This window comes from Pseudomonas sp. GV105 (assembly GCF_003058185.1).
Classification (GTDB): Bacteria; Pseudomonadota; Gammaproteobacteria; order Pseudomonadales; family Pseudomonadaceae; genus Aquipseudomonas; species Aquipseudomonas veronii.
This window is the reverse complement of sequence record NZ_QBUF01000001.1, coordinates 170,891-821,852: the sequence shown is the minus strand read 5'-3', so window position 1 is coordinate 821,852 and position 650,962 is coordinate 170,891. Positions and strand designations below refer to the sequence as shown.

At 59.5% G+C, this 650,962-nt stretch carries 526 protein-coding genes, 2 tRNA genes and 14 pseudogenes (1 of these 542 only partly in view); 236 read left to right on the top strand and 306 right to left on the bottom strand.

Features of this window, described 5'->3' with window-relative positions; all coding sequences use genetic code 11:
• Positions 1 to 440 precede the first annotated feature (440 nt).
• The 7 genes from C8K66_RS03530 to C8K66_RS03500 form a co-directional block, all read right to left on the bottom strand.
• On the bottom strand, positions 441 to 2,081 hold the full coding sequence (locus tag C8K66_RS03530) for a BatD family protein (protein ID WP_046383655.1): 1,641 nt from the start codon (positions 2,079 to 2,081) through the stop codon (positions 441 to 443).
• The gene (locus C8K66_RS03525) at positions 2,078 to 3,817 is read right to left on the bottom strand and encodes a tetratricopeptide repeat protein (RefSeq protein WP_046383654.1); all 1,740 of its coding nucleotides are present in this window, start codon (positions 3,815 to 3,817) and stop codon (positions 2,078 to 2,080) included. The genes C8K66_RS03530 and C8K66_RS03525 overlap by 4 nt, the downstream gene beginning before the upstream one ends.
• Positions 3,814 to 4,902, bottom strand: a complete 1,089-nt coding sequence (locus C8K66_RS03520) for a VWA domain-containing protein (RefSeq protein WP_057004657.1) — start codon at positions 4,900 to 4,902, stop codon at positions 3,814 to 3,816. Before C8K66_RS03520 ends, C8K66_RS03525 begins: the two co-directional genes overlap by 4 nt.
• Positions 4,895 to 5,389 carry a DUF4381 domain-containing protein gene (locus C8K66_RS03515; protein ID WP_108524252.1) on the bottom strand — a complete coding sequence of 165 codons (495 nt, stop codon included), beginning with the start codon at positions 5,387 to 5,389 and terminating at the stop codon, positions 4,895 to 4,897. The genes C8K66_RS03520 and C8K66_RS03515 overlap by 8 nt, the downstream gene beginning before the upstream one ends.
• On the bottom strand, positions 5,386 to 6,318 hold the full coding sequence (locus C8K66_RS03510; RefSeq protein ID WP_108524251.1) for a DUF58 domain-containing protein: 933 nt from the start codon (positions 6,316 to 6,318) through the stop codon (positions 5,386 to 5,388). Before C8K66_RS03510 ends, C8K66_RS03515 begins: the two co-directional genes overlap by 4 nt.
• Positions 6,319 to 6,323: 5 nt before the next feature.
• A complete protein-coding gene (locus tag C8K66_RS03505; RefSeq protein ID WP_003218556.1) occupies positions 6,324 to 7,283 on the bottom strand; it encodes a MoxR family ATPase in 960 nt (319 codons plus the stop codon).
• Between the two features lie 148 nt (positions 7,284 to 7,431).
• Positions 7,432 to 7,782 carry a hypothetical protein gene (locus C8K66_RS03500; RefSeq protein ID WP_108524250.1) on the bottom strand — a complete coding sequence of 117 codons (351 nt, stop codon included), beginning with the start codon at positions 7,780 to 7,782 and terminating at the stop codon, positions 7,432 to 7,434.
• Between the two features lie 827 nt (positions 7,783 to 8,609).
• Between C8K66_RS03500 and C8K66_RS03495 the strand changes: the two genes are divergently transcribed.
• Positions 8,610 to 13,478 carry an NAD-glutamate dehydrogenase gene (locus C8K66_RS03495; protein WP_057004653.1) on the top strand — a complete coding sequence of 1,623 codons (4,869 nt, stop codon included), beginning with the start codon at positions 8,610 to 8,612 and terminating at the stop codon, positions 13,476 to 13,478.
• A 128-nt stretch (positions 13,479 to 13,606) separates the two neighbouring features.
• On the opposite strand, the gene C8K66_RS03490 is transcribed toward C8K66_RS03495, so the two are convergent.
• The 3 genes from C8K66_RS03490 to C8K66_RS03480 form a co-directional block, all read right to left on the bottom strand.
• Positions 13,607 to 14,302 carry a GntR family transcriptional regulator gene (locus C8K66_RS03490; protein ID WP_017846480.1) on the bottom strand — a complete coding sequence of 232 codons (696 nt, stop codon included), beginning with the start codon at positions 14,300 to 14,302 and terminating at the stop codon, positions 13,607 to 13,609.
• 16 nt (positions 14,303 to 14,318) lie between these two features.
• The gene (locus C8K66_RS03485; RefSeq protein ID WP_017846479.1) at positions 14,319 to 15,020 is read right to left on the bottom strand and encodes a FadR/GntR family transcriptional regulator; all 702 of its coding nucleotides are present in this window, start codon (positions 15,018 to 15,020) and stop codon (positions 14,319 to 14,321) included.
• 109 nt (positions 15,021 to 15,129) lie between these two features.
• The gene (locus C8K66_RS03480) at positions 15,130 to 16,455 is read right to left on the bottom strand and encodes a C4-dicarboxylate transporter DctA (protein ID WP_173677810.1); all 1,326 of its coding nucleotides are present in this window, start codon (positions 16,453 to 16,455) and stop codon (positions 15,130 to 15,132) included.
• A gap of 216 nt (positions 16,456 to 16,671) precedes the next feature.
• Here C8K66_RS03480 and C8K66_RS03470 point away from each other — a divergent pair, with 216 nt between their 5' ends.
• The gene (locus tag C8K66_RS03470; RefSeq protein ID WP_017846477.1) at positions 16,672 to 17,301 is read left to right on the top strand and encodes a DNA-3-methyladenine glycosylase I; all 630 of its coding nucleotides are present in this window, start codon (positions 16,672 to 16,674) and stop codon (positions 17,299 to 17,301) included.
• A 14-nt stretch (positions 17,302 to 17,315) separates the two neighbouring features.
• On the opposite strand, the gene C8K66_RS03465 is transcribed toward C8K66_RS03470, so the two are convergent.
• From C8K66_RS03465 to C8K66_RS03440, 6 genes are all read right to left on the bottom strand, one after another.
• The gene (locus C8K66_RS03465) at positions 17,316 to 17,720 is read right to left on the bottom strand and encodes a cupin domain-containing protein (protein WP_017846476.1); all 405 of its coding nucleotides are present in this window, start codon (positions 17,718 to 17,720) and stop codon (positions 17,316 to 17,318) included.
• Between the two features lie 83 nt (positions 17,721 to 17,803).
• The gene (locus tag C8K66_RS03460) at positions 17,804 to 19,237 is read right to left on the bottom strand and encodes a PLP-dependent aminotransferase family protein (RefSeq protein ID WP_108524249.1); all 1,434 of its coding nucleotides are present in this window, start codon (positions 19,235 to 19,237) and stop codon (positions 17,804 to 17,806) included.
• Positions 19,238 to 19,369: 132 nt separating this feature from the next.
• Positions 19,370 to 20,137: an SDR family oxidoreductase gene (locus tag C8K66_RS03455; RefSeq protein WP_017846474.1), complete on the bottom strand. Its 768-nt coding sequence runs from the start codon at positions 20,135 to 20,137 to the stop codon at positions 19,370 to 19,372.
• 31 nt (positions 20,138 to 20,168) lie between these two features.
• Positions 20,169 to 21,236 (bottom strand): phosphotransferase family protein, encoded by a 1,068-nt coding sequence (locus C8K66_RS03450; RefSeq protein ID WP_108524248.1) that lies wholly within the window; start codon positions 21,234 to 21,236, stop codon positions 20,169 to 20,171.
• A gap of 129 nt (positions 21,237 to 21,365) precedes the next feature.
• Complete coding sequence (locus C8K66_RS03445) at positions 21,366 to 22,319, bottom strand: 2-hydroxyacid dehydrogenase (protein ID WP_046383648.1); 954 nt, start codon at positions 22,317 to 22,319, stop codon at positions 21,366 to 21,368.
• 142 nt (positions 22,320 to 22,461) lie between these two features.
• On the bottom strand, positions 22,462 to 22,986 hold the full coding sequence (locus tag C8K66_RS03440; protein WP_108524247.1) for a cysteine hydrolase family protein: 525 nt from the start codon (positions 22,984 to 22,986) through the stop codon (positions 22,462 to 22,464).
• A gap of 487 nt (positions 22,987 to 23,473) precedes the next feature.
• Between C8K66_RS03440 and C8K66_RS03435 the strand changes: the two genes are divergently transcribed.
• Together C8K66_RS03435 and C8K66_RS03430 are read left to right on the top strand one after the other, a co-directional pair.
• Positions 23,474 to 24,751, top strand: coding sequence for a serine/threonine transporter (locus C8K66_RS03435; RefSeq protein ID WP_057004649.1), 1,278 nt, complete (start codon positions 23,474 to 23,476; stop codon positions 24,749 to 24,751).
• Between the two features lie 143 nt (positions 24,752 to 24,894).
• Complete coding sequence (locus C8K66_RS03430; RefSeq protein WP_046383647.1) at positions 24,895 to 26,547, top strand: SulP family inorganic anion transporter; 1,653 nt, start codon at positions 24,895 to 24,897, stop codon at positions 26,545 to 26,547.
• Between the two features lie 50 nt (positions 26,548 to 26,597).
• On the opposite strand, the gene acnB is transcribed toward C8K66_RS03430, so the two are convergent.
• Complete coding sequence (gene acnB / locus C8K66_RS03425) at positions 26,598 to 29,198, bottom strand: bifunctional aconitate hydratase 2/2-methylisocitrate dehydratase (RefSeq protein ID WP_017846468.1); 2,601 nt, start codon at positions 29,196 to 29,198, stop codon at positions 26,598 to 26,600.
• A gap of 396 nt (positions 29,199 to 29,594) precedes the next feature.
• Here acnB and C8K66_RS03420 point away from each other — a divergent pair, with 396 nt between their 5' ends.
• Positions 29,595 to 30,065 carry a DUF1289 domain-containing protein gene (locus C8K66_RS03420; RefSeq protein WP_017846467.1) on the top strand — a complete coding sequence of 157 codons (471 nt, stop codon included), beginning with the start codon at positions 29,595 to 29,597 and terminating at the stop codon, positions 30,063 to 30,065.
• A 3-nt stretch (positions 30,066 to 30,068) separates the two neighbouring features.
• On the opposite strand, the gene C8K66_RS03415 is transcribed toward C8K66_RS03420, so the two are convergent.
• Positions 30,069 to 30,932, bottom strand: a complete 864-nt coding sequence (locus C8K66_RS03415) for a universal stress protein (protein WP_108524246.1) — start codon at positions 30,930 to 30,932, stop codon at positions 30,069 to 30,071.
• A gap of 149 nt (positions 30,933 to 31,081) precedes the next feature.
• Here C8K66_RS03415 and C8K66_RS03410 point away from each other — a divergent pair, with 149 nt between their 5' ends.
• From C8K66_RS03410 to C8K66_RS03400, 3 genes are all read left to right on the top strand, one after another.
• A complete protein-coding gene (locus C8K66_RS03410) occupies positions 31,082 to 31,684 on the top strand; it encodes a tRNA-(ms[2]io[6]A)-hydroxylase (protein ID WP_017846465.1) in 603 nt (200 codons plus the stop codon).
• A 171-nt stretch (positions 31,685 to 31,855) separates the two neighbouring features.
• The gene (locus tag C8K66_RS03405; protein WP_017846464.1) at positions 31,856 to 32,563 is read left to right on the top strand and encodes a winged helix-turn-helix domain-containing protein; all 708 of its coding nucleotides are present in this window, start codon (positions 31,856 to 31,858) and stop codon (positions 32,561 to 32,563) included.
• Positions 32,564 to 33,838 (top strand): ATP-binding protein, encoded by a 1,275-nt coding sequence (locus tag C8K66_RS03400; RefSeq protein WP_079444012.1) that lies wholly within the window; start codon positions 32,564 to 32,566, stop codon positions 33,836 to 33,838.
• Between the two features lie 110 nt (positions 33,839 to 33,948).
• Here the strand turns inward: C8K66_RS03400 and C8K66_RS03395 are convergent, their stop codons facing one another.
• The 4 genes from C8K66_RS03395 to C8K66_RS03380 all read right to left on the bottom strand — a co-directional run bounded on the left by C8K66_RS03395 (position 33,949) and on the right by C8K66_RS03380 (position 38,089).
• Positions 33,949 to 34,740 carry a MipA/OmpV family protein gene (locus C8K66_RS03395; protein WP_079444011.1) on the bottom strand — a complete coding sequence of 264 codons (792 nt, stop codon included), beginning with the start codon at positions 34,738 to 34,740 and terminating at the stop codon, positions 33,949 to 33,951.
• Between the two features lie 18 nt (positions 34,741 to 34,758).
• Positions 34,759 to 36,582 (bottom strand): serine hydrolase, encoded by a 1,824-nt coding sequence (locus tag C8K66_RS03390; RefSeq protein ID WP_108524245.1) that lies wholly within the window; start codon positions 36,580 to 36,582, stop codon positions 34,759 to 34,761.
• A gap of 94 nt (positions 36,583 to 36,676) precedes the next feature.
• Positions 36,677 to 37,165, bottom strand: a complete 489-nt coding sequence (locus tag C8K66_RS03385) for a GFA family protein (protein WP_108524244.1) — start codon at positions 37,163 to 37,165, stop codon at positions 36,677 to 36,679.
• 33 nt (positions 37,166 to 37,198) lie between these two features.
• On the bottom strand, positions 37,199 to 38,089 hold the full coding sequence (locus tag C8K66_RS03380) for a LysR family transcriptional regulator (protein WP_017846460.1): 891 nt from the start codon (positions 38,087 to 38,089) through the stop codon (positions 37,199 to 37,201).
• A gap of 229 nt (positions 38,090 to 38,318) precedes the next feature.
• On the opposite strand from C8K66_RS03380, the gene C8K66_RS03375 reads away from it, so the two are divergent.
• The 8 genes from C8K66_RS03375 to dctM all read left to right on the top strand — a co-directional run bounded on the left by C8K66_RS03375 (position 38,319) and on the right by dctM (position 46,856).
• Positions 38,319 to 39,137, top strand: a complete 819-nt coding sequence (locus tag C8K66_RS03375; protein ID WP_017846459.1) for a MaoC family dehydratase N-terminal domain-containing protein — start codon at positions 38,319 to 38,321, stop codon at positions 39,135 to 39,137.
• Positions 39,138 to 39,165: 28 nt separating this feature from the next.
• Positions 39,166 to 40,329, top strand: a complete 1,164-nt coding sequence (locus tag C8K66_RS03370) for an acyl-CoA dehydrogenase family protein (protein ID WP_057004641.1) — start codon at positions 39,166 to 39,168, stop codon at positions 40,327 to 40,329.
• 10 nt (positions 40,330 to 40,339) lie between these two features.
• Positions 40,340 to 41,689, top strand: a complete 1,350-nt coding sequence (locus C8K66_RS03365; protein WP_108524243.1) for an MmgE/PrpD family protein — start codon at positions 40,340 to 40,342, stop codon at positions 41,687 to 41,689.
• Between the two features lie 9 nt (positions 41,690 to 41,698).
• On the top strand, positions 41,699 to 42,895 hold the full coding sequence (locus C8K66_RS03360) for a CaiB/BaiF CoA-transferase family protein (protein WP_108524242.1): 1,197 nt from the start codon (positions 41,699 to 41,701) through the stop codon (positions 42,893 to 42,895).
• 14 nt (positions 42,896 to 42,909) lie between these two features.
• Positions 42,910 to 43,725, top strand: coding sequence for a CoA ester lyase (locus tag C8K66_RS03355; protein ID WP_108524241.1), 816 nt, complete (start codon positions 42,910 to 42,912; stop codon positions 43,723 to 43,725).
• Between the two features lie 153 nt (positions 43,726 to 43,878).
• A complete protein-coding gene (locus C8K66_RS03350; RefSeq protein WP_108524240.1) occupies positions 43,879 to 44,862 on the top strand; it encodes a TRAP transporter substrate-binding protein in 984 nt (327 codons plus the stop codon).
• Positions 44,863 to 44,943: 81 nt separating this feature from the next.
• The gene (locus C8K66_RS03345; protein WP_057004636.1) at positions 44,944 to 45,576 is read left to right on the top strand and encodes a TRAP transporter small permease; all 633 of its coding nucleotides are present in this window, start codon (positions 44,944 to 44,946) and stop codon (positions 45,574 to 45,576) included.
• Positions 45,576 to 46,856 carry a C4-dicarboxylate TRAP transporter large permease protein DctM gene (dctM, locus tag C8K66_RS03340; RefSeq protein WP_017846452.1) on the top strand — a complete coding sequence of 427 codons (1,281 nt, stop codon included), beginning with the start codon at positions 45,576 to 45,578 and terminating at the stop codon, positions 46,854 to 46,856. Before C8K66_RS03345 ends, dctM begins: the two co-directional genes overlap by 1 nt.
• 34 nt (positions 46,857 to 46,890) lie before the next feature.
• Here the strand turns inward: dctM and ampC are convergent, their stop codons facing one another.
• Complete coding sequence (ampC, locus tag C8K66_RS03335) at positions 46,891 to 48,045, bottom strand: class C beta-lactamase (protein WP_057004635.1); 1,155 nt, start codon at positions 48,043 to 48,045, stop codon at positions 46,891 to 46,893.
• A 128-nt stretch (positions 48,046 to 48,173) separates the two neighbouring features.
• On the opposite strand from ampC, the gene C8K66_RS03330 reads away from it, so the two are divergent.
• Positions 48,174 to 49,052, top strand: a complete 879-nt coding sequence (locus C8K66_RS03330; protein WP_108524239.1) for a LysR family transcriptional regulator — start codon at positions 48,174 to 48,176, stop codon at positions 49,050 to 49,052.
• Positions 49,053 to 49,116: 64 nt separating this feature from the next.
• Here the strand turns inward: C8K66_RS03330 and yghX are convergent, their stop codons facing one another.
• From yghX to C8K66_RS03315, 3 genes are all read right to left on the bottom strand, one after another.
• The gene (gene yghX / locus C8K66_RS03325) at positions 49,117 to 50,004 is read right to left on the bottom strand and encodes a YghX family hydrolase (RefSeq protein WP_046383639.1); all 888 of its coding nucleotides are present in this window, start codon (positions 50,002 to 50,004) and stop codon (positions 49,117 to 49,119) included.
• 44 nt (positions 50,005 to 50,048) lie between these two features.
• Entirely contained in the window at positions 50,049 to 50,543 is a 495-nt protein-coding gene (locus C8K66_RS03320; RefSeq protein WP_079443999.1) for a PaaI family thioesterase, read from the bottom strand.
• Positions 50,544 to 50,626: 83 nt separating this feature from the next.
• On the bottom strand, positions 50,627 to 51,517 hold the full coding sequence (locus C8K66_RS03315; RefSeq protein WP_108524238.1) for a DMT family transporter: 891 nt from the start codon (positions 51,515 to 51,517) through the stop codon (positions 50,627 to 50,629).
• A gap of 91 nt (positions 51,518 to 51,608) precedes the next feature.
• Between C8K66_RS03315 and C8K66_RS03310 the strand changes: the two genes are divergently transcribed.
• The 3 genes from C8K66_RS03310 (at position 51,609) to C8K66_RS03300 (ending at position 53,957) form a co-directional block, all read left to right on the top strand.
• A complete protein-coding gene (locus C8K66_RS03310; protein WP_046383636.1) occupies positions 51,609 to 52,934 on the top strand; it encodes a PLP-dependent aminotransferase family protein in 1,326 nt (441 codons plus the stop codon).
• A gap of 76 nt (positions 52,935 to 53,010) precedes the next feature.
• The gene (locus C8K66_RS03305; protein ID WP_046383635.1) at positions 53,011 to 53,223 is read left to right on the top strand and encodes a DUF6434 domain-containing protein; all 213 of its coding nucleotides are present in this window, start codon (positions 53,011 to 53,013) and stop codon (positions 53,221 to 53,223) included.
• A complete protein-coding gene (locus tag C8K66_RS03300) occupies positions 53,220 to 53,957 on the top strand; it encodes a CPBP family intramembrane glutamic endopeptidase (protein WP_108524237.1) in 738 nt (245 codons plus the stop codon). The genes C8K66_RS03305 and C8K66_RS03300 overlap by 4 nt, the downstream gene beginning before the upstream one ends.
• A gap of 51 nt (positions 53,958 to 54,008) precedes the next feature.
• On the opposite strand, the gene C8K66_RS03295 is transcribed toward C8K66_RS03300, so the two are convergent.
• Positions 54,009 to 55,718, bottom strand: coding sequence for an amidase (locus C8K66_RS03295; RefSeq protein WP_164886993.1), 1,710 nt, complete (start codon positions 55,716 to 55,718; stop codon positions 54,009 to 54,011).
• A gap of 54 nt (positions 55,719 to 55,772) precedes the next feature.
• Entirely contained in the window at positions 55,773 to 56,561 is a 789-nt protein-coding gene (locus tag C8K66_RS03290; RefSeq protein ID WP_057004629.1) for a helix-turn-helix domain-containing protein, read from the bottom strand.
• Positions 56,562 to 56,644: 83 nt separating this feature from the next.
• On the opposite strand from C8K66_RS03290, the gene C8K66_RS03285 reads away from it, so the two are divergent.
• Positions 56,645 to 56,950 (top strand): DUF2834 domain-containing protein, encoded by a 306-nt coding sequence (locus C8K66_RS03285; protein WP_017846441.1) that lies wholly within the window; start codon positions 56,645 to 56,647, stop codon positions 56,948 to 56,950.
• Positions 56,943 to 57,365 (top strand): MAPEG family protein, encoded by a 423-nt coding sequence (locus tag C8K66_RS03280; protein ID WP_108524235.1) that lies wholly within the window; start codon positions 56,943 to 56,945, stop codon positions 57,363 to 57,365. The genes C8K66_RS03285 and C8K66_RS03280 overlap by 8 nt, the downstream gene beginning before the upstream one ends.
• 83 nt (positions 57,366 to 57,448) lie before the next feature.
• Here the strand turns inward: C8K66_RS03280 and C8K66_RS03275 are convergent, their stop codons facing one another.
• Positions 57,449 to 58,660 carry an MFS transporter gene (locus C8K66_RS03275; protein ID WP_046383630.1) on the bottom strand — a complete coding sequence of 404 codons (1,212 nt, stop codon included), beginning with the start codon at positions 58,658 to 58,660 and terminating at the stop codon, positions 57,449 to 57,451.
• Positions 58,661 to 58,743: 83 nt separating this feature from the next.
• On the opposite strand from C8K66_RS03275, the gene C8K66_RS03270 reads away from it, so the two are divergent.
• Positions 58,744 to 59,583 carry a helix-turn-helix domain-containing protein gene (locus C8K66_RS03270; RefSeq protein ID WP_017846438.1) on the top strand — a complete coding sequence of 280 codons (840 nt, stop codon included), beginning with the start codon at positions 58,744 to 58,746 and terminating at the stop codon, positions 59,581 to 59,583.
• Between the two features lie 18 nt (positions 59,584 to 59,601).
• Here the strand turns inward: C8K66_RS03270 and C8K66_RS03265 are convergent, their stop codons facing one another.
• The 6 genes and pseudogenes from C8K66_RS03265 to C8K66_RS03245 all read right to left on the bottom strand — a co-directional run.
• Positions 59,602 to 62,178 carry an EAL domain-containing protein gene (locus tag C8K66_RS03265; protein WP_108524234.1) on the bottom strand — a complete coding sequence of 859 codons (2,577 nt, stop codon included), beginning with the start codon at positions 62,176 to 62,178 and terminating at the stop codon, positions 59,602 to 59,604.
• Positions 62,179 to 62,331: 153 nt separating this feature from the next.
• Entirely contained in the window at positions 62,332 to 63,432 is a 1,101-nt protein-coding gene (locus tag C8K66_RS03260; protein ID WP_108524233.1) for a sel1 repeat family protein, read from the bottom strand.
• A 99-nt stretch (positions 63,433 to 63,531) separates the two neighbouring features.
• Positions 63,532 to 64,815, bottom strand: coding sequence for a sel1 repeat family protein (locus C8K66_RS03255; RefSeq protein WP_108524232.1), 1,284 nt, complete (start codon positions 64,813 to 64,815; stop codon positions 63,532 to 63,534).
• Positions 64,815 to 66,716, bottom strand: coding sequence for a phosphatidylserine/phosphatidylglycerophosphate/cardiolipin synthase family protein (locus tag C8K66_RS03250; RefSeq protein ID WP_108524231.1), 1,902 nt, complete (start codon positions 66,714 to 66,716; stop codon positions 64,815 to 64,817). The genes C8K66_RS03255 and C8K66_RS03250 overlap by 1 nt, the downstream gene beginning before the upstream one ends.
• Entirely contained in the window at positions 66,713 to 67,018 is a 306-nt protein-coding gene (locus tag C8K66_RS31170) for a hypothetical protein (protein WP_141123415.1), read from the bottom strand. Before C8K66_RS31170 ends, C8K66_RS03250 begins: the two co-directional genes overlap by 4 nt.
• A gap of 75 nt (positions 67,019 to 67,093) precedes the next feature.
• Positions 67,094 to 69,421 (bottom strand): annotated as a pseudogene (locus C8K66_RS03245) (type VI secretion system Vgr family protein); the annotation flags it as partial.
• 352 nt (positions 69,422 to 69,773) lie between these two features.
• On the opposite strand from C8K66_RS03245, the gene C8K66_RS03240 reads away from it, so the two are divergent.
• Positions 69,774 to 71,177 carry an MFS transporter gene (locus C8K66_RS03240; RefSeq protein ID WP_108524230.1) on the top strand — a complete coding sequence of 468 codons (1,404 nt, stop codon included), beginning with the start codon at positions 69,774 to 69,776 and terminating at the stop codon, positions 71,175 to 71,177.
• 33 nt (positions 71,178 to 71,210) lie between these two features.
• Here the strand turns inward: C8K66_RS03240 and C8K66_RS03235 are convergent, their stop codons facing one another.
• Positions 71,211 to 72,131: a bifunctional helix-turn-helix transcriptional regulator/GNAT family N-acetyltransferase gene (locus tag C8K66_RS03235; RefSeq protein WP_017846427.1), complete on the bottom strand. Its 921-nt coding sequence runs from the start codon at positions 72,129 to 72,131 to the stop codon at positions 71,211 to 71,213.
• A gap of 70 nt (positions 72,132 to 72,201) precedes the next feature.
• Positions 72,202 to 73,038 carry an alpha/beta fold hydrolase gene (locus tag C8K66_RS03230; protein WP_108524229.1) on the bottom strand — a complete coding sequence of 279 codons (837 nt, stop codon included), beginning with the start codon at positions 73,036 to 73,038 and terminating at the stop codon, positions 72,202 to 72,204.
• 177 nt (positions 73,039 to 73,215) lie between these two features.
• Between C8K66_RS03230 and C8K66_RS03225 the strand changes: the two genes are divergently transcribed.
• Positions 73,216 to 74,124 (top strand): LysR substrate-binding domain-containing protein, encoded by a 909-nt coding sequence (locus tag C8K66_RS03225; protein ID WP_108524228.1) that lies wholly within the window; start codon positions 73,216 to 73,218, stop codon positions 74,122 to 74,124.
• 94 nt (positions 74,125 to 74,218) lie between these two features.
• The gene (locus C8K66_RS03220) at positions 74,219 to 74,698 is read left to right on the top strand and encodes an ATP-binding protein (RefSeq protein ID WP_046383619.1); all 480 of its coding nucleotides are present in this window, start codon (positions 74,219 to 74,221) and stop codon (positions 74,696 to 74,698) included.
• 81 nt (positions 74,699 to 74,779) lie between these two features.
• On the opposite strand, the gene C8K66_RS03215 is transcribed toward C8K66_RS03220, so the two are convergent.
• Positions 74,780 to 78,835, bottom strand: coding sequence for a bifunctional nitrate reductase/sulfite reductase flavoprotein subunit alpha (locus C8K66_RS03215; RefSeq protein ID WP_108524227.1), 4,056 nt, complete (start codon positions 78,833 to 78,835; stop codon positions 74,780 to 74,782).
• Positions 78,836 to 79,352: 517 nt separating this feature from the next.
• On the opposite strand from C8K66_RS03215, the gene nirB reads away from it, so the two are divergent.
• Positions 79,353 to 81,914, top strand: a complete 2,562-nt coding sequence (nirB, locus tag C8K66_RS03210) for a nitrite reductase large subunit NirB (protein WP_017846423.1) — start codon at positions 79,353 to 79,355, stop codon at positions 81,912 to 81,914.
• A complete protein-coding gene (nirD, locus tag C8K66_RS03205; protein WP_057004617.1) occupies positions 81,914 to 82,276 on the top strand; it encodes a nitrite reductase small subunit NirD in 363 nt (120 codons plus the stop codon). Before nirB ends, nirD begins: the two co-directional genes overlap by 1 nt.
• Positions 82,277 to 82,350: 74 nt before the next feature.
• Here nirD and C8K66_RS03200 read toward each other — a convergent pair whose 3' ends face one another.
• A complete protein-coding gene (locus C8K66_RS03200; RefSeq protein WP_371928128.1) occupies positions 82,351 to 83,832 on the bottom strand; it encodes a PAS domain-containing methyl-accepting chemotaxis protein in 1,482 nt (493 codons plus the stop codon).
• Between the two features lie 297 nt (positions 83,833 to 84,129).
• Here C8K66_RS03200 and C8K66_RS03195 point away from each other — a divergent pair, with 297 nt between their 5' ends.
• Entirely contained in the window at positions 84,130 to 86,328 is a 2,199-nt protein-coding gene (locus C8K66_RS03195; RefSeq protein WP_108524226.1) for an OsmC domain/YcaO domain-containing protein, read from the top strand.
• Positions 86,329 to 86,637: 309 nt separating this feature from the next.
• Here C8K66_RS03195 and C8K66_RS03190 read toward each other — a convergent pair whose 3' ends face one another.
• The gene (locus tag C8K66_RS03190; protein ID WP_057004614.1) at positions 86,638 to 87,804 is read right to left on the bottom strand and encodes a cystathionine gamma-synthase; all 1,167 of its coding nucleotides are present in this window, start codon (positions 87,802 to 87,804) and stop codon (positions 86,638 to 86,640) included.
• Entirely contained in the window at positions 87,801 to 89,177 is a 1,377-nt protein-coding gene (locus C8K66_RS03185) for a cystathionine beta-synthase (RefSeq protein WP_108524225.1), read from the bottom strand. The genes C8K66_RS03190 and C8K66_RS03185 overlap by 4 nt, the downstream gene beginning before the upstream one ends.
• A 256-nt stretch (positions 89,178 to 89,433) precedes the next feature.
• Between C8K66_RS03185 and atzF the strand changes: the two genes are divergently transcribed.
• Positions 89,434 to 91,230 carry an allophanate hydrolase gene (atzF, locus tag C8K66_RS03180; RefSeq protein WP_108524224.1) on the top strand — a complete coding sequence of 599 codons (1,797 nt, stop codon included), beginning with the start codon at positions 89,434 to 89,436 and terminating at the stop codon, positions 91,228 to 91,230.
• A gap of 2 nt (positions 91,231 to 91,232) precedes the next feature.
• Positions 91,233 to 91,967: a GntR family transcriptional regulator gene (locus tag C8K66_RS03175; protein WP_108524223.1), complete on the top strand. Its 735-nt coding sequence runs from the start codon at positions 91,233 to 91,235 to the stop codon at positions 91,965 to 91,967.
• Here the strand turns inward: C8K66_RS03175 and dapA are convergent.
• The 3 genes from dapA to C8K66_RS03160 all read right to left on the bottom strand — a co-directional run bounded on the left by dapA (position 91,942) and on the right by C8K66_RS03160 (position 94,778).
• Positions 91,942 to 92,793, bottom strand: coding sequence for a 4-hydroxy-tetrahydrodipicolinate synthase (gene dapA / locus C8K66_RS03170; RefSeq protein WP_104903279.1), 852 nt, complete (start codon positions 92,791 to 92,793; stop codon positions 91,942 to 91,944). The genes C8K66_RS03175 and dapA overlap by 26 nt on opposite strands.
• 363 nt (positions 92,794 to 93,156) lie before the next feature.
• Positions 93,157 to 93,639: a VOC family protein gene (locus tag C8K66_RS03165; protein WP_017846413.1), complete on the bottom strand. Its 483-nt coding sequence runs from the start codon at positions 93,637 to 93,639 to the stop codon at positions 93,157 to 93,159.
• 212 nt (positions 93,640 to 93,851) lie between these two features.
• The gene (locus C8K66_RS03160) at positions 93,852 to 94,778 is read right to left on the bottom strand and encodes a LysR family transcriptional regulator (protein WP_108524222.1); all 927 of its coding nucleotides are present in this window, start codon (positions 94,776 to 94,778) and stop codon (positions 93,852 to 93,854) included.
• A 143-nt stretch (positions 94,779 to 94,921) separates the two neighbouring features.
• Here C8K66_RS03160 and C8K66_RS03155 point away from each other — a divergent pair, with 143 nt between their 5' ends.
• Complete coding sequence (locus C8K66_RS03155; protein WP_017846411.1) at positions 94,922 to 95,326, top strand: RidA family protein; 405 nt, start codon at positions 94,922 to 94,924, stop codon at positions 95,324 to 95,326.
• A 76-nt stretch (positions 95,327 to 95,402) separates the two neighbouring features.
• Here the strand turns inward: C8K66_RS03155 and C8K66_RS03150 are convergent, their stop codons facing one another.
• Positions 95,403 to 96,569 carry an MFS transporter gene (locus tag C8K66_RS03150; RefSeq protein WP_017846410.1) on the bottom strand — a complete coding sequence of 389 codons (1,167 nt, stop codon included), beginning with the start codon at positions 96,567 to 96,569 and terminating at the stop codon, positions 95,403 to 95,405.
• Between the two features lie 94 nt (positions 96,570 to 96,663).
• Between C8K66_RS03150 and C8K66_RS03145 the strand changes: the two genes are divergently transcribed.
• A complete protein-coding gene (locus C8K66_RS03145) occupies positions 96,664 to 97,557 on the top strand; it encodes a LysR family transcriptional regulator (protein ID WP_057004608.1) in 894 nt (297 codons plus the stop codon).
• 224 nt (positions 97,558 to 97,781) lie between these two features.
• Here C8K66_RS03145 and C8K66_RS03140 read toward each other — a convergent pair whose 3' ends face one another.
• From C8K66_RS03140 to C8K66_RS03125, 4 genes are all read right to left on the bottom strand, one after another.
• Positions 97,782 to 98,165 (bottom strand): hypothetical protein, encoded by a 384-nt coding sequence (locus C8K66_RS03140; protein WP_017846408.1) that lies wholly within the window; start codon positions 98,163 to 98,165, stop codon positions 97,782 to 97,784.
• Positions 98,162 to 98,374, bottom strand: a complete 213-nt coding sequence (locus tag C8K66_RS03135; RefSeq protein WP_108524221.1) for a hypothetical protein — start codon at positions 98,372 to 98,374, stop codon at positions 98,162 to 98,164. The genes C8K66_RS03140 and C8K66_RS03135 overlap by 4 nt, the downstream gene beginning before the upstream one ends.
• A 364-nt stretch (positions 98,375 to 98,738) precedes the next feature.
• Entirely contained in the window at positions 98,739 to 100,205 is a 1,467-nt protein-coding gene (locus C8K66_RS03130) for a DUF726 domain-containing protein (RefSeq protein ID WP_108524220.1), read from the bottom strand.
• Positions 100,206 to 100,419: 214 nt separating this feature from the next.
• A complete protein-coding gene (locus C8K66_RS03125; protein WP_046383605.1) occupies positions 100,420 to 101,040 on the bottom strand; it encodes a LysE family translocator in 621 nt (206 codons plus the stop codon).
• Positions 101,041 to 101,169: 129 nt separating this feature from the next.
• Between C8K66_RS03125 and C8K66_RS03120 the strand changes: the two genes are divergently transcribed.
• Complete coding sequence (locus tag C8K66_RS03120; RefSeq protein WP_046383604.1) at positions 101,170 to 101,613, top strand: hypothetical protein; 444 nt, start codon at positions 101,170 to 101,172, stop codon at positions 101,611 to 101,613.
• Positions 101,614 to 101,649: 36 nt separating this feature from the next.
• Here C8K66_RS03120 and C8K66_RS03115 read toward each other — a convergent pair whose 3' ends face one another.
• The 24 genes and pseudogenes from C8K66_RS03115 to C8K66_RS31165 form a co-directional block, all read right to left on the bottom strand.
• Positions 101,650 to 103,806 (bottom strand): TonB-dependent siderophore receptor, encoded by a 2,157-nt coding sequence (locus tag C8K66_RS03115; RefSeq protein WP_108524219.1) that lies wholly within the window; start codon positions 103,804 to 103,806, stop codon positions 101,650 to 101,652.
• Positions 103,807 to 104,047: 241 nt separating this feature from the next.
• On the bottom strand, positions 104,048 to 106,606 hold the full coding sequence (locus C8K66_RS03110) for an autotransporter outer membrane beta-barrel domain-containing protein (protein WP_108524218.1): 2,559 nt from the start codon (positions 106,604 to 106,606) through the stop codon (positions 104,048 to 104,050).
• Between the two features lie 244 nt (positions 106,607 to 106,850).
• A complete protein-coding gene (locus C8K66_RS03105; RefSeq protein WP_108524217.1) occupies positions 106,851 to 107,612 on the bottom strand; it encodes a PIG-L deacetylase family protein in 762 nt (253 codons plus the stop codon).
• Between the two features lie 203 nt (positions 107,613 to 107,815).
• Entirely contained in the window at positions 107,816 to 108,415 is a 600-nt protein-coding gene (locus C8K66_RS03100; protein WP_046383600.1) for an SAM-dependent methyltransferase, read from the bottom strand.
• On the bottom strand, positions 108,412 to 109,170 hold the full coding sequence (locus C8K66_RS03095; RefSeq protein ID WP_017846399.1) for a PIG-L deacetylase family protein: 759 nt from the start codon (positions 109,168 to 109,170) through the stop codon (positions 108,412 to 108,414). The genes C8K66_RS03100 and C8K66_RS03095 overlap by 4 nt, the downstream gene beginning before the upstream one ends.
• Complete coding sequence (locus C8K66_RS03090; RefSeq protein WP_046383599.1) at positions 109,167 to 110,165, bottom strand: acyl-CoA dehydrogenase; 999 nt, start codon at positions 110,163 to 110,165, stop codon at positions 109,167 to 109,169. The genes C8K66_RS03095 and C8K66_RS03090 overlap by 4 nt, the downstream gene beginning before the upstream one ends.
• A 1-nt stretch (position 110,166) precedes the next feature.
• The gene (gene glgX / locus C8K66_RS03085) at positions 110,167 to 112,326 is read right to left on the bottom strand and encodes a glycogen debranching protein GlgX (RefSeq protein ID WP_046383598.1); all 2,160 of its coding nucleotides are present in this window, start codon (positions 112,324 to 112,326) and stop codon (positions 110,167 to 110,169) included.
• 129 nt (positions 112,327 to 112,455) lie between these two features.
• Positions 112,456 to 112,722: a DUF2934 domain-containing protein gene (locus tag C8K66_RS03080; RefSeq protein ID WP_046383597.1), complete on the bottom strand. Its 267-nt coding sequence runs from the start codon at positions 112,720 to 112,722 to the stop codon at positions 112,456 to 112,458.
• Positions 112,723 to 112,745: 23 nt separating this feature from the next.
• Positions 112,746 to 115,514: a malto-oligosyltrehalose synthase gene (locus C8K66_RS03075; RefSeq protein WP_108524216.1), complete on the bottom strand. Its 2,769-nt coding sequence runs from the start codon at positions 115,512 to 115,514 to the stop codon at positions 112,746 to 112,748.
• Positions 115,511 to 117,595, bottom strand: a complete 2,085-nt coding sequence (malQ, locus tag C8K66_RS03070) for a 4-alpha-glucanotransferase (RefSeq protein WP_057004598.1) — start codon at positions 117,593 to 117,595, stop codon at positions 115,511 to 115,513. Before malQ ends, C8K66_RS03075 begins: the two co-directional genes overlap by 4 nt.
• A complete protein-coding gene (gene treZ / locus C8K66_RS03065; protein WP_108524215.1) occupies positions 117,592 to 119,337 on the bottom strand; it encodes a malto-oligosyltrehalose trehalohydrolase in 1,746 nt (581 codons plus the stop codon). The genes malQ and treZ overlap by 4 nt, the downstream gene beginning before the upstream one ends.
• A gap of 19 nt (positions 119,338 to 119,356) precedes the next feature.
• Complete coding sequence (gene glgA / locus C8K66_RS03060; protein ID WP_079443969.1) at positions 119,357 to 120,913, bottom strand: glycogen synthase GlgA; 1,557 nt, start codon at positions 120,911 to 120,913, stop codon at positions 119,357 to 119,359.
• 481 nt (positions 120,914 to 121,394) lie between these two features.
• A complete protein-coding gene (locus C8K66_RS03055) occupies positions 121,395 to 122,348 on the bottom strand; it encodes a D-2-hydroxyacid dehydrogenase family protein (protein ID WP_017846391.1) in 954 nt (317 codons plus the stop codon).
• 26 nt (positions 122,349 to 122,374) lie between these two features.
• Complete coding sequence (locus tag C8K66_RS03050; RefSeq protein ID WP_108524214.1) at positions 122,375 to 123,388, bottom strand: alpha/beta fold hydrolase; 1,014 nt, start codon at positions 123,386 to 123,388, stop codon at positions 122,375 to 122,377.
• 43 nt (positions 123,389 to 123,431) lie between these two features.
• Entirely contained in the window at positions 123,432 to 123,875 is a 444-nt protein-coding gene (locus C8K66_RS03045) for a YqaA family protein (RefSeq protein WP_017846389.1), read from the bottom strand.
• A gap of 3 nt (positions 123,876 to 123,878) precedes the next feature.
• Positions 123,879 to 124,325: a DUF411 domain-containing protein gene (locus tag C8K66_RS03040; RefSeq protein ID WP_017846388.1), complete on the bottom strand. Its 447-nt coding sequence runs from the start codon at positions 124,323 to 124,325 to the stop codon at positions 123,879 to 123,881.
• Between the two features lie 107 nt (positions 124,326 to 124,432).
• Positions 124,433 to 125,686 (bottom strand): ferric reductase-like transmembrane domain-containing protein, encoded by a 1,254-nt coding sequence (locus tag C8K66_RS03035; RefSeq protein ID WP_046383589.1) that lies wholly within the window; start codon positions 125,684 to 125,686, stop codon positions 124,433 to 124,435.
• 151 nt (positions 125,687 to 125,837) lie between these two features.
• A complete protein-coding gene (locus C8K66_RS03030) occupies positions 125,838 to 127,163 on the bottom strand; it encodes an MFS transporter (protein ID WP_046383588.1) in 1,326 nt (441 codons plus the stop codon).
• 82 nt (positions 127,164 to 127,245) lie between these two features.
• On the bottom strand, positions 127,246 to 128,439 hold the full coding sequence (gene lhgO, locus C8K66_RS03025) for an L-2-hydroxyglutarate oxidase (protein ID WP_017846385.1): 1,194 nt from the start codon (positions 128,437 to 128,439) through the stop codon (positions 127,246 to 127,248).
• A 112-nt stretch (positions 128,440 to 128,551) separates the two neighbouring features.
• Entirely contained in the window at positions 128,552 to 129,262 is a 711-nt protein-coding gene (locus C8K66_RS03020) for a FadR/GntR family transcriptional regulator (protein ID WP_017846384.1), read from the bottom strand.
• Positions 129,263 to 129,426: 164 nt separating this feature from the next.
• Complete coding sequence (locus tag C8K66_RS03015) at positions 129,427 to 129,888, bottom strand: SRPBCC family protein (RefSeq protein ID WP_017846383.1); 462 nt, start codon at positions 129,886 to 129,888, stop codon at positions 129,427 to 129,429.
• A 90-nt stretch (positions 129,889 to 129,978) separates the two neighbouring features.
• Positions 129,979 to 130,191, bottom strand: a pseudogene (locus tag C8K66_RS03010) (methyl-accepting chemotaxis protein); the annotation flags it as partial.
• A 22-nt stretch (positions 130,192 to 130,213) separates the two neighbouring features.
• A complete protein-coding gene (locus tag C8K66_RS03005) occupies positions 130,214 to 131,974 on the bottom strand; it encodes a M91 family zinc metallopeptidase (RefSeq protein WP_256590894.1) in 1,761 nt (586 codons plus the stop codon).
• A gap of 6 nt (positions 131,975 to 131,980) precedes the next feature.
• Positions 131,981 to 132,115, bottom strand: a complete 135-nt coding sequence (locus tag C8K66_RS31165; RefSeq protein WP_017846380.1) for a hypothetical protein — start codon at positions 132,113 to 132,115, stop codon at positions 131,981 to 131,983.
• Positions 132,116 to 132,287: 172 nt separating this feature from the next.
• Here C8K66_RS31165 and C8K66_RS03000 point away from each other — a divergent pair, with 172 nt between their 5' ends.
• The gene (locus tag C8K66_RS03000) at positions 132,288 to 132,482 is read left to right on the top strand and encodes a hypothetical protein (protein WP_017846379.1); all 195 of its coding nucleotides are present in this window, start codon (positions 132,288 to 132,290) and stop codon (positions 132,480 to 132,482) included.
• Between the two features lie 14 nt (positions 132,483 to 132,496).
• Here C8K66_RS03000 and C8K66_RS02995 read toward each other — a convergent pair whose 3' ends face one another.
• On the bottom strand, positions 132,497 to 132,877 hold the full coding sequence (locus tag C8K66_RS02995) for a hypothetical protein (RefSeq protein WP_046486080.1): 381 nt from the start codon (positions 132,875 to 132,877) through the stop codon (positions 132,497 to 132,499).
• Between the two features lie 165 nt (positions 132,878 to 133,042).
• A complete protein-coding gene (locus C8K66_RS02990) occupies positions 133,043 to 136,123 on the bottom strand; it encodes a membrane-targeted effector domain-containing toxin (RefSeq protein WP_132849936.1) in 3,081 nt (1,026 codons plus the stop codon).
• 90 nt (positions 136,124 to 136,213) lie between these two features.
• On the opposite strand from C8K66_RS02990, the gene C8K66_RS30515 reads away from it, so the two are divergent.
• From C8K66_RS30515 to C8K66_RS02980, 3 genes are all read left to right on the top strand, one after another.
• Positions 136,214 to 136,411 (top strand): hypothetical protein, encoded by a 198-nt coding sequence (locus C8K66_RS30515; RefSeq protein WP_132849935.1) that lies wholly within the window; start codon positions 136,214 to 136,216, stop codon positions 136,409 to 136,411.
• A gap of 491 nt (positions 136,412 to 136,902) precedes the next feature.
• Complete coding sequence (locus tag C8K66_RS02985; RefSeq protein ID WP_108524211.1) at positions 136,903 to 139,191, top strand: acylase; 2,289 nt, start codon at positions 136,903 to 136,905, stop codon at positions 139,189 to 139,191.
• A gap of 214 nt (positions 139,192 to 139,405) precedes the next feature.
• A tRNA-Cys gene (locus C8K66_RS02980) sits at positions 139,406 to 139,479 on the top strand.
• Between the two features lie 170 nt (positions 139,480 to 139,649).
• On the opposite strand, the gene C8K66_RS02975 is transcribed toward C8K66_RS02980, so the two are convergent.
• Both C8K66_RS02975 and C8K66_RS02970 read right to left on the bottom strand, forming a co-directional pair.
• Complete coding sequence (locus C8K66_RS02975) at positions 139,650 to 140,219, bottom strand: hypothetical protein (RefSeq protein ID WP_108524210.1); 570 nt, start codon at positions 140,217 to 140,219, stop codon at positions 139,650 to 139,652.
• Between the two features lie 66 nt (positions 140,220 to 140,285).
• Positions 140,286 to 141,308, bottom strand: a complete 1,023-nt coding sequence (locus tag C8K66_RS02970) for a tyrosine-type recombinase/integrase (RefSeq protein WP_108524209.1) — start codon at positions 141,306 to 141,308, stop codon at positions 140,286 to 140,288.
• Between the two features lie 9 nt (positions 141,309 to 141,317).
• On the opposite strand from C8K66_RS02970, the pseudogene C8K66_RS02965 reads away from it, so the two are divergent.
• The 7 genes and pseudogenes from C8K66_RS02965 to C8K66_RS02935 form a co-directional block, all read left to right on the top strand.
• A pseudogene (locus tag C8K66_RS02965) lies at positions 141,318 to 141,566 on the top strand (glycoside hydrolase family 19 protein); the annotation flags it as partial.
• Positions 141,548 to 142,090 carry a lysis system i-spanin subunit Rz gene (locus tag C8K66_RS02960; RefSeq protein ID WP_108524208.1) on the top strand — a complete coding sequence of 181 codons (543 nt, stop codon included), beginning with the start codon at positions 141,548 to 141,550 and terminating at the stop codon, positions 142,088 to 142,090. The pseudogene C8K66_RS02965 and the gene C8K66_RS02960, both read left to right, overlap by 19 nt.
• A 150-nt stretch (positions 142,091 to 142,240) precedes the next feature.
• Positions 142,241 to 143,035 (top strand): DNA adenine methylase, encoded by a 795-nt coding sequence (locus C8K66_RS02955; RefSeq protein ID WP_108524207.1) that lies wholly within the window; start codon positions 142,241 to 142,243, stop codon positions 143,033 to 143,035.
• Between the two features lie 120 nt (positions 143,036 to 143,155).
• Positions 143,156 to 143,836, top strand: coding sequence for a site-specific integrase (locus tag C8K66_RS02950; RefSeq protein WP_108524206.1), 681 nt, complete (start codon positions 143,156 to 143,158; stop codon positions 143,834 to 143,836).
• Between the two features lie 103 nt (positions 143,837 to 143,939).
• Positions 143,940 to 144,161, top strand: coding sequence for a hypothetical protein (locus C8K66_RS02945; protein ID WP_108524205.1), 222 nt, complete (start codon positions 143,940 to 143,942; stop codon positions 144,159 to 144,161).
• A 525-nt stretch (positions 144,162 to 144,686) separates the two neighbouring features.
• Positions 144,687 to 145,583, top strand: coding sequence for an SEL1-like repeat protein (locus C8K66_RS02940; protein ID WP_108524204.1), 897 nt, complete (start codon positions 144,687 to 144,689; stop codon positions 145,581 to 145,583).
• A gap of 459 nt (positions 145,584 to 146,042) precedes the next feature.
• Positions 146,043 to 146,408, top strand: coding sequence for a hypothetical protein (locus tag C8K66_RS02935; RefSeq protein ID WP_108524203.1), 366 nt, complete (start codon positions 146,043 to 146,045; stop codon positions 146,406 to 146,408).
• 1,682 nt (positions 146,409 to 148,090) lie between these two features.
• Here the strand turns inward: C8K66_RS02935 and C8K66_RS02925 are convergent.
• Positions 148,091 to 149,167: an acyltransferase gene (locus C8K66_RS02925; protein WP_158276042.1), complete on the bottom strand. Its 1,077-nt coding sequence runs from the start codon at positions 149,165 to 149,167 to the stop codon at positions 148,091 to 148,093.
• 413 nt (positions 149,168 to 149,580) lie between these two features.
• Between C8K66_RS02925 and C8K66_RS31515 the strand changes: the two are divergent.
• The 3 genes and pseudogenes from C8K66_RS31515 to C8K66_RS31160 all read left to right on the top strand — a co-directional run.
• Positions 149,581 to 149,772, top strand: a pseudogene (locus C8K66_RS31515) (DNA adenine methylase); the annotation flags it as partial.
• A gap of 1,160 nt (positions 149,773 to 150,932) precedes the next feature.
• Entirely contained in the window at positions 150,933 to 152,048 is a 1,116-nt protein-coding gene (locus C8K66_RS02915; RefSeq protein WP_158276041.1) for an acyltransferase, read from the top strand.
• 54 nt (positions 152,049 to 152,102) lie between these two features.
• Positions 152,103 to 152,451 (top strand): annotated as a pseudogene (locus tag C8K66_RS31160) (glycoside hydrolase family 19 protein); the annotation flags it as partial.
• A gap of 1,633 nt (positions 152,452 to 154,084) precedes the next feature.
• On the opposite strand, the gene C8K66_RS02895 reads toward C8K66_RS31160, so the two are convergent.
• From C8K66_RS02895 to C8K66_RS02885, 3 genes and pseudogenes are all read right to left on the bottom strand, one after another.
• Positions 154,085 to 154,624, bottom strand: a complete 540-nt coding sequence (locus tag C8K66_RS02895) for a hypothetical protein (RefSeq protein ID WP_108524198.1) — start codon at positions 154,622 to 154,624, stop codon at positions 154,085 to 154,087.
• A gap of 19 nt (positions 154,625 to 154,643) precedes the next feature.
• A pseudogene (locus C8K66_RS02890) lies at positions 154,644 to 154,760 on the bottom strand (D-glutamate cyclase family protein); the annotation flags it as partial.
• A 110-nt stretch (positions 154,761 to 154,870) separates the two neighbouring features.
• The gene (locus tag C8K66_RS02885) at positions 154,871 to 155,548 is read right to left on the bottom strand and encodes a GntR family transcriptional regulator (protein ID WP_108524197.1); all 678 of its coding nucleotides are present in this window, start codon (positions 155,546 to 155,548) and stop codon (positions 154,871 to 154,873) included.
• A 226-nt stretch (positions 155,549 to 155,774) separates the two neighbouring features.
• On the opposite strand from C8K66_RS02885, the gene C8K66_RS02880 reads away from it, so the two are divergent.
• The 6 genes from C8K66_RS02880 (at position 155,775) to C8K66_RS02855 (ending at position 163,053) form a co-directional block, all read left to right on the top strand.
• A complete protein-coding gene (locus C8K66_RS02880) occupies positions 155,775 to 156,518 on the top strand; it encodes a DUF969 domain-containing protein (RefSeq protein WP_017846362.1) in 744 nt (247 codons plus the stop codon).
• On the top strand, positions 156,515 to 157,471 hold the full coding sequence (locus C8K66_RS02875) for a DUF979 domain-containing protein (protein WP_017846361.1): 957 nt from the start codon (positions 156,515 to 156,517) through the stop codon (positions 157,469 to 157,471). Before C8K66_RS02880 ends, C8K66_RS02875 begins: the two co-directional genes overlap by 4 nt.
• A 15-nt stretch (positions 157,472 to 157,486) precedes the next feature.
• Positions 157,487 to 158,260: a LamB/YcsF family protein gene (locus C8K66_RS02870; RefSeq protein ID WP_057004200.1), complete on the top strand. Its 774-nt coding sequence runs from the start codon at positions 157,487 to 157,489 to the stop codon at positions 158,258 to 158,260.
• The gene (pxpB, locus tag C8K66_RS02865) at positions 158,260 to 159,861 is read left to right on the top strand and encodes a 5-oxoprolinase subunit PxpB (RefSeq protein ID WP_017846359.1); all 1,602 of its coding nucleotides are present in this window, start codon (positions 158,260 to 158,262) and stop codon (positions 159,859 to 159,861) included. Before C8K66_RS02870 ends, pxpB begins: the two co-directional genes overlap by 1 nt.
• Positions 159,858 to 161,594 (top strand): biotin carboxylase N-terminal domain-containing protein, encoded by a 1,737-nt coding sequence (locus C8K66_RS02860; RefSeq protein ID WP_017846358.1) that lies wholly within the window; start codon positions 159,858 to 159,860, stop codon positions 161,592 to 161,594. Before pxpB ends, C8K66_RS02860 begins: the two co-directional genes overlap by 4 nt.
• 151 nt (positions 161,595 to 161,745) lie before the next feature.
• Positions 161,746 to 163,053: a hypothetical protein gene (locus C8K66_RS02855; protein WP_132849934.1), complete on the top strand. Its 1,308-nt coding sequence runs from the start codon at positions 161,746 to 161,748 to the stop codon at positions 163,051 to 163,053.
• A gap of 333 nt (positions 163,054 to 163,386) precedes the next feature.
• On the opposite strand, the gene C8K66_RS30510 is transcribed toward C8K66_RS02855, so the two are convergent.
• The gene (locus C8K66_RS30510; RefSeq protein WP_132849933.1) at positions 163,387 to 163,743 is read right to left on the bottom strand and encodes a hypothetical protein; all 357 of its coding nucleotides are present in this window, start codon (positions 163,741 to 163,743) and stop codon (positions 163,387 to 163,389) included.
• Between the two features lie 288 nt (positions 163,744 to 164,031).
• Here C8K66_RS30510 and C8K66_RS02850 point away from each other — a divergent pair, with 288 nt between their 5' ends.
• Positions 164,032 to 165,015, top strand: a complete 984-nt coding sequence (locus C8K66_RS02850) for a GlxA family transcriptional regulator (protein ID WP_057004197.1) — start codon at positions 164,032 to 164,034, stop codon at positions 165,013 to 165,015.
• Between the two features lie 66 nt (positions 165,016 to 165,081).
• On the opposite strand, the gene C8K66_RS02845 is transcribed toward C8K66_RS02850, so the two are convergent.
• Genes C8K66_RS02845 through C8K66_RS02835 form a run of 3 tightly spaced genes read right to left on the bottom strand, consistent with a single transcriptional unit; the run spans position 165,082 to position 168,249 of the window.
• A complete protein-coding gene (locus C8K66_RS02845) occupies positions 165,082 to 166,344 on the bottom strand; it encodes an FAD-binding oxidoreductase (RefSeq protein WP_108524195.1) in 1,263 nt (420 codons plus the stop codon).
• Positions 166,334 to 167,281 carry a dihydrodipicolinate synthase family protein gene (locus C8K66_RS02840; RefSeq protein WP_046383571.1) on the bottom strand — a complete coding sequence of 316 codons (948 nt, stop codon included), beginning with the start codon at positions 167,279 to 167,281 and terminating at the stop codon, positions 166,334 to 166,336. Before C8K66_RS02840 ends, C8K66_RS02845 begins: the two co-directional genes overlap by 11 nt.
• A 41-nt stretch (positions 167,282 to 167,322) precedes the next feature.
• Entirely contained in the window at positions 167,323 to 168,249 is a 927-nt protein-coding gene (locus C8K66_RS02835; protein ID WP_017846347.1) for a 4-hydroxyproline epimerase, read from the bottom strand.
• Positions 168,250 to 168,445: 196 nt separating this feature from the next.
• Between C8K66_RS02835 and C8K66_RS02830 the strand changes: the two genes are divergently transcribed.
• From C8K66_RS02830 to C8K66_RS02820, 3 genes are all read left to right on the top strand, one after another.
• A complete protein-coding gene (locus C8K66_RS02830) occupies positions 168,446 to 169,213 on the top strand; it encodes an AraC family transcriptional regulator (protein WP_108524194.1) in 768 nt (255 codons plus the stop codon).
• An 86-nt stretch (positions 169,214 to 169,299) separates the two neighbouring features.
• On the top strand, positions 169,300 to 171,366 hold the full coding sequence (gene treS, locus C8K66_RS02825; RefSeq protein WP_108524193.1) for a maltose alpha-D-glucosyltransferase: 2,067 nt from the start codon (positions 169,300 to 169,302) through the stop codon (positions 171,364 to 171,366).
• 113 nt (positions 171,367 to 171,479) lie between these two features.
• Positions 171,480 to 171,938, top strand: a complete 459-nt coding sequence (locus tag C8K66_RS02820) for a hypothetical protein (RefSeq protein WP_057004187.1) — start codon at positions 171,480 to 171,482, stop codon at positions 171,936 to 171,938.
• Positions 171,939 to 171,988: 50 nt separating this feature from the next.
• On the opposite strand, the gene C8K66_RS02815 is transcribed toward C8K66_RS02820, so the two are convergent.
• Positions 171,989 to 172,231, bottom strand: coding sequence for a Pathogenicity locus (locus tag C8K66_RS02815; RefSeq protein ID WP_046383567.1), 243 nt, complete (start codon positions 172,229 to 172,231; stop codon positions 171,989 to 171,991).
• Between the two features lie 283 nt (positions 172,232 to 172,514).
• Here C8K66_RS02815 and C8K66_RS02810 point away from each other — a divergent pair, with 283 nt between their 5' ends.
• Together C8K66_RS02810 and C8K66_RS02805 are read left to right on the top strand one after the other, a co-directional pair.
• Positions 172,515 to 172,754, top strand: coding sequence for a hypothetical protein (locus C8K66_RS02810; RefSeq protein ID WP_108524192.1), 240 nt, complete (start codon positions 172,515 to 172,517; stop codon positions 172,752 to 172,754).
• 132 nt (positions 172,755 to 172,886) lie between these two features.
• A complete protein-coding gene (locus C8K66_RS02805; RefSeq protein WP_126589485.1) occupies positions 172,887 to 173,150 on the top strand; it encodes a hypothetical protein in 264 nt (87 codons plus the stop codon).
• A gap of 259 nt (positions 173,151 to 173,409) precedes the next feature.
• Here the strand turns inward: C8K66_RS02805 and C8K66_RS02800 are convergent, their stop codons facing one another.
• Complete coding sequence (locus C8K66_RS02800) at positions 173,410 to 173,646, bottom strand: DUF2790 domain-containing protein (protein WP_169850573.1); 237 nt, start codon at positions 173,644 to 173,646, stop codon at positions 173,410 to 173,412.
• Here C8K66_RS02800 and C8K66_RS30940 point away from each other — a divergent pair.
• Positions 173,533 to 173,931, top strand: coding sequence for a hypothetical protein (locus tag C8K66_RS30940; protein WP_169865381.1), 399 nt, complete (start codon positions 173,533 to 173,535; stop codon positions 173,929 to 173,931). The two genes, C8K66_RS02800 and C8K66_RS30940, sit on opposite strands and share 114 nt — an antisense overlap.
• Positions 173,932 to 174,726: 795 nt before the next feature.
• Here C8K66_RS30940 and C8K66_RS02795 read toward each other — a convergent pair.
• Entirely contained in the window at positions 174,727 to 175,659 is a 933-nt protein-coding gene (locus tag C8K66_RS02795; protein WP_046383563.1) for a cation diffusion facilitator family transporter, read from the bottom strand.
• Positions 175,660 to 176,376: 717 nt separating this feature from the next.
• On the opposite strand from C8K66_RS02795, the gene C8K66_RS02790 reads away from it, so the two are divergent.
• Complete coding sequence (locus C8K66_RS02790) at positions 176,377 to 177,918, top strand: DUF6622 family protein (RefSeq protein WP_108524191.1); 1,542 nt, start codon at positions 176,377 to 176,379, stop codon at positions 177,916 to 177,918.
• A gap of 46 nt (positions 177,919 to 177,964) precedes the next feature.
• Here C8K66_RS02790 and C8K66_RS02785 read toward each other — a convergent pair whose 3' ends face one another.
• A complete protein-coding gene (locus C8K66_RS02785) occupies positions 177,965 to 178,261 on the bottom strand; it encodes a hypothetical protein (RefSeq protein ID WP_046383561.1) in 297 nt (98 codons plus the stop codon).
• Positions 178,262 to 178,393: 132 nt separating this feature from the next.
• Between C8K66_RS02785 and C8K66_RS02780 the strand changes: the two genes are divergently transcribed.
• Both C8K66_RS02780 and C8K66_RS02765 read left to right on the top strand, forming a co-directional pair.
• A complete protein-coding gene (locus C8K66_RS02780; protein ID WP_046385301.1) occupies positions 178,394 to 178,735 on the top strand; it encodes a hypothetical protein in 342 nt (113 codons plus the stop codon).
• Positions 178,736 to 179,678: 943 nt separating this feature from the next.
• Positions 179,679 to 179,798, top strand: a pseudogene (locus C8K66_RS02765) (cell wall hydrolase); the annotation flags it as partial.
• Positions 179,799 to 180,004: 206 nt separating this feature from the next.
• On the opposite strand, the gene C8K66_RS02755 reads toward C8K66_RS02765, so the two are convergent.
• Positions 180,005 to 180,091 (bottom strand) — tRNA-Leu (locus C8K66_RS02755).
• A gap of 336 nt (positions 180,092 to 180,427) precedes the next feature.
• Here C8K66_RS02755 and C8K66_RS02750 point away from each other — a divergent pair.
• On the top strand, positions 180,428 to 180,616 hold the full coding sequence (locus C8K66_RS02750; protein ID WP_046383560.1) for a hypothetical protein: 189 nt from the start codon (positions 180,428 to 180,430) through the stop codon (positions 180,614 to 180,616).
• A gap of 63 nt (positions 180,617 to 180,679) precedes the next feature.
• Here the strand turns inward: C8K66_RS02750 and C8K66_RS02745 are convergent, their stop codons facing one another.
• Positions 180,680 to 180,961 carry a hypothetical protein gene (locus C8K66_RS02745; RefSeq protein ID WP_046383559.1) on the bottom strand — a complete coding sequence of 94 codons (282 nt, stop codon included), beginning with the start codon at positions 180,959 to 180,961 and terminating at the stop codon, positions 180,680 to 180,682.
• 196 nt (positions 180,962 to 181,157) lie between these two features.
• On the opposite strand from C8K66_RS02745, the gene C8K66_RS02740 reads away from it, so the two are divergent.
• Complete coding sequence (locus C8K66_RS02740; protein WP_046383558.1) at positions 181,158 to 181,616, top strand: GFA family protein; 459 nt, start codon at positions 181,158 to 181,160, stop codon at positions 181,614 to 181,616.
• Between the two features lie 2 nt (positions 181,617 to 181,618).
• Here the strand turns inward: C8K66_RS02740 and C8K66_RS02735 are convergent, their stop codons facing one another.
• The 10 genes from C8K66_RS02735 to C8K66_RS02685 form a co-directional block, all read right to left on the bottom strand.
• A complete protein-coding gene (locus C8K66_RS02735) occupies positions 181,619 to 182,146 on the bottom strand; it encodes a DinB family protein (RefSeq protein WP_046383557.1) in 528 nt (175 codons plus the stop codon).
• A 106-nt stretch (positions 182,147 to 182,252) separates the two neighbouring features.
• Entirely contained in the window at positions 182,253 to 183,044 is a 792-nt protein-coding gene (locus C8K66_RS02730; RefSeq protein WP_046383556.1) for a hypothetical protein, read from the bottom strand.
• Between the two features lie 18 nt (positions 183,045 to 183,062).
• Positions 183,063 to 183,410, bottom strand: a complete 348-nt coding sequence (locus C8K66_RS02725; protein WP_046383555.1) for a DUF2493 domain-containing protein — start codon at positions 183,408 to 183,410, stop codon at positions 183,063 to 183,065.
• Positions 183,411 to 183,475: 65 nt separating this feature from the next.
• Positions 183,476 to 186,190 (bottom strand): magnesium-translocating P-type ATPase, encoded by a 2,715-nt coding sequence (gene mgtA, locus C8K66_RS02720; protein ID WP_057004183.1) that lies wholly within the window; start codon positions 186,188 to 186,190, stop codon positions 183,476 to 183,478.
• Positions 186,191 to 187,037: 847 nt separating this feature from the next.
• The gene (locus tag C8K66_RS02710; RefSeq protein ID WP_017846331.1) at positions 187,038 to 187,649 is read right to left on the bottom strand and encodes a LysE family transporter; all 612 of its coding nucleotides are present in this window, start codon (positions 187,647 to 187,649) and stop codon (positions 187,038 to 187,040) included.
• 74 nt (positions 187,650 to 187,723) lie between these two features.
• Positions 187,724 to 188,515, bottom strand: a complete 792-nt coding sequence (locus tag C8K66_RS02705; RefSeq protein WP_108524190.1) for an AraC family transcriptional regulator — start codon at positions 188,513 to 188,515, stop codon at positions 187,724 to 187,726.
• 50 nt (positions 188,516 to 188,565) lie between these two features.
• Positions 188,566 to 189,252 (bottom strand): arsenical resistance protein ArsH, encoded by a 687-nt coding sequence (gene arsH, locus C8K66_RS02700; RefSeq protein WP_108524189.1) that lies wholly within the window; start codon positions 189,250 to 189,252, stop codon positions 188,566 to 188,568.
• Between the two features lie 2 nt (positions 189,253 to 189,254).
• Entirely contained in the window at positions 189,255 to 189,734 is a 480-nt protein-coding gene (locus C8K66_RS02695; RefSeq protein ID WP_046383550.1) for an arsenate reductase ArsC, read from the bottom strand.
• Positions 189,735 to 189,747: 13 nt separating this feature from the next.
• The gene (locus C8K66_RS02690) at positions 189,748 to 191,031 is read right to left on the bottom strand and encodes an arsenic transporter (protein WP_108524188.1); all 1,284 of its coding nucleotides are present in this window, start codon (positions 191,029 to 191,031) and stop codon (positions 189,748 to 189,750) included.
• 19 nt (positions 191,032 to 191,050) lie between these two features.
• Positions 191,051 to 191,407 carry a metalloregulator ArsR/SmtB family transcription factor gene (locus C8K66_RS02685; protein ID WP_057004218.1) on the bottom strand — a complete coding sequence of 119 codons (357 nt, stop codon included), beginning with the start codon at positions 191,405 to 191,407 and terminating at the stop codon, positions 191,051 to 191,053.
• A gap of 177 nt (positions 191,408 to 191,584) precedes the next feature.
• On the opposite strand from C8K66_RS02685, the gene C8K66_RS02680 reads away from it, so the two are divergent.
• The 3 genes from C8K66_RS02680 (at position 191,585) to C8K66_RS02670 (ending at position 192,875) form a co-directional block, all read left to right on the top strand.
• On the top strand, positions 191,585 to 191,800 hold the full coding sequence (locus C8K66_RS02680; RefSeq protein WP_017846326.1) for a hypothetical protein: 216 nt from the start codon (positions 191,585 to 191,587) through the stop codon (positions 191,798 to 191,800).
• 71 nt (positions 191,801 to 191,871) lie between these two features.
• Entirely contained in the window at positions 191,872 to 192,567 is a 696-nt protein-coding gene (locus C8K66_RS02675) for an AzlC family ABC transporter permease (RefSeq protein ID WP_046383548.1), read from the top strand.
• Positions 192,564 to 192,875: an AzlD domain-containing protein gene (locus C8K66_RS02670; protein WP_046383547.1), complete on the top strand. Its 312-nt coding sequence runs from the start codon at positions 192,564 to 192,566 to the stop codon at positions 192,873 to 192,875. The genes C8K66_RS02675 and C8K66_RS02670 overlap by 4 nt, the downstream gene beginning before the upstream one ends.
• A gap of 106 nt (positions 192,876 to 192,981) precedes the next feature.
• On the opposite strand, the gene C8K66_RS02665 is transcribed toward C8K66_RS02670, so the two are convergent.
• A complete protein-coding gene (locus C8K66_RS02665; RefSeq protein WP_017846323.1) occupies positions 192,982 to 193,239 on the bottom strand; it encodes a hypothetical protein in 258 nt (85 codons plus the stop codon).
• 109 nt (positions 193,240 to 193,348) lie between these two features.
• Between C8K66_RS02665 and C8K66_RS02660 the strand changes: the two genes are divergently transcribed.
• The gene (locus C8K66_RS02660) at positions 193,349 to 193,702 is read left to right on the top strand and encodes a hypothetical protein (RefSeq protein ID WP_017846322.1); all 354 of its coding nucleotides are present in this window, start codon (positions 193,349 to 193,351) and stop codon (positions 193,700 to 193,702) included.
• Positions 193,703 to 193,845: 143 nt separating this feature from the next.
• Here C8K66_RS02660 and C8K66_RS02655 read toward each other — a convergent pair whose 3' ends face one another.
• The 4 genes from C8K66_RS02655 to modA all read right to left on the bottom strand — a co-directional run bounded on the left by C8K66_RS02655 (position 193,846) and on the right by modA (position 197,367).
• Positions 193,846 to 194,550, bottom strand: coding sequence for a YoaK family protein (locus C8K66_RS02655; RefSeq protein ID WP_108524187.1), 705 nt, complete (start codon positions 194,548 to 194,550; stop codon positions 193,846 to 193,848).
• A gap of 283 nt (positions 194,551 to 194,833) precedes the next feature.
• Positions 194,834 to 195,919 (bottom strand): molybdenum ABC transporter ATP-binding protein, encoded by a 1,086-nt coding sequence (modC, locus tag C8K66_RS02650; RefSeq protein WP_371928127.1) that lies wholly within the window; start codon positions 195,917 to 195,919, stop codon positions 194,834 to 194,836.
• Positions 195,919 to 196,599 carry a molybdate ABC transporter permease subunit gene (modB, locus tag C8K66_RS02645; protein ID WP_017846319.1) on the bottom strand — a complete coding sequence of 227 codons (681 nt, stop codon included), beginning with the start codon at positions 196,597 to 196,599 and terminating at the stop codon, positions 195,919 to 195,921. Before modB ends, modC begins: the two co-directional genes overlap by 1 nt.
• The gene (gene modA, locus C8K66_RS02640) at positions 196,600 to 197,367 is read right to left on the bottom strand and encodes a molybdate ABC transporter substrate-binding protein (RefSeq protein WP_046383545.1); all 768 of its coding nucleotides are present in this window, start codon (positions 197,365 to 197,367) and stop codon (positions 196,600 to 196,602) included. It lies immediately after the preceding gene.
• Positions 197,368 to 197,588: 221 nt separating this feature from the next.
• Between modA and C8K66_RS02635 the strand changes: the two genes are divergently transcribed.
• On the top strand, positions 197,589 to 201,329 hold the full coding sequence (locus tag C8K66_RS02635) for a hypothetical protein (protein WP_108524186.1): 3,741 nt from the start codon (positions 197,589 to 197,591) through the stop codon (positions 201,327 to 201,329).
• Positions 201,330 to 201,335: 6 nt separating this feature from the next.
• Here the strand turns inward: C8K66_RS02635 and C8K66_RS02630 are convergent, their stop codons facing one another.
• From C8K66_RS02630 to C8K66_RS02615, 5 genes are all read right to left on the bottom strand, one after another.
• Positions 201,336 to 202,397, bottom strand: coding sequence for a nitronate monooxygenase family protein (locus C8K66_RS02630; protein ID WP_046383543.1), 1,062 nt, complete (start codon positions 202,395 to 202,397; stop codon positions 201,336 to 201,338).
• Positions 202,398 to 202,515: 118 nt separating this feature from the next.
• Positions 202,516 to 203,562 (bottom strand): bifunctional DNA-binding transcriptional regulator/O6-methylguanine-DNA methyltransferase Ada, encoded by a 1,047-nt coding sequence (ada, locus tag C8K66_RS02625; protein ID WP_017846315.1) that lies wholly within the window; start codon positions 203,560 to 203,562, stop codon positions 202,516 to 202,518.
• A gap of 75 nt (positions 203,563 to 203,637) precedes the next feature.
• Positions 203,638 to 204,303 carry a DNA oxidative demethylase AlkB gene (gene alkB / locus C8K66_RS02620; protein WP_046489457.1) on the bottom strand — a complete coding sequence of 222 codons (666 nt, stop codon included), beginning with the start codon at positions 204,301 to 204,303 and terminating at the stop codon, positions 203,638 to 203,640.
• Positions 204,304 to 204,307: 4 nt separating this feature from the next.
• A complete protein-coding gene (locus C8K66_RS30935; protein WP_017846313.1) occupies positions 204,308 to 204,472 on the bottom strand; it encodes a hypothetical protein in 165 nt (54 codons plus the stop codon).
• A gap of 26 nt (positions 204,473 to 204,498) precedes the next feature.
• On the bottom strand, positions 204,499 to 204,801 hold the full coding sequence (locus C8K66_RS02615; protein WP_017846312.1) for a DUF1883 domain-containing protein: 303 nt from the start codon (positions 204,799 to 204,801) through the stop codon (positions 204,499 to 204,501).
• 214 nt (positions 204,802 to 205,015) lie between these two features.
• Here C8K66_RS02615 and C8K66_RS02610 point away from each other — a divergent pair, with 214 nt between their 5' ends.
• From C8K66_RS02610 to C8K66_RS02595, 4 genes are all read left to right on the top strand, one after another.
• Entirely contained in the window at positions 205,016 to 205,366 is a 351-nt protein-coding gene (locus C8K66_RS02610; protein WP_046383541.1) for a hypothetical protein, read from the top strand.
• A 175-nt stretch (positions 205,367 to 205,541) separates the two neighbouring features.
• On the top strand, positions 205,542 to 206,189 hold the full coding sequence (locus C8K66_RS02605) for a c-type cytochrome (RefSeq protein ID WP_046383540.1): 648 nt from the start codon (positions 205,542 to 205,544) through the stop codon (positions 206,187 to 206,189).
• On the top strand, positions 206,186 to 207,103 hold the full coding sequence (locus tag C8K66_RS02600) for a c-type cytochrome (protein ID WP_108524185.1): 918 nt from the start codon (positions 206,186 to 206,188) through the stop codon (positions 207,101 to 207,103). Before C8K66_RS02605 ends, C8K66_RS02600 begins: the two co-directional genes overlap by 4 nt.
• A 77-nt stretch (positions 207,104 to 207,180) precedes the next feature.
• Positions 207,181 to 207,411: a hypothetical protein gene (locus C8K66_RS02595; RefSeq protein ID WP_102617064.1), complete on the top strand. Its 231-nt coding sequence runs from the start codon at positions 207,181 to 207,183 to the stop codon at positions 207,409 to 207,411.
• A gap of 9 nt (positions 207,412 to 207,420) precedes the next feature.
• On the opposite strand, the gene C8K66_RS02590 is transcribed toward C8K66_RS02595, so the two are convergent.
• Together C8K66_RS02590 and C8K66_RS02585 are read right to left on the bottom strand one after the other, a co-directional pair.
• Positions 207,421 to 207,702, bottom strand: coding sequence for a hypothetical protein (locus C8K66_RS02590; RefSeq protein WP_017846307.1), 282 nt, complete (start codon positions 207,700 to 207,702; stop codon positions 207,421 to 207,423).
• A 192-nt stretch (positions 207,703 to 207,894) separates the two neighbouring features.
• Positions 207,895 to 208,080 carry a hypothetical protein gene (locus tag C8K66_RS02585; protein WP_017846306.1) on the bottom strand — a complete coding sequence of 62 codons (186 nt, stop codon included), beginning with the start codon at positions 208,078 to 208,080 and terminating at the stop codon, positions 207,895 to 207,897.
• Positions 208,081 to 208,390: 310 nt separating this feature from the next.
• Between C8K66_RS02585 and galU the strand changes: the two genes are divergently transcribed.
• Together galU and gorA are read left to right on the top strand one after the other, a co-directional pair.
• Complete coding sequence (gene galU / locus C8K66_RS02580; protein ID WP_003212579.1) at positions 208,391 to 209,230, top strand: UTP--glucose-1-phosphate uridylyltransferase GalU; 840 nt, start codon at positions 208,391 to 208,393, stop codon at positions 209,228 to 209,230.
• A gap of 105 nt (positions 209,231 to 209,335) precedes the next feature.
• Complete coding sequence (gene gorA / locus C8K66_RS02575; RefSeq protein WP_108524184.1) at positions 209,336 to 210,694, top strand: glutathione-disulfide reductase; 1,359 nt, start codon at positions 209,336 to 209,338, stop codon at positions 210,692 to 210,694.
• On the opposite strand, the gene C8K66_RS02570 is transcribed toward gorA, so the two are convergent.
• Positions 210,695 to 211,702, bottom strand: coding sequence for a DNA-binding protein (locus tag C8K66_RS02570; RefSeq protein ID WP_046383536.1), 1,008 nt, complete (start codon positions 211,700 to 211,702; stop codon positions 210,695 to 210,697).
• Between the two features lie 170 nt (positions 211,703 to 211,872).
• Between C8K66_RS02570 and C8K66_RS02565 the strand changes: the two genes are divergently transcribed.
• The 3 genes from C8K66_RS02565 to ahpF all read left to right on the top strand — a co-directional run bounded on the left by C8K66_RS02565 (position 211,873) and on the right by ahpF (position 215,185).
• The gene (locus C8K66_RS02565) at positions 211,873 to 212,805 is read left to right on the top strand and encodes a site-specific integrase (RefSeq protein WP_057004172.1); all 933 of its coding nucleotides are present in this window, start codon (positions 211,873 to 211,875) and stop codon (positions 212,803 to 212,805) included.
• A gap of 133 nt (positions 212,806 to 212,938) precedes the next feature.
• Positions 212,939 to 213,502 carry an alkyl hydroperoxide reductase subunit C gene (gene ahpC / locus C8K66_RS02560; protein WP_010210361.1) on the top strand — a complete coding sequence of 188 codons (564 nt, stop codon included), beginning with the start codon at positions 212,939 to 212,941 and terminating at the stop codon, positions 213,500 to 213,502.
• 117 nt (positions 213,503 to 213,619) lie between these two features.
• A complete protein-coding gene (gene ahpF, locus C8K66_RS02555) occupies positions 213,620 to 215,185 on the top strand; it encodes an alkyl hydroperoxide reductase subunit F (RefSeq protein ID WP_079443890.1) in 1,566 nt (521 codons plus the stop codon).
• Positions 215,186 to 215,314: 129 nt separating this feature from the next.
• Here ahpF and C8K66_RS02550 read toward each other — a convergent pair whose 3' ends face one another.
• The gene (locus C8K66_RS02550) at positions 215,315 to 216,310 is read right to left on the bottom strand and encodes an aldo/keto reductase (RefSeq protein ID WP_057004170.1); all 996 of its coding nucleotides are present in this window, start codon (positions 216,308 to 216,310) and stop codon (positions 215,315 to 215,317) included.
• Between the two features lie 105 nt (positions 216,311 to 216,415).
• On the opposite strand from C8K66_RS02550, the gene C8K66_RS02545 reads away from it, so the two are divergent.
• Positions 216,416 to 217,312, top strand: a complete 897-nt coding sequence (locus C8K66_RS02545) for a LysR family transcriptional regulator (RefSeq protein WP_108524183.1) — start codon at positions 216,416 to 216,418, stop codon at positions 217,310 to 217,312.
• A gap of 243 nt (positions 217,313 to 217,555) precedes the next feature.
• Here the strand turns inward: C8K66_RS02545 and gloA are convergent, their stop codons facing one another.
• Entirely contained in the window at positions 217,556 to 218,077 is a 522-nt protein-coding gene (gene gloA / locus C8K66_RS02540) for a lactoylglutathione lyase (RefSeq protein WP_108524182.1), read from the bottom strand.
• A gap of 198 nt (positions 218,078 to 218,275) precedes the next feature.
• On the opposite strand from gloA, the gene C8K66_RS02535 reads away from it, so the two are divergent.
• Positions 218,276 to 218,812, top strand: coding sequence for a DUF4946 domain-containing protein (locus C8K66_RS02535; RefSeq protein ID WP_108524181.1), 537 nt, complete (start codon positions 218,276 to 218,278; stop codon positions 218,810 to 218,812).
• 115 nt (positions 218,813 to 218,927) lie between these two features.
• Here C8K66_RS02535 and C8K66_RS02530 read toward each other — a convergent pair whose 3' ends face one another.
• The 3 genes from C8K66_RS02530 to C8K66_RS02520 all read right to left on the bottom strand — a co-directional run bounded on the left by C8K66_RS02530 (position 218,928) and on the right by C8K66_RS02520 (position 221,990).
• Positions 218,928 to 219,290 carry a histone-like nucleoid-structuring protein, MvaT/MvaU family gene (locus tag C8K66_RS02530; RefSeq protein ID WP_017846297.1) on the bottom strand — a complete coding sequence of 121 codons (363 nt, stop codon included), beginning with the start codon at positions 219,288 to 219,290 and terminating at the stop codon, positions 218,928 to 218,930.
• Positions 219,291 to 219,486: 196 nt separating this feature from the next.
• Entirely contained in the window at positions 219,487 to 221,028 is a 1,542-nt protein-coding gene (locus C8K66_RS02525; RefSeq protein ID WP_108524180.1) for an EAL domain-containing protein, read from the bottom strand.
• A 47-nt stretch (positions 221,029 to 221,075) separates the two neighbouring features.
• Positions 221,076 to 221,990 carry a LysR family transcriptional regulator gene (locus C8K66_RS02520; RefSeq protein WP_046383527.1) on the bottom strand — a complete coding sequence of 305 codons (915 nt, stop codon included), beginning with the start codon at positions 221,988 to 221,990 and terminating at the stop codon, positions 221,076 to 221,078.
• A gap of 78 nt (positions 221,991 to 222,068) precedes the next feature.
• On the opposite strand from C8K66_RS02520, the gene C8K66_RS02515 reads away from it, so the two are divergent.
• The 3 genes from C8K66_RS02515 (at position 222,069) to C8K66_RS02505 (ending at position 225,704) form a co-directional block, all read left to right on the top strand.
• Positions 222,069 to 222,992, top strand: coding sequence for a DMT family transporter (locus C8K66_RS02515; RefSeq protein ID WP_057004167.1), 924 nt, complete (start codon positions 222,069 to 222,071; stop codon positions 222,990 to 222,992).
• Between the two features lie 245 nt (positions 222,993 to 223,237).
• Positions 223,238 to 224,314 carry a 4-hydroxyphenylpyruvate dioxygenase gene (hppD, locus tag C8K66_RS02510; protein ID WP_017846293.1) on the top strand — a complete coding sequence of 359 codons (1,077 nt, stop codon included), beginning with the start codon at positions 223,238 to 223,240 and terminating at the stop codon, positions 224,312 to 224,314.
• Positions 224,315 to 224,489: 175 nt separating this feature from the next.
• Positions 224,490 to 225,704 carry a dermonecrotic toxin domain-containing protein gene (locus C8K66_RS02505; RefSeq protein WP_256590893.1) on the top strand — a complete coding sequence of 405 codons (1,215 nt, stop codon included), beginning with the start codon at positions 224,490 to 224,492 and terminating at the stop codon, positions 225,702 to 225,704.
• A gap of 53 nt (positions 225,705 to 225,757) precedes the next feature.
• Here the strand turns inward: C8K66_RS02505 and rarD are convergent, their stop codons facing one another.
• The 3 genes from rarD to C8K66_RS02490 all read right to left on the bottom strand — a co-directional run bounded on the left by rarD (position 225,758) and on the right by C8K66_RS02490 (position 228,793).
• Entirely contained in the window at positions 225,758 to 226,639 is an 882-nt protein-coding gene (gene rarD / locus C8K66_RS02500) for an EamA family transporter RarD (protein ID WP_057004165.1), read from the bottom strand.
• A gap of 159 nt (positions 226,640 to 226,798) precedes the next feature.
• Entirely contained in the window at positions 226,799 to 227,809 is a 1,011-nt protein-coding gene (locus C8K66_RS02495; protein WP_108524179.1) for an aldo/keto reductase, read from the bottom strand.
• Positions 227,810 to 227,890: 81 nt separating this feature from the next.
• Positions 227,891 to 228,793: a LysR family transcriptional regulator gene (locus C8K66_RS02490; RefSeq protein ID WP_046383522.1), complete on the bottom strand. Its 903-nt coding sequence runs from the start codon at positions 228,791 to 228,793 to the stop codon at positions 227,891 to 227,893.
• Positions 228,794 to 228,894: 101 nt separating this feature from the next.
• Between C8K66_RS02490 and C8K66_RS02485 the strand changes: the two genes are divergently transcribed.
• The gene (locus C8K66_RS02485) at positions 228,895 to 229,599 is read left to right on the top strand and encodes an SDR family oxidoreductase (RefSeq protein WP_017846288.1); all 705 of its coding nucleotides are present in this window, start codon (positions 228,895 to 228,897) and stop codon (positions 229,597 to 229,599) included.
• A 38-nt stretch (positions 229,600 to 229,637) separates the two neighbouring features.
• On the opposite strand, the gene C8K66_RS02480 is transcribed toward C8K66_RS02485, so the two are convergent.
• Positions 229,638 to 230,948: an MFS transporter gene (locus tag C8K66_RS02480; protein WP_017846287.1), complete on the bottom strand. Its 1,311-nt coding sequence runs from the start codon at positions 230,946 to 230,948 to the stop codon at positions 229,638 to 229,640.
• Between the two features lie 161 nt (positions 230,949 to 231,109).
• Between C8K66_RS02480 and C8K66_RS02475 the strand changes: the two genes are divergently transcribed.
• Positions 231,110 to 232,216 (top strand): sugar diacid recognition domain-containing protein, encoded by a 1,107-nt coding sequence (locus tag C8K66_RS02475; protein ID WP_046489470.1) that lies wholly within the window; start codon positions 231,110 to 231,112, stop codon positions 232,214 to 232,216.
• A 91-nt stretch (positions 232,217 to 232,307) separates the two neighbouring features.
• Positions 232,308 to 233,459 (top strand): glycerate kinase, encoded by a 1,152-nt coding sequence (locus C8K66_RS02470; protein WP_108524178.1) that lies wholly within the window; start codon positions 232,308 to 232,310, stop codon positions 233,457 to 233,459.
• On the opposite strand, the gene C8K66_RS02465 is transcribed toward C8K66_RS02470, so the two are convergent.
• The 3 genes from C8K66_RS02465 to ccoN all read right to left on the bottom strand — a co-directional run bounded on the left by C8K66_RS02465 (position 233,456) and on the right by ccoN (position 235,875).
• Positions 233,456 to 234,148 carry an aspartate/glutamate racemase family protein gene (locus tag C8K66_RS02465; protein ID WP_046383518.1) on the bottom strand — a complete coding sequence of 231 codons (693 nt, stop codon included), beginning with the start codon at positions 234,146 to 234,148 and terminating at the stop codon, positions 233,456 to 233,458. The two genes, C8K66_RS02470 and C8K66_RS02465, sit on opposite strands and share 4 nt — an antisense overlap.
• A 90-nt stretch (positions 234,149 to 234,238) precedes the next feature.
• Entirely contained in the window at positions 234,239 to 234,448 is a 210-nt protein-coding gene (locus tag C8K66_RS02460) for a cbb3-type cytochrome c oxidase subunit 3 (RefSeq protein WP_046383517.1), read from the bottom strand.
• Positions 234,448 to 235,875 (bottom strand): cytochrome-c oxidase, cbb3-type subunit I, encoded by a 1,428-nt coding sequence (gene ccoN, locus C8K66_RS02455; RefSeq protein WP_017846282.1) that lies wholly within the window; start codon positions 235,873 to 235,875, stop codon positions 234,448 to 234,450. The genes C8K66_RS02460 and ccoN overlap by 1 nt, the downstream gene beginning before the upstream one ends.
• Positions 235,876 to 236,115: 240 nt before the next feature.
• Between ccoN and C8K66_RS02450 the strand changes: the two genes are divergently transcribed.
• From C8K66_RS02450 to C8K66_RS02435, 4 genes are all read left to right on the top strand, one after another.
• Entirely contained in the window at positions 236,116 to 237,780 is a 1,665-nt protein-coding gene (locus tag C8K66_RS02450) for a nitrite/sulfite reductase (RefSeq protein ID WP_108524177.1), read from the top strand.
• On the top strand, positions 237,777 to 238,241 hold the full coding sequence (locus C8K66_RS02445) for a DUF934 domain-containing protein (RefSeq protein WP_046383515.1): 465 nt from the start codon (positions 237,777 to 237,779) through the stop codon (positions 238,239 to 238,241). The genes C8K66_RS02450 and C8K66_RS02445 overlap by 4 nt, the downstream gene beginning before the upstream one ends.
• 68 nt (positions 238,242 to 238,309) lie before the next feature.
• Entirely contained in the window at positions 238,310 to 238,804 is a 495-nt protein-coding gene (locus tag C8K66_RS02440; protein WP_046383514.1) for a hypothetical protein, read from the top strand.
• A 77-nt stretch (positions 238,805 to 238,881) separates the two neighbouring features.
• On the top strand, positions 238,882 to 239,553 hold the full coding sequence (locus C8K66_RS02435) for a DUF3313 domain-containing protein (protein ID WP_108524176.1): 672 nt from the start codon (positions 238,882 to 238,884) through the stop codon (positions 239,551 to 239,553).
• Between the two features lie 13 nt (positions 239,554 to 239,566).
• Here C8K66_RS02435 and C8K66_RS02430 read toward each other — a convergent pair whose 3' ends face one another.
• The 3 genes from C8K66_RS02430 to C8K66_RS02420 form a co-directional block, all read right to left on the bottom strand.
• The gene (locus C8K66_RS02430) at positions 239,567 to 240,967 is read right to left on the bottom strand and encodes a DUF1254 domain-containing protein (protein ID WP_046383513.1); all 1,401 of its coding nucleotides are present in this window, start codon (positions 240,965 to 240,967) and stop codon (positions 239,567 to 239,569) included.
• Positions 240,968 to 241,131: 164 nt separating this feature from the next.
• Complete coding sequence (locus C8K66_RS02425; protein ID WP_057004155.1) at positions 241,132 to 241,497, bottom strand: response regulator; 366 nt, start codon at positions 241,495 to 241,497, stop codon at positions 241,132 to 241,134.
• A 147-nt stretch (positions 241,498 to 241,644) separates the two neighbouring features.
• A complete protein-coding gene (locus tag C8K66_RS02420) occupies positions 241,645 to 245,268 on the bottom strand; it encodes a hypothetical protein (protein ID WP_256590892.1) in 3,624 nt (1,207 codons plus the stop codon).
• A 278-nt stretch (positions 245,269 to 245,546) separates the two neighbouring features.
• On the opposite strand from C8K66_RS02420, the gene C8K66_RS02415 reads away from it, so the two are divergent.
• From C8K66_RS02415 to C8K66_RS02395, 5 genes are all read left to right on the top strand, one after another.
• Positions 245,547 to 249,044, top strand: coding sequence for a response regulator (locus C8K66_RS02415; RefSeq protein ID WP_108524174.1), 3,498 nt, complete (start codon positions 245,547 to 245,549; stop codon positions 249,042 to 249,044).
• Complete coding sequence (locus C8K66_RS02410; RefSeq protein ID WP_017846273.1) at positions 249,045 to 249,875, top strand: protein-glutamate O-methyltransferase CheR; 831 nt, start codon at positions 249,045 to 249,047, stop codon at positions 249,873 to 249,875.
• The gene (locus tag C8K66_RS02405; RefSeq protein ID WP_079443875.1) at positions 249,872 to 250,471 is read left to right on the top strand and encodes a chemotaxis protein CheB; all 600 of its coding nucleotides are present in this window, start codon (positions 249,872 to 249,874) and stop codon (positions 250,469 to 250,471) included. The genes C8K66_RS02410 and C8K66_RS02405 overlap by 4 nt, the downstream gene beginning before the upstream one ends.
• Positions 250,465 to 251,658: a hybrid sensor histidine kinase/response regulator gene (locus C8K66_RS02400; protein ID WP_046383509.1), complete on the top strand. Its 1,194-nt coding sequence runs from the start codon at positions 250,465 to 250,467 to the stop codon at positions 251,656 to 251,658. Before C8K66_RS02405 ends, C8K66_RS02400 begins: the two co-directional genes overlap by 7 nt.
• A gap of 78 nt (positions 251,659 to 251,736) precedes the next feature.
• Positions 251,737 to 252,114 (top strand): response regulator, encoded by a 378-nt coding sequence (locus tag C8K66_RS02395; protein WP_017846270.1) that lies wholly within the window; start codon positions 251,737 to 251,739, stop codon positions 252,112 to 252,114.
• A 50-nt stretch (positions 252,115 to 252,164) separates the two neighbouring features.
• On the opposite strand, the gene C8K66_RS02390 is transcribed toward C8K66_RS02395, so the two are convergent.
• From C8K66_RS02390 to C8K66_RS02370, 5 genes are all read right to left on the bottom strand, one after another.
• Positions 252,165 to 256,928, bottom strand: a complete 4,764-nt coding sequence (locus C8K66_RS02390; RefSeq protein WP_108524173.1) for a hypothetical protein — start codon at positions 256,926 to 256,928, stop codon at positions 252,165 to 252,167.
• A gap of 111 nt (positions 256,929 to 257,039) precedes the next feature.
• Entirely contained in the window at positions 257,040 to 258,749 is a 1,710-nt protein-coding gene (locus tag C8K66_RS02385; protein ID WP_108524172.1) for an ATP-binding protein, read from the bottom strand.
• The gene (locus C8K66_RS02380) at positions 258,746 to 260,248 is read right to left on the bottom strand and encodes an ATPase domain-containing protein (protein ID WP_046383506.1); all 1,503 of its coding nucleotides are present in this window, start codon (positions 260,246 to 260,248) and stop codon (positions 258,746 to 258,748) included. The genes C8K66_RS02385 and C8K66_RS02380 overlap by 4 nt, the downstream gene beginning before the upstream one ends.
• Positions 260,249 to 260,390: 142 nt before the next feature.
• Positions 260,391 to 261,449, bottom strand: coding sequence for a lipopolysaccharide assembly protein LapB (locus tag C8K66_RS02375; protein WP_017846266.1), 1,059 nt, complete (start codon positions 261,447 to 261,449; stop codon positions 260,391 to 260,393).
• Between the two features lie 76 nt (positions 261,450 to 261,525).
• On the bottom strand, positions 261,526 to 262,419 hold the full coding sequence (locus tag C8K66_RS02370; RefSeq protein ID WP_108524171.1) for a bestrophin family protein: 894 nt from the start codon (positions 262,417 to 262,419) through the stop codon (positions 261,526 to 261,528).
• 236 nt (positions 262,420 to 262,655) lie between these two features.
• Between C8K66_RS02370 and C8K66_RS02365 the strand changes: the two genes are divergently transcribed.
• Genes C8K66_RS02365 through C8K66_RS02345 form a run of 5 tightly spaced genes read left to right on the top strand, consistent with a single transcriptional unit; the run spans position 262,656 to position 268,215 of the window.
• Positions 262,656 to 264,305 carry an AMP-binding protein gene (locus C8K66_RS02365; RefSeq protein WP_108524170.1) on the top strand — a complete coding sequence of 550 codons (1,650 nt, stop codon included), beginning with the start codon at positions 262,656 to 262,658 and terminating at the stop codon, positions 264,303 to 264,305.
• Positions 264,306 to 264,327: 22 nt separating this feature from the next.
• The gene (locus C8K66_RS02360; RefSeq protein WP_017846263.1) at positions 264,328 to 265,095 is read left to right on the top strand and encodes an SDR family NAD(P)-dependent oxidoreductase; all 768 of its coding nucleotides are present in this window, start codon (positions 264,328 to 264,330) and stop codon (positions 265,093 to 265,095) included.
• Between the two features lie 13 nt (positions 265,096 to 265,108).
• The gene (locus C8K66_RS02355) at positions 265,109 to 266,293 is read left to right on the top strand and encodes an acetyl-CoA C-acyltransferase (RefSeq protein WP_017846262.1); all 1,185 of its coding nucleotides are present in this window, start codon (positions 265,109 to 265,111) and stop codon (positions 266,291 to 266,293) included.
• A 9-nt stretch (positions 266,294 to 266,302) separates the two neighbouring features.
• Complete coding sequence (locus tag C8K66_RS02350) at positions 266,303 to 267,430, top strand: acyl-CoA dehydrogenase (RefSeq protein WP_017846261.1); 1,128 nt, start codon at positions 266,303 to 266,305, stop codon at positions 267,428 to 267,430.
• Positions 267,431 to 267,441: 11 nt separating this feature from the next.
• Positions 267,442 to 268,215 carry an enoyl-CoA hydratase gene (locus C8K66_RS02345; protein WP_017846260.1) on the top strand — a complete coding sequence of 258 codons (774 nt, stop codon included), beginning with the start codon at positions 267,442 to 267,444 and terminating at the stop codon, positions 268,213 to 268,215.
• Positions 268,216 to 268,278: 63 nt separating this feature from the next.
• Here C8K66_RS02345 and C8K66_RS02340 read toward each other — a convergent pair whose 3' ends face one another.
• From C8K66_RS02340 to arnC, 14 genes are all read right to left on the bottom strand, one after another.
• Positions 268,279 to 269,430, bottom strand: coding sequence for an acyl-CoA dehydrogenase family protein (locus C8K66_RS02340; RefSeq protein ID WP_057004145.1), 1,152 nt, complete (start codon positions 269,428 to 269,430; stop codon positions 268,279 to 268,281).
• Positions 269,431 to 269,433: 3 nt separating this feature from the next.
• Complete coding sequence (locus C8K66_RS02335) at positions 269,434 to 270,537, bottom strand: enoyl-CoA hydratase/isomerase family protein (protein ID WP_046383501.1); 1,104 nt, start codon at positions 270,535 to 270,537, stop codon at positions 269,434 to 269,436.
• Positions 270,538 to 270,671: 134 nt separating this feature from the next.
• Positions 270,672 to 271,517 carry an alpha/beta hydrolase gene (locus tag C8K66_RS02330; RefSeq protein WP_017846257.1) on the bottom strand — a complete coding sequence of 282 codons (846 nt, stop codon included), beginning with the start codon at positions 271,515 to 271,517 and terminating at the stop codon, positions 270,672 to 270,674.
• The gene (locus C8K66_RS02325) at positions 271,514 to 273,139 is read right to left on the bottom strand and encodes a cytochrome P450 (RefSeq protein ID WP_046383500.1); all 1,626 of its coding nucleotides are present in this window, start codon (positions 273,137 to 273,139) and stop codon (positions 271,514 to 271,516) included. The genes C8K66_RS02330 and C8K66_RS02325 overlap by 4 nt, the downstream gene beginning before the upstream one ends.
• Before the next feature lie 2 nt (positions 273,140 to 273,141).
• Positions 273,142 to 274,659: an acyl-CoA dehydrogenase family protein gene (locus C8K66_RS02320; protein WP_046383499.1), complete on the bottom strand. Its 1,518-nt coding sequence runs from the start codon at positions 274,657 to 274,659 to the stop codon at positions 273,142 to 273,144.
• A 233-nt stretch (positions 274,660 to 274,892) separates the two neighbouring features.
• Positions 274,893 to 275,603 (bottom strand): HPP family protein, encoded by a 711-nt coding sequence (locus C8K66_RS02315; protein WP_046383498.1) that lies wholly within the window; start codon positions 275,601 to 275,603, stop codon positions 274,893 to 274,895.
• Positions 275,604 to 275,791: 188 nt separating this feature from the next.
• Positions 275,792 to 277,402 carry a glycosyltransferase family 39 protein gene (locus tag C8K66_RS02310; RefSeq protein ID WP_057004143.1) on the bottom strand — a complete coding sequence of 537 codons (1,611 nt, stop codon included), beginning with the start codon at positions 277,400 to 277,402 and terminating at the stop codon, positions 275,792 to 275,794.
• A 15-nt stretch (positions 277,403 to 277,417) separates the two neighbouring features.
• On the bottom strand, positions 277,418 to 278,797 hold the full coding sequence (locus tag C8K66_RS02305) for a UDP-glucose/GDP-mannose dehydrogenase family protein (protein WP_108524169.1): 1,380 nt from the start codon (positions 278,795 to 278,797) through the stop codon (positions 277,418 to 277,420).
• On the bottom strand, positions 278,794 to 279,207 hold the full coding sequence (gene arnF / locus C8K66_RS02300) for a 4-amino-4-deoxy-L-arabinose-phosphoundecaprenol flippase subunit ArnF (RefSeq protein WP_046489489.1): 414 nt from the start codon (positions 279,205 to 279,207) through the stop codon (positions 278,794 to 278,796). The genes C8K66_RS02305 and arnF overlap by 4 nt, the downstream gene beginning before the upstream one ends.
• Complete coding sequence (gene arnE / locus C8K66_RS02295) at positions 279,204 to 279,551, bottom strand: 4-amino-4-deoxy-L-arabinose-phosphoundecaprenol flippase subunit ArnE (RefSeq protein ID WP_017846250.1); 348 nt, start codon at positions 279,549 to 279,551, stop codon at positions 279,204 to 279,206. Before arnE ends, arnF begins: the two co-directional genes overlap by 4 nt.
• Positions 279,548 to 281,203 carry a lipid IV(A) 4-amino-4-deoxy-L-arabinosyltransferase gene (arnT, locus tag C8K66_RS02290; RefSeq protein WP_057004141.1) on the bottom strand — a complete coding sequence of 552 codons (1,656 nt, stop codon included), beginning with the start codon at positions 281,201 to 281,203 and terminating at the stop codon, positions 279,548 to 279,550. Before arnT ends, arnE begins: the two co-directional genes overlap by 4 nt.
• Positions 281,200 to 282,084, bottom strand: a complete 885-nt coding sequence (arnD, locus tag C8K66_RS02285) for a 4-deoxy-4-formamido-L-arabinose-phosphoundecaprenol deformylase (RefSeq protein ID WP_046489491.1) — start codon at positions 282,082 to 282,084, stop codon at positions 281,200 to 281,202. The genes arnT and arnD overlap by 4 nt, the downstream gene beginning before the upstream one ends.
• Positions 282,084 to 284,075, bottom strand: coding sequence for a bifunctional UDP-4-amino-4-deoxy-L-arabinose formyltransferase/UDP-glucuronic acid oxidase ArnA (arnA, locus tag C8K66_RS02280; protein ID WP_108524168.1), 1,992 nt, complete (start codon positions 284,073 to 284,075; stop codon positions 282,084 to 282,086). Before arnA ends, arnD begins: the two co-directional genes overlap by 1 nt.
• A complete protein-coding gene (gene arnC / locus C8K66_RS02275) occupies positions 284,072 to 285,109 on the bottom strand; it encodes an undecaprenyl-phosphate 4-deoxy-4-formamido-L-arabinose transferase (RefSeq protein ID WP_032804319.1) in 1,038 nt (345 codons plus the stop codon). Before arnC ends, arnA begins: the two co-directional genes overlap by 4 nt.
• A gap of 512 nt (positions 285,110 to 285,621) precedes the next feature.
• On the opposite strand from arnC, the gene C8K66_RS02270 reads away from it, so the two are divergent.
• Both C8K66_RS02270 and xerC read left to right on the top strand, forming a co-directional pair.
• Complete coding sequence (locus C8K66_RS02270; RefSeq protein WP_046383491.1) at positions 285,622 to 286,434, top strand: M949_RS01915 family surface polysaccharide biosynthesis protein; 813 nt, start codon at positions 285,622 to 285,624, stop codon at positions 286,432 to 286,434.
• Positions 286,435 to 286,542: 108 nt separating this feature from the next.
• Positions 286,543 to 287,457, top strand: coding sequence for a tyrosine recombinase XerC (gene xerC, locus C8K66_RS02265; protein WP_017846244.1), 915 nt, complete (start codon positions 286,543 to 286,545; stop codon positions 287,455 to 287,457).
• Positions 287,458 to 287,500: 43 nt separating this feature from the next.
• On the opposite strand, the gene C8K66_RS02260 is transcribed toward xerC, so the two are convergent.
• A complete protein-coding gene (locus C8K66_RS02260) occupies positions 287,501 to 288,712 on the bottom strand; it encodes a multidrug effflux MFS transporter (protein ID WP_108524167.1) in 1,212 nt (403 codons plus the stop codon).
• A gap of 190 nt (positions 288,713 to 288,902) precedes the next feature.
• On the opposite strand from C8K66_RS02260, the pseudogene C8K66_RS31510 reads away from it, so the two are divergent.
• A pseudogene (locus C8K66_RS31510) lies at positions 288,903 to 289,667 on the top strand (MCP four helix bundle domain-containing protein); the annotation flags it as partial.
• Positions 289,662 to 290,525, top strand: a complete 864-nt coding sequence (locus tag C8K66_RS31505; RefSeq protein ID WP_371920069.1) for a methyl-accepting chemotaxis protein — start codon at positions 289,662 to 289,664, stop codon at positions 290,523 to 290,525. The pseudogene C8K66_RS31510 and the gene C8K66_RS31505, both read left to right, overlap by 6 nt.
• Before the next feature lie 104 nt (positions 290,526 to 290,629).
• Here C8K66_RS31505 and C8K66_RS02250 read toward each other — a convergent pair whose 3' ends face one another.
• The 3 genes from C8K66_RS02250 to C8K66_RS02240 all read right to left on the bottom strand — a co-directional run bounded on the left by C8K66_RS02250 (position 290,630) and on the right by C8K66_RS02240 (position 294,004).
• The gene (locus C8K66_RS02250) at positions 290,630 to 291,865 is read right to left on the bottom strand and encodes a fimbrial protein (RefSeq protein WP_108524166.1); all 1,236 of its coding nucleotides are present in this window, start codon (positions 291,863 to 291,865) and stop codon (positions 290,630 to 290,632) included.
• Between the two features lie 167 nt (positions 291,866 to 292,032).
• The gene (locus C8K66_RS02245; protein WP_108524165.1) at positions 292,033 to 293,103 is read right to left on the bottom strand and encodes a linear amide C-N hydrolase; all 1,071 of its coding nucleotides are present in this window, start codon (positions 293,101 to 293,103) and stop codon (positions 292,033 to 292,035) included.
• 22 nt (positions 293,104 to 293,125) lie between these two features.
• On the bottom strand, positions 293,126 to 294,004 hold the full coding sequence (locus C8K66_RS02240; RefSeq protein ID WP_371928129.1) for a hypothetical protein: 879 nt from the start codon (positions 294,002 to 294,004) through the stop codon (positions 293,126 to 293,128).
• Positions 294,005 to 294,237: 233 nt separating this feature from the next.
• Between C8K66_RS02240 and C8K66_RS02235 the strand changes: the two genes are divergently transcribed.
• A complete protein-coding gene (locus C8K66_RS02235) occupies positions 294,238 to 294,912 on the top strand; it encodes a response regulator transcription factor (RefSeq protein ID WP_108524163.1) in 675 nt (224 codons plus the stop codon).
• Between the two features lie 157 nt (positions 294,913 to 295,069).
• The gene (locus tag C8K66_RS02230; protein WP_108524162.1) at positions 295,070 to 295,909 is read left to right on the top strand and encodes an EAL domain-containing protein; all 840 of its coding nucleotides are present in this window, start codon (positions 295,070 to 295,072) and stop codon (positions 295,907 to 295,909) included.
• On the opposite strand, the gene C8K66_RS02225 is transcribed toward C8K66_RS02230, so the two are convergent.
• On the bottom strand, positions 295,872 to 296,549 hold the full coding sequence (locus tag C8K66_RS02225; RefSeq protein ID WP_017846236.1) for a response regulator transcription factor: 678 nt from the start codon (positions 296,547 to 296,549) through the stop codon (positions 295,872 to 295,874). The two genes, C8K66_RS02230 and C8K66_RS02225, sit on opposite strands and share 38 nt — an antisense overlap.
• A 246-nt stretch (positions 296,550 to 296,795) precedes the next feature.
• Here C8K66_RS02225 and C8K66_RS02220 point away from each other — a divergent pair, with 246 nt between their 5' ends.
• The 5 genes from C8K66_RS02220 (at position 296,796) to C8K66_RS02200 (ending at position 307,630) form a co-directional block, all read left to right on the top strand.
• Positions 296,796 to 299,567 (top strand): ATP-binding protein, encoded by a 2,772-nt coding sequence (locus tag C8K66_RS02220; RefSeq protein ID WP_158276040.1) that lies wholly within the window; start codon positions 296,796 to 296,798, stop codon positions 299,565 to 299,567.
• A 75-nt stretch (positions 299,568 to 299,642) separates the two neighbouring features.
• The gene (locus tag C8K66_RS02215) at positions 299,643 to 303,086 is read left to right on the top strand and encodes a hybrid sensor histidine kinase/response regulator (RefSeq protein ID WP_158276039.1); all 3,444 of its coding nucleotides are present in this window, start codon (positions 299,643 to 299,645) and stop codon (positions 303,084 to 303,086) included.
• A gap of 226 nt (positions 303,087 to 303,312) precedes the next feature.
• Positions 303,313 to 303,930 carry a fimbrial protein gene (locus C8K66_RS02210; RefSeq protein ID WP_218279029.1) on the top strand — a complete coding sequence of 206 codons (618 nt, stop codon included), beginning with the start codon at positions 303,313 to 303,315 and terminating at the stop codon, positions 303,928 to 303,930.
• Between the two features lie 66 nt (positions 303,931 to 303,996).
• The gene (locus C8K66_RS02205) at positions 303,997 to 304,758 is read left to right on the top strand and encodes a molecular chaperone (protein ID WP_226926191.1); all 762 of its coding nucleotides are present in this window, start codon (positions 303,997 to 303,999) and stop codon (positions 304,756 to 304,758) included.
• Between the two features lie 118 nt (positions 304,759 to 304,876).
• Positions 304,877 to 307,630, top strand: coding sequence for a fimbria/pilus outer membrane usher protein (locus C8K66_RS02200; RefSeq protein ID WP_256590891.1), 2,754 nt, complete (start codon positions 304,877 to 304,879; stop codon positions 307,628 to 307,630).
• An 85-nt stretch (positions 307,631 to 307,715) separates the two neighbouring features.
• Here the strand turns inward: C8K66_RS02200 and C8K66_RS02195 are convergent, their stop codons facing one another.
• The 4 genes from C8K66_RS02195 to flgE form a co-directional block, all read right to left on the bottom strand.
• Positions 307,716 to 308,057: a hypothetical protein gene (locus tag C8K66_RS02195; protein ID WP_108524158.1), complete on the bottom strand. Its 342-nt coding sequence runs from the start codon at positions 308,055 to 308,057 to the stop codon at positions 307,716 to 307,718.
• Between the two features lie 194 nt (positions 308,058 to 308,251).
• On the bottom strand, positions 308,252 to 308,662 hold the full coding sequence (locus tag C8K66_RS30505) for a response regulator (RefSeq protein WP_132849932.1): 411 nt from the start codon (positions 308,660 to 308,662) through the stop codon (positions 308,252 to 308,254).
• 152 nt (positions 308,663 to 308,814) lie between these two features.
• On the bottom strand, positions 308,815 to 309,600 hold the full coding sequence (gene flgG / locus C8K66_RS02185; RefSeq protein WP_057004138.1) for a flagellar basal-body rod protein FlgG: 786 nt from the start codon (positions 309,598 to 309,600) through the stop codon (positions 308,815 to 308,817).
• A gap of 75 nt (positions 309,601 to 309,675) precedes the next feature.
• Complete coding sequence (gene flgE / locus C8K66_RS02180) at positions 309,676 to 310,992, bottom strand: flagellar hook protein FlgE (RefSeq protein ID WP_057004137.1); 1,317 nt, start codon at positions 310,990 to 310,992, stop codon at positions 309,676 to 309,678.
• A 313-nt stretch (positions 310,993 to 311,305) separates the two neighbouring features.
• Between flgE and C8K66_RS02175 the strand changes: the two genes are divergently transcribed.
• Positions 311,306 to 311,812 (top strand): AAA family ATPase, encoded by a 507-nt coding sequence (locus C8K66_RS02175; RefSeq protein ID WP_108524269.1) that lies wholly within the window; start codon positions 311,306 to 311,308, stop codon positions 311,810 to 311,812.
• 87 nt (positions 311,813 to 311,899) lie between these two features.
• Here C8K66_RS02175 and C8K66_RS02170 read toward each other — a convergent pair whose 3' ends face one another.
• Positions 311,900 to 312,802 (bottom strand): LysR family transcriptional regulator, encoded by a 903-nt coding sequence (locus C8K66_RS02170; RefSeq protein ID WP_046383487.1) that lies wholly within the window; start codon positions 312,800 to 312,802, stop codon positions 311,900 to 311,902.
• Positions 312,803 to 312,949: 147 nt separating this feature from the next.
• Between C8K66_RS02170 and C8K66_RS02165 the strand changes: the two genes are divergently transcribed.
• The 5 genes from C8K66_RS02165 to C8K66_RS02145 all read left to right on the top strand — a co-directional run bounded on the left by C8K66_RS02165 (position 312,950) and on the right by C8K66_RS02145 (position 318,436).
• Positions 312,950 to 313,723: an SDR family NAD(P)-dependent oxidoreductase gene (locus tag C8K66_RS02165; protein ID WP_046383486.1), complete on the top strand. Its 774-nt coding sequence runs from the start codon at positions 312,950 to 312,952 to the stop codon at positions 313,721 to 313,723.
• 46 nt (positions 313,724 to 313,769) lie between these two features.
• Entirely contained in the window at positions 313,770 to 315,089 is a 1,320-nt protein-coding gene (locus C8K66_RS02160) for an MFS transporter (protein ID WP_108524157.1), read from the top strand.
• Between the two features lie 316 nt (positions 315,090 to 315,405).
• Positions 315,406 to 316,137: a GntR family transcriptional regulator gene (locus tag C8K66_RS02155; protein ID WP_046383484.1), complete on the top strand. Its 732-nt coding sequence runs from the start codon at positions 315,406 to 315,408 to the stop codon at positions 316,135 to 316,137.
• A gap of 135 nt (positions 316,138 to 316,272) precedes the next feature.
• On the top strand, positions 316,273 to 317,562 hold the full coding sequence (locus C8K66_RS02150; RefSeq protein ID WP_046383483.1) for an MFS transporter: 1,290 nt from the start codon (positions 316,273 to 316,275) through the stop codon (positions 317,560 to 317,562).
• Between the two features lie 28 nt (positions 317,563 to 317,590).
• Positions 317,591 to 318,436, top strand: coding sequence for an amidohydrolase (locus C8K66_RS02145; RefSeq protein ID WP_057004135.1), 846 nt, complete (start codon positions 317,591 to 317,593; stop codon positions 318,434 to 318,436).
• A 153-nt stretch (positions 318,437 to 318,589) separates the two neighbouring features.
• Here the strand turns inward: C8K66_RS02145 and C8K66_RS02140 are convergent, their stop codons facing one another.
• The gene (locus C8K66_RS02140; protein ID WP_232565607.1) at positions 318,590 to 319,192 is read right to left on the bottom strand and encodes a MepB family protein; all 603 of its coding nucleotides are present in this window, start codon (positions 319,190 to 319,192) and stop codon (positions 318,590 to 318,592) included.
• A gap of 677 nt (positions 319,193 to 319,869) precedes the next feature.
• Positions 319,870 to 320,097 (bottom strand): transposase, encoded by a 228-nt coding sequence (locus C8K66_RS02130; RefSeq protein WP_108524155.1) that lies wholly within the window; start codon positions 320,095 to 320,097, stop codon positions 319,870 to 319,872.
• Positions 320,098 to 320,618: 521 nt separating this feature from the next.
• On the opposite strand from C8K66_RS02130, the gene C8K66_RS02125 reads away from it, so the two are divergent.
• Both C8K66_RS02125 and C8K66_RS02120 read left to right on the top strand, forming a co-directional pair.
• Positions 320,619 to 323,888: a DEAD/DEAH box helicase gene (locus C8K66_RS02125; protein WP_108524154.1), complete on the top strand. Its 3,270-nt coding sequence runs from the start codon at positions 320,619 to 320,621 to the stop codon at positions 323,886 to 323,888.
• Positions 323,889 to 324,172: 284 nt separating this feature from the next.
• Positions 324,173 to 326,299 carry a hypothetical protein gene (locus tag C8K66_RS02120; RefSeq protein ID WP_108524153.1) on the top strand — a complete coding sequence of 709 codons (2,127 nt, stop codon included), beginning with the start codon at positions 324,173 to 324,175 and terminating at the stop codon, positions 326,297 to 326,299.
• A gap of 159 nt (positions 326,300 to 326,458) precedes the next feature.
• On the opposite strand, the gene C8K66_RS02115 is transcribed toward C8K66_RS02120, so the two are convergent.
• From C8K66_RS02115 to C8K66_RS02105, 3 genes are all read right to left on the bottom strand, one after another.
• On the bottom strand, positions 326,459 to 328,099 hold the full coding sequence (locus tag C8K66_RS02115) for a class I SAM-dependent methyltransferase (protein ID WP_108524152.1): 1,641 nt from the start codon (positions 328,097 to 328,099) through the stop codon (positions 326,459 to 326,461).
• Between the two features lie 800 nt (positions 328,100 to 328,899).
• Positions 328,900 to 333,276 (bottom strand): NACHT domain-containing NTPase, encoded by a 4,377-nt coding sequence (locus C8K66_RS02110; protein WP_108524151.1) that lies wholly within the window; start codon positions 333,274 to 333,276, stop codon positions 328,900 to 328,902.
• Positions 333,277 to 333,668: 392 nt separating this feature from the next.
• Positions 333,669 to 333,875, bottom strand: a complete 207-nt coding sequence (locus C8K66_RS02105) for a hypothetical protein (protein ID WP_108524150.1) — start codon at positions 333,873 to 333,875, stop codon at positions 333,669 to 333,671.
• Between the two features lie 415 nt (positions 333,876 to 334,290).
• Here C8K66_RS02105 and C8K66_RS02100 point away from each other — a divergent pair, with 415 nt between their 5' ends.
• Positions 334,291 to 338,361 (top strand): P-loop NTPase fold protein, encoded by a 4,071-nt coding sequence (locus C8K66_RS02100; protein ID WP_108524149.1) that lies wholly within the window; start codon positions 334,291 to 334,293, stop codon positions 338,359 to 338,361.
• 285 nt (positions 338,362 to 338,646) lie between these two features.
• On the opposite strand, the gene C8K66_RS02095 is transcribed toward C8K66_RS02100, so the two are convergent.
• The 4 genes from C8K66_RS02095 to C8K66_RS02080 are packed head-to-tail and all read right to left on the bottom strand — an operon-like array spanning position 338,647 to position 344,040.
• Complete coding sequence (locus C8K66_RS02095; RefSeq protein WP_256590890.1) at positions 338,647 to 339,108, bottom strand: hypothetical protein; 462 nt, start codon at positions 339,106 to 339,108, stop codon at positions 338,647 to 338,649.
• Positions 339,109 to 339,152: 44 nt separating this feature from the next.
• Positions 339,153 to 341,438 (bottom strand): hypothetical protein, encoded by a 2,286-nt coding sequence (locus tag C8K66_RS02090; protein WP_108524148.1) that lies wholly within the window; start codon positions 341,436 to 341,438, stop codon positions 339,153 to 339,155.
• Entirely contained in the window at positions 341,431 to 342,963 is a 1,533-nt protein-coding gene (locus C8K66_RS02085) for a site-specific integrase (RefSeq protein ID WP_108524147.1), read from the bottom strand. The genes C8K66_RS02090 and C8K66_RS02085 overlap by 8 nt, the downstream gene beginning before the upstream one ends.
• A gap of 24 nt (positions 342,964 to 342,987) precedes the next feature.
• Positions 342,988 to 344,040, bottom strand: a complete 1,053-nt coding sequence (locus C8K66_RS02080; protein WP_256590899.1) for a tyrosine-type recombinase/integrase — start codon at positions 344,038 to 344,040, stop codon at positions 342,988 to 342,990.
• Positions 344,041 to 345,429: 1,389 nt separating this feature from the next.
• Between C8K66_RS02080 and C8K66_RS02075 the strand changes: the two genes are divergently transcribed.
• Genes C8K66_RS02075 through C8K66_RS30500 form a run of 4 tightly spaced genes read left to right on the top strand, consistent with a single transcriptional unit; the run spans position 345,430 to position 350,730 of the window.
• Positions 345,430 to 346,113 (top strand): hypothetical protein, encoded by a 684-nt coding sequence (locus C8K66_RS02075; RefSeq protein WP_132849931.1) that lies wholly within the window; start codon positions 345,430 to 345,432, stop codon positions 346,111 to 346,113.
• Complete coding sequence (locus tag C8K66_RS02070; RefSeq protein ID WP_108524144.1) at positions 346,110 to 348,218, top strand: hypothetical protein; 2,109 nt, start codon at positions 346,110 to 346,112, stop codon at positions 348,216 to 348,218. The genes C8K66_RS02075 and C8K66_RS02070 overlap by 4 nt, the downstream gene beginning before the upstream one ends.
• 15 nt (positions 348,219 to 348,233) lie before the next feature.
• Positions 348,234 to 349,223, top strand: coding sequence for an ATP-binding protein (locus C8K66_RS02065; protein WP_108524143.1), 990 nt, complete (start codon positions 348,234 to 348,236; stop codon positions 349,221 to 349,223).
• On the top strand, positions 349,204 to 350,730 hold the full coding sequence (locus C8K66_RS30500) for a hypothetical protein (RefSeq protein ID WP_132849930.1): 1,527 nt from the start codon (positions 349,204 to 349,206) through the stop codon (positions 350,728 to 350,730). Before C8K66_RS02065 ends, C8K66_RS30500 begins: the two co-directional genes overlap by 20 nt.
• Positions 350,731 to 351,118: 388 nt before the next feature.
• Here C8K66_RS30500 and C8K66_RS02060 read toward each other — a convergent pair whose 3' ends face one another.
• Positions 351,119 to 351,586, bottom strand: a complete 468-nt coding sequence (locus C8K66_RS02060; protein WP_010434560.1) for a helix-turn-helix domain-containing protein — start codon at positions 351,584 to 351,586, stop codon at positions 351,119 to 351,121.
• A 1,353-nt stretch (positions 351,587 to 352,939) separates the two neighbouring features.
• On the opposite strand from C8K66_RS02060, the gene C8K66_RS02045 reads away from it, so the two are divergent.
• The 5 genes from C8K66_RS02045 to C8K66_RS02015 all read left to right on the top strand — a co-directional run bounded on the left by C8K66_RS02045 (position 352,940) and on the right by C8K66_RS02015 (position 357,338).
• Positions 352,940 to 353,674 carry a metallophosphoesterase gene (locus C8K66_RS02045; RefSeq protein ID WP_108524142.1) on the top strand — a complete coding sequence of 245 codons (735 nt, stop codon included), beginning with the start codon at positions 352,940 to 352,942 and terminating at the stop codon, positions 353,672 to 353,674.
• 344 nt (positions 353,675 to 354,018) lie between these two features.
• Positions 354,019 to 354,243 (top strand): hypothetical protein, encoded by a 225-nt coding sequence (locus C8K66_RS02035; protein WP_108524141.1) that lies wholly within the window; start codon positions 354,019 to 354,021, stop codon positions 354,241 to 354,243.
• Between the two features lie 132 nt (positions 354,244 to 354,375).
• Positions 354,376 to 354,765 carry a hypothetical protein gene (locus tag C8K66_RS02030; RefSeq protein WP_108524140.1) on the top strand — a complete coding sequence of 130 codons (390 nt, stop codon included), beginning with the start codon at positions 354,376 to 354,378 and terminating at the stop codon, positions 354,763 to 354,765.
• Between the two features lie 51 nt (positions 354,766 to 354,816).
• Complete coding sequence (locus C8K66_RS02025) at positions 354,817 to 355,470, top strand: HAD family hydrolase (protein WP_108524139.1); 654 nt, start codon at positions 354,817 to 354,819, stop codon at positions 355,468 to 355,470.
• 875 nt (positions 355,471 to 356,345) lie between these two features.
• Positions 356,346 to 357,338 (top strand): FAD-dependent oxidoreductase, encoded by a 993-nt coding sequence (locus C8K66_RS02015; protein ID WP_108524137.1) that lies wholly within the window; start codon positions 356,346 to 356,348, stop codon positions 357,336 to 357,338.
• 242 nt (positions 357,339 to 357,580) lie between these two features.
• Here the strand turns inward: C8K66_RS02015 and C8K66_RS02010 are convergent, their stop codons facing one another.
• The 12 genes from C8K66_RS02010 to C8K66_RS01960 form a co-directional block, all read right to left on the bottom strand.
• Positions 357,581 to 357,961, bottom strand: coding sequence for a fibronectin type III-like domain-contianing protein (locus C8K66_RS02010; RefSeq protein WP_256590898.1), 381 nt, complete (start codon positions 357,959 to 357,961; stop codon positions 357,581 to 357,583).
• Between the two features lie 2 nt (positions 357,962 to 357,963).
• Entirely contained in the window at positions 357,964 to 358,206 is a 243-nt protein-coding gene (locus C8K66_RS30495) for a hypothetical protein (RefSeq protein ID WP_132849929.1), read from the bottom strand.
• An 850-nt stretch (positions 358,207 to 359,056) separates the two neighbouring features.
• A complete protein-coding gene (locus C8K66_RS02005) occupies positions 359,057 to 359,848 on the bottom strand; it encodes an SDR family NAD(P)-dependent oxidoreductase (protein ID WP_025991028.1) in 792 nt (263 codons plus the stop codon).
• Between the two features lie 649 nt (positions 359,849 to 360,497).
• Positions 360,498 to 361,154, bottom strand: a complete 657-nt coding sequence (locus C8K66_RS02000) for an amino acid ABC transporter permease (RefSeq protein WP_010434586.1) — start codon at positions 361,152 to 361,154, stop codon at positions 360,498 to 360,500.
• Complete coding sequence (locus C8K66_RS01995) at positions 361,151 to 361,798, bottom strand: amino acid ABC transporter permease (RefSeq protein WP_108524136.1); 648 nt, start codon at positions 361,796 to 361,798, stop codon at positions 361,151 to 361,153. Before C8K66_RS01995 ends, C8K66_RS02000 begins: the two co-directional genes overlap by 4 nt.
• The gene (locus C8K66_RS01990) at positions 361,798 to 362,598 is read right to left on the bottom strand and encodes an amino acid ABC transporter ATP-binding protein (RefSeq protein ID WP_108524135.1); all 801 of its coding nucleotides are present in this window, start codon (positions 362,596 to 362,598) and stop codon (positions 361,798 to 361,800) included. Before C8K66_RS01990 ends, C8K66_RS01995 begins: the two co-directional genes overlap by 1 nt.
• A 151-nt stretch (positions 362,599 to 362,749) precedes the next feature.
• Entirely contained in the window at positions 362,750 to 363,637 is an 888-nt protein-coding gene (locus tag C8K66_RS01985; RefSeq protein ID WP_010434598.1) for a nitrilase-related carbon-nitrogen hydrolase, read from the bottom strand.
• Entirely contained in the window at positions 363,630 to 365,126 is a 1,497-nt protein-coding gene (locus C8K66_RS01980) for a class I adenylate-forming enzyme family protein (RefSeq protein WP_010434600.1), read from the bottom strand. The genes C8K66_RS01985 and C8K66_RS01980 overlap by 8 nt, the downstream gene beginning before the upstream one ends.
• A gap of 50 nt (positions 365,127 to 365,176) precedes the next feature.
• Positions 365,177 to 365,665, bottom strand: coding sequence for a MaoC/PaaZ C-terminal domain-containing protein (locus C8K66_RS01975; protein WP_010434604.1), 489 nt, complete (start codon positions 365,663 to 365,665; stop codon positions 365,177 to 365,179).
• On the bottom strand, positions 365,658 to 366,380 hold the full coding sequence (locus C8K66_RS01970; protein ID WP_371928126.1) for a polysaccharide deacetylase: 723 nt from the start codon (positions 366,378 to 366,380) through the stop codon (positions 365,658 to 365,660). Before C8K66_RS01970 ends, C8K66_RS01975 begins: the two co-directional genes overlap by 8 nt.
• 110 nt (positions 366,381 to 366,490) lie before the next feature.
• A complete protein-coding gene (locus C8K66_RS01965; RefSeq protein ID WP_256590886.1) occupies positions 366,491 to 367,675 on the bottom strand; it encodes an acyl-CoA dehydrogenase family protein in 1,185 nt (394 codons plus the stop codon).
• A 101-nt stretch (positions 367,676 to 367,776) separates the two neighbouring features.
• Positions 367,777 to 368,562: an aspartate/glutamate racemase family protein gene (locus C8K66_RS01960; RefSeq protein ID WP_010434615.1), complete on the bottom strand. Its 786-nt coding sequence runs from the start codon at positions 368,560 to 368,562 to the stop codon at positions 367,777 to 367,779.
• 278 nt (positions 368,563 to 368,840) lie between these two features.
• Here C8K66_RS01960 and C8K66_RS01955 point away from each other — a divergent pair, with 278 nt between their 5' ends.
• The 4 genes from C8K66_RS01955 to C8K66_RS01940 all read left to right on the top strand — a co-directional run bounded on the left by C8K66_RS01955 (position 368,841) and on the right by C8K66_RS01940 (position 372,069).
• On the top strand, positions 368,841 to 369,230 hold the full coding sequence (locus C8K66_RS01955; protein WP_010434618.1) for a RidA family protein: 390 nt from the start codon (positions 368,841 to 368,843) through the stop codon (positions 369,228 to 369,230).
• A gap of 23 nt (positions 369,231 to 369,253) precedes the next feature.
• Positions 369,254 to 370,834, top strand: coding sequence for an NAD(P)/FAD-dependent oxidoreductase (locus C8K66_RS01950; protein ID WP_108524132.1), 1,581 nt, complete (start codon positions 369,254 to 369,256; stop codon positions 370,832 to 370,834).
• Positions 370,835 to 371,030: 196 nt separating this feature from the next.
• Positions 371,031 to 371,444: a thioesterase family protein gene (locus C8K66_RS01945; protein ID WP_108524131.1), complete on the top strand. Its 414-nt coding sequence runs from the start codon at positions 371,031 to 371,033 to the stop codon at positions 371,442 to 371,444.
• A 19-nt stretch (positions 371,445 to 371,463) separates the two neighbouring features.
• Positions 371,464 to 372,069: a TetR/AcrR family transcriptional regulator gene (locus C8K66_RS01940; RefSeq protein ID WP_010434623.1), complete on the top strand. Its 606-nt coding sequence runs from the start codon at positions 371,464 to 371,466 to the stop codon at positions 372,067 to 372,069.
• A 49-nt stretch (positions 372,070 to 372,118) separates the two neighbouring features.
• Here the strand turns inward: C8K66_RS01940 and C8K66_RS01935 are convergent, their stop codons facing one another.
• The 3 genes from C8K66_RS01935 to C8K66_RS01925 form a co-directional block, all read right to left on the bottom strand.
• Positions 372,119 to 372,970 carry an ABC transporter substrate-binding protein gene (locus C8K66_RS01935; RefSeq protein ID WP_010434627.1) on the bottom strand — a complete coding sequence of 284 codons (852 nt, stop codon included), beginning with the start codon at positions 372,968 to 372,970 and terminating at the stop codon, positions 372,119 to 372,121.
• An 89-nt stretch (positions 372,971 to 373,059) separates the two neighbouring features.
• A complete protein-coding gene (locus C8K66_RS01930) occupies positions 373,060 to 373,677 on the bottom strand; it encodes a TetR/AcrR family transcriptional regulator (protein WP_010434630.1) in 618 nt (205 codons plus the stop codon).
• A 107-nt stretch (positions 373,678 to 373,784) separates the two neighbouring features.
• Positions 373,785 to 374,588 (bottom strand): citryl-CoA lyase, encoded by an 804-nt coding sequence (locus C8K66_RS01925; RefSeq protein ID WP_108524267.1) that lies wholly within the window; start codon positions 374,586 to 374,588, stop codon positions 373,785 to 373,787.
• 465 nt (positions 374,589 to 375,053) lie between these two features.
• Here C8K66_RS01925 and C8K66_RS01920 point away from each other — a divergent pair, with 465 nt between their 5' ends.
• The gene (locus C8K66_RS01920) at positions 375,054 to 375,683 is read left to right on the top strand and encodes a TetR/AcrR family transcriptional regulator (protein ID WP_108524130.1); all 630 of its coding nucleotides are present in this window, start codon (positions 375,054 to 375,056) and stop codon (positions 375,681 to 375,683) included.
• Positions 375,684 to 375,867: 184 nt separating this feature from the next.
• Here the strand turns inward: C8K66_RS01920 and C8K66_RS01915 are convergent, their stop codons facing one another.
• The 4 genes from C8K66_RS01915 to C8K66_RS01900 all read right to left on the bottom strand — a co-directional run bounded on the left by C8K66_RS01915 (position 375,868) and on the right by C8K66_RS01900 (position 380,413).
• Positions 375,868 to 376,551 carry a cache domain-containing protein gene (locus C8K66_RS01915; RefSeq protein ID WP_256590885.1) on the bottom strand — a complete coding sequence of 228 codons (684 nt, stop codon included), beginning with the start codon at positions 376,549 to 376,551 and terminating at the stop codon, positions 375,868 to 375,870.
• Complete coding sequence (locus C8K66_RS01910; protein ID WP_108524266.1) at positions 376,544 to 377,296, bottom strand: FadR/GntR family transcriptional regulator; 753 nt, start codon at positions 377,294 to 377,296, stop codon at positions 376,544 to 376,546. Before C8K66_RS01910 ends, C8K66_RS01915 begins: the two co-directional genes overlap by 8 nt.
• A gap of 161 nt (positions 377,297 to 377,457) precedes the next feature.
• Positions 377,458 to 378,885 (bottom strand): aldehyde dehydrogenase family protein, encoded by a 1,428-nt coding sequence (locus C8K66_RS01905; protein WP_108524128.1) that lies wholly within the window; start codon positions 378,883 to 378,885, stop codon positions 377,458 to 377,460.
• Between the two features lie 61 nt (positions 378,886 to 378,946).
• The gene (locus C8K66_RS01900; protein ID WP_256590884.1) at positions 378,947 to 380,413 is read right to left on the bottom strand and encodes an APC family permease; all 1,467 of its coding nucleotides are present in this window, start codon (positions 380,411 to 380,413) and stop codon (positions 378,947 to 378,949) included.
• Positions 380,414 to 381,032: 619 nt separating this feature from the next.
• On the opposite strand from C8K66_RS01900, the gene C8K66_RS01895 reads away from it, so the two are divergent.
• Positions 381,033 to 382,718 (top strand): choline dehydrogenase, encoded by a 1,686-nt coding sequence (locus C8K66_RS01895; protein ID WP_108524127.1) that lies wholly within the window; start codon positions 381,033 to 381,035, stop codon positions 382,716 to 382,718.
• Positions 382,719 to 383,025: 307 nt separating this feature from the next.
• Here C8K66_RS01895 and C8K66_RS01890 read toward each other — a convergent pair whose 3' ends face one another.
• On the bottom strand, positions 383,026 to 383,805 hold the full coding sequence (locus C8K66_RS01890; RefSeq protein ID WP_108524126.1) for an IclR family transcriptional regulator: 780 nt from the start codon (positions 383,803 to 383,805) through the stop codon (positions 383,026 to 383,028).
• Between the two features lie 214 nt (positions 383,806 to 384,019).
• Between C8K66_RS01890 and C8K66_RS01885 the strand changes: the two genes are divergently transcribed.
• From C8K66_RS01885 to C8K66_RS01870, 4 genes are read left to right on the top strand one after another with little or no spacing between them, the layout of a single operon-like run.
• Positions 384,020 to 384,802 (top strand): ABC transporter substrate-binding protein, encoded by a 783-nt coding sequence (locus C8K66_RS01885; protein WP_108524125.1) that lies wholly within the window; start codon positions 384,020 to 384,022, stop codon positions 384,800 to 384,802.
• Positions 384,799 to 385,467: an amino acid ABC transporter permease gene (locus tag C8K66_RS01880; protein WP_108524124.1), complete on the top strand. Its 669-nt coding sequence runs from the start codon at positions 384,799 to 384,801 to the stop codon at positions 385,465 to 385,467. Before C8K66_RS01885 ends, C8K66_RS01880 begins: the two co-directional genes overlap by 4 nt.
• The gene (locus tag C8K66_RS01875) at positions 385,464 to 386,216 is read left to right on the top strand and encodes an amino acid ABC transporter ATP-binding protein (RefSeq protein ID WP_108524123.1); all 753 of its coding nucleotides are present in this window, start codon (positions 385,464 to 385,466) and stop codon (positions 386,214 to 386,216) included. The genes C8K66_RS01880 and C8K66_RS01875 overlap by 4 nt, the downstream gene beginning before the upstream one ends.
• Entirely contained in the window at positions 386,213 to 387,481 is a 1,269-nt protein-coding gene (locus C8K66_RS01870) for an FAD-binding oxidoreductase (RefSeq protein WP_108524122.1), read from the top strand. The genes C8K66_RS01875 and C8K66_RS01870 overlap by 4 nt, the downstream gene beginning before the upstream one ends.
• Before the next feature lie 399 nt (positions 387,482 to 387,880).
• On the opposite strand, the gene C8K66_RS01865 is transcribed toward C8K66_RS01870, so the two are convergent.
• On the bottom strand, positions 387,881 to 388,837 hold the full coding sequence (locus tag C8K66_RS01865; protein ID WP_108524121.1) for a tyrosine-type recombinase/integrase: 957 nt from the start codon (positions 388,835 to 388,837) through the stop codon (positions 387,881 to 387,883).
• A 402-nt stretch (positions 388,838 to 389,239) separates the two neighbouring features.
• Between C8K66_RS01865 and qatA the strand changes: the two genes are divergently transcribed.
• From qatA to C8K66_RS01840, 5 genes are all read left to right on the top strand, one after another.
• Complete coding sequence (qatA, locus tag C8K66_RS01860) at positions 389,240 to 391,189, top strand: Qat anti-phage system ATPase QatA (protein ID WP_108524120.1); 1,950 nt, start codon at positions 389,240 to 389,242, stop codon at positions 391,187 to 391,189.
• Positions 391,190 to 391,197: 8 nt separating this feature from the next.
• Complete coding sequence (gene qatB, locus C8K66_RS31465) at positions 391,198 to 392,061, top strand: Qat anti-phage system associated protein QatB (RefSeq protein ID WP_305118811.1); 864 nt, start codon at positions 391,198 to 391,200, stop codon at positions 392,059 to 392,061.
• Positions 392,058 to 393,434, top strand: coding sequence for a Qat anti-phage system QueC-like protein QatC (gene qatC / locus C8K66_RS01850; protein WP_057423130.1), 1,377 nt, complete (start codon positions 392,058 to 392,060; stop codon positions 393,432 to 393,434). The genes qatB and qatC overlap by 4 nt, the downstream gene beginning before the upstream one ends.
• Positions 393,431 to 394,198 carry a Qat anti-phage system TatD family nuclease QatD gene (qatD, locus tag C8K66_RS01845; RefSeq protein ID WP_057423129.1) on the top strand — a complete coding sequence of 256 codons (768 nt, stop codon included), beginning with the start codon at positions 393,431 to 393,433 and terminating at the stop codon, positions 394,196 to 394,198. The genes qatC and qatD overlap by 4 nt, the downstream gene beginning before the upstream one ends.
• A 128-nt stretch (positions 394,199 to 394,326) precedes the next feature.
• Positions 394,327 to 395,499, top strand: a complete 1,173-nt coding sequence (locus tag C8K66_RS01840) for a hypothetical protein (RefSeq protein ID WP_057423128.1) — start codon at positions 394,327 to 394,329, stop codon at positions 395,497 to 395,499.
• A gap of 761 nt (positions 395,500 to 396,260) precedes the next feature.
• On the opposite strand, the gene C8K66_RS01835 is transcribed toward C8K66_RS01840, so the two are convergent.
• Positions 396,261 to 397,241: an IS5 family transposase gene (locus C8K66_RS01835; RefSeq protein WP_108524119.1), complete on the bottom strand. Its 981-nt coding sequence runs from the start codon at positions 397,239 to 397,241 to the stop codon at positions 396,261 to 396,263.
• A gap of 204 nt (positions 397,242 to 397,445) precedes the next feature.
• Between C8K66_RS01835 and C8K66_RS01830 the strand changes: the two genes are divergently transcribed.
• Complete coding sequence (locus tag C8K66_RS01830; RefSeq protein WP_065869864.1) at positions 397,446 to 398,513, top strand: DNA-binding protein; 1,068 nt, start codon at positions 397,446 to 397,448, stop codon at positions 398,511 to 398,513.
• A 290-nt stretch (positions 398,514 to 398,803) separates the two neighbouring features.
• The gene (locus C8K66_RS01825) at positions 398,804 to 399,496 is read left to right on the top strand and encodes an ImmA/IrrE family metallo-endopeptidase (protein ID WP_003426826.1); all 693 of its coding nucleotides are present in this window, start codon (positions 398,804 to 398,806) and stop codon (positions 399,494 to 399,496) included.
• 53 nt (positions 399,497 to 399,549) lie between these two features.
• Here C8K66_RS01825 and C8K66_RS01820 read toward each other — a convergent pair whose 3' ends face one another.
• The 3 genes from C8K66_RS01820 to C8K66_RS01810 all read right to left on the bottom strand — a co-directional run bounded on the left by C8K66_RS01820 (position 399,550) and on the right by C8K66_RS01810 (position 402,412).
• On the bottom strand, positions 399,550 to 400,566 hold the full coding sequence (locus C8K66_RS01820) for a hypothetical protein (protein ID WP_108524264.1): 1,017 nt from the start codon (positions 400,564 to 400,566) through the stop codon (positions 399,550 to 399,552).
• Positions 400,567 to 400,710: 144 nt separating this feature from the next.
• The gene (locus tag C8K66_RS01815) at positions 400,711 to 401,991 is read right to left on the bottom strand and encodes a Y-family DNA polymerase (protein ID WP_057423124.1); all 1,281 of its coding nucleotides are present in this window, start codon (positions 401,989 to 401,991) and stop codon (positions 400,711 to 400,713) included.
• Positions 401,981 to 402,412, bottom strand: a complete 432-nt coding sequence (locus C8K66_RS01810; RefSeq protein ID WP_108524118.1) for a LexA family transcriptional regulator — start codon at positions 402,410 to 402,412, stop codon at positions 401,981 to 401,983. Before C8K66_RS01810 ends, C8K66_RS01815 begins: the two co-directional genes overlap by 11 nt.
• 603 nt (positions 402,413 to 403,015) lie before the next feature.
• Here C8K66_RS01810 and C8K66_RS01805 point away from each other — a divergent pair.
• Positions 403,016 to 403,663, top strand: coding sequence for an HAD family hydrolase (locus C8K66_RS01805; protein WP_057423165.1), 648 nt, complete (start codon positions 403,016 to 403,018; stop codon positions 403,661 to 403,663).
• A 136-nt stretch (positions 403,664 to 403,799) separates the two neighbouring features.
• A complete protein-coding gene (locus C8K66_RS01800; protein WP_108524117.1) occupies positions 403,800 to 405,221 on the top strand; it encodes a Shedu immune nuclease family protein in 1,422 nt (473 codons plus the stop codon).
• A 57-nt stretch (positions 405,222 to 405,278) separates the two neighbouring features.
• Here the strand turns inward: C8K66_RS01800 and C8K66_RS01795 are convergent, their stop codons facing one another.
• The gene (locus C8K66_RS01795; protein ID WP_024690631.1) at positions 405,279 to 405,593 is read right to left on the bottom strand and encodes a hypothetical protein; all 315 of its coding nucleotides are present in this window, start codon (positions 405,591 to 405,593) and stop codon (positions 405,279 to 405,281) included.
• 114 nt (positions 405,594 to 405,707) lie between these two features.
• Between C8K66_RS01795 and C8K66_RS01790 the strand changes: the two genes are divergently transcribed.
• Positions 405,708 to 406,529, top strand: coding sequence for an NADPH-dependent oxidoreductase (locus C8K66_RS01790; protein ID WP_057423121.1), 822 nt, complete (start codon positions 405,708 to 405,710; stop codon positions 406,527 to 406,529).
• A 124-nt stretch (positions 406,530 to 406,653) separates the two neighbouring features.
• Here C8K66_RS01790 and C8K66_RS31500 read toward each other — a convergent pair whose 3' ends face one another.
• Complete coding sequence (locus C8K66_RS31500) at positions 406,654 to 407,184, bottom strand: hypothetical protein (protein ID WP_108524116.1); 531 nt, start codon at positions 407,182 to 407,184, stop codon at positions 406,654 to 406,656.
• Between the two features lie 290 nt (positions 407,185 to 407,474).
• Between C8K66_RS31500 and C8K66_RS01780 the strand changes: the two are divergent.
• From C8K66_RS01780 to C8K66_RS01750, 8 genes and pseudogenes are all read left to right on the top strand, one after another.
• Positions 407,475 to 408,014: pseudogene (locus C8K66_RS01780) on the top strand (MFS transporter); the annotation flags it as partial.
• A 431-nt stretch (positions 408,015 to 408,445) separates the two neighbouring features.
• Entirely contained in the window at positions 408,446 to 410,350 is a 1,905-nt protein-coding gene (locus tag C8K66_RS01775; protein WP_108524263.1) for an ATP-dependent endonuclease, read from the top strand.
• Positions 410,351 to 410,393: 43 nt separating this feature from the next.
• A complete protein-coding gene (locus C8K66_RS01770; protein ID WP_108524262.1) occupies positions 410,394 to 412,145 on the top strand; it encodes an ATP-dependent helicase in 1,752 nt (583 codons plus the stop codon).
• 173 nt (positions 412,146 to 412,318) lie between these two features.
• Positions 412,319 to 413,665 (top strand): RES family NAD+ phosphorylase, encoded by a 1,347-nt coding sequence (locus C8K66_RS01765; RefSeq protein ID WP_108524115.1) that lies wholly within the window; start codon positions 412,319 to 412,321, stop codon positions 413,663 to 413,665.
• 162 nt (positions 413,666 to 413,827) lie between these two features.
• On the top strand, positions 413,828 to 414,520 hold the full coding sequence (locus tag C8K66_RS01760) for an ImmA/IrrE family metallo-endopeptidase (RefSeq protein WP_024690638.1): 693 nt from the start codon (positions 413,828 to 413,830) through the stop codon (positions 414,518 to 414,520).
• Positions 414,521 to 414,549: 29 nt separating this feature from the next.
• A pseudogene (locus C8K66_RS31135) lies at positions 414,550 to 414,762 on the top strand (DUF4062 domain-containing protein); the annotation flags it as partial.
• Between the two features lie 77 nt (positions 414,763 to 414,839).
• Positions 414,840 to 415,625 carry a DUF4062 domain-containing protein gene (locus C8K66_RS01755; protein ID WP_256590900.1) on the top strand — a complete coding sequence of 262 codons (786 nt, stop codon included), beginning with the start codon at positions 414,840 to 414,842 and terminating at the stop codon, positions 415,623 to 415,625.
• Positions 415,626 to 415,846: 221 nt separating this feature from the next.
• Positions 415,847 to 417,505, top strand: a complete 1,659-nt coding sequence (locus C8K66_RS01750) for an RNA repair transcriptional activator RtcR family protein (protein WP_108524114.1) — start codon at positions 415,847 to 415,849, stop codon at positions 417,503 to 417,505.
• 96 nt (positions 417,506 to 417,601) lie between these two features.
• Here the strand turns inward: C8K66_RS01750 and C8K66_RS01745 are convergent, their stop codons facing one another.
• Together C8K66_RS01745 and C8K66_RS01740 are read right to left on the bottom strand one after the other, a co-directional pair.
• On the bottom strand, positions 417,602 to 418,669 hold the full coding sequence (locus C8K66_RS01745) for an HNH endonuclease (RefSeq protein WP_108524113.1): 1,068 nt from the start codon (positions 418,667 to 418,669) through the stop codon (positions 417,602 to 417,604).
• Positions 418,670 to 419,600: 931 nt separating this feature from the next.
• The gene (locus C8K66_RS01740) at positions 419,601 to 420,140 is read right to left on the bottom strand and encodes a hypothetical protein (protein ID WP_046383463.1); all 540 of its coding nucleotides are present in this window, start codon (positions 420,138 to 420,140) and stop codon (positions 419,601 to 419,603) included.
• Positions 420,141 to 420,514: 374 nt separating this feature from the next.
• Between C8K66_RS01740 and C8K66_RS01735 the strand changes: the two genes are divergently transcribed.
• From C8K66_RS01735 to copD, 7 genes are all read left to right on the top strand, one after another.
• Entirely contained in the window at positions 420,515 to 420,910 is a 396-nt protein-coding gene (locus C8K66_RS01735; RefSeq protein ID WP_108524112.1) for a hypothetical protein, read from the top strand.
• 101 nt (positions 420,911 to 421,011) lie between these two features.
• Entirely contained in the window at positions 421,012 to 421,455 is a 444-nt protein-coding gene (locus C8K66_RS01730) for a hypothetical protein (RefSeq protein ID WP_108524111.1), read from the top strand.
• Positions 421,456 to 421,720: 265 nt separating this feature from the next.
• A complete protein-coding gene (locus C8K66_RS01725; protein WP_046383460.1) occupies positions 421,721 to 421,993 on the top strand; it encodes a heavy-metal-associated domain-containing protein in 273 nt (90 codons plus the stop codon).
• Between the two features lie 267 nt (positions 421,994 to 422,260).
• Positions 422,261 to 424,126 carry a copper resistance system multicopper oxidase gene (locus tag C8K66_RS01720; RefSeq protein ID WP_057004129.1) on the top strand — a complete coding sequence of 622 codons (1,866 nt, stop codon included), beginning with the start codon at positions 422,261 to 422,263 and terminating at the stop codon, positions 424,124 to 424,126.
• A 9-nt stretch (positions 424,127 to 424,135) separates the two neighbouring features.
• Complete coding sequence (locus tag C8K66_RS01715) at positions 424,136 to 425,020, top strand: copper resistance protein B (protein WP_046489500.1); 885 nt, start codon at positions 424,136 to 424,138, stop codon at positions 425,018 to 425,020.
• 70 nt (positions 425,021 to 425,090) lie between these two features.
• Positions 425,091 to 425,477, top strand: coding sequence for a copper homeostasis periplasmic binding protein CopC (gene copC, locus C8K66_RS01710; RefSeq protein WP_046489501.1), 387 nt, complete (start codon positions 425,091 to 425,093; stop codon positions 425,475 to 425,477).
• Positions 425,478 to 425,480: 3 nt separating this feature from the next.
• Positions 425,481 to 426,425, top strand: coding sequence for a copper homeostasis membrane protein CopD (copD, locus tag C8K66_RS01705; protein WP_057004126.1), 945 nt, complete (start codon positions 425,481 to 425,483; stop codon positions 426,423 to 426,425).
• Positions 426,426 to 426,578: 153 nt separating this feature from the next.
• On the opposite strand, the gene C8K66_RS01700 is transcribed toward copD, so the two are convergent.
• The 20 genes from C8K66_RS01700 to tssA all read right to left on the bottom strand — a co-directional run bounded on the left by C8K66_RS01700 (position 426,579) and on the right by tssA (position 455,719).
• On the bottom strand, positions 426,579 to 427,451 hold the full coding sequence (locus C8K66_RS01700) for an ADP-polyphosphate phosphotransferase (protein ID WP_057004125.1): 873 nt from the start codon (positions 427,449 to 427,451) through the stop codon (positions 426,579 to 426,581).
• A gap of 250 nt (positions 427,452 to 427,701) precedes the next feature.
• Positions 427,702 to 428,349 carry a response regulator gene (locus tag C8K66_RS01695; protein ID WP_079443819.1) on the bottom strand — a complete coding sequence of 216 codons (648 nt, stop codon included), beginning with the start codon at positions 428,347 to 428,349 and terminating at the stop codon, positions 427,702 to 427,704.
• On the bottom strand, positions 428,342 to 431,521 hold the full coding sequence (locus C8K66_RS01690; RefSeq protein WP_256590882.1) for a response regulator: 3,180 nt from the start codon (positions 431,519 to 431,521) through the stop codon (positions 428,342 to 428,344). The genes C8K66_RS01695 and C8K66_RS01690 overlap by 8 nt, the downstream gene beginning before the upstream one ends.
• Positions 431,521 to 435,462, bottom strand: a complete 3,942-nt coding sequence (locus C8K66_RS01685) for a type VI secretion protein IcmF/TssM N-terminal domain-containing protein (RefSeq protein WP_108524109.1) — start codon at positions 435,460 to 435,462, stop codon at positions 431,521 to 431,523. Before C8K66_RS01685 ends, C8K66_RS01690 begins: the two co-directional genes overlap by 1 nt.
• Positions 435,462 to 436,130, bottom strand: a complete 669-nt coding sequence (locus C8K66_RS01680) for a DotU family type IV/VI secretion system protein (protein WP_046383451.1) — start codon at positions 436,128 to 436,130, stop codon at positions 435,462 to 435,464. The genes C8K66_RS01685 and C8K66_RS01680 overlap by 1 nt, the downstream gene beginning before the upstream one ends.
• On the bottom strand, positions 436,127 to 437,509 hold the full coding sequence (tssK, locus tag C8K66_RS01675; RefSeq protein WP_017849110.1) for a type VI secretion system baseplate subunit TssK: 1,383 nt from the start codon (positions 437,507 to 437,509) through the stop codon (positions 436,127 to 436,129). Before tssK ends, C8K66_RS01680 begins: the two co-directional genes overlap by 4 nt.
• A gap of 63 nt (positions 437,510 to 437,572) precedes the next feature.
• Complete coding sequence (gene tssJ / locus C8K66_RS01670; protein ID WP_017849109.1) at positions 437,573 to 438,214, bottom strand: type VI secretion system lipoprotein TssJ; 642 nt, start codon at positions 438,212 to 438,214, stop codon at positions 437,573 to 437,575.
• Positions 438,211 to 438,615, bottom strand: coding sequence for a DUF4150 domain-containing protein (locus C8K66_RS01665; protein ID WP_026140301.1), 405 nt, complete (start codon positions 438,613 to 438,615; stop codon positions 438,211 to 438,213). The genes tssJ and C8K66_RS01665 overlap by 4 nt, the downstream gene beginning before the upstream one ends.
• 8 nt (positions 438,616 to 438,623) lie before the next feature.
• Positions 438,624 to 439,271 (bottom strand): DUF3540 domain-containing protein, encoded by a 648-nt coding sequence (locus tag C8K66_RS01660; protein ID WP_108524108.1) that lies wholly within the window; start codon positions 439,269 to 439,271, stop codon positions 438,624 to 438,626.
• Complete coding sequence (locus C8K66_RS01655) at positions 439,268 to 440,230, bottom strand: pentapeptide repeat-containing protein (RefSeq protein ID WP_108524107.1); 963 nt, start codon at positions 440,228 to 440,230, stop codon at positions 439,268 to 439,270. Before C8K66_RS01655 ends, C8K66_RS01660 begins: the two co-directional genes overlap by 4 nt.
• Positions 440,223 to 442,817 carry a pentapeptide repeat-containing protein gene (locus C8K66_RS01650; RefSeq protein ID WP_108524106.1) on the bottom strand — a complete coding sequence of 865 codons (2,595 nt, stop codon included), beginning with the start codon at positions 442,815 to 442,817 and terminating at the stop codon, positions 440,223 to 440,225. Before C8K66_RS01650 ends, C8K66_RS01655 begins: the two co-directional genes overlap by 8 nt.
• A gap of 42 nt (positions 442,818 to 442,859) precedes the next feature.
• On the bottom strand, positions 442,860 to 445,487 hold the full coding sequence (locus C8K66_RS01645) for a type VI secretion system Vgr family protein (protein ID WP_108524105.1): 2,628 nt from the start codon (positions 445,485 to 445,487) through the stop codon (positions 442,860 to 442,862).
• Positions 445,488 to 445,523: 36 nt separating this feature from the next.
• A complete protein-coding gene (gene tssH / locus C8K66_RS01640; RefSeq protein WP_108524104.1) occupies positions 445,524 to 448,256 on the bottom strand; it encodes a type VI secretion system ATPase TssH in 2,733 nt (910 codons plus the stop codon).
• Positions 448,257 to 449,264: a type VI secretion system baseplate subunit TssG gene (gene tssG / locus C8K66_RS01635; RefSeq protein WP_079443810.1), complete on the bottom strand. Its 1,008-nt coding sequence runs from the start codon at positions 449,262 to 449,264 to the stop codon at positions 448,257 to 448,259.
• Positions 449,228 to 450,943: a type VI secretion system baseplate subunit TssF gene (gene tssF / locus C8K66_RS01630; RefSeq protein ID WP_104903192.1), complete on the bottom strand. Its 1,716-nt coding sequence runs from the start codon at positions 450,941 to 450,943 to the stop codon at positions 449,228 to 449,230. Before tssF ends, tssG begins: the two co-directional genes overlap by 37 nt.
• A 3-nt stretch (positions 450,944 to 450,946) precedes the next feature.
• Positions 450,947 to 451,366, bottom strand: a complete 420-nt coding sequence (tssE, locus tag C8K66_RS01625) for a type VI secretion system baseplate subunit TssE (RefSeq protein ID WP_226926231.1) — start codon at positions 451,364 to 451,366, stop codon at positions 450,947 to 450,949.
• A gap of 70 nt (positions 451,367 to 451,436) precedes the next feature.
• Positions 451,437 to 451,925: an Hcp family type VI secretion system effector gene (locus C8K66_RS01620; RefSeq protein WP_017849099.1), complete on the bottom strand. Its 489-nt coding sequence runs from the start codon at positions 451,923 to 451,925 to the stop codon at positions 451,437 to 451,439.
• Positions 451,926 to 452,084: 159 nt separating this feature from the next.
• Complete coding sequence (gene tssC / locus C8K66_RS01615; RefSeq protein WP_108524103.1) at positions 452,085 to 453,569, bottom strand: type VI secretion system contractile sheath large subunit; 1,485 nt, start codon at positions 453,567 to 453,569, stop codon at positions 452,085 to 452,087.
• Between the two features lie 3 nt (positions 453,570 to 453,572).
• Positions 453,573 to 454,070, bottom strand: a complete 498-nt coding sequence (gene tssB / locus C8K66_RS01610; RefSeq protein WP_017849097.1) for a type VI secretion system contractile sheath small subunit — start codon at positions 454,068 to 454,070, stop codon at positions 453,573 to 453,575.
• Positions 454,071 to 454,168: 98 nt separating this feature from the next.
• Positions 454,169 to 455,719 (bottom strand): type VI secretion system protein TssA, encoded by a 1,551-nt coding sequence (gene tssA, locus C8K66_RS01605; protein ID WP_108524102.1) that lies wholly within the window; start codon positions 455,717 to 455,719, stop codon positions 454,169 to 454,171.
• Positions 455,720 to 456,357: 638 nt separating this feature from the next.
• Here tssA and C8K66_RS01600 point away from each other — a divergent pair.
• On the top strand, positions 456,358 to 457,413 hold the full coding sequence (locus C8K66_RS01600) for a helix-turn-helix domain-containing protein (protein WP_108524101.1): 1,056 nt from the start codon (positions 456,358 to 456,360) through the stop codon (positions 457,411 to 457,413).
• On the opposite strand, the gene C8K66_RS01595 is transcribed toward C8K66_RS01600, so the two are convergent.
• From C8K66_RS01595 to C8K66_RS01545, 11 genes are all read right to left on the bottom strand, one after another.
• A complete protein-coding gene (locus tag C8K66_RS01595; RefSeq protein ID WP_046383439.1) occupies positions 457,407 to 458,684 on the bottom strand; it encodes an MFS transporter in 1,278 nt (425 codons plus the stop codon). The genes C8K66_RS01600 and C8K66_RS01595 overlap by 7 nt on opposite strands.
• 296 nt (positions 458,685 to 458,980) lie before the next feature.
• Positions 458,981 to 460,207 (bottom strand): RhtX/FptX family siderophore transporter, encoded by a 1,227-nt coding sequence (locus tag C8K66_RS01590; RefSeq protein ID WP_046383438.1) that lies wholly within the window; start codon positions 460,205 to 460,207, stop codon positions 458,981 to 458,983.
• A 13-nt stretch (positions 460,208 to 460,220) separates the two neighbouring features.
• Entirely contained in the window at positions 460,221 to 461,711 is a 1,491-nt protein-coding gene (locus C8K66_RS01585) for a PepSY domain-containing protein (RefSeq protein WP_241561573.1), read from the bottom strand.
• Positions 461,708 to 461,989, bottom strand: coding sequence for a hypothetical protein (locus tag C8K66_RS01580; protein WP_034097888.1), 282 nt, complete (start codon positions 461,987 to 461,989; stop codon positions 461,708 to 461,710). Before C8K66_RS01580 ends, C8K66_RS01585 begins: the two co-directional genes overlap by 4 nt.
• Positions 461,989 to 464,061, bottom strand: coding sequence for a TonB-dependent siderophore receptor (locus C8K66_RS01575; protein ID WP_017849090.1), 2,073 nt, complete (start codon positions 464,059 to 464,061; stop codon positions 461,989 to 461,991). The genes C8K66_RS01580 and C8K66_RS01575 overlap by 1 nt, the downstream gene beginning before the upstream one ends.
• Before the next feature lie 142 nt (positions 464,062 to 464,203).
• Positions 464,204 to 465,898, bottom strand: coding sequence for an ABC transporter ATP-binding protein (locus tag C8K66_RS01570; protein WP_108524100.1), 1,695 nt, complete (start codon positions 465,896 to 465,898; stop codon positions 464,204 to 464,206).
• Positions 465,895 to 467,622, bottom strand: a complete 1,728-nt coding sequence (locus C8K66_RS01565) for an ABC transporter ATP-binding protein (protein WP_108524099.1) — start codon at positions 467,620 to 467,622, stop codon at positions 465,895 to 465,897. Before C8K66_RS01565 ends, C8K66_RS01570 begins: the two co-directional genes overlap by 4 nt.
• Positions 467,619 to 468,668 carry a Gfo/Idh/MocA family oxidoreductase gene (locus tag C8K66_RS01560; RefSeq protein ID WP_108524098.1) on the bottom strand — a complete coding sequence of 350 codons (1,050 nt, stop codon included), beginning with the start codon at positions 468,666 to 468,668 and terminating at the stop codon, positions 467,619 to 467,621. Before C8K66_RS01560 ends, C8K66_RS01565 begins: the two co-directional genes overlap by 4 nt.
• Positions 468,665 to 473,986, bottom strand: coding sequence for a non-ribosomal peptide synthetase (locus C8K66_RS01555; protein ID WP_108524097.1), 5,322 nt, complete (start codon positions 473,984 to 473,986; stop codon positions 468,665 to 468,667). The genes C8K66_RS01560 and C8K66_RS01555 overlap by 4 nt, the downstream gene beginning before the upstream one ends.
• On the bottom strand, positions 473,983 to 478,254 hold the full coding sequence (locus C8K66_RS01550; RefSeq protein WP_108524096.1) for a non-ribosomal peptide synthetase: 4,272 nt from the start codon (positions 478,252 to 478,254) through the stop codon (positions 473,983 to 473,985). Before C8K66_RS01550 ends, C8K66_RS01555 begins: the two co-directional genes overlap by 4 nt.
• Before the next feature lie 155 nt (positions 478,255 to 478,409).
• Complete coding sequence (locus tag C8K66_RS01545) at positions 478,410 to 479,303, bottom strand: AraC family transcriptional regulator (RefSeq protein ID WP_017849084.1); 894 nt, start codon at positions 479,301 to 479,303, stop codon at positions 478,410 to 478,412.
• 222 nt (positions 479,304 to 479,525) lie between these two features.
• Here C8K66_RS01545 and C8K66_RS01540 point away from each other — a divergent pair, with 222 nt between their 5' ends.
• The 16 genes from C8K66_RS01540 (at position 479,526) to C8K66_RS01465 (ending at position 496,957) form a co-directional block, all read left to right on the top strand.
• The gene (locus C8K66_RS01540; protein WP_108524095.1) at positions 479,526 to 481,181 is read left to right on the top strand and encodes a (2,3-dihydroxybenzoyl)adenylate synthase; all 1,656 of its coding nucleotides are present in this window, start codon (positions 479,526 to 479,528) and stop codon (positions 481,179 to 481,181) included.
• Entirely contained in the window at positions 481,178 to 481,948 is a 771-nt protein-coding gene (locus tag C8K66_RS01535; protein ID WP_284694040.1) for a thioesterase II family protein, read from the top strand. Before C8K66_RS01540 ends, C8K66_RS01535 begins: the two co-directional genes overlap by 4 nt.
• Positions 481,945 to 482,250 carry an isochorismate lyase gene (locus C8K66_RS01530; RefSeq protein WP_017849081.1) on the top strand — a complete coding sequence of 102 codons (306 nt, stop codon included), beginning with the start codon at positions 481,945 to 481,947 and terminating at the stop codon, positions 482,248 to 482,250. The genes C8K66_RS01535 and C8K66_RS01530 overlap by 4 nt, the downstream gene beginning before the upstream one ends.
• Complete coding sequence (locus C8K66_RS01525; RefSeq protein WP_108524094.1) at positions 482,247 to 483,644, top strand: isochorismate synthase; 1,398 nt, start codon at positions 482,247 to 482,249, stop codon at positions 483,642 to 483,644. Before C8K66_RS01530 ends, C8K66_RS01525 begins: the two co-directional genes overlap by 4 nt.
• A gap of 84 nt (positions 483,645 to 483,728) precedes the next feature.
• Complete coding sequence (locus C8K66_RS01520; protein WP_017849079.1) at positions 483,729 to 484,457, top strand: AraC family transcriptional regulator; 729 nt, start codon at positions 483,729 to 483,731, stop codon at positions 484,455 to 484,457.
• A 183-nt stretch (positions 484,458 to 484,640) separates the two neighbouring features.
• Positions 484,641 to 485,705, top strand: coding sequence for an SDR family oxidoreductase (locus tag C8K66_RS01515; RefSeq protein ID WP_046383432.1), 1,065 nt, complete (start codon positions 484,641 to 484,643; stop codon positions 485,703 to 485,705).
• Entirely contained in the window at positions 485,702 to 486,961 is a 1,260-nt protein-coding gene (locus tag C8K66_RS01510) for an aspartate aminotransferase family protein (RefSeq protein ID WP_108524093.1), read from the top strand. The genes C8K66_RS01515 and C8K66_RS01510 overlap by 4 nt, the downstream gene beginning before the upstream one ends.
• Positions 486,962 to 486,975: 14 nt before the next feature.
• On the top strand, positions 486,976 to 487,419 hold the full coding sequence (locus C8K66_RS01505; protein WP_046489543.1) for a type II toxin-antitoxin system RatA family toxin: 444 nt from the start codon (positions 486,976 to 486,978) through the stop codon (positions 487,417 to 487,419).
• 3 nt (positions 487,420 to 487,422) lie between these two features.
• Complete coding sequence (locus C8K66_RS01500; RefSeq protein ID WP_108524092.1) at positions 487,423 to 488,565, top strand: acyl-CoA dehydrogenase family protein; 1,143 nt, start codon at positions 487,423 to 487,425, stop codon at positions 488,563 to 488,565.
• Positions 488,562 to 489,389 carry an SDR family oxidoreductase gene (locus tag C8K66_RS01495; protein WP_017849074.1) on the top strand — a complete coding sequence of 276 codons (828 nt, stop codon included), beginning with the start codon at positions 488,562 to 488,564 and terminating at the stop codon, positions 489,387 to 489,389. Before C8K66_RS01500 ends, C8K66_RS01495 begins: the two co-directional genes overlap by 4 nt.
• A 10-nt stretch (positions 489,390 to 489,399) precedes the next feature.
• Complete coding sequence (locus tag C8K66_RS01490) at positions 489,400 to 490,356, top strand: fatty acid desaturase (RefSeq protein ID WP_108524091.1); 957 nt, start codon at positions 489,400 to 489,402, stop codon at positions 490,354 to 490,356.
• Positions 490,357 to 490,415: 59 nt separating this feature from the next.
• Positions 490,416 to 491,216, top strand: a complete 801-nt coding sequence (locus C8K66_RS01485) for a DUF3050 domain-containing protein (RefSeq protein WP_017849072.1) — start codon at positions 490,416 to 490,418, stop codon at positions 491,214 to 491,216.
• A 16-nt stretch (positions 491,217 to 491,232) separates the two neighbouring features.
• A complete protein-coding gene (locus C8K66_RS01480) occupies positions 491,233 to 492,300 on the top strand; it encodes an HlyD family secretion protein (RefSeq protein WP_046489549.1) in 1,068 nt (355 codons plus the stop codon).
• Positions 492,297 to 493,814: a DHA2 family efflux MFS transporter permease subunit gene (locus tag C8K66_RS01475; RefSeq protein ID WP_046489551.1), complete on the top strand. Its 1,518-nt coding sequence runs from the start codon at positions 492,297 to 492,299 to the stop codon at positions 493,812 to 493,814. The genes C8K66_RS01480 and C8K66_RS01475 overlap by 4 nt, the downstream gene beginning before the upstream one ends.
• Positions 493,815 to 493,837: 23 nt before the next feature.
• On the top strand, positions 493,838 to 495,181 hold the full coding sequence (locus tag C8K66_RS01470) for a TolC family outer membrane protein (protein ID WP_079443793.1): 1,344 nt from the start codon (positions 493,838 to 493,840) through the stop codon (positions 495,179 to 495,181).
• Between the two features lie 150 nt (positions 495,182 to 495,331).
• A complete protein-coding gene (locus tag C8K66_RS01465; protein ID WP_108524090.1) occupies positions 495,332 to 496,957 on the top strand; it encodes a methyl-accepting chemotaxis protein in 1,626 nt (541 codons plus the stop codon).
• Between the two features lie 14 nt (positions 496,958 to 496,971).
• On the opposite strand, the gene C8K66_RS01460 is transcribed toward C8K66_RS01465, so the two are convergent.
• Positions 496,972 to 497,889: a LysR family transcriptional regulator gene (locus C8K66_RS01460; protein WP_108524260.1), complete on the bottom strand. Its 918-nt coding sequence runs from the start codon at positions 497,887 to 497,889 to the stop codon at positions 496,972 to 496,974.
• 99 nt (positions 497,890 to 497,988) lie between these two features.
• On the opposite strand from C8K66_RS01460, the gene C8K66_RS01455 reads away from it, so the two are divergent.
• Entirely contained in the window at positions 497,989 to 499,245 is a 1,257-nt protein-coding gene (locus tag C8K66_RS01455) for an FAD-dependent monooxygenase (protein ID WP_227778897.1), read from the top strand.
• Positions 499,246 to 500,161: 916 nt separating this feature from the next.
• Here C8K66_RS01455 and C8K66_RS31130 read toward each other — a convergent pair.
• Positions 500,162 to 500,698 (bottom strand): AAA family ATPase, encoded by a 537-nt coding sequence (locus tag C8K66_RS31130; protein ID WP_082643811.1) that lies wholly within the window; start codon positions 500,696 to 500,698, stop codon positions 500,162 to 500,164.
• Positions 500,699 to 500,761: 63 nt separating this feature from the next.
• Positions 500,762 to 501,166, bottom strand: a complete 405-nt coding sequence (locus C8K66_RS01440) for a hypothetical protein (protein ID WP_057004112.1) — start codon at positions 501,164 to 501,166, stop codon at positions 500,762 to 500,764.
• Positions 501,167 to 501,351: 185 nt separating this feature from the next.
• Here C8K66_RS01440 and C8K66_RS01435 point away from each other — a divergent pair, with 185 nt between their 5' ends.
• The 3 genes from C8K66_RS01435 (at position 501,352) to C8K66_RS01425 (ending at position 503,728) form a co-directional block, all read left to right on the top strand.
• Positions 501,352 to 501,813: a hypothetical protein gene (locus tag C8K66_RS01435; protein WP_079443788.1), complete on the top strand. Its 462-nt coding sequence runs from the start codon at positions 501,352 to 501,354 to the stop codon at positions 501,811 to 501,813.
• 120 nt (positions 501,814 to 501,933) lie between these two features.
• The gene (locus tag C8K66_RS01430; protein WP_108524089.1) at positions 501,934 to 502,767 is read left to right on the top strand and encodes an oxidoreductase; all 834 of its coding nucleotides are present in this window, start codon (positions 501,934 to 501,936) and stop codon (positions 502,765 to 502,767) included.
• A gap of 22 nt (positions 502,768 to 502,789) precedes the next feature.
• A complete protein-coding gene (locus C8K66_RS01425; protein ID WP_046383423.1) occupies positions 502,790 to 503,728 on the top strand; it encodes an AraC family transcriptional regulator in 939 nt (312 codons plus the stop codon).
• Here the strand turns inward: C8K66_RS01425 and C8K66_RS01420 are convergent.
• The 4 genes and pseudogenes from C8K66_RS01420 to C8K66_RS01405 all read right to left on the bottom strand — a co-directional run.
• A pseudogene (locus tag C8K66_RS01420) lies at positions 503,706 to 504,005 on the bottom strand (transposase domain-containing protein); the annotation flags it as partial. The gene C8K66_RS01425 and the pseudogene C8K66_RS01420 overlap by 23 nt on opposite strands.
• A gap of 206 nt (positions 504,006 to 504,211) precedes the next feature.
• Positions 504,212 to 504,664 (bottom strand): hypothetical protein, encoded by a 453-nt coding sequence (locus tag C8K66_RS01415; RefSeq protein ID WP_046383422.1) that lies wholly within the window; start codon positions 504,662 to 504,664, stop codon positions 504,212 to 504,214.
• A gap of 57 nt (positions 504,665 to 504,721) precedes the next feature.
• Positions 504,722 to 506,005 (bottom strand): ATP-binding protein, encoded by a 1,284-nt coding sequence (locus C8K66_RS01410; protein WP_108524088.1) that lies wholly within the window; start codon positions 506,003 to 506,005, stop codon positions 504,722 to 504,724.
• Positions 506,002 to 506,685, bottom strand: coding sequence for a response regulator transcription factor (locus C8K66_RS01405; RefSeq protein ID WP_108524087.1), 684 nt, complete (start codon positions 506,683 to 506,685; stop codon positions 506,002 to 506,004). The genes C8K66_RS01410 and C8K66_RS01405 overlap by 4 nt, the downstream gene beginning before the upstream one ends.
• Before the next feature lie 187 nt (positions 506,686 to 506,872).
• Here C8K66_RS01405 and bamA point away from each other — a divergent pair, with 187 nt between their 5' ends.
• Positions 506,873 to 509,239, top strand: coding sequence for an outer membrane protein assembly factor BamA (gene bamA, locus C8K66_RS01400; RefSeq protein WP_079443785.1), 2,367 nt, complete (start codon positions 506,873 to 506,875; stop codon positions 509,237 to 509,239).
• Between the two features lie 399 nt (positions 509,240 to 509,638).
• Here the strand turns inward: bamA and C8K66_RS01390 are convergent, their stop codons facing one another.
• From C8K66_RS01390 to C8K66_RS01370, 5 genes are all read right to left on the bottom strand, one after another.
• Positions 509,639 to 510,529 carry a helix-turn-helix domain-containing protein gene (locus C8K66_RS01390; protein ID WP_046383417.1) on the bottom strand — a complete coding sequence of 297 codons (891 nt, stop codon included), beginning with the start codon at positions 510,527 to 510,529 and terminating at the stop codon, positions 509,639 to 509,641.
• Between the two features lie 406 nt (positions 510,530 to 510,935).
• Positions 510,936 to 511,913 carry a transporter gene (locus tag C8K66_RS01385; RefSeq protein ID WP_236255117.1) on the bottom strand — a complete coding sequence of 326 codons (978 nt, stop codon included), beginning with the start codon at positions 511,911 to 511,913 and terminating at the stop codon, positions 510,936 to 510,938.
• 72 nt (positions 511,914 to 511,985) lie between these two features.
• Positions 511,986 to 513,035, bottom strand: coding sequence for an alpha/beta fold hydrolase (locus tag C8K66_RS01380; RefSeq protein WP_108524084.1), 1,050 nt, complete (start codon positions 513,033 to 513,035; stop codon positions 511,986 to 511,988).
• An 83-nt stretch (positions 513,036 to 513,118) separates the two neighbouring features.
• Positions 513,119 to 514,768 (bottom strand): NAD(P)/FAD-dependent oxidoreductase, encoded by a 1,650-nt coding sequence (locus C8K66_RS01375; protein WP_108524083.1) that lies wholly within the window; start codon positions 514,766 to 514,768, stop codon positions 513,119 to 513,121.
• A 231-nt stretch (positions 514,769 to 514,999) separates the two neighbouring features.
• Positions 515,000 to 516,565: a carbohydrate porin gene (locus tag C8K66_RS01370; RefSeq protein WP_046383413.1), complete on the bottom strand. Its 1,566-nt coding sequence runs from the start codon at positions 516,563 to 516,565 to the stop codon at positions 515,000 to 515,002.
• Between the two features lie 169 nt (positions 516,566 to 516,734).
• On the opposite strand from C8K66_RS01370, the gene C8K66_RS01365 reads away from it, so the two are divergent.
• The 6 genes from C8K66_RS01365 to C8K66_RS01340 all read left to right on the top strand — a co-directional run bounded on the left by C8K66_RS01365 (position 516,735) and on the right by C8K66_RS01340 (position 523,572).
• Positions 516,735 to 518,009: an ABC transporter substrate-binding protein gene (locus tag C8K66_RS01365; RefSeq protein ID WP_108524082.1), complete on the top strand. Its 1,275-nt coding sequence runs from the start codon at positions 516,735 to 516,737 to the stop codon at positions 518,007 to 518,009.
• Positions 518,010 to 518,030: 21 nt separating this feature from the next.
• Positions 518,031 to 518,993 carry a carbohydrate ABC transporter permease gene (locus C8K66_RS01360; RefSeq protein ID WP_057004108.1) on the top strand — a complete coding sequence of 321 codons (963 nt, stop codon included), beginning with the start codon at positions 518,031 to 518,033 and terminating at the stop codon, positions 518,991 to 518,993.
• Positions 518,990 to 519,832, top strand: a complete 843-nt coding sequence (locus tag C8K66_RS01355) for a carbohydrate ABC transporter permease (RefSeq protein ID WP_046383410.1) — start codon at positions 518,990 to 518,992, stop codon at positions 519,830 to 519,832. The genes C8K66_RS01360 and C8K66_RS01355 overlap by 4 nt, the downstream gene beginning before the upstream one ends.
• Before the next feature lie 27 nt (positions 519,833 to 519,859).
• A complete protein-coding gene (locus C8K66_RS01350; protein ID WP_108524081.1) occupies positions 519,860 to 521,005 on the top strand; it encodes an ABC transporter ATP-binding protein in 1,146 nt (381 codons plus the stop codon).
• A complete protein-coding gene (locus C8K66_RS01345) occupies positions 521,002 to 522,504 on the top strand; it encodes a sucrose-6-phosphate hydrolase (protein ID WP_108524080.1) in 1,503 nt (500 codons plus the stop codon). The genes C8K66_RS01350 and C8K66_RS01345 overlap by 4 nt, the downstream gene beginning before the upstream one ends.
• Before the next feature lie 75 nt (positions 522,505 to 522,579).
• Positions 522,580 to 523,572 carry a LacI family DNA-binding transcriptional regulator gene (locus C8K66_RS01340; protein WP_046383407.1) on the top strand — a complete coding sequence of 331 codons (993 nt, stop codon included), beginning with the start codon at positions 522,580 to 522,582 and terminating at the stop codon, positions 523,570 to 523,572.
• 14 nt (positions 523,573 to 523,586) lie between these two features.
• On the opposite strand, the gene C8K66_RS01335 is transcribed toward C8K66_RS01340, so the two are convergent.
• Positions 523,587 to 523,955, bottom strand: a complete 369-nt coding sequence (locus tag C8K66_RS01335; protein WP_046383406.1) for a helix-turn-helix domain-containing protein — start codon at positions 523,953 to 523,955, stop codon at positions 523,587 to 523,589.
• A 149-nt stretch (positions 523,956 to 524,104) separates the two neighbouring features.
• Here C8K66_RS01335 and gstA point away from each other — a divergent pair, with 149 nt between their 5' ends.
• Positions 524,105 to 524,734, top strand: coding sequence for a glutathione transferase GstA (gstA, locus tag C8K66_RS01330; protein WP_046383405.1), 630 nt, complete (start codon positions 524,105 to 524,107; stop codon positions 524,732 to 524,734).
• 6 nt (positions 524,735 to 524,740) lie between these two features.
• Here the strand turns inward: gstA and ppsA are convergent, their stop codons facing one another.
• Positions 524,741 to 527,197, bottom strand: a complete 2,457-nt coding sequence (gene ppsA / locus C8K66_RS01325) for a phosphoenolpyruvate synthase (RefSeq protein WP_017845789.1) — start codon at positions 527,195 to 527,197, stop codon at positions 524,741 to 524,743.
• Positions 527,194 to 528,786: a glycogen synthase GlgA gene (glgA, locus tag C8K66_RS01320; RefSeq protein ID WP_108524079.1), complete on the bottom strand. Its 1,593-nt coding sequence runs from the start codon at positions 528,784 to 528,786 to the stop codon at positions 527,194 to 527,196. Before glgA (C8K66_RS01320) ends, ppsA begins: the two co-directional genes overlap by 4 nt.
• A 250-nt stretch (positions 528,787 to 529,036) precedes the next feature.
• Here glgA (C8K66_RS01320) and C8K66_RS01315 point away from each other — a divergent pair, with 250 nt between their 5' ends.
• Together C8K66_RS01315 and C8K66_RS01310 are read left to right on the top strand one after the other, a co-directional pair.
• Positions 529,037 to 529,846, top strand: a complete 810-nt coding sequence (locus C8K66_RS01315) for an ABC transporter ATP-binding protein (protein WP_108524078.1) — start codon at positions 529,037 to 529,039, stop codon at positions 529,844 to 529,846.
• Positions 529,843 to 530,622 (top strand): ABC transporter permease, encoded by a 780-nt coding sequence (locus C8K66_RS01310; protein ID WP_169850537.1) that lies wholly within the window; start codon positions 529,843 to 529,845, stop codon positions 530,620 to 530,622. The genes C8K66_RS01315 and C8K66_RS01310 overlap by 4 nt, the downstream gene beginning before the upstream one ends.
• A gap of 18 nt (positions 530,623 to 530,640) precedes the next feature.
• On the opposite strand, the gene glgP is transcribed toward C8K66_RS01310, so the two are convergent.
• Both glgP and C8K66_RS01300 read right to left on the bottom strand, forming a co-directional pair.
• Positions 530,641 to 533,142, bottom strand: coding sequence for an alpha-glucan family phosphorylase (gene glgP / locus C8K66_RS01305; RefSeq protein WP_108524077.1), 2,502 nt, complete (start codon positions 533,140 to 533,142; stop codon positions 530,641 to 530,643).
• 24 nt (positions 533,143 to 533,166) lie between these two features.
• Positions 533,167 to 534,372, bottom strand: coding sequence for an acetate/propionate family kinase (locus C8K66_RS01300; protein WP_108524076.1), 1,206 nt, complete (start codon positions 534,370 to 534,372; stop codon positions 533,167 to 533,169).
• 432 nt (positions 534,373 to 534,804) lie between these two features.
• Between C8K66_RS01300 and arcD the strand changes: the two genes are divergently transcribed.
• Both arcD and C8K66_RS01290 read left to right on the top strand, forming a co-directional pair.
• Positions 534,805 to 536,295 carry an arginine-ornithine antiporter gene (gene arcD, locus C8K66_RS01295; protein WP_052735791.1) on the top strand — a complete coding sequence of 497 codons (1,491 nt, stop codon included), beginning with the start codon at positions 534,805 to 534,807 and terminating at the stop codon, positions 536,293 to 536,295.
• Positions 536,296 to 536,383: 88 nt separating this feature from the next.
• Positions 536,384 to 536,926, top strand: a complete 543-nt coding sequence (locus C8K66_RS01290; RefSeq protein WP_046383400.1) for an Hsp20/alpha crystallin family protein — start codon at positions 536,384 to 536,386, stop codon at positions 536,924 to 536,926.
• Between the two features lie 322 nt (positions 536,927 to 537,248).
• Here the strand turns inward: C8K66_RS01290 and C8K66_RS01285 are convergent, their stop codons facing one another.
• From C8K66_RS01285 to C8K66_RS01275, 3 genes are all read right to left on the bottom strand, one after another.
• Positions 537,249 to 537,503 carry an Lpp/OprI family alanine-zipper lipoprotein gene (locus tag C8K66_RS01285; protein ID WP_017845783.1) on the bottom strand — a complete coding sequence of 85 codons (255 nt, stop codon included), beginning with the start codon at positions 537,501 to 537,503 and terminating at the stop codon, positions 537,249 to 537,251.
• A gap of 116 nt (positions 537,504 to 537,619) precedes the next feature.
• Positions 537,620 to 539,407, bottom strand: a complete 1,788-nt coding sequence (gene polX, locus C8K66_RS01280; protein ID WP_108524075.1) for a DNA polymerase/3'-5' exonuclease PolX — start codon at positions 539,405 to 539,407, stop codon at positions 537,620 to 537,622.
• A complete protein-coding gene (locus tag C8K66_RS01275; protein ID WP_256590880.1) occupies positions 539,404 to 540,096 on the bottom strand; it encodes a c-type cytochrome in 693 nt (230 codons plus the stop codon). Before C8K66_RS01275 ends, polX begins: the two co-directional genes overlap by 4 nt.
• A gap of 116 nt (positions 540,097 to 540,212) precedes the next feature.
• On the opposite strand from C8K66_RS01275, the gene C8K66_RS01270 reads away from it, so the two are divergent.
• Entirely contained in the window at positions 540,213 to 541,559 is a 1,347-nt protein-coding gene (locus C8K66_RS01270; RefSeq protein WP_108524074.1) for an erythromycin esterase family protein, read from the top strand.
• Positions 541,560 to 541,580: 21 nt separating this feature from the next.
• Here C8K66_RS01270 and C8K66_RS01265 read toward each other — a convergent pair whose 3' ends face one another.
• The 6 genes from C8K66_RS01265 to groL all read right to left on the bottom strand — a co-directional run bounded on the left by C8K66_RS01265 (position 541,581) and on the right by groL (position 546,645).
• The gene (locus tag C8K66_RS01265; RefSeq protein WP_108524073.1) at positions 541,581 to 542,270 is read right to left on the bottom strand and encodes a phosphoribosyltransferase; all 690 of its coding nucleotides are present in this window, start codon (positions 542,268 to 542,270) and stop codon (positions 541,581 to 541,583) included.
• A 44-nt stretch (positions 542,271 to 542,314) separates the two neighbouring features.
• Positions 542,315 to 543,199 carry a universal stress protein gene (locus C8K66_RS01260; RefSeq protein WP_108524072.1) on the bottom strand — a complete coding sequence of 295 codons (885 nt, stop codon included), beginning with the start codon at positions 543,197 to 543,199 and terminating at the stop codon, positions 542,315 to 542,317.
• A gap of 47 nt (positions 543,200 to 543,246) precedes the next feature.
• Positions 543,247 to 543,654, bottom strand: a complete 408-nt coding sequence (locus C8K66_RS01255) for a hypothetical protein (RefSeq protein ID WP_165933307.1) — start codon at positions 543,652 to 543,654, stop codon at positions 543,247 to 543,249.
• Between the two features lie 30 nt (positions 543,655 to 543,684).
• The gene (locus C8K66_RS01250) at positions 543,685 to 544,284 is read right to left on the bottom strand and encodes a Spy/CpxP family protein refolding chaperone (RefSeq protein ID WP_108524070.1); all 600 of its coding nucleotides are present in this window, start codon (positions 544,282 to 544,284) and stop codon (positions 543,685 to 543,687) included.
• A 126-nt stretch (positions 544,285 to 544,410) separates the two neighbouring features.
• A complete protein-coding gene (locus tag C8K66_RS01245; RefSeq protein ID WP_057004094.1) occupies positions 544,411 to 544,971 on the bottom strand; it encodes a nitroreductase in 561 nt (186 codons plus the stop codon).
• 54 nt (positions 544,972 to 545,025) lie between these two features.
• Positions 545,026 to 546,645 (bottom strand): chaperonin GroEL, encoded by a 1,620-nt coding sequence (groL, locus tag C8K66_RS01240; protein WP_057004093.1) that lies wholly within the window; start codon positions 546,643 to 546,645, stop codon positions 545,026 to 545,028.
• 253 nt (positions 546,646 to 546,898) lie between these two features.
• Here groL and C8K66_RS01235 point away from each other — a divergent pair, with 253 nt between their 5' ends.
• Positions 546,899 to 547,396, top strand: coding sequence for a BCAM0308 family protein (locus C8K66_RS01235; RefSeq protein WP_017845773.1), 498 nt, complete (start codon positions 546,899 to 546,901; stop codon positions 547,394 to 547,396).
• A 14-nt stretch (positions 547,397 to 547,410) separates the two neighbouring features.
• Here the strand turns inward: C8K66_RS01235 and mgtA (C8K66_RS01230) are convergent, their stop codons facing one another.
• Positions 547,411 to 550,992, bottom strand: a complete 3,582-nt coding sequence (gene mgtA, locus C8K66_RS01230) for a magnesium-translocating P-type ATPase (protein WP_108524069.1) — start codon at positions 550,990 to 550,992, stop codon at positions 547,411 to 547,413.
• 198 nt (positions 550,993 to 551,190) lie between these two features.
• On the opposite strand from mgtA (C8K66_RS01230), the gene C8K66_RS01225 reads away from it, so the two are divergent.
• Positions 551,191 to 551,760 carry a GNAT family N-acetyltransferase gene (locus tag C8K66_RS01225; RefSeq protein WP_108524068.1) on the top strand — a complete coding sequence of 190 codons (570 nt, stop codon included), beginning with the start codon at positions 551,191 to 551,193 and terminating at the stop codon, positions 551,758 to 551,760.
• 21 nt (positions 551,761 to 551,781) lie between these two features.
• Here the strand turns inward: C8K66_RS01225 and C8K66_RS01220 are convergent, their stop codons facing one another.
• Together C8K66_RS01220 and C8K66_RS01215 are read right to left on the bottom strand one after the other, a co-directional pair.
• On the bottom strand, positions 551,782 to 553,470 hold the full coding sequence (locus C8K66_RS01220; RefSeq protein ID WP_017845770.1) for an HAD-IIB family hydrolase: 1,689 nt from the start codon (positions 553,468 to 553,470) through the stop codon (positions 551,782 to 551,784).
• A gap of 37 nt (positions 553,471 to 553,507) precedes the next feature.
• A complete protein-coding gene (locus C8K66_RS01215) occupies positions 553,508 to 554,233 on the bottom strand; it encodes a dienelactone hydrolase family protein (RefSeq protein ID WP_046383389.1) in 726 nt (241 codons plus the stop codon).
• Between the two features lie 3 nt (positions 554,234 to 554,236).
• On the opposite strand from C8K66_RS01215, the gene C8K66_RS30845 reads away from it, so the two are divergent.
• Complete coding sequence (locus tag C8K66_RS30845) at positions 554,237 to 554,401, top strand: hypothetical protein (protein ID WP_158276037.1); 165 nt, start codon at positions 554,237 to 554,239, stop codon at positions 554,399 to 554,401.
• Between the two features lie 128 nt (positions 554,402 to 554,529).
• Here C8K66_RS30845 and C8K66_RS01210 read toward each other — a convergent pair whose 3' ends face one another.
• From C8K66_RS01210 to C8K66_RS01190, 5 genes are all read right to left on the bottom strand, one after another.
• A complete protein-coding gene (locus C8K66_RS01210; RefSeq protein WP_108524067.1) occupies positions 554,530 to 555,663 on the bottom strand; it encodes an NAD(P)H-hydrate epimerase in 1,134 nt (377 codons plus the stop codon).
• A gap of 66 nt (positions 555,664 to 555,729) precedes the next feature.
• Entirely contained in the window at positions 555,730 to 557,166 is a 1,437-nt protein-coding gene (locus C8K66_RS01205) for an NAD(P)(+) transhydrogenase (Re/Si-specific) subunit beta (RefSeq protein ID WP_017845767.1), read from the bottom strand.
• A 9-nt stretch (positions 557,167 to 557,175) separates the two neighbouring features.
• Complete coding sequence (locus C8K66_RS01200; RefSeq protein WP_017845766.1) at positions 557,176 to 557,517, bottom strand: NAD(P) transhydrogenase subunit alpha; 342 nt, start codon at positions 557,515 to 557,517, stop codon at positions 557,176 to 557,178.
• Complete coding sequence (locus C8K66_RS01195) at positions 557,514 to 558,653, bottom strand: NAD(P) transhydrogenase subunit alpha (RefSeq protein WP_108524066.1); 1,140 nt, start codon at positions 558,651 to 558,653, stop codon at positions 557,514 to 557,516. Before C8K66_RS01195 ends, C8K66_RS01200 begins: the two co-directional genes overlap by 4 nt.
• Before the next feature lie 63 nt (positions 558,654 to 558,716).
• A complete protein-coding gene (locus C8K66_RS01190) occupies positions 558,717 to 560,099 on the bottom strand; it encodes an NAD-dependent succinate-semialdehyde dehydrogenase (protein WP_017845764.1) in 1,383 nt (460 codons plus the stop codon).
• Between the two features lie 399 nt (positions 560,100 to 560,498).
• Between C8K66_RS01190 and C8K66_RS01185 the strand changes: the two genes are divergently transcribed.
• Complete coding sequence (locus tag C8K66_RS01185; RefSeq protein ID WP_108524065.1) at positions 560,499 to 562,343, top strand: response regulator; 1,845 nt, start codon at positions 560,499 to 560,501, stop codon at positions 562,341 to 562,343.
• A gap of 10 nt (positions 562,344 to 562,353) precedes the next feature.
• Here the strand turns inward: C8K66_RS01185 and C8K66_RS01180 are convergent, their stop codons facing one another.
• The 3 genes from C8K66_RS01180 to C8K66_RS01170 all read right to left on the bottom strand — a co-directional run bounded on the left by C8K66_RS01180 (position 562,354) and on the right by C8K66_RS01170 (position 565,499).
• Entirely contained in the window at positions 562,354 to 563,034 is a 681-nt protein-coding gene (locus tag C8K66_RS01180) for a BON domain-containing protein (RefSeq protein WP_017845762.1), read from the bottom strand.
• 126 nt (positions 563,035 to 563,160) lie between these two features.
• Positions 563,161 to 564,543: an MBL fold metallo-hydrolase RNA specificity domain-containing protein gene (locus tag C8K66_RS01175; protein WP_046383383.1), complete on the bottom strand. Its 1,383-nt coding sequence runs from the start codon at positions 564,541 to 564,543 to the stop codon at positions 563,161 to 563,163.
• Positions 564,544 to 564,578: 35 nt separating this feature from the next.
• Positions 564,579 to 565,499 (bottom strand): universal stress protein, encoded by a 921-nt coding sequence (locus C8K66_RS01170; RefSeq protein WP_046383382.1) that lies wholly within the window; start codon positions 565,497 to 565,499, stop codon positions 564,579 to 564,581.
• Between the two features lie 283 nt (positions 565,500 to 565,782).
• On the opposite strand from C8K66_RS01170, the gene C8K66_RS01165 reads away from it, so the two are divergent.
• From C8K66_RS01165 to C8K66_RS01155, 3 genes are all read left to right on the top strand, one after another.
• Entirely contained in the window at positions 565,783 to 566,430 is a 648-nt protein-coding gene (locus tag C8K66_RS01165) for a BON domain-containing protein (protein WP_017845759.1), read from the top strand.
• Between the two features lie 79 nt (positions 566,431 to 566,509).
• Entirely contained in the window at positions 566,510 to 568,333 is a 1,824-nt protein-coding gene (gene ftsH, locus C8K66_RS01160) for an ATP-dependent zinc metalloprotease FtsH (RefSeq protein WP_108524064.1), read from the top strand.
• 33 nt (positions 568,334 to 568,366) lie between these two features.
• Positions 568,367 to 568,792 carry a potassium channel family protein gene (locus C8K66_RS01155; RefSeq protein ID WP_046383380.1) on the top strand — a complete coding sequence of 142 codons (426 nt, stop codon included), beginning with the start codon at positions 568,367 to 568,369 and terminating at the stop codon, positions 568,790 to 568,792.
• A gap of 3 nt (positions 568,793 to 568,795) precedes the next feature.
• Here the strand turns inward: C8K66_RS01155 and C8K66_RS01150 are convergent, their stop codons facing one another.
• Positions 568,796 to 571,165: a phosphoketolase gene (locus tag C8K66_RS01150; protein WP_057004084.1), complete on the bottom strand. Its 2,370-nt coding sequence runs from the start codon at positions 571,163 to 571,165 to the stop codon at positions 568,796 to 568,798.
• A 362-nt stretch (positions 571,166 to 571,527) separates the two neighbouring features.
• On the opposite strand from C8K66_RS01150, the gene C8K66_RS01145 reads away from it, so the two are divergent.
• Positions 571,528 to 572,157, top strand: a complete 630-nt coding sequence (locus C8K66_RS01145; protein WP_017845755.1) for a helix-turn-helix domain-containing protein — start codon at positions 571,528 to 571,530, stop codon at positions 572,155 to 572,157.
• 30 nt (positions 572,158 to 572,187) lie between these two features.
• Positions 572,188 to 573,171 (top strand): zinc-dependent alcohol dehydrogenase family protein, encoded by a 984-nt coding sequence (locus C8K66_RS01140; protein ID WP_079443758.1) that lies wholly within the window; start codon positions 572,188 to 572,190, stop codon positions 573,169 to 573,171.
• A 13-nt stretch (positions 573,172 to 573,184) separates the two neighbouring features.
• Here C8K66_RS01140 and C8K66_RS01135 read toward each other — a convergent pair whose 3' ends face one another.
• The 3 genes from C8K66_RS01135 to C8K66_RS01125 form a co-directional block, all read right to left on the bottom strand.
• The gene (locus C8K66_RS01135; RefSeq protein WP_017845753.1) at positions 573,185 to 573,436 is read right to left on the bottom strand and encodes an Lpp/OprI family alanine-zipper lipoprotein; all 252 of its coding nucleotides are present in this window, start codon (positions 573,434 to 573,436) and stop codon (positions 573,185 to 573,187) included.
• Between the two features lie 110 nt (positions 573,437 to 573,546).
• Entirely contained in the window at positions 573,547 to 574,467 is a 921-nt protein-coding gene (locus C8K66_RS01130) for a universal stress protein (protein ID WP_108524062.1), read from the bottom strand.
• Between the two features lie 51 nt (positions 574,468 to 574,518).
• Complete coding sequence (locus C8K66_RS01125; RefSeq protein ID WP_017845751.1) at positions 574,519 to 575,433, bottom strand: universal stress protein; 915 nt, start codon at positions 575,431 to 575,433, stop codon at positions 574,519 to 574,521.
• Positions 575,434 to 575,621: 188 nt separating this feature from the next.
• Here C8K66_RS01125 and C8K66_RS01120 point away from each other — a divergent pair, with 188 nt between their 5' ends.
• Positions 575,622 to 576,524, top strand: a complete 903-nt coding sequence (locus C8K66_RS01120) for a GGDEF domain-containing protein (protein ID WP_017845750.1) — start codon at positions 575,622 to 575,624, stop codon at positions 576,522 to 576,524.
• A gap of 147 nt (positions 576,525 to 576,671) precedes the next feature.
• Positions 576,672 to 577,541 (top strand): oxaloacetate decarboxylase, encoded by an 870-nt coding sequence (locus C8K66_RS01115; protein WP_046383376.1) that lies wholly within the window; start codon positions 576,672 to 576,674, stop codon positions 577,539 to 577,541.
• Between the two features lie 20 nt (positions 577,542 to 577,561).
• Here C8K66_RS01115 and C8K66_RS31495 read toward each other — a convergent pair.
• Positions 577,562 to 578,038, bottom strand: a pseudogene (locus C8K66_RS31495) (methyl-accepting chemotaxis protein); the annotation flags it as partial.
• A 111-nt stretch (positions 578,039 to 578,149) separates the two neighbouring features.
• Positions 578,150 to 578,917, bottom strand: a pseudogene (locus C8K66_RS31490) (PAS domain-containing protein); the annotation flags it as partial.
• A 199-nt stretch (positions 578,918 to 579,116) separates the two neighbouring features.
• Here C8K66_RS31490 and C8K66_RS01105 point away from each other — a divergent pair.
• Both C8K66_RS01105 and C8K66_RS01100 read left to right on the top strand, forming a co-directional pair.
• Positions 579,117 to 579,497, top strand: coding sequence for a RidA family protein (locus C8K66_RS01105; RefSeq protein WP_046383374.1), 381 nt, complete (start codon positions 579,117 to 579,119; stop codon positions 579,495 to 579,497).
• A 139-nt stretch (positions 579,498 to 579,636) separates the two neighbouring features.
• Positions 579,637 to 581,625, top strand: a complete 1,989-nt coding sequence (locus C8K66_RS01100) for a U32 family peptidase (RefSeq protein ID WP_108524061.1) — start codon at positions 579,637 to 579,639, stop codon at positions 581,623 to 581,625.
• A 40-nt stretch (positions 581,626 to 581,665) separates the two neighbouring features.
• On the opposite strand, the gene C8K66_RS01095 is transcribed toward C8K66_RS01100, so the two are convergent.
• Positions 581,666 to 582,559 (bottom strand): DMT family transporter, encoded by an 894-nt coding sequence (locus C8K66_RS01095; protein ID WP_057004079.1) that lies wholly within the window; start codon positions 582,557 to 582,559, stop codon positions 581,666 to 581,668.
• 109 nt (positions 582,560 to 582,668) lie between these two features.
• Between C8K66_RS01095 and C8K66_RS01090 the strand changes: the two genes are divergently transcribed.
• Positions 582,669 to 583,109, top strand: coding sequence for an Lrp/AsnC family transcriptional regulator (locus C8K66_RS01090; protein WP_017845744.1), 441 nt, complete (start codon positions 582,669 to 582,671; stop codon positions 583,107 to 583,109).
• 102 nt (positions 583,110 to 583,211) lie between these two features.
• Here the strand turns inward: C8K66_RS01090 and xylB are convergent, their stop codons facing one another.
• From xylB to C8K66_RS01060, 6 genes are all read right to left on the bottom strand, one after another.
• A complete protein-coding gene (gene xylB / locus C8K66_RS01085; protein WP_104903153.1) occupies positions 583,212 to 584,672 on the bottom strand; it encodes a xylulokinase in 1,461 nt (486 codons plus the stop codon).
• A 16-nt stretch (positions 584,673 to 584,688) separates the two neighbouring features.
• Entirely contained in the window at positions 584,689 to 585,681 is a 993-nt protein-coding gene (locus tag C8K66_RS01080) for a LacI family DNA-binding transcriptional regulator (protein ID WP_108524060.1), read from the bottom strand.
• A 22-nt stretch (positions 585,682 to 585,703) separates the two neighbouring features.
• Positions 585,704 to 586,636 carry an ABC transporter substrate-binding protein gene (locus C8K66_RS01075; protein ID WP_057004076.1) on the bottom strand — a complete coding sequence of 311 codons (933 nt, stop codon included), beginning with the start codon at positions 586,634 to 586,636 and terminating at the stop codon, positions 585,704 to 585,706.
• A 34-nt stretch (positions 586,637 to 586,670) separates the two neighbouring features.
• Entirely contained in the window at positions 586,671 to 587,639 is a 969-nt protein-coding gene (locus C8K66_RS01070; protein ID WP_086005473.1) for a ribose ABC transporter permease, read from the bottom strand.
• Positions 587,640 to 587,652: 13 nt separating this feature from the next.
• The gene (locus tag C8K66_RS01065; RefSeq protein WP_108524059.1) at positions 587,653 to 589,185 is read right to left on the bottom strand and encodes a sugar ABC transporter ATP-binding protein; all 1,533 of its coding nucleotides are present in this window, start codon (positions 589,183 to 589,185) and stop codon (positions 587,653 to 587,655) included.
• Positions 589,186 to 589,348: 163 nt separating this feature from the next.
• Entirely contained in the window at positions 589,349 to 589,891 is a 543-nt protein-coding gene (locus C8K66_RS01060) for a cytochrome b (RefSeq protein WP_017845739.1), read from the bottom strand.
• A gap of 182 nt (positions 589,892 to 590,073) precedes the next feature.
• On the opposite strand from C8K66_RS01060, the gene C8K66_RS01055 reads away from it, so the two are divergent.
• The 7 genes from C8K66_RS01055 to C8K66_RS01025 are packed head-to-tail and all read left to right on the top strand — an operon-like array spanning position 590,074 to position 596,362.
• Positions 590,074 to 590,751 (top strand): thermostable hemolysin, encoded by a 678-nt coding sequence (locus C8K66_RS01055; protein ID WP_108524058.1) that lies wholly within the window; start codon positions 590,074 to 590,076, stop codon positions 590,749 to 590,751.
• On the top strand, positions 590,741 to 592,219 hold the full coding sequence (locus C8K66_RS01050; RefSeq protein ID WP_108524057.1) for an AMP-binding protein: 1,479 nt from the start codon (positions 590,741 to 590,743) through the stop codon (positions 592,217 to 592,219). The genes C8K66_RS01055 and C8K66_RS01050 overlap by 11 nt, the downstream gene beginning before the upstream one ends.
• The gene (locus C8K66_RS01045) at positions 592,216 to 592,890 is read left to right on the top strand and encodes a TenA family transcriptional regulator (RefSeq protein WP_046383364.1); all 675 of its coding nucleotides are present in this window, start codon (positions 592,216 to 592,218) and stop codon (positions 592,888 to 592,890) included. Before C8K66_RS01050 ends, C8K66_RS01045 begins: the two co-directional genes overlap by 4 nt.
• Positions 592,877 to 593,686: an SDR family oxidoreductase gene (locus C8K66_RS01040; protein ID WP_108524056.1), complete on the top strand. Its 810-nt coding sequence runs from the start codon at positions 592,877 to 592,879 to the stop codon at positions 593,684 to 593,686. Before C8K66_RS01045 ends, C8K66_RS01040 begins: the two co-directional genes overlap by 14 nt.
• Positions 593,683 to 594,327, top strand: a complete 645-nt coding sequence (locus C8K66_RS01035) for a tetratricopeptide repeat protein (protein WP_046383362.1) — start codon at positions 593,683 to 593,685, stop codon at positions 594,325 to 594,327. Before C8K66_RS01040 ends, C8K66_RS01035 begins: the two co-directional genes overlap by 4 nt.
• Positions 594,328 to 594,338: 11 nt before the next feature.
• A complete protein-coding gene (locus C8K66_RS01030) occupies positions 594,339 to 595,001 on the top strand; it encodes a response regulator (RefSeq protein ID WP_108524055.1) in 663 nt (220 codons plus the stop codon).
• A complete protein-coding gene (locus C8K66_RS01025; RefSeq protein WP_046383361.1) occupies positions 594,998 to 596,362 on the top strand; it encodes an ATP-binding protein in 1,365 nt (454 codons plus the stop codon). The genes C8K66_RS01030 and C8K66_RS01025 overlap by 4 nt, the downstream gene beginning before the upstream one ends.
• Before the next feature lie 7 nt (positions 596,363 to 596,369).
• On the opposite strand, the gene C8K66_RS01020 is transcribed toward C8K66_RS01025, so the two are convergent.
• Positions 596,370 to 597,608 carry an MgtC/SapB family protein gene (locus tag C8K66_RS01020; protein WP_108524054.1) on the bottom strand — a complete coding sequence of 413 codons (1,239 nt, stop codon included), beginning with the start codon at positions 597,606 to 597,608 and terminating at the stop codon, positions 596,370 to 596,372.
• A gap of 12 nt (positions 597,609 to 597,620) precedes the next feature.
• Positions 597,621 to 598,694 carry an NAD(P)-dependent alcohol dehydrogenase gene (locus tag C8K66_RS01015; RefSeq protein WP_090234857.1) on the bottom strand — a complete coding sequence of 358 codons (1,074 nt, stop codon included), beginning with the start codon at positions 598,692 to 598,694 and terminating at the stop codon, positions 597,621 to 597,623.
• 243 nt (positions 598,695 to 598,937) lie between these two features.
• On the opposite strand from C8K66_RS01015, the gene C8K66_RS01010 reads away from it, so the two are divergent.
• The 4 genes from C8K66_RS01010 (at position 598,938) to C8K66_RS00995 (ending at position 606,726) form a co-directional block, all read left to right on the top strand.
• Entirely contained in the window at positions 598,938 to 599,861 is a 924-nt protein-coding gene (locus C8K66_RS01010; RefSeq protein WP_046383358.1) for a universal stress protein, read from the top strand.
• Between the two features lie 173 nt (positions 599,862 to 600,034).
• Positions 600,035 to 600,808 carry a helix-turn-helix domain-containing protein gene (locus tag C8K66_RS01005; protein ID WP_256590878.1) on the top strand — a complete coding sequence of 258 codons (774 nt, stop codon included), beginning with the start codon at positions 600,035 to 600,037 and terminating at the stop codon, positions 600,806 to 600,808.
• A 103-nt stretch (positions 600,809 to 600,911) separates the two neighbouring features.
• Positions 600,912 to 601,475 carry a GNAT family N-acetyltransferase gene (locus C8K66_RS01000; RefSeq protein ID WP_046383356.1) on the top strand — a complete coding sequence of 188 codons (564 nt, stop codon included), beginning with the start codon at positions 600,912 to 600,914 and terminating at the stop codon, positions 601,473 to 601,475.
• Positions 601,476 to 601,734: 259 nt separating this feature from the next.
• Positions 601,735 to 606,726, top strand: coding sequence for a glycosyltransferase family 32 protein (locus C8K66_RS00995; RefSeq protein ID WP_108524053.1), 4,992 nt, complete (start codon positions 601,735 to 601,737; stop codon positions 606,724 to 606,726).
• A gap of 51 nt (positions 606,727 to 606,777) precedes the next feature.
• Here C8K66_RS00995 and C8K66_RS31125 read toward each other — a convergent pair whose 3' ends face one another.
• Positions 606,778 to 606,912 carry a hypothetical protein gene (locus C8K66_RS31125; RefSeq protein ID WP_256350977.1) on the bottom strand — a complete coding sequence of 45 codons (135 nt, stop codon included), beginning with the start codon at positions 606,910 to 606,912 and terminating at the stop codon, positions 606,778 to 606,780.
• 423 nt (positions 606,913 to 607,335) lie between these two features.
• Here C8K66_RS31125 and C8K66_RS00990 point away from each other — a divergent pair, with 423 nt between their 5' ends.
• Both C8K66_RS00990 and C8K66_RS00985 read left to right on the top strand, forming a co-directional pair.
• Complete coding sequence (locus C8K66_RS00990) at positions 607,336 to 608,745, top strand: circularly permuted type 2 ATP-grasp protein (protein WP_026139870.1); 1,410 nt, start codon at positions 607,336 to 607,338, stop codon at positions 608,743 to 608,745.
• A 2-nt stretch (positions 608,746 to 608,747) separates the two neighbouring features.
• Positions 608,748 to 609,698: an alpha-E domain-containing protein gene (locus tag C8K66_RS00985; protein WP_017845722.1), complete on the top strand. Its 951-nt coding sequence runs from the start codon at positions 608,748 to 608,750 to the stop codon at positions 609,696 to 609,698.
• On the opposite strand, the gene C8K66_RS00980 is transcribed toward C8K66_RS00985, so the two are convergent.
• Positions 609,695 to 610,615 (bottom strand): AraC family transcriptional regulator, encoded by a 921-nt coding sequence (locus C8K66_RS00980; protein WP_108524052.1) that lies wholly within the window; start codon positions 610,613 to 610,615, stop codon positions 609,695 to 609,697. The two genes, C8K66_RS00985 and C8K66_RS00980, sit on opposite strands and share 4 nt — an antisense overlap.
• A gap of 99 nt (positions 610,616 to 610,714) precedes the next feature.
• On the opposite strand from C8K66_RS00980, the gene C8K66_RS00975 reads away from it, so the two are divergent.
• On the top strand, positions 610,715 to 611,674 hold the full coding sequence (locus tag C8K66_RS00975) for an oxidoreductase (protein WP_108524051.1): 960 nt from the start codon (positions 610,715 to 610,717) through the stop codon (positions 611,672 to 611,674).
• On the opposite strand, the gene C8K66_RS00970 is transcribed toward C8K66_RS00975, so the two are convergent.
• Positions 611,664 to 613,928: an ATP-dependent DNA helicase gene (locus C8K66_RS00970; protein ID WP_108524050.1), complete on the bottom strand. Its 2,265-nt coding sequence runs from the start codon at positions 613,926 to 613,928 to the stop codon at positions 611,664 to 611,666. The two genes, C8K66_RS00975 and C8K66_RS00970, sit on opposite strands and share 11 nt — an antisense overlap.
• Positions 613,925 to 615,571, bottom strand: coding sequence for a VRR-NUC domain-containing protein (locus C8K66_RS00965; protein ID WP_108524049.1), 1,647 nt, complete (start codon positions 615,569 to 615,571; stop codon positions 613,925 to 613,927). The genes C8K66_RS00970 and C8K66_RS00965 overlap by 4 nt, the downstream gene beginning before the upstream one ends.
• 187 nt (positions 615,572 to 615,758) lie before the next feature.
• On the opposite strand from C8K66_RS00965, the gene C8K66_RS00960 reads away from it, so the two are divergent.
• On the top strand, positions 615,759 to 615,983 hold the full coding sequence (locus C8K66_RS00960; protein WP_017845718.1) for a YgdI/YgdR family lipoprotein: 225 nt from the start codon (positions 615,759 to 615,761) through the stop codon (positions 615,981 to 615,983).
• A gap of 75 nt (positions 615,984 to 616,058) precedes the next feature.
• Here the strand turns inward: C8K66_RS00960 and C8K66_RS00955 are convergent, their stop codons facing one another.
• The 8 genes from C8K66_RS00955 to C8K66_RS00920 form a co-directional block, all read right to left on the bottom strand.
• Positions 616,059 to 617,483, bottom strand: coding sequence for a lipase (locus C8K66_RS00955; RefSeq protein ID WP_108524048.1), 1,425 nt, complete (start codon positions 617,481 to 617,483; stop codon positions 616,059 to 616,061).
• A gap of 59 nt (positions 617,484 to 617,542) precedes the next feature.
• The gene (locus C8K66_RS00950) at positions 617,543 to 618,886 is read right to left on the bottom strand and encodes a TolC family outer membrane protein (RefSeq protein ID WP_017845716.1); all 1,344 of its coding nucleotides are present in this window, start codon (positions 618,884 to 618,886) and stop codon (positions 617,543 to 617,545) included.
• 2 nt (positions 618,887 to 618,888) lie between these two features.
• Positions 618,889 to 620,190 carry an HlyD family type I secretion periplasmic adaptor subunit gene (locus C8K66_RS00945; protein ID WP_108524047.1) on the bottom strand — a complete coding sequence of 434 codons (1,302 nt, stop codon included), beginning with the start codon at positions 620,188 to 620,190 and terminating at the stop codon, positions 618,889 to 618,891.
• Entirely contained in the window at positions 620,187 to 621,938 is a 1,752-nt protein-coding gene (locus tag C8K66_RS00940) for a type I secretion system permease/ATPase (RefSeq protein ID WP_108524046.1), read from the bottom strand. Before C8K66_RS00940 ends, C8K66_RS00945 begins: the two co-directional genes overlap by 4 nt.
• A gap of 104 nt (positions 621,939 to 622,042) precedes the next feature.
• A complete protein-coding gene (locus C8K66_RS00935) occupies positions 622,043 to 622,411 on the bottom strand; it encodes an AprI/Inh family metalloprotease inhibitor (protein WP_017845713.1) in 369 nt (122 codons plus the stop codon).
• A 48-nt stretch (positions 622,412 to 622,459) separates the two neighbouring features.
• Positions 622,460 to 623,893, bottom strand: a complete 1,434-nt coding sequence (locus C8K66_RS00930) for a serralysin family metalloprotease (RefSeq protein ID WP_046383347.1) — start codon at positions 623,891 to 623,893, stop codon at positions 622,460 to 622,462.
• 358 nt (positions 623,894 to 624,251) lie between these two features.
• Positions 624,252 to 625,355: a P1 family peptidase gene (locus C8K66_RS00925; RefSeq protein WP_057004057.1), complete on the bottom strand. Its 1,104-nt coding sequence runs from the start codon at positions 625,353 to 625,355 to the stop codon at positions 624,252 to 624,254.
• A 9-nt stretch (positions 625,356 to 625,364) separates the two neighbouring features.
• Entirely contained in the window at positions 625,365 to 626,729 is a 1,365-nt protein-coding gene (locus C8K66_RS00920) for an APC family permease (RefSeq protein WP_017845710.1), read from the bottom strand.
• A 199-nt stretch (positions 626,730 to 626,928) separates the two neighbouring features.
• Between C8K66_RS00920 and C8K66_RS00915 the strand changes: the two genes are divergently transcribed.
• Positions 626,929 to 627,723, top strand: coding sequence for a helix-turn-helix transcriptional regulator (locus C8K66_RS00915; RefSeq protein WP_017845709.1), 795 nt, complete (start codon positions 626,929 to 626,931; stop codon positions 627,721 to 627,723).
• Between the two features lie 43 nt (positions 627,724 to 627,766).
• Here the strand turns inward: C8K66_RS00915 and C8K66_RS00910 are convergent, their stop codons facing one another.
• From C8K66_RS00910 to C8K66_RS00890, 5 genes are all read right to left on the bottom strand, one after another.
• Positions 627,767 to 628,846 (bottom strand): polyamine ABC transporter substrate-binding protein, encoded by a 1,080-nt coding sequence (locus tag C8K66_RS00910; protein ID WP_057004055.1) that lies wholly within the window; start codon positions 628,844 to 628,846, stop codon positions 627,767 to 627,769.
• 60 nt (positions 628,847 to 628,906) lie between these two features.
• Entirely contained in the window at positions 628,907 to 629,248 is a 342-nt protein-coding gene (locus C8K66_RS00905; RefSeq protein ID WP_017845707.1) for a cupin domain-containing protein, read from the bottom strand.
• A 26-nt stretch (positions 629,249 to 629,274) separates the two neighbouring features.
• A complete protein-coding gene (locus C8K66_RS00900) occupies positions 629,275 to 630,681 on the bottom strand; it encodes an FAD-binding oxidoreductase (protein WP_108524045.1) in 1,407 nt (468 codons plus the stop codon).
• Positions 630,682 to 630,849: 168 nt separating this feature from the next.
• Positions 630,850 to 631,278 carry a hypothetical protein gene (locus C8K66_RS00895; protein ID WP_057004053.1) on the bottom strand — a complete coding sequence of 143 codons (429 nt, stop codon included), beginning with the start codon at positions 631,276 to 631,278 and terminating at the stop codon, positions 630,850 to 630,852.
• An 82-nt stretch (positions 631,279 to 631,360) separates the two neighbouring features.
• Entirely contained in the window at positions 631,361 to 632,188 is an 828-nt protein-coding gene (locus C8K66_RS00890; RefSeq protein ID WP_046383340.1) for an AraC family transcriptional regulator, read from the bottom strand.
• Between the two features lie 257 nt (positions 632,189 to 632,445).
• On the opposite strand from C8K66_RS00890, the gene C8K66_RS00885 reads away from it, so the two are divergent.
• Positions 632,446 to 632,718, top strand: a complete 273-nt coding sequence (locus tag C8K66_RS00885; RefSeq protein ID WP_017845703.1) for a DUF1652 domain-containing protein — start codon at positions 632,446 to 632,448, stop codon at positions 632,716 to 632,718.
• Positions 632,719 to 632,810: 92 nt separating this feature from the next.
• Here C8K66_RS00885 and C8K66_RS00880 read toward each other — a convergent pair whose 3' ends face one another.
• Positions 632,811 to 635,255, bottom strand: a complete 2,445-nt coding sequence (locus tag C8K66_RS00880) for a UvrD-helicase domain-containing protein (protein WP_108524044.1) — start codon at positions 635,253 to 635,255, stop codon at positions 632,811 to 632,813.
• Between the two features lie 218 nt (positions 635,256 to 635,473).
• Between C8K66_RS00880 and C8K66_RS00875 the strand changes: the two genes are divergently transcribed.
• Positions 635,474 to 636,169, top strand: coding sequence for a pirin family protein (locus C8K66_RS00875; RefSeq protein ID WP_057004051.1), 696 nt, complete (start codon positions 635,474 to 635,476; stop codon positions 636,167 to 636,169).
• 55 nt (positions 636,170 to 636,224) lie between these two features.
• Here C8K66_RS00875 and pgm read toward each other — a convergent pair whose 3' ends face one another.
• The 4 genes from pgm to C8K66_RS00855 form a co-directional block, all read right to left on the bottom strand.
• The gene (pgm, locus tag C8K66_RS00870; protein WP_046484153.1) at positions 636,225 to 637,871 is read right to left on the bottom strand and encodes a phosphoglucomutase (alpha-D-glucose-1,6-bisphosphate-dependent); all 1,647 of its coding nucleotides are present in this window, start codon (positions 637,869 to 637,871) and stop codon (positions 636,225 to 636,227) included.
• A 104-nt stretch (positions 637,872 to 637,975) separates the two neighbouring features.
• Positions 637,976 to 639,382 (bottom strand): PLP-dependent aminotransferase family protein, encoded by a 1,407-nt coding sequence (locus C8K66_RS00865; RefSeq protein WP_046383337.1) that lies wholly within the window; start codon positions 639,380 to 639,382, stop codon positions 637,976 to 637,978.
• Positions 639,383 to 639,418: 36 nt separating this feature from the next.
• A complete protein-coding gene (locus C8K66_RS00860) occupies positions 639,419 to 640,855 on the bottom strand; it encodes a hypothetical protein (RefSeq protein ID WP_046484150.1) in 1,437 nt (478 codons plus the stop codon).
• Between the two features lie 705 nt (positions 640,856 to 641,560).
• Positions 641,561 to 642,583 carry a zinc-dependent alcohol dehydrogenase family protein gene (locus C8K66_RS00855; RefSeq protein WP_017845697.1) on the bottom strand — a complete coding sequence of 341 codons (1,023 nt, stop codon included), beginning with the start codon at positions 642,581 to 642,583 and terminating at the stop codon, positions 641,561 to 641,563.
• 269 nt (positions 642,584 to 642,852) lie between these two features.
• Between C8K66_RS00855 and C8K66_RS00850 the strand changes: the two genes are divergently transcribed.
• Positions 642,853 to 643,767, top strand: coding sequence for a LysR substrate-binding domain-containing protein (locus C8K66_RS00850; RefSeq protein ID WP_079443735.1), 915 nt, complete (start codon positions 642,853 to 642,855; stop codon positions 643,765 to 643,767).
• 41 nt (positions 643,768 to 643,808) lie between these two features.
• On the opposite strand, the gene C8K66_RS00845 is transcribed toward C8K66_RS00850, so the two are convergent.
• The 3 genes from C8K66_RS00845 to C8K66_RS00835 form a co-directional block, all read right to left on the bottom strand.
• Complete coding sequence (locus C8K66_RS00845; RefSeq protein WP_108524043.1) at positions 643,809 to 645,176, bottom strand: glutamine synthetase family protein; 1,368 nt, start codon at positions 645,174 to 645,176, stop codon at positions 643,809 to 643,811.
• Positions 645,177 to 645,245: 69 nt separating this feature from the next.
• Entirely contained in the window at positions 645,246 to 646,646 is a 1,401-nt protein-coding gene (locus C8K66_RS00840; protein ID WP_108524042.1) for an aspartate aminotransferase family protein, read from the bottom strand.
• Positions 646,647 to 646,920: 274 nt separating this feature from the next.
• Entirely contained in the window at positions 646,921 to 647,706 is a 786-nt protein-coding gene (locus C8K66_RS00835; RefSeq protein ID WP_108524041.1) for an SDR family NAD(P)-dependent oxidoreductase, read from the bottom strand.
• Between the two features lie 97 nt (positions 647,707 to 647,803).
• Here C8K66_RS00835 and C8K66_RS00830 point away from each other — a divergent pair, with 97 nt between their 5' ends.
• Positions 647,804 to 648,709 (top strand): LysR family transcriptional regulator, encoded by a 906-nt coding sequence (locus C8K66_RS00830; protein ID WP_046383313.1) that lies wholly within the window; start codon positions 647,804 to 647,806, stop codon positions 648,707 to 648,709.
• A 215-nt stretch (positions 648,710 to 648,924) separates the two neighbouring features.
• A pseudogene (locus tag C8K66_RS31115) lies at positions 648,925 to 649,017 on the top strand (cytochrome b); the annotation flags it as partial.
• A gap of 65 nt (positions 649,018 to 649,082) precedes the next feature.
• On the opposite strand, the gene C8K66_RS00815 reads toward C8K66_RS31115, so the two are convergent.
• Positions 649,083 to 650,420 (bottom strand): hypothetical protein, encoded by a 1,338-nt coding sequence (locus tag C8K66_RS00815; protein ID WP_046383312.1) that lies wholly within the window; start codon positions 650,418 to 650,420, stop codon positions 649,083 to 649,085.
• A gap of 235 nt (positions 650,421 to 650,655) precedes the next feature.
• Between C8K66_RS00815 and C8K66_RS00810 the strand changes: the two genes are divergently transcribed.
• Positions 650,656 to 650,962, top strand: partial view of a DUF6152 family protein gene (locus C8K66_RS00810; protein WP_046383311.1) — the 5' portion only. Its footprint extends 86 nt past the window's final position; 307 of the gene's 393 nt are visible here — the first part of the coding sequence; it begins with the start codon at positions 650,656 to 650,658; its stop codon lies off the right edge, out of view.

The window sequence follows — 650,962 nt, the reverse complement described above, 5'->3', positions numbered from 1 at the left end:
TACCTCCTGGCCATGATTAATACATGTAAACGATGTCTCCGGTTTCAAACGTAAAGGATGTCTCCGGTCTGTACCGGGGCAAGCCCCCTCCCACAGGGGTATGCGGTGTGCGTTATGTCTTGGCGGGCAGGCAATTCAGGGCGCGGAAGGACAGGTTCGGGCTATGTCGACCAGGCGACGCAGATCCAGTGTGGGAGGGGGTATGCGGTGTGCGTTATGTCTTGGCGGGCAGGCAATTCAGGGCGCGGAAGGACAGGTTCGGGCTATGTCGACCAGACGACGCAGGTCCAGTGTGGGAGGGGGCTTGCCCCCGATGGCGGCGTGTCAGCCGACATCATAATTGACTGATACTCCGCTATCGGGTGGTGGTGGGTCCGCTTGCTCGGTGTTGACTGGCCCACCCCCCGTCCCGACTCTCGATTCGTGACGTATCAGGGGGGCTATTTGGGATACAACGGCGGCAAGCTGGTGGTGTCGGTCGTCGGGTCTTGCTCGCGTTCGGCCATTGGAATGGCTTTTACCGCACGCCACAGTTCTTCACCCAGCCAATAATGGCCGCTTTCGCTGTACAGCGCGCCGTTCAACCCATCCAGCGCGTCGGACAGCGGCACGAAGCGCGCCGCCATGTCGGCCAGGGTTTCCGGTTGTTGCCGGGCCCAGGCGTCGAGGGCCTGGCGCGTGGCTTGGGGGTCGTTGGCCTGGGTCGCGCGCTTGAGGTCGTCGAGCAGGGTGCGCGGGCTCGGGCCGGTTTGTGCGGCGCGTTGCACCGCCGGTTGGCGGCGTGCGCGCCACCACAGGCCGAAACCCAGCAACGTGGTGCAGGCAAGGAGCAGGGTGCTCAGTTGCCACAGCCACAAGCGGCTATCGTCGGGGGCGGTGATCACGGTCGGTGTCGCGGGCGTGTCCACCACCAGGCTCGGGTTATTCGCCACTTGCAGCGTGCGGGCGGGCAGGCGGGTGCGTTCGAGGTGGTCCTCATGGGTGTTCCACCACACCACTTCCACCGCCGGCAAGTCCAGCGCGCCGGCGCGGGTGGGCACCAGGGCTTCGCGGTCTTCTCGGCTGCCGATCAGGCCACGGTCGTTGTTCTGGTTGCCGACTACCGGCTGGTCCGGGTAGCGGCGCAGGCCATTGATCTCGGTGCTCGGCAGTGCCGGCAGTTGTGCGCTGGAGAGGCCCTCGGCCTTGACCGTCAGGCTGCGGGTCAGGGAATCGCCGACCTGCACGTGGTCCGGCTCGGGGTTCCAGTTTTCGCTCAGGGTCAGGCTGCGTGCCGGCAGCCACGGCGCCTCGGCGGGGTACAGCTCGGGCTTGGGCTTGACCGTCAGCTCGAGGGGCGCGGAGCTGACGTGGATCAGCTTGCCCGGCTTGGTGCCCTGTAGCGTGTTCTCCTGCGGCGGGCGCGATTCCACCAGGGTCGCGCTGAAGGTCTGGGCGGCAATCGTCAGGCTGCCGCTGTGCTGCGGGTAGATCGCGTAGCGGGTTTCGATCACGCCGTGGCGAATGCTGTTGATGACCTTCTCGTAGGTGCGTGATTCGCCCAGTTGCTCGATGCGCGCATCGGGAATCTGCAGCGGCGTGAGGCTGCTGTCGTCATACAGCGACACCGAGTGATACACGCGTACCGTCAACAGGGCCTGGGCCTGCACGTACACGGTGTTCTGGTCGAGGTTGGACTCGACGAACACCGGCGCGAGTTCGGCGTTGGTGTCCTGGCTGGTGGTTTCCAGCACTTGCAGGCTGATCGGCTGGGTCGTGTATTCGCCCACTTGCAGCGGCGGGATCACCACGGTGCCGTTTTGCTTGGGCAGCAGGGTAATGATCCAGCGCGTGGTGGCGTGGTTATCGCCGCCGAGGGTGGTGAGTTGGTTGATCTGGCGCGTGCCGCTGACTTCGAACTGCGCCTCCAGCGGCGACAGGTCGGGTTTGCCGAACTGCGTGACGTCGCCGGATTCCACCGTCAGCTCCACCGTTTCCCCGGAATTGAGGCGGCTGCGGTCGACGCTGGCGACCAGGTTCGCCGCCTGGGCGTGGCTTGCCGACAACGCGAGCAGAAGCAGAAGGGTGGTGCGGCGGCTCATCGAGTCTTGTCCTGATGCTGTTGCTGTTCGTACCAGAATTTGCGCCGCAGCAGTTCGCCGGGGTTGTCCGGGATCTCCTGCAGCCATTGTTCCAGGGCCTGGCGATGTTCGTCGTCCAGGCTGGCGCCGCTGGGGCGCAACGGCGGGGTGGTGGTTTGCTCGTCCTCCAGCTCGCTGCCCGGCACGTCATTGCCGCCCGCTTGTGGCGTGGCGCCGGCCTGGGTATCGGCGGTGCCGGCTTCACCCTGGTTTTGCGGCGATTGCTCGCCACCCGTGGCACTTTGCGCGCTGGCGCCCGGTTGCGCAGTTTGGCCGGGTTGGGTGGTTTCGTCATCTTCGTTTTTTGCGGGCGGGGCCGGCTCGGGCTGCGCCTGTTGTTGTATCAGGCTTTCCACCAGGGCCTTGTTTTTCAGGGCCGGCAGCAGATCGGGCTGGGCTTCCAGCGCCTGTTCGTAGGCATCGATGGCTGCTTCCAGCTCACCGGACCTGGCCAGTGCATTGCCGCGATTGTAGTGAGAGTAGGCGTCACTGCCCTCGGCAAAACGCTTGATGGCTTCGGCGTAGTTACCCGCTTCGTACAGCGCCACGCCTTGCCATTGCGGGTCTTGGAAGCGTTCGGCGGCTTCGGCGGGGCGTTTTTTCTTCAGCAGGTACTGGCCTTGCTGGTCGGGGCGCAGCCACAGGTCCTGGAGTTCGAAGGCATAACTGGGCTGCGGTGCGCCAAGCAGCAGCAACGGCAAGCAGAACAACCAGCCACGCCGCCCGGCGCACGCGGCCAGCAGCAACAGCGGCAGCAGCAGCCAGTAACCCTGGTCGGCCCAGGTGTCGAGGTGCAGCAGTTGGCCGTCGTTGCGCAGGGCTTGCGGCGCGTCGAGCATGCCCAGTTGGCGCAGGTCCTTGTCGTCCAGGCGCGCGGCACGGTAGCGGCCGCCCATTTCGCTGGCGAAGGCTTTGAGCGTCGGGCTGTCGAGGCGCGGCACGAGGATGGCGCCTTGGTCGTCCTTGAGGAATTCGCCGCTCTCCAGGGTCACCGGCGTGCCTTCGCGGCTACCGATGCCGAGGATCGACAGGCTTGGCGCCTGGCCGCCTTGCAGCAGCAAGCGGATGCCCTGGCGTTCCTGCTTGGACAGCGATGAACCGATCAGCAGCAGACGCCCCTGGCCGAGGCCGCCTTGCTTGAGCAGGCCGAGGGCTTTCTCCACGGCCAGGTCGGCGCGGTGCCCGGGCTCGGGCATCAACGAGGGGCGTAGCGCTTCGAGCAGGTTGCGGCTGGTGGCCAGGTCGTCCGACAGCGGCACCAGGGTGTGGGCGCTGCCGGCATACACGACGATGGCGGTTTGTGCGTCGCTGCGCGCCTGCAGTAAGTCATACAGCTTGCGCCGTGCCTGCTCCAGGCGGCTGGGCGGGCTGTCGGTGGCGAGCATTTCCGGGGTCAGTTCGAGCAGCACCACCAAGGGGTCGGAAGGCTTCTGGCTGGTCTGTTCCACCCGTTGCCAACTGGGGCCGAGCAAGGCCAGTACTGCCAGCAGCCAGGCAATACCGAGGAGCACCCACGGCGATTTGCTTTCACGGCCATTGCCACCGCTGAGCAGCACGGCATGGAACGCCGGCGGCAGGATCATCTGCCAGCGCCCGGCGCGCTTTTGCCGGTGCCACAGCTGCCACAGCAACCAGCCGAGCAGCGGCAGCAGCAACAGCCACCAGGGACGGAACCAGTGCGGCCACAGGTCGATCATCGACGCCTCCGCAAACGCAGGCGTTTGAGGCGCTGGCGCCATTCTGGGTGCTGTTGCAGAAAATGCCCCTTGGTCGACAGTTTGTTGAACAGCCGTTGCAGCGCGTTGTTCGGCCAACGCTCCTGCACCACCAGCAACAGGCTGAGGATCAGCGCCAATGCCAGGGGGCCGCTGTACAGCGCCTGGGCCGGGCGCGCCTGGGTCGGTTGCTGTTCGACCGGTTCGAGTTGGTCGAGGGTTTCCTTGACCGCTTGCAACTCTGCGCCATCGCGGGCACGGAAGTAGCGGCCGCCGGTGGCCTCGGCGATGGCCTTGAGCGCCGGTTCGTCGAGGTCCAGGCTCGGGTTGACGCCCAGCACGCCAAGGGAACCGGTTTGTTCCGGATCGGCGCCGATACCGATCGGGTAGATCTTCACGCCTTCTTCGGCGGCCAGGCGCGCGGCGGTCAGTGGGTCGATCCGGCCGCCGTTGTTGGCGCCGTCAGTCACCAGGATCAGCACGCGGCTTTGCGCCGGGCGCTGGCGCAGGCGTTTCAAGGCCAGGCCGATGGCGTCACCGATGGCGGTGTTCTTGCCGGCGATGCCGATGCGCGCTTCATCCAGCCAGGTGCGTACCGTGTGGCGGTCGAAGGTCAGCGGCGCTTGCAGGTAGGCTTGGCTGCCGAACAGGATCAGGCCGACGCGATCGCCTTCGCGCCCTTCAAGGAAGTCGCCGAGCAGGTGTTTGACCAAGGTCAGGCGGCTGACGTCATCGTCCTCCCACTGCATATCGGGAAAATCCATGGAGCCGGACACGTCCACCGCCACCAGCAAATCGCGGCCGCTGGCGGCAATCGGCAGCGGTTCGCCGAGCCATTCCGGGCGGGCGGCGGCGGTCAACAGCAGCAGCCACAGCACGACGAAAGGCGCCTGTTGCCGCCAGCCGGGCAGGTTCGAGCGTGCGCGGCGGCCCGCCAGGCCTTCGAGGTCGCTGAGGTAGCTGACTTTCAGCGCGGGCTCGCCGCTGTCGGCCGCCGGCAGCACCAGGCGCATCAACCAGGGCAACGGCAGCAGGGCGAAGATCCACGGCCAGGCGAACTCAAACATGTTTGCGAATCCAGGTGTCGACGGCCTGGGTCAGGCCGGCGATGGCTTTGTCGTCGAGTTTGCATTCGGGCTTATAGGCGCCTTCCACCAGCACCATCCAGCGTGTGAGGCCGGCGGCGGGGCAGCGGTTATCGAGAAACGCCAGCCATTTGCGGCCATTGAGGGTGTGGCTCTGGCTGTAGGGGTAGTCGTTGCGGCACAGGCGCTTGAGCAGGCCGTTGAGTTGCTGCAGCCAGGCCCCGGCGGGCGCGCCGTCGTAGGGTTTGGGCATCAGCGCCAGTTCGGCCAGGGCGGCGATGCGCAGCGGGTCGAGCGGTTGTTCGGCGCGGGACACGGGACGCCGCGTGGGCAGGAAGCGGCGCAGCCACCACACGCCCCAGCCCAGCAGCGGGATCACCAGCAGCAACAGCCACCAGCCTGGCGCAGGCGGCCAGAAGCCGATCGCCGGTGGGGCGATCAGCGGTTGGAGTTGGTCGAGGCTGCTCATTGCTTTTTAGCCGGGCGTTGCGGGTTGAGGTATTCGCGCAGTTGCTCGACCATTTCGCTCTGGGTGCTCAAGGGCATCAGCAATACCCGCAGTTTCTGCGCGAGCAGTTCCCAGCGGGCGCTGCGCGCTTCGGCCTGGGCCTTGTAGGCCTGGCGCAAATCGAAGTTCAGCGTGTCCAGTTCCAGTTGCGCACCGCGTTCGGCAAAGCGCAGCAGCCCAGCGGCGGGCAGGGCGTGGTCGAGCGGGTCGGAGATCGGCAACAGCAGCAGGTCGCAATGGCGTGACAACAGGCTCAGCTGTTGTTCGGCGCCTTCGGTCAGTGCGCGCTCGTCGCAGATCACGATCACCAGGCTGCCGGGGCGCAGCACTTCACGGCCACGGCGCAGGGCCAGGCCCAGGGCGTCGGTTTCGGGGCCGCTTTCGGTGCTCAGGCTCTGGTTGACCCGCACCAGGCGGTTGAGCAGTTGCAGCAGGCTCTGTTTGCTGCGCCGCGGTTTGATTTCGTAGTGCTCGTTGTCGCCGAAGACCAGTCCGCCGACGCGGTCGTTATGCCCCAGCGCCGCCCAGCCGATCAGGCTGGCCGCCTGGGCCGCGAGCACCGACTTGAACATCTGCCCCGAACCGAAAAACAAGCGGCAGCTTTGCTCCACCATGATGAAAATCGGGCGTTCGCGCTCTTCGTGGAACAGCTTGGTGTGCGGTTCCTGGGTGCGCGCGGTCACGCGCCAGTCGATGGTGCGTACATCGTCGCCGGCCTGGTAGACGCGCACCTGGTCGAAGTCGACCCCGCGCCCGCGCAGCTTGGAGTGGTGCAGGCCGATCAGCGGGCTGCGCTGGCTTGGCGTGGAAAACAGCTGCACTTCGCGCACGCGGTGGCGCATCTCAATCAATTCGCTGAGCGTGACGCGCACTCCATCGCTGGCGTTCATCGATTTCAAGCGACGGCTACGACGTCGAGAATGCGTTGTACCACGCGGTCCTGGTCGATCCCGGCGGCTTCGGCTTCGAACGACAGAATGATGCGATGGCGCAGCACGTCGAACAGCACCGCCTGGATGTCTTCCGGGCTGACAAAGTCTCGCCCGGCCAGCCAGGCGTGGGCACGGGCGCAGCGGTCGAGGGCGATGGAGCCGCGGGGGCTGGCACCATAGGCGATCCACTCGGCCATTTCCGGGTCGAATTTGGCCGGGGTGCGTGTGGCCATGACCAGTTGCACCAGGTATTCCTCCACCGCATCGGCCATGTACAGGCCGAGAATTTCCTTGCGCGCGGCAAAGATCGCCTGCTGGCTGACGCGGCGTTCGGGCTTGGTTTCACCGTTGAGCGCCTCGCCACGGGCCTGCTGCAGGATGCGCCGCTCCACGGCCGCGTCCGGGAAACCGATCTTGACGTGCATCAGGAAACGGTCGAGCTGGGCTTCGGGCAGCGGGTAGGTGCCTTCCTGCTCGATGGGGTTTTGCGTGGCCATCACCAGAAACAGCGGCGACAGCTCGTAAGTACTGCGGCCCACACTGACCTGGCGCTCGGCCATGGCTTCGAGCAAGGCCGACTGCACCTTGGCCGGGGCGCGGTTGATTTCGTCCGCCAGCACCAGGTTGTGGAAGATCGGCCCCTGCTGGAACACGAAGCTGCCGGTTTCGGGGCGATAGATTTCAGTGCCGGTGATGTCGGCGGGCAACAGGTCGGGGGTGAACTGGATACGATGGAACTGCGCTTCGATGCCTTCGGCCAACTCCTTGATGGCCTTGGTCTTGGCCAGGCCCGGCGCGCCTTCCACCAGCATATGGCCGTCGGCAAGCAAGGCAATCAGCAGGCGCTCGATGAGTTTTTCCTGGCCGAGAATCTGCGTAGAAAGAAAGGTTCGCAGCGCAAGCAGCGCTTCACGATGTTCCATCGATGACGGTTCCTGGAGAGATGAGCCCGAGCGTCGAGAAAAAACGCCGGGCCTGGGGGGCTTACTTTAATGCATCGTGGGGGGCGGCGACTAACGGCGCGCGGGGTATTTTTCGCAAAACGTGTAGGAATTTTGTGTGTCAGTAGCCTCAGGCACGGATATAAGTGCCTGTGCCCCTGAGAATGTTCTGCAGGGTTTCTTCAACTTCAGCCAAATCCTCAGGGGCGGTGCTGTGCAGAATCTCCAGGTGATCCTTGCCGCCCAGTGCATCGGCATCGCCTGCCGCCAGCTCAATCAGCAACGTGCTGTCACTCAGCGTGACCTTCAGGCCCTCGAGGGTCGATGGTTCGTCGTCCCAGGTCAGCTCCACCTCGTCTTCATCCGGGTAACGGGCCAGTATGAACATCTCGCCCTTAGTGCTATGGCAGCAGAGCATGGCCATGTTGTCTTCTTCTTCGTCACATGGGTTGGCGATCAGGTTGGTAGTGATCAATTGCATGGCAGTCCTATGGGTTTATTGGCCGCAAAAGGGGGATTTTGCCACTGCCGCCATATTTATGTCGGTGTGAATTTCATCAGTGCGTCATGGCTTGAGCACAACGATTTTGCCTTTTTTATAGGTTGACTATCTAAACGGCGGCACGCCTGTCGGCTGTGGCCTGGGGGCCGCCTGGTTATATTTATCCCATTGCGCAGAATATACGCCGCTGTCGGCGAACGAAATCGGCGGATTGATGTTATCCGGTGACGAGGTGGGTTGCGAAATGATGGGCGAGGGGGCTGTTGGCGTAATCATGACGGGCCTGCAATAGATGACAGTCGGTTAACCACGCTCCCTGTGTTTTTTTTGATTGGCGGTTGGCGCAGGAAAAGTTCCCTGATGTTTGAGGTCCCTTGCTTGATGTGCCGTAGGTATGTGCCGACGGGCTTCGCGTGTGTTAGCTATCATTGGCTTGAAATCAGCGCCGGTGACCGGCTTTTTTGTCGTTCGGTGTGTGTGGTTGCCCTTTGTGCAACCCTTCGTTGCCAGCCGATGACCGAATATGTCGCAGCGCCGCAAGCAGCTGTCTTCCTACACTCGTTAAGCTGCGCAACGGATGTGCTCACTGCTGGGAGCCTGACCTGCCCGTCACACCGTCGCCTGGCAAGGTGTACGTCCAATGGAAGTTGTATGTGACCTGATCGTCTTGTCCAGCTTCACCCACCTGTCACCCTGATTCGTTTATGGTGCTTGTATCGTTACCTGCGAACAGGGCTGACGGTCTCCCCCAAAGGGGATAACACGCGACGCTTCCATCAATAACAAGCCCAAGCGGAGTACCACAGATGGCGTTCTTCACCGCAGCCAGCAAGGCCGACTTCCAGCATCAACTGCAAGCGGCACTGGCGCAGCACATCAGTGAACAGGCACTGCCACAAGTGGCGCTGTTCGCTGAACAATTTTTCGGCATCATTTCCCTGGACGAACTGACCCAACGTCGCCTTTCCGACCTGGCCGGTTGCACCCTGTCTGCCTGGCGCCTGCTTGAGCGCTTCGACCACACCGAACCCCAGGTGCGGGTCTACAACCCCGATTACGAACGTCATGGCTGGCAGTCGACCCACACCGCGGTCGAAGTGCTGCACCATGACCTGCCATTTCTGGTGGACTCGGTGCGTACCGAGCTGAACCGCCGCGGCTACAGCATCCACACCCTGCAAACCACCGTGCTCAGCACGCGCCGTGGCAGCAAGGGCGAATTGCTGGAAATTCTGGCCAAGGGCACCCAGGGCGAAGGCATCCAGCAAGAATCGCTGATGTACCTGGAAATCGACCGCTGCGCCAACGCCGCCGAACTGAACGTGCTGAGCAAAGAGCTGGAGCAGGTACTGGGCGAAGTGCGCGTGGCAGTGGCCGATTTCGAGCCGATGAAAGCCAAGGTCCAGGAACTGCTGGTCGGTATCGACGCCAGCCGGTTCAGCATCGACGGCGAAGAACAAGCCGAGATCAAGAACTTCCTGGAATGGCTGGTGGGCAACCACTTCACCTTCCTCGGCTATGAAGAGTTCGTGGTACGTGACGAGGCGGACGGTGGTCATATCGAATATGACGCCAGCTCCTTCCTCGGTCTGACCAAGCTGCTGCGCGCCGGCCTTACCGCCGACGACCTGCGCATCGAAGACTACGCCGTGTCCTACCTGCGCGAGCCGACCGTGTTGTCGTTCGCCAAGGCCGCACACCCGAGCCGCGTGCATCGCCCGGCTTATCCGGACTACGTGTCGATCCGCGAGATCGACGCCGACGGCAAGGTCATCAAGGAATGCCGCTTCATGGGCCTGTACACCTCGTCGGTGTACGGTGAAAGCGTGCGGGTGATTCCTTATATCCGCCGCAAGGTCGCGGAAATCGAACGTCGCTCGGGCTTCCAGGCCAAGGCGCACCTGGGCAAGGAACTGGCGCAGGTGGTCGAAGTACTGCCGCGTGACGACCTGTTCCAGACCCCGGTCGACGAGCTGTTCAGCACCGTGATGTCGATCGTGCAGATCCAGGAACGCAACAAGATCCGCGTGTTCCTGCGCAAAGACCCCTACGGGCGTTTCTGCTACTGCCTGGCCTACGTGCCGCGCGACATCTACTCCACCGAAGTGCGCCAGAAGATCCAGCAAGTGCTGATGGATCGCCTGAAAGCCTCGGACTGCGAATTCTGGACGTTCTTCTCCGAGTCCGTGCTGGCCCGTGTGCAACTGATTCTGCGGGTCGACCCGAAGAACCGTCTGGACATCGACCCGCTGCAACTGGAAAAAGAAGTGGTGCAGGCCTGCCGCAGCTGGCAGGACGACTATTCCAGCCTGGTGGTCGAAAGCTTCGGCGAGGCCCACGGCACCAACGTGCTGGCGGACTTCCCGAAAGGTTTCCCGGCCGGCTACCGCGAGCGTTTTGCTGCGCATTCGGCGGTGGTCGACATGCAGCACTTGCTCAGCCTCACCGAAGCCAACCCGTTGGTGATGAGCTTCTATCAGCCGCTGGGCCAGGTGTCCGGCCAGCGTGAGCTGCATTGCAAGCTCTACCATGCCGACACCCCGCTGGCGCTGTCCGACGTATTGCCGATCCTGGAAAACCTCGGCCTGCGCGTGCTGGGTGAATTCCCGTACCGCCTGCGTCATGCCAATGGCCGTGAGTTCTGGATCCATGATTTCGCGTTCATTGCCGCCGAAGGCGTGAACCTGGATATCCAGCAGCTCAACGACACCCTGCAGGACGCGTTCGTGCATATCGTCCACGGCGATGCCGAGAACGATGCGTTCAACCGCCTGGTACTCACCGCTGGCCTGCCGTGGCGCGACGTGGCGCTGCTGCGTGCCTACGCGCGTTACATGAAACAGATCCGCCTGGGCTTCGACCTGGGTTACATCGCCAGCACCCTGAACAACCACACCGACATCGCCCGCGAGTTGACCCGGTTGTTCAAGACGCGCTTCTACCTGGCGCGCAAGCTCACCGCCGACGACCTGGAAGACAAGCAGCAACGCCTGGAACAAGCGATCCTCAGCGCCCTGGACGAGGTTCAGGTGCTCAACGAAGACCGCATCCTGCGTCGCTACCTGGACCTGATCAAGGCCACCCTGCGCACCAACTTTTACCAGACCGACGCCAACGGCCAGAACAAGGCGTACTTCAGCTTCAAGTTCGACCCGCGGGCCATTCCCGAGCTGCCCAAGCCAGTGCCGAAGTTTGAAATCTTCGTCTACTCGCCACGGGTCGAGGGTGTCCACCTGCGCTTCGGTAATGTCGCGCGCGGCGGCCTGCGCTGGTCCGACCGTGAAGAAGACTTCCGCACTGAAGTGCTCGGCCTGGTAAAAGCCCAGCAAGTGAAGAACTCGGTGATCGTGCCGGTGGGCGCCAAGGGCGGCTTCCTGCCGCGCCGCTTGCCACTGGGCGGTAGTCGCGACGAGATCGCGGCCGAGGGCATCGCCTGCTACCGCATCTTCATTTCCGGCCTGTTGGACATCACCGACAACCTCAAGGATGGCGCCCTGGTGCCGCCGGTCAACGTCGTGCGGCATGACGGCGATGACCCGTACCTGGTGGTCGCGGCCGACAAAGGCACTGCGACCTTCTCCGACATCGCCAACGGCATTGCCATCGACTACGGCTTCTGGCTCGGCGATGCATTCGCCTCCGGCGGTTCGGCCGGTTACGACCACAAGAAAATGGGCATCACCGCCAAGGGCGCGTGGGTCGGTGTGCAGCGTCACTTCCGTGAGCGCGGCATCAACGTGCAGGAAGACAGCATCACCGTGGTCGGCGTCGGCGACATGGCCGGCGACGTGTTCGGTAACGGCCTGTTGATGTCCGACAAGCTGCAACTGGTCGCGGCCTTCAACCACCTGCATATCTTCATCGACCCGAACCCGAACCCGGCGACCAGCTTCGTCGAGCGTCAGCGCATGTTCGAGCTGCCGCGTTCGGCGTGGAGCGACTACGACACCAGCATCATGTCCGAAGGCGGCGGTATCTTCTCGCGCAGCGCGAAGAGCATTGCCATCTCGGCGCAGATGAAAGAACGCTTCGACATCCAGGCCGACAAACTGACCCCGACTGAACTGCTGAACGCCTTGCTCAAGGCGCCGGTGGACCTGTTGTGGAACGGCGGTATCGGCACTTACGTCAAGGCCAGCACCGAAAGCCATGCCGATGTGGGCGACAAGGCCAACGACGCGTTGCGCGTCAACGGCAACGAGCTGCGCTGCAAGGTGGTGGGCGAGGGCGGTAACCTCGGCATGACCCAACTGGGGCGTGTGGAATTCGGCCTCAATGGCGGCGGTTCGAACACCGACTTCATCGACAACGCCGGCGGCGTGGACTGCTCCGACCACGAAGTGAACATCAAGATCCTGCTCAACGAAGTGGTGCAGGCTGGCGACATGACCGACAAGCAACGCAACCAGTTGCTGGCGAGCATGACCGACGAAGTCGGCAGCCTGGTGTTGGGCAACAATTACAAGCAGACCCAGGCCCTGTCCCTGGCCGCACGCCGTGCCTACGAGCGTGCCGCCGAGTACAAGCGCCTGATGAGCGACCTGGAAAGCCGTGGCAAGCTGGACCGCGCCATCGAGTACCTGCCGACCGAGGAGCAGCTCACCGAGCGCGCCGCCACCGGCAAGGGCCTGACCCGTCCGGAGCTGTCGGTGCTGATCTCGTACAGCAAGATCGACCTCAAGGAAGCCCTGCTCAAGTCGCAGGTGCCGGATGACGAGTACCTGACCCGTGACATGGAGACCGCGTTCCCACCGAGCCTGGTGGCCAAGTTCGGCGAGGCGATGCGTCGCCACCGTCTGAAGCGCGAGATCGTCAGCACCCAGATCGCCAACGACCTGGTCAACCACATGGGCATCACCTTCGTGCAGCGGCTCAAAGAGTCGACCGGCATGAGCCCGGCCAACGTGGCGGGCGCCTATGTGATCGTGCGCGACATTTTCCATCTCCCGCATTGGTTCCGTCAGATCGAAGCCCTGGACCACCAGGTCTCCGCCGACGTGCAACTGGAGCTGATGGACGAGCTGATGCGCCTGGGCCGTCGTGCCACGCGCTGGTTCCTGCGCAGCCGTCGCAACGAGCAGGATGCCGGGCGTGATACCGCGCACTTCGGTCCGCACCTGGCCGCACTGGGTCTCAAACTCGACGAACTGCTCGAAGGCCCGACCCGTGAAGGCTGGCAGACCCGTTACCAGGCCTACACCGAAGCCGGCGTACCGGAGTTGTTGGCACGCATGGTTGCAGGCACGACGCACCTGTACACCTTGCTGCCGATCATCGAAGCCGCCGACGTGACCGGGCATGACGCCGCCGAAGTGGCCAAGGCCTACTTCGCCGTCGGCAGCGCCCTGGACTTGCCATGGTACCTGCAGCAGATCAGCGATCTGCCGGTCGCCAACAACTGGCAGGCCCAGGCCCGCGAAGCCTTCCGCGACGACGTGGACTGGCAGCAACGGGCGATCACCATTTCCGTACTGCAAATGGCCGAAGCGCCACAAGACATGGAAGCCCGCGTGGCCCTGTGGCTTGAGCAGCACCAGGACATGGCCGATCGCTGGCGCGCAATGATGGTGGAAATCCGTGCCGCGGTCGGCACGGACTACGCCATGTACGCGGTGGCCAACCGTGAGTTGCTGGACCTGGCGTTGAGCGGTCAGTCGGTGCTGGCATCGGTTTGATCGAGCGGTAAACAACTGTGGGAGGGGGCTTGCTCCCGATAGCGATGGATCAGTCAACACCGGTATGACTGATCCACCACTATCGGGGGCAAGCCCCCTTTTTCATTGTGAGCGCCATCGACTTGGGATCAGTGGTGCTTGAGTAGTCGGGTCTCCAGGTGATCCAGGTGTCGGGTCATCAAGTTCACCGCAATGCCAGAGGCCCGTTGCTCGATGGCATCGACAATCGCCACATGCTCCTGCCACGCACAATAGCTGCTGGCTTGCGCCTCGTACTGGGCAATGATCAGCGACGTCAACGGCACCAGGCTGTTGAGAAACTGCGCCAACGGCGCATTCCCCGCCATCGCCGCCAATTGCAGATGAAACTCCCCCGACAAGCGAATCGCCGGCCCACGCTGGTCGCGTTCAATACAATCACGCTCGCGGGCAATCAACTCGCGCAACTGGCGGATCTGCATCGGTGTGGCCTGGGCGCAGGCCAGTTGTACCACCGTGATCTCCGTCAACCGCCGCGCTTCCAGAATCTGCCGCGTTTGCTGGGCATCCGGTGCGGCTACCTGGGCGCGCTGGTTGGGGCGCAGGATGATCACGTGCTGGTGCGACAACTTGGCCAACACCCGGCGAATCACGCTGCGGCTCACTCCGAAGGTTTGGCCCAGGCTTTCCTCGGTCAACCGGGTGGACGGGGCGATGCGCTGTTCGAGAATGGCGTCGAACAGCCGTGGGTAGATGTCATTCACCGAGGGCTTTTTACCGGCCACCAGGCACATGGCGGGCAGGCCGGTGATGGGCAGGTCGCGTGGCAAGGCGTGGGCGGTCATGGCCGGTCTCCAAAAATCAACTGCCCAGATGGTCGTCCGGGATGGTCAAGCGAATGCCCATGCGCAGGCCTTCCTGGAGGATGTGCTTGCGCATTTCGGCACTGGCCAGGGCGCTGTTCTTGTTGCGGATGGCGCGCACCACGGCATCGTTTTCCTGCAGGCGTTCTGCCAGGTGTTCCGGGGAGTTGCGCAGCACCTGTGCGCTTTGCTTGAGAGCGTTGCTGGTTTGTTGCACCACGTTCTGGAAGATCGGGTTGGAGGTGAGGGCGAACAGTTCTTCGTGGAAGGCAATGTAGGCATTCATCCCGGCTTCGGCGTCGCCAGCGTCGAGGGCTTCGCGCATGTCCATCAGGGTCAGGCGCAGTTGGCCAACCTCTTTGCTGCTGATGGATTGGGCTACCAGGCCGACAATAAACGGTTCGAGGGTGTAGCGCAGTTGCAGGATATCTTCGAGGCTGGCGTCGGCCACGGCGTCGCTCGATTGCGCCTCGTTGACGTGGGTTTCGAGCACCACCACGCCTTTGCCGGGCATCGAGCGCACCAGGCCGAGGGTTTCCAGCACGATCACGGCTTCACGCAGGCTGGGGCGGCTGATGCCCAGCTGTTCGGCCAGTTCACGCTGACCGGGCAGCATTTCACCGCGCCGCCACTGGCCCCGCGCCAGGGAGGCGCGGAGTTTTTCTACGACTGAATTGACGACGGTTGAGGGGGTGACCACGTCGATTGCTCCTTGATGTTGCGAATACAATTGCCACAAAGGCGACGATTGAGTGTGGGAGAGAGCAAGCTCCTTCCCACTGGTGATCTGTGTCGCTCATGCCAATGGGTCAGAACTCCTGGTGCGCGGGCACTACCGGCTTTTTAGCCTGGAACGCATAACCCTGCTGGCCGGCGAGTACCTTGTTGGCGCGCTGGATATCGATGTCTTTTTCCCAGCGCGCAATGGCCACGGTGGCGACGCAGTTGCCGATCAGGTTGGTCAATGCACGGCCGATGCCCATGAACCAATCCACCGCCAATACCAGCACCAGGCCGACCACCGGAATCGCCGGGATGGCCGTGAGTGTCGCCGCCAGAATCACCAGCGCTGACCCCGGAATGCCATGGGCGCCCTTGGAGGTGATCAACGATACCAGCAGGATGGTCAGCAAGTCGGTCATCGACAGCGGTGTGCCGGTAGCGTTGGCGATAAACACGATGGCCAGGGTCAGATAGATCGAGAAACCGTCGAGGTTGAACGAATAGCCTGTCGGAATCACCAGGCCCACGGTGGAACTGCCGATGCCCAAGTGTTCCAGTTTACGCATGATCTGTGGCAGCACCGCGTCGGACGAGGCGGTGCCCATCACGATCAGCAGCTCTTCGCGCAGGTACTTGAGCAGCGGCAGCATGCGCAGGCCGGACAGGCGCATCACCAGGCCGAGGATCACCCCGACAAACATAAAGCAGGTCAGGTAGAACAGGCCTACCAGGCTGCCCAGGTGCTGCAGTGAGTCCAGGCCGTAGGTGCTGGTGGTAAAGGCGATCGCGCCGAACACGCCGATCGGCGCCAGGCGCACGATCATGCCCATGATGCGGAAGATCACGTGACTCAGCTCGTTGATCAGCCGCGAAATGCCCGACGCCGCTTCACCCACCAGGTTCAAGGCGCTGCCGAACAGCACCGAGAACAGCAGCACTTGCAGCACGTTGTTGTCGGCAAATGCACCGATCACCGAGTTGGGGATCAGGTCCATCAGGAACTGGCTGGTGCCCTTGATGTGTTGGCCCTTGTCGGCCAGTTCATGCAAGCCGGCGGAGGACAATTGCTCCAGGTGGATATTCGCACCGCTGCCGATGCCGGTGCTGAAGGCCATGAGCAGGCCGATCACCAGGGCGACGGTGGTCAGCACTTCGAAATAGATCACCGACTTGAGGCCGATGCGCCCGACCTTTTTCAAGTCGCCGGCGCCGGAGATACCGCTGACCACCACGCAGAACACGATCAGGCCAATCAACATCTTGATCAGTTTGATGAAACCGTCACCCAGGGGTTTGAGTTGCGAGGAGAATTCGGGAAGGGCCAGGCCGCAGAGGATGCCGAGCATCAGACCGATCACGACTTGCAGGAAAATCGAACGCGAGCACCATCTGAACATGGGAGGGATCTCTATTCGGTGCCCTGGTGGGTCCAGGGCTTAATTGTTGTGGTCATACCGGTAAGTCCAGTGCGTGGCCAGTCTACGCTGGGTTTTTTCCAGGTCACAAGTGATTTTCGCGGCTTGTCCGGTTGCGGTCTGACCAGTTGCTCTGCGAGGGCGGTGCTTGAGCGGTTGACGGGGCGCAAATTTTTTCGCTTATCATCCGCCGCTGAGTACGCGAGGTGACGGATGGACAAACCAGGACTGAGCACCAACGACGCAGGGCTGACCCATTGCAGTTGGCGTACCGCTGCGCCGGAATATCCGCATTACCACGACCATGAATGGGGCGTGCCGGTGGCGGATGACATTCAGTTGTACGAGAAGATTTGCCTGGAGGGGTTTCAGGCGGGGATGGCGTGGATCACCATCCTGCGCAAGCGCGAGCATTTTCGGCGGGCGTTCGACGGTTTTGATTTCCGCCGTGTGGCGCAGTACGGCGAAGCGGATATCGAACGCCTGATGGCTGACCCTGGCATTGTGCGCAACCGCGCGAAGATCGTCTCGACCCTCAACAATGCGCGCAGGGCGTGCGAGTTGGTGGCGGAAAGCGGTTCGTTGGCGAAATGGCTATGGTCGTTTGAACCGACGCCTGACGAACGCCCGGCGCGGGTGGATCTGGCGTATTGGCGCGCCAACCCGACGTCACCGGCTTCGGTGCGCTTGTCGAAGGCCTTGAAGAAACGCGGGTGGACCTACGTGGGGCCGACCACGATGTATGCGTTGATGCAGGCGACGGGGATGGTCAATGACCATCTTGAAGGTTGTGCCTGCCGCGAGCCGATTGAAGCACTGCGCCGTCGATTCAATCGCCCTTGAGTCTCGCAGCGGTGCTATTCGTGCGCCAGAGGGGTGAGCACCTCAGCCTTGTCATCCAGCACCATCACCACCAGCAGTTTCGCCGGTCGGGTCTGGCTGGCATTGCTCGACTCGAAGTGCCGCGAGCCCGCCGGCTCGTAGAATGACTGGCCGGCCGTGTAGGTGATCGCCGGTTCATCGTTGACCCGCGACGTAATCGCGCCCTCCAGCACGTAAGCCACGGCAGTGCCGGTATGGCTGTGGGGCACGGTGGCCTGGCCCGCGGCGTAATCGACGCTCAGCATGATGGTTTTCTTGCCGGGCACGTTGCTCAGGGCGTGCTCTTGCAGAACCTTGATCGACTCCTGGTTGTACACCGGTTCATGGGCGAAGGCACTGAACGAGGCCAGTATCAGGGCGGTTGCGAGTGAGCGTTTCATGGCGAGTTTCCGAGTCGTTCGAGAGGTCTTCACCCTACGCCGCGTGCTCCCGCCGACCAATGACCAATCCAGCCGAAAAACCTCTAGCCAATCTGCTGGAGAATGTCGCGCACCTTGTCCAGGGCCGGGTCGATGTCCAGGGTTTCGATCGCGCCGAAGCCGATGATCAGGCCCGGGCGTACCGGCGTGTCGTGAAAAAACACGTCGAGCGGGTACAGGCCCACGTCGACCTGGCGTGCCAGCTGCATCAACAACGCAATATTCACCGGCACCTTGCACAGGGCCGCCATATGAAAGCCGGCCACGGTGGGCACCGCTTCGAACCACGGCGCCAGGTCGCCCGCCAGGCGCTGCAGGATGCGCTCGCGGCGCCCGGCATACACGCTGTGGCAGCGGCGAATATGCTTGAGCAGATAGCCTTCGCTGATGAACTTGGCTAACGCCCATTGCGGCAAGGTGGAGCTGTGTTGATCGGTCAATTGCTTGGCCTTGAGCACCGCGCCATAAAGGGCTGGCGGCAGTACCGCATAGCCCAGGCGCAACTCCGGCAGCAGGGTTTTGGAGAAGGTGCCGACGTAAGTCACCACGCCTCGGGTGTCCATGTTTTGCAGGGAGTCGGTGGGACGGCCTTCGTAACGGAATTCGCTGTCGTAGTCGTCTTCGATAACCATCGCCCCCAGCTCGAACGCACGGGCCAGCAGGGCTTCGCGGCGTGCCTGGCTCATGGGCATGCCGAGGGGGAACTGGTGGGACGGTGTCGCATAGATCAGCCGCGCACCGTCGGGGATCCGCTCGACCTGAATGCCCTGATCGTCGACGGGCACCCCTATGACGTTTGCCCCCATCGCCATGAACAACTGGCGCGCCGGGGTGTAGCCGGGGTCTTCCATGGCGACGATGCTGCCCGGCTCCAGCACGACGCGGGCGATCAGGTCGAGAGCCTGCTGCGCGCCGTTGGTGACCACGATGTCGTCGGCGCTGCATTTGACCCCACGGGAAAACGCAATGTGCCCGGCGATGGCGCTGCGCAACGCCAGCAGGCCTTCGGTCTGGCTGTAGAGGCCACTGTTCTGGGCAATACGGCGCAGGGCGTCCTGGGTGCAGCGTCGCCATTCGTCCTGGGGGAATTGGTGGCGGCTGGTGGCGCCGCCGAGGAACTCGTAGCGCAGGGCACTGTCGCGCGTGGGGTGATGCATGGGCGAGGGCAGTGCCTGCCACTTCGCCAGGTTGGCGGCGCAGGCCAGGTCGGTGGCGGTTTGCAGGCGTTCGGTCGGCGGAGTGCGGCTGTTGACGAACGTGCCGCGTCCGATCTTGCCCACCAGCAGGCCTTCGTAGGTCAGGGGGGCGTAGGTGTCGGACACGGTCTTGCGTGACACGCCCAGTTGCGCGGCCAGCAGGCGGCTGGGCGGCAGTTGCGCCCCGGCGGCCAGGCGGCCGGAGTCGATGGCTTCGCGCAGTTGCTGGTAAAGCTGTTCGGCCAGGTCCTTGCGGCCGTTGATGATCACGTGCAGTTCCATGTTTTTCCTGAGGGGCTGAGTCGGTCCAAGACTACTCGCTGGCGACGTTTGCTCCAAAGGGGCTGTATGACAACGCGATAAAAAAAGTGGGAGCGGGCCTGCTCCCACCTGCGGATTGTGCTGCTTATGTGGTTAGGACAGGAAACCACCGTCCACGTTCAGCGACACCCCGGTGGTGTAGCTGGATGCATCGCTGGCCAGGTAGAGCACCGCGCCGGCCATCTCGCTCGGGTCCGCCACGCGCTTGAGCGGGATCTGCGCCAGGGCCATTTTCAGGATCGCGTCGTTCTTCACCAGCGCCGAGGCGAACTTGGTGTCGGTCAGGCCCGGCAGCAGGGCGTTGCAGCGGATGCCGAATTCAGCGCATTCCTTGGCGAACACCTTGGTCATGTTGATCACCGCGGCCTTGGTCACCGAGTAGATGCCCTGGAACACGCCCGGCGAGATGCCGTTGATCGAGGCCACGTTGATGATGCTGCCGCCGCCGTTTTCGCGCATCAGCTTGCCGGCTTCCACCGACATGAAGAAGTAGCCGCGAATATTCACATCCACGGTTTTCTGGAAGGCGCCCAGGTCGGTGTCCAGCACGTTGCAGAATTGCGGGTTGGTCGCGGCGTTGTTGACCAGGATGTCCAGGCGGCCGAACTGCTCGCGGATGCCGGCGAAGACCTGGCTGATCTGCTCCATTTCACCGATATGGCAGGCAACCGCAGTGGCCTTGCCGCCGTCGGCGATGATCGCATCCGCTACGTGCTGGCAGCCTTCCAGCTTACGGCTGGACACGATCACGTGGGCGCCTTGCTGGGCCAGCAACTTGGCGATGGCCTCACCGATGCCACGGCTGGCGCCGGAGACAAAAGCGATCTTGCCGTCGAGGTCGAACAGGTTGGTCTTGGACATGGGGGTTCCTTGTGGGTCTTGGCTCGGTCGATCAGAGGGCGGATTTGCCGATGACATTCAGGCTCATCTGCTCCAGCAGCTTGTTCATCTGAATGAACTGCGCAAAGCGTTTGTCCTGGGTCTGTCCATGGAAAAAACGGTAGTAGATCTGCTGCACGATGCCGGCCAGGCGGAACAGGCCGTAGGTGTAGTAGAAGTCGAAATTGTCGATCTCAAGGCCGGCGCGCTCGGCGTAATAGTCGACGAACTGGCGACGCGTGAGCATGCCCGGCGCGTTGCTCGGCTGGCGGCGCATCAGTTGCACGGGCGCCGGGTCGGCGGCTTCGATCCAGTAGGCGAGGGTGTTGCCCAGGTCCATCAGCGGGTCGCCGAGGGTGGTCAACTCCCAGTCCAGCACGCCGATGATCTGCATCGGGTTGTGCGGGTCGAGGATCACGTTGTCGAAGCGGTAGTCGTTATGCACGATGCTGGAAGTGGGATGGTCGGCCGGCATCTTGTCGTTGAGCCAGGCGCGCACGGCCTCCCAGCGAGGTGCGTCGGGGGTCAGGGCTTTTTCGTAGCGGTCGCTCCAGCCGCGGATCTGGCGTTCCACGTACCCCTCGGGCTTGCCCAGGTCGGCCAGGCCGCAGGCGTTGTAGTCCACTTGATGCAGTTCGACGAACTTGTCGATAAAGCTTTTGCACAGCGCTTCGGTCTTGCTCGCGTCCAGGCCCAGTTCGGCCGGCAGGTCGGAGCGCAGGATGATGCCGTTGACGCGCTCCATCACATAGAACTCGGCGCCGATCACCGATTCATCGGTGCAATGCACGTAGGCCTTGGGGCAGTAGGGAAAGCCGTCTTTCAGCTGATTGAGAATGCGGAACTCGCGGCCCATGTCATGGGCCGATTTGGCCTTGTGCCCGAACGGCGGGCGGCGCAGCACGAATTCCTGGCCCGGGTATTCCAGCAGGTAGGTCAGGTTGGACGCGCCGCCGGGGAACTGGCTGATCTTGAACGTGCCGCTCAGGCCCGGGATATGGGCCTTGAGGTAGGGATCGATCAGGCTGGCATCAAGTTCTTCGCCTGGGCGGATCTGGGTCGATTGGTCGTTCAGCGCCATGCTTATCCCTTCTGCTTATTCTAAAGGCCTCGGACTATTGGCTAATCTAATGCGCCCAGCCGCCCGGCCACAAGGTCGGGGCGGCTTAATAGGTTCGCGTGTTGGATGATGATCAGCGTGCCTGATCGGTCATTTTTCGGGCGGGGGCAAGGCGACCGGCGTCAGCACCGGCCGGCCGGCGAAGTACTCCAGCAGGTTGTCGGCCACCCGCTGCACCGTATCGTGCGCGGCTTCCGGCGACAGCCCGGCCACATGGGAGGTCAGCACGGTATTGCTCAGGCGCTTGAGGGCATCGGGCACCTTGGGCTCGTCGTCGAACACATCCAGTGCCGCGCCGCCGATACGCCGTTGTTCCAGGGCGGCGACCAGGTCGGCGGTCACCACCACGCTGCCACGGCCGATATTCACCAGGTAGCCGTTCGGCCCCAATGCATCCAGGGCATGCCGATCGATCAAGTGGCGCGTGCCCGGGCCGCCGGGCGTGGCCAGGATCAGGAAGTCCGAGCTGTGTGCCAGCTCCACGGCGGTCGAGCAATAGATGTAGTCCACGTCATCGCGCGGCTGGCGGTTGTGGTAACTCACCTGCATGCCGAACCCGAGGGCGGCGCGCTTGGCGATCTCCAGGCCCACCGCGCCGAGGCCGAGAATCCCCAGTTGCTTGCCGCCCAGGGAAGGGCGCATCACCTTGGGCCACTCGCCGTGGCGCACTGCCGCGTCCGTTTGCGGAATGCCGCGCACCAATGACAGCAGCAAGGCCATGGCGTGGTCCGCCACCGAAGGCGCGTTCACCCCGGCACCGTTGGTCACCACGATCCCGCGGTTGCTTGCCGCCTGCAGGTCGACATGCTCATAGCCGGCACCGATCACGCAGATGATCTCCAGCAACGGCAGCGCGGCGATTTCTTCGGCATACAGGCCCAGCGGGCCACGCGTCAGTACGGCCTTGATCTGCCCGCCGTGGGCCTTGATGGCCTGGGCGCGTTCGGCGGGCGTCGGTGCCAGGATCACATGAAAGTCATTGCTTTCGATGATGGGCAGGTATTCGTTGATGGTTTCGACCAGGACCAGAACAGTGGTTGTCATCGGACGGCTCTTCCTGAAGGTTTTGAGAGCAAGAGTATGCGGGATTTGTCAGCAAAATCGCTTTGCCGTGGCAGAAAAATCGTCGTAGGGCCGAGCTTGCAGGTGTTGGGGGCGACGCGTGCCCCCTACGGTATTTGCGTTGTCAGAAACTGATCGCGGCGGCGCTCACGCGTTGCACAAACGCCCCGGCCAACGTGGCATTGTGATGTTCGATGATCGCCGCCGCCGACAGCGTTGCAGTGTCCATGCAGGTGTGGCCGTCTTCGGGCAGTATCACCGAGAACCCCAGTTCGACTGCGATGCGGCAAGTGGTATCGATGCAGAATTGGGTTTTCATCCCGACAATCACCAGCTCATTGAGCTGCATCGCGCGCAGTCGCTGCGCCAGATCGGTGCCGAGGAAACAACTGGGCCGGGTTTTATTGAAGAACTGGTCACGCGCCTCGTCGACATCCAGCTCATGCCACACCTGCCAATACGGGCTGCCCGCAGCAATCGCGGAGCCCGCCGGGCCTGTGTGGCGGGCGACGAAGATCGGTGCGCCGGCGTGGCGCGCGCGCCCGATCAGTTGGTTGATGGTCTGCAGCACCCGTTCGCGTTCGAAGGGGTGCTCCGGGCCAGCGTACAGGCCGGTTTGCATATCGATGATCAGCAGGGCGTCAGCCATGGTGTTGCTCCTTTCGCGTGCCGGATGGCGGCGCAATAAAAAAGGCCCCGTCCATTGCTGGCGGGGCCTTGGGTTGAATCCGTGAGGTGTCTAGTTCAAGCACCCACAGCAACCGCACGACCCGCCAGAAGCGGTCGTGGTGGTGGTGCGGGTGAGGTGCTGCTGAAAAAGGTTCATGACCGATCATGCTGGGGCATAAGTTTGGCTGTCAAGCGTCGCAGGCAACTTCTTATAAGGCGTGACGATGTTTCGGGCATCCACAAGGGACTCGTCTGACACGCGACTACCCAGGGGGCTCTTCACGCCAAACGCGCAAAAAATAGCCGACAACCTCGTCCTTGAGCCTCTGCACCGCTTAACCATTCCTCAGCTAAGCCTTTGCTTATTTAAAAGAATCCCGGACAATCGCGCCCCTGTTATAGCCGGGGCGCTGCCTGTCAGGTTTTTCTGACTCGTGCCGGCTGTGGAAATGCGGAGATCCGACCGGATGAATGATCAGGCCAATAGCGTCGACGAACGCTATGTCACGACACCTGTAATCCTTACAAGCTGGAGTCGTCAGGACACCACCTGGATGCTTGGCTTGTTTGGCACGGCGATTGGTGCCGGCACTTTGTTTCTACCTATCAACGCTGGCCTCGGCGGCTTCTGGCCGCTGGTGATCCTGGCGCTGCTGGCCTTCCCGATGACGTTCTTTGCCCACCGTGGCCTGACGCGTTTCGTGCTGTCCGGCCGTGAAGGTTCCGACATCACCGACGTGGTCGAAGAGCACTTCGGCGTCAAGGCCGGCGCGCTGATCACCTTGCTGTACTTCCTGGCGATTTTCCCGATCCTGCTGATCTACAGCGTGGCGCTGACCAATACCGTCGGCAGCTTCATGGAGCACCAGTTGCACATCATGCCGCCGCCACGGGCGATCCTGGCCTTTGTGCTGATCCTCGGCCTGCTGGCCGTGGTGCGTTGTGGGGAACAGGCGATCGTCAAGGCCATGAGCCTGATGGTGTACCCGTTCATCGTCGCCTTGCTGTTCCTGGCGGTGTACCTGATCCCGCACTGGAACGGTGGCATCCTCAGCACCGCCAACGTGGTGCCGGCACCTTCGGCGTTGCTCAACACCTTGTGGCTGGCGATTCCGGTGATGGTGTTCTCGTTCAACCATTCGCCGATCATCTCGGCCTTTGCGGTGGACCAGAAGCGCCAGTACGGCGCGCATGCCGATGAGCGCAGTTCGCAGATCCTGTCGCGCGCGCACCTGTTGATGGTGGCGATGGTGCTGTTCTTCGTGTTCAGTTGCGTGCTGACCCTGTCGCCGGCGCAACTGGCTGAAGCGAAAGCACAGAACCTGTCGATCCTGTCGTACCTGGCCAACCACTTCGACAACCGGACCATCGCCTTCGCCGCGCCGCTGATTGCGTTCGTGGCGATTGCCAAGTCGTTCCTGGGCCATTACATCGGCGCCAGTGAAGGCCTCAAGGGCCTGGTCGCGAAAACCGGCCGGCGTCCGGCACCGAAGACCCTGGACCGCATGACCGCCGCCTTCATGTTGGTGGTGTGCTGGATCGTCGCCACGCTCAATCCGAGCATCCTTCGCATGATCGAGACATTGGGCGGGCCGATCATTGCGTCGATCCTGTTCCTGATGCCGATGTACGCGATCCGCAAGGTGCCGGCGATGGCCAAGTACCGCGGGCAGGCGTCCAACGTGTTTGTCACGGCGGTCGGCCTGGTGGCGATTACTGCGCTGATTTACTCGCTGCTCTCCTGACCGCACGCTGCACCGAACAGGGCCGATTCGCACGCGTGGCGAGTCGGCCTTTTTTTCGCTCGGAAAACCTGACGCGGCGCAACCGCCGCGCGGCAATGGGCGCTAAGCTGGAACACATTTTTAGCCAGGATGGATGGGGCCGATTGAAAACTGAAACCGATACGCCCGTTGTCGTTGCGTCGAAGCGAACCCAGGACATAATTGCCGGCTTATCGATTGCCGGTTTGCTGTTGCCGGAGGCGGTGGCCTATTCCAGCATTGCCGCGCTCCCGCCCCAGGCCGGTGTGATTGCCTTGTTTGCCGGGCTGGTGTGCTACGGCCTGTTCGGCACCAGCCGTTTCGCGATCGTCTCGGCGACTTCGTCGTCGGCAGCGGTGTTGGCGGCGGCAACGGCCAGCCTGGCGGGGGATGACCCGGCGCTGAGGCTGTCCCTGGCCTTCGGGCTGGTGCTGATCATTGGCGTGTTTTTTCTGCTGGCCGGGCTGTTCAAGCTCGGTGGCGTCACTTCGTTTATTGCCAAGCCGGTGTTGCGTGGGTTTGCCTTCGGCCTGGCGCTGACCATCATCCTCAAGCAACTGGCCAGTGTGGTGGGCGTCCACCTGACCGATAACAACCTGATCCGCTTCCTGCCGCAGTTGCTGGAGCAGCTGCCGCACTGGAACTGGCCCGCCGCGCTGGTGGCTGCGGTGGCCTTGTTGGTGTTGTGGTTATGCGCCCGCGTTCCGCGCCTGCCCGGCGGGCTGGTGGTGATCGTGCTCGGCGTTATTGCCGGCCAGGGCCTGAACCTGCAGGCCCACGGCGTCGCGCTGATCGGCCTGATCGACCTGCGCCTGGAGCTGGGGCATTTGCCGGTACTGCCGTTTGCCGATTGGCTGCGCCTGGGCGAGTTGGCGTTTGCGTTGGTCATGATTTTGTACGCTGAGTCCTACGGGTCCATCAGTTCGTTCGCTCTCAAGCACGGCGACCGGGTGTCGTCCAACCGCGACTTGCTGGCGCTGGGCGCGGCCAACCTGGTGTCTGGGTTGTTCCACGGCATGCCGACGGGCGCCGGGTATTCGGCGACCTCGGCGAATGAGGCGGCTGGCGCCTATTCGCGTTTGGCGGGGATCGTCGCGGCGCTGGTGATCCTGGTGATTGTGTTGACGGTGCTGCCGTATGTTGCGCTCACGCCGGAGCCGGTGTTGGCGGCGGTGGTCATCTATGCCCTGGGCCGGGGTTTGAGCCTGCAGCCCCTGGGGCGTTACTTCCTGTGGCGACGCGACCGTTTGCTGGTGGTGTGTGCGGTGGCGGCGGTGCTGGTGCTCGGCGTGCTGGATGGCTTGTTGTTGTCGGTCGGGATCAGCGTGGTGTTGATGTTGCGCCAGATGTCGGCGGCGGATATCCAGGTGCTTGGGCGCCTGGGCGACACTCATGACTTCGTGGACCGTCAACACCATGCCGATGCGCTGACCGTTCCCGGCGTGTTGATCATACGGCCAAGCGAGGCGCTGTTTTTTGCGAATGCCGAGCGCATCCTCGGCGCCGCCCTGCGCCTGATGCGTCAGTCATCCGCGCAGACGGTGGTGTTGAGCCTGGAAGAATCCCCCGACCTCGACGGCACCAGCGTCGAAGCGCTGGCCGCCTTTTTTGCCCAGGTGCGCGGGGAGGGCAAGCAACTGGTGCTGGCGCGGGTGCGCCATGACGCCCATGAAGTCTTGCAGGCGCTGCCCGAGGCCCAGGCGCCCGAGGTGTTGCTCAGCGGCTTGAGCGTCGATGGTGCGGTGCAACTGGCGTTGCACAGCCATCCCCAGGCATAAAAAACGCCGCGTATCTTGCGATACGCGGCGTCCTTTACATCAACACACCCTTAGGCTTGCAGCACCGGGATGTTGGCGTTTGCAGCGCTTTCACGGAACTCGGCGATCTGATCGAAACTCAGGTAGCGATACACATCGCTGGCCATGGTGTTGATCTTCGCGGCGTATTCCATGTACTCCTCGACGGTCGGCAGGCGACCCAGGATCGAAGCCACCGACGCCAGCTCGGCCGAAGCCAGGTAGACGTTGGCGCCATCGCCCAGACGGTTCGGGAAGTTACGGGTCGAAGTCGACACGACGGTCGAATTCGGTTCTACACGTGCCTGGTTACCCATGCACAGCGAGCAGCCCGGCATTTCCATGCGCGCGCCAGCCTTGCCGTAGATGCCGTAGTAGCCTTCTTCGGTCAGTTGGTGAGCGTCCATCTTGGTCGGCGGCGACAGCCACAGACGGGTTGGCAGCTGACCCTTGACCTGATCCAGCAGTTTACCGGCAGCGCGGAAGTGACCGATGTTGGTCATGCACGAACCGATGAACACTTCGTCGATCTTCTCGCCAGCAACGCTGGACAGCAGACGGGCGTCGTCCGGGTCGTTTGGCGCGCAGAGCACAGGCTCCTTGATGTCGGCCAGGTCGATCTCGATGATTTCGGCGTATTCCGCGTCGGCATCGGCCACCATCAGCTCCGGGTTGGCAACCCAGGCTTCCATCGCTTGGGCGCGACGTTCCAGGGTACGTGCATCGCCGTAGCCTTCGCCGATCATCCAGCGCAGCAGGGTGATGTTGGAGTTCAGGTACTCGGTGATCGACTCTTTCGACAGCTTGATGGTGCAACCGGCAGCCGAACGTTCAGCCGAGGCGTCGGACAGCTCGAAAGCTTGTTCGATGCTCAGGTTGTCCAGGCCTTCGATTTCCAGGATGCGGCCGGAGAAGGCGTTCTTCTTGCCTTTCTTCTCTACGGTCAGCAGGCCAGCCTGGATCGCGTAGTAAGGAATGGCATGAACCAGGTCACGCAGGGTGATGCCAGGTTGCATTTTGCCTTTGAAGCGCACCAGGATCGATTCCGGCATGTCCAGTGGCATCACGCCAGTGGCTGCGGCGAACGCTACCAGGCCGGAACCGGCCGGGAACGAAATGCCCATCGGGAAACGGGTGTGGGAGTCACCACCGGTACCGACGGTGTCCGGCAGCAGCATGCGGTTCAGCCAGCTGTGGATGATGCCGTCGCCTGGGCGCAGCGACACGCCGCCACGGGTCATGATGAAGTCAGGCAGGGTGTGGTGGGTGGTTACGTCGATCGGCTTAGGATACGCCGCGGTGTGGCAGAAAGACTGCATCACCAGATCGGTCGAGAAGCCCAGGCATGCCAGGTCTTTCAGTTCGTCACGGGTCATAGGACCGGTGGTGTCCTGGGAACCCACGGTGGTCATCTTAGGCTCGCAGTAGGTGCCTGGACGAACGCCAGTCACGCCGCATGCCTTGCCGACCATCTTCTGCGCCAGGGTGAAACCCTTGGTGCTTTCGGCCGGAGCTTCCGGCTTCTTGAACAGGTCGGACGGTGGCAGACCCAGTTCGGCACGCGCCTTCTCGGTCAGGCCACGGCCGATGATCAGCGGGATACGGCCGCCGGCACGGACTTCGTCCAACAGCACCGGGGTCTTCATTTCGAAGGTGGTCAGGACTTCATCGGTACCGTGCTTGCAGACTTTGCCAGCATGCGGGTACAGGTCGATCACGTCGCCCATGTTCATGTTGGTGACGTCGAATTCGATCGGCAGTGCGCCAGCATCTTCCATGGTGTTGTAGAAGATCGGAGCGATCTTGCTGCCGAAGCAGAAACCACCGGCGCGCTTGTTCGGCACGTAAGGAACGTCGTCGCCGAAGAACCACAGTACGGAGTTGGTTGCCGATTTACGCGACGAACCGGTACCGACCACGTCACCGACGTAGGCGATCGGGAAGCCTTGGCCGCGCATTTCTTCGATCTGCTTCATCGGGCCGGTCTTGCCTTGCTCGTCCGGCACGATGCCGTCGCGAGCCATTTTCAGCATGGCCAGGGCGTGCAGCGGGATGTCAGGGCGGGACCAGGCGTCCGGCGCAGGCGACAGGTCGTCGGTGTTGGTTTCGCCGGAAACCTTGAACACGCGCAGGCTGATCTTGTCGGCCAGGGTCGGACGGTTCTTGAACCACTCGCCGTCGGCCCAGGACTGGATCACGGCCTTGGCGTGTGCGTTGCCGGCCTTGGCTTTTTCAGCCACGTCGTGGAACGCATCGAACATCAGCAGGGTGTGCTTGAGTTGAGCGGCGGCAACAGGCGCCAGTTCGGCGTTGTCGAGCAGCTCGACCAGGGTCACGATGTTGTAGCCGCCTTGCATGGTGCCAAGCAGTTCAACGGCGCGTTTCTTGTCGATCAGGGGAGAAGTGGCTTCGCCCTTGGCCAGGGCAGACAGGAAACCGGCTTTGACGTAGGCAGCTTCGTCAACGCCTGGTGGAATGCGGTTGGTGATCAGGTCAACGAGGAATTCTTCTTCGCCAGCCGGGGGATTTTTCAGCAGCTCGACCAGGCCTGCGGTTTGTTCGGCATTAAGCGGCTGGGGAACAATACCCAGGGCTGCACGCTCTTCGATATGTTTGCGGTAGGCTTCAAGCACAGTTATTACCCTCATCAGTGGTCCCACGGGACGCTCATCCAGAAATGAACGGCACGCATGCGCTCGGGGGCTTTTTGGGCCCCAAAGCCAGCGCTGCCGACATTCCTCACAGAAGCTGCTTTCAAAGTTTTACGCCTGCAGAACGGAGCTGATGAGGGTTGGCGCTGGCTTGACCTGCCGGGTCATTGACCATCGCCAACACCGTTCTGAAGGAACGACTGTGCTCGTGACGCTTTGAAAACAGCTTCCAGCGGATTATTGGCGCCTTATAAGGCCGGATGATTCTACGGCAAAAAAAATCTAAACGTAAGTTGCCAAGCCAAGTTTGCTGGGTGATCAACCTTAGACAAAGGGCTAACATGGCGCCCTGTTTCGCTGATTTGCGTGTTGCCGCCCATGTCCAACCAAGCCATCAAGACCCCCTGCGTAGGCCTGTGCTCCACGGTTTACGGTGACCTCGTGTGTCGCGGCTGCAAGCGTTTCCACCACGAAGTAATCCAGTGGAACGGCTATAACGAAGAAGAAAAACGTGCGGTGTGGCTGCGGCTCGAGCAATTGTTGGTGCAGGTCATGGCCGGCAAGCTGGAGGTTTTCGACCCCAAGACCCTGCGCAGCCAGCTGGAGCAACGCAAGATCCGCTTTGTGCCGCACCAGTCCGAGTACTGCTGGGCCTACCAGTTGATCGCCCGCGGGGCACGGGTGATTTCCAACCTGGAGGCCTATGGCATGGTGCTGCTGCCGGAGTTCCGCGAGTGGAACCTGCCGCAGCTGCGCGATGCCATCGACCGTGAGTTTTTCATCCTGTCCGAGGCGCACTACCAGCGCTATATTGCGCCGGGGTTTCTCAAGGATGTGTTGGGCGCCTGACGATCAGGCTTTGTTGGCCAGCTTTTCCAGTTGATCCGTCAGTGCCTCGGGCTTGAGCACCAACACATCGCTTTCCAGCGCATCGAGCACCACTTCCGCCGTATTGCCGATCAGCGCGCCGGTCAGCCCGGTGCGTGCCACGGTGCCGATGATCGTCACTGCGGCTTTCAAGGTGTAGGCGGCATGGGGAATCAGCACATCCGCCGGGCCTTCTTCGATATGCAGGTGGGCGTCGTCGATATCGAACGTGGCCTGGAATGCCTTGCACTGCTCGCGATAACGTGCCTCGATGGTTTCCTTGAGCTGAAACACCGGGTCGCCGGCCGAGAGCATTGGCGATGGATGGGCGCTGATGACATGCAGTGACGCCTTGGCCAGGCTGGCGATGTCGAAGCCGTAGTCGATGATCATGTGGTGCAGCGCGCGATGCTCGGTGTCGGTATTGCCTACATCGATGGCGGCGAGAATGACGCCGCCGCTCCATGGGGTTGCTGTCTTGACCAGCAGCACCGGCACCGGGCAGTAGCGCAACAGCTTCCAGTCGGCCGGGGTCAGCAGCGCCTTTTTCAGCGGGCTGTCGGGGTAGTGCTGTTTGATCACCAGGCCACAGCCTTCGGCCAGCTGCACCTCGATGATGGTTTCATACAGGCTGGTATTCCACGCCTGTTCGGTGGTGACGCTGTAGCCGTCTTCGGTCAGGCCGGACTTGAGCAGGCTCAACAGCGCCGAATGCTCATGTTTCTTGTCGCACACCAGCAGGTGCAGGCGCGCGCCGGTAGTCCCGGCGATCAGTTTGGCGCGTTTGAGGGCCAGGCTTTCCGAATGCTCGGGCTCAAGGACCACCAGGATGCTGCGGATGGCTTGCATGGTCGGGACTCTCCAGAAAGGGGGCGTTGAACAACTATAGTTGCTGCCCGCCAGACGTCATGTTGATGCACATCAAGGCCAGTGGCTGGTGGTCTGCGGCGCGGTCGGTATAATCGGCGACCTTTTGTGATCCTTTGCCCGTGAGCCCGATGAACCTGCCCGAAATCCACGAATTCCTCGGTTGCCCCACCCCTGACGCCTGGGTCCAGGCCGCGTTGGCCGATCAGGAAACCCTGCTGATCGACCACAAGAACTGCGAATTCAAGGCCGCCAGCACTGCCTTGAGCCTGATCGCTAAGTATCATAGCCATGTTGACTTGATCAATATGATGTCGCGCCTGGCCCGGGAAGAGCTGGTCCATCACGAACAGGTCATGCGCCTGATGAAGAAGCGCAAGGTCGCGCTGCGTCAGTTGCACGCCGGGCGTTATGCCTCGGGCTTGCGCAAGGTGGTGCGCAGCCACGAGCCGGTCAAACTGGTGGACACCCTGGTGGTCGGCGCCTTTATCGAGGCGCGCAGTTGCGAGCGTTTCGAGGCGCTGGTGCCACATTTGGACGAAGAACTCGGCAAGTTCTACTTCGGCCTGCTCAAAAGCGAGGCGCGGCACTACCAGGGTTACTTGAAACTGGCTTATCAGTATGGCGAGGCCAAGGATATTGCCCAGGTGATCGAACGGGTGAGGGCGGCCGAGCAGGAACTGATCGAGTCCCCTGACGTCGAGTTCCGCTTTCACAGTGGCGTGCCAGCCTGAGGCGACGGCTGCGCATACAACGCCCGGCGACGGCGTTAAAAATTGCAGGCTATTTGTTAAAAACTCTTAAAAGCATGAAGCTTCATCGCGTGTAGCCGGTCAAGCGCTGCCGGCGGGCAACTTGCCACCTATAATGCGCGCACTTCAATCCGCGTTGTGCACTGAGAACTTATGGAAAACCTGGGGCTGGGCAAGGTATTGCTCGTTGAGGACGATGAGAAGCTGGCAGGGCTGATCGCGCACTTTCTGGCACAGCACGGTTTTGAGGTACGGGCGGTGCATCGCGGCGATGCGGCCTTGGCGGCCTTTCTTGACTTCAAGCCCAAGATTGTCGTGCTCGACCTGATGCTGCCGGGCCAGAGCGGCTTGCATGTGTGTCGCGCGATTCGCGCGGTGTCCGACACGCCGATCGTGATCCTCACCGCCAAGGAAGACGACCTGGACCACATTCTCGGCCTGGAGTCCGGCGCCGACGACTATGTGATCAAACCGATCAAACCGCCGGTGCTGCTGGCCCGCCTGCGAGCGTTGCAACGGCGCCAGGCGCCGGAGCCGACGGTGCGCGGCGCCATCGAGTTCGGGCGCCTGGTCATTGACCGCAGTTGCCGGGTGGTCAGCCTGGGCGGCGAGAAGATCGACCTCACCACCATGGAGTTCGAACTGTTGTGGTTGCTGGCCAGCAGCGCCGGCAAGATCCTCTCGCGCGATGACATCCTCAACCGCATGCGTGGCATCGCCTTTGATGGCCTGAACCGCAGCGTCGACGTGTACATCAGCAAACTGCGCGGCAAGCTCAACGATAACCCCCGTGAACCGGTGTGCATCAAGACCATCTGGGGCAAGGGCTATCTGTTCAATCCGTTTGCGTGGGAGGTCTAGATGCTGCGCCTGTTTCTACGCTTGTATGTGATTCTGGCCCTGGGCCTGGCGGGAGCGATCTGGCTGGTCAACTACACGTTCGACGAGTTGCTGCCCGACGCTAACGAAACGTATAGCCGCGAGATCCTGCGCGGCCCCGCCTATGGTCTGGTCGAACAACTGCGGCCGCTGCTCGGCGAAGCGCGGCAAGCCCGCTTGGCTGAGTTGCAACGCCATTATGGGCTGCACCTGAAGCTGATTGAAAAGGACGCTCTGGCGCTGACCGAGCGTGAACAAAAACTCCTGACCGACGGCTCGCTGTTGGTGCGTGGTGACTTTAGCGAGTTCATCACTCCTATCGACGGAGGCGCGCAGTTGCTGGAAATCAAACTGCCGCAAGAACCCAAGATATACCTCTGGGCCTATGTTCTTCTCGGGCTGTGCCTGGCTATCGTGCTGTATTTTTGGGTGCGCCCGCATTGGCGCGACCTGGAGCATATCCGCCTGGCCGCCCAGCGCTTCGGCGATAACGACCTCGGCTCACGCATCCTGTTGCCGCGTCGCTCCACCGTGCGCGAATTGGCCGGGCACTTCAACCAGATGGCCGAACGCATCGAGAGCCTGATAGCCAACCAGCGTGAGTTGACCAACGCGGTCTCCCACGAACTGCGCACGCCCATCGCACGCTTGTCGTTCGAACTCGACCAGCTCAAACAACAGGCCGATCCCCGGCAGTGCCTTGCACTGATCACCGACATGTACGCCGACCTTGGCGAGTTGGAGGAAATGGTCTCTGAGTTGTTGACCTACGCCAGCCTGGAGCGCGGCGCCACCCAGGTCACGCAGGAAAATATCGAGGCCCACAGCTGGCTCGACAGTGTGATCGGCAGCGTGGCCCTGGAGGCCGAGGCGGAAGGCGTGCAGTTGTCCTTGCGTACCTGTGAAGTCGACTTTATCCAGATCGAACCGCGCTTCATGGCACGTGCGGTGATCAACCTGCTGCGCAACGCCATTCGTTACGCCGAGCGCCGCGTGGAAGTGTCGCTGGTCAAGTTCGGCAGTGGTTATGAAGTGCGGGTGTGCGATGACGGCCCCGGCATCCCCGAGGAAGGCCGGGCGAAGATCTTCCAGCCGTTCATCCGCCTCGACGCCAGCCGCGACCGCCGCACCGGCGGCTTCGGCCTCGGCCTGGCGCTGGTGCAGCGGGTTTGCCAATGGCATGGCGGGCAGGTCCAGGTATTCGATTCGGAGTGGGGCGGGGCGTCGTTTCGGATGAGTTGGGCGTATACCGAATAAGGCTTTTTGGGGGGGCAACGGTTAAAAAACCGGAGACCGCTGTGCAGTCAACCGCAGCAAGCGCCCTCGCCACGGTTGGCTCCTTCTGTCGTTTCAATCGGGTTGTCGGATCAGAAGCTGTACTTCAGCGAGCCCATCACCGATGTCTGCAACCGCCGCTCCACGATCGGGCTGTTGCCCGCTTCATTCGCCAGGTACTGCACATCCAGCAAGGTCGAGAACTGGGTGTGCTCACTGATCGGCACGCTCCATGTCAGGCTCATGCCGTTGCTGATATTGCCCCCGTCCGCGTTGTAGGCCTTGAAGCGGCTCTGTGCCGCCTGGCCGGTGGTCACGCCGTACCAGGTCTGCAGGTAGTCACGGTCTCCAAAGTGGCTGCTGAGGCTGGCGTCGATCACGCCATAGCGCCCGTCATACAGGTTGGTGCCAACGCTCAGTTCCAGATGGGTAAATGCCTTGCCGCTGTCTTTGTGATCATCTTCCTTGAGTGCATGTTCCAAGGTGGCGCCGACAATCACGCCGCCCAAGTTATAGCTGGCACTCACGCCCAATTGCGTGCGTGATTTGATTTCGCCCATGCCCTTGAGCCGTTTCGAGCCGGCGCGCAGGCGTTCGTTTTTGTCCATGCGTGAGGCGCTCGCGCCGACGTATGCGCTGAAGCTCAGGGCATCGTCTTTATAACGCCAGCCCAGGCCCTTGTCGGAGTCGAGGAAAATCCCCCAGGGGCTGACGATGGCGCCGCCGAGCAGCGGTTCGGTCCTGCGTTCATCGCTGCCGCTATACCGGGGCATGCTGGCTACGCCGGCTTTCAAGCTGTATGCCCAGTCCTGTGCCAGCACCGTGTCGGCGCCTGCCAACAGGCACACTGAGGTGATGGACAGGCAAAGGTGTTTCGAGCGCATAAGGAGGTTCATCCGTGGTTATAAAATCAAGGGTTTACGAGGCGCGTGCGTGCGTTTGAAGGCGTAGCCCGAGGCACTGAGGCCGTTGACCTGGCGGCTGACGGTGTCGCCCAGGCCATAGCCGTTGCCGGCAAGCACGGCATGGGCGTTGTCCACGGGCAGCAGGATGTAATCGGTCAGCGGCTTGTCGTGCAGTTGGCCGCGAATCACCAGGAAGCCTTCTTCCAGGCGCACGCTGATGCCGCTGAGTGGCGCGTCGGGTTCGTGGGTGCTGAGCACTTGATAGGTGCCGACGGTGTCGGCCCAGGCCAGTGGCAGGGACGGTGGGTCGATGCGTTCGCCCACGGCCACCCGCTGGCCGTGACTGCGCGCGGTGAGTATCTGCCGGCCTTGCACCGTCACCACGTCCAGTTGCACGCGGCCCAACCCGCCGAGATCCTTGAGCCAGAACCCCAGGACTTTTTGCTGCGCGCGCAACCAGCCGTCTTCATCGCGCAGCAGTTCGAAGGTGTATCCGGCCAACTCGCCGGACAATCGCGTAGGGGTATCCCTGATCCTGAATACGCCCCAGGCCGTGGCGTAGAAGCCGGCCAGGCGCTTACGGTCGATGGCGGCGGGCACCTGGCGCAACTTGCCCCCGTGCTTGGGCGCCTGGCAGTCGTCGGCGCATACCGGCGCGCCGGTTTGCGCCTGGAGCATCAGGCGCAGGGTGTCGGAGCTCAGCGCGACCACCATGTCTTCGGCGTTGCTGTCGTTGGCCATGATGATCACTGCCAACTGCTGGTCCGGCAGCACTGTCACCTGCGCGGCAAAATCGTCGCCCCCGCCGCTGTGCTGGAACGTGCGTATGCCGGGGCTGACCGGCTTGTCGCCACAGGGCGAGAGAAACCAGCCCAGGCCCATCTGGCAGTCGAAGTCCAGCACGTTGCCGATATTTTGTTGGGTAAACATCTGCTCGATGGAGGCGCGGTCCATTACGCGGGTGTCGTTGTAGAGGCCTTGGGCGAACAGCATCTGTACGTAGCGGCTGAGGTCCTTGGGGCTGGTCCACAAGCCGCTGGCGGCGAGGTCGCGCACCTGGGCATCGGTGCTGGCGCTGCCGTCCTGATAGCCGAGCGCGCGGTGGGCCACGTGTGCGCCGACGCCGACAAAACTCGATTGGTTCATCTTCAACGGTTTGAACAGGCTGTTTTGCAACTGGGTCTCGAATGCCTTGCCGCTACTGCGTTCGATAGCCGCGCCCACCAGCGCATAGCCGAGATTCGAGTAGGCCACCTGCGAACCCGGCGGGGTGCTCAGCCACACGCCCGACATACGCATTGGCATCTGGCCCATGGCGAAGGTGTTGCGCAGGCCGCGCAGGTGTTCGCTGGGCAAGCCCGACTGATGACTGAGCAAGCGGCGCAGGGTGATGGCGCGGTCGGCGTCGGCCTGCTCGTCATGGAAGCGCGAGCGCACATAGAACTCGCGCAAGGTTTGCTGGATCGGTGCGTCAAGCGCCAGTTGCTGTTGTTCCACCAGCTGCAGCGCGGCGGCGGCGGTGAGGAGCTTGGAGATCGCGCCAGCGCGAAACGCCGTATTCGGCGTCACCGGTACGCCCCGGGCCTTGTCGGCCACGCCGAAACCACTGGCCCAGATCAGCTCCTGGCCATTGACCAGGGCGATGGACAGCCCGGGCACCTGCTCCCGGGCCATCTCCCACGGAATGCGGGTTTGTAGATAGCGAATGATCGCGTTGTAGTCGCCCTTGGGGATCGGCGGCGGGGCAGGCGGTTGGCCATGGCAACCGATACTGCCGAGCAGGCAGCCCAGCAGCGGAATACCGCGCAATGTGCGAAACATGAAGAGCACCCAGATGGCTGTTTGGATGCTCGAATGCTAGGGAAGGGCTGTCCGACAATCTTTGCAAGCTTTGTCGGAAAACTGTCAAAGACTGTTAACGCACCAACCCCAACCGCTCATGCCACTGCGCGATCGATTCCTGCGGGTATTCATCGAACTGCAGGTCGCCCTTGCGCACGCTGACTTCGACCCAGGGCGCCTTGGAACCGAGCATCAGGTGCGTGTGCTGCGGCGGCACCGGCAACGGTGTGTCGATGGCCGAGGCAAACGGATGGATCAACTCCGGCCATTGCGGGCTGAACAGCCATAGCGCGCTGCCACATAGTGAACAGAAATGCCGCTCGGCGCTGCTGGCATGGGCGCGGCTGGCGCCTTCGGGCTTGAGCTTGGCGTGATAGATCGAGATCAGCTTGCGCCCGCGCACTTTCAGGCTGTTGCTGTCGCCCGCGAGGTTGATCGCGTAACCGCCGCCACCCTGGGTCTTGCGGCAAATCGAGCAATAGCAGCGTTGGTAAGGGTAGGGGTGGGCGCTGGTCAGGCTGAACGTCACAGCGCCGCAATGGCAGGAACCTTCGAGTTGCATGGGCAGTCTCCTCTGGCAAGGTGACTCTGGAGTCTAGGCGCTTTGCGGCATCAAGGTCGCGATCAGGGCACGAATGGTCCCCGGCAGCGCTTCCAGTTCGCGCACCAGGATACTGCGCTCGCGAATCGCCCATGGCTCATTCAGTTTCACCGCCACCAACTGCATGGTCCGGCTGTGCCGCACGGCGGCGGATTCCGGGATGATGCCAATGCCCACGCCCGCCTCGACCATCCGGCAGATCGCCTCGAAACTCGACATTTGGATGCGCAGCGACAACTGCTTGCCGACCCGCTCGACGTGCTCGCGCAGGAAGCTCAGCAAGGTGCTGCCTTCGTGCAGGCCGATATGCTGGTAGGCGAGGGTCTGTTCCAGCGTCACCGAGGGTTGGTCCGCCAAGGGGTGGCCCACGGGCACCATCAATACCAGTTTATCGGTGCTGAAGTGCAGCACCTGCAGGCCCGCGGCTTCCACGGGACCGGCGATGATGCCCATGTCGCTGGTGCCATCGAGCACGCCGCGCACGATATCGCGGGACAGGCGCTCCTGCAGGTCGACAGTGACACCGGGCCGCTGGGAGAGGAAACCGGCCAACACTTCCGGAAGAAACTCAGTGACCGCCGTGGTGTTGGCGAAGATGCGGATATGCCCGGCAGAGTCGACACCGTATTGGGTGAACTCACTTTTCAGGTAGTCCACCTGGCGCATGATCAGCCGCGCATGGTGCAGCAGCCGCTCGCCTGCCGGGGTGATCTCTACGCCGCGGCTGTCGCGGTACAACAGACGTGTTTCCAACTGGCCTTCCAGGGCCTTGATGCGCGCACTCGCAGCCGCCGGCGAGAGGAAGGCGCGCTTGGCGCCCTGGGTCAGGCTGGGTGATTCGGCGATATGGATAAACAGGCGCAGGTCGGCGAGATCGAAGTGCATGGCGGCTCCGGGGTGGACAGGGCTGTTCGGTGCAACGGCGGTGCGGGGCTTGCCTGCGCTGACAGTGTGCCGGCGATGAAAATGCCAACCAACCGAAGCGAGCCCGTTGCCCATCAATGCGTGGCGTTCAGCATAGCCGAACGCTGGCTTATTGAAATGCAAATTCTCAGAACGGTCGGGCGCTTGCATGATCCGGGGCACACATTCACAGCCCGAGGACCTGCACCCGATGAGCGCCACTGATTGGATCGGCCGAAGCGAAACGGCCCACGACCACCTGAGCCACAACCTGCTCACACGCATCGCCGCGACATTCGGCGAGCCCGTGCCCGAACACGGCGCGGCGGTGCCGCCGTTGTGGCAATGGTGTTTCTTCCAGGACCCGCTGCCGGAATCGGCCTTGGGCACCGACGGCCACCCGGCCCGTGGCGGCTTCCTGCCGCCGGCGGATAACCGCAATCGCATGTGGGCCGGTGGGCGTCTCGAGTTCCTGCATCCGCTGCGCGCCGGCGAGGCGGCCAGCCGTGTGTCGACCATCACCCAGGTCGAAGAAAAGACCGGCCGCACCGGTGCGTTGCTGTTTGTCACCGTGCGCCATGACTACACCCAGGACGGCCGCCTGGCGATCCGCGAAGAACAAGACATCGTCTACCGCGAACCGACCCCACCCAAGCCGGGCAACGGCGCGGCGCTGGCGGCGGGTGAGTGGTGCGAAGCGATCGAGCCGACGCCGACCCTGCTGTTCCGCTACAGCGCCGTGACTTTCAACGGCCACCGCATTCACTACGACTATCCCTACGTCACCGGCACGGAAGGCTATTCGGGCCTGGTGGTGCATGGGCCCTTGATCGCCACGTTGAGCCTGCGCGCCTTTTGTCGGGCCCATCCCAGCGCCACGGTGCGCCGTTTCGACTATCGCGGCGTGCGCCCGCTGATCGCTGCGCAACCGTTTGAAGTCGCCGGGCGTATCAGCCAAGCCGGCGTGGCAGAACTGTGGGCCGGTAATCACGATGGCTTGGCCCAGCAGGCCCGTGTGCATTTCGAATAACACCAGAACAACAGGCGGAGAGCCGTTAATGAACCCGAATGACAATGAAGCACTCAATGCCATCCGCGCGGGCGTGCGCGCCTTGTGCGCCGAATTCGATGCGGCGTACTGGCGTCGGATCGACGAAGAAAAAGCGTTCCCCGATGCCTTCGTCAAGGCCTTGACCGCCGCCGGCTGGCTGTCGGCGATGATCCCGGAAGAGTACGGCGGCTCCGGCCTCGGCCTGGCTGAAGCGTCGGTGATCCTTGAAGAGGTCAACCGTTGCGGCGGCAACTCCGGCACCGTCCACGGCCAGATGTACAACATGTTCACCCTGCTGCGCCACGGCAGCGCCGCGCAAAAACGCTTCTACCTGCCCAAGCTGGCCAGCGGCGAATTGCGACTGCAATCGATGGGCGTCACCGAGCCCAGCACCGGCACCGACACCACCAGGATCAAGACCACCGCGATCAAGCGCGGCGACAAGTACGTAATCAACGGCCAGAAAGTCTGGATCTCGCGGGTGCAGCATTCCGACCTGATGATCCTGCTGGCGCGCACCACGCCGCTGGCCGACGTGAAGAAAAAGTCCGAAGGCATGTCGATCTTCCTCGTGGACCTGCGCGAGGCGATCGGCAACGGCCTGACCGTGCAACCCATCGCCAACATGGTCAACCACGAAACCAACGAGCTGTTCTTCGACAACCTCGAACTGCCTCTGGACAGCCTGATCGGCGAAGAGGGCAAGGGCTTCAAGTACATCCTCGACGGCCTGAATGCCGAGCGCACCCTGATCGCCGCCGAGTGCATCGGCGATGGTCGTTGGTTTATCGAAAAGGCCAGCGCCTATGCCCGCGACCGCGTGGTGTTCGGCCGGCCCATCGGGCAGAACCAGGGCGTGCAGTTCCCGATTGCCGAAGCGCATATCGAAATCGAAGCGGCCGACCTGATGCGCTGGCGTGCCTGCGAGGAATACGACCGCGGCGCGCCTGCCGGGGCCAGCGCGAACATGGCCAAGTACCTGGCGGCCAAGGCGTCCTGGGAGGCGGCCAATGCGTGCCTGCAAACCCACGGCGGCTTTGGTTTTGCCTGCGAGTACGACGTGGAACGCAAATTCCGCGAGACCCGCCTGTACCAGGTGGCGCCGATCTCCACCAACCTGATCCTGTCCTACGTGGCCGAGCACTTGCTCGAGCTGCCACGCAGTTTCTGAGGGCCTGAACATGAGCCATACCCAAGCCCTGTGTCGGTTCCTCGCCGAATTGACCTATGCGCAGTTGCCCGAACCGGTGCTGGCGCGCACCGAAGACCTTTTTCTCGATTGGCTGGCGTCGGCGCTGGCCAGCCAGGGCGCGCACCCGATCCCGCTGTTTGAGCGCTACGCGCAGAAAATGGGGCCGAGCAGCGGCCCGGCGCAGGTGATCGTCAATGGCCGCAGCAGCAGCGCGTATTTCGCCGCGTTGGTCAACGGCGCCTCGTCGCACCTGGTGGAGCAGGATGACCTGCACAACAGCTCGGTGCTGCACCCGGCGACGGTGGTCTTTCCCGCGGCCCTGGCGGCGGCCCAGGACCTCGGCAAATCCGGCCGTGAACTGCTGCTGGCCGCGGTGGCCGGTTATGAAGCCGGGATTCGCATCGGCGAATTCATGGGCCGCTCCCACTACCGCATCTTCCACACCACCGCGACCGTCGGCACCTTGGCGGCGGCGGTGGCCGTGGGCAAATTGCTGGGGTTCGATCAGGAGCAATTCATCAACCTGCTCGGCAGCGCCGGCACCCAGGCTGCCGGGCTGTGGGAGTTTTTGCGCGATGCCGCCGACTCCAAGCAATTGCACACGGCCAAGGCGGCGGCGGATGGCTTGCTCGCCGCGTACCTGACGGCGGACGGGCTGACCGGCGCGCGCAATATCCTCGAAGGCGACCAGGGCCTGGCGGCCGGGATGTCCCGCGATGCCGAACCGCACAAGCTGTCCGCCGACCTCGGCCGGCGCTGGGCGCTGCTGGAAACCTCGTTCAAGTTCCATGCCTCGTGTCGCCACACCCATCCTGCCGCCGATGCGCTGCTGCAGTTGATGCAGCGTGAAGGCCTCGATGCCGCCGCGATCGCCAAGGTGCAGACCCGCGTGCATCAGGGCGCCATCGATGTGCTGGGGCGCGTCACTACGCCGGCCACCGTCCACCAGGCCAAGTTCTCCATGGGCACCGTGCTGGGCCTGATCGCCGTGCATGGCAAGGCCGGGCTGGTTGAGTTCCACACGCTGGCACTGAGCGATCCCGCCGTCTCGGCCTTTCGCGACAAGGTCAGCATGACCCTCGATCGCGAAGTCGACGACGCCTATCCGCAGCGTTGGCTGGGCCGCGTCACCGTCACCACCGAGGATGGCCGCACGCTGCACGGCGCTATCGACGAGCCCAAGGGCGACCCCGGCAACAGCCTCAGCCGCGCCGAGCTGGCGGATAAATTCCAGCGCCTCAGCCAGTTCAGCGGCGCGCGCACCCCGGCCGAGGCCGACGCGTTGATCGCCAAGGTCTGGCAGTTGCGCAACACCCCGTGCATGGCCCACTGGCTTTGAGGAATCGTCATGACTGCTAATCAACGACCGCTGGACGGTATCACCGTTGTCAGCCTGGAACATGCGATTGCCGCACCCTTTTGCACACGCCAATTGGCCGATCTCGGCGCGCGTGTGATCAAGATCGAACGCCCCGGCAGCGGTGACTTCGCCCGTGGCTATGACGAACGCGTGCGCGGCATGGCGTCGCATTTCGTGTGGACCAACCGCTCCAAGGAAAGCCTGACCCTGGACCTCAAGCAAGACGCGGCGGGCGCCATTCTCGACAGCTTGCTCGCCGACGCCGATGTACTGGTGCAGAACCTCGCACCCGGTGCGGCGGCGCGCATGGGCCTGTCGTTCGAGACGCTGCATGCGCGCTTCCCGCGCTTGATCGTCTGCGATATTTCCGGCTATGGCGAAGGCGGGCCCTACGCGCAAAAGAAGGCTTATGACCTGTTGATCCAGAGCGAGGGCGGCTTTCTGTCGGTGACCGGCGGGCCCGCTGACGACCAGATGGCCAAGGCCGGTTGCTCCATCGCCGACATCGCCGCCGGCATGTACGCCTACAGCGGCATCCTCTCGGCGCTGTTGTTGCGCGGCAAGACCGGCGAGGGCAGCCGTATCGACGTGAGCATGCTGGAAAGCCTGGTGGAGTGGATGGGCTACCCGATGTACTACGCCTTCGACGGAGCACCGCCACCGCCGCGTGCCGGAGCGGCGCATTCGACGATTTATCCCTACGGGCCGTTTCCCACCGGCGACGGCGGTACGGTGATGCTCGGCTTGCAGAACGAGCGCGAATGGGCGGCGTTCTGCGACAAGGTGCTGCTCACCCCGGCGTTGGCCACGGACGAGCGCTTCTGCGCCAACTTCAAGCGCTCGGCCAACCGCGAGGCGCTGCGCCGGATCATCGTCGACAGCTTCGCCCGGCTCGACGCCGAGGCCGTCATCCAGCGCCTGGAACATGCGCAGATCGCCAGTGCCCGCGTCAACGATATGCACGGCGTGTGGGACCACCCGCAACTCAAGGCTCGTGACAGCTGGCGCGAAGTCGCGAGCCCGGCCGGTCCGCTGCCAGCGCTGTTGCCGCCAGCGCGCAATACGGCATTCAGCCCACGCATGGATGCGGTGCCCGCGTTAGGCGAGCACAGCCAGGGCATTCTCGATCAGCTCGGTTATTCGGGCGAAACCATCAACGACCTGCGCGCGCGCGGCGTTATCTGACAAGGAGTGTGGTGATGCCAACGCCTGTAGTTCGTTCAGCCCTGTTCGTTCCCGGCAGCCGCCCGGAGCGGTTTTCCAAAGCGCTGGCCAGCGGTGCCGACGCGGTGATTGTGGATTTTGAAGACGCGGTAGAAGAGCCGCTCAAGCGGCAGGCGCGGGAGAACCTTGGCGCGTTTTTGCGCGCCCACTCCGACGCCCGGGTGTGGGTGCGGATCAACGCGCCGGAGCACGCCGAACACGCTGACGATGTGGCGTTCTGCAACGCCCATGCAAACGTGGCGGGCGTGCTGCTGCCGAAAGTCGAAAGTGCCGCCCAGGTCGCGGTGGTGGCCGCCGCCGGCAAACGGATCTGGCCGATTATCGAAAGCGCCAAGGGCCTGCTGGCGGTGGCCGCGATTGCCCATGCGCGGCAGGTGGAGCGCCTGTCGTTCGGCGGCCTGGACCTGGCGCTCGACTTGAATTTGAGCAGCCCTTCGCCAGCGGCTGACTTTGCCCTGGACCAGGCGCGCCTGGCGCTGATCGTGCATTCCCGCGCTGCCGGCCTGGTGGCCCCGCTGGACGGCGTCCACCCGGCCATCGACGACCCCGAAGGCCTGCGTCGCTCGATCCGGCATGCCTATGAAATGGGTTTTGCCGGCGCGCTGTGCATCCATCCCCGGCAGGTGGCGGTGATCCATGCGGCCTTGGCACCGAGCGCCGCAGACCTGGCCTGGGCCAAGCGCGTGGTGGCGGGCGGAGCCCACGGGGCAGGCGCGTATCAGATCGATGGGCAGATGGTGGATGCCCCGGTTCTGTTGCGCGCACAACGGCTGCTCGCCGCCCAGCGCTGACCGCAGCCGAAGCCAGAGGCGAGAGAGGATCTGCATTTTCGTTCGGGTTGGCGTTCATCTAGGCCGAACGCAGGTATCAAAAATTCGAAATTCACTACACGCGCCATATCAGGCACCTTGCCCTACAACACAACAATAAGAAGGTGATTTCCCATGCTCAAGCTCTCCCGGGCGCTGTTCTGCGCCGCCACCTTGTTCGTCGTGGGCCTGGCCCAGGCGGCGGACCCGATTGTGATCAAGTTCGCCCATGTGGTCGCCGAAAACACGCCCAAAGGCCAGGGCGCGTTGCTGTTCAAGAAACTTGCCGAAGAACGCCTGCCGGGCGTGGTCAAGGTCGAGGTGTACCCTAACTCGTCGCTGTTCGGCGACGGCAAGGAAATGGAAGCGCTGCTGTTGGGCGATGTGCAGATGCTCGCGCCGTCCCTGGCCAAGTTCGAGCAATACACCAAACAGGTGCAGATCTATGACCTGCCGTTCCTGTTCAACGACCTGGCCGCCGTCGACCGCTTCCAGGCCGCCCAAGGCAAGCAGTTACTGACCTCGATGCAGAACAAGAACATCCTCGGCCTGGCCTATTGGCACAACGGTCTCAAGCAGTTGTCGGCCAACAAAGCCCTGCACGAACCCAAGGACGCCCGTGGCCTGAAGTTCCGCGTGCAAGCCTCCAGCGTGCTTGAAGAGCAGTTCAAGGCGATCCGCGCCAACCCGCGCAAGATGAGCTTTGCCGAGGTCTACCAGGGCTTGCAGACCGGTACGGTCAACGGCACCGAAAACACCTGGTCGAACTATGAAAGCCAGAAGGTCAACGAGGTGCAGAAGTACTTCACCGAGTCCAACCATGGCCTGATCGACTACATGGTGATCACCAACGCAAAGTTCTGGAACGGCCTGCCAGCGGATGTGCGCAGCACCCTGGAGCAGATCATGGCCGAGGTCACCGTTGAGGTGAACAAGCAGGCCGAGGCGCTGAACCAGTCGGCCAAACAGAAGATCGTCGACGCCAAGACCAGCGAAATCATCGAACTGACCCCCGCGCAACGCCAGCAATGGCGCGAAGCCATGCGCCCGGTCTGGCAGATGTTCGAAGGCGAGATCGGGGCTGACCTGATCAAGGCGGCGGATGCGTCCAACCTGTAATGCCGGGGCATACCGAGATCCCTCCCACAGGTTGATCCGGTTTCCACTCTGAAACCTATTCCCGCTTCGCGAGGTTTTGCCATGCAAACGCTCAGGCGCGTCTGGGAGCACCTGGAGGAAGGCGTCATTGCCTTCCTGCTGGCCGCCATGACCCTGGTGACATTCGTCTACGTCATGCTCAACAACATCTACACGCTGTTCTTTGCCCTGGCCGACCAGTGGGCCTGGAGCAGCCATTTTTTCAACGCCCTGGGCGACGGCACCATGACCTGGGCCCAGGACATGACCTGGAGCGTGGCGCTGACCAAGGCCATGTTCGGCTGGCTGATTTTCTTCGGCATTTCCTACGGCGTGCGTACCGCCGGCCACCTTGGGGTGGATGCGCTGGTCAAGCTGACCGGACGCCGGGTGCAGCGCTTGCTTGGGATGCTTGCCTGCCTGTGCTGCCTGGCCTACGCCGGGCTGTTCATGGTCGCCAGTTACAGGTGGGTGAGTGCGGTGATGACAGCACACATCGGCGCCGAAGACCTCGACCAGTTCGGCATCGATGTCGGCGACATCGTGCTCATCGTGCCGGTCGGTTTTGCTCTGGTGTTTATCCGCTACCTGGAAATTTTCTATCGCCTGTTCACCCACCGCCAGGTCGGGTTGGGGCTGGCCGACGAGGCCGGTGAGGCGAGCAAATTGGCCGGCGGCCATGAGGAGCGTCACTGATGGCCGTGCTCTGTCTGTTTCTGCTGTTGTTTGTGTTCATGTTCCTCGGCGTGCCCGTCGCGATTTCCCTCGGATTGTCCGGCGCGGTGTCGATCCTGATGTTCAGCCAGGACTCGGTGAGTTCCCTGGCGATCAAGCTGTTCGAAACCTCGGATGCCTATACCTTCCTGGCGATTCCGTTCTTCCTGCTGTCCGGTGCGTTCATGACCACCGGCGGTGTGGCGCAGCGGCTGATCGACTTCGCCAATGCGTGTGTCGGACATATCCGTGGCGGCCTGGCGATTGCGGCGGTGTTGGCGTGCATGTTGTTTGCCGCGTTGTCCGGTTCGTCACCGGCCACCGTGGCGGCCGTCGGTTCGATTGCGGTGGCCGGGATGGTGCGCTCCGGTTACCCGAAGGCGTTCGGCGCGGGCATCATCTGCAACGCCGGCACCCTGGGCATCCTGATTCCGCCGTCGATCGTGATGGTGGTGTATTCGGCCGCCACGGAAACGTCGGTCGGCAAGTTGTTCATGGCCGGGGTGATCCCGGGGCTGCTGCTGGGCCTGATGCTGATGGTCGCGATCTATATCGTGGCGCGCATCAAGAAGCTGCCGGCGCAGCCACGGGCGAGCTTTCGCGAGTGGCTGGCCTGCGCGCGCCGTGCGTTCTGGGGCTTGCTGCTGCTGGTGATCATCCTCGGCGGCATCTACAGCGGGATGTTCACCCCGACCGAAGCCGCGGCGGTGGCAGCGGTGTACTCGGCGTTTGTCGCGCTGTTCGTCTACAAGGACATGAGTCTGCGCGACTGTCCCAAGGTGCTGCTGGAGTCCGGGCGGCTGGCGATCATGCTGATGTTTATCATCGCCAATGCGATGCTCTTCGCCCATGTGTTGACCACCGAACAGATCCCCCAGGAAATCACCGCCTGGGTGCTGTCCGAAGGGCTCACGCCGATTGGCTTCCTGATCATGGTCAACGTGGTCTTGCTGATCGCCGGCAGTTTCATGGAACCGTCGGCGATCGTGTTGATCCTGGCGCCGATCTTCTTTCCGATCGCGATGAAGCTGGGCATCGATCCGATTCACTTGGGGATCGTGATGGTGGTGAATATGGAAATCGGCCTGGTCCACCCGCCGGTGGGCTTGAACCTGTTCGTGACCTCGGCGGTGACCGGCTTGACGCTGGGGCAGACCATTCGTGCGGCGATGCCGTGGCTGATGATCCTGTTGGTGTTCCTGATCATGGTCACCTACCTGCCGTTCATCTCGCTGGCGCTGCCGCACTGGCTGGGGATGTAGACCTCACGATGTGGGAGCCTGGCTCCCACCTTGCTCAGTGATCCAGCGCGCTCAGGATCGCATGGGCGACCTTGACCCGCTCGGCATTCGGATAGTTCTTGTTCGCCAGGATCACCACGCCCATGTCCTTGCTTGGCACATACGCCACATACGCGCCAAAACCTGCGGTTGAGCCGGTTTTGTTGTACAGCACGTTGGCCGGTTGCGCTTGCGGCGTCGCCAGCCAATCGGGGCGGTGAGGTTCCATGGCCATCGGTGTCGAGTTGCCGTCAATCAGCGCTTGCAGGGCGATGGGGTAGGGGTAGTACTCCCAGCCCAGGCCCTGGGTCATGCCGTTCACGCGGTAATAACCAGCGTGGGTACTGGCGATGGCTTGTTGCAGCGGCTTTTCCAGGGTTTGCGGGTGCAGGTTGGCGATCACATAGCGCGCCAGGTCGTGGGTGCTGGTCTTGATGCCGTAGGCTTCGCTGTCCAGTGCGCCCGGGCTTACACGGACGGGTTTCTGCTGCTTGTCGTAGCCTTGGGCGTACTCGCCGGATTGCGCGGTGGGCACGCTGAGGTGGGTGTTGCTCAACCCCAGCTTGGGCAGCAGGGTGTGCTCCATGGCGACATTGAACGGCTGGCCCAGGCTTCGCGCCGCGAGGTAGCCAAACAGGCCGATGCTCGGGTTGGAATAGAGACGTTGCGCGCCTGGGGCGTAGCTGGGTTTCCAGCGCTGGAAGTAGCCGAGCATGGCGTCGGCGTTGTCGGCGGCATCCGGAAACTGCAGCGGCAGGCCGCCGGGGGTGTAGGTCGCCAGTTGCAGCAGGCTGATGCGGTCAAAGGCGCTGCCGGCCAACGCAGGCCAGTATTGGCTGGCCTTGTCCGACAGCGTGAGCTTGCCGATGGCCTGGGCGTAACCGCCCAGGGTTGCGGTGAAGGTTTTGCTCACTGAGCCGATTTCGAACAAGGTGTTTTGGTTGACCGGTTGCTGCGCTTCTTTCGATGCCATGCCGTAGTTAAAGTATTGCACCTTGCCGTTCTGCACCACCGCCACCGCCAGGCCGGGAATAGCCTGTTGCTGCATCAGCGGTTTGACGCTGGCGTCTACCACGGCCTGCAGGTCGGTGGCGGCCAGGCACTGGCCGGCGCCGAGAAACATTGCCAGCGCCGTTAAATGACGCACTCCAAATACCGCTTGTTGGGGCATGATATCGCTTCCATGAGTATGATCGATTGAATGAACAGCCTGCGCGGGCGTGCCAAAGGTAGACAGTTCGCCGGGCCTGGGCAAACGATGATATTTCGCACCAGCCATTAGAAAAATTAGGGGCAAGCATGCTGCGTTCCCATCTGCCTCTCAATGCCCTGCGCGCATTCGAGGCCTCCGCCCGGCACCTGAGTTTTACGCGGGCCGCCATTGAGTTATGTGTCACCCAGGCGGCGGTCAGCCACCAGGTCAAGAGCCTGGAGGCGCAACTGAACGTCACCCTGTTCAAACGCCTGCCGCGTGGCCTGATGCTGACCCGCGAAGGCGAGACGTTGTTGCCGGTGCTGCGCGAATCCTTCGACCGCATTGCCCACACCCTGGGCCAGTTCGAAGGCGGGCACTACCGCGAAGTGCTCAGCGTTGGCGCGGTCGGCACTTTTGCGGTGGGCTGGCTGCTGCCGCGGCTGGCGGACTTCCAGCACCGCTACCCGTTTATCGACCTGCGCCTGTCGACGCACAACAACCGTGTCGATGTCGCCGCCGAAGGCCTGGATTACGCGATCCGTTTCGGCGCCGGGGCCTGGCATGGGACCGACGCCTGCCCATTGTTCGAAGCGCCGCTGACGGTGCTCTGCGTGCCGTCAATCGCCGAGCAGTTACACACGCCGTCTGAGCTGTTGAAGCACACAGTGCTGCGCTCCTATCGCGCCGATGAGTGGAACCTGTGGTTCCAGGCCGCCGGGCTGCCTGCCGACACCCTGGTGCCGCGCAGCATCGTGTTCGACTCATCGTTGGCGATGATGGAAGCAGCGCTGCAGGGCGTCGGTGTGGCGTTGGCCCCGGCGGCGATGTTCGCGCGTCAACTGGAAAGTGATGCGATCCGTCAGCCCTTCAACGTGTGCATCAGCACCGGCAGCTATTGGTTGACGCGCCTGCAGTCACGCGCCGAAACCTCGGCGATGCAGGCGTTCAAGGCCTGGCTGACGGTGATGGCGGCGCAGGGCTGAGATTTTCATCAAGAAGCAAAATGAAACAGTTGTCGGCGGCTAACCTCTACACATTCAGAGGCGGTCAGGCCAGGTATTTGTTGAACCACCCCAGCGTGCGCTGCCACGCCAGGTTCGCCGCCGCCTCGTCATAACGCGGCGTCGAGTCGTTGTGAAAACCGTGGTTGGCGCCCTTGTAGATATACGCTTCATAGGTAGTGCCCGCGGCCTTCAGGGCCTTTTCATAGGCCGGCCAGCCTTCGTTGATCCGCGTATCCAGTTCGCCGTAATGCAGCATGATCGGTGCCTTGATGCGCGGCACGTCCTTGGCCTCTGGCTGCCGCCCGTAAAATGACACGGCGGCGCCCAGCTCCGGGTAGGCCACGGCTGCTGCATTGACCACGCCGCCGCCATAGCAGAAGCCGGTAATCCCGACTTTGCCGGTGCTGTTGTCGTGGTGCATCAGCCACTCGATGGCGGCGAAGAAGTCGTTCATCAGCTTGGTCGGGTCGACTTTTTGTTGCAGCGCTACGCCTTTTTCATCGTTGCCGGGGTAGCCACCCACGGATGTCAGGCCATCCGGCGCGAGGGCGATAAAGCCGGCCTTGGCCAGGCGCCGGGCGACGTCTTCGATATACGGGTTGAGGCCGCGGTTTTCATGCACCACGACCACGGCGGGGACTTTGCCGGTGGCCTTGGCCGGGCGCACCAGATAGCCGCGCACCGTGCCGTTGCCCTTGGGCGAAGGGTAGGTGATGTAGTCCGCGACGATGTCCGGGTCGGTGAATTTCACTTGCTCGGCCAGCGCATAGTTGGGGCTCAGGGCGGCGAGCAGCGCCGACGCGGTGAGCCCGCCGAAGGTGAACAGTGCGGCGCGGTCGAGAAACTCGCGGCGGTTGATCTTGCCGTGGGCGTAGCCGTCGTAGAGCTCCAGCAGTTCGGGGGCGAAGTCTTTCGCGGTGAGACGAGTCATCGGTGCAGTCCTCGATTAGCGGTGCCAGTCAATGTAGACCAGGATCACGCGTTGCGAGCGTGGGCGGCGGCGGCCAGTTGCCCGGTATCGACGCGCACGAACACCGAATCGCCGATCGCCGTGAGCACATCGCCGGCGTATACCTCGCAGACCACGCGGCTTTTACGCCCCACGTCGCCCTCGACCCGGGCACGCAAGGTCAGCGTGACACCCAGGGGCGTGGGCTTGATGAATTTGATCCCGAGATGCCCGGTCACGCAGTCGATACGCGGCAGGCTGCCGGGTTCGCGTTGTTCGGCGCGGTAGTGGTAGGCCATGGCGGTCCAGTTCGAGTGGCAGTCCACCAGCATGGCGATCAGGCCGCCGTAGACCAGATCCGGCCAGCCGCTGTATTTCGCTTCCGGTTGGTGCTCGGCGACCACGTGAACGCCGTCGGCATCCCAGCGGCTCTTGATATGCAGGCCGTGGGGGTTGCTGCCGCCGCAGCCGTAGCAGATGCCTTCGGGGGCGGTGGTGTCTTGCAGTGACGGGGTGTGCATGCCAAGTCCTTATTGTTCTGGGAGGGGACTGTCCTGTTTAACAGGACGCGCGCCGGATGGGAATAATGCCATCGCCGCAGACGCTAGCGCGCAAACCGCTTGGCTCCGGCCACACAGCCGATCACTGCGACTGTCACCAGCACCATGCCCAGGCTGACCTGCTCATGCACCAGGCCCGCCGCCAGCGCCAGGCCGAAGAACGGTTGCAGCAACTGCAACTGGCCGACCGCGGCGATGCCGCCTTGGGCCAGCCCGCGGTACCAGAACACAAACCCGATCAACATGCTGAACAGCGCCACATAGCCCAGGCTCAGCCACGCCGGCAGGCTGATGCCAGTGAAGGTCGGCGGCGCGAGCATCAGGCTCAACGGCAGCGCCACCGGCAACGACACCACCAGCGCCCAACAGATCACTTGCCAGCCGCCCAGGCTGCGCGACAGCTTGGCGCCCTCGGCGTAACCCAGGCCGCACACCAGCACCGCCAACAGCATCAGCAGGTCACCGGCCGGGGCGGCGCTCAGGCCCTGGGCGACGGCATACCCCATCACCAGCGCGCTGCCCAGGATCGAAAACAACCAGAACACCGGGCGTGGCCGCTCACCGCCGCGCAGTACGCCAAAGAGCGCCGTGGCCAGCGGCAACAGGCCGATAAACACGATGGAGTGCGCGGACGTCACGTATTGCAGGGCCAGCGCCGTCAGCAAGGGGAAGCCGATGACCACGCCGAGGGCGACGATGACCAGGGGCAGCCATTGCGCGCGTGTTGGGCGTTTTTCCTTGAAAAAAACCAACAGGCACAACGCCAACACGCCGGCCAGGGTGGCGCGCAGCAGGGTGAGGAACACCGGTTCGAATTCCATCACCGCCAGGCGCGTCGCCGGCAACGAACCGCTGAAAATCACCACGCCGATAAAGCCATTGATCCAACCCTGGGTGCTGTTGGCCAGGGGATTGAGCGGTGAGGTCTGTTCCATGAAGGGGGCCCGAAAAAAGGAGAGGTTGCGTGCGGGCCATGCTAGGCAGGAAGATTAAGACAATCAAAAAATTGTCATGGATACATCGCCCATGCCCCGCGCCCGTTACAAAAACCTGGTCGACACCTTCGCCGAGGACATCCGCAGCGGCAGGCTGTCGCCCGGCGAGCGTCTGCCGACCCATCGGCAATTGGCCGCGCGCCACGGCCTCGCGCTGGTCACCGCGAGCCGCGTGTACAGCGAGCTGGCGGCGATGGGCCTGGTCAGCGGTGAAACCGGTCGCGGCACCTTCGTGCGCGAGATCTCGCTGCCGCCGGGGCAGGGCAGTGGGCAGATGAGCGTGGCGCCGGGCATGCTGGATCTGAATTTCAACTACCCGTCATTGCCGGGCCAGGCCGAGCTGCTGCGCACGGCATTGCGTCAACTGGCGCTGTCCGGCGATCTGCAAGCGTTACTGCGTTACCAGCCCCACGCCGGGCGCCAGCATGAACGCGCGGCGGTGGCGCGCCATCTGCTGAGTCGAGGGCTGACGGTCGAGGCCGACCAGGTGCTGCTGGTCAGCGGCGCGCAACATGGGTTGGCCGTGACGCTGATGGCGCTGCTCAAACCGGGGGATGTGATTGCCGTCGACGCGCTGACCTATTCAGGCTTCAAGGTGCTGGCCGAGACCCTGCACCTGGAAATGCTGGCGATCCCGCTCACCGCCAGCGGCCCCGACCTCGATCATCTGCACAGCCTGTGTCGCAAGCATCCGGTCCGCGCGGTGTATAGCATGCCGACCGTGCATAACCCACTGGGTTGGGTGATGAGCCTGGAGCAGCGCGAGCAGTTGGTAGCCATCGCCCGTCAGCACAACCTGATGATCATCGAGGACGCGGCCTACGCATTTCTGGCAGAACACGCGCCACCGCCGTTGGCGACACTCGCGCCGGAACGCACGGTGTATGTCGGCGGCTTTTCGAAAAGCGTCGCCACCGGCCTGCGGGTCGGCTTTGTGTCAGCCCCGGCGGCGTGGGTGAAGGCCCTGGAACGCAGCATCATGGCCACGACCTGGAATGTGCCGGGGGTAATGAGCGCGATTGCCGTGGCCTGGCTCGACGACGGCACGGTGGCTCAACTGGAAGCACAGAAACGCCAGGATGCCCGGGCGCGCCAGGCATTGGCGGCACAGGTGCTGAAGGGGCTGACGTACATCAGCCATCCTTCGTCGTATTTTCTCTGGTTGCCCCTGGCGGAAGAGGCCCGCGCCGATCAGATCGCCATGACCTTGCAGCGCGAAAATATCGCCGTGTCCACCGCCGAACCGTTTGCCGTATCCGCCCATGTACCGCATGCGCTGCGCCTGGCGTTGGGCTCGGTGGACATGACGGCGCTGCGCGAGGCCTTGCTGGCGGTACGCAAGGTGGTGGCGTGGTGAAGCTATCCGACACTTCCTGCTTAACTGGCACATCGCTATGCTACGGCGAAAACAACAAACCGCCTTGTGAGAAAACATGGACTTTAATTGGCACAGCGACCCCATCACCCGCAGCACCCCGATCACCCCGCGCTACAAAAACACCCAGAACGTGCGCCGTTTCATGCTTGAACACTGCGGCCCGGGGTTTAAGTTCGACCGCGCATTCATGGCCTGGATTCGCAACGATACGGCCAAAACCCTGGGCGATATGGTGGATGAGTGGCAGCGTCGAAACGCCGGCTTATGATTACTCAAGGCATGGCGACACTGGTTAACTTCGGCATCCATTTGACGCCAGGCCTGCTGCTGTTCGGCGCGTGGTTCGCGCTCACACCCAGGTCGATGACGGCGATCCGCATCCTGATTCTGTTGGCGGCGTTTGTGCTGATGCGCGATGCGATGACGCCGTTGCGCATGTGGGCGCTCAGTGACGATGTGCAGATTGCATTCACCGCCAACACCTTTGTGCTGGCGGCGCTGGGCGGTCTATCGCTGTTGCTGGTTGCCGGGCTCGCGTGGGTAGCGCCGGACTTGTCGCGGCTGGTCTTGTGGTCCAAGGGCAATTGCGCCGTCGGACTGGCGAGGGGCCTGGCGGTGGGCTGCCTGATCGGCGTACCGCTGCGGCTTTACCAGGGCGTGGATACGCAAGCGATCCACGATTACTGGGTGTGGCTGCCAGGCATGGTGGTATTGGCCTATGGCGCCAATGCGTTGGAAGAGGTGTTGTTTCGCGGTTATCTGCAGGGGTATCTGGAGCAACAACTGACGCCACTGCGGGCGGCCTTGATCAGCGGCGTGGCGTTCGCGGCCTGTCATGCGTTCCTGGCCCTGAGCGTCACTCAATTGGGCTGGCCGGTGTTGCTGTTTACCCTGATCGAAGGGCTGGCCTGCGCGTTGTTGCGCATGCGTCATGGTGTGTTGGCCGCGACGCTCGCCCATGGCACGGCGATCCTGTTGATTGCCGTGCCTCTGGTTGCCTGAGTGAGCAGCGCAACCAGGTGGGAGCGGTGGCTCCCACCGTTGGACCGCGCGTCAGCGTGGCGTGAGCGCCGGCGTGCGCGGCGGAACCAGGCGTTTGCTGCCGGTGGCTTCATACGCTGACGCCAGCTGCAGCAACCTGGAGTCATCGTAGGCGCGCCCGGCAAAGGTCAGCCCGACCGGCATGCCGATATCCGCCATCACGCCCATCGGCACGGTAACGGTCGGCACGCCCAAGTGGCGGATGGCAAGGTTGCCGTTGGCCACCCACACGCCATTGCTCCAGGCGATGTCGGCGGACGCTTCGTTCACATCGGCATCGGCAGGGCCGACGTCGGCGACGGTGGGGAAGATCACGGCATCGAGGCCGAGCTTATCCATCCAGTCTTCGAGGTCGATGCGCCGGGTCTGTTCGAGGCCGCGCAGGCCGTCGGGCAGGGTGCTGATCTGGTTCCACGGGGTGATCCCGCGTTGGGCCATCCGCACGTATTCGTCCATGCCGGCGGCCAGTTCGTCTTCACGGTTGGGCAAGGTGCCGGGGTCATGGGGGAAAATCTTCGGCCCGTCGACATCCGCCAGGCGGTTCAGGTTCGGGTCGTTATTGGCGCGCAGGAAGTCATCGAAGGCCCATGCGGACAGTTCCCACAACTCATCGTGGAGGAATTCCTTGGACACCAGGCCACGGGTAAACACCGTCGGTGCGCCGGGGCGGTCGCCTTCGCAGTTGGACACCAGGGGGAAGTCCACTTCGATGACTTCGGCGCCGGCCGCCTCGAGGGCCTGGCGCGCGGCTTGCCACAGGGCGATGACGCTGGCGCGGGTGTTGATCTTTTGCCCGGTCGGGCCACCGATGCCGGGTTTCTCGCTGGTGCCGGCGTCGGGGTCGGCGTTGATGTACATGCGCGGTACGCCAAAGCGTTTGCCGGCGAGGGATGCGGCGGTCGCGGCCAGTTCAGCGTAAGCCGCCGGGCGCACCGAAGCGACGCTGGGGATGGGCACCCAAGGTTGCAGGCGCCAGAGGTCGCCGCGGGTGTCGGGGTCTTCGGCGACCACCACGTCGAGTACTTCCAGCAGGTCGGCCATGGTGCGCGCATAAGGCACCACCACGTCCATGGTGGGGGTCAGCGGCCAGTTGCCGCGCACCGAAATCACCCCACGGGACGGGGTATAGGCACACAGGCCGTTGTTGGACGCCGGGCCACGCCCGCTCGACCAGGTTTCTTCCGCCAGACCGAATGCCGCGAAGCTCGCGGCAGTCGCGGTGCCGGCGCCGTTGGACGAGCCGGAGGCAAACGGTGCCGTCAGGTAGGCGGCGTTATACGGGCTTTCCGCGCGGCCGTACACGCCACGCTGCATGCCGCCATTGGCCATCGGCGGCATGTTGGTCTTGCCCAGGCAGATGGCACCACCGGCCCGCAGCCGTTCGATGCTGAAGGCGTCGCGCTGGGCAACCAGTTTGGCGAACGCCGGACTGCCGGACGCCGCCGTGAGGCCCTTGACCAGGTAACTGTCCTTGGCGGTATAGGGAATGCCGTCGAGCGGTCCCAGCGTTGCGCCCTTGGCCCGGCGCGCATCGGACGCCTCGGCTTCGTCCAGGGCCGCGGGGTTGCGCACCACCACGGCATTCAGCGCGGTCGCGGTCTGCGCGCCGTCGTAGGCGTCGATCCGCGCCAGATAAGCCTGGACCAGTTCGACGGCCGTGGTCTGGCCGGACTCAAGCGCCGCGCGCAATTGGGCAATGGAGACTTCGGTAACTTGCATCAGGTTTTTTTCGCCGCCTTCAAGTGGGGGTATGGCGGCAGTCTACGGACAGATATTTCACAAAACCAGCGCCGCATAACCTTCGAAAGCGCTGCGCATGACCTGCCATGTGAAGTCGTCGGCGGGAATCAGATGCTCGATCCGCAGCGAGGTGAGGGTAATGTCCTGGGGCATGCCGAAGGTGGTGAAGGTCGATAGAAAGTTCAGCTCGCCCTGGGTCGAGCGCACGCGGGTCAACACCAGTGGCGGCATGTCGCTGGGCAGTTCGGTGTGGGCGGGCACCGGCAGGCTGGTCAGCAGCGCCGCCAACGATGGGTTGGTCAAGGCCTCGCGGGTTGCCCGTTGCCAGGCGAGGGTGCGGATCTCTTCGGCGTTGATCAGGTGATCGCCCAGGCCGCCCGATTGCAGCAGGGTGCTCAGCAGGTTCACGCCATCGGCGGCGCCCGGGTCGATCCCGACCAAGCCAAAGAGCACGGCAGTGCTGGTGTTGGCCGCCAGCACCTGCCACTCACTGCCGAGCAGAATCGCCGGGGCGGGGTTGTTGGCGTGCAGCACATGGCTGACCGCTTCGCGAATGGCCGCCATGGCCGGCGAGGCGAGGGGGGTGGCGGCATAACGCGGGGCAAAGCCGGCGGCGAGGAATACGCGGTTGCACTGGTCGAGGGGCACCTGCAGCGCGCTCAGCAGATTGTGCAGGGTGCCGGGGCTCGGCTTGGCGCGGCCGGTTTCCAGGCAACTGAGATGACGCTGCGAGACTCCGGTGATCAGGGCCAGGTCGAGCTGGCTCAACTGTGCCTGGCGGCGCAGCCGGCGCAAGTGTTCGCCGGCGGTAGCAGGATTGTCCATGGCGTGACCATGACCTCCGAGGTCATTGCGAGGGGCTGAACCTTATCACTATCGTGGGCCTCGATCACTTCAAGGAAGAGACCATGCACAGACCCTTTATCGCCCTGGCCGGTTTGCTCGGGTTTTCGCTGTATACGCTGATAACGATGCTGACCGCGGAGCAGTCGCTGCTGGCGTTTGGCCGGCAATTGCTGTCGCGCCCGGACACCGCGCAAGTGGTGATCGACCTGTACCTGATGGCGCTGCTGGCTTGTGTGTGGATGTACCGCGACGCCCGGCGGCGAGGGCGGTCGGTGGCGTCGGTGCTGCCTTACTGGGTGCTGACGGCGCTGTTCGTTTCGGTGGGGCCGCTGCTCTATATCGTCATCACGGGGTTGCGGGATGAATGAGCTATTGCGTGTCTATGCACTGTGCGTGTTGATGCTGTGCCTGAAGATGCTGGCGATTTCCTGCTATCAGGGCTTCTTCCGCATGCGCGCGCGGGCGTTCACTAATCCCGAAGATGCGGCTTTCTTCAACCGTGCGCCGCAGCCAGACGAACTGCCGCAAGTCGGCCGTGCCGCCAGGGCGTGGGCCAATGACCTGGAGAACATTCCGCTGTTTTTTGTCCTCGGCGGGCTGTGTGTCGTGGCGGGCACCGCTTCGGTAGCCACGGGAGTGCTGTTCGGGGTTTTTACCCTGGCGCGGGTGGCACACACGCTCATGTACCTGATGGAGTGCCAGCCCTGGCGCACGCTGGCCTATGGGGTGGGCGTGGCGTGTCTGATCGGGTTGGGCGCGATGCTCGTGTTGAAAATGATATGAAGGGCACCGGCGTCCTCAAGCGCTAGCTGTAGGCGCCGGCCCCGTGCGATCGAGCCGCCGGATGCCCCGGCAGGCTCAACCGATCAAACGCCTTTGGTCGACGGCAACAGAATCGTCAGAACCCCCAGCAACGGCAGGAACGAGCACAGCGTGTAGACGTACTCGATGCCATGGCTGTCCGCGAGCAACCCCAGCAATGCCGCGCCGATACCGCTGAAGCCGAACATCAGGCCAAAGAACACGCCGGCGATCATCCCGACATTGCCCGGCACCAGCTCCTGGGCGAATACGACGATGGCGGAGAACGCCGACGCCAGGATGAAACCGATCACCACGCTGAGCATCGCGGTCCAGAACAGGTCGACATAGGGCAGGGCCAGGGTGAACGGCGCCGCGCCGAGGATGGAGAACCAGATGACGGTCTTGCGTCCGATCCGGTCGCCGATCGGCCCACCAAAGAAGGTGCCCGCGGCCACCGCGCCGAGGAACAGGAACAGGTAAAGCTGGGAACTGGCGACCGACAGGTTGAATTTCTCGATCAGATAGAAGGTGAAATAGCTGGTCAGGCTGGACATGTAGAAGTACTTGGAAAACACCAGCAAGGCCAGCACCACCAAGGCAAAGGTCACGCGGCCTTTCGACAGGCCGTGGGTGGCTTTGCTGCCTTGCTTGAGCTTGAACAAATTGAGGTGGTTGCGGTACCAGCGGCTCAAGCCATACAGCACCAGGATCGCGAACACCGCAAACAGGCCGAACCAGGCGATATGCCCCTGGCCGTAGGGAATGACGATCGCCGCCGCCAGCAGTGGGCCGAACGCGCTGCCAGCGTTGCCGCCGACCTGGAAGGTCGATTGCGCCAGGCCGTAGCGCCCGCCGGAAGCCAGGCGGGCCACCCGCGACGTTTCCGGGTGGAAGGTCGACGAGCCGACGCCGATCAGCGCCGACGCCAGCAGGATCGCCGGGAACGTGCCGACAAACGCCAGCATCAGGATGCCGATCAAAGTACACACCATGCCCGCCGGCAACAGCCAGGGTTTGGGGTGGCGGTCGGTGTGGTAGCCGATCCACGGTTGCAGCAGGGAGGCGGTCAGTTGGAAGGTCAGGGTGATCAGGCCGACCTGGGTGAAGCTCAGCCCGTAGTTGGCCTTGAGCATTGGGTAGATCGAGGGCAGCACGGCCTGGATCAGGTCATTGATCAAATGCGCCAGGGCGCAGGCGCCGAGGACGCGCATGACCAAGGGGCTGACTTGGGGCGGGCTGGAGGTGGCAGCGGGAGACGCGGTCAAGGTCGACATGCAGGCATTCCATACAAGGCAGTGAACGACGGGGACGGGCAGCGATGATTTAAACCGCCGCTCCATGGATGAACTCGGCGTTTATGCTAGATTTGTCGAAAACGCCTGTCTCGCGAAATTCGGGCAGCAAACATCGCAAAAGAGGCGAAGCCATCAAAACACTGGATAAATTTCTGCGGGATATCGATGAGGGCGAGTGGGCCGTCATCAGCTCGGCCACCGACTATCCGGAGAGCTGGGTGATTCCCGACCATAGCCACGAGAAGCATCAACTGCTGTACGCCACCGAAGGCGTGATGGTGGTGCATTCGGCGCAGAATCAGTGGACGGTGCCACCCAATCGCGGCTTCTGGATGCCCAGTGGGCATGTGCATTCGCTGCGCTGCGTCGGGGCGTTGAAAATGCGCAGTGTGTTCGTGCGCCCCGCGAGTTTTCCGAACCTGCCGAGCGAAACCAAGGCCGTCAGCATTTCACCGCTGCTCAGCGAACTGATCAAGGCATCGGTCAGCTTGAAGCCGCCGTATGCCGAGGATTCGCGCGACGCGCGGATCATGCACCTGATCCTCGACGAACTGGCGCTATTGCCGGCCTTGCCGTTGTCCTTGCCCCAGCCTGCAGACCCGCGCATCCGCCGGATTTGCCTGGCGTTGCAGGACGACCCGGGCGATGCCTCGACCGTGGCGGATTGGAGCGAGCGCCTGGGCCTGGACCAGACCACCATCCAGCGCCTGTTCCGCCGGGAAACCGGCCTGACCTTCGGCCAGTGGCGCCAGCAAGCGCGGTTGCTGCTGGCGCTGGAGCGCATAGCCGTGGGCGAGAAGATCATCGATGTGGCATTTGAGCTGGGCTATGAAAGCCCGAGCGCCTTTACCAGTATGTTCAAGAAACAGTTTGGCAAGACGCCGAGTCATTTCTTCCGCTAGCGCAAGGCCTGTCGAGCGCTAACACGGCGGGGTGCTCGCGCACACGTCCAGCAGGCCGTTGAAGGCGTCGATGTCCAGCGGTCGGCTGAGGAAGTAGCCTTGGCCTTCGTCACAGGCCACTGCCTTGAGCAGTGCCAGGTGTTCGGCGGTTTCGATTCCTTCCGCGGTGACTGTCAGCGACAGGGCGCGTCCCAGGCCGACAATCGCCTGCACAATGGCCTTGTCATCGGCGCTGTCCTCCAGCCGGTTCAAGAAACTGCGGTCGATTTTCAACCCGTCGAACGGGAACGCGCGCAAATAGCTCAGGGAGGAATAGCCGGTGCCGAAGTCGTCCATGGCGATGCGGATACCCAGGTGCTTGAGGGTGTGCATGACTTCAAGCGCGCCGACGGCATCTTCAAGCATCACGCTCTCGGTGATTTCCAGCTCCATGCGCGTTGGCTCGATGCCGGACTTATTCAGGGCGTACCGCACGCGCTCCACCAGGTTGCCGCGCTTGAATTCGGTGGGTGACAGGTTTACCGACACAAACAGCTCATCCGGCCACTGCGCGGCGCACGCGCAGGCGGTTTCCAGCACCCAGTCGCTCAGCGAGAGGATCAACCCCGATTCCTCGGCAATCGGAATGAACGTGTCCGGTGCGATCAGGCCACGCTCCGGGTGTTGCCAGCGCACCAGCGCTTCGGCGCCGACCATTTGCCCGTCGCTGATGCGGTAGCGCGGTTGAAAGTGCAGACGCAGCTCTGCGTGCTTGATCGCAAACCGCAGGTCGCTTTCCAGGCGGCGCCGTTCGATGATCCGCGCGTTCATTTCGCCGGAGTAAAAACGCCAGGTATTGCGCCCGGCGGCCTTGGCTTCGTACAAGGCAATATCGGCGTAGCGCAACAACTCGGTGACGCCGTTGGCATCATTGGGCGCGAGGGCGATGCCGATACTCGCGCTGATGAACACGTCCTGCTCGTCGACCCTGATCACCCGCTCGACGGACTCGATCAAGCGCCGGCACAGGGCTTCGACTTCGTCCTGGGCGCCGGCATCGATCAGGATCAGTACAAATTCATCGCCGCCGACCCGAGCGACCAGGTCACCGTGACGCACGCAATCAGAGAGGCGGCTCGATACCTCATTGAGCACCCGGTCGCCGGCGGCATGCCCGAGCAAGTCATTGACCGGTTTGAACCGATCCAGGTCCAGGCTGAGCATGACCAAAGGGTGGGTGAGGGTGGGCAAGGCTTTGAGTTTACCGTCCAGAAACGCTTGCAGGCGCGTGCGATTGGGCAGCCCGGTGAGGGCGTCGTGCTGGGACAGGAACTCGATGCGGCGACGCGCCTCGACTTCTTCGGTGACGTCGGTGGCCGTGCCGCGAAACCCGCCGCAGGGCATCTCGCGCGCCGACAGCCGGGTGGTGCGCTCCCGTCCCCGGGCGTCGACGTAGCGACACTGCAGGCTGATATCCGCGAGCCGCCCGGGCGTGGTCAGCCACTGAGAAAGGGCGCCGGCATCGGTGTCCAGCAGGTCGTACAGCGTGGCGCCGATCCAGGCCTGGCGGTCCAGGCCGGTGACGCTTTCGAAGCGCTCCGACAGGTAGGTGAAACGCCACTCGCCGTCGATTTCCCAGACCCAGTCCGAACTGGCTTCCACCACATCGCGAAAGCGTGCTTCGCTGGTGGCCAGCGCGTTTTGACTGTCTTGCAGCGAGGTGTGGCTGTTGTCGAGGGCCTGGGCGTCCGCCGTGGTGCGGCGCACAATCAGCCAGGTCATCAGGCACACCAGCAACGCCGCCAGGCCCAGCAGCGGCAAACCGACAGCCATCAAACGCATACCGGGCCGCTCGGGGTGCCAGTGCAGGCTGCCGGCGGCACCGTTCTCACCAAGGGAGAACAACAAGGTCTTGCCGATTTCATCGGGTGTGGCGATGTGCAGGTGATCGACGCCAAAATCGTTGCCGATTTCGGTCAGCTTGGCGCTGTCGAGGATGTTGATGAAGAGCAATACCGAGGCTTTCCGGTCATCGGCGATCACGCTGGGGTCAGTGCCGGGCGTTATTGCCGCTGCCGCCACCAGCGTGGGGTTGCCGCGCACGTTAATGAACGTCGTGACCGGTGTGTCCGTCGCGGCGCCTGCGCGCGCTTGTTCGAGTAGCGCCGCGACGGGCTGGTCGAGCCATTCGGTCAGCTCAATCGGTTGCAGCTTGCCCTCGACCAACGCGTATACCGTGCGGTCCAGGTCGTTGACGACAAACACGCCTTGGAAACCGAAATCATGAAACAGCGTGGGCCCGACGTTTTCGCGGGTATAGGCCCAATCCGTGTCCACGGAAACGTGCAGGTGTTTGTAGGCATCGCCCCAGAATGCGTAATCCTTGACGGTCAGGCGCTGGGATTTTTCCAGGGACTGCACCGCCTTGCGCGTGTAGAAGGCGCTTTCGCTGTCTTCGAATCGGTTCAGTTCCTGGGCGAGGTACACCAGCGAATAGCTGGCCGCCGCAAACACACAGGCGAGCAGCACCACGCACTGGAACAACGACGTGCGCGCCATCGACAGGCTGGTGCGTTGGGAAAGGTTACGAATGATCGGGGCGAAGGTATTTGGCATTGATTCCCGCAGGGCGTCGCCGCTTGTCAGGGTGATGACAGGCTATCGGCAGCCTTACGCAGAAAATGAGCGTTTGAGGCGCGGCGCGCCCATTCTCCCGGTACCTGGCTCAAGTGTGGGCGGGTGCCCTTAGTTGATTCGAGGCATGGAACCTCATCCCAACAGCCGCCATTCGATGTTTTGCTCATTGACTGTGATGATGTCGGGCGGCAAAAAACGCGGCTTAACGGCCGCGGGTCTGCCGGTTGTCGGTTCAAGAAGTTTGGCTTTGGCCAATTGCTGGATCAGTGCTTCGCTGGGCTTTTCTGGTGGGACGTTGGCCAGGCGTGCTTCCAGCCATTGCAGTTTGCCGTCCCAGGTGGGGAGTTTGGCGGGAGGTAAGGGGAGGATGTCGTTGATTTCGGGGACTTTGGGGGCGGCATAGGAGTAGTTTGCGAGAATTCGCCAGATTTTTTCATAGCGTTCGGCGCGCTCCAAGTCTTCCTGTTGACCAATGTAGTACAACTGGTCATCAGGCTGAGGGCCACGAAAGCCTTTGCCCAAACGAGAGGCCGAACTTTCGTCGCCGGCAGCCACCCCCATCTGTAACACTTCGAGTGCCTGCTGGAAGAGCCCCATATTTTTTAGGTTGATGCCGAGGGCGCCAGCTGCATCACCGTGCCCCTGCTCAGCGGCACAGCGCCGCATTTGTCGAGCAATGTCAGGGGCGATATTAATGGGTGCCAGCTTGTCGCCTACAAAGGCTTGGGCCAGGGCACTCCCCTGATCAGAAGCCTTGCGGAAGTAGCGCAGAGCCATTTCCGGGTCTTGTTTTAGCCCAGCCGAACCGCTTTTCAGAAAGAGGCCGATAAAGTAGTACCCCGTCGCCACATTCGCGTCGATCAGTTGCTGGCTCAGGCGCAGATGCTCATCCCCTCTGAGCTTGAACTTTCCACGCATGGTCCCGTTCTGCAAGTTGATATTGGCCTTGTAGTGACCGTTCTCAGCGGCAATTCGATACAGTCGTTCAATCTCGGCATCAACGGTCTCGTCCTGCTTTAGCTGGTTATTTTTCTGCAACCAGCGGGCGTACTGGAATAGAACGTCGGTTCCGGCCGACGGTTGGGGAATGGTCTCGTGTACGCAGGTAAAGGTCAGTTTTTCCTTAGCCTCGGCGATCGGGTTCATGGGAAGGTCCTGGTTCAGGTCAGTAAGGGCATCGCCGTTATTACAGGCGGCCAACAGCAGGCTTGATAGCAGAAGCAATCGGCGCATCAATCGAGTTCCTTCACGATCTTTCCACCCTAATAATGTCGACGCGACCGATAGAGCCGTACCGCCGCCGGTTGTCTTGTCGCCGACGCGAAAGATGCCTCACCCCAACAGCCGCCATTCGATGCTTTCCTCATTGACTGTGATGATGTCGGGCAGCAAAAAACGCGGCTTGTGACTCTCAACCTGCAGGGTGGGCATGATCTCGTTCTTCTCGAAACGGCGGATCACGCCATCGTTGAACCGCGCGTAAACATCGCGACTCAGGCTGAATGCCCGCCAATAGCCAGTCTGGGGGCAGGCCTGGCCGCTGGAACAGGTCGGTTCGGGGTAGCTGGCCTTGATGAACGCGGGGGAGTCGGGCGTGGGTCTGCCGGTTGCAGGCTCAAGGAGTTTGGCTTTGGCCAACTGCTGGATCAGCGCTTCGCTGGGCTTTTTTGGCGGAACATTAGCCAGGCGTGCTTCCAGCCATTGCAGTTTGCCGTCCCAGGTGGGGAGTTTGGCGGGAGGTAAGGGGAGGATGTCGTTGATTTCGGGGACTTTGGGGTTGGCGTAGGAGTAGTTTGCGAGAATTCGCCAGATTTTTTCATAGCGCTCGGCGCGCTCAAGGTCCTCCTGCTGGCCGAGGTAGTCCAATTTATCGGAGGGAGGAGGACCACGGAAGCCATCTTCCAACCAACCCGCAGAGGTTTCATCACCCGCCATCACGCCCAATTGAAATGCCTCAAGTGCCTCCTGGTACTGATCATTGCTTTGAAGGTTTACGCCCAGAGCGCCAGCGGCCTTACCATTGCCCTGTTCTGCTGCACAGCGGCGCATTTGCCGAGCAACGTCCGGCGCGATGTCAATCGGCGCCAGTATGTCCCCCACTTCGTATTGGGCTTGCGCGCTGCCCTGATCGGCGGCCTTACGAAAGTAACGCAATGACATGGCCGTATCCTGCTTCAGCCCAGCCGAGCCGCTTTTCAGAAAGAGGCCGATAAAGTAGTACCCCGTCGCCACATTCACGTCGATCAGTTGCTGACTCAGGCGCAGGTGTTCGTCGCCACTGAGCGTGAAGTGGCCGCGCATGGTGCCGTTTTGCAGGTTGATGTTGGCTTTGTAATGGCCATTCTCGGCAGCAATCCGGTACAGGCGCTCGATCTCGGCGTCGACGCTTTTGTCCTGCTTGAGCAGGTTGTTTTTCTGGAGCCAGCGAGCGTATTGGAACAGCTCATCGGCCTCGGCGGACGGCGAAGGAATTTGCTCGTGTACACAGGTAAAGGCCAGCTTAGCTTTGATCTCGGTCAGTGGGTTCACGAAAGTGTCCTGGGTCGGGTGAGTAGGGGCGCTGCCGTTATCGCAGGCGGCCAGCAGCAGGCTTGTCAGCAATAGGAATCCGCGCATCAGTCGAGGTCCTGAAGGGTCTTTTCGTCGTAGTAAAACTCGACGATCGGAGCGTATGGCGTCAGTTTTTGCGATTGGCGATCTTTGTTCTTATTGATGATCTTCTGCCAAGCCTTGAATGCTTTCGCGACATCATCCTGCCCCCCCCTCCCATCCGTATGCAGATCCCACAACCGTCGCCGCAACGCCCGCGTCACACTCATCCACTCATGCGCAATGTTCAGCTCGCTATCCACCTGCATGCTGCGCGTGTTGATATTCGCCGAGCCGTGGGTGGTGAACACGTCATTGACGATCATCAGCTTGGAATGGATGTACACCGGCATCCACTGCTGCCCCGCCGGCGAATCAGGCGCGACCAGTGAGCACACGTGGATTTTCAGGCCTGGGCGCGACTCTGGTTCAAGCGTGCTTTGCTCAATCGCCGCGATCTGGGCTTTGAGAGCTATCTGTCGAGACGCATTGTTTCTGGCGGCGTCCCGTTGGGCTTCACGGGCCTTATCGCTTATCTCGCCACCCCCCAGTGCGTCGGTCAGGCTGGTCAACGTGAGCAAGGCTTGTCGCTCAAGCAGTTCAGCCAAGGTCGGCGTCTGCGCGTTGGCTTGGGCTTTGGCCTGTTCAATGCGCTGCAACTTGGTGATTTCAGGAATGGTATCGCCGCGTCCGAGGCTTTCGAGCATGCGCTGGGTGTTCAAGCTCCCCGGCCCCACGCCGTCTGGGCTGGCATTGGTGATTACAAACAGGTGTAAATTTCCATGCAGGCCCGGATCACGCCCAGCGCCGGTTTGGACTTCGGCCGCCGCTTTGATGGCCTCGGCCAATGGCGGCCAGCGAAAGTACTGGTTCTCGATGTAGATGAATTGGGTCGCGTTGTTGACCGCCTTCAGGTAGATCTTTTCGATATCGCGCTTGCCGTCTTGTGCCTGGGTACGCACGATTTGGGCCAGCTGGCGGGTGACGCCGGGGGCGCATTGCAGTTGGGGGGCCACCGCCATCGCTTTGCGCGATGCGAGCAGGTCTTCACCGGTTTCCTTGCGCCAGGCAGTGGCGAAGTTATGGTGCAGGTGCTCTAGAATCGGCCCGCTGATCTGGCTGGAAATATCCTGGCGTGGTGTGTTGCCACGCGGCCCGCTATTGGGTGCAGGCTTGCTGCCCTCGGTGCGGTTCAGTGCTGAGTGCTTGTCGGTGTCCCAGTACTCGTCGAGCATGTTGTGGCCCATGACAAAACCAACGGCGCGGCCTGTCTGTTCATAGTCGATCAGGACGGTCTTCTGATGGTGGGTCGCAGTGCTGGCCAGCACGCCCAACGTGCTGAGGCTGAGCTGTGGGTCGAGGCTTTTGTATTTGGCCTGATAGGCAATTTCAGCCCGTTCATACATGCTGAAACCGCGGCCGACAAACACCGGCACATTACGAGCCACTCGGATCGCGGGCGCTAAGTGATCGGCGAATGCACATCGGGAAAACCATTTCCGATCTTCGGTATATTGGTCAGCGGTGGAGCTCTGCATCGCCCGATCCTTGATACGAAGCGGTCCTTTACCGGGAAGGTTGGCCTCGCCCCCTGCGCCCGCAGCATTGAACGGCATCTCCCAACCGAGCACCCGAACCTCGATCCCTTTCCCGGCTTTGGTCATCAGCAGTTCGCCAATGCTTGGGGCACTGCCATCGCGGATAAAGTACATCGACGGTTGAAACCCCCAGCAGATGATGTCGATGGTTTTAGTGGCTTGGGCGATAGCCAGATGCACGGCCTCGAAGGCTTCTTCACCGTTGATCAGCGGCTTATAGGTGGCTTTCGCAGGAGGGTACTCGGTGTTCGGCACGTACCAGGGCGCGGAGCAGGTCACCTGCTGTGTGTGTTGCAGGGCGACGGGGGCGACGATATCGGGTTCAGTCATGAAGTTTTCCCTTCCTGGTCATTGATCACGGCGGCATACAGGGCACGGTGATCCGTGTGCGATGTGGGTTGGCTCACCTCGGTGTCGGCTCGCGAGAGGTGGTTGTGCATGCCGCCATTGGCCAGGTGTGCTTGTTCGGCATTGCGATAGTCAGTAGGCACCGGGATCTGGTAGCTCACCCCGTTGGCTAACACCATTCGGTACTGCTGCGTCACGACCGCGTGGTCGATCGACACTTGCCCGGACTTGTCCAATACGCCGTGATTGAGCACTGCACCATCGGCGTAGAGCGTGTAGGGCATGCCTGCCCAGCCTTGATCAGGGGCATTGGGGGTTTGCGGCACGTTGAACCGCAACGCTTGTTTGAACAGGCTTTGTGGGTACTCCGGATCTGCGGCTTTCTGGCTGGCTGGACCGAGGGCTTCGAAGTACGCCGATTTGATCAGGTAGTCGCCCAGGGTCCCTGACTCGATGCTGCTCGCATCGAGGGTGATGTAGCTGCCGCCGGCATTCAGGGTGATTTTCTGCTTCGCGACGATACGGATTTCATCTTAGCTGCTGATGATCTCCAAACCATGGCGGGCCATCAGTTGCAGCGCGTCGTTTTGTGCCTGGATCTTTACCGGGCCCTGGTTGGCGATCAATTGGATGCCCAGCTTGCGCACGAACAGGCTTACCCCTTGTCCCACGCCGATGAACAGGCGCTTGACCACACTGATATCCGCCTCGGCTCCGGCGTTGATCATCAGGTTGTCCTGAGCGGCCAATTGCAGGTGCTGGCCGCTGGTTACGGCAACGCCTTGGGGGGCGCTGAGCAATACGACCGAGGCCTTGAGTTGATCGAGCTGGTCTCGCATCAATTTCAGTTGCGCTTGCACATCCGCTGGACCTGCGTTGGCGGCCTGGGCATCGGTCGATAATCCTTCCAACTGGTCACTCGCCTGTTGCAACCGGCCCAGCGCGGCGCTCATTTCCAGCATGTGTCCCTGAGCCTTGGGTTGCGCGTCGGCACTGATCAAGATCCCACTGCCGGCACGAATGGCGGCATGCCCATCAGTCCGCAACTCCGCGCCCTGGCCTCGCGGTTGGCGCTTGGCATCAACCAAATGCCCCAGGTTGAGCTGGCTCTTACCACTGTGCTCAGTACTGAGCTTCACGTGTTCTTGCCCCCGCGTGTCGTCCATGCGCAATTTGTTATTGGCGGGGGTGCGCAAGACGTTGCGTTTGTAGTTGCGCAAGGTCACATGGTCAGGATGCTGGCTGTCGTGCAGGGCATGGGCGATGTAGGGCCGGTCGGGGTCGCCTTGTTCAAAGGCGATCGCCACTTCGGTGCCGGGGATCAACGGCAGGTGCAAGCCGTGGGTGTCGCCGGCGTAGGGCCTGGCCAGGCGCAGCCAGAGGCTTTCTTCGCCGGGTTTCCAGGTGTCGCGGTCGAACAGGAAATTGACCTTGTAGCGGCCTTCGATGTCGATGTGGCCGTAGGGGGCGTGCTCCTGCGGGCTGGTGACGCGGGCCGGGACGGTGCCGGCGATCCGAGGTTTTGGCGGCAGTGCTGGGCGAAAGCACACGGTTTCCGAGTAGGGAATGGCTTCAAAGTTGATTTCAAAACTGCGATCGCGGGCGGCGTGGGTGGTCAGTTGCGTGATCACCGCGCCGGGAGCAAAGGCTTGCGGCGCGCCGCCGGAGATGTTCAGGACCTGGCCGGGCGCCAGGGCGGCGCTACTGCTGACGCCGCTGAGTCGGGTCTGGCCGTTGAGGTAACGCTCGTGACGCAGGCGAGCATAGAAGTAGCCACTTTCGCTTTGCAGGTCTTCGTCATGGGCGTATCGGTCGCCCATCCCCGTGTACGCTTCGGCGTAGTGATAAGCCTCGCCGTAGGTACCGCTGGCGCCACGCGTTTGGTCGATCTCGCCATTCAGGTGAGCGTTGGCCACGCGGTGATGGTAGGTGCGGATGTTGACGCGTTTTTCCACTACGTGGTGGCTCGATTGCAGGCCCCACGTGCTGTCTTTTCCGCCGCTGCTGAGCCCGGATTGCGGGCGGTAGGCCAGCTCGACATCGAACGTGTAATGACGCTGGTCGTCGTGAAATTCCACCACGTCGATGTTCAACCGCTCATCGTGGGTGAAGCGATACCAGATGCCCACATCGGCCAATAAGCGCGAGATAAAGGCCAGGTCGCTTTCGCCATATTGCATGACCTGCTCGCGCCTGGGGTATTCGCGCACCAGCTTGAAGAGGAAGTCCTGGCCTTCAAAGTCGTGGCGGCTGCGCAGGATGCTTTCGACGATCTGCGGGACAGATTGGTGTTGATAAATGCGGAACTGGCGGCCTCGCCCAAGCAGGGCCAGGCGCGGTTGCAGAGTGATTTCGTAGCGGGCTTCATCAACGGAGCCGGACAGGCGTTTGAAGCCGGTGACCACGCCGTGCAAGACACGCAGCGGTTCGCTCGAGGGCACGCTCAGGCCGCGAAAGGGCGGAGGCTGCGGCGCCCCGTACAGACTGAAGCAGGCGTTTTGGCCGAGCATCTTTTCAGCGGCAATGTCGCCGTCGGTGCTGGTGAATTCCACAGCATAGTTGAATGGTTGGCTCAGGCCTTCTGTGCCCTCGAAGGCCAGGACGTCGAGCGGCTCGTCAACATCGCGGACAGTGAGCGTGTGCCGACGATGGTCGAAGAAAACGCTCGGTAATACGCTGGAAGCCATTCCTTTTACTCCTAGGCGCGAAAGCCCGAAGAGTAAAGATTTGGTCTCGGTGATTAATGTCGGAAGATTCGCCTTTACGAGACAGCCACTTCCTGAACGTGTTTTTGCGCTCCCGCTCACACAGGGAATGCGGCGTGCTCGACGATGTCCTCAGTGAGGCGCCGAACTTGGCGATTTGGCGTGTCATCCTACAACCATGGTTTTCATGGTCAGCGCTGTATCCGCAGAATACCCAGATAAACGGCAATCTTTCAGATTGACAGCGCAGAGGGCGCCGGCTATAAAAGTCACAGTTGTACGACGACATATGACGTTACATATGTCTTATCTAACAAAAATAAAAAGTGATGCCATGAACTTGAACGAGCCCATCAACGCCCATCGCGTGGGCCAAGCGGTAGGCAACTATCGCTGGACCATCTGCGCGATGCTGTTCTTCGCCACCACCGTCAACTACCTCGACCGCCAGGTGCTCAGCCTGTTGGCGCCACAGTTGTCCACGCAATTTGGCTGGAGCAACACCGATTACGCGAACATTGCGGCGGTGTTCCAGTTTGTCTATGCGATTTCCATGCTGTTCGCCGGGCGGTTTGTCGACAAGATCGGCACCAAGGCGGCCTATGTCGTGGCAATCGGCATCTGGTCCACCGGCGCCATCATGCATGCGTTCGCGGTGCCGATGGGCGAGGGGATCGCGGCCGTGAGCGGCGCGATTGGCCTGGCGGTGATTCCGGTGTCGATCGCGGGCTTTATGCTGGCCCGTGCGGTGCTGGCGATCGGCGAGGCGGGCAACTTCCCGATTGCGATCAAGGCCACCGCCGAGTATTTCCCCAAGAAAGAACGCTCGCTGGCCACCGGTATTTTCAACTCGGGCGCCAACGTCGGCGCGATCCTGGCGCCGATCTGTGTGCCGCTGATCGCCGGGGTGTGGGGCTGGGAAGCGGCGTTCATGATCATCGGCATGCTCGGCTTCATCTGGGTCGCGGTGTGGGCCGCGCTGTATGAAAAGCCCGATCAGCAAAAACGCCTGTCGGCCGAGGAACTGGCCTACATCCGCAGCGATCAGACGGTCCAGCCGTTCACCGCGCAGGCTGCAGGCGCGGCGTCGCAAAAAGTCTCATGGTTCAAGCTGCTGACCTATCGCCAGACCTGGGCCTTTGCCTTCGGCAAGTTCATGACTGACGGCGTGTGGTGGTTTTTCCTGTTCTGGCTGCCGACTTACCTGTCGGCGCAGTACGGCATGAAAGGCGCCGATATCGTCATGCCGCTGGCGGTGCTGTACAGCATGACCATGGTCGGCAGCATCGGCGGCGGCTGGTTCCCCAGCTACTTCATGGCGCGTGGTGATGCGCCCTACGACGGCCGCATGAAAGCCATGTTGGTCATCGCGCTGTTTCCGCTGGTGGTGCTGCTGGCGCAACCGTTGGGCTACATCAGCTTCTGGGTGCCGGTGTTGCTGATCGGCGTGGGAGCGTCGGCGCACCAGGCGTGGTCGTGCAATATCTTCACTACCGTGTCCGACATGTTCCCGCAGAAAACCGTGGCCTCGGTGGTCGGTATCGGCGGCATGGCCGGTGGCCTGGGCGGGGTGGTGATGACCAAGGTCGGCGGCTGGGTGTTCGATTATTACAAGTCCATCGGCGATATCCACACCGGCTACATGATCATGTTCGCGATCTGTGCGCTGGCGTACCTGGTGGCCTGGAGCGTGATGAAGACGCTCGTGCCGCGCCACAAGGAAATCACCGATCTGTAAACCAGGCGGGGCTTGAGTCGTGCCAGCCCCGCATCACAACGCACGCGCCCAGGTCTGGCTGACCAATGGCTTGCCGAAACTGAGGGTGGGCTCTTCTTCAACCAGCTCAAAACCGGCTTTCTGGTAGAGCCTGCGTGCGTCGGTGAGGGCGCTCATGGTCCACAGCATCATGCGCGTGTACCCGGCATGTCGGGCAAAGCGCAGGCATTCGTCCACCAGGCGCTGGCCGATGCCCAGGCCCCGCGCACTCGCGTCGACGTAGAGCATGCGCAACTTAGCGGTGCTGTCGTCATGGCGCACGACGAACACTGAGCCTACCACCGCGCCGTCTTTCTCCGCGATCCAGCAGCGCTCACGGGTCGGGTCGAACTCGCGCAGGTACTTGGCGACAATCTCCGCCACCAACGCTTCGAACTCCCAATTCCATTGGTATTCTCGCGCATACAGTGCCGATTGCTGCTGCACCACCAGGCCCATATCGCCAGGTTGGGGGTCGCGCAACACGTAGTTCGGCGTGCTGCCTTGCAGCAACGTCTGAATGCGCTGCATGGCTGCGGTCAATTGCTGTTGTTGCGGCTCGGGCAAGGCACTCAATAAGGCCATGACTTCTTGCTGGGTTTTCTCTTCCAGCGGAGCCAGGACTGACCGGCCGAGGTCGCTGAGGTGCAGTTGCACCGCGCGCGCATCGGTGATCGAGCGGACTTTCTGGATCAAGCCCTTCTTCTCTAGCCCGCTGATCAACCGGCTCAAATAACCCGCGTCGAGACTGAGCATCTGACACAAGTCGGCGCTGGTCAGGTCGCCACGCGAGGACAGTTCGTACATCACCCGGATTTCGGTGAGGGAGAAGTCGCTTTGCAGCAGGTGTTCCTGCAGCACGCCGATCTGGTGCGTATAGAAACGGTTGAAGCCGCGCACGATACCGGCGCGCTGCACAAGCAGGGGAGTGGACATGATGTGCGCTCTAATAGTTGCCTTGGGCAATTATATTGTTGCCTTAGGCAATTATGTCAATATGTTTAATTCAGCCGAACAGCACCTTCATCAGCGCGGCAACGATGGCTTCCGGTGCGTCTTCCTGCACCAGATGCCCCGCGTGCGGGACGCGAATGCAGGTCGGCTCCGCCAGCCGGCTCGCGAGTGCATCGCCTTGCGCCACGGCGAGCCACTGATCTTCCTCGCCCCACAGCAGCGTCACCGGGCAGCGGATCTCGGCGAGTCGCTGTTCGATCGCGTCGGTGTAGCGTTGATCCATCTGTGCGATCTGTCGATAAAAGGCCATCTGACCTGTTTCGCCGGTCCACGGTGCGACATAGGTTTGCAGCACCTCGGCCGGCAGTGGCTTGAAGGCGGCACCTTGGATGTAGGCGTGCACAATTGCCTCGTGGATATATGCCGGTGCTTCGCTGAACGCCGATTCGTGCAGACGCACGTGCTGGATCAATGGGGAGCCCCAGGGCGCCATCGCGACGGGATCGACCAAGGTCAGGCTGGCGTAGTTGCAGCCATCCAGCAGATGGGCGCGCAGCGCCGTGGCACCGCCGAAGTCGTGGGCGAGCACGTGCGGGCGGTCCAGTTGCCAGTGCTTGAGCAGCGCCGTGAGCAGGGTGTTTTGCATGCCGAGGGAGACGTCCTGGCCGGAGGCTTTTTCCGACTGGCCGTAGCCGAGCAGGTCGTAATAGAACACGCGACACCGTTGGGCGAACAACGGCGCAATACGCCGCCAGACCTGGGACGAGAAGGGCGTGCCGTGAACCATCACCAGCGCCGGTCCCGCCGTGCCGATGTGCCCCCAGCGCACGGCCTGGCCGTGGAAATCAAAGGTGTCGGGTAATGCAATGGCGTCACGCGCGATGGTCATCGATGAGTCTCCTGTGAGGATGATGCGAACGGTTATGAACACGCCGCCCGACACCGGCAAATATTGAGGAGTGCGCGGCGGTCATCAGGCTTATCCATGAGGCCGTGCCTGCATGGTGCATAACCCCGATGCTGTGCTACAAACGAGTTCTCGGCCCTGAACGCATAACTTCAGATTATGAATATGTTCGGCAAGACCTTACCGCCGCTCGCCAGCTTGTTGCCCTTCGAGGCGGCGGCGCGCCTGGAGAGTTTCTCCAGGGCCGCCGATGAGCTGCACATCACCCAGGCCGCCGTCAGTCGGCAGATCCGCGGGCTTGAGGACAACGTCGGGGTGAAGCTGTTCTGCCGGCGCAATCGCGCGGTGTTTCTCACGCAAGAGGGGCGTGAACTGGCGCAGGTGGTCAGCCAGGCACTGCTCAGCATCAGCGAGAAGGCCACTGCTCTGCGTGCGACGCCCCAGCGCAACCGTGTGGTCCTGCTCTGTCAGTTATGCGAAGCGTTTTACTGGCTGATGCCGCGCCTGTCGACCTTCCACCAGCAATACCCGGCCATCGAAATCCAAGTGGTGACGTCCACCCGGCCACTCGCCGAATTCAATGACCACTTCGATGTGGCCCTGCAAAGCACGCGGCGCGCCAGCGGGCCGCATGCGTTGATGTTCTCTGCCGCCGACGAGGTGTTCCCGGTGTGCAGCCCGGCCTACCTGAGTGCGGAACGACCGCTGCACCTCAGCGAGCTGCAGCCCTGTACGTTTTTGCACCACAGCTCCGAGCCGCCCCATTTGATGGAGTGGGACAGCTGGTTGCAGGTGTTCGGTCAGACGCTGGCCAGCGACGCGCGCAGCGCCACGTTCGACAGCTACCCGCTGATGCTCCAGGCCGCTGTCGAAGGGCATGGGATCGCCCTGGGCTGGCGGCGCACCGCGAGCCGGCTGATTGAAAGCGGGGCGCTGGTAAGGCCGTGTGTCGAGAGCGTGCATTTACCGCAGGCGCTCTCGGTCTACCGACAGCAGGGCGGCGGCAACCACCCCGAGGTGATGGCGCTGTTGGCCTGGCTTGAGGCGCAGTTGCAGAATGAGGGCTGACGGGAGCGAAACCGCTTGCGCCAACCATGTGGCAATGTAAGCGTTCTACGCGTATTTCAAACATCCTTCGACAGCGAAAACGGAGCCTTTCCTTATGCCCACCCTGCACCTGCTGTGCGGCAAGATCGCCTCGGGCAAGTCGACGCTTGCCAAGGCGCTCGTCAGTGAACACGCCGCCATCTTGCTCAGCGAAGACCTGTGGCTGGCACAACTCTATCCCGGTGAAATACTCGCGGTGGCCGATTACGTGCGCTGCGCCCAACGCATTCGCGGGGTCCTGGGGCCGCTGGTGATCGATCTGCTGCAGTCGGGCGTCAACGTGGTGCTGGACTTCCCGGCGAACACCCTGGCCAGTCGCGAGTGGTTGCGTGGCCTGGCCCAGGCCGCACAGGTGGAACATCGCCTGCACTATCTGGAGCTGGATGACGACACCTGCCGCAGCCGCCTGCATGCTCGCAATGCCCAGGGTGAGCATGACTTTGCCGCGACCGATGCCGAGTTCGAACTGATCACCCGCCACTTCTGTGTGCCGAGTGAGGACGAGGGCTTGGTCATTGAGGTCCATCGCCCATGAGCATGGAATGGCCAGCGGGATTTCAGCGCCGAGGTCATCGGTCACGCCGACACTGAAGTGGCGTGACCGTTCTGTCACGGCTCAGTAGACATCGCGCAAGTAACGCTTCTGCTCACTCATCCGCCGCCAGTAATCGACGGCGCTCTCGACGCCCAGCCCGCCGTGGCGATGGGCAACCTGGCGCAGGGCCTGGTCGACATCCTTGGCCATGTGGCTGGCATCCCCGCAGATATACAACTGCGCGCCTTCCTGCAGCCAGCGCCACAGCTCGGCGCCGTGTTCGCGGATGCGATCCTGCACGTAGATCTTCTGCGCCTGGTCGCGGGAAAACGCCAGGCTCAGGTGGCTGAGCAAACCGTCGCGCTGCATGCCCTGCAGTTCATCCTGGTAGTAAAAATCGCTCGCCGCATGTTGCTCACCGAAAAACAGCCAGTTGCGGCCCTGATGCCCCAGGGCCCGACGTTCCTGCAAAAACGCGCGGAAGGGCGCCACGCCGGTGCCGGGGCCGATCATGATGATCGGCACATCGCCGTCGGCGGGAAGCCGGAAGTGCTTGGAGGGCTGCACGAACACCGGCACTTCGCCGTTGCCGGCACGGTCGGCGAGGAAGGTGGACGACACCCCCTTGCGCTTGCCGTAGCGCACGGCCGCCACGGTGAGGTGGACTTCACGCGGGTACGCCTTGGCGCTGGACGCGATCGAATACAAGCGCGGTTGCAGGCGCTTGAGCGTGCCGAGCAGTTCGTCCGCCGAGCAGTCGACGGGGTATTCGTGCAGCACGTCCGCCAGTTGCCGGCCCCACAGCCAGTCTTTCAGTTCGGCTTTGCGCTCAGGTTCGAGCAGGTGTTTCAGGCCTGGCTTGGCGCTGCGTGCGGCAATGAAGGCCAGGGTCTCGCTGTTGGGCCGGGCAATTTCAAAGTGCTCGGTCAGGGCCTGGTGCAGCGGCACGTCGCCGAGTCTGTCGATGTTTACGCAGGTACTGGAACCCAGGCGCGTCAGCTCGAGCAACTCGCTGACCAGTTCCGGGCAGTTGCGTGGCATCACTCCCAGGGCGTCGCCGGCTTCGTAGGTCAGCGCGGAGTCCGCCAGGTCCAGGGAGAACTGGCGGGTTTCCTTGTGCGGGCTTTGCTGGTTCAGGTGCAGGTTGAGCAGCAACCGTGACGCATGAGGCTTGGGTTTGCCGCTCGGCGTGGCGAGCGCGACGGGCGTTGCCGGGTTGAGGGTGTGTAGGAACTGTGTGAACCAGGCATCGGCGCGCTCTTCGAATTCGGTATCGCAGTCGACGCGCTCCAGCAAGCGCGTGGCGCCCAATTCGAGCAGGCGCCGGTCGAGTTGTTTGCCGTGCTGGCAGAACTGGTCGTAGTTGGGATCGCCCAACGCCAGTACCGCGAAGCGCAGCGACTCCAGGCGGGTTTCGGCGAGGGTCAGGCTGTGCCAGAAACCTTCGCCGTTGTCCGGCGGGTCGCCGTCGCCGAAGGTGCTGCTGATCAGCGCGAGGTTCTGCGTGTGCGCCAGTTTGCTCGCGGGGAAGTCCGCCATCGCGCTCAGCTCCACCGCGATGCCGCCGGCGCGCAGGCGTTGGGCAAAGCGCTCGGCCAAGGCTTCGGCGTTGCCGGTTTGCGAGGCCCACAGCAAGGTGACGGCCGGGGTGTCGGCAGCGGGCGCCGGTGCCACGGCGCTGGCCTCGGTGCGGCTGAACAAGCCGCCCAACAGGCCGTCCAGCCACAGCCGCGCGTCCCTGGCCACGGGCGCATTCGCCGGCAGTGTCGGAACACCGCTGGCCTGGCGCGCAGCACTGGATTGCAGGCCACTGAGAAAACCGGCGAGGTAGGTACGCTCATTGTCGCTCAATGACGGCGACGGCAGGTTGCGGATGCCGACCAGGTCGGCGAAGGCGTCGAGGCGCGACATGGCGAGTTCCTCTGTTAAGGGGGAAACGGGGTGGGCGGCCGGTGCCGATACATCGAGGAACTGGTGCTCGATCAGCTCGACCCGTTGCAGGGCGACCGCACAGAACTTGAACTCGGGCTGCAACGAAATCGGGTCGACCGCGTCATGGGTCACGGCGTTGATCGCCAGGTTGTCGCCGAACACATCGTTCCAGTGAAACGGCGCAAAACAGTTGCCCGCCCGCACACGGTCGCTGATCACCGCAGGCAGCACGGCGCGGCCGCGTCGTGAGCGCACCTCGACCGGGTCTTTGTGCTTGATGCCCAGGCTGGCGGCGTCGTCGGGGTGGATTTCCACGAAAGGGCCGGGGTTGAGTTTGTTCAGCGTGGCGACCTTGCCGGTCTTGGTCAGGGTGTGCCACTGGTGTTGCAGGCGGCCGGTGTTGAGCACGAACGGGAACGCTTCATCGGGCATTTCCGCCGGGGACAGGTGCGGGCGCGGGAAAAACCGGGCTTTGCCGTGTTCGGTGGCGAAAACGATCGTCGGCTGGCGGCCGTCGGCGTCGGTCTTGAGGGGCTGGTTGATGCCGTTGTTCAAGTAGCGGATCGGGTTGCGCTCTGCGGCCTCAATCGACGCGCACGGCCATTGCAGCGGTCGTTCGCGCAGGCGCGCATGGCTGGCGCCGCGAATGTCGTAGCCGGTGGCGGGGTTCCAGGCGCGCTTGATCTCGTCGAACACCTCGGCGGCGGACGCATAGGTGAAGGCGTCGGCGAAGCCCATTTCGCACGCGACCCTGGCGATGATCTGCCAGTCGGCCAGCGACTCGCCGGGTGGCTCCACGGCTTTTTGCATCAGGGTCAGGTTGCGCTCGGAGTTGATCATCACCCCTTCGGCTTCGGCCCACAGCGCGCCGGGCAAGAGGATGTCGGCGTAGCGATTGGTCTCGGTATCGAGGAACGCATCCTGGGTGATCACCAGTTCGGCGCTTTGCAGCGCTTCGATCACGGTCTGGCGATTGGGCGCGCTGGCCACCGGATTGGTGCAGATGATCCAGCAGGCTTTGATCTGCCCGGCCGCCATTTGTTCGAACATGCCCACGGTGCCACTGCCGGCCTGGCGCGGCAGGCTGTCGGCGGGCAGGTTCCACAGTGCTTCGATAAATGCGCGGTCGGCGTCGACCAGCACCGAGCGCTGCCCAGGCAGGCCGGGGCCCATGTAGCCCATTTCACGACCGCCCATGGCGTTGGGTTGCCCGGTCAGGGAGAACGGCCCGCTGCCGGGGCGGCAGATCGCGCCGGTGGCCAGGTGCAGGTTGCACAGCGCGTTGGTGTTCCAGGTGCCGTGGGTGCTTTGGTTGAGGCCCATGGTCCAGCAGCTCATCCACTCGGCGGCCTGGCCGATCCAGTCGGCGGCTTGGCGGATGTCGGCTTCGGCCAGGCCGGTCAGTTCGGCGACCCGCTGCGGCGGGTAGTCTTCCAGAAAGCCGGGCATGGCCTCCCAGCCTTCGGTGAACGCGGCGATAAAGGCCGGGTCGGTGTGCCCGTTTTTCACCAGCAGGTGCAGCAAACCGTTGAGCAGCGCGAGGTCGGTGCCCGGTTTGATCGGCAGGAACAGGTTGGCCTTGTCGGCCGTGGCGCTGCGCCGCGGGTCGACCACGATCAGTCTGGCGCCGGCCTTGACCCGGTCCATCATGCGCAGGAACAGGATCGGGTGACAGTCGGCCATGTTGGCGCCGATCACGAAGAACAGGTCGGCGCGGTCGAAGTCTTCATACGAGCCGGGCGGCCCGTCGGCACCGAGGGAGAGTTTGTAGCCGCTGCCGGCGCTGGCCATGCACAGGCGTGAGTTGGATTCGATATGCGCGGTCCGCACAAAGCCCTTGGCCAATTTGTTGATCAGGTACTGGGCTTCCAGCGACATCTGCCCGGACACGTAGAACGCCAGGGCGTCCGGGCCATCGCGGTCGAGGATTGCGCGCAAGCGGCCGGCGGTCTCGCTGATGGCCTTGTCCATGCCGATCCGCACCGGGTCATGCTCCCGCGCCTGGCGCAGGTAGGCGTTTTCCATGCGGCCGGACTCGGCGATGGCTTGCCCGCAGGTGGTGCCTTTGGTGCAGAGCCGGCCGGCGTTGGTGGGGTGGGCCTTGTCGCCGATCACCTTGACCACGCGGTTGTGCTCGACCTGCATGACGATGCCGCAGCCCACGCCACAATAAGGACACACGCTGCGTACACTTTGGTTTGCCATCGGTAACCCTCGGATCATTTCTGCCGCCCATAAAAAAACGCCCTGCAACCCTCCGTTGGAAACGGGGATTACACGGCGCCTTTGTCGTGAGTGGCAGTCTGCGTTGACTGCTTGGTATGCGTATTCCTAGCAAGTCACGCGCCAGGTTTTTCACACGCCGCTGTGACGGGCCTGGTTGCCCCCAGCGCGGGCCCGTCACGCGCAGAAATGCACTTTTATGACGCCGGAGCGCACCAGTTGGAGGCACGACCAGCGGTGTCTGGCAGGGTTGAGCACCGTTTGCAGCCTTTGCGACGGGCATGGCGGCTGGTTGGCACAGAGCCTGCAAGCACACTGTACAACCCACCTCGGTCAACGACGATCGACAGGCCATACAGGTCATGGGCACCAGCGGTAGAACCGGCGAAGACGTCCGGATCGACCCCGCATCAGAACAGGCAAAGGCGCCTGGAACCGCAAGGTTTCAGGCGTTTTTTTTTGCTTTTTAAACCGTGATGAGCTTTGTCGGGTGCTTGATATGAATTCCACTCTCGCCAGTCTGAAACAGCTGAAAACCCTGATCGTCGTCGGCAATGGCATGGTCGGCCATCATTGTGTGGCGCAACTGATCGAGCGCGGCGCCTTGGAGCACTATCGCCTGCATGTGTTCAGCGAAGAGCCGATGCGTGCCTATGACCGCGTGCATTTGTCCGAATACTTCACTGGCCGTGATGCCGAGTCGCTGGCGTTGTCGCACGCTTCGCTGTACCAGACGCCGGGCGTGACCCTGCACCTGGGGGCGCCGGTACTGGAAATCGACCGCGCCCGCCGTGAGGTGATCACCGCTACAGGCAGCGTGGCGTATGACAAATTGGTCCTGGCGACCGGCTCTTATCCGTTTGTGCCGCCGATCGACGGCGCGCAAGGCGATTCGCGGCTGGTCTACCGCACCCTTGAAGACCTCGATGCCATCCGTGGCGCCGCCGCGAATGCGCGGCGTGGCGTGGTGGTCGGCGGTGGCCTGCTCGGCCTGGAAGCCGCCAACGCCCTGAAAAGCCTGGGCCTTGAAGCCCATGTGGTGGAGTTCGCGCCGCGCTTGATGCCGGTGCAACTGGATGACTTCGGCGGGCTGGCGCTCAAGGCGCAGATCGAGCGCCTGGGCGTGGGCGTGCATTTGTCCCGCGCCACTCAATCGATCAGCGCGGGCGAGCAGTACCGCTATCGCATGAACTTTGCCAATGACGAATTTCTGGAAACTGATCTTATCGTGTTCTCCGCTGGCATCCGCGCCCAGGACGCACTGGCCCGCCAGGCCGGCCTGGAGATCGGCCCGCGCGGCGGGGTGGTGATCAATGATGAATGCCTGAGCAGCGACCCGGACATCTACGCGATCGGCGAGTGTGCGTCGTGGAACGGCAGCCTGTTCGGCCTGGTCGCGCCGGGTTACCAGATGGCTCGAGGGGTGGCCGCCCTGTTGTGCGGGCAGACCGCCGAGCCCTTTGTCGGCGCGGACATGTCGACCAAACTCAAACTGCTGGGGGTGGACGTGGGTTCCATCGGCGACGCCCATGCACACACCCCCGGTGCGCGCAGCTACCAGTTCATCGACGAGGCCAGCGCCAGCTACCGGCGCCTGGTGGTGGACGCCAGCGGCAAGCAGGTGATCGGCGCGGTGCTGGTCGGCGACAACAGCTACTACGACACCTTGCTGCAGTACATGCAGAACGGCATTGCGTTGCCATCCGAACCGGCCGGCCTGATCTTGCCGTCGTCCGCCGGCGCACCGAGCCTCGGCCCTGGCGCGTTGCCGGAGTCGGCCACCGTCTGCTCCTGCCATAACGTCACCAAAGGTTCGATTTGCGCGGCCATCGACAGCGGTTGCGCCGACCTCGGCCTGCTCAAGGCGCAGACCAAGGCCTGCACCGGTTGCGGCGGCTGCGCAGGTTTGCTCAAGCAGGTGTTCGAGCATGAACTGGTCGCCCGTGGCGTCAGCGTCGACAAGAGCTTGTGCGAACACTTCGCCTACACCCGCCAGGAGTTGTATGCCCTGGTACGCGTGGAAGGGGTGATCACCTTCGAAGAGTTGCTGGCCAAGCACGGCCGTGGCCACACTGGTTGCGATGTATGCAAACCGGCGGTGGGCTCGATTCTGGCGTCGTGCTGGAACCAACCGATCATGGACGCCTCGCTGGTGCCGTTGCAGGACACCAACGACACGTTCATGGCCAATATGCAGAAGAACGGCACCTATTCGGTGGTGCCGCGTATTCCGGGCGGCGAAATCACCGCAGAAAAACTCATCGCCATCGGTGTGGTCGCGCAGAAATACCAGCTCTACACCAAGATCACCGGCGGCCAGCGTATCGACCTGTTTGGCGCGCAATTGCATGAGTTGCCGGACATCTGGGCCGAGCTGATCGACGCCGGGTTTGAAACCGGGCACGCCTACGGCAAATCCACGCGCACGGTGAAGTCGTGCGTCGGCAGCACCTGGTGCCGCTACGGTGTGCAGGACAGCGTGAAAATGGCGCTGCTGATCGAGGACCGCTACAAGGGCCTGCGTTCGCCGCACAAGCTCAAGTTCGCGGTGTCCGGCTGCACCCGCGAATGCGCCGAAGCGCAAAGCAAAGACGTCGGTGTGATCGCCACCGAGAAGGGCTGGAACCTCTACATCGCCGGTAACGGCGGCATGCGCCCACGCCACGCCGAGCTGTTCGCGACCGACCTGGATGACGCCACGCTGATCCGCTACATCGACCGCTTCCTGATGTTCTACATCCGCACGGCCGACAAATTGCAACGCACCTCGGTGTGGCGTGAAAGCCTGGAAGGCGGCCTGGATTTCCTCAAGGACGTGATCCTCGACGACAGCCTGGGCCTGGGCGCCGAACTCGAAGCGCAAATGCAACTGGTGGTCGACCGGTACGAATGCGAATGGGCCAATGCCCTCAAAGACCCGGAAAAACTCAAACGCTTCCGCACCTTCGTCAACGACAAACGCCCGGATCCGGACATCCATTTTGTCCACGAACGCGGCCAGCGCCGGCCGATCATGGCCGCCGAACTCAACCTGATTCCCGTCATCGAGGAGCTTGCCTGATGAGCCAGTCCAACACTTTGCGTAACCTTGCCACCTGGAAAAGCGTGTGCAGCGAAAGCGACCTGGTGAACAATTCCGGCGTGGTGGTGTGGTACGACGGCGCACAAGTCGCGCTGTTCTACCTGCCGGACGCGCCGGACCAGACCCTCTACGCCATCGACAACCATGACCCGGAATCCGGCGCGAACGTGATCGGCCGCGGGCTGGTCGGCAGTATCAAGGGCGATCTGGTGGTGGCTGCGCCGATCTATAAACAGCATTACCGTCTGGCGGACGGCCAATGCCTGGAGACACCGCAGCAGCGCTTGCGGGTATGGCCGGTGCGGTTGAATGCGGGGGTGGTGGAGTTGGGGGTGAGTTGAGGCGAGGTCGGCCGAAGGCGCCCATCCTCCAGCTGCCTGCGGCATGTGGAGAATGGGCGCGTGCCTATCCGCCGTCAGCGGTTGAAACGTTCAACCAGTGCGTATTGGGTGGACGCGGTGTGGGTCAGTTCCTTACTCAGGTCCGCGGATTGATGGGCCTGGACCGACGTCTGGTCGGCCAGTTCGGCGATGGTGGTGATGTTGCGGCTGATCTCTTCGGCCACCGCGCTTTGTTCTTCGGTGGCGGCGGCGATCTGGGTGGTCATCTCGGTGATGTGGGACACCGCTTCGCTGATGCCGACCAGCGCCTGGTCGGCCTCAAGCACCCGGGCCACGCCTTCCTGCGCCTGGCGCTGGCCGTGCTCCATGCTTTGTACAGCGTTGCTGGACGACGCCTGGAGCTTGGTGATCAAGTCATGGATCTGGGTGGTGGAGTGCGACGTGCGTTGCGCCAACTGGCGGACTTCGTCGGCGACTACGGCAAAGCCGCGGCCCATATCCCCGGCACGCGCCGCCTCGATCGCGGCGTTGAGGGCGAGCAGGTTGGTCTGGTCGGCGATGCCTTTGATCACGTCGACGACAGTGCCGATTTCGTCGCTGTCGCGGGCCAACTGCGCCACGGTGACACCGGTTTCGCCGACCACGGCGGAGAGGCGCTCGATGGCTTCGCGGGTATCGCGGGCCACCTCGCGGCCACGCCCGGTCAGCACGTTGGCTTGCTGGGTGGCATCCGCGGTGCGCTGCACGTGGCTGGCGACTTCCTGGGTGGTTGCGGCCATCTGGTTGACGGCGGCCGAGACCTGCTCGGTTTCGACGCGTTGACGGTCAAGGCCGGTCGAGCTGGCCGTGGCCAGTCGGTTGGATTGCCCGGCCAGCGCGTTGAGCTGCTCGGCACTGTCCTGCAGGCGGGTGAGGCAGGTCTTCAGCCGGGCGTTCTGGCTGAGGAACGCGGTTTCCAGGCGACCCTGGGGGCCGTGTTCATCGCTGTACATCTGCGCAATCAGCGCATCCGAGGTCGACGGTTCGACGCCCGAAAGCAAGCGTAACGTTGCACGCCGACGCACCTGCGCGCCGATCATGCTCACGGGTACCGCAACGGCTACCGCCACGGCCATGGCCAGCGGCGCACTGAGGAACAGCCCGCCCACGGCGCCGGCAAGCCCGGTGGCGACGTAGGGCACGCTGTCGAATAACGTCGACAGCCAACTGTCCCGGCGCGAAACCGCCGATTTGTCCTGGCTCAAACGCCGGTAAAGCGCCTGGGCACGTCGGATCTCATCGGCGCTCGGCTTGACCCGTACCGACTCGAAGCCCACCACGCGGCTGCCTTCGAAGATCGGTGTAACGTAAGCATTGACCCAATAATGGTCGCCGTTTTTCGAGCGATTCTTGACGATACCCATCCACGGCAAGCCTTGCTTGAGCGCGCACCACATATGGGAAAAAACGGCTGACGGGACGTCGGGATGGCGCACGATATTCTGCGGGGCGCCGATCAACTCGGCGCGTTCAAAACCGCTGATATCGACAAAAGCATCGTTGCAGTAAGTGATCATCCCTTTAACATCGGTTGCGGAGATGAGCTTCTGCGAAGGCGCGAGCGAAATCTCGCGCTGTGTCACGGGTTGGTTATTGCGCATTCGACTACTCCCAGAATTGCCTGTAGGACATCGGCACCCGTTCAGATAAGTTGAAGACTGTTTGTCTGACAATCTCAAACAGCAACATTGCAGCGGTCGAAATCAGGTATTCAGCCCTGTCAGTCGGCGGCCGAAACGCGAAAGCACAAGACTTCAAACGCAAATGCCGGATAATGGCGGCCAATTTGAAGTTCGCTATTTTGGTAATCCCGCATGGAAATTAAGGTTAACTTTCTCGACAACCTTCGACTTGAAGCCAAGTTCGATGACTTCACGGTGATCGCCGATCAACCGATTCGCTATAAAGGCGACGGGTCGGCGCCGGGGCCATTCGATTACTTCCTGGCTTCGTCGGCATTGTGTGCGGCGTACTTCGTGAAGTTGTACTGCGAGACACGCAATATCCCCACGGACAATATCCGGTTGTCGCAGAACAACATTGTCGACCCGGAAAACCGCTACAACCAGATTTTCAAGATCCAGGTGGAGTTGCCGGCAGATATCTCCGACAAGGATCGCCAAGGCATCCTGCGCTCCATTGACCGTTGCACGGTGAAGAAAGTGGTACAGGCCGGCCCTGAGTTCGTGATCGAAGAGGTGGAAAACCTCGACGCCGACGCCCAGGCCCTGTTGATGCCTAATTCCACTTCCGAGGCGGGCACCTACATCGTGGGCAAGGACCTGCCGCTGGAGCAGACCATCGCCAACATGTCGGGCATCCTGGCCGGCCTGGGCATGAAGATCGAGATCGCCTCGTGGCGCAATATCGTGCCGAACGTGTGGTCGCTGCATATCCGCGATGCCCATTCGCCGATGTGCTTCACCAACGGCAAGGGCGCGACCAAGGAAAGCGCTTTGGCCTCGGCGTTGGGCGAGTTCATCGAGCGCCTCAACTGCAACTTCTTCTATAACGATCAGTTCTGGGGCGAAGAACTGGCCAATGCGCCGTTCGTGCATTACCCGGACGAGCGCTGGTTCCAGCCTGGGCGCAAGGATGAACTGCCAGCGGAAATCCTCGACGCCTACTGCCTGAACATCTACAACCGCGACGGCGAGTTGCGTGGCTCGCACCTGTTCGACACCAACTCGGGCAATGAAGACCGCGGGATTGTGGCACTGCCGTTTGTGCGCCAGTCGGACGGCGAGGTGGTGTATTTCCCGTCCAACCTGATCGAAAACCTGTACCTGAGCAACGGCATGAGCGCCGGCAACACCCTGGCCGAAGCCCAGGTGCAGTGCCTGTCGGAGATCTTCGAGCGGGCGGTCAAGCGTGAAATCATCGAAGGTGAATTCGCCCTGCCGGATGTGCCGGCTGACGTGCTGGCCAAGTACCCGAGTATTCTGGCCGGGATCCAGGGGCTGGAAGCCCAGGGCTTCCCGGTGCTGGTCAAGGATGCCTCGCTGGGCGGCGAGTTCCCGGTGATGTGCGTGACCTTGATGAACCCGCGTACCGGCGGTGTGTTTGCCTCGTTCGGCGCGCACCCGAGCCTGGAAGTGGCGCTGGAACGCAGCCTGACTGAATTGCTCCAAGGCCGCAGTTTCGAAGGCCTGAACGATCTGCCGCAGCCGACGTTCGAAGGTCACGCGGTGACCGAGCCGAACAACTTCGTCGAGCACTTTATCGACTCCAGCGGCGTGGTCTCGTGGCGCTTCTTCAGTGCCCGCTCGGATTACGAATTCGTCGAGTGGGACTTCTCCGGCCAGGGCGAAAACTCCAACGCCGAAGAAGCCGCGACGCTGTTCGGCATTCTCGAGAACATGGGCAAGGAATCGTACATGGCGGTGTATGAGCACCTCGGTGCCACCGCCTGCCGCATCCTGGTGCCGGACTACTCGGAAATCTATCCGGTGGACGACCTGATCTGGGACAACACCAACAAAGCGCTGTTTTTCCGCGCCGACATCCTCAATCTGCATCGCCTGGATGACGCGCAACTCAAGGCCCTGGCCGAACGCCTGGTGGAAAGCGAACTGGACGACTACACCGATATCACCACCTTGATCGGCATCGAGTTCGACGACAACACCGCCTGGGGCCAACTGACCATCCTCGAATTGAAGCTGCTGATCTACCTCGCCCTGCAGCAATACGAGGAAGCGAAGGAAGCGGTGGAAATGTTCCTGCAGTACAACGACAACACCGTCGAGCGCGGCCTGTTCTACCAGGCGGTGAACGCGGTGCTGGAGATGGAACTGGATGAAGACCTGGAATTGGCGGACTACGAGGCCAACTTCCGGCGGATGTTCGGTAACGAGCGGATGGATGCGGTGATCGGCTCGGTCAACGGCAGCGTGCGCTTTTATGGGTTGACGCCGACCAGCATGAAGCTGGAAGGGCTGGACCGGCATCTGCGCTTGATCGAGAGCTATAAAAAACTGCATAGCGCGCGGGCCAGCATCACGTCTGCCTGACGCAGCATCCAGTGTGGGAGGGGGCTTGCCCCCGATAGCAATCTGTCAGTCACTGAATCAGGAGACTGGCCCACCGCTATCGGGGGCAAGTCGAATCGTCGCACCGCCCCTCCCACATTAAGATGGAACTGGCAGACTACGAGGCGTCTGCAAAAACTGCACGGCACGCGGGCCAACATCACGTCAGCCTGACGCAGCATCCAGTGTGGGAGGGGGCTTGCCCCCGATAGCAATCTGTCAGTCACTGAATCAGGAGACTGGCCCACCGCTATCGGGGGCAAGTCGAATCGTCGCACCGCCCCTCCCACATTAGATATAGGCCAAGGCTTGCGCGAGGTCTGCGCGCAAGTCCTCCACATCTTCAACCCCCACCGACAACCGCACCAACCCATCGCCAATGCCCAATTGCGCCCGCGTCGCTGCCGGGATGCTGGCATGGGTCATGATCGCCGGGTGTTCGATCAGGCTTTCCACGCCGCCAAGGCTTTCGGCCAGGGCGAAGAGTTTGACGTGTTCCAGGAAACGCCTGGCGCCGGCCAGGTCGCTGTTCAATACCACCGAAATCATCCCGCCAAACCCGCGCATCTGCCGACGTGCCAGGGCGTGCTGGGGGTGCGAGACCAGGCCCGGGTAGTGAACCCGCGCCACCTGCGGTTGGTGTTCGAGCCAGCTCGCCAGGTCCAGTGCATTGCTGCAATGGCGCTCCATGCGCAGGGCCAGGGTTTTCACGCCGCGCAGGGTCAGGAAGGCGTCGAACGGCCCGGCGATGGCGCCGACCGAGTTCTGCAGGAAGCCCAGGCGCTCGGCCAGTTCGGGGTTGTCACCGACAATTGCGATGCCGCCGATCACGTCGGAGTGGCCATTGAGGTATTTGGTGGTGGAATGCACCACGATGTCGCAACCCAGCTCCAGCGGGCGCTGGATCCACGGGCTGGCGAAGGTGTTGTCGGCCACGCAGAGGATGCCGCGGGCGCGGCAGATGCGCGCGATGGCGCTGAGGTCGGTCAGGCTCAGCAGCGGGTTGCTGGGCGTCTCGACCCAGACCATGCGCGTGTCGTCCTGCAACGCGGCTTCAAACGCTTGCACATCGCTCAAGTCGACATAACTGAAACGATGCCCGGCGCTGCGTTGGCGCACCTTGTCGAACAGGCGGAAGGTGCCGCCATACAGGTCGTTGCCGGAGACGACATGGCTGCCGGCATCCAGCAACTCCAGCACGGTGGAAATCGCCGCCAGCCCCGAGGCAAAGGCAAACGCCTGGCGGCCGCCTTCCAGGTCGGCCACGCAGCGCTCCAGGGCGAACCGCGTGGGGTTGTGGGAGCGGCCATAGTCGAAGCCCTTGTGTACGCCGGGGCTGTCTTGCCGGTAGGTGGAATTGGCGTAGATCGGCGGCATCAGCGCGCCGGTGGTCGGGTCGGGGGATTGCCCGGCGTGGATCACACGGGTGGCAAACGCGCTTTTATCGGGCTGACTCATGCAAGGGATCTCCGCAGGTGATTGAGCAGGTCGACACGGGTGATCAGGCCATGGAAGCCCGACGCGTCGGCGATGATGGCGACCAGGCCGCGATCCAGCTCCGCCTGCAACTCGGCGAGGCTGGCGCTGGGGTCGAGGGTGTGCAAGGTTTCGGTCATGGCGCTGGCGACGATCATGGAAAAGTCCGCGGCGTCGTGGTGCAGGCCCAGCAGGATGTCGGATTCGTCGATCACACCCACCAGTGCCTGGCCATTCACCAGCACCGGCAATTGCGAGACATCGGCCAGGCGCATGCGCTGGAAGGCCGTGAGCAGGGTGTCGTCGGGGCTGACGCTGATCACGCGGCCGTCTTCAAAGCGCCGGGCGATCAGGTCGCGCAGGTCGCCGTAGTGCTTGTAGTGCAGCAAGCCCGCGTCGCTCATCCATTGGTCGTTGTAGACCTTCGACAGGTAGCGCGTGCCGGTGTCGCAGACGAAGCTGACCACGCGCTTGGGCGCGGTCTGTGCGCGGCAGTAGCGCAAGGCTGCGGCGAGCAGGGTGCCGGTGGACGAGCCGCCGAGAATGCCTTCGGCCTTGAGCAACTGGCGGGCGTGGTCGAAGCTCTCTTCATCGCTGATGGAATAGGCGTGGCGCACGCTGGACAGGTCGGCAATCGAGGGGACGAAGTCTTCGCCGATGCCTTCCACCGCCCAGGAACCCGGGGTGACCAGGGTGCCGCTGCGGCTGTACTCGGCCATCACCGAACCGACGGGGTCGGCCAGCACCATCTCCAGCGCCGGCTGCACCCGCTTGAAGAAGCGCGTCAGCCCGGTGAGCGTGCCGGCCGAACCGACGCCGACCACAATCGCGTCGAGGTCATGCTCGGTCTGCGCCCAGAGCTCCGGCGCGGTGCTGGTTTCGTGGGCGAGCGGGTTGGCCGGGTTATTGAACTGGTCGGCGAAGAACGAGCCCGGGATGTCCTTGGCCAGGCGCGCAGCGACGTCCTGATAGTACTCGGGGTGGCCCTTGCCGACATCGGAGCGGGTGATATGCACTTCGGCGCCCATGGCCTTGAGGTGCCGCACCTTTTCGGTGGACATCTTGTCGGGCACCACCAGCACCACCCGGTAGCCTTTCGCCCGGCCCACCAGCGCCAGGCCCAGCCCGGTGTTGCCGGCGGTGGCTTCGACAATCGTGCCGCCGACGCGCAGACGGCCGTCGCGCTCGGCGGCGTCGATCATGGCCAGGCCGATGCGATCCTTGATCGAGCCGCCGGGGTTTTGCGATTCGAGCTTGAGAAACAGCGTGCAGGGGCCGGTGTCGAAGCGGCTGATCCGCACCAGCGGAGTGTTGCCGATCAGTTCAAGCACGGCGGGGCGGGCAAGCGTGGGCATGTCGTCACCTGGGTGTAGGGTGGGGGGACAGCAAACGGCAAAGCGTGGCTTGGAACATAGGCCGCTATTGCACGGGTCGCAACTGCGCGGTCGGCCGGCTGTCTTTTTTTGGCGCATGAGCGAAGGCTCGGTGCGCCATCGGTGGGCAGTCTTGCCGCGCCGCCTGGGCGCGAACCCGCGCAATCGTTGGGTGTGCGCAGCTGGCCTGGGGTTTGCTAGAAACAAATCCAAACTTGGATACAAGATGGAGACCCTTATGCAGAGCGTTATCGGCTGGACCCTTGGCGAATGGCGTGAGGCCTATCGCAACGGGACGATCACCCCGGACATCGTGCTGACCCTGGCCGCGCAACACGCCGCCGCCGACAACGCCTGGATCGCGCGCGCGCGGCCTGAACAACTGACGGCGCAGTTGGCGCAATTGAGCGAGCGGCTGGCGGCGGTCGGTGGCGATATGACCCAGTTGCCGTTGTATGGCGTGCCGTTTGCGATCAAGGACAACATCGACGCGGCCGGTTGGGAGACCACGGCGGCGTGTCCGGAATTTGCCTACGCCCCGGCGTCGGATGCGAGCGTCGTCGCCAAGCTGCGTGCGGCCGGTGCGATCCTGATGGGCAAGACCAACCTCGATCAGTTCGCCACCGGCCTGGTGGGCACCCGCTCGCCGTATGGCGCGGTGGCCAACAGCTTCAATCCGGCGTATGTCAGCGGCGGTTCCAGCTCCGGTTCCGCTTCGGTGGTCGCCCGGGGTTTGGTGGCGTTCTCCCTGGGCACCGACACCGCCGGCTCCGGTCGGGTGCCGGCGGGGTTCAACAACATCGTCGGGTTAAAACCCAGCAAAGGCCGCCTGTCCAATACCGGCCTGGTGCCTGCGTGCCGCACGGTGGATTGCATCTCGGTGTTTGCCCTGACCGTGGAAGACGCTGAATCCGTGGCGCAAGTGGCCGAAGGCTACGACGCGAGCGACGCCTATTCCCGCGCCAACCCCCATACCGCGCCGGTGGCGGTGGGGCGTGCGATCAAACTCGCCATTCCGGCGACCCTGGAGTTCTTCGGCGATACCCAGAACCAGGCCGTATTCGAGCAGGCCGTCGAGCGCTTCAAGGCGTTGGGTGCGCAGATCACCCCGGTGGATTTCAGCCCGTTCAAGGCGCTGGCGGACCAGTTGTATTTCGGCCCATGGGTCGCCGAGCGCACGGTCGCCCTGCACAGCATGCTTGAACAGCAGCCGGACGCGATCAACCCGGTGGTGCGCGGCATCGTCGAAAACGGGCTTGAGTACAGCGCCTGCGACGCCTACAAAGCCGAATACCTGCGCGCCGACCTGAGCCGGCGCATCAACGACACGCTGGCGGGCTTCGACGCATTGCTGGTGCCGACCTCGCCGACGATTCGCACCCAGGCCGAGATGGCGCTGGAGCCGGTGCGCTACAACTCGCAATTCGGCTATTACACCAACTTCACCAACCTGGCGGACCTGTGCGCGCTGGCGCTGCCCGCCGGCTTGCGCGCAGATGGCTTGCCCAGCGGCGTCACCTTGTTGGCGCCGGCCTGGCACGACACGGCCCTGGCCCACTTGGGCAAGCGCTGGCAAGCCGGCCTCGGCCTGCCGCTGGGCGCCACCGCGCGCGAGTTGCCCGCACCGGCCGCACCAACCCCCGCGCCCGGCAGCGTGCGCCTGGCGGTGGTCGGCGCACACCTGAGCGGCATGCCGCTGAATTTCCAACTGACCACGCGCAATGCGGTGCTGGTGGAGCAAACGCTGACCGCCGACAGCTATCGACTCTACGCGCTACCGGGCACCGTGCCGCCCAAGCCGGGGCTGGCCAGGGCGGACAGCGGCCGCTCGATCATCGTCGAGCTGTGGGACATGCCCATCGCCCGATTTGGCGAGTTCGTCGCCGAAGTCCCCGCACCGCTGGGCATTGGCAACCTGAGCCTGACCGACGGGCGCAGCGTCAAAGGCTTTATCTGCGAACCCTGGGCCCTGGCCGATGCGCTCGACATCACCGAATTCGGCGGCTGGCGCGCCTTTATCGCGAGCCGGGGCTAAGCATGCCGGGCTCAACCCTGAAAAATCCCAAGGCGCGCCCCGACAGCCTGGCCGAACGCATCTACGCGCAGCTCAAGGCGGATATCTTCGACTTTCGCCTGCTGCCGGGCGACCGCTTCAGCGAAGGCGAAGTGGCCGAGCGCATGAACGTCAGCCGCACCCCGGTGCGTCAGGCGCTCTATCGTCTGGAGAAGGAAGGTTACCTGGAGGTGTACTTCCGCAGTGGCTGGCAGGTGAAACCGTTCGACTTCACCTACTTCGAAGAGCTGTATGACCTGCGGATCATTCTGGAACTGGCGGCGGTCAACCGTTTATGCCTGATGGATGAACCGCGCCCTGCGCTGTTGCAAGGGTTACAGGCGATCTGGCAGGTGGAGGAGGGCGAACGCCAGCAGGACACCCAGGAGGTGTCCGCGCTGGACGAGCGCTTTCACTGCGCCCTGGTGGAAGCCACCGGCAACCGCGAAATGGCGCGCATGCACTACGCCATTACGGAAAAAATCCGCATCATCCGCCGGCTCGACTTTACCCAGGCATCGCGGATCGCGGCGACCTACGAAGAACACGCGCAGATACTCGACGCTATCCTGCAACGGCGCGGTGAAGAGGCGCAGCAGCTGCTCAAGCGGCATATCGAACTGAGCAAGCAGCAGGTGCGCAACATCACGTTGCACCGGTTGCAGGTGGCGCGGGACACTCAATCAAGCGGCTTCACAGCAACGCTTGCAGACGGCTGACGGTGGCATCGCCGGCCCGCTGCATCGGTGCGCGCAATTCACTGCCGATCAGCCCCTGCAAGGCCAGCGCCGCCTTGACCGGTGCCGGGTTGGGCTCCATAAACAACGTATCGATCAACGGCAGCAACTGGAAAAACGTCTGCCGCGCCTCGCTCAACTGGTTATCCCGCACCTGCTGCCACAGCGCCACGAACCGCTCGGTGTGTACATGTGCCGACGCTGCGATCGCCCCACTGGCGCCAAGGCACAATGCATTGAATATCTGGATGTCCTCGCCACACAGCACATCCACCGCCCCACTGACCAGCAGCGCCAGGGTATTGCTCAGGTTGCCGCCACAGTCCTTGACCGCGACGATGCGCGGATGGGCGACGATGTTCAGCAGCGTGGCCTGTTCGAAGGTCGCGCCGGTGCGATAGGGAATGTCATAGAGAATGATCGGCACACTGGAGGCGTCGGCCACCGTGCGGAAGAACGCTTCAAGGCCGCTCTGGGACGGACGGATATAGCTGGGCGCCGGCACCAACAGCCCGGCCACCGGGCGTTTGAGGATTTCGCCCTGGAACTGCAACAGCTCAATCTGGTTATATCCCGCCAGGCCCATCACCACGCGGTGCGCCGGCACCCACTGCAACACCGCATCCAGCACCGCCAGTTGTTCCTGGCGGCTCAACGCCGCGGCTTCGCCCGTGGTGGTGCAGACCATGATCCCGGCCACGTGCTTTTCCAGCAGATGCTCAACCAGCCGGCGCAAGCCGATAAAGTCGATGGCTCCGTCCTGAAACGGCGTGACCACGGGAACCCAGATACCTTGAAACGCTGACATGCACTCTCTCCTGATGATTGACCGATTAAGTCACCGTCAGAAGGGCAGAAGGAATTGTGCAAGGGCAGGGTGTCCGTCGCGCTCAATGTCCTGTCAGCTCATCTGACGGGACAGCGCGCCCCGGTCACATGAGCGACTGTTTCTTCGATTTGAGGGCGCGCGCAACGCAACCTTGCGCCTTGGCGATCAAGCCAATGACGGAAAGGTTAACGAAAGACGTTGCAAGCATGAGCTGACACACCCTGAATGAGGGCTCCATCTTCAGGGGGTGTGAGTAAATGTGTCAAGCCCTGCGTAGTTACCGGCAGGTTGCACGGCCCAGGCACTTGAACGGTGCCTGGGCGGTGAAACGATCGTTGTCGGTCAGGGATTAGCCACTGCGGCCTCAATCGCGGCAATGTCGATCTTGGTCATGGTCATCATCGCCTCGAAGGCTCGCTTGGCCGTCGCCGGGTCGGCATGGGTCACGGCGGCCGACAACACACGCGGCGTGATTTGCCACGACAGGCCCCACTTGTCCTTGCACCAACCGCAGGCACTGGCCTGGCCACCGTTGTCGATGATGGCGTTCCACAGCCGATCAGTCTCGGCCTGGTCATCGGTAGCCACCTGAAAGGAAAACGCCTCGGTGTGCGGGAATGCCGGACCGCCATTCAGGCCGAGACACGGGATGCCCAGCACGGTGAACTCGACGGTCAGAATGTCGCCCTGTTTACCTGCGGGATAATCCCCCGGCGCGCGGTGTAACGCCTTCACCGCACTGTCCGGGAAGGTCTTGGCATAAAACGTCGCAGCGTCCAGGGCGGTGCCGTTGTACCAGAGGCACAGGGTGTTTTTGTTGTTCATGTTCGGTCTCCACGGTGAATGGGTGTGTGGAGTTTAGATCAGGGTGAAGGGCGGATGCGGTGTTGCGAACCGAGTACCGCGGCCTCTCCGACAGAGGCCGCATACAGAATCAGCATGCTGGGGCCAGCAACACCCACGATTCTCTCAAGCCGATCGTCAAGGACGAAGAACGCGCAGATGAGCAAAACGTCTGCGCGCGCCCAACGCCACCGTCACGAACCAAGTCGCTCGTTGACAGGCGCATGCTGCGCCATCAGCTGCGCGACCCAATCGATGAACACGCGCACCTTGATGCTGATATGCCGGTTCGGCGGAAATGCCACGTAGATCGGCATCGGATCGAGACGCCAGTCCTTGAACAGGGGCACCAATTCGCCGCGTGCTTCGTAGGCCGTGGACATGTACTTGGGCAGCCAAAGCACACCCAGCCCGGCCAGGCCGGCCGCGAGGTAGGCGTTGCCATCGTCGACTGCCAGCGCATAGCGGCCTTTGACCTGGAGGCTCTCAGCGTGGTTGCGCATGGAGTAGGGCAGGGCTTTACCGGTGCGCGCCCACAAGAAGCCGACGATACGGTGTTGCGAATCTTCCAGCTCCCGCGGATGCGCGGGGATACCGACGCGGGCCAGGTAGCTCGGTGCGGCGAAAACGCCAAGCTGGAGGTCGCCAACCTTCCGGGCCATCAGCGACTGATCCTTTATCTCGCCGCCGCGCACCACGCAATCGATGTTCTCACCGATCATATCCACGATCCGGTCGCTGACGCCCATGTCGATCTGGATGTCCGGGTAGCGCAGGTAAAACTCGGGCAATGCGGGGACTAGAATCATGCTGGCCAGCGGGCTTGGCACATCCACTCGTAATCGCCCCCTGGGCAGCGTCGAGGCGCCGGACAGGCTGGTCTCGGCGTCGTCCATGTCGGCCAGCAGCCGTAACACTCGCTCGTAATAGACTGCACCGTCGGCTGTGACGTTGACTTTGCGCGTGGTGCGGTTAAGCAATTTAACCCGCAACCGTGCCTCCAACTGCTGTACCAGTTGTGTCACGGAGGTCTTGCTCATGTGCAGTGTTTCGGCCGCTTTGGTGAAGCTGCCAGTTTCCACCACGCGAGCAAACGCCTGCATCGCATCAAAACGGTCCATTGCTAACCCCCGCTCTCGATTGGATTGTTTGGATTTTACAAACAGTGCTGGCTAAGGTTGCGTGTTTATCGCCCAGGTACAAGTCCATACAGTCTCTGCATCGTTAGTTCCGGGTCGGCTTTGACCCATTGATGGAGGCACCTATGACGCAGCGTGATGTTGTTTTTCCACCTGGACGCCAGGCGCTTTACGAGCGCAATCGCTATTCGCCGGCGATCAAGTCCAATGGTTTTTTATTTGTGTCGGGGCAAGTCGGCAGCCACGAAGACGGCTCGCCCGAACCCGATCTGGAGGCCCAGGTCCGACGCGCGTTCACCAACCTGAATGCAATCCTGGTCGCTGCCGGTTGCACCTTCGACGATGTGATTGACGTCACCGTCTTCATCGTCGATCCTGAGTCGACGTTCGAGACGATCTGGAAGGTTGTGCCGGAGTTCTGGGGCAGGGCGCCACACCCGACGCTGACCGGCGTGGGTGTCACATGGCTGTATGGTTACCAGTTCGAGATCAAGGTGATTGCCAAGCTGCCGGAAGGCACCGGGGGATGATCTGGCCAGTGATTACGCAAGGGCGCGGTACCGAAAGCGGTTCATCCTGAACCGTTGGGCTGTGACAGCGCGCACGTCACACTGCCGCAGTTGCAAGTGTTCTGGAACGCCAGGCAAAAGCCAACACCATCAGCAGCCCCAGCCCCGCCATTGCTGCCCCGGCCAGGGAAATCGCCGGATAACCCAGCCCGGCATTGATCACCGCTCCGCCCAGCGCCGCACCAATCGCGTTGCCTAAGTTGAAGGCACCGATGTTCACCGCCGAGGCCAGATTGGGCGCGTCCTTGGCCGCTTCCATGACGCGCATCTGCAGCGGCGGCACCAGGGCGAAGCTGGCGATACCCCATATCAGGATGGCAACGGCGGCCGGCAGCGGCCAACGCATCAGTACGGTGAACGCGAGCAAGACGAGAATGAGCACGCTCAGCGAAACGATCAGGGTGCGATCTATCGAGCGGTCGGCGGCCTTGCCGCCCCACATGTTGCCCAGCGTCAACCCCACACCGAACAGCACCAGCATGGCGGTGATGTAGGCGGTGGACGCGTGGGTCTCGCTGCTGAGGATCGGCGCGATGTAGGTGAAGACGGTAAACATTGCCCCCGAGCCGACGACAGTGAGGGCCAGCGCCCCCAGCACCGGGCCACGGCCCAATACCCGAATTTCGGCCAGTACACCGCCGCTTTGCGGCGCCGGCAGGTTGGGCAGGGCGAACCATAACGCAGCCATGGCCACCACACCGAGGCCGGTAATCCCCCAGAATGCGCTGCGCCAGCCGAACAGTTCGCCGAACCAGGCGGCCAGCGGCACACCGCCGATGGTCGCCAGGGTCAGGCCCATGAACATGGCCGCAACCGCTCCGGCACGTTTCTGCGGGGCAACCACGCTGGCGGCGACGATGGCGCCGACGCCAAAGAACGCACCGTGGTTCAGTGAGGTCACCACCCTGGCGACCATGAGGCTGTAGTAATCGGTCGCCAGGGCTGACATCAGATTCCCCAGGGTGAAAATCGCCATGAGTCCGATCAGCAGATAGCGCCGTGGAATCCTGCCGGTGGTCAGGGTCATCAGCGGCGCGCCGAGCAGTACGCCCAGGGCGTATGCACTGACCAACAGACCTGCGGCGGGAATGGAAACACCGAGATCCGCCGCGATGCCCGGCAACATGCCCATGGGGGCGAACTCGGTAACGCCGATGCCAAAGGCACCCATGGCGAGTGCGACAAGTGGTGGATTGATACGCATGGAAGGCTCCTTATCTATGCCGCCAATGCTACGATTCAGCCTTTTCAGGCGGTAGATAGCATTTTTGGCAATCACCTTTGCGTAAGGAGCACAAATGGACTTCAACGGCAGATCGGGTGAAATGGGCGTGTTCGTCAGCGTGGCGCAGGAAGGCAGCCTGTCGGCCGCCGCGCGGACATTGGGGCTGACACCCTCGGCGGTCAGTCGGATCATCGCCCGTACTGAACAGCGTCTTGGCACTCGGCTGCTGTTGCGCACCACTCGATCGCTCACCTTCACCGCCGAGGGCGAGGCGTTCCTGCGCGGCGCCCGGCGCATCCTGGCCGACATGGCCGAGGTCGAAGAAGCCATCGCCGACCAGGGCGTCCCAAGGGGGCGATTGCGCGTCAGCGCCGCGCTTGGTCATGGGCGGCTGGCCATCGTGCCCTTGGTGGCGGCATTCAGCGCGCGCTACCCGAACATCGTCGTCGACCTCACCCTCGGCGACGAAGTGGTCGACATTCTCGGCGGCCAGGCCGACGTGGCGGTACGTTTTGGTTATCTGCCCGACAGCCCGCTGACCGCACGCAGGATCGGCGCCACCGGCCAGGTAGTGGTGGCATCGCCCGCGTATCTGCAGCGCCACGGCATCCCCCTGGAACCGGAGGATCTACTGCGGCACAACTGCCTACGCTTCAACTTCCGACGTGCCGAACCCAACTGGCCATTCATCCGCGACGGAAAAGCGTTTTCCCTGAAGGTCAGCGGCAACATCGAATGCAGCAGTGGCGAAGCGCTGGCCCAACTCGCGCGAGTAGGTGCCGGCATTGCGCGTATCGGCGAATTCAGCGTGAGCGAGGACCTGCAGCGTGGCGATCTGATACCGCTGCTGGAAACCTGGAACCCCGGCGACGAGGAACCGATTCATGCGGTGTTCGTGGGTGGCTCGGCAATGCCGGCGCGGGTGCGGTTGTTCGTGGACTTCCTGCTGGAACATCATCGGATGTAGGTGCTGGCGTTAGCTGATCCTTGCGGGTACTCGCGCGATGCTGTTTGCATTAAGCAAATAGTGAGCAACACCCGAATCCAAACTCATTCGAGTGCTAATAGAATGTTGCGCAGCAGCTGACGAAGTACCGAACATGAATTGTATTCGACCGCCGAGCAATAAATTTATTGGCTCGGAATTGGTCGTTTTGGGTGAGATGTCGGGGCCAACTGCGAAGCACTGTTTTAGCTGCGCTTAAGCGTGACTTTGTTGTCCGACTTACTCACTATCTTATAGTTGCCTCTTAACTTTTTTAACACGCTAAGGCTTCTCACCGAAACGGCCATGGATATAGCCGCCGAAGTTGCTGCAGCCCCTAGAACGCTGAGGGCTCCGCCTGACCCGGCAACCGCTGCGAAGCCAGCAACCGGTGTGGCAACACCACCCGTACCGACGGTGGCTATGACGCCATAAAAGACTATGCATATAGAACCAATGGCCACAGCCCATGCAACCGTGCCGGTAGCCTTTATCCGAATGGTTTTTTTTGCAAGATCGCCTTCAATCACGATGGTGTCTTCATTGCGGTTTACCGCGTCGGCTAGTTCTTTCTCTGTCGTTACGCTCATTGCTTGTCCTTCGTTTTTTTATTGCCGGCAACAATGAATCCGATGATCAAAAAAAGAATAATGATCGGTGGAAAAGCTACGCACAAAGCGATTGCGCCAAGTAGCAGCAGCCCGCCGATTATCACCCCTACCATTTCCCCTAAAAGTGGAAGCAATAGCTTGAACATAACGACGGCTAAAATAATTCCGGCTATTACGACAATAATCATGTGCGGCCTTATGTGGGTTGTGTTGGTTTTTAGAATATGTTTGTCGGGTCTGCACTAAAGGCCGTACCCCGGAATGATCCGGAAAGCGTCGATTGAGCATCCATGTCCGTCGCGTGAGTTGCTGATCTTCCAGTTTGAAATCCCATCGCGATCCTGCGTACTTTGCTTGTCTGATACTTGGTTGGGCTTCTAAAATCCCCCTTCGCACGCTCAGGTTGTCGGCTGTCGCCCACCATTCTTTAGTTTTAAGGCATCCCTGCCAGTCATTCCCAATCCCCTCAATGATTAATGATCTGCACTTCGCGGTACTCAAATAACAGTTTGAGGTGTCGAGGGCGAGGCACAGCCATTGAGCACGCTAGGGTTAGAGCAGCCCTTCGTTATTCAGCTTCAAGCGCGCATAGAAGAGAATCGCAACCGCGGGAATCAAGGCCGAGTAGCCGGGCTTGACTGCACTTTTCAGGTTCGTAACCGCCGCCTTGATGCGCTCGGTCGAAACCAGATGAGTGAGGGAGGGCAGTCGCGTTGCAGATGCCAGCGTTAACTCCTTGTTCTTACTGGTCAGCGTTGAGTGCGCCTTGCGATACACAGGGGCAGGTGCGCTAGGGGTCGAGAAGTAAGACGTAACGGTCAGGCTTGCCGCCAACGCATCGACCTGCTCAAAGTAAGCTTTCTCGGACATGACCTCCAAATGCTGGGCAATGTCGTGTTTTGACGCGAGTACATGACCCTCACCGAAAGAAGAGTGGAAGCATTTGCTGATGAGCAACCCCTCCATCTCAATCACCCGAGCACAATCGTGCAACTCGTCTACCAAGTCGTAGTGTTCTGTCAGCATGAGCAGGATCTGTAGATACTTGAGACCGCGTCTACGCGCCAGGTTGGCCAAGCAGTGGCCGCCCAGTAGTTGGAATTCCTTGGTCAGCAGATACAGTGAATGGTCGGTCTCAAGGGTCGTCCAACTGCTGCTACGCAGGTGCTTGGCGACTTGATTGCGGATTCGATCGCTGGTCAGTTCGAGCAGGTCATAAATGAAATGGTCGGTCACGACCGGATCGGGATTCTTGATGATCAGTTGGGGCTGATTCGACGCCGGCAGGCCACTTTTGTAGCCATGGAAGCCTGATGCCCTGAGTACTTGCTCCAGACGCGGCCAATAGTCTGTATGACCGAAGGACTCCATCCGAACGTTTTTGCAGTTACCGATTGGCTGGCGACCCGCGCTGCTTTCGCCCATATTCAATCGCAGAACGTCGTCATCTTTTGAGTAAGCATTGTACAGCCTGCAGTTTGTGCGCTTGCGGATGGCTCGAGCCTCGTCTCCCGACAATTCGGCCGCCGCCGCCATCAACAACACATCGCCAATTTCAAGATCGTGATCAGTTGGCCTGTCGAGTAGATCGAGTAGCGCACTCACGACGACCCGCCCGCCAAGCGAGTGCCCGACCAGATTGACCTTCGACACGTAGGGGTGATGTTTGAGCAGGTAGCTCTCAAGTTGCGAGAGCAGTGTCTTGCCCATGGCGGTGGCGCGCTTGCGGCTGGTGTTGAAGTGGACGGCGCGATCGGCCACTGCTGCCGCGGTACCCGCGAAGATGTTCAACCGAGCCATTGCCGCCACGCTACTGCTGGATAACTTATCGAACTGGCTCCAATGACCGGAAGGCCAGAACGCAAAGATGTTGATGCACTCGTGGAGGGATGACGGGATACATTTGCTCAGCGCGCACCGGTCTTCTATATCGTGGCCGGCTGAGTAGCCGTGGATAAAGATGTTGGCGACCTCGCCGGAGCGGTGGGGCAGGGTCAAGAACTTGAAGTTGTGGCTCACGCGACGTCCTTGTAGCAAATCGTAGATGAGCGAATGGTGGCATTTGGCTATTGCTGTTGTAAACGGATGTTTAGGCACAAAGGCGCGGGGCTAGACCTCTACTCAGTAGGGCCTGAACGTGGCTTGCTGCTTATTCGTCCCGAAAACGCGGTGTTAGCAACCCATGAGGCCGACAGGCAACACCGCGCGTATCCCGCCGCCTTGAGAACGCCATTCAAGCCCGCCGCGCCATCAGCAACACCGTCGCCGCCGCAGACAACAACCCCGCGCAGCAGCGATTGAACAACCGCTTGCCCCGTGGCTCGGCGAACCAGCGGCGCATGTGCAGGCCCATATAGGCGTAGAGGCTGATGGCGATCCATTCCAGCACCAGGAACAGTGCGCCGAGCAGGGCGAACTGTGGGGTGATGGGCTGGCCGGGCACCACGAACTGCGGGAGAAAGGCGGTGAAGATCAGGATGGCTTTCGGGTTGCCCGCGGCTACCAGAAACTCCTGACGCGCCAACGCCCATGTTCCTACCTTGGCCGTAACCGATTCGCTCTGCGCCTGCGGATCGGCCCGCCACAGTTGCAACGCCAGATAGAACAGATACGCTGCACCGACGATCTTTATCGCGTAGAACAACAACTCCGACGTTTGCAGCACCACCGCCAACCCGGCGGAGGCGAGGGCGATCATGCCGGCGAAGGCGAGCAGGCGGCCGATGCCGGCGAGGCAGGCAGTGCGGTAGCCGTAGCGCGTGGCGTTGCTGACGGACAGCAGGTTGTTGGGACCGGGTGCCATGTTCAGGGCGAAGCAGGCGGGTAGGAAGAGGGCGAGGGTGGTGAGGTCCATGGCGGTTCCGGGTTCTGGCGGGGAGGGTCGAGGATAAAGGGGCTTGAGGGGGGAAGACAATCCAAGTCCTAAAGTTTGCCCCCTTGACGTCGATAACCGCTGTGAACCACTCAATCATGGACCGATGAAATGGTACTTACCCTCAGTTCTACCTATATCCCGTCCGCCAATACCCACCTTACGCCTGCCGACCAGATACTCGTGGCCAAGCCTCTGACGGACCTCGCGAAGGACGCCGTGGCCAGCGCCGGCCCGGCGGCTGTCTACCATCCCAGCGCAGACGCTGAACCAATGCAGTCGCTGGAGGCTATCGATACGTGGGTCGGCCGCTCGGCATCACGAGCGCTTCCTCGGATCATCGAGATCGCCAAAGGCGCGCAAAGCGTGCTGAACGCCACGTTCAAGACATTCCAATCAACGCTCGCGGCGACTTATCCGGATTTGGCCGGCACGAAATATGGCTTTACGGTGGAGGCCGATGGCGCGTTGAAGGTGCTCAATGAAGCCGGTCAGCTCAGCAGTTCGCAGAGCACGGATGAAACCCGCGTTCGTGCGTCTTTTGCGCCTGCCTGAAGATCGAGAACGGCTACCCGAGCGGCCTCATCAGCGTCAGAAACTGTACTTCGCCGTTACCCCAAAGCTGCGCGGGTTGCCGTAGGTGTCGGTGGAGCCCCAGATCGGGCTGTTGCCGATCGCCGAGTAGTAGGTGCGGTCGAAGATGTTGTTGGCGTTCACTTGCAGGTCCAGGTGCTGGTTCACTTGGTAACCGGCCATCACGTCCGCCACCGCGTAGCTGCCTTGCTCCAGGCGATAGCTGCCGTTGGTGAGGGCGATGTCGTTGTACATGCGGCTCTGCCAGTAGACGTTGCCACCGATGCGCAGTTTTTCCAGCGGGCCCTGGAAGCGGTAGGACGTGGTGAGTTTGAACAGGCGTTCCGGTGTATCGGAGCTGAAGCGCTGGTTGTCATTGGCCGGGTCGCTGTCCTTGATGAAATGCGCGCGGGTGTAGGTGAAGCCGCCGCCGACTTGCCAGTTTTCGGTGAGGGCGCCTTGCAGTTCCAGGTCGATGCCCTGGCTGCGCACCAGGCCGGCGGCTGCGTAGCAGGTGAGCACCGGGCAACCGGCCTGGGTGGCGGCGGTGGTGGCGCGGTTTTTCTGGTCGATCTGGAACACCGCCAGGCTGGCGTTGAGCGCACCGTTGAAATATTCGCCCTTGATGCCGACTTCGTAGTTTTCGCCCACGATCGGTTCCAGCACCTTGCCCGAGAGGTCCTTGCTGCTTTGCGGGTTGAAGATGTCGGTGTAGCTGGCGTAGACCGAGTGGTGCGCGTCGAGGTCGTAGATCACCCCGGCGTAGCGCGTCAGGTTGCGGGTGACTTTGTAGTCGCCGTCCTGGCTTTGACGGTCGTCATAGTCGTACCAGTCCAAGCGTGCGCCGAGGATCACCTTGAGCGGGTCGGCCAGGTTGAGGCGCGTGGTCAGGTAGACGCCGTCCTGGGTGGTGAGGGTGTGGGTTTTGCCGTTGCGCTGGAAGTCGGGTTTGGCGCCGTTGAGCGGGTAATTGGTGTCGTAAGGGCTGTATTCCTTGGAGGTGGCGTCGTAGATGCGTTTGCTGGTGCCGACCACCACTTCGTGGGTGCGGCCGAAGGCGTCGACCGGGCCGCTGGCGAAGGTGTCGAAGGCGTACTGTTTGTCGTCCTGATGCGACTGGTAGGCGGTGCGCGCCAGCTCGGTCTGGTAGCGCGATTGGTAACTGCCGGTGAACACGCCGTCCAGCTGCGACGCGGAGCCGGCGACGTTGAGTTTCCAGCCATTGTCGAAGCGGTGCTGGATGTCGCCGAATACAGTGTTGATTGTCAGCTCCTTGTTTTCCCAGTCGCTGCCGGGGTTGGTGGAGCGGGGCAGGTTCAGGTGATGGCCATCGGTGCCGATGGGCAGGCCGCCCCAGAAGAAGTTGGTCTGGTCTTCCTGCCGGGAGAAACCGAGGGTGGCAGTGGTGTCTTCGCTGAGGTCGGCTTCGCTGATCGCGTAGAACAGGCCGTGGTCGCTGGTTTCGTTGTCGCGGAAGCTGTTGGCGTCGCGGTACGAGCCGACGACGCGGCCGCGCAGGGTGCCGCTGTCGTTCAAGGCGCTGGAAGCATCGAGCTCCATGCGATAGTCATCCCAACTGCCGGCCGCGCCGGTGATCGACACCTGCGGCGTAGCGGTGGGGCGCTTGCGCACGAAGTTGATCGCCGCCGAAGGGTTGCCGGCGCCGGTGACCAGGCCGGTCGCGCCGCGGATCACTTCGACCCGGTCGAACATCGCCAGGTTGGGCTGCACGCTGTTGGCGTAGCCCGAGTAGGCGCTGGGCAAGCCATCGAACATCATGTTGTCGATGTCGAAGCCGCGCGAGCTGTAGGTCTGCCGGCCGGGGCCGCTGGACTGGCTGAGGAACAGGCCGGGGGTGTTCTTGACCACATCGTTGACGCTGGTCATGGCCTGGTCGTCCATGCGCTGGCGGGTGATCACGGTCACGGCCTGCGGGGTTTCGCGCATGGTCAGCGGCAACTTGGTGGCTGTGGCCATAGCACCGGTGGTGTAGGACTGGGTGCCTTCGGTGGTCTCGCCGAGTGCCTGGCCGCTGATCTCGGTGGCGCCCAGTTCAAGCGGTGCCGCGGCCTTTTCGGTATCGGCCGCCAGCGTTGTCTGGGTGCCGCTGAGGCAGATGGCCAATGCCAATAGACTGGGTGAAAAACGCGTACCGACAGGTTGTTGAACGGACATGAATCTGAGCCTCCCCCGAGCGCCATCCATGGCGAATAATAAACGTATTGATAATTATTCGCGTGAGTGTGGCAGATTGAATCCGCGCAAAAAAGACTTGGGGGAGAATTACTTAACAAATTTTTCACATCTGTCGAGGGGACAGATCACCCTCCCAGCGCGAAATCATCCGCCGCTGCGTGGGCTCGCGGTCGCCGATGGGCTGGCGCTCAAACCGACGGCACCGCGAAAAAAGTCGCTGTCAGAATTCCATTCGCAGGCCCACGGTGCCTTGTCGGCCGTTGAGCATCTGGCTGTCCAGGTTGCGGTTATAGCCGACTTCGCTGTACAGGCTGACGCCCTTGGCCACCTCCAGCGTGGCGCCCAGACTCAGGCCCAGGGTGGTGGACTTCTGTTCGGTGTCGATGTCTGTCACACGGTTAAAAGTGACGGTGTTCTGCCCGGCGGCGGTGTGCCAGATATTGGCCCGCGCGTAGGGCTGCAACGGCAGGCCACGGACCTGATAGTCGCCGCGCAGGCGTATGCCCAGGCGCGTGGTGACGTTGGTGTCGGCGTTGTAGGCCACGTCGGAGATGCCATCGTTCTGACTGTCCAGTTTGGTTCGGCTCAGGATCAATTGAGCCTGCGGTTCAACCACCCAATCGGCGGTCATCTGGAACGGCCTGCCGACCTCGACGGATGCGGCGACGTTATGCCCGCGGGTTTTCATCTTCACCCCACGGTCCGATTCGTTATTGCCATCGAAACGGGTGCCCATCAGCACCAGATCGAGGTAGGCCTGGTTGGCGCCGATCAGTGTCCAGTAAACGCCCAGGCTGTCACCGCGCAAGGTGGTGTTGCCAGCGGCCTTGTCTTGCCAGCCGCCGTTGAAGCCTTTCACGTCACCTTTCAAGCGACTGTGGCCGACGAAGAAGCCGACTCGCTGCACCGCGCCGTTGGCGGTAGCGCTCGCGTACACGTCGGTACCGATCTGGAAGGCGGAGATCGAACTGTCCAGCGTCGGGCTCACCGTGCCGGCAAAGCTCTGGCGGCTGCTGTTGCCATACACACGCCCCCAACCGGCAGGAAACGCACCGGTCTGCTGTTGTTGGCGCTGATCGCCCATGCGTTCGTGATAGGTGCCCAGCATGGCCTGTACGATTTGTTGCGCGGCAGGAAACAACACCGCGTAGATCGGTACTTCCGGGCGATAGATCGGGATCGGCGTGAGGCCCGGATTGGTCGGCAGTTCAGGGGTGCCCACCACCGGTTCGGGGAGCGGCGTCACCGGGCCCGGCAGCGGCGCCACCGGCACTGAAGAGCGCAGGTAGTAGTTTTCGCCCGTGCCCGCGTTGTCGCCCCCTTTGAACAGGTAGTAGTCGAAGGCGCCTGCGGAAACCCGGTTTGCCAGGGTGAACTGGGTGCCGGCGCCGCTGGCGCCGTTGATTGCGCGGACCACCTGGATGCCGTCCTGCACGGTTTCGGCCCCCGGCCCGGCGAGATTGGTCACGCTGATAGCGGTGGTGCCGCTGATCTGGCCCGTGCCGATCACCAGCAAATCGCTGGGTGAGCCGTCGCTGCCCAAGACGCTTTGCAAGGCGAGTCGGCCAGCGTTGCCGTTGTAGTTCCCGTTCACCGTCAGGGTGTCGGTGGCGCTGGTACTGCCGGTGGTCATGTCGATTAGGCCGCCGTTGTTCAAGGTGACGGATTGGCCGGCGGTAAAGGGGTCGATCGAACCGCTGGTGACGGTCAATTTGCTCGAACCGTCGAGGCTCATGATGCCGCTGCCGGTTGCGCTGTCGCCCAGCACGAAGGCACCGCCCAGCTTGAGGTCCGAGCCGTTATCCAGCAGCACCTGTTCCCAGCCGGTATAGCGTGCGGGGACGTCGGTCTGGGTGTTGGCGAATGTGAGCGTGTCGTTACCCAGGCCACCATCCACCAAGGGGTTGGAGGACAGCGACGTTTCGTTGAGGTTTTTCAGCAGCGCGGTGTCGTCGTCGGCGCCCATGACGATCAAACCGTTGACCTTGCCGCCATCGTGCCAGATCAACTGGTCCTTGCCGAAACTGGCGAGGATTTGCCCGTTGACCGTGCCGCCGCTGACTTCAATCAAGTCATCGCCGCCGCTGGTGCTGATGTTGCCGCCGATGTAACTGGTGCCCGAGACGAGAATATGGTCATTGCCGAACCCGGTGACCAGATTGCCCAGGATGGTGCCGCCTTGCATGTCGAACACGTTGTTATCGAGCTTCATATCGACCCGGCCAATGGTGCCGCCTCTCATCGTGGCTCGGTCGCCATCTTCAAACGCCCCGGTGATGACCCCGCCGCTCATGTTGAAGGTGTCCAGGCCATCGCCCTGGGCCAGGGAAGCGATGGTGCCGCCGCTCATGGCAAAGCTGTCGATGCCGCCGCCTTGGCTTATTGCACCCGCCTGCCCACCGGTGATCTGTACCACATCCGCGCCTGCGCCTTGGGTGACCGAACCGGTGACGGTGCCCAGGTTCAGGCGGAAAATATTCGCGCCGTCGCCTTGGTTCAGCGCACCGTTGAGCGCCGCCGTCGGCCCGTTCACGTCCACCAGGTCGTTACCCGCACCAAAGGTGACATTGCCGTTGATGGCGCCGCTGCCGCTGATATTCAGGGTGTTGTTGCCACCGGTGTCGGTAAACCCCGGTGCCGAGGCACTGTCGCAGGTGGAGATATCGTCGCCGGCGCTGTTGTTGATCGTGCATGCGCCATAAGAGGGGAGTGGCCACGCCGTCACGGCGATGATTGAGCTGATGCCCAGGTACAACAAAGAAGATGTTGGTGCGCGCATGACCCGTCCTCGTTCGAAGGGAACATCTCCCGGCACCTGGACAAGCAGGTGCGTTCGGACCATGGCAACAACGAACGATACGGATCAGGGAGTACCGGTTACCCGATTCTGAAAACATCGGCCAATGCAAAGGGTTGGCATGGCTTTCTCGACTGCGCCTTAAGCAGTGCAGGTTTTTTGCACCTTAGTCGCACATCAAACGGGCCGCCACTGTCAGAAATAACAGGTATAGACGAGTGGGTTTCTAGACGAACACGATCTCATAGGGCTCGCGCATCCGCTCCAGCAACACCTGGGCGAGCATCGGCGCGAGCCCGATCTCCGGGTCTCCGGCCAGTTGGCTGGCATAGGCATGGGCCGCATGCAGCTTGCGCGCCACGCTCCAGGTGTCGAGGCGCACCTTGCGCGCACGCTGCCAGGGGATCATCGAACCTTCCCGCGCCGTCCAATGCCAGGCCCAGATCGGCAGCTCATACAGACGCGCCCCGACCAGGCTGCATGCCTTGGCGCTGGCACGGCCGACGGCGTCGTGGTCGGCGTTGCCGTCGTTGCGCCAGGTGCTGAAGACCACATCGCCGGGCTGCAGATATCGGGCGATGAGTTGGCTCATGGGGTGTTCGCTGGCGGCCAGCGCGTCATCGCGAAAGCCGCCGCGAATCCACTTCAGGCTGTGCAGCGGCATGCCCAGCCGGCGCAGCGCTTCGACGCTTTCCTGGGGCCGCACCACGCTCAAGCGCCTCGCCGGCCAGACATTCGAGCCGGGGTGGCTGGCGCTGCCGTCGGTGATGGAAATCAACAGCATCGGGTGTTCGAGGGTGCTCAGCCGTTGCAGCAAACCGCCACAGGCCAACACTTCATCGCCGGGGTGGGGCGCGACGATGACCACTCGCGCACCCGGAGGCACCAGCGAGTGAGGATGAATGGCGGGGATTTGCGCCAACTGCGGGGCACTGTTCCAGATCTGCGCTGGACCGCGGCGGCTTTCGCTGAGGGAGGCGGGTTTCATGGCGGGCACGTCCTTGTCAATTGATGCTGGGTCGTAGCCCGTGGACGGGACGACGCTCTTTTTAGTCGCCGCAGGCTCCGCTGCAGCGATTGCTCGGCATTTCAATCCTGGATTGCCAGCAAGGCGTCCTCAGCATAGACAAGGATTCGCTGCTTTCACATCTTGTAACTTCGATTTTTTTTAACGGGCCCGTTTCAGGCTGCTCAACGCAGGCCCTCATGGGTGGCGACCGATGTACCGTCGCGGCTCCAGAGGTCGAGCAGGAAGTCACTGTCGTGGTGCCGCGCAACACACGGCATGGCCAGCCGTTGCTCGAGCAGCGCATGCACTTGGGCGGCGGTTTGCGGGCAGCCGTCGATCGGCGCGCGCCAGTGACAGGCCAGCAGTTGACCGTCGTCGCTCAGCGCGGCGAGGGCGCAGTCGATCAGGCGGGTGAGGTCATCGGCGTCGAGGTAGTAACACAGCTCGCTCAGGACGATCAGGTCGAAGCGGCCGTCAGGCCACTGTGCGGGCAGGCGACTCTGCTGCACCTGGGCATGGGGAAATCCCATCAGACGTGTCTTGGCCAGGGCCACTGCTGCGGCCGCGGTATCGCAGCACACCAGGCGGTCACAACGTGGCGCCAGTTCGACGCTCAGTTCACCATTGGCGCAGCCGGGCTCAAAAATCGCGGCGTAACGCGGGCGGGTCAACAGCGCCAAGGTCAGCGCGCGCTTGCGCCGCTCGTACCAGCGTTGACGGAAGGCCCAGGGGTCATCGTTGTCGGCGAACAGCCGATCAAAATACGGTGTCGCCACGCTCATACAAACACCACTTCAAAAGGCTGCAGCAAACGCTCGACGACATACGGTGCCAGCACCGGCGGCAAGCCGATCTGCGGATCGCCCTCCAATTGGCTGGCGAACGCGTGGATGGCATGGCGCTTGCGCGCGACGACTTGGCAACTCAGCGGGAGTTTGCGCGCGCGATGCCACGGTACCTGGCTGTCTTCCGGGGTTGCCCAGTGCCAGGTCCACACGGGCAACTCGTACAGGGTCGCGCCGACCGCCAGTGCGGCACTGGCACTGGCGCGGCCGACGGCTTCATGGTCGCAGTGGCCGTCTTCGCGCCAGGTGGTGAACACCACGTCCCTGGGTTTGAGGTGGCGCTCAATGAACGCGGCCAACTGCGCTTCGCGGGCGGCGACCTGGCTGTCGGTAAACCCGGCGCGCAGCCACTTCAACCGGTGCAGCGGCAAGCCGAGGCGGTGCAAGGCCTGGGCCGACTCCTGCGGGCGCACCACGCTGAGGCGTTCCACCGACCAGCGCCGCGAACCGGGGTGACTGGCGCTGCCATCGGTGACGGAGATCAACTGGATCGCCCGACCCAGTGCGGCCAAGCCTTGCAACAGGCCGCCGCAGCCCAGCACTTCATCGTCCGGGTGCGGTGCGATGATCACTGCGCGATGCCCTTCGGGTACCAACTGTTCGACGCTGATCGGCGCCAGTTCGGCCATGTGGGACGAGGTCTGCCACTGATGCAGCGACGTGCCCTGGCCCACGATCGGATTGGCTTTCATAACTGCCACCTCCCAGGTGGCTCGGCGGCAACCTGTTCACCGAGGGCGGCCAGGTCACGCTCGGCATGGCTTTGACGTACATACACCGGCAGGTCCGCCATCAGTTGGGCAAAGTGCGGATCTTTGCAAAAAGGCCCCGCACCGGCGGCGCGACCGACGTGGCGCATGACCTGTTCAACCGTGTCTTCGAGAGACGCGCGTACCTGTTGGGCCAGTTGCCTGGCATCGGCCAGCGGGGCGCGGTCGATCTGCCGCGCACTGGCGCGCAGCACGCAGGCGGCACTGTTCAAGGCGCTGTCGACCGCGCCGAGGTGGGCCAGGGCATGCGGTTCCGCACGCCTGTTGCACTGCTCGCGCAGCACTTCAGCCAGGCGTTGCGCCGCGCCATACCAGCACGCTGCGATACCGACGGCGCCTTGCCAGAAGCCGGGGCGGGCGAGGTAGTCGCCGGGACTGCCGATGGCAATCCCGCTGGCCGCCTCGAACAGGACATCGACACTGCCGGTGGCCGCCATACCTACCGCTTGCCACCCCTCATCGGTCACGCAGATGCCGGGCTGGCCCATCTCCACTGCGACCAATTGCTGGCGATCCTCCTCGTCCCAGGCCGTCAACAACCCATGGCTGACCACCGTCGCTCCCGAACACCAGGCTTTACGCCCCTGCAGCACCAGACGATGGCCGTTGCGCCGCGCCCGCACCCTGGCCGTCGGCGGTTCTGCCGCCCACATGCCCCAGAGGCTGCCCTCCGGCGGCAAGGGGCTGCGCAGCTCGGCAATGATTGCCAAGGCATCGGTGTGACCTTCGAACAACTTGCACAAGCGCAGGTCGTGTCCGGCGACCTGGGCCAAGCGGCTGAACCGTTCGAGGGTCTGGCCGCTGCCGGGGAGCGGCAGGCGGTCCAGCCCCTCGGCCTGCAGCGCCTTCAAGGCCGCGCCCAGGGCCTGCGTGTCCGCATAGCCTTGGTAGCCTTGAAGGAATCCATGCAGGCCCATGTCACACCTCTTCGTCGTGCTGCAGTTCAAACAGCAGCAGCGAGCGCCCGGTGACCGCGTACTCATGGTGGAAATCAAAGCGTTCCTGCCCGCGTATCGTCGTGTCATGGGTGTCGAGCATGCAGGTCCAGAACTGGCCTTCCGGCACGGGGGGCAGGCGGAAATTGACCAAGTCGTGATGGGCGTTGACCACCAGCAACAACGTGGCATCGCCACCCGGACGGCGAATCCCGGTCTCCTGGGCGCGGCCATCCATCAGCATGCCCAGGCAACGGCCGTGACTGTCTTCCCACTGTTCGGTGCTCATCTCGTTGCCATCCGGCGCGAGCCAGGTGACGTCCTTCACGCCGATGTCTTCGTTGTAGTCGCCCACCAGGAAGCGGCCACGGCGCAGGATCGGGTACGTCATGCGCAGTTTGATCACGCGCTTGACGAACTTGAGCAGCGCCTTGCCGTCATCGTCCAGCTCCCAGTTGACCCAGCCGATCTCGCTGTCCTGGCAGTAAGCGTTGTTGTTGCCGTGCTGGGTGCGCGCGAACTCATCCCCGGCCACCAGCATCGGCGTGCCTTGGGCGAGCAGCAGGGTGGCGAAGAAGTTGCGCATCTGGCGCAGGCGCAGGGCGTTGATTTCCGGGTCGTCGGTGGGGCCTTCGACGCCATGGTTCCAGGACAGGTTGTTGTTGCTGCCATCCTGATTGTTTTCGTCGTTGGCTTCGTTGTGCTTGTCGTTGTACGACACCAGGTCATGCAGGGTGAAACCGTCGTGGGCGGTGATGAAGTTCACTGAGCTGTAAGGCCGGCGGCCACGGTGGTTGAACATCTCGCCGGATGCGGTCATGCGCCCGGCGAAGTCCGCCAGTTGGCCGTCATCGCCTTTCCAGAAGGCGCGCACGGTGTCGCGGAAGCGGTCGTTCCATTCCACCCAGCCCGGCGGGAAGTTGCCCACCTGATAGCCGCCGGGGCCGCAGTCCCAGGGTTCGGCGATGAGTTTCAACTGGCGCAGCACCGGGTCTTGACGGCAGGCGACGAGGAAACTGTGGCGCTCGTCGAACCCGTCACGATAACGGCCGAGGATGGTCGCCAGGTCGAAGCGGAAACCGTCGACGTGCATCTCGGTGGCCCAGTAACGCAGGGAGTCGGTGACCATCTGCAGCACGCACGGGTGGCTCAGGTCGAGGGTGTTGCCGGTGCCGGAGTCGTTGATATAGAAGCGCTTGTCGTCCGGCATCAGGCGGTAGTAGGAAGCGTTGTCGATGCCGCGCATGGACAGGGTCGGGCCACGCTCGTTGCCTTCGGCGGTGTGGTTGTAGACCACGTCGAGAATCACTTCCAGCTTGGCTTCGTGCAGGTGCGCGACCATCTCCTTGAACTCGGCGATCTTGCCGCTGGCCAGGTAGCGCGGGTCCGGGGCGAAGAAGGCGATGCTGTTGTAGCCCCAGTAGTTGGTCATGCCTTTTTCCAGCAAATGCTGGTCGTTGACAAAGGCGTGTACCGGCAACAGTTCCACGGAAGAAATACCCAACTGGCGGATGTGCTTGAGCAGATCGTCTTCCATCAGCCCGGCGCAGGTGCCGCGCACGGCCTCGCCGACCGAGGGGTGACGCATGCTGATGCCGCGCAGGTGGGTTTCATAAATGATCGTGCGGTCCCATGGCACGCGCACCGGTTGGTCGTCGCCCCAGGTGTGCGCCGGGTCGATGACCTTGCACTTGGGCACGAAGGGCGCACTGTCGCGTTCGTCGAAACTGAGGTCGTCGTCGGGGTGGCCGATGGTGTAGCCAAACAGCGCCTCGGACCATTTGAGCTCGCCCACCAGCTGTTTGGCGTAGGGGTCGATCAGCAATTTGTGGTGGTTGAAACGGTGGCCGTTGGCCGGGTCATACGCGCCGTACACACGGTAGCCGTAAATCAGCCCGGGGTGGGCGTCGGGCAAGTAGCCGTGGAAGATTTCATCGGTGTATTCGGGGAGTTCGATACGTTCCAGTTCGACCACGCCAGCGTCGTCGAACAGGCATAACTCGACTTTGGTAGCGTTGGCCGAGAACAGGGCAAAGTTGACACCCAGGCCGTCCCAGGTCGCCCCCAGGGGGAAGGGCAAACCTTCGCGAATTCGCGATGGTTCGTGGGCCGGGGGGGCCTGTTTTTTATCGGCTTTGCTCATTGTGTTGCTCCTGCATGGGTCTTTTTTCGGGCCGAACGTAGCCCTGCTGACGAGGGGTCAGCTAATAATCGGGCAAGTGGCTGACCTCCGGCCGGGGTTGCCGGCCGGAGGTTCATGACGGCACAGGGCTTACGGCTTGGGCTTTTTTGTGGCCGCCGGCTTTTTAGCCGCCGGCGTGGCCGGTTTGCCTGCGGCCGCTGCCGGCTTGGCTTTCGCTGCCGGCTTGGGCGCGGTTTTCGGTTTGGCGGCGGGTTTGGGCTTGCTGGGTGTCAGTGCTTCGGCTTCTGCCAACTTGCGGGCCATTTCCCAATGGCGCGCATCCTGACCTTGCGGCTTGCCCTCCGATTCCCAGATCTGATACGCGAATTCGCGAACACGTTTGTCTTCAGTACTCATCACAATGTTCCTCGCAGAAAATTTCAGCTTGATTGATCATCAGGATCGATAAAGACGTTGACCGGGAAATCCCCCAGCGCAGTGCTGATCAACAGCTCCTTGTCTGGTGTGACTGCGCGTGTATGAAAAAGTCCCTTCCAGTTTTCGGTTGGCGCGGCGAACGGTAATTTTACTCGGGTATCGCCCCAAACCCGCGCATTGACCTGGGGATGCACACCGTTTTCCAGCAGGCGATAGGGCCAGCGCGGCACCACCACCAGTGCGCGTTTGCCCTGGTATTCGCGGCAGAACGCGACCACGTGCTCGGCATGTCGACCGACCACGTCCAGGGGCGTGTAGCTGCCCCGATGGAACAGTTCAGGATGGGCCTTGCGCAAGGCCAGCACCTGGGCGATCAAGGCTTGTTTGATACGCCCGTCCCGCCAGTTGAACAACAGCTTGCCGATGTCCGGTGGGGTATCCAGCGCGTGCTGCCGTGCGTTGAAATCCACCGGGCGGCGGTTGTCCGGGTCGACCAGGCTGAAGTCCCAGAACTCATTGCCCTGGTACAGGTCCGGCACACCCGGCACTGTGACTCGAAGCAAGGATTGCGCCAGCCCATTGAGCGCGCCAGCGGGGGCAATCGCTTGGGCGGCGGCGCCGATGGCGGTGCGCAGTGCGCGGCCTGCGTCGCTGAGCAGCAGGCGCGTGAGAAACGTTTCCACGCCCTGTTCGTAAGCCTCGTTGGGCGCGCTCCAACTGCTCTGCAACTTGGCTTCGCGCAGGGCCTTTTGTTGCCATTGCCAGAGGCGTTGTTGATAGGCCTCGAGTGCCGGCCGGTCGTCCAGGTGCAGGTCCAGCGGCCAACTGCCGAGCAGTACCTGATAGAGGATCAACTCATCGCCTGCCGATGGGCTGCTGGCGTCGTTGCGCAACGGCGCGGCGAGGCGGCGCCAATGCGTCACCTGTTCGGCATACCACCCTGCGCATTCGCTCAACACGGCGAGGCGGGCGCGGCTGTCTTCACCGCGTTTGTGGTCGTGGGTGGCGGTGGCCAGCAGGTTATCGGGGAACGCCTGCAAGCGCTGCTGATTGGCCGCGTGAAAATCGGCCAGCGGTGCGCTGAACTGTTCGGTACTGAAGCCCACGTCGTTGCGCGACAGCAACACCGCCGAGCGATAGAACGCGGTGTCTTCCACGGCTTTGGCGGCGGCCGGCGAGGTCAATTGCTGGAAGCGCACGCAGGCATGCTTGAGCAGCTTGCGCTCGCGGCCGAGCGGGCGATTGCGCCACGGTTGGCCGCCCAACCATTTTTCCAGGTTGTCCAGCACCGGCCAGTCGCCTTCGCTCAAGGTGCTGCGCGCGCCCGCCAGGGCTTGCAGGAAAAACGTGTCGTCGCGTTCGCTGCGGCCACAGGCGCTGATGTAGGTGCGGTACACCGGGAAATGCACGATCAGTTCCTGCAGGGCGCGGCGGATCGCGCCGAGGGTCAGGTCGCGGCTCATCACGTCGTCGCGGGCCACTTGCAGCAAGGCCTGGGCCACGCTTTCGAAGTCGCCGGCAAGAGAACCGTTGAGGATCTGCCGGCGCGCCAGCCAGGCTTCTTCGATAAAGGCCGACGGCCGTTCGCTGTGCCGGGTCCACAGCTCGGCCAGCGTTGCGAAGCCTTGCGGGCGGTGTTGCAGCAGCGACAGCTGGTTCATGAATTCGTAACCGGTGGTGCCGTCCACCTGCCAGTCCTCGCGCAGGGTTTCGCCTTCGCCGAGGATTTTTTCGACGAAAATCGGCAGGTGACGCTCGGGCGACAGCGTATCGACCCGCCGCCGCAGCTTGCGGCAATACCCGCGTGGGTCGGCCAGCCCGTCGATATGGTCGATGCGCAGGCCATCGACCAGCCCCTGGCTGATCAACTCGAAGATCTTGCCGTGGGTGGCTTCGAACACGGCACTGCGTTCTACGCGCAGGCCGCCCAGATCGTTGACATCGAAGAAGCGCCGCCAGTTGATATCGTCCGCCGCGGTGCGCCAACTGGCCAGGCGATAGGCCTGTTGCTCCAACAGCCCGTGCAGGCGCTGGAACCCGTCGGGCTGGCGTGCGTCGAAGGTGCCCAGCCGCTGTTCGATGGCCTGCCGCACGGCGTTGTCGGTGGCGCGTTCGGCCAGGGCTTGTTTGAGCCAGGCCGCTTCGGCGTAGGCATCGCTCTGGTAGGCGAGGGTGCTGAAGCGGTCGGCGAGGGGCTTGAGCAGTTCATCGGCGCCCAGAATCGTCGCGTAATCTTGTGGGCAGATCGGGAAGCGGTGTTCGTAGTGCTCGACGGAAAAACTGCCGTGCGCGGCGTCGAAGTGCAGGGTCAACGTGCCGGTTTGCAGGGCTTCGCCGTAGTCGCTGGCGAGGAACGGCATGAGCAATTGGCCCTTGAGCAGCGGGTCGGGCGAGTGCCATTGAATGTCGAAGAATTCGCAGTAGGGACTCAACCGGCCCCATTCCAGCAGGTCGAGCCACCAGGGGTTGTCGGCGCCGCCCACGGCCATGTGGTTGGACACGATATCGAGAATCAGCCCCATGTCGTGTTGGCGTAGGGCGGCCACCAGGCGGCGCAACGCCGCTTCGCCGCCCAGCTCCGGGTTGACGGTGGTGGGGTCGACCACGTCATAGCCATGCATGGAACCTGCGCGGGCACTGAGCAGCGGTGAGGCATACAAATGGCTGATGCCCAGCCGGGCAAAGTACGGCACCAGAGCCACCGCGTCATCGAGGGTGAACCCTTTATGAAACTGCAGGCGCTGGCTGGCGCGCAGGGGCAGAGCCTTCATCGGTCACGCTCATGGGCTTGATTGCGTGCCACCGCCAGCAGTTCCAGGCGGCGCGCGGCACCCGCATTGTCGAGCAGGCTCGCCGCCTCGCCTGGCAGGCGGCGGCGCCAATTGGGGTGGGTGTCGATGGTGCCGGGCAGGTTGGCTTGTTCTTCGAGGCCCAAGGCATCTTCCAGCGGCAGCAGCACCAGCGGCGCGCGGGTGTGGCCGAGGTAGCGCACGCTGGCATCGATCATGTGGTCGGTTTCATTGCGCACTTCATCGACGAAGTTCTGCGGGTCCTGGCTCAAGGCCTGGCGCAGTGCCTGGCGTTCGCGCAGGCGGTGCTCGCGCCATTGCTCCGTGGTGGGCGCATCGATCAGGCCGAGCTGGACGTTCCAGTCGATGTCGCGGCTGTGCCACCAGCCATTGAGGGTTGGCAGGTCGTGGGTGCTGGTGGTGGCCAGGGCGTTGTCCGGCCAGTCGAGGATCGGCTTGAATTGGCCATCATGACCCTGTTCGAACAGCAGCACGCGCATGCCCAGAATCGAGCGGCCGATGAGTTTGTCGCGCAGGCCGTCGGGCACGGTGCCGAGGTCTTCGCCGAGGACGATGGCCTGGTGGCGGTGCGATTCCAGCGCCAGCAGACGCAACAGATCGTCCACCGGGTAATACAGGTAGGCGCCGTCCTGGGGCGAGGCATCCATGGGCATCACCCACAGGCGTTGCAGGCCCATCACATGGTCGATACGCAAGCCGCCGGCATGGGCGAAATTGGCCCGCAGCATCTCGATAAACGCACGGAAGCCATGGCGCTTGAGGCCTTCCGGGGCGAAGGCGGAGATGCCCCAGCCCTGGCCGGCGCGGTTGAGAATGTCCGGCGGCGCGCCGACGGTCAGGCCGGCGAGCAATTCATCCTGGCGGCTCCAGGCCTGGCTGCCGCCACCGTCGGCGCCGACGGCCAGGTCGGCGATCAGGCCGATGCTCATGCCACTGCCACGGGCGGCTTGTTGGGCGCGTTCCAGGCAGCGCGCGATCAGCCATTGGCCGAAGGCGTAGAAGCCGATGTCGTCGCGGTTTTCCTCGGCGAAGCGCAGGAGCGCCGGGCTTTGCGGGCTGCGCCATTGCTCTGGCCAATGGCGCCAGTCGAGGTCTTCGCCAGCGGCGGCACGCGCGGCCTGGACCGCTTCGAAACGGCAGTGGTTCTCCAGGGCTTCACCGCCCGCTTGGCGGAAACTGAGGAAGTCGGCGTGTTGCGGGTGTTGACCGTGGCGGAAGTCGTCGTACAGGGCACGCAACAGGCGGTGTTTGGCCTTGGCTGCGGTGGGCCAGTCGATCAGGGTGTGTTGTTCGAGGGTGTGCAGCTCGTCGGCCAGACCGCAGGCCTCGATGGCATTGCGCACCTGGCGCTCACCCAGGATGCAGCCGGGCGATGCGTACAGGCTATTGAGAAACAGGCGGCTCGACGGCGAGTACGGGCTGTAGCGCTCGGGGTCGGCGCTGAACATCGCGTGCATCGGGCTGATCGCCAGGGCGTCGGCACCGCGTTCGGCGGCCGAGCGGGCCAGGTGTTCCAGCGCCAGGGTGTCGCCGAACCCGCCGTCGCCGAGGCGGCGCAGGGCGTACAACTGGGCGCTCAGGCCCCAGGCACGTGGGGTTTGACTGTCGACGGCATCGGCGACGCTGTAGCAGTGACGAGGGGCCACGGCCAGGGTGAAGGCCTGGTCGGCGATATGCACTTGGTGGTAGCCGAGGGCGATCACGCCGGGCAGTACCGCGTTGCCGTCGAGGCGTAATTCGAGGACTTCGCCCTCCTCGAGGCTGACCCGGCAGACGGTGTCGGGCGCGAAGTAGCGCGCCAGGTCCAGGCCTTCGCCGCTGTCGACGGTGAGCAAGGGCGGCAGGTGTTTGTCCTGTTGCACTTGCTCCAGGTCTCGCAGGCTGGCGTCGATCTCGGCATCGCTGTCTGCCGGGTGGCCCAGGCCTTTGAGGACGGCGCGCAGGGCGTCCGGTTTGACACGTTGCGGGCGGCCGTTTGCGTCGATCCAATCGACCGCCAGGCCCGCTCGGCCGGCGAGGATTTCCAGGTTCGCTTCGCTCAAGGGTGCTCTCCAACAGGGGATAGGGTAACGCGTGCGCTGAAGGGCGCCAGGTGCGCGTGGTCATGCGCCGGCGTTTGGAACAGCACATGCTGCGCAGCGGGGTGAGCCAGGGCCGTGGCACTCAGGTTCAGGTCGATCTGTAACAGGCTGCCGTTGCCCAGGCGCCAACGCGCACTGACGGCGCGGTCTGCCAGCACCTGCGCACCGAGGGCCACGCTGCCGGGCAGGTGCGGCACGATATGCTGGCGGCGCAGGCGCAGCAGGTGGCGATAGAACTCGGTGTGTTCGTTGGCGGCGAATGACGGCGCCGATTGCTCGAAGGTCGGCAGCGCGTTGGGATCGGGAATCCGTTCGCGTCGCTCGGGGTCGTGGAACGCGGCGAAATCGGCGAATTCATTGCGACGACCTTCGCGTACCGCTTCTGCCAGTTCGCCATGGTGGTCAGTGAAAAACAGAAACGGCTCGCTGGCGTTGACTTCATCGCCCATGAACAGCAACGGGATCATCGGCGACATCAGTAGCAAGGTGGTCGCCGCCTTCAGCGCCTGGGGCGAACACAGTTGGTGCAGGCGTTCGCCGAGGGCGCGGTTGCCGATCTGGTCGTGGTTCTGCAAGAACGCGACGAAGGCGGTGGGCGGCAAGCCGCTGCTGGGTTCGCCGCGTGCATGCCCGTGGCGCGTGGTGTGGCCCTGGTAGACAAAGCCGTCGCTGAGGCAACGTGCGAGTTTGGCGGTAGGCGCTTGGGCAAAGTCGCTGTAGTAGGCATCGGTTTCGCCGGTCAGCAGCACATGCAATACGTTGTGGAAGTCGTCGTTCCATTGCGCATCGAAATCGTGTTTCAGCAGGCTGGCCTGGTTCAGTTCGTTTTCCAGCACCAGCCAAACATGACGGCCGATGTCGACCTGCTGGCGCACCCGGTGCGCCAGTTCCCGCAGGAAACCGGGGTTGTCGATGGCGTGTACCGCGTCCAGGCGCAGGCCGTCGAAGCGGTAGTCGAGCAGCCACATCAGGGCGTTGTCCAGAAAGAAGTCCCGCACTTCACGCCGCTCGAAGTCGATGCCGGCGCCCCATGGCGTATGCACATCTTGCTGGAAGAAGTCTTTGGCGTACTGGCCCAGGTAGTTGCCATTGGGGCCGAAGTGGTTGTAGACCACGTCGAGCAAGACCGCGAGCCCGTGTTCATGGGCGCTGTCGATCAGATGCTTGAGCTGTTCGGGGCTGCCGTAGGCGGCGTGCGGCGCGTAGGGCAGCACGCCGTCGTAGCCCCAATTGCGCTCGCCGGGGAATTGCGCCAGGGGCATCAACTCAATCGCGGTAACGCCCAGTTCGGCCAGGCGTGGCAGGTGCTGCTCGACGGCTGCGAAGCCGCCCAGCGCGCCGACATGCAGTTCGTAGATCACCGCTTCATGCCAGGGGCGGCCCTGCCATGGGTGGTGTCGCCATTCATAGGCGAGCGGGTCGACCACCAGGCTCCAGCCATGCACGTCCGAGGCCTGGGCCCTGGATGCGGGATCGGGGACATCCATTTCCCCATCGATGTTGTAGCGGTAGCGCGTGCCTGCGGGGCACTTTATCTCCGTTTCGAACCAGCCATTTGCCTGGGGCAGCATGGCGACCGAGCGGCCATCTTGCAATTCAACGCTGACATAAAACGCGTCTGGCGCCCACAAGGCGAAACGCGTGTGTTGCGCGTCCAGCATGATTGCGCCGTGGGGCCAGGTTTCCAGAGTCCGTAACGGCATCTATGAAGACCTCCCTTGATTATTTAGTCGATTTCCCCAGCGCCTTGGCCACCAGTTGTTCATACAGTTCGGCATAGGGTTCGACCGCCTGGCACCAGTTGAACGGTTGGGTCATCGCCCGGCAGCGCATGGCGTTGAGCAGGCCTGGGTAGGCGAACACTTTGAACGCACGGTTCAGGGCTTCGCGGTAGCTGTCCACGGTGGACTCGTTGAACAGGAACCCGGTGACGCCGTCTTCGATGGTGTCCGCCAGGCCGCCGGTGTTGCGCGCCACCGGCAGCGAGCCGAAGCGCTGCGCGTACATCTGGCTCAAGCCGCACGGTTCATAGCGCGACGGCATCAGCAGGAAGTCGCTGCCGGCAAACATGCGGCGGGCGTCGGTTTCGTTGAAGCCGATGCGTACACCGACCTGGCCCGGGAAGCGCAGCGCCAGTTCGCGCATGGCCTGTTCTTCTTCCGGCTCGCCACGACCGATGATCGCGATCTGGCCGCCGTTCTCGACGATAAAGCTGGCGACCGCTTCGGTCAGGTCCAGGCCTTTTTGATAGACCAGCCGCGAGACCACGGCGAACAGCGGTCCGGTGGAGTCATGCAGGCCAAACAGGTTGCGCACGTGGGCGGCGTTGACTGCCTTGCCTTCCCAATCGCCGATATTGAAGTTGTGGGTCAGGTGCGTGTCGGTGGAGGCTTCCCAGCTTTCATCGATGCCGTTGGGAATGCCGCTGAGCAAGCCTTGCTGGGTCTTGCTGGCGAGAAAGCCGTCCAGGCCGCAGCCGAATTCCGGGGTGGTGATTTCCTGGGCGTAGGTGGCGCTCACGGTGGTGATGTGGCTGGAGTAGGCCATCCCCGCCTTGAGGAACGACATCTTGCCGTAGAACTCCATGCCTTCCTGTTGCAGCGCATGGGGCGGAATGCCCAGCTCCGGCGTGGAGGCCAGGCTGACCACGCCCTGGTATGCCAGGTTGTGGATGGTGAACAGGGTCGGTGTGCGTGACCCACGCCAGTGCATATAGGCAGGGGCCAGGCCGGCGGGCCAGTCGTGGGCATGCACCAGGTCCGGGCACCAGTGGATCTGGGCGAGGTTGGCGGCCATGTCGGCAGCGGCCAGGCCCAGGCGCGCGAAGCGGATGTGGTTATCCGGCCAGTCGCGGCCGTTGTTGGCGCCATAGGGCGTGCCTTCGCGCTCGTACAGTTCGGGGCAGATCAGTACGTAGATAACCAGGCCATCCTTGAGGTCCATGCGCCCGATCTTGCATGGCGGCAGCGCGGCGTGGCCACCCAGTTCGCCGATGATATGGATCGGGTTGTCGCTTTCCATCACCTGCGGGTAACCGGGGATCAGCACGCGCACATCGTGCAAGTGCCCCATGGCGCGGGGCAGGGCGGCGGAAACATCGCCTAGGCCGCCGGTCTTGACCAGGTCGGCAAATTCGGAAGTGACGAACAAGACTTTCTTTCGATTGGGGTTATGACTCACGACCGGCCGCACAGCATTGGGCAGATCGACCAACGATGTTGGCCCCCCTGCCGATTTACTAAAACGCTCTCCCTGAGTTTCTACTGCGGCACTGATCATAGTTCTCTCCCACATGTTGGTTGGCTGGTGGCCCGCTGCCACTAGCTCCGAAGACCGCTTCCTGCGGCCAGACGCACAAGCGCTATACAAACTGGCAAGGCTTGTGCCAGTTGCACGGTTAGCTGAAATAGATTGGATGGACGGGCATTCGGTCTGAACCGCTTATGCACGCCTTACCCTAAACCTGACCTACGGCAGAGTTTGAAAGTTTCGATTTTTTGCGGGGCTTTTGTTTTTGAACGGACCCATCGAGCTTGAGTCTAGGACAAATCCTAAAGACTGTAGGGTTTATGTGGAAATTTTGTAGGACAAAAAAACTTGTAACGATATGCGACGTTGGAAAGCGGTGTGGGCGCGTGGCGATCGGTGGATAGCGCGTGGCGAGGGCGCGCGGTCCGGTTGGTGGGCTGGCGCCCCGCTTCAGGGGCGTTTCGGGAGCAGGCGCCTCGTCACCGCAGTGCGCGTGCGCTGAATTGGTGCGTCAGCCGAGCACGCGAATGGGCGTGCCCGCGGCCCAAGCCTGGATATCGGCAATCATCTGCTGATAGAACTGCCGGTAATTCTGCTCGCTGACATACCCGACGTGGGGAGTGGCCAGCACGTTCGGCAAACGGCGCAACGGATGATCGACCGGCAGTGGCTCCTCGGCATACACATCCAGCGCTGCTCCCGCCAGGCGGCCGTTGCTCAAGGCCTCCAGCAGCGCCGGTTCGTCCACGATCGGCCCGCGTGCCGTATTGACCAGGCGTGCCGTCGGCTTCATCCAGCCGAGCGCCTCGGCATCCACCAGCCCACGGCTACGCTCGCTGAGGACCAGGTGGATGGTGAGAATATCGGCCTGTGCGAACAAGTCGCGCTTGCTGACCCACGTCACCCCGGATTCCGCCGCGCGTTGCGGTGTAAGGTTTTCACTCCAGGCAATCACCCGCATCCCGAACACCTGGGCAAATTGCGCGACCTTCTGGCCAATGCTGCCCAGCCCCAGGATTCCCAGGGTCTGGCCATGCAGGTCGCCGCCCAGGCCCACCTGCCAGTGACCGGCGCGCAGGGAATTGGCTTCGGCCAGCAGGTTGCGCGTGGACGCCATGATCAACGCCCACGTCAGCTCCGGTGCCGCGTGTTTATAGCTGTCGGTGCCGCACACCTGGATACCCAGGGCTTTGGCGGCGGCAAGGTCGATGGCGGCGTTGCGCATGCCACCGGTCACCAGCAGCTTGAGGTTGGGCAGGCCTTGCAGCAACGGGCTATCGAAGGTCGAACGTTCGCGCATCACGCAGATCACGTCGAAGCCTTTCAGGCGCTCGACCATCGTGGCGGTGTCCGCCGGGTAATCATGCAGAAAATGCACCTGGCCGAGCGCCGCCAGGGCTGACCAGTCCACCACATCACGGGCGACGTCTTGCCAATCATCAATGACTGCGATCTGTAGCGACATACGCGGGCGCCTCTTATAACGTTGGATTAAAGGTGGTCGAGCCCCTGCAGCAAGGCCTTGTGGAACTGCGCCGGTTCTTCCATCTGCGGTGCGTGACCCAGGCCGGGGAATTCCACCAGGGTGGCGCGGGGGATCAACTTGGCTACCTGTTTGCCCAGCACCGCGTAGTGCCCGATCTTTGCCTTCACCGCCGGCGGCGCGAGGTCTTTGCCGATGGCGGTGGTGTCGCTGGTGCCGATCAGCAGCAGCGTGGGCACCTGCAGGTCCTTGAACTCGTAGTACACCGGCTGGGTGAAGATCATGTCGTAAATCAGCGCCGAGTTCCATGCCACCTGGGTGTGGCCGGGGCCTTTGTTCATGCCGGCGAGCATCTGTACCCAGCGCTCGTATTCGGGCTTCCAGTGGCCGGCGTAGTAGGTGTCGCGCTCGTAGCTGCGGATGCCGTCGGCGCTCACCTGCAATTCGCGTTCGTACCATTGGTCGACGCTGCGATAAGGCACGCCGAGGGCTTTCCAGTCTTCCAGGCCGATCGGGTTGACCAGCGCCAGTTGCTCGGTTTGCTCTGGGTACAGCAGCGCGTAGCGGGTGGCGAGCATGCCGCCGGTGGAGTGGCCGAGCAGGGTGACCTTCTGAATGCCGAGTTTTTCCAGCAGTTGGTGGGTATTGATCGCCAGTTGCTGGAAGCTGTACTGGTAGCTGTCGGGCTTGCTCGAGGTGCAGAAGCCGATCTGGTCGGGTGCGATCACGCGGTAACCGGCGTCGCTCAGCGCCTTGATCGAACCCTCCCACGTGGCGCCGCAGAAGTTCTTGCCGTGCAGCAGCACCACGCTGCGACCGTTGGCTGTGCCGCTGGCCGGGATGTCCATGTAGCCCATGTGCAGGGATTTGCCTTGGGACTGAAAGCGGAACTGTTGAACCGGATAAGGGTATTGGAAACCCTGCAGTTCAGGCCCGTAGCTAGGGCCTTCGGTGGCGGCGAATACGGGCGCTGCGCCGGCAGCGAGCAGGCCGGCAACGCAAAAGGTGCGCAGTAGAGGCATGGCGGGGCTCCGAGTGGGGAGCTCGGATGCTGTTTGCAGGCGATTAAGTGGGGATTAACACCCAGTGCAGGGTCAGCGCGGCCAGCACGCCATAACGCACGCCCTTGGCCAGGGTCACCAGCAGCAAAAAGCGCCACAGCGGCTCGCGCATCACCCCGGCGATCAAGGTCAGCGGGTCGCCGATGATCGGCACCCAACTGAGCAATAACGTCCAATGCCCCCAGCGTTCGTAGTGGCGGCGCGCCTTGTCGAGTTGCCGGGCGTTGACCGGAAACCAGCGCCGCGCCTTGAAGTGCTCGATCGAGCGCCCCAGCAGCCAATTGACCAGCGAGCCGAGCACGTTGCCCAGCGTCGCAATGCCCAGCAGCCACCACAGGCTGTAATGCCCGCTGAGCAGCAGGCCCACCAGCACGGCTTCCGATTGCAAGGGCAGGAGGGTGGCGGCGCCGAACGCCGCAAAAAACAGCCCCAGGTAACCCGTCAGCATCGATCAGTGTGCCGGGTAGTCGGCCACCACCACATCTTTACCGTCGCGGGTCAGGCCGATGACTTGGTAGGCGTCGCCGTGGCCGTCCATTTCCATGCCGGGCGAACCCATGGGCATGCCCGGCGCGGCGATACCGAGCAGATCATCGCGCTTGCGCAGCGCCAACACGTGCTCGGCGGGTACGTGACCTTCGACGAACTTGCCGTCGATCACGGCGGTATGGCACGAGCCCAGGCGCGGCGCGACGCCGAGGCGTTGTTTGACCGCGCTCATATCGGTCTCAACGTGATCATTGACCTTGAAACCGTGGCTTTCCAGATGGCGGATCCATTGTTTGCAGCAGCCGCAGTTGGCGTCGCGGTGTACGTCGATGGGGATCAGCTCGGCCGCCTGGGCCAGGCCGGTGGTCAACAGGGCTGAAAGCAGGGCCAGTCGCAATGGGGTTTTCATAGGGCGTCTCGCAAGTCAGAGAAGGTTGTGGGATGGGCGCTATCATGCCAGTTTACGTCCACCGCCAAACCCCCTTCAGGTGCTGGGTTGACCTGCGTCCCGTGGTTTCAGCGAAACTCGAACCGTTCGCTGTGCAGGTTGGCCGGTGGAATCCGGTGGGCGTTCATCAGCTCGCGAACCTTGACCAGCAAGCCTTTGGGGCCGCAGAAGCTGATATGCACTTTGTCGGGGTCGGTCTCGGCCACGGCTTGGCGCAGGGTGTCGGCCAAGCGTTCGAGGCCGCCGGCATTACTGACGAATTGCGCACCTCGTAAGCGGGCCATGGTCTGCACCTGTTCGGCCGGCGGGAAGGCGCGCGCGGGCGTGAAGCAATAGACCAGCGTGGCTTTGTCGAAGTCTTTGGCGGCTGGGTCTTGCAGCCAGGAAATAAACGGCGAAATACCCACACCGGCGCCGATCCAGATTTCCCGTTCGGCCTGCACGGCACGCTTGAAGCGCCCGTAAGGCGCATACAGATCGGCGCGCATGCCGACCTTGGCGCAGTCTGCCAGGGCGTTGGTGTAATCCCCCAACCCTCTGATCATGAACGCAATCTGCCCGTTTTCACGGTTGGCGCTGGCGATTGTGAAGGGGTGCGGCTCGCGCAACCCTTTGACCTGCATGGCCAGGAACGCGAATTGCCCGGCCTTGAAGTCAAACCCGTTGTGAATCGGCGCCAGTGTCAAATGCAACGCGCCGTTGGCGCGGTTGACGGCCGTCACCCGGTATTCGCCGGCACGCCCAACCCAGGGGTAGAGCACCAATTTATAGAGGGCTCCGATGACGCCCAGGCTGCAGCACAAGGTCAACCAGACGCCCGATGGCGCGGTCAGGGTGATCGGCGATTTGAAACTCAGCCCGTGCAGGATCACGATCAGGAACAGCGGGCCAGACAACTTGTGCCACCAGCGCCAGACGTTGTAAGGAATGTTGCGGTTCAACGCCAACAGCACGATCAGGCCCAGCGCCACGTAGCTCAGTTGACGGACGAGGCGCGTCCAGTATTTGGGCAGCTCCAGGATGGGCACGCTGTTCCACACATCCAGGTTAGCTTTGAACACAAAGTGATACGTGGCGAACACCAGCGCCCAGATGCCCAACCACTTGTGTACTTCATAGACGCGATCCAGGCCGCCAAACACGTTCTCCACCACCGACCAGCGACTGGCCAGTACACAGGACGCCGCCATGTACACCAGCGCGCAAGTGCCGAGCAGCAAACTGAGGGTCGCTGAGGTCAGCCACGTCTTGACCGGTATATCCATGAGTAACGTCAACGTCGTGATCAGGAAGAGGACGACGAGGCAGTGACGGGTTTTCAACGGGTGCTCCTAGGGTTTCTTCGGGGGAGTGAATACTCATCTCACATTTTTAGGTTACCCGGTTACGTGAAGAGCGGCCTTGACGTCGGTCATGCGCAAGGGCACAGGCCATGGCCTGGCCCCCGCGCTGAAGTCGACCGAGGTTTTTCGCTCAGTTCTTGAAGGTCGAGTGTTTACGGCCCTGGTCGCACAGGGCGAACACCACCACCAGCAGTGCCGCGATCGCGAGGATAATCACCACCCCGCCTGTGGCGTGGGTCGGTGACGCGGCCACCAGGGACAAGGCTCCCAGCGGTGCCAGGCCGCCGGCGATAGCGGTACCGATTTCGCGGCCGGTGCCGAAGCCCGAGGAGCGCGTCTGGGTCGGGAATTGACGGCTTAAGAACGAGCCCTGGGGCGCGAACATCATGGGAGCGAGCAGGCCGGTGCCGACGCCGATGGCAATGTAGATCATTAGGCTGTCGCCAGTGTCGAGCAGGGCCAGGAACGGGTAGGCAAACAACAGCGAGCAGACGCCGCCGAGTACCAGCACTTTTTTGCTGCTCCATTTGTCGCACAGCCAGCCGAAGCACGGCACCGCGACGATGGCGATCAGGCTGGCAATGGTCACCGACAGCGACGTGACGTGCACATCGACGCCTTTGAATTGAGTCAGGTAGGCCAGGGAAAACGTCTTGAAGATATAGCTCAGGGCGTTGTAGCCAATGGCTACGAAGAACACCACCGCCAACCCCTTGAGATCGTTCTTGAACAGCGCTTTGAGCGGCGAAGGCTTGGCGACCTTGGGTGCCTGGCTCAGCTCCTTGAACTCCGGGGTTTCCGGAATGCTGTTGCGCACCCACAGGCCGACGCCCACCAACGCGATACTGCAGATGAACGGGATACGCCAGCCGCCTGCCAGCATGAAGTCGTTGCCATTGATGGTCAGCAGGTACACGGTCAATGACGACAGGAGCAGGCCCAGGTTCAGGCCCAACGCCGGCCAGGCGCCCTGGCTACCGCGCTTGCCTTCCGACGCGTGCTCGTAGGAAGTGACCGCCGCGCCCGACAACTCGGCCCCGGCGCCCAGGCCCTGGATGATCCGGATGAACACCAGGATGATCGGCGCCCAGATGCCGATGGAGGCATAGCTGGGGATCAGGCCGATCAGTGTGGTACACACGCCCATCATGCAGAAGGTCAATACCAGCACCTGCTTACGGCCGAACTTGTCGCCCAGGTAGCCGAACAGAATGCCGCCGAACGGTCGGGCGATAAAGCCGATGGCGAAGGTGGAAAAGGCCATGAGCGAGGCGGTTTTCGGGTCACTGTTGTCGAAGAAGATCTTCGAGAACACGATGGCCGCCATGGTGGCGTACAGGTAAAAGTCGTACCACTCCAGCATCGATCCGAAGATCGTGGCGGCGGCGACTTTGCGCAGGCGTTTTTTGCTTTGTGCCGGCGTTTCCGGGGCAGCGGTATGCGGTGTTGCCGTCATTCTGTACTTCCTTCTGAGTCATTATATTTATTGTCAAAGTGACGCTTGTGGCGATGGCCCGGGAAGGGCCGGGGATGCGGTGTCAGCCGGGTGTGAACATGCGATCGGCGATCATTTCGCCGATGGGAATCGCCGAGGTGGCGGCGGGTGAGGGCGCGTTGCAGACATGGAGCATGCGGGGCGTCTGGGCGAACAGAAAGTCGTGGACCAGGCTGCCGTCGCGCATCACGGCCTGGGCGCGGATGCCTGCTTCGTAGGGCAGCAGATCTTCGCGGTTCAACGACGGGCAGTACTTGCGGCATTGCTCCAGGTAGCCGGACTTGAACAGTGAGTTTTTCATCTCGACGCTGCCCGAACCCAGGTTCTGCCAGAGGGTTTTCCAGAAACCGGGGAAGCTGGCGTACTGCGCCACGTCGCGCCAGTTGATCGAGAACTTGCGGTAGTTCTCCCGGCCCAGGCCCAGCACGGCGTTGGGGCCGACGGTGATGCTGCCGTCGATCATCCGCGTCAGGTGCACGCCGAGGAACGGCAGTTCCGGGTCTGGAATCGGGTAGATCAGGTGGTTGACGAGGTTGTTCTTCGAGGCCGGCAGGCGGAAGTATTCGCCGCGAAAGGGGATGATCTGGTGGTCGATCTTGACCCCGGCCATCGTCGCCAGCCGATCCGACTGCAGGCCGGCGCAGACCACCAGGTGCCTGGCTTGCCAGGCTTCGCCGCGGGTGTTGACGGTGACCTTGTCGGTGTCTTCCGAAATGGCGGTGACGGTGCGCTCCAGGCAGATCTCACCGCCTTGTCGGCGAATTACCTGGGCCATGGTTTCGCAGACTTCGCGGTAATCGACAATGCCGGTCGCATCGAGAAACAAGCCGCCCAGACCGATGATGTTGGGCTCGCGCTGGCGCAGTTGGTCGGCGTCCAGGCGTTCGACCTTCAGCTCATTCAACTGCGAGCGCGCATAAAGTGCCTCCATGCGCTGCATTTCCAGGGGCGTGGAGGCCACCAGCAACTTGCCGCACACCTCGAACTTGATCCCGTGTTCGCGGCAAAACCGTTTGGTGGCCTCGGCGCCGCGTTTACACAGATCGGCCTTGAGGCTGCCGGGGGCGTAGTAGATGCCAGCGTGAATCACCCCACTGTTATGCCCGGTCTGGTGCTTGGCCAGCGAGGCTTCTTTTTCCAGGATCACCAGTGAGGCGTTGGGCTGGCGTTTGAGCAGCTCCATCGCAGTGGCCAGGCCGACGATGCCACCGCCGATGATGCAGAAGTCGTAAATCATGGTTTGGAGTACCTAAGGGCTGCACATTTCAGTCTGCTTATCAGGTTGTCAGACTAATGTTTTTGTTAAAAAAATGGCGTGCCTGAGGCACGCTGCACAAAGCTTGGATCATTCAATTCGTGGCAGGCAGCTCAAGTTGCAGGCGTTTGGCCGCTGCGCGCAGGTGCGCTTCGGCATTGGCTGCGGCCGCTTGGGCATCACCATCGGCGATGGCCTGGTAAAGCGCCTGGTGTTCCTGGGTGGCGTCGGCCGAGCCACTGGCAAAACGCGACGCCGAGTTTTCCCAGGCGGTTTTGCGCGCACTGGCCAACTGGCTGCGCAGAAAGTCGTGGAAGGCGACAAAGTAGTCATTCTTGCTGGCTTCGGCGATGGCGCGATGAAACTCGACATCGGCGAGGGCGGCGGCCTCGAAGTCGGCGCGCTGGTCGTGCATTTCCTGCAGCGCCTTCTGCATGCGCTGCAGGTCGTCGGCATCACGGCGTTGGGCGGCGATCGAGGCGGCCTGGGTTTCGATCCACAGGCGCACTTCGAACATCTGCGCCAGGTCCGGACGACGACCGTTTTTTTCCGGGAAGCGAAACACCGTACCCGCAGGGGTTTGCGAGATAAATGAGCCCAGGCCACGCTTGGCTGTCAGCACACCGTCGGCCTTGAGTTGGGCAATCGCTTCGCGCACCACTGAGCGGCTGACGTTCAGTTGTTCAGCCAGTTGCTGTTCAGTGGGCAAACGCGACTCGGGCGCCAATTGGCCAGAATCGATTTCGGCGCGGATGGCGCTGACGACCCGTACAACGAGCGAGTCAGGGCGCTGGAGCTCAAGCATGGAAAAAACCTTGGTAGTCAGGTTGTCAGACAATAGAGGTTACGCTTTTGCCTTGTCAAGATGTTGCCGGAGATGTTTGCAGGCTGTCCGGTCGTTGGGTCGATAGGCTCGCCGTCGAGACTAAGGCGCATCGCGGCCGTGCGGAAGCTCGACGGTATGTTGGCTCATTCGACGAAGGCGGGGTTTTCCAAGCGTTGCTTGAGCTGGTCCAGCGCAACCGTGGACAGCTCCACCATGCGCTCGTGCAAGCCGGCCAGTTGCAGTTCGGTTTCATAGGTCAACACGCGCTTGAACAGCGTGCCGTCACGACAGGCGTGCAGGCTGTAGTGAATCGAGCCGTCGACGGCCAGGGAGGTGAATACCGCCTTGAATTCTTCCGGCGGCCGGGCGATCTGCACGCGGTAACTCATCGGCACCCGCACGCCCAGCAGGTCGATCACCTCGGTAAAGCGCGTGCCGGCGGAGAGTGAACCGGTGGTGCCGGTGTCGGCACTGAGGGAGGTCGGGTGCCATTCGTGCCAGCGATCGGGCTGGGTTACATAGTTGTAGACAGCCTCGATAGGCGCTTGGATAAAGCGTTCCTGACTGATCCGCTCCAGGCGGACCGACTGCTCGACAGCGCGCATGGAACACCTCCTGTGTGGTGAAACTCTGCACCCGGAGCTGTCAGGATAGACCTACTCCCATGCATTGCACGGGAGTGTCTCATTAATTTATCACTGCACCTTGAAGCGGCTCATCAGCGCGATCACCCAGGCATTGGCGTTGAGCAGGCTTTGCGTATTGGTTTCAGTGGCATGGCCGCTTTGCACCCGCTCTTCGACCATATGTCGGATATGGACCATGCTGCGGTTGATCCACTCGGTCACAGCGCTTTGCTGCTCGGCAGCCGTGGCGTTCTGGGTGCTGAGGTTGTTGATATGGCTGACCGGCTGGCGTGTGAAGGGTGTACTAGAGACCGTCCCCCTGAGCACTGAGATCAAATCGGTAACTTTTCCTAAGCGGTTTACCCATTTCTTCGAGCAGACCGTTCTCAGTGAAGGGTTTTGGATTAATGGTGCTTAGTGGCGTGGCGGGGTCGTTATCGAGGTCAAAAGGTTCTGCATCGCTGGGCAGGCCAACGACTTGGTGTTCTAAATGCGGGACGACGTCCGTTCTGCCTGATTCCCGACGTTGGGTACTCTCACCCGCCAGGAACGTGCCGGTGGCGCCATTGTAGGCATGCCCAATCTCGTGAAAGAGGCCGTTTACGGGAAACCCTGTAAAGGTACCGTCAGCTCGCTCCCGGGTAGACTGGGGGTCATAAAAAATGTGGGCACTATTGGCGCCCAAACCGGCCACACCATTTTGGATGATTCCCTGCTCCGATGGGGTGAGAGCTTCGTATGCCTCAGGTGTCAGCTCGTCCTGATCAGTTCTCCAGAAAATGTATGACGTGTTGCCCGAGTCACCTCGTTCGATGGTGACTTTGCCGCCGTTCAGCACGGCGAGTTCATCCATTTTGGCAAGGGTCTGTTGGCCTAGCGGCGAACTGCGCAGGAATTCGAGGTCGTCGGTTACCCGTTGTTTGAACTCCAGGTGCCCGTCTTTCACGATGAACGCCTGCTCGCCGGCGTTGCTGGGTTTGACCTCGGTGAAAGCCGAGCCTTGGGTACGGTCGAAATGATCACTGGCGTTGGCGTAGATACGGTCCTTGCGCTGATTATTCAAAATGGTGTCGTGGCCTTTCCCTGTATAGAAGGTGGTACGGTCGCGCCCTATAAGAAGGTCATCGTCATTGCCGCCATGTGAAACCGTATGCCCGCTGCCTGAGACGAGTACATCTTCGTTGTCGCCACCGTCCAGATAACTCTGCTTGGTGGCGGGACCGTCGCCGGCAATGAGCAGGTCCATGCCCTTATTGCCATACATCACGGCATGGCCGCTTCCCCCAAGGATGGTGTCGTCGCCGTCATTGCCCTCGGCATAGCCGAGACCACTGCCCAGTTGCAGGAAGTCCTTGCCGTTCCCGCCATAGAGTCTGCTCCGGCCGCCGCCTGCCCGGATGTAGTCGTTGCCATCGCCCCCTTCAACGTCAACACGAAGCTTGACGTCATCGTCGATTATTACCGTGTCATCGCCCCCTTGGGTCTCGATCCAGAGGTGCTGCTCCGGGCCCTGTTTTTCTTTGATGTCGAAAAAATAGGGCTTGTCGTTGATCAGGATTTGCAGCTTGTCGCCGGGCCAACTGCGTACATGGATACGGTCCGAATGGTTACCGCTTTCCACTAAAAGCCAATTGTTCATAATCTCCGGCTTTTCAGGGGTCGATGTATCCCAGTCAATGAGTCGACTGATTGTCACGTCGCCGTCAGTGTGCAGCGGGTGTTTTCTGCGGTTACTGTCGTCTGGCGTCAGATCGGATGGGGGATCGTAAGGCGAGGGTTTATCGCGAGGGGCAGGTTGTGGCGTGTGGGTATGAGTGGCTGCGAAATAAACGAGAGGAAATAGCATCGGCGGGGCCTTCACATTCAATGAGGTGAGCATCTGATTGCGCATCAGGGCTGCCCATTCCGTGGTGGGTTGGCTGAAAGTGTTCCGCAGGATGGCGAGAAGCTTGGTGCAAAATGTTTCGTGCCGGCGGTGATCGGCGGGCCAAACGCGCCCTTTGAAGGCAGGTGGATAAGCGACGGCTTGAGCGGTCTCGCTCTGCGCAGGGAGAGCGAGACGCACGTGTGATCAGCGGTGGTAGTAACCCGGGCCGCCACCGTAGTAACGGTGGTCATGCCAGCCACCACCGTGTGGGAAAATGATGCAGCCGCTCATGCTCAGGATGATCAACAAGGGAATCAGCAGTGTGATTCGACGGAACATTTCAAAATCCTCTAGGGTACTCATAGATTGAATCAGGCGACGGGCAAGCCAAAGTTTTTCATCGCCTGTAACATGAGACCCTGCCGACCCGATTCCATCCCCTCCAGCGGGTATGTATTTGGCATGTTCGGCGATACAAAGTGGATACATTCTCAAGGTTCAGGAACCCGTCATGACGCAAAAGCAACGTTTGAAATACTCGATTCTGATCTCCCTGGTCGTACTGGGGACGATGTTTGGCCTGTCCTACTTGCAGAACACCGGGGTTATCAGCGAAAAAACGTTCCAGTACATCGCCATTGCGGTGGCGGTCACCGTGGTCGTGATCAACGGTGTGATGCGGCGCAAGGTCAAGCCCAACTTCTGATTCAGCTGCGTGGGTCAGGCGCGGCCTTCGAGTACTTTGGCAGCCTCTTCATGGAGGCTGTAGCTTTTGTCGGCATTGAGGGTGATCACGCCCTCGCTGCACAGGCGCTTGAGTACCTCGCGCACGCTGAGAAACGACAACGGGATGCCCAGCTCCAGCAAATGGCTGTGTACCCCGCGTACCCCAAGGGTGCGCTGGTTGTCGGCGGCGGTGAGGAGGGCGTCGATGACCTTCAGCCGGATCAGGCTGGTGCGCAAACCAAAACACTTGAGCAAATGGCGGATGCGCTGATTGCCGTGCTGTTCAGGTGCGTTGCCGAACGCTTGGGCGCCTCTGCCATGAGCGGCCTCGGCGGTCGGTGAATGTCCGTCCGTGGGCAGTTGCGAGTTGTACATGCAAAAACTCCTTATCAGAGCCTGATCAGGAAAATGATGGCGCTGTTACCTAATAAGACGAACGAGCGATGCAAATCATGAAGTGCCGGATGTAGAAAATTTGTCGGTATCCGCTTTGTCACATTGCAATCGCTCTGGATAGACGTCTTCTGGCTGCTGTTCCCGTCACACCGGCCACACTTCGCCGGCGAAAATCTGCAGGTCGCCGGTCAAGTCATCCGCAGGGGTGAGGGTGCCCGAGGGGCCGGGGCGTGGGTCCGCCGAGCGAACGCCGTAGTTAACGCGTCCGGCTCTTCCATACACGGCGATGCCGGTGGCGCCGGTCAATTCGGAGAGGCCCAGAACATTCTGGGTGGTATTGAGATGATGGCGCCCTACCAGGGCAACCCACTTGTCCTCGCCTGCGTGTTGCTCGATGGTGCGGGTGGCGTAGTAGTTGAACTCTTCGAGTCGTCGTTTGGCCTGCGCAGGTGTCTTGATGGGGCCGCCGAACAGGTGGCGTTCGTCGTTGTGCCGCGTCAGGTAAAAATGGTCAAGCGGTACGATTTCGATCCCGTTGTCTTCGAATTTTTTCAACAGTTCGCCCAGGGTCGGGCGTTGGTTGGGAGGGCGGTATATGAGCCCGATCCGGCCCATGCCATCGTCTTTCCAGCGCATGATTTTGTCGTACACCAGGCCTTCGACGAATAGCTTTTTTACCTTGTTTTGAACAAACACATCGACGTTGTCATACAAAGTTCGGAAAGCCGCCAAGCTGCTGTGGGATTCGCCGAATACCAGGCCAGGCGCCGTGCGAAAAGCATCGGCAATCACATCGCTCGTTTTCTTTGGCGCGGGAATGTTTGGAAACTCGGGGCGGGGGGGCAGCCCGTTTGCGGCCATGTGCGTATAAAAATCGCGCATTTCCTGGGCGAATTTCTCATGGGTTGCCTGCTTTCTGCTGGGGGTGAAATGGCCCTCGATGGGGCGGCCACGAATGCTGCTCACGTACTCGGCGTCGGGCAAATGGTCGATTTTACGCACCGGCTCGACTGGCAGCCCAGCCGGCGGTTGACTGAGTGGCGGACGTGACGGTCGGCTCAGCGGGTTGAAGCGATGATCGCGAGCCGATCGCCCCGGGTGTTGGGCAGTGGGTGAGGGCGGCATCAGCGTATGGACAGGGGTGAATGCGTCGAGTGCGGGCCCATAAGGCTGCATGGCGTCTGAATCGAAGGCATACCATTTACCGTGTTGGCGTATGGCCGAGCCTTCCACTTGCTGCGTACCCACCTGTAAAACGCCTGTTGCGGCGGCCTCGTAACGTTGGCTGGCGATGACCAGCGACTGGCCGTTGGCCGTGCCGCGCAGCTTGCGGATGCCTTGCGCGCTGGCGCTGATGCCATCCGTGACAAGTCTGCCCGCACCCACCGCCAGGTCAACGCTGCCACTCAACGGGTTGAAGGCGTTGAGTGCGGTGACCCCGAGGATTTTGCCGCCGCGTGCCAAGGCACCCAGGGTTGAACCCGCGTTTGTCACTGCCTTGCCGAGTTTTGCGGTAGCGCCCAACCCGGCCGTCACAAAGCCAAATATATCCAGCGCCAGGTCAATCGCGCCGTCCTTGTAGTGACCGTTGCGCAAGTGGGTGATGGCCGAGCGGAGGGGGATCAGGTTCAATAATGCGTCCGTTGTTGAACTCACCCATTCGCGTCGCGCCTCGTCCGGGGTTTCGCCTGCGGCGTATTGCTTGACGGCAGGCTCATCAAACCCCAACGCCTTGATCAGTGCGTCGGCGATGTAGTGGGTTCGCGGACTTTGGAACGTGTTGAAGGTGGGGTATTGCGGTTCCTTTTCTTCGGCGTCGTAGTTGTGGGTTGAGCGATTGGGATGAAACGCTTCGATTTTGTTGACTTCGTCCGACACGTATTGGTGGGGCCGGCTGATCCTGCCCTGGTCAACCTTGGAGATGATGCCGGTTGTGGTATCGAATTCGTATGTCTGATGGCTGTTTTGATATTCGCTGTGTACGAGGATCTTTGGGCTGGTGTGGAAGAGCTTGTCTTGGGCGAAAGGAATCAAGCTGGTGCGGTAGTCGTTTTCCTTGAAAAAACTGATTTTTCCATAATTGAGGCGCGTTCGATCTGCCAACGGCAGGCGGTCAATGGCACTGATGAGTGAGTATTTTTTTACCTGTTTGATAGTGTCCAGCGCGTCGGTAAATGCCGTGTCGAACGCCTGCGGGATATTGAAAGACGGGCTTCGGGTGAACTGCGCAAACGCCTCAAGATCGATGTCGGCGCGTGGGCCTCTGACCAGCCAGCTATGCGTGTCGATTTCCAGCCCCTGCTGAGTGATGTCGAGCATCGAATAGGCTTGGCTGAAGCGCGGGGCCTTGGGGTCGTTGGATTTATAGTTGATGTGCAACACGCGATCCTCAAAGTCATCGCGTTCGCCGAAGGTGGCTTTCAGCAGATCCAGCGCCATCTGTTTGCGGCTGGGCAGTGTCGCGCCGACTTCTTTGGACGCGGCGCTCAATTCGCTGTGTTGGGTATTGAAGGCTTCGCGGGTGTACTCGATTTCTGCGTTGTTGTACGCCGCATCGTCTTTGGCGTAGAGAAAACCGTTCACCACGCCCCAATCGATCAAGGCGGCCTTCTGCGCCGCTTCACCCGCCGGTGCTATTGAGTCGGCATGGCGCATGACTTCGGCAAAATCCATGTGCATTGCCTTGCCGGGTGCCTGGGCTTCAATCGCAGCCACGGCGATGCACAAGTTGGCCCATGCCTGGCTGCCGTACACCACCGTGGCGGGAATATCCTTGACCAGATATTGCGGCGCCACCCGTGCCAGCAGCAACCTGGCGCCGAGATCCGCGCTAGCGAGGGAAGTCTTGTCGCTGTCGCTCAGGTGTTTGGCCAGTGCGCTGATCACACTGGCTGGCGACATGCCCCAGTGGCTCTCGGCAGCGAGGTTGAAGCCCGCGACGGTATTTCTGCCAGGCTGTTCGATGGATTCGGGGTCCAGCCCCAAGTGGATCGCGCTCAGTACATAGTCGTTTGCGCTGGTATCGGTCGCGATGCCGCCGACCTTGGCCTGTATCGCCTGGCCCAGCTCCTGCGCCTTGGGGGTATCGAGGAGTTTCTCCAGCGCCTTGGCCGGGTCCTGTAGCTCGGTACCGGATAGCGGATTACCTTCCAGCAGATACCCCAATGCTCCGCGCCGAGGGTCGAAAAGGGGCAGGCCCGGCAGTTTCTCGGTGTTGTCGGCCACGACGTCGCGCACCACGCGCTGGTGTTCCACGCTCAGCGGCAATGCCCAACTGAGCCCGCCGCCCAAGTTGCCCAATGGGTGCGACAACGAATGATTGATCAGTGCGTCGGCCATGTCGAAAAGGTCTTCACGCGTGGCCGGAATGTACGTGCCGTGGTGTGTGATGAAACGCTCAAGGCTGATTTTCTGCGGCGATTGATGCTGAAGCGCCGAGTCTGGATCGACGTCCATCAGGGTTTCTTGCAGTGCGCGCAGCACTGCTTCGGCGCTGGCTTGCGGTGCCAGTGACTGGGCGGCCTGCTTGAGTTGGCGGGCGAGTGTTTGCAGATTGCGCTTGTGTGCCAATGCGGTTTTGAGGGCCTGGCGGTTGTCATTGCTGTCGACTTCTTGCTCTGTAGGCGGGTCTGCGACCGGAGCCATGTCGTCGGTCGCTAAAGCCGTGGGCAACAGCGGGTAAACAGGTTGCTGGGACGAGCCGGAGGTTAGGGTGACGGATGTCATGCTGAGTACCTTCTTTCACACGGTGAGGCAGTCCTTGCCGACGAATGCCTTTGTATGAAGGCGCTCGTTTGGGTGTTGAAAGCAGGTGCTTGTGTTCCGCTTGCGGGCGGTGCGGGTTGTCAGTATGTGTAACGGAGGCCATCGGCACTTGGACTGGCCACCCTCGTAGCGCAGAAAATGACGCGGCCGCATTCGTACCTAAATTATTCGCGGGCTGTTGCGTTCTTACGTTGGGGTGATTGCCCTGTGAGGCGGTTTAATCTGACGGTGGGGTCTGCGTGATTATTTGTAACGGGTTGTCCAGGGTGTGTGTGACGGCGCTGTTGCTGGGCGTGAGCCTGGCCGCATCCGCGCGCGAGGCGGTGGTGCATGCGGCGGCGGACATCCGACGCACCAGTTTCGGTGTGCCCCATATCCGCGCCAGTGATGAGCGCGGCCTGGGCTTCGGCATCGGTTACGCCTATGCCCAGGACAATCTGTGCCTGCTGGCCAACGAGGTGGTTACGGTGAGCGGAGAGCGCGCCAGGTTCTTTGGCCCTGAACAATCGACCCTGGAGGAGCGCAACAACGTTACCAGCGATGTGTTCTTTGCCTGGCTGAATACGCCAGAGGCGGTAGCCTCGTTCTGGGCGGCGCAGAGCCCACCGATCCAGCAGCGTATCGAAGGGTACGTCGCCGGCTACAACCGTTATCTGACAGAGCAGGGCGCTCCGGCCCAGTGCCAGGCGGCGTGGGTACGGCCGATCACGCCGCAGGATGTGATCAAGCTGACGCGCAGGCTGCTGGTGGAAGGCGGCGTCGGCCAATTCGCCGAAGCCCTTGTCGGCGCGACGCCGCCCAACACCACCGCCCATCGGCAGGGCGACGCCAAGGCCTTTGAGCTGGCCGCTGCGCATCAACAGCGTTTCACTCTGGACCGAGGCAGCAACGCCGTCGCCGTGGGCCGTGACCGCTCATTCAACGGGCGTGGCATGCTGCTGGCCAATCCGCATTTCCCCTGGATCGGCGGCATGCGCTTTTATGAGATGCACCTGACCATCCCTGGTCAACTGGATGTAATGGGCGCTGCACTGCCGGGCTTGCCGCTGGTGAATATCGGCTTTAACCAGCATGTGGCCTGGACCCATACCGTCGACACGTCCAAGCATTTCACCGTGTATCGCCTGACCCTCGATCCCAAGGATGCCACGCGCTACCTGCTGGACGGTAAATCCATCCCGCTGGATAAAGCCACGCTGACGGTGCAAGTCAAACAAGCCGATGGCAGCCTCAAAGAGCAGGCGCATACCGTCTACCGTTCGCAATTCGGTCCGGTGGTGCAATGGCCTGGCAAGCTTGATTGGGACAACCGTTACGCCTTCAGCCTGCGCGATGCCAACCTGGGCAACGACCGCGTGCTGCAACAGTGGTACGCGATGAATCGCGCCGGCAGCGTCAAGGAGCTGCAAACCGCGGTACACACCCTGCAAGGCATCCCGTGGGTCAATACCCTGGCTGCGGATGACCAGGGGCAGAGCCTGTTCATGAACCTGTCGGTGGTGCCCAACGTCAACGCGGCCAAACTCGCGCAATGCAGTGACCCACGGGCCGGCCTGCAATTGATCGTGCTCGACGGTGCCCGCAGCGCCTGCGCCTGGGACGTCGACCCGCGCGCTGCCCAAGCCGGGATCTTCGCGGCCGACCAGTTGCCGCAACTGGAACGTACCGACTACGTGCAGCATTCCAACGATTCGGCCTGGATGGTCAACCCCAAGGCGCCCCTCACCGGTTTTTCCCCAGTCATCAGCCAGGACAACACTGGCCTCGGCCCCCGCGCACGTTTCGCCGTGCAACGCCTGCAGTCGTTGGACAACCGGCCGATCAGCGTTGCCGACCTGCAAAACATGGTGATGGACAACCAGGTCTACCTCGCCAGCCAGGTGATGCCCGATTTGCTCGAATTCTGCGCCAAGCACCTCGGCGCCGACACCGCCACGCTGCAACCGCTGTGCGCCAGCCTGCAAACCTGGGACCAGCGCGCCAACCTCGACAGCGGCCTGGGCCTGGTGCATTTCATCAACCTGATGCAACACCTGCAGCACAGCCCTGACGCCTGGCGTGTCGCCTTCGACCCGGCCCAACCCCTCACCACCCCACGCGGCCTGGCCATCGAGCGAGCGCCCGTCGCCAAGGCCCTGCGCGAAGCCATGCTGGCCTCGACCGTCGAGGCCGGCCAACTCGGGCTCACCGCCAACAGCCGCTGGGGCGACCTACAAGTCTCCGGCCAGACCCCAATCCACGGCGGCCCGCAACAGCTTGGCATCTACAACGCCATGCAAACCGTGCCCCGCGCCGATGGCAAACGCGAAGTGGTCAGCGGCAGCAGCTACCTGCAAATCGTCACCTTCGACGCCAACGGCCCCCGCGCCCAAGGCTTACTGACATTCTCCCTGTCCAGCAACCCTGCATCGAAATACGCAAAGGACCAGACACACGCGTTCTCCGAGAAAAACCTCCGCCCGCTGCCCTTCAGCGAAGCGCAGATCAAGGCCGATCCGCAGTACCAATCGCAGGTCATCAAAGAGTAGGGCGCGCACGCAACCCCTTGATGCCAGGGCAGAATATTTTTTGAAATCAAGGGGTTGCAGGCAAAAGCAAATGAGTACATAATGGCGCCCATCGAACGCAATGAAGCATTAAAAACTTCAATGTATTCAATGAGTTAGAGTAGAGGCACGCTTCACATAGCCCACTCAAGTTTGTATGCGGTGAGTGCCAGCAACCAGGGTACTGATCGTTTGAGGCCGAGTAGCAAAATGGTTATGCAGCGGATTGCAAATCCGCCTACGCCGGTTCGATTCCGACCTCGGCCTCCACTCTTAAAGCCCCGTAGATCAATGGTCTACGGGGTTTTTTATTGCCTGAGATTTAAGAACCGTTCCGCAACTTTTGGCATGCGTTCCGCAACCTCGGACATTTTCTGAACCGGCAAGGCCAGAATGGCAGCCTCAGCAGGTGGGTTATGGCGCCAATTGCTGGCGAGTTACTAGTCAGAAAGAGTGAAATTTTTCTTGAGTTTCCGGTAAATTTTCTCGGCGACATCGAACGTGCCTGGGAGCCGGGAGGTACCGAGGTCATCAGAACTCAATGAGCATGGATATCGCCCTGACCACGTGGCTGACTCCGTTAAATACTCCAAAATGTGCCGGCGTTTGTCTGTCAACTCAAGGTTAATCATTCTCGCGAGCTTCACCAGATTGTGAGTTTTGACTTCCTTAGGGAACGTAGCCTCTGGCTCCCATGTAGCCAAGTGGGGGGCTCCATGTTTGTTCAAAAACCAGTGTGCTTTGAATAGGTTTTCTAATGAAAGTCCATAGAGCATCGAGCAGACCTTATGGAGGGCGTCTTGCTCAGTTCGGCTAATAAGCTTATCGGCTTGCTTCCTTGTGATTCGTGCTGTTGCGATTAGTGCACGGCTGCGCTCGAACCATTCGACTGGATTAGAAACTTGCTCTGCATAATGAGACTCGCTCCAAGCCCTAATGTCATCTTCAGAGTAGTCCGGGAAATGGTTGTCGAAACCTTCAGGTGGATCTTCGTTGGAGGTCTGGTTCATTTAGAAGCCTAATAATTGGAAATGCAGATGAGTCTGCATATTATTAGGCGGGATATTACAGTGCTATCACTTTGTCGGCTTAACGATCTCGCCCACACGTCGGTAGACTTTCTTAGTCATCTCTTCGGTGGTGTGACCAAGCAGGCGGCTGGCGTGTGTCAACTCAATCTCGCTGGCAGCTTTCGGGCGGATGTCCTTGAACTGGAACTGACGGATCAGCACGGCCAGGTCAGAGTCACCGTCGGCGCCGGCTTTGATGGCAGCTTTTTCGCGGGCTTCGTCCCAGCGATTGCGCAGCATCTGCTGGCTCATCCGAAGGCCGGATGTGTTGGTGATCAGCCTCGATGTTTTTATGCCGTTGAGGGCTCGGCGTTCCTGCAGATCATTGATAAAGGCACTCAGTCCGGACTGAACACCTTCGTCCTCCAGGCGTAGGCGAAGTTTCTTCGCGGTCTTGCCCTGTTTGACCATCAGGAACTCGGCGTTTAAATCAGTGGTGGCCACTTTCAACACGTCGGCGGGGCGCTGACCGGTCAAGTAGGCGAGGTCCATGGCATCCTTGAGTTCTTGCACGGCTGCGTCATACACGGCATTCCACACGATATCGCCGGCGTAATAGTCTCGTGGGGTCTCCTTGTTGCGGCGCACCCCGAAGCAAGGGTTGGCGTTGTTGGTCAGGCCCCACTCGCGGGCGATCGTGAACATGTGCGACAGCAGCGCGATTTCCCGATTCCCCCGGACCTTTGCTGTCCTGGCGTCCCGGTACTGCGCGACCACCTGGGGTGTTATCGAATCAATAGGGGCATTCTCAAACGCTTTCCTAAGCTGTTTGAGTTCCTTCATGTTGTCGGACTGGGTGCGTATTCCTTTGGTCGGGATGATCTCTTTGACGTACCTGTCGAACAAAGAGCCCAGCAGATGGCTGGGCTTTGGAGGCGCTCGACGCTCCAGCCTGGCCCATTCGACTTTGGCCTGGTCGAGGTCGGCGCCCAGAGGGATTTCTTTGCGTTTGCCCTGGGCGTCCCTGCCGTTGTAGTAATAACTGATCCACGTTTTTCCGCTCTTGCGCTTGTGGCATCGCCGGATCATTCGTGGGGGTACCTGCGCTGCAGCTTGGCATTGTTCGGCGATGAGCGATTGCTTAGCGTGCCTGAGCTGCTCGAGCAGCCGCAGTGGGCAGCAGAGTCTGCCGCATGGTTCTGGTCGGTAAACGGGCTGAACGCGCTCGCGGATCAAGAGCAATTCAACACCATCACCCGCCGGATCAATGGCGGGCTCAACGGCTTGGAAGATCGTCTGCAGCTGTGGGCCAGGGCGAGGGCGGTGTTATGCGTCTCTTCGACCTGATACCTGCGCAGTTCCGTATAGCTGCCGTCTGCGTGCTGTTGGTGATTGTGGCCGCTGGATCCGCCGCGCTGGCCTGGACGGCGCAGGGCTGGCGTTACGGCCAAAAGCTGGAGCGCCAGGCCCGGCTGCATGCGGACACCCTCAACGAGTTATCCCAAGCCTCTGCCGCGCTGCAGCGTACCGAGCAGGACAAGCGCTTTGCCCTGGAGCAGCGCCTGCAGAACAAAGACCAAACCCACCACAAGGAATTGACTGATGAGCAAACGAAGCAGGCTCGTCTGCGTGATCGTCTGGCTACTGCTGATCTGCGGCTGTCAGTCGTACTCGCCGCCACCGACGTCTCCAGCGGCTGTTCAGTGCCAGCCACCACCGCCACCGGCCGCGTGGTTCATGGCTCCACAAGAGCCCAACTTGACCCAGCGCATGCTCAACGAATTATCGGCATCACCGATGCCGGCGACCAAGGACTGATCGCCCTGGCGGCGTGTCAGGCCTATGCCAAAGAAGTCTCAACACCGAAGTGAAAAAGAGCGACCGGGGTGGATGCGTCAACATCCACACCGACCGCCGTCCCTGCAGAATGTCCCTGCAAGTCCAGCCAAGGCTCTTACTCCGTGCACGAAGCGCGGCGAGCCTAGCACCTGTTCATCCATACAGTAAAGGTCTTGATTTCTATGTCCACACCCATCATCCCTTGGATGGGCGGCAAACGCCGCCTGGCCGACCGCCTCATCCCGCTCTTCCCACCCCACGAATGCTACGTCGAAGTCTTTGCTGGCGGCGCCGCGCTCTACTTCATGCGTCCCCAGGCCGCTCCCGTTGAAGTCCTCAACGACATCAACGGCGACCTAGTGACGCTGTACCGCGTCGTGCAGAACCACCTGGAAGAGTTCGTGCGCCAGTTCAAATGGGCGCTCAGTTCGCGCCAGGTGTTCGAGTGGCAGAAGATGACCCGCCCCGAAACCCTCACCGACATTCAGCGCGCCGCCCGATTCTTCTACCTGCAGCACCATGCCTTTGCCGGCAAGGTGACGGGGCAGACGTTTGGTACCGCGACCACTGGTCCGGCTATCAACCTGCTGCGGATCGAGGAGAACCTCTCTGCAGCGTGGCAGCGGTTGTCCGGCACCTACGTTGAAAACCTGCCTTGGTTGGACTGCGCCGAACGTTACGATCGCGCTCACACGTTCCACTACATGGATCCGCCTTACTGGCAGACCGCCGGTTACGGCGTGGATTTTCCGTTCGAAAACTACGAACGGATGGCCGACTTCATGAGGCGCTGCAAAGGGAAGGTGATGGTTAGCATCAACGATCATCCGGATATTCGGCGGGTGTTTGATGGCTTTCATTTTGAGACCGTGGACATTCGGTACAGCACGGCCAACCAGCGACAGGGGAGGTCCGAGGTTAGCGGTGAACTGGTGATCATGAACTGGGAGCCGGCTGCTTTGGGAGGGCTGTTCTGAGTGTCGCTAGCATTTTCCGTGAACACCAGGGCACGTGGGCATGTAAGCTATTCAGGAGGCCCGCTACCAACTCTCTCAGGATCGTTTGCGATTCGTCATCAATCCTGACAGAGAGCCCTCATGACTACCCCCATCCGACGTGCAACATCCCTTCGCCCTGGGCAATTCAAGCACCTGATACGCGTTGCATCCGTTACTGGCCGTCTGCCGGAACGTGATGTGATGCTTTTGTGGCTCACACACACCACTGGCATTCGCGTCACCGAGCTGGCCTTGCTGGAGGTGGCCGACGTGCTATATCCGAGTGGTGCCATCAAGCCTGAGGTGTACTTGCGGGCAGACATTACCAAGGGCTGTAGACCTCGCAATGTGTATCTGACACATGCCCGATGCCTGGCCGCGCTCGAAGCGTGGTTGGAGGTTAGGCACCAGCGTCGATGGGGGCTTTCTGGTGCAGAGGAGTACCGAGGCTTTCGACCATGTTCAAAACTGGTCACTACGCACAAGGGCCAAGCCTTTGAACTAGCGTTCAAGCACCGCGAGCTGGATAGTGGGCCAGAAGTTTACCGTGCCTGTGATTCGCTCCAGCAGACCATCAGCAGGCTATACCGGCAGGCCGGTATCAAGCAGGGATCGTCGCACAGCGGCAGGCGTTCCCTGGCGGCTAAGGTACTGGCGGCAACAGGCGATGTTGAGACGGTGCAGACCATACTCGGTCATTCCTGTATCGATCACAGCAAGCCTTACTTGACAGTCGACCAAGCGACAATTCGACATGCATTCGAGGTTGCACTGGCATAGAGACATCATTACTGTTGATTGGATCCAGCTTTGCACGGCAATCGTTTGACATCTGCTCCCAGCGCTAGCTGTAAAGCTGCTGGGCTGAGACAGCAGGGAAATCATGGACCTTGACTATTTAAGTTGGGCTTTTAAGCGCTCCCTGACGGTGACATTGCTTTACGTCATAGCATGTTTGCTTATCTACATGGCGCTGGGATATGCCGGCGGGTGGATCGCCTTTGTGATATCGGTGGTGACGTGGGTGATGTATTTCTCGGTGTATGTCAAAGACCCGCGCACAGATCGGCGCTATTACCTCGAAACGCGCAAACCTGATGAATGAAGGGAAATGGGCCTAAAGGTTAAAGCGGCTACGCCGACAAGCATGCACGTTGGTGGTTTTTGACAAAATATTTTGACACCAGACAAAATATTCTGACATCTGACAATAGATTTTGACACTAGGCGGAAGCCCGGATTTGCTGGGGTAGGAGGGTTCGTATGAAACCGGCAGTTAAGCGATTTCGACGACCACCAGCATCAACACCGCTTAACTCGCTGCTTTGGGTGCTAGCTCAGTTGCAAATAGTTTCCTAGACCTTTTTTGAACCGCCGAAATCCGCACCGCCAATCACAGCTTCAAGCGCCGGAGTGTCAAAATCTTTTTTCGAGCATGGGAGGTAGATTGGTGGCCAGGGGGGGAGGATTGTCAGAATTTGTTTTTTTACGCGGCCCCAGTCGCAGCTCTTAGGGCGCCAGTGTATGTGGGCCGCAGTGTCAGAATATTTTGTTTGGCACCAACCCTGATGATTGCCGACGCGATGGATGTGCCTGTGTTTATGATCGAGTAGTGACGGAGGAAGCAATCATGCGAATTGTGTTTTTATCATTGTGTTGCGTATTACTAACCGCCTGTTCAGCAGAGCCAGTACCGAGCGTCAACGTTCCCGCAGGCATCCCCCAGGATGATCCCCTCTTCGGCTTGCGTTGCTGGGTCTCTCCAAATGATGGCTCAGTGACGCGCGAGCAACTCGAATACATCCTGGCCCTCAGCGAGAGTGGAGACTCGATGTGCAAGATGCTGCTCGGCGACCTTTATGAAAACGGTCGTAGTGTCCCCCAAGACATTGCGAAGGCAAAGACCCTTTACCAGTCAGCGGCTGATGTCGATGAGCGGGCCTATGTCCTCCTCGGCAAGCTTGCCGAGAGTGGTCTCGACGGGCCCCCGGATTATCAGAAGGCCAGGCGGTTATACCTGCGTGCAGCCGCCGGTGGTAACAGCAACAGTGCTGAGGCCAGATTGGCCAAGCTGATGGAAGAAGGCAAGGGCGGTCAGCAGGATCTCGAGGGCGCCATGACGCTTTACTTGAAGGCAACCCGTGCCAGTTTTGGTGACGAATGGGACGGAATTCAGCGGCTTCTCGGCCGAGGAGTCAAACTAACCGCAGAACAAGAACAGCGCTACAACAAGATCTGGATTGGGACGACGGAGGGCAGGATTCAGAGCAAAATATCGCGTGTTCAGGAAAGTGTGTCAGGGGCCCTCAAGCCTGGGCCGGTGGGAAAGGAGGTCACAGTGAAACTGGAATATATTCTGGGTTCTCTCGTGCCCCGGCTGTCCATCGTGAACAGTTCAAACGATAACGCCGTCGACCAGGCCGTATTGCAGGGGTTCGAAGATTTTCGGTTTACCGATGGGCCGATATTGCCGCAGGGGCAGAAGACGTGGTCAGTGCAGGCCCTTATCTATGTGAGTTCGCGTTGATGGGCTGTCTTACAAGACCTATTGGGTTGCCGCCACAAATTCGAACTGACTCGCTTGGCTCAAAATCAGGTGTTCCCACGTGCTTCACTACCGTACTGATTTAACCCAGGAATGTCAGATGAACACGCGCACCAACATTGCTCCACCAGTTCAATCATAGCCCTCCTGGGCGAACTGGTGCGGCCTCGATCCAGCCGGGTAGTGGGTGTTCTACGAAAACGAGCTGACCACTACGGAGGAGGGACGGCTGCCTAATGACGGGCAATGGGGCATGCCGCGTGAGTGCGATGTGACGGTCTACGAATCCTGAGAGGCGCTGACGTTCTCACGCCTTGCCGCGACTGTGAATTGATAGGAAAAGTCGATCAGCTACTGCACCCCAAGCCCTGGCCAAAAACTAGGGCTGAGGACGTAAAGGGACACGGTTTTCGCGTCCGTAATGCAACGGAGTCATGACGCATGAACGAAAAGAACCACGGATTGATCATCGAGGGCTTTGTACAAGGCTCGTATAACCGAATGTTCGACAACAAAATTGAAGTTAGGCACCACCCGCTTACCGGTTGGGCACAGGCTACGGTGTCCGGTAGCGAGAGTAACTTCGCAGCCACCAAGGACAATGTGCTGCGCACTTTCGAAGGTGTGACACACACGCTGTACACGGCTGGAAATAATGATGATTTGCTCAACGAACTCAGCGAGTTCAAAGCTCGTGCTGAAGAGAGCGAGAGCATTGTAGATCTGGGCATTGCAATCGACGAAGCACGACCTGTCCTGGATCGTGCATTTGCGCGTCCCGTGCCTAGCGAACAAGAAAACGAATAGTTCCGGGAAAAGAGCATATGGATAAATTAATTGAGTTCTGGAAGAGCGTCGAGCAGATGCCCACAGGCGGAAAGATTTTTTGGTCGTGTGTAGTGTTCGTTTGCATTTTCTTTCTAGTGACTTTCTGCCATAGAAAGCGCCAGTCGCCAGGTACGGGTCAAGAGCCCGAATAGGTAGGAAAATAGCGGCTACCGCGCCCATATGATTGCTGGCTGCTGTCATCCAGGGCGACAAGTCACCCCGTCCACCACCAGCTCCACGAACAACGGAAAACGCACCAGGTACACCCAAGCCCAGCCATCCACTGGGCTGGAAAATCCATTCCGCAACCGAAATAAAGCCTCCCGATTCAAGAGGGCTCCAGCGACGTGTACATCTTGGCGATGCGGAATAGATTTTTTGATAACTTATTGATAAATAATTGGAAATTTGTGGATTGCAAATCCGCCTACGCCGGTTCGATTCCGACCTCGGCCTCCACTCTTAGAAACCCCGTAGATTAGCGTCTACGGGGTTTTTTATTGTGTACGATTTTGGATCGTTTCCGCAACTTTTAGAATCGTTTCCGAGACCCTATGTAGAGCATATGCCGGAAGGGTAACTATCAAGGCTGATTCGTAGAGCCTTCCTCCGTTTCGACGATGAGCCGAACCTTGTTCAGCGCTGCCTTCTTGAGTAAGTGCATTTAGTGCAGTGCCCCAAACGCACTGCATGCCATCAGGAAGTCGACCCGGGGTCTTTTCGTGCCAAATGTTATCCTTCAGGGGGGCGTTTCACCGGGAGTTCGATGTGACGTTTCCCCAAGGGTTTGAGTTAGGGGTCGACGGTAGACATTAAACATACAAGTCTCGCGAGTTGCTTCACATCCCCTTTGTCTGGCTCGGGCGGGCTTGTTTCGCATATTGTTCGCTAGGTGAATTACTGTGGCTATTTGTATCGGAATTCCAAGCGCAGCAGCCATGCCCAGTCTCTGACTGAAATCTCGCAGGGGCTTAGCGTAATTCCCTACCTCACCATGGCATTTTTCATCAAGGTACAATGATAGAAGACTTTCCAGTATTAAATGGAAACGCAGCACACGTCTCAGTTTCTCTTCCGTCTCGGTCGCGGTAATAACAATTTCGAAATTTGATATTTTCTCAACAGTCAGGTCGAATTTATATGCCTCCCCTCCGTAGCATGCGCGGTCATGCTAATTTTCATATCCGGTGTTTCTGTTTTCTATATGGGGGTGTTAGTTGGGTGAATATGGTACGTAACCACCTGGTGGATTTTACGATCTCGCCCGCACGCCGGTAGATCTTCTTGGTCAAGCGCTTCGCCTCGAAGCGACGACTGAGAGTAAAGATGAAGCCCACTATAAGGGATTGACCGATGAGCAAACGAAGTAAGTTCGTCAGCGTGATCGCTTGGCGACTGCTCATCAGCGGCTTTCAGTCATACTCGTCGCTATCGATGTGATCAGCGGCTGTTCAATGTCCGCCACCACCGCTACCGGCCGTGTGGTTCAAGGCGCCATAACGGTTCAACGCATGCTCAACGAATTTTCAGAGTCGCCGATGTGGGCGATCAAGGACTGATCGCGCTGCAGGAGCACCAGGCGTACATCCAAGCCCTGGCACTCTGAGTAATTCTGGTTCTTACCTACGCGTATTTGGCCTAGTAACTTTCAGGCCTTTGGTTCAGTTGATATGTTTCCTGATTGCAGTGTTGATAGGCTTTTCAACATACAAATGTAGGATAATGGCAGCACCCTGACAGATGGCGAAGTAGACGAGGTAGAAAAATACGACCCCTAGGCTATATAGTCCGAGAGTGTCGAAAAAGTGTGCAATCCATGGCATTAGTATCCAATGGATTAGGTAAAGGCTATAGGATGCATCGCCGAGAAGCACAAAGAATTTTGGAGGGCTGTATATGCCTTCTAAACTCAATGCAGCCCATACCATCAGGAAGGCGAGACTGCCCCATACAATAGGGCGATAGAAGGCTTGTCCGTTCAAGCTGGGGATTAGATTGTTTAATTGGACAGTGAGCAGTAGCGGGATTGAAATGGCTAGAATAATAATAGAAGGGATTCGTGCTAGGTGAACTCCGGCAGAGTGGATTCGATAAAGGATAAGGCCAAATAAGAACTCAAACATCATCGGTGAGCCAATGAGTTTTACTGGTGCGATCCAGCCTAAGTATGATTTTGCAGTTGAGTTCAGTATGAGATATGAAATTAGCATTATGGCTGCCGTGGAAATGATAAAGCTTTCCAGGCGTTTAACACCTACAATCAGCAAAGTCGCGATGATTGTATAAAACATGAACTCGAATTGTAGCGTCCATCCTACATTCAAGGTGGGAGCAATAAACGAGTGAGTGAAGGTCAGGGATTCGAATAAAAGATTTATGTCGAGTTTGGCTGAGTTGTATGCAAATGCCAGATCAGGGTTGGGTTTGAACCAGCCGCTACCGACAATATAAGCACACGCTAAAACAAGCATGGTTACGATGAAGTACATCGGCCATATCCTTGCTAGGCGACGGATAAAAAATGCCCAGCCTGATAGCTTTACTTTGGAAATTTCAGTATGCGACCCCCCAAATAATATATAAGGGATGATGAATCCACTGATAACAAAAAATACATCTACGCCAAATCGTCCCGTATTGTAAAACTCAATAGGTAGACCAAAAGGCGCAATTGCACCGTGAGCAACCACGACAAGAGCGGCCGCAACGAATCGCAGAAATTGGATGTTGTTCAGCAAGTGTAAATCCGTCCGTTTGGCGCACTCTCTGGGCGCTGGGTCATATTTCACGAGCGTTCCTGCTCGTAATGGCGCAGTGATTCTACCTGTGTCTGTCGGGGATGTCAGGTTGATACATACCAGATACATCTGCGCTAATCATGTCTGGGCAGGGGGGTAGAAAAAAACGCCCAAGAATAGCCGGGGGTTGCCTGCCGGAGGGGCTTTATGGCGAGCAGAAAGGTTTGGTCGCTTGTAGGGATGCCACGTCTTTGTAAAAGGAACCTCTCGCTTGAAGTAGAAGACGCGACCGGGTGGGATGCTCAACATCCGGTTCGGCCGCCTTCCCGCAGAACGTCCCTGCAAGTTCAGCTAAGGCTCCTGCTTCATGCACAAAGTGGAACGAATCCGTGCAGCAAAGGTGTTACTTTTATATGTCCACACCCATAAGTCCTTGGATGGGCGGCAAACGCGGCCTGGTCGACCGCAAGCGCCTCGTCCCGCTCCTCCCACCCCGCGAATACTGCGTTGAGGTCATTGTTGGTGTACTTCATGTGCCCTCAGGCCGGACTAGTTGAAGTCCTTACGACATCAACGTTGACTTAGTGGCGCTGTGCCGCGTCGTGTAGAGCCACATGGAAGAGTTCGTTCGCCAGTTCAAGTGGGCGCTCAGATTTTCAGGATGTTAGTGGCGTAGCCGTCCACACCTGGCTTGGATTTGTGGAAATCATAGGCTCGCATGTGATACATCGGTTTGGCACAGTCTTTGGCTGATCTATAGGGGCTTTTCAGTTTGTCTTGTTCTCATTAAGTGCGACGTCACCGATGATGCCCTGCGGTTGCACCTTCAGGGCAAGGATTGGATGGGTCAGAGCAGACTCAACAGCAAATGCCTATCCGCTTGGAGGCAGATTTGTTAAATGCATACTTTTTGCAGGGGCGAGCCTGGCCGCCATCTCGGCAAATGGCAAATGGAGTTAGCGCTAGCGCTTAGGCTCCAACCTCTTTGTCAGTCGCGGGAGCGTTATTTTTCCCGCCAGCGGCAAGCGTTATTGAAACCGTTGTCAGAGTTGCCGCACCAAATGGATTTGTTATGGTTGCGCCAGGCTCAGCGTGTGGGGCGTATACAAGCTCAACAAACATTCCATTCATATATTCAGTCGGAACGAATGGGCTGCATCGCTCGGGGCGCAAGATTCATTCTTGATACGCCAAGTATCTATTGGGCGCCGTCTCTTGTCGGTAACGCTCTAAATGCTATTGGGTGGGAGGATAACCTATGACAGGTTGGAATTGACGGGCAAGACTGGCGCGCAGTTGCTGGTGAATTTGCTGATCCCGACGATCCTTTGAAGATTTTTCAAAAAACTAAAATCTAAACGTATTCTGAAAGCCTTCCGCCTCCGCCCATCTCGAAAGTTTCAGCTGTCGGGATGGCTAAGCGGAATAATTTTCTTAGTCAGGCATCTTTGAGGATCGCGCTGCTTCAGGATGCCGTTTACGTTGATATAGAAAAACCTGCAGATGTCACACCGCTCAATGCTCGGAAAAATTAGAGGGTTGTGCTCAACAGCATTCTGGATCAGAAAAAATCTCCTGAAAAATATAGTCTAGCCGGTCGCTCCTCTGTGAGGCTGCAGAAGTCTTATAGGAGCTGTCGTCCATGAGGGCCAGATTTCAGGGCGAGAATGATCCCGCGGCGAGCACCAAAAAAGCAGATGGCGCGCTCAAGCCCTGTCCGGTAGAATTTCATGTCTAGGCAGTTTCTGAATAATGGATGTACTCAGTGCATAATAAAAGTGAAATTTTACCACTTACGGGATTGCGATTTATTGCTGCAATATATGTTTTTGTTTTTCATATAAATTACCGGTGGCCAATTTTTTCAGGCGGAATCCTAAAAGAAATAGTATCTCAAGGTGCTGTTGGGATGACTATATTTTTTGTGCTGTCAGGGTTGCTTTTGGCTTATCAATATTCAGATAGGTACGAAGACAGGAAACATTATTTTTTGAGGCGGTTGGCGCGCATTTATCCCATATATGTTGTGGCTGCTATCAGTACGTTGCCATGGATCTGGGGGGCTAAGATTGGTGTTCAAACAATTTCATGGGTCGACACGACCTTCCTTGTTCTGGCAAATGTTTTTGTGGTTCAGGCGTGGGTGCCATCTTTTTTTAAATTTTGGAATGATAGCGGTAGTTGGTCAATATCGGTCGAGGTTTTCTGTTATGTGGTTCTTCCATTTATTGCTCCTTGGATGTCGCGGTTATCTAGTAAAGGTCTTTGGTTGTTTGCTGTGTTTCTTTATTTGTGTTCCGTTATTCCTGGGAATCTTATTAGACTGTTCCCGGAGCTTTCATTTCCATTTATTTATGCACTACCTGTGTTCAGGTTGCCAGAGTTTCTTTTAGGTGTATGCGGTTTCCTGGCAATTCAGAGGGGATTCAAATTTGCTCGACCAAATTTTGTATTGGTTTTTATTCTCGCTGTGTTTGTGATTTACATTGGTCCGGTAAATCAGATAACACCATACGTAGGGCATAATTGGATAGTCGTGCCAATGGTGGTTTTGACGGTGATGGCGCTTATGCAGTCTAGTGGTATGGTGTCAAGAGCTTTTTCTTCCAGGTTGTTTGTTTGGCTTGGAAAGATAAGTTACTGTTTTTATTCGTTTCAGGTCTTCTTACTGTTCATGTTGGTTACGTTTCATTCAGACTTGGTGGGGCTGATGCCGGCGCTAAGGTCTAACTGGGTTCTTTGTGTTTTTGCGATGCTTGTTTTGGTTGTTATATCGGCATGTGGTTATCACTTTATTGAAGAGCCATGCCGCAGAAAAATACAATCTTGGGCGGATGGGCGTGTATCGCGACATGTGTGCAGGGAAGTGCTCAAGACCTGAACCTATAAATAATTATAGTTTTATAGATGCCCGCCTTATGGCGGATTTTTTTGCCTGGATACAAGTAAGCCATTTACCGAGCAGCAGTTGCTACAGATCCTTCCGAACGCCGGTCACCAATCTGGCGTTTTTGCTCCTGTTCTGAAAACAGCCATGAACTGTTACGGCATCGTCGGTACATCACGCGTTGCCGCATCTATCGCCCAGATCCCGCACGAGTCGGGCCAATTGCGTTTGGTGCGCGAGATTTGGAGGTCGACGGTGAGCCATGGGCGAGGACCTGATCAGTAAGCCAGAACTGCTCGAGCTGTCGCAGCTCGCCGTCATGTCGGCGGCTTGGTTTCGGTCCACAAATGACCTGAATACTCTGACGGACCAGGGCGATTTTGTGGAGAACACTTGCTGAATCAACGGCTTGGAATATCGCCTGCAGTTGTGGGATAAGGCGAAAAAGGTGCTGGTACGACGCCCGGGCAGATTCTAGGTGCGACTCTATGGCAATGGTCTTCAGAGCCGCTGACACCTGGGCGGGTTCAGGATTGACGAATGAGCAAGGAGCTCGCCAAGCAGCCTTCGCAAGGATGACCTAGCGGCGCTCACCAATGCTGCCTCAGCCAGCGCCGAGCAGGAAAAGCGCTTGGCTACCGAGTAGCAGATCGTCGTCCAGGACCAACAACACACTCGAGAACTCTCCGATGCCCAGTGCAACCGGTCTGTTTTGCGCGATCGCCTTGCTACTTCTGATATCCGGCTGTTAGTCCTTCTCGACACCGCCAACTCAGCCAGTGGCTGCAACGCGTTTGCCGCCCTTAGCGCCATCGGCGTGGTTCATGGATCCACGCGAGCACAACTCGCCCCAGCGCATGCTCAACGAATTCTCGTCATCACAGGTGATGGCGATCAAGGGCTGATCGCGCTGCGAGCATGCCAGGCATATGTCAGCGCGATCGGGCGTTAGCTAATAGCCCAGATTGCAGCTAAGGAAAACAGCGACAGCACTGATCCAGCGACGAGAGTAACCTGGCCCACCGCTACAGACGAGGAGGCCAGATTATCCCTGTAAAACCTTTTTATTTCAGGCTCGCTTGACCCAAGCTCCCTAGCGAATTTAGCTTCTTTCCGTAATTTTGCTATCGTAATAAAAATCGAGATAAGTAGTGCTACTTTGAATGAAATAATAAGCCCAGCTATATACATACTGTATTCCATTTGCGCTATTCCAAGTCCCACCAACAGGGTACATCACTTTATTATATCAGTTTGACTCGGCCGTCTGCATCATGTGGCGCTTAGGGCGAGTCGATCCTGATCATTTTCAAGTAGCCCGGTTGTCCATAAATACTTATCTCCAGCAGCAAGCGCTGGTAGATGTCACGTTGCTCGACCATGGCCATCAGGCCGTTTTTTAGGTTTTCTGGTTGATTCTGGCCACGTCGACAAGAGACTTTTTCAGCAAGGCCTAAGCAATAGTTTTGCAGGTGGTAAGCTCGTCGTTTATCTACACCAGCCCCCCTCCCGGACGTTCTCCTTCGCTTTGCGCAGTTGTAGATGAAATGCGGCGATCTCGTCATAGAGTAACGCTGCGTGATGTTTGTACATTTCCAGGGGCGAAGGGAAGCCAAGCCACTCGCAGGAGTCTTCATCGATGTGCATGATGGGGAAATCCAGATACTGTGTGGGGATAGAGCTTTCGAGGTTTTGGCGTTGCGCGATTTGAGACGCGGAGCTGTGGCTGGTTTTGGCTTGGTATTCGGTAAGCAGGACTCTAAGAGAGGGGGTAAAAGAGTTCTGGAACCAATGATTGAACCCGCATTCTGGGCAGTCGCCAGAGCATATTTTTTCGTTGGTTTCGGAAAAAAATCGACTATAGGCCACAGCCTACTTGAGTTTCACGCTCGGATTGCAACTCCACCTACGCCAGTTCGATTCCAACCCCGGCCTCTACTCTTAAAAAACCCGTAGATTACCGTCTACGGGGTTTTTTATACCTGCGATTTACGATCCCTTCCGCAACGCTTCAGATGTGTTCCGCAACTTCACTGTTCTGACCGGATTACATACTGGATCACCTCTTCAAGGGTGCCTATGTCTGGAGCGTTGCTCGCTAATGCTTCTGGGCGGCACCATGGATAGTCCAAGTGGGATACCCACTCCATGATGGTGTGAAGATCGGTAGGTGGCAGGGTTTTCATATGTTCGATGGTGATAGTGAGCCGCTCGACAAGTCCCGACTCGGGATTGAACTGCCATCCATATTGACCACAACCGACTCGGACCTCGCCGGAGTTTTTGTCGGACATAGCGACCAGCCATTGGCATTGGAACGTTTTGCTATCCGGCTCCGGTGGGTGTCCCAGACAAAAGGTATAGACGTTTTCGAATGTCTGGCCGAAGCGTCTGACCAGTACGTCGCCGATGGACTCGAGGCCTTCAACGTGGGGTGGAAACGAGATAGACCCCGTGTGTACCACCATCTCCAGTTGTGCATCCGGCATAAAAGCCTGGCGCAGCAGATGCGGGCGGTTACTGTCCTTGGCGTTTATGTACTGCTGAATCGACCGTTGAGCTGTGTTCATTGTTTGTCCATTGCATCCATTCGTTGTTGTTGAGGGCAGTGCCAGCATCCAGGAGCGCTTGTTCGAAGGAAAACGAGCAGCCGATGGTGAAGGCAACCAGGTCATCCTGCCACAGGGGCTCTATGTCTGGCAGTTCTTCGCTCATGCGCTAGGGCGGCAAAAATTTCTGAAGGAGCCCCGCTTGGTTAACTGTATCGACCAGTCGACCGGCTGTGTAGGGCAGATGTTGCGTGGACGTCGGAGCTTTCACCCTTCCTGGGAAGGGCGCCTCGCATAGACGGCCAAAACAATGCGTTCGGAATGAATGAGGTATTCAAGCATTGCGTCGCGAGCTTTGGCCATCTCGTTGCGTTCAACGAGTTCAAGAATCTGAAAGTTCATATCGACGTAGGGCTCATGCAAGAACTCGGCGTCCTGCAACAGCCCAAAAGTCAGCCGTAGCTCTGCAAGTATGCGCCGGAACATGGCGTTCAAGCGTTCACTGTCCGCAAGTTGAACGACGGCCGTATGGAAGTCCATGTTAGCTGTGCCCACTGCCAGCCAGTCCCCCGCGTCCCGCGCTCGCTGGGCCTGTTCTGCCGCTGCGCGCATGTTCTTCTTCGCCGGGTGGCGCGGGTAAGCCTCTGCCAACGCCTGGCATTCGATGAGCCGTCGCACGCGGTAGATGTCGATGACGGCCGCGATGCTGGGAACCACCACGAATACCCCACGGTTGGGCTCGTGTCGTAACAGGCCGTCTTTGGCCAGCGTCCGGAATACTTCGCGCAGGGTGTTTCGCGAGATGCCGAGGTTTTCGCTGAGCACTTGCTCGGACAGCCGTTGCCCAGGTGTGAATTCGCCTTGGGTGACTTGCTGACGCAACTGTTCGGCGATCCGCTCGTTTAGCGTCTGGGCTACGAATGAAGGGGAGGCGGGAAGGGGCATCGAGCGGACTTCTGAGTGGCAGGGGCGATTGGATTCTAGCAGGTTTTGCCCTACTCGCAGTGTCGCTTTTTCCTGTAGGGCTGAAACGAATTCATATTTTGGCATGCATATTGCTTTTTATTATCCGTGTTGGATTGTTGAACAATTCTGTTGAAATGATCATTCAATCGGATGAAGATAGTTGAGTGATCTAAGAAAATAACTCAAACAACTTGGAGAAACGCCGGTGCCCACTGACATCAACTTGTGGCCCTTGCTGGGGGTCGTCGTCATCATCGTGGGCTTCGTCCTGCGCTTTAATCCCATGTTGGTCGTGATTGTCACGGCCGTCGTCACCGCCTTCGCGGCGCACTTTCCGGTCGACAGGATTCTTGCCGCCATCGGCACAGGCTTCATCAAGACGCGTAACCTGCCGTTGATCATCCTGTTACCGCTGGCGGTGATTGGCTTGCTCGAGCGTTATGGTTTGCGCCAGCACGCCCAGCGATGGATCAGCAGCATCAAGTCCGCGACTGCGGGCCGCTTGCTGATTGTCTACCTTGGCGCACGCCAGATGACCGCAGCCATCGGTCTTACCAGCCTGGGCGGCCATCCACAAATGGTGCGACCGCTGCTCGCACCAATGGCAGAAGGTGCTGCCGAAGCCCGTTTTGGGGCACTGCCGGAGAAGGTTCGCCACAAGCTGCGAGCGTATGCCGCAGCGACCGATAACGTCGGCCTGTTCTTCGGCGAAGATATCTTCGTGGCTTTCGGCGCGATCGTGCTGATGACCACGTTCTTGCGTGAGGCGGGCATCGAAGTCGAGCCGATCCGCGTCGCGCTCTGGGGGATTCCGACAGCTGTTTGCGCATTCACCATCCATGCTTGGCGCCTGCGCCGGCTTGACACTTGGTTGATGCGCGAGATGGCCGGCGGCGCCGCGGCCGCGGCGGCAACCGTCACAGTCGAAGGCAAGGAGTCCCGACCATGACGCTCACGATCACGCACCTGTACTACCTCGTCGGTGCCATCCTCGCCATCACCGCGGTGATGACGCTCATGGATCGCCAGCACTCAAAGCGCTATTCCAGTGCCTTTTTCTGGGGCCTTTATTCGCTCGTCTTCTTGCTCGGCGACCAGTTGCCGCCGGTCTGGGTCGGCGTCGGTGTTGTGGTGATGGCGCTGATTGCAGCCTTCGGCGGTGTCGGCATTGGCCGTCACGTGGCCCGCTCGGCGGCGGAGTACTCGGCCAGCGCCAATCTGCTGGGCAACAAGCTTTTCATCCCCGCCCTGGCGATCCCGGTCGTGACCATGATCGGCACGCTGTCGGCGAAGTACCTCGTGGTTGGCGGCATACCGCTGCTCGACCCGAAGAACACCACGATGGTAAGCCTAGGGCTGGGCTGTATGGTCGCGCTTGCGCTGGTCTGCAAGATGACGAACGAAACGCCGATGCAAGGCATCCGCGAATCGCGTCGGCTGACCGATGCGCTCGGTTGGGCGCTGGTACTGCCGCAGATGCTCGGCATGCTGGGCCTCGTATTCTCCGACGCCGGTGTGGGCAAGGCCGTGGCGCATATCACCACCAGCTACATCAACATGGATGTACGTTTCTTCGCGGTGATGGTGTACGTGGTTGGCATGGCGCTTTTCACCATCATCATGGGCAACGGTTTCGCCGCCTTCCCCGTGATGACAGGGGGCGTCGGGGTGCCAGTCCTGGTCGGCATGTACGACGGTAACCCGGCCCTTATGGCAGCCATCGGCATGCTCTCGGGTTATTGCGGCACCTTGCTTACGCCGATGGCCGCCAACTTTAATATCGTACCGGCGGCCCTACTCGAACTGCCCGACAAAAACGCGGTGATCCGCGCGCAGGTGCCCACGGCGCTGGCCTTGCTGACTTGCAATGTTTTCATCCTGTATTTCCTGATGTTTCGCTAAAGAAAAGAAAACAACATGAAGATAGACCTCAATAGTGACTTGGGTGAAAGCCTGGGCGCCTGGCGCATGGGTGACGACCACGCGATGCTCAGCATCGTGAGCAGTGCCAATGTGGCCTGCGGCTTCCACGCTGGCGACGCCGCCGGCATCCTGCGGACGCTACGTCAAGCGGCGGAGCGCGGCGTGGCAGTAGGCGCGCACGTCGCCTATCCCGACCTCGTCGGTTTCGGCCGCCGCCAAATGGACGTGGCAAGCGCCGACCTGCAGGCTGACGTGATCTACCAGATCGGCGCGCTGAAGGGGTTGGCTGCAGTGGCCGGCACGTCGGTACGATACGTCAAGCCACACGGAGCGCTCTACAACACCATCGCGCACGATAAGCGCCAGGCACACGACGTGATTGCCGCCATCCGCGCAATCGACCCGTCGCTGGTGCTGGTCGGTTTGGCCGGCTCGCCGCTACTCGGCTGGGCGCAGGCAAGCGGGCTGAGCACTGTGGCCGAAGCCTTTGCCGATCGCGCCTACATGCCGGACGGTTCGCTGGTCTCCCGTCGCGAGAAGGGCTCCGTGCTGCACGATGCGCAGGATGTTGCCGAGCGCATGCTTCGCCTGGCGACCGAGGGTGTGGTCACGGCCATTGACGGCAGCATCGTGCGCCTTAAGGCCGATTCGGTCTGCGTGCATGGTGACAGCCCCGGCGCGGTGGAGATGGCGCGGCAAGTGCGTGCGCTGCTTGAGCGTTCGGGCGTCAAGGTCGCTCCTTTCGTCGACATGGGAGTCGTACCGTGATGCGATTTCTGCCCGCTAATCTCGACGCCCTGTTGGTCGAGCTGGATGACTTGTCGCAGACGCTGGCGCTGCTTGCATCACTACAGGCCGAGCCCATCGATGGCATCGTCGAACTCGTACCGGCCGCGCGCACGGTCATGGTTCACTTCCGGCCTAACACGGTGACGCATGATGAACTCGTCACGCGCATCAGCCGCCGGGACCTCACGGCGCAGATCGAGCGTGCGACCACTCGCGTGGAGATTCCGGTCTCCTACGAAGGAGAGGATCTTGACGAGGTCGCGCAGATGCTTGATCTCTCGCGCGAAGAGGTGATTCGCCGCCATACCGGCTGCGACTACACCGTTGCCTTCACTGGCTTCGCACCTGGGTTCGCCTATCTGAGCGGCGGCCACCCAAGCCTCAACGTGCCGCGTCGCACTACGCCACGCACGCGCATCCCCGCGGGCGCCGTGGGGTTGGCCGGCGCTTTCAGCGGCGTCTATCCGCAGGCCAGTCCGGGGGGGTGGCAGATCATCGGCGTGACTGCCACGCCGATGTGGGACCTAAGCCGTGACGTGCCCGCGCTGCTGCAACCGGGCTTCAAGGTACGTTTCGTCGATGTTTCAGGGCGGCAGGTTTCAGCTTTGCCAGCGCCGTCGCCTGGCCCCGTCGAGGTTCCGCTCCACAATGGTCCGGCGCTTGTTGTCCGTAGCACCGGCCTGCAGGCGCTGTTCCAGGATCTCGGGCGCGAGGGTCTGGCCGGGCAGGGCGTATCCGCCTCAGGGGCGATGGATAAGGGCGCACTGCGCGCGGCCAACCGTCTGGTCGGCAATGCGAGCGACATGGCCTGCGTCGAGATCGTCTACGGTGGCTTCCAAATCACGAGCCGCGCAGACACGGTGGTGGCCTTCACCGGTGCCGATGCGCCGATCGAACTCACGCGTGCGAACGGCGCTCGATATCGTGTGCCAGGCCATGAAGCCATCGCACTTTCTGATGGCGACAGTCTGTCGCTTGGCGACCCGCGTGCCGGCATCCGCAGCTACCTGGCGGTGCGCGGTGGCTTCGCGATCGCGCCCGTGCTCGGAAGTCGATCGACCGACACGCTCGCACAGGTCGGTCCGCCGCCCATCAAAGCCGGTGACATTTTGCCGGTACCTGTGGTCACGCATGGCTCCATCGTCGGCGCGCCCGAAACGCCTCGTGCCGATCTCCCGACGACGACGCAGACCGTGGTGCTCGATGTCGTGATGGGGCCGCGCACCGACTGGTTCACGCTGCAGGCCATTGCATTGTTGGCGAGCCAATTGTGGACTGTGACGCCGCAATCGAACCGCGTCGGCCTGCGTCTGGCCGGTGAAACGCCGTTGATGCGCGCACAGATCGCCGAACTGCCCAGCGAAGGCACCGTGTTGGGCGCGATTCAGGTGCCGCCAAGCGGCCAGCCCGTGCTCTTCCTTGCCGACCACCCGCTGACCGGTGGCTACCCAGTGATCGGCGCTGTCGCCCCTTACCACCTCGACCGTGCGGGGCAGATCCCCATCGGTGCGCAGGTGCGCTTCAACCCCATACGCGCGTTCACCGCGGCCCTCTCTTCCGACCTGCGAGAAACCCCATGAAGAAAGTTCTTATCGCCAACCGCGGCGAGATCGCTGTACGCATCGTGCGCGCCTGTGCCGATTATGGTGTGAAATCCGTCGCGGTGTATGCCGACGCCGACATCGACGCGATGCACGCTCGTATGGCCGATGAGGCCTACGGCCTTGACGGCCAGCGCCCGGCCGACACCTACTTGAACATCGAAAAGCTGCTCGCCGTGGCCGACCGCTGTGGCGCCGACGCGGTACACCCCGGATACGGTTTCCTTTCGGAAAGCGCAACTTTTGCCAGGGCCGTGATTGGCGCGGGCCTGAAGTGGATCGGCCCTTCGCCGGCAGCCATCGAGGCATTGGGTGACAAGGTGCAGGCGCGCAAGATCGCCCTGGCTGTCGGTGCGCCGTTGGTGGCTGGCACGTCGGAGCCCGCGCGCGATGCGCAGGAGGTCGTGGCCTTTGCCGAGAAGAACGGCCTGCCGATCGCCATCAAGGCGGCCTTTGGCGGTGGCGGCCGCGGCATGAAGGTCGCATGGCGGCTCGACGAAGTAGCCGAATTGTACGAGTCGGCGGTGCGTGAAGCGGTCACTGCTTTCGGCCGTGGCGAGTGTTTCGTTGAACAGTTCCTCGATCGGCCTCGTCATGTCGAGGCGCAGGTGATTGCCGATACGCACGGCCATGTCGTCGTGCTCGGCACGCGCGATTGCTCGTTGCAGCGGCGCAACCAGAAGCTGGTGGAAGAAGCCCCCGCGCCCTTCCTCAGTGATGAGCAGCGTGAGCGCATCCATCAATCGGCGCGCGATGTGTGCGCGAAGGCAGGCTACGTCGGTGCGGGGACTGTCGAGTTTCTGTTGAGTCCTTCCGGAACAATCTCGTTTCTGGAGGTCAACACGCGCCTGCAGGTCGAGCATCCAGTGACCGAAGAGACGACGGGCATCGACCTCGTCGTCGAGCAACTGCGCATCGCCGATGGCTTGCCGCTGTCGGTCACCGAGACGCCGAAGCCGCGCGGTCATTCTTTTGAGTTTCGCATCAACGCCGAGGATGTGGGGCGCGGCTTTCTACCCGCGCCGGGGTTGGTGCATCTGTTCGAGGCACCGTCGGGGCCCGGCGTGCGCGTCGATACCGGCGTGCAGTCGGGTTCTACCGTCCCAGGTACATTCGATTCGCTGATGGCCAAGTTGATCATTACTGGCGCCACCCGTGCCCAGGCTATAGCCCGCGCGCGCCGGGCGCTGAAGGAGTTCCGAATCGAAGGGGTGCCGTCGGTGCTCCCGTTTCACCGGGCGGTGATGGCGCACGCCGATTTCACATCAGCCGATGCTTTCAGCGTGCATACGCGCTGGATCGAGACAGATTTTGCCGACACGCTGGCGGCCGCTGTACGGCCTGAACCGCTGGCCGATATCGCGCTGGTACGCACGGCCGTGGAGATCGATGGCCGAAGGATTGCGCTCGGGTTGCCGGCTGAACTGCTGCGCGGGCTACATTCCACTGCGCCGTCTGCTGAGCGCGAGGGGGCTGATGTGTCTTCCATTTCGACGGATGCCGCCGCCGTTGTAGCCCCGATCTCGGGCACCCTGCAGTCCTGGAACGTCGCCGACGGCGACAACGTGGCTGTGGGCGACACCCTCGCATCCATGGAGGCGATGAAGATGGAAATGCAAGTCACGGCACACCGCGCAGGACGCATCACCCTAACGGTGTCCGTGGGCTCGACCGTCGCCGCAGGCATTGCAATCGCAAAAATTGTGAGTTGATGAGAGTCGACTCGTTCGCCCTGGGCTCGGCTCAAGACGACTGAATTATTCGCTGTTGTAAATGGACGTTAACCGGCAAGAAAACAGATACGGCTTATAACGAGCTTTCAATTTTGGTTGAAGGTTGTGATTTTTTAGACGGGGTGAATAAATGATTGATGTTGCAACTCAAATGAAACGGACAGCTTTGGTTGCTTTTATGGCAGTAGCATCGGGGTGTTCGTCACCGCCAGAGCGCAGCGCTGATTCCACCAAACCTACTGAGCCACTCGCGGATTCTCACTTTCATATTTCCAACTATGCCTTCCAAGGCACAACGCTGCGCAATCTGGTAGACAACTACATGTCGACGGGTATCACGCGCTCGGTCGTGATGCCACTGCCACTGCAACAACGATGGGACAGTTTTGAGGGGTACCAAGCAAATTCCGGAGGGGATGCGTTCGGGCCGAACTACTATATTGGGCCGAAGTCAGATCTTTATTACTATGCATTCGCCGATGCCATGTACGCCAAGGAATATCTTGAACTGCCCCGGGAGTACCAAGAACGATTAGATCTCATGATCACGGGATTTAATCCCATGGATCGCTATGCCGTTCAGCATCTGAAACGGGCGATACTCACGTACCCCGGGGCATTTGTGGGGATCGGTGAGTTTACAATTCATAAAGAAGTCGTCTCCAAGAAAATCGCGGGTGAGCCAATCAGCCACACTGCCGCAGGCGATATTCCATCGGACGTTCACAGCGCTGACGAGACGATGTCCCTGACTTCAGAATCACTCTCCAGGCTTCTCCAGGAAGCTGGCGAAATAGGGCTCGTGGCGACGCTTCACAACGATGTCTATGATTCGGATGTTACACACACCGGGGAAGTAAAAGCTCTCCACCCTGAACAGAATTATGAGGCAGAACTGAAATCGCTGTGCTCAACGGCCCCCAAAACGGTCACTATTTGGGCTCATACCGGTTTGGGGCGATTCGTCAAACCTACAAAAGACCACTTGGCAATCGTTGGTCGAGTCTTGGATAGTTGCAATAATTGGCTGGTCGATATTTCTTGGGATATCGTACAGGAAACGATTCTTCATCCTGGCTCAGCAATGCCATCGACTGAAGAATGGACTGCATTTCTAGATAAATATCAGGACCGGATTCTTTGGGGCTCTGATACCGTTATTTTCGGGCGCAACAAGTTCGAGGCTCTTCCAGGTGCCGGAATGACCGTTACCCCCGGAAAATTAATGGCCGCCCAAGACTATAAGAGTGTTTCTAACATCCTGGATCCGGTGTTTGCGACATTGTCGCCTCAGGCTGCGGCGAAGATAAAATATGAAAACTATGTGCGCGTTTTTAACGGGGCTCGTCTAAAAGTTCGTGCGTGGGAACAGCTTCATCGAGACGCTAACGTCTGGGACATCAAAACGCCCAAGACTCCCGATCTTCGCCCTCAGTGAGTCGCACCGCTATCAGCCTATAGCGACCAGGTATTTGTAGCCTTTCCAATACATTCAATACCATCAAGTTACACGATAGGCGTGACGCACTTCATTTTGAACGGTCTTATCCATCGAGCATTAAAGCTTGTGACTAGAGAGTGTTGTGATGAAGTTGAGCAATCTAACTAAGGCGGCACTGATTGTCGCGTTGTTATCGTCCCTGTCGGGCTGCTGGATATTCATGCCGCCGGGTGGTGGTGGTGGTGGTGGTGGCCACGGTCAGGGCGGTGGCCATGGCGGTCCGGGCGGTCCCGGTCTGCGTTAAGTAACGGCTTATTGGGGCAAGCCACGCTATTCATCTTGATGAGGCGTGGCTTGCCTTTTTTTTGCCCGGCTTAAATCACAGGCAAAGAAAAGCCCGCGATGGGGAGAGCGGGCTAAAAGGTGTTTCTCTAGGAGCTGAAACAACACTAGGCGTTCACCTGTGAAAGCTTTGTGAAAGGCTTGAGCCAATGTGTCGATGGCCAGTTTGCTGGTGCTGTCGCTGTACCCGAGGCTGTTTTCGCGTTGAGTGCCGGGCTGCGCTGACGTCAAACGGGCGAGATGGTCGCCAGCAGACCGATGCCAATTGTCAGCACCAAAAAGCCAAACAGGAAAATTGCCATCTTGGTCATAAGGCCTCCGAAGGGAAGGGGGCGGCAGGAACATTCCTGTCGCGCTCGACAAGGGTGTCGGGAGTGGCCCTATTGTCCGCCTCGATGACATTTCGATACAGGCGCAGATAGTAAAGAAAAAACCGTATCAGATGCGCGCGCAACGCTTTGGCCTGGGGGGTTGGAGAGGGCTGGGTTTATCAAGATCAGCAGGTGAGCCATGTCTTGAGGGTACGGCGCGCCACCTGAGACAGCCGCAGCATTTCCCCCTAAGATGGCGCCCACAGCCTCAACAATAAGAGAGGGCCGACCCTCGATGGAAAGACGTCAATTCAGCGGTGGCATGAAAGGCAAGAACCTGCGCTACCTCAATGAAATACCCGGCCAGCCGGCGTCAGCCACCCGCGTTGGCTTCCTGCTGCTCGAACACTTCTCCCTGCCGGCCTTCACCCAGACCCTCGACACCTTCGTCACCGCCAACCTGTTGCGCCCCGAGTTGTTCGCATCGCGCACGTTCGGCTGGGGCGACGGCGAAGTCATCAGCGACCTGGGCTTGGTGATCCGCCCGGATGCACGCCTCGACGTGGCGGCCCTGCAAACGCTGGAGTTGTTGGTGATCTGCGGCGGCTTTCGCACCGAACTCAAGGCCAGCGACGACTTCATCCACCTGCTGCGCAATGCCGCCGAGCAGGGCGTCAGCCTGGCCGGCTTGTGGAACGGCGCCTGGTTCCTCGGCCGCGCCGGCCTGTTGCAGGGCTACCGCTGCGCCATCCACCCCGAACATCGCCCGGCACTGGCGGAAGTGTCCAAGGCGGCCCACGTCACCAGCGAACCGTACGTCATCGACCGCGACCGCCTGACCGCCTCGAGTCCGTCCGGCGCTTTCCACATGGCGCTGGATTGGATCAAGGGCCTGCACGACAAGGCCTTGGTCGAAGGTATCGAAGATATCCTGGCCTTTGAGGAGTCCCGCTACCGGCGCATCAAACCGACGGAAAACATCTGCGTCAGCGCGCCGTTACGCGAGGTGGTGAAACTGATGGACGCCAACCTCGAAGAACCCTTGGAGCTCGACCAGCTCGCCGTCTACGCCGGCCGCTCCCGCCGCCAGCTCGAACGGCTGTTCAAGGAACAATTGGGCACCACGCCGCAGCGCTATTACATGGAACTGCGGGTGACCGAGGCGCGCCGGCTGTTGCAACACACTGAGTTGTCGCAGGTGGAGGTGCTGGTGGCGTGCGGGTTTGTTTCGCCGAGTCATTTCAGCAAGTGTTATAGCTCGTATTTCGGCTACAGGCCGTCGAAGGAAAAGAGGTTGGTCAAGTAGCGTGGAGGTTGTTGGATTTTTCGTGTGACGAGTCATGATCACGGATGCTGATTCTCATCATACGTTTCAGAACCGCGCCAACCGATACCCCTCCAACTCCGGCAAACCCGACAGCCGCGGCCGCGTCGAAGCCAGTTGCGCGATGAGCTCCGCAGTCACCGCCGCCTGCGTCAACCCCAGATGCTGATGCCCGAACGCAAGCAACACCTTGCCGTCGAAGACCCGATCGATGATCGGCAGCGAGTCCGGCAGGGAGGGCCGGAAGCCCATCCACGGCGTGGCGTCCTGCGCATTGAGGTCTTGCCGGAACAGCCCTTTGCTCAGGCGATGCAGCTGCCAGGCGCGTTGCATATTCGCCGGGCGCTCCAGGCCGGCGAATTCCACGGTGCCGGCCAGGCGCAGGCCGCCGCGCATGGGCGTCATGATGAACTTGCGCTCCAGGGAGGTGACGGCGAAGGGCAGGCGTTCATGTTCGTGGGGCAGCATCAGGTGGTAGCCGCGTTCGGTGTCGAGGGGGACGTGCTTGCCGGTCAAGGCGGCGGTGAGTTTCGCCGAGTGGGCTCCGCAGGCGATCAGCACCTGGCGTGCGGCCAATGGGCCTTGATCGGTGGTCAGCGTGACGCCATGGGCGTCGACTTGCCCGCTCAGCACCTGGCGGGTGAGAAATTGCACGCCGTTGGCTGTGGCGGCGTTCACCAGTTCGCACACCACTTGATAGGGGTCGAGAAAGTGCCCGGTGCCCGCAAAGAACAGCCCGCCCTGGATGTGCTCGCTCAACTGCGGCGCGGTCTTGCGAATGGTGTCAGCCGACCAGAACGCCACCGGCACGCCTTGCTGCGCCATGCGTTGCTGCAGCGCGTCGATGGCCCCTCGCGAATCCGCGCGCTCGAACACCAGCAACGAGCCGTCTTCGCGCAGCAGCTCCGGCCGGTCGATGCCTTGCAGCAGGCGCTGCCATGCGCCCAGGCTGCCTTCGTTCAGTGCGCGAATGCCGGCGACCGTGCGCCGGTAGCTGGCCGGGCGCAGGTTGAGCAGCAAACGCGCAAACCAGGGCAGGGCACGGGGCAGGTATTTCCAGTCCAGGCGCAGCGGGCCCATGGGGTCCATCAGCATCGTGGGCAAGCGCTTGAGGATCGACAGGTCGGCGATAGGGAACACTTGTTCGCTCGCCAGATGGCCGGCGTTGCCATAGGAGGCGCCCATGCCGGGGGGCTGCGCGTCGATGACGACGACCTGGCGCCCTTGACGTGCCAACTGCAAGGCGCAGGCGACGCCGATGATGCCCGCGCCGACCACGGCGATGTCGGCGCTTGTGGATTCAAGCGACATTCTGTTCCGCCGACCAGTTCGCGTACCACTGGCGGAACAGCGCGTACTGGCTTTCGGCATAACGACGCTGGGCCGCGCTGAGTTGGTCGCTTTCGTTGAAGTGCAGGGCGTAGCCGTGGTCGCCATTGAGCACCATCAGGTGCTTGTAATACAGCACCAGATCGCAGCCTTCGTCGAAGGACGACAGCACCGCCAGCGCGGCCTCCAGCTCAAGGGCCTGGCGACGTGCCTTGGCGTCGCCCTTGGCGGCTTGCTTGCTCAGCGCCACCAGTTGCAGCACTTCCCGAGGTAGGGCGTTGCCGACGCCGGTGATAGCGCCGGTCGCGTTGCAGTTGACGAAGCCGTGTACCACCTGGGTATCGACGCCGACCATCAAACTCACGTTATCGTCCTGGGAGGTGATGTGTTCGGCGGCGTAGCGCAGGTCGGCGGCGCCGCCGAACTCTTTGAAGCCGATCAGGTTCGGGTGCTCGCGGCGCAGCTCGAAAAACAGCTCGGCGCGGGTGGCGAAGCCATAGTAGGGGCTGTTGTAGATCACCGCCGGCAGGTGGGGCGCAGCGTCGAGGATCGCGCCGAAGTGGGCCTTTTGCGCGGTGGCCGAAGCGCCACGGGACAGCACGCGGGGAATCACCATCAACCCCTGGGCGCCGACCTTGGCTGCATGCGCCGCGTGGGACACCGCTTCACGGCTGTTGACCGCGCCGGTGCCGACGATGGTCGGCACGCCGGCGGCGGCCAGGCGCGCCACGCCCTCCTGGCGCTGGGCTTCGGTGAGCAACGGCCAATCGCCCATGGAGCCGCAATAGACCACGGCGCTCATGCCGATATCGATCAATTCGCGGCCCTTGGCGACCAGGGCGTCGAAATCCGGCTTGCGCGCGGCGGTACACGGGGTCATCAGTGCGGGAATGCAGCCGGTGAAGATGGTGTCGCTCATGGGGCTAACTCCTTGGAATATTCAGTCAAACCATGCAGGGCTCAGATGCCCCAGGCGAAAGGGTCCTGCGCATCGATCAGCAGGGTGCTGTCGGCGGTCATGTAGGCGCGACCGGTGATGTACGGGCGCACGCGTTCGCCGTCCCATTCATAGCGGCCTTCGAACTGGCTGCCGGTGATGCTGGCTTGTACCCAGGTTTCACCCGGCGCGAGTTTGTCATCGGCGGCCAGGCAGGCGAGCTTGGCGCTGGTGCCGGTGCCGCAGGGCGAGCGGTCGTAGGCTTTGCCCGGGCACATGACAAAGTTGCGGCTATCGGCATGGGCATCATCGGCGAACAACTCGATATGATCGATCAGTGCGCCGTCTTCGCCATAGATGCCTTGGCGTTCGAGGGCCTTGAGCATCGCCCAGGTGTAGTCGGTCAGGGCGTCGACGTTATCCATCTGCAGCGCCTGGCCGTGCTCCGACACCAGGAAGAACCAGTTGCCGCCCCAGGCGATATCGCCATGGACCACGCCATGCCCCGGCACTTCCACCGCTACCCGTTGGCGAAAACGGTAGGCGGGCACGTTGCGCAGGGTCACGGCGCCGTCTGCATGGAGTGTGGCCGCCACCGGCCCGACGGGCGTGTCGACGGTGTGTACGCCTGGCTCGATGCGCCCCAGATAGTGCAGCGAGGCAACCAGGCCGATCGTGCCGTGGCCGCACATGCCGAGGTAGCCTGCGTTGTTGAAGAAGATCACGCCGCAGGTGGCGCCCGGTGTGACCGGCGCGCAATACAAGGCGCCCACCAGCACATCGTTGCCACGCGGTTCCAGCAGGCAGGCGCGGCGCCATGCGTCGTGGTGGGTGCGCAGGTTGTCGAGTTGCGCGGCGATGCTGTTGCCGGCCAGTGCGGGGAATCCGTCCATCACCAGGCGCGTGGGTTCGCCGCCGGTGTGAGAGTCGATGACGTGCAGTCGTTTCATGACACGCTCCGTTCAGGGGTGAGCCTGGCCGATGGGATAGGCATGCAGTGGCCATATCGTGAACGCGTCAGCGCTGCGACGATTGATGTTTTGCGCCGGGTTGGATGACGAATTCAGCACAGTTTTCTACGCTCGACAGCATCCCGTGCATGGGGCAATCTGCTGGACGTCGAGGCGCAAAGAGGGGGGCGGAGTGATGTTGCAGAGTGCGTTTGCAGCCCTGTGCCAAGGGCGCGAGGCGAATCGCCCGCAGAGCATCGAGCAGTTATTGGCCGGCGTCATGCAACTGCTGCCGATGCTCGACGTGATCCCCAATGCCGCGATTTTCATCAAGGATCTCGACGCCCGCTATGTGCTCGCCAACCGCACCCTGGTGCAGCGTTGCGGGCTCAAGCAACTGCAACCGTTGCTCGGCAAAACCAGCGCCGAGGTGTTCCCCGCGCAATTGGGGCCGGGTTATACCGAGCAGGACCGGCGCGTGCTGGAGCAGGGGTTTGTATTGGAGGATCAGCTCGAGTTGCATCTCTACGGGAGCCGCGAACCGGGCTGGTGCCTGACCCACAAGTGGCCGCTGTACAACCACGTCGGGCAGATCATCGGCCTGGCCGGCATTTCCGTCGACCTGCAATCGGCCAGCGAAACCCACCCCGCCTACCAACGCCTGGCCGCCGTGGACGCGCACATTCGCACGCACTTCAATCGGCGCGTGACCTTGGGCGAACTGACGCGTATCGCCGGGATCTCGGTGGCGCAGCTGGAGCGCTACTGCAAGCGCGTGTTCCACCTGACGCCGCGGCAGATGATCCAGAAAGTGCGCCTGGAGCACGCCCATCGCTTGCTGCACCGCGACCTGCCGATCACCGACGTCGCGCTGCAGTGCGGTTACACCGACCACAGTGCGTTCAGCCGCCAGTTCAAGGCGTCGACGGGATTTACCCCGAGGCAGTACCGCCAGTTGGGCTAACCGCCGGCATTGCGATGCAACGAATAGCCCCGCTCGCCGCTCCTATGCTTACGAGTAACCTTTTCACGACGACAGGTAATGGGCTTATGACGGCGGCTGACAACGATCATGTGAACTGGCTGGTGCAACAGTCGATGCTGCACGCGGCGCGCCAGCGCGCCAAGCTCTATTCGGGGCAAGGGCGCCTGTGGCAACAGCCGTATGCACATACCCGGCCGCGTGACGCTTCGGCCTTGTCGTCGGTGTGGTTCACCGCGTACCCGGCGTCGATTGTCACCCGTGAAAACGGCACGGTGCTCGAAGCGCTGGGCGATGAGGCGCTGTGGCATGCCTTGTCGAAGATCGGTATCCAGGGTATTCACAACGGTCCGCTGAAAAAGTCCGGCGGCTTGGCCGGGACGGAACACACGCCGACCATCGATGGCAATTTCGACCGCATCAGCTTCGACATCGACCCGCAGTTGGGCACCGAGGCGCAGTTGCAGGCGCTGACACGCATGGCGGCGGCTCACAATGCGGTGATCATCGACGATGTGATCCCCTCGCACACCGGCAAGGGCGCGGATTTCCGTCTGGCCGAGATGGCCTACGAGGACTACCCGGGGCTCTACCACATGGTGGAAATCCGCGAGGAAGACTGGCCGTTGCTGCCGGAGGTCGCCGACGGGCGCGATGCCCAGAACCTCAGCCCGCTGCAGGTGGACGCGCTGCGCGATAAACACTACATCGTCGGCCAGTTGCAGCGGGTGATTTTCTTCGAGCCTGGCGTGAAGGAAACCGACTGGAGCACCACCCCGGTGGTCATCGGCGTCGATGGCAAGCCGCGGCGCTGGGTCTACCTGCATTACTTCAAGGAGGGCCAGCCGTCGCTTAACTGGCTCGATCCATCCTTCGCCGCGCAGCAGATGATCATTGGCGATGCGCTGCACGCGATCGATGTGATGGGCGCCAAGATCCTGCGCCTGGACGCCAACGGTTTCCTCGGAGTGGAGCGCAAGCTCGACGGCACGGCCTGGTCGGAAAGCCATCCGCTGTCGATCACCGGTAATCAATTGCTTGGCGGCGCGATTCGCAAGGCCGGCGGTTTCAGCTTCCAGGAACTGAACCTGACGCTGGACGACATCGCGTCGATGTCCCACGGCGGTGCTGATCTCTCCTACGACTTCATCACGCGTCCGGCCTATCAGCATGCGTTGCTGATGGGCGACACCGAGTTCCTGCGCCTGATGCTGCGCCAGATGCACAACCTCGGCATCGACCCCGGCTCGCTGATCCATGCCTTGCAAAACCACGACGAACTGACCCTGGAACTCGTGCATTTCTGGACCCTGCATGCCCATGACAGTTTCCTCTACCAGGGTCAGACATTTCCCGGCAACATCCTGCGCGAGCATATCCGCGAGCAGATGTACGAGCGCCTGGCCGGCGAACATGCGCCGTACAACCTCAAGTTCGTCACCAATGGCGTGTCCTGCACCACCGCCAGCATCATCACGGCAGCCCTCGGCATTCGTGACCTTGCGACGATCACGCCGGCCGATGTCGAGCAGATTCGCCAGATCCATTTGCTCCTGGTGATGTACAACGCCATGCAGCCCGGCGTGTTCGCCTTGTCCGGCTGGGACCTGGTCGGGGCATTGCCGTTGGCGGCGGATGACGTCGCGCACCTGATGGCCGATGGCGATACCCGCTGGATACACCGCGGCGCCTACGACCTGGTGGACCTGAACCCGCAGGCCGAGCTTTCGGCGGGGCAGATGCCGCGTTCGAAAACCCTGTACGGCAGCCTCAACCGCCAATTGCAGGACCCGGACTCGTTCGCCTCCCAGTTGCAGAAAATCCTCGCTGTGCGCCGTGCCTATGACATCGCGGCCAGTCGCCAGATCCTGGTGCCGGACGTCGAACATCCTGGCTTGTTGGTCATGGTCCACGAACTGCCGGCCGGTAAAGGCACACAAATCACCGCGTTGAACTTCGGCAGCACGCCGATCACCGAAACCCTGCACCTGCCCAATATCGCGCCGGGGCCGGTGGTGGACATCATCAATGAACGGGTCGAGGGCGATCTGACGGCCGAAGGGGCGTTCACCATTACCCTGGACGCGTATGAAGGGTTGGCGTTGCGGGTGGTCAGCAGTTCGCCGATGCTTTAGCGCAGATCAAGTGATGACCGGCACCGAGCCGCCAAACTGGTTGGGTGCAGGTTGGCACACGGGTTGAGGGCAACCCGACACGACGCTCATCCAGCCATAAAGGAAACCCGACCATGTTGTTTGATGCATATGCTGAAGAGTCGCTGAACGGTATCGGACCTGTCGTCCAGGATATCGAGCAAGTCGCCAAGTACACTGAAGGCCTGCGAACGCGTCTTTCTGAACTCTTCACATCTACGCACAGCCGTTTTGGCGTGAGCTTTACCGTTCCGCCAGAAGGTTACTTCCAGCTTGAAGGCCATTTCGGCCTGATCAGAGCGAATCTGCTCTATGCCAATGAGGGCAGCGGCACCTTTGGTCGCGTGGTGCTTCGCAAGCACACGCTGGACGAGCAGGGGAGAGAGGCGTGGCCAGAAATCTGGGCGTTCCGCATTCTGAAAGATGGCGATGTCTGGGTGAGTGACAAAGGCCCGGTGCTCTACAACGAGTGGAATACGCCAAGCGAACACAAGTTCGTCGCTGCTCGGCGTCTCGTTGAATCAATCGTGCTGTCTGCGATGAAGCCACGCTAGACCGCGCAGGTAGTCAGCAAGCAACCCCTGCGGGAGGCGATTGAACGCGTTTACCGCTGCGGGTTGCGTCTCGCAAGCGCCACGGCCGCAGTGATGGCAGCGCGCGCTTGTGGGCTGTTCTTCCAGCACGTCGAGCCCAATGCCGCGGAGGCTTGGGCGAGGATGTCCCCCACGTTGGATTGGCTGAGTGTGTCCAGCGATTCAATGCCCATCTGTTCAAGCCGGGTAATCACCGTGGGGCCTACCCCCTTGAGTGCGAGCAACGCTGTTCTTTCTTCCAATGAGAATGGCATCGGTGAATTCCTTTTTCCAAGAGTCGCGGGAGTGTGCCGGATACTGGAGAGTGCCTCAATAGGTCGTTGTTGATTGGGTATATCGAACTTCCCGACTATCGACGACAGCGCCACGCGGGACTCCTGTTTTTGTGCGCTGAAGAGCCATATAAAGAACGTTACATTTTTGACTGTTAAATCACTCACCATTAAAAAATAAAATAGCTGACTTTGGAGTCAATCCGAAAAAACAGGATCATATTTGAAGTAGGGAAATAAATTCCCTCTTAAAAAGGTGAGCCAATTGGAATATACGTATAAAAACCAGTTTCACGAAAAAGCCAATGTAAAAGCGGTTCTCGTGGGCGACAATAAAGTCATTAGTCCATTCGAGTATATTGAGATCTTCTTAATAACCAGAGGCTATGACACGAGCCCGGAAAATAGACTCCAAGTCGCGGAAAGCCTGGCCCACGTGCCCGCGCGCGAACGCCATTCCGCCTCTGAGCTGGACCACTGGCTTGATTGTCACTTCAAAAGCTGAGGGGCTCCGTCGCGGCACATTCAACGCAAGAGTGATAATCAAAGACAATGCCAGGTACTTATGCAGGCAGATTACGAGATACATTATATAAAGAGCGACCACAAGAAGGTCCGACGCGTCAGAGCCCAACAGATGATGGATCTTGATGCGTGGAAATTTGCAATTATTGCCGAAGGCGGCAGCCGTGAAGAGACTTCGCCGTTAGTTTGTTTGGTGCAGGTCAAAGCACTTGCCGCTAAATACGATGTAAGTTCAGTCAGGTGGAACAAGGCGATCCATGTCAACAACTTGGATACCGTCGTATCGAATAGGCGGATGGCGTTGGAGGATACCGGAGACCGTAACTTAGAGCAGGCTCAACCTCGGGATGACGTGACACCCGATCAATCTGGCTGATAGAACGCAATCGAGTGTTGTTCGACTCGAAAAAGGCCTGGACGTGTTCCAGGCCTTTTCATCGAGCAGCGCCGCTTCAGCAGTTGGCGCTCCTTGGGTTTGGCTTGGTTTTGTCGGCGCATAAAAAACCCCGCACTGGGCGGGGTTAGTCTGCATCACCGATGCAGAGGGCGGGAAATAGTGCTGGGAACTTCCCCCAGCTTGCCCCAGTGGGGCGTTTTAACAAGCCTGCCATCAGGCAGGCTTTGTCGGGACTCTGTTAGCTGTTGGAGCAACCGTTAGCCATGACACTGTATTGCATGACGTGTTCGTGACCTTGGTGGTCCAGGTAGGTCATCTGGACAGGGACTACGGCACAGACATTGTCAGGGATGGAGTCCATGTGAACCACTTTGGCGATGTCGAGGTGCGAGCTGTAGCTGTATTGCTCAACGGCAGGCTCATCGGCAAACGCCATCTGGCTACCCAGCATTACAAAAGAAGCAGCAATCAACATTTTAAACAGTTTCATTTTTTCAGTGTCCCAACGATGCAAACGATTTACGTCTTCAGTCGGATTGGCTATGGCCGAAGGCTCTACGAGGCGCGGGTGGGTGGTTTGCTTGGACCCTATGGATTCGCGCTTCGTCGCTTTGTTTGGAAGCTGGGTCTAGTTTATGCCTATGGCGATTTTGATAAATCCCAAAGACTGGAAAGCATTGTTGTTGAAAAAGTAATAATTCACTCCGGCGCCCCTGGTAGCCACCCCAGCCAATACACTCGGTTCTGCTCCTGTCGATGACGCGAACTTGCGCTTGTTTAGTGCCGTGAGAAAGCATGGGGTTGGGGGTAGTACGAATCTCAAAACCGAGTGTCTCAGCATTAAGGCTCAGAAGTTTCATCTCGGATGGCCAGGCTTTGGCGATGTGCCGCCAACCCGTTCAGTCGCCAGCACGGATGATCTGCTAGCTCGTGCAGCGGCCGAAATAGACAGGCCAACCGCCAGGGCTTTACCCACCCGTCAGAGGTGGCCGGGTTGATCGATAAACACCTGGCTCACGGATTGGTTGAGCCATGCGTTGGCTCACAAAAAAGGCCCGCGCACGGGCCAAATGGAAAACCTTCAAAGACGCAGAGGGGGTTGTCCCTCCTCTTGGGTCAGCTGACCGTTACGCAGTCGTGTTGACTCGTGTACCTACCGATCCTGAAGTTGCTTTGGGCTGTTCGACTTTGCTTGCAGTGCTACCGTCATGATCGCCGTCGCTGTCCGCCGGCATGGCTGGCCGGACTTGAGGTTTGATTGCTACGGGTTGCGGTTGCGCGATCTGTGTCGACCCAGTGATTGCCGATGCCATGTGAATCCCCTTAAGTGACGGTGGTTTGAGTTAATGCTATCGGCATGTTATTTCAATATTTAAGCGTTCTAGTTAAAGCGCTCATGAATAAAAATAATTGAGAGTATTTCGCAGACTTAAGTTTGTTTCGGTACTTGGGCATTCAAGTGTTATGTGAAAATTTCGTGATATGTCTGTGATGCTTGGCGAGTTGCTTTTGCACTATCCCTGTCGGCGGATCGTGTTGCCGGCGTCGCACCAGGTTAATGATCAAGGTCGGGGCGGTGCCAGGGATCTACATGCGTCATAAGATTCAAAACACGATGAATCTGCATCACATTTTCCCTTGCGCAAACTGCAATGGCATGACCTTCCTCAACGGTAATTGAGGCATCCACTTCGATGTGAGCGTCGACGATGATCATGTCCCCCATTTTTCGAGTGCGTAGATCATGTACACCTTTAATGCCGGGGGTATTTTTAAGCGTATTGCGGATAGTTTCGACTTCCTGCTCATCAGCCGATCGGTCCATCAGGTCGTGCAATGAATCCCAAGTGAAACTCCAACCCATCTTGGCGATCATGCCTCCAACAACCAGCGCAGCAATCGGGTCAAGAATCGGGTAGCCCGCCAGATTGCCCACAATACCTATGCCGACAACCAAGGAGGAGGCGGCGTCGGACCTTGCGTGCCAGGCATTGGCAACCAACAGACTAGACTTAACTTTTTTGGCCACCCGCAGCATAAAGCGAAACAGCAGCTCTTTGGCCACCAGCGCTGCGATGGCAACCCATAAGGCCGCAATGTGTACCGTTGGAATCGATTCAGGGGTTTCAAGCTTGAACACTGCAGAACCGATCATGCCCACGCCCACGATCAACAACAGTATGCCCAATACCATGGATGCGGCGGTCTCGAAACGCAGATGCCCATAGGGGTGACCTTCGTCGGCGTCCTCCTTGCTTTTGTGGCTGGCGAACAGCACTACGAAATCGGCGATCAAGTCTGATAGCGAGTGAATACCATCGGCTACAAGCCCCTGGGATTTTGACATCACGCCTACGACAATCTGTGTGCACGACAGCGCGATATTGACGATGACGCTCATCCAAGTGCATCGCGAGGCTGCCGCCGCGCGGGCGACTTGACTATATCCCTCGTCTTCAGATTGTTCAGAGATCTGTTGATGATTCATGTGTATTTCTCTAATTGAAATTGATACTCGTCTCGCGCGGCAAGACGCGCCACTACTTAGTACTGGTTGCGCTTTTTATCGGGGTTGGAGGGTAAGGCGTCTGCCTTAATTAAAGCAAGGTGCGATGAGTTATAAAAGTGCCTATTTATCGGTATTTAGGTCTGAGTGTAATGATGTAAATGCTAATACTTCGCGTAACTAAGTTTTCCACCTGGCTGCAGGATTTGTGAGTCAAATAGGGATGACTCTCAACTTCACTAAAGAACAGGTGGGCCGGTGCGGCGGGGTGGGTTTCATCTCTCGAGCCGAAGCGGTCAGGCGCAAGAAAAATGCACGGAAGAATAATGTGATTGTCGTGGGGTATTTGTTTGTAATAGATGTATTGGGCGGTAAGTTCAGAACCTTGCGCTACAAAGTCCAAGGACGAACTGGTTAGCGGCGATTTTTTAGGGGGTGAGGAGGATCGCGGGTCTGAGTTTTGCCTCGGTGTGCCTGCGTAGAGTAAGCAGCATGGTAGTAGATTCGGCAGGAAGCCGGGGGAGAGGGGGAATTGCGGGGAGCAAAGCGCCTCGGTCATCCCCCGATGATTGGTGACGGTAAGATTTGCATCGTCATTTCGTAACGAGACGATGGGCAAAATATGTCACGCACCTCAATCGAGTACTAAGCCTGCGCTTGCTTTACCGGTTAGAGCTGACAGCGTTTTTGATATCAAGGATGGATATGCTGACGCGGTGGCTATATCTGCTGGCTGTTTCTGTACTGTCACTGTTGTCGATGGTATGCAACGGTCAGGTTCGAGACGTCGTGATGGATCTTGGCGCACCAGATGCAGCGCGGCCAATACGCGTGGCTATCTGGTATCCCGAAGGCGTATGTTCCCCAGAAACGTCGGGGCTGTGCCTTGATGAGTCAGCGGTTGCTCACAAGGTCATCGTCGTTTCGCATGGCAGTATGGGCGCGTCAGACGATTACGCCTGGATCGGTGACGGCTTGGCAGCCAAGGGATATATCGTCATAGGTCTCAATCATTTCGGTGAGTCCCGGGTCTACGGGGAGCAGACACAGACCTTCCGAGCGACCGGTATGGTGTGGGAGCGGGCCCTGGATGTGTCGCGCGTATTGGATGCGCTGAAAAAGCTGAGCCCCTTTCAAAAACAAGTCTCCTGGGACGATGCCATCGTCATTGGCCACTCCGCCGGTGGCCAGACGGCTGCATTGCTGGTGGGAGCACGCTTTGACCTTCAGGCGTTCGCGCAGTATTGCGGTACCGGGCAAGCAGAGGGCGACCGTTCGTGTTCTTACGCCCACGACATCAAGCGCGCGCCAAGTTCATTTATCTCATTGTTCAACGGTAACTATCGCGACTCCAGGGTCAGGAAAATCGTTCTGCTGGACCCCGCCCTAGGGCCAGCATTACTTGAGCAATCCATGGCGGGCTCGCGAGTTCCAGCGCTGGTGGTGGGGGCTCTCCACGATGATTTTTTGCTTTGGAACAGTCAGGGTGCCCGTTATGCGGCCGCGATTCCTTACGTAAAAACATTGTTGTTGGAAGGCGGAGAGGGGCACTTTGTTTTTCTCTCCGTTTGCCATCATGACGCCAAGGTCAATGACGTTCCGCTCTGTGTGGACAAGGCCGGTGTGGATCGCCAAGCGGTGCATGAGCGCTTGTTGTCCACGCTCGTTGCGTTCATTGCGCCTGATGACGAAATCCCGCTATCCGGACAACCGACAACGCCCGCGACTGCCAATGCCAAGGTTGCGCAACTGACTGTGATGGAAATCCTCAGCTACACGCCGCGATGGGTCTTCGGTTTGTTTTTTGTGCTCTGCGCGTTGGGGCTGATGCAAACACGCACACGACGGGTGCGATTCAGCCTCGCCTTGCTGTTGCCCATTGGCATGCTCATGTTGTCCCTGTTGGGAGTTTTTCAGTACACCCGGTATTGGATCGCCGCAATTGGGTGTTGGCTCGTGGGGCTTGTCGCCGTCTGCATGATCGCTTCGCGGATAATGGATGGCGGTTTCGTGAAGTGGGATGACAGTTCGGCTCGACTGATAGTGCGTGGGAGCTGGGTGCCGCTGTTGGTAATCCTGGGGATTTTCATCACGCGCTATCTGTTAGGCGTGGCCCGTGCGCTGCAGTTCCAACCGCTCGATCAATGGCCGCTGCAGATGTTGGTGGCCGGCGGGTTGGGAGCTTGGAGTGGCTATTTCGCGTGCCGGGCCCGACGGTGCTGGCAAGCATCTCGTTCGTAGCCTTGCGCGTGAGGGTTGAGAGCATTCTGCTCGGCGACTTCTTGTTTTAAATTGAAATCATCGGCGTCAACATCAAGATACTTTTCAGCCGCTCAGGAGTCGCTTCTAACTTGTTCGCAGGGAGCTCTTGGCCCAGTACAATTGTCAATGCGTTGAGCCAGTCTCTTGAGTTTTGAGAGGCGCATTGGTCTGTTGGTAAATGCTCATCAGCTACATCCCATTTCTGTACAGGCCAATCCACCAGGGACGCTAGGAGACCATCTCTCAGAAGCTGAAACTGCTCGTAAGAGTCGTTTGGTGTCTGATTGAGTGCAGCTTTCAACTTCGCGAGGCGATGTGGCATTACCGTTCCTTGGCATTTCAGATAGGCACAACGCTACTACGCTGAGAGCATTGTTGGTTACTGGCATTCCGTCCACGCTGGATGCCTGGCCAGGCGGGGGGTACAGTCGACACTTTCCTGGGGAGGACCACAATGAAAGCTTGGCTGACGGTTTTGTCTGCGCTAATTCTCGCGGGCTGTGCGGACAGTGGGCCGATGAAGGTCGGGCCTGATACGTACACGATTTCAACCCGGGTACCTTTTGGCGGACCTGCGTCCGCGAAGGGGCAGGCGCTCAAAGAGGCGAACACATTCTGCGAGTCCCAAGGCCGAGAAATCCTGCTTGATCACATGCAGGCCAGTGAATGTGCATTACACGGCGGTTGCGGTGAGGCTGAGATTTACTTCTTCTGTCTGGCCAAGGGTGATCCGCAGTTGACGCGCCAAAAATACAGCCCCGATCCCACACAGAAGATTGAAATCAATCAGCGCTGATCAGCCACGGCTTTTTGGTCCGGCAGCATACCTTGGGCTACAGTCTTGCCAAACCAACGAGGGAACGACATACGGATATTGATAACGGTGTGTCGGGCATCGTTCATGTGCTGTGTGGAAGATTGCGCTGGATGCTCAGCCCCTAGGCCTGCGGCCTCAAGAACACCACTGCATCTGGTAACCCGGTACCGCTCTGCTACGGCAAGCGGTGGGTAGGCGGGGCATTATGCCTTCGCCAGCGTGACCAAGCGTCTAGGTCATCAATGCGCTCAAGCACGCCGACCGGAGAGCGGAGTTGCGAGTCGATGCGTCAATGAGGGGGTTGTGTTTGGTCGGCAGGACGCAGGGAGAGGGGAGTTGCGGAGCAAGGCCTAAAATTGCGGAGCGCAAACATTAAGGGCCTGCATGAAGTTCATCATGCACGCCCTTGATATCCATGGTACCCGAAGCCGGAATCGAACCGTCACGCCCTTACGGGCGGGGGATTTTAAGTTCGCATGAGGGCACGTGTCGGGCGTGAACCTTTAAGCCCGGCGCCATCCGTAATTAACGGCGGAAGCGGAATTTTTGCCAGCCATACTTGAACCTGAAAGTTCCGGTATCTCCTCGTAGAACGTAGAGGCTGACCCTGTAAAAAGCAGTAAAACGAGAGAATCCAAGGTGTCTGATTTTTCTGTAGACCCAAACCCATCCGTGGCGATTGGTAGTTTTGGCGGGTCTCAACACGATTAACGCGTTCCTTCTGCTATGCGTAATTTGGCGCAGATGATAGCGATGTGCCCCATCTAGAGGCTGTCAAATAATAACGGTGCGGGAACTCGTTGTCGCAATAGCTGTATTGCCAATATTCATCTTGGTACTGCACCGCGCGCCCACGTAAACCAAGCTGCTGTTCACCTCTAATCTCCGCCGTTGTGCGGGGTATTTTCGTAGGGAGAAAAGTCTGACTGCAACCGGAACAGACCGGGACATCTTGGCGCGCCCCCTTTGGCGTGAGGCCCGTGGTGCAGGTCTGGACGGACAGATCGCCGTGGCCTGGACCATCCGTCACCGAGTGCTCAACGAATTCTCGCCATCACCGGTGACGGCGATCAAGGATTGATCGCGCTGTGGGTGTGCCCGGCGTATGTGAGGAGTGTTTCAAAATAGGCGTTGGTGTTCGGTCGGCAGGACGCCGGGGAATGGAGAGTTGCGGACCAGGTCTGAAAATTGCGGAACAAAAAAGATAAGGGCTCGCATGAAGTTCATCATGCAAGCCCTTGATATCTATGGTGCCCGAAGCCGGAATCGAACCGGCACGCCCTTACGAGCGGGGGATTTTAAGTCCCATGCGTCTACCAGTTTCGCCATTCGGGCGGCAGCGCGGTGCAGCAGGGTTGGGAATATATAGATCCGGGCGTCAGGGCGCAAGGTCGGAGGTTGCCTTTCTTGCACAAACACCGGGATGAAAAAGCTCGATAGATCAGTGATCTACATCGGCTTTTGAGCACAAGCCGAAGATTCCCAGGGCCGGCGAATACGCCTCATAAATGACAGGTGCGGCAATACGCCGTCACGCTGCTTCAGAGTGGACGACTCAGCAGTGGCGGCCTTGGGCATAAGCCGCTGCGACATGCGGTCCGCAACGGCGCTGGATGCAGGTGTAAGGTAGGCCGTGCAACGCTTGGAAATCTCAGGAAAAGCGAGGTGACTATGAGCGCTCCAACACTCAAGAAGCTGCATCTGAATGGGTATGACATCGTGCAGGTCAATTTCGGGCCGTGGCGGGTGTGTACGGCTCAGGACCGGTTGGCGTCCTTCGATTCCCGCGAGCAGGCGCTGGCCTATGCGGCCACGCTGTCGGTGCGCAAGGCGCGTGGCAGGCCGGGGTCCAATCAATGATGACTGAGTGATTGATTCAGCAGAACCAAGCCCCGGCGCAACCGGGGCTTCTGCTGTTTGGGATTACACGAAGGGCTGACCACTGAAGCCGCGTGGCAGGCGCTGCAACCCTGGCAGGTCGGTTAAGTGTTGCGCCCAGGCGCTGCGCCAGTCGCTGGAGGTGTGGGTCTTGGCTGCGCGCGAAGCTCGGCGGGCGGCGTTGCGCTGGGTGCGGCGCGCTTCCTTGTAGGCCTCGGTGTTGCGGCAGGTTCGGCATTTGACGCGGTTCAGCTCGGCGCTGGAGGGGAGGCTGCTGCCGTGATGGCCGCAGGCTAAGTGCCCGGCGACTTTGAAGTGAATGACCATGTAAGCGTCTCCTTCTTGGGGGTACGCGCATCTGCAGATCCACAATGCACGCGGGGAGGGCGGGCTGCGATTGATCCCGACACCTACAATTACGACCCCGCGCTGGTCGCAGCGTTCGGTTTACGGGCCTGGCCCTTCTCAACAGCAAGGCTCGACGTTACTCTGCCTCAAGTCCAGTCATAAAAAGGAGTGAGTGATGAGCGTCGAAAACCTGCCACGTGAAGGCAGTTGCCGTTGTAACCGCGTGCGCTTCAGTGTGAGCCAGCCCCCCGTGATCACCATGGCTTGCCATTGCACCGGTTGTCAGAAGATGACCGCCAGCGCGTTCTCCCTCAGTGCGCTGATTCCCGCCAGCGCGTTCACCGTGACCCAGGGTTGCCCGGTGATCGGCGGCATCCATGGCGTGGACCGCCATTACTTTTGCCCCCATTGCATGAGCTGGCTGTTTACACGGCCCCATGGCATCGATGAGTTCGTCAATGTGCGTGCGACGATGCTGGAGAATGCCGAGGATTATCCGCCGTTCATGGAAACCTGGACCAGCGAGAAATTGCCTTGGGCCACGACGCCGGCGGTCGAGCACTTTGCACAATTGCCCGGGCCGGAGGATTTTCCACGATTGTTGCAGGCTTACGCCGAGTTCAGCGCCCGCTGAGTTCAGTCGATCAGCGCGAGCAGGTCGGTATCGCCCACATCGTGTCCGGCCTGGGTCAGCAGTGTCGTCAGCTGGCCCCGGTGGTGGGTCTGATGATTGAAAAAATGCACCAGCAGGCCGAAGAACGGCTTGTCTGCCGCGACCCCGCGCATGTTGTGGTAATGCAGGCGCAGGTCGAGGTCAGGCTCGCGCAGGCTTTGCGCCCAGTCGATGATCAGTCGATCCAGCCAGGTGCGGTGGGTGGCCAGTTCGTGCAGGTCGGCGAAGGCCAGTTGCTTGAGATCGGTGGGGGCGGCAATGCCGCTTAACGGTGCCAGCGCCGCATGGCTGGCGGGGTGCTGGGCAAAGCGTTTGAGCCACACGGTGTCGCCCAGTGTCAGGTGGTTCAGCGTGCCGAGGATCGAGCCGAAAAATGCGCGGCGGTCCATCCGTAGTTCGGCGTCCGTCAGCTTCGCGGCCGCGTCGTAGACTTTACGGTTCATCCACTGGTTGTAGGTCGCCATCAGGGCGATCTGTTCGATACGGTTCACGGGCTTTCTCTCTGTCTGGGCGGCGCGATGGCGCCATCATAAGGCGTGCCCACCTCGCGGTCATCGGGTTCCGCCAGAGGACGCCATCCCTGCGAAGGCGTGACGCCTAGAAACGCAACGTGGCGCCGGTGGTCAACCATTGCGCGCGTTCAGCGACCAGGCTGCGCCCAACCACCACATCGACGTCGATCAACGGCCCAAGGTGGAACCGCGGCCCCGCTTGCCAGGCCTGCTCAGCGCCTTTTTGGCCGTAGCGCTCGACAATCAGCGTCAACGAGTGCGCTACCCGATATTCGGCGCCGGCGCCCCATGTGAGACGCTGGTTTTGCTCGCCGTCATCATACGCGTGGGTCCAGCCGGCATTCAGGTTCAGTCGCAGGGGCTCCAGCGGTTGCCACGTCAACGGCACGTTGAAGTCCGCGCCATCAAACGCATGTCGCCGGTCCAGGGCAACGTGGGCGCTGGCGGACACGGCTATCTCCAGGCGCAGGTCCTGACGTGACATTACCTGCGCCTTCACTTGCGGGCTCACTTGCGTCTCGCGGTTGGCCCGTGACAATGCCGCGCCCCATTGCACGGCGGGCAGGGCCTCGAAGGTGCAGGCAGGCGACAGTGTCTCATTGTGCGTGCCGCCGTCGTGTCGGTGGGCGCTGTACCAGGCGTCGACGTTGCATTCGCCCGGCGTATTGATCGCGCCGTCGTCGACTGCATAAGCGCCCCCTGCCGCGAAGGCCTTCGAGAGTAAGCTGATGAGCAGGACGACGCTGAGTGTAAGCCCGATAAACATCAGGTTGCGCCGTAACGCCCGCCGTTTGGCTGGCGGTAACAACAAGAGGGTATGGCGAGCGCCTCGATAGCGGGTAACCCTTTCAGAGGGTTGGCGGTGTTTTTTGTACATGTTGTGCCTCGCTTGAATTCAGCTTTCTACGGTCAGCACCGAAATGCCGCTGGCTTTGGCCTGACAGACCAGCTCTGACGTGTCATCGCCACCGGGCAGGGCGATGACCACATCAGGGCGGCTGTCGGTCAGCATGAAATGGTTGCGCTGGCGTTCCGCCTGCTTGCCGTGGCGTTGCCAATTGGGCGGATAACGCACCACGTCGATGCCGATTTCCCGCGCCCACTCCTCGATCTCGCTGCCGAGGAACTGGTTGCCGCCGTGGATCAATACCTGCACCGGGCGCAGGCGGTGGTAAGCGTCCAGCACGTGGCGGGAACGTTGGGTGTCGGCGTAATGACGACCTGCACAGATCAACACGCGCATGCTTGAAATCCTTGTAATGCACGGTGGCAGCCGAGCGACCGCCACCGTCTGAACGGCGGGAGTGATCAGTACCACTGCTTGAAGCGGCGGATGTAGATCGTCTTCATCAGTTGAGCCACGCAGCAGTAGCTGAGCAAGGTGCCTGCCAGCCATGGGAAGTACGCCAGCGGCAGCGGTTGCAGGCCCACCAGGGTGCCGAGCGGCGAGAACGGCACATAGATCCCCAGGGCGATCACCACACCGGTCATCAGCAACACCGGCCATGCCGCGGTGCTCTGGAAGAACGGGATCTTGCGGGTGCGCAGCATATGCACCACCAGGGTTTGCGAGAGCAGGCCCTCGATGAACCAGCCGGACTGGAACAGGGTCTGCATCTCCACGCTGTTGGCGGCGAACACGTACCACATCAGCGCAAAGGTGGTGATGTCGAAGATCGACGAGGTTGGCCCGATCCACAGCATGAAGCGGCCGATGTTCTTCGCGTCCCACTTGCGTGGCTTGGCCAGGTATTCCTTGTCCATCTTGTCCCACGGCAAGGCCAGTTGGGAGATGTCGTACATCAGGTTCTGCAGCAGCAGGTGGATCGCCAGCATCGGCATGAACGGAATGAACGCACTGGCCACCAGCACCGAGAACACGTTGCCGAAGTTGGAGCTGGCGGTCATGTTCAGGTACTTCATGATATTGCCGAAGGTTTCGCGGCCCTTGAGCACGCCTTCTTCCAGCACCATCAGGCTCTTTTCCAGCAGGATGATGTCGGCCGATTCCTTGGCGATGTCGGTGCCGCTGTCCACCGAGATCCCCACGTCGGCATCGCGCAGCGCCGGCGCATCGTTGATACCGTCACCGAGGAAACCGACAGTGTGGCCGTTGGCTTGCAGGGCCTTGAGCACCCGCGACTTCTGCAGCGGTGTCAGCTTGGCAAACACCGTGCGCTCTTCCACGCGGCGCAGCAGGGTCGCATCGTCCATTGCTTCGATGTCCACGCCGAGCAGCGGCTGGCCTGGGTCGAGGCCGACCTGGCGGCAGATCTTGCTGGTGACCACCGCGTTGTCGCCGGTCAGCACTTTTACCGCTACGCCGATCTGTTGCAGCGCCGCAATCGCCGGGCCTGCGGTTTCCTTCGGTGGATCAAGGAAGGTCAGGAACCCCTGGATCACCAGGTTGCGCTCATCGGCGGTGGTGTACTGCCGGCGCGCCAACGCGTTCGGGATATTGCGGGTGGCCACCACCAACACGCGAAAGCCGTCTTCGTTGTAGTCATTGGCAATCGCCAGCAACGCCTCGCGACGCCGCTGATCCAGCGGCACCGCGGCGCCGGCTTCGATCACGTGGGTGGCAATGCTCAGCATCTCTTCCACGGCACCCTTGCACACCAGCAGATGGTCGCCGGCGGCGTCCTTGACCACAATTGACAGGCGACGGCGTACAAAGTCGAACGGCAATTCATCGACCTTGCTGTAGGCAAACGGCGCCTGGAACTTGGGGTTTTGTGCCGAGAACTGCACCACGGCCTGGTCCATCAGGTTCTTCATGCCGCTTTGGTGATAGCTGTTGAGCCAGGCCAGCGACAGCACCGCGTCGTCACGCTGGCCAAAGGCGTTGACGTGGTGCTCGAGGATGATCTTGTCCTGGGTCAGGGTGCCGGTCTTGTCGGTACACAGCACGTCCATCGAGCCGAAGTTCTGGATCGCGTTGAGGCGCTTGACCACCACTTTGCGCTTGGCCATGGCGGTGGCGCCCTTGGCCAGGTTGGCGCTGACAATCATCGGCAGCATTTCCGGGGTCAGGCCGACGGCGACCGCCAGGGCAAACAGGAAGGCATCGCCCCAGTCACCCTTGGAGAAGCCGTTGAGGAAGAACACGATCGGCACCATCACCAGCATGAAGCGGATCAGCAGCCAGCTGACGCTGTTCACGCCGCGATCAAACGCGGTCTGCGCCCGGGAGCCGACAATCGCCTTGGCCAGCGAGCCGAAGTAGGTGCGCGGTCCGGTGGCCACCACCACGGCTTTGGCGCGGCCGCTGACCACGTTGGTGCCCATGAAGCAGATGTTCGGCAAGTCGAGCAAGTTGCCCTGGTCGGCGGCAAGGGTACTGGCGGACTTTTGCGTCACGTCCCCCAGCGTGTCGTATTTTTCCACGGGCAAGGCTTCGCCGGTCAGCACCGCCTGGCTGATGAACAGGTCACGCGACTCGATCAGGCGGATGTCCGCCGGGATCATGTCGCCGGCCGACAGCTGCACGATATCGCCGGCCACCAGTTCGCGCATCGGCACTTCGCGCAGGGTTGGCTGGGCGCCGACCTGTTCGCGGCGTAGTACGGTGGCGGTGGTGCGGACCATGGCTTTGAGCGTTTCGGCGGATTTGGCCGAACGGTGCTCCTGCCAGAACCGCAGCAGGCTGCTGAGCAGGACCATGGTCATGATGATGATGACTTTGGTCAGGTCGACTTCTTCACCGGCCTGCAACGGCAACCAGTAATCGGTGACGAAGCTGATCGCGCCCAGCGTCAGCAGCACATAGATAAACGGATTGTTCAGCGCCTGCAGGAACTGGATGAATGCGTGAGGCGGCTTGTCATGGGCGACTTCGTTATGGCCTTGCTGTTGCAGGCGTGCAGTGGCATCCAACTCGGTCAGGCCATCCAGAGTGGCTCGCACATTGGCCAGGGTGGCCGACAGGCCGTTATGGGCTTCGCGGGCGGCCCGCATTGATAGCCGAGCGTCGGCGTCGGTGCGGTTTTTGTTGGGCTGTGGCGGTTTTTTTACGGCGCTCATGGTGTGTACTCCTGTCGCCAGTTCTCGACAAAACATACCCGGTACTGACCTGATGACAGGCGAGCGAAAGCATGCCGAGCCGCGGACTTCGCGATCGGTTCAAATAAGGTGTTGAATAACTTTCAATGGGCCCGCTAAGTGCGCGTTAGTTACTGCGCGCGCAGCGGGCTACTACTGGAAAGGTTCATAAAAGAACTCCAGGGTATTGATCAGAAAGTTGCTGTTTCCAAGCGGTCAAGCGGCGCGAGTGCCCAGGTAAAGAGCGGGCATCAGGCGGGCTTCAGCCAGGTTGGAAACGTTACGTCTCTGTGGGTCTTGAGGGGCGGCGTGAGCCCAATGCTGCTGCAGTCGGCCAGTCGTCGGGCAGGCACGCCAGCGCGCCAGCGGATGGGCCGGGCGCATTCGAGGGGAGGGTACGGCAAAGGCCGGGCGGGCAACACAAACGCCTGCGGGCGCTCGGCACAGCTTGGCCCGCAGGGTCGCGGCCAGCGTTCGTACATCTTTTACAACAAAGGTTTGGAAGGTCATAACACACCTCGGGACCGGACGGGCGACCGGCGAGGCAGTTACGGTGGAGCACAAGCTCTAGCGCAGCTTACCGGACCGGAGAGGCAAGTCCTGTCATCTTCTGGGTTGGGCGCCCGATGCCCGCCAACGCGGTGCTCGGACAGCGACTAGATACTGTGTCCATTGGCTTCTTTTGTGAGGTTTAAAAAAGGCCCCAGTTGCGGGCAGGGGCAATCTACTCAGCCAGTTGCGGAATGTCAACGCATGATTAATTAAAATGCCAAGTGTTCAGAGTCTATTCAGATAAAACATATTCACAAGTTACCGGGCATATATAACTTCATATGCCTTGCGCGGCGAGAACGGCGAGATAGATCAAGACTACACCGCATGCCGCGTAACTGATGCGTTGCCAGGTCGGCGAGGCGTTCTTGCGCAGCAGATTGACCAGTGCGGCCGTCAGAAAACACGACAGCACCGAGGCCAGCATGAAACCGCCGAAAAACATCAGCGTCTGCGTGTGGCTGGGCGTAGCCCCGACGATGCCCGACAACGCACTGCCCAATGCCCCCCAGTACACAATGTTCTTCGGGTTGGCCAGCGAAATGGCTGCGCCCACCGCCAGCGCATTCGTGCCGGAGCCGGCCGGTGCGCTGTCGGCTGCGGGCAAACGCCAGGCGTCGAGCAGGCTGCGCACGCCGAGCCAGGCGAGATAGAGCGCGCAGAGGAGGGTCAGCGGCACGCGCACGGCGTCATGCTGGATCAACAGCGCGATGCCGGTCAGGCCGATCACGGCCCACACCGCATCGCCGACCAGCGAACCGACCTGCACCAGCAACGCCGGGGTGAAACCGTGTTGCAAACCACGGCGCAAGGTCTCCGCCAGCACTGCGCCGGGGGACAGGCAAAACACAAAACCGAATACCAGTGCGTAAAAGAAGATCGCCAGCATCCCTATGCTCCATCAAGTGATGGCGGGCAGTGTGCTGGCGCACGCACGCGTTGTCTTGGACCAGATTGTGCTGTTCAGCGTTTCGCCACACTCTGATAGCGGCCAGGCGTGAGGCCATAGGCGGCGCGGAAGTGCCGGTTGAGGTGGCTCTGGTCGGCAAAACCGAGCTGATGGGCGACCTCGCCGGCCGCCATCCCATTGCGCAACAGGCCTTTGGCGCGGCGCGTGCGCAATTGCATGGCCCACTGGCGAGGGCTGAGCCCGGTCTCTTTTTGAAAGGTGCGCAGCAGGTGGAACTTGGACAACCCCAGCGCCTCGCCGAGGTGGTCCAGGGGCAGCGATTGATGCAACTGTGCGGCGAGCAATTCCTGGGCGCGGCCGATCAGGCTTTTGCCGGCTGCCGCGTTGCCGGGCAAGCGCACGCCGCTGAGGCGGACCACTTCTCCCAGCAGCACAACCAGGGCGTCTTCGTTCAGCTCGCGGACCAGAACGTCGCCGCTCGATGCGCCTTTTGCCACAGCCGCCAGGCGCCGCGCCAGATCCGGCTGGAAACACAACGATCGATCGAATTCGACATGCGCCAACCCCAGGTCGGCGGCCAATTGCTCGGCGCTGACGTACAGGCTGACAAACTGCCACGGCGCGCCTTCCGCCGCACCGCCGCCCTGAATCTGCCCGGGGTTGTACAAGGTGATGGCGCCTGGCCCAGCCACGAATTCGCGGCGGTCCAGCCACACGTTTTCTTCGCCCATCAGGTTCACGCCGATCACGCATTCGTCGTGGCTGTGGCGGGCAAAGGTCAGGCCGGAGCAGTGGACGCTGTTGATTTCGTAGTCGCCCAGCCAGGCGTGTTGCAGGGTGCTCATGGGGTCGGCTCAGTCATGGGATGGACGTGAGCATACGCCGTCAGCCAGGCTCAGATCGACCGTTGATTGACCCGTTGCGACAGTTCTTCGGCGCTTTCCCTGCGCTCCGAGTAGCGGTCGACCAAATCCGGACGATCACGCAGCAGCACGGTGAACTTCACCAGTTCCTCCATCACGTCGACAACGCGATCATAGAGCGCCGAGGGTTTCATGCGGTCCTGATCATCGAACTCCATGAACGCCTTGGGCACCGAGGATTGATTGGGGATGGTGAACATACGCATCCAACGCCCGAGTACGCGCAGTTGGTTGACCGTGTTGAAGGACTGGGAACCGCCGCACACTTGCATCACCGCCAGGGTTTTGCCCTGGGTCGGGCGGACCGCGCCCAGGGACAACGGCACCCAGTCGATTTGCGCTTTGAACACCGCCGACATCGAACCGTGTCGTTCAGGGGAACACCAGACCTGGCCTTCCGACCATTGCATCAGTTCCAACAGCTCCTGCACCTTCGGATGCTCACGCGGGGCATCATCGGGTAATGGCAAGCCGCTCGGGTCGAAAATGCGCGTTTGTGCGCCCAAGTGCTGCAAGAGGCGCGCGGCCTCTTCCACCAGCAGGCGGCTGAACGAGCGTTCGCGGGTTGAGCCGTAGAGCAGCAGAATGCGCGGCGGCCGACTCGAATCGAGCGGGCCGGAGGTGATTAACGACGCGTCCAGATTGGGCAGGGTACTCATGGTTACTCCGCCTGCAACAGCGCAATGCGCTCGAGTTCGGCTTTCAGTTCGCCAGGGTTGAGGTCGGCAAAGGGCAGCGCGAAAAACGCCCGGCAGCGTGTGGCGATGGTGCGCAGCGTGGCGTCGAATGCGGCTTGGATGCTCGCCTCGTCGCCGTCGACATCCGAAGGGTCTGCCAACCCCCAGTGCGCCTTCAGCGCCGGGCCGAAATACACTGGGCAGGCTTCACCGGCGGCCTTGTCGCACACCGTGATCACCACATCCGGCGGGCTGCCTTCAAAGGCGTCGTTGCCCTTGCTGTACAAGCCCTGTGTGCGGATGCCCGCCGCCTGCAAGGTGCTCAGGCTGCGGGGCAGCACCTGGCCCTTGGGGAAGCTGCCGGAGCTGACCGCCTCAAACCCTTCTGGCGCCAGGTGGTTGAACATCGCTTCGGACAAAATGCTCCGGCAGCTGTTGGCGGTACACATGAACAAGACTTTCATTGGCGTATGTCCTTCAGAGGCTAAGACGCAAGGCGAGGGCGGCGAGAGTGATCAGCAACACCGGCAAGGTCAGGACGATGCCGACCTTGAAGTAGTAACCCCAAGTGATGGTGATGCCTTTGCGCGCCAGGATATGCAGCCACAGCAGGGTGGCCAGGCTGCCGATGGGGGTGATTTTCGGGCCGAGGTCGCTGCCGATCACGTTGGCGTAGATCATCGCGTCCTTGACCACGCCCGCGGCATGGCTGGATTCGATGGACAGCGCACCGATCAACACGGTCGGCAGGTTGTTCATTGCCGAGGACAACAATGCCGTCAGCACCCCGGTGCCCATCGCCGCGCCCCATACGCCGTAGGCGGCGAAGGTGTCGAGCCAGGTCGCCAGGTAAGTGGTCAGCCCGGCGTTGCGCAGCCCGTAGACCACCAGGTACATGCCCAGGGAAAAGATCACGATCTGCCAGGGCGCTTCCTTGAGCACTTTGCGCGTGGAGATCTTGTGGCCTTTGGCGGCGATCACCAGCAGCAACACCGCGCACACCGCAGAGATCGCGCTGATGGGAATCCCCAACGGTTCCAGGGCAAAGCAGCCGATCAGCAGGATACCCAGCACCCACCAGCCGGCGCGAAAAGTGGCGCGGTCGTGAATGGCGCTGGCCGGGTCCGCCAGGTCCGCCGGGTCGTAGGTCTGCGGAATATCGCGGCGGAAAAACCACAACAGCACCGCCAGGGTGGCGGCGACGCTGACCAGGTTCACCGGCACCATCACCGCTGCGTATTCATTGAAGCCGATCTTGAAATAGTCCGCCGAGACAATGTTCACCAGGTTCGACACCACCAGCGGCAGGCTCGCCGTGTCGGCGATAAACCCCGCGCCCATGACGAACGCCAGGGTCGCCGCCGGAGAAAAACGCAACGCCAGCAGCATCGACATCACAATCGGCGTGAGGATCAGTGCCGCGCCGTCATTGGCAAACAGCGCCGACACCAACGCGCCCAGCAGCACCATGTAGGCAAACAACCGCCGGCCGCGACCACGGCCCCAACGGGCCACATGCAGCGCAGCCCAGGCAAAGAACCCGGCCTCGTCCAGCAACAGGCTGATGACGATCAGCGCGACAAAGGTGCCGGTGGCATTCCAGATGATGTGCCACACCACCGGGATGTCCGCCAGGCTGATCACGCCGCAGGCCAGTGCGAGGATCGCGCCCAGGGTCGCGCTCCAACCGACACCCAGGCCTTTGGGCTGCCAGATGACCAGGATGATGGTGAAGATAAAAATCGCAATTGCGACAAGCATGAATAAACGCTCCGATGGCTCAACAGCAGGTGCTGGCTCGTTGTGGTCTGTCGCCCATTGCATCAAGACGCAGCGCGTCGTTTTGCAACCATGGCTGGTTGGCTTGCAGGGTGGTGTCCAGCACGTGAGTCACCCAGTCGGGCAGTGCCGGATTGATGCGGTAGTAGATCCATTGCCCTTGGCGACGATCCTGCAGCAACCCGCAGTTGCGCAGTTGCGCGAGGTGGCGGGAGATTTTCGGCTGGCTGTCGTCAAGTGCGTGGATCAGTTCGCACACGCAAAGTTCGCCTTCGCGCAGGATCAGCAAGGTCATTCGCACGCGAGTGGCATCGGCCAGGCATTTGAATAGGGTTGGAGGTGAGAAAGGGACTGACACGGTCAAGGCCTGCTCGTATAGGTATATCCGAATATACGTATTTCCATATATTTCAGTCAAATCCTGTTTCAATTGATATGGATCAAATGTCTGGAAACACGCCACAAGTGATTGAAATTAAAATGAAACACAAATGTCCTAAAGTGCCTGCCCATAGCTGATGAAGGAATACCACGCGTGACCCGTGCCACTCGCAATCTGCGCAAGACCCTCGATTCCGTCGCGGAAAATAACGAAACCGCGGCGTTCGATCTGATGCGTGCCGTCGAAAAACTCGGCGATGAAGTGCTGCGCCAGCGCTTGCTCAATACCATCCACCGTCTCAACCAGGACGCCTATGAACTGCGCGAAGCGCGGGACTCGGTGGAACTGGTGTCGGTAAGGCTCGCCTGAGCAAGATCGTTCAAGACAACCTGCATATTGCGCTGGCATGCTTGTCGACTGTCTGTCGATGAGCGGTTCCCATGCCTACTGCTTTACCTCACTACGCCTTCGCCCGTGGCGCGATTGCTGTCATTCCGTTATCCCTGGCGTGCGCGCCCTGGGGCTTGCTGGCTGGCTCAATGGCCATCGAAGCGCACTTTTCTCCGCTCGAAGCCCAGGGGCTTTCCGCCATCGTGTTTGCCGGTGCCGCGCAACTGGTGGCCATCGGCATGGTCAAGAGCGGCGCCAGCCTGATCTCCATCTTGCTCACGACTTTGCTGCTGACCTCACAACATCTGCTGTACGGCATGCATCTGCGCCCCACATTGTCCGTGCTCAAACCGCGCTGGCGCATGAGCCTGGGTTTCCTGATGACCGATGAGTTCTTCGCCCTGGTCAGCCAGTACGACCGCGAAACCTTCAACCGCTGGTACGCACTGGGTGTTGGCCTGACGTTCTATATTGCCTGGAACCTGTTCACCCTCGCCGGCATTGTCCTGGGCAAGAGCATTCCTGGGCTCGAACACCTGGGCCTGGAGTTCTCGATTGTTGCGACCTTTATCGCGTTGATCACGCCCGTGGTGCGCGATGTGCCCACCGTGGTGTGCGTGGCGGTGGCGCTGTTGTGCTCGGTCGGCTTGAGCTTCCTGCAGTGGGAGTCGGCCGTGGTGGTATCGGGTGTGTTGGGCATGAGTGCAGGGTATGCCTGCAAACGACTGGGAGTCGGGCAGGCATGATTTTTGTGATGATTGTTGCAATGGGCTTGATCGTATTTTTTAACCGCTACCTGTTTATCGAACCGCGCCTGCCCGTGCGGCTCACCCGCGGTGCGCGGGAGTTTCTCGGGTTCGCGGTACCGGGCATGCTCACGGCGATTTGCGGGCCGATCATTTTCTTTGCCGACCACCGGCTCAACCTGAGCCCGGCCAACCCCTACCTGCTGGCCGGGATCTGCGCGGTGGCGCTGATGGTCTGGACGCGCAATGTGCTGCTCACCGTGCTGTTGAGCATGGCGTTGTTCTACCTGTTTCGCTGGTGGTTCTAAACACACCGGCGAAAAAAAGCCCGCGGGAGGGCGGGCTGAAGGAGACTTCTAAAAATGAGCCCGGCCATTATCGGTGGCGCGTTCTCCTGTCACAGTGAAACTAAATTCATTCGGTGGGCGGCGTCGCCTTCTTTTTCGCCTTGGCCTCGGCCGCCAGGCACTCCAGCGCGAACTGCTCGGTGTAGGTCATCTGGATCGGCGTACTTTCGCCTTTCACCGTGCGCTCGCCGTCGAGAATGTAGCGAATGCGCTTGTCCGTCACGCCAATGCGCTTGGCGATCCACGTGGGCGTCTGGCCGATGCGGCTGATCAGCTTGTCGGCATAGTCGGTGGATGGGTTGTAGCGTTCGGCATTGGGTGTCATCGGTTTTCCAGGTAGAAGCGAACTCGCAAGTAGGCGACAGGGTGACGTAATAATCCGTGAGTGTCGCCTGCTAATGGTAGAGTCGCGTTTTTTTCCAAGGAGCGATGGCATGCGGAAACTGGTAATTGGCGCATTGGTACTGGCAGCACTGGCCGGCTGCGCGGGCTCGAAAATGAACGCGGCACGCACCGGCACGCCCTACAAGACCTTGGCGTCGGACAAGGCTGCGCTGGTGGTTGCCCAATGTATCCAGTTCGGCTGGCAGGACGAGGCGGTGTTTGGTGTCGACGCCGGCGGCTTCAAGGAGCCGATCGGGGCGGGCGGTTTCACGGTGTACACCACCGGCGGCGATTACTTTGCCGACGTGCGCAGCGCAGGAGCCGGTTCCTCTGTCGATTACTACACCGCCGAAGACTCCATGGTCGCCAAGCGCCGTTTGGCCGCACTTGCGACTTGTCTGTAATCCGTTGCCGTAGTGATTTTAGGAAATGCCCGGCGGGACAGTTGCAGGGCATTATCCTATGATTCCCCCGCTCGCTCGACGTAATAGCTCTTTACCAGTACACGGATGTCGAGGCCGTCACGTCGGGCGAGCCTCCCTGATCATCAGCGCGGCATATAACCCAAGTGCCAGCGCCGGGGGATCTTCAGTGACACCAGGCCCAAAACCGCAGCCAGCGCCCCGCTGACCAGCAGCGCACCCAAGCCCATGCGGTGCTCGAGCAACGCCCCGATCACCGCCCCGATGAACATCCCCGTCCAGGGGACCAACTGCACGCGCCACCCGTTGCGACGCTCCCCCAGCAGCCAGCGTCCCAACCCGCGACCAAAGCGTGACAGCGCGCCGGTGACGTAGGTAAGCCCCACCGGCAAGCCGTTGACCTCTTCGACGGCGGCATTGAGCATGCCCATCGCCACAATTGCCGCGAGCAAGGCGGGCAGCATATCGGCGAACGGCCACAGCGCGCCGCCGCAGAGCAGCGCCGCGATGCACAGCAGCAGGGGCAGGGCGTGACGGCCGCTCATGCGGCTGACCACGATACCCAAGGCGTTGCCGACCACGAAGGTCGCGACCAGCAACAGCAGGCGCCCGGTCAGGCCCGGGTCACCTTCGCTGATCGCCACCGCCAGGCGCGTGGTGTTGCCGCTCATGAATGAGACAAAGTCGCCGCTGGCCATGAAACCAATGGCATCGGTCATGCCCGCCAGCACAGACAGGCTGGCCACCAGCATCATGCCGACACGACCCCGCCATTGCTGTTGACGGGCGAGTACGACGTTGGCGTAGGGCTTTTGGGACGAAGGCAGCATCGGGCCGGGTTCCTCGGTGAGATTATGCGGCCACTACCGTAAGGCGCTTTGATGTCTGGCGCAATGACCTCAGGCAGCTTCCAGCCTCCAGCCAGCGTCATGCCAGACCAAAGTATGAGAGGACTCGATCGCCTGTAAAAAACTCGAGGTGTGACACTCCCGTTGCGTAGGTAATGTCCTTGCAGGTCGCGGGGCAGGTCGGCGGACGGCAGGTTACAAACAGATCAGGCCGGTCTGTCTGATTGACTGCAACGCAAGACGCTGCGGCCACAAGGTTTCGCGGCTACGCCAGCACCGCCACCGCCTTGATCTGTGCCCACAGCGTCTGGCCGGGGTGCAGTTGCAACTGGTCGCGGGAGAAGCGTGTGATCCGTGCCAGCAACGGCGTGCCGCCGGCATCCAGGCGCACCAGCACATGGGCGCTGTTGTCCGCCGCAATCTCCTGGGTGACCGTCACCGGCAGGCGGTTGAGGATGCTGCTGTGGGCTTCGGCCTGTAAGTTGAGGCTCACGTCCCGCGCCTGCACCTTGACCCGCAGGGCTTTGCCCAAGGCCAGCGGCGTATGGGCGACGCGCATCTGCAAGGCACTGCCGGGCAGTTGCAGGGTCAGCAATTGATAGTGCACGTCGTAAGCGCTTACCGTGCCGTTGATCACCACACCGGCGTCGTCGCCCAAGGCCAAGGGCAAATCCAGCCGCGCCAGGGTTTCACCGATGGGGCCGCTGGCCAGGGCCTGGCCGTCGCGCAACAACACGATGTGATCGGCCAGGCGCGCCACCTCGTCCTGGGCGTGGCTGACGTAGAGCACCGGAATGTCCAGTTCGTCGTGCAGGCGTTCCAGGTACGGCAGGATTTCACCTTTGCGTTGGCTGTCGAGTGCCGCCAGCGGTTCGTCCATCAATAACAGGCGCGGGCTGGTCAGTAGCGCGCGGGCGATACCGATGCGCTGGCGCTCGCCGCCGGACAAGTGCTGCGGATGCCGCTCAAGCAAGTGGCCGATGCCCAACAGTTCGGTGGCGTGGGCCATGTCGACGCGACGTTGCGCACGCGGGATGCGCTTGAGGCCGAATTCCAGATTGGCGCGCACCGACAGATGGGGGAACAGGCTCGCTTCCTGGAACACATAGCCCAGCGCACGTTTATGCGGCGGTACGAACAGCCCGTTGCGGCTGTCTTGCCAGACTTCGTCGTTGACCTGGACAAAACCGTCCTCGGCACGTTCCAGCCCGGCAATGCAGCGCAGGCAGGTGGTCTTGCCGGAGCCGGAATGCCCATACAGCGCGGTGACGCCGCGACCGGGCAGTTGCAGGTCCACTTTCAGGGCAAAGGCGGAATACGTGAGGTGCAGGCGTACATCGATCATCGGCATCAGCTCCAGCCCATCTTGGTTTTACGGCTGGAGTAGAGCGCCAGCAACACGAGGAACGCGAACACCACCATGGCGCCGGCCAGCCAGTGCGCCTGGGCGTATTCCATGGCTTCGACGTGGTCGTAGATCTGCACCGAGACGACCCGGGTCTTGTCCGGGATATTGCCGCCGATCATCAGCACCACGCCGAACTCGCCGACGGTATGCGCAAAGCCGAGAATCGACGCGGTGATAAACCCCGGGCGGGCCAGGGGCAGGATCACGCTGAAGAACGTGTCCCAGGGGTTGGCGCGCAAGGTCGCGGCCACTTCCAAGGGGCGTGTGCCGATGGCGGAGAAGGCGTTTTGCAACGGCTGCACCACGAACGGCATGGAATAGATCACCGAGCCGATCACCAGCCCGGCGAAACTGAAGGTCAGGGTGCCCAGGCCCAGCCATTGGGTGAACTGGCCGAAGTAACCGTGCGGCCCCATCGTCAGCAGCAGATAGAAGCCGATGACCGTGGGCGGCAGCACCAGCGGCAGGGCGACCACCGCGCCGATAGGCCCGCGCCACCAGGAGCGCGTGCGCGACAGCCACAGGGCAATCGGAGTGCCGATGACCAGCAGGATCACCGTGGTCAGTGACGCCAGTTTGATGGTCAACCAGATTGCGGAAAAATCGGCACTCGATAGCGGCATTTAGAGCTCGTAACCGTAGGACTTGATAACGGCAGCGGCTTTCGGCCCTTTCAGGTACTCGACCAGCGCCTTGGCTGCGGCGCTGTCTTTGCCCTTGTTGAGGATCACCGCATCCTGTTTGATCGGGTCATGCATGGACGCCGGGACGATCCACGCCGAACCGCTGGTGACTTTGCCGTCTTTGTAGATCTGCGACAAGGCCACAAACCCCAACTCGGCATTGCCGGTGGAGACAAACTGATAGGCCTGGGTGATGTTCTGGCCCTCGACGAGCTTGTCCTTGAGCTTCTCGGTCAAGCCTTCCTTGGCCAGCACTTGGGTGGCGGCCAGCCCGTAGGGCGCGGCTTTCGGGTTGGCGATGGACAGGTGCTTGAACGCGTTCTGCTTGAGCACATCGCCCTTGGCATCGACATAACCTTCCTTCGCCGACCACAGCGCCAGGGTGCCGACCGCGTAGGTAAAGCGCGAACCCTTGACGGTATCGCCTTCGGTTTCGAGTTTTTGCGGGGTGGTGTCGTCGGCGCTGAGGAACACTTCGAACGGCGCGCCGTTCTTGATCTGGGTATAGAACTGCCCGGTGGCACCGTAGGCGGCGATCAGCTTGTGACCGGTGTCCTTCTCGAAATCGGCGGCAATCGCCTGGATCGGTGCGGTGAAGTTGGCGGCGACGGCCACCTGGACTTCATCGGCGTGGACCGCAGCGGCGGTGACAAGCGCAATGACGGCCGCCAGGCCGGGGCGAATCAAGCGTGGGAGGCTGAAGGTCATGGATAGCTCCGTATGAGAAGGAAAAAAGCCAGTATTGAGCGCTGCCGGACCATGGGGGGCGGTCAAGCGGTGTATGTATAGGTATATAGCGAAAAAATGGCAAGGGGAATCCGCCGGCCCCGCGCTGACATTTCCCGGCGGCAACGGCCCGCCTCCTGACAGCCAATGCACGGGAACCCGTTGATAGTGCAGCTCCTTTAGCCGGCAAAGGAGCAAGTGCCATGCAAAGGGAATATGCCTATATCAACGTCGGTGCACCGAACAACCTTACCAGCGAGGCCGCCGTGAAAGCCTGGCTGGACCGCGTACTCAGCGCTTCGGCACTGGAACCGCAGGCCAAGGCGCTGATCACCACGCAATCGTTGATACCGGTGGAGTTTTCGATCCTGGAGGAGGGGGCCGAGCCGGGAAGTCCTGCGTTGATTGTCGAGCGCCAGGAAATGCCCCTGTGGAAAATCCTCGACAAGCGCTTCACCTGGCGCGCGAGTGTCGGAAAAAACCAATCGACTGACAGCGTGCAGGTCAATGTCCTGTTTCCCAAGTTTTACGGGGCATTGGCCCAACGCTTGACGGCCCATCGATACTTTCTCGACAGCCTGCGAGTGTCAGGCCAGGCCCAGAGTGTCGAGTGGGAAGAGCGTGGCCTGGCGATCGCGACACGGCCTTTGCTCAAGACCGAGGTGGTGCTGTTCTCCGTGTGGGGGGCCAGTAAGCGCCTGCTTGCGGATATCTGGTTCGATCTCCCGCTGATTTCCCTGGGGGCCGGGCAATGGCCCAGGGCGATTGGCACCAGTTGGCCGGGGATGCGTATTGGCGCACGCAGCGGTGATCACATTCGTTATTCCGATGAGCCCGGCAAAAACACGCTGTGGGTCAAGCCGTTCGGCGAGGCGGTACTCGACGCCGATTTCAGCATTTTCCCGCGCTGGACGCCCCGTGCCGTCCTCCTCGCCGACCAAGCGCTGAAGGCCGACGAAGTGATCGAGGTGACCCTGAGCGCAATGCCTTATCAGGCCGATGAGGAGCGCTACATCATCGAGGTTCCGGCCTCGCGCCGCGCCGCTGCGGATTGGCACTACTATCTCAGCGTCTACATGAGTTACCGCTGCCCCTGGGTCAACTGCGGCGTCTTGCAGGAAGACGGCGGCATCCGGCTGCAGAGCGAGCGGCCCAATCAATGGTTCGTGCGCTGCGATGCCGCGCGGCTGTTTATAGCGGTCAGCATTCAGCCCCGCGAACGTACCGGCTGGAAGGCCCCCACCGCGCCCCCGACGCCCGAGGCAACCACGACCCAGGCCTGGCAAAAATGGGATGGGCTGAGGGAGAGCGTGGGCAATAACAAGATCGCCAAAGACTATATCGAATCGTTGATCGATCGCTGCCTGAAGAAGTCCGGTTTGTCTCAAGACACCCAGCAATTGTTCAAAAAAGAACGCCAATTCAAGTTCAAATACCTGATAGGCCACCCCACATATTCTCCTGGCGTGAGTGCATTCGTGCCGCCACGCTACAAGTACTTTTCCTTTGAACAAGTGCTGTTGGGTGAGCCGCAACGGCGTGCGTACTTCCAGGAAAAACTCAGTGCCGTGCATGTGCAGGGGCAAGCCTTGCCAGCGTCGCAAGTCGCGACATTGACCGGGATGCGTGACGTGTTGCTGGCTGACTTCCTGGCGGATATCGATGCGCTGGCCGCCAGCGACGACTACCAGAAACTGTTCGGCGAAACCTGTGACGCCCTCGCCAGGGTGCGGGTCGCACGCTACCTCGCGCAAGTCGATGCAGCCGACGAAGACTTGCGAGGGTGTGCGTTCCGCTACTTGAAAGGCGAGTTGAAACCGCGACTGCTGCTATTCAATGAAGCGGTGGTGCCCAATGCGATTGTGCTCAAATTCAACTCACAGAAGGCATTGCTGATATCCCTCAACTTCACCGAGCTCAAGTGGGCGGTCTGGGCACCAAGCACCACCGCCGGGCAACCCTCGGAGGTGTTGATGCGATTTGTCGCGGAACATTCCCCTTTCCCGCAGAAAATGAACCTGGTGCCTCAGGATTTTTTTCCGCAAAAAAAACGCTATGGCTACCATTACCGGCGTTTCGCCCCGGAGCCGGTGTCCTTTCGTGATACCCAGCACATCAACGCGCAATTGCAATTGGCGGCCATCGCAGATATCAAGGGGCAGGTCGACTACGCAGTGTTTTCGTCCGACGAAGAGCGGCGCCGGGTAAAACTGGCGATGTTTAAAAGTGTCGCCCGTGCGGTGTCCGGCCTGGTGACGGCGGCCGTCGGGCCTCTGAGTGGGTTGGGCGCGCTGCTGCTTTCCGGCATGGCGCGCTTCATCGCCAATGTCGGTGATGTCGGCCTTACGTATGCGTTGGCGCAAAATACCGATCGTCCCGAGGACTACGCCCACTACATCCATGAGTGCAAGCTGGGGGTGCTATTGGCGATGGTCGACCTGGGGGCCGACCTGCCCAGCGCCAATGCCAAGTTGCGTATATTGCTCAAGCAGTCGACGCTCGGCGGTCGGACTGTCGCGCCGATTCTGAATGCGCCCATAGACTACGACGTCCCGATAAAGTTGAAACAGACCAGTGAGTCCGAGACTTTTGTCTCCACGCCATTCTGGTTGATCGACCTGCGCCAGCGCATGGAAAAATCCTTCGACGACCGGGGCAAAGGCGCCGAACTCAAAGGTTACCTCCAGGCAACCGCCACCTGCGGTTATGCCGAGGCGAAAAGCTGTTCCGACTTTTTGCGCAGTCAGCGCTGGGAGACACAGGCCGTCGGCGTGCTGATTTTCTCCGAACTCGGCGATCAGCGCCCGCAAACGCATTTTGCGTTGTCGATTCGGGATGCGACGGACACCGCGATGGTCGATTTCAGCCTGGGCGACCTCGATGCCTCAATGAACGGTCGCGGCTATTTCGGTACGTTGAAAGGCTGGGAGGACTGCGTGCGCGGGTTGCCGGCCTTGGAGGGCGCGTTGGTGATTTACAAGTTTTATCCGGACTTTGCCAACGCAAGCCTGGAGGTTGACGGGGCGTTTGCGCTGGGCATCAGTTGGAGCCCCTTCGTCAATAGCGGCGATTACAGCGTGCTGTCGTTTCCCCTGGATTTCGTCTGCGGGGTTCGCGAGCAGTTGGAGCGTGTCTGGGCCCAGGTCTTTCACCAGTTGCCGATCAATGCATCGCTATCGCTCAATGAACCGGCGACCTTCAATCAGTCTGAACTGCTGGCGCAAGTCAGCAACCTCAGCGGCCTGGTCGACGAGGCGGAAGGGCTATTGCGGCGCACCATTGGCGTGCAGGCGATCGGTGAGTTGCGGGCCTTGATGCTGGGCTTCCTTCAGGCATGGCGTAACGAACCGCGGGGCGGCTATCGAGAACTGATGGAGGGCGTGATGGCTGAGGAGGCAGACTTGGTCAACCAGGCATTGATCCACCTCGAAGCCCTGCAGGCCGGTTTGCCAAGCACGCTCGCGAGCGCGCAAAACGCGCTGGTCGATTGTGTCGACTGGGTCGCGGTGCGGGCCGGAATCGACGACGATGCGTGGCGACTGTTATTTAAACAACAACTGGAACTTCATGTGTCAGGCGAGCAGGCGACGGTGGATTTATACACCGCCGCTGAACTGGACGCGCTGTATGAACAGCTAGCCCGGGGCCAGCAGCGCGAGTGTCATCACCAGCGCAGCTCCGGTTATGAGCGACTGACCATGACCAGTAGCCGGGCGTTGCTGGGGATAGGGTTGGGATTGATCCGCAAGATGGCCCCGGAGCGCCAGGCCGAATGCTGTTTCGCGCTGATCATGGCGAGCCAGCCCTACGACGACAGCAACGAACACTTTGCCCGAGTCGTATATGGCATCTGTGCGTTGCGCCAACAGCGGTTTACTGTGTTGACGCCGCTGCACGAACGTCGGCTCAGCGGCCTTCCACCCGCAGAGCCGATACTGATCTGACTTGCGCTACCGAGACAGCCGGCTCAAGGCTTGTTCTGCCAGCCAGGTGGTCAGCTCGCGGGTTGCGAACGGATGCCGCAGGCCCACCGCCTGGCCCGCCCACAGGTTGCTGAAGCCGGCTTCATCCTTGGCCTTGAGTGGCAGCAACGCACCGCCGGCCCTGGGGAAGGCCGGGGCCAGCGGGTTGATCGCGCCGAGTTCTCGCATCACCCGGTTGACGATGCCGCGTGCCGGTCGGCCGGTGAACAGGTTGGTCAGCGCGGTTTCGCTGGCCTGGGCGTGACGCAATGCGTGGTGGTGCGAGGGGCTGACCGTGGCTTCGGGGGTCAACAGGTAAGCGGTACCGATCTGCACCGCCGAAGCACCCAAGGCAAAGGCGGCTGCGATGCCGCGTGCGTCAGCGATACCGCCGGCGGCGATCACTGGCACGCTCACGGCGTCGACGATCTGCGGCACCAGCGCCATCAAGCCGATCTGGCTGTTGAGGTCGTCGCTGAGAAACATACCGCGGTGGCCGCCGGCTTCAAGGCCCATGGCGATGATCGCGTCGCAGCCATGCTGTTCCAGCCAAATCGCTTCTTCGACGGTTGTGGCCGATGAAAGTACCTTGGCGCCGGTCGCTTTGACGCGGTCCAGTAAGGACTTTTCCGGCAAGCCGAAATGGAAACTGACCACCTCGGGACGGAACGCTTCCACCACTTCACAAGCCGCTTCGTTGAACGGCGCACGGTTGGTCACCGGCGTCGGAGCATCAAAGTCGGCGCCCAGTTCGCGGTAGTAGGGTTGCAGCAGGTCTTTCCAGCGCCGATCACGGGCGTCGTCCGCCTCGGGCGGTTGATGGCAAAAGAAGTTCACGTTGATCGGCCGCGTACTGGCCTGACGGATAGTGCTCAACGCATCGCGCAATTGCTCGATACTCAGCGCCGCCGCCGGCATCGAACCGAGCGCGCCGGCCTCGCTGGCGGCGATGACCATTTGCGCGGTGGTCGCACCGGCCATGGGCGCCTGGATAATCGGGACATCGATGCCCAGCAGATCGAGAATGCGCGTGTCTGGCCAGGTGCTCATGGGATGCGTCTCCAGCGTTGGTAAGAGTTTTCGCTGTTTTAGCAGGGCCCTTGGCATCCGGCCAGTCTGTTTTATTCACTGGACGCAGCCTGGGTTTCGTGTAGTGGCGCGGGCTGTTTTAGCGATCGCGCTCGCGTTCCAGCAACTGGCGCTTGCGCTCCACACCCCATCGGTAGCCCGACAACTCGCCATTACTGCGCACCACGCGGTGGCAGGGAATCGCCACTGCGAGGCGATTGGCGCCACAGGCCTGGGCCACGGCCCGAAAGGCGGTGGGCGCGCCAATCCGTTCGGCGATCTGCGCGTAGCTGGCGGTGCTGCCCACCGGGATGTCGCGCAAGGCCTGCCATACCCGTTCCTGAAAGGCCGTGCCGCGCAGGTCCAAGGGTAAGTCCAGGCCCAGGGCCGGGGCTTCTATAAACCCCACCACCTGGGCGACCAACTGTTCGAAGGCCGGGTCCGCGCCCAGCAATTCGGCGTTGGGGAATTGGTCCTGCAGATCGCGCACCAGCGTGTCCGGCTCGTCGCCCAGCAGAATCGCGCACACGCCGCGATGACTTTGCGCCACCAGAATCGCGCCGAGGGAACATTGGCCGACGGCAAAATGGATGTGAGTATTCGTGCCGCCGGCTTTGTAATCGCTTGGCTTCATGCCAAGCAGTTGGTCCGCCGATTCATAGAAGCGGCTGTTGGAATTGAAGCCGGCGTCATACAGCGCGTCGGTGACTGTGTTGCGACCTTTGAGCCCCTTGCGCACTTTGCGTGAGCGCTGGGCGCTAGCATAGCCCTTGGGGGTGAGGCCGGTGACAGACTTGAACACGCGGTGGAAATGGAACGCACTCAGGCCGGCTTGCTGTGCCAGTTGGTCGAGGCTGGGCGGGGTTTCGGCGTGTTCGATCTGCCGACAAGCGTTGGCCACCAGTTCGGCGTGGCGTGCCGCGCGTTGCGTCTGGTCACCGGTCGCGCGTTTGCTTGGGCGATAGCCTGCCGCCTCGGCCTGTTGAGGTGTCTCAAAGAATTCGACGTTTTCCGGGCGCGGCAAGCGCGAGGCACTGCTGGGACGGCAATACACACCGGTGGTTTTTACCCCATAGACGAACAGCGCGTCGGCCTGAGGATCACGGGCGAGGATCGCTGCCCAGCGCGGGTCATGTTCGTTATTCATTGCCTGCTCTCATGACGGGTCACGGCCAGATTAGTCGTGTCGCGGCGGCCTGGCACTCTGAAGCTTGCGGTCAAATCAGCCGGCGGTGCGAAAGGTCAGGTTGATGCGTTGCGGGCCCATGACCGGATGCGTGCCGTCCTTGACCGGCATGACTCCGTGGAAGCGCAGACGATCAACCCCGCCCCACACCACCACATCGCCATGGAACAACGAGATTTTTTGCGGCTTGTCGCTGCGTGCATGGCCGCCGAACAGGAAGATCGCCGGCAGCCCCAGCGACACGGAAACCACCGGCGCGGTATAGCAGCGTTCGTTCTTGTCCTGGTGCAACGACATCTTCGCCCCCGGCACATAACGGTTGATCAGGCAGGCATCGGGCACAAAATCGCTGAACCCGGCGTCGGCCGCCGCGTGTGCCGCCAGTTGGCGCAACGTTTCGGGCATGGCTGGCCAGGGGTGGCCACTGCGCGGGTCAAGCGCGGTGTAGCGGTAGCCGCTGGGATCGGTGGTCCAACCCAGTTCTCCGCAACTGCTCAGCGCGGCCGACATGGTGAAACCACCGGGCGTGACCATTTGCCGAAACGGCGACTGAGCCAGCACGCAGCGCAACGCTGGCAGAAGATGCTCAATCCAGGGCAGGGCATAGCCCCTCAGAACGTGGGACTGTTCGCCAATCTGCTCACGCCCTGCGGGTTGTTGCAGGGCGTCGTCGGCGAACAGGTCGACGGTCGGGCCGGGCATGGGCTTACAGCGCCTTGCTCACGTTGATGTCAGTGATTTCATCGCTGGCGTCGTGAATCTTCGCCAGTACTAGCTTGGCTTCTTCGACGCTGTTGCTGTGCAGTTGGGCAAACTCAAAGCGGCGTTCGCCGTTGAGTTTGTACTTGATGACGTATTTGGTCGTGGTCACAGCTTTTTTCCTGTCGAGTGTTCGGGTCAGCTCAATTTGCTGTTGGTGCGACGAACGATGCGGATCTTGTGGGACAGCGCAGGTTTGCGGGTAACGCTGATGGCGCGGCGCGTCACAACGTCCAGGGTGATGTTCCAGAAACCGGTGCTCGGTGCGGTGATTTTTGCCGGGAACTTGTCGAACGCGCCGCCGTGGTAGGTGTGACGACCGCCATTCTTGAAACTGCGAAAATTCGCATCGCTCATCAGACGAATATTACAAGTCTGTGAGCATTCGATGACGACAATATCTCCCTCGTTGAGGTGCTCACGCTGGTGGATGAATTTCATGGGCGGGTGTCTCCAGAAGGGCTTTTTCTGAAAAATCAGAACGATACGTAGGTTAAGATAGAGTTTATCAGCCCCAGCGCGTTTATTATCGGGCCGTCGTCGACGACTTCGACAATTTAAAACAGTTATTTACCGAGTTATCAGGGATAAATCCTACGTGGGCGGGAGAAAATTACCATCCCCGCTGTCCTAGGGTCTTTATCGGAGGTTTTATATGAAGTGGAGTGTGTTGGTTCTGGCCTTGGCGATAGGTGGGTGTGCTTCGGTTGCAGATATCAAGCAGACCCCCCCGACCTTGGCGGTCATTTCAGGGAAAAAACCGCAGGAATATGCCGCCTGTGTGGTACGCAAATTGTCGACTACCCGCCGGCCGCCGCAGATCGAGCCGCATAAAGACGGCGTGCAGGTGATTGTTCCGCAGAAATTCTCCGCTGACCCGTCGGCTATTTTCGAGATTGACGAGCGCTCCAGTGGCAGCAGCATCAAGCTCTACGAGAGCATGTCCAATGTGCCGATCCGCCCAGGCGATGTGAAGAAGGCCGGGGAGGACTGCATTTCCGGCTGAGGCCGCGCGTTTACACGGTCCGTTTGAATCCGATAAAAAAGCCTGACCTGCCATTGCGGTGTCAGGCTTTTTTTTGCGCGCGTTTTCGCAGTTGTCGTGACGGGAAGGTTCTCCTACCATTTGTAGGCTTATGACATAAACGCCTAAATATATAACTATAAAAAATGGAGCCGTGATGATGTCTCTGGAACGAGTACTGATAGGCAGTGCGCTGATGTTGCTGCTGGGCAATGCCCACGCGCTGGATGGGAAGAAGATATTCACCGAGGGCGGCTCGCAGCCGGGCGCCATGCCCTGCGTAGCCTGCCATGGTGCCGATGGCGCGGGGCTCGCCGCCGCGGGCTTCCCCAGGTTGGCGGGGTTGCCGGCCCTGTATGTGCGTAAACAGTTGGAAGACTTCAAGCGCGGCACGCGTGCCAACCCGGTGATGCAACCCTTGGCGAATGCCCTCACTGACGCCGAGATCGACGCTGTCAGCCAGGCGCTGGCGGCGATGCCAGGCGCCGTCCCGCAACCGATCCATCGCAGCGAGATGCCTATCGGTGCTGCGCAAAAGCTCGCCCAGCAGGGCGCCTGGGAGCGGCAGATTCCGGCATGTGCAAGTTGCCATGGTCCTGCCGGTACGGGTGTCGGCGACACGTTCCCGCCTCTTGCCGGTCAGCCTGCCACCTACCTGGCAGCACAGTTGACGGCCTGGCAAAACGGCACCCGTCACAACGACCCGAATGACCTGATGGGCCACATCGCAAAATCCCTGACGCCGGATGAAGTACAGGGCGTGGCCCAGTATTTCGCCTCACTGAAACTGGAGGCCAAGCCATGAGCCCGTTTGTTTTAGTTCTAGGACTGTTGGGTCTGCCGTCCGCCCACGCCGCTACGATCGCCATGGAAGACCAGTCGCAGTTGCAGCCTTCTGCCGGCCATGCGGCTGTCAGTCAATTCCAGCCGCCCCAAGAGAGCGAGCTGCCTGACAATGCCTACGGCAAGCTGGTCAAGGAGGGCTACGCGTTGTTCGTGGATACCAAACGCCTGGCGCCGACATTCGTCGGTAACGGGCTCAACTGCAGCAATTGCCACCTGGATCAGGGCCGCCTGGCCAACTCGGCGCCGCTGTGGGGCGCCTACCCGATGTATCCGGCCTATCGAAAGAAGAACGACAAGGTCAACACCTTTGCCGAGCGGTTGCAGGGGTGTTTCCAATTCAGCATGAACGGCGGTACGCCGCCGACCGCTGATAGTCGCGAAATTACCGCGCTCTCGGTGTACGCCTACTGGCTGGCCAGCAAAGCACCGTTGGGCGTGGAGTTACCAGGCCGTGGGTATCCCGACGTGGCCCAACCGGCCAAGGGTTATGACCTGTCCGGGGGCGCGCAGGTTTACAAAGGGCAATGCGCCGTCTGCCATGGCCCCGAAGGGCAGGGCCAGAAGGTCGGTAACAGTTACGTGATGCCACCGTTGTGGGGGAAGGACTCCTACAATTGGGGCGCCGGCATGCACCGTATCAATACTGCGGCGTCCTTCATCAAGCACAACATGCCGCTGGGCAAGGGTGGCAGCCTGAGCGACCAGCAAGCCTGGGACGTAGCGGCCTACGTCAACAGCCACGAGCGACCGCAGGACCCGCGGCTGGTTGACGGTTCCGTGGAGAAAACCCGGGTCAAATTCCACGCCAACGATGGGGTCAATCTCTACGGTCAAACCGTAGAAGGCGTGTTGATTGGGCAGGGCATCCGTTAGACTCACGCCCAATCAACGCAAAAATGCCGCGCAAACCCTCGGTTTGTGCGGCATGTGTCTTTTTTGGGAAGTCTTTCATGAAGCGTGAACACGTCAGGGCTCGCCAGGCCGAAGGTCAGATATCGGCCACTCACATCATCCAGAACCCGGCTGACCTCGGGGAATGGATCGTATTCTTCAAGAAAAGCGGCGGTCGCAGTTTTTTCCTGGTGGACGATCAGGATGAAGTCGAATCTTTCTCGCGCCTGGATGACCTGGTGGAGACCGTCCGTGGCCTGGGTATCAAGTTTGCCGATATCCAGCTGTAGACGTAACGCTTACTTGCAGACCACCACCACACTGCGGCTTTTGAAGTTGCCCACGTCCTGGCCCAGGGTCTTTTCACTTTCCTTGAGCGAAGGCGTGCCTTCGGTACCGACGATACGGTAGCCGGTGCCCGCACAAGAGGCGTCGGCCTTTTCGTAGCAACTGGCCCAGGAATTGGCTTCGCCCGAGCAGTCGATGGTCAGGCCTTGTTCGCCGTTTTTCAGGTAGACATCAGACGTGGTCGTGCAGCCGGCGAGCGCCAATACTGCAGTGAGTGCCAGAATCTTGTTCATGTGTGTTCATCATCGAGGGTGTTGGAGGGCGCGCTGACACTGTCGTGGGGCGTTTCGACGAGACTATAGCGAACTGCCATCTACGTATAGACATGTCTCGTTCTGAAAGTCAGGTGTAAGCCTATTCCAGTGTTATACAAAAGATACAAAAAAGCCCCGTTCACCGGGGCTTTTTTACGCAGCTTCCAAGGCTTACTTGCCCTTCGGTCGCTTGCTCGATGCGTGGCCCGCTTCATCCACAAACACTTCTGCAACCGCAGTTGCCTGGCTCTCGGTCGCGAATGCGCCAGCGACGCTGTCGCCGTGGAAGTTGATCAGGTGCCAACCGTCCGCTCGCTTTGTGATCAGGTAGCCGTTCACGCCTTTGGGTTCTGACATCTATTAACAATCTCGTGGTCTGGTTCAAGGGCGTAATGATAGCGCCAATTGTCGCGCCACCGCCCAAGTTATTCCAGGTCAATGTTTGCGGCGCCAAAGCGTGCTAAAAGGGTTGCAGCCCTTTTCAAGCCACAGGGCTACGCTGTTTTTGTCGGGGTATTGGTGAAGCTCTTTGTAGGATTGGCGGAACTTACGCCGACATTTTTTCTCTATGATGACATCGCAACGCCAGCAGGACCCATTGTAAGGTGACTGCGGCCTGATTAGACTGCGCCGAATTCCGTACGCACAGCCCTTTGTAAGGACCCATATGATCAAGAAATGCTTGTTCCCAGCAGCCGGTTACGGCACTCGCTTCTTGCCAGCGACCAAGGCCATGCCCAAAGAGATGCTGCCGGTGGTGAACAAGCCACTGATTCAGTACGGCGTCGAAGAGGCACTGGATGCCGGTTTGAATGAAATCTCTATCGTTACCGGCCGTGGTAAGCGCGCGCTGGAAGACCACTTCGACATCAGCTACGAGCTGGAAAACCAGATCAAAGGCACCGACAAGGAAAAATACCTGGTCGGTATCCGCAAGCTGCTCGACGAGTGCTCGTTCTCCTACACCCGTCAGACCCAGATGAAAGGCCTCGGCCACGCCATCCTGACCGGCCGTCCGCTGATCGGTGACGAACCGTTCGCCGTGGTACTGGCCGACGACCTGTGTGTGAACCTGGAAGGCGACGGCGTACTGACCCAGATGGTCAAGCTGTACCAGAAGTACCGTTGCACCATCGTCGCGGTTCAAGAGGTCGATCCTCAAGAAACCAACAAGTACGGCGTGATCGCCGGCGACGACATCGGCGATGGCCTGATCCGCGTGCGCGACATGGTCGAGAAACCAGCGCCTGAAGATGCTCCGTCGAACCTGGCGATCATCGGTCGTTACATCCTGACCCCGGATATCTTCAAGCTGATCGAAGAAACCGAGCCGGGTAAGGGTGGCGAGATCCAGATTACCGACGCCCTGTTGAAGCAGGCCAAAGACGGTTGCGTGATCGCGTACAAGTTCAAGGGTCGTCGTTTTGACTGCGGTGGCGCCGAAGGCTACATCGAAGCGACCAACTTCTGCTACGAGCACTTCTACAAGACTGGCAAGGCTTACTGATTCACGGTTGCCCGCCTGTTGTAAGAGAAAGCCACCTTCGGGTGGCTTTTTCGTTTTTCGCCCCCAACTAAGTCGGTATGCTGATTGCCTGCCGAGGAGAGTGAAATGGCCTACGATTTTGACCTGTATGTGATTGGCGCCGGTTCCGGCGGTGTTCGTGCTGCGCGCTTTGCCGCCGGTTTTGGCGCCAAGGTGGCCGTGGCGGAAAGCCGCTACCTGGGCGGCACGTGTGTGAACGTCGGCTGCGTGCCGAAGAAACTGCTGGTCTACGGCGCGCATTTTGCCGAAGACTTCGAGCAGGCCAGCGGTTTCGGCTGGTCCCTGGGGGCGGCGAACTTTGACTGGGCGACCCTGATCGCCAACAAGGACCGCGAGATCAACCGCCTCAACGGCATCTATCGCAACCTGCTGGTCAACAGCGGTGTGACCCTGCATGAAGGGCATGCGCGACTGGTCGACCCGCATCAGGTGGAAATCAATGGCGAGCGCTTCACGGCCAGGCACATCCTGATCGCGACCGGCGGCTGGCCGCAGATTCCGCAGATACCGGGGCATGAGCACGCGATCGGTTCCAATGAAGCGTTCTTCCTCAAAACGCTGCCCAAGCGCGTGCTGGTGGTTGGCGGTGGCTATATCGCCGTTGAGTTCGCCGGAATTTTCCATGGTTTGGGTGCGCAGACGTCTTTGCTGTATCGCGGCGACCTGTTCTTGCGCGGTTTTGACGGCGCGGTGCGCAAGCATCTGCAGGAAGAGTTGACCAAGCGTGGCCTGGATCTGCAGTTCAATGCCGATATCGAACGGATCGACAAGCAAGCTGACGGCAGCCTCAAGGCCACCCTCAAAGACGGGCGCGTGCTGGAAACAGACTGCGTGTTCTACGCCACCGGCCGTCGGCCGATGCTGGATAACCTGGGCCTGGAAACCACCGGGGTCAAACTGGATAAGCGCGGTTTTGTCGAAGTGGATGACCTGTACCAGACCGCCGAATCGTCGATCCTGGCGATTGGCGATGTGATCGGTCGCGTGCAGTTGACCCCAGTGGCCCTGGCCGAAGGCATGGCCGTGGCGCGTCGCTTGTTCAAGCCGGAGCAGTATCGCCCGGTGGACTACGCGATGATCCCGACGGCCGTGTTCAGCCTGCCGAACATCGGTACGGTCGGTCTGAGCGAGGAAGATGCGAAGGGCAAAGGCTATAAGGTGAAGGTTTTCGAAAGCCGTTTCCGGCCGATGAAGCTGACATTGACCGGCTGCCAGGAAAAAACCCTGATGAAACTGGTGGTCGACGCCGACACCGACAGGGTCCTGGGTTGCCATATGGTCGGCCCGGACGCCGGGGAAATCGTGCAGGGCTTGGCGATCGCGCTCAAGGCGGGCGCGACCAAGCAGCATTTTGATGAAACCATTGGCGTACACCCGACGGCGGCCGAAGAGTTCGTCACCATGCGAACGCCCGTGGCCGACTGATCAGGTGCTGGGCGTTGCCTCGGCGGTCGCTGCAACGGCGGCTGTCAGGCGCAACGCCTCGATGCTGGCCTGAGCCTTGATCAGGTCCAGTTCCAGCGCCTTGTTGGCCTGCTGGAATTCGCTCAGCGCGGCTTGGCGTGACTGACTGTCTTGCACCGCGACCCGCAGGCGTTCCTGGAGCAGGGTGCGTTCGCTGTCGATCTGCTTCAACTGTTCGCTCAGGTTGAGTTGCTGCGCCTGGTCCTTGCGCACTTGCTCCTGCAGTGCCGCCAACTCCTTCACCGTCACCCGATGTTCGATCAGCAGGCGCTCGTTGTCGCGGTGCAACTGGGTGATCTCGTCCTGGCGCACCATGGCGCTCTGCTGGGCCTGGCGCAGTTCCGCCTGGACCTGTTGCACCTGGCCTTCGTGGCGTCGCTGCTCCTGTTCGCGCTGCTCTTTGATGGCGTTGCGGTAATGCTCCAGGGCATCCCGAGCGTGCAGGTGTTTGTCTTCCAGCGAGCGAATCTGTTCGTCCTTGTCGCTGATGCGCAGCTCGTAGTCACTGCATGCCTGGCTCAACCCGGCGTTACGGGTTTGTTCGGTCTGCAGGCTGGTGCTGGCGGTTTGCAGGGCTGCGCTTTCTTCGGCAAGGGCCGCGGCCTGGATATCGAATTGCTGTTGCAGTTGGTTGTGGGCTGCTTGCAGCGTTTCGAGCTGGGCGAGCAGGGCGGTTTTCTGTTGTTCGAATTGCGCCAGGGCCAGGTCGATGGGCTCTTGGGCTTTCTCTTTCAGGCGCTGGGCAAGCCGTGCCACCAGTTCGCCGAGTTCATCGTCGATGGGCGCTTCGGTGATGGTCTGCCGCGTTTCGCTCTCGTCCAGTTCCTTCAAGTAGCGATGAATCGTGGTTTTCGAGCCGGTATTGCCCATTTCGATGCGTACCGCATCGATGCTGGGGTTTTCGCCGCGGGCGAGGATCGCCAAGCGTGCCGTTTGAACGACTGCTTTGTTTATGCCGCCACGAGCCATGGGGTCTCCGTCGATTTAGTACTGTGGTACATGGTATGTATTTACATATCATATCATGAATAAAAACGAGTTAAAAATCATGATCTAACAGATGGGATATTGACGTATTATCCCGTGTCAGCGCGGTTTTCACCGTGAGTGCGCCCTATCAGCAGTACGAAAAGGCTTTCATGAGCGATCTGGATCGTTACCTCAACGCCGCTACCCGCGATAACACGCGCCGCAGCTATCGCGCAGCCATCGAGCACTTCGAGGTGAGTTGGGGCGGATTCCTGCCCGCCACCAGCGACAGCGTGGCGCGTTACCTCGTGGCCCATGCCGGGGTGTTGGCGGTGAATACCTTGAAGTTGCGCCTTTCGGCATTGGCGCAATGGCATACGAGCCAGGGTTTTCCCGACCCGACCAAGGCGCCGGTCGTGCGCCAGGTGCTCAAGGGAATTCGCGCCGTACACCCGGCGCGGGAGAAGCAGGCGCAGCCGTTGCAGCTCAAGCATCTGGAACAGGTGGTTGCGTGCCTGGAAGGGGAGGCGCGCGCAGCGAGCGAAGCCCAGGACCCCGCCCGGCTGTTGCGCGCCAAACGCGACAGTGCATTGATCCTGCTCGGCTTCTGGCGCGGCTTTCGCAGTGATGAGTTGTGCCGATTGAGCATCGAGAACGTCCAGGCCGTGCCCGGGGCCGGCATCAGCCTGTACCTGCCACGCAGCAAAAGCGACCGCGACAACCTCGGCAAGACCTACCAAACCCCGGCATTGCTGCGGCTGTGCCCGGTGCAGGCTTACAGTGAATGGCTCAGCGCTTCGGCGCTGGTCCGCGGCCCGGTGTTTCGCGGGATTGACCGCTGGGGCAACCTGGGCGAGGCAGGGTTGCACCCCAACAGCGTGATCCCGCTGTTGCGCCAGGCCCTGGAGCGTGCGGGCATTCCGGCCGAGCACTACACCAGCCACTCCCTGCGTCGAGGCTTTGCCACGTGGGCCCATCGCAGTGGTTGGGATTTGAAGTCGTTGATGAGTTACGTCGGCTGGAACGACATGAAATCCGCCATGCGCTATGTTGAAGCGACACCCTTTCTAGGCATGACCCTGGCAACTGCGCCGCTGATTTGAGGTTTCTTCTATTAATACTGTCGGCTGATAGAGAAAGCCAATCGCGAGCATCAGGTTTGCCAATGAGCCATCGGCCAAGAGAGTGGGTAGGATTCACTTCATCAACTTACCAACCCCTGACGGAGAGTCAACGATGCCTATCATCAACAGCCAAGTAAAACCGTTCAAAGCGACCGCCTACAAAAACGGCAACTTCGTAGACGTGTCTGACGCTGACCTGAAAGGAAAATGGTCCGTAGTGTTCTTCTACCCGGCCGACTTCACCTTCGTTTGCCCGACCGAGCTGGAAGACCTGGCTGACAACTACGCCGAATTCCAGAAGCTGGGCGTCGAAATCTACAGCGTTTCCACCGACACCCACTTTGCCCACGCTGCCTGGCACAACACCTCGCCAGCCATCGGCAAGATCCAGTACACCATGATCGGCGACCCAACCCTGACCATCTCCCGCAACTTCGACGTGCTGATCGAAGAAGCCGGCCTGGCAGACCGCGGTACTTTCGTGATCAACCCAGAAGGTCAGATCAAGATCGTTGAACTGAACGACGGCGGTGTTGGTCGTGACGCTTCCGAGCTGCTGCGCAAAATCAAAGCCGCTCAGTACGTCGCTGCCCACCCAGGCGAAGTGTGCCCAGCCAAGTGGAAAGAAGGCGAAGCCACCTTGGCTCCGTCCCTGGACCTGGTCGGCAAGATCTAAGTCTGTGACACATCAAGGGCGGGATTCCGCACCTAAGTAAGCTGCAACCGCCCTCAAAAACGCCCGGGCGAGATTCGCTCGGGCGTTTTTTTTACCAAATTCAAAGGAATCGCCCGTATGTTGGACGCCAATCTTAAAGCTCAGTTGAAGTCATACCTGGAACGGGTCACCCAGCCGATTGAGATCGTCGCCTCCCTCGATGACGGCGCGAAATCCCAGGAAATGCTTGCACTTTTGCAGGACGTAACCAGCCTCACCACGCTGATTACCCTGAAAACCGAGGGTGACGATGCGCGCAAGCCCTCGTTTTCCATCAATCGCCCGGGTGCCGAGATCAGCCTGCGTTTTGCCGGCATCCCCATGGGGCATGAATTCACTTCGTTGGTGTTGGCCCTGCTGCAAGTCGGTGGCCACCCGTCGAAGGCCAGTGTCGAAGTGATTGAACAGATTCGCGCGCTCAAAGGCGAGTTCAGCTTCGAGACTTACTTCTCGCTGTCATGCCAGAACTGCCCGGACGTGGTCCAGGCGCTGAACCTGATGGCCGTGCTGAACCCGAACATCAAGCATGTGGCCATCGACGGCGCGCTGTTCCAGGCCGAAGTCGATGAGCGCCAGGTCATGGCTGTGCCAAGTGTCTACCTCAACGGTGTGAACTTCGGCCAGGGCCGCATGGGCCTGGAAGAAATCCTCGCCAAGCTCGACACCAGCGGTATCGAAAAAGCCGCCGAGAAGATCAGTGCCAAAGCGGCATTCGATGTGCTGGTGGTCGGCGGTGGCCCGGCCGGTTCGGCGGCGGCTATCTACGCTGCGCGCAAAGGTATCCGTACCGGTGTGGCGGCCGAGCGTTTTGGCGGCCAGGTGCTGGACACCATGTCCATCGAGAACTTTATCTCGGTACAGGAAACCGAAGGGCCGAAACTGGCCAGCGCGCTTGAAGCTCATGTGCGTCAGTACGACGTGGACATCATGAACCTGCAGCGTGCCAGCAGCCTGGTGCCGGCGAAAAATGCCGGTGACTTGCACGAAATCCGTTTTGAAAGCGGTGCGACGCTCAAGTCGAAGACGGTGATCCTGGCTACCGGCGCCCGCTGGCGTGAAATGGGCGTTCCGGGCGAGCAGGAATACAAGGCCAAGGGCGTGTGCTTTTGCCCGCACTGTGATGGCCCGCTGTTCAAGGGCAAGCGCGTAGCGGTGATTGGTGGCGGTAACTCCGGCGTCGAAGCGGCCATCGACCTGGCCGGCATCGTCAGCCACGTTACCTTGCTCGAGTTCGACAGCAAGCTGCGGGCTGATGCTGTGTTGCAACGCAAGCTGTTCAGCCTGCCGAATGTCGACGTGATCACCAGCGCACTGACCAGTGAAGTTAAAGGCGATGGCCAGAAAGTCACCGGCCTGGTGTACAAGAATCGCGACAATGGTGAGTTCACGACCATCGGCCTGGAAGGCATCTTTGTGCAGATCGGTTTGTTGCCCAACACCGATTGGCTCAAAGGCACCGTCGAACTGTCGCCCCGGGGCGAGATTATTGTCGATGCGCGTGGCGAAACGTCACTGCCGGGTGTATTCGCTGCCGGTGACGTGACCACTGTGCCGTACAAGCAGATCGTGATTGCGGTGGGCGAGGGCGCCAAGGCTTCGCTGAGCGCGTTCGATCACCTGATCCGGACCTCGGCGCCGGCCTGAAGTCCGCGCCGTAAATAAAAAACCCCGTGTGTAAACATGGGGTTTTTTATTTCAGGATGGTTTCGGTAGCGTATTTTGCTGGGCCACGCCACTGCCCGATACACAAGGTCTGCACCTTCAGTGCGGGTTTTATTTCTGAGACATCACCTCAAACGCTGCCGGGTATCGGTTGCCCGAGATGTTTTCGGGCGAGAACGTCGCTTCGAGCCAGGTGCATTCCTCTTCGGTCAATTTCAGGCGGGTCGCGGCGACGTTCTGCTCCAGATGTTCGAGGCGTTTCGCACCGGGGATCGGAATGATGTCGTTGCCCTGGGCCAGCACCCAAGCCAGGGCGACTTGCGCAGCGCTCACTCCTTTTGCGGCGGCGATTTCTTCGATCACGCTCACCAACCTGCGGTTTGCCTCGACGTGCCCAGGCTGGAAGCGCGGCAGATTGTGTCGGAAATCTCCCGCTTCCAGCGTGGCGGTAACGGGCGCCTTGCCGGTCAGGAAGCCGCGGCCGAGCGGGCTGAACGGCACGAAGGAAATGCCCAGCTCGCGGCAAGTGTCGAGAACGCCATTGGTTTCGACATCACGCGTCCACAGAGAATATTCGCTCTGTAACGCGGTGATCGGGTGGATGGCGTGGGCTCGGCGCAATGTCTCGGCAGAGACTTCGGAAAGGCCGATCGCGCGAACCTTGCCCTCGGTGACCAGTTCGGCCATTGCTCCGACACTTTCTTCGATGGGCACCGCTGGGTCGACACGGTGCAGATAGTAGAGATCGATGACGTCGGTATCGAGGCGCTTCAGCGAAGCGTGCGCGACGGCCCGGGCATTTTCGGGACGGCCATCCGTTCCGGTGATTTCACCGAAATCGTTCCGATCCCGGTTGTAGATGAAGCCAAACTTCGTCGCGATGACCACGCGTTCCCGATACGGCTTGAGCGCCTTGCCCAGAAGTATCTCGTTGCGATACGGACCATAAACCTCGGCAGTATCGAAGAAGGTTACGCCAAGTTCGACTGCACGATGCAGTGTCTGGATTGAACTGGTTTCATCTTGGACGCCATAGGCCTGGCTCAGTCCCATGCAGCCCAAACCGATGGCCGAGACGTCGATTTTGCCTAATTTGCGATGTTCCATAACGTGTTCCTCTGTGAAGTTAGCCGGAATACGAACAGGGTAGAGCGAGCGACTAGCACTGATAACCCGTGCAAGCGAGATTGTGTTGATCTAAAATTTAGAACAATGGACAGAACACAGCTCTCCCAACTCGTCGTTTTCGTCGCCGTCGCCAAGACAGGCAGCTTTCGCGCGGCGGCCGATCAACTCGGCATCGCGCCTTCTGCGGTCAGCCATGCGGTCTCCACGTTAGAGGGCGCCTTGGGGCTGCGCCTATTGGCAAGGACCACACGCTCGACACGCCCGACAGAGGAGGGCGAACGCCTTCTGGCACGGGTCACAGGCCCTCTCGCCGAAATCGAAACCGGGTTCGCGGAAGTTACGGAGGATGCTGTTGCGCCTTCTGGTCCCTTACGGATCACGATGCCGCTCCTCGCTGTCCAGGAAGTCATCATGCGTCGACTGCCGGCATTCGTGGCGCTCTATCCTGCGATTGAGCTCGACATTCGCGTTTCGGATACGTTTGAGAACATAGTCGAGGAAGGGTGTGACGCCGGGATCAGGCTCGGGGAGAGCCTGGAGATCGACATGATCGCGGTACGCGCTGGTGGGGCACGGCGCGGCATGATCGTTGGGGCCCCGGCTTACTTCGCCGGGCATCCCAAGCCTCTGCACCCCCGCGACCTGGCCGCACACAACTGCATCCGCCGCAGGTTCCAGAGTGGCCGTATCTACCGCTGGGAATTGGAGCGCGACGGGCATGCCATCAGTGTCGGGGTGAACGGCAATCTGATCCTGCCACAGCAGGAACTGATGAGGCAGGCCGCCCTCGACGGCATTGGGCTGGCTTTTTTGTTTGAGGAAAGCGTTTTGGCCGATGTCCGCGCAGGCAGGCTGATTTCCGTCATGGAAGAATGGTGTCCACCCTTCGATGGCTTTTATATCTACTATCCTTCCCGGCGACTGATGCGTCCTGCATTGCGGGCCTTCATAGAATTCTTCCGTTATGGAGAGTCTGCGTAACACGCCATTCGTGGCACGCTTGGGGATTGCGCGATGACGTCCGCCGGCCTGGGTCGTGTCATTGCGATTGCCGGGGCCTGGTTCTGACATGCCCACGCGTGCAACCGCTGCACACCCATATGGCCCCCAGCCCACCAAAGCGCCAGTGCTTCAGTGAGCGGAGGGCTGCGCCGTGTAGGTTTTCTTGGCGTCTCATGTCCTCACGCTAGGCGTGGCATCGGACATTTTGATGGCGTCGGATTTTTACAGCGGCGTGGGCTGAATGATCTCAACCCAGTAAGCGTCCGGGTCCTTGATGAACGCCAGGCTTTTCATGCGGCCATCGCTCAGGCGCTTCTGGAAGTCGCAGCCGAGGGCTTCGAAGCGCTCGCACGCGGCCACGATATCCGGCACCGAAATGCAGATATGGCCAAAGCCGCGTGGGTCGGTGTTGCCGTTATGGTAGGCGAAGTCGGCGTCGTTTTCGGTGCCGTGGTTGTGGGTCAGTTCCAGGATGCCTGGGATCGAGTTCATCCACTGGGTACGCTCGGTGGCGTCTGCGGGGATCCGGGCCTTGTCCACCAGTGCGAGGAAGTACAGGCTGAATTCGGCTTCCGGGAAGTCGCGCTTTTCGAGCAGCGAGAACCCGAGGACGCGGGTGTAGAAATCCAGGGATTTGGTGATGTCCTTGACCCGCAGCATGGTGTGGTTGAACACGAAGTTCGACGTGGCGGTGTCAGGCTGGGCGGTGACGCCCGGGAAAGTGTTCAGATCGTGCAGGCTCATGGGCCCTCCAGAAAAAAATGGGGCAAACGCGGCGTGAGATGAGCGGTGCGTTCCCTTGGCTTGCGGCAAGCATTCGTGCGGCTGGGCCATGATACGCAAGGCCCGCCCGCCGCGCCAAATGAAAAAGCCCACGCAGGCCTTGCGAGCCGCAGGGGCTGGGCCGCAAACTTCGGCGCTTGAACCTGGGATGTTTTTGTAATGAGCGAATGTCGTACAGCGTTGTTGAGCACGTTGTGTTTGTTATTGGGTAGCCCTATGGCGCTGGCGGCCGAACCGGAAATTCACTGGCCCAGCGGCTGGCAAATCGAGGAAGTGGAGCCTGCCGGGGAGACGCCCGCCAACACTCAACCGGTGTCTCGGCAACGGGCAATCAAGAATGATGAAAATGGCGCGACAGTGATGGTCATGGAGTTGACGGGCACGCCGATCGAGGCCGGGCATGCCGTCAATCTTGAGGGCGTGTTACTGGAAATGCGCAAGTCCATCCAGAAAGACTTTGCCCAGGGCGGCTATCAAAGTGTGTGCAGCAAGATGCATCCTACAACATTGAGTCGTCTTGAGGCGCTGGAAACTACTTGTGTGATTACCGAGAACGGCCGCCACGTACTCTCGCAAACATTGGTGGGCGCTGTTGATACCGATAAAGCCTTTGTTTTTTCATACGCAGGCCAGACGCAAGCATACGAAGCGAGCAAGGATGAAGTCCGTTCGGTGCGCGACAGCCTGAAACTTTGAAAAGGCCCCACGGTAAGCGTTTTTGAACAAAGTGAAATGTTATTTAAGTTCGCATTCGAACGTTTAAACAAAAAAAGCCCCGCTGTTGCGGGGCTCTTTGCAAGTGCGTTGTCGATCAGCCGCGAAGCCAGGAATCTACAGTGGCAGCACCGTACTGTTCTTTCCAGGCTTTCAGGCCGCGGTGGTTGCCGCCTTTGGTCTCGATCAGTTCGCCGGTGTGCGGGTTCTGGTAAACCTTGACCACGCGTGCGCGACGCTGTTTTGGTGCGGTGGCGACCGCTGCGGCCTTGCCTGGGTTAGGGTCAAGGATGGAAATGATATCGCGCAGGCCCTTGCCATAGCTCTTCATCAACGCTTGCAGCTTTTCTTCGAATTCGATTTCTTTCTTCAGGCCAGCGTCGTTCTTCAGGGATTCCAGCTGGGCAAGCTGCTCTTGAAGGGCTTTTTCTGCTGCGCGAAATTCGGCGAGTCTGGACAAAATCTTTACTCCAATAGTGTATTTGGCTGATATCAACTGCAGATAACGCTATAAGCCAAGAGCTGTAAGGCGACTCAAGAAAGAAGCCTTCCTGCGAGTTCTGCACAGGTATGAAAAATTGTAGTAGTTAATCCGTCACGAGTAAATCATGTCTTTAGCTAATTAACACTCTTTCATCGGCGCGGTAGATGGCTATTCAATGGCTGATCAGGGATTTAATGAACTCATCGCAGGGCAGCGGGCGCCCGAACAGGTAACCCTGCAGGAAATCCACGCCTTGTGCCGCCAGGTATTCACATTGCTCGATTGTTTCCACGCCTTCGGCAACGATGCCCAAGTCGAGCTTGCCGGACAGCTCTATGATGCTGTCCAGAATATGCCGCGAGAGTGCATCTACACCGATCATGGCGACAAAGCTTTGATCGATCTTCAAGTAGTCGACATTGAAGTTGCGCAAGTAGGCCAGGCTGGAGTGACCGGTACCGAAGTCATCGATTGCAATCATCACGCCCAGTTCATGCAGCGCATCGAACAGGCGGCGGGTGATGTCCGTAGGGTTGATCAGCTCGCGCTCGGTCAGTTCCAGCACCAAGGTTACCTGGCCAGGCGGGAAGGCCGCGAGAAACTCGCGACAGTCCTGCACCAGGGCCAAGTCCTGGCAATGACGCGCGGTGATATTCACGCCGATATGGAAACCACGGGGAAAACGCTCGGCATGCGGCGCCAGTTGCGCTGCCGTCTGGCGCAGCAGCGCGCGCGTCATGGGTACGATCAGGCCGCAATCCTCGGCCAGCGGAATGAACAGGTCCGGCCGCACCAGGCCTTCCTTGGGGTGGTTCCAGCGCATCAAGACTTCGCAGCCGGCCCACTCGCGCGTATCGCCGCGTACCACCGGCTGGAAATAGGCGACGAACTCATTGGCGCCCAGGGCCCGTTGCAGCTCGTGGGTCGGGGCCGACGAGCGTTTCTGCAGCCAGTGAGCCAGCACGCCCGCCAGTACACCGAAGAACACCACCAGGCTGAACAGCGCCGGGTAACGCTCCTGCATATATCGCCAGGTTTCCCCGGCCGGCATGCCGGCGTCGACACTGTAGTGATAACGCGGCGACACCAGATGGTGATGGGCCACGGCAAATACCGGTAGCGCCGTGTCCTGCACCTTGCCGTCAGCGCCCATCCAGTGCGGCCCTACCTGCAGGACCAGCTCTGCGTGGCGGCTGATCAGGCGTAGGGCGTTGGTCAGGTGGTAGCCGTCAATCGACGCAAAGGCGCCTTGATCGCCGTCGACCAGGCGGTATACCAGCAGCGCGGTATCCGGTGTGACCGGGTTGCCATCCATCAACCACAAGCGCCCATCGACATAATCGCCCGGGTTGACCTGCGATTCATAACCACCGCCGAACAAAGAGCTGCAATAGATGTTTTTCTGCCAGGACAAGGTGGTTGCCCGTACAAACGGCCGGCGCGTGACTTGCTCGCGCAGTGCCAGCTGCACGCCGCTGTCACAGGGCTGGCCGGCCAGTGGCAGCAAGGCCTGGGCGGCGAGGGCGGTGTTGTCGAGCATCAGGTCGAACTGGCGCACCGCTTCCTGGGCCATCTGCGCGGTACTTTGTTGCAGCGTGCGTTCAGCCTGCCAGTGCAGGATGAGTATGCCCAGGCCGATTGGCAGCAGCGCGCTGAGTGCGCTGATCAGGTAGCGGGTGGCGCGTTTTTGCGGGCCGTTGACGGTCAGGGGCATGGGGCGAACGGTCTGTGGTGGGAGGCGGAACGCCGCAAGGCGCAGGATTAACTCGATGATAGATGGCCGGGCTCAATTAAGCTCGCCGCGGCAGAGAAATCCACGCTTTGTGCAACTTGAATAAAGGCCAGGGTCGCCGGCGTCGACTGGCGTTGATCCAGCACCGCCAGGCCAACTTCGCGGCTGACCGGCGGCGACAGCGGGCGCACGGTGTAGCGCGCATCCGGCGTTTCGGGCAGCGACGCCTGCGCCACCACGCTGACGCCGTCGCCGCGACTCACCGCCTCCAGGGTGCTGAGCAATTGCGAACAGCGATAACGCACATTCGGGGTCAACCGGGCGCTGTCGAACAGTCGCGAGACCAGTTCCAGCGAGCCGGCTTCGGTGAGGATGAACGGGTCGGTGCACAGCGCCTTCAGTGCCACGCAAGGGCGTTCGGCCAAGGGGTGGGCGGCGGGCAAAAGGGCGACCATCTGGTCTTTGAACAGCGCAAACGTATCGAATCGCTCGTGCTCCAGTACCACAAACCCGACGTCGATACGCCGCTCATCCAGCCATTGGATCACTTGGCGATCCGGGCCTTCGTCGACATGCACTTCAATGCCCGGATGCTGCAGCCGATAGCGCTTAAGAATGCGCGGCAGCAGGCGATTGGATGAGGTGGGGCCGAAAGAGCCGATGCGCAGCGTACCGCGTTTCATCCCGCGCGCGTCGCAGGCTTCCTGCTGCAAGGTGTCGGCCACGCCGAGCAACGTGCGGGCGCGCATCAGCAGTTGCCGGCCGATGTCGCTGAGCTCGATTGGGGACTGATGGCGTCGAAACAACTCCACCCCCAGCTCTTGCTCCAGGGCTTTGATCGCATGGGACACGGCAGACTGACTGATCCCCAGGCGAAGGGCCGCACTGGTGAAACCTTGCAGTTCGGCGACCCGCGAGAATATTTCCAATTGCGTGAGGGTCATGAGTATTTACTCATTTTACGATGAATGATCATTAGCTGGAGGATACGCCAATCCTACAGGCCACAGAGCAACCCGCCGATGACATCTTCCCCCGACCGCTCGACTTATCTGAAGCTCACCGCTGTGACCATGATCTGGGGCGGGACCTTTGTGGCCGGCCGCTACCTGGCGGCCGACCTTGACCCGCTGCTGGCCGCGACCCTGCGTTTTCTATCGGCGAGCGTTGCACTGTTGCTGTTCATGGCCTGCGCACGCGTGCGCCTGACTCGCCCTGACGCCAGGCAATGGGTGCGCCTGGCCGTGCTGGGTTTTTTCGGCATCTTTTTCTACAACCTGTGCTTCTTTTACGGCCTGCATTACATCAATGCATCGCGAGCCTCCTTGATCGTGGCCCTAAACCCCGCAGTGATCGGCGTGGCTTCATGGTGGCTGTTCAAGGAGCGCCTGGGCGCGGCCAAGTGGCTGGGGATTGCCTTGTGCCTGGTCGGCGCGGGCACGGTGATTGTCAGCCGCAATCCCCAACTGCTGCAGGCCGCAGCCAACGCGTGGGTCGGCGATTTACTGATCTTCGGCTGCGTGGTGGGGTGGGGCGTGTACTCATTGTGTTCCCGTGAGCTCAATCACAGCCTGGGCGCGTTGCAAACAGTCACGTGGTCGATTCTGCTGGGGACAGTAATGCTGACGGCCACCACCCTCATCAGTGGCAGGATCAGCCTGAATGCGCTGGCCGCCGTGCATTGGCCGCAACTGTTCAGCCTGTTGTACCTCGGGGTGCTGGGCTCGGCGCTGGCGTATATCGGCTGGTACGACGGCATCCGCCGAATCGGCGCGACCCGCGCCGGTGTGTTTATCGCGCTGAATCCGCTGACCGCCGTCATTTGCGGCGCGGTGTTGCTGGATGAGCGACTGACTCTGCCGATGCTGTTGGGCGGCGCGGTGATCCTGCTCGGTATCTACCTGTGCAACAAACCCCTTGCTCCGAGCAGGCCAATGGGGATTTGATAAGAGTGCGGACAAACACTGTTACGCTGTGTAGAATCGATTTACGCATACAAGAATATGGACTTGCGCTCACGCAAGCCTCAGCCGTCAGAGACTGATGTACCCATGAAGCTACTCGGCTCCCCCCTCATCTTCGGTGACTTCCTCGCCCGCAGCGTGCGAGGTCTCTCGTGTGCGCCTCCCTCCCACTTCATCCTTGCTGGCAATTGACATCCGTTCATCCCAAGAATGAAGAGGCGCCGAAAATGGCTGACCAATACGAAAACCCAATGGGCCTGATGGGCTTTGAGTTCATCGAATTCGCATCACCCACCCCAGGCACCCTGGAGCCGATCTTCCAGATCATGGGCTTCAGCAAAGTCGCGACCCACCGTTCCAAGAACGTTGACCTGTATCGCCAGGGTGAGATCAACCTGATTCTCAACAACGAACCCAACAGCATCGCCTCCTACTTCGCGGCCGAGCACGGCCCATCGGTGTGTGGCATGGCGTTCCGTGTGAAGGACTCGCAAAAGGCCTACAACCGCGCCTTGGAACTGGGCGCCCAGCCGATCCATATCGACACCGGGCCGATGGAGCTGAACCTGCCGGCGATCAAGGGCATCGGCGGCGCGCCGTTGTACCTGATCGACCGTTTCGGTGAAGGCAGTTCGATCTACGACATCGATTTCGTCTACCTCGAAGGCGTAGAGCGCAACCCGGTCGGTGCCGGCCTCAAGGTCATCGATCACCTGACCCACAACGTGTATCGCGGGCGCATGGCCTACTGGGCCAACTTCTACGAGAAACTGTTCAACTTCCGTGAAGCGCGCTATTTCGATATCAAGGGCGAGTACACCGGCCTGACCTCCAAGGCCATGAGCGCCCCGGACGGCATGATCCGCATCCCGCTCAACGAAGAGTCGTCCAAGGGCGCCGGGCAGATCGAAGAGTTCCTGATGCAGTTCAACGGTGAAGGCATCCAGCACGTGGCGTTCCTCACCGACGACCTGGTCAAGACCTGGGACGCATTGAAGAAGATCGGCATGCGCTTCATGACCGCGCCGCCGGATACCTACTATGAAATGCTCGAAGGTCGCCTGCCGAACCATGGCGAGCCGGTGGACCAACTGCAAGCGCGCGGCATCCTGCTCGACGGTTCGTCCATTGAAGGTGACAAACGCCTGCTGTTGCAGATTTTCTCGGAAACCCTGATGGGTCCGGTGTTCTTCGAATTCATCCAGCGCAAGGGCGATGATGGCTTCGGCGAGGGCAATTTCAAGGCGCTGTTCGAGTCCATCGAGCGTGACCAGGTGCGCCGCGGTGTACTGAACACCGACTGATCACCTTCTCGTCACAACAAGCCCGGTCGAGGTCGCCTCTGCCGGGTTTTTTTGTACGCCAGGTGTGAGGAACCGTATTTCGAGCCGCGTCCACAAAGATGGCAGGGCCGCAGGAAACCTCCTGTGCCTTGATGCAGGGATGCCGAACTTCAGTAGTCACGTCGGGATACATTTTATGATCAATACATCCTATGCAAGCCAACATCCGCTTACCCCTTACGCGCAAAACGAGCCCGCAGTGTCCACTCGCCGCATCCGCTCGACCAGCGACTCGGACCCAGTCGACCAGGCGTTTCAAAACTACATGGACCGCATACAGTCAGAGTTCCGCGACGGTTCGCTGAGTGCCGGCGGGCGAGCGCTGGCGACTGCCGTCGTAAGGCCTGGCAAACCGGGAGCCCCCGGTGTGCAGGTGTCGACCTTTGCCGTCGATGGCGCGCAAGCCAAAGACATCGTCATGGCCAAGCGCACGCCGGCGACCGCCGAAGGGCCGAACTTTCTGATGTATTTGCCGGAGCAAGAAGGTCAGTCGTTTCACGCATTCAACACCCGTGAAGAAATGACAGCCTCGCTCAAGGCGGCGCTCAGCGATCCAAAGAAGGTGGACCAGCTTGCCGCACACTTCTCCAGTGACGCGGCGCCAAAGCAAGTGGAGCGGGTCAAGCAGGTGCTGGGGAAATTTGCCGCGGGCGATATCAATGCGGTGGTCGGCAGTTATGGGTATGAGAAGGGGGACATCTTTACGCGTCTGGACAAAGACGCCAGCACCCCGCCGGTGCCCGTCAACGGCCTGACCGACACGCGCCTCCACAGCCTGTCGCCGGATGGCAAGGCCACCTACATCGGGACACGCGAGGATGGCAATAAGGTGATTTACAATTATGACGCTTACGGCAACCTGCATGGCGGTAGCAAGGATGGTCTCTACTTAGTGCGTAACGGGCTGAACAATAACGACCCGCTCGTACTGATGACGCCTCAGGAATACAAAGCGGATGTCGGCAATCTGATCCTGAGCAATGTGGGCGCCAATGATCTGAATGGGCTCTACGGCGAATTCCTCAAGCAGCTCAGAAACCCAGGCCATGGCCTGGGGACGGCGCTGGAGGCGTTGGGCGTTCCTGAAGACGTGGCTTATTCTATCGAAAAAATCGCCAAGAACCCGGTCACAGGCACGTTGCTCGAGCTGAACCAGGGCAATCGACTGGGCAATCTGTTTGGCGTCAAGAAAGAAGTGATGGATGCCTCCCTGGAAGAGGTAGGCAATCAAGTGCAGAGCGACATCCCGTTCTACGGCTCAGGGCGCGAGCGACTGAACGCCTTGGCCGACATGTTGGAAAAGCAATTCGGCACGCCTGTTCAGCCAACAGTCCAGGTGCAAACCCGCTGAATGGCGGCGCAGCCCTGAGCAGGAGGGCATGGATGCCCCCCACGCTCTCGCGCTTATGCCCTGCGTTGGCGCACCAGGTGCTTGAAGCCTTCGTACACCAGCACCATCACCGCCAGCCAGATCGGGATGTAGGTCAGCCATTCGCCCGTCTTGATACCTTCACCCAGCAGCAACGCCACCCCCAGCAGCAGGACCGGCTCCACATAACTGAGCAACCCGAACAGGCTGAATGCGAGCAAGCGGCTGGCAATGATATAGCTCACCAGCGCCGAGGCACTGATGACGCCCAGCATCGGGATCAATGCGTACAGTTTCGGATGGGCCGCCATCACCGCAAAGCCCTGTTCGCCGCTTTGCACAAACCACCAGGCCACCGGCAGCATCAGCGCCATGTCCAGCCACAGCCCGCCCAAATGGTCGGTGGTCAGGTATTTGCGCACCACGAAATAGACCGGGTAGCCGATGATCACCACCAGCGTGGCCCAGGAAAAACCACCGGCCTGATACAGTTCGTTAAGCACCCCAAGGGCTGCAAAAAACACCGCGATCTGTTGCAGCCGCGACAAGCGTTCGCCGTACACCAGGCGTCCGGTCAGCACCATGGTCAGCGGCAGCAGGAAATAGCCCACCGACACATCCAGACTGCGCCCATTCAGCGGCGCCCACATGAACAGCCACAATTGCACGCCGAGCAGCGCCGAGGACACCACGATGCCGCCGATCAGTCGCGGCCTGGCCGCCAGCATCCGCAGCACGTCCCATACCCGTCGCCATTCGCCGCTGATGAGCATGAACACCGTCATGCACGGCACGGTGAGTAACATGCGCCAGCCGAAAATCTCCAGGCCACTCAAGGGCGTCAGCAGCGACGTGAAGTAATACATCACGGCAAACAACACCGAAGCCAAGACCGATAACACAACACCTTTAGACACGCTGTCCTCGCGAAAACCGTTGGATACAAAAGAGGGGGGATTTCAGCAGGGGAATATAGTGCTTTTGGCGTCAGAGGGTGGCTCTGTTTTGGGGCGTTTCATCCAGGTTTTGCTCACTGCCCTCGGCAGAAGGGCAGTGAACTGCGATTTTCCGGGGGGTTACGTGCGTGCCATGCGCCCCGACACAAAGTGACCGACATCATTGAAGCCCGGGGTGGACGAGTGCCCCGGCGTCACCAGCGAGTCGATAAAGGCCTCGTCCTCAGCCGTGAGCTTCACATCCAGTGCGCCGGTGTACGCATCCCACTGCGCTTCGGTGCGCGGGCCGACAATCGCAGAGCTGACGGCCGCGTTATTCAGTACCCAGGCGATTGCGAATTCGACAATCCCCACGCCACGTTCTTGGGCGTATTGCTGGATCTGCTGGGCAATGTGCAGCGACTCGACTCGCCATTCGGTTTCCAGAATGCGCTTGTCCTGCCGCGCGGCGCGGCTGCCGGCCTCGGGCGTGGCATCGGGTGCGTATTTTCCGCTGAGTACGCCACGGGCCAGTGGGCTGTAAGGCACCACGCCCAAGCCATAGGCGGCTGCGGCGGTGATCTGTTCGATCTCGGCCTGGCGATTGACGATGTTGTACAGCGGCTGGCTGATTACCGGCTTGTCCACGCCCAGGCGCTCGGCCACGCGAATCACTTCGGCAATGCGCCAGCCGCGGTAGTTGGACAGGCCCCAGTAACGGATCTTGCCCTGGCGAATCAGGTCGCCGATCGCCGATACGCTGACCTCCAGCGGGGTGTTGTGGTCTTCGCGGTGCAGGTAGTAGATATCCAGGTAGTCGGTGTCGAGGCGGGTCAGGCTGGCTTCCAGTGCATTGAAAATACGCTTGCGGCTCAAACCGCTGCGGTTGGGCAAACCGTCCGGTGGGCCAAAGCCGACCTTGGACGCCACCACCCAATCCTGACGCTGGCGGGCGATGGCTTCACCGACCAGCTCTTCCGAACGTCCGCCTGTATAAACGTCGGCGGTGTCGATGAAGTTGATGCCCTGGTCCCAGGCCTTGTCGATGATGCGCAACGAGTCTTCGGTGTTGGTCTGTTCGCCAAACATCATGGTGCCCAGGGTCAAGGCGCTGACCTTCAACCCGGATTGGCCCAACGTGCGATAAATCATGCAAAGCTCCTCAAATCAGGAAAACGTGTGCCATGCAATACCAGACTCGCAGGCTCTGGGACAAGCCCTGGGCGTGTTTCTTCATACGCTCAGCAGCGTCCGGCAACGTGTCTGGAGGAAGCGATGCAACACTTTCACCCGTTCCGACACTTGCAGGCGATGGGGGCACATCAGATTGAAGGGCGTGGGTTCGCCCTGCCAGTCGGTCAACAGCGGCACCAGGCGCCCGGCCTGGATGTCGCTGGCGATATCCAGGTTGGCTTTATAGGCGATGCCATGCCCGGCCAATGCCCAGCGCCGCACGATTTCGCCGTCATCGCTCAAATAGTCGCCCGTCACCTCGACTTCCTGCAGCTCGGCGCCTTGGCGGAAGTACCAGGTGTTGTTGGCCCGCCCCTGGCGCATGTAGCGCAGCGTATTGTGTTGCGCCAGTTCTGCCGGCGTGCTCGGTGCGCCATGGCGCGCGAGGTAGGCGGGGCTGGCGCAGGCGATGCGGCGGTGGTCCGGCACCACTGGCAACGCCACCAGGCTGGAGTCACGGGGTACACCGAAGCGCAGGGCGATGTCGACAGTTTCGCGGAACAGGTCGGCGTTACTGTCGTTCAGCAACAGTTGAACGCGGATGTTCGGGTGCTCCAGCTTGAACTCATCCAGCCAGCCCAGCAGCACGTTGCGCCCGAAATCCGAAGGCGCGGCCAATTGCAGCCAACCGCTGAGGCTTTGGCCTTGTTGCTTGATCGCCTGTTCACCCTCGGACAGGGCTTCCAGGGCCACACGCACGCTGTCCAGATAGCGCCGGCCTTCCTCGGTCAGGCGCATGCTGCGGGTGGAGCGCGCCAGCAGCCGTATGCCCAGGCGGGTTTCCAGGCGTTTGAGCGCAATACTCGCGGCGGCCGGCGTGAGGCTGAGGCTGCGCGCGGCCGCCGACAGGCTGCCGGTGTCGGCGCTGCGCACGAAGACTTCCAGGTCGAGAATCGAGCTCATTTGTAAAAATCCTTTAAATATCTTGTCGTTTTACCGGGATTTTTCGCTGATTGCCAAGCTGGGAAGATGAACGCTCATTTTTTGACCCAGGATCTTTCCCCATGACCCATTCCCTCAGCGGTAAAACTGTCATCGTTATCGGCGGCAGCAGCGGCATTGGCGCGGCAGTGGCCAAGGCGGCAGCCGCGCGTGGCGCGCAGGTGGTGCTGGCCGGACGGCGTGTGTCCTCCGGCGTCGATAACGGCGTGCGCAGCGAACCGGTGGACGTCACCGACAGCGCGTCCCTGCAACGCCTGTTCGAAGCCGTGGGGCACTTTGATCATCTGGTCTATACCGCCGGCCCGTCGGTGCGCGCCAAGAACCTGATCGACACCGACCTGGACGAAGCCCAGGATAATTTCAACGTTAAACTCTGGGGTTCGTTGCGTGCGATTCAACGGGCGCTGCCGTTCCTCGACGAGCACGGCAGCATCAGCCTGACCTCCGGTCAACTGGGGCGCAAATTGGCGCCCGGTCAGTTCATCAAGACCGGTATCAATGCCGCCACCGAAGCGCTGGGCAAGCAATTGGCCAAGGAGCTGGCACCGCGTCGGGTGAATGTGATCAGCCCTGGCGTGATCGACACGCCGGCGTATGCCGGGTTGGACGACACGCAGCGCCTGGCGATGTTTGCCAAGGTGGAGGGCGCATTGCCAGTAGGTCGTGTCGGGCAGGCCGACGAAGTGGCGGCGGGGTTTGTGCTGGCCATGGAAAATGGCTTTATGACCGGCGCCGTGATCGATATCGACGGCGGCGGCCAGTTGTAAATCCCCAACCCAGAGTAGGAGCAAGCCTGCTCCAACTGTCAGACTTTGAGGGTGCGGGTCATACGCAGTGCCAACACACTGCCGCCGACGATCACCGCCGCCAGCAGGTACAGCGCGATATCCGTGGACCCGGTGGCATCCTTCACAAAGCCGACGATGTACGGGCTGAGGAAGCCGGCCATCTGGCCCATCGAGTTGATCAACGCCAGGCCACCTGCCGCCGCGCCCGCACTGAGCATGGCGGTGGGCACCGGCCAGAACATCGGCAGGCCGGTGAGGGCGCCCATGGTGGCGATGGTCAGGCCGAGAATGGCGATGGCCGGGGTGGTGGCGAAATTCACCGCGATCACCAGGCCCAGCGCGCCCATCAACATCGGCACTACCAAATGCCAGCGCCGCTCCTTGCGCAAGTCGGCGGAGCGGCCCACCAGCAACATGAACACCGCGGCCAGCAGGTAGGGGATCGCGCTGAGCCAGCCGATCACCAGGTTATCGCTGAAACCCAGGTTCTTGATGATCGACGGCAACCAGAAGTTGATCGCGTAGACGCCGCTCTGAATGCAGAAATAGATCAAGCCGAACGCCCAGATCGCCGGGTTCTTGAACACTTCGGCGAGGGAATCGGTGGTGGTTTTCGGCTTGTTCGCCAGGTCAGTCGCGTGGTCGGCTTCCAGCATTGCGCGCTCATGCGGTTGGAGCCATTTGGCGTTGGCAAAACTGTCGCTGAGCAGGAAATAGGCGAGGGCGCCCAGGATTACGGTCGGGATGCCTTGCAACAGGAACATCCACTGCCAGCCGGCGAGCCCGCCTTGGCCGGCGCCGAAGTGGTTGAGTATCCAGCCGGAAAACGGGCTGCCCAACAGGCCGGACACCGGAATCGCCGACATGAACAACGCCATGATCCGCCCACGGCGGAACGTCGGGAACCACTGCGAGAGATACAGCACCACACCGGGGAAGAAGCCGGCTTCGGCGGCACCGGTCAACAGGCGCAACGTATAGAAATGCGTCGGCGTGGTGACGAACAGCAGGCAGGTAGACAGCGTGCCCCAGACGATCATCATCAAGGCAATCCAGCGCCGCGGACCGAACTTGGTCAGCGCCAGGTTGCTCGGCACGCCACACAGCACGTAGCCGATAAAGAAGATCCCGGCACCCAGGCCGTACACGGTTTCGCTGAACTTCAACGCATCGAGCATCTGCAACTTGGCAAAGCCAACGTTCACCCGGTCAAGGTAGTTGAACAGGTAGCAGATAAAAATGAAGGGGATCAGGCGCAGGGTAATGCGCTTGTAGATGGCGTTTTTATCGTCATCGGTGGCCAGTGGTGCAACGGCGCTCTGTGACATGGGAGTCTCTCTTTATTATGATTTTTTGCGATGCGAGGGTAACGTTGATCGCCCCATGAGTCTCGGCCACCTGGCGGGGTGCTGTCTTTGTGCTCGCGCACAGTGAAGCATCCTTTGCGCTGTGCCGATGAACAACCGCCGCTTTCAAGGAAATTAGCCCCATGTTCGAGCTGGATCATGACCTGGCGCAGGATATCGTCGATCGCACCATGGCGATCCTGCCGCATAACGTCAACGTCATGGACAGCCAGGGCCTGATCCTCGGCAGCGGCGAGCCGGAGCGCATCAACACGCGGCATGAAGGCGCGCAACTGGTGTTGGCCAACGGCCGCGTGGTGGAGATCGACGGGCAGACCGCCAAGCACCTCAAGGGCGTGCAACCGGGCATCAACCTGCCGTTGATGCACGACCAGCGCCTGATCGGCGTGCTCGGCATTACCGGCGAGCCGGAGGGGCTGCGCACGTATGCCGAACTGGTACGCATGACCGCAGAAATGCTGGTCAGCCACCGGCATCAGCAAGCCGAGCAACAATGGCGACGCCAGCGCTGCGACGATCTGTTGGCGTTGCTGCTGGCCGACACTGGCGACTCGCCACGCCTGGTGGATGAGGCGCAGCAACTGGGGCTCAAGCCGCAAATGGCGCGCACGCCGTATCTGTTCGAGTTGGGGGCGGGGCAGACGGCGGAAGCGCTGAGCGCCTGGTTGACGTCGCGCTATCCGGACAGCTGGTGCGTCAGCTCCGCGCAGTATTCGCTGCTATGGTGCAGGCCGGCGGCGGTGCCGGTGGACAATCCGCGCCTGCTGGAAAAGCTCGAAGGCCTGGGCTGGACGATTCTGCGGGTGGCGGTGGGCGGGCAAGCCGATGGCTTGGCGGGGTTGCGTCGTTGTTATCGACGCGTGGGCGACCTGCTGGCCTACGGCCGCGATGTCCTGCCGCATTCACGGCTGCTGACCCTCAACCGCTATCGCCTGCCGGTGATGCTCTGGCGGCATCGCAACGATGATGCCCTGGACGAATTGCTCAACCCGCTGCGAAAAGTGCTGGCCAAGGACAACAACGGCCAACTGCAGGCGACCTTGCGCAGTTGGTGCGAACACGACGGGCAAAGCCAGGCATGCGCCGATGCGCTGGGCATTCACCGCAACAGCCTGCGCTACCGCATGGAGCGCATTGCCGAACTCAGCGGGGTCGACCCGTTGACGCTGGATGGCATGCTCGCGCTGTACCTTGGCGTCCAGCTGCTGCCCCAGGTTTTGTCGGAATGACCAACAAGCCGGGTTCGCACTTGTGCATCGGACCAGCGTCATTGCCGCTGCCAACTGGCAGCATGGGCGGCATAAAAACCGGAGAACGCCCATGAAAATCATCATCGCCCCCGATTCGTTCAAGGACAGCCTGAGTGCCGAAGGCGTCGCCCAGGCCATTGCCGAAGGCTTGGCGCAGGTCTGGCCGGATGCACACGTGGTCCAGTGCCCGATGGCGGACGGTGGTGAAGGCACGGTGGAGTCGGTACTCGCCGCCTGCCAGGGCGAACTGCGGCACCAGTCGGTGAAAGGCCCCTTGGGCGCTACGGTTGACGCGCATTGGGGCTGGCTGGCCGACAGCCACACCGCACTCATCGAAATGGCCGAAGCCAGCGGCCTGCAATTGGTGGCACCGGGGCAGCGCGACGCGTGCTCCACGACCACCTTCGGCACCGGCGAACTGATCCGCGCGGCCCTGGACGCCGGTGCCCGGCGCATCATCCTGGCGATTGGCGGCAGTGCCACCAACGATGGCGGCGCAGGCGCGATGCAGGCACTCGGCGTGCAGTTGTTCGATGCCGAGGGTCACCCTCTGGCACCGGGCGGCCTGGCTTTGGCCCGCCTGGCGCGGATCAGCCTGGAACAACTCGACCCGCGCCTGGCCCAGGTGCGCTTTGAAATCGCCGCCGACGTGAATAACCCGTTGTGCGGCCCCCATGGCGCCTCGGCGATTTTCGGCCCGCAAAAAGGCGCCGATCCGCAGCAGGTCGAACAACTCGACGCGGCCCTCGGCCATTTTGCCGACCACTGCGCCAAGGTCTTGCCCAATGACGTGCGCGACGAACCCGGCAGTGGCGCCGCCGGTGGACTGGGGTTCGCCGCCAAGGCCTTCCTCGGGGCGCAGTTCCGTGCGGGGGTGGAGGTGGTCGCCGAACTGGTCGGCCTCGACGAAGCGATACGCGGCGCCGACCTGGTGATCACCGGTGAAGGTCGTTTCGACGCCCAGACGTTGCGCGGTAAAACACCCTTCGGCGTGGCGCGCATCGCCCAGCGGCACCAGGTCCCGGTGATCGTGATCGCCGGCACGCTGGGTGAAGGCTACGAGCAGATGTACGCCCACGGCGTGGATGCAGCCTTCGCCTTGCCGTCCGGGCCGATGAGCCTGGAGCAGGCCTGCAGCGAGGCACCGCGCTTGTTGCGTGAGAGAGCGGCGGATGTTGCGCGGCTGTGGCGCCGCGCGGCGGGGTCAAGAACCTCGGCTTAGTCCCGTAACGCGAACGCCACCGCTGCCTGCGCATGCAGCACCGTGGTGTCGAGCAGCGGCAGGTTGCTGTGTTCGGGTTTGATCAGCAGGCCGATTTCCGTGCAGCCCAGGATGATTGCCTGGGCGCCGCGTGCGGCCAGGGATGCGATCACGCGCTGATAGACCTGGCGTGACGCCTCGCTGATCACGCCGACGCACAATTCCTCATAGATGATCCGGTGGACGGCCTGGCGCTCGTTCGCATCGGGCACCAGCACGTTCAGGCCGTGGGCGGCCAGGCGCGAGGTGAGAAAGTCCTGTTCCATGGTGAACGCGGTGCCGAGTAAACCCACGGTCAGGGTGCCGGCGGCGACGGCCGCGGCACCTGCGGCATCGGCAATATGCAGAAAGGGAATCGACACCGCCGCTTCGATCCGCGGCGCCACCAAATGCATGGTGTTGGTACACAGCACCACGCACTCGGCCCCCCCTGCTTGCAGGCGGCGCGCAGCATCCTCGAGGATCAGCGCGGCGTCGTCCCAGCGTCCGGCATGCTGGGCCTGTTCCACCGGGCCGAAGTCCACGCTGTACATCAGCAGTTGCGCCGAACGCAGCGGACCGAGCTGGTCGCGCACGCGCTGGTTGATGATGCGGTAGTACTCGGCGCTGGACTCCCAGCTCATGCCGCCGATCAGGCCGATGGTGTGCATGCGATGCTCCTGACAAGAAATATCGCATCACCTTACCCATCGGCCGCCGAATAGTCATACGCAGTTGCGCGCCAAATCAGCGGAGCAGTTTCACATATCCAGATTGCCCCAGCCCGGCCTGGCTTGCTCCGCTGCCACCGCGTGGATCTGTTTGCCGGTGGCCAGCTCCACCCGGCGCGCCACCTCCGGGTCGTCGGCGAACGGAATCAAACTGGCCTCATCCAGCGTCTCCTCGGATTGACCGCGCAAACAGTACTCCACCGCGCCATACAGGCACACCACCATCAGAAAGCTCCACATCAGACGATCCTCGCGTCAAGCTGCGCGACCCGCAAGTCGGCAACCCGCACCGTGCGCCAGGTGTTGTAGGCCATCAGCAGCATGCCGCTGAGAAACAACACGCCACCGGCAAAGCGCACCACAAACCCCGGATGGCTGGCCTGCAAGGCCTCGACAAACGAGTAGGTGAGGGTGCCGTCATCGTTGATCGCACGCCACATCAGGCCCTGGGTAATGCCGTTGACCCACATCGAGGCGATGTACAGCACGGTGCCGATGGTCGCCAGCCAGAAGTGCAGGTTGATCAGCGTCACGCTGTGCATCTGCTGGCGGCCGAAGACTTTCGGGATCATGTGGTACAGCGAGCCGAAGGTGATCATCGCCACCCAGCCCAACGCGCCGGCATGGACGTGGCCGATAGTCCAGTCAGTGTAGTGGGAGAGGGCGTTGACGGTCTTGATCGCCATCATCGGCCCTTCGAACGTCGACATGCCGTAGAACGCCAGCGACAACACCAAAAAGCGCAGGATCGGGTCGCTGCGCAACTTATGCCAGGCGCCCGACAAGGTCATCATGCCGTTGATCATGCCGCCCCAGCTCGGCGCGAGCAGGATCAGCGACATCGCCATGCCCAGCGACTGCGCCCAGTCCGGCAGCGCCGTGTAATGCAAGTGGTGCGGACCGGCCCAGATGTACAAGGTGATCAGCGCCCAGAAATGCACGATGGACAGGCGATAGGAATACACCGGCCGTCCGACTTGTTTCGGCACGAAGTAGTACATCATCCCCAGGAAGCCGGTGGTCAGGAAAAAGCCCACGGCGTTATGCCCGTACCACCATTGCACCATCGCATCGGTGGCGCCGGAATACACCGGGTAGGACTTGAACCAGTCCACCGGAATCGCCAGGTGGTTGACCACATGCAGCATGGCGATCACCAGGATGAACGCGCCGAAAAACCAGTTGCCCACGTAGATGTGCCGGGTCTGGCGGCGTACTACGGTGGTGAAAAACACAATGGCGTAGGCCACCCACACCACCGTCATCCATACCGCGCCGGAGAATTCGATCTCGGCGTATTCCTTGGTGGTGGTGTAGCCCAACGGCAGGCTGATCAACATGATCACGATGACCGATTGCCAACCCCAGAAGGTAAATGCGGCGAGCTTGTCGGAAAACAGCCGCACCTGGCAGGTGCGCTGTACCGCGTAATAACTGGCGGCGAACTGCGCGCTGCCGGCGAACCCGAAGATCACCAGGCTGGTGTGCAACGGTCGCAGTCGGCCAAAAGTCGTCCAGGGCAAATCGAGGTTCATTTCCGGCCAGACCAGCTGCGAAGCGATCCACACGCCCATGGCCATGCCCACCACGCCCCAGACGATGGTGGCGATCACGAATTGGCGGACGACCTTGTAGTTATAGGCCTGTCCGATTGTTGCTGTGCTCATGCTCAGTCCTCCCACGGTTCCAAGTGGCAGGCACTGTAGGAAGTGTGGCTAAAACAAAACAGACTCAGAAAAAGCTGATTACTACGGATCAGTTTATTCGGCGTGAAAGCACGGCTTATAGCCCATCTGATCCGCTTTTTAAGCCTGCACCTGAATCTTTAATGCCCTGCGCCGCAGGCGCATAGTCGCCCCCCTAGAAGCCGCGCCCTGGGACGCGGCCAACCCTGATGAGGCGGTGATATGTACCAGTACGATGCATACGACCGGGCGCTGGTGTTCGAGCGCGTGGCGCAATTTCGTGATCAGGTCGAGCGTTTTATCGCCGGCGAATTGAGCGAAGAAGAGTTTCTGCCCTTGCGCCTGCAGAACGGCCTGTACCTGCAAAAGCATGCCTACATGCTGCGGGTGGCGATTCCCTACGGCACCTTGAGCGCCGAACAGATGCGTACCCTGGCCAGCATCGCCCGCGACTACGACCGTGGCTACGGCCACTTCACCACCCGGCAGAACCTGCAGTTCAACTGGATCGAGCTGCACCAGGTGCCCGACATCCTCGAACGCCTGGCCCAGGTGGACATGCATGCGATCCAGACCTCCGGTAACTGCGTGCGCAATATCACCACCGAAGCCTTTGCCGGGGTCGCGGCCGACGAGCTGCTGGACCCGCGCCCGTTGGCGGAGATTCTGCGCCAGTGGTCGACCATCAACCCGGAATTCCTGTTCCTGCCGCGCAAGTTCAAGATCGCCATCTGCTCGGCCCGCGAAGACCGCGCGGCGATCATGATGCATGACATCGGCCTGTACCTTTACCGTGATGACCAAGGCGAGATGCTGCTGCGCGTGATGGTGGGCGGCGGCCTGGGCCGCACGCCGATCCTCGGCTTGCAGATTCGCGAGGGCTTGCCGTGGCGGCACCTGCTGTCCTACGTCGAGGCGGTGTTGCGCGTGTACAACCGGCATGGCCGGCGGGACAACAAGTACAAGGCGCGCATCAAGATCCTGGTCAAGGCGCTGGGGATCGACGCGTTTTCCCAGGAGGTGGAGGAAGAATGGCAGTACCTGCGCGATGGCCCGGCGCAGTTGACCGATGCCGAATACGCGCGCGTGGCGTCGGCCTTCGTACCGCCGGCGTATGCGTCGCTCAGCGATACCAGCCTGGCCTACGGCACCGAACTGGCCGACAACCCGGGCTTTGCGCGCTGGGTCAGCCGTAACGTCATGCCGCATAAAGTCGCGGGCTACGCCAGCGTGGTGTTGTCCACCAAGCCCGGCATCAGCGCGCCGCCCGGCGACGTCAGCGCCCCGCAAATGGAGGCCGTGGCTGAGTGGGCGGAGCGGTTCGGTTTTGGCGAAATCCGTATCGCCCATGAACAGAACATCGTGTTGCCGGATGTGCCCAAGGAGCATCTGCATGCCGTGTGGCGCCTGGCCTGCGAACACGGCCTGGGTGCGGCGAATATCGGCCTGTTGACCGACATCATCGCCTGCCCCGGCGGTGACTTCTGCGCCCTGGCCAATGCCAAGTCGATCCCCATCGCTCAGGCGATCCAGCAGCGCTTCGATAACCTCGACTACCTGCACGACCTGGGTGACATCAGCCTGAACATCTCCGGCTGCATCAATGCCTGCGGCCATCACCACATCGGCAATATCGGCATCCTGGGCGTCGATAAGAATGGCAGTGAGTGGTATCAGATCACCCTCGGCGGGGCCCAGGGCAAACACAGTTCACTGGGCAAAGTGATCGGCCCGTCGTTCAGCGCCGCCGAGATTCCGGATGTGATCGAGCGCGTGATCAATACCTTCGTGCGCTACCGCGAAAGCGAAGAGCGCTTTGTCGATACCGTGCAGCGCATTGGCCTGGAGCCGTTCAAGGAGCAGGTGTACGCGGAGCAGCCGGCATGAACAATCTGTTGAAGCTTGAGCAGGGGCAGGCGCGTCTGGTGGCGGATGATCCGTGGGTGTTGGTGCGTGACGAGGTGCCGGAGGGCGCTGCGCTGATCCTGCCGCTGGCGTCCTATGCGCCGGGGCATGGCGTGTGGCTGGGCCCGGATGATGAGGTCGAACAGCTGCAGCCCTGGCTCGCCACGCTGCCGCTGATTGCCCTGGATTTCCCCAGCTTTCGTGACGGCCGCGCCTATAGCCAGGCCTATCTGTTGCGCACGCGTATGGGCTGGCGAGGCGAGTTGCGGGCGATTGGCGATGTGCTACGCGATCAGCTCAGCCACATGCGCCAGTGCGGGTTCGATGCGTTTGCGGTGCGCGCGGACAAGTCGGCTGAAGACGCCCTGAAAGGGCTGGCGGGGATGAGCGTGCAGTACGGGCGTAGCGTGATCGAGCCGCGCCCGCTGTTTCGCAGGCGTTAATCATACGGTGAGTTGCCGCATCTGCCATGATCGCGGTTCGCACTACGGCTCACCCGAGGAAAACCGCAATGGATGATGTACAGCAACTGGGCGAGATGCTTCGTCATTACGCCGATAGCGAAGCGCACAAAAAACAGCAGTTCGAGGTGCAATCGGCGCGCTGGGCGCTAAAGCTCGGCGAGCTGTTCCAGCAGATCGAACAATGGCTGGAACCGGTCAATACCGCTGGTTTGCTTGAAGTCCACCGTGAAGCGTATGTCGCCAGCGGCCCGAGCGTTCCGGTGGAGACATCGCCGTTCAAGAGCGAAAAACTCACCGTGCAGATCACCGGCAAGAATGTGGAGTTCGTGCCGGACGTGATGGGCGTCGGCGGCTTGATTTCGGTGTCGGTCATGGGCCTGACGGCGGCACGGCACGGCAGTGTTTCACTGGTGCTGCCGGCGGACAAAAACGACTGGTTGTGGAAGAAAACCAACGGTTTGAAAGACCCGGACACCTTCGCCTTCAACGCGAACTTCCTGGCCGCACAGTTGCAGAGCCTGATCCCGCGCGAGCGCGGCTGAGCTTTTCAGCGCTTTTTCCAAGGATTGGCTATACCTACAGCTCAACGTTCTGATGATGACTGCCAAGGAGTTCGATGATGAAACTAAGGCTAATGATCAGCACGCTCTGCATCGCCACGATCGGGATGGTGGGCTGTGCCAGCCAAGTCACGCAACCGGATGAGTATTCAGGATTCCTGTCCGATTACAGCCGTCTCAAGCCGGCCAAGTCGCCTTCGGGCGTCGAGGTGCTGCGTTGGGTCGATCCGAAACTGGATATGAGCCGCTACAACGCGGTGTATATCGAACCGACGCAGTTTTACCCCAGGCCCCAAGCCACCGCGAAAATTCCTGAGAGCACGTTGCGTGGCATCAATGACTACTTCAACCAGGCCCTCAAGCGCGAAGTCGGCAAGTCATTGCCCCTTGCCCAAGGGCCCGGCGCCGGAGTGTTAGTGGTGCGTGCGGCGATTACGGCAGTCAGCAGCAAAACCCAGGGCCTGAAACCTTATGAGTTCGTGCCGGTCGCCCTGGTGGCCGCTGCGGTGAGTACCGGCACCGGCATCCGCGACCAGGACACGGTGCTGGGCACCGAGGCGCAGTTTCTCGACGGCGCCAACGGCAAGGTGGTTGCCGAGGTAGTACGCAAGGGCACCGGCAAGCCGCTGGAAAACGACTCGCAGGTGATGACGCCCAATGACGTGAAAAGCGTGATCGACGGTTGGGCGTCGGATTTGCATCAGTCGTATCTGAAACTGAAAAAGCGGTAAGTCGCCGACCGTATCACTTCAGTGGCGTCAGCGGCGGCAGCTTCCACTGGCCGTTGTTCGCCTCGGGTTTGGGCAGGTACAGGCGCAACACCGCGTAGAACGGGCCGGGCGGTGCCGGCAACCAGTTGCTCTGTTCGGCTTTTGGCGGTTCGTGGTGTTGCAGCGCCAGGGTCAGGCCGCCATCGGCGTCCAGTTTGAGGTTGGGCAACATCCGCGAATTGATCACATAGCGCTTTTTGTGGTTGGGCACCAGCAACTTGGTCTTGGCGTTGTACAGGGTCAGTGACCAGAAGGCGTCGGCCGGCGGCAGTTGGTCCTTGGCGAAGTGGACGGTGTAGCTATGGCGCGCGCCGTTGGCGGGCTTGCCTTCACTGTCGACGACGTAATTGAAGTAGGTGGCTTCATCGGCAGAGTTGCCGAAAAGCCCCACTTCGGCACCGGCATAGCGGTACAGGTCGTTGTTTTTCAGGTGATCGCGGTTGCCGAACAGGTCGCCTATGGCGACCTGCTGGGTGTCGAGTTTGTCTTTTTTGAACGCCGCGAACTCAGCCTTGGCGTCGGCGATCCCGTCTTCCAGTGCTTTACGCTGTTCGGCGCTCAACTGGTTGACCTTGAACGGCGCACCCGGTGCGATGCCGATGGTGGCAAAGCGTGCGAGTTGGTCTTTCTCGCTGTCCTGGGGGGCAGCGAAGGCGAGCATGAAGTTCAAGTAGCGGAACAGTTGCGGGCCTTCGGTCATGTTGGCCAGCGGTTTGGGCCAATCGATCTTCGGCGCCTTGGCCGGGGCGGCCTGTTTCACATAGCTGCTGAGCGACTGCACTTTGTAGCCATTCTGGATCTGCTTGACCTTGTTCAGGTCCTTTTCATCAAACAACTGTGTGCGGTACAGCGCATAAGCGAGGTTACTTTCGCTATACACCACACGATCCACATCGACCGGCTGCTGACCTTTCCAGTCGGGCCCGGCGATCATGTAGTGGCCGCCATTGTTGCCGGTGCTGCGCGTGCCCAGGTACGCGAAGTTATGCGTATAGAGGTCGACCAGTTGCACCGAGTAATAGCGGTTGTCTTCGATCTTGGGCAGCGTCAGCACCAGCGGCTCGCTACGCAGGTCCATCCAGACGAAGGAGTAGGGCGTGTCGGGGTTTGGCGTGGCCAGTGTGGTGTCTTTGGGGGTGAAGACCTGGGCGGTGTTGCCAATATGGTTGAACGGCGCCTTGAAGTTGACGCCGCCCTTGTCGACCGCCTGGGTGTAGAGCGTTTTGTACATTTCCACGACCGGGTAACCATACAAATAGGCTTCCTTGGCGATTGCCCGAGCCTCAGAGGGGGTGGCCGTGAAGTCGGCCCAGGCGCCAGAGCTCATGAGTATCGAGAGGCTCGCCAACAGCAGGCGCGTCGGTTTTCCAATCATGTTGTTGCGTCCTTCCAGAGGGCTTGTGAGGAGTACTATTGAATGGTGTGGCAAAGCGGCGAGTTTCCAACTTTATTGGCCGAACGTCACGTTAATCCCGGTATGACATACAGCTTGACGTAAAAATGCCGCCCCTGTGGGCGGCACTGGACAAAAACGCAACGTCAGGCTGCGTCAAGCATTTGCTTAACCTTATTGCGCAATTGATCGATGGAGAACGGCTTGGCGATCGATTGCATGCCCGGCTGAACCTCGATGCTCTCGGGATAACCACTGGCAAACAGGACCGGCAGTTGCGGGCGCAGTTTACGCGCCTGGGTGGCCAAGTCCCGGCCATTCATATCCGGCAGGCCGACATCGGTCATCATCAGATCAATGACTTTATTTGTGTCCTCTACGAATTCAAGCGCCGATTTGGCGTCTTCAGCCTCCAGCACACCGAACCCCAACTCTTCGAGTACATCGACGATCAGCATACGCACAATTGAGTCGTCTTCGACTACGAGAATGGTTGAGGTGGGTGCCGACATAGTGAACATTCCTGAAAAAGTGAAGGTGCTGGGCGCGACAGGTCTAAAGGCAATCCACTAGTGAGTAGCGACAAGGCCAGCAAGTTCCGAAAAATTGCTGGCATTGTGAGCTTCGCGCCGGAGAATGTCGCGTCAGGGGCGGAAAAACTACAACGGGACCGACGCGATACGGTGGACCTGTGCGGAATCGCGGTAGAACTGCATGTCACCGGACTCAAAATAACTCACTTGATACTCAGGCGTGCCCGGATTCGTACCGTAAGCCCGATGCTGAAACGGGCTGGTGCCGCGATTCAGGGTACGTTCCAGGCCATTTTTCATGGCCTCGGCCGAGTCAAATTGGGCCATCCCGAAATTCGGATCGAAGTAGAACCAGACGGGTTTGTCGTCACGCACCATGACGCCGGCCAGCAGGGCGTGATCCTTCGTTGCAATCCTCAGGCTCCTTGGCGGGCTCGCATCGGTCAGCTCGGTGGCGATCTGATGATAGGGAATCTGCCTGGGCTGCTTGCCCATATGAAAGGTATCCACGTGTTTGACTGCTTCATGAAACGACCTGAGGGTGCGGATGAACTGCGTCGCCACAGGGTCCTGTGGATCGGCGGCCGCCTTGAACATATTGCCCAGGTAGGTCGTCTCTTGGCCCGATTGCATGGACAGTGCCAGGGTATTGGCGATACCCGCACATTCGCCTGGTGAAGCCAGATTGACTTGGCTGAGGTAAAACTCCTGGGGCATCGGGGTCAAGGTGCCGCCGACGGCGTGGATATCCCGCTGGAACAGGGTAAAGCCTTCCTGGATCAGTCTGACTTTCTTGCGTTCGATCTGTTTGACCAGCGTGCCGACGTCTTCGGCGCCCAGCCACCCACGGGAGATCAGCATCTGAAGCTCGAGAATCGTCGAGTCTGATGAGAAACCCGGCACCTTGTGCGGGTCACCGTTCGCATAGCCGGCGTTGAAGTCGGAAACCTTCTCGGGGCGTTGCGCGCGTTTCAACTCGTTTTCGAACTCTTTGGGTGCATATTGACCGAGTACGGTCGGCGGGCCCTCCGGCGACTGTATTTCGCCCGCCAGTTTCTTGTAGAGCCAGTCGGTGAAGCTCTGGTTGATCTGCCCCTTCGCCGACACCGTGGTGGGTGCGAAGCCCTGGAGTGGCCCGCCGTAGGCGCGCATTTTTTCCGCGTCGAAGGCATACCACTGGCCATTTTTCAGCACCGCGGCACCGTCAATACTGTGTTCGCCGATCTTCACGGTGCCTGTGGCGACGACGCCATGCTCGTTGCTGGCGGCTTTGAGCAGGTCGTAACGGCCCGACGCGCCACGCAATGCGTTCACACCTTGCGCGCCTTTGGCGCCGAGGAACTTGAGCCCGCCACCGGCCAGGCGAGCCCCGCCAACCGCCAGGTCGCCTGCGCCGCTCAGCGGGTTGAATGCGCCGAACGTGGCCATGCCGATGACTTTGGCCGACCGTGCCACCTTGGTCGCGGCCGAAACGGTGGTCCCTGCGATCTTGACCACTTTTCCGGCCGCACCCACACCCGCCGTCACGATGCCGAACGCGTCCAGGCTCAGATCGATCAAGCCTTCAGCAATGTTGCCGTTGCGGAAGTGGTTGATCGCGGAGCGCAAAGGGACCAGGTCCAACAGGAAGTTTTCAATCATGTCGGACCGGTTCCGAATATTGTCGTCGGTGGTGAGGCCACGCGCCTGTTGCTTGATTGCCGGATCATCGAGGTTGATATGTTCAACGAAGGCATCGGCGATCAGTTGGACGCGGGGCGAGGCGAAGGTATCGCTGGGTGAATCGCCAGGCGGTGTCTGTTCTGTGTCAAGCGTGGTTTGACCGGCGCTGGGGGTGAACACCTTTGTTTCGGAGACGATATTCGCCTTCCTTGAAGAGCCAGGCTGTGCCTGCCACTGCGGAATACTGCGGATAGCGCCGGCATTGAAGTCGATCTCATAGGCCGTGGTCACCCCACCGCGCTCGATCCTTACCAGTAGTTCTTCGCCTTTGGGCAGCTCGGTTTTGTCACTGAACAAACCCAGCCCAAGTTTATGGGCGTGATTTTGATAAAAAGTGACGTTGCCATATTCAAAGTTTTTTCGGTCGTCTGCCGGCAACTGGCTGATCAAGTGCTTGATATACGTGCCGACGGCGTTCTTCTTTTCCTCGATCACCTGCTTGAATTGCGACTCGAACGCCGTGGCCACCCCAAACTCGGGATTGGCGTTCAACGCCCCCACGGGGATACGGCTGTCACGGGAGCCGTAGACCGCGTCGGGTCCAACGTCCATCATCGCGACATCCAGCAGCGAGTGCACGCCCGGCACCTGATTTCTACGCCGGATATCCCCGCCCGGCATATGGGTGACGCGAATCAAGGGTTCTTCGAACAGCGCCTCCTTGTCGGGAAAGCGTTGTTTCAGCTCGGCCAATGCCATCGCTTTACGGGACGGGATGTCTTTGTCGAAGGCCTCTGAGGCGGCCAGCATCACGGACTGGCGTTCGCTGAAGCGAGTCACCAGGTTGTTCAGTTCATCGGACGCGTACAGATGCTCGGCTTTTTTCTCCAGCAGGCCATTGGCCGTGCCCCAATCGATCAAGGCGTTGCGTTGAGCGGTGTTCGTCATGTTCACGTCTGCGCCGCTGGCGTGTTCGGCTTCCAGCATGACCGCGGCGAAGCTCATATTGGCGACCCGGCCGGGTATGTGCGCGTCGACCATCGTCGCGGCGATTGCGAGGTTGACCCAGGCCGGGCTGCCAAAGGTCACGCTGTCGGGAATGTCTTTGACCAGAAATACCGGCGCACGACCCGCCAGCAGCAGGTGGGCGGCTGCGCCAGCCAGTTCTGGGCTGGTTTTACCCTGAGCCACCAGGTGTTGGCGCAGGGCATCGACGATCTGGGTGGCCGACTTGCCCCTGAGTGAGTCGTCGGCCAGGTCGAAGCCGGCCACGTTGTTGCGTTGGGGGGCGGTGATGGACTCTGGGTCCAGCTGCAGTATCACGGCCGCGAGCAGGTAATCGAGGCTGCTGCTATCGGTGGCAATGCCCTGCATCTGTTCCTGAAGCGCGTGGCCCAATGATTGTGCTTCTGGCGAACTGACAAGGGCGTTCAACGTCGCGCCCGGGCTCGTCAGCGCTTCGGCCGCGAGAGGGGTTCGATGCCGCAGGAACTCCAGTACTCCGCCAGTGGTGTGCTTGAGCGGCTGTTTTTGCCCAAGAGGGTCGGTGTAATCCTGGGTGCGGGTGTGCAAGCGTTGTTGCTCATCGGCGCTCAAGGGCACCGGCCAGCTGAGGGCGCCGCCCAGGTTACCCAACGGGTGCGCCTGGGATCGGGCGGCCATGGCGTCCGACAGCCCGGTCAGGGATAAATGGCTATAGGGTGAAAGCAATCCTCCCTGGCGATTGATAAAGCTATCCACGCTGGTGCTGCCGCCGACTTCGCTGTGATAAACCGAGTCGGGGTGAACGTCCATCGGCGTGGTCTTGAGGGCTGCCTGCACGGCCGGGGTGGAGGCGTCAGGCCCAAGCCGCAGGGCGATTTCATTGAGTTTGTCGGCAAGTGTTTTGAGGTTGTGATAATGCCCCAGCTTCGCCTTGAGGCTAGCGCTTTGCGCGACGGTGACGCTGGCTGGCGGCTGCACCGTTGGCGCAGGCGAGTCGTGGCTGGGGACGGGTGTCAACGTCGGCGGTGTAGCGGCGGGTATTGCGGGTGGCGTGGAGAGCGGCATCAATGAAACGCTGGGGAGGGTTTGCAAGGAAATAGTCATACGAGCACCGTTTTGTTAAACAGAAGGTGAGCGCCTTTCTCGCGGAGTTTCCTTATTCCCAAGACGCTTTAGTCTGTGGAAAGGCTGATCAACCAGGTTCCGGTTCAGCACGGGCGGAGTGTGAGCAACTGAAACTGCGACGGGATGTGGGCGGCGTTCAGGGTGCCGTTGCCCGATTGCGCCGTTTCGGGTTGCAGCGGTTCATGGCAGAAAAATAGCGTTCAACCGCAACTTTGGGGCAAACTCCCGGTTTTTCCGCATTTGGCAAAGGCATGCCCATGACTCCCGCGTCGACCGTCGATGAAAAGAGCTTTCGTACACTGTTGAGCCGCAACGTCGCACTGCCCCTCGGTGTGGGTGTGCTCAGTGCGGTGTTTTTTGTGTGCCTGATCACTTATTTGTTGTCGGTGATCCAGTGGGTAGAGCACACCGACCGGGTCATCAATAACCTCAACGAAACGTCCAAGCTGACGGTTGACCTGGAAACCGGCATGCGCGGTTTCCTGATCACCGGCGACGAGCATTTCCTCGACCCCTATGAAGTGGCCAAGCCGCGGATCATTGCCGACTTACACAATTTGCAGGAGCTGGTGGCGGACAACCCGCAGCAGGTAGATCGCCTCAAGCGCCTGGAAAGCCTGCAACTGGAGTGGAACAACTACGCCCAGTCGATGATTGATATGCAGCGCGAGAACGGCGACTACCGCAGCGCGGTGAAAGCCGGCCGGGGTAAACGTCTGACCGATGAGATTCGCAATGAGTACGACGACGCGGTGGCGATGGAGCAACAGTTCCGGATTACCCGCAACGCGGAAGTCACCCGTACCACCCTCATCAGCGTCGCCCTGTACTTGGTGTTCGTGCTGGGGCTGAGCGGCTTTCTGGCTTACATTGGTCGTAAAAATTTACTATCACTTTCAGATAGTTACAGTGCGAACTTCGCGTCGCAACAGAAGATCGCATTGCGTCTGGAGCAACAAGCTTGGCTGCGTAATGGCCAGACCGAACTGGCCGAACAGGTGCTCGGTCAACTGACCCTGAACATGTTGGGACGCAATATCCTGCAGTTCTTTGCCCAGTACATGGGCTCGGTGGTGGCGGCGCTGTATGTGCGCGAAGAGCACGGCGGCCTCAAGCGCGTGGCCACCTATGGTTTCTCCCGCGAGCAGGAGCAGCAGGAGCAGGCGATCTACAGCGACGAAGGCATCGTAGGGCAGGCCGCCCAGCTCGGTCGCCTGATTCGCCTGGACGACGTGCCGGTGGATTACTTCAAAGTGAGTTCCGGCCTGGGCGAGGGCACGACCCGCAGCGTGCTGGTGGTGCCGACCAGCGATGACGACCGGATCAACGGCGTGATCGAACTGGGTTTCCTGCGCCCGCTGCAGGAGCGCGACATCGAACTGCTGGAACTCATCGCCGGCAATATCGGTACCTCCATCGAAGCCGCCCGCTATCGCCAGCGCTTGCAGGAAGTGCTGGCCGAGACCCAGCAGCTCAACGAAGAGCTGCAAGTGCAGCAGGAAGAGCTCAAGACCGCCAACGAAGAGTTGGAAGAGCAATCGCGCATCCTCAAGGAGTCCCAGGCCCACCTGGAAACGCAACAGGCGGAACTCGAGCAGACCAACGAGCAATTGGCCGAGCAGACGCTTACCCTGGCCGAGCAGCGCGATGCCATGGACCGCAAGAACGTCGAGCTCAACCAGGCCCAGCTTGAGCTGGAAGACCGCGCTGACGAGTTGCAACGCTCGAGCAAGTACAAATCAGAATTCCTCGCCAACATGTCCCACGAACTGCGCACGCCGCTGAACAGCTCGCTGATCCTGGCCAAGTTGCTGGCGGAGAACCCTCAGGAAAACCTCAGCGCCGAGCAAGTCAAGTTTGCCGAGTCGATCTATTCCGCCGGCAATGACCTGCTCAACCTGATCAACGACATCCTCGATATCTCCAAGGTCGAAGCCGGCAAGCTGGAAATGCGCCCGGAAAACTCCAGCGTGGCGCGCCTGGTCGATGGCCTGCGCGGGATGTTCGAGCCGCTGGCGGCCGATCGCAAGCTGGGGTTCCAGGTGCAGGTGCAGGAAGGTACGCCGACCATGCTCTTTACCGATCGCCAGCGCCTGGAGCAGATTCTCAAGAACCTGCTGTCCAACGCGGTCAAGTTCACCGAGCAGGGCCAGGTCAGCCTGTCGGTGTCCCGCGCGCCGGGGGAGGGCGTCGCCTTTACCGTGCGCGATTCCGGGATAGGCATCGCCCCGGACCAGCAGGAGAGCATCTTCGAAGCCTTCCGTCAGGCCGATGGCACCACCAATCGCCGGTATGGCGGCACCGGCCTGGGGTTGTCGATTTCCCGCGACCTGGCCGCGTTGCTCGGCGGCTATATCAGCGTCACCAGCGAACCCGGCCAGGGCAGCACGTTCACCCTGGTCATCCCGGAGCAGTACGTCGAACGCGAGGAAGACGCTGCGCCTATCGAGCAACCGCGCCAGGTGATTGCCGCCCCGGCGCCCAAGCCCATCGCGGTCTCGCCGCTGCCGGTGGCCGATGCCACACAGATCCCGCGCTTTGCCGACGACCGCGAGAAAGCGCCGTTCGCTACGCGCTGCATCCTGGTGGTGGAAGACGAACCGAACTTCGCGCGCATCCTGTTCGACCTCGCCCATGAGTTGGGCTACCACTGCCTGGTGGCCCATGGCGCGGATGAGGGTTACAGCCTGGCCGAGGAGTACATCCCCGACGCGATCCTGCTCGACATGCGCCTGCCGGACCATTCCGGGCTGACGGTGCTGCAACGCCTCAAGGAACACGCCAGTACCCGCCACATCCCGGTGCATGTGATCTCCGTGGAAGACCGCGTCGAAGCCGCCATGCACATGGGCGCCATCGGTTACGCGGTGAAACCCACCACCCGCGAAGAGCTCAAGGATATATTCACGCGCCTGGAAGCCAAGCTGACCCAGAAGGTCAAGCGCGTGCTGCTGGTGGAAGACGATGACCTGCAGCGCGAGAGCATTGCCCGCCTGATCGGCGACGATGACATCGAGATCACCGCCGTCGGCTTTGCCCAGGAAGCCCTCGACCTGCTGCGCACGAACATCTACGACTGCATGATCATCGACCTCAAGTTGCCCGACATGCTCGGCAACGAGCTGCTCAAGCGCATGGCCACCGAGGATATCTGCTCGTTCCCGCCGGTGATCGTCTACACCGGGCGCAACCTGACCCGCGACGAAGAGGCCGAGCTGCGCAAGTATTCGCGCTCGATCATCATCAAGGGCGCCCGTTCGCCGGAGCGCCTGCTCGACGAAGTCACACTCTTTTTGCACAAAGTCGAATCGCAGCTGTCCCATGAACGCCAGAAGATGCTCAAGACCGCGCGCAGCCGCGACAAGGTCTTCGAAGGGCGCAAGATCCTGTTGGTGGACGACGATGTGCGCAACATCTTCGCCCTGACCAGCGCCCTGGAGCACAAAGGCGCCGTGGTGGTGATCGGGCGTAACGGCCATGAAGCCATCGCCAGGCTCAATGAAGTCGATGATATCGACCTGGTGCTGATGGACGTGATGATGCCGGAAATGGACGGTTACGAGGCCACCGCCCTGATCCGCCAGGACCCGCGCTGGAAGAAGCTGCCGATCATCGCCGTGACGGCCAAGGCCATGAAGGACGATCAGGAGCGTTGCCTGGCGGCCGGCTCCAACGATTACCTGGCCAAGCCGATTGACCTGGATCGCCTGTTCTCGCTGATTCGCGTCTGGTTACCGAAGATGGAACGTATTTAAGTGGAACGCAGTTTTTTGGAAAAAAGCAGTGATATTGAGCTGCGCCTGCTGATTGAGGCGATCTACCTCAAGTACAGCTATGACTTTCGCGACTACTCCGGTGCGTCGGTCAAACGCCGTGTGGCCCACGCCCTGCGCCAGTTTGAATGCGCGACGATTTCGGCGTTGCAGGAGCGCGTCCTGCACGATCCGGCAGCGTTCATGCAATTGCTGCAGTTTTTGACGATTCCGGTCAGCGAGATGTTTCGCGACCCGTCGCACTTCCTCGCGATCCGCCAGGAAGTGGTGCCGCTGCTCAAGACGTATCCGTCGATCAAGATCTGGATCGCCGGTTGCAGCACCGGGGAGGAGGTGTACTCCATGGCGATCCTGCTGCGCGAAGAAGGGCTGTTGGAACGCACCATCATCTACGCCACCGACATCAACCCGGCATCGCTGGATAAAGCCAAGCAGGGAATTTTTTCCCTGGAGAATGTGCGTGCCTATACCGCCAACTACCAGCAGGCCGGTGGGCAGCGTTCCTTTGCCGATTACTACACGGCGGCTTACGATCATGCGATCTTCGACAAGACGTTGCGCGAGAATGTCACGTTCGCCGATCACAGCTTGGCAACCGACAGTGTTTTCTCAGAAACTCAATTAATTTCATGTCGCAATGTATTGATTTACTTCAATAAAAAATTGCAGGATCGGGCCTTTGGATTGTTCCATGAGTCGCTGTGTCATCGTGGCTTCCTGGTGCTGGGCAGCAAGGAAACCCTGGATTTTTCCGCCTACAACAAGCATTTCGAGCCCTTGGTCAAACAGGAACGGATCTACCGGAAATCATGAACGACGCTGCCGCCAACCCCATGTGTGGGATAGAAGCCATCGTCGTCGGCGCGTCCGCCGGCGGCGTTGAGGCGTTGCTGAGTATTTTTAGCGATCTGCCGCAGGCCTTCGGGCTGCCGATCATTGCCGTGCTGCACCTGCCGGACGAGCGCCGTAGCCAGTTGGCGGAAGTGTTTGCGCGGCGTTTGCAGATTCCGGTACGCGAAGGGCAGGACAAGGAAGTGATCCAACCGGGCACCTTGTACTTCGCCAGCCCCGGCTATCATTTGTCGGTGGAGCATGACCGCAGCCTGTCTTTGAGCCAGGAAGACCGGGTACACCATTCCCGGCCCGCCATCGATTACCTGTTCGCCTCGGCCGGCGATGTCTACGGCAAGCGCCTGCTGGCCATACTGCTGACCGGTGCGAACCAGGACGGCGCCCAAGGGCTGGCCCACGTCAAGCAATCGGGCGGTATCACTGTCGTACAGGACCCCGACGAAGCACGGATTGCCGTGATGCCGCGGGCGGCGCTGGCCCTGCACACGCCTGACCATATTCTGACCTTGAGCCGCATTGCCTCATTGCTGGCTTCCCTGGAATCTTCCCCATGTTAAGTACTATCCAGGCCAAACTGCTGATCGTCGATGATCTGCCGGAAAACCTGCTGGCCCTCGAAGCGCTGATCAAGCGCGAGGACCGCCAGGTCTTCAAGGCCTTGAGCGCCGACGAGGCCTTGTCCCTGTTGCTGGAGCACGAGTTCGCCATGGCGATCCTCGATGTGCAGATGCCTGGCATGAACGGTTTCGAGTTGGCCGAGCTGATGCGCGGCACCGAAAAGACCAAGAACATCCCGATCGTATTCGTCAGCGCCGCCGGCCGCGAACTCAACTATGCCTTCAAGGGTTATGAAAGCGGGGCCGTGGACTTCCTGCACAAGCCGCTGGATATCCATGCGGTGAAGAGCAAGGTCAATGTGTTCGTCGACCTGTACCGCCAGAGCAAGGCGATGAAGCAGCAGGTGGAAGCGCTGGAGCGCAGCCGCCGCGAACAGGAGTTGCTGCTGACACGCCTGCAGGCCACTCAGGCAGAGTTGGAGCAGGCGGTACGCATGCGCGATGACTTCATGTCGATCGTCGCCCACGAAGTCCGCACGCCACTCAACGGGCTGATTCTCGAAACCCAACTGCGCAAGATGCACCTGGCCCGGGACAACGCCGCCGCGTTCACCCTGGAGAAGATGCGCGCCATGGTCGACCGCGATGAGCGGCAGATCCAGAGCCTGATCCGGCTGATCGAAGACATGCTCGACGTGTCGCGCATCCGCACCGGCAAACTGTCGATTCGTCCGGCGCGCTTCGACCTCACGCAACTGGTGCGCAACCTGCTGGAAAACTTCGCGCCGCAAGTGGCCGCCGCCGAGTCGTCCATGCAACTGGAGGCGGAAGGTCCGGTGGAGGGCAGCTGGGATGAATTCCGCATCGAGCAAGTGGTGTCCAACCTGCTGACCAACGCCTTGCGCTATGGGGCCAAGAGCCCGGTGGGCGTGCGGGTGTACAGCGAACACGGCGAAGCACGGCTGGAGGTGCGGGACCACGGGATCGGCATCAGCGCCGACAATCAGAAGCGCATTTTCCAGCAGTTCGAGCGCGTGTCCGCCAGCCATGTGGCCGCCGGTCTGGGCCTCGGGCTGTTTATTTCCGAACAGATCGTCGCGGCCCATGGCGGTACCATTGAGGTGGAGAGCCAGATAGGCGAGGGCGCCCTGTTCCGGGTGTGCCTGCCCCTGGACGCGTCGGCGTGAAAACAATCGTCACTTCGACGCAACCTCTGCGTGACTGCATGGTCGTAAGTGCAGCAATTGACCGGACAAAGGCTTCCCATGAGTGAAGATGCACAAGATGTCGTTCTGATCGTCGAGGACGACGAATCGATTATGTTTGTCCTGGATGAATACCTCAAAGGCCTGGGCTATCGGGTATTGAAGGCGATCAATGGGGAGCAGGCTTTTGAAATCCTCGCCAGTAAACCGCACCTGGACCTCATGGTGACGGACTATCGCCTGCCTGGCGGCGTCACCGGCGTGCAGATCGCCGAGCCGGCGGTGAAGTTGCGCCCGGAGCTGAAGGTGATTTTTATCAGTGGCTACCCGCAGGAAATTCGTGACTGCGACAGCCCGATCACACGCAAGGCGCCGATCCTGGCCAAGCCGTTCGACCTGGATACGCTGCAAGAACATATCCTGCGGTTGTTGGCGTGACACCTGAATGTGTCAGTCCAACAACCGCTGATGCCCCTGGCCGGTCAGGATTACCAGGCAAGCACCTCGTCCTTTGCATGTGAATCAAGTACCCGTGCGGGGTTGGTTCCCTCGAAGAGCTCAAACGATCCATCGGGTTTTATGTCAATACGGTTGGCCGTTGCGATCGTAGTGGACGCCGGGTATTTGTTTGCGATGTTGAACAGCACTTGTTCACCGGCGTCACCTTGTTTCAGAGCGATGCCTAATCCCGGAATGGTCCGGACATAATCGCCGCCCACATAAATCACTTTGCTTGTCTGGTCTAACGATCCCTCCAGTTGTTTCAGCACGCGCTGTTGTTCTGTCGTCGGCACGCCGCCTTGGAAGTGCATTAATGTTCGTTTCTGGTAGACACCCTCTTTCAAGTCGGTAAGCACCGCCAGGGCCGTACAATCACTGATGCCACTGGTGCTGATGATTGCGGTCGGGTCAGTGACGGTGACGTCCTTGTAATCCGACATAGCGATGTGGTGGGTCGGGGCGGGGGGCTTCAGGTGAGTAACCGTCGTCGGGATGGATTCTTCATAAAGCCGTTTGACCGGTCTGTCATGAAGACTCGCGGTGCTTATCCACGACTCGTGATGGTCGCTGATCTTGAATTCAAGTTTTTTGGGGTCATTGCTATAAGTTTTGTATTGGACCGGCAGCTTCTTGTCATTGAATATTTTTTCGAGACCACGCCTCATCATGGCCTCGCTTGAAAACTCGGCCACTCCAACATTCGGGTCGTAAAAAAAGAACTTCTTACCGTCGCCATCCGGCACGGACCCGGCCACCATCGCATGGCCGGGAGAGTCGATCATCACGGTCTTGCCCCCAGGCGCATTGGCCAGTTCCGTAATCATGTCCTGATACGTTACCTGGCGCTGTGGGTTACCGGCGTGAAACATGGTCGGTATACTGATGCTTTTTTGCACATCGTCTAATGTGCGAGCAAATACTCGCGACCCCTCAGCCCGCGGATTGGCGGCGGCAACGTACAGGTTGTCAATAAATACGCGTTCTTTTCCTTGCGCCTTGGCCGATGCGAACGTACGCGAGAGAGCGGCGCACTGCCCATCGGAAAGGTGGTTGACGTGGCTAAGGTAGATGGTCTGAGGTACGGGGGTGAACGTTCCTCCGACGGCATTTACGTGGGTGTTGAAATGCTGTGTGCCGTTGAGCCCGTGCTGGACAGCCAGCCTTTCCTGCTGGCGGACCAAGGTGCCCACCTCTTTTGCTGTTTTGTCCGGGCGTAGCGCCAGCTTCATCACGTCTTCTGATTTCATGCCCTTGGCATAGCCTTTAATCAGTTCCGGCGCGCCGTCCTCATAGCCACTCTTAAACGCAGCGCTGGGCGTCACCCCATCGCCCTGGTAACGGTCCAGTAGCTTTCCCCAGTCTTTTCGAATTTGAATCGACTCCGGCGAGAGCGCGCGTTGCGTGTTTTGCCACGCATGAAGCTCCTGAGTACCGCCTCGTATTGACGGCTGGAAATCGTCCAGTGCTTTGCCAAACGGGCGTCGGGTCGTCGTATCAAAGGCATACCATTTACCGTCCTGAAGAACCGCGGCACCTTGCAAGGTCTCGCCGGACGTCTTGAAGGTACCCATCGCTGCTGCGTCGTATTGTTTGCTCGCGGCGACCAGGTCGTAGCCAGTGTGGGTGCCGCGTAGGTGCCGGATGTCTTGAATCGTGTCGGTGATGACGCGTTTACCGACGCTTGCCACGCCGCGACCGGTAGCGCGCAGTAAATCCGCCGCGCCGTCCAACGGATTAACCAGGCTGATCGCGCTCAACCCCAGGGTCTTTCCTATATGCAAGGCCTTGCTACCGGCAGACAGGGTTTTCGTTGCAACTTTAGCCAGTTTCCCTGCGGTGGAGGCTCCAACGGTCATGATGCCAAACAGGTCGAGTGATAAGTCGATGATCCCTTCGCCGAGGTTGCCCTCCGTAAAATGCTTGATGGCTGACCGTAATGGGATCAGGTTAAGAAGCAACTCATTTAACTTTTTGTAAAAGGGTACCTCGGACTCAACCGTCGTCACCCCTCGAGCCTCGGCCTCCAGCGCGCCCCATACGCTGCTGACCTTGGCCACCGTGGCACCGATGGCCGCGCTCCGGGGGCTGGCGAAACTGTTCAACGGCCCGGCGGTGTCGGTGTTTTCTTGTAGCAGCTGTTGCCGTACCAGCGGGGAACCTTCATCGGGAATGGACAGTGTGACGGGGACCATGTCGGTATACGGCGTGTTGTTATCGCGCGGTTTTCCGTCTTCTATATGAGCCCCAGGCTGATAACCGGGCTGGAAATCGCCGAGGTCCCCGCGTTTGGTGAGCGTGTTCTTCTGGACATTCAGTTCATAGGTATGGGCAATCCCGTCGCGCATCACTTTCAATAGCACAGGGTTGCCGTCGGCAGCCGGGACCCGGACGATACCGCTGAGCTGATGTTCGCCCTTGAACTCCTTGAAGATCGAAAGGCTTCCGTATTCGATATTCTGCCGGTCCTCCAGCGGCAACTGGGCGATCAGGTGCTTGACCTGCGTGGCGACGCTGCTGTCGAGGGCGCGACCAAACTGTTGGAACTCACTGACGAATTCCCTGCTGATATTTTTCAGGTTTTGCGTCTTGCTCAAGACCTCCTCGAGGGTGAAGTTGGGCGTGTTGGCAGCAGAGCGTCCGGGGCCCCTGCGCGGTGGTGTGTAAGGCTCGATCACCCATTGATTGGGGTGTGACGCGTTGTTGTGCCGGGCCGGGTGGTAGGGCACATTGGGCGGGTTGTGCAGCATGTTCTCCATGTACAAGTCCAATATCGAATAGGGCCCGGGTCGATCTTTATCGTAAGTGTCCAGTACGATGCACTTCAGTTCCAGGCGCGCGTCATCGCCCAAAACTTCGCGCAGTTCGGCCAGGGCCATCTCCTTGCGAGACGCCGGCGCGGGTGTGCGCTGTGCTTCGGAAGCTGTTCGCAGTTCGCCGACCTGTTGGTTAAAGGCGTCGGCGATGGTTTGCATATCTGCAGGCGACGTCACACTCGTGACGATGCTGTTGGTCAGGCCCCATTCCTTGAGCGCGTCATGCTGGGCGACATATTCGATCTGACGCTGAGCCTGGGACACTGGAGCGATATCCGCGTACAACATGACCTCGCCGTAACTCATGGTGGATGCCCGGCCCGGCGTCTCAGCCTCTATGCGCGCCACCGCCGTACTGAAGCTGACGTGGGCGGGGGAGCCGTGAGTGACCGTGGCCGGGATATCCTTGACCAGCAACTCTGGCGCCTTGGAGGCCAGTTTCAGGTTGGCCTGGATATTGGCTTTTTCCGGTGACGAAGCCTCTTTCGTGACGTAGTACAAATGGTCGGCCACACGCTGGGCCGTCTCTGATAAAGGTTTGCCTTTAAGCTGCTGGCCGGCCAGGTCAAAGCCTGAAATGTGCTTCTGGGGCAAGGTTGCCTGGGTGAATGCATCGGTGTAATTCAGGTTCAAGGCCGCCATTAACCAATCATTGACGCTGCCTTTGACCGACAGTGTGTTGAACTTGGCCTGGATGGCCGCCCCCAGCGCCTGGCCCTTGGGCGACTGGATGATGCGGTCGAGCAGTTGCCGTGGGTTGCGAAGCTCGTGGGCTTCGACTGCTACACCTTGCATCAACGCTTCCAACACATTGCGGTTGCTCCCCAGGTTCAGGTCACCCACATTGCCGTGCTGCAAGAACGCCAACAGTTGGCGCTGGGTGTCCGTGTCAATCGGCTGCGGCCAGGACAGGGCGCCGCCGTAGTTACCATGGACGGGGCTTCGCGGTGTGGGGGTGAGGAGGAATCGCCTGAGGTTCTCCACTTCCTGTGCGGTGCCGGGTTTTTCAAAGCCGTGGTATTCAAGAAAATCAGCCAGGTTAGCCACGCCTCCTTGCTGCACACCTCGATCCCGTTCGTATGAGGAGTGGGGGTTCAATTCGAAGGTGGTTTCACGCAGATACGCGGGGACCTGCGACAGCTGAAGGCTGCCTGAGGCAAGCACTGTCCCCAGATGCTTCAACAACACAGTCGCTTGGTGCCGGTTGTTGATGTTCCCCAGCAGCGTCTGCTGCTGCTCGAGTGCGTCCTCGCTGCGCGTTTCCTGGAGCCCAGGGAATACAGCGGGGTCAAGTGGGGCAAAGGTTTTATCGCGCTCCAGCTCGGCGGCGCGTTGCTGGAGTTCGGAAGGGGCGATTCGCGTCGGCTCTTTGTAGAACTGCCCAACCAGCCAGGCCGGCGCACGGTTGGCGCTCTCGGACGACGGAAGGGGAAACGGCCTGTTCCTGTCGGAGATGACCCCTCCGGCATCCATTAACGGCCCTCGTACCGCCGACCAGCGCTTGTCCTCGCTCGCACGCAACTGTAAGGGCGCATTGAGCGAAACATCTGGGGTTACACGGTAGGTGACTTGACCACTTTGCGGCAGGATTTTGATCGAGTCGGGCAGGGCTCTGACCGTGAGCCGCCAGTCGAGGAACTCCGGCGACCGAGCGGCATTGCCTAGTAACTTCCACCACTGGCCAAATGTTGAATCCGGCGGAATATCCACCATGATCGCGTTGTCGTGGGCGGGAACGCCGCTGAAGCCCTGCAATGCCTTGCCGTAGTTCTGCGCCAACGCACTGTCGCCCCTGGCCCGGGGGGAATTGCCAGGGGCAGAGAGGTGGGGGCTTTCGCGGTCAGGCTCTACAGCTACCTGCTCGACTGGCTCCAGCGTGTCGCTGGCAATGGAAGAGTGCAGGGGAAAAGCGTGGGCAAGGCTGTTGGAAATCGTCATGGGTGGCGGCTCTATCATCAGGATTGAGGTCCACTGGGTGAAAATTCCAGGTCCCAGTGGTAATCCTTCGTACCCAAGCCCCTTGACCGATTCCATTTTCGAACCGTGGCTTTATTGCACCTTGTTGCCGATTGCCTCCGCTTGGCTGGCGGCTGCGCGGATCATTTCCCTGACTTTCGCCGTCAAGAGATCAAACGTGAACGGCTTGGTAATCAACTGCATCCCAGGGTCCAGAAAACCACCGCGCACCGCCGCGTGTTCGGCATAGCCGGTGATAAATAGGACCTTGAGTTCCGGCCGAATCTGCCGGCCGATTTCCGCCAGTTGCCGGCCGTTCATGCCCGGCAGCCCGACATCGCTGATCATCAGGTCAATGCGCTGGTCGGACTCGATGATCGGCAGTGCGGTGTTGGCATCGCCGGCCTCGACAAAGGCATAGCCCAGTTCCTTGAGCACCGCGCTGACCAGCACCCGTACCGCCGGGTCGTCCTCGACGATCAACACTGTTTCACCGGCATTGGCAAAGGGCAGCCGCGCGGGGTTCGCCGCTTCGGCCACGACCATTTTACCGACGAAACGCGGCAGGAACAGGCTGACGGTAGTGCCTTTTCCGACTTCGCTGTGGATCGTCACATGGCCACCGGATTGCCGTGCAAAGCCGTAAATCATCGACAGGCCGAGGCCGGTGCCCTGGCCGATCGGTTTGGTGGTGAAGAAAGGATCGAAGACGCGCCCCATTAAACTTTCCGGGATACCGCAGCCGCTGTCGCTGACGCTCAATTCAACGTAGTCACCGGGTTGCAATGTGCCGTAGGCGGCGGTGAACACGCTGTCGAGATGGCGGTTGCTGGTTTCCACGGTGAGGTTGCCGCCGTTCGGCATGGCATCGCGTGCGTTGATCACCAGGTTGAGCAGCGCGCTTTCCAACTGGTTGGGGTCGGCTTCGGCGGTCCAGAGCGGGTCGCTGAGGCGCATGTCCAGCGCAATGCTTTCATTGATGCTGCGTTGCAACAGTTCGCCCATGGAGGTCACCAGTTGGTTGATCTCGACGGGTTTTGAATCCAGCGACTGCCGCCGGGAGAACGCGAGCAGGCGGTGGGTAAGGCCGGCGGCCCGGTTGGCGGAGGTGACGCCCAGGTCGATCAGGCTGTCCAGGTCGTCCAGCTTGCCGCGGGAGACGCGCCTGCGCAGTAACTCCAGGCTGCCGATGATGCCGGTGAGCATGTTGTTGAAGTCATGGGCGATGCCGCCGGTCAACTGGCCGACGGCCTCCATCTTCTGCGATTGACGCAGTGCTTCTTCATTGCTGCGCAGCTGCGCCGTGCGTTCTTCTACTTGCTGCTCGAGCGTCTCCAGCGTGCGTTGCAAGCGCAGTTCGCTTTCGCTCAGGTCGATCAGCCGGTCGCGCGCATCGTATTGTCGGCGTCGTCCGCGCAGTGCCGCCGTAACCAGGCTGATCAACGTCACAGGATGGAAAGGCCGCTCGAGGAAGGTGACATTGCCCAATAACCCGCTCAGGTGCGAGGAACCGTTCTGCTCGGCGCCGCCGTGATGGGTCATCAATACGATGGGCAAGTCCGACCACGCAGGCTGTTGGTGCAAATACTCGAGCAGCGGCTCCAGATCGACGCCGCGCAAGGCTTCGGCAGCAATAATCAGCAGGCCGGCTCCTTCTTCCAGTGCGTTGCACAAGGCCGTCAGGCCCGTGGCGATCACGCCGTTGTACCCGGCCTCGTTGAGCATCATCAGCGCCAACGCGCCGTCGCGGCCCATCGGCGCAAGTACGATGGCGCGCTCGGAGACGGGGGATAGGCTCGTCACTGGCCCTCATCCTTGAGCAGAGGAGAGCCGGCGCCCATGTACGTGGGGATACCGCGCAGTACGCCCTGGAAATTATCGAGCGGCTCGCCGACAGTCATGCCCTGGCTGCTGATGCGGTACTCGCGAATGGTCGATTCATGGGCACCGGTGCGTTTCTTGATGATTGAAATGGCGCGGCGCACCTTGCCCAGCGCTTCGAAATAGCGCAGCAGAATGACCGTGTCGGCGAGGTAGGTAATGTCGACGGGCGCCTGCATGTCACCGACCAGGCCGTGCTGGGCGACGGTCATGAACGTGGCGGCGCCGCGGCGGTTGAGATACAGCAGCAGTTCGTGCATGTGCAGGATCAGCGCATTTTCTTCCGGCATGGCGGCCTGATAGCCGTTGATGCTGTCGATCACCACAGTCTTGATCCCGCGCTCATCCACGCAGCGCCGCACGCGGTGCGAGAACTCGCCGGGGGTCAACTCGGCCGCGTCGACTTGTTCGATCAGCAGGTTGCCGGTGGCTTGCAGCGCGGCGAGGTCGATGCCCATGTTTTTCATGCGCTCGAAGAGCAGGCCCAGTTCCTCATCGAAGATGAACAGCGCGGCTTTTTCGCCCCGCGCCACGGCGGCGGCGGCAAACACCATCGAGATCAGCGACTTGCCGGTGCCGGCGGGGCCGAGGATCAGGCTGCTGGAGCCGGTCTCGACTCCGCCGCCCATCAAGGCATCCAGTTCGCGAATGCCGCTGCTCAGGGTCTCGCGCACATAGCCGCCGCGATGCTCGGCCGCCACCAGCCGCGGGAACACATGCACGCCATCGCCCATGATGGTGAAATCGTGGAAGCCGCCGCGGTACTTTTGGCCGCGGTACTTCACGACCCGCACGCGACGGCGTTCGGCGCCGTAATTGGGCGTCAGTTCTTCCAGGCGAATCACCCCGTGGGCGACGCTGTGTACGGTTTTGTCGAGGGATTCGGTGGTCAGGTCGTCGAGCAGCAACACCGTGGCGTCGTAGCGCACGAAATAGTGCTTGATCGCCAGGATCTGTCGTCGATAACGCAGGGAACTTTGCGCCAGCAGGCGGATTTCGGAGAGGCTGTCGACCACCACGCGGGTCGGCTTGACCCGTTCCACCACTTCAAAGATCTGCCGCGTGGCCTCGCCCAGTTCCAGGTCGGAAGAGTACAACAGGCTTTGCTGCTGTTCGGCATTGAGCAGGCTTTCCGGCGGGGTCAGCTCGAAAATATGGATATTGTCATCCAGATCCCAGCCGTGGGATTTTGCGCCCTGGCGCAATTCACGTTCGGTTTCGGACAAGGTGATATAGAGCGAGCGTTCACCATTTTCTGCCCCTGCCTTCAGGAAGTGCAGGGCGACGGTGGTTTTGCCGGTCCCTGGTTCGCCTTCGAGCAGAAACAGATGGCTGCGGGACAAACCGCCGCAAAGAATGTCATCAAGACCTTCGATACCGGTGGCCGCCTTTTCGGATAACAGCGCGTTGGACATAGACAAGAAGTGCCCTCAGGTCACATACGAGTAAGGGGTGCGCGTTCGTTCGAGCGCGCTATACCTTCTTGACCCTGGCGTATGAGCGGGGTTCCACCTTTTCGTCTTTTGCGCGCAATGTCAGCGCCTGGGCGGCGATGCGGCGCGCCTACAGGCCCTGTTGCAGCGCCGGATCATCCGGGTTTTGTTGCTCCAACTGCGCCAGCAGCACCTGAACGTTCTGCAATTGACCGCTTTCTTTCCAGTAGCTGACCAGCAGCACTCGCGCCTTGCGATTGGCCGGGTGGCGCTGGATGATTTCTTCCAACTGGCGCTGGGCGGCTTCGAGTTCTTCCTGAGCGTGCAGGGTGGTGGCCAGGTCGTAACGGTAATCCTGATTGCTCGGTTCCAGTTCCACTGCCTTGGACAGGCCGAGCAAGGCGTAAGCACGCTCGCCATGGTGCAGCAACCACATGCCCAGGGCGTGTTGCAGGTACGCGGATTCGGGGTGCGCCGCGAGCTGGCGGGCGAGCAGTTGGCGGGACTCGTCGGTCTTGCCCTGTTTATCCAGCAGTTCGATTTGCGCAACCACGGCTTGCAGGTTGTCCGGCTGCAGGCGCATCGCTTGCTCCAGGGCGTTCTGCGCCTCCGGCAGCAGCGCGCTGTGGATGTACAGGCGCGCCAGTTGGAGCCAACCTTCGGCGGTTTCAGGTTGCGCCTTGAGCTTCTTCACGAACTCATCGAGTACCTGCTGCAAGGGCCCGAAATACAGGCCGAGGGTGTCGGGCGAGAGGCCGAGCAATGCGTTGGCGGCGGCAAAGCGCACGTCTTGTTGCGGATCGTCGAGCAATGGCCCGAGCAGCAGCGTGCGCTGGCCCGTGGGCACCAGGCCGACGATGCTGTGAATCGCCGCTTCACGCACCTGCGGCGAGTCATCGGCCAGGTCCTTGTCGGCGAGCTTCAGTGCCTGGGGGCTGGGGTAATTGGGCAGCTCGGCGTGCAAGGCCACACGACGCTCGTCGGACAAGTCCGGCCGGGCCAGTTGCTGGTACAGCACGCGGGCGGCGCCCGGTTCGCCGTTGCGCGCCTGTTTCAAGGCTTTCGCGTAGCCATGGGCAATGGCGGGCGGCACGGCCACCGGGGTGGAACGGGAGAAATACCAGGTGATCAGCACAATCAACAACAGGGCGCACAGGCCGATGATGGAGTAACGGCGTGACTTTGACATGCAGGCGTCCGAGAGCTTAGGCAGCTAGGGCAAAGCTCTCAGCTTCGGTCAGACCACGGCGAGTGTCAAACCTGTATCAGGTCAGCACGTATTCCACCGGCTCCAGGGCAGGCGGCAAGGCCGTTTCGCCGAGGGCCGCCAGGATCTCGCGCTCCAGGGTCCGCACGATCGCGTTGCAGGGCAGGTCGTTCTCATCGAAGCCGAAGGGGTCCTCCAGGTCGTCGCCGATTTCGTCGAGGCCAAAGAAGGTGTAGCTGACGATTGCGGTGAACACCGGTGTCAGCCAGCCCAGCGGTTCGGCCATGGCAAACGGCAACAGAATGCAGAACAGGTAAATGGTGCGGTGCAGCAGCAGGGTGTAGGGGAAGGGCAGCGGTGTGCTTTTGATCCGCTCGCACGCTGCCTGCACCTGGGTCAGGCTGACCAGTCGGGTTTCCAGCTGGGTGTAGCGCCATTCACTGATCACGCCCCGTTCGGCCAGCCCGGAAAACCGCGCGCCGAGCTGTTGCAGGACCTGGTCCGGGAGGTTGGGGTGGCCTGATTCGACGTCGATCCAGGGCTTCACCGCTCGCGCCTCATCTTCCAGGCGCAGGCGCGCGATCAATCCATGGGCAAAGCCGCACAGGCCGCGCAGCAGGCCGGCCCGCTCCAGCGGGTCGCTGAATACCTGGGTTTCACGGATCAGTGAGCGCACTTCGATGGTCATCTGCCCGAGTTGCTTGCGGCCTTCCCACCAGCGGTCGTAGCAAGCGTTGTTGCGAAAACTCATGAAGATCGACAGCGACAGCCCGAGCAAGGTGAACGGCGTGGCATTGACCTTGGAGAAATACGCCGGGTGCAGGGTTTCCACCAGCACGATGACCGAGGCCAGCAACGTGACCAGCAGGCTGCGCAGGGCGATGCGCTTGGCGATCGAGCCCTTGAGCGAAAACAGAATGCCCAGCAGGTTGGGTTTGGGGCGAACGATCATCGGGAGGGGCTTCTTCGGTGGCGCAGGCCATCAGGTTAGAAGCTGGCGGCCGGCGCGTCCAATCGCTTGGGCCGACCGCTTGATCGGCGGGGTCTATGATCAAGCGGCATTGGCCAAACCAGTCAGGCATGTTGGTGGCTTTGACCATTGCTGCTGCAGCGCTCTAGAGCGACTATTTCCGCGGCTCTCGTCCGAAAAAACGTCCTGAAAATAAAAATACTGAAGGATTTGAAGCGATGCGTGACTATTTGGCTGCCACTACCGAGTTTGATTACCAACACACCGTCGACAGCGCCTTGGCCGGTAACCTGCAAGGCCTCAATGCCTGCGTGGAATGCTGCGACCGACATGCGTTACCAGGGCGCATTGCGCTGTTCTGGGAAGGCAAGGATGGGCGCAGTGCCACATCCACCTTCAGCGACTTGCAAGACCAGGCTGCACGCTTCGCCAATTTCCTGTTGGCCCAGGGCGTCAAACGCGGCGACAAGGTGGCCGGCCTGTTGCCACGCACCGCCGAATTACTGGTGGTGGTCCTTGCGACCTGGCGCATCGGCGCCGTCTATCAACCGTTGTTCACCGCCTTCGGCCCCAAGGCCATTGAGCATCGCCTGAACAGTTCCGGCGCGGCCGTGGTGGTCACCGATGCGGTGAACCGGCCCAAGCTCGCGCAAGTGGAAGGCTGCCCGACGATCGTCACGGTCACTGGCGCCAAGGGCGAAGGCCTGGTACGCGGTGATTTCAGCTTCTGGGCCGAGCTGGCCACCTGTTCCAACCACTGCGAGCCGGTGCTGCTGGGCGCTGACGACCCGTTCCTGCTGATGTTCACCTCGGGCACCACCGGCCCGTCGAAAGCGCTGTCGGTGCCGCTCAAGGCCATTGTTGCGTTCCAGAGCTACACCCGCGACGCGGTGGACCTGCGCCCCGAAGACGCATTCTGGAACGTTGCCGACCCGGGCTGGGCCTATGGCATCTATTTCGGTGTGACCGGACCGTTGTCCATGGGCCACCCGATTACTTTCTACGATGGCCCGTTCACCCTCGAAAGCACCTGCCGGGTGATCAATAAATACGGGATCACCAACCTGACCGGCTCGCCGACCGCGTATCGCCTGTTGATTGCCGGCGGCGAGCAATTCGCCCGCTCGATCAAGGGCAAGCTGCGTATTGTCAGCAGCGCCGGCGAGCCGCTGAACCCGGAAGTGATCCGCTGGTTTGCCGACAACCTGGGGGTGACCATCCATGACCACTACGGCCAGACCGAGTTGGGTATGGTGCTGTGCAATCACCACGGCCTGGAACACCCGGTGCATGTCGGTTCGGCGGGTTTTGCCTCGCCAGGGCATCGCATCGTGGTGCTGGACGACGATCACCAGGAATTGCCCGCCGGCCAGCCAGGGATTCTCGCCGTCGACCGCGAGCAATCGCCGATGTGTTGGTTCGCCGGCTATGACGGCGTGCGGACCAAGGCGTTTGTCGGCAAGTACTACCTCAGCGGCGACACCGTCGAACTGAACCCTGACGGCAGCATCAGCTTCGTCGGGCGCAGTGACGATGTGATCACCACTTCCGGCTACCGCGTCGGCCCGTTCGATGTGGAAAGCGCGCTGGTCGAACACCCGGCGGTGGTGGAAGCGGCGGTCGTCGGCAAGCCCGACGCGGAACGCACCGAACTGGTGAAAGCCTTCGTGGTGATCAACGAGCAGTTCCGCGCCACCCCCGAGCTGGCCGAGGAATTGCGCCTGCATGTACGCCAGCGCCTGGCCGCGCATGCCTACCCGCGGGAAATCGAATTTGTCAGCGACTTGCCCAAGACCCCGAGCGGCAAGCTGCAGCGCTTCATTTTGCGTAATCAGGAAATCGCCAAGGCGCAAGCCGTGTTGGCCTGATCCACTTTTCAAGGAAACAACGATGCAGATTGCAAACAAGGTTTTTCTGGTCAGCGGCGGCGCGTCGGGCCTCGGCGCAGCCACCGCTGACATGCTGGTCGCCGCCGGCGCCAAGGTGATGCTGGTGGACCTGAACGCCGATGCCGTCGCGGCCAAGGCCAAACAACTGGGCGACAACGCCCGCAGCGCGGTGGCGGACATCAGCCAGGAAGCCGCTGCCGAAGCCGCCGTGCAGGCCACCGTTGCGGCCTTTGGGGGCTTGCACGGGCTGGTGAACTGCGCCGGTGTGGTACGTGGCGAGAAGATCCTCGGCAAGAACGGCCCCCATGGCCTGGCCAGCTTTGCCCAGGTGATCAACGTCAACCTGATCGGCAGCTTCAACCTGCTGCGCCTGGCCGCTGCGGCCATCGCAGAAACCCAGGCAGACGCCGACGGTGAGCGCGGCGTGATCATCAATACCGCGTCGGTAGCGGCGTTTGACGGGCAGATCGGCCAGGCGGCGTATGCTGCGTCCAAAGGTGCGATCGCCAGCCTGACCCTGCCCGCCGCACGCGAATTGGCGCGCTTCGGCATTCGGGTGATGACCATCGCCCCCGGCATTTTCGAAACCCCGATGATGGCTGGCATGACCCCGGAAGTCCGCGATTCCCTGGCCGCTGGCGTGCCGTTCCCGCCACGCCTGGGCAAACCGAGCGAATACGCCGCGTTGGTTCGGCACATTATTGAAAACAGCATGCTCAATGGCGAGGTGATCCGTCTCGACGGCGCCTTGCGCATGGCAGCCAAGTAAGAGAGGAAGCGTCATGAGTGACCCCATCGTAATTGTCAGCGCCGCACGCACCCCCATGGGAGGGTTCCAGGGCGATCTCAAAGGCCTGACCGCGCCGCAGCTGGGCTCCGCGGCGATTCGCGCCGCCGTCGAGCGTGCCGGCATCGCCAGCGATGCCGTGGATGAGGTGCTGTTCGGCTGTGTACTGCCGGCCGGCCTCGGCCAGGCCCCGGCACGCCAGGCCGCGCTTGGCGCCGGGCTGGACAAGGCCACCCGCTGCACCACCCTCAACAAAATGTGCGGCTCGGGCATGGAGGCGACGATGCTTGCCCATGACTCGCTGCTGGCCGGCAGCGTTGATGTGGTGATTGCCGGCGGCATGGAAAGCATGTCCAACGCGCCGTACCTGCTGGACCGCGCACGCAGTGGCTATCGCATGGGCCACGGCCGCGTGCTCGACCATATGTTCCTCGACGGCCTGGAAGACGCTTACGACAAAGGCCGCCTGATGGGCACCTTTGCCGAGGACTGCGCACAACATAACGGCTTTACCCGCGAGGCCCAGGATGCGTTTGCCATTGCATCCCTGAGCCGCGCACAAGCGGCGATCAGCAATGGCAGCTTCGCGGCCGAGATCGTCCCGGTGCAGGTCACAGTGGGCAAGGAGCAAAAAACCATCCTGCATGATGAGCAACCGCCCAAAGCCAAGCCGGAAAAGATCGCCAGTCTGAAACCGGCGTTCCGTGAAGGGGGCACAGTGACTGCGGCCAACTCCAGTTCGATTTCCGACGGTGCGGCGGCCTTGCTCCTGATGCGGCAGTCCGAGGCGCACAAGCGCGGGCTGCAACCCTTGGCGGTTATCCGTGGGCATGCGGCGTTTGCCGATGAGCCGGGCCTGTTTCCGGAGGCGCCGGTGGGGGCGATCCGCAAGTTGATGAGCAAGACCGGCTGGAACCTGGGCGACGTGGACCTGTTCGAAATCAACGAAGCCTTTGCCGTGGTCAGCCTGATCACCATGAGCAAGCTGGAGATCCCCCACGACAAGGTCAACATTCATGGCGGCGCCTGTGCCCTGGGCCACCCGATCGGCGCCTCAGGCGCGCGGATTCTGGTGACGCTGCTGTCGGCCCTGCGCCAGAAAGGCCTCAAGCGTGGCGTCGCCGCCATCTGCATCGGCGGCGGTGAAGCCACGGCCATGGCGGTCGAATGCCTGTATTAAGGATTGAACATGCTGCCCAATGACGAACAACTGCAAATCAGCGACGCGGCCCGACAATTCGCCCAGGAACGCCTGAAACCGTTCGCGGCCGAGTGGGACCGCGAGCACCGCTTTCCCAAGGAGGCCATCGGCGAAATGGCCGAACTGGGCTTCTTCGGCATGCTGGTGCCGGAACAGTGGGGCGGTTGCGACACCGGCTACCTGGCCTACGCCATGGCCCTGGAAGAAATCGCCGCCGGTGACGGGGCCTGCTCGACCATCATGAGCGTACACAACTCGGTGGGCTGCGTGCCGATCCTCACGTTCGGCAACGATCAGCAGAAAGAGCAGTTCCTCAAGCCCCTGGCCAGCGGCGCGATGCTCGGCGCCTTCGCGTTGACCGAGCCGCAGGCCGGTTCCGATGCCAGCAGCCTGAAAACCCGTGCGCGCCGCGAAGGCGACCACTATGTGTTGAACGGCTGCAAACAATTCATCACCTCCGGGCAAAACGCCGGCATCGTGATTGTGTTTGCCGTCACCGACCCGGCGGCGGGCAAGCGCGGCATCAGCGCGTTTATCGTGCCGACGGATTCGCCGGGCTACACGGTGGCGCGGGTCGAGGACAAGCTGGGCCAGCATGCGTCGGACACTTGCCAGATCCTGTTCGAAGACGTCAAGGTGCCGCTCGCCAATCGTCTGGGGGAGGAGGGCGAAGGCTACCGCATCGCCCTGGCCAACCTCGAAGGCGGGCGTGTCGGCATTGCCTCGCAATCGGTGGGCATGGCCCGCGCCGCCTTTGAAGCGGCGCGCGACTATGCCCGCGAGCGCGAAAGTTTTGGCAAACCCTTGATCGAACACCAGGCCGTGGCCTTCCGCCTGGCGGACATGGCCACGCAAATCGCCGTCGCGCGGCAAATGGTGCATTACGCCGCCGCCCTGCGCGACAGCGGCAAACCGGCGCTGGTCGAGGCGTCCATGGCCAAGCTGTTCGCCTCGGAAATGGCCGAGAAAGTCTGCTCTGCCGCCTTGCAAACCTTGGGCGGTTACGGTTACCTGAGCGACTTCCCCTTGGAGCGGATCTACCGCGATGTGCGGGTCTGCCAGATTTACGAAGGCACCAGCGATATTCAGCGCATGGTCATCTCACGCAATCTTTAAGGAGCCACTATATGAGTTACGAAACTATTTTGCTCGACGTGCAGGGCCGTGTCGGGTTGATCACCCTCAACCGCCCGCAAGCCCTGAACGCGTTGAACGCACAACTGATCAACGAGTTGAATCAGGCGCTGGACACCCTGGAACGCAACCCTGAAATCGGCTGCATCGTGCTGACCGGCTCGAAAAAAGCCTTCGCCGCCGGCGCCGACATCAAGGAAATGGCCGAGCTGACCTACCCGCGGATCTATATCGACGACCTGTTCAGCGAAGCCGATCGCGTGGCCAACCGTCGCAAGCCGATCATCGCGGCCGTCAACGGCTTCGCCCTGGGCGGCGGCTGTGAGCTGGCGCTGATGTGCGACTTCATTCTGGCGGGCGACGGCGCCAAGTTCGGCCAGCCGGAAATCAACCTTGGCGTGCTGCCGGGCATGGGCGGCACCCAGCGCCTGACCCGCGCCGTGGGCAAGGCCAAAGCCATGGAAATGTGCCTGACCGGGCGCTTTATCGATGCGGTGGAAGCCGAGCGTTGTGGGGTCGTGGCGCGTATTGTCCCGGCCGATGAACTGCTCGAAGAGGCGCTGAAAGTCGCCACGCTGATTGCCGGCAAGTCGGTGCCGATCAGCATGATGGTCAAGGAAAGCGTGAACCGGGCGTTTGAAGTGAGCCTGTCGGAAGGCGTGCGCTTTGAGCGTCGAGTATTCCATGCGGCGTTTGCGACGCAGGATCAGAAGGAAGGCATGGCGGCATTCGTGGCCAAGCGCGCGCCTGAATTCAAAGATCAGTAAGCAGCTTATAAACGCCACACCCCCCCTGTGGGACGCTCCCACAGGGGGGGTGTGGCGTGTCAGTCAGAGCTGGTAGTTCTTCAGCTCCCGTGCAATCACCATCCGCTGAATTTCGCTGGTGCCCTCGTAGATCTGCGTGATCCGCGCATCGCGGTAGTAGCGCTCCACCGGATAATCCTCCAGATACCCATACCCGCCATGAATCTGCATGGCCGAGGAGCAGACCTTTTCGGCCATTTCCGAGGCGAACAGCTTGGCCTGGGACGCTTCCGAAAGGCACGGCTTGCCCGCACTGCGCAGGCGTGCGGCGTGCAGGATCAGTAAACGTGCGGCATTGAGCCGGGTTTGCATGTCGGCCAGCAGGTTGGCCACGCTCTGGTGCTCGATGATGGCCTTGTCGAACTGCACGCGGTCACGGGCATACGCCAGCGCCGCTTCAAACGCAGCACGGGCGATGCCCAGGGCTTGAGCGGCAATGCCGATGCGCCCGCCTTCCAGGTTGGACAGCGCAATCGCCAGGCCTTTGCCGCGCTCACCCAGCAGGTTGGCCTCAGGCACGCTGCATTGGTTGAGGGTGACGGCACAGGTGTCCGAGGCGCGGATGCCCATTTTGTGTTCGGTACGGTCGACCACGAACCCCGGCGTGTCGGTCGGCACCAGGAAGGCAGAAATGCCGCGCTTGCCCAGTTCCGGATCGGTCACCGCAAACACAATCGCCAACTTGGCGCGCTTGCCGTTGCTGACAAACTGCTTGGCGCCATTGATCACCCACTGGCCGTCGCGCAGTTCGGCACGGGTACGCAGGTTGTGGGCTTCGGAGCCGGCCTGCGGTTCGGTCAGGCAGAAGCAGCCGATGGCCTGGCCGCTGGCGAGGTCGGCCAGCCAGGTTTGTTTCTGTTCAGGTGTGCCGTAGTTGAGGATTGGCCCGCAACCCACTGAATTATGGATACTCATCAGGGCGCCTGTGGCACCGTCGCCGGCGGAAATCTCTTCCACGGCCAAGGCATATGCCACGTAATCGACATAGGTGCCGCCCCATTCTTCCGGCACCACCATGCCCAGCAGGCCCAGTTCGCCCATCTTCGCCACCAGGGCATCATCGATCCAGCCGGCTTTTTCCCAGGCCTGGGCGTGAGGGGCGATTTCGCCACGGGCAAAGTCGCGCGCCATGTCGCGAATCATGATCTGTTCTTCAGTATATTCAATATCTTGCATGGCTTATCTCGCAACCTGCGTGAAGTTGTGGAAGAAGCTTTCCACGTGGCTCGGGTCCAGTCCATGGAGCGTCGACGGGTTCCAGCGCGGGCTCTTGTCCTTGTCGATGATCAGGGCGCGGACGCCTTCAATCAGGTCGCCACGCTCGAACCACTGGCGATCCAGATGCAGTTCCAGGGCGAAACACTGCTCCAGCCGCAAACGGCGCCCGCGCCGCAGCATTTCCAGGGTCACGGCCATGGCCAGCGGCGAACGGGTTTGCATCAGGTTGGCCGTGGTCAGCGCCCATTCATGGCTGTTGGCGACGGTCACTTGCTGCAGTTGTTCGACAATGCTCGGCACGTCCGGCAAGGCAAAGAAATGATCGATGGCGGGGCGCAAGGCGGCAAGCGGGGCGTCCGGCAGTTGTTGCACGGCCAGCTTGGCCAACACGCCTTGCAGGTCCTTGAGAGGGGAGTCTTGCCATTGCAGTTGATCGAGTTTCTGGTCGAGGTCGGCCAGCTTGGTGCTGTCCAGGTACCAGTCCGCCAGCCCGCAGTACAACGCATCGGCCGCGCGAATCTGCACGCCGGTAACGCCCAGATAAATGCCCAGTTCGCCAGGAATGCGCGGCAGGAAGTAGCTGCCGCCGACGTCGGGGAAGTAACCGATCGCCACTTCCGGCATCGCCAGGCGGCTGCGTTCGGTGACCACGCGCAGATCCGCGCCTTGCACCAGGCCCATGCCGCCGCCGAGGACAAAACCGTCCATCAGGGCCAGTATCGGTTTGCGGTAATGGTGGATGGACAGGTCGAGGGCGTATTCCTCGACGAAGAAATCCTGGTGCAGGCTGTCGCCGTTCTTGAAGCTGTCGTAAAGCGAGCGAATATCGCCGCCGGCGCAGAAGGCTTTTTCACCGGCACCGCGTAGGACCACGGCGTACACCTGGGGATCGTCTGCCCAGGCCTGTAACTGTTCGGTCAGGCTGCGAACCATGTTCAGGGTGATGGCGTTCAAGCCGGCGGGGCGATTGAGGGTAAGGTGGCCAATATGGTTGCGAACGTCGGCCAGAACCTCTTGCTGAAGCCTGTCGGCGTGGCTTGCCTCGGATGAAACCTGAGCAGTCATCTGTAACTCCCTGCTTTTATTGTTCTTTATCAATATGTTCGGGGACGAACGCTCCCGCGATCGTACCAGTGCAAATTTGCCCAGTACAACCCGGAATCATGCAGGTCGTTTTTGCATTTATGCAGAACCGGCGATCAGGCCGCCGAAGGATGAAAATAGCCGGCCAGAGCCTCGGCGCAGAGCAGCACGGCCCGCCTGGCCGCAGGCTCGGCAGCGGGGTGGTTGATAAACCCGTGGCGCATGCCTGGGTACTCTTTGTGCCGCACCGGCACCCCGGCGGTTTTCAAGCGTCGCGCGAAGGCGCGCCCTTCATCGCGCAGCGGATCGCAGCCGGCGGTGATGATCAAGGCCGCAGGCAAGCCCTGCAGGCACGGATCGCGGGCGGGTGAAAGCCAAGGATGCGCCCGCGGCGTATCGGCGGGTACGTAGTGGCTCACGTACCACTCCAGCAATTCGGCCGTCAGCCCGAAGCCTGTGGCGAAGTCATGTCGGGAACGATTGCGCGCCAGGCAGTCGAGAAGCGGGTAGAGCAGTAATTGAAAACCGATGTGCGCCTCGCCCAGGTCCCTGGCCATTTGGCCGATCACCGCGGCAAGCCCGCCGCCCGAGCCACCGCCCGCCACAGCGATACGCCGAGTGTCCAAGCCCAGGCTGGCACCGTGGCGGGCGATCCAGACCGTGGCGGCATAACAGCTTTTTACCGCGGCGGGGAAGCGTTGTTCCGGTGGCCTCGGGTAGTCCACCGCCACCACGGCGCAGCCGGCCCACTCCGCCATCACCCGGCAAAAGCTGTCGTGGGTATCGAGGTCGCCTGTGACCCAGCCGCCGCCGTGGAAATACATCAGCACCGCGGCCGGCGCAGGACGGGCCGGCCGGTACAGCCTCACGGCCACCGGCTGCCCCGGTGTGGCCAGGGTCAGGTCGCTGACATCCATCACCACCGCATCACGCACTTCCCGGCGTGCCTGCTCGGGGCTCATGGCCTGGCCTCCGGTGCCTGTGCCTGGGCTTCGATTTCCACCAGGTAGTCCGGGGTTATCAGCGCCTTGACGCCCAACAACATGGTGGTCGGTTCGCAGCCCTCGAAAAACTCCTTATGCGCTTGGGCGATTTGCGGCCACCACTTCACGTTGGTGGTGTACATGCGTGTGGCAATCACTCGGGTGCGATCGGTGCCCAGCCGTTTAAGCGCCGCTTCGATGATTTCCAGGCAGCGACGGGTCTGTAAGTACACATCGTCGCTGGCGTAGGGGTTGCCCTGCTCGTCGAAGGCTACCGTGCCACTGGTGACGATGGTTTCACCGACGCGCAAGGCACGGCAGTAACCGCCATTTTTCTCCCAGGGGGCGGCGGAAAAGCAGCGCTGGATCGATGCGCCCTTTGGAATCGGTTCAAGTTCGACGTGGAGGGTCTTCAAGCCGCGGAACTGCAGGTTACTGGTACGCCACACCGGCGGCTTTTTCTCCTGCAGGCGCAGGTTCGGGAAGCGCTTGAGCAGGCTGCTGAACACCACCTCGGCCTCCAGCCGGAACAGCGCCGGGCCCAGACAGAAATGCACGCCACGGCCAAAGGCCAGGTGGTCGTTTTTCGCGCGTTGAATGTTGAAGCGGTCCGGGTCGGCGAAGTGCTCCGGGTCGCGGTTGGCAGCGGCACGTATCAGGTACACCAGATCGCCTTTGCGCAGGGTCTGGCCTCTGAGCTCGATATCTTGCGTCACGACGCGATGGCTGAACTGCCCCGACGGATCAATGCGCAGCATTTCTTCGATCGCGGGTTTCATCAACGAACCATCGGCCAGCAGTGCGTTCAACTGGGCAGGGTTGGTCAACAAGTACCACAGGCCGATGCCCAGCATATCGGCGCTGGTGGTGTAGCCAGCCACCAGAACAAAGGCCACCTGGGCCAGCAGATCATCTGTGCTCGTGTCGGGGCCGGCGGCGGCGATGACACGGCTGACCAAGTCGTCACGCGGGGCCTGTCGGCGTCGCTCGATCAGGTTGCCGAAGTAGGCGTACATCTCCTCCAGGCCTTGCGCGGCGGCGCCGGGAGTATTCGCCGGGTCAAGGTTGCCGACCAGAAACATCAGGATCACATCGGTCCAGCGCCGCAGCTTGAGCGCATCTTTTTTGGGGATGCCGTAGAGCATCGCCAGCACTCTGGCCGGCACCTGATTGAACAGGCGGCTCATCAGTTCGGCGGAAGGGCCCACTGTGGCGAGGAGTTCATCGGTAACCGCCTGGATGTCTGCCCGCAGCGCTTCAATCGAGCGCGGCGTGAATGCGCGGCCGAGCAGATGGCGGCTGGCCTCATGGACTTTGCCATCCTGGGCGTACATCCAGCGCGATGCTTTTTCAATAAAGGGCTCGTACATCGCGCGTTTTTCGGGTGGCAGTTGCGCGTTTACCAACTGACGTATCCGATCCGAGGAGTAGCGCGCGGCGTCGCTTTGCGCTTTGAAGACGTCATCGAAGCGAGTCAGCATCCACGCCTTGTGCTGGGAACTCCAATACACGGGATGATGGGTGCGTAGAAACGCGTAGGCCGGGTAGGGATCGCGAACCGTGTCGGGGTCGCGGAAGTCGGGTTTGCCTTGAGGGTTCATGGTTATTGATCCTCATACAATGCGCGGGTGAACTGCTGGATGTAGTCGGCTTTCGCGATAGGCGCGTCGACCAGTTCGTCAGGCGGCTTCAGCCAGTCGCCGAGCCAGGCAATGCGCGCAATGCTGGCGCACGGTTCGTCATCGTGAGCGAGCCCCCAGCGGTGCAAATAGGCGACAAACACTGCGATCAAGTCGCGCAGCAGGCCCGGTTCGAGCGGCTGGCCTTCGAGCGCCTGAATGATCAGATCGAGGGCGCGGGCGTAAGTCAGCCCCACCGCTTGCGGGTGGGAAAAATCACCGGCGTCTCGGCACTGCCGGACAATGCTCCGCTCGATTGCCTGGCCCGGGTTACAGGGCGCGACCCGGTCAAATCGCGGACGGGACAGCGCATCCTTGATCACTTGGTAGGCCATCACGCTGTTGTCCCCGGCGAATGTCGGGCTGATCTCGAAGTCCATGCGCAGGGTGACGATCTGGTTGTAGTGGTGAAACCCTTGTGAACCACACAACTCACGGCACTGGGCGATCACTTCCAGGCCCATCCAGGTGCCGATGCATTTGCTTAATGCCGCGAGAATGTGCAGGTCTTTACGCCGTTCGGTCTGCGGCCATTGCGCTTCGAAGCGTTCGAGGATGGCTTGCTCAAGATACTTGAGGGCCAATGCCTTGAGCTGGACGTTGTACAAGCGCTGGCGAAACAGCGGGTTGCCCAGTAGCGGGCCGGCCTGTGTCAGGCGGTGGCGGGCGAATTGATAGGCCAGGTGCGCGCTCAATCCTGCACCAAGGCGCGAGGCGGCCATCAACAGCAGGCGCTCCTGAAGGAATGTCTCCAGTGCATTGATAAAACGTTCGTTTTTGGGCAGGTCGCTGACGAACTGGCCGTTGCGGGTAAACCTGGCGTGGCGTTGCAACAAGGCGTCGGTGTCCAGCTGCATCTGGCAAAAGCGCAAACCGCCGACCTGATTGGCGTGAATGCCGCCCTTGGGGTCGCAAGCCATGACCTTGACACCCGGGCGCAACGGGCCGTTCTCCGCGTCGCGAATCACCACGCGAAACCAGTGGTGCCCCTGGTCTTCGCCATTGACCTGCAATCGCGCGAGTACCATCGCCACCTGGGCAGCATACAAACTGTTGCCGATCCAGTATTTACAGGCGCCGGCGCACGGTGAGTCGAGCACCAGGCAGTGCCGGGCAGGATCGTAGGTAACGGTCGTCTTGAGGTTACGCACGTCGGTGCCGCTGGCGATTTCAGTGCAGCCAAAGGCATACACAGCGCGCATCTGAATGACTTCATCGCGGTAGCGCGCCACTTGCTCCGGGCTGCCCTGGGTCAGTAAGGCGTTGGCGGCAATCATGTGGTCGACCAGCGAGGAATACAGTGCGTAATCGTAGGCGCCGATCACGCCGATCTGTTCGCACAGCGCCCTGAAATGTGATTCGTCCGGTTGGCCGAGCCACATGTCATTGTTGATCACTCCGGCATTGAAAATGGCGTGCATACGCCTGATGGTCAGGTCCATGTAGGCCCTGAGGGGGAGGTGGTGACGTTCTCGAGCAGCAAATAACGGGGTGCGAAGCAGGTGTTGCAGACATTCGTTCATACCGTAACCCTCAGCCAGACTCTGCATGTCTTCGCTACTGGGTTACGGCGTTCCAGACCTCAAGTGAACCACTGACATAGTTAGAACTTTAGCCGCCGTGTACTGCGTCGCAACTCTGTGGACACGCCACTCGTCGTGCGCCATGCACGGGCTCAATTGACACGGCTTGCCAGTACCTCACCGATACTGCGGCGGCGCGCGTGGGTTTCTGCGGCGTGGATCAACTGTTCCAGTTCATTGGGTTCCACATCGTAGAACTGTTCCATCTCGGCCAATGCCAGCTTCAGGTCGGCGGCGGTAATCGCCGGATCGCGTGCGGCCCTGGCATCCTTAAAGATTGCTGTCGGCGACTCGCTGGCACCTTTGGGATAGCGCGTGCGGGTGGCATTGTTGTAGGCCAGTGCACAGGTCAATAACGCTCCGGCGCCGAGCATCACCACCGGCAGTTCCTGCCAGCCGAGCGCCGCCGAGGCCGGATCGGCCAGTACCAGCGTCATCGCCAGGCCTCCCGCGGGCGGGTGCAGGCAGCGCAGCCAGCAGATCAGGATCACAGTCATGCCCGCAGCCAGGCAGGCGCTGCCCAAGGTGCGCCCCAGGACCCGCGCGACTAACAGCGCGACCACGGCCGCACACAGGTAGCTGCCGATGATCGACCACGGCTGGGCCAGGGCGCCGGATGAAACGGCAAACAGCAGCACGGCCGACGCGCCCAGCGGGCCGAGCAGGTGCAGGGCGACCTCCATGCCAAACACTTGGGCGCAGAGCCATACGCTGAGCAGAGTGCCCAAGGCCATGCCGATCGCGGCACGGCTCCATTCGGCAGGGCGGGTATTGATGGCGGCGGGTAACCAGCGAGCGAGCATCGACAACTTCCATAAACAGCGGGCAAAAAAAAGGCTTGTCTGGTTTCCCGGAAAAGCCCTTGAAAGTTCCTGCATTTGGGGGAGGAACCTGCGTAGTGTGCCGAGCGCGATGCAAGGTCGCCAATGCATATTAATGCAGGTTAAATACAAAAATAATGGACTCAACTGGCCGGCTGCCGCCGGCGCAGTCAAGGTTGGAGGGGCTTGTCCAAGTGCAGCAGCACGTAGGGATTCTTGTCGAATGTGCCGGTGAGCGTCGGTGTGATCGAGCGCAATCGCGGGTCTTGCAACGCTTCGAAGTCGTCCTGGCTCATGACCAGCCACGCCGGGCCTTGCAACGTCGCCAGGTCGGCGGGCTGCTGTGTGAACAACGGCACTCGGTCGCAATCGAGGTTGACGATGAACTTGATGGCTTTGGCATCTTTGCCCAGCGCATGCAGCACGACGGGCGCCGGTTGCTGGTGGACCTGGGCCTGGACTTGCAGGCTGAAGGTACGCGTGTCATAGAGGCTACGCTCCAGTGGCTCGACCACCCAAATATAGGTGGTCCATACCGCCAGCACGGCGGTCAGCGCCGGCGCCAGCATGCGCAGGCGTGCCTGGAACACTGCCACCAACGCCAGCACTTGAAGCACGCCAAGCACGCCCAACACCCAGCCGATGTGCGCCAACTGCTCCGGGTAACGCGGGCGCGCCATCCAGAGCCCGGCGATCAGCAACGCAGGTAACACGGTCCACAGGCTCAGCATCAAACCGCGCAGCCAGCCGAACAACCGGCCGTGGGCGACTTGAAACGGATACGCCGCAATAATGGCCGCCATCGGCAGCATCGGCAGCACGTAACGCGCTTTCTTCGCCTGGGGCACCGACAAGCCGAGCATCACCAGCAAGCCCGCCGCGGCGCAGTACAGCACCAACTGCAACGCCGGATCAGGTGCGCGTCGGCCGCCCAGCGCTATCGCCAGCAGCACCAGCAACGCCAGCGGGTAAGCCAGCGCGTAGTTGCCCAGGGAACTGCTGAAGTAATACAACGCACCGCTGGAGCCTTCACTGCCATCCATCCGCCCGAGGAACTGCATGCGGATCACGTCCTGCATGAACGCTTCGCCGCCACTGAGCTTGGCCAGCAGCAACAGCAGGCCGACGCAGGCCCCCAGCAGTGCCAGGGCCAACAGGCCGAAGCTGAACAGTTGGCGCCATTGACGGTTGATCAGGAAGTAGCTGCACAGCACGCCTGTGGGAATCACCAGGCCAATCGGCCCACGGATCGCAAAGCCCACGATCAACAGCAGGTACAGCCAATGCAAGCGCTTGGCGGCGCCGAAGTGATCATGTGCATAACCCAGGTAGAACACCGTCAGGGCCACGGCCGCGAGCATCTGGTCCAGCGACACAGCGCGGGTTTCGCTGATAAACGTGCTGCTGAGCAACAGCAGCGCAACACTCAGCAGGCCCCAACGCTGGGAGTAGGGCGCCGTCAGGCGATACACCAGCATGACGATCAGCGCCGAAGCGATGGACGTCGGCAACCAGGCCGTGAAGCTGTTGACCTGGCCCAGGGGCAAGGACAGCAGCCACGTCATCAGCGTCGAGGTCGCCAGGTAATCGGCATACGGTTGCCCGTAGGTCGTGGGGAAGAAGCTCGGCCCATGGCGCAGCATCTCCTGGGCGAATACCACGAAGCGCGAGTCAAACCCGATGATTGCCTGGTGCCAGTTACCGGCGATGAATAACAGCAACGCCAGCAGCGCCAACCCCAGCGACTGGCGCCGGATCGCTGCGTTCATCAGCTGGGGCATTTGATCTTTCACTTGTCAGGCTTCCCCTGCTTGCGGCACCCACTGTTGCTGGGGAATCGGCAACTGGCAGGAGTCGCCACGGCCCATCGGGAAGTACTGGAAGCCTTTGCGCGCCAGGCGCTCGCCGTCGTACAGGTTGCGCCCATCGAAGATCACCGGAGTGTTCAGGCGTTGGTGGATCAGGTCGAAGTCCGGTGCCTTGAACTGCTGCCATTCCGTGCAGATGATCAGCGCATCGGCGCCGCTCAGGGTGGATTCCGGAGTGCCCATCAGCATCAGCCGTGGGTCGTCGCCGTAGATCCGCAGGGTTTCCTGCATGGCTTCGGGGTCAAACGCGCGCACATTGGCGCCGGCTGCCCACAGCGCTTCCATCAACACGCGGCTCGGGGCATCGCGCATGTCGTCGGTGTTGGGCTTGAAGGCCAGGCCCCACAGGGCGAAGGTCTTGCCGCGCAGGTCGCCCTTGAAGAAGGCGTTGACGCGCTCAAACAGCTTGCTCTTCTGGCGCTGGTTGATCGCTTCGACGGCTTCGAGCAGGTCGCTCGAGCAATGGGCCTGCTTGGCGCTGTGGATCAGGGCGCGCATGTCCTTGGGGAAGCACGAGCCGCCGTAGCCGCAGCCTGGGTAGATGAAGTGATAGCCGATGCGCGAGTCGGCGCCGATGCCCAGGCGTATCGCTTCGATGTCCGCCCCCAGGTGTTCGGCCAGTTCGGCGATCTGGTTGATGAAGCTGATCTTGGTGGCCAGCATGCAGTTGGCGGCGTACTTGGTCAGTTCGGCGCTGCGCAGGTCCATGAAGATGATGCGATCGTGGTTGCGGTTGAAGGGCGCGTACAGGTCGCGCATGACTTCGCGCACTGCTTCACGCTCGCAGCCGATGATGATGCGGTCCGGGCGGCGGCAGTCGGCAACCGCCGAACCTTCCTTGAGGAATTCCGGGTTGGAGACGATATCGAACTCCAGGTGCCGGCCGGTCCCGTGCAGGGCCTTTTCGATATGGGCGCGCAAGGTGTCGCCGGTGCCGACGGGTACAGTGGATTTTTCCACGAGGATCACCGGCTCAACGCGATGGCGGGCAACCGCATCGCCGACCGACAGCACGTATTTCAAGTCCGCCGAACCGTCTTCATCCGACGGCGTACCTACCGCGATAAACAGCACTTCGCCATGTTCGACGGCGAGCTTTTCATCGAAGGTGAAGCTCAGTCGTCCGCTTTCAAGGTTCTCCTTGACCATCGCCGCCAACCCTGGCTCGAAAATGCTCACATGGCCCTGCTGCAATTGCCTGACCTTGTGTTGATCAACGTCCATGCAGATGACATCGTGACCGACTTCGGCCAATACAGTGGCCTGTACCAGACCGACGTAACCACTACCAAATACACTGATTTTCATGGGGCATTCCTGGGGCTTGCTGTGCTAGCACGACGAGAGTTAATAACCAGTACACCGAGGATGACCAAGGCCACCCCCAGGGTTTTTGAAAGCGAAAAATGTTCGTTGAACACCGGCAGGCTGGCGGCCAACAGGTAGACCAGCGCGTAGCTGATGCTGAGCAGCGAATAGGCGCGGCCCAGGGGCAAATCCTTGAGCGCACAGAGCCAGCACAGCATCGACAGCGCATAAGCGAGGATTGCCAGGCTCACCACGCCGAGGGCGCCCAGGTCGATGGCGTTGCTGCTGAATGCGCCGAGCCATTCGTCCGGCAGGGGCAGGCGCGTCATGCTCCAGCGCATCCCCAACTGGGCGGCGCTGACCAGGCCGACACTGCCCAGGGCGAAGGCAAACCCGCGAGCCCGGCTCATACCTGGCGCCCCAGCAGCACGACGCCGGCAATCACCAGCGCCACACCCAGCCAATGCCGGGTGTCGATGTGCTCCTTGAATACGAAGCGCGCCATTAACGTGACCAAGACGAAATTGAGGCTGAGCATCGGGTAGGCAATCCCGACTTCAAGGCGCTGCAGCACCAGCAGCCAGACCAACAAGCCAAAACCCAGGCACAACAGCGCGGCCCACAACCAGGCAGAGCGCAGTTTCAGGGCCCAACCGTCAGGCTGGTCGCGCCAGCTTTCCACGGCGAACTTCTGAGCGACCTGGCCCATGCAAGTGAGCAGGCAGGCGGCCAATAACAGGAACAGGGTGATCATGGCGCAACCCGCGGGAAAATCAGGATCACGATATTGCCTTGCTCATAGCGCTTGCCGTCCGGGGGCAGCAGGTTCACTTCGGCGATCTCCTCGTCACCCTTGACGCGCATCACCACGCCCACAGAGCCTTGCCGGCGGGCCTCGTTCATCCATTGCTGGACCTGGGTCATGTCGACCTTGCGCTGGGCGGCGTCCGGGTAGGCGAGGCCGTATTTCACTTCGCCGATGGTGTTATAGAGGGTGATGTCGGTGCGTTGCAGGCGCCAGGCCAAGGCCGATGCCGCGCCGAGGTCATTGCTGAGCAGGGCGGATGTCGGTTGCAGTTCCTGCAGGTGGTCGATGATGAATTGATCCGGCGTCTTGTTGTACACCACCGAATGGGGCAGCGCGGCCGGGGCCAATGCCAACAGCAACCAGCTGCCCAGCGCCGGCGCGGCCCACAGTTTCAGTGGGCGTGCAACCTGCAACAGGTTGGCGATGATCCAGCCGAACAGGCCGGTGAATACCAGCACCAGGCTGAGGGTTTCCTGGCCGTGTTCGTACAGCGGTTTTTTCAGTTGGAACCACGTCAGTGCGAGCAAGGCCACGACACCGAGGATCAGGTTCAGCCAGCCGTTGATGCGCAAGGCACGGTCACGCGCCTGGGCCAGTTTGTCGGTGAGCGCGTTCCCCATGAGCAACGCCAGCGGCAGCAGGCACGGCATGATGTAGGACGGCAGCTTGCCTTTGGCCAGGCTGAACAGTGCCAGCGGCATCAGCAGCCACAACAGCAGGAATGCGGTGCCGGGCGCGCGCTTCTGCTGCCAGGCCTGCTTGACGGTGGACGGCAACAGCGCCACCCACGGCAGGCTGAATGCGACCAGCAGCGGCAGGTAGTACCAGAATGGCTCGGCGTGCTGCGCGTCTGCGCCGGCAAAGCGTTGGATATGCTCATGCCAAAAGAAGAAGTTCCAGAAATCCGGCTCCTGACTCTGCACCGCAAGCGCCCAGGGCAGGCTGATGACAATCGCCACGGCGACGGCGACCAGGCCGTAACCGAGCAGCTCGCGCAAGCGCTTCTGCCAGATCGCGTAGGGCAGGGCGATCAGCACCGGCAGCAGCCAGGCGAGGAAGCCTTTGGTCATGAAACCCATGCCACAGGCAACCCCAAGCAGCGCCCAGGACCCGACGCGACCGTTGCGGGTGGTGCTGTCGAAGCAAAACCACAGCGCCACGCCGGTCAGGTTGACCCAGAAGGTGAACTGCGGGTCCAGGTTGGCATAACCGCCCAGCGCCACGACGCTGACAAAGCTCATGTACAGCACTGTGCTGACCAGGCTCTTGTGCGGGTCATTCCACAACCGGCGCGACACCAGGTACACCAGCAGAATGCTGAGCCCGGTGCTCAAGGCCGACGCAAAGCGCACGCCGAACAGGTTTTGCCCGAAGATCGCCTGGCCCAGCGCGATCATCCAGTAACCGGCAGCCGGTTTTTCGAAATAACGAATGCCCATGAAATGCGGCGACGCCCATTTGCCGGTCAGCAGCATTTCCTGGCTGATCTGTGCATAGCGGGTTTCATCCGGAATCCACAGGCCATGGGTGGCCAGGGGTAACAGATAAAATGCGCCGAATGCCAACAGCAGCAGGGGCAGCGCCCAACGGCGGATCATGCCTGCTGCACTCCGAGCCAACCCTCACGGCCGCTCAGGGCGCCGCGCACCAGTTGTTGCTGGGGCAGGGTGGAGACGTCCGCCGGGAGCAGATCGCCCAGCGGTTTGAAATGGATGCCGCGCTGCCCTGCCTGGGCGAGCAACTGGCGAAAATCGTTGGCCATCAGAATCCCTTCTACTTCTGCGTGGATCGTGTAGACGTTCAGCTTCGACTCTGCGAAGCGGTCGAGAATGAACCCGTTGAAATCCTTGGCAGCCACCACCGGCCCGACGACTTCGTCGAAGGTCGGCAGGTCTACCGGAATCTGTGGGGTGCCCGCGCTGCCATCGGCCAGGGTCGGACGAAACAGGCTGGTGCCCCGGCAATCGCTGTTGTAGCGAAAGTTGAAGGCTTGCTTGGCTTGCACCACGCGTTCATCGGCGCGCCAACCGGCGGCCGCTGAACAGTCGATACGTTCACCGAGGATGTCGCTCAAGGTGTCCACACCGCGTCGGACCTGCTCGATCAACTGTGCGTCGCTCCAACGTCCGGCGTTGGCCTGCCAGCCATGGTGATCCCAGGCGTGCAGGCCGACTTCATGCCCGGCGGCCTTGGCCTGGCGCATCAAGTGCCCCAGGTCGCGGCCGATCGGCTTGCCCGGCCAGGCGGTGCCGGCGAGCAAGATATCCCAGCCATACAGGCCGGCGGCGTTGGAACGCAGCATCTTCCACAGAAATTGCGGGCGGATCAGGCGCCACAAGTGGCGCCCCATATTGTCCGGCCCGACACTGAAGAAGAACGTTGCTTTTACCCCGGCTTCATCCAGGGACTCGAGCAACCGTGGCACGCCTTCGCGGGTGCCGCGGTAGGTGTCGACATCAATGCGAAGACCTGCCTGCATCAGCGCTTGTCCGAGATTTCGAGCATGGCTTCACGCAGGAAGAAATCCAGGGTGTTGCCGATGGTTTCGCTCATCTCCACGGTCGGCTCCCAGTTCAGCAGGCGCTTGGCGTTTTCGATGCTTGGTTTGCGGTGAGCCACGTCCTGGTAGCCGGTGCCGTAGAACGCCTTGCTTTCCACGTCGCGGAAACCGGCGAACGGCGGGAAGTTGCTGCGCAGCGGGTGAGCTTCGAACTGACGCAGCAGTTCTTCGCCCAACTGGCGGATGCTCGCTTCGTTTTCCGGGTTGCCGATGTTGATGATCTGGCCGTTGCACACATCGTTGTCGTTATCGATGATGCGCGCCAGGGCTTCGATGCCGTCGGCGATGTCGGTGAAGCAGCGTTTCTGCTCGCCACCGTCGAACAGGCGGATCGGCGTACCTTCCACCAGGTTCAGGATCAACTGGGTGATCGCACGGGAGCTGCCGATACGTGCCGAGTCCAGGCGGTCCAGACGCGGGCCCATCCAGTTGAATGGACGGAACAGGGTGAACTTCAGGCCCTTGGCGCCGTAGGCCCAGATCACGCGGTCCAGCAGTTGCTTGGAGACCGAGTAGATCCAGCGTTGCTTGTTGACCGGGCCGACCACCAGGTTGGAGGTGTCTTCGTCGAAGTACTGGTCCTGGCACATGCCATAGACTTCAGAAGTCGACGGGAAGATCACGCGCTTGTTGTACTTGACGCAGTAGCGCACCAGCTTGAGGTTCTCTTCGAAGTCCAGCTCGAACACGCGCAGCGGGTTGCGGGTATATTCGATCGGGGTGGCGATGGCCACCAGCGGCAGGACCACGTCGCACTTCTTGATGTGGTACTCGATCCACTCGGTGTGGATGCTGATATCGCCTTCCACGTAATGGAAGTTCGGGTGGCTGCGCAGGCGCTCGATGGCGTCGGAGCCGATGTCCAGGCCGTAGACTTCGTAACGGTCGTCACGCAGCAGGCGTTCGGACAGGTGGTTACCGATAAAGCCGTTCACGCCCAGGATCAGCACACGGGTGCGACGTGGCTTGCGGCCGGACTCGGCGCCGCGCAGGACGGAACCGTCTACCAGGCCCAATTCGTTGGCCAGGGACGGGCCGGTCAGGTACAGACCGTTGTCGTTGCGCTGACCGAACTTGATCACCAGCGAGTCTTCACCGCACGCGATGCGCAGCGGGTTGACGCTGATCACGCGGCCAGGCGCCAGGCCTTCGTTGCCCTGGACCACTTCGGCTTGCCACACGATCAGCTTGTGCTCGCCCACGGCGCAGAAAGCGCCCGGGTACGGTTGCGTCACGGCGCGTACCAGGTTGAACAGTTCTTCAGCCGGTTTTTGCCATTCCAACTTGCCATCCGCTGGAGTGCGGCGGCCGAAATAAGTGGCCTTGCTTTCGTCCTGGGCGGTTTCCGCCAGTTTGCCCGCGGCCAGTTGCGGCAAGGCGTCGCGCAGCAGGCTGCTGGCGGCGTCACGCAGTTTGGCGTGCAGGGTCAGGCCGGTGTCGGAACGCTCGATCGCGACTTTCTGCTGGGCCAGGATCGCGCCGGCATCGGCACGCTTGACCATGCGGTGCAGGGTCACGCCAGTTTCGGTTTCGCCTTTGACCAGCACCCAGTTGGCGGGCGCGCGGCCACGGTATTTCGGCAGCAGCGAGCCGTGCAGGTTGAACGCGCCTTTGCGGGCGGTGGACAGCAGGGGTTCGCTCAGCAGGTTGCGGTAGTAGAAGGAGAAGATGAAATCCGGGTTGAGCTTGGCGATGCGCTCGATCCACAGCGGGTGGTTGGCGTCTTCCGGTGCATGCACCGGAATGCCTTTGCGGGCGCACAGTTGCGCGACGGAACCGTAGAAATTGTTTTCCTTGGGGTCATCGGCATGGGTGAACACGGCAGCAATGTCGTAACCGGCAGTCAGCAGGGCTTCAATGCCAGCACAGCCAATATCGTGGTAAGCGAAGACAACAGCTTTTGAATTCATGACGAAACCTGATCGGAAGGGGAAGTAGTGGTGGTATGGGAGGACACCATGCCGTCAACGACGACCACGGGTGCCGGTGCTGCCGGTTGGTTGCGCAGCACTTTTTCAATAAAGAACCGAGGGCGGGCGCGGACATCGCTGTACATGCGGCCCAGGTATTCACCCAAGAGGCCCATGCCGATGAACTGGCCGCCGGTGAACACGAACAGCACCGCGAACAGCACGAACGTACCGCCGCCGGCCCATTGGGCGCCGAAGGCCAGGCGCAGGACGATCAGCGCAACGGCGAACAGCACGCCCAGGCCCGCCAGGCTGAAGCCGACGATGGACAGCAGGCGCAGCGGGGTGGTGGTCATGCAGGTCAGCAGGTCGAACATCAGGCTGATCAGGCGCATGGCGCTGTATTTGGATTCGCCGTGTTCGCGCTCAGCATGGTGCACGAGGATTTCAGTCGTGTGACGGGCAAAACCGTTGGCCAGGATCGGAATAAACGTGCTGCGTTCGCGGCAGGCGAGCATGGCGTCGACGATGGTGCGGCGGTACGCGCGCAGCATGCAGCCGTAGTCACTCATGGCAACGCCGGTCGAACGCTGCACGGCCAGGTTGATCAGGCGCGACGGCCAGCGGCGGAAGGCCGAGTCCTGGCGGTTGTTGCGCACGGTGGCAACCACGTCGTAGCCCAGCGCGGCTTGTTCCACCAGGCGCGGGATTTCTTCCGGCGGGTTCTGCAGGTCGGCGTCGAGGGTAATCACCACATCGCCCCGGCACTGCTCGAAACCGGCCATGATCGCCGCATGCTGGCCATAGTTGCGATTGAGGATCACCGCGACCACATTGCTGCCGTCTTCGGCGGCAGCGTCTTCAAGTAATTGTGCGGATTTGTCGCGGCTACCGTCATCCACCAGGATGATTTCGTATTCGTAGGCCAGTTGCTTGCAAGCTGCCGTCGTGCGACGCAGCAATTCAGGCAGGCTTTCTTGTTCGTTGTAGACCGGGATAACGATCGACACACAATGAATAGGGTAGGGTTTCAAAGATTCATAACCTCGGGGTTTGAGCAACTTGGAGCGTGAAGACAACAGCCACTGGCCGAAAAGGCGGGTGTCTGGTTAAACCTAGTGTGGAATTGGGGAGTTCATCCGACCATCCTGGTGGGGTATTGAGGTCTTCCATGTGTAGCAGAGAGTAAAGACCAAAAACCACAAAGGTAAAGGGGAATCAACAAGTTAGTCGGCACAGTGCGGCTCGTTCTCAAGTCCTATGGCCAAGATTAAGCGTAAAAATGTTCAACGAATATGAAAGCCGTATGAAAAACTCGTTTATTTGACAGGTAGACAGCTAGGGTTCAGCTACACAACTAAGGCTCTGAGGGTGTTGTTTATTTAGCGTAATAGGAACGTTTTGCATGACGCCGGGCTCCACTGAGTAGGCGCGGATCTGCGTGGTGCGTGGCGGCAGTGTCTGCTACGTGTGTTTATTGAAGAATCTTCTCTGCATTGCGCCTCAAGTGCCGGTAAAGTAAGCCATCTCTTGCCAGGGTACTCGGATGAATAGCGTGCAGCGTTTAGGCGGCCAATGGCGGCCGGTGTTGATGGGATTGTTGATGAGCGCAGCCTGCGTCACCACCGCATGCGCCGATGACGCAGTGGCGCTGACCACGGTGGCCCAACTGCCGGAAGGGGTTGAAGTGCGCGGCAAGCAAGTTGCCGCCTACACCTGGGACGACCGCCAGGGCAAGAACCTGCTGGTGTTGGCCGAGCAAATCAGCGAACGCGAGGATGACGGCACCCAGTCGGCGTTTGTCTACGCGGCCCAGTATCTGATCGACGGTGACCGCCCCAAGCGCATGTGGATGCTCTACGACGACGTGCAGCACTGTGAATTCGATGCCGCGCTGCGCTTCGACATGGCGGCGACCAAAGTCACCGACCTTGCCGGCGACGGCACCACCCAGGCTACGGTGGGTTACACGCGCACCTGCACCAGTGATGTCAGCCCTAATGAATTCAAACTGATCATGCATGTCGGCAAGGCGCAGAAGTACCGCCTGCGCGGGGTCGACCGGGTCGGCGCCGCCTGGTGGGACGAAGAGGCCGGGGCACTGCGTGGCATGCCGCTGCCCAGGGATTGCAGCGTCGCCGGGCAACAAGCGTTGGTCAGCCAGTACAAGGAGCAGGGCACCGAGTTGCCTTTGCCGGGTTGCTACAGCGACGAGAAAGACTTTGCCAAGGCGCCGGAGGCCTACCTGACGTTCATGCGTCAGCACTGGTTCGCGCTGATGCAGAAACAGGATGCTGAATGGGGCCAGGCGCAGACCCCGTCCCAGGAGCCGACCGAGGACGAAGAGACCGCCCCGTGATTTGGCGCCAGGGCCGATCGTGCGTTAGACTCGGCCGTCGCCAATTCAATAAATACCTCGAATAAACAATTGGTTACTCGAGGTATTTAATCCAAAGGCTGATCTACCTTGACTGAGTCTATCCGCAACCCTCTGACCCTCTACCTCACCCGCCTGGCGCCCTCCAGCCAACTGACCATGCGTTACGTGCTGCAGGATGCCGCCGACCGCCTGGGCTTCGAGGACATCAACCTTGAGGAGATCGACTGGCACCTGCTGCAACCCGAACAGGTGATCGCGCTGGTTGCGGCCTTGCGCGAGGACGGCTACGCGCCCAATACCTCATCGCTGTATGTCAACGCTGTGCGCGGGGTCATGAACGAAGCCTGGCGCATGAGCCTGATCAGCCAGGAACACCTGCTGAAAATCCGCACGGTCAAGGCTGCGCCTGGTACACGCCTGAGCCAGGGGCGCAATCTGCGTCGCACGTTGATCCGCGAAATGATGGACGTATGCGCTGCCGATCCGCGCCCCCAGGGCCTGCGCGATGCTGCAGTGATCGGCATCTTGTATGGCTCAGGCATGCGCAAGTCGGAGTCGGTCAACCTCGACCTCGCGCAGATCAACTTTGGCGAGCGCAGCCTGCGCGTGATCGGCAAGGGCAACAAGGAACTGATCAAGTACGCGCCGGGCTGGGCCTTCGCCAAATTACAGGCCTGGCTCGAATTCCGGCGCGAACAGCTCAAGGAAGGCGAGCCAGACGATGCGTTCCTGTTCAACCGCATCCGCCGGGGTAGCCACATCACCCGCGAACGCATCACCAAGCATGCGATTTACTACATCGCCCGCCAGCGCGGTCAGCAAGTCGGGGTGACGATCATGCCCCATGATTTCCGGCGGTCTTTCATCACGCGGGTGATCGAGGAACATGATCTGTCGATTGCACAAAAACTTGCGCACCACACCAATATCCAGACCACCGCCAGCTATGACATGCGCGACGACAATGAGCGCCGGCGCGCGGTGGATCGGTTTGACCTGTAGCCGTCGGCGAGCGCGGTCGCCGCGCTCCATCCTCGGGCATGGCTCAGGAGGAAGGCGGAGCGCCGGGCAGCAAGTGCGCCGGTAAACGGCGCAAGGTCCACAACGTGGTGAGCATCGCCGCGACCGCACACAGGGCGATGCCAATCAACATCGGCGCCGGGGTGTGATCGGCGAAGATTCCCACCAGGGTCATGGAGACCGCGGCCGTGATCATCTGGATCGCGCCGAGCAGTGCCGACGCGGAACCCGCCACCGCACCATGATCCTCCAGGGACAACACCCCGGCCGCCGGTAACAGCAAACCGAGAAACCCGAAACCGATAAACAGCAGTGTCATCATCAAGCCCAGGTGATTGCCCCACAGCGTGGTGGCGGCCAACACCACCATGACCGCCGCCACGCCCACCACCGACCAGCGAATCAGCGGCGCCAGCCCGAAGCGTGCGCTCAGGCGGGCGGTGAGCTGGCTCATGGCAAAAAATGACGCCGCGTTCAGCGCAAAGCACAGGCTGAATTGGGTCGGGGTCAACCCGAAGTACTCGATGTATACGAACGGCGCGCTGCCGATAAACACAAAGAACGTTGCCAGGCCGAACCCGCACACCACCGATAAACCGATGAACACCGGGTCGCGCAACAACGCCCCATAACTGCTGAATGCATGCCCCAGGGTCTTGCCCAGTCGGCGCTCGGCGGGGTGGGTTTCAGGCAATTGCACGATGGTCATGCCCAGGCACAACACGGCCACCACCGCCAGCACGGCAAACACCTCGCGCCAACTCCAGAGCGCAATCACCAGGCTACCGGCCAATGGCGCGAGGATCGGCGACACACTCATCACCAACATCAGCAAAGCCATCAGGCGTGCCGCTTCATGGCCGGTATACAGGTCACGCACAATCGCCCGCGGAATCACCATCCCCGCGCATGCGCCGAACGCCTGCACGGCGCGAAAACCAATCAGCACTTCGATGCTCGGCGCCAGGGCGCAGCCGATACTGCCCACGGCGAAGATCACCAACCCGGCATAGATCGGCGGCTTGCGCCCGAACACATCACTGATCGGGCCATAAAACAGCTGGCAGACGCCGATGATCATGAAGAACACCGTGAGGCTCATCTGCACCGCTGCCGGCGAGGCCTGCAGGCTGGCGCCCAGGGTCGGCAGCGCTGGCAGGTAGATATCGATGGCAAAGGGGCCGACGGCCGTGATCAGACCTAGCAGCAAAGCAAGGCGGGCGATACGTTTAGGCATGGGCAGTTCCGGGTGAAGCAAAGGTCGGTCAGCTTAAAGAACCGCCCCCGCGCAAACAAGGCGGGGAGGGCTTTGAGTTTATCTGCGCAGATCTGCGCAATTGAGCTTCAATAACAGGGAGCCTCTGCCGATAACAGTATCAGTGACGCTCTAGCGGTTGGGTTCCCAACCGGCTGTCCAGGCTACGGGGATGACCAGCATGACGATCAAATTACGCTTATGGCTATTGATTGCGACCGGGTTGCTCACCGCTTTGATCATGAGCCTGGCCGGTTACCTGGGAAACGTCCGGATGGCCGATGCCGTGCAGGATAACGAGATCAGCATGACGGTGCTGCGCAACCACATGGAAGCCGACATGATGCACGACGCCCTGCGCGCCGATGTGTTGTCGGCGATGTTGGTCGGGTTGGGTAAAAGCACCAGCACCAAGGCCGAGGTCGGCAACTCGCTCAAGGAGCATGCCGAGCACTTTCGCCAGGTGCTGGAGGACAACCTCAAGCTGCCGCTGGGCGACACGCTCAAGACCAGCCTGGAAAAAATCAAACCCAGCCTGGATACCTATATCAGCGCCGCTGAACGCATTGTGGCACTCGCGCTGGACAACCCGGAGGCCGCTCGCGGCGAACTGGAGACCTTCAATACAGCCTTCAGCCAGTTGGAAGGTCAGCTGGCGAGCCTCAGCGAGCTGATCGAAACCAATACGCAGCAAACCAGCATCGGCACCCGACAAACCATCAGCAACGCCAACTTCACCTTGGGCGTGGTGTTGATTGCGAGCCTGCTGCTGCTCCTGGCGCAGGGCCGCTGGGTTACCCGGAGCATCATGGGGCCGTTGCAGGCCGCAAGCCGCATCGCCGACAGCATTGCCCGTGGCAATTTGAGCGAACCGATTGTCGAGCCCCAGCGCAAGGACGAGGCCAGCGCGCTGATACGCAGCCTCGGCACCATGCAGCGGGACCTGCGCGGCATGATCGAAGTGGTGCGCAGCAATGCCCATGGCGTCAATGGCATGAGCGAGCAGTTGAGCCAGGGTTGCCATGAGGTGGCGGGCAGCAGTCAGCAGCAAAGTAGCGCCGCCAGCACCATGGCGGCGGCGGCCAGTGAAATGACCGCCAGTATCGAGGAAATCACCCAACATGCGGCGCGCGCACTGAACATGGCCAACCAGGCAGAAGCCTTGGCCAAGGACGGCGGTCGGGTGATCCACCAAGTGGTCAGTGACATGGCTGGCATTGCCCGTTCGGCGCAGCAGTCGGCTCACGTCATCCGCACGCTGGACAAGGAGTCCGAGGCAATCTTCAGCATTATCCAGGTCATCAAGGGCATTGCCGATCAAACCAATCTGCTGGCCCTGAATGCCGCGATCGAAGCCGCCCGTGCCGGTGAACAGGGGCGCGGTTTTGCGGTAGTCGCCGATGAAGTGCGCAGCCTGGCCGGACGCACCAGCGCCTCGACCCAGGAAATTGCCAGCATGGTCGGCCGTATCCAGCAAAACACCCGCGAAGCGGTGACCAGCATGGAGGAGGGCGTCACACAAGTGGACAAGGGCATGGCCGTGACCGCCGAAGTCGAGCGCGCCATCCGCGAGATTCTCCAGGCCACCCTCAACACCACCGAGTTGGTCAACGACATCTCCCGCACCATCAGCGAGCAAAGCCTGGCCAGTAACGAAATTGCCCATCAAGTGGAGATGATTGCCAGCATGTCGCAGCGCAACAGCCAGGTGATCGGCACGACGGCCTCGACGACGGACGAGTTGTCTGCGTTGGCGGGGAAATTGTCGCAGTCGGTGGATCGATTTCGGCTCTGAGCATCACCGCTGATTTAGACAACTCGACTCAATCCTAACGCCAGCAGCCATCGGCAATTCGTGATGGCTGAGGGATGAGGTTTGGCTGTTTGGTACGCTGGCGGCTAGGGATATACGATCGTGACAGTCGCCATTGCAGTGACCGCTCCAGCGGGTGCGGTATCGACACCCGGCATCCGCACGTACTGTGCTGTAAAGGGCATGGTATATGAGGCCCCCGCAGCAGCCGAGGAATTGCCATATTGAATCGGTGCCTGCGAAGGCAGCGTACTGCCTGTTGGCGTAGGGCCGAATGTGATCGGGGCTGTCTCGTTGCTGTGGTAGAGGCGTACCCCCACTTTATTGTCTGCACTTGGCTGCAGATAGTTCTGCTGACTACCGGTGTGAAGCGCATCGGTGAAATAGGTGGAATAAACCGCGCCTTTGCCGCAAGCCGAGGCTGTGATCGAAAACGCCATTTCGCCCACCGTGCCCGCGCTGCGTGTACTGCCTTGCGAGGCAATCTGCGACTGTGTGGCGGAGTTGAGTTTGACCGTCTGATTCAGTTCACCGGCGCTGAACTTGCAGGTAGGCAGGTCCTTGGGCAGTGCTGATTGCAACTGAGGCAAGTTCAACGCGTAGTTGGAACCTCTAAAACAATTGATTGTGCTCTGTGTCCCCGTCGAGTCCGGGTAAACATACATGCCCACAAGAAGTTGTGGCCCGCGCTGGGCGGCCATGTACTGCGACAGAAGTGTGGTTGTCGTATCATTGGCCGCATATTTGGCCGCGTCGACGATGACCAGTTCATACTGCGCATAATAGGTAACGCTGCCATTATAACGAATGAAATTGGTGGAGGTTGGCAGATAAGCATAGGCGACGTCGAGCGTATTGGGGGCAAGTATGACTGGCGTATAACTAATTACTCTCGTGAGTATGTTGGACGTCAGTGAGGTTATCGTCATCCTGCCGCCGATACCGGACGTGGTGGAAAGTGGTACCGAATTGGTACTTGTGTCGTAATTCGGGTAGCTGCCCCCGGCGTTTGTCTGTATCCCCCATGAATACACGGAGTCCGCACCGGTGGTGCTGTTTCCGCCGCCGCGGATATTCGTCAAGGTGATTGGCAATTTCATGGTGATGGAAGCTAATACCGTACCATTGCCAAATGTCGCCGGCTGCTTGATATCCCAGCCCCCCGACGCTTGAAAGCTCGATGCGGAACAAGAGCCTATCTCCGCGTATACCGGGGAAACCCAGAGCACACCCAGAATCAACGTGACTGCACTGCACAACTTAGCTAGACGGACACCCCAAGAGTTCAAAAGGTTGGCTTGTCTAGGCTCTGAATATTTCATCAAAATGCCCTCTGAAATTGGCCTGATATGCGTGGTATGGATTAAATATGGTTCGGCTGAAAACCCCACGCGAGAACGCAAGTTCAAGTTAGTTTAAAAGTGCATCTGGCTGCTGTATATCGGACAAGTATTAAAAACGCTGGCAAGCCAGGTCCTGCACGATGGGATTAACCCCCTTCGAACTTGAACGGAGGTGTCACTTTGAACTCGCGCGACACTTCGCCGGAAAAGATATTCGACTGATCCTTGCCCAGCTCCAGTTTCATGACGTTGCCCGTGCCGGGGGAAAAATCGATCTTTTTCAAATCGACCCAGAAGGTATTGGGCGTCAGGGCCGATTCGAAGAAATACAACTTGCGTTGATGATCCACCACCGAACGCCAGCGGGTGGAGGAGATGTTCGGCTCCCCTGGCGTGGAAATGCCGTAGGGCACGGAGACGTTCCTGATCACGCTGAATACACTGGCCAGCGACACCTGCGGGTTCTCGGTCTTGGGAATCGCGTTGACATAAAAGGACGCCCGGGCGAAGCGGTCGGCCGCGCGGTTGGTGCCCGGCAACATGACTGTCCCGCCGATGGATTTCCAATAGGCATTGAGGGCCAGCTGTTGATCAAAGGTCGGTGAGTTGGTCATGACCTGGAACTCCCGACCATGGTGAATCACCGGCTTTCCCTTGATGTACTCGATGATCGCGCTGTCGCCCGACGCATCGGACAGGGACAGATGCAGGGTCGCCAAGCGAGTGTCCCCGGGAACCTTGGACGTCACCAGGGTGAATGGTTCTTTCTTCAGCGCCTCCACGGCCTCAGCCACCGTGGCGTAGTTGTCCAGCACGTATTGCGCCCAGGCGGCGATGCTCAGTCCGGGCTTAGTGCTTTTGGCCGTTGGGTATTCCGACTCCACCAGCCACAGCAGGTTGGCGACCAAACCTGCCTCGTTGACCCCGTCGGTGGTGGCGATGTCATAACCCGAAGCAATCACGCTCCCATAACGCGAAGTCCACTTGATCGAACCTGCGCCCACTTCGCCATTACGCTGCATACCCTGGGGAAAGATCCACAGGTTGGTCGCTACATCGGTTTTCCAGTCCATGGAGCGCGCGGTGATCACCGTCTGGTTATCCCCCAGGTAGGTCAGTCGCGTGCAGGCCTGGGCGACCGGCAGACACAGCATGAATCCTGCCAGGCCAAGGGCTAGCGCGTGGGTGATGGGTTTACGCAACTGTGCTCCCTTCATTGTATGACTCCTCAACTGCTGATCAGAAACGCACGGACAGGCCGATTGCCGGGCCGCGCTGGGTAACGTCGTACTTGAACGTATTACCGGTGAAATCGTGAGTCTGATATTTCTGTGATAACACTCGATAGCCCGCTCGCAGCGTAGTTGGGTATTGGAACAGGTGGGTCCGATACCCCAAATACCCCTGGGCGCTGTAACTGCTCTTCGTCGCGGTATCGAAGCCGCCGACGTCCACTTCGCCGGAGGCCGTCCAACGTTCATCAAGATCCGTCAGCATCCGCACGCCCAAGAACGGATCGCTCCATTGCGCTTTCTTGCGGGTAGCAAAGCCGATGCTGTCGATCTCCAGTTTGCTCGCCAGGCGGGTCCAACGTACCCCGGCAGTCGGTTCTACGCGCCAGGCGCGCGGGTCGCCGAAAATCGTCGTGCCGCCGAGCGCTTGCTCATAGGCGAGGTAATAGACCCCCGCCGCGATGGTGGTCTGCGTGATGTTGAGTCCAGCCTTCTGGCCCAACACCCGGTGGGACTCATGAGTATCGGCATGGACTCCATCGACATAGAAGCCGAGGCTGCGGTTGGTGACGTCGAGATTACCCATGACGACCGAGCGCAAGTTGTTCAAGGTTTCAGAAAACGGCACGTCGACGTGGGTACTTACACCGCCGAGCGTTGCCTGGCCGGACATCGAAGGTGCCCACGCAAATGGGCTGACAAGCACGCGCCAGGGCGCATCGCCATGTGCGGATGCGGCGCTCGAGTCAGCCGCCTGGGCCTGTTGCCATTGCATGGAAAAACAACTGATGGCAATCAGGATATAGATCATTTTTGTTTTAGCGCACTTGAATGTCATGGCCGGATTTTTCCACTTTTGCACAATGGGTTCGCTCCGCAAAGTCATCGCCAAACCAAGGTTTTCCGGTGGTTTGCGAGATTAACAAGAGAAAGATATGAAGCGAGCCTGAACTTTATCGTGAATTTACTAACGCCAGAAGATAGAAGGACTTGCATTCGTTCCAGTCTTATTTGTTTGCACTAAAAAAGCAGACGGGTACGAGAGTCTGCAAGGTGGCAGGCCACTATATTAGTCCTCTGATAACGATTGGGCCTAACCATCAACTAGTTGCGAATATCATGAAAATCAATCTCATTATTGCTGACGATCACCCAGTATTAATCTCGGGTATACAACATGAGTTGTCCAGCATTCATACGCTGCAGGTGGTGGGAACTGCCAACAACTCTACTGAAATAATGGAGCTGCTCGCCAAGGAACAATGCGACATCCTGATCACGGATTATGTGATGCCTGGCGGTGAGTTTGGTGATGGGATGACCATGCTCTCTTTTCTGCGCCGGCGCTACCCGAGCCTGAAGATCATCGTGTTCACCATGATCGACAGCCAGATCATGCTGACCGAGTTGATCAAGCTCGGCGTACACTCGGTATTAAACAAATCGGAGCATATCAGCCACCTGATATTTGCCATTCATGCACTCTACGCGGGGGCCACTTATTTTTCGCCGAAACCCCATCCCGGCAACGATCTCAACCCGGCCCAGACCCGCACGACGCGGCGTTTATCCAGGCGCGAGGCAGAAGTCATTCGGTTGTATGTGTCTGGACGCTCGGTCAATGAAATTGCCAGCGAATTCAATCGAAGCAAGCAGACCATCAGTTCGCAAAAAACCAGCGCCATGCGCAAACTGGGCATCAAGCGTGACGTTGAACTGATTCGCTTTGCCCGTGAGATGGGATTAGTTACCACCATGCGCTCAGACGATTACTTCGAGGAAAAACTCGATTAATTAAAAACACCATGACGAATATTTTTGATACTTGTCTCATTGTCCGAACATATGACGACCTGAATAATTAGTCGCGTCGCCACCCGCCAACTTTTCTTGGTCACACAACAAGGTTTACGGTTTTTTTAACTTGCATTACTGCAGTTGGTATTTCTCTATGTTTATTAAAAACAGTCTTGAGCCTAGGTTGAATGACCAGGACTTCATCCATGCCATTACTGGCGGTGAGGCTTTTCGCGTGGTCTTGCAACCCCAGCACGATCTGCTGACCGGCGCCCTGGTCGGCGCTGAAGCCCTGGCCCGCTGGGATCATCCACAACACGGCGAAATTGCGCCCTCGCTGTTCATACCTGCCTTGACCCGGCTGGGGGGCGAGCCCGGGCTGTTCAAACAGGTGGTCAGGCAGATCCAGGCGGTATTGTGGGTGCTGGTCGAAGCGGATGCGGCATGCCCGATTTCAGTCAACACCTCGGTGGCGACGCTGTCGATTCCAGGCCTCTTGCGCGAGCTTGAGCGCAGCCTGAACGAAAGCCGGGTTTCGCCGCGCTTGATGAAAATCGAGATCACTGAAGACCTGGCGATCGATGATCTGCAAAGCCTCGCCGATGAACTCCACCGGATGCGCGCTCAAGGCTTCGGGATCAGCATGGATGACTTCGGCATCGGTACCTCTACGCTGGAGCGACTGACACAGTTGCCTTTCACCGAGCTCAAGATAGACCGCTCCTTTGTCCGCCGCATGCTGCATCAGCCAGCGGCGGGCGCCGTGGTGCGGGCGGCGCTGGAGTTGGGTAATACCCTGGGGATGGAGGTGGTGGCAGAAGGCGTCGAGTGCGCCGAACAGATCCACTTACTGCGGGAGTTCGGCGGGCGGGTGGGGCAAGGTTATGGACTGGGCGCCCCCATGGAAGTCGAGGCCTTCATTGCCTATGCGCTGGCTGCGGCGCGCCAGCAAGAGATCACTCCGGGGACGCGTCTGTCTCGCTGGAAGGCGTAGATGCCGTGGCGATACCGGTTTCGTAGGCGAAGCGAAACAGGTCGGCATCGCGCTCTATGCCCAACTTGCGCATGGCGCTGGTTTTTTGCGAGCTGATGGTTTGTTTTGAGCGGTGCAGTTGTTCCGCAATTTCGTTGATCGACTGACCGCCGACGTACAGCCTGACCACTTCCAACTCGCGTTTTGTCAGATCCAAGCCTTCATCCGCATTCCTATGGTGACCGGCAGAGCCCGTCCGTGAAATCTCGGAGGGGAAATAACGCGCGCCTGCATGCACAGCATGAATCGCCGATATCAGATGACGGGTTTCATTGACCTTGCCCAGCACCGATTCCACCCCGAGCTTGGCCAGTTCTTGAACGATGGCGGGGCTATCCAATGTGGTGAATACGACAATCTTCAAGGTGGGAAAACAACGGCGCAAATAAGAAATGAAGGTCAACCCATCGCCGTAGGCACCTCCAGGCATCGCGTAGTCGGTAACCAGGACATCGCAGGATTGGTGCTGCAACAACCCAACCAGTTCGCCAGAGTCCCGGGCGACACCGACGACGTCAAGGGTCGGAATCGCTGCGAGATCATGTTGGATGCCCGACAAAAGGGCTGGGTGATCATCGGCCAGCAGAATACGGATCTTCATGATGCGCGCGCTTTACTCGTGGAAGGTGGAGAAACAATCGATTCAAACCGTCGGGAATTTATAACTACGCCAATCAGACACGGTAGCACTCGATTGTTCTTCGACGGAAGACACTAAGACCTCATTCATCAAAGTACTAAAAGTTGCGTAATGGGGCTAGTACTTGTCTGCAATGGGTCTCCAGCCGTCCTGAAAAAGTCTGACTCGGTTCATAGTATGCCCCTACTAAAGGATGAGCCCAGTGCTGTGACCAACGCCCAAATAAACGTCTTGACTCGCTATCGCCGTTTTCAGCGACTGCTGCTGTTTGGAGGAGGTCTGTTCACCACGCTGATGGTGTTGTTGACTTTCTCATTGGGGGTGCATGAGCGCTGGCGCACGCATCTGGAAGTGTTACGCCAGGTCTTTATCGTTAACCGCAATATTCTGGCGACACAGGACATGAGCGTGCTGGTCACGCCATTCAATTTTTATGGCATGTGCAGCACTGTGCTGATTCTGCCGCGCAACGGCGACGTACAGGTCAGTGCCACCAACCCGTGCGATGACTCTCGCGACCTGGCGCCTGACTACCTGCATGATCTGGTCGATAACACATACTTGCCTCTGCAAGAGCGATACGGCGACGGGGTGTTCAGCCTCACGGGTATCGTCGCGGACAGCGATTGGGTCCTGGTGCATGCCTATAGCTCGCGCAGTATCGGCATCATCATCGGCCGGCAAGTGGGCATGGAGGGCGCGTTGACCCTGATAACGCTGATGTTGATGTGGCTGTTACTGATTGCTCTTAGGCTAGGGGTCTTTTCTCCGTTATTGAAATGGGCGCGGAGTGTCCACGAGAGTGAAAAACTCAACCGTATCTTGATCGACACCGTGCCGGTGGGATTGGGGGTGATTGCCCTGGATAGTGGCGAGGTACTGCTATGCAGCCCCACGATGCTGGAAACGGGTGAACGCTTAGCCCCTGTGGGCGCCTCCTTGTCGGCGGCCTTTATCAAACGGTATGACGAGTTGATGCTTGAATACCGCGGGCAACCAGGGAAACCGCCTGAGGCGTTCCATGAAGAGTTGAGCTTCACATTGCGCGATAACTCCAGGCTCGACTTGTCGGTGAGAATGGCGCGAGCACGCCACAAGGGGCGAGAGGTGCTGGTGACGGCATTCGCTGACATCACGGCGAAGATCCGGGTGACAGAACAGATGCGCGAAGCGCGCCAGCACGCCGATTCGGCCAATGCCGCGAAATCGGCGTTCCTCGCGGCCATGAGCCATGAGATCCGCACCCCCCTCAACGCTATCCTCGGCAATCTGGAGCTGCTGTCCCATTCCGCCCTCGATTGCGTGCAGCGCGATCGGCTGAACGTGATCCGCGCCTCCTCCGATGGCCTGCTGGCGACTATCAGCGATGTATTGGACTTCTCTAAAGTCGAGGCCGGCGAGCTGTGTCTGGAGCACATCGAGTTTGATGCGCTGGAGGTGGTGTCCCGCGCGCTCATGATGTTCGCTCCAGTGGCGGCGGCCAAGGGCCTGCGATTGATGGGCGAATTGGGCCAGGCATCGACGCAGCCGATGCGCGGAGACCCGACCCGCCTCGGGCAGGTGATCTATAACCTGCTATCCAATGCCATCAAGTTCACTGAGTCCGGGCAGGTCCTGTTGCGCATGCTGACGGACGAGTCCAGGTCACAGTTGCTGATCGAGGTCCAGGATAGCGGCATCGGCTTGTCATCGGGGCAGTTGGCGCGCATGTTCCAGGCCTTTAGCCAAGCGGATGCGTCTATCAATCGCCGCTTTGGCGGTACCGGGTTGGGGCTGGCGTTGTGCTCGCGGCTGGTGCAGGCCATGGACGGCACATTGTCCGTCGTCAGCGAACTGGGGCAGGGCAGCCGTTTCATCCTGAGCCTGCCCCTGGGGGCGTGTACGCAAGTGCCATTGGTGCCGCGCTTCAATGGCCAGCACGTATTGCTGGTGGTGGCCTCGCATTCCGCCTGTGACTATGTCTGCGGCGTGTTGCAAGCGTGGGGCCTGCGTGTCACCTGCTACAGCCATCCCTCCCAGGTCGGATCAGAGGCAATTTCGACGGCGTCGATATTGATCCTCTGGGGGGAGCGGCACAGCTGGCACGCCGCTGAGGAAAATCGACTTGTGGAGGAGTCGTCGTGGGTCATCGATTGTGCTATCGATGGAACCCGGGAACCCTTGGTTGCTGGACGTCTGTTGAGTGTTTCGATGTTCGGGCTGCGTGGGCTGGTCGCAGGCTTGCGTCATGCGCTGCAAGGCAAAGCGTTGGCCGCGCCACAAAACGCCAGAAAAGTGCTGGTCAAGCCATTGCGGGTGCTGGTCGTCGAAGACAATCTATTGAACCGCGAGCTGTTCAGGGAGCAACTCAAGCTGCTGGGCTGTGCCCCGTTGGTGGTTGCGAATGGCGAGCAGGCGCTGGCATGGCTGGACGATCAACCGTTTGACGCACTGCTCACCGACCTGGCCATGCCCTTGCTCGATGGTTATGAATTGGCACGTCGGGTGCGGCAGCGCTGGCCCGATATGCCGGTGTTGGCGGTCACCGCCCATGTCACGATGCAGGACCGCAGGCGTTGCGAAAAGGCGGGCATGCTCCGCGTGCTGGGCAAACCCTTGTCGCTGAATGCACTGGCCCAGGCCCTGTCGGAAGTGACGGGCACCGAATGCACTTACTATGAGGTCGGTCAGGGCAGTGGGCTACTGGGTGGGCAGGTCATGCCGGACAGTATTCGCGAAATGTTCTGGGAGTCCTGCGAAAGCTCATTGGCCGTGCTGCGCCAGGCCAGGCGCGACGGTGATGTGCAGCAAATGCTCGCAGAGTTACACTCCCTGCGCGGCATGCTCGGGGTGTACCGGATGCGCGGGGTGAGCCGCAAGCTGATCGATGCGGAGAACGGGCTGAAGTGTGGGGCCGCTTCCGCGCTGGCGGAGGTGGACAGGCTGATGGCAGAACTGGCGGCAGAGATCAATCTGGCGCGCACCGCAGCTATCGCGTGAGCTTGCCGTTACCGCGTCTGAAAGCAGCGATCCATATTTCAGCAAATGAGTGCGCAGTGGGAGAACGTTCGAGCGATGACCACAACCTTTGACCAGGATGGTGTGCTGGCCCGCTTGCATCGCTATCAGACTATGTTGGTCATGGGCGGTGGCATTGCCATCACCGTGTTGGTGCTGCTGGCCGGGGTACTGGAAGTGGTTGCCTCGGTGATGACCTACGTTGCCCGGACCAACGAAGAAGTCTCCGTCGATGTGCGTCACGTGATGGACTTCACTGCGCGTGCCACGGCGACTTTACGCAACAATGTGCAGAACATGGAGCTTGCCTGGGAGCGTGCCGAGGCACCGGACAGCAAGCGTCTGCAGGCCTACATCGAAGCTGGCAAGCTGGTACGCGTCAATGCGTCCGCTGCCGCGCCTTCGTTGCTGGTGCTCGGCAGCACCCACCAGGACGATCCCGCCCAGGCCTGGCGCTACATCGATCTGGCGCAGCAGATGGCGCCCGCCACCGCAGTGATAGCGGCCCGAAACGCCGGTGATCTCAGCGCCTACGTCTACAGCCCCGAACAGAGTGTTCTCATCCTCGCGGTTGCACCCTGGCCCGGAGCAGAGTGGCAGGCGCGTATCGCGGCGTCCCGCGACAGCCTGTTCGAAACCCTGACCCGCCAGAACGGACGCGCACTGCTCGCAGCGGACAACCCTGCGCGGAATAGTGCAAAGGGGCTGCCGGCATTTCAGTGGCTGGCGCCCTATGACAGCCCGCTCACCGGCGCTTCGGCGATTCGGGTGGCGGCACCGCTGATCGGCCGTGATCAGCACTCTTTCGGCACTCTGGTGTTCGAGCTGCCGCTGTCCAGCCTGGCAGCCAAGTTGCCGGACACCGGCCTGCAAGGCAGTTGCATGATTCTGGGCGCCGATGGCTCGCCGATCTTTTCCTGTCAGCAGGCGGGTGGGCCTCAAACCTTGAGCGAGGCCCAGCAGGCATTGGCTGACGGCTTGGGGCGCAGCCGCCAAACGACCTATCTGCAAGGCCATGTTCTCAGCGGCTGGCCGCTGGGAGACACCTCCTGGACGCTGGTGTACGCCCAGTCGTGGCAGCAGATCGCTAAAGGTGTTGCACCGCAGATCGCCGTCACCGCACTGACCTCGGCCCTGATCATCCTGGCCACCTGGCTGGTATTGCTGCTGGTCAAGTGGCGGTTGCTGGCGCCAGCCGTGGCGCAGTCGCGCCGGGTGTTTGAAAACGAGCAACTCAGCCGGATTCTGGTGGAGACCGCACCGATAGGGCTGGGCCTGATTGCTGTCGACAACGAACAACCGTTGCTGCGCAGCCCGGCGATGATCGACATGGCCCGGCATATCTCCCGCCCTGGAACCAGCTTGTCGGCACTGTTTGCCCGGCATTTCAAACAACGGCTGACACTGCCGGGCACGCCTCCGGTGCATACCATTCGCCAGGAAGACCTCGGTGTTTCCACCCTCGATGGCCAACACATCGACCTGTCGGTGAGCATCGCCCAGGCCCGTTACCAAGGTCGTGATGTGCTGGTGACGGCGTTCACCGACGTGACCGCGAAAAAACGTCTTGAGCAGCAACTGCGTGAAGCACACCAGGCCGCGGACGCCGCCAATGCGGCCAAGTCCGGGTTCCTGGCGGCCATGAGCCACGAAATCCGCACGCCGTTGAACGCCATCCTGGGCAACCTCGAATTGCTTGCCTACTCGCCGCTCAACTCGCGCCAACGCGACCGCCTCAAGACCATCCAGACAACCTCCGATGCGTTGCTGGCGATCATCAGCGACGTCCTGGATTTTTCCAGAATCGAAGCCAATGAGTTACGCCTGGAGGACCTTGAGTTCGATGCCCTGGAGATCGCGTCTCGGGCGCTGATGATATTTGCGCCGGTCGCGCGGGCCAAGGGCCTGACGTTGCTCGGCGAATTCGAGGAGAGTGTTTCGTTGCCGATGCGCGGTGATCCTACGCGCATGGGGCAGGTGATCCATAACCTGCTGTCCAACGCCATCAAGTTTACGGACAAGGGCCAGGTACTGCTGCGCCTGACTGCGGATAAAGTTGCCCGCACCGTGACTATCGAGGTCGAGGACAGTGGGATCGGTCTGACCGCCGAGCAACAGGCGCGGCTGTTCAGTGCGTTCAGTCAGGCCGACGCCAGTATCAACCGTCGGTATGGCGGCACCGGATTGGGGTTGGCACTGTGCTCGCGCTTGACCCAGGCCATGGGCGGCAGCCTTGTGGTGCAAAGCGAGCATGGTCACGGCAGTCGATTTACCCTGCGCTTGCCTCTGGGAGCGGCGACCGGCCACCCGGATCTTCCGCGCTTCGAGTCTGAACGCGTGCTGTTGGTGGCGGCCTCGCCTGATTGTCGCACCTATTTGACCCGGGCTCTGTGCAGTTGGGGGTTACAGGTCCAGTCCTATGGTCACCCGGCACAATTGCAAGATGACCAGCTTGAGGGCGCCGACACCCTGATTCTGTGGGGCTCACGACAGACCTGGCATGCCGATGACGAAAACCGCCTGGTGGAAAAGTCTTCTTGGGTCATCGATTGCACGGAGGATGGCCCGGCCGAACCCGTGGCCGCCGGGCGCGTCCTCAGTGCGTCGGTGTTCGGTCTGCGCGGGCTGGCAGCGGCGTTGCGCTATGGCTTGCAAGGTCAACCGTTAGCGAAGGCGGAGCAGGGCATATCGGCACTGGCCAAACCGCTGAAGGTATTGATTGCGGAAGACAACGCGGTCAACCGCCGACTGTTCGAGGAGCAGCTCAAGCGACTCGGATGCCTCGCCACTACCGTGGAGGGCGGGGCAAAAGCGCTGGCCTGTCTGGAGCAGGAGCCTTTCGATGTTTTGCTCACCGACCTGTCGATGCCGGGGATGGACGGCTATGAGCTTGCCTTGCAGGTTCGCCAGCGATGGCCGGCACTCCCGGTGCTGGCGGTCACGGCGCACGTAACACCGCAGGAGCGCGCGCGCGGCGAAGACGTCGGCATGACTCGCGTGCTGAGCAAGCCGCTGTCGCTCAGGGACCTGGGCCAAGCCTTGTCCGAAGTGACCGGCACCGAGTGGGGGGGCAAGGCCTGGTCTGGCAGTGAACTCCTGGCTGGCGACGCAGTGCCTGATGACATCCGGCGGGTGTTTCGCGAATCCTGCCAGGCATCGGTGGCAACCCTGTGTCGGGCCCGGGACGCGGACGATACCGCCGCGATCCTGGCAGAACTGCATGCATTGCGTGGCGCCTTGGGCGTATTCAATATGCAACACATGGCCGCGCTGTGCATGGACCTGGAACAGGATGTGCGCGCCAACGGTGTAAGGGCTTGCAGCACCGGCGTGAAGCAATTGTGCGATGCGCTGCAAACCAGTGTGATCAGCCCCCCTGAATCATTGCATGATCTCCTGGAACGGATGTTATCCCTGGCAGATGCCAGGGCGCCCGAAGACGCCATGGCTCAAATCGCCGTGCTGGCGCGCCAAGCCCAACAACGTCTGCGCGATGGTTGATCGCGGTGACTGACTGCTATGCGTCGCTCTCGGCGTTAGTTGCCTTTCCGAGGCTCCTCGGGCACGGAACTTGACCTGGATCAATAACGCTGTTAGTCCGCTGCGATTTTGCGCCGCAAGTTTAACTTCCGTACTGGTCCTACATAAAATCTTTCTGCTTTTACTTAGTATTCGTTGGTGCCGGTAACGGCTATCGATCGATATGCAAAGGCCTGTGGGACTTCCATTGGCGGACGATATCTATACTCCATTAAAGCAGACACTGAATATGAAAAAGCTCTTTCTAAGCGTTGCAGTTATTTCGGCAATGGGGCTCTCGGCCATGGCCAACGCGGCTTCTACTCCTACTGTTGGTGCTACAGGCACTATCACTTTCAATGGCACTATCAGTGCCGATAGTTGTGTTGTTCATAGTGACGGCCCTGGCACTGCGGGCGGCAACCTGACTTACAACCTCGGGACTGTTCCAGTCAGCGCCCTGGGGACTGAAGCCAATCCAAGTGGCGGCGGTACCCTGACCGCGCTGCCGACAGACCTGAACTTGAGTGTGGAGTGCGGTTCGGCGGCAACCACCGTCGAACTGAAACTGACGCCGACTGCAGTCTCCGGCAAAGGTATTGCGGTGAGCGGTGGTGCGACCAACGTACAAATCATGTTGGTTGATACGCGTACCAGTACTCCGGCACCGCTTGACTTCACCTCAGGCAGCGCAACCTTGACCGGTGCGATCAGCGGTGGCAGCAGCAGTATCCCGCTGAAGGCTTACTACACCCACACGTCCTCGGGCGCGGCAACTGCGGGTCCGGCCAACGCAACCGTGGCCTACACCCTGTCTTACAACTAAGCCCTCGGCTTGTCTCAAGCGAGGTTGCAGAACCTTGCTTGAGGTCTTTTTTCGGAGGATTGTTTTTTGACCACTTTCATATTTCGTAGTCTCGCGGCCCAAGTCATGCTGGTGACGGCGTGCCTGGGTTTCAGTTTGTCTGCGCAGGCTGCCATTTCCCTTAGTGGTACTCGCCTGATATTTGAGGGTAAGAATAAAGAAGCCTCTATCATTGTTCGCAATGAAGGTTCAAAAGTGCTGGTCCAGTCGTGGATCGAGAGCAATACGCCCGGTGATAGTGGTGAACTACCATTTGCAGTAACACCGCCATTGGCCAAGATGCAACCTAATGGCCAACAACTGTTGCGCGTACTCTATGCAGGCAAGAGCGATTTGCCGACCAATAAAGAGACCGTGCTCTGGCTCAATGTTCAGGAAGTTCCGGAGCAAGTCGAAGGCGAGAATACGCTGCAGTTGGCGATTCGTCAGCGCATCAAGCTGTTCTATCGTCCTGCGGGCATCAGCGGAACGGCGGCCGATGCGGCTACCGGTTTGACCTGGCAATTGGTTCAGCAAGCCGGAAAACCGGCGCTGAGAGTCGTCAATTCCAGTGCTTTTCATGTCCCGATCAATACTGTCGATCTGAGTGCCATGGCGCAGCAGGAAAAACTCTCCACGCCCTTCATGATCGCGCCGGGAGAGACCCATTACCTGACGTTGAAGAACGCTGGCATTTCGCCCCAGGCGCGCCTCAGCTTCAAGGCCGTCAACGATTACGGCGGCGTCGACACTTTCAACGCACAACTTGTCAGCGGCACCCCCGTTCAAGCTCAACGCGCAACGCCTTAACCACACGCCCGAGCGCCTCCCTGGCATCTGTCCCATACATAGCGCTAAGGCTTGCGCTGATTGCCTGAGTCATATGGCTGCGCGTTCCTTTTTTTGAGCAGAATCTCTCGAAACTATCATGTCGATACCTAGCTTGTTTTTCACATCACACATGACCGGCTCGCGACTTCGCATCGGCACTCCGCGTCTGATGCTGTTGAGCACATGCTTATGTTTCTGGATCGACGCTATCGCGGCCGACGGCCTGGTCAAGGCCGTACCGGAGGCCGACACTCAGTTGATTGCCAACGCTACGGCGGTAGATATCACTCGCACCCCCGGCCGGGGGCATGAGGGTTACAACGTCGCGTTCCTGTATGGCATGGGCCAGTCTGCGGATGTGAAAACGTTGTTGATGGGCAGCGACGTACTGCCGGGCATCTATCGGGTCGACATCTATGCAAACAACACGCTGGTCGGACGCCAGGATGTGGTCTTTTCCGAGAACCCCAAGTCCGGCGAGGTCGAGGCGTGTTTCAGCGAGGATCTGCTCAAGCAAGTCGGCATCAACACCGTGGCGTTGCACAGCGAGGGGAAGCTCAAGGCCGACACTGACTGCTATCGTCTGCCTGATCTGATTGATCAAGCCAGTGCGGTCTACGATTCGCCGCGATTGCGCTTGAACCTGAGCGTGCCGCAGGCCGCGATGACCCGCGAGCGCCGCGGTTATGTCGATCCTTCCGTGTGGGATTCCGGAGTCAGCCTTGGCTTCGTCAATTACAACCTCAATAGCCGCTACGACTACAGTTCCAGCAATGAAAGCCGGCAATCGACCAACCTGGGGCTGCGCATGGGGCTGAATGTGGGTGACTGGCGTCTGCGCAATAACTCTTCCCAGACTTCCAGTACCGGGCAACCGTCGAAGTTCACCAGCCAGAACACCTACCTGCAGCGGGACATCACGGGACTGAAAAGCCAACTGTGGCTAGGCGAGACCTACACCAATTCGCCGCTGTTCGACGGGGTACGTTTTCGCGGGGTGCAGATGGCCTCCGACGAAGGCATGAGTCCGGATAGCGAACAGGGTTATGCGCCAGTCATTCGAGGGAATGCCGAGTCCAACGCCACCGTTGAAGTGCGCCAGAACAATTATCTGATCTACAGCGCAAACGTCTCGCCAGGGCCTTTTGAAATCACCGACCTCTCGCCGTCCGGTTCCAACGGCGACCTGGAGGTGACCATCATCGAGGCGGATGGCCGCCGTCGGGTGATGCGCCAGGCGTTTTCCAGCCCACCCTTGATGGTGCGTGAAGGGCGGCTGCTGTATGACGCAACGCTGGGGGAGTTCCAGCAGGATTACGGTTCCAGTGAACGTCCGGTATTTGCCAATGGCTCGATGATGTATGGCCTGACCAGCGACCTGACCTTGGCCAGCGGTCTGCAGGCGGCTTCCGGCTTTCAGGCCTATAGCATGGGCGCTGGGATCAATACGCGTATCGGCGCAGTGTCCCTGGACGGAACCCAGTCCCACAGCAGCATTGAGGGTACGAGCAAGGCCGGCCAGCGCTTGCGCCTGCGCTATGCAAAATTCATCGAGAGCACCAACACTAACGTGTCGGTCAATGCCCAGCGCAGCCTCAATGAAAATTTCCGAAGCCTCTCCGACCACGTCTATGCCAGCAGCGCTGCACAGGGGCATGCGTGGTATTCGAGTGAGTTTCCTGATTATTCGTCGACTTCTTCTGCGTACTCGCGAACGCGTCTGGACGTCTATCTGGCGCAGAACCTGGGCAAGGACAATCGCTTTGGCAGCGTGTACCTCAACGGATCGGACGACCGCTATTGGAACAATTCAAGCTCACGCAGCTACTCGGCGGGCTATAGCAACTCCTGGCGCAGCCTGAGCTACAACGTGGGTGTGACCCACGCGCAGAACGTCAGCTCGTCGGTGTATAACAGTCGCTACAGCGACACCACCCTCACGCTTTCACTGTCCTTCCCGTTAGGTGGCGGGGAAAGGCCGCCGCAAGTGTTCATGAACAGCAGCCGGCAGCAGGGCGGCGATACCAGCCTGCAGACGGGCGTCACCGGGACTTTGCCCAGTGACCGTGACGTGAACTATTCGGTGGTCGCCGGCCGGGGAGCGGACGGAACCGGCAATGGCTCGGCATCGGTGGGCAGTAACACGTCCGTCGGCAACATGACGCTGGGTTACAGCTATGGCAATCAGTACCACTCGACTTCTCTGCAAGCCAACGGCGCTATCGTCGCCCATGCCGGAGGCGTCAACCTCGCCCAGCCGCTGAGCGAGACCTTTGCCTTGGTCAAGGTCGAACCGCGCATGGCGGACGTACCGGTGGCGAGCTACTCGGGGGTGAAAACCGGTGCCAACGGTTACGCGGTCGTCCCCAACGCTACGCCATACCGGGCGAACTGGCTGGGCCTAAGCGCGAATGGGATGAGTCCTGACGTCGAGATCGACACGGCCATGCAACAAGTGGTGCCGCGTCGTGGTGCTGCGGCATTGGCTACGTTCAAGTCCAGCAGTGGACGCCGGGTGCAGTTCGAGCTGTTCCGTCCGGATGGCAAGCTGATGCCCTTCGGTGCGACGGTGGATCATGACGACGGCCAGCGCCTGGGTATTGCCGATCCACGCGGACGGGTGCTCGCGTTGCTGAGCGATGAGCAGACTTCGGGTGAGCTGCTGATTAGCTGGGATAACAATCAGTGCCGCGTAAGGTTTGCTTTGCCGGAGAAAAAAGCCGGGGAGAACTATCAGAGTCTTTCTCTGAAGTGCAACGCAGTGACTCCGACGCCAGACAAGCCTGCACCTGCACCGAAAAAGATCAAGAGTGCCGTGCCGAGCATTGCGTTCTATCAGCCTCCGCAATAACCATCGACTTCGCCATGTCCATGAGCGTTATGGACCTCAATTGCGCGCCGCCCTCGAGGGCGGCGCTGCCTACAGAGCGCGAGGCTCAGAAGTAACTCAAGGTGATTCGGTAAGCGTCATGCGAAGCATCTTGGCTGAGAACAATACCTTTTCCCGTTGAACTCAGGTGCCGCCAGACAACCACATCAGTATCCATGCTTGCGGTGACCAGCGACGTCATTTCACTGCGCTCGCACTGGATGGCGAGCGCGGAGGGGAGGGTGGTGTGGAAGGGGGAGTGGAGGGGTTGGCATTGCGCCGCTTCTACGATTGCTCCGCTGAACTTAATCTTGCCCGTCGTAACGGCCTCTGCGTTGGCCTGATTAATCACGATAGGACTAATAAGCAATGTAAGTAACACCATTAGACCGGGTTTTATGGTATTCATGGTTTTCTCCTGCTAGTACTGGGTCGAGAATCGAACCAGGCTACTGCTATCTAATTCAACGGCACCTTTTTCATAAACTTTAGGGTCGGCTGATTAAATACAGTGCGCAGTAGCAGCGGAGCATTGATACGATCGGATCGTGTTCTGAGAGGTCTTATCCTGAATGGGGCTGCTTGATTCCCGCGTGACTTCGTTCAATACGGATATCGGACGGTGTCCTGCACTGGAATGGAATTATCTGTTGATGAGATTATCCATTGGAGTTCCGCGCGATCGACAAAAGTCGCATCGCAAATGGTGACTTTACCGCAACGAATGACCGACCCGGCGACCAGCTTTTCGCTGCCATAGATCAATGCAGAGAGAATCTGCGGGGAGTCGAGGCAAAAAGCCAGTGGGGCAAAGCTGTTCTGGTTGCTGAATTTCTCGTTGAGAATCAGTACATCAAACGGCGCATACGCATAATCTACCAAGCGCCGTAATTCCGTAATGGATTGCACTGGTGCAATCCGGTGATAGCCCAATTGGTTCAATACCCTTTCAATTCGCAAGCGAAAGAAATGCTGTTCATCGGCGATGAGAATTCGTGATGACTTATGTATCATTTTTACAGCCCTGCGCGGTAAGGTATGCAGTAGAGGAAACTTATTCCTACAACAGCCCAGCCTAACGATGCTGTAATTTTTATTATATGGGACGAGTATTAAAAACAGCGCGCACACAGTAGCGACGTCTACGAAACCCCGTGACGTTTCAATCAAAGACTCTTTGTAAGGTTGCCTAGCATCTCTTTTGCGGTAGAGACAACTTTGGAGTTCATTTCATAGGCTCGTTGAGTGGTGATCATGTTGACCATCTCTTCAACGGTACTCACGTTTGAGGTTTCCAAGGTGCTCTGCAATGTTGTGCCGATACCATTGACTCCTGGAGTGCCGACTTGAGGAGCCCCGCTGGCGGCGGTTTCCAGAAAGAGGTTGGCGCCTTGTGCTTGCAAGCCTGCCGGATTAATGAAATCGGCTATCTGCAGATTGCCAATCACCTGCGAGGCAGGGCTGCCGGCGACAGTGATCGATACAGTCCCGTCCTGGCCCACGGTGAATGTCTGGGCGTTGTTGGGGACAACGATCGCCGGTTCCAGGGCGAACCCATTCGCGGTGACGATCTGACCGTTTGCATTTAAGTGGAACGTACCGTCCCTCGTGTAGGAAAGGCTGCCGTCGGGTTGCAGTATCTGGAAAAAACCACGGCCGTTCAGCGCCAGGTCCAGAGGTTGACCGGTCGTTTGCAGGCTGCCGGCAGAGAAGTTTTTCTGGGTGCCGACGACATGCACCCCGGTGCCTAGTTGCAGGCCAGAGGGCAGTGCGCTGTTCTGGGTTGACTGTGCGCCTGGCTGTCGTTTGATCTGATAGACAAGGTCTTGAAACTCGGCGCGATCACGTTTGAAGCCGGTAGTCGAGACGTTCGCCAGGTTGTTGGAAATAGTGGTCAGGTTAGTGTCCTGGGCAGAAAGCCCGGTTTTTGCGACATACAGTGCAGGCAGCATCCAAATCTCCTTGGCGGCGGTGGTGCGGGGTCAGGATCTATCGGGTGGAGCAAACAATGGACTTCCGACCACGCCTCACGTCATCTGGAGCAACGTTTTGTTGATGGTGCTCTCGGTCGAAATCGTCTTGGCGTTTGCCTGGTAGTTGCTCTGGGCCTTGATCAGGTTCACCAGCTCGGTGGTCAGGTTAACGTTGGAGTTCTCCAGAGCATTGGCGACGATCGATCCCAGCGTTCCGGCCTGAGGGACGTCATAACCCGGCTGGCCAGAAGCGAAGGTTTCCTTCCAGGCAGTGCCACCCGCCGGCTGCAGGCCTTGCTCGTTGTTGAAACTGGCCAGCGACAGCTGGCCGATCGCTTTACTTTGTTGGTTGCTGAACGTGGCGAACATCACACCGCTACCGTCGATTTTCAGGCCGGTAATTTGCCCCGTCGCGTAACCATCGGTGATCGGCGGGTTGCGATAGCTGGCAGAGTTGTACTGTGTGATGTTGCCCATGTTGATCGCAACGCCACCCGGGTTGGCGGCAGCGCCGTTATCTTTCCATGCGCCATTGACCAGCGCGCCCGGCTTCCAGTCGGTAATCGTCAGGGTGGTCTTGGACGTGGTGGAGGGCGGTACTGTAATAGTCGAAAGGGTGCCCGACGTATCAAATGTCAACAGTGAGCCGCTGGGCGCGACACCGGCGGGGCCACTGATCGCCGTGCCGTCTGGATTGCGTCCATCGATCAGCGTGTAAGACATCCATTTGTTGGCGTCCGTCTTCACCATGTACTGCACCATAGCGTGCGAGTTGCCTTGGGTGTCGTACAAGGTGGTGCTGTATTGGGTCGTGAAGCTGCTGGTGTCGGTTGGGTCGAACGGCTTGGTGGCTTGGTTGATCGCCGGCGCAGACGCGTTCAGGTTGCTGGTGGAGTCCACCTTGCTGGAAGCCTTTGGCGGCAGGTTCGACAGGTTCAGCCGCAGGTCGGTCAACCCGCCCTTGATGATCTTGCCGTCGGCGTCTGCGGCGTAGCCTTGCAGGCGAGAGGTGCCCGTATTGTTGGTGATGTAGCCATCTTTGTCTGCGCTGAAGGCACCGTTACGGGTGTACTGCAGAGAGCCGTCGCTGCCTTTCTGCACAAAAAAACCACCGCCTTGGATCGCCATATCCAGTGTGCCGCCACTGCCGTTGACATCGCCTTGAGTGAACTGCTGGGACACAGCGGACAGGTTCACACCATTACCGATGGCGTTACGTCCAGTACCCAACTTGGCAGCCGCATAGATATCAGCAAATTCTGCACGGGATGATTTGAAACCGGTGGTGGCGACGTTGGCGATGTTATTGCCAGTGACATCCAACTGTTTGTTGGCCGCAAACAGCCCGCTGAGCCCAATATTAAAAGACATAGCCACTCCTTATTTTGCCATTCGGTTTGAATTTGAAGCAGGGGGCTGATCTGGCCGGGATTGAAGCATGGGGTTGCTGAGATACCTTTGGAGTATCTTTTTCAGGCCGTCAGTTAGTCATCCAAGCGCCCACCGCTTAATCGGCGATGACATTAGAGATGCTGATTGTGCGCAAAGAATGTCGGGTTTTATGGGAGGAACCGTGGAGGAATGATGGAGGTGTCAGATTTCTTGTGGGAGGCATAACTTAAACGGTGATCTGATGACCGACGTTACAAGGTACATTGTGTTCGCACTCTTCCAAGGACAGACAATGCTTATCGTATTCAGCGGCCTTCCGGGCACTGGAAAAACCACTATCGCCAAGGCCCTCGTTGCTACGACAGGCGCCCTCTACCTGCGGATCGATACGATCGAACAAGCGATTCGAAACTCCGGTGCTCTTGCGCAAGACGTGGGACGCAGTGGCTACATGGTCGCTAATGAACTTGCCCTGAGTAATCTTAGTCTAGGCCGTATGGTCATCGTTGATTGCGTAAATCCAGTCGTCGAAAGCCGAATGGCGTGGAGCGAAGCCGCCTCGAAAGCGGGTGTTCGGTTGGTAAATATTGAAGTGATTTGCTCGGATAAAAACGAACATCGGCGCCGGATAGAAACGAGGCTGGGTGATATTCCCGGGTTGATTCCACCAACCTGGCAATCTGTGTTGGATCACGAATATGAAGCGTGGGCCGAAGCGCCGTTTTGCATAGACACCGCGCTGACTTCGCCGGAGCAAGCAGTATCGATGCTCACCGAAGGCTTATTGCCCAGTGAGTAGTGGCGGCTAATGGGCGCTTAGTCTGCGGTGAGGGCAGGGGAGTTTGCGCACTTGCCTGCGGCGCGGCGCGAGCAACCGCTGTTTTCGCTAGCGAAAACGCTCGGCAGCGGGGTCAGCCAACAGCTCGTTCACCAGGTTGAATACGGTGTTCTTCACCGGACTGTCCAGATCAACCCAGGCAAGGCCGGTCGTTGCCCGGTAATCGCCCAACTCCAGGGGCTTGGACATCACGTTGGCGGGCAGGGCACGCCCGGCACGAGCCGGCAGTAACCCGACGCCGAGCCCGGCGGAAACCAGCGCGAGCATGGTGGTGAACTCGCCGAGTTCCGATGCTATTTCCAGCTGCGCGCCGTGGGTGCTCACGGCATGCATTAGGCCATCGTAAAATCCGGGTGCATAGCGTCTGCCGAGGACGAAAACGGGTACGTTTGCCAGCGCTGTGGGGTGCAGCGTGCCGCACACAGCCAGAGGATGATCGCCGTGCAAAGCCACTATGAAGGTCTCCCGCAGCACTTCCAGGGTTTGAATCCCCGGGGCCACGGCCGGCAAACGCATCAAGCCGAAATCGAGCTGGCCATTTTTCAGCGCCGCTGTCTGATCCGGGCCCGGCATGTCCTTGAGTTCCAGTTCAATCCGCGGGAATCGTTGATGCAGTGAGCGGATCAAGGTGGGCAGCAATTCGGGTAATACCGAGGAGACGAAACCTAAACGCACGCGACCTATTTCACCGCGCCCTGACGCCCTGGCCACGTCCGCTGCATGGGCCGCTTGATGCAAGGTCGCGCGCGCCTCCGGTAGGAAAATCAGTCCCACTTCGGTCAAAGCGACCGAGTGCCGACTGCGCTCGAACAGGCGCACCCCCAGTTCTTCCTCGAGCAACTTGATCTGCATGCTCAGCGCCGGTTGAACGATCGACAGTTGTTGCGCGGCTCGACCGAAGTGAAGCTCCTGAGCCAAGGTCACAAATGCTCTCAAATGTTTGATTTCCATCTGAATACTCCGAGCTTTCAGGGGCTGTTTCGCGCTTATCATGAATTTTGATCACGATATCATTAATGACGATTGGACGTGACCGCTGGGCTGCGATGAAGTGACGGCAAGGCCAAAAAACATAAATGGCCATTTGTGGAGAACAGCATGTCATTCAATACCAGTAGCTTCCAGCTTAACGGGCGCAGGGCCCTGATCACCGGTTCGGGCAAAGGCATCGGGCTTGAACTAGCCAGGGGCTTGGGAGCTGCGGGCGCCACTGTGGTGATCAATGATCGTAATAGTGACAGAGCGCAACTCATCGCAAGTCAATTGCGTGACGAGGGTGTAAGCACAGAGATCGCGGTGTTTGATGTCACCGATCAGGCTCAGGTTTTCGAAGTGATCAATAGCTTTGAGGCGCAGACCGGAGCCATCGATATCCTGGTGAACAATGCCGGCATTCAGCGGCGGGCACCGCTGGAAGATTTTGCCGCGAACGATTGGCACGAATTGATGCGGGTCAATCTAGACGGCGTCTTCCATGTGTCCCAGGCAGTCGCCCGGCACATGATTGCCCGGCGTCGCGGCAAGATCATCAATATCTGCTCGGTTCAGAGCGAATTGGCCCGGCCGACGATCGCTCCTTATGCGGCGTCGAAAGGTGCCGTGAAGATGCTCACCAAGGGCATGTGCGCCGAATGGGCGTGCCACGGTATTCAGGCCAATGGGTTGGCACCTGGCTATTTCGCGACGCAGATGAACCAGGCGCTGGTAGACAATCCGGAATTTTCCCAATGGCTGTGCAAACGCACGCCTGCGGGCCGTTGGGGGCGCGTCGAGGAGTTGTGTGGTGCCGCCGTATTTCTCGCATCCGCTGCCTCGGACTTCATCAACGGCCAAACGATCTTCGTCGACGGAGGCCTGACAAGCGTCGTTTGAATGTTACTCCCGCCGCAAACAACAACAACAATAACAGGGGACATCCATGAGCAACCTCAAAGAGCAGGTAGCGTCGCTGGTCGATATTGCCGGGCAGGCTACCGACGAAAATCGTCAACACGTCAAAACCAAAAGCTTCGCACCCAAGCGTTGGCGGTATCTGATTCCGCTAATTTTCATTACCTACAGCCTCGCGTATCTGGATCGCGCCAATTATGGCTTTGCCAGTGCTGCGGGCATCGAGCAGGACCTGGGTATCACCAAAAGCATGTCCTCGTTGATCGGGGCCCTGTTCTTTCTGGGCTACTTTTTCTTTCAGGTTCCGGGCGCTATCTACGCGCAGAAATACAGTGTGCGCAAATTGGTGTTCTGGAGCCTGATCTTGTGGGGCATCTGCGCGATGGCCACGGGGCTGGTGACCAATATTCCGATGTTGATGGTGATCAGGGTGTCGCTGGGCATCGTCGAGGCCGCAGTGATGCCCGCCATGCTGATTTTCATCAGTAACTGGTTCACCCGCAAGGAACGCTCGCGTGCCAATACGTTTCTGGTTCTCGGCAATCCGGTCACCGTACTTTGGATGTCGGTGGTCTCGGGCTATTTGATTCACGCGTGGGGCTGGCGCGAGATGTTCGTGATTGAAGGCGCGCCAGCAGTGTTGTGGGCGTTCATCTGGTGGCGGCTGGCGCGGGACAAGCCCGAGCAGGTCGACTGGCTGACTCAGCAGGAAAAAAACCAGCTGGCCGCGACACTGGCAAACGAACAGAAAGGCATGAAGGTGGTGCGTAATTACCGCCAGGCGTTTACCAGCCCGGTGGTGATCCAACTGTGCTGCGTCCACGCGCTGTGGAGCATCGGGGTTTACGGATTCATCATGTGGCTGCCGACGATCATCAAACAAGCCGCGGCTGCGGATATTGTCACGGTAGGCTGGTTGAGCGCTGTGCCTTATGTCGCGGCCGTGGCCGCCATGCTTGCGGTGTCTTGGATGTCAGATAAATCCCAGCAGCGTAAACATTTTGTCTGGCCGCTTCTGGCGCTGGGTGCGCTGGCATTTTTCTGCTCCTACTTGCTTGGCCCGAGCCATTTCTGGTTGTCGTTTGCTTTGCTGAGCATCGCCGGGGCGGCTTTGTACGCGCCTTACGGACCATTTTTTGCGCTGATCCCGGAAATTCTGCCCTCCAATGTTTTCGGTGGCGCAATTGGTTTGATCAACGCTTGCGGGGCATTAGGTGCCTTTGTGGGCTCATGGATTGTCGGCTACCTGATCGGCCTTACCGGCAACCCCGGAGCGGCCTATATTTTCATGACCGTCGGCGTACTGTCCTCGGCGTTGCTCATGGCTTGGGTGAAGGTGCGGCGATGAGACACAAAATTGACTGCGCGGTTGTCAGCGATCCTGGCAATGCGTCAGTAGCCGTTCTGGTGATCCGCGATCAGTGCCGCCCTCAAAATCCTTGAGCAGGGCAGCGGTGTGGCTCAAGCGTTGATGGACAAGATTTGCGGGGGGGCAGGGGAGACAACGGAGAGGATTTCCGAGTCGAACTGACGCAGATTGGCTACGGCTTGGCCCCGCTATTCGTCAGCAAAATGCCTTGACCCTTATTGACAGCCAAGCGGTATGGGGAAATACTCACCTCTATATTCATATATATGACTAGATAACAAGGTGAATAAAGTCGATGAATGCTCTTTCCAGTGATGTTCGCCTGCCGCTTTACCAACGCCTGCGTGACCATTTGGCTGAACAGATCGCCAACAATCGCTGGCGTCCGGGGGAAGCGATTCCCACCGAAGCTGCGCTTTCAGCGGAATACCAACTGTCTACTGGCACCGTGCGCAAAGCGGTCGATGCATTGGTCAGTGAAGGTATCCTGGAACGTCAGCAAGGTCGAGGCACTTTCATTCGCCGGCCTCAGTTCCAATCTTCGCTGTTCCGATTCTTCCGTTTTCAAACCGCTGCCGGCGAGCGCCGGGTGCCAGAGAGTCGCATCCTGTCGATCGAACCGGTGGCCGCGCCCTCGGCGGTGGCCCAGGCGTTGGGGCTGCCACTCGACGCGCCGGTGATCCGCATTGTTCGTGTGCGTCTGCTCGATGTTCAGCCGGTGCTCGCCGAAGAAATCTGGTTGCCCCGCAACCGCTTTCAGCCGCTGCTGGAGATCGACCTGAGTAGCAAAGGGCCGCTGTTGTATCCGATCTATGAAGAGGTCTGCGGTCAGGTCGTCGCCTCGGCCGAAGAAACGCTGACCGCTGAATCGGTGAATGACGTGCACGCGCGATTGCTGCAAGTCCCGGTCAACAGCCCGGTGGTGGTGATCGAGAGGCTGGCGCGTGATTACGCCGGCACACCGCTGGAGTGGCGTCGTTCTCGCGGGCATGCCGAGCACTTCCGTTACCGCGTGGATATTCGCTGACCCGTGCCTGGGTAGCGTTTCGTTCAGCGGCGAGTCGGTCGCCGCTGGTTTGATCGTTTTGTTTGTTCTGACTGGCCTCGTAGCGGCGCGGTTCGCTCTCGGCTGCCTCACGTTCCACCTATAAGGATAAGAATCATGTTTAGCTGGTATCGCCAAGTCACTCCTCGGGAGCGCAAGACGTTTTGGGCCTGCTTCGGCGGATGGTCGCTCGACGCGCTGGAGGTACAAATGTTCGGCCTGGCGATTCCTGCGTTGATCGCCGCGTTCGCCCTGACCAAGGGCGACGCGGGGCTGATCAGTGGTGTCACCCTGGTCACTTCAGCCATTGGTGGCTGGGTAGGGGGGACGTTGTCCGACCGCTACGGCCGGGTACGCACACTTCAGTGGATGATTTTGTGGTTCTCGGTCTTCACCTTTCTGTCCGCGTTCGTGACGGGATTCAATCAGCTCTTGATCGTCAAAGCGCTCCAGGGTTTTGGCATCGGTGGCGAATGGGCTGCCGGCGCAGTGCTGATGGCTGAGACAATCAACCCTCAATATCGCGGCAAGGTCATGGGAACGGTACAAAGCGCCTGGGCCGTAGGTTGGGGTCTGGCGGTAGGGGTGTTTACGCTGATTTACTCCTTTGTACCGCAGGACATGGCCTGGCGTGTGATGTTCCTGGTCGGATTGCTGCCGTCGTTCCTGATCATCTGGGTACGTCGCAACGTCGAGGAGCCCGACAGCTTCCAGCGCCTGCAAAAAGAAAACGCCATCCCGCAAAGCTTCTTCAAATCCCTGGCCGGCATTTTCCGCCCTGAACTCATCCGCGTGACGCTGTTCGGTGGCCTGTTGGGCCTCGGCGCGCACGGCGGCTACCACGCAGTGATGACCTGGCTGCCGACGTTCCTCAAGACAGAGCGCAACCTGTCGGTGCTGAACTCTGGCGGCTACCTGGCGGTGATTATCTTCGCCTTCTGGTGTGGCTGTGTGGTCAGCGGATTTTTGATCGACCGTATTGGCCGTCGCAAAAACATCGTGTTGTTTGCGTTGTGCTGTGTCGTCACCGTGCAGTGTTATGTTTTCCTGCCGCTGACCAATACCCAGATGCTGTTCCTGGGGTTTCCGCTCGGCTTCTTCGCCGCTGGCATTCCGGCGAGTCTTGGTGCGCTGTTCAACGAGTTGTATCCAGCGGACGTGCGCGGCGCCGGTGTCGGTTTCTGCTACAACTTTGGCCGAGTACTTTCCGCGGTGTTCCCGTTCCTGGTCGGCCACATGAGCGACTCCATGTCCTTGGGGTCTGCAATTGGCATCGACGCAGGGGTCGCCTACGGTGTGGCGGTGATCGCGGCACTTTGCCTGCCGGAAACCCGTGGGCGCAGTCTCGAGGCCTCGACTGCACCGGTGCAAACCACGGTCGACGGCAACGAGACCGCCCGGGCCTGATGACCATTACCTTCGATAGATGAAATCCATGCCTGATACCTGTCCTGCGCCGATCACCGGCATCGACTCCCACGCTCATGTGTTCAGCCGCGAGCTGAACCTGGCCGCTGCACGACGCTATACCCCTGGCTACGACGCCACACTTGCGCAGTATCTGAAGCACTTGCAAACCCATGGCCTGAGTCATGGTGTATTGGTGCAGCCGAGTTTTCTCGGTACCGACAATAACTACCTGCTGGCGGCGCTGAGGCAGGTGCCGGAACGATTGCGAGGGGTGGTGGTGCTGGAGCGAGGTGTCAGCCGCGTCATGTTGAACGACATGGCTCGGCTGGGTGTGGTCGGCATTCGCTTGAACCTCATGGGCAAAGCCTTGCCTGACTTTCACGATGCTGCCTGGAAGGACTTCTTCGGCCACATCGCTGAACTGGACTGGCACGTGGAGTTGCACCGCCAGGTGGAGGATTTACCGAAACTGATTCGTCAGCTGATGCCGTTTGGGATCAAACTCGTCATCGATCACTTGGGGCGTCCGGACGCGCGTTTTGGCCTTGATCAGCCAGGTTTTTCCGAGGTGCTGGAACTGGGGCTGAGCGGGCAAGTGTGGATGAAGGTGTCCGGTATCTATCGACTGGAAGGTACGCCACAACAGAACCTCGAGTTTGCCCGGATGGCGTTACCGCTGCTGGAGCAGAGCTTCGGCCGTCGCCGTTTGGTGTGGGGCAGCGACTGGCCGCACACGCAACATGAAGAAGGCGTCGGTTTCGATACGGTGATCGATCAACTTCAAGCACTGGAGTGCTCGACGGAGCTTATGCGTGCGCTGCTAGTGGACTCGCCACGGATGTTATTCGGGTTTGCAAAAGGCGAAAGTTGAAACTTACGCGTAAATTTCTGGCTACTTCAGACCTTTCTTAGTTGTAGAGTGGGAGAAAGGAATGAAGGAGTATATTAATAACTCAACTAAATGACTATTTAGTTGAGTTATTAATAGCAGTCATGAGAGAGGGGGCTGGAGTAGGGTATACGCTCACTTTAACGAGGACCTGAACAACGATTTTATGTGCTGTAACGAAGTCTGGTCTGAGGGTTCAACTGTCACGAAATGCTGGAGTTGCCACCGCTGAGTCTGTAACGCTTGCTTGGCAATAGGTCGGCTCCAGGGCGGATACACACGTAAAGCACGCTTGCCACCGACGCCATTTATGGACATCACGCCATGGGACAGCAACGTTGCACGGTCAAATACAAACTGACCACTTTGTTCGGTGCCAGTCGCGTGGATCACAACGAAGTCGATATTATCGTTGCTATCCAGCGGAGTAATCACACTCGTTGCACAGGGTCGTTTCCACAGCGTCACGAACTGACCAATCTTGGTCGGCGTGGTTTTGGCGACACGGAACACAACCTGGCGAGTACCCAGCATGAATCGACAACCGCCATACTCTCTAGCCTCAACGTCAGGAGAAATATCTTCCGAGCATTTCAAGCCAGCCGGCAGATAAACCGCATCAATCGCAGCAAACAAACAACTCGGTACGACTGACGTGCCCATGGATGGAACCTTGATGGATTGGATTGCAGCAGATGCGAGCGTAGCGAGAAGATGTGTGTATTGCAGCGAACACATCAACAGACGCCACTGGTTCTAAAAGAAGCGTACCACCCACCCAAAGTCAGAATCTACTGCGGGTGATAATAGGCATAGTAGGGTGTTGGGGTGGTTTATTAATTACTGAATTTATTACGCTTTTTTAATAAATTGCTTTCACTGTGTTGCGGTAAGCACAAAGTGAGTTTTGTTGCGTGGGAAATTTTTAATGCGCAACATTCTTGGCTTAATTCAGCTCACAATTGGATGAAGAATGGGGGCTAATGTTGCTGTTCGGTCCGTTGCGCTTACCGGCAGACTTCGAAGCGGTAGCCCAAGCAGTTGTCACGGTATGGCAGCAGACTACTCATTTGGCTCAGGGCATGGCAGAGCGATCGCTTGCCCGGCAGCGCCAGGTGCCGGCCGAGGGGCTGGTTAGCCTTAAAGCCCGCGCCCGGCTGCAAGTTTTCCAAAAGCGGCGGCGACCTGCGTAACGCTGCACATCCGCTCAGGCCTCGTGTTTCGATTCATAGCCTGTTTCGGGCACCCACTTTGATTTCAAGCTGCCAAGAAACGCTCCATCGGAGTGTTGTCCAGCATTCGCCTTTAAAGCTCATGCTTTGCCGCAGCCCATCCTCACAGATCAGTGAGAGCGATCTTTTGCGTCCAAAAGCAGCAGAGCGCTGGGTTTTTAGGATTTCGATATCCCGATTCTTTTACTTGAGCAGAGCTTTGAGTTCCTGGATATCACGCTTATCGGAGGTAATCGTATTGGCACCTGCCGATGTTGAACCCTGACGCTCCTGACGAACCCGGTGGATGCTACGACTCAAGGCTGTAGGGACAATATCCAAACTGGAACAGACCTCGAGAACAGACGGCTCATCGTCCAGCACCATGCTGGCAGCCTTGAGCTTGAACTCTCTCGAATAAGATTCACGCATATCCAAACACCTCAGATCTGGGCGCCATCACAGCGCCCGATTGATGTGTCCAAAATTATTGGGTCAGTTCACATATCGTTCCTGGGGGCATACAAGGAGTCCTAAATTAGAGGCAGAGACAGCTCAATAAATAGCTGATGTCAGTAAGAAATGAAGGAAGCCACTTGCTCAACGAAGGCAATTGGCCATACGCTACGGAGCGTGGGAGATCACACGAATATAAGAAACATAAGCATGGAGCAAGCCCGGATAAAACTCTCTACCCTTTTGGTCGCCGCTTTTCCCTACCTCCGTCGCTACCTTTGCGCACACAGGTGCTGGGCTTCTTATATGCATCGCGCGGTGGTTGAGATTCGCCTGGATACGTTTCATGTTTTGACCGTAAAGGGGTGCATCAAACTGTGGAATCGTCGCGTTCGAATTGTCCGTTGCTCAGTACCTCGCCAAAGAAATGCAAGACATTCATTCATGATTCAGAAGACGTTCTCCTTGCGAAGGATTGCGCATTTTAAGCAGGCATTATGTGGAAAGAGCTCTTAACGAACGAATCGATGCTGCGCCCGGGGCAACTTGGTGCTCTATTTGCGCTGCGTGGACATTTTCTAGGCGCAGGTCGCGGCCATATAGCCCAGATACAACTGCCGACAGGCTATGGTAAGACCTTAGTAATGTTGTTGGCCTCCCAGTTGCTCAACAGGGGAAGGCAAACACTTGTCGTTTGTGGTTCTGAGGTTTTGCGTGAGCAACTTGCGCGATGCTTTGCAGGTTATTTCGATAAGGGAGAGGAAGGTCGTTTGATTCCGTATACGTCGACCTGCGCTCGCGATATTCTAAAACCCGCCTTGGGAGTCGGTCCTAAGCAGCGGGTGTCAACTAAGGTGGGAGTTGGTCAATCAAGTGATGCTGCAATACCCTGCGGTGTCGAAGTCGTGGTTGGGCACCCGAACTCCCTTCAATCATATGCTCCCAAATATTACCAAGAGCCTGTTCAAGAATCAGACAAAGGTGCGCCTCTAATCGGTTTAATCCTGATCGACGAAGGACATCATCTATCAGCCGCAACGTGGTCAAAGATCGTTGCCAATAATCCAGAAGCGAAGGTTGTACTTTTCACGGCGACGCCGTTTCGGGGGGACGCTCGCGGACTTCCTGGGAAACTCATATTCTCATACTCCCTTGCAGAGGCAATCTGTGAGAAGTCGGTTTCCGATGCAAGCATAAAGGTACTAGAAGAAGGCACTAAAAAAAAGAATCAGACTACCCCCATGGAAACAGCGGACGAGCTTATTGCAGACACCGCCATCGAGCAACTTGAGAAGCTAGTAACGACGTTCCCGCAGGCGAAAATTCTGGCAAAGTGTCGTGACGTCCATCAGGCAGTGGAAGTGGCGGCTCTATATGTCCTGAAGGCTGGAACGGTGTATCAGGGCAAGGATGTTTTGCTACTTCATTCAAAGTTGACTACGACGAACCTAAAATTAGCCCTTCAATGCCTAGAGTCAGGAAACTACCGCATTGTTGTCGCAGTTGATATGCTTGCTGAAGGCATCGATATTCCTTTTCTCCGTGTCTTAGCTGTGCACACCCGGCTGCCTGATTTAGGTCATTTCGTTCAGATTGCCGGGCGTGTGAGCAGGACGCTTGTACAAGATGGGGAAGATGTAGATAGTCATTTGATTATCCTGAAAAGTGCGCTACCTAAACATCTCCAAGATAAACCGCCGAAATCGCTCCAAGACCTCGCAGAAAAACTACAACAAAAGATTGAGCATGAAGAACTGAAGTCCGAACTCATAGATTATCTCCACGATGGCGAGATACCAGAGGCGGCGCTTTCCGAATTGTTAGGCGCCGTATTATTAAGAGAGCACGCGAAGGTTTTTGCTTGCACCGCAGGCGCAAAAACTGATTGGGATAAGGTGGATAACATTGGAAATGCAAACATCGTTGGTTATCGAACTTACGTCGCCTTTGGAGGCCGAATTCAGGTAGCGTTTCTAGCGATCCAACAGAAGGCAACATGGCTTAACCAATTGGCCGTTCCTACACTCATTCCTGGGCTAATCCTTACCTATGAGCCCAAGGTCGAAAAACAGAAAACAAGACTCCTCTTTGTAACCGCCAGCCCTGAAGCGAAGAGATATATTCGGCTGCTCATTGATAATCTAGATGAGGATGCTGAGCAATTTAGACCACTATCTCTAAACAGGCTCAAGAGTGTTTTTTCGGGACGACCTGGAGTCAACTATTATAACGTAGGGTTACGCTCTAGGCTTCCATCTCCATTAATCGAGCGCTATCGGATTGCATCAGGGCCCGATGTGGAAAAGACACTCGATGCCTCAACGTCCTTTGGTTTTAGCCAAGGGCACGTGATGGGACGGCTCTATGATTACTCGAAAGAGAGTGGACTTCCTAATCTGCTGAATCAGGAGCTGCTGGGTGTAAGTTCAAACGGAGCGGTTTGGGGCGTCAAGTCTATTGCGATTAATGAATTGGCGCGGTGGATGAATAATACTGCCGTGAAGATAAATGGAAGTGCAAAGGTTACCAATAGCGCACTAGAAAGTATACCAATCCCCACAGAGCTCAATTTCGCAAAGTTGCCGAAGGGGGCGGGTGTGGGAGCATTCTGGGGGGCCAAGACATGGACTGACTCTGTTAAGCTAATTATTGGTTCAAAAAGCATTCCTTTATCAGATTTTACAATATATGAAATAGAATCTGATCCACAAAAGGAACAGATTAGCTTTAAGATAGGCGCCCAAGGAGACATAGTCCAAGGTTCCTTCCCCATAATTTCTGTATTGGTAAAAAATTATGGCGTACATTTTGAGTGCGACCCAAACGTAATGATCGAAGCGTCAAGCGAGACTATTAGTCTTGATCGGTGGTTAGCAAAAGATCCCCCCTTGATTTTTCTTAAAGACGGTACATGCGTCTTCGGCCAACAGGTTGTATCGCTGTCTAATGGCGGAAGCGATTTATCCTACCTACAGGATTTTTTGTTTTCAACAGACTGGTCAAATTGTGATGTACGCATGGAGAAACCGCCAGGATTTGAGCCTGAAAAAACAAAGCGGGCACCTGGAGCGGCCACGCAGCTCAAAGCTATGAACTATGACATCGGAAACGCACCTTCCCAAGATAGATCCATATTCCGATTGGTGGCAAACCAGCTAATCGCTCGAGTGAAAAGCGGCATTCTCAAGGTTGCATTATGCGACGATGACGCAGGTGAACTTGCAGACTTCATTGCCGCAAGAGAGCTATCGAATGGTCTAGTAATCATTGAACTATATCTGTGTAAGGCGGCAGGTTCATATTCTCCGGGCTTCAGAACTAAAGATGTGGAAGAACTTTGGGCGCAGGCGCTCAGGACAAGCCAGTTGTTAACGAAGATAGATGTGTTAAAGCATATTGATCGCAGGCATATGAGCCGCATAAAAATGGCCGATGATATACCTACGGCTAAGAAGTCACTTTTCGAGCTCGTTGAAAAGGCAAAAACCATCGAGTTCGAGATTATTCTTGTTCAGCCGGGATTAGCGATAGATAGACTCAAGTCTACGACTGTTGGCGCTCTCGGTCCAAAGACAACTATTCCGTTTGCATTTGCTTGGTTGCATTCTACCTTCCAGCAACGAGGTGTACGCCTTATTTTGGTTGGCAGAGAGACAGTGTCTCCTAAACCAGGAAAGGTTGTTAAATCTGCGACTTTTAATGATGTTTTCGCTCGACACCAACCTAGTGTTGTGCCGGCAGCGGCTTCAGTGCCCGCGTCTAGCTAAGCATTTGGTCATGCTTTTAATAAAAATTGACCAAATTAAGTTGAATGGCAGCATATGAGGCACCTATGTTCAGAGCGCATCCTAAGCGGGCTATGCAGGTGCGCGCCCATGCTCGATATATACCGCCATGAGCATGGGCAATCTCATGGAAACTAGAAGTCGTCAAAATAGAAGTTCGGTAAAAAGGCGTCGCACCCAATGTTAGTCGCTTAACTCAAAATTGATTGTAATCGTCTTCACCAACGGGCTAAGGTTCGGCCGGGAATGTCACTGGAGACCTGAATTTGGACGTTCAGAATGAAAGCATCGCCACCTGCAACTCCGGCTCGTCAGTAGATGGTAATGATCTGCCACAGGATTGGCCGGGACACCTTTCCAAGCAAGCTGTAGTTGAACCTATCAGTAAAGTCTCTCCGGCCGGTGAAGTATTGCTAGACTTTGCAGCGATGCCGGCGGTGACGTTCGAACAGCTTTGCTGGTGGTTGCTTACCAAAGATCAAGTACTGCACGGGTGTCAGCGCCTTGGCGTTAGCGGTTCGGGGCAGGGTGGCATTGACCTTTTTGCGTATGATGACCAATTTCCAGGAAGGCTAAACGTCTACGAATGCAAGGCTTGGAAGAATTTCGACGTAACTAGTCTCTCTGAGACAGTATCAACCTTTCTCAACAAAGATTGGGCGAAGAGTACCCGGGCGTTTACGTTGATACTGGCGCAGCAGGAGATCGGAACTCCCTTGGCCCGTCGATGGCATAGCGAAAAGCAGCGGCTCAAGGCAGTAGGAATCGAAGGGGAACTTTGGGTTTCAGATCGCCTAACGCAGCAGGTGCAGGCGCATCCAGACATCATTTCAAAATTCTTTCCAGGAGCACACGTCGAGGCGTTCGGTAACATTTGGATGCAGCGGGTTAATTTCTTCGAAACGGTAAGCAAGGCGGTGTTCGACCCCCGACCAGCAGTTGCCGAGGCAGCGAAGGCGTTCATCGCTGAATCCGGTGCTTCTGTCGCCGTAGCAGATAACCAAGGCTTCCCCCGTACCGTCGAGGAAGGAGGGGTAGGTCATCCCTCCGCTTTCGCAATCGACGGTGTTTTCCGGCGCGTCAGCAATAATGGGCGGCACTGGCTTTACCGTGGTCCGTGGTTTTCATTCAGCGTAATGCTCCCCGATCAACATTCTACCGGCACCTCCGCCGCGTTTGATTTCAATCAAGGTGACCTAAAAGGAGTAACGATCACAGTTGGCAATGACTGGCTTTTGAAGAGGTTCCTCTTTTCGAGTGGAGCGCCGCTGACGAATACAGGCCGCGCTTTCATCGTCGGCCCTATGCTAGGAGAAAAGAGCGAATACCTGATTGACCTGCCAAGTTGCCGCCTGAATCTAGGAGAGGACGTCGTGCAGGAGCTGGCCGATGTTGCGGACCTCTTAACTGAGGTCATGCGTGACGAGCTAAAAGCCTTAGAAAACAATTGGTCAGCCATCGATTTTCCCTTCGTCGACTGGAGTGGAACGCGTAAGGTCGCGTTGGCATGCCTGCGCAAAGACGTTTGGGCCGAGGTCTGCTCCTTTGCAGAGGTGCATGATTACGAAAAAGGTAACTCTCAATGGAATATGTTTGATGGCCATCCTAGCCTTTTGAGGCCTTGGCATCGCCAAGCCAATGATCAATTCGAGGAGGGCTACCATGCGCTGATCAGCTCTTCAAAACGTTATAGTTTCTCATCTGATGACGAAGTGACTTTGCTCTGGCAGCCTGATGATCTGGTTTCAAATCGAGCGCTCTCTCCAAGAGGATGGTGGTCTTGCCAGTACGCTTTTGACTGGTTCAACAACGAGCTGTTACCCGAGGTGAAGCGCTTCATTCTTTCGAGAGAATATGGCGGACGTTTAAAGCGATTGCTTAAACTAAGAAAATATCATGATTTCTCCAGCTATCTTGATTACATTTTTGTCGCCAAGGATGTTCGAAAGCAGTCTCTAGTTCAGCATGGCTTGATCTCGAAGGACATAGTAAGTACTGTGAAGGATCTACAGTCTTTCTTTGCAGGCAGTCGCTCACAAGCCCCCTATCTTCGACATGGCGATGTCGAAAATTTGTACAGGGCTATCGTGGTGTTAGCATCGGGTAGCCGCGGTTATTTAGGCTATATAGCCGGATCTCTCAGCTTGGAAGACGCCCCTAAAAATCATACTCAGCTTATTGGAATGGTAAATCAGCGGTTGGATTCTGGCCTTGTAGGGTCGAGCGTTAGCGAGGCTGACTACGCGCTACGCGCGATGCTCGAGTTGCTGAACGACACAGATGATTGGCTGACCGAGACTCAGTTAGTATCCGTCAAACACCTATTACTGCCGTTAGCAAGGGTGTACGACGATGCATTGTTAGTGGAACGCCATACGGCTCCCCCGCAATAGAGGTTTCCATTTGACGATCCGATGAGAGGGACAAGTTAGTAGTCTAATGATTTCGGGCACCGACTTAGGCGAACCTTTCATCGTCGGATGACGCTATCCCGCGATCAGTAGATCCCTACAAAGATTATTGAGCATCACACACGGCTCAGAATTCCTGCACTATTTATTTGTTAAATTTATTCTTGCTTTCAACTGACCGCTGTCGAATTCATCGCAAAGCCCGACAGCATGTGCACCATATAAAAAATCATCACTATAGCTGTGTATATTCTTGACTATTGCGTCGAGCGCGAATCTAAAGGTGAGTTGTGTAGACATTTTCTCTAAGTCGCCCGCAACCAAATGTGCGGATGACAGCCAGTCATAAACGTACCTACACTCATCGAAGGGTAAAACATCTAGAAACATTCGATTTTTCTTGCCTTCAGCAATGTATGTAAAACGACGTGCTTGGTTTACATTGCAATGCGCAGGATATGAATATTGAGCGAACAGCGGGTAAAATGTTAGCTCTTCGGTCGCGACGTCGCAAAGCTGAGGCATTTTATCCCTGTAGTTAAAGCTCTTCATATCAAGCATGCTTTCAGTCCAATACTCCGTACTGTCTTTGCAGCCGTAAAACGAAAGTATATTACCTATGCTTTTATGCTGATCTTCATTGCCTTCTAGCTGCCTTATCCAGCGCAAAATGAATTTTTTTACATTTTCCGGATATTCTAAGCCGGGATCTTCAATAGCTAAATACGCCAAGGCCTTTACTAGCGAGAAATTCCCACCTTCAAAAATATAATCGGAAGAATAATCATGATTCTCTTCACTTGCTGGCGCCAGCCATTTCTTAGACTTTCTGATTACATCCTTTTGATCTATGAATAGAGAACTCCAAAGCTTTCCGCTAGCCAATCGCTCCGTTGGGGCTATTATTGCGGCCACATCCATTATATGTCGAGTTATAAAAGACCCGTAATAAAATTCGAAATTTTTCTTTACCTCATCGAAAAAATACTTATTTTTCTCTCCGGGTTCCGGAGGCATGACTTCTTTGGAAAGATAAAAGCCATGAGCTTCGGCACTTTCGCCAGTGTATATTTGACGACCTTTTCTTCTGTCTAATGTACCCTTGCTATAGAGATTCGCAGCGATCAAGTGAGAATAACACTCAAGGTCGGTGTCGTTAGATAAGTCTGGCGCACTGAAGTTGGTGATTAAAACACCAATAGAGCTGAGCGATGAGTTCCTGAAAATTGATGATACTATTTTAAGTGTTTTTTGGTCGTTGCTCGGAAAAGTTGCGCACGCATCAAAATATATAATGTCAAATCTACGCGGCGTAGACGCAAAGTAGTCCTCCATCTTCATTTTTATAAGCTTAATTCCTCGTATTTCTTTGTTTTTTACGTCCTTTATAGCGCTCTCAAAACTCTTGGAGCTAACTTCAAATGCCCATATATTTTCAGCCCTAACCCCAAGCTTGAGAAGTGTATTAATGTCATTGGTAGGCTCCGGCCCTGCTAGATAGGCAATCGTCAGGTCTTCAGGCTTTAGCAGGCCAACGACCGATTTCCTAAATTTCTCCCATGACTCAACATCTTCGTCTCGACAGCTTTTAGCTGCTTCTGGGTATTCAGGATAGTATTTTAGTTTGGCGCAATGGGCTCTTATAGCTCTGACATAATTTGGAGGCGCAATTGCAGCTTTCTGACGATATTTGGTCAGAAGATTGACAGCGTGCTTTAGTGCTCTTGTCCGCGCCTCTTGCTTGACGGGCTGGGCGTATGACTGCGTACCGGCTTCTTCCATGGCTACATTCCTTTTTTACTAGTGATGGATTTCGCGGTGATGTCTTCAACAAATATTACAGATAATACCCGGTTAGTGGTTACGTGCTTTGGTCGTGCTGGTTATTGGCCGTCAAGCCGTCTATAGATCTTGCCCTGGTCACTGGCAGATGACGCGCTGAGTCTCATCCACTGGATGCCCTTCAAGGTTTTGGTCAACAGAAGTGGCATATCGCCGCTGTCGTATTTCAGCGACGCAACAAGAATGTCGTCTGAGCGCGGTTCCTGCGCCTCCTTACGAGAGCTAATTGATGGCTAACGGATGTCGGCGATATACGACAGATCGTCCTTTTCATGCCTGCGTGGAGAGATGGTAATTTAGGAATATTTCAGCTCAGAACCGGTGGGGGGAGAATGGATTGTTGCCGCGAGCCTAAAAATGGCCCTGTAGAGGTTGTTCGGCTGACTAAAAACTGACCTTGGTTTTCACTGCTTCTACTCACTTTGCGGGCAGGAGAACACAGGGGTATCGGTATGGAAATGTTGGGAAAAATAGGGCGGATTTACTTCCGCGAGAAGCTCTCGCTGCATCAGATAGCCGGGCGCATATTACTTGCCTTGGCCGAAGGCGATAGGTTGCTTCGCTGGGTGCTTAGTCTTCGTCGGTATCGCTGCTGGTGTGAGGCCTTCGTACTTGCCTGCTGATAGTGTCTTGGGCGAAGTATTAAATAGGGAACCTCGCCTTTGGGAGGAGCGGGCGGCTAGTTAGGCGGGGTGGATGGACCTCGGGTTGGCATCAGTCGCCGAGAAACATGTTAATGGCTAGACGGCCTTCTTGCCTTTGCGAGTTCGTCGGGAACCTTCCGGAAGTTTAGCGGCGGCCATTTTTGCGTCGATGCTCCGCTTTGTGAGGTCGATTCCGATCACTCTGATGTCTTCGACTCCTGGGAATTGTGGTGAGAGTGTCGTCCAGTGAGCTTGAAGTTCATCAACAAGAGCTTCAATCCCTACGGCACTTTTTCCATTAAGCAGCTCCCAATTCTGTTTGTCTTCTGTACCGTGGTAGGTCAGCAGAAAGATTCCATACGTGGATCGGCAATCGCGCATGTAATCTCCACAGAGCTGAATTTCCAGTCGTTCCAGCAAATGAGGGCCCGTCCACTTGTCCGCAATTTTTAATTCAATTGGCACTTGAGCATCGAATCCCTGACCATGGAAACGTAGGTCTGCACGTTTCCCGTCGGCAAACTCCTCCTCTTGTGGAACGCTGTATCGACCAGATGAGCGTTCACGGCACCAGTGACCAATAAAATTGCGTATTTCGGTTTCTTGCGGTTTAGGTTGGAGGAAGATCGCAATGCTGGTGTCCCCGTCCTCAAGGTCATGTTTTAAATCGAGCAGTCGATCTATCGCTAGATCCCAAAGATCTCGACTGTTGGCAGGTGTACGTTCAAGACGATCATTGAAGTCACTAACTTGCTTAGGCGACCATGGCTGTAAATCAGAATCCAGCGTGGCTTTTTGTTTGGCTTGGAATGCCATCCAAGGCCGCGCGGTTGTCGCAGGATGAGCCTGAGAAATTTCCATCAGTGCGAAAAAGGCTTCTTTTCCAGGGGTTTCGCGAATGAATGATACCAACGCATTGCGAGCATCTTGGGCATCGTCTCGAAGCTCTGGAGAATATACGCCCATGTTCGCTCGATGAAGGTCGTCCTGTTCCCTGATATAGCGGTTAATTAGCAGATATAGAGCTTTCATGTGCTCCACTTTGCGGTACGCAGGTCGCGCGGCGCGGCGCTCACGTCGGCTCCCGATGAGCGCAGTGATGAAGTGCATTGCAAAAGTAATCCTGTCCTCATCGACCTTCATTTCCAACAGCCGTGCCCCGAGCGTAGCGATAGCTACCGATGGGTCGACCCCCACCCACATCGCAAACCACAAAGGTGCTGTTAATAGGTTTTTGGAGGCTTTCGCTTTTCGAGCTGCGAGAGATGCAAGTGTTTTGTTCTCCATAGTTGAACCTTGGATAATGTTCAACATATGGCGTAGCTGGGCTGTGTTTTTGGGCGTGGTCTTCAGGCGCATACAGAGCAGAGGTGCTAGCTGATTCCAGATCCATTCGCCGCTCCAACTGACATCGTAGAGCACATAGTGGTCTGCACCATTAACGCCTTGAGTAACAAGTTCGTAATCAATCTCATCGAGTACGATATCGATCACCGCTTGGGGATGCGCTTGGTAAAGGCTTGGCAACCAACTCGGAAAACCATTGAGCTCATGAAGCGCGTAACGTGTGGCTTTTTGCGCCTCTTCTGATGAGAGCGATTCGAGCGAGAAGGGTTTTGTGCGCGCCTCAATTGATAAGCCCATAAGTCCGAATATGACGCTATAGGGGGTCGAGTTTACTGGTGCCCCTTGAGATCTTAGCAGGGGACAGTAATGGCGCCAGAAGTTAACAGCCCCGTCGCGAAAGGCTGACGCAATCAGCTCTCCAAATTCTGGAATCAGTAGCCGCCAATTGCCATCACTCCATAGATCCGAAGTATGGGGGCTCTCTCGCAATCGCTCAGACAAATAATGTTGATCATTCGTCATTTTTCCTAGCTCACCCGGGTTACGCAGTGCATCTACATTAGCGTCCAGATGCTCTTTCCATTTCCGTCTTTGCTTATCTCTCAAGGCTACTTGTTGATTTGCTTGTTTTCGCCAATGAGCTTGCTGTCGATTGAAATCACGCATTTCGTCTGGGGGAGGGTTGATAATGTTAGAAAGCAGCGTTCTAAGTTCCCCCTGATGTTCAGACTCTTGCTCGATTTGTCTCAGCCATGCTTCAGGGCGATCGTTCTCTCGGTACAGTGAGAAAGCCAGCGTCAATGCGATCTTTCTGTCGTCGAGCAATTCGCGATGAGTAATATCCTTACATGCGACGTCAAAACTGTCGGAGTTCATCGTCCATAAATGGTCGAGAAAGCTCATCTGCGAGAAGAGGAATATGGCTTGTTTTGTTTCCCCCAGTGTCGCCCAAGCCTCACGTGTTTTGGCGACGTGGTGCCAAAACAGTAAAAAGTTGAATTCTGGCCATTCAGCAACCTTACTTCGCAGAACCCTTTCTACGTCGCGCAAATCCTGCTCGCCATAGTGATCGATCGTCGGAATATGGCAGAGCATCGTTAATAATGGAGCGTCAACGGCGCTCATATCCTGCGCTTCAACAATGCTAACCGCTATTTGGGCTGCGGGCTTCACCAACCAGCCATAGCGCAACGACAGGCTGTAATGAACCATATCAACGGCTGGCGGCCTGCTCATCAACGAACCGAAACTTGCGATGAGGCGCGTCAACAGACGTAGAGGCCATTTGGATATATGTGTGGAGATAGCCTGGCTCAGACTGTCAACATGGTAACGCTGCTCAGCTGCTGCACGCTCTACCGCCTCTATTAGCCATTCAACAGCAGCATCATCGGGTGAAAGCCAAAGGATCAGCTCAGCGAGCCAGTCGCGATTCAGTTCATCACCCTCTAGGAGAATTGCCTCCAGAACTTCTTTCTTGTCCTTGTTGGAGCCCACGGTAGCCAATGCGCGAAACGCAGCAATTCGTGTGTACTTCGTACGGGAATGCAGCGCGAAATTTTTGGCCTGTGCGGCAGCCCCTGCAATCTGGCCATGCCAAACCATGAGAAGCAGGAACCAAGTGATGTTCTCGTCTTCTCCATGTTGGACGAGCAGCGCGTTGATATCCTCGGTGAGGTCAGGGGCGGTGAACCGTTTCACCGCTGAAAAATCGGTAAGCGTTCGTCCATGTGCAGGTTGAGCAAGCTGCTCACAGGCTTGGCGCAAAATGGAGCGGCGTGTTTCGAGTGGTAATTGACTGGGGTCGCCACCTTCGAATAGAACTTCGGGTGCCAGGCTACACAAACGAGAGAGGATGCGACCGTCGAGAAGCGCCAGCCAGGCAAGTACGGGCCGCATTGTAGGTATGATCACCTCAATATCGTACTGCCTACGGAAGAACAAGCGTTCGATTTGGACGCGTGAAGCATCTTGCTTGAGCAGCTCATGGAGCCACTCTGCCGTCAAATACTCGCGAACTGATCTATGGTGAAAGCGGACAGCACCATAGATGACTTGATCAAAAAGCGGTCGACTAAGAAGTGTCGCGCACTCCACCCCATTCCAATCGATGAGCACGTCAAGGATCGCGATGCCCTGAGCATTGTTCGTCCCATCGGGTACCCGAATCGACGACTGCTGGCCTAGTGTTGTTGCGGCAGCGATCAACTGCGCGCCTTCGCGCAATCGCTTGGGGGTAATCGGTCGTAAATCCTCTCGATCTTGGTCATGTTCTTTTAAGCGTCGTTCAATACTGTTACGCATCAGCTCCGAGCGAGAACCGATGCCTTGATGAACGTTCCAGTATTCGACCAGTTCGGTCAGATCTTGGGGACGGGTCGTAAGCGATAAAGCATCTTTGCGGTCAGCCTCACGTAAAAAAGCTAAGGGATCTTGCACTTTCTTTGCCAGTAAAAAACTATTGATCTGCTCACCATGCAAATCCTCCAGGGCGAAGATTCGGAACGGCGCAGTTAGATTGTCTTTTGCCTGCCCGACCTGAGCAGTGACATAGCCTTCTTGCGTTTGCGTCTGATCAATGACGATGTTCACGGTATCTGCGTAAGGAAAATAGTTACCGCACAGTATTAGGTCGGTTTTCGCGCGCCAGGCAGTTGTTCGTCCGGTGATGACGACGTGCACTTGGTTGATGACGGCACTTAGCAATCTGCCGATTTTTTTGATCGCCAACTCAAAGTCTTTAGGGTCTCGCAGGCGTGCTTCGTCGACTGAGTCGAGTAATAGCCAGCCTTGCTCGCCACTCTGGGCCCATGCTGCGAAATCTTCGTTCGTGCCTACTTCAAAAGCGTCTTCGAAATTATGTTGTATGTGCTCAATTCTGAGAAAGAACGCAGGCTTTCCTTCCTGGCGTAGGGTACGGGCGATGTTGCGAATTTCCGTCGTCTTACCAGAGCCCGCTTCGGAGAGGATGATCACGCGACGTTCGCGTAGGAGATCTGACCAACAAAGTGCCGCATCGCGGCGAAAAGATTGAGTAAGCTCAGCATCGTCATCCGCACCGGGTTCTAGTTCCAGCTCGTGGAAGGTTCTGCCGAGCGGAATATACTCATCAACGAACTCAGTCATAAAACTCCATTTCGATGCTGCATGTCGTTAAAAACAACAGTATGCCTCACCCCCAACGAACATCATTAGGAGAGTGAAGTCTGCTCAGTCGCGAGCTTGAAGCTTACCCTCTAAGCCACTCCGTTCTTCACATTTTTTCACCTGGGGGGGAATGATGGTTAGTCATAGATGACTTGGCCAGACGGTTACGCATATCGTTTGATAAATACCTTTTATGGAAACGTCATAAGTGCATCGCCATTCATTGCGCTGCGTCGCAAGCACAACATCATGGGGTCTGCATGTCCGTCCTTTCAGTACGAATTCCGTCTCAGTGTTCGCCAGAACTATAAACCAGAAGGGCAGATCACAATGCAGCATGGAGCAGTGGCAGGACTGGGGGCAAAAAATCGTTACTCGATCAGGAATTTCGGGCGGGGCAGCCGTTGACGACTCTTCTCACCCGGAGGCTTTCGCATAACTTCACGCAATCGCTCAGCAGGGCCTTGAATTTCCCCTGGAGATGCTCGATTGATTGCGAAGATTAACTGTTCGCGCCTACGCTGCTTACCCTCTAAGATCTCAGCAAGCTCTGCATCGGACTGGACATAACGTTGCATAAAATTATTCCTGCAAAAGACAATTTAACACAGCGATTGCTAGCTATGGGACTGATGATCGGTGTCTGTTCGTGCTCACCCGAAGCATTAACGATACTACCCAATATTAGGCTAATAAGCCCCGTCTTGGCTTGACATTGATTCGAGCCTAATCGCAAGCGTGGTCGTGATTTTCGAAAAAATGCGCCATGAACTCATACCATTCATTCTCCTACCACAGGATACTGAAAGTGCCATGAGGATGAGCCATACGTAACACCTACGAACATAACCCGCAAGCCTCCGCCCCCCTCAAACCTTCGAAAGGTCGCCGCTACAATGCCCTAACTGTGCGGGAAAGTAGTGTTCGCGCTGCCGATCAATTAATCTCGTGGTGCTGGCCCTCGGCCACGCCTCGCCCACGAAGGAACGTCCTATGCAGCCCCATGAGTCGATGCCGGCCGTGCTAGATCGGCAAATAGCAAACGAGCAAGATGACGCGTTTGGACACAGGCACTATGCCCGAGCATTGCGCAGCCTGGTTGAATCCGAACGCCATCAACCTCCTTTTAGCATCGGCCTCCTAGGAGGGTGGGGCACGGGTAAAAGCTCGATCAAGGAGCTATACACGAATGGCTTAGAGGACGACGCACACGAAACGCAGGGAAGCAGCGCGAGAAAGGATCGCTTCAAAAGCATCACCTTCAACGCTTGGCGCTTTGGAGGCAAGGACCAGGACATCAAACGCGCACTGCTGCGCCATGTCTTTTTGGAGCTCGGAGGTGACGACAAGACGCTCCATGACAAATTGTTCCGGAACGTGACGCACACAGAGCAGCAATGGAAAAGTTGGAAGGAGTATAGCCTTCAGCTATGGCTCGCTTGGGCAATGCCTCTGCCCGCATTTGTCATCGCGATGGGCATTCTATTACTCTTCGTTTGGGCTGGCTTGCAGATTGCTCCAGCAGATGCGCCCATCGTCCAGTCCACGCTTGCACTGATACTGACGGCCGCCTACAGCTACATACTCAAACAGCTTAAACCATCCAAGATCGATAGCTTTCGCTCAATCACTAAGGTTTCACTCCCTAGCGCAAGTGCTGAGCAGTACGAGGAAATGCTGCTGGAGCAACTAAAAGAATTCAAACAACCCTCCGAAGGCTTTCTCAGCAAGACCATTCCTTGCGAGCGTCTGGTCATTTTCGTCGATGACCTTGACCGACTTTCTGCCGAGGAGATGGTGCTCGGCCTAGATGCCGTGCGCGCGTTCATGGAAATTCCATCTGACAGACTTCCACAAGGTCTTGGATTGGTATTCGTCATTTCCTGTGACGAGGCGAAGGTGGCTGATGCTCTTTGGCGCGGCCGCAGCCACAACCCGGAACAGCCGGGCACGGTGTTTAGCCACAACGATGCACGTCGATACTTGGATCGCATCTTCCAATTCCGCCTCGAAATACCACCACCTCCGCGCGGTGATATGCGTCAGTTCGCACTGAAGCATCTGCTGACATTTGAGGACATTGTCGATGACCTTAATCGTAAGGCCGTAGCCGCTGAACAGCTGATTGAACGCATGATTCACGTGAACGTTGTCGACCCACGTAACGCGCTTCAGATCGTTAACGCGTTTGCTCAGTCATGGTGGCTGGCCAAGCTCCGAGAACAAGAGGGTATCAATGGTCGCCCCGGTGGATTGCATGACGGGGCTGTAACCGGACACTTGGAGTCGTTAGCTGCTCTCAGCGCAGCCAAAGTAAGCTTTCCTGATTTCTACAGTGATCTGCAGGATGACCCAGAGTTCCTTGATCGACTGACCGCGGTTTTTGTTAACGATCATCCAGTAATGGAGCTGCCCCTTGACGCTCAGCCTCTTTTACTTAAGCGTTATGTAATGTTGGAAACCGATAGCAAAGGAGGCAAGACCACAAAAATCCGGGAAGGATGCAGGGAGCTGCGGCAGTTTCTTTCCAGTCTAGTCGGTATCCAGTGGCCCGCTTCCCTTCAGAGCCTTCTGCTGCTATCTGAAGACCCTATCAGCCGTAAGTTCGGCTCGGGTACCCGCATAATCTACGGCCTGCTAGTGTCAGGCGATACCCGAGGGCTGATTGAACACCTTTCGCCGCGCGCCGACCAGATCATGCTCAGTGAAGACCAGGCTCGCCTGCTGCACCAGATGATCGGAGAACTGCACTTGGAGCCGGCAAGCCGGCGACACAACGCGATGCGTGTAGTGGCAAACCTTCTGAACGACCTGCCTCCCCGAACTGTGCGGTTGGTAATCGGTCACCTATGCACAGAGTTGGCGGCGTCCCGTAACTTGAGGTCGATGGTCGGCGTGTCGAAGCTGGCTTCGGTTTTGCCGCTTGCTAACAGCCAGCAACAGCATATCGTAGCCGCAGCCCTCGTCGGTGACCTTTGTACAGAGGATGCTCCTTTCGGCTTGCGCCTCGAAAACATGCAGACACCGAGTCTGGATGTCGCTATGGACATGGCAAAAGCAGTAGCCGAGATCGTCCTCGCTGTGTGGAAGACTCAAGGGCTTCCTGCCCCTCAAGACCAAATATTCAGGCAGTGGCTCCACACGCGATCCATCACCGTCGACGGCATAGCGCACTCATTTCCATTCAGCTTACTGGAAGAATGGATCGCTACTAATGAGGAAATGCTTCTCCACACTCTGGGCACTGACTACGCGACCTTGCTTGCAGTTGAGGTTCAGGCTGGCCGCGCTGCGGAGATCAATGTCCCCAGGGCGGCGTTACGGATCGGTAAGCTTTTCGAGCAGATGGCGTTGGCTGGTGAGGAGAGTCGGGCTGAGTTGTGGCCGTTGGTTGAGCGTTACCTGAGCCTGACAGAGAATGACCTCAAAGCCTGTGCATTTACTGTCCTTGAGCAGAATCACAACCTGATGAGCCATCAAGTGCTCTCGCAATGCCTAAGGAAGGTGACTGAACTGCTGATTAACCATCCCGATCCGTCCATGGATTTTGATCGGGGTTTTAGGTGGTTGGTACAAATGACGTCCAGCCGCCTCGATCATCTGTCCGAAGCAACCAAGGACAGCTTGCTCGAACTGATTGAAAACATCACATCTGATCCTTACGCAGATGACGCAGTTACGCTATTCGAGCAATTGAAGCGTAGCGATGAATTGCTGGCCAAATCAGCGGAAGGGTGGGTCGCAACGCTGGCCGGTGAGCTACCGCTTAAATGCTGTGAAGCACTGTTAAAGAGCTATGTGCGATTGCCGGATGATGTAAAAACCTCAATTGTGGCTTATCTCGACAGCGGTTTCAAAACCGCTTCTCTACCTGAGCGTTTCGATGCCCTTTATCAGATAGCTGTTCGCGCTATCCCGGGTGCTTGCTGGAATGAAGCAGTGCTTCAGAGCCATCTCCGAACGGCTATCAGCCAACTGCCATCTCTGGTATCGAGGGCGCCTAATGAGCTAAGTGTTCTGCTCCAGGGGCTTACTCAGGTCTATTTGAATGCCGAGCCTTCGGTCTTGGCTACAGGCTTGGAGAATGCTTTCGCCACGGCAGTGAGCTATCCAACGCAGCTTAATACCCTTCACAAATTCTTCGGGGAAAATTGGCCTTCGAAGGACTCAGTCACGCAAGGCAACATACCCGAGAAAATTTTCAACGAAACTGTGACAACCATGACCAGCTATCGTCAGGAGGCAAAGCGAGATGTCCTGAATTCATTACAGAACATGATCGAAGTTGGCATCGTCGCACCGACCCATCAACCTGAATTGATAACTCTTGCCTGCACGGTGTGGCAAACACATTCCGCTGAAGCGGAAACTTTTTTGGCGCATACGAAAGCGCCGTTGACCGCTGCCCAGGTCGCTACACTGGCGGATGCCATAAACTGGGAGCTGGAGGAAGAAGTCGAGCGGCTCGAACGAATTTGGAAGAACGTTTCGCAAGGATTAACTGCCGAAGAGCAACGCACTGCCACTCTGTTGGTTTTAGCCAAGGGGCAACTCGGGAAGAGTGAGCTCCCAGATCAATGTCTCAGCATCTGGACGCGATCTCTGGATATGAAGGCATACTCCGTGCTTGAGCAAGTGATGTTTGGCAATGGTGTCACAGACGCTACCCAGAGGCGCCTATGGCGACAGATTACGTCCTTAATGCAAAAACCGCCCGCGATGGCACTAGTCGAATTGGCACTGAAGATCCTGGAACAGGCGTCAGCGCCAGAGGTTAGCGCAGCGGTCAATCAGGAATTAAGGTCGATTACCCAGCACTTCACTGATCAAGCTGAGCGTTCAGGCGTAGCGAGCCTGCTGCTCAAGCATCTACCACGATGTCCGTCCATGGCCACTAAAACTAATCTGGCTGATCTGGCGCATAGCCTGGGGTCACCGGCAGTACTGAAAACGGTCGACGCCACATCGTTAACCGAAGACGACCTGCAGGCGATCGCTGAAAAATTTGGTGAAGGGAGGGAAATGAAGAGCCTGCGTAAGCGATTTGACAAAGCAGTGGGATGAGCCCTTATGTCAATCCGGGCCAACGCAGCGCTGGTGCAGGTACGTGTTTCCATTGGCTCGGTGGCAAGGCAGATTGCCCTGATGCGGATCGTTTTCAAAGGCAAAGAATGAAACGTGCACAGCCGGTCGGGTGCGAGGTTGGTCAACTCACCATAAGTGTTTATTGTTCGACAGTGTGCGCCTACCGTGGAAGCCCACATTGTGCCCGGCTGGAGGAACTGATCGCAGAAGGAGTGCTCTGCGCAATTAATTTGTCGCTTTGATCAGGGGAGGGGAGAGTGGCGTCTAGTCAGGCTTAGGCTCTTTGAGGTTGGGCAAGACCATCAGCGTATGTTCGTCATAATGAGAAAAAAATCGCTGCCATGCACGAAGGCCTCCCAACTCGCCCACAGCTAGGATAATAGCCTTGTGAGAGGCCGTGAGCAGAGCGACTTGCCGCTCTAAATCTTCTATAAGCTCGTCTTTCTTTGCAAGACTGGCTATCAACCGTTTTTGAGAGTTCTTTTTAGCTCGCTCTACCCATTGGTTTCGGGCCATTTGCATTTGTTGATAGTGAGCAATTAGGTCTCTGCGAAATGTGTCTCGCGTGAGAGTGGAAACGGCGCCCAGATTCTCCATTCTACGCACAATGGCATGGGCAGTTATTCTCTCATCGTTTTCTAGCATGGACTCGAGAACGCTAAGTAGATTGTCATCAAGATTAACCGCATTTACGGTGCGGCGTACAGGTTTGCTCGGTGCTGGCATATTGACTCCGCTAGGCACGTAACAGGGGTTTAGCGCAAAAGCGACTAGTTTTTAAATAAGTCTATTTGATGGACCGGCACCGACAAATCCGGACCATCTGGAAAAGGCTTTTCACCTGGTCGACATGCCAATGCTCTATCAATATTTTCTAACGTTTTTTTTGCATGATCCAATTGATTTGTTCTTCCGATACTATCACTGAATCGAGCCTCTATTTTGTTAACGGCTAAGGCGATTTTTTCACGAAGTCCAAATAGATTTTGCTGATGACTTTTCAGATCTGTAACGCAAAGATGACGGCACCCGCCGTAGCACTCTAAATGTTTTGGACAAGGATTGGTCATGAAACTGTTAATGCAAAATCCATAAGGCGTAACGTGAAATCCATCTGCTTCTCCCGCAAGAAAGAGAAATGCCGCCTCATCGCCCCTTGTCGCCTGAATCTCTCGAAACTCATCGACAATGGGACCGGATACCTTTCCACTTAGAATCATCGCTAGCACTTGCGAGCCACCTATTGGCAAAATATCATGTGCCGTTTGCGGCAGATCCATTGAAGCAAGTTCCTCTAATAAGCTACGGTGATCGTACCGATATGACTGCTCAACGCTACGACGGCCGTAACGCTTAGTTATAATCGTATCCGCCACGCCCATCCTAAAGAGCTCACTATTTTGAACGTGACGAAAAGAATGACTATTGATTGTAAGGCCTTGGTTTTCCTCATTACGCCCGTACCGCTGAAAAAAAGTGGTGTTTGAAGTCTGACTTTTGTAATAGTGGTTTCGCAAATCGACCGTATCGAGGATTCCAATAAAACAGTATTTACGAATATCGCATAGCCCATCATTCCGCCCCTCAGATAGAGCGCGTATGGGCGCAAGGAACAACATATGATGGGGTGGTATCGAGCCGGCAGTGGTGCGCAACGGCTTTAGAGGTGAGATCTTGGATGGCATTCTTAATCTCACCAGCTGTTCTAACTCCGATACCTTAAAGTAGCCCTTTCTGAAATTCACCTTACAAGGTACCCCGGAGACCGTGCGGAAAGGAGTGAGTGATTCATACCCTCTACGCAGTACGGCGAAATACTGACGAACGACATTCTTTAATTTCCCTCGACGTTCTTTTAATGATAACTGTCGACTCTCGATTTCATCCAGTACGCTAATATCATAATTTTTTCTGTACTGCGCAGTTAATCGGACTTCGTCGTCATCTTCATAAACAAATGGATTGCCAGTCAAATACGGATATAGGTCTGCTGGGGCCACCAATTCCTCCGGTTGAAAGTCAGCCAAAATCCGATTGGATTGATACTGTTTCTCAAGAGTGGCGCGGAGCGGCTGGGTGAGCAAGAGCACCCGATTCAGAAAATCAATAATAATTTCCCTGAACATCTCGGGAATGTGCTGTATGTCCGGATGTAAGAGTTTGCCATCTTTATCCGAAATACTTCTTTTTTCAACAAAATACCTAAGAGCAATTGATGACGAAATACCGCCGAACTCGCTTGCGGGAATGCCCTTTTTACTTCGATGAGAGAACTCCTGGCACCAATCGACTGGTATAAGTGGTGCTTCGCCCATTCGCAACCCACAGAGCACCAGAATTTTGGCTTGCGCAAACCGCAACTCATCATAAAACGTCTGTGGATCTTCGGTAAAAACAATTCGGATCAGTTCCCAGAATGCATTGTAATCTGGAAGGCGCTCTGTGCGTTTGCGCTCCGAAAGGTTTTGTCGAAAATTAGACGTATCCTCGCGACTGTTACCGCGTTTGACGCTAACTGCAGGCAACAAAGGAGTGCGATCAACCAGACAATGAAAGTCAAATATATGCTGTACCGAATTTCTAATTCCTCTCGCCAGTTGACCAGAAGGCTGTAACAGTGATGCGTATTTAAGAGCAGTCGCAATGTGATCAACACTCAATTCCCACGGCTCAGCTTTGCCACAACAAGATGCAATGATACGAATGGTTCGGACAATGTATTGGCTCGCATGCGCTGCGGACACACCTTTCACATAAATGTAGTGAATTGCGCACGCTTTGATTAAGTCCTGCCACGAGTTCGTAAGCTTCGCCCTTGCGATTGCGGGTACTCCTTGTGCGCTTCGCTCCTCGTTGATCAACGCCAGGCATTTTATGTCGGTCCCAAAGTCCGCAAGCCAATAAGGGACTCGGGGATTATCTGCCATATGGAATAAGGGCCATCCCTCACCTTTTTTTACGGTTCCATCAGGTGCGGTCGGAATGTCCCAGTTGACGTCTTTAGACATTGCAAGGATTTTGTTTGCCTCAATAAAATTCCTAAAATTATTATTCATTATCGACGGCACCGTTTAGCTCATCAATAATACTTTCTACCCGTTCTAAAACATCTTGCAGCTGTGAATAAGCGGGGGAATAGTTCTCGCCTCTGGATGCATTGTAAAATTGCAGTACAACGGGTCGCAGCCCCTCAAGAACCTCTTCATGAATTTTTGCGTTCTTGACAGCTAAGAAACGATCACAGCCATAACATGACAATATCGGATTTTTTGCACAAAGTCCCTGTCCAAGGGTGCACATGCCTATTCCCGCTATCGGTATTCCGTGTGGCATGCCTCCTATTTGGTGCACGGGTAGTGCGTTCGATAAATCCTCAGTACTGATCGTTCGGTTTTTCGCAATACGTTCAATTTTGCTATATATCGGAGAAATAGCGAGTGCCCGATTCACTCGTTCGGCCTGCGTCGGTGATGATTCGAAATAAACCAGCCCTGTCATTGACCAGCTGTGCCCCATGTATTCAGCTAGTTCTTCCTGGGTGGCACCCGCGTCCACCATACGTTGCGCAGCACTATGTCTGAAATCGCTGCTACTACGTCCATCCAACCCAAGCTCTGCGGTGAGTCTTGCTAGCGATGCGCCGACGCCTGATGGCGTCAGGCCAAAAAAGGAATCGGTTAGAGCTCCGGGTGTTTTAGGGTACGCGTGGTCCGTGGTTCGCCGGTGATGCAACACTACAAATATATTTGCCCACTCGCGCTTTATTTTTCGTAACATCGGGATAGGTGGCGTGCCCCTGCGTTGTTTTCCTCGAAAAAATCGCAACTGCACACTGTGGGATTTTTCAAAATTAAATATACTTAAATGTTCGATTCTAAGTTTTGCAATCTGCTTGGGGCGCATTGCTAGCTGATAGCAAATACATAAAATACAGGCGCTGATTAAAAGGGGTATTTTGACATTTTCCAAGTCATACTTTGAAGGGTCGTTGATTGAATCCAGAAAATCAATAATCTTCCGGTCTTCATACGAATCAAAAAATACGTTACCGCTCCGGACACTGGCATACCTATCCACGGGGTGTTGACGAAGTGACGCAATTCGAGGTCTGGAATCGTTATTCAGAACACCCACGGATTGACTGCAACAAAATAACAGTAGCGACTTTAGCGCGCATAGTTGATGGTTATTACACACCGTAACTATTTCGCGTCGCCACTCAGCATCGACACTCAGGGGCGGGGTTAGTGAAAGGTCTAGCGTCGTATATATAAGGATTTTATCGAGCTTTTGAAGTGTCAGGAAATACATTTTGATGGTTGCGCCTGCCAATTCAGAGACGGAACGTGCAAGCCACAACTTCATTAGGTGTATCAATTCTCCGTCAAAGGAACTGAAATCAAACTCTAGGAACTCACCATTAACCTCAAAGGACCATGCGTTTTCCTCGGGATTTCTTATGGTTTTCCAGCAGTCTGCAAAATCATCCCAATAACGGATTACAGAGGGCAGGGGAGGCAGGGGAGCCAACGCCTCTAAAAGTTTTGCGTTACCAAGAAAGCCCGACTGACTCCGCTGCATGCGTTGCTCCTTCATCTGTCGCGTTTAGGAGCGCAGATGGCTGACATGGACGTCAAATGCATGGTTCCAAACTGTGGCTAAGCGATCCTCAAAAAAAGCTCGTGCGTACCGTCGTGGCATATCCGAGGTGCGGGCCCATCCAAAAAAAGCTCGTAGCCTCTGGATTGCCATCTCGAGGTCGTCGCCATTTTCTACAAATTGATAAAGCCTGACAGTTGCACACGTATGCCTCATATCGTGCGGTGTAATGCGGCCGGCCCCGCGATACTGCTGAAGTGTTTGGCGCGCTTCAGTGGTGAGCTCACCTGTGATGGTGACAAAAATACCATTGACCTGGCGTAATGATAGTGGATTGCCTTCCAGCGAGGAAAATAAGTAGCTGTGTCGGGTCGAGGGTCGGTAGCTCTCGACAAAGGTCCTGATGAGGCTGGCCAACGCTGGCGGCACAGGCAACTGCCGGGCGGCATTGTTGTTTTTTAGGCTGGGCTGTTCTTGGCGCGGATCACGCTGATACGGATTGTCGCCGACGTTCAGCCAGTTAACAGTTTCTGCGGTCGGGGTGAAGCGTTTTTCGCTTTTTAATGCATCCATAGGCAGCACGAGGGTTTCACCGCGGCGTAATCCAAGATGCAACATGAGTAGGCACAATATGTAATTTCTCCAGCGTAACATACTGTTTCTAAAGGGATTACGAACCGAGTACGGATCAATGATCTGGTAAAACTCATCCAGCACTGGGCTTGGCAAAGCTCGGACAATTTCTGCCGGCGGCGCGGGCGCCATACCCAGCGAGTCAAACAGCTTCTCCAGACGCTCCAGACGCATGCTCAGCAGCCAAAGCATGTCAGGATCGGCATGACTTTTGACCAGACGCTGAACACAACTTTTGACGAAAACGTAGGCCACACGCCAGTTGGGATGGTAGTTGGCGGCAGTCTGGGCACCATGATTTCTGGCCGTGATGAAAAACGTCTCAAGGCAGGCTTCAAGCTCATCGAACTTGAGCTCCGCAATCAAGCAATCAAGGCAATCAACTTGGTACAGCCGTCTGGCCGACAGGTACAGCTGTTCGATCACGGACAATTGGATTCGTAGTGTGGACGGCGCCAAGCTCGCACCGTCCAGTGCAGACCAGACTGTCGACCAGTAGCGCGGTCGTCCACGGTCATCGGTCAACAACCAACCAACGAGTCCGGAGGGCACGGAAATGTCTTTCAAATGAACAACAGGCATAAGCGCAACAGCTGAAGCTGCTCCTTATGGTAGGAAGCGTAGTACTCGGAAGTAAACATTAGTAAACGGCCATAAAATATAAAGCACCTAAAAATCAATAATATATCGTAATGACCTACACGCAGATGTAGTTTGTGTCAGCCGTTTACTGCACCTTTTTTTGTCAGTAAAGAGTGGAAATGGAGAATGAATGCAGCAAATAATCGAAATGGAGAAGCTCTGCAATAAAGATTAGAAATGGAGCAGGCATGCAGTAAAGAGTGAAGATGCGTGTGGACTGAGACTGGGCCAAGACCATTAAGCTTGCTGGCGTCGGCCGCCTCAGCCGTGCATGCCGTACGCCTGTCCAAGCGCGAATACGCCGCCTCTGATCTCTAGAAACCTAGTCAATCCCCGCCAAATCGACTGGTCGAGATCAAGGAGTAGCACGTGCGGGCGGCCCCGACCTCGTTCGAAAGGTGAGCGATCAGTCGGTACGTAGGTTCCCAAGCCAGTGAAAAGACCAAAAAACAAAGCGAGCCCGTAGCATCGCGCCCGCTGACAGGTCGTCGATGCAGCCAGAGAAAATCTCAGCGGTAGGGTGGCGGGTGCGGCTAAGCGCGGTATCTCAAAATCGTCAGACCGGCTTGGTGGCTGTGTCCAAAAAAGCGCAGAGAAAAAATCTCAAGCAGATTGGCACATTGAGCGGTGTAAGTTGGATCTCTGATAACGCTCAGAACCGGGTTTCACAGCAAGCCATAATGCAAGCTTGCAATAAGCTTGCCAACTGATAAAGGTGAAAGCACAAGCTACTACTGTGAAAACCATAAGCCGGTGGTGGGGTACTGTGGTTTTGACCTAAATTGGGAAGATTTGAGCGCGTGGTCTAGACGATTCGCCCATATTGTAAGGGGTTTGCCCATAACCCGTTAAGTAGCATCCAGAAATGCTCTGGCTAAACGAATGATTTTATTTAATAACAATACACCGCTAAATAGTTTGAATAATCAGAGAAATTTACGTTTTTCTAAAGAATTGATCTCAATTCTTTTCGGGTTTCAATATGCATGAAAATATATCTAGTTATTCTCTCTTCGCAGATTTTGAATGCGCGTTAGATTAAAAAATTATTTTGCTACTGTTGCGTCTCGATCTATGGTCGCTAGCAACCAAGCAACCAAGCAACCAAGCAACCAAGCAACCAAGCGGGCAGTTCGGCAGAACGGTTATCATTGACAACGTTGTGGGGTGGTAATGGCGTCACTTAAATCCAAGCTGCGCCGTAAACTCATGGAATCGCACGGGGCGAGGAAGAATACACGTAACGCAATTTGGTTGGCGTACAGTCCAAAATCCAAATCAGACGTTGCGTTGGCAAGTAATAATGAATGTGTTTACTGGTTGACTCATTTGGAAACCGATCCAGCTATAAAAAGTTTCCATTTTGGGTATGAAGCACAGCTTAAGTTTGAGAGTGAGGATGGATTCCGAAAGCGTGAGATCATCCGTGTGGAACTCCAAAACGGCGAGACACAGGCACATGTGTTGTCTGCGGGTGATGGTGGAGTCGTACGTAACACTGTCGCTATCTTCGCACTATTTCCAGGAAAAGCGGTCAAGGAGGAACGTCAGATATCTCATATTAGAGTCCACAGTGATCACCTAAGGCAGCAAGCACAAAAAGCTACTAGGGTTTTGAAAATGATCGGATTCGCTTCTCAAATTCGGGAGCACCGGCATGATGTCGTAACTGCTGCTGTCGAATTGACCCTCTTAGCACTAAAGGCAGGCCGCGTGGAGCAACTACTGTTGGCGACGTCCAGGCATGATCCTATGGTTGTTCTAGGAGTATTGGCGGAAAAAATATTGGCAGGAGGGGTGGAGATCGATTTGGAGACGCGCGCTTTAGGCAATCATAGCTATTGGAAACTCAAATGACAGCCAAGAGAAGCCGTCATGAGATTGAACAGGCAATAAAATCGACTCAACCCTGGGCGCAGGTGTCAACAGCTTTTATGGATACTGATACCGAATATCTCTTTCGGAATAGAGTCAGGGCCGTCGATCTTTATGCTGACGGAGAACCCCTTTTAGGTATCAAAGAAACTACAAGTATTAACGGCGCCGAACTGCATAGGCTGATTAAAAGATGCCTCTCTGCATCTAGCGACGGCCTTGTTAGGGGGTATGGTGGGCTTATACCAAATGCGCGATTGGTAAGTTATGCACGTATCAGCCCGCTTAAAGCAAAGCTTCCAGAAAGTAAGGGAGGGTATGCTGGGGCGTTTTCTAATCTTCTGGTAAGGTATCCAGAGCTAGAGCAGCTGTTGGTTAGAAAGATTCTCAAGTTGAAATATGAAAAAGCCGTTTACGAATTTCGCATTAAGCCGAAGCATGTACACAAATTGATGATTAATTATCTTAAGCGCAAGGATCATCCAAAGGATGAATGGCCTTATGGCACTAAGCTATTAGGATATAGAAGCGTTAATCAGTTTGTACACAAGGTTCTCGATCATAATTTTGACCGCGGGGTGTTGGTGAATGGCGAAGCAGCGGCCCAAGCACATCTTGCAGTAGGTAGTGGTAAAGACGCACTGCTTACCTATGAATACATGATGGAAGCGGCAGAGATCGATAGCTATCATATTGATGCGCACTTCTCAATAGGTTTTGAAAACCAAGATGGCTTGATAAGCTATGTTTCGATGGAGCGTATAAATATCATTGCTCTTGTAGATCGGGTTTCGACAGCAGTGTGGTGGTTCTCAGTTGTGTTCAGTAGCGAGGTTAGTGCTTCCGATGTGGTAAGACTGATGACCGAAAGTTTGAGGTCAAATCTTCCTCGGCCGGAGAGAGCATCCCTTCCTATAAAATTGACTGAAGACATGGGCTTCCCAACAGAGATCTTTCCCGAACTGGCTCACACAGTACCAACAGTGCTGATGCCTGATAATGCGTTAGCCAACTTGGCCGGTGCAGTATCGGAGACACTTCGTAAGAATACTGGGTATACACTTTGCTATGGCCCACCCGGCCATTTCGAGGCCAGGCCGAATGTGGAGAGGACATTCGGGACATTGGCTGCTGAGATATTCCAGCGGTTACCAAGTACTACGGGAGCTGGGCCCGGACTCGGTAGAGTCAAAGGCGGCGCCAAAATTTCAGCTGACCTTAAGATGGATGCTAGCCATATAGAAGAATTGGCTTTTAATCATTTCGCCATCAGTAATGCTACTCCTTCCGAGGGGATCGGATTCCTGTCACCAATCGAATACATTCGCCAAAAAATGCAACAGAATAACGGACATTACCTTCCTCGAACTGTCCTCCAGGAGCGTATTGCTAAAATGGCTCACTACCATATCACTGAGTCGGTGGTTGTCAGATGCTACCCTAAACGTGGAATAAGGCCATATGTTCAGATTGACCGCGTTCACTACTCTTCTGACGTCATGAGAGAGTCTGCCTGGCTCTCAGGGAAAGAAATCATCATAGAGATAGATGAACACGATATGAGAACGGTGAAGGCCTACTGGCCCGATGGCACATTTATGGAGGTTCTAACAGCGGCTGCAAAATGGTCTCGTACAAAGCATAGCCGAAAAACCCGAAAAGCCATAAATAGCTTGATTGCTCAAAAGCTATTGATTGTTTCTGAGTTTGACGATCCAGTCATTCTATACATGGAGCTTCTTTCAGACATTGCCCAAAGCAAGGTTGTTGGTGTGCCAGGCGTTGCCTCTAGTCCCACCAAAGCAGCCACTGAGCGCCACCGGGTCGAGAAGGAAGTCACTGAAGGGTTGGGACTAGAGGACGACGTGTTCGAGGCCGGCGAGGAAGCCGAAGACACTGCTGATCATCACGTGCCCACTTCAAAAGTAGAAAAAACGGCAAAAAAAGAGTCAGTAGCAACCAAAGTGTCAAAGAAAGAGGCAGACCACGACTCAGATGATCTCGAAGCTGAATCATCACCTACCAAAACAGCCACAATCATCCCATATCCCATGCCCGACTTAAAAAAGATTATCAAAGGGTTTTGATAGCAGGAGCTCTGCATGCGCATATTTGACCCGCTGGATACAGCTGCGAGGGACGAGCTGATGTCTCAGCATCCCATTATGCTAAAAACGTATTTCACATTGACGCCCACCATCGTAGATGTGTATGAGAGAGTGAGGGATTTAATTTATCTGAGTGAACCAAGTATGTATTTTTGGTCTACGCCCAGAATGGGCAAAACTGAATGCGCTAAAGCCATTCGCTACCTGATCTCGCAAGAATTTCCGGATAAAATGATTATCCTCGCATCTTGTGATCCAGAAAAAGAAAAAGGCATTGTTCCAACCATATTTAAAAGCCTTGGGCTTGAAAAGGATAAATATCGAATTTCACTAGCGGAAATTCGAGATCGTGTGATTGATCATATTGTGTGCGAGCTATCTGGCAAACATGGGAAGCATTGCTTGCTGATGATTGACGAAATGCAAGCAATGGTAGACAAGGACTATCAGGGGTTGCAAGCCATACAAAATGAGTTGAAATTAAATAATATTTCTCTCACTACTGTTGGGTTTGCGCAGCACCAGATTAACAGTATGCGTACATCGCTGGTCAGCGCAGGAAAGATAGCGCTCGTCGCAAGGTTTTTGAGTCGGCGGGGTAGATTTCATGGCTGCAAAAAAATTGATTGGCTGGCGTCTACTCTTCAACAGTTTGATGATGGGTTACAATTTCCAGAGATGAGTACGTGTACTTACACGCAGTTTTTTCTTCCCACTGCTTATGCTGCAGGGTTTAGGCTTCAAAGCTTTTCAGAATTGATTTATAAGGAAGCCAAGAAGGCGGTTTCTAATTCGAAAGCCAAAATTATTCCTACGGCGCATCTCTTCACGGCTATCGGATACATGCTCGCGACTGGTAGGTCAGAGGATAAGCCAGAATTTGTCTTAACACCTACCATGGTGAGCCGCGCGATCAAAATTTCCGGGATGGCTGAATTCGCCGGACTTGTCGACGTTACGGGGGATGATCAAGTTGACTCTTAAAACTTTATCGTATCCCAAGGTTGAAACGGCTTATCAATCTTGTTGGTTGATTGTAACCAAAGCGCTTGTCATCAACCGCCTTAGCTTGAAAACGTTGCTCACAAATCTTGATGTAACTCACCACGGCGTATCAATTTTAGGCAGCGGAGGAGTGGTACCTGAGCTCCTGTTGCCTTGCTTAAATACGCGTCTGCGCTTGTCGAAATTAACCCTAGCTCAGGCATCTCTAGGTTTAAATTTCCAACCGTTACACCATGGGCGTCGTCAGAGCATCCGCCACTGCCAAGAGTGCATTGATGCTAATTATCATTCGGCGATTTTTTTGAACCCTTTAATACATAGTTGTCCTGTGCATAACAAGGTCTTGGTTCACTGCAGTCGCTGCTCAAATGCGTTATACAAGGGTGGAAGTCTTTTTACACAACCTCTAATGAAATATGGTACCTGCGAGCATCTGAGGGCCTTTGTCGAGGCGCGTGTACCTATGGTGACCCTGTCTGATCAGGACGTCCAGGAATTTGAGAGAGTGGGGGATGAATATCAGCGCTGGCTGGACTCAATTGAACGACTTGAGTTGGGGGCAGTTTCTGACGTTATCCCAAAGATCTCTGGCCCAAAAGATTTTGAGCTCAGCCAGTTTTATTTTGAGTACGTTCGTCGCTACGCCGGCCTTCCATTTGATCTCCCCTGGCAAAGCGCCCCATTCCCCTATGAAATTTGTAGTGTAAATTACATTTCGCGATCAAATGAACTAGACCATCCCCCGACACCTCTTGTGACGACCGATTCGGCCGAACATACCAGCAGCCTGGCTAGACACATTGAGCTCAACGTCGATCCAGTTGACGTCGTAAAGTGCGTAAAATCCATTCGCCGCTATTTACACAAAGCTTATATTACCCCGCACCGTAAGTGTTTCAATGCTATTAGAGGTCTTAGCCACGGTCAATTGAACATCCTGAACTTTACAGAAAGATGCAGTTGCGTGTCTGCTTACTGTGCTTGGCTGGTTTCATCAGGGGGGGTTTCGACGTTACCTGAACACCAAAGCATGAGGTCGAACGCTCCTATGTTGGAGGTTTATAGTGATCTACTCGCTAAAAGTGCCGTAAGCCTCAGAGAAATTCTCCTGACCCAGTTAGTGTCTTTTTTTGACGTATGGGGAGCACTAGAAGCTGAAAGTGCCCACGAGCGGACGTATTCTGACACCGTCATTTCTAGAGCCTTGATCGCTAATGAATCTTTTAGCTGCATGAATGCCTCATACACGTTGACACGTCGAGATAAAATTGGAGGGAAGAATCACAAGCAGAAAAGTTACTTTATCTCCCCACGCCTGTTGGCTGCTCGGTCACGGGAAAGATGTTCCTGCAACCAGCGGACATCATTTTCAAAGCTTGTTGAAACCGGCAGACGTAACGTCTACGTTCCCAGCTCACACGGTATAATGAGATTCGTTGACGGCCGATCTGACATTATGGACACGCTTGTGATTAGCATCTGGTGATAGCCCTCCAAGGGGTGCCTAAGCGATGCCACTCTTGTACCTAACTGGCTTGAGTCAGCGAGATCCCGGGTCAAACGTCTTCCACGGCACAGCCGACTACGTCGCTGCTCCTGGGCTTCATCGATGCCTTTATGCGATGATGTCGAAGAATTGTCCGTATTCTAGACCTAGATCCATGCCTGCAGGTTGAGTTCCACTCTGCGTTACAGGATGACTTAGGCGAAGTACACCTTGGTTATACATAACGTCAAGTGTTGTTTTCGACGCTCTTCTGAATACGAGCCTCTATACCGAACAAGGCCACTCGGCTTTATAAGATCACCTGTGGTTAAGCCAGGCTTATGCGCAACGCCTCGTGACAAAAGCCGAGGGAGGGCCAGCGGGAGGATCATTCAGACTCGCGCCAATACCTGCTGACCGTCATCTTGTTCACACCCAGATTCTGAGACGTCTGCGACTGACTCAAGCCCTGAGCTTTGCACTCCTGAATCGAGACCTTCAGATCGCGATCAATCACCCGGCCGGCTGGCCTGCTACGTAGCCCACCGTCATCCAATTCTGCCCGCGCTGCCGCGAGTGTACCGGTGGCATCCAATTCGCGCATCTGTTCTGCGAATCTCTCCACGATCGCATCAACAGTTATGCCTTCCTGGATCAGGGTGGCTGCGCCAACTAGCAACAGGGGAGACGCCCCATAGGCTTTCGACAGATCCTGCAGCTTGTCCAAGGTGGGGCTCGACTTGCCGTGCTCAAGCTGACTCAGGTACTGACGATTGCTCCCCTCGGGGATTGACTCCTGGGTCAACCCTTTGTGAGCTCGCAGCGCGCGAAGGATCGCGGCTAAAGGTACCTTCATCGACACAGGCATTCCTCAAAACCGAGGATGTAGCCATGTTGTGCCGTAACACTCTACCGTATATAGTAGTCGTACAGTTACGGCGCAAGCGCGTGGTTCGACCTACCGCCGCGTGGGTTCAGGCAGGCGGGCGAGGGCAGCGGCTCAGGGCGACATCTCTCTACCAAATATCAATTTAGCCCTAAACCGTCGATTGTGATTTTTATCCTCTACCCCTAGGCGAGCTGCAGGGCCTAGGTCAGCAGAGGTTACGTCCCGGTGTTGGCAATCAGCTGCAGTGGCGGCCTCGGAACTGGATGAAGAGCTCAAAGCGTGAAGTAGATAGCGGTGGTCTCCGGAATCGGTGAGCATCGAACAGAGCAGCGTGGTGGGCCGAGAGACCTGGACTTATGCGAGGAACCACCAGTGAGCAACACAGCATCGCCAGACCCTTTGGCATTCATGATCAAAACCTTCGGGTCGACGATAAGAGACCTCAGCTTCAACAGGCTACCAACGGTGATTCAAAAGGCGAAAGCGGCGATACCAGATGACGACGTGGTGGGTTTTTTTTATGCGCGCTGTATCGACCTTCGCGGATGACCGGGTTGATCTTCTGTAACCGCATAAGCCTCCTGCCTCCGGGTCTGCCAGCTCATACGCCGCCAGTTTTAAGGCGGTTTCACCGCAACGGTTACCTGGTGGTGGAGGCGGACACGGGCGGATTGTTTGTGGTGGCCCACCATTACTTCGAAAACGGTGCTATCAGGCCTTTTTTCGAAGTGCATTGAACACAGGACATCAACACAGGACATCACGCCTGGACAGATCGAGTGAATTACCATGCCTACAGACTATAAATCCTTGAACAGCTTGCAGACCGCCGCGGAGGTCAAGCCGGCCTCAATCCCCGCAAGCGTCGAGCGTGCTATAGCCGTGCAGTTTGAATTTCCGGCCACCGCTTACATGTGTTGCGCGAGTGTAGATCACGAAATCAACTGCCTGGTAGGTGTGGTTTACCAAGAACAACGCGGGCGTTTTCGAGATGGAGCGACCGTTCGAACGTCCTCGCTACGTCGAAGGTTCGAGAGCCACGGATACCACGTCTTCGAAACAAGTAATGGCAGCTCATACGTTGTTTGCGAGTGGGCACCTGAAGGAATGAGCCCACGATTTTCTGGCGTACGCCACTAGGCATTTGGAACACGAATCCCGCAAGCCAAGCCGTTAAAGGTCACATGAACTATCAAACGTATTCGGAACCAGCAAAGCTCATAACGGTGCCGGCGAGGTGGTCAAACAGGTGAGCAAATACTCACACCGTGCAACCTCTAAACCACCTTGAAACACAGCAAATTCATAAGTGACCGAGCGATGAAGCTACGAATCTACTCAGACCTGCATAACGAATTTCACCGCTTCGATCCGCCGGCGCTCGACCCCGACGTCGACCTGGTCATTCTCGCGGGAGATATCGACAAGAAGGCCCGTGGCGTGAAGTGGGCAAATGACACATTCCAGTGCAAGGTCGCTTACATCTGCGGCAACCACGAATTTTATGACGGCCACATCGATCGAACTCTTCAAAAAATGCGAGACGCCGCTGAGCCCCATGTCCATCTGCTCGAGAACCAAAGCATCATCATCAACGGCACTCGCATCTTGGGCACTGCAGCGTGGACGGACTTTTCCGCGACGGGCGACCAGGTGGCTGCGAGCAGGATGGCTTGGGAGTGGATGAACGACTTCAATTACATCCGGGCTGATGCGGGATACCGACGCCTGAGACCCGATGATCTCGTCACTCGCAATCATGCCGCCAAGTCCTGGCTTGCCCAGCAGCTTGCCCAGCCTTTTGAAGGCAAAACGATCGTCATCACTCACCACGCCCCATCGCCCGTGGTCGTCGGAACGAAGCATGACGGGCATCTGAATGCGGCTTACACCAACGACTGGCCCAGACTTATCGAGAAAGCGGATTTGTGGGTCTTTGGCCACACCCACCAAGCTGTGGACGTCGAGCTTGGCGGCTGCAGAGTGGTCTCCAATCCGAGAGGCTATCCCGGCGAGTCGACAGGTTTTGATCCTTTCTTCGAAATCGAGATCTGAGGGGGCGTGTGCTTTGAAATCAAACGTTATCTCTTTCGCAGGGGGCGCACCTTCTCGGTCTGAAACGATGAAAAAAGAAAGTATGCCTTGCGAGGTTGTCCAGGCAATGAGTCACGACTGGGGTGTCGTTGTGGATGCTTATCTGTTCAACGCAGCTCGTGTCGGGGATCGCTTTGCAGCAACGGTGTTCTGTGATCGGTCTTGCAGGGTTCCAGACGGTGTGACCGTTGCTACTAACCCAGTACGCCAGATCTCTGCCCGGAGCGCCTTCAAGCTCCTCCAAACCCTGGATGGTGCTGATCATTACGTGCTAGTGACGGAGCATGACGGAGGAGGGGAACTCGATGGTCGATCAACAGATTCCGCCGGGCGGGATCGCGGCGTTGAATAATGCCTCAAGCACTATTTACTGTGACTTACAAATGTCTATTGCCCAAGCGCGCGAACTCTTGGCCCTTGTTCGAGGGCTAAGTGCTTCAGCGCAACATCCCGGTCTCGAAAGCGTCTTCCGTGATATTGAGGAAGAGCTTTGTCGCTCGATGAGTAACTTGCCTGAAAACCGTCTTTAACCAACTCGCGCCGAGCGTGCGCAGTACCAGTCCTTTGGCTATCGCGATATTTGGGGTAGGGCGGGTGACAACGGGGCTTACGTTCCGATGTGCGTGGGCCGAAATTGCCCCTGGTTCACTTAAGGATTATTCATGAATGACTTTAATGTACGGCAAATGATCGGCCCGAGCGTTGTGATGCCGGGATGTGAAATGGAGCTTGAGGATGCGATTCAAGTCACGCGGGAGCAGTTTCCAGACAGCAGTTTTTGCATCGTCGGCGAGTGGGTATGGCTCGACCTGGAAGCGCCTGACCTCGTCCTCGAAGAGCTGGCCGCCGAGGGGAAAAAGCCGACGATGTTGCTAGTTTTCAACGTGCTGTTCGACAGCTCATCTACTTCTAGATCGCACTGGTTTCGGTCGACACCGTTGATGGATTTTACGGACGACATGTTTTTTCAAACTGAGTCCAAGCTGTACGTTTTGCTCGGGCATGGGCGCCGGAAGTCCATGTCTCTTTCAGCCGTAGTGCGGTTATTTTGAGAGAGAAAGGGAGTAGGAATGGAAGCGACCTCACCAAGTGCAACAGGCACAATGGTCGGCGGGGTGGTGCTGGACGCATTCGGAACCGTTGTGCGGATCAACCGCCGGTTGAACCCGTATCGCGAGTTGATACGAGAGGGGCCCCGGCAAGGCTGTGATCTCACGTCGGACGGCACTCATTTCATCATGACCACGAACCTTTCGTTGGTCGAGATGGCCTCTCAGCTGGGCATCTATCTCTCGCCCGCGAAGCGTCAAGAACTAACCCGAGCACTGGAACTGGAACTCGCGTCTATTGAGCCATTTCCCGATGCGTTAGAGGCCATGGCGTGGTTACAAGGCGCAGGCGTGAAATTGGGTATTTGTTCGAATCTGGCCAGCCCATACGGCCCAGTCATCAAAGAGCTCTTCCCAAATTTGGATGGGTACGCATTCAGTTATGAGGTCGGAGCCATCAAGCCAGATCCAGTCATTTATCAATCAATTTGTAGCCAAATGGACGTGGAGCCGGGACACCTCTTCGACGACGGGCGGGGGCGCGTTTTGATGATTGGTGATTCTAAAAAGTGCGATCAGGATGGCCCGAGGCTGGTTGGAATGATGGGGCTTCACTTAGATCGTAACGGTCAGGGCGCAATCAATGACCTCACACGATTCGCCGAACTGGTGGTAGGCCATAACCGCAAATTGGGGTCGGGACGTTGATGGGGCATCAATGAAGGATGTCGGGCAAGTCGAGATCGAAGCTGTTACCCACGCCGTGTGTGACGTATGCCAGGGTTCGACTCGGATTGAGAGCGTCAAGCTTCAATATGCTGAGGGCTCGACGCGAGGTGCGCTTACTGCCGATGAATTTGACGAAATGATGCGCAAATACGACGACGCAGGCGACTGGATGAGAGATCAGCTCAAGGTTAGGAAATGAGCGATCGCCGAGCGATCCCTGCTCCAAGGTACCTCGGCGATGCATTTACAAAGATTGCATCAGCGTTCATCCACCTAACGATTTGGCCGGGTCAGATGTTGTCCCATTGATGCCTCGGGATGTAGCACATACCCACTGATGTGAGATGAAATTCTTCTGCGATGGGTTTGCCTGATCTATGCAAGGTGTGTTCCCTGGCCACTTACTGAATTAGCAAAGCGCGCACGATTAATCTCAATATTCATCCTGACTCAGTGTGCTCAAAAAAGGGGCGCGTATGCTTACCCTTAATCCGCAAGAAGGTAAGCAATCGTTCGCCAATCGTAGAAAGACCGTAACCGTCCGGCGAACTCACCTTCCTAGCCTCGACGCCAAAAGCGATGGCATCAGGAAGGCGTGTTTCCCGGACGCTTGTTGTTATTACAGCATAGCTTTCTCAGCCGCCGAGGTGTGACCTGACATTAGCACCGAATCTGAACGGCAGATTGCACGGTAGCACGGCCTGTGAAGGCAGAATAAGCCCTACCACATTGACGTCGAATTCATAGCTTGACGTTTGCATGGCACCAACATACCTTCTGATCTATAAAAGATACCCTATGGTCTTTTTTGGTTTTCCAACACGGTACCGGTCATCAAAACGAGGAGGGCAGTTATGCCTTATGAGAATGCACAGAAGGCTGTGGCTGTGTTCGGTGACGGGATAGAGGCCCTGCTCAATGGCTACTACCTGCAGCGTTTTGGATTCAAAGCTGACATCTACCTTTCTCAGCCGAGTTCCGCTGCGCAAATAGTTCCCGAACTGATATCAAGCTGGCTGTGTCAGTACCGTGACCCTGTCTCAAGACGGCTCGCTCTTCAGGGTATCGCTGAACTCAGGGACATTTCGATTGACCTTGGCGCGCAACTACTCGCATCGACCGAAGGATCAATCGTTTTCGAATGTAGGAAGACGCATGTCTCAAAACTGGAGCAGTTTGCTGAGGGATGCAGTAGAACCGGCATCTTGGTGAAGCGTGCGAGCACATCAGGTTCCGTTAGCCTGCCTATAGGCAGTTTGGCGGCTTTCAGTTTTCCTCAGGATGTATCGCTCTACCCAAGAACATTCTACAAACTGCTCATGGATGCATTAATGCGCCGAGGCGCCTCTATCTATAGCGGGCGAGGGCTTAATCAGCTACAGATGGATGATCATGTGTACCGCATTACTTACGGGGGAAGTACTCGTCGTTATGATTTGGCAGTCCAGGCAAGGGAACCGGCGTCGTGCAATTCCGAGACTGAAGCTTCGGCAGGGGTAGCTGAATTGAAGCCGGCTCTCGTCGGAAGGTATGCTTCATTCGAGCGCCTATGGGATCATATTTCAGACGATTCTTCCTGTACTCCGGCTGAGCCCAAGTCACGCATCTTGTCGACCATAAGGCGGGCCCTTACCGGGACTTCTCAGAACGGTACCTATATGGATGAAGATATTGACCTTACCTATCTAAATTTTCAACGCGTGCCTGGGCACGAAAATGCATATTTTACCTCCCGATCAGATGGCATTGCGCAGTGTGTAGCCAATGCCCGACTCTTGGCTGAATCCTTATACGCGGGGCAGGATGCTATCGCTTCCGAGAGGCAGTCACGTATGGTTGTAACTTGACTACGAGAAACATCCCTCATCCGTCCATGGTGAGGACGAGGGCACTTTGGAGATGCTGCTGTGTCACGGTCACCGGCGCGAAGAGGCGACGCAGATGATGCGTCATTTCCTGTAGAAACTTTGTTGATGCAACAAACGAACGTCGGGAAATCCCAGATCTGCTAACGTAAAGGTTCCCAGTCAAGCCTTACAGGAACCTTTACGACGAGTTCAGACGTTAGTCAGATTATGATAGAAACTGCTCAATAGGCACGAGCACTATCAACCTGTACTGATTCGCGCACATTGGCCGGAAGAGGGTTGCTACTGACTACAGGGAGAACTTGTCTGTACAGGCTGGTAATCGTGTTTTTCAAAGGAAGGCTATCCGAAGATCCACCTACCAAAATTCGATATTGGCCAGCGTCCACAATCCAGTTCCATGTGGTGGTATCAAAATAAGCCAACGATCTTGAGTCTAATGGAATTGAAACTTCTTTAGTCTCACCAGGTTGTAGGAATATTTTTTTGAACCCTTTAAGCTCTTTTATCGGGCGGTCAATTTTAGAGTTAAGCGGACTAACGTAAACTTGAGCGACCTCGTAACCAGCAACTTTTCCAGAGTTGGTGACCGTGAACTTAATATTTATTTTCGTGTCGTAGCAGGCAAACCAAGTTGCGGCACGGCGCGCAAAATGTGCCCTGCATCACTTGTAATGTAAGTTAACTTATCAGAGGTGCTCATCTGCCCGAGCATAGCTTCTACTTTTTTTTCTACTTCCTCTCCCACTAGCGGTGGTGCGGCTAAGCTAGGGAAAGACGCAGCAAGCGGAAATGCTGCCAAAGACGTACACAAAAGAAATTTTCGTGTTGAAAGTTGCATTTTCATGACACTCATAGTGGTTTTTTTGAACTCAAACGCCTTTGTCGGCAATACATATCAGGTATGCGCAAATCAGACCTTATGAGGGGCTCTTAGTTCGAAGCATTATGAGATATAAATTTATTTTAGTTCAGTTAAATCGCTAGTTTTCTGACGCCGGAAAGAAGGCGTATTTTGCCGCGGTGGCAAAGATATTTAACGAGATGGCCAAGGAAAGCTCAACAGATTACTAGTGTATGCTCATCTTGAGGTTTAAAGCTTTAAATCCAGTCGTTACCTATTAGAAGCAATGCCTGAGTGCGAAACTCTTGATCTCGCATATGTGTTAATCATTTGCTCGAAGTGAGGCCAGTCAGAGGCTGAGGGGGGAATTTAGCTCAGGACTTGGATTAAAAGAGCCTTGCTGAGTTATACGATGTTGATCAACTGATGTATATGTTTCTGTTCATATACTTTGAAGAGCAGTTAAAGTTCAGAAATGGCGCACAAATTTCGTCCTTGATCGACCACTGTGCAGATAGGTTTTCTCCGCACCCTAACTGAATTCGGGCTCACTGGACTAGGTTACTGCCTCGGGTTTCGGGTAGCTGAATGCATAAGTTGTAAGAATAGGCCCAAAGTAATCGTAGTGAACTGACAAGAAAGATCACCATCGCCGGGTATGCTAAGCTCAAGGCGTGATGTCCATAAAGCACATTGGCTGCTGTGGACAAGGTACTGCGCTTCATTAAGCCAGGTGCTCCGAGCAGCTTGGAAACTCCGGCTTTGGAATCAGAGGCACGGCTACGTTGGCTGGCGATAACATCAACACCGCTGTCGATAATATTATCTTCTCAATAGCGGTGTTGTAATGCGTTTACGCTACATAACCACCGTCAACTGTTAGGTCATGGCCAGTTATATAACTAGCTTCATCAGATGCGAGAAAAATAATAGCTGCCGCGATTTCGTCAACAGTACCCTTACGTCCGGCGGGAATTACCTTTTTCAGAGCGTCTGGATCCGAGCTGCCCACACCGCGATTCATCAGGTGCGCAGCAGAAGGTATCACCGACGCGGAGTTGCTTCGAATATCTGTAGCGATAGAGCCTGGGCAAACCGTATTGAAGGTAATGCCTGTGTGAGACAGGGATGCTGCCATCTGCCGAGTGAAGCCAATCAAGCCGAACTTTGATGCCGTGTAAGCTGCGCCATCTGCCCGGCCTACGAGGCCGCCAATCGATGAGACGTTGATCACTCGTCCAAATCCTTGTGGGATCATATGCTTGAGGACGGCTTGTGAAGTCAGGAATGCCCCTTTAAGATTGATGGCCATAATCTGATCCCAGAGGTCTTCGGTCGTCTCAGTTACATCAGCGAATCCGTCAAAGACACCTGCGTTATTGATCAGCACATCGATCTTTCCGAAATGATCGATAGCAGTGCGTACCAACGCGTCCACTTCCTCTCGATCACGGACGTCAGTCTTTACAAAAACAACTTCACCGCCCTTGTCAGTCAGCTCTCGGCATGCCTCTTGACCGCGAACTGCTTGAATCCCCCCCATGACTACCTTGGCGCCTACGCCGGAAAGCGATTTACAAACGGCCAAACCGATCCCCGATTCACCGCCAGTGATGACAACAACCTTATCTTTGAGGTTAAACATTGCGACTCCCAGATCGATGGAATTATCGGTAAGACGGGGCATGAATTTCTAGGTCAAGAAACAAGGCGGGCACGCCGAGGTAGGTATTCATACCCATAAAAGACCAATAGGTACTATATTATACCTTTGAGTACGTTTTTTCAACCGAGTAGGTGGCGCGAGCGGATCCAGGGTTGGTTGTCAGCAGTTTGGCCTTCTATCTCCAAGGCAGAAGCTTTCCCTTCTGGTCAGCTTCGACACGTATCGTTGTGGGACTACCGATAGGCATATCGCTGCACTATCGATTGGCTCACACCTAAATGCTTGCTGACGCGCTAAAGCTTAAAGTCCATATGCTGAACCCGAACGAACACTTGGTTTTAGCCCTTTACACTGAGGCTCCATGTTGAAAACCAGATCACTGACCGATGCGAATTTGACTTCTATATCGGCCAGGGCAGGGCGCGAACGTCAATTTCATTAGGCACAAAACGTTTTGGCGATGTGGGTTTGGACACCTTGAGATTCCCTAACCGTGGTCGGAGCCAATAAGTGAACTTTGCCAACCGTCTCAGGGAGCTATTCATACCGTGCGCTCTAGAGTTTGTCGCCAACACAAAGGTGGCGGGGTGGAGAGGTGAGGGGTTTCAAAGATCTTCTTAGTGTGTAACTAGATATGCCTGCTCAAGCGCCTTTCCATCTGCGATACGACGATGGTAGCGGGTATGCACACGGCGGCGTACATCAGCCCTGTGAGCATCAGAACTGACATGTATTGAAATGTGGCCGAACCTATTTCGTTGGCTCGCGAAACAATCTCTGGCAAGGCGATGGTGAAGCACAGTGAGGTCGTCTGCAGCATGACGAGAGCAAATCCTAGCAGAGGAGGTAAGCAAATCCTCATGGCCTGGGGGACTATCACGATCCGCATTGCCGTCGCAGGCGCTAAACCTAATGTAACTGCCGCCTCTCGTTGACCAGGCGGAACAGCTTTGAGTCCACCCCGGATGATCTCGCTTGTGTAGGCTGCGGTACTCCAACCAAGTGCAAGAATCGATGCTGCCGCAGAGCTCAGCGATACATGCACATTGGGAAGGCCGAAATAAAAAAACTGCAGGAGAATTAACACCGGGGCTCCTCGTCCGAGCTCCACTATGCAGATCGAAAATATGCGCAACATTTTGATCTTAGAATCTGTGCCTATCGCCAGAAAAAGGCCAACTGGTACTCCCCAAAGCAGAGCGAGAGCGCAAATCTGGAGGCTAAATTTATAACCTTCTAAAAGTTCGGGGAGCCATACAGACCAGTTACTAAAGAATTCGCTCATCGTTCGATCCTAGCGCGAAGGTTCGCATCAACAGTGCGTGAAAGCCATGCCATCGCGAAGCTAACTAAAAGATAAAGGCATCCGGCCAGAGCGTAAATCTCTAGTCCTTTAAACGTCTGCTGGCTGAGCTGGTAGGCCACTTGGGCCACCTCAGGAACGCCAATTGTAGATGCAATAGCTGTGTCCTTTAGCAAGCCGATCGCGTACGTGCTGCAGGCTGGCAAAGAATAACGAAACACTTGAGGCACCATAACTGACATAGCTCTATCCCGAAAGCCTAGCCCGAGCACGTGCGACGCTTCACGCTGCCCGTGCGGTATAGCCAATAGAGCCCCGCGGTAAATCTCAGCGAGGTTCGCCGCGGTTATTAAACCCAAGCCTAGCATTGCTGCAACGAACGCATTAAGTTGAACTACATATTCGCTGAAAGAAAAGAATATGAAAAATAACCAGACGATTGGAGGAATCGATCTCATGAATACAGTTAGGCTGATAGCAATTGCGCGCAACGTGGCATGCTTTGAGATACGCATCATGCACAAAGGTATAGCCAGAAGAGCGCCCAGCAAAAATGAAGAAAGGGTCAGCGCTAAGCTCCATGGCACTGCTTTCAGCAATGCCACGAGAAAGATCAGGGAGTCCATCAGCGATCCCTCACCGCAGTCAGGAATCTTTGCACACGCTCGTTTTGGGGATTACGCATAACCTCCTTGCTAGGGCCTTGCTCAATGATGCGGCCTTCAGCCATGACGACCACACGATCGGATACTTGCTCTGCGAAACGCATCTCATGGGTCACCACGATCATGGTCATGCCGCTGTCGGCCAACTCACGCATTACTGCCAACACTTCCAAGCCAACCTCAGGATCAAGTGCAGAAGTAGGCTCATCGAATAACATGATTTCTGGATCCAGAGCCAACGCCCTAGAGATAGCAATCCGTTGCTGTTGGCCGCCGGAACAACGGCTAGGGTAAATGCCTGCTTTGGCGGCTAATCCTACTCGAGTCAACAACTGCATGGATCGATCATCGGCCTCCCGCTTGCTGCGGCCGAGCACCTTGCGCTGCGCTAGACTGACGTTTTCAAGCACAGTGAGGTGGGGGAACAGATTAAAAGATTGAAACACCATCCCCAGTTTTTTCTGAAGCCTGGCCAGATCCTGCTTGGAGGGTGTCTTTGTAGCGTCAATGACGACGTCCCCAACCCGAATGATTCCTTCAGTAGGCGGTTCCAGCTGATTGATACAACGCAGTAACGTACTTTTCCCGGAGCCACTAGGCCCGATTATGGCTACAACTTCCCCGCTGCGTAGCGAAAAATCAACGTCCTCAAGTACTCTGATTGTACCGAACTTTTTTCCTACCCCTTCAATACACAAAACAGCGCTGGGGTCGCTTATTTTTTTCGACAGATTTATGGTAGAGGTCGTCATGCTATTCATGGTGGTATTCCGATGGCGAACAAATAGACTGGAACCCGGCTTCTAAAGGGCCGGGACGCCTTGATCTGAACAACAGCAGTCTAAAGTCGAGCAGTAATAGTTATTTTTATGATTGGCCGAAAGCTCATGCTAAAGCGGGATGCTGAATGAGTTAACGGTATAGTTTCTCATATACATCGGGCCGACGATCTGTAAGTTGTTTAACCTCTCCTTTTGCGCGAGACAGCCTAAGAAGATCGAGATCCAGAACAGTGTGCAGCAGCGCCTCGGTGTTCATTTCTGCCGAAGCATATGTGCCATCATCTATTTTGAATCTGTTATCTATAGGGCATGCTACAAACGCTTGCCCTTTGCAAACTGTGCGGTAGTCATTTGGGATGTCCAGCGCCCCAAGCAGAGGAGAAACGCAAACGTACATCTGATTTTCCAGCGCGCGGGCGTGTCCACTATGCCATTCTCTCCAGGCACCGCGAGTTTCAGTAAGCGTTGGAACGAAAATCACCTCCACGCCCTGATCCGCTAAATGCCTGGAAAGCTCAGGATATTGCACGTCGTAGCAGACATACATGCCACACTTTACACCTTCTATTTCGAAGACATTCAGCGCACTACCACCACAGGTATTAATCGCTTTTTCACCGCGTGTGAGGTGTATTTTGTCCTGTTCTAGAACAGCGCCATCCGGTCTAAATACAAAGCTTGTATTGAAGGCCTTATCATCCACCTCATGCCAATAGGTCGCGCCTACAATCGTGACATTATGACGCTGAGCCAGTGCAGACATTCCGACCTTATAGCCGTCGTACAGTGGGTTAAAAACAGTGCGATAGAATGCTGCAACTGTGGTGTTGTCTACCGTCGCAGCCTCATCATGGCTCCATAGTAGACCCATTCCGACAAACTCCGGCAGTACGAGAACTGCACTACCTGCCAACTGCGCTTCTTTGACCTTCTTCTCAATATCCTGCAAAAAATCATCGAGAGAGCTACAAGGCTTTATTGTGTAAGCCGAGATTGAAACCTTCAGCGAATTAGACATTTTGTGTCCCCTTCCAATAACTTGACAATGCCTTCTTGTCAATCTTGCCCGTGTTGCCCAGAGGCATTTCGTACAAGTGGACAAAATGTGCCGGAACTTTAAAGTCCGCAAGTACATGTCGACAATGATCAGTTAGCGCTTGCGCGTTCACAGGGTGATTTGTACGTGAGACATAAAAAGCTACCGGCAACTCACCAAATTTTTGATCTTCTACCCCTATTACTCCACAGGATTGAATATCCTGGTGGGTTAAAAGAACTCCCTCAACCTCTGCTGGGGCAATATTGGCTCCACCGCGGATGATAATGTCTTTGATTCTCCCGGTGAGATAGAAGTAGCCCCAGGTATCAAAATGACCGAGATCGCCTGTACGGAAAAAACCATCAGCAAAAGAAGCCTCTGTGAGAGCGTCAGCGTTCAGATAGCCTAACGTTGTGGCAGGGGCACGTACTATAATTTCTCCCGTCACATTGGCTGGTAGTACAGCTCCCGAACTGCTTACAACCTTTATTTCAACTCCTGGTGATGCCTTACCTATAGCTCCAGCGGGCACAGGATCATGGTCGGCTGCGAATTTGCCAAATACAGGCCGAACCTCAGTAAGCGCGTAGTAATCTTGGATATCCGCTCCGAATCTTGCGGTAAAACGCTGCCGCAGTTCCATCGGCAAGGGAGCTCCTGCTGAAATGAGCAGACGCACGCCCGAAAGATCAACACGCAGCGAATTTTGCTCTGCGTACTCCACCATCATGGAGAACATTGTTGGCACACCCTGAAAGACAGTGATGCCGTGATGGACGATTGCTTCCAAGACATCTTGAGGTCGAAAGCGCCGCAGCACTAAAACTTCGCAACCGGCTTGGAGCCCAGTGGCGGCAGCGGTCGATAATCCGTACAGGAAGCCAAGCGGTAGGGCTACTAGCATTTTGTCCGCGGGCTTGATCTGCCACATGTCTATCAAGGACTGATTGCCAGCAGTTTCCGCATTTTGGTCGAACAGAACCGCCTTGGGTATGCCAGTCGATCCCGACGTGTAGATGATCAAGAAGTGAGACGATGGGGCCTCTTCCGCATGGATCGTCTCAAGAACTGGCGTGGCAACAAAGAACTCCCTCGCCTGATACACCTGACAATCCAAGCCATTTGCCGCCTCATTGGCGTTTGTGGTCAGCTTTTCATCGGTAAGCAAAAGCTTTGCGTGTGCATGTTCTAAAATGTAAGCAACTTCAGTGCTGCTCAGGCCGGCGTTGATGGGCACAAAGGTGCCGCCCAGCTTTGCCATTGCGTAATAAAGCACAAGGATATCGCTACTGTTTTCGCAGTATACGGCCAACGTCGATGTGTTACTCAAACCTCTCGCACGTAGTACGTTGGCAATGCGATACACCTCACGCACCAAACCGCCATAAGTGAACGCTTTGTCTTCAAACCGCAACGCCATAGCGTCTGGGTTTTCGTGGGCGACGGCTTCGATGCTTTTCAAAATCATGACACTTAACCTCGGATGGAGCGTTTGTGCGTGAGGGGTTTATCGAGTTCTTAAACAGGCTTGCAATGCATCATCACTTTCCACTCACCTTCCTGAACCGACTCGCCTCGCTGGTTCCTGAGGGATACGTGGAAGTTTACAATGCCAACGCCTGGTTTTTTGGTTTCGCGCTTGGAGTCCACGCGCTGGTAAACATGGATAGTATCGCCAATCTTGATAGGGCCGCGCAGATCCCATGTCATGCCCAAAAAGGCGATTGCGGTGCCTTCCTTGATGCCTAGACGGCTTTCCAGGCCAGTGGCGATCGCAAAGCCCGCTGGGCCATGGAGAATACGCCCACCAAAGACCGTGTTTTTTGCAAATTCTTCGTCAGTGTGAACTGGGTTGTGATCGCCAGTCAGAGCGGCGAACATCACAATGTCGGCTTCTGTGATAGTGCGGCGGGGAGAATTCCACTCCTTGCCAACCTCGAGCTCGTCGAAATACAAAGCGTTCTGGCCGATTCCGGCGCGTTCAACTGCTTGTGCGGTGTCAGACATTGTCTTGCTCCTGTTTAAGAACTTTGGTGTTGAGCTTTTGCGCAGCAGCTCCCATCGTCGAGAACTCGACATTGGGCTGTTGCATGTAAGAAATGAGCTGTTCCAGCATCGTTATGCGAGGGCCGCGACCAATTATCTCGGGATGACACGTCAGCGTGAATATTCCCGACACCGAGTGGGCATAATCGAATTCAGAAGACCATGCTTTGAACACATCACTCGGTAGCCTTAGACCAGTATTCAAAGGTCGAACATTGAATTGGAAGTAAGGGTAATCATCGAGCTCCCAAGCCACTGGGAATTCAAGGACTGCGCTTTCAGGGCCGTGAGTGAACTGCTCTTCAGTTAGTACGTCATTTTTTCGTGCGTAGAAGACATTGAAATCGTTGGACATAAGGCTGCTGTCATAGATCAGCCCATGTTCCTCCAAGAGATCAATGGTGTTAGCGCTGAGATCCCAGGCCGGAGAGCGATAGCCTATAGGACGAACGCCAGTAACGGCTTGCAGCGTGTCCATGCTTTTAGATAAGAGCGCGCGTTCTTCGGCGAGCTCCAGTCCAACCGGAGACTCGTGGATATAGCCGTGACAAGCAACCTCATGACCTTCAGTAATGATCCGCTTGACCAGGTCTGGATACGAAGCTGCCGTATGTGCTGGCACAAAAAACGTGGCAGGTACTCCACAGCGTTTCAGTACGTCCAGGAGGCGTGGCATGCCAACCTCAGCGCCAAACTCGCCCCGAGACAGAGGGGTAGGGGATACCTGCTTAAAAGTACTCAACCAAATTGCAACGCCATCGAAATCAAACGTTAGGCAAACGGTGGTCATTGGGGAAGCCTCAAAACGTCGGCCTCAGACTCGTCAATCAGGCGGCGGGCGATGACCAATTTCTGAATGTCGTTCGTACCCTCACCGACAATGTATAGAGGCGCTTCCCGGTAAAGGCGCTCTACGACAAATTCGTCGATGTAGCCGTAGCCACCATGGATTCTCAACGCGTCTTCAGTGATATCCCGAGCAGACTCGCTAGCTAGAAGCTTTGCCATGCCAGAAAGCATATCGGCGCGTTCACCTGACTCCTTGGCTCGTGCGGCTTCTGCAGTCATCAATCGAGCAGCCACAAGCTTGGTTGCCATTTCAGCGAGTCTGAGCTGAACAGCCTGATGCTGATCAATGGCTACCCCAAATGACTTGCGGTCGCTTGCATAGCGCTTGGCCTCGCTCAAAGCGTTTGCAGCAAGGCCCACTGCGCTCGCAGCGATAGCAATTCGACCTACCTCCAACGCGTCGAGCAAGTGCCGCATACCTTTACCGGTAGCACCACCCAGCACAGCGGTTTTCGAAGCCACAACCTTGTCCAACACGATTTCCATCGTATCAACCAGGCCGTACGCCATTTTGTGAAATTCGCTTGTGACACTTACGCCTTCTTGGGTTTTATCAAGTAAGAAAAGGCTGGAGCGAGGCTTATTGGTTCCTTCATCAAAGCTGGTACGTGCAAGGGTTAAGAGAATCGTAGCCTTGGCGCCATTGGTGACGAAGATTTTGCTGCCACTGATACTGAATCCATCTTCAGTAGGGGTGGCAATTGTTCTGATCGATTGCAGGTCAGAGCCTGCCCCAGGCTCAGTTAGCAAAAGAGCGCCACGCTGCTCACCAGTTGCCATCAATGGAAGATAGGCTTGCTTCTGCTCTTCGGAGCCGTACTTAGCAATTGCGTAAGCTACAGTGCAGTGACTATTGATGTAAGCTGCGAGCGTCGTCCAACCCGCTGCAATCGTCTCCATGACTACCGCAAAGACAGGAAGCCGCAGCTGAAATCCGCCGTACTCTTCAGGGATGGACAAACCGAACAAGCCCATTTCCTTCATCGCTGCCAACATTTCGGTAGGGAAAGTCTTGCTGCGCTCCATCTCATGTGCGTGCGGGCGAACCTCACGAACGATGTATTTGGTCACGGTGTCGATGATATCGTTTTCGATATCAGTAAAATCGGTATGTCGGCTCACTGTAATAACCTCTAGAGCGGTAATACGCTGATACGAAGCTAATCTGAAGACAACCATGAAGCATGGCGATCCCCCAGGCTGCTGTTTCTAATTATTTAAAGTTATTTAAAGCGCGTAGAGCGGCCATACTTTTCGCGGACTTGAACGAATTCTTCTGGACGGCGTTGCTGCATTTTTTCGTAGTAGCCCACTCGACTAATACCGTATGCGCCTTTTTGGTGAAGTAAGCCTAACGACTCAGCCATCTTCAGTGCAAAAGTATTAGGGTTCAAGATAGTCGTATTGCGTGGCTCCCCACTTGTCAGGAGCCATTTTTCAGTGCATGCCGAGATGATAGTGCACGCCAGGATTACCGACTCAACGCCTCCGTCCTCCATAGCCTTTGTCGATGCGGCCAAGGCATCCTTGGCTACACCTTCATAATCATTGATCATGTCGGTGATGTACCAATTGATGTAACGCACGTCCTTACATTGTTCGCTCTGGCCGTAGAGACGTACCAAGTCACGCATGTACGCTGCAGATTTGCGGTGGTCGGTTACCAGTAGGTAATCATGGCCGAAATAGGAAGCGTGCTGCATGGTTGCTTCCAGAGTTCCGACTACAGGGATGTCAACGAGCTCTCGCGCGGCTCGGACACCTGGATCGTTACAGCAGCCCACGATGACTGCGTCGAAACCTTTCTTTTCAGCATCGATGATGCACTCGAAAAGCACTTCTTCAGTAAGGTGTTTTGGATACCACCAATCGCAATTTTCTGGGCAGTTTTCCACGTTGGTGACAACCAGCTCATTCCCCTCGTTCAAGTAGGGCTCAAGAGTCTCGGTGATCAGCCCGTTGTACGCCGGCGTTCCGAAAGGATTGATGAAGTTGATTCTGACGCCCATGACCATTTCTCCAAACGGGGTGGAGAGCAGAATAGCTCCGCATACCGACCGTATTAAAAATTAGACCGCCGGGTCAGTATGCGGAAATCTTTGGCAGAGTCAAGGGCCTGCTGCGTACCAAAACAGCAGCCAGCTCATCCTGCCAAGCGTGCCGTGACATCAGCCTGATCGACCCTTGCATCATAGCGACTCACCGTATAAATTGGATACCCAACGGTCAGTTTTTTTGGATGATGGTAATTTTTCTCTCATCCATCCCCCAACCAGGAGTGAACAGCATGATCAAAGGCATCAATGCAGGCAGTGGTTATCCAGGCGTGTCGATGGGCACGTTGGTAAGTGAAGGTACGTTGTTGTTCTTGTCTGGCCATGTAGGCACCGACGAGGCAGGTGAGCCGGTAACAGGCGGTTTCGAAGCTCAGGTTCAAGCTGCTTTCGAAAATATGGGTAAGACCCTGGCAGCGGCCGGTGTGGGGTTCGAGGCATTGGCCAAAATGACGACCTACATTACGGATCCAAGCCCTGAAAGCCTGGCTGCCTTCAAGAAAGTTCGAAACTCCTTTGTGAATATGGATTGCCCGCCCGCCAATGCACTCGTCACCGTTGCAGGGCTTTATGACCCTGCCATCAAGATCGAGATCGAAGGCGTGGCTCTGATCCCTCGTTAAATTCTGCTCAAGCGAGAATGGTAATGGCCGAGTACGATGCAGTAATAGTTGGCGGCGGACACAACGGTTTGGTGTGTGCAGCATACCTCGCCAAAGCTGGAAAAAGAGTTTGTGTTCTGGAACGTCGTCATATCCTGGGCGGGGCCGCTGTCACTGAAGAGCTTTGGCCAGGATTTCATTTGTCCGTGGCGTCCTATTGGATGTCTCTGCTTCAACCCAAGATTATGATTGACCTGAATCTTATGAAGTACGGGGTCAAGGTTCTTGATATCAATCCAGCCATACATCCTTTCTTGGATGGCACATCTGTAACGTATTGGCCAGAGGAGTCGCGTATGAGCGACGAACTGCGCAAGTACTCGCAAGAAGATGCGGATGCCTATCCTGATTTTACCGCACACATGCGTAAGCTAGTGGCTCATCTCCGAGAACTGATTTTCGAGGTGCCAGTGGATTTCACTACGGGTAAGGTCAAGGATCTCACGAAAACCGCTGGTTTAGTTTGGCGCATGCGTAAAGCCGGCCCTATGTTTTATGACATATGGGATCTGCTCACGATGAGCTGTCATGATTACCTAAAGCGGTGGTTCTCGAACCCTCAGGTGCTTACGGTATTTGGTTGCTACGCGTCTGGCAGCGGCGGCAATATCGGCCCTATGAGCCCAGGTTCTGCCTATGTACTCGCACGACCTTATCTCCGTGAAAGCGATACCGCCGCAGGCCCAGGTGGGCTCGTGCAAGGAGGCATGGGTGCCATCGCAAAGGCGCTTGAGCTAAGTTGCCGAGATTTAGGCGTAGACCTTCGATGCAATGCCCCCGTGAAAGAGATTGTCGTTGAGAACGGACGCGCTTCAGGTGTCTTGCTTGAAAGCGGGGAGATGGTTCGGGCCAAGAAGGTAGTAGCCAACGCAAACGCCAAAACGCTATTTCTTCATTTGCTGAAACCGGAGCATGTTCCAGCTGAGGTGATTGCTCGCGTCAAGCGGATCAGGACACAATCGACAACCTTCAAGATCAATATGGCGTTATCCGGCTTGCCAAAGTGGAATTGCTTGGTTGGGAAAGACCTGCAGGTGCCCGGTTCAATTACGATCGCTGAGAATCTTACCGAGCTCCAAGAGGCGTTCGAGTCTGGCCAGCATGGGCGAATCGCTCAGCATCCCTACATGTGGATCCTTACCCCAAGCGCGTTTGATCCGACGTGCGCCCCTGAAGGCATGCACACGCTTAGTTTGCTTGGTGGACACGTTCCATACAGTCTTAAGGACGGGCGTGCCTGGGATGAGGTCACCAAGGAGGAGCTGTTTGATCGTGTCGTTGCGCAGATCGAACGTTATGCGCCTGGTTTTCGTGAGTTGGTGGTGCATAAGCAGGTACTAACGCCCATCGACATTGAGAAGATGTTTGGCATGACAGACGGTCATGTTCACCATGGCGAGCTAAGTATTGATCAGATTTTTTTCCGCCGTCCAATCGCGCAGTACGCGGATTACAAATCGCCTGTTGACGGGCTCTACATGTGTGGCGCTTCAACGCATCCAGGTGGTGGCGTCACGGGAGTACCCGGCTACAACGCATCTAGGGTCATTCTCGGCGACTTCTGAGATCCGACCGTAAAGTTCCCCATGCCGAGCGCTGACTCGCGCATGGGTTTTTTTTTGGTACACGGTCGGTGTATCAAGATCAAAAACGCCCTCTGGGAAGATTAATTTGACTCATTAGTCCAAAAAAAAGACAATGCGAAAATCACGCCCGCGGGAATATTTCTAACGTCTGTCCAGGGTTTACCAAGAGGTTTAGGTGGAACATACATATCGTGGAGTCGTCTACCCCGCACAAACAGACGCCATGGGGCATATGACAGTGCAGTACTACGTCGCTGCATTCGATCAAGCGTTTTGGCATTTCATTTCTGCGTTGGGTTACAACCCTGCCTGGCGCAACACAAAAGGCGAAGGGTGGGCAGACGTCAAGTACGTTATCAATTATTCAAGCGAGTTGAAAGTCGGTGATCTGTTCAGTGTACGTAGTAGAGCTGTTCGAGTAGGGAACAGCTCATTGGTTACCCATCATGATTTGCTCAACATCGAAGGCAGTATTTGCGCTGATATTGAAATGACCTCCGTGTACTTTAATTTGGCCGAGCGTGAAGCTATGAGTATACCGGACGCCATCCGTCTCAATGCAAATGCTGCAGTTTCTAAGCAGCAATAAAATTTATCAAGGTGACACTGTGACTATCGATCTTCGTGACCAGCTAAAGCTAAAAAAACAGGCCTATGTTCAAGATGAAATCTTGTCCACTGCTGCCATTCTTTTTGCTGACAAAGGTTTTCGCGCCATAACCATCAACGACATCGCTGCTGGATTGGGGTACACGAAGTCAGTTGTTTATTATTACTTCAAGAATAAAAACGAGATACTGTGGCAGATATTTAATAGAATGTATGAAAGTTATCAGCAGTCTATAGACGAAGTGATTGGGAAGTCTCAATCGCCCACTGAGACTCTGCGCGAGATTCTTTATCAGCATGCTCTTCAGGTAATGAAGCGTAAACATTGGACTGCCATCTACTTTCGAGACGAAAGTGAGCTGGAACCAGAGCAGCAAAATCTGATGCGCAAGCGTAAGCGCGAATACGACGCCTCAATTGAGAAGGTCTATCAGGAGGGCGTCAAGGAGGGGGTCTTTGTCGATATTCCGTCACATATTGCTGTGTCGGGATTTCTAGGCATGTGCAACTGGTCTCATACTTGGTTCAACGACAATGGTAGTCATACAGCTGAGCAAATTGCTGGCTATTACTGCAGCATCATGTCGAAGGGGTATTTGAAGTAACAGGAGCAGCCGGCATGCGCCCTCCCATGAAGGCGCATCAGGTTAGGACTTATTGATCAGCATAACGTGGCGTACCCGGAGTCGCGGCGCTTGCATCCAGCCCTGCTTTTTGCAGCTCTTTTCCCAGCGAACCATTATCTTGCAGTTCCTTGATGAACCGATCCATGGCCTGCCCCAATTCCTGGTTACTTTTTTTGTACAGATAAGCGGTTTGTGCGGGTTCGATGGAGGACTTGACCGCCGGGTCTGGGGTCGCGACCTTGACCTGTATGTCCTTAGGCATTCCACCTTGCTTCTGCGTTTCCACACCTATGGAATACGTATTGACTGCCGCGCTGATACGCCCACTGCTCAAGTCTTGCGCAAGTGCAACGGCAGTAGGGTAGAGATTCAGATCCGAGCCATACATTTTCTTCAGCTCAGGCACCCACAGGTAGCCCTGCACGGTTCCTACTTTCTGTCCTTTGAGCTGAGAGAACTGGGTAAGTCCCTCGCGCGAGTAGATCGCTGTTTGTTCTAGGTATACGGGTGCGCTGACACCTAGTACCTTCGCACGTTCAGCAGTGCGGTACCACGCGCCGACGGCAACGTCTGAACGCCCTGCGACAACGTACTGGATAGCCGCTGCCGAATCGGTGAACTGGTGTTGGACTTCCAGGCAATTGGCCTTGGCGAAAGCCTCCATGACGAAAGCGTCAACGCCGGCTGCGGTTTTGCCATCTTGAGCTTGAACGATGTAGGGAGGTACGACCGCTGATGTGACCTTCAAAACGCCTGGCTCCAGCGTCGAAAATTTGTCTGCTGGTTTGCATTCCTCGGCGGAGGCGATGGACGGAACAAGGTTGATCACGCCCGCGATCACGACAACACCGAGTTTTACTGCAGTACTTTTGCTTACCATTTTGATTCTCCGAAGATATTATTAGTTAGGCAGAGCTTTGAAGCCAAGTAGAACAGTGACACATCCAGACATCTTATTTTTTAGTGCTATTACTTCTTATAACCAACAACGCATAGGATCAGCGAGGCAATTTTATCTTTAGCATACGCATAATTAATATTGCAGTAGTCCAGCTGCTGGAAGACACCTTCTAATAAGGCGCGAATGGCTCCTGTCGTAAGCTTTACATCGCTAACGCTAAATGTGTCCTGCGAGTTGCCCAAGGTTAGAATCTCCTGTAGGACTGCTGCCTGCTTATTGCGGATAGTTAATATAATTTCGAGCTGTTGTTGCGAAAGATATCCCGAATCGCGCGTTGCTAGGGCATGGTGACAGCGATTTTCATAAATGAAACGCAGGTGGCACTGCACGTAGCATTCCAGCAGCTTAATGGCAATCTTCTTGCTCCGTTTTGGAGGCCGGATTGCGCTCAGAAGTACATGCTCAGCTTCCTCAATGAGTTCAAAGAGGAGCTCCTGCTTGTTTTCCATGTGGTTATAGAGCGATCCCACTTGGATCCCTACTGATTCTGCAAGCTGACGAAGACTTACGGAGGGATAGCCGTGTATTGAAAACAGCTCAAGAGCCGCCTCCTTCACTGCCTTCCCTGTATCCGATTTTCGGGCTTCAGTGCCATTGGTCAGAGCGTCTTCAAAGATTGCGGCCATGTTTACCTTGGGCGACGAGCGTCGAGTCAAAATAATCCGCCCGGGAAGTATCAATCTCACGGGCGGCTGACAAAATCGTCAGAAACAGAGGAACCGAAACTGGTAAATCAACTGGCTGAGTAGTCCTCAGCAAACGAGCGGCGGTCGCGGGAGTAATCAACGTTTTCATCTGGAATGACCCGGATGCGGACTTTGCTTTGCATTTCTTCTGAGATGTGCGCGATAACACCTGGCATGGTAGAAATCACGGCAAGACCAGTCATTTCAGCAGGCGTAAAGCCCATCTGGGCCAAAATAGCGCCCATCATGCCTACTTCATTGATAACGATTTCAGGCTTATTTGCTTGGGTAGTGAACGCCTTGTGAATGGCTTCATACCATTCACACACATCACCCCAAACGCCACACTCCAATGCCAGTGCTTTCAACTGCTGAGCGCGAGGATCTGTGAAGCGAAAAGCCGGATGACCCAGGCCTGGAACTCGTTCTTTTCGAGCTCGCATGCCCTCGACTAATGTACTAGCAGCCTCATCAAGACTTGCAGCGTTTCGTGCTTCAGAAATTGTCTGGTTGAGAAAATGGCCAGTCTGATCGGGTGCCAGCGAGTACTCGCCAGCTGATAACACCGCCGTAGCAAGGCCGGCGACCATAGACGGATTGCTGGACACACAGTAGCGCGCTGCGGCTGTGCCAGGCTTCTTCAGAGCGTAATCCAGTACAGAGCACAGAACGCCATCGATCATTTTTGCTTCACCTGCTGACGGCAGTCGACCCCTAATGAGCAAAAACGTTGCTTCCGGAAAGCTCAGCTTGCCGATCAAATCACTCAGATCATAGCCGCGGATGTAGACGGTGTTGTTCTCGACGTCACTTACTGATGTCTGCCAATAACGATTTTGCTCTGTGCTCATGTTGATGTCCTTCAAGCGATATGACGGCGGCGCCATTGGGCCGGTGTGCATCCATCGTATGGTAGGTCTGTTTTTTTGTCTAGCGGGTCAGTTAGAAAGAATGACCGGTTGGTCAGTAACTCGAGGAGTGGCATTGGCATGCGCTGATTGCACTTCACAGGGCTAGCCATCGCCACAGCAGTCACGCAGCGCCTAGTCGCCGTCAGCACATCCGATAGGGTTTTCTCTGCTAGTGACATCCAAGGCTTACGCTGCCAGATAAGCGGCAGTCGGTTTCCCCCATGTCCATCAGGAGCGATCAGAGGTGATAGGGCAGCTTCAGCCTGCCTCCGTCTGTAAAAAAGATCATTCTTCGTCTTAGAAATACCCTTTGGTCTGATAAAGTGACCATGGGGTATTATTGCCGTTTAGGCTGTGCCTAACCTGTATAGGCTCAGCATTCGGCTTGGTAAATGGGGATGCTCGATGAAAGATCGGCCTAGAATTGAAGAGCTGAGCCACATTGGATCGCCCGCACGTGCCTATGATGTTGATCGAATGCATGAGGTGGCGACCAGGTCATTTCTTAAAAAAGGATTCGCTGCAGTTAGCCTCAGGGACATTGCATCGGCTGCCGAGATACCTATAGGTTCGATGCATAAACTCACAGGCGGGAAAGAGCGCTTATTGTTCAGGCTTATAGAGGGGTATGAAATAGGTTTGCAGGAAGCAGCATCAGTGCGCGTCAAATGTGCACGTACGTCCACAACTGAACTAGATGCCTTTGTTACTGCTTATGTTGAATATGGCGTCTCTGCTCGGCAACGTCACCACTTGGCAAGACAAGAATTGTTGGCGCTCCCCGAAAGCTTACAGGCAACTCTACGTTCTCTGAGAGACAAGCGGGTCAACAGTTTGTGGCGAATAATCGCGCATGGACATTCAACGAAGTTGTTCGACTGCCCCGAGCTTAGATTCACGGCCAAAATTATCTTAGCCTGCCTGGAGGGTATTTTGAGTAACCGAACTTTCGGAAACGATGAAATTCTACAGTCTCTTGATCTTCTAAAGAGAATGGCAAATAGGTTTGTTATTGCTTATAAAGAACCTGTTTAATGTTTCTATTGGGTCGAGGCTGGAATTTTAGGCTCACAGCTACTCATGTCATCCGTGCAGAAGAGTGGTATCAGCATGAATTAAAGCTACGCTTGTTTTTAACTCTTTTTAATAAGAAAGCACGATGCGTCGCATTCTTTGAAACTTAAAGCAGTGAAAAACGGCTAAGCATCGGATGTTAGGTCTAGCAGACTGCTTCAATCAGAATGATCCTCCAGCCACAGAGCTGCATTGGTGTGCCTAACGTTTTATATGTTTCATTGATTGATCCAACAGGGTGAGAGGTGGTATTTGACACGACAACTCGGCCCTCAGAGTTGACGATTAAGCACGGTAGCTCAAATCTTGAAAGCGGGTAAGCCACCGAGCGTTCGAAGTCGTCCAGCCTTACGTCTGCAGCTGCTACGCCTATGAAATAATCAGATACAACGATCGGCACGGCTAAGGTAAGCAAGTACTTATCAAAGTCGACATAGGGCCCAACGACCACCGGTTCTCGGTTGAGCCGGGGAAGGTTCATCCACTCAGCCTTGGAGTACTCGTAAAAATTACCACGCCAAGGATAGCGACTATTGGAATCTTCCTGGATGCTTCCATCTGCTGATAGCTCTAGCCAGCTGAGCGCGTAGTCTGTTCCTGGGATAACGTTCTCATCTAAAATAATGCCTAACGAAAAGGCAGATCCATCCAGCCGCATGAGCGCTTTCACAAGACTGGGTCGCATGTGCTTTACATCAGACTCCGCAACTTTGCTATTTTGAGCTGACTTGTTTTCGATTAGTTGGGTGAATTGGCTGCTTATCAGTCTTAACTCACCGAAGACCTTTTCAAATGCAGAGCAGGCGGCCTGCTTTAGAAAATCATTCAACGGTATGGCCTCGAGGTGCTTGTTGGTGTGATCGTGAAGCAATCAAGCTCAGACGCTTCTTGGCCAAAGATTCGAAGGATATTCGCGTTCTGTCACGAGCAAGCGTACCCGCCTCATGCACCAACCTTTGGCCCACCATCTTTGTCACCGCTGCAAGTGTCTGAGCGCACTCTTCTGTATACCCTTGGTCTTCGTGGGCGAGCGCGAGAAGCCAGCTATATTCTTCGTAAGTCTGAAGCGCTGCTGAGCTTAATCTGACTGACTGAGCCGCTGCTGCTAGCTCGATGTCGAACCTGGCGTGTGCTCGGCAGGCTGCAATTGCGCTAGTAGCGCTAAGCACTCGATTGCAGTATTCCTCCAAGCGCGCAATATTCGACGGTGAAGCGCGGCTAGCCGCGAGCTCGGCCGCCTCACCTAGGAGCATTGCTTTCCAATCCGACAGGTCTCTAAGAGCCGTAGCAGATAAGTCTTTTAGTCGAATTTCCGCTTTATCATGAGCCACCCCGGACGTGCGCTGCACGAACGTGCCGCCGCCTCGTCCAGGCTTGGTATCGACTAGACCTTCCAGGCGCAGCTCAGCTAACGCCTCGCGAAGAGTGAAGGCAGTAACGTGAAGCTCCCTGGATAAAACTGCTTCTTTGGGCAGCATCTCTCCGTCTTCAAAGAAGCCAAGATCAATAGCTGTGCGTAAGCGCGTCACCACTGAGCTGACCCCAGTAAGGTGCTGAGGTCGCAACGAAAACATGGTCACTCCCTGCGGGAGATCTGAACCGAGAGCCATGAGCGTCCTATGGGACAAATGATTACTCCCCATTCTATCGGCCATGACCAATCTATGCGACCCGGAATGTCTACATCCGGGCCGTGGCCTCGCTTGGAAGCGACACCCTTCGTCAGTTATTTAGCTTAGCTGTAATAACCTACTGTTGCTTTGACCTCCAAGTACTCGGTCAACGCATGTGGGCCGCCCTCCCGGCCATTGCCAGATTGCTTGTATCCCCCAAATGGAGCCATCACGTCCCAGTCCGGGTAATTGATGAAAACCGATCCAGCCCGCAGTTTGCGGGCCAACACGCGAGCTCGGTCGATGTCAGAGGATTGAACGTATCCGGCCAAGCCATAGTGACTGCTGTTCGCGATGGCAAGGGCTTCTTGTTCCGTTCTATACGCGGAAATGACTAATACAGGCCCGAATATCTCCTCGCGAAGAATAGCCATCGACGGCTTAGCGTCTGCGAAGACAGTCGGCTTCGCGTAGTAGCCTTTCGTGAGGCCGTTTGGTGTACCCACACCGCCAGCGACAAGTCTGGCGCCTTCATCGATCCCACTCTGGATCAGCGCTTGCACCTTGTTGAGCTGCATTTCGCTCGCCAGCGGCCCTAGCTCAACTGACTCGTCTTGAGGGTCACCCACGATCAGCGTGTTGGCCGTCCTCGCAGCTATATCCAGCGCCTGTTCATAAAAAGCCGCCGGCACCAACATATGGGTAGGTGCATCGCATGATTGGCCGCTGTTAGACATGCAGATGCGTACACCTGTCGAGACAGCAGTCTCAATATCGGCATCATCCAACACAATATTGGCGGATTTCCCACCTAGTTCCTGGGTGACCCGTTTGACCGTATCAGCAGCCGCTTTTGCCACCAAAATTCCGGCTTTTGTGGAGCCTGTAAAGGAAATCATGTCCACATTGGGGTGCCTAGATAGAGCCTCGCCCACGTTTGGGCCATCCCCATTTACTAGGTTGAACACACCATTAGGTAGTCCCGCTTCATGCAGAATCTCGGCAAATATGATTGCATCAAGAGGTGCTATTTCGCTTGGTTTGAGCACGATCGTGCACCCTGCAGCAATAGCAGGAATTACCTTGCAAATAATTTGATTCAGAGGCCAATTCCACGGGGTAATCAACGCGACTACGCCAATAGCCTCCTTGGTGACCTGGGTGGTTCCGTGCTGTTCCTCGAATGGGTAGTCTTCTAGGATCTTGATCATCGCTTCAATATGCGCGGAGCACGTGTAGGTCTGTGCTTCACGGGCGAAGGAGATAGGTGCCCCCATCTCCCTCGTTGTGATTTGAGCCACTTCCTCTCTGCGTTCGTTGAAGCCTTTGAGAATCCGTCGAAGCAGGTGGACTCGTTCCGACACTGAGGTGGTCGAAAACCCGTCAAAGGCCGCCTTGGCGGCGGCAACAGCCTTGTCAACGTCAGCAGCCGTCCCCATAGCGATTTGGTCGAAAGCCTCTTCTGTGGATGGATCGATCACATCCAGGAAATTTGATTCCGTAGGAGCTACCCAGGCGCCATCGATATAAAATTTCTTTGTATTGCTCACTGCATTCCCCTTAGTACCCTTATCGAACCAACATGCCAGCGGCTCGCTGGCATGCCTAAATTCAGATTTCTTGACGACCAATTGCCCGGTAGACGCCTGGTTTCGAAGATTTCAGTCTCATCCCGTAGATTGAGCCGAGGACGAGTGCGGCGAACAAGAATGCCAGCAGGATCATTGCTGTTTGCTCGCTACCGGTGAGAAGACCGATGTTGGACGTGGCCAGCCAAGCGGTGACGAGCAGTCCAAGCAATGCCAGCACCGGCGCAATCACGGACTGCCATTTAGACGCTGTGTGATCCACTCTCTTGAAAAATACCAATACGGCCACGGTGGTTAGGATTTGCAAGATCAAGAGGGTGTACCCCGCGATTCCAACCAGAGATGCATAGCCGCCGTAGGGTTCGATCTGAGAGATGACCACAGCTATTACGCTTGCCAGCGTAATTAACAGAACTGTCGCCGACGCTTTATAAGGCGAGCCATGACGCGCGTGTACCTTGGCAAAGGCCTTTGGGAATACGCCATCAACGCTCAATGAGTAGATGTAGCGGCCTAGAATGTTATGGATGGCCAAAACACAGGCAAAGATGCTTGTGGCCATCAACGTATGAACCACATCAACGCCCACCCGACCCAAATACATCTCGATCGCCAGCAAACCCGAATTTGACGGATCGTTGATCGATTTTTGAAGCGCTTGCTCTGGCCCTAGCGCCCAGATAAACGCAGTGGTACCAGAGGCAAAAATGAGGGTCATAACGATAATGGCGATGTAGGTAGCGCGGGGAACTGTCCTTTCCGGGTCGCGAGCTTCTTCCCGAAAAACAGCTGTTGCCTCGAATCCAGCAAAACAAGTCACGCCGAACAGGACAGCAAGGCCAATCGAGCCTGATGTGATGGCACTGGGGGTAAGCCATTCAAAACCAATACCACTCGCACCACCCTTGGTTACCACGCTCGCTTCCCATACGAACACGACGATTACTTCCAACACTAGGGCAGCAGTTAATACCTTCGCTGAAAGGCTAATGCGGTAGTGACCCAAGATGCCAACGAGTAGAGCAATCAGCAGAGTCCACTGCCACCAGGGGAGGCTATCTATTCCGATCCATGACAGTGAAATGGGAGAAAAGATGACACCTGCGTACAGATAGGCACCGACCAACATGAACGTGTAGGCAAGGATCGCCATGAACGCGCTCCCTAGGCCGAGCGGCCGCCCAAGACCAGCTGTGATGTAGGCGTAATAAGCACCAGCATTCGGTACGTGCCGCGCCATAGTCGTGAAACCCACGGCGAACAGCAGCATTAGAGCTCCCGCTGCCAGGTATGTCAGGGGGGCGCCCAGACCGTTGCCTGCACCAATGATGACGGGAATCAACCCAATGATGATCGTAAGCGGCGCGTTGTAGGCCAGAACAGTGAACACGATATCCATCGTGCCCAAATGCCCTTTCAATCGATGGTTTGTGTCTGTAGCGGTAGCAGGTGAACCCGCTGAGTACGCCATTTTTTCGGAATAGCTCATACATCCCCCTTGCTGCTGCCAGAGCAATTGCTCAAATGACGATTGTGAAAAAACGGGCTGAGGCTTATGCCTTGTATAGCGATCGTTTTTTCGTTTCGAATCTGCATGAAGTGCAGAGTCAATGGCAGAGAAGCTAAGGGTCGCCGCGTTCGGGATTTGGATGAGACATCCGGCCTGAAGGGCGTAGTGCTGCTTGTTTTTACGCTACCGGCGCCATGATCGGGGCCAAGGTAGGTTGCTGTGCTCGCTTCGTCATGGGAGTTATTACTCCCACGCGATCGATGCCAGCGCTGTGTCTGGAGTCGGGGCATGCTTCACCTCTTGTTGTTGTGTTCAGCGTGTCGTTGCGTAGCCCATTTAAAATCTACGCCCACAAATATTTTTAGACAAGGCCTTTTGAGATTGGTAACGTAATCCACAGCGTCCGGCATGGGCCGCTAACAGTAAATGGCCTACTGAGACAAGAAAAATGGCCTTTTTGTCGCTATCTGCCGCTAATTTGCTAACTCATGTGCCACGCCAGACCTCGGCGACGATCGGCTTTTTTAGCCTGGTCGTAGTGGGCAGACACGCGATGCCACGAATTTTCGTGGGACAACGAGACGTATAGGTGGGCGAAATGAGTACTAAATCGAGTGAGAGCTACGATTACATCGTGGTAGGTGCAGGCTCTGCAGGATGCGTTTTAGCCAGTCGACTTTCAGAAGATCCGGAAGTCAGAGTTTTGGTAATCGAAGCGGGTGGGCCCGATCGAAAATGGGATTTCCGTATCCAGATGCCTGCTGCGCTCACCTATCCGCTCACTGGAAAGACCTATAACTGGCAATTTCTGACAGAACCAGTCGAGGCCCTAAATGGGCGCCGCGTACCCTATTTTCGAGGCAAGGTATTGGGCGGTTCGTCAACCATCAACGGCATGGTTTACATCCGCGGCAACGCCATGGATTACGATAACTGGGCCAAGGATCCAGAGCTTAAGCACTGGTCGTATGACCAATGCTTACCCTATTTCAAGCGCGCCGAATGCTACGACCAAGGGGAAAGTGAGTATCGGGGTGGAAGTGGGCCTCTTCATGTCACGAAAGGATTTGGTGCTAGCCCCCTCTACCAAGTCTTCATCGAAGCGGCTCAAGAAGCTGGGCACGCGCACGTAAATGATCAAAACGCCTACCGTCAGGAAGGCTTTGGTCGGATGGACATGACTGTCCATAAAGGCGTTCGGGAGAGCACCGCAAAAGCTTACCTGCACCCAGCCATGGCGAGACCCAACCTGGAGGTAATTACAGGTGCATTGGTTCGCTCAGTAGCTTTTGAAGGCACGCGTGCGGCAGGCGTGAGTATCCTGAGCGAAGGCAAAGAGCAGATCGTTCGCTGCGATCGTGAGGTGATCCTTAGCGCGGGTGCAATCCAATCGCCGCAAATTCTAATGTTGTCCGGCGTTGGCCCAGCCGAAGAGCTCACCAAACATGGGATCAAGGTCGTCTGTGACTCACCCGGTGTTGGGAAGAACCTGGGGGATCATATGGAATTCATTGTTGCCTACGATTGCACGAAACCAGTCTCGTATTACTCGGAATTGAAGCTTCACCGTCAGGCTGCGATCGGAGCCCAATGGCTTACTACGCACAAAGGGCTTGGTGCTTCCAACTTCTTCGAGGCGGGTGGGTTTTTGCGATCTTCTCCTGATAAACCTTGGCCGGATGTGCAGCTTCATTTTGTAGGCGTTGCAGCTGAGTACAGTGGTCGCATGGCAGCAGAAGGGCACAGCTATCAAGTTCACCTGGGCCCTCAGCGTCCTCTGAGTCGCGGATGGGTTACATTGGCTTCGGCAGACCCTACAGCTGCGCCGCTGATTCAGCCCAATTGGCTCACCCATGATCAAGACTGGATTGATTCACGCAACGCGATACGTTCAACCATCGACATCATGGAACAAGAGGCTTTCAGGCCCTATCGAGGTAAGCAATTGAAGCCCACCCCTGACATGATGACTGATCAGGGATTAGACCAATTCATCCGCGAGCACGCAGAGTCGGGTTACCACTTCTGTGGTACCTGCAAAATGGGAAGTGGCCCAGAGGCAGTTGTTGATGGGGAGCTCAGGGTTAAAGGTACCCAAGGCCTAAGGGTCGTTGACGCCTCGGTCATGCCTGAAGTCACCAATGGCAATACCAATGCTCCTACGATCATGATCGCTGAGCGTGCCGCTGACATGATTCGCGGTCGTCAGCCGTTACCGGCGAACAATGCGCCTGTATACAGGGCTCAAATTGGAATCCCCTCAGCTATCAAAACATACGCGTAAGATCGTCGAATCGAAAAGGCTCTCGCTGAACCCGAGAGTCTTTTGGTCTGAGCAATGTTATGCATTTTCCTCCTCTGGTCTGACCCGGAACACATCATGCGTTCTAGCCGAACCTCCCTCTACAAACCAACGACCTCTATCGCGTGGTGTCACCGGCTAGTGTGGTGGTAAATCACCTTAAATCTTGACTGTGTGGTGCGATCTCTGCTGAAGGCGCATTTAAAGAAGCCGGCAACACGTACCGACCTATACTTCGTAACTGGTTTCATTAAAAGCGCAGAAACGATCTCTCCCTGCCGCTTTGAGATCAATCTAAATTCCGCGCGGAGTTGGTCAACGCACGAGAGCATTGCAACAGCGCCGGTGCCAGTTGCCGCTCGGCGTCCGCGCGGCTCCAGCGACTGGTAGGTGCTACCACATGCACCGCAGCTACCGGTCGGCCATTAGCGCCCAGCACGGGTGCACCGATGGTCATATCACCGAGAAAAATTTCTTGGGTATTGACCGCATAACCTTGCTGGCGCACTTCCTCAAGAGACTCCAGGATCTTGTCGACTTTCGTCAACGTATGGCTGGTGTGAGCGATTCGCTGGCTATTTTCAATCAACACCAACGCTTCATCCTGTGGTAGCGCGCTTAAGTAAGCCCTGCCGGACGCAGTGCAATACATCGGCACGCGCGACCCAATCGGCATATGCACCGGCACAAAACCTGAGCTGACAAAACGCGCAATGTAGGTCATGTCGTAACCCGCTGGCTCAGTAAGGCAGGAGGTCTCCCCGGTCAGGCGCGTCAGTTCGGAAAGGAACGGGTTGGCCACTTCAATCAGCGAATGCGCATCCAGGTAACTGAAGCCGAGTTCCAGCACACGTGGTGTCAGTTGGTAATGGCGTGTGCGGGAGTGTTTCCGAAGGTAACCAAGGCTTTCTAGAGTAAACAGCATGCGTTGCGCGGAGCTTTTGGTCATGCCAGCGGCGTCAGCTACCTCTGCAAGGCTCATGCTACGGCGCTGTGCGCTGAATGCCTTGAGTACCGACAGGCCTTTTTCCAGGGATTGATTATGCAAACTGTTGCGCTCTTCGGTCATGGCCCACTCGTTGTCAGTTGGATCAACTCTCAGGAGATTTCTACGCCAAAAAGCGAAAAATGACCATTAAATATCGCATATCGATACAAATGATTCATTCAGCACAATTTATCAATCGATATGCGCTCCTAATTAATCGGAATGGCATGAGCCTTGCGGTTGTTCTGTTGCCGCTAGCGTTACTGACAATCAGTTTTCCTTCTGGAGTAACCCGATGAACAGTCTTTCACACGTGTTTCGCCGCTTTGCCTTCGGCCTATGCGCCACCCTTTGCGTGTCCACCGTGCACGCAGCCAGTGCGACCTCGTACAAAGTTGGTGCAACCGCCAGCGGTTCGCCGTTTACCTTCCTCGATATCAAGAGCAACAGCATTCAGGGGGTGATGGTCGATGTTGCGCAGGCGGTAGGCAAGGCCGGGGGCTTCACCAGCCAGATCGAACAGACCAACTTCGCCGCGCTTATTCCTTCGCTAACGTCCGAAAAGCTCGACTTCATTTCCGCCGGCATGCTGAAAACCGAAGAGCGTAAGAAAGTCGTTGCCTTCAGTAGCCCCATCTACGCCTACGGTGAAGGCCTGATCATCAGCGCCGATGACAATGCCGCATACCCCGACCTAAGCCCGCTCAAAGATCAGGTCGTTGGAGTACAGGCCGGCACCATTTTTTACGACCAGCTCAGCAAGCTCGGCATCTTCAAGGAGATCCGCACCTACGACTCCATTGGCGAAATGATCCGTGACCTGTCCCTGGGTCGCATCAAGGCTGCCGTGGGTGACCAGCCGGTGGTGGCCTACCAGATCCGGCAGAACCTGTTCAAAGGCGTCAAACTAGCCGCCGACTACAAACCCACCAATGTTGGCGAGGTTTGCCTAGTGGTGCGCAAGGGCGATACCGAAACCCTCGAGCGATTGAATCAGGCCATCGCCAGTATCAAGGCTGACGGAACCCTGGCAAATATCCTCAGGAAGTGGGGGCTTGATGCCCAGGTGAACCTATGAGCCCCACTGAATTCTTGCAAAGCGCCGTGGATTTTTTACCCATTCTGCTTCAGGGCGCCTGGGTTACTATCCAGATCACCGTGCTGTCGTTCCTCCTCAGCAGCGCGATCGGCCTAGTGTTGGCACTGCTCAAGCTTTCTCCGATCCGTATGCTGTCAGTAACGTCGAGTACGGTGATCAACGTGATTCGCGGCCTGCCGATCATCGTGCAGCTTTTTTACATCTACTTCGTGCTGCCGGACATGGGCGTTCACCTGACCGCCTTCCAGGCCGGGGTGATCGGCATGGGCATCGCCTATTCCGCCTATCAGGCCGAGAATTTTCGCACCGGCATCATCGCGGTGGAGCAAGGGCAGCGCGAAGCCGCCGAGGCCTTGGGCATGCGCTCTGTACTGATGATGCGCCGCGTGATTCTGCCCCAGGCATTCCGTATCGCCTTGCCACCCTATGGCAACACCTTGGTGATGATGCTCAAGGATTCATCACTGGTTTCCACCATTACCGTCGCCGAGATGACGCGCCAAGGGCAATTGATTGCCTCATCCACCTTTCAGAATATGACTGTTTATACCCTGGTAGCTCTGCTCTACCTGCTGATGAGCCTGCCGTTGGTGTATGGCCTGCGTCACATGGAACAGCACTTGAGCCGGAGGAAAAAAGCATGATCGAGATTCGCCAGCTGCAAAAACAATACGGCAGCTACCGGGTGCTGCACGGCGTGGATCTTGACGTCGCCAAAGGTGAGGTGGTGTGCCTGATCGGCCCCTCCGGCTCGGGCAAGTCCACGTTGCTGCGCTGCATCAATGCACTGGAAACCTACGAAGGCGGTGTTATCACCGCGTTCGGCGAAACCGTGCAACGGGGCAGTAAAACCGTGCACGCGCTGCGAAGCCGCATGGGCATGGTGTTCCAGCGTTTTAACCTGTTTCCCCATCGCACCGTGTTGGAAAACGTCATGGAAGGCCCGGTATACGTCAAGGGTGAGTCACCCAATCAAGCGCGTGCAGAAGCCTTGACCTTACTGGAAAAGGTCGGTCTTTCGGCAAAGGCGGACGCCTATCCAGAACAACTCTCCGGTGGCCAGCAACAGCGGGTGGCCATCGCGCGCGCCTTGGCGATGAAGCCCGAAGCCATGCTGTTCGACGAACCTACCTCGGCCCTCGACCCTGAACTGGTTGGCGATGTACTGGCAGTCATGCGTACCCTGGCGGATGAAGGAATGACCATGATCGTGGTCACCCATGAAATGGGTTTTGCACGCGAAGTGGCCGACCGTGTGTGCTTCCTCCATGGAGGTTACATCGTTGAAAGCGGCCCGGCGGAGCAAGTCCTGGGCAATCCGCAGCAGCCGCGAACCCAAGACTTTTTGCGCAGGGTACTGCATCCGACCGCCAGCGTGCGGAGCCTGTCATGAATTCACTATGGGCAGCGACGGCACCACCAGCCGTACCAACGCCAGCGTTGAGCGAGTCATTGAGAGTGGATGTGGCGATTGTGGGGGCGGGGTATACCGGTTTGTCGACGGCCCTGCATCTGGCTGAGAAGGGTGTAAGTGTCTGTGTCCTGGAAGCCAACGAACCTGGCTGGGGCGCTTCGGGCCGTAATGGTGGGCAGGTCAACCCGACGTTGAAATACGACCCGGATCAACTGGTGCAAATGTACGGCGCTGAGCGCGCTGAACCGCTGATCGATACTGTTTCGAGCTCTGCTGACCTGGTGTTCGATCTGATCAAGCGGCATGAGATCAATTGCGCGCCGATACGAAAGGGCTGGATGCAGGTTTCCTACTCGGACAAAGGCGTGGCCGGGCTGCATGCCCGGGCGGATCAGTGGGCCCGTCGTGGTGTGCCGGTGCAGTGTCTAGATGCCAGCGCAGTGGCTACGCGCATGGGCAGTGAAGCCTTTGCCGGCGGTTGGCTGGATGGTCGAGCGGGGGCTATTCAGCCTTTGGCCTACGCACGCGGATTAGTGCGCGCGGCGCTGGCGGCAGGTGTACGGATTCACGGCCAGAGTGCCGTGACTGAGTTGCAGCGCCAGGGCTCTGGGTGGCAAGTGCAGACTGTCTGCGGCGCACAAGTCACGGCGGATCAGGTGGTACTGGCAACCAACGGCTACAGCAGCAACCTGTGGCCTGGGATGGCGCAGAGCATATTGGCCGCCAATAGTTTTATCGTCGCCACAAAACCGTTGAGCGGGTCGCTAGCCGAAAGTATTTTACCAGGGCAGGAAACGGTTTCTACGTCGCAACGACTGCTGCTGTATTTCCGTAAGGATGCCTACGGTCGCCTGTTGATGGGCGGGCGTGGGTTGTTCAACGATCCCACCGGGCCGACAGACTTTACTCACCTTGAACGCTCGCTGGCATTGCTGTTTCCGCAGTTGGGGCCACTGGAGTTTGAGTATCACTGGGCTGGGCGGATCGCGATCACTCGAGATTTTATGCCCCATGTTCATGAACCGGCGCCAGGGCTGACTTTGATGCTTGGGTGTAATGGTCGGGGGATCGGTTTATGTACCAGTCTTGGTCAGCAGTTGGCTGGGCGGTTGTGTGATAAACGCGCGGCTTTTGCGTATCCGGTCTCGCCGTTGCAGCGGTTGCCATTGCATGGATTGCAGAGGTTCTATATTGGCGCGGGGGTGGCTTGGTACAGCCTGTTGGATCGCTTGAGTGTGAGCTGAGGGATGCTCTTGTAGCCGAAGCAGGGCTTAAGCGAAGCCGCGCCCACGCACCATAGTCGCGGCTTCGAGTGCTAATTGATCTTGACGAGCAGGGGAGGGCGTAGGTCTGCGTTCGACACAGCAACGAATAGCCCTCTTCCTTCATTTTTACAAATGTCAATGCCCAAGACGGGCACTGTAGTTCGTGAGCGAGGTTTCGGGCTGCATTAGTATCAAGCACAACGATCGTCTGGCTTTGATCAACAATCAGGCGTGGGGGCGCTGGCTTAGGCATAAATATTTTTCTTTACCGCTATGATCAGAGCAGCTACGTACTTCGCAAAATGGGGGAGGACTGGCTGTGAGATGCCACGGTAAGTCAGTGTAAAGCGAGTGCTTTACCATTTCGAGCGCTACGCCTTAGAGTCGATTCGAGCTTGTCGTCGGCGTTGGTACGGCGCGCAAAGCAATTCCACCAAATGAAACGCTGGCATCCACATACCGCAACGCCGACTTCATATCCTTCCAGCCCACATAGCTCATCAGCCCTTTGATGTCCCATCCATTGGCAGATGCCCAGGTTGCGAAGCCCCGTCGCATTGAGTGGGCGCTGTACAGCTCTTCAGGCAGCCCGGCTTCCTTGAAGATCCGTCGCAACATCGGAATCAGGCTATGAGGTTGGATGGCCTTATCCGCCAAATTTCCCCAGCGATCCAGGCGGCGGAAAACCGGGCCCTTCGCGAGCCCTGCAACGGTAATCCAGTTGATATAGGCCTCGACCGGACACAGCATTGTCAGCGCCGGCGTCTCAAAGGTTGTCCCTTCGTGCAGGCGGTCACCCTTGGTGTGCGGCAGGAAGAACGTGATGCCTTCACCGCTATAGGCTTTGGTGTTTTCCACTGTGAGTCTGGCCAACTCATCCCCGCGGAATCCCCGCCAGAATCCGATCAGCACCATTGCCACCGAGCGGCGGTGGCGCAGGAGCGTCTTGTAGTCGCCGCGATCGAGCGCGGCGGTGGCTTCTGCTTCCAGCCACTTCACGGCTTGTTCGAGATGCGTGAGTAAGAGGGGCGCGGCCTGCTTGACCTGGGCGGGATGCACCACACGGATGCCCTTGATCATCTGGCGCACGTTAGGGGTCTTGGTCGGGTCTGGGAATCCTTGGGTGATATGCCACTGCGCCAGCGCGGCCAAACGCTGCTTAAGCGTGCTGATCGCATGCTTGTCGGCGTATTCAGCCAAGTAGCGAACGATACCGTCGCCTGTGGTGGGCAGGTAGCCGCCCCACGTCACTTCGAAGTGCTCGATCGCAGCTCGATAGCTTTTGCGGGTGTTCTCCCGGGTACCTGCCTTTAGGTACCGGTCAGCCTTGTCCATCGAGCTTTGCCTTCAAAATCAGCGGTTTCTATTGGTTCGTTTCTTGGCGATTCCACTACCGTCGCCAGCCTGAGATGCATACCTGATGGAAGAACACTAACCTTCAGCTCGCTCCGGTTCCGCACCATAGTGTACGGCTAAAGTGCTCTCCATGTGCCCAGCGATCTCGTCTAGACACTAGGCTCGACTTGAAATACCAGCTGGCAGGCAGGGGAGCATCTTGCAGAGTGCTTTGAAATCAGCATGCATTGCGTCGAATGGCGTATTGACATCAGTAAGCGGATCTTGGCCTACTCGCTGCAAATCTTGAATCTTAGAACGTGATCTAGTGGATGGAGGCCGCTGTTTTGAGCTGGGTCATACTATCGAGTGATATCTAAAGCTAGAAAGGGAGTTCTTCGCATGTTCCTGAATGACCAGGAGACAGCTACCGACCTGCTGTATTACACGCCCATTGCCAAAACAGTGGAGCGCTTGCTCCGCGAATCGCGAGGAGCCCCGGTCACCATTGGCGTGCACGGGGACTGGGGGGCCGGTAAATCCAGCGTTCTAAGGATGACCGAGCAACTTCTTAAAGCTGATAAGCGAGTCTGCTGCATATGGTTCAACGGATGGACATTCGAAGGCTTTGAGGATGCGAAAACCGTCGTTATCCAGACCATCGTTGATGAACTGCGGCGTGCTCGCCCGGACTCAGCTAAGGTGGCCGACGCAGCGAAGAAGGTCTTGCGTCGCGTTGATTGGTTCAAGCTGGCCAAGCAAGCTGGTGGATTAGGGCTCACCGCGCTCACTGGCATTCCTAGCATTGACCAACTTAAGGGCGCGGTGGAGTCAATCACTGCGTTTGTGCAAAATCCAGGCGATCATTTGAGTATTGAGGGGCTCAAGGGCCTAGCTGAGAAGGCCGGCGGCTTCATCAAGGATGCTGAGAAGGAGTCTGAGCAGCTTCCCGAGCACATGCACAAATTCCGGGTCGAGTTTGAGGAGCTGCTGACGGCTGCAGACATTGACCAGTTGGTGGTCATCGTTGATGACCTTGACCGCTGCTTACCCAAGACAGCCATTGCCACGCTGGAGGCCATTCGGCTCTTCCTCTTCGTCAATCGGACAGCGTTCGTGGTGGGTGCTGACGAGGCCATGATCGAGTATGCGGTGCGCGAGCACTTCCCAGACCTTCCACAAGGTGCGGGGCCAGTGACCTATGCACGTAACTACCTCGAGAAGCTAATCCAGGTACCGTTCCGGATCCCAGCGCTTGGACTGGCAGAGACCCGTAGCTACATCACGCTGCTTCAGCTCGAAAGCTTCGTCAGGACGGATGACGATCGATTCAAAAAACTTTTGCACACCGCCCAGCAGGACATGCTTAGGCCGTGGAAGAGCACGGGCCTAGATCGCAAAGCTGTGGCTGGCGCTTTCGGCAGCCCGCTTCCCGACTTTGCCCAGGAGGCGTTGGACACCAGTGCCTTGCTGGCGCGGATTCTAAGCGAGGGCACCCGAGGCAATCCGCGACAGATCAAACGTTTCCTCAACTCCATGATGTTGCGTTACGCCGTTGCCGATGCGCGAGGTTTTGCAGAGGACATCCGTCGGCCGATACTTGCGAAAATCATGCTGGCTGAGCGTTTTAATCCTGACTTTTATGAGCAACTGGCCAGGATCGCGAGTGTGGAGGCGGACGGTACAGTACCCGCCATAGCCGAGCTAGAAAAACGGGCGAACAAGTCTAAAGCGGCCGCCTCAGAGCCGGAGGAGGGGAAAAGCTCAGCGAAGCTCAAGGCTGTGGCCCGCTCCGGCGATGTGAACGATTGGGAAAAGAGCGACTGGATCAGCAATTGGGTGGCGATCGAACCCACGCTCACCGGCGTTGATCTGCGCCCCTACATCTTCGTGACCCGCGACAAGCGTAGTTCCCTAATGGGGCAGGTCGCAGTGGGGCATCTCGAGGCGCTTGTCGACAAGCTGATGGGCCCGCCATTGCAGATCCGGCAGGCGGCCACGAAGAAAGAGATCTTGGGATTGGCTGAGGTTGATGCCGAAACGGTTTTCGACGCACTTCGAGATCAAATAATCCAGGCGGACAGTTTTGCGGATCAACCCAAGGGCGTGCCGGGCCTGATTGAACTCGTCAAGCAGCGTCCTGCGTTACAGAAGCGCTTAGTCGAGTTCATCCGATCGCTGCCCACGCCGAAGCTGGGAATGTGGGCTCCCGCCCCATGGCATGAGTGCCTTAAAGACACTGCTGCTATCCATGGCCTTGAGGGGATTTTGAGAGGCTGGAGTCAGCAAGTCGAGAACGAAACGCTTCAGAAGGCAGCCAAGCGCGTACTTGAATTCAGCGGGAAATCATAAGGATTCATATGGGTACCTCCAAAGGATATGGAGGCCCAAGCTCTGGCTTGGTGCCCTCCTGGATTGATGATGTATCGCAACCAGCAGCTCCGTCGGCCCAACCAAGTGGGCCAGGCCAATCTAATCCGTCTCAGCCTGGTTCTACGCCTTCACAGCCAGCCTCATCTCCGTTGGCGGCGGTCAACAACGACGGCACTGGCTCACTTAGGGGCGCTCGCAACAGCTTCACGCGATTCGCCCGCACTGGAAGCCCCAGCGATTTGGGGAATGCCTTGTCTTCCTATGTACGCAAGGGCGTGGGTGGATCAGCGAGAGGTGCGCGCCGCATGGGCACATCTCGCGATACCGCAGGGAAGCTGCTCACCATCTTCGGAGGCGTTCAGCGCAACGGGGCTGCGGAAACTCTGCGACGGTTGCAGCTTACGGTTGCCCCAGGGCAACCGGCCTCCCAGGTGCTGCTCGCGCTGCTTGAGTTCATCTGCCCCCCTGGCGGAGCGATAGACGAGGGCGTTGCTCGCCAAGCCGCGCTCAATACTATTGCCGAGTTGGACGATGCGGGCAGCGGCAGCTTTGAAGACATGACTGATTCTGATCGCCAGAACTTCTTCCTAGATTTCGTCGCGAACTCAATTGAGAGCATGATCATGGCGGACTTGGGGGGCAGGGGCATAACCATGCCGGATGATGTGGAGGCAGTCGAACGGATTCAATCCCAGCTGAGTTCCTTCATCACGGGCTGTACACGGGGTCAGCTCGCCAACCGGTTGGAGCAATGGCCGGCGCCCACAGACCAGGAGGTCAATCAAGTCACCTCTGCGATCTATGAGGCAGCGTTCGACCTTATTGCGTCTGCAGCGGAGAGTCTGGAATGAGACGTCACAGCGTTATCTGCCGACTTGGCAAAACGGATGACCAGGATTTAGTGCTGCTCGAGGCAGGGAGCGTCGCCACCAATATCCAGTTTATCGACGGGGATGGGCTACTGAGGTATGGGATTGGTCAAGCGATTGAACAGTTGGCCGATCTCGGCCTGAGTCCAGGAGAGACTGCGGTTGATCTTGCACTTCTGGCAGCAACCCTTACCGCGGCAGACACCAGAATCTCGCGGGATACTGAATCTGAGAACGCCTGGACGAGGGAGATTGACTTGTATGTACCCGTTGCAAATCCTGCAGCATGGGCAGACGCCTCCGACATGCTGGCCTCGACCCTGAAATTCCTCACCGGGGATCGATGGCGCCTTGTCTTCCGAGAGCGGCCCCTTGGTGTCGATGAACTATCTCCCGCACCGGAGAGCTTGAGGACGGATGAGTCTGACAGCGTTTGTCTGTTCTCGGGTGGTATGGACAGCTTCATCGGGGCGATCAACCTTCTCGGGGCTGGCAGCAAACCCTTGCTTGTGAGTCACTATTGGGACACCAACAGCACCAGCACCTATCAGAACGATTGCCGGGCGGCGTTGCAGGAGAGGTTTTCACAGACCTCGATCAACCATGTCCAGGCACGCGTGGGATTCCCGAACGATCTGGTGGAAGGAGGGGGCAGCGAAGATACGCTTCGCGCGCGGTCGTTTCTGTTCTTTGCACTGGCAGCAATGGCCGCGGAGGCTATAGGCGACTCGATAACCATCCATGTGCCTGAAAATGGCCTGATTTCCCTGAACGTCCCCCTGGATCCTCGTCGCTTGGGTGCATGCAGCACGCGCACGACCCACCCTTACTACATGGCGCGGGTGAACGAGCTCTTTGCGCGTCTGGGGCTGAGCACAAAGCTCTTCAATATGTTCAGCCATCTCACCAAAGGTCAGATGGCTGAGCAATGCCTAGATCAGGCATTCCTCGCCGATCACGTGCATCTCACAATGTCGTGCTCTTCACCAGGAAAAGCGAGGTACCATCCCGACCCATCAAATAGATCACCTAAGCACTGTGGGTTCTGCGTCCCCTGCATCATAAGGCGCGCAGCGATACATCGCGGTTGTGGGCCAGATCAGACCCGCTATGTCATACCGGACTTGCATGCTCAGGCACTGGACACTAATAGGGCCGACGGCGAACATGTGCGCTCCTTCCAGCTCGCAATCGCTCGACTAAAACGCGCACCGCACCGAGCCAAATTCTCAATCCATGAGCCCGGGCCTTTGATCGACCATCCTCAGAGCCTTCACGCCTTTGAACAGGTCTATCGGGATGGGCTGCTGGAGGTCGATGACTATCTTGAGGGTGTAATAGCCATACCACTATGAAACCGCCTAAAAACTCGATCCCAAAATGGGTGGATTTCCACTGCCATCTTGACCTTTACCCCGATCACGAGCGTCTCATCTTGGAGTGCGATCAGGCAGAGGTGGCCACGTTGGCCGTGACAACGACGCCTAAAGCATGGCGGCGCAATCGCGAGCTTGCGGCGTCGGCTCGGCATGTTCGGGTGGCTCTGGGCCTGCACCCCCAGTTGGTGGCAGAGCGCGAGTCGGAACTGCCCCTTTTGGAGCATTTGCTTGAGGAGACCCGATACGTTGGAGAAGTGGGGCTCGATGCTGGGCCCCAGTTTTATCCAAGCTTCGACGCCCAAGAGAGGGTATTCAAGAGGGTGCTTGAGGCGTGTTCAGAGCAAGGCGGAAAGATCCTTACTGTCCACAGCGTTCGCAGCGTAAGCAAGGTGCTCTCCCATATCGAGCGCCTGCTCCCTATCGACAGGGGGACTGTAGTGCTTCACTGGTTCACCGGCTCTGCAAGTGAAGCTAAGAAGGCTTTGGAGCTTGGCTGCTATTTCTCGATCAACTCTCAGATGTTGGCCTCCGCCAAGCATCGCAAGCTTGTCGCGTCGCTGCCAAGTGATCGGCTTTTGACCGAGACTGATGGCCCGTTCGTGCAAAGCGGGGGGCTGCCTACCAGGCCGGCTACCGATATTCCCAAAACGGTACAGGCGTTGGCGCTGTTACGAGAGCAATCGAAAGAGGAAGCGGCTGCCCAGATCATCAGCAACTTGCGTGAGTTAGTACGTACTTAGAGCGTCGGTTGGGTTGCGTTATGGCCAGCCATGCGAATATTGGACTCAAGCAAAACTAACTGCAGTTTCATGCGCACGATTTAGTTTTCACAAATACTTATACGTTAATTATTGAAATGGATGGCGGAATGTCCAGAAAGGATTTGTACAACGCAGTATATGATCGGTTGACAATTTTTTTCCCTGAGCAGCCTTGGATTAAGGCTATAGAAAAATATGGCAACAATCCTCCAGCCCATACACTTGGAGAGAGTTTTATCTCATATGGCCTGTTTATTTTTCACACAAAGGGTCTTGATAGTTGCGATGAGTACGACCGCAACGCGCTAGCGGAAGCATTTTTTTATACTCAGAAAATCCTAGAGTTGTATAATCGCATTGAGGCAAGTAAGAAGGCTCACTACAAGGCCAGATTTAAAGCTGCCTTTGAGGCCTCTAATGACATGCGCGCATTGGCGTTTGAAACCTTTGTATATTTTACGCTTGTTCATTACGGTTGGAATGTAGATTGCAAAGATGACAGAGATGCGGGAGAGACATATGACTACCTGGCTTGCCGAGATGAAAATCGAGTAGAAGTTGAATGCAAATCCTTTTCTTATGATAAAGGGTTAGTTATAAGTTCTGGGGAGGCTCAAAAGCTAGCAAGTGGAATATTGAACAACTTCACAGCCACTTACGAGCAAAGCAAAAAACAACTCAGCATCGTCACCATAAAAGTGATCGAAAAGCTACCGCAAAATCCTGTAATGCTTGCTAAAGTATGCACTGAGATCTGTGAGCACATATCATCTGGCCAAAATATCCAACGTGAAAAATACTCCGTGACTACTGAAGTACATTTTGATGTCCCGGATATTCCAAACGGCGCACCAAGTATTATTCCTGTTAAGTCCTCGGATATGGAATTACTGTGCATGATGCCTCAGACCACCGGCGATGATAGTGTAACGTGCTTACGAATTACCACAATCAGCACGAACGCCTCCTGGCGGGAGTTTGAAAAAACCTGTAAGGATGCCGCAAAAAAGCAATTAACCAAGGTAAATCCAGGGGTGATAGTTGTTCATGTTTCCAACTTAGACGCAATATCCGCGATGCTGAGGGATGGCCGGCTAAGATTAAAAATTAATAATATCTTCAATCAGCCCCACCTAGTTGAAATAATTTTGGTTTCCAACTCTGGTGTGTACGAGCGGGATAAATACCCCTATTTGGAACTGCGTCCTTATATACGCAGCTTTACCAATGATAGATCTGAGTTTGAATGGAAAATCAAGCTCTTTTCTTCTAAAGAATAACTGTGTTATCTAGGGGGTGTGCCGAAGCATTGGTTTGGCGGAAGCAGTTAAGCGCTGAATATGGTCATCCTGCGCTTTGCTCTATTTCATCATTGGACGCCTCCTGTAATGTCATCTTCATCTCTTCCAACGCATGAGCCAAAAGGGAAGTCCTCACTCGCATCCCCGCAACTGGGGGGCAAACGCTTGGTGGTGACGGAGCAGGGAGGGCTCTTCAGAAAACTGCAGGTACCGCTACTCTTGCCTTAGTCGGTTATCCAGTCAGCACTCAAGTGGCAGGCAAGACAGTCGTGCAGGTTTGCGGTTGTGCAGGGAATAGATCCAAGCCCCAGCTACCGCCGCAGCACGCTGGCGCGAGATTTTTCGCCGCTCAGCATGTTTAGGTGTAACGAACTACCCACCGTTCACGATTAGCGAAAGTTTGGCACGTCACCCGCTTAGTCTAAAAGCAACGAACAGTGCCATTCCAGTGAGCAGGTAGCCTCCCCACATCACTTCGAAGTGCTCGATCGCAGCTCGATAGCTTTTGCGGGTGTTCTCACGTGTACCTGCCTTTAGGTACTTGTGATTCTTGCCCATCACGTTTCGCCTTCAGAATCTGCGTGATCCCAGCATTCCACGCTTTTAGCGGCACCTAAGGATGCTCCGATCAACTTGCTACGCAGCGGCGGCGAGTCGCAATTTGCCCGGCACCCAGCGCTATTTGCTGAAAATGGCCTGATGCAGCGCGCGTTGAGGGCGTTTCCGCCCGGTTTTCCGTGTTAAACGCGCAACTCACCCATACCCATCAGCTGTTTTCGAGCCATCCACAGATTCGACAGGGCGAACAGCGTGGTCAGCTGAGCTGTGTTTTTCATCAGCCCACGAAAGCGCACTTTCACGTAGCCAAACTGACGCTTGATTACGCGAAACGGATGCTCGACCTTGGCCCGTGTCTGAGCTTTGCAGTACTCGATCTTGCGCTTGGCCTTGTAGAGCACGCTGCGTTTATTGAGCCTGGAATACGTGCTGCGCCGCGCAGCGATTTGCCAGATGACCTCACGATTTTCATGCTCTTCACGCTTCTCGACACCGGTGTATCCCGCGTCTGCATACACCGCGTTTTCTTCGCCGTGGAGCAGTTCGGCGACCTGCGTGACATCGGCCACATTGGCCGCAGTGCCATGAACATGATGAACCAGTCCCGACTCCGCATCGGCGCCGATATGCGCCTTCATGCCGAAGAAGTATTGGTTACCTTTCTTCGTCTGATGCATCTCGGGATCACGCTTTCCTTCCTCGTTCTTGGTCGAGCAAGGGGCATGAATGATGGTGGCATCGACGATGGTGCCCTGGCGCAGGGACAGGCCTTTCTCTTGCAGATAACCGTTGATGACCGCGAGGATCGCAGGGGCCAGTTGATGCTTTTCCAGCAGGTGCCGGAAGTTCATGATCGTGGTGTCTTCAGGTATCGGGGCGCTCAAGGTCAGGCGTGCAAACTGGCGCATGGGCGTGATTTCGTAGAGCGCTTCTTCCATGGCCGGGTCGCTCAGGGAGAACCAGTTCTGCAACAGATGAATGCGCAGCATGGTTTCCAGAGGATAAGGTTTTCTACCACCGCCGGCCTTGGGGTAGAACGGCTCGATCAGGCCCAGTAGACCTGTCCAGGGCACGACCTGATCCATCTCGGCGAGAAAACGTTCGCGGCGTGTCTGCTTACGCTTGCCGGCATATTCGAAATTGGAAAAGCTCATCTGGCTCATGGGCGGCTCGGATCAGGTGGTCAGGCGTATTTCAGCACATCTTGGGACTTGTTCGGAGATTCCCTAAAGGCCTTTTCGACTGTGAAGAAGCCATAAGACATTATTATAGCTTTTCAAGATGAGCATGATAAAGAAGCCAATTTTGTGATAACGTGCTACGTAGATACATGACACGTAATACACCACGAAATCGTAGGATGTCTCATGGCGCGCGGCGGCATAAACAAGGCAGTTGTACAAAAAGCTCGGCAGTCGTTGCTCGCCAAGGGCATGTACCCGAGCATTGACTCTGTGCGTGTTGAGCTTGGAAATACGGGTTCAAAAACCACTATTTCCCGCTATCTGAAGGAGATCGAGTCCTTTGACCCGCGCCCGCCGTCGTCCCGGGAGCGAATGGGAGAAGAGCTTTCAGCGATGGTTGGAAGCCTTCTGGATCGGCTGATGGAGGAGGGGGATGAGTCGATCGAACAGGCTCGATCAGCTTTCGATTTACAGCGCGTGGGGCTTGAGGCGCAGATCGCTGGCCTACAATCTGAGTTGACCGCTGCACGTCGGCAGCTGGACGCTCAACAAGCAGCTATCGAAGCTCAAACAGCTGACCTTCAAACCACGCAGTCTTCGCTTCAGGCTGAGCTGACGCGCAACGCCGGGATCAGCCAACGCTGTACTGATCTTGAAGCTTTGGTCGGTGACAGGGATAAACAGATCCAATCCCTCGAGGAGAAGCATGTTCATGCGCGTGGCGCCCTGGAGCATTACCGGGAGTCCGTGAAGGAACAGCGCGATCAAGATCAACGACGCCATGAATCCCAGCTACATGAGTCCCAAGTGGAGCAGCGCAAGCTTCAGGAAACCCTGGTGCTGAAACAGGATGACCTGACACGCCTGAACCGTGACAACGAGCGGTTGCTGGGAGAGTCCCGTCAGCAGGTCAAAACGCTGCATGCCCATGAGGCCCGCATTCAGGCTCAGACTGGAGAGATTCAAGGCTTGAAGCTGGCCGAAGCGAAATCCGTCGGCATCTCAGAGCAGCTCCAGGAACAGATTGCTGCGCTAAGGCAGGACGCAAAGGCTCTCAATGAGGCTGCAGCCAAAAGTAGCGAGCGCGAAGTTGAGATTAGGCTGTTGCTGACCTCTGCTCAGGCCGAGAATCAGCAACTGCGGCGTGAGCGGGCTATTGAGAGTGAGCTCGCGGAAAGCCATGTAGCAGCCGCGCCTGCATCTCCGCTTTCAAAATCAAGCGTTAACCCCCCCAGAAAGCCGAGAAAGTGACCATGAGCGTATACGCGTCCAATCTCAAAAGCGTGGAAGGCTCAACCTTGAAAGACGCACACCAGCAACTGGCGGGGATGCTGGCAAACGGCAAATTTTCGCTAGCGTTGACGCTTTGTACAAGGCGCACTCGAGCAGATGGGCGACGGCAGGCATCCGCTGAGCCCAGCGGGTATAAAGGTGACGAGCTGGTGCGCACGGATTGCTCTCGGCAATAGGGTCAGAAAATGCTTGTAAACACCACATCTAGGGTTATGATTAAGTCTTAGCCACTACATGCGGTGATTTGCATGGACATGACGAATATCGAAAAAGAAGCATCCGAGCTGCTGCGCATGCTGTGGCGCGACCGATACCATCTGTGGGGGGATCGGGAAATTACCCCACTTCAGGCGCGTGATCCAAGGAAGGCAGCACTAGCCTACGGCTTTGAGTATCGTGAGTTTCCCGATCTCGGTGATCCCAAGTTCATCCGAGGTGGTTCAGGCCCCAAAATTGCCGGTTTGATTGATCGCCAGGCCAATCGCATTGCCATCTCTCAGGAATTCTCGCCTACGGTAAAGCTCTTCACAGGAGCACATGAAATCGGGCACCTCGTCCTGCATCAGGGTGAAGTCATGCATAGGGATCGGGCTCTAGATGGCCGCCCTGTGAGCGGGCCGCGCAACCGTGAGGAGCGCGAGGCAGATTTTTTCGCTGCCTGTTTCCTGATGCCGGCGAAGCTAGTTGCTGATCGTTTCAGACGCCAATTCCTGTGCGGTGACCGCCTGCACTTTAACGATACGGTCGCCTACCACCTTGATCCCCACAATATCGAGGGATTGCTGTACGCCTCTGCAGACTCCCTGGAGCGGGAGCTCGCACTAGCCCGATGCCAGCGTTTCAATAATCTGAATGTTGTTTCGCTCGCAGCGCAGTTTGGGGTGTCTGACTCGGCCATGGCGTTACGGCTCAAGGAACTGGGCTTGGTTCGGTGGCCGTAGCTCGGAACGTCTTTCCCGATTGCTGGCGAACAGCGCGTCAGGGCTTGGGGATGTCATATAGGAAAACGCACTTTCATTGACGCACCCAACGCCGCGAGCTTGTCATAGCAATCGCTTTTGAGTTTGGAGCGCTCTGTTTCTGGAACAAATGACGAAGCCCGGCTGTGTCCCAGGAGCACGCTCACGAAGGCAAGGAATACCAACATGATGAACAGCCGGTAGAAGTTGATTGGCTTGTTGAAATCCATGGACAAACCATGCAGAACGCTATGCCGGTTCATATCGATTGCCCCTTCGACCTCAGAGGTCTTTTCGTAAAGCCGGGTAGTGAAATACTCTCTGAAGTTATCAACTAAGCAAAGCTGTTCGTCAAAGCCCAGCATGTACTCTTTGAGCCGCATGAACCCTGGCACCTCAACACCTGGGTAAGCCTTTGCCATCAGTATGTCTTCGATTTTCGTCAGGACGTTTATGAATTGATCCTTGCTGGTGATCCCTTCAAATCTGCTGTCGATCTTCGCGCCGATCTCTCGCAATATGCCTTCGGAGGCTAGGATAAGTCCGGAAACCGCAACGGACACATAGCCGAAAAGATACGCGCGGATGCATTCGTCAATATGTTGCATGTAGGGCCTGAATGAATCGATCTCGCTGAATAGCGACTCGAAGTATCTGCCCATGTTGCTGGGCGTGTAGATGACGGCCAGGCAGAAATCCACGGTTAAGCCGCCGGGATTTCTCTCGTTCGCCCTGATCGCGTCGCAAATCAGCATCATGTGGCGGGGCATCAGCAGCGGCGGAACAATCAGATCCTTGCTTGCCAGCAGAGGCGCAAACGGAAATGGGCCATCAGAAGAGGGAGGGGTCTTGCTCTGCGGTATGAAACAGGTGACACCCTCCCTGACAAACCTGTAGCCCAAAATCGAGCTGAAATGACTCAGGGTGTAGGGCGCGGCTCCACAGCTCTCACCGTAATGGGATTTCAAAATGTTCACGACAGCCGCGGGGCCTTTGAGAAAAGCCCCTGTGTGTTCGCACTGGTAGAAAACGGCTTCAATGGATTTTTGCATGGGCATCCCTGTAGTACGTCCATCGGTATTCTTACCACGATGAAGATGCGACTGACATCGCCCGTCAAAAGTAACGTCGCTGGTTGACCAAACCATAGAGACGCTCGGCTCTCGACTGTCTCAGCGGTACCGACGGCAGACTGGTTAGGTAGCCTGAAACCGCATGAGCTGGTCGATACTAGTCGTGTAGCTTCTGCTCATCATCTCGCGCTTCATGGCCCACGCCGCTTCGATCGGCATCCGCCCAGAGTGCAGAGCATTCTTGCCAAACTTCACGTTGATACGATCCAAGACGCGCATCAGCTCGTCCGACCTGGCTGGCTGTGAAGGGGTAAACAGGTCTCCTGTGAACTCGTCACGCTTACGCAGATCCATCAGCAAAATCTCTGCCTTGCTGTATCGATACCCATCACGCCAGATGACCTCCAAACCCTCCATCGCGGCGCGGGTCAGTAGAAGCACGTCATCAGTCGGGTAGGGCGGATAGCACATCACCGAGTTCGCGTACTTCGGCCCGTAGCCAAACGGTGATGTGAGCACAGCAACGCGGAACACGGCAGTCAGTGACGATTGCTTGCGAAGCTTCTGGGTCGCCCGGTGCATGTAGCTAGCCACCGCTTCTCGCATAGCCTCAAGGGACGTCACACGCTCACCAAACATTCGGGACGTGCAGATGGCCTGTCGATCAGGCTCCGCCTCTTGCAGCTCGATGCACGGCTCACCAGTGAGCTCGCGTACCGTGCGCTCGAGCACGACGCCATACCGCTGGCGAATCGTCTTGGGATCGGTGTTCGCAAGCTGCCAAGCTGTCGTGACCCCATCAGCCTCGAGCCTCACCGAGATCCGTCTCCCAACGCCCCAGACCTCTTGCGTCGGCATCCGTTTGAGGAGCCATTCGACCGCATGGTCTGCGCGCAAGTCGACCACGCCGCCGGTGCGTTCTTTGTACAGTTTGCTCGCGTGTTGCGCCGCCTTGGCCAGGGTCTTGGTGTGGCCAATCCCGATGCCCACTGGCATACCCGTCCAGCTCCGGACACGCGCCTGGATCTGCCGCGCGAAATCCCCAAGCGGCTCGGCAATGCCAGTGAGATCCGCAAAGCTCTCATCGATTGAATATACCTCGACCCGCGGGGCCAAGGATTCAATGGTGCGCTGCACGCGTGAGGAGATATCACCGTACAACTCATAGTTGCTGGAGAAAGCGACCACACCTTTTGCTTTCAAAGCATCCCGGATCCTGAAGAACGGATCGCCCATCTTGATTCCGAGCGCCTTTGCCTCGGGTGTTCGGGCAATCACGCAACCGTCATTGTTGCTGAGTACCACGACCGGGACTTGCCGAAGCTCGGGACGGAACAGGCGCTCACACGAGCAGTAAAAGCTGTTGCAGTCCACCAGTGCATAGGTGGGCCGCTTACGGGACATGGACGGTCAGGCTCCAAGTAACCACTCCAAAGACTTCGATTTCCTCGAAGCCCTGGATCGGAGGGTACTTGGGGTTGTCGGAGCTCAGCATCCAGCCACCATTGAGCTGTCGATCCAGACGTTTGACCACGGGTTGATTGTCGATGTAGGCGACGACCACATTCCCAACCTGCGGCGTCCGTGCTCTGTCGATGACGAGCTTGGTACCGTTCAAAATGCCCGCCGGCGACATGCTGTCCCCCTCGGTTTCACCCAGCCAGACGTGCGGGGCTCTGAGGTCTACAAGGTCGTCCAGGGAGATCGGGGCTTCGTAGTGATCGGCCGCTGGGCTGGGAAAGCCGCCCGAGGCTCGGCCCGAAAGAACTTGGAGGAGGGTGGGCAGTTCAGATTCGGTGATTTGGCGTAGGGAAATGAGGTTCATTGGAGTATTTCTTGTTATACTGGATATATATACAGTACATGGAAAAATGGCTATCAGCCAGTTTCGAACGACGGCTGGACGACCTGCCTGAGGGGGCTCGTTTGTGTAAGGGGTGGTCGCGACTCTGAAGTCTGACAGTGCCAAAGACAGGTTCTGCCGGAGCTAACGCGCTGCAATTCTGATATGAACCAATGATTCCGGAGCGGAAAGGCTGCTGAGTCGTGAAGCTGCGCTTGAAATTTCTGCTGCTGTTTTTGAAGTATTCGAGTGGGAGAGCCGGCTCAAACTCTCCTTGTGGATCGGGAACGTGCCCGGCTGTCGTCCATTTGAATGGCAGAAAAATGTGGTAAAGCCGAGATGGAGTACATTTGTACTCCTTTGATTGATGTACAGCGGCCTGCGCCGGCAATACCGCTCGTACCGCCATTCTCACAACGACGCAGCATACTTGCGACGCCTGTTACGCGCTAACAGTGTTGTAGGCCGGTGAAATCCTATTGATTGCCGCCGCTCGACAAATGCTGTGGGGAAGGTATGGTCATATGCCAGTCCACGGTACGTGCTTCCGACGGTTTGGCCTGTGCGAACCCATTAGGTAAATCCATGATTTCAGCTGTTGTCTTTGACGCCTTTGGCACCCTGGTTGACCTCCGAAGCAAGCGCCATCCTTTCAGGCAATTACTTAAGGAAGGGATCGTCGGTGGCCGCCGAGCCAGCCCGGAGGATTTGCGGGTGCTGATGAGCAACCCATGGTCGCTGAAGGATGCTGCGGATCAACTGGGTATCCGCGTATCACTCGCTCGACTGCAAGCGTTGCAAGACGATCTGGATCGCGAAGTCGCATCTATCACTCCGTTCGAGGATGGAATTGAAGCGGTGGCTTTGCTGCGCACAGAGGGCGTGCGAGTGGGGATATGCTCCAACCTTTGCGAGCCTTATGGGGCTGCGGTGCTCCAAGCGTTTCCTGATCTCGATGGGTACGCTTTCAGCTACCAGGTTGGCGCTATGAAGCCGGACGCCTTGATCTATCAGTCCATCTGCAGGGCTCTAGAGGTGAAGCCAGGGCATCTGTTCGGCGCTAAGAGTGAGCAGGTCGCGATGGTGGGCGATTCGCTGAAGTGCGATCAAGATGGGCCCAGGGCAGTAGGGATGCTTGGGTTTCATTTGGGCAGGTCGGGCAGGGGGGGCGTGCGGGATTTGGTTCAATTTGCGCAGTTGGTCATTGAGTCACGGCGTCATCGCCTTCCGTAGCGCCGTGAGTATGCGAGCCTGGTGCGCGCCGTTTGATTCAAGAAGGGGCAATAGGGGGATATCTGTGGTCGACCCCGCGCGTACTTCCAAGACCGAGCGATCAATAATTTCAACAACATTTGGCATGGAGAGCACTATGGAAGGGACTCAGCAGACCTTGCAGGACACATGGAACGGGGAGGACGTGTTGGAGCCTAGTTTCAGCATCATCCGGCGGCCAGTGGAAGCGGGCTTTTGCATTGACTTGTACCTTCAGGTTTTTGACAAAATCTCCTCAGATAAATGGCAGTCATTGCCCGAAGACAGATGGCATCGGCTAGCCACGATCGAGCCGGGTTGGATCACGATGTATCCCATCTACACCAACCCCCATACTCAGCGCTATCGGAGCCCGAAGAACGGAAACGTGGGCTGCATCTTGTACAGCCATCAGCCGACGCGCGATCTTCCAGACACTCCAGAGGACGCCGTGCTCTACATCGACGTCAGCCTCCCTCGAAAACTGTTTGATCCCTGTGAGGAGGGATTGGGGCTGGTTAAACAGCTTACGCCGCTCTGGCGAGGGCTGCGATTCGCTCCCAGCCTGAAAACCCTAGTCATATCGGATGATGGTGACACCTCGATCACAGACGACGTCGTCTTTGTCAGCGAGGCACGGGTGGATGAATGCCGTAGAACATGCATGCGGATCACTCGGGCTCGAAAAAAGAGTGAGACGTCAGCCCAGGTGCATTGGGTGCTGAGCCAAGTGTTTCCGACGCTGATGCCCAATGTGGTCTTTGAAGGCAGCCGTCCAGTGCTGGCGAGCGATACGACCCCTCGCAGAGTCAGTAATCAAGTTGCGCAGGCGGCTGTGCGGGCGCGGCGTCATCAGCTCAGAGAAGTGAAGGTCGGCGCTGAGATGTTGGCGAAGGAAGCGCCTCGCGAACTATTCGAATTGCACGCGGAGATCGAGAGGGTCACCTTGGCCGTAATGATCGAAAAGTTTGAGAGCATGCTGAGCCAGAACCTCAGCGAGGGCCACTGGCAGCATTTTTTCGAGGCCAACCTGTTCATCCTAGCGATGGTGTTCTCGCGCCCTGTTGCGCTTCTGCATACCCAGTTCCATGCCCAAGGCTCCACGATCAATGGGGCTGGCGCTCATATTGGCGATCTGCTTTTCTCACAAGGACGCGAACTGGCCATCGTGGAAATCAAGAAACCTTCCACCCCTTTGATGCAAAGCCGACCGTATCGCAACCAGGATGTCTTCGGCCCGAATTTGCAGCTCAGTGGAGCAATTACGCAGGTGCTATATCAGCAAGGCCTGATGCGCTCCAACTGGCTGTCGCACCTTCGAGATCCAACGATGCGAGACTTGAATCCAGACACAGCGAGGTGCGTTGTCATTGCCGGTACCAAGCCAACAGAGGAAGGCCGCCGACGCAGCTTCGAGATATTCCGCAACGCCTGCAAAGATGTCGAGGTCGTTACCTTTGATGAGCTGCTAGGCAAGCTGCGGATGCTGGCCCAGCACCTGACGCCCGCAGCTCCGGCCGACCTCCCAGATATTTTCTGAAGATATGGCCGGACGCGATCTTGAAAGAAGATGTCCTCGAGGGAGCGCTGCGGCCTATTAAAGATCGGCGAGCAGCTTCTCTAGTTGGCCATGTTCCCACGTGCTCAGTAGCTCGACCGGGTCAGTACCAAATTGCTGCGATGAGTCAAAAGTGTACGCACGACCGTCTGGGCGATAGCAGCTATCGCAGTAATCCAGAGTTTCGCAATCGTTGTAGAACTTGATGACCCAGCCATCGGTTTCAACGGTCATCATGCCGCTGTACATTTCAGTCCATGACTTCTCACCCAAGCGGCGCATGGTGCGAACGCCCAAAGCGATGTCGCGAAGCACCTGATAGGCCTCGCGGGCAGTAAGCGGTTTTGCTGACAATCGAAACGTGCCTTTGTGGGACTGTGTGGGCCCCATGGTATATGAAACTTCGCGCGCGAAGCGTGTCGCACTGCCGTCGATTTGGTAGCCTCGGACTCTATTTGGAGATCTCGAATGACAGTCAACGTACAATCAAAACTGGCTTCCCGCTACGGCGCCGCGGACATCTCGCCTCTCATGCCCTGGAACGAGACGATTGATCAGTTGCTCGATCATCGCAGCGTTCGTGCTTTCACTGATCAGCCACTGCCTGACGGCACCATAGAGACCCTGGTTGCCGCGGCGCAATCAGCTTCGACCTCTTCAAACCTGCAGGTCTGGAGCGTTGTCGCTGTTCAGGACAGCGATCGGAAAGCGCGCCTCTCGGCACTGGCAGGAAACCAGGCCTACATCCGGCAGGCGCCTCTGTTCTTTGTATGGCTCGCCGACCTGTCCAGGGTCACCCGCGTTGCTGAGCAGCAGGGTGTAGAGCTCGAAGCAGTGCCTTACTTGGAAAGCCTGTTGCTCGGTACGATCGACGCGGCCTTGGCTGCTCAGAACGCCGTGGTCGCTCTGGAGTCTCTGGGACTTGGCAGTGTGTACATCGGCGCCATCCGAAACGACATTGAAGGCGTGGCCAAGGAGCTTGGTCTGTCTCCGCAGGTCTATCCGGTTTTCGGTCTCTGCGTAGGTTATCCATCTACCGAGCGACCAGCGCAGGTAAAACCACGGCTGCCTCAAGGCGCAGTGCTTCACCACGAGACCTACTCGGCAGCGGCAGATGTGGAAGCGGTGGCTGAATACGATGAGCGCTTGGGCGCTTTCTACCAGCGTGAGGGCATGAAGGCTTCCGGGTGGTCGGAGCAGGTGGTCAATCGGCTTCGCAGTGTCTCGAACCTGCACGGGCGGGAAGAGCTGGTTGAGGAGCTGAAGCGGATGGGGTTTGGGCTGCGCTGATCGGCTCCGTCCTGCCTTTGAACGTGCACGGCTCACTGTGGATAATGTGATTACTGTAGGTGCTTGAGCGCTCAGGGGGCTAGGGCCGCCGCGGCCCGTTTGCGTGCGGCGGCTCCTTCGAGTTTTAGGCGGGCGAGTGGTCAGCGCTCTCGGGTTTGAAAATCAACTGGGGCCGGTCAGGGCTGCCGACATAAGCACAGATGTTGAACTCAGCGGAATCGTCGTAGGCGCTAGCGCTAGAAGCCCATTGCGTGGCTTCCTCATCAAAACCCGGGCTACAGAACTCGGTGTTGGGCCAGTAGTTGTGCAGATCGCCGTAATCAAGCTGTTTGGCAATAGCTCGCTCATCGGCCCCGATAAGGCACCAAGCGGCAAGCATTCGAGTTTTCCAGTTCGGGGCCGTGAGAATGTGAACCGGGTCATAGCGGTCGAAACCCAAGGCTGCAACCTCGCCATCAAAACCAAATATCGCGCTGATTGAGCGACCTGGATCTGATTCATCTTCCGCGAGCGCGTCTACCCAACACAGTAGATAGCCGAGCGCCTGAAATCTGCTGAGCTTGCGGCTTTCTTTTCTCTCAATCGAATGATCCGCGACTTCATAGTCGCCCTTTCTGGACGTTACGGTGCGAAAACTGAATGTTGTCTGGGCAATCTTGTGCGTCCTTCTTATTATTGTTTTTGTTGTTTTATTCTTATCAGTATATGAAGGGAGTAAGGGCTGTTACTAGCTTTTAATCAGTTGGCCTTTCTATCTAGGCGATGTTTTTTAGAGTCGTGAGTTTGTATATCTCGAACGCTGCCATTGGCAATAGCAAACGATACGCGCTAGATATCAATCAGGTCGAATAGTATATTGGATTAAACGTTTCATCCCCTTTACCCTTCAGGGCATCTTGAGCCTGAAACTTCTGAGGTATCCCATTGAAACCCGCAACCGCAACATTCGGGGAAGCGTTCCTGCTGATGGGATGCTTCGTGACAATGTTCAACTACATTGGTTATCGGCTGTTGGCCGAGCCCTACTACATGAGCCAAGCGTTGGTAGGGTTGCTCTCCGCGGCCTACCTGGCCGGCATCTACAGCTCTGCCAAGGTCGGATCCCTGGCTGATGAATACGGCCGACGCTCGATGTTCATGGTATCGATTCTGGTCATGGCCGCGGGGCTAGGGCTGACCATGGCGTCGCCGGTGGCCATGATTTTACCTGGAATGGTTGTATTCACATTTGGCTTCTTCGGAGCTCACTCAGTTGCAAGTAGCTGGATCGGTCGCCGCACCGTGCGTGCGAAAGGGCAGGCATCGTCTCTGTACCTCTTTTCCTACTACGTCGGATCGAGCGTCGTCGGTAGCCTTGCTGGCTTTGCTTACCACGCAGGCGGGTGGAATGGGGTAGGGGCGTTCATGGGGGCATTCCTTCTGGCGGCGCTGCTCGTCGCATTCAAGTTGAAGAAGCTACCAACCACCGCGACCGACTTGGCTTGATCAGTCCTATCCTCTGACGCATCCTAACGACTCTTTTCAAGGGAAACGCCTGGGTAATGCCTGGGCTCATGGAGCGAATCCAAATGACGGTGTTGGCCTGGGTATCTAGTAGTCACGCCTTTGCGTAGGCCACCCTGCTGGAAAGGCGATTTGGGCATTCGGCCTGCGTACGCAATATGGTATTTATTCAGTGGACTCAGTGCAGGTCACAGTCATTACCAAATGGAGCTGATAGCGGCGTCAAAAAGTGCGGTTTGGTTGTTTTGGTATGACGTGTCCGTCAACGGCTCACCGGTATGTCTTGGCTTGGACACGGTGTATCGTATCGCCACTATTCGGGCGCCCTTTAAGCTGCACGTCGTACTAAGCGCCGGAGGGATCACGCAGCGCCACAGGCCCGATTGGAAGACAACTAGCGAGAAGGGATGCTCATGTATCTGCGTGCTTTAGACGTTAATGGTTTCAAGTGTTTTGGCAAGCCGTTTACCATCGAATTCCACGACGGTCTCAACGTTCTCGTTGGGGAAAACGGCGCGGGCAAAACCGGCGTGATCAGCGCGATACGCCAGCTTTTCAATGACTCCGAGTCGGGTAAGCGGATCATCAGTGAGCGCGATTTTTATAAAGGCTTTGAGGTTGGAGCCGTCCCCGCGGAATCGATCCGGATTCAAGCCACGTTTTCCGATTTGGACAAAGACGATGTCATTGCCTTCGAAGATTGGTGTGGGAATCACGACGAAGCAAAACTGACTTTCACCGCGCTTAATCAGGAGGCGCGCGGCCGGTTCAGACACCATACATACGGTGGCCATGAATACACCAAGACATTAGACACGGAAACGCTCGACTACATTCATTGCGTTTACCTACCGCCGCTACGTGACGCCGAGACCAAACTTCGTGAGGGGCGCCAGTCTCGCCTAGCTCGCCTGTTGAAAGCCCTATGCCGCAAAGATCTTGAAACCGCGAGAAAAGCCGGCGAGCTGCACCCGCTGGAGCAATACGTGGGCGACTTCAACCGTGAGCTCTCCGAAAGCGACAAGTTTGCTATCAAATTGGCCAATCAGAGAATCGGTGAAAATCTGAAGGCAGCTCTGGGGATGCACCTTTCCCAAGGCACAATGATCCAGTTTTCAGAGGTCAGCTTCTCCCGAATCGTGGAAGGCCTGCGGCTCTTGTATTTCCCTAATCTCTCCCAGGCTGACGCTACCCAGTTTCGGTCGTTGGAGGAAAATAGCCTGGGGTACAACAACCTTCTGTACATCGCATCGATCTTGGCAGAGCTCATCCTTGAAGCAGAGGAAGATCGAGGTGAAGAAACCTATCTGCGGTTGTTACTGATTGAGGAGCCGGAGGCTCACCTTCATCCCCAACTCCAGTTACGGCTGCTTCGCCACCTCAAGACAGTTGCTGAAGCACGCGGGATACAGGTGATCATCACTACGCATTCAACGGTGATTTCTGCTGCTGTGTCGGTCGATCACATCATTCATATCTCCAATGACGACAAGCCCGTAGCAGTACCTCTCAGGAACACGGGGCTTCCCGACCAGAGCCGGCGCTTTGTTGATCGCTGGCTGGATGTCACGAAGTCAAATCTGTTGTTCTCCAAGGGCGCAATCTTGGTCGAGGGCATCGCAGAAGCCATCGTGGTGCCGGAGCTGGCTCGGATTGTCCTGCGGCCCTACGGCAAAGGGAGAGACTGCCTGGATGATTATGGCGTGTCGGTGATAAACCTCGGCGGTATTTACTTCAAACACTTCATGCAGCTGTTCTGTGACGTCAATGGCGAGCAGCCGGGGGCTGATGTGCCAGTCAGGTGCGCCGGTCTAACCGACAACGATCCACCGAAGTCTTTGAAGTCTATTGACGATGGGAAAGGCGGAACCAAAGCAATACCCTTTTTACCCCACGCTGATGAGCATCCTGTTGGTAACAACCCAGCATTATCGCTGCAAGGCCCCATTAACCGATCGCAGTTCGGTCGACTGTTCGCAGGCATGTACAAGACATTCGAATACGACATCGCGATGGAGGGCGACAATCTCAGGACGATGATGACGGTTGCGGCTGGACTCTGGCCAGTGCCGGACGGTTCGGTAGTGAAGGGGCTGGAAAAGAACGCGAAACTGGATTTCGCCGCCATGACATCTGCCGAAAGAGCCGATTACGCGGGAGCCTTACTTGATCGGCTCGATTCGGATGAGATCGGCAAAGGGCTCTATGCCCAGTCGTTTGCGGACGCGCTAGAGGTCTTGGAAACTGACTTCGTGGTGCCAGAGTACATCCGGCTGGCGATTCTTTGGGCCTGCGGCCTGGAAGAAAGACCAGCATGATGGTTCGAGCCGCCGCAGAAGTCCTACGCAGGGCCGGCCCATGATGGAGTTCACCCAGGAGCAGTTGGACTACCTCGCCTCACCGCTTGACCAGCATGTTTACCTCAAGGCCTGCCCGGGCAGCGGAAAGACAGAGGTGGTTGCCGCTATGGTGGCCAGAATCGTTCAGGGATGGTCTCGCTCACCCTCAGGCATTGCAGTGCTGACCTTCTCCAACAGCGCGACGGACGAACTCAGAAACAGGATTCATAAGTACTTGGGGGAGCCGATCGGTATGCCCCATATGATCGCTACGTTCGACAGCTTCGTTCTGAACCGGCTGGTGGCGAGCATCTCCAGTGAGATCACTGGATATACGGGCAAGGAGGGTGACTTTCGCATTCGTATTCTAGACAAGACAGCGGACATCTATCGCACGCGAAAGAGTATTTGCGACCGCTGGATCTCCGCGTGCAAATACGACTATGACCTTGGCGCCGCCAGATTCGTATTTTCAACCGGCGAACGCAGTCTCGATAACCAGTTGAATGCTGCAGCCATTGATCAGGAAACCTTCAAAGATCTCATCGCCACCAAAAAACGGCTGTGGAAGGGAGGGTTCGCCACCTTTGGCGACATCGACATGCTCGCCCTGAAGGCATTCAAGGATAAGAAATTCGACGCCTACTATTCACGGATCGCGCGCCGATTTCCTTTGGTCATCGTGGACGAATGCCAGGATCTCTCGGCCGAGCAGCTGCGAATCGTCGAACATCTCACAGAGTTCGGCATCAAGTTCCACTTCATCGGCGATCTGAACCAGTCGATCTATGGCTTTCGCAGGTCGAACCCCGATAAGGTCACCGAGCTAATGGGCAAGCTCAAGTTCGAACCCTATGAGCTTAAGACGAATTGGCGGAGCGGACAGGACATAGTCGATCTATGCACCAAAATCCTCGGCGGCGAACGGATCAGCGGCAACCCAGATATTGCGTCCGAACGACCGCGGATTCTCGAATACAAGGCCTGCCCCTCTGAGCTGTTGCCTACGATCCGCGCCATGACACAGGCGTACACCAACGTGGTACTGGTGGCGCGCGGTCATACCACCCTGCAGCGCTTACGTAATGGTGAGACCTTTGAAGGCATCGAGCTGCTGGCAGTCGCGTGCATCGGCGCCAGTACAGGCAACCTCAAGGACATCAAGGATAGCCTGAGGACGTTTGCAAAGTGGCTGGCGAACAAACTTGAGCTGGAGGTCACCAAGGTCGGCCCGTATTGCCCGATTGTCATGGAGTCCAGGCTTGCCTGGCGGAAGTTCATCCATGAGAGTCTGAAGTTCATGGTCGCCAATGGTGCTGGAAACTCCGATCAGACCTGGTCGGCCTGGGTGCGCACCGCGAAGCTGGCGATCCGACAACTCCCGGATCAGCCCTTTGTACCTATGGAGCTGCGGGATGTGCTGGACGGCCTGAGAGGCTTGAATCTTGTGGCTCGCAAAGGGCAGGGTGGCAAGCCCGTAACCGTGCGAGTAGTAAGCCAAGAGGTGTTGGAAGGGCTACCAGACACATTGCGCTACGAAACGATTCACCAAGTGAAGGGCGAAACTCATGATGTCACTGTAGTGGTTTCTTCCCAACAGCCCGGAGTGCATCAGTCTCATTGGCAAGACTGGCTGCGGGATCGCGGATCAGAAGCAGCGCGGTTTGCCTATGTAGCGAGTTCCAGGCCACAGCACATGTTGATTTGGGCAGTGAAAACGCTCAAAGCCGAGGATCGACCTGTGCTGGCGCAGTTGGGGTTCGAGGTGCCGTAACCAGCTTTGGAACGCCCTGTCTGATCTAGCGCCTCTCCAAGCCAAGGTTCAGCAGGAAGAAATAGGGCTACTCGCTCACAGAGGCGCGATCCACTCCGAAAGGGTAGCCGATGGTGACTTGGCCTTGCGCCGGCGTATAGACAAGCGTCTTTTGAACAGACAAGGAGCCCGTAATGAGCCAGCTCGTGTGTACCCATTGTCTCACCGAAGCCTATTTGCGCGATCAGGCCGCGGATAATGATGTCAGTGAATGCGACTACTGTGACCGAGAGCTTCCAGTCATGGACATGGACGAACTCGTGGATATGTGTGAGACGGCAATCCACGCTTGCTTTCGTCCAATCCAGCAACCGAGCTCAGTAATACACCACGGTTATCCTCCCGTCGGTGAAAGTCTGTATTTCGTCCTGGAGCGTATGCTGGGTGCTGGTCAGAGCCTGCTGTCTGATGTTCATGATCGGTTGCTTGAAGCCTGGAGCGGCCTGGACGATGACGACGATCCCTATTTTATTGAAGAGACTGAGGCGTCGTCAGAGCTGACGGTTGGCTGGCGGAAAATGGAGCACAGCCTGCAATTTGAATCTCGGCTGGCGAACCCTTTAGTGGGGTCGATCCTGTCCATGGTTTTCGATGGCATTGAAGATTTGCGTTCAAAGGACGATCGATCAGCCATTGTCATCGCCGGCGTTGGCCAACCGATCTCATCATTCCAGCGGGGGCGGGTGTTCCAAGACGAAGACACAATGGCAGCAGCGCTGAAGCACCCTGAAAAGCATCTGGGGCCCCTGCCCAGGGGTAAGGGCTCCCCGGGGCGAATGAATGCCAAAGGCATCTCGGTTTTTTACGGTGCAACAGACGACCATACCGCAATTGCGGAGGTTCGCCCTCCCGTAGGTAGCACGGTGGTGACCGCACGGTTCGACGTTATCAGGCCTCTGCGACTTCTCAACCTGAACGACCTGAACGCCATGCGTCCGCATCGTGACCTGAGCTACTTCAATCCCGTTCGCAGGAGCCTTGCCGAACGCTGCGCCTTCCTCAAAGCCTTACAAAGCCAACTGACCATGCCGGTCATGCCTGACTCAGCGGAAAGCGGTTATCTAATCACGCAGGCGATTGCCGATTTTCTGGCTACACACCAAGGTCTCAACCTCGACGGGATCTTGTTCCCGTCTGCACAGGTGCCGAAGGATGCCTCACCGGGCCAGAACGTGATTCTTTTTCACAAGGCAAGCGGGGTTGAAAGGTTAGAGGACACACAGGAGGCGGAGTACGTGAGCCTGTGGGAGTCGGATGAGGATCGGTGGGTGTACTACCCTGAATTCTGGGAAGCCGGGCCGAGAAGCAGAGATGAACGCTCCCAGTATGTGCCACTCGTACCACATCCCGAGCCAAGCCTGCGTCTAGCCAGAGATTGCATCGTGATTCACCAGATCCAGGGTGTTCGATTTAGCAGCGCGGTTGATCCCGTTCGCTATGTTCCTTGGTCGAAAGACAGGAAATTTACAGGATTCAGGTAGACCCTCTTCCATGCAAAGGTTCTCAGCTGCCCGGCACTTCCCGCATGAGAAGCACTTAAGCTACCGTTCATCGGCAAACCCCACATCTAGGGGTTTTGGCATACTGGCATCACTACATATTGGGTTAATTTATGTCTGAGAGCCTAAATCTGGTGTTTTGCCATGAACGAATCCTATATCGAGAAAGCAGCGACTGATCTGCTCATGCAAATCTACCGAGATCGCCGCTACCTCTGGCCAGATCAAGATACCCAGCCAATGATGATGCGCAGCCCTCAAATCGCTGCTTTGGTCTGTGGCTATGATTACCATGTCTATCCCACGCTGGGGGATACCAAGTTCAACCGGCATAACACCGGTACCCGAATCGCGGGCTTGATTGATCGTCAGGCTAACAAGATTGCCGTTGCGACCGAGTTTGGTGACAAAGTCCAGCTCTTCACTGGCGCCCATGAAATAGGCCATCTCGTACTGCACGAAGACACCGTCATGCATCGCGACCGCGCGTTCGACGGCGGCCCATTGCAAGCGCCTCGGCCTCTCGCTGAGAGGCAAGCCGACCGCTTCGCAGCGTGCTTCCTGATGCCTCAAAAGCTGTTGAGAGAACGGTTCGAATTCATGTTCTGCTGCAAAGGACAATTGCGCTTCAGCGACGTGATCGCCTTTCACCTCGACCCTAATCACCCGGATCGCCTGCTCTATGCCTCAAAGGACTCAGATGAGCGCGAGCTAGCGCTGGCGCGGTGCACCCAATTCAACAATCGGAACCTGGTGTCATTGGCCCAGCAGTTCGGGGTTTCGGATTCAGCCATGGCTATTCGAATCAAAGAGCTAGACTTGGTGCGCTGGCCCTAAAGCGGCCTATTGCAAACACCTAAGCTAGGATGAAGCTGTGTGGGGGGTTATTTGTGAAGGTTTTTATCAGCTCCGTTGTACGTGGCTTCGAGGCATATCGAGCCTCTGCCCGAAAAGCCGTAGGTCTGCTCCAGCATCAGACCATCATGTGCGAGGATTTCGGTGCTCGACCCGACTCTTCAGAAGTCGCATGCATGACCGAGGTCGACCAGGCTGACGTGGTCATTGTGATTCTGGGGGCCGATTTTGGCTTCAAAACTCCAAGCGGGGAGTCGGTGACCCAGCAGGAATTTCGTCGTGCGAGGGCGGTGGGAAGAGGGTGCTTGCCTTCCTTCAGGACGTTCCAGTCGAGGGGCCGCAGGAAGCGTTCAGATGGGAGGTATCGAACTATGTCGATGGGCTGTTCCGGGCGACCTTTTGCAACCAACACGAGCTGTCAGACGCCATCGTTCAGGCGCTGCATCAGCTCAACGTGACGCGTGCCGCGATTTCAGAGCACGAGTTTGTTGAGCGCCTTCAGCAGCGCCAAGGTCATGGCCAGAGGCACTGGAATAATTGGAGTCGAGATACCCGCATCGAGATAGCCTTCCTGCCTCAGCCAGAACTTTCCGGTACTCTGCGCCAGGTGCATTCCGAACACGAAACGTTCTTCCTCAAACTCTGCCAGGCGGGCTTGAGCTCAGTGAAGGACGGGTACAAGGATTTCGATCAGGGCGATTTAACCGGCATAGATGCGGGCACTGTGGCATGGCGTCACCATGATTCCGGAATGGCCTGGTTCACGGCTGCCCTCACTGCCCCCACATCCAACCATGACCCTTTTGCCGGCCATTACATTTCTCCTAGCCGAGTGCGAAAACTGGCCGAGGCTGCATTCGGACTGATCACGCATGGCCGAGGAGGGTGGTTCCAGCTTTCCCTGACTGACATCTCCTACAAGCTTTTCCAAGAGCCGCCGACCGTCGTATCGAGCAGTCTCTCGATGCCGCATCGACAAGAGGAACACATTGTTGAACGGCAGTTGCTCATCCCAGCGTCACAAGCGGCCTATAACCGCTGGCTTGATGACGTGTTTTTCAGGATGGGACGCAATCTCGCTGGCTGACCGCTGAATGACCTCTTCAATATTCAGTTAAGTCATGGATTCGATACCCTCAGCGGCCTGCAGCAAAGCAAAGCGAACTGGAGCCTTCGTGGGTGCAGTCTGGTGCCCAGCAGCTGTACCAGCAGCACGATGCCCAATGCACGAAAAAACCTCTACGAGGTTCGGCCGTCGGCATGTTTAACTCTGGGGCGCACTAGCGTAGGGGATAAACAAGGCGGCATATGTCAAAGTCGATCATGATTTCGTATCTCAGCACTTCTCTGGACGGTGGTACCAGCGAAAAACGCCTGACCAAATGGCGTCCCAACCCCGGGGTCGCAACGGCCAGCGAACCGCCGATTGATCGATTGATTCTTCTCTACGAAAAACGTGACGAAGCCTTGGCGACCTTGGTTGAGGAAGATGCCAAGCGCATGCGAAGTGATTTTGACGTTCAATTGATAGAGATGCCACTGAGCCCTCCAAGCCTGAACGCGACGTACATGACCTTGCTCCGATTTGCTAACGATTTCCAGTTCGACCGTGCTCACCGTTACTACCTCAACATTACGACCTGCACGCCGATCCAGCTGATGTGCTTCTGTACCCTTGCCGCCACCGACCGCTGGCCCGTGAGGCTTGTTGAGTGCCTCGATGCGAAGACAGATGATCTCGCCTCAAAGGTGGAGCTCATCGATCCGGATCTCTCGAGATACGATGCCATCCTCAATCAATATCCCCTCGGCAACGCTGCTGGTATCGAAGTACTCAAGGGCAATATTGTCACGCACAACAACGCCTATAACGAGATGGTCGTCAACATTCAAGCCACTGTGTTGCGGTCGCGCAGTCCAATCTTGCTTACGGGCCCTTCGGGCTCCGGAAAAACAGCCATGGCGCGTCGGGTACATCAGGTTAGGGCGAGAAGTAACCTGGTAGTCGAGCGTTTTGTTGAAGTGAACTGCATTGCTCTGAAGGATATCTCGGCAATGTCTGCGCTGTTCGGTCACAAGGACGGAGCTCTGATAGGCTTCACAGGCTCGGCAAAGGGCGAGCTACGATTTGCACACGAGGGGATCTTGTTCCTCGACAACATCGATGAGCTCGGGCTGTCCGAGCAGGCGGTGCTCCTCCAAGTGATGGAGGACAAGCTGGTCACGCCGCTGGGCTCTAGGGCTCCCGTCAAATGCGATTTTCAGTTGATTGCAGCCTCCAACAAGAATCTTCATGAGTTGGTCAAAAAGGGCCAGTTCAGAATAGACCTGCTGGCCCGTCTTTCAACTTGGGAGTTTCGGATGCCGTCGCTGCGTGATCGCCCTGAAGACATTGAGTCGAACCTCGCACATGAGATCCGGAAGTCGACAAACCAGTTGCCGGATGACCAGCGGTTTTCAGCGAAAGCGCTCAAACAGTACCTGGCATTCGCGACGTCAGATGAAGCTCTGTGGACGGCAAATTTCCGAGATTTGTCGGCTTCTGTCGAACGCATGATTACGCGCTCTGTTGACGGAGTAATCTCCGAAGTTATCGTTGATACAGAGATCCACACGCTGAGGGCCAAATGGCGGGCGCCTGGAGCAAGCGGTCACCTTGAAGCTGAACGGACGACTTCCTCGAGCTCTGACAAGTCAGCCACGGTTGATTACGTCAGCATTGTCCTCCCGGCTCATGAACTGAATCTGTTCGAGCAGAACCAGTTAAACTACGTCATCGGTATGGCTTTGACCTCAAATAGCTACGCAGATCTTTCCAGACGCATTTATGGAGAAGATGCTGGCACTAACCCAGCGCAGAAATCCCGCTCCTATCTTATTGGATATGGACTGAACTTGGAGATGATCAAGGCGACAGTCAAGGCATTGGGCGACCGAGCAATTGAGCGAGGGGACGAGAACTTTTAATCAGGAGGCAATCGAGCAGGGTCGATGCGGGGAGGAATCAGTGGAGCAGGGGTATCGTACGCTTCATTATGACGCTAATACTTCATGCGATTTAATCTAGCCTTTTACTCGATCACTCGCACTTCGTATAGCCATAACATTACCAACAATACAGTACGTGGTACCAACGTACCCAGCCTGGGTCACCAAGATGATGCTGGCCATCTCTTTTTGGCCGCAGAGCCACATTGTTTTAGCCAGTTTTGAGGTGCTTTCATCTAAATCAAAGACGAAGCTGACTTCCATACGCCTGAACCTACTTGTGCTTCGAATCAGGTGCCGATCGGTGTTCACGGATGGGGATTCTTCAAAAATATGCTCTCCCTGAAAGCAGATCAGATTCCCTTTTTTAACTGTTCCAACCACCGAAGACTGTCGATCTGTAGAATAGATACTCCTCAAATATTGTGTTCCCAAGAGTTCGAACAAGACCTCAAACATATAAGCGTACAGGGCCAAGCCGCCAGTGCCTTGGTAGAGGGAGGGTGCATTGGGCGCTTGAACCGGGATTCCTTCTTCGTTACACAAGCCATGCTTGAATACCGAATGGAAGCTTGGGAGTTGACTCAACTGAGCTTTAGCTTTAACAATTTCACAAAGCTCCAACAGGTTGAAGTACCACCAGTTAACTTCACCGGGCCTGCTGGCACTTTGCCTGACTGAAACCAAGTCCGGCTCTTCGTAATAGTGTTCCCAAGTTTTCTTGGCAGAGACCAGCCGGTCGATGGTCGGAGGAATTCCAATGGAACGAGTTCTTTGAGCCTCGCTGAGTGCCTCGATGTGATGATACTGACATAGGATCGCTATGTTTTGCGCTGAGTGGCTGCCGCCGGCGTCCAGCGGGACAATAGTGTGAGCTACGATGATTTGATTGTGCAGTCGACAGATACAGCACATTGCGCGGTTAGCTTCGAGCACCTCACTCAGCGTGTCTACTGGTATGGCTGGAGGATCACACAGCTGAAGGGATTGCCTGATTTCAGCGCTGATCCCTAGCTGCATCAGATCCCAGTCACTTTGCTTGCGCAGCTTTGGGATCGTCCATTCAGCGGCTTGAAGGGTTTCAGCCAGCGTTGAATCCATCCCCAGCGCGAACAGCTCGAGTACAGCGCGGGTTCTTCGCATGGCTTCATCACGGGAGTCGGTGAGTTTGGATCAGTATGCACCACCAACATAGGCTGAACACAAGCCATTTGCTGCGTATTACTGCGCATTAAGTGGTGAATCATGCTGCAATCTGACAGTAATCAGTCGAAATGAGAGCAGGAAATAGATTCGTATCAGTAAAGATTAGAAATGGAAGGAGAAAACCGCGAATCTTGCCAGCAAAGACTCGAAATGGAAGGAGACGCTCGAAATCATGTCGGTAAAGAGTCGAAATGGATCAGGAAACGGTAGTCGCTTGGCTAAAGCTATGATTTATAGGATTTTGTTAGGATTGGCCAGTAAAGAGTCGAAATGGAGGGAGACGCAAGGAAGTGCGTCAGTAAAGATTAGAAATGGGTCAGATGGCTTGATTTCAACCGATCACTTCACGTTTTATGTGCATCTTTACTTCCGAGCACTAGCGTTGCAGTTGAGCCTAGGTAATTTCCTGTGTAACGCAACACACACGAACATGCTCGCCTTACGCATAATGTATATTATGTTAAATCCTGTACCAGGTTAGAAAGCCGCGGATTCGACTGTCCATTTCCATTTACCCCTGGTCGCTTTTCCACAAAACCCCGTTTGCTGAAAAATCAGCGCTGTTGGCGCTCCATCCTCACACCCGCCCTTAGGTCGCCCTGTCACGGAATCTCCGTTTCCGTATCTGAAGCTTTGGTGACTGGCTAGCACCCAGTACGTCTGCTAAACGTAAATGCACCACGCAAAGATTCTAGCGCGGGTTCACCAATGACGCGGCCATTCATCCCATTCCTAATCTTTCCTCCCTACAGTCATTGGCGGCCTATTTGCATCCAGGGGCTAGAAAAGATGCTCAAGTATTGATAGCGGCAAATGTGGACTAGCAGATACATCGCCGATACCGGCCTCTTTCGGCTTACGGCAGAAATTATTTACCTTGCACCACTCGAACATGTGCATGGCTGATGGCTTTGTAGACACGAATCAATCTTAAAAGCGGCCACCAGTCATATAGAAAAATCTGCAGCGGTCGCCACATTGCCACCCAGCCAACGATCATCAGGCTTTCGCGCGCTGTGCCGACTACAGCGCCAGTGCCCAGTTGGCCAATGACATCGACTGCAATCAGGCAAAGGGTAACAAAGGCGATGCCGATCACCAGGCTGATGCGGCCATCTCGAAGGAGGTGTTTTAACTCACTGCGCGTGAGGCCTGCCTTATGATCAAAGTAATTGTGGATTGCCTCGATCATGATCGCACTTGGATCGCCCTCTGCTGGTAGGTGCTCAAGGTGGATTGTGATACGAAGCCGGCTGTCCGACGAAAATTCCGCCGCCCAAGTCTCAATGAACGCTTCAGCTTCGCGATCGAGATCCTTGTTAAGAAAAGGTGTCGGATCCATCGAGTTAAACAACTGCCCAAGCTCGCGTACTCGAAGTTGAAGGTGATGCTCTGGTTTTTTTCTCATGGCACTTACCGATTGTTATGCATTGGCAGTTTCGAGTTGCGCGACTCGCTTTCGCTGCGCCTCAGTCCTTACGCAGCGCGCTGATCGCCGCCGGCATCACCGTCAAACCCAAGCTCCCATTTAAACAGCCTGCCGATGAACCGCCGGTGAGGATGGCCAGCATCCAAGAAAGCTGAGTTTAGTTTTGCCGAAATAAACCGACTCGGGGAGATTGCACTCTCGGAATCATGACCGCAGCAATACCTGCTTGCCGAGCAACAGCCTTGCTGCCCAACCGCACCCAAAAACCCACTTACCTGATTGAGGTCAACTCTGCGACTGCCTGGGTGTCTACACTGAAACAAATAGGGTCTAACAGGCCCGTGGAGCACGTCATGTATTGGTTCCGTCATCACTACCGCGATCTTTTGCGACTCACCCTAGGGGTGTGGGTGTTGGCTGTGATCGTGACGGTATTTCACGGCTGCCTGGTGCAGCCGCAGCACAGCCTGAGTGCAACGCACGAGACTCCTTCCACGCTGCAACAGGTGGATGAACATGCGCTGCATGCCAGCGGCTGCCTTAAGCATTGTGCCGATGCAGCAAAGGCGATCAGTCCCACATCGCAGATCCCGACAGTGGATCTCGCCACTTTAGCGCTTGCCTTGCTGTTACCTGCGATGCTGCTGCTTAACCCCGCTCAAACAATAACCTTTGCTGCACTCGCACTGAAGCGCCCCGCTCCACCGGGGCCGCCAGCCCGCCTTATATTCGTCCGCTTCAACGATTAATTCGCCTTTCAGGGCGGTCACACCGTGGCCGCTCTGCGTCATTGCGCCGATTCGGCGCGGTTTAGTAGTCCCTGCTTATCTCTAAATACCCGGAGTTCTCCATGCAAACACAATTGAAACTGGTTCTTGCCGCCATTTTGGCCAGCAGCGTCTTCATGGCTTCTGCCGAAGATGAGCATCACCCTGTCGACGCACCTGCCAGCGCAACGGCTGCCAGCGCACCGTCCGAGTCGGCGATGAATAAAGCGATGAGCGAGCAAATGCAGAAAATGCAGGCCGCTCATGACAAAGCCGCCGCCGCGAAGACACCAGCCGAACGGCAAGCAGCCATGCAAGAGGGCATGAAAACGATGAAGGACAGCTTGGCCATGATGAGTAAGCAGCAAGGTGCTGCTGGTTGTACGGGCGTGGAGATGGGCTCAGGCATGGGAATGTCTGGCTCCAAGGACGGTATGGGTATGGGTATGGGTAAAGGAATGATGGAGATGATGATGAAAATGATGGATCAGCAGTCGTCGATGATGGATATGCCAATGAAGAAGTGACGACCGCTATCCACCGAGGATTGCGGCGCTGGCAATGCAACGGCGGTGTCGCCATGGCCTGCATGGCTAGAGCGACACCGCCGTACTACTCGATAGCACTCCCTTAGGAGTACAAAATCACGATGGCCTGCGCCAGGCTTCCATTGATTGAGTGATAACGACCGCTTGACCTTGCCATGGCAGCAAGGTTGAAGATAAGCCAACGTCGCAGAAAAGCCGAATGCCTCAGCCTTCGCATGATGCATTTTGTTATGAGGAGTCACCGATGAAAACCGTTGAACTGCAAGTCCAGGGCATGAGCTGTGGCTCATGTGTCAAACACGTCACCGAAGCGCTGCGCCCACTTGAAGGCGTCAGTGACATAGCAGTGGATCTACAAGCTGGACGGGTGAAGGTCAGCGGCGATTCGGACAGCCATGCGCTGCTTACAGCCCTGCAGGAGGCTGGCTATCCAGCACAGTTGGCGACAATGGAAAGCGTACCGAGTAAGAAAGCCTCGGGTTGTGGCGGGAACGGCGGCGGTTGCTGCTGTCGGTAAGCGATATTGTTAAACGGCAATTGATGACTACGTCAGGGCTAACCTGACACGGCCTATCACAACAAGACAACTCTATCGATGCTGCCCTATCGCAGTGCAGCCAAATTGCCGCCGCCAACCTGACGGAAATGTAATCACGCGCGGGCTGATGATGTGACATCTTGCTCGCAAAATGGCGGCTGGCACCGACTCTCTGAAGCGAGCCATGGCCCTACTGTGGCAGCGCTTTCGTATCTGCCTGGACTCCGACTGACTGGATACCCCTCGATGCATTCCAGAACATCAAGACGCACTTTCGTGAAAGCCTTGGCGGCAGGCGGGGTACTCGCAGGCTTTGGGCTGTGGCGCAGCCCGGTGTGGGCAATTACCAGTCAGGGGCAGCCGAATGTGCTCGCTGGCACTCATTTCGATCTGACTATCGGTGAAATGGGGGTGAACTTCACGGGCACGCCCCGCTCCGCCATGACCATCAACGGCAGCCTCCCCGGCCCGATACTGCGCTGGCGCGAGGGCGATACGGTGACGTTGCGGGTCAGGAATCGGCTCAAGGAAAACACCTCAATCCATTGGCACGGCATCATTCTGCCGGTGAACATGGACGGTGTACCGGGTCTGAGTTTTCACGGCATCGAACCGGGCGGCCTGTACGTTTATTCGTTCAAGGTCAAACAGAACGGCACCTACTGGTATCACAGTCATTCCGGGTTCCAGGAGCAGGTCGGCGTCTACGGCCCTTTGGTCATCGATGCAAAGGATCCCGAACCCTTCAGCTATGACCGCGACTATGTGGTGATGCTGTCCGACTGGACGGATGAAGACCCAGCGCGGGTCATGAAGAAACTCAAGAAACAATCCAGTTACTACAACCTGCACAAGCGCACCGTCGGCGACTTCATTGATGACGTCAGCAAGAACGGTTGGTCTGCCACCGTCGCGGATCGGAAAATGTGGGCTGAAATGAACATGAACCCCACCGATCTTGCCGACGTTAGCGGCGCCACCTACACCTACTTGCTCAACGGACAGGCTCCTGACAGCAACTGGACAGGCATTTTCAAGCCCGGCGAACGGCTGCGCCTGAGGTTCATCAACGGCTCGGCGATGAGCTACTTTGACGTGCGTATTCCTGGGCTGAAAATGACTGTCGTCGCCGCAGACGGGCAGTACGTGAAACCGGTGAGCGTCGATGAGTTCCGCATCGCCGTGGCCGAAACCTTTGATGTGATCGTCGAACCCACCGAAAATGCATACACCTTGTTCGCCCAGTCGATGGATCGCACCGGTTTCGCGAGAGGCACATTGGCTGTACATGAAGGGCTCTCGGCCCCTGTGCCGCCCCTGGATCCACGTCCGTTGATCACGATGAGCGACATGGGCATGGGGGATATGGCCGGCATGGATCATGGCGATATGACGGGTATGACCCAGGACTCGATGCAAGGCATGGAGAGTATGGATCACAGCCAAATGGCGGCCGGCGAGGACAACGGCATGCAGGGTATGACGGGCATGGACGGTGGATCGATGCAGAGCATGGATCACAGTCAGACGCCAGGCTCGGCAGACACGTCGGGGCACTCGATGCCGGGCATGAGCAGCATGGACTCGATGGAGCCCCACCCGGCCTCGGAAGCGAACAACCCGCTGGTCGACATGCAGACGATGAGCCCCACACCGAAACTCAACGATCCTGGCATGGGACTGAGAAACAACGGTCGCCGGGTGCTGACCTACTCAGACCTGAAGAGCACCTTCCAGGATCCCGATGGTCGGGAACCCAGCCGCACCATCACGTTGCACCTGACCGGACACATGGAAAAGTTCTCGTGGTCTTTTGACGGCGTCAAATTCGCGGACGCCGAACCACTTCATCTCAAATATGGAGAGCGCATCCGAGTGGTTCTAGTCAACGACACCATGATGATGCATCCCATTCATCTGCATGGCATGTGGAGTGACCTGGAGGATGAAAACGGTGATTTTATGGTTCGCAAACACACCATCGACATGCCGCCCGGCACCAAACGCAGCTACCGCGTGACCGCCGACGCCCTGGGGCGATGGGCGTACCACTGCCACCTGATGTACCACATGGAAATGGGCATGTTCCGCGAAGTCCGTGTACAAGAGTAGGAGCCAGACATGAACTTCGATAGAACCGCTAAACCGCTACTCGCCGGCCTGGCCATCCTCGGGATGGGTGTCATGACGCTTGCTTATGGGCAGACCGAGCCCATGCAAGGTATGGACGGCAACCAGATGCAGGAGATGGATCACTCCCAGATGCAGGGTATGAAACCCGCAGCGCCCCAGCAAAGCCGTACACCCATTCCGGCGCTCACCGATGCCGATCGCGCGGCGGTGTTTGAAAGCCATGCCGGCCACCAGATGCACGACAGCGCCATCAACTCATTTTTCCTGATCGATCAACTCGAGTGGCAAGACGCTGACAAGGGCAGTGCATTACGTTGGGAAGCCAACGGCTGGATTGGCGGCGACACGGATCGTCTCTGGCTGCGTACCGAAGGCGAGCGAACCAATGGCGTGACCGAAAGCGCTGAGCTTCAGGCACTCTGGGGACACGCCGTCAGTCCCTGGTGGGACGTGGTCAGCGGAGTGCGACAAGACTTCAAACCTGGTGCACCGCAGACCTGGGCGGCGCTGGGACTGCAAGGCATGGCGCTCTACGACTTTGAAACTCAAGCCACCGCTTACCTGGGCGAGGCCGGCCAGACCGCGCTGCGGCTCAAGGGTGACTACGACATTTTGCTGACCAACCGTTTGATTCTGCAACCCACTGCGGAAATCAACCTCTATGGCAAAAACGACCCGCAACGGGCCACAGGCTCAGGGCTGTCGGACACCGAGGTCGGCCTGAGACTGCGCTATGAAGTACGCCGCGAGTTCGCACCTTACATCGGCGTGACCTGGAACCGCGCCTACGGCAAAACGGCGGATTACCGCCTCGAAGAAGGCGAAGACCAGAGCGATACGCGCTTTGTCGTCGGTGTGCGAATGTGGTTCTAAGCCTGACCGAAAGATACATCCATTCTAACAGTAACACCCCACCCACGGCCCAGGCCGTCAGGAGCCTTGCATGTCATCGTTTAAAGCCCTCGGTGCTGTCGCTGCACTCAGCATCGGTTTGTTGTTGAGCACTGCCGCCCAGGCGCATCCAAAATTACTGTCCTCCACCCCGGTCGATGGCGCCACCGTGGCTGCACCGGCAAAAATCGAACTGAGTTTCTCGGAAAAGCTCACCACCCAGTTTTCCGGCGCGAAACTGATCATGACCGAAATGCCGGGCATGTCCGCCCACTCCCCCATGGGTGTCAAAGCGAGTGTCGCGGGTAGCGACGATCCGAAAATGATGGTCATCACCCCGGCAGCGCCGCTCACACCTGGCACATACAAGGTCGAGTGGAGGGCGGTTTCTTCCGATACCCACCCGATCACAGGTACCGTGACCTTTAAAGTCAAGTGATCCATGGACGACTCCATCTACATTAGCCTTCGCTTCGCGCTCTATATCGACTTGATGCTGCTCTTCGGGCTGGCACTGTTTGGCCTGTACAGTCTCAGAGGAAAGGAACGTGCAGACGGTGCCGTGTTGAATTTTGGGTCGTTGCTGGTGGGAACTGCCCTTATCGGCATACTGCTATCGATGGTGGCCATGCTACAGATGGCCAAGACGATGAGCGGCGTGTCCAGCGTCATGGAGCTGCATCACCACATCCTGCAGATGATGTTGATGGACACTGACGTCGGGTTGACCTGGATGGTTCGGATAGCCTCATTGACCTTGGCGGTCATCGCCGCGACTCTCAATCGACGAAGCCCGGCATTGAGCCTCTGGCTGGCCACATTGTGTGGGGCCATCGCCCTCGCGACGCTCGCCTGGACGGGACATGGCGCCATGGATGAAGGCAGTCGACGCTACCTGCACTTCACCAGCGATATTGTCCATCTTCTGGGTGCAGGCAGTTGGTTGGGCGCTCTCGCTGCATTTGCGCTGTTATTGCGCTCAACCAACCTCACAGGCGATCTGCAGATACGGTTGCTGGCTCGAACGCTGACTGGTTTCGAATCAGCGGGGACGCTTATCGTCGCAACCCTGACTATCACCGGGATCGTCAACTATCTGATGGTTGTCGGGCCAGCATTCGAGACATTGACCTCCAGCACGTATGGGGCCCTGCTGTCTTTGAAGGTCTTCTTGTTCGCGGGGATGCTGGTATTTGCGGCGGTAAACCGCTTTCACCTGAGCCCGCTGCTTGAGCGATCCATTCAGGCAGATACTCACACCGTCGCGATCAACGCTTTACGGCGCAGCATGATCCTAGAGTTCTCGGTCGCGGTGATCATTATGGGCCTGGTTGCCTGGCTCGGCACACTCAGCCCAGAGATGGAGATGTCCGCTGAGTCCCCATGAAGTGAATGATGAGCGACCAGCTCCGGGACAAACCACACTGCTCAATTCTAAGCCTGCCAAGTTCTGCCAGATTTTCAACCAGGTCCCAAAGCATGTTTTTTGAACTGGCATCCATCAGCCTCTCATGCATGCTGATAAAGCGGCACCGTTCATTCATTCTTCCAGAAGCTGCTTGCGGATATCCAGCAGTTCTTGGTGACGCTCCTCACTGGTCTTGGGATATGACATTTTCAGCCCATCCAGCACATCTGAAAATATCTGAGATACGATCAGTCGGGCATTTTTCTTGTCATCGGCAGGCACAACGTACCAAGGCGTCTCAGTCGTGCTCGTTGCACTAAGGCATTTTTCGTAGGCCTGCATATAGTCTTTCCAATACTTGCGTTCCTCGATATCCGCAGCACTGAATTTCCAGTTTTTTTCCGGCTTGTCGATGCGATCCAGGAAGCGTTTTCGTTGTTCTTCTTTCGACAGATGGAGAAAAAATTTGATGATGCGCGTTCCGTTACCTGACAGGTGGCGCTCCAAATTGGAGATCGAACGATATCGCTCCCGCCAGACAGTACTATTGTTTTCAAGAGCATCCGGGAGGCCCTCGCTTCGGAGAATTTCCGGATGGACACGGGCTATCAGTACCTCCTCGTAGTACGACCGATTGAATATGCCAATCTGTCCGCGTCCCGGTAGGTTGCGTGTGGTTCGCCATAGAAAGTCGTGCTCCAACTCAGCCGCGCTGGGATGCTTGAAGCTGAATACCTGGCAACCTTGCGGATTCACACCTGACATCACATGCTTGATGGCACCGTCTTTTCCTGCGGCATCCATCGCCTGGAAAATCAGCAGAATGGCATGGCGATTGGACGCGTAAAGCAGCTGCTGCTGCGCGCTGAGTTGCGCAACATGCGTTGTCAGAAGCTGGCGATATTGCTGTTTTGACTTGTAGAAAGGTTCCACCTTGGTCGGCCACTTATGGAGATTGACCTCGTCGCCTTCCCGTACTCTAAAATCCGCCGAGTTTATTTTCATATTCCGCCTTTCGGTGCCGCTGGCGCGGTGACTGGTTGTCTTGAAGCTGCATTGGCAACTCGCCATCTGATCAATGCAACCTTCAAAGTGTCGTTCAGGATTAGACAGGAGACTAGCGCATAACCGAATAATGCGATCACCCGTCTTCCGCGCAATACGCTGGGCCTGGTGATCAACGCCCTGCCCCTTCGCAGGCCTGCCCCACCCTACCCCATCGGCCCGCGACCACTGAGCAAGAGCACAACGCCGGTTATTGATCCTCTCCAAGCAGACCTAGCCGATAAGCCCACTGGGTCATATCGGCAGCGTTGTGTGCGTCCAGTTTTTTCATCAGATTGAGCCGATGGGTCTCTACGGTTTTGAGGCCGATACACAAGATCTCGGCAACGTCGCGATTACGCGCGCCTTCGGCGACCAGCTTCAAGACCTGGCGTTCTCGCCCGGTCAGGCCGACACCGCTGGCCGTGTGCCCAGCGCCGCGTAGTGCCATGACTTGAGCCGCATCGAGACCGGCATCGATATAGATTCTCCCCGCGCGCACCTGGGCGATCGCCTGGAGCAAATCTTCGCGGCGGCTTCGCTTGAGCACATAGCCGACCGCGCCGGCTTCCAGCGCCAACGCGGCGTTATGCTCGGAGACCGTGGAAGTCAGGGCGATGATCAGGATGGCCGGCCAGCGCCTGGCTATCAGGGTCAGGGCCGAGACGCCATCGAGCAACGGCATATTCAGGTCCATCAACACCAGATCGGGTTGCAAGGCGCGGCACATGGCGACGGCCTGCTGACCGTCTTCAGCCTCGCCAGCCACGTTCAGCTCAGGCACATCGGCCAGCAGCGCACATAACCCTTCGCGAATCATCGCGTGGTCATCCACCAGCAGTAAACGGCACTCAGGCATCGTCAGGGTTTCCAGTTTTTTCAGAGAGGCCGGGCTGACGCGCAGCCAGGGTCAGACCATGCATTTCCAGTTGCAACAGCGCAGCGACCATCGTGGCGGTATCCGCGTCAGCGGCGGCCCGTTCCATCAACGCAGCCGACGCCTCCAACGCTGCTTCAGCGAATTGCCCGGCACTTCCCTTGAGGCTATGGGCGATACGCGCAGCTTCGGCATGATCGACCTGCGCGACCGCCTCCTTGAGCCGAACCAGCAAGGCCTGGCAGTCCGCCATGAACAAACGCTGCAGACGAGGTGCGCGGAGTGGATCTTGTTCCTGGAGAGGCGTCAGCGGCGGTACGGTCCGTGCCAGTCTCGGTGCAGTGGGCTCTACGCTGCGCAACTCCATCCCGCGTGCCTGCTGGCGCGCAATCACCTGCGTGATCGCATCGAACAGCTGCGTCGGTAGCACGGGCTTGGCGAGATAGTCATTGGCGCCGGCTTCGATGAAACGTTCCCGGTCACCGCTCATGGCATTGGCGGTCAAGGCGATGACGTAAACATCCTCATCCAGCACTGGGCGCTGCCCCGAACGCAATTGACGAACCGCCTCCATGCCATCCATTCGCGGCATTTGCCCGTCCATCAAGACCGCATCGAAGATCTTCCGGCCGAGTATTTCCAGGGCCTCGACACCGTCGCGGGCATGAGCGACGCGATGGCCGAAACGCTCCAGGAACAACTGCGTAATCTCGCGATTGGTGGCGATGTCATCGACCACCAGGACATCCAGGCTGACGTCATGCCGCTCCAGGCTGCGCAGCGGCGAGGCCGTTTCGCAGAGCGTCGGCGTTGCGCCGCTCTGCACCTCGCACAAGGTGCGATAGAAATGCTGGCGACGCAGTGGCCTGACAACGCACGCAGCCAGGCCATGGGCGCGCAGTTCATCGGCGGACGGCAGTGATTCGACCTGCGAGGCCATCAGCACAATACGCGCGGTTGCCAACGCCGGGGCTGCACGGCACAGGTCGGCGAACTCGACACCATCGACCCGCGGCAGGCGCCAATTGACCAATACCAAGTCGAACCGGACACCCAATTGCGCCTGCTCGTGCATCAGGCTCAGTGCTTCTTCGGCAGACGCCGCTTCCTGGCACAGCATCTGCCACTGGCCGAGCATCTCCATCAATGCCCCGCGTTCATCGGCGTGCTCATCCACCACCAGGGTCCGCAGCCCCCACAACCTCGGGGCGTCGGCCGCGCGCGCCGGACACTGCGGCAAGGGCAAGGTCAGTGCAAAGGTCGAACCCACTTCCGGTTGGCTGTGCAACGCGATACCGCCGCCCATCAAGCCGGCCAGACGCTGGCTGATGGACAAGCCCAACCCGGTACCGCCGTAGTTTCGGGTGGTCGAGGCATCGGCCTGCAAAAACGCCTCAAACACCGAGCGCTGTGCGGATGGCGCGATACCGATGCCGGTATCGATCACCTGAAATCCGAGCAGGTCGCCATCCCCCCGCCAGACCAGCAGGCGAATCGAGCCGCTGGCCGTGAACTTGACCGCGTTACTCAGCAGATTGAGCAGAATCTGCCGCAGTCGCCACGGATCGCCGATCACCTGCCCCGGTACATCGGTGGCGATATGGCAGATCATGCGCAGGCCCTTTTCCGCTGCGCGCGGCGCCAACAGTTCGGTGACATCTTCCAGCACTTCGGTCAGATCGAACTCGACCTGCTCGATATTCAGGTTGCCCGATTCGATTTTGGAAAAGTCCAAGATGTCGCTGATCAGCGCCAGCAAGGCTTCGGAATGCTCACGGATGGCCGTGACAAAATGTTGTTGTTGCGCCGTGAGCAACGTATCCGCCAGCAAGTGATTCATGCCGATGACCGCGTTCATCGGGGTACGGATCTCGTGACTCATATTGGCCAGGAACTGCCCCTTGAGTTGGTTGGCCTGGTTGGCCATATCCCGGGCGCCCTGTAGTTCCTGGGTGCGGACCTCCACCAGGTGCTCCAGCCCGGCCTGCTCGGCCTGCAATGCATCGAGCAAGCGGTTGTACGCCCTGGCGAAGCGTCCCAACTCATCGGTGCGTGCCTCTGGTAAACGACGCGACAGGTCGTCGCCGCGAGCGGTCTCTTCGATTTCCCGCGCAAACCGGGCCAGCGGCTGCGCCAACTCGCGATGCAACACCCAGAGCAAACCAAGGGCCAGCAGGATAAAGCCGACAATCGCAAAAGGTACCTCGGCAAGAATCAGGCCCAACGCGCCGGCGCGCAGTTGCGCTTGCGGATACAGCGTCAACAGATACCAATCCGGTTGCGGCAGGTGAGCGACGATCATCGGCGTGTCGGCGTCAAAGCGGCCGATCTGCGGGAAGCCGACTGCCGCAGGTAAATCCGCGATCAGTTGCTTGAGCCTGTCGTGGGAAACCGCCCCCAGCGTATTGCCGGAAAGGTCGGCAATGCGCTGACCCTGTGCATCCAGCAACAGGCTGGGATAGCCATTGAGCAACTGCCCGATACGGGCCAATCGCTCATCCAGCTTCAGTTCATAGCCGGTCATGAACAATGGCTTGCCCGATGCATCCCGGGCGACCATCGCAACGCTGATCAACTGGCGGCCCAGCAACGGCTCGTAATAGGGGCCGTCCCACACAACCTCGGGCCCACCTGCCGGCAGCCCCTCGAACAGCGCCCGCAAATGGGTCGCCCGGGCCTGGGCGAAGCCCGAAGGAATATCGACTTGCGTGGAAAAAGCCGCCCCCGCGTCGGGAAAATAGAAAAACGTATCGACGGTCATCGCCTGGCCGGCCGTGCCGAATGCTTCGGCTGCGGAAGCGGCGCGGGCCAACCGCTCAGTGGCGGCGGCAGTGTCCGTGGCGCCCTGCCCGGGCGGGTTGAGCACCCAATGCAGGGTGCTGCGCTGGAAAATGTTGCTGCCGAACTCGTTTACCGCGCCGCCGTTCCAGCGTGACATGAGTCGTCTGGCGCCCTCCTCCGCATCGCGAAAATCGTCATTGTCGACACTGGAGAGCAACGCCAGGCGCTGGCTGAGATCGTCCAGCGCCTTGCCTTGCAGTTGTTCATACGTGCGCCAGGCGCTAAGCCCGGCGGCTACGCACCAACTCAACGCCAGCACCAGCGCCAGCACACAGGTAATGCGCAGCGCCAATGACGCGCGCCACCCCTTCATCACAGGTCGACCTTACTGGCGGCGGCACTGTCGAGCGTGGCGGCCACGCCCATTTTGCGCCCAATATCGCGGATCGCCCGTTGCGCAGCCGCGTCGTCACGCAGCGCCACCACCAGCAACCGCGTCACCTTGTCACCCGTTATCGCCTGCGTGGCTTCGCGCCGGCTGGTCAAGCCGAGGATACGCAGCTGTTCCTCAAGGTTCTTCAAGCGCGTCTCGTTGCCATAGGTGCCAAGATCCAAGCGCAGCCCTTCACCTGCCGACAGCCCCGTTACCACGGGCCGGGGCGTCCAGCACCAGGCAATCTGGGTCGGCGGTTGAATACTCGCGACCCCCTGTTCGACCGGTGAACCGAGGGCAGCCAGTCGCACATTCGTCGCGGCGGCCTGGGTATCCATCGCTGCCAACTGTTCGGCGGTGGCACTCAAGCGTGCATCGATGAGATTGGCCTCGCGCTGCATTTGGTCGGCCTGGTCGTACTTGTCCAGCAACACCTGTTCGCCTTCCTGGCGGTACGTCAGTTGGATGCCGATGAGATTCTCACTGCCCATCAAATTGCGCTGGCCGGGGAAATCGTCGGCGCTGAAGGTGTGTTGCCCACCGTTGAACAGCCGCAGGAAGTCCACGAACGCGCGGTCTCCGGTCCAGTGCCGGGTCAGCTTGAAGTTGGCGAAGCTGATCTCCAGGGCGACATCGGCACAGGCCCCCGGCGCCCAGACGAAGCTGGCGCTGGTGGGGAAGTTGAAGTTGTCCAGTACCGTCGAACGGCCACTGCATTGCAGCGTCAGGCGCGTCTGCTGGGGCAGCGAACGGGCACCAAGGTTGACCTGCGACGGCGCGGCGGACAATTCCACCACCGCCGCGGTGGCCTGCAGTATGGCGATGCTCTGCTTGAGCTCCGCCCGTTGCGCCACAAGGCCTTTTTGCTCGGCTTCCAGTGCCTGTCGGCTTTGCTGCTCCGTGGCCTGCTGGGCCTGACTCTGTCGCTCGGCACCGAGCAGATCGTTGCGCGCATGCTGCATGCGGCTGACATAGGCGTAGAACGCACCGGTCAGCGGAATTTGCACACCCAGCGCCTCCCGTCCGCTGTAGCGCTGCACATCGCGTTGCACGAAGGTTTTCACCGCTCCGCTCATAAAGGCCGGCAGTTGACCGCGCTCGCCGTACAGCAGCTCGTTGAGCATGACCGGGTCCTGCACGCCCTGAATCGAGCTGAGCAACTGCCCGCTCCAGTCGCCTTGCAGGCGGCAGGCCGCCACTTCGGCGGCGTAATGCGAGGAGAAATCCAACTGGCCGGTGGCCAACGCCCAGACCGCATCTTCACGCGGGTCCGGTCCCTTCAGCGCCTGGATCAAGGCGCTGCGCACGCTGTCGGCTTCCCAGAGCGGTGCGGACTTCACCGAAGGATCGGCGCCGAAGCCCCACGTCTCCACGGCCACCTGGAACGCTTGTGCATCGCTTTTCTGCAGATCGGCCACCACACCTTTCATCAACTGTTGGAACCTGGCCAAGGCACGGGCTTGGGTCAACTCGTCGCGCAAGCCGTTGACGCCACTCTCGATCGAACCGCCACTGGCCACGCCCTTGAGCACATCACCGCCCAGAGCATTGGTGATTTTCAGACTGCCCAGCGCCCCCGCTTCGGCATGCAGATCGTTGTTACTGGCCAGTTCAAGCAAACGATCGAGCGACACCGCGCGGCTCGCCCAAGGTGCCCGCTGTTCGGGCGGGATCAAGGCAAACCGTTCGGCACTGCGATGCAACAGCTTCAGGAACGGATCATTGGGCGTACCGACCACACTCAGGGCCAATTGCCAGTCACTGCGCGTCTTCAAACGTGTCTGTGCACTGAGCAGGCTGCCCTGGATAAACCGATACCAGGCGTCCTGGGTATCGCTTTGGTACTGATCGAGGAATTTCACCCGCTGTGTCTTCCACAACGCGCTGTCACGGCTGGCGAGGCCGAGTTCATCCATGAACGCAAAAATCGCGCTGTGCCCTTGCAACGTATAGGCACCGGAAAGACTCAACCCCGGGTTATCGCTATCGCTCCAGTATTCCGTCAGCCGGATCGGTTGCAGATTGCCCTGCAGTTCCGCCCAGGCTTTCAGCCACGTCAGGGGGCGTCCTTCAAGCCCCATGCTCTCCAGCTGGCCCAGCAAGGCGGCGCGTTGGCCCTGCATCTGCGCCATATCGGTTTGCCACTCCAGATAGGAGCGATAGCTGCTCCCCAGGGTGACCAGTTGCCCGGCGCTGGTTGCTTCCTTGGAACCGTAGGTCAAGTTCAGGAAACCCACCTCGGAACCCGGCAGCGGCAAGTTATCCATCGACTGGTTATTCAGGCGGGCATCGAGCAGGTTGATCCGGCGCACGAGGAATTCGGCATAAGCGGCAATCAGCCGTGGATCGCCGCTGTTCAACGCGCCGCGCAGGTTCTGCGAAATGAAACCATCGAATACCGGCGTGCGTATTTCGCTGTCGAACAACCTCACGTAGTCAGAGCGGTAGTGCTCCTGGACCTGTTCGATATGGCGTGAGAACGGCAGCAAACCATGCCATCCGCCCTGCTGCTGGTCAGATAAGCTGATCAACGCTTGGCGAAACCGACGCAGCGCATCCAGGTCGCTCTCCAGCCCACCGTTGAAGTCCTCGGCCGCTGGCGGCTCGTCCAGCGCGTCGGTGAGCACGGCTTGAGTGTGGTGGTCGGCATACACCAGCAATGCGCCAAAGCCGATACACAGCCCCAGCCAGCCGATGACTGCGGCGTGGGCCAACAGCCTGCGCCAGCGATGCCAGCTATCGATGGGCTGATAGGCGTGGCGTTGCGCAGGCAAAAGCCTGCCCAGCAACTCATGACTGAACCAGCCTTCGCTTGTGCCGTCTGCCTCTTGCCCTTGCGCGGTCAGGAACAGCCCGCAGAGCAGCGGCAACTCACTGTAGGGGTTGGCGTCAAACGCGGGTAACAGCAGATGCTGGAGACGCGAGCGCAGTTCAACGATGCGCTCCGGCAGGCTGAAAGCTTCTTCATCCGGCAGGCCACGCACGCCCAACTCGATGCGCAGGTCGAACAGACGCTGGCCAAGCCCGCTGAACATCTCTTCGAGAAACACCTGCGCCGCCCCCGTGCGCTGTTGGCTGAGCAGGCCAAACGGTTGCTCGCGTTGTGGCGGCGTGAGAGCGCAAGCCCACTGGGTGAAGCCCGGCAAGGCTTCGGCACCGGTAATGATGAAATACACCGGCAGACGGGCACCAAAGACCTTCACCAGATCATCCAGGCGGCGGCGCAGATTGTGTCCCTGCTCGGCCAGGCGCGCATCGGAGTCGCTCAACAAGCGCTGGCAGTCGATCACCAGCAGTACACCGTTGAGGGGTTCGCGGCGCCGCGAACGCAGCAGCCAGTACAGCAACCGTCGCCATTCCGGGCCGGCGTCGCTGTTGCCCTCCGCCATGCGGCCGGCGGGGTCAATGATCACGCCACGCTCAAGGAACCACCAGTCCAGAGTGCCAGTCGAGGCCGCTGGCTTTCCACCGCGGGTCGAACGCAAGGCCGAGGTCAGCCCGCTGTTGCCCAGCAACCGCCGGGTCCCGCTGCCACTCTCGCCCAGCGTCAGGAACCAGGGCAGCACATACAACGGTGAACCCAATCGACTCAGGCGCGACTGGCGCAACATTTGCACGCCGCTGTTCCAGTCCTGATCAAGCGCCGGCGCTTCATCGCGACGACTCTGGGGCAACTCGCTGTTCATCCGGCGACGCAAGCGCCAGGCATACCAGCGTCGCCCGACCCCGCGCAGGCAAAAAACCACCAACAGCGTCACGATGCAAATCAGCGGCACGTACCACAATGGCCAGCTTTTGTAGAGCGCCAGGCCCCAGAGCAATAGCACGATGCACGCCAGCAGCAGCACCCAGAGCAACAACACCCCTGCTTTCTTCAACATCAGCGCATCTCCAGCAATTGGCTGACTTGTCGACCCAGCGAGAGATCGAAACTGATGTAAAGCACGGTCAACAGAATCAACGGCACCCCGATCAGCAACAGCAGCGAAAGACCGGGCAAGCCCCGGCGCACCACACGCAGGCGCGTTGGCAGGTGGTCCTCGGGTTGTTCGAAGAGATGGCTGTTGGCATCCAGCGGCACCATCTGCCGATCGAGAATGATCCGCTCCAGGCAAAGCCGGCGGTATTGCATCAGTTCACCACCCGGGCGGGTCGCGTAACGCCCCTGGAAACCGCCGAGCAAGGCCAGGCCGAAGACCTCGCGGGCACCGACCGCCGCCTCGGGCAAAGCCTCCAGGCGTTGGAAGAACTCGACACCGGCACGACTGGTGGAAAAATAGTGGCGCTGCAACGGCGCCCGCCGCCATTCGGCCGCCCCGGGCCATTCGCCGGACATGGCCGCTTCGTCGATCCAGGCGACCACTGCGAACAGCGCCTCGCGCACTTCGGCTTCGGCAAAGTGCAGCTCGCGGGCCCGATTGGCGGCGCCATCGAGCTGCACGATGAGCGCCGGCGCAAGCGTCTCATAGGACTGTGCCGGATCAACGAAGCCGCGCTTGGCAGCCTCGAAACTCGACATCCAGCAGTCAGCCAGGCGGGGATTGATCATGTGCGAACCACCACCAGGTCGATACTCAGGTCAGCCGGCGGCTGGGGCAGGAAGAACGCCGCCTGACGCTCCTGCTGCAGCGTTTCCCAACCCTCGCTCAGCGTTTCCAGGCGGAAGTACAACGCGCCGGCCACCCGCGGCAAGCCCTGGGGCGGAACCTGCAGATAGATCAACTCAACCCCGGGCAACGCGCGGTTGACCAGGCCTTGCATGACGCTGAGAGCTCCCAGCTTGCCATCCAACGGTAGGCACTCGGCCAGCCACACCGGATCGACCAGACTGCGCGCCACCAGATAGTAACGATGCCGCGCGCCGAAAAACGCGTCCGGCAACGGGGCCTGATAAAACCCTTCCTGCAGTTGCAGGTGGACCAGCAACTCTGAGCCGATGCTGATCTCATTGAGCTGCTGGCCGATCAGGGCCACCAGTGCGATCGTCGCCGCGCCCGCGTCCTCATGCTTGTAGGCCGGCACCAACAGACGGCCATCCGGGGTTTCGCCGAGCATGTCGCAGACATCGGAAAACAGACTCAACTCACCAACAAGTTGGCGCAGGGTGCCGTAAAGCTGCCATGGCGACACCTGCGGGGTTTCCAGCAAATGCGTCAGCAACGGGCCATAGCGATTCAGTACCGCCAGGGCCATCAGGTGGTTGACCTGGGCCGCGTCGAGATCGCCCCGCCGCGACTCCCCCGGCTGCTTGTACACCGACAACTGCCGCGCCCGGCCGACCAGTTCGTCGCGGACTTCGCGCAAGGTTTGCAGGAGCATCGGCGATGCGGCCAGATTGACCGACGGCGGCACGTAGCGTTGGGCCGGCCGGAGGCGATCACCGTCTAGCTCAAGCCGTGCAATCGGCAGCAGCTCGTAGGCGCTCAGATGCTCCAACTCATCGTCCCAGAACAGCCGCAACACATAGGACATGGGGCGCACCCGCGCTTCCGGGGAGTCGCCGAGACGGTCACCGATCACTTCCGGATCGGCCGCCACGATAAAGCGCGCTTCGGCCCGGGACCCCGCCGACAGTGTCTCGAACACCTGCGCGTTGGCGTCCCCCGGCAGCAAGCGGCGTAGCCCCACAAACAGCGTGCGGCCGCCACTGAATTCGCCGAGGTCAAGGGTGCGCGACTCCAGCATCGCATTGCCCGGATATTCGGCCAGCGTGCCTTCGGCAAAGCGCACCGACAATTGCTCCAGCAGGCACTGTTTGGCAACCAGCGCGGGCTCGTTGATCTTCAGCGAGATCAAACCCCACGGGTACGGATGGTTCAACTCTGTGGTCCGGGTCAGACGATGCTCGATACGCGCATCGTTCTGTTGAAAATGCTGAGGCTGGAGGAACAAGCCCTGGTGCCAATACAACAACTGATCGATATTCATAGGGCTCGGTTTCAGGCAAAAAATTGAAAAAGCGTGGCCACTGCAACGCTCACGGCAAGCAGCTCAGTCCTGTGCGCCGGGCAGGCGCACCTCACCCTCTCGGGGCTGCACCGGCTTGGGCAACGCCAGGCGACTCTCCTTGCCACGCAACAGCGCATCGGGCCCGACGAGCAGGTCAATGGCGATGGGGCGCGGTGTGGCGGTCCAGGTCTTGCTGAAAAACCCTGTCGACGTCACGTCGACGCCGATCTGATAGAGCTTGACGCTGCGCGTCGGGTCCAGGTGCGCGTAACCGGCGGCGATACCGACCATCTTCGCGCCCTCCAGTCGCGGCAGGCTCAACTGGCGGGTCTGGCCCGGCTCGATAAACAGCCGCGTCAGCCCGATCATCCCGGGCGGCGCGCTGTTCATCAGCAGCAGGCTGCTCAGTTGCTGGGAACTGCCGGTGTAGGCGGAAAACGCACTGATCTGATCGAACTGCGTGACCACCACCAACAGGTTATGCGCCTGGCCGTCGTACTGATTGAGGTCGTTGTCGGCGGTGAAGCTCAGCTCGATGGCGTTTTCGGTGTAGTCCCATTTGAGCGCGGTGAGGGCCTTTTGCTCGGGGGTGAGGTCCTGGCTGCTGCAGGCGGCGAGCAGGATGCACAGGGCCAGTCCGCCCATGGAAAACTTGATGGAGGGCGCACGCCCCGCGCTGCTCACGCCATCACCAGCACAGCGGTCTGGCTCGGCTGCGAAACCGTCCCCATGGTGTTATTGGCGTTGTGCATGGTCTGGCAGGTGACACGCACGGCGGGCTTACCGGCGACCATCACTTTGGTGCTGCCATCGATGAAGATCATTTCACCCTTGACCTTGCCGCTGGTGACGCCACCGGCCACGCCCGCTTCATCGCCACTGGTCATCAACACCTTGCTCGACATATTCATCGCTGGCATGCCGTCCACCAGCACGTCCATCACCAACCCACCCGGGTCCGCGGCGCTGGTATCGGCAGCATTGGGATAAGGCAATGGCACTGGCCCGGCGGGCGGAACGGGCGTCTTGCAGATATCGGGCACCGTGGACAGCGCCATCGCACCGCCGTTATTGAGCATATACATAATCGATCTCACCCCAGCTTGATGCTGTCGCCATCAATGGCAACGCTACGTTGTGCATTCAGGTCCAGCGTGTCGGCCTGCACGCTCCAGTCATCGCGCACGCGCTGGCGCAAGGAGCCGGAATGAAGTTCTTCATGGCCTTCGACGCGACGGCGGCTGTCAGCAAAATCCGCCTCGTGGCGCACAGCCTTTTCGCGGTGATACACGCTGCTGTCGTGGCGCTCGACCCAGTGGTTCTGAAGATGCTCGCCACTCATGGCCAGGGTGCCGACAGTCAGATGGGCACGCTGCATCTGCACACTGCCCTGCTCGGCGCACACCCGTAATGCGAGACCGGCATCAAGGCTCACACCGTCGCGGGCCTGAATGCTCAGCGCGCCGGCGGGCAGGCTCAAATGCAGGTCACCCTCCAGATGCATACGCGCCGGTTGAGCGATGGCGCGTTCCAGCACGCTAAGGATGTAACCGCCTTGCGCGTCCAGGCTGACCAACACCTTGTCCCCCACTGCCGGACGCACCAGGCAACCGAATGCGGGTTTTAGCCAATAGCGGCGGCCATCGCTGCTGACCACGCCGAAACGCTCGCCATCCAGTGCGTTGACCTGCGCATGACGCAATTGAGCAGCGGCATCGCAATACTGCGGGGCTTCATTCATCTCGATTTTCCTAAAGAGGCAGGCTGCCATTGCTCGGCGGCGAGGCGTTCGGTATCTACGGGCTGGATGGCCTGGGGGTTGCTCTGCTGCCAGTCGGCCTGGGTGAAATCAGCGGCATGGGCATTCATGCCGGTCACGTCGGCGGCGACGAACGAGGCGCGTGGCGCAAGCAACGCGGTGCAGTCGGCATAACGCAACAGGGCGCGGTCAAAGCGCGCGCCTGGCATCTGGGCGTCGATCAGGATGGCCATCTCCAGAACGGCATCACTGAAATCGACCGAGTCAAAATGGCTGGCATTGAACAGAGCGCCCTTGAGATGGGCACCGGCAAACATCGGCGCGATTCCCTTGCTACGGTAGAACGACGCGCCCTCGGCCTGCGCGGCATGAAAATCGGCCCCGCTCAACGACGATTCGTCGAAGGCACACTGCTGCAACGACGCCAGACCGAAGCGCGCCTGATCGAGTTGGCAATCGATCAACCGTGCCTTCGCAAAATGCGCCGACTGGGCATCAAGGCCCGTCAGATCGCAGCGGTTCCATTGGGATTTGCTCAACTGGGCGGCTGCCAGCCTGATACGCGGTACGCGGCACTCCGCGAGTGTAAAAGCCTGTAGCTGCGCGCCCGACAGATCCAGATCCTCGCCGTGGCATTGCGCCCAACTGGTCTTGTTCCAACGCACATTCGTGAACAATGCGCCCTGCAATGAACACCCGTTCATGTACAACGAGTCCGCGGTGCTGTCGGAAAAATCGGCGCCGTCCAGGCGGCAGTCTTTCCAGTGGCTTTGGGTCAGCATGGCGCCATTGAATTGCGCGCCACGCGCATCCACTTGTTCCAGCCGCGCGTTGCTCAAATCGACACCGCGATAGTCGCCACCGGCCAGATTCAACGCGCGCAAGGGCTGCCAATCAGCCAGCAATGCCCTTAGACGCTCGGCACTTAATACCTCAAGCATGAGTCAGGCTCTCCTTGAGTCGGCAGCGCGTCATCAATGCCTGCTCCAGGCGCACACCGCTGCCGTGTACAGCGTCACTGGCCAAGCCATGCAAGTTGCTGCCACTGAGGTTGGCCTGCTCCAGGCATACCTTGCGCAAGCGGCCGTTAAGCAGGTTGGCGCCAGACCAATCAGCGCGACTCAAGTCACATCCCGACAGGTAGGCACCTTGCGCGACCAGCCCGACACCGTCGGAATCACTCAGGTCGCAACCGCTCAGCAGCGCGTCGTTAAGCCGTGCGCCGCGCAGGCTGGCGTGATTCAGATCGGCGTCTTGAAAACTGGCAGCGGTCAGGTCGGCATCGTCCAGGCGCACACCCGGCAAAACGCAGTGAGCGGCCAGGCGCAGGTTCTGCAGGTTGCACTCGCGCAAGTCCAGGTCGCGGCCCACCACCTTGGCGAAATCGGCTTTGCTGAGGTTGGCGCGGCGCATGTCCGTCGCGTCCAGTGTGCAGTCGTAGAGCTTGGCTTTGTGCAGGTTGCTGTCGGTGAGTCGTGCGCCGCTCAGGTCGCATTTATTGAGGCGTAGTTTGCTTAGATTGGCGTTGCTCAGTTGAGCCTTGTCGAGGCTGCATTCGTTGAGTTGGGCTTGTTGCAGGTTGGCTTCGGTGAAATCAGCAGCGGAGAAATCACAGTTCTGAGCGCGGATATCGATCAAGCTGGTGCCGCAGAACGAAGCGCCTTGGCATAGAACCCTATGAAACATTGCGTCCTGCAAGCGCGCCTTGCTCAGATCCGAAGCACCCAAGTCGCAGTCGATGAACTGACAGTGGCTCAGATCGGCGTTCTGCAGTCGAGTGCCATTGAGCTTGCAGCTCATAAAAGTGGTATTTCTCAGGTCAGCGCTGCTCAGATCGATTTCGCAAAGATCAAGGCTCTCCAAACTGAGGTCTTGCAGCGTCTTACCTGCCGCGTGCAATGCCAGCAGCCGCTCACGGGTCAGACTGCAGTATTCAGGAAGCGGGAGAATGGGGGCGAATTGGATTCGATCAGCCGCCAGCGCTTGGTTCATGGCGCTTAAAACACGGTCTATCTCAGCTTCCACGGCTTGAGACTCTGCTATGGCGGCAGTCAGTTTTTCCTTGGCTTGCGCCTGCTGGTCTGGAGGCAGCTCCAGGCGCTCAAGCATGTCCATGATATCGACCTTCGGTGCTGGCTGTTTAGCACGCGCCAACGCTTGCTCTGCATCTATGCCCAGCCGGGTCATCATCTGCTGGGCATACTCCATGCCTTGGGCCTTAGCCTTGGCGATTTCCGAATCAATTTCCAGCGCCAATGCCTCGGGGTCAAAGGGCTTGAGGGGGCGCATCGGTTCGCGCATCAGAACCGTAAAGTCCGTTTTCGCTGATGGTGGGTAATCGGTTGGGTTGAAAGGCAGGTTCATGCGAGTCGCCATCATCTGAGCGTATTGCATGCACTGCTCATGAGTTGCGCTTAACTCTGCATATTGCGCATCCGCAACGGCCTGCAAACTGGCGATTATCGGCCCGGAGTCGAACGGGGTTGGTTCGACAGGCGCAACCTTGACCGACTCGACGGGAGGGCGTGGCCAAAGCCGCTCAATCCAGACTTGCGCGTCCAGCACTGGATCACCCGCTCGCTCGAGGGCCATAGCCAATTTGACGATATCTTGCGCATCTATATCGAGTACCGGTACTTCGACGCGGTACAGCAGAAGAGCACTTTGCGCATCAGGGAACAGCCATACCGTATCCAGGTCCATCGACATTTCGGTAACGGGTACACGCTTATCCGCACGCTCAATAAACAGCCGTGGCCGCAGGCCCGGCAATCGCCCGGCGACCCTGGCCTCGGTAGGGTGCATGCCTGAGATCGACCAGGCTTCGTCGCCACGCCAAAAACCGGCGTTGCATTGGTCCTGCGCCACTTCATCGAACCAGCGCGCATCAGTATCCGTAGGTAAGAATGGGGCGCGATAAGCAGTCCAATGCTCGTCAAGGGTGCCCATATACTGGCGGCGCTCAGCGCTTTGTACTGGCAATGGCAAAAAACTCGCCAGGGCTGGCCGATCATCGGGGTCAACAACTGTGGCATTCGCCACTTCCAGTTGTGCCAACGGCATTCCTTGCGCGGCGTCCACCTCCGGATAATGGCCTTTGCCTGTCGGATTATCTGGCCACTTATTACCGCCATAAGCGCTTTCAAAGTCCAACGGCAGGTTATCCAGTTGACCGCTCACAACGGACGTCCAACCCAGAGGCCCTTTGCGCCATTGCCGCGGCGCGAGTACATGCAATGTTTTTTCCATATCCCCCAGACGCACCCGCACCGCCATGCCACCCCGTTGCACATCGGTCAACGGATAAGCCTTACCCTGTACGGCAAAGGTGCCTCGACTTTTCTTTAAACCCCGATCAAGCATCTGCTTGCCAAGTCGCTCGGTTAACCAGGCCCAAGTTTCCCCAGCGGCCATTACCTGATCTTCAGCGTCCACCAGCAGACCCAGGGTGACGACCACGCAATGAAGGTCCAGTGGTTTGGCATTGGCGAGCAATAAAAGGCTGGCCTGTTCACATTTGAGCTGCATCGGACTCTCCGAATAGGAAACTTACGCCTCTTTTTTTCCGTATCACGGCGCGGCAGCGGGCGGTGCAGCAGCATCGCCCGCTGCCGCGACCGCATCGGCGGCGCCATCAAGCAGGTCAACGGCGCCGTTTACAACCGCATTGGCTCCGCCCGCGGCCACTTTCACTGCAGCAAGACTTGGGCGTGATGCTAGCTTCAGACTTAACAGGCTGGGGCTGGGGGCTAGTTCAAAACACGGAAACTCCTGTACTTGATCCGACGTGATCGTTGCACCCACTATTGTGCCGCTGACTCTCATGAACTTATTAAAAAAGGCGTTACCGCAAACTTCTAAATCCCCATCCACAAGAACATCACCAGTAACATGCACCTGGCCTTCAAGATGTATAATCTTGTCCGACTTTATGACAATCCCTGCCGCATTGATAAGTATGCTATTCCCACCCAGCTTAATCTCATATGAGGTTACATTTTCATGGCAGTAAATATCTGTATTCTTCAACTCCATCTTTGAGTTGGATGCTCGAACTATATGCATTCCTTTCAGATATTCTGAATTTTTAATACTCGCCTTATGATACTCCCAGGCACTGTTGCCAACGCTTTTCTTATACAAACTGTAGTCGGCCGAAAGCGAAACCAATCCAAGTTTCACTGACACGCCAACCCCGTAGAGAGAGAGACTTCCGCTGGCTATATTTACGTCACCCTTCAATTGAAGCATTGAAGTTGTAACGTCTAATTTTGTGCTCAGCTTTGGGTTGGTTATTGCGTCTTTGAAATTATCAAATCCGCTTTTCTCTGATGCGCTATTTGTTGTGCTTGGCGCGGAGGCAAGCTTGCTGCTACTTGCGGGAGTGGGAGGCCGATCTTTAAAGTTGGCACCCATCAAACTCTCTGAAGAGCTCGTCCCCGCCACCGGGGCCGGCGCATGCCCTCCCCCTATGGATTGCCAATAAACACCTGGCACCTGATGCTTATACGAACTGGACGCCAGCTGCATATGCTTGTCCGTGCGCAAATGCGCCCCACTGACATCGCCCTCACCCAAGGTAAAACTACAACCGGTGGACGCCCCCATCTTCATCATCGGCCCGGACGGGCTGTCTTCCATCGCAAACAAATGCCCACCGGGAGTGCTCAAGCCACTTTGGGTCGCGTTTTCGCCGGTGACCACATTGGGATTCTCGGAGTTGGGCACACTACCGGTGATCACCGGGCGGTCCGGGTCGCCGCCCAAGAACGAAACCAGCACTTCCGTGCCTTTGAGCAGTGGGAAATTCATGCCGTGGCTCGAACCACTGGACAGCGTGGCCATACGCAACCAGGCCGAACCACGCGTCGCATTCTTCTCACCGCGAATGAACGGGAAACTCACCCTGTAGCAACCATGCTCATTGAGCAGCGGCCGACCGGTATCTTCATCACCATCCACCACCGCACTGAGCACGCCCTGCACATAAGGCCGCGGTGTCACACAGGGTGCGCGGAACTGCACGTCGCCGGGCAAGGCGATAAACCGCGTGTTGATCCCCTGCCCCGGCCCTTCCCCCTCCGAGCCGAGGCCCGGCAACGGCTGATAACCGTCGTGGTGAACTTCAATCACCTGATAACCGGCATTGAACAGCGGACGCGGGTGGCCGACTAACAGCATCGGATAACCGGCGCGCAACCCCGTGGCTCGACCGCTGCCATGAAACTCCCGTTGACGGCAACCGATGGCCTGGGCGCGGCGATTGGCCAACCATTGCCCCTGTTCGAGCGAACCGAAGTGTTCGCCATACAACCCTTGCCCGCCGATAAATACAGACGAACCAGAGACGGCCTCTCGTTGTGCGGTTGAGGCATCTGCGCCAAGGCTGGCAGCTGCCACCGAAGCATTGACCTCTAACTTCAACTGCGCGTTGCTCGCGGAAAAGTCCTGGAGCGTGACCCCCGCCGCTTGCCGCACGAGTTTGCGCTCGAAGGTCCGCGCCACCGCCAGGACCCGGCCTACATCCAGTTCCGAATCTTGGCGGCGATAGGTCAGCAGGCTGGGGAGTTGCGGCTGGTACAGTCGGTCGCCACAGAACACCAGCGCCTCGCCGTCAGGCCCCTGTTCAAAGAAGTAATACACGCCGAAATATTCAAGAAGACGTGAAATAAAGGCGAAGCTGGTTTCTTCGAACTGGCAGGTAAACGTCGCCTGAGTCAGCGGATCATCGGCCAGCGGCAGGCGGATATCGAAGTCATACGCCGAACCGGGCAAACCGTTCATACCCGGCCCTTCGACAGTCAGGTCGGCCAACTTGAGCACGTCGCGAATCAGCTCCGGCAGACTTTTGTCCAGCCAGATTTCCGAAAAGCGGAAATGCCGCAACTGCACGAAGCGCGGTTCCAGCACCACGCGGTAGTAGTAATACAAGGAGTCGGCGTCGAGATAATCCACCTCCGTGACCACGCCCTGATAGGGATGCGGCTGCCCCAACGCATCGCTCAGGGTCAATACCGCCCGGTTGCCCAGCAGCGCTTCGTCGTCGAACAATGGATTGATCGTGGCCAGCCGAACCTCGAAGCGATAGGGCTGAGAGAGCTTTTCCTCGCCCTGCCACTGCTGCACCCATAATGTTTCGAGCAGCAGCGAGGGGGCCAGGCTGGCGAAAGTGCAGAGTGCATGATCATTGAGAGCCATCAATCAATCCTTGTTCTTCAGTCGGTAAACGAGCGGTCACTCTAGGGGCTCAAGCAGCGCTTCACGCTCGGGTAAAGACCTGATCGCATCGATGTCTTGCGTGGTAATGATCCACTCGCCGCGCGCATCCACCGCCACATGCAAGCCGGCCAGGGGCCGCTGGTCGGCAATCGCCCCGAGCAAGACGTCAGACAGGCGCGGTGTCAGGCTCTTACGCAAAATGAAGTCGATATTGCGCGCCCCGCTTTCCACTTCCGTGCAGCGCGCGGCGATAGCGTCGGCAACCTCTTCTGCAAACGTCAGACGGACTTTCGACGACGCCAGCAGACGCTCGCTGAGCCGGCCCAGCTTGAGGCGCACGATGCCCGCCAGTTGCGCGCCCCCCAGGGTGAAGAACGGCACGATGGTCATGCGCGCCAGCAGCGCCGGTTTGAAATGCCGAGACAGAGTCGGGCGGATTTTTTCCGCGAGGGTGTCCGGGTCGGGCCGCCCGTCGACGCACAGGTTCTGGATTTCTTCGGTGGCCAGGTTGCTGGTCAGCAGCACCACGGTGTTGGAGAAATCGATCTGCCGCCCTTCGCCGTCGGACAGGCTGCCCTTGTCGAAGACCTGATAGAAAATGTTCACCACGTCCAGGTGGGCTTTTTCCACTTCATCGAGCAACACCACCGAATACGGACGCTTGCGCACCGCCTCGGTCAACATGCCGCCCTCGCCGAAGCCGACATAGCCGGCGGGCGAACCCACCAAGCGGCTGACGGTGTGCTTCTCCTGGTACTCGCTCATGTTCACCGAGATCATCGCCTGTTCGCCGCCGAACAGATGTTCGGCCACAGCCAGAGCGGTTTCGGTCTTGCCGACCCCCGACGGCCCGACCAGCAGGAACACACCCAACGGCTGTTGCGGATCGCGCAGGCCGGATTGCGCGGCCTTGAGGATTTCCGCGATCTGCTCGACGGCGGTGTCCTGACCGCGAATGCGCGTCTTGAGGTTGTCGGCCAGGGCCAATACGCCGCCCGCCGCATCGCGCAGCACTTTGCCCAGCGGCACGCCGGTCCAGTCGGAAACCACCTGGGCAATCGCATCGGGGCTGACTTCGGTGAACAGCAACGGCGCGTCGCCTTGCAGTGCGGTCAGGTTTTCACGGGCCTGATCCAGCTCGGCCTGACGTTCCTCCAGCGAGGCCAGTACCTGCACAACCTCGCCTTCGGCCGGAACCGGCAGGTCCTGTGCTTGCAGGGTCAGTTGCTTGCGTGCTTCAAGGACACGCAGCGCCGCGTCGCGCTCGGCCAGCCAGCGGACTTCCAGCGCAACCCGACGCTCGTCAATCTCAGCCTGTTCGTCGGCGATATCCGTCAGGCGCTGGTCTTCTACGGGGAAACCATTGCCACGGTCGCGCTCCAGTGCGCTCTGTTCACGCGCCAGACCGGACAACTGCCGCTCCATGCGCTCCAACTCGGCAGGCTTGATGCCCAGGCCGATGCGTACCCGGGCGCTGGCGGTGTCGAGCAAGTCGACGGCCTTGTCCGGCAGCAAGCGCCCGGTGATGTAGCGATCCGACAATTCGGCGGCGGCGACGATGGCGTCGTCACGCACGCTGACCCCGTGAACTTTTTCGTAGTGCCCCTTGAGCCCGCGCAGGATCAACACTGCGGTTTTGACACTCGGCTCGTCCAGCTTGACCAGTTGGAAACGACGCGCCAGGGCCGGGTCTTTCTCGAAGTACTTCTTGTACTCCGACCAGGTCGTGGCGGCGATGGTGCGCAACTCGCCACGGGCCAATGCGGGTTTGAGCAGGTTGGCCGCATCCGAGCCACCCGCCGCGCCGCCGGCGCCGATCAGCATGTGCGCTTCGTCGATGAACAGGATCACCGGCGTGGTGGAGGCCTTGATCTCTTCGATGACGCCACGCAGGCGGTTTTCGAACTCGCCCTTGACGCTGGCGCCCGCTTCCAGCGCACCGAGATCCAGGCTGAGCAGGCGCGTGTTTTTGAGGAAGTCGGGGACTTCGTCCTGGCTGATCAACAACGCCAGGCCCTCCACCACGGCGGACTTGCCCACACCCGGCTCGCCCACGGCGATGGGGTTGTTTTTACGCCGCCGGGCGAGGATGTCGATCATCTGGCGAATCTCATCATCGCGCCCGAAAATCGGGTCGATGCGCCCCGCCGCTGCCTTGGCGGTCAGGTCTTCGCAAAAGCGCGCGATATTGTCTTCGGCTGCGGGCGCACTGCCGCCGGCGCCGGCCAACGAAGCAGAGGCCGCGCCGGTCTGCAGGCTGTCCAGCGAACCTTCGCTGGAGCCGCCCAACAGTTGAGCGAACTCTGCGGTCAGGGCATCGGTGGAAATCGGCTTGAGCAGTTCGCCGTAACGCGTGCCAGCGCTGTAGTAGCCCAGGCGCGATACCAGCGCCAGCAGCAGCGAACCACCGCGAATCCGCCCGCTGCCGACCACCAGCGAGGCAATCAGCCAGGCGTCCTGAATCCATTCGGTGAGCAGGCCAGCGAACACCGGACGTCCCGGGTTGCCGTTTTTCAACTGCGCCAGGCCCTCATCCAGCAGCGCACGCAAGCGCATCGGATCAATCTCGAAGCGCGCGAGAATGCGCGTCGTATCGGCATCCGGATCTTCCAGCAACTGGCGCAGCAGGTGCTCCAGGGAAATCTCGTAGTGAGCGCGCGCCAGGGTCTGGCCCGCCGCGTTCTCCAGGGCCTTGGTGCTGTACACATTGAGCCGTGCGAACAGCGGTTTGAGTTCTACCTGAATCATCTAGCGAGCCCTCTCTTCGAGCATTGGTCCGTGTTCGGCCGTCAGCATGAATACAACGTCGTCCTGTGTGTCTCCGTCACCGAGCCAGGTATCCAGGCCCAGCCGCTGCCAGCCGCCGCCCAGCGAAGCGCACTGCTGCTTATCTGCCGCAAGACGCATGACCAGACGGCTGCGTAGCGGTGTCTGCAAATACAATCCCACCAAGCGTTCGAGCTTTTGATACAGCGCCTGCCCCGGCAATAACCCGTGAAAACGCTCGGTACTCAGTGCCGTCAGGCGGATATCCAGGGTGCCGCTGCGGTCCATGACTTCACGACCGAGCAGGCTGTTTTCGCCCAACACCCCGCACTGCATGCCCAGGTAAGTGCGTGCCGTGCGGTCGATCCGCAGGCGCGTCTCGACACACGGCACGACTTCCACCGTCACATCGCTGAGTACCGCCTTGACCAACTGCTGCAGCCCCAGGGCCGAGCGCGGGTACTGGTTGAACAACCCGGCATACCGCAGCAAATCGGTGGATTGATCGCGCTGCTCCGGACGCGCATCCGCAATGCCGATCAGCGCCTGCAACTGACGCAGGCTCTTGACGTCGCGCCGCTCGGTAATGTCGATCCAGATCCGGTGCTTTTCCCAGGCACGGAACAGCAACGGATAGAGCGAGGCATGCAGGATGTCGAGAAAGTCACGTCCCGCCGAATGGCCCAGCAGTTGCTCGTCGATCAGGTCTTCGGTGTAAAACGTCGGCAACGGCGAAGTGACGCCATACAGCCCGAAGAAGTTGGCCTCGATCCGATAACGACCGTCGTCGTCCTGCTCGATCCCTTCGATATCCCGCAGCGGAAACCCGAGCCCCAGCCGCGGCCGGACCCGCACGTTGTCGACGAAGTGTTTTTCGCTCGGGAAACGTAGGCGCAACAGGCGCAAGGCCTGGAAAAACCCGAACTCGCCGCCGTCATCGAGCAGCGGATCGATCACAACAGGCGTTGGTGCCCGATCTTCGCTGGCCATTTCAAGGTCTCGTGGTTGACGCTGTCGAACAGCGTGAAGGCGGTAAAGCTGTTGATGGCCGTACAGCCGGCGAAAAATTCATCGAGCACACAACCGAACAGGTAGAAATTGCCGGGGCTGAGGAAATAGTCGCCCCGGCACTCGACCCGGACCACACTGCCTTCGATCGGCAGCCCGCGAATAAAACGCCGCTCGTGGCTGACGGTGACTTTTTCGATGGCATCGATGCGCCGCTGGTTGGCATCCTGGGCCCCTTCGCCGACGCTCGGCAGATACAGCGCGAGCAGCCCGCGCAGGTAGTCGCGATCGGCCAGGCGGAAGTGGTTGGCATTGAGCTGCGAGAGCATGCGCCACAGCAACTTGTCGTCGAACTTGGGCGGCTGGCACGGTGTGATGCCACGGATGCTCTTGAACTCGACCCTGGGCGGCGTGTTGTCGGTGGGCTGGTTCAAATCCCCCAGGCGCAGGCTTTCCGGCAGCTTGCCATTGGTGCAGAGCAAGCCGATGGACAAGGTCATCTCGCCCGGCACTTTGCCTTCGCTGTAGGGCAGGCTCAGATAGTGGTCATAACCTTGGGCATCGATACTCGAGGCGCGGATGCGCAGGTTATACGTGTCGCGCTGCGAGAAGGTATTGAACGGTTCCAGCAGCCGCTCCCCGCCTCCGGCGGAATAAGCACTGACCTTGAGCACCGAATGAATCCGCATGCTCATGCGCTGGCCATGGTCGGCAGGCTGGATGCGATAGTCGACTTGCTTGTGGTCGATGCGCAGCGGGTGTGCATCCTGGGCGAACAGATTGATCGCCGGCGTCACCCCCAGCAAAAAGCTGTTGGCCGACAGGTTCGGTGTCCAGTCCGGCAGGTTCTCGAACATCAGGCGCACGCTGAAGCGCCCGTCTGCGCCTCTGGCTCGCCACTGTTTGAAGCCGCGAAGCTCGATAAACAGGAATTTCTCGGGCAGCGCGAAGTATTCCTGCAGGCACCGATAGGCCGGGTGCGCGGTATCGGGAAACGGCAGCAAGGCGTTGCTCGCATCGAATCCCAGGCCACGCAAATGGCTGGCCGGCAATACCGTCATGGGCTGCTCTTGCGCAGAGATGCGAATCTCGCGCAGGTTGAGCTGCAACAGACGCAATAACTTGGAGCCATCGACCAGGCCATCCCCCAGATAGAAACGCAGGCTGTCGGCCAGCCAGCTATTCGGGTCAGCGGTGGTAAAAGCGAAGTCCAGGACCAGGCTGCGCTCTTCACCGGCGCCGCCGTCCCAGCGGCTGCCGAGCAGTTGCAACGGTTCCAGGTCGACCGCCGCGGTGCTGCTGAAGCGCACGCGCTGGCCATCGACCGGCACCGAGGCAATTTCGCAGCCGGGCTCGATACGCGTAACCTCCTGCAATGCCGTGCGCGGCTGAAATTGCAGCAGCGTCAGGCAGGGCAACGGTTGCAGGTAATGGGGATAGAGCAGCTGCGCCAACTCTTGAATGAACTCGGGAAACTCGTCGTCCAACCGTTGGCGAACCATCCCGGTGAGAAACGCCACGCCTTCGAGCAAGCGTTCGACGTCCGGGTCATTGGCCGAGTCCACCCCCAGCAGCGGCGCCAGGGCCGGGTTGCGGCGGGCAAACTCATCGGCCAGACGCCGCAGTTGGTTGAGTTCACTTTGATAATGGCTGTTGAGCATGACTTAGTGCATCGCCAGGGACACGCGACCGTCCGAAGACACACGCGTTGCCAGGTGAATAGGAATGTCCCGATCGTCGATCGACACCACGCCCTCAAGACTGAAACTCAGCGACAACACTTCCTGGGCACCTTCGGCGACCAGGATGCGCGGCGATTTCAAGCGAGGCTCGTAGCGGGCGATCATGCGCGTCATGTTCTCGATTATTTGCGTGGTCTCGCCGGTCGCAAACGAACCGGCCAGATTGGTGAAGTCGGGTACGCCAAACTCGGCGTCAATCGGCACGCTGCCGCGCCGGGTATTCAAAATGCGTTGCAGATGCTGGACGATCGACTGCGTCAACACTTCAGCCTGGGTCAGGTGCGTGCGACCGGTTTCGGCCTGCAGGCTTGTGATGCGCTCCAGCAATCGCTTTTCTCTCAACGCGGTGTACCTTCTGCAATAACAAGAACACCGCCCTGGACCAGGGCGGCATTGAACTGTCGAGCCTGGCTTACGCTTTTGGCGCCAACCACGAGTCTTCGGCTTCGATACCGTCCGGCACCCAGGTCCAGACGATTTTTTCGTAGGTGATGCCGATGTCTTCCATATGGCCCATTTGCTTGAACTCAGGGCTCAACACGTTCGGCACCCAGGTGCGGGCCGAAACGAGCACGGCATTGCTCAGGGTGATGGTGTAGTACTTTTCTTCGGTGCCTTTAGGCGAGATCCGATAGAACTCCAACACAACAGACTTGAGCTGCTCGCCGGAAGTCAGGGCTTGCAGCAGCTTTGGAGAAGACTTATCGATTTCCTTGGTCAGGGTCATGCCCTGGTGGACACGCTTGCCGGCCGGCAGGCCGGTCTGCGGGTTCTTGGGAATATCGATCAGGTGTTCGACGGCCTGAACAAGGATCTTTCCTTCATGACCGGTAACCGTGCTGGAACCTTCGATCTTGCCTTGGTTCTGGCCTTCGATACTCAAGTAGCATGGCATTGGCATAACGTGTACTCCGGGTTTAATCAGTGAGTTTTCAGGCATCGATCAGCGCCTCTGGCCCTGTCTCGCTGCGTTGAATCCATCTTATGGAAACGCCGAGGCAATGACCCTCGGGTGAACACCTGAATGGGCAACGGCGGCGTTGCCCATTCGCGCTACCGATCAGCTCTTGTCGAGCTTGCCCACCAGCGACAGCGTGAAAGACGCGCCCATGTACTTGAAGTGCGGACGGACTTTCAAACCGACGCGGTACCAGCCTGGATCGCCTTCGACGTCGCTGACGGTAATCTCCGCCTGACGCAGTGGACGACGGCTGCGCACACCGGCGGCGGGGTTATCCATGTCGGCCACGTACTGGCGAATCCAGGTGTTGAGTTCCGACTCCAGGTCGCCACGCTCTTTCCAGGTGCCGATGTTTTCGCGCTGGATGACCTTGATGTAATGGGCCAGGCGGCTGACCACAAAGATGTACGGCAGTTGGGTGCCCAGCTTGTAGTTCAGCTCGGCTTCCTTGCCTTCTTTGTCATTGCCGAAGAACTTGGGCTTCTGGCACGAGTTGGCGGAAAAGAACGCCGCGTTATCGGTGTTCTTGCGCATGGTCAGCGCGATAAACCCCTGCTCGGCCAGCTCGAACTCGCGGCGCTCGGAAATCAGCACTTCGGTCGGGATCTTGGTCTGGGTTTCGCCCATGGCCTCGTAGTTGTAGATCGGCAAATCACCGACGGTGCCGCCGCCCTGTGGGCCAATGACGTTGGCGCACCAGCGGTACTGGGCAAAGCTGTCGGACAGGCGACTGGCAAAGGCAAACGCAGCGTTGCCCCACAGGAAGTCCTGGTTGCCGCCACCGACGTTTTCGTTGTAGCGGAACGTCTTGGCGGGGACCGTGTCTTCGCCATAGGGCGTGCGCAGCAGGAAGTGCGGCAATGTCAGGCCAACGAAACGCGCGTCGTCGCTTTCACGAAAGGCATTCCATTTGGTGAACTGCGGCCCCTCGAAGACGGCTTGCAGATCCTTGAGATTGGGCAGGTCGGCAAAGCTGTCGATGCCGAAGAACTGTGGTCCGGCCGCGGCGATGAAGGGCGTGTGGGACATCGCCGAAATCGCGGCGACCGACTGCAGCAACTTCATGTCCTGCGGGCCGGGGTTGAACTCGTAGTTACCGATGATCGAGCCGAACGGCTGGCCGCCGAACTGGCCGAACTCGGCGGTGTACACCGCCTTGTACAGACCCGAACGGGTGATCTCCGGCGCATCCTCGAAATCTTCGAGCAGCTTCTCTTTGGACACGCTGAGGATTTCCAGCTTGTTGTTCTCGCGAAAATCCGTGCGGTCGACCAGAAACTTCAGCGAGCGCCAGGACGACTCCAGCTTCTGGAACTGCTGGTGGTGAATGATCGCGTCGACCTGCCGGCACAGCTTGGCATCCAGCGTGGCGATCATGTCGTCGATCAACCCGGCGCTGACCTTCTCGGCCTGCCGGGCCGGCTCGAGCAGTTCGGTGACAAACGCTTCGAGGCCCTGACGGGTGACGGCATACGCCTCGTCGCCCGGCTTGACGCGCGTCGCTTCCACCAACTGATCCAACAGGGAAACCGACTCGACCGCCCGGCCGGTCGTGCTCGCTGCCTGACTCTTTTCTTCGCTCATGGGTTATTCCTTGTCCTTTACGCCAAGTTCCGAGAGCAAACGCTCGCGGGCCCCGTCATCGTTCATCAGGGCCTGCAGCTGCTTGCGAAACTCCGGCAAGTTACCCATCGGCCCTTTCAAGGCCTTGAGCGAATCCCGCAGGGCGATCAGTTGCTGCAACTCGGGAACCTGGGCCACGATGGCATCCGGCTCAAAATCGCGAATGGACTGGAAGGTCAGCGAGACCGGGATCTGCTCGTCCTCCGGCGCGTTTTCCGCCAGATGATTGGGCACCGCCAACTGCAGGCTCAGGTTCTGGCCCTTGAGCACATCGGTGAAGTTGTCTTTGTCGACGCGGATCGGTTTGAGGTCTTCAACCGGCGTGTCGTCTTCACGCAAGGTGAAGTCGCCGATCACCAGTTGCTTGAGCGGCAGCTCGACCTGTTCCTGCGCGCCGCCGGTGTCAGAGCTGTAAACAATATTGACGCGCTCTTTAGGCGCGACCGAACCTTCACTAGCCATTAAATCTCACTCCTGTTTACCGGACTCGCTCAACGCAGCCGTTAGAAAACTCATGGCATGGATATGCACACGCCTGCCAGGTATTGCCTGTTGCCCATTCAACTTGCCGGCGGGCTGGCCAAACGCCAGAACGCCGGCAAATCCATTGCAGCCAACTGTTGCGCCCACAGCGCTCTCGAACCGCCGTCGTCATGCGCCAGTGCCAACTCCAACAACGGCCGGACCAGCTCCGGCTCCCAACGATCGAGGCCCTGCTCCGTCGCTTCCTGGAGCAACACATCCAAGGCAACACCCAACTGAGCGCGCGGGTCGAAACGCTGTAGCAGATGGCATTGGGCAGCGCGCAGGCGAAACCGCTCGCGGCCGCTGCCGGCCTCTCGCACGGCGGCCTGCAAACGCGCCAACGCTTCGTTCAAACGGCCTTCGGCGGCATCACGCGCGACTTCATCGATCAGCGTTTGCAGCCCATCCGTGGCGCCGCTGCCGGCCGCCGGTGCCAAACCTTCGAGCCAACTGCGGGTCGCGCCGTCGGCGAACGGCTGGCCGTCGGCGAATGTCAGCTCGACCAGCGCCGGCAGGCGCGCCAGAAAATGACGGGTTTCCAGGGCCAGGCTGGCGGCACCGGCCTGCGCTGCCGAACCGAGCCTCAAGAGCGCGGCATGACTGGCCCGATTGAGGTCCAGCCAGCACGGATAACTTGGTAACCGACCTTCGCAAAAACGCACGATGTCCAGCGGCTCGCCAACGCTCTGCAAGCGGCTGAAACTTTCGAGTTCCGCGTCCGAAGGCGGCGGCACGCGTGTCGTGTAGCCTTGCGCAGGAGGGACCTGCTCCAGGGTCGTCCACGCCAATTGGCGATTGAGGCGAAACAGCAATGGCAAGGTCGCCCGAGACTCCAGGCAAAACCCCAGCAGCGGTGCAAGCGAGGCAAACACGCTATTGACCGCGTTCTCGATGGCTTCATCGCTCTCAAGACGGCCCAATGGCGGAGCCGGCACAAGGGCCGGGAGCGGCGCCGAAGGGGCGTGCGCAACCGGCGTCGGGAGCGCTGTAGGCGCATCGACTGCCGCTGGAACCTCTTCCGCCGTCACCGCTATTGGCTCGACACCCGCTTGCACAGGCAACTGCGATAGGCGACGACGCAACGCAAAAAAACTCGGGCCGTCGGCGTCCCGGTCGCGCCAATGGCGATCGATGGCGTCCCAGTCTTCGAGCAACTGCGCCAATTGTTCTCCGGGCACCGCTTCGAAGTTGGCTTCAAGTTTTACGGCGAGCCACTCGAGCATCCACTCGGCCTGGTTGCGGCGGGCACGCAATCTGGCCGGCGGCGGGGTCAGGGTCTCCCAATACAGCTCAAGCATTTCGCGCACTATATGCACGCCGGTCGCCAGGCCGGAAATGCCTTGCAGAGTGGTCCAGGCACATAACAACCAGACCGCGGCATTAAAGTCCTTGCCCTCTTCTCGCAGCACTTTTACACAGGCATCGGCGACTTTCTGCCAATCCACTCCGGACTCGGCGTGGATATTGTTCAATTTATCCACTTCGATTTGCGCGAGGGAAAAAGCCAGCCCTTCCCGAGGATTAACGCCAGCAGGATGAGTCAAACTGATCGCAAACGAACCTACTTCCCGGTCGAGGCAACTCATCCGTTACTCCTTACTTCAACAGGTTGTTTGATACATCGTTGCCGCGTAAAAAAAATCGCCGCCGATGCCGGGTTGATTTATGCAGCGGTGACGATCTTCATTGATTGATCCAAGGCCCGATATTCCGCCCACCGCGGCTGTAATCCGCCAAGCCAAAGCCCCGCGCGTTGAAGCGTCGGACAAGCATGTGTCAGCCAAGGCGCCGGGGCCATCGGGTGAACACCTGAAGTACTCGCCGGTTTAACGTACCCGTTCAGATCATCGCGCCGAAAATAACAAGACCAATACCCAGCGCACTTTGCTTGAGAAACAAGCGCACGCGTTCACAGCGTGGAAACACATAAACGCTGTCAAATTCGAATTCGCGTCAATCTATCAAGCGCCTTGCAGATGGCTTGACCCTGCGTTGCAACTTTTCAATTATTTTCAGGCGCCCGCCCCCGCTCTTGCCGCCGCCAGAAAGTGCGCAACAAGTTGGATACAAGAGGGATTGTCATTACTTTCATGGAGAAACCGGTTATAAGGAGCACAACAACCCATTCTGACTGGCTGCCGCTAGGCAGCACGGACGTACAGTGGGAAGATGCAACGCCTGTTCACGGGGCGTGAACATAGGCTTTCCGGGTTGTAGTGAATCCATGAACAAACCAGCCTCACTGATATGCGCCCCTAAACACGTCGGCTCCAGGCACGCCCATGATCACTTCGAGGTCAGCGCCGAGCCGGTTGCCAACCAACTGCTGGCCTGGCGTGATCGGGTCGGACACGTCATCGACGTCCTGCCTACATCCCACGCAACCACCACGCCCTTCAACGCGAGCATTGACCGCTACAAATTGGGTGATCGCGTTTTCACCGACTGCTCAAGCGACGCCTTGTTGCTCGACCGTTCGATTGCGCGCATCTCTACCGACAAGGTCCGGGACTATGTTTTCCAGGTCTTCACCCAAGGCGCAATGGAGTCCATTCGAGGCGGCCCCCAGGAACATGGCGCGTCCGCGAGGGCGAGCATCGTTGCCATGGACATGAACCAGCCGATCAAAATGAGCCGGGGGCGTTGCCGCGTATTGACCTTCTTTGTCTCGCGCCCGGTGGTGGAAGCGGCGCTGCCGCATGCCGAGTCGATCCACGGGCGTGTCTTCGAGAATACGACGCCTATGACCCAATTGATGATCGAGCACGTCGAGGCGTTTTCCAGAAAACTGCCGGTTATCAGCAGCGCCGAGGCCGCGTCGACATTCGATACCGCCGTTCAACTCATGCTCGCGGCCTTCTCGAAACAGGCCAAGCTGGGTGGGCACGTGCGGGCGGCGGCGCGCAGTGCGATGTTCGATAAAGCCAGGCGTTATGTGCAAAACAACCTGTATCAACCCTGGCTGACGCCAGAGTACGTGCTGATGGTCATGCAGCTGCCTCGCGCCACGCTCTACCGTCTGTTCCAGCATGAGGGAGGGTTGGGTCGCTACATCCTCAACTGCCGCCTGCGTGAAGCCGCGGACGAACTGGTGCGCTATCCGGACCGCCAGGTGATTGAGATCGCCTACAGCCTGGGCTTTAACAGCGCATCGGCGTTTACCCGCGCGTTTCGTCGTCGCTATGACCTGGCGCCGCAGGACCATCGCCTGATGGCGGCACAGCGAATGGGCAACGCTATGCCGGGGCACCGTAACGTCGCTGGCCGAATCGATCAGTGAGCCGGCTGGCGCGCTGGAAATTTCACCAGTGCGAACAGGCTGACCAATAGCGCGCCCAGCAGATACCAGGAAGGCGCCATTGCGTTCTGGGTAACTCCGATCAACCACGTCACAAAAAACGGGCAGAACGCCCCGAAGATCGTCACGCCGAAACTGTAGACCATCGACATCCCCGTGGCCCGGTGATGCGCCGGAAAAGCCTCCATGATCATGACGGTAGCGACGCCGTTGTTGCCCATCGCGACAGCCGAATAGATGCCGATGATCAGCAAGGAAGCCAGCTCGCCGACCCCATGGGTCAAGGCCAGGAACACCGGATAGACCAACAGGATGCTGAGGATCATCGTCACGTATTGGGTCGGCTTGCGTCGCGGCAGCCGGTCGGCGAACCGCGCAAACAATGGCGCGGCAATGAACAGCATCGCGCTGGAAAAGCACGCCGAAAGCAAGCTCATGCTCGGCGACAGGCCTAACGTGCGGACCAGATAGGTCGGCATGTAGAGCACCATCAGGTAGATGCTTGCGGTGGGGGTTGCCATCATCAAGATCCCCAGCAATAGCTGGGGGCGATGGTTTTTCAGCAAGACACGCAGCGACGGCGACTGGATACCACGCCGTGTTGTCTCCACCATATTGCGCCGAATGAACCACCCGAACGGGGCAATCAAAAGCCCAAGCACGAAAGGAATACGCCAGCCCCAGGCCAGCAACTGTTCGGGGGTCAGCAATGCGGTCGTGGTGGCACCGACAACCGCCCCCACCAAAACCGCGGCCGCCTGGCTGGCAGAACGCCAACTGACCAGATAGCAGCGTTGATTGCGCGCCGCCAGCTCCATCAGCACCACGGACGACACGCCGATCTCCCCTCCGGTCGCGAACCCTTGCAGCAACCGCGAGAGCACCAGCAACACCGTTGCGGTGACGCCGATCGATGCATGCGTCGGCATGAACGCGATCAAGGCGGTACCGGCTGCCATCAATAGATTGGTGACATTCAAGCCGGCTTTTCGCCCTTTGCGGTCGGCGAGGTTGCCGATCACGATTGCGCCCAGCGGGCGCATCGCGAAACCGATGCCAAACGTCAACAATGCCATCAGCAACGAGGCGAACGAACTGTCCGATGGGAAAAACAGCTTGCCGATGATCACGGCAGAAAAGCTGTATACCGTGAAGTCGTAGATCACCAGGCCATTGCCAACGACTGTCGCCAGTATCACCTTCTTCGATTGCCTGAAGGTCACCGGACAATCGCCAGATTCAAGATAAGACATTTAGGCCGAGGTCCCGTCGAGTCAATCAAAGCGCGCTGGGTAGCGAACACGTGGGCCCAAAAGGCCCCTCATGGGCACGTTGGGCGCTAACAGCTCGATCGACGGGCTATTGATTTGTAGTAGCGTCCTGGCGGGAGCATCCTACGGAACAATATCAGGCTTGTATGTACCCCTTTTATAACGCCAGCAGGCGCGCACTCACTGCGGCTCCGCGCCGCACGCTTGATGTCGGAAGATCACGAGCGCTCGCACTGATTGACCCGTTGAGCGCCTTTGACGATCGCCCAACCTATCAATCAGCCCGCGGCTCTTTCCCCCACACGTTGACGTGACACATTCAACGCCACCAACGACGCCAGGATCGCCATCACCATCCCCGCAAGAAACCCACCGCTATACCCCGCCTGCGCAGTCAACCCCACCAGCAAGGTCGAAGACAGCATTTCCCCCAGATCACGCGTGCTTTGCACGGCGGTCATGTCCGTACCGGCCTGGTCGCTTTGCGCGGCGAAGGCCATGGAGGCAGTCATGATCACCACCGAGGTGGCGCCGGTCGCGAACGAGCCCAGGCCCACGGCCAACCAGATCAGTCCGGTTTGCGTGGCAAGCATGCCGTTGGCTTGCAGCAGCCAGGTCAACGCGGCAGCGCCGGCCATGCCCACCGCCAGGATGAACGTCGGCCACAGCCCCAACACCCGGATCAACCATGCACCACCGCCGCAGCCGAGGACGATGGTGACCACGCCGCCGCTCATGCCCAGTTGGCCGATAGCCTGCAAGGACCAACCGGCGTCATTCAGGAACAGCTTTGACAAACCAAAACCCGACACTGACGTCATGGCCGACAACAAGGCGAGTACCACCAGCGCCAGCGCCTTCGGCCGCTTGATAAACCGCCATAATGAGGCATGCGCCACATCTGGCTGTTTTTCCTTGGCCGGTGCCACGTGCAGCCAGCCGACGCACACCAGACTCAACAGCGGCACCAAAGCCAGCAGACTGAACGCGCTGGTTTGCCCCAGGTAGCCGCTAAGCAGCAAGGTGCCGGCGCCGCCAACGAAGAAGCCGACCATGGTGCCGCCCACTTGGATGGCGTTAATCCGCGCGAGCATGTTGCCGCTAAAGTACTCGGCCGCCATGCCGTCGGTGGCGATGTCCTGGGTGGCGCTGGCCAGCGAGGCAACAATCAGCAGGCCCACGGCGATGCCTGCCGTCTCGACGCGCAGGCCGATGCTTGCCAGGCAGGCAATGCACAGCAGCACCAGTATCTGCATGGGAATGATCCAACTGCGGCGCCGTCCCAGGCGTGGGCTCCAATGGTTATCCACCTGGGGCGCCCAGAGGAACTTGACCACCCACGGTATCCCCACCAACGGCAGGAAGGCCAAGGCGTGGAGCGCCGCGCCGTCATGACGCAGCAGGGTCGGCAAGGCGTCCATGGCGATGCCGAAGCAAATGCCTTGGGACAGGTACAACAGTGCAAAGGTCAGCACCATGCGCCAATGTTTCAACAGATCCAGCATTACAAGTCTCCCCTCAGGCAACATTGGCGGCGGCAGCCCGTGCCGCACGCGTAAAAGAAATCAGGCGCCGCAATGCCCACAGGGCACTGGCCGCGCACAGCAGCAACACAAGATCGATGGGCCACAGCGGCACGCTGCCTTGTTTCAGGCTGCCGGCCAGGTGCAGCAGCGCCGCCGCCAGGAAGCCCAGGCCCGTCACGGCCAGCAGCAGGTGCAGCGGTTGACGCCTGGGGGGCATCAGGCAGGCCAGCAGCAGGCTGGCAAGCCAACCGCCCCAGAACCACCACGCCAGGTTGGCACTGCCCAGCGCCCCCGCGCAGAGCAATACCGCCGTGGCCGCCAGCAACCCGCCACCGCCGCCGATCACCAGGCGCAGTAGCACCTGCCAACCGCCGCCGGCCTTGAGGCGCCGACGCTCCAGCCACAGGTACAAGCCGCTGAGCACCAACCCCGCCGCCGCCAACGCCATGCCGAAATGCACGGCACGCAGCAGTGACCCGCCAACAGGCACCCAGCGGTAGTCGGCAAAGTGCAGCGGCTGCACCGCAATAAACGCCTGCAACCACAGACCGCGCCCGCTGGCGCTGCTGGAGCCGACGGCGAGGCCGTCAGCGGCGCGATAGGCATGCCGTTCAAAGACGGCCGTACTGGGCAGGCCTTGTTGGATACCGCTCACTTCCACCCAGGCATCCGGCTCACCCCAGTGGTGCAAGGCGACGTTTTGAGCAGAGAACCCCGGATGGGCGACGGCGTCCTCGCGCAGCAACTGATCCAGATCGACCGCCGGCGCCGAAGCCGTTGTTCGGTCGACCTGCGGCGGTGCCCCCAGCAACTGCATGAACGCTTGCTGCGGCGCGCCCGGGAACGCCTGCGCGGCTAGCCCCAAGGTGCCGAGCGCCCCCAGGCCGGACAACGCGCCAGTGATACCAAACAGCAGCAACCAGGGCCCGCACCAACGGCCGATCAGGCTGTGCAAGTCATGGGCGAACACCCGTGCCCCACGGTCGCGCCGCAGGCGCTTGAGGTCTTGCAGGCGCCCACTGTGTAATGCACTGCCTGCCCAGATCATCAGCAACAACACCACGCCCAACAAGCTGATCAAAATCCGGCCGGGAAAACCGATGAACAGACTTTTGTGCAGGTTGAACAGGATATCCGCCGCGTTGCCTGACGCCAGCTCACGGCCGCTGACGGGGTCCAAGGCGACCGTGCAGTCCTTGGGCGATGCACACAACTCGACCACCGAGTGGCTACTGTCCGGCAAACGAATGCGCAATTCACCGAGCGCCAAGCCGCGCTCGCGAGCGATAGCCGGCCATTGCGCGACCGGTAGCGCTGGCCCGTGAGCCAACGCCGCCGGGCCGCGAAACCAGGCGCGCAAGTCTTCATGGGCCATGCTCCACGCCCCCGTCAGCAGGATCACGAACAGCAGTACCCCAAACACCCCGCCTGCCCCGGCGTGTACACGCTGAACCAATGCCCTCGGTGCGCCCATCAGGTTCATCGCCAGGCTCCATCCCAAAGCAGCCAGGGCGTAAACAGCAGCAGCCAGACGCTGGAGCGACACACCACGCGTTTGCGATCCGGCGCCAGCAACGACCACAGCAGCACCGTCACCAGAAACCCCAAGCCCAGGAACACGCCGGCATACAGCCGCTCCAGCCCACCGCCCCACGGATAATGCCGCGCCAGCAGGACGGCCAGTTGCAGGCTGCTGAGCACACTGCCCGCCAGCGCCAGACAAATGCGCAGCGGCCAGGAACCGAGGGCCGGCGCGGCCATCAGAACGTACCTCGCAGGGTCAGATTGAGGCTGCGCGGTTCGCCATAGCGGTTGTTCCAATTGACGTTGGACAGGCTCTGGTAGTACTTGCGGTCCGCCAGGTTGTTGCCGTTGACCGCGGCAGTCCAATGCTCGTCGATGCGGTAGGCGACCCGCGCATTGAGTAAGGCATAGCCGCCCTGCTCCAGGGTCACAGCCCCGGATTGGGTGGAGTAATCACTTTGCGCCTGCACGCCGGCACCGACGCTCCAGCGGCGGTCCTGCCACGGCAACTCGTACTGGGTCCACACCCGCGCCATGTGGCGCGGCGTGAAGCTGGCATAGCGCTCACCCGAAGCGTTGGTGTCCTTGAGGTACTCGGTGCTGGTGTAGGTATAACCGGCGGAGACGTTCCATTCGGGGGTGATATAACCGCTGCTCTCCAGCTCGAAGCCCTGGCTGCGCACCTTGCCGCCGCTGATGTAATAGGTGGTCGGCCCCACGCCCGGGTGGTCCGGATCGACCTGCGGGTTGTTCTCCAGGTCGATACGGAACACAGCCAGCGACACATTCAAACGCCCGTCCGCCAACTCGCCCTTGATCCCGGTTTCATAGGTCTTGCCCTCTACCGGCTTGAGCAGGTCGCCGCTCCAGGTTTGCCCGGTCTGCGGCTGGTAGACCTCGGCGTAGCTGGCGTACCACGACCAGTTCTGCGCAAAGTCCCAGATCAAGCCGCCATACGGGGTTATTTCCCGGCCGGGGGTGAAGTGGCTGGTCGGCGCGTTCTGGTCCCACCAACTGGCCCGGCCGCCGATGACCAGGGTCAGCGGATCGAGCAGTTTGTAGCGGGTCAGCGCGTAGACGCCCTTGGAGGTGGTCGTCGTGGACCCGGGCGATGTGTAGGCGCCGATCCCGGGTTTGGGCACACTGCTCGGGTCCCAGCGATAGACATTCACCGGCACGTTGAGCGGCGTGGTGAACTGGGCGGTGCGCTGCTCGGTTTCGCCGTGGCTGTAGTTGGTGCCCAACAACAACTCATGGCTGCGGCCAAACAACGAATACGGCCCATTGACCGAAGCATCCACGCTCTTTTGGGTGCTGCTGAATTTATACGCAGCGCCCATCAAGCGACCGCCATCGCCGGTGAGCGGGTCAATGGCGCCAAAAGCACCGGCATAGCGCAGGCTTGAGTCGGCATCCTGGTATTCGGCGGCGACCTTGGCTTTCCAGTCGTGATCCAATTGCTGCTCGAGAGAGCCGAACACCCGGCGCGTGGTCCACTTGAAGCGGTCCCAGTCCACGTCCAGATAGGTGGAGCGCGACAGGTTCAGGCTCGACCCGTCCTTGGCCATGGGCACGCCGGCCATGTTGGTCACCGAATCGATGGTCTGGTATTGCGCGCCCAGGGTCAGCAGGGTGTCGGGGCTCAGGTCGAATTCGGTGATGCCGTAGAGCAACTGGGTGTCTTGCTTGCCGACATCGTAGAAGTAGTCGCGATCCTCGTAGGCCGCCACCACACGCCCACGCACGTTGCCAGTCTGGGTCAGCGGCCCGCCGACATCCACTTCGCCACGGTAACGGTCCCAGGTGCCGCCGCTGAGGGTGGTGCTGGCGGCGAATGCCTTTTGTGGGCGCTTGCGCACCAGGTTGACCGTGGCCGCCGGGTTACCGCTGCCGTGCAGCAAACCATTGGAGCCACGCAGGATTTCGACGCGCTCATACACCGCCATGTCCTGAGGCGAACCGGCGGTTTCACCGAGCATCGCCGGCACGCCGTCCAATTCGAAAGAGTTGATCTTGAAGCCACGCACGTAGTACGCGGTGGTCAGCAACTGGAACGGCTGCACCGTCACGCCAGTGGCCTGCTGCATCACTTCATCGAGGCTGAACAGGTTTTGCTGCTCAATGCGCTCGTGGTCGATGACGCTCACCGACTGCGGCGTTTCCCGCAGTTTGAGCGGTAGCTTGCCGATGGTGGTCACGCCGGGCGGGGTCACCTCGCCCGAGGTGTCGTCACCCGCGACCTTGATGTCAGGCAATTGCACGGTCGCAATCGCCTGTGCCAACGGGCTCAAGCCCAGCACCAGCACCATCCCAAGTTGCGCCCCATTACGTTGGAAACCCCGCCCCGCCTTTGTTGCTCCCCGGTGTGACATTGCCCAGCCTCTTTATCGATAATAATTCGCATTAGTATCGTTTAAACGAACGCTGCGACTTTTCGATTAAGGGACTTTTTCAATGGCTGCCCGGCAGGTTTTGCTCGACGAACTGCGCATACCAGCGGTGCGTGGCCAGCAACTGCTCATGACTGCCGCAGCCGCTGACGCTGCCGCCTTCCAGCACCAGGATCTGATCGGCACCGCGCACCAACATCGGGTTGTGCGACACCAACACCACGGTGCGCCTGCCATGCAGCGCCTGCAGGCTGCGATTGACCCGTGCTTCGCAGCGCGCATCGAGGCTGGCGGTGGGTTCGTCAAGCAACAGGATCGGCGCCGGGGACAGCAGCGCGCGCGCCAGGCCGACCCGTTGCCGCTGGCCGCCCGAGAGTAATGCGCCGCCCGGCCCCACCTCACTGTGCCAACCCTGCGGCAGGCTGCTGAGCACCTCATCCAATGCAGCATCCTTGGCGGCGTGTTGCAGTTGCGCAGGCGTGGCTTGCGGCCGGGCCATGCTGACATTCCACAGCAGGCTGCCGGCAAACAGCCCGCTGTTCTGGAACACTTGCGTGAGGTGGTTGGCCAAGGTGTGTTCGCTTAGCTGGCGAATGTCCACCTGGCCGAGTCGTACTGCGCCGGTCTGCGGGTCCATGCCACGCCCCAGCAAGGCCAGCAGAGTACTTTTACCCGCGCCCGACGGACCGACAATCGCCGTGAACGTTCCCGGCGCGCAATGGATGTCCACATCCTTGAGCAACTGCTCGCCGCCTTCGCCGCAGATATTCAAGCCTTGCCCTTGCAAACTCGCATCCCGAGGCTGCTCTCCGGGGTGCGGGCTGTGCAGCGTCGGCACGGCCAACACCGTGAGCACTTGAGACAACGCCTGCCACGCCATACGTAAAGCCTGGTCCAGGTAAGCCAGTTGCGACAGCGGTTCGATGAAGCGCACCAGCAACACCAACACCGCCACCAACAGCGCGCCGGATAGCTGCCCCGCCGCCACCGCCAGCACGCCACCTGCCAACACCAGCGAAAACACCACCTGCACCGCCGCCGCAAAGCCAAGCCCGCTGGGCAACGCGCGGCGGTTGAGACGGTGCGTGGCCTGGTGTTGCTCGTGCAAGGCCTGACGCAACGCCAACTGGCCCTGGCTGGCATCACCGGCGCTGCGGATCAAGGCCTGTTGCTGCGCGAATGTCTGCAACAGCTGCCCGGCGCGACGGTCGACTTGCTGGCGCAGTTGCTCCAGCGCCAGGCTACGTCGCCCGGCCCAACGCAGCAGGGCGAACAACGGCAGATAAGCCAGGGCCAACACCAGCGCCAAACGCGGTTCAATAAAGATCAGCCCCAGCACCACCATCGTCGGCGTCACCAGCGCCGTTACCAGCGGCGCCAGCAAGTGCGCCGGGATGCCCATGCTGTTGAACACCGGCCCGCGCACCAAGTCTTCCAACTGGCCCTGACGCGCCAATGGCAAGCGCGGCAGCTGTTGCACCAGTTGCGAGACCAGGCCGGCCGCCAACCCGGCTCCCGCCAGATAACCACGGCGCTGGGCAACGTAGCTGACCAAGGCCTGCAACAACGTCAGCCCCAGCAACAGCAGCACACTTGGCTGCACACTCTGTTGATCGAACCAGGCCAGTATCAGCGGCACCAGCGCCAACCCCGCCAAGCCATCCAGCACGGCGGCCAGTAGCATCCACCCCAGGGCGCCGCGCAGTACGCGCCGGGCCTGGTCGGGCAAATGACGCAACGGCGAAAGTACACTCATGACACGAACTCCAGTTGATCGGCCGTCGACATTTGCTCGTCCCACAGCTGGCGGTACAGACCGTCCACGGCCAACAACTGTGCATGACATCCGCGCTGCACAATGCGCCCTTCGCAGAGCACCAGGATCTGCTCGGCATGGGCGATGGTTTCCAGGCGATGGGCGATGATCAGCCGCGTGCGCCCGGCTGCGTCGTCGCGCAGTGCAGTACGCAAGGCGCGCTCGGTCTGCGGGTCGGTGGCGGAGGTGGGTTCGTCGAGCAACATGATCGGCGCCCGCGACAGCAGCGCCCGCGCAATCGCCAGGCGCTGCAATTCGCCGCCGGACAGCCGCACATCATCGTCCACCACGCTGGCGTAGCCCTTGGGCAACCCCATGATCCAGTCATCCAGGCAGGCCGCCTTGGCCGCGGCGCGAATCTGTTTTTCACTGGCGTGCGGCTGATACAGGGCGATGTTTTGCGCCAGTGACAGGCGCAATGCCCCCGCCTGCTGAAACACCAGCGCCAGATGCTGCTGCAATTGGCGGCTGGCGATCTGCCGAACATCCACCCCGCCCACGCGCACATGCCCGCTGTCGACGTCCATAAAGCGGGCGATCAAACCGGCCAAGGTGCTTTTTCCCGCGCCGGACGGCCCCACCAGCGCGGTGGTAGTGCCCGGCTCCAGGCGCAGGTTGATCGCCTTCAGTACCGTGACATCACCCTGGGAGAAGCTCACATCGAGCATCTCCACGCTGGCGTCCCGAGGCGATTGCGGCGCGTCGGGCTCGATCAACGGCGGTGTACTCAACACCTCCTGTAGGCGTCGGGCACTTGCGCGCGCGTTGTTCAGCGCATCAAAGCCGTGCCCCAGCGCTAATACCGGCGCCGCCATGGCGCGCACCAGCAGCAAAAAGCCGCACACCTGCACGGCGCCCACTTCGCTCACGCCGATAAATAGTGTGCCAAGTACCACCCAGGCCAACAGCCACGGTGCGCTGAGCAGGACCTGGATCAGCGCAGCAAGATGACCGGCGCGACTCACCCAATGGCTGAAGCGCTGATCAAACTGCTGCACCGCCTCTTGCACACGGCGATGAATGCCCGCACTGGGAAATTGCCGGACCAGGCCCAGGTTGCCGGCGAACTGGCTGTAGTCGCTGAACAACCGCTGGATTGCGCCATTGCGCTGGGCCACGTCCTCGCGGTAATGCGCCGAGCCCAGGCGCCAATAACCCAACACGCCCAATGCCAACGGCAACAGGCACCAGAGCGCCAGGACACTGTTGCTCCACAGCAGGTAGGCCAGGGTGGCCATGGGAATCAACAGCAGGTTGACCAGGTCGGTCGGCGCATGGCCCACCAGTTGGTGCAAGGCCCGCACATCCTGCTCGGAGTAACGGGTGACGCCCTCGGGCCCCAGCCGTGCAAACCAGCCCAAGGGCAAGCGTTGCAGATGCTCGGCCAGGCGCACGCGCAGACGGTCACACAGGTCGGCGTCCACCTGATGGGTCAGGTGCAAGGCCAGGGTCTGGCCGCACAACCACAGCGCTGACGCCACCACCGCCACCACCACCCAGTTCAGTGCCGAAGACGCCAGCGGCGGCGCCTGGCGCAAGCTGTCCGCCAGTTGCGCCAAGGCTATCAGCGGCAGCAGCGAGCAGATCCCGGCGACGGCCTGCAACGCGATCGCCGCCCCTAAGCGCGCACGGAAAGGACGCAGCATTTCGCTCAAGTGGCTCATCGGACGTGCTCCAATGCCTGGGCCAGGCCGGCCGCCGGTAACGTCAGCGACGGCTGCTGCGGGAACCCGAGCGCCGCCGTCACCTGTTGCCATAGCCTCACCACTTCCAGGCTGCGCTGTTGCAGGCGCGCCAGCCCCACCCCCGTGATCAGCGGTTGCAATGCACTGGCCGCAGCTGTCGGCCAGACGCGGCGGTAAACCTGCGCCCAATCCGCCGCCGCGGCCTCCAACACTTCGGCGCACGGCAGCGGCTCATCGGCCTGCGGCCCAAACAGGTCGAACACCCCGTCGGCATCTTGCACCGGCGCACGCACGGCCGGCAGCCACAGCAACGGTCCGTGGGGCGAGGCCAACAGCAACGTGCCGCTGTCAGTGGCGATGCTGATGCGCTGCAGCCTCTGCATGCGCCCGTCATCATTGGCGGCCAACTCATTGAGCACGCGCAACGACACCGGCACTTGCGCCATGACTAGGCTGATATCCCGCCAGGCCGACAGCGCCGGTGCCACGCAGTCCACCGACCATGGGCCTACCGATTCCAACAGCGCCGCCAGCACATCGAGGGTCGCGTAACTCACCTGCACCGCGCAGTCGGCGTCGATATGGCGAATGCCCTGTTGACGATGCAGCTGCCGCGCCAGCTCGATGAACCGCGCCACGCACGGCAACTGCGGGTAGAAACTGTTGAGCAGGCAGCGCCGATGCAAGCGCGCCGCCGTGCTCAGCAAGTCTTGCAGTTCCTGGGGCAGCAACGGGTGCTCGATCAGCACATCAATGCCCCGCTCCATCAGCGCTTGCGCCAAGGCGGGGCCCTGTTCGCCCCTTGCTGCGCCGCCCACCGCTACGCAAGCCAGTTGTGTGTCGGCGGGTACGTGGGCCAAGGCCTCGAAACACGGCACTTCGAGATAGCGAGCCAGTGCGCGGGAGCGACGACTGCCCTGCCCCAGCACCCCGACCAGTTCCAGGTGCTCGGCCGCAGCCACACCAACGGCGTAGAACTGGCCAAAGCGCGAGCCCACCACCAGGGTTTTCACAGGCATAGTCATGGGCGTTCCTCCAGCAAGTAACGACTCAGCCCGGCGTTCAAGCACTCGAAGTGATTGCCGCGCAGGGTCTGCACAGTCAGCGGCGCCAACGACGCCGCCTGCCACCAGGCCTGCAGAGCGGCCTGGTGATCGGGGATCAACGGGTTGGCGACACTCGGCACAAACAGGCGGATGGCGCCCACATACGGCGCGCCGTCGCTGTAGTGGCTGGCGCGCACGGAATGAGCGAACACCCGATACAACTGCTCATCGGCAATGCCCTTGGCCGCCGCCAGTACGCGGGATCTGAGCGCGGTGGCGTCCAGACCCAGGTGTTTGTCGAGCAACTGTTCAGCCGCCGGCAACCCCAGCGCAGCGGTGTCCAGCCCCAGGGTGCCGGCGAAGCTGTAGAGCATCTGCACTTCATCCTCCACCAGGTACGGAATGCGGTAGCTCGATACGATGTCCACCCGACGCACCTCGGCGCCCAATTGCAGCAGGGCCTTGGCCAGCTCCAGCGTTACCAGCCCGCCGGAGCAGTAGCCCAGCAAGTCGAAGCGGCGCCGGCCGCTGTCCCACAGCGCCTGGGCATACCGTTTGCCGAGGGTGGCGTTGATATGCTCCGGCGGCAGGCTCAGGTAATCGTCGCTGTCGTGCACCGCCAATCCCAGCAACGGGCCGCTGCCGGCCAGTTCGGCGATCAACCCGCGATACGGCAGCAGCGTGCCGAGCCCTTCATGCACCAGCACCCGCGCGGTGCCTTCACCCGCGGCCAGTTCCGTCAGCGCATCCACCCGCCCGCGCCCACCCAACGGCGCACGGCGGGTGTCCGTGGAGGGCACCACTGCGGGGGCTTCACTGCTCGACTCACTGCGCAAGCGCTGGGCCAGGCCTTCCGGGGTCGGCTGGCTGAGAGCCCAGCGCAACAGGCGGTCGAAGGGTTGCGCACGGGCCAATGGCTCTTGCTCGCGCAAGCCGGCGATCAATTGCGCGATCAGCAGCGAGTCACCACCGGCGCCGAAGAAATCCTGATCCGCCGACACCCCACTGCAATCGAGTACTCGCTCCCAATGCGCGATCAAGCGCTGCACCAGCTCATCCGCCACTTCCGTGCGCGCACGGCGTGCCGGTTCGAGCTGGCGCTGCTCGGCTTGGGTGGTCAGCGCGCGGCGGTCAATCTTGCCATTGGCGGTGACCGGCAAGCGGTCGAGTATCCGCACCTGCGCCGGCACCATATAACGCGGCACGCGCTCGGCGATGAAGGCCAGCAACGTCTCCTGGCTCAGTAATGGCCGGTCGGTTTTCACGCGTGCGACCAACAGGTCGTAGCCCAGCAGGTGCAGCAGGCTGTCGGTCGACGCCAGCGATTCGGCCTGGTCGCCGGCCTCGCTGTTCAGCCACGCCAGCCACTGGTCCGTATGCACGAACAGCTGCCCGGAGGTGGCGCGCACGTCCTGCGGCGTCTCCATCATCAGGCTTTGGCTGATGCTGATTTCGCGGTGTTCGCGGGTCAGTTCCTGGATCACCAGCCAGGCATCGGCTTGCAGCAATTGGCGTAACCCGGCGAGCAGGCGCGGTGTATCCAGGGCGTTGTTCAATGCGCCGGAGCTGAGCAGCAGGTCCAGGGACCCCGCGGCAAGCCCTTGTTCGCAGGCGGGTTTGTTCATGTCGAACGGCATGAAGCGCACCCACGGATACGCGGCAAAGCGTTCGCGCGCAGCGTTAAGGAAATAGCTCGACACGTCGGAAAACACATAGTCGATCTGCACCCCGTCCGCCACCAACGGCGCCAGCGCGGGGATGATCAGCGCACTGGCGGCACCGGTGCCGGCGCCCACTTCCAGGATGCGCCAGCGGCGCTGGCTCTGGCGCGCAACGATCGCGCAAACCGCCTCGGCCATGGCCCGATGCAGCACTTGGGCATGCTGGCCACGGCTGTACATCGCCTCGGCAATATGTGCCGAGCCCTGCGGGAACATCAGGCTTGCCGGGCTCAGGCGCCCGTCCAATTGCTCGGCCAGGCGGGTCGCGCTGGTGCGCAGGTAATCGACCAATTCCAGCGGCCAAAGACCGCTCGGCGCCAGGCGGGCGAACTGTGCCCAGGCATCGTGCTGATTCAGGTCAGCCGTGCTGACCTGGCAGCGCCAACCGTCATCGTCTGCACACAGGTAGCCGCTGTCGGTCAACAACGTCAGCCAATGCCGCAACAGGCGATGCTGACCCGCGTCGAGTTGCAAGGCCTGGCACAGCGAGTCGAATGCCACGGACTGCCCCGGGATCAGCAAGCCACTGCCGCCCAACCAGTGCAGCAACGACACATCCGCCGCCCGATCCAGCGCCGCCAGTGCTGCTTCGATGGCGGCGCGCGGGCCGAAATCCGCGTGTTCAAGGGTGTGGCGTGCCTGGCGCAGGACTTCGCCCAGCTGTGTGCTCAGGTGAGGCGCAGGCGCGTTGGTGTGCAGGGTGACGAAGCTGCACAGCGAACGTTCGTGACGCTCGCCGAGCAACACCGTGGTACTCGCGGCGATCTGCGGATGGGCCAGCCAGCCCGCGTCGATTTCCGCCAGTTCGATGCGGTGACCGCGAATCTTCACCTGGTCATCCTGGCGCCCAAGAAACTCGATCAAGCCTTCCGCGTCCAGGTAACGCCCCTGGTCACCCGTGCGGTACAGGCGACGCCCGCTGGCATGGGTGATAAACCGCTCGGCGCTGCGTTGCGGGTCTTCGGCATAACCCAGGGCCAGGCCGAGTCCGCCGATATGAATCTCACCACGCACACCCACCGGGCACTGGCGGCCCAGCGCGTCGAGCACTTCCAGGGTCTGGTGCTTGAGGGCCCGGCCGTAGGGGATGCTCGGCAAGGCCGTATCTTCGGCACGAATGGGATGCTCCACCGACCAGATCGCCGCTTCGGTGGCGCCGCCCAGGCTGAACAACTGGCTTTCGGGCCAGCGTTGCCACCAGCGCGTCGGCAGCGTGGTGGGAATCCAGTCGCCGGACCACAGCACACAGCGCGGCCCGGGGATTGCGCCGGGCTCGGTCTCCAGGTAATCCACCAGCATCTGCCCTTGTGCGGGCACCGAGTTCCACAAGGTGATGCCGTGTTCCTGCATCAATTGCGCCCAGTGCGAAGGATCGGCGCCGCGCTCGGGGTCGGGCAGCACCACCTGCGCACCGACCGCCGTGGCGCCGAAGAAGTCATACACCGACAAGTCGAAACTCAACTCTGCCAGGCCCAGCACGCGGTCATCGACGTTCACCGCGTAGCGTTGGTTGATGTCATCGAGGGTGTTGACCACCGCGCCATGGCTGAGCATTACGCCTTTGGGCGTGCCGGTGGAGCCTGAGGTGTAGATGATGTAGGCCAGGTCCGCGGCCTCTACCGCCAGCGGCTCACGGGTTGGCCAATGCGGGTCGGCGGCAAGCGTATCGATGGCGATGCGCGGAAGTTCAAGGGTGTCCGGCCATGCCTGGGCTTGCAGGGCAATCACCGCGGCAATCCCCGCGTCGCGCAGGATCGCCTCGCGGCGCAAGGCCGGTTGGCGGATGTCCACCGGCACATAGGCCGCGCCCATCTGGGTAATGCCCAGCACCGCCATCAGTTGCCAGGCGCTCTTGGGCAGCATCACCGCCACCCGCGCGCCCGGCTGCACGCCGAGCGCTTCAAGCGCCTTGCGCACCGCGGCGGCATGCTGGGCGACCTGGCGATAGCGGTAACGGCCGTCGCGGTCACTGATCACGAGGGCATCCGGAGTTCGCCGCGCCTGTTGGGCGAAGCCGTCGGCGATATTGCGCGCTGGGGCGCTGGCGTGGATCGGCGGGTTTGCCTGCTGCGCGGGCAGCACGATATCGCCACGCGCTTGCCACAATTGCGGGTCGCAGGCCAAGCGTTGCAGCAAGTCGACGTAGGCTGCGAACATCTGCGCGGCCATGCCCTCGGGCAACACGCCGATGCGGACATCCCAGCCGATCTGCAAACCGCCGTATTGGTCGCTGACCTGGCAGTCGATCCACACTTGCGGGGTTTGGCTGATCATGTAGCTGGGCGGCTGCAACACACGCCCGGCATCGCCGAGCATGCGTTCGACGCTGCCGATGCCACTGGTGAACACCACCGGCATCAGGTCGGCGCCACGCCCTCGCACACGGGCCAGTTCGCGCAGTACCTCAACGCCGGTGAAGCGGCTGTGGTCGAGGTCATCGAACAGCTGCGCGCCGATACGCCGCGCACGCTGGACAAAACTGGCGCCCTCGGTGCCGTCCACCGCGAGCAGGCTCAGGGCGGTGAAGTCCCCCACGACCTGGTCCAATTGCGGGTGCAGGTTCGGCCGGTTGAGCACGGTGAGGTTCAGGCAAAAGTCCGGGCTTTGGCTCCAGCGCCCGATCACCTCGACAAACGCGGCCAGCGTCACGCCCGCCGCGCTGAGGCCTTGAGCGCTGGCAAGGGCGCACAGGGCGTTCCATTGCCCGCTGCTCAACACGCCATGGTGGTGGGCGAAACGCGTGGAGCCCAAGCCCGCGTGCTCGCTCAGCGGCAGGTCCGGACGCCCGGGCAGGCTGTCCAGGCGCGCCAGCCACCACGCCTTGTCGGCGTGCCAGGCGGTGCTGCCGCGCGCTTGCTGTTCGTGCTCGAGGTAGTCGCGAAAGGTCGCTTCCAGCGCCGGCCAGTGGCGCGTCGGTTCCAAGTAGCGCTGGGTGAGTTCTACCAGCAGCAGTTGCAGGCTGGCGTAGTCGAACAAGGTGAAATCCACCGAGCAATGCAGGATTGCCTGCTCGCGTCCCACGCTCAGTTCGGGCAGCAGGATCGGCCATTGATCGAGCGCATGGCAGGCATGGTCCAGGCGCTTGCGCACGCTGTTCAGGTGCGCCTCGAACGCCTCGGGCGTGGCGTCGCGGCGGTCATGCACCGGCAGCTGTTGCCATGGCACCTGGGCTTGCACACGTTGCTGATGGTTATCGACCACCGCGCGCAGCATCGGGTGACGTTGCACCACGGCGTTCCAGGCCTGTTCAAGGTGTCCGGTGTCGACGTTCGCCGGCCACGGGTACTCGACATACAAGTGGCAAGCGTTGCCGCCATAGTCAAAGGCCGGGTTGCGCCCCAGTACATAGGCGCCCTGTACCGCGCTCAAGGCGAAGGGTTGCAGCGCCTGCTCCGGCTGTGCGCGCCATTGTTGGGGCGCAAGATGCACCAGCAGCGCTGGCCGCTGGGCGCGAATACGCTCCGCCAGGGCTGAGTCCAATGCGCCTTGCGGCGCGCGAAAATGCAGCTTGCCGTCAGTCGCCCAGAGTTCGATCTGGCGTTCACGGCAGATGTGCAGCACATCATCCAGGCTCATAACACGCCCTCCTCGATAGCCACTTCGCCGCTGCGCACCAACAGCGCGGCCATGCCTGCCAATGTCGGCTGCAGGTAGAAATCGCTCATGCGCAGGCTGGCGCCCAGTTGTTCACGCACGCTGGCCAGCAGCCGCGTCGCCAGCAGGCTGTCGCCGCCCAGGCTGAAAAAGCTCGCCTGGGCGCTGTGCACCGGCCGTCCCAGGATGGCCTCCCAGCACGCTGCCAGGGGCTGTAGCTCGGCACTGAGTTCGCCGTCTTCGTTGTTTGCCGGTTGCCTGCGTTGCAACGCGTCGCTGAGGCTGGCGTGCAGGCGCGCGCGGTCGATCTTGCCGTTGGCATTCAGTGTCAGGCGCGGTACGGACCACAGATGTTCGGGCCGCATCGCCTGGGGCAAGCGTTGTTGCAGCCATTGGTCGAGGCTTTCAGCGGTCAGGGTTTCATCCGCCGCACGCGCACTCAACAGCAGCATCGCGGGGTTTTGCCACAGGCATTCCAGGTGGCGAAAACCGCTCTGGCCGAGCAGGTGCGCCAGTTCGGCAGCGTCAGGCAATACCGGTGCGCGCTCATCCAGCAGCGCCGCGCTGACCAGCCGCAACGGCGAGTCGCGCAGCAGGTCGGCCAGCAACAGGCGGCCTTGCGGCTTGAGCAGTGCCTGCGCCAGATTCAGCCCATCGCCGGGCTGAGCATAACTGTGCAAGGCCGCGAAGCTGATCACCACGTCGTACTGTGACCAGTGTTCAGCGGGCAGCACGCCCTCCACCAGCAGTTGGCTCGCCACGCGCCGGCGCTTGCCCACGCTGGCCGCCAGCAGGCCGGGGCTGCTCTCGAACAAGGTCAGTTGCACGTCGCGCGAACTCGCATGGTTCAGCCATTGCTCCAGCAACTGCCCGCCGCGCACATCCAGCACCGCGACTTTCAGCGGTGTGCCGCGGTGTTGTTGGAGCGCCTGGCTCAGGGTGTCCAACACCTGGCGGCCCGCCGGCAGGTTCAACGCCATGGCCTGCGGTGCCAGCAACGGATCGAACAACACTTGCGAGGCGCCGTCTTCGGTGCGCAACAGCACCTGCAAGGCACCGACCATGCGGTGCAGATCCGCCTCGCGCCACCCTAAGTGCGCCAACGCGTCGTGCAGGCTGAGCGACTCGACATGCTCGGCCAGCCACTCGCGCCACGTGTCGAGCAGGGCGCTGGGCGGCGGGTCTTGCAGCAGGCTGCGCAACAGCTGCGCGGTGACCTGGTGTTCTGCGGCCAAGGTGTCGTCGAGCATCGAGACGGCCGGCAGCGCCTGCGCCGATGCAGATTCAGGGCTGATCACCACGGCCGCGCCGAGGCTGCCGTTCAACACGGCGGCACAGGCGCTTTCAATCCGTGGGTGGGCGGTGAGCGCCGCTTCGATTTCCCCCAGTTCGATACGCTGCCCGCGCAGCTTGACCTGCTGGTCCATGCGCCCGAGAAACTCAAGGGTGCCATCGACCCAGAAGCGCCCGCGGTCGCCGGTGTGGTACCAACGCCCGTGCTCATCACTGCGAAAGCGCTGTGCGGTCAGCAGCGGGTCATTGCGATACCCCCGCGCCAGGCTTGCACCACCGATCAACAGTTGCCCGATCACCTGGTCCGGCACATCGCGCCCGGTGGCGTCCACCACCCGATACGCCTGGCCGGCCAAAGGGTTGCCATAGGGAATCGACGGCCAGTGGTCGGGGACCTCATCAATGCTTTGCAGGTTCGACCAGATACCCGCCTCGGTGGCGCCGCCCAGGCCGTACACGCGGCACTGCGCGGTGGCGTGGCGCCGCAGGCGTGCGGCGAGGTCGAGGGCAATCCAGTCGCCCGACAGCAACACCGCCCGCAGGCTTCGGTAATCACAGGCATCGGCGCCGACGCCCAGGGCCATTTCCAGCAATGCCGGGGCCGAATTCCACAGGCTCACGCGGTGTTCGGCGATCAGTTGCGCCCAACGCGCCGCATCGCGGGTTTCTTCAGGTTGCAGCAGCACCAGGCGAGCGCCCTGCCCCAGCACGCCAAACAGATCGTACACCGACAAGTCGAAATCCAGCGCCGACACGGCCAGCAGGCAATCATTCGGTGTGACCTGCAGTTCGGCCTGCACCGCGTCGATCGTGTTGATTGCGGCGCCATGGCAGACTTCAACCCCTTTGGGAATGCCGGTAGAGCCCGAGGTGTAGATCACATACGCGCTGGCGCGCGGCGATAGCGTTTTCGGCGCGGCCAATGGCGCGGACTGCTCAAGCACCGCCGGGTCAAGCCATTGCAGCGCGTTGCCCGGCGGCTGATCGGCAATCACTCGGGTGATGCCCGCAGCCGACTCGATCAGGCTGCGCCGCGCAACCGGCTGTGCGGTGTCCACCGGCACATAGCAACCACCGGCCGCCAGCACGCCGAATACCGCGGCGATCTGGCGAGGCCCACGCGGCAGGCAGACCTCCACTGCCTCGCCCTGACGCATGCCCGCCTCAAGCAAACCCGCCGCTATACGCAGGGCTTGGGTGGCCAGATCGTTATATGTCCAGCGTTGCGCGCCGCAGATCAGGGCGAGTGCGTCGGGTTGTCGGGCACTTTGGCGAAAAAAGTCTTCAAGCAGGCCACGCCCCGGCGCCAACGCCGGCAGGCTGTTCTGCTGGTCGCGGCGCGCCTGTTGCGCCAGCGGCAACAACACCGGTTGCGGCTGGTTCCAGTCGCTGTCGGCGAGACGCTGCACCAGCTCGACATAGGCGCTGAACATCGCCTGCGGCACGCCTTGCGGGAACAGTTCGGCAACGCTGTCCCAGGCCAGCAGCACACCGTCCTCAAGCCGATACAGTTGGTGGTCGAGCCACACTTGCGGGGTTTGCGAGAGCATGTCGTGCAGGTCGCCAAACACCTCGCGAAAGCTGGCGGGGACAAAACTCGAATCGCTCAGGTTGCAGGAAAACACCACCGGCGCGGAACGCGGATGACCTTGGCGACGAGCCTCACGCAGCACTTCCAGCGCGGGAAACGCCGCGTGGTCGATGGTGGCGTGCAAATCGCGCTGGTAGCGTCGGGCGCCTTCGGCAAACGGCAACTGCGGCGCGTCTTCACACGCCACCAGCAGCAAGGTGGTGAAGTCGGCGATCACCTGGTCGATGGATTGCTGGTCATCGTGACGGTCGAACAACGGCACATTGAGCAGGAAGCTCGACTGTTCACTCCAGCGTGCCAACACCGCGTTGAATGCCGTGGCGAACACACTGGGCAACGTCAGGCCATGGGCCGTCGCCTGGCGTTGCAGGCGTTCGGCTTCTGCGTGACTGAGTACGTAAGCCTGGCGGGTAAACCGTGGCGCACGGATCGATTCCGGGGCACAGGCCAGCGGCAGTGCGGGGCCGTCCGGCAACTGCGCAAGGCGTTGGCACCAATGCTCACGATCTCGCGCATACGCCTCTGCGCGACGTTGGCGGCGCCGGCCCAGGTAGTCGGCAAATTGCACGTCCGGCGCGGGTGCAAGCGCGGCCGGCGCCTGATAGGCCTGGCCCAGTTGCGCCATCAACAGGCGCAGGCTTTCCACGTCAACCGCCAGCAGGTCGACACTCAACCACACACGATCACGGCCTTCGGGCAACTGCACCAGGCCGACCAGCAACACCTGCCCCGCGTCCACGGCCAGGCATTCATGCGATCGCCATTCACGCAGCGCGTGCCAGGCGTCTTGCGCAACCGCTTGAGTGTGGTGGCGCCAATCCTGATGGTCGAAAACCGGCAATTGCGTTGCGCCAAGAATGCGTTGGCGGCCGTCGTTGAAACTGGCACGCAACATCGGGTGACGCGCCTGCACGCACTTGACCGCCGCTTCCAGGCGTTGCGCATCGATGCCCTGGCAATCGAATTCCAGCCATGCGTGGCAACTGATATTGCCCAGCACTTCGGCGGGCCCGCGCCCCAGCCAGTACGCCTGTTGCACCGCGCTGAGTTCAAAACTGTCGTCGGCTGCGCTCAACGGGGCGACATCAGCCACCTCCACACGTCGCACCGCCTGGCCATGCAGCAGCCCAAGCCAGGCCGCGAGGCTGGGTTCGGCGCTGAGTTGGGCGAAGTCGACCCGCAACCCATGGCTGCGCAGGCGCTCCTGCAAGTACATCAGGCGGATGGAATCCAACCCGCAGCCCAAGAGGTTTTCCTCATCGCCCAGGCTGTCGATTTCTTCCACGGTAGCGCCCAGCAACTGGGCAAGGTGTTCGATCAACCATCTGCGCAGTGCGGTGGTGTCTGCTGTTGTCAGCTCGCTCATGAAAAGCTTCCTGTGACCCGTCTAGATAAAGTCCCTGGCTCACCAAGATGGAAGCCATTCTCAATTGGAACTCTATCGCAAGCGGTTTTTCAGAAAGCGCTCAGGGCTTTAGATAAACAGGCCTTTTCATTCGATTCAGAGACACCGTGCCGTGATCAACGGATTTCGCTGGGCGATACACCGTAGCGTTTGCGAAAGGCGATGGAAAAATGCGCCGGGCTGAATCCCACGCCATAGGCGACGGTAGACACATTGCTTTCCTCGTCGCTGAGCATGCGGTGGGCTTCGTTGAGACGATGTTCGTGCAGGTAGCCGAACACGCTGGTACCGAACACTTTGCGAAACCCCGCCGTCAGTTTGCGCGGGCTCATGCCCACGTGACTGGCCAGGGCGTTCAGGCTGGGCGGTTCGAGCAGCGAGCGCACCAGACGGTCCCGGGCGGCGTGTACACGCTCCACATCCGACGAGGTGATGCGCAGCTTATGCTCCGGCTGCCCGCGCTCACCGAGCAGGAACTGCGCGCTCAACGCGGTCAATTCCAGCGCCTTGCCACCCAGGTACAACGAGCGGCTCGGGCCCTGCATCGGGCACGTCGCAATTTGCGTGGCCAGTGCCTGCATCGCGCGCGGAGCCGGGCGCACCATCATGTACGGGTCGCCGCCGCCACTGCTGAGCAGCTTGCGCGGGGCCAGGCCGAGATGGCGGTCGAGGGATTCGAGGTCCAGCTGGACGATGGTGTAGCGCAGTGGCGTGGTGGTGCCGTAGATCTGCGACGAGGTGAACTCGCCGTCGTTGACGATGGTGCACAGGCTCGGCCCCTTGATCGACTGCTCGCTGTGCCCGGGGATGCGGCACGACAGCTCGCCACTTTGCACCAGAATCAACTTGAGGCCGCGCTCCAGCGGGTCCTCGACCCAGTTTTCGCTGTCTGACCACAACGTGCCGGTGACCAGGGTCATGTGCGGGTCCAGGTAGACCGTTCCGGGTTGGTTGCCCTTGGGTTCGGCCTGCGTCTCTTGTCGACTGGGGGCGATGATCGTAATAGTCATTGGGTTTTCCCTTGATCCTGAGGCCATTACGCGGGGCCTGACCTGAATGAGGAGGAGGCTTTTAAACCGTAAACCTCCCTGTTTATAGCCGCTGTGTATTTCATCTAATGAAAAAGTCACAGGTCCGAAAGCCTTGGCGTTGAGAAGCGCTCGGCGAAGGACAATGATAATAGATCTCATTTAGACGTTTGTAGCCAATTATTTCTACAAATAGGGGATTCCATGTCATTGCACACCTGCGCACCCGATTCAGACAGCGTTGGCGACGCGCCCGACTGGCCTGCCGCGTTCGCCGAACGCTACCGCCAGGCCGGTTACTGGCAAGACCAGACCTTCGCTCAGGCCCTCGATACGGTCGCCGCGCGCACCCCATCGGCCATCGCGATAACCGACGGCCCCTTGCACCTCAATTACCGCAGCCTGGCAGACCGCTGCCGGCGCCTGGCTGGCGGTTTGCACGCGCTGGGGATCGCAGAGGGCGACAATGTGGTGGTGCACTTGCCCAACGGCACTGCGTTTATCGAAGTGTGCTTTGCGTTGTTCCGCCTGGGCGCCCGGCCGATCCTCGCCCTGCCCGCCCACCGTCAACATGAGATCGGCGGTTTTTGTGGCTTTGCCCAGGCCTCGGCCTACATCGGCTGCGCTCAATTGGAGGGCTTTGATTGCCGCTCGATGGCGCGCCGACTGGCCGCTGCCAACCCGCTGTTGCGCCACGTGGTGATCGACGGCGATGCGCAGGAGTTCACCGCGTTGAGTGAGCTTTACAACAGCGCGCCGCTGGAACGGGACGCCGGTCGCGCCGACGCCGTGGCGTGTTTCCAGCTGTCGGGAGGCACCACCGGCACGCCAAAGTTGATCCCGAGGCGGCACGCCGAATACCTCTATAACGTGCGCGCCAGCAGCGAAGTCTGCGAGCTGGATGCGCGCACCGTTTACCTCACCGCGTTGCCCATGGCGCATAACTTCACCCTGTGTTGCCCGGGTGTGATCGGCACCCTGCTGGCCGGTGGGCGCGTGGTGTGTACGCGCCGCTCGGACCCGGAGTCCTGCTTTGCGCTGATCAGCGAGCAGCGTGTCACCGTCACCGCCTTGGTGCCGCCGCTGGCGATGCTCTGGCTGGACGCCCAGGACCAGCGCCAGGCCGACCTGTCCAGCCTGCGCGTGCTGCAAGTGGGCGGTGCGAAATTGCTCAGCAGCGCGGCAGAACGGGTCACGCCGACGCTGGGCTGCACCTTGCAACAAGTGCTGGGCATGGCCGAGGGGTTGTTGTGTTTTACCCGCCTGGATGACCGCCCGGATCTGCTGCTGCATACCCAGGGCCGTCCGCTGAGCGCCGATGACGAAGTACGCATTGTCGATGAACAGGGCCAACCGGTGCCCGAGGGTGAAGTGGGTGAACTGCAAGTGCGCGGCCCCTACACCATTCGCGGCTACTATCGCCTGCCCGAACACAATGCCCGGGCGTTCACCGCCGATGGATTCTATTGCAGCGGTGATCGGGTCAGGCGCACCGCCGACGGTTACCTGGTGGTCGAAGGTCGTGACAAGGACCAGATCAACCGCGGCGGTGAAAAAGTCGCTGCCGAAGAAGTGGAAAACCTGCTGATCGGCCATCCCCAGGTACACGACGCCGCACTGGTGGCGATGCCGGATGCGGTGCTCGGCGAATCCACCTGTGCCTTTATCGTCGCCCGTGACCCGGCGCCCTCGGCCTTCGCACTCAAGCATTACCTGCGCGGCCACGGCCTGGCGGCGTTCAAGGTGCCGGACCGTATCGAGTTCGTCGCACACTTCCCGCACACCGGCGTGGGCAAAGTCAGCCGCAAAGACCTGCGCGAGCGCCTGCGCCAGGCCTGGCTGCAGAGTGCCGCTTCGTGAACCTGCACGACGAACGCTGGGTACGCGCTTATCGACTCACGCCCATGCCACGCTGGCGATGGGTGTGTTTCGCGCATGCCGGGGGCAGTGCGAGTTTCTTCCGCGACTGGGTCCACGCCCTGCCCGCCGACATCGACCTGTTGGCCATCCAATACCCGGGCCGCGAAGACCGTTTCAGCGAGCCGTGCCTGACCGACATGCAGCGCCTCGCCGACGGTGCCGCGCACGCGTTGTCGTGTTACGCCGACCGGCCGCTGGTGTTGTTCGGCCATAGCCTGGGGGCGGTAGTGGCGTATGAAGTGGCGACGCGCCTGGAACAACGGGCAATCGCCGTCGACCACCTGTTCGTGTCCGCCCACCCGGCGCCGCAGCGCCAACGCGGCGGGCAGTTGCACCTGGGGCCCGACGCGGCCTTGCTGGACGATGTGCGGCGCCTGGCCGAGCGCCCCAATGCGTTGCTGGAGAACCCGGCCCTGTGCGAACTGTTCCTGCCCGGCTTGCGCAACGATTACCGCATCGTTGAAACCTACACCTGTGCGCAACCGCGGCCACTCAAGAGCCGCATCGGGGTGTTCTACCCCGAGCAAGACCCGGAAATCGAGCTTGATGAAGCCATGGCCTGGCAAGCCGCCAGCCACCAGCCACTGCACCTGCAGCGCTGGCAAGGCGGACATTTTTACTTGGTCGAACAGCGCCAGGCACTCATCGACGCCATCGTCGCGACGCTGTCGACCCCATCGCCCTCCTTGAAGGAAACCTGTCAATGAAAACCCCCGACGCCTGTGATGGCCTGCAGGACATTCGTCACGCCATCGATTCACTGGACCACCAGATCATCGACCTCATGCGCCAACGCATGGCTTACGTCAAAGCCGCCGCGCGCTTCAAGCCGACCGAAAGCAGCATCGCCGCGCCCGAACGCGTTGCCCAGATGCTCCCGCAACGCCGCGAGTGGGCCGAGCAGGCCGGGCTGGACCCGCACTTCGTCGAAACCCTGTTTGCCCAGATCATCCATTGGTACATCGGCCAGCAAGTGTTGCACTGGCGCGCGATGAGAACGCTGGCATGAGGGCCTTTGCACAGTTGCACGCCCATGCCGAGGAGATGACCGAGGTGTTCGAGCACGCCCAGCGGCGTGCCGTCGAACAAGGTGAACCGGTGTTGGCCAGTTACTCGATGAGGATCGCCCCGCTGGACTTGCTGGCGCTGTTTGGCTGCGTCGACCAACCTGGCGCCGAGTGCCTGTTCTGGCGGGCGCCGGAAGACGACAAAAGCCTGTTCGGCTGGGGGGTGGCGGCGGAACTGAGCAGCGCGGGCCCTCAGCGTTTTGCCTCGGTCGATGCGCAATGGCGACACTGGCTGCAAAGCGCGGTGATACACGGCCCGCTGGCGCCTTCGGTGTGCGGCGGCTTTCGATTCGATCATCAGGTCAAGGCCAGCCCCGCCTGGCAGGGTTTTGGCGATGCATCCCTGTGGCTGATGACGCTATTGCTGGTGCGCGACGGTGCAGACTGTTGGCTGGTGTGCCAACAGCGCGTCGCGCCCAGCGATGCAGCGCGTTGCTGTTGCGAGCACGTACTGAAGGAGTGGAACACGCTGATGGATCGCTACGTCAGCGGCGCGCCCTCGACGGCTGCACGGCAGCACACCCGCGACCAGAGCCTGCCGCGGGCCTGCTGGGAAAGCAAAGTCGCGCATGCCCTGGACGTGTTGCGCGACACCGCGTTGAACAAGGTGGTGCTGGCGCGGGAAGTGGTCAGCGAATTTTCCCGGCCCATCAGTGCCGGGCGCACCTTGGCCGCCCTGGCGATCAACGACCCCACGGCGTACTTGTTTGCGTTTCGACGCCACCACGCGTGTTTTATCGGCGCCTCCCCGGAGCGCCTGGTCAAACTGCACAACGGTCACCTGCAAACCCTGGCGCTGGCGGGCACAGCCCGGCGCGATCCCTGCCCGGAGCAGGATGCGCAACTGGCGCAAACGCTGCTCGGCTGCCAGAAGAACCAGCATGAGCATGCCGTGGTGGTGCAGATCATTCAGCGTGACCTGGCGCCCTGGGTACGCCCGTTGCACGTTCCCCCGGCGCCGCACATCAAGCGGCTCAGCCGCGTGCAGCACTTGGCGACGCTGATCGAAGGCGCACTGCGCCCGCAGAGCAGTTTGCTGGACATGGTCGCAGTCCTGCACCCGACGCCCGCCGTCGGCGGCCATGAACGCGGCCAGGCACTGGAGCATATTCGCCAATTCGAGGGCTTTGACCGTGGCTGGTACGCGGCGCCGTTAGGCTGGCTGGATGCCCACGGCAACGGCGAATTCATCGTCGGTTTGCGCAGCGCCTTGCTCAACGGCAACCAAGCCCGTCTATTTGCCGGCTGTGGCATCGTCGAACACTCCGACCCTGCCAGCGAATACGACGAAACCTGCATCAAGTTGGCGGGCATGCGCGCCGCGTTGCAGGTATAACCCGCTGCCCGATGCTTGAATCAAGGCCGGCGCAGGCCTACCCTGCACACGGAAAATTCACCCTCTGAGTCAGGAAGACCTTACATGTGGGATGGCAACGTTACCTTTGGTGATTCATGGGCCGGCTACATTGGCCGCGCGGATCAGAACACTGCCCACTCCCATGTTGCCATTCAGCTGTGCATCGGCGTACACCAGCCCGTCACCCTGGAGCTGCCCGGCCAGTCGATCCGCGCGGCCGGCGTGATCATCGGGCCCAATGTCGAGCACCGTGCCGTGCCAGACATTCATCCGGTGGCCTTTGTCTACGTCAACCCGGATACCCCGTTGGGGCGTGCGCTCAACGCGTTGCTGCAAGACAATGGCATCGCCCTGGCCAGTGACGAACTGCTCGAGTGCTTTCGCCACTCCAGCTCCCTGTCTCAGTTTGTGGAAGCGCTGGGGCGCTTGCTGGCGATTACGTCGCCCATCGACCAACGCCTCTACAAGGCCTTGAACATTCTGCGCCTGGACCGCGACGGTCCGGGCTCCGTCAGCCGCGCCGCGAGTGCGGTCGGCCTGTCCAGCCCGCGCTTGCGCTATGTCGCCACGCACCAGATGGGCGTGTCGCTGTCCCAATGGATCATCTGGAACAAACTCGAGCGCGCGTCCAAATCCCTCGCTGACGGTTCCACCTTGTCGGATGCCGCCGCCGACGGCGGCTTTTCCGACCAGGCGCACTTGGCCCGCATCATGCGCCGCATGATTGGCATGACGCCCCGCACCGCTGCCAGGGTTTTGCGAAAGACAAGCGTTTCGTTCAAGACGCATTGATATCAAAAAGCCAATATCGATCGCATCTTATTCGCGAAAACGATAAGCGCTGATTGCCGGCCTCACACAGCACCTCAGCGCTACCGACAGTGAATGCAAGAGTGTTCGCCAGGGGTATCCGTGCCCGGGATTTGGCGGAACGCACCGTTAATTCTTTCGATGAGTCCGCAGGAAGCGTCCTACATGTCAGAACAGCAAAAATTAACCGTCCTTCTCACGGGTGGCTCAGGCGTACTCGGTGAATCACTGATCGACTGCCTGGCAGAGGACTTTGACCTGGTATGCCTGGCGCGTAAAAGCCGCATTCGCCACCCGCGCGTGGAGGTGCTCAAGGGCGATATATGCAGCCCGCGACTGGGGCTGGACGTCGGCGATTATGAAGCGCTGCTCAAGCGTGTCGATTGGGTGATCCACGCCGCAGCGGTGACCCGCATGGATGGCGATATCGACCAGATCTTTTCGGTGAACTACCTCGGCACCGAAAACGTCGTGAACTTTGTCCAGCAAGCCAACGTGCCGCTTTACCACATCAGCACCGCCTTCACCCATCCGTGCGACTACTACGAAGGCGTGCAAGCAGAAACGCCTTACGAAGTCGCCAAGCGCCAGGCTGAAACGCTGGTGCGCTCGGCAGGTATCGATGTTTCGATCTTTCGTCCCTCCATCATCATCGGCGACTCGGACAGCGGGCACATGCCCAACTTCCAGGGGTTTCATATGACCATGGGGCTGATGATGTCCGGCGTGCTGCCTATCGTGCCCTGCCCGCCTGCCGGGTATATCGACTTGATCGCCCGTGACGTGGCGGCGCGGGCGATTGCCAACGCGTTGCGCCAGCGCTTGATCGGCGCAGACTACTTTCTCACCAGTGGCCCGCAGGCGCTTGATCTCAACGGCCTGTTGGACCTGATGTGCCAATCCATGGAAGCCCAGGCCCAAGCCTTCACCCGGCCGCGCTGCATGGCGCCGGATATTTATGAGCGGCTGATCCGCCCAGTGTTCCTCCCGGCACTGACCGGCAATATCCAGGCCGCGCTGGGCCGCGCCAACCAGCTGTGTCGCTATGCCTGCCTGCGTACACCGCTGCCCACGTCACTCCCTGAGTTGCTCGGCGAACCGGCGTTCAGCGCACGGGATGTCAGCCGTGAGTTACTGCTCTCGCTCAACCACTTGGCGCCCAAGCTGGGCGCGTTGACGCGCATGCTCAAGCAGCCGATGCCAACCGTCGCACAGGCGTCAGTCGCATGAACCCGCTTCTTACCGAACCCGCAGCCGACGCCGCACAGGTCGACCAGTACTTCCGCCAGCACGTGAATTCAGGGTATGCGCGCCTCGCGTCGTTGATGAATTTGCCGATCGAACAGTCCAGCCATGGCGTCTATATCTACGACAGCCAAGGCCGCAAGTATCTGGATGCCGGCGGCTATGGCGTATTTTTCCTCGGCCACGGCCACCCGGTGGTGGTGGCGGCCGTCACCCGGCAGCTGCAGCAAAACGCCCTGGCCAGCAAGCTGTTGCTCAACCCGCAACAGGCTTTCGCCGCGCAAGCCCTGGCTGCGCGTTGCCCTGGCAACCTGGACTATGTGTTCTTTTGCAACTCAGGTGCCGAGGCCACCGAAGCCGGCCTGAAACTCGCCCGGCTCAACGGCTGTCGCCGCACGCTGTCAACCCTCGGCGGCTTCCACGGCAAGACCCTCGGCGCACTCGCCGTCACCGGCCGCGAAAGCTACCGCGAGCCGTTCAGCGGCCTGCTCAGTGAAAGCACGTTCGTCCCCTTCGGCGACAGCGCCGCGCTGGAACAGCAATTGCGCGCTTCACCGGACAAGGCCTGTGTGATTCTCGAACCGATCCAGGCCGAAGCGGGTGTGATCCTCGCGCCGCCAGGCTACCTGACACGTGTCCGCGCACTGTGCGACCAGTACGGCGCCGTGCTGATCATCGACGAAATCCAGTCCGGCATGGGCCGTACCGGCCATTGGTGGGCATGCGACCAGGAACAGGTGGTGCCCGACATCATGCTGGTGGGCAAAAGCCTGTCCGGTGGCTGCGTGCCGGTCAGTGCCATGGTCGCCAGCGCGGCAATTTACGCGCCGTTCAACCGCAACCCTACGGTGCATACCTCGACCTTCGGCGCCAACCCGCTGGCCATGGCGGCCGTGCAGGCCACATTGCAAGTGATGGTGCAGGAAGACCTCGTGGAACGTGCCCGGCTGATGGGCCAGGACCTGCACGCCCGCTTCAGCGCGCTGTTACAGCAGAGGGGCCTGGCCGAGCGCGTCAAGTTGCGCAGTGCCGGCTTGTTGCTGGGCTTTGAATTCAGCGACGCCTCGGTCGCCGCGAACATGGTCATGGCCCTGATCGAACAGCAAATCATTGTGTGCCACTCGCTCAATGACCACCGGGTCGTCAGGCTCACGCCTTCCCCGCTGCTGACAGCCCAGGATTGCAATCGGTTGATCGAGGGGTTCGCCCACGCGCTGACCACCTCAATACCATCCCTTTGATTGGAGTTTCCCCCATGCAAGAAGTCAACGTACTGGCCCATATCCCCAGTGCCTGCGCTGATGAAGTCTTTGCCGTGATCAGCGACTTCAGCAACTACGTCGAGCTGTGCGAGTCGGTGCGCAATATCACGATCAATAAGGTCAGCGACCAGGTGTCGCTCACCTCCTGGGAAGTCAATTTCCACAGCGGCATTCTCAAGTGGCAGGAGCGTGACACGTTCAATGCCCAGACCCGGGAAATCCACTTCGAGCAAATGAGCGGCGATGTCGATCACTTCTCCGGCACCTGGCAAGTACTGGCGGACGGCAAAGACGCGGTCATCACCTTCGCCTCGCGCTTTGACCTGGGCCTGCCGATGCTCGCCGACATGCTCGACCCCGTGGCCCACAAAGCCATCCGCGACAACATTCACTCGATCATCACCGGTCTGTTCCCGGCGAGTTACTTGAAGGCCTGAACCATGTCCCTTTCACTGTTGAATCGCTCGCGTGCCTTGCTGCACAGCTACGCCCCAGGTTTTGACGAACGCCTGGCGAGCATCGCATTCGCCGAACGCGAAGCGCCGCCTAGCGAAGTCATCGCCCTGTTCAAGCAACAAGGGCCGGTCGGCCTGTTGGTCAATCGTGCCGCGGGCGGGTTGGGCGCGGGCATCCTTGATGCCGTGCATGTGCAGATCGCCCTGGGCGCGCGTTCACCCTCGCTGGCGGTGGCCAGCACCATGCATCAGTTTTCCGTGGCGAGCCTGTTGGCCCTCACCCAGAACGGCGGCGGCGCCGAAGGTTTGCTGTTGGCGGCGGTCGCACAAAAGCGCTTGCTGCTGTCCTCGGGGTTTGCCGAAGGCAACTCGGGCGCCGGCATTCTTGATTCGAACATGCAGGCGCTGCAAACCCCTGAAGGTGTATTGCTCAGCGGCAGCAAAAAGCCCTGCTGCCTCGGGCAGTCGATGGACTTGCTCACCGCCAGCTACACCCGCCAGACCGCCGAGGGCGAAGAGCTGATGGTCGCACTGATTCCGGCGAATGCACCGGGCATCACGCGGTCGCCGTTCTGGCAGAACAGCGCACTGGCCGCCGCCGAAAGCATCGAGGTGCGCCTCAACGAAGTCTTCGTGCCCGAACGCATGTTGTTTTCCGCCGGCTACAAACACCTGTTGGGCGACGTGCAAACCGTCGGTTTCATCTGGTTCGAGCTGTTGATTTGCGCGTCCTACGTGGGGGCCTGCGCCGGATTGATCGAGTCTGTGATCGAGGCCGGGCGCTGGACACCCCATCACCGCGTGGAGCTGGCGGCTCAGCTGCAACTGGCGATCAGTGCGCTGGAAGGCGCGGCGCTGGATATCGAACGCAACCCGCAGGACCTGCCGAACGTGCTGGCCCGCCTGCTGCTGGTGCGCTACGGCATCGAACAACTGCTCACCGAACTTTCGGACCAGGCCCACGCCATGCTCGGTGGGATGGCATTTATCACCAGCAACCAGAGTTCGAACTGGTTGATGGCCTGCCGTGGCCTGCAGTTTCACCCGCCAGCGAAGATCTCGATGGCGAGCAACCTCGACACCTACTTGTCCCACTCAACCTTCAGCATCGCCGGAGCGCACCCATGAACCTGCTCGGAAAAATCGTCGTGATCACCGGAACCGCGCGCGGCCTCGGTTACGCGGCGGCCTGCACATTGAAAAAACAGGGCGCCACTGTGATCGGCCTGGACATTCTTGCGCCACAAGAGCCCGGGTTGCTGGATGGGTTTTATCAAGTCGACCTGTGTGACCGAACGGCGCTGGCGCAGGTGATTGGTGCCATCAGCACCGACTTCGGCGACATCGATATCCTGGTGAATAACGCCGGCACCCTGACCCTGGAACGCGGTGAAACCGGCGTCACCGACGCAGTCACCCGCGCGGTGGATGTGAACCTGTTCGCGCCATGGCAACTGGTGGCCGGGTTCCTGCCGGGGTTGCTGCGCAAGCGCGGCAAAGTGGTCAACGTGTCGTCGCTGTTCGCCCTGGTGAACGCGCCTTATGTGGCCGCATACGCTGCCAGCAAACGCGCGCTGAGTGCTTATTCGGACGTGCTGCGCATGCAATATCGCGGGCAGCTCGACGTGGTCACCGTGTACCCGGGCTTTATCGACACCGCCATTCACTTGCCCGCCCAGCGCGTGGGTTTGTCGGTCAAGCGCCTGGTGACGTTCATGTGGGGTGACAGGACCCTGCTGTCTCTCGAAGAGAAACTCGATGCCGCCGCCGATGGTCTGGTTCGCGCCTGCCAAAAAGACGGCCTGCGCAACCGCGGGCTGACCTTTATGGGCACGCTGGCCATGTACACCGCGCGTATCGCACCAAGTGTGGTCGACGCCTTTATCGCCCTGCGCCTGCGCACGCTGACCCGCGGCGGGCACCTCGCGCTCAAACCTGAACTGATCGAGTAACGCGTTGCCAATGGCCAGACAACTCCACAGCAAGCCTCAGGTCCGCCTTGATCGCGCCTTGTTCAAGGCCCGGTCGGGTGAGTCCCTGTTGATCATCGGTTACGCCTTGTGCCTCTTCCTGCTGCCCCTCGCGCTGTTTGTGTGGGTGGCGAACACGGCCGCCACCCTGTGGGTGTTGCTGTGCTCGCCCCTTTGGGTGCTGGCCGGGTACGGGTGGTTTCTGCAAGCGATCCTCGGGCATGAAGGTTTCCATTTCAACCTGAGCAGCACGCCTATGCACAGTTGCTACCTGGGCATTTTCACCAGTTCGTTGCTGCCTGGATTCTGCGTGACCGGTTACTTCGTCGACCATTGGCAACACCATCGCTACAGCAACAGCGAACAGGACCCGGACTATCGGCACTTCTCGCGTTATCGGAGCCTGTTTAGCCGCCTTGCGCTGTCACGGTTGATGGCCACCTCGAATTATCTGCAGGCGACGTTGCGCCTGGCTTTCGGCCCGCCGGTCAGCCCATCGCCCTTGCCTTCACCTTTGAGCGCAGCCCAGGTGCGACGACTGGCGCGCTGCAATATCGCGTGCCAGGTCGGCTGGTTGAGTGTCTACGCGGTCGCCCTGTGGCAGATCGACGGACTGCTGCTTGGGTTTGCCTTGAGCCTGGCGGTTGCGTTCCTGCTCTCGGCAGTCAATGCCTATCAGGAACATGCCTTCAGCGAGGGCCATGACCAGCCCCCTGCCCGCTCGCGTACCTCGCGCCTGAGCACCTGGCTGCACGCCGGCGCGAACTTTCACCTGGAGCATCACTTTTATCCAGCGGTGCCGTGCTGGCGCCTGCCCAAGGTCCATCGCCAACTGCTGGACGCGGGGTGGTACGCAGACCGGCAATACCTGCTGGAAACACGCTTCATACCGTCCTTCAAGTACGCCTCCGGTCGCCATCCTTACCGTGGCGACACGCTGAACGACTGAACGGCCCCCTTACTTTCCCCATGGATTCTGGCCTGAACCATCAGGCCGCAGGAGCAGCTATGCCTTTTGATATCGACCGCCACATTGAAACCGAGCGCGCCCAGTTATTCGGCCACCCGCTTTTCGCCAATATCCGCACCGTTGAAGATGTACGCACACTGATGGAATTTCATGTGTTTGCCGTATGGGACTTCATGACCCTGCTCAAGCGCATCCAGCGCGACCTCACCTGTGTGGAGTTGCCGTGGGTACCGCCAACGCATATCACGGCGGCGCGCTTGATCAATGAAATCGTGGTCGGCGAAGAAACCGACGAACACCCCGATGGCGGCTTTATCAGCCACCTGGACCTGTACCTGACCGCCATGGATGAAATCGGCGCCGACAGCTCGGTATTCCGCCGTTTCCTCGCTGCCATCCAGGCCAAGGAACCGCTGGCCAAGGCCCTCAGCGACCGCGATATCCCATTGGCGGCCAAAGTGTTCATGTGCCAGACGCTCGATGTGGCGCAACACGGCACCACCGAAGCGGTGCTGGCGTACTTCTTCTTTGGCCGTGAAGACATCATCCCCGACATGTTCGGACGCCTGCTGTCGCAATGGTCGGTCAGCGAAACCGAGGTGCCGATGCTCACCTATTACTTGAAGCGCCACATCGAAATGGATGGCGACGATCACGGCCCGGCCGCTAAACGCATCATCGCTGAAATCGTCACCACCCCTGTGCAGCACCAGCACATGGTCGAAAGCGCCAAGACCGCGATCAAATCGCGCATCGATTTGTGGGATGGCGTGCATCACTTCCTGCAGCACAAAGCGCAACACGCCACGGACCGCCCTGAGTGCCTAAGCCTCGCATGACCACAGGGAGCAGGACATGACCAAAGGTAAATTGATAAAACTGACACTGTGCGGCGTTGTGGTCGGTGGGTTACTGCTGCTCGGCTGGCAGCGTTGGCAGTATTCCAACGCTTACGTGAGTACCGATAACGCCGAGCTCGATGGCGTGATCATTCCGGTGCGCGCCAAGCTCTCGGGCGTGGTGATGAGCGTGCCGGTGACAGACAACCTCACGGTGCAAAGCGGTGATCTGCTGTTTCAGATCCGCGACAGCGAATATCAATACCAGGTCGAGCAGCGTGAGGCGCAATGGCAGGCGTTGCTTGCTGCCGCAGGGCGCGGCGGCGGTCCGGGTGCGTTGGACAGCCAGGTCCTCGGCGCGGTCGCGATGCGCCAGGCGGCGCAAGCGGCGCTGGCACAATCCAGCGCCAATCTGGAGCAGGCGCGCAACGACTACGGGCGCGCCCGCCGCCTGGGCGCGCAAGGGGTGTTGAGCACCCAGGATCTCGAGGTGGCCAAGGCGCGTTTCGACGCCCTGAGCCACGCTCAGGAAGTGGCACGCGGCAATGCCCAGGCTGCCGCGCAAAGCACCTTGGCCAACAAAGCCGAACTGAAAGTGCAGGACTACCGGATCGCGGCGGCGCAAGCCGAACTGGAACAGGCCCGGATCAAGCTGCACGACACTCGTCAGACCGCGCCGGTGCGCAGCATCGTCTCGAAAAAAGAAGTCGAGCCGGGCCAATTCGTGGTCGCCGGGCAGAAGCTGTTGAGCCTGATTGCCACCGACCCGCTGTGGATTACCGCCAACTTCAAGGAAACCCAGGTCGGGCGCGTGCGGGTCGGCCAGTTGGCCAAGGTCACTGTGGATGCGTTTCCCGGGCAGGCTTTCGACGGGGTGGTCGAGAGCCTCGCACCGGCTACCGGCGCAAAGTTTTCACTGCTGCCCCAAGAGAACGCCACCGGCAACTTCACCAAGGTGGTGCAGCGCGTGCAGGTCAGGATTGCCCTCAAAGACGTGCCGGATGACTACAAAGCCTTGTTGAGCCCCGGCATGAGCGCCTTCGTCGAAGTCGCCACGCAACAGCACGGCAGCCACACGCTATGAAGTCGCCGTATCTGATTGCGCTGACCGTGACGCTGGTGTCGATGATGGAACTGCTCGACGTGACCATCGTCAACGTGGCGATTCCCAGCCTGATGGGCACCTACGGGGCGTCGGTCGATGAAATCTCCTGGGTGTCCACCGGCTACGTGGTGGCCAACGTAGTGATCCTGCCGGTCAGCGGCTGGCTGTCGGCCTGGTTCGGGCGGCGCACTTATTACCTGGTCTCCACGGCGGTGTTCGTGCTGGCATCCGTGGGCTGCGCCTTTTCCGCCGAACTCTGGCAACTGGTGGCATTCCGCGTACTGCAAGGCTTGGCGGGCGGCGGGTTGCTGGGGATTTCACAGGCAATCATTTACGACGTATTCCCCAAGGAGAAGGTCAGCAGCGGCATGGCGTTGTACGGCGTTGGCGTGATGATGGGGCCGACGTTGGGCCCCACCGTCGGCGGCTATCTGATCGACACCTTGTCCTGGCACTGGATATTCCTGATCAATCTGCCTATCGGTGCTGTGGCCCTGCTGCTGTGCTGGCTGTGCATCGGCGATTCCGCCAATGAAAGCAAACCCAGCAGCGTCGACTACAGCGGCTTCTGCCTGCTGGCCCTGGGCGTCGGCAGCCTGCAGATCCTGCTGGAGCGCGGCGAGCATTGGGACTGGATGGAATCGAACTGGACGGTTGCCTGCCTGTTGCTCAGCAGCTTCAGCCTGGTGGGGTTCTTCTGGTGGGAACGGCGCGCGACCAACCCGATCGTCAATGTGGCGTTGTTTCAGAACCGCGAGTTTTTGATGGGCTGCATCTGCGCGTTTTGCGTGGGCTTCGGGCTGTACAGCACGTTATTCATGGTGCCGCTGTTTTTGCAGACGTTGCTGGCGCAGAGCGCGTACCAGAGCGGGCTGGTGATTTTCCCCGGAGCGGTGGCCAGTGCCATCAGCACCTTGGTGATCGGCAAGCTGTCCCAGGAAAACAAGATCGACGAGCGCGTGTTCGTGACCTTGGGCATCGTCATGTACTGCTACGCGATGTTCCTGCACACCCAGTTCACCCTCGACAGCAACCCGGACACGCTCTATTGGCCCCTGGTGATTCGCGGCCTGGGCCTGGGCATGATCTTCGTACCGCTGACCAACCTGGCCATGCGCCGTCTGCCGCTGACGTTGATCTCGGGCGCCTCGGGCGTGCTCAACCTGATGCGCCAGTTGGGCGGCAGCGTCGGCATCGCCATTGCCGCGACCCTGCTCACGCGGTTTTCGTGGGAGCGCTATCGCCTGCTGTCCGAGCATGTGACCGAGTCCAGCCTGGTTGCCAGCGGCTGGGGCGGCGTGGAATCCAACCCGCTGTTTCTGTCCCTGAACCTTGCAAGCCATCAACAAGCCTTGGCCCTGATGCCTTACCTGCAAGCGCGTGAACAAGCGCAAATGCTGGCCTTCAGCATGCTGTTCGGCACATTGGGCGCGGTCATGGCCATTGGCATTCCCATGGTGCTGATGATGCGCAGAAGCACCCTCAGCCGATAACTTCTCCAGTGGAGCACATCCCCTTGCGTATTCCAGGGCTGCATCTCGACCCGATCACACTGCTCACTTTCCTGTGCGGCCTCAGCCTCGCCTGCTGCCCGGCCAATGCGGCGGCGGAAGACTTGTACCAGCTGTACCAGAAGGCGCTGACCCACGACATGAAGTTCGCCGCCGCGCAGGCGCAACAATTGGCCACCGCGGAAAAAGAACCGCAAAGCCGTGCCAACCTGTTACCGGACCTGTCGGTCACCGGCGGCGCGGCGTGGGTCGATGCCGAGGATTCGTCCGACTACCATCGCAACCGCAATAACACCAACGCCTATGCCGTGGTTCTCACCCAACCGCTGTTGCGCTGGCAGAGTGTGGTTGCCCACGACCAAAGCAAACTGATGATCAGCGCCAGCGAGGTGCAGACCGAACAGGCGCGCCAGGACCTGATGCTGCGTGTCGCCCGCGCCTACTTCGACGTACTGCTGAACCAGGAACTGTTGAACACCCGCACGCAACAGTTGCAAACCCTGCAGGAGAGCCAGGACCGCACCCGGCGTTTGTTGGCCGACGGCGCCAGCACCCACAACGCGCTCGAACAGGTTCAGGCCAAATACGACCAGGCCTTCGCCGAGCAAATCGCCGCACGCGGCGCGCTGGATATCGCCACCGAAGCCCTCACCCAATTGACCGCCGCCCAGGCGCGCCCATGGTCGGGCAAGGAGCCACAATTCAGCGCTCCGGTGCCCGCCGCGATCGGCGCCTGGGCCACCACCGCGCAACAAGGCAACCTCGCCGTGCAGCGGGCGCAGATTGCCCAGCGCCTGGCCGAAATGGACATCGACAAGGAACAAGCCGGCCACTTGCCGACCCTTGACCTGATCGCCGCCCATGGCCGTTTTGCCTCGGTCGGCGGCGATGTGTACGACGTCACCCTGCCGGAGAATCGTTATAACCAGACGGTGGTCGGGGTCAAACTGAGCGTGCCACTGTATGGCGGCGGCCGTACCAGCAGCCGCGTGCGCGAAGCCCATGCGTTGCAGAGCAAAGCCCTGGATGAACTCGAAGATGCGCGCCGCAGTGCCGGGCTGATGGCCCGCCAGGCCTACCTGCAAGTGACCAGCGGCATGAGCCAATACCAGGCGCTCAAGCAGGCGCTGAAATCCAGCCAGGTCAACCTCACGTCGGTGACCCACGGCTTCGAGGCCGGTGCACGCATCAACACGGAGGTGCTGGACGCACAGCAGAAAGTCACGGACACCCAGCAACGTTTGGCCCAGCAACGCTACGCGATTCTGCTCGCGCAGCTCAATCTGCTGGCGTCGACGGGGAACCTGAACGACGTGCGTCTGCGTGAGGTCAGTCGCCTGCTCGATTGAACCCGGTGCGCGCCCCATTCAGCCCATGTACCTGAGCCATTGAATTCAGGGTTCGATAATCGAACGGGTTCCCACTTCTGCCGTTCAAGTTCACTGCGTGAATGCGGATAGCACGATCACTATTACTTAAGTGGTCTGCGGAGTATGCCCATGTTTGCCCATCTGAAAATTCGCACCGGGATGATCGGGGTGCTGCTGCTGTTCGTTATTGCACTGTTGTTCTCGACCCTGAACGGCTGGCGGTCGGCGGTACGCAGTCACGAGCACATTGACGAGTTGGGGCGTACCTCGCGACAAATCGACGGGATCAACAACGCGTTGCTGCTGGCAATCCGTACCAGCGCCAACGTGTCCTCGGCGTTCATCGAGACCGTCGGCGGGCGTTTCGACGACGCGGAAGCCCGGCTGGTGCGCAGTGAGGCGATCTGGAGTGACGCCATCGCCAAGGTCAATGCCTCGACCACAGACTTGCGTGACCCGCAGTTGAAGGCCCTCGCCGAAGATCTCAAGCGTGCGTTCGCCGTATACGGCACGGCCATCGTCGGACAACGCGCCGCCACGCGCGCGCGATCCGCCGAAGAGTATTTTCAAGTCAACATCGATGCCGGCAACAGCATGACCAAGCTTCAGGAGATTCGCGTGAAGCTGGTCGGCGCGTTGGATGCCCGTGCCCAGGAGATCAACACGGAGGCGGCTGCGCGGCTGCAGACTTCGCAAACCCTGGCCATTGCCTTGATCCTGCTGACCCTGGCACTCGCTGTCGTCTGCTGGGTATTCATCTCGGGCACCGTCCTGCGCCCATTGCGCGCGGCCGGCGAGCACTTCAAGCGTATTGCCGGGGGCGATCTGAGCCGCGAAGTCGTCTCGCCTGGCCGCAACGAAATTGGCGAATTGTTCCTTGAGCTGCAACGCATGCAGGCCAGCCAGCGTGAAACACTGATCCAGATCGCTGACTCAGCCACGCAGTTGGCCTCAGCCGCTGAAGAACTCAACGCCGTCACCGAAGAAAGCAACCGTGGCCTCCAGCAGCAGGACATGCAGCTGGAACAGGCCGCGACCGCGGTGAACCAGATGACCAGTGCGGTCGAAGAAGTGGCGCGCAACGCGGTGTCGACTTCGCAAGCGGCCACCGCCTCCAATACGCTGTCGGAAAAGAGCCGTCAGCAGGTACGCGAAAACATCAGCGGTACGCAATCGATGACCGCCGAAATTCACGGCAGCGCCGAGCGTATCCAGCACCTCGCCAATGAAGTGCGCAACATCGGCAAGGTGCTCGACGTGATCCGGGCCGTCTCGGAGCAGACCAACCTGCTGGCCCTCAACGCGGCGATCGAAGCGGCCCGGGCCGGTGAAGCCGGTCGGGGGTTTGCCGTCGTGGCCGACGAGGTACGCACCCTCGCCTACCGCACCCAGGAATCGACCCGCGAGATCGAACAGATGATTGCCAGCGTGCAGAGTACTGCTGAACACGCGGTGGATTCGATGCGCAGCAGCACGGCGCGGGCGCAAGGCACGCTGGAAATCACCCAGGCGTCGGGGGTGGTGCTGGAGGATATCTTCGCGGCCATCGGCCAGATCAACGAGCGCAACCTGGTGATTGCCAGTGCCGCCGAAGAACAGGCCCAGGTTGCCCGTGAGGTCGACAGCAACCTGTTGGCGATCCGCGACCTGTCGGCGCAATCCGCGGCGGGCGCCTTACAGACCAACGCAGCGAGCCATGCGCTGTCACGCTTGGCTGCGGAGCTGAGCGGGCTGGTGGGAGGCTTTCGGACTTGATCCTTGGCGGCCCCTTATCTTGAGCCGCTCCCAACTCGTTCCAACCGCAGCTGTATAAATTCCAGCAACGCCCGAACCCGCGCAGTCACGGAATGCCGGTGGCTGTACGCGCCAAGCAATTGCAGCGGCGCAGGGCGCAGGTCCAGCGACACTTCCCGCAATCGGCCCGCGGCAAGATCTTCCTGGCATGGATAGGCTGCCACTATCGCGAAACCGATGCCTTGCCGCGCGCCCGCCAACGCAAGTTCTCCACTGTTGACACGATAGCGACTACGCACAGATACCTTCACGATTTCGCCTGTGCCGTCGAGAAACAGCCAGGGCTGGCCCTTCAATGCGCTCAGTGTAGTAATGCACGGCAAGGACTCTAGTTCGCGCACTTGGCGCGGAGTTCCCGTTTTGGCTAACAGAGCGGGTGCCGCGACCACAATGCTGGGTAGCGTAGCGAGTTCGCGGGTGATGATGGTGCTGTCATCCTGGCGCCCACGATGGAAGACGATAGAGAGGTCCATGTCTTCCCGGAGCGCTTCTAAACCGGTCAGGCGCGTGTCGCACTCCAATTCGACGCCAGGATGGAGGCTACAGAATTCGGCCAGGATAGGGGCCAGTAGCCTTGGCGCTTCGCCTGGCATGCACATCCTTAAGGGCCCCCGCAGTTCACGCTGCACCGCGCCAAGTTCTTCCTCAGTGGAGAGCAAGGAATCGAGCAAAGGTTTTGCACGTTCGTAGAGAAGTCTGCCGGCTTCAGTCATGCGCAGGTGGCGAGTACTGCGCTCCAGCAAGCGGACGCCCAATCTGCGTTCCAGCGAGGCGACGTGGCGGCTGACGTTAGAGGATGGCAGGGACAGTAGGCGCGCCGCGCCGGAAAAGCTTTGTGCATCGACGACCGCCACGTATACACGGACGGTGTTCAGGTCGAGGGCATTGCGCATGATTATCCCGATTAAGGTATTAAAGTCGCCCATTTTTACATAATAGTTCTCCCCATTGACGGAATCTAAGATGCCGTCTCGTCCGATGGGTTGTCGCCGATGGCGTGTCGGGACGGATTGAATAGGAGATCCAGCGTGGAAATCGGAATACTTGGCGGCGGAATTGCGGGGTTGAGCGTGGCGCTTGCCTTGCGCAAGCGGGGACACAGTCCCCGGGTATATGAGCGCCGGACGGGGCCAGCGACCATGGGGGCTGGCGTGACGCTCTGGCCCAACGCTGGCTTTGTGCTGGAGGAACTGGACCTCCTCCAAGACATCGCGGCAGCGGGTGGCCGGCCAGTGGTAGTGCGCCGCCAGGACGCTGCGGGCAATTCGTTGGGGGGCATCGATATCGCGCTGCTGGACCAGACAATGGGATATCCGACTCATACCATTTTGCGGAGGGACTTGCAGGCAGTGCTGCTCAAGCATGCGGCACAGAGCGGAATCCCGGTGGAGTTCGGGCATCGGGCGGTGGGGATCGATCTGGAGGCTAATGGCAAAGCGGTAGCGCGCTTCGAGAACGGGGTGAGTATCCGTCCAGATCTGCTTATCGGCGCAGATGGCCGTATGGGGTCGGTGGCACGCGGGTTCGTTGCGGGGGACAACATGCCGGTTTATCAGGGATTTGTGAACTGGATAGGTGTGGCGCAGGGGGAAAGTGCGTTGGTGAGCGATATAGCGATTCAGGATTATTGGGGGTCGGGCAATCGCTTCGGATGCGTGCCGGTCCGGCCGGAGTTGGTCTACTGGGCAGCGGCGCAGGCGCGGCCATTGTCAGGGGCGACGCCCGCAGCCGATATGCGCAAGGAGATCGAGGATCTGTTCGCGGGATGGCCGGAGCCTATCGCCCGTATCATCCAGGCGACGCCGGCGCACGCCATCCGGATGATTGCCGTGCACGACTTGGAGCCGCTGCACACGTGGAGCCGGGCTAATGTGCTGCTTGTGGGAGATGCGGCGCACGCGCCGTTGCCGACATCGGGCCAGGGCGCTTGTCAGGCGTTGGAAGACGCTTGGCACCTTGCTAGATGCCTGGAAGGAACGAACGGCCTTGATGAAGCCTTGCAGCGCTTCGCGGAGATCCGCGGGCCGAAGACCGCCAAGCTGGCCGAGCAGGGTCGAGTCTTCGCTCGCGGTCTGTTTGCCACTGATCCTGAAACCTGCCGCATTCGCAATGAACGCGCCAAGGCGTCCGATCCCTTGCGTGATGTGCAGGCCTTGGCGGCAGGATGGTCACAGGGTTTGCCGATGACAGGCTGCACGGACAGCACGCCGATGGATGGCGCTGACTTCGGCAGTCTGTACCGCCTCTGAAAGACTGTGGCAATCTGGACACCGCATGGCGTCTCCGGCCCCGAGACGCCTCACTGTAAACCGAGCCCCATGACTTTACCCACCGCGCTGGAGCGCCAGGTCTAGCAGCTCACACTGATGCTCTTCAGATGTCGGCTTCTGGCCGATTCTGTTGAAAATGTAGCTCCCCTATCTGGCCTGCGGCAAAGTATCTGCATTGACCAGCAGGGAAGGATTTGGAATAGGAACGGCGTGTTGGCTGCATGAAATATCCGCTTAAAAGGTTAGAACTGGTGCCCACTTAAATGTAAGTGCACACCATGTCCTGGCTCTTCGGGGCTGGGCAGATGACTTGGCTTGGCCGGACGGATACACGTTAGCTGCAAATTTGATGCTGAATTAACATAGAGACCTCGCCCAATACATTGCCACGTCCATGCAGACTCTCGAAAACACCTTGTTTTTATATGCCAGACAGCACCTGCCAACACTTCCGAAGATCTACATGTGGACGCTTGATACCACCCTTGTTCACCATTCATTCAAATGGGTCATTGGCCACGCATGAAGGCTCAGGCGATCTAACAAAGCTGGATTCGAATTGCAACGACCAGTGTCTACTCAACCTACATCGAGTTACTCATGAGCGTCTCCCGAAAACTTGACGTCGAGATAGGTGATCTGGAAATGCTGCTCTTTGCGAAAGCAGAAGACCTTGCACAAACGTTCAACACGACCTCCCCCTCTGCTTGAACGAGAAAAAGCTCACAGAGCTTGATCTACACCCGTATGTTTTTTTGAAAGATGGCCGACGCAGAGAGCGAGTGAGATTGACCAGTTGCTTGCGCACCAGTGGGTACTCGCTTGAGTAATACACCGTGACTTTGGCGCTCAGCGCTCTTCAATCACGCAGCGGCTTTGTCGGAACCTGGACTTTTCACGACGACTGTCCGCAACGCACGTCCCGAATACTTGACAGAAACTGTCTGGTTTGACGGTTGGATCGCAGACAGACGACGCGACATGTTGAGGGCGCCGTTGCCGCAAGCTGCCTCATCTTGGCACGCGCCGATTTACGGGTAGTCCACATGAAGTTGAAAAGATCTAGAAGGTTCTTTAGCTGCTCTGGGCAATCCTCTGGAAGGTCGGGGCGAGTGCTACCACGCTGGGTCAAAGTTCTAAGAAACACACGCCAAAACCGAAGTACCGGCGACCGATCAATCCATATTAAGAGGTCGGCTCTGGCAATACGGTTATCCCAGGTGGCCGAATGGCCACCTTCAAAAATCCACTGATCGCGAGCCTCGGCCTCGTGACAAAGGCGAGTCTTCTCATCAGCGTTTCGCTCAACCCATCCCGGTTGCCAATGGATCGTGTCGATATGGATGACCGGAAGACCTGTGTGCTTGCCCATCGCCCGAGCCAGCGTACTTTTTCCTGACCCTGGTTGGCCAATAATCATGACACGCTGCATAGGAGCCCCTGCGCATTGAACATCCTGATAATACTGAGCGACGCTGCTCCTCATTGGAACACTTCACAATCGAATCGTGTTGATTAGTGCTACGCGACGACGGGTGAAGTTCCAGGCAATAGGCGAAAGTAGAAGAACCGCGACAAGAAACGCCACCTGGGACAGGTAGAACGGCTCCAGCCACTGCTGGTTCAATGCAACGTAATAGGTGTTATGGGCGACGTCAGCCAGAATGATTGCTGCTGTAAGGATGATGCCCACCCTTGGTTTTATGAAAAGGAGCAGTGCCGCCAGCGGGTCAAAAAACGTAAGCGCCCCCCAGAAAATACGGCTAGCCCAATAGGCGCTGGCCCCGTATCCGTAGTCCCAGAGCAACCCATGCTGAAAATCTGCTCGAATGTGATTGGTGGTTGCGACCAAAAGGCAACAGGCAAACAAAACTCGGATGGCGAATGACGACCTTGGCATAGCTGGATCTGCTCTCGTGAAGTAATCCTATGATAACGGGATCAACCAACGTCGCAGCAATGTAAGCGTATGGCAAACCCGTCTTGACCAGACGACTTTGGGCCGTGCGACAATTGGTTGCATATCGTTGGGCAAGAAATGTAGGTTGTACCGTCAACATAAATACATCGTTTAACTGGAGCTACATGGACGAGCTAAGAGTTTTCAGCAACACCCACTGGATAGTAACTCATCGGCGAGATTCACGTTACGACGGGTATTTGATAATTTCATCTGAAGAGACGGCTTCAGATCTCAGCGATTTGAGCGACGAAGCCATGTCATCTCTCGGTTTGGTGATGAAAACCTCGGAGCGTCTGCTGGCAAAGGTGTATTCCCCTTACAAAGTAATGTTCTACAAATTGGGATTTTCTCCTGACTTCAGCGCACATTTTCATGTCGTTCCAGTCTCGGAAGACTTGCTCGCAGAGATATCAAAACACCCCGGTTATTCCGACAATCCTGACGGTAATGACGCAATTGTTTTTCTAAGTCGAGAGTACTGTGAAAGACCTCTTACCGCTGGCGAAGCAGAAAAACAGCTCTCGGCGGTTCAATTGCATGGAATTGACATAAGTGTCCATTCAACACACATGTTGCGTGGTTAAACGCGCGCCCACTTAACTGTTGACTCTGATAGGAATAGGCAATGCTCTAAGACAAACCGGCATAGGTGACCGAGTTTTCGATAGATATCATGGCTTCGTCCCTACTTATTGGAAGTCGCCATGAACAACAGAAAAACCATATTCATCACGGGGGTGAGCAGTGGCTTCGGCAACGCGCTGGCGCAAGAAGCTCTTGCAGCGGGCCACCGTGTCATAGGTACCGTGCGTAGTGAAGCCGCCTTGCGCGCCTTTCAGGCGCTCTCGGTGGATCATGCTCATGGGGTGATTCTGGATATCACTGACTTCGCCCGGATCGACAGCGTAGTAGCTGCTATTGAAGCAACCCACGGCCCAGTCGACGTGTTGGTCAACAACGCCGGCTACGGTCATGAGGGCATCTTTGAAGAGTCGCCGCTGGAGGAAATGCGTCGCCAATTCGACGTCAACGTGTTCGGCGCGGTAGCGGTGACCAAGGCTTTCGTGCCTTATTTTCGCAAGCGTCGCACTGGTCATATTCTTAATATCACTTCTATGGGCGGCACCATCACGATGCCGGGCATCGCGTACTACTGCGGGAGCAAGTTTGCTCTCGAAGGTATCTCCGATACGCTGAGCAAAGAACTGCTACCTTTCAACATCTTCGTGACCGCCGTGGCACCTGGCTCGTTTCGCACTGACTGGGCCGGTCGTTCGATGCAGCGCACCCCACGAAGCATTGCTGACTATGACGCCAGTTTCGACCCGGTACGTAAGGCCCGCGAAGAAAAGAGCGGCAAACAGCTTGGCGACCCGCGAAAAGCGGCGCAAGCGATGTTGCAGGTTATTGCCAGCCCGACACCACCGGCACACTTATTATTGGGCAGTGACGCGTTGGGACTGGTACGTGACAAGCTGAATCGCACGGCCAGGGAGATTGATCAATGGGAAGCGCTGACTCTTACCACCGACGGTTGAGCGGCCAGCAGAGGGGACATCAATGAATCGGGCCGACTCACGCACCTCGCGCATGGTGCATTTGATGGAAACCCTCGCGCCGGTCGAGGGCTACAACCTCAGCACGCTAGAGGATATCCGCTTTTTGCGTTCGAATCGGCCACTGACTCGCACTCCGGTGCTGTATGACCCGGGTATCGTGATCCTGTGCCAAGGGCGCAAACGTGGCTATCTGGGCGATGACGTATACGTTTATGACGCCCAGCACTATCTAGTGGTGTCCGTCCCAGTTCCTTTCACCATGGAGACCGATGCCAGCGAGGCGCAGCCAATGCTGGCGGTCTACATGCGCCTCGACTTACAAATGGCCAGCGAGTTGATACTGCAAATGGATGAAGCTCTCGGGCCAAGTGATGCCCAGCCCAAGGGCATGTATGCCTCGCCAATGGACGATTTGCTGCGCGCCTCGACGCTACGCTTTCTTGAGGCGATGAGCAGTCCGGGCGAAGCGCAAATACTTGGGCCGTCGCTGGTGCGGGAGATCTACTACCGCATCCTAACCGGCGAGCAAGGTGGCTCGATGCGCGCCGCGCTCAATCGCCAGGGTCACTTTGGTAAGGTCACTCGTGCGATCCGCAAGATCCATAGTTGCTACCAGGAGCGCCTGGATGTGGTGTCCCTTGCCCAAGAAGCGAGCATGAGCGTGCCCAATTTTCATCTGCACTTTCGCAGCGTGACGGACTCGTCGCCGATGCAATACCTGAAGTCGACGCGCTTGCACCAGGCGCGATTACTGATGCTACGCAACGCTATGACCGCTTCGACGGCGGCGTTCAATGTAGGCTACGAAAGCGCCTCGCAATTCAGCCGCGAATTCAAACGTTTCTTTGGGCGCACGCCCCAGGCAGAGATCGAATGGATGAAGGCGACCTACGCACTGCCTGCGCCGTCCACGCCATCTATGTACGTCTCGTCACATTAGCGATGAGCCGACCCGCTGCTCCGGCAACCCCAGTACCAGCGCTGTCCGCACCTGCCCAACATACTTTGGGCGGTTGAACGGGCGCCCATTTATGCGGCAGCAACTCGGTAATCTCACTTGCCCGCTGCGTCGGCACATCTTTGAGATAAGCATACGGGTCATGCCCGTTGAGCCGTGCCGACTGGATCAAGCTCATGATCGCTGCCGCCCGTTTGCCACGGCGTAAAGACCCTGCGAAGAGCCAGCTCTTGCGCCCAAGAGCCCATGGCCTGATTTTCTTCTTCAGGTGCTTGTTAACGTCAATGTTGTTGAAGTCCTCTGCCCCAGTACTGCCCACGCTTTTTGTAGCGCTTGATGGGGGACCGAAAGGTGATCGATAGCGCAAAAAAAGCAAGGTGTCTTGGGCAGACGCATATGTGGCAGAGGTAACACGCGTAACTGGATGAACAGGCGCGCCTCACGCCCGCCAGGCCCGTGAGATAATCACGCGCTACGAGCGGACGACTCCGCCGAATAGATGACGGTTTGCGCGCTGTTCGCCGCAACGGTTTGCCGGGTGAAGTAGGTGTCGCCTTCGTCGGTCAGAATCTCATAGTCGACTTTTTGCGTGCTGCTGGCGTGTTTGATGATTTTCAGCACGCGCTGGAATTTCACGCTTTGCGTGCCGTTCTGGTTGGGCCCGGTCAGCACATTCACGCTTTGAAACCAGCCGGCGTGTTTCTTGTTGCTCACCAGCGCGTTGGTCATCGCCTCGAACCGCTCCAGGCGGGTGAAGCCCCACAGCGTCTGCTCCTCGACGGTTGCGTCGGGGGTGGCGGCGCCGGTAAACACGAAGATATTGATCGTCGGGCTGTCTTCACAAAAGAAGTCATACGGGACCAGGCCATCGACCATTTTCCTGCCGGGCACAAAGCCCTTTTTATGCACCTGAAACATCGCCACCTCCGTTCAAACAATGGCGACAAGTCTAATGAGCGGCGACGTACAGGGCGGTCAAGCCAATGTAATGTCGTGTAAAGATCGCGCGTTGTGCAGGTTGACCTCAACGGTCAGCCCACCGCCTGACTCATTGCGAGCCACGATGATGCCGCCGTGCATCTGCACTGCCCGCGCGGCGATGGCCAAGCCCAGGCCAAAGCCGACGCTGGCATCCCCCGCGCCACGCTCGAACGGTTGGAAGATGCTGTGCAATCGATCGTTGTCGACGCCCGGCCCGTGGTCGCTGATCGCCACAGTGAGGCGGCTCGCGTCGGGATTGATACGCGCTGAAACCAGCACCGTGGTGTCCGGCCGCGTGTAGCGCACGGCGTTGCGGATCACGTTCTCAAAGCAGCGGTACAGCAACTCACCGTTGACACAGGCGATAAACGGCGGGCAAGCCTGTAGGTGTACGCGGCAGCCTTTGATGCCGGCTTCGAACTGCGCATCTTCGACAATCATCGCCAGCAACTCGATGATGTCCACGGGTTCGCGCTCGATGCTTTCGGGCCGGCCTTGCAGGCGAGCCAGGGTCAGCAGCGCTTCGATCAGGGTGTCCATGCGTTCGGATTCATGCTCGATGCGTTCGAGCATTTCCATGCGTGCAGGGTCTTGGCGCAACAGGCCGATGGCCGCTTGCATGCGCGTCAGCGGCGAGCGCAATTCATGGGAGATGTCGTGCAGCAGATGCTGCTGGGCTTGCACCAGCACCTTGAGCTGGTTGGCCATGCGGTCGCAGTCTTCGGCCAGGTCGACGATTTCATCGCGGCGCTTGCCCATGGCGGGTTTGACCCGGGTTTCGAAGCGTCCTTGGGCCACATCGCTCATCGCCCGACGCAAGTAGGCCAGCGGCCAGGCCAGGTAGTACGCCATGTAGCCGCTGAACAGCGCACTCATCAACGTGCCGATGAGCAGCGGGATCTGGTGCCAGGGCCGGCCGGGGACGTTGCCGGGGGCGTGGGTGGACCTGATCGAAAGCGCCAGGCCTTCCTTGCTGGTGACCGCTCGTTCATAGGCCGGTTGTTCAACGGGCGACCCCACGAGCAAGTGACCGTTGCTGTCATAGACGCCGATGTTCTCATCCGGCGGACGTTCCCAGACCGTGAGGAGCTGGCCTGCCGCGTCGACACCGACGCGCTCGAGCAGCCCGGTTTCCGCTGCCAGAATGGCTTCCACATACGGGTCGCTCGGGCGAAAACGGCTCAGTTCAAGCACGCCGATCCCGACCAGAAACGTCAGGGTGGTCGCCAGCCAGAAGGCCAGGAACAGTTTCCAGAACAGCAGGCTGGGCCGGGTCATTCGGCGATCAACAGATAGCCAAGGCCGCGCACGCTCTGGATCCAGGCCTTGGTGTCCAGGCGCGGCCCCAACTTCTGCCGGATGCTGCTGATATGTACGTCGATGCGCCGGTCGTAGCGGGTCAGCGGGCAGCCCAGGGCGTTGAGGGACAGGTCCTTTTTACTCACCACTTGGCCGGCGTTGCGGGCCAGTTCTTCGAGCAGGCTGAATTCGGTGCTGGTCAGGCCCAGCTCGACACCGCTCCATAGGGCCTGGCGCTTGCCGGGCCACAACACCAGCGCGCCGGTCTTGATCACTTCGGTGAGCGGCTGGCCCACCGGCTGCACCCTGCGCATGATCGCGCGCAGCCGTGCCACCAGCTCGCCCGGGGAGCTGGGCTTGGGCACGTAATCGTCGGCGCCGAGTTCCAGGCCGGTGATGCGGTCGATGTTGTCGCCACGGGCGGTCAGCACCACCACGGGCACTTGGCTGACCGCGCGGATGCGCCGCAGCACCTCGATACCCGAACGCTGGGGCAGCATGACGTCCAGCACCACAATACTGTAGCGCCCCGACAGCGCTTCGACCTCGCCCTCCTCGCCCGTATGCACGGCCGTGGCCTCAAAACCTTCGCGCGCCAAGTATTGGCTGAGCATTTCCGTCAATTCCTGGTCGTCGTCGACCAACAGTACGCAGATCATCGTGGGCTCGTCAGTGTGGGGTTGTCCATTATCAGCCTTTGCGCAGGTTATCAGGCCCACCTTTACCTAACTTGACATTCGGTTAACCGCACCAAACGCCGCGCACTCTTATGCTGGCTGTTCACCGGTCGGCGAGTGAACCCAGCACGCCGGCGCTGCTTGTCGATGTGTTCTGGAAAAGATCTTGATGAATTTTTCGCGCCTGCTCTGCTCGGTTGCGCTGCTGCTCAATACCTCACTGGCACTCGCCCAAGGCTTCAAAATCTCGGATATTCGAATCAATGGCCTGCAACGCGTCTCGGCGGGCAGCGTATTCGGCGCATTGCCGCTGAACGTCGGCGACGAAGCGGATGACCGGCGCCTGGTGGATTCCACTCGCGCGTTGTTCAAGACCGGGTTCTTCCAGGATATCCAGCTGAGTCGCGAAGGTGATGTGCTGATTATCAATGTCGTCGAGCGTCCTTCGGTTGCCAGCATCGAGTTCGAGGGCAACAAGGCGATCTCCACCGAAGATTTGATGAAAGGCATGAAGCAATCGGGCCTTGCCGAAGGCGAGATATTCCAGCGCGCCACCCTTGAGGGCGTGCGCAACGAGTTGCAGCGTCAATACGTTGCCCAGGGCCGTTACTCGGCCTCGGTCGACACCGAGGTCGTGGCCCAGCCGCGCAATCGGGTCGGCCTGAAGATCAAGATCGATGAAGGCGAAGTGGCGTCGATCCAGCACATCAACGTGGTGGGCAATACCGTGTTCCCCGACGACGCGTTGATCGACCAATTCACGCTCAAGACCAGCAACTGGCTGTCATTTTTCAAGAACGACGATAAATACGCACGGGAGAAACTCTCCGGCGACCTCGAACGGCTGCGCTCCTATTACCTGGACCGTGGCTATATCAACATGGATATCACCTCGACCCAGGTCTCCATGACCCCGGATAAAAAGCACGTCTATATCACCGTGAACATCCAGGAAGGCCAGAAATACACGGTGCGTGAAGTCAAGCTGAGCGGCGAGCTGAAAGTCCCGCAAGAGCAGGTCCAGTCATTATTGCTGGTGCAAAAGGGCCAGGTGTTTTCGCGCAAGTTGATGACCACCACCTCGGAACTGATCACCCGCCGCCTGGGCAACGAAGGCTATACGTTCGCCAACGTCAACGGTACGCCTCAGGTGCATGAAGAAGACCACACGGTAGACATCACTTTCAGCATCGACCCCGGCAAGCGGGCTTACGTCAATCGCATCAACTTCCGAGGCAATACCAAGACCGACGACAAAGTGCTGCGTCGCGAAATGCGGCAGATGGAAGGCGGCTGGGCGTCGACCTACCTGATCGACCAATCCAAGGTGCGCCTGGAACGCCTGGGGTTCTTCAAGGAAGTGAACGTCGAGACGCCGGCCGTGGCCGGGCTGGATGACCAGCTGGATGTGAACTACGCCGTGGAAGAACAAGCCTCCGGCTCGATCACGGCCAGCGTCGGCTTCGCCCAGAGTTCGGGCCTGATCCTTGGCGGGTCGATTACCCAGAACAACTTTCTTGGCACGGGCAATTACGCCAGCCTGGGGCTGACCCGTTCGTCCTACCAGAGCAAGTACAACATCGGTTTCACCGACCCCTACTTCACCACCGATGGGGTTAGCTTGGGCTACAACGCGTTCTACAGCAAAACCGACTACAACAAATACTACGATGACGGGGTGTCCTATTACGCCATCAACAGTTTTGGCCTGGGTGCCAGCCTCGGTTACCCGATCAACGAGACCTCGCGCCTGACGTTCGGCCTGACCGCACAACACGACAGCATCGAGCCGGGCACCTACAGCGCCGACGAGATCTACGATTTCATCGAGCGCGAAGGCAAGGAATTCACCAACTTCAAGGCCAGCGCAGGCTGGTCGGAGTCGACCTTGAACAAAGGCGTACTGGCCACGCGCGGGCACGCGCAGAACCTCAACCTGACGGTGACGGTGCCCGGCAGTGACCTGAGTTTCTACAAAATCGACTATACGGGGCAAACCTTCCTGCCGGTCAGCAATACCACCGCCCTGCGCTTCCATACCAAGCTCGGTTACGGCAACGGTTATGGCTCCACGGACGGGTTGCCGTTCTATGAGAGCTATACGGCCGGCGGCGAAGGCACGGTACGTGGTTTTGAAAGCGGCACGCTCGGCCCGCGCAATACCCCGGCGACCGGGACCTATGCCAGCGCAGGTCAAGCGTACTACTCGGACCGGACTACGGAGGCGCTGGGCGGTAATATTCTGATTACCGGGGGCACGGAGTACTTGTTCCCTGTGCCGTTCATCAAAGACAACAAATCCGTGCGGACCTCCTTGTTCTGGGATGTGGGCACGGTGTATTCGGACAAGTGTTACCTCAGCACCACCCAAGGCTGCGGTGGTGTGGACCTGAGTCAGATGGCCAGTTCGGTGGGGGTTGGCGTGACCTGGTACAGCCCGCTCGGGCCGTTGAGTGTCAACCTGGCTTATCCGATTCGCACGCCGGAGAACGCGGATAAACAGGTGTTCCAGTTTTCCATGGGCCAGACATTCTGAGCGTTTCAGCGGGTTAACGCGCTGCTCGCCGTCGCGGGATACCGGCGTTATGTTTTATCGCCTGGCTCCGATGGGGCCTCGGCGACCGTTGCAGATTCGCGAGGCACGTACTGTTCTGGAATAGAGGGTGCGAGTGGGCGCCGTGTGAGGGCTGACCGGGACTTACCGCGAACCTTCTCTTCCCACTTGGCACGCTCCTGAGGGATGTCTTCGATCGGGATTTTCCTGTCTGTGCGCCTAAGTGCGATCAGTGCCACCACCAATACGGTTACGACGGCCGAGGATAGAATATCTAAAAGGTCCATGTTTCTTTCCGGTAGCCGTTGGCCGGCGATGGCTTGACTTCGTTGATGGTTGTTCGGCGAAGCAGAAAATTACTTTCCGATCGTTGTAAGAACACTATTCCAGGTTGTTTGTTTTCCTTAGTTGCGTAGGCGTTACGCCAAGTTTGCTGCGCAGGACACGGGTCAAATGTGCCTGATCTGAAAACCCACAATGATAGGCAATTTCCTTAATCGACAGTGTGCCGCTGTACAGCATTCGCTTGGCCCGCTCGATGCGCTGCTCGGTAACAAAAGTGTGTGGCGAACAGTCGAACGATTCACTGAATTTCCTGGAAAACGTCCAGACGCCCAACCCTACGGCATCGGCCATTTCGTCCAGGCGTATGGACTCTTCCAGATGAGCATCGATGAACTCGAGCAAGTATTTTTTTTGCTGTTGCGACAGCCGACCAGGCGCACTGGACTCTTTAAAGGTGACACTCGCGTAATGCCGTAGAAGGTGAATGGCCAACTGCATGCTCAAGGCTTCCACATACAATGCGCCACCAATCCCACGACTTCTTACTTCATTGGTAATTGCGCCGACAATAGCCGTGAGGATCGTGTCTTGGGTACGGAGCAGATCATGCAGGCGCACCTCTTCAATCGGACGCTCCATAACATCCATGGCCACACGAGACATCAGCGCATTGGAAAGATAGAGATGAGAAACATCAATGTCTTGCGTCCAGTTCCAATGGGAGTCCTGTGACATCGTAAGCAGGGAAATATCGCCCGGCGCGCAAGCGGTACGTGTCCAGCCCTCATCCACACAGCGATCCATCGGTGTACGGCCGCCAAAGTAATAAACGATCATGAAATGATCAAGGGGTGGAATGAGGACGTCCTGACCTTTATATCGATATGAGCGTTGCTGCATATCTTTCCATCCGAGTTCTTCGCTTGAGCTGAGAACTACGCCTGGCACCCACTTGAGAAGTTCCTTTGGAGTAATGACGGTCGGCATACTTGAAGTCTCACTTGAGGGCCGTCACCCTGGCTCTTATTGCGCTCCTACGCAAAGTTGAAAGCACTCGAGAGATGGCCGTGGAGTATTGTTTTTATTAGTATTTACAGCTCACCAGAATACTAGCACGGGATGAGCAGTGTCGAAAAAAATATCCAACGTTATGCGACTTAAGTGATTATAAAAAACCGAACACAGGGATTAAATGGGTATAAAGCGTGACCGAGATGATTTGCATGGGTTGAGGGTTGCGAACGTTTCCCGCCCCGCAAAAAAAACGGCCACCGCCGGGCGGCCGTAAAGGGGCTGCGAGAAGTGATTCTCGCAACGGAGCGACGCCTGCCAGGCCACTGCCCTGGTGATGTCTTCACTGATTTTCCTGGCGTAGCCGGCGTTGCTCAGTGACTTAGAATACGTAAAGTAATCGAAGATTGACGCGAGACTCTTCCTTGAAGCCATTTTCAACTGAAAGGTCTCGCCCCAATGTCGCAAGCAACTGAGTTTTCGGCGTCACAAAATAAGACCCGCCCAGCATTATTTTTGCTTGACGGCTTTCATCTTCCAGTTCAGTTCCGTCAACTTTCCTCTGCCCGCCCCATAGCCGGGAATAACCGACATGCATAGCCGCGCGCTCACTGAACATGTACCTGATGAATCCTTGCATCTGATACTGCGGGTCCTGCTTCAGCGTCAGGTCGCGGGAGGAATAACGATCGTTGTCGCCGAAAAAAGTCACGTCAGCGACGAAATCCAGAATGACGCGGCTACCGATGCCGTGCATGTATCCGCCCTGCAAGACATACTTCCATCGGTTTTCCCCAATATTCAACTCTTTATTCTTGTTGTAGTCGCCTACTGGCAAAAAAAGATATTGAGTGAAGGCCAATGCGCGGTTTGTTGAAGGGTCCTGATGGATCCAGACCGCATTGGCCAGAATCGGATCGCCCATTCCGCTTTCGCTGCCCATGCCTTTAATATCACCACCGGCCGACAGGTGGCCAAAAGGCAATAGCAGTTGGATATTCGTCAGGACGCCTGCAAACGCTTGATAGCTGACCCCCCTCAGAATACTGACATCCGAGTACAGGTTATATTTGTCGCTTAACTGATTGCCGCGCACGTAATAATCGTGGCGTTCTGCGTGCTGTAAATACAGCAGCCCGAGCTGTGTGCCGTCTGGCATTGGCGTATAGTCGCCAGGATCGACATCCAGTGCGTGGCACACAATCGAAAGTTGTAGGCCAAGCATTAAAGTCGCCAACTGAAACGCATGCATAATTCGGCAGTGGGTATTGTTTTTCCTCAGGCAGCCGACGCTAGCAGCAGAACTCGACTTGAGCGTATTGGCCGCGCGCAAAGCATGTGCTGTTGTTATTATGTTCATCTTCAACCCTGTTTTTTTAAAATTGTTCTGGGTCTAGCACAGGTGTCCTGTGCTATTTTTTTGAAGCTTGTTTCAATGTGTCGGGGACGAAAGCAGCTCTGCCAGATGGGCGTCCAGTTGATTGAGCATTTGCGTATCGGTGCCAAAAAGTCCGAGGTGACCGTCGATTGATTGCAATGGCCTGAACTCGCTGTTCGGGATCATTTTCTGCTCCGACAGACAATCGTCCACGGTAAAGAACTGGTCATGTGAGATGGGCATGACATAGGTTTTCGCGCGGATTCGCCCCAGGGCCGTCGCAAGATCACCGCCCGTGTTTCGACTGACATCACCCCGCTGCCATTTCCAGGCCATGGTCAGGAGGTTGTTAGGGTCCATTGCCGCAAAGTAGTTCGTCATAAAGCTGTCGACGAATACCTGCATCGACTCGAAACCCAGTGCCTTATGCCGCTCGGCGCGGAAGAACGCGGTACTCCAGCCCATCAATGTCCAAACTTTCGCGTGGCGCTTGAGCCCGGCCGCCACTGCCGCCGATGAGCCGTATAAGCCAGCCCGGAAGGCCGGATCGGTGGTTATCGCATCAATCAGTATTTCGCTGAACAGGAAGTCATGTTCGCTATTGCGCGCAGTGCCCGCTATGGCTGCGGCGCGTTTGACAAAGTCTGGATAGCGCACGGCCCACTCGTAGGTTTGCTGCGCGCCCATCGATCCCCCGACCACTAACGCCAGGCTCTCGATGCCAAAGTATTCGGTGAGCAATGTGTGCTGGGCACTGACGTCATCGCCAATCCTGACATTCGGGAACCCAGGGCCAGCCAATGAACCGCCGGTGTTACTCGCAGAGCTGGAAAGACCGTTACCGATCTGGTTGACGACGATGATGCAGTATTTCGCAGGGTCCAGCGCCCGCCCTTCGCCGATGTAAATCTGCTCCATCGCCTTGCTTGTGCCGGAATACCAAGTGGGAACCAGTATGGCGTTAGTCTTGTCGGCGTTCAGGGTGCCATGTACGGCTACGGCCAGCTGACATTCAGGAATGCACGAGCCTTCTTCAAGCTGAAGCGCTCCGATGTTGATCAGTTCAAAAGGACCGTGATGTTCCTGGGAGTAATAGTTGTTCATTTCAGGTTACCTCGAATATCGAGCTGTCACGGCGCAATAGAGAGTCGGAGTGACAGCTGCAATCAATGAGCAGTCGTTCGACCTCAAGCCATTTCAAAGCCTGGGTAACCCTGTGCGGCTATTTCGTCGCAGCGGCGATGATAGTTACCGACGCCGCCGATATACGATACAAGTCGGCGCGGTTTTCCATCGACGTTGGAGCCCATGTACCAAGAGTCGGTTTTGACGACCAGGGTCTTCGCCGCCGTCTCGTCGTGATGCTGTACCCAGTCGTCCTCGAACTCTTTGGAAGCTTCCACGACGTGTTTGCCGTGCTGGATGGCAAACTCAATGCATCCGGTGATCCAGTCCACCTGCTGCTGCAGGCAAGTGGTCATGTTGCAAAGTGCAGCCGACGGTGCCAATGGCGCACCGGTGGTGAACAGGTTGGGGTAGCCATGGATCTGCAGCCCCATCGATGTACGGATTTCTTGTTTCCACTGCTCCCTCAACGACCGGTTATCGCGCCCTCGAATGTCGATCCGGCTGAGTGCGCCGGAACCTGCATCGAAACCCACGGCCAGCACGATAATGTCTACCTCGTGAATCTTTCCATCCGCGGTCTGGATCCCCTCCGGCACAATGCGCTCGATCGGCGACTGCTTGCAGTCGACCGCCTCGACGTTGGGTTGCAGATAGACTTCAAGGTACTTGCTTTCCAGCGGTACGCGATGGGTGCCGAAGCCATAGTCGGTCGGGATCAGCAGGTTGCAGAGATCTGGCCTCGACTGCAGGCGTTCACGCATCTTGATACGCACGAACTCCGACACGACTTCATTGACCTGTTCGTCAAAGAACATCTCGGGAAACGACGCCAGCCACATGGCCAAAGAGCCATCCTCCCAGAGTTGTTCAAGCACGGCTTGTCGCTCGTCGGGGGTTTTCTCGGCCCAGGGGCCGGCGTCGAAGTCGTAGTCGAAACCGGCAAAGGTCTCTCGCACGCGCTTCTTGAGCTGGTGGAATTGGGTGCCCCACTTTTCCCAGTCTTCTTTGCTGTACTTAGGGTTCCTCATCGGAATCACATACTGCGGGGTACGCACGAAGACCTTCATCGATCCCACCGCCGGAGCGATGGTCTGGATCACCTGAATACCGGTGGCGCCAGTGCCTACCACGGCCACGCGCTTGCCGTTGAAGTCCACGGGGTCTTTTGGCCACAGGCCGGTGTGATAGATCTGACCGTTGAAGTCGGTTTGGCCGGGGAACCGATCGGACAGCGGAGCGGACAGCATCCCGCAGCAAGAGATCAGATATTGCGTATTGATCGTTTCGCCGGCCTCGGTTGTCACCCTCCAGTGCCCGCTCTCTTCGCAGAAGTGCGCGGCAGCGATGCGGGTGTTGAACTGGATATCTTTCTTGAGGTCGAGCCGATTCGCGACGAAGTTCAGCCACTGCTCTGTTTCGGGCTGGGCCGGGAAACGCTCGGTGGGTTGCCAGGACTTATAGAGTTCTTCAGAGAACCAGTACTGATAAATTTCTGCCTGAGAGTCAAACCGCGCACCGGGGTAACGATTCCAATACCATGTGCCGCCCACTCCGGAAGCCGTATCGTAGGCACGAACCGTCAAGCCCATCTCGCGAAGTCGATACAACTGGTAGAGGCCAGCTACCCCTGCACCAATCACCATTGCGTCCAAGTACGTGACTTTGCCGTTTTCGGCAGACACAGCGGCGAGTTTAGATTGAGCACTCATTTTGAAGCCTCATATTGTTATGTTTATATTTGCCTTTACTTACTTGCTGCCAGGCAATGCTTAAGGCACGGATAAACGATAACAACCGAGGCGCGTTCTACTCTTGAAGGAAATGGTGAATAGCTTGAACAATCCGGTGCGATGAACCGGGCTTCGTCGAGGCCGACGACAGAGGGGCGCGACGCAACCCGACCGACGCGCTGAAGACGCGTAGGCCGGCGCGTCCAGGCATTAAAACCAGGTTTCCATCTGTATCCCGTATTGCCATACACCGCCGGCCTTGAAGTCGGTCTTGCCGAAGGCGTCAGAGGTCGCGTAGTTGTCCAGATCGGAAGACCAGTTCATCACGCTTGCGAACACTCGCAACTCGGGCCGCGTGAGAAGGTCGCCAACGTCAAGCTTGAATGTTGGCGCGACAGTGAACTTCCAGAAGTTACCGTCGACTGCATTACGTTGTAGATAGCCCTTCGGGTCGAGGTTCATGGTTTGCCAGCTCAATTCGTAGGCCATCTCAAAATTGCTGTTGATTTCATTGGCCAAACGCATGTTGAGGGTCATCCAGCGGTAGTCGTCACCCTTGACGTATCTATCCTTGCTCTGCTCGGCCAACAAGCTCGGGCCGATGCGCCAACCAGGCGCGATGGGCGTCTCGCCATACAGTGCCAGACGCAGAGCGCGGGCGTCGTCAATCAACTCACCGTCCGAGCCGACGTTCTTGACCTCCGCGCCCAGGCCTTGCCCATAGAGCAGCGCGGTTTTGAAGAAGCCTTCCCTGCCGAAAAAGTTTTTCTGGTGGTTGGCCAGCATGGTGTGTACACCGGAATTCGCAGGCCTGAACCCCGCTTCGTTGGTGCGGGTGGCGAAATCGTTTTTCTTGGCGCCAATGCCATTGAACATCCACTGCCACTGACCATTATCGAAGAACTGGTTGGAGGTCAGGATGTAGCTTTCCACATCGGCATTCACACCGTCTCGACTGAAATCGCCGTAGGTACGCCCGATCAACGAGTAATTCGAGCGCCAATTCTTGTTCATCTGCACATCGTAGATGCCACCCCCGGTGCCGGCCAGATAGACAACGTCCGAATCCATCCAGTGGATATCGAAGTTATCGCGATCAAATCGCTTACCGGCCCACAAGGTCGCGTTCTCGAACACTGAGTTGCCCTTGAACGCGGCGAGATGGTCGAGTTCCGTGAAGACCTGGCGCACGTTCAACTTGCTTTCTTCGGCGGTCCAGTCATTGGAACTTTCCACGCCGTCGGCGATGGAGACCGTGAATTTCGCGCGGGTACCGTTCTGCGCATAGATCTCTTTCGACAGGTCTATACGCATGTAGGTGTCGTCTTCGTTACCGAGGCGCCCAACCGCGCCACCGACCGAGCCGGCCGGTGTCGTATACGGCCCGCCGCGGCCACCGCCGAGTCCCTGGTCAATCAGCAATCCCGAGCGGGCATAGCCTTTGAAGCTGAAGCCGTCTGTGAGGTGTCCGGTACCGCCCGGTTTTTCCAGGCTTTCTTGGCGGGCTTCGAGCTTTGCCAGCCGGGTATCCAGGGTCGGTGCCGCCGTTGCTTGCGCAGTGGCGGCAGCGGGCTGCAAGGGCGGCGTGGCGAGTTTGATCTGTTGCAATTCTCTGGCGAGTGCCTGGGTTTGCTGCTCGGCTGCGGCGGCACGTTTCTCGGCGGCGCTGGCACGGGCTTCGAACGCGGCCATGCGCTCTTCCAGAGTCGCGGCCTGGGACGTCGCTGCCGAGGTGCTGAGCACGCCTGCGAGCAGCCATTGTGATGCTTTCTGCATGTGGATTTCCCTGTTTTGTTTTTATTGTTTTGTCCCAGCGACAGACGTGTTTTTCCGTGAGGTGTGAATTGCCAGAGTCGGCAAAAAAAAGGATGCCTCATCGAAAATACGCTGATACATTGAGCGTGTTAACGTTAACTTCTCTAAAAACAAAAATAAAGAGGGCTTTATGAAACAACTGAAATCGCTCCTTCCCGCAGCGCTGCTTACCCTCTGTGCCGGGCTTCCTGGCGTCTCGAACGCAGCCGATCTGACGATCTCGTGCGGTGCAGTGGGTGCCGAGTTACAACTGTGCAAGGAGGCTGTCGAGGCATGGTCGAAACAGACCGGCAACAACGTCGAGGTGGTTTCCACGCCTAACTCGGCAACCGAGAGGCTGTCGTTCTACCAACAGATCCTCAGTGCGCAGTCCAGCGACATCGACATCATTCAAATCGACATGGTGTGGCCGGGAATGCTGGCCAAACACCTGATGGATCTGCGCGAGGTGCTTGCGCCGGACGCGACCCAAGGCTACTTCCAGGCCCAGATCGATAACGCCACGGTGAACGGACGGCTGGTGACGATGCCGTGGTTCACCGATTCGGGCCTGCTGTATTACCGCAAGGACTGGCTCGAGAAGTACAACAAGCCGGTGCCCCAGACGTGGGAGGAAATGACCGCTACCGCCAAGGAAGTTCAACAGGCCGAACGCAACGCCGGTAACCCCAATGTGTGGGGCTACATATTTCAGGGGCGCGCCTACGAAGGTCTGACGTGCAATGCACTGGAGTGGATCAGCAGCCAACCGGAAGGCGGACTGGTCACCCCGCAAGGCGACATCGTGGTCAACAGCCCGGCTTCAAGAGCGGCTTTGACCCTGGCGAAAAGCTGGGTCGGCGACATCTCCCCGCGTGGCGTACTCAATTACACCGAGGAAGAAGGACGTGGTGTCTTCCAGTCGGGCAATGCGCTGTTCATGCGTAACTGGCCTTATGTCTGGGCCCTGGTGCAAAGCCCGGACAGTGCCGTCAAAGACAAGGTGGGCGTCGCTCCCCTGCCCCGCGGCGGCAACGCCGGCAGCCACGCGTCCACCCTTGGTGGGTGGGGTCTGGCGGTTTCGCGTTACAGCGCCCATCCGAAGCTTGCCGCAGAGCTGGTGAGTTACTTGACCAGCGCTCAAGAGCAAAAACGGCGTGCGCTGATAGGCGCCTATAACCCGGTGATCGAGGCGCTGTATCAAGACCCCGAACTGCTCGCAGCAATGCCTTACTACCGTCAGCTCCACAGCATCCTCAACGACGGGGTCATGCGCCCCGCCTCAGTCACTGCCGAGCGCTATCCACGGGTCTCCAATGCGTTCTTCGATCGGGTGCATGGCGTGTTGGCGGGTGAGTTGCCCGTCGATCAGGCGCTTGCCGAGCTGGAAAGCGAACTCACGCGCATCAAACGCCGGAACTGGTAAGCCACAAGGAAGGAAATCACCATGTCTGTCTCTACTCCCCACGCCTCCTGTGACGAGCCCCTGCTCGCCAGGGAGACGCCCATACAGCGCCGCCGCCTGCGCGCCGCCTGGCTGTTTCTGACACCGATGTTGCTGTGCCTGGCCCTGGTAGCGGCCTGGCCGCTATTGCGCACATTCTGGTTCAGCCTGACCGACGCCAACCTGGCGGACACGCGTGGCGCAACCTTCGTCGGCTTTAGCAATTACCTGTTCTACAACGGCTCCGGCTGGTCGGGCATCCTGGTCGATCCACAATGGTGGAACGCGGTGCGCAACACGCTGCATTTCACCATGGTGTCGGTGGGCCTGGAAATCGTCCTCGGGCTGCTGGTGGCATTGCTGCTGAACATCAAGTTCACCGGCCGGTCCCTGGTGCGTGCGTTGATACTGATTCCCTGGGCGATTCCTACGATTGTCTCGGCGAAAATCTGGTCGTGGATGCTCAACGACCAGTTCGGCATCATCAATCACCTGATGCTGAGCCTCGGCCTGATTGACATGCCGTTGGCCTGGACGGCTGATGCGAGTCTGTCGATGTGGGCCGTCATCATCGTCGACGTCTGGAAGACCGTGCCCTTTGTCACGCTGCTGATGCTGGCGGCCTTGCAGATGTTGCCGAGCGATTGCTACGAAGCCGCCAGGGTCGATGGCATTCATCCGCTGCACGTGTTCTGGCGTGTCACGCTTCCACTGTTGATGCCTGCATTGCTGGTGGCGGCGATCTTTCGCATCCTCGATTCGCTGCGGGTATTCGACGTTATCTATGTGCTGACCTCGAACTCGTCGAGCACCATGAGCATGTCGGTCTATGCGCGCCAGCACCTGGTGGAGTTCCAGGACGTGGGCTATGGCAGCGCGGCGTCGACGTTGCTGTTCCTGGTCGTCGCGGTGATTGCGTTGCTGTATCTCTACCTCGGACGCCGTCAACTGGAGGTGCGCTCATGAGCCCGCGTCTACTCAAAAAAGCGCTGTTGCGCCTCGGGTTCTGGTGCCTGATCGGAATTTTGCTGCTGTATGCGGTCTTCCCTTTCTACTACGCCATCGTGACGTCGCTGAAGCCATCCAGCACCTTGTTCGAGGTGAGCTACTGGATCGACCGTCCCGACTTCTCCAATTATGCGGCGGTACTCCACCAACCCTCGTTCCTGAAAGCTATCGGCAACTCGCTGGTGGTTGCGCTGTGCGTCGTGACGCTGGCGTTGTTCCTCAGCCTGACCGCCGCCTATGCCTTGGGCAGGGTGAAGTTCCGGGGGCGCGGCACAGTATTGATGATGGTGCTTGGCGTCTCGATGTTTCCCCAGGTCGCGGTACTGTCGGGGCTGTTCGAAGTGATCCGCGCCCTGGGCCTGTACAACACGTCCTGGGCGTTGATCCTGAGCTACACGATTTTCACCCTGCCCTTCACCGTCTGGGTGCTGACCACATTCATGGGCCAACTGCCCCATGAGCTGGAAGAGGCGGCAATCATGGATGGCGCTTCGCCGTGGGTCACGCTGACGCGGGTGCTGTTGCCGCTGCTCTGGCCCGCCCTGGTCACCACTGGCTTATTGGCCTTTATCGCAGCGTGGAACGAGTTCCTGTTCGCCCTGACCTTCACCCTCACCGACACGCAACGCACGGTACCGGTCGCCATTGCCTTGATTTCCGGCGGGAGCCCCCATGAGCTGCCGTGGGGACTGTTGATGGCCGCTTCGGTGCTGGTCACGGTCCCATTGGTGATTCTGGTGCTGATCTTCCAGCGCCGAATCGTATCCGGCCTCACTGCCGGCGCGTTAAAGGGTTGATGCCCAACAAATACAAGGAACAGCATCGTGATCAAATTGAAACTGGACAACGTGAACAAACAATTGGGCGGCGCACGGATTCTTCGCGACGTCAGCCTGGAGATTGCCGCGGGCGAGTTCGTGGTGTTCGTTGGCCCTTCGGGCTGCGGAAAATCGACCCTGCTGCGACTGATCGCCGGGCTGGATTCGATCTGCGGCGGCGACCTGCTGATCGACGGACGACGGGTCAACGACCTGGAACCGCGTGAGCGCGGCGTCGGCATGGTGTTTCAGTCGTATGCGCTGTACCCGCACATGAGTGTCTACGACAACATCAGCTTCGGTCTCAAACTGGCCAAGACGGAAAAGAGCAGCTTGCGCGAGCGCGTGCTGAAAACTGCGCAGATCCTGCAACTGGACAAACTGCTGCAACGCAAGCCAAAGGAACTGTCCGGAGGCCAGCGTCAGCGTGTGGCCATGGGCAGAGCCATGGCGCGGGAGCCGGACATTCTGTTGTTCGATGAGCCGCTTTCCAATCTGGACGCATCCCTGCGGGTGCAGATGCGCAACGAAATCGCCCGTCTGCATGCTCGACTGGGCTCGACCATGATCTACGTCACCCACGACCAAGTAGAAGCGATGACCCTGGCCGACAAAATTGTCGTGCTCAACGGCGGCCGCGTGGAACAGGTCGGCTCACCGCGCGAACTCTATGAACGCCCGGCCAGCCGCTTTGTCGCCGGTTTTCTCGGCTCGCCCAGAATGAACTTTATGCCGGCGCGCCTGCATGCCCCAGGCAAAACCAGCCTGATCGACACCCCTGTAGCGGGCATGACTGCCCTGCCCTTCGACAGCTCGAACCTGCCGGCAGACGCGCAGTTGAGCCTGGGGATTCGCCCGGAGCACCTGTCGCTCAAAGCGGCTGAGGGCGCCAACGGTGTCGTCGTGACCGGGGTCGAATACCTGGGTAGCGAAACCTATGTACACCTCGAATCGGGTCAGGACGAACCCCTGATCTGCCGTTGCGAGGTCAACGCCGGATGGCAGGTGGGCGATCGGGTCGAGCTGCAGCTGGACACTGACAACCTGCACCTGTTCGACGCCGACGGCACCGCCTTGAAACGCCATCCGGCCGCCGCCGAACACCTGCCCGATGACGTCGCTCTTCATTCATTCCGAGCACGCGCCCTATGACTTTGTCCTTGAATACCCTGAGCGAGCCAATGCCTTCAGCCCTTGACCTTGCGCAGCGCGCACTGCATGACGGTGCGTCTCGCGTCGTCGACGACTATCGCCCCGGCTATCATATTGCGCCACCAGCCGGCTGGATGAACGACCCGAACGGGGTCGTGTACTTTCGTGGCGAATATCACGTGTTCTATCAACATTACCCATTCGAAGCGAAATGGGGCCCGATGTATTGGGGGCACGCCAAGAGTGCCGACCTGGTTCATTGGCAGCACCTGCCCATTGCGCTGGCGCCCGGCGATGAGTGCGACCGTGACGGTTGTTTTTCCGGTAGCGCAGTGGTGTGTGGGGATACCTTGGCACTGATCTATACCGGGCACACTTGGCTTGGGGAAGTGGGCGACGAACGCTCGATCCGTCAAGTCCAGTGCCTGGCCACCAGTGTCGACGGCATCCGTTTCGTCAAGCATGGCGCAGTCATCGAGACCGCGCCGCAAGACAACATCATGCATTTTCGCGACCCCAAGGTATGGAAGGAGGATGACGCTTGGTACCTCATTGCCGGCGCACGCCTGGGCGACAGGCCGCTGCTTCCGTTGTACCGTTCCACCGATCTGCACGCCTGGGAGTTCCTTGACTATATTGCCGCGGGCAGCGACGGCGATGGTTATATGTGGGAGTGTCCGGACCTGTTTCGACTGAACGGACGCGACGTGCTGCTGTATTCCCCGCAAGGCATGCTTGCCCAAGGGTACGAACGGCTGAACAAATACCAGACGGGTTATCGAGTGGGCCGACTCGACAGCGCGTGGCACTTCACCGGCGGGCCGTTTATCGAGCTGGATAACGGCCACGATTTCTACGCCGCGCAGACCCTCGTGGCCGCCGATGGTCGGCGTCTTGCCTGGGCCTGGCTCGACATGTGGGAAAGCCCGATGCCGAGCCAGGCCCATCACTGGAGCGGCATGCTCGGATTGCCACGCGAACTTGAACTGTGTGTCGATCGCCTGCGCATGTTTCCGGCCCGGGAACTCACCGCACTGCGCGGGACGCTGCTGCCGGCTACCGCGTGGTGGGAGGCGTCGGGAAGCCGCTGGGTGCCGCAAGTGAATGGCGATATGCTGGAAATCCATGTGCATCTGGATTTACTCGGCTGCACCGACGGCCACTTGGGAGTCGCCTTGCGTTGCAGCGACGATGGCCAGGAACAAACCCTGCTCTACTACGATGCGGCGTTGCAGCGCCTGGTTCTTGACCGCAGCCGCTCGGGCGCGCAAGTCAGCGGCCAGCGCAGCGTGGCGATAGACCCGACACAAGGGCAACTGGCACTGCGGGTGTTCCTCGATCGTTCGTCCATTGAAGTGTTCGACGAAAACGGCAGCTTCAGCCTGAGCAGTCGCCTCTACCCGCAGCCCGGCAGTCTGGGGGTGAAGCTCTTTGCAAGCGGGAGTGGTGGGCGTGTCGCCATTCCCAAGGCATGGCCACTCGCCTCGGGATGGTTATGAACCGTGTCATTCGAGTCGCGAGAAGCGCAGGCCATGTGTCATGATTCGGCCTCAACCTGACCGGTCTCGCTTCGCATGACTTCAGTGAAAGACGTTGCACAGCTAGCCGGCGTATCCCTGATGACGGTTTCCCGAGCGCTCAACAACCCGGAAAAATTGAGCCCCGAAACCTATCAACGGGTGCGCCGCGCCATCGACGAATTGCAATTCGTGCCCAGCCTGTCGGCGCGCAGGATTCGCGGCGACAACCTCCAGACTCGAACCATCGGCGTATTCGCGCTGGACACCGCGACAACCCCGTTCGCCGTCGAACTGCTGCTGTCCATCGAACAGACCGCGCAGCAAGCCGGCTGGAATGTATTTATCCTCAACCTGTTAAGCAACCCGCCCACCGACCAGAACATCGACCTGATGTTATCGCACCGTCCCGACGGGTTGATCTTCAGCGCCATGGGGCTGCGCCAGGTGTGCATTCCCGAGCGATTGAAGAGCACCCGCCTGGTGCTTGCCAATTGCCTGGCGGATGACAGCCGCCTGGTCAGTTATGTGCCCGACGATGAAATGGGGCAGTATCGAGCCGTACATCACGCCTTGAGCCAAGGCTATCGGCGCCCTCTGTTGATCAATCTCCCAAAACAGAGCCTGGCGTGGGGGCTGCGGCAAAAAGGCCTGCAGCGTGCCTGTCAGGCATTCGGGCTGTTGCCTGAGGCACTCCTGCAATATGACCTTTCCGATCATGACGCCTATGGTGAAACCGCGACCATCCTCGACCGGCACATCATCGAGGGTCGCCCCCAATTCGACATTCTGATCTGTGGCAACGACCGGATTGCTTTTTGTGCCTACCAGGTGTTGTTGGGCCGCGGGCTGAAAATCCCCGATGATGTCGCCGTGCTCGGCTACGACAATATGATCGGTATCGCCGAACTGTTCATCCCACCGCTGACAACGGTACAACTGCCGTACTACGAGATCGGTCGCAGGGCCGCCCGACACCTGATCGACGCCGTCGAGGTATCGGGAGCCCAGTCAGTCGATTGCCCGTTGGTTGCCAGGGCGTCGCTCTAAGGGCAGCCATTGCCTCAACCACGCGCACTGTCAGTCAAGACCGAAGACATGCTCACAATCTCCTCACATGGGCGACTCTTGACCCACAGCCCAAACTCTTTCATTACCGCAACGACCGGTTCCAATCGTCGCCCGTCCACGGTGAGTTCGTACTCAACCGTCACGGGCACGGTGGGGAATACCGTCCGTTTGACCAGCCCGGCTTGCTCAAGGGCGCGCAAGTCGAGGGTCAGCATGCGTTGTGAAATAGCCGGAATGTCGCGCCTCAGCGCATTAAAACGCTTCGGCCCATCGAGCAGGTAGGACGCAAGAAGCAGGCGCCAGCGGCCACCCAACAAACGCATCGCTTCTTCGACCGAGCAGCCAGAGATGTTGTCTTTCATAGTCAGAGTCCTGGCCGGGTGTAGGTATATTTTTTGTACCTATACTACAAAATAGTGCGTTCTTCCTATTTTATACCGGGCATCTAGAATCAGCTGAAGCGCGCTCTCCATTGGATTGACAGCGCTCCCCCCTGTCCTGGAGTTTGCCAATGAAGTTGTACTACATCCCCGCGTCTTGCTCGCTTTCGCCCCACATCGTTCTGAATGAATTGGGTCTCGATGCCACGCTGATCAAGGTCGATCACAAGACGCACCTTACCGACTCGGGCGCCAACTACTTCGAGGTCAACCGTCTGGGCTACGTACCCGCCATCGAGCTGGACGATGGCACGCTCCTGCGTGAAGGCCCGGCAATCGTGCAGTATTTGGGCGACCTGAAGCCGGCGCTTGGGCTGGTTCCCGCTCATGGCACCCTCGATCGATACCGACTTCAGGAATGGCTGAGCTTCCTGTCGTCTGAGATTCACAAGGGCTACATTCCGCTGTTGTACGCCACACTCGCAGGTCAATACGTCGAGACTGCCAAGCCAAAGCTGGAAAAGCGCTTCGCCTGGATCGACGAACAATTGAGTACCCGTCCATACCTCATGGGCGATGCCTTCACGGTGGCGGATGCCTATCTGTTCGCATTGACCGGCTGGGGCCAGGCCTCTTGGCTGACCAGCTATTACAAGGCCGACATCCACTTCGAGCACTTGCATAACCTCCGGGCCTGGTATGACCGGGTCAAGGTGCGTCCTGCGGTGCGCAAAGCATTGCGAGACGAAGGCCTTGCATGAAAGGCCTCACGTGCCGATGTTGCCCCGGTCGGCCTCATCGCTCGGTAACCGCTGCGCCTGCACCGCCAGCACATGCCGAATCGTCGCCAGCACCGCGTCCGGGCTGAGGCTCATTGAGTCGATGCCAATCGACACCAAAAACTCCGCCATCTCGGGATAATCCGACGGCGCCTGCCCGCAGATTCCCGAGTGTCGGCCGTTACGCTTGGCGCCTTCTACCGCCAGGCGAATCATCTGCTTGACGCCCGGGTCGCGCTCATCGAAATCGAAGGCGACGATTTCCGAGTCGCGGTCCACGCCGAGCGTCAACTGGGTCAAGTCGTTGGAACCGATCGAGAAGCCGTCGAACAGTTTGGCGAACGCGTCGATCTGGATCACGTTGTTGGGTATTTCGCACATGATGTAGACCTCCAGCCCGTTTTCTCCGCGCTGCAGGCCATGGCTGGCCATGGTCGCCAATACCCTTTCGCCCTCCGCCACGGTGCGGCAAAACGGGATCATCAACTTGATGTTGGTGAGGCCAATGTGTTCGCGCGCCCATTTCATCGCCGCGCACTCCAGCGCAAACCCTTCGGCATAAGCCGGATGGCTGTATCGGGACGCGCCGCGAAAACCGATCATCGGGTTGTGTTCTACCGGCTCGAAATACTGCCCACCCAGCAGGGTCGCGTACTCATTGCTCTTGAAGTCGCTCATGCGTACCACGCACGGTTTTGGGTACACCGCTGCGGCAATGGTGGCGACGCCTTCGGCCAAGGTCTTGATGAAAAAATCCGTAGGGTCCGCATGCGCGGCGCTCAGCACGGCGATTTTTTCACGGGTGGCGTCATCCAGCTTTTCCGGGTGGACAAGGGCCATCGGATGGACCTTGATGCATTCATTGATGATGAACTCCATGCGCGCCAGACCGATACCGTCGACCGGCAGCGAGGCCAGGCTGAAGGCCTGGTCGGGGTTGGCCAGGTTCATCATGATGTGCGTGTCGGGATGCCCGAGTTGGCTGAGGTCCGTTTCCTCGACATCAAAATCCAGGATGCCGTCGTAGACCGTTCCGATTTCGCCTTCGGCGCAACTGACGGTCAACAAGGCGCCGGTTTTGATTGTCGCTGCCGCATTGGTGGCGCCCACGATCGCGGGAATACCCAGCTCCCGCGCCACGATGGCCGCGTGGCAGGTGCGTCCGCCGCGGTTCGTCACAATCGCGGCGGCGGTTTTCATCACCGGTTCCCAATCCGGAGTAGTGGCTTCGGAGACCAGCACTTCACCCGGTTGAAACTCGCTGAGCTGTTTCACATCGTTGACGATACGGGCCTTCCCGGCACCGATGCGGGTGCCGACCGCCTTCCCCTTGAGCAGCACTGGCGAGCGTTGCTTGAGGTGATAGATCTGCAGCACGCTGCCTTTTTTCTGCGAGGCCACCGTTTCGGGGCGCGCCTGGACCATATACAAGTGGCCATCGATCCCGTCTTTCGCCCACTCCATGTCCATGGGTTTGTAGAAACCGGCTTTGCTCGAATAGTGGTTTTCAACCTTGATGGCATAGTCAGCCAGGACCATCACATCCCCGTCCGAGAGGCAAAAGCGCGTTTGTTCTTCGTCGGGTGTTTCGATATTCGCGGTGTACTCCTGCGCGATGTTCCCGGTATTGAGGGTGTCGGTAAACACCATCTTCTTTTCTTTGCTGCCCAGGCTACGCTTGAGCACGCCACGATAACCGGCGACGAAGCTGGGTTTGTGTACGTAGAAACTGTCCGGGGCCAGCGCGCCCTGCACCACATTCTCCCCAAGCCCCCACGCGGCGTTGATGAACACGACATCCTTGAAGCCGGTTTCCGTATCCAGGGAAAACATCACGCCACTGGCCCCGAGATCACTGCGCACCATTTTCATGATGACGACGGCGAGATCGACTTTGAAGCAATCAAAGCCGTTGTCGTATTTGTAATGGATCGACCGATCGGTGAAGTTGGAGGCCAGGCAACGCTTGTAGGCATCGAGCAGCGCATCTTCATTGGCGATGTTGAGATAGGTCTCGTTCTGCCCGGCAAATGACGCCTGCGGCGAGTCCTCGGCGGTTGCCGAGGAGCGCACGGCCAGTGAAAGGCTGTTGCCATATTCGCGCTTGAGCTGGGCGTAGCTGTGCAGTATCGCGCTCTTCAGGTCTTCCGGCAGCGTACAGCCATACACAATCGCCCGCGCCCGTTTACCGCGGGCTTGCAGGTCCTTGATGTCGTTGGGGTCGAGGCCGTCGAGCGCGGCATGCAGCGGCGCCCACGCCTTGTTGTGCTCAAGGACATAACGGTACGCGTCTGAAGTAACGGCAAACCCGTTGGGTACGCGGATGCCCTGGCCTGTCAGGTTCTGGTACATCTCTCCCAGCGAGGCGTTCTTGCCACCGACCTGTGCGACGTCGTTGATACCCAAGTCCTTGAACCAACGAATGTGCGGCTGTGAATGGGTCACGATATCTCTCCATTGAGTGAGGGGGCCGCCAGGGATACCCGATTGGCCTTCAGCAATCGCAGATACAGGGCGCTGTAAGGCTTTATGGCTTGGTGCCAATCGAACGGCTTGCGCATGGCGCGGCAACGCATTGCATTGAGCAGTTCAGGGTTGGCGAACACCTTGATCGCCCGCGTCAGTGCTGCCGCGTAGCTTTCCACGGTGGGTTCCTCGAACAGAAAACCGCTCACGCCATCTTCGATCGTGTCGGCCAGCCCACCGGTATTACGGGCTACCGGTAATGAGCCGAAACGCTGCGCATACATCTGGCTCAGGCCGCACGGTTCATAGCGCGACGGCATGAGCAGGAAGTCACTGCCGGCAAACATGCGCCGGGCATCCGTTTCGTTGAAGCCGATAAGCACACCGACCTGGCCCGGGAAGCGCTGGGCCAGCTCCCGTGCGGCCTCCTCTTCCTGCGGTTCGCCACGGCCGATGATGGCGATCTGCCCGCCCTGCCTGACGATGTGCCCGGCAACGCCAATGGTCAGATCCAGGCCTTTCTGGAAGACCAGACGCGATACCACCGCGAACAGAGGCCCCGTCGACGGCTTGAGATTGAACAACTGACGGACATAGTGGGCGTTCACCGCCTTGCCGAGCCAATCGTTAGCGGCAAACCGGCAGATCAAGTGCTCATCGGTTTCGGCGTCCCAACTGGCGTCGATACCATTGGCAATGCCGCTGAGCAGCCCTTGTTCGGCTTTGCTCTGCAGAAAGCCGTCCAGGCCGCAACCGAACGCTGGCGTGGTGATTTCCCGGGCGTAGGTCGCGCTGACGGTGGTGATGTGGTTGGCATAGGCCATGCCGGCCTTGAGCAATGAGAGCTTGCCGTAGAACTCCATACCGTCCGAGGCCAGCGCGTGCTCGGGGATGCCCAGTTCGCGCCGGGAACCGCTGCTGACCATGCCTTGATAGGCAAGGTTATGGATGGTGAAAATGCTCGGCGTGGCCTGCCCACGCCAGCGCATGTACGCCGGCGCGAGGCCGGCCGGCCAATCATGCGCGTGCACCAGCTCCGGACGCCACTGGCACTTCACCGCGCCTGCGGCGAAGTCGGCTGCGGCCAGGCCGAGACGGGCAAACCGGATATGGTTATCCGGCCAGTCACGGCCATTGTTATCCCCGTAAGGAGTGCCTTCACGCTCATACAGTTCGGGACAGATCACCAGGTAAATGACCAGGCCATCCGTCATGTCCATCCGCCCGATCTTGCACGCCGGCAATGCCGCATGGCCCTCCAGCTCGCTGATCACATGGACCGGATTTCCGCTGTTGAGCACTTGCGGGTAACCCGGCATCAACACGCGCACATCGTGCAGGGGATGCAGGGCCCGGGGCAATGCCGCCGATACATCGCCGAGCCCGCCGGTTTTCACGAGGCCGGCCAATTCGGAGGTCACGAACAGGACCTTGGCTCTCGCCGCCACGCTGGTAATGGCCGGTGAAACCGGCGCTAGCGCCAGCGGATCAACAGTCGAGGTAACCCATTCACTGACCGGCAGATTGAAACGTTCAGCCTGCGGGGAAATGGCGGCTGCGCCCATGATCCTTTTCCTTTTTGTTGAGTCGAGAGTGCGGGAAGACGATTAAGTCAGTCGCACGAGTATCTGGGGTTGCTCCCGATGCCCTCTGATCTTTATCAACAAATGCGCTTTGCTGCCGCGTGGTACAGCGCCCATTGCGACAGACGACACCTCAGCCTGGCGTTGTTGATTTAGCTCAATGATTTTCCATGGCGCAGGTGTAGAAATTTTAAAGCGAGGGCGTGCGTCCCCGCCCCAGCCTACGGAAGCCACCATGCCCGATGCCAGCGAACCCTTTGCCATCGCCACCCACCAGTTGCGCAAATGCTTCGATCACTTCGTGGCACTCGAAGGGTTGAGCCTGCAAGTGCCGCATGCCTGCATATTCGGCCTGTTGGGCCCGAATGGGGCCGGCAAGAGCACTGCCATCAAGACGCTCACCACCTTACTGGACCCCACTTCCGGCTCGGCGACGGTGGCGGGTTTCGATATCGCGCGCCAACCCGTCGAGGTGCGCCGCCATATCGGCTACGTGCCGCAGATGCTCTCGGCGGACGGCGCATTGACCGCCATCGAGAACTTGAACCTTTCGGCGCGGTTGCAGGGGTTGCGCGGTGCCGAGCGTCGGGCCCGGGTCAAAGAAGCGCTCGCGTTCGCCGGGCTGGAGGCGACGGCCTCAAAACTGGTTCGTGCCTATTCCGGCGGCATGATCCGTCGCCTGGAAATCGCCCAGGCCACCTTGCACAACCCCCAAGTGCTGTTTCTGGATGAGCCGACCATCGGCCTGGACCCCATCGCACGCCGAACCGTCTGGGAACGCCTGGAACACTTGCGCGAGAAAGGCACGACGATCCTGATCACCACCCACGACATGGAAGAAGCCGACACGTTGTGTGATGAACTGGCAATCCTCCATCAGGGACGCCTGGCCGTCGTCGGCAAGCCCGAGTCGCTCAAGGCGCAAGTCGGCGAAAATGCCAGCCTGGACGACGTCTTCGTGCATTTCAGTGGCGTCGGCCTTGAACAAGGCGGCGATTACCGTGGCACACGCGATAGCCGTGATGCGATCCAGAGGTTGGGATGAACCGCCTGCTCAGTTACCTCAACGAGACATTCGCGGTCTGCGACGCCGAGGTGCGCAAGCTGATTCGCGACCCTACCGAGCTGCTGTCCAGAGCCATCCAGCCGGTGCTGTGGCTGGCGGTATTCGGCCAGGTCTTCAGCCAGGTGCGCGGCATTCCCACCGGTAACCTGCGTTATCTGGACTTCATGGCCCCGGGCATTCTGGCGCAGAGCATCCTGTTCAGTGCGATCTTCTACGGCATCGCCATCATCTGGGAACGCGATCTGGGGATCGTGCATAAACTCCTGGTCACCCCGGCGCACCGCAGCGCGTTGATCATGGGCAAGGCCTTCGCCGCAGGCCTGCGCGGGCTGGTGCAAGCGGCCGTGGTCTATCTGGTGGCGATTGCCTTGCACGTTGAAATCCGTTGGGAGTTGATGCCGATCCTGACAGTGGCCGCTGGCGTCTTCGTGGGCTCGTGTATCTTCTCGACGTTTTCCCTGGTCATCGCCTGCATCGTCAAAACCCGGGAGCGCTTCATGGGCATCGGCCAAGTCCTGACCATGCCGTTGTTTTTCGCCTCCAACGCGATTTACCCCCTGGAGTTGATGCCCGGCTGGTTGAAAGTGATTGCCGTGTGCAACCCGCTGACCTACCTGGTCGATGCATTGCGCTCAGGCATGATTGTCGGTGGAACCAGTGTGTATGCCCTGACCACCAGCTTTGCGGTGATGCTCTCGGTGTTCACCGTTCTTCTGCTGTTGGCCGCCAGGCTTTACCCCGGTTTGGCTCGCTGATAATAGGCGCATCACAGCTCAACGCTGCCACGCAATCAATGGGTTTTCCGCTGGCAGAAAGGCATCCGCGTGCCAGGCGCGAACCCTCGGAGTGTAGTGCTCCAGCGGGCGCGTGGCGGCGACCGAAATGGAATAGATATAACCCTGGATGGCACCCGGAATCACATCGACGGCTTTCATCAGCAAGCACTCTGCGGGGTACTCGTCGCACAGGCCGCCATAGAGTTCCACCTTGACCCACAGAGGCGAGATCTCACCCAAATAGACCGGCACGCGAACGCTCAGACAGTCGCCATCGCGATGCCCCTCGACCGCGCCGAAGTGAATATTGTCCCAGGCCGCCGTCAACGCCTTCTGCCAGGCATGGAGCGTGCGCGCCAGTGCCGCGTTATCCTCGCGGCGGCGTCGAAACGCCTGAATCGCCGGTTGGTAAAGATGCTCCAGGTATTCCTGCAGCATGCGATTGCTGCTGTAGTACGGCCCCAGCTGCGACATGCTGGCGCGCATGCGTTGCACCCAGTCGCGTGGAATACCCTGTGCATCGCGTGAATAGAACGTGGGGACCACCTCGTTTTCCAACAGACCGTACAAGCGCTCGGCGTCGACGTCGTCATCGCTCGGCGCGTCATCCCCGATCGCCCAGCCATAGGCGGGCTGGTACGCTTGCGCCCACCAACCATCGAGTTCCGAGAGGTTCAACCCGCCGTTGACGAGCACCTTCATGCCACTGGTGCCGCAGGCTTCCCAGGGCCGACGCGGGGTGTTGATCCAGACATCGACGCCTTGCACCAGGTGTTGGGCCATTTCCAGGTCGTAGTCTTCCAGGAACACCACATGCCGGCGCAGCCCCGGGCGATGCACGAAGTCGAGCCATGCCTGGATCAGTTGCTTGCCGCGCTCATCGGCGGGATGAGCCTTGCCAGCGATGAGCAGTTGTACCGGATGCTGCTCGTTGGTTAACAGCCGCGCCAGGCGGTCGCTGTCGTGCAGCAGCAGGTTCGGGCGCTTATAGTCGGTGAAGCGTCGCGCAAACCCGAGCGTGAGGCAGTTGGGGTCAAACACCTGCCCGCCCTCCGCCACCTGCTGCGCCGATTCGCCACGCTGCTCGAGCTGCCAGGCCAGGCGCTTGCGCGCATAGCTCACCAGGTCGCGCCGTTGCTCGGCAGCCATGTTCCACAAGGCCTCGTCGTCATTGTTGGCGACCGTCGCCGGCAGCAACTCGACTGCGCCGCGCCAACGCTCCTTGCCGCAGCTTGTGGTCCACAGATGATCGGACCACATTGAGTCCCAGGACGGCACATGCACACCGTTGGTGACATGCCCCACCGGTATCTCTTGAACAGGCCAGCGGGGATACAAATCGCTGAATAGCCGTCGGCTGACCTCGCCGTGCAAGCGGCTCACACCATTGGCTTGAGCGCACCCACGCAGCGCCAGAAAAGCCATGTTGAAGGGTTCATCCGCGTCCGACGGATTGCGTCTGCCCAACGCCAGCAACTCGTGCGATGTGAGGCGGCAGTCGTCGAGATAGCCGCGGGCATACTTGAGCACCAGTTCCGCGGAAAACACATCGAAACCCGCAGCCACTGGCGTATGGGTCGTAAACACGTTGCCTGCCCGCGTCGCCCACCAGGCTTCCTGGAACGATGTGCTCTTCTGATGCATGAAGCGCCGGGCACGCTCCAGCACCAGCAGTGCAGCATGACCTTCGTTGAGGTGGCACACATCGACATTGATCGCCAACGCTTCGAGTGTGGCCCAGCCGCCGATGCCAAGCACCACTTCCTGCAGCAAGCGCATCTCCGAACCGCCGCCGTACAACTTCGAGGTGATGCCACGGTCGCTGGCGCCGTTGAGCAGGTCGTTACTGTCGAGCAGGTACAGGCTGGTACGCCCGACGATGGCCTGCCACACGCGTAAATACAGGGTCCGGCCGGGAAGCACCAAGGGGATTTTCAACCACGCGCCGTCCTGTCCAAACGTCGGCTGGATCGGCAGGCTGGTGGGGTCGTTATAGGGGTAGGCCTCCTGCTGGCGCCCCATCGCGTCGATGGATTGTCGAAAATAGCCTTCCTGATAGAGCAACCCCACCCCGAGCACCGGTACGCCCATGTCGCTTGCCGTCTTCAGGTAATCCCCGGCCAGCACACCGAGCCCGCCGGCATAAAGCGCCAGCGCCTCGCTCAGGCCGAATTCCATGCTGAAGTAGGCGATCCGCTTGGAATCGCCAGCGCTTGTCTGCTGCGCATACCAACCCGGCTCGCTGAGGTAGTGCCGATGCTCTTCGATGGCGTGCGCGAGGGTTTGCGAGAACGTCGCATCTCGGCAGAGTTCTCCTAGCCGGTGCGGCGAGGTGTTCTGCAGTATCAACCAGGGGTTGTGGGTACGCTCCCACAGCTGCGGGTCGATGCTTTTCCAGAGCTCGTCGAGCGCATGGTTCCAGGTCCAGCGCAGGTTAAGCGCAAGCTCGGTCAATGCGCGCAACTGCTCTGGCAGTTCGCGTGGCAAGAATGCATACACGTCGACACCTCAAGGCGATAGTGGCTAAAGCGCCTCGCTCGATGCCGGCGCCGGCAGCAAGGCCAGGCTGTGTCGAGCGATGACTGCATTTTCATCAGTGGCTATGACCCAGGCCGATACCGGGCTGTCCGGCGTCGTCAGGCAGGCTCCGGTGGGAGGGTGCTGGTTGCGGGTTACGCCTAACCAGGCGCAACCGTCGAGAATCCCGTCACGCACGGTGGGTGCATGTTCGCCAATGCCGCCGGTGAACACCAACGCGTCGAGCCCGCCGAGCAATGCGGCCAGCGCGCCGATTTCCTTGACGGCACGCCGTACAAACAACTCAATGGCCTGCGCGGCCCCTTCGGCGTGGCTGGCCAGCAGCGTCCGCATGTCACTCGCCACACCGCCAGAGACGCCCAGCAATCCGGACTCGTGGTACAGCAGGTGTTCGACCGCCGCCGCGCTCATGCCGCGTTCGCGCAGCAGGTACAGCACGATGCCGGGGTCCAGGTTGCCCGGGCGGGTGCCCATCAACAGCCCGTCCAGGGTGGAAAACCCCATGGTGGTGCCGCAACTGATGCGGTTACGCATCGCGCACAGGCTGGCACCGTTGCCCAGGTGTGCGACCAGGGTGCGCCCGGCCGCCGCGCGCGGGTCGTAATCCGCCAGGACCCCGGCAATGTACTCGTAGGACAAACCATGGAAGCCGTAACGCCGCAGGCCCGCCTCGCTCAGTGCCCGGGGCAGGCCGTACAAGGTTTCCAGCGGGTCGAGTGTGTGGTGAAAGGCGGTGTCGAAGCAGGCCACCTGAGGCAGCTCGGGATGCTCGCGGGCCATATGGAGAATCGGTGCCAGGCACAAGGGCTGGTGCAACGGTGCCATTGGAATCAGTCGTTGTATCTCGTCGATCAGCGCGCTATCGACCCGCGCAGCCACTTCCCGACGGGCGCCGCCATGGACCACCCGATGCGCCGCGCCGACAATCTGCCATTGGCGGTTGCTGCCCAGCCAACGCATCAGGTTGCCCAGGGAAACTGCGTCCATGCAACTGTCGGCGCGCCATTGCTCCTGATGTTCGGCCTCGGATCCTGGGGCCTGATACACCAGCGTTGCCCTGCCCTGGCGCACTTCAATCATGCCGCTGCCCAGGCAATGGACCGTTGGTGCCGTCACGAAGTAAAGGGAAAACTTGAGGGTTGAAGAGCCCGCATTCAGCACCAACAACGCCGGGCAAGGGGCATCCATCATGCGCGGCTCCACAGCGCCGGGGAATCCACGGCCTGACGGGAGCCGCCAAGCAGTAACCGTAATGCTCGCATCATGGGCCGCCTCGACACTCGATGAGGTTACAGGGAACCTTGCCCCAGGTTGGCCTTATCCTGGCATCCACGGGGCGCGGCGGCTTGACCTTCCTCAATAAAATGTTCCCGTTACGGTTCGGCGCGCTCCTGGCGTATCAATATCATCGACGAACAACACTTTGGCGTTTCACGACGAAAACACCCGCGAAAAAATGTTTTTTGAAAAACAATTCAATCAGTTAAGTATTGCGACTGATCCGCAGACACTTACATCTGATCTAAATCAACCAGACCCAGCCCCTTCGCGCAGAAATTAGATGCAGCAGTCGCACCCTCGCATTCGACGGTGCAGATACTCACGTTTTCGTGGAGGCTCGTCATGGCTACGCATCTGCAAGGCTCTCAACCGATCGTCCCGCCGGCTGTCCAACCCGTGGCAGGCAGTCTGCGCAAGGTAGAACCCAAGCGCTTGTCGCTGAGCTTGTTGATTGCCCTGGTGGTCGGTTCGATGATCGGCAGCGGCATTTTCAGCCTGCCGCAAAACATGGCTGCCAGTGCGGGCGCCGGTGCGATTCTGATCGGTTGGTTGATCACCGGCGTCGGCATGCTGTCGCTGGCGCTGGTCTATCAGACCCTGTCCAACCGCCAGCCCGCGCTGGACAACGGTGTGTTTGCCTATGCGCGTGCGCTGGGTGGCGAATACCTGAGCTTCAACTCCGCCTGGGGTTACTGGATCAGTGCCTGGATCGGCAACGTCAGTTACCTGGTGATCCTGTTCGCTGCGCTGAGTTACTTCTTCCCGGTGTTTGGCGAAGGCAATAACAAGGCGGCGATCGCCGGTGCGTCCGTGGTGTTGTGGGCGTTGCACTGGATGATCCTCAGGGGCTTGCGCACCGCTGCGCGGGCCAATGCGTTGACGACGGTCGCGAAGATCGTGCCGTTGCTGTTGTTCATCGGCCTGGTGATCGCCGCGTTCCAGCGTGAAACGTTCACTGTCGACTTCTGGGGCTCGCCGGCGTTGGGCAGTACGCTCGATCAAGTCAAAAGCACGATGCTGGTCACCGTTTGGGTGTTTATCGGGATCGAGGGCGCCAACGTGTTTTCTGCCCGTGCGGCGGAGCGGGCCAATGTCGGGCGGGCCACGGTGATCGGTTTTGTCATCACGTTGTTGCTGCTGATTTCGGTGTCCTTGCTGTCGCTGGGGGTGCTCAAACAACCGGAACTCGCCGCCTTGAAGAACCCCTCGATGGCGGGCGTGCTGCAGGCCGCGGCCGGGCCATGGGGCGCGGTGCTGATCAGCATCGGCCTGATTGTTTCGGTCGGCGGCGCCCTGCTCGCCTGGACGTTGCTGGCGGCCGAGTCGGTGTTCACGCCCGCCAAGGAAAAGGTCATGCCTGTCTCGCTGGGCGTGGAAAACACCCAAGGCGCGCCAGCCAATGCGCTGTGGCTGACCAACGGCTGCATTCAATTGTTCCTGCTGCTGACCTTGTATTCGAGCGCTACCTATCTCGCGCTGATCTCCCTGGCCACCTCGATGATTCTATTGCCGTACCTGTTCAGCGGCCTGTATGCGCTGAAACTGACCTGGAAGGGTGACACCTATGCCGGCCACCGCGCCCTGCAATTGCGCGACATGGCCATCGCGGCCGTCGCCACGCTGTATTGCATGTGGTTGCTCTATGCCGCCGGGCCGAAATACATGCTGCTCAGCGCCCTCCTCTACGCCCCGGGCTCGTTGATCTACCTGGGCACCCTGCGCGCCCGTCAGGGACAAGCGCTCAGCGGCCCCGAGACCGGCCTGTTGATCATCATCTGGGCGGCCGCGGCCTATGCCGGCTGGATGCTGTGGTCGGGGACGCTGACCTTGTAACGATGGGCTTGCCCCCGTGTTCTGTCCTGGCAGGCCGCGCAGAGGCCGTTCTGCTGCCTGCCTTCTATCTGAAGAGGAGTACCGAAAGATGAGCAATTCCGCAAAAAAAATGCCGGTCACTACCGAACACAAATCCGACCAGCATCCCGTGACGACAGACCTGTGGCGGCCGCTGGAAAAACTGCGGCAACAGGTGGACCACCTGTTTGATGACTTCAATCTCGGTTCCGGCCTGTCGCCCTTCAGCCGGGGGCTGTTCGACGTTGAACCGTTCTGGCGTCGCGAGCTGATCGGCCATGGCATGCCTGCCGTGGACATCACCGAGAAAGACAAAAGCTACGAGATCACCGCCGAAGTACCCGGCATGGATCAGAAAGACATTGAGGTCAAACTGTCCAACGGCAGCCTGATCATCAAAGGCGAGAAACAGGAGGACAAGGAAGAAAAACGCAAAGGCTACCACCTTAGCGAGCGTCACTACGGTTCCTTCGAGCGGGTGTTCAACCTGCCCAAAGGTATTGATGCCGATAAGATCGACGCGAGTTTCAGCAAAGGCGTGCTGTGCATCTCGTTGCCGAAAAAGCCAGAAGCCATGAAAGCGGATAAAGTCGTGCCGATCAAAGGCGAATGAATCCCAGGCTGCACTGCCCCTTGGCGGGAAACCGACAAGGGGCTTTTTTTATCTGCAGTGGTTCAACGCTTCATCCCCGGAAAATATCGAACAGCTCGATCTTCAAGAGCGTGCGAATGCACAGGTAACGCCTGCCGAACGTCAGCCTAAGCCACATGTTCAGCGGCAGTCCGTTACGCGAAGAGATGATAGTCGGGGAAAACCAAGCCAATGCTGTTGAGTCGACGCGCAGGTGCCAGATGTGCTGCCTGGCAGGGCTGGTTGCAGGCCTGCGGCTGTCTTGCAGCAAACCCGACGACGTGTCGGGTGCTGCAACCGTTCACTATTTGCGGCTGGCTTTTTCGAGCATCCGGCTGGCGCGCTCATTGGCCTGGTCGGCAGTCTGTTGCGCCTGATTGGCCGCCATCGCCGCCTGCTCCGCTTTCGAGTAGGCTTCATCGGCTCTGGCGCGTGCCGACAGCGCAGTGCTTTGAGCAGCCTCCAGGCGTGCATCCAGTTCTTTGGCCGGTTTGTTACTGCAACCAGCCGATAACGCGAGGAGGACGCTGAGCAACACTACGGGTAAACGCATATTCATGGGTATTCTCCTTGAGGGTCGTAGCAGGAACGCTCCGGCTACGGTTCAAGTATCCGGCGCCGTCGGTGCGGGGCTCTGATTTTTGTCAACTTTCGACCAAGAATCAGACCGAACCGTCAGTTCCCGGCGCCTTGCGGACGTCCGCCTGCCGTAGCGGCCAACAACGACTTCAGCGCGCTCAGCGAACGGGTATTGAGTACATCGCCCTTTTCCAGCCAGGCACGCCGGGCTTGCGCGACGCCGTAGCGCAAGTACGCAAAATCCGCGGTGCGCTGGGCATCCGAATTGATGCTGATCAGCACGTGTTGGTCTTTGGCGTATTGGCATTGAAGGTCGAACAGGTCCATGCGCTGGGGTTGGGCGTTGAGTTCCAGGCAGCAGCCGCGTGCAGAGGCGGCCCTGATGACGGCCGACAGGTCCATGTTCAACGGCGCGCGCTGATTGATCAGGCGACACAGCGGGTGCGCCAGTAGCGTGAAATAGCGATGATCCATGGCTCTGAGCAGGCGTTGCGTCTGTTGCCGCAGCGTCAGGCCGAAATGCGTGTGGACCGCGCCCACCACAAGGTCCAGGCGAGCGAGGACAGTGTCTGGCAGCCCCAGGCTGCCATCTTCCAGGATCTCGACTTCAACCCCCTTGAGCAAGGTGATGCCGCGCAGGCGGGCGTTGAGCGCATCGATCTGGTCGATCTGCTTCAGCAGCCGCTCGCTGTCCAGGAAATGATCGGTGATCGCCAGGTATTCCAACCCGGCTTGCTGCGCGGCCAGTGCCATCTGCTCCAGGGTATTGGCGCCATCCGCGTCGCAGGTGTGCGCGTGCAAGTCACCCTTGAGATCACTCACTTCCACCAGCCTGGGCAAACGCTCGCTGAGTGCCGCCGCGACCTCACCGCGATCTTCGCGCAGCTCCGGCGTGATCCACGGCAACCCCAGGGCCTGATAAACCGAGACCTCCGTGGCACCCGCCAGGCGTTCCTCGCCCCTGAACACGCCATACTCGTTGAGCTTCAGACCCTGTTCCCGCGCCTGCTTGCGAATCGCAATGTTGTGCGCCTTGCTGCCGGTGAAATACACCAGCGCGGCGCCCCAGTCCGCAGGCTTGACCACCCGCATGTCGACTTGCAGGCCGGAGTCCAGTACGACACTGGCCCGCGTGCGGCCTTTGACCAATATGGTGGACACCTCCGGGTGCTTGATCAGGTGCGCCGTGACCGCCACTGCGGGCGCTGCCGCCACCAGGATGTCGATGTCGCCCACGGTATCGCGCATGCGCCGCAGACTGCCGGCCAACCTCGCGTCCTCGACCCCGGGCAGTTGATGCAGATACTCGATCAACTGCAGCGCCACGGGCTCGACAACGCCCAGCGGCAACCGGCGATCCTTTCCGAGCCCCTTCTGCGCGGCGCTCAATAAGCGCGCCTCGAGCCTTTCGCCAAAACCGGGCACGTGGCGGATGTGGCCCTGCTCGGCGGCCTCGCACAGTTGCTGCGCGGTTTCGATTCCCAGGCCGTGATACAGGTGTTTGATGCGTTTGGGGCCGAGGCCGGCGATGGACAGCAGTTCAACCAGCCCAGGCGGCAATGTCGAGCGCAGGCGTTGCCGTAGCGCACAATCACCGGTGCTGGCGATTTCACTGATCTTGGCCGTCAGATCGACGCCGATACCCGGCAGTTTCGGCAAGGTTTCCCCACGTGCGATGAGCGGCGCCAACTCGACCGTCAGCGCCCTCAGCGTGCGCGCCGCAACCCGATAAGCGCGGATGCGAAACGGGTTGGCGTCATCGATTTCGAGCAGGTCGGCGATATCGTCAAACACCGCGGCAATCTCCTCATTACTCACCGCCCGCGAGCGCTTGACCGTCGAGGTCGGCGCGCTGGGCGCCTGCGGTACGGCCGTGAGCTTCATGGCCCCAGCCTGGCCATGTAATGCGCGACCGCCTCGGCATCGGCGTCCGACAGTGTGTGCGCAATCTGGCTCGTCAGGTCACCGCGCTCACGCAAGTCGGCCTGTTGAAACACCTGGATCTGGCGAATCATGTACGCGGCATGCTGGCCTGCCACGCGTGGGGTCTGGCCATGGCCCCGGCCCTCGGCGCCATGACAGGCGCTGCACTGAGCGATGCCGGATTCCGGCACGCCGTGGCGAAAGATCAATTCGCCCCGCGCGTCAGGCGTTTCGGCTTCAGCCTGCATGGCCGGCTGTTTTGAATAGTAGTCCGCCAGTTCAGTGATCTGCGATTCGGTCAAATGGGTAAAGCCCCACATGTATTGAGTCGAGGCTTTATCCATGCGTGTATGGTTTTTGAAATCCGTCAACTGCTGCTTCAGGTAGTCTTTTTGCTGGCCGGCCAATTTGGGAAACAACGGCGCTACCGACTCCCCCGTCAGCCCGTGGCACAGCGAACACACGTCGTTTACCAAGGCCAGCGCGGGCATGGATGCGGTTTTTTGCGATGCCCGGTCGCGGGTGTCGGTACAGCCCACAAGGGCCACCACACAGAGGGCAAGCGTCAGGTGTGATCGATTGATAGAGCACCTCATATCACAAGCCTCCATGAGCAGCGTCGGTAGCCGGCGCGTAACGGGTTCAGCCACCTTGGCTCAAGGCCGTGCAGGCTTTATTGACAAAACTCAATGATTCACCTGAGTCAGGGTGTAGGAATAGATAAACACTGAACCGGACGACGGCCGTGAGCACACCCGCCCAACGCATGCTGGATAAACACTATGGCGCGTCTCGGCAGGTCGATAGAGCCGCCATCGCCGCGGTCCTGCGCCAATTTGCCGAGCCTCTGCCGGCGTTCGATTCTGCAGCGTTCGGCGAAATGTTCGATCGCTACGCGGATGCGCGGGTGGTGCTGATCGGCGAAGCCAGCCACGGCACCAGCGATTTCTATCGCGCCCGAGCCGCCATCACGCAACGCTTGATTGAGCGGCATGGCTTCTCCATCGTCGCCGTTGAGGCCGACTGGCCCGATGCAGGGCATGTCGACAAATACGTCCGAGGGCTGGCCCCGTCGGCCTGGAAACGCCATATCTTCAGCCGCTTCCCCACCTGGATGTGGCGCAACGCCGAGGTCAAAGCCTTTGCCCACTGGCTGCACCGCTACAACCATCAACGCGCCAGTGAAGACCGCGTGGAGTTCCGTGGCCTCGACGTTTACAGCATGCGCAACTCGATCCATGAGGTGCTGCACTATCTGGACAGCGTTGACCCGCAACTGGCCCAGGAAGCACGACGGCGCTACGGCTGCCTGACGCCCTGGCAGGATGACCCGGCCTTGTACGGTCACTTCGTCGAACGCAATGGCCTGATGCCCTGTGAACCGCAGGTGGTCGAACAACTCAACGTGATGCTGGCCAAGCAATTGGCCGGGCTCATCCAGGATGACGAAAGTTTTTTCAACGCCACGCAAAACGCCCGCGTGGTGCGTGCGGCGGAACAGTACTACCGCGCCGTCTATCGCGGCTCGACCGCGTCGTGGAACCTGCGTGACCGCCACATGTTCGACACCCTGCGCGCCCTGCTGGAGCACCGGGGCCCGCAGGCCAAAGCGGTGGTCTGGGCGCACAACTCGCATATCGGCAATGCCGCGGCCACGGAGATGGGCTGGAAGGGCCAGTTCAACATCGGCCAGCTGTGCCGCAGTGCCTATGGGCGCGACGCCGTGCTGATCGGCATGAGCACCGACCGTGGCCACGTGGCGGCGGCCGACGATTGGGACGCCGAGATGCTCATCAAGGCGGTGCGGCCTTCCCGTCCCGACAGTTGGGAGCATCAGTTCCTCGAAGCCGGCGTGCCGGCGTCGTTGACCGACTGGCGCGACCCGCAGCGCGCCGAGCTGCGCACGGTGTTGTCCGCCACCCTGCTGGAACGCGCGATTGGCGTGATTTACCGGCCCACAACCGAACGCAACAGCCACTACTTCGAAGCGGTACTGGCCGAACAGTTCGACGCCATGCTCTGGTTCGAGCAGACACAGGCGGTAAAGGCCCTGGCACTGCCCAAAAACGAGGAGCTGGAAGCGGAAGACGAAACCTTTCCGTTCGGTGTGTAAGGCTCACCTGGCGCGACGCATCTACAGCGGGTGCGCTTCAGTCGATTCGCGTTGCCAGGCCCGCTGCAATAACTCAATGACCTCTGCATCGGTGGTCTGGGGGAAGTTCGAGTACCAGTAACCGATGGACATCATCCGCTCAGGAATCAGCGGGCAGATCACTTCATTGACGATGCAGCGCAGGGTCTCCACCGTATCCAGCGGCGCGACCGGCACCGCCACGACGATCCGCGCCGGGGCCTGCACCTGCACCGCCTGGATCGCGGCGAGCATCGAGGCCCCTGTGGCCAGGCCGTCATCGATCAGGATGACCACCTGATCCTTCAACTGCAGCGGCGCCCGCGTGCCCCGGTAAACCTGCTCACGGCGCGATAACTCGCGAGTTTCGCGGGCGACCACCGCGTCATAACTGTCTTGATCAATCGAATGAGCCCGCAGCACCTCTTCATTGCGGATCTGGATACCGCCACTGGCGATGGCGCCCATGGCGAATTCGGGCTGGGACGGAATGCCGAGCTTGCGTACCACCATCAGATCCAGGCGCACCTGCAGGGCCGTGGCCACCTCATACGCCACCGGGACGCCGCCACGCGGCAAGGCCAGGATGATCACGTCGGGGCGGCGGGCGTATCTGAGCAACGGCTCCACCAGGCTTTGGCCGGCCACCGACCGATCCTGCCAGAGCGTTTGCAGCGAAGGGCTATAACTCATGGGTCACCTCATCTGTCGTTTCATTGCACACCGCCTTTGCCGCGCTAGACCGCCAGTACGCCGCAAGGCACCTGATAGAGAATGTGTTCGGTGGTACTGCCCAGCAGCTTCTCGATGCCGTGATACTGGACCCGGCCCATCACGATCACATCCACCTGGTGTTCCTTGGCGAATTGACTCAACACCGCAACCGGATTGCCCAAAACGAAGTGATGACGATCGGAAGGCACGCCATAGTCTCGCGCCAGTTCGAGGAAGGTTTTTTCCTCCTTGCTCGCCAGGTCCTTACTGAGATTGGACAGGGCCATACCGCCCATGTCAGCCATGTAGATCGTCGACATATCGCAGGCATACAGCAGGTGCAGCTCGGCATCGCATTGCAGCGCCAGGCTGGTGGCCTGCTCAATGATGCGCTGGTTCAACGCGCTGTTGGCCGGTTGAACATTCGACACGTCAACCGCTGCCACGACGATGCGCGGCAAGGCATGCCCACCACCGCCGACCAGATAGACCGGAATCGGACACTCGCGCAGCAGCTGCCAGTCCAGCGGGGTGAAGAACGCACGCTTGAACGCGGACTCTTGCTGAACCTGTTTGATCAACAGATCGGGCTGCGTCTCGGTGACGTAATCCAGGATGTCTTGCTTGAGGTTGGTGGCCCAGGTCACCTGGGCGGTCACGTTGAGCCCCAGGGCGTGGAGGTTCTTGGTTTGGGCGTTCAGCCAGTCGCGGTGGTCCTCGAGGTAGCTGGCCCGGGCCTTTTCACGCACGTTCTCGGCCAGTAGCAACAAGATGTCCAACGGTGTTGCCAGCGCGACAATATGCAGGCTCGCGCCGCTGGCCTTGGCCAGGGCGGCAGCATGGCCGATTGCCGGGGAGTCACGCAGGGCGGGATTGATGATCAGTAACAAACACTGGTATTGGCTCATGATCTGGCTCCAGGGAGGAATGAAAAACAGCCCACGCGTCCGGGGTCTTAACGGATGGGGCCAGGCGGCGGCGTCGCGGGAACCATGCGCCATCCCTCAGGACACTGGCGTACGCTCGGGTAATAGCCTTTGGCGGAATCGCAGTAGTACCAGGCCGATGGCGCGGCCGTGACGGGCTGAGGCTCGACCACCACCGTCGGCGGGCTGGCCGGGTAGTAGTACGTCGGGGCGGGATAGTAATAAACCGGATACGTCGGGTAGTAATACGGCGTGGCGATGCGCGCGGCTTCCCAACCCAGTCCCAGGCCGAGGCCAAACCCCCACCAGCCCGGCCCGCCCCCATGCCCGCCCCCATGCCCACCGCCATGCGGCCCGGCATGCGCCGGCAATGCAACGGCGGCAGCCAGCAGGATGAACCCTGTCAGCACGCACTGTTTTACTGAGTCACTGTTCATGATGTTTACCCAGGAGGCTCGCGAATAGCATTACGGTTGGCTGGTCGGGTTGAGCCCGCCGCACCCTTGCGGCCATGCCATGTGCATGGGCATTCGCCAACCGTCCTGATCGGCGATGCGGTGATGCATCACCGTCCAGAACAGATCGAAGATGGTTTTTTGCTGGGCATCGAGGGCATCGTAGAAGGTTTGGGTGCGTGCCTGAGCCGCGTCCAGACGGACCAGTTGCGCCTGCATCCAGCTGGTTTGCGTGCGCAGGCGCTCTATGCCTTTGGCCATTCTCTGCGGTGTTGTTTCGTCCTTCAGCGCTTGTCTGGCACTTGCCTTGTCAGTAGCGGCTGGGTTGTCGTTTTCCACTTGCTGATTGGCGTCTGCGATGACGCCTGCGGCCCAGGTTTCCCAGGCGGGCATTTGCTCCGGCTTGAGACTGAGCTTGCCCTTGAGTTCTTCCAGGGTCTGCTGCGTATGCTTGACCCAATCGAAATTCGAGGCGTGACGGAACATACCGCCCTGCCCTGGCCCTAGCCCTAACCCTGGCATCGCGGGGTTGGCAAACGCGCCGGTGGACGGTAACAGCAGAACACTTGCCGCGATCAGCAAGCACTGGCCAAGCAAGCGTGGCTTGTTCATTTCAGCTCATCTCAACGTCGTGGGTTCAATCCGAGCATAGGAGCCGGCCTGGCGGGCGATCTGATCCACGTCAGAAAACCGAGACACCGGTCAACCGCTGGATCAACGGTAGCCCTGCCTGGGGCATCAGCCTATCCAATGGATCTCTGGGGTCTTATGCACGATGGGCGCGGGCACAGACTTCGGGTGCCCCACGATAATCGGTGCCACGGGCATCCACTCGGCGGGCAGGCCGAGCGCCTGCTTACCCTGCGGCGTATTCAGAAAGCCCTGGGCGAAACCGATCCAGCACGTCCCGAGCCCCTCGGCATACGCCGCGAGCATCAGGTTCTCGGCCGCCAGGGCACAGTCTTCGACAATCCACTGATTGGGCGCGTTGCCCGAGATCAGCACCAGGACCGGCGCGTGGTAGAAAATCTGAAAACTGTCCTCGCTGAGCAACGCTTGGAAGTGGCTGGAGTGCGTTCCTGCGGGCGTGGTGGCGAGCATCCAGGCCCTGGCTTCGCGGGAAACCCGCTCCAGCAGCGCCTGGTCGCGGATCACCGTGAACGTCCACGGTTGTTGGTTCATCGCGCTGGGCGCCTGGGCGGCGGCATCGATCAAGCGACAAATGAGTTTTTCATCGAGCGGTTCTGGCGTGTAGTCACGTGTCGAGCGCCGGCCGGCGATTGCCTTGGTTACGTTCATGGGTGCATGCCTCCATCAGGGCGATTCAAATCGAAGCAAGGCGCGAGCAGGTGCTCAACCTTCAGGGAACGACGGTTGGGCTGGCGGTTCTTTTTCTGGGATATCGGTAATGGTCGCTTCGGTCAGCAGCAGGATACTGGCGACGGAAACTGCATTTTCCAGGGCAATACGCACGACTTTGGTCGGATCGATGATGCCGGCTTCGTACATGTCGACATAGGTATTGGCGGACGCATCAAAGCCAATGTTGCCCGGCTCCGCCAGCATGCGCGCAACGACCACGCCGGCGTCCACCGCAGAGTTTTCCGCAATGCGCCGCGCCGGTGCTTCCAATGCCCGACGCAGTATCTGCAGGCCGGTGCGGACATCGCCCTCCTGCCGGGCTTCCTCGGCGGCGATCAGCGGCACAGCTTTAAGCAGCGCGAGGCCGCCGCCGGGGACAATCCCTTCGGTGATCGCCGCGCGGGTCGCCGAGATCGCGTCATCCAGGGCGTCCTTGCGCGCTTTCATTTCGGCTTCGGACGGCGCGCCGACCCGGATCACCGCGACGCCGCCGGACAGCCTGGCCAGCCGCTCCTGCAGCTTTTCACGGTCGTAATCGCTGGTGGTAGCCGCCATTTGCCCGCGGATCTGCTGCAGGCGTGCGTCGATCGCTGCGCGTGTACCGGCGCCGCCGATCAGCGAAGTGCTGTCCTTCGACACCACCACCCGATGGGCCCGTCCCAACTGCTGCAGGTCGACCTGTTCGAGGCTGATCCCCAGTTCGTTGGAGACCACCGTGGCGCCGGTCAATACGGCCATGTCCTGCAGCATGTCCTTGCGCCGGTCGCCAAAGCCCGGGGCCTTGATCGCCACAGCCTTGAGCACGCCGCGGATGTGGTTGACCACCAGCGTGGTCAACGCTTCGCCTTCGATGTCATCTGCGATCAACACCAGGGGCTGACCGCTTTTGGCGACCTGTTCCAGCAACGGCAGCAAGTCTTTGAGTGCGCCGATCTTGTGGTCACAGAGCAGCAGGCAGGCATCGTCGAGTTCGACCTGCATTTTCTCGGTGTCGGTGACGAAATAAGGTGAGACATAACCCCGGTCAAAACGCATGCCCTCCATGACCTCGACCACCGTTTCGGTGGTCTTGGACTCTTCGACGCTGACCACGCCTTCAACGCCGACCTTCTCCAGCGCGTCGGCCACCAGTTGACCGATGACCGCGTCGTTATGCGCCGACAGCGTCGCCACCTGGGCTTTTTCCTTGGGCGTGCTGACGGGTCGGGACTGCGCCGCCAGCGACTCGACGACCAACTGCAGGCCCCGATCCAGGCCGCGCTTGAGATCGATCGCGCTGGCCCCCGCGACCACGTTGCGGATGCCATCGGCCAGGATCGCATGGGCCAGCACCGTTGACGTGCTGGTCCCGTCGCCGACCGCGTCACCCGTGCGTTCCGCGGCCTGGCGCAGCATTTGCGCGCCGAGGTTCTCCTCGGGGTCCTGCAGGTCAATGCGTTTGGCAATCGTGACGCCGTCATTGCAGACCGTCGGGTTGCCCCACTTGTTCTGCATCAACACCGACTTGGACTTCGGCCCCAGCGTCACGCGCACCGCGTCCGCCAATTGGGTGGCGCCGCTGAGGATCTTCTCGCGGGCAGCCGCGCGAAACACGATTTTACTGTGAGCCATCAGGGTGCTCTCCTCTCACGTCGACGGAACTTGCATGCTTCTCTGAAGTGCCTGCGGCGAGGTTGACTTTTATCAACAAACTCACACCCCTTGCCGACGCCCGCCGCGACGCTTACACCGGCGGTCGCCGGGCGCTCTGCGAGTTGACAAAAATCAACCCGCTCGGGCGGAAACAGCGTCCAAATCAACCTGTGAAATCCACCCGATCGTCAACACGCGGGTTTGCCCCTCTCGATGCGTCAGGAGAAACACCATGGACAAGTATCAGCAGAGTCAGAAAAACAAGCTGTTCAAAACGCCGCCCCATGATCCCTATTGCTTGCCGCGGGTTGAAGGTTCGGCGGTGTGCCCGCAGTGCGACGCGGTGTATCAGGCCGGGAACTGGACCTGGAACCGACCTGAAAACGCGGTGGTGCATGACGCGCAAACCGTCACCTGCCCGGCCTGCCGCCGCATCGCGGACAACATGCCGGCCGGCACCCTGATGCTATCGGGCGGCTTCTTGCAAAAGCACCATGATGAAATCATCCACCTGATCGAAAACACCGAAAAAACCGAAATGGCCGAGCATGCGCTGGAGCGCATCATGCGCGTGACGGAGGTGGCGGACGACCTGATGGTGACCACCACCGGTATTCATCTGGCCAATCGCCTGGCGCATGCACTGGAAGGCGCATTCAAAGGCAAGGCGCAGTACCGCTACGGCGATAGTCAGTACGGCGTGAACGTCACGTGGGCACGTAACGAGTAACCCCTCACGCCACGCTACGGCGCAGCGCGAGCGCGGCTCAACCGCTGGCGACGGTAAAAGAGCCGCTTGACCCATTCCGCCGTGCCCATGTAGGCCAGGCTGATTGCCAGCACTGTCAGCAGGATCGGCAGTGGCAAGGGCACCAGGCCGAACCAGGACGCGATCGGGCTGTAAGGTAGCCCGACGGCCAGCAGGCCGATGGCCGAGGCGCTGAGCAACAGCAGTGTGGCCGGGCGGCTTTGGTAGAACGGGCGGTAGGTTCGCACGATGAAGATTGTCAGCAGTTGGGTCAGCAGCGATTCGACGAACCAGCCGCTGCGAAACACTTCCGGGCCCTTTTCCGCCAGCAGGTACAGGGCCGCGAACGTGAGCACATCGAACAGCGAACTGACCAGCCCGAACACCACCATGAAGTTGCGGATTTCCCTGATATTCCAGCGGTGCGGGGTGTTTTCCCATTCGCGGTCGACGTTGTCGCTGGCGATCCCCATGGAGGGGATATCAGACAGGAAGTTGTTGAGCAGTATCTGCTTGGCCAGCATCGGCAGGAACGGCAATACCAACGAAGCCAGGGCCATGCTGATCATGTTGCCGAAATTGGCGCTGGAGACGATGGAAATGTACTTCAAGGTATTGGCAAAGGTATGCCGGCCCTCTTCGATGCCTTCGCGCAACACGTCGAGGTTGTGCTCCAGCAACACGAAGTCGGCGGCCTGCTTGGCCACGTCGGCGGCGTTATCCACCGAGATCCCGATATCGGCGACTTGCAGCGCCGGGGCATCGTTGATGCCATCGCCCATATAGCCGACAACGTGCCCGGTCTTCTGCAGGGCGCGGATGATGCGTTCTTTCTGGTTGGGGTCGACCTCGGCAAAGAGCGTCGTCAGTGGCGCCAGGTGCATCAATGCTTCGTCTTTCATGGCCGCCAGCTCGGCGCCGGTGATGATGCGCTCTACGGGCAGACCCACGGCCATGCCGACATGGCGGGCGACCAGATGGCTGTCGCCACTGATGATCTTGACTTGCACACCCAGGCGCTCAAGGTTGGCGAGGGTGTCTTTCACCCCCGGCTCCGGCGGGTCGAAGAACAACAGAAAACCGCGGAAGGTCATGGCCTTTTCTTCATCCCGGCCGTAGTGCGGCTGGTCCGGCAAGACCCGCGTGGCCAGGCCCAAAACCCTGAAGCCCTGCTCGCTCCAGTCGGCGAAACGCTGCGCGATGGCGGCCCGCTCGGTGTCGCTCAGCGCCAGCAACTGTTCGCCGCGGCGCACCTGTGTGCAAACCTCAAGCACATTGTCCAGCGCCCCCTTGGTCACCATCAGCCGGGCGGCCTCAGGCGCATTCGCGACCACCACGCTCAGGCGCTTGCGCACGAAGTCATACGGCACTTCATCGAGCTTGCTCGCGCCGGGGCATGGCGCCAGGGTTTTGCCGGCCAGGGTGATCGCATCATCCATGGCGTTGCGCATGCCGGTCTGCAGGCTGGAGTTGAACACCGCCAGTTGCAGGATCGTGGCATCGGCATTGCCCGCCAGATCCATGGCGCCGTCCAGCACGACGACGCCGCGGGTCAGCGTACCGGTCTTGTCGGTACACAGGATGTCCATCGCCCCGAGGTTTTCAATCGCATTGAGGTGCCGCACGATGACCCCTTTGGCGGCCATGCGTTGCGCGCCTTTGGCCAGCGTGATGCTCAGGATCGCCGGCAACAGTTCCGGCGACAGCCCGATGGACAACGCGATGGCAAACAACAGGGTGTCGAGCGCAGGACGATGCAGCAGGATATTGATGCCGAACACCACAATCGTGATCACCAGCATCACCCGCAACAGCAAGCTGCCGAAGCGACGCAGGCCACGCTCGAACTCCGTCTCGGGCGGGCGCAGCGTCAGGGTCTTGGCGATGCGCCCGATCTCACTGTCCGAGGCGTAGCGCGTGACCAGCACCTCGGCGGTGCCGCTGCGCACCGAGGTGCCCATGAACACGCAATTATGCCGCTGCCCGAGCGTGGCATCGGCGGCGCAGTCGCCCGGCAATTTTTCCACCGGGAAGGTTTCGCCGGTGAGCAGGCCTTCACCGATGAAGCAATCGAGCGCCTGCAGGATCCGACCGTCGGCCGCGATCAGGCTGCCGGCGCTGAGTATCAGGATATCCCCCGGCACCACCTCGCTGGCGGCGATGTCCACGGCCTTGCCGTCGCGCCGCACCGTGGCGCGCAGCGCGATCTTGCTGCGCAGTTGCTCCACCGCCGTACTGGCGCGATTTTCATACCAGGCGCTGAGAACCGCGCTGATCAGCACGATGCAGCCGACAATCGCCGCATCCAGCCAGTCCCCCACCACCACGGCGACCAGCGCGCCCACGATCAGGATCAGCACCAAGGGCGTCCGCATTTGCTCCAGCACCAACCGGGCCAGGCCACGCGGTCGGTCCTTGGGCGTGGCCGGTGCGCTGCGCACCCGCGCGTTGGCGTCGGCCTCGCTCAAGCCCTGCGGCGTGCTGTGCAGGCTGCTGAACACCTGGCCGACTGGCGGGCTCCAATAATCGCCGGTTGCCACGCGGGTGGGCGGCTTGACGTTGGATCGCCACTCACGATGGGCCAACCAGAGGCCGGGCAGCATCGGCAACCAGAACGTCAGCCCGCGGAATAACAACGTGGCGGAAAGCGCCACCGCAATGTTCACCCCCACCCAATGCAGCGTGACCACCGCCGCCGCTTCAAAGGCGCCGAGCCCGCCCGGCACAATGCCGATACTGCGCAGCACGCTGGCCAGCATAAAACCGGCAAACAACCCCAACGGCGGCGCGGACACACCCAGCGCGCGCACCAGCACCCACAATGTGGCGCTGTCGAGCACAATGATCACCAATTCCAGCAAGGTAATCCGCCAGAGTAACCCTTGGCTGCGCACCAGTTGCTTGTCGGCCCCGGTGAGCAATGACGCGATTCTGGCTACAATCGGAAAATGGCGCCCCGGCAAATGCGCGACCAGGCGCCGATTGCCGGCCAGCCTTGGCGTGACCACTGCCAGCAACAGGCTGACGGCAACGAACACCAGGCATGCCGTCACCACCGCAGGCGTGGCGTGGCCCTGGAAGATCACCACCGGTAACGCCACGCCGACCGACACCGCATAGGCCAGGAAATACCCGGACAAATCCAGCACCAGGCTCGCCAGCACCAGCGGTTTTGCGAACCCGAGGCGGACGAAGGAGGCCACGACCGCAAAGGCGCCGCTGATGCCGGAGGACGGCAGGGCCTGATCGACAAACAGCTTCATCACGCTGAGTTTGCCCGCCTCCCAGAGTGAAAGCGGCTGCGCCCCGGCCCTGAGCACCACCCGAAAGACCTGCCCTTGCGCCATATACGTCAGGACTTGCAACGCCAGGGCGCCGACCAGCCACAGCGGCTCTGCCTGGGTCAGCAAGTGTGTGAAGGATTCGACATCGGTGAATTGCAGCGCCACGCCGACCACTGTCGCAAACATCGCGGCGCCGAGCAGCCACGTCAGCCACAGCGCGGAACGGCTGTAATGCTGTTCCTCTTCAGGTACAGCCGGATCGATGAAACCAGCAGTGGGCGGTTTGACAGGCATGCCGTGCCCCTGAGCGAATCAGCAGAGAGTCCGATTCTGGCGCGGTCTGGGCGGGGCCGTTTGATCCAGGTCAACCTGCCCCTGGACGGTCTGTTAGTCCGCATCACGCTTTCTGACCTTGATCAATACGCCTGCCGCGCATCCCCCTCAGTGTGAACAGGGCCGTTCTTCGACCCCACTGTGCGCTGGAGCCCCCCAATGCTAGCTAATCAACACACCGCTGCTCTGATTGCCGAGATGGATAAAACCTCGCCCGCCGAGCATTGGCTGGAAAAACTGCACGACGGAACGCATGTGCTTATCCGTCCGTTGTCGACGCACGATCACCTGGGCCTGCTGCATTTTTTTCAGCGGTTGTCGCCGCTGTCGCTGCGGTTCCGGTTTTTGGGCGCGGTGACCCATGTCGATGCGAGCGCAATCGATACACTGCTGAGCGAGTCGGCGCAGATCAGCCGCGGCTACCTGGCCTTGATCCACCATGACGGCGAGTTGCAGGTAATCGGTGTCAGCCGCTATCGGCGCGCCACCGATCAGGACGAACAGTGCGACTGCGCGGTCGCCGTCGCCGACCCGTGGCTGCGCAGGGGCCTGGGCCGTTTATTGCTGGGGCATCTGATCGATGCCGCCAAGCGTGAGGGGTTTCGCAAAATGTGCTCGACGGACCTGTCGACCGATTACCCGATTCATGGCTTGTACAAACAATTGGGTTTTACCTCGGCCTATCTGGGCCGGGATTTTGATCGCATCGTTCACGAGCTGGAACTGTAGACGCGCACGCCGCCCGACCATTCACTGCGGTTCCAAGTGGTAACGCGATTGCACCAGGTGCGCGATCTGTTCCTGGGCATCCCGCAGCGGTACAGATGCATCGTTTTCCAGCAGACGGGTTTCGTTGGCCAGCACGTCGTCGCGGATCACCTCGCGAAACCAGTTGGAAAAGTCCCCGGCCTCGCGGTGTTGGCGGAACGCGGGATCGTCCAGGCGCGCAAGCGAAGACAAAAACTCCGCAAGGTTCGAAGCGCGCTGGTCAAGGCTGGGAAAGTAGAATGCATGCCAGGCGCCCACATCCCCGACCGCATACTTGCCGCTGTGGCGATGATGTTTCTGCTCGGGTTGCTGCTGCGCCATCAGCACCACGTCGCCGCCATGACGAACGTCCCACAGACAGAAATAGTCGGGCGCGGATGAGCGCGCCGGGAATTCGGGGCAGCGTCGCTGCGTATGCTGGGCGTAGCGTTGGACCAGTTCGCGGGCGGTGCTGCCCAGGGTCACCAGTACGTCTACCGCGTCCAGCAGCGACGGGCAGACTTGATCGAAGTCCAGGGCAACGATGATCGCCCCCATATTCGCCAGAAACCCCGGAGGCCAAGCGGCGCAATGGGGCAGCATGTAGTGGGCCTCGTCCACGACCATCCAGTACGGGCGGCCGGTGCTGCTGCGTAGCTGCTGGATAAACGGCAGCAATTCGCCGAACAACTGCACGCGGGCGGCCGGGTCCAGGGCCAGGGTGCTCACCACCACGTTAAGCCGCGCCTGTAACAGGTGATGCAACGATTCTTCGGTTGTCGGCGGAGTGGTCAGGCCACCGACCGTGACCGCACCGTCCAGCGACAGATAGTCGCCTTCCGGATCAATGATGCAGAAGCCCTGGTGGGCCTCGACCATGCGTTCTGTCAGCCAGGTCACGTAGCTAGACTTGCCGGAGCCTGAATTGCCGATCACCAGCAGCACCGATTCCGGCGGCAACCACACCTTGCGTGCATCGGCGGTCCGCCCCAGTTGCACGCCGATACGCTCGACCGGCACCAGCGCGGCGTCCTTTTGCAGCAGCATGTCTATCAGCTCGCAGACCCCGCGCCCGTGATCCTGGCTCAGGCAGATGTCCGCGCGGGCCTTGATTGAGTCGATCGCGTTGTTCACCGCCGCCGCACAACCGCAGATCGCGAGAAACGCGTGGTCATTTTCGGCGTCGCCCACGCCGACCACATTCAGTTCGCAGATGCCCAGCCTCAGCAACGCGGCACTCAGCCCCGAGGCCTTGTTCACCCCCGTCGGCAGGACCATGATCGCGTCCTTGTTGAACGTCATCTGCAGCTCCAGGCCCAGCTCGCGAATCGAGCTGATCACCGCGTCCTCGAACGGATGCCAGGTGGCAATGACGGACCTGCCGACGGACAAGGGTGAAACCCCTTTGTCGCGCAGGCGCTCCACCAGTGCGGTCGAGGCCGAATCGGCGATGAGTTCCTCGGTGTCAGTGCGCGGGTCGTACAGGAGCGCGCCATTCTCCACGACCACCAGGTCAAACAGATCGAGCTGGGTAAAATGATGCTTGAGCGCCTGCAACTCCCTGCCGGTAATCAACAGCAACTTGCGACCGCTGGCCTTGAGGCCGGCAAGCGCTGTACAGACGTGTTCGGGAACATTGCCGTTTTCGGCAATGGTTCCGTCATAGTCGACCGCCAAGGCTAAGAAATGCATGTTCGCTCCATGACGGGTTGGGTTGTACAGGCCCGCGCTAAGAAGATGAAACCTTGCCATTGATTCCAGGCAGAGGCTCGCTGGGCAAAGGTTCCTTGTGCAGGTACTTTTCGAACCAATCGCCGGTCAGCCTGGCTACGTCCGCCAGGGTGCCCGGCTCTTTGAAAAGGTGCGTCGCGCCTTTGACGACCTCCAGGCTTTGCGTGCAGTGCAACGCCCGACTGGTCCGCACATTCAAGCGCAGGATCATCGGGTCTTCCGCGCCCACCACTTGCAACGTCGGCGCTTTGACCTCGCACAACGCCTGGGCGGCCAGATCGGTGCGCCCGCCTCGACAGACCACCGCCCGCACACCACCCACGTGAGCCGCGGCGACCAGCACGGCGGCGGCGCCCGTACTGGCACCGAACAAGCCCATGGCAAGACGGCGTAATTCAGCGTCTCGGGCGATTGCGTCGATGACCTTGACCAGTCGATCGGCGAGCAATGCAATATCGAAACGCAGCACACCGGTCAGGTTATCCCAGCGCTGCTCTGTCCTTGTCAGCAGGTCGATCACCAAGGTGCCCATCCCGTGGCGCGCCAGGTACTCCGCGATAAAATGGTTACGCGGGTTCGAATGACCGCCGCCACTGGCATGGACGAGAACGACCAGGCTTTCGGCGCCTCGCGGCAATCGCAGATCACCGGCCAATTCATAGCCGGCAAAGTTAAACTTTTTGTATTGGAGCTCAGATACTGCAACACCGCAGTGAGAGGCCATTAGTTGAATACCTTCGTATATAACCTTTTCGAGGGGCAAGGTACTTCAAGAGTGGCTTCATCTTTCTTTTTGATTGTTCGTCAGGTCGATGGATTGGGCATGAGCGCCTATCAGGTTAAAACCGAAAAAAGCCCGGCCTGCTCTGTTGGATACACGACGATGACCTGAAGCCTCTGCGGGTTAAACTGCGCTTTTCCGGCAAAGCGTACTTGATAAATATCAAACGCACGCCCATCCACGTTTCAAATCGGACATTTGACGTGCAATACACCACTCGCCGACATGTCCACGGACAATCAGCCGTACAGTCGACGCAATAACCCAGGTAAAAGATTCGGCACGTCTTTGGCCAGTAACCCTGGGCCGAATTCGGCAGCGACCACATCATGCAACCACACGCCCGCTGCCGCAGCCGGAAAGGCCGGCATGCCCTGGGTCCGCAGCCACCGAATAATGCCGCCCAAAAGCTCGCCGGTGGCGGCCGAGGGCACACTGCAATGGATCACGGCGCGGCCATCGGGGCAGGCAATCACCGTGTCACTGCCGCGATGCACAACCACAGCCGAGCCGTGCTGGGCAGCGGCTCGAGTGCGGGTCAGTTTGTCGCCGACGAAGTCGAACATCCGCCGAAATTCGCTCTCGTGAAGGGTCAGCACCTGCGTGGCATCCGCCGCAACGACCGCTGGGTGCCCCGCGACAGTATCGAGACCGGCTCGCGGTAAATCGGGCAGCCACAACCCAGGGTGATTCTCAAATGCCTGGGGGACGATGGCGTCGAGCACCGCTTCGGGCGTGCCAATATCGGCCACAATCACTTCGCCACACAGATCGCGCCCCGGTAACAGCAGATGCCCCGGCTTTTTGCGAAAAAACGTCACCGTCAGCACCGCCGCCACCGCGCCCAACGACTCACCGCTATCGCCCATCACTCCGCTGGGCGTGTCGACCGCGACAATCGGCACCGTGCCACGGCCAGCCGCAGCCAGGGTGTCCAACACCTGCCCCTCCAGCGCACGGGCGAGACCGGCGCCGAACACCGCGTCGACAATCAGCTCGGCCCCTTCAAGCACCGCGGGGCTCAGGGCTTGCACCTCGCCGGGCCAGCGCTGTGCATGTTGCCCGGCTTCGCCTTTCAGCGCGGCGCGACTGCCCCACATCGCCACCCGCACTGGCCAGCCCGCTTGCGCAAGCCGGTACGCGCAGACAAAACCATCGCCGCCATTGTTGCCCGGCCCGCAGAGCACCAGCAGCGGCCGGGGTGTCCAGCGCCGCTGGATTTCGCGTGCCACCGCCGCGCCGGCATTGCTCATCAACTCGAAAGACGACACGCCGGCAACCACCGAAAGCCGGTCGGCTTCCGCCATCTGGCGCACCGTCAGCAAGGCCGCCTGGCGCGCGCCGTTATCGAGGTCGGGACTCAACGTGTTCATGCTTTTCACACTCTCGATCGCTACTGAAGTCACTCACCGCCTGCGCGGTGACGTCGCCCCGCTTGGTTACCCCAAGCCTCTGACCGCCTCGATCATCTTGACCAGGACGGCCTGTGCATCGCCGTACACCATGTTGCAGTTTTCCGCATAAAACAGCTGGTTCTGAATACCAGCATAGCCCTTGCCCTCCCCGCGCTTGACCACGTACACGTGATGAGCCTTGTCCACATCGAGGATCGGCATGCCGTAGATGGGCGAGGCTTTGTCGCTGCGCGCGGCGGGGTTGACCACGTCGTTTGCCCCGATCACCAACACCACATCGGTGTCGGCGAAATCGGTGTTGATGTCGTCCAACTGGAAGATCAGGTCGTAAGGCACACCGGCCTCTGCCAGTAGCACGTCCATTTGTCCCGGCATACGCCCCGCCACCGGGTGGACCGCGAATCGCACAAGCACGCCGTGGGCCTGTAACAACTTCACGAACTCATAGAGCTTTTGTTGGCCCTGCGCCACGGCCAGGCCATAACCGGGCACGATGATGACTTTATTGGCGTACCGCATGGCGACGCCGGCATCACTCGCCGCCGTCGGCTTGAGCTCACCCACGATCGCCGCGCCTTTGCGCACGGGTTGGCCACCAAATCGGGCAAACAGCACATGCGCGACCGTGCGATTCATGGCCTTGGCCATCAGCAATGTGAGCAGCACGCCCGCAGCGCCGACCAGCATGCCGGCGATCATCATGGCCGGAACCTGCAACACAAACCCTTCCAGGCCGACCGCCAGGCCGGTGAAGGCATTGTAGATGGAGATGACCACCGGCATATCGGCACCGCCGATGGGCAACGTCATCAGCACACCGAACAACAGCGCGCAGCCGAAGAACACTCCAATCAACCACAGCACGCCGTTCAACGAACCGTGTTCGGCGTGCATGACCACCATCAGCCAAGCGCCTACGCACAGCGTCACCAGCATCAGCAAGGCGTTGATCAGTTGCAGGCCTTTCATGTGCAGTGGTTTGTTGATGCGGCCATCCAACTTGGCCCAGGCAATCAAGGAGCCGGATAACGAAATCGCACCGATCAACGCGCCAAACAAGGTGCCGGCCAATGCGGAAAGGTCGAACACTCGGCCCCCGAACAACTCCATGGCGGCGATCGCGGCGGCAGCGCCCCCGCCCATGCCGTTGTATATCGCGACCATCTGCGGCATGGCGGTCATGGCCGCCTTGCGCCCGCTCCACCACGCTGCGCCACCGCCCAGCAGCAGCGCGACGAGCGCGAGGCTGACGTTGACAGGCAAATGTGGCCGGGCCGCCTCACTCACCGAAAATACGTAGAGAAAACTCACGATAACGGCGGCTGCCATGCCCCAACCGGCGACATGGATGCCACCGGCCGCCGTGACCGGCGAAGACATGCGCCACAACCCGAAAATCAGTAGAAAAGCGGCGAAGAAATACACCAGCCCTATCAGCCACTGCGACGTCATAATCAACATGGTCAAACCTCAAACCTTTTCAGGCTTCCGGGTGGCAGAGTGATGAGCTTTGCGCCGCTTGGGTTCCGGCGCGCTGGTCTGGAACATCGCCAGCATTCGGCCCGTGACGGCGTACCCGCCCGCGGCATTCCCCGCGCCCAGCAACACCGCGACAAAACCAGCCGCCTGTTCGGCCACGCTCGCCGCATCGAGCAGGCCGATAAGCCCGCCGATCACCACGATGCCATGGATAAAATTCGAGCCCGACATCAACGGCGTGTGCAGAATCGCCGGGACCCGCCCGATGATGACCCAGCCGGCGAACGCGGCGAGCATGAAAATATAAAGCCCGACGAAGCCAACACTGTTCATGAGGTCTTCTCCTGGGTTGCGGCATCCGCCGGGTTCAGCGAATGCATGAGTTTGCCGGCGTGGGTGAGTACCGTTTGCGCCAGAATCTGATCGTCCCAGTCGATGCTGATGACGTTGTTCTTCAACATCAGCGCCAACAGGTTGAACTGGTTTTTCGCATACAGCAGGCTGGCGTCCTGGCTCAACGATGAGGGCAGATTCAACGGCGCCATCAGGGTTACCCGACCGATCGTGACGGTCTGTCCGGGCACGCAGCCTTCGCAGTTGCCGCCGCCTTCGGCGCCAAGATCGACGATCACCGCGCCAGGCTTCATCCCGGCAAGCTGCGCGGCACAGATCAGGCGCGGAGACGGCCGCCCCGGCACTGCCGCCGTGGTAATGACCAGGTCCGCCTGTTGGATATGCTCCGTCAGCACTTGAGCGACTTGGGTTTTCTCTGCCTCACTCAGCTCCCGTGCATAGCCGCCCTTGCCTCGCGCATCGACCCCGACATCGACAAACTCGGCCCCCAGGGACCGCGCCTGTTCCGCGGTTTCCGGGCGCACGTCGTAGCCCTCCACCACCGCGCCCAGGCGATGGGCAGTCGCGATCGCCTCCAGCCCCGCCACGCCCAACCCCAGGACCAATACCCGCGCCGGCCCCACGATACCCGCCGCGGTGGTGACTTTTGGCAGGATGCGAGACATCTGCACCGAGCCCAGTTGGACCGCATAGTACCCAGACAACGCCGATTGACTGGACAGTGCATCCATCGACTGGGCCCGCGTGATGCGCGGCAGGCGCTCCATGGCAAAACACGTGATTTGGCGCTCCAGTAAACGTTGCACCAAGGCCGGATTCTTCTGCGCATACACAAAACACAGGAGTACCGACCCGGGCTTCATCTTGCCTACGACTTCCAGCGAGGGCGCCTGCACCGCGAGAAGCACATCGGCCTCATGCAGCCACTGTCCGCCACTGGACACGAACAGCACATCCGAATAAGCAGCGTCCGGCAAAAAACTCGCTTCACCCGCCCCCGTCTGCATATGAAGCCTTGCCCCCAGCGCGCATAACTTCGCGCAGAGGCCAGGCACGAGGGCCACACGTCGTTCGTGCGGGTGGGTTTCTTTCAGCACAGCCACATTGACGTACATCGCGCGCTCCGTTGAAGGCACCCGCGCATGGCCGGGCACCCGGAATGTAAACAGGACAAGGCTTCAGACCGGCGCCTGAGCCAACACGTAACGCACCAGTTTTTTATTCACGAACTGCTGGATACCCATGTCGCCCAACTCGCGGCCATAGCCGGAGTCCTTGATGCCGCCAAAGGGCAACTCGGCGTCGCTCCAACTGATGTTGTTGATGAACATCATCCCGGTCTCGACGCGACTTGCCACACGACGCCCCCTGTCCAGGTCACGTGTAAACACCGAGCCGCCCAGGCCGAAGTCGGAGTCGTTGGCCAGGGCAATCGCGGCATCTTCGTCCTTGACGCGGAAAAACAGCGCCACCGGGCCGAAGAACTCATCCCGGAACGCCGGGTTTTCAGGGGCGATGTCGGTGAGAATGGTCGGCGTCATAAAGGCGCCGGGGCGATCGATACGTGTGCCCCCGAGCAGAACCTTCGCACCGTGATCGGTCGCCGTGCGAACCTGCCCGAGCAACTGCACCAATGCCGCTTCCGAAGACAGCGGGCCCAGGGTCGTCGCTTCGTCCATGGGATCGCCGGGTTTCAGCGCCGCGAGTCCGGCCTGAAAGCCCTTCAGGAACGCATCGGCGACCTTATCCACGACAATGAAGCGTTTTGCCGCGCAACAGGTCTGCCCGCAGTTGTACATCCGCCCCCAGATCGCCCATTTGACGGCCAGCTCCAGGTCGGCGTCTTCCAGCACAATGAACGCGTCGCTGCCGCCCAGCTCCATGGAAGACGGTTTCAGGTTCTGCCCGGCCCAGGCCGCCAGGCTGCGGCCCGCGGCGACACTGCCGGTCAGTGCAACCCCGCGAACACGCGGGTCATCGACCACCTGTCTGGACTGTTCATGGGAGATCGACAAGTTGGTATAAAGCCCGGCAGGCGCGCCGGCTTCGAGCAGGATTTGCTCGAAGGCCATCGCGCATTGAGGCACGCAACCGGCATGCTTGATCACCAGCACGTTGCCTGCCATCAAATGCGGACCGGCCACGCGAGCCAACTGATAGAACGGAAAGTTCCACGGTTCGACCCCGAAGATCACGCCGATGGGGCTGCTCTCCATGTGCGCCTCGCCTTGGCTCGGCTCCAGCGCTTGCGGGGCCAGGAAGCGTTCCGCGTTCTTGGCGTAGTACGCCATGATATCGGCGCTGAATTTGACTTCGCCTCGGGCCTCGTCGATGCGCTTGCCCATTTCCAGCGTGATCTTACGGGCCAGGGCATCGAAGCGCTGATGCATCAATTCACCGGCCTTCGCGATGATCGAGGCGCGCTGGGCATACGTTGTGTGTTTCCACGTCGCATAGCACTGCGCCGCAGCCGCCAGTTTGTGCTCCAGTTGCTCAGCCGTCAGCGTATCGAATTGTGCGAGCAACTCGCCGTTGTATGGATTGATCGTTGTATAAGCCATAACGGTTGCCTTCCCATGAGATTGAGTTAACCAACGTCAACCGGCTACCTTCAGCCGCCGTCCCCACGAACCGGCATTACGTTGGCCTGAATGCATTCAGCTGGCTAGCGTCGGAAACTACTTACGTCTGCCCCCTTGAGCCCGGGCCAGGGCCTGAAGAACGGGCACTCTAACGGTGCCGTCGGCGCACTTCGTTGGCGCAAAGCGCGGTGATGTGAACCGAAAGGCGGCCTGAACAAGGCGCTCAGCGTGAACGGCCTGCTCGCTCGCGATCAACCGAGCGGTTTAGAACCGTCGGGGCTCGGTAAATACTTACATAGATCAATTAAGCCGCCTTACAAACTGCATAGGATTGCGCATCAGGCAATACGACTTTGCGTCTTGTCAGGAGGGGTAATCATGCAAGTCAAGCAATCCATGTCGGAAGATGTGTTGCCACGTCAGGCATCAGGCCCGGCATCGGCCTACTGTCCTCTCCCCGCTGAACGGTTGGGCGGCATCGATCAGAAACTTCGCCAGACCGCGCAATTGGTTTCACTCATCGTCGGGCAGCTTGAGGCCTGTGAATTCGACCCCGCGACACCGGCGCGCAGGGTGCTTGAACAATTGGATGCCACGCTGGAGAAATTGTTGAGTCGATTCGGGCTCGACCAACCCGCCCCCGCGACAGACTATGATCGCCACGCAGCGGTGGATTTCCCCATACAGGCCCTCTTCAAGGCATTGGCTCAAGACTTTTTGCCGTTGGCCGCCGCCCAGCACCGCAACCTGCGGATCGTGCCGTGTTCGTCGTGGGTCAGGAGCCTTCCCGATTGCCTCAGGCAACTCTTGAGCGGTCTGCTTGCCAACATCATGGACAGTACCAGTACGCTGCGCCTGACACTGGGCTGCAGGCGCCACTCGGAGTGGCTGAGCATCGAGCTGTGGTTCGCGGGCTGCAAAAGCCGCGACGACGCCTTGCGTATCGTGTCGATGCCTGTCTATGAGGCTTCGTTGCCGGGTGCCTGTGGCAAGCCTGCCCTTCGCTCGATAGCGGAACTCAGCGCGATGCTGGGTTTACAGCTTCAGGTCAAAACCGCCGACGAACGCGCGACGCTGATCTCCATCAGCGCGCCGTTATCGCCGTCAGTCGTTCAGCCCGGCGCGCGCAGGCAACAGAACGCTCGAGCGCTGGGCATGGCTCGCACGTGCCTGCTGTTGATCGTGGAACCGGACGCCCTGCTAGGCGATATGCTCAGTTGCGGTTTGGGGGCGCTGGGCTATCGAACGGCAGCGGTGCGCGATAGCGTCGCCGCGTTGGAATGGATCGCGCGCTCGGGCATTCAACCGGACCTGATCTTGACCGAGCATGTGCTCGAGCGGTCCTCGGACGGTGTCCAACTGGTGCAAAAGATTCGCGATCAATTCAGTCGAGCCACACCCGCGGTCATATTAACCGCCGAGACGAAAAAGCAGGTTTCCCAGTCCGCCCTGACCGCCGACTGCATGCTCCTTCGCAAACCGGTGAGCCTGAACCTGCTGCGCGTCACCCTCGCCAGTGCATTGAGTACACACGCCGAAGTACACGCTGTTCACGCCATGCCCCCGTCGCGCCAACCCGTTATTTACGTGGTGGACGACGACGCCGTGCTGCGCAGCGACTTGCGCACGCTATTGGAGTCGGAAGGTTACCTGGTGCGCGACTACGGCGCTGCCGAGCAGTTTCTCGACAGTTATACCGCTGACCAACCGGGCTGCCTGATCATTGATGCGCGCCGCTCGGGCATCAGCGGGCTTGAGACGGTGGCCCGTCTTAAAGCACAGGGCGACGAGTTGCCCGTTCTGATGATCAGTTGCAACAGTCGCGTTGCCGATGTCGTCGATGCGATGAAGGCTGGGGTATGCGACTTCATTGAAAAGCCGTTTCGTTATCAGCAGCTGTTAACCAGCGTAAAGAAAGCGTTGGCCAGCCAAGTCGCAACCGAGAGTTCCCAGGTCCTTCGCAAGGCTGCGATTGACCATATCAACCACCTCACCGCACGGCAGCGCCAGATTCTGGCGATGGTGCTGGACGGTCATCCGAGCAAAAACATCGCTGCCAACCTGGGGATCAGTCAACGGACAGTGGAAAAGCACCGAGCGTCGATCATGAGCAGGACCGAAGCCAGGTCAATTCCCGAACTCGCCCGCATCGCCCTGGCAGCCGGCGAAAAAACACTCTCGGCGGCTGCCAATGACAAACGCAATGGACTCATCGGCGGGTAATCGCGGACGGTTATGTCGAACCCGGCGATTCAAGGCCGCTGGGCGATACCATCAGATTGTCGACAACCTTCTGCACACCCGCAGTGCCCGATGCCGTCAACCGCGCCATATCCCGCTCCGGGAGCGATCCGACAACCCCCGAGAGCGTGACTTCCCCACCTTCCACACGCACGTCGATAGCGTGGGCATCGATGATCGCCTTGCGGCGAAACGCTGATTCGATATCGGTCTTGATGGTTTGCGCAGAGGCATGGGCCTTGACGACGATATCGTTACTGATCCCCTTGATCCCTTGCAGATAGCGCACCGCATAGCCGGCCGTCTGGCGCTGATGCTCAGAGTCCACTTCTCCGCTGAGCACCAGCCAGCCATCGGTCACGCTGACTTTGACGCGGTGGTCCGCCAGCGAGGTATTCCATTGCAATGCGGAAACGGCGGCCGCGACGAGATCGCTGTCGGTCCGCACATGACTGGAAGGCAGCACGACATCGATCTGGTTGAGCAGATCCACGACACCGGCGACATGTGCGACCGCCTGTTCCGCGTGCCAGCGCTCGGCGTGACTGGCGACATTGCCGGAAAGCGTGACGATGCCATCGGACACTTGAACCAAAATCTGATCGGCTTTAAGTGCCAGGTCCCAATTCAGTTCTTCGATCACCTGTTGCCTAAGCTTTTCATCGGTATTCATAAAAAAGCTCCAGAGTTTTTCAAAAGTCTCAATCAGCCAAAGCGTATCCGGTTGCGATGTTTTTCAGCAGGTCGGAAAGTACCCATCCTTGGCGCGGGAGCGGTGATTCAGGCGCGTTTTTTCGCCCTAGACCGGCAAAGGCTGCGCGACCGCCGGCAGTTCGACACTGTCCCGATACTCCGGCACCGACACCGACCAGCCCAGTTCCTGGCTGATGCGCCGCCGCAGCACGTCCGAGGCGTTCGGCTCGCCGTGTACGACGTAGGTGTGTTTCGGCGCACGCTTGAAGCCGCGCAGCCACTGCATGATTTCATCGGCATCGGCGTGCGCGGACAGGGTTTGCATCGGCACCACCTCGGCGTTGATCGGCACGTCCTGGCCGTGGATACGCACCGACGGCACACCCGCGACAATCTGCGCGCCACGTGTGCCGCCGGCCTGAAAGCCTGGCACCAACAGGGTGTTGAGCGGGTTGGGCGCCAGCGCCTTGAGGTGGTGCAGCACCCGCCCACCGGTGGCCATGCCACTGGCGGCAATGATGATCGCGGGGGTGCGCTGCTGGTCCAGGTCAATCGACTGTTGCACGGAACACACAAAGTGCGTGCCATCGCACATACCCTGGCAGTCCTCCAGCGACAGCCGATGCTCAGAGCGAAAACGCTGGTACAGGCGGGTGACCTCGGTGGCCATCGGGCTGTTGAGGTAGATCGGCAGGTCCGGGATCGCATGCTGTTGTTTGAGTCGATACAGGTGATACATCAGCAGTTGCGCGCGCCCCACCGCAAACGACGGCACCAGGGTGATGCCGCGCCGCAGCGCCGTGCGGTTGATCACGTCCGCCAGTTGCTGTTCGGGAGGCTCAGCGGGGTGTCGACGATCGCCGTAGGTGGATTCCACCAGCAGGTAATCGGTCTGCTCGATGGTTTCCGGGGCGAACATCAGGGGATCGTTTGGCCGCCCCAGGTCGCCGGAACACACCAGCGTGACGCCATCGGCGACGACTTCGACCGTCGCCGCGCCAAGAATATGCCCGGCGTCACGCAGCAGGATGGTCAAGCCCGGCGCGATCGCGACCCGGTGGTGCAGCTCGATCGGCCGCAGCAGCTTCAACGCGCGCTCGGCGTCCTGTTCGGTATAGAGCGGCAGCGCCGGGTCGTGCTTGGAGAAACCATGCCGATTGGCGAATTCGGCCTCTTCTTCCTGCAGGCGGCCACTGTCGCGCAGGAGGATTTTCGCCAGCTCGCAGGTGGCCGGCGTGGCATACACCGGCCCGCGATAGCCGTTGCGCACCAGTACCGGCAGGTAGCCGCTGTGGTCCAGGTGGGCGTGGGTCAACACGATGGCGTGCAGGTCTTGAACCGGCAGCTGGAACGTGTCCCAGTTGTGCAGGCGCAATTGCTTATAGCCCTGGAACAGGCCGCAATCGATCAGTACGTGCAGGTCGCGATGCTCCAGCAAGTACTTGCTGCCGGTGACCGTACCGGCCGCCCCGAGAAATGTCATACGCATGGCTATGTCCTTGAGGTCTCATGGGATCGGTGGTTTCAGTCAACCCAGGGTGATGGCTTGACGATCATCAAACTGCAGGAGGTGCGGTTCAGCACACTCTCGGCGGTGCTGCCGATCAGCCGGTCAAGCTTGTCGCGATAGACCGTGCCTAGCACCACCACGTCGAATGCATTGCGCCGGGCGAACAAGCTGATCACTTTGTGCGGAATGCCGGTCAGCACATGTTGGCGTTCCTGCTCGACCCCATAGCGTTCGGCGAGCACATCGAAGGCTTCCACCTGCGCGTCATTGACCGCCTCGCCCAAACTGCTATCCAGGCTTTGGGTCGGCACGCTCGTGGGGGTATCGCCCACCACCGACCAGTTGCTGACATTGAGCAGGTGCAGATGGGCATCACACACATGCGCCAATGTCGAAGCCAGTTCGAGCACGCGCTCGTTCAGCCCGTATGTCAGTTCTTCGAGGTGCGACAGGTCAATGGCCGCGAGTACTTTCAACGGTTTGGGGTGCCTGGCGTCGGTGACCAGGTGCAGGCAGGCCGGACAATCGCGCAACAACAGCCAATCCAGGGGTTGATGGAAGGTCCGGTCAAGGGCCGAGACGTGCTGGACGTCCTTGATCACCAGGTCGGCGTGAAAGTCGTTCACATACGCCAGCACGTGCGCCAGGTTGGGTTTGGCCCACACCACTTCACAGCTGACCGCCAGCCCCGCACGCCGTTGAAAGCGCACTTGCTGCTCCAACCAGTGGCGATGGACCTGCAGGTAGCCTTCCCTGGCCCGGGCCATCGCGTCATGGTCAAACAGGCCGGCCACCTCCAGCGATGCGACATAATCAAACGCCACAATGTGCAACAACGCGCCGGTTGCAATGGCCAGTGCCTGAGCCCGGTCAAAGGCCGGGGTGCGTGTCATCTCCGAGGGTGCAATCAATAAAATACGTTTGAGTGGCAGCATTAGATACCTCGGCCTGGGCGCATGTAATCACCTGACAGCAACCCGACGTCCTAGCGAGTAGCGTGGTGCCCTGTTGTTGTGACTGAAAACCGTCGGTCAAGTATCTGGCGCCATAGGGCGCGCGCTCTGATCTTTGTCAACTAATGGCTGGCTTTCAAACAATGAGTGAATCACTCAGGCCTTGTTGATATAGCTCAATGATTTTCCGTGGTTCGAGCGTAGAAACCAGTGACTGGCCACTCTCGGCCCGTCATCAGCCACGAATTCGATTGAGGACACCATCATGAGCGACTTGAGTTTGCGCAAAGCCATTATGGAAGAGCTTGAATTCCAACCGCAGATCGATGCAGCCAGCATCGGTGTTGCCGTGGAAAACGGCGTTGTCACGCTCACCGGACATGTCAGTAGCTATGAACAGAAGGTCTGCGCCGAGCGCGCGGTAAAAGGCATCAAAGGCGTGCGCGCAGTCGCCGAGGAGATCCAGGTGCGCCTGCACAAAGGCGCCGGAACCGCGGACGACACCATCGCCTCCCGCGCCCTGAGCATCATCAACTGGAGCGCCGACGTACCGGCGAATGCGGTTAAGGTCATCGTTCAGAACGGCTGGATCACCCTCGAAGGCCAAGTCGACTGGCAGTACCAGAAAGAAACCGTAGAGAAGGCGGTGCGCAAGCTGTCCGGCGTGCTTGGAGTGGATAATCGGCTGACCCTGAGCCCGCGGGTAGACATCGTCGATATCCGCAAACGCATCGAAGATGCGCTCAAACGCAATGCTGAAGTGGACGCCAAGGATATTCATGTCAGGGTCGACGGTGATGTGGTCCGGCTCGACGGCAAGGTTCACCTGTGGCGCGAGCGCAAGCTCGTAGAACGGGCAGCCTGGTCGGTGCCGGGCGTCACGCGGGTGGAAGATCACCTGCTGCTCGCCTGAGGTGATGCAGGCTCCAGTGCGCCGACTGGGGCATCCAACGTTTGTGTCTGCCTTGCGTGCCCTTTTTTGAGTCAAGGTCATGAAAAAGAACCATCAGTGGAACCTGTCTTACTTTCTGACCGCGTTTGTCGTGTTCACCGTTGTGCAGTTTCTATGGACGGAACACCGCGTGGTGCAAAGCATTCCGTACAGTCAGTTTCTGCAGTTGCTGAACGAGCAGAAAGTCAGCGACCTGCAGGTCGAGAAAGACCAGATCAGCGGCAAGCTGCAAGTGCCGATCGACGGCCATAACCTGTTCACGACGGTGCGGGTCGACCCGACGTTGGCCACCAGCCTGGCGCAGTCGGGCGCGAGCTTCACCGGGGTCACTGACAATACCTTTTTAAGCGGCCTGCTGGGTTGGCTGCTGCCTTTTATGCTGATCATGGTGGTCTGGCACTTTTTGTTTCGCGGCGTCGCGGAAAAACAGGGCCTGGGCGGGCTGATGAACATCGGCAAGTCCCGGGCCAAGGTGTTTGTCCAGCGCGACACCGGGATCACCTTCGCGGATGTCGCCGGCATCGACGAAGCCAAGGCCGAACTGGTGGAGATCGTCTCGTTCCTCAAGGACAAGGCCAAGTACGCACGGCTGGGCGCGCATATTCCCAAAGGCACGCTGCTGGTCGGTCCGCCGGGCACCGGCAAGACCCTGGTGGCCAAAGCCATCGCCGGCGAAGCCGGGGTGCCGTTTTTCTCGATCTCGGGCTCGGAATTCGTCGAGATGTTCGTCGGCGTCGGCGCCGCGCGGGTCCACGATCTGTTCGAACAGGCGCGCCAAGCGGCGCCGTGCATCATTTTCATCGATGAACTGGATGCCCTGGGCAAGATGCGTGGCGTCGGTGTAATGGGCGGCAATGACGAAAAGGAACAGACCCTCAACCAGCTCCTGGCCGAACTGGACGGCTTCGATCCCCGCGAGGGTGTGGTGCTGCTCGCCGCAACCAATCGCCCGGAGATTCTCGACCCGGCGCTGCTGCGTGCCGGCCGGATCGACCGCCAGGTGTTGATCGATCGCCCTGACCGCAAGGGGCGGCAGGCGATTCTCAAGGTCCACCTGCAGAAAATCACCGTGGACAAGGCCCTCGACAGCGAGCGCATTGCCGACATCACCACCGGTTTCACCGGCGCCGACCTGGCGAACCTGGTCAACGAAGCGGCGATTGTCGCCACCCGCCGTGGCGCCGACACGGTCGGCCTGGACGACTTCACCGCGGCCGTGGAACGCCTGATCGCGGGCATCGAACGCAAGAGCAGCGTGCTGCGCCCCGAAGAACGCCAGGTGGTGGCGTACCACGAGATGGGCCATGCACTGGCGGCGAGCCACCTGCCGGCCATGGACCCAGTACACAAGGTGTCCATCGTGCCGCGCGCCATTGGCTCGTTGGGCTACACGCTGCAGCGCCCGACGGAGGACCACTTCCTGATCAGTTGCCAGATGCTCAAGGACCGCATCGTCGTGCTGATGGCCGGCCGCGCCGCCGAATTTCTGATATATGCTCAGACGTCCACCGGGGCCGCCGATGACCTGGCCCGTGCGACCGATATCGCCCGGCAGTTGGTGACCCGCTTCGGCATGAGCGCCGAACTGGGGCAGTCGGTGCTGGAGCGACAAAACATGACCTACCTGGGTGAGCAGATGCAGAGTACGGGGCAGAAAGATTATTCGGAACAGACCGCCAGGGAAGTCGACCTGTGTATACGCGGCCTGCTCGACGAGGCCTACGCCCGCGCCAAGAGCCTACTCCAGGCACATCGCGCCGACCTGGAGGCCGGCGCGCGCCTGTTGATGGAAAAGGAAAGCCTGACCCCAGAGGACTTCCCCGCGCTGCTGCCAATGAAACCCGTGCCGGTCGCCGCAGGTTGAGCGTCGCCCTGAAACCACGCACTGAGGCTCGCCATGCTGGCCGTCACGCTGATTAATACGCTGGTGGTCATCATCGCCGTGGTCATTCATTACGAATGCCTGTTGCGCCTGAACGACTGGTTGCCGCGGCTCAAGGTCTGGAGCCGCTTCAGGATGGTCATCGGAGTATTCGGTGCCCTGCTCGCCCACGCGATCGAAGTCTGGTGCTTCGCCTTGGTCTATTACCTGATGACACGCGACGGCGAGTGGGGCAGCCTGTCGGGCCAGTTCGATGGCTCGTTCATGGACTGCGTGTACTTTTCCTTCACGACCTACACCACCATCGGTTTCGGCGACATCACCCCCATGGGCCACATCAAGTTCCTGACCGGCCTGCAAGCGCTGACCGGTCTGGTGCTGATCACGTGGACGGCGTCCTTTCTGTTCCTGGAAATGCAGAAGTACTGGAAGAACAAGTAGCCCCTAGCCGGCCGGGGTCCATTGCCAGTTCAGCACCTCGGGCAGGTCTTCGCCGTGTTCGATCAGGTACAGCTTGTGTTTCTCCATCATCGCCCAGTAGCGCGCCTGCGCGGTGTGGCGTTGCTCGTGCAGCCGGGGCACGCGCTCGATGACGTCCAACGCCAACCGGTAGCGATCCAGGTTGTTGATCACCGCCATATCGAACGGGGTGGTGGTGGCGCCCTCCTCGATGAAGCCGCGCACATGGAAGTTGTCATGATTGGTGCGTTTGTACAGCAGCCGATGCACCAGCGCCGGGTAGCCGTGGAAGGCAAAGATCACCGGTTTGTCGGTGGTGAACAACTCATCGAAGGCGGCATCCGCCAGGCCATGGGGATGCTGCGATGACGACTGCAGCACCATCAGGTCCACCACATTGATGACCCTGACCCGCAGATCCGGCACGTATTCGCGCAGCAATGTCACGGCGGCCAGAGTTTCCAGGGTCGGTACGTCGCCGGCGCAAGCCATGACCACGTCCGGCTCCTGATCATCGCGGCAGGCCCAGTCCCAGCGGCCGATGCCTGCCAGGCAATGGCGCACGGCCGCGTCGATATCCAGCCACTGCCACTCCGGCTGCTTGCCCACCACGATGACATTGATGTAATTGCGGCTACGCAGGCAGTGATCCGCCACCGACAGCAGGCAGTTGGCATCCGGCGGCAGGTAGATGCGCGCCACGTCGGACTTCTTGTTCGCCACCAGGTCGATGAAGCCGGGGTCTTGATGAGAGAACCCGTTGTGGTCCTGGCGCCAGACATGGGACGTCAGCAGCAGGTTGAGCGACGCCAGCGGCTTGCGCCAGGGCACGTCGGCCGCAGTTTTCAGCCACTTGGCATGCTGGTTGACCATCGAATCGACGATATGGATGAACGCTTCGTAACACGACAGCAGGCCATGACGCCCGGTGAGCAGGTAGCCTTCGAGCCAGCCCTCACACACGTGTTCGCTGAGAATCTCCATGACCCGGCCATCCGCCGCCAGGTTCACGTCGTCGGCCTCCAACGGGTCCATCCACGCCTTGGCGCTGACCTCGTACACGGCGTCCAGGCGATTGGAGGCGGTTTCATCCGGACCGAACAGGCGGAAGTTGGCGGCGCCCTGTGCGTTTTTCATCACGTCGCGCAAAAAGCTGCCCAATACCCGGGTCGCCTCGGCACGCAGGCAACCGGGGGCCGGCAGGGCTACCGCGTAGTCGGTAAAGCGTGGCAAGTCGAGCGTGCGTAATACCAGCCCGCCGTTGGCGTGCGGGTTGGCGCTCATGCGGCGGTGCCCGGTGGGCGCCAGCGCGGCGATTTCCGGGAGCAAGGCGCCGTCGGCATCGAACAGTTCGTCGGGACGGTAGCTGTTCAGCCATTCCGCCAGCTGCTGCACATGCCCCGGCGCCTGAAAGTTGGCCAACGGCACTTGGTGGGCACGCCAGGTGCCTTCGACCCGACAGCCATCGACAAATTTCGGCCCGGTCCAGCCCTTGGGCGTGCGCAATACCAGCACCGGCCACAGCTGGCGCTCCGGCGTCTCGGCCCGCCGGGGCTGGCGCGCCGCGTGCTGAATCTCGCGGATTTTCAGCAGCATGGTGTGAAGGGTGCGGGCAAGCTCCTGATGCACCTGCGCCGGGTCATCGCCTTCGACGAAGTACGCATCGTAACCATAGCCGTACAACAGCGCCGACAGTTCATCTTCGCTGATCCTGGACAGGACCGTCGGGTTGGCGATCTTGTAGCCGTTGAGGTGCAGGATCGGCAGCACTGCCCCATCGCGCGCGGGGTTGATGAATTTGTTGGAGTGCCAACTGGCGGCCAGCGGGCCGGTTTCGGCCTCGCCGTCGCCGATCACGCAGGCGACGATCAGGTCCGGGTTATCGAAGACCGCGCCATAGGCGTGCGCCAGGCAGTAACCCAGCTCGCCGCCTTCATGGATCGAGCCTGGGATTTGCGCCGAAACGTGGCTGGAAATCCCATAGGGCCAGGAAAACTGCCGAAACAGCCGCAGCAGGCCATTGGCATTGCGCTCCACCGAGGGATAACACTCGGTGTAGGTGCCTTCCAGGTAGGTCTGCGCGACCACCGCCGGCCCGCCATGCCCGGGGCCGGCGACAAAGAGCATGTTCAAGTCGTACTGGTTGATCAGCCGATTGAGGTGCGTATAGAGCAGATTCAGCCCCGGCGTGGTGCCCCAATGCCCCAACAGGCGCGGTTTGATGTGCGCCAGGGTCAAGGGTGTCTTTAACAACGGGTTGCTCTTGAGGTAGATCTGCCCGACCGCCAGGTAATTGGACGCCCGCCAATACGCGTCCAGCCCTTCCAGCTCCTCTGCACTCAAAAAATCGCTCATACACCCCTCCGTCAAGGCTCGACCCGTGGATTGTCGTTCGTCGATTCTGGGTGCCTCAACTGCGCGAGGCTTGATGTATATCAAGTCTTAAAGCCGGCGCTGAAGCTCAATTGAAACAGGAGCTCGGGATATTGAGCAAAAGCGCTGGCAGCGCATTTTCCTCGTTCTCTCTATCACTCAGGCACATGCCTGGACGGAGCGCATGCATGAATGCCCATCACCTGCGTTTAGTCGGTCGCTCGACGGTGCTACCGCACACCTCTTGCCCCAGACCGGCAATCCCCCCCAAAACGGCATGTTCCGGTTGCGGCGTGTCGGCATGCAGCTTGCCGATCGGTCTCGATAGTCCGGACGTGTCCCACTTGGATGCGTTGGTGGTGCAACGCTTCAAGGTCAAAAAAGGCGCAGCTTTATTCCGTACCGGCGACCCCTTGCGTTCGCTGTATACGGTTCGCACCGGCTCGTTCAAGACCGGCATCGTGTCTGTCGATGGCCGTGAACAAGTGACCGGCTTTCAACTCTCCGGCGATATGCTCGGCCTGGACGCCATCAGTGACGATGCACACGCCTGCACGGCGGTCGCCCTTGAGGACAGTGAGGTCTGCCCCATCCACTTCGCCCATCTGGAGAGCCTGGCGCGCAACCTTCCGTCGCTGCAGCACAACCTCACGCGGCTGCTGAGCCGTGAAATCGTGCAGGATCACACCCTGCTGATGCTGATGGGCAACATGAGCTCGGATGAACGCCTGGCCGCGTTCCTGCTGAACCTGTCGCAACGCTTCAGCTCACGCGGGTATTCGGCCAGGCACTTTGTGCTGAAAATGCGCCGTGAGGAAATCGGCTCCTACCTGGGCTTGCGCCTGGAAACCATCTGCCGCGGCATCGCGCACCTGCGCGACCAGGGGTTGGCGCAGATCGTCGGCCGCAACGTCACGATCCTGGACCTGGAAGGTCTCAAGCGTCTGGTCGCGGGCTGCCGCCGACCGATCTAGCATTACCGCCCGAACACCTGGAGATTCGTCATGCGTGCGATGGTTCTGCACACCCCCGGCCAGCCGCTGCAACTGGAGCAGCGCCCGATCCCGACACCCGGAAGCGGGCAGCTGTTGATCAAGGTCCTGGCCTGTGGCGTGTGCCGTACCGACCTGCACCTGGTCGACGGCGAGTTGCCGCAAGCGCAACTGCCACGGGTGCCAGGCCATGAAATCGTCGGTGAAGTGACGGCCGTGGGCGCCACGGTCGGGGCTGACTGGATCGGCCGCCGTGTCGGGGTGCCGTGGCTCGGCTGGACCTGCGGCGAGTGCGCTTTCTGTCGATCGGGCCGGGAAAACCTCTGCGATCAGGCGCTGTTCACCGGCTGCAATCTGGACGGCGGCTACGCTGAATACACGGTGGCGGACGAACGCTTCTGCCTGCCGATTCCCGACACACTGTCGGACGTTCAAGCCGCGCCCCTGTTGTGTGCCGGCCTGATCGGCTTTCGCGCCTTGCAAATGGCCGCGGACGCCGCCCACCTGGGGCTTTACGGCTTCGGTGCGGCCGCCCATCTGGCGATCCAGGTGGCGCTGGGCCGCGGGCAACAGGTGTACGCGTTCACCCGCCCGGGTGACAGCGCAGGCCAGGCCTATGCACGCTCATTGGGCGCTGTGTGGGCCGGGCCTTCGGACCAACTGCCGCCGCACCTGCTGGATGCCAGCCTGATATTCGCCCCGGTCGGAGCGCTTGTACCGCTGGCATTGGCCGCCACCGTCAAGGGCGGCTGTGTGATTTGCGCCGGGATTCACATGAGCGATATTCCGGCCTTCCCCTATCGACTGCTATGGGGCGAGCGCAGCGTGCGTTCAGTGGCGAACCTGACCCGACAGGACGGCACGGCGTTCTTTCAAACCGTGCAGCACACGCCGGTCCACTGCGACATCACCCGCTTCGCCCTGGAAGACGCCAATCAGGCACTCGCGCACCTGCGCAGCGGGCAGTTCAACGGCGCGATCGTGCTGACCCCATAACACGCAGCAGCGGCTATTTGCGGGTCGCGCTGGTCAGCATATGGATCGCTCTCTCGTTGGCTTCGTCAGCGGTGCGCTGGGCCTGGTTGGCCAGCGCCATCGCCTGCTCCGCCTTGAGGTAGGCTTCGTCAGCGCGCAGGCGCGCCGTGGCGGCATTGTTTTCCGCGGAGTCCAGGCGAGCCTCAAGCTCCTTGACATGTTGACTGCACCCGGCGGACGTTGCCAATACCAGCGCCAACAGTGAAACGGACAGGTAGCGGTTCATGGTGTTTCCCCTCGATTCATCGCGGTAAGAAATCAACAACGCACATTTTCAGTATCCGGCGTGAGCCCGCCGAGCCTCTGACCTTTGTCAATAAAGGATCAGCGGCCGGGCTAGCCCTTGACGTCGCTTCCCGGCTGGCGGATCGCTAAAATGCTGCCCGGCACCGAATACAGCGCCCGTTCGGTGTTGCTGCCGATCAGTCGGTCGAGCCCGACCCGGTGAGCAGTCCCCATGACCACCACGTCGGCCTGGAATTGCTCGACAAACTCCTGAATCACCGGCACTGGCTGGCCCATGACAAAGTGCCGTCTTTCCGGCGGTACGCCATAACGGTCGGCCAAGGTCACGAACGCCTGGTGCAACGACTGGCGCAGCTCTTCGGCGAAGTCCACGTTCCAACCGCCCATGGCCATCGGCGCATCACCGTTGAATGCCGGTGACAGGTCATAGGCGTACAACAGATGCAGCGGCGCATCGCATTGCAGGGCCATGGAGTAGGCGCACTGAATGATGGTGTCGTTCAGACCGCTGATCTGCGTGCCGGGCTCGAACGGATCGACGGCCGCCACCACGCGATGGGGCAAACCGTAGCGCGCCTGGCTCACCAGATGCAGGGGGGTCGGGCACTCGCGCAGCAGGTGGCAATCGAGCGGGGTGATGAATATGCGCTTGAGAACCGGCTCCAGCTTCACGTCCTTGATCACCAGGTCCGGGTTCAGATCGGCGATCGTGCGCAGGATCTCCAGCACAGGGTGGGTGGTGAAGAGCAATTCAACCGTCACCTTCAGCCCGTTACCGCCCAGGCGCTGGACTTCGTCGATCAGCCAATCGCGATAGCGGTGCAGGTAGTCCTGAAAAGCCGACTCATCGACGTGTTCTTCCCACAAATGAATGATCGGCGCAGGTTCGATAAACGCCCTGATATCGAGCGCCGCGCCGCTGGCCTTGGCCAGGGCCACCGCGCGCAGCAGCGCCGGGGAGTGATACAACGAACGGTCGGTGATCAGCAACAGACGTTGATATTGGCTCATTTCGCACCTCGTCGGGCACCGGTTGGTCCTGGCGCCAGGTTCAATCCTTCATCAACTGCGCGTCGGTTTGATCGCCCACATACTGCACGGCGCGTGGTGCAGCAGGCTTTCGGCGGTAGTGCCCAACAGCTTGTTCAAGCCCCAGTGCTGCACGGTGCCCATAACGATGATGTCGATCTGGTGATCGCGGGCGAAGTCGCAAATGTTGAAGAGCGGCGTGCCCTCGATAAAGTGCCGATGCTCGACGGGAATCCCCTGGCGCTCGGCCAACGCGGCAAACGCCTCATGCTGGGCTTCATTCAACGACTCATAGAGCCCGGCGGCCAGGGGCACCGCGCCGAAGCCCATGTCCTTGGCATACACCGCGGCCCAGTCGTACACATGCAGCAACTCGAGCTGGGCCTGGCATTGCGCGGCCAGCTTGACCGCCGCTTCGACAATCTGGTCGTTGAATATCTGATCCTGCTCCTCGCTGCGCAACACATCGACAATCGCCAGCACCTTGCGTGGCAACGGGTGGCGCGAGTCGGTGACCAGATGCACCGGCACCGGGCAGTCGCGCAGCAGTTGCCAATCCAGCGGGGTGAAGAACACCCGTTTCAACGCCGGCTCTTCCTCGGCATCCTTGATGATCAGGGCCAGCGACATCTCGTTGACGAAATGCAGGATTTCCTCATAAGGATGATGCACCCAGACCACCTCGCTGGTGACCTCGACCCCGCGCTGGCGCATCACCTCGGCCTGCTCGGCGAGCCAGTGGCGATGGGTGTCCAGGTACCCTTCCCGGGCCCGATTGATCTGTTCGGGCGCGAACAGCCCGGCGATCGCCAGGGCCTGCAAATAGTCGAATGCCACGATATGCAACGGCAACTGCATCGCGCGCGCCAAGGCAGCTGCACGATCGAACGCCGGTGTGCGGGTCATGGACGAAGGGGCAATCAACAGTAAACGCTGAGTCTGCAACATGGGGGCACCTCGGCACGCGGCCATCTGATTCGGTGGATAGGCCTTCAGATTGAGCGTTCCGGCTCAGCGGCTACTTGATCTTTATCAGTTGGTGCCCGCAAAAGTTGATTTTCATCAACAGCCGCCAGGCCCCTTGCCCCTAGCCTGCATCAAGACTTGCAGCGTCACCGGCTCCGTCGGAGGGCACCATGATCGAAGATGAGCAGCAAGTGTTGGTGAGGGCGTTGGACGCGGCGACAAACCCGGTGCTGATCACCGAGAGATCGGGTTGCATTGTGTGGATCAACCGAGCGTTCAGCCTGTTGAGTGGCTATTCCAAGCTGGAGCTGGTCGGCAAAACCCCGCACCTTTTGTCGTCGGGACGGCAAACCACCACGTTCTATCGGGAACTGTGGATGACCATCATGGCGGGCCTGACCTGGCAGGGTGAGATGGTCGAGCGCCGTAAGGACGGCTCCAACTGTACGATCAATCAGGTCATTACCCCGGTGCTCGACCCGCAGGGCGTGGTCACGCACTTCATCGCGATCCTGCACAACTTCAAGGTGATGGACGAAGAACGTGCGCGCATGCAACAACTGGCGTTCCATGACGGACTGACCGGCTTGCCCAACCGCAGCCTGTTTCTGAGCCTGCTCAATCAAGCGATGAGTCATGCCACCCAGCAGCAACAGCCGCTGGCGTTGATGTTTATCGACCTGGACCGTTTCAAAGCGGTCAACGACACCCATGGGCATGCGTGCGGCGACAAGTTGCTGGTGGCGGTGGCCGAACGCCTCAGCCAGTCGGTGCGCAGGTCCGATGTCGTCGGCCGTTTGAGCGGCGATGAATTTGCGATCCTGGTGACCGGCATGGACCACGCCAGGCAGGTCGAGGTGTTGGCCGATAAATTGATCGGCGCAATCAACCAGCCGTTCATGATCGATGCCCACCGCCTGAACACACACATCAGCGTCGGCATCAGCCTGTATCCATGGGACGGGGCAAGCGTCGAGCAACTGCTCGCACGGGCCGACGACGCGATGTACCAGGCTAAACGACGCGGTGGCAGCGCCTGTCATTTCAACCTGCTTAGCCAGCCTGCCGACTGAACGGCGCACACCTCGCGCCCACCGTATGTGCGGTGGGCATAGCCCATTCTCAAACGTCATAATCCTGGGTTTTGTGGCGTGGTAATCTCTGACGACTATGAATAGGCATTGATCGTCAGTCGACAATGACCAGAACCAGGAAAGATCATGCCCAAAGTGTCCCACTCAGCCCTGCGTCGTAATTTCCGTGAACTGCTTGCTACGCCACTGTGCGTTGAGACGGCCTCTGTGTTCGACCCGATGTCGGCGCGTATCGCCGCCGACCTGGGCTTCGAAGTCGGCATTCTGGGGGGCTCGGTCGCTTCGCTGCAGGTACTGGCGGCACCCGATTTTGCGTTGATCACCTTGAGTGAGTTCGCTGAACAGGCCACCCGGATCGGCCGCGTTGCGCAGTTGCCGGTGATTGCCGATGCCGACCACGGCTATGGCAATGCCCTGAATGTCATGCGTACCGTCGCGGAGCTGGAACGCGCAGGCGTAGCGGCACTGACGATTGAAGACACGCTGTTGCCGGCGCAGTTCGGGCGCAAATCGACCGATCTGATTTCCATCGAGGAAGGCATCGGCAAAGTCAGGGCCGCCCTTGAAGCACGGGTCGACCCCGAGCTGTCCATCATCGCCCGCACTAACGCGAAGGTGTTGCCGACCGAGGCCGTGATCGAACGCACCCTGGCCTATGAAAAAGCCGGTGCCGATGGGATCTGCATGGTGGGTGTCAGCGACTTCGAGCACCTTGAGCAGATTGCGCAACAACTCACGGTGCCCTTGATGCTGGTGACCTACGGCAACCCGAAACTCAATGACAGCCAGCGCCTGGCAAGCCTGGGAGTACGCATCGTGGTGGCCGGCCACGGCGCCTACTTCGCGGCGATCAAGGCCACCTACGACAGCCTGCGCGCCCAACGTCAGCTCACCCACAGCACCTCGAACCTCAGTGCCACCGAGCTTACTCACACCTACACCCTGCCGGAGAGCTACGTGGCCTGGGCCAAAGAGTTCATGGATGTAGAGGAGTGAGACTGACCCCGGGTGCGCGTCTAGCCGACCCAGCCGACAGCGGTTTTCGGAACCACCTCCGACTCATCCAGCTTTGACGCAAACATGCTCACGGCTTGCACCGCATCGCTGGTGCTGGTGCGGATCTGCAGAATTACCGAACCCGCCTGGTCGGCCAGGCTGACGCCACGTTGCGCGCCTTCCTGGGTCGCGCTCATGCTGGCGACCGCGTCACGGGTTTCCGACAGAATCAGACCGATCATCTCGGCAATCTCGGCCGTCGAACGGCTGGTACGCCCCGCCAGTTGCCTGACCTCATCGGCCACCACCGCAAAACCACGGCCCTGATCGCCTGCGCGCGCGGCCTCGATGGCGGCGTTGAGCGCCAGTAGGTTGGTCTGGTCGGCAATACCGCGAATGGTATTGACGATCGCAGTGATCTGCTCGGAACGATCGCCCAGTTGCCCCACCAGACGTGCCGAGGCGCCGATGTTTTCGGCAATGCGGCGCATTTCACTGGCGGTTTCGTGGATCACCTGGGTGCCATGTTCGGCGAATCGCTCGGTTTCCGAGGAGATATGGTAAGCGCGGGAAGCACCGCGTGAATCCTCCTCGAACTTCTCGACGCGCTCGCTGATGTCGCTGGCGAACTTGACGATTTTGATCAGCTTGCCGTCGCCGTCATACACCGGGTTGTAACTCGCTTCCAGCCACACCACGCGGCCGTGCTTGCCGATACGCTTGAATTGCCCGGTGAAGAATTCACCATTGTTCAAGCGCCGCCAGAAGTCGGCGTACTCAGGGCTGTTGACCTGGGTCGGTTCGCAAAACATACGGTGATGTTTGCCTTTGAGTTCCGTCAGTGAATACCCCATGACCGCGAGGAAATTCTCGTTGGCATCGAGCACTTGCCCGTTCAAGTCGAACTCGATCACCGCCATCGCCCGGTCCAGCGCAGCCAGCTTGCTGCGGGTCGCCGCCTCCTGCTCCACTTTGCGCGTGACGTCGAGGGCGTACTTGACCACTTTCACGACCTGGCCACGCTCATCCAGCACCGGGTTGTAGCTGGCCTCCAGCCAGATGATCTTGCCGTGGGCGTCCACGCGTTTGAATGTGCCCGAGACGAACTTGCCGGCCCTGAGTTCCTGCCAGAACTCGGCATAGGCAGGGCTGCTGGTCAGCGCCGACGGGCAAAAATCACGGTGGGTCTTGCCGGCCAATTGAGCGCTGCTGTAACCCAGGGTTTTCATAAAGTTGTCATTGGCGCGCAACACCTTGCCATTGAGGTCGAATTCGACCACGGCCATGGAGCGCTCAAGCGCGGCAATCAATCCTTGGTATTCAGCGACTTCGGCCCTCCTGGCCGCCAGTTCTGTTTTTAGTGTGTGATTGAACATGACGTAGCCTCAGCCGTGCGTGGAATCGGGGGTTATCTCCTGCGCTATCGGCCAATAAATACCGGACTTGACCGATGAAAAATAAATATCATTTGACGTCAAATACCCGTCGCTCGCCACGCCTGCAACGCCGAAGAGTACTGATCCTCGCGCCCCCTGTGTTTAAATTGGCGGCCCTTTTCCCTGCCAAGAGAACGTCATGGCCAACCACGACCTGTCCTTCACCCCTGATCCGGATGCCGACTCGATTTCCTCCGACGTGATCGGCTTCAACGGCATCCTGGTCTCCACCCAGATCCCGACCCGCGCCGACGGCAGCCTGGAACTGGGCGACATCACCGCGCAAAGCGAATGCACCCTGCAAGCCCTGAAAGTCGCCCTTGAACGCGCCGGCAGTTCCATGGACCGGGTGATGCACCTGACCATCTACCTGACCGACATGGCCGACCGCGCGGCGTTCAACGAGGTCTACAAGCGCTTCTTCGCCAAGCCGTGGCCGGTGCGTGCCGCAGTTGGCGTGGCGGCCCTGGCGGTGGAAGGCATGCGCGTGGAAGTCACCGCGATGGCCGCCAAGGCCTGAACCCGCGTCGATTGAAACACCCGTCATTGGCCTGGCACCTTGCAGGACAAGCCCGCCGGCGGCCCTGCGGTAGGTGCCGGTCAGGCGTTTCACGGCTACAATGCGCGCCTCGACCGTGACAAGCCTGACTAAAAAAACTATGTCCTTGCCCAAGCATCACCTGGAATTGCTCAGCCCTGCCCGCGATGTCGCCATCGCGCGCGAGGCCATCCTGCATGGCGCCGACGCCATCTACATCGGCGGCCCAAGCTTCGGCGCCCGCCACAACGCCTGCAACGAGGTCAGCGATATCGCGCAGTTGGTCGAATTCGCCCGGCGCTACCACGCCCGCGTCTTCACCACCCTCAACACCATCTTGCATGACAACGAACTGGAACCGGCGCGCAAGCTGATCCATCAGCTCTACGACGCTGGCGTCGACGCGTTGATCGTGCAAGACCTGGGCGTGATGGAGCTGGATATCCCGCCGATCGAGCTGCACGCCAGCACCCAGACCGACATCCGCACCCTGGGCCGCGCCAAATTTCTCGACCAGGCCGGCTTCTCGCAACTGGTATTGGCCCGCGAGCTGAACCTGCAGGAAATCCGCGCCATTGCCGATGAAACCGATGCCGCTATCGAGTTCTTCATCCACGGCGCCCTGTGCGTGGCGTTCTCCGGGCAGTGCAATATCTCCCACGCGCAGAACGGCCGCAGCGCCAACCGCGGCGACTGTTCCCAGGCGTGCCGCCTGCCGTACACCCTCAAAGACGATCAAGGCCGCGTCGTCGCCTTTGAAAAGCACCTGCTGTCGATGAAAGACAACAACCAGAGCGCCAACCTGCGCGCCCTGGTCGATGCCGGTGTGCGCTCGTTCAAGATCGAAGGGCGCTACAAGGACATGGGCTATGTGAAGAACATCACCGCCTATTACCGCCAGCGCCTCGACGAGATCCTCGAAGACCGCCCCGACCTGGCCCGCGCTTCCAGCGGCCGGACCGCGCATTTCTTCCTGCCCGACCCGGAAAAGACCTTCCACCGGGGCAGCACCGATTATTTCGTCAGCGACCGCAAGATCGACATCGGCGCCTTCGACACCCCGACCTTCACCGGCCTGCCGGTGGGCGTGGTGGAAAAAGCCGGCAAACGCGACCTGCAAGTGGTCACCCATGAGCCGCTGTCCAACGGCGACGGCCTGAATGTGCTGGTCAAGCGCGAAGTGGTGGGTTTTCGCGCCAATATCGCCGAGGCCAAGGGCGAGTTCGAGGAAGACGGCGAGAAGCGCTACCGCTATCGCGTCGAGCCGAACGAAATGCCGGCCGGCCTGCATCAGTTGCGCCCCAACCACCCGCTGAACCGCAACCTCGACCACAACTGGCAACAGGCGCTGCTCAAAACCTCCGCCGAGCGCCGGATCGGCCTGTCGTGGGTCGCCCGACTGCGCGAAGAGCGCCTGGAGCTGAACGCCACCAGCGAAGAAGGCATCACCGCCAGCGTCGCCCTGCCCGGCCCGTTCGGCGCGGCCAACAAGCCGGAACAGGCGCTGGACACCCTGCGTGACCTGCTCGGCCAACTGGGCACCACCGAATACCACGCCACCGCCATCGAGCTGGATGCGCCGCAGGCATTCTTCATCCCCAACTCGCAGCTCAAGGCCGCGCGCCGTGAAGTGATCGAAGCGCTGACAGCGGCGCGCATCGACGCTCACCCGCGTGGTGGGCGCAAGGCCGAAACCAGCCCGCCGCCGGTGTACCCGGAAGCGCACCTGTCGTTCCTGGCCAACGTGTATAACCAGAAGGCCCGGGATTTCTACCACCGCCACGGCGTGAAACTGATCGACGCGGCCTTCGAAGCCCACGAAGAAACCGGTGAAGTGCCGGTGATGATCACCAAGCACTGCCTGCGTTTCTCGTTCAACCTCTGCCCCAAACAGGCCAAGGGCGTGACGGGGGTGAAGACCAAGGTTGCGCCGATGCAGTTGATCCATGGCGATGAAGTGCTGACCCTGAAATTCGACTGCAAGCCTTGCGAAATGCATGTGGTGGGCAAGATCAAGGGGCACATCCTCGGGTTGCCGCAGCCAGGCAGCGTGGTCGGCTACATCAGCCCGGACGATCTGCTCAAGACCATCCCGCGCGCGCCGCATTGATCGAACCGCGGGCGCGCTGCAACGGCGCGCCCGCTCTCGATCACTGCACTTGCACCACCGCTTTGGGGCGCCACCACCAGCCCCTTTGCAACCCGGCGGCAGCCAACAGAATCGCCGCGACACCCAGCCATTGCAGCCAACCCAGGCGATGCCCGAAGGCAATCCAGTCGACCAGAATCGCCGCAATCGGGTAGATAAACGACAACGCGCCGGTGATGGCCGTCGGCAACTTCTGGATCGCCCCGTACAGCAACACATACATCAAACCGGTGTGTACCACCCCGAGCGTCAACAAGGCCGCCCAGGCGTTGTGCGCCACCGGCAGACTGTGCCACGGCACCAGCGGTGCCAGTAACAACGCACCGGTCGTAACCTGGATCAGCGCGATCAAATGCGGCGGTACTGCCTTCAGGCGCTTGATGATCAGCGCGGCAAGCGCATACAGAAACGCCGCGCCGAGGGCCAGGGCGATACCGGCCAGGTAATCGTCGCCGGTTGGCTGATTGCCATGGGCGCTGACAATCGCCAGCATCCCGAGGAATGCCACACTCAGCCACGCCAGCTTCGGCACGCTGAGCTTTTCACCGAGAAACAGCGCCGCCAGCATCACCAACATGAACGGCTGCACGTTGTACACCGCAGTGCTGATGGCGATGGACGCGCGGGAATACGATTCGAACAGCAGCAACCAGTTGCCGACAATGGCCACTCCGCTGAGCATCGCCAGGCCGAGCCCGGCCCAACTGAGCAAGTCCCGGCGCAGATACCCGAGCAGCGCGCACACCAGCAATAATGTCAGCGCCCCGATCACGCAGCGCCAGAACACCACTTCGAGCACCGATACGCCCGACACCAGTACAAACCAGCCAATGGTGCCCGAGATCAGCATGGCGGCGACCATTTCCCACGACCCGCGACGGATGGATGTATCCATGATTGAGACTCCTCAAGTGAGGCTCAATTATGGCAAGCTGGTTCGCCGCGGCTCCAGCGCCTAAAAAAGGCGAAAAGCCTCAATGACCTTTATTTATTAGGCGCACACCATGATCGACACCATCGACCAACAACTGATCGGCGCTTTGATGGACGACTCCCGGCTGTCCCTCAAGGCCCTGGCCGGCATCACCGGCCTGTCCTCGCCCAGCGTCGGCGAACGCCTGCGCCGCCTGGAAGAGCGCGGCGTGCTGACCCACTACACGGTCGACATCGACCCCAAACACTTCGGCTACCTGCTGCAAGCCATCGTGCGTATCCGTCCCCTGCCCGGCCAATTGCAGGAAGTGGAGCGGCAGATCCAGGCCATCCCCGAATTCACCGAATGCGACAAAGTCACCGGCGAGGACTGCTTCATCGCGCGCCTGCATGTACGCACCATGGACCACCTCGACAGCCTGCTGGATCGGCTCAACGTCTATGCCGAAACCAACACCGCCATCGTCAAGAAAACCCCAGTGAAGCGGCGCCTGCCACCGCTGACGGACTAACGCCGACAAACCTTAGGTGGGGATAGCAGTGGTTCAGGCACTTATGCAGTGACTGACACTCCGCTATCGGGAGCAAACTCCCTCCCACAGGGCCGGATCAAGTCAGTCGTGCAGAGCCTTGGCCGCGCCCAACAGCCCCTGAAACTTGCGATAACGCGCCTCCAGCACCGGCTGTTGCGCCACGTCCGGCACATACCGCGCCTTGACCGGCATGCCCGCCGCGAGCAACGCCGCGCCCTGCCCGATGGCCAAAAAGCCCAACTTCGCCGCGCCGATGCACGCGCTCAGTTCACTGCCGTGCAGCGTGAAGATTTCCCGCTGCAGGATGTTGGCCAGCAACTGCGCCCAATACTCACTGCGCGCGCCGCCACCCACCAGCGCACAGGCGGTGACGTCGGCGCCGCTCGATTGCACCGCGCGCAACGCGTCGAGCAGGCCAAAACCTACACCTTCCATCACCGCATACCCCAGCATCGCCGGGGTGCAGTCGTGGCCCAGGTTCATAAAGCCGCCGCGCAATAAGGGGTCGTTATGCGGGGTGCGTTCGCCGGCCAGGTACGGCAGGAACAACGGCGTGTCCAGCGGTACCGATTGGCCGATGGGTAACTGGGCCTGGACCTGATCCAACAGCGCCTGTTCATCCGGCATGCCCGTCAGGCGCGTGACCCAGCGCAAACAACTGGCGCCGGCCAGCATCGCGCCCATGGTGTACCAACGGTCGGGCAGCGCATGGCAGAAGCTGTGTACCGCGCTGGCCGGGTTGCCCGCCGCATGGTCGGTGATCGCGACAATCGCCGCGCTGGTGCCCAACGTGATGAAACCGTCGCCGGCATTGATCGCGCCGATGCCGACCGCCGCAACCGGGTTGTCGCCACCGCCGCCGGCAATCACCACCTCGGCGCGCAAACCCAGCTCGCGGGCGGTCAGACACGCGCTTGCCGCACCGCCCTCCACCAGCCTGGGCATTTGTTCCGGCGCCAGGCCGGTGGCCCGCAGCATGGGGCTGAACCATTGACGATTGGCCACGTCCAGCCACAGTGTTCCGGCCGCATCGGACATCTCGCTGACGCGCTCCCCGCTCAAGCGCAGGCGCAGGTAATCCTTGGGCGACAGCACGCAATCGATGGCCTTGAACACTTCGGGCTCATGCCGTTGCAGCCAGAGCAGTTTCGGCGCGGTCAAGCCGGCCATGGGCAAGCTGCCGGTGACGTCGGCAAACCCTGGGCCGAGCTGTGCCGCTTCGGCCACCGCGCGCGAGTCGTCCCACAGAATCGCCGGGTATAACACGCGATCGTCATCCCCCAGCAATACCGCGCCGTGCATTTGCCCAGACAGGCCGATGCACGCCACACGGGCAAACGATTCATGAGCGCGCAACACATCCAGCGCCTGCAAACAGGCTTGCCACCAGTCTTGCGGCGCCTGTTCGGACCAGCCGGCGTGCCGGCGCGAGACGCTCAAGCGCACGCCGGCCTGAGCCAGCACCGCGCCGCTGGCGTCCATCAGGATGGCTTTGAGTTCCGAGGTGCCCAGGTCGATGCCGAGGGAAACAGCAGTGTTCATACGCGAGTCATTCCAATCAATCACAGCCACAGGAGTTACGTATTTGCAGGGTCGGCTCCAGACGCACACTGCGGGTCGGCGCATCGGGTGCGGCCATGCGTTGCAGTAACAGGTTGACCGCACGAGCGCCGAGCGCCTGGACCGGCTGGGCGATCAACGTCAGACGCGGCACAAAGAAATCCGCCCAATCAAAATCATCGAAGCCCACCAGCGCCATCTGCGCCGGCACCTCGATATGTGCATCGCGCAAGGCCTGCATGGCGCCGAGGGTCATCAGGTTGTTGCCGGCCATGATCGCGGTCGGCGGCGCAGCCAGGCCCAGTAACTGCACCGTGGCCTGGCGTGCCGGTTCGGTGTTGGAGCCGCCGTTGACCAGCAGTTGCGGATCGAACGCCAGCCCCGCGGCCGCCAATGCCGCGCGGTAACCGGCCACCCGTTCATCCGTGGTGCTGAACCCCAGGCGCCCGGCGATAAAGCCGATTCGGCGATGCCCATGGGCGATCAGGTGGGCAATCAGCGCCTGGCTGGGCTGGGTATTCGCCACCCCGACCTGATCGAATTTTTCACTCATCATCCGGTCCACCAGCACCGCCGGAATCTCGCTGGCCCGTAGATACTCCAGGGCCAGCGAACCGTTCGAGGGCGCCAATACAATGCCGTCGACGCGCCGGTGATGCAGCGCCGTGACCACCCGCAGCTCCTGCTCCGGGTCGTCGTGGGTATCGACGAACAGCATCATGTAGCCGTGCTTGGCGCATTCGGTTTCGATCGCGTGTACGGTTTCGCTGAAGTAATGATTGGACAGCGCCGAGATCGCCACGCCGATGGTGTTGGTGCTCGAACGCGCCAGCGAACGCGCCAGGGTGTTGGGGATATAACCCAGTTCCTGGATCGCGCGCTGCACCGCTTGCACCGTGGCCGGGCTGACCTTGCGGGTGCCGTTCAACACATGGGACACCGTTGACGTCGACACCCCCGCTCTGCTTGCGACGTCATCCATGGTGACCACGGCGCTGTCCCCCCTCAATGACTCAGTGTTTACTCGACCAACCGCTGTACGTCGCGACGTTGTCGCGGGTGATCAGTTTGGGCGTGAGCAGCGTAACCGTTTCGGCCGGCGCCTTGTCGTTGAGAAGGTCATTGCCGATGTTCACCGCCGTCTGCGCCATGGCCCATGGGTCCTGGCTGGAGGACGCCTGGATCTGGGTGTCGGTCTTCAGCGCATTCTCGATATCCGGCGCGCCATCTACCGAGGTGATGATGATACCGCTGCGTTTAAGCTGCTTGGCCGCCAGGTCGCTGCCGATGGCCTGGGGGTCGTTGATCGCGAACAGACCGTCGATTTTCGCAAAACGCGTGAGGTAGCCCTGCATCACGTTCAGGCCGCCTTCACGCGAGCCCTTGCCGTCCTGGTCATCGGACAGCACCTTGATTTGCGGCGCAGCGGCCAAGGCGGCCTTGCAACCTTTGACGCGGTCGGTCACGGCGGTCACTTGCGGGCCGTTCTGGATAATCACGTTGCCTTTACCCGCGAGCTTGTCCACCAGGAATTGGCAGGCCAGTTTGCCGGCTTCGACGTTGTCGGTCTGGACGGTCGCGTTGACCCCCTTGGCGTCCACGTCCACCGCCACCACGACGATACCGGCGTCACGGGCTTTCTTGATCGCCGAGGCCATCGCGGAGGGGTCGACGGCGTTGATCAGAATCAGGTCGACCTTGGACGAGATGAAGTTGTCGATCTGCGAAAACTGCTTGCTCAAGTCATAGTCGGCCGACACCGACGTGACCTTGACGCCGGGGTTCAGCTCCTTGGCGCGGGCCGTGGCGCCGTCGGCCAGGGTCACGAAATACGGGTTGCCCAGCGAGCCCATGCTGATGCCCAGGGCTTTCAATTCACGCGCTTCCACGGCTTGGGACATCAGGGCAGCCAAGGCAATGACGGGGAAGATGTGTTTTAGGTTCATGTGGGTCTCTCTTGTGATTGTTGTAGGAGTGAACTCAGGTCCGCGCACCGGACTGGCGATAGCGATCCAGCGCGACCGCGCCGATGATCACGATGCCCTTGATGATGTACTGCCAGATATCCGAGACGCCCAGCAGCACCAGGCCATTGGTCAGTACCGCGATGATCAGTGCGCCGATCAGCGTGCCGCCGATGGTGCCGACGCCGCCGGTAAAGCTGGTGCCGCCGAGGATCACCGCGGCGATCGCATCCAGCTCGTAGGATTGCCCCAGTTGCAGGCCATTGGCGGCGAACAGGCGTGAAGCACTCATCACCGCGCCAAGCCCGGCCAACGCACCGGACATCGCGTAGACGAACAGCAGCACCTTCCACACCTTGATCCCGGAAAGCCGCGCCGCTTCCGGGTTGCCGCCCACCGAATAGATCTGCACGCCCATCACCGTGCGCCGCAGGATGAACCACGACAACGCAACCACCGCGACCGCGATCACCACCAACCACGGCACGCCGAGGATCGAGTCATTGCCGATAAAGGCAAACGGCAGGTCGGGGTTGAACACGGTCTTGTCGTCGGCCAGCAAACGCGCCAGGCCGCGCATGGCGGTCAGCGCGCCGAGGGTGACGATAAACGGCGGCAAGCGCATGAACGCGATCAACCCACCGTTGACCAGGCCCAGCAACAGGCCAAAGCCAATCCCGGCGGCAATCCCGAACATGCCGAACTGCGGCGACATCGAGGCCTGCAACGCCACCACGGCGGACGCTGCGAGGATCGCACCGACGGACAGGTCGATGCCGGCAGTGAGGATCACAAAGGTCATGCCCGCCGCCAGCACCACGTTGACCGAGGCCTGTTGCGTGATGATCGACAGGTTCTGCACCGTCAGGAAGTTTTCGCTGGCCAGGGCAAAGCCCACCAGCAGCAGGACCAGCACTGGCAGCATGCCGACGCTGCGCATCAGTTCCCTGAGCCGCTCGGCCTTGCCGATTGGCGGGAGGGTCATTGTGTTGTTCGAATCAGCCATGGGCAGCCACCTGATCGCCACCGGTGGCGAGGTCAATAATACGTTCCTGGGAAATGACGTGGCCCGAAGCCCCGCCGACTTCGGCCACCAACTGGCCTTCGCGCATGATCAGCACGCGGTCGCAGGTGCCGATGATTTCCGGCAACTCGCTGGAAATCACCACGACGCCTACACCGGCCTGCGCCAGTTGATTGATGATGCGGTAGATCTCGGATTTGGAGCCGATGTCCACGCCGCGCGTGGGTTCGTCGAGGATCAGCACATGCGGCTTGACCTCCAGCAGCCGCGCCAACAAGACCTTTTGCTGATTGCCGCCGGACAACGCGCCGACGTTGACCTTGCCCGACGCCACGCGAATCGACAGCGACTTGATCGCATCCTGCGAGCGTTGCGCGGCATGCCGTCGATTGAGCACGCCACCGGCATGGGCGTCCGGCACACAGGCGCAGACATTGATGTTGTCGGCCACGCTCATGTCCAGGAACAGGCCCTGGGCCTTGCGGTCTTCGGTGAGGTACACCACGCCGGCGCGGATCGCGTCGGCCGGGGTGCGCAGTTGGGTGACGGTCTTGCCCACCACTTCCAGGGTGCCGCCGGTGCGCGGGTCGGCGCCGAAGATCAGCCGCGCCAGTTCGGTGCGCCCTGCCCCCACCAGGCCGGCGATGCCCAGCACTTCGCCGGCATGCAGGTCGAAGCTGCAGTTGCGCACGCGTTTGCCATCGGCCATGTCGCGCACGCGCATCACCACCGCGCCAGGGTCATAGGCCGCGTGTTCCTTCTTGTAGAAACCGGAGAGGTCGCGGCCGACCATCATCTTCACCAATACCTCGGCCGACAGCGCGTCGCGAGTCAGTTCGCCGATGTACTGGCCGTCGCGCAGCACCGAAACCCGGTCCGACAGTTCGTAGATCTCAGCCATGCGATGGCTGATATAGATGATCGCCAGGCCCTGGCTGCGCAGCTGTTTGATCAGCGCGAACAGGCGGTCGGTCTCGCGCGACGAGAGCGGCGTGGTGGGCTCGTCCATGACCAGGATCTTGGCGTGGGCATGCAGGGCGCGGGCGATTTCCACCAATTGGCGTTCGGCAATCGACAGGCTGCTGACCCGCGTTGCCGCGGTGAACTCGGCGCCCAGGCGTTGCAGCACTTCCACGCAACCGGCCTGCATGCCCTGGCGGTCGATGGTCCAGCCACGGCGCAGTTCACGGCCCAGGTAGATGTTCTCGGCCACGCTCAGGTTCGGGCACAGGCTCAGTTCCTGATAGATCACGGCGATGCCGAGGGCTTTGGCGGTGGCGGGGTCGAACGTGGCGACAGGCTGGCCGGCGATGCGGATGGTGCCGCCCGGGTCGGCCTGGTAAGCGCCGGAGAGGATTTTCATCAGGGTGGATTTGCCGGCGCCGTTCTCCCCCATCAAGGCGTGGATTTCGCCGGGGTAGACTTTCAGGCTGACATTCTTGAGCACGCGCAAACCGTTGAAGGTTTTGCTGATGCCCTGCATTTCAAGCAAGGGTTCGAGGCTCATGACTGAGCTCCTGAATTTATTATTTTTGTATTCGCGCTCCTTGGATCAGAGCCGATCACCACCGACTCTAATCAGATAGATTTGCTTACGCAAGCGCTTGCGTAGCCCGTTTGTCGCTTGATGAAACGTTTCATCAAGCGACTTAACCGCAACCTCAGCGTTCTTAACGTTTTGGCAGCATGCGCAGCAAGGTGTTGTCCCGCACCCAATAGTGGTGGAACAAACCGGCGGCGGCGTGCAGGCCGATCAGCCAATAACCGGCGCTGCCCAACCATTCATGCCAGTGCTTGAACTGCCTGGCCAGGTCGGGGTCCGCTGCGACCAGGGTCGGCAAGGAAAACTCGAAATACGGCACCGGTTTGCCTGCGGCGTTGAGCATCAGCCAGGCCAGTAGCGGCGTGACGATCATCAGGCCGTACAACGCCAGGTGCATCAGGTGCGACATGCCCGTCTGCCAGGCCGGCGGGCGCGGCACGATCGGTGGGCGCGGCGTCAGGCGCCCGAGCAGGCGCAGCCAGACCAGCAGGAAAATCCCGATACCGAACAGCGCATGGGCGCCGAGGAACAGCCCCTTGAGTGCGTGCCCGCGGGGCAACAGACCTTTGATTTCGATGCAACCGTACACGCCGACAAACAACGCCAGCATCAACCAGTGCAGAATCATCGACAGCCTTGAGTAGCGCGCTGTCATCAGGTTTTCGCTCATAGAAAAGGCACCTTGTGCAGGGGGTGGGGCCGAACCCGGCCTTGATAAAGTCGCGATCACCCTGCCCGGCTAGTCTTAAGACAATCTGAAGATCGCTGAAACGATCATTTTCAGCACCTTCAGACTTCGTTAAGAAACGCCCTCGATACTCCTCCCAACTTCACTTGGGAGGCATAACGCCAATGCCCGGTATCGATTGGAAGATCCCCCTGCCCCTGCTGTTCGGCCAAGCCGACAGCGCATCGCTGTGCCTTTCCCGAGCACTGCCCCAAGACCCTCAACGCCCGGCCTTCGAAGCCTTCATCCAGCAGCGCTTTCGGATTGCCCACGGTGCCGATATCCGTCATTTCATGCCGCAGCTGTTTGGCGTCAGCCAGGCCAACGGTGAACTCTGCGCCGTCGCCGGGGTACGCCTGGCGAGCGCCGAGCCGTTGTTCCTGGAGCGCTACCTCGACCATCCGATCGAGCCGCTGATCAGCGCCGCCGCCGCGCAACCGGTAGACCGCCGGGCCATCGCCGAAGTCGGCAACCTGGCCGCCAGCGACACCGGCAGTGCGCGCCTGAGCATCATCGCCATCACCTGGTTGTTGGCGATGGGCGGCCTGGAGTGGGTGGCGTTCACCGGCAATATCGGCCTGGTCAACAGTTTCCATCGCCTCGGCCTGAAGCCCGTCACCCTGTGCGCCGCCGACCCGCAGCGCCTGGGCGATGAGCGCCATCACTGGGGCAGTTATTACGAAAGCCAACCCTGGGTGCATGTCGGCAATATCCGCGCCGGCTTCATCCATCTGCGCAACATGGGCCTGTTCTCGCGCCTGGGGTTGCCGACCACGATTGAGGATGCTAGCCATGTCGCCTGAAACCCGCCGTTTCCACGCTGTTCTTCGCGGCTATGCCGAACGCAATGACGGCGCCGTCGCCCTGTGGGGCGACACCTTGAAGATGGATTACACCGCGCTGTTCGCCGAGGTGACCGCTCGACAGGAACGCCTGCGCGATGAAGGCGTGAAGGTGGTGGCGCTGGCCCTGGACAATGGCATCGAGGCCATGCTGTGGGACCTGGCGATCCTGTTCGAAGGCTTGACCTGCCTGACCCTGCCGCCGTTCTTCAGCCCGACCCAACGCGCCCACTGCCTGGAACAGAGCCACGCCGAGCGCGTGATCGCCGAGCCCTACCTGGACGCCGAATTGCACGCTGGCGGTTACCGCAAAACCGGTGACTTCTGGTGCCGCGCGTTCGACGGCCGCCCTTCAATGCCCCTGGGCACGGCCAAGGTGACCTTTACCTCCGGCACCACCGGCACGCCCAAAGGCGTGTGCCTGAGCGCCGACAGCGTACTGCGGGTGGCCCGCGAGTTGTACCAGGCCAGCCATGCCAGCGACCCGCGCCATCACCTGTCATTATTGCCGCTTGCCATCCTGCTCGAGAACCTGGGTTGCTACGCCGCGCTGTATGCCGGCGCCACCTTGAGCCTACCCAGCCAGAAGAGCCTGGGCATCCAGGGCGCCAGTGCGGTAGACGCCGCGCAATTGCTCGGTTGCCTGGCGGTGCGCCAACCCCATAGCCTGATCCTGGTTCCGCAGTTGCTACTGATGCTGGTCATTGCCGCCGAGCAGAAAGCCTTCAATCCGCAAGGCCTGCGCTTTGCCGCGGTGGGCGGTGCGCGGGTCTCCAAGGCCTTGCTGCTGCGCGCGCAGCACTTGGGCGTGCCGGTGTTCGAAGGTTACGGCCTGTCGGAATGCGCCTCGGTGGTGTGCCTCAACCGACCCGGCGCCCAGCGCGCCGGCAGTGTTGGCCAGCCGCTGCCCCATGTGGAGATCCGCCTCGCCGAAGACAACGAGGTGCTGATCAAAGGCTCGACCTTGCTCGGCTATCTGGGCCAGCCCGAACAGCCCGAACAATGGTGGCCCAGCGGTGATCTGGGCGCGTTCGACGACGACGGTTTTCTCTACCTCAAAGGCCGCAAGAAGCATCAGTTCGTCACCAGTTACGGGCGCAACGTCAACCCGGACTGGGTCGAGGCCGAACTGACCCAGGGCGGCGCCATCGCCCAGGCCTTCGTCTACGGCGAAGCCCTGCCGCAGAACCACGCGCTGCTGTGGCCTCATCGCGCCGACTGCACCGACGCCCAACTGGCCGCCGCCGTGGCCCTGGCCAACAGCGGCCTGCCCGACTACGCACAGGTGCATTGCTGGACGCGCCTGGAAGAACCGTTCACCGCCGCCAACGGCTTGCTCACCGCCAACGGCCGGCCACGGCGTGACGCCATCGTCGCGCGTTATCAATCCCAACTTGCCCCTGCACTCAACGAGGAAACTTCATCGTGAACTTTTTCGACACCCTGCAAGACGCTACCCAACAAGAACGCCAGGCCCTGTTCAGCCTGCCGATCATCCGTGATGCACTGGAAGGCAAGGTCAGCCTGGAGAGCTACCGTGAATTCCTCGCCCAGGCCTACTACCACGTGCGCCACACCGTGCCGTTGATGATGGCCTGCGGTGCGCGCCTGCCCTCGCGCCTGGAGTGGTTGCGCAAGGCAGTCAGCGACTACATCGAGGATGAATATGGCCATGAGCAATGGGTGCTCGATGACATCGAGGCCTGTGGCGGCGACCGCGACGCGGTACGTGACGGACGCCCGGGCTTGCCCATCGAGTTGATGGTCAGCTACCTCTACGACCTGATCGCCCGTGACAATCCGGTCGGCCTGTTCGGCATGGTCAATGTACTGGAAGGCACCAGCATCGCCCTGGCCACCCACGCCGCCGGCAGCATCCGCGATCACCTGCAACTGCCGGAGACGGCGTTCAGCTACCTGAGCTCCCACGGTGCCCTGGACATCGGGCACATGGAAACGTACCGCCGCTTGATGAACAGCCTGGACGACCCCGAAGACCAGGCCGCCGTGATCCGCGCCTCCAAAGTCGTGTACGCGCTGTACACCGACATGTTCCGCAACCTGCCGCGTAGCGGGGAGGCTCCCCATGCGCCTGTCTGAAGCCCGTGTGGTGCTGACCGGCGCCAGCGGTGGCATTGGCCTGGCGATTGCCTCTGCACTGTGTGCCAGTGGCGCACACGTGCTGGCCGTGGCGCGTCATCGCGAACCGCTGGAAGCCTTGTTGGCGCAATACCCGGAACAACTGTGCTGGGTCGGCGCCGACCTGACCTTCCTCAACGACCGGCGCAAGGTGCTGGCCGCCGCGCAAGCCATCGGCGGCGTCAACCTGCTGATCAACGCAGCCGGGATCAACCACTTCGCCATGCTGGAACAGCTCGACGAAAACGAGATCAACGGCATGCTCGCGTTGAACATCACCGCGCCGATCTGCCTGACCAAGCTGCTGCTGCCCATGCTCAAGCAAGCCGCGAGCGCGATGGTGGTGAACGTCGGCTCCACTTACGGCTCCATCGGTTACCCCGGCTATGCCACCTACTGCGCGACCAAGTTCGCCTTGCGCGGGTTTTCCGAAGCCCTGCGCCGGGAACTGGCCGATACGCGGGTCGGCGTGTTGTACGTCGCGCCGCGTGCCACCCATACGCGCATGAACAGCCCCGCGGCGCAAGCCTTGAACGATGCGCTCAAATCCAACGTCGACGACCCGCACAGCGTGGCCGCCGCGGTGATCAAAGCGATTGCCAACGACCGCCGCGACCTTTACCTGGGCTGGCCGGAGCGCTTTTTTGTGCGCCTCAACAGCCTGCTGCCGAACCTGGTCGACCGAGGCTTGCGCAAACAACTGCCGCTGGTCCGCCGCCTCAGCGATAAACCCGTGAAAAAGGATCTGAACCCATGAAACGCCTCATCGCCGCGCTGCTGCTCACCGCCCTGAGCCCACTCACCTGGGCGCTGGACAGCGCCGACCAGCAACGCCTGACCGAGATCCAGACACGCTGGGCCCATATTCAATACAACTTGCCCGAGGAACAGCGCACCAAGGCCTTTGAGCAACTCGCCGCCCAGGCGACAGCCTTCACCCAGGCGCGCCCTCAAGCGGCCGAGGCCTGGATCTGGTCCGGCATCGTCAGCAGCAGCTGGGCCGGTGCCCAGGGCGGGCTTGGCGCGTTGAGCAAGGTCAAGGCGGCCAAGGTCGACCTGGAAAAAGCCCTCGCCCTCGACCCCAAGGCCCTGCAAGGCTCGGCCTATACCAGCCTCGCCGCATTGTATGATCGGGTTCCCGGCTGGCCGATCGGCTTTGGCGATGCCGACAAGGCTGACCAGTTACTCAAACAGGCCTTGCAACTGAACCCGACGGGCATAGATAGTCTGTATTTCTGGGGGGACCACCTGTACCGGCAGAAACGCTACAGCGAAGCCCGCGAGGCCCTGCAAAAAGCCTTGCTCGCCGCTCCACGGCCGGGCCGGGAAACCGCCGATGCCGGACGGCGCAAAGAGATCGAAAGCGTGCTGGCCGACATCAACAAAAAACTCAACTGACAGGAGTCCGCGTGCGCCTATTACTGATCGAGGACGACGAAGCATTGGGTGAAGGTATTCACCAGGCGCTGGTGCGAGAGGGCTACACCGTTGATTGGCTCAAAGATGGCAGCAGTGCATTACATGCACTGCTCAGCGAAACCTTTGACTTGGCGGTGCTCGATCTCGGGCTGCCGCGCATGGATGGGCTGGAGGTGCTGCGCCGCTTGCGCGACAGCGGCTCGAACCTGCCGGTGCTGATCCTCACGGCACGGGATGCCACCGAAGACCGGATCGCCGGGCTGGACGCCGGCGCCGACGATTACCTGATCAAGCCCTTCGACCTGGCCGAACTCAAGGCGCGCCTGCGCGCGTTGCTGCGCCGCAGCGCCGGGCGCGCACGGGTGATGATCGAACACGCGGGCATCTGCCTGGACCCGAGCACGCAACAGGTCAGCTACCACGGCGAACCGGTGCTGCTCACCCCCAAGGAATACCAACTGCTGCACGAACTGCTGTCGCCACCGGGCCGCGTCATGACCCGCGACCAGTTGATGCAGTTGCTCTACGGCTGGAACGAAGAAGCTGAAAGCAACACCCTGGAAGTGCATATCCATCACCTGCGCAAGAAGTTCTCCAGCGAGCTGATCCGCACCGTTCGCGGCGTCGGCTATCTGGTTGAGGAGCGCGGATGACTTCTATACGACGGCGAACCCTGACCCTGATCATCGGCCTGCTGCTCGTCGGCCTGCTGCTGATCAGCGCGCTCAACCTGCATGACAGCAATCACGAAATCGCCGAAGTCTATGACGCGCAACTGGCGCAGAACGCCCGCCTGCTCCAGGGCGTGATGAGCATGCCGCTGGCCAGCCAGGACCAGGAAGACCTGTACCGCGCGTTCAACAAAGCCTTGGGCGAAGCGATGCCCAAGGTGGATGGGCACCCCTACGAAAGCAAAGTCGCCTTCCAGGTGTGGAACCCCAAGGGCGAACTGCTGGTGTTCACCGCCAGCGCCCCGTCATTTGTCCCCGCGCCCACCCAGCCGGGCTTCAGCAACGTCGAAGACCTGAACGGCCGTCAATGGCGCGGCTTTGTGCTCAAGGACAAGGACAACGGCCTGCGGATCTGGGTGGGCGAGCGCGACGACGTGCGCGCCGACCTGGTGCAACGCATCGTGCGGCATACCTTGTGGCCCAACGTGCTGGGCAGCCTGATTCTCGCGGCGATGGTCTGGCTGGCGATCGGCTGGGGCCTCAAGCCCCTGGCCGACATGGCCGCCACCCTGCGTGCGCGGCATTCGGGCTCGCTCGAACCGATGCAACTGACGCCGCTGCCCACGGAGCTTGAGCCGATGCAGGCGGCGCTCAACCGCATGCTCGCGCAGATCCAGGAAATGCTCGGCCGCGAACGGCGCTTTATTGCCGATGCGGCCCATGAAATGCGTACACCATTGGCGGTATTGCGCGTGCATGCCCAGAACCTGCTGGAAGCCGGCACAGAAACCGAACGGCGCGAGTCCCTGGCCTTTCTGATCGCCGGCGTCGACCGTACCAGCCGCCTGGTCAACCAATTGCTGACCATGGCGCGCCTGGAGCCCAGCGCCGGGCAACCGCCGCTGCAGGCCGTCGACCTGGCGACAACGGTGCGCGAAACCCTGATTCAGTTGACCCCGTGGCTGTTGAGCAAAGGCCTTGAGCTGGTATTCGACGTCGAGGATGGCCCGTGCCCGGTGAATACCGATACCGCCGCGATCAATATCGCCCTGACCAACCTGGTGACCAACGCCGCGAATTTCTCCCCGGAACACGGGGTGATCACCGTGGGCTTGCGCAAGAACGCCATGCGTTTTGCCCTTACCGTCGACGATCAGGGCCCTGGCATCGACGAAAACCAGCGCGAGCGCCTGTTCGAACGCTTCTACAGCCGTGGCAATGCCCAAGGCGCAGGCCTGGGCCTGACCATCGTACAAACCATCGCCCAACGCCTGGGCGGCCAGGTCAGCCTGGAAAACCTGGCGGCCGGCGGCCTGCGGGCGACCCTGGAAATCCCTGCCTGACGGAGCATCAGCCGGCCCATGTGACCAGCCACATCGCGCCGACCAGCAAGACCTGGCCGACGATCACATACACCGCGAAGTGACGACCGCCGCTGACCCCGGCCACCACGCACTTGCTCAGCGCGTTGCAACTGACCGCGAGCAACACCGGGATGGACGCGGCCCCCAGGGACAACTGGCCGCTGGTGGCCAGGGCCGCGATCGAGGCGATGGACGCGTGGGCATCGGCAAAGCCACTCAGGGTGGCAGTCAATATCACGCCGACCTGGCCGAAGTGATGGAGCATCAGCGACGACAAGAAGGTAATGCCGGTCAGGGTCACGACCATGATCAGCGCCAGCTTGAGGTCGAATGCGCCGCCCACCTTGATGGTTTGGCTGGCCGCCGCCGTCGGCGCGTGCCACATCAGGCACACACCGTACAACGCGGTGGTGGCAAACCCGGCGAGCAGCGGCCAGGCCATCTGCGACAGCAGCGCCGGTTCCACGGTGCCGAGGATCAGCGCCGCCTGGGCCACCGTCGCAATATTCGAGAAAATGGCCGCCGCCGCGAGGATGCGCAGGTGCTCCGGCTCTTTGGCGACCATCTGGCCCATGGCAGCAACGGTCACGGTACTGGAGGCGAACCCCGAAGCAATGGCGCTCACGACGTAGCCATAACGTGGTCCCAGCGCGCGCACCGCCACATGCCCCACCGCGCCGACCGCCATCAACAACACCGTCAGCGTGCAGATGGTGCGCGGGTTCAGCGCGCCGTAGGGGCCGATAAAGCGATCCGGCGCCAACGGCAGGACCACCAGCGCAACGACCAACAGCAACAGGCCGTCGCGCATTTCCACATCGGTCAATTGACTGCGAGCAAAGTTGTGCAACTTGTCGCGATAGGCCAGCAGGCCGGCCACCACCACGCCGACGGCCGTGGCCAGTTCGGGAGCGACCCCACACCAGGCGCCCAGCAGCAGCACCGTGAGCAACGCCACTTCACTGGTGATCCCCGGGTCGTTGTCCCGGCTCTTCCAGTAAGCGGTACTGACGATCACAGCCAGACACCCGGCGATCAGGCCCAGCAACAGGCCACCGCCGACTTGCTGCGAGACGTAGCCCAATAACGCGGTAATCGAATAGGTGCGCAAACCGGCAAACGCGCGCAACTCGCCCTGGCCCTTGTGGCGTTCGCGCTCAAGGCCGATCAGCATGCCGATGCCCAGCGCCGCGGCGGCACCGGCCAGCCCGAGGGTTTGCGTCATTTACAGGCGCCTTCAGGGCGTGATCGCGACCTTCATGACACCGTCGCGCTGATGGGCAAACAGCTCATAGGCGGCCTCGATATCGTCGAGCTTGAAACGGTGCGTCACCAGGGGCGACAGATCCACCCCGCCGCTGGCCACCACGGCGAGCAAACGGCGCATGCGTTCCTTGCCGCCAGGGCACAGGGTCGACACGATGCTGTAATCCCCCAAGCCCGCGCTGAACGCGTCGTAGGGAATGCGCAGGTCGCTGGAGTAGACCCCCAGGCTGGAGACCCGCCCTCCCGGACGCAGCACGCGCAATGCCGACTCGAACGTACCCTGGGTGCCCAGGGCCTCGATCGCCACATCGACCCCACGGCCGTCGGTGATGGTCATGATCTGCTCGACCACATTGCCTTTCTTGAAGTCGACGATATGGGTGGCGCCCAGGCTGCGGGCGACGTTCATGCGCTCGCTGACGCCATCGACACCGATGATCATCGACGCGCCTTTGAGCCGGGCGCCCGCCACCGCGCACAGGCCGATCGGCCCGAGGGCGAAGACCGCGACGGTGTCGCCGATGGTCACCTCACCGCGCTCGGCGCCGGAAAAGCCGGTGGACATGATGTCCGGGCACATGAGCACTTGTTCGTCGCTCAGCCCATCGGGAATCGGGCACAGGTTGGCCAGCGCATCGGGGACCAGCACGTATTCGGCCTGGCAGCCGTCGATGGTATTGCCGAACTTCCAGCCGCCGGCCGCGCGAAAGCCATGCCGGGTGTCGGGGCCGTCCTGGGAGCCGCAGCCGCACAGGCAGGCATAACTCTGCCCGCTGGGCGTGATGGCGCCGGCGATCACCCGCTGCCCCTCAACGAAACCACGCACCTGGGAGCCCAGCCGCTCGATCACGCCCACCGGTTCATGGCCCACGGTCAGCCCTTTGGCCACCGGGTACTCACCGCGCAGGATATGCACGTCGGTGCCGCAGATGGTCGTGGTGGTGATACGCACCAACGCGTCCAGCGGGCCGACTTCGGGGATGGGTTTGTCGTCGAGGACGATGCGGTTTTTTTCAACGAAGACAGCTGCTCTCATGGTTGCCACGGCGTGACCTCCTGCGTCTGGAAAAGCCTGAATGACATCCAGACTGCACCGCGATGACAACACGGGGGTTGATCATTATCAACAATCCTCTGATTGATCGAGACACCCGGCCGGATGTCGCTGAGCGTGCCCTGGCTCAAGGCGACTTGATGCAAGTCAAACCGGCGCCGGCGCCCGGCGCCATGATCTAGAGTAAGTATCATTGCCCGATGCTATCTGCTGGTTACCCAAGGGAGATTGCCCATGTCTGCTCAAGCACGTTTCTTACTGCTGGTTTCGCCACTGATGGAACACAGCCCCGCCTTCGACCGGGCCGCCGCCCTGGCCAAGGCTGAAGGCGCCGCGCTGCACATCCTCGCCTTCGATTACCTGGAAGGCCTGGCTACCGCCGGCCTGGTCAACGAGCAGGCCCTGGAACAGATGCGAATTGGCTATGTAGAGCGCCATCACCAGTGGCTGGAGGATCAGGCCAGGCCCTTGCGCAACCTCGGCCTGACCGTCACCACCGAAGTGGCGTGGGTGGAGCGCCCGCTGCAGGAGATTCTGATTCGTCTTAAGGAAGAGCCCATGGCCGTGGTGATCAAGGCGCTGGAGCATGAGTCCCTGCTGTCGCGCTTGATGTTTACGCCGCTGGACGTCCATCTGATTCGCGAATGCCCGGTGCCACTGCATTTTGTCAGCGGTGCGCCCCATGCGTTACCGCGCAAGATCGTGGCGGCCGTCGACCCGTTCCATCACGACGAGCACTACGACAGCCTTAACGACCGCATCCTGCATGAAGCCGTCAAACTGGCGACAGCCTGCGATGCCGAGGTCGAGGTGATTTATGCTCATGACCTGTCCGATCTCGGCGCTCAGGAGTATGGATTCGGCAGCGGTGCCGGGTTCTTCTCTTCGGTGGCCGCCAAACGGTTGTTCGACGAACAGGGGCAGGCCTTCAATGATTTGGCCGCGCGCAACGGTATTCCGCCAGCGCAGCGCCATATGATCTTGGGTAACCCGGCGAAAGTGCTGTCCAGCTATGCCGATGCCTACAACGTCGATGTGATCGTCATGGGCCGCGTCGGTCATCGCGGCCTATCGCGCCTGCTCGGCAGTACCGCCGAAACGCTGCTGTACAAAATGCCCTGCAGCGTGTGGATGGTTAAACCGGAAGTGCTCGACTGAGCGCGGCAATCGTATGCACACCCTCGCTGCACACTCGCAGCGAGGGCATGTCAAAGGCATTCATTGAGGGGGCATAACGAGACTCATCACACTCGAAAGCGATCAGCGGTCAAATATATGAAACATGCACCTATCTTTCTCCAATATTTGGATGTTAAGTAGGAGGAATATATATGTGTGTGCAAGAGGCTTTTGTGATGAAGTCAACTCCAGTTCTTGTACAAGTCCAACATTTAAAAACAACCTGCGCGAGCTGCAGCGTTTTAGAGTTGTGTTTACCCCTGGGTTTGACCGAGATCGAAGTGGGTCGCCTGGACACATTGATTCCACAACGCGTCAAAGTCAAAAAAGGCGCTTCGCTGTATCGCACCGCCGATCCGTTACGCTCGCTTTACGCCGTGCGTACCGGGTTCTTCAAGACCTGCATACTGTCCATGGATGGTCGCGAGCAAGTCACCGGGTTCCAGATGGCCGGGGAAATGCTCGGCCTCGACGCCATCAGTGCCGACACCCATGCCTGCAACGCGATTGCGCTGGAAGACAGCGAAGTGTGCCCTCTGCACTTCAACCAACTGGAGCGACTGGCCGGTCAAATACCGTCGTTGCAACATAACTTGAACAAAATCATGAGCCGCGAAATTGTGCGTGATCACGGTATGTTATTGCAAATGGGTAATATGAACGCCGATGAGCGGCTTTGTGCATTTGTATTGAATATATCAATGCGTATGAGTACGCGTGGTTATTCATCGCGATCTTTTATATTACGCATGAGACGAGAAGAGATCGGCTCTTATCTGGGCCTGCGCCTGGAGACGGTGTGCCGCAGCATTGCGCAGTTACGCAAACTGGGCCTGGTGCATATCAGCGCACGCAATGTCGAGATTCTCGACCTGGCGAAACTCAAGACGTTCATATCCGGCTGTCATCGGCATGGTCCCGAGTAACAGGGCCTCATCTGATCCAAATCAGCTTTATCTGTCGGCAAAGGCGTAGAACCGAAGCAACAGGGGGCCGCTCCTGTCGCCCCCAAACCTCGGAGCTCACACCATGCTTACCGTCGAAGAGCACAACAGACAAGCCGCCATCGCCTATAAAACAAGCCCGGAACCGCACTGGATCGATAAGCTCAATGACGGCCGCCATGTGCTGGTGCGCCCGCTGAGAATCGAAGACCGGGACCGCGAATATAACTTCATCAAGAGCTTGTCCCGCGAGTCCCGGCACGCGCGCTTCCTCGGCGAAATCAACGAGCCCGGCAAGACCCTGCTCGATCAATTGATGGATGTCGACAATCAGCAACGCGTGGCGTTTATTGCCCTGGTGCATGACAACGGCAAACTGATCGAAATCGGCGTTGCGCGCTATGCCGCGGCCAAAGAGCACGAATGCGAATGCGCGGTCACCGTGGCGGACCCTTGGCAGCACCTGGGACTTGGGCACATTTTGATGCAACACCTGATGACCGCGGCGAAAGCAAACAACTTCACGTCGATGTACACCGTGGATGAAGCGAGCAACACCCCGTTGCGTGAGTTGACCAACGCGTTGGGCTTCCACACCGTCACCAATCCGGATGACGCTACCCAAGTGATCAGCAGCGTGAAGCTCTGAGTAGCAGCACGGTAAAAGGGCGGCGCGCCGCCCTTGCCTTCCATACACTCGTTTGAGTGTATTCATACCGAACCGAAAACGTCTGTTGCGCGAACGCCTGTAAGCAGGGTGAACCGCACCTGCGCCTGGCACTGCGCAATACCAGGTAACGGTGTTTTGGCTGAACGAAGGAATCAAGACCGCTTCTGTCGCTACACACGGTTAATGCCACGGGCACTGCCCCCCTGGCGTCATCTCGTAACCTCAGGCGACAGACCTCATGACCAGTGTTTCCACGCACATCACCGCACAACCCCAGCCATTCGCCCTATCCCACCTGCCACTCGCCAGACACAAACGCGAAGCCCCTGCCCCCACCGAGTCGGCAGGCGACGCTCGTACCGAAGGCGATCGCGCATTGGCGGCCGAATACAGTACTGCGTTGCTGCTGGCGGCCAATCGCGAGAGCAATATCAACATCCGCCCGATACCTGCCGATTCCTCATTCGGTCGGTGGTGGGGGCAGTTGCGTGCCGCCTTTCGATCACCTGACGTCGTTCAGTGGATGCGTGACAAAGGTATTAATGCTGAGTCGATAACACTCAAACCGGAATCGGGAACGATCACCTTCAAGCTCAAGCCTTCGGTTGATCCCGAACAGAAACTGCATACCGTCGGGCAAGACGACAGGCGCTGGGGCGCGATCAGCGGCCCCATCCTCCAGGCCGCGCGTGTGATCAACGCGGGCCACGAGGATACGGCCTTCACGCCGCCAGCAAGTGATCTCAGTGAATCCGCACCTTGGTTTATGGTGGGGCGGTTTTATCAAGAGCGGCAAGACCTTACAGGGCCGGCGATGCGCAGGCGCGCTGAAGAGCTCGACCGGGATCAAGGTTTTTCACCTCTCGACCCGAGCAGCGCGGCAGGCTTGATTGAATCGCGTAGCGCGGACGCGCTCCAAAAACAGGAAGCCACGGTGGGCGATGTGCTGAATCGCTATGAGGCCATCAACGAGCTGCGGCACCTGGCAAAGTCCGTGGACATCCGCAATCCCGAGCAAATCCCGGGCGAATTGAAGAAGCGGACGCTCTCTCTATCTTCCCCGAGCACCTACCAACCCATCAGTGCTAGCCAATCGAACAGGGTCAGCCTCGTGCAATTCCTGGAAGATCATGGCTGGCATATTCCCACCCATCACGAACAGCTGGAGAACCTCGCAACCGCCCTCTCAACCCCGGCGCCCAAGATGCCGGCACACGGTAACCTCGGCGGAGCGCTGGCTTGGCCTGTGCCGCTGGATCAGGGAGACCTGCAACAGCTGAAGGCAGATATTGGTACGGGCAAAATTGGCGATATTGACTTAGGACCGTCAAAAAATGTCCTGGACTACCTGCTGAGCGGCAGGACAATTTCCGCGGCGGAACAGAGCAACCCGCGACGGCTGATCGATACCTGGATCACATCGCCCAGAGGCAAGGCGCTGGGTGAGGCCATTCAAACTGCGTTCGAGACGCGGGGTGTCAAAGGCAGTGCTTCTGACTGGCTGCTCACGGCCATGAACAGCGAAAGCGCCAGCGTCTCTGGCGACGACGTCGATCACCAAGCCCCTGGTCAAATTGAAGGCTATCGGCTGGTCTCGGCGGAGAACTCGGGCAAATCACCGTCGACGGTTGTCAAGGAGCTGGAGGATCACCTGGTCGCCAAAGGCAAAGCCTCATCCCCGGAAAAAGCCACGATTCAGGCTCACCTGTTACTGGCCAGCCGGGCACCGGAATTCCTGATCAAGGACATCCCGGAAGGCGTCGTCGTGGGCACCCACAGCTGGGTCAGTCTTGCCACGGCGGTTGCCCGAATCGAAGCGAAAGCGCCAGGAAACACGGCGTCGATGAGCTACGCCGACGTTATGCTCGAAGCCAGCGTTGCGCCGATCTCTGACGACGAACGCACTGTCGAATATGTCGCCCAGACCGACGCAATCAAACACTGGAGCGTTGCCAACGGTATGGATTACCCGTCGACGGATGCCTCAATGACGACTGCCCGCGAGGCCTACAGCGCGCAGATTCGAGAGTTGAGAGAGGCTGCGCAAACGCACATCGGGCAAATGCCGACGACGAGGGGCATTGCGCTGGAACAGTTAAAAGTAGCGCTGCCTCACGTCGACCCGGAACTGTTCGAAGAAAAAACTATCACCCTGCAGCCTTCCAACCGACACTTCCCCGGGCCTTACTCGATACTGGACATGTATATCGATGGTCGAGGACTCAAAGGCGCACCGGACTCAGCGGATAATTGGGGGGAAGCGGGCCGTGGTTTCGTGAACCTACTGACATTTGGCGGCGTCACTCTGCGGCCGGACGGTCGTCCCAGCGCATGGGTGTCCTCCTCGGACGGGTTCAGCATTAGCGATGTGCTGGAACGGCTTAACGAACTACCGCGCCCGACGGAGATATTCAACGAGACGTTCTCGGATTACTCCAGTGCCGTCAAAAAAACGACCGCCGCGCAGCTCAAGCACCTTATTTCGAAACAGCCGCTGGAGGATCGGCAGAATCTGGAGTTTGGCAAAATAACAATCCGCAAAGAAATGTCGTTCCACCGCGCCGATCAGCCCAGGCGTGTTTCAGACGGTGTTCTGCTGGTCGAGACCGAGCGCAATGGCCAGCGCATGAGCTATGAAATCGACCGACTAAAAGGGACGGTGACCAAGCTGCCGGACAAGACTTATCGGGACTATGAGCCGACGGTTCATTCTATAAAAGCAGGCAAACGTTTTGATGAGGTAAAACCCGCAGGTCACTATGCAGCGGGGATAACCCATGAAAACAAAGATGCACAAGGCGCACCCAATAGTTTCAGTAGCGCTAGAACCCAATACATCGTTGATGCATTGGTAGAGGATATCAACTTGCCTGCGGTGGAGAAGTACGCCAAGGGCAGAACCACCTTTGACTCTGAAGTACCGCTGCATGAGACCGTTGAGGAGATCGCGCTCAACCTGATCCCGTTACGGTCAGCCATTGTTAATTTTACCAACGGCAATGTTGGTGGGGGCGTTGTCGATCTTGCCTTCGATATCTTTGGTTTCGCCGTCGGCTTGGGAGCCGCGGCAAAAGGCGCGAAAGTCGCGGCGGCCGGCGCATCGACAGTTGCCAAGGTTGGTCAGGTCGCCAAGATTATAGGGCGCGCGACCGTGGGCGCACTCAATCCATTGGACGGGGTTGCCGACCTGGTTCGTGGCGTGGCGAACGGCCTGCATCGAGGCGTCAGCACAGCGATCAAGGGGGTCAAACATCTGCGCGGCTCTTACCGAGGTGTCGATCTACTTGAATTGGCGAAAAAAACCGACGTCGCCGAAGGCACACTCAAAACAGCTAATGGCACACGCGAAAGCAAAGCGCTGGGCAAATTCGATGAGGCGACCAATAAGTGGTACGCCTACGATCCGCTCGCGAAGCAGGCATACGGCAGGCCGTTGGACAATTTCAGCGTTGACACGCCGAGGTTGAATGAACCCAATAGCCTGCACTCGATCGGCAGTAATGATGTGGTGAAGACCGCCAGTCAGCAGCACGGCGTGGCAGCAACCGGCACATTCAGCGTGGGGCAAGAGACGGTCGAAGGTAACGTGGTTTTGTTTCAAGGTAATTGGCATCGCTACGACGCGATCAATAAACGTGCCTTCGGCCCGCCGCTGACAGATTTCAAACCGAGCCGGGTCGCGGCCAATGGTGACGTGAGGTCGATGGACGCCGATTTGTTGGGCTATGAGGTCAAGTACATTGCGCCCCAAGAGTTATCGACAAAAGGCTTACAGTCCAATGTGTACGTGGGTCGCAGTAAAAAAGAATATGTAAAAATCGATGATAAGTTTTATGAGTCACACCTCAAGGATGGCCAGCGAGTTATCCGGCATCCGACGCGCACTGGGCCTGACCTACCGGTCAGGGATCTGGGGCTTTCCGGATGGGAACCACTCTCCAGAACCGACCGCCTCCTGGGGGGCGCGGGCGGCAACCCCTGGAACCCCGGAGAAAATACCTACTTAATCCCGCTGGACGATATCCACCTGACGGGAAACCCGACACGCCCCTATTCGCTGAACCACAAGGGCGTAGAACATGATGTCACCTTCAACATCTATGCCGGTACGTGGAAATCCAGCAACCTCAAACCAGCAAGCGGTGCCCAAGATCAGGATTACTTCTGGAGGAGTGGCAAAGGAAAATGGCAACGGGGAACGTTTAGTGAGTTTAAACACGCAAAAAAAGTCGATGCCCGCGCGTTTAAATATGTTGATGTTTCCCCTCCGACAATTTTACGGGTTCCAAAAGATGCTCACCCTATCCCCAAACAGATTCACTACTTTTGGGCCGGCAGTGACATTCCGCCGAACCTGATAGAAAACATCGCCAACAACTCTGCCAATGCACCTGGGTATAAATCCATTATCCATGTAGATGCGGACAGCCCGGCGATGTTCGAAAAAATCAAAAGCAAATTGCACACTCAAGCGCCTGGCCTAAGCGTCATGAATCTGCACGAGGACGATTTTTTCAAACAATTGAAAGACACTGAAATGTACAACTATTTTCGACAGGGGCAAGGTAAAAATCTCGCCGCCACTTCGGATGTCGCCCGTTACCCACTGATGAATAAATACGGAGGCATTTACCTCGACACCGATGATGCGATTCCAGTCAATATTGGCGCTACCGCATTGAAGGCGGGCTCCAGCGACATTCTGCTTAACAGACCCGTCGCCCATACTATTACGGACTACAAACCCTTCTACAACACCAGTAACTTTGCGACACAGCCTGGCAATCCGGTTATTAACGATATGATCGCGGAGATGAATAAGCGATTTTCCGCTAACAAAGCTTACTTTGAAAGCAACCGCCCCACCGTCACCAGAGGCCCCGGAGGGGAAATCCAATACACCTCTGAATTTCGCACCTACGAAAGTAAGATTTTCGAGACGGTAGGCCCAACAATGTTTGATGACGTGCTCCAGTCAAAAAGACCTGACATGTACCATCTGGGCCTCGATGGGTTGGCTAAAGAATCGAAGATTGTCGACGGTAAGCTGGTCTCATCCGGACCGATAGTCGATATTGAACGTGAAGCGCGCCAATATTATGCGAGCAAGGGTATTACTCCGCCGGACCTGCTGGGTAATCAGATAAAAAAGATGAAGGAGCACTACCTATCACTTCTTCACCAACTCCAGATAAGGATTGGCGCCGAACACTCCTGGATAGGAACATGATCAACTAATGCTCATACCGGCAGCCGGCCAACGCTGGCAAAGTATGAACAATCAGTCTTGATGTTCACCGCTGCCAGGGTCCGCGGCGTCATCCGGCTCCTTGAGCGGCACTTCTGCATCATCCATCAGCGACCCCGGGTCTTCGTTGCCGGGGTCGTTGAGGTCTTCTTCCGAATCTTTTGACATGACCGTCTCCTCTGATCGCCTTGACATAGCGTAGCTCTTTTGAAGAACGCGGCCTGCGTCAAGATGAGGCCCTGCGCGGGTCGTTAAAGTTCCGATGAATCCCTGGCCGGGCATTCAGAGACGTTCAAGTTCGCGTATGCACCGTTGTAGTGCGCGCGCCGTTCCCTGGTGGCGAGTAAACGCGCTCGCCACCAGGGAATAGAGACGCTTTGCCGGTTTCGGCACAGGCATTGCTTAATCCATTCATCGTTCACCCGTCATGCCCGGATACAGGAGCATTCGTTACCCCCCGACCCAGAGCCGACCCCATAAGAAAGTAAGGACCTGGCCCGATGGCACCCTGCGCCACGGGCTCATAAAAAATGCGTTTTTCAAAGCGGCAGTGCCCCCCCGCGCTTCCCTCGGCACTGACAAGGTACTGGAATGGCTCGATCTTTCTTTGATGAAATGAATGACGCACACGGTGTATGCCGCGCGCACTATCAGGAATTCTCCCGCTGGCTGGCCAATACGCCGCCAGAACTGCTGGACCAGCGTCGCCGCGAAGCCGACCTGTTGTTCCACCGCGCCGGGATCACCTTCACCTTGTATGGCGACGAGCAGGACACCGAACGCCTGATCCCCTTCGACATCATCCCGCGCAGCATCCCTGCCAGTGAATGGAGCATCATCGAGCGTGGCTGTATCCAGCGCGTCACTGCGCTGAACATGTTCCTTGCCGATATCTACCACGACCAGCGCATCATCAAGGCCGGGATCGTTCCGGCGGACCAGGTGCTGGGCAACGAGGGTTACCAGAAGGCGATGGTCGGCCTCGACCTGCACCGCGACATCTACTCGCATATTTCCGGGGTGGACCTGGTGCGCGATGGCGACGGCACCTACTACGTGCTCGAAGACAACCTGCGCACGCCCAGCGGTGTGAGCTATATGCTCGAAGACCGCAAGATGATGATGCGCCTGTTCCCCGAAGTGTTCGCCAAACAGCGCATCGCGCCAGTGGACCACTACCCCAACCTGCTGCTCAAAACCCTGAAAAGCGCCAGCCGCCTGGACAACCCCAATGTGGTGGTGCTGACGCCGGGGCGCTTTAACAGCGCATTTTTCGAGCATGCGTTCCTGGCCCGGGAAATGGGTGTGGAGTTGGTGGAAGGCGCCGACCTGTTCGTGCAGGATCTCAAGGTGTTCATGCGTACCACCGACGGCCCCAAGGCCGTGGACGTGATCTACCGCCGTATCGACGACGCGTTCCTCGACCCGCTGGCGTTCAACCCGGAGTCGATGCTCGGCGTGCCCGGCCTGGTCGCGGCCTACTGCGCCGGCAACGTGGTGCTGGCCAACGCCATCGGCACCGGCGTCGCGGACGACAAGTCGATATACCCCTACGTGCCGGAAATGATCCGCTTCTACCTGGACGAAGAACCGGTCCTGCAAAACGTGCCGACGTTTCAGTGCCGCAAGCCGGATGAGCTGTCCCATGTGCTGGCCCACCTGCCGGAACTGGTGGTCAAGGAAACCCAGGGCTCCGGCGGCTACGGCATGTTGGTCGGCCCCGCTTCCACGGCGGCTGAGATCGAGGACTTCCGCCAACGCATCAAGGCGCGTCCCCACGCCTATATCGCCCAACCGACCCTGAGCCTGTCCACCTGCCCGACATTTGTCGAAAACGGCATCGCCCCCCGGCATATCGACCTGCGCCCGTTCGTGCTGTCGGGCAAGGAGACCCGCCTGGTACCCGGTGGCCTCACGCGCGTGGCGTTGCGCGAAGGGTCGTTGATCGTCAACTCGTCGCAAGGCGGCGGAACCAAGGACACCTGGGTGGTGGAGGGCTGAGTATGTTGAGTAGAACCGCCGCAGACCTTTACTGGATGTCCCGTTACCTGGAGCGTGCCGAGAACCTGGCGCGCATGCTCGAGGTCAGTTATTCGCTGTCATTGATGCCCCAGGCCGGGCGCAGCGATGGCCTGGACGAACTGGCGATGTCGCTGCTCAGCAGCGGCACCCTGGACAGCTACCTGGAGCGCCACGGCCAACTGGATGCCGAGCGCATGCTGCACTTCTTCGCCCTCGACGAAGAAAACCCGGCCAGCATCTATAACTGTCTGCGCGCCGCACGGGGCAACGCCCATGCCGTGCGCGGGCGCATCACCGCCGACATGTGGGAAAACCTCAACGCCACCTGGCTGGAAATGCGCAGCATCGCCGCCGGCGGGCTGGCGCGCCATGGCATCAGCCACTTCTGCGATTGGGTCAAGCAGCGTTCGCACCTGTTTCGCGGGGCGACGTCCGGCACCATCATGCGCAATGACGCCTACCGGTTCATTCGCCTGGGCACCTTCGTCGAGCGCGCCGACAACACCTTGCGCCTGCTGGATGCGCGCTACGAGATGTTCGGCGAGGAATCGGAGGAAGTCAGCGACTTGTCGGCACGCGGTTATTACCAGTGGAGCGCCCTGCTCCGCGCCCTGTCGTCATTCGAGGCGTACACGGAGCTGTATCCGAATGCGCTGAATGCACGCTCGGTCTCGGAGTTGCTGCTGTTGCGCAGTGATGTGCCGCGTTCGTTGCATGCCTGTATCGAGGAACTGAGCCACATTCTGGCGGACTTGCCAGGCAGTTATGGGCGCACCGCGCAGCGCTTGGCCGCCGAGTTCGAAGCGCGGCTGCGCTATACCGGGATCGACGAAATCCTCGAAGCAGGCTTGCACAGCCGCCTGACGGAATTCATCGACACGGTACGCGAATTGGCGCGGGCGATTCACCGCTCGTACCTGGAGGTGGTTTAGACACCGAGGAGCGCGTGCTTTCGCTCGCGGTATTCCCGCGGGGAGCAGTTCATCAGGCGCTTGAAGGCACTGCTGAATGCGCTGTCCGACTGATACCCGAGTGACTGGCCGATACAGGAAACACTCCTGGCAGACGTGTTCAAGGCCTGTAACGCCAGGTGCATGCGCCAGCGCGTCAGATACTCCTGGGGCGCCATTCCGACCCGCTGCTTGAAGTGCAGGGCAAAAGTCGAACGGGACTGGCTCGCGACACCGGCCATGTCGCTCAAGGTCCAGCGGCGTGCCGGCGCGGCGTGTATTTGCTGCAGTACCGGCGCCAACCGCGGATCGTTCAACGCCGCCAACCAACCGGTGGTAGTGGCGCCCATGGATGACTGATAGAGGCGCAGGATCTGCACCAACATCATTTGCGCCAGATGCTCGGTCATCAACGCCGCGCCTTGCATCGGGCTGGCATATTCCCGAGCCAGGCGATCCAGACACCAGCGCAACACGCTGGCCTGCTCGGACCTCGCACTGATACGCACCACCGGCGGCAACCCCTCCAGCAATAGACGGGCGTCGTCACCGTAGCTAAAGCGCCCGCCTATCAGGAACAGATCCACAGTCTCACCCAGGCGAGCGATCCCCCCCACGGCGTCACGGTACACCGCGCGCGCGTCAACGCCCTCCAGTGCAAGGTTGCTGGACAACCTCCAGGGACGGTTCTGCGTCAACAAAAAGCAATCGCCCTCGCTCAAGGGCATCGGTACGGGCATGCCCTCGACTTCCAGCCAACACTTTCCCTCCACCACGGCATTGAACTTGATGCCCTCCGGCGGTGGAAAATCCAGGGCCCAATCACCGCCAGCCTTGAGGCCGGCGAAATAGGACCGATGACTCTTTAACAGCGCCACCACGTCAGACAGGGTATCCATAAAAAAACTCCGGACGATCGCGACAGAAATACGGACTTTATGGCGTTTCGCGTCCGGCATCCAGGGGAGAACATAGCGGCTCCCCCTGGAGAACTCCCTATGATCAATAAACAACGCCCTATCGAGAGTGGATTCGACGGCACGACAACCGCTATGCAAGCGTTGGCGGGTAAAGATTTGCACGGTATGACTGCCATCGTCACCGGTGGTTATTCAGGCATTGGCCTGGAAGCCGTGCGCGTGTTGGCAGCCGCAGGTGCGCAGGTCATCGTGCCTGCACGGGACCCGCTCAAGGCCGAACGCAACCTCGATGGCATCGCCGGGGTTGAGTGGGGCAACCTGGATTTACTCGACTCGGCGTCCATCGACTGCTTTGCACGCAATTTCCTGGCGTCCGGGCGGGCATTACACCTATTGATCAATAGCGCCGGGATCATGGCCACGCCACTGCAACGCAACGGCAAGGGTGTGGAAGCGCAGTTCGCCACCAATCATCTGGGCCACTTTCAACTGACCGCGCGCCTGTGGCCGGCCTTGTGCGAAGCCGACGGTGCGCGGGTAGTGTCAGTATCGTCGCTAGGCCATCGGTTAAGCCCTATTCATTTCGACGACCCACAGTTTGAGCGACGCCCTTACGACAAGTGGGCCGCCTACGGCCAATCAAAGACGGCCAACGCGCTGTTTGCCGTGGCGCTGGATCAACGCGGTAAAGCACACGGCGTGCGTGCATTTTCCGTGCATCCCGGGGAGATCCTCACAGACCTGGTTCGCTACCTTGATAGGGACGACCTGGCGTTGATTGGAGCACTGGACGATTCAGGGAACATCCGTCCTGCCAAACATTACAAACGTCCCGAACAAGGCGCAGCGACGATGCTGTGGTGTGGTGTCAGCCCTTTACTGGAGGGTATGGGCGGCCTGTACTGCGAAGATTGTGAGGTTGCCGTGCTCTCTCAGGACGACACCAAACGCTCCGGCGTCCGCGCATGGGCCATCGATCCGGAGCAAGCCGAGCGGCTCTGGGCATTGAGCGCGCAATTGAGCGGCGTCACGCTTTAGTCGCTATCGCCCACCACCGAGGCAACAGCTGCCGCACCCGCGCTTCGCCGAACCGGTCATCGATCAACATCACCACGCCTTGGTCCTGCTGGCTGCGGATCACCCGCCCCGCCGCCTGCACGACTTTCTGAATGCCCGGGTACAAGTAGGTGTAGTCATAGGCGGAGCCGAAGATCGCGCCCATGCGCTGCTTCATCTGTTCGTTGACCGGGTTCAGTTGCGGCAGCCCCAGGGTCGCGATGAACGCGCCGATCAAGCGCGCACCGGGCAGGTCGATGCCTTCGCCAAACGCGCCGCCCAGCACCGCAAAACCGACGCCCTGGCTGTGTTCGGTGAACTGTTCGAGAAACGCCCGGCGCTCGGCTTCGGCCATGCCGCGTGACTGCTGCCACAGTGCGATGTGCGGGTGTCGCTCGGCGAGTAACAGCGCCACTTGTTGCAGATAATCGAAACTGCTGAAGAACGCCAGGTAATTACCCGGTTGGTGAGCGAACTGCTCGGCGATCAATTCAACGATGGGCTCCAGCGAGGCCTGGCGATGCACGAACCGGGTGGAGACCTCATCGACAATCCGCACCCGCAACTGCGCGGCATTGAACGGTGATTCCACGTCGACCCAGGCAGTGTCCGCCGGCAGGCCCAGCAGGTCGGCGTAGTAATGGCGCGGGCTGAGTGTGGCGGAAAACAACACGCTGCTGCGCGCCGCCGTCAATCGTGGGCGGATGAATTCGGCGGGCACCACATTGCGCAGGCACAAGGTGGAACTGCTGCGCTTGCCGCGCAACTGACGCAGGCTGATATCAAAGATGAAATGTTCGTTGAACAGCTCGGCGACCTTGGCAAATTGCAGTGCCTCAAAATAGAACGCCTGCAGATCGCCATTGAGTGCTTCGGGGTGGTCGTTGAAATAGTCGCCCATGGCGCTGGCGCAAAGGCTCAGGGCCTGGAGCATTTTGTCGGGTCTGGCCGCGTAGGCCTGATACGGCGCGAGTTGGTCCTTGTGCAACGCGTTCCACTCACGATTCAAGCGCTGCAAGGGTTTCTTCAACGGCTCCGGCGCCGTATCGCGCACGGTCTTGAGGGTGTACTGATCAAGGCTGGCGCTGTACATCGAACGTGCGCGCTCCACCAGGTTATGGGCTTCGTCCACCAGCACCGCGACGCGCCACTGGTTGAGTTGGGCCAGCCCGAACAACAGCGCGCCAAAGTCGAAATAGTAGTTGTAGTCGGCGACCACCAGGTCGCTCCAGCGCGCCATTTCCTGGCTCAGGTAATACGGACAGAGGCCGTGCTCCAGGGCGACCTCGCGCAAGTTGTGTTGGTCGAGCAGGCGCACCTTGGCGGCCGCGATACGCGCGGCGGGCAAGCGGTCGTAGAAACCCTTGGCCAGCGGGCAGGATTCGCCGTGGCAGGCCTTGTCCAGGTGTTCGCAGGCCTTGTCCCGCGCCACCAGCTCCAGCACGCGCAGCGGCAGTTCGGGACTGCTGGCATACAGCACTTGCGCGGCGTCGAGGGCCAGCTTGCGACCCGGGGTCTTGGCGGTGAGGAACAACACCTTGTCCAGTTGCTGGGGCGCCAAGGCCTTGAGCATGGGGAAGATCGTGCCGACGGTTTTGCCGATGCCGGTGGGCGCCTGGGCCATCAGGCAGCGGCCGGTGCTGACGGCCTTGTACACCGACTCTGCGAGGTTGCGCTGGCCGGGGCGAAAGGCGCTGTGGGGGAACGCCAGGGCCTGTGCGGCGCGGTTGCGGGCGTCGCGGTGCTGCATCTCCTGGCGGGCCCAACCGAGAAACAACGCGCATTGCCGGTTGAAGAAACATTGCAGATCGGCGGCCGCAAAGCGCTGGTTCAGCGAGGTTTCGCCCTCGCCGACGATATCGAAATACACCAGCGCCAAATCGATGTGCGCAAGCCCGAGCTTCTGGCACATCAACCAGCCGTAGACCTTGACCTGGGCCCAATGCAATTGCCGATGGTTGGCGGGCTGGGCGTCGAGGTCGCCGCGATAGGTCTTCACCTCTTCGAGGCGGTTGCTGTCCGGGTCGTAGCCGTCCGCCCTGCCCCGCACCTTGAGTTCCTCGTACTCGCCTTCCAGGACCACTTCGTTCTGGTAGTGCGCGCTGCGCCGCGAGGCGACCGTGCGATGGCCGGCGATGCCTTCCTGGGCGCTGGGCGACGGGGTAAAACGCAGGTCGAGGTCGCCGACCTTGGCCGTGAACTCACACAGTGCGCGCACCGCCACGGTGTAGCTCAAGCGGACTGCGCCCAGCGCACATAGCAGACGGTGACCGGCATCTGGTACTCGCCACAGAACTCCAGCCAGCGCAGTTGGTTGTCTTGCAGGCGATCGCCGGGGCCTTTGACTTCGATCATGCGGTAGGTTTTCTGCGCGGGCCAGAACTGGATCAGGTCCGGCATACCCGCGCGGTTGGCGCGAATATCCAGCAGCAGCCGCTCGAACCAGCAACGCAAGTGTTCGGCGGGCAAGCATGCCAAGGCCTGCTCCAACAGTTCTTCACTGAGCAGGTTCCAGAAGACAAAGGGTGACTGGATGCCCCACTTGTCCACGTACCGTTGGCGGATGGTGTGTTTGTAGCGGTCATCCTGCAGTTGCTCGAGACAGGCGGCAAACAGTGACGCACGACGCTGATGGAAGTCTTCGCTGTGCAAATCCGCCGGCCCGCGCTGGAACGGGTGGAAAAATGCCCCCGGCAGCGGCGCGAAGATCGCCTCCCAGCACAGCAGGCCGAACAGCGAATTGATCAGGCCGTTTTCGACGTAGTACACCGGCGCATCGGGCTCGCTCAGATGCGCCTGCACGCAATACTCCACCGCCATCGAGGGCGGCGGCGGCGGGAGCGCCAGGTCCAGGCGCGTGACGTCCCGAGGCTTGGCCTTGGGCACGGCTGGCGCGCCCAGCTTGCGCCGCAGGCGCGGCAACACTCGCAGCAGGTGTTGCTGCTCGGCGGGGCTTTCCGGGGCCTCGTGGGCGGCACATGCCAGGGCCATGGCCTGGGCGTAGTCTTCCTGGCGCTCCAGCACGCGAATCAAGCGTGCGCGCGCGCCGGGATAAGTACAGGCCCGGTAGATCTGCTCGGCCAACGCCAACTCGGCACTGCGCTCGCAAGACTGGCCGACCTGGAACAACAGCTTGGCCCGGCGTTTTTCCAGCCAGGGGTTGTCGGTCTGCAACGTAGCGATCTGCGCCAGCACGCTGTCCAGCGCCTGCGCGGACTCAAAGGCTTGCTGGCACTGATGCAGGAACAGAAACCCCAGCACGTCATCGCGGCTGCGCAAACCACGGGACTGTGCGCAAAACTCGACTTTTTCGTAGGTATAGATGCCCAGGTCCGCCAGCACGAACTCCGACCAGTCCTGATGCAGGTTGCCGAAGAACATCAAGCGCAAGCGATCACACAAGTCCATCACAGTGACGCTGTAGAGCACGTCATCCAGCTCGGGGCACCAGTGGGCAAAGCAGCGACGCTCATCGAACTGCGGCGCCAGTTGCTCGAGCCAATCGGCCTTTTTGCCCTTGGGCTGCTCGATCCACGGCTGGAACGCGCCCAGCAACTCGCCCTTTTGCAGCAACCCGAACAGTTCGTCAAAGCCCAGCAGGCACTGATCATCCACCCAACCCAAAGCCTTCAGCGGACGCGCTGCCGCATGAGCGCAGCCGATCTCCGGGTAATTGAGCTTGCCCGCTCGAAAATGCACGCCCTTGCGCATCACCAGACGTACCAGTAATGCCTGGGACGCCTGCGGCAACCTGTCGAATTGCTGAATGAAATGCGCTTCTTCAGCATCGAGCAGATCAGCATAGCGTTGTGCCAGCCAATCCAGCACCTGACGGAAGTTATGCAGGTAATACAGGGGGTTTTCGAGGGTTTCGGGCATGGTCCGCAGCGATTAAATACTGGTTATGCATACAGAGTGCCGCCGCTGACGCGTTGTTGCAATCGGTAATAGATAAATGGCGCACGCAACTTTTTGCGTAAAAGTGATCAGATAGGGGAATTGATGGCGTAACATTTATGGCCCGCTGCCTCAGGCCGCGGGACTTTTCAGGGTTAAGGTAAGGGTTATGAACATGAAGAATTTGGGTCTGCCACTGGTTGCACTCACTTTTCTGGTATTGGCCGGTTGCGCGACGCAAACCGTAGTGACATTGCAGAACGGCACGCAGTATTTAACCAAAGACACGCCGAAGACCAAGACCGCCGACGGCTTCTATGAATTCACCGACATCGCCGGCAAGCGCATCCGCGTCAGAGCCGATGATGTGGCCACGGTTCGCAAGGAAGACTGATCCCACCCTGCATCCCTCATCAAACATGTGGGAGCCCGCTTGCTCCCACCCTTTGAACCGCGTGCCAACGCGGTTTCAACCGATCACGACACCCTCCCCCGACCAGTTACTCACCCCCACCAGCGTCACCGAGTCCGCGCCAAAACTGATCACCGTATCGCCGCCCACCGCCTTGGCGTGCTCGCGATAATCCAGGCTGCCCTGCACATCCGTGAACACCAGTTTGTCGCTCGATTGATAGCCGATCACCCGATCCTGGCCAAACGGCCCGCTGAACAGAAAGGTGTTATGGCCACTGTTGTCGCGAAGGGTGTCGTTGCCCTTGCCGCCTTCGATGAAGTCCGCGCCCTTGCCGCCCTGGATCAGGTCATTACCGTCACTGCCGATGATGAAGGTGTTGCCCTTGTGCGGCTCGGCATTGCGGTTGAGGTCCTGCACCCAGGTGGTAGCCCGCGCCGGGTCGGACAGGTTGGCGACAATCACCGTCGAGTCCCGGCTCATCTGGTCGTAGAACCCGGATTCGAGCACGCGGGTCATGCCGTCGCCATAGCCGCTGGGCAAATGCGACACCCAGGTCGGCAGGTTGGCAATGGAAAACGGCAGCACGTTCCACAGCGTCGAGGCGTAGTGATCGTTGAAGCTGACGATGTTGTCGGTGGTCGATTCATGGGGTTTGTCATGCACGCCCAGGGACGACAGGTTGAAGGATGAACCGTCCAGCGCACGGAATACCGGGTCGTTTTCATAGCCGATGTTCAACACCTTGTCGCCGGCGCTCTGGGTCGGCGACGCGTAGGCCACATAGTTGGCGTCCTTGTAGAACCCCGACCATCGCTGGTCGCTCAACTCCGCCAGGCTGTTGACCGCCAGCCCGCCGAGGCTGTGGCCGCTGACCAGCACGTCGGAACCGCTCAGGCCATGGGCACCGGCATACTCGGCAACCACCTTGAGCAAACCGCCGAAGGCTTCGCCGGCGTAGTTCTTCGCGTAATCCCTGGGGCCCAGGGCGGCGAGCAGATCGCTGAGCAGATCACCGATGGAATCGCTGATCAGGCTTTCCCGCGGCCCCGACGTGCCGCGAAAGCCGATGCCGATTTCGAGCAGTCGACCGGCGTCATCGTACTTGCCCAGCACTTCGGCCTGCGCGGTGGTGTAGCCAGCCTTTTCACCGAAAAACGTGCCCCGGGCGTCCACCTTGCCAGCGTAACCCAGGGTGCTCGCGCTGAGCGGCGTCCATCCGGCGTGTTGCAGCGCTTCCAGGGCGGCCTTTTCCGAATCGGGATTCCACGGGATACCGGGAATCACGCCTTGGGAGTCGGCACCACCGAGCAATGCACCGACCAGCGTCGCCGGCAGGCCAACGCCCAAGCCGTGGTGCTGATAGCCCACCGCAAAGCCGTTATCCAGGTTGTGGTAGGTATACAGCGTGATCGCCATCGCATCGGCGAACAGCGCCTTGGAACCCTCGGTGCCAAGGTTTTTATAATCAAAGATTCCCATCGGTAGTGCCTCTCTGTTGTTGGAGTTGTCGAGAAAGCGCAATGACGTCCCAGGTGCTGCTACGGCTGCTTGCCCACCGGCCCAAAGGCCTCATCGACTTGCGCCAGGTCGGTATCGCGCAGGTTGCCGGCGTAGTAGTGCAATTTGGTCCAGGCCATCAGGTAGTCGTAACGCGCCTGGGCCAGGTCGCGCCGGGTGCTGTAGAGCTGCTGCTCGGCGTTGAGCGCATCGAGGTTGACCCGCTCGCCGCCGAGGATGCTTTGCCGGGTCGACACCACCAGCGCCTCGGCCGAGGTCAGGGCTTTCTGGTAGGCGCGCAGCTTGCTCACGCCCGACAGGCAGGCGCTGAACTGGCGACGCAGTTCGATCAGGGTTTCGCGGGTCTTGCCTTCCAGCTCGTATTCGGCCTGCTCCATGGCGCGGCTGGCCTGGCGCGTGGAGGCGGAGACAGCGCCACCGGCATACAACGGCAGGCTGACTTCGACGCCGATGGTGTTGGTGTCGTAGCGCTGGTTGTAGGTGTTGCCGCTGTCGGATTCCTGCTGGCGCGAACTGGCATACGCGGTGATCTTCGGCAAGTGCCCGGCACGGTTGCGCTCCACTTCATAACGCGCCACTTCCAGGGCCTGGCGTTGCGAGGCCAGCGTCGGGTTGTTGCTGATCGCCAGCGCGTGCCAGGTGTCGTAGTTGGCCGGCGTCAGGCTGAAGGCGGCGAAGCGCTGATTGAGCGGCGCGAGGTCGTGGATGTTGACGCTCTGCACGCCGATCAGCGCGCCCAACGCTCTTAACGAGGCGTCCTGTTCATCCAGCGCCTGGATTTCTTCGGCGGTGGCCAGCTCATAGCGCGACTCGGCTTCAAGGATGTCGGTGCGCGTGCCCTCGCCCTGCTGGAACAGGTGCTGGTTCTGCTGAAACTGCTGCTCGAAGGCGTTTTTCTTGGCGCGGGCGATCTCGATCTGGTCTTGGGCGAACAGCGCTTGGGTGTAATAGCTCAACACCCGCACCAACAGCGCCTGGCTCTTGTCGCGAAAACTTTCATCGGCAAACAGCGCCTGGGCCACGCCCTTGCGGTAGTTGGCATAGGCTTCGTAGTCGAACAGCGGCTGCTGCAGGCTGAAGGTCGAGCCGTAGCTGTTGTAATTGCGCGCGTCGCGATAGCTGCCGCCACGCCCGTCAGGCAGGTGGGCTTCGGAATTATTGCGCCCCTTGTTGTAGTTGTAGGACAGCCGCGGCAGCAACCCGGCGCGGCCGATGGTGCGGTTTTCCAGGCCGGCGTCGCGTTCCTTGAGCGCGCCGAGGAACACCGGATCGTTGCGCAGAGCCTGCTCGTACACATCGAACGGGCCCATGGCGGCCTGGGCAGGCGCACAGCTCAACAGCACGGCAATGAACAGCGGTTTCATGTTCATTCCTCGGTCAACGCAGAGCCGGCGCGGTCGAGCAGCGGCTTGAACAGGTAATTGAGCAACGAGCGCTCGCCGGTACGCACGAACATCTCGGCGGGCATGCCCGGCTTGATCACCAGGCCGTGGAGTGTTTCCAGCGCGGCCTCGCTGACGCTGGTGCGCAGCACGTAGTACGGCGCACCGGTTTTTTCGTCGAGCAGTTGGTCGGCGGAAATCAGGCTGACCTGTCCCGGCACACGCGGGGTACGGCTCTGGTTGAACGCGGTGAACAGGATGTCGACCGGCAGGTGGGTGCCGACCTTGTCCACCAGGTGGACCGGCAAATGCCCCTCGACTTCCAGCCGCGTGCCCTGTGGCACGATCTCCAGCAAGGTCTCCCCGGCACGCACCACCGCGCCTTCGGTGTGGACGCCGAGGTTGACCGCAATGCCATCGGCCGGCGCGTTGATTTCGCTGTGTTGCAGGTCGAACCCGGCGGACGTGAGTTGCTGCTCCAGGGTCAGGCTGCGCAGTTGCGCGTCAGCCAGTTGGCTGCGCACTTCCTTCTGGTATTCGTCGCTGTGCTGCTGCAGTTTGAGCCGCGATTCGAGGATGCCCTGCTCCACTCGGCCGCTTTCGCCGGTGTTCTGCGCCAGGTCCTGTTGCACCTGGGACAGCTGGCGCTGGTACTCCATCAAACGGTTGCGCGGGATGTAGCCATTGTCGGCCAGGGGCTGCAGATTGCTCAGTTGATCGCGCAGGGATTGAGCCTGGGCGCTCAGGTCGCTGCGTGCGCGGCGCATGCCATTGAGCTGCGCCGTGGCGCCGTCGATATTCGCGCGAATCCCCGCCTGTTCACGGGCAAAGGCTTCGCGGCGGCTGCTGAACAGTTGGCGCTGGCCTTCGAGCACCAAGGCCAGCGCAGGGTCCGGGGCGGTGCTGAGTTCGGCGGGAAACACGATGGCCGCGCGATTGTCGCGCTCGCTCTGCCAGCGCGCCACACTGGCCCAGGCCAGGCGGTACTGCGCTTGCAGCGATTGCACATCGGCCTGGTTCTGGGTCTGGTCGAGACGAAACAGCGGCTGGCCCTGTTTGACCGTCTCACCTTCGCGCACCAGGATCCGGCTGACCACACCGGAGCTGAAGGTCTGCACGGCCTTGCGCTTGCCCGAGACCACCACGGTGCCCTGCACCGGAATGCCCTGGTCCAGCGGCGCCAGGCTGGCCCAGAGGAAAAACCCACCGGCGCCGACCACCGTCAGCCACCAGCCCAGACGCACGAAAAAAGCGGCGTCGCGTTGTTCCACAGTGAGCATGCTCATGCGCCTGGATTCCTTGCGGTTTGATACTGACGACTGAAACTGACGCCGGTTTTTTCCTGCGTCGCCGCCTGCTGGCCGGACAACGCGCGCAGCACGTCCTGGCTCGGCCCAAACGCTTGCAGGTGGCCTTCGTTGAGCACCAGCAACTTATCGGCCTGGGCCAGGGCCGAAGAGCGGTGGGTGACGAGAATCACGCTGCTGCCCTGGGCCTTCAACTGCACGATGGCGCTGGCCAGCGCGGCTTCACCGACGGTGTCGAGGTTGGAGTTGGGTTCGTCCAGCACGACCAGCCGCGGCCCGCCATACAGCGCACGCGCCAGGGCCACCCGTTGCTTCTGGCCGCCGGACAGGCCGCCGCCGTTGTCGCCCAACACGGTGTCGTAGCCTTGCGGCAGGCGCAGAATCAATTCATGCACGCCGGCCTGTTGCGCCGCCTGGACCACTTGCGCCGGGTCGGCATCGCGAAAGCGCGCAATGTTGTCGGCGATGCTGCCGCTGAACAGTTCGATGTCCTGGGGCAGGTAACCGATGTGCGGGCCAAGATCGTCACGGTCCCAGCGATGGATATCCGCGCCATCCAGGCGCACGGTGCCGGCCAGGGTTGGCCATACGCCCACCAGCACCCGCGCCAGCGTGGACTTGCCGGACCCCGACGCGCCCAGCACCCCCAGCACCTCGCCGGCGCCCAGGTGGAAACTGACCTGATGCAGCGTCGCCAGGCGTCGACCCGGCGGGCCGGCGCTGACCTGCTCGAAACTCACCTGGCCCTTGGGGGCGGGCAAGGCCATCGGCTCGACGTCCGGCGCAAATTCGCGCAGCAGTTGGTCAAGCCGCTGATAGGCCAGCTTGGCCGAACTCCACTGCTTCCACACGGCAATCAACTGGTCGATCGGGCTGAGCACCCGCCCCATCAGGATCGAACCGGCGATCATCATCCCGGCGGTCATCTCGCCCTTGATCACCAAGAATGCGCCCAGGCCGAGCACCAACGATTGCAGGCACAGGCGCAGGGATTTGCTCAGCGCGGTGATCACCGAGCCGGTGTCGCTGGCCGCGTTCTGCAAGCCCAGGAACTGCGAATGCACGGCAAACCAGCGCTGGCGCAACGCGCCGAGCATGCCCATGGCCTGGATGGTTTCGGCGTTGTGCAAATGGCTGGTGGCCAGTTGGCTGGATTGCTGGGAGTAACCGCCAGCCTCAGCCAGGGGCTTGTTGGTCAGGTATTCATTGAGGCAGGCCAGGCCGATCAGCAGCAAGGCCCCCGCCGTGGCCAGCACGCCCAGCCACACGTTGAACAGGAAAATCACCAACAGATAGATCGGAAACCACGGCGCATCAAAAAACGCGAACAGCGCCGGCCCGGTGATGAACTGGCGCAGATGGGTCAAATCTGCCAGGGACTGCCCGGCATGCCCCTGGCCGCGTTGCAGGTTGCGTTCGAAGGCAGCTTTATACACGCGCAAGTTGAAGCGCCGTTCCAACTGGCTGCCGATGCGGATCACGATAAAACTGCGGATGACTTCCAGGCTGCCGATAAAGGCGAAGAAACCGACGACCATCAGCGTCAACATCACCAGAGTGGTTTCATTCTGGGAGGACAGCACGCGGTCATACACTTGCAGCATATAAATGGATGGCACCAGCATCAGCAGGTTAATTAATGCAGTGAAACAGCCAACGCTGATCAAAATACTTTTATATTCACCCAGCGCCTTGAATAAAGGCGCAATAACAGGGGGCTTCGCCATGGTGTTTGATCTTCCTTGAACCCAATGACCGGCAATAGTTGCCCCAGCCCCTGAATAAGCGGCGGCCAACTATTAAATTCGAGTTATAGCGTTATAACTAAAAACTAAGGTATTCGTTGCAATGTCACGATATCGCCAGATGGCGTGCGCGCCTGGTATTCACCGTCGCGCTGACGATTCAAGTGGGTAATCCCGGAACCTTCGGCATTCATCAACCAGATCCCGTCCGGCGTCGGCGACCATGTCAGGGGTTTGTCTCCCAGCCATTGCTCGACGCAGGCCACATCGCCCCCCACCGCGGTGGCTTGCTCCAGCAAATCCAGGGCACAGACCTGATCCTGTCGGTGCAGTTGCCAATGTCCGGCCAACTGCGCGGTGGTGGGTAAAACGAGACTGCTAGCCATTGCGTGGGCTCCTGCCGACACGAACAACACCTGTAGGACACAGGCGATCAAATGCACAAAACGCGGCATGTGTATGCCCCTCCTGGAAGCGCGGCGCCACAACGCCGCGCCGGTGCATCAGGCCACGATGTCGCTGACCGCTGCCTGGCCCACGGTGGTGACGAGGAAATCCGCCACGCCGTGCCCGGAGAAGTCCACAGCCAAGGTACCCAGGTGGGTGCCCGAGGCATAGCTCAATACTGCGTCGCCGGCATGCCCGGTGAACGCGTTGACGAAGCTCAGGCCCGCACCTTTGGTGATGCCGCTCAGGTCGATCTTGTCGGCGCCGCTGGTGAAGTCAAAGATCTTGTCCGCCGCACCTGGCTTGGAATCGGAACTGGCACCGAACACAAAGGTGTCGTTGCCGGCGCCGCCCCACAGTTGGTCGGCACCGCCAGCGCCGTAGATGAGGTCGTTGCCGGCCCCGCCCTTGATCAGGTTGGCGGCATTGTTGCCGATGATCAGATCGTTGCCCGCGCCGCCGAAGGCGTTTTCCACGGTGACGCCCTTGGCGATGGACACGTTGCCCACCAGGCCGCCAACGTCGGAGAACGAGGTCTCATTGAGGTTGATCTTCTGGTTCTGGGTAAAACCGGAAAAATCCAGGGTGTCGTTGCCGCCGCCGTCCCAGACCGAAAATACCAGCTTGTCGGCGTTGGCGGTGGCGCTGAGGAAATCACGCCCGGTGTTGGAGTTGAAGCCGTAGGTGGTGTCGCCAGCGCGGGTGGCGTAGTTCGCGCCGTAAAGCTTCTGGATCGCCGCGATATCGTCGATCAACGGCCCGGAGGCATAGGCCTCGACCCCGCCCTTGCTGAAGTTCTGGTTGGTGTTGCTCTCGCTCCAGTAACTCATGAGGCTGTAGCCGCGCGTGTCCTGTCCATAGGTCGCGTCGTTGTAGGTCGGGTTGCCGTTCCCGGCGTTGTAGTCGCCGGGGTGAGCCAGGCCCAGGGTATGACCGATCTCGTGGGTCAGGGTCTGCCGGCCGTAGTTGTTCAGGTCCGGGGTCTTGTTGGGTGTGTAGCTGCTGTTGGTCAGGTACCACGAGGTGCCGTCGTAGCCCGCGCCGGTGCCGGGCAGGTAGGCGAAGGCCGCCGCGCCGTCCTGGCCGCCGCTGTAGTTGCCGAAGGTCATATGCCCATCGCCGCCGCTGGCCTTCTCGGTGAAGGCAACGTTGGCGACATCCGACCAGGACTGCATGGCCAGTGCGGCCTGGGCTTTCTGCTGGCTGTTGAACTGGCTGAAGCCCGAGATGCCATGCTTGTTCAGCGTGCTCGAGGAGGCCGAGGTCAGAAAGGTGTAGGTCAGGTCGATCTTGCCGTTGCCGTCGACGTCCCGGTACGCGGCGCCGTCGCGCAGCAGCTGGGTGGCGGCCTGGTCAACGGAATAGGAGGGTTTGCCATTGATCGTGAGGTTGCCGCCACGGTCGTACAGATGGCTGAAACTATCGATTTGCGTATACGCAGTGCTGGCTTGCGCGGCAGACACAATAGCCTGGTCTTTTACTTTTGACATAAACGTACTTCCTTGTGTGCAAGTGCATCAGTCTTGGGTCGATAGGAACCCCGCTGGCGAGATCGTCCTATCACTCGCCTCTTTTGAAGGCGTCACGAAACTGACACAACTTGAAATCTTTCGTCTACATCTATTTACGCAGTGAAAACCGACAAGCCGGCAACTTAAGCAAGTCGCGTGCAATGTTTGTAGGGGGTTAGTTGCTTTTGTCCGACAAAAAGCGCCGCGCTGTTATTTAAATATTAAATAGCGGTAAAGCCGCTCAACTTGAGCGGCGCACTTGTTTAGATGGATCCAATATATTGTCACGGTGTCATTCGCCGCATTAAAGAGCCAGCATCTTTATAAATACACCGGATTATCGGCAGCTGTTCCAGCCCGTCTCGCGCAATGCCTGCAACAGTGTTTCGCCGTCCAGACCCGGCACCCGCACCCCGTCGTCGGTGGTCATGCTCTCACCGGCCAGCATGGCGTTGACGATCGCCTCCTCCACTGCCTCCGCCGCGGCGAGGAACAGCGGGGACATATGATCGTTATTGACCATCTGCACCGCGCTGCTGAACGCCAGGTCCTTGCGCCCATAGTCCGCCGGGGGCAGCGCCTGATTGCCGGTGGCGAAGGCCAGGAACAGGTCGCCGCTGGAGTCCTCGGTGCCGCCGCCGGTGCGCGCAATGCCGATGGACGCGCGTTGCGCCAGGCGCCGGCATTGATGGGGCAGCAACGGCGCGTCGGTGGCCAGGATCACCACAATCGAGCCCATGCCCGGCGTGCCCCGCTCGGCGAACGGCGATGGGATCGTCATCAACTGCCGGCCCACCGGGTAGCCGTCAACCCGCAGTTCCTGGCGCTTGCCATGGTTGGCCTGCACCAGCACGCCGACCGTCCAGCCGCCCTGCTCCGCCGGCAACCGGCGCGACGCGGTGCCGATGCCGCCCTTGAATTCATGGCAGATCATCCCGGTGCCGCCGCCCACTGCACCTTCCTGTACCGGACCACTTTCGGCGTGGTCCAGCGCCTCGCGCACATGCGCAGGCTTGACGTGCTGGCCCCAGATATCGTTCAGCAGGCCGTCGTAGGTTTCCATCACCACCGGCATGCACCAGTACACGGCCGGGTCCGCCAGACGCTCGCGCTCCAGGGCAATCAGGGTGTCGCGCACAATGCCGAGGCTGTGGGTGTTGGTGATCGCCAATGACGTGGTCAACAGCCCTGCTTCGCTGATCCACTCCAGGCCCGTGGCGTCGCCATTGCCGTTGAGCACGTGATACCCGGCAAAGCACGGCTGCTGCCGCGCCTCGCCGGCACGCGGCTGGACCACTGTGACGCCGGTACACACCTGTTTACCGTCGACGCGGGTCTTGAGCGTGCTGTGGCCGACCCGGACGCCGGGAACATCGGTGATGGCATTCAACGCGCCGGGCGTGCCCAGCCCCAACGTGATGCCCAATTGACGTGCGCGCATAACCACTCCTTACAGTTTCTGATACGCCGGACTCAACCGGCCACTGATGCAATACAGAATCACCGACAGCGCCAGCAAGCCGATGATGACCATGATGTCGCGCACCGAAGCCTCCGCGATCAAGGTCATCAACAGATACCCGGCGCCCAGCACCGCCAGCAATGCCGGCAGCGGCCACAAGGGCATGCGATACGGATGTGCGCGCTCACGCAGCAGCACCCGGCTCATCAGCGCACTCAAGGCCACGATCAGGTACACCAGCATGATCAGCAGCACACTGAACGAGGTGAGGTCCGCCAGGTTGGAGCTGAAACTCAGCAGCGCCGAAGGGATCGCCAGGAACAGCGTCGCCAGCCAGGGCGAATCCCAGCGCGGGTGAATGCGCGTGAACAGTTTGTTGATGGTCGGCGTCCACAGCGCATCGCGGCCGCTGCTGAATACCACGCGGCCGATCTGGATCACGATGGCGACGATGGCGTTGAACACCGAGAGGAAGATCCCGGCACTGACCAGGCGTGACAAGGTTTCGTTGCCATGGCTGGTCAGCAGGTAGCCGATGGGGTCGGGGCTGCTGATCATCGCACTCAGCGACGGCGCGCCGATCAGCAGCGCCGTGATCGGCACCAGTTCGATCACCACCACCAGCCCCAGGGACCACAACACCGCTTTGTGTACGCCCTTGCCGCCGCATTTCATGTCTTCGGCCAGCAGCACTGCCGGCCCGTAGCCATTGAAGGAGAACAGGCCGATGCCGACCGCGCCGATCACCAGGGCCCAGGGCGCCAGGTGCAACATGCCGTTTTCGACGATCTGCGGCTGAAACAGCACGCTGACCGGCTGCACCGGATGGCCGAAGCCGAGGAACACGATCACCAGCAAGGCCGCCACTTCCAGCAGCAGGCAAGTGCCGGTGATCCAGGCATTGAGCTTGATATTGAGGATGCCCAGGGCGTAACTGCACACCACAATGACCAGCGCAACGGTCTGGGCATCGAACCGGGTGCCCAGGGCGTTATTCAAGTAGGTCGCCGCGCCCGTGGCCAGTACCGGTGGGATAAACAGCAACATCACCAGTACCGTCAGGAACGTCGCATAGCCCGCCATGCCGCCGAATACCCGCTTGGCATACACATATTCACCGCCAGCGCTGTTGTGGGCGCGGCCCAGTTCGGCGTAGCAAAAGGCGAACATCAGCGCGAGCAAGGCGGCCATGACAAAGGCCAGGAACACGCCGCTGCCGGCCTGTTGAATGGCGAACGGGGCGATCACGAACACCGAACTGGCGGGCGTCACCGCCGAAACGGTAATGGCCACCACATCGAAGACGCTCAGGGTGGGCTTGAGCACGCCGTCAGGCGCGGGGGAAGCACTCATATCGTTATCCTCTGTCGTTGTTTTTTGTGTGAGGCAGAAACGAAAAGTCTGAAAGTCGTGGGATATGTTTCCCACTCAATGATCGCGAAGTTAAAGCCAGAGCTGTTGTCAGCCAATTCCCCTATTGGCGTACTCCCCTTGACGACACCCGGCAAAAGCCGAACCCTTGGCCGATCTTTTGATGAGGGGAACCTGTGACATGAGCCTGTTCAGGGAAGTCGGCATGCATGCGGGGCTGGGGCGTACCCTGTCACAGATCGGCAGCGAGCGATTCTGGAAACAGCTGGTGCTGTTGTTGCACCAATGCCTGCCGTTCGATAACGCCCTGGCGATTTTCTACCCGCTCGACGGCCTGCCCCAGGCCCTGGAGGAATACGACGCCCAGCCCAGCAGCAAACCGGCGTCGATGCTGGTGTACCTCAACGGCCTGTACGTGCTTGACCCGTTTTTCCAGGCCTGTCGCGAAGGGTATGCCAGCGGCGTGTACCGCCTGGAGGAAGTGGCGCCGGACCATTTCCGCCAGAGCGAATACTTCCTCAATTACTTCCACGACAACGTGCTGGAAGACGAGGTGCAATTCATCCTGCAACTACCTGGCGCGGGCACGTTGTCGCTGTCACTGGGCATGCAGCGGCGCTTCAGTGCTGAAGAAACCGGGCTGCTGACCACCTTGGCGGCGTGGGTGCTGCCGTTGATGCAGCAGCATTGGCAGCAAAGCACCCAGCGTGTACCGGCAGCGCAGGCGATGGCCAGCCAGATTCGCGATGCGCTGAGCCATTTCGGCTGCGGCGTGCTCTCGGACCGCGAACTGGAAGTCGCCCGCCTGGTACTGCGCGGGTTCTCCTCCAAGGCCATGGCCGAACGCCTGAATATCTCGCCGGATACGGTCAAAGTGCATCGCCGGCATCTGTACGCCAAGCTGGATATTTCTTCGCAGCCGGAGCTGTTCTCGTTGTTTATCCAGTCGTTGGGGCATGACCTGGAAAACCCCTGAATCCAAATGTGGGAGGGGGTTTGCGTCCTCCCACATCAGTTCTTCAGCGCCCGGTACGAATGGTGTTCCACACCCGCGTGCGAACCCGGTCGATATTCAGCGGCATCGCTTCCAGCGCGAACAACTTGCCCATCATTTCCGCGCTTGGGTAGATCTTGGTATCGGCCTTGATTGCCGGGTCCACCAGGCTGTCCGCCGCACTGTTGCCGTTGGCGTAATGAACGGAGTTGGTGATGTCGGCCATCACTTGGGGCTCCAGCAAGTAGTTCATGAAGGCATACCCGGCCTTTTCATCCGGGGCGTCGGCGGGCATGGCCACCATGTCGAACCAGATCGCGGCGCCTTCCTTGGGGATCTGATAGCCGATGTTCACGCCATTCTTGGCTTCCTTGGCGCGGCTTTCGGCTTGCAGCACGTCGCCGGAGAAACCGACGGCCACGCAGATGTCGCCATTGGCCAGGTCACCGGTGTATTTCGAGGAATGAAAGTACGCCACGTAGGGGCGAACTTTCATCAGCAGCGCCTCGGCTTTCTTGTAGTCCTCAGGCTTCTTGCTGTGGGGTGGCAGCCCCAGGTAATTCAGAGCGATCGGCAACAATTCCGGGCCATTGTCGAGGATGGCCACCCCGCATTTGCTGAGCTTTTGCATGTATTCGGGCTTGAAGATCAGGTCCCAGGAATTCACAGGCGCGTTATCGCCCAGCACTGCCTTGACCTTGTCGATGTTGTAGCCGATGCCGGTGCTGCCCCACAGGTACGGGAAGCCGTGGGCGTTGCCCGGGTCGTTGTTTTCCAGGGCCTTGAGCAGCACCGGGTTGAGGTTCTTCCAATTGGGCAATTGGCTCTTGTCGAGCTTCTTCAGGGCGCCGCCCTGGATCTGCCGCGCCATGAAGTGGTTGGAGGGGAACACCACGTCATAGCCGGAGTTACCGGTCATCAACTTGCCGTCGAGGGTTTCGTTGCTGTCGTACACGTCGTAGCTGAAACCGATGCCGGTTTGTTTCTGGAAGTTCTTCGTGGTGTCCGGCGCAATGTAGCTCGACCAGTTGTAGATCTTCACCGTCTCGGCGGCCTGACTGATAGCGGCCACCAACATCAAGGGCAACAGGGCAATGGCTTTCATGGTTCGATTTCCTGGCGGTTTTAGGGCTGTTTTTATGGCAGGCGATCAAGGATCAAAGCGTTACAGGATCAATACATAGGTCTTGCGCACGGTTTCCTGGATATCCCAGGTTCCGCTGCTGTTGGCCGGCAACATCAGTGCATCGCCGGCTTGTAGGTGGACGATTTCACCGTCGTCAGGGGTGAAGGTGCAGCGGCCCTGGATAAAGTGGCAAAACTCCTGGGCTTTGATCTGCCGGCGCCAGCGGCCGGGGGTACAGGCCCAGATACCGGTTTCGACGCCGTCGCTGCGCTCGACGCTCAAGCTTGACGCCACGGCGATCGGCTCGCCCAGGGGCACGGCGACCGGTGACGAATCCGGCAGATGGGCATTCAGCGCGTCTTTGAATTGAGTGATGCTCATGGGGCTACCTGTGTGAGTGGAACGGCTCAGTGCATGAAACTTTCCATGAACCCGGCCACGCCGATCGCCAACTTGCGGCGCCAGGGCGCGGTATTGGGGTTGGCCAATACCTGGTCCTCATGGACAAAACTGCGAATGATCGCGTTGTAGCCCAGCCAGCGGCACGGCTCCGGCTCCCAGGCCTTGAGCGCCTCCAGGCCACGCTCGCGGATCACCCAGGGTTGATGGGTCAACGGCGTCTCCTGGCCCAGGATCAGGTCGGCCAGGGTGCGGCCGCCCAGGTTCGTGGCACCGACGCCCTCCCCGCCGTAGCCGCCGGACAGTGCGATGCCGGTGGCGTGATGGCAGAGCATGTGCGGTCGGAACTGGCGCGACATGCCGAGGTTGCCGCCCCAGGAGTGGGTAATCCGCACGTTTTTCAACTGTGGGAACAGCTCGCCGAACAGGTAGCGACGCAGCGCCACTTCGCTGTCGGTCAAATCGAAGTCGTGGCGCAATTTGCCAGCAAACTGATAACCGCCACGGGCACCGAACACCAGACGGTTGTCGGCCGAGCGCTGGCCATAGGTGACCTGGCGGCTGCTTTCGCCGAAGGCCTGGCCATGCCTCAGGCCGATTTCGTCCCAGGTGCTGGCGGGTAATGGCTCGGTGGCGACGATCAGGCTTTGCACCGGCAGTTGGTAGCGACCCAACGGCGCCAAGGTGGTCGCGTAGCCCTCCACGGCCGGCACCACCCAGGCGGCACGCACGCCGGCTTTTGCAGTGCGCAGGCGGCCGGACTGCCAATGGGTGACGGGCGAGTTTTCGTAGATCTTGACGCCCATGCGTTCCACCACCCGCGCCAGGCCGCGGACCAACTTGGCTGGGTTGATCGTCGCCACATGGGGCGCATAAACCGCGCCAAAGGGCTTGGCGATTCGCAGTTGCTCAGCCAGTTGTTGCGGGCTCAGCCAGCGGTAGTCGGCCTCGGTGAGGCCTTGGGCGTAGAGCTTGTCCAGATAAAGGCGCAGGCTGCTTTCCTGCTCGGGGTAACGCGCGGCGCAGTACAGGGCGCCGCCCTTGCGGTAGTCGCAGTCGATGCCTTCGCGGGCCAGCACCTGCGCCACTTCGTCGGGAATGCCGTGCAGCAGGTCAAACGAAGCACGCCGCTGCTCGGGCGTGAGGCCGGCGAGTAAACGGTCTTCCCCCAACAGGTTGCCCATCAACCAGCCGCCATTGCGCCCGGACGCGCCGAAACCGGCGGTTTGCGCCTCGATGATGGCAATGTTCAGCTCGGGCGCCTGGCGCTTGAGGTAATACGCGGTCCACAGACCGGTGTAACCGGCGCCGATGATGGCCACGTTGACGTCCAGGTCGTGCGCCAGAGACGGCCGCGCCAGCAGCGGGTCGTCCAACTGGTCCATCCATAAACTGATAGTGCGCCATGCCGACATGCCAGGTTCCCCTACCTCGTTTCGATAGGCTGGATCCTAGAGCGGGATGTCAGGGGCTGTCTTGCGTGCGTGCACGCAGGGAAATGTTGGCGCGACCTGCTGCCCCGTCAACGCCGAATGATTGGCGCTAACCGACGCGGGCAGAGGCTGCGGGGCCGACTATTTATTCTACCCCTTGAAGGAGTACTGGACGTTTACGATAGTCGTTCGACCGCCAACACTGAACTCACAACTCACTACCCCGAATAACTGTTTAAGGGGGATGCTCCTGGTGAGCGACACCTCGCCTTTGTCAGCTGTATAGCTGTTACCGGTTTGATGGTCGACGTAAATAACATCTTTAACACTCTCCCCGCCCACGTGGTATGTACCCGTCGAAATGGTGGGCGGTGTGAGTTGCACTTGAACCGCTTCGAATTTATCCGGGTTCTCGTCAACGGTTCGGGCACCGAAAAATCTCAGCGCACCGTCTTGCTCATCCATAGACACACGGTCCGCTTGAAAGGTGTGACCCGTTCCGTCGATGTTAATGATTCCGTCCATGCGGCCTTCACTCTCTGGACCGTTCGGGTGGGCGGATTTATTGTGCTTAGACATAGCGACACTCCAACTGAAAGAAAAGATGCCTGGGCATTACACTACGAATCCGCGAATGAAAAACCTGTCGAACATGACAGGTTTAACCCACATCTTTTTTATTGCCAGTTGATCTAGCCGACTCGCCCTCAAAGCGCCCTTTAATGTAAGCCTTCGGCGTCAGGCCGGTGTGCTGGCGAAAAGCGCTATAAAACGCCGATAACGAATTGAACCCCGCCGCATAGGCCAAGTCGTCCACGCGTATGGGCGGCCTGGCTTTATCCAGCGCAGCCAGCAAATGCACGAGCCGAGCCTGATTGACATAGCGATAGAAGGTTTGCCCGAGGACTTGATTGAGCAAGTAGGAAATCTGATTGCGACTGTAACCGCACTCCTTGGCAACCCGTTGCAGGTCCAACTCCGGGTCCAGGTAGGGTTGTTGCTGCTGGAAGTAGTGCTGCAGGTCGTTGGCCATATGCCCTAGTTGCTGGGGCGACAGGCCCAGGCGGCTGACGCTCGGGCGCGTGGTTTGGGGGCTGTGCTCATGCACCAGTGACGCATATTCGTTGACCCGCCAGATCAGCCCGTCGCGCACGGTGATGGCCTCACTGGTACGGAACGACACCAGGCCCTGCCCGCCGCGCAGGGTGATGCGGTACTGGATGAACGCGGTGTCGCCATCGGCGCGAATGCGGTCCATGTGCTCGATGGCCTCGTCGGGCCCGCGCGGCATGCTGGCTTGCAGGTACTCGCGCAGTTCGGCGTAGCCGACGACGCGGTTCTGGAAGAAGTCGTGGTACTGGATGTGCGGATGGTAGTAAGACATCACGCCATCCAGGTCGCGATGACGCCAGCACAGGTGGTGGCGCGTCACTAGCTCGCGCGTGGCGTGGGTGTGCTGGCAATCATCGTCCGCGGCGGTGTGGGGCATGCATGGCTCTACGACGGGTAAAAGGTGGAGGTTGCCGAATTTCAGCGCTGCCATCAATGGCCGACGGCAACTTCTGACTAATGGCCTTTTGCCCAGCCTTTAGCAAGACATGACACACGTCAAGCTATAGGAAAAGAACCGCCGAACGGGGCGAAAAAACTGCCCTTGCATTTATGAACGAATGCTATTTTTACACTCTCACTCGCTGTGACCAGTGACGGTCATGGCCCCCTGCCGCGAGCTAAAGGAAGCGCTCAATGAACAAGGTGGGCAACATGAACAAAGTGACATTCCCCAACGCCTGCCAGCTGATGCGCTGGCATTTCCATCCCATGGGCTTCGAAGGGAGCATGGACGCTCCCGGCAGTATGGTCGCGCGTCTGTTCGACCGCGCCAGCGGCGAGACGCTGATCGCCATCGCTGGCATCCCCTGCGCCACCGTGATGAATGCTACCGATGTAGAGCGCATCATCGAAGCGGTGGAAGCGGAGCTGGAGTGTTTTGTGCCGCCACATTTGTTAAGGGCTTGAACACGACCAGCGGTGCGCCAGTCGAGCGGTCTATCGACTGATGCACCGCTATTGCGGGCAAGCCCCTACATAGGGCCTGTGCCAGGCAGTGCTTAGCGCTGATCGTCAAAGAACGCTTTCCTGGCGTCGACCCGCTCCGAGGCCTTCGGCACATTCACGGCCTGGCCTTCGGGTTTTTCCACATACCAGTAGCAATGGCTGACCGCGCGGGTAATGCCGACATACGCCAGGCGCAGCACTTCGTCTTTTTGCGCGTTGTCGTAGGGTTCGGCGTCGCCGGCCTTGCCCAGGCCCGCCATGCGGTACACCTGGTTCTTGTACGGCGAACGGGTGACATGCTGGCAATCCCCAAGCAGGAACACCGCATCCGCCTGCAGGCCTTTGGCGCTGTGATAGGTCAATTGCTTGAGCCTGCGCGCCGCGGGCGGCAAGCTAGAATCCACATTAACTACAGATTTAATATGCTCATTAATCAATAACTTATCGCTACTTTTTCGATACAGCATTAACACCGAATCGCCCTTCTGATAGTGCTCCTGCAGGCGCCGGCCCAAGGCCGCATCGTCGCGTTCCAGTACCGTAACGGGCACCAACGCCTTGGGTATGCCGCTGGCTTTGGCCTTCTTGCCGGGGATCGCCGGCGCGGCGCGCACAATGTGTTCGGCGGCATCGATGATGTGCTGATGGCTGCGATAGTTCTCGCCGAGCATGACGCGGGTGGTACTCGGTGCCGGGAATTCCTGGTTGAACTGCATGAAGTACTTCGGCGAACTGCCGCGCCAGCCATAGATCGACTGCCAGTCATCCCCTACGCACAGCAGTGACGAATGCTGGGCGCCGCGTCCTACATGCATGGCTGGCCCACGGCTGCGGATTTCACGCAGGCTGGCGCGCAGCCAGGAGACGATCTGCGGCGAGACGTCCTGGAACTCGTCGATCATCAGGTGTGACAGCGGCCGCAACAGAGGGTCGCTGAGCAGCTTGAGGTTTTCCGGGGTGTTTTCGCCAAACAGCGAGAACATGCGGTTGTAGGTCATGATCGGCGGCGACTGGTCGAGCAGATGGTCTTCCAGGGCTTTCCAGAAAATGCTCAAGGCCTCGAAGAAGGCGCGGTCCGGATCGTCTTTGGCGAAACTCATCTGGCCCACGGCACTGGGCACGTCCAGACCGAGGTTCTCGATGAAACCTGCGGCCATGACAAAACAGTCCAGCAACGGCGCCGACGCCAGCTCGCCTTTGACCTTGTAATCGAACCCCGGCCCCGCACTGGCATCACCGGCCAGGCTGCTTAAAAGACGCTTGGACGACTCATAACTATCCATCCATATCAAAGGCTTACGGCAGAATGCTTGAAACAGGGTGCGCTTGACCGCCCATTCCGCACGCACCGACAGCTTGGCATTGGGGCGGCTGAGCTGGGCGTTTTCCCGCGAATCGAAGCCCAGCACGACCCAGGCATCCAGCTCGGGAATATAGCCATGGCAATGGAATTGCGCGCCATTGATCTCCACGGTCTGGCGACTCGGCTCGATCCCTTTGATCGGCCAGGCGCCCGCGCGAAACCACAGGTCTTCAATCACGTCACACAGCTCTTCATCGCGCTTGGCGGCCAGTTCTGTCACGGCCATGCGCTTCTGCACGTCCGGGTGATCACGCTCCAGCTCCTTGAGCTGCAAACCATGGCGCGCCAGCGGTGCAATCAGTTCGCGAAAGCGCGGGTGCTGGCCGTACAGCCGGTGGTAGCAGGCGTTCATCTGCTGGCGTTGCGCCTCGTTGAGGCGCAGGTCGAACGGGTTGCTGTCTGCGTCCTCGAAGCCCGCACTGAGGTTCTCGAACGCCTGCAGCCGCTCGAAGCCCGGCAGGCTGCGCACCATCGGCAGGATGCGCGAGTGAAAGGTCCGCACCACGGCCTGGGCTTCTTTGATATCAAGAGGTTGCCCCCATAAGCTGAGCACTTCCATGAGCTTGTTGATGAAGTCCTTGCGCGACTCACGGGTGAACGTCACCACGGTCATCGAGCTCAGCTCGAAACCCAGGTAATGGGTGAGCAGCAGGATACGCAACACCAGCGAGGTGGATTTGCCCGCACCGGCACCGGCGATCACCGAGGTGGACGGCGTGTCGCTGAAGATCATCTTCCATTGGGCGGCGCTGGGCTGCGCGTGAGCCGGCAGCAAGCGTGCCACATCGGCCTTGATGCGTTTTTTCAGATCGGCCGTGAGGGGCAGCCGCCAATCATCGAACAGGTTGTCATCCACCCCCGGCGCACGGTGTTCTTCCGGGCGGAAGTCGCGAATCAGCAGGACCTGCCGGCCTTCTTCGATCCCGTCGGCCTTGCCCTCGCGATAGCCGTACTCCACACCCGCCTCGTGCCCACTGCGAAAACCGTCGGCCTGCCCATGCAGCCAGGAAAACCGGTGTTGTGCGCGCAAGCGGGTCAAGCCATGCCCGAACAAGCGGGCGGCGAGCCGTTTCAACCATGGCATTTCGGCCAGGGGGCGCAATTCAGGGGGCAGATCAGGCTGTTGCTGCGGCACGCGGACTCCTGCGATGAGCTGGGTGTTGACGAGTGCGCCATGGTCGCCGGAATCGCCGCGCAGTTCCAGCCAATTGCTTTGCCGTCATGCAGTTAGGCGATGAAGTGAAAGTCAAAGCATCCGAAACCAATCCAATTGATCGATAGGAATAAGGCATTTTTTACGCTTTTTATCGATCATGCACTGTTGGATGATGACCCCATCAACTGGAGACGATCATGCTCGAATTACGACCTTTCACCGCCCTGGGCGGCGCCCATCATGGCTGGCTTGACGCCCATCATCACTTTTCATTCGCTGAGTACCACGATCCCCAACGCATGCACTGGGGCAACCTGCGGGTCTGGAACGACGACATCATCGCGCCCGGCACCGGGTTTCCCCAGCACCCGCATCGCGACATGGAAATCATCACCTATGTGCGCGAAGGTGCCATCAGCCATGCCGACAACCTCGGCAACAAGGGCCGCACCGAGGCGGGTGACGTGCAGGTCATGAGCGCCGGCACCGGGATTGCCCACAGCGAATACAACCTGGAAGCCACCCCCACCAAGATTTTCCAGATCTGGATCATCCCCAACGAAGCCGGCCTGCCGCCGTCATGGGGCGCCAAGCCGTTTCCGAAAGGTGACCGCGAAGGGTTTGTGACCCTGGCCAGCGGCAAGGCCGGTGACAGCGAGAGCCTGCGCATTCGTGCGGATGCGCGCCTGGTGGCGGCCAACCTGAAAGCCGGGGAAACTGCCGAATACCGCCTGGACAGCGGGCGTCGCGCCTACCTGGTGCCGGCGACGGGGGTGATTGAGGTCAATGGCTTGCGCGCGCACGCGCGAGACGGTGTCGCGGTGGAAGATGAACAGCTGTTGCGCGTGACCGCGATAGAAGACAGCGAGATCGTGCTGGTCGACCTGGCCTGATCTCGAGGCGAAATGTAGGCGCGGGCTGACCCGCGCCTATATTGACTGAGGCGTGTCAGCCAGCGCTGATTGCACCGTCAACCAGTACCTGCGCCTCTTGCACCAGTTGCTTGAGGTGATCTTCACCGATGAAGCTCTCGGCGTAGATCTTGTAGATGTCCTCGGTGCCCGATGGCCGTGCGGCGAACCAGCCGTTTTCGGTCATGACTTTCAAACCGCCGATCGCCTGGTTGTTGCCCGGCGCATGGCTGAGGATCTGCTGGATGCGCTCCCCGGCCAATTCGGTGGACGTCACCTGCTCCGGCGACAGTTTGCCCAGCAACGCCTTCTGCGCCGGGGTGGCCTTGGCGTCGACGCGAATCGCGAACGGTTCGCCCAGAGCGTCGGTCAGGCCACGGTAGATCTGGCTGGGGTCCTGGCCTTTGCGCGAGGTCATTTCTGCCGCGAGCAGCGCCGGGATCAAACCGTCCTTGTCGGTGCTCCACACGGTGCCGTCCTTGCGCAGGAACGAAGCGCCGGCGCTTTCCTCACCGCCAAAACCCAGCGAACCGTCGAACAGACCGTCGGCAAACCACTTGAAGCCGACCGGCACTTCGTACAGGCGCCGTCCGATGCGCGCCGCGACGCGATCGATCAAGCCGCTGCTGACCACGGTCTTGCCCACGGCCGCATCGGCGCGCCAGCCGGGACGGTTCTGGAACAGGTAGTCGATGGACACGGCCAGGTAATTGTTCGGCGCCAACAGGCCGCCGGACGGGGTGACGATGCCGTGGCGATCGTGGTCCGGGTCGCAGGCGAAGGCCACGTCGAAACGCTCCTTGAGTCCGATCAAGCCCTGCATGGCGTAGCTGGACGACGGGTCCATGCGGATCTGGCCATCCCAGTCGACGCTCATGAAGCGGAAGGTCGGATCGACTTCGGTGTTGACCACGTCCAGGTTCAAGCGGTAGTGCTCGGCAATCGCCGACCAGTAGCGCACCCCGGCGCCGCCCAGCGGATCGACGCCCAAACGCAGGTCGGCGCTGCGAATGGCGTCCATGTCGATCACATTGATCAGGTCGGCCACGTAGCTGTTGAGGTAGTCATGGCGATGGGTGGTGTCGGCTTTAAGCGCCTGGGCGTGGGTGATGCGTTTGACCCCGGCCAGCCGATTGGCCAGCAGCTCGTTGGCCTTGGCCTCGATCCATTTGGTGACGTGGGTATCGGCCGGACCGCCGTTGGGCGGGTTGTACTTGTAGCCGCCGCTTTGCGGCGGGTTGTGGGACGGCGTGATGACAATGCCGTCGGCCAGGCCGCTGGTGCGACCGCGGTTATAGCAGATGATGGCGTGGGAAATGGCCGGGGTCGGCGTGTATTCATCGCCCTCGGCGAGCATCACATGCACACCGTTGGCCGCCAGGACTTCCAGCGCGCTGGCCCCCGCAGGCGTCGACAATGCATGGGTGTCGAGGCCGACGAACAACGGCCCGTCGATACCTTGGGCTTCGCGGTACAGGCAGATGGCCTGGCTGATGGCGAGCACATGCCATTCGTTGAAGCTCAGTTCGAACGAGCTGCCCCGGTGCCCGGAAGTCCCGAACGCGACGCGCTGGGTGGAGATCGCTGCATCGGGCTGACCGGTGTAATAGGCCGTAACCAGTCGCGGGATATCTACCAGCAACTGGGCTGGCGCCGGTTTGCCCGCAAAAGGACTGATTGTCATGCATAAACCTCGGAAAGAAGGATTCGGAAAAAATGACAGTTTACTGAGAGTTGGACTGCCGCGCGATGTTATAGATCCCACGCCAGCAAGAGATTTTTCACACGCTAGGCGCTCTGCGCCTGCAACAAGGCCTGCGCCAGCGCATCCAATGCCGCGTCCAGGTTCGGGTGCCCGTTGAACGCATGGCTCAGCCGTAGTTGCTGATGATGCAAGCCACTGAGGCTGAACAATTCCCCCGGGGCAATCACCACCTGTTGCGCCAGCAGGCGCTGGAACACCTGGCGCATGTCCACCGGCGCCGACGCGTGCAGCCAGAAACTCGCCCCGGCCAGCGGCATGCGGTAAGTCACCCGCCCTGCCAGGCGCTGATCCAGGCGCTGGCTCATGGCGTCGGCCTGTTCACGCAGGCGCTGGCGCAACGTCTGCAGGTGCTGGTCCAGCCGCCCGCTTTGATACAGGTGGGCAATTGCGCGTTGGCGGATCGACGACAGGCGAAACGAACGCAGCAGGAACTGGCGCTGCAGCTCACTGCTCAGGTGGCGTGACAGTACATAGCCGAACGGTGCTTCCGGGCCGAGTACTTTTTCGAACGACGAAAATACGATCAGCCGTTCGGGGTTGACCTGGTTGCGCAGCGCCGTGTGGTTCTGCGCAAAACCCAACTCGCCAAAGGTGTCATTCTCCAGCAGCCAGCAGCCATATTCTTCGAGCAACTGAGCCACCCGCAAGCGCTCATAGTTGAGCATGACGTTGCCCGACGGCATGCCCACCACCGACGACAGCAGCACCAAGTGGACGGGCTCATGGCGCAACAGGTGTTCGAGCCGCGCTAGGTCCAGGCGACCGTCGACCTGCCAGGGCAACTCAATGACGCGCACGCCGGCAGCCTGCAGCAGGCGCAGTATTAACCAGTCGCAGGGGGACTCGACCAATACCGCGGCGCCCTTGAGACCCAGTACATCAATGAGTATTTCCAATACACCGCGCAGATCGGCACCGATGTAGACGTCATCGGCCTGCCAGCAGCGGGTCGGCGATGAGGTGTAACGCGCCGCCAACGCGGCGCGCAGCTCCCAGACGCCGCAAGGCTGCGACCAGGGTTGCAGCTGGCGTGGGTGGCGGCGCACCAGTTGGCGTTCGAGCATCAGCAATGCGCCGTCCAGCGCTCCCAGCAGCGCCGGTTCATCGCCGCTGAGTACCACCATTCCGGGCCGCCGCGCCGCCGCATACAGGCGCTCCAATAGATCGGCGCCCGCCGCCATCAGCGGATTGGCTGCCACGGGCCAGGCGAAATAACCCGATTTGGCCACCGAATACACCCGCCCTTCCTTTTCCAGCAGGGAGTATGCGTATTGAATCGTCGAGATCGACACATTCAGGCGCGTCGCCAACTGCCGCAAAGAAGGCAGTTTGACGGGCATGTCCAGGCTGACTTCGTTGATCAGGTTGATCATGTAGCGGTACACCGCCTGGTAGGCGAAATCCGCCTGCCGCTCACCTCGCAGGTTCATGACTGTCTACCTGGACGCACACACCGACGCACCCGCCTAGCGCCCGAACAACTGAAACGCCCGCGCCTCGGCGTTGGTCTGCAGGCGTGCGGCCCGGCGCTTGCGCGCATCGGCGCCCTGTTCAACCGCCAACGGGCGCTTGCGGTAAAGGTGCTGGAGCAGAGGCAGCGGCAAGCCGCTGGTGTCGATCGCCCATTGCTGCAGCATGTCGGCAGCCGGCTTGCCCTGGAGCACCTTGTGCAACTCGGGGAGTGCCACCAGCATGCCGGGGTGGCATTGACGCAGGTAACCCTCCAGCCGCTCACCATGATGGATGAAGGGCGAGAACAACAAACAGGTCAACTGGGCCTCCTCCAGGCCAAAGAACTCTTGGGCGTAGGCCGTCGACTGCACACGCCCTTCCCCACCGCAGGCCTCTGCGATCAAATGTTCAGGAATTTGCCGGCGACACAGGTAGTCCATCGCCTGGCGCAGAAAACCCGCCACGCCGTCCTCGTAGGACAGCTCGCGCAGGCACTGGGCCTGCACCCCACGCAGGTGAGCCATCAGCAGCGGGTTGGGGTAGGCCGGATGGCTGAAGTGAAAACCAAACGGATCGGGGACGTAGCCCAGGAAGTCGCTGAGCAGAGGGGTTGAAGCAACGTCGACGTTATTAAGCAGGTCGGCGATACCAATGTAGGCCAAATGGCGGTGCCCACCCCGGCCGGGGCTCTCATGGGCAACGTATTGCTCGCCATAGAGGTCTTGATAACAGCCGTTGCTCCACTCCTCCATGCGCGCGAACAATCCGGTGAGCGAGGCCGGCTTGCCCGGCGCAGTGCTGACGCCGGCCGCTTGGGCCGCCTTTTTCAACCACGCCAGGTACTGGCTCTGCTTGCGCGGTGAATCACCGCTGACCAGCGCATGCACCCCTCCGTTCCAGGTGGTGACACGCTGGTAGAAATCCCCCAGGGACAGGTAAGTATCGTTACACAACGTCGCGCGAATATCCCCGGAGGTCAGGTGCCCCACCATCAGCATATTGCGCTGGCTGACCTCCCGGCCCGCACCTGAGGCCGGGCGCTGGTGGTTGAACGGCTGCACTACCTGGTTTTCCACCATCAGCAGCTCGACCCGCGGATCGTCGTGGAAAAACAGTGTGCTGTAGCCATGCTGCAGGCTATCCAGCGTGGCCTGGGTCATGCCGGCATGTCGGAGCGTCGCCACACGCAAGTTGAAAGTCCTGGGCGCGCGGCCCGCGATAGTCAGTTGCGCCGCACGCAGCAGTGCCAGGGTATAGCTGCTGACTTCGCCGCCCCCATGGGCAACCAACACTTTGTAATCGCCCACTTGTTCCATGCCGCCGGCAGCCACGACAATTCGCTGAATCAATAATTGAAGTGCAGTACGTTCGGCGCGCGTGAAGTGCCCGACCAAACGTTGCAGAACTTGCTGATAAACATAGTTCATGGCTTGTTCGTGAATTGCGCTCATAGTTCTACTACCTGAGTTGAAATATCAGTTCCAAGTAACTGCCGAGGTTATTTGCTCGACCCATTAGATGCGTAGGAATGTCGTCACACCGCGTGGCGTAACGATAAATAAACCTTAGCACGCCGTAACAATTCGACAGGGAACGCCAATTGTGTGCCCTTCGCGCCGCCTCTCCTTGAGACCCTTGCGCCAGGGCGTCCTGGCTACCCTAGGACCGTTCCGACAATGCCCTACACCGGCTTAAGCAGGAAACTAAGGATGCATCCGACATAAAGAAAAGATCCAGTTCAACCAATCAAACTTCAATAAATTGGAGTTACCTATCCCAACAGCCGCACCCTGTCTCGCAGGCAAGCATCGCGATAATTTAATTTCATATGTATCAGGCCGGAACGTCAGACATTCAATCATTGCTCAATCCTTGAGATGAGAGTGAAGTCACGATTATCGGCACTGGCATAATGATTAACAGATACAGAACGCCGCAAGAAACCAGTTCAGATGGCAATTGGGCAAGCCGTTGATTACGCGCACACACAGATGCCGCGCTGGAATACAGCGCGGCATCGGGGGGAAAGCTCGTGTTTTGCGGGGCCTGGCGCCCTGATGGCAGCTTAAACGCCGCGAGGGTTAAGCCCTGACAAATGGCGCATTTGCCCCATCCGTTCAGACGCCGGAGTATTCATTTGCGAATACTCCTACAGCTCAAACAGCTTCAACCTGCAATGCGACGCGCTCACGGCACGGGCATTCGTCCATGTAGCGGTGCGCTTCGACGAACTGGCTGAATGGAAACACGGTGGTTTTCAGCGGGACCAGCACACGGTCGGCGGTCATCTGGTTGATGTCGCGCAACGCGCGCTGCAATGCCACTTGGTCCTGGGCGATGCCCAGCTCCGGTTTGCCGGTGAAGTTGCCGATGCAATGCACAAAGAACTGAATATTCTTCTGGAACGCCGCACAGGCCGGGAATGGCGTCTGGTTGCCACCTTGCAGGCCATACAGCACCAGGCTGCCACGCGGCGCCAACACATCACCGAGTAACGACATCTGCGGGCCGCCCAAGCCATCGAACACCACGTCAACGCCGCGATTATCGGTGAACTTGTTGATTTGCATGAGCAGGTCCTGCTCTTCGGTGACGATGACCTTTTCCGCCCCGAGGGACAGCAGGTACTCGCGCTCCGCGCTGTCCTTGGTCGCGGCAATCACACGCACACCCAAGGCCTTGCCCAGTTGCACAAAGGACGGGCCGGCGCAGTGGCTGGCGTCGGTCACCAAGGCAAACTGGCCGGGTTTGACCCGCGCCAAGTCCACATATGCAAAATATGCAATCAACAGCGGCGTGTAATGCACGCTGGCTTCGATCGGGCTCAAGACATCCGGATAACGGGTCAACGCCGAACGGGGCAGGACGATTTGTTCGCCATATACCGGGTAATCATTGGGGCTCTCGGCGGGAAAACTGGCGACTTTATCGCCCACGGCCAAGTCATCCACGCCGTCGCCCAGGGCTACGACCACCCCGGCCATCTCGTGGCCAAGGCCGGACGGCAAACGTGCATGGGAAGACGCCAGGTTCTGGCGCCACAAAATGTCATACCAACTGATGCCAATTGCCTCGACTCGTACCTGCACTTCGCCCGGTGCAGGCTGCGCGGCTGCATGCTCTTCGCACTTGAGCACCTCAGCCGGACCAAACTTGTGAAAACGGATCGTGCGGGACATCGCAAACCTCGTCAAAGTAACCTCTATTGCCCTGAACTCTATCTGGGCTTTCCGGGTAAGACCACCGGTCGCCGTTAATAGTCGACATGTCTGTCATTGATTCCGCGACTGAGGAATAGACCTCAACTATCGTAGGAAAACTCAATTAGCCGGTGCAGAGTACCAGCCTTTCCCCGTAAGATTCATGCCGGTCATGCTCCGAGCATGGAGATCATAGGGATCATGTATGGCCGCTCTCGTCAAGTTTACAGACTCATCCAGGACACAAGATGAACCGTAACGACCTGCGTCGTGTCGACCTTAACCTCTTGATCGTATTCGAAACCTTGATGCATGAGCGCAGTGTGACCCGTGCCGCCGAGAAATTGTTCCTCGGCCAGCCGGCCATCAGCGCGGCACTGTCGCGCCTGCGCGGTCTTTTCGATGACCCGCTGTTTGTGCGTACCGGGCGCAGCATGGAGCCGTCGGCCCGCGCCGTGGAAATTTTCGCCCTGCTGTCCCCGGCCCTGGACTCGATTTCCACCGCCGTCAGCCGCGCCGCCGAATTCGACCCGGCCACCAGCACCGCCGTGTTCCGCATCGGCCTGTCGGACGATGTCGAGTTCGCCCTGCTCCCCCAACTGCTCAAACGCCTGCGCGCCGAAGCCCCCGGCATCGTGCTCGTCGTGCGCCGTGTCAATTACATCCTGATGCCCGGCCTGCTCGCCTCCGGCGAAATCTCCATCGGCGTCAGCTACACCGCCGAGCTACCGGCCAACGCCAAGCGCAAGGTACTGCGCCGCAGCCTACCGAAACTGCTACGCGCCGACAGCGTGCCCGGCGCCCTCAGCCTGGACGACTTCTGCGCCCGCCCTCATGCGCTGGTGTCATTTGCCGGGGATTTGAGTGGGTTTATCGACGAAGAACTCGAAAAGCTCGACCGCAAACGCCATGTGGTGTTGGCCGTGCCGCAATTCAACGGCCTGGGCACCCTGCTTGCCGGGACCGACATCGTCGCCATCGTGCCAGACTACGCCGCCGAGGCCCTGACCGCGGCGGGCGGCTTGCGCACCGAGGATCCACCACTGCCGGTGCGCTCGTTCGAGTTGCACATGGCGTGGCGGGGCTCGCAGGACAATGATCCGGGTGAGCGTTGGTTGCGGTCGCGGATTCAGATGTTTTTTGGCGACCCGGATAGCCTTTGAGATCGACCAGTTCGCATTTCAAGGCAGCCAGCCGCCATCACTCATGCGTGAGTGAGGTACCAGCGCCAGTCCTGCTCCCCGACTTCAGCATTGAATGTACGGAACTCGCGCCACTTGATCGCCAGGAACACCTTCAGGAATTCAGCCCCCAGCGCCTCACGTGCCCACGTTGAACGTTGCAGTGCCTGCAACGCTGTAAGCCAGTCGGTGGGTAGAAATTCGGTCGCCTGTTCATAGCCATTGCCCACAATCGCCGCGCCAGGATCGCTTTGATGAGTGATGCCGTGGTGAATGCCCGCCAGTACTGCGGCGGCAGCGAGATAGGGGTTGGCATCGGCACCGCAAATACGGTGTTCGATGTGCCGACTTATCGCGGGGCCGCCGGGTACGCGGAACGACACAGTACGATTGTTGACGCCCCAACTTTTGGCCAGCGGCGCGTAACTGCCGGTCTGGAAGCGTCGATATGAATTGGCATGCGGGCAAAATATCGCCAGCGAGTCAAACAAGGTCTCCATCATCCCACCGATGGAGTGCCGCAACAGCGGCGTGCCCTGTGGGTCTTCGCTCGCATACAGGTTGTGACCCTGCTCGTCGGCCAGGCTGACGTGCAAATGCATACCGCTACCGGCCTGATCGCTGAATGGCTTGGCCATGAAGCACGCTTGCAGCCCATGTTGGTTGGCCACGCCTTTGACCAGGCGTTTGTAACGTACACCTTCATCAATGGCTTGGAGTGCGTCGAAACGATGCTCCAGCGTCAACTCGAGCTGGCCCGGAGCGTACTCGGAGATCGCCGTGCGTACCGGCAGCCCTTGCAGCGCGCAAGCTGCGTAGAGGTCATCAAGAAAAGGTTGAAGCTGTTCCAGTTCGTATACGCCATACACCTGTGGCGCATGAGGGCGTAAGCCATTGGTCTGCAACGCTGGCTGCGGCCGACCGTTGACGTCGCGTTGTTGGTCCAGCAGGTAAAACTCCAACTCAACGGCCATGACCGGATGGAATCCATCGGCTTTCAACCGCTCGATGGTGTTCACCAGGACATGGCGCGGGTCGGCCGGTGCGGCGGGAATACCTTGGGTCGGGTGCATGCTCACCTGCACTTGGCCTGTTGGGTTGGTACGCCAGGGTTGCAAGGTCAGGCTTCCCGGCAGGGGGTAAGTCCAGCAATCAGCGTCAGCGACGTCCCAGACCAGGCCAGTCTCGTCTACGTCTTCACCCTGCACGGTCAGGGCGAGAATCGAACTTGGCAGCGGCCGACCATTTTCGTAGATCGCCAGCAGTTCGTCGCGATGCAACAGTTTGCCCCGTGGAACACCATTGGCGTCGATAAGAAACAACTCGATGCTCAGCACTTCAGGGTGGGCGGCCAGATAATCCTGAGCCTCTTTTTTATCAGCAAATTGCATGTCAAACCTCTCAGCGCTCATTCAAGCGACTTGGCAGTATGTGAGAAAAGTGGGGCTTCAGACGTCCAGTCATGAAGGGGTGACGCGAGCGCCAGGTAGGGCAAGCAGCGTGGTCAGCGCGCGATCCAACTCATCGATCAGCCTGTCGATATCCGCCTGACTTGTCTGCGGACAGCACAGGGTCATGTTGTGAAAAGGCGTGATCAGGATGCCGCGGTTGATTAGATAAAGGTGCAGAGCCATTTGAAGGCTGTCATGAAAAGCCGCCTCGGCTTGCGCGCCTGTTCTGGGCGACGTGGCACAGAATTGAAACTCACAACGAGCCCCCAACTCTGTGACAGACCAGTTCAGTTGGTGGCGCTTGAACAACGCTCGAAATCCCTGGGCGAGTCTTGAGGCCAGGGGCAGCATGTGCTGGTACGCAGACGCTGTCATGACCTCTTCAAGACTGACTCGCATGCAATGCATCGCCAGGGCGTTGGCGGACAGCGTCGTTCCCATCCCACTGTGGCCATGCCCGCCACTCTCTTCGCTGACGGCCTTCTGCGCGTCGCGCATGGCCAAGGCGACTTGCTCGCTAATGCCAAACACCGCGCATGGCACGCCACCTGCGATGGGTTTACCCACCACGAAAAAGTCGGGTTTCAAATCCCACTGGCGAGTGCATCCACCGATGCTGGTGGAAATAGTGTGGGTCTCATCAATGACCAACAGGCTGCCATATTTAAGGGTCAACTCTCGGCACTTCTGCATGAATCCCGGATCGGGCAGGACCATGCCTATGTTCGTCATCACCGGCTCGCACATCAGCGCGCACACATCGCCCTGGGCTAACGCCGCCTCAAGCGCGTCGACGTCGTTGAAGGGGATGGATCGACTGTATTGGGTCAAGTCGTAGGCTTGGCCCACAAGGCCGGCACGGTGCACTGTTTTGCCGTCGCGGTAGCGCACCATCACGTCATCCACCGTGCCGTGATAACAGCCGTCGAACACCAGCAACACATTACGTTTGGTGATCGCGCGCGCCCAGCGCAACACATAACGATTGGCGTCCGTCGCATTGGCGGTCACCTGCCAATAAGGCAGCTTGAATCGCTGAGCCAGCAACTCGCCGCAGACCACCGCGTCTTCGCCAGGCAGCATGGTGGTCAAACCATTATTTGCCTGCTCGGCGATGGCGCGGGCAATAGGATCCGGTGAATGGCCAAACATCGTGCCGGTGTCGCCCAGGCAGAAGTCAATGTATTCATGATCGTCAACATCGGTGAAGCGTGCGCCTTTGGCACGCTGGACGAAGAGCGGTGAAGGCATCGACCAATCGCTCATCCAGTGCATGGGAACACCATTGAACAGATGAGCCTTGGCACGCTTGGCGAGCGCCATTGACGTTGGGTTGTTTTGTATAAAACGGGCACGTTCGGAGGCGGTAAAAGCAGCAATCGCTGATTCACTAATTCCACTTTTCGACATGATAAAAACCCTCTTTTAATTATTACATTAATTAAAATTCGTCACCGTCGAGATAAAAAGACAATCCATCGCCACACTCACTCCCCGCTCAGTTCGTGAATAACTGAAAACAACGTGCCAACCTCTTACAACTTGAGTGTTCGCCGTCAGTATTTGCAGCGCGGATTAACCTATGCCTGGGTATATTGCGGTGAGCGCAGAAACTTTATTTTGATCATTAATTTATCCCGCTGAATAATCTGAGATTCAGGGAATAAACCGACGTAACTTGAAGTCAGGCGTGAGGAGCCTTGTTCTCGAGCAGACAGTTCCCGCCGTCCACCACAAGGACTTCACCCGTGATGTAACTGGCGTCAGGCGACGCCAGAAATGCAACCGCCGCCGCCACTTCACGGGGGTTGCCTGCCCGTCCAATCGGGGTAAAGCGCCCCGCCGCTGCTTCAACGGGCGTGGTTGAGCCGGTGGTGATCCATCCGGGAGCCACGCTGTTTACAGTAATCCCCTGCTTGGCGACTTCAAGTGCAAGCCCCATGTTCATGCCAACCATCGCGGCCTTGGCTGCGCTATAAGCGGCCTCGCCCGGATTGCTCCCCCGAGTGCCCGTGGTGGAACTAATATTGACAATGCGCCCGTAACTTCGCGCCCGCATACCGGGCAAAACGGCCCGAGTTAAAAGAAAAGCCGTGGTTAAGTTTCTTGCCAGTGAAAGATTCCATTCCTGCAGTTCCATACTCGCCAATTCCGAAAAAATCTCAGGGCTTCCTTGCATGGCCATACCGGCGTTATTCACCAGGATATCGACCCGCCCCCAGACTGACTCTGCCCACAGGCTGAATTCACGCACTTGGATTTCATCGGTGAGGTCAGCTGGCCGGCCTTCAACTTCAAACCCTTCAAGGCGTAGCTCTTTAACCCGATCCGCGATGCGGTTGCTGCTGGCAGTGATGATCAACTTCGCCCCGGATGCACCTAGCCTGCGAGCGATCGCCATACCAATGCCAGCTTCACTTCCAGCACCACTGACAAGTGCCACATGCCCCATCAACTCGGTATTTAACATGGTGTTCCCCACGTACTTAATTTGTAATAGGAGTGGAAATTAGGCTAATGAATCTGATAAATAAAGACGATCATTATCAGAAAATCTGACAACCACGATGGCGTTTACCAGCGAGTCACTTAAAATTTTCCTTTCGGTCGTGGACAGCGGCTCCTTTTCCGCCGCAGCCCGAAAGTTAGGCCGGGTTCCCTCCGCTATCAACATGGCGGTGTCACAGCTTGAAGCAGAGTTGGATCTCTTGCTTTTTGACCGATCAACCCGCAAAGCCATTCCGACCGCAGCCGCCAAAGCACTTGAGCCCCAGGCAAGACAGGTCGCTAGCCAGTTAAACCTGCTGGACGCGCATGCCCTCCAGCTTCATCAGGGGTTGGAGGGGCGCTTGGTCCTTGCGATGGCGCCGGAGCTGCAAACAGGCGTGTGGAATCGTCCGCTGTCCATTATCGCCAAAGAGTTTCCCACCCTTGAAATCGAGATTCGCTCCGCGTCCCATCCGGAGGCGATTCGCATGCTCCATGAAGGACGTGTGCAATTGGCACTTGGATTTGAACGACCCGGGCTTGACGAGCGGGAGACGTTTCTTGAAGCGGGGAGCCAGTTGTTAGTCGCAGTTGCCTCTCCAGATCATCCTGCGGCCGCCGGCAAGAAAAGCCCTTTAGGTGAAGAGCAACTGGTGGACGTTCGGCAGATCATCGTTGCGACTGGAGGACCTACAGACTCTGACCCACGTGTTGTGCTGTCGCGGCGGATTTGGCTCAGCGACAGTTATCTGGCAACGCTGGATCTGGTGCAGCAAGGGTTGGGCTGGGCTTATCTTCCACAGCCGCTGGTACAACCGCTAATCACTTCGGGCGCATTGACGGAGGTGGTGTTTGACAACATGCCAAGTCAGATGCGGTTATGGGTCGACATCATCTGGGTAAAGAACCGACCTCTGGGGCTGGGAGCGCGTCGTTACCTGAGTCTGATGCGCGAAATTGCCGAGGGCGAGCCTCGTCGTACTTGAGAAGTAAAAAATCTGGAGGGATTTTTAGTGGCCACCAACTGACTGCTGCGAACAGCCGAAACCGGGTTCTTCTGCGTCGCGATCACGGTGCTTATTCAAACACTGCATGCCTGGCCAGTTTTCAGGCCCCACCACCGATGTCCCTGGTCTTTACTTGGAGGTCAGGGCGTCGAGCAAGCTTGGGAAACCCCTTTCCAAGTTCTGGCGTTTAAAGTATCGGCTGCACGGTGCTGCATGTGGCAGGCGCCCTCAAGCATCGCTTCTACGACCGCGACCCGCGCAACGACGTGTTGCGCCGCATGCTCTGAATGGATGAGGCGTTGACGCAAAACGCCAACGCCTGCAAGGCCCCGCGATAGACGTCAATGACGACTCAGAACGTCGCCCACACAATGAACTGCATGTACGTATTGGTTGATGCGTCGCCGCTCTGGCGGCCACCGTTGCCCAGCCACTTCTCCGGCTTGTAGAAGCCCACCAGCGGCGAAAGCGTGATGTTTTCCGTGACCGCCCAATCCAGAAACAGGTCGACCTCCTGCGCAGCGAAGTCCAGCTCATGGCGACGGGAAAGCTGGTGGTAGTCGAACGCCATCGCGTTAAGGGTCAACTTCTCGGTCGGCTTGACCGAGAGGAGTACATCGTTGATCTGCATGTTCGAAGTCACGGCGCCAGCATAATTAAGCGCAACTTCCCCCTGGAGGCGTTTGCGATAACCGCCCTGGAACAGGAAGTCCCAGCCTTCGGAGTAGCGCGAATAACGATAGCTGACGGTCGGTTGCCATGGTGCATCGACGAACGTGTAACCCGCGTCGAAAAACATCGCTCGCTGTGAGCCCGAACGTTTTTCCTGGCGGGCCACCTCGAAGGCAAAATCGGCGTTCTCGATTCCAGCATTGCCCTGCCCACGAATGCTGTAGACGTTCATGCCCTTGCGCTCAAGCCGATCTGCAAAGGCATATTTCTCATCCACATCCAGGCCGTGTACGTAGGTCGAACCGATCGAACCAATGGGGGTGGTGTAATCGATAGTGCCCACTGCCAGTTCGGTCTTGGACTGCCCAGCGTTGTCGGATTTCAACCATATCAAGCTAGCGTGCAGCCCTTCCTTGCCGCCCAACTTCAGCACCGCTGTGTTGCCGAACGCCAGGCGTTGACCAAGGTAAAAGGCGCCACCACGGTTAAACCGGCCATCATGCACGCCCTCAATGGGGTTGAATGCGTTACCCGCGTCGAATCCATCGTCGGTAATCAGAAAGCCGTCCACCGTGACAATCTGGCGCCCGAAAGAAAAATCCACGCCATCCTTGCCCAGGGCGGGTAGCAGGTCGCCGGATCTCCAGCCCAGGAACGCGTCTTCCACAGCGGTTCGTCGCTCATTGCCCGCCGTGGTCGCCCCCATGTCTCCGTCCCCCCATGACCCGCTGCTAAGCAGGCTGAAGCCGCCATACACCGAGCCGGCGACGATCTTATCCGTGGAACCAGTGAGACCGTATTTGACGTAACCCTCCTGCCAGTGCATGCCGCCGGGTTGTTTTTGCGGATCGCCAAGGTAGTTATGGGTACTGCCAAACCAGCCAAATGCAGCGCCCAGGTCGGCGTTCAAAACGGTTGTACCGTCATCTTCGTTGTAAAGCGTGTAGGCATGTGCCTGTGAGCCGACTGCACAGAGTGCAACCAGCGACAGTAATGGCGCGTAGGGGGGGATGCGCATGACGTCTCTCCTGTTTTTATAGTTGTGAGGCGAGGCACGAGTGTTCCTGTTTGGGCCGTGAAGCGGTAACCCAAATCAGCACGTACAGGCATTTGCTCCCCCCTCCTTCGTCACGCACCGCCTCACTGGTGCAACAACCTCCCTTTGCTCAATAGTTGCCGTTTTGGGATACGGCTTCTGAGCGCGTCCGCCCTATGCTGGGCCGATAAGAACCATAAAAAACGAGGCACCCGTCATGACCGCTTTATTACCCTTTCGCTTATTCCGTCAGGGGCTTTGTCTTCTGACCCTCATCACCTGCAGTGCACTGCCACCGGTTGCCAGTGCCCATCATTCATTCGCGCTGTTCGACCAGACCCAGACAACCACGATCAAAGGTGTCGTCGAGCGCTTTGCCTGGACCAACCCTCACATCACGATTTACGTCGATGTGCCCGGTCCGCCCTCCCAACGCTTCAAGATCGAGACGGGCAGCGTCAACGCGCTGCAACGAACGGGTTGGACGGCCAACTCGATCAAGGCTGGCGAGACCGCCGAGGTGT

Bases quoted from the DNA above. Each gene is read 5' to 3' on its own strand.
- C8K66_RS03345 (WP_057004636.1), top strand. From the start codon at position 44,944: ATGCAAACGCTCAGGCGCGTCTGGGAGCACCTGGAGGAAGGCGTCATT.
- C8K66_RS01315 (WP_108524078.1), top strand. From the start codon at position 529,037: ATGCCCGATGCCAGCGAACCCTTTGCCATCGCCACCCACCAGTTGCGC.
- flgE (WP_057004137.1), bottom strand. From the start codon at position 310,992: ATGTCTTTTAATATTGGGCTCAGCGGGCTGTTTGCGGCCAACAAACAG.
- C8K66_RS01950 (WP_108524132.1), top strand. From the start codon at position 369,254: ATGGCCGAGTACGATGCAGTAATAGTTGGCGGCGGACACAACGGTTTG.
- C8K66_RS03525 (WP_046383654.1), bottom strand. From the start codon at position 3,817: ATGATCGACCTGTGGCCGCACTGGTTCCGTCCCTGGTGGCTGTTGCTG.
- C8K66_RS01545 (WP_017849084.1), bottom strand. From the start codon at position 479,303: ATGACTATTACGATCATCGCCCCCAGTCGACAAGAGACGCAGGCCGAA.
- yghX (WP_046383639.1), bottom strand. From the start codon at position 50,004: ATGACTCGTCTCACCGCGAAAGACTTCGCCCCCGAACTGCTGGAGCTC.
- C8K66_RS01570 (WP_108524100.1), bottom strand. From the start codon at position 465,898: ATGAGTGTACTTTCGCCGTTGCGTCATTTGCCCGACCAGGCCCGGCGC.
- C8K66_RS01735 (WP_108524112.1), top strand. From the start codon at position 420,515: ATGTATTGGTTCCGTCATCACTACCGCGATCTTTTGCGACTCACCCTA.
- C8K66_RS02030 (WP_108524140.1), top strand. From the start codon at position 354,376: ATGAATGACTTTAATGTACGGCAAATGATCGGCCCGAGCGTTGTGATG.
- dapA (WP_104903279.1), bottom strand. From the start codon at position 92,793: ATGTCAGCGTTTCAAGGTATCTGGGTTCCCGTGGTCACGCCGTTTCAG.
- C8K66_RS01680 (WP_046383451.1), bottom strand. From the start codon at position 436,130: ATGATCAATCCCCGCCTGGCTGACTGCTGGATGTCGAGTTTCGAGGCT.
- C8K66_RS03215 (WP_108524227.1), bottom strand. From the start codon at position 78,835: ATGGCAAACCAAAGTGTACGCAGCGTGTGTCCTTATTGTGGCGTGGGC.
- C8K66_RS02425 (WP_057004155.1), bottom strand. From the start codon at position 241,497: ATGTCGGCACCCACCTCAACCATTCTCGTAGTCGAAGACGACTCAATT.
- C8K66_RS02995 (WP_046486080.1), bottom strand. From the start codon at position 132,877: ATGTACAACTCGCAACTGCCCACGGACGGACATTCACCGACCGCCGAG.
- C8K66_RS02310 (WP_057004143.1), bottom strand. From the start codon at position 277,402: ATGCCCCAGCTGATGAACGCAGCGATCCGGCGCCAGTCGCTGGGGTTG.
- C8K66_RS02230 (WP_108524162.1), top strand. From the start codon at position 295,070: ATGTTTATTAAAAACAGTCTTGAGCCTAGGTTGAATGACCAGGACTTC.
- C8K66_RS01540 (WP_108524095.1), top strand. From the start codon at position 479,526: ATGTCATTGCACACCTGCGCACCCGATTCAGACAGCGTTGGCGACGCG.
- C8K66_RS03075 (WP_108524216.1), bottom strand. From the start codon at position 115,514: ATGAAGGCTCTGCCCCTGCGCGCCAGCCAGCGCCTGCAGTTTCATAAA.
- C8K66_RS01040 (WP_108524056.1), top strand. From the start codon at position 592,877: ATGCGCCTGTCTGAAGCCCGTGTGGTGCTGACCGGCGCCAGCGGTGGC.
- C8K66_RS02345 (WP_017846260.1), top strand. From the start codon at position 267,442: ATGAGTTACGAAACTATTTTGCTCGACGTGCAGGGCCGTGTCGGGTTG.
- C8K66_RS01490 (WP_108524091.1), top strand. From the start codon at position 489,400: ATGGCCAGACAACTCCACAGCAAGCCTCAGGTCCGCCTTGATCGCGCC.
- ahpF (WP_079443890.1), top strand. From the start codon at position 213,620: ATGTTGGACGCCAATCTTAAAGCTCAGTTGAAGTCATACCTGGAACGG.
- C8K66_RS01220 (WP_017845770.1), bottom strand. From the start codon at position 553,470: ATGCATTTCTTAGCCTTGGCGGTCGACTATGACGGAACCATTGCCGAA.
- C8K66_RS02445 (WP_046383515.1), top strand. From the start codon at position 237,777: ATGAACAATCTGTTGAAGCTTGAGCAGGGGCAGGCGCGTCTGGTGGCG.
- C8K66_RS02490 (WP_046383522.1), bottom strand. From the start codon at position 228,793: ATGAGCTCGATTCTCGACCTGGAAGTCTTCGTGCGCAGCGCCGACACC.
- C8K66_RS02365 (WP_108524170.1), top strand. From the start codon at position 262,656: ATGCGTGACTATTTGGCTGCCACTACCGAGTTTGATTACCAACACACC.
- C8K66_RS02395 (WP_017846270.1), top strand. From the start codon at position 251,737: ATGAGTGAAGATGCACAAGATGTCGTTCTGATCGTCGAGGACGACGAA.
- C8K66_RS02635 (WP_108524186.1), top strand. From the start codon at position 197,589: ATGCAAAGGGAATATGCCTATATCAACGTCGGTGCACCGAACAACCTT.
- C8K66_RS01645 (WP_108524105.1), bottom strand. From the start codon at position 445,487: ATGGCTCTCAATGATCATGCACTCTGCACTTTCGCCAGCCTGGCCCCC.
- C8K66_RS01955 (WP_010434618.1), top strand. From the start codon at position 368,841: ATGATCAAAGGCATCAATGCAGGCAGTGGTTATCCAGGCGTGTCGATG.
- C8K66_RS03000 (WP_017846379.1), top strand. From the start codon at position 132,288: ATGACGCAAAAGCAACGTTTGAAATACTCGATTCTGATCTCCCTGGTC.
- C8K66_RS00945 (WP_108524047.1), bottom strand. From the start codon at position 620,190: ATGAGCATGCTCACTGTGGAACAACGCGACGCCGCTTTTTTCGTGCGT.
- C8K66_RS01900 (WP_256590884.1), bottom strand. From the start codon at position 380,413: ATGAGCTATTCCGAAAAAATGGCGTACTCAGCGGGTTCACCTGCTACC.
- pxpB (WP_017846359.1), top strand. From the start codon at position 158,260: ATGCGATTTCTGCCCGCTAATCTCGACGCCCTGTTGGTCGAGCTGGAT.
- C8K66_RS01560 (WP_108524098.1), bottom strand. From the start codon at position 468,668: ATGACTATGCCTGTGAAAACCCTGGTGGTGGGCTCGCGCTTTGGCCAG.
- C8K66_RS02565 (WP_057004172.1), top strand. From the start codon at position 211,873: ATGAGCGATCTGGATCGTTACCTCAACGCCGCTACCCGCGATAACACG.
- C8K66_RS02325 (WP_046383500.1), bottom strand. From the start codon at position 273,139: ATGAACCCTCAAGGCAAACCCGACTTCCGCGACCCCGACACGGTTCGC.
- C8K66_RS02815 (WP_046383567.1), bottom strand. From the start codon at position 172,231: ATGCCATTCTCATTGGAAGAAAGAACAGCGTTGCTCGCACTCAAGGGG.
- bamA (WP_079443785.1), top strand. From the start codon at position 506,873: ATGAATTTTTCGCGCCTGCTCTGCTCGGTTGCGCTGCTGCTCAATACC.
- C8K66_RS01175 (WP_046383383.1), bottom strand. From the start codon at position 564,543: ATGCGTATGACATTTCTCGGGGCGGCCGGTACGGTCACCGGCAGCAAG.
- C8K66_RS01250 (WP_108524070.1), bottom strand. From the start codon at position 544,284: ATGAACAAGCCACGCTTGCTTGGCCAGTGCTTGCTGATCGCGGCAAGT.
- C8K66_RS01585 (WP_241561573.1), bottom strand. From the start codon at position 461,711: ATGAACCTGATGGGCGCACCGAGGGCATTGGTTCAGCGTGTACACGCC.
- C8K66_RS01495 (WP_017849074.1), top strand. From the start codon at position 488,562: ATGAACCTGCTCGGAAAAATCGTCGTGATCACCGGAACCGCGCGCGGC.
- C8K66_RS03015 (WP_017846383.1), bottom strand. From the start codon at position 129,888: ATGCGCGCTGTCGAGCAGTCGGTCCGCCTGGAGCGGATCAGTCAGGAA.
- C8K66_RS01985 (WP_010434598.1), bottom strand. From the start codon at position 363,637: ATGTCTAATTCGCTGAAGGTTTCAATCTCGGCTTACACAATAAAGCCT.
- C8K66_RS00815 (WP_046383312.1), bottom strand. From the start codon at position 650,420: ATGCGCATCCCCCCCTACGCGCCATTACTGTCGCTGGTTGCACTCTGT.
- C8K66_RS03290 (WP_057004629.1), bottom strand. From the start codon at position 56,561: ATGGACAATCCTGCTACCGCCGGCGAACACTTGCGCCGGCTGCGCCGC.
- C8K66_RS00915 (WP_017845709.1), top strand. From the start codon at position 626,929: ATGAGCCTGTTCAGGGAAGTCGGCATGCATGCGGGGCTGGGGCGTACC.
- C8K66_RS03395 (WP_079444011.1), bottom strand. From the start codon at position 34,740: ATGCGCTCGAAACACCTTTGCCTGTCCATCACCTCAGTGTGCCTGTTG.
- C8K66_RS02100 (WP_108524149.1), top strand. From the start codon at position 334,291: ATGCAGCCCCATGAGTCGATGCCGGCCGTGCTAGATCGGCAAATAGCA.
- xylB (WP_104903153.1), bottom strand. From the start codon at position 584,672: ATGAACACTGCTGTTTCCCTCGGCATCGACCTGGGCACCTCGGAACTC.
- C8K66_RS02665 (WP_017846323.1), bottom strand. From the start codon at position 193,239: ATGACACCCAATGCCGAACGCTACAACCCATCCACCGACTATGCCGAC.
- C8K66_RS03465 (WP_017846476.1), bottom strand. From the start codon at position 17,720: ATGAAACGCTCACTCGCAACCGCCCTGATACTGGCCTCGTTCAGTGCC.
- C8K66_RS01100 (WP_108524061.1), top strand. From the start codon at position 579,637: ATGTCCTTGCCCAAGCATCACCTGGAATTGCTCAGCCCTGCCCGCGAT.
- C8K66_RS02090 (WP_108524148.1), bottom strand. From the start codon at position 341,438: ATGAATAATAATTTTAGGAATTTTATTGAGGCAAACAAAATCCTTGCA.
- C8K66_RS02025 (WP_108524139.1), top strand. From the start codon at position 354,817: ATGGTCGGCGGGGTGGTGCTGGACGCATTCGGAACCGTTGTGCGGATC.
- C8K66_RS03255 (WP_108524232.1), bottom strand. From the start codon at position 64,815: ATGCGCGGATTCCTATTGCTGACAAGCCTGCTGCTGGCCGCCTGCGAT.
- C8K66_RS01290 (WP_046383400.1), top strand. From the start codon at position 536,384: ATGAGCAATTCCGCAAAAAAAATGCCGGTCACTACCGAACACAAATCC.
- C8K66_RS01200 (WP_017845766.1), bottom strand. From the start codon at position 557,517: ATGAACAGTGTTGGCTTCGTCGGGCTTTATATTTTCATGCTCGCCGCG.
- C8K66_RS01700 (WP_057004125.1), bottom strand. From the start codon at position 427,451: ATGAAAATAAACTCGGCGGATTTTAGAGTACGGGAAGGCGACGAGGTC.
- C8K66_RS03265 (WP_108524234.1), bottom strand. From the start codon at position 62,178: ATGCCAAATACCTTCGCCCCGATCATTCGTAACCTTTCCCAACGCACC.
- C8K66_RS02170 (WP_046383487.1), bottom strand. From the start codon at position 312,802: ATGGAAATCAAACATTTGAGAGCATTTGTGACCTTGGCTCAGGAGCTT.
- C8K66_RS03175 (WP_108524223.1), top strand. From the start codon at position 91,233: ATGCCGGGCTCAACCCTGAAAAATCCCAAGGCGCGCCCCGACAGCCTG.
- C8K66_RS03380 (WP_017846460.1), bottom strand. From the start codon at position 38,089: ATGCACTTCGATCTCGCCGACCTGCGCCTGTTTATCCATATCGCCGAA.
- C8K66_RS01170 (WP_046383382.1), bottom strand. From the start codon at position 565,499: ATGCTGCCACTCAAACGTATTTTATTGATTGCACCCTCGGAGATGACA.
- C8K66_RS03020 (WP_017846384.1), bottom strand. From the start codon at position 129,262: ATGCTTGAGCTCCAGCGCCCTGACTCGCTCGTTGTACGGGTCGTCAGC.
- C8K66_RS02535 (WP_108524181.1), top strand. From the start codon at position 218,276: ATGAGCGAATGTCGTACAGCGTTGTTGAGCACGTTGTGTTTGTTATTG.
- C8K66_RS02075 (WP_132849931.1), top strand. From the start codon at position 345,430: ATGGCGTCACTTAAATCCAAGCTGCGCCGTAAACTCATGGAATCGCAC.
- modC (WP_371928127.1), bottom strand. From the start codon at position 195,919: ATGCCGATGATCGATGTACGCCTGCACCTCACGTATTCCGCCTTTGCC.
- C8K66_RS00885 (WP_017845703.1), top strand. From the start codon at position 632,446: ATGAACAAGGTGGGCAACATGAACAAAGTGACATTCCCCAACGCCTGC.
- C8K66_RS01345 (WP_108524080.1), top strand. From the start codon at position 521,002: ATGACTTTGTCCTTGAATACCCTGAGCGAGCCAATGCCTTCAGCCCTT.
- C8K66_RS02130 (WP_108524155.1), bottom strand. From the start codon at position 320,097: ATGCGTGAATCTTATTCGAGAGAGTTCAAGCTCAAGGCTGCCAGCATG.
- C8K66_RS02710 (WP_017846331.1), bottom strand. From the start codon at position 187,649: ATGCTGGCGATCTTCTTTTACGCACTGGTATTCGGTTTTGTGTTTTGC.
- C8K66_RS02235 (WP_108524163.1), top strand. From the start codon at position 294,238: ATGAAAATCAATCTCATTATTGCTGACGATCACCCAGTATTAATCTCG.
- C8K66_RS01360 (WP_057004108.1), top strand. From the start codon at position 518,031: ATGTCTGTCTCTACTCCCCACGCCTCCTGTGACGAGCCCCTGCTCGCC.
- gstA (WP_046383405.1), top strand. From the start codon at position 524,105: ATGAAGTTGTACTACATCCCCGCGTCTTGCTCGCTTTCGCCCCACATC.
- galU (WP_003212579.1), top strand. From the start codon at position 208,391: ATGATCAAGAAATGCTTGTTCCCAGCAGCCGGTTACGGCACTCGCTTC.
- C8K66_RS02835 (WP_017846347.1), bottom strand. From the start codon at position 168,249: ATGAAACGACTGCACGTCATCGACTCTCACACCGGCGGCGAACCCACG.
- C8K66_RS00905 (WP_017845707.1), bottom strand. From the start codon at position 629,248: ATGAGCATCACTCAATTCAAAGACGCGCTGAATGCCCATCTGCCGGAT.
- glgA (WP_079443969.1), bottom strand. From the start codon at position 120,913: ATGATCAGTGCCGCAGTAGAAACTCAGGGAGAGCGTTTTAGTAAATCG.
- C8K66_RS01480 (WP_046489549.1), top strand. From the start codon at position 491,233: ATGACCAAAGGTAAATTGATAAAACTGACACTGTGCGGCGTTGTGGTC.
- C8K66_RS02000 (WP_010434586.1), bottom strand. From the start codon at position 361,154: ATGAGCGAATTCTTTAGTAACTGGTCTGTATGGCTCCCCGAACTTTTA.
- C8K66_RS03105 (WP_108524217.1), bottom strand. From the start codon at position 107,612: ATGAAACCCGCCTCCCTCAGCGAAAGCCGCCGCGGTCCAGCGCAGATC.
- C8K66_RS03235 (WP_017846427.1), bottom strand. From the start codon at position 72,131: ATGTCCACTCCCCTGCTTGTGCAGCGCGCCGGTATCGTGCGCGGCTTC.
- C8K66_RS01875 (WP_108524123.1), top strand. From the start codon at position 385,464: ATGATCGAGATTCGCCAGCTGCAAAAACAATACGGCAGCTACCGGGTG.
- C8K66_RS02975 (WP_108524210.1), bottom strand. From the start codon at position 140,219: ATGAACCAGACCTCCAACGAAGATCCACCTGAAGGTTTCGACAACCAT.
- C8K66_RS01660 (WP_108524108.1), bottom strand. From the start codon at position 439,271: ATGAATGAAGCCCCGCAGTATTGCGATGCCGCTGCTCAATTGCGTCAT.
- C8K66_RS01335 (WP_046383406.1), bottom strand. From the start codon at position 523,955: ATGAAAGACAACATCTCTGGCTGCTCGGTCGAAGAAGCGATGCGTTTG.
- gloA (WP_108524182.1), bottom strand. From the start codon at position 218,077: ATGAGCCTGCACGATCTGAACACTTTCCCGGGCGTCACCGCCCAGCCT.
- C8K66_RS00920 (WP_017845710.1), bottom strand. From the start codon at position 626,729: ATGAGTGCTTCCCCCGCGCCTGACGGCGTGCTCAAGCCCACCCTGAGC.
- C8K66_RS03490 (WP_017846480.1), bottom strand. From the start codon at position 14,302: ATGACCGCCCACGCCTTGCCACGCGACCTGCCCATCACCGGCCTGCCC.
- C8K66_RS02750 (WP_046383560.1), top strand. From the start codon at position 180,428: ATGAGCGCTCCAACACTCAAGAAGCTGCATCTGAATGGGTATGACATC.
- C8K66_RS02740 (WP_046383558.1), top strand. From the start codon at position 181,158: ATGAGCGTCGAAAACCTGCCACGTGAAGGCAGTTGCCGTTGTAACCGC.
- C8K66_RS01515 (WP_046383432.1), top strand. From the start codon at position 484,641: ATGTCAGAACAGCAAAAATTAACCGTCCTTCTCACGGGTGGCTCAGGC.
- C8K66_RS02585 (WP_017846306.1), bottom strand. From the start codon at position 208,080: ATGTCAGAACCCAAAGGCGTGAACGGCTACCTGATCACAAAGCGAGCG.
- C8K66_RS03095 (WP_017846399.1), bottom strand. From the start codon at position 109,170: ATGAAAGCCAATCCGATCGTGGGCCAGGGCACGTCGCTGCATCAGTGG.
- pgm (WP_046484153.1), bottom strand. From the start codon at position 637,871: ATGACAATCAGTCCTTTTGCGGGCAAACCGGCGCCAGCCCAGTTGCTG.
- C8K66_RS02470 (WP_108524178.1), top strand. From the start codon at position 232,308: ATGAAAATCATCATCGCCCCCGATTCGTTCAAGGACAGCCTGAGTGCC.
- C8K66_RS02305 (WP_108524169.1), bottom strand. From the start codon at position 278,797: ATGAAAATCAGTGTATTTGGTAGTGGTTACGTCGGTCTGGTACAGGCC.
- C8K66_RS01000 (WP_046383356.1), top strand. From the start codon at position 600,912: ATGCTTACCGTCGAAGAGCACAACAGACAAGCCGCCATCGCCTATAAA.
- C8K66_RS03260 (WP_108524233.1), bottom strand. From the start codon at position 63,432: ATGCGCCGATTGCTTCTGCTATCAAGCCTGCTGTTGGCCGCCTGTAAT.
- C8K66_RS01210 (WP_108524067.1), bottom strand. From the start codon at position 555,663: ATGAACACGTTGAGTCCCGACCTCGATAACGGCGCGCGCCAGGCGGCC.
- C8K66_RS02350 (WP_017846261.1), top strand. From the start codon at position 266,303: ATGCTGCCCAATGACGAACAACTGCAAATCAGCGACGCGGCCCGACAA.
- C8K66_RS02140 (WP_232565607.1), bottom strand. From the start codon at position 319,192: ATGTGTTCGCTGCAATACACACATCTTCTCGCTACGCTCGCATCTGCT.
- C8K66_RS01555 (WP_108524097.1), bottom strand. From the start codon at position 473,986: ATGAGCCTGGATGATGTGCTGCACATCTGCCGTGAACGCCAGATCGAA.
- C8K66_RS01120 (WP_017845750.1), top strand. From the start codon at position 575,622: ATGATCGAAGATGAGCAGCAAGTGTTGGTGAGGGCGTTGGACGCGGCG.
- groL (WP_057004093.1), bottom strand. From the start codon at position 546,645: ATGGCTCACAGTAAAATCGTGTTTCGCGCGGCTGCCCGCGAGAAGATC.
- C8K66_RS02605 (WP_046383540.1), top strand. From the start codon at position 205,542: ATGATGTCTCTGGAACGAGTACTGATAGGCAGTGCGCTGATGTTGCTG.
- C8K66_RS31170 (WP_141123415.1), bottom strand. From the start codon at position 67,018: ATGCCCTACACGCTCTACGCCGATGGTGCAGTGCTCAATCACGGCGTA.
- C8K66_RS02840 (WP_046383571.1), bottom strand. From the start codon at position 167,281: ATGAGCGACACCATCTTCACCGGCTGCATTCCCGCACTGATGACCCCG.
- C8K66_RS02105 (WP_108524150.1), bottom strand. From the start codon at position 333,875: ATGCAACGTTATGTCCAGTCCGATGCAGAGCTTGCTGAGATCTTAGAG.
- C8K66_RS01790 (WP_057423121.1), top strand. From the start codon at position 405,708: ATGACAGTCAACGTACAATCAAAACTGGCTTCCCGCTACGGCGCCGCG.
- C8K66_RS01980 (WP_010434600.1), bottom strand. From the start codon at position 365,126: ATGATTTTGAAAAGCATCGAAGCCGTCGCCCACGAAAACCCAGACGCT.
- C8K66_RS01575 (WP_017849090.1), bottom strand. From the start codon at position 464,061: ATGGTGCTGGTGCTGGGCTTGAGCCCGTTGGCACAGGCGATTGCGACC.
- copD (WP_057004126.1), top strand. From the start codon at position 425,481: ATGGACGACTCCATCTACATTAGCCTTCGCTTCGCGCTCTATATCGAC.
- C8K66_RS00835 (WP_108524041.1), bottom strand. From the start codon at position 647,706: ATGTTAAATACCGAGTTGATGGGGCATGTGGCACTTGTCAGTGGTGCT.
- C8K66_RS02785 (WP_046383561.1), bottom strand. From the start codon at position 178,261: ATGCCACATCGCCTCGCGAAGTTGAAAGCTGCACTCAATCAGACACCA.
- C8K66_RS02045 (WP_108524142.1), top strand. From the start codon at position 352,940: ATGAAGCTACGAATCTACTCAGACCTGCATAACGAATTTCACCGCTTC.
- C8K66_RS01745 (WP_108524113.1), bottom strand. From the start codon at position 418,669: ATGCGAAGAACCCGCGCTGTACTCGAGCTGTTCGCGCTGGGGATGGAT.
- C8K66_RS03200 (WP_371928128.1), bottom strand. From the start codon at position 83,832: ATGATCACTTACTGCAACGATGCTTTTGTCGATATCAGCGGTTTTGAA.
- C8K66_RS01870 (WP_108524122.1), top strand. From the start codon at position 386,213: ATGAATTCACTATGGGCAGCGACGGCACCACCAGCCGTACCAACGCCA.
- C8K66_RS03495 (WP_057004653.1), top strand. From the start codon at position 8,610: ATGGCGTTCTTCACCGCAGCCAGCAAGGCCGACTTCCAGCATCAACTG.
- C8K66_RS01840 (WP_057423128.1), top strand. From the start codon at position 394,327: ATGTCCAGAAAGGATTTGTACAACGCAGTATATGATCGGTTGACAATT.
- C8K66_RS01105 (WP_046383374.1), top strand. From the start codon at position 579,117: ATGGCCAACCACGACCTGTCCTTCACCCCTGATCCGGATGCCGACTCG.
- C8K66_RS01800 (WP_108524117.1), top strand. From the start codon at position 403,800: ATGGAAGGGACTCAGCAGACCTTGCAGGACACATGGAACGGGGAGGAC.
- modA (WP_046383545.1), bottom strand. From the start codon at position 197,367: ATGACCTTCAGCCTCCCACGCTTGATTCGCCCCGGCCTGGCGGCCGTC.
- C8K66_RS02655 (WP_108524187.1), bottom strand. From the start codon at position 194,550: ATGCTGCCTTCGTCCCAAAAGCCCTACGCCAACGTCGTACTCGCCCGT.
- C8K66_RS02515 (WP_057004167.1), top strand. From the start codon at position 222,069: ATGACATCTTCCCCCGACCGCTCGACTTATCTGAAGCTCACCGCTGTG.
- C8K66_RS03470 (WP_017846477.1), top strand. From the start codon at position 16,672: ATGGACAAACCAGGACTGAGCACCAACGACGCAGGGCTGACCCATTGC.
- C8K66_RS01465 (WP_108524090.1), top strand. From the start codon at position 495,332: ATGTTTGCCCATCTGAAAATTCGCACCGGGATGATCGGGGTGCTGCTG.
- arnT (WP_057004141.1), bottom strand. From the start codon at position 281,203: ATGATCCGCCGTTGGGCGCTGCCCCTGCTGCTGTTGGCATTCGGCGCA.
- C8K66_RS00995 (WP_108524053.1), top strand. From the start codon at position 601,735: ATGACCAGTGTTTCCACGCACATCACCGCACAACCCCAGCCATTCGCC.
- C8K66_RS01455 (WP_227778897.1), top strand. From the start codon at position 497,989: ATGGCGTGTCGGGACGGATTGAATAGGAGATCCAGCGTGGAAATCGGA.
- arsH (WP_108524189.1), bottom strand. From the start codon at position 189,252: ATGAGTACCCTGCCCAATCTGGACGCGTCGTTAATCACCTCCGGCCCG.
- C8K66_RS01340 (WP_046383407.1), top strand. From the start codon at position 522,580: ATGACTTCAGTGAAAGACGTTGCACAGCTAGCCGGCGTATCCCTGATG.
- qatC (WP_057423130.1), top strand. From the start codon at position 392,058: ATGAGACGTCACAGCGTTATCTGCCGACTTGGCAAAACGGATGACCAG.
- C8K66_RS01410 (WP_108524088.1), bottom strand. From the start codon at position 506,005: ATGACCCGGCCCAGCCTGCTGTTCTGGAAACTGTTCCTGGCCTTCTGG.
- C8K66_RS02730 (WP_046383556.1), bottom strand. From the start codon at position 183,044: ATGTACAAAAAACACCGCCAACCCTCTGAAAGGGTTACCCGCTATCGA.
- C8K66_RS03115 (WP_108524219.1), bottom strand. From the start codon at position 103,806: ATGTCCGTTCAACAACCTGTCGGTACGCGTTTTTCACCCAGTCTATTG.
- C8K66_RS02480 (WP_017846287.1), bottom strand. From the start codon at position 230,948: ATGTCACAGAGCGCCGTTGCACCACTGGCCACCGATGACGATAAAAAC.
- C8K66_RS00840 (WP_108524042.1), bottom strand. From the start codon at position 646,646: ATGTCGAAAAGTGGAATTAGTGAATCAGCGATTGCTGCTTTTACCGCC.
- C8K66_RS01805 (WP_057423165.1), top strand. From the start codon at position 403,016: ATGATTTCAGCTGTTGTCTTTGACGCCTTTGGCACCCTGGTTGACCTC.
- C8K66_RS01520 (WP_017849079.1), top strand. From the start codon at position 483,729: ATGTGGGATGGCAACGTTACCTTTGGTGATTCATGGGCCGGCTACATT.
- C8K66_RS03370 (WP_057004641.1), top strand. From the start codon at position 39,166: ATGAACCCGAATGACAATGAAGCACTCAATGCCATCCGCGCGGGCGTG.
- C8K66_RS01425 (WP_046383423.1), top strand. From the start codon at position 502,790: ATGAATCGGGCCGACTCACGCACCTCGCGCATGGTGCATTTGATGGAA.
- C8K66_RS02035 (WP_108524141.1), top strand. From the start codon at position 354,019: ATGGTCGATCAACAGATTCCGCCGGGCGGGATCGCGGCGTTGAATAAT.
- C8K66_RS00990 (WP_026139870.1), top strand. From the start codon at position 607,336: ATGGCTCGATCTTTCTTTGATGAAATGAATGACGCACACGGTGTATGC.
- C8K66_RS02830 (WP_108524194.1), top strand. From the start codon at position 168,446: ATGTTGCAGAGTGCGTTTGCAGCCCTGTGCCAAGGGCGCGAGGCGAAT.
- C8K66_RS03140 (WP_017846408.1), bottom strand. From the start codon at position 98,165: ATGAGCGTAACGACAGAGAAAGAACTAGCCGACGCGGTAAACCGCAAT.
- C8K66_RS02940 (WP_108524204.1), top strand. From the start codon at position 144,687: ATGCGAATTGTGTTTTTATCATTGTGTTGCGTATTACTAACCGCCTGT.
- C8K66_RS03315 (WP_108524238.1), bottom strand. From the start codon at position 51,517: ATGGAACAGACCTCACCGCTCAATCCCCTGGCCAACAGCACCCAGGGT.
- C8K66_RS02795 (WP_046383563.1), bottom strand. From the start codon at position 175,659: ATGAATCATCAACAGATCTCTGAACAATCTGAAGACGAGGGATATAGT.
- C8K66_RS30515 (WP_132849935.1), top strand. From the start codon at position 136,214: ATGATTGATCAGTGCGTCGGCCATGTCGAAAAGGTCTTCACGCGTGGC.
- qatD (WP_057423129.1), top strand. From the start codon at position 393,431: ATGAAACCGCCTAAAAACTCGATCCCAAAATGGGTGGATTTCCACTGC.
- C8K66_RS30505 (WP_132849932.1), bottom strand. From the start codon at position 308,662: ATGATACATAAGTCATCACGAATTCTCATCGCCGATGAACAGCATTTC.
- atzF (WP_108524224.1), top strand. From the start codon at position 89,434: ATGCAGAGCGTTATCGGCTGGACCCTTGGCGAATGGCGTGAGGCCTAT.
- C8K66_RS01255 (WP_165933307.1), bottom strand. From the start codon at position 543,654: ATGAACAGTGACTCAGTAAAACAGTGCGTGCTGACAGGGTTCATCCTG.
- qatA (WP_108524120.1), top strand. From the start codon at position 389,240: ATGTTCCTGAATGACCAGGAGACAGCTACCGACCTGCTGTATTACACG.
- C8K66_RS01285 (WP_017845783.1), bottom strand. From the start codon at position 537,503: ATGAATATGCGTTTACCCGTAGTGTTGCTCAGCGTCCTCCTCGCGTTA.
- C8K66_RS01880 (WP_108524124.1), top strand. From the start codon at position 384,799: ATGAGCCCCACTGAATTCTTGCAAAGCGCCGTGGATTTTTTACCCATT.
- C8K66_RS02315 (WP_046383498.1), bottom strand. From the start codon at position 275,603: ATGCTCGCTCGCTGGTTACCCGCCGCCATCAATACCCGCCCTGCCGAA.
- treZ (WP_108524215.1), bottom strand. From the start codon at position 119,337: ATGCCGTTACGGACTCTGGAAACCTGGCCCCACGGCGCAATCATGCTG.
- C8K66_RS03520 (WP_057004657.1), bottom strand. From the start codon at position 4,902: ATGTTTGAGTTCGCCTGGCCGTGGATCTTCGCCCTGCTGCCGTTGCCC.
- C8K66_RS02360 (WP_017846263.1), top strand. From the start codon at position 264,328: ATGCAGATTGCAAACAAGGTTTTTCTGGTCAGCGGCGGCGCGTCGGGC.
- C8K66_RS01725 (WP_046383460.1), top strand. From the start codon at position 421,721: ATGAAAACCGTTGAACTGCAAGTCCAGGGCATGAGCTGTGGCTCATGT.
- C8K66_RS03350 (WP_108524240.1), top strand. From the start codon at position 43,879: ATGCTCAAGCTCTCCCGGGCGCTGTTCTGCGCCGCCACCTTGTTCGTC.
- C8K66_RS02460 (WP_046383517.1), bottom strand. From the start codon at position 234,448: ATGTGGAGCTTTCTGATGGTGGTGTGCCTGTATGGCGCGGTGGAGTAC.
- C8K66_RS02935 (WP_108524203.1), top strand. From the start codon at position 146,043: ATGAACGAAAAGAACCACGGATTGATCATCGAGGGCTTTGTACAAGGC.
- C8K66_RS31505 (WP_371920069.1), top strand. From the start codon at position 289,662: ATGCAGCGGGACCTGCGCGGCATGATCGAAGTGGTGCGCAGCAATGCC.
- C8K66_RS02200 (WP_256590891.1), top strand. From the start codon at position 304,877: ATGTCGATACCTAGCTTGTTTTTCACATCACACATGACCGGCTCGCGA.
- C8K66_RS03250 (WP_108524231.1), bottom strand. From the start codon at position 66,716: ATGACTGAACCCGATATCGTCGCCCCCGTCGCCCTGCAACACACACAG.
- C8K66_RS02440 (WP_046383514.1), top strand. From the start codon at position 238,310: ATGGATGATGTACAGCAACTGGGCGAGATGCTTCGTCATTACGCCGAT.
- C8K66_RS00925 (WP_057004057.1), bottom strand. From the start codon at position 625,355: ATGCGCGCACGTCAATTGGGCATCACGTTGGGGCTGGGCACGCCCGGC.
- C8K66_RS01140 (WP_079443758.1), top strand. From the start codon at position 572,188: ATGCGTGCGATGGTTCTGCACACCCCCGGCCAGCCGCTGCAACTGGAG.
- C8K66_RS00850 (WP_079443735.1), top strand. From the start codon at position 642,853: ATGAACCGTAACGACCTGCGTCGTGTCGACCTTAACCTCTTGATCGTA.
- C8K66_RS01715 (WP_046489500.1), top strand. From the start codon at position 424,136: ATGAACTTCGATAGAACCGCTAAACCGCTACTCGCCGGCCTGGCCATC.
- C8K66_RS02165 (WP_046383486.1), top strand. From the start codon at position 312,950: ATGTCATTCAATACCAGTAGCTTCCAGCTTAACGGGCGCAGGGCCCTG.
- C8K66_RS01390 (WP_046383417.1), bottom strand. From the start codon at position 510,529: ATGCCGACCGTCATTACTCCAAAGGAACTTCTCAAGTGGGTGCCAGGC.
- lhgO (WP_017846385.1), bottom strand. From the start codon at position 128,439: ATGATTTACGACTTCTGCATCATCGGCGGTGGCATCGTCGGCCTGGCC.
- C8K66_RS30500 (WP_132849930.1), top strand. From the start codon at position 349,204: ATGATCAAGTTGACTCTTAAAACTTTATCGTATCCCAAGGTTGAAACG.
- C8K66_RS02175 (WP_108524269.1), top strand. From the start codon at position 311,306: ATGCTTATCGTATTCAGCGGCCTTCCGGGCACTGGAAAAACCACTATC.
- ahpC (WP_010210361.1), top strand. From the start codon at position 212,939: ATGCCTATCATCAACAGCCAAGTAAAACCGTTCAAAGCGACCGCCTAC.
- C8K66_RS02335 (WP_046383501.1), bottom strand. From the start codon at position 270,537: ATGACTGCTCAGGTTTCATCCGAGGCAAGCCACGCCGACAGGCTTCAG.
- C8K66_RS03510 (WP_108524251.1), bottom strand. From the start codon at position 6,318: ATGAACGCCAGCGATGGAGTGCGCGTCACGCTCAGCGAATTGATTGAG.
- C8K66_RS02545 (WP_108524183.1), top strand. From the start codon at position 216,416: ATGGACAGAACACAGCTCTCCCAACTCGTCGTTTTCGTCGCCGTCGCC.
- C8K66_RS01505 (WP_046489543.1), top strand. From the start codon at position 486,976: ATGCAAGAAGTCAACGTACTGGCCCATATCCCCAGTGCCTGCGCTGAT.
- C8K66_RS02125 (WP_108524154.1), top strand. From the start codon at position 320,619: ATGTGGAAAGAGCTCTTAACGAACGAATCGATGCTGCGCCCGGGGCAA.
- tssH (WP_108524104.1), bottom strand. From the start codon at position 448,256: ATGATTCAGGTAGAACTCAAACCGCTGTTCGCACGGCTCAATGTGTAC.
- C8K66_RS01565 (WP_108524099.1), bottom strand. From the start codon at position 467,622: ATGAGCCACTTGAGCGAAATGCTGCGTCCTTTCCGTGCGCGCTTAGGG.
- C8K66_RS03110 (WP_108524218.1), bottom strand. From the start codon at position 106,606: ATGCGCGCACCAACATCTTCTTTGTTGTACCTGGGCATCAGCTCAATC.
- C8K66_RS01405 (WP_108524087.1), bottom strand. From the start codon at position 506,685: ATGATCTGCGTACTGTTGGTCGACGACGACCAGGAATTGACGGAAATG.
- C8K66_RS03320 (WP_079443999.1), bottom strand. From the start codon at position 50,543: ATGCACACCCCGTCACTGCAAGACACCACCGCCCCCGAAGGCATCTGC.
- arcD (WP_052735791.1), top strand. From the start codon at position 534,805: ATGGCTACGCATCTGCAAGGCTCTCAACCGATCGTCCCGCCGGCTGTC.
- C8K66_RS00975 (WP_108524051.1), top strand. From the start codon at position 610,715: ATGATCAATAAACAACGCCCTATCGAGAGTGGATTCGACGGCACGACA.
- C8K66_RS01430 (WP_108524089.1), top strand. From the start codon at position 501,934: ATGAACAACAGAAAAACCATATTCATCACGGGGGTGAGCAGTGGCTTC.
- C8K66_RS01695 (WP_079443819.1), bottom strand. From the start codon at position 428,349: ATGCCTGAGTGCCGTTTACTGCTGGTGGATGACCACGCGATGATTCGC.
- C8K66_RS03365 (WP_108524243.1), top strand. From the start codon at position 40,340: ATGAGCCATACCCAAGCCCTGTGTCGGTTCCTCGCCGAATTGACCTAT.
- C8K66_RS00860 (WP_046484150.1), bottom strand. From the start codon at position 640,855: ATGAGCGCAATTCACGAACAAGCCATGAACTATGTTTATCAGCAAGTT.
- C8K66_RS01205 (WP_017845767.1), bottom strand. From the start codon at position 557,166: ATGTTGATTATGACGTCGCAGTGGCTGATAGGGCTGGTGTATTTCTTC.
- C8K66_RS01835 (WP_108524119.1), bottom strand. From the start codon at position 397,241: ATGAGCCAGATGAGCTTTTCCAATTTCGAATATGCCGGCAAGCGTAAG.
- C8K66_RS01600 (WP_108524101.1), top strand. From the start codon at position 456,358: ATGAACAAACCAGCCTCACTGATATGCGCCCCTAAACACGTCGGCTCC.
- tssC (WP_108524103.1), bottom strand. From the start codon at position 453,569: ATGAGCGAAGAAAAGAGTCAGGCAGCGAGCACGACCGGCCGGGCGGTC.
- C8K66_RS03270 (WP_017846438.1), top strand. From the start codon at position 58,744: ATGCTAGATTTGTCGAAAACGCCTGTCTCGCGAAATTCGGGCAGCAAA.
- tssA (WP_108524102.1), bottom strand. From the start codon at position 455,719: ATGAGTTGCCTCGACCGGGAAGTAGGTTCGTTTGCGATCAGTTTGACT.
- C8K66_RS03305 (WP_046383635.1), top strand. From the start codon at position 53,011: ATGGACTTTAATTGGCACAGCGACCCCATCACCCGCAGCACCCCGATC.
- C8K66_RS03405 (WP_017846464.1), top strand. From the start codon at position 31,856: ATGGAAAACCTGGGGCTGGGCAAGGTATTGCTCGTTGAGGACGATGAG.
- C8K66_RS00965 (WP_108524049.1), bottom strand. From the start codon at position 615,571: ATGCCCGAAACCCTCGAAAACCCCCTGTATTACCTGCATAACTTCCGT.
- C8K66_RS01765 (WP_108524115.1), top strand. From the start codon at position 412,319: ATGAGCCAGCTCGTGTGTACCCATTGTCTCACCGAAGCCTATTTGCGC.
- C8K66_RS02405 (WP_079443875.1), top strand. From the start codon at position 249,872: ATGAACGACGCTGCCGCCAACCCCATGTGTGGGATAGAAGCCATCGTC.
- C8K66_RS01115 (WP_046383376.1), top strand. From the start codon at position 576,672: ATGCCCAAAGTGTCCCACTCAGCCCTGCGTCGTAATTTCCGTGAACTG.
- C8K66_RS01760 (WP_024690638.1), top strand. From the start codon at position 413,828: ATGAACGAATCCTATATCGAGAAAGCAGCGACTGATCTGCTCATGCAA.
- C8K66_RS01720 (WP_057004129.1), top strand. From the start codon at position 422,261: ATGCATTCCAGAACATCAAGACGCACTTTCGTGAAAGCCTTGGCGGCA.
- C8K66_RS03310 (WP_046383636.1), top strand. From the start codon at position 51,609: ATGCCCCGCGCCCGTTACAAAAACCTGGTCGACACCTTCGCCGAGGAC.
- C8K66_RS03135 (WP_108524221.1), bottom strand. From the start codon at position 98,374: ATGATTATTGTCGTAATAGCCGGAATTATTTTAGCCGTCGTTATGTTC.
- ampC (WP_057004635.1), bottom strand. From the start codon at position 48,045: ATGCCCCAACAAGCGGTATTTGGAGTGCGTCATTTAACGGCGCTGGCA.
- C8K66_RS02225 (WP_017846236.1), bottom strand. From the start codon at position 296,549: ATGAAGATCCGTATTCTGCTGGCCGATGATCACCCAGCCCTTTTGTCG.
- C8K66_RS01355 (WP_046383410.1), top strand. From the start codon at position 518,990: ATGAGCCCGCGTCTACTCAAAAAAGCGCTGTTGCGCCTCGGGTTCTGG.
- C8K66_RS01960 (WP_010434615.1), bottom strand. From the start codon at position 368,562: ATGGGCGTCAGAATCAACTTCATCAATCCTTTCGGAACGCCGGCGTAC.
- C8K66_RS02820 (WP_057004187.1), top strand. From the start codon at position 171,480: ATGTTGTTTGATGCATATGCTGAAGAGTCGCTGAACGGTATCGGACCT.
- C8K66_RS00895 (WP_057004053.1), bottom strand. From the start codon at position 631,278: ATGTCTAAGCACAATAAATCCGCCCACCCGAACGGTCCAGAGAGTGAA.
- C8K66_RS02195 (WP_108524158.1), bottom strand. From the start codon at position 308,057: ATGAATACCATAAAACCCGGTCTAATGGTGTTACTTACATTGCTTATT.
- C8K66_RS02675 (WP_046383548.1), top strand. From the start codon at position 191,872: ATGCCTACTGCTTTACCTCACTACGCCTTCGCCCGTGGCGCGATTGCT.
- C8K66_RS01775 (WP_108524263.1), top strand. From the start codon at position 408,446: ATGTATCTGCGTGCTTTAGACGTTAATGGTTTCAAGTGTTTTGGCAAG.
- mgtA (WP_108524069.1), bottom strand. From the start codon at position 550,992: ATGCCTGTCAAACCGCCCACTGCTGGTTTCATCGATCCGGCTGTACCT.
- arnE (WP_017846250.1), bottom strand. From the start codon at position 279,551: ATGATCACCCTGTTCCTGTTATTGGCCGCCTGCCTGCTCACTTGCATG.
- C8K66_RS02805 (WP_126589485.1), top strand. From the start codon at position 172,887: ATGATGGATCTTGATGCGTGGAAATTTGCAATTATTGCCGAAGGCGGC.
- C8K66_RS01065 (WP_108524059.1), bottom strand. From the start codon at position 589,185: ATGAGCCTCGAACCCTTGCTTGAAATGCAGGGCATCAGCAAAACCTTC.
- C8K66_RS01595 (WP_046383439.1), bottom strand. From the start codon at position 458,684: ATGTCTTATCTTGAATCTGGCGATTGTCCGGTGACCTTCAGGCAATCG.
- C8K66_RS02595 (WP_102617064.1), top strand. From the start codon at position 207,181: ATGAAGCGTGAACACGTCAGGGCTCGCCAGGCCGAAGGTCAGATATCG.
- flgG (WP_057004138.1), bottom strand. From the start codon at position 309,600: ATGCTGCCTGCACTGTATGTCGCAAAAACCGGGCTTTCTGCCCAGGAC.
- C8K66_RS01025 (WP_046383361.1), top strand. From the start codon at position 594,998: ATGACTTCTATACGACGGCGAACCCTGACCCTGATCATCGGCCTGCTG.
- C8K66_RS00845 (WP_108524043.1), bottom strand. From the start codon at position 645,176: ATGCAATTTGCTGATAAAAAAGAGGCTCAGGATTATCTGGCCGCCCAC.
- C8K66_RS02430 (WP_046383513.1), bottom strand. From the start codon at position 240,967: ATGATTGGAAAACCGACGCGCCTGCTGTTGGCGAGCCTCTCGATACTC.
- C8K66_RS00950 (WP_017845716.1), bottom strand. From the start codon at position 618,886: ATGAAACCGCTGTTCATTGCCGTGCTGTTGAGCTGTGCGCCTGCCCAG.
- C8K66_RS01050 (WP_108524057.1), top strand. From the start codon at position 590,741: ATGTCGCCTGAAACCCGCCGTTTCCACGCTGTTCTTCGCGGCTATGCC.
- C8K66_RS03385 (WP_108524244.1), bottom strand. From the start codon at position 37,165: ATGCAACTCGAAGGTTCCTGCCATTGCGGCGCTGTGACGTTCAGCCTG.
- C8K66_RS03190 (WP_057004614.1), bottom strand. From the start codon at position 87,804: ATGAGTCAGCCCGATAAAAGCGCGTTTGCCACCCGTGTGATCCACGCC.
- C8K66_RS01970 (WP_371928126.1), bottom strand. From the start codon at position 366,380: ATGCCACGCCTCCTGGACGTACTGAAACGCTGTGGAGTACCTGCCACG.
- C8K66_RS00865 (WP_046383337.1), bottom strand. From the start codon at position 639,382: ATGAACCTGCGAGGTGAGCGGCAGGCGGATTTCGCCTACCAGGCGGTG.
- C8K66_RS01375 (WP_108524083.1), bottom strand. From the start codon at position 514,768: ATGAGTGCTCAATCTAAACTCGCCGCTGTGTCTGCCGAAAACGGCAAA.
- C8K66_RS00890 (WP_046383340.1), bottom strand. From the start codon at position 632,188: ATGCCCCACACCGCCGCGGACGATGATTGCCAGCACACCCACGCCACG.
- alkB (WP_046489457.1), bottom strand. From the start codon at position 204,303: ATGCCCGGCCCGACCGTCGACCTGTTCGCCGACGACGCCCTGCAACAA.
- C8K66_RS03165 (WP_017846413.1), bottom strand. From the start codon at position 93,639: ATGAACAACAAAAACACCCTGTGCCTCTGGTACAACGGCACCGCCCTG.
- C8K66_RS01995 (WP_108524136.1), bottom strand. From the start codon at position 361,798: ATGGACTCCCTGATCTTTCTCGTGGCATTGCTGAAAGCAGTGCCATGG.
- C8K66_RS00935 (WP_017845713.1), bottom strand. From the start codon at position 622,411: ATGCCGCGTTTTGTGCATTTGATCGCCTGTGTCCTACAGGTGTTGTTC.
- C8K66_RS01185 (WP_108524065.1), top strand. From the start codon at position 560,499: ATGCAAGTCAAGCAATCCATGTCGGAAGATGTGTTGCCACGTCAGGCA.
- C8K66_RS01890 (WP_108524126.1), bottom strand. From the start codon at position 383,805: ATGACCGAAGAGCGCAACAGTTTGCATAATCAATCCCTGGAAAAAGGC.
- C8K66_RS02525 (WP_108524180.1), bottom strand. From the start codon at position 221,028: ATGCCCCTGACCGTCAACGGCCCGCAAAAACGCGCCACCCGCTACCTG.
- treS (WP_108524193.1), top strand. From the start codon at position 169,300: ATGACGGCGGCTGACAACGATCATGTGAACTGGCTGGTGCAACAGTCG.
- C8K66_RS02340 (WP_057004145.1), bottom strand. From the start codon at position 269,430: ATGCAAGATATTGAATATACTGAAGAACAGATCATGATTCGCGACATG.
- C8K66_RS01020 (WP_108524054.1), bottom strand. From the start codon at position 597,608: ATGACGCAAACCCTCGGGCTGGCCGGTGCCGCCGCGGCGCTGGGCATC.
- C8K66_RS02155 (WP_046383484.1), top strand. From the start codon at position 315,406: ATGAATGCTCTTTCCAGTGATGTTCGCCTGCCGCTTTACCAACGCCTG.
- C8K66_RS01245 (WP_057004094.1), bottom strand. From the start codon at position 544,971: ATGAACGTAACCAAGGCAATCGCCGGCCGGCGCTCGACACGTGACTAC.
- C8K66_RS02245 (WP_108524165.1), bottom strand. From the start codon at position 293,103: ATGAAGGGAGCACAGTTGCGTAAACCCATCACCCACGCGCTAGCCCTT.
- C8K66_RS01975 (WP_010434604.1), bottom strand. From the start codon at position 365,665: ATGTCTGACACCGCACAAGCAGTTGAACGCGCCGGAATCGGCCAGAAC.
- C8K66_RS01930 (WP_010434630.1), bottom strand. From the start codon at position 373,677: ATGGCCGCAATCTTTGAAGACGCTCTGACCAATGGCACTGAAGCCCGA.
- C8K66_RS03375 (WP_017846459.1), top strand. From the start codon at position 38,319: ATGAGCGCCACTGATTGGATCGGCCGAAGCGAAACGGCCCACGACCAC.
- C8K66_RS00955 (WP_108524048.1), bottom strand. From the start codon at position 617,483: ATGGGAATCTTTGATTATAAAAACCTTGGCACCGAGGGTTCCAAGGCG.
- C8K66_RS02970 (WP_108524209.1), bottom strand. From the start codon at position 141,308: ATGATCCGGCGATGCCACAAGCGCAAGAGCGGAAAAACGTGGATCAGT.
- C8K66_RS01095 (WP_057004079.1), bottom strand. From the start codon at position 582,559: ATGGATACATCCATCCGTCGCGGGTCGTGGGAAATGGTCGCCGCCATG.
- C8K66_RS01815 (WP_057423124.1), bottom strand. From the start codon at position 401,991: ATGTCCCGTAAGCGGCCCACCTATGCACTGGTGGACTGCAACAGCTTT.
- qatB (WP_305118811.1), top strand. From the start codon at position 391,198: ATGGGTACCTCCAAAGGATATGGAGGCCCAAGCTCTGGCTTGGTGCCC.
- C8K66_RS01920 (WP_108524130.1), top strand. From the start codon at position 375,054: ATGAAAGATCGGCCTAGAATTGAAGAGCTGAGCCACATTGGATCGCCC.
- C8K66_RS01130 (WP_108524062.1), bottom strand. From the start codon at position 574,467: ATGAGCCAATATCAACGTCTGTTGCTGATCACCGACCGTTCGTTGTAT.
- C8K66_RS01910 (WP_108524266.1), bottom strand. From the start codon at position 377,296: ATGTTTTCGTTGCGACCTCAGCACCTTACTGGGGTCAGCTCAGTGGTG.
- C8K66_RS01935 (WP_010434627.1), bottom strand. From the start codon at position 372,970: ATGGTAAGCAAAAGTACTGCAGTAAAACTCGGTGTTGTCGTGATCGCG.
- C8K66_RS01010 (WP_046383358.1), top strand. From the start codon at position 598,938: ATGTCTGCTCAAGCACGTTTCTTACTGCTGGTTTCGCCACTGATGGAA.
- C8K66_RS02790 (WP_108524191.1), top strand. From the start codon at position 176,377: ATGGATATGCTGACGCGGTGGCTATATCTGCTGGCTGTTTCTGTACTG.
- C8K66_RS02610 (WP_046383541.1), top strand. From the start codon at position 205,016: ATGAAGTGGAGTGTGTTGGTTCTGGCCTTGGCGATAGGTGGGTGTGCT.
- C8K66_RS01440 (WP_057004112.1), bottom strand. From the start codon at position 501,166: ATGCCAAGGTCGTCATTCGCCATCCGAGTTTTGTTTGCCTGTTGCCTT.
- C8K66_RS01895 (WP_108524127.1), top strand. From the start codon at position 381,033: ATGAGTACTAAATCGAGTGAGAGCTACGATTACATCGTGGTAGGTGCA.
- C8K66_RS03455 (WP_017846474.1), bottom strand. From the start codon at position 20,137: ATGTCCAAGACCAACCTGTTCGACCTCGACGGCAAGATCGCTTTTGTC.
- C8K66_RS00855 (WP_017845697.1), bottom strand. From the start codon at position 642,583: ATGTCCCGCACGATCCGTTTTCACAAGTTTGGTCCGGCTGAGGTGCTC.
- C8K66_RS02260 (WP_108524167.1), bottom strand. From the start codon at position 288,712: ATGCCTAAACGTATCGCCCGCCTTGCTTTGCTGCTAGGTCTGATCACG.
- C8K66_RS01990 (WP_108524135.1), bottom strand. From the start codon at position 362,598: ATGAATAGCATGACGACCTCTACCATAAATCTGTCGAAAAAAATAAGC.
- C8K66_RS02590 (WP_017846307.1), bottom strand. From the start codon at position 207,702: ATGAACAAGATTCTGGCACTCACTGCAGTATTGGCGCTCGCCGGCTGC.
- C8K66_RS01380 (WP_108524084.1), bottom strand. From the start codon at position 513,035: ATGAACAACTATTACTCCCAGGAACATCACGGTCCTTTTGAACTGATC.
- C8K66_RS01820 (WP_108524264.1), bottom strand. From the start codon at position 400,566: ATGCAAAAATCCATTGAAGCCGTTTTCTACCAGTGCGAACACACAGGG.
- C8K66_RS01135 (WP_017845753.1), bottom strand. From the start codon at position 573,436: ATGAACCGCTACCTGTCCGTTTCACTGTTGGCGCTGGTATTGGCAACG.
- tssB (WP_017849097.1), bottom strand. From the start codon at position 454,070: ATGGCTAGTGAAGGTTCGGTCGCGCCTAAAGAGCGCGTCAATATTGTT.
- C8K66_RS01690 (WP_256590882.1), bottom strand. From the start codon at position 431,521: ATGAAGGGGTGGCGCGCGTCATTGGCGCTGCGCATTACCTGTGTGCTG.
- arnA (WP_108524168.1), bottom strand. From the start codon at position 284,075: ATGAATTCAAAAGCTGTTGTCTTCGCTTACCACGATATTGGCTGTGCT.
- C8K66_RS00830 (WP_046383313.1), top strand. From the start codon at position 647,804: ATGGCGTTTACCAGCGAGTCACTTAAAATTTTCCTTTCGGTCGTGGAC.
- C8K66_RS02945 (WP_108524205.1), top strand. From the start codon at position 143,940: ATGGACCTTGACTATTTAAGTTGGGCTTTTAAGCGCTCCCTGACGGTG.
- C8K66_RS01650 (WP_108524106.1), bottom strand. From the start codon at position 442,817: ATGCAGCTCAAATGTGAACAGGCCAGCCTTTTATTGCTCGCCAATGCC.
- C8K66_RS01415 (WP_046383422.1), bottom strand. From the start codon at position 504,664: ATGTTTCAGGTGCATAAAAAGGGCTTTGTGCCCGGCAGGAAAATGGTC.
- C8K66_RS01665 (WP_026140301.1), bottom strand. From the start codon at position 438,615: ATGTATATGCTCAATAACGGCGGTGCGATGGCGCTGTCCACGGTGCCC.
- C8K66_RS03160 (WP_108524222.1), bottom strand. From the start codon at position 94,778: ATGGACCGTTTTGATGCGATGCAGGCGTTTGCTCGCGTGGTGGAAACT.
- C8K66_RS01655 (WP_108524107.1), bottom strand. From the start codon at position 440,230: ATGCTTGAGGTATTAAGTGCCGAGCGTCTAAGGGCATTGCTGGCTGAT.
- C8K66_RS00930 (WP_046383347.1), bottom strand. From the start codon at position 623,893: ATGTCAAAAGTAAAAGACCAGGCTATTGTGTCTGCCGCGCAAGCCAGC.
- C8K66_RS01685 (WP_108524109.1), bottom strand. From the start codon at position 435,462: ATGTTGAAGAAAGCAGGGGTGTTGTTGCTCTGGGTGCTGCTGCTGGCG.
- C8K66_RS03440 (WP_108524247.1), bottom strand. From the start codon at position 22,986: ATGGCTGACGCCCTGCTGATCATCGATATGCAAACCGGCCTGTACGCT.
- C8K66_RS02725 (WP_046383555.1), bottom strand. From the start codon at position 183,410: ATGCGCGTGTTGATCTGTGCAGGTCGTCATTACGCCGACACCCAACGT.
- C8K66_RS03515 (WP_108524252.1), bottom strand. From the start codon at position 5,389: ATGAGCAGCCTCGACCAACTCCAACCGCTGATCGCCCCACCGGCGATC.
- C8K66_RS01825 (WP_003426826.1), top strand. From the start codon at position 398,804: ATGGACATGACGAATATCGAAAAAGAAGCATCCGAGCTGCTGCGCATG.
- C8K66_RS01620 (WP_017849099.1), bottom strand. From the start codon at position 451,925: ATGCCAATGCCATGCTACTTGAGTATCGAAGGCCAGAACCAAGGCAAG.
- C8K66_RS03150 (WP_017846410.1), bottom strand. From the start codon at position 96,569: ATGCGTATCAATCCACCACTTGTCGCACTCGCCATGGGTGCCTTTGGC.
- C8K66_RS02745 (WP_046383559.1), bottom strand. From the start codon at position 180,961: ATGGTCATTCACTTCAAAGTCGCCGGGCACTTAGCCTGCGGCCATCAC.
- C8K66_RS02950 (WP_108524206.1), top strand. From the start codon at position 143,156: ATGACTACCCCCATCCGACGTGCAACATCCCTTCGCCCTGGGCAATTC.
- C8K66_RS03285 (WP_017846441.1), top strand. From the start codon at position 56,645: ATGCACAGACCCTTTATCGCCCTGGCCGGTTTGCTCGGGTTTTCGCTG.
- C8K66_RS00940 (WP_108524046.1), bottom strand. From the start codon at position 621,938: ATGGCGAAGCCCCCTGTTATTGCGCCTTTATTCAAGGCGCTGGGTGAA.
- C8K66_RS02550 (WP_057004170.1), bottom strand. From the start codon at position 216,310: ATGGAACATCGCAAATTAGGCAAAATCGACGTCTCGGCCATCGGTTTG.
- C8K66_RS03030 (WP_046383588.1), bottom strand. From the start codon at position 127,163: ATGACGGCAACACCGCATACCGCTGCCCCGGAAACGCCGGCACAAAGC.
- C8K66_RS01475 (WP_046489551.1), top strand. From the start codon at position 492,297: ATGAAGTCGCCGTATCTGATTGCGCTGACCGTGACGCTGGTGTCGATG.
- C8K66_RS03195 (WP_108524226.1), top strand. From the start codon at position 84,130: ATGGAAATTAAGGTTAACTTTCTCGACAACCTTCGACTTGAAGCCAAG.
- C8K66_RS01035 (WP_046383362.1), top strand. From the start codon at position 593,683: ATGAAACGCCTCATCGCCGCGCTGCTGCTCACCGCCCTGAGCCCACTC.
- C8K66_RS02885 (WP_108524197.1), bottom strand. From the start codon at position 155,548: ATGCCCCTTCCCGCCTCCCCTTCATTCGTAGCCCAGACGCTAAACGAG.
- C8K66_RS02705 (WP_108524190.1), bottom strand. From the start codon at position 188,515: ATGAGCACCCTGCAACACGCCTGGCTGGGCGACTACGAAATCAACAGC.
- C8K66_RS01075 (WP_057004076.1), bottom strand. From the start codon at position 586,636: ATGAACCTAAAACACATCTTCCCCGTCATTGCCTTGGCTGCCCTGATG.
- C8K66_RS02435 (WP_108524176.1), top strand. From the start codon at position 238,882: ATGAAACTAAGGCTAATGATCAGCACGCTCTGCATCGCCACGATCGGG.
- C8K66_RS01365 (WP_108524082.1), top strand. From the start codon at position 516,735: ATGAAACAACTGAAATCGCTCCTTCCCGCAGCGCTGCTTACCCTCTGT.
- C8K66_RS02860 (WP_017846358.1), top strand. From the start codon at position 159,858: ATGAAGAAAGTTCTTATCGCCAACCGCGGCGAGATCGCTGTACGCATC.
- C8K66_RS03300 (WP_108524237.1), top strand. From the start codon at position 53,220: ATGATTACTCAAGGCATGGCGACACTGGTTAACTTCGGCATCCATTTG.
- C8K66_RS01435 (WP_079443788.1), top strand. From the start codon at position 501,352: ATGGACGAGCTAAGAGTTTTCAGCAACACCCACTGGATAGTAACTCAT.
- C8K66_RS01235 (WP_017845773.1), top strand. From the start codon at position 546,899: ATGGACAAGTATCAGCAGAGTCAGAAAAACAAGCTGTTCAAAACGCCG.
- C8K66_RS02465 (WP_046383518.1), bottom strand. From the start codon at position 234,148: ATGCACACCATCGGCCTGATCGGCGGCATGAGCTGGGAGTCCAGCGCC.
- C8K66_RS00900 (WP_108524045.1), bottom strand. From the start codon at position 630,681: ATGTCGGCATGGCGCACTATCAGTTTATGGATGGACCAGTTGGACGAC.
- C8K66_RS02895 (WP_108524198.1), bottom strand. From the start codon at position 154,624: ATGAACACAGCTCAACGGTCGATTCAGCAGTACATAAACGCCAAGGAC.
- C8K66_RS02110 (WP_108524151.1), bottom strand. From the start codon at position 333,276: ATGACTGAGTTCGTTGATGAGTATATTCCGCTCGGCAGAACCTTCCAC.
- polX (WP_108524075.1), bottom strand. From the start codon at position 539,407: ATGAAGCTCACGGCCGTACCGCAGGCGCCCAGCGCGCCGACCTCGACG.
- C8K66_RS03220 (WP_046383619.1), top strand. From the start codon at position 74,219: ATGCCCACCCTGCACCTGCTGTGCGGCAAGATCGCCTCGGGCAAGTCG.
- C8K66_RS02450 (WP_108524177.1), top strand. From the start codon at position 236,116: ATGTACCAGTACGATGCATACGACCGGGCGCTGGTGTTCGAGCGCGTG.
- C8K66_RS03045 (WP_017846389.1), bottom strand. From the start codon at position 123,875: ATGCTGACGGGTTACCTGGGGCTGTTTTTTGCGGCGTTCGGCGCCGCC.
- C8K66_RS03400 (WP_079444012.1), top strand. From the start codon at position 32,564: ATGCTGCGCCTGTTTCTACGCTTGTATGTGATTCTGGCCCTGGGCCTG.
- C8K66_RS01385 (WP_236255117.1), bottom strand. From the start codon at position 511,913: ATGAACATAATAACAACAGCACATGCTTTGCGCGCGGCCAATACGCTC.
- C8K66_RS01730 (WP_108524111.1), top strand. From the start codon at position 421,012: ATGCAAACACAATTGAAACTGGTTCTTGCCGCCATTTTGGCCAGCAGC.
- C8K66_RS03055 (WP_017846391.1), bottom strand. From the start codon at position 122,348: ATGTCGCTACAGATCGCAGTCATTGATGATTGGCAAGACGTCGCCCGT.
- hppD (WP_017846293.1), top strand. From the start codon at position 223,238: ATGGCTGACCAATACGAAAACCCAATGGGCCTGATGGGCTTTGAGTTC.
- C8K66_RS01195 (WP_108524066.1), bottom strand. From the start codon at position 558,653: ATGTACGTCAATGTGGCTGTGCTGAAAGAAACCCACCCGCACGAACGA.
- C8K66_RS01260 (WP_108524072.1), bottom strand. From the start codon at position 543,199: ATGAGCCAATACCAGTGTTTGTTACTGATCATCAATCCCGCCCTGCGT.
- C8K66_RS02570 (WP_046383536.1), bottom strand. From the start codon at position 211,702: ATGGCTCGTGGCGGCATAAACAAAGCAGTCGTTCAAACGGCACGCTTG.
- C8K66_RS03100 (WP_046383600.1), bottom strand. From the start codon at position 108,415: ATGAGCGTGGCGACACCGTATTTTGATCGGCTGTTCGCCGACAACGAT.
- C8K66_RS01055 (WP_108524058.1), top strand. From the start codon at position 590,074: ATGCCCGGTATCGATTGGAAGATCCCCCTGCCCCTGCTGTTCGGCCAA.
- C8K66_RS01500 (WP_108524092.1), top strand. From the start codon at position 487,423: ATGTCCCTTTCACTGTTGAATCGCTCGCGTGCCTTGCTGCACAGCTAC.
- C8K66_RS31125 (WP_256350977.1), bottom strand. From the start codon at position 606,912: ATGTCAAAAGATTCGGAAGAAGACCTCAACGACCCCGGCAACGAAGAC.
- C8K66_RS01530 (WP_017849081.1), top strand. From the start codon at position 481,945: ATGAAAACCCCCGACGCCTGTGATGGCCTGCAGGACATTCGTCACGCC.
- C8K66_RS02690 (WP_108524188.1), bottom strand. From the start codon at position 191,031: ATGCTTGTCGCAATTGCGATTTTTATCTTCACCATCATCCTGGTCATC.
- C8K66_RS01270 (WP_108524074.1), top strand. From the start codon at position 540,213: ATGCTGGATAAACACTATGGCGCGTCTCGGCAGGTCGATAGAGCCGCC.
- C8K66_RS02875 (WP_017846361.1), top strand. From the start codon at position 156,515: ATGACGCTCACGATCACGCACCTGTACTACCTCGTCGGTGCCATCCTC.
- nirD (WP_057004617.1), top strand. From the start codon at position 81,914: ATGAGCCAGTCCAACACTTTGCGTAACCTTGCCACCTGGAAAAGCGTG.
- C8K66_RS01590 (WP_046383438.1), bottom strand. From the start codon at position 460,207: ATGCTGGATCTGTTGAAACATTGGCGCATGGTGCTGACCTTTGCACTG.
- C8K66_RS02955 (WP_108524207.1), top strand. From the start codon at position 142,241: ATGTCCACACCCATCATCCCTTGGATGGGCGGCAAACGCCGCCTGGCC.
- C8K66_RS02145 (WP_057004135.1), top strand. From the start codon at position 317,591: ATGCCTGATACCTGTCCTGCGCCGATCACCGGCATCGACTCCCACGCT.
- C8K66_RS02005 (WP_025991028.1), bottom strand. From the start codon at position 359,848: ATGTTTAACCTCAAAGATAAGGTTGTTGTCATCACTGGCGGTGAATCG.
- C8K66_RS03230 (WP_108524229.1), bottom strand. From the start codon at position 73,038: ATGACCATCGCGCGTGACGCCATTGCATTACCCGACACCTTTGATTTC.
- C8K66_RS01865 (WP_108524121.1), bottom strand. From the start codon at position 388,837: ATGGACAAGGCTGACCGGTACCTAAAGGCAGGTACCCGGGAGAACACC.
- C8K66_RS03050 (WP_108524214.1), bottom strand. From the start codon at position 123,388: ATGCCTCTACTGCGCACCTTTTGCGTTGCCGGCCTGCTCGCTGCCGGC.
- C8K66_RS01750 (WP_108524114.1), top strand. From the start codon at position 415,847: ATGTCAAAGTCGATCATGATTTCGTATCTCAGCACTTCTCTGGACGGT.
- C8K66_RS02850 (WP_057004197.1), top strand. From the start codon at position 164,032: ATGAAAGGCAAGAACCTGCGCTACCTCAATGAAATACCCGGCCAGCCG.
- C8K66_RS02320 (WP_046383499.1), bottom strand. From the start codon at position 274,659: ATGGACCTGACCATCAGGCGTATGCACGCCATTTTCAATGCCGGAGTG.
- C8K66_RS02415 (WP_108524174.1), top strand. From the start codon at position 245,547: ATGACTCCCGCGTCGACCGTCGATGAAAAGAGCTTTCGTACACTGTTG.
- C8K66_RS02960 (WP_108524208.1), top strand. From the start codon at position 141,548: ATGCGTCTCTTCGACCTGATACCTGCGCAGTTCCGTATAGCTGCCGTC.
- C8K66_RS01190 (WP_017845764.1), bottom strand. From the start codon at position 560,099: ATGGCTTATACAACGATCAATCCATACAACGGCGAGTTGCTCGCACAA.
- C8K66_RS02800 (WP_169850573.1), bottom strand. From the start codon at position 173,646: ATGTTGATTGCTGCTTCTTTTGTAATGCTGGGTAGCCAGATGGCGTTT.
- C8K66_RS03120 (WP_046383604.1), top strand. From the start codon at position 101,170: ATGGTACTTACCCTCAGTTCTACCTATATCCCGTCCGCCAATACCCAC.
- copC (WP_046489501.1), top strand. From the start codon at position 425,091: ATGTCATCGTTTAAAGCCCTCGGTGCTGTCGCTGCACTCAGCATCGGT.
- C8K66_RS03080 (WP_046383597.1), bottom strand. From the start codon at position 112,722: ATGAGTACTGAAGACAAACGTGTTCGCGAATTCGCGTATCAGATCTGG.
- C8K66_RS02375 (WP_017846266.1), bottom strand. From the start codon at position 261,449: ATGTCAAAGTCACGCCGTTACTCCATCATCGGCCTGTGCGCCCTGTTG.
- C8K66_RS03040 (WP_017846388.1), bottom strand. From the start codon at position 124,325: ATGAAAACCCCATTGCGACTGGCCCTGCTTTCAGCCCTGTTGACCACC.
- C8K66_RS00875 (WP_057004051.1), top strand. From the start codon at position 635,474: ATGCTCGAATTACGACCTTTCACCGCCCTGGGCGGCGCCCATCATGGC.
- C8K66_RS02505 (WP_256590893.1), top strand. From the start codon at position 224,490: ATGATCAATACATCCTATGCAAGCCAACATCCGCTTACCCCTTACGCG.
- C8K66_RS01215 (WP_046383389.1), bottom strand. From the start codon at position 554,233: ATGGCCTCTCACTGCGGTGTTGCAGTATCTGAGCTCCAATACAAAAAG.
- C8K66_RS01165 (WP_017845759.1), top strand. From the start codon at position 565,783: ATGAGCGACTTGAGTTTGCGCAAAGCCATTATGGAAGAGCTTGAATTC.
- C8K66_RS02630 (WP_046383543.1), bottom strand. From the start codon at position 202,397: ATGAGCACCTGGCCAGACACGCGCATTCTCGATCTGCTGGGCATCGAT.
- C8K66_RS02370 (WP_108524171.1), bottom strand. From the start codon at position 262,419: ATGATCGTTCGCCCCAAACCCAACCTGCTGGGCATTCTGTTTTCGCTC.
- C8K66_RS01580 (WP_034097888.1), bottom strand. From the start codon at position 461,989: ATGGCCGCGCCGGCCCTCGGTTCCTGGCCGCTGCGCATTTGTCTGGCG.
- C8K66_RS01070 (WP_086005473.1), bottom strand. From the start codon at position 587,639: ATGACCCTCCCGCCAATCGGCAAGGCCGAGCGGCTCAGGGAACTGATG.
- C8K66_RS02115 (WP_108524152.1), bottom strand. From the start codon at position 328,099: ATGGAAGAAGCCGGTACGCAGTCATACGCCCAGCCCGTCAAGCAAGAG.
- C8K66_RS02215 (WP_158276039.1), top strand. From the start codon at position 299,643: ATGACCACAACCTTTGACCAGGATGGTGTGCTGGCCCGCTTGCATCGC.
- C8K66_RS02855 (WP_132849934.1), top strand. From the start codon at position 161,746: ATGATTGATGTTGCAACTCAAATGAAACGGACAGCTTTGGTTGCTTTT.
- dctM (WP_017846452.1), top strand. From the start codon at position 45,576: ATGGCCGTGCTCTGTCTGTTTCTGCTGTTGTTTGTGTTCATGTTCCTC.
- C8K66_RS01180 (WP_017845762.1), bottom strand. From the start codon at position 563,034: ATGAATACCGATGAAAAGCTTAGGCAACAGGTGATCGAAGAACTGAAT.
- C8K66_RS03355 (WP_108524241.1), top strand. From the start codon at position 42,910: ATGCCAACGCCTGTAGTTCGTTCAGCCCTGTTCGTTCCCGGCAGCCGC.
- C8K66_RS02870 (WP_057004200.1), top strand. From the start codon at position 157,487: ATGAAGATAGACCTCAATAGTGACTTGGGTGAAAGCCTGGGCGCCTGG.
- glgX (WP_046383598.1), bottom strand. From the start codon at position 112,326: ATGAGCAAAGCCGATAAAAAACAGGCCCCCCCGGCCCACGAACCATCG.
- C8K66_RS03445 (WP_046383648.1), bottom strand. From the start codon at position 22,319: ATGACAACCACTGTTCTGGTCCTGGTCGAAACCATCAACGAATACCTG.
- tssG (WP_079443810.1), bottom strand. From the start codon at position 449,264: ATGGCCAGCGAAGATCGGGCACCAACGCCTGTTGTGATCGATCCGCTG.
- C8K66_RS03415 (WP_108524246.1), bottom strand. From the start codon at position 30,932: ATGCAAGCCATCCGCAGCATCCTGGTGGTCCTTGAGCCCGAGCATTCG.
- C8K66_RS01485 (WP_017849072.1), top strand. From the start codon at position 490,416: ATGCCTTTTGATATCGACCGCCACATTGAAACCGAGCGCGCCCAGTTA.
- C8K66_RS03435 (WP_057004649.1), top strand. From the start codon at position 23,474: ATGAATGATCAGGCCAATAGCGTCGACGAACGCTATGTCACGACACCT.
- C8K66_RS02780 (WP_046385301.1), top strand. From the start codon at position 178,394: ATGAAAGCTTGGCTGACGGTTTTGTCTGCGCTAATTCTCGCGGGCTGT.
- C8K66_RS02495 (WP_108524179.1), bottom strand. From the start codon at position 227,809: ATGATTTATCGCACGTTGGGCCAATCCGGGTTGAAGGTCAGCGCCTTG.
- C8K66_RS02070 (WP_108524144.1), top strand. From the start codon at position 346,110: ATGACAGCCAAGAGAAGCCGTCATGAGATTGAACAGGCAATAAAATCG.
- C8K66_RS31130 (WP_082643811.1), bottom strand. From the start codon at position 500,698: ATGCAGCGTGTCATGATTATTGGCCAACCAGGGTCAGGAAAAAGTACG.
- C8K66_RS03280 (WP_108524235.1), top strand. From the start codon at position 56,943: ATGAATGAGCTATTGCGTGTCTATGCACTGTGCGTGTTGATGCTGTGC.
- C8K66_RS01740 (WP_046383463.1), bottom strand. From the start codon at position 420,140: ATGAGAAAAAAACCAGAGCATCACCTTCAACTTCGAGTACGCGAGCTT.
- C8K66_RS03330 (WP_108524239.1), top strand. From the start codon at position 48,174: ATGCTGCGTTCCCATCTGCCTCTCAATGCCCTGCGCGCATTCGAGGCC.
- arnD (WP_046489491.1), bottom strand. From the start codon at position 282,084: ATGCAGGCAGGTCTTCGCATTGATGTCGACACCTACCGCGGCACCCGC.
- C8K66_RS01155 (WP_046383380.1), top strand. From the start codon at position 568,367: ATGCTGGCCGTCACGCTGATTAATACGCTGGTGGTCATCATCGCCGTG.
- arnF (WP_046489489.1), bottom strand. From the start codon at position 279,207: ATGAGCCGGGCTCGCGGGTTTGCCTTCGCCCTGGGCAGTGTCGGCCTG.
- C8K66_RS01150 (WP_057004084.1), bottom strand. From the start codon at position 571,165: ATGAGCGATTTTTTGAGTGCAGAGGAGCTGGAAGGGCTGGACGCGTAT.
- C8K66_RS02355 (WP_017846262.1), top strand. From the start codon at position 265,109: ATGAGTGACCCCATCGTAATTGTCAGCGCCGCACGCACCCCCATGGGA.
- C8K66_RS00985 (WP_017845722.1), top strand. From the start codon at position 608,748: ATGTTGAGTAGAACCGCCGCAGACCTTTACTGGATGTCCCGTTACCTG.
- C8K66_RS02060 (WP_010434560.1), bottom strand. From the start codon at position 351,586: ATGAAGGTACCTTTAGCCGCGATCCTTCGCGCGCTGCGAGCTCACAAA.
- C8K66_RS02015 (WP_108524137.1), top strand. From the start codon at position 356,346: ATGCCTTATGAGAATGCACAGAAGGCTGTGGCTGTGTTCGGTGACGGG.
- tssF (WP_104903192.1), bottom strand. From the start codon at position 450,943: ATGCTCAACAGCCATTATCAAAGTGAACTCAACCAACTGCGGCGTCTG.
- C8K66_RS03225 (WP_108524228.1), top strand. From the start codon at position 73,216: ATGAATATGTTCGGCAAGACCTTACCGCCGCTCGCCAGCTTGTTGCCC.
- modB (WP_017846319.1), bottom strand. From the start codon at position 196,599: ATGCCGCTATCGAGTGCCGATTTTTCCGCAATCTGGTTGACCATCAAA.
- C8K66_RS00910 (WP_057004055.1), bottom strand. From the start codon at position 628,846: ATGAAAGCCATTGCCCTGTTGCCCTTGATGTTGGTGGCCGCTATCAGT.
- C8K66_RS03450 (WP_108524248.1), bottom strand. From the start codon at position 21,236: ATGGCGCTGAACGACCAATCGACCCAGATCCGCCCAGGCGAAGAACTT.
- C8K66_RS02240 (WP_371928129.1), bottom strand. From the start codon at position 294,004: ATGACTTTGCGGAGCGAACCCATTGTGCAAAAGTGGAAAAATCCGGCC.
- C8K66_RS02085 (WP_108524147.1), bottom strand. From the start codon at position 342,963: ATGCAGCGGAGTCAGTCGGGCTTTCTTGGTAACGCAAAACTTTTAGAG.
- C8K66_RS03360 (WP_108524242.1), top strand. From the start codon at position 41,699: ATGACTGCTAATCAACGACCGCTGGACGGTATCACCGTTGTCAGCCTG.
- C8K66_RS03410 (WP_017846465.1), top strand. From the start codon at position 31,082: ATGAACCTGCCCGAAATCCACGAATTCCTCGGTTGCCCCACCCCTGAC.
- C8K66_RS02485 (WP_017846288.1), top strand. From the start codon at position 228,895: ATGACCCATTCCCTCAGCGGTAAAACTGTCATCGTTATCGGCGGCAGC.
- mgtA (WP_057004183.1), bottom strand. From the start codon at position 186,190: ATGAGCGCCGTAAAAAAACCGCCACAGCCCAACAAAAACCGCACCGAC.
- C8K66_RS01300 (WP_108524076.1), bottom strand. From the start codon at position 534,372: ATGATGGATGCCCCTTGCCCGGCGTTGTTGGTGCTGAATGCGGGCTCT.
- C8K66_RS01525 (WP_108524094.1), top strand. From the start codon at position 482,247: ATGAGGGCCTTTGCACAGTTGCACGCCCATGCCGAGGAGATGACCGAG.
- C8K66_RS03505 (WP_003218556.1), bottom strand. From the start codon at position 7,283: ATGGAACATCGTGAAGCGCTGCTTGCGCTGCGAACCTTTCTTTCTACG.
- C8K66_RS30495 (WP_132849929.1), bottom strand. From the start codon at position 358,206: ATGAAAATGCAACTTTCAACACGAAAATTTCTTTTGTGTACGTCTTTG.
- C8K66_RS02695 (WP_046383550.1), bottom strand. From the start codon at position 189,734: ATGAAAGTCTTGTTCATGTGTACCGCCAACAGCTGCCGGAGCATTTTG.
- C8K66_RS02660 (WP_017846322.1), top strand. From the start codon at position 193,349: ATGCGGAAACTGGTAATTGGCGCATTGGTACTGGCAGCACTGGCCGGC.
- C8K66_RS02520 (WP_046383527.1), bottom strand. From the start codon at position 221,990: ATGACCCTCACGCAATTGGAAATATTCTCGCGGGTCGCCGAACTGCAA.
- C8K66_RS02150 (WP_046383483.1), top strand. From the start codon at position 316,273: ATGTTTAGCTGGTATCGCCAAGTCACTCCTCGGGAGCGCAAGACGTTT.
- C8K66_RS30510 (WP_132849933.1), bottom strand. From the start codon at position 163,743: ATGTTCCTGCCGCCCCCTTCCCTTCGGAGGCCTTATGACCAAGATGGC.
- C8K66_RS02390 (WP_108524173.1), bottom strand. From the start codon at position 256,928: ATGACGATTTCCAACAGCCTTGCCCACGCTTTTCCCCTGCACTCTTCC.
- C8K66_RS02615 (WP_017846312.1), bottom strand. From the start codon at position 204,801: ATGAAATTCATCCACCAGCGTGAGCACCTCAACGAGGGAGATATTGTC.
- C8K66_RS02330 (WP_017846257.1), bottom strand. From the start codon at position 271,517: ATGAGCCCCGAGCAGGCACGCCGGGAAGTGCGTGATGCGGTGGTGATG.
- C8K66_RS02845 (WP_108524195.1), bottom strand. From the start codon at position 166,344: ATGTCGCTTGAATCCACAAGCGCCGACATCGCCGTGGTCGGCGCGGGC.
- C8K66_RS03240 (WP_108524230.1), top strand. From the start codon at position 69,774: ATGAACTTGAACGAGCCCATCAACGCCCATCGCGTGGGCCAAGCGGTA.
- C8K66_RS02475 (WP_046489470.1), top strand. From the start codon at position 231,110: ATGTTCGAGCTGGATCATGACCTGGCGCAGGATATCGTCGATCGCACC.
- C8K66_RS01830 (WP_065869864.1), top strand. From the start codon at position 397,446: ATGGCGCGCGGCGGCATAAACAAGGCAGTTGTACAAAAAGCTCGGCAG.
- C8K66_RS01885 (WP_108524125.1), top strand. From the start codon at position 384,020: ATGAACAGTCTTTCACACGTGTTTCGCCGCTTTGCCTTCGGCCTATGC.
- ftsH (WP_108524064.1), top strand. From the start codon at position 566,510: ATGAAAAAGAACCATCAGTGGAACCTGTCTTACTTTCTGACCGCGTTT.
- C8K66_RS03460 (WP_108524249.1), bottom strand. From the start codon at position 19,237: ATGGAACTGCACGTGATCATCAACGGCCGCAAGGACCTGGCCGAACAG.
- C8K66_RS01060 (WP_017845739.1), bottom strand. From the start codon at position 589,891: ATGAGCGAAAACCTGATGACAGCGCGCTACTCAAGGCTGTCGATGATT.
- gorA (WP_108524184.1), top strand. From the start codon at position 209,336: ATGGCCTACGATTTTGACCTGTATGTGATTGGCGCCGGTTCCGGCGGT.
- C8K66_RS03125 (WP_046383605.1), bottom strand. From the start codon at position 101,040: ATGGACCTCACCACCCTCGCCCTCTTCCTACCCGCCTGCTTCGCCCTG.
- C8K66_RS31165 (WP_017846380.1), bottom strand. From the start codon at position 132,115: ATGTTCCGTCGAATCACACTGCTGATTCCCTTGTTGATCATCCTGAGC.
- C8K66_RS01770 (WP_108524262.1), top strand. From the start codon at position 410,394: ATGGAGTTCACCCAGGAGCAGTTGGACTACCTCGCCTCACCGCTTGAC.
- C8K66_RS02400 (WP_046383509.1), top strand. From the start codon at position 250,465: ATGTTAAGTACTATCCAGGCCAAACTGCTGATCGTCGATGATCTGCCG.
- C8K66_RS03530 (WP_046383655.1), bottom strand. From the start codon at position 2,081: ATGAGCCGCCGCACCACCCTTCTGCTTCTGCTCGCGTTGTCGGCAAGC.
- C8K66_RS02250 (WP_108524166.1), bottom strand. From the start codon at position 291,865: ATGAAATATTCAGAGCCTAGACAAGCCAACCTTTTGAACTCTTGGGGT.
- C8K66_RS03275 (WP_046383630.1), bottom strand. From the start codon at position 58,660: ATGTCGACCTTGACCGCGTCTCCCGCTGCCACCTCCAGCCCGCCCCAA.
- C8K66_RS01090 (WP_017845744.1), top strand. From the start codon at position 582,669: ATGATCGACACCATCGACCAACAACTGATCGGCGCTTTGATGGACGAC.
- C8K66_RS03390 (WP_108524245.1), bottom strand. From the start codon at position 36,582: ATGTTTCGCACATTGCGCGGTATTCCGCTGCTGGGCTGCCTGCTCGGC.
- C8K66_RS02270 (WP_046383491.1), top strand. From the start codon at position 285,622: ATGAATAGCGTGCAGCGTTTAGGCGGCCAATGGCGGCCGGTGTTGATG.
- C8K66_RS03155 (WP_017846411.1), top strand. From the start codon at position 94,922: ATGACGCAGCGTGATGTTGTTTTTCCACCTGGACGCCAGGCGCTTTAC.
- C8K66_RS01925 (WP_108524267.1), bottom strand. From the start codon at position 374,588: ATGAGCACAGAGCAAAATCGTTATTGGCAGACATCAGTAAGTGACGTC.
- C8K66_RS03500 (WP_108524250.1), bottom strand. From the start codon at position 7,782: ATGCAATTGATCACTACCAACCTGATCGCCAACCCATGTGACGAAGAA.
- C8K66_RS02065 (WP_108524143.1), top strand. From the start codon at position 348,234: ATGCGCATATTTGACCCGCTGGATACAGCTGCGAGGGACGAGCTGATG.
- nirB (WP_017846423.1), top strand. From the start codon at position 79,353: ATGAATTCCACTCTCGCCAGTCTGAAACAGCTGAAAACCCTGATCGTC.
- C8K66_RS00960 (WP_017845718.1), top strand. From the start codon at position 615,759: ATGAACATGAAGAATTTGGGTCTGCCACTGGTTGCACTCACTTTTCTG.
- ccoN (WP_017846282.1), bottom strand. From the start codon at position 235,875: ATGAGCACAGCAACAATCGGACAGGCCTATAACTACAAGGTCGTCCGC.
- C8K66_RS01125 (WP_017845751.1), bottom strand. From the start codon at position 575,433: ATGTTGCAGACTCAGCGTTTACTGTTGATTGCCCCTTCGTCCATGACC.
- C8K66_RS01510 (WP_108524093.1), top strand. From the start codon at position 485,702: ATGAACCCGCTTCTTACCGAACCCGCAGCCGACGCCGCACAGGTCGAC.
- C8K66_RS01310 (WP_169850537.1), top strand. From the start codon at position 529,843: ATGAACCGCCTGCTCAGTTACCTCAACGAGACATTCGCGGTCTGCGAC.
- C8K66_RS03090 (WP_046383599.1), bottom strand. From the start codon at position 110,165: ATGGGCCTGCATGGATTCCTTCAAGGCTACCAAGGCTATGCGGACACG.
- C8K66_RS02160 (WP_108524157.1), top strand. From the start codon at position 313,770: ATGAGCAACCTCAAAGAGCAGGTAGCGTCGCTGGTCGATATTGCCGGG.
- C8K66_RS03420 (WP_017846467.1), top strand. From the start codon at position 29,595: ATGTCCAACCAAGCCATCAAGACCCCCTGCGTAGGCCTGTGCTCCACG.
- C8K66_RS02670 (WP_046383547.1), top strand. From the start codon at position 192,564: ATGATTTTTGTGATGATTGTTGCAATGGGCTTGATCGTATTTTTTAAC.
- C8K66_RS00980 (WP_108524052.1), bottom strand. From the start codon at position 610,615: ATGGATACCCTGTCTGACGTGGTGGCGCTGTTAAAGAGTCATCGGTCC.
- C8K66_RS03185 (WP_108524225.1), bottom strand. From the start codon at position 89,177: ATGCCCACGCTTGCCCGCCCCGCCGTGCTTGAACTGATCGGCAACACT.
- C8K66_RS01460 (WP_108524260.1), bottom strand. From the start codon at position 497,889: ATGCGCAATGCCCTCGACCTGAACACCGTCCGTGTATACGTGGCGGTC.
- C8K66_RS01370 (WP_046383413.1), bottom strand. From the start codon at position 516,565: ATGCAGAAAGCATCACAATGGCTGCTCGCAGGCGTGCTCAGCACCTCG.
- C8K66_RS01265 (WP_108524073.1), bottom strand. From the start codon at position 542,270: ATGAGTTATAGCCCTTCGCTGCAAACGCTCTGGCAGGATCGGTCGGTG.
- C8K66_RS01810 (WP_108524118.1), bottom strand. From the start codon at position 402,412: ATGAACCTCATTTCCCTACGCCAAATCACCGAATCTGAACTGCCCACC.
- C8K66_RS01225 (WP_108524068.1), top strand. From the start codon at position 551,191: ATGCTAGCTAATCAACACACCGCTGCTCTGATTGCCGAGATGGATAAA.
- C8K66_RS01550 (WP_108524096.1), bottom strand. From the start codon at position 478,254: ATGAGCGAGCTGACAACAGCAGACACCACCGCACTGCGCAGATGGTTG.
- C8K66_RS02600 (WP_108524185.1), top strand. From the start codon at position 206,186: ATGAGCCCGTTTGTTTTAGTTCTAGGACTGTTGGGTCTGCCGTCCGCC.
- tssK (WP_017849110.1), bottom strand. From the start codon at position 437,509: ATGAATATCGATCAGTTGTTGTATTGGCACCAGGGCTTGTTCCTCCAG.
- C8K66_RS02095 (WP_256590890.1), bottom strand. From the start codon at position 339,108: ATGCCAGCACCGAGCAAACCTGTACGCCGCACCGTAAATGCGGTTAAT.
- C8K66_RS02420 (WP_256590892.1), bottom strand. From the start codon at position 245,268: ATGACTATTTCCTTGCAAACCCTCCCCAGCGTTTCATTGATGCCGCTC.
- C8K66_RS03145 (WP_057004608.1), top strand. From the start codon at position 96,664: ATGGACTTCAACGGCAGATCGGGTGAAATGGGCGTGTTCGTCAGCGTG.
- C8K66_RS01005 (WP_256590878.1), top strand. From the start codon at position 600,035: ATGTGTGTGCAAGAGGCTTTTGTGATGAAGTCAACTCCAGTTCTTGTA.
- ada (WP_017846315.1), bottom strand. From the start codon at position 203,562: ATGAATAACGAACATGACCCGCGCTGGGCAGCGATCCTCGCCCGTGAT.